Raw genomic sequence first — 842,572 nt, 5'->3', positions numbered from 1 at the left:
CGCCCGCGGGGGGGGGGGGGGGGGGGGGGGGGGGGGGGGGGGGGGGGGGGGGCGCGGGGGGGGGGGGGGGGGGGGGGGGGGGGGGGGGGGGGGGGCCCCCCCCCCCCCCCCACCGCTGTGCTCAGCGACCGCCTTCCGGGGTCTCCCCCGTGCCGTCCTGAGCGACGAGGCAGCGGCGCACCAGGGCCAGGGTGCGCCGCGTGACCGTCTCCAGCGGGGCGCCGGAGTCGACGGCCGCCAGGGCCGTGTGCAGCATCCCGGCGATCAGGTCCGCCGTGAGCTCGGGTTCCGGGACGCCGAGTTCGCGGACGGCGGAGCGGAACGGCTCGACCTGCTCCCGGTGCAGTTCCATCAGGCGTTCCAGACAGGCGGGCGGGAGGCCCGCGTTCATGAGAGCGGCGGCCGGGCGGTGCGCGCCCTCGGCACCGATGCGCAAGCTCTCCCGGAAGAACGCCTCGACCCGCTCCACCGGGCCCCGCGCGGCGGCGGTCGCGCGGGTGAGTACCTCGTTGGAGCGCCGGAACGCCTCCTCGGTGACCGTGGCCAGCAGGGCCGCCGAGGAGTCGAAGTACTGATAGACGCTGGAGCGGGCCAGACCCGCCCGGGCGCCGACCGCCGCGGGGGTGACGGCGGCGACGCCCTCGGCCACCAAAATGTCGATCGCCGCCCCGATCAGCGCCTCGCGCTGCTGCGCACGGTGTTCGACGACGGTGGAGGCGTTGATCTTCGGCATACGGGCGGAGCTCCTGAGGGACGGACGGTGCCGGGGACGGGACGCCGGCCGCCGTCCCCGGTCAGGACAGCCGGCCGTCGACCATCTCGTGCACCCGGTCGGCGGCTTCCATTATCGCCGTGTCATGGGTGACCATGACCGTCGCGGTCCCGTGCCGGTGGGTCTGCTCGGCGATCAGCCGTACCGCTTCCGCGGACCGCTCACGGTCCAGCGCCGAGGTGGGCTCGTCCACCAGCAGGACGGCGGGTGAGGTCATCAGCGCGCGGGCCAGGCCGGCTCGCTGGCGTTCGCCTCCGGACAACTGGTGCGGGCGGGAGCCGGCGCGGTGCCCCAGGTCGACCGCCTCGATGAGTTCGTCGGCCCGGGTCCGGGCCGCGCCGTCCAGGCGTCCGTCGATGTGCAGGGGCAGCAGGAGCTGTTCCCGGACGGTCAGGGACGGGAGCAGGTTCGACTGCTGGAAGACGAAACCGATGTGGCGCCGGCGGGCCGCCGTGCGTTCCTTGTCGGACAGGGCGGTCAGCTCGGTGCCCGCGATGTGCACCGCGCCCGAGGTGGGCCGCTGAAGGCCGCCGGCGACGGCGAGCAGGCTGGACTTGCCGGAGCCCGACGGGCCGACGACGGCCACGAACTCCCCCGGCGCGACGGTCAGTTCGACGTGGTCGAGCGCGGTGACGGCGGTGTCGCCGTCACCGAGGGTGAGACTGACGTCGTGCAGGCGCAGCCCGTCGGAGCCGGCGGCGTCCGGGGTGGTCCGGTGATCGGTGGAGGGCGTGGTCATCGGGTGGCTCCCAGGGCGGTCAGGGGGTCGACGGCGGTGACACGGCGGACGGCGACGGCGGCGCCGACGGTGCCCAGGCCGATGAGGAGGCCGGCGGAGGTGGCGATGGCTGGGGCGGACAGGGAGAACGGCGCCTTGCCGATCATCGCGCTGCCCAGGGCCAGGCCGACGGCGGTGCCGGCGGCGGTGGCGACGACGAGGACCGCGACGACCTGGGCGAGCGCGTCGCGCAGGATGTAGCGGGTGGGGGCGCCCAGCGCCTTCAGCAGGGCGATCTCCGGCTTGCGCTGCACGGTCCAGACGGTGGAGAAGGCGCCGACGACGAGGGCGGAGATGGCGTACAGGAAGCCCTTGATCAGCGCCATGGTGCTCGACTCGGCGGTGTAGCCGGGGGACGCGCCGTAGGTGGTCTCCTTGTCGTCGGCGCGGGTGCCGGTGGCCTGCTCGACGGCGGTGACGTCGGCCCCGTCCTCCAGGGTGAGGGCGACGGCCGTGGCCTGGCGCTGTGCGGCCTCGGGCAGCTCGCCCGGCAGGCCGTAGTGCACGTGGCGCCAGGTGTCGAGGTCGGCGTAGGCGACACCGATGTGGCCGTAGGAGACGGTGTCGTCGACGAGGCCGACCACCTTCAGCGGGACCCCGCTCTTGTCGGCGGTCAGGACGTCCCCGACACGCACGCCCAGGTCAGCGATCTCCTGGGTGATGACGATGCCGCCACCGCCGTCCTTCAGCTCTTTGCCCTCACCGGGGCTCGGGGCCAGGGGCGAGTCGGGGGCCATGCCGAAGACGGCGAGGTTGACCTGCTCGCCCTTCTCCTCGCCCTGGGTCACCTGGGCGTTGACCAGCGCGTTGCCGAAGGGCTCGGCCCGCTTCACACCGGGGGCCTCGGCCCAGGCCTCCCAGTCCTCCTGCTCGACGGTGGAGCGGGAGAACTGCTCGCTGGTCGCCTTCTCGTCGAAGGCCATGTGGGTCACGGGCAGCGCGCGCAGGCCGGAGATGCCGGCGTCCGCCAGACCGGAGGCGAGGCCGGAGAGGAGGACGCCGAGGACAGCGATGAGGGCGACGACGGCACCCATCAGGGCGAAGCGGCCGCGGGCGAAACGCAGATCGCGTAGGGCAAGGAACACGGAGACTCCGGGCGACTGGGATGAGGGGGGCGCGGTGCCGGGCACGCACGCCCTTTACTCGCACTTGACGACACGAGCGTCGGCATCCTATCCCGCCGTTACCGACACATGTGTCGGCACCTCCTCGCGGACTCCGCCGCGGTAACGACCCAAACCTATGTAGAACCCCCCAAAGGACGTCCGTGATCACCGTCACTCGGATGTCTGGACAGCGGTCAGGAACGAAGGTGCTCGACCGGAAGTCGGACCACGCGCCACCGTGGGATGGACGCGATGACCGCCTCCCAGGCGTTCTCGTCATGGATCCGCGCGCCCGGATCCTCCGCCCACTCCAGCGCCCACACCGTGAGTTCTTCGATCTGCCGGGAGGTGAGCCCGTACGCGGTGCAGTCCTCATCCTCGTACCAGTCCGCGCCGATGAGCCGGTCCCGGAGGTCCCCGCGGTTGAACTCGTCGTGGGCGCGACGGCGGCCCAGGGATTCGAGGTCTGCGGTGGGAGCGGCGGCGGAAGGCGGCCTGGACGTCGATGAGGTCTCGGACGGTGCCGCGGTCGGCGAGGGCACGGACCTTGGTGCCGATCACGTCGTCGAGGGAGAGCACGGGACCGTAGGGGGTCTGGGCGGGCGGAGCCCAGAACGCCTCCTTGAGGACGTCGTACCTCGCACTCCTCGCCGGTGCCCGGATCGGTGACGAGGAACCGGCCGCTGAGCAGATCGGTCCGGACGTGCGTGGTCCGTCATCGGCGCGCGCTGAGCCCTGCTGTGCCGATGTGCCGAGGAGGCGCACCGGCCGGCCGGGCCCCTGCGCACGATGTCAGCCCGCGGCCACGACCTCCGGCGTGCCCGTGCCCAGGGCGGCGGTGTCGAAGGCGTCGGCGAGCCGCAGCGCCTCCTCGATCAGGGTCTCGACGATCTTCGACTCCGGTACGGTCCGGATGACTTCACCCTTGACGAAGATCTGGCCCTTGCCGTTGCCGGAGGCGACGCCGAGGTCGGCCTCGCGGGCCTCGCCGGGGCCGTTGACGACGCAGCCCATCACGGCGACGCGCAGCGGGACCTCCATGCCCTCCAGACCGGCGCTCACCTCGGCGGCGAGCTTGTAGACGTCGACCTGGGCGCGGCCGCAGGACGGACAGGAGACGATGTCCAGCTTCCGCGGGCGCAGGTTGAGCGACTGGAGGATCTGGGTGGCGACCTTGACCTCCTCGACCGGCGGCGCTGAGAGCGAGACCCGGACGGTGTCGCCGATGCCTTGGCGCAGCAGCGCGCCGAAGGCGACGGCGGACTTGACGGTGCCCTGGAACGCCGGGCCGGCCTCGGTGACGCCGAGGTGCAGGGGGTAGTCGCAGGCCTCGGCGAGGAGTTCGTAGGCGCGGACCATGACGACGGGATCGTTGTGCTTCACGGAGATCTTCAGGTCGTGGAAGTCGTGCTCGGCGAAAAGACTCGCCTCCCACAGCGCGGACTCCACCAGGGCCTCGGGGGTGGCCTTGCCGTACTTCTTCAGCAGCCGGGCGTCCAGGGAGCCGGCGTTGACGCCGATGCGGATGGGGGTGCCATGGTCCTTGGCGGCCCGGGCGATGTCCTCGACGCGGTCGTCGAACTTCTTGATGTTGCCGGGGTTGACGCGGACCGCGGCGCAGCCGGCCTCGATGGCGGCGAAGACGTAGCGCGGCTGGAAGTGGATGTCCGCGATCACCGGGATCGGCGACTTGGCTGCGATCGCGGGCAACGCGTCCGCGTCGTCCTGGGAGGGGCAGGCCACCCGCACGATGTCGCAGCCCGCGGCGGTGAGTTCGGCGATCTGCTGGAGGGTGGCGTTGACGTCCGAGGTGAGCGTGGTCGTCATGGACTGCACCGAGATGGGGGACCGGCTGCCCACGCCGACCGTGCCGACCTGGAGCTGTCGGGTGGGGCGGCGGGCGCCGAGGACCGGGGCGGGCATCGACGGGATGCCGAGCGCGACCGTCATGGGGTGTCTCCTGCTCTGGTACGGGTGATCGGTGGGCGGTTCACTGGTCGGCGCCCACGGGCTGCGGGGCCAGGTCACGGATCGGGTCGGAGCCGTCGCGGCCGGCGAGGGCCTCGACGACGGCGCGGGCGATGTGGCGGCCGGTCAGGCCGTGGGCGGCGAGGATGTCGGCGCGGCGGCCGTGGTCCAGGAAGCGCTGGGGCAGTCCGAAGGTACGGACAGGAGTGCGGGCGCCCGCGTCGGCGAGGGCCTGGGCGATCGCGGCCCCGGCGCCGCCGTTGCGGCCGCCGTCCTCGACCGTGGCGACCAGCGAGTGGCCGAGGCCGAGCTCCACGAGGGCGGCGGGGACGGGGGCGATCCAGCGCGGGTCGACGACGGTGACACCGAAGCCGTGCTCCGCGAGGCGGTCGGCCGCCTCCAGGCAGACCCCGGCCATCGCGCCGACGGAGACGAGCAGCACGTCCGAGCCCGCGTGGCGCAGGACGTCCATGCCGTCGAGAGTGGCCACGGCGGGAACGTCGCGGCCCGCGGAGCCCTTGGGGAAGCGCAGCGCGGTGGGGCCGTCCTGGACCGCGAGGGCCTCGCGCAGTGCGCGGCGCAGGGTGGCGGCGTCGCGCGGGGCGGCCAGTCGCAGGCCGGGGACCATCTGGAACAGTGACAGGTCCCACATGCCGTTGTGGGAGGCGCCGTCGTCGCCGGTGACGCCGGCCCGGTCGAGGACGAAGGTGACCGGGGCGCGGTGCAGGGCGACGTCGAGCAGCATCTGGTCGAAGGCCCGGTTGAGGAAGGTCGCGTACACCGCGACGACGGGGTGCAGTCCGCCGAGGGCGAGGCCGGCGGCGGAGGTGACGGCGTGCTGCTCGGCGATGCCGACGTCGAAGGTGCGGTCGGGGAAGTTCTCGGCGAAGGCGGTGAGGCCGGTGGGGGCGAGCATGGCCGCGGTGACGGCGACCACGTCGGGGCGCCGGGCGCCGAGTGCGGCGAGCTCCTCGCCGAACACATCGGTCCAGGCGGGTTCCGGCGCGGGGCGGGGCGCGGTTCCGGCGGCGGGGCGGGGGCGTACGGCGTGGAAGCGGTCGGCCTCGTCCTGTTCGGCGGGGGCGTGTCCGCGGCCCTTCTCGGTCAGGCAGTGGACCACGACGGGCCGGCCGAGTCCGGCCGCGTGGCGCAGGGCCTCTTCGAGGGCCGCGATGTCGTGTCCGTCGACGGGTCCGACGTACGCGAGGCCGAGGTTCTCGAACACGGACCGCGGGGAGCCTTCCTCGGTGCGCAGTCGCTCCAGGTGTGCGGGGATGCCGCCGACGGTGGGGGCGTAGGAGCGGGTGTTGTCGTTGAGGACGACGACCACCGGGCGATCGGCGCCGTCGGCGAGGTTGTTCATGGCCTCCCAGGCCATGCCGCCGGTGAGGGCGCCGTCGCCGATGACGGCGACGACGGCGCGATCGGTGACGCCGGTCAGCCGGTGAGCCTTGGCGAGGCCGTCGGCGTAGGACAGGACGGTGGAGGCGTGGGAGTTCTCGATGAGGTCGTGAGCGGATTCGGCGCGCGAGGGGTAGCCGGAGAGCCCGCCGGGTTGGCGCAGGGTGCCGAAGACGGCCGCCCGACCGGTGATGATCTTGTGGGGGTAGGTCTGGTGTCCGGTGTCCCACAGGATCTGGTCGCGCGGGGACTCGAAGACCCGGTGCAGGGCGAGGGTGAGCTCGACGACACCGAGGCCGGGGCCGAGGTGGCCGCCGGTGCGGGTGACCTCCTCGACGAGGAGGCGCCGGATGTCCCCGGCGAGCTCCTCGGTCTGCTGGAGGGTGAGGGCTCGCAGGTCGTCGGGACCGTGGACCGATGCGATCGACGTCATGACAGATCCTGTTCTGGTCACAGGGCCTCATCGGCCAGAGGGGTCCGGGGCACCCGGCCGGTGACGGGGTCGGCCAGCCGGGCGGGCATGGAGAAGACGACGTCCTCGGCGATGCCGTCGTCCAGTTCGACGTCGTGCCAGCCGAGGGCGGCGAGCCGGTCGACGAGTCCGCGGACGAGGATCTCCGGGGCGCTGGCGCCGGAGCTGACGCCGATGCTCGACGCCCCGGCGAGCCAGGTCTCGTCGAGATGGCCGGCATCCGGGACGAGGTGCGCGGCGCTGCCGTGCTCCCGGGCGACCTCGACCATGCGGATCGAGTTGCTGGAGTTGCGGGAGCCGACGACGAGGACGAGGTCGTTGCGGCGGGCGAGGGCCTTCACGGCGTTCTGGCGGTTCTGGCTGGCGTAGCAGATGTCGCCGTCGGCGGGGCCGGCGAGGTCGGTGAAGCGGGCACGCAGCGCGTCGACGACCCGCCGGGTCTCGTCGAAGGACAGGGTGGTCTGGGTCAGATAGGCAACCGGGGCGTCGTCCGGCAGGTCGAGGGCGGCGACGTCGTCCTCGTTCTCGACGACGAGAGTGCGCTCGGGGGCCTCGCCGCGGACGCCCTCGACCTCCTCGTGGTCGGCGTGGCCGACCAGCAGGATGGTCCGGCCGTCGCGGGCGTAGCGGACGGCCGCCTGGTGGACCTTGGAGACCAACGGGCAGGTGGCGTCGATGACTTCGAGACGGCGCTCCTCGGCGCCGCTGCGCACGGCGGGCGAGACGCCGTGGGCGGAGAAGACGCAGACGGCACCCTCGGGCACCTCCTCCTCGCTGTCGACGAAGCGGGCACCGCGCTTCTCCAGTTCGGCCACGACGTGGTGGTTGTGCACGATCTCCTTGCGCACGTACACCGGGGCGCCGTGGAGGTCGAGGGCGCGTTCCACGATGCCGATGGCACGGCGCACCCCGGCGCAGAAGCCACGCGGCTGGGCGAGAACGACGCGCGGGGACCGGTCGTCGGCCGGGGCGTCCGGGCCGGCCGGCTGGATGGTGGCGCTCATGAGGCGTTCCGTTCGTAGGAGTCGTAGGAGTCGTGGGTGGCGGTTGCGGGCCGCGGGACGGCGGGCGCGGGCGGGCGCCCCTGCGAGGCGCGCCACAGTGCGGCGTAGATCCCGTCCAGGGCGAGGAGTTCGTCGTGGGCGCCGTCCTCACGGATCCGGCCGTCGTCGACGACGACGATGCGGTCGGCGCGGGAGGCGACGCTGAGGCGGTGGGCGACGATCAGGGCGGTGCGGCCGTTGACGAGGCGCTCGGTCGCCCGGTTGACCAGGGCCTCGGTGGCGAGGTCGAGGGAGGCGGTGGCCTCGTCGAGCAACAGGACGTCGGGGCGGACGAGTTCGGCGCGGGCCAGCGAGATCAGTTGCCGCTGCCCGGCGGAGAGGTTGCGTCCGCCTTCGGTCACGCGGTGGTCGTAGCCGCCGTCGAGGGCGCTGAGGGTGTCGTGGGCGCCGACCCGGCGGGCCGCGTCGGCTGTCTCGGCGTCGGTGGCGTCGGGCCGGCCGTAGGCGATGGCCTCGCGGACTGTTCCGGCGAAGAGGTACGGCTCCTGGGGGACGACGCCGAGCCGTTTCCGGTAGCCGGTGAGGTCCAGGTCACGCAGGTCGGTCCCGTCGACACGGACGGCCCCGCGGGTCGGGTCGTGGAACCGGGCGGCGAGCTTGACGAGGGTCGACTTGCCGGCGCCGGTCGTGCCGACGAAGGCGACGGTCTGGCCCTGCGGGATGCGCAGCCGGATTCCGGTCAGCGCCGGGCGGCCGTCGCCGTAGTGGAAGTCGACGTCGTCGAAGCAGAGTTCGCCGCGCAGGGAGTGGACGGGGAGCGCGTCGGCGGCGGCCGGGGTGGTGCTGCGCAGCCGGAGCAGGTCCCGGATCCGCAGCAGGGACACCCGTGCCTGCTGGTAGCCGTCGAAGAGCTGGGAGAGCTGTTGCACCGGGACGAAGAACAGGTCCAGGTAGAGGAGGTACGCGACGAGGACGCCGACCGTCATGGCGCCCGCGGCCACCCGGTGTGCGCCGACGGCGAGGACCACGGCGGTGACGCAGGCGGCGAGGAACTGGATGAACGGGAAGTAGCGGGCGGACAGGAGCTGGCCGCGGACCCGGGCGCGCCGGTAGGCGTCGCTGTGCCGGGCGAAGGCAGTGACGACGGACTCCTCGCGGCGGAACGCCTGGACGGTGCCCATGCCGGCCGCGCCTTCCTGGAGCGCGGCGTTGACGACGGCGAGCCGTTCCCGGGCGTCGGCGTAGCTGCGGGCGGAGGCCCGGCGGAAGACGAAGGTGGCGAGGGCGATCGGCGGCAGGACGGCGAGGACGACGAGGAGCATCCCGGCGTCGGCGGCGCCGAGGGCGACGAGCACGCCGAGGAGGGTGAGGACGCTGACGAGGACGCTGAGCAGGCCGGTCTGGAGGAAGGAGGAGAGCGAGTCGACGTCGGTGGTCATCCGGGTGAGGGTGCGGCCGGACGCCTCGTTCTCGAAGTGGTCGAGTCCCAGGCGGTGCAGGTGCGCGAAGACCCGGATCCGCAGCCCGTACAGCAGCCGCTCCCCCGTGCGTCCGGTGACCCGGACCGCGGCCCACTGGACGGCGTACTGGGCGAGGACGAGGGCCAGCGCGGCGAGGGACGCCGTGGCGACGGCGGTGAGGGCGAGGTCGTGGGCGCCGCCCTCGATGCCGTGCCGCAGTACGAAGGGCAGGGTGAGTCCGGCGAGCGCGTCGGCGACGACCAGGGCGAGGCCGAGGGAGAGCGGCAGGCGGTAGCCGCGCAGCAGGTGGCGCAGCCCGAACTCGCTTTTGCCGTCCGCCCGCGGGTCGCGGGCGGCCGCCGCCTCGTCGACACGGGGCTGATCGAGAGCCGGCGGCAGCGCCGCGACTCGGGCCTGCATGCGCGCGGCGGCGGGCGAGGCGGCTTCGGGGGCGTTCGGGGCGGGGGGCCGCCGGTCCCGCGCGGGGGCCGGGGGCTCGGCGGCGGCCGTGGTGGCGGCTGCCTCGGCCGGACTCCTGGCGGGGTGCTGGAGGATCGTGCGGTAGAGCGGGCAGCGGGCGGTGAGTTCGCGGTCGGTGCCGACGTCGATGATCCGTCCGTGGTCGAGGACGGCGATCCGGTCGGCGAGCGCGAGGGTCGAGCGGCGGCGGGCGACGATCAAAGTGGTGCGGCCGTCCGCCCGGGCGCGCAGCGCGTCGTGGATGTCCCGCTCGACGCGGGCGTCGACGGCGGAGGTGGCGTCGTCGAGCGCGAGAACGCGGGGCGCGGCGGCGAGCGCTCGGGCGAGGGCGAGGCGCTGGCGCTGTCCGCCGGACAGGGCGCCGCGTTCGCCGAGCACCGTCGCGTAGCCGTCGGGCAGGGCGGTGACGAAGGCGTGGGCCTGGGCGGTGCGGGCCGCGGCGTGGATCTCCGCGTCGGTGGCGTCCGGCCGGCCGTAGGCGACGGCGTCGCGGACGGTTCCGGCGAGGAGGGCGGTGTCCTCGGGGACGCCGGCGACCGCGCCGCGCAGAGAGTCGAAGGTCAGGTCGCGGACATCGACGCCGCCGATCCGCACCGCGCCCGCGAAGACGTCGTGGAACCGGGAGAGCAGCAGTGCGAGGGTGGACTTGCCCGATCCGGGGGCGCCGACGACGGCCAGGGTCTCGCCGGGCTCGATGCGCAGGGAGACGTCGGTGAGGACGGGCCGGCCGGAGCCGTACGCGAAGGTGACGCGGTCGAACTCGATGCCGAGGGGGCCCTCTTCGGGCAGCCTGCCCGCGCCCTCGGTCAACAGCGGACGTGTGTCGATCACTTCGAGGACCCGCTCGATGCCGGCGCCGGCCTGCTGGCCCATGGTGAGCAGTGCGGCGAGGGTCTTGACGGGTCCGACGAGCTGGGCGAGGTAGGCGGAGAAGGCGAGGAGGGCGCCGAGGCTGAGTTCGCCGCGGGTCGCCAGCCAGCCGCCGACCGCGAGGGCTCCGACCTGTCCGAGGGAGGGCACGCACTGGAGGGCGGGCCCGTAGCGGGCGTTGAGCCGTACGGCGCGCATGCGGCCGGCGAAGAGCCGCCGGGCGGCGCGGGCCAGCCGGTCCGTCTCCCGCTGTTCCTGGCCGAATCCCTTGACGACGCGGATGCCGGCGGTGGAGCTGGCGACGACTCCGGCGACGGCGGCGGCCTGGTTCTGGGCGTACCAGGTCGCGGGGTAGAGCCAGGTGCGGCTGCGCCGGCCGATGAACCACAGTGCGGGAACCAGGGCGAGCGCGACCAGCGCGAGCAGCGGGGAGAGGGTGGCGATGAGGACCAGGGAGACCACCAGCAGGGCCGCGCTGGAGATCGCGGTGGGCAGGGTGGAGACGAGTCCGAAGACCATGTTGAGGTCTCCGGAGGCCCGGCCGAGGAGCTGACCGGTGCTCAGTTCGTCGCGACGTACGCCGTCCAGGCGGGAGAGCGAGCGGAACAGGTCGACCCGCAGGTCGTGCTGGACGTCGGCGGCGAGCCGTCCGGCGTGCAGGCGGCGCAGGTACGCGGCGAGGTATCCGAGCGCGGCGACGGCGAGCAGTGCTCCGGTCCACAGGGCGGCGGAGCGGGCGGGGCGCAGGACGACGTCGTCGACGATCACCATCGTGACGAGGGGGACGAGGGCGCTGGTCGCGGTCCCGAGGAGCGCGGCGAGGACCGCGACGAGCACGCTGCGCCGGTGCCGCAGACACCGGCGGGTCAGCCGCCCGGTCCAGGAACCCCGGTCGGTGTCGTCGGTGGGTGGCGTCATCCCGGGGCCTCCTCTCGTGTGGGTGGTGGTGGGTGGGGTGCGGTTGGGGGTCATGCGTCGCAGCGGCGCAGGTCGACCCGTGCGCCCGGGGCGCCGAGGCCGGCGACCGCGAGGACGTGCGAGCCGGCGCCGGTGGGCAGGACCGTGCAGGCGGCCCCGGTCCCGCCGGGCAGGGCGCGCAGGGCGGGTGTCCTGCCCGCGGCGGAGGGCGGGGGCCAGTGCGCAGGGTGGGACAGCGGCTGGGTCAGCCCGCCATTGGCGACTCCGTGGCCGCGGGCCTTGCCGACGGCCTCCTTCTGGGTCCAGAGCCAGTAGAAGGCGGGGACCCGGTCCGCCTCGGGGAGGCGGCCGAGCCAGTCGGCGTCGGCGGTGGCGAGCCAGCGGCGGGCCAGTGCGAGGGCGGGCAGCGGCCGTACGGTCTCGATGTCGACGCCGACCGGTGCCTCGGCGAGCGCCACGGCTCGGGCTCCCCGGCAGTGGCTCACGCTCACATGGAGCCGGGCGGCGGGTCCGGTGAGCCGCGGACGGCCGCCCGGTTCGTGGGCGAGCCCGATCCGGTCGGCCGGGCTGCCGGTCAGCTCCGCGGCGGCGCGCAGCAGCGTGGTGTGTGCCGCGCGCCGTTCGCCGGAGGCGACGGGGCCCCAGAGCACCGTGACGGCGTCGGGGCCGGTCACCGGGTCAGGCCGCCATCGCGCGGACGAGGCTCTTGGGGCGCATGTCCGTCCAGTTGGCCTCGATGTGGTCGAGGCAGGCCTGGCGGTCGTTCTCCGCGAAGGCGACCTCCCAGCCGGCCGGGACCTCGGCGAAGTCCGGCCACAGGGAGTGCTGGCCCTCGTCGTTGACGAGGACGAGGTAGCGGCCGTCGGCGTTCTCGAACGGGTTCGTCATTTCTTTTACCTTTTCCTTTTCACGAGGCGACTTCTTGTTTCCGTCGCCGCTCTATCCAGCCAATCGGAGAAAGATCGGCAACCTTTTCGAAAAGATTTCAGCGCATACCGGAAAGGCCCGGTTCCGGCGCGTTCACGAGGACCGCCACATTGCCGGGCGGTTGTTTGTTCTCGTAGACCATCTGGTGCGCCCGGCCGATCTCGGTGAACGGCAGGGCGAGGCTGAGGCAGGGGTCGATGTGACCGGCGGCGACGAGCTCGATGATCGCCGCGGTCTGGCGTACGTTCGCGGCGTGCGAGCCCTGGAGCCGCTTCTGGAACATCCAGAGGAACCGCAGGTCGATGTCGCCGTTGTAGCCGCTGGTGCCGGCGCAGGTGACGACCATGCCGGCCCGGTCGCAGACGTAGACCGAGGTCGGCAGGGTGGCCCGGCCGGGGTGCTCGAGGACGATGGCGGGGTCTTTGCGCTCGCCGAGTGCGTCCCAGAAGGCACGGCCGAAGGAGCGGACCCCGGAGAGCCATTCCCGGTAGGCGACGGTGTCGCTCGAATCAGGCAGCCGACCCCAGTGGTCGAAATCATTCCGGTTGATTACACCGCGCGCCCCCAGACGCTTACAGTAGTCGAATTTGTCGTCGTCCGACACCACGGCGACCGGAATTCCACCGAAGTATTTCACGATCTGTATCGCCATGGAGCCGAGACCGCCGGCGCCGCCCCAGACGAGGACGGGATCGCCCGGTCGGACCGTGTGCGGGTGCCAGCCCATGAGCATGCGGTACGAGGTGGAGCCGCCGCCGAGGAAGCAGCCGGCCTCCTCCCAGGTGAGGTGCGGGGGCTTCTTGTGGCACTGGTACTCGTCGGCCACGGTGAACTGCGCGAAGGAGCCGTGATTCGACTCGTAGCCCCAGGCCCGCTGGGAGCGGGAGGCGGTCGGGTCGGTGCCGAGGCGGATGTCGGGGGCCGACTCGTCCCAGGCGACTCCGCCGACGATGACGTGGTCGCCGACCTTCAGCTGCTTGACCCCCTCGCCGACGGCCCAGACCACTCCGGCGCCCTCGGATCCGGCGATGTGGAAGTCGAGCGGGTCGCCGGCCCGTTGGCGGTCGGCGATGACATCGGCGGGGGTGCCGAGTCCGGCCCACACGCCGTTGTAGTTGATCCCGGCGGCCATCACCCAGATGAGGACCTGCCCGCGGCCGACCGGCGGCACGTCCACCGTCTCGACCTGGATCGACTGCTCGGGCGGACCGTACCTCTCGCGCCGGATCACGCCGGCGTGCATCCGGCGGGGCACCTCGCCCAGGGGCGGCGTCTCCCCCAGTGCGTACAACTCCCGGCTCATCAGCTGTCCTTCCGTGTGGTGCGGGCGTTCAGATGGGCGGCGATCGCGCCGCCGACGACGGCCAGCGGCTCGGGCCGCAGCATGTCCTCGTGGCGGCAGTCGACCGGGTGGACGGCGATCGCGCCGCCGACGTACGGGCGCCAGCGGTTCGCCTTCTCGGTGACGGCGTCCGCTGGGATCCGCCCGGAGCCGTGCCGGGAACCGCTCCCGTCGGACCCGCCGTTCGCGACGAACAGGAGCAGGTCGCCCGTGAACCGGCGAGGGGCGAAGCCCGCGCGCAGCTCGACGCCCGTGCGGTACGCGTCCACGAGGGCGCCGACCCGGTCGGCGAGCAGCGCCGCGAGCGGTCCGCCGCGGGCCCGCAGCAGCGCGGCGCCCGCCTCGGGTGTGAGCTCCTCCCCGCCACGGTCCGGGCCGATGCCGGCCGCGTCGAGGAGCGCGCCGAGGACCTGCGCCGCCGGGGGCACGACGACCGGGTCGCCGTGCCGCGCCGGGTAGGAGTCGAGGACCGCGACGGTCGCGACCTCCTCTCCGGCCTCCTCCAGGAGGACCGCGGCCGCCTGGGCGACCAGGCCGCCGAGCGACCAGCCCACCAGGTGGTAGGGGCCGGACGGCTGGACGGACCGGATCCGCTCCACGTAGTCGGCGGCGGCCTCGTCCAGGCTCGCCGGGCGGTGGCCCGGCTCGGCGAACGCGCGGGCCTGGAGGCCGTACACCGGGTGGCCGGCCGGCAGGTGCCGCAGCAGGGCCGCGTACCGCCAGCTCAGGCCGCCGGCTGCGTGGAAGCAGAACACCGGCGGAAGGTCGCCGCGGGTGCGCAGCGGCAGCAGGACGTCCAGCGCTCCGGCGGCGTCCGCGTCCTCGTCGTCGAGGGAGGCGACGAGCCCGGCGACCGTGGGCGCCAGGAACAGTGCCTGGATGCCGAGTTCGACGCCGAGGACGGCGCGGATCCGGCTGACGAGTCCGGCCGCGAGGAGCGAGTTGCCGCCGAGGGCGAAGAAGTCGTCGTCGATGCCGGCCTCGCCGACACCGAGGACGTCGGCGAACAGGCCGCACAGCAGTTCCTCGCGCGGGGTGCGCGGGCCGCGTCCGGTGCGCGCGGTGCCGTCGGCGGCGGGGGCGGGGGCGGGCAGCGCGGCCCGGTCCAGCTTGCCGTTCGCGGTGAGCGGCAGCGCGTCGAGCGAAACGATCGCGGCCGGGACGAGGTACTCCGGCAGCGTCTCGGCGAGCCGGGCGCGCGCCTGGGCCGCGTCCGGGGCGGCTTCGCCGGGCGCGGGCACCGTGTAGGCGACGAGGCGCTTGTCGCCGGGCCGGTCCTCGCGGACCAGGGAGACCGCGTGGGCCACACCGGGCAGGGCGGCGAGCGCGCCGTCGACCTCGCTGAGCTCGATCCGGAAACCGCGCAGCTTCACCTGGTCGTCGGCCCGGCCGACGAACTCCAGGGCCCCGTCCGGGCGGCGGCGGGCCAGGTCGCCGGAGCGGTACATCCGCGTCCCCGGATCCCCGAACGGGTCGGCGACGAACGAACGGGCGGTGAGCGCCGGGTCGTTCTCGTAGCCGCGGGCGAGCCCGGAGCCCGCGAGGTACAGCTCGCCGACGGTCCCGGCGGGGACCGGCTCCAGCTCCGGGGAGAGCACGTAGGCCGCCATCCCGTGCAGCGGGACACCGATCGGCACGTTCCCGGGGACCGGGTCGCCCGCCCGCATGATGTGGTGGGTGGCGAACACGGTGGTCTCGGTGGGCCCGTAACCGTTGCTGACGACGGTGCCGGGGCAGGCGGCGAGGACCTTGCGGACGGCGTCGGCGGGGACGACGTCGCCGCCGGTGCGCACCTCGCGGACGCCGGCGAAGCAGTCCGGCTCCTCCTCGGCCAGCCAACGGAACAGGCCGGCCGTCAGCCAGAGTCCGGTGACGCGCTCGGCGACCAGGAGCCGGGCCAGGTCCCTCAGATCGGTCTCGCCCGGCGGGGCGACGACGACCGTGCCGTGGTTCAGCAGCGGCCCCCACACCTCCAGCAGGGCGGCGTCCCAGGCGTGCGGCGAGTGGAACAGCATCCGTTCCCGCGCGCCCGGGGCCCAGCAGGGCTCGTCGGCGAGCTCGACGACATCACGGTGGGTGACCGCGACGCCCTTGGGCACGCCGGTGGAGCCGGAGGTGAACATCACGTACGCCAGACGGTCCGGCTCGACGATCGCGCCGGGGTCGGTGGAGTCCTGGCGGGCCACGCGCGGATCGGTGTCCACGGCGACGGTCGTCACGCCGTCGTCCGGCGCGCCGGCCCGGTCGGCGGCGCGGGCCGCGTCGGTGAGCAGCACGCGCGCCCCGGCCCGGGCGAGGACGGTCCGCTGCCGCTGTGCGGGGTGGGTGGGCGCCAGCGGGACGCAGACCGCGCCCGCCTTGAGGACGGCGAGGAAGGCGACGACCAGCTGCAGCGACCGGTCGAGCAGGACGCCGACCCGGTCCTCGGGGCCGGTGCCCAGCTCGTGCAGCAGCCGGGCCAGCCGGTTGGCCCGCTCGTCCAGTTCGCCCCATGTGAGCCGCTCGTCGCCCAGGGACACGGCGACGGCGTCCGGGGTGCGGGCGGCGAGCGCGGCGACCCGACCGTGGATCGTGTCGCCGTGGCCGCCGTGCGCGCCGGCGGCGAGCGGGGTCCGCGTGCCGCCGTCGGCGAGCGCGCGGCGCTCCTCGCGGGACAGCCCGGAGACGCGCCCCACCGGCTGCTCCGGGTCGGCGGCCACCGACTCCAGGACCCGGGTCAGCCGCTCCAGCAGGGCGGGGGCGGTGGCCGCGCCGAGCACGTCGGGCCGGTGGTCGAGACGGAACCGCAGGCCCTGCGAGCGCAGCGACGCGACCAGCAGCAGCGGGTAGTGGGCCGCGTCACGGCCCTGTACCGCGGTGGCGCGCAGCCGGGACGGAGAGCGCTCGGTGTCCTCGGGCAGCGGGTAGTTCTCGTAGACGAGGGCGGTGTCGAACAGCGGCCGGACGCCCGCGATCCGGTGCACGTCGGCGAGGCCGACGTACTGGTGGGTGCGCAGGGCGGTCTGTTCGTCCTGGACGCGGGCCAGGGCTGCGTTCCAGCGTTCAGAGCGGTCGAACCGGACCCGTACGGGCAGGGTGTTGATGAACAGCCCGATCATGTTCTCGGCTCCGGGGAGCTCCGGCGGCCGACCGGAGACCGTGGTGCCGAACAGGACGTCGTCGCGACCGAGGTGACGGCCGAGGACGAGCGCCCAGGCCGTCTGGACCACGGTGTTCATGGTGACGCCGGCCCGTGCCGCGTGCGCCTGGAGGGTCGCGGTGAGCTCCGGCGAAAGGTCGTGCACGAGTTGCTCGGGCAGCGTGGGTCCGGCCGGTTCCCGGCCGGGGGCGAGGAGGGTGGGCTCCTCGACCCCTGCGAGGGTGTCGCGCCAGGCCCGCTCGCTCGCCGTGCGGTCCTGCGCGGCGAGCCAGTCGACGTACGAGCGGAACGGGGCGGGGGCGGGCAGCGTGGCCGCGTCGCCGCCGTTCTCGTACAGGGTGACCAGTTCGCGCAGGAACAGCGGCATGGACCAGCCGTCGAGCAGGATGTGGTGCTTGGTGATGACCAGCCGGTGCCGTTCGGCCCCGAGGCGGATCAGCAGGAATCGGACCAGCGGTGGCCGGCTCAGGTCGAACCGGTGGCCGCGGGCGGCCTCGGTGAGCGCCGCGAGTTCGCGCCGCGCGGCCTCGTCGGGCAGTGCGCCGAGGTCGACCTCGTCCCAGGGCAGGGTCGCGGTGCGCGGTACGACCTGGACGGCCGTTCCGTCCGCGCGGTGGTGGAAGCCCGCCCGCAGGTTGGGGTGCCGGTCGAGGACGGTCTGTCCGGCCATGCGCAGGGCGGCCGGGTCCAGGGGGCCTTCGAGGTCGAGGACCAGTTGGACGGTGTAGACGTCCGTGCCGCTGTCGTCCGCCTGGAGGGCGTGGAAGAACAGGCCCTCCTGGAGCGGGGTGAGCGCGAAGGCGTCCTCCAGTCCGCCGGGGGCGGCGGCGAAGTCGTCGATCTCGGGCTGGGTCAGCCCGGACGTCGGCAGGTCACCGGGCGTGAGCCCGTCACCGCGCTCGGACTGGCCGGGGTCGGCGAGGGCGCGCAGGGCGGTGAACCACAGGTCGGCGAGTTCCTCCATCTCGGCTCGGTCGAAGAGTCCCGCGGGCCAGGAGTACGTGACGTGGAGCCGGGGCCCGCCGTCACCGTCCCGGGTGACCGCGTTGATCTCGACGGAGTGGCCGAACGGCATGCCGGGGTCGGCGGGAAGCAGCGGGATCCGCAGGTCGGACGCGCTGGACCAGCCGGCGGGTCCGGCCTCGCCGAGGGTGTCGCCGCCGCTGCCGACCCGGCCGAGGTAGTTGAAGCCGATCTGCGGGGTGGCGGCGCCCGCCAGGGCGAGCGCGGTGTCCGCGTTGAGGTAGCGGAGCAGGCCGTAGCCGAGTCCGTTGTCGGGCAGGGCGCGCAGTTGTTCCTTGATCCGTCCGAGCGCGGCGACGGTCGCGGCGCCGCCGTCCAGGGCCTCGTCCAGGTCGAGCGGGCCGGGGTCGAGCCGGACGGGGAAGCGGCTGGTGAACCAGCCGACTGTGCGGGACAGGTCGAGGGTCTCGTCGATTTCCTCGCGGCCGTGGCCCTCCATGTCGACGAGGACCGCGTGGGACGCGTCCTGGGTCCAACGGCGGCGCCAGCGGGCGACCGCGAGGGTCAGGCCGGTGAGCAGCACGTCGTTGATCCGGGTGCGCAGCCGGGCCGGTACGTCGGTCAGCAGTGCCGTCGTCACGTCCGCGGGGAGGGCGGCCGTGAGGTGCTCGGCGGTCTCTCGGGTGTCCACGGCGGGGTCGAGAGGGCGCGCGCCGAGGAGCGGGTCGCGGCCCTGCGTCTGCTGCCGCCACAGCGGGAGTTCGGCGATCCGGGCCGGGTTCTGGGCCTCCATGACGAGGGCCTGCGCCCATCGGCGGAAGGTCGTGCCGACCGGGGCGGGGCGCGGGTCGCGGCCCTCACGGGCCGCCTGCCAGCCGGCGGCGAGGTCCGGCAGCAGGATCCGCCACGACACGCCGTCGACAACGAGGTGGTGCAGAAGGACGAGGAGGAGGCCCTGCTCGTCCGGGCCGGCGTCGAACCAGACGACCTGGAGCAGAACACCGTTCTCAGGGTCGAGCCGGCGCCGGGCCTCCTCACCGTGCGCGGAAACCGCGGCGGACAGCGCGGCGGATACGTCCGCGGAGTCGGCCGGTGCATCGGCATCGGCATCGACATCCGCGGGGGCGTCGGCCGCGACGTCCCGTACGTCGACGCGGCTGACGCAGGCACGGGCGTCGACCGTGCCGCGCGGCGCGGTCTCCAGGTTCCACGGCAGGCCGAGTGCGGCACCGGTGAGCCGGGCGCGCAGCACGTCGTGGTGGTCGACCACGCTCTGGACGGCGCGGGTCAGCTCGTCCTGTCCGAGGCCGCCCGGAACCCGAAGCAGCACGGACTGGTTGAGGCCCTGGAAGGGGCCGCCGAGCTGGTGCAGCCAGCGGACCACCGGGGTTCCGGGGACGGCGCCGACACCGTCGTCGGCGACGGGCACGGCCTCGGCGGCGGCGGGGCGGATCGCGGACACCAGCTCCTCGACGCTCTGGTGGCGGAAGATGTCCCGCGGTGTGAGGACGAGCCCGGACTGACGGGCCCGGCCGGAGACCTGGATGGCGTTGATGCTGTCGCCGCCCAGGGCGAAGAAGTTGTCGTCGGCGCCGACGTCGGCCAGACCGAGGACGTCGCCGACGATCCGGCAGAGCAGAGCCCGCGGGTCGTTGTCGGCGGACGGCTCCGGGGACCGTTCCGCCACCGGGGCGGCCGGGGCGGTCCCGGACGGCTCGGGTGCGGGCAGCGCGGCCTTGTCGGTCTTGCCGTTGACGGTCAGCGGGATCCGGCCGATCTCCATGAGGACGGACGGCAGCAGGTGCGCCGGCAGGGCGGCCCGCAGGTACATCCGTACCGCTCCGAGGTCGAGTCCGGCATCCGCCTCCGGCACGAGGTAGCCCACGAGCTGCCGAACGCCCGGACGGTCCTCCCGTACGGTCGCCACGGCGCGCGCGACGCCCGGCGCGCCGGTCATGGCGGCCTCCACCTCGCCGAGTTCGATCCGGAAGCCGCGCAGCTTCACCTGGCCGTCGGCCCGGCCGACGAACCGCAGCCGGCCGTCGCGCATCCGGCTGACCACGTCGCCGGTGCGGTACATCCGGCTGCCGGCCGGCCCGAACGGGTCGGCGACGAACCGCTCGGCGCTCAGGCCGGGGCGGCGCAGATAGCCCCGGGCCACGCCGATCCCGGCGACGTACAGCTCGCCGGGGACGCCGACCGGGACCGGCCGCAGCCGGTGGTCGAGCACGTAGACGCGGGTGTTGGGCAGCGGGCCGCCGATCGGCGGCACCCCGGCCTCGGGCGCGAGCGGCCCGGCCATGGTGCAGGAGACCGTGGTCTCGGTGGGGCCGTACGCGTTGAACATGCGCCGCCCGGGCGCCCAAGTGGCGACCAGACCGGCCGGGGCGGCCTCGCCCGCCGTCACCAGGGTGCGGACGGTGCGCAGGCTCGCGGGTGAGAGCTGGGCGAGCACCGCGGGCGGCAGCGTCGCGTGGGTCACGCCCTGCTCGCGCAGCAGCGTGGGCAGTTCGGCGACCTGGAGCAGCATGTCGGCCGGACCGAGCACCAGGCACGCGCCGGCGGACAGCGGGGTGCAGATCTCCGACATCGCGGCGTCGAAGCTGAGCGACGCGAACTGCAGCGCCCTGCTTCCCGGGCCCATCGCGTACGGACCGGTCCGGGCCAGGACGATGTTGGGGATGCCGCCGTGCTCGACGACGACGCCCTTGGGGCGGCCGGTGGAGCCGGAGGTGTAGATCACGTACGCGGGCGTACGGGCCGTCAGCGGGGCGGTCCGGTCCGTGTCGGCCGGGTTCCGCACCTGCTGGGCGGCGAGCGCGGCGACGGTGTCCGGAGCGTCCACGACGATCCGCCCGGCGGCGATGCCGGACGGCACGCGCTCCTCGGCCTCGGCGCTGGTGACGACAAGGCAGGGCCGGGCGTCCTCGAAGAAGTACGCGATGCGGTCGGCGGGGTACTCGGTGTCGACCGGCAGGTAGGCCGCGCCGGATTTCAGCACGGCGAGCACCGCGACGATCATCTCCGGGGAGCGCGGCACCGCGATCGCCACGATCGACTCCGGACCCGCGCCCCGCCCGATCAGCAGATGCGCCAGCCGGTTCGCGCGCTCGTTCAGCTCCGCGTACGTCAGGGTCACATCGCCTGCGGACAGGGCGGGCGCATCGGGGGTACGGGCGACCTGGGCCTCGATCAGCTCGGGGGCGAGGAGGTCCGGGAGCGGGCGGGCTGTGTCGTTCCAGCCGTGGAGCAGCCGCTCGCGCTCTGCGGCGGTCAGGATGTCGATGTCCTCGATCCGCCGGTCGGCGTCCGCGACCACGGCCTTCAGGACGGTGACGAACCGGTCCGCCATCGCCTCGACCGTCGCGCGGTCGAACAGGTCTGCCGCATAGGCCACGGTGCCGTGCAGGCCGGCCGGTCCGTCCTCGTCGGAGCGCTGCTCGGAGAGCCGCACCGACAGGTCGAACTTGGCGCGCCCCGCCCCGTCGCCGGCCGGCTCGCCGACGGCGTCGACGCTCAGTCCGGGCAGGCGCACATCGGCCCGCGAGACGTTGTCCAGGGAGAGCATGACCTGGAACAGCGGGTGGTGCGCGGCCGACCGGCGCGGCGCGACCGCGTCCACGACCCGCTCGAACGGCACGTCCTGGTCGGCGTAGGCGGCGAGGTCGGTCTCCCGGACCCGGGCCAGCAGGTCACGGAACGACGGGTTCCCCGAGGTGTCCGTGCGCAGCACCAGCGTGTTGACGAAGAAGCCGACCAGGTCGTCGAGCGCGTCGTCGCCGCGCCCGGCGACCGGCGTGCCGATCGGGATGTCCGTTCCCGCGCCGAGGCGGGTCAGCAGGCTCGCCAGCGCCGCCTGGAGAAGCATGAAGACCGTGGTCCGGCTGGAGCGGGCGAGGTCGAGCAGCCCGGCGTGCAGCTCGCCGTCGAGCGTGAGCGGCACGAGTCCGCCCTCGTGGCCGGCCTCCTCGGGACGGGGCCGGTCGGTGGGCAGCGCCAGGACCTCGGGCAGGCCCGCGAGGGTCCGCCTCCAGTGGGCGAGCCGGCGGGCGATCTCGCTGTCCGGGTCGGCCTCGTCGCCCAGCACCTCGCGCTGCCACAGCGCGTAGTCGGCGTACTGGACCGGGAGCGGCGACCACTGCGGCGCGGCGCCCTCGCACCGGGCGGTGTAGGCGGCGGCCAGGTCCCGGACCAGGGGCCGCATCGAGGAGGCGTCGCCGGCGATGTGGTGCAGCACCAGCACGAGGACGTGGTCCTCCGGGCCCAGCTCCAACAGCTGGGCCCGCATCGGCAGATCGGTGTCCAGGGCGAAGTCGGTGCGCTGCGCGGCGGCCACGGCCGCCTCGACGGCGGACTCCTCGACCGGGACGACGTGCAGGTAGGGGCGTGCCTCGGCCGGGTCGAGCACGACCTGCGCGGGCGTGCCGTCGGACGTCGCAGGGAAGACGGTGCGCAGGGATTCGTGGCGGTTCACCACGTCGGCGAGCGCGGTCTCCAGCGCGACGGCGTCCAGCGGGCCGCGGAGCCGGGTGACCATCGGGATGTTGTACGTGCCGGCTGTCGCACCGAGCCGGCTCAGCGCCCAGAGGCGGCGCTGCGCGTAGGAGAGCGGGACGTCGGCGGGCCGCTGCCGCGGCACGAGCGCGGGCCTGCTCTCCCCTCCTCGGTCCAGGTACGGGGCGAGGGCGGCGACGGTCGGGGTCTCGAACAGCGCGCGGACGGGGAGTTCGACGCCGAGGACGGTACGGATCCGGGAGACCAGCCGGGTCGCGAGGAGGGAGTGGCCACCGAGTCCGAAGAAGTCGTCGTCGATCCCGACCCTGGCCAGACCCAGGATCTCAGCGAACAGGCCGCAGAGGATGTCCTCCTGGGCCGAACGCGCCTCACGGCGCACGACGCCCGAAGCCGTGGGCGCGGGCAGGGCCTTGCGGTCCGTCTTCCCGTTCGGTGTCAACGGCACCGCGTCCAGGACGACCACGGCGGAGGGAACCATGTACTCGGGAAGAAGCGCGGCGGTCCGGCGACGGACCGACTCCGGGTCGAGGGAGACCCCTTCGGTGGGGACGACGTAGCCGACGAGGCGGCGGTCGTTCGGGGAGTCCTCGCGGACCATGGCGACCGCGCGGGCGACACCGTCCACCGTCGACAGAGCCGACTCGACCTCACCCAGTTCGATCCGATAACCACGTACCTTCACCTGGTCGTCGACACGACCCACGAACTCCAGAGCGCCGGCCTCCGTCCAACGAACCAGATCACCCGTCCGGTACATACGGGAACCCGGCACACCGAACGGATCGGCCACGAACCGCTCCGCCGTCAGACCCGGACGACCGAGATATCCACGGGCCACACCCTCACCCGCGATGTACAACTCACCGGCGACACCCGGCGGAACCAGACGCAGACGACCGTCCAGGACATAGACCCGGGTATTGGCGATCGGCGCACCGATCGGCGCACCGCCATCGCCCGTCAGCAGGGCGCTGGTCGACCAGATCGTCGTCTCCGTCGGCCCGTACATGTTCCACACCGACGCACCGGCCTGCGCCAGCACACCAGCCAACTGCGTGTCCAGCGCCTCGCCACCGACCAGGATCCTCAGACCCTCGGCGGCCCCCGGATCCGTCTCCGCCAACGCACGCCACAAACCCGGCGTCGCCTGCAGCACCCCGATCCCCTCGGACCGCACCAGAGCACCCAACCGCGCCGGATCACGCACGACATCACGATCCGCGATCACCACGACAGCACCGGAGACCAACGGCAAGAACACCTCGAGCAGCGAGATGTCGAAACCGAACGTCGTCACCGCCAGCCACTTCTCCCCCGCCGACAAATCCACCTGCGAACCCATCGACCACAAGAAGTTCCGCAACGCGCCATGCGGCACGACCACACCCTTCGGCCGCCCCGTCGACCCCGACGTGTACAGCACATACGCCGCGTCCTGCGCCGACACCCCCACCCGCACAACGAGTTCCGCGGCGGGAGCCACCTCGTCCAGCAGCACAACGGGCGTGTTCACGCCGTCGGGCAGACCGGTCACCACATCCGTGGTGGAGAGCACGGCCACCGGACGGGCGTCCGAGAGGATGTAGGAGATCCGGTCGGCGGGGAAGTCCGGATCCACCGGCAGGAACGCCCCACCCGCAAGACCCACACCCAGCATCGCCACCACCGCGTCCACCGAACGCGGCACCGCCAACGCCACCACCGAACCCCGGCCCACGCCCACACGCGACAGCTCGTTCGCCACACCCACCGCACGGGACCACAACTCCCCGTACGACAACCGCACCTCACCACACACCACCGCCGACGCCTGTGGCACCCGCGCCGCACACTCCGCGAACCACACCGGCACCACACCCACCGGCACCGCGGCACCCGTCCCGTTCCAACCACTCACCAACCGACCACGCTCAGCGCCGTCGAGGATGTCGATGTCACCGATGGAGCGGTCGGGGTCGGCGACGACGGCTCGCAGCAGACGCTCCAGGCGCCCGACAACGGCCTCGACAGTGCCACGGTCGAACAGGTCGGCGGAGTAGTCCGCGACGCCTTCGAGGCCGTTCGGGACGCCGTTCGCGGTGTGCCGTTCGCCGAGGCCGAGGGAGAGGTCGAACCGTGCCCAGGAGGACGCGCCGGCCTCGGCGGACACGGTCAGGCCGGGCAGTTCGAGCGCGGCGTCGCGGGAGTTCTGCACGGTCAGCGTCACCTGAAAGAGCGGGTGACGAGTGAGCGAGCGCTGCGGGTTGAGCTCCTCGACGATCCGCTCGAACGGCAGGTCCTGGTTGGCGTACGCGGCGAGGTCGGTGTCCCGGACGCGGGCGAGCAGCTCGCGGAAGGACGGTGCGCCGGAGGTGTCGGTGCGCAGGACCAGGGTGTTCAGGAAGAAGCCGACGAGGTCGTCGAGGGTGTCGTCGGTGCGGCCGGCGATCGGGGCTCCGATCGGGATGTCGTCGCCCGCGCCGAGCCGGCTGAGGACGGAGGCGAGTCCGGCCTGGAGGACCATGAAGAGGCTGGTGCCTGTGGAGCCGGCGAGGGCCAGCAGCCGGCGGTGCAGCTGGGCGTCGAAGGCGAAGCGCAGCTTCGCGCCGCGCTGGGCGCCGGTCAGCGGCCGGGGCCGGTCGGTGGGCAGGGCGAGCTCCTCCGGCAGACCGGCGAGCACGTCGGTCCAGTGGGCGAGCTGGCGGGCGATCTCGCTGTCCGGGTCGGCCTCGTCGCCGAGCATCTCGCGCTGCCACAGCGTGTAGTCGGCGTACTGGACGGGGAGCGGCGTCCACTGCGGGGCGTCACCCTGGAGGCGGTCCGCGTAGGCCGTGGAGAGGTCAGTGGCGAGTGGGGCGAGGGACCAGGCGTCGCCGGCGATGTGGTGCAGTACGAGGACGAGGACGTGCTCGTCCGGGCCGGTGGCGAGCAGGGTGGCCCGCAGCGGGGCCTCTCGGGTCAGGTCGAAGCCGCGGCCCAGGAGTTCGGCGATCCGGGACTGCGGGTCGAAGGTGACGGAGGTGACGGAGGTGACGGAGGTGACGGAGGCATCAAAGGCGTCGGAGGCGTCGGAGGTGCCCTCGCCGGAGGCGTCCAGGACAGTGAGGCCGACGGGCTGCGCCTCGCCGTCGATGACGGCCTGACGGGGTTCGCCGTCAGTGGCCGGGAAGACCGTCCGCAGGCTCTCGTGGCGCTGGGCCACGTCGGCGAGCGCCGCGCCGAGGGCAGCCCGGTCGAGGCGGCCGGACAGGCGCAGGACCATGGGGATGTTGTAGAGCGGGCTCGCCGGGTCCATCTGGTTGATGAACCACAGGCGGCGCTGGGCGAACGACAGCGGGACCGCGTCGGGCCGTTCGACCGGGGCGGGGGCCGGGCGGGCCGAGCCGGCGCCGTCGAGGCGCTCGGCGAGACCGGCGACGGTCGGGGCCTCGAAGAGGGCCCGGATGCCGAGCTGGACGCCCAGGACCGAGCGGATACGGCTGAGCAGCCGGGTCGCGAGCAGCGAGTGGCCGCCGAGCGCGAAGAAACCGTCGTGGATGCCGACCCGGCCCACGCCGAGGACTTCGGCGAACAGCCCGCACAGGATCGCTTCCTGCGGGGTGCGCGGTTCCCGGCCTCGTACCGCCGCGGTCTGCTGCGGCTCTGGCAGGGCTGTGCGGTCCGTCTTGCCGTTCGGGGTCAGGGGCACCGCGTCGAGGGTGACGACCGCCGAGGGGACCATGTACTCGGGCAGCACGGCGGCGGCATGGCGACGGGCCGCCTCGACGTCCAGGGCCGCACCCTCGGCGGGGACGAGATAGCCGACCAGACGGCGGTTGCCGGGGACGTCCTCGCGGACGGCGGCGACGGCGCGGGCGACGCCGGGGACCGCGGAGAGCACTGACTCGACCTCGCCGAGCTCGATGCGGTGGCCGCGGATCTTCACCTGGTCGTCGGCACGGCCGACGAACTCCAGGGCGCCGTCGGCGCGGTGGCGGACCACGTCGCCGGTGCGGTACATCCGTGTGCCCGCGGGGCCGAACGGGTCGGCGACGAAGCGTTCGGCGGTGAGCGTGGTGCGGTTCAGATAGCCGCGGGCCACGCCGTCGCCGGCGAGGTACAGCTCGCCGGGGACACCGGCCGGGACGGGGTTGAGCCGCCGGTCGAGGACGTACGCCTGGGTGTTGCGCAACGGCCGGCCGATCGGAACGGCTCCGTCCGGCAGTTCCTCGCCGGGGGCGACGCGGTGCTGGACGGCGCTGACGGTGGTCTCGGTGGGGCCGTAGACGTTGAAGACCGCGCCGTCCAGGTGCCGACGGCGCCAGGGAGCGACGGCGGCCGAGGTGAGGGCCTCTCCGGCGACGAGGAGTTCGGCGTCGGCCTCGGCCGGTTCGACGGAGTCGGTGAGCATGCCGAGGTGGCTCGGAGTCACCTTCAGCAGGCTGAAGTCCTGCTCGACGGCTCCTTCGAGGAAGTCGGTGAGCCGGATGTGCCCGCCGACGGTGAGCGGGACGTGCAGCGAGGTCACCGTGGTGTCGAAGGAGACCGAGGAGTGCAGCAGTACAGCGCCCGCGACGCCCCGGTAGTCGGCGGCGGCGCCCGCGACGTAGTCGGCGAGGCCCGCGTGACGGACGACGACGCCCTTCGGGGTGCCCGTGGAGCCGGAGGTGTAGATGACGTACGCGGCGTGGTCGGCCAGCAGCGGGCCCGCGCGGTCCGCGTCGGCGGGGTCGTCCGCGCGCTGACCGGCGAGTTCGGCGACCGTCGCCGGGGCGTCGAGGGCGAGGAGGGGCCGGCCGGCGCCCTTGGGCAGGTGCGGCACGACGTCCTGGGCGGTGACGACCAGGACGGGCGCGGCGTCGGCCAGCATGTAGGCGATGCGGTCGGCGGGGTACTCGGTGTCGACCGGCAGGTAGGCCGCGCCGGACTTGAGCACGGCGAGCACCGCGACGATCATCTCCGGGGAACGCGGCACCGCGATCGCCACGATCGACTCCGGACCCGCGCCCCGCCCGATCAGCAGATGCGCCAACCGGTTCGCGCGCTCGTTCAGCTCCGCGTACGTCAGGGTCACATCGCCGCCGGTCACGGCCGGTGCGTCCGGGGTGCGGGCGGTCTGCGCCTCGATCATCTGCGGCACGAGGAGGTCGGGCAGGGGGCGGGCTGTGTCGTTCCAGCCGTAGAGCAGTTGCTCGCGCTCTGCGGCGGTCAGGATGTCGATGTCCTCGATCCGCCGGTCGGCGTCCGCGACCACGGCCTTCAGGACGGTGACGAACCGGTCCGCCATCGCCTCGACCGTCGCGCGGTCGAACAGGTCCGTGGCGAACTCGGCGAGGGCGTCGAGACCGGCGGGCGCGCCGTCGGCGGTGAGCCGCTCGTTGAGGCCGAAGGACAGGTCGAAGCGGGCCACGCCGCCGCTGCCCGGTTCGGCGTCGATGGTCAGACCCGGCAGCTCCAGGGTGGGCTGCGCGGTGTTCTGCAGGGCCAGCACGATCTGGAACAGGGGGTGACGCCCGAGGGAACGGGGCGGGTTCAGGGCCTCGACGAGGCGCTCGAACGGTACGTCCTGGTGGGCGTAGGCGGCGAGGTCGGCCTCCCGGACCCGGGCCAGCAGGTCACGGAACGACGGGTTCCCCGAGGTGTCCGTGCGCAGCACGAGCTCGTTGATGAAGAAGCCGACCAGCTCCTCCACGGCGTCGTCGGTGCGGCCCGCGATCGGGGTGCCGATCGGGATGTCCGTCCCCGCGCCGAGCCGGGTCAGCAGGCTCGCCAGCGCCGCCTGGAGGACCATGAACAGGCTGGTGCCGGACTCCCGGGCGAGGCTCAGGAGCTGCCGGTGCAGCGCGGCGTCCAGTTCGAAGCGGATCCGCTCGCCCCGGTGCGAGGAGGCGTCGGGCCGCGGACGGTCGGTGGGCAGGCTCAGTTCGTCGGGCAGACCGGCCAGGGTCTGTGTCCAGTGGGCGAGCTGGCGGGCGATCTCGCTGTCCGGGTCGGCCTCGTCGCCCAGCACCTCGCGCTGCCACAGCGCGTAGTCGGCGTACTGGACCGGAAGCGGCGACCACTGCGGCGCGGCGCCCTCGCACCGGGCGGTGTAGGCGTCGCCCAGGTCGCGGGCGAGCGGCCGCATGGACCAGGCGTCGCCGGCGATGTGGTGCAGCACCAGCACGAGGACGTGCTCGTCCGGACCGACGGTGAGCAGCGCGGCCCGCAGCGGGGTCTGCTCGGCGAGGTCGAAACCGTGCCGGACGGTCGCGGCGACCTGTGCGGTGACCTCGTCCTCCGTGACGTCGGCGGTCCGCAGGATCCGGCCCGCGACGGTCCCGGCGTCGAGCACGACCTGCGTGGGCGTGCCGTCGGGTGCGGGGAACACCGTGCGCAGGGACTCGTGGCGGTTCACCACGTCGGCGAGCGCGGTCTCCAGCGCGACGGCGTCCAGCGGGCCGTGCAGACGCAGGCCCAGGGAGATGTTGTAGAGCGGGCTGTCGGTGTCGAGCTGGTTGATGAACCACAGCCGGCGCTGCGCGTACGAGAGCGGGATCTCGGCCGGACGCCGCTGCGGGACGAGCGCGGTACGGGCGGCCGCCGCGCCGCCGCCGTCGAGGTGACGGGCGAGGGCGGCGACTGTCGGGGTCTCGAACAGTGCGCGGACGGGGAGTTCGACGCCGAGGACAGTACGGATCCGGGAGACCAGCCGGGTCGCGAGGAGGGAGTGGCCACCGAGTCCGAAGAAGTCGTCGTCGATCCCGACCCTGGCCAGACCCAGGATCTCAGCGAACAGGCCGCAGAGGATGTCCTCCTGGGCCGAACGCGCCTCACGGCGCACGACGCCCGAAGCCGTGGGCGCGGGCAGGGCCTTGCGGTCCGTCTTCCCGTTCGGCGTCAACGGCACCGCGTCCAGGATCACGACCGTCGACGGGACCATGTACTCCGGCAGCAGCCCGGCCACCGCACCGCGAACCGCTTCTGCTTCCAAGGCGGTTCCCTCGGTGGGGACGACGTAGCCGACGAGGCGGCGGTCGTCCGGGGAGTCCTCGCGGACCATGGCGACCGCACGGACGACACCGTCCACCGTCGACAGAGCCGCCTCAACCTCACCCAGCTCGATCCGATAACCACGCACCTTCACCTGGTCGTCGACACGACCCACGAACTCCAGGACACCGGCCTCCGTCCAACGAACCAGATCACCCGTCCGGTACATACGGGAACCCGGCACACCGAACGGATCGGCCACGAACCGCTCCGCCGTCAGACCCGGACGACCGAGATAACCACGAGCCACACCCTCACCCGCGATGTACAACTCACCGGCGACACCCGGCGGAACCAGACGCAGACGACCGTCCAGGACATAAACCCGCGTATTGGCGATCGGCGCACCGATCGGCGCACCGCCCTCCCCCGCCAACAGGGCGCTGGTCGACCAGATCGTCGTCTCCGTCGGCCCGTACATGTTCCACACCGACGCACCGGCCTGCGCCAGCACACCAGCCAACCGCGTGTCCAGCGCCTCGCCACCGACCAGGATCCTCAGACCCTCGGCGGCCCCCGGATCCGTCTCCACCAACGCACGCCACAAACCCGGCGTCGCCTGCACCACCCCGATCCCCTCGGACCGCACCACAGCACCCAACCGCGCCGGATCACGCACAACATCACGATCCGCGATCACCACGACAGCACCGGAGACCAACGGCAAGAACACCTCGAGCAGCGAGATGTCGAAACCGAACGTCGTCACCGCCAGCCACTTCTCCCCCGCCGACAAATCCACCTGCGAACCCATCGACCACAAGAAGTTCCGCAACGCGCCATGCGGCACGACCACACCCTTCGGCCGACCCGTCGACCCCGACGTGTACAGCACATACGCCGCATCCTGCGCCGACACCCCCACCCGCACAACGAGTTCCGCGGCGGGCTCGACCGTGTCGAGGAGCAACAGCGGGGCCGCGGCCCCGTCGGGCAGCCGCTCCGCGATGTCGCGGGTGGACAGGATCACCGAAGGGGCGGCGTCCGAGAGGATGTAGGAGATCCGGTCGGCGGGGAAGTCCGGATCCACCGGCAGGAACGCCCCACCCGCAAGACCCACACCCAGCATCGCCACCACCGCGTCCACCGAACGCGGCACCGCCAACGCCACCACCGAACCACGGCCCACGCCCACACGCGACAGCTCGTTCGCCACACCCACCGCACGGGACCACAACTCCCCGTACGACAACCGCACCTCACCACACACCACCGCCGACGCCTGTGGCACCCGCGCCGCACACTCCGCGAACCACACCGGCACCACACCCACCGGCACCGCGACACCCGTCCCGTTCCAACCACTCACCAACCGACCACGCTCAGCGCCGTCCAGCACATCGACCGCGCCCACAGGCCGGTCCGTGTCCATGACCGCCGCACGCAGCACGCGCTCCAGTCGTCGCAGGATCCGTTCGGCCCCCGCGCGGTCGAAGAGGTCGGGCCGGTAGTCGAGGCGTGTCCGCACGCCGGCCGCCGTCCGGGAGACGACGAGGGTGAGCGGGTAGTGGGTGGCGTCGCGGCCCTTCGCGCCGACGAGGCGCAGCCCGGACTCGAGCCGGGCGCCCTCTGCGGCCGGGTCCACGGGGTAGTTCTCCACGAGGACGGTGGTGTCGAAGAGTTCGCCGACGCCGGCCAGCGCCTGGATCTCGGCGAGGCCGAGATGCTGGTGAGGTCCGAGGTCGGCCTGTTCGTTCTGCACGCGGGCGAGGGCCTTGGACCACGATTCGTCGTGGTCGAGGACGACGCGGACCGGGACGGTGTTGATGAAGAGGCCGACCATGGACTCCACGCCGGGCACCTCGGCGGGGCGGCCGGCCACGGTGGTGCCGAAGACGACGTCTTCGCGGCCGGTGAGGCGGCCCAGGACCACGGCCCAGGCGAGCTGGACGACGGTGTTGAGGGTGACCGCGCCGGAGGCGGCGAGTTCCGCGATGCCGTCGCCGAGGTCGGCGGGGAGCAGGCTCTCGACGCGCTCCGGCATGCGGGCCTCGCGGCCGGCGTCGGCCGGGGCGAGGCGGGTGGCCTCCTCCACGCCGTCGAGGGTTCGCCGCCAGACCTGCTCGGTCTCGGCGCGGTCCTGGGCGGCCAGCCACTGGAGGTAGTTCTTGTACGGGGTGGCCGGCGGCAGCGCCTGCGCGCCGTGCTCGTACGCGGTGAACAGTTCGCGCAGCACCACCGGCATGGACCAGCCGTCGAGCAGGATGTGGTGGTTGGTGACGACCAGCCGGTGCAGCGCGTCCTCGCGGCGGATCAGGAGGCAGCGGATCAGCGGAGGCGCGGCCAGGTCGAAGCGCTCGGCGCGGTCCTGGTCGGCGAGCCGGCCGAGTTCGGCTTCCCGCTCGCCGGCAGGCAGGTGGGTGAGGTCGGCCTCGCGCCAGGGCAGTTCGACCTCTCGGAGGATGAACTGCACCGGCTTTCCGGAGCGTACGGAGCGGAATCCGGCCCGCAGGTTGGCGTGCCGCCGCAGCAGGGCGGTCATCGCGTCCTTCAGTCGGGCCGCGTCGAGCGGTCCCTCCAGGTCGACGGCGAGCTGGACGGCGTAGACGTCGGGGCCTTCGCCGTCGTCGAGCAGGGAGTGGAACAGGAGGCCTTCCTGCAGGGGGGACAGGGGCAGGACGCCCTCGAGTCCGGACGGCTTGCGGGCCGGTCGGCTGGTGTGCGTCACGTCAGATCCTCCAGGTCGGCCAGGTCGGCCTCGAGCTCGTCGATCTCGTCCTGGTCCAGGTCTGCCAGGGAGAGGTCGGATGTCGTCAGGCTGCGGGGGGTGCCGCCGGCGGGGGCGGCGTGTGCGGTGCCGTACCGCGTGAGGGCGTCGAGGGCCTCGAACCAGAGGCCGGTGAGGGCGTCGACGTCGGCCTCGTCGAACAGGCCTCCTGGCCAGGTCCAGGTCACGGTCAGCTCGGGTCCACCGGGCCGGTCGTGGGTGACCGCGTTGACCTCCAGGCTGTGGGCGAACGGCAGTTCCGGGTCGGTCGGTGCGATGCGTACGTCCTCGGGCGCGGCGCCCCAGTCGGCGGGGCCGGCGGAGTGGTCCGTGCGGACGCGGCCCAGGTAGTTGAATCCGATCTGCGGTGTGGCGCCGCCCGCGAGGAGGTCCGCGGTGCGCGGGTTGAGGTGGCGGAGCAGGCCGTATCCGGCACCCTTGGCGGGGATCGCGCGGATCTGGTCGCTCACCCGGCGCAGGGCCTCGCCGGCGGCCGGGGCTCCGCCGCGGATCTCGTGCCACTTGACGCCCGGGTCGAGGCGCAGCGGGTGCATGGCCGTGAACCAGCCGACGGTACGGGAGAGTTCGGCGCCGTCGTCGTCGGTGCGGCCGTGGCCCTCCACGTCGAGGAGCACGGGTCCGGCGCCCGGTGCGCCGCGCCTGCGGCCGCGTCGCCATTCGGCGAGGGCGAGGGCGAGGGCGGTGAGCAGGATCTCGTCGGGGCCTGCACCGGTCGCCGCGGGCACGGCGGTGAGCAGGGGCTCGGTGCGGTCGGCGGGGAGGGTGCGGGCCCGGCGGCGGGTGGTCGCGTGGGTGTCGGCGCCGGGGTCGAGGGGGCGGTCGGCGAGAAGCGGGCCGGCTTCCGCGGTCATCCGTTCCCACAGCGGGAGTTCGGCCTCGACGGCGCCGGTGAGGGCGCGGTCGGCGAGGCGTCGGGCCCAGGTGCGGAAGGAGGTGCGGGCGGGTGCGATCGCGGTCTCGCGGCCCGCTGCGGCGTCGGCCCAGCACGTCATGAGCTCAGGGACGAGGACGCGCCAGGAGACGCCGTCGACGACGAGGTGGTGGGCGAGGAGCAGGAGCCGTCCGGCGCGGTCGGGTCCGGCGTCGAACCAGACGGCGCGGAGCATGTCGCCCCGGTCGGGGTCGAGGGACCGGCGGGCGGTCTCGGCGTGGTCGGTGAGGAGCGGGGCGAGGGCGTCGTCGGGGACGGCGGTGATGTCGACCCGGGTGACGCGGTCGGCGGCGTCGGTCTTGCCGACGGGCGGGACTTCCAGGGTCCAGGGGCCGTCCCCGGTCCGGTCGAGGCGGGCGCGGAGCAGGTCGTGGCCGTCGAGAACGGCCTGGACTGCGGTGACCAGGGCCTGTTCGCCGAGGCCCGCGGGGGTGCGGAGCAGGACGGACTGGTTGAAGCCCTCGACGGGGCCGCCGAGGCCGCGCAGCCATTCCATGATGGGGGTGGCGGGCACCGTGCCGGTGCCTTCGTCGGGCATGCTCGCGGTGTCGGCGCCCGGGGTGGTCGCGGCGAGGGCGAGGGCCTCGACGGTCTGGTGCTGGAAGATGTCGCGCGGGGTGAGGACGAGTCCGGCCTCGCGGGCCCGGCTGACGAGCTGGATGGAGACGATGCTGTCGCCGCCCATGGCGAAGAAGTTGTCGTCGACGGCGACCTCGGCGATGCCGAGCAGGTCGGCGAAGAGCGTGCACAGCAGTTGCTCGCGCTCGTTGCGCGGGGCGCGGCCGCCGCCGCCCGCGTACTGGGGTGCCGGCAGGGCCCTGCGGTCGAGCTTTCCGGTGCGGGTGAGGGGCAGTTCGGCGAGTTCGACGAACGCGGCGGGCGTCATGTAGTCGGGCAGCAGGGCCGCGATGTGGGCGCGCAGCGCGTCGGCGTCGAGGGGGTGGCCGTCGGCCTGGACGGTGTAGGCGACCAGTCGCTTGTCGCCGGGCCGGTCCTCGCGGACCACGACGACGCTCTGGGCGACGGCCGGGTGGGCGGCGACGGCGGCCTCGACCTCGCCGAGTTCGATGCGGAAGCCGCGAACCTTGACCTGGGCGTCGGCGCGGCCGGCGAACTCCAGGGTGCCTTCGGCCCGCCAGCGGACCCGGTCGCCGGTGCGGTACATACGCGCGCCGGGCGGGCCGTACGGGTCGGCGACGAAGCGTTCGGCGGTGAGGCCGGGGCGGCCGGTGTAGCCGCGGGCCAGGCCCTCGCCGGCGACGTACAGTTCGCCGGTGACGCCGTCGGGGACGGGCCGCAGTGCCGCGTCGAGGACGTAGACGCGGGTGTTGTCGAGCGGGCGGCCGATGGGGAAGGCGTTGCGGGCGACGTCCTCGTCGGTGACGGCGTGGTGGACGACGCACAGGGTGGTCTCGGTGGGGCCGTAGCTGTTGGTGAGGCGGGCGCCCGTGGTCCGCTCCAGGACCTTGCGGACGGCGGTGGCCGAGGCGGTGTCGCCGCCGACGTAGATGTCGCGCAGGTCGCGGAAGGCGTCGGCGTGGTTCTCGGCGAGGAGCCGGAACACGCCCTCGCTGAACAGGCCGACGGTGACGCGGTGCCGGGTCATGGTGGCGGCCAGGGAGGCGATGTCGGTGGCGTCGCCGTCGGAGGCGACGATCAGGGCGCCGCTGAGGAGGGGGCCCCACAGTTCGTACGTGGAGGCGTCGAAGGACGGCGGGGAGTGCATGAGCGTCCGGTCGCCGGCGTCGTGGCCCCAGTAGCGGTCGCGGGCGAGCCCGGCGACGTTGCGGTGGGTGACGGCGACGCCCTTCGGCTCGCCGGTGGAGCCGGAGGTGTACATGACGTACGCGAGCCGGTCCGGGTGGATCACGGGCAGTTCGGCGTCGGGCGCGCCGGCCGGCGGGAGCGCGTCGTCGACGAGCAGGACGGGCGCGGAGCCGTCCGGGACGCGGGCGGCGGTGGCCGTCTCCGCGAGGACGAGAGCGGCCGCGGTGCCGTCGAGGATCCGGCGGGTTCGGGCCTGGGGGCTGCGCACGTCCAGCGGTACGTACGCGCCGCCGGCCTTGGCGACCGCGAGGGTCGCCACGACGTGGGCGGCCCGGTCGGCGAGGAGCAGCGCGATCCGGTCCTCGGGGCCCACGCCCCGGCCGAGCAGGGCGTGGGCGAGCCGGTCGGAGCGCGCGTCGAGTTCGGCGTAGCTGAGGGCGAGGTCGCCGCGGACGAGGGCGGTCGCCTCGGGGGTGCGGGCGGCCTGGCGGCGGAACAGCTCGGGCAGCGACGCGTCGGGGCTCGGGTGGTCGGTGGCGTTGCGCAGGACGAGGAGATCGTGGAGTTCCGCCTCGTCGAGGACCGCGAGGCCGCTGATCGGAAGCTCGGGGGTGTGCGCGGCGGCGGTGAGGAGTCGCTGGAGCCGGGTGGCGACCGTTTCCGCGGTGGAGCGGTCGAACAGGTCGAGGGCGTACTCGATCCGGCCGAGGATGCCGTCGGCGGCGCCGTCGGCGGTGTGCCGCTCCCAGAGGCTGACGGACAGGTCGAACTTGGCGACCGGGGCGTCGGCGCCCTCGACCTCGATCCGCAGTCCGGGCAGGTCGATCTCGGGCCGGCCGGTGTTGTGCAGGATCAGCATGATCTGGAAGAGCGGGTGGCGGGCCAGGGACCGTACCGGGTTCAGTTCCTCCACCAGCCGCTCGAACGGCAGGTCCTGGTGGGTGTACGCGGCGAGGTCGGTCTCGCGGACCCGGGCGAGCAGTTCGCGGAAGGTCGGGTCGCCGGAGGTGTCGGTGCGCAGGACCAGGGTGTTGACGAAGAAGCCCACCAGGTCGTCGAGCGCGTCGTCGGTGCGTCCGGCGATGGGCGTGCCGATCGGGATGTCGCCGCCGGCGCCGAGCCGGGTCAGCAGCGCGGCCAGACCGGCCTGGAGGACCATGAAGAGGCTGACGCCGTGGGCCCGGGCGAGGGCGGCGAGCGCGGCGTGGGTCTCTGCGTCGAGCTCCAGCGGCACGTTGTCGCCGCGGTAGGTGGCGACCTCGGGACGGGCCCGGTCGGTGGGCAGGTCGAGTTCCTCGGGAAGGCCGTCGAGGGCGGACTTCCAGTGGTCGAGCTGCTGGGTGAGCCGGCTGTCCGGGTCGGTCTCCTCGCCCATGACGGTCCGCTGCCACAGGGTGTAGTCGGCGTACTGGACCGGCAGCGGCTCCCAGGCCGGTGCGGCGCCGCGGGTACGGGCGGTGTAGGCCCGGGACAGGTCGGCGAGCAGCGGGGTGAGGGACCAGCCGTCGCCGGCGATGTGGTGGATGACGAGGACGAGCACGCAGGTGCCCGTGCCGTCGGGGGTGAGCAGGCGGGCCCGCAGCGGCGGCTGGACGGTCAGGTCGAAGCCGCCGAGGACGGTGTCGGTGATCGTCTGCTCCAGCTCGTCGGCAGGGACGGCGCGTTCGTCGAGGACGACGGCGCCCTCGACCGGGCCGAGGACGTGCTGGCGGGGGACGCCGTCGGTCTCCGGGAAGACGGTGCGCAGGCTCTCGTGGCGGTCGGTGACGTCGCGCAGCGCGGCGCGCAGGGCGGCCCGGTCGAGCGTGCCGGCGAGACGGAGCACGAGGGGCACGTTGTAGGTGGCGTTGGGGCCTTCGAGCCGGTTGAGGAACCACAGCCGGGTCTGGGCGAAGGACAGCGGGACGCGGTCGCCGCGGTCGGCGGGGACGAGCGCGGGGCGCGTTTCGCCGGGGGTGGCCAGCCGGGCGGCGACGCCGGCGACGGTCGGGGCGTCGAACAGCGCCTTGACGCCGACGCGGACCCCGAGAGTGGAGGCGATTCGGCTGAGCAGCCGCATGGCGAGCAGGGAGTGGCCGCCCAGCGCGAAGAAGTCGTCGTCGACGCCGACGTGTGCGACGCCGAGGACGTCGGCGAACAGGCCGGCGAGGATCTCCTCCTCCGGGGTGCGCGGGGCGCGGGTCACCGGCCCGCCGACGGCCTCGGGGGCGGGCAGCGCGGCCCGGTCCACCTTGCCGTTGGCCGTGAGCGGGAGCGTGTCGAGGACGACGACGGCGGTGGGCGTCATGTACTCGGGGAGCACCTCGGCGACATGGGCGCGCACGCGGTCGGGCACGAGCCGCTCGCCGGGGGCGGGGACGACGTAGGCGGTGAGCCGCTTGTCGTCCCGCTGGTCCTCGCGGACCAGCGGAAGTGCCTGGCGGACGCCGGGGGCGGACAGCAGGGCGGCCTCGACCTCGCCGAGTTCGATCCGGAAGCCGCGGACCTTGACCTGGTGGTCGGTCCGGCCGACGTACTCGAGGACGCCGGCGGCGTTCCAGCGGACCCGGTCGCCGGTGCGGTACATGCGCGCGCCGGGCGGGCCGTACGGGTCGGCGACGAAGCGTTCGGCGGTGCCGGCGGGGCGGCCGAGGTAGCCGCGCGCCAGGCCGGTTCCGGCGATGTACAGCTCGCCGGTGACGCCGTCGGGCACGGGCAGCAGGGCCGCGTCCAGGACGTACGCGCGGGTGTTCCACATGGGGCGGCCGAGCGGGACCGGTCCGGCGGCGAGCGGGGCGCCCGCCGGGACACGGTGGTCGAGGACGCCGACGGTGGTCTCGGTGGGGCCGTAGTGGTTGACGACGGCGACCTGCGGGTGCCGGGCGCGCCAGGCCGCGAGCTGTTCGGCGTGCAGGGCCTCGCCGCCGGTCATCAGCTCGGTGGTCGGGGAGAGTTCGTCGGGCAGGGTGTCGAGGATCGGCAAGTGGCTGGGGGTGGCCTTGAGGAAGGTCAGGCCGCCGGGGACGTCGAGGGTCTCGTCGAGGTCGGCGATGTGAAGGCAGCCGCCGGCGAGCAGGGTGCCGTAGAGGGTGGTGAGGCCGAGGTCGAAGGAGAGCGGCGAGTGGAGCAGGGTGCGTCCGCTCAGGCCGGGGTACTCGGCGGCGCAGCGCACCACGTAGTCCACCAGGGCCCGCTGCTCGACGACGACGCCCTTGGGCGCGCCGGTGGAGCCGGAGGTGTAGACGACGTACGCGGCGTCGAGGGGGGTGACGGGCGCGGTCCGGTCGGGTTCCGCCGGGGCGTCGGTGCGGGCGCGGGCGAGCGCGTCGGCGACGTCGGGTGCGTCCAGGACGAGGACGCCGGCGGCGGCCTCGCCCAGGTGCGGGGCGGCTTCCAGGGTGGCGGCGGTGGTGAGCAGCAGGGCGGGGCGGGCGTCGGCCAGGAGTCGGGTGACGCGCTCGCCGGGCTGCTCGGGGTCGAGCGGCAGATAGGCTGCGCCGGCCTTGCCGACGGCGAGCATCGCCGTGACGGCGGTGTTCGAGCGGGGCAGGGCGAGTGCGACCAGGGTGTCCTGGCCGGCGCCGTGCTCCAGGAGCAGGTGGGCGAGGCGGTTGGCGCGGGCGTCGAGCCCGGCGTAGCTGAGCCGTTCGGCGCCGCAGACGACGGCGGGGGCGTCCGGGGTGCGGGCGGCCTGGGCCTCGAAGAGCTGCGGGAGGGTGGCGTCGGGGGTGTCGTGGTCGGTGGCGCTGCGGGTGACGAGCAGGTCGTGCCGTTCGCTGCCGTCCATGACGGCGAGCCGGGACAGCGGCCGGTGGGGGTCGCCGAGGGCGGATTCGAGGAGCCGGACGAACCGGCCGGCGAGCGCCTCGACGGTGGAACGGTCGAACAGGTCGGCGCTGTAGCCGGCGGCGGCCTCGACGCCCTGCGGTTCGCCGTGCTCGTCGTACCGTTCGGCGACGGACAGGAGCAGGTCGAACTTGGCCATGTCGGGGTCGATCTGTGCGACGTCGGCGCGCAGGCCGGGGAAGTCGACCTCGGGGCGGTCCAGGTTCTGCAGGACGAGCTTGATCTGGAACAGCGGGTGGCGGTTGAGCGAGCGGCGCGGGTTGAGCGTCTCGACGAGCCGTTCGAACGGCAGGTCCTGGTGGGCGAAGGCGGCGATGTCGGCGGTTCGGGTCCGCTCCAGGAGTTCGGCGAAGGCGGGGTCGCCGGACGTGTCGGTGCGCAGCACCAGGGAGTTGACGAAGAATCCGACCACGTCGTCGAGGGCTTCGTCGTCCCGGCCGACGACCGAGCCGCCGATCGGGATGTCGGTGCCGGCGCCGAGGCGGGTGAGAAGGGCGGCGAGCGCGGCGTGCAGCACCATGAACGGGGTGACGCCGTGGGTGCGGGCGAGGCGCAGCAGCGAGCGGTGGGTCTCGGGGCCGAGGTGGAAGGGCACGAGGCCGCCGCGGTGGCTGGGCAGCGCGAGCCGGGGCCGGTCGGTCGGGAGCGCGAGCTCCTCGGGGAGGCCTGCGAGGGCGTCCTTCCAGTAGGCGATCTGGGCGGAGACGACGCTGGCCGGGTCGCTCTCCTCACCGAGCCGGTCGCGCTGCCACAGGGTGAAGTCGGCGTACTGGACGGGCAGCGGGGTCCAGTCGGGGGCGCGGCCTTCGAGGGCGGCGCCGTAGGCGAGGCTGAGGTCGCGGGCGAGCGGCGCGGTGGACCAGCCGTCACCGGCGATGTGGTGGACGACGACGACGAGGACGTGTGTCTCGGGTCCGACGGCGACGAGCCGGGCACGCAGCGGCGTCTCGCGGGTGAGGTCGAAGCCGCGGCCGACCGCTTCGGCGACGAGGGCGTCGGCGTCGTGTCCGGCGGCTTCGACGACGTCGAGGACGGGCCGGGCCTGCTCGGGGTCGAGGACGAGCTGGTGGGGGACGCCGTCGGTCTCCGGGAAGACGGTGCGCAGGCTCTCGTGCCGGGCGGCGACGTCGGTGAGGGCGCGGCGCAGGGCGTCGTGGTGGAGCGGGCCGGAGAGCCGCAGCACCAGAGGGATGTTGTAGGTGCCGTCGGCCGGGTCCATCCGGTTGAGGAACCACAGGCCGCGCTGGGCGTACGACAGCGGCAGCCCGTCGGGGCGTTCGCGGCGGGCGACGGCGCCGCGGGCCGGTCCTGCGGCGGCGAGCCGGGCCGCGAGCCCGGCGACGGTCGGCGTCTCGAAGAGCGCGGCGACCTCCAGGTCCGCGTCGAGGGCGGTGCGGATCCGGGCGACGAGGCGGGTGGCGAGGAGGGAGTGGCCGCCGAGGGCGAAGAAGTCGTCGTCGACGCCGACCTTCTCGAGGCCGAGCATGTCGGCGAACACGCCGCACAGGATCTCCTCCTGCGGGGTGCGCGGGGCGCGGCGTTCGACGGTGGTGAAGTCGGGGGCGGGCAGGGCCTTGCGGTCGGTCTTGCCGTTCGGGGTGAGCGGCATCGTGGGCAGGGCGACGAGTACGGCGGGGACGAGGTGTTCGGGCAGCGCGGCGGCGAGGGCCTCGCGCAGGCCGCGGACGTCGTCGGCGCCGACGACGTAGCCGACGAGGTGGCGGTGTCCGCCGGGGCCGGGGACGACCGCGGCGGCGGCGTCGGTGACGCCGGGGAGGGCCCGCAGATGGGCCTCGACCTCGCCGAGTTCGATGCGCTGGCCGCGGATCTTGACCTGGGTGTCGCGTCGGCCGATGAACTCCAGCTGTCCGTCGGGGCGGTGGCGGACGAGGTCGCCGGTGCGGTACATGAGGGTGCCGTCGTCGGCGAACGGGTCGGGGACGAACGCGGCGGCAGTGCGTTCGGCGTCGCCGAGGTAGCCGTGGCCGACGCCGACGCCGGCCACGTACAGGTCGCCGGGGGTGCCGGGCGGGACGAGCTGCCTCTCGTCGCTGAGGACGTAGAGGGCGGTGTTGCGCACGGCGTGGCCGATGGGGGCGGTGATCCGCCGCTCGTCGAGGGTGTCGGGGGTGAGGACGGCGTGCGTGACGTCGTCGGAGCACTCGGTGGGCCCGTACGCGTTCATCATCGGGATGCCGGGGAAGCGGGCGAACCAGCGGCGGCACAGGTCGGTGGGGAGTTCCTCGCCGGTGACGACGAGCCAACGCAGGGCCGGCAGGGCGGGGATCTCGGCGCCCTCGTCCCAGATGTCCAGGGCGGCGCGCAGCAGGGAGGGGACGACCTCCAGGACGGTGACCCCGTCGTGGCCGACGAGCCGGAACAGGCCCACCGGGTCGGCGGCGAGGTGCTGGTTCACGGCGAGGACGCGGCCGCCGGTGAGCAGCGGGGCGACCATCTGCCAGACGGAGACGTCGAAGGTGAGGGGTGCGTTCTGCACGACGGTGTCGGCGCCGGTCAGGGCGAGGTCGTCGACCTTGGCGAGCAGGTGGTTGTTCATGCCGCGGTGGTGCACCATCGCGCCCTTGGGGCGGCCGGTGGAGCCTGAGGTGAAGATGACGTACGCGAGCTGGTCACCGGCAGGGGCCGCGTCGGTGACCGCGGCGCCGGAAGCCGCGTCGGTGACCGTGGCTTCGGTGACCGTGGCGGGGTCGGCCGGGTCGTCGACCGGCAGGACCTTCGCGCCGGTTTCGGCGACGACGGCGGCGGCGGTCTCCTCGTGGCCGGGCCCTGTGAGCAGCCAGGCGGCGGAGGCGTCGGCGAGCAGGGATGCGCTCCGCTCGTGCGGGGCGCGGGTGTCCAGCGGCAGGTAGGCGGCGGACGCGGCCTGGATCCCGAGGAAGGCGGTGATCGCGGCGGCGCCCCGGTCGGCGAGGACGGCGACGACGGTGTTCTCCCGGGCGCCACGGGCGCGCAGGCGGGCGGCGAGCCGGTCGACACGGCCCATGAGCTCGGCGTACGTGACGTCGCCGTGGTCGTCGGTGACGGCGACGGCCTCGGGGTGCTCGGCGGCGACGGCGCGGACGCGGGCGACGGCGTCGGTCATGGTCTCCGGCGCGGCGGTGTCGTTCCATGCGACGAGGAGCCGGTGGATCTCCTCGTCCGAGAGGAGCGGGGCGCTGCCGATGCGGGTGCCGGGGGCGGCCGTGGCGGCTTCGGCGAGCCGGGCGAAGCGGGCCAGGAACGCTTCGGCGGTGGTGCGGTCGAAGAGGTCGGTGCGGAACTCCAGGGCGATGAGCAGGCCGGCCTCGCCGCCGCCGGGTGCGCGGTGCTCGCGGACGTTGAACGACAGGTCGAACTTGGCGGCGCCGGTGGGCACGTCGACCAGGCCGAGCGCGAGCCCGTCGGGGGCGGGCAGTGACCGCTCCGAGCTGTCCATGGAGATCATGACCTGGAACAGCGGGTGGTGGGAGGTGGAGCGGGCCGGGTTGAGCACCTCGACCAGCCGCTCGAAGGGAAGCTCCTGGTGCGCGTAGGCGTCGAGGTTGTTCCTGCGGACGCGGGCGAGGAGTTCGGCGAAGGTGGGGTCACCGGAGGTGTCGGTGCGCAGCACGAGGGTGTTGGTGAAGAAGCCCACCAGGGCGTCCAGGCACTCCTCGGGGCGGCCGGTGACGGGCGTGCCGAGTGCGATGTCGGTGCCGGCGCCGTGCCGGGTCAGCAGGGTGGCCACGAGGGTCTGGACGACCATGAAGGTGCTGGCGCCGGTGGCACGGGCGAGCTCGGCGAGGCGGCGGTGGGTGGCCGCGTCGAGGTCGAGTGCGACGAGGTCCGCGGGGGCTGCCGAACCGGCGCCGCGGGGGTGGTCGGCGGGCAGGTCGAGGTGGTCGGGCAGGCCGTCGAGGTGCCGCTTCCAGAAGGTGATCTGGCGGGCGGCGGCGCTGTCGGGGTCGCGCTCGTCGCCGAGGGCGCGCCGCTGCCAGGCCGCGAAGTCGGCGTACTGGACGTCGAGCGGGCCCTGGGCGGGGGCGTGTCCGGCGCGGCGGGCCGTGTAGGCGTCGGTCAGGTCGCCGAGCAGCGGGGCGAGGGAGCCGGCGTCGGCGGCGATGTGGTGGAGCAGGAGCAGCAGGACGTGCCGGTCGGGGGCGAGGACGAACAGGGTGGCCCGCAGCGGGGGTTCCACCGCGAGCTCGAAGCGGTGGGCGACGGCGGCGGACAGCTCGGCGTCCAGGGTGTCGTCGCTCGCCGTGCGGACGGTGAGCGCGGGTGCGCCGCCGGGAGGCAGGATGTGCTGGGCGGCGACGCCTCCGGTCTCCCGGTAGACGGTGCGCAGGATCTCGTGGCGGTCGGTGAGGTCGCCGAGCGCGGCGGCGAGGGCGGGCCGGTCGAGCGTGCCGTCGAGGGTGAGCGCGAGCGGGATGTTGTAGGCGGCGCTCGGCCCTTCGAGCTGGTCGAGGAACCACAGGCGCTGTTGGGCGTAGGAGAGGGCGAGGTCGCCGTCGCGGGGTACGGGGGTGAGCGCGGGGCGCTCGGCGGTCGCGCCTTCCAGGCGGCCGGCCAGAGTGCGGACGGTGGGCGCGGCGAAGAGGGCCTCGACACCGCAGTCCCTGCCGAGTTCGGCGGAGATGCGGCGGGCGAGCCGGGCGGCCATGAGGGAGTGGCCGCCCAGCGCGAAGAAGTCGTCGTCGGCGAGGACGGTGTCGCAGCCGAGGGCATCGGCGAACAGGGCGGCGAGGGCGTGTTCGAGCGGGGTGCGCGGCTCCCGGCCCGTACCGGCGGCGGCCGGGCCCGGTTCGGGCAGGGCCTTGTGATCGACCTTGCCGTTGGGGGTGACGGGGATGGCGTCGACGACGGTTACGGTCGCGGGGACGAGGTAGCCGGGCAGGACCTCGGCGAGGGCGTCGCGGACGGCGGCCGGATCGAGGCCGGCGGCGGCCCGGGCCGTGGGGACGACGTACCCGGCGAGGGCGCCTGTTCCGTCGGCGGACCGGCGTACGGTCACGGCGGCCTGGGCCACGGCGGGCAGGCGCAGCAGCGCGGCCTCGGCCTCGCCGGGCTCCACGCGGTAGCCGCGGATCTTGACCTGCTCGTCGGCACGACCGATGAACTCCAGTGATCCGTCAGGGAGTTGGCGGACGAGGTCGCCGGTGCGGTACATGCGCTCGCCGGGCAGCCCGAAGGGGTGGGCGACGAACCGCTCCGCGGTGAGCGCGGAGCGGCCGAGGTAGCCGCGGGCGAGGCCGGGGCCGGCGACGTACAGCTCGCCGGTGACGCCGGGCGGCACGGGCAGCAGGGCGCTGTCGAGGACATGCACCCTGGTGTCGGCGATGGCGTCGCCGATGGGGGGCGTGCGGGAGCCGTCGAGGGCCTGGCTCATGGTGGCGCACACGGTGGTCTCTGTGGGGCCGTAGCCGTTGACGAAGAGCCGGCCGGGCGCCCAGCGGGAGGCCAGTTCCTCACCGGCGGCCTCGCCGGCGATGAGGATGGTCATGCCCGGAGGCAGGTCGGTGGCGGGGTCCATGACGGCCAGCGACGACGGCGGCAGGATCGCGTGGGTGATTCCGGCCTCGCGGGCGAACGCGGCCAGCGGGTCGCCGGGCAGCAGCCGCTCTGCGGGGGCGAGGACGAAGGTCGCGCCGGCGAGCAGGCCCATGCACAGCTCGGGCACCATCGCGTCGAAGCCCATGGAGGCGAACTGGAGGACCCTGCTGCCCGGGCGGACGTCCAGCCGCCGGACGAAGGTGTCGGCAAGGCCCGGCAGGCCCGCGTGGGTCACCACGACGCCCTTGGGGCGGCCGGTGGAGCCGGAGGTGTAGATGACGTACGCGGCGTGCGCGGCGGTCAGCGGGGCGGTGCGGTCGGCGTCCGCGAGGTCGGTGTCGGACAGCGACTCCAGTTCGGCGACGACGGCGGGGTCGTCGAGGGCGAGCGGGGTGCTCCCGGCGGCATGGGCGACGGCGGCGGCCTCGGCGACGGCGGCGGTCGAGGCGTCGACGAGGACGAGGGCGGAGCCCGCGTCGCCGAGGATGTGCGCGATGCGGGCCTCCGGGTAGCCCGGGTCCACGGGGACGTACGCGGCTCCGGCCTTGACCACGGCGAGGATCGCGACGACGAACTCGGCGGAGCGCGGCAGCAGCAGGGCGACCCGGTCCTCGGGTCCGACGCCGCGGGCGGCGAGCAGCCTGGCGAGCCGGTTGGCGCGCCGGTTCAGCTCGGCGTAGTCGAGGACGGTGTCCTCGAAGGCGAGGGCGGGCGCGTCGGGCGAGGCGAGGACCTGGCGCTCGAACAGGGCGGCGAGCGTGGAGCCTTCGCCGGCTGGTGCGAGCACGGCGGCGGGGCGGGCGACGACCGCGTCCCGCTCCTCGTCGCCGAGCAGCCCGATCCGGCCCAGCGGCGTCCCGGGCTCGTCGAGCGCGCGGGCGATCCGGCCGACGAACCGCAGGTAGCGGTCCTGGTGGGCGGCGAGTTCGGCGGGGGCGTACAACTCCGGATGGGCGTCGAAGTCGACGCGGATGCCCCCGCCGTCACCCCGGTCGTATACGGATACGGCGAGATCCTCGATGAGCCGCAGCGACATGTTGTGCGCGTCGGCGCGCAGTCCGGCGAAGCTCAGGTCGTAGTCGAACGGGACGACGTTGAGCAGCGGGCCGAAGAAGCGGCGGTGGTCGTTGGGCAGACCGAGGTCGCGGCGCAACTCCTCGCCGCGGTAGCGCTGGTGCGCGACGAGGCCGCGCAACGCGACCCGGGTGCGGTCCAGGAGTTCGCCGACGGTGGTGGCGTCGTCGACGGCGACCCGCAGCGGGACCACGTTGGCGGCCATGCCGGGCGCGGTGCGGGACTCGGGGCCCGGGCGGGCGGTGACCGGCAGGCCGAGCACGATGTCGGTCAGGCCGGTCATGCGGTGCATGTAGGCGACCGTGGCGGCGATCACGACGCGGGAGCGGGCCGTGCCGGCCCGCTCCGCCGCGCTGACCAGGTCCTGGCGGACGTCCTCGGGCAGGTACGCGCTGCGCCGGACGAAGTCGGCGGACGGCTTCAGCGGGTGGGTGGAGAGGGCGACCGGCTCGGGCTGGTCGGCGTACTGACCGCGCCAGAACTCCCGGTCGGCGGTGAGGTCTTCACAGGCGCGGTACGCGGCGTCCTCCGCGAGGAGGGTGCGGACCGAGCCGAAGGGCGTGGGGCCGGGGTCGGCGCCGGCGGCGAGCGCGGTGTAGACGTCGGCGACGCGGCGGACCAGAAGGGCGGCGCCGACGCCGTCCAGCAGGATGTGGTGGTAGGCGTGATACCAGAACCAGCGGTCCTCGGCGGCCTTGAACAGCGCGTACGTGAACAGCGGCGAGCCGGTCAGGTCGATGCGGCGGCGCAGATCGCGGCCCATCCATTCCTCGGCGGCGCGGCGGGGGTCGGACTCGCCGGAGACGTCGACGGTCCACAGGGTCCAGGAGGGCTCGACCCCGATGACCTGGCGGGGGCCGTCCTCGGTGTCGACGAACCGGATGTGCAGGGCGTCCGCCTCGGCGGTCATCTGCCGCAGCGCCCGCTCGAAGAGCACGGTGTCCAGGGCGCCGTGGATCTCCAGGTACTCCGAGGCGCGGAAGATCGGGCTGTCGGGCTCGACGGCCTGCGCGAACCACACCCCTGCCTGAGCCCCGGTCAGCAAAAGCCGCTGCTCGCCGTCGGCAAAAGACTGAGACTGGTCCATGATTCCTCGCCATCCACCTACAGGTGTGCGAGGGAATCCCTGGCACACCGCAAGAACAAACAGGTCAGTGGTTTCTCCGCAGACAGCGTCTGCACACTGCGCAGGACGTTAGTCCGCGCGGCGCCAACCCCTCTGGACAGCGCCTGTACGCCAAGCTGCCTCTTTTCGGGGGCCCTTGGGTGTGCGAGAAAGAGCGTGTTGAGGTCTACCCGTTATCAGGAGATCCGCATGTCCACTACGTTCCCAGTGAGTCAAGAATTCACTGGTGTCGCCGCCCGCGAAACACGCGACCGCGTCTTGGCGCGGGTGGAGCGACGTATTCATGAATTCCTCGCCGAGGAGCGCCGTTCCTGGGCGGCGCTCAACGCGGATTCGGCCGAACTGATCGACTGTGTGAGCCGCATGGTGGGCAGCGGGGGCAAGCGCCTGCGTCCCGCGTTCTGCGTCGCCGGCTATCTCGCCGGCGGCGGCGACCCGGAGGCGCAGGTCGTCGTCGACGTGGCGGCCGCCCTGGAGCTGCTGCACACCTTCGCGCTGCTGCACGACGATGTCATGGACGACTCGGGGATGCGCCGCAACGAGCCGACCGCGCACGTCGTGCACTCGACGCTGCACACCGAGCGGCACTGGCGCGGTGAGCCACGCCGGTACGGCGAGAGCGTCGCCGTCCTCGCCGGCGATCTCGCGCTGGTGTACGCGGAGCGGCTGCTGGTCGACTGTCCGCCGCACGCCCGGCGCATCTGGGGCGAGTTGTGCACGGAGCTGATGATCGGCCAGTTCCTGGACGTACGGGCCGCCGCCCGATTCGTGCCGGACCCCGAACTGTCGAGCTGGATCGCGCTGTTCAAGTCGGGCCGCTACACGGTCTACCGGCCGCTGGCCATGGGCGCGGAGCTGGCCGGCGCGCAGGAGCTGCGGCCCGCGTTCGAGCGGTACGGTCTCGCGCTCGGCGAGGCGTTCCAGCTCCGGGACGATCTGCTGGACGCGTTCGGCAGCTCCGAAGTGATCGGCAAGCCCGCCCAGCTCGACTTCAAGCAGCACAAGATGACGCTGCTGATGTCGATCGCGCTGCACCACGAGGCGGAGGTCCGTGAGCTGGTCGGCGACGACCTCGCCGGGGCCGATCCCGAACGGCTGCACGAGGTGCTCATCAGGACCGGGGTGCGCGACCGGGTGGAGACGGTGGTCGCGGAGCGCATCGAGACCGCACGGGCCGCGGTACGCGAGGCGCTGGCGCCGGAGTGGGCCACCGAGTTCCACACGATGGCGAGGCAGGCCGCCTACCGTGACAAGTGACCTGAGCGCCCTGGGGCCGGCGGCCCCGGACCGGGCCGCCCGCCGGGGTGCGTCCGCCGCGGGCCCGGCCGCCCCCGGCCGCCCGGGTCCGGATGACACCAGCCGCCCGGGCCCAGCGGTCTCCGGCCGGTTGGTCTCCGAACGGGTGGTCGCGGACTGGGAGTTCGCCGTGCCGCCGGGTGCGGCGGGGTCGTTCTGGGACGAGGTCGACCCGGTCGAGGGGCTCGACGTCTTCACCGGGGCGCTGGCCCGCGGCGCCGGCCCGCTCCCCGGCCCGCTCTCCGGCCAGGAGGTGGTCCGGCTGCGGGTGCGGGCGGTGGACGCGTACCGCCCGCCGTCCGGCGAGCCGCCGCCCGCGCCGGGCGGGCCCTGGGCGGCGTACAGCGAGAGCGGGGATGTCCGCCGGATCCACTGGCCGGCCCGGGAGGCCTCGGGCACGGCCGGACTGCTGACGGCGTCACCCGGCCCTGCCCCCGCCCACGTCGCGGCCGACGCCGCGCCGCACGCCGGCGACGTGCCCCTCCCCGGCGGCGCGGCCGGCGCCCTCGTGGAGGTGTCCGCGAGCCACGAGGCGTTCCGGCGCAAGCTGACGCGGATGGCGCTGATCGCCCCGCTGATGCTGAGCGGCGGGATGGCGCTGATCCACGGTGTGGCCGTCACCCGTGACGACGGGTTCACCGTGCTGCTCGCCGGGGCGTCCGGGTCGGGCAAGTCCACCCTCGGTCTGGCGGCCTTCGCCCACGGCTGGCAGGTGGTCGCGGAGGATCTGGTGTTCGTGACCGCGGACCGGGCCGTCGTCCCGCTGTTCCTGAGCGGCGCGTGGGAGTGCCGGGCGCATCCGGACGACCGGGCTCTGATCGAGCGCGTCACCGGGACGCCGGTCGAGGGGCACGCCTCGGAACTGCCCGCGGACCACCGGGGGCGCGAGTACCTGTTTCCGGTGCGCCCCGGGGCCGGGCCCGCCCCGGCCCGGCCGCTGCCGGTGGACATGGTGGTCTTCGTGGACCGGGACGGCGACGCCCCGGCCTCGTCCGGGGGCCGTGCCGGGCAGGTCCTGGGCGCGGGCCCGCGCAGCACGCTGGGCGCGGTGGCGAAGCTGCTGCGGCTCGACTTCTCGCCGGTCGTCCGGGAGACGGAGGAGACGCTGCGGCGCGTCGTGGAAGGGCTGCCGTCGCGGCGGTTCGCGGCGACCGGCCGGATCGCGGACGACGTGCCGGCGTTCCTGGCCGCCCTCGACCGGTGGGCGTCCTGACGGTTCCCGCCTCCACCGCCCTCACCGTGAACGCCTCGAAGGGCCGGCCCGAGCGGGCCGGCCCTTCGAGGCGTTCACGGGAGCGGGACGCGGATCAGGCCATGGCGACCAGGATCCGGCGCTGCCCCGTGAACGTGCGGCGGCCGTGCGCGACCGCGACGTTGTCGACGAGCAGCAGGTCGCCGGCCTCCCAGGCGACGTCCACGGCGGTCTTCATGCCGATCTCCTGGACGTGGGTGATGTACTCGGCCGGGATGGGGCTGCCGTCGGCGAAGAACGCGTTCTGCGGGAGCTCCTCCTCCGGGATGAGTTCGGCGAGCGCGGCGGCGTCGTCGCCGAGTCCGGCGATGTGCCACTGGTCGGCCTGGTTGAACCAGACCTCCGTGCCGGTGACCGGGTGTTCCAGCGTCGCGCGGCGGAGCTGAGTGACGCGGAGGGTGCCGTCGGGCTGCCAACTCCACTCGGTCCCGGCGCCGTCGAGGAACGCCTCGACCTCGGCCCGGTCCTCGGTCTCGAAGGTGGCCTGCCAGCTCTTGCCGAAGCCCATGCCGTCGTGGAGGTTCTGGGTGTAGCGGACGCCGGGGGCGAAGGCCGCCCGGATCTCCGGGTCGATGGACTCCAGCCAGAGCCGGCCGTCGACGAGCGGGGTCGCACCGCCGGTGGCCGCCGCCACGTCGCAGAAGAACAGGATCCGCGAGGGCCAGGTGTGCGCGTACGACATCTCGTTGTGCATGGAGATCTCGAATTCGGCCGGGTACTCGGTGGAGGTGTAGAGGTTGCGTCCGACCTTGGTGCGCGGCGAGTTGCCGTGGACGTACGCGAGCCGGTTCGCCAGCAGCAGGTCGGCGGCGCCGTCGTAGCTGTCGGCGGTGATGCCGAAGCCGCGGAAGTAGACGGCGCGTTCCTCGGCCAGGAGTTGGCCGACGTCGGTGGCCCGCAGGTACTCCTCCAGGCCCTGCGGGGTGGCGTCGGCGCCCACGTCGGCGGGGCGCAGGATCCGGGGCTGCCAGGCGTTCTCGGTGGTCACGTGGGTTCCTTTCAGGAGGGGGTCGCCGAAGGGACGGCGTCCCCGGCGTGCTGGACGTCGGTCGGCCGGGCCGCGCCGAAGTCGGGGGCGCGGCGGGCTCGGAAGGCGGCCACCGCCTCACGGACGTCCGGGGAGTGGGCGGCGACGACCTGGAGGGGGGCCTCCCGTTCGAGGGCGGCCGCCAGCGAGGGCGCGTCGGTGTTGGCCTGGAGCACCTGCTTGGTGAGGGCCAGCGAGACCGGGCTGTTCGCGGCGATCTCGGCGGCGAGGCCGAGCGCGGCGCCGTCCAGGTCGCCGGGGCCGGTCACCCGGCTCACCAGGCCGCGGTCGAGGGCCTCGTCAGCGGTCACGAACCGGCCGGTGAGCATCATGTCGGAGGCGAAGCCGAGGCCGGTCAGCCGGGGCAGCAGCCAGGAGGCGCCCATGTCGCCGCCGGAGAGCCCCATCCTGACGAACGAGGCCCGGAAGCGGGCACCGGGCGCGGCGAGCCGGATGTCGGCGGCGAGCGCCAGGGAGAGCCCGGCGCCGACGGCGGAGCCGTCTACGGCGGCGATCACGGTCTGCGGCAGGGCCGTCAGTCCGGTGATCGCCTCGGCCTGCCGGTGCAGCAGGTCGAGCAGGTCGAGCGGGGGCAGCGCGGCGATCCGGCCGACCTCGTCGATGTCGTACCCGGCGCAGAAGGTGTCTCCGGCGCCGGTCAGGACGAGCACCCGTACGGAGGGGTCGGCACGCAGTCCGGCGCAGAGGTCCGTGAGGCGGGCGAACAGGTCCTCGTTCAGGGCGTTCTTGCGGGCGGGCCGGTTCAGGGCGGCCGTGACGACGCCCGGGGTGGGGCGGGTGACCAGGAGGGAGGGTTCAGATGCGTTCATGCGTCCGCTCCTCGGTGTGGCGGGCGACGAATGCCAGCGAGGCGGGCAGAGCGCCGTCGACGAACCGCCAGTCGTGGCCGCCGGGCCGCTCGTGGTAGGCGACCTCGTGGCCGCGCTCGCGCAGCGCGTCGCGGACCCGGCGGTTCATGGCCCGCATCCGGTCGTGGTCCTCTGTGCCGATGTCCAGGTAGAGGGCGGGCGGCGGGGTGCGGCTGTCCTGTTCGATGAGGCGGTACGGGTCGTAGCGCCGCCGGGTCTCGCTGCCGGGCGGGCCCCACACCCGCTCGTGGCTCTCCACGGTGGGCATCGCGAACGCGGGGTCCGAGCGGAACGAGGCGTACGGGTCCCCGGTCCGCAGCGGCGCCTCGAAGGCCCCCGCGTGCGAGGTGACCGTGCCGAAGACGTCGCGGTGCCGCAGGCCCAGGAAGAGCGCGGCGGCGCCGCCCATGGAGAAGCCGCCGACGGCGCGACCGGAGCGTTCGGCGCGGGTGTGGAACCGCGCGTCGACCGCCGGCACGAGTTCGTGGACGAGGTGGTCCTCGTACCGCAGTCCGGCGTGGTCGTTGACGAACCAGCGGCGTCCGCTCTGCGGCAGGACGACGATGGTCCGGCTGTCCTCGAGCAGGTCGACGAGACGGGTGTTGACGAGCCAGGTGTCCTTGCTTCCGCCGTAGCCGTGCAGCAGGTACAGCACGGGGTGGGCGGGGCCGTCCTCGCTGTAGCCGCCGGGCAGGACGATGTTGACGCCCTTGTCGCGGCCGAGCAGCCGGCTCGGCCGGCGCAGGGTGAGCACGCGGGCGGTCACGCCGCCACCCGGAGGGAAAGGGCGGCCAGGGCCCGGCGGTCGGTCTTGCCGGTCGAGGTGCGGGGGAAGGAGTCGGCGAGGTGGAAGGCGGCGGGGACCATGTAGCGCGGGAGGGCCGTCATGCAGTGGGCGCGCAGGTCCGCGGGGGCGGGGGCCGCGCCGTCGACGGGCACCACATGGGCCTGGAGTTCATGGTTGCCGTCGGCGTCCGGGACAGCGACGCAGACCGCCTCGTGGACGTCGGGCAACCGCATCAGAACAGCCTCGATCTCCTCCGGTTCGACCCGGTGACCCCGAATTTTGATCATGTGGTCGCGGCGTCCGAGGTAGAGGTAGCCGCCGCCCTCCAGCGACCGGACGAGGTCGCCGGTGCGGTGGGTCCGGGCCGCTCCCCCGGCCTCGGCGAGTGGGGTGCGGCCCCAGTAGCCGAGCATCACCGAGTCGCCGGTGACGCAGAGTTCGCCCTCGGCGCCGGGGACGTCGGGCACCGGCCGGCCGTCCGGGCCCAGGAGCCCGGCGTCGGTGTACGGGCAGGGGCGGCCGATGGGCGGGGGTGCGGTGCGGTCGGGGGCGAGGTCGGCGTCGGTGACCCGGTGGTGGGTGCAGACGTTGGTCTCGGTCGGGCCGTACAGGTTGTGCAGGGCCGCTCCCGGCAGCGCCGCGCGCAGCCGCCGCAGGTGCTTGAGCGCGAACGGCTCGCCCGCGAAGAGCACGGTCCGCAGCCGTGAACTCTCGAGCAGGGCGTGGTTCTTGGCGTCGAGCATCCGGATGAGGGCGCCGGGCACCGAGTACCAGACGGTGATGCCCTCCTCCGCGACCAGTCGGTTCAGCGCCGGGCCGAGGGCCCGCTGGTGCTCGGGCACGAGGACGAGGCACGCGCCGGCGCTCACGGCGGCGAAGACGTCGAAGACGGACAGGTCGAAGTGGACGGGGGCGTGGGAGGACAGCCGGTCCTCGGCGGACAGCCCGAACTCGTTCACGGTCCAGTCGACGAACGCCAGCGCGTTGCGGTGGGACAGCATGACGCCCTTGGGCGTGCCGGTGGATCCGGAGGTGTAGAGGATGTAGGCCAGGTCGTCGGGGCCGACGGCGGCGGGCGCGAACCCGTCGGGCGCAGGCCGGTCCACGGCCTGCGCCCAGCTCGTCGACCGGAGGGCCAGGTCGCCCGTGGGGACGGGCTCGTCGCCGACGAGGACGGCCGTGCGCAGCGCGGCGGGAACGCCGTGCTCCTGGAGCAGGGCGAGCCGGGGCGCGTCGGTGACCAGGCAGCGGACGGCGCAGTCGCCGATTATGTACGCGGCGCGGGCGACGGGCGTGGCCGGGTCGACCGGGACGTACGCGGCCCCGCACTTGAGGATCGCGTGGAGGGTCACGAGGGTCTCTGTCGACTTGCCGAACCACAGGCCCACCCGGTCGCCGGGGCGGACGCCCTGCTCGCGCAGGGTCGCGGCGAGCGCGGTGGCCGCCCGGTCGAGGCCGGCGTAGTCGGTGGAGCGGCCCCGGTGGCGGACCGCCTCGGCCGTGGGGCGGGTGGCCGCGGCGTGGGTCAGCAGCTCATTCAGCGTGCGCATGGCGGGCTCCTGCGGGGCGGGGGGACGCGGCGCGGGCGCGGGTGGTGAGGCCGAGCTTCTCGGCGATCACCAGCCGTTGCATGTCGGAGGTGCCGGAGGAGATCCGGGTGCCGAGCGCGTCGCGCAGGTTCCGTTCGACGTCGGTTTCGGTGGTGTAGCCGAGGCCGCCGTACACCTGGAGGGCGTCGAGGAAGGTCTCGACGGCGGACTCGCTGGTGCGGAGCTGGGCCGCCTCGGCGTAGTGCGAGGCGACGTCCCGCTCGAGATCCCAGGCGGCCCGGTGGGTGAGCAGCCGGGCCTCGTCCAGCCGGATCCGCATCTCGACGATGCGGTGGGAGACGGACTGGAACTTGCCGATGTTCCGGCCGAACTGCTCGCGGGTGCGGGCGTACTGGACGCAGTCCTGGATCTGGCGTCCCATGGCGCCGAGCATCGGGGCCAGGATGAGCGAGCGTTCCCAGGCCATGGTGGCGGCGAGGATGCGGGAGCCCTGCTTCTCCGCGCCGAGCCGCGCGGAGAGCGGGACGCGGCAGCCGCTGAGGGTGATCTCGCCCCAGGGCGCGGTGCGCAGTCCGGCCTTCTCGTAGCGGGTCTCCACGGTCAGCCCCGCCTGGCCGCGTTCGACGAGGAAGGCGGTGACGCCGGTGAACCCGAGAGCCGGGTTGACGGTGGCGTACACGAGGAAGACGTCGGCGAGCGGAGCGTTGGTGACGAAGCGTTTGGCGCCGTCGAGGACGTAGTGGTCGCCGTCGCGGCGGGCGGTGGCGGTGAGGGAGAGGGCGTCGGAGCCGGATCCGGCCTCGGTGATGGCGTGGGCGCCGATCAGCCGGCCGTCGCAGAATCCCGGCAGATAGCGGCTCTTCTGCTCCTCGCTGCCGAAGAGCAGCAGCGGGATCTCGGCGGCCCAGAGGTGCGCGCCGAGCGCGATCATGAGGCCGTTGTCGCGGCAGCCCTCGCCCAGGCCCTCCAGGGCGAGGGCGCAGGTCAGCGGGTCCAGGCCGAGACCGCCGTAGGCGCGGGGCACGGGGAGGCCGAGGACTCCGGCGTCGGCGCAGCGCTGCCAGTCACCGGGCTGGAGCGTCCCGGTGCGTTCCCTGGCCGGCAGGTCGGCGCCGAGGTCGTGGCCGAGCCGGCGGAACCGGTCGGCGAGGGCGGTCTGTTCCTCGGTGGGGCTGAGGTTCACGAGCGGTCCCCGACCGGGTCGACGGCGGGCAGTCCGGCCAGCGAGGCGGCGATGTGGCTGTCGGAGACCACGTGGTCCTCGAGGGTGCCCGCCAGGTACTGGTCGTAGGCGGACAGGTCGAGCATGCCGTGGCCGCTGACGTTGAAGAGGATGACGCGCGGCTGGTTCTCCTCGCGGGCGCGTACGGCCTCGTCGACGGCGCACTTGACGGCGTGCGCGGACTCGGGGGCGGGGACGAGGTTCTCGGTGCGGGCGAAGAACGCCCCGGCCTCGAACACGTCCTTCTGCCCGTAGGCCACGGCCTCCATCAGGCCGCGGTCGTACAGGGCGCTCACCAGCGGCGCGGCGCCGTGGTAGCGCAGTCCGCCGGCGTGCACGCCGGGCGCGACGAAGGTGTGGCCGAGGGTGTACATCTTCGTCATGGGGGTGGTGCCGGAGAAGTCGTTGTAGTCCCACGCGTAGCGGCCACGGGTCATCTTGGGGCACGCCTCGGGCTCCACGGCGACCAGCCGGGTCGCGGCTTTGGTGCGCAGTTTCTCGCGGTGGAAGGGGAAGGCGAGTCCGGCGAAGTTGCTGCCCGCGCCCATCGAGCCGATGACCACGTCGGGGAACTCCCCGGCCAGCTCCATCTGGAGCAGGGCCTCTTCGCCGATGACCGTCTGGTGCAGCAGGACGTGGTTCTCACCACTGCCGACGGAGAAGGCGCCGCGGGTCACGGTCCGGGCGTGTTCGAGGGCCTCGGCGTTGGCGATGGCGACGCTGCCGTCGCTGTCGGGCGAGGCGGCGAGCAGGGCGCGGCCGGCCTCGGTGGTGCCGCTCGGACTGGGGACGACCCGGGCGCCGTTGAGCTCCATCAGGACCCGGCGGTAGGGCTTCTGCCGGTAGCTGCAGTTGACCATGAAGACGGTGCAGGCGAGGTCGAGGGCGTGGCAGGCCATCGACAGCGCGGTGCCCCACTGGCCGGCGCCGGTGCCGGTGGTGATCTCCTGGACGCCGGCCTTCTTGTAGTAGTAGGCCTGCGCGAGCGCCGAGTTGAGCTTGTGGCTGCCGGAGGCGTTGGCGCCCTCGTACTTGTAGTAGATGTGCGCGGGGGTGTCGAGCGCCTGCTCGAGGCGGTGGGCTCGGATGAGAGGCGTGGGGCGCCAGCGCTGGTACTGCGCGCGCACCGGGTCGGGGATCTTCACATGGCGCTCGGTACCGACGCTGCCGCGGTACATGGAGAGCGGGATGTTGGCTCCGGTGGACCCGCGGTCGGCGGTCTGCGCGTCGCCGGTCGCGTCGCCGGTCTGCGCGTCGCCGGTCGCGTCGCCGTCCGGCCGTGCGGCGGGCCGGGCCCGCCGGACTTCGGAGGCCGGCACGTCGAGGTCGGCGAGGATGTTGTACCAGTGGGTCGGGACGTCGTCCTCGTCGAGCAGGTACTGGTTGCGCACGGCTCTCATGCCAGGGTCTCCGTCCGCAGGCCGGCGACATGCACACGGACGAGCTCGATCAGGTCGCCGACGGTCTCCAGGTCGGCCTCCATGACGTCCTCGTCCTCGATCTGGCCGCCGAACTCGGTTTCCACGGCGAGCAGGAGCTGGAGCAGGTTGAGCGAGTCGAGCTGGATCATCGGCGAGTAGAGCGAGACCTGCGGACCGATGTCCTGGGGGTCGAGCCGGAGATCGAGGGCATCGACCATGAGTGCGCGGACCTTCGTGGCCACGTCGTCGTCGGGCAGCATGTCGAAAGGCTCCTTGGAACAGGAAATACGTCGGGTCGGGATGACTTCGCGCGGGCGGCGCCGATGCGGTGCCGGAGAAGAATCCTCCGGCGTCCGGCGGCCGCCTGCGCGGGGAAGCCGAGAAAAGGAGAGAGAATCCGGCTGCGGAGAGGGTTGTACGGAGGATCAGTACGGGCCGGCAAGAACGCGGGCGACGTCCGTGACGATCTCGCTCCCCCGCACGAGGGAGAAATGGTCACCGGGAAAGACCCGCAGGGAGAATTCCCCGGACGTCGCATCCGACCAGGCGGCGGCGTCCGCGACGGGCACTCCCGGGTCGGCGTTCCCCACGTAGGCCGTCACCGGCACGGTCACCGGCCGCGCCGCGGCGGGCCGGTAGGTCTCGATCAGGGTCAGGTCGGCGCGGAACGACGGCAGCAACAGGGCCAGCAGTTCCGGCTCCGCGACCACCGCCGGGTCCATGCCGCCGAGCGCGAGCAGGCCCTCGACCATGGCGTCGTCGTCCTGCCGATGGAGGTCCCGGCCGCGCCGGGGGCTCAGCGGTGAGCCGTGTCCCGAGACGAACAGGTGCCGCGGCCGGGCCCGGTACAGCGCCTCCAGACGCAGGGTGACCTCGTACGCGAGGGCCGCGCCCATGCTGTGGCCGAGCAGCGCGACCGGCCGGTCGAACAGCGGCAGCAACTCCCGCGCCACGCTGTCGGCCAGCGGCCCCATGGCGCTGACGCACGCCTCGCGGAAGCGGTCCTGCCGCCCGGGGTACTGCACCGCGACGAGTTCCACATCGTCCGGCAGGGCGTCGACCCAACCGTAGAACGCACCGGCGGTGCCGCCCGCGTGCGGCAGGCACACCAGGCGGATCCTCGGCGCGGGCACCGGGCGGGGCCGGCGCAGCCAGCTCCCGTCCGGGCTTGCGGCATTCCGGGCACGTACCGGACTGGGTATCACTGACGGCCTGCTTCCCTGGACTTCTCGAACGGCTGGGAACTCACCCGTCCCAGCATTTCAAGCACCGCACCTTAACGCCTTTTCACCGGTCGTCACCACCCGATTCGGGCGGCAGCTCGACATACAGAATTCATCCAGCCCTCGGGCGGTCGGGCTCCGTACATTGGTCCGCCGTCACCTCGTGAATTTCTTCCCTCCTGTCTGTTCGCCGGAGGAATTCAGGTCATTCGATCCTGCAGAAAGAGACCCGCCACGCCATGAATTCCCGCCCTCTGCACCAGGTCTACGTCGGCGGCCGGTGGACCGCCCCACGCGCCACCGGCACGATCGCCGTGGAGAACCCGGCGACCCTGCGGATCGTCGGCGAGGTCCCGGACTGCGGCAGCGAGGACGTCTGGCGCGCGGTGGACGCGGCCCGCCGGGCGCTGCCCGGCTGGGCGGCGACCGGCGTCGAGGAGCGCGCGGCGGCGCTGACCGCGCTGCGCGAGGCCCTGGTGAAGCACCAGGACGAGCTGGCGGAGACCGTCACGCGGGAGATGGGGTCGCCGATCACGTTCTCCCGGCGCGTCCAGGCGGGGCTGCCGGTACGGGTGCTCGACGGCTTCACGGCCGAGCTCTCCGCGGCCACCGCCGAGGAGCGGATCGGGCACTCCCTCGTGGTCCGTGAGCCGGCCGGTGTGGTCGGCGCCATCACCCCGTGGAACTACCCGCTGCACCAGGCGGTCGCCAAGGTCGGCGCGGCCGTCGCGGCGGGCTGCACTCTGGTGCTCAAACCAAGTGAACTCGCCCCGCTCTCCTCGTACTTCCTCGCGGAGCTCATCGACGGGATCGGGCTGCCGCCGGGCGTCTTCAACCTGGTGCCCGGCCGGGGCGCGACAGCGGGCGCCGCGCTGACCGTCGACGACGGCGTCGACCTGGTGTCCTTCACCGGGTCGCTGGAGGCCGGCCGGGAGGTCGGCGCGGCGGCGGCGCGTACGGTCAAGAAGACCTGCCTGGAGCTGGGAGGCAAGTCCGCGACGCTGGTCCTGCCGGACGCCGACCTGGCCGCCGCGGTCGAGGACGGGGTGCGCAGCGCCCTGCACAACGCGGGACAGACCTGCACCGCCCGCACCCGGCTGCTGGTGCCGCGGGCGAGGCTGGACGAGGCGCTGGACATCGCCCGCGCGGTCGTCGCCGGCTACGTGCCGGGCGACCCCGAGTCCCCGGCGACCCTGCTGGGCCCGCTCGCCTCCGCCGGGCAGCGGGAGCGGGTCCTCGGCCATCTGGCGCAGGCCGCCCGCTCGGGCGCCCGTCAGGTCGCCGGCCAGGAGGCCGCGGCCGCGCTGCCCCCGACCGGCCACTACGTGGCGCCGAGCGTCTGGACGGACGTCAGCCCGTCGTCGCCGCTGGCCCGCGAGGAGATCTTCGGCCCCGTCCTCGCGGTCATGGCGTTCGCGGACGACGACGAGGCGGTGTCCCTCGCGAACCACTCCGAGTACGGCCTCGCCGCCACCGTGTGGTCCGGCGACCGGGACCGCGCCGTCGCCGTGGCCCGCCGGCTGCGGGTGGGCCAGGTCGACGTCAACGGCGCGAAGTTCAACGCCGCGGCCCCGTTCGGGGGTTACAAGCAGTCCGGCATCGGCCGGGAGCTCGGCCGCCACGGCATCCAGGAGTTCCAGGAGGTCAAGTCCCTCCAACTGCCCGGCTGAGCCCGCCCGGTGGATGCCGCCGGGCCGAGCCCTCCCCCGCTTCTCCCTCACCCCCCGCCCCCGTGCCCCTGATCCCTGCACCGCGACTCGAAACGACGGGTGACACCGTGTCCCTGCGCATGCCGCACATCCATGTGGAGTTCCCCCCGGAGCTCAGCCCGTTCGCCGACCTGGCGGAGGCCGGAGCCCGGGCCTTCGTGGCCCGCTTCGGCCTCGCCCCCGACGAGGCGGCCCGCCGCCACCACGAGCGCTCCCTGCTCGGCACCCTGATGGGCCGGGCGTACCCGCACTCCGGCGCCGAGGAGCTCCGGCTCGTGACCGACTGGATCAGCTGCATGCTGGTCCTGGACGACCAGTTCGACGAGACCTCCCTCGGTACGGAGCCGGAGCGGCTGCGCGAGGTCTGCGACGAGGTGCTGGGCTGGTTCACCGAGGACGGCTCCGTCGACGACGACCCCGGCCCGGCGGCGAACTCCCTCACCCAGGTGTTCCGCCCCGCCTACGCGGACCTGTGGCGCCGCACCGCCCCGCTGACCTCTCCGACCTGGCGCCGGCGGCTCGCCGCGCACATCGGGGCCTTCTTCGACACCTGTGTGTGGGAGTCGGAGAACCGGGTCACGGGCCGCGTCCCCGGCCTGGACGAGTACATCGCCCACCGCGGCCGCGCGCTCATGCCGTACCTCGACCTCATCGAGGTCACCACGCACTTCGAGGTGCCGGAGGAGATCTACACGCTGCCGGTGTTCGCGGAGATGAACGCGGCGCTGTCCGACGCGGACCTGTGGACCAACGACCTGTTCAGCTGCGAGAAGGAGGCGCTGCTCGGCGACCCGCACAACCTGGTCCTGGTCCACCGGCACGCGCACGGCACGGACCTGCAGACCGCCGCGGACGCCGTCGGGGAGATGGTCCAGGGCCGCTTCGACCGTTTCACCGAGCTCAGTTCCTCCTTCGCGGAGCTCCTGACGCCCGCGCAGCTCGCACTCTTCCCGGCGGACCGTCTGGAGCGCCACGTCGCGGGACTGCGCAGCTGGCTCACCGGCCAGCTCCAGTGGCGCTTCGAGACGCTGCGGTTCGACCCCACGCGGCCCGAGGTCACCAGCACCGCGGGCTCCACCCCGCTGTAGGCGCGCCCTCGACCGACTTCCCTCACCGTGACCGACCGTGAACGGGGTACGCATGCGAAACCGTTACGCGACACTCAGACATCTGGAGACCCTCGACCCGAAGGCGGACCACCAGGAGATCCACCGCATATCCTCCGACCACGAGTTCCCCTGGGACTACGGCCGGGGGCTCGAGGTGGCGATCTGGCGCACCTGTTGCGTGCCCGCCATCTCCGACGTCCTGGACGGCAGCGGCGAGTTCGCCCTGCGCGCGCAGAAGCGCTACGACGACACCCGGATCCTGCTCGGCGAACTGGTACGCGGAGGCTACGACTCCACGCGCGGGCGCCAGGCGATCCGGCAGATCAACCAGGCGCACCGCAGGTTCGACATCGCCAACGAGGACATGCTGTACGTCCTGTCGACCTTCGTCTTCGAGCCGGTCCGCTGGATCGACCGCTGGGCCTGGCGCCGGACCTCCGAGACGGAGCGGCTGGCGGCCTTCTACTTCTTCACCGAGGTCGGCAGGCGGATGAACATCCGTGAACTACCCACTGACTACGCATCGTTCGAGCAGTTCAACTCCGCGTACGAGCGGGCCCGCTTCCAGCGGGCCGCGAGCAACCACCGCGTCGGAACCAACATCCTGAACCTGTACGCGTCCTGGTACCGGCGCCCGGTCAGCGACCTGGTCGCGGCCACGCTGCCCTGCCGGCTGGACGCGCCGGCGCTGGACGCCCTCGGCCTGCCCGTGCCGCGCCGGTGGGTGCGAGCGGTCCACCGCGCCGGGCTGCGCGGCCATGCAGGGGCCGAGTTCGTCGCACCGCGGCTGATGGCGCGGCTGATGACCCGGCCGACCGCGCGGACGTACCCGGGCTATCCGCACGGATACAACCTCGACGACATCGGTCCCCAGCGGACCGTCCCGCCCGGGCGGCAGCAGCCGACGGCGCATGCCGACAGCCTCAAGGACTGAGCACCATGACCGAAACCCCAGCTTTCGCCGCGCCCTTGGCGGCCATCGGCGACACTCCCCTGCGGCCGGTCGTCGTCCCGGTCGGCGACCGGACCGTGCGGATCTGGCTGAAACTGGAGGCCGAGAACCCCTTCGGGTCGATCAAGGCCCGTACGGCGGAGGCCCTGTTGAACGCCCTGGAGTCGAGTGGGGCGCTGCGTCCGGGGATGCGGGTGGTCGAGTCGACCTCCGGCAACCTGGGCGTGGCGCTCGCCGGGCTCTGCGCGCAGCGCGGCTACCTCTGCACGCTGGTGGTCGAGCCGAGCACGCCGCCCGCCAGTGTCGCGCGGATGCACGGGTACGGCGCCGATGTGGTGACCGTGCGCGAGGTGCCGGGCGGCCGGACCCTCGAGGCCCGGCTCCAGGCCGTGCGGGAGATCGTGACGGCCGGCTCCGACGCCGTGTGGACCAACCAGTACGAGAGCCCCGCCAATCCCGGGGTGCACGAGTGGCAGACCGCCGCCGAGCTGATGAAGGCCGCACCTGACGGCCGGTTCGACGCGGTCGCCGTGGCCGTGTCGACCGGGGGCACACTGGCGGGGATCTCCCAGTTCTTCCGCGACCACGCCCCGGACACCCGGGTCGTCGCGGTCGACGCGGTGGGATCCTCGGCACTCGGCGGGAGCCCCGCCGACCGGCCGTTCAAGCTGATGGGCTTCGGCTCCGGACAGGTGTCGGGCTTCGTCGAGCCCCACCACGTGGACCATGTGGTGAGGCTGACGGACCAGGCGGCCGCCGCGGCCTGTGCGCTGATCGCCCGGCGGACCGGGATCTCGCTCGGCGGCAGCGGCGGCGCCGCGGCGCTCGCCGCCGTCTCCCGGGCGGTCCTCGACCCGTCGCTGCGGGAGATCGCCTGCGTCTGCCCGGACAGCGGGGAGAAGTACCCGCAGCTCCGCGACGCCCCGGCCGACGGCGGTCCCGGCTGCGCCGAGGAGATCCGCGCGGCCCTGGACCTGCTGGACCGGGTGCGTGCGGAGGAGCCGCCCGCATCGACCCGGCCGACCCCGCGCAAGCTGCCGAACCCCCGGAAGGGAACGCACCGATGACCCAGCACGACGACACGCCGCTCACGTATCTGGACAGCGCCGACGTGGCCCGGCTCTGCGACGGGCTGCCCGTCGCGGACCTGGCGCACGACACGCTGCTCGCCTACCGGCGCAAGGAGGCGGGGCTCACCCCGGAGGCCGCGCTGCGCTGGACCACCCCGTCCGGGGCGTCGGCACGCAGCCTCATCCTGCCCGGCTGGGCGGACGGCGCCTACGGCTGCAAGATCATCAACGCCTCGCTGGGCAACCGGCTCCTCGGCCGGCCGCGCGCCGCCGGGCTGGTCGTGCTCGACGACCCGGAGACCGCGCGGCCGATCTGCATCATGGAGGGCGGCCGGATCAGCGCCCTGCGCACGGCCGGCGTCTCGATCGCCGCGCTGCGCGCCGTACGCGACCTGGCGGCCGTCCGGCAGGTGGCCTTCCTCGGCTGCGGCCGGCAGGCCGAGGTCCACCGGGAGCTGCTGGCGAGCGTCTGCCCCGGCGTCGAGGAGTTGTTCGTGCACGACCAGGACGCGGACCGGGCCGAGGAACTGGCCGCCCGCTGGCGCGCGGCGGACCCGGCGGTCGCCGTCACGGTGACCGCGGACGCCCGCGCCGCCGTCGAGCGGGCCCAGGTGACGGTCGCGGTGACGACGACCACCGAGGCGTACGTGGAGCTGGACTGGGTGCCCACGGGCGGGACGTTCGTCAACGTGTCCCTCGACGACGCGGCGGAGAGCCTGCTCCTGGGCTGCGACCACCTGTTCGTCGACGACTGGGAGCTGGTCGTCGACGACGACCACCGGCTGCTGGGCAAGCTGGCCCGGGCCGGCCGCGTGGCCGGCCCGGGGACCGCCGCCCCGGCGGGCGGGCGCTCGGTGGACGCTTCGCTGCCGGAGCTGTTCGCCGGCGACTACGCGCGGCCGGTCGCCGGGGACGACCGGGTGGTGATCAACCCGTTCGGCATGGGCGTCCAGGACATCGCGCTGGCCGCTGCCGTGTACGCGCGGGCCGTCGAGCAGGGCGTCGGCCTCTCACTGGCCCACTGATCCGGGGGCGTACGACATCCCCCGCCGTACGCCCCCACCGCTCGCGTTGTCCACCGCGTACGCCCCCACCGCTCGCGTCCTCCACCGCGTGCGGCCCCTCATGACTGTGGCCCCGCCGGTTCTCCCGGCGGGGCCACGGTCGTACGCGGGGGCGAGGTCAGTAGGACTTCGGCAGCCCCAGGGTGTAGTGCGAGACGAAGTTGAGGATCATCTCCCGGCTCACCGGGGCGATCCGCGCCACCCGTGAGAGCGTCAGCAGCGAGGCGAGCCCGTACTCGGTCGTCAGGCCGTTGCCGCCCAGGGTGTGGATCGCCTGGTCGACGGCGTTGGCGCAGGCCTCGGCCGCGGCGTACTTGGCCATGTTCGCGGCCTCGCCCGCGGCCATGTCGTCGCCCGCGTCGTAGAGTTCGGCGGCCTTGCGGGTCATCAGCCGGGCCAGTTCCAGCTCGACGTGGATCCGGGCAAGCGGGTGGGCGACGGCCTGGTGGGCGCCGATCGGGGTCGACCACACCTGCCGGGTGCGGGCGTAGTCGACGGCCTTGTCCAGGGCGTACCGGCCGAGGCCGGCGGCGAACGCGGCGATCATGATGCGTTCCGGGTTCAGCCCGGCGAAGAGCTGCTGGAGCCCCGCGTCCTCTTCGCCGACCAGCGCGTCCGCGGGCAGCCGTATGTCGTCCAGGACGAGTTCGAACTGCCGCTCGGGGGCGCTGAGTTCCATGGGAATCTCGTGGTGGGCGAAGCCGGGGGTGTCGCGCGGGACGACGAAGAGGCACGGCTTGAGGCGGCCGGTGCGGGCGTCCGCCGTCCGGCCCACGATCAGGGTGGCGTCGGCCTCGTCGACCCCGGAGACGAAGACCTTCCGGCCGGTGAGCCGCCAGTCCGTGCCGTCCCGGCGGGCGGTGGTGGTCAGCCGGTGTGAGTTGGATCCGGCGTCCGGTTCCGTGATGCCGAAGGCCATCCGGGAGGAGCCGTCGGCCAGTCCGGGCAGCAGCCGGCGTTTCTGCTCCGGGGTGCCGAAGCGGCTGATGACCGTCCCGCAGATGGCGGGCGACACCACCAGCATGAGCAACGGGTTGCCGGCCGCGCCGAGTTCCTCCATGACGAGTGAGAGCTCGGTGATGCCGCAGCCCCCGCCGCCGTACTCCTCGGGCAGGTTGACCCCGAGGTAGCCGAGCCGTCCTGCCTCCGCCCAGAGCTCCTTCGAGGAGCGCGGGTCGGGACCGGCGCCGCCCCGGCCGCGCGCGAACGCGGCGACGGCCTCCCGCAGCGCCCGGTGTTCGGCGCTCTGTGCGAACGCGCCGCGCCCGCTCATCGATCCAGCTCCGCGAGGATCTCGGCGGTGTGCTCGCCGTGCCCGGGGGCGGCGCCGCGCAGCGAGTCGAGTCCGGCGCCGAACAGGACGGGAAAGCGGACCTGTCGGCGTGGCTCCTCGGTCGACGACCCCGGCAGGGTCCCGACCAGGTCGCGGGCGTCGACGTGCGCGTCGGCCAGGAACGCGTCGGCGGTCTCGTACACCGGTGCCCACGGCAGATCCAGTCCGTCGAGCGCGGCGCACCACCAGGCCAGGTCGCGACGGGCGAGGACGCCGGTGAGCAGTTCCCGTACCCGCCCGCGGGCCCGGGTGCGCGCCGCGCGGCGGTCGTAGGCGTCGTCGTCGAGCTCCGGGAACTCCCCGGCGAAGGCCGTGCGGAAGGCCAGCCAGAACTTGTCCTCGAAGGTCGCGAGCGCGATCCGGCCGCCGTCGGCGGCGGTGAACACATCGTTGTCCCCCGTGACCAGCGGGCTGTCGGCGGGGTCGGGCAGCGTGCGCAGAGGCAGCGCGAGCGGTCCGGCCCAGGCGGCGGCCGCCTCGTGCAGCGACACGTCGAGATGCTGGCCGTGGCCGGTGGAGCGGGCGGAGGCGACCGCGACCGAGGTGGACAGCGCGGCGTACATCGCTCCGGCGAGGTCGGCGATCCTCAGACCCACCCGGTCGACGCGCTCGCCGGGACGGTGCGGCACGGCGAAGAAGCCCGCCAGAGCGAGGAAGTTGAGGTCGTGGCCGGGCCGGGAGGCGTAGGGGCCGTGCTGGCCGAAGCCGGTGATCGAGCACAGCACCACCCGCGGGTTGGCCTCGCGCAGCCGCGCGTACCCGAGCCCCATGGCGTCGAGGACGCCGGGCCGGTGGCTCTCCACCACGGCGTCGCTGCGCTCCACCAGACGCAGCAGTGTGTCCCGGCCGGCCGGGTCGCGCAGATCCAGGACGAGGGAGCGCTTGTTGCGGTTGAGCGCCGCGAACGTCTCCGGCTCGACGAGCCTGCCGTAGTCGCCGCCGTCCGGGCTCTCCACCTTGACCACGTCGGCGCCGAGGTCGGCCATCAGCACCGTGGCGAATCCGCCGGGCAGCAGCCGCGAGAGATCGAGGACCCGTATGCCGTCCAGGGCCGGCCAGCCCGCCGTCACTTCCACTGTGACTCCTTTCGCTCCCGCGGCCTCCGGTCGAGGGCGGGCACAAGCGGACGCACGTTACCGACGGCGGGACCACCGGCCCTGGACGGGAACTGCACAGCTCCTGCCTCCCTCGCCCGGTTCCCTCCCGGGAGGGAACGGATTCCAGCCGCCGGGGGATCCGGCGCCGTGGGCCCGACGGTGGGATGGGAGCAGCGCCGGACGAACCGGCAGCCCACCGCCGAGGAGAGTCACCATGCAGGTCAGCACCGCACCGGCCGCCCCGCACGCCGACGTTCCGCACATCGACACCCTGCTCACCGAGTCGCTCCGCCCCGCGGACGACGAGGCGCCGCTCTCGGACCACACCGTCGGCTCCCTGCTGCGCGAGGTGGCGGCGGGCCGGCCGGACGCCCCGGCCCTGGAGTCGGTCCCGGCCGACGGCGGCGCCACGCGCCGCTGGACGTACGGCGAACTGCTCGCCGAGGCCGAGAGCGTGGCCGGTGGGCTGCGGGAGCGGGTAGGACTGGGCGCGCGAGTCGCCCTGTGGGCGCCGAACGTCCCGGAGTGGCCCGTCGTCGCGTACGCGGCGGCGCTGGCCGGGGTGACGCTGGTGACGCTCAACCCGGCGCTGCGGCCCGGTGAGCTGACCCACGCGCTGCGCACCTCGGAGGCCGAGATGCTGATCCACGCCGACGCAGTCCGGGGCTACGACATGGCAGGGACGGCAGAGGCGGTGGCACCGGATCTGCCGGGTCTGCGGCACGTCGTGCCGCTCGCCGCGTGGGAGTCGCTGCGGGGTGCCGCGCCGCTGCCCTCGCAGGAGGAGATCGCCGCCGTCCCGGCGCAGATCCAGTTCACCTCCGGCACCACCGGCGCCCCGAAGGCGGTGCTGCTCTCGCACCGGTCCGTGGTCAACGTGGCCCGGCTGACCTTCGAGGGGCTCGGCGTCCACGACGGCGCGACCGTCGTCTCCCCGCTGCCGATGTTCCACACCGCCGGCTGTGTCATCTCCTGCCTGGGGCCGCTGTGGAGCGGCGGCGTCTTCACGCTCCTGGAGCGCTTCGACCCCAAGGTCCTCTTCGAGGTGCTGCGCCGGTCCCCCGGCGCGGTGCTGACCAGCGTGCCGACGGTGCTGACCGCCCTGAACGACGTGGCCCGTGCCGCCGACGGCGCGCCGGCCCGGCTCTCCTCCGTTCTCACCGGCGCGGCGCCGGTCCGCCCGCAGCTCATCACCGAGACCGAGGAGCTGTTCTCCACCACGGTGTTCAACCTGTACGGGCAGACCGAGCTGGCCTCCGTGGTCACCCTGACCCGCCCGGACGACACCGCCATGGACAAGACCAGCACCGTCGGCAGGCCGCTGCCGCACGTCGCGTGCAAGATCGTGTCCCCGGACACCGGCCGGGTGCAGCCGCTCGGCGTCCCCGGCGAGATCTGCGCCCGCGGCTACCAGCAGCTCCTCGCGTACTACGGCGACGCGGAGGCCACCGCGCGGAAGGTGGACGCGGACGGCTGGCTGCACACCGGGGACCTCGGCTCGATGGACGCGACCGGCGCGGTCCGGATCGAGGGCCGGCTGAGCGACCTGATCATCCGGGGCGGTGAGAACATCGCGCCCGGGCCCGTCGAGTCCTTCCTCACCACGCTGCCGGGGGTCCGCGACGCGCTGGTGGTGGGGCTGCCCGACGACCGGTGGGGCGAGATCGTCGCCGCGGTGCTGCTGCCCGCCGCCGACCGCCCGGAGGGCCCGGACGTCGAGGAGTGCGTCGCCCGCTGCCGCGAGCAGCTCTCCCCGCACAAGATCCCGGCCCGGTGGTACCTCGCCGACGGGCTGCCGCTGACCGCCTCCGGGAAGATCCAGAAGTTCCGGGTCCGGGAGCTGATCGCCGAGGGCGTCCTCCCCCGCATCGACGTACCGCGCGCCTGACGCGCCCTGCCGAGTCCCGCCCCTGACGTCACGTCACCCCGCCGACCCCCGGGAGCACCGCCATGAAGATCTCCATGCAGCTGAGGTACGACAACGACATCGTCGCCGCGGCCGGCCAGGTCACCGAGCTGGAACGGGCCGGCCTGGACCTGGTCTGGGTGCCGGAGGCGTACGGCTACGACGCGCCCAGCTTCATGGGCTTCCTCGCCGCCCGCACCGAGCGGATCGAGATCGGGTCCGGCATCCTCTCCGTGTTCAGCCGGACGCCCGCCCTGCTGGCCATGACCGCGGCCGGCGTCGACGCCCTGTCCGGCGGGCGCTGCCACCTCGGTCTCGGCTCCTCCGGCCCGCAGGTCGTCGAGGGTCTGCACGGGGTGCCGTACGCCGCGCCGGTGGCCCGGACCCGCGAGACCATCGAGGTCATGCGCGCCTTCTGGCGGCGGGACGAGCCGGTGCGCCACCAGGGGCGCACCGTCACGCTGCCGCTGCCAGAGGGTCAGGGCACCGGCCTCGGCAGGCCGATGCGGCTGCTGACGCCGCCGGTCCGTCCTTCCGTCCCGGTGTGGGTGGCCGCGCTGGGCCCGAAGAACGTCCGGATGGTCGCGGAGTCCGCTGACGGCTGGCTGCCGATGTTCTTCGTCCCCGAGTGGTGCGACCGGGTGTGGGGGCCGGCGCTCAAGGAGGGCGCCGGGGCCCGCGGACCTGAGCTGGGCCCGCTCCGGATCTCCGCGGGCGGTCTGCTCGCGATCGGCCCGGACGCCGAGCGGGCCCGGGAGCGGGCCCGAGGCCAGCTCGCGCTGTTCGTCGGGGGCATGGGCGCGCCCGGCCACAACTACTACTACGACCTGGTCAGCCGGTACGGCTACGCCCGTGAGGCGGAGACGATCCAGCGGCTGTTCCGGGCCGGTGACAAGGCCGGGGCCGCGGCCGCCGTACCCGCCGCGCTGCTCGAGGCCACCACGATCTGCGGCACGAAGAGCTATGTGAGGGATCGTCTGGACGCCTACCGCGAGGCCGGAGTCACCCATCTCCAGGTCGTGCCGGTGCCGCAGGAGGGCGAGTCGGAGGCGGCGGTGGTCTCCCGCCTGAAGGACCTCGTCGGCTGACGGACACCGCCGGCCCCGGGAGCCCGTGGCCTTCTCAGCCGGCGCCGACGAACCCCGACTCGTACGCCAGGACCACCGCCTGCGTCCGGTCGCGTGCCCCCAGCTTCGCCAGGGTGCCGCTGACATGGGTCTTGACCGTCTGCACCCCCAGGAACAGCCGCTCGGCGATCTCCGCGTTGGACATCCCCTGCGCCATCAGCCGCAGCACGTCCGCCTCCCGCTCCGTGAGCTGGGCACGCGCCAGCGCGTCGCCCGGCTCACGGGCCTGACGCCCCTGCGCCAGCGAGCGGATCGCGGCGGGGAAGAGCACCGAGTCTCCTGTCGCCACGGTACGGACGGCCCGGACGATCTCGGCGGGCCGGGACCGCTTGAGCAGGAACCCCGACGCCCCCTCTCTGAGGGCCTCGTAGACGTAGTCGTCCCGCTCGAACGTGGTGATCACCAGGACCCTCGGCGGGTCGGCGACCGCGGCCATGAGATCGCGGGTCGCGGTGATGCCGTCGACGGTGGGCATCCGTACGTCCATGACGACGACGTCCGGGCGCATCCTCCGGACGAGCGGCACCACCTCGCAGCCGTCGGAGGCCTCGCCGGCCACGGTGATGCCGGGGGCGTTGCCGAGGATGGCCGACATGCCGGTCCGGACGAGCTCCTCGTCGTCGACGAGGAGTACGGAGATGTCCATGATCACGATCCCAACCGTAGGGGGAGGCGAGCGCTGACGGTCCAGCGCCCCGATGCGGCTCCGGCCGTGGCCCGACCGCCCAGCAGCGCGGCGCGCTCCCGCAGACCGGGCAGCCCCTTGCCGGTGCCGGGAACCCGCGGGGCCTCCTCCACCAGCCGGTTCGCGACGGTGAGCCGCACCTGTTCGCCGCTCACGTCCAGGTCGACGTCCACGGGTGAACCGGGCGCGTGCTTCATGGCGTTGGTGAGCGCCTCCTGAAGGATGCGGTACGCCTCGCGGGAGACCACGCCCGGGACGGCGTCGATGTCGGCGGCGGTGCGCGAGCGCACGGTGACGCCCGCCGCACGGCTGGCCTCCAGGAGCTGCCCGACGTCGGCCAGCGTGGGCCGGACGGTGCGCGCCGCCAGCTCGTCCTCCTTCAGGCAGCCGAGGGTGCGCTCCAGGTCGTCCATGGCGCGGCGGCCGCAGTCCTCGATGGCGGTCAGCGCCCGGATCGCGAAGTCCCTGTCGGCGTCGATGAGTTCACGGGCCGCGCTCGCCTGGAGCACGGTGACCGTGAGGGCGTGGCCGATGGAGTCGTGGAGTTCGCCCGCGAGCCGGTTGCGGGCCAGCAGTTCGTCCGCCCGGCGCTCGGCCTCCGCGAGCCGTTCGGCCGTCGAGGGGCCCAGCAGCCGGCGCGCGAGGGCGAGTTGTACGTGCCCGGCCCAGACGACCAGCGCGAACGCGGCGAGCAGCAGCGGCGGCACCAGGCCCAGGTACCAGATGTGGCGGTGGCCGCCGGGGATGGTGACGCCGAGGATCGTCCGGGCGCCCTCGACGGCGGGCGCGGACGCCAGCGTTCCGGTGACGGACAGCAGTTGGGCGACGACACTCGCGACGAGCAGTCCCCACCAGCAGCGCAGCACCAGCCAGACGCTGGTGCGCCGGCGGTCGGAGAGACTCCGGGCGGGGGCACGGCCGATGTCGTTCTCGTCGTCCGGCACGAGCAGCAGCCGCGCCTGGATGCCCTCCGCGCGCCGCGTCCCCGGCACCAGGCCGAGCAGCAGCAGCGGGACCACCGGAACGAGGGCGCAGGCCGCGAGGGTACGGCCCAGGTTCTCGGTGATGCCGGGCCACACCAGCACGCAGACCGGTCCCACGGCCCCGCCGAGCAGGAGATGGAGCCCGCGGGCATAGGTACGGCCCTGGCGCAGGGCGTCGTGGAGCGTCGACAGGTGACGTCTCATGGGGGATCAGCTCCCTCCCCGGGGGGAGGTGACTCCCGCCGCCGGGGGATCCGTCCGGGGCCGCCGGACGGTTGGCTTGAGGACATGAACAGGGACAACGGAACGGCGCACGGTGCGGGCGACGCACCGGCCGTCGAAGTACGGGGCCTGGTGAAGGCCTACGGAGACAGGACGGTGGTGAAAGACCTCACCTTCCAGGTGCGGGCCGGTTCGGTCACCGGTTTCCTCGGCCCGAACGGCGCGGGGAAGTCGACCACCCTGCGGATGATCCTGGGGCTGGACCGGCCCACGGCGGGCGAGGTGCTGGTCACGGGGCGGCCGTACGGCCGGCTGGTCGAGCCGCTGCGCCATGTGGGCGCGCTGCTGGACGCCGGCGCCGCGCATCCGGGGCGTACCGCACGCGACCATCTGCTCTGCATCGCCCACGCCGGTCGCATGCCGCGGGCGCGCGTCGACGAGGTGCTGGAGCAGGTCGGCCTGGAGTCCGCGGCCCGTCGGCGGGTCGGCGGGTTCTCGCTGGGCATGCGTCAACGCCTGGGCATCGCCGCGGCTCTGCTCGGCGACCCGGAGGTACTGGTCCTCGACGAGCCGGTCAACGGCCTGGACCCGGAGGGCATCCGCTGGCTGCGGAACTTCCTCAAGGGGCTGGCGGCACGGGGCCGGGCGGTGCTGATCTCCAGTCACCTGATGACGGAGACGGCGCTGCTGGCGGACCGGCTGGTCGTGATCGGCAGGGGCCGGCTGCTGGCGGACGTGTCCATGGCCGAGTTCGCCGCGGAGCACGGCCGCTCCCGGGCGCGGGTGCGGGCCGACGAGCCGGAGCGGCTGCGCGAGGCCCTGGTGCGCAAGGGGCTGCGGGTGGTGCCGAGCGAGGGCGGCGCGCTGGAGGTGTACGGGGCGGAGGCCGCCGACGTCGGCCGGATCGCGGCTCACGAGCGGGCCTGCGTCCTGGAACTGGTCCAGGTCGAGGACTCGCTGGAGGAGGCATTCATGCGCATGACCGCCGATTCGGTGGAGTACGGGGGGCGACCCCTCGGAGAGGTGGTCTGACGATGTCTGTCAACGCGGTGCTCCGCTCGGAGTGGACGAAGATCCGCTCGGTGCGTCCGGTCCTGTGGTCGCTGCCGCTGTCCGCGGCACTGCTCGTCGGCATCGGTGCCGGCGTGTCGGGATCGGTCGGCCCGGAGGAGGCGGACGGCCCCGGCTTCGACCCGGTGCAACTCGGTTACTACGGCATCCTCTTCGCCCATGTCGTCGTGATCGCCTTCGCCGTCCTGGTGGTCGGCAACGAGTACCAGCACGGCGCGATCCGGGTCTCGCTGGCGGCGGTGCCCCGGCGCGGCCTGATGTACAGCGCCAAACTGACTGTCGGGGCGGTGCTGGCCCTGGTGGCCGGCGTGGTCGCCTCGCTGGGCACGTTCTTCCTCTCACAGCGTCTGCTCGGCGAGCACGGCATGGCGTTCGGTGAGGAGGGGACGGTGCGGGCGATCGTCGTGGGCGCCCTGTACTTCCCGCTGCTCGCGGTCATGTGCATGGGGTTCACGGCGATGCTGCGCAGTCTGATGCTCTCCATGGGCGTCCTGGTCCCGGTGCTGTTCCTGGTCTCTCCCGTGCTGGCCGAGATCCCCGGCCTGAAGGAGCTGTCCTGGTATCTGCCGGACCGGGCCGGCCAGTACGGGCTGCGGCTCGACCCGGCCGCCGCCGCGCCCTACAGCCCCATGACCGGAGTGCTGGTCATGGCGGTCTGGGCGGCCGCGGCGGCGGTCGGCGGCTGGCTGACGCTCCGCACCCGCGACGCGTGAGCGCCCCGCCGCCGTGAGGGACGCGTGAGGGGACGGGGGCGGTGGGCATCGACGACCGTCCCCTCACGCCGTTCATCACTCCCAGGCCCGGAGGCGTACCAGGGACGGGAACGCGTACTCGTCACCGGCGCCCGCCGGGGGTTCGAGCAGCTGGTGATCGACCAGCCGTTCCAGGACGTCCTCCGCCTGGCGTCCGCCGCAGCGCAGCACGGCTGCCGCACCGGCGGGGGTGAACGCCCGGTCCGCGGACCGGGCGAGGGCGCGCACGGCGTCGCTGAGCACGGGGTCCAGGCCCTCGTACGCGGAGGTCAGCCGTTCCCGTACGGACAGGTCGCCGGCGACCAGTTCCGACAGCCGCCGCTCCTCGTCGGCCAGCCGGTCCGCCAGCCGCGCGAGGGTCCAGTGCGGGCGGGCGGCGAGCCGCATGCCCGCGATCCGCACGGCCAGCGGGATCCCGTCGCACAGCTCGGCAACGGTCTCGGCCGCCGCCCGTTCGGCCAGCACCCGCCGCTCACCGGCGATCCGGGCGAGCAGGGCGACGGACTGGTCGGCCGTGAAGCGCTCGACACGGAAGTGCTGGGCGCCCTCCAGGCCGGACAGCGGGATCCGGCCTGCCAGCAGTGCGGCGCCGCCGGGGCCGGACGGCAGCAACGGGCGGACGGCGCGTTCCCCGGGCGCGTCGTCGACGACCACCAGGACCCGGCGTCCGGCGACGGACTCCTGGTAGAGCGCCGCGAGTTCGGGCAGCCCGTCGGGCAGCTCGGCCGTCGGCACGCCCAGTGCCCGGGCGAAGCCGCGCAGCACGTTGCGGACCTCGTCGGGCGTGCCGGTGCGCAGCCGGGCGTGCAGGACGCCGCCGGGGAAGTGGCGGGCGACGGCCGCGGCGATCTGGACGGTCAGGGCGGACTTGCCGACGCCGACGGGTCCATGGAGCGCGGCGACCGGGGCCGCGCCGAACGCGGCCAGCGGCCCCTGCCCGTTGAGGTACTGCTGGATCTGGAAGTGCTCGGCCCGGCCCACGAAGTCCCCGACGCCCTGCGGAAGCTGGACGGAGCGCGGTATATCGGCCCGGTCGGCGGGCCGCGCGGTCCTCGCCGTCGCAATCCGGGCGTCCTCCCCCAGCACGGCCATCTGGGCCTCGCGGAGTTCGGCGCCGGGATCGATGCCGCTCTCGACGCGGAGCCTGCGGTCGACCGTGGCGAACAGCTCCAGCGCCTCCGCCCGGCGGCCGGAACCGGCGAGCGCGGCGAGCAGCCGGGCGTGCAGGCCCTCGTGCAGCACCTCGTGCCGGGCGATCGGCCCGAGCTGGGCGAGCACCTCCTCGTACTGTCCGCGGGCGAGGGCGAGGTCGGCGAGGCGCAGCGCGGAGGCGACGCGCAGGCGGGCGTGCTCGACTGCGGCGGCATGGCGGGCCAGTCGTGGCGGGGCGCCTTCCAGAAGCGGTCCGCGCCAGAGCCGCAGCGCCTCGGCGAGCAGGACCTGTTCGTGGACCGGGTCGTTCGCGGCGCGGGCCCGCTCGGCCTCGTGCGTCAGCCGGCCGAACTCCAGGACGTCGAGCCGGCTGTCCCCCTCGACCCGGAGTTCGTAGCCTCCGCCGTGCCGCAGGACCGAGGTCCGGCCCGTGCCGGGGAGGGAGTGCTCCTCCAGCATCAGCCGGATGCGCGAAATGTAGGTGTGGATCAATTGGCCGAAGGTGTCCGGAAGTTCGCCGTCCCAGAGCACTTCGATGATCTCGTCGCGCTCGACCACCTGATGGGCCCGGAGAGCGAGCAGTCCGAGCAGGGTCCGCTGCTTCGGCGTTCCGGTGAGCAGTTCGGCGGCGCCGCGCGTGGCGGAGAGCCGGCCGAGGATCTTCAGGACCAGCGGGGCGTCCTCTGGGACGTCCCGTTCGGCACCGGCCGTGGCGCCGACCCGGGCGAGCAGCGCGGGTTCGTGCAGGGCTTCGGCGATTCTGCGCAGCGATCCGGATCTCGGGGCGCGGACCCTGCCCCGCTCGATCTCACGGAGCGTGCGCAGCCCGATCCCGGATTTCTCGGCGAGGTCCCGCTGACTGACCCCGTTGCGGGTCCGCGCGGCGCGGACCAGGGTGGCGACGTCTCGTTCCGCCAACGCCGTCGCCGGACTACCACCCGTCATGACTCCCCCATGAATGGTCGTTCGTTTCGCCGTCCGTCCCCGTCGTCCCCGACGGACCGCGCCGGCGTGGTCAGCCGCGGCTGTTCCACTCCTCCTGGGGGTCGGTGATGATCGGGCCGTCGGCCACGACGGTGCTCGGCGCGGACGTCACCTGCTGCTCTGCGACGGCCAGGATCGCGAGGCCGAACAGCGCGGTGACCGCGACGCAAGCGGTGCGCAGGGCGTGGGAGGTGTGGGAGGTGTGGGAGGTGAACGTGATCGCTCGCATGTGCTCGGTCTTCCGTTCGCTCGTCGTTCGTGCTGCCGGGTGAGACTCTGCCAACTGCCGATCTACGCTGGATAGATCCTGAATATGCACTCTGACCTGCGGATATATCGCTCCTTCCGGATGAGTGGGGGCAGCTTCACAGCGGTTCGCCGAGAGCCGTGAGGAGGGCTGCCGCGTGGTCGGCGTCGGGCAGCCCGAGCCGGGTCAGCAGCGTGTGCGCCTGCCGGGCCCTGGCCACCGCGGCCCCGGTGTCGCCGAGGTCGGCGAGGGTACGGCCGAGCACCAGGAGGGCGAGCCCCTGGTCGCGCTCCGCGCGGCGCTGCTCGCACAGCACCAGCGCGTGGCTCGCTTCTCGGACGGCTTCCTCCCGGCGGCCCGTGATCCGCAGGGTCTCGGCCAGCCGGAAACGGGCCTGCGACTCCTGTCCGCGGATCTGCCAGGCCGCGCAGAGGTCCAGGCACTGGGTGTGGCTCGCGATCGCCTCTTCGTACCGCCCCAGTTCGTGCAGGGCCATGCCCTGCACACAGAGCGCGTACGCGGCGCCGTGATGGTCCTCGACCTCCCGCAGCGCGGCCAGCGCCTCGGCGCACGCGACGAGTGCCTCCTCTGCGCGGCCTCCGCGCAGCCGGGCCTGCGCCGCGTTGAGCCGCGTCACCAGCTCGCCCGAGCGGTGCCCGAGCTTCTCCGCCAGCTCGATCGCCTGGTCGTAGCAGTGGACCGCGTCCTCGTAGCGGTGCTGGAACTGCGCGATCAGGCCCCGGTCGTTGAGCGTCTGACGGAGGATCACCCGGTCGCCGACCCGCTCGCAGGCCTCCGCCGCGAGCCGGGTGAACAGCTCGGCCTCGGCGAGCCGGCCGCTCTGCAGGGCGGCGTTCCCGCAGACGAAGCGGGCCCGCCCGGCGACATGGTCGTCGCCGCGCTGCGCGGCGGTCTCGGCCAGCGCCTGCGCGGCGGCGGCAAGCTGCCCGTACGGGATGTCCTTGCCGAACGGCGTGAGGGCGATGAGCAGGTCGGCGGCGACGCGCAGGGTCCGCGGGGCCGCCCCGGCGGGGCTGCGGGCTGCCAGCATCACCGCGTTGGTGAGGCATTCGAACTCGGCGGTCACCCAGCCGCGGGCCTCCGCGAGCCCGGCGAAGTGCGGCACGGGCGACGAGCCGGGAGTGAGGAAGATCCCGTCCGGGTCGCCGGGCACCATGCACTGGAAGGCGGCGCGCCCGGCCGCCAGGAGATGGTCGAGGAGCGGCGGCAGCACGGGGATGCCGGCCTCGGCGCCGCCGTCGCCCGGCGGCACACCGAGTTGGAGCGCGAAGGCCCAGACGAGGTCGTGGTAGCGGTACCGGCCGGGCTGCGGGGCCTCCAGCATGGCCGCGTCGACCAGGGACTCGAGGATCTCCTCGGTGTCGTACGGGTCGAGACCGAGGGCCGCGGCGGCCACCTCCAGTCCGATGCTCGGCCGGGCCACCGGGGCGAGCAGCTGGAAGGCGCACGCCTGTTCCTGCGGGAGCTGGCGGTAGCCGAGTTCGAAGGTGGCCGCGACGGCCAGGTCGCCGGCGCGCAGTTCGCCGATGCGGCGGCGCTCGTCGGCGAGCCGGCGGGTCATGGTCTCGATCTGCCAGCGCGGCCGGGCGGCGAGGCGGGCGGCCACGATCCGGACGGCGAGCGGCAGATGCCCGCACGCGCTCACCAGTTCGATCGCGGCGGCGGGCGCCGCCGCCACGCGTTCGGCGCCGACGATCGCGGTGAGCAACTCGATCGCCTCGTCGGTCGCGAAGACGTCCAGAGCCACGGCGGTGACCGCGCTGGGGATGCCGACGAGCCGGGTCCGGCTGGTGACGATCACCGCGCAGCCGCCCGAGCCGGGCAGCAGCGGGCCCACCTGGGCAGGGTCCCGGGCGTTGTCGAGGAGCAGCAGCATGCGCCGGCCGTCGAGCAGGGTGCGCAGCAGCCTGGCGCGGTCCTCGGTCACGGCCGGGAGCGCGTGCGGCGGCACACCCATCGCGGCGAGCATGCTGCCGAGGACGGCCGACGGGTCGGCGGGCTCGAGACCGCTGCCGCGCAGATCGACGTAGAGCTGCCCGTCCGGGAACTCGTGCTTGATCCGGTGGGCGACCCGCAGGGCGAGGGTGGTCTTGCCGAGGCCGCCCATGCCGCTGATGGACGCGACCGGGAGCGAGGTCCGCTCCGGGTCGGTGAGGACCCGGCTCAGCTCCTCGACCTGTTCGGCGCGGCCGGTGAAGTCGAATGCCTCGGCGGGGAGTTGAGCGGGGCGAACGAGGACCGGAGCGACGGATTCGGGGTCGGGTGCGGGTGCGGGAGTCGGGCCGGCGTCGGGTTCGGCGGCTCGAAGCGCCCGGGAGGGCTGCGGAGCCTCACGACTCCGCGGATCGTGGGAGGCCTCCGGAGTGGCTGCGGCCGGCACGGTGCCGCGGGGCGCGACGTCGAGGAGCGGGTCGCCCGCGAGGACCCGTGCGTGCAGCGCGGTCAGTTCGGTTCCGGGGTCTACCCCGAGCTCCTCGGCGAGGACGCGCCGGGCACGCGCGTAGACCGCCAGTGCGTCCGCCTGCCGCCCGGAGGCGTACAGGGCGCGCATGAGAAAGCCGTACGGCCGTTCCTGGAGCGGGTGTTCCTGCGTGAACAAAGTGAGGTCGGGAATGATCGCGCCGTGCCGGCCCATCTGCAGCTCGTGCGCGAAACGTTCCTCCTCCAGCCCGAGCCGCAGCTCGGTGAAGCGAGCCCGTTGCTGCTCGGCGTACGGGCCGGGCACCCCGGCCAACGGCGCACCCTGCCAGAGGCCGAGCGCCTCGGTCAGCAGCCGCCCGCATGCCTCGTCGTCGCCCCCGGCCCGGGCCCGGACGGCTTCGGCGGCGAGCTGCTCGGCACGGTGCAGGTCCACCGAAAGCGGCGGCGCCACCATGCGGTAGCCGTCGGGTTGGGAGAGCAGCAGCCGGGGTTCGGCGGAGTCCTCCTCCAGGAGCTGCCGCAGCCGCCACACATAGGTGCGCAAGCTCGACAGCGCTGAGCCCGGGGGCTCCTCGCCCCAGACCGAAGCGATCAGTTCGTGCGTGGAGGCGACCCGGCCGGAGCGCAGCAGCAGCGCCACGAGCAGGGCCTGCTGCTGCGGGGAACCAATGGTGATCGGTGTCTCGCCCCGGTGCACGGACACGGCTCCGAGCACGCTGAACCGAATCGACCCCCCCATGGATCCTGCCTTCTGCACTCGCGGCTACGCGACCCCCGTCGCACAGTGACCTGACGCCAGGCGCCCGGCAACGATCATTACACGTCCGCCCGGAAGCGGCACCTGCCCCCGGGAATGTTTCCCGCGAACTCCTGCCCGGCATCGGGCACATACGCAGCAGGGCGCATCAGCCGTCCAGCAGCGCCACATGGACAAGATACGGCAGGAGACGGACAGCCTGCGGATCATGATCGAGCAGAATCGCGACGGGGGTGCGCCCCCGGGCCCGGAGTGCCTCGACGAGCCCCGCCCGCCCGGACGCGCCGTCCTCCACCGAGAACGGCCGGCCGACCTCCTCCTGGTTCGGCGTGACGGAGGGCACGGTCGGGACGACGGGGCCGACGCCGACGCCGGTGGGCGGGACGCTCTTTTCCCGGGCGAGCAGGGCGCGTTCCGCGGCAACCGCGAGGGCCTCGCTCCAGGTTGCCGCGACGGCCACGACGGTGTCGTCCCCGAGCCGGACCGCGCAGGCCGGCACGGAGAGCAGCGCGGACAGATCGTGGGCGACGGGTTCACCCGCGGCGCGCAGCATGCGGACGAGGGCGGGGTCCCCGAGGTCCGGGAGCGCGAGCCGGGCGACTCGTGCGCCCGGCTGGGCGAGCCGGGCGGTCACCAGCGCCTCGCAGTGCCCGGTCAGCGCGGCCTCCAGCGCGGCCGCCCAGGTGACCCCGGCCGCAGCGCCCGTCGGCAGCCGGTACGGCGTGCCCGGGGTCAGGCCCGGGGCCGGGGCCGGGTACGCCTCGGCTGCGGGAACCCGGCGCAACCGGTCGGTGACGAGGTCCAGACCCCAGACCTCACAGCCGCTCCGGGCGTGCGGGGCGGCGGCGAAAGTCCCGTACGCGGCGAGCGCCTCGAGCATGGCCGCGAGACGGGCGCTCCGGGCGTCCGGCCCGTGACCCCACACGGTGACACCGGGCGCGTCGGCCGGCAGCGGTCCGAACGGGTCGGGGACCGCGACAGCGCACCCCCACAGGCCGGTCGGCCCCGGCTTGGCCTCCCGGACCGGCCCCAGGAGCCCGGTCCGGGCGTCCGCCACGGCGTCGATCCGCTCCAGCAGCCGTGCGGGATCGACGGCCGCACCCCCGATCCGCCCGAGGAACGCGACCCGCGCCCCCGTCTCGGTACCCGCCCGTGTGACCGATCGATCGGGCCGGGGCAGGGGCACGACGGGGTGCCGGCTGCTGGACGACGTCCGCACATCGGTGCGCACGAGGCACGGCTCTCCGGCGTCCCCGAGGCCGCCGGCGACACCTCCGGCCCGAGCCGCTCCCACGGTTCCGGCTTCTCCCGTTCCCGAAGCTCCGACGCTTCCGGCCCCTGCTACGACGCCCCGCGCCCCCGCGCCGCCGCGGCCCAGCCAGGCGTCCAGGAGCCGGTCGGCGATCCATTCCGCCCGCTCGGCGGCGAGCACGGCGCCGGCGGGGCCGTCCGCCGCACCGCCCACCGGCGCGCCGCCGAAGCCGTCCGGCTCGGCGCCCACCGGCCCGTCCAGCCGGCTCTGCGGAGTAGCACCGCGCAGTCGCCGCCAGCCCGAGGCCGCGGCGGTGCGGTCCGCGGGACCGAGCGGACCGGTCCACAGTTCGTCTCCGTGGACCAGCACCTGCCCCAACCATGCGCGGGCGTCGGCGCACCGGTCGGCCGTGGCCGCCAACTCGGCTGTCGAACGCGCGACATGAAGCACGGTGTCGGCGGCCGTGAGCATCTCCTTCTCCGCCCACTCCGCGAGGCCGCCGAGCGCCTCGTCATCGCCCTCGCCCGTCCGGCGGACCCGGACGTCGGAGCACCCGGCCCGCTCCGCGGCAGCCGTGAGCGCCCGGAGCAGTCGGCCCTCGCCGGCCAGCAACAGCCGTCCGTCCGGCGCCCGTCCGGGCCCCGTCCCCCCGGCCGACGGGTGGACGTAGGCGTCGCCGTCCGCACTGCCCCGTGGCGCGACCTCGTCACGAGGCCGGTCGTCGTCACTCCATCGCGGCCGCATGCGTCGGCTCCTGTCCCCTGGATCACTGGTGGTCGGTCCGGGGGCTCCGCGCCCCCAGCCTTGATGAAAGAGGAAGGAGATGGTCAAACGATCAACGCGGGATATAGCGTGGCCGGTTTCCACCTGCCGAGGACCGCCCGTGTGTGGCCGGCGGAGGCGAGCCGTACTCGGTCCGCCAGGCCGGTGAGGTCCCGATCCGCCCGGACCACCTTCCCGGTGGGCGTCCGGCGGGAACCGTTCCTGTCCAGTGAGCAGGAGTGGGTCTTGGACCCGTTCCTGGTCGCTGCGGGCGTCCCGAACGGTTTCGGGTGTCCGGGTTGCCCGCGTTCTCGCCGCGTCCGGGGGCACGCATCGTGTGCGTGGTCCGGGGATGCGGGGGCGGGTTCCTCACGCCCGGGGGCCCGCCGGTCGGCCTGGACGATCCGATGCCCGCATCCATCGCTCTGGTGGGTGCGGGGCGGTGTCGTCCGACGCCGGACCGGAAAGCCCTGGGCGCGTCTGCCGATCGCGATGCTCGCCGCATCGTGACGGCTCGCCCTGCGGGTGGTGCTGGTGAGTGGCTTCTGCCAGTGCTGCGCGCCCCACTTCGATGTGCAGGGCGGGTCGACGGCGCTGATCGTGATACCCGTGGCGTCGGCCATGGAGGTCTCGTGGAAGAACCGGCGCGGGTCGCCGACGGGGTTGCCGTGGACGCGCCGGTCGGGACCCGAGCACGCGACGGCATGCGCGTCGGAGGCCGCTTCCGGCGGTCTCGGGGGGCGTCACCCGTGGAATTCGGTGAGATCGATGCTGTGGACGATCAGCGGGTAGCCGTACTCCGGGTGAGCCGTCTCGCTCTCGGGCACCATGCCGAGTTTGCGGATGACGTTCTCCGAGGCGTCGTCGCCCGCGCGGCTGATGCTGACGACCCGGTCGAGCCCACGGTCCTGGAGTGCGAACTCCAGGGTCGCGTGGGCGGCTTCGGAGGCGTATCCCTGGCCCCAGAACTGTGAGCCGAACCGCCAGCTGATCGCCACGGCGGGCATGACTTCGGGCAGGAACGAGGGGACGGACAGCCCGGTGAAGCCGGCCAGTTCGCCGGAGGCCAGCAGTTCGACGGCGAAAAGGCCGAAACCCTCCTCGTCCCACTCCTCCTCCCACTGCTCGATGTCCTCGGCCGTGCGTTCCAGATCGTGCACCGAGCCGTCGTCGACCCAGCGCATGACCCTCGGGTCCGCGTTGATGTCCGCCATGGGCACGAGGTCGTCGTCGTCCCAGCGCCGGAGGACGAGGCGGGGAGTGTGAATCCGGGTCATGGCCCCCATCCTGCCAGCCGGAACCCGTGGGGAAGCGCCGCCGGCCCCCGCTGACGTCGCCGTCCTCACCACAGGCGGGAACGAGGTCAGGTGTCGCCCTGCTTCTCCTGAGCCATCTCGAGCCAGCTCCCCACGACGGTCCCCTGCTGCCCCAGGTGCGAAGCGGCCCGCAGGCAGAAGCCTGCCTGATCGCCGACGGTTTCGGTCAGCGTCTCCGCCGGGACGAGTTCCGCGAGGTGAGTGGTCAGGCGCCCCACGTCGAACGGTTCATCGACGTACTTGCCGTTCTGCAGCCGGGCGAAGACGTCCACGGTGGTGCTCTCCGCCGCTCGTACCTTCCAGAAGTCCTGGACCCCTGAGATCTTCCACCGCAGAGGGAGGAGGCCGTTCAGACCGCGGGCGAGAGAACGCTCGGGAACGGTCGAGAACAGCGCGTTGGTACAGGATTCGGCCGCCTTGCCGAGCGGTACGTCCGGAAGGCCGTGAGCGGACCCGGCCTTGTTCTGCCCGTCCTTCATCCGACCGGACTGCGCGCCCAGGGCTTTTCGCGTCTTCCTTCGCTCCTCCCCCGCCGTGCTGGGGTCACCGAGCCTCGCGAGGGACGCGCCGACCTGAGCGGTGGTCTTCGCGAGTGCCACCCGCTGCTCCGGGGGCGTCTGCTGGTGAGTGGCCATCCGCAGCGAGACACCCATGTCGTGCGCCACGGTGGGCAGCTCCGGCACGTCCGCCGCGAAGGCCGGGGGCGACTGCGGTTCGCGGTTCCCCTCCAGCGCGCCGGTCAACCGCTCGACAGCGAGGCTCAGCGGCTCCCGCAGCTCGCTCGGTGTCTTCGGGTCGCAGATCGTCTCCAGTGTCGAGGTGGCCTGCTTGACGCTCCAGAGGATCGTGGTCCGCGACTCGGCCGGCAGTGCCGACTCGCGGTTGACCTCCAGCGCGGACGCCACCTGCTGCACGATGACGATGAGCTGCTCGCGCAGTTCGGCGGAGGTCTGCGGATCGTTCATCACCGTCAGCGCGTACGTCATCTCGTCCGCGATCCCGGTGACCTCGTCCCGCGCCTGGGGTGACGTCTCGGGGTCCTGGGCGGCTTCGAGCGTCGTGGTGAGCTGCCGCACCGCCAGGTCGAGTTCCCTGGGAGCTTCCCCGGCCGCCGCCGCCAGGTTCGCCGCCGCCTCGTCGATGTCCTTCTGCTGTTCCGTCAGGAGCTGTGACGCCAGAGGGGCCGGGTCTTCGGACCCTGGTGGTTCGTCGGTACCTGTGCCGTCTCCGGGCGACGGCGTGTCGTCCGGAGACGAGGGCGGGGGCGGCGGCGAGTCACCGCTCGGCGGGGGCGGTTCGTCCGGTGTCGGCGTCCCGTCCGGCGGAGGTGGTGTGTCGCCGTTCGGTGGAGGCGGCGTGTCGCCGTTCGGCGGGGGCGGCGGGTCCGGTGTCGGCGGGGGGACCGGTGTACCGCCTGGCATCGTCAGCTCGGGTGCGTCGGTCGTGCTCCCGCCCTGGATCTGAGGTGCTGCCGCGGCGGGAGCCAAGCCGGTGGGCAGGGCGAGCGCGGCGGCCAAGGCGGATGCGCTGAGCACGCGGGCGATGTGTCGCCGAGCGATTACGGCCATGATGGTTCCCGTTGCGCTTCGCGGTGGTGCGGGCTCTGCCGGTCCGAGCGCCGAGGCACAAAACCTCAATTCCCACTCTTCACCTGGTCGGCCCATCCTGCAACGTGAACGGTGGCACCGCGCTCCCCCTGCGAATGACTGCCCCGCATTCGCCGGCGGGGCGTTACGGGACTGTCATCGACCACCGGTCGAATTCAGCAACTGCGCGAAGGGGACAGTGGCCGCGGCCCTGGCTTCCGCGACGCCGTATCTCTTCCGCTCCCTTCTGTCCTCACCCCTCGCCTCCTTGTCCAGCATCGTGACGTCGCGGGGTTTGAACGACAGAATGTGCGCCTTGGGTACGGCGGCGACGTCGGTCCATCCGTAGTACGACGTCACGTACCGGGGCTGGCGGGTCACGTTGATGATGTTGTTGTTGTGGCGGACCCTGCCTCGATTGATGATGTGGGCGTCACATTTGATGGGCCTGCAGTAGAAACGCGGATCGTCGGCGTGCCAGGAGTAGTGCGGCCGCGTGAATTCCTCGTCGATCCGACCCCGGTCCTTCCTCATGAGCAGCATCGTCAGGTCGGCCTCGATCACGCTGTACTCGGCCTCCCTGGGTACCTGGATCACCTCTTCCCTGGTGTGCTGCTCGCCCGGCTCCAGCCAGTTTCCCGGCCCGTAGAACCGTGCGGCGCCCAAGGTCTCCCGCGTGGGCGACTTCACATAGCGCCCTACTTTGGACCCGTCCGCCGTCTGGTCGATCACCTTCTTCCACTCCAGGAGTCCGCTGCCGTCACTGGCGTATTCGACGGAATCTCCGTAGATCCCGTATCCGTCACTGATGACGTAGGCGGGGATCTTTCCGGCGTTTCGCGCCTGAAATGTCACCGGGAGATGGATGACGGGGCGTTCGGAATCCATGTGCGGCGTCCCGAACTTCACCTGGAGGTCGAACAGGATGGGGGCAGATGTCGGTTGGTAGAGCGCGGAGTAGACCAGGTTGAAGGTGGCCAGCAGCGTCGTCGCCAACACCCCGGCCGCGAATTGCCTGGGGTGGGGAATCCCTTTCCACGCCTTCTCCCTGATGAGCACCTGCAGAGCCCAGAGGGACCAGCACCAGAGCGGGATGAAGGTCAGAACAAACGGTGTGTACTCCCGCTCCTGGAGCCACAGGAACAGAAGCAGCCCGTTGGTGGCCAGGGCGATGAGCACCCCGATCAGGATCACCGCTCCGGAGAGTTTCAGGTGGCGCCTGCCCCAGTAGTCGAGCACCGCGAGCGCCGCCGCGCCCTGCACCATCCCCGCGAAAGCGAACAGGAATCCGGTGACCCGCCCGGCGAAGGTCAGCGCTCCGAACGCGTCCGGACTTCCGACGACAAGGAGCAGGACCATGGAGCCCAGCAGCCCCGCCATCATGAACGCGATCGTGGAGCGCCTCCGCCATGTGCGGTCGGGCCACGTCCCGCTGTCTCCGCCGAGCCACACCACGGACGCCCTGTCGTCCAGGTCGAGGTCTTCCGGCAGCCCGAGGTGAGTGAGGATCTTGCGTAATCCCGGCAGTCCCCAGGCGCTGCCCACCGGCTTGCCGCCCATGCTGACTTCGCGCAGGCCTCGGCCGTCCGGCGGCTGCACCACCACCTTGGGTCTGTTCATGGGGCCACGATCAGATCCGGGCCGGGAGGGTGCAACCGCGGTTGCTCCGTCCAGCGCCTGCCGGGGAAACCGGCGGGCCCTCAGGGGAACCGGCCGATCCCGGCGGCGTCGAGCCGGGTGGCCAGATGGGTGATGGTTTCCTGCGGGACGTCGTCGATGCCCTTGACCTCCGGTGTCTGTGTCAGTCCGTGGGTGCTCTGATAGGCGGTCAGTGCCGCCCGGGTGTTGGTGCCGACCCTGCCGTCGAGACCTTTGGGATCGAAGTTCATGGCTTCCAAGGCGGCCTGAAGGCCGATCATCAGGTTCAGCGGGAGGGGACCGCGCCTCGAACGGAGATGGTCGGCAAGGCCGACAGTGGGCTCGAACACGAGCTGGGTGAAGTCGCCCGGCGGGTGCGAGACCTGCCAGCCGGCATAGGTGAAGAGCAGGGCGTTGCGAACGTTGCGCGGAATGACGCCGGGATTGTCCGACTCCCGCATACGACATTCACGGGCCATGGTGAGCCAGTCGCCGCGGCCGGCGGCCTTCTCGAACTCGGGGAAGCCGCGGAAGGCGTCGCCCATGGCCCAGGCCATGCTCAGCAGACCGAGCTGGCCGTCCGCGGGCCAGCCGTCGTACTGACCGAACTCCTGGCGTCGGCGCAGCCCGGTTTCGAAAGCGTCGAGCTTGCGGGTCACCAGGGCGTCGATCGCCGCCTCGGAGATGTGGAGTCCGGCGAATTGCCTCTTCTGCTCGACGGTGGCATGCGCCATGCCGGAGAACTTCACCCTGCGGTACTCCTCCTCTATCTCCTCCCGGCCGGCCGGGACGCCGTTCCGGCTCCAGTCCAGAGTGAAGATGTCGGCGAGCGGAACGGGCCTGGTCCCGAAATGTTCCGGATCGTCGGCGTCCAGCAGATTGCCGACACCGGTGGAGACCAGGGACTTGATGTCCAGGTACATGAAGTTCAGCCGGCCCTCCAGTGGCTCGCTGAACGCCGGAAAGGCGGTTCTCACGGTTTCGTGCATGATCGGCTCGCTCCTTCGCGGTCGTTGTCCCGGGCCTCTTCCGGCGCGTCGAGCGGCACGGGGGCGAGGCTCAGTACCTGGGCTCGGAGACGTCGCCGTAGCTCCATCTGCGGCCCTTCGACATCTCGAAGTGCAGGTGCGGTCCGGTGGAGTTGCCCGTGCTGCCGACTTTCCCGAGCTGCTGGCCGGCGGCCACCTTCTGGCCCGCCTTCACCTGCCGCTGCGAGAGGTGGCAGTAGGTGTACACGTGGCCGTTGTCCCCGCTGAGTCCGATCCACTGGCCGTAGGCACCGCCTCCGGGGTTGGACCACGCGATGGTCCCGCTGCGTACGGCGACGACCGGGGTGCCGGACGGGGCGGCGAAGTCCTGGCCGGTGTGCCGGCCGACGCCGTCCGGCTTCCAGGCGTAGGGGCCCCGTACGAAGAACGCGTTGGTGACCTTGTGGCCGGGCACGGGTGATCCGACGCGACCCTTGGCCGGTGGGCGGGGACGGTCCGCGGCGGGCGCGGCGCCCTTGCAGTCGACGCTGAAGCCGGCGTGACGCCCCAAGGCGGTCAGGGACTTGCAGCCGGGTACGCCGTCGGCGGCGGCGCCCTTGAACTTCTGGGCGCGCTGCTCGGCCTGGTAGGCGGCCTTGGTCTGTTCGCCGAAGAAGCCGGTCGCTCCGTCCGGGATCTTGTGACCACGGGCGATCAGGGCTTTCTGCACTGTGCGAACGTCCTCGTTCTTCTTGCCGAACTGGACTTTGGAGAGTGCGATTGCGGCCATGACGGTCTCCTTAGTAGCCGCGGGCGGGCCGGTCGGGATCCGCCTGCTGGACGCGGGCGGCGAAGTTCGAACCGGACCGGTTCACGCGGTAGCGGTCGCGTACGTAGTTGATCGTCGCGCACATGTCCGCGACCACGTCGTAGGGCGTGGTGGCCGTGCCCGCCTGGTGGTATTCGGCGAACACCGGTGGGATGCACTGTGTGGCACCCCGCGAGCAGTCGCGGGGGTGCCCGTCGGGCGCGATCGGGCCGCGCGCGTTGACGTCCGTCCGGTTCACCCGGAACTTCCGGTGGTTGTGGACGGACTCACGGCGGGTGATGGTGGTCAGCGCCGGGACGCCGAACGTGGGGTCCATGCCCGTCAGCCGGCACGCCTGCTCCGCGTAGCGGCGCATGGCGGCCTCCCCGGCCTCGTCGTCGGGATCGTGGTAGGTGACGTCGCCGAGGCTGATTCCGCCGCCGCCCGCGGCGTGCGACGCGTCCTCACACCGGACTTCGAAGCGAGCGTCACGGCCCAGCGCAGTCAGGGACGCGCAACCGGGTACGCCGTCGGCAGCGGTTCCCTCGAAGCCCTGGGCGAGTTGTTCGGCGCGGTAGGCGGCCCTGGTCTGTTCGCCGAAGTACCCGGTGGCGCCGTCCGGGATGTCGTGGCCCCGGGCGATCAGGGCCTCCTGCACCATGCGGATGTCCTCGTTCCTCAGGCCGGGCCGAAGGTTGGACAGGGCAACTGTCACGGCGTGATCCTCTCCTCAGTCCCAGGGCGTCACCATGAGCCGGATGCGGGCGTCCGGGCCGACGATCGGGGCGGCGGTGGCAGGCAGTCCTATGTGGTTGACCCACACACCCGGCTCGGGGCTCTCGTCGCCGAGGGTCCGCCCGTCGGGCGCCCGGTAGTCGCTGATGGGACCGGCGATGTCGGAGTTCCAGGTGGCCGAGAGGGTGGGACCGGAGGCGGCGCCGTCCGCTCCGACGTCGACGACGAGGATGTCGTCCACGTCGGCGGTCTGCTCCAGGTGGTCCCTGAAGCGCAGGAGTCCGCCGGGTTCGCGGAGCGACAGGATCCGCAGATGGAGCGCGTAGCGCATGGTGCCGTCACCGCCGGGACGGCTCAGGCCGCTGCACAGGAAGGTGGTCACCAGGGGGACGGCTGCGTCCAGGTCCGCACCGCCCTCCGCCGGCGCTCCCGCGGCGGTGCGCTCCGAGCCGTCCGGCAGCTGGATCGGGCACCACTGGGCACTCATCCGCTCGTGCATGACGACTTGCAGGCCGCGGACCGACAGTCGGACCTCGGCCTGCCAGACCGTACCGTCCCGCCGCGACAGCCGGTGCCCGACGAGCGCGGCCTCGACCTTGTGGTCGCCGAAGAGGAAGCGGCGCAGGTTCTGGTACCCCTCCTCGGAGTTGACGAGCCCGTAGCGACCGCTGTGGCTGCGGTACACGTACGCCTGATGGGCTCCGGGGACGTAAGCGTTGTCGATCTGCACCAGTCCGTCGCTTCGGGCTCCGACCACCGCGGACGACAGTCCGTGCGCCACGTCGTAGTCGGCCGGATTGCTGCCGATCAGGCAGAACACCCGGCTGAGGGGGAAGGCGAACGGCCGGTCGTCAGGCATCGCCCGCGGGTCCCAGTCCGGTGGCGGGCCGCCCTGGTCGAAGAGGGCCTCGGGCGTCAGGTACTCGTACATCCGCTCACGGCCGAAGATCTGCGCGCCGTTGATGCCGGTGGCGTCGCGCAGTCTCTCCAGCAGGCCGAACCCGAAGTCGAAGGCGATGCCGCCGTGCGGGGTGCCGTACGTGAAGAGTTTGGCGACGCACTCGGCGGGATCACGGCCGAGGTCGGGAAGGATCTTCTGGATCAGGCAACGGCAGACCAGACCCCCCATGGAGTGGGCCACCAAATGCACCTGCGGGGCCCCTGACTTCCGTCTGATCTTGTCGATCAGCTTCAGGAGGTCCTCGGCGGCGGACTCCATGCGGAACTCCGTGGACCCCGCACCCCAGGTGGTGGCGGACACGTCGTAGAAGCGGTGGATCCAGATGCTGTTGGACGGGATGGTGTCGCGCGAGTCCAGATAGAGTTCCTGGCTGCCGTCGACGAGGATCTGGTATCCCTCGTCGACGTGCAGGCGGATCAGGGGGCTTTCGAACTGGTAGAACTCCGGCTCGTTGTCCGTTCCGATGCGGATGTGCGTGGAGCCCTCGTTGAATCCGTAGAAGGGATCCGTCACGACGTTGTTGATGCCGGACGTGCCCCCGGCGAAGCCGCGGACGTAGACGATCGGCAGTCCGTCTTTCTCGGGCATGTGGTCCGCCCTGATCTAGCATTCACCGATGTCCGGGAGCCAGGCGTCCGGGTGGTCGATGAAGATGTTGGACAGGTAGCCGCCGAGGGCGGGGACGAAGGACCAGGCGTCGTTGGTGTGGCCCGCGGTGTTCACCGTGTCGCCCCTCGTCTGGCACTGCACCTGCACGCGCGTCGGCCCGGACAGCACGGAGACGACCGGAGCGTCGAGACGGGGCTGCGCGCGTACGTTGACACCGGTGCCCCATGTGACGAAGTTCCCGGCCGCGCCGCCGTCGCTCGGAGCGTCCGGCGTCCCACCCAGGACGGCCAGGTTCCAGTCCTGGGTGTCGTCGCACCGTGCGTCGGCCACCACCGAGAGGTGGAAGTGCTTGTCGTGCGGATTGGGACCGTCGTACGGGCCCCACTGCCAGCCGCGGTTGGTGGCGATGCGGCTGTTGGCGATGACGTACTTGATCCGCGGGTCGCGGCTGTCCAGCAGTTGGTCGGCCATCTGCTGGATGTCGAGGCCGTGCGCCGGATCGTGGGTGAAGTCGCGGGCGGTGACGATGCCGGGCCCGTACCAGGGATTGTGGTCACTGGCGTTGCCACGCGCCAGGTGGGCCGCGTCGCCGATGCCGCCGTCGTAGGTGAGGCTGCGCCCGGGGAAGCGGGCGTCGATCTGCCGGCGGAGGGTTTCCAGACTGTTCGCGACGCGCCACGACATCTTGGTCTCCTCGTCCGTGAGGCGCGGCGTCCGGGCGGGCGCCGCCGTTCCTTCGCCGGCCTTCACATCCCAGACTAGGGAGCCGGCCGTCACCGCGGTGTCAACGCGTCGTCATCTGCCGGCCTCTGCGTCCTCTGCCGTCGTCTGCCGTCATCCGCCGTCATCCGCCGGAACGGCTCACGGCCTTTCGGGACAAGTGCGGTCCCGGCCCGTGCACGGGCAGAATCTGTCCGTGCACGGAAAGCATCGCGGTGAACCGGGGGGACGGTTCCACCCCCATTTCCTCCCGCAGCAGCCGGCGGAACGCGCGGTAGTGGCGCACCGCTTCGCTCAGGTTCCCCTCCGCGAGATGTGCGGACACGACGGCCCGATGCGCGCTCTCCCGCAACGGCTCCAGGCGTACGCCCGCCCATGCCGCTTCCAGGGCCAGCGCCGCTCTCCCCTGGCGCGTCAGTGTCTCGGCCAGCGCGTCGAGCGCGTGCAGCCGTAGCTGACGGAGCCGTTCACGCTCCCAGTGCACCCAGTCCTCGTCCCAGCCGGGCAGCAGATCGTCCCCTGCCAGCAGGTCGATCGGCGGGCGGCCCTCGAGCGGGGGAACGCCGCCCCGCATGACGCCGAGCGCCGTCTCTGTGAGGGTGTGCACGTCCACCCGCATCGCCGCGGCGGCGACGAGTGAGTCCCCACGGCACTGGATCAGCGGTGGATCGGCGTGCGGGAGTTTCCACAGCGTGGTGCGCAGACTGCCTCTCGCGCGTTCTTCCGTGACCTCGGGCCACAAGGTGCCGGCCAGTACCGTACGCGACGCCCGTCCGCGCATTCCCATGAACGCCAGCAGTCGCTGCCCGTTGCGGCCCAGTTCGACCGGCTCGGTGCCGCACTGCAATCGGAACTGACCGAGCAGCCACATCCGGTGAGGAGGGGAAAGCGGCTCGACCGACTCGACCGACAGTGTCATGACGCCGCTCACTCCCTTCCGTGGTCGATCCTGCGGCGGATTTCCCGCCGTCTCATGGGCGCGGGCACGGCGCCCGTGCACGGGGCCCGGGGCCCGGGGCCGGACTCAGCGCGGCCAGGGCTCGGAGGGACGCACCGTGTCGAAGGCGAGCCCACTGGAACTCTCGCCGCTGCCCGGTGCCTTCTCCCGCCGGGTCCAGCAGTGCCAGGACCCGTCGAACCACCGGGCCAGCACCGGCCTTCGCTGCACGATCACGCCCTCGCGGGGTACCTCCTCCTCATGCACCCACTGGTCCTTCGTCAGCAGCCGCCCACGAGGCTGCGAGGTGACACCGGGCTGCAGCAGCTCGACGAGCCGGAAGCGGACCACGCCCGGCGCGACGGCCTCCGGTACGAGGGGCAGCCAGTAGTCCGGGACCACGGTCTGCACGCCGTAGGCCGGGGGTTCCGGCGGGACCTCCCGCGGCTCGACGGGCAGCCAGTGGTCGCGGCGGTCGACCTGCTCGCCCCGGGTGTCGGTGAACATGTGCTCGACCGCCCAGGCCACGTTGGCCAGTTCGTCGCGCACGAGCGCGACGCGCTCCAGCGGCTCGCCGGCCAGGCCGCGTTCCGTGGGCATGACCAGAAGCCCGCCGGCCGCCGGGTGCGCGGGATCGGGGCTGTGCGGGGTGAACATCGTCCAGGCTGGGTCGTCCCTTCCGGCGCGTTCGACCAGATGGGTCCGGCCGAACACGTCCTTGACGGTGAGCAGGTTCAGGGAGGTCAGCGACCCGGCGGGCACCTCCAGCGGGACGGTGAACCAGTCGTTCCCGTAGACCGTCGCGAAGGAGATCAGCAGCAGCCGCCCGGTGTCGAGGGTGGACACGTCCGTCGAGGCCAGGTCGATGCGCGCGTCCTCCATCTCCCAGAAGCGGTCGGTGGGCAGGCCTCCGTAGCGCACCGGCGCGGGCAGCGCGGTGTCGGAGAACGTGTACGGCTCGCCGCCCGGCGGCGCGGGTGAGGCCTGCGGATCGATGTCGACGGTGAACCAGTCCAGACCGTCTCCGAGGTACTCGTCCGCGCGCAGGACGGTGCCGCCGCAGGACAGGCTGACGGCGTGCTCGAAGCGGTGCGGGTCGTAGGTGTCCGGGCCGGTGCCCGGCTCCTCGAATCCCGACCAGCAGGTGCCCCTCCAGAGCCGGGCGACCTCCCCGAGGGGGCCTTCGAGGCCCCCTGCGTCGATGGCCGCCGCGACCGCCGCCGCGTCGGGTACCCGGCCGCCGAGCAGACCGACGAGGCCCGTGTCGGCAGCGGCGCCGTCGGCGGGCATCAGGAACGGCCGCAACGCCTCCGTCGCGGTGTCCGCGACCCCGGCCTCGTCCAGCATCCGCAGCAGCCGGCCACCGCCCTCCGCCCTCAGTCGTTCGTCGATCAGCGGGACTTCGGACTCGACGAGGGCGTCCAGCGGGCCCTGCCGCGGGTCGTACGACACCCATTCCTCGCTGCCCGCCGGCCGCCAGGCGTCGATCGTCGTGCTCTCCCCGGCCAGCGTCACCTCGGCCGGGGAACCGGCGTCCTGCGCGGTGAGCTCGCCGAACTGCCACTGCCTGGTCAGCAGCCACAGCGGGTCGTGCACCCGGGCGGCCAGCCCCGGGGAGACATCCTGGGTACGGTGCCAGGGCTCGAAGCGGAAGGGCCCCTCCTGGTCGGAATCGAGGCGGCGGGTCGCCACGGCCGACAGTTCGATGCCGAAGCCGTCCACGGAGGGGATCCGGATCGCGGGCAGAAGATTCCGCATCATCGGCATGTCATTGAGGTCGACGGCCCGAAGTTTGGCCAGTTCCACCGTCTCGAGGACCACCTGGGCCAGCCCGTCAGAGGTCCAGCCGCGCTCGAGGTCGGGCGGCACCGCGATCAGCACGCTGTGCGGCGCCTGCGCGTCGGGACGGTCGTAGTGGAAGGCCACGCCGGTCAGTTCGGACTCGGGTGGCGACAGCGGAGCCGGCGCGGTCGGCGTGACCTGACGCACGGAGTCCGCCCCGGGGAGCAGCTCGGTCCATTCGTCGAAGACGACCGCGCTCCACGGACCGCCGGGCGTCAGCGGTCGCGGAAGGTGCCACACCATGTGCGACCGGGCGGCGGGGCGGCTGCCCGCCGGGAACGGGCCGCCGATCCACGGGTCGTCGGTGGCCACGGGGTCCTGTGCCGCGTGGAGCGGCTCACGTCGGCCGCCCTGGACGCCGGCCAGCAGCAGCGTCTCGTGCAGGGTCCGGATCGCGGGCCGTACGGTGCCGTACCGGCGCAGCCATTCGTCGCAGTCGGAGCCTGTGACGTCGGGCCGGGCCGTCGGGGCGGGCCCGCTGAGCGCGGGAAGCAGCGGCACGTCGGCACCGAGGACGTCGACGAGGGCGCCGCGGACCTGCGCGAGCCAGCCGGTGTCCGCCGCCCCCTGGGCAGAGGCCAGTTCGACGAGCCGGTCGGCGCCGGGGCGCGGAGCGACGGAGGGGTCGGCGGCGAACGCCGCGAGGCGTTGCCGTACGTCGACGAGGTCGACGGTCCGACCGGCCGGTGCGTCGGACCCTTCGGTCCCGTCGGCGCCTTCGGTCCCGTCGGCGCCTTCGGCGAGGTGGGACGGCAGCAGCGGCTGGGCCGTCGCCAGCAGCGAACGCATGCGCACCGCGAATCCGTGCAGTCGGCTCCAGCCGTCGCCCGTGAAGGTCACCGGCTCGGCGGGGTCACCGCCGAGCGACGCGACGACGGCGTGACGCAGCCGCTCGCGCTCGCTGCTCGCGGCGTCCAGGACCGTGGTCAGCGGTCCGAGCCCGAGCCGGTCGGCCGACAGCTCGAACGGCCGTCCGCTGCCCGTGGCTCCGTCGCCGCCCGCCTCGCCGGTCAGCACCCAGCCGCCGGCGGGGCCGAGCAGCCGGATGATCCAGGCGTTCAGCGTGGGTTCGAGTCGGGCCGCCGCGTCCACGGCCCAGCCGGCCTGGTCCACCGCGTCGGTGGACAGCAGTGCGGCCACCCGGTGGGTGATCGCCCGGGCCCGGTGCGGGGTGCGCAGCACATGGAACGTGTCCGGCACGTCCTCCGCCCGGCCCAGGGTGTCCGCCGTCAGCCCCGCGCGGATCGGGTTGCCGCCGACGAGCTGGTGGACGCTTTCCGCCAGCAGCAGGTCGCCGACCGCGTCGAGGGCGTCCGCGGCGTCGTCGAGCAGCGGTGTGACGGCCGCCTGTTCCTCCGGGGTGCCGAGGAGGGCGAGTGCGGTGTCACGGGCCCGGACCATGGCCATCCCGTCGGTGACATTGTGGGCGGCGATGGCCTCCGCACTGCGCGCCCAGAGACCGGCGGCGGCCTCCTCCCCCTCCGGTTCGGGCACGGCCGGCAGCGGGAACGCCAGACGGAACCGCTCGATGAGGTGGTCGAGTTCCGCGTCGTGCAGCGCCCGTTCGAAGCGGTAGCCGAGCAGCGGGCCGAGACTCTGGCCCCGGCGGACCCCGCCGAGCAGCCAGCGGGCGATCCGCGCCCGGCGGGAGGTCAGTCCGACGGCGAAGGTCTCCTCGCCGGGATGACCGAGGAAACCCGAGCGCAGCACCGCCGCCGTCGCCGCGTGGTGGAGGGACGGCGCGTGGATGTACCCGTCGGCCGGCGAGGCGAACACCGCGTCGCGGCCTTCCTCCGCCTCGATCGCGATGCGCTCCTGCGGAGGCTGGAGATCCTCCACGTAGCCGTAGCCGCCGATCCGGACTCCGGTGACACCGGAGGCGCGCAGGTCGGCGAGACGCATCGTCGCCAGCGAAGTGATCCAGGCGTCCAGGCGGTGCGCGTACACGTCGACGACCTCGAGGAGCAGTTCGGGCAGCCGGGCCGTCGGTACCGCGCCGAGCGCTCGCAGCGCCTTCTCGAGGTCGGCCAGCGTCCCGGCCGACCGGGCGGCGGCGGCGAGCCGTTGCGGCCGTTCCTCGTCGTCGAGGCCGTCGAGGACGTCGCCGACGATCTGGTCCACCTCGTCGGGGACGGCGAAGGCCTGCCGGATCGGGTCGCCCACGCCGTCGTCGCCCTCGAGGAATGCCCAGTGCGGGACGCGGAGCATCTCGGCGATCAGCCGGGTGCACCGGCGCCTTCTTGCTTCCTCGGCGGCCTGTTCCTCGGCGAGGGCGGCCTCGACGTCTTCCTCGTCGGCGGATGCCCCGTCGGGCGGTGCGCCGTCGGTCACCGCGCCGTCGGCCGGCGCCCCGTCGGTCGGCACCTCATCGGCCGGCGCGTTCTCCGCGGGCTCGTCGTCGGGGAACACGCTGTAGAACGTGAGCCGCCGGGCCGGCGTCTCTTCGGGCCGGGAGGACCGTTCCACCGGCCACTTCTGCTCGTACGCCTCGAACGAGGCCCGTTGGAGATCACCGGTCAGCAGGGTTCTCACGTCATGGAGGTAGTCCGCCGTCGCCTGGGCGGCGGCGGTGAAGGTGTCTCTGGGCTCGAGACGTTCCACGAAGGCCGGGGCCCGGGTCACCGGGTCGAAATCGGTTCCCAGGTCGGTCCAGCCGTCCGACTGCGACGTCCAGCGCAGGCGGCCGTCGGCCGGGAGTCCGGGGACCCCGAACTCCGTCGGCGGTGTGTCGCGCGAGACGCCGGACGCGGTGAACGCGGGGCCGTTGAGCCGGCGCATGGCCAGCCCGGTGGCGACCGGCAGCCGGGTGAGGATGTCCACAGCGACGTGGTCGACGGGTGTTCCGGCGCGAACCCGGGGCACGTCCGCCAGCGCCGCCCGCCACTGGTGTCGCAGCCTCAGCAGCCAGGGCACCAGCAGCGTGTCCGCACCGCGGACGCGCTCGGCCCGCCAGTCGGTCAGCGACGACGCCGGCAGCAGCCCGTACGGCTGCCGGCCCACACGGATCAGCGGCAGCGGCCCGCGACCTCGGACGTGAGCGGCGAGGTGGTCGCGAACGGCTCGCCACGGCCCGGCGTCGTCGGTGGTGAAGCTCGACGGGTCGGCCAGGTTGTGGTGCGCCACGGCGGCCTCGGCGAGTCCCTTGCCCAGCGTGCTCCAGGTGAGCATCGACAGCGCGGCGACCGTGTCGCCCTCCGGATCGGCCGCACCCGGGCAGTCGCCGAGGAAGCCCGCGTCGGGAAGGCCGAGCGCCTGAACCAGCCGGTCGGCCGCCGGGCGTTCGGCCAGTGGCGGATCGGCACGGTCCGGTGCCCTGGGCTGCGGGCGCGAGGACCAGCCGGAGCGGGACTCCGGGGTGTTGTTCGTCGGCGTGCCGGCGGCGAGCACCCCGAGACCGGCCCCGTGGGCGTGGCCGAGCAACAGGTCACGCAGCCGGGAGGCGCCGGTCGCGGCGTCGTCCTCTCCGACGCCCAGCACCACCAGTTGGTCCAGGTGGTCCGTACCCTCGGGAAGGGTGATCTCCACGGCCATGCCTGAGCGTTCGGCGACCGCGAAATCGAGCGTCCAGTCGCTGCCCGACCCGTCGTCGAGCAGCACTCCGAGCGGCAGCGGATCCGGTACGTCCCGACCGGTCACGTCCATGACGGTCGCGCCGCCCGCCAGGCCGAGGAACCGCCACCGCCGGGGCATCATGACCGTCCTGGCGGGCCGCGGTGCTCCTTCGGGCCGCACCACGGGCGGCGGGGCGCCGGGCCGTGTCGCCCGCGTCGCCCAGGCCGCCCGTCCGGGCCGCATCCGGCCCAGCAACGCCTGCCAGGCCTCCGGGCCCGGTGCCTGCCAGTACGCGGCTGCGGCCTCGGCCTCGGCGGCGGTCAGCTGCGGGTCGAACGCGGACAGATGGAGATCGTCGGGGTAGACGCGCACCCGCAGTGTGTCGGGGGTCCACCAGGTGGTCTCGATCCGCACCGGCAACATGGCGACGGGATGGGTGTTCGCGACGGCGAACAGCGGCTCACCCGCGTCCAACTCCTGCGCCAGCGCCGCCTCCGCGGTGCTGACGCCGCTGTTCAGTTCATCGGCCGTACGCCTCAGACCGGCCTGGAGTTCGGCCGCCGCGGTCAGCGCGGCGCCGACGTCGGCACCGGCCGTGGCCTCGTCCTGGAGCCGGCGCAGCGCGGCCTCCTGCTCGTTCGCGGCGGCCTCGGCCGCGGCAGCGTCGCGACGCTGCTGTTCCAGGTGCCCGCGTGTGAAGAACGAGTCACTCATGGCCGGCACACTCCTCAGGGGCCAAGCATGGTCACGGCGTCGAAGGCGAGTTGGAAGGGCTGCTGGAACGCGATGCGCGCCATGTCCGCCGGATCCCTGCCCCATTCGGGCGGGTCGCCGGAGGCAAGCTCCTCAGGAGGCGTCGGCAGCGCGCCGGGCCGCACGACGATGTGACGGCCGCCGGTCACCGGAACGTGCGCCCAGGTGAGATCGCTCCACCGTGCCGCTGCCGGCGGCGGGGCGTCGGGCGGGGTTCCGGCCGGGGCGAGGTCGAAGCCGAACTGGGTGCCTCGCATGGGCTCCCGGAAGACGAACATCCAGCCTTCCGACCGGGCCCTGGCATCGTCGATGCCGGGGAACAGGTACAGCACGGTCGCCTCGTCCAGCGGCAGCGGATTCGCCGGAACTCCCTGGAAGTCGGCCGGGAGACGGCCGTTGACCCCTTGCACGGCGACCATCGGTGTGCCGGGGAACCGGCGCAGCAGTTCGCCCCGCACCAGCAGTGCCAGGCTCCCTTCTCCGCCGGTCCGCGCATGGCTGCCGAGCGGGTCGGTCACCGCCCAGCGGGCGATCTCGTCGACCTCAGGGGTGCCGGACGGGTCCGGCCAGAATCGCGCGAACGGCGTGCCGCGCTGGTCTGTCGGGTACTCGCGCCACAGGAGCTCCCGGTTGAACTCGTGGTTCAGACCCACGAGCAGCGCCTCGATGAACTGCGGATTGGTCTCGAGCAGGGTCGCCGAGTCCGGGGGCAGGCCGCCGATTCCGGGGATCGCCCACTCGGGCCAGCGCTCCAGGAGTTCCTCCGCCATCGGCACCTCGAAGTCGGGGTGCCGCATGATCGGCCGCAGCGGACGCGGATCGTCCTCCGAGCGTCCGATCACGTCGGAGACGGGGATGCGGTCGGCCATCCGGCGCAGGTGCAGCGGCAGCGGCCGCAGCCCGCCCTGTATCTCGGTGACCAGGCCGGTGGCACCCGGCTCCGGCGCAGCGAGGCCGGGCTCGGACGGGGCGATGAACTGGACGTTCGCCAGTGCCGTCTCCAGCTTCGTGGGCTCTTCGGACGGCGGCGCTTCCTCTTCGCCGCTGACCGGCCGGGTGCGCCTGACCCGCCGGGCCAAGGCGCCGTTGTGCCGGGTCAGCCGGGCGAACGCGGTGTCGGCGGTCCCTGACGGGAAGCCCGGCACGCTGTCGAGCAGACCGCCCAGAGTGGCCGGTGCCTCCGTCTCCGCCACCGGGGTCGCCACGGCGACCGGAATCCGGTGCCGCACCGGCGCCATCGCTGTGATCACCTCGGAAGGCGCCAGTCCCTCCAGATGCTTGCTCTGGCTTCGTTCGGCGACGGCCGCGGCCAGTTCGGCGGTGGCCAGCAGCCGGTTCGCCCGTCGGATTTCCCCCACCTGTTCCCAGGCCCGCGCCATCAGGAACTCCTGCTCCAACTGGACGTACCGGGTGCCGAGCGCCGCGGCCACGCGGCGGCGCACCTCCAGGTTCAGTGTCGTCAGCCAGCTCTCAGGTTCCGCCTCCGCCTCCGCCTGCGCCGGCAGTCGCAGTTCGCCGCTGTGGTGACTGCCGTAGAGGGGCGCGGCGACCGCCGCCGCTTGCTGCCCGGGAGGGGGTTGGGCCGGGTCCGGCGGGGTCTCCGGTACGGTCAGACGGCGGCCCGGTTCGTCGATCCGCTCGCGGATCAGTTCCCGGAACCGCTCCTGGGCGGCCGGGTCGGACCACACCTCCCCGCCGGTGGCCTCGGGCACCCGCAGCGCCCCGTCGACAGCGACGGTGACCGGCCCGTCCGCGGCCTGTGCCGCCTCGCCCGGCCAGGGTCTGCTGACATCGACGATCCGCGTGCCGAGGCCCGCCTCGGAAGCCGGGCGGAACTCCAGTCGTCGGGCCAGGTCCTCGAAGGTGCCCTCCTTCCCGGTCCTGAAGCGCCACCAGTGGTAGACGGGAAGCTCCACTTCCGGTTGGTCCGTCGGCCACGCGTCACCCGTCAGCCCCTCCGGCGACCGTTGCAGCCCTGCCTCGCGGCCCGCCGCTGTGGCGGGAACGACGCAGGCGAACCATCCGCGGTCGCTCGCGAGCCGACGCGGGCAGATCAGCCGGGCGATCACCTGGCCGGACCTCGCCCTCAGCCCGATCCCGGCGAGCCTCGCGGCCTCCACCGCATCGGTTACCCCGTCGTCGAGCCGGGCTTCCACGTGCGCCCATGCCCAGTTCTCCGCGAGCGGCTGCAGCGCCTGGACCGGCGCGGTGACCACCGGCAGCGGGCCGCCGGCCGCGGGCGGCGCGGCCTCGCTCTCCTCCAGCACGATCAACGCCAGCCACGGCACGGGCCGGTTGTCGCTCTGTCCTGGCGCCAGCCGGCCGGCGGCGAGCTGCCACGGCAGGTCGGCGTGGGCGAACTCCACACACGCCAGGGTGTTCTCCGAGGCCGTGAGACAGCCGGGCACGGGCTCCTCGCGGATGACGAGCGCCCGCTGGAACCCCATGACGTCGCCCGGACCGAGCAGCGACAGCTGCGGCCCCGGTGCGTCCACCCTCAGCTCCTCCTCGGCCCCGGTCCTGGTGAAGACGACGGTCGGCCGGAGCACCGACCGGCCGTTCTGAGCGCCGGTGGCCGCGACACCGGCACCGAGCTGGGCGGAGGAGAAGAACCATCGCGTGCTCATACCGGCAGCTCCCAGCGCTCGACCAGCTCGACTCCGAGACCCGGTTCCATCCGGCCCTTCAGGGCCTGCCAGGCGTCGGATCCGGCGGCGACCAGGGACACGTCCTCCAGCACGGGCCGCAGGCGCCGCACGTCGGCGACGGCGAGGCTGACCGGCCGCACTTCGACCGCCGACCGGGCGACGCGCCAGCGTTCGAGCCGCTCGCCGACGTTGCGGAGCAGGACCCTTTCCCGTCCGAACAGACCGATCCACGGCACGCGGTCGCGCTGCGGCTCCTCGGGCCGCGGCGGAGGCTTGTAGCCGGTCTCGTACGTGTCGTCCACCCGGTGGCCGGTGCCCATGCGCAGTCCGTCGGTCGCCAGACGCAAGCCTCCGGCGCGGGTGACGAAACCCGGTGTGGCGAGCTGCTGTTCCTCGTTCATCGCGAAGAACTCGCCGGGTACGAAGCGCTCGGGCACGGCGTCCAGTTCCTTCACGTCCAGCGGACCGGCGCCGAGCCCCACCTCCTTGACGATCCAGGTCTGCGGCGGAACCGGGAGGCGCTGGTACCGGTCGATCGGCACACCGAGCGGCACCACACTCTGGCTGACCCGCAACGTCGCGTCCGGATGGACCAGTTCGCCCTTGTCCAGCTTCCCGGCCGCCTCCTTGGTGAAGGTCAGCGCCAGCCGTTCGGCGGCGGGCCGCTGCACGACCCAGGCCTCCGTGCGCCCGATCACCTCGCGCAAACGGTCCTGTGGGCCGGCTCCGAACGCGACACCCCGGGCAGGGGGCAGGCCCCAGTGGATGTCGAAGTCCAGCTCGACGTCCCAGAACAGCACCGAGATCGAGCCGGTGCCGAAGGCGTGCCAGGGTGCGGGGCCCTCCAGGGTGAAGTCCAGCCCCACACTCGCCAGCCGTCTGCCGAACGCGCGCACCGCGACGCCGGCGTACACGCGCACCGAGAAGGCGAAGGGCTCGAACACGCACAGGGCGTCCAGTCCGAGCCAGCCCTCCACCCCGCACCCGGCGATCATCGCGTCGAGCTGCACCCGGCCGCCGAACTGCAGCGAGTTCGAGGTCACCGCGAGGTAGGCCTCCGCCCGCAGGCCCCAGCCCCCGCCGGGCGCGAGGTCGAGCTGCAGCCGCTGGAGGGCCGGCACGCCGGGCGGCCGGTTGAAGCGGGGGTGGAACCCGCCGGCGGAGACCACGAACTCGGGCCGGTCGCCGCCCCGGAAGAGTACGTATATCTCCCCGCTGAGGGCGAGACCGACGATCCAGGAGCCGGCGAGCGACGCCAGCACCTCCACCACGGGCTCACCCGGGTCCATCCGGCCGAGCACACCGGCCTGCAGCCGTATCAGCGGCACCGCCGGATGCGGCACGGCGACCAGCAGCCGCCCGATGAACACCGCCTGCACCGGCGCGGGCATCTCGAGCACCACCGCGCCGGACAGCGAGACCAGTTGGTGGCTCCAGGTGAGCCGCACCATGGGCCCGATCAGGAACCGTCCCCTGCCCTTCGGGAACGCCGCCGACAGGGCGGTCACTATCTCCCCGGCCCGACCCGTCGCGTCGGCGGGAAAGAGCACCCGGTCGGCGTTGCCGTCGCTGACGAGACCGGTCAGCGCGGTGATGTCGACCCGCCGGTTGACGCCCACCAGGCCGCCGACCGCGTCCAGGGCGAAGCCGAAGCCCAGTTGCAGCCCAGGTGGGGGAAACTGCGCGGAAAGAATCACCAGGAAGCTGGTGGCCGGATCCTGAGGGGTCGGGGGCAGGAGCAGGCCGACGGCCTCCAGGCGCAGCACCCCGAGGTCGATGGTGATCAGCCCCGAGTACTCGCCGTTCTGCTGATTGCGGCCGATCGTGCCGCTGCCGGACACCGGCGGCAGCGCGAGCTGGACACCGATGCGTTCGGGGAACAGTGGATTCACCCGCCCCGGTTCGAAGCCGAGACGGGCGTCGGGCTTCAGCGGCACGGGGAGGGTGATTCCCATCCGGTCGATCGTGGCGTTCAGGGGCAGTCCCGGCAGCGCGGCGGCGAGGGAGACCACCACCGACAGTCCCAGCGCGCCGCCGGCGTCGGTCAACTCCACCCCGGCGTCCCGCGTCCTGATGCCGGGCCGGTCCAGCCGGAGCGGCAGGTCGGCGCGCATTCCTCCGTTGCCGGCGAAGCGCAGTCCTCCGGCCCGGTCGGCCCGCAGGGTGACGGGGGGCGCGGAGGGGGGCGCCGTCAGGGGGGTGGAGGCGGCGGCACCGACGAGTTCGGCCAGGCCGGGCGGGAGCGCCGCGGCGGTGAACTCGGGGAGCTTCACCTCGACGGAGGCCGGGGATCCCGGCTCGGCGGTGACCGTGACGGCCACGCCGCCGACGCTCACGCCGGGGCCGCCGTCGAGACCGGCCTTGAGCGGGCCGGCGCGCTCAAGTGTCACGCGGGCCGTGCCGGTCGTCGCCACGGGAGACGACCCGGGGGCGACGGAGACGTCCCAGCCCTCGGAGGACGCTGCGGCCGCCTGGAGATGCCACGGGCCGGTTGCGAGGTCCACGGAGACACTCGCGCCGGGTGTGACGACGATGTCGACGGCCGGCCCGCCGGGACTGACCGCGAGCACCGCGCGCCCGCCGGCGGGGTCGGTCGCCACCAGCGCGACCCCGCGCTGTGCGCCGGGCGCGCGCTGCCAGCCGTGCAGGCGCACCGGCGATCCGGAGGACAGGTCGCCGAGCATCTCGCGCACCAGCGTCACCAGCGGGTCGCCGGCCGGGATCGCGTCGGCGGCCGTCAGCAGCCGGCCCTCCAGCGATGTGCCGGCCGCCGACGGCTCCGGGCCGAGGGCGCCGATCCCCCCGGCCAGTTGGCCCGCCGCATGGTCGGCGAGCCGGAACAGCTGCCCCGTGACCAGGTTCCACAGTTCTTGGGGGTTCATCATCGCCTCCGGGCGCTGATGCCGGGACGTCGCCGGGGTCGGGCCGAGGACCATGGGCCCTGGCGGCCGGCACTGCTTTCTGACACGGCCCGGTCCATCCGGTGACTCCTGGTCACACAGGGACCTGTGGTCCGCGAAAGCACTGACCTCTGGTCGGAGGACGCGGACCGGGTGGCCGGCCGGTGGCAATCCCGTTGCGGGTTGCCGGGCTCCCATTCGTCAGTATGCGCCCTCAGGGAGCGGGCTGTCGCGGTGACTTGACGAGTGGAGTTATCCTGTCATTGATCAACGGAAGGTGTTCGGGGCAGGGCCGTCTCGCCGACAGCGGCGGACCGGAGCCACCCGACGACAGGTGCCCGGCGCCCATCTCCTTGTCGGTTCAACATTGTTGGTTCGACTTCGTCGGTCCGACTTGCCGGATCGGCTTCGGGGCGAGAACTCCTGGCGATCGAACAGCAGCGGTGGCGCTCACGGGCAATCCCGAAGTCCATGCCTGCGCTTCGGGGCGGCGAGCCGTGAGCCACGACCAGGTCAACGGGGCCGGCAGGTCACGTCACAAAGGTGTGGCGCGCCGACCCGCACAGCCGCCCGGCCCGGACTCGGGCCAGGAGGCGGCTCGAGATGTGCAAGGAGCATCATGGCCACCCCACTCTCGGGGGACGAATTCATTGCCGCGTTGCGCACGGGCGGGCTCACGGTCGTCGAGCACCGGTCATGGCGGACGCACAACCGCAACCACAAGGGGGCCTGGGGTCCTGTGCACGGCGTGATGATCCACCACACCGTCACCTCGGGCACGACGAGCAGCGTGGAGCTGTGCTACAACGGCCACTCCGCTCTGCCCGGCCCGCTGTGCCACGGCGTCATCGCGAAGGACGGGACCGTCTTCCTGGTCGGCAACGGCCGTGCCAATCACGCGGGGAAGGGCGACGGCGACGTCCTGCGGGCGGTGATCGACGAGGTGGCGCTGCCTCCCGACAACGAGACCGACGCGGACGGCAACGCGCACTTCTACGGCTTCGAGTGCATCAACCTCGGTGACGGGCGGGATCCGTGGCCCACGGCGCAGATGGAGGCCATCGAGAAGGTCTCCGTCGCTCTCTGCCGGGCACACGGTTGGAGCGAGCGCAGCGTGATCGGCCACTTGGAATGGCAGCCGGGGAAGGTCGATCCCAAGGGGTTCGAGATGGCCGATCTGCGGCGGCGGATCGCCGACCGGCTGACCGTGGCGGCGTCCGGCACCAAGTGAACCCGCCGGCCCGGCGGATCGACCGCGCACCGGCTCCTCCGTGACAGGCGGCCCGGCCCGGTGCCTCGCCGCGTTCCTCGGCCGGTCCGGCCCGGTGCCTCGCCACGTTCCTCGGCCGGCTCGACCCCGTGCCTCGCCGCGGTTTTCAGCCTGCCCGGCCGGCCGGGTCGCCGCCGGTCGCCGCTGCCGCCCCCCGCCCGGCGACGGGGGCGGTCCGGCCGAGGAGATCGGGCAGCGGTACGTCCGGGTCGGCGAGCCGGACCGGGTCGACCGGCTGCCCGGAGACGACGAGGGCGCGGATCGCGTCGGTGACGTCCCAGACGTTGACGTTCATGCCGGCGAGCACCCGGCCGCCGGCCAGCCAGAAGGCGATGAACTCGCGGGTCTGCGTGCTGCCGCGGAAGACGACCCGGTCGTAACCGCCGGGCTCCACGTAGCCGGTGTACTCCATGCCGAGGTCGTACTGGTCGGTGAAGAAGTACGGCACACGGTCGTAGGTGACGTCCTGGCCGAGCATCGCCCTGGCCGCGGTCTGCGGCTGGTTGAGCGCGTTGGCCCAGTGCTCGACGCGGATGTGTTTGCCGTACAGCGGGTGGAAGGCGTTGGCGACGTCCCCTGCGGCGTGGATGTCCGGGTCGGAGGAGCACAGTCGGCCGTCGACGCGGATACCGTTGCCGGTCTCCAGGCCCGCGGCCGCCGCGAGCGCGGTGTCGGGAGTGATGCCGACGCCCACGACGACCGCGTCGGCGTCCACGCGGCTGCCGTCGGCGAGCACCACGCCGTTCACCCTGCCGCCGCTGCCGGTGATCTCGGCGACCTGGACGCCGCAGCGCAGGTCGACCCCGTGGTCGGTGTGCAGTTCCGCGAAGATCCGGGACACCTCGCGACCCAGAACCCGCAGGAGCGGCAGTTCCGCCGCCTCCAGCAGTGTCACCTCCGCACCGGCCGCACGGGCGGCGGCCGCGGTCTCCAGGCCGATCCAGCCGGCGCCGATCACGGCCACCCGCGAGGCGGATCCGAAGGCTTCCTTGATGCGGTCGCTGTCGGCGAGGCGGCGCAGATGCAGCACGCCGTCGAGGTCGGCACCGGGCACGGTGAGGCGGCGCGGCGAGGAGCCGGTCGTCAGCAGGAGCTTCGCGTAACCGATGCGGCTGCCGTCGGCGAGGGTCACCTCGTGTGCCGCCGGGTCGACCGCGGTGGCGGCGGTGCCGAGCCGCAGGTCGATCCGGTTCTCGGTGTACCACTGGGGAGGGTGGACGAAGACGGTGTCGCGCTCGTCCTTGCCCAGCAGATAGCCCTTGGACAGCGGGGGCCGCTCGTAGGGCTGCTCGGTCTCCTCGCCGACCAGGACGAGCCGGCCTTCGAAGCCCTCCTCGCGCAGTGTCTGCGCGGCTTTGGCACCGGCGAGGCCGGCCCCGACGATCACGAACGCGGTGTGCTCCGGCATGGTCCGCTCCTCTGTGCGTGGTGGGCTCGCGGGTCGGTTCTGTTCCGTCCGGCGCGAGCCCGGTCAGTCGGTTGTCCGGTCGTCCGCCCTCACACAGTTCCCTGCCGCGGGTCCGGCCGCGGGTCCGGCCGGGCCGTCAGCGCCGGCCGCGGCGCGCAGCTCCACACAGCAGCGTCCGGGGCGGGGCGCGAGCACCGCGTCGATGCCGGTGGTCTGCAGCCCGGTGAGGAAGCCGCGGAGGAAGGCGTGGTTGATCCCGCACACCAGCTGCGGTGAGCGGGCGGCGATGGGGTGGAAGGGGCAGTTGAGCAGCCGCAGTTCGGTGGGGGCCGGCCGCTCGGGTTCGAAGCCGTGCTGTTCGAGGACGGCCTCGCTGAGGGTGACGGACCGTTCGGGTCCCAGGCGGCCGGGACGGCTGCGGGCGCGGGTCTCGGCACCGAGCCGCTCGCCCCGGCGGTGGGCGGTGCGGAGCGCCGCGGTCCGGGTGTCCTCCCCCGGTCCCTGTTCGAGGACCGCGTCGACGAGGATCTCGGCGAGCACGTCGGGACGGCGCTCGGGGATGCTGATGCGGATGTCGGTGTCCGGCTCGTAGACCTTGGGTCTGCGGCCGACCCTGGGCGCGCCGCCCGGGTTGCCGTATCCGGCGCGCAGCAGCCCGGCCGCGACCAGCTTGTCCAGGTGGAAGGCCGCCAGCTTGACCGAGATCCCGGCGTCGGCGGCTGCCTCCTCACGGGTCACCGGGCGGTGGGCCCGCCGTACGAAGTCGTACATCCCGCGGCGGAGCTCGTCGGCCAGGACCGAGACCGCCTCCACGCCGGCGGCGGTGGAGGGTGCCTGCGCCCTGTCGGAGGTCATACCCACAGGATAACGCCAATCACAGTCGCCGTAACCGTGCGAGACCCCTCAAAAACCCGGTCGTCTTGACCATCTCGCGGAATAAGACCAATACTGATTGGTGAAACTCGAGAGAGGGTGACCGTCATGACCGGCGAACTGCAGCAGCAGGAGAAGTACCGTCCCGGCCTCCACACCGTTCCCCCGCCCGCGTCCGCACCGCTCCCGGCGCCGGCGCTGCGCGTGGTGCACGATGCGGTCGAGCCGGATCTGGCGGCCGCCGAGCTGGCCGCCGGGCAGTTCCTGCACGCCCTCGGTATCAGCACCGATTCCGAGAGTCTGCGCGGCACCCCCGGCCGGATGGCACGCGCCTACGCCGAACTGTTCAGGCCGCGCCCCTTCGACCTGACCACCTTTCCGAACGACGAGGGTTACGACGAACTCGTCCTCGCCCGCGGCATCCCCCTGCGGTCCGTCTGCGAGCACCACCTTCTGCCGTTCGTCGGCACCGCCCACATCGGCTACCTGCCGGGCACCCGGATCCTCGGTCTGTCGAAACTCGCCCGCGTCCTCGAGCACTTCGCCTGCCGCCCCCAGGTGCAGGAGCGCCTCACCAAGCAGGTCGCCGACTGGCTGCAGACGCAACTGGAGCCCAAGGGTGTCGGGGTGGTGATCCAGGCCGAGCACACATGCATGACGCTGCGCGGCGCCCAGGCGACCGGCACCACCACCATGACCTCCACCCTGCTCGGCCTGCTGCGCACCGACGGCCGGTCCCGGAGCGAGTTCCTCGCCCTGACGGGTCCGCCTCGCTGACGCTCCGTTCGAGGCGACGCAAGTCGGCGCAAGTCGGCGTGTGTCGACGTGTGTCGACGTGTGTCGACGTGTGTCGACGTGTGTCGGCTCGAAACGGCGCAAGTCGGTGTGAGAGGGCGGCCGGCCGGTTACGCCGTGGCCGGCACGCGGTCGATCAGCGCGGCGAGGTCGAGCCCGGTGGGCAGCGTCCCGAAGGCCAGACCGCGGTCGCCGGCGAGCCTGGACGCGCAGAACGCGTCCGCCACCGCGGGCGGTGCGTGACGGACGAGCAGAGCGCCCTGGAGCACCAGGGCCATGCGTTCGACCAGGCGGCGAGCACCGAGCGCGGCGTCGTCCGTGAGCACGAGATCGCCGCTCAACTGCCGCCAGGCCGCATCCAGTCGGGTGTCCGCACCCAGGGCGGCCCCCACCTCCGCCCGAAAGGCCTCCAGGCATTCGGGCTCCCGGGTCAGCGCCCGCAGCACGTCGAGCGCGTTGACGTTGCCGGAGCCTTCCCAGATGCCGTTGAGCGGCGCCTCCCGGTAGAGCCGGGGCATCCCCGATGCCTCGTCGTAGCCGTTGCCGCCGAGGCATTCCAGCGCCTCGGCGACCGCGGCCGGCTGCCGCTTGCAGACCCAGTACTTGCCGACCGCCGTCGCCAGCCGCAGAAACGCCCGCTCCGTGGTGTCGCCGCGCTGCGCGCGGTCCGCCGCTCCCGCGATCCTGAGCGCCAGCGTGGTCGCCGCCTCCGACTCGACACTCAGGTCGGCCACGACGTTGCGCATCAGAGGCTGGTCGATCAGCCGGGCGCCGAACACCGAACGGTGGCGGACGTGATGGGCGGCCTGAGTCAGTGCCGTGCGGATACCGGAGGCCGAACCGAGGACGCAGTCGAGCCGGGTCATCGTGACCATGTCGATGATCGTCCGTACGCCGTGGCCCTCTGTGCCCACCAGCCAGGCGACGGTGTCGTCGAACTCGGGCTCGCTGCTGGCGTTGCTCCGGTTCCCGAGCTTGTCCTTGAGCCGCTGGATACGGAAGGTGTTGCGGCTGCCGTCGGGGAGCACCCGCGGCACCAGGAAGCAGGACAGTCCTCCAGGCGCCTGGGCGAGCACCAGGAACAGGTCGTTCATGGGCGCGCTGGTGAACCACTTGTGGCCGCGCAGCCGCCAGGTGCCGTCGCCGTGCTCCACGGCGACGGTGGTGTTGGCGCGCACATCGGTGCCACCCTGCTTCTCCGTCATGCCCATTCCGGCGAGCAGCCCCCGCTTGCCGCCGGGCGCGCGCAGACCGGGGTCGTACACGCGGCTGGTCAGCAACGGCTCGTAGAGGGCGGCCAGTTCGGGCGTGGACCGCAGGGCGGGGACGACGGCGTAGGTCATCGACACGGGGCAGGCATGGCCCTGTTCCGCCGAGCTCCACACCATGAAGCCCGCGGCGCGGGCCACATGCGCGCCGGGCCGGTCGTCGGCCCACGGCGCGCCGCCGAGTCCCTCACGGATCGCCACGTCCATGAGCGAGTGGTACGCCGGGTGGAAGTCCACCTCGTCGATCCGGTTTCCGTACCGGTCATGGGTGCGCAGCAGCGGTTCGCACCGATTGGCCTCCTCCGCCCAGTGGCGGACCTGCTCCGAGCCGGCCAGCACGCCGATGCGGTGGAGGTCGTCCAGGGACCATCCGGCGCCTTCCCGGCCCACGCCCTCGAGCAGCACCGCGTCGTCCGCCACGTCGTGGCCGACCAGGGGCGGCGGCTGGTTGGTCACCTCGTGGGTGCGGGCGGTGGGGTTGCTGCGCGGCGAGCCTCCGTCGGACGGGGACGCCGCGTGCGCGGCGGAAACGGGTGCGGCGGGCCCGGCGGGGGCGGCGGGGGCGGCGGACATGGCGGGGTTCGCGGTCATCACGGTCCTCGGGAGTCGTAGGTGTGGTCAGCCCGCGGACGTGGCGCCCGCGCAGCGCAGGGACATCGCCACCAGTTCGGCGACGAGGCGCTCCGCGGCGTCACCCTCGGCGGGGGCCGACAGTGGGTCCACCAGCACCTCGCCGATCGCCCCGGTGAGCGCCGCGGCGGTGACGTCGGGGTCCTGGTCGGGCAGCAGCCCGGCGTGGATGCCCTCGCGGATCACCGCGGCGAACACCTCGCGGTAGCGGCGCCGGAATTCAAGTCGCTCCTGGCCCACGGCCCGGTCCGCCGGGGCGGCGAGGAGTGCGTGGGCCAGGCCACGGCGCTCCATGGCGCGGCGGGCGAACACGCCGACGCCGAGCGCGATGCGCTCGACGGGATCCCCGCTGCCCTCCCTGAGGACTTCGCCCAGCACCTCGACCTCCCGGCCGGAAGCCCGGCGGAAGACCTCGACGGCCAGCGCGCCCTTGGAGGGGAAGTGCTGGTACACCGAGCCGACCGACATCCCCGCGGCGGCGGCGACCGCGGTGACGGAGGTGTTCGACCAGCCGACCTCGGCGACGACGGAGGTGGCCTGCTCGACCAGGTGCTCCCTGGCGGCGTCCAGGCGGCTCTGCACGGCGGGTGTCTTGCGGTAGGCCATGCAACAAGTGAACCATCGTTCAGTGCTTCACACCAGGGCCTCCGAACCGGTTCGGCCCGGTTCCGCGTCATCCGCGTCACCGGCGCTGCCGCCCGTGGAGCCGTACGGGCCCCCGGAGCGCTCCTGTTCAGTCCTCCACGGTGTCGAGACCCTGGTCGCTCTCCGAGTCGTCCACGTCGGCCCCGATCTGCCCCTTCGCCCGCTTGCCGACGACCGCCGACGCGGCGAGAGCGCTGACCACGAAGGCGGTCGCGAGAACCCACGGCCGGTCGAGGCGGTGGTTCGTGGCGTGGTCGAGCGAGTAGCGGCCGGGTCCCATGATTCCGATGGCAGCGGCCGTGAAGCCGAGGAACGCCGGGTACTCGAAGCCGCCGGACTGGGAGAAGAAGCCGGCAGGCGCGTGCACGGACACCGCTCCCGCCATGTTCCCGGTCACGGCCGCGCCGGCCGCCGGCGTGGCGAGGCCCAGCGCGAGCAGCAGACCGCCGCCCGTCTCCGCGACGCCCGCGGCGACGGCGCTGTGCTTGGGCGGGTGGAAGCCCATGGCCTCCATTCCCTGGGCGGTCCCCTCCAGACCACCGCCCCCGAACCAGCCGAAGAGCTTCTGCGTGCCGTGGGCCACGAGGACGGCACCGGTTCCGGCACGCAGGGCGAGCAGGCCGAGGTCACGTCGGTTGAGCGGGGTCATCGGTTCTCCCGGTGCGGTGACGGTGGGCGATGGTCGATGGGATCCACTCTCGGCCCGCCGGGAGCGGGGGCCGCTGCGTTGCTGCACCGTACGGGTGAACGGGTGTCCTCAGAGGACCGGTGCCGTCTGAGGACCGGTGCCCGCAGAAGGACCGGTCCTCAGACGACCGCCGCGTGGGCCGCCGCCCACAAGTGGTGCATCGCGTACGAACTCCACGGCCGCCAGCCCTCGGTGTCGGCGCCGGGCGGAACCGCCGGGTCGCCGGGCAGCAGCACATCGGGGTCGCCCAGCGCGTGCAGGCGGACGAGCGCGGCGGTCCGTTCGTCGATTCCGGGGAGCCGCAGCAGCTGCCGCTCCGTCTCCGCACGGTCGGCTCCGGGGTCGAGCACGACGTCACCCGCGGCCAGTGCCCGCGCGAGCGCGCGCAGCGCCGGACGGTTGCTGCCGGTCAGGTCCACCGCTCGGGGGAACAGGTGGGTGAGACCGCCGCTCGGGGCGTCGAGCCTTTCTCCGTACGCGGCCACGAGCGCGCCCGCCTCCTCGTCCCCCACCAGCGTGCGGACGGCCGACTCGTGGGGGTCCACCGTGCCGGGGACCCGCAGGCCGGGGCAGGCCGCGACGTGCGGAGCGAGGAACGGGTCGGCGCCGAGACGGTCCGCGACCGCGCAGGGATCTGCGTCGAGGTCGAACAGGCGGCGCATCCGCTGGGTGGCCGTGGTGAGGTCGCGCAGGTCCGTCAGGTGCAGCCGGCACTCCAGCCAGTTCCCGGTGCCCGCGCGTTCCTTGACCTCCGCGACGCCGGGACCGCCGGGCAGCCGCAGAGTGCGGCGGTAGGTGCGGCCGCCGGGACCGCCGGTGATCTCCTCGACGCCGACGAGGGCGTGGGCGGCCAGGTGGTCGAACATCCGGTCCGCGGCGTACGGACCACGATGGGCGAGCCGCAGCGGCACTCCGGCGGCGCCCGGCTCGGGGCGGGCACGGCCCGGCCGCAGGGCGCGGAGCTCCGTCGGGGTGGCGGCGTAGATCTCGCGGATCGTGTCGTTGAACTGCCGTACGCTCGCGAATCCGGCCGCGAAGGCGATCTCGGCGGCCTGAAGGGTCGTCGTCTGGAGCAGGACGCGTGCGGTGTGGCCGCGCTGGGCGCGGGCCAGGGCCACGGGGCCCGCGCCGAGTTCGGCGTTGAGCTGGCGCTGCACCTGGCGGGCGCTGTAGCCGAGGCGGGTGGCGAGGCCGGCGACACCCTCGCGGTCCACGACCCCGTCCCCGATCAGCCGCATCGCGCGGCCGACGACGTCGGCGCGGACGTTCCACTCCGCGGAGCCCGGGACCGCGTCCGGCCGGCAGCGGCGGCAGGCGCGGAAGCCGGCGCTCTGGGCGGCCGCGGCGGTGGGGTGGAACGACACGTTCTGCCGCTTGGGCGTGACGGCGGGGCAGCTGGGCCGGCAGTAGATGCCGGTGGTCGCGACGGCGAAGAAGAACACTCCGTCGAACCGTGCGTCCCGGCTGGTCACTGCCTCGTACCGGCTGTCCGGAACCGTTCGTGCCTCAGTGGTCATACGGTCAGTATGCGACCCTCCCCGGCGCCGGGCCGGCGGGAATCGGACATGACGGTGACGCGTACCGGGCCCCCGTCGGGGTCGGCGCGGGAGGTCCAGCCGGAGCGCAGATGGACCGCCTCCCCCGGCAGGGCGGTCCGCGGCAGATGCTGCCGGTCGAGCACACGGCCGTCCTGGCGGACGACGAGGATCGGCCCGGCGATGCGCTGTGCGGTCCGCAGGACGAAGCGGTGCCCGAGGGGTGGCGGGCCGCCCGGGTGTACGCGGTTGGGCGCGACCCAGAGCAGCGGGCCGTCGGCTTCCACGGGCAGCGAGCGGACTGGCCACTGTTCGGTGCCCGCCAGGTGCCGCAGGACGGTGACGGCGGCGCTACGGCCCTCTGCCGCGGCGGTCGCCGCGGGTTCGACGCCGTGCAGCAGGTTGCCGGCGGCGAAGACGCCGGGCAGGGCCGTGCGGAAGCCGGTGTCGACGGCCGGCCCGCGTGTGCCCGGGTCGAGTTCCGCGCCGCCGCGCCGGGCGAGTTCGTGGTCGGGGATCCAGTCGCCGGTGAACACCACCGTGTCGCAGGCGAGGAGGGTGCTCGTCCCGTCGTGGCGCAGGACACGGACGCCCGACAGCCTGCCCCGGCCGGTCAGCTCCGCGACGGTGCTGCCGGTGAGCACCGGCACCCTGTGCCGTGGCGACTGCGCGGGAAGCCGGGGGCCGTCGGTGACGACGGCGACGACCTGCGTGCCCGCGGACCGCAGGGTGCGTACGGCGTGGAGCGCCACGGCTTCCCCGCCCACCACGACGGCGCGGCTGCCGACGGCCTGGCGGTGAAGGTGCACGGCCTGCTGGAGCTCACCCGTGGTGAGGACGCCGGCCGGGCGGGTACCGGGGACGAGGCGCGCGCTGCGCGGCCGTTCCCGGGCTCCGGTGGCCAGGACCACCGCGCGTGCGGTGATGCGCTCGAGGCCGTGCGGGCCGGTCGTGTCGAGGGTGCGGGGGCCCGCCCAGCCGGTGGCGGTGACCGAGGTGCGGACGTCGGCCCCGGCGGCGAGGGCCGCGTCGAGGAGACGACCGGCGTACCGGGGGCCGTCGGTGAGCCGGTGGCGGGGCCCGAATCCGCGGTGATGGCTGTGGCGTGGGACGCCGCCGGGCTGCTCGTCCCTTTCGAGGACCTCGACGCGGCCCGCGCCGGACGAGGCCAGGCCGGCCGCCGCGCCGAGTCCGGCCGGTCCGGCGCCGACGACGAGGACGTCCACGGCACGCTCCGTACGGCTCACCGGCGGGCCTCTTCGAACAGCGCGCGGACGGCGGCCCCGCAGTGGAAGCCCTGGCAGCGGCCGCCGCGGGCACGGGTCCGGCGCCGCAGTCCGTCGAGGGTCACCGGCGGGACCGGGCCGGCGAGCGCGTCGCGGATCTCGCCGCGGGTGACGCGCTCGCAGTGGCAGACGATGGTGCCGTACGCGGGGTCGGCGGCGATCAGGTCGGCCCGCTGGTAGGGGCGTGGGAGTGTCTCGCCGATGTTGGGCATGCGCACCGGTTCGAGATCGCGGGCGGGGCCCAGGTCGAGACCGAGGTCGCCGAGCAGGCCGGTGACGTGGGCGGCGATCGCCATGGAGGCCGTCAGCCCGGTGGACCGGATGCCGCCGACGGTGACGTACCGCTGCCGGCTGTGGGCGCGGATGCGGTAGTCGTCGTGCTCGGTGGCCGCGCGCAGTCCCGCGTAGACGGCGGTGACCTCCTCGTCGATCAGCGCGGGCAGGATCCGCCGGCCCTTCTCCCGCAGCAGTGCCAGCCCTTCGGCGGTCGAGCCGGTGGCCCGCTTGTCGTCGAGGTCCTCCGCGGTCGGGCCGAGGATCACGTTCCCGTACACGGTCGGTGCGACGAGGACGCCCTTTCCGAGCGCGGTCGGTACGGGGAGCAGGATGTGCCGGACGAGGGGGCGGGCGAGCTTGTCGTAGACGATCAGCTGACCGCGCCGGGGGGTGACGGTGAAATCGCGGTGCCCCAGTCGGCGGTCGAGGTCGTCGGCGTGCAGTCCGGCGGCGTTGACCAGGTAGCGGGTGCGCAACAGGCCGCGCGAGGTGGTGAGTTCGTGGTGGGGGCCGCCGGTGACGGAGTGCACCCGGCAGCCCAGGTGCAGGTCGACTCCGGCGCGGACGGCCTGGGTGGCGTAGGCGAGCGTCGTCGTCCAGGGGCAGATGACCCACTCGTCGGGGATCTCGAGGGCGCCGAGCGCGCCGGGGCCGAGATGCGGCTCGCGTCGCGCGAGTTCGGGGGCGTCCAGCAGCCGCGCGGCGCGGTAGCCGTTGCGGGCGGCCTTGTCCGCGAGGGCGGGAAGGGTGGCCAACTGCTCCCGGTCCCAGGCGACGAGCAGCGCCCCCACCGGGTCGAGGGGGATGCCGCTCTCGTGCGCGTAGGCGGCGAGGCGGCGCCGGCCCTCGCGTACGAGACGGGACTCCAGGGAGCCGGGTACGGCGTCGAAACCGGTGTGCAGGATGGCCGTGTTGGCCTTGGACGTGCCCTCCCCGACGTCGTCGCCCGCGTCCACGAGCGCGATGCGCAGCCGGTGGCGGGCGAGTTCGCGGGCGATGGCGGAGCCGACGACGCCCGCGCCGACGACGGTGACATCGTGGAGACGGCCTGGCAGTTCGCCGCCGGTGGTGACGGTCATGACGCCCCGGGGGCGGCGGACGCGGGCGAACGCTCCAGCAGGGCGGCGACCTCGGCGCGGAACACGCCGAGCCGGTCGGCAGCGCGGTCGGCGCTGATCCGGGGTTCGTACACGGCGGACGGCTTCCACACGGGGACGGCCTGCTCCGGCGCGAGGGCGGGATCGGTGCCGAGCCGTGCGACGGCGGCGGCGCCGAGCGCGGTCGCGTCGGGTAGGGCCGACACCTCCACGGGGCGTTGCAGCAGGTCGGCCTGTGTCTGCATGAGGAGCGCGGACCGGGTGAGACCGCCGTCGACGCGGAGGGCCGTCAGCGGCGACCCGAGGTCGGTGGCCACGGCGTCGGCGAGGGAGACGACCTGTGCGGCGATGCCCTCGCACAGGGCGCGGACCAGATGGCCGGGGCCGGTGTCCAGGCCGAGACCGGTCACGGAGCCCCGCACGTCACCGCGCCACCAGGGGGCGGCGAGTCCGGCGAGCGCCGGTACGAAGGTGACTCCCCCGCTGTCGGGAACGGTGGCGCCGACGGCGTCCAGGTCACCGGCGCCGGAGACGATCTTGAGGCCGGTGAGCCACCGTACCGCGGAGGCGGCCGTGTAGACCTGGCCGTCCAGGCAGTAGCTGGTGCGGCCGCCGAGCCGCCAGGCGACGCAGCCGACGAGCCCGGTGGTGGAGCGGCGCGGCCGCCGGCCCGTCTGGGCGAGCAGGAACGCGCCTGTGCCGTAAGTGCACTTGGCGGTGCCGGGTTCCATGACGCTCTGGGCGAGGAGGGCGGCCTGCTGGTCGACGAGCAGGCCGGTGAGCGGGACGCGGGTGCCGAAGGCGGTGGTGACGCCGACGGGACCGGCCGCGTCGACGATGTCCGGGAGCCGTTCGCCGGACAGGCCGAAGAGGTCGAGTGCCCGCTGTGACCAGGCGACCTCGTCGAGGTCGAGGAGCTGGGTGCGTCCGGCGGTGGCCGCGTCGGTGACGAAGGCACCGGTGAGCCGGTGCACGAGCCAGGAGTCGCTGGTGGTGACGACGCCCTCGCCGGTGAGCTCGCGGCGGATCCAGGCCATCTTCGGCGCGGCGAAGTAGGGATCCAGCGGCAGACCGGTGAGTCGCCGCAACTCGTCCGCGTGCGGGGCGAGTTCGGCACACAATGCCTCCGCGCGCCGGTCCTGCCAGACGATCGCGTCGGTGAGCGGCTCGCCGGTGACCGGATCCCAGGCGAGAACCGTCTCGCCCTGGTTGGCCAGACCGACTGCCGATACGGGCTCGCCGGCGTGGGCCAGTGCCCGGCTTCCGGCGTCCACCACGGAGGCGAGCAGCTCCGCCGGGTCGACCTCGACGCGTCCGCCGGGGCCGTAGCGGGGTGACACGGGCGCGGAACCGGTGCCGATCACGCCGCGTTCGGGGCAGACGACGAGCGCTTTGGTGCCGGAGGTGCCCTGGTCGACGGCAAGCACCGGGCCCGTCATCGGCCACCCCGTTCTCCGGTAACAGGAACCTTGATCACTGACGAAAGCGTGGGGGTAGGCCATGGTCGTCGTCAAGGGGCGCGGGCGGGCCGGTGTGACAGCGTTGTCGTCAACTGCTTGCCGTACGGCGCGGCTTGAGTAAGATCGGCCGCGCATCGAAGCGGAACGGGAGCCGGGCGGCTGCCGTTCCCCGCCGATGCCGGCCGACCACCGACCTCGACACATACGCCTCAGCCAGCCCCCCACCGCCCCAAGAGGCCTCATGACCAGTTCACAGTCCGAGCTCCACCCTGCGCCGGAACGAGCAGCGGGCCCCGCACGGATCCACGCAGCGGGCCCCTCACGGGTCCGGGGAGCGGAACGCACGGTTATCGGGCAGGGGGCGCCACGACCGTGCTAGCCGAACAGGCTCGGGTCCGGCCGCCGGGACGGACGGACCCCTGATGGCGGCGGACGCGTTCCGTCCCGTCTACCATCCGGCCGGGCAGGACCAGGAACTGCGCGCCGCGCTCCAAGACTTACGCACCGGTCGCTGGCTGTCGATGCGGAACCTTCTCGAGACGACGGGTGACTGGGCCCTGTGGACACAGCGCACCCAGGTACTGGCCGCCGTGGCGGCCGGCTCCGACACCGTGCAGGCGTGGCGGACGGAGGAGCCCGACAGTCCCGACGCGGCCGTGATGCACTGCCGGGTCGCCGTCGAGCGGGCGCTGCGGGCGCACCGCGACACACACCGGCGCACCAAGGAACTGTGGCAAGAGGCCTGGGAGGCATGCCGGTTCGCGGCACACCTGTCGCCGGAGGATCCGGTGCCGTGGGTGTGTCTGCTGGCTCTGTCCCGGCTCGACGAGGGCCAGCGCCTGGAGGAGCACCGGGCCGCGCCGCCCGGCCCCATGCTCTTCCCCGGCCCGTGGGGCCTGCTGGCGCAGGCGGACAAGCGCGATCCGCACAACCGTGAGGCGTACCACCGGATGCTGCAGTTCGTGTACGCCCGCCGGGTGGGCAGGAATCTGTCGGAGGCGGTCAACTTCGTCCAGTGGGCGTCCTCGACCGCGCCCATGGGGTCCGCGCTCAAGGCGCTTCCGCTGTATGTGCGGGTCGAACGCCACCGCCGGGAGAACGGCCACGAGAAGGCGCTGGACCTGCACTGGGTCACGGACGACGCCGCCCGCGACGCGCGCCTCGCCCTGCACGACTGGTTCGACGTGGCCTCCCCGGCGACGCGGGCCCTGCCCGACCTCAACCACCTGGCGCACGCGCTGTGGGGTTCGGTCCGATTCGCCGACGCGGCACGGGTGTTCGAGGCTCTGGGCCCGTACTACACGACGCTTCCGTGGGCGTACCGCACGCAGAATCCCGGTGACGCGGCACTCGCGGAGGAGGTGTTCCTGCGCGCACGGGGGCGCTGCCTGGCGGCGGCGCGCGAGACCGGCCAGGGCCCCGGTCCTGATCCGGATCCGGTTCCGGATGGGGTTCCGGATCGGGTTCCAGGCTTCGACTCCGATTTCCCTCCTGATTCCAGTCCTCATTCCGGTCCTCATTCCGGTCCTCATTCCGGTTCCGGCCCCCACTACTGATCCGTACCACCGTCCCGGCCCGCACCCGGTCCGCACGGCTGATCCGCACCATGTCCGTCGCCCGTCCCCGGAGGTTCGTTCGATGTCCATATCCCCGCCGAAGTGGTCGGGCTCCGACCGGACTCCCCCCAAGGACGAGGAGGAGCGGCTGCGGGAGCTCGGCTATCAACCCGTACTGGCCCGCAGAATGGGCGGCTTCGGCAACTTCGCCATCAGCTTCTCCGTGATCTCGATCCTGTCCGGCTGCATGACGCTCTACGGGTTCGGTCTCGGCACCGGCGGCCCCGCGGTGATGCTCTGGGGCTGGGCGGGCGTCGGGCTGTTCGTCCTGTGCGTCGGCATGGCCCTGGCCGAGGTGACCAGCGCCTACCCGACCTCGGGAGCGCTGTACTACATGGCCGACCGGCTCGGCGGCCGCAAATGGGGTTGGTACACTGGCTGGCTCAACCTGCTCGGTCTGCTGGGCGCCATCGCCGGAATCGACTACGGCTGCGCCCTGTTCACCGGCGCCTTTCTGAACCTGCAGTGGGGCTTCGAGCCCACCCCCGGCTCCACGATGATCATCTTCATCTGCATCCTGCTGTTGCACGCCACCCTCAACCTGTTCGGCGTGCGGCTCGTCAGCCTGCTCAACTCCGTCAGTGTCTGGTGGCACCTCGGCGGCGTGGCCCTGATCGTGGGCGCGCTCGCGATCGTGCCCTCGGACCACCAGTCCCCCGAGTTCGTCTTCGGAGAGTTCGTCAACAACACCGGCTGGGACAATCCGATCTACGTCGCCGCCATCGGTCTGCTGCTCGCGCAGTACACCTTCAGCGGGTACGACGCCTCGGCCCATCTGTCCGAGGAGACCTCCAACGCGTCCGTCGCCGCCGCCAAGGGCATCGTGCGCTCCATCTGGGTCTCCTGGATCGCCGGGTTCGCGCTGCTCGCGGGGCTGACCTTCGCCATCCAGGACTACGCGGGAACCCAGGACACCGCGACCGGGGTGCCGCCCGCCCAGATCTTCATCGACGCCCTCGGAACGGGCGGCGCCACCGCCCTGCTCCTCGTCGTGATCGTCGCCCAGCTCTTCTGCGGCAACGCGGAAGTCGCCGCGGCGAGCCGCATGGTGTTCGCGTTCAGCCGCGACAACGCGCTGCCGGGATCCGCCCTGTGGCGCAGGGTCAGCAGCCGCACCCAGACGCCCGTCCCCGCCGTGTGGTTGTCGGTGGGCTTCGCCTGCCTGCTGGCGGTGCCGTCGCTCTACTCCGCGACCGCCTACGGCGCGGTCACCGCGATCAACGTCATCGGCATCACGCCCGCGTACGCCATCCCGATCTATCTGCGGCTGCGCGCGGGCAACCGCTTCGAGCCCGGTCCGTGGAGCCTCGGCCGCTGGAGCCGGCCCATCGGCTGGGTCGCGGTGGTGTGGGTCGCGTGCGTGACCGTGCTGTTCTGCCTGCCGCAGTCGAACCCGGTGACCGTGGACACGATGAACTACGCCTCCATCGCACTGGCGGCGGTGCTGGTCCTGGCGACGGTGTGGTGGTTCGTGGCGCGCCGCTCCTACAGCACGCCCTCCGCGTACGGGAACGCCCGCGAGCAGGCGGAGATCGCGGAGAACATCGTCTGACCGCAGGGCCGTTGAGGCGCTTCGACAGCCTCATGAACCCGCATGGGCACTCATGGGCACTCAGCCGCGGAGCCGCTGCTCGCGGTGCAGAGGCAGCTTGGGGCGCGCCGTCCCGGAGGACGTCTCCGTGGGCGTGGTGTGCCCCGAGCAGGTGGCGGCCCGGGCGCCCGTCAAGCTCACGCCGGTGGCCGTCCCGGCCCAGGAGCCGGGCCGCCGGGCCGTGCACCTGCTGATCGAGGCCGCGCGGTCGCGCGGTGGCGGCATCGAGGTGCCGGAACCGGAGTTGACCGAGCGCGACAGCACGGGCCCGGCACCGGGGGTGCGCTCGTGACGCGTGCCCCTGACCGGCCATCAGGCAGGCGGGACCGGTCTCCGGCGAAGTTCGGACGACCACAGGCCGTCCGAACTTCGCGACCCCGTCGCCTGCGCCGGCCACCTCACCGAACACGGCCGGGCCCTGGACGTCGTCGCCTGTGCCGTATCCGCCCCGTGGCAGCCCTGAACAGCCCGACGGGCGGCAGCACTTGACCGTGGAAAACGGACATCGAGTCGATTCCTGTCCCAGGCATTGACGCGGCTCCGACTCGGCTCTACGTTCGGCGCGTTGCAATTCGTACGTCATATATGAGACGCGATACGCGAGATCTGAGAGTGCTGATGACCTTCGCACCCACCCCGATCCCCTCCCGCACCCAGTACGTCCTGGAGGCGATCAAGCACAGCATCCTCACCGGCGGTCTCAGCCCCGGCCAGGCACTGGTCGAGACCGAACTGGCCGCGCAGTTCGGCGTGTCGAAGACCCCGGTGCGGGAGGCCCTCAAGACCCTGGCCGGCACCGGACTCGTGGTGATGAGCCAGTACAAGGGCGCCACCGTCCGCATGGTCGACTCGAGCATGGCGCGTGAGGTGTACGACGTACGTCTGCTGCTCGAGCCGGAGGCGCTGCGGCGCTCGGTCTCGCGGCGGGCCTCCCTGGAGGACGCACGGACCGCGCTGATCAAGGCGGACGAGGCGGCCGATCAGGCCGACCGGTCGCTGGCCAACCGGGAGTTCCACCGGGCCCTGTACCTTCCGTGCGGCAATCCGCTGCTCGCGCGGATGCTCGACGAGGTCCGTGACCAGGCCGCCCTGGTCTCCACGGTGGCGTGGGCCGCCGAACCGTCGTGGCAGCGGGAGGCCGACGAGCACCGCGAGATCCTGCGGCTCGCGCTCACCGGCGACGCCGACGCCGCGGCCCGCGCCCTGCACGAACACATCGACTCGTTCGTGCAGCGGGCCTTCCCGACGACGGACGAGGAGGGCGAGGCATGAGCGGCGACGACGGCTTCGGCACCCTGCGTGCGGCCCTGGCCGATGTGGTGGCCATCCCCGTCACGCCGTTCACCGCCGAGGACACCGTCGACGCGGCCGCGCACCGGGCCCTGCTGCGCCGCCTCCTCGACGGTGGCGTGCGCACCCTCACGCCGAACGGCAACACCGGCGAGTACTACGCCCTCGATCCCGACGAGCGGCGCGAGGTCACCGAGCTGACGGTCGAGGAGTCGGCCGGCCGGGCGGCCGTCCTGGTCGGCGTGGGCCTCGACGTGCCGACCGCGGTCGCCTCCGCCCGGCACGCTCGCGACGTGGGCGGGCAGATGGTGATGGTGCACCAGCCCGTGCATCCGTACGTGTCGCAGGACGGCTGGGTGGACTACCACCGGGCGATAGCGGACGCGGTGCCCGAGCTCGGCGTCGTCCCCTACGTGCGCAATCCGCACCTGCGCGGCGAACGCATGGCGCGGCTCGGTGAGTTGTGTCCCAATGTCATCGGGGTGAAGTACGCGCTGCCGGACGCGGCGCAGTTCGCCGCCTTCGCCCGCGACGCCGGCATGGAGCGCTTCGTGTGGATCGCGGGCCTCGCCGAGCTGTACGCGCCGTCGTACTTCTCCGCCGGGGCCACGGGATTCACCTCCGGTCTGGTCAACGTGTCGCCGTCGGTCTCGCTGGAGATGCTGGCGGCGCTGCGGGCCGGGGACCATCCGGCGGCGATGAAGGTCTGGGAACAGATCCGCCCTCTCGAGGAACTGCGTGCCGCCCACCGTTCCGCGGACAACGTCACGGTCGTCAAGGAGGCCCTCGCCGCCCTCGGTCTGTGCCGCCGCGACATCCGCCCGCCCAGCAGTCCGCTGCCGCGGAGGAAGCGCGCGGAGGTCGCCGGCCTCGTGGCCGGGTGGGGCGTATGAGCCTGCGGCCGGAGCAACTGCGCAGCCACCAGTGGTACGGGACGGACGGGCTCCGCTCGTTCTCCCACCGGGCCCGTACCCGGCAGTTGGGGTATCTGCCGGAGGAGCACCTGGGCAAGCCCGTGATCGCGGTGCTCAACACCTGGTCGGACATCAACCCGTGCCATGTGCATCTGCGTGACCGTGCGCAGGCCGTCAAGCGCGGGGTCTGGCAGGCGGGCGGCTTTCCGCTGGAGTTCCCGGTCTCCACGCTCTCCGAGACCTTCCAGAAGCCGACCCCCATGCTCTACCGGAACATGCTGGCGATGGAGACGGAGGAGCTGCTGCGCTCCTATCCGGTGGACGGCGCGGTGCTGCTCGGCGGCTGCGACAAGTCGACACCGGCCCTGCTGATGGGCGCGGCCAGTGCCGATCTGCCGGCGGTGTTCGTGCCGGCGGGGCCGATGCTGCCGGGCCACTGGCGGAACGAGGTGCTGGGTTCCGGCACCGACATGTGGAAGTACTGGGACGACCGGCGCGCCGGTCTGCTGGGCGACTGCGAGATGAACGAACTTGAGAGCGGTCTGGCCCGCTCCCCCGGTACGTGCATGACCATGGGCACCGCCGCCACACTGACCGCCGCCGCCGAGGCGCTGGGAGTGACCCTCCCCGGTGCCTCGTCCGTACCCGCGGTCGACTCCGGTCACGACCGGATGGCCGCGGCGTCCGGGATGCGGATCGTGGAGCTGGTGCGTCAGGACTTGAGGCTGTCGCGGATCCTGGGCAGGGAGGCGTTCGAGGACGCGGTGACGACGGTTCTCGGTCTCGGCGGTTCGACCAACGCCGTCATCCATCTGATCGCGATGGCCGGGCGGGCGGGGGTGGATCTGCGCCTCGACGACTTCGACCGGATCGCCCGTACGGTTCCGGTGCTGGCCAACGTCCGTCCGGGCGGCGGCCCCCATCTGATGGAGGACTTCCACTTCGCGGGCGGGCTGCCCGGATTCCTCTCCCGCATCACCGATCTGCTCCACCTGGACCGGCCGACCGTCGCCCATGCCACTCTTCGCGAGCAGCTGAGCGGCGCGCGGGTGCACAACGACGACGTGATCCGCCCCCGTGACAACCCGGTCGCGACCGAGGGCGGGGTCGCGGTCCTGAGGGGCAATCTCTGCCCGGACGGGGCGGTCGTCAAGCACATCGCCGCGGACCCGAAGCTGCTCAGGCACACCGGACCGGCCGTGGTCTTCCCGGACTACCGGACCATGCAGCGCACCATCGACGATCCGTCGCTCGGCATCACCGCCGACCATGTGCTCGTGCTCCAGGGGGCAGGCCCCAAGGGCGGTCCGGGAATGCCGGAGTACGGGATGCTGCCCATCCCCGAGCACCTCCTCAAGCAGGGTGTGCGGGACATGGTCCGGATCTCCGACGCCCGTATGAGCGGCACCAGTTACGGCACCTGTGTGCTGCATGTGGCGCCGGAGTCGTACGTCGGCGGGCCGCTGGCCCTCGTCCGGACCGGTGACCGGATCACGCTCGACGTGGCGGCACGTTCCCTTCGTCTCGAGGTCCCGGACGAGGAGCTGGAGCGCCGGCGGTCCGCGTGGACGCCGCCGCCGGCCCGTTACGGGCGCGGCTACGGCGCCCTGTACAGCGACCAGGTCACGCAGGCCGACACGGGATGCGACTTCGCGTTCCTGTCGCGGCCCGGCGAAGTGCCGGACCCGTACGCGGGCTGAGCCCACCCCCTCTCCGCCGTTTCGCCCGACATCCGCACAGCGTCCGAGAAAGCGCTTACCCCAGATCGGAGTTGCAGTCATGGCCCAAGCTGTGGCGCAGAAATCGCCGGGGCCCCCGGCCGGGCGGCCAAGAGCGCCCGGCCGCCGTACGGGAGCGGCCCCACGCCGGCTGCCGTATCTGCTGATCGCCCCCGCGGGGCTGCTGATGCTGGGCTTCATCGCCTATCCGGTGCTCAGCGTCTTCTACTACAGCCTGCAGGAGTACAACCCCACCAAACCCTGGCGCAACGGATTCGCGGGGCTCTCCAACTTCACGACGATCTTCACGGACGACCCGCACTTCTGGGGAACGCTGGCCTTCAGCCTCAAGTGGGTCGTGGTCGAGGTGAGCCTGCAGCTGCTGTTCGGGCTGGCGCTCGCGCTGATCGTCAACCAGACCTTCGCGGGCCGGGCGCTGGGACGGGCCCTGGTGTTCTCGCCGTGGGCCGTCTCCGGGGTGCTGACCTCCGCGATCTGGGTGCTGCTCTACAACTCCCAGACCGGTATCACCCGTTACCTGGCTGACCTCGGCATCGGCGAGTACGGCACGTCCTGGCTCTCCGACACCGCGACCGTCTTCCCCGCCGCCGTCGTCGCGGACCTGTGGCGCGGTGTCCCGTTCTTCGCGATCCTCATCCTCGCCGACCTCCAGTCCGTGTCCAAGGACCTCTACGAGGCGGCGGAGGTGGACGGCGCGAGCCGGCTGCAGCAGTTCCTGCACATCACGCTGCCGCACTTGAAGGACGCCATCATCCTCTCCACCCTGCTGCGGGCGGTCTGGGAGTTCAACAACGTCGACCTGCTGTACACCCTGACCGGCGGCGGACCGGCGGGCGAGACCACGACGCTGCCGCTCTACATCGCCAACACCAGTGTCGACGCGCACGACTTCGGCTACGCCTCGGCGCTGACGACGGTGGCGTTCGTGATCCTTCTCTTCTTCTCGATGGTCTATCTGCGCCTGAGCAAGTTCGGAGGCGGGAACAAGTGATCACGACTGAGACGACGCGAAACAGCGCGCCGGCACCCGTCACCCCGCTCGCCCCGCCATCGCGCCCCCGCGGGCACAGGCGCGCGTGGGACGAGGTGCCCCGGTGGCAGATCTATCTGCCACTCGGCGTCTACCTCCTCTTCACGCTCATCCCCTTCTACTGGATCCTGCTGTTCGCCCTGCGCCCGACCGGGTCCACCTCGCTGGTGCCGTGGCCGATGACCACGGAGCACTTCGAGAAGGTGTGGACCGAGCGCAGCTTCGCCACCTTCTTCCAGAACAGTCTCCTCACCGGCGTCGCCGTCCTGGTGATGACCACGGTGATCGCACTGGCCGGCGGATACGCGCTGGCCCGCTTCGAGTTCCGGCTGAAGAAGGGCTTCATGCTGGCGCTGCTGTGCTCGCAGTTCGTGCCGGGCGCGCTGCTGCTGGTGCCGCTCTTCGAGATCTTCGCCGGCCTGAGCCTGATCAACTCGCTGCTCAGCGTCATCATCGCGGAGACCGTCTTCCAGCTGCCGCTGTCGATGATCCTGATCAGCGGCTTCATCAGGAACGTGCCGTACTCCCTGGAGGAGGCGGCCTGGGTGGACGGCTGCGACCGCTTCGGCGCGTTCCGCATCGTGGTGCTGCCGCTGCTGCGACCCGGGCTGGTCGCCGTCGGTTCCTTCGCCTTCGTGCACGCCTGGAACCACTTCCTGTTCGCCCTGATGTTCCTCAACAACCAGGACAAGCAGACCATCCCCGTCGGTCTCAACACCCTGATGGGCGCGGACAGCGTCGACCTCGGCGCACTGGCCGCGGGCGGTGTGATCGCGGCCGTTCCCGTCGTCATCGTGTTCGCGTTCATCCAGAAGTGGCTGATCACAGGCTTCAGCGCGGGGGCGGTGAAGGGATGAGCGGCGTAGAGGCGGTGCCCGTCGTACTGGTCGGCGCCCGTGGCCACGGCCGCCACCATCTGGACAACATCCGCCGGCTCCAGCAGCAGGGCCTGGTGCGCCTGGCCGGTGTCTGCGAACTGCGCCCGCTGGTCCCGCAGGAGTTGGAGGGACTGGCCGTACCCGAGCAGTCGCCGGACCTCGACGCGCTGCTCGCCTCCACCGGCGCCCGGATCGCGGTGGTCTGCACGCCGATCCAGACGCACACGGAACTGGCGCTGACCGCGGCCCGCCGCGGCGCGCATCTGCTGCTCGAGAAGCCTCCCGCACCGTCGTACGAGGAGTTCCGGCGGATGGCCGACGGCGTCGCCGAGGCGGGAGCGGCCTGCCAGATCGGGTTCCAGTCGCTGGGCTCGCACGCACTGCCCGCGATCCGCTCACTCGTCGCGAGCGGTGCGATCGGCGAGGTGCGCGGGGTGGGCGCGGCGGGTGCCTGGGTGCGCGACGAGGCGTACTACCGGCGCTCCCCCTGGGCCGGGCGGCGCCGGCTCGACGGCGCCGACGTCGTCGACGGGGCGCTCACCAACCCGCTCGCCCACGCGGTCTCCACGGCGCTGGCACTGGACGGAAGCACCCGCGCCGGGGACGTGGCCCGTATCGAGACCGAGCTGTTCCGCGCCAACGCCATCGAGTCCGACGACACCTCCTGTGTCCGCGTGACGACGTCCGATGGCGGACGCGTCACCGTGGCGGTGACGCTGTGCGCGGAGAGGGCCGCCGAGCCGTATGTGATGGTGCACGGCAGCAGGGGCCGCGTCACCTTCTGGTACAAGCAGGACCGCGTGCTGGTGCAGCGGTCCGGGCAGGGCCCGCGCGAGACCGTGTACGGCAGGACCGATCTGCTGGAGAACCTGGTCCTGCATGTGACGGAGGGCGCCGCGCTGCTGGCTCCCCCGGAGGTCTGCGGCGCGTTCATGCGCGTCGTCGAGGCCGTGCGCACCGCTCCCGACCCGGTGCGGCTGCCGCCGTCGGCGTGGCGCCACGCCGACGGCGGCGACACGCCGCGCCGGGTGGTGCCTGGCATCGACGAGCTGGTCGCCGCCGGGGCGGAGCGCCTCGGTCTCTACTCCGAACTCGGCGCGCCCTGGGCGCTTCCCACGGGGGTGACCACGTCATGAGCTCCACGACCGTGCTCCACTGCGCCGGCCGGCCCGTCGGCCGGTACACGTTCCTCGCGGACCTGGACAGGCGCTCCTCTCCTCGTCCCTACCTCCATCCCGTCACGACGCTGGGCGGTGTCCCCGTCACCGAGCTGGCGCCACGCGACCATCCGCATCATCTGGGCGCGGGCGTCGCCGTGCCGGACGTGGCCGGGCACAACTTCTGGGGCGGCCGGACCTATGTGCGCGGGCAGGGGCCCACCGAGCTCGACAACCACGGGGCGCAGTGCCACAGCGGGTTCAAGCTCCGTGACCCGGACGGCTTCGTGGCCGAGCTGAGCTGGCTCGCCGGCGGGCGCAGGCTGCTGCGCGAGCACCGCACGGTGGCCGTCACAGCCCTCACCGGCACCGCGTGGGCGCTGGACCTCACGTTCTCCCTGACCAATGTGAGCGGTGCCGCCCTGTCCGTGGGCAGCCCGGCGACGAACGGCCGGCCGGGAGCCGGTTACGGCGGCTTCTTCTGGCGCGCTCCCAGGGAAGCCGCGGCGCCGGACGTGTTCACCGACCGGGCGGAGGGCGAGGCCGCGGTGCACGGTGGGCGCGCCGACTGGCTCGCCCTCGTGGGAGAGCGCTGGACGCTGGTCTTCGCCGGGGCGACCGTACGGACGCGGGAGGATCCCTGGTTCGTGCGAACCACCGAGTACCCGGGAGTCGGCTCGTCCCTCGCGCACAGTGAGCGGCTGGCGCTGGCACCGGAGGAGACCGCGGTCCGCCGCGTCGTCACCGTCGTCGCCGACGGACGCCTGGACCGTGACACGGCGGCGGCCCTGGCCCACAGGGCGGTGACGGCATGACGAGCGGGGACCTCGGCGACGGGACGTACCGCAATCCCGTACTGGCCGCCGACTGGTCCGACCCCGATGTCGTACGGGTCGGTGACGACTTCTATCTGACGGCCTCGAGCTTCGGCCGGGCCCCGGGTCTGCCGCTGCTGCACTCGAGGGACCTGGTCAACTGGACCCTGATCGGGCATGCGCTGGAACGTCTCGAGCCGGCGGCCGCCTTCGCCGTGCCCCGGCAGGACAGCGGGGTGTGGGCGCCGTCCATCCGGCACCACGACGACCGTTTCTGGATCTTCTGGGGCGACCCGGACCACGGCGTCTGGCAGGTCAACTCCCCTGACATCCGCAGCGGTTGGAGCCGCCCGCATCTGGTGAAGGAGGGCCGGGGGCTGATCGATCCCTGTCCCCTGTGGGACGAGGAGACCGGTGAGGCGTATCTCGTGCACGCCTGGGCCAGGTCCCGCTCCGGCGTCGGCAACAGGCTCACCGGGCACCGTATGCGCCCCGACGGCAGCGCGCTCCTCGACGAGGGCAGGACCGTGGTCGACGGGGACCGCATTCCGGGCTGGTTCACCCTGGAGGGTCCCAAGCTGTACCGGCACGACGGCTGGTTCTGGATCCTCGCCCCGGCCGGCGGTGTGGCGACCGGCTGGCAGGGGGCGCTGCGCTCCCGCGACTTCTTCGGTCCGTACAAGGAGCGTGTCGTCCTCGAGCAGGGTGACACTCCCGTCAACGGGCCGCACCAGGGCGGCTGGGTGCGCACCCGGTACGGCGAGGACTGGTTCCTGCACTTCCAGGACCGGGGCGCGTACGGGCGGGTGGTCCATCTCCAGCCGATGGAGTGGGGTGACGACGGCTGGCCGGTGCTCGGCCTCGGGGGCTCGCCCGTGCTGGTCCATCCGAAGCCCGATCTGCCGGAGCAGCCGCGGTCCGCCCCCGCGGCCGACGACGGCTTCCCCGGCGGACGCTTCGGCCGCCAGTGGCAGTGGGCGGCGAATCCCGGCGAGGGCTGGGCACCGCTGCACTCGGGCGACGGTCTGCGGCTGACGTGCGTACGCGGTGACGAGGCGTACGACCTGCGGAGGCTGCCCCATGTCCTCACCCAGCGGCTGCCCGCGGCCGACTCCGTCATCGAGGTCGAGCTGCGTCTGGAGGGTGCGGCACCCGGCGCACGCGCGGGGATCGCCGTACTCGGTGACGCGTTCGCCTGGATCGGTCTGGAGCGGGGCGCCGACGGCGCCGTGCACCTGGTGCACCGCTTCGCGGAGACCACCGCGGAGCGGGAGCGGGAAGCGGCACCCGCGCGGCACGCGCCCGAGGGAAGGGCGGTGCTGCGGATCGTCACCGGTGCCGGCGCCAGGTGCCGCTTCTCCGCCGCCTTGCCGGGCGCCGACGAGGAGGGGTTCCTGCCGTCCGGTCAGGTCTTCGCCGCCACTGCCTGGCGCTGGGTGGGCGCGCTCCTCGGGCTGTTCGCCGCCGCTCCCGACGCCGGCTCCGTCCCGGCGGGCCACGCCAACACCGCGAGGTTCACACGGTTTCGCATCACATCCGTCAGCACACCGCAGAGTCCACGCACATCACGCGGGTCCGTATCAGCAGAAAAGAGCCGACCATGACCATCTTCCGCCGCGGACGGGGCAGAACCGCCCCCTTCCTCGCACTCACCACCGTCCTGGCGCTGACCGCCGCCGCATGCGGCGACGACGGCAGCAGCGGCGCCGGCGACGAGGGCTCCGGCAAGGGAAAGATCACCTTCTGGGACAACAACGGCGGTGTCCGCACCGACGTGTGGATGGAGATCATCGCCGACTTCGAGAAGAAGCATCCCGACATCGACGTCGACTACGTCGGGGTCGCCTCGACCGAGGTCCAGTCCAAGTACGACACCGCCATCCAGGGCGGTGGGCTGCCCGACGTCGGCGGCGTCGGGGCGGCCATGCTCGCCGGGATCGCCGCGCAGGACGCCCTGGAGCCGCTCGACGAGCGCATCGCCGCCAGTTCCCTCGAGGGGAAGCTGAACGAGGGCATGGTGGAGAGTGTGAAGGCCGCGGGCGGTCGGGAGCGCATGTTCACCGTGCCGACCTCGGCCAGCAACGGCGTGCTCTACTACCGCACCGACCTCTTCGAGGCGGCGGGGCTGGAGGCGCCCACCACCTGGTCGAAGTTCTTCACGGCGGCGGACAGGCTCACCGCGAAGGACAGGAACCGCTTCGGGTACACCATCCGCGGCGGCGCCGGATCCATCGCCCAGGCGCTGGACGCGATGTACGGCCAGAGCGGCATCGACTCGTTCTGGAACGGCGACCGGACGACCGTCAACGACCCGAAGAACGTCGCGGCGCTGGAGAAGTACGCGGCGCTGTTCAAGAAGAGCACCCCTGCCGCGGACGTGAACAACGACTTCACCAAGATGGTCGCCCAGTGGGACAGCGGCGAGATCGGCATGCTCAATCACAACCTGGGTTCCTACAAGGACCATGTGAAGGCTCTCGGCACAGAGAAGTTCCGCGGCATCCCGCTGCCGACCGCCGACGACGGCACGCGGGTGCAGGTCTCCAACCCCGTCGACGGGCTCGGGCTGTTCAAGTCGAGCGGCAACAAGGCCGCGGCATGGAAGTTCATCGAGTTCGCCGCCTCGCACGAGTCGAACAGCCGGTGGAACGAGTCGGCCGGCGCGATACCGGCCAACACCGAGGCGGCCAAGGACGCGTGGGTGCGGAAGGCGGAGCCCACCAGGCTGGCGGCGGAGGCGCTGTTCGGCGACACCACGAAGATCGTCCAGCTGCCGTACCACCTGCCCGACTGGAACACCATCTCCAAGGCGGAGAACGAGCCGGCCTTCCAGAAGGTGCTGCTCGGCAAGATGTCGGCGAAGGACTTCCTCGACTCGCTGGCCGAGCAGCTCGACGAGGCCCAGGCCGAGTGGAAGCAGCAGAACAAGTGAGGCCGACCCGTCGCCAGGTGGTCGCGGCAGCCGCGGGCCTTCCGCTCGTGGCCGCCGCGGCCCCCGCCGCCCTGGCGGGACCGTCCGGGCACCGGAACCGGACGCGCACACTCTTCATCGCCGGTGACTCCACCGCCGCGCGGAAGTACGCGGACGCCGCCCCGGAGACCGGATGGGGCACGGCGCTCCCCTTCTTCCTCCACAAAGAACTCCGGGTCGCCAACCACGCCGTCAACGGCAGGAGTTCGAAGAGCTTCGCCGACGAGGGCCGCCTGGAGGCCGTGCTGGCACGGATCCGGCCCGGCGACGTGCTCCTGGTGCAGTTCGGCCACAACGACGGGAAGACCGCCGATCCCACCCGGTACACCGAGCCGTGGTCGACGTACCAGGAGTATCTGCGCCGGTACGTCAAAGGGGCGCGCGAGCGCGGCGCCCTGCCGGTGCTCGCGACGTCCGTGGAGCGGCGCAGGTTCGACGACGCGGGCAACGCGGTTCCGACGCACGGCGACCACCCGGCCGCGATGAGGGCCGTCGCGGCCGAGGACGGAATCCCGCTGCTCGACATCCAGGCACTGTCCGCCGCCCGTTGGCAGGAGCTGGGACCGGAGGGCAGCAAGGCGTACTTCAACTGGACCGCGGAGAAGCAGGACAACACCCACTTCGATCCGACGGGAGCGATCGCCGTCGCGCGGATGGTCGCCGCGGAGCTGCTGCGCTCCGGTGTGCTCGCACCGCGCGACGTCCGGCGGCTCGAGGACGACGTCCCCGAGTCGTGGATCACCTGGCCCGCCGCCGGCTGAGGCCGACCGAACCGGAAAGAGAGCCGCAACCATGCACACTCCAAGATGTCAGGGACGCGTCATCACCACCGTTCTGGGCACCGCGCTCGCACTGACCGCCACCGCGGCGGCCCACGCGGCGCCGGGCACCGGACCCGCGCACCGGGGAAGCGCCCACCAGGACCCCGCCCGCCAGGTCCTGCCCGACCGCGACGGCTGGGCCTCGCTCGGCAACGGCACCACGGGCGGCGCGCACGCCCACTCCGCGAACGTCCGGACCGTCACCACCTGGGACGAGTTCACAGCCGCCCTCGACGCGGACGGCGACGAGCCACGGATCATCAAGGTCAAGGGCACTCTCGACGCCACCGCGTCCGGCTGCGCCGCCTTCGAGGCGGAGGGCTACGACTTCGGCACCTACCTCGCCGACTACGACCCCGCGGTGTGGGGCCGCGACACCCCGGTCAGCGGACCCCAGGAGGACCTGCGGGCCGCCTCGGCCGCCCATCAGGCGCGTGCGATCAAGGCGTACATACCCGCGAACACCACCGTCGTCGGCGTCGGGCGGGACGCGAGGATCGTCGGGGCGAGCCTGCAGATCAAGGGCGTCGACAACGTCGTCGTCCGCAACCTCACCCTCGAGAGCCCGCTCGACTGCTTCCCCCAGTGGGATCCGACCGACGGCACGAACGGGGCGTGGAACTCCGAGTACGACAGCCTCGTGGTGTACGGCTCGACCCATGTGTGGATCGACCACAACACGTTCACCGACGGTCGCCACCCGGACAGTTCACTGCCGGCCCATTACGGCGAGGTGTACCAGCAGCACGACGGCGAGCTCGACATCGTCAGAGGCGCCGACCTGGTGACCGCGTCCTGGAACGTCTTCGGCGACCACGACAAGACCCTGATGATCGGCAACAGCGACAGCGCCGGCGACACCGACCGCGGCAGGCTGCGGGTCACCCTGCACCACAACCTGTTCCGGGACGTCGTGGAGCGCGCGCCGCGCGTCCGGTTCGGCAAGGTCGACACGTACAACAACCACTACGCGGTCGGCGAAGGGGCCTACGCCTACAGCCTCGGCATCGGCGCCGAGTCGCAGCTCGTCGCCGAGCGGAACTCCTTCACCCTCCCGGCCGGACTCGGCGCCGGCCGGATCCTGAAGAAATGGAAGGACGCGCCCGTCACGGCGGAAGGCAATTACGTCAACGGACGCCCCGTCGACCTGGTGGCGGTCCACAACGCCGAGCTGCCCGACGAGACACTCCGGAGGGGCGCGGGCTGGACGCCGACCCTTCGCACCCGGGTCCACGACCCGCGGGCCCTGCCCGCGCTGGTCACCCAACGGGCCGGCGCGGGCCGGCTGCGCTGACGACGGAGGAGTCGGAAAGGAGCCCCACCATGACAACGCACCTCCCCGGCACGGCGGTCGGCCGCCGGTCACTGCTCACCGCCGGCGCGGGAGCGGCCCTCGCCCTCGCCGTGCACGGCCCGGCTGGCGCCACCGGCCGCCGCGCACCCTTCGGCCCGTTCGGTTCGCCCGAGTCCCGGCTCACCGGCCGGACGCTCTACGTCCACCCCGGCGGGCTGGGCGACCACACCACCGTCTCCGCCGCGGTGACGGCGACGGACGGCACCGGCTGGACGCTCGTCGTCGCGCCGGGCGTCTACCGCGAGGTGGTGACCGTCGCCGAGTCCCGCGCGGGCCTCACGCTCATCGGCGCGAGCCGGAACCCTCGCGACGTCGTGATCGTGTACGACAACGCGGCGGGCACCCCGCGGCCGGACGGCCCGGGCACCTACGGCACCAGCGGCTCCGCCACCACCACGGTCCGCGCGGCCGGTTTCACCGCCCGGTGGATCACCTTCGCCAACGACTGGCTACGGGCGGACCACCCGGAGATCAGCGCCACCCAGGCCGTCGCGATCAAGGTGACGGGAGACCGCTCGGCCTTCCACCGGTGCAGGTTCCTCGGCCACCAGGACACCCTGTACGCCGACTCCCTCGCACTGTCCGCCGTCGCCCGGCAGTACTTCTCGCACTGCTACGCGGAGGGAGACGTCGACTTCGTCTTCGGACGCGCCCGTGCCGTGTTCGAGCACTGCCGGTTCCACACCCTGGCCCGGGACGTGGACTTCACGCCCAAGGGCATGGTGTTCGCCCCGTCCACGGCCGTCGCGAATCCGTACGGCTACCTCGCCGTACGATGCCGCGTCACCAGCGGCGCGGAGGACGGCGCGTACAAGCTGTCCCGGCCGTGGGTGCCCAGCTCGGACCCGACCGCACGGCCGTCGCTGGTGGTGCGCGACAGCCGGCTCGGTCCGGGCATCGACGCGGTCGCGCCGTACGCGAACATGCGGGACGCCCACCCCTGGCAGGCGCAGCGGTACGCCGAGTACCGCAACACCGGGCCCGGGGCCCGGATCGTCGTGCCGGAGAACCGGCCGCAGCTCGACCGGGCACAGGCCGCGTCGGCGACCCGTGAGGTGTACCTGGGCGACTGGGCGCCCTGGACGAGCGCGGGCTGAATCCCCGGGAGGGGACGCACGATCCGCCCCCGCCGGCGAGCGCCGGCGGGGGCCTCCGCTGTCTGCCGGGACCTCAGGGCTCGCGCCCTCAGTCGTAGCTGATGTCGGACGCGCCGTAGCGGCAGTGCGTGCCGTCGGGACCGCTGCCGGTCTTCTGCGGCTCGTCGCCGTCGTCGTTGCCCTCGTAGCGGACGCAGAGTTCGATCCTGCGGCCGCTGTCACCGTGGACGCGGATGTTCCGCAGGGCGGCCGTGTCGCCGTAGTTGCTGTTGATGCCGACGAGGGACTTGCCTGGCGCGGTCACGTCGACATCGTTGACGATGATCGAACGGCGGTACTGGGTCGAGCAGTTGCCGCAGGAGCGGACCAGCTTGCCGAAGTCGGCGACCTGGAACTTCGTCACCACGAGCTTGCCCGCTCCGTTGAACTGGAATACCTTGTCGGACGCCTTCCGCGCGCCGCCGCCGTACACGGTGTAGACGGAGTTCGCCGACTTGCCCTTGAAGGAGGCGGCGTCCTCGCCGACGTCCTCCCACCAGACGTTCTGCAGGGTGCAACTGCCCATGCAGTGGACGCCGTCGGCGGCGGGTGTGCCGAGGACGACGTTCTTGAGGACCGCGCCGTCCTTCAGCTTGAACAGCGGGTCCTGTCCTTCTTCCTGGCCGCCGCCGCCGAGGTCGCCGCTGCCGTGGAAGCGCTTGAGACCGCCGTCGTAGGTGCCGGAGACCTCGATGGTGGCGGACACGGCCTGGCTGCCCTTGGGCGTGGGCCAGGGAGTGGCCGCTCCGGCGGTCGACAGCATGCTGTTGGTGACGAGCCCGGCGGCGGTCAGCCCGAGCGCCGCGCCCAGCGCGGCAAGCGCCCTGCGGCGCCTGACGCTCCGCTTGTGTCGGCTCATATGTCCGGGTCCCTTCGGTGTGGGGGGTGAGGACTTGCGTCTTCCTGTCGCCACCGCGGGCCCGGAGGTTGCCGCTCCCGGCAGATTGTTCCGAGAGGTCTCTCAGCGCCGCGCCGGCGCGAAGTCCCCGCTCATGGTCCGCTGTTCACCCGCGACGTCCGTCCGGATCGTGTAGGAGTCCCCGCCCGTGTCACGGCCGCCCTCCGCGTGGTTGTACTGGCCGGCGAAGACGTGCTGCCCCGGGGGGACGGTGCGGCCCTCCCGCAGGACCCAGCGGTGGACGAGTGCGCCGCCCTCCTCCCGTACGGAGAAGTCGAAGTCGGCGGCCGGGCGGGTGCGCCAGTTGCCGGTGCTCGCCACCCCGCCGGTCCCGGCGATCCGCAGCTCCACCGTGAGCGAGGTCAGCGTCCGGCGGTTCTTCAGGGTCACATTGCTCTGCGCCCAGTAGCTGTTGCTGTGCGGGTCCACGGATCCGCCGGCCCACAGACCGCCGTCCTCGCCGTGGCCGTCGGCGTCGCCGTCACTGTCGCCTGGGCTGCCGTCCTGGCCGCCCGTCGGTGGCCGCTCGGAAGCGCTCGAGGAGGGCGGGGGCGGGGGCGACGCCACGGCCGCCGACTCGCCGCCCGGCCGGGTGAGCGTCGCCGCCGCGTATCCGCAGAACGCCAGGACGGTGACGACAGCCGCCGTCGCTCCGGCCACCCGCAGCCGGGCGGCCCGGCACGCCGGCGCCCTGCCGCCCGCGGGCTGCGCTCCCCCGGCCATGCCCCTCTCGACGCGCGCCAGCATCCGCGCCCTGTCCGGCTGGTGGGACGCGGCCGCCTCCCGCAGCCGCCTGCGCGTCTCGTCCGTCAACTCCGGCCTCCGATCAGCTCAGAGGCTGCCTTGCGGGGTGTTCCCAGCAGCCGTTGCAGTTCCGCCACGCCCTTCGACGTCTGGCTCTTGACCGTGCCGACCGAGATGCCGAGCGCCAGCGCGGTGTCCCGTTCCGACAGGTCGAAGGCGTGCCGCAGCACCACACAGGCACGCTTGCGGAACGGCAGCGAGCGCAGTGCCTCCTGCACGTCGACGACCACCGGTACGTCCGGGTCCTCCACCTTGTCGGAGCGCTGCGACCAGAACAGGGCCACCCTGCGGCGCTCACGAACGGCACTCCTGATCCGGCTGCGCGCGAGATTGGCGACGACGCCCCGGGCATAGGCCACGGGGTGCTCCGCGGCGCTCGCCCGGTCCCAGCGGTGCCAGAGCGCGAGCATCGCGTCCGCGGCAAGGTCGTCGGCGGCGTCCGCCTCACCGGTCAGCAGGTGGGCCAAGCGGGCGAGTTCGGCGTAGTGGCGTTCGAAAAAGGCCTGGAACTGCGCACGCGCGTCGTCGGCGGCTGGGGCTGGGGCCACGGTGTCGTCCCTCCCGGTCCGTACATCGGCCCGTGGCGGGCGGCCGGTCACCGGCGGACCGGTCCGGAGCTCGCCCGTACGGTCGGTTCGGGCGCGAGCAGCACTGCTCCGGCGGCGTCCCGGCCCTCCGGGACCCGGTGTCCGGCCCGGTGTCCGGGCCGGTGTCCGGGCCGGTGTCCGGGCCGGTCGATGCTGCGCTCGACCCGCTCCCGGCTGCTCGCCGAGACGGATCGCTTGCCGCGAAGGACGTGGCCCGCCCTCCCGGCCGGGGCTCCGGCACGGCGGACGGCGTCGGCAAGGGTGACCATTCACGTTCTCCACAGCGGCGTACGGACGCGCCCCGGCGCCCTGGGCCATGACCCTAGAGTTGCGGATCACGGCCTGTCCAGGTCGGCCGAGGCGCGTCGTTCGCTGTCGGGGTCGTCTCCCGGACGGTTCCCCGGTGCTACAGCGCCGGGTGAGCGTTCTTCATGAGCTCCTGGAACTGCGCGGAGAACCAGTGCCCGGACAGCGGGGCGTCGCCCAGCGAGCCGGACATGTTGTTCCCGTTGCGGACGTTGCCGGTGTACGTGGGGTCGCACATCCGGTCGAAGCCCTTGCCCTCGTCGTTCGGGATCTCCGAGCTGGCGCCGTCCGACTCGCCCGGGGGCTTCACCCACACGTAGGCGTCGATGCCCGGCGCGGGAGCCGCCTGGGGCCGCTCGCCGAGACCCGCCCCGGCCTGGTTGCACCAGTTGCCCAGGTGGATACGGCGGTCGAGCTTGCCGCCGTTGACGTAGGTGTCGACGTTGGTCTGCGGTCCCGGTCCGGTGGGCCGGGCGGTGCCGCCCCAGCCGTTGCGGGAGGTGTCGATGAGCATGCCGATGTTCGAGGCGAATCCGGCCTGGACCAGCCGCTGGCGGAAGCCCTGCGCGTAGCTCAGCTCGTCGACGTAGCGGTTCCAGTCGATCCACTTGGACTGGCGGACGGAGGTGCCGTTCACCGCGTCGTCGATCGTGTAGTACGACTCCTTGAGGATGCCGTAGTTGGCGGTGTTGGTGATGAAGCCGTGGACGTACTCCAGCTTGCTGCCCTCGGCCTGGGCGGCCTGGGCGAACAGGTCGGCGGACGGGCCGAAGTTGTCGTCCCAGCCGAGCCAGCCGTGGTGTCCGGCGTCGATGTAGTTGTAGACGTTGGGGATCGGGCCGAGCTTGGCCAGCGCGTAGCCGACGCCCTTGACGTAGTTGCCGTTCGCCTTCATCACATCGCACTGCGGGGTGGCGGTGGGCCGGCTGCCCGCGTTGGTGATGAGGTTGGGCAGCGAGTCGATCTCGATGACGGTGGTGATGCGCAGCCCCGCGTACTTCGGGTCGGAGACGGCCGCCGCGATCGGGTCGATGAACTCGCTCTTGTAGCGCGGGAGTTCCTCGGGGCCGAGCTCGCCGTTGGAGGCGAGGGCGGAGCAGTCGCGACCGGGCAGGTCGTAGACGACGATGTTGATGGCGAGCGGCTCGCCGCCGGACTGCTCGAGCGCCTCGTCGAGGTGGTCGCGCAGGCCCATTCCGCCGTTCACGCCTTCGATCGCCGCGATGCGGTCGAGCCAGACGGAGGTGGAGGTGTTGGCGATGCGGCTGCCGCCCGGTTCGGCAGCGGCCTTCGCCGACCATTCGGGGTTGACGTACATCTTGGCGCCGACGAACGGGTTGTCCACCTTGTCACCGGCCGGGGGGTCGGTGGGCGGGTCGGTCGGCGGGTCGGTCGGCGGGTCGGTGGGCGGGTCGGTGGGTGTGGTGCCTCCGTTGCAGGCGACACCGTTGACCGCGAAGGCGGTCGGGGCGGTGTTGGTGCCGCTGTAGCTGAACTGCGCGCCCGGTGAGACGGTCGCGCCGCCGGCGATCGCCCGGTTCCACTCGGGACCCTTGACCGTGATGGTCTTCCCGGACTGCGTCCAGACGCCGTTCCAGCCGTTGGCGAGCTTCTGGTTGCCCGAGTAGTCGTAGGTCAGGGCCCAGTTGTCGATCGCGGTGGTCCCGGTGTTCTTGACGTTGACCGTGGCCGTGAAGCCGGAGCCCCAGTCGCTGACCTGGTAGTCGACGCTGCAGGCCAGCGCGGCGGCGGCGGCCGGTGTCTGCATGACGGTGACGGCTCCGGCGCCGGTGGCGAGAAGGCTGCAGGCGGCCAGCAGCGCGGTCCGCTTTCGGCGCATCGGTGGCGCGGTGTCGCGGCTCGTGATGTCGCGGCTCATGGGGTGACGTTTCCTCTCATCGGCGATTCAAGGGTGGGGGCGTGCAGCTGGTGGCGAAGCCCTGGGACCGCACCCGGAGTGGGAGCGCTCCCAGCCAAATGGCCGGATTCCCAAGTGAATCCGGGCCGTTCGGGAGACTTCACTTGCGGACGTGCCGGCCGTCGCGATCCGGCATCGTCCGGCGCGGGCAGGTCGCCGGGCGGAGCGACGGGTAGGTGCGGGGGTGACGCATGAGCGACTCCTTGCAGCTGGGATGCGCCGATCCGGCGCATCCAGTGATGGAACCGCTCCCACTGGTTGCACCGGAGGCTAGCGCCGAACGCCGGGCCGGAAAAGAGGAGTTGGCAAATTTCTTGACGGAGCGCAGTTCGGCACCCCGGTTTCTGTGACAACTCTTGACAGCACCGACCCGCCACCTCACCGTGGGAGCGCTCCCACTGGTTCAAGGCTTGTGCTCAGCATGCTCCGTGCCCAACTCCCCGAGCCGCTAGGAGAGTCACCCCCATGTCCCCACCAGGCAGACGACGCCCGCTGCGGCTTGTGCTCACGGCGCTCGCCGCCGTCCTCTCGCTCCCCCTGGCCCTGACCGCGACCGGCACCGCGCCGGCCCACGCCGCCGCCGTCCAGTGCAGCGTCGACTACAAGACGAGTGACTGGGGCTCCGGTTTCACCGCCGATCTCACCGTCACCAACCGCGGCTCGGAGACGATCGACGACTGGACCCTGACCTACGACTACGCAGGGAACCAGAAGCTCAGCAACGGCTGGAACGGCACCTGGTCGCAGTCCGGCCGGACCGTCACCGTCAAGGCCCCCGCCTGGAGCCGCTCGATCGGCGTCGGTGCCGCCGTCAGCACCGGCGCCCAGTTCTCCTACAGCGGCACCAACACCGCCCCCACCGCCTTCGCCGTCAACGGCACCAACTGCACCGGCGCGCACCAGCCGCCGATCGCGGTCCTCACCAGCCCTGCCGCGGGGGCCGTCTTCTCCGCCGGTGACGCGGTCCCGATGGCCGCGACGGCTGCCGCTGCCGACGGCGCGAGTGTGAGCAGGGTCGAGTTCTACAGCGACACGACGCTGCTGGGCACCGACACCACCTCGCCGTACGCCTTCAGCGCCGCCGGGCTCGCGGCCGGCGACTACTCCCTCTACGCGAAGGCCTACGACAGCCTGGGCGCCTCCGCCGAGTCCGCGCCGGTCGGGATCACCGTGGCCGCCGGCCCCGCCGTCGTCGCCTCGCCGGCGCAACTCGGCATCCAGCAGGGCTCGTCGGGGACGTTCGACGTCAAGCTGTCGACCCGGCCGTCCTCCGGCGTCACGGTCTCGGTGGCCCGCACCGCCGGCAACACCGGGCTGAGCGTGAGCAGCGGGGCGAGCCTCGCCTTCACCTCGTCGAACTGGAACACGGCGCAGAAGGTCACCATCGCCGCCGCCGCCGAGGGCAGCGGCTCGGCCACCTTCGCCGTGACGGCCCCGGGCCATGCGGCGGCCGAGGTGACCGTGACGCAGCTGGGCGGTTCCAAGGAATACGACGAACGCTTCCTCGACCTGTACGGGAAGATCACCGACCCGGCCAACGGCTACTTCTCACCCGAGGGCATCCCGTACCACTCCGTCGAGACCCTGATCGTCGAGGCTCCCGACCACGGGCACGAGACGACGTCGGAGGCGTACAGCTATCTGATCTGGCTGCAGGCCATGTACGGCCGGATCAGCGGCGACTGGTCGAAGTTCAACGGCGCCTGGGAAATCATGGAGAAGTACATGATCCCCACACACGCCGACCAGGCCACCGGGTCCTTCTACGACCCGAACAAGCCGGCCACCTACGCCCCCGAGCACGACCTGCCCTCCCAGTACCCGGCCGAGCTCCAGCCCTCCGTCGCCTCCGGCAAGGACCCGATCGCCGCCGAGCTCAAGAGCGCGTACGGCACGGACGACGTCTACGGCATGCACTGGCTGCAGGACGTCGACAACGTCTACGGGTACGGCAACGAGCCGGGCAAGTGCGAGGCGGGGCCGAGCGCCACCGGTCCCTCGTACATCAACACCTTCCAGCGCGGTCCGCAGGAGTCCGTGTGGGAGACCGTGCCACAGCCGACCTGCGACAAGTTCGCCTACGGCGGCCCGAACGGCTACCTGGACCTGTTCACCAAGGACGCCTCGTACGCCAAGCAGTGGAAGTTCACCAACGCGCCGGACGCGGACGCGCGAGCCGTGCAGGCCGCCTACTGGGCGGACATCTGGGCCAAGGAGCAGGGCAAGGGCTCCGCGGTCTCGGGGACGGTCGCCAAGGCCGCGAAGATGGGTGACTACCTGCGCTACGCGATGTTCGACAAGTACTTCAAGAAGGTCGGCGACTGCGTCGGGCCCACCACCTGCCCGGCAGGCACCGGCAAGGACAGTTCGCACTATCTGCTGTCCTGGTACTACGCCTGGGGCGGCGCGGCCGACCCCTCCGCGGGCTGGGCCTGGCGGATCGGTTCCAGCCACGCGCACGGCGGCTACCAGAACCCCCTGGCCGCCCACGCGCTCAGCGCCTACGCCCCGCTGAAGCCCAAGTCGGCGACGGCGCAGGCCGACTGGGCCAAGAGTCTGGAGCGGCAGATCGAGTTCTACCGCTGGCTGCAGTCCGACGAGGGCGCGATCGCCGGCGGCGCGACGAACAGCGTCGGCGGCCGCTACGAGGCTCCCGCGGCCGGTACGCCGACGTTCTACGGCATGGCCTACGACGAGAAACCGGTCTACCACGACCCGCCGTCGAACCAGTGGTTCGGCTTCCAGGCGTGGTCGATGGAACGAGTCGCCGAGTACTACCAGCAGACGGGTGACGCCCAGGCCGGTGCGGTGCTCGACAAGTGGGTCGACTGGGCGCTGTCCGAGACGACTGTCAACCCGGACGGCACCTTCCTGATGCCCTCCACCCTCCAGTGGTCCGGCAAGCCCGACACCTGGAACGCCTCCGCCCCCGGCGCCAACGCCGGTCTGCACGTCACGGTGGCCGACTACACCCAGGACGTCGGGGTGGCCGGCGCGTACGCCAAGGTGCTGACGTACTACGCGGCACGGTCGGGCGACGCCGACGCGAAGCGGGTGGCGAAGGCGCTGCTGGACGGCATGTGGGACCACCACCAGGACGCCCTCGGCATCGCGGTGCCGGAGACCCGGACGGACTACAACCGGTTCGACGACCCGGTGTACGTGCCGAGCGGCTGGACGGGCACGATGCCGAACGGGGACACCGTCGACTCGTCCTCGACGTTCGCGTCGCTGCGCTCCTTCTACCAGGACGACCCGGCGTGGTCGAAGATCGAGAACTACCTGGCGGGCGGCGCCGCGCCCCAGTTCACGTACCACCGCTTCTGGGCCCAGGCGGACATCGCCCTGGCGATGGGTGCGTACGCGGAGCTGCTCGAGTGACGCCGACACGTCGCTGAGCGCCTCCGCCGCGAGCGAGCCGGGCGGGCATCTCCCCCATGATGCCCGCCCGGTTCTGTCGTGCGCGGGCCACGGGCCCCGTGACGTGAAGTCATTTGAGAGACACGCAACGTTGAGTAGAGTTCGACGTGATCCGCGTGACCCGCGTGATCGTGAGGGGAGGAGACCGTATGTCCGAGTTACTGACAGCCGCAGCCGTCATCGCCCCGTTCGTCAGCACCGCGGCGACATCCTTCGCCGGTGCCGTCGTCGAGTCGGCGCAGACCAGGCTGGCGGACAGCGCAGTGGAACGGGGCCGGGTACTGCTGGGCAGGGTGCTCCGCAGGGATGCCGAGGACCCGCCGGAGACCGAGCAGGACGCCGCCGCGACGACGGCCATCGAAGGACTCTCCGGGGAGGACCGTGAGGTCCTGGAGGGCGCCATCGGCGAATGGCTGGCCGACGGGGCCGACTTGAGCGCGGAGTCTCTCCGTACGCACATCAGGCTCGCCCACCGCACCTACCGGAGTGCCGACAGGATCCAGGTCACGTCGCACGGCGACGGCTCGCCGGCGATCGGCAAGCTGGACACGGCGAACTTCTACTTCAACCCCAAGCCCGACAAGGCCGGTAGTTGACCGGCGATCACCCGGTGAACGCCAGAGCCGGCACCACGGGCGACCAGTCACCGGCCATCGGCTTCGTCAGCAAGCTCTTCCTCAGCGTGTTCTTCGGCGACGTCGACAAGTTCGCCGACACGGCGAAACGCTGGAGCGGCTGGAACTGGCCACCGTTCCTGCTCGTCCTGTCCCTCGGCACGTTCGCCCTGATCAACGCGCCCGACGGGCCGTTGCGCCAGTTCGTGTGGGTCTACCTGGCCATCGGTGCGGCGGTCGTACTGGCGCTGGTGCGACTGGTCGCCCCTTCGGGTGAAACGCGTGCCCGCCGCTGGCGTGTGCTCATGTCGGCAACTGCGGTGATCTGCGCGTTCGCCGGGACCGTGGGCATGGATCACCTCGCGGAGCACGGCGAGATCGACGTCACCGGGCGCACCAGCATCTCGCCCGACACGGCCACCGCCGGATCGGAGCTGCGGCTCGTCGTGGACAACCCCGCGGACCGCTCGCGGCTGCGTCTGACCCTCACCATCAGGGACGCCGCCCGCGGCTCCCAGTTCTGCGCGCCGGAGACCAGCTACTCCGCGCAGTTGCCGGGAAACGCGAGTACCCGCGTCGAGGGTGTGCGCAGCGGCGAGGCGGTCGAGTTCTCCCTGGGCGGGCTGCGGGGCGACATCGAGGCCCGGATCACCCTGTTGACCGACGAAGGCTGCCGGATGAGCGTGTCCGTCGCGGACGTCGTACTCCACGACTGAGAGGACACCGTGTCTGCCACCTCCGCATCCCTGCGTTCCTCCGTACGCGTGCTGAGACGCACGTCGGCCGTCGTCGCCTCGCTGGCAGTGCTCGTGAACCTGGCCGCCTGCTCGTCGCAGGACCCGAAGCCGAAGTTCCTCGGCGTGGACAGGGTCACCGTCGCGATGCACAACGACCTGCCAGGACTGTCCTACTCCTCGAACTACGACCGATCGGGCCTGGACTTCCTTCTGCTCCAGCACATCCAGGACGAGCTGGACGTCTCCTTCAGCGAACCCGTCGACGTCTCCTCCGACGACCGTGTGACCCAACTCCTCAAGCGGAAGGCGGACATGACGATCGCCTCCTTCTCCATCACGGCCGACCGGATGGACCTGGTCGACTTCGTGGGCCCCTATCTCACCACCCGGCAGGGTTTCCTGGTCGGGCCCAAGAGCCCCGCCGTGGACACCATGGACGATCTGCGGGGCAGCCGCGTCTGCACCTGGGAGGGGACGACGTCCCGCGAGGCACTGGACGACATCAAGGACACGGCGGGCGCGGACCCGGTCGTCCTCGACGACGCGTCCGACTGCATCCAGCAGCTGATCTCCGGCCAGGTCCAAGCGGTCTCCACCGACCAGGCCATCCTGTACGGCTTCGCCCGGCAGCACGAGGACGACGAACTGCGGGTGGTGCCCGATCTGACGATAGGAGCACCTCAGCACTACGGCATCGGGATGCCCAAGGGGCACGGGACGGACTGCCGCAGGCTCATGGCCTGGCTGAAGAGGCATGTGGGCAGCAGCACCTGGATCAGGGACGTCGAGACGTCCCTTCCGGCCCTGACGGAGGAGAACAGGGCCTGGATCAGCAGCCACAAGCCGAGCTCCGCCGCGATCGAGGCCCGGTCCTGCCGGGACAAGGTCAGCCCTTGAACGCGGCGGCACGAGGCCGGCGCCGGAACACGCCGGCACCAGTCAGCCCTTGAACGCGGCGGGCCTGGCGGGCAGGAGCAGCAGGCACGCCAGGCTCACCGCGCACACTCCGGTCAGGTAGGCGGCCACCGCCCAGGGCAGCTGTCCGGTGGCCGACTGGAAGAGACGGCTGTTGATCAGCGGTGTGAGGGCGCCACCGAGCAACGCCCCGGTGTTGTACGAGATCGCGGTGCCCGCTGCACGCACTCCCGGCTCGAACAGCTCGGGGATGTAGCCGCCCTGCACGCCGAGCATGGTGACCAGTGCGAGCAGCATCAGCGTGGTGGCCGCCCAGATCGCCACCGGGTGGCCGGTCCCGAGCAGCGCCAGGTACGGCACCGTGCACGCGGCCATGGCGAGGCAGCCGATGATGCTGAGCCTGCGCCGGCCGTGGCGGTCGCCGAGTGCGGCGGCGAGCGGGGTGGCCGCCGCCATGACCGTCATCGCCGCCATCAGGCACAGCAGCGTCCGTGTGGGCGTCATGGCCGGGTGGCGGGTGACGTGGGACATCGCCCATGTGGTGGCCGTGTAGTGGACGGCGTACGTGCACATCACAGCTCCGGCCACGAGCAGCACTCGCATGCCGTGCAGACGGATCACCTGCCGCACTGGGCTGCGGACGACTCCGCCTTCGCGAGCAAGGTCCCGGAAGACCGGGCTCTCCACGACTCCGGAGCGCAGCAGGTAGCCGACCACGGTGAGCAGTCCGGCGAACCAGAACGGCACCCGCCACCCCCAGGACATGAACTGGTCGGTGCTCAGGGTGGTCGTGAGGGCGAGCACCGCGGCGTTGGCGAGCAGGAACCCGGCCGCCGGCCCGACCTGGGGGAACGAGGCCCACAGTCCCCGGTGCCTGGCCGGAGCGTGCTCGGTGGCGAGGAGCACTGCGCCGGTCCACTCGCCGCCGATGCCGAGCCCCTGGACGAACCGGAGTACGACGAGGCAGACGGGAGCGAGCACCCCCGACTCCCGGTAGCCGGGCAGCAATCCGACACCGAGTGTGGCCAGTCCGGTGACCAGGACGGTGGACTGCAGCACCGTCCGGCGGCCGAAGCGGTCGCCTATGTGACCGAACAGGACCGCCCCGAGCGGGCGGGCCACGAAACCGGTGGCGAATGTGCCGAGCGCCGCGAGCGTCGCGGTGGCCGGCGCGAACTCGGGGAAGAACACGGGTCCGAGGACGAGCGCGGCGGCGGTCGCGTACAGCGCGAAGTCGTAGAACTCGATCAGCGTGCCGATGAGCGCCGCGGCCGTGATCCGGTTGACCGCCGCCGGCGCGCGACCCCGCTCCGTGAGCAGGGAGCGGCTCGTCACCTGCCCTCCTGGGCCGACCAGAGCCGGATCCGTTCCGCGAGGTCGAGCGCGGCGGGCACTCTGCCGTGGCAGTACGGCGACAGGCCGTGGCGCATGTCGGCCACCGCTCGGAGCACCCGTGCAGAGCGCACCCCGTCCATCAGCTCCAGTGCCGCTCTCCAGGTGTCGCAGGCCTGCTCCACCCTGCCCTGGCGGCACTGCATGGCCCCGGTGTGCGCGACGTTCAGCGCGGTGATGCGCCGGTACTGACCGCCGGGTCTGCGCCGGACGGCGCGGCTGAAGTGCTGCTCGGCCACGGCGTAGGAGCCCATGTGCTCGGCGGCCTTGGCCGAGTGGTTGCCCACGCAGGCTCGTGCCGATCCCCAGAGCGCGGCCCAGTAGGGCATCTCCCGCTCGTCGGCGTCCTGCACCAGCCGTTCGGCGCGGGCGGCTTCCGCCACCGCTTCGCGGCCGCGGTCGGCCATGGCGAGGGCACGGGCCCTGGTCACCACGTACAGTGCCTCGGTCGCCGGGTCGGATCGTCTGCCGATGTGGCGCAGTGCCGCGTCGATCAGGTCGAGCGAGTGCTCGGGGCGGCCCACCTCCATGCCGTGGTGGGCGAGGACCCGCAGCACGAAGGCGCTGTGCAGGTCGTTTCCCGCCTCCCTGGTCAGCCGGTAGGCCTGGAGGTAGTAGCGCTGGGCGAGTCCCTGCTCCCCGGCGTCGTACGCCTTCCAGCCGGCCAGATAGACGACGCAGGCACCGGCCGACAGCATCCGCGCCTTGAGCTCCTGCGTGCGGAACCGGGCACGGCAGAGATCCGCGACGTCACTGCGCAGGTACTGCACCAGGGCGGATCTCCCGTGCTGCCCGCCGTGCCGTTCGTCGACCGCGGTGAACAGGCGGGTCATCTCGCGTACGGCTTCGACCTCCTGCTCGCCCATGACGCCCGGGCGGTCCACGGGCAGGGTCCGGCTCCACGGCGCCGAGGCGTCGAGAGGGAGGGCCGCGGCCGGGACGCTGTAGGGGATCGCCCGGGAGAGGTCGCGACGCTCGAGGTCGGCGCCTGCCAGCAGGTCGAGGACGTCGAGGGGGTCGCGGTCGGCGCCGAGCCCCGGGGCCGGCACCGCCTCTTCGCCCTCCTCCCCCGACACGTCCGCCAGATCCAGCTGCTGGGGCGACAGCGCCCGGCCGGTACCGCGCGAGAGCGCTTCTGCGACGAGTTCGGCCGTCCTGCGGTTGGGCCGGGTGCCCGCGACCCAGTGGGCGATGGCGGAAGAGTTCGTACGGGCGGTGAGGCCGTTCTCGGCCGCGACGGACCGGATCTGCCGCGCGAGTTCCGCATAGCTGTAGCCGGCCTCCCGGACGGCCCGTGCCAGCCGCTCGTTCCTCGCTCGCATCCGAACTCCGTCCTGGTTTAAGCGGTCTAAGCGACCCCGCCGCCGACAGACGCTATCCAGGACGGCCTCCGTCGCGTTGACATCTCGTCAGACGACCGCACTCACGAGTGAGGAATCCTTCAAGTGCCTGCAGGGAGCACCGAGTCGCGGGATCATGCACCGGACGCCCGCACTGTCGTGGAGCGCGAGCTGGAGTTCGAGCTCGTACTCGCGGGACGGCCGACCGCCCGGACGCCGGTCCCGGTGGCGACACGCCTGACGTACCGGGTCGGCGACCCGTACGCGGTGCACATCGACTTCCACTGCGACACCCGCTCCCCTGTCCACTGGGTCTTCGGCAGGGATCTGCTGATCGACGGCGTCTACCGCCCCAGCGGCCAGGGCGATGTGCGGATCTGGCCCACGCAGATCAGTGAGGAGCGCGCGGTCGTGTGCCTGTCGCTCTCCACGGCGGACGGGACGGCGGTGCTGCGGGCCCCCGCGCTCGCGTTGTCCGCCTGGCTGGAGCGCACCATGCGCCTCGTGCCGCCCGGCCGCGAGCATGTCGTCGTCCCGGCTCCGACGGCCGCGCGGACTCCGGGGTCCGCCCCGTGGGCCGGGCGGCACCGGGAGTCGCCCGAGCAATGAGCGCGGGCCGTGCCGGATCCTTCCGACACGGCCTGCGACCGGCGGCCCGCGCTCACGGCAGGCGAGTCCGCCCGTGTCCCCGCCGGGTCTCGCGGCCGGCAGGGTGATCACGGCCTGGACGCGGGGGCGTCCGGCGGGGACCGGAACGCGACCGGGCCCACCGGGCCCTGCGCCGGATCGCCGTCCGGCACCGCACGTTACTTGCGGAGCAGCAGGACCACCGCGGCGGACACGACACCGACGACGACGGCGCCGATTCCGTAGGAGAGCCGGTGATTGCGCAGGCCCGGCAGCAGGCGGTCGACCGCGTAACGGCCAGGGCCGGCCACGGTGACGGCCGCCGCCGCGGCGACCAGCAGGAGCTCGTACTCCACGCCTGCCGGGGCGAAGAAGCCACCGCCCCACTTGACGGCGACGGCGTTGATCATGGTGCCCACGACGGCGGCGCCGGCCAGCGGGGTGAGGAGTCCCAGCACGAGTCCCAGGCCTCCAAGGACCTCGCTGAGACCGGCCAGGGCCGCCATGGTCGTACCGGACGGGTACCCGCTCATCTCGAAGAACTGACCGGTCCCCTCGATGCCCCCGCCACCGAACCAGCCGAACAGCTTCTGTGCGCCGTGGGCGGCCATGACCAGGCCGGTCACCACGCGCAGCAGCAGGAGTCCGGTGTTGGCGGCGTGCGGCGCGGGAGCGGCCGGAGCGCCGGTGACTTCGGCGGATCCGGTCGAAGGCGTGATCGTCGACGTGGTCACGGAATTGCTCTCCTCTGCAGTGGTCGGGCCGACCGTCCACTGCGGACATCCGCCCTCACCTAAAAGCTTGAACTTTCAACATGAACATAGGCGCCACGAAATCACCGAGTCAAGCCGAGCGGTCTCGCGCCCCTTGGCGACCGGTCCACCGACCACCCTTGACGCCGTACGGCACCATCTGGCGCCAATACTTCTTGATGTGGCGCCATTTTGGTGCCATCATGACACCCATGGACCTGACCCCCTATGTCGATCACCTCCGCCGGGAGCTCGCAGTCGCCGCGCACGCAGGCGGGGACGAGGCGCGCGCCCTGGCCGAGCGACTCACCGCCCCTTTGGAGTCGGCCGCCCGGCTGACCCTGCTGAACGCACTCTCCGCCGCCTCCGAGGAGATCACCCGCGAACTGGCACCTGGGTCCGTGGACGTGCGCCTGCGGGGCCTCGACCCCGAGTTCGTGGTGACGGCCCCGCCGGCCGCCGAGCCCTCGACCGACGAGGCTCCGACCATGGCGGCACCCTTGGCGCCACCGGTGGCACCTGTGGCGCCACACCCGGCGGACAGCGATGAAGGGGGTACGGCCCGGATCAACTTCCGGCTCCCGGCGCCACTGAAGGCCCGGGTCGAGGATGCGGCCGGCCGGGAGGGACTGTCCGTCAACGCCTGGCTCGTGCGGGCCATGGCCGTCGCCCTCGAACCGGGCGCCGAACCGGCCCGGCCGGCGACGCGAACCTCGCGTCGCGGCCAGGGCTACCAGGGCTGGGTCCGCTAGCCGGGTACTCGGCCGCCACTCAGCGCACTACCGCCCCACCTGCGCAAACACACTCCAGAGTCAAGAGGACGGGACAGCCATGCCTTCTTACGAGACCCCCGAACCCATCACCGCGGTCCTCGAGTTCGAGGTCGGCAATGTGCGGCTCAGCGCGAGCAGGCGAGCGGACACGGTCGTCGAGGTGCGGCCGAGCAACGGCGACGACGACGCGGACGTACGGGCCGCCCAGCAGACCAAGGTCACGTACGCGGCCGGCACCCTCGCCCTCAAGGGCCCCAAGAAACGCAGTCTGTTCGGCAAGCACGGCTCGATCGACATCGCCGTCGAACTCCCCACGGGATCGCACGTCCGCGGCACCTCACCCATGGGTGACTACATCGGCGAGGGACAGCTCGGCGAGTGCCGCGTCAAGACGTCGCTCGGCGACATCCGGCTCGACGAGGCCGCCGTGGTGAACCTGCGGACCGGCTTCGGCGACGTCCGCGTCGAGCGAGCGGTGGGCGACGCAGAGATCCACGCGTCGGGCCGGGTCGACGTCGGCGAGATCGTGGGCGCCGCGACCGTCAAGAACGGGAACGGCGAGACCGCGATCGGCGAGATCACCGGCGCCCTCAAGGTCAACGCAGCCAACGGCCGCATCACCGTCGGCCTCGCGCACGCCGCGGTGGAGGCCAAGTCCGCCAACGGCCCGATCAGCGTGAGGCAGGTGACGCGCGGCGTGATCGACCTCCACACCGCCATCGGCGACGTGGAGGTCGGTATCCGCGAGTCCACGGCGGCCTGGCTGGACGTCAACTCCAAGTTCGGCACCATCCGCAACGCCCTCGACGCCGCAGAAGGCCCCGACGCCGCCGACGAGACCGTGGAGATCCATGCCCGAACCGGCGTCGGCAACATCGTGATCCGCCGCGCCTGACCCACCGGGCCCACCCGCCCTGAAGAAGACGCCGCTCCCCCTGAACGAAAGAGGAACCATGACCACGACTCCCGATGCCACCGAACCCGTCACGCTCCCCACGCAGCGCGCCGCCGGCTGCCCCTTCGACCCGCCCGCCGGACTCGCGGAGTTGCGCGAGAAGCAGCCGCTGGCCCGGATGACGTACCCCGACGGGCACGTCGGCCGGCTCGCCACCGGATACTCCGCGGTCCGCTCGATCATGGGCGACTCCCGCTTCAGTTCGCGGTACGAGTTGATGCACTATCCCTTCCCCCAAGGGCCCGAGGGCCCTCTGCCGCCCGCGCCCGTCGGGGACATGACCGGCATGGACGCCCCTGAGCACACCCGCTTCCGGCGGCTGCTGACAGGGAAGTTCACCGTCCGGCGCATGCGCCGGCTCACCGAACGGTTACACGAGATCACCGCCGCGCAGCTGGACGCGATGGAGCGCCGGGGGCCCGGCGCCGACCTGGTCGAGGCGTTCGCCCGGCCCGTTCCCGCACTGATGATCTGCGAGCTCCTCGGAGTTCCCTACGCCGACCGGGAGCGCTTCCAGCACCACGCCCACACGCTCATGTCCATGGACGTGGCACCCGAGGACCGGTACGCCGCCATGACCGGCCTCCAGGAGTACATGGCGGAACTGATCGCCGCCAAGCGGGCCGAGCCCTGCGACGACCTCCTCGGCGACCTGGCCCAGGACTCCGACCTCACCGACGAGGAACTCGTAGGCGTCGGCGGCTTCCTGCTCGCGGCCGGGCTCGACACCACCGCCAACATGATCGCCCACGGCACCTTCGCACTGCTCTGCAACCCGGACCAGGCCGAGGCCCTGCGCACGGATCCCGGTCTCGCACCGCAGGCCGTGGAAGAGCTGATGCGCTACCTGACGGTCGCACACACCAGCGTGAAGACCGCGCTGGAGGACGTCGAGCTGGACGGCCGGACGATCAGGGCGGGCGAGAGCGTCACCCTCTCACTCGAAGCCGCCAACCGTGACCCGGAGAGGTTCCCGGACCCCGACACCCTCGACCTGCGGCGCAAAGCCACCGGACACCTGGGCTTCGGACACGGCATCCACCAGTGCCTGGGGCAGCAACTGGCCCGCGTGGAACTGGCGGTTGCCCTGCCCGCACTGCTCGACCGGTTCCCCACCCTGCGCCTCGACGTACCGGCCGCGGAGGTACCGCTGCGCACCGACATGAACATCTACGGCGTGCACCTGCTGCCCGTCACCTGGGACGAGGCCTGATCCCGTGGACGTCAGCGTCGACCGTGACCGCTGCCTCGGCGCCGGCATGTGCGCCCTGACCGCCCCCGCGGTCTTCGACCAGGACCAGGACGACGGCCTCGTCGCGCTCCTGAACGCCCGGCCGCCCCAGGAGCAGCACGCGGCAGTCCGTGTCGCCGCCGACGCGTGCCCCGCCTCCGCCGTCACCCTCACGGAACGCGATGGCTCCACCCCCGAGTAGTCGCCACCCACCCGGATCCGCACCCGTGGCACCAGCGGACGAGCGAGGCCGCCACAGCCGCAGGGGCCGCGTCCCTCCGGCCGGGTCCCCGAAATGGCCGAAGGGCCGTTTCAGATCTCTCTGAAACGGCCCCTCGGTTTCCGACTCTCGCAAGTCGGGACGACAGGATTTGAACCTGCGACCCCTTGACCCCCAGTCAAGTGCGCTACCAAGCTGCGCCACGTCCCGATGCGCGGTTCCTCCGGTTTCCCGGCCCGAGCGCGCAAGAGAACATTACCTCACTCTGCGGGGTCGTCGGACGCCCGGCCTGCGGCGCGAGGGCAATGCGGCCTGTGGCGCGACGGCGCGCGGGCGCACCGCCTGCCACCGACGAACGCGCACGAGGGACAATTGCGGCATGGACAAGGCATCCAGAGACCGCGACGCAGAGGGCCGCGCGCGCAACGCCCGCCCCCGTGACGGGCTGGGGCGCCCCCTCCCGCACGGCGCGCCCGGAGTGGAACGCCAACCGGAGGGCGTACTGCGCACCCCTTCCGAGACCCTCACAGAGGCGCAGCGACTGCTCGACGCCGGCAAGCCCTTCCACGCGCACGAGGTGTTCGAGGACGCCTGGAAATCCGGCCCCGAGGAGGAACGCGAGCTCTGGCGGGGTCTCGCCCAACTCGCGGTCGGCCTCACTCATGCCGCTCGCGGCAACATCACGGGCGGCGCCCGTCTGCTGCTGCGCGGCGCCGACCGGATCGTCGCCTTCCCCGGCCCGCACGGCATCGACGTACCCGGGCTGACCGGCTGGGCCCGTCGGCTCGCCGACCGGCTGACCGGCCCCGTGGACGCGGCTGCCGAGGCCCCGCGGCTGCTCGGTCAGCCCGATCGCCCGGGGCGCGCACTGCCGGCCACCTCCCCGACGCCGCCTCCAACTTCCGCAAGTGACGGCGGAAACGAGGGTCGACGTGCCCCGGGCTCCCGGACCGGCTGACGGTCTCCCCCACGACTGCGCCGGGTCGTCGGGTTCGGCAATCGGCCCCGCCCGGGGAGGGACCGGCCCGCGCTAAAGGAGGCGTTGGAGGACGGAAGTGTGGCTGCGGCCCGGCTCCTTGGCCGCCGTCAGGAGGGTCAACGGGCCTTCGGCGGCGAGAGCGCGCAGCTTTTCCAGCGCCTCGGCGGCGGCGGGTTCGGCGAGCTCCGCCTCGTAGCGCCGGCAGAACTCGTCGTACTCCCCGTCCGGCCCGTGGTACCAGCGCCGGAGTTCGGTCGACGGAGTCAGCGACTTGGGCCACTCGTCGACATGCGCTTCGTCCTTGCTCAGACCGCGCGGCCAGAGCCGGTCGACGAGAACACGGACCCCGTCGTCCGGGCCGGGCTCTTCGTAGATCCTGCGGACCTTCGCCTTGCCGCTTCCTCGCTTCATGCCACCAGGGTCACAGGGCACACCCGTCGGTGCGACCCGGCCCGGCATCGATTGCTCTGCCTTCATGAAATCGATTGCAGAGAATGCCCGTGCAGGATACAAAGACCTACGGAGGGTCATCGACCGGAACCGCTCCGAGGCCGGGGGAAATCCTTTTCAGGAGCGGGTAAGGTCAGGGAAACCCACGGTGAACAGGCTGGTGCGGCGGCGGTCTGCGCGGCGGACGAGAGGTGTGGACACACAGTGGTGACGATTCAGGACGTGGCACGGGCCGCCGGAGTGTCGCCGGCGACGGTGTCACGGGTCTTCAACGGCGGCAACGTCACAGCCGCCCGTGCCGAGTCCGTGCGGCAGGCGGCCGCCGAGCTGGGCTTCGCACCCAACCGGCTCGCGCGCTCCCTGCGCAAGCAGCAGTCCAGCGTGATCGGCCTGATCATCCCGGACATCGAGAACCCCTTCTTCACCTCTCTGGCCCGCGGGGTCGAGGACGCCGCACAACGCACCGGCATGTCCGTCGTCCTGTGCAACTCCGACGAGGACGTGGAGAAGGAACGCCGCTACATCGACATCGTGATGGGCGAGCAGATGGCAGGCGTGATCGTCGCCGCCGCGTCGCGCGACCGGACCGACCTGAGCCCGCTCATGGCGAGGGGCATGCCGGTGGTCGCCGTCGACCGGCGGCCCCACGACGCCGATGTCGACGCCGTCATGGTCGACAACCAGCACGGCGGCGAGGTCGCCACACGGCACCTGCTGCGGGCCGGCTACCAGCGGGTCGCCTGCATCACCGGCCCGGCGGGCGCCTCCACCTCGGAGGAACGCCTGGCCGGCTACCGGGCGGCACTGCGCGGCGAACTCGGCGCGGAGCGGAGCGGCGGCTCCGGGGACGCGGCAGGGACCGCGTCGTATGTGCGGCACGCGGACTTCCGCGTCGAGGGCGGCCGGGCCGCCATGCACGAACTGCTGGCGCTCCCCGAACCGCCGGACGCCGTCTTCGTCGCGAACAACCTGATGACCGTGGGCGCGCTGGAGGCCTTGCGCGAGGCGGGGCAGGCCCCGCCCGGAGTCGGCGTCCTGTCCTTCGGCGACGTGCCGTGGGCGTCGCTGGTACGGCCTTCGCTGACGACCGTGGAGCTGCCGTCGTACGACCTGGGGCGCACGGCGGCGGAGCTGCTGCTGCAGCGGATGGCGGGCAGCGAGGCGCTGCTCCAGACGGTGGTCCTGCGCACGACCCTGAAACCTCGCGACAGCACGTCGGGCCCGAGCGGCACGTAGCGCCCCTTCGGGGCGCGGTCTTCCGGTCCGGGGGCGTTGCGCCCCCGGGCCTTTGCGCGTGCGTCGTGGCGGGGTTGGTGGGTGCGGGGGTCGGTGGCTGCGGTGCGCGCCCGTGGGGCGCGGATGTTCCGGCGGGGTGGGTTGGTGGGTGCGGGGGTCGGTGGCTGCGGTGCGCGCCGGTGGGGCGCGGTCGGTTGTGGGTGGTGCGGGGGTCGGTGGCTGCGGAGGGGGGATCGCGGACTGCTTTCCCGAACCTGCCCTTCCCAAGGCTTACGACGCTCTACGTCCGCTCACCCCCCTCCTCCGCCCCCGCCCCCCTCCCGCCCGGTAAGCCCCGTACCAGTCCTGGTCATCCCCACGGCCCGTGCCGGGTATCGGGGAGGGGCCCCTCGCCGGCCCATCGGCTCCCGCCCCGCCCGCGGGGGCGAACAGGGGCCGGCCGGGGGAGAGGGACGCGCAGGGGGTGTGTTCGGGACGTAAGGCGTCGTGAGCCTAGGGGGAGGCAGGTTCGGGAAAGCAGTCCCGGACATGCCCCCGGAGCGGCACCCGGACACCAAGTCAACGGACCGGGCCGCGCCCGAAAGCGTGACCCGGTCCGTCGCCCGCCCGAGGGCCCCGCTCCGCTACTTGAGGCCCGACGTCTTGATCGACTCCACGATCTGCCGCTGGAACGTGAAGAACAGCGCCAGCATCGGCAGCGCCGCCACCGTCGCCGCGGCCAGGATGTAGTTCCAGTTGGAGCTGTACTGCGTCTGGAACGAGGCGATCCCCAGCTGGACGACCGTCAGGCTCTGGTCGTTCGTGGCGACCAGCGGCCAGACGAAGGCGTTCCAGTTCGCGAGGAAGAAGAAGACGCCCAGCGCGGACAGGATCGGCCGGGACATCGGCAGGACGATGTTCCAGTAGACGCGCCAGTGCCCGCACCCGTCGATCACCGCGGCCTCCTCCAGTTCCTTGGGCAGGCCCAGGTAGAACTGGCGCAGCAGGAAGATGCCGAAGGCGTTGAAGATGGCGGGGATGATGAGGCCGGCGTAGCTGTCGAGGAGGCCGAGTTCACGGGCCACGAGGAACAGCGGGATGAGGACCACCGGCGCGGTGACGAGCAGGGTCGAGAAGATCGCCATGAAGATCTTCTCCCGGCCGGGGAACCGCAGCCTGGCCAGCGCGTACGCCGCCATGGAGTGGAACAGGAGCGCCGCGAGGGTGATCACGGCGGAGATGAAGAAGCTGTTCCAGAGGTAGCGGGCGAACGGGACCTCGGTGAAGACGTAGACGAAGTTGTCGAACGTGAATTCCCGGGGGATCAGATTGCCGTCGGTCACGGTCGAGCGTGACTTGAAGGCCGCGGACAGCATCCACAGCACGGGCAGGACGCTGACGACCGAGACCACGACGGCCACCGCGGTCAGGCCGGCGCGGCCGGAGAGCAGCCGCCGGCCGCCCACCGCATTCGTTTCACTCGCCATCGTCGAACCTCCCGCCTCTCGTGAACTTGAAGATCACCGCGGAGCAGATGACCATGATCAGCACCAGGAACGAGCCCATGGCCGACGCGTAGCCGTACTCCCCGAACCCGAATGCCTGCTGGTAGATGTAGAAGATCGCCAGCGAAGTGCCGTTGGCGGGGCCGCCGTTGGTGAGGACGAAGATGAGGTCGAGTCCGCCGGTGACGGCGGCGACCGTGGACATCAGCAGGACGAAGAAGCTGGTGGGGCGCAGCAGCGGCCAGGTGACCGAGCGGAACGTGGTCCATGGCCCGGCGCCGTCGATCTTCGCGGCCTCGTAGTACTCCTGGGGGATCTCCTGGAGCCCGGCCAGGAAGATGATCATGTAGTAGCCCATCATCACCCAGACCATGACGGCGATGACGCAGCCCAGGGCGAGGGCGGGGTCGCCCAGCCAGGACTCGCCCTCGAGGCCGATGGCGCGCATGGCGCGGTTGACGGCGCCCACCTGCTCGTCGAGGAGGAACTTCCACAAAACGCCGACGACGACGAGGCTGATGACGTAGGGCAGGAAGAGCGCGGTGCGGTAGGCGCCCATGCCGGGCAGTTTCTGCTTGACGAGCAGCCCGAGCGCGAGGCTCACGCAGAACAGGACGGGGACGAGGATCACCACGTACAGGCCGGTGATCTTCATCGAGTCCCAGAACAGCGGGTCGTTCATCATGCGTTCGTAGTTGCCGAGCCCGATCCACTCGTAGCTGCCGAAGCCGCTGACCTGGAAGAAGCTCAGGAAGATCGACAGCACCATCGGGATGCCGACGAAGAGCAGCAGTCCGACGGCGTCGGGTGCGAGGAAGAGGCCGGCGGCGATCCACTCGCGTTGCCTGCGGCCGAGCCGGGGGCTCGGTGGTGCGGGACTCTCGGCCGCGGGCGTGGCGGCGGCCGGGCTTTCCTGTGCGGCGACACTGCTCATATCAGGCTCGCCCCCTTGTAGCTCTTGGTGTAGGCCGCGATGGACTCGGCGGCTCTTTCGGTCTCCGCGGCCACGCTGCGGCCGGCGAGCATGGTGCCCTGGATGGCGTCGGAGATGGCCTTGTAGACGACGGGCGGGTAGCGCGGCTCGGCGCGGCCGCCGGGGAAGATCTCGTCCTTGAACTTCTTCATCGCGACCGAGTCGTAGCCGCCCTTCGCGGCGCCGCGCTCCAGGGCGCTGGCGCGGGGTGCCACGTCGGACTTGGCGCGGGTGCACCAGTCGACCATGCGGTCGACGGAGTCGTCGCTGGTCGAGCCGAGCGCCCAGGCGCAGAACTCGGCGGCGGCGTCCGGGTCGCGGCCCTGTGCGTTGGCGCAGAAGGACCAGCCGCCGAGGGTGGTGGTGTACTGGCCGCCGTCCGGTACGGGGAGCTTGAAGATCCCGTACCGGTAGTCGGGTGCGTACGCCTTGAAGCTGGAGACGTTCCAGATGCCCTGCTGCCACATGGCGACGTTTCCGGCCTTGAAGGCGCTGATGACGTCGCCGGCGGCGGGGAGGGTGCGCGGCGCGATGCCGTGGCGTATCGCGTCCTGCCAGAACTGCAGGGCCTGTCGGGTGCCCTTGGAGTCGAAGGCCACGTTGCCCTGCTTGTCGAGGACGTCGCCGCCGCCCTGCCACATCCAGGGGTACCAGGTGAAGTTCTGGAAGTAGCCCGGGTTGGTCTCGAAGACCAGGCCGGCCCGTGTCTTCGTGCGCAGCTTGTCGCCGACGTCGAGCATCTGGTCCCAGGTGGTGGGGATGTCGGCCTCGGAGAGTCCGGCCTTCTCCCAGACGTCCACGGCGTAGAACATCGACAGGGGCTCGACCTCCATGGGGAGGGCGTAGACCTTGCCGTCGACGCGGCGGCTGTCGAGTGCGGTGCCGAAGTCGGCGACGGCTTCCCTGTCCAGGTGCGGGGTGAGGTCCGCGAGGACGCCGCCGTTGTAGTAGCGCAGGAAGTCGCCGGGGCTGAGCAGGAAGATGTCCGGGCCCTGGCCGGTGGCGAAGGCGGAGGGCAGCTTGAAGCCGTTGAGGTACGTCGGCAGCGGGATGTGGACCAGTTCGATCTTGACCTTGTGGCCTGCGTTCCACTTGTCGACCATGTCGACGAACCACTTGGACTGTTCGTTGATCGCCGGGTCGGGCGACCGCTGGGGTCCGTAGAAGTTCCAGAACTGAAGGGGGCCGTCCTTCGCCTGGGCCGTTCCGCAACCGCTGAGCAGGCCGGACGCCGCGGTGGCGGCGCCCGCGCCGGCCAGCGCGGTGAGGAATCGGCGGCGTGACGGGGCCGGACGCCCGGCGTCGTTGCCGTGCTGGAGCATGCGCGCGCTCCTGTCGGAGGTGAGAGGGAAGAGGGAGCGTGGGGGGCTTGGTTCCGGGGGCTTGGACGTGGGGGCGGGGCGGACGCGTCAGTCGACCTCGAGGGTGAGCAGGTCCGGCGCCGGCGGCCGGGAGTCGCTGCTCGGTGCGTCCAGGTAGAACAGCGCGGTGCTCGCGATGTCGTCGCTCGTGTGTCGGTAGCGGTGCGGCAGGCCGTTGCCCTGGCCGGGGCCGATGCCCAGGCTCTGCACCGTGATCCGCAGGTCCTCCGAGAAGTGCACGGGGTCAAGAATGTGCCAACGGTACATTCCGAACCGCTGCTGGCTGCTGTAGAGGCCGTCGGGGCTCAGGATCTGGTTCAGACCGAGGTAGGGCGTGGTGTAGGCGGTGTAGCCCTGTCCGGGGACGTCGAAGTTCCAGGCGCCGCCGAAGTAGTCCTCGGTACCGGTGCCGCAGATCGTCGGGTACTCCTCGTCGCCGTCCATGAAGAACTTCAGCTCGCCCTCGCCCCACCAGCCGGGGCTGTTGACGCCCCAGGCCAGGTAGGTGCCCACATAGCTGCCGGCGCCGGTGACGCCCTCGAGCAGGGTGTGCTCCTCGCCGAACGGCACGGGGTGGCTGCGGCGCCACTGGGCGTGGAAGTACGTGGAGTCCTCCGGCACCTCGCCCAGCTCGTAGTCGACCTGGTAGTAGAGCGTGACCGTCTCCGAGGACAGGTTCTCCAGGGTGATGCGGGCGGCGCGGCGGAACGGCATCGGCCAGTAGGCGTTGAACCCGCCGTTGGGGTTGGCCGCGACCGGCACCGACGACACCTGGCTGAACTTGTTCCAACCGTTGCAGAAGAAGTCGCCGAGCGGCACCTCGACCGCGGGGGCCTCCTCGCCCTCCCAGTGGATGCGCAGCAGTGTGCTGCGCCAGGCGGCGTGGGGCGCGGTGGTGCACCACAGGTGGCGGATGGTGCCGGGGCCCTCGATGTCGGCGAGGGTCGCGGTCTCGCCGGCCGCGATGTCGATGCTGGGCGAGATCTTCCAGCCGGGGCCGAGCCGGGAGGCCGCGACCGCTCCTGTCCCCTCGGTGGCCCTGCCGCCGCCCGACTTGGCACCGGTGAAGTTCTCGGCGCTGATGGAGCGGCTGACGGCGCGCGCCTTGCGGGAGAGGCCGTCGAGTCCAAAGGTCGTCATGGTTCTGTCTGCTCTCACGGGGTGAGGTACGGGATGTGCACCGCGCGCCGCACTGCTGCCGGATACGCGGGGAAGGACCGAGTACGTCACTGCGGACGCCTGAAATCCATTTCACGGCAAAGTAGGTAGAGCCCAGGACGGTGTCAAGCAACCAGGGCGAGATTCTTCGATCGTGCAGGAGTTGATACCTGCACCCTTGACGCTGAAATCGATTTCTGTCAGCGTGCCGTCCATGCTTCGCAACGCAGTCATCGGTGTGGACATCGGCACGTCCAGCAGCAAGGGAGTCCTCGTCGGACTCGACGGCACGCTGCTGCGTTCGGCCGTACGGCAGCACACCCCCGCCCGCCCCGGTCCCGGGCACTTCGAGATGGACGCCGCCCTGTGGTGGCGCGAGTTCACCGAGCTGACCCGGGAACTCACCGCACCCGCGGACGCCGCGGTGATCGCCGTGGGCGTGAGCGGCATGGGCCCCTGTGTCCTGCTCACCGACGAGAACGACGAGCCCCTCCGACCGGCGATCCTGTACGGCGTGGACACCCGCGCGGTCCACCAGATAGAGCGCCTCGAGCAGGAACTCGGCGGGCAGGAGATCCTCGACCGGTGCGGCTCCGCCCTCACCACCCAGGCGGCGGGCCCCAAGATCGCCTGGATCGCGGAGGAGGAGCCGGAGCTCTACGAGCGGGCCCGCCGGCTCTACATGCCGAGTTCCTGGCTGGTGCGCCGGCTCACCGGCGCCTACGTGCTCGACCACCACTCGGCCAGCCAGTGCACACCGCTGTACGACACGGCCGCCCGCGAGTGGTACGCCCCCTGGGCGCGGTCCGTGGCCCCGGGCATCGAGCTGCCGCCGCTCGCCTGGTCCGGCGAGTCCGCCGGACTCCTGACCGCCGAGGCCGCCCGCGAGACGAACCTGCCGGCCGGCATCCCCGTCACCACGGGCACGATCGACGCCTGGGCCGAGGCCCTGAGCGTCGGCGCGCAGCGCAACGGCGATCTGATGCTGATGTACGGCACCACGATGTTCCTCATCCACACGGTTCCGGAGCCGCTGACCAGCCTGTCGCTGTGGGGCACGGTGGGAGCGCTTCCCGGCACCCGGAACCTCGCCGGCGGCATGGCCACCTCCGGCGCGGTGACGAACTGGCTGCGCGACCTGTTCGCCGCCGACCACCCCGAGCTGCTGGACCTCGCGGAAGCCGCCGGCCCCGGCGCGAACGGGCTGCTGATGCTGCCCTACTTCTCCGGCGAGCGGACCCCCGTCATGGACCCGCAGGCCCGCGGTGTCATCGCCGGCCTCACCCTGTCCCACACCCGGGGCGACCTCTACCGCGCCGCGCTCGAGGCCACCGGCTTCGGCATACGGCACAACATCGAGGTCATCGAGGCGGCAGGCGGCGACATCCGGCGCGTCGTGGCCGTCGGCGGCGGCACACAGGGCGAGCTGTGGACGCAGATCGTCTCCGACATCACCGGCCGTGAGCAGGAGCTGCGCGCCACGTCCATCGGCGCCGGCTACGGCGGGGCGCTGCTCGCCGCCCAACTGGTCACCGACGCGTCCATCGACGAGTGGAACCCGTTGCGCCGGACGGTGACCCCGCGGGCCGCGCACACCGAGCGGTACGAGGAGCTGTACGCGCTCTACCGCCGGCTCTACCCGGACACCGCCCACGTCGTCCACTCGCTCACCGCGTTCCAGGACCGCTGACCCGACGACCGCAGGCCGGCCGACCGCCGTGACGACCGACCGCCCGTCACCCCCGACCGTCGCACCTCACCCCCGGCCACGCCCCCGGCCTCTCATCTCTGATCCACCGGCACCCGCACCCGACACGTCCCGCACCACACAACGGAGACCGAGAACGCATGACCTCCTACACGCTCCCCGAGCCGCACACCGCCCCCGCCGCCGAACCCGGCACCGTCTACACCGTCGCCAGCGGCGACCTCCGCCCCCGCGCCAACATCACCTGCTGGCCCACCCAGGAGAAGCTCGAGAGCGACCTCGCCGCCGCCCTCGCCGACCTCGGCCACAAGGTCCGGCGCGGCCATGACTTCGACCCGGACAAGGGCCACGGCTTCATCGACAGCCAGCGCGCCGGCATCGAGGTCTTCAAGAACATCCCGAGGGACGCGCCACTGATAGTCGTCGAGGGCGTGTGGCAGTACAGCCACCATGTGATCGCCGGGCTGCGCAGCCACCGCGGGCCGATCCTCGTCGTCGCCAACTGGAGCGGCGAGTTCCCGGGCCTGGTCGGCCTGCTGAACCTGGCGGGCAGCCTCACCAAGGCCGGCATCGCCTACTCGGTGCTGTGGAGCGTCGACTTCACCGACGATTGGGCGCGGACCGGCCTGCGCACCTGGCTGGAGACCGGCACGCTCACCCACGACACCGGCCACGTACGCGACCTGCCGGCTCTCCCGCAGGACGCCGAGACCGCGCTCGGTGTCGCACTGGCCCGGCAGCTGCGCGAGGAGAAGGCGATCATCGGCGTCTTCGACGAGGGCTGCATGGGCATGTACAACGCCATCATCGACGACGAGCTGCTCAACCCCCTCGGCATATACAAGGAGCGCCTGTCCCAGAGCGCCCTGGTGGCCGAGATGAACAACGTCTCCGACGAGGAGGCGCAGGCGGTGCGCGCATGGCTCGACGACGCCGGCATGACCTTCCACACCGGAACGGACGAGGCGACCGAGCTCACCGACGCGCAACTGCTCAGCCAGTTCAAGATGTACACGGCCGCACTGCGCATGTCGGACGACTTCGGTCTCGACGCCGTGGGCATCCAGTACCAGCAGGGCCTCAAGGACACGGTCCCCGCCAGCGATCTGGCCGAGGGCCTGCTCAACAACGTCCAGCGACCGCCGGTCCTCAGCCGCGACGGCTCCCGCGAGCTGTACGCGGGCGCCCCGCTGCCGCACTTCAACGAGGTCGACGAGGGGGTGGCGGTCGACTCCCTCGTCACCAACCGGATCTGGACGGCGATGGGGCTCGACCCGGCCACCACGCTGCACGACATCCGGTGGGGCGAGGAGTACGAGGGCCGCTTCGTGTGGGTCTTCGAGATCTCCGGCTCGGTGCCCGCCTCCCACAACGGCGGGTACGACAAGTCGTGGAGCATGCGGCAGCCGCCCATGTTCTTCCCGCTCGGCGGCGGCACGCTCAGCGGCGTGTCCAAGCCGGGAGAGATCGTCTGGTCGCGGGTGTTCCTCATGGACGGAAAGCTCCATGTGGATCTGGGCCGGGCAAGCGCGGTCGAGCTGCCGGAGGAGGAGACGCAGCGAAGGCTCGACGCGACGAACCGGCAGTGGCCCATCATGCACGCCGTACTGCACGGTGTGAGCCGCGACCAGTTCATGGCCCGGCACCGTGCAAACCACCTGAACGTGGCATACGCGCCGGACGCCTCGACCGCCGACAGGGCACTGCGTGCCAAGGCCGCGCTCTTCGCCGAGCTGGGCGTCGAGGTCCACCTGTGCGGAGACGTCGCGCTCTAGTGCCGTGACCGGCGGTGTTGCCCGTGAAGGAGCGTCGTCCGGTGCTGGGAGCACCTCCCATGCCCGAAGGGGAGAGGGGGCGTGCTGGGTGGCGCGACAGGGCAGAGCTTGCCGGGAAGGGCACCAGGGCCTGGCGGGAAAGGCCACGCGGGGCACGCGGCGCAAGGCCCGCGACGCGCGGCACACACATCGGGAGGGGCTGTCCGGCGGCAGTCCCTTCCCCACGGGTCACCCGTCCGAAGGGGCCGTCCGGCGGCAGCCCCTTCTCCGCGGGTCACCCGTCCGATCCACCCGCCGGACGGCCGCGGAGCCCGGCCGCACGGGGCCGGGCTCCTGATCGATGTCGTCCTCTGACTAGCTCCCACAGCGCAAACAACGGCAGCATGGGAGCAGCGCGGTACCCGGCCGCGTACGGAGGCGGTGCGCGAGTTGACGAGGGCGAGCTTTGCGTTCTGCGGGGCCGAGCTGGCCGCCGTCTACCTCCTCACGGAGAGTGGCGACGAGCTCCGGCTGACCGAAGTGGTGGGTGACCGCGGCGGGACATACGGCCTGCCGGCGGTCGTCGCCCTGGGCGGACGCTCCCCCGCCACGGACGCCTATCGCGCCGCCCGCCCGCTGTGGCTGAGCCCGGCGGAGCTGTCCGCGTACATCTCGGCCGACGCCCGCGGCGTGTCCCCCGTGGGCGCCGGAACCCTGCCGCCGAAGTACTCGCTGGGCGCGCTGCCACTGGGCAGGGGCGGCACCCGGCTGGGCTGCCTGCTGGTGGCCGGCGAGATGACGGACGGCTTCGACGCCGACCGCCGCTGTCTTCTCGAGCTCTACGCCGATCAGGTGACGGCAGGGCTCGAATCGGTACCGGCGCGCGTCGCCGCCAGGCCGGGGCCTCCCTCCCACCCGGGGACGACCCTGGTTCCCCTGCACAGCGGAGCGTTCACCCTGACTCTGGACACCGGGCTCATGGAGGCGGACGCACGCGTGCTGGAGCTGCTCGGCATCGCTCCGGAGGACTTCGACGGGCGGGTGGAGACCCTGCTCGCCTGCGCCGTGCCGGACGACATCCCGGCGCTGATGGCCGTCGTCGAACCGGGCCGGCTGGCGTCCTCCGGCGAACAGCTCGCGTTCCGTGTCCGCCGCCCGGGCGGCGAGCTCCGCTGGCTGGGCCTGCGCTGCCGGCTGAGGTTCGGGGCCGACGGCACCCCGGAACGGGTGCTGGGGGTGGTCGCCGACGCCGTCTATCTGCGCCCCACGGACGACGAGGTCGCGGTCGTGCAGGGACTGTCGGCGCGCCTGGCGGCGGCGACGACGGTACGGGACGTCAGCCGGACCGTCGTCGAGACGTTGCGCCATCCGCTCGCGGCGAGCCGGATCGCCGTGGCGGAGCTGGAGGCCGACCGGCTGCTGGTCACGGTCCTCGACCCGCCTGAGGCCGATGCATGGCCCGGAGTGTGGCAGGAGGAATGGCGCTCCGAGTGGCCGGACGCGTCGGTGCACCGGCTGCCCACCCTGGAGAGCGCGCTGCGAGAGGGCCACATGAGCCTGTGGCCGCCCGGCGCCGACCTGGAGTCCGGACTCATCGGCATCGGACCGGGCGGCCTGGCCGTCGTCCCCCTCCCGGCCGACGGGCGTCTGGTCGGAGTGTGCCTGGTGGGCTGGGACGCGGCGCACGAGTTCGCTCCGGAGGAGCGGTCGCTGCTCACCGCGGTGGCGGGCCTGGTCGGCAGCGCCCTCCGACGCGCCCACGCCCTGGACGCAGGCCACGAACTCGCCAGGATGCTCCAGCGCAGCCTGCTCCCCCGCAAACTCCCGTCGCTGCCCGGCGGCGTCGCCGTCGCACGCTATCTGCCGGCGACTGCCGGCCTCGAGGTGGGTGGCGACTGGTACGACGTGATCCCGCTCGCCGACGGGCACGTGGCGCTCGTCATCGGCGACGTACAGGGCCACAGCGCCGCGGCGGCCACCATCATGGGCCAGATGCGCACGGCGGTCCGGGCTTACGCGGTGGAGGGCCATCCCCCCGACGTGGTCGTCTCACGCGCCAACCGGCTGCTCGTCGGCATGGAGACGGACCTCTTCGCCACATGTCTGTACGTGGACCTGGACATGGAGGAGGGCATCGCCATCTTCGTACGGGCCGGGCACCTGCCGCCGCTGCTGCGTCACCCCGACGGCACGACGGAGGAGCTCGTGGTGGAGGGCGGGCCGCCGCTGGGGGTGCTCGCGGACGCGGAGTTCACCATGACGGAGTCCGGTCTGGTCCCGGGCACGGTGCTGACCCTGCTCACCGACGGCCTGGTCGAGTCGGCCCACCTTCCTCTGGAGGACGGGATGCGGCGGGTCGGCGAGGCGCTCGGAGCGGCCGACCCGTCCGACATCGGCCGGGTAGCCGACGAACTCCTCGGCACGGCGAACGGGCGCGACGACGACGTCGCGATGCTGCTCCTGCGGTACGACGGGACGCGCGCCCGGCCCCTGCGGACGCACTGGACGGTGTGGCGCCTGACGAACGCCGTCCTCCACGCCCGTCGCTTCGCCGGCCGCACGCTCCGTTCCTGGGGGCTGGCCGAAGAGGTCGACATCGCTCTGCTGGTCGTGTCCGAGCTGGTCACCAACGCCATCGCCCACACTCAGGGAGAGGTGGGGCTGGATCTGACGCTGTCCTCCGACCGTCTGCGGATCGCCGTCAACGACACGTCGCCCCGCTCCCCCGTCAAGCCGGCGGACGTCGACTGGGAGGCGACCGGCGGCCGGGGCCTGCTCATCGTGGAGGCGACGACGGCGGCCTGGGGCTCGGTGCCGCTCAGCGGCGGGAAGCAGGTGTGGGCCGAGATCGACGTGTCCGCCGGCCGGGGCTGACCGTACGGCGCCGGCAGGGGCGGGTACGGCGCCGGCAGGTGCTGACCGTACGGCGCCGGCCGCCCACCAATGGTGGGCGGCCGGGACATCGGGCGGTCGGAGCGTGGATCAGACCGCCGGAGCCGGGTAGGTCGGGTACTCGACCCCGGAGACGTGCTGGACGACGCGGATGACCTGGCAGGAGTAGCCGAACTCGTTGTCGTACCAGAGGTAGAGGATCGCGTTGTCGCCGTCGACCTTGGTGGCGCCCGCGTCGACGATGGAGGCGTGGCGCGAGCCGATGAAGTCGCTGGAGACCGCGTCGGGGGCGGTGGTGAAGTCGATCTGTCGCTTCAGCGGCGAGGTGAGCGAGACGTTGCGGAGGTAGTCGAGAACGTCCTCACGGGTGGTCTCGCGGCCGAGCCGCAGGCTGAGGATCGCGATCGAGACGTCCGGCACGGGGACGCGGATCGAGCTGCCGGTGATCGGCGCCTCGAGTTCGGGGAGCGCCTTGGCCACGGCGGAGGCGGCACCGGTCTCCGTGATGACCATGTTGAGCGGCGCGGAGCGGCCGCGGCGGTCGGCCGGGTGGTAATTGTCCAGCAGGTTCTGGTCGTTGGTGAACGAGTGGACGGTCTCCACGTGGCCGCGCAGGACGCCGTACTCGTCCGCCATCGCCTTCAGCGGCGGGACGATCGCGTTGGTGGTGCAGGACGCGCAGGACAGGATCTGCTCGTCCGGCTTGATCATGTCGTGGTTGACGCCGTGCACGATGTTGGGGACGTCGCCCTTGCCCGGGGCGGTCAGGACGACCTTGTCGATGCCGGGGCGCAGGTGCTTCGACAGGCCCTCGCGGTCCCGCCACTTGCCCGTGTTGTCGATGAGGATGGCGTCCTTGATGCCGTACGCCGTGTAGTCGACCTCGGAGGGGTCGCCCGCGTAGATGACCTTGATCTCGTTGCCGTTGGCGATGATCGTGCTGTTCGCCTCGTCGACGGTGATCGTGCCCTGGAACTGCCCGTGGATGGAGTCACGGCGCAGCAGCGAGGCCCGCTTGACGATGTCCTGCTCGCCGCCCTGTCGGACGACGATGGCGCGCAGCCGCAGGCCGTTGCCGGAACCGGCCTTCTCGATGAGCAGGCGGGCGACGAGGCGGCCGATGCGGCCGAAGCCGTAGAGGACGACGTCACGCGGCGCGCGGCGCTCGATCTTGTCGGCACCCGTGGCCCCGGCGACGGACCTGGCGGTGAACTCCTCCACCGACAGACCCTGGTCGTCGGCCCGGTAGGTCGCGGCGAGCATGCCGATGTCGATCTGGGAGGGACCCAGGTCGAGCGTGGTGAGGGCCTGCAGGAACGGCATCGTCTCGGTGACCGAGAGCTCCTCGCCGGCTATCTGCCGGGCGAACCGGTGGGTCTTGAGGATGCTGACCACCGACTTGTTCACCAAGGAGCGGCTGTGGAGGAGGACGGTGACGTCCCGCTCCCGCTGCAGCTTCCCGATGATCGGGATCATCGACTCCGCGATCTCCTCGCGGTTCTTCCAGTTGGTGAACGAGTCGTCTTTGACAGTCACAGGTTTATCTTTCGAGCTAGGCGGTGCTCATATGCTAACCGCACGAAAATTTGATCGTTCAGTCGGGCCCTCCCGATCGTCCGTGACGGGGCCGCGCGAGGCCGATCGCTGACTCCACTGGGCCACCGAATCTCAAGTACGCCCAGGTCACAGCGTTGACGTGGTTGTCACAGGCCGGCCAGCAGGCGCCCGGTGCAGCCGACCATGACGGTCCAGAACAGGCCCGTATAGCCCCGCTCACCGATTCGGGTGTTGAAGCGCCTGCCGCAGAACGTCGCGATGAACATCAGCGGCACGCACACCAGAGCGACGAGGTAGTCGCCGCCCGTCAGCAGCGCGGCATCCGTCCACACGGCGGTCTTCGCGACGTCCCCGGCGAACGAGACCAGGGAGAGCGCGCCGACGAGGTGGAGGCGGTCCAGGCCCAGCCCGCGGACCGCGAGCCCCTTCAGAGGACCGGACGTACCGCTGAATCCGGACGTCGCACCCGAGGCGAAGGCCAACAGCGGACAGCCGGCCCGCCGCCAGCGGGTCAGGTCGAACGTCTCCACCAGGAACGCGGCGGCGAAGCTCGCGATGACCGCGAGCGTCACGGCCTGTTCCGGGGCGGAAACAAGCAACTCGGCCCCCAGGAAAGCCCCCGCGGCGACCAGGACGATCACGACCGCGGCCTGGCGGAAGGGAAGCGTCGCCCGGTAGGCGAAGACCTTCACCAGGTTGTTCGCGGCGAGCAGGAGCGCCGCCAGCGCCACCCCGGACTTGGTGCCGAGAACCAGTGCCAGCGTGGGAACGAGGATCAGACTGCCTCCGAAGCCGGCCGAGGCGGACAGGAGGAACGCGGCCGCCACCGCAAGGAACACGAACGGAAGCAGAAACGGCTCCATCGCTGTTCGCCTTACGGAATCGTCGACAGGTCGATCCGGAACATCCCGCGACCGTGGGTCACGCAGACGAGCACCTCGTCCATCCAGAACAGGTCGTCGACCGAGCAGTTGGTCGGGCCCTCGTTCGTCGGCGACCAGCTCGCCCCGGCGTCCTCGCTGGCGAACAGGCCCACCTCGGTGCCGCAGTAGAGCAGGTCCGTCCGCCGCGGATGCACTGCCAGGGCCCGGATCGGGGCGCGCGGCAGAGTGGTGGCGAGGTCGGCCCAGGCCGCACCGGCGTCCGTGGTCACCCACAGGTTGCCGCGCTCGTACCCGCCGAAGGTGACGTAGGCGGTGTCCGGGTCCGTCGGGTGCACGGTGATGCCGGTGCAGTAGCGCCGTGGCGTCAGCGGACTCCGCCCCGTCGCGCCTACGCGCGCCCAGGTCGGCGTCGTCGCGGTGCCGTTGGCGGTGCGGAAGACCAGGCCGTCCTCGTGGCCCACCCACACCACGTCCGAGTCGCCGCGCGCCACCGCGATCGCGCTGATCATCGCCCCGGCGCCGGGCTTGACCGGCCGCCAGGTCGGCCCGGCGACGGGGGTGTTGGGCTGCTTGGCGTCGTCGGTCCGCCACAGCGACACGCCACCTGCCAGGATCCGGTTCTCGTCGTTCGGATCGAGCACGAACGGTGCGATGAAGAGCGCGTTCTCGTTCTTCGCGTCCGCGATACGGAACGGCACCTGCTTCCAGGACCACTCGCCCGTCACGAAGTCGAAGAACTGACCGCTGATGTAGCGGTCGCCCTGCGTGTCATCGGTGGTGGCGCCGTCGGTGTTGCGGTGGATGTTGAGGAAGACGTACTCGCCGTAGAACACGTCGGGGTCGGTGGGGTCGGAGGCGCACCAGCCGCCGTCACCGCCGAAGAACTCCCGCCACTCCTCGGTGCCGAGGGCGGGGTCGAAGACGAGCGAGCCGTTGTCCTGCGCGCCGCCGATGATCTTCCCGCTGCCGGTGTGGCCCGCCCCGGCGTAGAACTGCGTCACGCCGTAGTTGTTCACCAGCTCGGTCCAGCCGTTCACGAACGGGGGCTCGGGCTCGGTTCCGACGGCCGCCAGGTCGTCCGCCCTGAACACCCCGCCGTCGTTGCCGAAGAACACCGTGCGGTTGGTGACCCCGTCGTACGAGGGGTGCGCGACGATCGCGTGCTGGTCGGCGTGCACCGAGGTGGGCTCCCACCAGCTGCTGATCTCGGCCAGATGGTCGCCGCCGTCGCTGCTGCGGTACAGGTCGACGCCGCCGACGACCACCAGGTCGGCGTCGGTCGGGTCCCCCGCCCAGATGGCGTTGTCGTACCAGCCCTGACCGCCGAGGTAGTCCGACGGCAGGCCGTCCGGGGTCAGCGTCTTCCTCTTCTTGTAGGACGCTCCCCCGTCCTGCGACCGCCAGATCTGGCCGGTGGTCATCTGAACCGACGCGTAGACGATGTCCGGGTCCTTCGCCGCGTACGCGAGCTCGACCCGGCCGGTCCACGGGCCGCCGTTCGCGAGGTCCCAGGTGAGACCCCCGTCCCGGCTGAACCAGGCCGCACCGTCGCGCAGCGACCCGGCGACCGCCCTGTCGCTGTCCTGGGGATCGAATCGGACGTCGCCGAGCGGGTGGCCGAGGACCTCGGTCCAGGTGGCCCGCGCGGGATCGGCGCTGCGGAAGAGGCCGGTGGAGGTGGCCGCGAGCACGACCGTCCCGTCCTGCGACACCGCGATCCGGCTCACGAACTGGAAGTCGGGTGTCCGGGTGGCCGCGATCGGGGTCCAGGCGACCGCGTCGGTGGTGCGGAAGATGCCGTTGCCCCGGATGGCGTCGAGGTTGTGGAAGGCCTCGCCGGTTCCCACGTACATCGTGGACGCGTCGGACGGGTCCACGGCGATGCATCCGCAGGAGAGGTTCTCCAGGAAGTCGTCGACCGGTGCCCATTGGGCACCGGCGTCCTCGGTGTGCCACACCCCGCCGCCGGCGCTGACAGCCCACATGCTGTCGGGATCCGCCGGGTCGATCACGATGCCGCGGGTTCGTCCGCCGATGTTCCCGGGGCCGAGCCACACCCAGTTGGCCAGCCGCATGCCGGCCGTCGGGGCCGGTCCCGCCCGGCGAGGCCGGCCGTTCGGACCGGTCGGCACACCGGCGGTCATGGGCGGCGCCTCGCGACTCAGCATGCTCTCCGTCTGCGCGTAGGCCGCGCCCAGACCGTGCGGCCGGACGACTCCGTCGTCACCGCGTTCCTGCTTGAGGCGGAAGAGCCCGCGTGCGGTGGGCAGGTCGGGGAATTCGAGGCGCAGCAGGGCCCGCCGCACCGCGGCCTCGGGCAGGGCCGCGAGCGACTCGTTCGTCGTACCGCGGGAGCGGCACAGCAACTCCACCTGCGCGACGCTGATGTTCTTCGACTGGGCGACTTCTTCGTCTGAGACGGCCATGACGGCACCCCGATCGGGAGGAGCTGGTGCGATGGGTGAGGACGGGTCTAGGGCCGGAGCCTGGGCGCCCGCCGCGGGGTCGCGCGGTCCAGTTCCACCTCCCACACGAGCATGCCGGTACGGGGATCCACGGCCCTCAGTACGACTGCGCCGGAGTCGGGGCGAAGGAGGAGTTCCATGCGTTTGTCGCCGACCAGGCTCTGGTCCAGCACGGCGGACTGCCGGTCGGACGAAGCCGCCGGTGGTACGGGGGGTGCTACATCAGCGTCGGCCGTCTCCGGGAGCGCCTCGGCTTTCGCCTCGGCGAGCACTTCCAGCGAAGGGGAGCCCGCCAGATCGACTCGCAGGGCTCCGTGCGCCGTGCGCCGGGACTCCTCCAGGACACGTGCGCTCGGTGCGGCACCCCCGCGGTACCAGGTCCGGACGATCCAGCGGAGCACCACGGCGTCGTCGGCCGCCTCGGTCCGCAGGGTGAAGTCGCGGGTGTCGTCGAGGGTGCAACGCGCCCACGGCGGCAGGTCGACCGGCTCCGAAGTCCAGCGGTCCTCGCCGGTCGCCGCGTCGAGCACCACGACCACGAGGGTCGGCGACGGGCTGATCCTCAGGGCCACGACCGAACCGGCGAGCAGCGCGCACGGTCGCAAGGCGGCCCCGTGGCGCCACAGCACTGCGCCGTTCTCCAGGTCCAGTGCCATCAGCGCACCTACGCGATCGTGTACGACGGCCTGCCGGCCGCGCGCATCGACCACGCCGCGCGGAACTTTGGCCATCCGGGCCCCCAGGTGGGCATCACAGGAACGCGGATGCGGGATCACGGCCAAGGCCGTGAAGCGTGCGGGCCGCCCAGCGTGACCGAGAAGGTCCGGGCCCGGCCGTGGGCCGCAGCGCACTTTCATCGTCCCCCCGGCCGGGGGGTGGCGGCAACTGGATCTGCCCCGCCATCCGGCGCGTTCTCCCGGCAGTTGACGCATACACCACCCGCACCGGGCCACTGGCGCAGTCCGCCGAGCAGGGTGCGGGCGAGGTGACGGCGCGCCACGGGTGCCGGCCCCCCGATTGCCCAGGGGTTCCGCCGCGCCGTCAGCAACTCGGGTACAGCGGCCTCGACTTCCCCCAATCCCAACCGGTCACACGGGAGTGACCCGCTTTGACCGTAGCGTCGCCGGCACGACGCACGTCCCGGCCGGTCGTCGAGCAGCCCGCTCCGTGTCGACGTGGTCACGCCGTCGGCACCCAGAACCCCTCGAGACCGTTCGGATACGACACGACACGACACGGCGCGAAGGCAGCGCCGGGCGTTTCCCCGACACCCTCGGCGCCGGGCGCTTGCCCGACAACCTCGGCGCCCGGCTCTCAACCCGTCCGCCACCCGGCACCCGCCCTCGGCGAACCCATCCGTGACCTTCTCCGGAAACTCCGCCGCCTGTCGGCCGGGGCTCGGACCGGTCGCGCCGGTTCCGCCGGCGGACGCGGAAGGTTTCAGGGGCGCGCCTTGACCGGGTCGACGCGGACTTCAGCGCGGTCAAGCGCGCAGGTCCCCCAACGGTCCCCAAAACGACCCAGGGGCCGTTTCAGATTGCTCTGAAACGGCCCCTGGCCTGCGACTTTCACAAGTCGGGACGACAGGATTTGAACCTGCGACCCCTTGACCCCCAGTCAAGTGCGCTACCAAGCTGCGCCACGTCCCGATGCCCGTCTGACCTGGGGTTTCCCCTGGCCGAGCGCGCATGAGAACAATACCGCACTCCGGCCGCTGGTCACGAACCCGTATTCACGGACGCGGGGAGTTGACCTCAAGTCCACTTGAGGTCGCACGGTGGTGGACATGACGACGACGGCATCGATCACCGCATCCAGCACCTCCCCGACGACCGCATCCGGCACGCACCCGAACCCGTCAGGCTTCAGGGACCTCGACCGGCTCATGGCCCTGATGACCGGCGACGAGAAGCACGGACCGGCCGCCACCTCGACCCTCGACGCGCTCTGGGTCCTCTACGACCGGGTCCTGCGGGTGACACCGGCGACCGCCGAGGCGCCGGACCGCGACCGGTTCCTGTTGTCCAAGGGCCACGGGCCGATGGCGTACTACGCCGTCCTCGCCGCCAAGGGCTTCTTCCCGCAGGAGTGGCTGCCCGGTTTCGGGTCGTACGACTCGCCGCTCGGCCACCACCCGGACCGGGTCCTCGTGCCGGGCGCCGAGATCGGCAGCGGTTCGCTCGGGCACGGACTGCCGCTGGCGGTCGGCACCGTGCTCGGGCTGCGCGCCCAGGGCCTGACCGATCCACGGGTCTGGGTCCTGATCGGCGACGCCGAGCTCGACGAGGGCAGCAACCACGAGGCCATCGCCCATGCCGGACCCGCCGGCCTGGAGCAGCTGCACACGCTGGTCGTCGACAACTCGTCCGCGACCCACGGCTGGCCCGGCGGAATCGCGTCCCGCTTCGAGGCGGCCGGCTGGTCGGCGCAGACGGTCGACGGCAGGGACCACGAAGCGCTGCACGCCGCCTTCACAGCGCCGCATGCGAGGCGGCCGCGGGCGGTCGTCGCCCGTGTCGAGCCCAAGAACTCCTGATCGTTCCGTTCGCCGCGCCGCTGCCACGTACCCCTACCGACGCCGCCGCCCCGCCCGCCCCGCCCCGCCCCGCCCCGCCCCAGAGGAGATTCCGACCATGGACACCATGCGTGACCGCTTCATCGCCACCACCTCCCGCCTGCTCGACGAGGACCCCCGCCTGGCCCTCGTGCTCGCCGAGATCAGCGCCGCCGGTTTCGAGACCGCGCAGCGCAGGCACCCGGACCGCGTGATCAACGTGGGCATCCGGGAGCAGCTGCTGATCGGCGCCGGTGGCGGCATCGCCCTCACCGGGATGCGGCCGATCATGCACACCTTCGCGAGCTTTCTCGTCGAGCGGCCGTTCGAGCAGGTGAAGCTGGACTTCGGCCACCAGGGCACCGCCGGGGTACTGGTGAGCGCCGGAGCGTCGTACGACTGGCCGGCCGGTGGCTTCACCCACATGTCACCGGGGGACGTGGCGCTGCTGGACACCCTGGACGGATGGACGATCCACGTCCCCGGTCACCCGGACGAGGCCGAGGCACTGCTCCGGCACGCGGCAGCGGCTGACGACCGGGTCTATGTGCGCCTGTCGATGCAGAGCAACAGCGAGGGCCGGGCCGTCGGCGCCGACCGTTTCCTCACCGTGCGCGAGGGCGGCGGCGGGGTTGTGATCGCGGTCGGCCCGATGCTGGACAACGTGCTCGCGGCGACCGCCGGGATGGACGTGACCGTGCTCTACGCGACGACGGTCCGCCCGTTCGACCACAAGGCCGTCCGTGCGGCGGCGGACGGCCGGGCGGACGTGGTGATCGTCGAGCCGTATCTCGAGGGCACGTCGACCGCCGCCGTCAACGACGCGCTGGCGGACGTCCCGCACCGGGTTCTGGGTATCGGCGTGCCCCGGCGCGAGCTGCGCCGTTACGGCACGATCGACGAGCACCTCGCCGCGCACGGCCTGGACCCGGTTTCCCTCAGGGCCCGGATCTCGGCCTTCGTGTGAGGGCGGCGCGACGGCCCGGGGCGCCGGCCTGCAGCGCGACGGCGCCGGTCGCGCTGCTCAGGTGTCACTTCCCGAGCGCCGGGGCGGGGCCCATGACGATGACCGGCTCCTTGTCGGGGTCCAGTGCTCGCAGCAGTTCGCGCATCCGGTCCTCGGTGAGCGAGATGCACGCCTGTGTGGGGCCCTGGTGGTCGACGTGGATCCACACCCCGCTGCCCTTCCCCAGTCCGAGCGGACGCTCCTTGTCGAGGGGACTGGTACCGGGTACGCGGTTGTAGTCGATGGCGATCACGTAGTCGAAGGAGCCTTCGAGGGGCTCTCCGAGAAACCCGGTCCCCGGGGCGACGAACTCCTCGTCCTGGTCGTACGGCAGCCGGGTGCCCGGGTCCGGCGACCGTCCGCCCGCGTCGCCGAGGCCGAAGACGCCGATCGGGGTGCGCAGGTCACCGGCGTGGTGGTCGTCCGTCCAGCCGCGGAGGGCGTTGTGGGCCGGCCACGGACCCGCGACCAGCCGCCAGGAGCGCCGCGCGTCGCGTTCGTAGAGCATGGCCTGCGCGACGTTGGTGTCCGCCGTCCCGCCCGACACGACCAGTGCCTGGCGGGTGCCGTCGGGGATGCGTGCGCGCAAGCCGGGCCCGAGCCCGGGGATCTGACGGGGCGCGTCCAGCGGTTCGGGGCCGGCCTGCGTGACGGGGCTCTTCCCGGCCGCCTGCGGCGCGGGCCGGGCGGCCGTGCAGCCGGTGAGAAGCAGCGCGGCGCAGACCGCCGCGGCCAGCGTGCTCCCGGCGCTCATGGTGACGGGCATGGGGCAGTGTCCTCCGGGCGTCGTGGAAAGGTGCGGCAAATCCGTACCCGCCCGGCTCCCGGAAGCGCTTGCCCGCTTGGCGCACTCACCCGACCGAGGCATCGGGCGACACCTCCCCGGGGAGTGGCCGCCGGCCGTGGGGCGGGGCTCGGGGTTCGTACACGGCGGGAGGTTTCGGGGAGTCGCGGGAGCGAAAGACTGGTCATCGGTGGCTCGGACCGGGACGGGCGCACGAGGGCGGGGAGGCGGCACAGTGGGGGACAACGGTGGGCGCGCGGGCAAGGGCCCGGGCCGGAGCAAGAGTCCGGACCGGAGCAAGAGTCCCTACGGGGGCAAGGGCCTGGACCGAGTACTGCGGCTGGGCACCGTGTCCGTAGCAGCGGCGGCGCTGACGGGGACGGTGGCGGTCTACATGGCCCTGGTCGCGTTCGGCAACATCACCGACTTCGGGACGAACCAGCAGTTCGTCCAGCATGTCCTGGCCATGGACACCACGTTCAAGGACCCGCAGTTGATGTGGCGGGCGATTGAGTCGCCCGCCCTTCAGAACGCCGCCTATGTGGCGATCATCGTCTGGGAGACGCTCTCGGCGGCGGTGCTGCTCCTCGCCACCTGGCTGTACGGCGTGGGACTGCGGCACGGGGACTGCGACCGGGCCCGCCGGGCCGCCTCGATCGGCCTGGTGATGGTGCTGCTGCTGTTCGGGCTGGGCTTCATCGGCATCGGCGGTGAGTGGTTCGCGATGTGGCAGTCCTCCGACTGGAACGGCCTGGACGCGGCGGCTCGCAATGTCGCCCTGGCCGCCTTCACCCTGCTCGTCGTACATCTGCCGGTGCCGCGGCCGGAGAGCCGCTGACAGTCGCCGCTCCGCTTCCCCCCGCCGCCTTGGGTCATCGAGGCGGCGGGGGCAGCTCCGGGTGCGCGTCGAGCAGTTTCCTCGGGGCCGCCTGGCGCCACGAGTCGAGCAGGATCGCGTACAGCTCGGTGTCGTCGTCCAGCGCGTCGAGGCGTACGCGCAGCCAGGCGTAGTTGTCGTCGTGACCCTCGCGCAGGAAGAACTTGGCCGGCTCGGCGGCGATCAGCTCCCCCCGCTCCTCCTTCGGGCACTTCACGCCCATCACCCGGTCGTCGTCGTCCAGGGACGCGAAGATCCGCCCGCCTGACGCCAGCCGGAATGTCGGCATGCCCCAGGCGAGCTTCTCGATCGCACCGGGCAGCGTGAGCGCGATCCTTCGTACGTCGTCGGCTGTGACCATGCCACCACCGTAAGCGCCACCACCGACAATGCCCCGGCAGCGGCGCCAAGTGCCGCGCCACACTGCGCGCTTACGACCCATTGACCCCCTGCGACGGCTGAACCTACGCTGTGCGGCGTATTCAGAAAGCGCTTTCTAAGACCCGCAGCCGGCTACCAGCACCGGGAGCGCCATGAGTCACAGATCCCCCGTCCCCCTCATCACCGCCCTGCTGGCGCTGCTCCTCGGCCTCGGAGTGACACTGTCGCCCCGTGCCGAAGCCGCGCCCTATCGCGTTCTGGTCTTCTCCAAGGTCACCAACTTCCATCACGCCTCGATCCCGGCGGGCATCGAGGCGGTCAAGAAGCTCGGCAGCGAGAACGGCTTCGAGGTGGAGGCCACCGACGACGCCTCGGCGTTCACCGACGAGAACCTGGCGCGGTTCCAGGCGATCGTCTTCAACAACACCAACTCCACCCCCGAGAGCGGCGATCTGCTCGACGCCGCGCAGCGGGCCGCGCTCCAGAAGTACGTCCGCGGCGGCGGCGGCTGGGTCGGCCTGCACGCCGCCTCCGCCAGCGAACGCGACTGGGGCTGGTACGAGGGCCTGGTCGGCGCCATCTTCGACAAGCACCCGGCCGTGCAGACCGGCAGGGTCAAGGTCCTCGACCCGTCCCACCCCTCCACCGAGGGCCTGCCCGAGCTCTGGGAGCGCACGGAGGAGTGGTACAACTGGCGCACCAACCCGACCGGCAAGGTGCACACCCTCGCCCAGATCAAGGTGCGCGACGGAGTCACCGGCCTCGACGAGGGTGTCGACCACCCGTGGTCCTGGTGCCAGAACTACGACGGCGGACGCTCCTGGTTCACGGCCGGCGGCCACGCCGAATCAGCCTTCCAGGAGCCGGACTTCCTGAAGCACCTGCTCGGCGGCATCCAGTGGGCAGCCGGTAACAAACCCGGCGACTGCACGGCGAGCAAGACCGGCGCCTTCCAGCGCACCCCGCTGGCGACCAGCGACCTCGCCGACCCGTTCGAACTGGCCGTGGCACCCGACCGCCGGGTGTTCTTCATCGAGCGCACCGGCAAGGTGAAGGTCATCGACCAGTCGACGCTCAAGGTGACGACCGTCCTCGACTTCGAGTACACGCCCGAGATGACATCGCAGTCCGACGGCCTGCTGGGGCTCGCCCTCGACCCGGACTTCGGCGAGAACAACTGGCTGTATCTGCTGAACTCCGACAAGACCGAGAAGCAGCTCAACGTCTCCCGCTTCACGGTCACCGGCAGCACCGTCGACCCCGCGTCCGAGAAACGGCTGCTGACCGTCCCCACCTTCCGGGGCGAGGGCCGGGCCAACTCCCACATGGCAGGCTCGCTCGCCTTCGACAAGGACGGCAACCTGTACATCGCCACGGGCGACAACACCGACCCGTTCGCGTCCGACGGCTTCACACCGATCGACGAGGGCGAGGGCCGCCGCGCCTGGGACGCCCAGGGCACCTCGGGCAATACGAACGACCTGCGCGGCAAGATCCTGCGCATCACCCCGGCGGACGACGGCACGTACACGGTGCCCGAGGGCAACCTCTTCGCCCCCGGCACCGACAGGACGCGTCCCGAGATCTACGCGATGGGCATGCGCAACCCGTTCCGCATCACCACCGACCCCGTCAGCGGTGCGCTGATGGTCGCCGACTACGGCCCCGACGCCCGCGCCGCCAAACCCGACCGCGGACCGGAGGGCACCGTCGAGTTCATGCGCATCACGAAGGCCGGCAACTTCGGCTGGCCGTACTGCGTCGGTGACAACACCCCGTTCAACGACTACGACTTCCAGACGAAGACGTCGGGCCCGAAGTTCGACTGCGCGAACCCGGTAAACGACTCGCCGAACAACACCGGCCTCTCGGACCTCCCGCCGGCCCAGCCGGCCACCGTCTGGTACGCGTACTCGGCCTCCGCGGAGTTCCCCGAGCTCGGCACCGGTGGCGGCGGCCCGATGGGCGGCCCCGTCTACGACCACGACCCCGACAACACCTACAAGGGCAAGTTCCCGGAGGCGTTCGAGGGAAAGTGGTTCAACTACGAGCTGACCCGCAAGTGGTTCAAGACCTTCTCCTTCCAGCAGCAGGACCAGACCTTCACCGATCCGCGCTTCGAACCGGTGAAGGCGGGTGACCTGCACTCCATCAACCCGGTCTTCGCCGACATGCGGTGGAACCAGCCCTTCGACGCCGACTTCGGACCCGACGGCGCGATGTACGTCATCGACTTCGGGCTCGGCAGCGGCACCGGCCGCGGCGGCAGCAACGAGGGCTCCGGCATCTACCGCATCGACTACGTCGCCGACAACCGGCTGCCGAGCGCCAAGGCGACGGCGACTCCCGACAGCGGTTCGGTGCCGCTGACCGTGCAGTTCTCCAGCGAGGGCTCCGGGCTGCCGGGCGAGCGGCCCGTGACGTACGCATGGGACTTCGACGGCGACGGGACCACCGACTCGACCGAGGCGAACCCGACCCATGTCTACGAGGAGAAGGGCCGCTTCACCGCCCGGCTCACGGTCACCGGACCCGGCGACCTGACGGGCCTCGCCGTCCAGGACATCACCGTCGGCAACACCCGTCCACAGGTCACGATCCAGCAGCCCCCGAACGGAGGGATGTTCAGCTTCGGCGACACCATTCCCTTCACCGTCCGGGTCAGGGACAAGGAGGACGGCACCAGGATCGACTGCTCCCGCGTGGTCGTGCAGTCCCAGCTCGGACACGACTCCCATCTGCACCCGCTGGACAACTACACCGGATGCGCGGGCGAGATCGCGACCGACGCGGGTGACAGCCACGGCCCCGGCCAGAACCTCTACTACGGCATCACCGCCCAGTACGAGGACAAGGCCGCCCCCGGGGTGCCCGCCCTGACCGGGTCCGCCTCGTTGACGCTGCGCACCAACTTCCGTGAGGCGGAGCACATGACGTCCACGGGCGGGGCGCACGACGGAGTCGTGGTCGGCAGCCGCACCGACGCGTCCGGCGGCAAGCGGCTCACCGAGATCGAGCACGGCGACTGGATCAGCTTCGACCCGGTCCATCTCAAGGGCATCGACTCCGTGACCGTGGGAGCCGCGTCCGGCGGCATCGGCGGCACCGTGGAGTTCCGTGCGGGTTCGCCGACCGGCGCACTGCTCGGCAAGGTGACCGTGCCCGGCACAGGCGGCTGGGGCAACGTCGTCTCCCCCACGACCGCACTGGTGGACCCGGGTGGCACGACGAAGCTGTACGCCGTCTTCGGCAATCCGGAGTGGACCGCCGACAAGCCCGACCTGTTCGCCGTGGACTGGCTGCACTTCAACGGGCACGGCGTGGAGAAGCGCCAGGGCGCCAAAGTGACCGTCACGGCCACGCCGGCCACCGGTGACTCGCCACTGGCGGTTCAGCTGTCCGGCCATGTCCGGCTGCCGGAGGGCCGCACCGCCGCCTCGTACCACTGGGACTTCGGCGACAACGCCGCGCCCGCGGGTGAGGAGACCACGAACGCCGCCCACACCTACGCCCGTCCGGGCACGTACACCGCCCGGCTCACGGTCACCGACGACAAGGGTGACACGACCACCGGCTCCGTCCGCATCGACGTCGGCTGAGTGAAGGAGATCCGAATGAACGGCACCAGACGCGCATTCCTCGGCAAGGCCCTCGGCGTCGCCGCCGCTGCCACAGCACTCACGGCGGCCGGTCCGGTCGCGTACGCCGCACAGGCGGCAAACGCGACGGCGGACGGCGCCCGGCGCACCCGCCGCATCCCGCCCGCGGGGATCGGCATGCATCTTTTCACCATGCGGGCCGCGCTGGCCGCGGACTTCAAGGGAACTCTCGCCCGGCTGGCCGGGATCGGGTACGCGACGGTCGGTGTGAGCGGCCGGCACGGCAACAGCGCGGCCGCGATCCGTTCGATGCTCGAAGAGACGCAGCTGCGGGCGGTACTGGAGCACGTCGGCTACGACACCGTACGGGGCAGCGGCCTGCCGCAGGCCCTCGAGGACATACGTACCCTCGGGGCCCGGTGGATCGTCGTACCGAGCCTGCCGGGGGCGATGCACACTCCGGCCGGATTCCGGGAGGCGGCCAGGGAGTTCAACAAGGCGGGGCTCGCGGCCCGCGAGGCGGGGCTCGGCCCGCTGCTGTTCCACAACCACGGCGCGGACCACCAGGTGATCGACGGCGAGAACCTGTACGACATCCTGCTGCGGGAGACCGACCCCGAACTGGTCGGCTTCGAGCTGGACGTCTACTGGGCGGCCAAGGGCGGCGGCAGTGATCCGCAGGACCTGTTCGTGGAGCACCGCCGCCGGTTCCCGGCGCTGCACGTCAAGGACATGGCCCCGGGCGGCGGCTTCGCCGATGTGGGGTCAGGGGTCCTGGACTTCGCGGCCATGTTCGACACGGCGCGCAGCGGTGGTGTGAAGCAGTGGCTGGTGGAGCACGATTCGCCCGCCGACCCGTTCGCCACGGCGCAGAACAGCTACACGTACCTGGCGGGCCTCAGGTACTGAACCGGCGAACCCGGGAGCCCCGCACCGTCCACGGATGGTGCGGGGCTCCTCCGACTCCTCGGGGCCGGCGCCTTCCGGGGTGCGCGGCACAGGCCGAAGCGGCTGAGACCACGGGAGCCGGCCGGGGCACGAAGGAGCCCCGCACCACCCCCCGTGGGTGGTGCGGGGCTCCTTCGCCGAGCAAGCCGTCGCGAGATGTTCAGTCGGCCGCCGAGGCCGCGCCGAGCAGGCCGCGGATGTGGCTGGTGGCGTCCCGGAACTCGGGCCGGCCCATGGTGTCCGTGTAGTCGCGCTCGGCGGGCAGGCCGACCTCGATGACATCGGTGATGGTGCCGGGCCTCGCGCTCATCACGACCACCCGGTCGGCGAGGTAGCAGGCCTCCGAGATGGAGTGGGTGACCAGGAGCACGGTTGTGCCGGTCTCCCGCCAGATCCGGTTGAGTTCGGTGTTCATCTGCTCGCGGGTGAGCGCGTCGAGCGCGCCGAACGGCTCGTCCATGAGCAGCACCGGCGGCTCGTGCAGCAGCGCGCGGCACAGCGCGACGCGTTGCTGCATACCGCCGGAGAGCTCGTGCGGCAGGGAGTCCTCGAAGCCGCGCAGACCGGTCATCTCCATCAGCTCGTCGACCCGCCGGCGCGCGGCTTCCGCGGGCATCTTGCGCATCTCGGCCTGGAGAAGGATGTTGCGGCGCGCGGAGCGCCATTCCAGCAGGGCCGCGCGCTGGAACACGTACCCGATGTCGTGGCGCGGCCCCCGCACCCGCTCGCCGCCCAGCAGCACATCGCCGGTGGACGGCTTCAGCAGGCCCGCGACCAGCTTGAGCAGTGTGGACTTGCCGCATCCGGAGGGGCCGACGATGGCGACGAACTCCCCCATGGGGACCTCGAGTCCGACGTCGGTCAGTGCGGTCACCTCGCGGTTCCTGGAGCGGAAGCGGACGGCGACGTCCTTGAGGGAGACGGCCGCGGTGGCCCCCGGCCGGGTGTCCTGTCTGTCGTTCGTCACGTCCGGCTCCCGCACGGTGGTGTTCCTGGGCATCGTCATCCCTTCATCGCGGTGGCGCTGTCCCAGTACTCGGTGACGGCCTTGGGGCTGTTCACCAGTCCGGCCTCGGCGAAGACGTCGATGGTCTGCTGCCAGTCGGCCTCGGTGTTGATCCCGGGCGCCTTGCCCTGCGTCGCCTCGGTGTGCAGCAGGGTGAGCGTGGTGGCGAACTGCTCGGCCAGCACCTCCTTCGGCGGCAGCTGCTCGCTCGCCCCTTCCATGGAGGCGACGGCAGGCTCGGGCGCCTTCTCCGCGGCGGCGAAGGATTCGCTGACCGCCTTCGCCATGCGCTCCGCGAGGTCCTTCTCGCCGCTGAGGATCTTCTGGCCGGCGATGAGTCCGTTGGAGTAGAAGTTCAGGCCGTTCTCGGAGAAACGGAGGTACGAGACGGGCTTGTTCGCCTTGTTCTGCATGGTCGGGCCCTGGTCGCTGGCGTAGCCGAGCAGGCCGTCGGTCTTGCCGGAGATCACCGCGGCGATCTTGCCTGCCGGGTCGGTGTTCTGGACCTTGACGTCGGACTCTGCGAGGCCGTTCTTCTTCAGGAAGATCGGGAACGTCTTGGAGAGCGCGTCACCGGCGGTGCCCGCGATGGTCCTGCCCTTGAGGTCGGCGGGGCTCTTGATGTTCTGCGACTCGAAGAACTGCACCGAGGACGGTGTGGTCTGCAGGAAGACCCCGAGGCTCTTCACCTTGATGCCCGCGTCGACGCCGGACAGGACGGCGGGCGTGTCGGCCCAGCCGAAGTCGGTCTGCCCGGCGCCGGTCGCCTGCACCGTCTTCTGGGATCCCTGGCCCGCGCGGATCTCGATGTCTATGCCGTGCTTCTCGAAGATCTTCTGCTGCTTGCCGTAGTAGAAGGGGGCGTGCTCGCCGTACGGATACCAGTTGAGTGTCAGCGTCACCTTGTCCAGCTCCTTGCCGGAGGAGCTGGTCGTGGTGCCGGAGCCGTCCTCACCGCAGGCCGTGGCGACCAGGAGCAGCGGTACGAGGCCGGTCAGAAGCAGTCTGCGCGCAGTCATGGCGGGTCCTTCTCGTCGACTGGGGACGGTTTGCCGGGGTGGTGCGATCAGTAGGAGGTGGTGACGCCGGTGTCCCGGCGGCTGGCGTGCCACGGGAGCAGCAGATGTTCGGCGATCTCGACGAGGACGAAGAGGACGACGCCGATCAGGGACATCACGAGCAGGCCGGCGAAGAGCATCGGGGTGTCGAGGTTTCCGTTGGCCTGGAGGATCACGTAGCCGAGGCCCTCGTTGGCGCCGACGAACTCGCCCACGACCGCGCCGGTCACCGCGAGGGTCACGGCGACCTTGAGGCCGGAGAAGAGGTGCGGCAGGGAGGCGGGCATCCTGATCTTCACGAAGGTCTGCCAGGGGCTCGCGCCCATGGTCGAGGAGAGCTGGAGCATCTCCGGGTCGACCGCTTTGAGGCCGGTCACCATGGAGATGACGACGGGGAAGAAGGCGATCAGCACGGCGATGAGGATCTTCGGCGCGATGCCGAAGCCGAGCCACACGACGAACAGCGGCGCGATGGCGATCTTCGGGACGACCTGTGCGAAGAGCAGGATCGGGTACAGCGTCTTCTCGACGGTGGTCGAGTAGACCATGACCACGGCGGCGAACACCCCTACGGCCACGGCGATCACGAAGCCGAGGAGTGTCTCGTAGGTGGTGACCCAGCTGTGCTGCCAGATGTAGTCGGCCTTCCCCGTCAGTACGTCCAGCGTCGCTCCCGGGGAGGGGACGAGATAGGGCTCGACCAGTTCGGCGGCGGCGATCGCCCACCAGACGGCGAAGCAGGCCAGGAGCAGGGCGACCGGCCGCCAGCTCTGTTCCAGCAGGCGCGCGGCCCGCTCCCCCGCGCTCGGCCTCTCCCGCCTGTCGACTCCCGCGACCTTCGCGGGTGATGCCTTGATGGCGCTCTGACTCACGGTCAACTCCTGGATCGGTGCGATGGGGCTGATCGATCCGAGAAAACGCTTTCAGAAAGCGCTTTCTGGTACAGTGTCGCCACGCTAATGACTGCTTCTCCGCATGGTCAATAGGTCGTCCCGAAGTTTCGGGGGGTCGGATGAGTGAACGGGAACCGCAGGCTCATGTGACGCTGGACGCCGTCGCCCGCAGGGCGGGAGTGTCCCTCGCCACGGCATCACGAGCCCTGAACGGCACCACACGGGTACGGGAGGATCTGCGCAGCCGGGTGCGCGCGGCCGCCGACCAGTTGGGCTACATACCCAACGCCCATGCCCAGGCGCTGGCGAGCGCGTCGAGCAACACCGTGGGCGTGATCTGCCACGACGTCGGCGACCCGTACTTCGCCGCCATCGCGGCCGGAGTGATGCGCGCCGCCGCAGAGAAGGACCTGCTGGTCATGCTGGCCAGCACCTTCCGCGAACCGGCCCGCGAGATCGCCTACGTGTCCACGCTGCGCGCCCAGCGGGCCCGCGCCATCCTGCTGATCGGCTCCGGCTTCCAGGACCGCGCCTGGGAGCGGGCACTCGCGGCGGAACTGGACCCGTACGTGCGGGCGGGCGGGCGAGTCGCGGTCGTCAGCCGGCACCGCAGTCTGCGTGTGGACGCCGTGCTGCCCGAGAACCACGGCGGTGCCGCGGCGCTCGCCAGGGCCCTGCTCGACCTCGGACACCGCGAGTTCGCGGTGCTCACCGGTCCCCCGTCGCTGACCACGGTCTCCGACCGGCTCGCCGGTTTCCGTGCGGAACTGGCACTCGCCGGGGTGGCGTTGCCGCCGGAGCGTGTCGTGCGCGGACCGTTCACCCGCGAGGGCGGGTACGCCGCCGCCCGCACGCTGCTCGCCCGCGGCAACAGGCCCACCTGCGTGTTCGCGGTCACCGACGTGATGGCCGTCGGCGCGCTGGCCGCCTTCCGGGAGCAGGGCGTACGGGTGCCGGAGGACATCTCACTGGCGGGGTTCGACGACATCCCTCTCGTACGGGAACTCTCCCCGCCGCTGACGACGGTCGCGCTGCCGCTCACCGCCATGGGGCACGAGGTCATGGCGCTGGCCCTGCGCGAGCCGCGGGGGCCGCGGTCCCGGGTGCTGCGGGTGGGCGGCGAGGTGGTGTTGCGCGCCAGCGTGGCTCCGCCGCCGAGCGGGGCGGCCGTCGCGGAGGGGGGCGTACGCCGGTGCGACGAGAGCCCCGCGCACGCCGAATGCGCCGACCGGAACTCCGCCGCGACGGAGGCCTGACCTCCGGCGGATCAGCATGCCGAGGACATGCCGGCAAAGCCGTTGCCGTTGGCATGTGGCGGGAACACTTAACCGGGGAATGCCGTACGAATGAACCCGACCGGCGGCTACCACGCACAGCTCAAGATCAACCAAACGTCAACGAGGCATATTTCAGCCAAAGTTGACATCGGACTTGTTCCGTTATGAAAGGGTCAACAGGCTGATGTGGTCGGCCTGTTCGGGACGGTTGCACTGCCGATGCACCACCTGCTCGAACAATCGCGCGGGCAGGCGTTTCGCGGAGGGGAGCTCGTGATGGACGGATATTTCGCCGGCCGACTGCACCACAGACTGCGGTCCGAAGTGCGGGATTTCGCCGAGAGAGAGGTGCGGCCACGGATCCCCGACATGGAGTCGGCCCGGTCGGCCCACCGGGAGCTGTCCCTCCTGATCGCACGGCAGGGCTGGCTCGGGGCCACCATCGGCAGCGAGTACGGCGGAATGGCGATGGGCCACCTCGCCAAGACCATCATCATCGAGGAGTTGTCCCGGGTCAGCGGCGCCATGGGCGCGATGGTGCAGGCCTCGCAGCTGGGTGTGGCCAAGATTGTCCATTTCGGCAGTCCGGAGCAGAAGAAGACATGGCTGCCCGCAATTGCCGCCGGAGAGTGCCTGCCGACCATCGCCGTCACCGAGCCGGAGTCGGGCGGTCATGTGCTGGGCATGAGCGCCACAGCGGTGCGGGACGGTGACGATTACCTCCTCAATGGCCGAAAAGTGTACGTCGGAAACAGCCATGTCGGGGACCTCCACGGTGTGGTGGTCAGGACCGGCCCCGGGTCGCACGGACTGACCGCCTTCCTCGTCGAGTCGGACCGGCCGGGGCTGCGGGTGGGTGAGGAGCGGCCGACGATGGGGCTGCACGGCTTCAGTTTCGGCGAGCTGCACTTCGACAACTGCCGCGTACCGGCGGCCAACCGGCTCGGCGACGAGGGTGACGGCCTCTCCGTCGCCTACTCCTCGAGCGTGCTGTACGGCCGGGCCAATCTGACCGCCGTGTCGCTCGGCATCCACCGGGCGCTCCTGGAGGAGACCACCCGGTTCTGTGAGCAGCGGTACCGCTACGGCAAGCCGTTGCACGAACTGCCGTCCGTCAGGCTGAAGCTCGGCACTATGCAGTCACGGCTGATGACGTCCCGGCTCGCCGCCCACCACGCGGTGCACCTGCTGGACGAAGGCATCCCCTGCGACGCGGAACTGATGAACGCCAAGCTGGTGAACGTGGAGGCGGCCATCGACTCGGCCCGCAACGCCATGGAGATCCACGCCGCCGCGGGCCTGTTCACCGACCGGCCCATCGAGCGGTATCTGCGCGACGCCCACCACATGTTCGCACCGGCCGGAACCTCGGACGTGCAGTTGCTGCGGCTGGCGGAGGTGGCGCTGGGGACGTCGAAGGGCCAGTGGTCCCAGCGGCTCTCCGACGAGGTACGGATGGCCGGGGTGGGCTGAGACCCGAACGTGCGACGTCCATGGGGCGCCGGCCGGTGCCCCATGGACGTCGTGTCAGATGCGGGTGTCCTCCCGGCGGTGGATCTGCTCGATCAGCTCCGCCGCGAGGGACTTGATCGTCTCGAGTCCGGCCCGGCCCCACGGCCTCGGCTCGGTGTCGACCACGCAGATGGTGCCCAGCGCGATCCCGGTGCGGTCGATCAGCGGCGCGCCCAGGTAGGAACGGATGCCGATCTCGTCGACGACCGGGTTGCCCGCGAATCGCGGATAGTCGCAGACGTCCTCGAGGACGAGTGCCTTGCGGCGGACGACCACATGCGGGCAGTAGCCGTGGTCGCGGGCCATGAAGCGGCTCACCCCTCCCTGGGCCGCGGCGCCGAGGTCCGAACCGCTGTGGCTGCCCGACGGGGTGTGCAGCCCCGCGAAGAACTGACGGTTCTCGTCGATGAAGTTGACCATGGAGAAGGGTGCTCCGGTCACCTCGGCAAGTTTCCTGGCGAAGTCGTCGAACGCCGCGTCGGGCCGGTCGCCGAAGCCCAGCTCCCGCAGCCGCTCCACCCGCGCGGGCGCCTCGCCGTCGATCGGGGTCAGCAGCAGATGACCGGTGGGGTCGAACGTCATGTCGGTGCTCCATAGCTCGGTGCCGGGCCCGGCACGACGGTGGTTTTGGTGAGCAGGTGCTGGACCAGGGTGACCAGGGCCCCGATGCCCGAACCGGCGACCCGCGCGTCGCACAGCACGACCGGGACCTCCGGTCTGAGGTCGATCGCCGCCCGCACTTCCTGCGGGTCGTAGCGGTACGCGCCGTCGAACTCGTTGACGGCGACGACGAATCCGATGCCGCGCCGCTCGAAGAAGTCGACGGCCGAGAACGAGTCCTCCAGTCTGCGGGTGTCGGCGAGCACGACGGCGCCGAGGGCGCCCTCTGACAGTTCGTCCCACATGAACCAGAAGCGCTCCTGTCCCGGCGTACCGAAGAGGTAGAGCACATGGCGGGCGTCCAGGGTGATGCGGCCGAAGTCCATGGCGACGGTCGTCGTCGTCTTGGCCTCGATGCCGTCCAGGCGGTCCGTCGCGGCGCTGACCTGGGTGAGGAGTTCCTCCGTACTGAGCGGGTCGATCTCGCTGACCGCCCCGACGAAGGTCGTCTTGCCCACTCCGAACCCTCCGGCGACAAGGATCTTCAGCGCTGTGGGGAAGTCGTCGGGGCTCTCTGCGCCGCGGGGGTCAGAGCCGTCGTCGTAGGCCATCGAGCACCGCCTCCAGCAGTGAACGGTCCGTGGATGTGTCATGGCTGCGTGGAGCGCGCGCCGTGACGGCGCCGCAGTCCACCAGGTCGGAGAGGAGCACCTTGGTGACGACGGCCGGGAGCCGCAGATGCGCCGAGATCTCGGCCACGGACGTCGGCCCGTGGCACAGTCCCAGCGCCACGGTGTGCTCCGGACCGAGGTGCACCTGCGGCGCCGCCCCGGTGGCCATGACCATGGACAGCAGGTCCAGCGCGGTCGTGGGGCGGGTGCGGCCGCCGCTCACGGTGTACGGACGGATCAGCCGGCCGGCCGCGTCGTCGAGGAACGGGCTGTCCTTGGGCGAGGGCATGGTCACTGTCCCGCGGCGCCCGGTGCCCCGGCGGTCTGTCTGGCCGGCGTGGTCAGGTAGGGCCGCACGCTCTTGACCAGCATCGCCATCTCGTAGCCCAGCACGGCGGCGTCGGCCTCACGTCCGGCGAGCACGGCCAGACAGGTGCCGGAGCCGGCCGTGGAGACGAACAGCAGCGTGGAGTCGAGCTCCACCACCACCTGCCGCACCTCCGCGCCGTCACCGAAACGCGCTCCGGCGCTCCGGCCCAGCGAGTAGAGACCGGAGGCCAGGGCGGCCATGTGGTCGGCGCTGTCGTTGTCCAGCCCGTGGACCGATTTCACCAGGCCGTCGGAGGAGAGCAGCACCGCATTGCGGGTGTACGGCACACGCTGGACCAGACCGCTCAACAGCCAGTCGAGGTCGGAGACATGGCCGGTCGGCACATCGCTCGCCATGGTGCATCTACTCCTTGATGGTGGGTTCGTGGCGCTGGAGGCCGGGCGGTACGGAGTGCTCGGGCGCACGTTCCGGCCGGGGGGCGCGCTCGGGCTGAGTGGCGCGCCCGGGTTGGGCGGCGCGCCCGGGTTGGGCGACGTCGGGCCGGGTCTCGTGCTCGGGCCGGGCCTCGGGCTCGGACCAGCTCTCACGCTCCGGCTGGATCTCCGCGAGGCCGATGCCCCGCTGGAAGGCCGCCACCAGGCCCGGGTCGTGCAGGGGCGGTTCGTCGTCCCTGCGCGGGGCGGGGGTGTCCCGCAGCTGCGGGACCAGGTGCTCCTGGCTGCGGCGCTTGGGCAGTTGCGGGCGGCCCATGGTGCCGCGGACGACGTGCGAGGGCGTCTCCCCCACGGACGGGGCCGGCTCCGGCGCGGCGCTGTGCGTCGGCGTGTGCCGGCCGGAGCCGTGAGCGGCGGCGCCCGGGTGCGCGCGCCCGGTGTGCTCGCCGCGCACCGGCAGCGACTCGCCCGCCATCGCGGCACCGACCGGCTCCCGCGGCGCGGGCAGCGAGCGCGGCTGGGCGGGAAGAGCCGACTGCGGCAACGAGGGCGGCGACACGGCCGCGATGTGCGGTCCCGTGTGCGGGGCCGGAACGGGCGCCGTCCTCTCCTGCCTGTCCTGGTCGGCACCGAGCAGGCCCTGCGGCAGGACGAGCACGGCCTGGACACCGCCGTAGATGTTCGACTGGAGACGTACGGCGATCCCGTGCCGGCGGGCGAGCGCGGACACCACGAACAGGCCGATCCTGCCGTCCTGCAGCAGATGGGCGACGTTGACCTGGTCGGGGTCGGTGAGCAGGGCGTTCATCTTGTCCTGCTCCGCCAGCGGCATCCCGAGGCCCCGGTCCTCGACCTCCACGGCGAGCCCGGCGGTGACGTGCTGGGCCCTGAGCAGCACCTGGGTGTGCGGTGCGGAGAACAGCGTGGCGTTCTCGACGAGTTCGGCGAGGAGGTGGATCACGTCGGCGACCGCGTGTCCGCGCAGTGTGCCGTCGATCGGTGGGACGAGCTTGACCCGGGGGTACTGCTCGACCTCGGCGATCGCCGACCTGAGGACCTCGGTCATCGTGACCGGGTTGGACCACTGGCGGCGGGAGATGGCGCCGCCGAGGACGGCGAGATTCTCGGCGTGCCTGCGGATGCGGGTGGCGAGGTGGTCCACGTGGAAGAGCCCCTTGAGCAGCTCCGGGTCCTCGACCTCGTTCTCCAGCTCGTCGAGCAGTTGGATCTCGCGGTGCACCAGGGACTGGAGCCTGCGGGCCAGGTTGACGAAGACTTCGACCTTCTGCTCGTTGCCCACGCTGCTGGAGAGCCGGGACGCCTGGACCACGGCCGACAGTGCGGCATCGTGCGAGCGTGCCAGTTCCTGCGCGAGCAGGTCGAACTCGTCCCCGCCGACCGGGCGGTTCTGCCGAGGTGCGGGGCGGGCCGGTGGGCCCTCGCCGCGTCGGAGCCTGTCGACGACGGTACGCAGGTCGTCGTGGGCGCGGGCGTTGGCGCGGCGCAACTCGGTGCAGCGGTCGAGCACGGACCTGGCCGTCCGGTCGGCTCCGCGGGCGGCGACGGCGACGGCCGCTATGGCGAGGGCTGCCATGGCGGTCAGTGCCAGCCACAGGCCGGCGGACGGCTCGGGGTCGGCGGCGCGCAGCATGAGGACCACGGCGGTCGCACCGCTCAGGGCGGCGACCACGGTCGGCAGGACCGCTGTGCGCAGCAGTTGGGGTCGTATACGTGTTTCGGGCGGGGCGGCCGCGGACGGCGTCCTGCCCGCGGACGACAGGGAGCGGGTGCCTGGACGGCCGTGACGCCCGCCCTCTCGGCGGTCGGACCGCGCGGCTGGTGCGCGTAGTTGAGACATCAGCGTCCTCGGTACGGGGGGCCCAGGGATCGGCGTGGTGCGAATGGTCGGCATGACGGAACGGCGAACCCGGGCACACATGTGCGAGCCCAGCGTCGATCACCGGCCACACACGGTAGTCGTCACGCGGAGGCGCACGGCGGGCAGTTGGAAAAGTTGCCCGTGAATCGTCCCGCTCTGGTATGAGGCATCGCACGCCAGGACGAATTGTTCGAGAGTCGGCCCCTGAATCGACCGCTCCGGGCTGTCGCCCCTGTCGGACCTCGCGTTCAAGCCGTCACGCCGGTCAACCGCCGAGACACTCGTCCGGCTCCAACAGGACGGCGACGCGCGGCCCGCACCGGCCGTCGCCACGGCAGACTCACCACGTGACGGTGCCGGGCGGGCCGGCACGGTCGGGTGTGCCGCAGGTCGTGCACCTGGTTCGTGCCCGGTTGGTGACGGGCCGGCAGTCCGGCACGCCCGGCCCGTGGGGACGACACGTCTCACATCGGGCGGAGAGCGAGGGCAGGCCGTCGGCTCCACAACCGGCATCCTGCCGTCAGTCCAGACAGAATTCGTTTCCCTCGGGGTCGGCCATCACGATGATCCCCTCGTCCACGTCATCGGGCTCGAGCCGGTAGAGCCGCTTCGCTCCCAGCCCTTCCAGCCTGGTTGCCTCCACCTCCAGCGCGGCCATCCGCTCCTCTCCGGTCAGACCGGGCGCTGAGCGGACATCCAGGTGCAAGCGGTTCTTCACCGTCTTTCCCTCGGGGACCCGCTGGAAGAAGACCCGTGGCCCCTTGCCGTCAGGATCCGTGATGGCCGCCCGGTGCTCCTGTTGCCCGGTCGGCATGTGATACCCCAGCGTCTGAGCCCAGAACGCCGCCTGCGCGCCCGGATCGGCGCAGTCGTAAGTCACCTGGAATTCCTTGGCCATGCCGCCTCCGACCGTTCGAAACCTGATCGACGTCCGCGTCCCGGTCGCTTCCTGGAACACACCGCCATCCTGGCACCGCCCTCCGACAAGCCGCCCACTGGCCGGGGGTCACCCGCCCCGTTCCCCGTCCCCCAAACCGGCAACCCAACCGATTCGGTGGGTGCGCGCGGCGTGAAGTCTTCAGCGCGTCGGCTCGCTGTCGAGAAGGCTTTCGACACTCAAGGTGCCGGCCATGGATCCGACCAGCCACTGCGCGAAGTTGATGCCCTGTGGCCGGCACTCACCCTGACGCGTGCACCACATCGGTCCCGCCGGATCGCGGAAGTCGACCAAGGACCAGATGGTGCACCCCCAGTCGTACACCGGAACCAAACCGGCGGGGATCACGCCCGAAGGATCCGGTCCGTCCTCGTAAATCTCTGCGAGATGGCTCCAATCCCCCTGAGAAGCGCCACCGCGCACACCCAAGATGCCCTCGTCCGGACCGAAGCCTCCGTTCGCCACCACGAGGTAGAGACGCCGTAGCAGTGGCGGGACCGCGAAGCCGATGGTCCGTTCCGCTTCCGTTACAGCCGCCGGAGTTGCCGGGGCCGGCAGCCCTCCGGCCAGGGCGAGGTCACGAACTGCCTCAACCACCTCATCATCTGTCACGAGAGCCCTTCCGCAGCTTTCAACCGCCGTAGCCCCAGCATTCCAGTGCGGTTTCGTGATGTGGGCGCGGGATGCGTGGTGAGCCGACGTCACCCCGCGCGGCCCCGCCCGACCTCGACCTGGAGCAGACGCGGCGAAACCCCGAAACCTTGACGGGAGTACGCCGAAACCGCCCGGTCGCTCGAGTGGACGGTCACCCGTTCAAGACCGAGGTCCCTTGCCCACGCCAAGACCGCCTCGATCAGCTCGCCTCCCAGTCCGCGGTCACGTTCCTCGGGCACGACGTACGTGCACTGCACGTCCCCCGACATCCGCTCGAACGCGCGCGGATGCGGCACACGCTGCGTGATCGCCAGCCAGGCCATGCCGATCACGACGGCGTCACGGACCATCACCATGCACCGATGTGAGGACTCGGTGTCCCGGGCCCATGCCACGAACCGGGGAACGAACTCCTCCAACGTGGTGTCGGGCGTTCCGTAGAGCTCCTGCACCCACCGCCACCGCAACTCGGCGACGGCGGCCAGCTCATGGGTTTGGGCAGGGCGGCAGGCGATGTCATCCATGGGCCTCATCCTGGCGCATGACTATCAGTACGACAGCCGCTGCCACTGGTCGCCACCACCGGAGAGCCGACGCCGGACACCGCTTCGTCGAACGACGGGCTCAGGATGGGCGCAATACGTGATTCCTGTCTCTGACCAGCGTTGATCGCGTATGAAATAGGGTCAGGATCTGCTGTGCTGCAACCGTGGTGCGGCTCCGGAGGGGAGACGGGCTGTGCAGACGACGTTCGACGAGTCCGAGCGACGTGCATGGGCGGGTCAGGCCGATGCCTATGCTGCGAGTTTCGCGAAACTCTGCGCGTATACGGTGCCACAGCTCCTTGACGCCGCCGAGGTCCAAGAGGGTGCGTCGGTCCTCGATGTGGGGACGGGCACGGGAGCTGCCGCCGTGGCTGCGTGCGAGCGGGGCGCGAAGGTGACGGCTGTCGATGCCGAACCCGGCATGGTGGCACGGGCGGCGTCGACGGCCCCGGGGGTCGACGTGCAGCTTGCCGCTCTGCCCAACCTGCCTTTCGCCGACGACGAGTTCGATGCCGTGGTCGGCAACTTCGTCGTCAATCATGTGGGACGGCCCCGGGAAGCCCTGCGGGAACTGCGCCGGGTCACGCGGCCAGGCGGACGGATGGCCGTCACGGTCTGGGCCGTCCCTGCGGCCGCCGGGCAGGCCCTGCTGGGCAGGGCCGTCCAGGCGGCGGGCGTCTCCCGTCCGGCGCACCTGCCGGCTCTTGCTCCCGAGGAGGACTTTCCACGCACTGAAGAGGGCTTCGCCGCGTTGCTCGGTGAGGCGGGTCTGGTGAATGTCTTTTGCGAAACCCTGACTTGGGACCATCGGACGACCACCGAAGAGTGGTGGAGCGGACCGGCCGCCGGCGTGGCAACGATCGGTCAGACGGTGACGAGCCAGGATCCCGTGGTCATCGCTGACATCAGAGGTCACTTCGAGTCGCTGTGCGCGGACTTCGTCGTTCCGGGCGGCGCACTGGTGTTGCCTCACGCCGCCTTGATGGCGCATGGCCAGGCACCGCCTTAGACGTCGTTTCCTATGGCTGGAGTGCGGAGTGGACGGCTTCAGGGAAGCCCAGCTCGTCCAGCAGCGCGTCGAACAGCTCCTCCACGAAGGTCTCCTGTGCGCGCAGCAGTTCCTCGATTCGAGGCTGCTGCGCCGCAGCGGCTTGGACACCAGCTGCTGACGCCCACATGAGGGCGCCTTCGGCGTCAGCCGGCACGTCCGCATCGAGCTCTGCCCGCTTGTGTCCGATGGCCTCTTCAAACTCCGGGGTGGCCATCCACAGGCTCACGTCGTCCACATCCTCGGGCTCCTCGACGAGGAGAGCAGTGGCGTTGTCCAGGTTGAGCCACGCCTGCCAGCGGTGCCCGCTGGTGTCCAGGCCGGTCACGAGGGCAATGCTGCTGTCGGAGACGTCGGCGACGCAGGCCGGCGCACCGGTCCATTCGACCAAGGTGGGCAGGTGCTCGTCCTCCCAGATGCCTTGTTCCAACTGCAGGGTCTGCCAGCCGCCCGGTCGCGGCTGCCACTCGTGCACGTCGTCCCTGAGCCCTGGACCGGTGCTGTTGAACAGGGGTGCTTCCATCAGTGGACGCTCGCTGCGCGCAAAGACCAGATGACCGGAAAAGCCCACGGAACCTCCTCGTCGAATACCAGCGCACCCTACGAGCTGCCACTGACACCACCGGTGCCGGCCGACAGTCGCTCCCGACCGACCGGCTCACCGGACCAACCGGCGATAGCCGATGAGGACTGCGGCGTCGCCGGATCACCGGCAAGGCACCATCGGGAGCGGTCCGGGAGCCTCCGAGCGCATCGTGTGACGTCATGGCAGCGAGGGTGGATCGCGGGCGGCTCAGGCGTGAGGCCGGTGCCCGACAGGGTATTGCTGCCGCTGTACGAGGTGGTGCTCGGCGATACTCGCCCCATGACGTGGTTCGAACAGGCCCGTGAAGCGGAACAGGTTCGCGATTGGGATACGGCCGTCGCGCTGGTGAGCGCCCACGCCGAGTGCTTCTCCGACGACCCCGACAAACACGACAGTCACCTGTGGCACATGGATCTACTCGCTCGTGCCGATCGGCTCGCGGAACTCACGGAAATCGCTCTCACGGATGCTCACGCACGTCGGCGACTCAACAGGACGCTCCGGGAGCGCGGGATGGAAGCGGCGCTGCGCGACCGTGCCGAAGACGGTGACAAAGGTGCCTTGTACGCCCTTGCTCGACTGCTGTGCGAGACGCGTGGGACCCAGGAGGCCCACCGAGCGGTCCAGGATCTCGGCCCGGAGGACCACTACGCGCACCACATCGTGGCCGGCTTCCGACAGCCGTCGAGCGGTACGAAGTAACGCCTGGGCGCGAGTGCCCCGATGCGCTTCGGGAGCGGTTTCCCGGGGGGCTCCGGACTCCACCTCGCGCCGGCTCGACGGCCGCCGCCACCGGTCGTTCGGCGAGGCGGTGGCCGCTGGTGTCAGGTCTCGGCCACCACGTCCAGATCGCCTCTGGTGACGTCCGGTGAGGGGTGCGGAGCGGCGGGCCGGAGCCACGGGCGGGGCACCGGCACGGACACCGCTCGCCACCAGCGCTCGGTGGGAAGGGTGCCCGCGGGTTCGAAGGACTCTCCCGGCCGGGGGGCGGCAACGGCCTGGCCCACCTCTTCCGCGGCGTCCATCGTCCACTCGCCGGGCTCCGCCCAGGCGTGCGGGGCCAGGTTGAAGGTGCCCCAGTGGATCGGCAGCAGCACGCCGTGCGGCTTGCCCTTCTGCAGGTCGAGGTGGGCCTGGACGCCTTCCGCGGGCGTCATGTGGATGTCCGGCCATCCTCCGGGGAGCGGCGTGCGGTCCGTGTGCCCCTCGGGCCAGTACTCCGAGTAGGCGCCGATCTGGATCATGGTCGCGTCGAACGGGCCGTGCTCGGCGCCGATCTCCGCGAAGCCGGAGAAGTAGCCGGTGTCGCCGCTGTGGTAGATCCGGTGCTCGGGGCCGGTGACGACCCACGAGGCCCACAGCGTGTGCTGCTGGTTGCGCAGACCGCGGCCGCAGAAGTGACGGGCCGGGGTCGCCGTGAGGCGGATGCCGCCCACCTCGGTGGACTCGTTCCAGTCCAGTTCGCGCAGGCGGTCCGGGGAGACGCCCCAGCGCTCGAGGTGCGCCCCCACACCGAGGGGCACGGCGAAAACGGTGTCGGTGGAGGCCAGGGCACGGATCGTGGGCAGGTCGAGGTGGTCGTAGTGGTCATGGGAGATCACGACGACGTCCACGCTGCCGAGCGCGGCGATCGGTGCGGGGACCGGGTGCAGGCGCTTGGGGCCCGCGAAGGCGAAGGGAGAGCACCGCTCTCCCCACACCGGGTCGAAGAGGACCCGGTGACCGTCGATCTCCGCGAGAACGCTGGAATGCCCCATCCAGGTGATCCGGAGCCCGGAGGCTGCGGGCTCGGCGAGATCGGCGACGGTGGTGGTGTGCACGGGCACCGGGCTCCGCGGCGCACGGCGGGCCCTGGCCTCCTTGGCGAAGTAGATCTTGGCGAAGGCCACCATGGAGCCGCCGGAGGGCCTCGTCCGCGTCCCCTCGGGGTTGCGGAAGACACCGTCGGCGAAGTTCGGTGAGCGACGGATGCGGGCCATGCGCTCTCCGGCCGGGTCGGCCCCGAAGGCCGCCGGTCTCAGCGCGCGCAGCCTGGACCTCAGCAAGTGGGGGGAACCAGCGCCGGACACGGCACCTCCTGATGGTCGGGGGTACTCCATTATGTGCGGTTCGGCGCGAAACCGACCCATAGAGGGGCAGATCGCCGGTTCGATCACCGGCCCGGCAGTCGGCCTCGATCAGGCAACGCCCGTCGGGGTTCCGGTGTTCCTGAAAGGCGCGCCGGCACCCGTGCGGGAGCCGCCCGCGAGCGCGCCCGGCCGGCCCGGCAGACACCGCGCACAGGTCGTGTACAGGACTGGACTTCATCCAAGATCGGCTGTGTACTGTGATGCCGTGGCCAGAGTTCGGTTGAGCGTGGCGGAGAGGCGCGAGGAGCTGCTCGGTGCCGCCGTCGAGCAGATTGAGGAACGGGGTGTGGCGGCGGTACGGATCGCCGACGTCGCCGCGTCCCTCGGTGTGAGCAGCGCCCTGGTGCTGTACCACTTCTCGACGAAGGAGAAGCTGGTCGCGGCCGCCTTCACCCACGCCGCCGACGCCGATCTCGCCCACCTTCGCAAACTGCTCGGCCGCCGCACGTCCGCGCTGCGCCGGCTCCGTGCCGCGGTGCGCTGGTACGCGCCGACAGGGCAGGCCAAGGGCTGGCGCCTGTGGATCGACGCCTGGTCCGTCGCGCTGCGCGAACCGGCGCTGCGCGACGTTGCCCGCGATCTCGACCAGCAGTGGAAGGCGGCGCTGACGGAGGTCATCGCCGCTGGCGCCGCCGCCGGGGAGTTCGCCTGTGAGGATCCGGCGGCGGCGGCCTGGCGGCTGACCGCGTTCCTGGACGGGCTGGCCGTCCAGATGACGGCGTACGCGGGGTCGCTGTCCCGTGCGGCGATGCTGCAGTGGACCGACGAGGCCCTCGCCCGCGAGCTCGGCATCGATCAGGCCTCGTTGACCTCCACGGCGCGCTGAGCACCGCTCCTTGCCGGGTCTGCACGGCACCGCTCAGGTCTGCCGCAGGGGTTCGTAGACGTCGGCGTCCAGTCCGAAGGTCCAGGCGACGCCTTCCTTCGCCGTCCGTGTCGCGGGCGGCACCCGCAGCCAGTAGGTGCGTCGGGTGCCGTCGGGCTCCGGTGTGGAGTTGACCACCTCGACCATCACCACGTCCTCGTCGTCGTCGAGTGCGATCCGCCAGAGGACGCCGGTGTCGTCCCGGTGCACCGGCTGCGCTTGGGACTCGGCGAGGTAGCGGTCGTAGCCGTAGTGCTCGAGCATCACGCGGCGCAGTTCCGCGTTGTCCTCCTCGCGTATCCGCTCCGGGGTCAGGGCGGTCAGCTCGCGCAGGAACGCGGCGGGCACGGGCATCCCGCGCCAGGCGTGGAGGGCGAATCCGTCCGGGAAGACCAGGGCCGGGCCCTCGCCGTTGTCGAGCCGGCCGGCCTCGTCGCGGTGCAGCTGCGACGGGCGTTCACAGATCACGGCGACGTTCCGGTACGGCCACCACCACCCGGCGTGGGCGGCGACGCGTGCCAGTGGTTCCAGCCGGTCGCTGCGGCCGTCGAAGGCCGCGAGCCACGCGGCGTCGTGCTGTCCGAGGACAGCGTCGAGCAGGACGCCCCGGACGTCGGCCTCCGCCTGCGCGCGTACGGTGGTGTCCTCCGGCTCCTTCTCGAGGAGCGCGTCCACGACGCCGGTACGTATCCGCTCGGCCAGTGCGCGGGTGCCGTCCCACAGAAGTGCTCCGGTACCGCTCCACAGGGCCGTCCAGCCACCGGGCCCCAACTCATCGTGCACACGGCGCCGTTCGTCCGCCCAGGGGCGGGTGCGCACGTCGTCGCGCACGGAGGGTCCCGGATCGTCGAGGGCGCGGACGGCGCGCACGCCCGAGAGGGGGGAGTCGGCCCAGACGAACCGGTCCGGTGCACGGAGCCCCGCGGCACGGTAGGCGAGCCGCACCCCCTCCTCCGCGGCGGTCCGGTCCGCCGGTCCGGTCGCCGCCGCGATCGCCCGCCACTTGTCCGCATACTGCATGGTGAAGTCCCGTCCCCTGTTGTCGTCTCTGCGTCGTGCTCTTCCGCCGTGACCGCCGCGACGGGTCAGTCGGCGACGATCCTGACCGCTCCCGGCAGGTACTCGCGCTGGCGCACCACGCGGTACCACCCCTTGGGCAGCAGGATCGCGGCGTGCTCCTCGTGCACCACCCGGCCGCCTTCCGGCAGATGGAGGAGCATCGGCCCGAAAGGCCCCGGCTCGCGCACCAGACGTCCGGGCCCGGTCACCGCGTGGGCATGGCCGGTGACCTCGCCGAGGGCCAGCACCATCCGCCCGCGGGCGTCGCGCGACTCCCCCGGCGCGGCGGTGACATGCGACGGCACGGCCTCCTGCGCGACGGGCACGATCAGCACGTCTCCCTGCCGGTACATGGCTCTCCCCTTCCCGCCGGACGCCGAGTGCGCCCGACCTGCTTCCGAAGTTAAGGGAAGGCTCTGACAACGGCGTTCGGCCTCGCGCGGAGGCCGCCCCGCGGGCGGGACTGTCAGTGGCTCTTGGTAGAACTGCTCGCACGTCCGCCTCGAGCCTCACCGGTGTCTGGAGCCAGTCATGACCGTCTCGAACCATCTGCAGGAGTGGTACGGCCTGCCCGCGTTCGACTTCCACGACGCCGCGGCGAAGGCCGGGCTGCCCGCTCCGGAGAGCGTGGCCTGGCGCATTGCCGTCGACGCGTACGACAGCGACGAGGAGTGGCAGGAGGCGTTCGCCGGTTTCGTCGCGGCGGTGGACACCACGCGGGTGCGGGCGCTGATCGTCGGCGCGTGGAGCGAGGCGTACGAGTCGGGACCGCAGGACGCCGTGGTCGCGTTGATCGGGGCGAGGGAGAAGCTGCCGCGGTTGCGCGGGCTGTTCCTCGGTGACATGACCTTCGAGGAGTGCGAGATCTCCTGGATCAACCAGGGTGATGTGACGCCGCTGTTCGACGCGTTCCCGCAGCTCGAGCAGTTCGGTGTGCGCGGCGGGCAGGATCTGGTGTTCTCCGCCGTCAGGCACGAGCGGCTGCGTTCCCTGGTCGTCGAGACCGGCGGCCTGGACGCGGGCGTGGTCCGCGGCATAGCCGCGAGCGACCTGCCGGCGCTGGAGCACCTGGACATCTGGCTGGGTACGTCGTGGTACGGGGCGAACGCGGATGTGTCGGACCTGGAGCCGTTCCTGTCCGGGACGCGGCTGCCGAGCCTGCGGCACCTGGGGCTGCGCAACAGCGAGATACAGGACGAGATCGCCGTCGCACTCGCCGGCGCGCCCGTGGTCGCGCGCCTGGAGACAATGGATCTGTCGATGGGCACCCTCGGCGACGACGGCGCTGAGGCCCTGCTGAACGGGCAGCCGCTCACCCACCTGAAGAAGCTCGATCTGCACCACCACTTCATGAGCGAGGCGATGGTGCGGCGACTGTCCGACGCCCTGGTGCCGGCCGGAGTGGACCTCGACGTGTCGGAGTCGGAGCCCACCGGGTCCGGCGGCAGGGAAGACCGCTATACGGCTGTCGCGGAGTGAGCGGCTCCGTCCGGCTCCGCCCCGGCCCCCGTTTCGCGGTCGTCGGCGTCCCGGCGGGCCGGCGGGTGACGTTCTTCCAGGACGCGCTGCGCGCCGCCGGTCTGCCCGCCGCGCGCGTGGTGCCCTGGCTCGACGTGCTCCGCGGCCGGGCCGGGTTCCGGCCCGGTGAGTGGGTGCGGATCGACTCCCCGGGCGAGGACGCCGAAGTCGAGCGGGCGTTGCGCGGGGTGGACGATCCGACCCGTGTGGAGGGCACGGCCCTCTGGTACGCGCGCTTCACCGCGGCGGTTCGGGAGGTCGCGTCGCTGGCGGCGGCCGACGGGGCGAGTCTGCTCGATGATCCGGCCTCCCTCGCCGTGCTGTTCGACAAGCGGCTGTGCCATGCCGTCCTGTCGGCGGCGGCCGTGCCGGTGCCCGAGTCCCCGACGTCCGGTGCCGCCTCACCTCCCGTGCGCGGGTGGGAGGACGTGTGCGCGCTGCAGGCCGCGACCGGGCTGCGACGGGTGTTCGTCAAGCTCGCGCACGGCTCGTCCGCGTCCGGGGTGCTGGCTCTCGAGACGGCGGGCCGGGGACGTGTGCAGGCCACGACGTCGGTGGAGCGGGACTCGGACGGACGCCTCTTCAACTCCCTGCGGGTGCGCCGCTACAGCTCGGAGCGCGAAGTGGCGGAGCTGATCGACGCCCTGGCGCCGGACGGCCTGCACATCGAGCGATGGCTGCCGAAGGCGTCCCAGCAGGGCCGGGTCGCCGACCTGCGGGTGGTGGTGGTCGCCGGCCGTGCCACTCACGCCGTGGTGCGCACCAGCCGCTCCCCCATGACCAATCTCCATCTGGGCGGCGGGCGGGGCGATCTCGCGGCCGCCCGGGCGGCGACGGAGGCGGCGGGCGGGAGCTGGGCACAGACCATGGCCCTCTGCGAACGCGCGGCGGCCTGCTTCGGCGGGGCCTCCCGCGTGGGCGTCGATCTGCTGCCCACGCGGGGCTGGCGGCGTTTCGCCGTCGGCGAGGTCAACGCCTTCGGCGATCTGCTGCCGCGGCTGACCGGCCTGCCCGGAAGCGGCACAGAGGGCCTGGACACCTACGCGGCGCAGGTCGCCGCCGTACTACGCATGACGAGGAACCACGACCGTGCAAGCACATGACCCCGACGCCGCGACCGGCCCGCCCGCCGCGCCGCGACCCGACATGAACGAGGTGGTGGGGCGGGACGATCTGCTGCTGGTCACGCTCGACACCCTGCGTTTCGACGTCGCCGCCGAGCTGGCGGCGGCGGGCCGGATCCCGCATCTGGCCCGTCATCTGCCCGGCGGCGTCTGGGAGAAGAGGCACGCACCCGGCAGTTTCACGTACGCCTCCCATCAGGCGATGTTCGCGGGTTTCCTGCCGACACCGGCCACGCCGGGTCCCCATCCGAGGCTGTTCGCCGCCCGGTTCGAGGGCAGCGAGACCACGGCCGGCCGCACCTTCGTCTTCGACACACCGGACCTGGTGTCCGCTCTCGCGGGGGCCGGCTACCGCACGGTGTGCATCGGTGGTGTCGGGTTCTTCAACAAGCGGGGGCCGCTGGGTTCCGTGCTGCCGGGCCTGTTCCAGGAGAGCCACTGGGAGCGGGAGTTCGGGGTCGCGTCGCCCACGTCGTTCGAGGCGCAGGTGGAGCGTGCGGAGCAGGTCGTGGCTTCGCTGCCGCCCGAGCGCAGGCTGTTCCTGTTCGTCAATGTGCCCTCGCTGCACCAGCCCAACTGGTTCCATCTGCCGGGAGCGACCAGCGACGCCGGTGACTCCCGGGCCACGCACGCCGCGGCCCTCGAGTACGTGGACCGCCACATCGGCCGTCTGTTCGCGGCCGCGAGCAGTCGCCGCCGATGTTTCGCGATCGTCTGCTCCGACCACGGCACGGCGTACGGCGACGGTGGTTACACCGGCCACCGCCTCGGCCACGAAGCGGTCTGGACGGTCCCCTATGCCCATTTCTTCCTCGAGGCCGCCGAATGAACACTCCCGCACCGATCGGTCCCGCACCGATCGCCCCCGCGCCACGCCCCTATCAGAGCTATGTCTACGCCTATCCGCACAAGACCGCGTACCGCCCCCTGGACGAGGGGCGGCCGGCGCTCCGCGACCTGTGGGCAGCGGAGCCCAAGGACGCGCTCTCGCTGTACGCGCACATACCGTTCTGCGAGGTCCGCTGCGGCTTCTGCAACCTCTTCACGAGGATCGGCGCACCCGGCGAACTGACCGGACGTTACCTGGACGCGCTCGACCGCCAGGCCGTCGCCGTGCGCGAGGCTCTCGGGGACGACGCCCCGGTCCGCTTCGCGGCGGCGGCGTTCGGCGGCGGTACGCCGACCTTTCTGACGGCCGGTGAGCTGGAGCGCCTGTGCGACATCGCGGAGAAGAGGATGGGCGCGGACCTGCGGTCGGTGCCGCTGTCCGTCGAGACGTCCCCCTCGACGGCGACCGCCGACCGGCTGGCGGTCCTCGCGGAGCGGGGTACGACCCGGATCAGCATCGGCGTGCAGAGCTTCGTAGACGCGGAGGCGAGAGCGGCGGTCCGCCCCCAGCGCCGCGCCGACGTGGAGAGCGCCCTCGGCCGGATCCGGGACGCCCGGATCCCCGTCCTCAACATCGACCTGATCTACGGCATCGACGGCCAGACCGAGCGGACCTGGCTCTCCTCGCTCGATGCCGCTCTGAGCTGGGAGCCGGAGGAGCTGTATCTGTACCCGCTGTACGTGCGGCCGCTGACCGGTCTCGGCCGGCTGGGAGCGGCGGCCGACGCCGAGTGGGACGAGCAGCGGCTGCGTCTGTACGGTGCGGGTCGCGACCATCTCCTCGGCCGGGGTTACGAGCAGGTGTCGATGCGGATGTTCCGCCGTGCCCCTTCCGGTGCCGGTGCCGCCCGCTCCGACTCCGCCTCCGCCTCCGCCTCCGCCGACCACGCATGCCAGACGGACGGCATGATCGGGCTCGGGTGCGGTGCCCGTTCCTACACGTCGGGCCTCCACTACTCCTTCGACTACGCCGTCGGCATGAGCCGCATACGCCGCATCATCGACGACTTCACCACGGCAGAGGACTTCTCCCGCGCCGAGGTGGGCCGGCGGATCGACGAGGACGAGGCACGCCGCCGTCATCTGCTCCAGTCGCTGCTCCAGGCGGAGGGGATGGAGGTGGCCGGCTACCGCGAGCGGTTCGGGTCTGCCCCGGCCGCCCACTTCCCTGCCGAGCTCGAGCGGTTCGCCGCCCTCGGGTGGCTCGACGCGGCCGCGGGACCGGACCGGCTGAGGCTGTCACCGCTGGGCCTCGCCCACTCGGACGCCCTCGGCCCCGAACTGTTCTCCCCCGTGGTGCGGGCCGCGATGGCCGCGTACGAGCCGAAGTGAGCGGGACCATGGATCTGACGGTGCTGTACCGGGGGCCGCTGGCGTCGTGCGACTACGACTGCCCCTACTGCCCGTTCGCGAAGCGCCGCGACAGCGGTGAGCAGCTGCGTGCCGACCGTGCCGCCCTGGAGCGTTTCACGCGCTGGGCCGCGACGCGGACCGACGACGGCCTGTCCGTACTCTTCACCCCGTGGGGCGAGGGTCTGGTCCGCTCCTGGTACCGGCGCGCGATGACGGAACTGTCGCACCTGCCGCACATCCGACGGGTCGCGATCCAGACGAACCTGAGCTGCCGAACCGACTGGCTGGCCGAGGCGAATCCGAGCAAGCTCGCCCTGTGGTGCACTTATCACCCCGGACAGACACCTTGTGACCGCTTAATCACCAAGTGCCGGGATCTGATCCGGCGCGAGGTGCGGTTCAGTGTGGGCATCGTCGGCTTCCCGGGACATCTGGCGGAGGCACGCAGGCTGCGGGCCGATCTGCCCGACCATGTGTACCTGTGGGTGAACGCACCGGAGGGACACGAGCTGTCCGACGCGGAGGCGGACGCATGGACCGCACTGGACCCCCTGTTCCCCTACAGCCGCCATCCGCACCGCTCCGCCGGGCTGCCGTGCCGCACCGGTGAGTCGGTGATCTCGGTGGACGGCGAGGGCACGGTGCGCCGCTGCCACTTCGTCCGCGCCGAGCTGGGCAACCTCTACGACGGCTCGTACCGGGCGGCGCTGCGACCCCGCCCCTGCCCGCTCGCCGTCTGCGACTGCCACATCGGCTACGTCCATCTGGAGACGCTGCCGCTCTACGACGTCTTCGCGGGCGGCGTCCTGGAGCGCATCCCGTCACCGGCGGGGCGGGCGGCAGCGCCGGACCTTCCGCGCTCCGCGGGCACGGGCCCTCAGAGCGGCAGCAGATCCGGGCGTTTGGCCTCGACGTGATCGCCGGAGCTCTCGCCGCGCAGCCGTCGCCCGATCCACGGCACCAGGTACTCGCGCGCCCACTGGACGTCGTCCCGGCGCACCTCGAACGCACCGCGCGGGGGCAGCGGCGGCCACGGCTGGTCCGGGTCGGCGGGCACTTCGAGCCCGAGCACCTGCGCGGCGCGCAGCGCGACGCGGGTGTGCCCCTCCGGTGACAGGTGCAGCCGGTCGGCGTCCCAAGCGCGCCGGTCCTGGACGGACTTGAGCGACCACAGGTCGAGCACGGGGCAGTCGTAGCGGTCGGCGACGGCCCGCACATGCGCGGTGTACGTGGCGATCTTGCCACGCAGGTGGCGCAGGACCGGCACGTTCCGGGTGTCGAAGCCGGTGGTCACCATGACGGTGCCGACCGAGCCCGTGAGGTCGGCGACGGCCCGTTCGAAGCGCTCCGCCACGTCGTCGGGGTCGGATCCGGGCCTGATGATGTCGTTGCCGCCGGCACAGAAGGTCACGAGGTCGGGCGCGAGCTCACGGGCCCTCGGCACCTGCTCCTCGACGATCTGGTCGAGGAGACGGCCGCGTACGGCGAGGTTGGCGTACCTGAGGGAGTGCTCCGGAACGCGGTCGGCGAGCAGGACCGCGAAGCGGTCCGCCCAGCCGACGAATCCCCCGTCGGGCCCCGGGTCCCCCACGCCCTCGGTGAAGCTGTCACCGATCGCCGCGTACGACCCGAATACGCCGCTGTTCTCTGTTCTCGAATCGTCTGCCACGGGAGAGCATCCTTCCTGCACGGATGTGACCTACGCGACCGTAAGGAGGGGTTGACGCGGGGTGATCTTTACCACCGTCAGGTTCCGCCCGATCCGGAATACGCGGAAGCCCCCGCTCCGCGCTGTGCGGAGCAGGGGCTCACCGGCAGGTCCCGGAGGCCGTCGCCGGACGGTCAGAGGGAGACGCCGTGCTCGCGGAGGTAGGCGAGCGGGTCGATGTCCGAGCCGTACGAGGGGCCGGTGCGGACCTCGAAGTGCAGGTGCGGGCCGGAGGAGTTGCCGGTGGAACCCGACAGGCCGATCTGCTGGCCGCCGGTCACGGACTGGCCGCTGGAGACGCCCAGCGAGGAGAGGTGGGCGTACTGGGAGTAGGTGCCGTCCGTGTGCTGGATGACGACCTCGTTGCCGTAGGCGCCGCCCCAGCCCGCGGAGACGACGGTGCCGGTGGCCACGGCCTTCACGGAGCTGCCGGAGGGGGCGGCGAAGTCGACACCGGTGTGGTAGCCACTGGACCACATGGCACCGGACGCGCGGTACGCGGTGGTCACGCCGGCGTCGACCGGAGCGGAGAAGCCGGAGCCGGAAGCCGGGGTCGAGGTCTCCTTGGCGGGAGCCTTCTTCGCCGGGGCCTCCGCCTGGGGCGCGGTGGACCGCGAGTCGTCACGCGAGGGGCGGGCCTTGGACTCGGAGCGGGGCTCCGGGTCGTTCTTGGCCTTGGACTTGGCGCCGATCGTCAGCTCCAGGCCCGGGTGGATCAGCGACGGGTCGGCGCCGATGGCGCGGCGGTTGTCGTTGAAGAGCTGCTTCCAGCCGCCGCGGACGTCCTGCTCGTCGGCGATCTTCGACAGGTAGTCGCCGGCGACGACCGTGTACGTCTTCGGGGCCTTCTCGGCGCCCTGGGCGGCGGCACCCTGGGCGGCGGCCGGGGCCGAGGCGGTGGCGGCGGCCGCGGCCTTCTCCGGCGCGGCGGCCGGAGCCGCCGCAGGGGCGGCGTTGGCGGCGGTGGCGCCGAACAGCGGGAGCGCGATGGCGGCGCCACCCGTACCGGCGACGACGAAGCCGCGGGTGATCGGGTTGGACTTGGGACGGCGGTGCTTACCCTTTGCGGGCATGGCGCATTCCTCTCCGGCGCCTACGAGGTGAGCTGTCGGGTTCGGGCTGGAGATGCCCGGTCGCGCGAATTGCACGACTTAACCCCAAGCCGTCCGAAATTTCCGGTAACGGCGTACTACCTGGGTCCCCCGCTCCTGCCACACGTGGGTGGGTTCGAATTCCGGTCGGCGGCAGGATTAGGCGGTCCGTCCGGATTGAGCGTGACCGTAGGCGAGTCGGACAGTCACGGACAAGCCGTGAATTTCGACGATCAACGAGGAGTGCCATGCCACCGGAGGCCTTCCGGTCACCCTCCGTGGGCAACGGGCCGTCAACTTCCATACCCGCGACGGAATTCACCCGACGACCTCAGCCACGGAACGTCACGGATATGACGCTGCTCACCCACCGGAACCCATCTCCCCTGCTTACGGGGCACGTTACGCCCAACCATCCAATTCGGACAGAACGCTCTTTTAGCCATCTAAGGCCGCAGTGCCTCCGCAGGGGTGAATTCAGATGGAATCGGGCACGAGCGGATCACCTCCTCCCGCGGCGGGGGACGCCCGCCTCGGTCGCAGCACCTGCCCGATCACCCGCGGAGCGGCCGGCGTGGCCGCCATGGCCTCGCCCCTCCCCCAAGGTCTCCAGCACTCGCCAACCCCCTTGCGAGAAGGCCGAAATGATCGCCCGGTGAACGCGTGTCGTATGGTCGAGGCCGCGCCATCGTCGGCGAACGGCGCCGACGGCTGCCCTTCGAAGGAGTCCCCGTGACGCAGCAGCTGCCGCAGACATCCTCCACAGAGCCCGAACTGACCGGGGTCCGCAACTTCCGGGACGTCGGAGGGCTGCCGACCGTGGACGGGCGGCGGGTGCGGACCGGCAGGCTGTTCCGCAGCGGTCACCTGGCGCACGCGACCGCCTCGGACGCCGCGTTCCTGTCGACGCTGAACCTGCACACGATCTTCGACTTCCGCAACGCCGCCGACCAGCGGCTGGAGGGGCCCGACATCGAGTTGCCGGGTGTGCGCAACGTCAACCTGCCCCTGACCGACCCGGCCGACGGAGCGGAGTTCTGGAAGATGGTCCGCGACGGCGATCTTGACGAGCTCAAGTCGATCCTCGCGGACGGCAAGGGCGCAGGACGGATGATCGCCTCGTACCGGATGATCATCAAGGAGCGGACGGCGGAGCACAGCCGGGTGCTGCACTCACTGGCCGAGGACAGCGTCCCCGCCCTGATGCACTGCGCCGCGGGCAAGGACCGCGCGGGCCTGTCCGTCGCCGTGTCCCTGCTCGCCGTCGGCGTGGAGCGGGACGCCATCGAGGCGGACTACCTCAAGTCCAACGACCCGCACCGGCGATACAAGATCCAGCGCGGCACGAACTCCCCGGACGCCATGTCGGCCGAGGTGATGGAGCTGCTCGACCCGCTCTTCGACGCCCGGGCCGAATACCTGGCCGCCGCCTTCGACGCGATCGAGGAGAACTGGGGCAGCGAGGAGCGTTACCTCTCCGAGGGCCTGAAGCTGGCCCCCGAGACGCGCGAGCGCCTGCGGGAGCGGCTTCTCGGGGAGGGCTGAGCCGGAGGGGCGACCGCGAGCTGGGCCGGAGGGGCCGACCGCGGGCTGGGCCGGAGGGGCCGACCGCGGGCTGGGCCGGGAGCCGGGTCGGCGAGCCGGGCCTGAAGCTATTCGCCGCCGACGGTGAAGAGCAGGAAGAGGAACCCCGCGACGAAGTGTCCGGCGATGAGGTAGATGAACAGCCGGATCACCAGGCCGCGGGGGAACCGGTCCTCACGGGGGCTGTCGCTGCCGGTTCCGCGCCGGTCCAAGGGGTCGTACGACATGTCGGGGATCACGTTCCTTGCCGGTCGGGTACGGGGTGCAGCTCCGGTGCCTGCAGAAGGGTGTGGACGAACAGCAGCTCCGCGCCCTCGGGGGACTGTGCCGCGATGCGGTGCGGTGTGAGCGAGTCGAAGTGCGCGCTGTCGCCGGGGCCCAGCTCGTGGTCGGTGTCCGCGAGGCTCAGCCGCAGCCGTCCGGCGACGACGTGCAGCCACTCCTCGCCCGGGTGCACACGCACGAGATCTCCCTGCACGCCGTGCGGGACGAACACGCGCAGGGCCTGCATGGCCCGTCCCGGTGCGCCTGCCTGGTGGTAGTCCCAGGCGTCGGCCGGCACCGGTTCGCGGCGGCGGCCGCGGACGACCGGTTCGCGTGCCGGCGGCTGCTCGCCGAGCAGGTCGGCGACCGTCGTACCGTAGACACGGGCGAGGGCGAGGAGCATCGGGAGCGAGGGCTGCCGGGCACCCGTCTCGAGCCGGGAGAGGTGCGCGGGCGACAGACCGGCCCGCTGGGCGGCGGCCTCCAGCGTGAGCCCTCGGCAGCGGCGCAGCTCGCGCAGTCGGGGTGCCATCTCGGGCAACCCGTCCTCCGCCTGTTCGACAGAGCTGTTCATGGCTCCATTAGGCCAGAGACTTACCTCTGAGGCAAATCCCTTGCCTCAGAGGTAATCCCCACGCGCAGAGGCAATCTCCACGGGCTTCGACGTCGGACAGGCCTCGATGTCGGACGGTCGTCAGCGGTTGGCCACCGCCTGCTTCATCAGAGTCTTGCCGAAGTCCCACACGAGGCCGCCCCCGTTGTGCGCGTCGTCCATCACGGCTTCGAAGGCGCTCACGAAGCGGTCGACCTCCCGCTCGCCGATGATCAGCGGCGGGATGAGTTTGATCACCTCCATGTGGTCTCCCGAGACCTGGGTGAGGATCCGGTGCCGCTGGAGCAGCGGCACCACCACCATCTGCGCGAACAGTCCCTTGCGGGCCGCCTGGAGCACCGTCCAGCGACTGCGCAGTTTGATCGACTCCGGCCGCCCGAACTCGATGCCGATCATCAGTCCCCGGCCGCGGACGTCGTGCAGCAGCTCGTAGCGGTCCACCAGCGCCGCCAGGCGGGAGCGCAGCAGCTCGCCCGTCACGCGGACGTTCGCCACGACGTGCTCGTCCTCCAGCACCGACAGCACGGCGAGGCCCGCGGCCATGGCCTGGGCGTTCGAGCCGAAGCTCGCCGAGTGCACCAGGACCCGGTCCATCGACGAGTAGACCTTCTTGAAGATCCAGTCCCTGCCGAGGGTGGCGCCGACCGGCACGTAGCCGCCCGACAGCGCCTTGGCCACGCAGACGAGGTCGGGTTCGACGCCCGCCTCGTACTGGAAGGCGTAGAAGTCGCCCGTGCGCCCCAGTCCCGTCTGCACCTCGTCCGCGATCAGCAGGGCCTTGTACCTGTGCAGCAGCTCCTGCGCCGCGTGCAGGAACCCCGGCGGGCTCGGATGCACCCCTTTGCCCTGGACCGGCTCCACGACGAAGGCCGCCACGTCCCCGCGCACCAGCTCACGTTCCAGGGCGGCGAGGTCGCCCATCGCGATCGCGGTGTCGGGCAGCAGCGGGGCGAAGCCGTCGCGGAAGCCCGCCTCGCCGTTGACCGACAGCGAACCGGTGGTCAGGCCGTGGAAGGCGTGCGTGCAGTACAGGATCCTCGGCCGGCCCGTCGCGTACCTGGCGAACTTCAGCGCCGTCTCCACGGCCTCCGTGCCGCTGTTGCCGAAGTAGACCCGGTCGAGATGCGGAGTGTGGGCGAGCAGCTTCTCCGCCAGCAGCCCGGGCAGCGGCTGGCAGTCGAAGCGGGTGAGATCGGCGAGCGAGGCGTCGATCACGTCGTGCAGTGCCCTGCGGACGACGGGGTGGTGCCGGCCGAGGCCCATCACTCCGAAGCCCGCGAGCATGTCGAGGTAGTCGTTGCCGTCGGCGTCGTAGAAGTAGGCGCCCTCGGCCCGCTCGTAGACCTTGTCGAATCCGATCGTGCGCAGCATGCGCGGCAGCTGGTGGTTCAGGTGCCGGGCGTGCAGCTCGTAGCGCTCGTCACCGCGCCGTGCCAGCAGGTCCGCCAGATCGAAGCCCTTGGGCTGCTCGGTCATTGTTCGGCTCTCCCGGTCAGGTCGTCCCCGTCAGGTCGTCCACGTCAGTTCATCCACGTCAGTTCATCCACGTGAAGGGGCCCACGTGAGGTGGTCCACGTGAGGTGGTCCGGATGCGGTGGTCCGTGTGTTCGTCCGCGTCGGGCCCTCCGTCCCCGTCAGGCCCCGCGCGCCGTCACCGGGTCCCCGTGACCGTCTCGCGGGCGGCCCGGATCGATTCCTTCAGCGAGCCCATGGTGGCGAGCACCGCGGTGGGCTCGTAACCGCAGTGGGCCATGCAGTTGGCGCAGCGCGGGTCCTTGCCCCGGCCGTACTTGTCCCAGTCGGTGTCCTCGACGAGTTCGCGGTAGGTGGGGACGTAACCGTCGCTCATCAGGTAGCAGGGGCGCTGCCAGCCGAAGAGGGAGTAGTTGGGGATCGCCCACGCGGTGCAGGGGAAGTCGGCCTTCCCCTCGAGGAAGTCGAGGAAGAGCGGGGAGTGGTTGAGCCGCCAGCGCCGCCGGTTGCCGTCGGCGAACGCCTTCCTGAACAGCTCCCTGGTCTGTTCGACGCCGAGGAAGTGCTCCTGGTCCGGCGCCTTCTCGTAGGCGTACGCGGGCGAGATCATCATCTCGTCCACCTCGAGGTCGTCGTTGAGGTAGTTGAGCACCTCGACGACGGTCTGCGGGGTGTCGGTGTTGAAGAAGGTCGAATTGGTGGTCACCCGGAAGCCGCGGCGCTTGGCCTCCTTGATGGCCTCGACCGCCTCGTCGAACACCCCCTCCTTGGCCACCGATTCGTCGTGCCGTTCCCGCAGCCCGTCGATGTGCACGGCGAAGGCGAAGTACGGGGAGGGCGTGAACCTGTCGATCTTCTTGCGCAGCAGCATGGCGTTGGTGCACAGGAAGACGTACTTCCTGCGGTGCACCAACTGGCGCACGATTTCATGGATCTGAGGGTGCATCAGTGGTTCACCGCCGGCGATGGAGACCATCGGGGCGCCGGACTCCAGCACCGCTCCGACCGCCTGCGCCACCGGCATCCGCTGCTTGAGCACCCCGGCCGGGTGCTGGATCTTCCCGCAGCCCTCGCACGCGAGGTTGCAGGCGTAGAGCGGCTCGAGCTCGACGATCAGCGGGAACTTGTCCCGCTTGCGGAGCTTCTGTTCGACGAGATACGTCCCGACCCTGATGGTCTGGCGGAGCGGCATGGCCATCTGGCTCACCTCCTGGGGAGCAGCAAAGAACGGTGCCATTCAAAGAAAGCGGGCATCACGGCACGGAGAACACGGAAAGCCGATATTCCACCGCGAAGTGTCCCAATGCGTACCAGTTCGTGCTCCGGGGCGTCCACGACCACCCGGACGGCCGCAACAGGCCGCGGACCGACCGCGAGGGCGCTTCCCAGCGTCGCCGCGGACTCCATGTCCGCCGCGATCGCGCCGGAGGCCCGCAGTCGCGCACGCTCGTGGCCCCGTACGACGTGGTCGACACCGGTCAGCGGACCGGTGTGCACCCTGCGCCCCGGCACGGCCCGCTCGACGGCCTTCACCAGCAGATCCGTCTCGGTGCACGCGGTGGACACACCGTCGAGCCGGGCCTCGTCCACCACCACGAGGTCCCCCGGATGCATACCGGGGGCGAGCCCCGCGCAGAAGCCGGACGCGACCACCGCCGCCTCCCGGAGGGGCCCGGTGCCGCAGGCCTCCCGGACGGCTCGCCCTGCGTTGAGCGGGCCCATGCCCGTGCGCAGCACGGTCACGCCGCCGGAGGTCCGGCCGCCGTCACCGCGTTCGCCGGCGCGCAGGGCGAACCTCTCGATGCCCAGCGCGCAGGCGATCAGCAGCGGGACGTCGGACCGCGAGGGCCCTCGCCGGTCCGCCATCAGCCTTCCTCGCGGGCGCCCGCACGGGCGGGCACGGGTTCCCCGTGCACGAAGCGGCCGAGTGCGGTGAGGGGGAACACCTGCCGGTACAGGTGGTAGTTGATGGAGAAGTCCCAGGGGAAGCCGGTGCCGGTGAAATAGGGCTCGTCCCACGAGCCGTCCGGCCGCTGGGTGCGGGCGAGCCAGGCGACGCCCCGTTCCACGGCCCTGCTCTCCCGCTCCCCCGCCGCCAGCAGCGCGAGAAGTGCCCAGCCGGTCTGGGACGCCGTGGAGGCGCCGTGGCCGATCGACTGCTGCTCGCGGTAGGAGCGCAGGTCCTCGCCCCATCCGCCGTCCTCGTTCTGCACGGACACCAGCCAGGAGACGGCCCGCCGGATCGCCGGGTGGGAGGCGGGGAGCCCGGCGGCGGTCAGGGCGGGCACCACCGCTCCCGTGCCGTACACGTAGTTGACGCCCCAGCGGCCGAACCAGGCCCCGTTCGCCTCCTGTTCGGCGAGCAGCCACCGGATGCCCCGCCGGGTGCGCGGGTCGTCGGCCATGCCCTCGTGTGCGAGCATCTCGACGACGTGCGCCGTGACGTCCGCCGACGGCGGGTCGACGACCTCCCCGAAGTCGCAGAACGGCAGCCGGTTCGGGAACGGGCTGGTGTTGTCGGCGTCGAACGCGCCCCAGGCTCCGTTGCGGGACTGCATGCCGAGGTTCCAGCGGGTGCCGCGTGCCACGGCCGCGTCGACGCGCTCGGGGTCCGGGTGCTTCACCCGCCGCAGCGCCAGCACGACCTCCGCCGTGTCGTCGATGTCCGGGTAGTTGTCGTTGTGGAACTCGAACGCCCAGCCGCCGGGGCCGAGCCCGGGCCTGCGCACCGACCAGTCGCCGAGCCGCACGATCTGCTCGCTGAGCATCCAGTCGGCCGCCTTCACCAGCGCCGGGTGGTCGGCGGGCAGTCCGGCGTCGGCGAGGGCGATGGTGGCCAGGCAGGTGTCCCACACCGGGGACTGGCATGCCTCGATCATCCGTACCGGGAGGCCGTCCTCCTCGTGGTGCACGGCGAAGCGGTCGAGCGACTCGAGGCCCGCCCGCATGACGGGGTGCCCGAGGTCGTAGCCGAGCAGGTGCAGGGCGATCACCGAGTAGACGGCCGGCGGCTGGATGCCGCCCCAGCAGCCGTCGTTCTCCTGGCGTTCGATGATCCAGCGGGCGGCGGCGTTCATGGCCGCCCGGCGCAGCCGGCGGGGCGCGACCTTACGGTAGGCGTGCAGTGCCCTGTCGGCACGCTGGAAGAAGCCGTCCCAGCCGGCGACGCGGGCGAGGCGCCTGCGCGGGTTGGGAAGGGCGGGATCGGTGTGCAGCTCGTCCAGGGCGAACGGAGCGGGGCGCACCGGCCGCTTCGCGGAGACGACGGTGAGCGGCACGATGGTCTGCCGTGCCCAGCAGCCGAAGTCGTAGATGTTCAGCGGCACCCAGGAGGGCAGGAAGATCAGCTCGGGCGGCAGCTCGGGCAGGTCGTCCCACTTCCACCACCCGAACAGGGCGAGCCAGATACGGGTGAAGACCCTGCTCGCGGCGATGCCGCCCCGGCTGCGGACCCAGGAGGCGGCGCGCCGCATGTGCGGGTCGTCGGGGCGGTCGCCGGCCAGCCGCAGTGCGACGTAGGCCTCGATGGTGGCGGACAGTTCGCCCGGGCCGCCGTAGAACGTCGCCCAGGTGCCGTCGTCGCGCTGCTGTCCGCGGATGAAGCGGGCCGACGCCTCGACGGTCTTCGCGTCCTGGATGCCGAGGAACTGCCGCAGCAGCAGGTCCTCCGCGTCCATGGTCACGTTGGTCTCGAGGTCGCCCTTCCACCAGCCCTGGGCATCCTGCCTCGAGAGCAGGTGCTCCACGGCGCGCTCCGCGGCACGTTCGGCCGCTTCCCTCACGTCCGTGCCCGCGGCACCGGTCCGGGCGGCTGTCGTGGTGGTCGTGTCGCCGGCAGTGGCAGCACCGGCCCGCGCGGGCCCGCTGCTTCCGTCGGTCGTCGCTGTCATGTTCTCCCCTTCGTTGCAGTGGTCTCTCTGCTGTGCTGGGGTCTGACGTCGGCCGGTGACGCGATGTGGTCACCGGCCGGCGACGCGCTTCATATGCTGCGGCTGCTGCTCCGGTCGGGCGCTGTGCTGTCCGTGGTGGTGTCGCCGGCGATGGCGATCACCTCTTCCGTACGACGACGAAGTCGGCGAGCGCCACGAGCTGTGCGCGGACGCGCTCGGGCATGTCGACGCCGCCCAGGGCCTCGATCGCGACGGCGTGCTGGCGGCGGGCCTCCTGGTACGTCCACTCGCGTCCGCCGGCCTCCTCGATCAGAGCCGCCCGGGCGGCGAACTCCTCCTCGGAGAAACTGTCGAAGTCGCTGCTCTTCGCGTCGGCGGCGAGCAGTTCGCCGAGCCGCTCGGAGGCCGGGCCGTCTGCCGCGAGGGCCGCGACGACCGGCAGGGACTTCTTGCGCTGCCGCAGGTCGCTCCAGGTCTGCTTGCCGGTGGCGACCGGGTCGCCCCAGATGCCGAGCAGGTCGTCGACCGCCTGGAAGGCGAGGCCGAGGTGGTAGCCGTACATCTCCAGCCTGTCGGCGGTGCGGTCGTCCGCCCCGCCGAGCACCGCGCCGATGGAGACGGCGCAGGCCAGCAGTGCGCCGGTCTTGTTGCCCTCCATCTCCAGGCACTCCTCGACGGTGACCCGCTCACGGTGCTCGTAGGAGATGTCCTGGGCCTGGCCGTCGATGAGCTTGCGGCTCGCGGTCGTCAGCCGGCGGGCCGCCCGGCCGGCCTCCACGGTGCCGATCTCCAGCAGCACCTCGTTCGCCAGGGCGAACAGGGCGTCGCCGACGAGGATCGCCTGAGCGGGCCCGTGCACCTTCCACACCGTGTCCCGGTGGCGGCGCTGCTCGTCGCCGTCCATCAGGTCGTCGTGCAGGAGTGAGAAGTTGTGCACGAGCTCGACGGCGACCGCACCGGGGACGCCGACCTCGGGGGACGCGCCCGCGGCCTCGGCGGACAGCAGCGCGAGTGCCGGGCGGACGGCCTTGCCGCCGTCGCCGTCGGAGGGCCGTCCCTGGGCGTCGATCCAGCCGAAGTGGTAGGCGGCGACGGTGTTCATGGGCGGCGCGAGCCGGTCGACGACGGCGCGCAGCACCGGCGTCGACAAGGTCCGCCCGCGCTCCAGCAGTTCGGAGATGTCGATGCTCTCCGCGCTGTGTGCGGTGTCGTCAGCCGGATACGCCGAGTGCACTGTCGGCACGCTTTCTCCTCTGGTTCCAGTACTGGTGCTCACGCCGCCTCCTTGAGCGGATGTTCATGGCGGCGGCCGAGCGCGGAGAGCGCAGCACCGGCGGCACTGAACCCGCTGCGCACGGCGCCCTCCATGGTCGCGGGCCAGCCCGTGGCAGTCCACGCGCCTGCAAGGTACAGGCCGGGGGCACGTGTGTGCGCATCCGGCCGCAGCCGGCCGACGCCGGGGGAAGGCGCGAAGGTCGCCGTGCGTTCACGGGTGACGAAGAAGTCCCGTACCACGGCACCGCGCGCGGCGGGCAACAGCCGCTCCAGCTCGGGCAGATACCTCTTCCGCAGTACGGAGACGGGTTCGTCGATCTCGCTGTGCACGGCCGACTGGGAGACCGCCAGATACTGGCCCTCCTTCACCCCGGATGCCTCCGTGCGGTCGAAGACCCACTGGACGGGCGTCCCGAGTGCGGCGAAGAACGGGCGGCGCAGCACCTTGCGGTCGTACAGCACATGGACGTTGAGGATCGGGGCGGTGCCGATGTCGAGCAGCCGGTCCGGGTCCTCCAGGGCTCCGGCGGGGAGCAGGGCGTGGGCCTCGCGCTGCGCGACGGCGAGCACGACGGTGTCGGCGTCCAGTTGCTCACCGTCCGCCTCGACCCGCCAGCGGCCGTCCGCCGTCCGGTCGATCTCCCGTACGCGGGTGGACAGTTCGGTGCGCACCCCCGCTGAGTCGAGGGCCTTGCGGGCAAGCGTGTCGTGCAGTTCGCCGAGCGGCACACGGGACCAGCCGATGTCGGCGGCGCCGGGCTCCGAGAGCAGCCCGGTCCTGAAGACCATGGCGGCGAGCCCCATGGACGCCTCCGCGGCCCTCGCGTTGAGGGTCGCCACGCCGACGAGGTCCCACAGGGCCGCCACCGCGCGCGGCGACTGGCCGTGGCGGCCGAGCCAGGTGGCGAAGTCGATGCCGTCCAGGGCCGGGTCGGCGGGGTCGAGCCTGCGGAGCGCGAGCGCGGCCCGTCCGACGCCCGCCCGCTCCGCGAAGGACAGATGCGGATAACCGGCGAGGCTCGCGGCGAGATGGAGCGGCACGGGCAGCGCGGTGCGCCGCAGGCGGCCGAGCCGGGGACCGCCCTTCGCCGCGACGTCGAGCACGGGCACGTCCAGGCGGTCCTGGACGGGGGCGAGACCGGCGCCGCCGATCCGGTCGAGGAACCAGCGGTAGGCGGTGCAGCAGCGCAGATAGACGTGCTGGCCGTTGTCCACGGTGAGGTCGCCGCGACGGAAGGAGAAAACCAGCCCGCCGAGCCGTGGGCGGCTCTCGAGCAGGGTGACCCGTACGCCGGCGTCGGCGAGCTGGAGCGCGGCGGTCACTCCCGCGATGCCGCCGCCGACGACGACGGCGGCGGCCTGCCGTGAGTCGGTGATGCCGGGGTCCGTCATGCGATCGCCTCCCTCGTGCGGAGCGCGGACATCGAGCGGAGCGGGCCCGGAGGCACCGCGGCGGGGTTGTCGCGGCAGCAGTCCCGCTGACGGGGGACGTCGCTGTCGGGGCACGCCCGGAGGGCCACCCTCACAGACGCGGCGACGGGCAGCCGGGTTGCCACCGCAGGCGACGACACCGCACGGCGCGAACCGGGCCACACCAGGGACGCCGCAACGAACGGCCGGGTCGCCACCGGCGACCACCACACCGCACGGCGCGAGCCGGACCACGCCGGAGACGCGCCGACGGGCAGCCGGGCTGCCACCGTGGGCGACGGCTCCGGCCCGCCCGACGGGCGGCACAGAGCATGCGTCGCGGACGAGGCAGCGGCGCGCTTGGGGGCGGGACGCGTGCCGGGCGTGGTGGTGGCCAAGGCCGGGGCCGGGGAACCGTCGGAAGCGGACGGCGCTCGTGGAACGTCCCGGTGTCTGACGGGCAGGCGGGTCACCGGCGCCCCCCGTGGTGTCGGCGGGCGTCCAGGCCGGACAGGCCGCGGACGGCGACGTAGGCCTTCTCGTGCCCCGGCAGGGAGACGCGGCCGCGGAGTACGGCCGCGGGGTCGCGCTCGATGCGGTCGAGGAGGCGGCGGTAGATCCCGGCCATGGCCGCGACGCACGCACCGCTGCGCCGGTCGAGCATGGGCAGCAGGCGGTATCCCTCCGCGAACAGGGCCCTGGCACGGCGCACTTCGAAGTGGACCAGGCCGTCGAAGTCGGCGCCAGGCGCCGGGGCCGTGCTGTGGAAGCCGTCGGTGCAGCCGAACTTGGCGAGGTCGTCCGCCGGCAGGTAGACGCGTCCGTTGGCGGCGTCCTCGCGAACGTCCCTGAGGATGTTGGTCAGTTGGAGCGCGAGGCCCAGCGTGTCGGCGTACTCGGAGGCGCGGTCCGCGCCGCGTGCGCCGGGCTGGACGCCGAACACGCCGAGGGAGAGCCTCCCGATGGCGCCGGCGACGCACCGGCAGTACGCCTTGAGGTCGTCCCACGTCTCGTAGGTCTCGCCGCGCACGTCCATCAGGACGCCGTCGATGAGCTCGTCCAGCCCGCCCAGCGGGAGGGGGAAGCGGCGCGCGGCGTCCGACAGCGCCACGGCGACGGGGTCGGTGTCGTCGTCGTCGACGGCGCCCCGCCTGATGCGGTCGAGCAGTTCGCGCGTCCCCTCGAGCCGTTCCTGCTTGGCCTGCGGCTCCAGCGTGCCGTCGCCGATGTCGTCGACGCGCCGGGAGAACGCGTAGAGCGCCGACATGGCCTGGCGCCTGTCCGTCGGCAACAGCCTGATGCCGTAGGCGAAGTTGCGGGCCTGCTGCCCGGTGACGGCCTCGCAGTAGCTGTACGCGGCCTGCACGGGCGCGGGCACCTCGGTCGGTCCCTGCATCGTCCGGCTCATCCCTCTCTTCGCGCTCTTCGCAAGACGGCTCCCACTTCACGCAGCAGATTCGCCTTCGTCGCTCTGGGCGGTCCGGGCAGCACATCATGTCCGGCCGCGGCGATCGCCGAGAGAGCGGCACGCCCACCGGCGACGAAACCCGCCAGCAGCAGCCGCAGCCTGCCGTCGACACTCGCGACCAGCGGCAGCCCCTCGTCCAGCAGTGCGCGGGCGCGCTGCGCCTCGTAGGCGACAAGGGCGCGCACCGAGGCGTTCGCTGTCGGCGCGGCGAGGTCGGGCTCGCCGACGTGGAAACGTTTCATGTCCTCTGCGGGCAGGTAGACGCGGTCGCGCGCCAGGTCCTCCGCGACGTCCTGGAGGTGCTCGACGATCTGCAGCCCGGTGCACACCGCGTCGGAGCGGCGCACGCGTTCTGGGCTCGTGGTGCCGGTGATCGCGAGCACCAGCCGCCCGACGGGGTCGGCCGACAGCGCACAGTAGGCGAGCAGGTCGTCGTAGGTCTCGTAGCGCCGTACGAGCTGGTCCTGCCGGTTGGCGCCGATCAGGGCGAGGAACGGCTCCGGGGTGAGCGCGCGGCGGTGGACCGTGGGCCGCAGGGCGCGGAGCAGGGGGTGGTGCGGGCTCTCGTCGGCGGGGCCGAAGACGCGGTGCAGGTCGGTCTCGAAGGCGTCGAGCAGGGTGAGCCGGTCGCCGGCGTGTTCGGGGTCCACACCGAGGTGGCGGGCGTCCGCGCCGCCCGGCGCGAGGTCGCCGTCGCCGATGTCGTCGACGAGGCGGGCGTATCCGTAGACGGCCATGAGGTCGTCGCGCCAGGCCCGGGGCAGGAAGAAGGGTGCGACGGGGAAGTTCTCCTGGGCGGCCTTGTCGAGTGTGGCGCCGGCGGTGTCGCGCGCGTGCGCGTGCGGGGCGGCCGTCACCGCGCACCGCCGGGACGGAGGACGGCGAGAAGCTCTACGAGCTGGAGATTTCCCGTCATGGCCGTCACATCTCCCGTTCTACACTGCCAACGCAATGCATCCCATTTCGGACACGCCGCCACATACCGCACCCGTGCCCGCCTGTCGGCGACGACGGACTCGACCGGTCGGCCCACGGCATATCACCCGACTTGCCGTGATCAATACCGGTACAGCTTACGTTGCACAACGCCCGGCGGTGCCCCCGGGTGCCGCCCCCGTCGGAACAACACGGCGATCCGGCCCAACCGTGCGGCAGCGCAGGGCACTTGGCCGACCTTTCCGCCGACGGCCCCGTGCCGCGGGCCGCACACGAAGGCCCCCACCGGTCGCCGGGCGGGGGCCTCACGGGCCGGGCGGGGGCCATTGCGGGCCGGGCCGGAGCCGGACTACCTGCCCGTCTCCTTCTCGTACGCCTTGACGACCTCGTCGGTGGGACCGTCCATCAGCAGTTCGCCCTTCTCCAGCCACAGGACGCGGTCACAGGTGTCCCTGATCGACTTGTTGCTGTGGCTCACCAGGAACACCGTGCCGGCCTCCTTGCGGAGCTCCCTGATGCGCTCCTCCGAGCGGATCTGGAAGCGCCGGTCACCGGTGGCCAGCGCCTCGTCGATCATCAGCACGTCATGGTCCTTCGCCGCGGCGATGGAGAAGCGGAGCCTGGCCGCCATGCCGGAGGAGTACGTGCGCATCGGCAGGGTGATGAAGTCGCCCTTCTCGTTGATGCCGGAGAAGTCGACGATGCCCTGGTAGCGCTCGCGGATCTCCTCGCGCGACATACCCATGGCCAGGCCGCCGAGTATGACGTTGCGTTCACCGGTCAGGTCGTTCATGAGGGCCGCGTTCACACCGAGCAGCGAGGGCTGGCCGTCGGTGTAGACCTTGCCGCTCTCCGCGGGCAGCAGACCCGCGATGGCACGGAGCAGGGTCGACTTGCCGGAACCGTTGGATCCGATCAGGCCGATCGCCTCGCCGCGGTAGGCGGTGAAGGTGACCCCCCGTACGGCGTGGACCTTGCGCACGCCGCGGGACTCGCCCTTGTCCCGTCCCAGGATCCGGCTCAGCGCCGCCGTGGCGCTGCCCTTGCCGCCACCGCCCGCGTTGACCCGGTAGACGATGTGGACGTCGTCGGCGATGACCGTCGGGACGCGCCCCTGATTATTCTCAGCCACGACCGTACCGCTCCTCAGCCTTCCAGAAGTACACGAAGCCACCGATGCCGAAGAGCGCGGCCCAGCCGAGCGCGAAGGCCCAGACGTGCGGGGGCAGGAACTCGGAGCCGTAACCGTCGATCAGCGCGAAGCGGATCAGGTCCATGTAGATGGCGGCCGGGTTCCACAGGAGCACGTCCGCGACCCAGGTCGGCTGGTCCTTCAGGTACTCCCCGATGGAGAACAGCACACCGGAGGCGTACATCCACGTCCGCATGACGAAGGGCATCAGCTGCGCGAGGTCGGGCGTCTTCGCACCCGCGCGGGCCATGATCATCGCCAGGCCGGTGTTGAAGACGAACTGCAGGAACAGCGCAGGGACGACGAGCAGCCACGACAGTTGCGGATAGTTGCCGAAGGCGACGGCAACGGCGAACACGACGACCATCGAGTACATCAGCTGCTGGAGCTGCTGCAGGGAGAACGCGATCGGCAGCGAGGCGCGCGGGAAGTGGAGGGCGCGCACCAGCCCGAGGTTGCCGGAGATCGCGCGGACGCCGGCCATCACCGAGCTCTGGGTGAAGGTGAAGACGAAGATCCCCATCACCAGGAAGGGGATGTACACCTCCTTGCCCATGCCACGGCCGGCGTTCAGGATGAGGCCGAAGATCAGGTAGTAGACCAGGGCGTTGAGCAGTGGGGTGGCCACCTGCCAGATCTGCCCCAGCTTCGCCTGGCTGTACTGCGCCACCAGCTTGGCCCGCGAGAAGGCGAGAATGAAGTGGCGCCTGCCCCACAGCTCCTTGACGTACACGGCCAGACCGGGTCGGGCGCCGCTCACCGACAATCCGTACTTGTCGGCGAGCTGTGACGGAGAGAGGCCGTCGTCGGGTGACGGCGTCGGGCTCATCGTGATGGCACCGTCATGGGTTGTGTCACTCACAAGTTGAAACTTTCGTGTTCAAGATGCGCGGCGATTCGAGGCGCGGCCCGATGGGCTGCCGCCCAGATGTTCCCAGAGCCGAGCTTGTCAGATAACAGGAGGTCGGCCCAGCCTGGTGAGTCGCCATACGGTACGCCACTTCATGGGGCGGCGCGGTCCGCAGGGGGTGCTCCAGCCCTCCTTGAAACCGCCGAACCAGGCCTTGAGCGCGGGCAGCGACGGGCGGCGGACCAGGGTGAGGAGAATCCACACGCCGAGGTAGAGCGGCACCAGCGGCGCGGGCAGGTTGCGCCGCGCGACCCACACGCGGTTGCGGGCCACCATGCGGTGGTAGACCGCGTGCCGGGACGGCGGCATCGTCGGGTGCAGCAGGAGCATGTCCGCGCGGTATTCGATGGACCAGCCGGCGTCCAGCGCGCGCCAGGCGAGATCCGTCTCCTCGTGGGCGTAGAAGAACTCGTCCGGAAGCCCGCCGACCTGGCCGAGGACCTTCGTGCGCACGGCGTTGGCGCCGCCCAGGAAAGTGGTGACGCGCGAGGAGCGCATGGGGTCGGAGGCGCGCAGCCGGGGAACGTGGCGGCGCTGGGTGAGCCCGGTCTCGGGGTCGGCGATACGGAAGCTGACGATGCCCAGTCCGGGGTCCGCGTCGAAGGCCTCGCGGACCAGTCGCGCGGTGCCGGCGTCGGGCAGGAGCCCGTCGTCGTCGAGGAAGAGCAGGACGTCGACGTCCGAGCCGCCGGGCCCGAACGCGTCGATGCCGACGTTGCGGCCGCCCGGAATGCCCAGGTTCTCCGGCAGGTCCACGGTGCGCACGCCCTCGGGCACGTCCACCACGGGGGCGCCGTTGCCGACGACGACCACCTCGATCGGGTCGCCGTCCTGCTTCGCGACCGAGTCGAGGAGGGCACGCAGCTCGTCGGGCCTGGTGCCCATCGTGATCACGACGGCGCCCAGTTTCAGTGAAGCGGTCATTTCAGCCTGCTCGAGGCCAGGATGGAGACCAGGTGCAGCAGTGTCTGCAGCAGCGCGATGCCGGCCAGCACGGCGACGCCGAGACGGGAGAAGAACAGGTCGCCCCGGACCTGGTCGAGGACGGCAAGCAGCAGGATGAGCAGCGACGCCTCGATGCCGAGGACCAGCCGGTGGAACTTCAGCGCGGCGGCGGCCCGGCGGGCGAGCGCCATGCCGGACGAGCGCGGCTCGGCCGCGGCCTCCTTCACCGGCGGCTTCCCGCCCTGGTGCCGCGCGACGCCGACCAGGTCGGTCTCCGCCTTGATCAGGATCGCGCCGAGCGCGGCGAGGGTGCCGAGAAAAGCCCACAGCCAGTCGATCCGGCCGCTGCCCCACAGGTCCGCGGCGCGCAGGCCGAAGCCGACCAGCACCGCGGCGTCGCACAGGTAGGCGCCCACGCGGTCCAGGTACACCCCGGAGAGCGAGAACTGCTGCTTCCAGCGCGCTATCTCCCCGTCGACGCAGTCGAGCAGCAGGTAGAGCTGCACCGCCACCACGCCGAGCACGGCCCCCCAGACACCGGGAACCAGCAGGGCCGGGGCGGCGAGGACGCCGGCGAGCGTCATCACGTAGGTCAGCTGGTTGGGCGTGACCTTGGTGTTCACCAGGTAGCGGTCGACGCGCAGCGAGATCTCCCGCATGTACAGGCGCCCGGCCCAGTGCTCACCGCTGCGCCGGTCCTTCACCCCGGCGGGGTGAACGACCGGGCGGAGTTCAGCTACCGATGGTCTTGGCATAGTCGGCGTACGCGTCCCTGATCTGGTCGTCGGTGAGGGCAAGGTGCTCGAGGATGGTGAAACGCCCCGGGCGGGTCTGCGGCGCGTACGCCACGGCGCGCACGAACTCCTCCGTGGAGAAGCCGATCTCCGCCGGCAGCACCGGCAGGCCGTGCCGGCGCAGCACCTCCGCGAACAGCCCCGCCTCGTCGTGGGCACCGCGCAGGTGCATGGCGAAGGCCGCGCCGAGACCGCACTGCTCGCCGTGGCTGGCGGCCCGCTTGGGGTAGAGCAGGTCGAAGGCGTGGCTGATCTCGTGGCAGGCGCCGGAGGCGGGTCGGGAGTCGCCGCTGATCGACATGGCGATACCGGTCAGCACCAGGGCCTCGGCGAGCACGGTGAGGAACTCGTCGTCCCCGACGCCGCCGGGGTGGCGCAGCACGGACTCGCCCGCCATGCGCCCCATGGCGGCGGCGAGGCCGTCCACGGGCTCGCCGTTGATCTTGTGCGAGAGCTCCCAGTCGGCGATGGCCGAGATGTTGGAGATCGCGTCGCCGATCCCGGAGCGCACGAAGCGGACCGGGGCGTCACGGATCACGTCGAGGTCGATGACCATGGCGATGGGCGTCGGGACGCCGTAGGAGCCGCGGCCGTTGTCGTTGTCGAGCGTGGACACCGGCGAGCAGAGGCCGTCGTGCGACAGGTTGGTCGCGACGGCGACCAAAGGCAGGCCGACCCGCGCCGCGGCGTACTTCGCCACGTCGATGATCTTGCCGCCGCCGAGGCCGACAACCGCGTCGTAGCGGCTGCCCTTGATCTCGTCGGCGAGCTTGACCGCGGCGTCTATGGTGCCGCCGGCGACCTCGTACCAGTCGGCACCGGGGAGTACGGGCTCGAGCTTCTCGCGCAGCTTCCTGCCCGAGCCGGCGCTGGCCGCGACGGCCAGCTTGCCGGACGCGGAGATCCGCTGGTCGGCCAGGAGGCCGGCCAGATCCTCGAGAGCGCCCCGGTTGATGTCGACGACGACCGGCGACGGAATGAGCCGGGTCAGTACTGGCACGCGATCTCACGGCCCTTCGCGAGGTCGTCGTGGTTGTCGATCTCGACCCACTTGACGTCGCCGATGGGAGCCACGTCGATCTTGAAGCCGCGGTTCACGAGCTCCTGGTAGCCGTCCTCGTAGTACAGGTCGGGGTCGCGCTCGAAGGTGACCTTCAGCGCGTCCGCCAGGTCGGCGGCCGCATCGGGCTCGATGAGGGTGACACCGATGTACTCACCGGTGGCGGTGGCCGGGTCCATCAGCTTGGTGATCCGCTGCACGCCCTTGTCGCCCTCGGTGATGACCTTCATCTCCTCGTCGGCGAGGCTCTTCACCGTGTCGAGGGCGAGGATGATCTTCTGCCCGTTGCCGCGCGCGGCCAGCAGGGTCTTCTCGACGGAGACGGGGTGCACGGTGTCGCCGTTGGCGAGGATGACCCCCTCCTTCAGCACGTCACGGGCGCACCACAGGGAGTAGGCGTTGTTCCACTCCTCCGCCTTGTCGTTGTCGACGAGGGTGAGCTTCAGCCCGTACTTCGCCTCCAGGGCGGCCTTGCGCTCGTAGACGGCCTCCTTGCGGTACCCGACCACGATCGCGACCTCGGTGAGTCCGATCTCGGCGAAGTTGCCGAGCGTCAGGTCGAGGACGGTGGTCTCGCCGTCCACGGGCACGAGGGCCTTCGGAAGCGTGTCGGTGTAGGGACGCAGTCGCCGTCCGGCACCGGCTGCCAGTACGAGGCCAATCATGCGGGTTCTCCTTCGTCGTGTACGGCGGGTGCCTGCGAGGACACCCAGAAGCGGATGCTCTCGACCAGCACCACGAGCGCCACGGCCACAGCGATGACCGTGAGCGCGATGGTGAAGTCCGTGTTGTCCAGCAGGGCGGCGAGCAGTGCGACTGCCAGGACCCGTCCCTCGTGCCCGCCGATCACCCGCACCAGCCAGTGCGGAGGCGCGCCCGTGCCGCCGCGGATGCGGTACACGGTGTCGTAGTGATGGTAGGCGACAGCCGCAACCAGACCGAAAGCCGCCGGCAGCGCCCCGTTCACCCCGGCGTCGGCGGCCAGGGCGAGGATCGTGCCGTACTCGGCGGCCCGGAAGACGGGTGGGACGAGCCAGTCGAGGGCGCCCGTGAGGGGGCGGGCGACGGCGATGCCGGACGTGATGACATACAGCACGGCTGCCACGGCGGGCCAGACCGAGCCGTGTCCGGCGAAGATCGCGGCGACCAGGACCGCGGTGGCGCCGGCGACCGCGGCCGCGAGCGGGACCGGGCCGGGCAGAAAGCGCACACCCTTGGCGGCGGCGCCGGCGACTGCTCCGGCGAGCGGACCGGAGTCCGCGAGGTCGGCGAGCGCCTGGGCCGCGCGGTCCGTGCGGTGCGCCCTGCGGGTCAGCGAGCGCAGCACCCGGCCGGCGCTGGTGTAGCAGGCGGCGAGCGAACAGCCGACGAGCAGCGCGTAGAAGACGATGCGCGGAGTGGTCACGGCGGTGAGCACGGCGATCATCGCCCAGCGCTCACCGATCGGCAGCACGATCATCCGGCGCACCCACACCGTCCAGCCGACGCTGTCGAGCTTGCTGGACAGCGCCGCGGTCGGACTGGTGTTCGCGGTCGCGTCGTGGTTGGCCTCGTTGAACGAGAAGTCGACGACATGGCGGCAGGTCTGCAGGACCATCGCCGCGAGCGCGAGCGCCCATACGTCGTCACCGCCGCGGGCGGCGCCCAGGGCGAGGCCCGCGTAGTACGCGTACTCCTTGGCGCGGTCGAAGGTGGCGTCGAGCCAGGCGCCCATCGTCGAGTACTGCAGGGAGTAACGGGCGAGCTGCCCGTCGGTGCAGTCCAGTACGAAGGAGAACAGGAGCAGCAGGCCGGCCGCGACGAAACCGACACGGGTGCCGGTGGCCGCGCAGCCCGCCGCGAGCAGCGCTGTGAGCAGCGACGCCGTGGTGACCTGGTTCGGGGTCAGCCCGCGCCGGGCGCACCAGCGGGCGATGTAGCGCGAGTACGGGCTGATGCAGAAGGTGGTGAAGAAGCCGTCGCGTGCCTTCACGGCGGAGCGCAGCCGTACCGCCTCGTCGTCCACGGCCTCCACGGCGGCGCGCGCCCGGTGCCGCTCCTCCGCGACCGAGGGCACCTCGGCGACCAGCGAGCCCAGTTCCGGGCGGTGCACGTCCACGCCCTGGGCCTCGAGCTCCGCGGTCACCGTGTCGACGACGCCGTCACCGCCGACGGCTCCCGCTCCCGCGGGCACCGTCGCGCAGACGGCTCGCACCGCGGCGGTCAGCGCAGCGCGGCCGGCCGGCCGGGCCGTGAGCGCGCCGGTGACGGCGGCGAGGGGGAAACGCGGATCGGTCAGGGCCAGCCGCAGGGCGTGGACGTGGCCCACGAAGCGCGGGTCGACCACGGCGACCCGGTCGGTGCCGGCCACGGCTGCGACCAGTTCGGCGATGTGCTCGGGTCCGCCTGCGACCCGCACGTCGAAGCCCAGCGACCGCAGATCGCCCTCGAGCGACGATCCGGGTACCGGCGGACCGGTGAGGATGACGGTCGACAGACGAACTCACTCCTTGGAGCTGATGGTGCGGGAGCACGGCGGCCCTGCCCGGTGGACGGGCGGCGGCGTGTCGGCAGAGGCTATCGGATGCGGGGAAGCCGGAGTTCACCGGCCGTTCACGCCCTGGCGGCCCCCGGAGATCATCATGGTCGATCCGCGCCCCGCCTCCAAACCGCGACGTCGCGCCGGTCTCCCGGCCGACCGGTGCGATGCACGGCGCCGATCCGATTTCAGCAGGTCAGAGCATATGACAACGGTGTTCAGTGCCGTGTTGCCCGATACCCCCCGCCCGTAGTTCACTGGGTCCGACCGAGGTATGCGCGACAGACGAAGGGCACCGACATGGGGGCTGGGCACGACCACGGGCACACCCACGGCGGTCCGCCGCCGACGGGAACCGCGGCCGCGGCCTACAGAGGCCGGTTGCGCATCGCGCTCGCCATCACACTCGGTGTGACGGTGCTGGAGATCGTCGGCGGCGTGCTGTCCGGTTCACTGGCGCTGCTCGCCGACGCCGCGCACATGGCGACGGACGCCGTGGGTCTCGCCATGGCCCTGCTGGCGATCCACTTCGCCAACCGCCCGGCGGGTGAGAACCGCACCTTCGGATTCGCCCGTGCCGAGATCCTCGCGGCGCTCGCCAACTGTGTCCTGCTGCTCGGCGTGGGGGGCTTCCTGCTCTACGAGGCGGTGCAGCGCTTCATCGAGCCCGCGCAGACCCGCGGCGGCCTGACCGTCGTCTTCGCGCTCGTCGGCCTGGCGGCGAACATGGTCTCGCTGAGCCTGCTGATGCGGGGGCAGAAGGAGAGCCTCAACGTCCGCGGCGCCTATCTGGAGGTCCTGGCGGACGCGCTCGGCTCGGTGACCGTACTGGTCTCCGCGGGGATCATCCTGGCGACCGGGTGGCAGTACGCGGACCCGATCGCCTCGCTCGCCATCGGCGTGATGATCGTGCCGCGCACCTGGCGGCTGCTGCGGGAGACGCTGAACGTGCTGCTGGAGTCGGCCCCCAAGGGCGTCGACATGAGCGAGGTGCGCGCCCACATACTGGCCCTGCCCGGCGTCGAGGACGTGCACGACCTGCACGCGTGGACGATCACCTCCGGCATGCCGGTGCTCTCCGCCCACGTGGTGGTCAGTCAGGACGCGCTGGACTCGGTGGGGCACGAGAAGATGCTGCACGACCTCCAGGGCTGCCTCGGTGCGCACTTCGACGTGGAGCACTGCACCTTCCAGCTGGAGCCCGTCGGTCACGCGGAGCACGAGGCCCGGCTCTGCCACTGACGCCACGGCTGCTGCTAGGGTCTTCCGAGAGACGATCATGTCCCACCGCCCTTGAGAGGAGCTGAGGTAGATGACCGCCGCAGTGGAGGCTGCCCCGCGCAGCACCCGGTCCTTCCTCATCCTCCGGGCCTCCGTCCGACTCTGACCCGATCCGGTCCGGTCTCCACCGGCCCGATCGCCCACATCGGCCGGAGCCCCTTTCGAACAAGGGTTTCCGACGTTGTCCGACAACGCATTGCACGACGCCTTCTTCGCCCTGCACCACGGCCTTCCGCGGCAGGGCCCCGGCTCCGACGACACCTCCGCGCGGCTGCTCGCCATGGCGGGCCCGCTGCCCTCGCGTCCGAGGGTGCTCGACCTGGGCTGCGGCCCCGGCCGTTCCGCCCTGCTGCTCGCCGAGCGGACCGGCGCGGTGGTGACGGCGGTCGATCTGCACGAACCGTTCCTCGAGGAACTGCGCCGCGGGGCAGCGGCGCGCGGCCTCGGTGACACGATCCGCACCGTCCGCGCCGACATGGGCGCACTCGCCGACGCCGGTCTCGCCGACGGCTCGTTCGACCTCGTCTGGGCGGAGAGCTCGGCGTACAGCATCGGTTTCGACACCGCGCTCGAGAAGTGGCGGCCGCTGCTCTCACCTCCAGCCGCCCCGGGGCGCGGGGGGACCTCCACCGGCGGCTGCCTCGTCGTCACCGAGTGCGAGTGGACCGGCGGGGCACCGTCGGCCGGGGCCCGCGCATTCTGGGACCGGCACTACGCGCTGCGCACCACCGCGGAGAACTGCTCGGCGGCCGTCGCGGCCGGCTACGACGTACTCGGGGTGTACCGGCAGCCTTCGAGTGACTGGGACGAGTACTACGGCCCGCTGGGCGCGCGGGCCGACGCGGCGGACCCCGGTGCACCCGGCATGGCCGAGGCCCTCGCCGCGACCCGCGAGGAGATCGCCGTGCGCCGGGAGCACGGATCCGAGTACGGATACACCGGTTACGTCCTGCGGCCCCGTGATCCCCGCTGGCTCACACGTCCCGAGACGGCCGCCGACGTCCGGGCGGTGCACGAGGTCAACGCCGCCGCGTTCCCCACCGCCCACGAGGCGGATCTGGTGGACGCGCTGCGCCGCGACGGCGAGGCGTGGCTGCCCGGCCTGTCGTACGTCGCGGAGGCGGCCGACGGATCCCTCGCGGCGTACGCGCTGCTCACCCGGTGCCGGATCGGCGGCACGCCGGCGCTGGCGCTGGCACCGGTGGCGACCGCGCCCCGTCATCAGCGGCAGGGTGCGGGGCAGGCGGTGGTCAGGGCCGTGCTCGACGCGGCACGGGCCCGCGGCGAGGGACCCGTTGTCGTCCTCGGACACCCGGAGTACTACCCGAGGTTCGGGTTCGAGGTCGCTTCCGGACACGGGATCAGGACATCTTTCGAGGTGCCGGAGGAGGCCCTGATGCTGCTGGCGCTGGACGGCTCCGGGGAGGTACCGGACGGCACGGTCCGGTATCCGGCGGCCTTCGGGGTCTGACGGACTTGTCCGCCCCGCAGCGCCCGCGCGCGGCGGGGCGGACATGCCAGGCTTCCTGCGAAGTGCGGACAAGCCCGTTCTGTGCGGCAGACTGAGCGGGGCCCAGGGTCCTTCCTCCGGAAGGTCCGCGGGGCCGAAGGACCGATGCGAAGGACGGTTATGCCGATCACACCAGCCACCGCGGCGACCAGTTCGTCGAACGGCTCAGCACCAGCGATCCTGCTCGAGCTGGTCGACGAGGAGGGCAACACCATCGGCACGGCGGAGAAGCTCTCCGCCCATCAGGCACCCGGGCGGTTGCACCGCGCGTTCTCGGTGTTCCTCTTCGACGAGCGGGGGCGGCTGCTGCTGCAGCGCCGTGCGCTCGGCAAGTACCACTCCCCCGGTGTCTGGTCGAACACCTGCTGCGGCCACCCGTACCCGGGCGAGGCGCCGTTCGCGGCCGCCGCGCGGCGTACGTACGAGGAGCTGGGGGTCTCGCCCTCGCTGCTCGCGGAGGCGGGCACGGTCCGCTACAACCACCCCGACCCGGATTCGGGTCTGGTCGAGCAGGAGTTCAACCATCTCTTCGTGGGGATGGTGCAGGCTCCGCCGCGGCCGGATCCCGAGGAGATCGGTGAGACGGCGTTCGTGACGCCGGACGAGCTGGCCGAGTTGCACGGCCGGGCGCCGTTCTCCGCGTGGTTCATGACGGTGCTCGACGCGGCGCGGCCCGCGGTCAAGGAGCTGACAGGACCGGCCGGAGGCTGGTAGCGATCGTCCGGCGCCGAGGCGGCGCGGCACCTCACACGGTCGCCGCGCCGCCCGTGAACTGGGGCACCAGCGGCAGCTCCGCCCAGATGATCTTGCCGCCGGTGGCGGTGTGCTCGACGTCGCAGGTACCCCCGGCCTCGCGGGTGATCTCTCGGACCAGCAGCAGCCCTCTGCCGCCGGTCTGTGCGGAGTCGGTCTCGAGGGCCTTGGGGCGGTAGGGGTGGTTGTCCTCCACGGAGACCCTCACCCAGTGCGTGCCGATGGCGACTTCCACGGCGACTTGAGGTGAGAGCAGCGCCGCGTGGCGCACGGTGTTGGTGACCAGCTCGGAGACGATCAGCAGCAGCCCCTGCACGATGTCGTCGGCGACCGGCACGCCCTGGCGGGCGAGCAGGTCCCGTACGGCGTGCCGGGCCTGCGGGACGGACACGTCGAGAGCGGGAGCGGTGAACCGCCACACACCCTCGTACGACAGCGGCCGGGCCGGCACGCTCCCGCGGCTCTCCATAGTCCGGCACCCACCTTCGGCTCGTCCCACTGACCTTCGGGTAACAAGTGTTGGCAGTCCGTTGGTCCGGGCCCCACCACTGAACGGAAGTGAATGTCTATCGACGGCTTTTGACCGGATGCGTATGACAGCGTCAGATGTGCGACTGGTCGAAACCGCCTTCTGTCCGCTTCTCCAAGCAAATCGTTTCAGCACTCTTATCGACCTTCCGTCCGGTCCCGTCGACCTTCCGTCCGGTCCCGTCCCTGCTCGTGAGACCGTTCGCCGGACCCCTCCTTGATCACGGAGCGGGCCCCGGCCGATAGCATCCGCCGCATGGAGTCCCCAGAGGCGCGTCCGCCCCGGCTGAGACACACCGTCGCGGACGGTGTCGCCACCGTCGTGATCAGCAATCCCGCCAAGCGGAACGCCATGACCGCCGACATGTGGCGGGCGCTGCCGGGGCTGCTCACGGAACTGGCGCCGCGGACGGACGTACGGGCGCTGGTGCTCACCGGTGAGGGCGGGACCTTCTGCGCGGGCGCGGACATCTCCTCGCTGCGGACCCCCGGCGTGGACCCCCAGGCGCTGGCGGTGGTTGCCGAGGAGGCACTCGCGGCGTTCCCCAAGCCGACGCTCGCCGTCGTGCGCGGGTACTGCGTGGGCGGCGGCTGCCAGCTCGCCGCCGCCTGCGACCTTCGCTTCGCGGAGCAGGGAGCCCGGTTCGGTGTGACACCGGCGAAGCTCGGCATCGTCTACCCGGCGGGCTCGACCCGCCGGCTTGCGGCACTGGTGGGCCCGGCGGCCGCCAAGTACCTGCTGTTCTCCGCCGAGTTGATCGACACGGAACGGGCGCTGCGGACCGGACTCGTCGACGAGGTGCTGCCGGCGGACGAGCTGGGCCGGCGGGCCGCGGAGTTCACCAGGATCCTGGTGTCGCGCTCGCAGCTCACGCAGTGCGCCGCGAAGGAGTTCGCCGCCGGTCGCACGGACCGGGACGCCCACTGGGCGCGGCAGGCGCGCGGCAGCGGCGACACCGAGGAGGGGGTCGCCGCCTTCCTGGAGCGGCGTGCGCCGCGCTTCGGCTGGGCTCTGGAGCCTGCGGGACTCTCCGGGGCCTCCGGGCCCGAGGAGGCGGGCGAACCCAAGAGGGCCCCCGGGAACGAGGAGGCGGGCGAGCGCAAGAGGGCCGGCGGCCCCGACGGCACCGGCGGGGCCCCGGGGACCACTACCGGAGTATGAAGCGGCTCCCGCCGCGGAACTCCTCCACCAGATGCTTCGGCGCCTTCTGCGGCGAGCCCGCGTCGTAGGGCGGCTGGGGATCGTACTCGGTCAGCAGCTGCACCGCCTGGGCGTGTTCGTCCCCGGCGAGCCTGCCGACCAGCGCGAGTCCCATGTCGATTCCGGACGAGACGCCCGCGGCCGTGACGTACTTGCCGTCGGTCACGACCCGGCGCCCGGTCGGCTCCGCGCCCAGCCGCTTCAGTTCGTCCAGGGCCAGCCAGTGGGAGGTCGCCTCGCGGCCCTTCAGCAGCCCGGCCGCGGCCAGCAGCAGCGAGCCGGTGCACACCGACGTGGTCCAGGTGCTGGTGGTGTCCACGGCCCGCAGCCATTCCAGCAGCGCCTCGTTCTCCATCTGGCCGTCCTGGCCGGGGCCCCCGGGGACGACGACGATGTCGGGTTCCGTCACCTCGTCCAGGGTCCTGGTGGCGACGAGATGGAGTTCGCCTGCGTCGTTCGCGAAGGGCCCGGTCCGTTCGGCCACGAAGACGACCTCGGTGTCGGGGAGACGGCAGAGCATCTCGTAGGGGCCGACGGCGTCCAGGGCCGTGAAACGGTCGAAGAGCAGGACGGCGATCTGCGTGGTCATGCGGCGTTGCCTTCCGTCGGGTGCGTACTCAGTGGGCCGGTTGCCGTGCGGGGCGCTGTGCGGGGTGCTGTGCGGGGCCGCGGAAGCGGCGGCGGTATTCGGCGGGCGCCACGCCGAGGGCCTTCACGAAGGCCCTCCGCATGGCCTCGCTCGTTCCGTATCCGCAGGCGCGCGAGATCTTCGTGACGCCGTCGGCCGTGTCCTCGAGAAGCCTTCTGGCGTGCTCGAGCCGTACCCGCTCGACGTAGCGGCCCGGTGTCGTACCGGTCTCCGCCTGGAAGGCGCGGGCGAAGTGGCGGGGTGAGAGACCCGCGCGGTGCGCGAGCGACTCGACGGACAGATCGGCCTCCGGGTGCCGGCTGACCCAGTGCTGCACCTCGCGCAGCGGCTCACGGGTGGCTGTCTGGGCGGCGAGCTGGGCGCTGAACTGGGCCTGGTTGCCGGGGCGGCGCAGGAAGACGACGAGATGGCGGGCCACGGTGAGGGCGACGTCCCGGCCCAGGTCCTCCTCCACCAGGGCCAGCGCCAGATCGATACCGGCCGTCACACCCGCGGAGGTGGAGATCCGCCCGTCGCGGACGAAGATCGGATCGGGTTCGACGTCGACCTCCGGGTAGGTGTCGGCGAGATGCCGGCAGGCACGCCAGTGGGTGGTGGCCCGGTGGCCGTCGAGCAGCCCCGCCCGCGCCAGCAGCAGCGCGCCGGTGCAGACCGAGACGAGGCGTCCGGCCCGCGGCCCGTTCTCCCGGAGCCAGTCGATCAGCCGCGGGTCGGGGCTGCCGGTGCCCTCGCCGCCGGGGACGAGGAGCGTGTGCGGGGCCGGGGCGTCGGTGAGGCTGCCGTCGGGCACCAGCGTGAGGCCGCTCGTCGTCCGCACCGGCGAACCGTCGAGCGTGACGGTACGGATGCGGTACGCGGACGGGTCGCCGCAGGCCCGGCGGGCCCCCTCGAAGACCTCGACCGGCCCGCTCACATCAAGGCTCTGCACGTCGCCGAAGAGGACGACGAGCACCGTTCGCTCCGTCATGCCCCCATCGTCAGGATCCTTGAGCGCGTCCGCAATGACGAGAACCCCACCTTTCCTGCCATCCCCGCGGTCTCGGAAACCCTGCCCTTCCACCCGTACTAAGCAGTCGCTAACCTCGCTCCATGACCTCTCTGCACCCCCGCGCGGGACGCCGCTGCCACAACGCCCTCAACCCGATGAGCTCGACGGTCTGGTTCTCGCCCGACTTCGCCGAGGAGCTGGGGCGCGCGGGCGTGGCGGACCCGAGGGCCGCGTACTTCGCGGGCCGGGCGGCGCCCATGGGCGCGGTGGGGCCGGGTGCGGTGACCGCCGCGTTCTACAACTTCAACCACGAGCTGGTGGCCAAGCACCTGCCCGCCGTGTGGGACACCGCGTCGCCGCGCACGGTGCTCGAGGCGCGGCTGCGCGCCGCCGACGCCACCCTGCGGCGGCTGCTCGGCGAGGACGTGATCTCCTCCCCCGACATGGCGGAGGCCGCCCGGCTCGCCCTGAGCGCGTCCGAGGCGTGCACCCGGCACGCCCGTCCCCTCTATGCGGCCAACGCCGACCTGCCCGTACCGGCCGAACCGCATCTCGCCTACTGGCACGCGGCGACGCTGCTGCGTGAGCACCGTGGCGACGGCCATCTCGCGGCCCTGCTCGCGGCCGGTCTCGACCCGCTCGAGGCGCTGGTGAGTCACACCGCCACGGGCAAGGGCATGGCGCCGCGCTGGATCCTCTCCACCCGTGGCTGGGGCCAGTCGGACTGGGAGGCCGCACAGGCACGCCTCCAGGATCGCGGACTGCTCGACGCCGAGGGCGAGTTGACCGAGGCGGGCACCGCGGTGCGGGCCGAGCTGGAGGAGCTCACCGACCGCCTGGACCGCGCACCGTACGAGCACCTGGGCGCGGCCGGCGTCGAACGCCTCACCGAACTGAGCCGCGGCTTCCTGATGACCGCCGCCGTCGCGGGCGCGTTCCCCGCCGACCTCGTCGGCAAGGACTGACCTGGACGCCCGGGCGACGGTTCGTGCCGGGGGCCGGGCCGGGGCCGGGCCGGGGCCGGGACGTTTGGCGGGAGGCGATCACGGCTACCCGCCGGACACAACGTCCCCGACCTGGAGGTCAATTGTGCTCCGCTCCATCGCAGACGCCTTCCGCATGATCGGCTCGGCGATCGCCACCGTGGTGACGCTGCCGTTCCGTCTCCTCGCCCGGCTGTTCGGCGGCGCGTCCCACAGCGCGTCGCGCGGCGGAGGGACACGGCGCGTCTGAGGCACGCGACACGGCGCCCGGCCACCCGGCACAATGCACTCTCAAGCACAGCGAGCACGAGAAGGCGAGTCGGACAACCGTGACGACGTCCATCGAAGGCAGGATCGCCGAGGAGCTCGGCGTACGCGAGCGGCAGGTGAAGGCGGCCGTCGAGCTGCTCGACGGCGGGTCGACCGTCCCGTTCATCGCGCGCTACCGCAAGGAAGCGACCGAGATGCTCGACGACGCGCAGCTGCGCACGCTCGAGGAACGGCTGCGCTATCTCCGGGAACTGGAGGAGCGGCGGACCGCGATCCTGGACTCCGTGCGCGAGCAGGGCAGGCTCGACGACGCGCTCGAGGCGCAGATCAGGGCCGCCGACACCAAGGCGCGGCTCGAGGACATCTACCTGCCGTTCAAGCCGAAGCGGCGCACCAAGGCGCAGATCGCCCGCGAGGCGGGGCTCGAGCCGCTGGCCCACGGGCTGCTGGCCGACCCGTCGGTCGAACCGCACGCCGCCGCCGCGGCGTTCGTCGACGCGGACAAGGGCGTGGCCGACGCGCCCGCCGCCCTGGAGGGCGCGCGGGCCATCCTGGCCGAGCGCTTCTCCGAGGACGCCGACCTCATCGGCGAGCTGCGTGAGCGGATGTGGACGCGCGGCCGGCTGGGGGCGAAGGTCCGGGACGGCAAGGAGGAGGCCGGCGCGAAGTTCGCCGACTACTTCGACTTCTCGGAGGGCTTCACCAAGCTGCCGTCGCACCGGATCCTCGCGATGTTCCGCGGCGAGAAGGAGGAGGTCCTCGACCTCGTCCTGGAGCCGGAGGAGCCGACCGAGGGCCCCTCTTCGTACGAGGGCATCGTCGCGGCCCGTTTCGGGGTGTCCCAGCAGGGCCGGCCCGGTGACAAGTGGCTCGGCGACACCGTGCGCTGGGCGTGGCGCACCCGGATCCTGGTGCACCTCGGCATCGACCTGCGGCTGCGGCTGCGCACGGCCGCCGAGGACGAGGCGGTGCGTGTCTTCGCCGCGAACCTGCGCGACCTGCTGCTCGCCGCCCCGGCCGGCACCCGCGCCACGCTGGGGCTCGATCCGGGCTTCCGTACGGGGGTGAAGGTCGCGGTCGTCGACGCGACCGGCAAGGTCGTCGCCACCGACACGATCTACCCGCACGTCCCCGCCAACAAGTGGGACGAGTCACTCGCGAAGCTGGCGCGTCTCGCCGAGGAGCACGCGGTCGAACTCGTCGCGGTCGGCAACGGAACCGCCTCCCGCGAGACCGACAAGCTCGCCGGCGACCTCATCACGAGGCACCCGGAGCTGGGACTGACCAAGGTGATGGTCTCGGAGGCGGGCGCCTCCGTGTACTCGGCCTCGGCCTTCGCCTCGCAGGAACTGCCGGAGCTCGACGTGTCGCTGCGCGGCGCCGTGTCCATCGCGCGCCGGCTGCAGGACCCGCTGGCCGAGCTGGTGAAGATCGACCCCAAGTCCATCGGGGTCGGGCAGTACCAGCACGACCTGTCGGAGACGAAGCTCTCGCGTTCGCTCGACGCGGTCGTCGAGGACTGTGTGAACGGTGTCGGTGTGGACGTCAACACGGCGTCGGCCCCGTTGCTCTCACGGGTCTCCGGCATCGGCGCGGGCCTCGCGGAGAACATCGTCGCGCACCGGGACACCAACGGGCCCTTCCGCTCCCGCAGGGCGCTCAAGGACGTGGCACGCCTCGGTCCGAAGGCGTACGAACAGTGCGCGGGGTTCCTGCGCATCCGCGGCGGTGACGACCCGCTGGACGCCTCGAGCGTCCACCCCGAGGCGTATCCGGTGGTGCGCCGGATGGTGAAGACCGGCGGTGGCGAGGTGGCGTCGCTGATCGGCAACACGTCGGTGCTGCGGTCGCTGCGGCCCGCCGACTTCGTGGACGAGACCTTCGGTCTGCCGACGGTGACGGACATCCTGCGGGAGCTGGAGAAGCCCGGCCGGGACCCGCGTCCGGCGTTTCGGACGGCCACCTTCAAGGAGGGCGTCGAGAAGCTCGGCGACCTGGTCTCCGGGATGGTGCTGGAGGGTGTCGTCACGAACGTGGCCGCGTTCGGCGCGTTCGTGGACGTCGGTGTCCACCAGGACGGCCTGGTGCACGTGTCCGCGATGTCCAAGACCTTCGTCAAGGACCCGCGGGACGTGGTCAAGCCGGGCGACGTGGTGAAGGTGAAGGTGCTCGACATCGACATCCCGCGCAAGCGGATCTCGCTGACGCTGCGGCTGGACGACGACGCCTCGGCGGGGTCGGCCGAGGCCCAGGAGCCCCGGCGCGAGCGCGGTGGCCGTCCGCCGCAGCAGCGTCAGGGCGGCGGTCGTGAGCGCCGCGGCGGAGGCGGAGGCGCCGGTGGAGGCGCGGGCGACCGGCGCGGCGCGGCGCGTCAGGCCCCGGCGCCGTCGAACAGCGCGATGGCGGACGCCCTGCGCCGGGCGGGACTGGTGGATCCGAAGAACCGCTGACGTCTTTGTCGCGCCCGGGCCGGGATCGTCCCCGGCCCGGGCGCGACGTGTCGGAGCCCGGTCACCTTGCAACGACGTGTCGGAGCCCGGTCACCCGGCCGCGGCGTGTCGGAGCCCGGTCACCCGGCCGCGGCGTGTCGGACCTCGGTCACCCGGCCGCGGCGTGTCAGAGCTCGGTCACCTTGCCGTCGGCCACCTCGATACGGCGGTTGACATGGACGGCGTCGAGCATCCGCCGGTCGTGCGTGACCAGCAGCAGCGTGCCCGTGTACGAGTCGAGCGCCGACTCCAGTTGTTCGATGGCGGGCAGGTCGAGGTGGTTGGTCGGCTCGTCCAGCACAAGCAGGTTGACGCCGCGCCCCTGGAGCAGGGCGAGGGCGGCGCGGGTCCGCTCCCCCGGTGAGAGGGTGGTCGCCGGGCGCATCACATGGGCGGCCTTGAGGCCGAACTTGGCCAGCAGGGTGCGCACCTCGGCCGGTTCCGTCTCGGGGACGGCCGCGCAGAAGGCGTCGAGCAGGGTCTCCGTGCCGTAGAACAGCCCGCGCGCCTGGTCGACCTCGCCGACGACGACTCCCGAACCGAGTGACGCGTGGCCGCTGTCGAGCGTGAGCCTGCCCAGCAGCGCGGCGAGCAGTGTGGACTTGCCCGCGCCGTTGGCGCCGGTGACGGCCACCCGGTCCGCCCAGTCGATCTGGAGCGAGACGGGCCCGAAGCGGAAGGAACCGCGGCGGACCTCGGCCGCGCGGAGGGTGGCGACCACCGAACCGGAGCGCGGGGCCGCCGCGATCTCCATGCGCAGTTCCCACTCCTTGCGGGGCTCGTCCACGGTGTCGAGGCGCTCGATCATCCGCTGCGTCTGGCGCGCCTTGGCCGCCTGCTTCTCGCTTGCCTCGCTCCGCATCTTGCGGCCGATCTTGTCGTTGTCGGTGGCCTTGCGACGGGCGTTCCTGACGCCCTTGTCCATCCAGTTGCGCTGCATCTGGGCGCGGCCCTCGAGGGCGGACCTCTTGTCCGCGTACTCCTCGTACTCCTCGCGCGCGTGCCTGCGGTCCCTCTCGCGCTCCTCCAGGTACGCCTGGTAGCCACCGCCGTAGAGGGTGATCCGCTGCTGTGCGAGGTCCAGTTCGAGGACCTTGGTGACGGTACGGGTGAGGAACTCGCGGTCGTGGCTGACGACGACCGTGCCGGCGCGCAGGCCCTGGACGAAGGACTCGAGGCGTTCGAGGCCGTCCAGATCGAGGTCGTTCGTGGGCTCGTCGAGCAGGAACACGTCGTAGCGGGACAGCAGGAGCGAGGCGAGCCCGGCGCGGGCCGCCTGGCCGCCGGACAGGGACGTCATGGGCTGGTCGAGGCCGACGGTGAGGCCGAGCGACGCGGCGACGTCCTCGGCGCGTTCGTCCAGGTCGGCGCCGCCGAGGTCCAGCCAGCGCTCGAGGCCGACGGCATAGGCGTCGTCCGCTCCGGGGGCCCCGTCGGCCAGGCCCTGGGCGGCGGAGTCCATGGCCCGCTGGGCGGCCGCGACACCGGTGCGGCGGGCGAGGAAGTCCCGTACGGTCTCGCCTTCGCGGCGCTCCGGTTCCTGCGGGAGGTGGCCGACGGTCGCGGTCGGCGGGGAGAGGCGCAGCTCGCCCCGGTCGGGGCGGTCGAGCCCGGCGAGCATCCGCAGCAGGGTGGACTTGCCGGCGCCGTTGACGCCGACGAGACCGATCACGTCTCCGGGCGCGACGACGAGGTCGAGCCCGGAGAAGAGCGAGCGGTCGCCGTGTCCTGCGGCGAGATCCTTGGCGACGAGAGTTGCAGTCATGAGGAGGTGAATCCTAGTGCCCGTCCCGGCGGGCCTTGCCGGGACGGGCCCCCAGTTCAGAGAAGTCCGGCGAGTTTGTACAGGGCGAGTGAACCCGCGACGGCCATGTTCAGGCTGGAGCCTGTGCCGATCATCGGGATCTCGACGCATTCGTCGAGCAGGTCGAGCGCCTCGGGCGGTATGCCGTGCTGCTCGTGGCCGAGGACCACGACGGTCGGTTGCCGGGCGGGGGCCACGTCGGCGAGGCGGACCGCTTCCTCGGCCAACTCGACGCCCACGATCCGCGCTCCGCGCTCCCGCTGTCTGCCCAGCCAGCCCAGCGGGTCGCCGGTCCAGTGGGTGCACAGCGGCTGCCGCAGGGTGTTGCCCCGGGCGAGAGCCTCGGGAACCCAGGAGAAGCGCGGGACGGTGATGCAGGCGCCGACCGCGTCGCAGGTGCGGGCGAGGGTGCCGAGGTTCGCTCCGTGCAGCGGCCACAGGGGGGCTGCGTAGAGGTGGTCCCAGCAGGAGTGGGCGCGCGGGCGGCGACTGCGGCGCAGTTCGTCGGGTGTACGGGTGCGGATGGCGGGTCCGCCTCTTCTCGCGCTCATCGGCGCGGGGAGGTGGGCCTCCCGTTCGTCGGGTCGGTCGTCCGCGTCGGGTGTGACGTGTGATGCATCTCGGTGGCGATCAGCGGCTCGCCCGGGCCTCTCGGTCGGTCGCACCACGGGTGCGACGAGCACGCCCCCCATGGTGCGTGCCACGACGAAGGATCGTCCCTTCGCCGTCTTCGCGTCCAGTGGAATTCGGTGGCCGCCGGCTTCCGGGAGTTCCTGCCCGGCACGGTGCCGCCCGCCCCCGGTCGTCGGGGGCGGGCGGCACCGCTGCCTCGTCCGAGGCGCTCGGGTCAGCCGCGGGTCTTGCCCAGCCCGCTGTCCGAGCTGCCCGTGCCGGGGACGGCGTCGTTCGTGCCGTCCTCGCCGGAGCCGGGGCCGATCCGGAGTTCGAAGTCCCCGTCGTAGTGCTCGTGTCCGGCGATCACCGCCGACTCGACGGCCTCCACGCCGACCTCGCGGCGGACGATCAGCGGGTCGTGCCTCAGGTCCCTCATGAGGGCCACGCACATGCCGATCATCACCAGCACAAAGGGCGCGGCGACCAGGATGGTCAGGTTCTGCAGTCCGGCCAGCGCGTCTCCCTTGCCGCTTCCGACGAGCAGCATGATCGCCGCCACGGCGCCCGTGACGATGCCCCAGAAAACCACCACGACCTTCGACGGGTCGAACGAGCCCCGCTGCGAGAGCGTCGCCATCACGATGGACGCCGCGTCCGCGCCGGAGACGAAGAAGATGCCGACCAGGACCATGACGAGAATGCTCATCACCGTGGCGATGGGGTACTGCTGCAGCACGCCGAAGAGCTGGCCCTCCGGCGTCGACTCCTCGGGCAGCCGCCCGGCCTCCTGAAGGGTCATCGAGGCGCCGCCGAAGATGGCGAACCAGATCAGGCTGACGGTGCTCGGCACCAGCATGACCCCGCCCACGAACTGACGGATGGTCCGGCCCCGGCTGATCCGGGCGATGAACATGCCCACGAACGGCGTCCAGGAGATCCACCAGGCCCAGTAGAAGACCGTCCAGCTGCCGAGCCAGTCGGCGACGCCCTCACCGCTGCTCGCCTCGGTGCGTCCGGCGAGTTGGGGCAGCTCGCCGAAGTAGGACGCGATGGAGGTGGGCAGCAGGTCGAGGATGATGATGGTCGGACCGGCGACGAAGACGAAGACGACGAGCAGCAGCGCCAGCACCATGTTGGTGTTGGACAGCCACTGGATGCCCTTCTCGACGCCGGAGACGGCCGAGGCGACGAACGCCAGGGTCAGGACGGCGATGATTCCGACGAGCAGTCCGGTGCTGACTTTGTCCATCCAGTCCAGCTCGGTGAGCCCGCTGCCGATCTGCAGCGTGCCGAGTCCGAGGGAGGCGGCGGAGCCGAACAGCGTGGCGAAGATCGCCAGGATGTCGATGACTCTGCCCAGACCCCCGTTGGCGTGCCGCTCACCGATGAGCGGCTGGAAGACCGCGCTGATGGTCTGCCGCCGGCGGCGCCGGTACGAGGAGTAGGCGATGGCGAGACCCACGACGGCGTAGATCGCCCAGGGATGCAGTGTCCAGTGGAAGAGCGTGGTGGCCATCGCGGTCGCCATGGCCTCCGCCGCGTCGGCGGGCGAGGTGCCGGGCGGCGGGGTGCTGAAGTGCGCGAGCGGCTCGCTCACTCCGTAGAACATCAGCCCGATGCCCATGCCGGCGCTGAACATCATCGCGATCCACGACACGGTACGGAATTCCGGCTCCTCGTTCTCCTGACCGAGGCGGATCCGGCCGTACCGGCTGACGGCGAGCCACAGCGCGAAGACGACGAAGCCGGAGGCGGCGAGGACGAAGGCCCAGCCGCCGTTGTGGATCAGCCCGCTCAGCAACCTGTCCGACACGTTCTCGAGGGCGTCCGTCGCGACCGCACCCCACACCACGAAGGCGAGGGTGAGTACCGCTGTGACCCCGAAGACGACGCGGTCCGTGGTGGCGCGCTCGGTCTCGTGGGCGGGTTCGGGCAGATCCGCCGTCACCGGCAGATCCGCCCGGCCGTCCCGTTGTGGTTCGTCCTGCGACACAAGCGGCACCTTTCATGTGGTTCTGGGGGAACCTGTTTTCACTCCCGCTACCCCCTACCACATGTGACGTGCGTCACCACCCTCAACAGGCTGACAGAGGTTCACCTGTTGTGAGGTGGTATGTCGCACGTTCATCGAGGAGCAGCGGCACAAGTTCGCGCTGCGACTGCCGCAGCGGCACGATGGCGCCTTCCCCGTCCGGCCGGGTCCAGACCCCGTGAAGTGCGAGTTCGTCCCCGAATTCGGCGTACTGCGCGGCGTCGAGCCGGTAGGCGCAGGGCGGGTCGTGGAGGGTCTCCTCCGGTGCCGGCGGATCGTTGTCGGCGCCTCCGAGATGGACCGGTCCCCGGTCCGCGAGGCCCGCGCGCCGGGCGGCGGTCGTGACCTGCTCGATCCGGGCGCGGCGCTCGTCCGCGTACGCCAGGAGCCCACCGAGCGCCGCGAGCTGGCTGTTGACCCTGCGGTTCCTGTTCACGGCGGGATCGGCCTGTTCCTCCTCGCTCAGCGCGTCGACCCGGCTCTCGATGAGCAGACCGACCGCGTTCTTGATGCCGGAGGCGTTGCGCAGGATGCGCTCCTGTCCGTCCCCGGCGGTCTGCCGGACGGGTTCGCCGGTGACCGGGTCGGTCCAGATGCCGTACGTCCCGGTGCTGAACCCGTCACGTCCGGCGGCCGGGCGGACGTAATCGCCGGACAGGGTCCGCGCCTCTTCGTGGACATGGGTGTCCGTGTTGAGGTTGCGCGGCCACAGGTCGAAGAGGTCCTTGTCGTAGAACGGCGGTGTGGCGCCGTACTCGTGCAGGTCGTAGATGACGTCCGGCCGCCGGTCGCGGACGACGGCGGCGAGGGCCCGTCCCTCCGCCGTCCTCAGCGCGATGTGGTCGCGGTTGATGTCGACGCCGTCCGAGTTGCCCCTGGTCCCCGCGGCCCGGCCGTCGGGGTTGGCGGTCGGCACGACCATCAGGTGCGTACGCGCCAGCAGCTCGCGGGTGCGTCCGTCGTGGGCGTGGGCGAGGTCGCGGACCGTGGTCAGGCACGCCTCGCGGCCGGCCGGCTCGTCACCGTGCTGACTGCAGATCAGCAGCACGGTGTGCGGCGAGTTCACGTTCCCGAGGTGCACGAGCTGCAGCGGGCGGCCCTGCCGGGTCGTGCCGACGCGTTCGTACGACATCCGCGGGCTGCCGCGGTCGACGGCTGCGAGGAAGCGCTGCTCCTCCGACTCGCCGGTCCAGCGTTCCCCTCGGCTCGTCTCGAAACCCGTACGCGGCGGGGTGTGCGCCGCCTGCGCGGGCACACCGGCCAGCAGCGGTACGGCGAGCGTGGCGAGGACCGCGGTCAGGACGAACGCGCGGACGCGGACGCCGGTGCTGATGCCGGATCTCATCGGGTGCTGCCTCCCGGGATCGGACGGATCGGACGCGGCTCGTCGACTCCGCCGAGACGGGACGCCGCCGGTGCGGGGACCGGCCCCGCGACCGCGCGGGCGAACGCGCGAGCGCCGCCGACGACCGGCAGTTTCGCAGCGCTGCGGGGAAGATCGAGGGAGATCCGCGGCGTGGTGCCGGGCGGGTCGATCAGGTCCCTGTCGGTGCCGGCGACGATGAGCGCGAGCCGGTGGCCCGCCGGGACGACGTGGTCGCTCGCGTGCAGGTCGATCGTGACCGTGTACGCCTTGCCGGGGGTCAGCGCCCCGTCCCGGTAGCCTCCGAGGTCGGCCCAGCCGCGGCTGAAGACGGTGTGGCCGACGGCCGTCGTGCGTGCCTCGGTCTCCTTGTAGCAGGAGCTGTCGCCCTCGGTACTGGAGCCCCAGCAGGTGCGCTCGGTGAGGGTGGTGATGCCTTCGCCCGATGCCGCGTAGTCGCGGATGGTGTCCGGGCCGAGATCGACCAGGACGGCTGACAGATGGGCGCTCGCCGTCGACGGCGTGGCGGTCACGGTCACCTTGGAGGAACCGGACAGGCGCAGGTCCCGGCCCAGCGGGCGGGTGACGAACCCGGCCTTCGCCGCCGTCGGCGTGTCGATGGCGGCCGCCCAGTCGGTCTCGTCCTGCCGCGGGTCGTCGGTGAACGTCTCCGTCGCCCCGGGGTGGGCCGGCTTCAGGGACAGCGTTCCCACGCCGGGCTCCTCGCCGTTGCCCGGACGCAGCGCGGTGGTGGCCGTGGAGCGGGGCGGCCAGACGCGGTCGGTGGTCCAGCGGTCGGGGGCGCGCTCGACGTCGGCCATCGGCTCCCGGTCGATGCCGTTGTCGTGACCGAGGAGGTAGTGGTCGAACCACCGGTGCAGGGTGCGCACCCACTCGCCCCGCCGGAAGTCGAACGGGTCGACGTGACCGGTCTGCGACAGCCACACCTTGCGCTCCACGCCGTTCGCGGCGAGGGCGTCCCACCACTGGCCGAAGTGCTTGGACCGGACGTTCAGATCCTGCATGCCGTGCACGGCGAAGACGCTGGCCCTGACCTTGCCGGCGTCGGGCACGTAGTCGCGCTCGGCCCACAGCCGCGTCAACTCGCCGCTGCGCGGAGCCCCGTCGATCAGCTCCTGCTGGACTGCCCCGCAGCGCTCGCGGGCCTGCGGGCTCTCCACGTACCGGGACAGCCACTCGGGGCCGGAGTCGTAGAGCGGCGCGCCCTGCGCGAAGTAGTAGTCGTACCAGGAGGAGATGGCGCCGATCGGCACGATGGTCTTGAGCCCGCGCACTCCGGTGGCCGCGACGCCGTTGGCGACGGTCCCGTCGTAGCTCTTGCCGATCATCCCGGTCGCGCCGGTGGACCATCGTGCGTCGGCCCGCTCGCCGCCGGTGCGGGTGGTGTAGGCGCGGGCGCGGCCGTTCAGCCAGTCGACGACGGCCTTGGCCGACTGGATGTCGGAGCGGCCGCCGACGTCGACGCACCCGTCGGACCGGCTGGTGCCGGCCAGGTCGACGGCGACGAAGGCGTAGCCGCGGGGCACGAAGTAGTTGTCGTAGTACAGCGGGAACCGGACGGGGTCGCCGTCCTCGTCGTACGTCTTGCGCTGGCTCTCGTTGCCCCGCCCGCAACAGGCGTAGTACGGGCTGGCGTCCATGATGACGGGCACCCGCCGCCCCCGCTGCGCCGGCTCCCTCGGCCGGACGATGTCGACGGCGACCCGGTCCGTGCGGCCGTCGCCGTCCTCGTCGAGCCCGGTGTCGACCCAGACGGACTCGCGGATCGCGTCGTCGTACGAGTGGACCGGTCGGCTCTCCCTGGCCGGTGTCGCGCCCTGCGCGCCGGTGGGCGCCAGTGTGAGGGCGACGAGGGCGGCCGAGGCCGCCGCCACCAGCGATCTGCACGTCAAGCGGGTTCCCCGCGTACGTATCGGCATGGGCGGAAGGTACTCCGGTCAACTCCCGTGCGACAGGGGGCGTCCGGCCGACCGGCCGGTGTCCGGTGCGGCCGGTCAGGGTGCGGGGTACTCCAGACTGATCCCGCTGCCCTCCGGCAGCGCCTCCTGGTAGCCGGTGTGCATGTGGTCGTGTGCCAGGCGTACGAGCAGGTCGGCGTCGCCGGCGCGGGCGGCGGCGAGCATGGACCGGTGTTCCGTGACCATCAGGGGCACGTTGGCGGCCTCGTCGACGTAGGCGCGGGTGATCCGCCGGTTGACGGGGTGGTCCCAGAGGGTTCCGAGGGTGCGCAGCAGCAGGCCGTTGCCGCAGGGTTCGACCAGGGACATGTGGAAGGTCCGGTTCAGCTCGAACTGGGCGGCCCTGTCCGCCGGATCGCTCGCCGCCATGTCCTCGATCACCGCGGTGAGCCTCGTCAGGGCCGCCTCGTCGTGGCGGCCGCAGGCCAGGCGCAGGGCCAGCGCCTCCAGGGTGCTCCGCACCTGGTACACCTCGGCGATGTCTTCCGGGCGCAGCGCGTTGACGAGGTAGCCGCTGCCCGGGAGCCAGGTGACGAGGTCTTCGTGGGCGAGGCGGTTCAGGGCGTCCCTGACCGGTGTGCGCGAGACGCCGAGTGTCTCGGCCACCTGTTCCTGGACGAGCGGGGCGTCGGCCTCGAGCGCCCCGGAGACGATCTCGTCCCGCAGTCGCTCGTACACCCGCACCCCCAGCGGGCGGCGGTCCCGTCGATCGCTGCGCAGTGGTTCCACGTCCGCTCTCCATCCCTGCCGTTCGGCTCGCCTCGACGGGTGCGCGGGGCGAGGGAGCCGGAGCGGCGTCCCCGTCGACAGAAAACCATCATGCGGGATCCGTTGTCGCCTCTGAATTCACTGTATACAGTGCGTGCAACCCATTCGAGGGAGGGCAACGTGTTCATCCTGAACACCTGGTACGTGGCGGCCTGGTCGACCGAGATCACCGAGCGCCCGGTGCGCCGCGTCGTCTGCGAGCAGCCGATCGTGCTGTACCGGACCACGACCGGCGCGGCGGTCGCCCTGGCCGACCGCTGTGCGCACCGGGCGTACCCGCTGTCGCAGGGCCGGACCGTCGGTGACTCGATCGAGTGCGGCTACCACGGGTTCGCCTACGGCCCCGACGGCGTCTGCAACCGAGTGCCGGCGCAGACCGGCATTCCGGAACGGGCGCGTGTCCGCCGCTACCCGGTCGTGGAGAAGGACGGCTGGGTCTGGGTCTGGACCGGGGACGCCGAACTCGCCGACGAGAGCGTGCTTCCGGACACGCACTGGATGGCCGATCCGAACTGGGCGACCGTCACGCACACGGTGCTCTTCGAGTGCCGGCACGACCTGATCCACGACAATCTGCTGGACCTCACCCACGAGTCGTTCCTGCACCGCACGACCGTGGGCGACGACTACATCTACGAGCACGGCATCACCGTCGAGGTGGACGGCCGCGTCGTCACCGCCGACCGCCTCATGCCCGGTGTCGAGGCGCCTCCGCTGTACGCGCGGACCATGGGCGTCGAAGGCCTCTGGGACCGCTTCCACGCCACCGAGTTCCATGTGCCCGCCTACCACGTACTGCACTCCGGCATCACCGCGGAGGGTGCCGCGCGCGAGGACGGGCACCTCATCAAGGTGCTCAACGGCATCACGCCGGTGGACGCGGGGACCACCTGGTACTACTACGCGTTCAGCCGGAACTTCGCGGTCGACGCCGAGTGGGCCACCAAGGAGCTGGAGACCGGGCTCGCGACGGTGCTGCGCGAGGACGCGGACGCGCTGCGCGCCCAGGAGGAGGGCATGCGGCGGCGCCCGGCGGGCGAGCACGACGTCCTCATCGGCCAGGACGCCGGTGTCGCCAAGGCCCGCAGGATCCTCGCCCGACTGCTGGCCGCGGAGCAGGAGCGTGCCGGGAGCGGCGCATGAGCCGGGTGCTGCACGGCGTCGATCTCGGCGCCAGGGGCCGGCAGTTCGGCGCACTGCACCTGCGCCACTCGGACAACCGGTACGACAACGGCGTCGTACCGGTGCCCGCCGCGGTGCTCAGCGGCGGCGCCGGACCCACCGCGCTGCTCGTCGCCGGCACCCACGGTGACGAGTACGAAGGCCAGGTGGTGCTGCACCGGTTGCTGCGGGACACGCCGCCCGAGGAGGTCACCGGCCGGCTGATCGTGCTGCCTGCCCTGAACCTGCCGGCCGTGCGGGGCGCCGCCCGGGTGTCGCCCCTCGACGGCGGGAACCTCAACCGCCTCTACCCCGGCAGCCCTTCCGGCGGGCCGACGCAGCAGATCGCCCACGCCGTGGTGAGCGGTCTGCTGCCGCACGCCGATCTGGCGCTTGACCTCCACTCCGGCGGCTCGACCAGCCGCTATCTGCCCTCCGCCTTCGTGTACGAGGGCCCGGACCCGGCGGCGTGGGACGCGAAGCGCCGGCTGACCGGCCTGCTCGGCATGCCGTGGGCGATGACCGTGCCGGAGCGGTTCGAACCCGGTTCGTTCTCGTCCGCCGCCGACAAGGCGGGGGTCCCGATGATCTCCACCGAGCTGGGCGGCGGAGGCGAGGTGGACCCGCTGATCGTCGAGCAGGCGGTGCACGGCCTGCGCCGGGTACTCGAGGGCGCCGGCGTCCTCGCCCCGTCCGGCCGGACACCCTCCCCGCCGGCGACCCGGTGGATCGCCCTGGGCGAGGACTGTGCGGTCCTCACTCCCGCCCGGGGACTGTTCGAACCGCTGGCCCGGCTCGGCAGCCGGGTGGCCGAAGGCGAACTCCTCGGCCGGATCCATCCGGTGGAGGAACTCGACCGCGCCTCGGTCCCGGTCGTCGCCCACCGCGACGGACTGGTCGCCGTCGTACGCCGGCCCCCGCTGGTGGAACTCGGCGACTGCCTGTACCACCTGGCCGACGAGTCCGGCTCCGACGCCACCCGCCCCTGAGCCCGCCGGGGCTCCGGCCCCGGCGCTCCCCCTCGCACCCACCCCCCGCAGGCACGTTGACGCACCATCCGGGTCACATCCCCCTGTCCGAAAGGCAGTTCCCGTGCGCAACCCGATCAACCGCCCCGCCCGCGCCGCCGCCGTCGCGGTCGTCCTGCTCGCCGTGTCCGCCTGTACCCACGCCTCCACCGGAGCGGGTGGACCGGGATCCCCCGCGGGAGGTGAACCCGCCGCCGCGTCGCAGCCACCGACCGGCCCCGACGAGGACGCGGTCTCACTCCTGCCCGCCGCCGCCAGGTCCAAGGGCGTGCTCACCGTGGCGAGCGACGCCTCGTACCGGCCCTTCGAGTACTTCGACACCGACAACCGCACCATGATCGGCTTCGACGTCGACCTCACCGACGCCCTCGGGGCCAAGCTCGGCCTGAAGGTCCGCCACGTCAACGCCGGCTTCGACAGCATCCTCCCCGGCCTCGCCGCCGGGAAGTACGACCTCGGAGCCTCGTCGTTCTCCGTCACTCCCGAACGTTCGCGGACCGTGGACTTCGTCCCCTACCTCGACGGCGGTTCCTCGATCGCGGTCGCGAAGGGCAACCCGAAGAAGCTCTCCATGGACCCGGACCTGCTCTGCGGCCTCACCGTCTCCGCCCAGAAGGGCAGCGTCCAGGGCCTGGAGCAGCTCCCCGCCATCTCCGAGGAGTGCCGCGCGGCCGGTGACCGGCCGGTGGGCATCGAACTCTTCCCCTCCCAGGACGGCGCCAACCTCGCGGTCGTCAGCGGCCGCGCGGACGCCGTCATGGCCGACACCGTGTCCCTGAACCTGCAGGCCGAGGCGTCCGGCGGACAGTTCGAACTCGCTCCCGGCGACGACTACGCGCCGACACCGACGGGTCTGGCCCTCGTCAAGGGCTCTCCACTCAAGCCCGCGCTCGACGCGGCCATGGCCTCCGCGCTCACCGACGGAACGGTGAAGAAGCTGATGGACAAGTGGCACATCCCCGCAAGCGCGATGCTCCGGACGGAGAGCTGACATGTCCGCACTCTCCTCCGCTCTGGAGCCCTCGAGGACGGCGCCCGACGACGGCCTCACCATCGTGCCCAAACGGCACCCCGGCCGGTGGCTGTCCGCCGCCGTCCTGATCGCGATCGCGGCGTCGACCGTCGTCTCGGCGGTCACCAACGACCGCTTCGGCTGGGACGTCGTGCACGCCTACCTGCGCGACGTGTCGATCGCCAAGGGTCTGCTCATCACCCTGGAACTCACCGCCGTGTGCATGGCCATCGGCATCGTGCTCGGTGTCGCGCTGGCCGTGATGCGGCTGTCGGTCAACCCCGTTGTCCGCGCCGCCGCGTTCGCCTACGTGTCCTTCTTCCGCGGCACCCCCGTCCTCGTACAGCTGCTGTTCTGGTACAACCTGGCGGCCCTCTATCCCACCCTCTCGTTCGGCATCCCCGGGCTCGCACTGGACGCCAACGAACTGATCACCCCGATGCTCGCGGCGATCCTCGGACTCGGCCTCAACGAGGCCGCCTACATGTCGGAGATCGTCCGGGCCGGCATCCAGTCCGTCGACCGGGGGCAGGGCGAGGCCGCGGGTGCGCTCGGGCTGACGCGGATGCAGACGATGCGCCGCATCGTCCTGCCCCAGGCGATGCGGGTGATCGTCCCACCGACCGGCAACGAGACCATCGGGATGCTCAAGACGACAGCACTGGTCAGCGTCCTCGCCGTGCCCGACCTGCTGTACTCCGCGCAGATCATCTACGCACGCAACTTCCAGACCATCCCGCTGCTGATCGTCGCCAGCATCTGGTACCTCGTGGTCACCACGGTCCTGACGACCGGCCAGTTCTACATCGAGCGGCACTTCTCCCGCGGCGACCGGGCCCTGCCGCCCACACCCGTGAACCGGCTGCGCGAACTGCTGCGTACGCACGCCCCGATCACCCACCGGAGGACGCCATGAAGGCGACAGGGACGCACCCGGCGGTCACGAACTCTGCCGACGAGACCGCGCAGATGGTCCGGGCGGAGGGGATCCGCAAGCGCTACGGCAGGCTGGAGGTGCTCAAGGGTGTCGACCTCACGGTCCGCCGCGGCGAGGTCGTCTGCCTCATCGGCCCCTCGGGATCGGGCAAGAGCACCTTCCTGCGCTGCGTCAACCACCTGGAGACGATCGACGGCGGCCGGATGTGGGTCGACGGCCGGGTCGTCGGCCACGAGCAGCGCGGAACGCGGCTGCACGAGCTCTCCGACCGGGAGATCTGCCGCCGGCGCGCCGGCATCGGCATGGTGTTCCAGCACTTCAACCTGTTCCCGCACATGACGGTCCTGCAGAACCTGATCGAGGCCCCGGTGCGGGTGCTGCGTGAGCCGCGCGCGGTGGCCGTCGAGCGGGCGACGGACCTCCTCGACCGCGTCGGGCTCCGGGACAAGACCGACGCCTACCCCCGCCATCTGTCCGGCGGCCAGCAACAGCGCGTGGCCATCGCCCGCGCCCTGTGCATGCGGCCCGGGCTGATGCTGTTCGACGAGCCGACGTCCGCCCTGGATCCGGAGCTGGTCGGCGAGGTGCTGGCGGCGATGCGCGACCTTGCCGCGTCCGGCATGACGATGCTCGTCGTCACCCATGAGATGGGATTCGCCCGTGAAGTGGCCGACCGTGTCGCCTTCTTCGACGCCGGGCGGGTCGTCGAGTGCGGCCCGGCGCGCGAGGTCGTGGGCGATCCCCGGCACCCGCGTACACAGGCCTTCCTGGCGTCGGTCCGCTGAGCCCGAGTGGAGAGGAGTTCGAATGGAGAGGAGTTCGAGATGAGACTGCTGCTGCGGGCCAACGCCCACCGTGTGGCCGGCCCGTACTGCCGGGAGGTCGCCGCCTCCCCCGACACCGACCGGCCCGAGCCGTGGCGCTGGCATGTACGGCTGCACACCGGCGGCCGTGACGACGAGGATCCGCCGTCGCCGGGCACCGGGCGCCGCGTCCTGCGGCTGACGGACGGCGCGGCACTGGAGGCCGTGACCGACCCGTCGGCGGTCACCGCCGACGTGCACGTCCTGGGCGACGGCGACAACGGCAGCGACCGCCACGGTGGTGGCGAACAGCTTGTCGAGCGCGGTCCCGGGGACGTCGTGGTCCTCCTCGCCTGGGGCGGCACCGTCGTCGTGGAGGAGCGGCACACGCTCGCCGAGGGAGACGCGCTGGTGCTGGCGGGGGACGACGACCCGCTCGCGGTCGGCGTGCGCCGTGAGGAGACCGCCGACTGCGCCGTGGTCCGGCTCGGCCCGGCGGACGGCGGGGCACTGGGGTGGGTCCCGTGACCCGCACGCCCCCGGAGAGGGAGGGCACCCTGCACCTGCGAGTCACCTCGATGCGCCTGGAGGCCGAACGCGTGCTGTCGCTGCGGCTCCGGCCGCCCGGCGGGGGCGTGCTGCCGGCGTGGGAACCGGGCGCCCATGTGGATCTGCGTCTGCCGGGCGGCACCGTGCGCCAGTACTCGCTCAACGGTTCGCCGGACGACCGTCGTTCGTGGCGGCTCAGCGTCCTGCACGAGACCGCGTCGCGCGGCGGCTCCGAAGCGGTCCACCGCACGCTGCGGGTGGGCGACACGGTCGAGGTGACCGGACCGCGCAACACCTTCCCGCTCGTCGGCGACTCCCCCGAGTACCTGTTCGTCGCGGGCGGCATCGGCATCACGCCGATCCTGCCGATGGTCGACCGGGTGGCCGCGCGCGGTGCCCGCTGGTCACTGCTGTACGGCGGACGGACCCGGCCCGCAATGGCGTTCCTCGACCACCTGGCGCGGTACGGCGACCGGGTGCGGGTGCGGCCGCAGGACACGCACGGCCTGCTCGACCTTGGCGGCTTCCTGGGGTCGCCCCGCCCGGGCACCGTCGTGTACGCCTGCGGCCCGGAACCGCTGCTGGCGGCCCTGGAGGAGCAGTGCCGCGCCTGGCCGGCCGGAACGCTGCGCGTCGAGCGGTTCGCCGCCCGGCTCCCCGCGGCGCCCGGCGGCGCGGAGCAGGAGTTCGAGGTGGTGCTGAACCGCAGCGGGCGGACGGTGGCCGTGCCGTCCGGGAGCTCGGTGCTCGAGGCACTGGAGGACAACGGGCTGCGGCCGGCCAACTCCTGCCGGCAGGGCATCTGCGGCACCTGTGAGACCAAGGTGCTGGACGGCGTCCCGGAGCACCGGGACAGCCTCCTCTCCCAGGAGGAGCGGGACGCCAACGACACCATGATGATCTGCGTCGGCCGCGCCCGCTCAGAACGGCTGGTGCTCGATCTGTGACGGGCCCGGGGTCCGGCGCGTCGCCCGGTCCCCGGGGCTCGCGCCGGGCCCGGTGCCTGTGTATGCGCGGCGTTTCGGCCGCATGGCAGTCGTGTGAAAGGCCGATGTTCGCTCCTGACCGGAGGGCCTGGTCGTGTCTAGGGTCCAAGAGATCGTTCGTCCCTACGACTTGGAGCATCCGTGCACCGCAGACTGATCGTCCCGAGCGCGCTCGCGGCCACCCTTTTGCTGGCGATCCCGGCATCGGCCGCGAACTCCTCGGCAGGAGCACCGGGCATCGGCGACCCCTACTACCCGGCGGCCGGCAACGGCGGGTACGACGTGTCGCACTACGACCTGCGGCTCAAGTACCAGCCCGAGACGGACCTTCTGGAGGGGACCGCGACCCTGCTGGCCACCGCCACGCAGGACCTGAGCCGCTTCAACCTCGACTTCGGACTCGAGGTGAGCGAGGTCAGGGTCGGCGGCAGGAAGGCGCAGTTCAAGAAGGAGGGCACCCAGGAACTGGTCGTCACCCCCGCCTCGCCGCTCGCGAAGGGCAGGGCCACCTCTGTGGTGGTGCGGTACGCGGGCAAACCGTCCGAGCTGCAGATCGGCGGCTGGACGGCCTGGCACCGCACGCCGGACGGCGGCGTGGCCGCGCAGGAGCCGGATTCGGCCGTGTGGTGGTTCCCGAGCAACGACCATCCGCTGGACAAGGCGACGTACGACGTGTCCGTCTCGGTGCCGGACGGCTCGCAGGCCATCAGCAACGGAGTGCTCGTCTCGCAGAGTTCCAGGCTGGGCTGGACGCGCTACAACTGGCGGTCGAACAAGCCGCAGGCGTCGTATCTGGCCACTCTGGCGGTCGGGAAGTTCGACATCACCACGGACACGACCGCCGACGGGCTGCCGGTCCTGAACGCCTACAGCAGGGACCTCGGCGACAACGCGGGCGCCGCGCGGGCCAGCATCGAGCGGACCGGCGAGGTGGCCGAGTGGCTCACCGAGGTGTTCGGCCCGTATCCGTTCAACGCCCTGGGCGGATACGTGCCGAACGTGCGGAGCGGCTACGCCCTGGAGACCCAGACCCGCCCGTTCTACAGCCCCCGCCAGTTCGCGAACGGCGCCAACGTCTCCGTGGTCGTGCACGAGCTCGCCCACCAGTGGTACGGCGACAGCGTGTCCGTGAAGGGCTGGAAGGACATCTGGGTGAACGAGGGCTTCGCCCGGTACAGCCAGTGGCTGTGGTCGGAGAAGGAGGGCGAGGGGACCGCGCAGGAGCTGGCGGACTGGGTCTACGCCCAGCACCCGGCGGACGACCCGTTCTGGAAGGTCGCCCCCGGTGACCCGGGCCCGGAGAACCAGTTCCACCTCGCCGTGTACGACCGCGGGGCGCTGGCGCTCCAGGCGCTGCGGAACGAGATCGGCGACGAGGACTTCTTCGCGATTCTGAAGGGCTGGCCGGCCGAGCGCGCGTACGGCAACGCGAAGGTGGGCGATTTCGTCGCCTACGCGGAGCGGGAGTCGGGCAAGCCGCTCGCCGGACTGTTCGACACCTGGCTGTACGAGCCGTCGAAGCCTGCCGCGCCGGCGGTGGCGGCCGGGGCGCGTGCCGCCGGGTCGGCGGACGGCGCCGTGACCGAGCCCAGGTCCTGGAAGAGCATCGCCGCGACGAACACCATCCACGACCACGGTGACGAGCACGACCACGGGCACGGGCACGGTGACGACCACGAGCACGGTGACAAGCACGACCACGGGCACGGGGACGGCCACAAGCACTGACGCGGCCTCGGACAGGTACCCGGCGTCAGGGCGCCGCCCCTCGGTGCGTACGACCGTACGCCTCATGGTGTACGGTCGTACGCATGGCCGATCACTTCGCCGGCGACCCCCGGACCAACCGCGAACGCATGCTCGCGGGCGACCTCTACATCGCCGACGACCCGGATCTCGCCCGCGCGGCACAGCGCGCCGTGCGCCTGGCCGCCGAGTACCTCGCGGCGTACGCCCGGGACGCGGACGCCGCCAGGCCGATCGTCGCCGAACTGATCGGCGACTTCGGCGAGGGCGCGCACATCAAGCCGCCGCTGCACGTCGACTACGGCACGTACATCACGGTCGGCGAGGGAACCTTCGTCAACTACAACCTCACCGCCCTGGACGTCGCCCCGATCACGATCGGCAAGGACTGCCAGATCGGACCGAACGTGCAACTGCTCACCCCCACGCACCCCGTGGCGCCGCAGCCGCGCCGGGACAAGCTGGAGGCGGCCCTGCCGATCACCATCGGCGACAACGTGTGGCTCGGTGGCGGCGCGATCGTCCTGCCCGGCGTCACGATCGGTGACAACAGTGTCATCGGGGCCGGCGCCGTCGTCACCAAGGACGTCCCGGCGAACGTCGTCGCCCTGGGCAATCCCGCCCGCGTCGTCCGCCCGGTCGAGGGCTGAGGCGATGGCCACGGGCCACGTCGACCCCGAGCGGCGGGAGCGCATCATCGCCGCCGCCCTCGACCTCATCGCGGAGGAGGGCGTCGCGGGCACGTCGCACCGCAAGGTCGCGGCCCGGGCGGGTGTCCCCCTCGGCTCGATGACGTACCACTTCCGCGGCATGGACGAGCTGCTGCGGGAGGCGTTCACCCGCTTCTCCCGGACCGTCGTGGCGCACTTCGAGGAGTGTCTCGGCGCGGCGGGCTCCCTCGAGGAGGCCCGCGCGGCGGTCGCCGACCTCATCCATCCCCGGTCCGGCTCCGACCAGCGCAGTCTGGTCCTCACCCACGAGCTGTACACGCTCGCGGCCCGGCAGCCCGCCTACCGGGAGCTCACGCGGGAGTGGATGCGCGGCAGCCGGCGGATCCTCGAGCGGCACTTCGACGCGGCGACGGCCCGTCAGCTGGACGCGCTCATCGAGGGCATGTCGATCCACCGCGCGCTCGACACCGAACCGCACGACCGGGCGCTGACCGTCGACGCCATCGCCCGTCTCACCGCCACCCGGCCGCCGCCCGGCGGGTGACCCCCAGCCGCCCGGCCGGCGCGCTTCCTGACGAGTGCGCCGGCCGGGCTCGTTTCCCCCGCAGCCGGGAGCCCGCAACAGGGAGCCCGTCGGAAGCCCGTGTGACGCGAAGCCCGTGATCGGTAGCCCCTCACCGGACGCCCCCGGATCTGGGAGCGCTCTCAGACTGACGGTCCGGGCGGATATCCTGTCCAGGTCAGACACGCCGCCGACCGGTGCGCCAAGGACCTGGACCAGACGAGGAGCGCCCGCCTTGCCCGAGCAGACCACTGGGTCCCGCCCCACTCTCGAAGCCGTAGCGGCTCGCGCGGGCGTCTCCCGGGCCACGGCCTCCCGAGTCGTCAACGGCGGTGCCGGGGTACGCGCGCCGCTGGTCGACAAGGTGCGCCAGGCGGTCGAGGAACTCGGTTACGTGCCGAACCACGCGGCGCGCACCCTGGTCACCCGTCGCAACGGAGCGGTCGCCGTGGTCATCGCCGAGCCCGAGATGCGGATCTTCTCCGACCCCTTCTTCGAGCAGCAGGTCCGCGGGATCAGCCGTGAGCTCACGGCGCACGACTCCCAGCTGGTGCTGCTGTGGGTGGAGGGCCCCCAGGACCACGACCGGATCGCCCGCTATCTGGGCGGCGGCCACGTCGACGGCGCACTCGCCTTCTCGCTGCACAACGACGACCAGCTGCCGGCGCTCATCGGCAGGACGAAGATCCCCATGGTCTTCGGCGGACGGCCCGTGTCGGGCTCCGACCTCGCCGTACCGTATGTGGACGCCGACAACCGCGGCGGCGCGAGGGAGGCCGTACGCCATCTGGTCTCGCGTGGCTGTGCGCACATCGCACACATCTCGGGCCCCCGCGACCAGACGTCCGCCCAGGACCGCGTCGACGGCTACCACGACGTCCTGATGGACGCGGATCCCGCGCTGTTCTGCCAGGGCGACTTCACGGAGGCGAGCGGTGCCCGGGCGATGGCCGATCTGCTGGACCGGCGACCGGACGTCGACGGCGTCTTCGTCTCCAACGACCTGATGGCGTCTGGGGCACTGCGCACACTGCGGGAACGCGGCCTGCGGGTGCCGGAGGACGTGGCCGTCGTCGGTTTCGACGACATGGCCTCCGTCGTCGGCACGACGCGGCCCGCCCTGACCACGGTGCGCCAGGACATCGAGGGCATGGGCCGGCTGATGGTCCGGCTGCTGATGCGGCTGCTGAACGAGTCCGGTGGCGAGGCCCCCGCCTCAGTGATCACCCCGACCACACTGGTGCGCCGCGAATCCGCCTGACCGCCCGATCCGCACCGGATCTCACCGGATCGCAGCGCACCGCACTGCGTCGCATCGCACCGCGCCGCACGCGCCGACGCGCCGCACGCCGAAGTCGTTCCGGCGTGCGGCGCGCAAGGGCGTTCCTCCTGAGGCCCTAGCCGAAGGGAATCACCAGGACGGACTTGTCGGTGCCGGTCTGGAGTTTCGCGGTGCCGTTGCCGATGGCGCTCCACACCTCGAGGCGGACGGTGCCGCCGGCCATGTTGCCCAGCGTGCCGGTGGAGGCCTTGAGGCCGCGTGACTGCGCGTACTCCTCCCAGCCGGTGACCGGGTCGGTCGCGAAGTAGTGGTACGTCTCCGTCCGGTCGAAGGTGCCGTCACCGGTGAGGTCGTAGCTGATGCGCGCCTGCTGGCCGAGCCCGACCGTGGTGCCGGCGTCGACCTGGAGGCGGAAGCCGGTGGCCGCGCCGGGGGTGAGTGTGCCGTTGACGCCCCGGACCTCGTAGACGAGCGGCTGGTGCGGGGTGCCGTCGTAGTTGGCGCCGCCGGCGGAGGCGATCGTGTCGCTGCCCGCCGTGCCGCCGGTCGCGGTGGTGAGGGCTCCCCCGGTGCGCAGCTGGAAGGTGTTCCCCGTGGGCGGCTCGGGGTCGGGGTCGGGGTCGCCGCTGCCCGTTCCGGTGCCGGTGGCGGTGGAACGGGCGGGCACGGAGAGCGTCTTGCCGTCGGAGAAGGTCACGGTGCGGGCGGTCGAACCGTGGTTGTGGGCCGCGTAGGTGCGCGCGGTGCCCTTGGTGAAGACGGCGGAGGTGGGAATGTCACCGGTCACCGTGGCGTCCGGGGCGCCCAGTGTGTCGAGGGTGCTGATCCAGTGGTAGGTGTGGGCCTTCGACTCGCCCTGCTCGGGTGTGTAACCCGCGTTGCCCGCGTCCCACTTGGACTTGGCCGTGGCGGGGTCGGCGAAGGACTGGAACTCCCACAGGATGTCGCGCCATTCGACGGCCGGGCCGCCGTTCTCCCGTTCCATCTCGGCGATGTTGCGACGGATCGCCGTCTTCTCGCCGCCGAGGTGGAGCGAACCGCCGGTGACGGGGAGGACGTTGATGCCGTGGATCTCCTCGGGGTTGGCCGTCCACCAGGTGGCGTAGGCGGCACCGCTGCCCCAGACCATGCCGGCCGTGTCATGCCCGAAGTTGGACGGGAAGACCTGCTCGTCGGCGTCGAACCAGTACTGGGCGATCGACTCCGACTCCGTGGTCAGCAGGTAGGTGCCGAGGTCGCGCATCGAGGTGTCCCCGGTGGCGGAACCCCACAGGATCAGCGCCGCGCTGAGGTTGGTGGACTCGGACGAGGACTCCTGGTTGTTGCCTGCCGCGAAGCCCTGGTGACCGGAGGCCCAGCTGTGGCCCGCGTAGACGTCGAAGCCGCGCAGGAAGGGGAAGGCCGTGTCGGTGCGTGCGGCGTTGGCGGTGTCGCGCACCAGGGTCTTGACCATGCCGCCCCAGGCGGAGTCGGCGGCCCAGGCCCGGTCGTACTGGGCGACGATCGCCGCCGCGTAGACGTAGTAGCTGTAGTGGAAGTGGTGGTCGTTGAGCTCGGTGTCGCTGCCGTAGGAGGCCGGGTAGCCGGTGAGGGTCTTCCAGTCCTTGTCGTACGAGAACTCGTTCGCCCCGCCCGCGGTGAACCAGTCCTGCAGCCTGCCCTTGATCAGGCCGAGGAGCTTGTCACGGGTGCCGGTCTCGCCGATCTGCTCGGCGACGGGCACGAGCTGGGCGAGACGGCCGAGCGCCTTGCCGGTCCAGTAGGTGTCGGTCGCTCCGGAGAACGGGTCGGAGGCGTTCGCCACCTCGTTCAGGTAGCCGCGCAGCCGGGCGGTGTCCACACCGTTCGACTTCGGCAGTGCGGGCAGCACCGCGGCGGCCTTCTGGCTGGTGGTGAAGGACGCCGACTCGCGGACCTTCATGGTGCCGCGGGGCGAGACGTACGTGTAGGAGGTGAGCGGGTCGGTCGTGTTGAGCCACTGGTGGCGGTAGAGGGCCTGGAGCGTGCCGCGCTCGGTGCCCTCCTTGGCCTCCGTGCTGAGCGTGTAGGTGGCCCTGACCGTACCGCCGTTGTAGCTCCAGGCGACGCTGGAGCCGGTGACGAAGCTGTAGGCGTACTTCCGATAGGTCGCCAGCGCGCTCGTGGAGGGCAGCACGGCGACGGAGAAGTAGTCCTTGGAGCCGAGCCCGGCGGTGATCGTGGATCCGGAGATGTTCCAGTCGCTGCCGGTCGGCGCGAAGAGGGCGTAGTGGTGTCCGGCGACGGTGATGCCGAGGACGTTGCCCTGGTCCGCGAAGACGGCGGGGGCGGCGGCGGTGGTGATCTGCGCGTTGCCGCCCGAGCCCTTGGCGTACACGAACGGAGAGCCGTGGCCGATGGTGGTGCGCAGGGTGCGTGCGCCGTCCGACCAGTAGGGCGTGACGGTCCAGTCGGACCAGTTGTCGGCCTTGGTGTCCGGCGAGTTGAGGCCGCTGAGACCGATGGTGAGGTCGCGCTTGTGCGCGTACTCGTACTGGCGGCCGTCGCCGACGATCGCGGCGGTGGTCGGGTAGCCGACGTCGAGCCCGCCGGCGGTGGCCTGGTAGGTGAGGGGGTGCCCGTACATGGGGGTCGAGTACGGGTTGTCGCCGTAGCGCTGGAAGGCGAGGGAGGACCACCAGTCGTTGGTGGGCACCGGCCGGCTCTTGGCGGCGGCGGTCACCTTGGGGACGACCGGCGCGCCGGTGTTGGTGGTGGGGCCCGACGTCCCGGCGGGGCGGGTGTCGGAGTAGCTGCCGGAGCCTACGGGGATCGTGGCGGCGGCCGCGGGTGCGGCGGCCGGGCCCAGGCCGAAGGCGGCCAGGGCTGAGGCCAGGACCAGCGCGGCTGCTGGCCTGGTGCGGGGGGCTGGCATGAAGCGGCACCTCAAGTCATCACGGGAAGGGGTGGCCGAGAGCGCTCTCAGACGGCCGAAACGTAGAACTCCTGAAACACAAGTGTCAATACATCGAACAAGCCCGGTAGTTGCTGCCGAGTCCAAGCCGTTATGTCTTCGAGTCTTGACGGGGTGAGCGCTCGCGGGGCACGCTCCAAGCGCAGATTTGAGAGCGCTCTCAAACGTTCTCGTCCCACCTGAAGCCAAGGGAGGCTTCCCATGCCCATAGCCAGAGCCGCCAAAAGGGCCGCAGTCCGCCTGGGTGCGGTCGCGCTCGCCGGGGCCCTGCTCGCCGCCTGCGGATCCGGTTCCTCGGACACCGCTTCCGACGGCGAGGGCGGGAAGGTCACGCTCACCGTCGACCTGTTCGGTTCCTTCGGCTACAAGGAAGCCGGCCTCTACGCCGAGTACGAGAAGCTGCACCCGAACGTCACGATCAAGCAGACCGACACCGAGGACGAGGCCGACTACTGGAAGTCGCTCCAGACCCGTCTGGCCGGCGGCGGCGGCCTCGCGGATGTCCAGGGCATCGAAGTCGGACGCATCGCGTCGGTCACCCAGCAGCAGGCCGACAAGTTCGAGGACCTGAAGAAGTACGGCGCCGACAAGCTGAAGAGCCAGTTCGCTCCGGCCAAGTGGGCGGCGGCGACCGGCAAGGAGGGCCAGGTCCTCGGCCTCGGCACCGACGTCGGCCCCGAGGCCATGTGCTACCGCACCGACCTCTTCAAGCAGGCGGGCCTGCCCACCGACCGCGAGGAACTCGCGAAGAAGTGGTCGACGTGGGACGGATACCTCGAGCTCGGCAAGCAGTACAAGGCCAAGGCACCCGCCAAGAGCGCGTGGCTGGACAGCGTCGGCAGCCTCTTCTCCATCATGATCGGGCAGGAGGAGGAGCGTTACTACGACGCCTCCGGGAAGCTCATCTGGGACACCAACCCGGCACTGAAGACGGCGTGGGACACGTCCGTCAAGGCGGCGGAGAGCGGGCTGAGCGCGAAGCTCGACCAGTGGTCACCGCAGTGGAACCAGGCCTTCGCCGCCGGTTCCTTCGCCACCATCCCCTGCCCCGCCTGGATGCTCGGCTACATCAAGGGCCAGGCCGGTGACTCGGGCCAGGGCAAGTGGGACATCGCCAAGCTGCCCGGCGGCGCCGGCAACTGGGGCGGCTCGTACCTCTCCATCCCGCGCGCGGCCAAGCACAAGAAGGAGGCGTACGAGCTGATCGAGTGGCTCACCGCCCCTGAGCAGCAGGCCAAGCTGTTCCAGAAGCAGGGCAACTTCCCCTCGTCCACCGGTGCCATCGAGAAGGTCGCGGACGCCACCGACCCGTACTTCTCCGGCGCACCGATCGGCCAGATCTTCGGTGACGCGGCGAAGGCAGCCCCGGTCCAGGTCCTCGGCGTGCACGACCAGAACGTCAACCAGCAGATCACCAACGCGCTGGGCGAGGTCGAGCGCAAGGGCGCCTCGTCGGAGAAGGCGTGGGCGAACGCCAAGAAGGGCGTCGACAACACCATCGGCTGACGCCTCGGGGGAGCAACCCCTTCGGGCCGGTCCGTCGACACTCGACCCCCGCACCGGACCGGCCCGAAGGCCCCTCCCCCGCACCGCCCGAGTACGGCTCGGTAGCTCCTGAGTACCGCCCGCACCACCGCGGACGGACCGGGCGCCGCCCCGCACCACCGCGTACTCCCCGGGCCCCGCCCCAAACCGCCCCGTACCGCCGCGTACTCCCCCGGCCCCGCCCCGTACCGCCGCCCGAGTACCGCCCCGCATCACGTCAGCACCGCCTCAGAATCCGCCCGCACCGCACTCGTACCGACTCATCCCGAAGGGCCGCACCGTGACCCTCACCGCTTCCGCGAAGCCGGTCTCGCCGCCCCGGCCGCCGGCCGTGCGTCGCGCCTGGCGCAAGGTCTCGCCGTACGCATACATCGCCCCGTTCTTCACGCTGTTCGCCGCCTTCGGGCTCTTCCCGCTGGTCTACACGGCGTTCGTCTCGCTCTACCGGGTCGAGCTGCAGACCCCCGGCGACATGGAGTGGCGGGGGCTCGGCAACTACACCGCCCTGCTGAACGACGAATTCTTCTGGACCTCGCTGCGCAACACGTTCACCATCGGGGTGCTCTCCACGGTGCCGCAGCTGGTGATGGCGCTCGGTCTCGCCCACCTGCTCAACTACCGGCTGCGCGGCCGTACTTTCCTGCGCACCGCGATGCTGCTCCCGTACGCGACATCCGTGGCCGCCGCCACCCTCGTCTTCGCCCAGCTCTTCGGCCGCGACTTCGGGCTCATCAACTACGTCCTGGGGCTGGTCGGTTTGGGCCCGGTGGACTGGCAGACCGGCACCGTCGCCTCGCAGATCGCCGTCTCCACCATCGTGATCTGGCGCTGGACCGGCTACAACGCGCTGATCTACCTGGCGGGCATGCAGTCCATCCCGACCGAGCTGTACGAGGCGGCGGAGATGGACGGCGCGTCGCGGTGGCGGCAGTTCTTCCATGTCACGCTGCCGGGGCTGCGGCCCACGATCGTGTTCACGGTGGTCGTCTCCACGATCGGCGCCACCCAGCTCTTCGGTGAGCCGCTGCTGTTCGAGGGCTCGATCTCGGGCGGCATCTCGCACCAGTACCAGACGCTCGGCCTCTACATGTACGAGCAGGGCTGGGGCTTCTTCCACCTGGGCCGCGCCGCCGCCATCGCCTGGGTGATGTTCCTGCTGATCCTGGTGCTGGTCGGGGTCAACGCCCTGATCGCGCGCCGCCGTTCCCGCAAGGAGGCCGGCCGATGACCACGCTCGCCGCACCGCCGACGAAGCAGCAGCCGGCCACCGAGACCCCCGCGGTCCGCAGGCTCCGTGGCCGGAAGTCCGGCGCCGGCCGCACCATGAAGGGCGGCAAGCTCGCCTACGCCATCCTCATCGTCGCGGTCCTGATCTCCGCGTTCCCCTTCTACTGGACGATCGTCGCCGCCAGCCGTTCCAACGCCGACCTGGCCAAGGTGCCGCCCACACTGCTGCCGGGGCCCAACCTGATCCGCAACTTCGAGGCGGTGATGGAGGAGGCGGACATCGGCAAGGCGCTCGTCAACTCCTTCATCGTCTCCGGCTCCATCACCGTCGGCACGGTCCTGTGCTGCACGCTCGCCGGTTTCGCCTTCGCCAAGCTGCGCTTCCGCGGCCGTGGTGCGCTGCTGGGCATCACCGTCGGCACGATGATGATCCCGCCGCAGCTGGGCGTCATCCCGCTGTTCATGCTGATCGCAGAGCTGCAGTGGGTGAACCAGCTCCAGGCGGTGATCCTGCCCGGCCTGGTGTCGGCCTTCGGTGTGTTCTTCATGCGCCAGTACCTGATGCAGTCCCTGCCGGACGAGTTGATCGAGGCCGCCCGAGTCGACGGCGCCTCGACCGCACGCGTCTTCTGGTCGATCGTGGTCCCCATCGCCCGGCCCGGCATGGCTGTGCTCGGCATGCTGACGTTCATGGCCGCCTGGAACGACTTCTTCTGGCCGATCGTGGCGCTCACCTCGTCGGAGCCGACGGTCCAGGTGGCACTGCGCCAGCTCGGCGGCGGCTACGTCCACGACCAGTCCGTGATCATGGCGGGCACCCTGCTGGGCACCCTCCCCGTCCTGCTGGTGTTCGGCCTGCTCGGCCGGCAGATCGTCGGCGGCATCATGCAGGGCGCGGTCAAGGGCTAGAGCCCTCGTCCGGAGGGCCGGGACCGATCCGGACCGAAAGCCCCTCCGATCCACCGTCTTCGCTCAGACGTCTCACTCCGCCCACTACCAGGAGTTCCACCTGATGACCGCGCTCGACGCACGCCCCGACACCACGACGACACTCCGGTTCCCCACCGGGTTCCGCTGGGGCACCGCCACCGCCGCGTACCAGATCGAGGGTGCGGCCGCCGAGGACGGCCGCACCCCGTCCATCTGGGACACCTTCAGCCGGATTCCGGGCAAGGTCCGCAACGGCGACACCGGTGACATCGCCGCCGATCACTACCACCGGATGAGCGACGACGTCGCCCTCATGCGCCGGCTCGGGGTCACCGACTACCGGTTCTCGATCGCCTGGCCGCGGGTACAGCCCACCGGCCGCGGCCCCGCCGTGCAGAAGGGCCTCGACTTCTACCGACGGCTCGCCGACGAGTTGCGGGAAGCCGGCATCCGGCCCGTGGCCACGCTCTACCATTGGGACCTGCCCCAGGAACTGGAGGACGCCGGGGGCTGGCCGCAGCGGGAGACCGCACGGCGCTTCGGCGAGTACGCCTCGATCATGGCCGACGCGCTGGGCGACCGGGTGGCGACCTGGACCACCCTCAACGAACCGTGGTGCGCCGCCTTCCTCGGGTACGGCAGCGGCGAGCACGCCCCCGGCCGCACCAGCGCGCTCGCCTCGCTGCGCGCCGCGCACCACTTCAACCTGGCGCACGGCTGGGCCGCCCAGGCGCTGCGTGCCGGGCTGCCGCTGTCCGCGGAGGTGTCGCTGACGCTCAACCTCCACGCGGTGCGGGCCCATTCGGACTCGGCGGCCGACCTGGACGCGGCGCGCCGCATCGACGCCGTCGGCAACCGCATCTTCCTCGACCCGGTGTTCCGCGGCCGGCTCCCGGAGGATCTGGTGCGGGACACGGCACAGGTCACCGACTGGTCCTTCGTCATGAACGGCGACCTCGACGTGGCCTCCACACGGATCGACTCGCTGGGCATCAACTACTACTCCCCCACCGTCGTCGCCGCGCAGTCCGGCCCGGCTTCCCCCTCACCGTGGGCGGGCGCGGAACAGCACGTGAAGTTCCTGCCCGCGCCCGGTCCGCGCACCGCGATGGACTGGCCGGTCGACGCCGACGGCCTGCACGAGCTGCTGATCCGGCTGCGCGACGACCTGCCGGGCGTACCGCTGGTGATCACCGAGAACGGCGCGGCGTACGACGACTACGCAGACCCGTCCGGCGAGGTCAAGGACCCCGAGCGGGTGGCCTACCTGCACGCGCATCTGTCGGCGGTCCACCGTGCGATCGCGGACGGCGCGGACGTACGCGGGTACTTCCTCTGGTCCCTGCTGGACAACTTCGAGTGGGCGTACGGCTACAGCAAGCGGTTCGGTGTGGTGCACGTCGACTTCGCGACGCAGCGCCGCACCTTCAAGGACAGCGCGCGCTGGTACGCGGAGGTCATCGCGCGCGGGGGTCTGAGCTGAGCCTCTGGGCCCGGCGCGCCTCGCGGGCCATGGGGAGGTAGCGCAGTCGCTCGGGGAGTACGGGGACCACGGCCCGTACGACCCGGGCGAAGCGCCGCAGCCTGCGTTCCTGGGTGTCCGTCCAGGGCAGGCCGATGGCCTCGCGGGCGTCCGGCGGCATGAGCCCGACGGTCATGAACCGCCGGAAGCGGGCCAGCGGCGGCAGCAGCAGCGGCCACAGCGCGCGGAGCACCGCCTTCAGCGGCCGCGGCCCGCGGTCGGGCGGCGGAACCGGCTGGTCCACGTCCACCAGCTCCCGTACGACGACGGTTGCCTCGAGCTCGTCCGCCAGGACCTTGCGGTAGTAGGGCCAGAACTCCTCGATCGTCCGCGGCATGTCCCGGTCGTGGATGCCGAGGATCCGGCCGACCTGGAGCCACTCCGCGTACAGCTGTCGCTCCTCCGCCTCGGTCAGCTCGCGCACCAGGTAGCGGGCGGCGTGCCGGTACACGGGGAAGCCGGTCGCGTGGACCCAGGAGTAGTGGGCCGGGGTCAGCGCGTGGTAGCGGCGGCCGTGCGCGTCCGTGCCCCGGATGGTGCGGTGCAGTTCACGCAGGCGCCTGCCCTCCTCCGCCGCCGCCTCGCCGCCGTAGACCCACAGCTGGAGGGAGCGCAGGGAACGCTCGCCGCGGCCCCACGGGTCGGTGCGGAAGACGGAGTGCTCGTCGACGCCCGCGCCGACGGCGGGGTGGGCGACCTGCATGGTGAGAGCGGCGGGCAGCATCAGCAGGGCGCGGACGTCACCGGCGAGGTCCCACAGCACGCCGCCGGGCGGTGGCGGAAGGGGAGGCTCTGCTGCGGCCCTGTTCATCGGCGGCCTCCGGGCGATCGGTGGGGCCGGGAATCGGTGTCCGGCGGGTCGCCTTCCAGTATGCGACCTGCGGCGCACCCGGCAGGACGCCCCCTCGCCCGGTCCGCAGGCGGGCCGGGCGCTCGGCCCACCGCGACGGGCGGTGGGCGGCAGGAGGCTCCCCGCGGCGGGCGACGGGAGGCAGGAGGCTCCCCGCGACGGGAGGCAGGAGGCGGGCCGGACGGGCGCTCGGGCTCACTGCGACGGAGGGGCGGGCGGGAGAACGGGCGGTTGGACGAGCAGTGCGGGAAGATCCCATGCCGTTCGTATGCCGTCGAGGATCGTGTGGGTGCTGAACGGCGAGATGGCGAGCTCCTGGCGTGCTTCGGCAAGCCTCTCCAGCTCACCGTGCGCCCCCTTTCCCCGCGCCCGCTCCCGGCGGTTCTCGAAGTCGGGCCGGCCGAAGATCTGCATGAGCGTCAGGGCGAAGTAGATGCATGCCATGGCCTCGCGCCACAGAGCGGCCTGCCCGAGGTCGGGGGCGTCCGGCTCGGCCGCCACGACGGGCTGCGGGCACGGGGCGGCCAGCACCGGGACGAGACTGTCGGCCAGATCCTGCAGGCGTGCCTGGACGGTCTCCTCGGTCACGTCGTCCCCGGTGTGCAGCATGCGCACCATCACATGCAACTGGTGCAGCAGCGGACCGCTCTCCGGCCGCCCGGCGTCCTCCAGCGCGAGCAGCGCGCGGAACCCGTCCAGCGTGCCCGCCAGTTCCTCGCGGACCAAATGGTGCGTCACGTCCTCCAGTTCCGGGTGCCCGAGGTTGCGCTGCGCCTCGGAGAGCCGGCGGGCGTAGCGGATCAGGTCGCGCGGGATCCCACCGGACAGCGCGTGCGCCAGCAGCACGAACGGCGGTGTGAGATGGGGTGCGCGGCGTGCCAGGATGCCCCGCGACTCCTCCGTGGTGCGGGGCGGGAGGTACAGGATGTCGTCGAGTGAGCTGTCGGTGGCATCGCGGTACTGGAGACCGCGCCGGACGAACGCGGCGCCGACGTCCTCGGCCACGGACACCAGGTAGTAGACGTTGCGGATCCCGAACACGGCCTTGATCTGGCCGAGGAATCTGCGGGCGGTGACGGTGTCCCCCACGCGGTCGAGTTCGTCGACGCCGATGACGAGACGTATCCCGTCCCGGCCCACCTCCTCCGCGATGTCCGCCACGACGCGGCGGAACTCGGAGACGAGTTCGGGGAACGTGAACGGCAGCGACGAAACCGCCGTGGCCCGGGTGGCGCCGGCGCCGGCACCGAGGACCTGGGGCAGTGTGAGGGTGGTGCCGGACGTGGTGCTCTGGACGGTGCGCAGCCTGAGCAGCAGGCGCCGGCACTCGTCGGTGAGCGACGCGGGCTCGGCCGCCCTCCGGCGCAGCGACGGCAGGAGATACAGCCCGGCGAGGACGAGGAGAAGGCCCGGCGCCCACGGGTGGGCGCGCCACAGGGCGGCGGCGGAGTCGAAGAGGTCGAGCCCGTCGCGCCGAAGGCGCGCCAGATCGACCGGTGAGGTGAAGCGTCCGCGCAGCCACACGAAGCACTGGTACAGCCCCGCGGTCAGCGCCGTGAGCGCGACCACGAGTCTGGCCGACCGTCCGAGGGTCCGCAGCACCGAACGGGCGATCGTCCGCCTGCGCACCCGCTGGAAGAGGCCGACGTCGGGGCCCGCGTCTCCGAAGCGCGTGAGATAGCGGGAGCACACCTCGCCGAACAGGGCCAGCAGGAACTCGTGGGGGCTGTACTCGGCGGGGGTGCTCACGAACACGGACAGATCCCGCGGCTCCGTGACCTGGTCGACCGAACACGCCCGCAGCAGGGTCGACTTGCCGGCGCCGCGAGGTCCGCAGACCGCGATCGTCCCGCCGTCGATCCGGTTCATCATGCCCTCCAGCTGCTGCTGGGCGGCGGTGGAGACGACGAGCGCGGGGTCCTGGACGACTCTGAGCCAGTCGTCCGACGCGGCCGTGAGCAGTTGGTCCCACTCGTCGCCGAGCATGTCCCGGGCGGCGCGGTGCATCTGAGGGCGGATCCCGTTCCACACCATGGTCCACCGCCACAGCAGCCGCCGGTCCTCCTGGCGCCGCTCCCACACGCGCAGCGCCACCCGGAGGCAGACCGCGCCGACGAGATTCTCCACTCGGCGGCGCAGGCCGGGCCACGCGGCGGGACCGAGGGCGGCGAGAGGTACGGCGTAACCCCAGCCGGCCGGGCCGGCGTCGAGCGCCCAGAGGTCGACGACGAGCCAGACCAGTCCCACGAGGGCCGCGGCCGCCCCGACCGCGACGAGGAGGCCGCCGCCGGTCGGCTGCCGCGCGGCCGCGAGCCGTCCCCGGAGTTCGTGGACCCGCTGGACCGCCTCGCGGTAGTGGGCGTACTGGGCACGCGCGGAATCGTGCACCAGGGCGGCGAAGTCGCCCCGGTGGGCCGCCTCTTGGAGGGCGTCGGGCGACAGGTAGAGCCGCAGCCCGTAGTACTGGTAGAACTCCGCGTCCCACAGACAGCCACGGACGGCGGCCCGGTACAGCTCCGCGTCGTCGGGGTCGTCCCAGGGCCATGCCTCCGTCTCTCTCTGACGCCTCGTCATGTCTCGCCCCCGTCGTGCCCGTTCCCGTCCTCGACGGGCAGCGTAGAGCCGGGGCCGGCCACCCGTACAGGAGACTGCGGGGACCGCGGCCGGGCCGGTTACGATGCGCCGCGTGACCGATATCAAGATCAGGTCCGCGGTGGCGGACGACATCCCGGCGATCGTCGCCATGCTCGCGGACGACGCACTCGGAGCGACCCGTGAGTCTCCCGATGATCTGGGGCCCTACCTGGCCGCGTACGAGCGGCTGAAGGGCGACCCGAACCAGTTCCTCGTGGTGGCCGAGCGCGGGGACACGGTCGTCGGCACGCTCCAGCTGACCATCGTGCCCGGCCTTTCCCGCCGCGGGAGCACCCGCTCGATCATCGAGGGCGTGCGTGTTCACAGTTCGGAGCGGGGCCGGGGGCTCGGGCAGCGGTTCATCGAGTGGGCGATCGAGGAGTCCCGTGCCCAGGGCTGCCAACTGGTCCAGCTGACCTCCGACGCGGCCCGTCCGGACGCCCACCGGTTCTACGAGCGGCTCGGCTTCACCGGCTCGCACGTGGGGTTCAAGCTCCAGCTGAACTCCTGATCTTGGGGCCGGGTACAGAAACCGGGCACCTGCCCATTACCAGAAGGTAACTACGGCTGCTTTGATGTGCGGCGCCGGTCCATCGACCGGTGGAACCCCCCACCACGAACGGGAGATCCAGTGCCGCACTCCGAGCTCGGCCGCCTGCCCCGCGCCCCCCGCCCGTCCCGCGCACACCGCGCCGCCCTGTCCGCCGCCCTGTCCGCCGTGCTCGCCGCCGGCGCGCTGGCGGGCGCGGCGCCTTCCGCCGCGGCAGCGCCGGCGGCGCAGGACACGCAGACACCGAACCTGCGGATCCTCAGCTACAACGCGTTCCTGTTCAGCAAGTCCCTGTATCCCAACTGGGGGCAGGACCACCGGGCCGCCGCCATACCGGCGGCGCCGTTCTTCCAGGGCAACGACGTCGTCGTGCTGCAGGAGGCGTTCGACAACTCGTCCTCGGACGCGCTGCTGCGGAACGCCGCCGAGCAGTATCCGCACCGTACGCCGGTGATGGGCCGGAGCAAGGACGGCTGGGACGCGACCGGCGGTTCCTACTCGTCGACCACGCCGGAGGACGGCGGGGTCGCGGTCCTCAGCAAATGGCCGATCGTCCGCAAGGAGCAGTACGTCTACAAGGACGCGTGCGGCGCGGACTGGTGGTCGAACAAGGGATTCGTCTACACCGTCCTCGACGTGAACGGCACCAGGGTGCACGTGGTGGGCACGCACGCCCAGTCCACGGACCCCGGCTGCGACGCGGGCGAGGCCGCCGAGATGCGCAGCCGTCAGTTCCGCGCGATGGACGCCTTCCTGGACGGCAAGAACATCCCGGCCGCGGAGCAGGTCGTCGTGGCAGGCGACCTCAACGTCGACTCGCACAGCGCCGAGTACGCCTCGATGCTGGCGGACGGCGGTTTCGTCGGGGCCGACGCGCGTATCGGCCACCCGTACTCCTTCGACACGGCGGAGAACTCGATCGCCGCCGAGCGGTACCCCGACGATCCCCGCGAGGACCTCGACTTCGTCCTGCACCGGGCGGGGCACGCACGGCCCTCCGACTGGACCAATGAGGTGATCAAAGAGCAGAGCGCACCCTGGTCGGTCTCCAGTTGGGGCACCTCGTACACGTACACCAATCTGTCCGACCACTATCCGGTGATTGCCTCCGGCCAGTAGGCGCAAGCCGCCGACCGCGGCCTTGTGTCTGTGTCAGGGCCATGCCACATTGAGTCCACACTCCGGACTGGTCCAGTCCACTTTGCCGCCAGGCAATCCCCCCACGGACTCGTACGAAGGAGAAGCCCCCCATGAGACGCACGCTCCGCGCGCGCATCTGCCTTCCCACCCTGCTGGCCCTGACCACCGTCGGCCTCGCCTCCGGACCGGCCGGTGCCGCCGACGCCGCCGGCACCGGCGGAAACCCGAGCCCCGGCGTCACCGCCTCGTCCGACCAGTACTCGCTGTACAGCTCGCTCAGCCGTGACCTCGGCGACCGCACCGCCGGCTCCTATCTCGACGCGGAGAGCGGCGAACTCGTCGTCACCGTCATCGACCCGGAGGCGGCCGCGGAGGTGCGGGCCACCGGCGCCCGCGCCCAGCTCGTCGAACGCAGCATGGCCCAACTGCGGGCCGCCATGGACACACTGGAGTCCAAGGCGAAGATCACCGGTACGTCGTGGGGTCTCGACCCGTCGGCGAACAAGATCGCGATCGAGGCCGACAGCACCGTCTCCGCGGTCTCGATGGCGAAGCTGCGGAGCGTGGCCGCACGGCTCGGAAACGCCGTCAGCATCAAGCGCGTACCCGGCGCGTTCAAGAAGGAGGTGGCGGGCGGCGACGCGATCTACGGCGGCGGCTACCGCTGCTCGGCCGCCTTCAACGTCTCCAACGGCACCAACCGCTACTTCCTGACCGCCGGGCACTGCACCAACGCGGCGAGCAGCTGGTCCGCCACCTCCGGCGGCCCCGCCATCGGCACCCGGACGGGTACCAGCTTCCCCACCAACGACTACGGCATCGTCCAGTACACCAACGGCTCCCAGCCCGCGGGCAACGTCAACCTCTACAACGGCACCTATCAGGACATCGCCTCGGCCGCCGACGCGATCGTCGGCCAGTCCATCCGCAAGAGCGGGTCCACCACCAAGCTCACCAGCGGCACGGTGACCGCCGTGAACGTCACCGTGAACTACAGCGACGGCCCGGTCTACAACCTGGTCCGCACCACCGCCTGCTCCTCGGGCGGCGACAGCGGCGGCGCCCACTTCGCCGGTTCCACGGCGCTCGGCATCCACTCGGGCAGCTCCGGCTGCTCGGGCACCAGCGGCTCGGCCCTGCACCAGCCGGTCAAGGAGGCACTCAGCGCCTACGGCGTCGCGGTGTACTGACCGCTGTTCCTTCATCCAGGGGCGTGCCCACCGGCCGGTGGTCGCGCCCCTCGCCGCGTCCGGCGGCCCCGCACGACCGGGGGCCGACGGGGCGTCAGCCCTCGGCGTACCAGCCGACGGAACGGTTCACAGCGACCGCGGTGTACGTCTGATGGATGCCCACCACGGCCGCCACCAGTCGCGGATCCCAGGCACCGGCCGTCGCCCGGTAGTCGTTGAGCACCCCCCGGTACACCAGCGGAGGCCGGACCGACCCGTCCCGAAGCACCAGCCGTCGCGGGCAAGCCACCTGGTCCACCCCGAGGCCGGCACGAGCCGCAAGGAGAACGACGAAGTACCACGGCATGAAGGCCGTGCACCACATGACCCACCAGAGAAGCCGCCCTGCCGACCCCTGGGCCACAAGGCCGTTCACGGGCTCGACGGTCCAGTGGGGGCGACGCAGCGCGCGAATCGATCCGCGCCGCGTCCGTATGAAGCCGATGACTTTCCCCGTCGGATCGTCGACGCGGTAGACCGTCAGATCTCCGCTGACGGATTCGGTCGTCACCCCGGCCAGCGCCTCGCACCAGTCACGACCGGCCCGGAGGGAGAACTCGCGTGTCGTGGGGTGTGCGGAGGATGTACCCGAACCGCGGTCGCGCCGCAGCGATGCGACCGCACTGGACGGCGCCCCACGGCCCTCCGTCGCCACGATCATGCAGCCGTTCACCAATGAGTAGGTCGTCGACGCCATACGCTTCCTCCCTGTCGAACGCCGTCGGACATGCCGGGCCCGTACACCAGCGGCCGGACGTCGCCGTCAGTCGTAGTCGTAGACCGTCACGTCGATACCGCGCGCCGTGAGCCGACCGACCACCAACGGCTCGACCCTCGACCACCGGCCGCCCGCGAGACCGCAGCCGATCCGCGGCATGTGGACGGACGCGCCCAGCTCCAGCGCCTTGTCCGCCACCGCGGCGAGCCCCTGGTCCATCGCCTCGTACCGCACCGGGACGCCTTTGCTGCCGGTGCGCATGCCGCGCTGACCCACGATGTTGGCCACCCACAGATACGGCTCCACCTGGACGAACTGGGCCGCGCCCAGCGCGAAGTCGTTGCGGGCGCGCTCGCGGTGCCAGCGGCGGTAGGCCGCCTCCGGCTCGGGCCAGCGGCGGGACAAGGCGAGGACGAAACCCTTGCCCCAGCCGCCGAGGTCGTTGCACACATGGACGATCAGCTTGACGCCTTTGCCGTGCGGCGCGGTGGCGTCCCCCCGGACATACCTGATCTCGGACACGGCACAACTGTACGAGTCGGCACCGACATCGGGCCGCGACTGCCCATTGCACGAGCGCGGGCCGCCTTCGCGGTCCGGTGCGTCGCCACGGCCGAGGGTCCAGGCCGCGGAACCTCGTGTTCGCCCAAGTACTGCGGCAACAACCTGTCAACGCGCGTGGATTGCCTTGTCGCGGACATGCAATATCGGCCACGTGGACAAGGCCACCTGGATGATTGGAGCCCTCATGCTCAGACGGTTGGGAACCGTCGCGCGCACCTGTACGCTCGCGGCCGCCCTGTCGCTCGGCATCACCGCGATGCCGACCTCCGCCGGCGCAGCCCCGGCAGAACCCCCTGTCGACCGCGGACCTTCCGCCGTCGTCAAGGAGCGCCTTGACGGCAAGGCGCAGACGGCCGTGAAGCCCGGCGTCAGGACCGAGCCCCGCGTCGCCGTCAAGCGCCGGGACGGTGACTGGGCCTTCGGCACCGCTGTTCTGGCCACCCCCGGCTCGAAGGAGCTCCCCCAGGGCTGGCTCTTCCTCGCCCACCGCAAGGACGGCACGTGGCAGGTCGCCCTGGAGGGCGAGCCCGCCTTCGCGGCCCTGTCCTCCCAGGCGGAGCCCGTCCTGGAGAGCGCCGAGCGGCGCAACTTCGCCGCTGCCGAGGACGAGGGCGGCATGACCACCCAGCTCGCCGGCGGCGACTACCGCACCGGCATGGCCCTGCCCTTCACCGTCGGCCAGACCTGGACGATGACCAGCGGCCCCCACGGCTGGTCCGGGGCCGGTGCGCCGTGGAGCTCCGTGGACTTCGCGGGCGGCGACGAGATCGTCCGTGCCGCTCGCGGCGGCACCGCCTACACCATGTGCAAGGGCTGGATCCGCGTCATCCACGACCGCGGCTACGCCACGGACTACTACCACCTGTGGAGCAACATCAGCGCCAACGGCACCGCGGTCGCCGCCGGCGCCTACCTCGGCTACACGGGCAACGACGTGACCTGCGGTGGCTCCTCCACCGGCCGCCATGTGCACTTCGCACTGCGGCAGAACAGCGCCTACGTCCCGGTCGCGGACCACGACCTCGGCCGCTGGCGGCCGCAGGCGGGCAGCACCGCATACAGCGGCTCGGCGCTGCACGGCAGCCGCCGCGTGTACGCGGGCGGCCGGCTGTACAACTACGGCGCCCTCGGCCTCAACCAGGGCATCATCGACACCAACGGAAGCGGGGTCCCCCTCAACAAGCGCACCGGCCCCGGCACCGGCTACGCCGTCGCCGGAACGGTGGCGGACGGAACCGGCGTCACGGTCTCCTGCTCCCGCAACGGCACCACGCACACCGGACGCTACGGCAGCACCGCTCTGTGGAACCGTCTCTCCGACGGCACCTGGGTGAGCGACGCGTACATGTGGACCGGTGTGAACGGGCCCATCAGCGGCTACTGCTGACCGGGCGGCGGGGCGGGCTCGGGCCATCGGGGCTCCGGGCCCGCCCCGTACGTGCTTCCAGGGCGCCTGAGACGATTCCGAGGGGCGCACGGCTTTCACAGAACTGGTGAGACAGCAATACTGTTGAACCCAAGCGGTCCAGCAGAAGGAGAGTCATGGCGACCGAGACCGAGGAGGCGACGCTCACCGTCGACGAACTGGCCGCGCGCGCCGGGGTCACCGTGCGCACCATCCGGTTCTACAGCACCCGCGGTCTGCTGCCTCCGCCCGTGATCGGCCCGCGCCGGGTCGGGCACTACGGCACCGACCACCTGTCGCGGCTGGCGCTGATCGAGGAGCTCCAGCACCAGGGGATGACGCTCGCCGCGATCGAGCGCTATCTGGAGCAGCTGCCGCCGGACCTGAGCGCGCAGGATCTGGCGATCCACCGTGCGCTGGTCGCCTCGTGGGCCCCGGAGTCGGCGGAGGAGGTCGGCCGTCAGGAACTGGAGCGCAGGGCCGGCCGGCCGCTGACGGACCAGGATGTGGAACGGCTGGCCGCTATGGGTGTGCTGGACCGGGCCGGAGCACAGTCGTACCGCCTGGACGGCGGTCTGCTGCGGCTCGGTGTGGAGCTGCTGGACGTACCGATCGCCCACGAGACGATCCTGGCGTCCCGCACCGTGCTGCTGGAGCACGCTCGGGCCGCGGCGCAGGACCTGAGCCGCCTCTTCCGTGAGGAGGTCTGGGAGCCGTACCGCGAGCGCGAGTCGGATCCGGACCATGTGGCGGCGATGAAGTCGCTGTCCGCCCATATGCAGCCCATGGTGATCCAGGCCCTGGTGACGGCCTTCCAGCGGTCCCTGCGGGAGGAGCTGCGGACGGCGTTCACCGGCGAGAGGTAAATGCGTTGCCCCGGGCGGGGTGGTGCGCGAGGCTTCCCGCCATGTCCGATCAAGGAACCGGTACCGCGCGCGGCGTCCACGCCCTCTTCTCACAGGGGCGGCTCACGGCGATCCCCCGTAAGCCGGCCCGCCGCGAGCAGTTGCTCGCGCACCTCGCACAGACGCTCTTCCAGCCGGACCGCGACTACACGGAGGGAGAGGTCAACGACGCGCTGCTCACCGTGCACGACGACTGCGCGGCGCTGCGCCGCCATCTGGTGGTCGCCGGGCTGCTGACCCGGACGCGGGACGGCGGCAGCTACCGGGTGAGCCGGTAGCCGCCGCCGTCCTGGCGGTGCGTCACACGTCGGTGAAGACCTCGCCGCGCTCGGCCTTCTCCACGAGCAGCGCCGGCGGCAGGAAGCGGTCGCCGTAGCGCTCGGCCAGTTCGCGGGCGCGGGCCACGAAGCCGGGCAGTCCGCCCTCGTAGCCGTTGATGTACTGGAGCACGCCACCTGTCCAGGCGGGGAAGCCGATGCCCATGATGGAGCCGATGTTGGCGTCGGCCACGGTGATCAGGACGTTCTCCTCGAGGCAGCGGACGGAGTCCAGCGCCTCGGAGAAGAGCATCCGCTCCTTCATGTCCTCGAAGGGCACGTCGGCGTCCTCGCGCGTGAAGTGCTCGCGCAGGCCCGGCCACAGGCCGGCGCGCTTGCCGTCCTCGTCGTAGTCGTAGAAGCCGGCGCCGCCGCTGCGGCCTGGGCGGTCGAACTCGTCGACCATCCGGTCGATCACCGTGTCGGAGGGGTGGCCCGCCCAGGTGCCGCCCGCCTCCTCGATCGCCCGCTTCGTCTCGTTCCGGATCTTCCGCGGCAGGGTGAGGGTCAGCTCGTCCATCAGGGAGAGCACCTTCGCCGGGTATCCGGCCTGTGCGGCCGCCTGCTCGACGGAGGCGGGGTCGACGCCCTCGCCGACCATCGCCACGCCCTCGTTGATGAACTGGCCGATGACGCGGGAGGTGAAGAAGCCGCGGGAGTCATTGACCACGATCGGGGTCTTGTTGATCTGCCGGACCAGGTCGAAGGCGCGGGCCAGTGCGCTCTCACCGGTGCGCTCGCCCTTGATGATCTCCACCAGCGGCATCTTGTCGACGGGCGAGAAGAAGTGCAGCCCGATGAAGTCGTCGGGCCGTGAGACGCCTTCGGCCAGGGCGGTGATGGGGAGGGTGGACGTGTTGGAGCAGAGCAGGGCGTCGGGCTCCACGACGTCCTGGATCTCCTGGAAGACCTTGTGCTTGAGGGCGGTGTCCTCGAAGACGGCCTCGATCACCGCGTCGCAGCCCGCGAGGTCGGCGGCGTCCGCCGTCGATGTGATGCGGGCGAGCAGCGCGTCGGCCTTGGCCTGGGTGGTGCGCCCCCGCGAGACGGCCTTGGCGCACAGCTTCTCGGAGTACGCCCTGCCCTTGTCCGCGGCCTCCGCGGTGACGTCCTTGAGGACGACGTCGATCCCGGCACGGGCGCAGGAGTAGGCGATGCCGGCGCCCATCATGCCGGCGCCGAGGACGGCCACCTTGCGCACGGGCCGCGGCTCGATGCCCTGGGGGCGGCTGCGGCCGGCGTTGACGGCCTGGAGGTCGAAGAAGAACGCCTGCATCATGTTCTTCGCGATCGCGCCGGTGACCAGCTCGGTGAAGTAGCGGGCCTCGATGACCTGTGCGTTCTCGAAGTCGACCTGCGAGCCCTCGACGGCGGCCGCGAGGATGTTGCGCGGCGCCGGGTAGGGCGCGCCCGCGGTCTGCTTGCGCAGGTTTGCGGGAAACGCCGGGAGGTTGGCGGCGAACTTGGGGTTGGACGGGGTGCCGCCGGGGATCTTGTAGCCCTTGACGTCCCACGGCTGCTGCGAGGCGGGGTTGGCGTCGATGAAGGCGCGGGCCTTCGCGAGCATCTCCTCCTCGGTCGCGGCCACTTCATGGATCAGGCCGTTCTCCAGCGCCCGTGCGGGGCTGTACTGCGTGCCCTGGAGCAGCACCTTCAGCAGGGCGTCGGCGATGCCCATGAGGCGTACGGTGCGGGTGACGCCGCCGCCCGCCGGGAGCAGGCCGAGGGTGACCTCGGGCAGGCCGATCTTGGAGCCGGGCGCGTCGAGGGCGATGCGGTGGTGGCAGGCGAGGGCGATCTCGTAACCACCGCCGAGGGCCGCGCCGTTGATGGCGGCGACGACGGGCTTGCCGATGGTCTCGATACGGCGGAGGGCGCGCTTGATGCCCATGCCGGCCTCGAAGACGGACTGCGCGTCGTCAGGACCGGCCTGGATCATCTCCTTGAGGTCGCCGCCCGCGAAGAACGTCTTCTTGGCGGAGGTGAAGACGATGCCGCGGATGGTGTCCTGTTCGGCCTCCACCCGGTCGGCGATCGCGGCGATCGAGGCCTTGAAGGCCTGGTTCATGGTGTTGGCGGACTGGTTCGGGTCGTCGAGGACGAGCGTGACGATCCCGGTCTCGTCCTGTTCCCAGCGGATGGTGGTGGACTCGCTCATGGTGGTGGCTGCTCCGTAAGGCGGGAGGGCGGAAGAGGACGGGTGTCAGAGACGCTCGACGACGGTGGCGATGCCCATGCCGCCGCCCACGCACAGGGTGGCGAGGCCGTACCTCTTGTCCTGGCGCTCCAGTTCGTCGATGAGGGTGCCGAGGATCATCGCGCCGGTCGCGCCGAGCGGGTGGCCCATGGCGATCGCGCCGCCGTTGACGTTGACCTTGTCGAGGGACAGGTTCATGTCCTGCGCGAAGCGCAGGACGACGCCGGCGAACGCCTCGTTGATCTCGACGAGGTCGATGTCGTCGATCGTCAGCCCGGCCTTGGCGAGTGCCTTGCGGGTGGCGGGGGCGGGGCCGGTGAGCATGATGGTCGGTTCCGAGCCGGAGACGGCGGCGGAGACGATCCGGGCGCGCGGGGTCAGGCCGTGGCGGTCGCCGACCTCCTTGGAGCCGATGGCGACGAGCGCCGCGCCGTCGACGATGCCCGAGGAGTTGCCGGCGTGGTGGACATGGTCGATCTTCTCGACCCAGTGGTACTTCTGCAGGGCGACTACGTCGAAGCCGCCGAGGTCGCCGATGCCCGCGAACGAGGGCTTGAGGGAGGCGAGGGAGTCGGCGGTGGTGCCGGGCCGCATGTGCTCGTCGTGGTCGAGGACGACGAGACCGTTGCGGTCGCGCACGGGGACGACGGAGCGCTCGAAGCGGCCGTCCTTCCACGCGGCGGCGGCACGCTCCTGCGACATCGCCGCGTACTCGTCGACGTCGCGGCGCGACCAGCCGCCGAGGGTGGCGATCAGGTCGGCGCCGATGCCCTGCGGGACGAAGTTCGTCTCGAAGTTGGTCATCGGGTCGGCGAACCAGGCACCGCCGTCGGAGGCCATGGGCACACGGGACATCGACTCGACGCCACCGGCCAGGACGAGGTCCTCCCAGCCGGAACGGACCTTCATGGCCGCCATGTTGACCGCCTCCAGGCCGGAGGCACAGAAGCGGTTCTCCTGCACGCCGGCGACGGTGTCGGGCAGTCCTGCCGCGATGGCCGCGATCCGGGCGATGTCGGAGCCCTGGTCGCCGACCGGGCCGACGACGCCCAGGACGATGTCGTCGATCGCGGCCGGGTCCAGGCCGGGGAAGCGGTTCCGGATCTCGTGGATCAGTCCGACGACGAGGTCGATCGGCTTGGTGCCGTGCAGGGCGCCGTTCGCCTTGCCGCGCCCGCGCGGGGTGCGGATCGCGTCGTACACGTACGCTTCGGTGCTCACCAGTCAGGCCTTTCGGGAGGGTTGGTCCAGCAGGGAACGGCCGATGATCTCTTTCATGATCTCGGTCGTGCCGCCGTAGATGGTCTGGATGCGTCCGTCGGTGAATGCCCGGGCGACGCGGTACTCGTTCATGTAGCCGTACCCGCCGTGGAGCTGGAGGCAGCGGTCGGCGGCGCGCTTCTGGAGTTCGGTGGCCCACCACTTGGCCATGGAGGCGTGGACGGCGTCCAGTTCGCCCTTGGCGTGGTCCTCGATGCAGCGGTCGAGGAAGGCACGGGTGACGGCGCACTCGGTGGCCAGCTCGGCGATCTCGAAGCGGATGTGCTGCAGCTTCGCGAGCGGCCGGCCGAACGCCTCGCGCTCCTTCACGTACTCGGTGGTGATCTCCAGCAGGTGCTCGGCGGCGGCGATCCCCGCGACGGCGATCGCCATCCGCTCCTGCGCGAGGTTCGTCATCAGGTGGATGAACGCGCCGTTGAGTTCGCCGAGCAGGTTCTCCTTGGGGACGCGGACGTCGTTGAAGAACAGCTCGGCGGTGTCCTGGGACTTCTGGCCGATCTTGTCGAGGTTGCGGCCGCGCTCGAAGCCCTCCATGCCTCGCTCGACGACCAGCAGCGACAGTCCGTGGGCACCGCCCTCGGGAGTCGTCCTGGCGACGACGACGACCAGGTCGGCGAGGATGCCGTTGGAGATGAAGGTCTTGGAGCCGTTGAGGATCCAGTGGTCGCCACGGTCCTCGGCGGTGGTGCGGATGCCCTGGAGGTCGGAGCCGGCACCCGGCTCGGTCATCGCGACGGCGGTGATGGTCTCGCCGCTGCAGAAGCCGGGCAGCCAGCGCCGCTTCTGCTCGTCGGTGGCGAGCGACGTCAGGTAGGGGCCGATGATGTCGTTGTGCAGACCGATGGCCAGGCCCGGCGCACCTGCCCGGGTGAACTCCTCGTGCAGCACGGCCGCGTACCGGAAGTCGCCGTTGCCGCCGCCCCCGTACTCCTCGGGGACGGCGAGGCCGAGCAGGCCCTGACGGCCCGCCGCCAGCCAGACCTCCCGGCTGACGATGCCGTCCTTCTCCCACTGCTCGTAGTGCGGCCGCACCTCCTTGGTGAGGAAAGTGCGGACGGTCTCACGGAACGCCTCGTGCTCGGCGGTGAAGATCTGGCGCTTCAACGGTTCTCCTTCGGAGCGGACAGCTCGACGTCCCAGTCGCGGGCGACCTCCGCGGTGTCCGCGCCGGGCATGGCGGGGCCCCGGGTCACGGCTCCGGGGGTGGCGGAGAAGCGGGGCGCCGGCGCGGGCTGGGTGATGCCGCCGTGGTCGAGGAATGTCCCGCGGGCGGCGAGATGCGGATGGGCGGGGGCCTCGCGCAGCGAGAGCACGGGTGCCACGCAGGCGTCGGAGCCCTCGAAGAGGGCCGTCCACTCGGCGCGCGTCCGGGACTTGAACCGGTCGGCGACCGCTTGGCGCAGTTCGTCCCAGCGGGCGAAGTCCTTGCGGGCGGGGAGATCGTCCCTGATGCCGAGCAGTTCGACGAACCGGTCGTAGAACTGCTGCTCCAGGGCGCCGACCGCCATGTACTCGCCGTCGGAGGTCTCGTACGTGCCGTAGAAGGGGCAGCCGCCGTCGAGGAGGTTCGCGCCGCGCCGGTCCTGCCAGCCGCCGGCCGCCATCATCCCGTGGATCATCGTGGCGAGGTGCGCCGCGCCGTCCACGATGGCCGCGTCGACGACCTGTCCGGTGCCGCCGTCGCCGCGGGCGTGCTGGAGGGCCGCGAGCACACCGATGACGAGGTAGAGCGATCCGCCCGCGTAGTCGCCCACGAGGTTGGCGGGGACGACGGGCGGCTCCCCGGCCTTGCCGATCATGGAGAGCGTGCCGGTCGGCGCGATGTACGAGATGTCGTGCCCGGCCCGGTCGGCGAGCGGCCCCTGCTGGCCCCAGCCGGTCATCCGCCCGTAGACCAGGCGCGGGTTGCGGGCGAGGCACTCGTCGGGGCCGACGCCGAGCCGCTCGGCGACGCCGGGCCGGTACCCCTCGATCAGTACGTCGGCGCGTTCGACCAGGTCCAAGACCTGGGCGGGGCCCTCCTGGGACTTGAGGTCGATCAGGACCGAGCGCTTGTTGCGGTTGGTGAGGTCGTACGCCGGGTCGATGGCGAGCCCGGCGCCGCCGGGACGGTCGATCCGCACGACGTCGGCCCCGAGGTCGCCGAGGAGCATCGCGGCGAACGGGCCGGGCCCGATGCCGGCCAGTTCCACCACGCGCACCCCGGCCAGCGGGCCGTTCCCTGACGCTGTCATCCAGCCCCCAGCACTTTGACACTAATGATGTAACACCAGTGATGATAAGAACGCGCCCGTGCCCGCACAAGGGTTTCGGCCGAGCAAGCGCTTAGACGTGTCGGGCCGCCCGGCCGCCGACCCGCGCCGACGATGGGAAACGGATCTTCTGCACGGCCCGATCGCGCGCTAGCCTCAGCCACCGACATCGGCGTGGCGTAGCGGCGGAGGAGCCAGTGAACAGCCAGAACGGGACGGATCGCGCACAGCGCCCGTACGACATCGTGCTCTTCGGAGCGACAGGATTCGTCGGTGCGCTCACCGCCGAGTACCTCGCGCGGCACGCGCCTGAGAACGTCCGGTGGGCGCTCGCCGGGCGCAGCCGCGAGAAGCTGGAGCATCTGAGGGAGCAGCTGGCGGTCGTCGACCCCGCGTGCGCGTCCCTCCCTCTTGTCGAGGCCGACGCCTCCGACGCCGGGTCGATGCGGGAGCTCGCCGGGTCCGCGCGGGTCGTCGCGACGACCGTCGGCCCCTATGTCTGGTACGGCGAGAACCTGGTCGCCGCGTGCGCCGACGCCGGCACCGACTACCTCGACCTGACGGGTGAGCCCGAGTTCGTCGACCTGATGTACGTACGGCACGACGCGCGCGCACGCGAGACCGGCGCGCGGCTCGTGCACGCCTGCGGGTTCGACTCGGTGCCGCACGACCTGGGCGCGTACTTCACCGTCCGGCAACTGCCGGAGGGCGTGCCGCTCACCGTCGACGGTTTCGTCCGCTCCAACGCCATGTTCTCCGGCGGGACGCTGGCCTCTGCGCTGAACGCGATGGGGCGGGGGCGCGAGTCGCTGCGCGCCGCGCGGGAGCGCCGGCTGCACGAGCCCCGTCTCGTCGGCCGCCGCGCCCGGTCGCCCCTCGGCGGGCCGCGCTTCAGCCCGGAGACGGGTGCCTGGGCGCTGCCGCTGCCCACGATCGACCCGCAGATCGTGGCCCGTTCGGCCCGTGCGCTCGAGCGGTACGGCCCGGACTTCCGCTACCGCCACTATGCGGCGGTCAGGACCCTGCCGATGGCGCTCGGCGGCCCCGCGGCCGTCGGCGCGGGTTTCGCCGTCGCCCAGATTCCCGCCGCCCGCCGGTGGCTGATGGACCGTTACGCCCCAGGGGACGGCCCGAGCGCGAAGCGCCGCGCGGAGAGCTGGTTCTCGGTCCGTTTCGTCGGCGAGGGCGGCGGTCGCCGGGTCCTGACCGAAGTGACGGGCGGGGACCCGGGTTACGACGAGACGGCGAAGATCCTGGCGGAGTCTGCGATGTGCCTGGCGGACGACGCGCTGCCCAGGACCTCGGGCCAGGTGACGCCCGTGGTGGCGATGGGCGACGCGCTGCTGGCGCGGCTGGACGGCGCGGGCATCCGGTTCCGGGTGGCTCACGTGCGGTAGCCGAGCCCCCTCCCCCGCCGGACGCATGCGCGGCGGGGCGAGGGGCGCTCGCGCGGCGCTGCAGTACGCCAAGAATTCATCGGTTGCACCGAGCGCAAACCCTGTGCAGGACGCGCGTAAAGCGGGACTCTGAGGATGCCCGTGGACAGGCCACGTGGCGCACCAACCCCCGTTGTCCACATGGAGGTTCCGCATGCGTCGCCGTTTAGCCCTCCCGCTCGCCTCGGCCGTGCTGGCACTGCCCGCCGCCCTGATACCGGCGGGCTCGGCAACCGCCGCGCCCGCCGACAAGCTCCAGGTACTGAGCTCCTGGACACAGACCAGCGCGTCCAGTTACAACGCCTGGGCCGCCGCCCGGGCCAACCAGGGCGCCTGGAGCGCCTACGGCTTCAACTGGTCCACGGACTACTGCTCCACGTCGCCGGACAACCCGTTCGGCTTTCCCTTCAAGATGTCATGCGCACGCCATGACTTCGGCTATCGGAACTACAAGGCGGTCGGCCGCTTCGACGCCAACAAGTCCAGACTGGACTCGGCGTTCTACGAGGACCTGAAGCGGGTGTGCGCCCGGTACTCCGGTGCCACACGCACCGCGTGCAACTCGACGGCGTGGACGTACTACAAGGCCGTCTCAGCCTTCGGGTACACGGCGGCGGTCGACGCCCGGTAGGCGGGCCTCGGGGAACATCGGTACAGCGGTTATCGATGAGAACGATCTTGTTCAGGGTGTGAGGGCGCTGACCCTGTTCTCGTGGTCGGGGCGGGCCTCGCGCTGGGTCGGGACCGCGGGAAGGTCCTGTCTGCCGTCGAGCGGCCGGCAGCCGGCGAGGAGCCCTCTGTGCACGGCGGGGACGTCGCTGACGCGCGGGGTGCCGCCCCGGCCGCGCCGTACGGTGACGCCCTGGTCCCGCGGGGCTCGTTCGTCGGGCTCCAGTTCGGTGGCGCGGAGGAAGTCGGCGACCTTGCCCGGGATGTCGAGGGTGACCGGCAGCTCCAAGGCCGGGACCTCCTCCTGGCCCTCGGCGGTGTGCTCGGGCAGAGGGCCGGCGACGGCGGTACGGATTGCGCCGCGGCTGACGTCGTGGTCGCGCGCGAGGGCGGCGAGGAGCGGCCCTGAGGCGTCCACCGTGCCGTCACTGAAACGGGCCCTCAACTCGTCGTCGTGGTGCTCGAGCACGGTGAGCGAGATCCCCGGTCTCTGTTCCAGCCCCAGGGGATGCGCACGGCGGCCGCCGCCGTGCGGTTCGCCCCCGTGAGGTGGTCGCCCCGCCGTCCGACCCCGCCGAGGCGGTCAGCCCACCTGCAGCGGTCGCAGCCGCTCGGCCCCGCTGTAGACGTTCATCGAACGGCCACGCAGGAAGCCGACCAGAGTCAGTCCGCTCTCCGCGGCGAGGTCCACCGCCAGCGACGACGGCGCGGACACCGCCGCCAGCAGCGGGATCCCTGCCATCACCGCCTTCTGCACCAGCTCGAAGGAAGCCCGGCCGCTGACCATCAACACCGTCGCGCGCAGCGGCAGCAGACCCGACCGCAGCGCGTGGCCGATGACCTTGTCCACCGCGTTGTGCCGACCCACGTCCTCCCGCACGCACAGCAGGCCGCCGTCGGCGGTGAAGAGGCCGGCGGCGTGCAGGCCGCCGGTGCTGTCGAATACTCGCTGGGCCGCCCGCAGCCGGTCGGGAAAGGCGGTCAGCACCTCCGGGCCGACGCGCAGCGGGTCGTCGGCGACGGTCCATGCCGCCGAGGTGCGTACCGCGTCCAGGCTCGCCTTACCACACAGCCCGCACGACGACGTGGTGTAGAAGTTCCGTTCGAGCGATGCTGCGGGGGCCGCGACACCGGGGGACAGACCGACGTCCACCACGTTGTAGCTGTTCCCGCCGTCCGACGTGGCGCCCGCGCAGTAGCGGATGCCGCTCACGTCGCCGGCCGCCCGGATCACGCCTTCGCTCACCAGGAAACCGGCCGCGAGGTCGAAGTCGCTGCCCGGGGTGCGCATGGTCACGGTGAGCGGACGCCCGCCGACCCGGATCTCCATCGGCTCCTCGGCCGCGAGGGTGTCCGGGCGGTGCGACGGCGCCCCCTCCCTCAGCCGTAGTACCCGCCGCCGTACGGTTGCTCGGCCCATGCCCGTCCTTCCTCGTCGTTCGACTGCCCCAACGCGGCGCCGCGGACGGCCGCCGCCCGGATGTCCGGGAGTGTCGCTTCAGGCCCGGCCGTCGCAGGGTTCCAGCCGGATCACGACACCTTTGAAAGTGGGCGTGTTGCTGATGTCGGCCACGCTGTCCAGCGGCACCAGGACGTTGGTCTCCGGGTAGTAGGCGGCGGCGAAGCCGCGTGGCGTCGGGTAGGAGACGAGCCAAAAGTCCCGCGCGCGGCGTTCCGCCCCGTCCCGCCACACGCTTACCAGATCCACTCGTTCGCGGTCGGTGAGCCGGAGCGCATCGATGTCGAGCGGGTTCACGAGCACGACCCGGCGGGCGTTGCGGATGCCCCGGTAGCGGTCGTTCATCGCGTACGGGACCGTGTTCCACTGATCGTGGGAGCGCAGGGTCTGCAGCACGAGGTGCCCCAGGGGCGGGCGCAGCATCTCGAACTCGTTGCAGGTGAACACCGCCTTCCCCCTCGGGGTGGGAAAGACCCCTTCGTTGACGGGGTTCGGCAGGTGGAAGCCGCCCGGCTCCGCCACGCGCGTGTTGAAGTCCTCGAAGCCCGGCACGACCCGCGAGATCCGGTCTCGGATCGTTCCGTAGTCCGCCTCGAACGCCTCCCAGGGGACGGGCGGCGTCTCGCCGAGGGTCCGGCGGGCCAGCCGGCAGAGGATGGCCACCTCGCTGAGCAGCTTGTCGGAGGCCGGCTCGAGACGGCCTCGGGAGGCGTGGACCTGGCTCATCGAGTTTTCGACCGTGACGAACTGCTCCCCGCCGGCCTGGACGTCCTTGTCGCTGCGCCCCAGGGTCGGAAGGATCAGCGCCGTCTCGCCGCAGACGGTGTGGGAGCGGTTCAGCTTGGTCGAGATGTGCGCGGTGAGCCGGCACCGTCGCATCGCCTGCTCGGTGACCTCACTGTCGGGTGTGGCCCGTACGAAGTTGCCGGCCACGCCGAGGAAGAACTTCGCCCTGCCGTCACGCATGGCCCGGATGGAGTCGACCGCGTCCCAGCCGTGCCTGGCGGGCGGGCTGAAGGCGAACTCGCGCCCCAGCGCGTCCAGGAACTCCTGCGGCGCCTTCTCCCAGATGCCCATGGTGCGGTCACCCTGGACGTTGCTGTGGCCCCGCACGGGGCAGACGCCCGCGCCGGGCTTGCCGATACTGCCGCGCAGCAGGAGGAGGTTGACGATCTCGCGGATGGTCGGAACGCCGTGCTTGTGCTGGGTCAGTCCCATCGCCCAGCAGACGACCACCTTCTCGCTCGACAGGACCAGGCTGCTCACCGCCTCGATCTCTGCGCGGGTCAGCCCGGTGGCGGTGAGGATGTCGTCCCAGGAGACCTTTCGGACGTGCTCGGCGAAGTCGTCGAACCCGGCGGTATGCGTCTCGACGAACCCGCGATCCACCACAGTGCCGGGCCGGGCGTCCTCGGCCTCCAGCAGCAGCAGGTTCAGCGCCTGGAAGAGCGCGAGATCGCCACCGGGGCGGATCTGCAGGAACCGGTCGGCGAGGGGGGTGCCGCGGCCGATCACACCACGCGCCTTCTGCGGGTGCTTGAACCGGATCAGCCCGGCCTCGGGCAGCGGGTTCACCGCGACGACGCGGCCGCCGCGACGCTTGGTCTCCTCCAGCGCGGAGAGCATCCGAGGGTGGTTGGTGCCCGGGTTCTGGCCCACGACGAAGATCAGGTCGGCGTCGTGGATGTCGTCCAGGCTCACGCTGCCCTTGCCGGTGCCCAGCGTCTCGAGCAACGCGGCGCCGCTCGACTCGTGGCACAGGTTGGAGCAGTCGGGCAGGTTGTTGGTGCCGTACGCGCGGGCGAACAACTGCAGGAGGAACGCGGCCTCGTTGCCGAGCCGGCCTGAGGTGTAGAAGAGTGCCTCGTCGGGCGAGTCGAGCCGGTTCAGCTCGTCGGCCAGCAGGGCGAACGCCTCGTCCCAGCCGATCGGTTCGTAGTGGTCCGAGCCGGGGTGCTTGACCATGGGTTCGGTCAGGCGGCCCTGCTGGTTGAGCCAGTAATCGGACTTCCGGCCCAGTTGCGCGATCGAATGCTCGCGGAAGAAGCCGGCGGTGACCCGGCGCGAGGTGGCCTCGTCGGCCACGTGCTTGGCACCGTTCTCGCAGTACTCGTTCCTGTGCCGTCGGCCGGACTCCGGGTCCGGCCAGGCGCAGCCCGGGCAGTCGAAGCCCTTGGTCTGGTTGACGCTCAGCAGGGTCAATGCCGTCCGGCGTACCGACATCTGGCCCAGGGAGTACTGGATCGCGTGTGCCACCGCAGGGGCCCCGGTCGCCCAGGTCTTCGGCGGGGTGACCTCCAGACGGTCGTCCGTCGGGTCTTCCAAGGTGCTCATGGTCTGGCGTGTGCCTTTCTGTCGCCGCTGCCGATGCGTGCCCGGGTGACCCCGGCCGACGGGGTCAGATCGCCGATGGATGTGGACTCGCCGTGACCGGTGCGCACCACCGTCTGCGGATGCAGAGTCAGCAGCTCGTCACGGACCGACCGGAGCCCGGCCGGCCCCGGTCGCCACGGCGCAGCTCACTCGCCGGGCGCGCCGACCTCTGTTCCGGACAGCAGGCGACCCGCGCCCGGTACGCGTGGCGGCAGACCCAGTTCGGTCAGGACGCGGAAGGCCGTGGCGGTCGCCGCCGAAAGCACCGGCAGTCCCAGCTCCTCCTCGACCGGCCCGATCGCCGGCAGTGACGGCATCTGCACACACGCCGACAGCACCAGGGCGTCCGCGTCGCCGAGTTTCAGCCGCTTGTGGTGCACGCGCAGGTCCTCGGGGTCGAGCCGGGCGACCGCCAGGTTGTCGGGCACCTCCAGACTGAGTGCGTCCACGACCTCGACGCCCGCGTCCTCGATGTACTCGGCCACCAGCCGTGTGAGCGGCTTCATGTACGGCGTGACGATGGCGACCTTCTTCGCGCCGAGGGCCGCGATGCCGTCGAGCAGGGCGCCCGCGCTGGACACCACCGGGGCCTGCGCGCCCTGCTCGCGCAGCACGGCGGTGATCTCGTCCTCGGCCGTGCAGTGGTGGCCCGGCCCCTGGGCCATGATGGCGACCAGGCAGGCCGTGGCCACGACGTCCGGACGGGCGTCGGCGAGCTCAGTGGCGGCGCGCTCGGTCTGTGCGTTCATCGCCCGCAGTTCCTCGGGCGTGACGTGCTTCATGCGCATCCGGCTGCTGTGGAAGATGAAGCGGTCCTCCGGGGCTCCGGTCTCGCGGGCCCGCAGCAGGCGTGGCAACTCGGTTTCCATGGTGAGGTTCGAACTGGGGACGATGAGACCTATGTGGTGGTCTGTCATGCAATGCTCCATGGTTTGAGGCATGCGTCGCCGGACGTCCGGCGCGGCGAGCCGGCTGCGGGGGCAGGGCGCGGCGCCGAAGCCGTCGAGGGCAGGGCGTAAAGGGGCGGGGAGCGGGCGGGCCCGCGGCGGTCAGCTCTCCTGACTGAGCTGTTCCCAGTGGTCGGCAAGCGTCGACAGGTGCTCCAGGACCTGGGCCCGCTGGTCCGGCGGGATCGGCCGCAGCAGTTCCTCGTCGAGCCTGCGGGCCCGCAGATTCGCCTCGTGGACGGCGGCGCGGCCCTCTTCTGTGAGGTGGAGAATCTTGCGTCGGGCGTCGGAGGGCGAGGGCGTGCGGGCCAGCAGGCCCCGGTTCTCCAGGCGGCGGGCCACATCGGCCATGGTGGACGTGTCCAGCGCCGCCAGGGCGGCGATGGACCGCTGGTCCGATCCGGGGTTCTCGCCGGTGATCTGCAGCACGGCGAACTGGGGGCCGGTCAGCGAAGCGTCGACACTGTGCAGCCACGCCGCGAGGTATGCCTGGTACATCCGCCGGGCCAGGAAGCCGGGTGCGCGCGTGAGTTCCCTGGGCGTGGCGAGGTCGGCGGCGTCGTCGGGGGTGGGGGACGAGGAGGTCATGACTCCGCTGTCGGGTGAGGTGGTCGCGTCCACGGTCCGGGTCAGTGCTTCGCGCAGCAGCGCCAGGGCCGGCTCCGGATTGTCCCAGAAAACCATGTGCCCCGCGTCCGGGACGCGCACCATTCGCGCACTTGGATGTGCGGCGGCCGCCTCGGCGGCGCCCTCGGCGGTGACGACCGGGCTGCCCGCCCCGTACAGCAGAGTGGTGGGGCCCGGCACCTGCGGCCACCAGTCGAAGAAGTCCTCGTGCTCGAAGCCGTGGTGTGCGCTCTCGATCGCCTCCAGACCGCAACTGGCGAGCCAGCGGGCCCGCATCTCCAGCTCGCGGCGCGGCCAGGTCGGCCAGAACCCGGCCACCTCGTCGGCGGTCGTGCCGCGCCGCGCCTGCAACAGCTGCCGGGTGAACGCGGCCAGCGTCGTCGGGTACGGGCCGCGGTCGGGCCCGCTCATCGGCGGGTCGACGAGCACGGTCCCACCGAGCCGGACGCGGCCGCGCACCGCCGCGGCGGCGGCGATGCGGGCCCCCATGGAGTGCCCGAACAGCACGGGGCGGACCAGCTCCAGCTGCTCGACGACGGCCTCGGCATCGGCGGCGAGGGCCTCGAGACCGTGGTCGTCGGCGTCGTCGCTCAGACCGCGTCCGCGGATGTCCAGCACCACCGGGCGCACCAGGTCGGTCAGTTCACGGGCGACGAAGTCCATGGTCACCGCCGGGCTGGTGATGCCCGGGAGGACGAGCAGGGGGACGCCGTCCCCGCCGTAGTCGAGCACATGAAGGCGTACGCAGCCGTTGCGCACCCAGCGGCTGCGGGCCGGCACCTCGGCGAGGTCGGCCAGCGCCGCCTGCGCCAGGATCCGCTGATGCGGGCGCGGTGGCGCCACGCCCTCGCGGGCGGGTGCCGGTACGACACCGGTGGGCAGTGCCATGGCGTCAGTCTCCCCTCGTCGTCAGGTACTTCACAGCATCTTCCATGTCCACGACGTCCCCGTACTTGGCCTGGACGTCGAACAGGGCGGCCTCGTGCGGGCCGACGGCCCGGTCGCCGCAGGCGTCCGCGGGAACCAGTACGGGCCATCCGTACTGCACCGCGTCCACGGCGGTGGCGCGTACGCAGCCGCTGGTCGTGGCGCCGCACACCACCGCCGTGTCGCAGCCGAGGCCGGTGAGCAGCGAGGCGAGCGGGGTGCCGAAGAAGGCGGAGGCGCCCTTCTTCACCATCAGGTGGTCCTGCTTCTCGTACGGCAGGCGAGGGTCGAGCGCGACGGCCTCGCCGCCCTCGCGCAGCGCCCGCATTCCGGGCGCCTTGGCGAGCCAGGTGATCGCCTCACCGTCGGCTTCGGCGGGCGTGTAGGCGATCACGGTCCACACCACCGGCACGCCGCCCGTGCGGGCGGCGGCCACCAGCTGTGCCGTCGCCTCGACGGTCCGGGTGAGGTCGCTGCCGGTGGGGAACCGCGGCTCGGTGAAGCCGCGGGTCAGATCCACCACGACCAGGGCGGGGCGGCTGCCGCGGTGGACCGCGGAGCCGAACCCGGCGCGCTCGTAGACGCGGTCGGTGTCGGGATCGTAAGGGGTGGGCACGGGACCTCCAGGGCGCCGGTCAGTGGTGGTGGCGGTAGGCGAACGACTCGTCGTCGGTGGTGTCCAGCGGAGTGCCGCGCCACAGCCAGTCGTAGGAGACGTCCGACTCGCCGTCGTAGAGCTCGCCGAGCTCGGCGTCGCGAGCCTGCTGCTCGGGGCCGTCGGAGTAGCGGTAGAAGGTCTGGTTGCGGAACGAGGCCTGCTGGACCATGCCGGCGTGCTGGGCGCGGCGGTTGACGTAGCGCCGCAGGGCCTCGTCGACGCTGCCCAAGGTCGCCGCGCCGAGTTCCTCGGCCAGTACCGCCCCGTCCTCCATGGCCTGCGAGGCGCCCTGGGCCTGGTAGGGAAGCATGGCGTGGCAGGCGTCGCCGAGCAGGGCCACGCGTCCGTCGACCCAGTTCGGGTCGCGGCGGCGGTGGTAGAGGGGGAAGCAGGTGATGTCGCCCTTGGCCTTGGACAGCATCGCCGGTGCGCGATCGTCCCAGTCGGCGTAGGCGTCGACGAGCATGTCGGTGGTGCCGGCGAACGTCTTCTTCTCGCCGTACTCGTCCTTCCACGGCACGCAGCCGACGATGTTCAGCGATTCGCCGCCGCGGATCAGATAGTGCACCAGGTGCCGTCCGGGCCCGTACCAGATGGTGCTCTGGAAGCGGTCGAACAGGAAGCGGGTGGCCGGGTCGGCGTGGACCAGGTCGCCCGGGATGAGGGTGCGGAAGGCCATGTCGCCGGAGAAGACCAGGGTGTCCTCGGCACCGATGAGGTCGCGCACCCGGGAGTGGACACCGTCGGCGCCGACGAGGACGTCGGCCTCGTGGCGCGTGCCGTCCTGGGTGATGGCCGTGGGACGGTCCGGGTTCGTACGGTCGAGGTCCTCGACGCGGCTGTCGGTGTGGATGCGGACGGCCGGGCCGGGGCCGAGCGGGTCGGTGCAGGCGTCCAGGATGGTGCGGTGCAGGTCGGCGCGGTGGTAGTGCCAGTACGGGGCGTTGAACTGCTCCTGGACACGGCGGCCGAGCGGGGTGAGACCGATGATGCTGCCGTCCTTCCAGCGGCGGCGCACCTGGTCCTGCGGCTCGGTGCGGATGGCCTCGAGCTGCCGGCGCAGGCCCAGGCGGATCAGGATGCGGCTGGCGTTCGGCGCGGTCTGGATGCCGGCGCCGACTTCGCCGAGTTCGGGGGCCTGCTCCAGGACGGTGACGCGCAGGCCCTTGTGGCGCAGGGCGAGGGCGGCGGTGAGACCGCCCAGTCCGCCGCCGACGACGGTGACTTCGTAGGACTGGCTGAGAGCCACGGTTCCTCCTGAGATGCGGCGTGCGGGCGGGTCAGGGCTCGATGAGGCGGCCGCCGGTGACGACGTCGGTGCCGTCGAGGGTGACGGTGCAGCCGCGCATCGCGATGTCGAGGTGGGCGTAGGAGTCGCGTTGCAGGTGCGGGTGCGGACCCGTGGACCACAGGAAGTTGCCGGCGAACGCGCGGGCGTCCATGCCCATCAGGTCGCTCTTGCCGTACATCGCGGTGGCGAACCAGTCGGCGGTCCGCATCAGGCCCCACCCCATGTGGGACAGGCTGCGGGCCCACCGGTCCCCGGAGTCGTCGAAGAAGGTGTTCAGCAGCTCGGCCTCGGCGCCGCCGGTGACCTTCTGGATGTGGCCGTCGGCGACCTCGAGGGTGACCGGGCGCTGCACGTACTCCTTGAACGGGAGCAGGATGTCGCCCTCGGCGAGCACGATCTGCCCGTCGGAGATCTCGGGCCAGCAGAGCACCATGGTGCTGGGCCAGTGGTCCCAGCGGCCCGGGTCGTCGGCGAAGCCTGTCTGGAACTCCGGGTGGCTGTTGGCGAGTCGCACGGTCAGGTCGGTGCCCGCGGCGGAGGTCACGCGCATGACCGACGAGTTCCTGACCTTGTCCACGCCCGCCTGGACGCGGGCCTTGTCCTCTTCCTTCGGCAGGTTGCGGACGAGAACGTCAGGGGCGTCGCACACGAAGAGGATGCGGGTGCCGGTCCTCAGGATCTCCTGCTGGACGGGGGCGTGGATGAAGCCCTCGCGGGTCAGGTCGACGACCAGGTCGGCCGACTTCAACAGTTCCTGGGCGGTGGTGTCGCCCAGGACGGAGACCAGGCCGGGGCCTGCGCCGGTGTGGGTGCTGGGCAGCGGGGCGGGGCTGCCGCCGGGCACGGTGGCGGAGATGACGTGGGCGCCGAGGGCCTTCGCGGCCCCGAAGGCCGCCGCGACGTAGTCGCCCCGGCTGCCGGGTTCGGAGAGCACGACGACGTGCTCTCCCTGGCGGACCTTGCACAGCCGCAGTTCACGGGTGAAGGCGTCGAGGATGTCGACGGACGAGAGGTCGAACATGGGTGTCCCTCCAGGATGCGGGCGCCGCCGGCCGTTGGGATCCAAGGGGATCGAGAGCGCGGGGCGCGTCGTACGGGGCACGTGCAGAAGGTGCGGGGCAGCCCGGATCGGCTCGGGCAGCGCGCGGCCGTGGCGCCGAGGGTGGCGCCTGGCCGATCCCCGCCTTCCGAGATAATCCGAGCACGTACGATTCGGGAACGCAAGGGGCCGGACGGCGGGAGTCCGCGGTTCTCCGGGACCGGCACCAGGTCAGAGGCGGTCGAAGCGGCCGAACTTTCATCAGGACGGCCGGAACGTGGCGTGGATTTCCGGAAACCGGAGCATGTCGAGACCCTTGCACCCGTCGCTAGTACGTGCTCGGATTATCTCCGTCGGCCCGGAACATCCCAGGGTCGAGCTTTGGGCCCCGCGTGCCCTGCCCCGGTGCCCCGTGGCACCGCCCGGACGCGGCCGGCGCCGATCCCACGCCCCCGCTTTCTCCCAGGAGCCTCGTATGGCCGAGTACGTGAAGAACACCTGGTACCCGCTGACCTGGTCGCGCGATGTGACCGGCGAGCTGACCCGGCACCGCATCCTCGAGCAGGACGTCGTTCTCTACCGCACGGCCGACGGAAACGTCGCGGCCATGGAGGACATGTGCCCCCACCGCCTGCTGCCGCTGTCCATGGGACGACTCAAGGGCGACGCCGTCGAGTGCGGCTACCACGGCATGACCTTCGAATCCGGTGGCCGCTGCATCCGTGTTCCCGGCCAGTCCGGCCCCGTCCCGGACATCCGTGTCACGACCTACCCGACGCACGAGAACATGGGCCTGGTCTGGATCTGGATGGGTGATCGCGAACTCGCCGACCCCGACCTGGCCTTCGACCTGCCCGAATACCATTCGGAGGCCTGGAACGTCGCCGAGGGCGACGCCCTGCGCATCGAGGCCGACTACCTCAGCCTCGCCGACAATCTCTGCGACCCCGCCCACGTCAACTTCGTCCACCTGTCCACCCTCGGCAACGAGGCCGGCGAGGACGTCCCCGTCAGCACCGAAATGCGCGGCGACGACCTGGTGACCTGGCGCTGGATCAACGACGGCCCGGCCATCCCGCTGTTCGCCAAGTACGGGAACTTCACCGGGAACGTCGACCGCTGGCACTACTACCACTACCTGGCACCCAGCATCGCCGTCATCGACTTCGGCTCCCTCGACACCGGCAGCGCGAACCCCGAGGACCACCGCGACGAGGGCATGCGCATCTTCGCCTGCCACTTCATCACCCCGGTCGACGCGCACACCTCCATCGACCACTGGATGCACGTGAAGAACTTCCCCGCCGACGAGGCCACCAACAAGGCCCTCTCCGACGACTTCCGCATCGCCTTCGCCGAGGACAAGGCCGTCCTCGAAGCCATCCAGACCAACGAACTGGCCCACCCGGACCGGCGCAAGGCACGCATCGCCATCGACCGCGCCCCGATCCGGATGCGCCGCATGGTGCAGCAGTGGATTGACAAGGACGTGCCGCCCCAGCAGGCACCACGCGTCCTGGACAAGGTCACCGCCTGATACGTCTTCGGTGCCCCTGACCGGCACCCGACCCGATCCGCGAGAGGTACCCGACATGCCCAAGATCACCTTCGTCGAGCACGACGGCACCGCCCACACTCTCGACGCCGAACCCGGCACCAGCCTCATGCAGCTCGCCGTGCGCAACGGACTCCCCTCGATCATCGGCGAGTGCGGCGGCAACTGCATCTGCTCCACCTGCCACCTCCACGTCGACGCCGAGTGGTCGCAAACCGTCGGACCGGCGGGGGAAGAGGAGGAGATGACGCTCGAGTTCGCCGAGGAGCGGACCGCCACCTCCCGCCTGGGCTGCCAGATCGCCGTGACCGACGAGCTCGACGGCCTCGTCGTACACCTCCCGAAGTCGCAGGGCTGACGCCCCCGAAGCGCGGGCGCCCTGGCCAGGGGTCCGCCCCGGCCGCCTGTGCCGCGCCGTGGCCTCGCGCCGGCACAGGCCGCCACGACCCGTGCGCGATGCCACCCCGCGCCGGCGTCCATTCCTCGCCACCGCCGGGGCCCGACCAGGGTCGGCCCGGCCGTGCGGCCCACTCACCCCGTGAGGAACCCTCATGACCCTTGCAGAAAAGCCTGCCGCACCGGCCGCCGCCGTGCAGGCCGTGAACTCCGGGTCCGCGTACGCCAAGATCACCGTACGGATCGTCCCGCTGATCTTCTTCTGCTATGTCGCCGCCTACCTCGACCGCATCAACGTCGGCTTCGCGCAACTGCAGATGGCGGACGACCTCGGATTCAGCAACGCGGTCTTCGGCTTCGGCGCCGGCGCCTTCTTCATCGCGTACATCCTCTTCGAGGTTCCCAGCAACCTGCTTCTGGAACGCGTCGGAGCCAGGTTGTGGATCGCCCGCATCATGATCAGCTGGGGGGTGCTGTCCGCGCTGACGATGTTCGTCACCACCCCGGCGCAGTTCTACGTCCTGCGGTTCCTCCTCGGCGTCGCCGAAGCGGGCTTCGTCCCCGGCGTGCTGCTCTATCTGACCCACTGGTTCCCCGGCCCCCGACGAGCCCGCGTCATCAGCCTGTTCATGATGGGCATCCCCGCCGCAGCCATGTTCGGCGGCCCGCTGTCCGGCTGGATCCTGTCCTCGCTGGACCAGGCGGCCGGCTGGACCGGCTGGCAGTGGCTGTTCCTCGTAGAGGCCCTGCCCACGATCGTCCTCGGTGTCCTCGTGCTCGTGCTGCTGCCCGACCGGGTCGCCGCGGTGAGCTGGCTGACCGCGGCCGAGAAGGAGTCGGTGCGGCAGGACCTCTCCCGGGACGCCGAAGGAGCCGACCGGAAGCACGACATCCGCAGCGCCCTGCGTGACGCCCGCGTGTGGTGGCTCGGCGTCATCGACATGAGCTTCATGCTCGGCACGTACGCGATCGGATTCTGGCTGCCCACTCTCATCAAGGAGTCCGGGGAGAAGGACACCGGCACGATCGGCTGGCTCACCGCCGTCCCGCACGCTGCCGCGCTGATCGCCATGCTCATCGCTGGAGCGAGTTCGGACCGTTTCCGTGAGCGCCGCTGGCACCTCGTCGTCCCGATGCTGGTCGGGGCCGCGGGCCTCGCCGGCAGCACCCTGGTGAGCGACAGCATCGGCATGACCGTGCTGATGTTCACCGTCGCCAACGTCGGCATCGTCGCCTGCTACCCGGTCTTCTGGTGCCTGCCCCCCGCCTTCCTCAGCGGGCGAGCGGCCGCCGCCGGAATCGCCCTGATCACCTCGATGGCCAACCTCGGCGGCTTCCTCGCGACCTACCTGCTCGGCTGGCTCCGCGACCTGACCGCCTCACCCATGCACGGCCTGCTGCTGTGCGCCGTGTTCCTCCTGGCCGGCGGCGCTCTGGTGCTCCGGCTCCCCGCCACAGAGGTGAACCGCTGATGACGACATCCAGCAAGGGTGAGGCGCTGACCGGCCCACCGACCGACACGGACGTGGCGGCCACCGGCTCCGGACGGACCGGCGCACCGCCCCCCGCTCCCGTGCACGACGAGAACGACTACGCCCGCTCACGGGTGCCCGATTCGGCGAAACGCGGTGCCGGGGCCGTCCTCAGCGTTCTGGTCGGCTTCGTGACGGCGTTCTTCTTCCCCCTGATCGGTGGCCTCTACCTGACCCAGAACGGGGCCGCGGCGACCTGGTTCGGGCTGATCATCTCCTTCTTTGTCCTGATCGGGCTCGCGCTCATCGTCTCCCGTGCCGCCGCACGTGAAGGACTCACCTCCGAGCTGCTGACCCGAGGATCCGGCCTGGGCTCGGTCGGCTCGGTGCTGACCACCGTGATCTACGCGGGAACCTTCGTCGTCTACGCCGGAACCGAGGGGCAGATCCTCGCCAGTTCGATCGACCTGATCTGGGACCTGCCCGACCAGATCTGGTACGTCGTCGTCGGTCTCGTCTTCCTGCCCATGGCGTGGAACGGCATCAGCTCGATGACGAAGATCCTCACCTGGACGATCCCGGTCTACTTCGTCCTGCTCGTCGTCGCCATCGGCATCGCGTGGAACCGGAACGACGGCATGCCGTCCGGGATGTTCACCGCCATGCCGGAAGGCGCGGTCGGCGGCGTCGCCGGCACCGTCGCCGTCATCGCGGGACTGGCCGGCACCGTGGGCATCAACCCCTTCGAGGCCGCCGACTACAACCGCTTCATCCGCGCCGAACAGTTCCGGCGCAAGGCGGCCGTCACCGTCGTACTGCCCTACGTGCTGCTCTTCTTCGTCGCGATTCCACTCGGCATGTACTTCACGCTGATCACCGGCAGCTTCACTCCGTCCATCTACTTCGTGGGTCTGCTCGGACTGCTCCCCGGCGTGGCACTGGCCTGGGTCTCACAGGTTCGCGTGAACCTGACCAATCTGCACATCAGCTCGGTCACGTTCACCTCGGGATCCGAGGCGGTGGGCACCCACCGCCTCGCCCGCCGGTTCTGGCTCCTCGTCGTGACAGCCGCCTCGATCGCCCTGATGTGGTTCGACGTGCTGGGCAACCTGAGCGTGTTCCTCGAATGGACGGGCATCTTCCTGCTGGCCTGGGTCGCTTGCGTCGTCGCCGACATCACCGTGGTCCGCGGCCGGCTGAAGATCGTGACCGGCCCCGTCGAGTACCGCAGCAGCCATCTGCGCCGCTACAACGCCGTCGGCGTCACCGCCCTGCTGACGGGCACCGCCGTCGCGTCGCTGATCTGGATTCTTGCCACGGACCCGGTCCTGCGGGGACTGTCGGCCTACATCGGATTCGCCGTCGCGTTCGCCGTTCACGTCGCGATGGCCGTCGCCACCAAGGGGAGGACGTACTTCGCCGACCCCCTGGACGCGCGTCTGGCCGTGAACCAGGCCCGAGCGACGGGCTGAGGAGAGGAACCAAGATGCACACCACCGTCATCGACCCGGCGATCCGTGCGCGCTACCGGGCCCTGAAGGGCGGGCAGGAGTACGCGTTCACCACGGTGGACCCGCACCGCACGGCCCACCTCGTCGTCGACATGCAGAACGGGTTCATGGAGCCGGGCATGCCGCTGGAGGTCCCCGAGGCCAGAACCATCGTGCCCAACGTCAACGCCGTCAGCCGGGCGGTCCGCGCCGGCGGCGGAACGAACGTCTACCTCCGGTTCACCACGCGATCGACCAGTGACTGGTCCGTCTACTTCCAGCAGTTCCAGGCAGCCGAATTCGGAGACGGGGAGGTCATCACGTTCCAGCCCGGCTCCCACGGTCACGCCCTTCACCGCGGCCTCGACGTCACGGACGAGGACGTCGTCATGGACAAGACCCGCTTCAGTCCCTTCACGCCTTCGTCCTCGGACGCCCTGCGCCTCCTCCGCGAACGGGGCATCGACACCGTACTCGTCTCGGGAACCCTGACGGACTGCTGCAGCGCGGCCACGGCGCGGGACGCACAGCAACTCGGCTTCCGCGTCATCCTCATCAGCGATGCCAACGCGGCCCTGAGCGACGCCGAACACAACGCGGCGGTGAACAACGTGGCGGCGTACTTCGGGGACATCCGTACGACGGAAGAGGTCGTGGCGCTCGTCGCCGAGGCACCGACGTCCGCCGCCGGCGTCACCGTGTGATCCGACGGCCCCTGCCCGTCCCGCATCCCTGGGGACGGTCCACTCCCCACCGCCAGAGGCGGACCGCTGCTCACGACAGTTGCTGACGACCGCCCCTAACAGAGGTGAACCACTGATGAAGACGCCCACGAACGCCGGCGTCGTGATCGTCGGAGCCGGACAGGCCGGCGCCACCTGCGCCGCCCTGATCCGCCGCTACGGCTACGACCGCCCCGTCACCCTCCTCGGCGAGGAGGACACCGCTCCCTACCACCGCCCGCCCCTGACGAAGAAGTGGCTCGCCGGCGGCACCGACGACGAACTGCCCCTGCGTGCCGCCACGTTCTACGACGACCAGGACATCGCCCTCCGCACCGCCACCCGCGTCACTGCCCTCGACCCCGTCGGTCACCGCGTCCTCCTGGCGGACGGCACCGCACTCTCGTACGAACATCTCGTCCTGGCCACCGGAGCGGCCGCCCGGCGTCTGCCCATAGCCGGCGCGGACCTCCCCGGCGTGCACCACCTGCGCGACCGCCAGGACGCCGCCGCCCTGCGCCAGGACCTCGCCCGCACCAAGCGACTCGTCGTCATCGGCGGCGGGTACCTGGGCCTGGAGGCCGCCGCGACCGCGCGGAGCCTGGGCGTGGACGTCGAGGTCGTCGAGGGCGAGGAGCGACTGCTCGCCCGTGCCGCCTCACCCCTCCTCGGAGAAGCCGTGGCACGCCTGCACCAGGAGAACGGAGTTGTGCTGCACACCGGTGCACAGGTGGTGCGGCTGCACGGGAACGCGGGATGCGTCGAGGGGGTGGAACTCGGCGACGGCCGCGTGCTCGCCTGCGACACCGTGCTCGTGGCCATCGGCGCCGTCCCCAACGACGCTCTGGCCCGGGACGCGGGCCTCGCCTGCGAGGGCGGCGTCCTCGTCGACGACGCGGGTCACACGGCGGACCCGGCCGTGCACGCGATCGGCGACGTCACCGTACGTCCCGTGCCGGGGCAGCCCGGACGGCGCCGTGTGGAGAGCGTGGCCAACGCCAACGAGCAGGCCGACCAGGTGGCCTCCTTCCTGTGCGGGCGGCCTGTCCCGCCGCAGGCCGCGCCCTCGTTCTGGTCCGACCAGTACGACACGAAGATCCAGATCATGGGCGTGCGAGGCGAGGACGACACCCCCGCGCTGCGCGGTACCCCTGCCGCCAACTCCTTCGCCGTCTTCCACCTCGACGGCGCGGGCCGCCTCACCTCCGTGGAGGCCTTCGCCTCCACGCGCGAGGCCATGGCCGGCAAACGTTGGCTCAGCCAGGGCGCCTGCCCCGACCCGCTGGACCTCACCGATCCGGCGACCCCGCTCGCGAAGGTGCGGACGGGGCCGACGCGGGAGCGGGCGGGGGCGACCGCCTGACGGCACGGGCGCGGGTGGTGTCCAGGTTCTCGTGCAGCGAGGTCAAACCAATCCCTCGGTCGCGTAGCTCGGCGACCATGTCGATGAGGTCCTGGAGGCTGCGACCGTAGCGGTCGAGCGAGGGGACCACGAGGGTGTCACCGGCACCGAGGAAGGCGTGGCACGCCTGCAGTTCGGGGCGGAGGGCGTTCCTGCCGGACTTCTCGTCCGCGAAGATCTTCCGGCATTCGGCGGCGGCGAGGGCGGCGACCTGCCGTTCGAGCTGCTGCCCGCCGGTGGAGACCCCGGGCGTATCCGATCTCGATTTCGGTGCGGACGACTGGTTCGGCAACGAGGAGGTCCGGTCCGGCGGCCGGTTCGAGGGCGGTCATGGCCCCAGGACCATGTCAGGAAGCGGTGGTCTGAGGTTGTTGAACCCCCCAGGTTTTCGAAGGGGTTTCTGAAGGCCCTGCGCAGTCTGGAGGACCCTTCGGGGGCGATCCTCAGAAAATGATCGTTTACTGACGCCTGCCCTCACATGCGATGGCCCCGACGTGCGGGCCGTGTCGGTGGTGAGGGCTAAGGTGCGCTGTCGTGGACGCTGATGATCTTGACTACCGGGCCCGCACGCTGACGGGCTGCATTCCTCCGCCGCTGGTGGCGCGGCTTCTCGAACTCGGTCATGAGCGGGAAGTGGAGTTCCAGGCCGGCCGCGGGGAGTGGTTCTGCGCACTTGAGTGGGCACGGCTGCTCGGGCATCGGGGCCGGCACGACCAGGCGTTGGAGGTGCTCGCTCCGTACGTCGCCACGAACTGGTGGCCGGCGGCCCAAGCCCGGGCGGAGCTGCTGGAGGGCTGGGGCCGGGCGGAGGAGGCGGTCGCGCTGTCCCGCCCGTACGCGGAGGCCGGTGACCGGCCGGCGCTGGTCTTCTTCGCACGCCTGCTGGCCCGCCATGGCCGCAGCGGCGAGGCGTTCGTGCTGCTGCGCGCCGGGATCCAGGACTGGTTCCTCGCCGAGTGCCTGGTCGACGTCGCCGAAACGGCGGGCAGGGACGAGGAAGCGGCGGCGCTGTTGGAGGCCCAGATGGAAGCAGCAGTCCCTGCCTGTGACGACCCGGACTGCGACAACCTCCGGATGGAACCGTTCAACGCAGTCGGCCTGCTCGCCACGATCAGGGAACGCCAGGGCCGGATCGAGGAGGCGATCACCCTGCTGCACACCCGCAAGGTCACCTCCGTCAACGGCCGTGACCAGCTGGCCGACCTGCTGGCCAGACACGACCGGATCACGGAACTGCGTGCGTACACAGCGTCCGAGCACCAAGGGCACGCCGCGCAGCGCCTTGCCGAAGTGCTGGAGGAACGCGGCGACGTGGAAGGCGCGGTCGCCGCCTACCGCACCTTCGGTGCCACGCCGTCCGGCATGTGGCATGTGGCTGTGCCGCTGTCCGAGCTCCTGGTCCGGCACCGACGGAGCGACGAGGCGATCGAGGTGCTGCGCGCGCTCACCGAACACGACGCGGAGGACTGGCTCGTCCACGCTCTTTGCTCCCTGTACGCCGATCACGGGCGGTCCCGAGAGGGCCTGGCCCACCTCGATGCCATCAAGGCACGAAGAGACGGCAAGGAGTACTGGGACCTCTTCCAAATGCGGCTGCCGCTCATGGCCGACTGCGGCCTGCTCGACGAAGCGATCGACCAGACGCGGGCGCACCCCGAGGGCGACACCTGGTACGCGGCATGGGCCTTGTCCGACATGCTTGACAAAGCCGGCCGCACCGAAGAAGCAGACGCAGTCCTCGCACAGCACCCGGCAGTCAACGGCTCTCTTCGTGCCGAGCGCCTTATCGACCTCGGCCGCGTTCAAGACGCTGTACGACTCCTCCAGCAGCCGACGAGCAAACCGACCACACCCGCATGGGACGGCACCTACTCCACCGAACCACCGTTCTGACAGCTCGGGCTGGTATGCGCCACGTCTCCACCGTACGTCGCGGGCCGGTTCAGTCGTTGGCTGCCCTCGTCGTCTTCGACGGCGCCCGGGTCCCGGAGAGGGGGCAGGCCCTGGCCGGGCCGCCGGCCAAGCTACCGGGCCGCATACTCAACGACCTCCCACGGCACGGCGAGCGGGTCCTCCCCCGGAAACCGGCGAAGAAGAACCGCTCCAGCGCCGGGCGCGTGGGCGCCTCGGTGAACGTCCCATATGCCTCGGCCTGCCTGCTCATCAGTTGGAAACTCCACCGGCACGAGGCGGACCGTGGCCGGCGCCGGAAGCCGCTCGACAATCTTTCGTGCACCTCAGCGAGGCCACGAACGGTGTGCCGGCCGACCAAGAGCGATCTCACCGGGATTTCCTGCACCCCAACTGCTCACACCCGAAACCCGAGTTCGTCCTCGGCGCGGTGCTGACGGGACGGCGCACGTTCGACAGCCGTGGCGCGCAGGAGTTCCCGGGGCCCGGACCGCACGGTCAGCCGTCTTCCCGGAGCCCGGCCGCTGAGCCCGTGGCGTGTCCGTTCAGAGCCAGTGCCGCGGCCTCGCCCCGTGAACCGACCTCGAGCTTCCTCAGCACTCCGGTGACGTGGAACTTGACCGTGCTCTCGGTGACTTTGAGGGCCTCCGCGATGGCCTTGTTCCGCTTGCCCTGTGCGAGAAGTTGAAGGACCGCACGTTCCCGGGGGTTGAGGCTCGACAGTCTGTTCACACCGGTGCGCGAGGCCGGCGGGTCGAGCGGAAGGGAGATGCTCGCACGGCTCCCCCAGTCCGCCACGGCATCGAGGTCCACCGTTGCCCCGAGCGCGCGTGCCCGGCCCTCGAGCTGGCGCGCGAGCGTGTGCGTGTCCACGTTCCCGGATTCGTGTTCCCGCACGTCGATCGTCAGCGACGTACCGTCGCAGGTCCACGCGATGCGCAGGCGTGACGGGCACGGTTGCGCGGTGAAGGCAAGCACGGCAGCCCGGGTCATCGCGCGAGCGGCGTGGGCGATCTCCCCGGGCAACGGCCGTGCCGCTTTGGCCGGGGGCACGAACTCGACGCGCGTCTGGTGGTGCTTGAGCATCTGACGGACGTCCCTGCGCAGCTTCGTGAACGCGGCCGGGGCCGGTTCGTCGGTCAGGGCCAGGTCGGACTTCTGGGCGGAGCGCAACGCCACCAGTGCGACGGAGGCGGACTCGGTCGCGGCCAGGCGGGCAAGGCGGTCGTCGAGTGCGGCGGCGCGCAGCGTGTTCAGGATGGCGACCAGGGCGCTCTCGTGCGCCGCGGCCATCTCTGTGATGGTGCGGGCCCGTTCGCTGGAGGCCGCGCGTGACTCGGCGAGGTAGTCCGGGCTTGCCTGCGCCACCTGCTGCCTGATCGAGGTCGCGACGATCCCGAAGAGGGCCGACAGGGCCGTGGGGTGCGGGAGCTGCTTGCGCGAGGCGCGTGGCACGAGGACGAGCAGGGTGCCGACCGGGTCGCGGAGCGCCCAGACGGTGCGGGTGACCCCGCCGACCGCCGCCGTGGTGCTGAGGGGCCGGCCGGTCTCGACGAGGGCCCTCAGCTGCTCGAGTTCGTCGATCGTGACCTTGTTGATCATTTCGGTCGCGCCGGCGACCTTTCGCGGCCTGCCGGTGCACTCTCTGGTGAAGACGACGAGCGCGGTGTGCGGCCACCGGTCGGACAGAAAGCGCGAGAGCCTGCCCGCGATCTCGTGCAGTGGCCCCTCGATGACCTCCCGCAGTGCGAGAAGATCCGCCTCCGGCGGTGACGTGATGTCCAGCATTCCCGGCACCATAGCCGGTCCAGCGGCTGGTCGGAAGTCGAGGTTTTACTGGTCTGTCGCACAGGTCGTGTGTACGTGGCACGGAGCTAGCGTCGGGGAGTGCGCACGCCGGTGCGCATGCGTCGTTGCCGAATGATGAGGAAAACAGCCCAGATGCCACAGCAGGTCCGCGGTGTGATCGCCCGTTCCAAGGGAGCTCCGGTCGAGCTCACCGACATCATGATTCCCGATCCGGGACCAGGTGAGGTCGTCGTCGCCATCGCCGCATGCGGCGTGTGCCACACGGACCTGACCTACCGCGAGGGCGGTATCAACGACGAGTTCCCGTTCCTCCTTGGGCACGAGGCCGCCGGCACCGTGGAGAGTGTCGGCGAGGGCGTCGAGTCGGTGCAGCCGGGCGACTTCGTCGTCCTGAACTGGCGTGCCGTGTGCGGACGGTGCCGGTCCTGCAAGCGCGGGCGTCCCCAGTACTGCTTCGACACGTTCAACGCCGCCCAGAAGATGACCCTGACCGACGGGACGGAACTCACCCCGGCGCTCGGCATCGGCGCCTTCGCGGACAAGACCCTGGTCCACGCCCAGCAGTGCACCAAGGTCGACCCGTCCGCGGACCCCGCCGTCGCGGGTCTGCTCGGCTGCGGTGTCATGGCCGGCCTGGGCGCCGCCGTCAACACCGGCGGAGTAGGCCGCGGGGACTCGGTGGCGGTCATCGGCTGCGGCGGCGTGGGCGACGCGGCGGTCGCCGGGGCCCGGCTGGCGGGCGCCTCGAAGATCATCGCGGTGGACCGGGACGAGAAGAAGCTGGCCTGGGCGGTCGACCTGGGTGCCACGCACACGGTCAACGCCCGTGAGACCGACGTCGTCGCCGCGATCGCCGAGCTCACGGGGGGCTTCGGCGCCGATGTCGTCATCGATGCGGTAGGCCGCCCCGAGACATGGAAGCAGGCGTTCTACGCGCGCGATCTCGCCGGCACCGTCGTGCTGGTGGGCGTGCCCACGCCGGACATGACGCTGGAGATGCCTCTGCTCGACTTCTTCGGCCGCGGTGGTGCGCTGAAGTCGTCCTGGTACGGCGACTGCCTGCCGGAGCGGGACTTCCCGATGCTCGTCGACCTGTACCTGCAGGGCAGGCTGCCGCTGGAGAAGTTCGTCACGGAACGGATCGCCCTCGCAGACGTCGAAGAGGCCTTTCACACCATGCACGCCGGCGAGGTCCTGCGCTCGGTGGTGGTCCTGTGAGCGGCCTGCGTGTCGAGCACGTGGTCACCTCGGGGGTCTTCGCCCTCGACGGCGGCACGTGGGACGTCGACAACAACGTCTGGCTCGTCGGTGACGACCACGAGGTGGTGATCGTCGACGCCGCGCACGACGAGCAGGCCATCATCAAGGCGGTCGGTGACCGCGACGTCGTGGCCGTCGTGTGCACGCACGGCCACAACGACCACGTCACCGTCGCACCGCAACTGTCCCAGGAGCTCCAGGCGCCGGTGCTGCTGCACCCCGGCGACCAGGAACTGTGGAACATGACCCATCCCGGCCGACCCTTCGGGCACCTGAGCGACAGGCAGCGTGTCGATGTGGCGGGCACGGCCCTCGAGGTGATCCACACCCCGGGACACTCCCCCGGGTCCGTCTGCCTGCACCTGCCAGAGGCCAAGGTCCTGTTCACCGGGGACACGCTCTTCTCCGGTGGCCCCGGAGCCACCGGGCGTTCGTTCTCCGACTTCCCCACCATCATCGGATCCATTCGCGACAGGCTGTTCACGCTGCCGGAAGACACCCGAGTCCACACCGGACACGGCGACGGCACCACGATCGGCGCCGAGGCCCCCTACCTGGCCGACTGGATCGCACGCGGGCACTGAGCCGGCTCCGGGCCGGGGGGATGCGCCACCACCGCTGATACTCCGCCTGTAGCCAGGAACGACGAGCTGACAGCGTTGCCGGCCGCACACCGCAAGGCGCCCGCCGATGCCCGGTGCTTGGTCGCCGAGTGGCGGTTCGACGGGGGCGCCCGTCACCGGCTCGATGGGCTCGACCACTGGGTCCGGTGGACTCCGGGCAGGTGAGGGGGTTGCCGCCGTGGACCTCGTCGCCCGCTCCAGCCCCAGGGCACCGGCACCTGCCGATCCGCCGCGACCGAAGCACCGGCGAACTCGCCTACCACCGTTGCCACTCACCCCGGCCAGTCCCGCTGACGACCGTGGTGCGGGTTGCGGGATCAACGTGGCGGGGCGTCATCGAGGCCCCGCCACATCCGTGCCGGGGCCTCCTGCGGCGCGCCGCACGTCACACTCCCGTCGCCTCCGCGAGCGCCTTGCGGCACAGGGCATCGGCCCTTCGTGTCGTCTCCGGCAGGCGGAACCGCGGCGTCAGCCGGAGAGTGTGCGCGCAGGCCGCGTCGAGCGTCATCCGGTGCCCGACCGAGACGAACACGGGCTTCACGGCCTTCTGCGTACGCAGCGCCCTGCCGACCTCCTCGCCGTCGTCGGCGACGAGAGCCGCGGATTCGCCGCGCGCCTCGCCCAGTTCACCGTAGGAGAAGACGAACGGGTTCTTCGCGACGCCCAGCACCGGCAGCCCGGTCAGTACGCCGAGATGGCCGGCGAGCCCGAACCGCCGCGGGTGCGCCCGGCCGTAGCCGTCGCAGACGACGAGGCCGGGGGCGGACTTCAGCGATTCGAGCGCGGCGATCACCGTCGGGATCTCGCGGAAGGCGAGCAGTCCGGGCACGTACGGGAAGGTGACCCGGCCGATCGCCGTGGCCTCCTCGACCACGTCCAGCGTCGCGGCGTCCAGCACGACCGCCGCCGCGGCGACGACATCGCGCTCGTCGTCGTACGCCACGTCGACACCGGTCACCAGGCCGGTGCCGACCGGCGGTCCGGACTCGTCCAGGACGACGCGTGTGCGCAGTTCGTCCTGGACGGCCAGGGCTTCTTCCTCGCTGGTGGGCCAGCCGGCGGGAGCTTCGACGATCTTCATGGTGCCGGCCAGCCTACGGGCCTAGTACCAGGGAGTCTCGGCCAGGTCGTGACCGTCGCAGGACAGGATCGCCCGCGAGAGACGGCCGTTGAGGTTGTTGGCGATCTTGGTGTAGGCGTAGGTGATGCCCGGGTCGACGGATTCGGAGACCCAGCCGCCGCCGTCTGCGCGCTGGGCCACGGCCACGCATCCGGGACGGGAGTTCTCGATGCGGGCGAACGAGCCGCAGGAGCCGGAGTAGTAGTACCGCAGCGTCATGCCCTCGGCGTACCGCACGTACTTCTGGGAGAACGTCCCGGAGCAGCCACCGACGGTCGGGTACTGGCCCTCGAAGGCGTAGGCCCCGTAGTTGCCGCCGGAGTACGAGGCGGCCTGGGCGGTGAACGGGGTGACAGCCAGTACCGCGGCGGCACCCGCGGCTGCCAGTACGGTCTTCATGAATCGACGCGACATGAACTCTCTCCTCCGTTGAAACTGCTGATCACAGGGCTTTGCCTACTGCATGGCCGTTCAGTTCCCGTGGCGGTGGCCGACAGGCGTCCGCACGGTCAATGACCATCGACGCAGCCGTCGCCGGGCCGGTTCCCGCGCGGCGCACGACGGCGTCGGCTCACCGCAGGTTGGCCGGATACATACGGTCCGGACGCCCGGTAGCCTGGCGATCATGTTTGTGATGGAGCTGACCTACACCGCGCCGATCGAGCGTGTCGAACCGCTGCTGGAAGCCCATGTGGCATGGCTGGACGCCCTCTACGAGGAGGGCGTCTTCATCGCCTCCGGCCGCAAGAAGCCGCGCGACGGCGGGATCATTCTCGCCGTGGGGGACGATCGCGCGGGCATCGAGAAGATCGCGGCGAGCGACCCCTTCGTCATCGGCGCGGTGTGCGCGTACCGGATCACGGAGTTCGTCGCGACCAAAACCGCCCCTGAACTGGCGCCCTACCGTCAGCAACTCCCCGCGCAGTGACGGCGGGGAGAGGTAGCCTGCCCTCCTGACTGATCACTTTCGGGGGGCGAAATGCGCGGGATAGGTCCGAGACGGGCGATCACCACGGTGGTGGCACTGGCCGGCGGTGCGTTTCTGGTGGGTGCGTCGCTGCTGCGGCTGGAGACGCAACTGTCGGGTGTGGCAGGCAGTTTCACGGCTGAGAGCTGCGCTCGGCCCGAGTACGGGGACAGTGACGACGGCCTGGAGTGCACAGGCACTTTCGAAGCCGGTGACGGCTCGTTCCGGATCACCGGCGTCGAGGTCGACACCACGTTCGAGGAGGAGCCGTCGTCGCCGGTGGCGACCGCCGTCGACGGTCCGTCCGCGACCACGGCGGTTCTCGACGAGAACCGGGTGTGGCTGCTTCCGGGTGGGACCGGTCTGCTGATCTTCGGCGTCGGCGCCTGGAACGTGTACTCGGCGCTGCGGCGCCCGCGCGACACCACGCGGGCGACCGGAGGAGGCGTCGCCGCGGGGCCGCAGCAGTCCGCGGGGACGCCGTCCTGAGTCCGCAGGCCGACGGACCGACGGACCGGGCGAGGGATCGACCGGTCCGTCGGCCGGTGCGTCGGCCGGTGCGTCGGCCGGTGCGTCGGTCCCGGAACTCCGGGCGGCGCGCGACGGACCCGTCTCAGAACTCCAGGCGCGCGACGCGGCCCTTCTCGCCCGCCGCCCAGCAGCCGAAGTCCGGCGTGCAGTCGACCGTGTCGAACGAGCCCGTGTCGACGGTGCGCCAGGTGCGTCCCCCGTCGGTGGTCAGGTCCGTCCCGGTGGGGCCGACCGCGAGCGCCGCGGACCGGCTGTGCGGCAGCCAGGCCACGCCCGAGCGGTAGGCGGGCGGCGGGGTCTTCGCCTGGCGCCACTCGGTGCCGCCGTCACCCGTGACGGCGGCCGCGCGGGGCGACGCCTGGTCGGCGCGGTAGTCGCCGCCGACCGCGAGGCCGTGCGTCCGGTCGCGGAACGCGAGGGCGAAGACGCCGCGGGCCGGGTCCCCGGCGGGGATCGTCGACTCGGCGACGGTCCAGTTCAGTCCGCGGTCGGCGGAGTGCATCACCCGGGCCCGGGCTCCCCCGCCGGTGGCCAGCCACACGTCCCGGGGACCGGAGCTGACGAGGCACTGCCCGCTCGCCGCGAAGCCGGCCTCGCCCGGCAGCGCGGCCGGCATCCCGGCGTCGGGGAGCACCTTCCACGAGCGGCCGCCGTCGCCGGTGGACAGGATGCGGTACTTGCCGTCGACGGGGTCGCTCATGGCCAGCCCGTGACGGCTGTCGAAGAAGGTGACGCAGTCGTAGAACGCCTTGGCGTCGGTGTTGCGGAACGACTCGGTCCAGCTCGCCCCGCCGTCCTCGGTGAGCAGCACCCGCGACGCCTCTCCCTCGCCGATGGCGAGGACCACTGCGCGTCGGGCGTCGAACGCCTCGATGTCACGGAACTCCAGCTCCTCCGCCCCGGGCGGCGACACGTCGAGCCAGTTACGGCCGCCGTCCACGGTGCGCAGCACGGTTCCCTTGGAGCCGGCGACCCACGCCGTCCGCCGGCTGACGGGTGCAAGCCCCCGCAGCCGTACGTCGGTTCCGGTGTCCTTCAGGTCCCAGCCGGGGGTGTCCTTCAGGTCCCAGCCGGGGGCGGGCGTCCCGGTCGGCCGGTCCGCGGCGGGTGCCGCCTGGGCCGGGGCCGCCAGTACGGCCGCCACCGCGGCCGCGCACAGTCCCACCGACACCGCTCTTCTCGTCTTCCCCATGGACGTCATGGCGCTGGAAGCTAGCTCACGCGCAGAGAGCCGTCCAGGGTGCGCAAGCGGCGGAAACCGGGCGCGATCAGCGGGCGGTGACACACGTCACGCTCCCCGACTGTGCACGGAATCACTCGTTCCGACGTCTTCTAGGGTGCCGGCAGATGCCGCACCCAGGACCCAGCGAGCCGCAATCGAAGGAGCGGGCCTTTGTCCACCGTCATCGAGCAGGCCGTCCAGGCCCGACTCGTCGCCTCCGCTCCCCAGATGGAGTCCGTCGCGGCGACACTGCACTACGACCGCCGCGACCCTTTCGCCGTCCGTATCGACTTCCCCGGCCCGGCGACGCTGGAGGGCACCGACGTGTCGTGGGCGTTCTCGCGGGAACTGCTCGCGGAGGGCGTCCGCGAGCCGGCCGGCCTCGGTGACGTGCGGGTCAGGCCGTACGGCTTCGACCGGACCGTGCTGGAGTTCCACGCCCCGGAGGGCATGGCCATGGTCCACATCCGCACCGGTGAGCTGCGGCACTTCCTCGAGCGGGTTCAGGAGGTGGTGCCGGCCGGCTGCGAGTACCTGTATCTGGGACTCGACGAGGACCTGACGGAACTGCTGCGCGACGCGGCCTGATCGCCGCCCGCGGGGCCGGGAGACGTTCACCTGCCCAGGAGTTCGTCGAGTTCGCCGTAGTCGTAGCCGCCGGCCAGTGAGTCGTACGTGCCGGCGGTGAGCAGTTCCCGAGCCGCGGCGCGCACCAGCGCGTGCGCCGCCTGCGCGATCGCCGAACCGGCGCTGACCCGTGCGACGCCGAGCCGGCCCAGCCGCGCGACGTCGGGCGCGCCGGGTCCGGCCATCACGTTGAGCGGGGCGTCGATCCCCTGAGCGAGCGCGGCCACGGTGCGCGGGTCCACGACGCCCGGTACGAAGATGCCGTCCGCTCCGGCGTCGACACATGCGGCGGCCCGCTTCAGGGTCTCCTCGAGCCGGTGCCTCTCCGGGCCGATCCCTGCCAGGTACACGTCGATGCGGGCGTTGACGAACAGGGGGACACCGGCGGCGTCGGCGGTCGCGCGCGCCGCCGCGATCCGCCGCTGGTGCTCTGCGGCGGGGCGGGGTCCGTCCTCGATGTTCACGCCTGCCACACCGGCGTCGAGGATCTCGCGGATCGTGTCCGCGACGCCGTCGGCATCGTTCGACCAGCCGCCCTCGATGTCCGCGCTGACGGGCACCTCCACGGCGGCGGCGATGCGGGCGACCCGTTCGAGTGCGGCCGCGCGGTCGAGCTGTTCGCCGTCCGCCGCGCCGAGGTCCCAGGCGACTCCGGCACTCGTGGTCGCGACGGCCGGTGCGCCGGCCTCGGCGACGATCCGGGCGCTCGCGGTGTCCCAGGCGTTGGGGAGGACGAGAGGGCCACTCGCGGTGTGGAGTGCGTGGAGGGCGTGGAAGCGGCGGGCCCGCTCCTGGATGTTCGTCATGCCGCGTACTCAAACAGCCGGGGCCCCGTCAGGGCTGGCAGGTTTCCGACATTGCAGTGGCGTTGACAGCCCCTCGCCGCACCTATACGGTGTACAGCGGTTCTGTTGTCGTCGATCGGAGTAGGACGTTGCTCGTCTGAGGTCTTGAGACACCGTGCAGCACAAGGCTTTCCGCCTGTGCGTCCGCGTGCGACCTCGACGACTCATGCCGTCCACTCCCCGACCGGGACCTTTCTCCTCTCCCGGCGTACCGTCGCCCCGCCTCGGTGTCTCCACCCGTTGCCCCTTTCCACATCAAGCAACCGGGAGGCCCTGTGTCCGCATCCCCCACCTTCATCACCTGCTCCGCACTCGACTTCGGATGGCCGGACGGCACCACCGTGTTCGAGGACTTCCAGCTGGCCGTCGGACCCGGCCGGACCGGTCTCATCGGTCTCAACGGGTCAGGAAAGTCAACTCTGTTGCGTCTGATCGCCGGTGCCCTCACGCCGACGGCGGGAACGGTCCGCACCATGGGCGACGTCGGCTACCTGCCGCAGAACGTGGTGCTCGACACCGGCCTGCGGGTCGACGAGGTGCTCGGCATCGCACCGGCACGGGCCGCCCTGCACGCCATCGAGGCAGGCGATCCCAGCGAGGAGCACTTCACCGCGGTCGGCGACGACTGGGACGTGGAGGAACGCGCACACGCCGCGCTGGACCAGTTGGGCCTCGGACACATCGGGCTCGACCGCACCATCGGCGAGGTGTCCGGTGGCGAAGGCGTCCTGCTCAGGCTGGCCGCGCTGCTGCTGGCCCGGCCCGATGTACTGCTGCTCGACGAGCCGACGAACAACCTCGACCTGTTCGCACGCCGACGCCTCCACGACGCCGTGGCCGGGTGGTCGGGTGTGCTGGTCGTCGTCAGCCACGACCGTCAACTGCTCGAGCTGGTCGACCAGATCGCCGATCTGCGGGAGGGAGAGGTCACCTGGTACGGCGGCAACTACTCCGCGTACGAGCAGGCACTGTCGGTCGAACAGGAGGCCGCGGAAAGGACGGTGCGCGCGGCCGAGGCCGACGTACAGCGACAGAAGCGCGAACTTGCCGACGCGCACGTCAAGTTGGCCCGCCGCAAGCGGTACGGCCAGAAGATGTACGACACCAAGCGCGAGCCCAGGATCGTGATGAACGCACGCAAGCGCTCCGCCCAGGAGTCGGCCGGCAAGCACCGGATCATGCACACGGAGAAACTCGCGGAGGCGAAGGAGCGGCTCGACGAGGCCGTGGAAGCGGTGCGCGACGACGACGAGATCCGCATCGACCTGCCCCACACCCTCGTCCACCCGGGACGGGGCGTCCTGCGACTGAGCGATCTGCGCCTGCGGTACGGGGCGGAGGTGAAGGGCGAGTTCGAGGTACGCGGGCCCGAGCGGATCGCTCTCGTGGGACGCAACGGCGCGGGCAAGACGACCCTGCTGCGCACGATCGCCGGCGAGCTGGAGCCGGTGGCCGGCGAGGCGACGGTCGAGGTCCCGATCCGCTTCCTGCCGCAGCGCCTCGACCTGCTCGACGACGGACAGAGCGTGGTGGAGAACGTGGCCCGGTTCGCCCCCGGCGCCACGAACAACCGGATCAGGGCACAGCTGGCGCGCTTCCTGTTCCGTGGGTCGCTCGCCGACCAGCCGGCCGGGACGCTGTCGGGCGGTGAGCGGTTCCGCGCGGCGCTGGCGGCGCTGCTGCTCGCCGAGCCGGCCCCGCAGCTGCTCATGCTGGACGAGCCGACCAACAACCTCGACATGGCGAGCGTGCGCAGCCTCACGGCGGCACTGGAGTCGTACGAGGGCGCGTTGATCGTGGCCAGTCACGACCCGGCGTTCCTGGAGTCCGTCGGCATCACCCGGCGCCTGCTGCTGGACGGGGAGCTGAGGGACATCTCGGAGGAGGAACTGCGGGAGGGGGTGTTCCGGACGGGATGATCCCGAAGCGGCGGACGGTTCGGCCCGGACGGGCCGGACCGTCCGCCGCGCCCGCATCGTGGAAGTGAGATGGCTCTCCGTAACCCCGTCCCGAGCTGCCCACATAGCCCCACGTAACCGGACATCACGGATCCGGGCTTGGACGAGGGCTTATGACGTGCTTAACCTACGGTTTCGTAACCTACGAGTACGTAGGTAACTCTCCCGTCCCCCAGGAGCCCCCGTGACGATCACCTCTCCCCACCTCGGCAGTTCGGAAGCGTGGACTGACGCCCGGCTGCTGTACGCGCTGGAAGAGGTGGTGGAGAAGGAGCTCAACCGCCATCTCAAGGTCGCCAAGGACTGGATGCCGCACGAGTACGTCCCCTTCTCCGACGGCCGCAACTTCCCCGGTTTCTTCGAGGACGGCGAGGCCTGGGAGACCGGCCAGTCCAAGGTCACCGACATCGGCAGGATCGCGCTGGTGGTGAACCTGCTCACCGAGGACAACCTCCCCAGCTACCACCACGAGATCGCCTCCCTCTTCGGCCGGGACGGCGCCTGGGGCACCTGGGTCCACCGCTGGACCGCGGAGGAGGGCAGGCACGGCATCGTGATGCGTGACTACCTGCTCACCTCGCGCGCCGTCGACCCGGACAAGCTCGAGCAGTTCCGGATGGCTCACATGGCGGAGGGCTTCGAGTCCGACAACCGTCACTCGATGCTGCACTCCGTCGCGTACGTCGCCTTCCAGGAGCTCGCGACCCGCGTCTCGCACCGCAACACCGGTCACCAGTCGGGCGACCCCGTGTGCGACCGGATGCTGGCGCGCATCGCCACCGACGAGAACCTGCACATGGTCTTCTACCGCAACCTGCTGGGCGCGGCCTTCGAGATCGCCCCCGACCTGACCATGCAGGCCGTGCGCGACGTGGTCGTCAACTTCCGGATGCCGGGGCACGGGATGCCGGGCTTCGAGCGGGCCGCCGCGCAGATGGCGATCGGCGAGATCTACAACATGCGCATCCACCACGACGACGTGCTCCAGCCGGTACTGCGTTTCCTGAAGGTCCTGGAGATCGACGGGCTGGGCCCTGAGGGTCTCAAGGCGCAGGAAGAGCTCGGCATGTACATGGGTGGCCTCGACGCGGAAGCGTGCAAATTCGACGAGAAGCTCGCGGCCCGCAAGGCGCGCATGGCCGCGCGCGCGGCGGGTTAGTGCTGCGCCGCGGAAGTTCCGCCGATGGCCTTCGCTCGTTGACCGGGCATGGTGCTTGATCCTGACGATCGGTGCGTGCTCGAGGAGCGGGTGCGGGCGCATACCACCGCGCAGCGGGCTGCCCGTCGGGCCACGCAAGGTTCTGCCGGCTTCCGGAGGGCGCCCGGCCCGGCGGACGGCGGAGGTCGTCCGCAGGTGATGTCTCCACGGTGGTGCGGTGGCGGGACCGGTCGGCCCGGAAGGGGCCGGCCGGGCCTGCCCGCCCGAGAACTGGCATCGTCTGCATCCCTGGGATCCGCGGTGACTGGGCGGCCTGCAGCACGACATCGCCGTTTGCTCCCGGGCCCACGTCCCCCGCAGAGGGTTCGTCTCCGTGGGCTAACATTCCGGCCAGTTGACGGCCGTTCCTCCCATCGGCCGGGGTGCACTGGAGGGAGAACGGTGGACCAGCACACACTGCCTGAACGGGACTTCTCGGTGTTCGCCGATCCCGTGCGGTTCTCCGGCCCGGAGCGGCTGCGGGTGACAGAGGCGATGATGCGCCTGGAAGCCGAACGGCTGCGGGTGGTCCGGGCGATGGAGCGCGGGCAGCCGGTCGCCGCACGTCTCCTCGGACGAGGCGGGCAGGAGATCAATCGGAATCTCAGCCGCGAGCTCCGGTCCCGGCGCACCCTCGACTCCGTCAAGCCCCACGGTTCCGTGGAGCGACTCGCCGTGAGTCTTCCTTACAACACGTTCGAGATGAACGCCGGCCTCCGGATGATCAGTGTGTGGAACCGCGACACGCTGAGCCCGGACGTGCGGCTTGCGCTGTCCGGTGAGGACCCGAAGGTGTACTTCTTCGGCTACGGTCCGTTGGAGATGAAGATCCTCGATGGGGTCGAGGCACTCCTCGAGGGGCCCACCGTCCGCAACCAGACCACCGTCATCGGCGTGCGGGATGCCGCGTGCATGGCCGCCGCGCGCCGCTACTGGGACGCGGTGCGTGCGACGGCGTACCCCTGTGCCGCCGAGGAACCACCCGCCGACGGCCTCACCGAACGCCAGCGCCGCATCGTCGCGCTCCTGCTCACCTGCTCGTCGGACGAGCAGATCGCCCGCCGGCTCGAGCTGAGCGTCCGCACGGTCCGGACGGAGGTCGCCGTGATCCTCGACCTTCTCGACGCTCCGACCCGCTTCGTGGCGGGGGTCCGGCTCCGCGAGCGCCTGAGCCGGATCACCGCCTGACCTGCCTGCCGCAACCGCCGTCGGCTGCAGGATGCTGCAATCTTATGTCGACGGCGCCCGGCATTCTCCTGCCATGCGAAAGTACGGAAAGTTCATGAGCGGTCTGACGGCCGTCGTCGGCACCGCGCTCGGGATGACCATGCTGGCTGCAACGCCGGCGTCCGCCACCCAGATCAGTCACCACTGCGAGGGCGCGGGGGTCGTCCGCTGCGCCAACGTCGAGATGCCGTCCATCGGGGTCTTCAACGCGCACGGCCGGGTGAGCGACACCGCCGGCGGCACCAACTACGACGTCCAGGTCATCGAGGTGCGGCTCGAGTACAACCTGAACGGCAACTGGTCACTCCTCCGGGACGAGTTCCCGGCCCACTACTGGTCACCCGACAAGGACGTCGAGCGCACCAGCACGTACTCGTGCGGTTCGTCGGCACGCAAGAGCGTCCGCGCGAAGGTCTACGTGCAGTGGCGGAGCGGCGGAACCGTGACCGGCGACTGGGTCACCACACCGTCGACGTACATCTGCCCCCGCTGATCGCATAGCCGCGAGCCCTGCAGCTTCCAGGTCGGGTTCTCGGCTCGGACCACTCGTCCGGATCAGGCCGGGCGCGCCGCAGCCCGCCGCACCTCACGGGGTCACGGCGGCTGCGGCGTGCCCGGCCGTGTCGCATGCCCCGGCCATCGCCCGGCCCTGCCCGCGGTCGGCCGAGGTCAGCGGGTGCGGCGGACCGCACCCAGGGCTTCTGGGAGGCGGTAGCGCACCGTACTCTGTCCGGCGTGAAGCCCTTGACGCGCATCGCCCTGGTCGGCGTCCCGACAGCCGTCGTCGCCTCCGTCTGGTTCGGTGCGGACAACGACTCGCAGCGACCCAAGGACGACCCGAGCCTGCGCATCAGCCGGACGACGCCGGCCCCCGACCCGCTCCAGGCGGGCACGCCGGACGAGCAGCGGGAGCTGGAGGCGCGCATCGACGCGCTGCCTCCGGGCCTCGCCGCCCCGGCGAAGAAGGAGATCGCGGCCAAGCTGGTGGCCAGCGCCGAGAACTCGACGCTGGACTGGCGCAGTCAGTACGGCGCCATCGAGGACATCGGTGACGGCAACGGCTACACGGCCGGCGTCATCGGCTTCTGCTCCGGCACCAACGACATGCTCCAGCTCGTCGAGTACTTCACAGAGCGGCACCCGGACAACCCGCTGGCCGGCTACCTGCCCGCCCTGCGCGCGGTCGACGGCACCGACTCCCACGAAGGGCTCGGCGCCCCGTTCGAGGCCGCCTGGGCCAAGGCCGCGGAGGATCCCGCCTTCCGCGAGGCACAGGACGTGATGCGCGACCGGATCTACTTCGACCCGGCGGTGCGGCTGGCCAAGATGGACGGTCTGTCCACGCTCGGCCAGTTCATCTACTACGACGCGATGGTGCTGCACGGGCCGGGCGTGGGGCCGCAGGGTTTCTACGGCATCCGTGAGGCGGCGATGAGGACGGCGGACACGGCCGCGGAGGGCGGCGACGAGAAGGCGTACCTGAACAGCTTCCTCGACGCCGGCCGGGCCGTGATCGGCCGGCAGAAGACCGAGGAGACCAGGGACTCGTCGCGCATCGACACCGCCCAGCGCGTGTTCCTCCGCGAGGGGAACACCGGACTGGACACGCCGCTTCAGTGGCGCGTGTACGGCGAGACGTTCCGCATCGGGTCCTGACCGGCCGGCCTCACGGTCCGCCCTCGCTGTTTGAGCCTCACCGCTCGAGCCTTACCGTTCGAGCCTCACCGCTCGATCCTTCCGGCTCTCACCGTCCGCCCCTCACCACTCGGCCTCCTGGTAGTCCTTCAGGAACACCCCGGCGACGGGGGACCCGGTCTCTCCCCGCACGATCGGGTCGTAGATCCGAGCCGCGCCGTCCACGACGTCCAGCGGGGTGCGGATCCCGGCGGCGGCGATCCGCGCCTTGCGGGGCGCCGGGTTCTCGTCCGTTATCCACCCCGTGTCGACACTGCACATGTGGACGCCCTCCGCGGCGAGTTGGGCCGCGCTGGTCCGGGTGAGCATGTTGAGCGCGGCCTTCGCCATGTTGGTGTGGGGATGGCGCGCCGTCTTGTTCCGCACCGCGAAGCGTCCCTCGACGGCCGTCACGTTCACGATGTAGCGGTTCCGCCGGGGCGAGGCGAGGAGCAGCGGCAGCAGCCGGTCCGCCAGCAGCACCGGGGCCAGGGCGTTGACGAGCTGGGTCTCCAGCAGTTCCGTCGGGTCCAGGGCGCCGAGCCGGGCGGACCAGGAGTTGTCGGCCGAGGTGTCGGGCAGCAGCCCTGCGGCGTCGGTCTCCCCCAGCACCAGCGCCACGGCCCCGCCGGCCGCGCCGCCCACGGCGTCGACCGCGGCCATCGGCGCGTACCCCGGCGCGGGAAGTATCCGCGGGGACGCGGCGCCGCTCTCGCCGGCGGCCAGCAGCGCGTACGACTGCGCAGGGCGGCGCACCGTCTGCGCCGCGTTGTTGACCAGTACGTCGAGCGGCTCACCCCGCGCCCTGAGCTCGTCGCACACACCGAGGACCTGCCGCGGGTCACGGAGGTCGACGGCCACCACCGTCAGCCGGTCCAGCCAGCGCTCGCTGCCCGGCACGGCCCGGAAACGGCGCAGCGTGTCGTCGGGGAACCGGCTGGTCACCAGCATCTCCGCGCCGTCACGCAGCATCATCAGGGCCAGCTGGAACCCGATCTTCACCCGGCCCCCGGTGAGCAGCACCCGCCGCCCGGTCAGATCGGTGGACAGATCGCGGCGCGCCGTGTTGTCGGCGGCGCACGACGGGCAGAGCTGGTGGTAGAAGTCATCGACCTGTCGGTAGAACGACTTGCAAACATAGCAACGGCGCGGCCGGGCGTAGTGAGCCGCCGGCGAACCGTCGCGGACGGCCTCCACGGGCACGTCCTCACGCCGGTCGAGTGCCCCGGTCGCCGTGGCGGCCGCGACAGCAGAGTCCACCCGAGCACGGGCCCGCCGCAGCTCCTTGCGCCGCCTGTTGCGGCTCTCACGCGCGAACGAGGAGGCGATCTCCTCGCCCCGCGCACGCATCGGATCTGCGAGAGGCAGAGCACGCAGCCTGCCCACCGTGCGTCGATAGGCCTCCAACTCGTCCTCTGTCACCTGGTCGTTCATCAGTGCTCCCCGCCCCTGCTGCCGTCCGGTGATCTTGGCGTGCCCCCTGGCCCGAAGTCCAGGGATTTCGCCGGACACCGGTCAGGTCGGCTGCCTCAGCGCCCCGGCTCCCTGGCCGTCCAGGTCGTCGAGCGCCACGGGCCGCCCCATAATCGCGAGAAGCAGCGAAAGCGCGGATCCGGTCACTTCCGGACCATCGCCGATCGACACATCGGCATCGGTTGCCGTGAGGCGGAGAGGGGCCACGAGTTCCTTGGCGCCGCCGAAGGACACCGGGGTGCGTGCCTGCAGGCGAAGCGCCCTGACGACGGCATCTTCGGGATAGATGCGGGTGAGTCCCAGCGGGCGGCGGATGTCCTCACCGTGGACGACCTGCTCGACAATCCGGCTGTCGAGGGGCGCCGGAGGGGTCGACGTGCGCGAGGCCACCTGACGAAGCCGCGCCAATGTCTCCCGCGGTGAGGCACCGCGCTCCCGCGCCACACCGCGAGCATTCTGGCGGTGGAAGTCGAACCGTGCCCGGGCGAGGCCGACCACGAAGCCGAGACGCGTCGTGCGAGCTGAATCGACCATGTGGGCAACGACGTCGTGGACCGTCCACCCATCGCAAAGCGACGGCTGTTCCCACTGCTTGTCATCGAGACCCTCGAGGTCATGGATCAGTGCCGCCCGCTCCACCCGCACGATCGGCCAGACATCTCTGACGCGCTCCGGATTTCCCATGGCCATCGTCTCTCCTCGATGATCGGCTTCTTGCCCTCGAGAGATGCAGACTCACGATCGCCGCGGAATTCATCGCGAAGAGCGGTCCTCCACCTGCGCCACCGTGTCCCGCGTCGCCTCCCGCGTCGTCTCCACCGGAGCGTGCCACGGGTACGGCAAGCCGGCGGTCCGCTACGAGGCGACCGTCCTGACCGCTGCCGTGAACGAGTGGCTGTGATCGGCACCCGCCGCTAGAGCTCGTAGTCCTGGGCCAGTTCCTCCCAGCGAATGCTGCGCAGCACAAGGTCGGTGTCGTCGCCCGACGGGACATCCGAGCCGGTCTGGAACCAGATCACGGTGAGAGCGGAACGGTGCAGCACCGGGTCGAGCTCACGGGCGACCGCTGTCGAGCGGAAGGCCCCGATGCAGGCCACGGAAGGCAGCACCTCAACGGGGCCGAAGGCGCCGGCGGTCTGGTCCGGGTGCTCGAGGGAGGGCGGAACCAGATGGACCGGCGTGGCGGGAAAGGCACGTTCGGCCTGCCGCTGAAGGCCCCTGACCTTCATGTCGTTGACGGGTTTGCACGGGTAGCCCTCCAGCATGTCTCCGTAGGTCGAAGACATGCGCAGCTCGGTGAGCTGGATCGAACGTCCGGACAAGAGGGCTATGCGGCTCAGGGACATGCCGACACCCTATGTACCGGATTCCCGCCGGGCGGCCGTGAGCCTTGACGGCGGTGACCGTCGGGCAGGAGCCGGACGGTGGGTGTGGTGGGCGTGAACGCTTCACCGCGTCGGGTGTCCGTCCGGCGCAGCGGCTCTAGGAGGCCGTCGGGCGGGAGGCGAGCTTGAGTCGGTGCCGCTCCTTCTCCGAGAGACCGCCCCAGACTCCGAACCTCTCGTCGTGGGTCAGCGCGTACTCCAGGCACGCCACCCGGCCTTCGCACGCTCCGCAGAGCTGCTTGGCCTCGCGGGTGGAGGATCCGGGGGCCGGGAAGAAGAACTCGGGCCCCGCCTGGGCGCACAAGGCACTCTCCTGCCAGGAGAGTTCGTGCTCGGTGGTGTTGCTGGTGGTGGTGATGATCGGCATGCGGAACACGTTGCCCGTGGCCGATAAACAGCGGATCAATGACGCATCAACGACCGATGCCACCCGGGCCGCCGCCGATTCTGCCCGGGCCCCGTGCCCGGTCGCACGACGGCGCGCCGGGCGCTTCCCGGGCACGCCGTGACCGCGTCGCTCCACGGTCGCGGCGCTGGGTCTCCGGTCATGGCGACGAGCAAGGCCCGTGCCGCGCAGGCACCCGGCACATCCCCTGGCCGACGCGCCGCCGGACCGGCCGTCAGTGGCCGGGGGCCGGGTTGTGGGCCGGGGCGGACTTCGGCAGAAGCCTCAGGAGGGGCAGGCAGATCACGGTGACGGCCATGACGGTGATGATGGCGAGGGTCATGGCGTGGTCGGGGGCCCCGCCGTGGAGGTAGACGGTGGTGACGGTTGCGGAACCCAGGGCGGTGGCGAGTTGCTGGACGGCGGTGAGGGTGCCGCTTGCGCTGCCTGCTTCGGCGGGGGCGGTGTCACCGATGGTGATGTCGAAGAGGGTGCCGAAGCAGGCGCCCATACCGATGCCGGTCAGGACGCCGGCGGGTGCCAGGGCGAGCAGCGTGACGTCGGTGCCGCTGGTGATCACCAGAGCCAGCAGCCAGCCGGCTCCCGCGAGGGTGACCAGCATGCCGACGAGGATCAGGGTGCGGCCCAGCTTCTTGGTCAGGGCCATACCCGCCCCGGCTCCGGCGATGATGCCGAGGGTCAGCGGCAGCAGGCCCAGGGCGGCGCTGCCGGGGCCTGCGCCCAGGGCCTGCTGGATGAACAGGGAGATGACGAAGCCCAGTCCGTTGGTGACGGCGAAGAACATCAGCCCGACCAGCAGCCCTGAGGTGAAGCCCTTGTTGCGGAACAGAGAGGGCTCGATGAGCGGCGCGGCAGCGGTGCGCTGACGGCGCGCGAACAGCAGCAGGAAGATCACGCCGATGGCCAGGGCCGCGAGGGAGAAGGGGCTCCAGTCGGTCTCGGAGCCTTCGATGAGGCCGAACATCGTCCCGAACATGGCCACGGCGAGGATGCCCGCGCCTGCACCGTCCACGGTGACGGACCGGTCGGCGTTGTCTCGGGGCAGGATCCGGGCGGCCAGAACGACGCCGAGGGTGCCCAGGAGAAGGTTGACCAGGAAGATCGGTCGCCAGGACAGGCCGGCGAAGTCCGCGTCGATGACGAACCCGGCGAGAACCGGCCCGCCGACCGTGGCGATCCCCAGCAGCGGCCCGAACAAGTTGAACGACGTACGCCGCATGTCGGGGGTGAAGTGACGGGTGATGATCGCCATGCCCTGCGGGACGAGGAGGGCCCCGAAGGCGCCCTGCAGGATCCGCGCGAAGATCAGCACGCCGGGTCCGGCAGCCAGTCCGCAGGCCGCCGAGGCGAGCGTGAAGCCGCTCATGCCGATCAGGAAGAGGCGGCGCTGTCCATAACGGTCGCCGAGGCGTCCGCCGATGACCAGCAGGACGCCCATGGCCAGGGCGTAGGACGCCCCGAGCCACTTGATCAGACCGGCGCCGCCGCCGATGTGGTCCACGATCGTGGGCGCCGCGATGTTCGTGACCGTCGCGTCGATCATGTCGAGCGCGTCGGCGAGGAGGACCAGAGCCAGGACCGCCCACATCGCGAGCTTGCCGAGCGGTGCTCCTGTCGGAGGCCGGACCTCTGTGGTGATGGACATGACTGTGCCTCCAGGAGTGAACAAGGTTGGATTTCCCACTCACCAAGAAACACCACTCAGACCAAAACTGCAATCAGTAGTGTTTTGTAGGGTGTGGTGTTATCTTTTCCGGCATGGCGACCACTGGAAGCGCGCCCGGCAGGCGCGAACGCAAAAAGGCGGCGACTCGCAGGGCCCTGGCCGACGCGGCGCTGGAGCTGTTCCTGGAGCACGGCTACGAGAAGGTGACCATCGCGCAGATCGCCGATGCCGCGGACACCGCGACCACGACCCTGTTCGCGCACTTCCCGGCGGGCAAGGAAGCGCTGATCCTCGACGACAGCGGGGAGCGGGAAGCGTCCCTGGCCGACGCGGTCCGCAACCGGCCCGAGGGCAGCTCGGCTCTGGACGCCCTGCACGCCTTCTTCGCCGGCCGACCCCCTTTCGCCGACGGCCAGGACCTGCCGGAGCGCTACCGGCGCGCGGCGGAACTGGTGATGAACACTCCGGCTCTGTGGGCCTACGCACGTCAGGTCTGGGTGGCCTGCCAGGACCCGCTCGCCCGTCTGCTCGCCGAAGCCGCCGGACAGGACGAGCCCGACGAGTCCCTCCACGTCCTGGCCCGCTACGTGCTGGAGATCCCCGACCTGGCATCGGGCCGCCCCGACCGCAAGGCCGTCCTCGCCGAGGCGTTCCGCCGCCTCAAGCTGGCCTGGCCCGAACTCTGACCTGCCCTCATCGCCGCCTACGGGCCCCACCGGCGACACCCCGCAAGGAGCCCCCGTGGCCTGGAACGTTCACCGGCCCCCGCGCGCCGACGGCACCACCGTGCTCGTGACCGGCGGCAACGCCGGCATCGGCTACTTCATCGCCGAGCAGCTCGCCGCCGCCGGAGCAACCGTCGTCATCGGCAGCCGCAGTCCGGCGAAAGCCGTCGCCGCCGTGGATGCCATCACGGCCCGCGTCCCCGACGCCCGGGTACGGCACATCCCGCTGGACCTGACCGACCTCGCCTCCCTGAAGGCGTCCGTCAGCCAGATGGACACCGGCGCCCTCGACGCCGTCGTCCTCAACGCGGGCATCGCACCGGACAACCCGCCCCGCAGGCAGAGCCGGGGCGGCCACGAACTGATGCTGGCAACCAACCACCTCGGCCATTTCGCCCTGGTGCACCGGCTGGAACCCTGGCTGAAGGCGGCTCCGGCCGCCCGGATCGTCACCATGGGCAGTTTCACCGCCCGAGCCCAGCGCCTGGACCTCGACGACCTGCAATCCGTACGCGACTACGACCCCAAGCGCACCTACGAACGCTCCAAGCTCGCCCAGGTGACCTTCGCCTTCGAACTCGACCGCCGGCTACGCGCCTCCGGAAGCACCTGCATGAGCGTGATCGCCCACCCCGGCGGCGCCCTGGACTCGCTCACCCCGGCCCGCCCCGGCGTCCATCAGCGCTCGGGGACGCGGCATCTGACGGCCTTGCCGGCGAAGCTGCTCGTGCAGGGCAAGGACGCCGGTGCCTGGGCCGCCGTCCGCGCCACCCTCAACCCGGACGTCCAAGGCGGCCAACTGTGGGGCGCCCGCTGGTTCGGCCTCAGAGGCAAACCCCGCCTCGAAACACCCCACTCCCACATGACCGACCGCTCCACCGGCCAAGCCCTCTGGGAAGCGAGCGTCCGACTGACCCACGTGGACCCCTTCGCCGCCTGACGGCCGCAACAACGGTAGCCGGTGGCGCAGATGACGGTCGCTGTCGTTGTCGCGCCCCGGCGGGTGGGCGCCCCGGCGCCGGGGCCCCCCATAAGGTGTCAGGCCTCCGCGGCGTACGAGACGAAGCTCGTCCATGTGGTGGGTGAGACGGCGAGCTGAGGGCTCCGCTCGACCTTGGAGTCGCGGACGTGGACCGTCTCTGGCGTCGTCGCCACCTCGATGCAGTCGTCGCCAGAGCTTCCGCTGTGGCTGCTCTTGAACCAGGCCAGTTCTGTGGTGCTCATGCCGCTCCTCGCATCCGACGCAGCAGGCCCCCGGATTCCTCCAACGAGAGGGCCTGTGACCGCATCCTGGCATACCGCATCTGGAGCATGCTGACCACTTTGGGGTCCGAGATGAACTGGCCGCTCTCCTGCCCCTCGCAGTAGGCGAACCACCTGTTGTCCGGAGTCTCCAGCAGGCGGATCGGACCGTCGAGCCCGGCATGCGTGAGGCGTGACTGCGGCATGACCTGGACCTCGATGTTCCGGAGTTCCGCCAGGGCGAGGACACTGGGCAGCAGTTCCGCGCACGCCTCCACGCCTCGCCGGAGCACATGCTCCTCGACGATGAAGCTGAACGCCGTGTTCGGGCGCTCACGCAGCAGCCGCTGACGCTCCGTCCGCGCCGTGAGACGTTCCTCGATCTGCTCGTCGCCGAGTGGCGGGAGACGCTCCGAGAACAAGGCACGCGCGTACGCCTCCGTCTGCAGCAGTCCGGGGACCAACCGGCACTCGTACGTGTAGAGGTTGACCGCCTCCGCCTCCAGCTGTGCCCACTGGCGGAACCAGCTCGCGATTCCCGGCCGCCGCGACAGGTGCTTCGCCGCTCCCTTGAGCACCCCGAACGCGTCGAGCACTTCCTCCGCCCGGTCCACGAAGTCCACCGGAGGGAAACGGCGCCCCTGCTCGATCGACGCGACCGTCGGCACCGAGTACCGGACCTGGGGCGCGAACTGCTCCTGTGTCAGCCGTGCTCGTCTGCGGAGCGCTTTGACGACCTCCCCGAACGATTTGAGACTGTCGGAGCTCTCCGGCTCCGCCCCGCTCGCCGTTCCGTTGTCCCCCGCAGCGTTGCCGCTGCCGCCTGCCGTCATGCCGCCCACCTCCACGTACCGTGCCGCAACTCCCCCATCGTCACGGTCGGTTACGGGCCGTGTCCACTGAGCGTACCCGTACGCTGACACAGCGTACGGGTACGGGGACTGGCGCGCGGCGCGGGCCGTATGCAGGATCGGCCACCCCGGTCGGGGCGGTTCGCGACGTCGCGGCGGTTCGCGGCGGCGCGGCGTCAGCCCGGCGGGGAGCCGCCGCCGGCTGGCCTCAGTGGGCGTGGTCGGTGTCGCCGGAGGTCTCGGTGCCGGACGCCGGGTGGTGCGGCTCGTGACCAGGGATGGTGCCGTCCGTCTTGGCCACGAGGAAAAGCCCGGCCATACCCATGTCCGAGTGGCTCTGGACGTGGCAGTGGTACATCCACGCGCCCGGACCCACGTGTTCACCGGCGATCACCTGGAAACCGAAGGAGTCCGCCGGCCCCGTGATCTTGTTGTCGATCACCCGGCTGACGTCCTCCGGGCCCGACAGCAGCCCCGTCCTGTTGTCCGCCCAGCGATGACCGTGCATGTGGAAGGTGTGGTAGTACTCGCCGTGCGTGATCATGATGATCTCGACGCGCTCGCCCACGGTGGCGAGGAAGTTGGGCGGATCGGCGGCCGGATGGTTGTTGATCGTCATGTCGTTGAAGACGATCGTGAACTGCTTGTCGGGAAGGATGTCGTCCTTCCTGCGCACCACGAGCGCGCCGTAGAGGCCCTTGCGGATCCCGCCGGTGCCGTGGTCGGTGCCGACCACGTGGTCGTGGTAGTGCCAGTAGCCCGCGCTACCGGCCCGCCACGTCCCGTCGGGCCGCCGGCCGGGGGCGTGGGTGCGCCAGGTGTAGGTGCGGGTGGCGCCGGGTTCGACATGGCTGCGGCTCATCCTGGTGCCGTCGTTGGCGATGTCGTAGTCGACGCCGTGCGGGTGCAGGCTGACCGGTACGTCCATCAGGTTCTCGAACTCGATGTGCAGCGTGTCGCCTTCGACGAGTTCGATCAGCGGACCGGGGACGGTCGCCTTGCCCTTCTCCAGGCCGTAGCCCATCCGCCCGTCCGCGAGTTTCTCCGCGTACAGCCGCAGATGGCGTACCTCGCCGCCCGCCTGGGCAGTCTTGGGTGCGCCCTTCGCGGGGGCCGGGGCCGCATTGGAGGCGGAAGCGATCGACAACGATGTCACGCCGGTGGCGGCCGCGGCCGCGCTGCCCGCGAGCAGGCGTCGGTTGAAGCTCCGTCTGTCCATGTCGAACTCCTCTGTCATCGGCAGAGATTGACGGGGCGCACTGCCCCCGGGGACGGCCACACCGTAGCGGGGTGATCTTCGTTTATCCACGCCCAGGACAAAGTTCGTCGAATTGCAGTCATACCTATTGGCGAACCGCGAAAAGAGGTCTAGCTTCAACGGCTGTTGTTGTGACCAAAGAGGGGTGGGTGACCACATGCAGCGCGCACCACATCACAGGTCCGGAAGAACGAGATCCCGAAAGCGCCTACTGGCGGCGGCACTTGGCGTCGGCGCCATGACCGCTTCCCTGCTCGGCGGCGGCAGCATCGCCGGCGCCGCACCGCATCCGGCACCACCGACAACGTTGTCCCTTCCGTCGCCGCCTGGCGGCGCGAACGTGCGGGTGCTCGTCTTCCACGGCTCCGCGACCGCGGAGTCGCCGACCGTCGACGCCGGTATCGCCGCGATCGAGTCGATCGGGCTGAGCGGGCCGAACGCGGGCCGCTTCAGGACGGAGGCCACCGACGACCCGGCGGTCTTCACCAATGCCAAGCGGCTGGGCAGGTTCAACGCCGTCGTGTTCCTGACCGGCGGCGGCGATGTCCTCGACCCCGCCCAGGAAGCCGGACTCGAGTCGTATCTGGAGGCCGGCGGCGGGTTCGTCGGCATTCACGAAGCGGCACGCACCGAGCCGTACTCCGACTGGTTCACCGGCCTGATCGGCGCCCGGCCGACCGGCGCGCCCAGCAGCACGCAGCGGGCCGTCGTCGAGGTCGGCGACCGCGTGCACCCGGCCACCAAGTCGCTCCCACTGCAGTGGAAGCGGCCCGACAAGTGGTTCAACTGGGCGGAGAACCCCTCGGGCAAGGTGCACACCGTGGCCCGGGTGAAGGAGAACTCGTACACCCCGGCGGAGAAGCCGGGCGGCTGGGACCACCCGATCTCCTGGTGCCGCGACTACGACGGCGGCCGCTCCTTCTACACCGGCATGGGCGGTACGGTCGACAGCTTCGCCGAGACGGACTTCCGCGACCATCTGCGCGGGGCGCTCGCCTGGACGACACGCCTCTCGCAGGCCGACTGCAAAGCCACCATCGACTCCAACTACACGGCGGAGCGGGTCACCAAGCCCAACCAGCCGGGCCAGAACGACCAGATCGGCGAGCCGCACGGCCTGGTCGTCGCACCGGACGGGCGGGTGCTCTACATCGGGCGCGGCGGCGCCGACTCGTCCCAGCCGGTCGTCAGGGACTGGAACAACCCCGACATCGGCAAGGGCCAGGGCGAGATCCACGTCTACGACCCGAAGACGAAGCAGGTCACCAAGGCCGGTGCGCTGACCGTTTTCGGCAACAAGGGCGGCGGCGACGAGCTGATCAAGAACGAGGAAGGGCTGCTCGGCATCGAGCTGGACCCGGACTTCATGACCAACGGCTGGGTGTATCTGCACTACACGCCCCATTCGGAGATCAACCGCGACACCCACATGGCGGAGCGCCGGGTGTCCCGCTTCACCCTCGACCTGGCCACCAACCGACTGGACCAGGCGAGCGAGAAGGTGCTGCTGCACTGGCCGGTGCAGATCCACAGCTGCTGCCACGCGGGCGGCGGGATGGCCTGGGACTCCAAGGGCAACCTGTACATCGCGACCGGCGACAACAACTCGTCCGGTTTCAGCGGCGGCTACTCCGGCAACAACCCGGAGCCCGACTTCAAGGGCGTGTCGTTCGCCGACGCGCGCCGCACCGCGGGCAACACCAACAACCTCAACGGCAAGATCCTGCGGATCCACCCCGAGGACGACGGCACCTTCACCCTCCCCGAGGGCAACCTCTTCACGGGCGAGGAGACGGCCGAGGGCGGCGGCAAGACCCGCGGTGAGATCTATGTGATGGGCGTCCGCAACCCGGCCCGTATCTTCGTCGACAAGCAGACGGACATCCTCTACGCCGGCTGGGTCGGCCCGGACGCAGGCGCCCCCTCGACGACCTGGGGTCCGGCCAAGTACGACACCTTCGCCGCCATCACCAAGGCCGGCAACCACGGCTGGCCGTACTGCATGGGCAACAACCAGCCCTACCGCGACCGCAACCTGCCGGACCCGAGCAAGCCGCTCGGCTGGTACGACTGCGACGCCCCCAAGAACGAGTCGCCCAACAACGACGGTCTGGTGAACCTGCCTCCCGTCACGCCCAACACCATCTGGTACTCGCCGCAGGGCGGCGGCGTGGACTACCCGCGCGACGCGAACGGCATCCCCAGCTACAAGCAGGAGGAGCAGAAGCTGCTGCTGCCGTGGCTCAAGGGCGGTGGCCAGGCGACCATGAACGGCCCGGTCTACCGCTTCGACGGAGCGAGCGACTCCGCGGTCAAGTGGCCGGCGTACTGGGACGGCAAGTGGTTCGTCGGTGACTTCTACGACGGGGACCAGCCCCGCCACGCGGTGCTGACCGACCCGAGGACCGTCGGCAAGGGCGGCCTGCCCGTGCACGCCGAGTCCCTCAAGAAGATCATCCCGGTGGGATCCGGCGGCATCCGCAACCTCATGGACTGGAAGTTCGCACCCGACGGGTCGCTGTACGTCCTGGACTACGGGCGCGGGTTCTTCACCTCCGACTCCAACTCCGCGCTGTGGCGCGTGACCTACAAGGGCGGCGGGGCCACCCCCGCCGCGGACCAGCTGGCGAGGAAGGCGGAGCAGTGAGATTCAGACACCGAACCGCGAGTTTGTGGACGGCCCTGCTGGCCGCCGTGGCGATGCTCGTCGGACTGACGTCCGCCGCCGCGTACGGCACGACCGCGGCCGACCGGACCGGAGACGGCCCGCAGGCCGCGGCCGAACAGGTGCTGACCTGGACGGCCGGTGACCCCATCGACAAGTACCTGTCGTTCCCGACCACCGCGGTGGCCGGGCCGGCGACGATCGTCTTCGAGAACAGCGAGGCCACCGGCAACACGACCGGCATGCCGCACACGCTGACCTTCTCCGTGTCCGACGTCGAGTTCAACAACGACGTTCAGCTGAACCTGCTGGCCAACCCGAACGACGACATGGGCGGCAGGCACACCGCTGAGGTCAACCTCACGGCCGGACGGTACTTCTACCACTGCACCATCCCCGGCCACGGCACCATGCAGGGCATCCTGACCGTCACCGAGGGCAGCGGCGAGGACACCACCGCGCCGGTCACGACGGCGACGGTGGCGGGCGACAGGAACGCCGACGGCGCGTACATCGGGCAGGCCACCGTCTCCCTGGCGGCGACCGACGAGGGCGCGGGCGTCGACAAGATCGAGTTCGCACTCGGCACCGACGGCCCGTGGCAGCCGTACACGGCGCCGGTCGTCGTCGACGAGGTCGGCACCCACAAGGTCCGTTACCGCGCCTACGACAAGGCCGGCAACGTCGAGACGGAGAAGTCCGCCGACTTCTCCGTCGTCACCCGGCCCACGGACGACACGACCGCACCCGAGACCTCGGCCACGGTGAGCGGCGACAAGGACGACCAGGGCCGGTACGTGGGGATGGCCACGGTCACCGTGACCGCCTCCGACGCGGGTTCCGGCGTCAACACCGTCGAGTACGCGATCGGGGACGGCGCCTGGCAGCCGTACACCGCCCCGGTGATGGTGCACGAGGCGGGAGCGCACAAGGTCCGCTACAGGGCGACAGACAAGGCCGGCAACGCGGCCGCGGAGAAGGCGGTGGAGTTCACCGTCGTCGAACCGCCGGCCGAGGACAAGGAGCCGCCGCAGACCACCGCCGGCATCGCGGGCGACCAGAACTCCGACGGCGCGTACGTCGGACGGGCCACGGTCACGGTCGTCGCGGTCGACTCCGGCGGCTCGGGCGTCGAGAAGGTCGAGTACTCGCTCGACGGCGGCCCGTACCTCGCCTACACCGCGCCGGTCGTCGTCGACCGGGTCGGCTTCCACACCTTCCTCTACCGGGCCACGGACAGGTCGGGCAACACCTCCGAGGCCAAGAGCCTGTCCTTCTCCGTCACCGAGGGCGGCGGTGTCCCCGCGCCCAACTGCCCCGAGTACGACGAGCGTACGACGGTCATCGTCGGCGACGTCGACACCGGTGTCCCGAACCGGATGACGAGCAGCCGCTGCACCATCAACGAGCTGATCGAGGACGAGAAGGACTGGTCCTCGCACGCCCTGTTCCTCAAGCACGTGGACCAGGTGCTCGACCGGCTCCTCGACGAGGGTGTCATCGACAGCCGTGAGCACCGGACGATCCACCGGGCGGCCAGGGAGTCCGGCATCGGCAAGCCGGGCCGGACCAACGGCTACCGCAAGATCTTCGACGGCAGCGAGGAGACCTTCTCCAAGTGGCAGCACGTCGGCGGCGGCAAGTTCTCGCTCGGCGAGGACGGGGCGATGACCAGCAGCACCACCGTCCCCGGCATGGGCATGCTGTGGTTCCCGCAGCGCCAGTACGGCGACTTCTCGCTCAAGCTCCAGTGGCGCGACGACGCACCGGGCTCCGGCAACGCCAACGGCGGTGTCTTCGTCCGCTTCCCGTGGGTGCACGACAACCCGGAGGAGTCCCGACCGGAGTGGGTCGCCATCAAGTACGGCCATGAGGTGCAGGTCCTTGACCGTCCGGACGGCGACATGTACAAGTCCGGCTCGATCTACGGCTTCGACCGGGTCGGGCTCGGCGGCGCGGGAGTGACCCCGAAGGGCACCTGGAACGACTACGAGATCCGGGTGGAGGGTCAGCACTACTCGATCTTCCGCAACGGCAAGCTGATCAACGAGTTCGACAACACCGGTGGTCAGGCCTTCACCCCGCCGCGCTCGGACGACCCGGGCACGGACGGACGCCGGTACGCCACCGGCTACATCGGCCTCCAGGTCCACGGCACGACGGACGTGATCTCCTACCGCGACATCAGGATCAGGGAGTTGTAGCCCCGAGAGGACCAGGGAGTCGCGGCCCCCGCCAGGACCAGGGAGTCGCGGCCCCTGCCAGGGCCAGGAGGTTCCGGCCCCTGCGCACGTCCGCCGCTGCCCCGCCGTCCCGTCCGGGAACGGCGGGGCAGCGGTGCGTCGCCACCCGTGCCGCTACTCACCCGCGGCACCCGGTAAATGAGCGGTTGTACTCAGGCCCGCCCCTTTGCCTGCTGCGACGATCGCCGCATGCTCAAACACACGAGCGATCCGCGACAGCGGGTCGGGATCACCGGCGTCGGCAGCGCGCTGCCGGACACGGTGCTGACATCGCACAGCCTGCAGCGCGAGGCGACCGCGCACCTCGCCAAGTCCCTGCCCGGCACGCTGCTCGCACAGGCCACCGGCATCGACACGCGCCGCGTCGCGGCCGACGACGAGTACGCCTCGACGCTCGCGCTGCGCGCCGGCCGCAGGGCGCTCGCCGCGGCGTCGCTCGACCCGCACGACGTCGACCTGCTGCTGTTCGCCTCCGCGTCACGCGACATGGTCGAGCCCGCCACGGCGCACATCGTGCAGGACCGGCTCGGCTCGAAGGCCCATGCCCTCGACGTCACCAACGCCTGCAACAGCTTCGTCAACGGCATCGACGTCGCCCGCAACGCCGTCCTGGCCGGCCGGGCCCGCCGGGCGCTGGTCGTCACGGGTGAGACGCCGACGCGTGCGATACGCAGGACGCCCGCCGACTTCGCCGAGTTCCGTGCCGGATTCGCGGGCTACACCTTCGGGGACGCCGGCGCGGCCGTGGTCCTGGAGCCGGTCCAGCGGGGCGGCATCCTCGACGTGGACACGGAAACGCACTCCGAGCACTGGGCGGTCGGCGGCATACCGGGCGGCGGGTCGCGCCACCCGCGCGGCGACGAGCACACCTACTTCCAGGGCGACGGCCGCGAACTGCGCGGCGTGTTCGAGAAGGTGGGCGCCTCGGTCGTCGAGCGGACCCTGCACCGTGCCGGCACGGACTGGGACGGCTTCGCGAAGGTGCTGGTCCACCAGGTGACCGTGCCCTACCTCGAACGGTTCGCCGAACTGACCGGTGTGCCCACGGACAAGCTGGTGGTCACCGTCCCCGAACTCGGCAACATCGCCAGCGCGAGCATCGGCGTGCAGCTGGAACGGGTCCACGACGAGCTGGAGACGGGCGAGCGGGTGCTGTTCGTCGGCCTCGGCGGCGGCATCAGCATCATGACCATGGTCTGGGAGAAGTCATGAGCGCGCCCGGCGGTCTGTGGGTGGTGGTTCCCGCGCACCAGGAGGAGGAACGGCTGGCCGGCACCCTGGCGGCGCTGGCGGCGCAGCGGGACCGCGACTTCACCCTGCTCGTCGTGGACAACGCCTCGTCCGACCGTACCGGCGCGATCGCCAGGGACTTCGCCGCTCGGGCGCCGTTCCCGGTGGAGGTGCTGGTGGAGCCGGAGAAGGGAGTGGGCTGCGCCGTGGACACCGGCTTCCGGTACGCCATCGAGCGGGGTGCGACGCTGCTGGCCCGTACGGACGCCGACTGCCTGCCGCGGCCCGGCTGGACACGGGCCGCCCGCGCCACGATGACCCTGAGGCCCGGACCGGCGATGGTGTGCGGTCGGATCGTCGCCCGGCGCGACGAGCACGGTCCGCTCGGCCGCGCCGGATTCGCGGCCCTCGTGTCGCTGGCCGCCCTGTTCGGCCGGCTCCGGCCGGCTCACGCGCGCAGGAACGGCTTCCGTGCTCCGTACCGGATGCACGCCGGCAACAACATGGCGATCACCTCGGACCTGTATCTGGCCTGCGGCGGCATGCCGCGCCGCCCGTCGCCGACGGACCGGCTGTTCCTGAACCGGGTGCGGCGGGAGACGGACCGTATCGTGCGCTGCCCGGACATGGTCGTGGAGAACTCCACACGCAGACTCCGGGCGTACGGCATCAGGGGCACCGCCCGCTGGTACCTGGACCAGGGCAGCGACGGGCGCGGCGACGACCCGCGCTGACGCACCCCCCGCGCTCTCTCCCGTACCAACGCCGGGCTGCTCTCACCTCAGACGTGCGGACCCGCAGACCCGCAGGCCCACAGACCGGGAGACCGGGAGACCACAGACCGCAGACCGCAGACCGCAGACCGCAGACCGCAGACCCGCTCGGACTACCCGTGGACGGCTGATCATGCTCGACCTTCTGGACCACTCCCTGCGCTCCTCGCCCGAGCGGCCCGCGGTACTGTGCGCGACCCGTACCGGGCGCACCCGCGTCCGGGCCACCCGCGGCGAACTGGCCGCGCTGGCCGACGCGTACGCCTCCTCCCTGTACGCCCGCGGCCTGCGCCCCGGCGACACCGTCGGTGTCGCGGTGCGCCCCGGGCCACGGGCGCTCGCCGTGCTGCTCGCCCTGTGGCGGCTCGGGCTGCGCGGCGCCGTGCTCGACCCCGGAGCCGGGCCCGACGTACTGCGCGCCAGGCTGGCGTCGGTGCGGCCGTCTCTCGTGCTGGCAGACGCCGCCGCGCAGGCGGTGGCCGGGTGGGCCGCACCGCTGGCCGCGCGGGCACGACTCGCCCTGCCGCCACTGGAGGAGATCGGCCCGGTGGCGACGGTCGGCCGCCGGCTGCCCGGCTGCGCGCCCGCGCTCGGCCTCGCGGACGCTCGCCTTCCGTCGTTCGACCACGGGGACGGTGACGCCGTGATCGTGTTCACCTCCGGTACGACCTCCCGGCCGAGGGCCGTGGTGCACAGCCGCTCCGGCCTCGCCGCCGGCATGGACACGGTCGCCACGCTGTTCCGCGCCAGACCCGGCGAACCCGTCGTCGGGGGAACCTTCTTCGTACTCGTGCCCTCCCTGGCCCAGGGCGCCCCCGTCGCGCTTCCCGCGCGATCACCGAAGGTGCTTGCCAGGCAACTCCGGCGACTGCGCCCCGACGGCACATACCTGACGCCACCTCAGCTACGGGCCGCGCTGAACGCCGACGCCCGGTTCACGGGCCGGGTGTGGACCGGTTCCGCACCGGCGAGCGCCGAACTGCTCGGTCGGGTACGGGCGGCCGGCGCCGCGGAGGCCTGGGGTGTGTACGCGTTGACCGAACTGTTTCCCGCAGCGGCGGTCGAGTCCCGTGACAAGGCGGCGTTCGCGGGGGCGGGGGATCTCGTCGGTGCCCCTCTGCCGGGTGTCGAGGTGCGCACGGAGGGCGGTCAGCTGCTGCTGTCCGGGCCGGCCGCGCGTAACCGCTACCTCGGGGAGGGCCCCGACCCGTGGGTGCGCACGGGCGACCGGGCACACCTGGACGCCTCCGGGCGGATCGTGCTCGAGGGCCGCTGCAAGGACATGGTGCTGCGGCGTGCCGAGAACATCTATCCGGGCCTGTACGAGCCGTCGTTGCATGTGCCGGGCGTCGAACTAGCGGTGCTGGTCGGCGTTCCGGCGGGCGACGGTGACGAACGACTGGTCGCCGTGGTCCAACCCGGGCCGGGGCACGACGAATCCCGGCTGCGGTCCGCGCTCGCGGGGCCGCTGCGCCGGATGGGCACGGCCCGGCCGGACGCACTGCTGTTCGCCGACGTGCCACTGTCCGGCCGGTCGCGAAAGCCGGACCGGGCGGCGGCATCGCGGCTCGCGGCGGAACACCTGCGCACGACCGGACTCACGGGGGTACGGGCATGACCGGCCGTCCACTGCGCTCACTCCTCGCGTCGTCGGACCGGCGGCGGCGTGGCGAAGTCGGGGCGGTCGCGGGCCCGTTGACGGTTCGCAGCGGGACGGAATGTCCTGGCGCTCCGGAGGGCCCCGGCGATCCGGACGGTCGCGGCGATCCCGGCAGTCCTGACGGCTCCCACGGCCCCGGCGGTCTTGGAGATCCCGACGGCCCCGGCGGACCCGGCCATCCCTGCGGCACCGGCGGCGCCGGTGGCGCCGGTGGCCCCGGCGGTGCGTGTCCTGGGCGCGTGGCTGCCGGCGGTGACACACGGGAGGGCAGGGAGCCGGCCGGCGCCGGCGCGAGTAGTGGCCCGGCCGGCGGCACCGGGCATGCTCGGGCGCGACGGCGCGACCGGCGGGTGTACCTGCGCGCCCACCCGTTGCTCTTCGCCCTGCTCGCCGCGACCCGCGGCCGCCCCGTCCGCAAGATCGGCCGCACCGTGCTCGTGCACGACGCCGACACCTACCGCGAGGTGCTGACCCGGCTGCCCCTCGACCGTACGGCCGCGCGGACCACGGGCGGCGCCGCGCAGGCGGCGCTCGGCGGGCGGGGCGCCGGGGACGCCGGTGTCCTGTTCGACCAGGACGGGCCTGAGCACCGGGCCGTGCGGCGCGGCCTCGCGCGGGATCTCGGCGCGGCCGGCACCGAGGAACTGCGTTCGCTGTGGCGGCCGTTGCTGGCGCGTCGGCTCGAACCACTGGCATCGGGCGGCACCCTCGACGTCGTCGCGCTCACCCGCGAACTGTCGGGCACGGTCGTCTGCGCGCTGCTCGGCTCCCCCGCCTCTCCTCGAGCCGTCGCGACCGCCGCCGCGGACGTCGCCGCCGCGTCGGTACGCAGCGAGCTGCCCGGCCTCCGCCCTGCCGGGGCGAGAGTCGCCGTGGCGAAGGCTGCACAACGGCTGCGCCGGCTCCTGAACGACGAGGACGCCGGTGACGACGCGCTGTCCGCGATGGTGGCGGTCGCGACGGTGAACACGACCGTCGCCGCCCTCCCCCGGGCCGCCGCCTGGTGCGCCGACGCCCGCCTCTGGGAGCAGGCAGGGGACGACACGCTGCGCCGCGATCTGGCCGACGAGCTGCTGCGCGTCACCGCCGCCTCACCCCTGTTGCCGCGGGTCGCGGCGGCGGACGGTGCCGTCGGCGGATGCCCGGTGCGCGCCGGTGACCGACTGCTGCTGGTCGCGCGCCATGCCGTCGGCGCGCACCGGGCGGACCCGGACGCGGTGCACCCTGCTCCGCCGGGCGTCGCCCGTCTCGTCTTCGGCGCCGGACCGCACACCTGTCCCGGCGCCGGTCTCGCCCGGGCGATGCTGGAGGACCTGCTCGCGGCACTGGCCCCCCACCGCCCGGCCGTCGTACGGGCCCAGGTCGACCGTGGGGCGGCCCTCCCCGGCTGGCGGACTCTGACGCTGCGCGCCACGGTCCGTCAGGAGCCTCGGTGAGCGCCCGGCTCCGCGTCGCGGTGACCGGCGCCTCCGGTTTCTGCGGCGGGCATGTCGCACGGGCTGCCGTGGCGGCGGGCGCTGACGTGGTGTGCCTGGGCCGCAGGCCGGGGCACACGGGCGAGTTCCGCTTCTGGGACGCCGCGTCGGGCGCCCCGGACCTGACCGGCGTCGACCAGGTGGTGCACTGCGCGGCGGCGGTCGGCGACCCTGCGCCCGGCTCCCCGGCGGAGGCGCGGATGCACGCGGTCAACGTGGCGGGCACAGTGCGGCTGCTGGAGGCGGCCGGCGAGCGCCCGGTGGTCTGGATGAGCAGCGCGAGCGTCTACGACCCGCGCGCGAGCCGCGCGCTGGTCCGCGAGGACCACCCCCGGTCCGGGCATTTGAACGCCTACGGGCGCACCAAGGCGGCCGGTGACGCGCTCGCGCTGGCAGCGGGTGCCGTGGTGCTGCGTCCGCGTGCCGTGTACGGCCCCGGTGACACGCAACTCCTGCCCCGACTGCTGTCCCGGGTCAGGGCGGGGACGCTGCTGCTGCCCGGCCCGGACGTACGGCTGAGCCTGACGGCGGTCGAGAACCTGGCCGACGCGTGCCTCGCGGCGGCGGGCTGGCCACCGGGCGCGTACAACATCGCGGACCCTGAGCCGTACGGCAGGGACGCGGCGGTACGGGCGGTGCTGCGCGCCCACGGCGTGGCGGCGCGGATCCGGCACCTGCCCCCGGCCCTCGCGACCGCGGCGGCCCGCGTCACCGAGGGCGCGGCCCGCCTCACCCGCACCGAGCCGGTGCTCAGCAGGTACGCGGTCGACCAGCTCGCCCACTCGGTGGTCCTCGACGTGACGCGCGCGAGGGCGCGGGGATGGCAGCCGGGAAGAACGCTGGCCGACTACCTGGCGGCGGGGTGCGGAGCCGGGGCGGAAGCTCCTCCCCCACACCGGCCCTTCCCGTGACCGGAACGACCCCGGACGCAGGTCAGGCGGTCGGCTTCTTCGCACGGCTGGGCTGGACGCGCTTCGGCTCGCCCGGCATCTTCGGGTAGTCCGGCGGGTAGGGCAGATCGCCCATCCCGTGTTCGCGTTCGTCCTTGCGCGACAGCTCCAGCAGGCTCTCCAGCGAGAAGGCGTGGTCGTCCATGTCGGCGTGCACATCGCCGAGTTCCGCGAAGCGCGGTGGCATGGTGACGATGTCGAAGTCGAACGGCGACACGTCGTCGAGCTCGTCCCAGCGCAGCGGCGCGGAGACGGGGGCGTGGGGGCGCGGGCGCACGGAGTAGGCGGAGGCGATGGTGCGGTCGCGGGCGGTCTGGTTGTAGTCGACGAAGATCCGCTCGCCGCGCTCCTCCTTCCACCAGGCGGTGGTCACCCGGCCGGGCATCCGTCGTTCGAGCTCCCGGCCGACCGCGATCGCGGCGCGGCGCACGCCGGTGAACTCCCAGTTGGGCTCGATCGGTACGAAGACGTGCACGCCGCGGCCCCCGGAGGTCTTGGGCCAGCCGCGCAGTCCGTACTCGTCCAGCAGGGCGCGCAGCTCGTGGGCGGCCCTGACGGCGTCCTTGAAGTCGGTGCCGGGCTGCGGGTCGAGGTCGATGCGCAGTTCGTCGGGGTGGTCGACGGCGTCCCTGCGCACGGGCCACGGGTGGAAGGGCAGTGTGCCGAGGTTCGCCGCCCAGATCACGGCAGCGACCTCGGTTGGGCACATCTCGTCGGCGGTGCGGCCGCTGGGGAAGGAGATGTGGGCGGTGGGGATCCAGTCGGGGAGGTACTTGGGGACGCGCTTCTGGAAGAAGGACTCGCCCTCCACTCCGTCCGGATAGCGTTCGAGCGTCGTGGGCCGCTCCCGCAGGGCTCTGAGGATGCCGGGGCCCACGGCCAGGTAGTACTGCGCCACGTCGAGCTTGGTGAAGCCCCGCTCGGGGAAATAGATCTTGTCCGGATTGGACAGGCGTACGGTCCGTCCGCCTACGTCGAGTTCCACCGCTGCACCCATGTGCGCCACGGTAGGCCGAGCGCATCAAGGCCGCATATCGGGCAGAATCGACGCATGGATCTGCCCGTGATGCCGCCTGTGAAGCCGATGCTGGCCAAGTCCGTGAAGAAGATCCCGCCGGGGATGCACTACGAGGCGAAGTGGGACGGCTTTCGCGCCATCGTCCATCGCGACGGCGACGAGCTGGTGATCGGCTCCCGTACCGGCAAGCCGCTCACCAGGTACTTTCCTGAGCTGGCCGCCGCGCTTCTCGCCAATCTGCCGCACCGCTGCGTGGTCGACGGCGAGATCGTCATCGCGCACGACGGGCGGCTGGACTTCGACAGGCTCACCGAGCGCATCCACCCCGCCGACTCGCGGGTGCGGATGCTCGCGGAACGCACCCCGGCCAGCCTTGTCGCCTTCGACATGCTCGCGCTCGGCGACGAGTCGCTGATGGACGCCCCTCTCACCGCGCGGCGGCGACTGCTCGAGGAGTCGCTGGCGGATGCGCGACCGCCCGTGCACGTCGCGCCGTCGACCACCGACATCGATGTGGCGCAGGAGTGGTTCGAGCGTTACGAGGGGGCGGGCCTGGACGGCGTCGTGGCCAAGCCCCTGGATCTGCCGTACCGGCCGGACACCCGGCTCATGTACAAGATCAAGCACGAGCGGACCGCCGATGTCGTCGTCGCCGGGTACCGCTTCCACAAGAGCGGGCCGATCGTCGGTTCGCTGCTGCTCGGCCTGTACGACGACTCGGGGGCGCTGCAGCACGTCGGTGTCTGCGCGGCGTTCTCGGCGAAGCGGCGGCAGGAGCTCGTGGCGGAGCTGGAGCCGCTGCGCATGGACCCGGTGACGGGCCATCCCTGGGCGGCGTGGGCACAGGAGAGCGCCCATGAGGGCGCCAGGCTGCCGGGGGCGCCGAGCCGCTGGTCGGGCAAGAAGGACCTGTCGTGGGTCGCGCTGCGTCCCGAGCGGGTGATGGAGGTCGCGTACGACCACATGGAGGGCGACCGTTTCCGGCACACCGCGCAGTTCCGGCGCTGGAGGCCCGACCGGGAGCCCGCCGGCTGCACGTACACGCAGCTGGAGGAGCCGGTGAGCTACGACCTGGCCGAGGTGCTGACGCCCTCAGGAGGGTGAGCAGGCGGTCTCTCCGGGCGTTGTGGAGGGCGCGGGGTCGGGTGACCCGGTGGCCGAATCCGAGGGCGAGGGCGAGGGCGACGGCGACGGGCAGTCCGACGGGCTGGGGTCCGGTGATGGATCAGGGCTGGGGTCGGGCGAGGGGTCGGGGGACGGATCAGGGGACGGGTCGGGGCTCGGCGAGGGATCGGGGGACGGGTCTGGGCTCGACGAGGGGTCGGGGGACGGGTCTGGGCTCGACGAGGGGTCGTCACCAGGTGTCGGGATCGGCCTGCTCGGCGTCGGCAACGGCCGGGGGGCCGGACCGGCCGGCGGTCCGACGATGATCTCGCCGTCCCCTCCCCCGTCCCCGCCCCCGTCTCCCCCGCCGACGGGTTCCTTCGCCGGGTTCTTACCGCCGGCGCCGGGGCTGACCGGGAGCACGCCCGTGCCGTCGGTCACCGGGTGGACGCCCTTGCGGTAGAACTCGAACCAGGCGAGCACCGTACGCAGATACACCTGCGAGTGGTTGTAGCTGAGGATCGCCCCGTCCAGATGGGCCCGGACCGCCAGGCTGCGGTCGCCGGCGCAGAGGTAGCGGCCGGCGGCGAGCGCGGCGTCGTGGATGTTGTTCGGGTCCCTGCGGCCGTCGTCGTTCGCGTCCTGACCCCAGTTCGCCCAGGTGGAGGGGATGAACTGCATCGGCCCGACGGCACGGTCGTAACGGGTGTCACCGTCCCAGGCTCCGTTGTCGGTGTCGGTGATGTGCGCGAACCCGTTGCCGTCGAGGACCGGCCCCAGGATCGGCGAGAGCGTGGTGCCTGCCGCGTCGACGCGCCCGCCGCGTGCCTGGCCGGACTCCACCTTTCCGATGGCGGCGAGCAGTTGCCACGGCAGCCGGCAGCCGGGATCGCTGCGCCCGACGGTCGCCTCCGCGCGGCGGTAGGCGGCGAGGACGCTCGCCGGGATGCCCGACTCGGCGGGCAGCAGACCGGGCCGGACGACCGGGACCGTGCCTGAGGAGAGGACGGGGCCCACCGGCGTACGCAGCGGGGGCAGTTCGACGTGGTACGAGTCGTCGTTCGGCGCGGTGGGCCGGCCTTCGCCGCCGGCGGCGGTGCGCTCGCGGTCGCCGGCAGGTCGCTGCTCCACGGCGCCGGGTGCCTGGGACGCGGTGAGCGCCGCCATGGCGGCCACGGCCGCGGCCGTTCCGGCCAGCCCCCGGCGTGTGCGCTTCCCGGACCGCCTCATGAGCCCGCCCCGAAGGTGTCGATGCCGGCGATGCGCCAGGTGCCGTCCTTGTGGACGGCGTCGACGGCGAGCATCGCCGCGGCGTATGTCGTCTCCTCCTTCGTGGCGGTGCGGGTGTTGCTCTGGTCGGCGTAGACGAGGACGCGGGCCCGGTCCCCGTCGATGAGTTCCACGCCGCTCGCGGTGACCGTGGTGGTGAGGACGAGCTTCTGCTTCGCCCCTTCCTTGCGTACGGCGGCGAGCATGTCGCCGTGCTGCCGCACCGCGCTGCCGGTCAGGTGCTTCGTGGCGGCCCGGTCGAGGGCACCGGCATCGGCGAAGTCGTAGGAGAAGACGGCCTCGACGGCTGTGGTGATCTGCCCCTTGACCTCGCTGGTGCGGGCGATGTCGGACAGGGCGGAGTTGCGTGCCGAGGGGGTGTCGCGCAGGTCCGTGGCGCGGGTGGCCGCGAAGGCGGCGAAGCCGCCGAGCAGGACGGTCACCACGGCCAACACGGCCGGCACCCGTACGCGGCGGCCGAGGGGCCTGCTCGGGGCGGCCTCCTCGGTGCCCGCATCCGCTGAGGCGGGAGCCGTTCGTACGCCGCCCGTTCGCACGCCGCCCGTCCTCGGCGGCCGTGGGCGCCCCCCGGCTTCCGTACCGGCACCGGCCGCCCGTCTGCGGGGCCGACGGGGCCCGATGCGCGTGCGGGCCGTCGCCGCGGCGGACCCGGGCTCGGCGGACTCGGGCTCGGCGGCTTGGTGCTCGGCGGATTCGGGCGCAGCGGTGGCCCGGGCGACGGCCCCGTCGCGGGCGGCGTCGCCCCGCGCGGCGTTCCGTTCGGCGGGGGCCGGTGCGGTGGCGTCCTCCCCTGCCCCACCGGCCGGGGCACGCCTGCCGGCGGGCCGGGGGGACTTGGAGCGCCCACCGGTCGGCGTCGCACCGGCGGCGGCCGGGCCCGTTGCGGGCGTGGCGCTCGCGTCCGCGGCGGCAGGCGCGCCACTCCCGGGTCCGCCGCCTTCGGCGGCCGCCGCGGAGGTCGCGAGCCGGCGTCGGCGGTTGATGAGGTGACGGGTCGTCGACATGTCCGGGGTCCTCTCGGTGGTTACTCGGCCGCGGTGTTGCCGACGGGTGCCTGACCCAGGGCGCTGAGCTTCCAGCCCTGGGGCGTACGGGTCAGCTCGCCGAGCATCCGGCTCTCCTTGCGGGCCGGTTCGCCCTTGGGGGCGGTCACCGTGATCCGCAGGGCGATCATGACGCTCGCCCTGCCGGCGCGGCCGTCGAGTTCGGTCACGGCCGCCGACAGCACCTTGGCGCTGGTGACCGTTTTCGCCTCCTGGATCTGACGCTCGAACTCACCGCGTCCGTCCACGAGTTGCCGGTGCAGGTCGCCGGTCGACGAGTCCTCCCAGCTGTCCAGGCCCCCCTTGAGGTCACGGTGGTCGAGGGTGTTCATGTTCTGCACCGCCTGACGGCCCGCGGCCAGTGCCTCGTCGCGTTCCTGGGCGTAGGACAGGGAGTCGTCGTGCGCGGCCTCGTACCAGGACCAGCCTCCCCAGCCCGCGCAGCCGGCCGCCAGGACGGTCAGTGTGAGAGCCGCCGCGACCAGCGGGCTCCGTGTGGTGCGTGTGCGTGCCATGTGCGCTCTTCCTCCCGTAACGGTTTCAGCGCGATGTGATGTCGACGATCCGCCAGTGGCCGTCGTCGAGTTCGGCCGTCACGGACAGTTGTGCGGGGGCGGTGGCGGGTGCCTTGCCCGCGCGCTGGGAGACCTGGTCGAGGAAGACCAGGACCTGTGCGCTGCTGTCGGTCAGCCGGGTGACGCCCGCGCGTACGACGTGGGTGGTGAGCGTGAGTCTCTGTTCGGCCGCGCGCTTCTCGACCTGCCCGAACAGTTCCTCGTACTGGCGGGCAGCCTTGCCGGCGAGCAGTTCGCGCGCCGCCTCGCGGGTGGCGTCGGTGCCGCCGGGGGTGTACGAGAAGATCGCGGTCAGCGCGTTGCTGACGTCGCCGCTGACCCGGGCCGTGGCCGCGGTGTCGGTGAGCGCCCGGTTCTCTGCGGCCGGCGCGCCGGTCAACCGGTCCGCTGCCACCAGGAACAGGGTTCCGCCGAAGGCCAGTGCGAGCACGAGGACGGCGACCGCCGGGGTCCGCCATCGCCGGGTCGCGGGCGCGGTGGGTCCGCCGGCCCGTGGCTCGGTCCCCGGCTCCGTCTCGTCGCCGGCCCGCAGTCCTTCCTCCACGCGCATGTCACACCCCTCCGACGGGGACGGCTGCCAGGGACCGCACCTTCCAGCCGTCGGCGGTCCGCGAGAGCGCCGCCTCCAGTCGCTTGCGTTCGGTGTTCGGTGTGCCACCGCCCGGCGGGGTCGTCCGGACCTCGACGGTGGCGATCAGCCCGGCGGTGCCGGTGCGGTCGTCCAGTGCGGTCAGTGCCGCGTCGGTGATCTCCGACGTCGCCGTACGGCCCGTCTTCGTCCTCGACCGTTTCAATTCCTCGCGCAGCGGACCGGTGGAGGCGTCCAGCCACTGCCGCAGCGCCGCCTGCGGATGCTCCGCGTCGAAGCTGGTGAGGTTCTCGACGTGCCGACTGCCTTCGGCGAGCGCCGTGTCGCGCGACGACGCGTAGGCGAGGGACTCGTCGCTCTCGGCCCGCGTGTAGGTCCAGCCTCCGAACAGGCAGAACAGCAGGGCCCCGGTGACGGCGGCCCAGGCCGCGACCACCCTGCGGCCGGTCATCGCCCGGCCTCCAGGCCCAGCAGCCCGCCCATGCCGGTCGCCGAGCCGGTCACGGCCGGCAGGCCCAGCGCTCCCGGCAGTGCCGATGGCGCGCCCTCGCCGCCCGTTCCCCCGCCGGCTCCGCCGCCCGTGCCGGACGCCCCGGGCAGGGTGCCCGGCCGTACGGGGTCGGGCACCGGGCCGCCGGCGGGCGCGTTGGCGCTGCCGCGGACGTTCTTGCCGCTGCTCGGGGGCGAGGTGCAGCGCGCCGCGGTGTTGGTCGCGGCGGCGGGCGAGGTGTCGAGACCGTTGCGGTAGACGGTTCCCGCGTAGCCGTCGGTGCAGGGAAGGGGTTCGAAGAAGGTCACCGACAGGCCGAACCTCGCTCCCTCGTCCGTGACGGCGGTCGACCCCGCGGCGGCCACGGCGGGCAGTTTCACCAGCAGTTCCTCGATGCCGTTCTGCCGGGTGACGGCGACCTCCGAGGTGGTCAGCAGGTTGGCGACGACGACGCCGAGGGCTGGGTCGAGGTCGCGCAGCAGTCCGCTGATCTGCCCGGCGGCGTCGGGGGCGGCGGCGATGAGCCCGCGCAGATCGGCGTCGGAGTCCTTCAGCTGGGCGGCCAGCTCCTTGGCGCCGCCCGCGAAGTCCTTGAGAGCCTCGCCGTGTTCTATCTGGGTGCGCAGTACGGTCTCCCCCTCGATCATCAGCCGGGTGTTGACGGGCAGTGCCTCGTCGGCGGCGAGGACGAACTCGTTGCCGTTGTCGAGGAGCACCTGGAGGTCGTCGCCGCGGCCGTTCAGCGCGGTGCCGAACTCGTCGACGACCGTCCGGAGGGACTCCAGATCGACCGAGGAGGCGAGTTCGTCGACGCTGGTGAGGACGTCCGTGACGGGCGCGGGTACGCGGGTGTCGGCCCTGGCGATGACCGCGCCGTCCTCGAGGAACGGTCCTTCGCCGGTCGCCGGGCGCAGGTCGATGTACTGCTCGCCCACGGCGGAGAGGTTGGCGACGACGGCTTCCAGGTCGGAGGGGATGCGCGGCGCGTCGTCGTCGATCCGCAGCTCCGCCTCCACCCCGTCCTCCGTGAGCTCGATGTCGCCGACCCGGCCGACGGAGACGCCCCGGTAGGTGACGTTGGAGTGGGTGAACAGCCCTCCGGTCTGGGCGAGTTGGACCCGGACGGTGTAGTGGTCGCGCATGCCGATCCGGTGGCCGAGGTCTGCGTAGCGGATGCCGACGTAGCCGAGGACCAGGACGGCGATGACGAGGAACGCGACGTTCTTGAGGCGGATGGCGAGGGTGATCATCAGCGGGTCCCTCCGCCCGTTCCGGTGGTGGTGTCGGTGACCGGCGGCAGCGGCAGAGGCGCCGTGCCTTCGGCCCGCGCGGCGGTGCCGGGTGCGTCGTCGTCGGGGACGAACTCGGGAATGATCGTCGTGCCGGGTACGGCCGTCACATCGAGGTACACGTTGAGGTAGTCGCCCTTCACACCGCGCAGCACCTCGTCGGTGAACGGGTAGGTGAGCAGCACCTGCAGCGAGTCCGGCAGGTCCTGGCCGGAGTCGGCGAGCGCCTTGAGGGTCGGGGCCAGCGCCTTCAGGCTCGCGATCGTGTCGACCTTGGACTTGTCGATGGTGTCGACGGCGACGGTGGACAGCGTTCCCAGTGCGCGCAGCATGGTGAGCAGCGAACCGCGCTGCTGCTCCAGCACTTTCAGGCCGGGGCTGAGACCGGTGAGGACGGTGCCGACCTGCTGTTTGCGGGTGGCGAGGGTGGCGGCGAGCCGGTTGACCCCGTCGAGCGCGGCGGTGATGTTCTCCTTGTTGGCGTCGAGGCTGGTGACGAGGGTGTCGACCTGCTCGAGCATCGAGCGGATCCTGGGTTCGCGGCCGCTCATGGCCTTGTTGAGTTCGGTGGCGATGGTCTTGATCTGCTGTACGCCTCCGCCGTTGAGGAGGAGCGACAGCGCGCCGAAGACCTCTTCCACCTCGGGGTTGCGGTTGGTGCGGCTCATGGGGATGGCCGCGCCGTCGGCGAGGGTGCCCTCTGCGCCGGCGGGCTTCGGCGGCGGTGAGAGCTGGATGTACTTCTCGCCGAGGAGGCTGGACTGTTCGAGGTGTGCGTAGGCGTTGGCGGGCAGTTCGACGTCGCCGTTGACGCGCATGGTGACCTTCGCCGTCCAGTCGTCGCGGTCGAGGGCGATCTCGGTGACGCGGCCGACCGCGACGTCGTTGACCTTCACCGACGACTGGGGGGCGAGGCTGAGCACGTCGGCGAACTCGGCGGTGATCTCGTACGGGTTGTCGCCGAGGTCCGCGCCGCCGGGCAGGGGCAGTTGTTCGATGCCGGAGAACTCGGGCACCGAGCAGCCGGTGGCCGCGACGGTGAGGCCGAGGACCAGGGCGACGGCGACGCTCTCGCGCCGGCGGCCGGTTCGGGCGCCTCTCAACGGGATGCCCCCTTCCTCTTCTCAGGGGTGCCGTACACCGTGCCGACGGGTGGCAGCGGCAGGACGGGCAGTGCCTTCTGCCGGGAGCCGTCCACCGGGACGAGGCCGGCCATGGACCCGGTGTCGGGCGGGACGGTGATCTCGGGGCCGTAGCTGAGTTCGTTGATGTCGGCGCGGCCGTTGAGGGTGCGGTTCACCGGGTCGTAGGCTGCCAGCGCGTTGCCGGCCGCGAGGGGTGCGGTGTCCATGGCCTCGGCCAGCGACGCCCGCTGGTCGACCAGGGTCCGGGTGAGCGGGACGAGCGCGTCGACGTTCTTCTTGAGGCTGCCGCGGTTCTCCTGGATGAAGCCCTTGACCTGTTTCAGGGCCTTGCCCAGTTCCTTGAGCGCGGCGCCGAGGTTCTCCTTGTCGTCGGCCAGGAACCCGGTGACGGAGGCGAGTTGTTTCTCCGCCCTGGCCACGTCGCCGTCGTTCTTCTTCAGCATGGCGGTGAAGGACTGCAGATGGGCGAGTGTTTCGAAGAGGTCGCCGCTGCTGCCGTCCAGTGTCCTCGCGGCTTTGCCGAACTGTTCGATGGAGTCGCCGATGGCCTTGCCGTTGCCATCGAGGTTGGCCGCGCCGGTGTCGAGGAGACCGGCGAGCGCGCCGTCGGCATTGGCACCTCGCGGTCCGAGGGCGGTGCTGAGCTCGGTGATCGACGCGTACAGCTGGTCGACCTCCAGGGGCATGGCGTTCTTCTCCGCGGGCAGGACGGCGCCGTCCTTGACGGTCTCCCCTCCGGTCCAGGCGGGGGCGAGCTGGATGTACCGGTCGGCGACGACGCTGGGTGCGACGACGACGGCGTGCGCGTCGTCGGGGACCTTGACGCCCTCGTCGAGCAGCAGGGTGACCTTCACCTGCTCGCCCTCGGGGCGCACGGAGTCCACCGTGCCGACCTTCACTCCGAGGACGCGCAGGTCGGAGCCCTCGTAGACGCCGGTGGCACGGTCGAAGTAGGCGGTGATCCGGGTGCTCTGCGACTCCTTGAGCGCCATGGCGCCGGATGTGCCCGCCACGGCCACGACGGCGAGGCCCGCGCCGATACCGGCGACGCGTCTGAGATTCACGATCCACCGCCCTTCGTCGTCGCCTTCGGGGGCATGCAGCCGGTGGCCGGCGGCGTACCGGCGGGCAGGTAGTTCTGGGGGACGAGACCGCAGACGTAGGTGTCGAACCAGCGGCCGTTGCCCAGGGTGTTGCCGACGAGCCGGTAGTAGGGGCCGGCGAGGGCGAGGGTCTGGTCCAGCTTCTTGCGGTTCTTGAGCAGCACGGCGGTGACCTTGCCGAGCGCGTCGAGTGTGGGTTTCAGCTGCCGCTTGTTGTCCTGGACGAGGCCGCTGAGCTGGACGCCCAGGTTCTTGGTGCCGGTGAGCAGTGCGTGGATGGCGTCGCGTCTCGCCTGGATCTCGCCGAGGAGCAGGTTGCCGTCCTCCAGGAGTGTCTCGAAGCTGCTCTTCCTCCCGTCGAGGGTCTTGGTGAACTGCTTGCTTCCCTTGAGGAGTTCTGCGAGCTGTGCGTCGCGTTTCGACACGGACCTGGAGAGGGCGGAGAGTCCGGTCGCGGCGCTGCGGACGTCGGGCGGGGAGTCCTTGAAGGTGTCGTCGATCGCTTCGAAGCTCTCCGCGAGCTTGTCCGTGTCGATCTTCCCGATGGTCTCGCCGAGCCCGTTGAAGGCCTGGGTGACGTCGAAGGGTGAGGTGGTGCGGCTGGTGGGGATGGGCTGCGAGGGGTCCTGGCCGCGGGTGCCGAGCGGGTCGACGGCGAGGAACTTCTCGCCGAGGAGGGTCTTGATGGCGATGGCCGCGGTGCTGGAGTCGCCGATCCAGGCGTTCTCGACCTCGAAGCTGACCCTGACCTTCGCTCCGGCGAGGGCGACGGCGGTGACTTCGCCGACCTTGACGCCGGCGATGCGTACCTCGTCGCCCTCGCCGAGTCCTGCCGCCTCCGTGAAGTCGGCGGTGTAGCCGGTGCCGCCGCCGACGAAGGGCAGGGCATCCGCCTTGTACGCGGTGATGCCGAGCAGCGCCAGGACGACCAGGCCGACGATGGCGACGGCGACGGGGTTGCGTTCGCGTACGGGCTTGAGCCGGAAGCGGGCGGTTCTCATCCGCGGCACCTCGATTCCGTGATCCCGATGCCGGTGGGCGGGGGGCTGCCGTCCGAGGTGGTGACGCCGTGGATCCTGGCCTCGCAGAGGTAGAGGTTGAGCCACGACCCGTAGGAGGCGAGGCGGGTGACGGCCTGCATCTTGGCGGGTGTCTTCTGCAGGAAGTTCTCGATCTGCGGTGCGCCCTTGTCGAGTTGCCGGGACAGGCGTCCGAGTTCGGCGATGTCCTGTTTGAGCGGTTCCCGTCCGTCCTCGAGGAGGTCGGCGGTCACGGTGGTGAGGTCTCCCATGGCCGCGACGGCCTCCCCGAGCGGTTTCCGGTCGCCGGAGAATCCGCTGACGAGTTTCTGGAGGGTGGCCACCAGTTCGTCGAAGCCGGCCTCGCGGTCGTTGACGGTTTTGAGGACGGTGCTCAGGTTCTTGACGACCTGGCCGATCACCTGGTCCTTCGCGGCGACGGTGCCGGTCAGCGAGCCGACGTGGCGGATGAGGCTGTCGACGGTTCCGCCCTCGCCCTGCAGCACCTGGACGATGGAGCCGGCGAGGTCGTTGATCTCTCCCGGCGACAACCCTTCGAACAGGGGCTGGAAGCCGTTGAAGAGCTGTGTGAGGTCGAGGGCGGGGGTGGTGCGCTCCAGCGGAATGGTGTCTCCCGCGGCGAAGCTGCGGCCGGGAGGCCCTGTGCCCTGGTCGAGGTCGATGTAGCGCTGGCCGACCATGTTGAGGTACTTGATGGACGCGGTGACGGACACGGGCAGTGCCCGGCCCTTCTGGACGCTGAAGTCGACCTCGGCGACGCGCCGGTCGACGACCTTCACCGATTCGACCTGACCGACCTTCACCCCGGCGATCCGGACGCTGTCGCCGGTGACGAGCCCGGTCACATCGGTGAAGCGCGCCTTGTAGGGGGCGGTGTCGCCGATGGAGGTGTTGGCGATGGAGAAGGCGAGCGCGGTGGTGGCGAGAACGGTGACCACGATGAACGCGAGCGATTTGATCAGCGGTCCGGCGAGGCTGCGGCGCTTCACTTGAGCGTCACCTCCGTGCCGCGGTAGACGGGCCCGGTGAGCACGCTGCTCCAGTCGGGCAGTTCGGTGGGTGCCTTCTTCAGCTCGGGGGCCAGCAGTTCGTTGACGAGCCGGTTCTCCTGCGGCGAGTTGGGCAGACCGAGGCTCTCGGAGGCGGCCCGCGCCGCCGTCGGGGCGGGCCGGCCGGTGTAGGGGACGGCGTAGCAGTGCGGTCCGTCGTCGCTGTCGTACACCGGGGTGTCCCTTCCCGGCACGTACTTGCCGAGCGACGGCACGCTGGTCACGTCCACATGGAGTCCCGGCTCGTCGGTGCCCTTGCCGAGGGCCTTGTCCATGGCGGGCACGAATCCGGCGAGGGTGCGCAGGGTGCACGGGAAGGAGGACGAGTACTCGGCGAGCAGTTCGAGGGTGGGCCGTCCTGCGGCGGCCAGCCGTATCAGGTTGTTCCGGTTCTTCTGCAGGAAGGCGGTGAGGTCCTGGGCGGTCCTGGTCGTCGAGCCGTACAGACCGGCGAGTTCGGCCTGCTGGTCGGCGATGGTGCCGCTGGTGGTGGTGAAGTCGGTGAGTGCCTGGAGGACTCCGGGCGCGGCGTCCGCGTAGAGGTGGCTGACCTCGACCAGATGGGCGATGTCCCGGTTGAGCACCGGGAGTTGGGGGTTGAGTTTCTTGAGGTGGGCGTCGAGGGTGACGAGGGTCTGCCCGAGCTGGTCGCCGCGGCCCTGGAGGGCCTGGGACACGGCGGTGAGGGTGGCGGACAGTTTCTCGGGCTTGACCGCGGTCAGCAGCGGCAGCACGTTGTCGAGGACCTGTTCCAGTTCGATGGCGTTACCCGAGCGGTCCTGGGTGATGGTGTCGCCCGCCCGGAGGGTGCGCACCGAGGGGTTGCCCACGGGTGGTACGAGGGCCACGAAGCGTTCCCCGAACAGCGTCGTCGGCAGCATCTGAGCGGTCACGTCGGCAGGTACGCGCCTCAGCTCGTCGCGTTCCACCGCGAGGGTGAGCCGTGCGCCCCTGCCGTCGGAGCGGATGTCGCGGACCTCGCCGATGACGACGCCGCGCAGTTTGACCTCCGCGCCCCGGTGCATCTCGTTGCCGACCGCTCCGGTGAGGACCGTGACGATGGCGTCGTCGGTGAACTTCTTGTCGAAGACGGCGACAGAGAGCCATACGAGCAGTGCCGGCACGAGCAGGAACACCACGCCCGCGAGTCGTCTCCTTGCCGTTTTCCCGGTCATCCGGCCACCTTCACGGTCGTGGTCGCGCCCCAGATGGCGAGTGAGAGGAAGAAGTCGGTGACGCTGATCAGCACGATGGCGTTGCGCACGGAGCGGCCGACGGCCACGCCGACACCGGCCGGGCCGCCACTCGCGCGAAATCCGTAGTAGCAGTGCGCGAGGATCACCATCACGCTGAAGATCAGCACCTTGAGGATCGACAGCAGTACGTCGTCCGGGGAGAGGAAGAGATCGAAGTAGTGGTCGTAGGTTCCCGCGGACTGGCCGTTGAACAGGACGGTGATCCAGCGGGAGGCCAGGTAGGAGCTGAGCAGCCCGATCGCGTACAGGGGGATGATCGCGACCACTCCGGCGATGATGCGGGTGGTGACGAGGTACGGCATGGAGCGCACGCCCATCGCCTCGAGGGCGTCGACCTCCTCGTTGATGCGCATCGCGCCGAGCTGGGCGGTGAAGCCGGCGCCGACGGTGGCGGAGAGGGCGAGTCCGGCGACCAGGGGCGCGATCTCACGGGTGTTGAAGTACGCGGAGATGAAGCCGGTGAAGGCGGAGGTGCCGATCTGGTTGAGGGCGGCGTATCCCTGGAGGCCGACGACGGTGCCGGTGAACAGGGTCATGGCGATCATCACGCCGATGGTGCCGCCGATGACGCCGAGCCCTCCGCTGCCGAACGCGACTTCGGCGAGGAGCCGTTGGACCTCGCGCAGATAGCGGCGCAGGGTCCTGGGGATCCAGAGCAGGGCCCGTACGTAGAAGGTGAGCTGGTCACCGCCGCGGTCCAGCCAGCCGAGCATGGCCATCGCTCAGCCCCCCTTCGGGGGGACGATCTGGAGATAGATCGCCGTGAGGACCATGTTGACGAAGAAGAGCAGCATGAAGGTGATGACGACGGACTGGTTGACCGCGTCGCCGACCCCCTTGGGGCCGCCGCGCGGGTTGAGTCCGCGGTGGGCGGCGACGACGCCGGCGATGAAGCCGAAGATCAGGGCCTTGATCTCGCTGATGTAGAGGTCGGGCAGCTGGGCGAGGGCGGAGAAGCTGGCGAGGTAGGCGCCCGGTGTGCCGCCCTGCATGATGACGTTGAAGAAGTAGCCGCCGAGGGTGCCGACGACGGAGACCATGCCGTTGAGGAGTACGGCGACCAGCATGGTCGCCAGCACACGGGGGACGACGAGGCGCTGGATCGGCGAGACGCCCATGACCTCCATCGCGTCGAGTTCCTCACGGATCTTGCGGGAGCCGAGGTCGGCGCAGATCGCCGAGCCGCCGGCGCCGGCGATGAGCAGGGCGACGATCAGGGGGCTGGCCTGCTGGATGACGGCGAGGACGCTGGCGCCGCCGGTGAAGGACTGCGCGCCGAGCTGCTGGGTGAGCGAGCCGACCTGGAGGGCGATCACCGCGCCGAACGGGATCGAGACGAGGGCGGCGGGCAGGATGGTGACACCGGCGACGAACCAGAACTGCTCGACGAATTCGCGCAGTTGGAAGGGCCGGCGGAAGATCGCCCGGAGCACGGCGGCGGCGAGCGCGAACAGCTTCCCGGTCTCGCGCAGCGGTGCCAGCAGTTTCGACGGCGGTCTCGGCGGGGCGAGTGACGCGGGTCCGTCCGGCCTGGGCCTGTCCGGCGCGGGTCCGTCCGGCACGGGTCCGTCCGGCACGGGTCCGTCCGGCGCGGGTGCCTCCCGGCGCACCGGGAGCTCAGCGGTCATGTCGCCACTCCGCCGCCGGCCGGACTGTGACTGCGCATGATCGCCGTACGGGCGGCCTCCGGCAGCTGCGACATCATCCCCAGCACCCGCTCCCTGCGGCGCAGGGCGCCCTGCCGGACGGGCATGCCCGGCGAGGGTTCCAACTGCGGGACGACGGTCCGAGGGCCGGTGTCGTGGATGCCGCTGCCGTTCGCCCTTTCCTTCGCGAGGGTGGCGGCGTCCTTCTCCTCCGACATGCCGATGGGGCCTTCGCGGCGGCCGCCGAGGAACTGGGCGACGACCGGCTCCTCGCTGGTGAGCAGCACCTCGCGCGGGCCGAAGGTGACGAGGCCCTGGCGGAACAGCATTCCCATGTTGTCGGGGACGGTGGCCGCGATGTCGAGATTGTGGGTGACGATCAGCATGGTGGCGTCGATCTGCGCGTTGAGATCGATCAGCAGCTGCGACAGATACGCGGTGCGCACCGGGTCGAGGCCGGAGTCCGGTTCGTCGCAGAGGATGATCTGCGGGTCGAGGACGAGGGCGCGGGCGAGCCCCGCGCGCTTGCGCATGCCTCCGGATATCTCGCCGGGGAGTTTCCCCTCGGCGCCGAGGAGGCCGACGATCTCGATGCGCTCCATCACGATGCGCCGGATCTCGGACTCCTTCTTGCGGGTGTGCTCGCGCAGGGGGAAGGCGATGTTGTCGAACAGCGTCATCGACCCGAAGAGCGCGCCGTCCTGGAACATCAGGCCGAAGAGCTTGCGCGTCTCGTAGATGTCCCGCTCGGGACTGTTCACCATGTCCACGCCGCCGATGAGGACACGGCCGTGTTCCGGCTTGAGCAGCCCGATGATCGATTTCAGGAACACCGTCTTACCGGTGCCCGACGGGCCGAGCATGACGCTGACTTCTCCGGCCGGGAGGGTGAGCGTGACGTCCTGCCAGATGTTCTGCCTGCCGAAGGACTTGGTGAGACCTTCGACGACTACCTCGATTCCCATTTCACCTCCCGGTTCGGGTATCCGTGCGCGGCGGGCCGCGCACGGGTGGTCGAAAGTGGTGGAAGTGCACCGGGCGCCCGCACGTTACGTTCGGGTAGCCGACCGGGGCAATGGCTGTGACCAGCGGTTTCAGGCCTAACCGCGTGGTTTGTCACGCGGTGACAACACGGCGCGCGAATCTTGTCCTCCTGTGCGTGTGTCCGGCGGCCGTGCCGGTCAGCGGGAGGACGGTTTCGGCGGCTCCTGGCCGGGGAGCGGCGGCACGGGCGGCGGGCACTTGAGACCTGGTGCGCCGGGTACGCAGAGCGGTCCCTGCCGCATCGCGATGAGGTTGTCCGGCCCGGAGAGCGAGGCGCTGAAAAGCTGGTCGAGGTCCTCGCCGCCGCTGCCGCATCCGGTGAACTCGGGGATGGTGACGGTGCCTCGCATCGGCCCGCCCACCAGGACGCTGACGTATTCGGGGAACTTGCCGTGCAGCACCACCGGGTAGGGCCGGGCGGTACGGCAGTCGGGGCCGACGTCGAGCGGTGTGCCGTTGACCTCGACGTCGTGGATCCGCAGCGACTGGTAGAAGGCCGCGACGGCGAAGTTGACCTGGTTGGGTTTGGACCCGATGCTGCCGGTGGAGATGGTGAGCGGGCCGTTGACGAACTCCACCCGGGCCGTGACGGGCTGGAAGCCGAAGGTGAGGAAGGTGCTGGTCGCGTCCGGCAGTCCGATCTCACCGTAGGAGTCGATCCGGAAGTAGTAGCCGCCGGGGCGGCTCGCGCTGCGGCGGAGCGTGCGCTTGACGGCGATCACGTTGATGGCCTCGGGCTGTGCGGCCGGATCGTTGACGATCATCGCGCCGCCGAGCTTCTTCACGTTCGCCAGGCCGACGGCGTAGGCGCATCCGTGCTGGCCGGGGAGGTCGCTGACGAACGGCGGCTCACCGGGCGGCGGCGCGGGTATGAACGTCTCGTCGATCCCTCCGGCCGGCAGTTCGGGCGGGCAGACATCGGCCTGCTCACTGCCCGACGGCGAGGGTGCCACCGCGACGTCCCGTCCGGCCCCCTCGCCGGTCTCCGGGCCGGTCCCGTCCGGTCCTCCGCTCGGCGAGGGGGTGCCGCTGGGCGCGGGTGACGGGCCGCCGGCCACCGGTACGGTGCCGAGGAGCAGCTCCTGTCCGGCGGTGGGTGTGCAGTCGACCGCCGGGAGCGGCATCGGCTCACCGCCGTCGGCGGTCTCCGGCAGCAGTTGGAGCGCGAGCGGCCCGGCGGAGAAGGTCACGTCGCCCTGGGCGGTCACCGTGACGTGGGGGACCCTTCCGGTGTGTGTCAGCTCCAGGGCGCCGTCCTCCCCGAGAGGCGTGGCCGGAGCGGCGAGCCCGGCCCATGCCGCCTCCGCGGTACGGGTGTCCTGCCGCGCACCGGTGGTCATCGTGAGCGACCCGGCGACGCTTCGCACATCGGCGGGGAGGGTGCCTTCGAGCGCGCCGGGGGGAATCGTCACCCGCACGGTCGGTTCACCCGGCTGTATCGGTCGGCCCACCGCCCCCGAGTCGGGGAACGAGCCGTTGACGGCGACCTGCACGGGTTGGTCGCCCTGCGCGAAGGCGCAGTCGTAGGTGAGGTCGACCTCGACGTCCCGTGCCTGTGCCGCGGATCCGGGACCGACGAGCAGCGCGGCGACGAGTCCGGTGGCACCGAGGACGGCGACGCGGGCCGCGCGGGAGCGGCGCCGGCTGCCGGCGCTGCTGGTACTGCTGTTGCTGCCGGCGGTGCTGGTACTGCTGCTGGTGCTGCTGCTGGTGCTGCTGGTGCTGCTGCTTCTGGTGCTGCTGCTGAAGGCTGTCATCTCGGGTGTCTCTCCAGCTCTGGTCGGTGCGGCAGCACACTGCGGGCGGGGTGACTCGTCCGGACGCGGCGGTCTGTTGCTCCAAGGGGCCCCGCGGCACGGGGGTCGGGCCGCGGGGCCCCGGTGCACCACCAGGTCAGGCCGGGCTGATGGTGTGGTTGCCGGAGACGTCGAAGGTGGCCTCGAAGAGGGCCGGGTCGCCGTCGTTGATCATGCCGAAGCAGTTCGCGTTCGACGCGACGAGGTCACCGTCGTCGATCACCAGCTGCTTGGTGTCGTTCTTGTAGTGGCCGGTGACGGAGCCGGCGAAGTCGGCGGTGCAGCCGCTGCCGCTGACACTGGCCTCGACACCCGTGATCGATCCGTCGACGGCGTTCGGGACCGCGCTCACGCCGAGCGCGTTGAGGTCCCACGGGAAGGCCTTGCTCTGCACGTCGAACGGGATTCCGACGACCGAGCAGTCCTCGAACGTGAGGGACGTGATGTCGCCGACGTCGTTGGTGGAGCTGGAACCGACACTGCCGGTGGCGGTGGCCGAAGCGCACTCCAGGACGGCCGCCGGAACGGTGAGGGTCGGGTTCTGCGCCACGGCGGTGAAGGCGCCTCCGGGACTGACCGCCCAGCCGGCCGCCGAAGTGGCGGACGCCTGGGTGACGGTGAGGCCGAGGGCGGCCACGGACGAGGCCGCGACCAACGCGGCGTTTCTCGTGAATCTGCGCACGGGTGTGTTCCCTTCAGGGGGATCGGCGTACCTGGGGATCGCTCTTCGTCCGCACAGACCGAAGAGGGACTGCGGCTCTTTCGTGGGACGCGCACTGTGGGGGGGACCTCCCGCACGACCGTCAGGCCGTGGGGTGGGGACGCGGGTCGAATTCTGCTGGCCACCCGCTCGCGCTGCTTTCGGAGAGTGACGCTACGAGCGGGTAACCAGTCGCGCAATACCGGTTCGCCAGATTCCCGCAAGGCCCCTACCAGCGGGTATTTTCTTGTCTCCGGCGGCACACGCCAACCCGGTTTCTTGTCGTCAAGTGAGCACCCGTCAGGTAATGGTGCGCCGCCCGCCACCCCTGCGGGCTTCACCGCTCCCGGTGCGCGCCCTGTCCCAACTGCTGTGCAGGCGGGCTGCTCTGGTCTATGTTCAGCACCCCACCAACTTGTCACGACCGTCGGTCCGTGGGAGCGCTTCCCCCACAGCCCCGCCCTCCACCGGACAGCCACCGGAGAACGAGGGGAGAGATCCATGTCGAGAAGGGTGACCCAGCCTTCGGACGCCGGAGAGCCGCTGGGCCCGCTGCCGCAGGAGTTCGCCGCGATCATCAGACCCGAACTGCCCAGCCTGATACAGGAGATCGGCCTGGAGGTGACCCGCGCGTTCCCCGAGTACGGGCGGCTCCTCAAGGGACCGCAGGGTCAGGCGATCCAGATCGGCGTCGAGCAGAACATCTCCGTCTTCGTCGACCAGGTCGCCTCGCCGTCCGCGCCCTCGCCACTGCGCGACGAGATGCTGCGCCGCTTCGGCCGCTTCGAGGCCTACGAGGGACGCAGCCTGGACTCCCTCCACGGGGCATACCGGCTCGGCGCACGCGTGGCCCTGCGTCGAGCCAAGCGGGTCGGCCGGAGGTACAACCTCTCCCCCACCCTGATGCTGAGTTTCGCCGACGCCCTGTTCGCCTACGTCGACGAGCTGGAAGCCCTCACCAAGGAGGGCTATCTGGAGGTGCAGGCGAAGGCGGTCGAACACGACACGGCCGTACGGCGCAGACTGCTGCACCTCGTCATGGCCGGGCCGCCCGTGCCGCGGTCGGCGATCACGGAGCTGTCCGAGCAGGCGCGGTGGCCGCTGCCCGAACAGCTCACCCTGGTCGCCTTACGCAGCTCACCGGATTTGGCCGGAACGGATCTCGACAACGATGTCCTCGCCGAACTCGACGGTCCGCACCCCCACTTACTCGTCCCCGGCCCCTTCGACGGCCGGCGAAGACACCGCCTGGAGGCCGCACTGGCCGATCACCGGGCTGCCGTGGGACTGACCGTACCGACCGCCGGCGCCGCAGACTCGCTCCGCTGGGCCCGCCGGCTCCTCGAACTCATCGACTCGGGTGTCGTGGACGACACACCGGTCGCCTTCTGTTCGGACCACATGCTCACACTGTGGCTGCTCTCCGATCCCGCCCTCCTCGACCAGCTCGCGGAGCGCGAACTCGCTCCTCTCGCCGGGCTGACACCCACCCGGCGGAGCCGGCTGATCGAAACCCTGCGCATCTGGCTCGGAACCCGGGGCACCGCCGCCCAGATGGGCGAACTGCTCGATGTGCACCCTCAGACGGTCCGCTACCGGCTGCGCAGTCTGGAATCCATCTTCGGTGATCAACTCAATGATCCACAGGGTCGGTTCGCCACCGAGGGAGTGCTCCGTGCGATGCATCTGCGGGAGCGCCGCAACGGCTCGTCCTGGTGATCCGGGCCGGCCGCGCACACGGTCCTCGGATCCAGGAGCCCACGGACCGTTGAAAGATCCAGGACACGCCGCCCGTCGCGGCGGAGTGTGGCAAGTCTCACCACCGGCCCATCGCCGAGGGCCCGGAAACCGGCCGCCGCCTTCGTCTCCGTGCCGTGCGCCGGGGGCGCGCCCCGCGTGACCGCGCGCCTCCACTCGACGACTTGACCTGCGTCGCGGCCCCCGCAGCCCCGCAGGAGGCATGCGGCCCGCCCGGCGGCGACCGGGCCGGCCGCCGGTGTCACCTCCGCGCCGCCGAACCACCGATTCGGGTGCTTCGGCGGCGTTCGCGTAAGGTGTGTCGGCGGGGCGGCCGGAGGCGGACGGCCCGGCGGAAGACGTGGCGCGTGCCTCTCGTACGACGACGTCCTCCCGGGCGGCTCCTCCGGGCGAGCGGGAGGCCGACGAACCTCGGCCGTTCCAGTCCGCGGGGGAGGTTTCTCCGCACAACGAGAAATCAGCGGGGTGACCCGTGACGGTAGAGAAGGACTTCACGTGATCGCCTCCCCCCTCGTCCCGGTCCCGATCCCCGACCGTGTCGCGGTGATGATCGGTTCCTGCATGCCGAATCACATCCTGCAGGCCGAGATCGAGGCCGAGTGCGCCGCGAGCGAGGTGAGCCTGTTCCGCGGGCCGCTGCGCACGGAGGACCGGGCGGAGAGGGAGCACGCGCTGTCCGCGCTCGCGCGGGCCAACAAGGTCCTTGCAGCCTACGACCCCCGGCTCACCGTCGGGCCGCGCCGCGGGTACTGACCGAACCGCCCGCCCACCCTTCACACCAAGGCCGTCCCTCTTGTCGAGGGGCGGCCTCTCGTTTACCTTACTCAGAAGTAAGTTTACTCCAGAGTAAGGAAGTGCTGTGGCAGACGGGATCAGCAGTGAGCTGGACGGCCTGGACTTCTCGACGGTGTCGCCGGAGGAATTCGCCAAGATCGTGAAGGGTCTCTCCGGCAAGGAGATCGACCGGGTCATGCAGGGCGAACTGCGCCGGCGCGTACTCAGCGAGGTCTTCGCACGGATGCGGCAGCAGTTCCGCCCGGAGAGTGCCGGAACCCTGGAAGCCCTCATCCGGTGGAAGATCACCGGCGAGAGCGAGGAGATCTTCGAGACCGCCATCGCCGGCGGGACCTGCACGGTCACCGAGGGCCGCTCCGACGCCGAGCCCCGTACCACGCTCGTGATGGCCGACGCCGAGTTCCTCAAGCTGGTGTCCGGAAACGCCAACCCGGTGACGATGTTCATGATGCGCAAACTCAAGGTCGCCGGCGATGTCGTGCTCGCCTCCGGGCTGACCCGCTACTTCGACATCCCGAAGGCCTGATCGCCATGTCCTACTTCTCCCTCCGGCTCACCGAGGAGCAGCGCGACCTGCGGGACTGGGTCCACGGGTTCGCGGCCGAGGTCGTGCGGCCCGCCGCGTCCGAGTGGGACGAACGCGAGGAGACCCCCTGGCCGGTGATCCAGGAGGCCGCGAAGATCGGGCTGTACGGTTTCGAGTCGCTCGCCGACATGTTCGGCGACCCCAGCGGACTGTCGCTGCAGATCGCCAACGAGGAACTGTTCTGGGGTGACGCCGGTATCGGCATGGCGCTCTTCGGCACGTCACTCGCCGTCGCCGGCATCTTCTCGTCCGGCACGCCCGACCAGCTCGCCGAGTGGGTCCCGCAGTGCTTCGGGGACGAGGCGGACCCCCGGCTCGCGGCCTTCTGCGTCTCCGAGCCCCAGGCCGGCTCCGACGTCTCCGGCATGCGTACCCGCGCCCGCTACGACGAGGCCAGGGACGAGTGGGTGATCAGCGGCCAGAAGGCCTGGATCACCAACGGCGGGATCGCCGACGTGCATGTCGTCGTCGCGTCCGTCGACGCGGACCTCGGTGCGCGCGGACAGGCCGCCTTCATCGTGCCCCCGCGCACGAAGGGCCTCGACGGCTCCAAGAAGATCAGGAAGCTCGGGCTGCGCGCCTCGCACACCGCGGACGTCTTCCTGGACGACGTCCGGGTCCCGGGCAGCTGCCTGCTCGGCGGCAAGGAGAAGCTCGACGCCCGGCTCGCGCGCGCCCGTGAGGGCGGCAGGGCCAAGGGGCAGGCCGCGATGGCCACCTTCGAGGTCAGCCGCCCGACCGTCGGCGCCCAGGCGCTCGGCATCGCCCGCGCCGCCTACGAGTACGCCCTCGAGTACGCCGGCGAGCGCGAGGCGTTCGGCCGCCCGATCATCGAGAACCAGTCGATCGCTTTCGCCCTGGCGGACATGCGCACCGAGATCGAGGCCGTACGGCTGCTGATCTGGCAGGCGGCCTGGATGGCGCGGAACGGGGAGGAGTTCGACGCCGGACAGGGCTCCATGGCCAAGTTGCGGGCGGGAGAACTGGCGGTCAGCGCCACGGAGAAGGCCGTGCAGATCCTCGGCGGCGCGGGCTACAGCCGGGAGCACCCCGTGGAGCGGATGTACCGCGACAGCAAGATCTACACGATCTTCGAGGGGACGAGCGAGATCCAGCGCCTGGTGATCGCACGGGCGATCTCGGGCCGCCACATCCGCTGACGCGGCCTCACCGCGGGGGGCGCGGGGCGCCCTCCGCGCGCCGCCGGCCCGGTCCCGGTCAAGTCGGCGCGGGGCGCCGGGGGTACGGCGCTGAGCGCCCTCGACTCGGACCGGTCCGGTCCACAGACAGGTCCGTGCCGCGGCTCCGCACGGGCGCATCGCGCCCCCCTGGGCGGGACCGGTTCGACCCCTGGCAGGGCCCACCCCACGCCCGGCCCCAGCTGCGGCACACAAGCACCCGCTCCGGACGAGTGACGACGGCGGGGGTGCGAGCCACGAGGAACGCCGGGACCGGGCGTGACGACCACGGGGGTGCGAGCCGCGAGGAACGCCGGGACCGGGTGTTACGCGTGGCCGGAGCCGGGTACTCGGCGGGTTCGGCGGACACGGTGGTGCGGTGCCGTACAGGCGGCCGTTCCGGACGGGGCAGCGGTCCTGTTCCTTCGTCAGGAGCAGGGCCGCTGCCGCGCCCGTTTCCCGTGGCCGCCGATTGGAACCCGGACCCCCGGGTAACCGGAGCGAATGAATCCGCAAGGTGGTGAACGTCCATGACCCACACCCACCGCAGCACCCCGGACGAGTCGGTCGGAGACCTGGTGAGCCGGGCGTCGCAGCAGATCTCCGAGCTGGTGCGCGAGGAGATGCGGCTGGCAACGGCCGAGATGTCCGAGAAGGGGAAACGTCTCGGCGCGGGCGGCGGCCTCTTCGGCGGCGCGGGCCTGATCGCGGCCCTCGCCCTTCAGGCGCTGACAGCCACGGCGATCATCGCGCTGGCGCTCGTGCTGCCCTGGTGGGCAGCCGCGCTGATCGTGACGGCGGTGCTGTTCGTGATCGCCGCCGTGCTCGCCGCCGCCGGGCGGAAGAACATCAGGCAGGCCACCCCGCCCAAGCCCGAGCAGGCGATCGAGAGCGTCGGCCGCGACGTGCGGGAGATCAAGGAAAGGGCACATCGATGAGCAATCCGTCCCACAGCAGCAACACCGAGCCCGGAGCCCCCTCCCCGGCGGAGTTGCGCGCCCAGGTCGAGGAGACCCGCGAGGACCTGGGCCGTACGGTCGAGGCGCTGGCGGCCAAGGCCGATGTCAGGAGCCGGGCGAAGCAGACCGCGGCCGACGCCAGGGAACAGGCGGTCGTGAAGGCCGCCGAGGCGAAGGAGCAGCTCGCCGCCACCGCGGCGACGGTGGGCGACAGGCTGCGGGAGAAGACCCCGCCGTCCGTGCAGGACACCGCACACCAGGCGACCGAGAAGGCGCGCGGGAACCCGAAGCTGGTCGCGGGCGCCGCGGTGGCGCTCCTGCTGCTGATGCTGGTGAAGCGCAGGAGGCGGCGATGAAGACTTCGAAGATCCTTTACAAGCCGACCGGTTTCGCTCTGGGAGCGGCGGGAGGTGCGCTGGCCGGGGCGGTCTTCGGCCAGGTGTGGAAGAAGCTCGGTCACGACGACGACGCTCCCGACGCGACCGACGAGGACCGGGGCTGGGGCGAGGTGCTGATCGCCGCGACCGTGCAGGGCGCGATCTTCGCCCTGGTCAAGGCGGTGGTCGAGCGCGGCGGCGCCACGGCGGTCAAGCGGCTGACCGGCACCTGGCCCGCGTGAGTGCGACAGGGCCCTGCTGACGGGCATCCCGGCCCCGGTCGCGCCTTCCGGCCGACCGGGGCCGTGGTGTGTGCGGGTCCGTCCGCACCAGCCGGTTCACTCGATGAACTCGCCGTCGACGTACACCCAGGCGCCCTTCTGGCGCTCGAAGTTGCTGTGCTCGTGCAGCGCGCCGCGCTTGCCGTGATGGCGGTAGCGGGCGCGGAAGGTCACGGTGCCGGTGGTGTGGAAGGCGCTGCCGTCCGTGGTGGCGATGATCTCGAGCGAGGTCCACTGCATGCCCGGGTCGAGTTCCAGGTGCCGCGGCTTCGTCGACGAGTGCCAGGTGTGCAGCAGGTAGGCGGCGTCCCCGACGGCGAAGGCGCTGTAGCGGGACCGCATCAGCGACTCGGCGGTGGGCGCGGACTCCTCCCCGTTGTGGAACCTGCCGCAGCACTCGCCGTAGGTGGCGGGCAGCCCGCAGGGGCAGGGGGAGTCGGTGGTGACGGCGGGGGCCGTGTTGCCTTTGGTGCGTCTGGTTCGTCGGGACATGGCTTCATTTTCCAGCCATCGCGACGAGAGGGCGTACGCGTGGCTTCCGAGTCGCGAGGGATCTCCGTGTGCCCCAGCGCCGGATGCGGAAGTCACCCCCGGTAAGGGCACCGGATGGATCGCTCGGGCAGCGCACGCTCCGGCTCTTCACATTCCTCGCGGCGCACCTTCATGGCAGGGCCGCCGGCGTCGGAGGTGCCGTTCTCGGCGGCAAGGCAAGAAGCATGGACGTGCCGGGCGACGCGAGGGGCGGTCGCAGCGCGTTCGACCTCGGCTGATCCGCCGGTACCCCGTGGCCGCCGAGTAGCGTACGGGCATGAAGCTCACCATTCTCGGCGGCGGCGGATTCCGGGTGCCCCTCGTGTACGGGGCGCTCCTCGGCGACCACGCGGAGGGCCGGGTCACCCGCGTCACCCTGCACGACGTGGACGCGGGCCGACTGGACGCTGTGGCGCGGGTGCTGGCGGAGCAGGCCGCCCCGTATCCCGACGCGCCGGAAGTCGTGGTGACACGGGACCTGGACAAGGCCGTGCGCGGTGCCGACTTCGTGTTCTCCGCGATCCGGGTGGGCGGTCTCGAGGGCCGGGCGGCGGACGAGCGGGTCGCGCTCGCCGAGGGCGTACTCGGGCAGGAGACGGTCGGCGCCGGCGGCATCGCCTACGGGCTGCGCACGGTGCCGGTGGCCGTGGACATCGCCCGCCGGGTCGCCGCGCTCGCGCCCGACGCCTGGGTCATCAACTTCACCAACCCGGCCGGCCTGGTCACGGAGGCGATGAGCCGGGTGCTCGGCGACCGGGTCATCGGCATCTGCGACTCGCCGGTGGGCCTCGGCCGCCGGGTGGCCAAGGTGCTCGGCGCGGATCCGGCCACGGCGTGGATCGACTACGTGGGCCTCAACCATCTCGGCTGGCTGCGCGGCCTGCGCGTCGCCGGGCGCGACCAACTGCCCCGGCTGCTCGCCGACTCCGAGGCACTGGCCTCGTTCGAGGAGGGCAGGCTGTTCGGCCCCGAGTGGCTGCGGTCGCTGGGCGCGGTACCGAACGAGTATCTGCACTACTACTACTTCAACCGCGAGACGGTCCGCGCCTACCAGGAGGCGAAACAGACCCGCGGCGCCTTCCTCCGAGACCAGCAGGCCGGTTTCTACGACGAGATGGAGCGTCCGGGCACGCCTGCCCTGGCGACCTGGCACCGCACGCTCGCCGAGCGCGAGGCCACCTACATGGCAGCGAACCGCGAGGCGGCGGGCGTCGGCGAGCGCGACGAGGACGACCTGGAGTCCGGCGGGTACGAGAAGGTGGCGCTCGCCCTGATGCGCGCCGTCGCCCGCGACGAGCGCACCACCCTGATCCTCAACGTCCGCAACCGCGGCACCCTCGCCGTGCTGGACGCGGACGCCGTGATCGAGGTCCCCTGCTTCGTCGACGCGAACGGCGCGCATCCGGTGACGGTCGATCCGCTGCCGTACCACGCGGTCGGGCTCGTCACCGCGGTCAAGGCCGTCGAGCGCGAGGTGCTGGCCGCGTCCCAGAGCGGTTCCCGGTCGGGAGCGGTGAAGGCGTTCGCACTGCATCCGCTGGTCGACTCGGTGAGCACCGCCCGCCGTCTCGTCGACGGTTACCTGGCCGAGCACCCGGGCCTCGCGTACCTGGATCGTGCCTGAGGGCTGTGCCGGTGGTTCCGGGCTGCGGTGACGTGTCGCTTCTCGCTTCTCGCTTGTCGCAGCGAAGCCCGGCCCCGGGGCGCCCGCCTTCCGGTGTCCGCGGGCAGTGGGTTCGGCTCACGGGTTCCAGAACATCGTGACCTCGGCCCGGTCGAATCGCCGGGCCGGGCAGGTCCGCGCAGTTGAGCGAGGCGACAAAGGGGAACTCGGGCGCCGGGGCACCGGGCGGAAGCAGCAGGGGACCGCCGTAGCGGCCCACGACGGGTCCTTCCCCGTTCAGCGTCAGGGCTGTCCAACATCTACGGCGTCATTCCGGAAGTGTAGTGAGCCGCTCCACACCGTACGCACGGTGCGGTCCTCGGCCGCGCACGGTGCGGTCCTCCGCTGCGGACGAAACGCCCCGCCGCCCAGGGTCCGTTCACCTTCGCGGAGCAGCCCACTCCTTACGTACCTGTGACGCCACGGCGCGGACCGGCGATCAGCGGGCCGTCCCGTCGTAGCGTCGCGGGCATGCGTGTACTCGTCACAGGTGGCGCGGGCTTCATCGGCTCGCAGATCGTCACGGCGCTCATCGCGCACGGCCATGACCCGGTCGTGCTCGACGCCCTCCTTCCCGCAGTCCATCCCCGGCCCCCGCGACTGCCGGAAGCCGAGTGGATCCACGCGGACGTCCGGGACAAGGCCGCGGTGGTGCACGCGCTGCGCGGCGTGGACGCCGTCTGCCACCAGGCGGCGATGGTCGGCCTGGCCACGGACTTCTCCGACGCTCCCGGCTACGTCAGCTGCAACGACCACGGCACGGCCGTGCTGCTCGCGGCGATGGCGGAGGCAGGGGTCGCTGACCTGGTGCTCGCCGGTTCGATGGTCGTGTACGGCGAGGGCCGCTACGACTGCCGGCGCCACGGCGCGGTGCGTCCCGGGCCGCGTGCCGCGTCCGACCTGGAGGCAGGATGCTTCGAACCGCGGTGCCCCGCCTGCGGCGAGGAACTCGCCCCCGGTCTCGTCGGTGAGGACGCCCCGGCGGACCCGCGCAACGTCTACGCCGCGACCAAGCTCGCGCAGGAGCATCTGACGGCGGCCTGGGCCCGGTCGACCGGCGGACGGGCCGTCGCCCTTCGCTACCACAACGTGTACGGGCCGGGAATGCCGCGCGACACCCCTTACGCGGGCGTGGCGTCCTTCTTCCGGTCCGCGCTGGAACGCGGCGAGGCTCCGCGGGTCTTCGAAGACGGCGGCCAGCGCCGGGACTTCGTCCATGTCCGGGACGTGGCCGAGGCGAACGCGATCGCGCTGGAGGCCGTGCACGGGCGGGCGCCGGGTGCGCTGACCGCGTACAACACGGGAAGCGGTACGCCGCACACCGTCGGCGAGATGGCGACCGCCCTGACCCGCGCGCACGGCGGGCCCGCGCCGGTGGTGACCGGCGGGTTCCGGCTCGGCGACGTACGGCACATCACCGCGGACTCCGCACGTCTGTGCGCCGAGCTGGGCTGGAAGGTCCAGGTCGGATTCGCCGAGGGCATGGCCGAGTTCGCGACGAGCGACCTGCGGGGAGCGGCATGCTGAGCGCGGACATCGTGCTTCCCTGTCTGGACGAGGCGCGGGCACTGCCATGGGTGCTCGCCCGCATCCCGGCCGGCTGGCGGGCGATCGTCGTCGACAACGGCTCGACCGACGGCTCCGCCGAGATCGCCCGCTCGCTGGGGGCGCACGTCGTCGACGAACCGCGACGGGGCTTCGGTGCGGCGTGCCACGCCGGGCTGAACGCGGCGGAGGCGGAGTACGTCTGCTTCTGCGACTGCGACGCGTCGCTGGATCCCGGCCTGCTGACCGGGTTCGTCCGCGAAGTGGCGACCGGCGGCTCGGACATGGTGCTGGGCAGGCGGCGTCCGCAGAGCCGCGGCGTGTGGCCCGCGCACGCACGAGCCGGGAACGCGGCACTCTCCGTCATGCTGCGCCGCCGCACCGGTCTGCGGCTGCACGACCTCGGCCCCATGCGTGCGGCACGCCGCGCCGACCTGCTGGCGCTCGACCTGACCGACCGCCGCAGCGGCTACCCGCTCCAGATGGTGGTCCGGGCCTGTGACGCGGGTATGCGGGTGACGGAGGTGGACGTCCCGTATCTGCCGAGGTCCGGGAAGTCGAAGGTCACGGGCACCTGGCGGGGCACCTGGCAGGCCGTACGGGACATGAGCTCGGTGCTCTCGGAACAGCCTCGCTCCCTGGTCGGCGGTGATGCCCGGTGAACGGAACGCTGCTGGTGATCGCCAAGGCGCCGGTGCCCGGCCGGGTGAAGACCCGTCTCACTCCCGTCCACACGCCCGAGGAGGCCGCCGCCCTTGCGGAGGCCGCGCTGCGGGACACCCTCGACGCGGTGCTCGCCACACCGGCGGGTCGCCGGGTCCTGGTGCTCGACGGCGAACCCGGGGCGTGGCTGCCGGCCGGTGTCGACGTCGTGCCGCAGGGCGGGGGCGGGCTGGACGAGCGGCTGGCGGACGCCTTCGGGCTGTGCACGGGCCCCGCCCTGCTCATCGGCATGGACACACCGCAGGTCACACCCGCACTGCTGCTCCAGGGCCTGGAACTGGCCCCCGGAACGGCGGCGTTCGGCCCGGCGGACGACGGCGGGTTCTGGGCGCTGGGGCTGGCGGAACCGGACGGCCGGCTGGTGCGTGGAGTGCCCATGTCGTCGCCGGACACGGGTGCCGCACAACGGCGGCGGCTGGCCGGGGCCGGGCTCGCGGTGCGTGAACTGCCGGGGCTGCGGGACGTGGACACGCCGGACGACGCCCGTGCGGTGGCCGCTGCCGCGCCGGGCAGCCGGTTCGCCGCGGCGCTGGCCGGCATGTCCGCGGCCGGGGCCCGATGACCGCGCCACCGGCCTGGCAGGCCGACCCGTACACCGACGCCCTGCGCACCGGCCGCGGCCCGCTCTTCCTGCGCCGGACCGACGGCCGGCTGCTGCCGCTGGAGGTGGAACGCTGGTGCGCGGAGCCGGACGCCGCCGACCGAACCGTCCTGTCGCGCAGCCACGGCGCGGTTCTGGACATCGGCTGCGGCCCCGGCCGCCTCGTCGCGGCGCTCGCCGCACGCGGCCGGACCGCGCTCGGCATCGACGTGAGCCCGGAGGCCGTGGCCCGCACGATACGCACCGGCGGCAGCGCCCTGCGCCGGTCGGTGTTCGATCCGCTGCCGAGAGAGGGCCACTGGAACACGGCGCTGCTGATGGACGGCAACGTCGGCATCGGCGGGGACCCGCGCGCACTGCTCGCCCGTGTCGCCCGGCTCGTCGCCCCCGACGGTGTGCTGCTCGCGGAGACCGCGCCGCCCGACGTGGACGAGCGCGTCCGGGTCCGGGTGTTCGACGGCATCGCGGCGCAGGGCACGGCGTTCCCGTGGGCACGGGTGGGGCCGGAGGCACTGCTGCGGTACGCGGGCGCGGCGGGGTGGTCCCTGCGGGACGCGTGGGAGGTGGGGGCGCGGCGGTTCGTGGCACTGGGGTGCATCGGGAGCCACGGGGCGGCGGGCGAGCCGGTCGGCGGACCGGCTCGCCGGCTGCCCCGCTGATCACTGGCCGGCCGGCTCGCCGGCTCACTGCTGTCCGGCGGCCCGGCTGTCCAGCAGCCCGGCGGCCCGGCTGTCCGGCGGCCCGGCTGTCGCTCTCCCCGGCCGGCACGTCGGCCGGGTGCGGGCACGAACGAGGAGACGGGATACCGGACAATGACCTTGGTCCCGCGGCGGCACCAGGCAGTGGCAGCGCGCGGGGAGACGAATGGATCACCCTGCTCGCCGGTCCGACGGCGGCGGGACGGAAATGGAGCCGTGATGGACCAGCAGCACTTTACGGAGATCGTCTCGTTCCTCGAGGACCGCCTCCGGCCCCTCTTCGATCCCGAGAACGGCAGCGACCACGGCTTCGGCATGGACGACACCTCCCGTGCCCTTCGCGCGCTGCGCGGCACGATCTCCGGCGCGGGAGCCGTGAACGGGATCTGCGAGCAGCGCGCCACGGCGGACGTCGAGTTGCGGCGCGTCATCGACCAGACGCTGGCGCTCAACTGGGACCAGCTCGTCGGTCTCGCCCGGCACTGGGAGGACCACCCCGACTTCCGGCCGGCGTTCAAGCGTGGCTCCTGGGACTTCGACGCCGAGCCGTCCGCCGCGACCGGCGGAAGCGGCGCGCCGCAGGGCTGACACGTACATCGGGGGCGCGGCGTTTGTTCCGTCCGTTCACGAGAGCCCCGGCAGTCGGCAGACGCGGCCGGCGGTCTCCTTGCCGGGGCCCGGTCCTCGGCCTCCTCGTGTGCGACGATGCCTGCCGGGAGGCGGGATGCAGTACGTGGCGTGGGGGGTGTTCTTCGCGGTCGGCATGGCCGTGGCGGGGAGCGGGGTGGTCGAGCTGCTCACCGGCTGGATTCATCCCTGGGAGCGTGCGAACGTCGTGCGGCCCGTTCCTCATGGGGTCGGTCAGATCCTGACGGGCAGCGGTCTGGGCTCCTTCGCCGCCCTCTTGGCCTTCGCTCCTGTCGGACAGACGCTGAAGGCACTCCTCGCGGCGTGTGCCGGCCTGTTCCTCACCGGGACGCTGCTGCTGGTCGTGTCCCGGCTCCCGGACCGCTGAGGCCTCCCGTCCTGATCGGGCCGGGGGCGCGCGTCCGGCACACCGCCACCGCCGGGGCGCGCGGCCGGACCTCGGGCCTGCGCGCCGGGGCGGCGTCACCCGGCCGGGACCGCCCGCAGGGCTCCCGGCCGCCGACCCGCCAGCGCGTCGAGCGCCGCGGACGTCGACGCGTCCGCCGGCAGGTGGATCAGCAGGCGCTGGTCGTCGTCCGCCGGGAGGTCCAGCGTCTCGTAGTCGAGCCGCAGTTCGCCCGCCTGCGGGTGCGACACCCGTGTCACGCCGCTCGGTCGCGGCAGGCCCGGCAGCGTCTCCACCCGGTCGGTGAAGGCAGCGCCCGCCGTGACGGTCAGTTCGTCCGCCAGCGCCGCGATGTGCGGGTCGGAGCGGAACGGTCCCTGTTTGAGGGAGACGACCTGTTCGTCGGCGACGCGCTCCCAGTCGGGGTAGACCGCACGCGCACGTTCGTCGGTGAGCACGAAGCGGGCCAGGTTGGGCGGGGTGCCGTCGAGCAGGCCGAGGGGCCGGGCCAGCCGCTCGTACCCCTGTGTCCAGGCGAGCAGTTCACCGACCCTGTTGACCAGCACCGCGGGGGTGGGCTCGAGCCGGTCGAGCAGGGCCAGCACGGTGGGGCGGACGTCGCGCATGGGGGCGGCCGCCCCCATGCAGTTGAACTGTCCGTCGCCGGCCTTCGTCAGCCGGTGCATGTGGATGCGTTCGCCCGGCGTGAGCCGCAGCGCGTCGGCCAGCGCGGAGAGCACGGACGCGGAGGGCCGCCGGTCCCGGCCCTGTTCGAGCCGGGTCACGTACTCGACGCTCACGCCGGCCAGGGTCGCCAGTTCCGACCGGCGCAGGCCCGGTGTACGACGGCGGGGGCCGGCGGGCAGCCCGACATCCGCGGGCGAGACGGCCTCGCGGCGCGTGCGCAGGAACAGGCCCAGTTCGTTGTCGCTCACCGTTCGAACGTAACAGCCCGGCGCGACCGGATCGTGGCCCTGCCACTACCAGTCTCGGCCCGGTCTCCCTCGGCCCTGGTCCCGGCGGCAGATTGGAGGCCGAGCGGCACCGCGCCAGGGCCGCCACTCGTTTGAAGTGGAGTGCGTACATGTCCGAGAAGAACCTCCGCCTCGCAGTGATCACCGGCAGTGTCAGGCAGGGCCGCTTCGGGCCGGTGGTCACCCGGTGGTTCACCGAACAGGCCGAACTGCACGGCCAGTTCACGGTTGATCCGGTCGATCTGGCGGACACCCCGCTGCCGCTGGACCTGCCGCCGCTGCCCCCGGCACTGCAGCCGGAGATGGACCGGCCCGCACAGATGGCGGGACTGACCCGCTCGATCGCGGCCGCCGACGCGATCGTGGTGGTGACACCGGACTACAACCGCAGTTTCCCGGCGTCGCTGAAGGCCGCCATCGACTGGCACTACACGGAGTGGCAGGCGAAGCCGATCGGCTTCGTCGGGTACAGCGGCGGCAGCGGCGGTCTGCTCGCCATCGAGCAACTGCGCCAAGTATTCGGCGAGTTGCACGCACACACGGTGCGCGACGTGGTCTCGTTCCCCCGCTACTACGAGCTGTTCGCACCCGACGGCACGCTCATCGACCCCGAGGGCCCCGGCGGCGCCGCGAAGACGATGCTCGACCAGTTGCTCTGGTGGGGTTCGGTGCTGCGCGACGCCCGTCGCGACCGCCCGTACGGCGCGGCCTGAACCCCCCGCCCGTACGGCACCGCCTGACGCGGCCCGCCTGCCCGCCGGTTGCCGCGCCGCCCCCACGCCCCGCGCAGTCGGCGGCCGGACGTTGATCGGTGGTCCGATCCTCCTGGTCCTCATGTCCTCCATCAGACCGCCGCGGGGCGTCCGGCAGGGGGATTCGACACCTTACGGAACGCTGACGTCAGAGGGCCGCTCCCCCGCTCGGACCGTGGCTGCTGACAGGCTGGCGCCGTGATCAACTCGCGCTCACTCATCGCCGGCGGCCTGCTCACGGCCCTGACCGCGGTGCTCGCCGTCACCGTCCTCAAGGACGGCTACGTCACCGATCCCGGTGGCCTCTCCTGGTTGTACGCCGCCTGCTGGGCGTTGTTCGCCGCGGCGGTGTTCGCCCTCCGCCGGGCTCCGGTGCGGCACGCGGTGGTGCTGATCCTGGCGGGTGGTGTCGCGGTCGCCGCGACCGGGCTGCTCGGCCCGCCGCGCACCAGCACCGACATGTACCGGTACGCCTGGGACGGCAGGGTGCAGGCCGAGGGGATCTCCCCGTACGACCACGCGCCCTCCGATCCGGAGCTCGCCGGTCTCCGCGACGACTGGCTGTTCCCGCGGGGCGCCGGGTGCGAGGTGCCCGAGCGGGCCCGGATCGCGGGGCCGGAGGGCGAGGCGCACTGCACCCGGATCAACCGGCCGGGTGTCCACACGATCTATCCGCCGGTCGCTCAGGGGTACTTCCTGGTGGTGCACGCCGTGTCGCCGGACGGCGTGCGGCACAAGGCCCTGCAGACGGGCGGGGCACTGCTGGCGGTGGGCACCACGGTGGCCCTGGTACTGGTGCTGCGCCGGCGCGGCGACCCGCGGACGGCCGCCTACTGGGCGTGGTGCCCCGCCGTGCCGCTGGAAGCGGTGAACAACGCGCATGTGGACGTGCTCGGGGTGCTGCCGGCGGTCGTCGGGCTCGCCGTGGTGGTCCGTGCGCGCTTCGAGGGGGGTGTGCTGCTCGGCGCGGCGGTCGCCACGAAACTGCTGCCGGCGGTGGTGCTGCCGGGGGTGCTCTCGGGGGTGCGGCGGTGGCGGGACGCGGCGGCTGTGCTGCTGCCCGCGGCTGCGGTCGTGGCGCTGACGTACCTGCCGCACATCCTACTGTCGGACGGGTCCGTGCTCGGGTATCTGAGCGGCTACACGGCGGAGGAGGGGTACGACGACCCGTCGGCCCGCAACCGGTACGCGCTGCTGAGGCTGGTGCTGCCCGACGCGTGGGCGCTGCCCGCCGCGGTGGTGGTGATCGTGGCCGTCGTGGCGCATGTGCTGTGGCGCGGTGACCCGGAACGCCCCTGGCGGGGAGCGTTGTCGGTGACCGGTACGGCGTTCCTGCTGATGACGCCCGGGTACTCGTGGTACGCGCTGCTGCTGGTGGCGCTGGTCGCGCTCGACGGCCGGTGGGAGTGGCTCGGCGTCGCGGCGGCGGGAGCGGCCAAGTACGTGTCCGTGCACCTGGACGCCGACGGGGGGACGGTGGGCACGACCGCCTACGCGCTCGCGGCCGTCGCGGTGTTCACCGGCTGGATCACGCGCCGCTCGCGCGGCGGGGACGCACCGGACGCCGCGGGGCCCGCCGTGGAGCGGATCGGTGCGTCCGGGCGTGTCGCGGTGGGCAGGAATGAGTGATGACGACTTCCGCCGCACGGTCAGAGGCCTCACCCGTCCGCTCCCGCCGCGCGCTGCTGGCCGGTTCGGTCGGCAACTTCGTCGAGTGGTACGAGTTCGGTGTCTACGGGTACTTCGCCACGATCATCGCCGCGAACTTCTTCACGCCGGAGGGCGGCAGCGACGTCGAGGCCCTGGTGAAGACGTACGCGTCGTTCGCGCTCGCATTCTTCTTCCGGCCGATCGGCGCCGCGCTGTTCGGCCGTGTCGGTGACCGGATCGGGCGGCGGCCGACGCTGATCCTGGTCATCACTCTGATGACGCTGGCCACCGCGCTGATCGGTCTGCTGCCCACGTACGCCACGGTGGGTGCCGCCGCCCCGTGGCTGCTCACCCTGCTGCGGATTCTCCAGGGCCTGTCCGCCGGAGGGGAGTTCGGCGGTGCCGTGTCGCTGATGACGGAGTTCGCGCCGCCCGGCAGACGTGGCCTGTACGGGGCGTGGCAGTCGTTCACCGTGGCGCTCGGGCTCCTCGGCGGCGCGGGGGTGGCGGCGCTGCTGGCGACCGTGCTCTCCGCGGGGGCGCTGAACGACTGGGGATGGCGGCTGCCGTTCCTGCTGACCCTGCCGCTCGGCGGCGTCGCCCTGTGGCTGCGGCTGCGGCTCGAGGAGACGCCCGTCTTCCGCGAGGCGGACGCCGAGCCGGCCGCCCCGCCGCCCACCGCGGAGGTGGTCCGGGCGATCCTGCTGGGAGCGGGACGCATCATGGGCTGGGCCGCGGCGGGCTACACGTTCCTGGTGGTGCTGCCCTCGTATCTGCAGTCCGCCCTGAACGCCTCGTTCCAGGAGGCGCTGGTCGCCACCGTGCTGGCGAACCTGGGCTTCGCGGCGTCGATCATCCCGGCCGGTCTGGTGAGCGACCGGGTCGGCCGGCGCACGGTGATGCTGACCGGCGCGGTCCTCGTCGTGCTTCTGTCGCTGCCGCTGATGAACCTCCTGCAGGACGGCGGTACTCCGACGGCCGTCAAGGGGCTCGCCGTCTTCGCCGCCGGTGCGGTGGTGGGTCTGCTGGCGGGGCCGGGGCCCGCGATGCTCGCCGAGATGTTCCCGACCTCGGTCCGCTGCACGGGTCTGGGTCTCGCGTACTCGCTGTCGAACGCCGTCTTCTCCGGATGCGCGGGGCTCGTCATCACCGAACTGGTCAAGCGCACGAACGACGTCGACATTCCCGCCTACTACGCGGCCGCGACCTGCGCGGTCAGCGTGTTCGCTCTGCTGACGCTGCGCGGCGACGACCATCGCAGGGCGCTGCGGTGAGGGTCGTGGGGCTGATGTCGGGGACGTCGTACGACGCGATCGACGCGGCGGCCGCCGACATCGTCCTCGAGGACGGCACGCTGTCCGTGACCCCCCTCGGCATGATCAGCGAGAGGTACGGCGAGGGGCTGCGGGCGGCGCTGGCCGGTGCGCTGCCGCCCGCGACGACCACACTGGCCGAGGTGTGCCGCCTCGACACCTGCATCGGGCAGGCGTTCGCGGCGGCCGCCGTGCGGGCGGACCGGGAACTGTGCGCGGGTCGCGCCGAGTTGACGGCTTCGCACGGGCAGACGGTGTATCACTGGGCCGAGGAGGGCCGGGTGCACGGCACGCTGCAGCTGGGGCAGCCCGCGTGGATCGCGGAGGCGACGGGCCGCCCGGTGGTGTCGGACTTCCGGCCGCGGGACGTCGCGGCGGGCGGTCAGGGCGCGCCGCTGGTGAGTCTGGTGGATCTGCTGTGGCTGCGCGGCCGGCCGGGGGTGCCTGCGGCGCTCAACCTGGGCGGGATCGCCAATGTCACAGTGGCGGGCGGGCCGGGCGACCCGGTCGCCTTCGACACGGGCCCGGCGAACGCGCTGATCGACGCGGCGGTCGTGCAACTGACGGGTGGCCGGCTCGCGTACGACGAGGACGGCGCGCTCGCGGCGGCGGGACGGGTGCACGAGCCGCTGCTGGAGCGGCTGCTGGCGGAGCCGTACTACCGGCTGCCGCCTCCGAAGACCACGGGCAAGGAGCTCTTCCACGCGGGTCGTCTGAGCGCCGCGCTGGCCGGGCTGGGCGGACCCCAGCCGTCGGACGTCGTCGCGACGCTCACCCTGCTGACCGCGCGGACCGTCGCGGACGCGCTCCGGCCGCTGAAGGTGAGCGAGGTCGTCGCGTCGGGCGGAGGTACGCGCAACCCGGCGCTGATGGCGGCGCTCCGCGCCGAGCTGGGCCGGACCCCGCTGCGCACGTCGGACGAGCTGGGGGTGCCGGCCGCGGCGAAGGAGGCGTACGCCTTCGCGGTGCTCGGTTTCCTGACCGTGCACGGGCTGGCCGGCACGGTGCCGGCGTGCACCGGAGCCCGCGAGGCACGCGTCCTCGGGTCGATCACTCCCGGCAACCGTCCCCTGCGACTCCCGTCCCCCTCGGATCACACGGTCAACTCCCTCCTCTTTACTCACCGTTGATGGTGGTCGTACGCTGCATCACCATGACCTCAGCCGGTTCGTCCAGCCGCCGGGCGGCGCTGTTCGCCACCGCGGGCGCCGTCCTGACCGCTTTCGTCCTGGGTACGGCGACCCCTTCGGCGGGCGCCGAAGCGGATGTCACCGAGGCGGCGGCCGTCGTGCCCGTGCAGACGACGGGGCCGGCGGAGAAGCGGTTCAATCTCGTGGTGCTCGGCGACGGGTACACGGCGGAGGAGATGCCCGCCTTCCGGGCGGACGTCGAGAAGCACATGAACGTGCTCTGGTCGACGGAGCCGTTCGCGTCGTACCGCTCGTACATCAACGTGTGGGCCGTCGAACTGCCCTCCGCCGAGTCCGGCGTCGACTGCGATCCGGGCCTCGACGCCCCGCGCCGGGACACGCCCCTGGACATGGGCTTCTGGGGCGGCTGCGATCCCGGCAGCGTGCAGCGGCTGCTCACCGTGGACAGCGGCGCGGCCTCCGCGCTCGCCGACCTGGTACCCGGCACCGTGAGCGGCAACCGGCAGATCGTGGCTCTGGCCAACAGCGACACGTACGGCGGCGCGGGCGGCACGTACGCCACCGCGTCCGGCGGCAACGCGCTGTCGTCCCTGATCACGCCGCACGAGATCGGGCACTCGCTGGGAAGGCTGCAGGACGAGTACGACTACTACACCAGGGGCGTGCCGGGCGGCACGTACTCCGGCGGTGAACCGGCCTCCGCGCACCACACGCTGCTCACCGAGGACCGGATGAGGCAGCAGAAGGCCAAGTGGTGGCGCTGGCTCGGCGAGGAGAGCGTGTCGGGCGGGGTGATCGGCCGTCACGAGGGCGGCATGTACAGCACCAAGGGCGTGTGGCGGCCGAGCAGCCACTCGATGATGAAGACCCTCGGCTATCCCTTCGACCAGGTCGAACGGGAGATCATGGTGCAGAAGATCTCCGCCAAGGTGAACCTCGTCGCCGACCACACGCCGAACTCCGCCGCCGTCGGTGACGACCGCACGGTGTGGGTGGACACGCTGCATCCGGTCGGCGGCGCGCTCGACGTCGTCTGGCGGCTGGACGGCCGGCGGCTTCACGGGGCGGGTGACGCGCGCTTCGTCGATCTGCGCCGCATCGGCATGCGGCCGGGCACGCACACGCTGACGGCGACCGTCACGGACCCCACGCCGTTCGTGCGCGACCCGGCGATCCGCGGGTCATCCGCGCTGACCCGTACCGTGAGCTGGACCGTCGACACCTCCGTGACCACTCCCCCGGACAAGGTGGAGCCCGCGTTCACCGGCCACACGCCCACCGGTTCTCCGGTCGGAGCGGAGTCGGTCGTGCACGCGGACACCACCCACCCGGCGGATCGCCGCCTCGCGGTGCGCTGGACGCTCGACGGAAGGCCGGTGACCGACCCGGGCAACGACCGGGACCTGGACCTGGGCGCGTTGCGCCTGCGGCCCGGCTCCCACGAGCTGACGGCGCGCATCCCGGGCACGGCCGCCTCGCTGACCTGGACCGTGGACGCGTCGGCGGCGAAGGGCTCGTACGAACTGTCGGAGCCGCTGCGCACGGTCCGCAGGCCGGGCCGGCCCGTGGAGTACGTGTACGACGGTCCGTTCACGATGGGGCTGACCGCCCGCGACGACCGCGAGGGCCATGTGGTGAGCGAGTTCCGGGTCGACGGCGACGGCTGGCAGACGTACTACGGCTGGCCGACCGACGCCGACGCGCCCTACCGCTTCACTCCGCGGGGCACGGTGATCGACGATCTGGTGTACGGCAAGCTCGGCACTCCCCGGGTGGTCCCGTGGGACGACGCCACGCCCGACTACGGCACCCACACGATCGAGTACCGGACGATCGACTCGGCCGGGAACGTGTCCGGCGCGAAGAGTTTCCTGGTGACGCTGCTGCCCCCGCGGCAGCAGGTCAGTTGACCAGGAAGTCCGCCTTGCCGGCCTTCGCTCCCTCTATGAACGCCTCGATCTCGCCGGAGGTGTAGATCAGGGCGGGTCCGTCGGGATCGGCGGACTGGCGCACGGCGACCCTTCCGTCGGCCAGCTTCATGGCCTCGAAGCAGTTGCCGCCGTTGCCGCCGCTCCAGGGTTTGTGCCAGCCGTCCTCGCCCAGCTCCGCGGCGGGCATGCCGTTGTATATGCGGTCCATTCACAGCTCCTTGCGGAGATCGTCGAGGATCTCCTTCGTGCGTTGTACGGTCGCGGCCTGTGCCGCCATGCGGTCCATGACCTCGAGGTGCGTGGCGACCTCGGGACGCGCGTCGAGATAGACGGCTCCGGTCAGGTACTCGCTGTAGACCATGTCCGGGAGCTCGGGCACGGCGAACCGGAAGAGGACGAACGGCCCGTACGTGCCTGGGTGGTGGCCGGCCGAGAACTCGGCGATCTGCAGGGTGACGTTCGGCAGCCGGGCATCGTCGAGCAGCCGCTCGATCTGGCCCTTCATCACACCCGGCCCGCCGACGGGACGGCGGAGCACCGTCTCGTCCATGATCACCCAGAGTCTCGGGGCGTCCGGCCGGGTCAGCAGGGACTGGCGCTCCATGCGCAGCGCCACGTGCCGTTCGATGTCCTCCGGGTCGGTGTGTCCGATCGCCCCGCCGAGCATGATCGCTCTGGCGTACTCCTCGGTCTGCAGCAGACCGGGCACGAAGTGCGGTTCATACGCACGGATGAGGCTTGCGGCACCCTCCAGGCTGACGTACATGCTGAACCAGCCCGGCAGGACGTCATGGAAACGTTGCCACCAGCCGGGTTTGTTGGCCTCTTCGGCCAGTTCCACGAAGCCTCGTGCCTCTTCGTCGCCGATTCCGTAGGCGCCGAGCAGCAGTTGGACGTAGGGGATCTTCAGCGCGACCTCGGCGGTCTCCATCCTGCGGATGGTGCCGGGGGCGACGCGGAGCACCTTCGCCGCTTCCTCGCGTCTGAGACCGGCGCGCTCCCGCAGATCCTGCAGGCGTTTGCCGAGGACGACCTGCCCCACCGTGGGGGCGGACCGCGGTTCACTCACTTCGAGACCTCCCCACGTGCTGTTGGTGCGAGCAGTGTGCCACGGCCCCCCAACGATGAATATGCCCACTCTGCAATTTTCATAGTGGGGGTTGCCAATGTGGCCACTGCAGCGGGAGAGTGGTCGTGTGAACCGTGACGTGCTCGCCCCCGAGGTCCCGGACTCCCGCGCGAGGGCCGAACTCACCCGGTATTCCTTCGAGTTGCCGGCACGCGTCGAGCAGGTCCCGCGGGCCAGAAAGCTGGCCTCCACCCGGCTGGAGAGCTGGGGCGTCGGCGAAGACCCTCGGGCCACGGCACTGCTGGTCGTCTCCGAGCTGTTCACCAACGCCATCGTTCACACCGACGGCCATCTGGTCGCCTGCGAACTGCGCACCGATGCCGAGCGATTGCGCATCACCGTCCAGGACCAGGGCTGCGCCGCCACCGGGCCCCGCGTCTGCCACGGAGCACAGGGCGAGCGCGGCCGCGGGCTGCTGCTCGTCGAGGCGGTGAGCTGCGCCTGGGGCACGTTCGACGCCACGGCGGGATCGGGCCGCGTCGTCTGGGCGGAACTTCCGTACACACCCCTCCCACCGTTCGACGCCGGGGCGCCGGTTCCGGAGCGGCCGTGCTGAGGGACCTGGCACCGCTCCGCTCCCGGGGCGTACGTCACGACCACGCGAACCGCCTCACCCGGCTCACCGTTCCCTCCTCGCTCTCCACCGACCTGGGATGCGACGCGGTCGGCGTCCCCGCCCGCTTCGGATTCCGTCTGCTCGGCAGGATGCCCCGCACCGGCTGCGTCTTCGCGGACAGCGCATGGTGGTGGTGGATCGTTCCCGCCGGCTCCGACCTGGGGCTGAGCTGGCCACTTCCCTCCCACTACGCCGACGGGGCCAGGGTGCCCGCGACCGGGGCCCGGCTGGTCCGCGCGCCGCACGGCCCGAGCCCGTACACACCGCCGATCCCGCTCTACCTGATGGTCTGCCAGCTCACCGGAACCACCCCGCGGTGGCCGGTGGGCGCCGGCGGCCCGGCACGAGGCTGAGACGATCCCACCCGACCACGGGCGCTGCCGCCGGGATAGGCTTCTTCGCATGTCAGAAGCGAATACGGATCCCGAACGGCAGGGCCTCACACCTCGTCAGGCCCGCGGTGTACGGATAGCACTGTCGGCCGCGATCATGGTCGCGGTGGCCGCCACTCTGGTGCTGCGCCTCGGCAGCACCCATTCGGTGCTCACCGTGGCCTTCTACGGCATCGCGCTGATCTTCTCCGGCAGCGCCCTCGTCCTCAGCCGCGCGGGCCGTACACGGTGGGCCACTCTGACGCTGGGCGTCGGCGTGGCGGTGGCCGTCGTCGCCGAGTGGGCCGTCGCCTCGATGCGCTGAGCGCACGCCGTCGGCCCCATCCGGTACGCGGCCACTGCCGTGCCGTGGCGGTACGGCCGCTGCTCCGGGCCCGGGCACGGCACCGCCGCTGCTGCCGACGACGCCGCCGCCGCCGCCGATAAGCGGACGTGCCCCCTGCCGCGGTGTGCGTCGAGTCGGCCGCCGTCAGCCGCCGGACACCGCTCGCAGGTGGGTCTTGCCCCGGCGCACACCGGGCGCGCCGGCCGAGTGGTTCTCGCGCAGCACCAGCGTGATGCGCGTGTATCCCTTGTCCTGCAAGGTCGCCGGGGTCTCGTCGATGACCCTGCAGTCCGTGCGGCCCCACCGCGGATCCGGGTGGTTCACGGGCCGTACGGCTCCGTCGTGGTGGATCGCGGGGGCGCCCACCGAGCTCATCCAGTACTGCAGACCGCACCGGTACGCGACGTCCATGATCGGGTCGTCGGCGATGTCGTCACGAATGGCCTGAAGCACACCGTCGTCGCCGTGTTTGTCGAGAGCCGCCGCCAACTGCGCCATGAGGGGCAGGCACCAGCTGGTCTCGTGCTCGCCGAGCACGGTGCGCGCGTCCGGGTGGAACAGCACGAACCGCAGGAAGTTCCGGTCCGGCATGGCGGTGGGGTGCGGTCCGATGCCACGGAACAGGGCATCGAAGGCGGGGTTGGTGTGGGCGACGTCCCAGTGCCGGTCGAAGAGCACGGAGGGCAGCGGCACCGCGTCCATCATCGTGGCGTAGTCGCGCAGGTAGGCCAGCGTCCCGGGGTCCACGGGTCCGTCCGGCGGTGACGACGGCCGCGACTGCGGATCGGGCGGACGCACGGGTACCGGCGGCGGCACGGGCACCGGGGGGCGGGACGGAACGGGGCGGCGCACCGGCCGCGACGGCGGTACCGGTCCCGAGGGCCGCAGGGGCGTGTCCCCGGCCCCGGCGGGGCGCTGCGCGGGAGTGCCACGGTCCGCGGCGAGCCGCAGCAACCGCCCGCCCTGCTGGTCGTTCAGCTCCAGGGCGTCGATCAGGGCGATGAGCGTGTCCTCGGACCACTCGCGGCCGGGAGTCCGCTCCCAGGTGGCGTAGGTGTAGGCGGTGACGCCGAGACGGGCGGCGATCTCCTCGAGGCTCAGGTCGAGTTCCTCCCGGCGCCGTTTGAGCGCGTCGCCGAGGCGTTTCGTACGGGCGGCGGCCCGCGCGGTGGCCAGAGGGCTCTGGCGCCCGTGGACACCCCGGCGTTCGACGCCCGCCTCATGTGTCATCGAGAACGCCACCCTTCTCGGAGCCTCTCGCAAATCCCGCTGCGACAGCACCCTTTGGATCTTCACACCGCGTGGTGATCCTGCTACCGCGAACAAGGGGATGTCAACTATCGTGGCATTCCTCGCCGCTGAGCGCTCAAATCGCGCCACAGCTGTGGCAAGACCTTGGCTGCCATGACCTGAATAGGGTTAACTTCCGGCAGCCTCACAGGATGCGGGGCTACCTCGCGTGATCTAGGAGACCTACTGGTGACAGACGGCTTCTCGGTTCCGGGTCCGACGGCCACAGGCCCTCTGGCGGCATCGATTGCCCGGGTCGCCGAGCTCGCGGACAGGCTCGGAATGAGCCACACAGAGGTTTTCGACGTCCAGCGGCTCTCCGAGGCGTCGGGCGTTCCCGCAGAGGTGGTGCGCGCCCTTCTCGACGGCCGCCGGGCGGGCGAACCCGACCTCCAGGCACGCTTCCTGCAACGCTTCGACCTGCTGCGACGCACCCGGCTCAAGACCAACGGCCGCCGGTACACGCAGCAGGAGATAGCCGACGGAGCGGGCATGTCCCGGCAGCAGGCGGGTGCGCTCATCAACGGCGACCGCCGGCCGACCATGGAGCACTGTGACGCGATTCAGCGCTTCTTCAAGGTGCACGCCGGCTTTCTGACCGCCGACGACGCCGACGCTCTCGACAGCGCCCTGCAGCGCACCGAGCAGAACCTGCTCCAGGACTACGCGGGCGACGGCGACCCGCTGGAGCGGCTGCTGCAGGACCATGGTGTGCGCGGCATCGCCTGGCGTGCGGCCCAACTGCCCACCGACAAGCACCGGGACAAGGTGACCGAGTGGCTCGACATGCTCCTGGAGAGCGTGAAGCCGGCTACGGATCCGTCCACGGAGCCCTGATTTCCGGACAGGCTTGGATTTGTACGTGTCTCAACAGGTTCTGACGGGGAGAGGAGAGCGGTGAGCATAGGCAAAGAGATGCGCCGGCTGTGCGGCGAGCTGGTCGGCGGTATCGATCTCCCCGCTCCGGCAGAGCCCACCGACCTTTACACCGCCCTCTGCAGGGGCATGAGCAGACACCGGGGCAGGCCCGTGCGCTACCGCATGGCGTCCTTCCCGCCGGGCACCGCCAGCGGGCTGTGGCTCGACATGGCGGAGCAGGACCTCATCGTCATCGAGGAGCGCACGGCACCCGACCACCAACTGGTGATTCTCGGCCATGAGCTGTGGCACATGAAGGCCGGGCACTGCAGCCACCACGTCGAGGGCGCGGCCGTGGCCGCACGGCTCCTCTCCGACGAGGCCGATCTGCAGGCGACGGTCCTCAAGGTCGCCGCACGCACCAGGTTCGACCAGGCGGAGGAGAACGAGGCAGAGAGCTTCGGCCTGCTCCTCGGCAGCAAGTGCCGCGCCTGGCTGGCCGGTTCGAACGGCCGCGGGCCGGTCAGGCGCGACGGTCTCGCGGGCCGCATCGAGGCGTCCCTGGGATACCGCGGGCCACAGGGCTGAGGCGTGGACGGTCCGGACTACTACATACCCGCGGCAGCCCTGGGAATCGCACTCGCCTTCAAGATCCCGGGGATGCGGCGCGACTGGCGCGACCCGCTCCTGCGGTCGGTCTGCGCCCTGCTGGTCCTCGGCGCGGGCACGTTCTTCTTCGCCGCGCCACCCACCATCGCCGCGGTCAACCGCGTCGCAGGCATCCCCAACTTCTCCGCGCCGCTGGTCTACTGCATCCTCTCCGCGTTCAGCGCGTCCTGCCTGGTGCTCCTCGTCAACTGGCGCGGCGGGCCGCCGGAGGAGACCCGCCGGATCTCGCTGCGCTGGATGGCCGCCTACAGCATGGTGGTCGTGGCGCTCGTCGTCCTCTTCGCACTGGGCGACGCGCCCGTGGAGCGGCTGCGGGACCTGGACACGTACTACGCCGGGACGCCCTTCATCCGGGAGATGATCGCGCTCTACCTCGCCGCCCACAGCGTCGCCGCCGTGGGCATGACCGTGCTGTGCTGGCGCTGGTCGCTGAAGGTACGCGGCTGGCTGCGCGGCGGACTGGTCACCATCGTCGTCGGCTCGCTGTTCAACCTGGCCTACGGCGTCAGCAAGTCGTCCGCCGTGGCCGCCCGCTGGGCCGGGCACGACTGGGACTTCCTGTCCACCCTGGCCGCGCCGCCACTCGCCTCCCTGGGCGCGCTGCTCAGTGCCGTCGGCTTCATCCTGCCGCTCGCCGGTCAGCGCCTGTCGGACAACTGGCACGCCTGGGCCGCCTACCGGCGCCTCGGCACACTCTGGCGCGAACTGCGCTCCAGCGCCCCGCAGGGCACGCCCTCCGTGCAGATCTCGCTGTTCTCGCCGGTCGAACTGCGCGTCACACAGCGGGAGTCCGACATCCACGACGGGATGCTGCAGCTCGACCCGTACTTCGACCGCGCCCTGCGCGAGGAGTCCTACGAGCAGGCCGTGGCCGACGGAGCCGACGCGCGGCAGGCCCACGCGGTGGCGGACGCCGCGATGGTCACCGCGGCCCTGCGGGCCAGGGCCGCCGACCCCGAGGGCCAGATCATCAAGTCGGCGGAGTCCTACACCTCCACGACAGCGGCGGGACCACGCGATCTGGTGCGCATGTCCCTCGCACTGCGTCATTCACCCGTCGTCGAAGCAGCGCGCACGCGTGCGGCCAGGTCAGAGAGCGGCACCCTATGAGCAGCGAGCCCTTGAGCAGCGACCCCATCAGAACCTCGCGGGGCACGAGCCGCAGAGCCGTCGTGATCGGCGGTGGCCTGGCCGGCATGCTGGCCGCCGGTGTCCTGCGCGAGTACGTCGAGGAAGTCATCGTCGTCGAGCGCGACGTCCTTCCCGACGGACCGCGCTCGCGCAAGAGCCTCCCGCAGGCGCACCACGCCCACCTGCTGTGGTCCGGCGGGGCGCGGGCGATCGAGACGCTCCTGCCGGGCACGACGGACCGCTGGCTCGCCGCGGGCGGCCGCCGGATCGCCCTGCCGACCGGGCTGGTGTCGATGTCCGCGCACGGCTGGTTCCGGCGCTTCCCCGAGATGCAGTTCCTCGTCGCCTGCAGCCGGGACCTGCTCGACTGGGTCGTGAGGGAGCAGGTGCTGGCCCACCCCCGTGTCACCGTCCTCGAGAGCACCGAACTCCTGGGGCTCCACGGAGCCGGCGGACGGGTTCGTGGCGTACGGGTACGCGGCGACGCCGACGGCGAGCGGCTGCTCCCCGCCGACCTGGTGATCGACGCGAGCGGACGTGGTTCCCGGGCCCCGGAGTGGCTGCGGGCCCTGGGTGTGGACGAGGTCCGCGAGGAGAAGGTCGACTCGGGACTCGCGTACGCCAGCAGGATCTTCCGCGCGCCGGAGGGCTCCGAGGAGTACCCGGTCGTCAACGTGCAGGCGGACGCACGCGAGCCGCGGCCCGGCTGCACGGCCACGATCGTGCCCATCGAGGACCGACGCTGGCTGGTGACGCTGTCCGGCACGCGCGGCGGGCAGCCGACGAACGCCGCCGACGAGTTCGAGGACTTCGCCCGCTCCGTCAGGCACCCCGTCGTCGCCGACCTGATCGCCCACGCGCAGCCCCTGACGGACGTCGTCGTCTCACGCAGCACCGTCAACCGGCGGCGTTACTACGAGAAGGTCCGCAACTGGCCGGAGGGGTTCGTCGCCGTCGGCGACTCGGTGGCCACGTACAACCCCGTCTACGGGCACGGGATGTCGGTCGCCGCACAGGGCGTCCTCGCGCTGCGCCGGGCGCTGGCCGCACACGGCGTGACCTCCCCCGGTCTCGCCCGCCGGGTGCAGCGGTCGCTCGGCGGCCCGGTCGGCACGGCCTGGGACCTGGCCACCGGGCAGGACATCCTCTACCCCGGCGCGATCGGCAGGGAGCCGGGCGCCGCGGCCCAGGTGCTGCGGACCTACGTCGACCGGCTGATGCTGACCGCGACAGGACGGCCGCTCGTCGCCAAGGCGCTGTTCGACGTGATGACGCTGTCCGCGCCGACGAGTTCGCTGCTGAAACCGGAGATCGCGATGGCAGTGCTGCGCGGACCCAAACTGGGCCCGCTCGCCGGTCCGCCGCTCAGCGACGACGAACTGCGCATCGCGAAGGAGCCGCGCGGTGAACGCGAGGCGGACCCGGCGGACGCGTGACGCGCGCCCGCGACGAGGGCCGTGCGACGACCATCCCATAGGCTCTGCGGCAATATGAACGGCAACCAAACTGGCACCACCCGCACCGGGCCCGGCCGCCGGACCCCGCTCGGCCCGAAGGCCGACCGGGAGTCCGTGCGCAGGCACAACCTCAGTCTGGTGCTGCGGGCGGTCCGCGACCAGGTCGAGGCCACCCGCGCCGGGGTCGCCGCCCGCGTGGGACTGACCCGCGCCGCCGTCTCCTCGCTGGTCGAGCAGTTGCTCGAGAGCGGCTTCCTGTCCGAGTCGGGCAAGACGTTCAGCGGCCAGGCGGGCCGGCCCGGCACGGTCCTCAAGGTCGCGCGCACCGGCGTCGCGGGCATCGGCGTCGAGATCAACGTCGACTACGTGTCGGTGTGCGTCGTCGACCTCGCCGGCACCGACCGGGTGCGGCTCGTCGAGCACCTGGACAACCGAGGTGCCGCACCGGCCGAGGTGTTCGGCCGCGCCGCCCGGATCGCGGCGCGAGCGCTGACCTCCTCCACGGAGCAGGAACTGCGGCCGGTCGGCGCCGAGCTCGCGCTGCCGGGCCTGGTCGCCGGCGGCGCGGTCCTCCAGGCGCCCAACCTCGGCTGGACCGCGGTTTCGGCGGAGGCACCCTTCGCCGACGCGCTGGCCGCGCTGCTGCCCGGGGAGCCCGCGCTGCCGGTGCGCTCCGACAACGAGGCGAACCTGGCGGCGCTCGCCGAGCTGTGGTTCGGCGGCCTCGGCGACGTACGCAGTTTCCTCTATCTGACCGGCGAGATCGGTGTCGGCGGCGCGCTGGTGCTGGGCGGCGAACTGCTGCGCGGGGCGAACGGGTTCGCCGGTGAGATCGGCCATGTGTCCGTCTCGGACAACGGCCCGCTGTGCCGGTGCGGGGCACGCGGATGCCTCGAGCAGTACGCCGGCCAGGCCGCGCTGCTGCGCGCGGCCGGACTCGACGAGTTCGCCGGCGCGGCGGGCGTGACCGAGCTGGAGCGCCGTGCGCGCGCCGGCGAGCCGGTCGCGCTGGAGGCCCTGGCCGGTGCGGGGCGGGCACTCGGCCGCGCGCTGTCCGGCGCGGTGAACCTCTTCGACCCGGACGCGGTCGTGCTGGGGGGCATCTACCGTCCGCTGCTGCCATGGCTGGCGCCGCCGGCGGGGGCGGAGCTGGCCACCCGCGTGGTCTCCGGCCTGTGGCCCGCGGAGGGCGCCCGGCTGCGGGGTTCGTCCCCCGCGGCGGACGCGGCGCGGGGCGCGGCGGCCCTCGTCGTCCAGGACGTCCTGGCGGACCCGGTCGCCTACGCGCCGCGCGCCGCGCGCTGATCGGCCTCCGCTCGCGTACTGGGGCGAGGCCCGAAGAGGTGTGGACTCCGGGTTCGGCAAGATTCGTGTGCCGGGTTCGGCGACGGTCCATGGTGCCGGATTCGGCGACAGGTCCGTGGTGCTCATGCCGCCGACAGGCATTGATTACCTTCCGACACCGAATTACGGTCACATTGAGACGTCAAGCCGAACAGACCGGCGATCACCCCGAGACCGGGCGGAACAGAACGGGACGGCCGTGGAACTGCGCCACCTGACCTCCTTCCTCGCGGTCGCCGAGGAGCTGCACTTCGGCCGGGCCGCCAAGCGTCTCAGGATGGCGCAGCCGCCCCTCAGCCAGCAGATCCGTCAACTCGAGCGCGAGCTCGGCGTGCAGCTGTTCGAGCGCAGCACCCGCTCGGTGCGGTTGACGAGCGCGGGCCGGTGCTTCCTCGAGCCGGTGCGCACGGTCCTGGCCGATCTGGACATCGCCGTACGGATCGCGAAGGCGGCGGGCCAGGGAGAGTACGGGCGGGTCACCGTGGGCTTCGCCGGCGCCTCGTCGCACGACACCCTGCCGCTCCTCACCCGGGCGGTGCGGGCCGCCCACCCCGGCCTGGAACTCGTGCTGCACGGTCAGACGTACGCCGATGTCGCCCTGGCCAAGGTCGCGGACGGCTCCCTCGACCTCGGCTTCGTACGGATGCCGGCCCGGCGGCCCGGGGTCGAGACCCGGGTGATCGGCGAGGAGGAGCTGCTGTGCGCGCTCCCGCAGGATCACCCCCTCGCGGCCCGGGAGCGGATCCCGCTCGCCGATCTGGCCGCCGAACCGTTCGTCACCTTCCCCGCCGACGCCGGTTCCACGGTGCGCGACGCCACCGTCCGGGCCTGCGAGGACGCCGGCTTCCGGCCGCGGATCGTGCAGGAGGCGCCGGACTCGTACACGATCCTGGCGCTGGTGGCCGCGGGCGTCGGGGTGACCCTCACCCTCTCCTCCTGTCTGCACATCCAGCAGACGGGCCTGGCGCACCGGCCGCTCACCGGCCCCCCGGCCCGACTCCGGGCGGCGCTGGCCTGGCGACCCGACAACCCGTCGGCCGCGCTGCGCAGCGTGCTGGCGGTGGCCGCCGAGGCGCTGCCCACGCCGCCGGGAACGGATCCCGCCCACCGGGATTGAGTGGCCCGGCGTCTCAATCAGTCCTCGATCACGTATTGGACCGCCCTGGTCGGCCGGTGGAAGGGTCGGGGACGCATCGTCCGCCCGTATCAGAAAGGCCATGACATGTCCGGTCAGCCCGATGTCGTCATCTGCGAACCGCTCCGCACCCCCATCGGAAGGTTCGGCGGCGCCCTGGCGGGTCTGCGGCCCGCCGCGCTCGCCGCGCATGTGATCGCGGAGGTCGTACGCCGCACGGGCATCGATCCCGAGCGGGTCGACGAGGTGATCCTCGGACACGCCTATCCGACGTCCGACGCCCCGGCGATCGGCCGGGTGGCGGCCCTGGACGCCGGTCTCCCCGCGTCGGTGACAGGTGTGCAGATCGACCGCCGCTGCGGTTCCGGCCTCCAGGCGGTGCTGGACGCGGCGATGCAGATCCGGGCCGGTTTCAGCGATGTGGTGATCGCCGGCGGTGTCGATGTGATGAGCGCCGCCCCTTACTACACGCACGACGGCCGCTGGGGCATCAAGGGCCCCGGACTGCAGCTGCACGACTCGCTGGCGCGCGGCAGGGTGACGGCGGGCGGCGTCAACCACCCGGTGCCCGGCGGCATGATCGAGACCGCCGAGAACCTGCGGCGCGAGTTCAAGATCAGCCGTGCGGACCAGGATGCTCTCGCGCTGCGCTCCCAGCAGCGGGCCGGACGGGCCGTGGAGACCGGGCTGTTCGCCGAGGAGATCGTGCCCGTACCCGTGCGCACCAGGAAGGGCGAGACGCTGGTCTCGGCGGACGAGCACCCGCGTCCCGACACCACGGCGGAGAAGCTGGCCTCGCTGCGGCCCATGACCCTCGGGGCCGACCCGGACGCGACGGTCACCGCGGGCAACGCCAGCGGCCAGAACGACGCGGCCGCCGCCGCCCTGGTGACGAGCGCGGAGACAGCCCGCCGGCTCGGGCTGACGCCGATGGTGCGGCTGGTCTCCTTCGCCAGGGCGGGCGTGCCGGCGGCGACCATGGGGATCGGCCCGGTGCCCGCCACCAGGGCGGCCCTGGAGCGCGCCGGTCTCGGGCTCGCGGACCTGGACCTCATCGAGATGAACGAGGCCTTCGCCGCCCAGGTCCTCGCCTGCACCCGTGAGCTCGGCCTGACCGAGGCCGACCACGAGCGGATCAACGTCAACGGGTCGGGCATCTCGCTGGGGCACCCGGTGGGCGCCACCGGCGGCCGCATCCTGGCCACCCTGGCCCACGAGATGCGCCGCCGCGAGGCCCGCTACGGGCTCGAAACCATGTGCATCGGCGGCGGGCAGGGCCTGGCCGCGGTCTTCGAGCACGTCACGGGCTGACCCGCGGGCACGGCCTGACCGCCGTCTTCGAGCACGTCACGGGCTGACCCGCGGGGCGTCCTGGCCCGTGGGCCGTCTCACCCCAGCAGGGTCCCGCTCGCACGCCCCAGCACCGACGACACCCGCTCCCAGGTCTCCATGTCCCTGTCGACCGCGGGCAGTTCCGTCCCGGCCCCGGACTCCCACCCGGCCGCCAGCGCCACCGCGTCCTGGCCGGTCGCCGCCGCAGCGGCCAGTGCGGCCGCGCCGAGGGCGACCAACTCGCCGCTCGAGGGGATGAGGAGCGGGCGGCCGGAGAGGCGGCGGACGGTCTCCACCCAGTGGCGGCCGTTCGCCCCGCCGCCGACGAGCCTCAGCGGCCGCGCCGTCGTCTCCGGCGCGGCCGGATCCTGACCGCAGGCGCGCATGACCTCGTCGAGGGCGAGCAGGACGGTCACGGCGGCGCCCTCGTACGCCGCGCCGAGGATCTGCTGCCGGGTCGTCGTGTGCCGCAGCCCCGTCAGCAGGCCGGAGGCGCCCGGCAGGTCGGGGGTCCGCTCGCCGTCGAGGTACGGCAGGAGGACCACCTCGCCGCCCGCCTCCGCGGCCTCCCGGTCCAACCCAAGCAGGGAGGCCACCTTGTCGACGGCGAGCGTGCAGTTGAGGGTGCAGGCCAGCGGCAGATAGGTGCCGTCCGCCGCGGCGAACCCGGCGAGCGACGCGGATGCGGGGCGCGTCCGGGTGGCGGCGAACACCGTGCCCGACGTGCCGAGGCTGAGCACCGGGTGGTCGAGGAGTCCGGCCCCACCGAGGCCGAGTCCGACAGCGGCGGCCATGTTGTCGCCGGTGCCGGCGGCGACCGCGATCCCGGCGGGGAGGCCGAGCCGGCCGGCGGCCGCCGCGCTGAGCGAGCCGACCCGCGTGCCGCCGGTGGGGGCGACGGGTGGCAGCAGTGCGGCGTCGAGGCCGACGAGGTCGAGCAGGACGGGGTCGTACGACCCGGTCGCGGTCGAGTACCAGCAGGTGCCGGAGGCGTCACCGGGGTCGGTGGCGGCGACGCCCGCGAGGCGCTCGGTGAGGAAGTCGTGCGGCAGGCGGACCGCAGCCGCCGCGTCGGCCACGGCGGGCTCGTTCTCCCGCAGCCACTGCCATTTGGCGGCCGTCATGGAGGCGACGGGCACGGAGCCGGTCCGGGCGGTCCAGGCGTCGGGGCCGCCGAGCGCCTCGGTGAGGGCGGCGGCCTGCGGCGCGGAACGGGTGTCGTTCCACAGCAGGGCCGGCCGCAGGGGTGCGCCGGCCCGGTCGAGAACGACGAGCCCGTGCTGCTGTCCGGCGACCGCGATCCCGGTGACGGCCGACGCGTCGACGCCGAGTCCGCCCAGTTCCTTGAGGCCGGTGGCGACGGCCTCCGCGAGGGCCTGCCACCACACCTCGGGGTCGGTCTCCCGCGCACCCGCTTCGCCGCTGACGCGGTGGGGGGCCCTGCCGACGGCGAGGAGCTGCCCGGTCTCGGCGTCGGTGAACGCCGCCTTGGTGGACTGGGTGGAGCTGTCCACCCCGATGACGACCGCGTTCGTCGGCATTGCCCGCACCTCTCATCAGCCCTTGCCCGGCCCATTTGACCGAACGGAGAACAAATTACGCCACGCGCTCGCGCGACAACAGGGCTCAGGGGGCTTCTGTGATCAGGGGTCGGTGTGCATTATTAGTAAAGACAGAAAACAAACCAGTGATCCAAGGCGGACATGGCCATGACGGAACGCTTCACCCCCACCCCCGAGGACAAGTTCAGCTTCGGCCTCTGGACGGTCGGCTGGCAGGGCAGGGACCCGTTCGGGGACGCGACCCGGCCGCATCTGGACCCCGCGGAGTCCGTCCGGCGGCTCGCCGAACTCGGCGCGTACGGTGTGACCTTCCACGACGACGACCTGATCCCCTTCGGTGCGGGCGCGACCGAGCGGGAGTCGCACATCAAGCGATTCCGCCAGGCGCTGGACGCCACCGGCCTCGTCGTACCGATGGCGACCACCAACCTCTTCACGCACCCGGTCTTCAAGGACGGCGGCTTCACGGCCAACGACCGTGACGTCCGCCGCTACGCGCTGCGCAAGACCATCCGCAACATCGACCTCGCCGCCGAGCTCGGCGCGCAGACGTACGTCGCCTGGGGCGGCCGCGAGGGCGCCGAGTCCGGCGCGGCCAAGGACGTGCGCGTCGCGCTGGACCGGATGAAGGAAGCCTTCGACCTGCTGGGCGAGTACGTCACCGAGCAGGGATACGACCTCCGCTTCGCCATCGAGCCCAAGCCGAACGAGCCGCGCGGCGACATCCTGCTCCCGACCGTCGGCCACGCGCTGGCGTTCATCGAGCGACTGGAGCGGCCGGAACTGTACGGCGTGAACCCGGAGGTCGGCCACGAGCAGATGGCCGGGCTCAACTTCACCCACTCCATCGCGCAGGCGCTGTGGGCGGGCAAGCTCTTCCACATCGACCTGAACGGCCAGAACGGCATCAAGTACGACCAGGACCTGCGCTTCGGGGCAGGCGACCTGCGCTCCGCGTTCTGGCTGGTCGACCTGCTCGAGACGGCGGGGTACGAAGGGCCGCGGCACTTCGACTTCAAGCCGCCGCGGACCGAGGACTTCGACGGTGTGTGGGAGTCCGCGTCCGGCTGCATGCGCAACTACCTGATCCTCAAGGAGCGGGCCGCGGCGTTCCGTGCCGACCCCGAGGTCCAGGAGTCGCTGCGGGCCTCGCGCCTCGACGAGCTGGCACGCCCGACGGCCGAGGACGGACTGGCGGCGCTGCGGGCGGACCGGTCCGCGTTCGAGGACTTCGACGTGGACTCGGCGGCCGAGCGCGGTATGGCCTTCGAGCGTCTCGACCAGCTGGCGATGGACCACCTTCTCGGGGCGCGCTGACGCCGCACGGTGTTGCCCGCCCCCGTCGCGGTGGCGGGCCGCACGGCTACGGCGTCACGGGCCAGGGGGGTGGTTCAGGGGCGAGGGTTCGCGGCGGCCGGCTTCACGGCTGGGGCGTTCGATGGCCGGCGCGTCCGGGTCGCGGCGTCGTGCCGTCCGGCCGGCGCGTGGCGGGCCGCTCAGAGCGGATCGGGCGGCCCGTAGGCGGTCTCACAGATGCGTGTCGAAGGCGGCCAGGGGCTCGCACACGACCGGCGGAACCCCGTGGAGGGCGATCTCCGCGAGCACCACGCTCCCCATCTCCATCCGGTGCGTCACGGTCCGCGTCGCGTACGCGTCGACCAGGCGCAGTCCGCGGCCGCAGGGGACGTCCGCGTCGAGCGGTTCCTGCCGGCGGGCCACCCTGTGCTTCCAGCAGCCACCGTCCATGACCTCGACCGTCAACGCGTCCCCGCGCACGCTGATCACCGTGGACACCCAAGGGCTGCCGCTGTGCAGTACCACGTTGGTGACGAGTTCGGTGACGATGACGGACAACGCCTCGTCGTAGTGGTCGGCGAGTCGCCATCGGCGGGCGACGGCCTGGGCGAAGCGCCGTAGTGCGCGCGCGGCCTCCGGCGTAGCGGGCATGGCACAGTGTGCCAGGCTCCGCAGCGCGGAGGCGGGCCCTGACCGCCCGGGGGCAGGGCTCGGGGCACGTTCTATGGCAATCACTTTGGCTCCTGTTCGGTCGGGCGACCTCGCCCTGACTCAGGTCCAGCGGCCGGGAGTCCTTTGTCTCACCTGGCCGTCGAAAGCCACGCAGATCTCCTGCGGCACCTCAACAGTCGTATCCGGACACCTGCCGTTCAATCAGGGACACTGAAACCCGTATACGTAAAGAATCGAATTGCCCTGGAAACACCGAGGAGCGTGATTCGGTGGACACGCGGAGTGACGATACGGCCGGTCGATGGCTCGGTCGTGTGCTGTCCGGCCCCTCCGCCGACGGGGCCGGACCGCAGGGTCCGGCGCTGCTGCTGGTCGAGGGAGCGGCCGGGACCGGGAAAACCCGGCTCGCGACGCGCCTGGCCGATGCCGCGAGGGCCGGGGCGGTACGCAGCGTGATCGTCTCGTTCTCGTCCTTCGGCGTCTCCGTGTCCCGGCCACAGGCCGAGTCGGCGGTGCGGCCCACGGCCGGGACACGGACGCTCCCGCAGCCGAACACGTCCCGGCACGAACCGCCCGCCCCGGCGTCCGCCGCCCGTGCGCCGGAAACCCGTGCGCCGGAAACCCGTGCGCCCGCGCCTGATCCGTCCGCCACCGGCTCCCCCACCGGCGATCTGCCCACCGCCGTGGCCTCGCTCATCGAGCGGGGAGAGAGGTTCCTGCTCGTCGCGGAGGACGTGCACCGTGCCGACCACGCGGCTCTCGATCTGCTGCACCGGCTCGTGGACCGGCCGCCCGCCAATCTCGCCGCCGTCGTGACGTACCGCCCGGAGGAGCTTCGCGAGCCCGGTCTCGTGCTGGGCAAGGGCGCTCACTTCCCGGCCGGGCTCGCCGTGCTGAGGGTGCGGCTCGAGCCGCTCGACGTCGCTCAGGTCCGCGACATGGTGACAGAGAAACTGGGCGAGAGCCGCTGCCCCGCCGAGCTGATCACCCGTATCCACGAGTGTTCCGGCGGCGTGCCGCAGATCGTCGCCGACCTGGTGCGGCTGCTCCTCGAGCCGGGCGACGGACGGGAGCGCTACTCGGTCAGGGATCTCGACGCGGCGGGTGTGCCGCCGCGTCTCGCCGAGCTGACCCTCGGCCGTACCGCCGGGCTGCACGAGCACATACGCCCCCTTGTCTGGGCGGCCGCAGTGCTGGACGAGCCGGCGGAGGCGGAGGAGTTGTCGGCCGTCGCGGGCCTCAGCGGCGACGACGGCACGAACGCCCTGGTGGAGGCGCTGCGGGTGGGCGTGCTGCGGGAGGACGGCGAGGGCTGTTACGGATTCTTCGTACCGCTGGCGGCGTCCGCCGTGTACGGGGAGGTGCCCGGCCCGGCGCGACGCGAGATGCACCGCAGGGCGGCCACCGTCCTCAGCCGCCGGCACCCGGTGCCATGGGTCCCGCTGGCCCGCCACCGCCGGCACGGCGGCCAGGTGAAGGCATGGCTGCGGGCCGTGGAGCAGGCGGCACTGCAGTGCGCGGCCGCCGGTGAGCACCAGGCGGCGGTGGACATCCTCGAGCAGACCCTGTCCCGTCCGACCGTGCCGCTCGCCTCCCGCGCCAGGCTCGCGCCGCTGCTGGCGCACAGCGCGGTGCTGGGGCTGCGCAGCGACCAGACGGTGACGGTGCTGCGGCAGATCCTCGACGAGCAGTCCCTGCCGACCGCCGTACGCGGCCAGATCCGGCTCGATCTGGGGTTGTTGCTGTGCAACCAGGCGGTCGCCGGGGTGCAGGGCTGGCTGGAACTCCAGCAGGCGGTGGAGGAGTTGAAGGAACGTCCGCTGATGGCGGCCAGGGCGATGGCGGCACTGGCGATGCCGCTGCTGTCGACGGTCCCCCTCGAGCGGAACCTGTACTGGCTGGAGCGGGCGGAGAAGGCCGGCGCGGACAGTGGCGACGAGGAGGCCCGTACGGCGGTGGCCGCCAACCGGGCGGGCACGCTGATGTACATCGGTGACCCGGCGGCCTGGCAGGTGCTGGAGCAGCTGCCGAGGGAGACCGACGTCGCCGCCTGCCGCCAGCACGTCGCACGGGGCCTGTGCAACGCGGCGGACGGCGCGCTGTGGCTCGGCCAGCTCGGCCCCGCCCGCGAACTGCTCGCAGCGGGGCTGGACCTGGCGGTCCGCAGTGGGGCCTCGTACGTCGAGCAGGGCGCCCGCGGCACCACGTTGCTGCTCGACTGGGCCGAGGGCGACTGGTCCGAACTGACAGGCCGGGCACGCGCGTTCGTGGCGGAGGCCGACACCATGCCGGGGCAGGGGGTCGACGGCCGCACCGTCCTCGGGCTGATGGCGCTGTCAAGGGGCGAGTGGCAGCAGGCGACGGCGTGGCTGGCGGGCGAGGGCTCGCGGGAGACTCACGGCGCCGCGGTACCGCATGTGGCGGCCGCCTCCGGGGCCCTGATCCGGATGGCCCTGGTCCGTGACGACGTGGAGTCCGCCGTGGCGGAGGCGTCCATGGCATGGGACAGGGTCCGCGACAAGGGTGTCTGGGTGTGGGCGGCCGAGCTCGCGCCGTGGGCGGTCGAGGCGACGCTGCGCGCGGGACGGCGCGAGACGGCACAGGGCATGATCCTCGAGTACGGGGCGGGGCTCGAGGAGCGCCAGGCACCGGCGTCGGCCGCGGCTCTGACCTGGTGCCGCGCACTGCTCGCGGAGTCGGACGGCGAGTACCAGGAGGCGGCGGACCTGTACCGGCGGACGGCCATCGTCTACGCCGGGCTGCCCCGCCCGTACGCGACCGTACTCGCCACAGAGGGGGCGGCCAGGTGCCGACTGGCCAAGGGCTCGGAAGACGCGGAGACGGCCGCCGCGGTGGCGGAACTGACCGCGTGTGTCGAGCAGTTGACCGAGATGGGCGCGGTCTGGGACGCCGCCCGCATCAGGGCGGAGCTGCGGTCGCACCAGCCGTCCGAGGAGCAACGGCCCCGAGGACGTCCGAGTTACGGGGACCAACTGTCGCCGCGCGAGCAGGAGGTGGCCGACCTGGCGGCGACCGGGCTCACGAACCGTGAGATCGCGGCGACGCTGCACCTGTCGCCGCGTACGGTGGAGCAGCATGTCGCCCGGGCCCGGCGGAAGCTGGAGTCCCAGTCCCGGCAGAGTCTTTCCAGGACCCGCTCCCAGCGCCCGGAGTGAACCGGGTGACGGGGGCGGAGCGGTGACCGGACGCCCTGCGATTCTTTGCGTATAGGTAAATCACCGGTTCCGTATAGGCAGAGTGTGTCCGGCGGCCCTAACTTCCTTTGCGTGCCCGGGACAGCCGGGATGCCGACCGATCGCCGCCAACCCCACATACGGCCGTGATCGTGAAGCCATGGGAATTCCGGTCCCGGGCACCGCGGCCCGTCAGACCGTGAGGCTCCCGCCCGCACTGCCGGGTCCGGCCGCCCCGCCACCGCCGACGGATCACGCTCGCCCCGCTGTCGGGAGCGGGTCGGGTTCACCGCAGGCGGCAGCGAGCCGGGTTCACCGTCGGCGGCAGCGAGCCCGGTTCACCGCCGGCGGCAGCAGGTCGAACTCACCCCGCCACCATCAGCACTCCGGCGTACGACACGCCCGCCACGACCACCCACGCGGACAGTCCGAGGGCTGCCGCACGGGCGCCCGTCCGAGCGAGCGAGGGCAGGTGGACGGCGCTGCCCAGCCCGAACAGCGCCGCCGCCAGGAGAAGTTCCTGTCCGGCGTGAGCCGCCTCCAGGGCCGCGGACGGCAGCAGGCCGGTGCTGCGCAGGCCCACCGCGGCGAGGAAGCCGACGACGAAGAGCGGCACCAGCGGCACCCTCTTACGGCTTCCGCCCCGCTCTCCGGCCCTCGTCCGCGTCCGGTGCCGCACGGACAGCGCCACGACGGCGACGAGTGGGGCGAGGAGAGCGACCCTCATCAGCTTCACCAGCACCGCCTCGCCGAGCGCTCCGCCGCCGGCGGTTCGCGCGGTCGCCACGACCTGGCCGACGTCGTGCACACTCGCACCGACCCAGCGGCCGAACTCGGCGTCGTCGAGTCCCAACGGCCCCTGCAGCAGGGGCAGTACGACCATGGCCAGCGTTCCGCAGAGGGTCACCAGCGCCACCGATGCGGCCGCGTCCCTCTCGTCGCTGTCGGTCGCCTCCCCCACCGCGCCGATGGCCGAGGCCCCGCAGATGGCGTAGCCCGTGGCGACCAGCAGCGGCTGGTCGCCGGGAAGCCCCAGCCGCCGGCCCAGCCACCAGGTCCCGAGAAGCGTGACCACCACGACGCCCAGCACCATGGTGACGGTGGCCCAGCCGAGGCCGCGTACGTCGTCGAGCGCGAGTTGCAGCCCGAGCAGCACGATTCCGGCGCGCATCAGCCGTTTCGCCGCGTACGAGAGGCCGGGCCGCGCGGTTCCCCGTACGGTCTCCCGCAGCCGTGGCAGGTGCGCCGAGAGAACACCGAGCACGACGGCTACGGTGAGCATCGGAACGCCGGGCACGAGGCGGTGCACGGCCCAGGCCAGGGCGACGCCGACCGCGGCAAGGGCCAGCCCGTGACGGCGTTTGGGGCCCGCCGCAGCGGTGCGGGGCCGGGCGGTGTGCCGGTCCCTGAGGAGTGCCATCAGCGGTCGGCCGGAAGTTCGTAGACGCGACGCACGCTGGTGCCGAGGCGCGATATGTCGGCGCCGTAGACGTGCAGGGACATCGCCTTGGACGGTCCGGCGTTCCAGACGCGGTGGATGTCCCCGGGCGGCGCGAAGCCGGAGAACTCCCCCTGTGCGGCGACCACGTCGGCGGTGGCGACGAGCCGGGCGGTGCCGGCCGTGCCGGAGGCGGGGACGAGCCTGTAGCGCCGCTCGTGCTCCTGGCCCTGGTGCACGCCGGTGGTGCACCAGGAGATGTGGTCGTGCACGGAGGTGCCCTGTCCGGGCAGCCAGACGAGTGCGACGACCGAGAAGCTGCCGTCGTGTTCGGCGTGCAGCAGATGCTGGCGGTAGCGGGTGGGATCGCTCTCGCACTGCTCGGCGGTGAGCAGGTCGGCGGCGCCCAGGTGCGGCGCGAGGCGTTCGCCGACCAGATAGGCCGTCAGGTCGGGCGGCAGGCCGCGCCCGACCGCGTCACGGACACCGGCGATCAGGGCGTCGAGTCGTTCGGTCCGGTGTGCGGCGGTGAAGGCGCCCGCAGCGGTGGAAGCAGGAGTCATACGGGCAGCGTCGGACCGGGGCAGCCATTACGTCCAACGACGATTTCTTCGCACTTCCCAAGCTCTGCTTATGAGTGCGCCGTCCGGGGCGGTCAGCATCCCGTCTTGTTGGCGGCCACCGTTTTGAGTTCGTCGAGCACCAGCGCCGTCGCCGGGACGCGAAGATGCTCCCGCAGCACGTACGCGGAGATCTTGCGCCGGGAGGCGGGCTGGAGGGGACGGCCGGCGACTTTCGCGTGCCGCATGAAGTTCAGTACGAGCGCCGGGATCATGGCGACGCCGAGCCCTTCGGCGACCAGGCTCTGCACGGCGAGGTTGTCATCGGTCATGAAGGCGATGTCGGGCACGAAGCCCGCCTCGGCGCACTCGTGGAGGAGGTTGGCCCGGCAGCGCGGGCAGCCTGCGATCCAGCGCTCGCCGGCAAGGTCGTCGAGCCGGACCACCCGTCGGCGGGCGAGGTGGTGGCCGCCCGGCAGCAGCACCGTCAGCTGGTCCTCGAGCAGCGGAATCTCGACCAGTTCGTCGGGCACCTGCTCGTGCAGGCCGGGATAGGTGAAGGCGAGCGAGACGTCGCACTCGCCGCGCGCCAGCCGCCGCAGCGACTCGGGCGGTTCGTCCTCCAGCAGGTCGACGCGGATGGCCGGGTGGGCGGCCGAGAGGCGGGCCAGCGTTTCGGGTACGAGGGTGGAGTTGGCGCTGGGGAAAGCGCACAGACGCACGCGCCCGGCACGCAGCCGGGTCAGGGCGTTCATCTGTTCCTGGGCGGCCGACATGGAGTCGAGGATGGTCGTCGCGTGCCGTGCCAGGGCCTCGCCCGCCTCGGTGAGCCGCATGCCCCGGCCCACGCGTACGAACAGGGGCGTGCCGACGTCCCGCTCGAGGGCCTTCATCTGCTGGGTGACCGCGGGCTGGGTGTAGCCGAGGGCGCGGGCGGCAGCCGAGTACGAACCGCTCCTGAGCACCTCGTGAAACGTCTTTATGTGCCGGGAATCGAACACCGGTTCATCATAAGCGGAAGTTGGTGCCGCCTGACGGCCCCGGTCCCTGCCCGTGGGTGAGGAACTACGGCTTCCGGGCCACCGCACCGTACAGCGAGATCACGGCGCTCTCGTCGACGCTCTCTTCCAGGGCGAGCTCCGGGTGCCAGTCGGTCACTTGGACCAGGCCCGGCTCGACGGCCACCAGCCCGTCGAAGAAGCGGCCGACCTCGTCGCGGGTGCGCGGCGCGAGGGTGACACCGCCGGCCGCGTACATCGCCACGCCGCGCCGAACGGCGACGGGGTCGAAGTCCGCGGTGAGCTGCGACAGGACGAGGTGACTCCCGGAGGGGAGGGCGTCGACGAGCCGGGCCACCAGATCGTAGGGACGGTCGTCGTCACCGAGGAAGTGTGTCAGCGCCACCAGCGAGAGGGCGACGGGCTCCGTGAAATCGAGGGTCTTGCGGGCCTGCTCCAGGATGCGGCCGGTGTCGCGCACATCCGCCTGTACGTAGTCGGTGACGCCCTCGGGAGTGCTGCGCAGCAGCGCCTCCGCGTGCGTCAGCACGATGGGGTCGTTGTCGGTGTAGACGATGCGGCACCCGGGTGCGACCGCCTGGGCTATCTGGTGCAGGTTGGGCTCGGTGGGAATACCGGTGCCGATGTCGAGGTACTGGCGGATCCCGGCCTCGCGCGCCAGCCAGCGGGTGACACGCTGCATGAACCACCGGTTGGTCCTGGCCACGTGTTTGGCCGTCCCGTCGACACCCATGATGTGCCGCCCGAGCTCCTCGTCGACCGGGTAGTTGTCCTTGCCGCCGAGGAACCAGTCGTACACCCGTGCCGGGTGCGGCCGGGTGGTGTCGATCCGTGCTGCGTCCGGCTCGGTCCCGGTCATACGAGGCTCCCTGGTGGTCGGCGGCAGGTCTTCTCGTCGGTACGGACGATCTCGAGATCCTCGCAGGGGCCGGTGTTCACTGCAAGCAACTCCCTTACGGACGGGTTCCGTTCACTGCGGTGGCCCCGGATCGGCCACGGTCCGCCCACGCGCGCAGGAACCGCTCGTGGACCGGAACCGGGAGCGTCGGGACGGGGTGGGCCTCGACCGCGTCCGACGCGGTGACCGGCGCGGGGCGGGGAGCCTTCGCCGCGGTGAGCTCTTTGCGGACGGCACGGAGACGGTCGAGGGACCAGTTGTTCCAGCGGCGGACGGTGCGGTCCGCCGGGCGGCCGAGGGCATGCGACTGGAGGTGGAGGGCCGCCGCGTCGCGGCCCACGCCGAGGGCCGTGGCGACCTCGTCCACCAGGTCCGGAACACTGAACAGCGGGTTGCACTCGTACTGCCCCGACGGCACGGGGGTGACCGCCGCCCGGTCCGCCAGCCGTCGCAGCGCGGCGAGCAGATCCGCGGGGGCCTCCGGCAGCCCGCCGATCAGCGTACGGGCACCGTCTGCCGCCGGGTCGCCCACGGGACGCTCGGTGAATGCCCACACGACGGCCGTCGCCGCGGCACGCACTCCGTCCGCGTCCAATGGCTCGGGTGCACGGCCGGTGAGCAGCGCCACCGCCCAAACCGCGGGCAGGCCGTGGTCCGCTGCGAGGATGGCCGCGTGGCTGCCGTCGTCCGCGTACGGCGCGGTGCCGAGCAGCGCGGCCCATGCGGCGGCCATCCGCCCGGCGGCGGCGGTGGTGCCGCCGGGAGCCCACAGCTCGGCGGGATCCCCGGGCACGGCGGCCGCGAGCACGGCACGCCGGCCGGCCGGCCCGAGCCGCCACTGAAACTCCTCGTACGCCCGGGCGGTGGCCGGATCCGCCTTGTACGGCTTGGACCGGAGCATCTTGCGGTGCGCGGCGTGGTCGGCGCTGCCGGGGAACCCGTCGAGGACCAGTGCCGCAACGGGACGCGGCACCCCCGTGCGCCAGCGGAACACGTCCACGGCCTCGTCGGAGACGGTCAACGGGTCGTGCTCGGTGAGCATTCGGAGGAGCTTGGGGAGCCGTACGGTGTCGTCGCCGGCGATGGTGTGCGTTTCGCACTCCTCGACCTCGGCGGGGGCCGGGTCACCCGCACGCTGGAGGAAGGGGACGAGGCCGCTGCGGACGGGCCCGGTGGCCACGGCGACGCCGGCCGTGCGGAGTTCGGCGATCCGCGGTTCGGGGGCGCGTCCGGTCCGCCAGACGCTGTCCGCCGCTGCGAAGGGCTGACGGCTCCACACCCCGAGCAGGGCGGTGAGGGCCTGCCGATGCTCGTCGGGGGTGGCGGCGGTGACGGACCGCCAGGCGACGGCGTCGATGTGGCCGGTCAGCCCGGCCCACTCGGGCGGTGCGGCGGGCAGGGCGAGGACCCGGACCTCGTCGTCGATCTCGCCGCGCAGGTACCGGCCGTCGGCGGCGACCGCGGTGAGGATCGCGGGCTGCGATGACAGTGGCCTCTCCTCGTAGGGGCGCAGCTGGGGCAGCAGACGGTGCAGGGCCGGGGCGAGGCGATTGTCGGGCACCGGATCGGGCAGGTCGACGACCGGCCCTGACCGCATGACGGCCACCCGGTGGGACAGCTCCCGGCGGCGCCGCAGCACGTCGGCGGCGAGCCGGACGGCCCTGCCGACACCGGCCCGGACCCGTGGGTCGGTGACGCCCGGCAGGGCGTGCGGGTCGGTCACCCCCGGCAGCGCGTGCGGGTCGGTGACGCCCGGCAGCGCGTGCGGGTCGGTCATCCCCGGCAGCGCGTGCGGGTCGCGGTCGGAGGCGGCCTGCGTGCCGGTCGGGTTGGGCACGGAGCCCGGATCGCCGTCGTCGCGCCCGGCGTCGGGATGCAGCAGCCGGCGCACGGCGTCGTCGGTGACGGCCCGCAGGGCCGTCGACGAGGTCCCGTCACGGGGGGTGAGGAAGTGCCAGTAGGCCGGTGGCGGCACAGGCCCGGCGTGCTCGCCCAGGGTGGCCCGGACCGGGGAGCGGTCCCGGCTGCCGGCGAAGCCCCGAGCCTGCCAGAGCAGCGAGTTGTCCTCCGCGGCATGGCAGCGGACGACGGTCTCGCCGGCCATGACGGCGTCCTCTCCACCGAGCGGCAGGGCGAGGATCCCCCACGGGCGTCGGCCCCAACGGCTGCTGCGGTACGCGGCGGTGCGGCCGTCGGCGGACTCCAGCACGAACTCACGGGGTGACGGCCCGCCGTACGGGGTGCGGTGGTGGACCCGGCATCCGGTGAGCCGTCCGTCCTGGCCGAGCGGGGAGGGCGGGGCGCCGGGCGGCAGCACGGCGAGGATCCGGTGGTCGGGGAAGGGCGCGGTGCCGGGCGGGGTTCCGGCGGGCCGGTGGAATCGGGGCAGGGTGCTGTCGTCCGTGGGCACGCCGGTGACGGCGTCGAGGCGGGCCCAGCTGTCGCGGCGTTCGCCGAACACACTGGAGCTCCACACCGTGGTGCCGTCACTCATCTGGTAGTCGCGGGCGCCGATGCCTTCGCGTCCGCCTGCCCGCAGGAGGCGCTCGCCGTCGTACCGGCCGCCGCCGTCGGCGGTTTCGAACTGGTAGCCGAGGCCGCCCTGGATGCTGCCGCCGTAGGGCCGCAGACCGTACGTCTCCTCGGGCTCGAAGGTCTCCGCGGGCCGGTCGGACCAGTAGGCGGTCCGGCGGCCGGTGTCGACGGCCTTCTCTTTCCCCGCGTTCCCCTCTTTCCCCTCGTTCCCCTCGTTCCCCTCGTTCCCCGCGTTTCCCTCGTTCCCCGCGTTTCCCTCGTTCCAGGCGACGAGGAACCGGCCGCCGACCCAGTGCACGGTGTGCAGGCGCGCGGCGTCTGGCAGTTCCAGCGGGTGTTCGCCGCGTCGGCCTGCGTGGTCGACCGCGACGGCACGCGTGTCGCTGTAGACGGTGAGCACCGGCCAGGTGCAGGTGACATGGACCGTCTCGTCGGGCCGGAAGGCGGCGAGGGCGTCCTCCAGGGCGGGCCAGCACAGTTCCTCGGGCAGCCCGGCACGCAGGGCACGGGCCAGCGGGCCCGTGAGGTCGAGGGCCTCCAGGGCTTCCTCGATGCCGTCCAGGACGACGGCGGTCGGCCGGTCGAGAAGGTCGCGCAGTTCGTCGACGGCTTCGTCGGCGGCCGCGAGGCCACCGCCGCGAAGTGTCCGCAACAGCTTCTCGATCCGGGCGTGCACCTCCGTGGCGATGCCGGGATTGTGCGGGAGGCTGCTGATCGCGGTGCCGCCGCGGGGGCGCAGCCCGGCGTGCACGGTGCCTTCCAGTCGCGGGCCGAACACCGGGTCGGCGGCGAGCGCCTTGAGGTCCCGCTGCGACTTGTCGTCCCAGAGCTCCAGGCGGATGGTGGGGCCCGGGTCCTCGACGGGTATGCCCTCCGCGAGGCAGAGGTCGAGCAGGTCGGCGTCCAGGTGCGGCCACCGGTAGCGGTCCTCGTGCAGCCGCACCGGTGTCCCTGCCGCCCGCAGCAGGGGTGCGAACCGGCCGACGATGTCGAGCAGTTCGGCGGGCATGGCCTGCCGGGCCACGCCTCCGCCGGCGACGGTGCGGTGCGAGTACCCGGCCGAGTAGCGGCGCAGCCAGTCGCCGAGGCCGCCACTCGGGGTGATCCGGCCGGCCGCGGCGGCGTCGACGGCACCGCAGCGCAGGAGCAGCCGCAGCCAGGCCGCGGCAGCATTCTTCGACTCCGGGAACAGGTCGAGCAGGGCGGTGGCGATGTCGTCGGCGGGCGGGTGCGCGGCGAGCGGTCCGGCGGCCGCGTCGAGCAGGCGTTCCGGAACGGCCTTGCCGCGGGCGCAGGCCAGCAGCCCACCCAGCACCCGGGCCTCCTCCTCGGTGCCGAGCCCTGCCGCACGGGACGAGTCGCGGACCCTGCGCGCCAGGTCGGCGGGCGGCTCACCGGGCGACGACGCCCACGCGGTCAGCACCCGGGTGAACTCGCGGTGGGCGTCCGCCGGTTCGAGGACGCCGGCCAGCCATGCGGGGTGGCCGGAGAGTTCGGTGGCGGGCAGGGCACCGAACCGGGCGAACAGCATCAGGTTCGCCTGCGTCCAGGCGATGTCCACGGGCAGCCGGTGGGTGCGTTCGGCGGCGCGCGCGTGGGCGTAGGCGCGGGCGGCCGAACGGCGGTGCGTCTCCAGCAGCCAGTGGCCGACGGTGTCCCAGAACCAGGGCAGGTGAGCCGCCGGCAGGCCTCTGGCCAGCCGCTCCATGTCGTCGACGAACCGGCCGGGCTTCTCGTGGACACGCCGCCGGGCCCGGCCGGCCTGCTCCAGCACGGCGGCAGCGGTGTGCTCGGAGCCCGGGTCCTGGGCGCGGGCCCAGTCCGCGTAGACCTCTGAGACACGGTGATTGGCCGGGAGCGGCACGGAGGTGCCGGTGCTGCTGGTCATGCCCGCGATCATGTCAGGCACCACCGACATCGCGGCCGCGAGCCCGGCGCGAACCGGCTTTCACCACTGAGGTGTTCATGCCTCCCGCCACTGAGGTGTTCATGCCTCCCGCTCCCTCTCGCCCCTGTTTGTCAGTGGCTCCGCGTACGGTCGTTTCCATGTACCGGGCGTCACCCGCCTGCCCGGACCCGGAGAGGAGGGTGACGGGACGTCATGACCGTGACCGCGTTGGCCCATTCCCCGCTGACGGCGGCGGCCGTGCGGGACCTGCTGGAGATCCCCCGGGCGGCCCCCGTTCCCGACGACGACTTCGTCGAACACAGCGAGACGGCGCTGGGCTGGGGTATCACGGATCTGGTGTGCGACGCGGATCTCACGCGGCACGGCCATGTCCTGTCCTACGACGTGTGGAATCCGCTGGGCGATCCGAACGCCACGTTCCACCTCGTCTTCGCCGAGGCCTGTCCCCACCGGGCCGGTATGCCGGACGATACGCGAAGCCTGACGGATGACGTCCGGGCCTGGGCCGAGACGCCGGGCTGGCGCTTTCTCGCCGGTCCGAGCGACGACCAATGCGAGGCAGTGCCGGCCGAGGCCGCGGACCGTGTCGGAGGTGCTCGGGTGCCGGCCGCGGCGGACCGTCCGTACGGACGACCGGTTCGGCATGGGCCCTCACGCGCTGTGCCGCATATGGCGAACCGGCGACCACGCCGCCGTGCTGGGCCCGCTGGCTGACGAAGGAGCGTACGGCTACCTCACACACCTCTTGCTCGCCTTGGTCCCGTGCCCGTCGGAGGAGGAGCTGCCGCGCGACGACTCCGCTCTCATCGACTGGATCCACAAGCGGATCGACTGGTAGCGCGCGCCACGGCGCGACGTGGTCCCGGCGTCGTCACGCCTCCCGTGATGCGTCCATGCCGCGCAGCACCGTGGCGAGACCTTCGGAGAACTCCCTGTCCGCGCTGACACCGCGTGCGAACCGGGCGGTCTCGGCCATGAGGGGGAACTCCGAATGCGGCAGTTCGGTGATGGCGACCGTGCCCCGGCCGGACAGCGGACCGAGGTGTTCCAGCTGGATGGCGCCGATGACGTAGCCGAGGAGGCAGCGCAGGGCGACGACCCGCCGCTCGCCCTGGATTCCCGCCTCCGTGAGGACCGAAAGCACCGCCTCCGACCAGCGCAGACCGCTGGGCGTGCGGTGCCGGTGGGCCAGGGTCAGGGGCACCACCGCCGGGTGGGCGCTGATCGCTTCGCGCAGGCGCAGCGCCATGGTCTCGATCCGCTCCTGCCACGGCGTGTCCGGGGGCGGCGGCTCGGTGTCGACGGCGCTGTGCACGAGTTCGACGACGAGCGCCTCGAGTTCCTCGCGGTCGTCCACGTACCGGTAGAGCGCCATGGTGCTCATGCCGAGTTCCTTGGCGACGGCGCGCATCGACAGCCCGGCCAGCCCGTCGCGGTCGATGACGTCGAGGGCGGCGGAGGCCAGTTGGGCACTGGTGAGCGAGCGTGGGCGCGGCATGACGGTTGACAGCGTACGGGATACACCTACGCTTGTACGTGTACGCCGTACACCTACGGAGGGTTCGTCCCATGCGCATGCCCCGCAAGACCATGAGACCCGGTGACACCGCCCCCGACCTCAGCCTCACGGCCGTCGCCGGCACAGGCACAGGCACAGGCACCAACGCAGGCACAGGAACCGGCCCTGACGCCGGTACCGGCGTCGACATCCCCGCCCGGGACCGCCTCGTCCACCTCCAGTTCCGCCGGTTCGCCGGCTGCCCCGTCTGCAACCTCCATCTGCGCTCCGTGGTGCGGCGGCACGACGAGATCGAGGCCGCGGGCATTCGCGAGGTGGTGGTCTTCCACTCGCCCGCCGAGGAGCTGCGGCACCACGTCGACGGCCTCCCGTTCGCCGTCGTCGCCGACCCCGCCAGGCGGCTGTACACGCGGTTCGGAGTGGAGTCGATGCCGCGCTCGCTGCTCAACCCACGGGCCTGGTGGCCGATCGCCAGGGCAGTGGTGAGCGGCATGGGGCAGGTCCTGCGCGGACGGGAGCACCTGCCGGCATCCCGGCCCAACGGCGGCAGGCTCGGGCTGCCCGCCGACTTCCTGATCGCGGGCGACGGCCGGATACTCGCCGTGAAGTACGGAGAGCACGTCTACGACCAGTGGTCGGTCGACGAACTGCTGAGACTCGCCGCCGCCGAGGACCGGTCGGCGTCGTCGCCGCGCTGAGGCCGGCCGGCCGGCCGCGGGAACACGCCACCACGCGCCCGCCGGGTCGCACCCCGCGGCACGGCGGTGCGTGCACCGGCGGCCGGATGAACAACCGGCGAACTGTTTCACTGCGCAACCCTCTGCCCGGCGGCCATCTGTCGGGTAAGTTCCCTCTGTGCACGACGAGTTGATCTCATGATGCGCGGCTGGCAGGGGGAGGCGGGGGAGCGCCATGGGCGGGAGACTGTACGGCCAGCAGGCCCTGCAGGAGGACTTCGTCCCCCGACTGGTGGGACTGCACCACAAGCACGGGTACCAGGTTCCCTTCGCCTGTCCGGAGGGCGCACCCGTGGTACGGGTCGTCGGCGGACGCGGGAGCGGCAAGACGGCTCTGCTGGGCGCCGTCCATGACGCGTACAACGGGCGGGTGCCGCTCGCGCGGGTCGACCTCGGGGCACCGGGATTCGGCGAGCCGGGTGTCGCCGACGGCGACGCCGACGTCCCCAACGCCTCCCGCATCACCCACCTGCTCTACCTCCTCGCCTACAAACTCGGCCTGGAGGTACGCCACTTCGGCAGGCCCATGGCCTTCACACGGCTGTCGCTCGGCCTGCTCGTCGTCACCGCCTGGCGCCCGCTGAACAGCGACGGGACAGATCTGCGGCCGCCCAACCTTCGTCAGGCGGAGGCCGATCTGCGCACCCTCATCACCGCAGAGGACCCCGACGTACGGCGCCGCAGGGAGAGCCTCGGCCGCTGGTTCGACGTCGTCACCGACAACCTCCCGCAGGTCCTGTCCGCCGTCCCCGGGCTCGACACCATCGCCGGCATCGTCCTGGACACCGCCCGGGCGCAGCTCGTCAGGAGCGAGCCTGACAAGGGTGCGCTCGCCTGGTGGGGCGGACGGCTGGACCGCTCCCAGGGTTACCAGGGCGATTCGCTGCAACGGCTCTTCCAGTTCGTCCGCGGCTTCCGCAGGCTCGACGACCGCAGACGCACCGCCGAGGAACATCTCGTCGCCGCCCTCCTCGACGACATCGACGCCAATTACGGCACACTGCGCCGGCTCAACAAGAAGCCCCGGCCGGTGCTGCTCATCGACAACGCCCACGCCGACGTCGGACCGGCCTTCCTCGACCTGCTCGACGCCGGGCACGGAGCACCGGGAAGGGACCGGACGCGGCCCGTGGTCCTTGCGACGCTGCTCGGCAGGGGCCATTCGCACCCGCCCCTGGGCGAGGTCGGCGGCGGCGCCGTACCGGGGGCCCGGCCCCTGATGCTGCGGATTCCCGACATCGAACCGACGCACATCGCGGAGATGCTCAGCCCCGTCGACTACCCGGAGCATCTGCCGCGCCTGGTCGCCCGCTACAGCGGTGGCCGCGCGGCGAGCGCCCGGACCCTCGCGGACGCCGCCGTGCACCGCGTCCGGGAGGCGGGCACCGTTCGGAGCGCCGAACTGCTCGACGAGGCCGCGCCCGCGCTCCTCGCCAAACTGCTGCCCGACCCCGTGATGCGCGAACGCCTGGTGCTGCTGTCCGCCGCGGCCGACCCGGGCACCCGGCGCGGACTGTGGACCTTCGCCCACCCCGAGGACCACTCGGAGGACCTGGTCGCCGCCCGCGTCCACGAGGCCGACGACTACCGCACGCGCTCCTGCCTCCACGACGACCGCGCCCTCGATCTGCTGCTGCGCCACCGCCTGGCCGCCACCACCACCCACGAACGCTGGCGCGACACCCAGTTACGCCTGCGCTCCCTGTGCGACCCGCGTGGTGACACCTATCTCCATCACACGCTCGCCCTGGGCCGGGTCGAGGAGGTGGTGTGCGTCCTGCACCACCGGTTCACCGTCGTCCCGCCCGCCGACTGGCTGACCGCGCTCAACCGGATCTGCGCCGCCCCCCACCCGCGCGAGGGCTACGAACCCCCGGCAGGGAGCCCCACCCTGTCGTGCACGGCCTGCGGCAGCGACGTCCCCGGTCCCCACCACGAAGCCGTCGCCTCTCTGGTGCCCCTGCTCTGGCGGCTGTCCGATCCGCTCACCCTCGCACCCCGCGAGGACGAGCTGACCACCGTCCGCATCGCGCTGGAGACGCTGTACGGCAACAAGGCCGCGCACGCCGCCTACCGCGACGCGTCCACCGCCTGGCCGGCCCGTCTGCGGGCCGGAGCCCAGGCGCCCGACCTGCCCGTCGAGGAAGGTGCCGCGTCATGACGTCGTTCATCGCAAGACTCCCCGGCGGGCCGCTCACCAAGGCGGCCGCCCTCGTCGTCGCCCTGGCCGTACTCGGCGCCGCCGTATGGACCGGCATCGTCGTCCTCGGCCCGGATCCCGCGTGCGGGAAGGGCATCGAGGAACGCGGCGCGGAGGGCGCCCGGGAGTGCACGGGCGTCACCGACGGCAGCTTCGTCTTCGCCGCCAACCTCAAGGAGGTGAGCGCGCGGATCAAGGCGGAGAACAAGCGGATCGAGGGCGAACCGCACGTCTCCGTCGCCGTGATGCTGCCGATGGCACCCGCCCAGGGCTTCGAGCAGCAGAAAACGCTCCACGAGGTGCAGGGCGCCTACCTGGCGCAGTACCGCGCCAACCACGACTCCAACAGCAAGAAGCCGGCGATACGGCTCCTGCTCGCCAACCCGGGACGCAGTCACGCCCACTGGAGGCCCGTCGCCGAACAGCTGGGCGCCATGTCCGAGTCCACGGCCGACAACCTCCGGGCCGTGATCGGCTTCGACGTCTCCACCGCCACCACCCAGGCCGCCATCGGCTACCTCACCCGCGAGCGCGGCATTCCCGTCGTCGGCGGCCCCATCACCGCCGACGACTCGGGCAACAGCCCAGAGAGGCCCGACGCGTACCCCGGCCTCGCCCGGATCGTGCCCACCACCACCGACCAGGCCAAGGCGCTGTCCCACTTCAACAAGGGCATCGACCCCAAGCACACCCTGGTCGTCGAGGACGTCCGTACCGGCGACAACTATGTCGACGCGCTCAAGCGGGCCTTCGCCGAACGGACCCTCGGCTCGCCTCGCGCACCCGAGCAGTACCGCGCGTCCGAGGACTTCCACGAGGAAGGCACCACCGCCAACGCCTTCGACCAAATGGTCGACACCATCTGCACCTCGGCCGCCAAGGTGATCTATTTCGCCGGACGCCCGGTCCAGCTGCGGCAGTTCGTCAACGAACTGGGCAACCGGGGGTGCACGGAGAAGAAGTACACCGTCATCACGGGCTCGGGCGCGTCCACCCTCTCCTCCGACAAGCTCCTCGACTGGGACGCCTTCCGCAAGGGTGTGACCCTCCAGTACGCGGCCGTCGCCCATCCCGATGCCTGGACCGGCCCCGAGGCGCCGGCCACCGGGGGCTCCGCCGCCGCCTACCGCACCCTGGCCGAACTGGCGACCGGCAAAGAGGTCGGCGACATCGGCAAGGTGGAGCTCACCGACTCGCGGACCATCACGTTCTACGACGCCGCTCTCACCGCGATCACCGCCATCCGGATGCGCGACGACAGCGACCCGGTCATCCCCACGCTCGGCCGCATCAGCGACTCGTGGCTGCGGCTGCACGGCATGGGCAAGGTCGACGGAGCGAGTGGCTGGATCTGCCTGGACAACTACGGGAATCCGTTCAACAAGGCGGTCTCCGTGGTGGAACTCGCGCCCGACGCACCCGGCCGCATCCGCTTCGTCGGCCTCGCCTGGCCGACGGGCCGGCCCACGCCGGCGGACTGCACCGCGAGCCGTACCTGACGCTGCACGGGAGGCGCGTCCCGCGGCGCGGCCGCGGCACGGGGCGCTGAGGCCGCTGGACGGAGGGCCGCGGCACGGGGCCTCGTGTCCGTGGTGACGGCATGAGAATCCGCTTCCGGCAGACTCTGACCCGGAAGGCCGCGCGGGCCGCCCCTGCCCCTCGGCAGGGGCGGCCACGCACGGTCAGCGGGTGGTGTCCAGCACCTCGCGGAGCACCTGTGCGAACTCGTCGGGCGCTCCGTGCTGGCCGTACTCACCGCCCAGGTAGCCGGCGTGGCCGCTGGGGAAGACGGTCAGTTCGGTACCCAGTCCGGCGGCGACCTCCGCGGCCGCGCGGGCGCAGAACTCGTCCTCCGACTCCTTGCCCGCCGCGACGACGATGCGTGCGGAGGCGGCACGGAGCGCGGTGAAGTCGGGCTGGTAGCCGGTGCAGCCGCGCATGTTCGCGCCCAGCAGCGGATCGTCGCGGGAGCCGTCGTCCTCGGTGGGCAGTCCGAAGGCGGCGGGGTCGGGGGCGGGCTCGTCGGCCCAGTTGTCCGGGAACGGCCCCTTCCGGCTGGCCAGCGCGATGAACTTCGCCATGGCGGGGCCCATCCCGTCGCGCAGGTACGTCTCATGGATGTCGGCGCACACGGCCAGTGCCGCCTCACGGTCCGGCAGTACCGTCGCCGCCGGCGGCTCGTGCGCGACGAGTGTGTGCAGCAGCTCGGGGTGCCGCGCCGCCAGTGCCAGCGCGTTGACGGCACCGCCGCTGCTCGCGAACATGTCCACCGCGCCCGCACCGAGATCCTCGACCACCCGTCGGAGATCGTCGGCGTGCTCCTCGGGCACGGTCTCCGCCGCCCCGTCCGTACGGACACTGCGGCCCGCTCCGCGTGGGTCGTACGTGACGACGGTCCGGTCGGTGAAGTGCGACGCCAGCGTGGCGAACCCGCTCGCGTCCATCGGCGAACCGACCAGGAAGAGGACGGGAGCGTCGGCCCCCTCATCGTTCGTGGCGCTGCGGATGTCGTACCGGATCGTGGCGCCGGCCGTCTCCAGCGTGCGGGTCTCGAGCTCGGACATCGTCATCTCCTCGTGTCTGTGACTTCACAACGGTAGACCGGCGTCGGCGTCGGAACTCATCGCAGCCGGACCACCAGCACCTTCGCGCCGCACCGCTCCGCCCCGGGCCCCGTTGCCACCGCGGAATCGGAAAAGGTCACCGGCAGCCACCGGCCGGCGCATATCGTTGCGTCGCCAACAGCCGTTCGAGGAGGAACCTGTGCCGGACGAACCAGCAGAGTCGAGCGAGGCGGAGGAGACCATGCTCGAACACATCCCGCCCGACGGCGTCGCTCCCGGAAACGGCTACAGCCACGTGGTCGTGGGCGAGGGCCGCCTGGTCGTCATCTCGGGGCAGGTCGCGCTGGACGCCGAGGGAAACGTGGTCGGGGAGGGCGACGCCGCCGCCCAGGCCCACCAGGTGTTCGAGAATCTGCAGCGCTGTCTGGCGGCGGGCGGAGCGACCTTCGCCGACGTCGCCAAGCTCACCTTCTACGTCACGGACATCGCCGTCCTGCCGGAGGTGCGTACCGCTCGCGACGCCCGCATCGACACCGCACGTCCGCCTGCCAGTACAGCGGTGCAGGTGGCAGCCCTCGTCCGGCCGGAGCTGATGATCGAGGTGGAGGCCCTCGCCATCATTCAGTGGTGACAAGCGGTGAACCACCCCTGAGTAGGCTGGGACGGCGCCGGACGTGTGCCGCATCATGGAGCGGTGCTGGTCCGAATTGAGAAGATCGCAAAGTTCCCCTGGAGCCCCTGGCTGGCCCAGGTCCAGAGCCCGTACGGCCGCACCGCGGTGCGCTGGTGCGGTGAGCCGACCGCGAAACCGGGCGGGTACCACGTCGAGTGGAACGTCGACAAAGAACTCGTCTGGGGACAGAACGCCAAGCCCGCCGCCACCACCGGACCGGGTATCCGGGCGGGTGGGCACTGCGTGATCCTGCAAGGGCTTCTGAGCATCGAGGAGGACGGTGCCGCGATACTGGACCTCGGTGGCTCGCTGATCCTGCTGGACATCACCGGCGAGGTGCCCGAGAGCGCCTCGGGCACCTGGGTCGAGCTCTGGGTGGAGCGCGAGGCGATCGGCCTCTATCCCTACACGTTGTGACCGGCGCCCGCGGATGTCAGCGGATGCGACCGGAGCGCGCAGGGCTGCCCGACGGTTCGTGCGCGCGCGTGTCGTTCTCCGTGTCCGTGTCCATGTCCGTGTCCTTGTCCGCGTCGGTGTCCTTGTCCGTGTCCCTGGCGGCCGTACCCCTGGCCCTGTCCTGCAGGGTGTAACCGCCCTCGACGACCGCCATGTCCGCGGCGGGTGCCATGCACCTGGTCAGCAGAGGTGCCCCCTTGGCGGTCGCCCCGGACATCCCGACGCGGGCTTCACCGTCGTCGGGGACGTGGAAACTGAGACCCATGCGGGTGTCCGGGTCCAGGTGTGTCCGCCACGGGTGCCCCGGGCTGGTGCGGACGAGTCGGCCCGTCACCGTGGCGGTTGGGCCACCCGTGGTGAGGCAGTCGACCGCGAAGTCGCCCCAGTAGTCACGCCCGTCGATGAGGTGGGAGATGCGGAACGTACCCCAGGAGCGCGTGGGGATGCTGCCCACGGCGTACGTAGATCGGGCGTCGACGGTGACTCGCACCGCCTCCTCGGCCACCTCGTAGCCCAGCCGTGCCTCTCCCTTGAGCGCGGAGACGGCAGTGACGGCCCGGGTTCCCGGCGGGGCGGCTCCGGGCGCCAGCGCGGCGATCACGGCGGGGGTGGAGGGGGCCGCGGGTGCGGGCGCGGGAGCCGCGACGGCGACGGGTGCGGCGACCGTCGCGACAAGGGCGAGGACGGCGGCGGCGCGCAGGGTCTGATTCAGCACGGTGGGGCTCCAGTTCCATGCGTGTGACGGCCAACCCGTCGATCATCGCCAACACCCGTGCGCCCGGGGATCGTTCTCTGGTCCCGACCGCATCCGCCGTACGGGCGAGAAGCCCCACGCGCCCCGCGCCCCCGCCCGACCGCCCAGAATGAAGCCCATGGAACATCTGCTGCATCTCGAGCGCACCCTCGACGAGTTGGACCCGCCCCGCTGGTCTGCTCCGTCCGCCGAGGCGACCCACTTGGTCCGCAAGGTGCACGAGTTGCGGTGCGTACCGCTCGGCGATCTCGGTCCGGCGGACCTGCGCACGCTCGTCTCACAGCAGGTGGCACTCCCATACGTCCTTCCCCTGGCCGTCCGCCTGCTGCTCGAGGAACCGCTGCTGGACGCGTACTTCTACGAGGGGGACCTGCTGCTCGCGGCCGTGGAGGCCCCCGCCTCCGCATGGGCCGTGCTGCCCGACCTCGGCGCGCGGCTGAGCGACGCCATCACGACTCTGCCGGAAGGGGCAGCAGCCGAACTGCCTCGCGGCGCAGCCGACGCACTCGCCCGCTTCGTCGCCCAGTACGGTTGACCGCCTTGCGGTTCCGGCATCCGGTCCATGGTGCCGGGCCGATGCCGGGACGAGTCGGAGTGGCATGCTCACAGAGCCTGTTCGTGCCCGACCCGGCACGTGATCCCGACCGGGCCATGTCCGCGCTGCAGAAGCGGACACCCTCGCCGCGGCTACTCCGTGAGCACCCACCGCACCACCGCCACCAGCCCCAGCATCAACGGCGGTGCCGTCCACCACCGGTTCAGGGCCTGCCGCGCCGACGGCGTGAGCGTGATCACGAGAGCGAGGCCTACGCCACGATCGTCAGCAGGCAGGACAGACGGATCCCGAGGCGCGCGTCGTCGTCCCACGGCCCCGCGGGCCGGATGGCGACGGCGGTCCAACAGAACCACCCAGCGACGAGGTTCAGGATCACCAGCGGCACGCCGAGGACCAGACGAAGGCATCTCCGTTCCTCTGCGTCCGTGTCCTGCCGGGTACTGTCCAGCATCAGCGCAGCACCCCCTTGCCTGGTCGAGTTGCCGAATTGCCGAAGTTGCAGTGCTCGTCGTGCTGGTTGCGCTTGTTGCGCTTGTTGCGCTTGTTGCGCCTCTCGTGCTCCGGCGATGCTCTCACCCTGACATCCGTCAGGACCGTTCGCACCGCCTCGCTGCCTACTGTGTCGGCGCGGCCACTCCCGGCCGCCGCGACGACAGCGACCTCGAAAGGCATGGACCGTGCGCAGACTTCTCCGCAGCGCCGCCGCGCTCGCGCTCGCGACCGCCGCCATGACGGCGGGCGGCACATCCCAGGCCCAGGCCCAGGCGGCCGAATCGTGGGCCAACTGCCCGTACGGCGCAGCGTGCATCTAACCCGCAGAACCAGAACCCGCCCATCAGCCCGACCCACGTCTTCTGGGCGTACGGACCGCACCCGATCTACAACCAGTACGGCAACCACTGGGTCCTGAACAACCAGTCGGACAGCGCACGGGCCTTCCTGTGCGAGAGCATCGGCACCGACTGCTACGACCATCTCAACGCCGGAGAGGGTGCCTACTACAACCTCGACCCGATCAACTCGGTCACCCTCTCCGAGTGGTACCCGACATGAGAGGCAGGTACGCGACGGCCGTAGCCGCACTGCTGCTGGTCTGGAGTGCGACGGCGTCGGCGTCGGCCGACGCCCTGCCCGCCCACCGGACCGACACCACCGCCGCGCCGACGGCACAGGTGCCGGAGGGCGTCGCCGCCGGGGTGGCGGTCTTCGACCGCCGGACGGGAACGTTCACCGAACAGGTCCAGCCGGACGTGCCGTTCCGGTCCGCCTCGGTCGTCAAGCTGCTGCTGGCCCTGGACCATCTGTGGAACCTCGGGCCCGACCACACCGTGCCGGCCGCCGACCGGGCCTGGCTCGAGCCGATGCTGCGCAGCAGCCATGACGGGGCGGCGAGCGACTACTGGGCGGCGAGCGGCGGTCCGGCGATCGTCGACCGCATGGTCACACGGCTGGGTCTGCGGGACACCGCTCCGCCGCCCGCCGGGTCCGAGGGGTACTGGGGCTACACCGCGATGTCGGCCAGGGACACGGTGACCGTCTACCGCTACGTCCTGGAGAAGGCGTCCGCTCCCGTACGGGACTTCGTCATGGGCAACCTGCGTCAGTCGACGCGGTGCGCCTCCGACCGCTTCGACCAGCACTTCGGCATCGCCGGGGCGTTCGACCGCCCCTGGGCGGTGAAGCAGGGCTGGTCGGGCAAGTTCGTCGCGGACACGTGCGGTCCGCAGGGTGCCTCTGCGGCGGAAGCGGCGACCGCGGCAACCGCGGACGAACCGTCGACACGAGCCGCCGCGGGAGTGGATCTGACCCGTCCGGCCCTGCACACCACGGGCACGGTGGGCGCGGACGACCGGACGATCGTGGCCGTACTGACCCTGCATCCGGTCGGCACGTCGTACGGGAAGGCGTACACGGACATCGGGCGGCTCACCCGCTCGCTGAACGTGCCGGGCGCGACCCGGCCCGCCGGAACGTGGTTCGGGACCTGGGGCGACGGCGTGAACGTGCGCGACGACCCGTCCACCGGCAACGACCCGCTCACGCGCCTCCCCGCCGGGGTGGAGGTGCTGGTGGGCTGTCAGGTACGCGGGCAGGTCGTATCCGTGCCGCCGTACACCAATGAGTGGTGGGCCTATCTGCCCCAGTACGGCGGCTACATCTCCAACATCTACATCAGCTCTCCGGAGAACCGGCTGCCCGAAGTCCCGGAGTGCGGCGCCCGGCAGCGGTGACGGAAGGCGCGGAGCCACCAGCGGTGGGCCGGCACGGGGGACCCGGCTCACCGCTCGTACTCGGCGAGGTGGCGGAGCACCTTGTCGACGTGCGGGCGGACCCGCTCGGGGACGCCGCCCTCCTCGATCACGGTGCGGTCACTGGTGCGGTAGCCCGCGGTGATCAGTGCCGGCAGGTCCTCCTTGGGCATGTTCGCCTGTTTGAACCGCTGGTCGAGCCAGCACGCGTAGACGCTCATGGCGCCGACGGCGTCCGGGGGCGACATGTGGTCCTTGTCCCCGTCACCGTCCCCGTCCACGGCCCAGGCGGTGAACACCGACGGCGTCCACATGGCGATGCCGTACTCGTCGTCGGCCGGACGGGACGCGTCTGCGTCGAACCCGCTCTCCGCTTTCAGCATCGCGGCGAGCAGGGCGGGCGTGACCTCCTCGTCGGAACAGCGGTGGGCGGCCTTCGTGATGACCTCGCGCAGTTCCTCGGGCACGTCGGAGTCGGCGGGTATCTCACCCGGCGCGGCACTGTGCGTGCCGGTGACCACAGCGGGAGCGCCTCGGCCGCGGTCGTCTCCCTCGGAACCGCCTGCGGGAGCGTCCTGTCCCGCGAGCAGCGCCACCCCTGCGACGACCGCGGCGGTCAGGCCCACCAGGACGGTGGCGGTGACGACCCGCACCGTGCGCCCGCGACGGCGGCGTGGCCCGCCCGCCAACTCCTCGACGCGGCGGGCGAGGCCCGCCGCGGTGTGCGGGATGCGGGAGGTGTGGTCAGGAGCCAGGCAGTCGGCGATCAGCCTGCGCCAGCCTTCTTCGAGCGTGGCGTCCAACCGCAGCGGTGCGGTGCCGCGCGCGTAGGTCTGGGCGGCGAGCGAGCGGGCCCGGGCGGCCGCACCGGGGAACGGGTGGAGGCCGCCGGTGAGCACCTGGTGGGCGAGGACGCCGAAGGCCCAGATGTCTGCGGTGGTGCGGATCACGGAGCCGTGGGTGCCGGTGCGCTGGGACCACCACTCGGGTGGAAGGTGGTCCAGGGTGCCCAGCAGCGGCAGGTGGGCGTGGGTGCCGTCGAGCTCGGTGGTCAGTCCGAAGTCCGCCAGCCACACCTCCCCCTCGGCGCCGAGCAGGACGTTGGCGGGTTTGAGGTCGCCGTGGACCCAGCCGGCGTCGTGCATGTGGGCGAGCCCGGCGACGACCCCGCGCAGGATCCGGCCCGCGTCGGTGATCGGGCGGCCGGCCCCCGCGGCGTCGAGCGCGTCCTTCAGGCTGGCCTCGGCGCGGTCCATGACCAGGGCGATCGCGCCGTCCATCGCGGGCAGGTCCGGCGCTTCGACGGTGCACACGGCACGTGTGCGCACGAGGTGCGGGTGATCCGCACCGGCGCTGAACCGGACCTCGCGCGTGACGAGTTCATCGAGCGCGGCGCGCTGCCCCGGCGCCAGGGCGCCGGTCGGCAGCACCTTGACGGCGGCGGGTGAACCGTCGGCGAGGGCACGGGCCTCGTACACGGTGCCCCAGCCACCGGAGCCGATGACCGTGCCGAGCTCCCAGCCGTCGACGCGGAAGCCCGCCGGCAGGCGGGGCGGCCGCGATGTGCCCGGGGCGTCGTAGGTGCTGTCGGTGACGTGGGCGTCGTCGGCGTCATGGCGGTCGTGCGCGTCGTCGGCGCCGTGGGCGTCAGGCGTTGTCATGCGCGGGCCTCCTGCGGTGCGGGGCGCCCGGAGCCGCGGGTCGGCAGCAGGGCGAGGTGCTCCTCACGGACCAGCCCGAAGCGGAGCGCCACGGAGGCCAGTCGGGCGCGTTTCGCCCCGGTGCGCGCGCCGTCGGCGGCCGTCTCCTCCCCGACACCGGCATCGAGTCGCAGCTTGGCGAAGGCCAGGTAGTCGATGTGGTAGTTCACGGCCGAGCGCGTCAGATCGTGGCAGGACTCCAGCGGACGCAGCCGTTCCACGATGTCCCCGACGCCGGGCAGCGCCGTGTCCGACGAATCACACAGCAGTGGTTCGCACAGGGCGACCAGAACGAGGAAGTACTTGGACGTCGCGTCCAGGGCGAAGGGGTGAACGGTCTGCTCACCGGCCCCGTCCGCGGACTGCTCGCCGAGGTGGGCGTGCTGCGGCGCGAACACCTTGAAAGCGGCCTCCCCGTTCAGCGCGGGAAGCACGACCCGGGAGAACTCGAACGGCACGGGCGCGCCCAGGCGTCCCGGAGCCACGGTGACGTACTCCCCGGCGCGCTCCAGGTTCTCCACCGCATAGGACACGCTGCGGCTGAAGTTGGACAACCGCCAGTAGTCACCGGCGGCCTCCAACTGCCCCGCCCTGCGCGAGACTCCGGGATCCGCCAGGACGATGTCGACGCCTCCCCCGCCGGGCAGACCGCGCCCGAAGTCGACGATGTCCCCCGGCCCCAGGTGCAGCAACTCGGGCCTGCCGGTTCCGTCCTTCGGCGACCGGCCGACTCCCGGCAATTGGACGATGATCGTTTCCATTTTCCGCCTCCCCCGATTTGGACGCCAGGATTCTAAGCGCGCAACCCACTCCCCCACGCCCGGCGCGCCCCGGCAGCCTCGGGGTGTCCCACCCGCCGTACGCCGTGTCGCGCGCCCCTCCCGTCGATGGCTACGCTTCCCCTTCGCGGCCGATGCTGCGAAAGACCGGGGGTAATCGTGAAGCGACCGCTGCTGTTCCTCGACGTGGACGGGCCGCTCAACCCCTATGCGGCCAAGCCCGAAAGGCGCCCTCACGGCTACACGACCATCAGGGTGCCCAGTGACGGCGGAACGTCGGAGGAGGGCAGAGGATTCTCGACCCGGCAACGGCCCCTGCGGGTCTGGCTCAACCCGGAGCACGGGCGTTCCCTGCTCCGGCTCGGTTACGAGCTGTGCTGGGCCACTACATGGATGGGCGAGGCCAACCGGTGGATCGCCCCGGTGCTCGGTCTCCCCGAACTCCCGTTCGTCGACTTCGGCGACGCACTGTTCCAGGACCGTCCCGACGGCGTCCACTGGAAGACCGCCCCCCTGGTGGACCGTGCCGACGGCCGTCCCTTCGCCTGGGTGGACGACGAACAGAGCGAGGCGGACGTGGCCTACGTGAGTGCCCGCCACCGCGGGCCCGGGCTTCTGCACCACGTCAACCCGCGGATCGGTCTGCGCGAGGACGACTTCCGCACGCTCGCCGGGTTCGCCCGGTCCCTGGACACTCCACAAGCCGCCGACTGAGCTCTCCGGAACTGCCTCGGACACTCGTCTGCCGGCCGGACCATTCGGGTGGAATCCGGATTCTCACCGTCGCGGCGCGTGTGTACGCAGCCCCGTCGTCCACTCCCGCTGCTCGACGGTGTCCGGGACGGCGAGCCCACGTGCCCGTTCGATCCGGTTCCAGGCGGCGTCGGGATCGACGCCGTTGAGGATGAGGAGTGCGGCTGCGAGAAGGGACGAGCGTCCGATGCCGGCACGGCAGTGGGTGACGACATGTGCGCCCGCGTGCAGCTGTGCGGCCAGGCTGCGCAGGGTGGGCAGGATGGTGGTGATGTCGGGGACGGTGCGGTCAGGGATGGGTATCGCGACGAATTGCAGCCCGGCTTCTACGGCTGTTCGGGGTTCGTCCACGAGGCCGAGCTCGTCGAGCTCGGCCCGGTGAGTGCGCTGACCAGGACGTCGGTGCCGTAGTCGTTCAGTGCGATCATCTCGTCTTCGAGCCAGTCGTTGCCACGGGGTCTGGCCATGGTGCTCAGTCGTCCCGGACCCGGAAGGTCGACGGTGAATAGGGCAGGTCGCATGTCAGCAGCTCTTTCGGTCGGTGGGGCGGGCGGTGAACGGCCGACCGGATGCAGGGGCCGACCGAATGGAGGGGCGGGCCGAATGCGGGGGCGGGCCGGTTCTGGCGAGGTTCTCCGTACCGGAGGTGGCGGCGCGTACCGACATGGGGCGGCCCCCGGACTGCGGAGCGGTACTGGCGGCTCTTCTGTCGGCCATCAACGGCCAGCCGGGACGGCCTGCTCCCGCGCCGGTCTCCAGCTGCTTCACCAGCGCTTTGCGCACACGGCTGAGGAACTGTTCACGGTGTCGTGCGACAACGCGGCGTGGTCCCGGAGCTGCCATGGTGCGCCCGCCGGGGGCTACGGGACGGATCTGGCTGTCCTGCGGCTACTTGAGGAGCCGGAAGCCGGGCTGCCGAGCCCACGCTCTGAGGAATTCCGCTGAACCGTAGGCGACCGGCCACGGGTCCGTCATCGTCGCGATGACGCCTGGGAGCCCGGTCACGATCGGGACTTGATTCTCGAGAAGTTCGGCATGGGCGACGCCGCCGATCACGTCCATGACGGTGGCGGTCAGCAGGGCCGTGACGACGTGGTCGACCGGCCTGTTGCAGAACGCGATGACGTCGACGGCGTGGGTCGGGGTGAAACCGATGAGGGGTTCCTGGTCGACTTCGTCGGCGTGCTCGGCCTCGAAGACGCCCTCCTCGCCGACGCCGGGCCCGATGAAGGAGACCATGACAGGCCGACGTCCGTCGATGCCCCCGGTGTCGGCGATGCCGAGGGTGTCCGCGTGGATGTTCAGATCGTACTTGCCGACCCGCGTCTCCTCGAAGCGAGATGAGGAACGGACAAGGAGTTCCCGGAGCCGCTGGATTGATACGGGTGGGACGGGCTCTGCCAACTCGATCACCAACACCGGACCGGTCATGACGGGAGCCTAGCCAGCCCGGACTCCTTTCCCCAACGGGTTACTCAGCACCCTCGCCACACACAGGGCAGTCACGCTCGTCGACCGAGTCCATCGCGACTGGATGACCACAGAAGTCGCACGGCCGCACGCCCTCACCCGCCGACTTCCGAACAGGCACGTCATCACTCATGACAGCCGCGCTCCCACCGATCACCCTGACCAAAGACATAGGGGCCCCCGCACGGATGGGAGACCGGGGAGCCAGGCCGGGGGCAATCCGGTCCCGCCCGGTTCAGGCGCTCCTCGGGCGAGTGGCTCGGGTTGTCGAAGGACAGTCGGGGGTCAGTCGGGGGAAGTCACGGGCGGCCGTGCGCCCGGCGCGCCACGCGGTGCCGGAGGTAGACGACCTTCGAGTTGAAGGTGCGGGTCTCGACGAGTTCGAGATCCACCCGGCGCTCATGGTGCGGGAAGTACGGGATGCCGCCGCCGACGAGTACCGGGTGGACCATGGCCCGGTACTCGTCGATCAGATCCGACGCGGCCGCCTCGGCGGCGAGGGTCGCGCCGCCGATCGCGATGTCGCCCTCCCCGGGCTCGGCACGCAACCGCTCGATCTCCTCCGCCAGGCCGCCGGAGGCCAGGCGGGCATTGCCCTGCACCGCCGACAGCGTGGTGGAGAACACCACCTTGGGGAGCGGGTTCCAGAGCCCGGCCCACTCGAGCTGCGACTCGTCGAGCGACGAGTCCTGGTCGGCGGTCTCCCAGTACAGCATCGTCTCGTACAGCCGACGCCCCATCAGGTGGACGCCGACCTCGCGGATCTCGTCGATCCAGAAGCGGAAGACCTCCTGGTCGGGGGCCGTCCAGTCGATGCCGCCGTCGGGCCCGACGACATAGCCGTCGAGTGAGACGTTCATCGAATAGGTCACGCTGCGCATCAGGAGTCCTCCTCTGCAACGGATTCGACGGTACGGCCCGACGCCTCTGGTACACACCGCGACTCGCGGCATCCGCCGGGCCGGCCTCTTCGTCGGCGGGCTCGGTGGCCCGGGCGGCGGGGCGCCGGGCCTCCGGCGATCAGGAGGGTGCGGTCATGCGGAGGGCTTCCCGGACGAGCGGTTGAGGAGGAAGTCGCCGGAACGGGCCTTGACCTGGTCGCGGGTGCGGCCGGGGTGGTCGGCGGCGAGGAAGTGGCTGCCGATGGCCAGGCAGAAGGCGAGCAGGCTGCGGGCCTCGACCTCGTCGGGATCGGAACAGAAGGTGCTGATCGCGTCCCGCAGCAGTTGCATCCGCCGGTTGTCCACTCGGCGCAGGCGTTCCGCGACGGCCTGGTCGCGGCGGGCCCAGTCGCGTACGGCGAGGTCGATGGGCAGCAGGCGGTCGCCGGAGAAGGTGAGCTGTCCGGCCAGCCGGACCTTGTCCAGCACGTCGCCGCCCTCCTGCTCGATCCGGTCGAAGACGTCGTCGACGCACTCGCGCTCCCAGGCGTCCAGCATCTCGTTCAGCAGTGCGCCGCGGTCGGCGAAGTAGCCGTAGAACCCGCCTTTGGTCACGCCGAGGGCCTTGGCCAGGGCCTCGACGCGCACGGCGTCAACGCCGCCGGCGGCCAGCGCCCGCAGCCCTTCTTCGACCCACTTCTCGCGCGGGGTACGCAACGCGCCCATCGCGTGTCTCACCTCACCTTCCCTCCCGTTGTGCGGGACCGTACAACGGGACTAGTCTGGATGTATACGCTACCGTACAACGCGTTCCCGGTGCCATGCCCGTAAGGCCCACGAGGGCAGACCCGCCGGGTCCTCCACAGCTCACGGAGCATCGACATGACGCTTCCACCCGGCCAACGTGCCGTCGACGGTTTCCCCCGCTTCGGGACCCACCTCCATCATCCGCCGCCGCCCGTACCCGCCGCCCCGGCGATCGAGATGAGCGGGGCGCTCACCGAGGCCGTCGCCCTGCCCGTGACCGACCTCGCGAATCTGCCACGGCGCAAGGTCGAAGCCGACTTCCACTGTGTCGCCGGCTGGTCGGCAACCGGCCTGCTGTGGGAGGGAGTCGCGTTCAGCACCCTCTACCGCACCCGGATCGAACCGCTGACCGGCTCGAACGCGCCGATCAGCCATGCCGTCTTCGAAGGTCTCGACGGCTACCGGGCGATCGTGGTGCTCGAGGACGTCCTGGGCGACGACGTACTCATCGCCGACCGTCTGGACGGGCGGCCGCTCGACGGCGACCACGGCGCTCCGGTGCGGCTGGTCAGCCCCGGCCAGTACGGCTATGTCAACATCAAGCACCTCTGCCGTATCGAGTTCCACTCGTCCGAGCCCCCCGTTCCCGACCGGTGGTCGCCCCTCTCGGCGCACGGCAGGGCAAGGGTCTGGCAGGAGGAACGTCACCGCTATCTTCCCGGCCGTGTGGTGCGGCCGGTCTACCGGACGCTGATCGGGCCCATCCGCAGACTGAGCGCCCGCGGCAGTCGCACATCGCCGCAGTGACACCGGCCGATCCGCCCGAACCGGTCGGCAGGCTCCGGCCGGCCGGGGCCGATCGCGCTCTTCCCGGCCTTCCCGACACCCACCCCGGAACATCCGGCGGTCAACTCCCCACGAAGCGTGACGGCTTGTGATGCGGCTGAGGAAGCCGTGGCCGCGGGCCCCGCGGCGCCATCTGGACGGCCCACACCGCCGTGTGCAGACTGGTCATTGCCGCACTCCGCATTTTTCGGGGGGACGATGTCCGGAGACCGCGCAAACGACGACTGCGTCTTATGCACCAGCGATGCCGACCGGTGCCGCCGATGCGCCGCTCGTCTACGGCTGCCGGGGTGGCGTCCGCTCCAGGCCTTCATCACGCTGGTGACCGGTGCCCCGCACCAAGGCCAGAGGCCGCTGGTACGCAAAGGCCCACGCCTGTGCGCACTCGGCAGCTTCACCGTCCTGGCGGTCTCCGTGGGGCTGGGGGCGGCCGCCGTGCTGATGCTGACCACCCCGTTCTCGGCGGCACCGCGACTCTGGGCGGTTCCGGCCGTCGCACTGTCGGTGGTCGTCTCGAGCGGGTCGTTCCGTGCGATGCACAACTTCGTGCTGCACCACGCGAGCCATGGTGACTTCGGCCGTCACAGCCGGCTGGTCGGCGACGCCGCCGGTGTCGTCGGGATGACGCAGTCCTTCTCCGACTACCGCCGCGACCACCTCGTGCACCATTCCGCTCTGACGTCCGAACTCGACCCGGACCAACAGGCCCTCGCGGCACTGGGTTTCCTGCCGGGGCTGCCACGGGCCGCCTACCCGCGACTGCTGCGCCGCGCGCTGCTTCATCCGGCGCCGCTGCTGCACACGGTCGGGGGACGGTTGCGAGGCTGCCTGTCCGCCCGGCCCCATCGCCTGCGTCCGTTCGTCTTCCTCGCGGTCCACGGCTCCCTTCTGCTCGCCGCGGTCGCCTGGTCCTGGAGCACCGCCTGGGAGGGGCCGGTTCTCGCCTGGCTCGTGGCGTGGCTGCTGCCTCTCACTCTCGGGCACCACATCAGCACCGTTCTCTACGCGCTCGGTCTCCACGCCTGGTACCGGCAGTCGTCCGGGCCCGGCTGGTCGGGATTCGCGGAGAAGACCGGTGCGCGGTTCTTCGCGGACAACTGCCCGGCGAAGACGGGGAAGGGGCCCGTTCGGCTGATCCAGTGGGCACGGTGGTGGCTGCGACTGCTGTTCTGGCACCTGCTCGTGGCACGCGTCCTGGTCATCGGCTTCACCGACAACGGATGCCACGACGCCCACCACGCGGATCCTGGCGGACGACGTTTCGACTGGTGCAACGCGGCATACGCCAGATCGGCGCTGCTGGCACAACTCCCGCAGGCCAGAGTCCACTTCTGGCACACTTGGAGCCTTGACGGAGCCATCCGGCAGAACTTCGACCAGCTGGCCGCACAGCACCGGACCCCCTGAGGTGGCCCCTCAGGCCGAACCGCTTGTTTGGAGGCTCGTTGCGCAGGGTGCTGCACAGAATCGGACGGGATGTGGCCGAGCGGCGGAACCTGGACGCCTATGTGGTCGCCCTGGTCGCCTGCGGCATCGCGGTCGTCTCGGCCGTCGCCGATGTCGTCCCCGAGCAGATCCAGTGGAGCGCCGCGCTGGCAGGCATCGGTCTGCTGGTCTTCCGTGTCACCCTGCCCGTGACCCGCGAATCTTCGCTCGACGACCTGATGAAGGACCGTCGTGCCCTCGAATCGACGCCGCTGTCCGTCAGGTTGCGTGGTGCCAGAGCGGTCTGGATCTTCGCACCGTCGGGTGTGGGCCTTCTGTCACCGGCCACCTGCCAGTTGTTGCGGACCACGGTACTGAGCAGGCCGGACGGACAGTTGCGGGTCGTCGTGCTGAATCCGGACGATCAGGCCGGCACCGAGGTGGCCTCCCGGCACCTGGACGATGCGGTGGACTTTCCTCTCGAGCGGCTGCCCCAGGCACTCGGCAGAGCGATCTCCCAGCTCCGGCTCATGCGCGCCTGGACGACCGCGGGAACGTTCGAGTACCGGAGGCTGGATTTCAACCCCGGTTTCAGCCTCGTCGCGATAGATCCCCTGGGCCCGTCGGGGAGAATCATCGTCGAGTTCCACGGCTTCCACAACGAATCCATCGACTCGCGCCCGCATGTCGAGCTGCACAGGTCCACCTCCGGTCACTGGTTCCCTTACTGGACCGACCAGTTCGTCCGTATCTGGGACGCGGCGACTCCCGATCCACAACCGTAAGGGTGACTCCACCGCAATGCTGACGATCGAGATCCCACAGAACGTCGAAGTGATGAACCGGCTCACCAAGGAGCTGGAGCAGCACGGCGTGACCCGCGGCGCCATCGTCTCCGTCATCGGAGCAGTGGACGAGTGCACGGTGAGCACCATGCCGCGGGAGGACGCCTCACGCGACACCCTGCGCACCTACACCGACCCGCTCGAGATGTTCGGAAGCGGCGAGGTTCGTGACGGGGTACCCCATATTCACGCGGTCTTCGGGACGGCCGACGGGACGGCGGTCGCAGGACACCTCCACGCGGCCACCGCCCGCACCTGGTTCGTCCGGATCTACGTCATTCCGGACGCGTAACAGTCCACGGCAGTCCACGCATTTCCACGCCGGCCGGCCGTCCGTGACAGTCAGCCGGCCGTGACAGTCAGCCGTCCGTCAGTAGCCGGCCTCCGGCTCCACGAGTCCCTCCAGTTCACCGCCCTCGATCAGCCGTCTCACATTGGATTCGACCCTGCCGCAGAGCATTTCTGTCGCATAGTCGGCCGAGTCCGCGCAGTGCGAGGTGATGAGAACCCGTCCGTCGTCCCACAACGGATGTCCCTCCGGCAGTGGTTCGGGGTCGGTCACATCCAGCGCGACGGCTCCGATCAGGTCCGCCCTCAGGGCCTGCACGAGTGCTTCCGTGTCGATGTGCCCACCTCTGGCGACGTTGACGACGACCGCGTGCGGCGGCAGGGCGGAGAGCTGCGGGGTGCCGAGGACGTGGCGTGTCTCCGGGGTGAGGGCCAGCGCGAGAATCAGTACGTCGGTGTCCGGCAGGACGTCGGCCAGCCGCCCGATGTGCAGGGTGCTGTGCGCGCCCTCCACCGGCTCCGGACGGCGCCTCAACACCGTGGTGCGGCACCCGAACGGGCGGAGCAACCGCAGCAGCGCGCGGGCGGTCCCGCCGCCGCCGAGGATCGTCACCCGTGCCCCGTGCAGCGTCCTCGGATCCTTCGAGTGCCATCGCGGTGTTCTGGCCTGGACCACCAGGTTCCGCAGCGACGCCAGCGTCAGGGTCAGCGCATGCTCGGCCACCTGTTCGGCGAAGGCGCCCTTGGCGCAGGTGAAGGTGACCGGTCGGTCCAGGATGCCCGCGTCCGCGACGCCTTCGACTCCCGCCCAGGGAAGCTGCACCCACTCGATGCCCTTGTGAGCGTCGAGGAAGCCGGCCAGGGCTTCTGCGCCCTGGGCACTGAGCCACACCAGGCCATTCGCCTCCTCGGCCGCGACCAGGCGTCCTCCCGCCGCGCGCACGGCTTGCGCCACACGCCGGCGCAACTCCTCCACGGACGGTTCGTTGGCACGGTCCGGCGCACCGTCGGGCCGGTCCTCCGGGGCGATGGTGATCAGCGGTCGCATCATGTCTCCTGTTCCATGGCCGCCGTCATGTCTCTGATCAACGACCTGATCTCTGTGACCTCCTCCTGCTCGGCGGCCTGCCGCAGCGTGGACCGGATCTCCTCCCTCGCGACATCGGTGACCTGTTCGAGAAGTCGCAGTGAAAGCCAACGGGCGACCGCGTCGCGCTGGTTGAGAGCCTCGCCGCAGAACCGCGTCGCCACCGTCTTCAACTGGTCGGACGTCAGGGTCAGAAGGTGGGGCAGCCGCCGCCCGTTCGGCTCGGAAGCCAGCCTGGCCGCCGCTTCCCAGCGCACCTCCAGTACCCGGAAGATCACCGCGGTGAGATAGAGGTGCCGGACAGCCTTGTCCCGGTCGAGCAGCGAGATGACGTCCGCGGTCAGCCTGGGGTCACCGATCTTCGCCAGGATGCCTGCCGCATTGACCCGCAGCACGGGCTCCTCGCCGCCGTTCATCCAGGAAGTCATCGTCTCGATGTGCACCGGCTCGCGCAGCAGCAGGTCCTTGATGAACTGATCCGTCTCATGGGACGTCTGTGCTTCCGCCAGCTCCCGGCTGTCGACGGCACAGATGGAGGCGAATATCCGCTGCGCGATGAAGAACTCCATGAACGACTTGTGCGCGAAGCTGTAGAACCCGGCGCTGTCACGCTGGAGGAAAGACTGCGTCCTGACGTCGTGTTCGTAGTTGTAGACGAGGGACGACCTGCCCGCGGACAGGAAGTCCAGCAGTGTCCTCGGAAGTTCCGAGTAGTGCACGGAGGCAGTCTCGCGGAGGAACATCTCCCACGCCAACTGCTGCATGAAGTTCCGGACCTCGCGGGACTCCATGATGGACCGCTGCTCCACCAGGTTCTTGCGCATCCACTCGTCGGTGTACGTCTCGTACAAGGTGGAGGGGTTCACATGGGAGTGGTTCACCAGGCGCGGCAGCGTGGCGGCGATCATGGCGAGCAGGATGGGCCGCTGCGCCAGGTTCGCCAGGTCGTAGATGCGGTGCATGTCCTCGTAGTAGCGGTCCGCCTGGTCTCCGACCAGTTTGCTCAGCGATTCCCTGACCTGCGCGTCGTCGAACGGCAGCAGGTGCAGGATCTCGAAGTTCGGCCGCTCGCTCAGGTTGATGCGCTGCAGCCCCTCCCCCGCGAGAACCTCCCGTTCCTCCAGGTCGGTGCGGAAGTAGCTGGATCGGCACGTCAGAATGGCTTTGCAGTTGGCGTGGGGCTCGACCACCTTGGCCAGTTCGTCGAAGTTCCGCACAGTGGCGAGATCGTCCAGGCGGGCCTGCATCTCGTCGAACCCGTCGAGGATCAGGACCAGGCTGTCATGACGGTTCAGGAACTGGAACGTCTTGTACCCGCCGGGCAGATGAAGTCCGTATTCGTTGACCAGTGTGTCGGTGATCAGTTCCTTGATGTTGACGGCATCCCCGTGGGACCTGTCGCGCAAGGAGATCAGGATGGGCACCCGGTTGTGCTCGCAGTCCTCCAGGTACCGGCGTGCGAGAAGGGCCGCGTAATGGCGGCAGAGCCAGGTCTTCCCCGTACCGAAGTCACCGAGGATCGACATGTGGTTGCGGCCGGGAGTGTCTATCCACACGTCGAGGAACTCCTCGACGTTGTCGAAGGTGTCGGTGCTCAGCGGCACCGAACGGAGACGGTCGTACTGGGGCACTTCACACGAGAGATCCACCCATCGGCTGTCGATCCTCTCCGCGTCGTACTCCTCCAGAAGCCGGGTCAGATAGGCGTCGATGTTCAGCATCGTGCGGTAGAACTGGGCGATCGACAGGATGCGCGTGCTCCGGTCGGCTTCCGCGCGGGCCCTGGCCTGTGCGGTGACCACCCCGCTGCGGTAGGCGACGATCCAGACCTCGCCGTCCGGCTCCTCCGACCGCAGCGCCTGGGCCCCCTCGACATGTCCCGTTCCCACACTGCCTTCCACACACCGGAACCAGCGCAGGATCTCGCTGCCCTCGCTGTGCTTGCTCGCCTGGAAGTCGACGACTCCGGGGCTCTGCCGCATCCGGGTGAGGGAATACCCCATGGCACGCAGGAGCCCGGTGACCTCGTCGGCCAGCTGATGCCCCGAGCTGGGCGCGCTCTTCCGTTCGAGGGCGGGCTCCGGGGCCATGTGGCCGTGCCGCATCGCCCGCGCGCGCAGCTCGGTCAGCCAGGTCAGCAGCGTCTCGCCGGGCGAGCGGCCGGCGAGCGTCAGGTTGACCACCCGCACGCCCCTGCGCTCGAGATCCTTGACGGCCAGCGCAGGCGCGTCGAACTGCACCGAGTAGAGGTTCCTCGCGTAGTCACCCGACTCCTGCCGCAGCTGCCGGAGGAGGATCCGCAGATCCGGGTCCGACAGGCTGTATCCGAGGAACAGGACGGTACGGGTCTGCAGAGTGGCTCCCAGGAGCCTGATGAGAGTGGGGCGGTCGGTCGTGATGCCCTCGTAGTCTCCGGAGGTGATGACGATCGACTCGGGGATGGCCAGATCACCATGGATCTTCACGATCTGGGTGCGGTCGCTGGACCAGAAGCCCGCGTCCACCGCACGGGTGACCGTGGTGTAAGGCTTGCGCTCCGACCTGTACGCCTGTTCCAGCAGATCGTCGAAGTTCGTCGTCACCAGCAGTTGGACGGGGAGGGCGGCCAGCGCCTGATGCACCCGTGTCGGCTGGAGGTGGAGGGTGTCGAGCCTGTCCCTGATGCGCTGCACCAGGCGGTTGCGGCCATACTCCAGCTCGTAGTACGCCGCGATGTCCCTGTGGTCGGCACCGGGCGGGCAGTCGGGAAGTTCCTCCACCAGACCGTCGATGAGCCCCTGCCAGTCCGGCAGCCCGGCCCCCTTCGATAACCCCGCGCCGACAAAGACGACTCCGTTCCCGCGCCCGAACTGCTCGGCCAGCTCGAGCGGGATCTCATAGGCACTCATACGGAAGATTCTGACAGCGCGGCCGCATGCGAGGGACCCGCTCGGGGGAACGAGCGGCATGCTCACGGGAGTCGGGCCGAGGTGGCGGCGGATGCGCGTGCGGCGCGTCGGCGGACACGTCGGCGGCAGGGCACGGATGGCCATCTCTCGGCGAGCGCAACTGCTGCCCCCGGCACCTCTGCCGCTTCTGCCGCTTCTGCGAGCGGGGGCGCGGCACCGGGCAGTCGGCACCCCGGATACACGGGCCGGGTTCTCACGCCGGGGCGGGACGTCACGGCTGCGTCGGACCGCCGTGCTGGAGGGGCAGCGTGCCGCGAGCAGGACGGTTCGGGCCCGTCGGCTCCTCGTCGTCCTGCGGTGCTTGGCCGTCGTACTGATCGCCTCGAGCCGCTGCCACCGGTCAAGGCCTCCCTAGCAGCAGGGCGGCAGCCGCTCGCGCGTGACGGGCCGGCGCAGGGTCGCCGTTGACAGCGGCCGTGACGATGGCACCTTCGGCCAGCAGGAAGACCGGTTCGACCGCCGCCCCTTCCGCGGCGTGGACCCATTCCGCGATCTGGTCGTGGAATGCCTGCTTGTGGGCTCGTACCTCGGCCAGCACCGCCTCGGACGAAGCGCCGAGTTCACCGAAGGCGTTGATCCAGAGGCATCCGCGGAAACCGGGTTCGGCGAACCACTTCGCCAGCCAGTCGAAGATCGCTAGTACGCGCTCTCGCGGATCCGGGACCTGCTCCACCCAAGCGGCCAACTCCGCCCTCCACCGCTGGTCGCGACGTCTGAGCATCGCCACCACCAGGTCCTCCTTCGCCGCGAAGAACCGGTAGATCCGCTTCAGCGGCAGGCCGGACGCCGTGCGGATCTCGTCCATCCCCACCGCCTGGATGCCGCGCTCGTAGAACAGTCGCTCTGCCACGTCGAGCAGTCCCTCGCGGTCCAGGAGGTTCTGCGCATCGGTGAACGGGGCGGGCATCAGGGCTCCTTGACGTCGAGAACGGTCGTTCCCTACCTTAGAGCCATTGATCGAGAACGTACGTTCTCGACGTGTCGAGGAGGTAGCAGTGCCCGAAGGCCGCCCGCCCTTTCCTCCGTTCACCCAGCAGACCGCCCTGCAGAAGGTCCAGGCCGCCGAGGACGCGTGGAACACCCACGATCCGCACCGGGTGGCCCTGGCCTACACGCGGGACTCGACCTGGCGGAACCGGGACGTGTTCGTCAACGGCCGTGGCGAGATCATCGACTTCCTCACCCGGAAGTGGGAGCGCGAGCTCGACTACGCGCTGCGCAAGAGCCTCTGGGCGTTCCAGGAGGACCGGATCGCCGTCCGCTTCCAGTACGAGTGGCACGACGCGGCAGGCCAGTGGTGGCGCAGCCACGGCAACGAACTGTGGGAGTTCGACGAGCACGGCCTCATGCGGCGCCGCGAGGCGAGCATCAACGATGTCGGCATCCTCGAAGCGGACCGGCGCATCCACGGCCCCCGGCCTCCGAGCGAGCACGGAGTCGACCTCCCGCTCCGGTGACCCAGCCGACCCCTGCCGGCCGCTGCCGGCCCCGAAGGCCAGGTTCGCCCCGGATCTCGGGACTCAGTCAGTCCGAGTTGAACCACACCAGCACACCGGTGCCGTCCGGCGTGAGCACCGGGACCCAGGCTTCGTCGACCTCCAGTGCCCGGCTCTCGTCCAACCGAAGGTCATGCGGCTCCTCGGTGGTCCCGTCGCACGACCAGTAGCGAATGGTCCCGATGATCTCGCGGAGCCTGTCCAGCATGCTGTCCGGCATTCCGCAGGCCCGGGTGCCGGCGCCCCGGAGGTCCCTCTCGAACAGCTCTCGCAACGCGTCCAGCGCGTCGGGGCCGAACAGCGGCACCAGAAATCCCTCCACCCGCCCCTGCTGACAGGCGGTCCCGCCGTACTGCTGCTGATAGACGACACCGGTGTCCGCCTCGACCACCACATGCAACCAGCCGCCGCCGGTGGCGCCGTCGGGGTCGAGGAACACGAACCGTCGAGTCTCCATGGCGGCAGTCAACACCCTTCTGTCGCAGCCGTCGTGGATCCGGGCAACGCCTGGCTCAAGGGGGCGAGGGCCAACGCCGACCGGCACCGCGCCATCGCAGAGACTCACGACACCACCGCCCGGACCGCCGAGGCCCTGACGTGACACGGCGAGTCCGAGCACGCTGAAGTGACGCTTCTCTGCAACGCCCGCTTCGGACGGGTCACGCCCGGCACACGTCGCGCCGCAATGCCGAAGTTCAGTGCTCGCAGAGGGAGAATTCCCGTTCGTAGAGCTGCTCGTTGTGTTCGGCCACGAAGAACTTCCGTTCCTGCATGAGTTGTTCGCGGTACTCCCTGGCCTGCGCGAGCGTCATGGTCGAGGTCTCGGACCATGGCTGCTGCGGTGGCACATCGGATGTCGAGACGATCGTTTCCGACGGGTCGACCAGGAAGAACGCAAGAATCTTGCGGTGTCCCGGGCGGGTGGGGTCAGCGAGGCGGAACGAGCCGACTCGGTGCTGCAGGATGTTCGGGAACGCCAGACAGCGGCCCGCCGGAGTCGACGCCGATCCCAGCACCTGGTTCAGCGCGTCTTCGTTCTCCAGTCCGTAGACCTCACGCACACCGTCGTCGTCACTCTGTTCGTAGTCCGGGTCGTCGAGTGCCGACCGGAAACTCAGCGTGCTTTCTGTGATGTTCTCGCTGTCCCAGTAGTAGATGCCGGTCGAGACGATCCGCTCGTTCAGCATCCCCTCGACATGCCAGGAGCCACCTGCGTACTCGGGCTTGTCCGGGGTGAGATGAATGGTGGCGAGCTTGACGATGACCTGGAGACGGCGGCCGCGCAGGTCGACCCGGTCGGATTCGCCGGGCAACTCGGGCGGGGTGAAGTCCGGGGCGTCGGGGACGACCGGGCGGCGGTTCTCCCACCATTCCTCATGAGCCTTTTCCCATGCTGCGCGGGCTTCCTCGTAGGCCTGATCGTCGCTGTAGGAGGACTTGTGCGGGTACTCCGGCTCCGAGTCGTACCAACCGTAGGGATCGGCCTCGATCCGCAGGGGCCGGGGGTGGCGCAGATCGGTGAGCACGTTCTCCAGCAGCGGGCGGAAGCGCGCGAGCAAGTCCGGCAGGACAGAGGAAAGTTCGCGATGGGTGTCGGGGTGGACGTTGTTGACGTACGAGCGGAAGGCGATGTCACCGTCGTCGCTGACGTCGACGTCCGTTGGCAGCCACTGGAACTTCTCCGAGAACTCGTACTTCGAGTAGTGGCTCGTGGGGTTCTGCCAAGCCCGCTCTGGCGCGCCGCTCACCTCTCTCACCAGACAGAACAGTGAGGGATGGACCAGATCCAGTACCTGGCCGTCGGATCCGGGATGCCAGTCCCGCTCTGCTTCGGGGACCTCTTCCAGAGCCCGGACAGCCTCGCGCAGCCGCGCTCCCAGCTCGTCGTCGACGAGTGTGTCCGACTGCCACACCCCGTCGACGGCGGACACCTCGACGCCGGTCCTTCCGTCCCGCAGCGCGGCGTAGTGCCGGAGTTCGGCGAGCACGTAGTCGACCTGAGCCTCGGTGAGGCCCTGGGCGACCGCTTCCTGCCTCCACCTGTCGGCGATGCCGGCATCGTGCATCTTGTCGAACCACCCCGGCTTCGACCGAATGTGGGCGCTGCACTCCATCATCTGCAGTTCCCGCAGTGTTCGGGGTGTGGCGAACGATATGGAACGGGACGCGTGAAAGGGCAGCGGGAAAGCGGACAGGCCGGTCAAGTCTCTTGATCCTCACAGTCGGCGTGCGGTGGCCGGAAGGATACTTCAGCAGACTGACACCGCCGCCGTGGTCCCCGGCATCGTCGCTGGTGCGAGAGCCGGGGGTTACGCAGTCCCGTGATGTCCGGGTCTCGCTGATCCGAAGCCGGGGCGGGGGCCGGGGCCTGGGCCGCGGACTCAGGCGCCCACGGTCCCGTCGACTCCCTCTCGCAGAAGATCCGCGTGCCCGTTGTGCCGGCCGTATTCCAGAAGGACGTGCATCATCACCATCCGCAGCGACACCTCCTGGCTCCATCGTGGCTGATATCCCGGCTGGTCCAGGGACTCGGCCTCGCGCTCGATACGGCGCGAGTTCTCCACCTCGGCCTCCCAGGCCGCGAACGCCTCCTGCCGGGTCGACGCACTCGCGTCGTACGCGGCCTGGAAGTCGATCTTGTCGGACCACACCATGGGTGCGTCGTTGTCCTCGAACACCCGGCGGAACCAGGCACGTTCCACCTCTGCCATGTGCCGCACCAGACCGAGGAGCGAGAGCGTGGACGGCGGCATCGACCGCTGTCTCAACTCCTCGTCGGTGAGCCCCGCGCACTTCATGGCGAGCGTGGCGCGGTGGTAGTCGAGGAAGGCCCGCAGCATGTCGCGCTCGCTCCCGAAACCGGGCGGTCCTATGCGGTCGTCCACGGCCATTGGCAGTACTCCTGTTCCTCACGGCGCTCAGCGCCAGTATGCACTTCTGTCTCAGCCGCCTACGCCTGGCCGCTTTCGGCCGTCCGCCGGTCGGGCCGGGCGGCGGAGCGGTCCGGAACGGCGGCGAAGGTGACGTCCGAGGCTCGAGCGGCGACCTCGGCGCCCGCGCCCCCGAGGGTCCATTCCACGACCCGTGAGATCGTGGCGGCGGGTATCCGGTCCCTGATCCCAGGGGACGGCGGGGCATCCTGTGTCGCGTGCGCGTCGTACGGCAGAACCACCCGGTACCCCCGCGCCAAGGCCGTGCGGGCGGTCGCCTGGACGCACATCTCGGACATGACGCCGCAGACGGCGAGCGACGTGACTCCGTTGTCCGTCAACAGACGGCCCAGCGACGTCCGTGCGAAGCCGTCGTCCCGGGGCTTGCGGATCACGACCTCCGCGGGTTCGAGCCGGACCTCGTGGTGCAGCGCCCAACCGGGGGTGCCGGGCTCGTCGTCCGTTCCGGGAGCGCCGTCGTTCTGCAGGTGGACGACGAGCGCCCCGCTCCGTCGTGCCCGCGCGATCAGGTCCGCCGTCGTGTCCACGAGCCGGGCGGCGTCCGGCACCGCCCCCTCACCGCTGACGAAGGCCGACTGGACGTCCACCACGACAAGGGCCTGTACGGGGGGCAGCACACCATGGGTCATGCGGCCATCATGACGTCGGGGGCCTGCGCGCCTCCATCTCTTTTGCACCCTGCGCGATGCTGCTGGTCGGCCCCACGGGCCGGATTCCCACGGAGCGCTTCCCACGGCACGAGGTGGGACATGAACCGGTCGGGTGCGGCACCGTGCCGAACTCCGCGCCCGCAGCGACTCGTTCCGCACCCGCTGGGGCGCGCACGACCGTCCGCCACCACGGCACCCGGCCTCACTCTCACCGTCTACACCGCCGAACCAGGCTCGCCTTCGGAGGAAGGTCTGCGCGTGCTCGCCTCCTTGGCCGCCGCCACTCAGGAAGCGGCCGTTTCCGGGAACAGCCCGACGTGATCCCTGTCGGCTTCGGCTACTTTGTCAGTTCGTCGTCGCTTCCGGGGGAGGGCCGCCACGTGAGCCCAGCAAGGGCGGCCGGGCGTTCCGGGGGTCCCGGGCGTCTCAGGCAAGGAGTTGCACATGAACGGGCAGGACGCCCGGAGCACACACGGTGCACAGGGCACTGAGGGCGCGCAGGACGCTGCGGGCGCGCGGTGCGGACAGGACGTACGGAACGCACGGGACACGGCCAAGAGGCTGCGGGCGATCAGCGACGAGTTGTCGGACCGGTTCTACGAGCGGGCCGACGTGGTGCGGACGCTGGTGGTGACCCTGCTGGCCGGACAGCACTCGTTGGTGCTCGGCCCGCCCGGAACGGCGAAGTCCGAGATGGCCCGGGAGCTCACGAGCAGGTTCGAGGGCGCCGCCTACTGGGAGATCCTGCTGTCCAAGTTCACCGCGCCGACCAGGATATTCGGTCCCGTCGACGTCGCCGCGCTGGCCCGGGGCGAGTACCGCCAGGTCTATGACGGCCGCGCGACGACCGCGCATGTCGCGTTCATCGACGAGATATTCAAGTGCTCCACGGCTGCTCTGAACGAGACATTGGGCTTCCTCAACGAGCGCGTCTACCACCCGGAGAGCGGCGGTGAACCGATCCGCTGTCCCCTCATCGGGGCCATCACCGCGAGCAACGAACTGCCCGGCGGAGAGGACACGGCCGCGATCTACGACCGGCTGCTGGTGAGAATAGAGGTCGGCTATCTGGCGGACCCCTCGAACTTCGCCGCGCTGGTCCGCTCAGCCGTCAGCCGTCCGGCGGCACGCACACGGACCACGGTCGAGCTGACCGCGTTGCAGCACGCCGTGACCGAAGCCGTCCCCGCCGTGGACGTACCCGACGTGATCGTGGACGCGGTGTGCACACTGCGGGCCGCCCTGCGCCGCAAGGAACTCGTCACCTCCGACCGCCGCTGGCGGCAGGCGGTGGGCCTGCTCCAGGCGTCCGCGTACCTCGACGGCCGTCCGGCGGTCGCCGAGACCGATCTGTCAGTGCTGACGCATGTGCTGTGGGACTCCCCCGCGCAGCGCCCGGCCGTCGAGCGCGAGGTGCTCCAACTGATCAACCCCGATGCCAGGGAGGCCCTCGACCTGGCCGACACCATCGAGGAGCTCGAGACCCAACTCGACGCCATGGCCGGACAGTCCCGCGAGGCGCTGAGCGACTGGGTCATCAAGCGGGCGCACAACAAGCTCGCCATGGCCGGGAAGCGGCTGGAGAAGCTGCGCGAGGAGGCGGCGAGTGCCGGCCGTTCCACCGCCGCCATCGACCGGGTCACCGGCCGCCAGCGGGCCGTCCGCGCCCGCGTCCTCACCGAGGCCCTCGGCATGGACGCGAGCATGGTGCAGGCCCACCTCTGAACACCCGGGGCGATCAGGACCATGGGCATGACACCGAGCACGCCGAGCACCCCGAGCACGCCGAGAGAGCCGGCGATCAGGGCCGGGAAGGGGCCGGCCCCGTCCGCCGCCGCTCCCGAGCGGCACACCGGTGCCGTGATCGCGGACCGGTTCGACCGGTTGACATGGCGCGACACCTACGAGCAGTCGGCCGGACTGCGCGATCTCTCCGAGGAACTGAGCGAGCGCTACGACTGCGGCGGCGACCTGCTGACCGACGTCTTCCTGGCCGCCTACAAGGTCGGACCGACATTGCGCGAACGCGCGGAGATGGCTCCCTCCCGGCTGGTCAACCACCTGGTCATCACCTCACTGGTGCAGTCGCCGGAATTCGACGAGCTGCGCCGGGAGACGGTCGGCGACCCGTACGCCGCCGCCATGGCCGTACTCGCCCAGGCCGCCGCGCTGCGCGGGATGCTGGAGCACTCGCGGCACGCCCAGGAGCAGACGGAGCAGGCGCGGAAGGCCCAGCAGGACGCGGAAGGCGCGGCGACCACCACGGTCGAGGCGCTCCAGCAGGCCGCCGACGAGGAGGACACCGCGCCGGCCCAGGCCGCCGACGCGGAGAGCACCGCAGCTGCCCAGGCCGCCGACGCCGTACAACAAGCGATCGACGCCGCCGAAGCAGCTGCGCGGCAGGCCGCCCAGGCAGCCGCGCGGGCCCTCGCGGCGGCGGCCCCCGGCATCCGTACCGGGGCACGGAACGCCGCGGCGAAGGCCGCCGAGTCCGTCCGGCAGGAGGCCGCCCTGATGCGGGCATGGGGCGTAGGTTCAAGCGAGCTGGAGCGGATGCCGTTCGCCCAGCGCGCCCGGCTCGCGGAGCGGCTGCGCGCCGGCCGACTCGCGCAGTGGGCCGAACTGATCGGCCGCTTCCGGCAGATGGCCGACGGTGAGCGCGCCCGCAAGGTGGAGAACGCCACAGGGGAGCTGGTCGGCGTCACCCTCGGCGACGACCTCTCCCGTGTCGTGCCCTGCGAGCTGGCCAACCTCGGACTGCCCGAGCTGCGCGCGGTGTTCGCCGCGCGCTACGCCGCCGGGGAGCTGATGCTCTACGACAGCCAGGGAGAGCAGGCCACCGGCCAGGGCGCGGTCATCGCCTGCGTCGACACCTCGCACTCCATGTACACGGAGGGGCCCGGCGGAGTCACCCGGGAGGCGTGGGCCAAGGCGTGCGCCCTGGCGCTGCTGGATCAGGCCCGCCGCGCCTCACGTGACTTCGTCGGCATCCTGTTCTCCGCCGCCGACAGGATCCAGGTCTTCCGCTTCCCGGGCGACCGGCCCGCCGGCACCGGCGGGGTCCTCGAAGTCCTCGACTTCGCGGAGACCTTCCTCGGCGGCGGCACCAGCTACCAGGCGCCGCTGACAGTGGCCGGCGAACTGCTGAAGGAGGAGTTCAACGAAACCGCCCGCACGCGCGGTGACATCGTGATGATCACCGACGACGAATGCGGCGTCACCGAGGAATGGATGCGTGGCTGGAACGACGCCAAGCACCAGTTGGGTTTCCGGGTCTTCGGCGTGGCGATCGGCGCCCCGGGCGCGGCCGGGACCGGATCGGTCCTGGAGGCCCTGTGCGACAACCTCCGCCATGTCGAGGACCTCACCGACGTCCATGCCGCCGCCGACCTGTTCCGCGTGATCTGACCGGGCCGCCTCCTGCGCGGCCCGGAACTCCCCGTACGCGGTGGCTGACGAAGCGTTCGGGGCGTTCGGGGCGTTCGGGGCCGTGTCGATCAGCCGGAGGTTCACCGTCGAGCCGAGCCCCATTCCCACATACTGCGCACGACGGGCTCCAAGGCTCGGCCGTGGCCGGTCAGCACGTATTGGACACGGGGAGGCCAACCGGGTGTGCGGTGGCGCTCGATGACGCCCGCACCGGTCAACTGGGCGAGCCGGTCCGAGAGGACCTTGTCCGACAAGGCGGGCAAGGCTGCGGCCAGCTCGGAGTACGTGGCCCGGCCTCGGCGGAGGAACTCGCGCAGCACCAGCGGTGTCCATCGGCCTCCCAGCGTGGCGAGGGTGATGTCGACAGGGCACCGAGGTTCGGGGCCCGGCGGAACGAGGGCGCTGTCCGGGCATTCCGCGAGCGGGCCGTCCCGATCTCCCGCCGGTGCGTGTCCAACCGTTTGGTGAGTCACGAAGACCCCTTCTAACGTCCGTCGCGAACTGCCCGCCGACTCTCCTGCAGGAGGCCTTGTGCGCATCCACCACCTCAACTGCGGTTCACTCCGGAAGATTCCACCGCTCGGTGTGGAACCGGCGGCAGTTGCGGCGAACCGCGAACTGCCCGCGGTCTGTCATTGCCTCCTCGTCGAGACGGACTCGGACGGGCTGATCCTGGTGGACACCGGCCTCGGCACGGCCGATGTACAGGATCCCGGCCGGTCGTTGGGTGCGGAATGGGTCGCCTACGCGCGGCCCGCGCTGGACCCCGAGGAAAGTGCGCTCCGCCAAGTGGTCCGCCTCGGGTACGCGCCACGGGACGTGCGGCACATCGTGCTCACTCATCTGCATCGCGACCATACGGGCGGGCTGCCGGACTTCCCTCACGCTCGGGTGCACGTGCACGCTGACGAGTATCGGGCAGTCACCGACCTCTCGGACATCCACCACCGGCACAGCCTCGACCGCTTCATGCCGGCACACCGGGCACACGCCCCGCTGCTGACGCCCGCGCCTTCGGACGAGAGCACGGACTGGTTCGGCTTCCCGGGCGTGGCACGCCCCCAGGGGCCGGCCTGCGACCTGTTGCTGGTGCCGCTGCCCGGCCACTCGGCGGGCCATGCCGGCGTGGCCGTGCGCGACGACGACGGGCGTTGGCTGCTGCACGCGGGCGACGCGTACATGTACCGCGGCGAGATCGAGCACACCCCGCCCCTTGCCCACCCCGTCCTCGAACCGGTCCAGCAGGGAGCACAAACCGATGCCGACGCCCGCGTCGCGACCCGCGACCGGCTGCGCGGTCTCTTGCGCGACCATTCGGACGAGGTCTCGGTCTTCAGCGCACACGACCCGTGGGAGCTGGCACGCCTCGCACCGTGAACAGGAATCCCGTCGGCTGCCTTCCTGGCCAGGGGTGCCACCGTAACCCCTGGTCGTCACCGGGTGGCGGTACGCGGGTCCCGGACGTTCCAGTCGAGCCGTGTGCCGTCGGCGCTGGTCCCGTCCGCGCTGGTCCCGTCGGACGGTTTCGCTTCCCTCATCCGGCGATTCTTGACGGCAGTGCTGTGTTGCGCCATCGGGTCCCGCGCGACATCGGGCGGAGCCGCCCACCGCAGGGGATGATCCTCGTGTGGGGCGGGGGGCCGGCGACCGACCTGACGCCACGCCAACCCGCCGCCAGCTTCGGCAACTCGAAGTGGTTGCGCCTGACCACGGCAACGTCGCCCGCTACACACCCTCAGAGGCGTCGTGCCGCAACAACCACCGAGCTGGCCGGCGTTGTGAGTACTTCGGTGGCGTCCAGGGCCGGATGAGTGAGGTAGAACATGCGGAGCTCATCCACCTCGCCGCCGAAACGAGGCGGCCAATGCGGCGATGGGGTGAAGTCGTCCAGGATGAGAAGGCCACCTGGAGCGAGCAGCCCGACGACCCCCTCCGGGTCGTCACGTTTGCCCCCGCCGTCGCAGAAGAAGACATCGAAGGGGGCGTGCCGCTCGAGCAGCCGCCAGTCCCCGACGAGCACGCTGACGCGGTCGTCGTCCGCGAAGACACCGGCCGCTCGACGGGCCCGCTCCTCGTCACGTTCGACCGTGTACAGGCGGGCACCGGCGCCGAGTCCGCTGTGCAGCCAGGCCGTACCCACGCCCGAGCCGGTGCCGCTCTCCGCGATGACTCCGTGAGGTTTCGCAGCTGCGGCCAGCCTGAGCACCCTGCCGACCTCAGGGATGCAACTCTTCGTGAAACCCGCCTCGGAGGCGACACGTTCAGCGGCCGCCACCCGAGGCGGCACCACGCGCTCTTTCATGATCACGAATCTCTCTCCACCGTGCGCCTGACGTTGTCCGTCGGCAGAGCCGCCCGGGCCCGGAGTTCCCGTCCGCCCCGCCCGACACCCCCAATACAACGGCGACGGAATATACCGACGCTGCGACGCCTCAGAAACCGGCCATGGCCGCCTCGAGCACGCCGCTCACGGCCCCGTGTGCGCTGTTCCTCCACCTCACGTCTTCATGGGGACTTCCTGACATAAGACTGTCGTGGACGCATCAACGAGCGGCATTCTGGGCCCGTCCGCGTATGCGGAGATCAATCCTCCACAGACTTCGGCAGTTCAGGAGACAGCATTGCGATCGATACGCTTTGCCCTGCTGGGCCTCGTGGCCCTCGTGGGCGGCCTCCTCATGGCGACGCCCGCACAGGCGGCGCCCCTCTTCAAGGCCCCCTTCGCCTGCGGCCAGAAATGGACGTACAGCCACCACTCGGCCGAGGTCCGGGAGGCGCTGGACTTCGTCCGCAGTGACGGTGGCACCACCAACGGCGCACCCGTGCTCGCCTCGGCCGCCGGAACCGCCACCCGGCACTACCAGGCGGGCGGCGCCGGCAACTACATCGTCATCGACCACGGCGGCGGCTGGAAGACGTACTACTTCCACCTGGGCGCCTTCTCCGTCGCCGGCGGCGCGTACGTCGGCCAGGGACAGCAGATCGGCACCACAGGCAGCACCGGCCACAGCTCCGGCGCCCACATCCACTACGAGCAGCTCTACAACGGCGTCGGCCAGAAGATCAAGATCAACGGAACCTCGCTCGCCTACCCCTCCTACTACGGCAGCCACCATCTGACCAGCGACAACGGCTGCGGCACCAGCAAGTACTGGGTCGACACCTTCGCCAACGCCACGGGCTACGCGCAGCCGAACACCAACGACCCCCAGGGTGTGCTGAACGCGGGCACCAACTACGTCTACTGCAAGGTCTGGGGCCAGGAGATCCGCGGCGCCAACGGCACCTACAACCACTGGTGGCTGAAGACCGACCTCGACACCACCTACGCGGGCAAGAACGGGCGCGGGGCGTACGTCTCCGCGTACTACCTGTCGCGTTGGGGCAACGACGAGGCGCGCGACAACAACGGCACCGTGATCCCCAACTGCTGACGCCCCGTCTCCGCTCGCGCCGGGCACGGCCGCTCTCCTCGTGGGCGACCGGGCCCGGCGCCCTGGGCACCCCCCGCCGTTGCAGTTCATGGGTGAGACGTCGAGAGTGCTGAGCGGAGCGCCTCGGCACCCGAGCGGTCGGACGGCCGTGCGGCCGGCTCCGCGGACTTGTTCCCGCCAGTGACAGCGCTGTGGATCCGGCCGCCTTGCCCTGCCCCCGTCGGCCCGTGAACGCCCCGACCGCTGCCAAGGGCCGGATAGCGTGGCCGGGTGAATGGATCGAACGCATCGGCCGAGTGCGCTGAACCCGACCGCCGGCCTGACTCGCCCGGGACATTGCTGCCTCTCCTGGGAACCGACGACGCCGCCGTCGCGTTCTTTGCCGGCGTGGCGGACCTCGACGCGACCGACCCGGCCTCCCACGAGCTGGAGGAAGGGATCCGACTCGCCTCCGGAAGCCGGCTGGAGCAGTTCGCTCGGGCCGGTTCGGGGGACGCGTTCTGCTTCGTCGGCGAGGGCGGCGAGGAACGTCCGGTGGTGTACGTGAGCCTCGACGGCCAGGCCGGCCCGCTCGCGCTCGGACTGCCAGAGTTGGTGCGGCTGTGTCTCGTGGCACCGTGGTGGCGGGACGCTCCCGGTCGGACAGCCGAAGAGCTCCAGACGGTCGCCGACGGTTACCGCGACGACATGCCGGACCTCGACCGGCGACGTGATCTTGCGGCCCGGGCGCTCGGCATCGACCCGGCCGGGCTGCCATCCGGGACGACGGTCCTCGCGCGGCTCGTGGAGCTCTCCCGAGGACCGGTGGCCGAGGCGTGTGTTGTCGTCGGGTACGAGGGCGATCCGCTCGATCCCCTCTTCCACGCGACCCACCGCTGACCGACTGGCCGTCGGGGCGGAACGAGGCTTCACGAGAGGCGGGGCCGGGCGGCGCTCTGCTACCGCCGAGGGGGCGGTCAAGGCGGCGACACCGAACCGTTTCCGCAGGTGCCCGGCCTTTCCTGAGCGGGCGACTGCGCTCGCCTGCCGTACAGCTCCAGGGTGCCGACGATCCGCCGTGAGCAGCGGCACGATCAGGTGGACGCCGGGCGGGACCGGGCTCACGATGAGTTCGGGGACGCGGGCGGTCGCCAGAGGGAAGCGCGAAGCCGGGGCGAGGCAGACCTGATGCTTCACTCGGCCATCACATACCGCTATATTCCGTCACACTCCGCCACGACAGGAGGGGCTCGATCGTGTCCCGTTCCGTGCTCTACATGTCCATGTCGCTCGATGGCTTCATCACCGGCCCCGACGACGGCCCCGAGAACGGCCTCGGCACCGGCGGCGAGCGGCTGCACGCGTGGCTCTTCGACGGCGACCACGAGGCCCGCGGCGGAGTGCACCTACCGGTCATCCGGACCCACAGGGCAAGTCTTCCGGTGATCCACGAGATGCTGGCCACCGGCGCGGTCCTGACGGGACGGCGCACGTTCGACGCGGCAGGCGGCTGGGGTGGCGACCACCACGACGGCATCCACATCGAGGTGTTCACCCGCACCGAGCCTGACGGCCACTCTGTCCACGGCCCCAACATCCACTACGCCACGGACGGCATCGAGGCGGCCATGGCGCGGGCCAAGGAGGCCGCCGGTGAGCGCAACGTGCTGGTCCACGGAGCAACCACGGCGCAGTTGGCGCTCCGGGCCGGGGTGCTGGACGAACTCGAGATCCACCAGGTCCCCGTACTGCTCGGCGCGGGCCGGTCTCTCTTCGGCACACTGGGCGCGCCCCACGCGCTCGACCTTGTCCGCGTGATCGACGCCCCAGGGGTCACGCACCTTCGATACCGCGTGGTCGGCTGAGCACCTGGCGCCGTCGCCGTTCCGGACCCACGCGTCCGCCCGGCCGAACCGACTCGTGCCTGCCAGTCCGGTTCGACCGCCGCCGGTATCACCATGATCCACTCGGCGACAGCCGCGGGAACTCCAACGACGCCCTCTTCCTCCTCGCGAACAGTCGGGACCGTCGCGAGAACCGCGTTCCACAAGTCCACTCAGGAGTTCTCACGGATCGCACCGGCCCGTTGGCGCACGCAACGACGGCGGCGGATGACGATCCGAACCCGTGACGGACGGCGTCGCAGTGGTCGGTCCGGTTCGGGAGTGCGGAACCGATCCCGCACGACCGCTCCTCGGCCCGGCACACGGCTCGGCGCCCTGATCGGGGCCGGGCCGCATGGCACCCGCCCGTACTCCGTAGACCTCAACTCCCTGTGTAGAGTCGATCTTTGACGTGTCCCGGATGCCTTGCGGTTTTCTCGATCGGAACGTCGGTCTTTGTCTGTGCGTACGGGGGAAAGGAAACCATCAGATGGCGTGGGACGAATGGGAGCGGTTGAAGGCCGACGCCGGCACCCGAAGCTCCTCCCAAATGCAACTCAACCAGGTGCCGACCGAAGGTGGCGGCGGGCAGCAGGGTGACCTCAGGGCCAGCCAGCAGGACCTGGCCGCGGTCGGCGACAGTGCGTTCAAGCTGTTCACGGACCTCGGCCGCGAGGGCCGTGACGCATGGTCCAGCAGTCAGGCCGCCGCCAAGGACCTCAAGACACAGGAGTTCGAGCTCGGGGGCGCCCTGGACGTGGTCCAGGAACGGTGGGAGAAGTCGCTCACCACCCTGCTCGACGCCTGTGCTCACATCTCCAATCACATGGACTTCACGAAGAAGGCCCACGCGGGAGACGAGTACCACATCGCGTCCACGGTCAGCAGCATCGCCACCCTCGACAAGGGTTTTGACGAGGGGACGAAGCGCTGATGCACCTCGAAGCACTCCGCCACGGCAACTTCTCGCTGCTGAACACAGCGATCGGCGACTGGGGCAAGGTCGTCAAGAACCTGAAGGGCCTGGAGAAGCGGGCGCGTGACGACATGAAGGCCAAGGCCGACAGGGCCAACTGGGCCGGAGTCAATGCCACCGTCTCGCGCGAGTTCATATCCAAGTCGGCCGGTGAGTTCTCCGACGCCGTCACCCAGGCGACCTCCATCCACAACATTCTCAAGGACACGCACGACGAACTCGTCGGCTACCGGGACAAGCTCAAGCAGGCCCTGGACGACGGCTTCGAGAAGGACAGGCTCTCGGTCTACGGCGAGGTCGGTGGCACCTTCCGCATCATGGCGGCCGTACACCCCGAACCTCCTGGCACCGAGGAGAAGGCCAAGGCCCTCAGGGACAGGATCCAGGTTCTCCTCGACCAGGCCACGACGAGCGACTCCACCGCCGCCCGTGCCCTGCGGGCGATAGCCGAACAGGCCGACTACGGCTTCTCCGGTGCCAAGCACGCCGACCGCGACTCCGCCGCCGACGCGCTGAAGAAGGCCGACGCCATGGCGAAGCTGGCGAAGGACGCCAAGAAGATGTCGCCCGAGGAGCTCGCCGAGTTCCAGCGGACCATGGCCAAGTACAAGAACGACGAACTCTTCGCCGCCCAATTCGCCTCCCAACTGGGCGGCAAGGAGACCCTGCAGTTCTGGAACGACCTCGCCGAGATCCACGCGGGCGCGAGAGGCGAGGAGCTCAAGCAGCTCCAGAGCATCCAGAAGGACCTGAGCATGACGCTCGCCACGGCCACGCTGTCCGACGCGGACGGCATGCAGGAATGGAAGAAGAAGGTCCTCGACGAGGCGACCACGGCCTTCCGGGCCAACCCCTCGGATCCGATGAGGCCGCACGGTGCCTTGGGCTACCAGGTGATGAGCAGCCTGATGCACCACGGCAAGTACGACGCCGAGTTCCTCGACGCCTACGGCAAGAAGCTCCTGAAGATGGACATGGCACCGGCCGGCAGCGTCGGCATGGGCACCAACGACCTTTGGAAGGGCACAAACGTCACGGACCTCGTCTTCGGCCGCGACGACGGCCGCGACCCGCTGATCGGCTACATGAAGGCCTTGTCGCACAACCCCGAGGCCGCGCTGGAGACCTTCGACGACAAGAAGGTCTTCGAGCACATGCTGGAGAGCACCCGGTACACCGACCGCGACGGTTCGGTGGCGCACGCGCTCGAGGCGGCGGTGACGGGGTACGGAGACGGTGAGAGGACCACCGACATCCGGCCGCACAGCAAGGCGCAGGTCGAGCTGATGCAGCAGGTCATGAACGCGGTCGCACAGCCGGGGACCGGCGCCGATCTGGTGAACAAGGCCACGGGCGAGAGCTTCGGCGACATGGCGGCCGCCTACATGCCCGAGATCAGCCTGTCGATCTCCGGCAAGGGAGCCGAGTCGATCTTCTGGACCAACAGCCAGGATCCCGATGGCCTCAAGAAGCTGGACGTCACGCGCTTTCTGTACGAGACGGCCAGGGATCCCCTGGGCCGCGCCGCGATCATCGTCGGGGAGAGCGTCTACACGGGAAGTTCCATGGAAGCACACATCGCCCGGCCGGAGATGTTCGACGGAAAGACGGAGGACGCGGTCAAGACCGTTGCCAAGAACGCCGGCATCATCGAGGGCATCGTCGGGCACTCGGTCGCGGACGCCAAGATCGCCGGCGATCTGGAGGCAGAGAAGGACGCGAACACCGCCCTCAAGACCAAGGGTGACATCGTCAAGTCCGTCCTCGCCGCCGGTGTCGGCGTGGGCACCGTCGCCCTGGTGGGAACGGCACCGGCCGTGGCCGCGACCGCTGCCGCAGCCAGCGGCTTCTTCGGCGGAATCGCCGGTATGTCCGTCGACCGCCTCATCGACGCGCAGCAGATCGACGGAGCGCTGGACCAGGCCCTCTACCACAGTGGAGGGACGCTGAACGACTCCCTGGAATCGGCCAACGTGCAGACGCAGCAGAGCGCAGTCGACGCCATCAACGAGCACGGTTCCACGGAATTGACAGAAGATGCCACGCGAAACATGATCCGCTTGGCCGTTCAGGAGGGCTGGACCGACAGCGACTCCATGCTGGAGGACTCTCATGCCCGGCCGGCCGCGTAATTTCTGAGTGGATGTGGGAAGCCTCATGCAGGCAAGTCGAAAGAAGAACGCCGTCACGGTAGGAATCAGCTGCCTGGTGGTGATCGCGGCGGTGTTCGGGTACCTGGAGATCTTCACCAAGGGGATCGACCGGCTGCCGGCCCGGCCGTGCGACGGTGCGGTGGACCGGGAGACCGCGGCGCGTGCTCTGCCCTCGGCTCGTTCGGCCGAGGAGCGGGGGAAACTCCGGGAGGACCGGTCGGACGGCGACTTCTACTTCGCCTGTTACGTACGCACCAGCGGTGGATCCGTCATCTCGGGAGAGGTGGAGCCCCGTGATGCGGCTCCCGGCCCGTGGCGTGACTTCTACGCGGAGAACGGGTACGAAAAGAACCCGGTCGATGTGTCGTCCGGCGACATCAGAGCCGTGGTGCACCCCGACCGCGCGCACGTGTACGTCCCGTGCACCCCGCCCGGCAAGAAGCCCGGCGAGGCGCGGGAAGCCTACGCGCTGACCGTCGACGCCCGCACCATCGGTGAAACCCGCGTCCACGGGAACGAGTTGCGGCAGGTCCTCGTCGACTTCGCCTACCAGCTGGCTCGCCACACGTACAAGGCTGTCGACTGCCAGGAGCCGCGGGCCTTCCCCAAGGAACTGCCCCGGCTCCCCGCGGCCTGAGCGAAGCGAGAGGCCGGGCCGGCAGACGCCGAGATCACGTCGTCGGCGTCGGCCTGGGCCTGGAGTTGCTTGAGGATTCGCTTCCCGTTCCCATGGCGCTGCCGGCGCCGGAACCACCCGTGGGCCGTCTCCCACTCGCCGCACCTGAGCGATACGTCAGGCCTGGGCGTGCCGCTCCGTGTCCGCCGACGTACCCGTCCGCCAGTCGCCGCTTGGCCCAGATCGGAGGCCGTCCCCGCTTCCTGCCCGCAGGCAGCAACGGCACCACCTCGCCCGGTCTGTACTCGTCAGCTCCTCACCCACGCGGGATCGCGGCAGAGCTCGATCGGCTTCTGCAGCGCACCTCAGGTGGCTCCAGGGGTGGGAGCGGTGGATGGCGCCTCGGAGTGGTTCGCGGGGAGGCTGATGCTCGGCTGCGGGTTCGGTATCGCGCTCGGCGTCACCGTGGGCGTCGTGCTCGGGACGGGAACCGGGGACGTCGTCCGGGGCGGGACGGCCGGTGGGGCGGGGCGCGAGTCGACCGGGTCCGGGGCCAGTGTCAGATAGGCGACGCAGGCCAGGGCAGCGGCTACGAGGCCGGCCAGACCGACGCGACGGAACCGGGGCGCCGGGTCTCGGCGCCACCACGGTCGCCGGCGCGCCGTGCGGGGCGGCGCGGCCGAGCGCAGGTCCCGCACGGTCACCGACTCCGCCCGGGCCTCGAGCGCCTGCCGGAGCCGGTGCTCCACGAGCGGTTCGCGTTGCCCGCCGCCTGTCATATCCGTCCCTCCAGGATCCGTTCGAGCGCGTCAAGTGCGCGGCTGGCGTTCGACTTGACCGCCCCTCGGCTGATGCCCAGGGTCTGGGCGATCTCCGCCTCGCTGAGGTCGGCCCAGTACCGCAGCACCAGCACCTGGCGGCGGCGCGGGGTGAGCCGGCCCAAGGCGGCGAGCACCTCGCGGTGCGCCTCGTCCAGGACGACGTGTGCCTCTGCGGAGGGGATGTCGGCCGGGGGCGGTGGTGTCCAGGCGCGGGCGGTCCTGCGGCGGCGCAGGACGGAACGGGCGGTGTTGACGACTGCCGTACGCAAGTACCCCAGCGCATTGTCGACTTCGGTGATGTGCTCGCCGTGGCGGCGGTACAGGGCGGTGAAGGCGTCCTGGACGACGTCCTCGGCGGTGGCGAGGTCGTCGACGAGGAGCACCGCGAGGCGGACCATGCCGAGGCGGTGTGCGTGGTACAGGTCGGTGACGGTGGGAGGTTGGGCGGCCGCGGTGCCGTACGGGCGCGCGGGCAGCGGGTTCGTTGCGAGCGGGTGATCGGCGGGCGGGGCCTGCCGCTCGCGGCGCAGCAGCAGCGTGCGCAGGGCCGCACGCACGCCCCACCCGCCGCCGGGCCGGACCCGTGGGAATACGGGCGCGGCGGGGCGGATCGGCAGGGCGTGGTGCAGCACAGTGCTCCTCGGGTCGTGCACGTCAGCGAAGAGCGCGCCGCCGCACGACGAACAGGGTCCCGGCTCCGAGCGCGACGAGCCCGGCGGCGCCGGCCCCTATGGCGGCGGTGGTGGCGGATCCACCCGTCTGTGCGAGCTCGGGCGGGTTGGAGGGCTGCGGGGCGCCGGGGGTGTCGCCGGTGGCCGGGGTCGGCGCGGCGGACGGAGTGGCAGTCGGCGGGGAACTCGTGACGGGCGTGGGCACGGCGGCCGGTGTCGCCTTCGGCGGCGAACTCGTGACAGGTGTCGGCACAGCGGCCGGTGTCGCCTTCGGCGGAACGCTCGTCACAGGTGTCGGTGCGACCGAGGGAGTGGCGCTCGGTGCGGTCGCCGCCCAGGCAGGCACGGCGATGGCGGCCAGTGCGGCGGTGGCGGCCGCGGTGACGGCTGCGCGCTTCAGGTTGTGCACGGTGGTTCTCCCAACTCGGGCTGGGGCACGGGATCATGCCCCTTCCCCCTGCACGACGTGCGAGTGGGCAGGGGGTTGCCGCCCTTCGCGGAAAACTTTCGGAGGGGCTCCGGGACCTACGCGCCGGCCGGAGAGCGTGGTTCCCGCCTCATCGCCCACAGCACCGGCCCCTCCCCCGGCAGCCGCAACTCCTCGCGCACGGTGAAGCCGAAGTGTTCGTAGAAGGGGAGGTTGGCCGACTTGGAGGACTCCAGACAGACGGGCATGCCCGCAGCGTCGGCCCTGGCCAGGCCCGAGCGCAGGAGGGCGGCGCCCTGTCCCTGTCCCTGGGCGGCCGGGTCGGCACCGATCACCGCCAGGTACCAGTGCGGTTCCCGAAGTGTGTGCTCGGCAGCCGCCTGGACGGCGTCCCTGAACAGCGGTGCCCGGTCGCCGAGGATGCTCTGGAGTTCCTGGACGGTCTCCGCGTCGGGTACGGCCTTCTCCTGTGCTTCCGGTGCCACCCAGAAGGCGGCCGCCGCCCCGGTGTGTTCGCACACGCCGTTGTGGACGTACTGGCGGGAGAAGATCGTGGAGAAGTAGCGGCCCAGCGATGCCTCCCGCGAGGCCGCGTCGGGGAAGAACCAGCGCATCATCGGGTCGTCGTCGAAGGCGCGGGCAAGGGTGCGGCTGATCCGTGGGGCATCCTCGATCGCCGCCGTCTGCGGCGTGTTCGTCATCGGCATACGGGTCATTCTGCCCTTGATGATCTTGGCCGACGGGGTGGGGTCCCGATCCGAAGATCGGGCCCTGTCCGCGGGCAGCGGCCGCCGGTACGCGCCGCTGCTCGCGGGCAGGGGCGCGTACGGCCGGGTCGACCGGGTCGACCGGGCCGACGGCTTCGAGCGGCGGACGCTCGGATGCGACCCGACGCAGGTCGGACAGATCCGCGGCGGCGCACATCGGGCCGTCTCGCCTACCCGACTCGCTTCCACTCCGCGCACCGGTTGGTCTGGAAGTACTCCCCCTTGTTGAGCGTCACCCGTCCCGGCCCCTTGAGGTTGTTGTTCGCGATGATCGCCTCGAACTCGCCGCTGGCGTTCCGCAGTCGGGCCCAGTAACAGCCGAACGAGCTGTCGACCCCCGCTGTCCTGTACGTGCCCGCCTTGATGTCCGTGCCGACCAGGTACTCGCCGTCACCGGCGAACGATGTCGCCGGCCCCGGCGCCGTGGTCTTCTTCGGCGGCGCGGGCGTGGCGGTGACCGTCCTCGTGACAGTGGGGGCGGGCTCCGCCTGCACGGTCCTGGTGACTGTCGGCCCGGGCTTCGGCACGGCGGCAGCGGCGTCCGTGCCGGCCTCCGCCTCGCCGCTGCCGCCGATCCCGATACCCACCACCAGCGCCGCGAGCGCGGCACCGCCATGCGTGAGCCAGCCCTTGCGACGCGACGGCTTCCTCTGCAGATGGGCCGGAGGCTGCGGTGGCGGCCCGTACGGCCAAGGGGAGCCGCCTGACTGCTGGGGGTACTGGGGAGCGCTCATCGCCTTCTCCTGTCGTTCGCCGGAAACCGGACCCGCCCCGTTGGCGGCGCCTCCGCATGCCTGTGCCCGACCGGCCACGCACGGGGCCGCCCCGACAGCAACACTGCAAGCATCCAAAGCAAATCAGGTCCACGAAAGCACTGTCAATCCACTCATCCGATTTGGCCCCTGCCGTAGGATGCATGCGTTCGCCTCACCGACCACCCGACGGGGACCTCATGCCACAGCCATCCGCCCAGGTGACCGCCGCTGAGATCTCCCGCATCGCCGGGGTCACGCGGGCCACCGTCAGCAACTGGCGCCGCAGGCACGAGGACTTCCCGGCCCCCTCCGGCGGCACGGAGTCGAGCCCGCTGTACGACCTCGAGGCCGTGCGGGCATGGCTCGAGGCCCGGGGCCAGACGTCCGCCGCGACGCCGTCGGAGGAACTGCGCACCCGCCTGCGCCTCCACCCCGCCGGCAGCGGCGTGGCCGCCCGTCTCCTCCCGTTCGTCCTGGCCGCGGCCCGCCCCGCGAAGAAGAGAGGGGTCGCGCCGCGCGATCTGCCCGACGCCGAACTGGTCGCCCACGCCGACACCGCGACGCGGCAACTCGCCGACGCGGTCCCAGGAGCCGAGAGCATCACCTTCAGCACCGGCGACGCGGGTGCGCTACGCGCCCTACTGCGATGCATCGACGAGGACGGCGGTCTCGCGGCCCTCGACGTCCTGGCCGAGCGTGAGCTCGAGGACAGCGCGTCGAGCGGTACGTACCTCACACCCGAGCCGCTCGCCGACCTGATGGCCCAACTGCTTCCCGACTCCCCCGGACTCTCCGGTGTCCTGGACCCCGCCTGCGGCAGCGGCACGCTCCTGGCAGCCGCCGCACGCCACGGCGCCACCGCCCTGTACGGCCAGGACTCGGTCCCGGTCCAGGCCCAACGTGCCGCTGTACGGCTCAAGCTGGACAGAGCCGACCACACGGATGTGACCGTGTGCATCGGTGACAGCCTCCGCGCGGACGCGTTCACGGACCTCACCGCCGAAGCCGTCATCTGCAACCCGCCGTACGGTGACCGCGACTGGGGCCATGAGGAACTCGCCTACGACCCGCGCTGGGCGTACGGCCTGCCCGCCAGGGCGGAGTCCGAACTGGCCTGGGTGCAGCATGCCTTGGCGCACCTCGCTCCCGGCGGTTACGCCGTCCTGCTCCTGCCGCCCGCCACGGCGGCCCGGCCGTCCGGTCGCCGGGTCCGCGGCGCACTGATCCGCGGCGGAGCCGTACGAGCCGTCGCAGCACTGCCCGCGGGAGCGGCGGCCCCGCTCCACATCGGCCTGCACATCTGGGTGCTCCAGCGTCCGGAACCGGGCACGGCCGAGCGCTCGTCCGTCCTCTTCATCGACACGGGTGCCACCCGGGACGACGCCTCACCGGGCACGGCACCGCCACGGCGCAAACGGGAGGCGCTCGACTGGGACCAGGTCTCCGAGAAGGTGCTGCGCCACTGGAACGCATTCAGAACCGCACCTGATGCGTTCACCGACGAGCCCGGTGTTGCGCGCGCCGTGCCGGTCGTCGAGCTTCTCGACGAGCTCTTGGACCTCACACCGTCACGCCATGTGCGGGCCACCAGCACCGACATCGACCCTGAAGAGGTGGCGAGGCGCGCCGAGGACCATCTGCTGCACCTGGCGCGGCAGACGGTGGCTCTCGCCGGAGCCGCCGAGCAGGGGCCCTGGCACCCGGCTGCAGAAGGCAGGAAGGAGTGGCGTACAGCCGCGGTCTCCGACCTCACACGCGGTGGAGCCCTGGAGGTTCTGCGAACAGGCCCTCCGGGCAAGGGCGGTCCCGGTTCGGGCACCGGGCACAAGGCGGACGCCGACCGGCCCGTCCTGACAGGCAAGGACATCGCCGACGGCACGCGGGCCTCCGTGGACCTCGGTCAGCAGCAGACGGAGGGCGCGCCCGTTGTGCAGTCCGGCGACGTACTCATCCGCATCGTCCGGGGCGGCTCCGGCCCCATGACCCGCGTTGCCGACGACGATGACGACGGGGCCGTGCTCGGCCACCTCGTCGCCGCGCTGCGGCCCGATCCCGACCGCCTCGACCCGTGGTTCCTCGCAGGCTTCCTCGACGCAGGCGACAACCTGGCGGGCGCGTCGACCGGCAGCACCACTGTCCAGGTCCAGCCGGGCCGACTGCGCATCCCGCTGCTGCCGCTCGAGGAACAACGCCGCTACGGCGAGGCTTTCCGCCGAGTCCATGAGCTGCGACGCGCGGCAGACAGGGCCGCCGACCTCGCCCGCCGGTCGGCGGACATTCTCACGGACGGACTGACGGCGGGGGCGCTCGAGCCGCCGGCGGACCGGATGCGGTAGTCGACTGCGTCGCCCCAGAGGCGCGGCTGCGAGAGCTGGGCCGGGGCGTTCCGACGCCCACTGCAACCGATGGGTGCCCGGTGCCCTTCGCAGCACACCGACGACGGCCCCGCCCTCAATGAGGGACACTCCGGCCGAGGCTGCGTGCGTCCGAAGCAAACACGGCAAAGCCCCTGGTCCGTCACGGTCGTTCCTCTACCGTGGCGCGCATGACGACAAAGCCTCTCCCCCACCTCACTCCGACGGGCACCTGCTGGTGCGGTTGTGCCACGAAGGTCGGTGCCGGGTCGTTCTTCGCCCCCGGTCACGACAAGGTGGCAGAGGCGGCCCTGCTCGCTGCCGAATACGGATCATCCGTGGCTCAGTTGCTGCACGGTCACGGCTACGGCCCCGGGCACTCGGTGAGCGCGCGTGCCGTGTCGGAGGGCGTGTGGCGGAAGTGCCCGTCTTGCAGCTACGTCGGCGCCCCGGCGAGCATCACCAACCACACCAAGAAGGCACACACCGCCATCCCCGCCGCAGACCAGGCCCGAGGAGCGTCCAGGATGACCGACAGCACAATCAGCCAGCGCGCGGACCTCGAAAAGGCGGTGCGCACCTACGGCGGCTGCTGGGACACCGAACGAGGCCTGCGCACACTGCGCGACGCGGGGCACGAGCCGCAGGCGAAGCACACTCGCCAGATCCTCCGCGACCTGGCGAGCGAGGGTCTGCTGGTGAAGGTGGAGGACTGGCCCGTCCGCTACCAGACCGAGCGTCCCGAGGAAACCCCGTAACAGCAGACGGAGGCCGAGCGGACGTTGGCCATCTGCGCGTGCCGCACGGTTGTCGGCCGTTCGGCGCGGCCGGTCTCGGCGGCCCGCAGGGCGGCCACGGTGGCAAGTGTGCTCATGCGGCGCCCTGCCCTGCCTGGTCGCACCATGTTCCGGAACAGCGGTGAGGTCTGTCACGCGACGTGACCCGCCGGTGACGGATGGCCTGGACGACCGGCCGTTCGCGCTGGTGCCTCCAGTCGTCGCACCGGGAACCTGAACCGTCGAACGTGAGTCGGGCTTGCAGCCGGCAACGCCGGTTGTCAGTAGTCGAGGTTCGGGTACCAGTCGTCGCGACCCTGCGGAGTCAGGTCGAGGAGGTGCCAGACGGGGGCCAGGAGGTCGATGCCGCGCTCGTCGATGTCGTCGGTCATGCGCGGGTGGGTGGAGTAGAAGTGGCGGACCGTGCCGTCGCCGTCGCGCGTGAAGACGGAGATCGTGGAATCCTGTTCGCCGTCCTTGTCCTCGCTGCCCAGGTCGTACTTGAACGTACTGTCGCCGCAGCTCAGGAGCCGTAGCCGGTGCCATCCGCGGTTGCGGGCGTGCTGCCGGAGGGCGGGCACGTCGGCGGCCGCCGCGATGACGAAGTCGGCGTTCCGGGCGATGTGATGGGCGATGCCGTTGAAGCCGTCGATCCAGAGGGTGCACATGGGGCAGGGATCGGTCTGCAGCTTGCCGTACATGAAGTGGTAGACGATCAGCGGGCGGTCCGTGGCTGTGAGCAACTCGCTCAAAGTGACCTCGCGGACCGGTGTGTCGCCGGCGTCGAGGTCGGCAGGGCCCTCGATGAAGACGTAGTCGTCGACGGGTGGTCCCTGCGGGAGCGCCCGTCGCTGGGCCGCGACCTTCTCGCGGTGGTGCATGAGATCGAGCTCGGCCAGGCGCAGCTCCTCGCGGGCGTCGAGGTAGTCCGCCGGTTCGTCGGCCAGTCTGGTGTGCCGCAACATCGCGTCCTCCTGGGGTGGCCATCCCCCCGTCCCCGGTCCGGATCACGAGCTCTCAGTTCCCGCGTTCCCGAACTGGTTCTTTGAGTCTACGGCCGCTCCGTGGTCGGCCGACAGGTGAGCTGGGGTCCGGCTCGGCGCTGATTCACGAGTGGCCCGAGAGGGTCTACCCGGCCCTGGTGATCACCGACACCCAGTCCGTCCGCGTGGCGGCCTGGCCCTTCGTCCTGGGTCCGGCCGTCCTGCGAGGGTCGCTCCGTCGCGGGCGGTGGTACGTACGCCTCCGCCCGCGAGGGAGCCATTCCGCCGGAGCAGGCCCGCTTCCCCGGGGGCCCGGCCGGCAGGAGCCGGCAGTGTTGGGTACCCGTCAGCAGACCCAGAGACCGTCGGCCTTGTCGTTGTTGGTGTTGCCGACGTAAGAGCTCCACGACGGAGCGGTGGACGTCCAGAGCCGGGACCAGGAGCTGCCCGTCCAGTTGTAGACGTGGGTCTGGGTGCCACTGGTCTGGTTGTTGTGCCAGGACGACGTCTTGTCGTTGAAGCTCCAGTTGGCAAGGTTCACGAAGGCACAGTCCGACCAGGTCAGCCGGCGGCCGTCGAAGTCGCGGTGCTCGTAGAGGCAGGTCCAGGCGTAGCTGCAGTTCGGTGAGCCGAGGGCCCCGATGGGCTCGTCCACAGCGCGGGCCTTCTTCTCACCCGGCAGAGGCCACGTCATGACCGCGTTGCCGTCGCGCCAGGACACCTGGTTGACGCCGATCTGCTTGCCGCCCGGAGTGGCGGCCATCTGCTCGTCGATCTGCTTCTGCAGATCGGCGACCTCGCTCTTGCTGAGGCCCGCCCGCTCGGCCTGGGCCGCGATGGTGGAGTCGATCGCGGTTGCCGCAGAAGTGGGGCCGGCCAGACCGAGGACGCCCAGGACGCCCACGGAGAGCGCGGCCGCGAGCTTCGTTCTGATACGCACAGGAATCATGCCCTTCAGGTCGCGGTGCGTTGTTTGTTCGTGTGCAATCAACGCTAGAGGTTCGTTCTCCGCGGCCCCAGAGCCTTTCCGGTCGTAGGCCCTCTTGCGCCGCTGCCGCGCGCGCCATCAAAGCCATCGGGCCAGCACAACGCCCCACCGCCGGGCGCACATCGCGCAGTGCCGGGAGTGGAGGTACACACTCCAGGGCGGCAACCGGCCAAAGTGGTGAACACCATGAATATCGGCTTATGCCGCCAGCATAAAGGCCACAAAATCGGACGCTCTGCCACCGCTTCGCGGGGACAGCGGGCGCTGTGGTCAACGCACTTCTTCTGGCACCGAGGGGCAGCCGGCACGACGCACGCCCCGGACCCACAGCACGCGGATGGCCGGCACTCTCTCTCGACCCGTACCCTCACGCATGTGACCAGTGACGAAGACCTGACCCAACTGGAGTGGTGGGCCAACCCATCGACCTGCCTGGCCCGGGTCCCGGTCGTACTCGAAACCGCCCACGACGGCACCTGGGTCGCGTACCCCTCACCCGGGCTCGACGTGGAGACGCAGGACAGCCTCCTCCAGTTCCTCATCGACATGGGCCCGGACTTCAGCCTTCGGTTCAGGGACGGCTCGGTCATTCCTGTCGTCGTGTACTACGCCGGCCACACCAACCGCCTGCGCGTGCATGGCACTTCGTGAATCCGGTCGGACGACACTGTGCCGTGCGCCGACGAGATCGGTGAGGAGCGGCCTCCCCAAGGCGGCTTCAGGAAGCAGTGCGGCTTTTGAACCGCACCGTGTTCGGACCGGCAGGCACGCTCCGTACAATCCCTGGGTGATCACCCCGTTTTTCCGCACATCCCGGCGCAGACTTGTCGCCCTGGCCATCCTGGCCGCCGTCGTCGCCTTCGGGTGGTACGCCGCCCAGCCTGTCCATCCGGCATGCACGGTCTACTCAGGGGCCTACGTACCCGTCAACGCTTCGGCGGCGGAAGCGGACGCCGCAGCCCGACAGGCATACGAGAAGGCCCTGACCGACGGGACGTGCGGACCATGACGCACCCGGCTCCGAGACTGGATCGGTTGACCTGAGTCCGTGGGCCCGATGCGCTGCAAATACTCAAACAATCGATAAGGCAACCGCATTGGCCTCGCCCAGGCCCCCGAGGAACGGCGTTCCGGCCCATCAGGGCACCCTCTTCCCAGGGGATCGCGATTCGCATGATCTTCTAGCCTGGGCGAGGCTACGGAGCAGGGGAATCAGCGATGAGCATGCACTTCGAAACGGGTGACGCATCTCGCCACCGCCACACCCCCTGAAGCGAGAATTTTGGAATTCCTTGGAGAGTCTTGGAATTCAATGGCCGACCGGGTAGGCTGCCGTCCATGACCCCATCGCTCGAGGAACTGGAGGAGCGACTTTCGCAGTTGCGCGCCCGGCTGCGCGAGGCCCGACGCTCCCGTGACAGCGCCGCTGCGTCCCGAGTCCGCAGCGAGCTGCGCGAGGCGGAAGCCGCATGGGAGGCCGCGCTGGACGCCGAGGAATCAGCCGACGGGCCGTCTGCGGGAGCGCCCGGCACATCGGCACCTCTCGCACCGACCGCACCAGACACGGCTCCGCCACCGACCGCACAGCAGCGGGAGAAACGTTCCACGCAGGGCGCCGTTCCCGTCCGCGAGCAGGTCCACCAGTCGCTCACACTGCTCGGAGCACCTGCCTCACCAAAGCTCATCTCCTCCGTGTACGAGGCGTTCTTCACCGAACCGCTCGTCGCCACCAAGCTCGCGTCACTCCGCCGCGACGAGGAACGGTCCTTCGGCGCGCAGGGCTACTCCCGCCCGTACTACATCTGCGCGGCTCTCACCCACGACCGGCTCACGCCCGCACGGGGTCTGCTCGCCGTCTCCGTCTGGCCGTTGGAGCGACGCATCGTCGCGCCGCTGAGCCTGCGTGCCGACTTCCTCACTCATGCCGTCGGTACGGCCGAGCAGATCCAGCGCCTGTCCGACGCGGGACATCCTCCGTCGGATGCCGCCTGGCAGCTGCTGCGCCGCTTCGCACTCAACATCCCCGGGGCGTACGACAGCGACAACGTCGATCCCACCCGGGTGATCTCCGCCGCACACACGGAGGCCGTGGTCCACGTGGAGTCCGACAGCGCCCAGCGCCGGTCGGCGGCAGACCGCGCTCGCAGCCAACTCAGTGATGTGCAGCAGCTGTTCGGTGCTCCGTCGATGCACAACGCGCTGCGCGGCGCGGGTGGCGCACATTCCTGACACCACACCCCTCAACGGCCTCTGAACCGACGTGTCTCCGCATTCGCCTGCACTGTCTCGAAGAAGAGAAGATGCCCCCGCCTCCTCAGCCCCCTCAGCCTCCGCGGCCCCCGCTCGGGCCTTCTGAGAACCGGCTGGCCGCACTGCGCGGCCCGCGCAGCCCGCAGCCGTACACGGCGCGGAAGATAACCGCGCTCACCGCGAACCCGGCCTGTGCCCGCCGCGCCGTACTGGACGCCGCCGGCGTGGACAAGGCCGTCCTCGCCCAACGCATGGGCTATGAGCCACGATTCGGCCGGTCGCCGTTCGCGATCAGCCGCGAGCTGGCCTTCGAGGCCCTGGTGAAGTGGGGCGGATACGCCGAGCTCATCCGTCTGCTGCGCGAGCAGCTCGACGTCCCCGTCGCGGAAGCCGCCGTAGCCGACCTCACCGACGTCGGGGGCGACACATCGTTGCTCCGCCGGGCCAAGGAGACCCGCCGCCTCCTGCGGAACCTCGTCTCCGGCAGCGACCAGCGTCTGATCCTCGACAGCCCCGTTCTCACTCTCGAAGTGGCCGGACAGACGGCCTATCTGGAGCCGCATGCCCTGACGCACCGCATCGGCGGGCACTTCTACGTCGCCGAGATCCGCTCCTTCGCAGCGATCGACGGGCAGGCGAACCCGTCCGCGGTCGCCCAGACGACCAAGCAGGCGGCCGTGTACGTCCTCGCCCTGCGCCGTACCTTCGAGGCCGTCGGCCTGGACCCGGAGCAGATAGCCCATCAGTTCCTGCTCGTCTGCCCCAAGGACTTCTCCAACCGGCCCTACGGCCGCCTGGTCGACCTCCGCCAGGAACTCGACGCGCTGGAGTTCCAGTTGACCCGGCTGCGCCGCGCCGATGACCTGGCGCTGCGGCTCCCCGAGTCCGCCACCCTGGACCTCGACCGGCACGAGAGCGAACTCGACTCCTCGGTCGGCGCCCTCGACGCCTCCTACACGCCGGACTGCCTCTCGTTCTGCGAGATGGCCCGCTACTGCCGCGACGAGGCGACCGCCTGCGCCGCGCCCGCCCGGCTCGGCGGCGCCGTACGCAACGGTCTCCCGGGCGTCGACTCCACCCGTACCGCCCTGTCGCTCATCGACGGCACTCTCGCCGCGGGACCGGCCGAGGCACAGGCCGTCGACCAGCTGCGCGCCGCCGACCGGCTGCGCCGACTGCGCCAGGGGGGCGCCGCATGAGCACACTCGCCACCGTGGCCGCCCTGCGGGCGGCGGAGACCGGCCGGGCCGAACGGCTGACGACCGTGCGGCACACGCACCTGGACGACCGGCCGTTCGTGCTGGTGCCGTTGACGCTCGCCGGGGAGGCCTGCGCGCCGCTGGCCGCCCTGGCGGGAACCGACCCCGAGCAGCCGGTACTGCTGACGGTCCGACAGCCCCGCGACCGCGCCGAACGGTTCCGTTTCGTCGAGCGTCTCGCCGCACTGCTGCTGCCGTACATCGAGGAGTGCCGCATCGGGGAGACGCAGACGTACACCGTCGGCCGCGGCCAGGACAAGGAGGAACGGCAGCGCTTCGGCCGAGCACCACAGCTCATCCTGCCCTGCGGTGAAGGCCTGGGGTACGTTCGACTGCTCGGCCGTCTGACCAGGCTGCGCGCCGTCGAGGGACCGTACGCCGTCGACCCGTCCGTACCGGCCCTCGGCAAGTGGCTGACCTGGTTCGCCGAGCGGGCGGAGTACCCGGGCTGCGGTGTGCTGCAGGCCATGACCCGGCTGCTGGCCGCACATTGGGTCACCGGACAGAGCCCCTCCGAGGACTCTCACCTCGCCTCCCTCCTGGCCTGGATCGACCCGCCCGACGGCCGAAGCGGCGCCGAGGCGGCACGGGACGCGGAGGATCCGCTGCGGTGGCCGCCGGCCGGCCCGGCGACGGACCCGGTCTTCGACCGCACCCTGGACGAACTGATGACCCGCTACGGCCAGGCCGACTCGGACCGCGACCGGGAGGCGGCCGGCCGTCAGATCGACCGTGAGCTGCGTGACCAGATGCTCCCGACGTGGCAATTGGTGTGGCGCGGCGTGGATCTGCTGCGTGAACTGCCGGAGGGCGGGCACGTCGCCGAGCGGTGGGGCTACGACCGACGGCTGTTCTCCGAGTACGTCACCTACCTCGAGGACGACGGCCGCCCGCAGGCCCGCCGGGACCACGCGGTCGGGGCCGCCCGCCGGCTCGCCCGCATGGAGGAGGCGGCCGCACGATACGACGCGGAGCGGGCGTACGACGACCCGCTGGTCATGGCGGAGTACGAGCTGACCGGCGAGGCCTTCACCGGTCGGGTGACGGCCCGTGACGAGGACCGTTTCGTCGACGGCACCCGGCCCGGCTCCACGGTGTGGCGCCCGACGATCACCGTGCGCAGCGAGACGCCCGTGCGTCTGGCCGTGGGCGCGCAGATCAAGTGCCCCGCCCGCGCCGGGCAGAAGGCCGAGATCGTGGACGTGGTTCCGGACGGTGACACCCATGCCGTGGTCGTCCAGCTCAACGGCGGCTTCGACCGGAAGCGCAAGCCCCCGGCGCCGCCCGGCACGCTCGCCGAGGTGGGCGACACGATCACGTACACGTCCGTCGACCCGAAGAGCATGCCGTCCGTGCTGCCCGCCGAGGAGGACACGCCGTGGACGCACGGCGGTCCGCCGCAGCCGTACGAACCGACCGACGAGGACGCAGAGGAGACCTGGGAGTGACCGCCACCGCCGAGAACGCGACGTCCGACGCCTCCCCCGGGGCGCTGGCCGACCGGGCGGTCGCGGGCATCCTGTCCGGTCTGGACACCGCGACCGGCCGGGGCGTGGTCGTCGACTCGCCGCCCGGCGCCGGGAAGTCCACGCTCGTCAAGCGCGCCACCGGGCACCTCACGGCGGCCGGCCACCAGCTCATGGTCGTGGCGCAGACCAACGAGCAGGTCGACGACCTCGTCGACAACATCGCCCGCGAGTACCCGGACCTCGCGCTCGGCCGCCTGCACGCGAGCACCTTCACACTCCCCGAGCGCGTCCTGCGGCACGCCAACGTGACCGGCAGCAAAGACGTGACCGCGCTGCGGGACCTGCCGGTCGTGGTGTCGACGGCGAAGAAGTGGTCGTACGTCAGTGCCGACAAGTGCGCGCCGTGGCAGTGGGCGATCGTCGACGAGGCGTACCAGATGCGCTCCGACGCGCTCCTCGCCACCGCGCCCCTGTTCAGCGAGGACGACTCGCGGGTCCTGTTCGTCGGCGACCCGGGGCAGCTCGACCCGTTCGCGACCGTGGAGACCGACCGCTGGCAGGGCCTGACCTGGGATCCGCTGCGCAACGCCGTCGATGTCACCCTCGCCCACAACGAGGACTTGGACCGCCACCAACTGCCGGTGTCCTGGCGGCTTCCCGAGAGCGCCGCACCGCTGGTCGAGCGGGCGTTCTACCCCTTCTACCGCTTCACCTCGGGCACGAAGAGCGCCGACCGGGTGCTCGGCTACGGCAGCGCGCCGCACCGTGCGACGCCCGCGGACAGCGTCCTGGCGCGGGCCGCGGAGACGGGCTGGGGTCTGCTGGAGCTTCCGGCGCGCCAGACCCTCGAGGAGGACCCGGAGGTCGCCGAGGCCCTCGCGGCGACAGCGGCCCGGCTGCTGGAGCGCGGCGCGCTCGTCAACGGGGAGCTGCTCACCGAGCCCCGTATCGCCATCGGCACGGCGCGCACGGTCCAGGCGGACGCGGTCAGGGCCCGGCTCGCGGCGCGCGGCCTGACGGGCATCACGGTGGACACCGCCAACCGCCTCCAGGGCCGCGAGTTCGACGTCACCCTGGTCTGGCACCCGCTCTCCGGCCGCCAGGACGCGTCCGCGTTCCACCTGGAGACGGGCCGCCTGTGCGTGCTGCTCTCCCGGCACCGCTTCGCGTGCATCGTGGTCGCCCGCGCCGGCATCCGCGACCTCCTGGACCGCCACCCGCGCAGCAGCCCGGTCTACTTGGACGTCCCGCCGAAGTTCCCGGACGGCTGGCGGGCGCACCAGGTGGTGATGGGGCACCTGGAGCGGGCGGAGCACCGGGCCTCCGGCTGAGGTGTTGAATGACCCAGCGGGTTGTCGGAGCAGGCTTCGGAATCCACACGCCCGCTCCGTTCCTCAGCCACGCATGAGGTCCCGGTTGACGCGGTCGACGAGTGCGTAGAGCGGACCATCGGCGACGACACGCTCGCCCCTGCCTCGCCGCCAAGGATCCACCTCGATGAGACGTCGAAGACCTCGCCCGCCGCATCGCCGAAGCCGTCGGCGTCCGCCGTATCGGCCACCCCTTCGACATCCAGGAATCCGCCTCCGGCGTCAAGACCCACGCCGAAGGGCCCGTCATGATCTGGTACCAGGAGGACTGCCGCGACGACGTCGTGCTGATCCTCCGCGTACAGCACTACCTGGCCTCCGATGCCGACCCGGACGGCGAAGACTAACGAGCTCGCCACGCAGCAGCGCCCACGGGTTCGTCGGTCGCTCTTCACCGGCACAGACAGCGAGGCCGGCGGATGCCCCGGTCAGCCACCGGTTCGGGCCGGCGGGTCCGTCACGGAGCGACCGCACGTACAAGGAGCGTCCCGATGTGCCCGGGCCGAGGCGCGTCGAGCACCCACGCGTCGGCCGTGGCGAACCCGGCTCGGGTGAGCAGGCGCTCCCAGACGGCCGGCCGGTAGCAGTAGCGGTAGGTGAACATCGCCTTCCCGGCGAAGCCTCCCTTGTACATGCCCTGCGGCCCGTACGCGCCGGGGATGGCCGGCGGCTGCGAAAACACGAAGACACCGCCGGGCCTGAGCCTCCCGCGGACCAGAGGGAAGAGACGGCTCGGGTCGGTGAACCAGGCGGCTCCGAAAATCGAGTAGACCGCGTCGTACACCTCCTCGTGCCCGCGCAGGTACTCCAGTACCTCGGAGCGCACGAACTCCGCGCCAGTGCCGTGCCATGTGGCAGTGGCCTTCTCGACCATGACGGGAGACAAATCGACGCCCCGGGCGACGACGCCGCGCTCGGCGAGGTGAGCGAGGGCGCGACCTGTGCCGCAGCCGATCTCCAGCACGCGGCGCGGGTCGCCCAGCAGCTCCGGGCCGGGTCCGTGACCGGCGTACTGGGTCCAGCCGAAGCTCGGCTCCGCGCCTTCCCTGAATGCGGAGGCGGCGAACGTGTCCCACAGCTCCGTCTCGGCTGCGATGTCGTGTTGTACGGGCAAGGCGATTCCTCTTCGCAGGGGTCGGCCCCTGTCCTCCCGGGGAGCTGACGACTGGGGCCAGGGTAGGGCCGGTCAGTGGCTGTCGGGGACCTTGTGTTGTCACACGGTGAGCAGTCCGTGCCGTCGATCGCCCACAACTCCTCGCCGATGTCGAACCGATCGACTTCAGGAAGTCCGCCGAGCGCAGGCACAGGCCGTCACGACGCCGCTCGACGAACGGGACGTGGTGCTTGTAGCGGCCCTCGTCGTACGCGTCGCAGAGGGCCCACCACACGGGCGGATCGCGGATGAGCTGGTGCACGCCGATGTCGACGAGCTCGCCGACCCCGAGGTGGACCCCCGGGTGCTCCATGCAGTTGATGGCGTACATGACGGCGTTGCCGAGGCTAGGTTCGGCTATGTCGCGGACCATCGAGTGGTCGCGCAGCAGCAGTGCCACCTCGCGGTCCCAGAGGGAACGCGAACCGTGCAAGAAGAATCCTGAGTGTGCACGCGGGCTGGACTATTACTTCAAGCAAGACGTGAAGGTCACTCAAGTCGCCGACTACTATATACCTGACGGAAAGACAACAAACACGGAAACACACCAAGTACGTCACCTATGTGAGACAGCTTCACGGCAGGTAGCGGCACGGTAAGACAGGATGTTGAACGTGAACTTCTCTGTAACCCCAGCCCAGTTGATGCGGGCCTACGGCCTGGACAACGTCGTGTACTTCCCGCAGGACGAAACTGTCGAGTTCGAAGCGCGTTCGGCGAACTTCTTGAGCTCTGTAGGGATTCCCCATTCCGATGTTTTCACTTCACGGGAAGACGTTGAGGACCCCTACCCTGCCGATCTGGACGCGATTGGCCTCGGAAGCCGTTTCGATCACTACGGTATGCCCTGCCCGGCGGAGAGTCGGTCCTGGTGGATGCTCGGCTACCTGTTCACCTCCCTCGTGGCCATCGACCCCAAGTCCGGAAAGTTGTACGCCTTCCCGGAAGGATCTGCCGACTACACCGAGCTCCACCGAGATGTCGAATCCCTTGTATACGCGCTCATCGATTTCCGTAAACTCGAGGTCGATCACGACAACGACGTTGACCCCGAGGAGCAGTCAGCGCGTTTCAAGCGAGTGGTCGGCGCCTTCGACCCTACTCCCTTCGCCGATGAGGACTCACAGTGGAATCTGTCACTGGAGGAACTGGAACACGGAATGTGGTGAGACGAAATCCCCGCAGCTGTGTGGGTTCGGCCGCCGCCCAGGGTTTGATCAAGTTCCGTGACAGTCAGGGTTGTTGGTCATGCACAGGAATATTGCACCCGGCCGACCGGAAGGACGGACAACTCGGCGAAGGAGCGCCGCTCATGACGTCGCTCACCGGTTTCTCCCCCAGGGTGACTCATCACGCCGGAGCGGCGGCACCAACGCCGCCCTCGTCCGTAGCGCCGGAGGAACCTGGCCCGCACATCCATCGCAGACAGAAGGCCACTCTCCTGGACGGCCTGGAGAGCACTCACGGCGTCAGGGCTTGGGTTCCTCCGGCTTGGCGGCAGTGGTGTCCGCGCCGAGCTGTTCAGCGTGTGCCGGGGCGACGGTCTCGTGCTCGTCCACGACTTCACCGTCCACGACGTTGCCCTCCGCCCCTCGGTGCGACGGGTCCGCCAGGGGCAGGCCGGCGAGGTGCTTCTTGAGCCTCTTGGCCATGGGAAGGTAGGTCGCCAAGGTGAGCCCGCCGGACACCACGGCTCCGACGATCGGGATGGCCTTGGAGACGCCCTTCGCGAAGGACTGCTTGGTCATCTGAACGCCGAGGTAAGCCGCGGACTTCTTCACGAGCGGATAGATGACGCCCTTGGTGAGCGCCTTCTGGGGCAGCTTCTTCGCGACCTGCTCCGCCATCATCCCGGCGACCTTCCCGACGGCGACGTTCGCCGACTGGGTGCCGAACATCACGCCGAAGAACAGCGTGAGCACCCCCACGGTCGCGTCATCTACGTCATCGCCGTCGTCGGAGAACAGATCGGGCCAGCTGTAGAGGTAGGCGAGTTTCTGCGAGATACGAAGCATGTGGCCGACGTACTGGGCCAGATCGGCGGGCACCGTGGCCGGGAGGGCGAGGATGCCGGGTATCCCGGCGGCGGCCGAGAGGGCGCTGACTTTGGCGGTTTCGTAGCGGATGGAGTCGTTGGCGACCTTGTCGAGGAGCTCGACGGTGATGCCCGCCGCAGCGGGAGTCTCTTCTATCGCTCGTCGGATCTCGTCCTCGGAGCAGTGCCGAGCCAGCGCACTTCGGAGGTACGCCTCCCTCTGGATGCGCACACCCGGTAGCTTCGCCGCCGCCAACAGCACCGTGAAGAAACGCGACTCGGGGTTCTCGACCTCTTTACCCTGCTTCATGGCAGGAACTTACAGCACCTCCGAGCCGCAACAGCCTTGATGTGGAGGCTTCGTTGAGATCTCGTAATGAGGGTGGCCACGGCGTGATGGCCAACTCCAGCACCATGCCGACGGCCACCCGATGAGGCGACCGCTGTCGCGAGACGGGCGCCTTTGGGCGGACAGGGAACGGGACACCCCCGAACGCGCGATCAACACGGTCGAGAGAGAGCGACCAGAGAGGGATCAGGTTTTCGGAAGTGGTACGTGGATGCGGCCAAGGTCAGCCGGGAGCAGGCTGCGCGTTGGCTGCCGCCAGCACCTTAGGGAGCGGTGACTGGAGTCAAAGCACCTCACGGGCGGACGAAGGCCGGGGCGTCCGACTCCTACCACAGGAGCAGCGCAACGATGTCGCCGGCCGCGTTTTCCCGGGCGTGGCGCAACCGCCGGTAGAGGGAGCACCGCCGGCCGTGCGCGTGGCGCCCCCACCTTCCCAGGTGCCTTGATCACAGATCCGTGGAAGCTCCGTACCCTGGGACCTGCCCGCCACATGACACTCGGCCGCGCACGGAGGCACCCCCGTTGACAACGGATCTCAGCTCCACAACCGGCGTCCGTCAGGCATTGGCGGTCGTCGTGCCGGTGCGGCTGACCGCTCCACCGACCTGGCCGACCGGGCCCATACCGTTCGATCTCGGCAGCCGCCGCACAGACGCGGAGACCCGGCAGACGTACTTCACCCCGGCAGCGGCCCGCGCCTTGTACGGCACACCGGAACGGCCCTGTCGCTGGCACCGGTTCGCGGATGTGCGGCACGAGTCGCTGCATCTTCGAGGGATCGAGTTACTGCGGACCGCCACCGGACGCCATCCGGAGCATGCCCTCGCCGTACTGCACTTCGACGTCGTGGGGCCTGCCCTCCTCGAGACGCTGCGCGCCATCGGTCACCGCAGCCCCGCCGCGCCCGACCCGCTCGACGGACCGCTCTCTCCCGCCGTACTGCTCGACGGCGTCGCCGAACCGCGCGGGGCCACGGCTCCGTTCGCCATCGCCCACCCCTACACCGTCGCTTTCCTGACCCCCGACGCCCACCACACTCCTGCCCTGCGGCAGGACGGCCGGCTATCGGACTCCGCCGACCGCTGGCTCTGGTACCTCGCCTCCCGGTCCACGGACAACGACTTCCCCACACCCGTCGAGCAGTGGCCCGACCGGACCAGTCACGCCCTGCGGATATCCGCCGACTGGAGCGCCCTGGTACTGCGCCACGGGGCCGCCTTCCTCGGACATCGGGCGGACCCGGGCGACGGCGACTTCTACGGCTTCGCACAGCTGCACTGCCGCACCGTGTATCTGGACGCCCTCCTCCTCGGGACCGTCCAGCGCGACCACATCGACGAACTCACCGATGGGCTCTCCGGCATCTTCGACGGCCCGGGGCTCGCGCGCCGGGTGGCAGCCCTCGAGCGGCACATCGCGGCCTTCCGCAGCACCTACTGGCGCCAGCACCTCACCGCTCACGGCCCCGCCAACGAACTGCTGCTGAGCTTCCAGGCCCAGTACCGCCTGCCGGAGCGCTTCAGCGAGATCCTCGCCGAAGCCGCCGACTACGCCCGCCTCGTCCAGACCCAGGAGAGCCAGCAGATCGCGGGCGCCCTGGGCGTCCTGACCATCCTGGGTCTCCCGGTGGGCACGGCCCTGAGCGTCCTTCAAGTACTCGGCGCGAAGGGTGCCGCCGCCGTCGTCACCGCCCTCGTCGCCGCTCTGGCAGCCACAGCACTGGTCCTCACCACCCGTTACGGACGTCTCGTCCTGTCCTCACTGCGCGGCCGGGACCCCGGTGACTCCCGCGGTGCACCCGCGCCACGGAGAAGCAGACGACTACGCCGATGACCGAAATGCTGCTGTGACCGACCTTCAACGGACTGTTAGGTTCATGTCCGCGGACCTGGGAGACGAGGATGCGGGACACGGGGTGACGGGAAACGAGGGGGAGCCGCTCCGGCTGTACAGAAAGGCTCTGAGGTACGCGGAATCGGACCCCGAGGTCTTCCTCGGCACAGCGAGGAGAGCAGCGGAGTCGATCCTGTTGGACATCGCCATGCGTGAGGCCGTCGGCTCGAAGCCGACGCTCGAGTCGCTGCTGACCGTGCTCTCCGGAAAGGGCCTGGTGCCTCCCAAGGTGGTGCTGGCCGTGCGCACCATCCAGAACTACGGCAACTACGGCAGCCACGCGCAGGATTCCGCCTCCGAGGAGATATCGGCGGAAGACGTCAGGCCGTGCCTCAACGCCTTGACCCAACTGGCAGTCTGGTACGGGCAGACGAGCACGTCGCTCGCGGAGGAGGCCGCACGGCACCGCCTCTCCGACCACCGGCGCGGCACGGGCACGACGCGCCTCGCGGACTCGACCCTCATCGTCATCAAAGCCGTCCTGCTGGGCTGCGGCCTGGAGAGGACGCTGGCGCGGCGCAACCACCGCGTCGTGCCGGTGCAGCTCCCCTGGTCCGACAACCTCGTACGCGACGTGTCGACCCGGCTCCTCGACGCGGCCGTGTACAACGAACGGCGGGTGCTCCGCCTGCTCGAGGCCGAGCCTTCGATCCGTGACCAGGTGGTGTCGGTGGGGCGGGTCGGCCACTCGATGGGCGGCCGCAACTTCTATCTGCTGGCCACCCGTGCCGGCCGGTGGGGCGGCGTGACGCCCGAGGAGTTCCTGGCGGATCCGGCCGGTGCACAGATCGCGGTCCCCAAGCAGAGCGACATGTTCGACAATCTGCTCTCTGCCCTGTCGACCGACGAGGCGGGCTTGGCGGAGAGGGGAGTGAGCGTCCTCGACGTGCCGCACCATCTCGGCCTGGAGCTGTTCCATCTGAACCGGGACGTGCTCGCGGTCGGCGGCCAGAACCTGCGTATGCACGCGCAGGAGGACGACGCGTACTTCGAGCTCCTCAACTCCGACGTGCTGCCTGACCGGACCCGGGCTCGGCTGCGGTCCGCCGCAGCGAACGTGTTCATCGCGAACCGGGCCTGGCTGGAGGAACTGGATCTGACCCCGGGCGAGCTGCACCGTGAGCTGATGCGGTCGTTCCACGACTGTGGTTCCGACGACGAGACCTATGAAAGTCTGGTCCGCGACCTCGTGACCCATGCCTCGTTCCCGCCCGGGACTCCCCCCGAGAGCCGTGAGCGACTGGTGCGTCATGTGCTGTTCGAGAGTTACCGCTGGGGTCGGCCGTGACCGGGCAGAAGCGTGTTCTGGTGGTGGGCGGGACGAACTTCGACGTCATCGCACGGGCTGATCGGCTGCCCACGGAGCACGAGAAGCTGCGCGGCAGCGAATGCCGCGTGCTGCCGGGAGGCGCGGCGTCGAACACGGCTGTGGGGCTCGTGCGGCAGGGCTGCTCGGTCCGGCTGGTGTCCGCGGTCGGCGACGACACGGCGGGCTCGATGTGCCTGGAGGTGTTGCGGGCGTGCGGCGTCGACACCTCGCTGGTGCAGGTGCAGGCAGGGGCCCGGACGAGCACGGCCGTCGTCCTGTCGTCGGCGGGCGGCAAGCGGATGCTGACCTTCGCGGGCGCTGACCGCGGGCTCGCGTTCGACGCCGTCACCGAGGACGACGTACGGGGAGCCGATCACGTCCACGTCGTGGGCGAGCCGACGACTGCCCTCGCACGAGTCGTGGAACTCGCCCACCGGGTGGGGCGCAGCGTATCCGTCGAGTGGAACGGCAGGGACATGAGCACGCTCGCGCGTCGGGCTTCGCTCAACTTCATGAACGCCGACGAGGCGGCTCGCCTGCCGTATGCCGAGGGCACGTCCGATCCCGCCGCGACTGCGCGGCGAACCGCCGCGGCGGTCGAGGGTGATGTGATAGTGACCATGGGCGCCGGGGGCGCCGTGTGGGCCGCCTCCGACGGGGAACTGTTCCACGAGCCCACCGTGCCGGTGGTGCCGGTGGACAGGACCGGTGGCGGGGACGCGTTCGACGCGGGCGTCGTCGCGGGGTGGCTGCACGGTGAGCAGCCGGCGGCCTGTATGCGGCGGGGACTCGACGCGGCACTGCATGTGATCAAGAAAGTGGGGGCTCACCCGTGACGAGATGGCTCGGAGTCGCACTGCTGCCGCGGGCGGATCATCTGCGCGCCGCCGTACAGCTGCAGCGGGACATAGGCGGCGACATCGCCCTGCAGCCTCCACTGGACCCGCACGGCAACCTGCCTCATGTCACGGTCTTCCAGGGCCCGTTCGCCGAGTCCCTCGATCCGGCGTGCGCGCTGGAGATCATCGGCACGTCGGCCGACGAGGGCGGCCCGAAGGGCGAAGTGTCCTTGTCCAGCACCGGCGTGGTCTACCAGCCCACCGGCTGGCTGTTCCTCTCCCTGGAACGCCCGCCTCTGCTCGAAGCCCTGCAGGAGGCCTCGCTGGCCGCGCTGGATCCCCACCTGGACCGTGCTGCCTTCGACAGCGACAAGGACGTCTCCCGCTTCACCGAGAGCGAGCGGGCAAGCTTCCGCCGCTACGGCTACCGCTACACCGGGGACGCGTACGCCCCGCACATCACCGTGGGCCGGGCCGAGGAGGAGACCGCCCTGGAGTTGGTACGGCGAGTGCCGGAACGGGTCAGCGTGCCCAAGGAGTGGGTGTTCGACCGGCTCAGTTTCTACGTCATGGGACAGCACGGCGCCCACGCACAGACACTGCTGGAACGCCCACTGGCGCGCACGTGAAGGGCGCGGGACAGCTGTCGGCGGTCGCCGAAGCGGCTGTGGACGAGGCGGTCTCCTGGTTGTCGACGGCCGGCGGGGAATGGTCGGCCATGCGGTTCAAGGACTCGGGTGAGGAAGTCACAGCGGCCGATGTCGAGGTCGAGGCCCGGGTGACGCGGTTGCTGGCGGCGCGGACACCGGAGATCCCGGTCATCGGTGAGGAGTCGTCGACGGGGCATCGGCCGCTGCCGGCGCGGTGCTGGCTGCTGGATCCGATCGACGGAACGATGAACTTCACGCGGGGCGCGCCGCTGTACGCCGTGTCCCTCGCCTACGTGCAGGACGGCGAACCGGAGGTGGGTGTGGTCCACGCGCCGGCCCTCAGCCTCAGGTGGACGACGTCGGAAAGACGCCCAGAGACGGTTCGTCCGGTGGCCGAGGACCTGCGTCGCGCGGTCGTGGGCGTCTCCGGCACCGGCTCGAGCAGCAGCGGCACGCACCGTTTTCTGGACCGCGTCCACGACGAGGCCTACCGGGTTCGGATGCAGGGCTCCATGGCCCTCGATCTGGTCGGCGTGGCCGAGGGCTGGCTGGACGCCTGCGTGTGCATCGCGCCCAAGCCGTGGGACGTCGCGGCCGGGGTCGCGCTGTGCCGCGTGCGCGGCCGCGAGGTGCTCGGCGCGGACGGCCGCGCGTTCTCCTTCGACTCGCCGGTGCTGATCGCGAGTGGGAGCAGGGTGGCACGTGTGCTGGCAGGTCTGTGGAGCACCACGGCACTGGCAGGCCCATAGCTCGATAGCGCCGGCACTACCCACAAGCCGGCCCCGACCGCCGCGGCCAGTGGGGCGACCATCGTGGTGGGGAACGTCGATGCGGCCGCCACTGCGGGAACCGGCCGGATCGATCCCTCCGGGCAGGTGCTGTCGCTGATCCTTCGGGGCCGCGCCTCGGCGCGGCCCCGAAGGACGCTTCAGCCGATCACACCCAACGCCCGGTGCAGGACCGGTTCGACGCGCAGCCGGCCACCGTCCCGGTCAAGCGCCTGCAGTGTCTCCAGGCACACCACCGCCCATCGCGCGTCGTCCGCGTCGCAGCCCGCGAGTTCTACGGCGGCCACGCAGTCGGCGTCCGGATTCCAGCCGGTGCCCAGCTGTTCGACGACCGCCCGGTAGCCGGTCCCCGCCGCGTCGTCCTCGAGGACTCCCACCGCATCCACGAAGTCCTGGGCTCCCTCCTTGCGCTCGAGCCACTGCTCCAGCTCGTCCAGTGCCCGCTCCTGGTCCTGGTGGCGGCTGCGCAGTTCGAGAGCCTTGTCCAGCAGGACCGGCCAGCCACCGGTGAGCCCCGCCAGTCGGGCCAGCCTCGCCTCGGCCTCGTAAGCGCTGTGGTACTGGGTCCAGTCCCGCAGCGCCCGCTGGTCGTAGCGGCGCAGCACCACCGCGGTGTCCACTTCACCGGTCCGGCCCGTCTCGGGAACGTTCAGCAGGTCTCGCCAGAAGCCGAGCTGGCCGACGCCCGACACCAGGACCACCGACCGGCCGGCCTCGGCAGCGGAGGGCTCGACGGCCGTGGCCTGTTCCAGGGACTCGCGGCAGGACTTGTCGCTGCTGCACGTGAGGTCGCTGATGAGCAGCCGGCGCTCGCCGGCCCGCCCGGCGGCGAGCTCCCTGCGGAAGGTGTTCGCGTTGCCGATCGGCGGCAGCGTCCAGCCCGCCACACGGCCGGTGGCGTCGCGGAGAGTGCGTTCCACGTCGCCGATGCCCGTCGCCCGCGTACCGAGCACGACCCGCACCTGGTTGCCGCCGTCACCGAGCAGACGGTCGATCTGGCTGATGGTGAGGGGTGCGGAGCGCCTGCCGTCGTCGAGCCCCGGGCGGCTCTCCTGTACGGCCGCCTCCTCCAGACGCGACTCCCGCTCGGCGCCGAGCAGCCGTGCCTCGATCTCCTGGGCGGTCCCGATCATGCGCAGGGCGTTCGGGCCCCGCAGATGCCAGCCCTGGCCGTCATGGTTCGGTGCCAGGACCCCGAGGCCGACCATCTCCTGCAGGTAGGCGCGGAACCCTTCGGTGTCCAGCTTGTCGAAGCCCTGCGGCCACCAGCCGGCGCACTCGTCACGCAGTTCCCGGTCGCTCAGCCGGGTCTCCAGGCCGTTGTCCCTGGCGTGCTGGGCAAGCACGTTGGCGACGACGTTGTAGCGGTCGTCCAGGGCAAGGGTGTCCTTGAACGCGGCAGTGATGTCCGAGCGGAGCGAGGCGTCCTGCTCCACGGCCTCCACATCGCCCGCCTCGATCGTGTACGGGGGAGGCGCGAGCGGCTGCCGCTCCCGCTTGTGCTGCATGACCTGCACCATCCGGCTTCCGAAAATCTGCAGGAGGAAGGGCTGGTACGAGCAGAATCCCAGCACCCGGTTAACGAGGTCGACATCGGCGAACTCGAAGCCGAGAGCCCGCATCGGATGGGTGATCAGGTCCGCGGCGAACTGCGGGGTGAGCGGCCCCACGACTGTCGGTGTCTGCGCGAGGTGGCTGAACGGGCTGTTCCTGGCCAGGCGGGTGAACCTCTGCACGGAGTGCAGACCGGCGAACACGACCTTCGCCCGGCCGCGAGAGTCCTCGCCCAGGCCGCGCAGTCGGCGGGTTTCCGTGCAGTCGGGCACATCGGCCTCGAAGAAGCGGTCGCACTCGTCGAGGAGGATGAGCAGTCGCCGGTCGGGGTCCTGGGCCAGCCACTCGGCGATGCCGTTTGTGACTCGCTGCCAGGGTTCCGGACGCGGACCCTTGCGGCGGGGCTCCGCCAGCACGCCTTCCCTCGTCAGCTCCTGGTCCAGGGTGGTCCAGATCGCTGCGGCCCCGAGCGCTGTTCCCTTGCCGATGCCGATCGTGTCGAGGTTCAGGTACAGCTTGCGGTGCGCTCCGGGCCGCTGGTCCACGAACCGGTCGCCGGCGTCGGCCAGCAGCGCCGACTTGCCCAGGCCCCGGCCGCCGTAGAGGATCTGCGTGCCGGCCGGGTCGAGGATGCTCTTGCGTTCCCGGTCGCGCCCGTAGAACATCTCACGGCCGATCTGGCCCCGCTTCTCCTTGATGTAGGGGTTCACCCCGGAGAACGGCAGCAGCGTCTCGGTCGCGGCGTCCACCCGGCGGTTGCCGTGCGCGGCGAGGTAGGCGAGCGCGGCGTCGTCGACGATCAAAATGGGTTTGGTGCCCTGTGAGGCGGCGGCGAGTTCGGTGCGCGTCCGGCTGTCGAGCGTACCGAAGTGCACGACGAGCAGACTGGACTCGTAGGAGTCCTGTTGGATGCGGCTGATCAGCAGTTGCGCCGCCGGGCTGTCCCAGATCAGCAGCGCGCGCAGTTTGTTGCCGCGGTCCTTGATCTGCGATCCGAAGGCGGGGGCCCAGGCCCGCCCGGTGACCTGTGTCTCGGTGAGCTCGAAGAACCGGAAGTCCTTGCTGCGCGGCAGGTCGTTCAGGGGACGGGCCCGCCGTGCCTCGAAGCCGAGCAGGGAGAGCGCCGGGGTCAGGTCCTCTCGCGGGTTGATGTTGACCCGGTCGCGGGCGGAAGCGAGCTTGGTCCACCGTTCGAGGGCGTCGGCGGCACGGTCGGCCTCGCCTTCCGACAGGGTTGAGTAGTCCAGTACCGCGGCGGCGCCGTGCCGGGTGCGGGAGCGGACGGCCCGGATCAGCTCCGGAGTGATACCGCCGGGCAGAGCGTCGGGCACGGTCGGGAAGAACGACTCCAGGTGCGAGTCCTCGGACCTGATCTCGGGTACCGGTTCTCCGAGTTCGAGGAAGTAGACCAGCTCGGCCGCCGTCGCGAGGCTGTCGGTGTCCAGATTGCGCAGGACGCGCTCGCGGTCGTCGCCGCTGACGTCGGTCAGCGCCGCGAGCCGGGCCCGCAGCTGGTCCGCGGCCTCCTTGCGGTAGTACGGCAGGAGTTCGGCCAACCGGTCCAGGTTGCCCCGGATCACCGACAACTCGCGGGGATGGCCGCTCTCGGTCCGCGGCGCGGCGTCCGCGAGAAGCTCCTGGAGGTTGACGTCCTGTTCATCGGTCAGTGCGCCGTCCGCCTGAGCGCGGCGCAGGTCCGCCCCGAGCGACCGGGCCTGCTCGGCGAGCAGACCGTGTCGTTCCTGTTCCATGCGTGCGAGGCGGGAAAGCCGGTCGCCGGAGAGATCGAGTCCGTGGGCCGCTGGGAGTACACCCTGTTCGGCCAGGGACAGGATGCTCCGCACGGCCGCGAATCCGTCCCGCGCGATCTGGAATCCGATCGCGTCCTCCCACGTCCGGTCGACCGTGTCCCGTAGTGCGGCCGCCGTCGGGGCGCTGTCGGGCCAGTCGGGCGACTTGTAGAGCTCGACGTCCAGCAGCGCGAGGACGTCGGCGTCCGCCCCGTGACCCGTGGAAGGGGCTCCGGATTCCAGCTCGTCGAAGATCGTTCGGAACATGGCGCCGGACGCGTGGGCGGCCGCCCTCGCCAAGGGGCGGGTGCTGCCGCCGGCGGACGTCAGGTCGTTCATGGCCCCCTTGCGCAGTGCCAGGAGGGACTGCCGCAGGTCGGCCACCGATTCCGCGGCCCAGGCGGTCTCCTGGGAGCGGGTGGCTCCCAGCTCCCGTTTGGCGGTGCGCCAGTCCCACACGGCAGTACGCACGCGCACCACGAACTGCCGGACGTTGTTTCGTCCGGAACCGTGGATGGCCTGCCCGCCGGTGCCGCGCAGTACTGCGTCCATCCGGTCGATCTCGGCCTCGATCTCCGTGGGGCGGTCGAGCTGCTTCAGCAGGACGTCCGCGCGTTCCTCCGCGTCCGCGGCACCGTTCACGACTGCTGTCAGCACACCGCCGAAGAGACCGTTCGGCATCAGCCACTGCTTCGCCATCCGGGAAGCGCGCTGGAAGCGCATTCTCGGCGCGACGAGTTGGGACCGGCATGCCTCGACCGCCTCCAGCAGACGGCCCTCGGTCTCCGAGGCGTCCGCGACCACGGTGTGCAGCGGTGCGAGGAGCAGCGCACTGTTCAGGGTGCGCTCCGCCACCTCGGCCGCCACCTGCTGCAAGGTCTCCGGCAGGTGCTGGGCCAGTGCTCGCAGGTGCGCACCGACGACGGGCGCCCCGGTCGCCAGCGCCGCCTTCACCAGGACGGACAGCTGGAGCACTTCGAGACCGCCGGCGGCGGTGCCCTTCTTTGTGTCCCACTCACGCAGGGTTTCCTCGACGAACCGTGCTGCTCGCTCGGACTGCGGGGTGAGCAGCAGGGACGCGGCGCCCAGGCGCAGCGCGGCGGTCTCGGTCTCGGGCCGGCCGGCGGCCGTCGACATGTGTGCGGCAAGCCCGAAGCGGTTCTCGACGACGAGGCGGGCAAGTGTCGTCTCGATGTCGTTCGGCGCGGCGCCCGTCCCGGAGTCCGTGCCGATCTCAGCATCGACGTCCGTACCGGAATCCTCGAACGCGGCGGACGGTTCGGACCGCGGTTCTGCCACCTCGACGACGGACGAGACCCGTTGGTCCTCGTGGGTGGCTTCCGAGGTCGTGCACCGGCTCTCGCTCGCCGGCTCGTCGGCTTCACCGTCCGGCACGCGGGGGTGAAGCTCTTCCGACGAGTCCTGGGCCGACACGCCTTCCCGCGGGTCCGGTCTCCCGGCCGGTGTCTCGGTCTTCGCGCTGGCGGTGCTGTCCGGCGTCTTCGTCGTGATCTGGTCGTACAGGACCGCCGCCAGCGCGTAGGGAGGATGCGCCATCGACAGTTGCTGCTGGACGTCGACGATCGTCTGCAACTCATCAGGAGACGACCGCAGTTCGACGAGGCGCACCAGTAGCGAGAGGAAGTGCGCGCAGGCGGCTTCGGGTTCGCCCCACTCGCCCTTCGCGAGAAGCCCTTCGGCGCGCGCTCTCGCGTCCGCGACGACAGCGGCGATCGCGCTGTCCGGCGGACAGTCGAACGTGAGCACCGTCGCAACCGCTCGGCGAGCGCGATCGTTCTCCTCGTTCTTCCGGGTGACAGAGCGGTACGTCTCGATCGCCGCGGACAGTTCGGACAGTCGGTCGGCGACGCCCGTCACACCGGCACCCGTGAGCGCGTGCTGCGCATGAGCGAAGGCCGGGGCGACCGCGGCAAGCGATGCCAGGTCGGTCGCGGCGGGCGGGCTCCCGTCCTCCAGGCAGATCCTCACACGTTCGACAGCGTCCCGTGCCTCGTCGACGAAGCGCTGCAACTCCTCCTCGGCGGCGGTGAGCACGGCGAGTGTGTCCTGCTCGCCGCCCTGTTCCTGTCGGTCCGCGGCGGCCTTCTGGCGTGAAGCGTCCTGGGACTGCCGCGGTAGCGGAACGGCCGCCGAGCGCTCCGCTTCCTTCTCGGCCGCCGCCGTGTGCGGACGGAGGGCGAGACCGAGGGTGAAACCAGGGCTCGCCGCTGTCACCGCCCGGGCGGTCGCATACGCCGCGTCACGGGCCCGAGGGTCCGCTTCGACCCCGAACCAGTCCTGCTCCGCGGCCCGGACCAACAGGTGTGCGTCGAACACGGAAGCCTGGAGATTGGAGAACAGGGCCAAGCGCAGAAGACGCGCGCCCCATCGATCGGCGGCCCTCTTCTCGACTCGTCCGGTCGTGTCCTCGGCAGCCTCACGCACGAGATCGTCCATGATCCGGGCGGTGAGATGAGCGCCGGCGTGCCGACGGCCTGCGCCCGACTCCTGCCGCTGCGCCCGCTTGAGGACCTGCTCGCTCAGCACTCTGCCGAAGTTGCGCGGCTCGATCTTGCGGAAGCCGAGGGCTCGCATGATGGCCTGGCGATCCTTGGGACCGAGGGAGTTGAGCGCCAGTTCCGTCTCTTCGACGGTGAGCGCGTCCATCGTGGTGTCCAGGACCGGACCGAGTGCCTGGAGTGCGGCTGCCAGCTCCTTGAGCCCTTCGATCGGGGTGCCCGGCGGCGACAGCGGTGGCCCTGCGACCACCTGATAACTGAGTGTCATTCGTACCGGCCTTCTGTCGGTGCGCGTGCGGTGTGATGTGGGGTCTGCGGAAGACGACGGGGTCTTCGGAAATCGGGAAAAGGTCAGCGTCGGCGTGAGTGGGGGGTGACGAAGGTGTAGCCGGCGGGCAGGTCCCAGCCGTCCGCCTTGCCCACATGGCGGCAGTGTTCTCGGTAGAGCTCCCGCTGCAGGTCGTTCGGTTCCGAGCCGGCGGGCAGCCGCCGGAGGAAGCCGTTGACGAAGTGCTCGACGCCCGTGCCGTACGTGCCAAGGCCGCCTGCCACCCCGGGGCGCGACACGACCACCGGGTTCGGTTCGTAGCCGAGCAAAGGAATCGGGGGCTCGCCGTCGCGCGGCGGGTGGTGCGGTTCACCGTCCGCACCGCGGCTTCCGGTCGCGGCATACAGCTGGTTCTCGGCGAGGAGCCGGGCCACAGCCTGCTCGAGCGCGACGACCTGATGTGCTGCCGGAACAGTTCCGTAAACGCCCCTCGGCAGTGCGCCTCTGTCGAACAGGGCGTGCCCATCGGTGGTGAGCAGGCCGAAGCGTCGAACGGTACGCAGGACGAGGCGACTGGTGTCGAGCCCTTCGGACGAGTCGCCGTTCCGGCTGCTGCCGGGGGCGCTCTCGCGGGTGAGGACCTGGGGGTCGTAGCGGTGGCCGACGAGTTGTCCGTCGATCTCGACGGGGTCCTCGAGCTCGACCGTGGAGAGCCGGAAGGTCGTTCCGCCTCGCGGCCATTGGACTTGGACGCGCAGCCCGGGGAAGACGTCGGTGGGCCATCGGACGCCCGTGAACATGCCGACTTCCTGAGCCAGGTCGAGGACGACCTGCTGGATCTCCTCGCTCGGGTCCGTGAGGCCACCGGGGTGGCTGAGTTCCAGCCGCGCCATGATGGAGTCCTTCCCGTTCCGCCGGAGACCGTCACGAACCACGCGGTGCAAGGGCAGACGGCCATACATGAGATGCGTGAGGCGGAGCGGCACCTGCCAGGAGATCTCACTGTCGTCGATGCGCAGGCTGTGTGCCCCGCCAATCCGATCGTCGTCGGCGAGCGGGGCGTCAACGGGCTCGGCGTCGAGTACGGACTGTGCGGATTCGGCGGCCGGGGCTGCTGGGGGCGGGGCGACGGTGTCCCGCCCGCCTCTGCCCGCCCGGCTGAGCGGATCGCTGCCGTCCGCCTCATCGGAGCCGGGGTGGTGGGATCGCCAGATGCCACCGTTCTCGAAGTCGTCATCGAGGGTGATCTGTACGCCGTTCCCGGTGCGCACGCCGTTGTCCGATTCTCCTCGCACCACGTCCGCCACCGCGAGGTTGGCCCGGCATACAGCGACTGCGTAGCCCACGCCGGTCAGCAGGGGTCCGGAGCCTTGCACACAGCGCAGCCAAGGGCCGATCGCCGTGTACGCGGTCCGTGAGGTCGACAAGCCGTGACGGCGGCGTGCGGCCGGCGCCACGCAGCGTTCCAACGACCCGGTGAGGGCATGCAGGTCCGCTCCGCCCAGCGGACCGTCGTCGCGAAGCGCGTTCCCGATGCGCGTGCGCGTCAGCGCGTAGGGGCCCCAGTGCCGGAGCGCTTCGCTGGTGCGCAGGGTGTGGTCCACCGTGTCGAGCAGTCCGGTCAATGCCGCCTGCAGACGCTCCCGTTCGGTGCCGCCCGCGAGCTGGACGACGGACACGGGTACGAGTGGGCTGAGGAGGGAGTCCCGCTGGCTTGTGAGCAGATGGATGACGAAGGCCGCTGTGCCGGAATGCCCTGCTTCCTTCGGCGTGACGTACCGGGCGTCCACGACGACGTGCCCGTCTTCGTTCAGCCACTTCCGGCGCGCACGGAACCTCTTCAGTTTGGCGTCGCTGAGCTGAAGCGCGGGGCCGAAGGCGGTTAGATCGGGGACGAGAAGTTCACTGCGCAGTGTGCCTGGATTCCCATTGCTCTCGTCCGATCCGCCCGCCATCGCAGGCACTCCAGACACCCAGGGCGGGACCTCGATGTCCTCGTCGGCACGATGCCGCCCCTCCTTGTAGACGATCTCGGCGTACAGCGGGTCGGATCCGGTTTCAATGCGGGCCAGCGATCCGACCGGGAGGGCCGCTGACTCGCCGCCAAATGCCAGCGTCGGGAAGGCATCGAGGTCGAAGGGGCCGTTTCCGTAGCCCTCGCCGCCTATCTCGTACCCGAAGTAGGCAGCGTTGAACGCGACTGCCGTGTGCACCGGTCCCAGACGGTCGCTGACGACCGCCTCCAGGTACAGGCGAAGCCGGTCGATCTCCGCCGGCGGTACGGCTCGGTGGCCGCCCGTCATGGCCGGAGTGAGCACAGGATCGTCCTCGTACGGCCGCCAGACGTCGGCTTCTGGGGTGCTCAGGTGCCGCGGCTCGACACCGGCGGTGAAATCGCCGGCAGGGTCGGGGACCGACCATCCGGCTTCAGAGACGTGCCACTCTCCGTCCAAGGCCCCTCCCCCACAACGCGCGTTGTGCGCCCGCGCCTGTCTGTCGGGCAACAGGACCAGCCGAACCCCACATGCCGATCACCCGATGACCTCAAGTATGAGGATCAACTTGAGCGAAAGCAACGTCAAACACATATTCCATTGTGGACGTCGGGTTATGCACCCTCCGGTGCTTCACGGTGCACCGGGACGACTGCGCATTGCCTCGAGCAGGCCGCTCCTGTCCGCGCGCGTCGGCCTCCGTAGACCTCCGCCGCAAGCCTCCAGGGATTCGACCGATGTGAACCCGCTCCCGCAGCAGCGGATCGACACGAGGCATCAGACGCAGCGACCAACCCGGGTTCAGGCACGTCCGGTTGGCCTTTGATCATCGGCCCCATAGGTCACCCGAGCACGCGGTACTGTGCGCCCGGAAGCTGACATACCCGGTTTGCGACACCACATCCGGAGGTTCCTGAAAATTTTGCGACTCATGGACGACCTGACACTGAAGCAGGACTCTGCGCTGACCTCGACGTCGGGTACGACATGCAAAGGCGAGGCTGCCGACGGATCCGCCGTCGAGTGGGTCATATGCGTCCCGGGACGGCCTCGACTGACCATTCGCGACACTCAATGGGACAACGGTGAACGGGACATCGTCCTCTATCAGCCCACGCTGGTGCCGGAGATCCCCGCTGTGCTGTCCAATCTGCACAACCGCCTCCGCGTAGGAGTGGAGCCGGTCGCCGGTGCGTCGCCCGCCGCACTGCGCGTCATGGCCTACCCCGTGTGGACGGACGGCGACCGGCCACGGATCAAGAAGTCCCTGACGACCGCGGACCTTGCGGCCCGCTGCGGCCTCCCCGGACTGCGGGTGCTCGTGGCGCGCAGCGGTGTCACCATCGAGGGAGAGGTCGGCCGGTCAGGCGCCTTCGTGCGCTGCGATCTGGAGGATCCCCAGACTGAGCAACGCCTTCAGCACCGCATCCGCTTCCCGGCCGACGACGGCGACATACCCGTGATCGCCTTCACTCACCTCCGCGTTACCCCAGTCCTCCGCCATATAGGCTGGCTGCCTGCGAATGCCGCCTGAAAGCTCGGGCCGGAGTGCCTCTGTCGGGCGCAGTCCGGTCGACAGGCGGTAGCTCTGTGCGACGGAGGCTCGTACGGCGGCCAGGATGCGGTCCGCCTGCTTGGGCCCGGGGGAACTAGTGGGCGCGGCGGCCCCATCGTCCGACGTCGCCCGGGTGGCCGACCTCACTCCGGCGGCTCCAGGAACCACTCCCACCCCGGGCCGTGAAGGTCCTCGTTCTCCAACCTGGGGTAGTCGTCCTGGCTGTCGTCGTCATCGCCGATGTAAAGCACATGAACGTCGTCGAACGTCCAGTGTTGTACAACGCCGCAAGGCAGGCGCAGTTGCACCTCGAACACGTCAGCACTACCAGGATGGCCGTATAGGCACGGCTCGTTCTGCGGCCCGGGATGTCCGTCGGACTCGAGCCCCGGGACAACGGTGAGCGCCATCGACTCCCAGTCGACGGCGGAATGGCCGACGGAGACAAAATGGCCGGACTCCAGAATTTCCTCGACAGCCATCGAGATCAGCTGCGCGATCTGCCCCGGTTCGGTGCTGAGGGAGACCGGGTCGGTGGGAAAGTCGTTGGCACGCACGACCCCCCACTGCTCTGCCTCGGTCTTGAGCAGGAACGTGCGGTCCCCGTCCGCCGTGTAGGACCTGTGGACACGAATGTGTTCCGTTTGCACTGCCGGTGCAGCCGTCGAGTCTGTTCTCTGTGCAGGCATGGGCCGCGTCTCCGGAATCCCTTGACTCCCGTCGGGACCCCTCGGCCGAACCGTAGAGATCGCTGGCGCTCGGCAAGCCCGTTCGGCTGCCGCGACGGCACGATAGCAACACGGATGCCGTGCCGAGAACCCCGACGGCGACCAATGCTCAAAACCTGCGGACCGGCCTCAGGGGGCACGCTCGTGCAGTCCACGGCGTGTACCCGAACAAGATGTTGAGCAGGGGCGGCGACACCTACGCCGGCAATTGCCGCACGCCGTCGTCGTCCATGACCTCGTACACATCTATGCGCAGGAGCCTGCGGACATGCGCCGGCACTCGTTCCGCCGCCTTGACGGACGAGGTCGGCACCACCAACGCATAGCGGGTCGTCGGGTCCTGAGTTGTCATACGGCGGAGCAGTTGGCCGTAGGCGATGTCGGCGTCGATGCCCTTCTCGCTGGTGCGGCCCTTGGCTTCGCAGATCAGCCGTTGCTCACCTCGCACAGCTTCTAGGTCGGTCCAGGGGGCGGTGGGGTCGACCGGCGTCCAGCCCTCACCGAGCAGCCACGTACGGAAGGTATCGACGATCCGGTCCTCGTCCCTGGCGCGCGCGAGGATCTTCCGTAGCGCCACCAGATCGGCCTCCTCGTTGCGGCGCAGCCGTCCACGGCCATCAGCATCGAGGTCGGCCGGGCGGATCACGATCAGCCGCAGCCCGTGCGCGGGGATCTCCGTCTCACGCCGGGCGTCGTAGAGTGCCCGCTGCTCGCCTCGGGACGCCGCTGATCGTGAGTCTGTCCGGCTTGTCGAAGTGGGGCACGGGCCGGTCGTGCTGCAACTCCCGGTACTCGACCACGAGCTGGTGCTCCGGCCAGTAGGCGTCGACGGGCAGCTTGGCGCGCCGACCACTTCCCCCAGGGTCTCCCAGCAACCAGTCGAACCTGTGCTGCGTCAGGGCGGACTCTCGAAGTATCCGGTTGCACAGACCGACGACGTACAACTCGTCGCTGTCCTCTCTCGTTCCCATGACGGCGCATCATGTCACCTCGAGATGCAGGCCGCCCTGGTACGGGGCCAGTCCGTCAGCGGCTCACGGCAGTCGGTGCAGGCCTGGTGCGATCACCCGCTTGTCAGCGGCGTGAGCTTCCATGGGCAACACAGCAGTTCACGATGTCGCCACAGCGCTGCCCTCTACGACGTACGGTGAAGGGAGTCGGGCCGAAGACCATCGACTACATCAGCAGCCTCGTCGGCCGTTCGCACGTCGCCGTCGACGTACATCTGCGCACCTTCGCTGCAAATGCCCGCGTCCCGGGCCTCACCCACGAGCAACTACGAGCCGCATACGCGCTGGCCGCAGCACTTCTCGGGCATGACAGCAGCGTGCTTCGAGCATGCCGTCTGGCGGTATGGGTCGGGGGCCGTGTAGTGACCGCCTCCGCACCCAGCCGCTGACCGTGTCGGCAGCCCGTCACACCGCCGCCGGCTGCCGCTGCCGGTCCCCCATCAGCTCGTGCAGTTTCGCCCGTGTCTCCGCGTCGGTCGAGTAGACGACGGTGCCGACCATACCGCGGGTGAGCAGGACCTTGTAGGTGTTGCGGATCAGGCGGTCGACGTCGTCGTCCGAGGTGGACCTTTTGAAGACCGGGTCCTTGGACTCCGTCCGGTCGGTAACCCACTTGTCGCCGCGCCACACCAGGTCCGGGCCGAGGATCACACCGGACCAGTCGTACTCGAAGCCCTGCGCCGTGTAGACGCAGCCGACCTGGCCGAAGCCGGTCGGGTCGGTGGCCCACAGGGCCGACGGCGGGGCTCCCGAGACGGCACGGTCGCCGCGCAGGTTCCAGGGGCGGGCCCAGTCACCGATGACGACGTCGGGCGGCAGCGGTTCTCCGGGCTTGGGCTCCGGGGACCAGCGCCAGCAGTAGCCGGCGGACATACGGGCTCCGTAGCCCTGAGTGCGACGGGCTTCGAGGAACGCCTCCATCTCCTGCGGACTGTCGGCGACCAGCAGTTGCATGCGGCCGTCCGGTTCCCAGGTGACCGGCCCTCCGGACTCGAGGCCGAGAAGCCGGACCACCCAGCGCAGATACGCGTCGCTGCCGCCGCAGCGGAACTGGCTGTCCAGCGGGACGACGTGGCACGGGATGCCCCGCCTCGTCGCCGCCTCCTTGATGTCGGCGACGGTGCCCATTTCGCCGGGTCGCACGACCTGGTGCTCGTCGAGGAAGAAGACGGGCACGTAGGCGACGTCGATGAGTTCGTCGATCTGCGCCCTGCCGGTGCGCAGTCCGGCGCGGGTGAATCGGTTGGCCGAGGTCTCCCTGATGCGGTGGGCCTCGTCGCAGATCAGGGCGCCCAGGGTGTTCTTCTCGGCCGTCATGAAGCTGTTGAAGTACTTGAAGAGGTCCTGCACTTCGCGCTTGCGAGCCCCGGCGACCTTCCGCATCGTCTTGGTGAAGGACTGCGATCCGGTGGCGTGCAGCGCCGGTACGCCACGGCGGTAGAGCTCGCCGAGCAGTTGGAGGGCGATGACGCTCTTGCCTGTGCCGGGGCCGCCCGTGACGATGACGACTTCCTTGCGGTCGGCGCTCTTCGCCTTCTGGACGGCGTTGAGCACCATGCGATACGCCACCTGCTGCTCGTCGAGAAGCACGAACTGCGTGCGCTCGCGCACCTCTTCGGCGGCCACGGACATCAGCTGCTTCGACGGCACCGCCACTCCGTCGCACAGTTCGTCCGCCGCCCGCGCCCCGGGGTGTTCGGCGCTCAGCAGAGTGCGGAGGTGGTCGATGAAGGCACCGCGGCGCTCACCGGTGAAGAGCAGGCCTCGGATGTCGCGCTCGATCTCGCGAAGTCCGCTCACCCCGAACTCGGTGGCGTTGTGCAGGAAGGCCACACCGTTGACTCGCCCACTGTGGTCGGCCACCGCGCCGTTGAAGTTGACCAGGTACTCGCAGTAGCGGCGCACCTGTTCGATCGGGTTGAGGACGGGGTGGGCGTAGGCATCGACATGGCACAGGGTCGGATCGTCCTCGTGCGGGAGCGCCTGGCTCCACTGCTTCAGCTCCACCACCACGTACGACGGTTCCCCCGTGACCGGATGCACCCCGGCGAGCACGACGTCGGCGCGCTTGCTGTTCAGCGGGAGCGCGTATTCCAGCATCATCTCCACATCGCCCAGACCCGCGTCGTTGAGCGCGGCGGCCAGGACAGGAATGCTGCGCTCCCAGGAGCGCACTTCGGAGGCGCCGGGTCGGTAGCCGTGCATATGGACGAACCGCTCGGTCAGGTGCAGGAACAGCGAACTGTCCATTGCCCTGGCCGCGACCGATGTGGCAGACCCACGGAACAACAAGGACTTCCCCCAGGCAGCACGAAGTGACTCGTGCGGGTGGGGGCATGTCCTTCGTGACTCCACCGGGGTGGAGCGGAAGCCCGTCGGGCCGCGATGACGATGTGATCAAGAATAGCTGTGCGACAGGTGATGAGCCGAGGATTCGGCGGGGCCGCTTCTCGCCTCGGGCTGGAGGCGGCCCCGTGAGGCGTCAGGAAGCTCGGGTGCTCGCCCGCCACTCCGGTGCGTCCGGCTCCTCGTGGAACTCCAGGAGGTGCTGGCCGGCGTGGCGGGCGAGGGCGTCGCGCACTTCGGCCGGGGTGGCGTGGAAGAACTCGCGGCGGGCGTTGACCCGGTTGACGCGGCGGGACTCGAAGTCCTGATGGAGGGCCCGTTCGAGGCTCACCGCGTCGTCGCTGTAGATCAGCACGTGCACATCGAAGCGGAACGGGACGGAGGCGTCGCCGAGTTCGTTGACGCGGTCCATGGGGTCGAGGCGGCGGGTGAGGCCGATCTTGACCATGGATTCGCCGAAGGCTCCGATGTTGGAGATGACGTAGACGTAGCCGGCCCGGCGGTTGGCCTCGCGCTGGTTGATCACCTCCTCCGCCGCTTCGAGGTCCCCGAGCTTTCGCTCCAGCTCCGCGATCTGGGCCGGGTCGGACTGGCCCGCGGCCCGCGCCCGGTTCAGCGCCAGGACCAGGCGGTTGCGCTCCTTGTCGAGGCGCTCCCGTTCACGGGCGATCTCGCGCTCCAGGCGCTCCTCCTCCCGCTGCTGCGCGCGCTGTTCGCGGCGCTGTTCCTTCTCGTACTCCTGCTTCGCCAGGTGGTCCGCGGTCAGCTCCAGCTCGCGCACCCGGGATCGGTGGTACTCGTCGGTGACCCGGATCTGCATCGTCTTGCCGAGGCGGGCGATGGTCTCTCGGGACTTGTCGAGCCGGTCGACGAGCGAGGCCAGCCGGTGCGGCCTCATGCCGCGCACGGCGGCGTCGGCCTCGGCGTTGTAGGCACGCAGCATCAGCTTGGAGAAGTCGCGCACCATGCGGCGGCCCTCGGCGGCGGAGCCGTTCACCGTCCATTCGGTCACACCGACGACGGCACGGCCGTTCTTGGTGAGCAGCTTGTACTTGTCTTTGATCCGGTCCAGCTCCGCCTTGTAGGCGACGGCGTCGGCGAGCGGATGGCGGTACTCGTAGACGCCGGCCTCCTGGAGCAGGGCCAGTTCGTCGGTGACGACCAGGCCGCTGCGCGCGGCGTCGAGGCGGCGCTCGGCCTCCTGAGCCTGGGTCTCCAGCTCGTGGTGGCGCTGTCGGACCCCCTGGAGTTCGGATTCGGCTCGCCGGGCGGCTGCCTCCACCTTGGTGTCGAGCAGGGCGTCGATCCGCTCGACTTCGGCGAGGCGCTCGGCGTGGGTACGGCGCAGGCGCTCCGTCTCCTGGACGAGCCGGGCGGCGTCGGCGCCGGCGAGGGACGTCAGTTCGGCGACGAGCCGCTGGTTCTCGGCCTGCACGGCGGCGGCGTCGGCCGCTGCCGCTGCGAGATCACCGGCGAGCCGTGCTGCCTCTGCCTCGGCCTGCTTGCGGCGACGACCGAAGATCCCGCCGGAGCCGGTGCCGGAGCCTGTACCTGTGCCGGAGCCTGTGCTTGTGCTTGTGCTTGTGGCCGGTCCGGTGGGCTGCTGCTGCGAACCGATGTCGGCGGGCGCTGTCGCCTGATGGGGTACGTACGGCTGCGGCGGCACCGGCGGCGCGGCCCACCCGCCGGTCGGCTGCCCCACCTGCTGCGCGTACCAGCCACGCCAGTGCCGCAGGCGGTCGCTGAAAATCTGCCCGTCCCGCTTGTCCATGCCGCTGAACTCGTTGGTGAAGCCTGCGGTCAGTACGGTGAGGGTGCCGCCGGCCCATGTCTCCGACCAGCGCGCGTCGGTGACCTCGCCGAACCCGTATGTCACGTGGCGTCGGCCTCCCCAGCCCTGGGCGCTGAAGAGCACTCGGCGGTCGGTGAGCACGAGGACGCCCATGGCACCTTCGTGCTGAGCGACGGCGAGCGCCTGGACGGTCTCGTCCGGCGTCAGCACCTCGGGGAGGCTCTTCACGGAGCTTCTGACCGCGAAGTGGGCGCCCTTGAGGGCAGTGACGGCTGCTTGCACGTCGGGGCGGGTGGACTGTACGGACAAGGCGATCCGCTCTCTCTGTCGAATGCGGGCGAGTGGGGAAGGTTCCGCGGCCGGAGGAATCAGGGTGCGCAGGGTGGGCCCATGCGGTCGTCCAACTCGCGCAGGGCTCCTGCGACGTCGTCGCGCCACTGGTGCAGTTCGGCGGCCGTGGGCGCGAGTTCGTAGCCGTGGTAGTGGCAGGCGCGGCTGAGGTTGGACCAGACGGCCGACCATCGGCGGGCCGTGTCCGGATTCGTGTAGACGGCGAGGCACAGTGCCTGGGCGTGCATGGAGCAGCGGGCGACTTCCGGCCGCCGACGGGTCCAGTAGCGCCGGAGGCCCTCCTCCAGGGCGTGGCGCAGCAGCAGCGCGGCGGCCCGTGGCCAGATGCCTGTCGTGGACGTGGGCGCGGTGCCCAGGAGCCGGTCGGCGGCGGCGAGCAGGTCCTGCGGGGTGGAGTCGGCGGTGCGCGGGAGGGGTACGGGCGGGCGGGTGGTGGTCACAGTGCGCGCACCACCTTCGCCAGGTCGGACACGCGCCGGATGATGTCGTCGACGTCGGAGACGGGCACGGCTTCATGGGAACCCTTGTTGCACCAGTGGACGAGGGCGGAGGCGTCCTGGCCGTGCAGCCGGACCAGAGCGTCCACTGCCTCGCGGGGCCGGTCGGAGTCGCCGTAGAGGGCGAGGGAGGCCAGTTCGGTGAGCTTGTGGGCCCGCTCGATACGGCGCTCGACCTCGGGGTGGGCGAGGCCTGCCGCGAGGAGGGTACGGCGGGCCGGATCGAGGAGTGCCGCCTCCAGCGCGGTACGGCACAGGCCGGGCAGGACGCGGCCCACGACGTCGGCGGGCATGTCACGGTTCTTGGCCAGCGCCTTGGCGTCGTTCAGCGCCTGCTTCACCGGGTCGTCGCCGGAGCGTACCCGTACGACGGAGCCTTCGCGGCGGTCGACGGTGAGCACGGTGGCGGGCAGCCGAAGGTACTTCAGTGCCTGCCGCAGCCGGGTGTCGTGCGTGAAGACCACCACCTGGCGTCGTTCGGCGAGCATCGACAGCACCCTGGCGAGTCCGTCGACCTTCGCCGGGTCCATGGACTGCACCGGGTCGTCGATGACCAGGAAGCGGAACGGGTTCTCGGTCAGCAGCGTGCGGGGCAGGAAGAGTGAGAGCGCGAGGGAGTGGAGTTCGCCCTGGCTCATGACGCCGAGCGCCGGGGCGTCGATGTCGTCGACGGTGACGTCCAGATCCATGCGGCGCTGGTTGCCGGAGCCGCCGAGGCGGACGGGCCCGAGGGCGACGTTCGACTGCTGGCGGAGGCCGGCCCACACGTGCTGAGCGTCCTGTGCGATCGGGCGCATGCGTTCGGCGCGGATCTCGTCGTGGGCCGACTTGAACCATTTCTGTGCGGACTTCACGCGTGCCAGCAGCGGGGCGGCGACTTCGGCGGTGCGTGCCTTGTCCAGCCAGGCCGCGAGCACTCCCGCGGTCTCGCGCCAGGTGTCGTCCTGGTCGGCAAGGTTCTTCGCCGCCTCGTCACGGGTCACGCGTGCCGCGTCGGCGGCGATCCGGGCCGCCGCCTCGGCTCGCTCGGCAAGCGCGGCGGGGTCGGTGACGCTGCGGCAGGCGAGCCAGTCGTCCCAGGCGGCGGCGAGGGGCTGGGGCAGCCATGCGGGCGGCGGAACGGCCAGGTGTCTCAGTGCCGCGGCGGCGGAGTCGAGTTCACGGCGTACGGCGAGGGCGCGGTCGGCCTCGGCGCGCAGCAGTGTCTCCTGTTCGGCGGCCCGCTCTGCCCAGGCGTCGTCGAGTGTGTCCGCGGTGCCGCACACGGGGCAGGCGTCGTGGTCGGGGCGGGCGCGGTGGTGGATCAGGGCTCGGGCGAGGAGTTCGGCACGCTGCAGGGCGTCGTCGGTCGAGGTGCCCCGTACGTCGTCGACGGCGGCGAGGGCCTCGCGCAGTCGGGCGACCGCGGATGCGACGGCGGTCCGGTCGGGGCCCGTCAGGGTCGTACGGCGGCGCAGGTCGAAGAGGAGTTCGTCGTCCGCCTCGCCGATGCCCGCGGCGAGTTCGGCGGCGCGGGCGAGGTCCGGCCTGCGCCCGCGGATCGCGGCTTCGGCGGCCCTCGCGCGTGGATCGTCGGTGCGCTGCAGCACGGTCAGGACGTCCGGGAGTTCGTCCTTGGCGTCCTTGACGGGCGCGTTGTACTCGCGGGCAAGGTCGCGCAGCCGCTTGTCGGCCTCCGCGAGCTGTTCCAGGCCCAGGATCCCGGCGACCGCGTCGTACATGTCGCACGGCCTGCCGCCGATCATCTGGCCGAGTTCCGAGTAGGACAGGAAGGGCCGGTAGGCCGACAGGCCCTCGCCCCAGCCGAGTTCGTGGAACGGAACGGGCTCCTGAGTCGGCCGGTCGAGGACGGCGGAGGATGCGGCGACGTCGTCGCCGTGCCAGGTGCGCAGCACGGTGACGGGCTCGGTCTCCCCCTCGACGAGCATCTCGACGGCGATCTGCGGGTCTTCACCGTCGTGCAGATTGCGCCAGCTCTTGCGCCAGATGTCACTGCGGCCGGACCAGCGGGCGTTGTCGCCGGTGAGCGCGATTTCGACGGCCTCGGCGAAGCTGGATTTGCCCGACCCGTTGCGGCCGGTGACGAGGGTCAGGCCGGGGCCGGGGGTGAGCGGCAGCCGGGTGGTCCGGCCGATGCCGCGGAAGCCGCCGACAGTGACGGACTGCAGGTAGGCGTGCGGCACTCCGCTTCCGGCGGGGGCCGAGTCGCCCACGACGGAGCGGATCAGCGCGGAGGTCTCGGCGTCGAGACCGGAGTCGGCCAGGCGGTCGGCGATGAGCCGGGCGAGGCTTCCGGGGGTGGCGACGCTCTCGGGCAGAGCACGGCTGCTGTCATGCGGCGTGGGGGCGGCGGGTGAATGCGGGACGGGGTGGCTTGCGGCAACAGACGTCATGGGAACCCCCGTTAGGGCAGCGCGGGATGGAACGCCGGAGGTCGAGGAGCGGCAACGGCGTACCCTTACCGTAGCGCACTTCTTGGTTCTTCTTGGAAAAGATTGGAAACCTTGGGCAACATTGCCGGGGGCCGCACATTCACGGACTTCAGCACCACGCCGGTGCTGGAACGAGAGGGAGCCGAGGCGTGCGCGCACCGCACTCGAGGAGGTCTCCGACTCCGGTGTCGGCGCTGTACCGGCAAGGCTGGTGGCCGTGCCGGCCCGCCGTCGCTCCGCTCAGAAGTAGTCGTCCTTGAAAAGATCGTCGTAGTAGTGCGTGCCCGCTACCAGGACCGATGTTGCGCGCAGGGGTAGTCCGCTGCTGGTGCGGGGGACTTCTTGAGAGGTCTGACGGGTGAAGCCGAGTGAGGCTCCCGGAACGAACGAGTACTCCTCGTCAGGTCGCTCGACCGTCCAGCCGCGCTCCGCCGCACGCCGGAACAGGTCCGCAGCCGGTGTGGTGAACACGTCGTCGCCGTTGAGCAACACCCGCGCGTCGGTACGGCTCGCCTCACCCGGCCACCACAGCTCGACGGCGGTGACCGCCTCGCCGGGTTCCTCCAGAAGAACGTTGACGCGGATCTCCCGGCACGCCGTACAGATCGTCTTCGACCTGTCGTCTTCGTCGTGCTCGACATCGTACGGGCCCCACACCGCCACCGCTGCGACGGCCTCCTCGAGCGACATGCCCAGCCGCACGGGCCCGACCCCGTGCGGCGGGTCCAGGACGATGTCCACGGCATCCCTTCGCCTTCCCGGTTGAGAATGTTGTACCGGTGGCCGACCACGCTTGGTGAGCATGTCCTGGAACTTCTTGTTCTGCTCGGGACCGGAGACGGGGAGTGCAGGACACGGGTTCTACGAGTCGGCGAGCCGGTCGAGTTCGCGCATCGCCTCGGAGTGGGCGCTCATGCGCGTGCTCACGATGGCGACGGTCAGCAGCGTCGTACCGGCCGCGAAGACGGGTATGGACAGTCCGAGCACGGCCAAGGCCTCGGGCCAGTCACGTTCGTTGTCGCAGTGGTCGTCCTTGTAGTAACCCTCGTTGGCGGTTCCCAAGTCGGTGAGCAGCCGCGCCTCGCAATCCCTGGTGGGAGCGCCGGGCCTCCCGTCCGCCTGGTAGGAGGTGAGCAGCAGCACGGCGCACCATCCCCACAGGACAGCGGCCAGGGCCAGCAGGCCGATACCCCACGTACGGATCCGCTGGGACCGGGCGCGGAAGTCGAGATCGTATTCGCGTGATCGCATGGTCGAGGAATTTACCGGTGGTCGTGTGACTCGGAACGCCAACGGCCCTTCGACGGACGGCCCCTGCGGTGCGACGGGGCGCAGGCATGTGGAGTTCGGTCTGATGCCGGGCCGATGCCCCGTCGCGCCCGGCCGGGAGTGAGTCCGGGCCGACCGGACCCACCAACGGGGCGCCGTGCTCCCGGTCCCGGGGAATCGTTCGCCCGCGGTGGGGACCGAGGGACGGGCGGGAGCGCCGTCGTGCGGCGGAAGGCGCTCGGCGGTGGGCGCTCGGCCGACTGATGGCGGGCCGCTGCCAGTCGCCCGGCACCGCCTGTCGCGACCGGTGGATCTCGCAGCCATGACGTCAGGAACGCGAGATTCTTTCGGTATGCACGGACCTTGACCGCCTACTTTGCGGTCGATAGCGTTCGATCACCGAATGTGTGACCCCGTCAGATCCGTCGGCCCCACCGGTCGGCGCGGTCTCCGGGACGATTGACTGCCCTTCCGCCGCGGCCTCTCGGTACCTCACCTTTCACGGAGTCACATCCATGTGCGATGCCTGCTGCACCATTCCACCCGGCCCCCGAATAGGACGAGCCCAGTTCCTCAAGCTGATCGGGGCCGGCGCCGCCGCGACAGCCCTGTCCGGCACGGCGTTCGCGAGAACCGCCGCAGCCGCGCCCCGCAGCGCGGCGGGTGCCGGGGAGGCTCCGCTCCTCGTGGACAACGTCCGCGGTTACACCGTCGCCCGCGACGGGCGGCTGCGCCGCTTCTCCCGCATGTTGGTCACCCCCGGCGGCAAGGTCGCCGCCCTCGACCCGGGCGCGGTGAAGGGTGTCCAGCGCCTGGACGGGCGCGGGCGCGTCCTGCTGCCAGGACTGCACGACGCCCACGGGCACCTCTGGGGCATCGGCGCGCTCGCCGTCCGACTGGATCTCACCGGGACCAAGTCGCTCCAGGAAGCGCTGGACCGGCTCGCCGCATACGCCGCCGCGCACCCGGAACAGACCTGGATCCAGGGCCGCGGCTGGAACGAGGTCGTCTGGGGGCTGGGGCGGCTGCCCACCGCACAGGACCTGGACACCGTCGTGTCCGACCGCCCGGTCTGGCTCGTGCGCGTCGACGGACACGCGGGGGTGGCGAACTCCAAGGCGCTCCAGCTGTCCGGAGTGACGGCCGACACGCCCGACCCGGCGGGCGGCCAGATCGTGCGCGATGCCTCCGGCGCACCGACCGGTGTCTTCGTCGACACCGCGAAGACGTTCGTCACCTCCAAGCTGCCCGAACCGACCCTCGAGGACGTACGGGCCCGGGCGCTGGCCGCGCAGACCCGGCTCAACGCCGTCGGTCTGACGTCCGTGTCCGACGCCGGCACCAGCGCGGACGGCGTCGTCGTTCTGCGCGAGCTCGCGTCGTCCGGGGAACTGACGCTGCGCCTCAACGCCTTCCTGGACTACGAGGCGTTCACCGAGATCGGTGCGGATGCCCGGACCGATTCCTACGCCGACGACATGCTGCGCGTCCGCACGGTGAAGCTCTATGTCGACGGGGCGCTCGGCAGCCACGGAGCGGCCCTCATCGAGCCGTACAGCGACCGGCCGTCGACCAAGGGGTTGCTCCAGATGGAGCCGGCCGAGCTCAACCGCCGGGTCCAGGAGATCCTGCGGGGCGGCTACCAGGCCGCCGTGCACGCGATCGGCGACCTCGGCAACCGCGTCGTCCTCGACGCGTACGAGCGCGGCTTCAGCACCGTCGGCGACCAGGGGCTGCGGCACCGCATCGAACACGCCCAGATCATCTCCCTCGACGACATCCCGCGCTTCAAGCGGCTCGGCATCATCGCCTCGATGCAGCCGGTGCACGCCACGGACGACATGAACATGGCCGAGACCAGGGTCGGGCCGGACCGCATCAAGGGCGGCTACGCCTGGCGCAGTCTGCTCGACCAGGGCTCCGTCGTCGCGTCCGGTTCGGACTTCCCCGTCTCGTCCGAGAACCCGTTCGACGGGCTCCACGCAGCCGTCACCCGCACGGACCGTGAGGGGAAGCCGGCCGGCGGCTGGTACCCCGGACAGGCCATGACCCCCGTCGAGGCCCTGCGCTCCTTCACCGTGGACGCCGCGTACGCCGCGCACCAGGAGAAGGTGCTGGGCGGCCTCGAGCCGGGCAAGTGGGCCGACTTCGTCCTCGTCGACAGCGACCCGTTCGATCTGCCGGGCGGGCGCGCCCTGTGGCAGACGGAGGTCCTGCAGACCTGGGTGGCCGGTCACCGCGTCGGCGAGTACGGCGCGCTGTAGCGCACACGACCGAGGGCGCGCCGGGACCTTCACGGGTCGCGGCGCGCCCTTCGTACGCAGGGCGCGCAGACCTGTGCGCTGCTCACCGGCTGCAAGACCGCCTCGCCGTCACGCCGCTCCCCCAGCAGACCAGTACGAACAAACCCGCACGGCCATGCACGGGGCGTGTCCGGCGGCCGCGTCGTGGGGGCGGGGGATCAAGTGGCGAAACCGATCAGGAATAGAGAAGCGCGAGCTCAGGGCCGCCGCTAGCGTGACGCCATGAACCTCACCGGTCGCTCGATCCTCCCCCCGCCCGACGGGCCGGACCAGGTCGCGGCGCCGGGTCTGGGTCCGGGGCCGAGCCGGGTTCCCGGTCCGGCCCCGGTCCCGGTTTCAGGTCCGGTTCCGGACGGACGAGAGACACGACCGCGCCCTGGTCGGCCACGGCAACCGACGGGGACCGTTGCCGTGCACGCGGCGACTACCGTGCACGCCGCGACGAAATGGGACCGGCCGTACTACTCGGAACGGGACGTACCGAGCCGGGCGACGACGACGGAGACCGCGCAGGCGGCCTCCGCCCGACAGATGGAGACACGATGAGCAGGACCACGGGGGCGGACGCGCAGTCGCCTGCACCGCACGTCGCGGACAGCCACGATCTGATCCGTGTGCACGGCGCGCGGGAGAACAACCTGAAGGACATCACCATCGAGATCCCCAAGCGCCGCCTGACGGTGTTCACCGGGGTCTCCGGTTCGGGCAAGAGCTCGCTGGTGTTCGACACGATCGCCGCTGAGTCGAAGCGGCTGATCAACGAGACCTACAGCACGTTCGTGCAGGGCTTCATGCCGTCGATGGCACGACCCGAGGTCGACGTGCTCGACGGGCTGACGACCGCGATCACCGTGGACCAGCAGCGGATGGGCGGTGACCCCCGCTCCACGGTCGGCACCGCCACCGATGCCAACGCCATGCTGCGCATCCTCTTCAGCCGGCTCGGCGAGCCGCACATCGGCCCGCCGAGCGCGTACGCCTTCAACGTCGCCTCGGTCCGGGCGAGCGGTGGGATCACCGTCGAACGCGGTGACGCGAAGACGAAGACCGTGAAGGCCACGTTCAACCGCACCGGCGGCATGTGTACCCGCTGCGAGGGCCGGGGCACGGTCTCCGACATCGACCTCACCCAGCTCTACGACGACTCCAAGTCGCTCGCCGAGGGCGCGTTCACCATCCCCGGCTGGAAGTCGGACAGCTTCTGGACGGTGCGCGTCTACGCCGAGTCCGGCTTCGTCGACCCGAACAAGCCGATCCGCGAGTACACCAAGAAGGAGATGCGGGACTTCCTGTACCGCGAGCCGACCAAGGTGAAGGTCGACGGCGTGAACCTCACCTACGAAGGGCTGATCCCCAAGATCCAGAAGTCGTTCCTGTCCAAGGACAAGGAGGCGATGCAGCCGCACATCCGGGCGTTCGTGGAGCGGGCGGTCACCTTCACCACCTGCCCCGAGTGCGACGGCACCCGGCTGAGCGAGGGTGCCAGGTCGTCGAAGATCGGGAAGATCAGCATCGCCGACGCCTGCGCCATGGAGATCCGGGACCTGGCCGAGTGGATCCGCGGCCTCGAGGAGCCCTCGGTGGCACCTCTGCTCACCGCGCTGCGGCAGACCCTCGACTCGTTCGTCGAGATCGGTCTCGGCTACCTGTCGCTGGACCGGGCGGCGGGCACGCTGTCCGGCGGCGAGGCGCAGCGCGTCAAGATGATCCGCCACCTGGGGTCCTCGCTCACCGACGTCACCTACGTCTTCGACGAGCCCACCGTGGGCCTGCACCCGCACGACATCCAGCGGATGAACGACCTGCTGCTGCAGTTGCGGGACAAGGGCAACACGGTGCTCGTCGTGGAGCACAAGCCGGAGACGATCGCGATCGCCGACCACGTCGTCGACCTCGGCCCCGGGGCCGGTGCCGAGGGCGGCACCGTCTGCTTCGAAGGCACCGTGGAAGGGCTGAGGGCCGGTTACACCATCACCGGCCGCCACCTCGGTGACCGGGCCTCACTCAAGGCGGAGGTTCGCAAGCCCACCGGCGCGCTGGAGATCCGCGACGCGACGGCGAACAACCTGCGGGGAGTCGACGTCGACATTCCGCTCGGGGTGCTCACCGTCGTCACCGGCGTCGCCGGCTCCGGCAAGAGTTCACTCGTGCACGGATCGATCCCGGCCGGTGAGGCCGTCGTGTCGATCGACCAGAGTCCGATCCGCGGCTCCAGGCGCAGCAACCCGGCGACGTACACCGGTCTGCTCGACCCGATCCGCAAGGCGTTCGCCAAGGCCAACGGGGTGAAGCCCGCGCTGTTCAGTGCCAACTCCGAGGGGGCCTGCCCGACCTGCAACGGCGCAGGCGTCATCTACAGCGATCTGGCGATCATGGCGGGAGTCGCCACGACCTGTGAGGACTGCGAAGGAAAGCGGTTCGATGCCTCGGTGCTCGAATACCGTCTCGGCGGCCGTGACATCAGCGAGGTGCTGGCGATGTCGGTGACCGAGGCGGAGGAGTTTCTCGGTGGCGGCGAGGCGCACACACCGGCGGCGCACAGGATCCTCCAGCGGCTCGCCGACGTCGGGCTCGGTTACCTCACCATCGGGCAGCCGCTCACAACGCTGTCCGGTGGCGAGCGGCAGCGGCTCAAGCTGGCGACCAACATGGCCGGCAAGGGCGGTGTATACGTACTCGACGAGCCGACCACGGGTCTCCACCTCGCCGATGTCGAGCAGTTGCTCGGGCTTCTCGACCGGCTCGTGGACGCCGGCAAGTCGGTGATCGTCATCGAGCACCACCAGGCGGTCATGGCGCACGCCGACTGGATCATCGATCTCGGCCCCGGCGCCGGCCACGACGGCGGCCGAGTCGTCTTCGAGGGCACCCCCGCCGACCTCGTCGCCGCCCGCTCCACCGTGACCGGCGAGCATCTCGCGACCTACGTCGGTATCTGACCGCGCCACCACGCGGCGGGCAGGGGCCGGGAGAGGCCTCTTCAGGTGCTGTCCGCCGCGGTCGGCGAGGGCGTCCGCGTGACTCGGCGGGGTCGGACCGGCGCCGGGCCGGGCCCGTCCGGAAGAACGAACCGGACGGGCCCGGCTGGGCCGTGACGAGTGCGGGGCAGGCGTCGCTGTGCCGGTTACGGCGTGGCGGCTCGGCCGCCGAAAGTGACCGCAAGGCGGCCGTCCGAGGCGAAGGACCAGTTCAGGGCGCCGGTGTACGAGGAGCACCGGGAGCCGTTGGTGCCGGTCCAGAACTGGTTCGAACCGTCGGCGTTTCCAACGGTCTTGTCGTTGGAGCCGTCACCGCTGCGACACGAGACGTTGTTCCGGAACACCGAACCGCCTGCGTCGAACGAGAAGTTGCGTTCGGCGTTGTCGATGCTGATGTTGTCGGAGACCGTCATGGCGCCCGGGTTCCTGTTGTAGGTGAACCCGTGCTTGCCGTTGTCGTGGGCGATGCTGCGCCGTACGACGTGGTCGACCCCGATGTCCTCGCCACCGAGCTTGTAGCCGTTGCGGTCGCCGCTCGAGTTCTGGGTGCCGTCGGAGAGGGTGCCGTTCCCGTAGGCGAGGGAGTCCTCGATGGTCACCGCGCCGATGGGGCCGGTCTCCGACTTGGTGTAGAGGTCCCAGCCGTCGTCGATGTTGTTGTGGGCGACGGCGTAGCGGAAGACGTTGCCGGGGCCGGAGGTGAGTTTCGCGGCGAAGCCGTCGGCGTCCTCGCCGTCGGAGTCGGCGTTGTCGTGCGACTCCGCGCTCAGGATGAGGTTGTTGGACGGCCACTGATCGCGCGGGGTGCTGGAGAGCATCCGCGAGAGCTGCAGGCCGGTGTCACGGTTGAAGCGGGTCACGGTGCGTTCGAAGATGTTGTTGCTGCCGCCGACGAAGATCCCGTTGTCACCGGCACGCTCGACGACGATGCCTTTGACGTGCCAGTACGATCCGTGCACGGCGAGCCCGCGGTTCGCCGAGTTCTCGGTCTGGGCCGAGAAGTCGAGGACCGGGGTCTCGCCCGGGTAGGCGGACAGTTGCGTACGGTCGCCCGCGGTGCCGTCGTTGCCCTGCGCAATGGTGACCGTCTGCGAGAAGCGGTAGGTCCCGCCACGCAGGTGGATCGTCCCGCCGGGCGTGACACGGCTGATGGCCGAGGTCAGTGTCGTCGGGTCGGACTGGGTTCCGGCGGCGCTGTCACTGCCGTTCGGCGCGACGTAGAGCGCCGAGCCGGACGGCGGCGGGGTGGTGGTGTCGCCGCTCGTCTCGACGTCGAGGTGGTCGATGTTCGGCAGGCCGGCCGAGGAAGTGGGGGTGAGGCGGACGGTGTTGCTGCCCGAACGCACCGGCACCGTGAAGGTCCTTGTTGCCCAGGTGTCCCATGCGCCGGTGCTCTCGAACGACGCCGACGTGGCCGTCGAACCGTTCACGCTGACGCTCGCGGGCCGTGCGGTGCCGGTGCCGTTGGCGAAGCGGACCGTCAGTGTCGCCGTGCCCGCGACGGGCGCGTTCACGGTGAACTGGGCATAGGAGCCGGTGGCGTTGGTGCCGTTGCAGAATCCGCTGCCGGAGTATCCGGCCCAGTCGGAGTCGATGGTGCCGGTACAGACCGACGGGGAGCTCTCGGCCTCGTAGCGGACGGACGCGGCCTGCGCCGGGTTGCCGGACAGTGCGACGAGCGCACCGGCAAGCAGTCCGGCGCACGCGATGGCGGGGCGTAATTGCATCGTTCGTCTCCAGGTTCGTCGGCTCGTCCGACCGGAGGGTCGGTGTGTCGGGGCGAGCAACTGCGCGGGGCTGACGTTCGACCGGCTCGGGCGCGACAATGCGGCTGGTTCAGCATTATGAACACGGTCGACCGGAAAGAGGTCCCGCTCAAGTACGGCACTGAGCGGTGGGGTAAGCGCTTTCTCCGGAATCTAGAAGCCCGCCATGATGTCGTCAATAGCCATGTACATGATTATTATTCATAATGATGAACACCGGCTCGAGCTGTGGCCGGCCCCTGCAGGACGCCGTGCGTGCGTGCCATGCCGGCACGGCGCCCGGGGCGATCCCGGCGGGAGACGGGGACCCCGGGGCCGCCGTACCGGCTTCCGGGGAGACGGCCGCGTACCGCCGGACCGGGCCGCACCGGGCCCGACCGGTTTGTCAGACCGTCCCGTTAGAGTCTTTCCCAGGCCGCCCCGCACCTTGCTGGGCAGGCCCAACCCCTGGTGGAGAGGCGCGCTTGCCTCTCCGAGCTCGATCCACGACGACAACAGCAAGGAACCCCGCGTGAACGACACGACAGCGTCCTTCCGGCTCCTCCCCGGCGCTCCCGACTCCCCGGTCGTCCTGCACGTCCCGCACTCCTCGCGTGCCGTACCCGCGGACGCGCGTTCCGGCATCCTGCTCGACGACCGCGCGCTCGAGTCGGAGAAGGACCACATCACCGACTCGCACACCGCCGAGATAGCCGCCGGGGCAGCGGCTGCCGCCGCCGTCTCCGGTGTCGCGCCGTGGCAGTTCGTCAACCAGCTGTCCCGGCTGGTCGTCGACCCGGAGCGCTTTCCCGACGAGCGGGAGGAGATGCTCGCGGTCGGCATGGGCGCGGTCTACACACGGACCACGCATCGTGCCGACCTGCGTCCGGCGGACTTCGACGGACGGGCACTGATCGAGCGCTACTTCCACCCGTACGCGGCGGCCATGACGGCCGCCGTGGACGAGCGGCTCGACGCCTTGGGGCGGGCCGTCGTCATCGATGTCCACTCGTACCCGACGGAGCGCCTGCCGTACGAACTGCACGGCGAGGGTCCCCGGCCCCCGATCTGCCTGGGCACGGACGCATTCCACACTCCGCCGGAACTGCTCGCCGCCGCCCGGAAGGCGTTCGCGGGCTTCGGCGGGACGGGCCTGGACAGCCCGTTCGCGGGCGCGTACGTACCGATGAAGCACTACGGCAAGGACCCGCGGGTGAGCGCGCTCATGATCGAGATACGCCGCGACGTCTACATGTCCGAACCCGGCGGCCCGGCCGGCCCCGGTCTGGGCGCACTCGCGGAGGCCCTGGCCGAACTGGTGGACGCGGTGAGCGGCGGGACGACGGCGGGGAGCTGACGGTCCCGGTCCCGGCCGGTTTCGCGGTCCGCTCGCCCGGGGGAAGGCGCGCGGACCGTGGGCACGGCCCTTCACGAACGGGCCGCGGGCACGGCCCTTCCGACGGCCGACCGGGCGGGGCGGGTGCCCGCCGCGTCGGTCAGTCACCGACGCCGGTGCCGATGCCGGTGCCGGTGCCGGTGCCATTGCCATTGCCATTGCCGCTGCCACTGCCACTGCCACTGCCACTGCCGAGGAAGAAGCCCGGGTGCGGTGGCTGGTTGTACGCGGTGTTCTGCCATGCCAGGCCCGTGAGGTACATCCGGTCCTGAAGCCGGGTCACGAACCGGTGGTCCGTGACGATGGGCGTGGAGTAGATCCGTAGCGCGTTGTCGTCGCTCCTCGGCCAGAGGACCTCCTCGCGCCAGTCGCCGAGGATGTCGCCCGAGAGCGACGGGTTGGCCTTGGTGCCGTTGTTGGAGTGCACGCCGGAGCCGGTCAGCAATCTGCTGTCACCACCGGGTCCGTACTTGTCGATGCGTGTGCCGTCCAGCAGTTCGCGTGTGGTGTCCCCGTCCCACCAGGCAAGGAAGTTGGCGGACGACGGCTCGCGGCCACGGGTGGTGCCGTTCGTGTCACGGACGGCGGAGTCGGCGGCCGACCACATCTCGGCCCCCTCGTTGCCCGCCCAGATGTCGCCGGCCACACCCCGCCCGTTGTCGCTGCCCGCTGCGGTCCTCCAGCGGATGCCGCCGTTGGACGGGTCGATGTAGAGCGACGACGGCCGGCTGGTCGACCTCGGATCAGAACGGGTCCCGGCTCCGGGTCCCGGCTCCGGGTCCCGTCCACGGATCGGCACGGTCGACTCACCGGTCCGCCCTGACGGCCCTCACGGCTCACGGCGGCTTCTCCTGGCGGTACGGGCCACGTCGTCGCGCCGTCGGGCGGGCGGCACCCGGCCGACGGCCCGCCGAGCCAACTGGTCACACCGGTCAGAGGAAGTGGCTGCTCGCGAGGTAGGGAGCCGGGTCGGGCATGCCGCGCAGGGCGAGATAGCCCTCCTGGCCGATGTCGAGGCGGGCGGCCAGGCCGACGTCGACCGCCCACTGGTTGGCGGTGGTGATGCAGTTGACCAGAGTGCGCCCCTTCGAGGCGGCAAGTGCCTCCCACAGCAACTGCTGTGCGGTTTCGGTGCGTTCGGCTCCCAGCAGCGCCACACGCCCGCGGTCGTCGATCCATACGTACCCCGCACGCCCCTTGGTCCTGCGGACAACCAGGCGGGGCAGGGTGCGCAGCATGTACGGGTGGTCGGGTCCGTGCCCGGCGCCGCGAAGTTCGCGGTCGAGACGGTCCATCCACTCGAAGTCGTCGGCGGTCCCCTCCTCCAGGCCGGTCACGGCGGGGAGGACTGCGCGGTCCACCGTTCCGACCATGCGCATCTGCGGGTGCAGCGAGAAGCCGGCCAACCGGTAGCGCCGGGTCGCCGCCGGATGCACGGTGGACAAGAACAGACCCGGGCGGCCGTCGGCATGCGCGAGGACGGCGTCCATCAGGCGCCTGCCGATGCCCGTGCCCTGCCGGCCGGGCAGCACGCCGTATGTGGCGAGGAACCAGACGTGGTCACGGTTCTGCGAGATCGCGAACCCGGTGACCTCGTCGCCGTCCCCCTCGACCGCCACCAGGCAACCGCCGGGATCCGTCGCCAGGAAGAAGCCCATACGCTCGATCCACTGCTCGGAGGTGGCGGTGGAGCGCGGTTCCGGTTCCGGTTCGCTCACTCGTCTGGTCAGCCGGTCGCCCTCCAGGAAGGTCACGGCGGCGGCTCGTTCGGCCGAGGCGAGATCATCGACCCGCATCGGTCTGATGCGTACGGCAGGTTCCATGATGTGAGCGTTACCGGATCGACCGCATCAACGCACCCGCCTTTCTTGAGCGTTGTCCACGCACCGGTCGGGTGCGGGGTATGGCACGGGGGCGGCTGCGGCACCGGCGGGATTCGAACCCGCGGGCGGGGTGGGGCCGGTCCGCCCGGATCCCCGTCAATCGGCATGAGGGGGACCTCCCCCACACCGAGCGCAATGGGCCGCTCTGCCACGGCTCCGCAACCTGCGGGACCGCGCGGTCCCGGTCCGCAGAGCCTAAGGGCTGTCCCGGGACGGCGAGGCATTTGCCGCCGTCGCGCTCATGGTGGCGGGCCGCAGGGCCCGTCGGCAGCGGCGGGGCGCGAGTGGGCCGAGTCAGCGCGGTCGAGTCTCCGCAGCGCGAGGAGACCACCGATGCCCGGGACGAGGGACACGGTTTTGACGGAGGCGGTGGCCTGCTGAAGGCGCCATGTCGCGACGACGACGACCAGGTAGGCGCAGCCATGGACGGGGCCCATCAAGGCGGAGACAGGGCGGAGGTGGGCCGTGGCGATGTTCGCCAGCATGACGACCAGTGAGACGAGTTCGGTGTGTGCGGCGATGCGCAGCGGCCGCGGATCCACGGTCAGACTCCTGTGGTGGAGCCGGGACGGATGATCATCAGTACGGTGACCGTGGCCCACAGCAGGTTGAAGACGCCGGTGAGCATCGCGAGGCGGCCGGCCTGGCGTGTGGCCGTCGTCGAACCGGGGCGGGAATCAGTCCCGGTGCCGGTGCGAGAACCGGTCCCGGTGCCCGTGCCGGTGCCGGTGCCGGTGCCCGTGCCGACGCCCAGGGCTGGCCCGACGCCGGGTTCTGGGACGGTGCCCCTGACCGGGCCGGCAGCCTGTGCCGCCACCAGTGCTCTGCCCTGGGCGGGCAGGATCCGGAGCGTCAGGACGGCCGCGGCCACGGCGGTCAGGAGGATCGAGACGATCAGCCATGCGTCGCCGAGCACCCCGAGGCTGCTCGCCGTGGCGAACCCGAAGACGGGGACCGCCGCGCCTACCCCCGCGTAGACCCGGCAGATGCGGTGCAGCAGCCGCAGCGTCGAGAGCGACTCGTGGTCATCCGGGTCGCCGTCGGCACGGCGCAGGGCTGCGGGGAACATGCTCGCGGCGACGGTGACGGGACCGATGGCCACGACTGCGGCCAGGACGTGCAGCGAGAGGAAGAGTTTCGTCACTGCCGGCGCTCCCCGGCCGCTCGGCCGACGCGGCGTTCGCCGGTGACCCGTAAGGCCGGCAGGCGTCCGGCCTTGGAGGTCCCGGACAGACTGTCGCCGTCGACCGTGACGGCGAAGGCGAGGTTCAGCCGCAGGGGTTGGGTGACGGACTGGTTCCAGGTGAGGCGGTCACCAGTGAGGACGACGTCGTCGAGCGCCACGTCCTCGTCCGTCCCGTGGGCCGTGCCGGTCAGAACGCCTTTCTCCCGGCGTAGATCGATCACGGCCTTGATCCTGCCTATGGGGGTGGCGACGCACAGGTCCCAGATGCCTTCGACGGACATGCTTCAGTTCTTCCTCACGGTGTGGTGCGGGCGGGGAGACGCGACGCGCGAGCGGCACGTCATCAGGGGCGCGGGCAGAGGGAGCGTGGTCAGAGGCCCGCGGGTACGGGGCCGTGAGCGCGCCAGACGGTGCCGCGGCGCTCGTGGGCGAACAGTTCCTCGACGGCGTGGGCGATCCGGGGGCCGACCTCGCGCTCGAGCAGGTACAGGCCGACATCGAGTCCGGAGGTGACCCCGGCGCCGGTGACGAGGTCTCCGTCGTCGACTACGCGGGCGCCGACCGCCCGTACGCCGGTGGCGTGGAGCATGTCCTGGCCCAGGTGGTGCGTGGTGGCGTGGCGGCCCTCCAGCAGGCCTGCCATGGCGAGGACGAGCGAGCCGCCGCACACCGTGCCGACCGTCACCTCCGGATCCTCCATCGCCGTCTTCAGCAGTGCGGGCAGTTCAGTGGTCAGGGTGCGGCCCAGCGTCACCGCGATGAGCTCGTCCGGCTGCCACTGCCCGGCAGTCGCGTCCTGGTCCGGGACCTCGCCGGGTTCGCCGACGCGGCCCGAGGCGCCGGGCACCACGATCAGGCCCGCCCGCCCCGGGTTGAGAGCGGCCGTGGCCCGCAGGCTGACGCCCCCGGTTCCGCTGACCACCTCTCGAGGACCCTCGGCGGAGACCAGTTCCACGCTCACAGCGCCGCCGGTGGCCGCGCCGCCGGCGTGCAGGACTTCGTACGGGGCGATGGCGTCGAGCGGATCGAAGCCGTCGAACAGAACGATCTGAGCGTGCATCAGCGGTTCCTCAGAAGTGTGGGAAGTCCGGCTCGAGCCGGGGACATCCCGAAGCCAACCAGCTGTCGCCCTCACCTCACAGTGGCATTGGTGACACCTTTCAACGGGATCTCGCCAAGCCCTCGCCAGGCTCTCCATCACACCTCTGACCTGGAGAAGGAGGGAGGAATTCGACAGACTGGCCCGGACCCCACCCCTGTGGGAGGGTATTTTCCTGCCATGCACACCATCGCCGTTCTCGCGCTGGACCGGGTGATCCCGTTCGACCTGTCCACGCCGATCGAGGTCTTCACCCGTACCCGTCTCCCGGACGGGCGGCCCGGTTATCAGATCCGTGTGTGCGCCGAGCGTGGGGAGATCGACACGGGGACGTTCGTCCTGCGCGCACCGTGGGGTCTGGACGGACTACGGGGCGCGGACACGATCATCGTGCCGGGCACTTCGGCACCCACCGCCCCGCTGCCGCCCGCCGTCGGCGACGCGCTACGAGCGGCCGCCGCCGACGGCACGCGCATCGCCTCCATCTGCACCGGTACCTTCCCGCTGGCAGCCACCGGCCTTCTGGACGGGATGCGGGCCACCACCCACTGGATCGCGGCGGACCTGCTGGCCGCCACCTGTCCGGACATCGAGGTCGACCCCGACGTCCTGTACGTCGACAACGGCCAGTTCCTCACCTCCGCCGGTGCCGCCGCCGGCCTGGACCTGTGTCTGCACATGATCCGCCGGGACTACGGCTCGGCGGTCGCCGCCGACGCCGCCCGCCTGTCCGTCATGCCCCTTGAACGCGAGGGCGGGCAGGCGCAGTTCATCGTCCACGACTACGCCCCCGCACCCCGGGGCTCCACCCTCGAACCCCTGCTCGACTGGCTGCAGGACAACCTGTCCCGTGAACTCACCCTCGCCGACATCGCCGCCCACGCGGGTGTCAGCACCCGGACCCTGATGCGTCGCTTCCGCGAGCAGACCGGCACCACTCCGCTCCAGTGGCTGCACCGTGCCCGGGTCCGGCAGGCGCAGCACCTCCTGGAGACCACACGCCACTCCGTCGAACGCGTCGCGTCCCAGGTCGGTTTCGGTTCACCCACCGCGTTCCGCGACCGCTTCAAGCGCACCACCGGGGTCAGCCCGCACGCCTACCGCCGCACGTTCGGTACGTCCGCAGACCGCTCGGCCGTCTCGACGCGGTCGGCGACAGGGGCCACCGGCGGCCCCGTGCTCTGAGGCTCGGCCGTGGCCCGGCGCTCGGGCATTCAGCCCGTGGTCCCGGTCCCGGTCCAGGGCTCGGAGTCGGACCCGGCCACGGTCCCCGATCCGGTCGGTTCCGGCCGCCGGCGGACCAGCAAAGCCGCGATGTCGTCGGTGTGCGAGGGGCTGACGGCCACGGGGGCGATGACCCGCTCGGCGAGCTCGTCCAGATCCAGCAGACCACCGGGGGCGTCGGCGGTACCGGCACAGAAGGCGAGGTGTTCGGCGAGTTCCGCCACGCCGTCGTCGTAGTCCATGCCGGGGACCTCGACCAGGCCGTCGGTGTAGAGAAGCAGGGTGGCACCCGCGGGCAGGACCGCCTCGGTGACGGGATAGTCGTCGTCCTCGTAGGCGAACAGGCCGAGCGGTGGGCTTCCGGGTCCGGTCAGGCTGGAGATCAGGCCCTCGGGGCTGAGCACCATGGGGTGGGTGTGACCTGCGCGCACCATGCGCAGCATGCCGCTCCCGGGGTCGATGTCGACCAGGCAGCAGGTGGCGAACAGGTCCGTGTCCATGTCGCACAGGCTCTGGTTGGCCGCGGACATCAGCGCCGACAACTCGTGGCCGTCGGCCGCGTGGGTGCGCATTGCGACCCGCAGCTGGCCCATGACCGCCGCCGCGCGTGCGCTGTGCCCCTGTACGTCGCCGATGGCGAGCGCGACACGGCCGTCGGGCATCGGGAGAACGTCGTACCAGTCGCCGCCGACGGCAAGGCCGTTCGAGCCGGGCCAGTAGCGCACCAGGACGTCGAGGCCCGGCAGCGGGGGCAGGCTGCTCGGCAGCATCAGGCTCTGGAGCTCGCGCAGTTGGGCACGGCGTTCGTCGAAGTGCCGGGCTCGGGCCAGTGATTGCGCGAGGGTGCCGGCGAAGCCGGTGACCAGGACCTTCTCGTCGGACGTGAAGGCCCGGGGCCGGTCGAAGACGATCACGCAGACGCCGACGAGCCCGTCGCGGGTCGACAGCGGCAGGAGGACCATGGCGTGCAGGCCGGGGCTCAGCGTCGGCCACACCGCCCCGAAGCGGGCGTGGAACTCCTCCCGCGAACCGATGAAGAGCGGTTCGCCCGCGATCAGCGACGCGACGGCCAGAATGTCCGGAGTGATCCTGCCCGCCTGGCGCAACCTCATGACCTGCTCGTCGTCGAACCCCTGATAGCCGACGAGTTGCATCACGTCGGCATCGGAGCGCAGGAAGATCGCCATACGGTCGGCGGAGAGCGCGGGCAGTACGGTGCCGGCCACGGCCTCGACGATGTCGTCGGTGGAAGACGCGGCGGTCAGAGCCCGGGTGACGTTGGTCGTGAAGTCGTCGCGGGCCTGGCGCTGTTCGTCGCGGGTCTGCTCCTCGGTGCAGTCACGGGCGATACCGACCATGCCCCGCGGCTCGCCCTCGGTGTCGAAGATGATCCGGCTCTCCGTGTCGAGCCATCGCACGGCGCCGTCGTTTCGGCGCATGAATCGGTAGCGCACCGCGTACCGGCCGGTCCGGCGGCTGTCGGCCAGGGCCGAGTCGACCCGGTGGCGGTCGGCGGGATGGACGGCCGCGTAGAACGTCTCGATCCGGTGGTCGAACTCGCTGGGCGGGATGCCGAACATATGGCACAGGCGTTCGTCCCAGAACACTTTGTGCGAGTCGAAGTCCCAGTCATAGGATCCGATACCGGCGTTGGACATGGCCATCTCGAGCATGGTGGTACGGCTGCCGGCCAGCGGTGGCAGGGGTGGCAGTGGCCTGGGACGCAACGCGCGCCGGCTCTCGTCGTGCGCCGCGGTCCCGTTCTGCGGCACCAGTTCGTCGAACCGGTGGGCACACAGGGACACCAGCGTGAACAGGGCCCGGCGCCCGGCCTCGTCCGTCATGCCGAGGGCCGCGGCGAGGCCGTCCGCCGCACCGGCGGCCGCCGCAGGGTCCTCCGCGGCGGAGTCGTCCACGAGGTCCACGACGTTGAACGACACGACACCGAGGCAGCGGGAGCCGAGCAGCAGTGGATACACGACGAAGGGGATGACGGCCGCCACCGACGCGTCGGCCGGTGCCGTCGCGGAGTGCACCGGCTCGTGGTGCCGCACGGCCCGCGCCACGGGCAGATCGGCGTCCAGCGGGACGACGTGGTTCCGCTCCCTCCACGCCTCGCTCATCCCCGCCGATGCCACCAGCCGGAGCACGCCCGAGCTCTCGGTGCGGTAGAGGGAGCCGCGCACGACACGGTTGCCGGGGCCGGGATCCACGGCCCGCATCACTTCTCGCAGTAGGCCATCCGGGTCTTCGCTGCGCAGCACTCTACGGATCGTGAGCTCGTCGAGCATGCCCTCCGGGTTCCCGTGACCCCTCTGCTGCCGGTCTGCCGGGCCCTTGACCATGTGGCCGCCCCGTTCCTGATCCGCGCGCGCCGGAGACTTCGGCCGCCGGTGTCGTTCTCTCATCGTCACCCCGCCGAAAGGCGACCGCACAAGGAAGCGACCCGGCACAACCGGGCAGACCGTAAGTAACAGCTTACGGTTGACTTACGCTTACCGTAAGCGGAGACTTACGGGTATGGCTTCCGCTGCTGATGTGCTCGACGCCCTGGGCGACGCCTCACGGCGCGCCGTTCTCGAACGGCTCATGGACGGACCACTGGCCGTGGGCGTGCTCGCGGAGCAGCTGCCCATCTCGCGTCCCGCGGTCTCACAGCATCTGCGGGTACTGAAGCGGGCCGAGCTCGTCGTGGAGTCCGTCTCGGGCACACGCCGGCTCTACCGGATCAATCCGGCCGGCGTCGACGCGCTGCGGGGATACCTCGACAGCCTGTGGTCCACCACGCTGCACAACTTCACCACCCTCGCCGAGGCGGAAGCCGCCTCGGAAGCCGCCTCGGAGACAGCATTGAAAGCGGCATCGGAGGCGGCATCGTCCGAAGGAGAACCGACATGACATCCCAGTCCACCGACGAGGTCGTCGTCCGCCGCTCGGTGATCGTCCCGCTCGGCCCCGTCAAGGCCTTCGAGCTGTTCACCGGTCGCATGACGGAGTTCTGGCCGCCCGAGCACTCCATCGGACAGGCCGACATCGCCGAGGTCGTCGTCGAGCCGCGAGAGGGCGGGCGCTGGTTCGAGCGTGGCGTCGACGGAAGCGAATGTGTCTGGGGAGAGGTGGCCAGGTGGGAGCCGCCGGGACGCGTGGTACTGGTGTGGCAGATCAACGCCGAGTGGCAGCACGATCCGTCCCTGGTCACGGAGGTCGAGATCGACTTCGTCCCGGAGGGCGAGGGCACACGGGTCGAGCTGACGCACCGTCACCTCGAGCAGTACGGGGACCAGGCAGCCATGATGCGGCAGGTCTTCGGATCTCCAGGCGGCTGGGCAGGCACCCTGGACCGGTTCACCGCTGTGGCCGGCTGACCCGCCGGTGCGGGCCCGCACCACGGCCCCGGCCACTCGAGCGCGGGCTCGGCCGACGCCCTACCACCGCCTTCGTACCCTGCCTTCGTACCCCGCCTTCGTACCCTGCCTTCGTACCCCGCCTTCGTACCCCGCCTTCGTACCCCGCCTTCTTTCCGACGGCCGGTCTCCGACCGCCCCCGTGCGGGTTGCCGCCGACCCGGAGAAGGTCACGGCGCACCGGCACCTTCGTCCTCCCCCCGGCCCCGGCCGGGGGGACGGAGCATCTGGCCGGAAGCCAGTTCGCGATAGGCGCGGCTCGTCGACAGGAGTTCCTCGTGACGTCCGCAGGCCACGCTGCGCCCGTCCTCCAGCACGACGATCCTGTCGGCGTGCTGCACCGTGGAGAGCCGGTGCGCGATCACGAGTACGGAGCACTCCTCGGTGATGTCGTTCATCACCGTGGTGAGCGCCTTCTCGTTGACGGCGTCCAGGTGCGAGGTGGGCTCGTCGAGCAGGAGCAGCGCGGGGCGGGCGAGCAGGGCGCGGGCCAGGGCCACCCGTTGCCGCTCACCGGCGGACAGGGTCCCGCCGCGTTCGCCGAGCAGGCAGGCCAGTCCGCCGGGCAGACGCCGCACCAGGGTGTCCAGCTGGGCGAGTTCGACGACCCGCCGGACCTCTGCCTCGGTGGCGTCCGGGACCGCGTACGTGATGTTGTCCCACAACGAGCCGTCCACCACATGGGTGTTCTGGTCGACCATCGCGATGCGAGCCCGGCATTCCGCGCGGCTCATCCCCGTCGCCGGACGCCCGTCGAACAGCAGACATCCGGAGTCCGGCTCGTAGAACCTGGCCACCAGGGCGAAGACCGTGCTCTTGCCCGCGCCCGACCGGCCGACGAGAGCGACCTGCTGCCGGTGGGGAACGGTGAGCGAGACTCCGTGCAGTACCGGCCGGTCGGGTGTGTAGGCGAAGCGGACGTTGCGGAATGCCAGGGCCGGGGACGGGGATGGGGGCGGGGCCTTGGACATGGCGGCGGTGCCGGGAGGACGCAGGACTGGCGGGGAGGTTCGGACCGCACCGGCCGTGGGCACCTGCGCCGGCGATGCGGGTTCGGCGGGTAGACCCAGTACCTCCTCGATGCGCTGGTAGGCGCCCATGCCCCGCTGGATCAAGCCCACTGCGCGGAAGACCGAGGACAGCGGCAGCACCAGATAGGAGGCGTACAGCAGGAAGGCGACCAGATCGCCGAGGGAGTTGGCGTTCCCGTTGACCCGCAGGCCGCCGATGACCAGGACGAGCAGGAAGGATCCCTGGACGGCGAGCTCCACGGCGGGGCTCATCACGGACGCGAGTCTCGCGGTCCGTACGCCCGCGCCGTACGCCGCTTCGACACGCTCGCCGATGCGCGCCGCCTCTCTTTGCTCCGCGCGATGAACACGGACCATCGGCAGCGCTCCGATCGCCCGTTCCAGATCGGCCGCGATCGCACCGACGGAGTTCTGCATGTGTTCGGAGGCGGCGCGGATTCCCTTGAGGAGCGAGGCGACGACCGCGGCCGCCGCCGCCACGGTCAGGGTGATCAGGAGCAGCAGCAGCGGGTCGATCCACAGCATGAGCACGATCGCCCCTGCCGCGACGAGAGCGCCGGTCACGAGATCGACCAGTGCCTGGGCGACCACTTCCCTCAGCAGAGTGGTGTCGGCGGTCACACGGGAGACGAGGTCACCGCTCCGGTGCCGCTGGTACTCGCTCATCTCCAGTCGCAGCAGCCTCGACACGAGGCTGTGGCGCAGCCCTCGCACCACCCCCTCTCCCATGCGCTCGAGGACGAACCGCCCGAACGCGCCGGTGGCCGCCTCGGCGACGAACAGTCCGCCCAGGAGCAGCAACAGGGGCCAGAACGCCTGGCCGTGGGCGCTCGCGTCCACGATGTGCTTGGCGACGAGGGGCTGGGCGAGCCCGAGGGCGGAACCGCCCAGGGTGAGGACCGTCGCGACGACGATGGAGGCCCTGTGCTCGGCGGTGAGCCGGTACATGGTGGCGACGGCGGCACGGGTGGACCGCTCGCGCCCGGCGGGTCTCCGAGCGTGTCGGGCCGTCCTGCGCGCCCCTCCGGTTGTGCGCTCGGGCGCGTCAGCGGAACCGTCCGCGGAACCGTTGGCGGCCCCGCGGGCCTTCTCCTCGGCCTCGGGGCTCCCGTCGGCGCTCGTGCCCGGCCGCACGCCTGCGGCTTTGTGCACGTCTCCGTCCGGCTGTGCGTCCGCGGGTGGGTTCCGCGGGGGCGGATGTCCCTTCGCGTCCGACTCGGTGCCGGGCACAGTGACCTTCATGAGTTCGGTGTCCTCGACGGGGCGACAGCGATGAGCCGGGTGAAGTAGTCGTCCGGCACACCTTCGTCCACGGGCCGGCCGTCCGCCTCGATCCAGGCGTGGGCGGTGAAGGGGGGTACGACGCGGACGCCGGTGCACCATGTCGGCCAGTGCCCGCCCAGTCGGCACAGCAGCGCGGCGCCCAGGGAGCGCGGCAGACAGCCGCGCGGCCCCGCACAGCGAAGGCTCACCGCGCACATCGCGTCCCGCGCGTTCTTGGCCTGTTCCGCGGTGGCGGGGGTCGCTCCACGGCACAGGACGCCGAGCACGGTGCGGACCCTGCGTGGCGGGAGGAGGGACAGCAGGACGGCCGGGAGGAGGACGAGCCTGGCGGCGATCCGTCGGGTGAAGGGCACTCCCGCCGGACGCTCCAGCGCGCTCGGTGTCGTCATGCGGCCAGCCCGGTCGTGCGCAGGTCCTGTACGAGGGCGGCGACGTCGTTCGCGGCCTGGTCCCTGTCGATGTCGAACTCGCCGACGAGGGCGTCGATGGCGGCGGCCTCGTCGCCGCCATTGAGCAGCGTCTTGATCACCACGGTGCCGCTGGGGTTCAACTCCCAGTAGGTACCGCTGCGTTCGTCCAGGAGTACCGTGCCGTAGTCGGTCTCCGCGGTGGAGACGTCGGCGCCGAACCGCAGTGCCATGGGGTACGTACCTTCCTGAGCCTGAGTGCTTGAGGGCCTGAGTGCCTGACTGCGTGAGGGACGGGAAACGAGTAGGGAAAACGGGGAGGAGACGGAGAGGCCGGGCCGGGAGGGGCGGTCCGGCAAGGGACCACCCCCGGAATCCGGGTCACGGGCCGGCCCGTACCGGTGTCGCCGTGGTTCGGGGCAGCCCACGGAGCCACACCTCGCAGGCGATCGTCGAGTAGAGGATCGCGTCGCGCAGTCCAGGCGTCGAGGGTCGCTGGGCGAGTCGGCGCAGCGCCGCACCGTCCACCAGGCCGAGGCTCTCCAGTCGCGAGTCCTCCCACAGGGCCATCAGGTCGCCGCGGTGCTCGCGCAGCCCGTTCGAGGCGTCCATGGAGGCGGCGGCCTTGTTGGTGCGCCCGAGGCACACGTCCGGCACGATCCCCCGCATGGCGGTGGTCAGAAGGGGCTTGTACTGCCAGGGCGTCACCCGCTCCGCGGGACGGACCGCCAGGCACGCCTCGATCACACGGTCGTCGAGGAACGGCGAGGCCATCGGCAGCCCGGCACGGGCCGCCATGCGGTCCCACTGGCGGATGATGCGGGTACAGGACCGGATCTGTTCCAGGTCGGCGTGCAGCCCGCGGTCCCGGTGCAGGGGCAGCGCTGTCGCCGCCGCCTCGCGCAGCGCCCGTTGGGTCATCCGCTCGGCCTCCGGGGTCACCCAGTCGAACAGACGTGGCGGCATCCCCCAGCCGAGGCCGCTGCCGACGGACGGTGGCAGCGGGTCCCGCAGGCGGTGCGCCGAGTCCGCCAGCCACGCCCCGTACGGCCGGGAGTCGGCCAGGGCGCGCAGCATGCCGCCGAGCGGCCACTGCCACAGGGCTCGGAACCCGCGCAGTTGCCGCATGGCGAACAGCGGCCGGGTACGTGCCAGGCGGTGGTAGTACGCCTCGGAGCACCAGGCGACGTGGTCGCCGCCGATGCCGGTCATGTGCAGTCTGCTGCCGCGCGCCGCCAGTCCGGGCAGATGATGCAGGACCCTTGATCGGTCCATGACGCCGATCGTCGGTTCGTCCAGCAGGTCGTCGATGCCGAGGAGATCCTCGTAGACCAGCGGTGAGGCGTCGGCGTCCCAGACGACGTGGTCGACGTCGGGGAGGAACCCGGCGGCCTTCCGTGCCCATTGAAGATCGGTGTCGGCCGGATCGCGCCCGGGCCAGGTGCTGGCGACCAGCTTCGTCTTCGACCCAGAGGCCAGGAAGAGGAGCGACGTGGAGTCGAGCCCTCCGGAGAGGTCACAACTGACGACGCCTCCCTGGTCCGTTCGAGCCCCGACGGCTTCGACGAGGGCGCTGCGCACGACGGGGGCACCGTCGGAGAGCGCCTGCACCGGTTCCGGCGGTGTCCACCATCGTGACCGGCGGACGGTCCGTCCGTCCGGGGCGACGACGAGTGCGTCCTCGGGGGGCACGGCCGTGACACCGCGCCATACCGATGCCTCTGCCAGCGGGTGGGGAACCGGCCACAGCAGCCGCAGGGCCAGTTGCTCCTCGTCGGGATCGGCGCCGATGGCCGCGGCGAGCATGTCGGCACTGGTGGCCGCCACCTCCACACCGTCCACGGTGGCGTGGAAGACCAGCCGGAGACCCGACGCGGTGCCCTGGACCCTCATCCGGCCGTCGAGCTCGGCCACCAGGTGGAAGCTGCCGGGAAGTTCTCGCGCCAGTGCGTCGAGTTCCGCGAGATCACGCAGTCGGCCGGCGTGGCGTTCCAGTTCGGCGGCGCTCACGGGACAGCAGCCGACGACGGCGATGGCGGCCGAGCCGGCTCGGGCGGTGACGACCTCGGAGTCGTGCCAGGTGCCGACCAGCCAGGGGCGGCCCGATGCGTGTGCAAGGGTCCGGCTTCCCTGGCGGAGGAAGGAGCGGGCCACGGCGGCGGCATCCGCGCAGTCCGAAAGGACTGCGAAATGCGCGTCGCCGGGGCCCGGACCCGCACTTTCGTGCAGTTCAGTCATGGCTTCGATTCAGCGAACCGTGGGCCGTCAGTTCTTGCTGAGGATGAGGCGGTCGTTTCCGGACCGCTGCAGAAGTCCGGTCTTCTTGCGGAACGATCCCAGCCGGACAAGAGTCGGCGCCTCGTAAGCCTTCTTCACAGCTTCTCCTTGATGCGGGTTTCGTCTCGTCTTCCCTGGTGGCCGACGGGCGGCGAGCCGCCTGCCGGCCACCTGCGTCCAGGCTCTTCGGGAGCCGGGAACAGGAAGCGAAGCGATACGAGGACGTTAACGGCGAGGGGATTGGGGTGCGCAAGACCACAAGGGAAAGCGAGATTTTATGACTAACTCGAAAGCGATGGAACAAAATGCAGTCATCACGACTCAAACATGAAGACGGACCCTCATGGAAGCACACGGCACGTCGGCAAGAAGAAACGTTTAGAGCTGCATTCCCTTTCGTGCACGAACCCGTGCGGAGGAAGGGGGCTCACAATCCACGCCAGGTCGCCGCCCCGGCGCACTCGCCGTCCGCCGCGCTCCCTTTGCGTTCACCTTCGAGGCGAACCACGACTGGCGCATCGTCATATCGTCGGCGCTCGTGGACCGTCCACGACCGCGCGTACCGCCGTGCTCACCCCGCTGCGTGGACGTGTGCGTGGACGTGTGCGTGGACGTGTGCGCCAACGTGTGCCTGAACGTCGGCTTGGGCCGTCGCGCGTACCGCAGGCGTCAAGCCGGGCGCGGAGGGCACTCGTAGGCCGACCACACGTTCAACCGACCCTAAGGGGACGTCCCATGGAGATATCCGGCCTCGTCAGCGCACTCGTGATCGGCATCGTCATCGGAGCACTCGGGCGGCTGGTCGTACCAGGACGCCAGCACATCGGCGTCCTGTGGACGATCGTCGTCGGAATCGTCGCCGCCCTCATCGGTACGGCTCTCGCCACGGCACTCGGCGTGGCGGACACCGACGGTGTCGACTGGATCCAGTGGCTGATCCAGATCGCCCTCGCCGCGGCCGGTGTGGCCGCGCTGAGTCGCGTCAAGGCCCTTCGCTGACCGCGGGCCTGTTCAGCCCGTTCAGCCCGTTCAGCCTGATCACACGAGCGGCCGGCGAAGTCGCCGTGGTCTGGGCCCGAGCACGGACCAGCGGTCGGCGGGAGGGACGGGGCGGGTCCGGCCCTGCGCCCCGATCAGCCGGCCCCATGCGCCCGCCCGCCAGTCGTCGCCGTCGAAGGCGCGATACGACGGCCGGCGGAGTCCCATTGGAGCAGCGCCCAGCCGTTGCCCTGCTTGTTCTCGTGCCGGCCGACGAGCGCCAGTACGCGAAGTCGCCGTCCCGCGCCACGAGATGGTCGACGAAGTCCTCGAGGCCGGATGCCGCCGCTTCGGCGGCGGACACGGGGACGCGCGCGGTCGCGGACCGGGCGAGCGGGCGAGCGACTGGGCGAGCGACAGCGGACTACGCGGCCCGGGTGACGTCGATCTTCGGCGTCACGGTCGACCTCGTCCCGCTCTTCAGTTCCTGACGGGCCTCGACCCGCTTCCCGCTCTCGACGGACTCCCAGTAGGGGTGCGCCGCGATACGGACCGACAGGTCGGTGCACTCCATCCGCAGCCGCTTCACCGCTCGCTTCTGCTCTTCGCTCCAGCCGGGACTGTCCTCGCGCCCGCCCGTGATCTCCCCGGTGTGCGGATGCTCGGTTCCGGGCCAGCCGGGCATGGGCTCAACGCTCCACGGCAAGGCGCGGCAGAGGGCGGCCAGCTCTGAGGTGGCCTGATGCAGGCGGATCTGCGCGGCGCGCAGGTCGTCGGGGAACTCGGTCTCGGCCATGCCCGAAACCATACTCCTGTTCGATTTCCTGGCGCGAGTCGCCACGCCGTGTCCGGAGTCCCCTGACTGCCCCGGCTGCATGGTCCGTCGGCAGGCCGGACCCGAGGCCGAGCCGGGGAAGGGGAAGGGGAAGGGGAAGGGGAAGGGGAAGGGGCTGGGGAAGGGGATCAGCGGCCGGTCGAGCCGTCGACGAGTTCGCGGAGGATGTCCGCGTGGCCCGCGTGACGGCCGGTTTCCTCGATCATGTGCGTGAGTGCCCAGCGGATGCTGGGAGCAGGGCGGCCCCTTCGCGGTCGAGGGACCGGTGCGCCGAGATCGGTGCACCCGTCGAGAACACCGTTCGCGCGCTCGACGGCATCGCGGTAGCGGGCCAGGACATCGGCCACGCTGTCCGTCCGTGCGGCACGGAACGTCGCCTGCCAGTCGGTGACCTCGTCCCCGAGGAACAGCGAGCGCTCGACGAAAGTCAGGTGGGTGAGCAGGCCGAGCAGGTTGGTGCCCGACGGCACCGCGCCTGTGCGCACCAGCGGTTCGGGGGTGCCGTCGACCTTCGCGGCGATCGACACCCGGAGGTGGTCGAGGAATCCGCGCAGGACCTCGGTCTCGCTGTTTCCGGTCCGGGGCGGCGGGGTGTCACGACGGCGGTCATGGCGCCCGGTGCCGGGCGCAGGAGTCTCCTGACGTTCGCGGGGGCCGGTCGTCGCGTCAGGCGGCACGGCGGATGAGAAGGACGTGGTCGGTGACCTCGGCGGTGCGCCCGCCCGGTCCGGTGGCGATCCGGCGGGGTGCGTCGGCCCGCTCGACCGTCCATGTCTCCGGGTCCAGCCCGATGTCCGCGGCGACTTCCCGGGGGCTCGGGTACCGGGTGTCGGGGTCCTGGTTCCACGACCAGGGCGCGGTCGAACCGTGGTCGACGACCAGCAGCCGCCCGCCCGCGCGCAGTGCGTGCGCGGCCGCGCGCAGGACGGCTGCCCGGTCCAGGTCGAAGGGGGTGTGCAGGTAATGGGCGCAGATCAGGTCGAATTCGCCGGGCGGAAAGGTCTTGTGCAGGTCGTGCCGCACGGCGCTGACGCGGTCGCCCAGGCCTCGCGAGCGGGCGAGGACGGCGAGCCGCTCGACCGCCACGGCCGAGATGTCGGCGGCGGTGACGTGCCACCCCTGGCCGGCGAGCCACAGGGCGTCGCCGCCCTCGCCGCAACCGAGGTCCAGCGCACAACCGGGTGCCAGGCCCGTCACCGCCTCGGTGAGACGGGCATTCGGCTGCGGGCCGTCGGCTGCCTGCCGGGCCGCGTAGACGCCGTCCCAGAACTCGACCGCATCCGTGGTGCTCATCAGGACTCCTTGTGTCGGTGGATGCGCACAGTCTTGTCGGCACCATCGCGATCCGGCACGAAATCTTGCGGTAATGGCAAGATGGCCTCATGGATCACCGGACGGACGACGACGTGCTCGACGCTGTCGGTCCGCGGTTGCGTGCGCTGCGCCGTGACCGCGGCATCACCCTCGCCTCCCTCGCCGCGACGACCGGCGTGTCGGAGAGCACCTTGTCCCGGCTGGAGAGCGGGCAGCGACGGCCGAGCCTTGAACTGCTGCTGCCGCTGGCCCGTATGTACGACGTCCCGCTGGACGACCTCGTCGGCGCCCCGCGCACCGGCGACCCCAGGATCCATCTCAAACCGATCACACGCTTCGGCATGACCTTCGTCCCCCTGTCCCGGCGGCCGGGCGGAGTGCATGCGTTCAAAATGATCATCCCCGCCCGGCCGAGACCACTCGAACCGACCCCGCAGACCCACGAGGGCTTCGAATGGCTCTACGTGCTCGACGGACGCCTGCGGCTCGTGGTCGGCGAGCGCGACATGACGCTGCCGACCGGTGAGGCGGCCGAGTTCGACACGTCCTTGCCGCACTGGCTGGGCAGTGCCGACGGCGGCGTGGTCGAGCTGCTCATCCTGTTCGGCCTCCAAGGGGTGCGTGCGCATGTGCACACCGACGCCGATCGGCTGTCCCGGACCGAGAGCCGCGGTGAACTCCGGGAAGAACGGCGGCCCTCATAGTCAGCCGTAGGCAGTCGTAGGCAGGCGCACGCAGCCGCAGGCAGCCGCCCGGGAGTGTCAGAGGTGCGCGGTAGTGTCCACGCATCCGGCAGAGGAGGTCCCATGGCGACCAGGCGGAGCTTGACGATCGACTGCTCGCACCCGGCGAGGCCGGCCGAATTCTGGGCGCTGGCACTGGGCTATACGAAGAAACCCGCCCCAGAGGGTTTCGGGAGTTGGGACGAATGGTTTGCTCACCACGACGTCCCCGAGGACGAGTGGGACGACGGAGCGTACCTCTGCGATCCGGACGGGGTGGGACCCGACCTGTCCATCCTGAAGGTGCCGGAGGCGAAGGTCGTGAAGAACCGCCTGCACCTGGACATACAGGCCGGTGGCGGCCGCGGGACACCGTGGGAGGTGCGATGGCCGCGCGTGGTCGAGGCGGTTGGGCGGCTGACCGCCGCAGGGGCGACCGTGGTCCGTGAGGACGAACTGCGGGGCAAGCCCGATCACGTACTGATGGCCGACCCGGAGGGCAACGAGTTCTGCCTGGTCTGACACCGGCCGTCCCCTTTGCCCGGCGAGCCGGCCCCGCCGGCGGTGCGACCGGGTCCGGAGCCGGTGCGGCTGTGTGACCGATGTTGCAAGCGGTACCCGGGTACGGGTTTACCGTCGGAGGTGTTCCCCGGATGCGGGGGACACGATGACGGGAGTGAGCACGATGCGTGATCTCGCGTGGGTGCCCCGGTCCTGCACGCTGCCCACGGAGGAACGGGCCCTGCGGGTCGCCGAGTGGGACGCGCTGCTGGCCGGGCGGCTGACCGCACTGTCCCGGCCCGAGCCGCTCCGGCTCCGCCTCGAACTGGCCGACGGGCCGGACGTCGAGGAGGAGCTTCGTGACCTGGTGGAGCGTGAGAGCGGCTGCTGCTCGTTCTTCTCCTTCACCGTCGCCCCGGCCGAGGACCGGATCCATCTGGACGTCTCAGTGGACGCGGCGCACGAGGCGGTTCTGGATGCCCTCGCCGTACGGACCGGTGCCGCCGTACGGACCGGTGCCGCAGAGGTGTCGCGGTGAGCGTCGGCCTGCGCAGCGGCCAGGTCGCCGAGGCGGCGGGAGTGAACATCCAGACCCTGCGCTACTACGAGCGGCGCGGGCTGCTCGCCGAACCGCGACGCAGCAGCGGCGGTCACCGCCTGTACGACGACAAGGCGGTGACCGAGCTGCGGGTCATCAAGGCTGCCCAGCGCCTGGGGTTCACTCTGGAGGAGGTCGCCGAGCTGATGGCGGCGGGCCGTCACCGCCACGGGCGCCCCGTCGCCGGCTTGCGGGATCGCGCGGCTGACAAGCTGGCCGAGGTCGACGCGAGGATCGCGGACCTGACCACCATGCGCACCACATTGGCCGCGGCCCTCGACGCCGGCTGCGACGACCTGACCGTCTGCGCCTCGACGGACCACTGCCCCATCCCCTTCACCGGACTCGCCCAGCGGCCTCCCGAAACTCCGGGCGACGAAGGAGGATGACGGGCCGCCCCGGACCACGGGCGAACGGCACGCGGCCGGCCCCAGCCGGCGGACATCTGGCTGCGGCGCAGCGCGGCGGTGTGTCCGGGGCTGCCGGACGACTGCGTCGAACTGCTGGCCGATGACAAGGACTTCGCCGTACGCCTGCTGCTTGCCGAGCACCACCCGCAGGCCCCGGCCGAGCTGCTGCTCGACCTGTATCTGCACGGCACCCACCGGGCCGTCGGCATGCTGCTGTCCAAGCCGCGGTTCCCGTCGGCGGGCCTCGCGACGCGATTCGCGGATGCGGCGGACCCACGAGCCCGAGCACTGGTCCTGCGTGGCCCTTGCGCGACGCCCGCACTCGTGCGAGCGGCTGAGCCGGGACCCGGTCGCGAGGGTGCGGGAGGCCGCTGCCCGTGACCGGCGGCTGCCGGTGGGGAGGCTGGTGGAGCTGCTGGACGACCCTGAGGTGGCCGCTGCCGCGGCGGCGAATCCGGTGCTGCCGACGACGGAGATGACGGCGCTCCTCGACCGCGCCGATGTACCGCTGAACGCTCACGGGCACGGGCACAGGCGCGGGCATGAGCACGGGCACGGGCATGAGCACGGGCACGGGCACGGGCACCAACAGAGGCCGCGCGGCCGGTGAGGCTGCGATGTTTTTGCCGGAACGGCAACTGGCCTCGCCCTGCCCCACGTCGCTCCCGCACCCTGGGAAGCCGATCTTGACGTACGGCTGATCGAGAGCCCCTTGGAGGAGCCATGTCACAGCAGGTCAGGGACGTCACGCACCGCCTTGTCCCCACTCCCGCCGGGAGGATCCACCTGGTGGAACAGGGCACCGGACCGCTGGTGCTGCTCGTGCACGGCTTCCCCGAGTCCTGGTACTCCTGGCGCCACCAGCTGCCGGCCCTGGCCGCGGCCGGGTACCGCGCGGTCGCCGTCGACGTCCGCGGTTACGGCCGTTCCTCGAAGCCCATGGACGCGGCGGCCTACCGAATGCTGGAGCTGGTCGAGGACAACGTGGCGGTGGTGCGCGCCCTGGGCGAACGGTCCGCGGTGATCGTCGGCCATGACTGGGGAGCCACGATCGCCGCCGACTCGGCCCTTGTCGAGCCGGACGTCTTCCGCGCGGTGGGACTGCTCAGTGTCCCCTACGCGCCCCGGGGCGGGCCGAGGCCCACCCAGGTCTTCGCGCAGATGGGCGGGGACGAGGAGTTCTACGTCTCCTACTTCCAGCAGCCCGGCCGGGCGGAGGCCGAGATCGAGCCCGACGTGCGGGGCTGGCTCGCGGGCTTCTACTCGGCCCTGTCCGCCGACACCATGGCCGCGCCCGGCGCACCGGGCCCGCACTTCGTCGGCAGGGGCGGGTCGCTGCGTGACCGGTTCCCCGCCGGGCCGCTGCCGGCCTGGCTGAGCGAGCAGGATCTCGACGTGTACGCGGGCGAGTTCGAGCGGACGGGCATGAGCGGGGCGCTGGCCCGTTACCGGAACATGGACCGGGACTGGGAGGAGCTCACCGGCTTCGACGGCGAGCCCCTCCCCCAGCCGTCCTTGTTCGTCGGCGGCAGCCTGGACGCCTCAACCACCTGGATGGCCGACGCGATCGAGGCGTACCCAGCCACCCTGCCGGGGCTGGTCTCCTCGCACATCCTCGACGGCTGCGGACACTGGATCCAGCAGGAGCGCCCCGCCGAGATCAACCGGCTGCTGATCGACTGGCTCGCCGCTCTGCCCGGCTGAAACCGCTCCCAGTTGGCACCCGCGCCGGGAAGCGGTCGGCGTTCGGATCGCCGACCGCGACAAAGAGGCGGGGGCCGCTTTCGGGTACGTCAGGCGCGCGAGTTGACGCTCACCGGCCAGGATCCGGTCGGTGGCGTCCAGCCCTGCAACGTGGCGGGGATGCCGACGCGGCTGTTGCAGTCGATGACCTGGAAGTGCAGATGGGCCCCGCTGGCCGCGCCCGTGGCGCCCGACCAGCCGATGACGCGGCCCTGCGGGACCCAGTCACCCGTGTTGTAGATGGCACGGTTGAGGTGGGCGTAGTGGGTGCAGCGTCCGTTGGAGTGGCGGATGATCACCTCGATGCCGTTCTGCCAGTACGGCGACCAGTCGGAGATCAGGACGGTGCCGCCCTGGGCGGCGGAGACCTCGTAGTTCGCGGGGAGGCCGAAGTCCCAGGCGTACTCGTTGTAGGGGCCGGTGTGCGAGTAGGTGCCCTCCGGTCCCTGGGTGACCATGTAGGACTCACCCGCCGGGTAGGGGAGTTCGTAGTAGTAGTCGGCCGCGGCGGCCGGTGGGGCCGCGGCCAGGCCCAGCCCCGCCACTGTCAGTACCGCGCTCGCGGCCGCGGCGAGTCTCCGCAGGGTCGTCCTCACACCATGTCTCACTGTGTGTCTCCCGTTCTCGTGTCCGCTTGGGCGTGCCGGGCCCGCCTTCAGCCCGGGATGACAACGTTGCCCTTCAACTGCTGCATAAAACAAGGAAGTTGAATAATCACGGACGCGGGGCGCCACCGCGGTCGACGCGGGGCGGACCGTCACCGCGTCGGAGCCGGCCGCCCCCCGCATGTGCTGTCAGTGGGTTGGGCTTGGATGGGCGCATGACTGCTCACGATGTCGCCGGCAAGCTGCCCGGCATACCTGACCTGCGGAAGCTGTGCCAATCGATCGCCATGGCGGAGGCAGTGCTGAACCGTGGCGATTACCGGTACTACTCCTTTGGCGCCGGCTGGACCGAGGCGGAGGAGGTCTTCTCCATGCGGGACGGCAGCGGGGGCGAGTTCGACGTCGTCTTCTCCCCGGCGGGCGCCTGCCTTCGCGGCTTCGACCACGAGTCGCCGATGAGTCCGTACGCCGACGACACCGTCTGGCCGGGTGTGCTCGACCATGTGCCCGAGGTCTTCCGGTCGTGTGTGGAAGGGCCGGCGTTCACGGACGACGGCATACCCCGTGTGACGTTCTGCCTGTGGCGCGAGCCGGGCGACGACCGCTGGCACACGGGCCGGATCGACTTCCCTGACGACCATGCGGATCCCGACGGATCCGGTTGGATGCTGAGATGCCTCGTCGATCCGACCCCGGACGCGTTCCGCTCCTTCGCCGAGGACTACTACGAGCGGACCGTCGACCTCGAGGCCGTGCGCCACATTTACGATCAGGGCCCGTTGACGCGGGACGTGGTGGCGCGGCTCAACCCTGACGTCACCCTCTCGGATGTCGTCGAGACGGCGAAGGCCATCGGCTACCCGGCCTGACGGACCGCACGCCGGGACAGGCCCCGCCACTGAGCCGTTGAGCCGCCCCCACCCGAGCCGGCTGGACGAGGCCGTCGCGCCGGTGGCGCGAGCAGTCGCCGTCCGGCCCGGCAGTGGGCCGTCGCACGGCGCCCGTCAGTCGGCGTCCCGTCGAAGTGTCAGGCACACGAAGCCGAACGCGTCCCGGTAGACACCCAGCCATTCGTCACGGTGCACGGTGGAGGCCGCGAGCGCCTCGGCACTGTCCGGGTCCGCCGGGTTGTCCAGCGCCCATGAGGCAAGGGAGCCCGTCCAGGACCACTCGTAGTCGTCGAGCTCGTCGCGTGTGCTGACGTGCCCGTGGACGGGTGTCCAGCCGTCGGCGACGACGCGGTCCACCGTGGCCCGCAGGTCGGTGAACTCCCCGAGCATCTCCACGGCCTCCGGCGACGGCTCCTGCATCCAGAAGCCGTCACCCACGAGAACGCGTCCTCCAGGGGCCAGGTGCTTGCGGGCCGCCGCGAGAGTGCCGAGCAGACCGCCGAAGGCATGCGCCGCCCCGACGCTGATCACCAGGTCGAACCGGTGAGGGGCGACGAACGCCGTGGCGTCCTCGTGGTGCAGGGCGAGCCGCTCCTCCACACCGAGGCCGCGTGCGGCCTCGCGGGCATGGGCGAGCGCCGCCTCGGAGATGTCGACGCCCTCGGCCTTCAGGTGCGGATGGGCGGCGAGGGCGCGCAGCAGCCACTCCCCGCCGCCGCAGCCGAGGTCCAGCACCCGGCCCTCGCCCTGCGGGACGGCACGTTCGAGCAAGCGGCGTACGGAGTCGTCGTGGAGCGGAGCGGCGATCGGATGATCCGCGTGGGCACGTCGTGAGATCAGTTCTCGGTTCACCGGCGGAGAGTGCCACGACCGGCTGCCGGCACGCACCCCTATTTCTCCCGGAGCGGTCACGGGGCGCGCACCGCACGCGCGGCACGCGCTCACCGGGCCCCGCCCCGGACCGGTGCCCGCTTGTCGCGCGCGGGTCCAGGACAGCGGGACACCGGCCGGGCGGCGGGGGCCGTCCCAGGGCGAGTGGCCGGTCCCCCGTCGTGATCGGCCCATCATGTCGCCCCGCCGTGACCGGCCCCGTCAGAAGAAGACGCCGCAGCGCAGCAGCACGTTGGCGTACGGGCGGGCCTCCCCCGTCCGCACCACCAGGCGTGCCCCGGCGGTGAGCGCCTTCAGTTCGTCGTGCGGGACGAACCGGAGCCCCGGGAGCCGCTCCTCGAGGAGACGCGCGGCCGGCACGTTGGCGTCGCGCACCTCGTGGGCCGCGGTCGCCGTCTCGACCACCAGCTCGTCGAGCAGCCCGTCGAGGACGTCCGCGAAGGACGGGATCCCGGCACGGAAGGCCAGGTCCACGACGCGCGGTCCGGCAGGCGGCAGAGGCATGCCCACGTCGCACACCAGGAGCGTGTCGCCGTGCCCCAGTTCGGCCAGTGCACCGGCCAGATGACGGTTGAGGATGCCGGACCGCTTCACAGCGCGTCGACCTCCTCCGCCGTCGGGAAGGACTCCTGGGCTCCCCTGCGTGTGACGGCCGCCGCACCCACGCGGACGGCGAAACCGGCGGCGGCCTCGAGCGCTTCGCCGAGGCCGAGCCGCCACGCCAGGGCCGCCGTGAACGCGTCCCCGGCGCCCGTGGTGTCCACGGCGTCGACCTTCGGGCTCGGTACGCGGGCCGTGCCGGAGCCGTCGGCGACGAGCGCTCCCTGCGCGCCCATGGTGATGACGACCGAGCGGGGGCCGAGCGCGAGCAGGTCCCGCGCCCACTCCTCGGGCGTCGGACCGGCCGGCTCCCCCAGGATGTACCGCGCCTCGTGCTCGTTGACGACCAGCGGGTCGCATACGGTGAGCACGTCCGCGGGCAGTGGCGCCGGCGGGGACGGGTTGAGGACGAGGCGGGCGCCGGAGCGCAGCGTACGGGCCACTTCTGCGACCGTGTCGAGCGGGATCTCCAGCTGGAGGGAGATCACCCGTGCGCGGGCGAACAGCTCTCCCGCGGCCGTGATGTCCCCCGGTACGAGCCGGGCGTTGGCGCCGGGCGACACGACGATGCTGTTGTCGCCCGAGGGGTCGACGGTGATCAGCGCGACCCCGGTGGGCGCTCCGCCTGTCAGCACGCCGGCCGTGTCGACGCCCGCCGCCCGTTGGGAGTCGAGCAGCAGCCGCCCGTGGGCGTCGTCGCCGACTCTGGCGAGGAGCGCGGTACGGGCTCCGAGGCGGGCGGCGGCGACCGCCTGGTTGGCGCCCTTGCCGCCGGGGTGGACGGAGAGGTCCGAGCCGAGGACGGTCTCCCCGGCGGCGGGGCGGCGCTCGACCCCGATCACCAGATCGGCGTTGGCGGAGCCGACGACCAGTAGGTCGTAGTCGTGCGTGCCTGCCGTGTCATGCGTGCCGGCCGTGTCGTACGTGCCGGCCGTGTCGTACGTGCCGGCCGCCGTGTCGTGCGTACCGGCCGCCGTGTCGTACGTGTCGGCCGCCGTGTCGTGCGTACCGGCCGCATCACGTACATGGGCGTTGTCGGGCGTCATGAGAAGTCCGCCACGTTCTCGCGGGTGACGACCTTGACCGGCACCTTCACCGTGTTCTCGATCTTCTCGCCCCGTGCCGCCTTGACCGCGTTCTGCACGGCGATCCTGCCGAGTTCCGCCGGCTGCTGGGCGATCGACGCGTACAGCGTGCCCGCTTCGACCGCCTTCAGGCCGTCCGGGGTGCCGTCGAAGCCGACGACGGACACCGACTTGCCGGCCTTGCTGCCCAGCGCCTTGACCGCGCCCAGCGCCATCTCGTCGTTCTCCGCGAAGACGCCGTCGATGTCGGGGTTGGCCTGGAGCAGGTTCGTCATGACGTCGAGGCCCTTGGTGCGGTCGAAGTCCGCGGGCTGCTTGGCGAGGACCTTGATGCCGGGGTACTTCTCGAGCCCCTCCGCGAAGCCCGCGCCTCGCTCGCGGCTGGCGGAGGTGCCGGCCGTGCCCTGGAGGATCACGATCCTGCCGCTGCCGCCGAGCTTGTCGGCGAGCGTCTTCGCGGCGAGCCTGCCGCCTGCGACGTTGTCGGAGGCCACGAGAGCGGCGGTCTCCGCGTTGTTGACGCCGCGGTCGGCCGCGATGACCGGGATGTCGGCCTTGTTGGCGCCGCGTACGACCGGACCCACCGCGTCGGAGTCCACCGGGTTGACGATGACCGACTTCACTCCGGAGCTGGTGAAGTTCTGCAGTTGGTTGGCCTGCTGGGAGGCGTCGTTCTGGGCGTCGGTGACGGTGAGCTCGACACCGGCGGCCTTCGCCTCCGCCTGCGCGCCATCCTTCATCTGCACGAAGAACGGGTTGTTGAGGGTGGACAGCGACATGCCGATCCGGGGCGTGGTGGACGACGAGCCGGGGTTGAGGAGGGAGACCGCGCCGACCACTGCCGCGACGACGACCGCGGCGATCGCGAACTTCGCCGCGTCCTTCTTCTTCCCGCCGGGGCTTCCCGTCCCGGCCGCCGCGGAGCCGCCGCCCGTGGAGCCGGCACGGCGCCGCAGTGTGTCCAGCAGTACGGCGAGCGCGATGACGACGCCGATGACGACCTGCTGCCAGAAGGCGGACACGGAGAGGAGGTTGAGGCCGTTGCGGAGCACGGCGAGGATCAGCGCGCCGATCAGGGTGCCGGACGCCTTGCCGACGCCGCCGGCGAGGCTGGCGCCGCCGATGACGACCGCGGCGATGGCGTCGAGTTCGTAGCCCTGCGCGGCCTGCGGCTGTGCGGAGGCGAGCCGGGAGGCGAGGACGATACCGGCGACGGCGGCGAACAGGCCGGACAGCGCGTAGATGACGAGCTTCTGCCGCTTGACGCGCAGACCGGACAGTCGCGCGGCCTCCTCGTTGCCGCCGATGGCGTACATGGAGCGGCCGATGTAGGTGCGGCCGAGGATCAGCGCCGTGATCAGGCCCATCGCGATCATCACGAGGACGGGCACCGGCAGCCAGCCGCCGAGGGTGTCGCCGAGCGAGGAGACCGACTCGGGGAAGGCGATCGGGCTGCCCTGCGAGATGACGAGGGACAGGCCACGGCCGATCGACAGCATGGCGAGCGTGGCGATGAACGGCGGGAGCTTGCCGTAGGAGACGAGCGCGCCGTTGACGAACCCGCAGGCCACGCCGGTCGCGATGGCGAGTATGACGGCCAGCCACACCGGTACGCCTTCGCTGGTCGCGGTCCAGGCGAGCACGGTCGCGGAGAGCGCGGCGATGGAGCCGACGGAGAGGTCGATGCCGGCCGCGACGATGACGAACGTGACGCCGAACGCGAGGATCGCGGTCACGGCGGCCTGCACGCCGACGTTGAGCAGGTTCTGCGTGGTCAGGAAGTCGCCGGAGAGCAGCGACATCGCGACGAGCAGCACCACCAGGGCGGTGAGCGCGCCGTTGTCGAGGAGGATGCGGCGAAGTGCGGAACCTCCCGCCGAGGCGCCGCTCGCGCCCGTGTCGTTCACATGCGTGTCAGTGGCCACGGGGGCCCTCCTCTTCGTTCCCTGCGTCGTTCTTCGGTGCCTGAGCGGTGACGGCGAGGGCCATCACCGCGTCCTGGGTTGCTTCTGCCGCGTCGAGTTCACCGGCGATCCGGCCCTGTGCCATGACCAGCACCCGGTCGCTCATGCCGAGTACTTCCGGCAGATCGCTGGAGATCATCAGGACGGCGTGGCCGGAGGCGGTGAGTTCGTTGATGAGCTGGTAGATCTCGACCTTGGCGCCGACGTCGATGCCGCGGGTCGGTTCGTCCAGGATCAGCACGCGGGTGTCCGCGAGCAGCCACTTGCCGATGACGACCTTCTGCTGGTTGCCGCCGGACAGTGTCCGTACGTGCTGGCGGAGACCCGCCATCCGTACGCCGAGCTGCTCGGCGATCCGCGCCGCGGCGGTCCGCTGCCCCTTGAGGTCGACGAGCCCGCCGCGGGTCGCGGACCGCAGGGTGACCAGGCCGAGGTTCTCCTGCACGGACGCGTCCAGGACCAGACCCTGGCCCTTGCGGTCCTCCGGTACGAGACCGAGGCCGGCGCCCATGGCGGCGGTGACGTCGTGCGTGGGCAGCGTGCGGCCGAGCACGTCGACGCTGCCGGTGTCGTACGGGTCGGCGCCGAACACGGCGCGGGCGACCTCGGTACGGCCCGCGCCCACCAGCCCGGCGAGGCCGACGACCTCTCCGGACCGCACCTCGAAGCTGACGTCGTGGAAGACGCCGTCCCTGGTCAGGCCGCGGACGGCGAGCAACGGATCGCCGGCCTCCGGGCGTTCGCGCGGATACTGCTGCTCGATGGAGCGGCCGACCATGAGCCGTACGAGCTCGTCCTCGGGGGTGGAGGCGGGCACCTGGTCGACCGAGCGGCCGTCGCGAAGGACGGTGACGCGGTCGCCGAGGGCGGCGATCTCCTCCAGGTGGTGGGTGATGAAGACGATGCCGACACCGTCCGCGCGCAGCTGTCGCACGATCCGGAAGAGCTTGTCGACCTCCTCCGAGGTGAGGACGGCGGTCGGCTCGTCCATGATCAGGACGCGTGCGTCGAGGCTCAGCGCCTTGGCGATCTCCACCATCTGAAGGCGTGCGATGCCGAGTTCGCGGACCCTGGTGCGCGGGGAGACCCGGACGCCGACGCGCGCGAGCAGTTCGGCGGCGTCGGCCTCCATCTTCCTGCGGTCGATCATGCCGAAGCGCCGCGGCTGGCGGCCGAGGAAGATGTTCTCGGCGACCGTCAGGTCGGGCACCAGGTTGAACTCCTGGTAGATGGTGGCGATACCGAGGCGTTCCGCGTCCTGCGCACCGTGGATGCGGACTTCGCGTCCTTCGGCGAGGATGCGCCCGCTGTCGGGGCGGTAGGCGCCGGAGAGCATCTTGATGAGGGTGCTCTTGCCGGCTCCGTTCTCCCCGAGGAGGACGTGCACTTCGCCGCGGCGCAGGTCGAAGTCGACGGAGTCGAGGGCGACCACGCCGGGGAACGTCTTGCGGATTCCTTCGATGCGCAGCAACTCGTCCGGGCTGCTCACAAGTTGCTCCTGTTCCGGGAGGGGGTGGCGGGCGTCTCGCCGCACGAGCGGCGTACGACCAGGCGGGCGGGGAGGGTCACGGACTGCGGGGGTCTGCCTTCGATCACGTCGACGAGTGCCCGTACGGCGGCTCTCGCGAGGTCGGCGACCGGCTGTGCGATCGCCGTGATCGGCGGGTCCGTGTGCACGAACCAGGGGATGTCGTCGAACGCGGCCAGGGCGATGTCCCGCGGGACGCTCAGGCCGCGGGCGCGGATGGCGTCGAGGGCGCCGAGGGCCATCAGGTTGTCGGCCGCGAAGACGACGTCGGGCGGTTCGGGCAGCGCGAGGAACTGCTCGGTGGCGCGGCGTCCGCTGTCGGCCTGGAAGTCGCCCTGGCCGATGTACCCGTCGGGCAGCGGCAGCCCGTACTCGCGAAGTGCCTCGCGGAAGGCTTCGACGCGTTCGTGGCCGGTCGTGGTGGCGGCCGGGCCGGCGATGATGGCGAGCCTGCGGTGGCCGAGGCCGTACAGGTGGGCGACGAGGTCGCGGATCGCCTGCCCGCCGTCGGCACGGACGACGGGGACGTCGACGCCGGGGATCCAGCGGTCGACGAAGACCATGGGTGTGTCACCGCCGGCCGCGTCCAGCATCAGCGGGGAGCGTCCGTCGGCGGGCGAGACGAGGAGGCCGTCGATCCTGCGCTCGAGGAGCGTGCGGACGTGGTGGTCCTGGAGGTCGGGCTCCTCGTTGGCGTTGCCGATGATGACGCTGTAGCCGAGGGTGCGGGCCTCTTCCTCGACGAAGCGGGCCAGCTCGGTGAAGTACGGGTTGAGGACGTCGCTGATGACGAGCCCGATGGTGCGCGTCTGGTCGGTGCGCAGGGACCGGGCGACGGCGTTGGGCCGGTAACCGAGCGCTTCGACGGCGGCGAGGACGCGGGCCCGGGCGTCGGGGCTGACGGAGGGGTGGTTGTTGAGCGCCCGCGAGACCGTGGCGACGGACAGCCCTGCCGCGGCGGCGACATCCTTGATGCCGGCCATGTACGGACCACCTCCTTGTGGTTTCCGTGAGCCTTCGCGCCATGGGCCGATGAACCCATGGAAACGTTTACACGAGGAGATGGAAACGTTTACACGGCCAGGAAGGCAAGACCCCCGACGCGGGCGAGATCAGATCGTGACGAGAGCGCTCATACGAGCGAGGCGGGTCCGGGGCCCTGCCGGGCGTCGCTACACGCGGGCGCCGGGCGGGACGGACGGCCGCCCCGACCGGCGGACGAGCTGTCCGTGGGCGCACCACCCCAGGGCCGCGCCCACGGCGTACCAGAGGAGGTCGGGCGCGTTGAACGTCGAGCCGAGGACGAGGCGGGCCACGACACTCTCCCGGGAGAGATCCGCCGGCACACCGGTGAGCTGCAGGAGCTCGACGGCCCAGCTGAACGCCAGTGCCGCGCCGGCCGCCGGGAGGGGCCGCAGCCGAGGTGCCACGAGCACGACCAGCGCGAGGATCAGGACAGTGTACAGCGCGTCCCCGGCGTACTTCGCGACGCTGCCGGACACCAGCGCCCTCACCCCGAGCCCCGCCGCGACCGTCCCGACCGCGGCGGCGCCCGCGACCAGCCGGGTGCGCCGCGCTCCCCCTGCTCTCTGAACGGCCATGGCGATCACACTAGGGCGTAGCGCCTCACCGCCGGTCGCCGGCCGGGCCCGGTCGGCGCGAGCACGCGGCAGCGGCGGCGGCGGCGAGGTCACACAACGCGACGGCGGTCCCCTCGAGTTCGCCCATCCGGCCGTGGATCGCCGGCCGTGTCACCCCGTGCATCGTGGTGGTTCGTGCCGCGGAGGAGTGTTCAGGCGTCGACCCGCAGGGCACCGAGCAGCATCGGCAGCGAGGCGTGCAACTCGCGCTCCCAGTACGCCCAGCCGTGGGTTCCCGGTCCGTAGAAGTTGGTGGTGACGTGCTTCGCGCCCACCCGCTCCAACTCGGCGGCCAGGGCGTGGTTCTGCCGGTTGAAGTCGGCCTCGAGGTCACTCGTACGGCCCGGCGGGTCCAAGGGGCCCGTGGTGCCGTCGCCGCACGACAGGTACACGGGCAGCGACTTGAGCCGCTCGGCGAGGTGGAACGGGTCGTGGGAACGCCAGATGTGGCGCTGCGCGACGGGGTCGCCCCAGACCCGCAGGGGATCGTCGCCCCGGCCCGCGAAGAACCCCATGATCCGGTCGACGGACTCGTCGTTCAGCAGCGGGTGCGCCGAACCGGAGTATGCGGCGACCGCCTTGAACCTTCCCGGGTGCCGGGCGGCGTACTGGAGGGCGCCCTGCCCTCCCATCGACAGGCCGGCCACGACGCGGTTGCTGCCGGCGCCCCACTCGCGTTCCAGGAGGTGCCGCAGTTCCACGGTGTGGAACGTCTCCCATGCGGGGTCGCCGCCCTGGCCGTGGTTCCACCAGTCGCTGTACCAGCCGTTCCAGCCGGCCTCCGGCATCACCACGAGTACGTCGCGCAGGCTCTCGATCTCCGCGACGTCGGTCCGGCCGGTCCACGAGGTGTAGTCGCCGCAGCAGCCGTGCAGCAGCCAGAAGGTCGGCCAGTGCCGGTGCCGGTCGCCCGGGTCCCAGCCGTCGGGGGTCAGGAGGCGGACCTTGACCGACCGGCCGCCGAGGGCCTGTGACCGTACCGTCAGGTCGACCTGCCGTTCCGCGATCCGGGTCACCGCGACGACCTCGGCGCCGCGCGGCGACGACGAACGGGCCGTGTCGGCCGTCTGCTCCCCCACGACGGCCGCCGCGGACGAGGTGGCGGGCGCCGGGGCGGCGAGAGCCGGGGTGGCGAGAGCCGGGCCGGCCGGGACGAGGGTGGCAAGCAGTACGGCGAGGACGAGCAGGAGACGGGCTCTCGGGGACGGGACGGCGGTCGCGATCACGGCGGCTCCCTGCGATGCGGTCATTGCTGCCTGAACGGTTCGACGATGCTGCGCCGGCTCGCCCCGCGTCGCCCACGAGTCGACATCAAAGTGATGCCCGGGACTTCGCGGCGCAGCCTCGAAGAAGGGCGCCACTGAACGACAGCGGGCGGGAGACCCCGGATGCGCTTGATCCGCAGAGTGCCCGAGCGGGCGTGAAGGCGTCGTCCCGTACCGGCACAAAAGAAGAAGGACCCCAGATGAACTGGGGTCCTACTGGTGTCCGAGGGGGGACTTGAACCCCCACGCCCGATAAAGGGCACTAGCACCTCAAGCTAGCGCGTCTGCCATTCCGCCACCCGGACTCAGGTGATTCGCCCCGGTCTCCCGCGGCGACAAGGACAACAATACCAGGGGTTTCAGGTGTCTCTCACCCGCATATTGCGTGGTCAGGCACGTCCGCGGCCCCAAATGAGGTCCGGGTACAGCGTGTATCCGTGCGGACGCGGGACGTGAGACTACGGTCGGCAGCGTGAGCCCTCGCCCCCACCGACAGCCGCGGCCGCTCTCCCCGCTGCGTGAGCATCTGCGCGACACCTTCTGGTTCGCTCCCACCGCGGCACTCGCAGTGGTCCTCGTGGTGTGGGTGTCGGCCGACGCCCTCGACACGGCGCTGCTGGAGGCCCTCCGGGCCGACCGGGACCACGACGCGGTGCGAGCGGTGATCAACTGGGCCGAGGACGCCAAGATCATCGTGACCACGATCGCCTCCGCGATGATGACGTTCATCGGCGTCGTCTTCAGCATCTCGCTGGTCGCCGTACAGATGGCTGCGGGGAACTTCAGCCCCCGCGTCGTACGGATCTTCATCCGGAGCCGGATCAGCAAGGCCACGTTCTCGGTGTTCCTGGCCGCGTTCCTGCTGTCGCTGCTGGTGTTGACCTCGTACGACAGCGAGAGGGATCCGGCGAAGGTGGTGTCCGTGCCGCTGGTGCAGAGCGCGCTGACGCTGCTGATGGTGGGGCTCAGCCTGCTGCTGTTCATCGCCTATGTGACGCAGACGCTGCAACTGATGAAGGTCGGGCCCGTGGTCGATCGGGTGACGAGGGAGTCGTTGCGGGTACTGGAGCGGATGACGGCTCACGCCTCCGACGGTGCGCCGCTGCCCGAGCAGGTGGCGTCCGTGCCGCACGCGGGGCGGTCGGGGACCCTGCGGGACGTGCACGTGTCCCGGCTGGTGCGCGCCGCCCGCCGCAAGGACGTGGTGCTGCGGCTCGTCCCCCGGATCGGGGACTTCGTGGTGCCGGGGACGCCGGTGATCGCCGTGCACGGTGCCGGAAAGGGCCTGCCGGCGCCGCAGGTTCTGCAGGCGGCGGTGTCCGTCGGGGTGGAGCGGACGTTCCATCAGGATCTCGGGTTCGGTCTGCGGCAGCTGTCCGACATCGGGCTGCGGGCCATGTCGCCTGCCGTGAACGATCCGACGACCGCCGTGCAGTGCGTCGACCGGATCGTGCAGTTCCTGGCGGCGGCCGCGCACCGGCCGCTGGGATCCGTGCACCACCGGGACCGCGACGGAGTGGTGCGGCTGGTGCAGGAGGGCCCCGGGTGGGGGGATCTGGTGGATCTCGGCTTCGCGGAGATCCGCGGTCACGCGGTGCGCGACGCGCAGGTGTCGCGGCGCCTGATGGCCGCGTTCGACGACCTGTTGCGCCTGGTGCCCGCGGAGCGCGGCGAGCCCGTCGCCCGGCCCCGGGCCTTGCTGGTGCGGGCGGTGGAGACGACTGTGCCGGAAGCGGCCGGGCGGGCGTTCGCGCTGCGGCCCGACCGGCAGGGCATCGGCTGAGCGCCCGGATCGCACAGCCCGCAGGCGCAGGCAAGGGGCCTACGGGCGCAGGAGTACGGGCACAGGAGTACGGGCGCTGGCATACGGGCGCGGATACGCACGGGGCCGTACGGGCGCGGGCGGACGAAGGCGTCTGCGTGGACGATCGCCGCGAGACGCGGGGCCGCCCCTTCTCCACCGTCGTCGCAGGTCGCCGCGGCAGCGCACCGCGGGGGACACACGACAGCGGAGTGAGAAGCGGACGGCCCGGCGCCGTTCCGGGTTCGGCCCCGGAGTTCAGGCGTTGAGCTGGTACTCGGGGAAGTTGCCCGGCAGCCGCTCCCCCGCCGGGCCGTCGGTCACCGCCCGCACCAGCAGTTCGCCGCCGACGAACGCCCCGCGCCAGGAGGCGCCGAAGCCACCGAACAGTTCGTCCCGGTCGCCGCGCGAACGCGGCTTGTTGTGGCCGGTCTTGAAGGCGCGGATCTGGGGGGCGAGGCGTTCGAAGGTCGCCGGGTCGTCGGTGGACAGGGTCGCGACGAGCGCTCCGCCGGAGGCGTTCATCGCGGCGAGGAGTTCCGCCTCCGTGTCGACGAGGACGATCGTGTCGACCGGCCCGAAGGGTTCGGCGTGGTGCAGCGGGGAGGACGGGGGCGGGTTCAGCAGGGTGACGGGCGGGAGGTAGGCGGAGGTGTCCTGGCCGGGCAGGAAGTGGCCGTCGGCGAGGGAGCCGCGGTGCAGGGGCACGGCCCCGCGGTCGATCGCCTCCGCGACGTGGTCGGCGAGTTCCTTGGCCTTGGCCGCGTTGATGAGCGGGCCGAAGTCGAGGGCGGGCAGCGCGTCGCCGGGGCCTTCGACGGCGAGCGGGTGACCGGTGCGGACGGAGCGTACGGCGGGCAGGTAGGCGGCGAGGAAGTCGGCGAACGCCTCCCGTTGGACGACGAACCGGGGGTAGGCGGTGCAGCGCTGCTTGCCGTAGTCGAAGAGTTTGGGGACGACGGCGGTGAGGGCGGACCAGTCGGTGAAGTTCCAGATGCCCCAGGTGTTGAGGCCCTCCTGTTCGAGGATGTGGCGCTTGCCGAGGTCGGCCACGGCGGTGGCGATGCGGGCGCCGGTGTCGCGACCGCCGACGAACGAGACGCAGCCGATCTCCGGGGAGCGCACCAGCGCCTCGGAGAGCTCGCCGCCGCTGCCGCTGACCAGGCTGAGCGGGACGCCTTCGCGGGCGGCGAGTGCGCAGGCGAGCGTGAGGCAGGCGACACCGCCGTCGGTCGGGGCCTTGGCGATGACCGCGTTGCCGGCCAGCGCCTGGACGAGCATGGCGTGCACGAGGACGGACATCGGGTAGTTCCAGCTGGCGATGTCGGAGACCGGGCCGTCCAGCGGTGAGCGGCCGTCCAGCATGGGCTCGATGCCGTCGACGTACCAGCGCACCCCGTCGATGGCCCGGTCCACGTCGGCCTGGGCGAGCCGCCAAGGTTTGCCGATCTCCCACACCAGCAGGAGGGCGAGCAGTTCACGGTGTTCGGTGAGGGCGTCGAGCGTGGCGCCGATGCGGGCGCGCCGTTCGGGCAGCGGTACGTGGCGCCAGGCGCGGTGCTGGTCGAGCGAGGCGCGTACGGCCTGCCGGGCGGTGGCCTCGTCGAGGCGCGGCGGGCCGGCGATCGGGCTGAGGTCGACGGGGCTGGTGGCGGGCAGCGCGCGGCCGTCGGCGTGCCAGGCCGCGCCCCAGAGGTTGAGGACGCGGTCGCTTTGGAAGGCCTCGGGGGCGACGGCGAGGCAGCGCTGCCAGGCGTCGGTCCAGGCGGTGCCGGGCTTGAGGGTGAGGGTGGGTGCCATGAAGGTGGACTCCGCTCGTGACGTGTCGTACGGGGCGGGAGGGTCTTTTTCATGAAGGAGCGGCGGGCGGGTCTTTTGTGAGGGGGCGGCCGGTCTTCATGCGGGGGCGGCCGGCTCGCACACGCCGGCCGCCTCGAAGGCCCGTTGGGGAAGGGGCACGTCTCAGCGCTCGGACTCGGCGAGCCGCTCGAGTACCAGCCGTGATGTCTCGGTGGGCGTGGAGCCGACCCGTACGCCGGCCGCTTCCAGGGCTTCCTTCTTGGCCCGGGCGGTGCCGGTCGAGCCGGAGACGATCGCTCCGGCGTGCCCCATGGTCCTGCCCTCGGGTGCGGTGAAGCCGGCGATGTAGCCGACGACGGGTTTGGTGACGTGCTCGGCGATGTAGGCGGCGGCGCGTTCCTCGGCGTCGCCGCCGATCTCGCCGATGAGCACGATGAGTTCGGTGTCGGGGTCCTGCTCGAAGGCGGCGAGGCAGTCGATGTGGCTGGTGCCGACGACGGGGTCGCCGCCGATGCCGACCGCGGAGGAGAAGCCGATGTCGCGCAGCTCGTGCATGAGCTGGTAGGTGAGTGTGCCGGACTTGGAGACGAGCCCGACGCGGCCGGGTTCGGGTGCGATGTCGGCGGGGATGATGCCCGCGTTGGACTGGCCGGGGCTGATGAGGCCGGGGCAGTTGGGGCCGACGATCCGAGTGCCGCGCTCGGCGGCGTACGCGTGGAAGGCGACCGCGTCGTGGACGGGGATGCCCTCGGTGATGACGACGGCGAGCCCGATGCCGGCGTCGGCGGCCTCGACGACTGCCGCCTTCGCGAACGGCGGTGGCACGAAGACGACGGTCACGTCCGCCCCGGTGGCGGCCATGGCTTCGCCGACGGTGCCGAAGACCGGGACGGCCCGCTCGTCGAAGTCGACGACCCGTCCCGCCTTGCGGGGGTTGACGCCGGCGACGACATCGGTCCCTGACGCCAGCATCCGGCGGGTGTGCTTCATGCCCTCCGCGCCGGTCATGCCCTGGACGAGGACCTTGCTTTCCTTGGTGAGGAAGATCGCCATGGTTCCCGTTCCCTTCAGATCGCGAGGTCGGCGGCGCGGCGGGCGGCGCCGTCCATGGTGGTGGCCTGCTGGACGAGCGGGTGGGCGCGCTCCTCGAGGACGGCGCGGCCGCGGGCGGCGTTGTTGCCGTCGAGCCGTACGACGAGGGGCTTGGTGAGGCGTACGGAGTCGAGTGCCCGCACGATGCCCTCGGCGACGGCGTCGCAGGCGGTGATGCCGCCGAACACGTTCACGAGCACACTGCCCACGTCTCGGTCGGAGAGGATGACGGAGAGCCCGTCGGCCATCACCTGGGCGGAGGCCCCGCCGCCGATGTCGAGGAAGTTGGCGGGGCGGGCGCCGCAGCCGGCGACGACGTCGAGGGTGGACATCACGAGGCCGGCGCCATTGCCTATGACGCCGACCGTGCCGTCGAGCTTGACGTAGTTGAGGCCCTTGGCGGCGGCCACCGCCTCCAGCGGGTCGTCGTGCAGGGTGCTCTCGTCCGTACCCCAACGGGACTGACGGAAGCGGGCGTTGTCGTCGAGGGTGACTTTGCCGTCGAGGGCGAGGATGTCGCCGGACGCGGTGCGGACGAGCGGATTGACCTCGACCAGGAGGGCGTCCTCGCGGACGAGGACCTGCCACAGGGACCGGAGAACGGGTGCGACGCCGGTCGGCAGTCCCGCGGCGGCCGCGATCTCGGCGGCCTTGGCCTCGGTGACTCCTTCCGCCGGCGCTATGGGGATGCGTGCGACCGCTTCGGGGCGGGTGGCCGCGACCTCCTCGATGTCCATGCCGCCGTCGGCGGAGGCGATGGCGAGGAAGGTGCCCGCCGTCCGGTCCAGGACGTAGGAGACGTAGTACTCCGTGTCGATGTCGACGGGCCGCGCGAGCATCACCTTGCGCACGGTGTGGCCCTTGATGTCCATGCCGAGGATCTGGCGGGCCGTCACCTCTGCCGCCGCCGCGTCGGCGGCGAGCTTCACGCCGCCGGCCTTGCCCCGGCCGCCCGTCTTCACCTGGGCCTTGACGACGACGCGGCCGCCGAGTCGCTCCGCGGCCGCGCGGGCCTGCGGGGCGGTGTCGGCGGTCTCTGCTTCTGGTACGGGGATGCCGTACTCCTCGAAGAGTTCCCTTGCTTGGTGCTCGTACAGATCCATGCCGGGCTCCCAGTGCTTCGTCCGAGACGAATGAAGTGAACGGATGAAAGTGGCGCACGCCCCCTGGACACCACCCACCGGATGCGGGATAACAAGCTTCATACAGTATTCGTCGACTGTATGCAATCTACCGTGAAGCACACATGGCGAGTGAGCCGAAGGGACGCGGCGGCGCCGAAAGGGAGAACGCGCACAGGCCCCGAAGGACGAGGGGCCGAGCACGATCGACCGTCGACGCCGTCTTAGTCGCCCCGCAAGCCAACCGAGCCACAAAACGACACAAGGCGAGTGAGCCGAAGGGGGCGCGGCGGCGTCGAAAGGGAGAACGCGCACAGGCCCCGAGGGACGAGGGGCCGAGCACGATCGACCGTCGACGCCGTCTTAGGCGCCCCGGAGGCGAACCGAGCCACAAAACGAAGGGACAGGACTTCGCCATGCCCGACGACAACAGCCAGCAACTCATCTCGGGTGGACACCTGGTCGCCAAGGCACTCAAAGCGGAGGGTGTGGAGGTCGTCTACACCCTGTGCGGCGGCCACATCATCGACATCTACGACGGCTGCGTGGACGAAGGCATCGAAGTCGTCGACGTACGCCACGAGCAGGTCGCCGCCCACGCCGCCGACGGGTACGCCCGTATCACCGGCAAGCCCGGCTGCGCGGTCGTCACCGCGGGACCGGGCACCACCGACGCCGTGACCGGCGTCGCCAACGCCTTCCGCGCCGAGTCGCCGATGCTGCTGATAGGCGGTCAGGGGGCTCACACACAGCACAAGATGGGTTCGTTGCAGGACCTGCCGCACGTCGACATGATGACGCCGATCACCAAGTTCGCCGCCACCGTGCCGGACACGGCCCGCGCCGCCGACATGGTGTCAATGGCCTTCCGCGAGTGCTACCACGGCGCGCCGGGTCCCTCCTTCCTGGAGATCCCGCGCGACGTGCTGGACGCCAAGGTGCCGGTCGAGAAGGCGCGGGTCCCGCAGGCCGGTCACTACCGGGCCTCGACCCGCAGCGCCGGCGACCCGGAGGCCGTGGAGAAGCTGGCCGACCTCCTGGTGCACGCCGAGAAGCCGGCGATCCTGCTGGGCAGCCAGGTGTGGACCACACGCGGCACCGACGCGGCGATCGAGTTGGTGCGCACCCTGAACATGCCCGCGTACATGAACGGCGCGGGCCGCGGCACCCTGCCGCCCGGCGACCCGAACCACTTCCAGCTCTCGCGCCGCTACGCCTTCTCCAATGCCGACGTCATCGTCATCGTCGGCACGCCCTTCGACTTCCGCATGGGCTACGGCAAGCGGCTGTCCCCCGACGCGACCGTCGTCCAGATCGACCTCGACTACCGGACCGTGGGCAAGAACCGGGACGTCGACCTCGGGATCGTCGGCGACGCCGGTCTGATCCTCAAGTCGGTGACGGAGGCCGTGTCGGGGCGGCTGAACGGCGGCGCGGTCAAGCGCAAGGCATGGCTGGAGGAGCTGCGCGCCGCCGAGCAGACGGCGCTCGACAAGCGGCTCCCGCAGCTGCGTTCCGACGCCTCCCCCATCCACCCGTACCGGCTGGTCAGCGAGATCAACGACTTCCTCACCGAGGACTCGATCTACATCGGTGACGGCGGCGACATCGTCACCTTCTCCGGTCAGGTCGTGCAGCCCAAGTCCCCCGGCCACTGGATGGACCCGGGTCCGCTCGGCACCCTCGGCGTAGGCGTCCCCTTCGTACTGGCGGCCAAGAAGGCACGGCCCGACAAGGAGGTCGTGGCCCTGTTCGGTGACGGCGCGTTCTCCCTCACCGGCTGGGACTTCGAGACGCTCGTCCGCTACAACCTGCCGTTCGTCGGCATCGTCGGCAACAACTCCTCGATGAACCAGATCCGTTACGGCCAGGCCCAGAAGTACGGCTTGGAGCGCGAGCGGGTCGGCAACACCCTCGGCGACGTCCACTACGACAAGTTCGCCCAGATGCTGGGCGGTTACGGCGAGGAGGTGCGCGACCCGGCCGACATCGGCCCGGCTCTGCGCCGCGCCCGCGAGTCCGGGCTGCCCTCGCTGATCAACGTCTGGGTGGACCCGGACGCGTACGCCCCCGGAACCATGAACCAGACCATGTACAAGTGAGGAGCACGGGCCATGACCCAGACCATGACCAAGGCTCTTGAGGGCATCCGCGTCCTCGACATGACGCATGTCCAGTCGGGCCCGTCCGCCACCCAGCTGCTCGGCTGGCTCGGCGCGGACGTGGTGAAGCTGGAGGCCCCGAGCGGTGACATCACGCGCAAGCAACTGCGCGACATCCCGGACGTCGACTCGCTGTACTTCACGATGCTCAACTGCAACAAGCGGAGCATCACGCTCAACACCAAGTCGGAGCGGGGCAAGGAGATCCTAACCGAGCTGATCCGCCGCAGCGACGTGATGGTGGAGAACTTCGGCCCGGGCGCGGTCGACCGGATGGGCTTCACCTGGGAACGGATCCAGGAGATCAACCCCCGGATCGTCTACGCGTCCATCAAGGGCTTCGGTGACGGCCCGTACACCAACTTCAAGGCGTACGAGGTGGTCGCACAGGCGATGGGCGGCTCCATGTCGACCACCGGCTTCGAGGACGGACCGCCGCTCGCGACCGGCGCCCAGATCGGCGACTCGGGCACCGGCATTCATGCCGTGGCCGGGATCCTGGCGGCGCTGTTCCAGCGGGAGAGCACCGGGCGCGGACAGCGGGTCAACGTGGCCATGCAGCACGCGGTGCTCAACCTCTGCCGGGTGAAGCTGCGCGACCAGCAGCGGCTCGCGCACGGCCCGCTCGCCGAGTACCCGAACAAGGACTTCGGCGACGAGGTCCCCCGCTCGGGCAACGCGTCCGGCGGCGGCCAGCCGGGCTGGGCGGTCAAGTGCGCGCCCGGCGGCCCGAACGACTACGTGTACGTCATCGTCCAGCCGGTCGGCTGGCAGCCGGTCTCGGAGCTGATCGGCCGGCCCGAACTCGCGGACGACCCCGAGTGGGCGACGCCGGAGGCGCGGCTGCCGAAACTCGGCAAGATGTTCCAGCTGATCGAGGAGTGGACCTCGACACTCCCCAAGTGGGAGGTGCTGGAGAGGCTCAACGCCCGCAACATCCCGTGCGGCCCGATCCTTTCGACCAGGGAGATCATCGAGGACCCGTCGCTGGTCGCCAACGAGATGGTCGTCCAGGTCGAGCACCCGGAGCGCGGAACCTTCACCACCGTCGGCAGCCCGCTCAAGCTCTCCGACTCCCCCGTCGACGTCGTCACCTCACCGCTGCTCGGCCAGCACAACGAAGAGGTGTACGTCGGCGAACTGGGGCTCGGCGACGAGGAGCTGCGCCTGCTCAAGTCGAACGGAGTCGTCTAGTGACACAGCACGAAGAGCGGCAGCAGGCGGTCCGGGCGATCCTGGCGACAGCGCTCGCCGAGGGCCGGACCGCGCTGACGGCCCCGGAGGGCAAGGCGGTCACCGACGCGTACGGCATCCCGACGCCGGCCGAGGGACTCGCGGAGACGGCGGACGAGGCGGTCGCCCTGGCGGACCGGATCGGCTTCCCGGTCGCCATGAAGATCGTGTCCCCCGGCATCCTGCACAAGACGGACGCGGGCGGCGTACAGGTCGGGCTGAAGTCCTGCGCGGAGGTGCGCGGCGCGTTCACGGCCATCGTGTCCAACGCGAAGGCGTACGCCCCCGAGGCCCGCATCCTCGGTGTGCAGGTGCAGCAGATGGTGCCGGCCGGTACCGAGGTGCTGGTCGGCACGGTCACCGATCCGACGTTCGGGAAGGTGGTGGCGTTCGGTCTCGGCGGGGTGCTCGTCGAGGTGCTGAAGGACGTCACCTTCCGGCTGGCGCCCGCCTCGCGGGACGACGCGCTGTCGATGATGGACGGGATCCGCGCGGCACAGATCCTGCGCGGGGTGCGCGGCGGTGCGGCCGTGGACCGCGACGCGCTCGCCGACGTGATCGTCCGCGCCTCCGAACTGGCCGCGGACTTCCCCGAGATCGCGGAGGTCGACCTCAACCCGGTGTTCGCCTCCGCGGACGGGGCGATGGCCGCCGACGTACGGATCCTGCTCAGCGCGGATGTTCCGGCGGGGCGCCGGAAGTACTCCCGCGAGGAGATGCTCGCGTCGATGCGCCGGCTGATGCAGCCGCGTTCGGTGACGGTGATCGGCGCCTCCAACGAGCGGGGCAAGATCGGCAATTCGGTCATGAGGAACCTGATCGACGGCGGCTTCCCCGGCGAGATCCATCCGGTGAATCCCAAGGCCGATGACATACTCGGCCGTAAGGCGTACAAGAGCGTGATGGATGTTCCCGGCGAGCCCGATGTGGCGGTTTTCGCCATCCCGGCGAAGTTCGTCGCCGCCGCGCTCGAGGAGGTCGGCCGCAGGGGCATTCCCAACGCGGTGCTGATCCCGTCCGGTTTCGCGGAGACCGGGGAGCACGAACTCCAGGACGAGATCGTGGCGATCGCCGAACGGCACGGGGTACGGCTGCTGGGGCCGAACATCTACGGCTACTACTCCACCTGGCACGACCTCTGTGCCACCTTCTGCACGCCCTACGACGTCAAGGGCAAAGTGGCGCTCACGTCCCAGTCGGGCGGCATCGGCATGGCGATCCTCGGATTCGCGCGGACCACGCGTACGGGTGTCTCGGCGATCGTCGGGCTCGGCAACAAGTCGGACCTGGACGAGGACGACCTGCTCACCTGGTTCGGCGAGGACCCCAACACCGAGTGCATCGCGATGCATCTGGAGGACCTGAAGGACGGGCGGGCGTTCGTCGAGGCGGCGCGCGAGACCGTGCCGAAGAAGCCGGTGGTGGTCCTCAAGGCGGGCCGTACGGCAGCGGGCGCCAAGGCGGCCGGCTCGCACACGGGCGCGCTGGCCGGTGACGACGCAGTCTACGACGACGTGCTGCGGCAGGCCGGGGTGATCCGGGCGCCGGGTCTGAACGAGATGCTGGAGTACGCGCGCGCACTGCCGGTGCTCCCCGCGCCGCAGGGCGACAACGTCGTGATCATCACCGGTGCCGGCGGTTCGGGGGTGCTGCTGTCGGACGCGATCTCCGACAACGGGCTGTCGCTGATGGAGATCCCGCCGGACCTGGACGCGGCGTTCAAGGCGTTCATCCCGCCGTTCGGCGCGGCCGGCAACCCCATCGACATCACCGGCGGCGAGCCGCCCTCGACGTACGAGGCGACGATCCGGCTCGGTCTGGAGGATCCCCGGATCCACGCGCTGGTGCTGGGCTACTGGCACACGATCGTGACGCCGCCGATGGTGTTCGCGGAGCTCACCGCCCGGGTGGTGGAGGAGTTCCGGGTCCGCGGCGTCGAGAAGCCGGTGGTGGCGTCACTGGCGGGGGACGTGGAGGTCGAGGAGGCGTGCCAGTACCTCTTCGAGCGCGGTGTCGTGGCGTACCCGTACACGACGGAGAAGCCGGTGGCGGTGCTCGGCGCGAAGTACGCCTGGGCGCGGGCCGCGGGGCTGTTGGGGGGCGGTCGATGAGCTGAGCGACGGCTCGAACCACGGGGTCCGCGGTGACCGCTCGCCGCGGACCCCGGTGCGAAGGGAACGGACAGGGGGCGCTGGCCAGACTTCTTCCACGCGAGGGGTTCGATCACCATGACGACAACCGACATCTCCACCACCGTCCCCTTCCGGGAGGTGACGGATGCGAACGGGCGCATGTACCGGGTCGGCGAGTCCGACATCGACATCATGGGCCGCAAGCGCAAGTGGATGGTCATCCTGCCGTGGGTGGGCATGATGGGCATCAGCTCGGCGGAGTACGCCTTCGCGTCCGCCGAGGAGACCCTGCACACCGCGCACAGCTGGAGCAGTCAGCACATCTTCTGGATGCTGGGCGTCTGGGTGTTCTTCCAGGCGGCCGTGGCCTTCCCGGCCGGAAAGCTGCGTGAGAGCGGCCGGCTGCCGGCCCGCTGGGCGATGATGTGCGGTGCCGTCGGCACCCTGCTGGGCTATCTCTCCCTCGCCTACGCGCCGCACGTGGTGGTCGCCTACCTCGGCTTCGGCATGTTCAGCGGCATGGGCGCCGGCATGGTGTACGCGACCTGCGTCAACATGGTCGGCAAGTGGTATCCGGAGCGCAAGGGCGGCAAGACGGGCTTCGTCAACGGCGGTTTCGCCTACGGCTCGGTGCCGTTCGTCTTCATCTTCACCGGCTACATGGACCTGACCAACTTCCGGTGGGTGCTGGTGAGCGTCGGCGTCTTCCTCGCCGCCACGGTCGCCGTCGCCGGTTACTTCTTCCAGGATCCGCCGAAGAACTGGTGGCCGGCGGAGGTCGACCCGCTGCGCAAGCCGGACGACCCCAGGGCGCGCCGCGCGCTGGAGAAGAACCCCCCGGCGGTGAAGCAGTACACGCCGAGGGAGGCGTGGCAGACCGGCCGCGTCGCGCTGATGTGGTTCTGTCTGCTGTGCACGTCGGGCGTGAACATCTTCGGCATCGCGTTCCAGGTGCCGTTCGGTGACGAGGCCGGCTTCGCGGGCGGGATCGTCGCGACGGCGATGTCGCTCAAGGCGATCGTGAACGGCACGGGCCGCGGTGTGATCGGCTGGCTCTCCGACCGCTACGGCCGCAAGCAGTGCCTGATCTTCGTCTGCATCGTGCTGGGCCTGTCGCAGTACGGCATCCTGTGGTCGGGCAACATCCAGAACCTGCCGCTGTTCCTGCTCTTCTCCAGCATCTCCGGGTTCGGCGGCGGCGCCATCTTCCCGATGTTCGCGGCAATGACCGCGGACTACTTCGGCGAGAACAACAACGCCTCCAACTACGGGCTGGTCTACAGCTCCAAGCTGGTGTCCGGGCTGCTGGGTTCGGGTATGGGCGCCGTCGTGGTGGGCGCCTGGGACTACGCGGGCGCGTTCATCCTCGCCGGTTCGATCTCGCTGTTCGCCGGCTGTGTGGCGACGTTCCTGCACCCGCCGGGGCGACCGCGGAAGGGCCGGATCGCGGCCAATCCGCAGCCGATCAGCCGGGACATGGGCTGAGCCTGCGTTCACAACGGGGCCACGGGTGGCCGCGGCGGCCGGGAGACCGGTCACCGCGGCCACCCGGCCGTCTCCGGCCGTCTAGGACAACTGACCGTCGTAGTCGGGAAGTTTGAACGTCCGCTCGGCGTGGCCGCCGACGAGGTCCGTGGTGTTGTTGCCGATGTTGGCGATGATCGTGTAGCCCTTGGCCTCGATCTCGGCGCGCTTCTCGGTCTTGTACGCGCTGACCTCACCGAACAGGTCGGGCAGGTCGCGCACGTACAGCCCGTCGACCGGGTAGCCGGTCTTCTTCAGGTTCCAGTCGGTCAGGGAGTGGATGATGCCGGGGCGCGCGGTGACGAAGAAGACGTCGACGCCGCGGGAGTCGGCGTATCGGGCGAGGTCGCGCATCGTGGCGATGGCCGGGGTGGGCAGCTCCCAGAACGGGTGGAAGTGCGTCTCCAGCGACGTGTTGTCGATGTCGAGGACGATCGCCTGCTTCTCACCGGACGCGCCGGCGGAGCGCTGCTCGATGTACGGGCGCGCCTGGGCGACGACGGCGTCGACGTCCCGCAGCCAGGTGTCGTAGTCGACGCTCGCCGTCTGCGCGGTCGCCCGGGCCCGTGCGGTGTCCGCGTGGGCGGAGGCGACGGGAAAGGCTGCGACAACGGTGAGGGCGGCGCCGGTCGCTGTCGCGCGGACCGTCCATGTGCGTGCGTGCATGGGGGGTTCTCCTGGGTGTGGAGGCAGCTCAGGGAGCCCGTCCGGCCGTGATCGACCGAACGGGTTGACATGCTCGCGCTTAATCATGGACGGAAGGCGACGTTCTTACTACCGGCCGGTAGCGACTTTGTTCTCCGAGCTCGGCGGGCGAGCACCCCGCCCTTGGGCGGGTGCGTCGGCCGTCAACTGCGTGTCCCCCCGCCGTCGTCGTGGTGTGAGGCGGGCCCGCCCCCACCGTCGTCGTGGTGTGAGGCGGGCCCGCCCCCACCGCCGTCGTGGTGTGTTCGCACGCAGGGCCGGGCGCCGGCAGCCGGGCACCGCGTAGCGTAGTGATCAGGTCCACGCCTCCACCGTTTCCTCCGCGGCAGCCCTTCCCCTCCGGTCCCCCGCAGTCGCCGTACGGACCGCGGCCGGGCCCCCACATGCCGGGGCAGGTTCCGTACCCGGTGATGACGGGGACGTGGGTGCCACCCCGTCCCAGCTCCGCGAGGACTCGCGTCAGCCTCCCGGCTGACCGCCTCCTGCGGGACCGGACGGTCTCCGAAAAGGGGAACGCGGCCCCGACGTTCTGGACGAGCGACCAGCGGACTGCGCTCAAGAACGCACATCAGCCGGGCCGGTCGACGTCCACCAGCCCAACACCCGGCCGGCCATCGCTTCCGGCCGCGAACCCGGAGGGTCGAGACCGAAGTGATCTTCCAACACGTCGCGCAGGAAGTCACCGATCTCGGTCCGGCCGGCGCCGGAGCCGAGCCGCTGGAGGAGGGGGGCGAGCACGCAGTCGTACTCGTCCTGCACATCGTCGGCGACACCCAGCGGATCCCACTCGTTGAGCAGAAGCCGCAGGTCGTCCTCGGTGGAGGTGTTCCAGGGTCTCATCGCCCCGGACTCACCCCGACGCCCCGGACTCACCCCGAACCACCGTCATCACCCACCTGTTGATCCGAACTGAACCGGCTGGTCGCCGGTCGTGCCGTCGAGCATCTCGCGCAGGATGTCCAGGTGGCCGTTGTGTCGGGCCGTCTCCTCCGTGAGGTGGAGGAGGATCCAGCGCAGGTCGACGTGGAGGCCGTCACGGACGGCCCGCAGGGCCTGCTTGTCCAGGTCGGTCCCGGCGACCAGTTCGCGGTAGCGGGCGCTCTGTTCGGCGTATTCGTCGAGCAGTTGCGTGAGCGGGAAGTCGACGGCGACACGCATCTCGCGGTCGGGGTCCTCATCGGTCCACGGGCCCTGGTCCTCCTCGCCGAGGAAGACCACCTGGAACCAGTAGTACTCGACCCAGCGGAGGTGGTTGATCACTCCGTTCACGGTCATCAGCGGTGAGCCCGGCAGGAGCGGCTTGCGGGCGTTCTCCGCAGAGACGCCGTCGCACTTGGCACGGGCGATGTCGCGTGTGTAGTCGAGGAACGTGGTGAGCTGGGTGCGCTCGTCCCACGCGGGCGGCGTGTCGTCGATTCTGGTCATTGGGCGAAGCGTCCCCGATCACCGCGACGGATGTCGAGACATTTGTCGGCGGACCCCACCTGCTCCATCGGCATCCTTGTCCGGCCGACCGCGACGAAGCCGCCCGACGGTCCGGGTGACCTAGAGTTGGCGTGGTGAACGGGCAGCGCTCCAGAGCGGCGATGAGGCGGGCAGCAGTGCACGAGCGGGCACATCTTCGCTTTCGTGCTGTGCCGGCTCTGCTCGTGGCCGTGGTGGCGCTGCTGTGCGTCTTCGGGCACGCGGAACGGGACGCATCGGGAACACCCCCGGTCCTCGCGGAGCGTGCGCACGCCCCTGCCGTGACCGACTCGTCGGACGGTGCGGCGGCGCCGTGCGGCAAGAAGGCGACTGCCGATCAGCGCGTGAAGCGGGCCGGCAGCGCTCCGCCGTCCGCTTCGTGCCCCGCTCCCCTGTCCCCGCACACCGCCCCGGCGTCGAACCTTTCACAGCACTCCGGGGCGCCGGCGGGAAGCCCGGCGCCGCCGCCGACATCACTCCACTCGGTTCTGCGGATCTAGACCGGCCCGTTGGCCGCGTCCCTGAATCCTCGAGAACGGAGTTCCTCGGCATGTCTTCTTCCTCGCGCTCATGGCGCCGGGCCGGTACGGCACTGCGTGGTTGGCGGACCCGCCAGTGGACCGTGGCGGGCGCAGGTGCCCTGGCCACGGCGGTCCTGGTCGGCGCGCCCACCGACGTGGTGCCCAATCCGTTGTTCGGCCGGTCGGTCCCCGTGCAGTGGTGGAACTACCCGGCCCTCGCCGTCACAGCCGTGCTGGCCGGCATCGTCCTGAGCACGTACGTGCGTCCGCCCTCGCCCTCTCCGGAGCAACCGGAAGCCGCGGACGGCGGCCGTCTCGGAGCGGTCGGCGGCGTGCTGTCCTTTTTCGCCGTCGGCTGCCCGGTCTGCAACAAGCTCGTCCTTGTGCTCCTCGGAGCTTCCGGTGCCCTCAGCTATTGGGCTCCCCTGCAGCCGCTGCTGGCCGTCGTGTCGGCGGGCCTGCTGGCGGAAGCCGCGCTGCGCCGTCTGTCCGCCCAGACCGCGTGCACGGTCGCGGCCGGAGCATGACCCGCGGCCGGTTCCGCGGCCTGCGGTCGTACGCCTGACACGGCGGTGAGGGAGGGGCCCGGCTCCCGGGTCCCTCCCTCACCGCGTCGCTCAGCGGTTGCGCAGTGCGATCAGCGTGTGCTCGAGGTCGGCGGCGCGGGGACGGTTGTGGGGCAGCTTGGCCAGCATGGCGGCCATGCCGCAGGTGTTGGTGAGGGCGGAGAAGACCAGACCGCCCGCGATGCCCGCGGAGACGAGCTGGAACGCGGGGTGCACGACGAGGCCGAGCAGCAGACCGAGCAGCACCGCCGCTCCCGCGGTGAGCCGTACCTGCCGCTCCATGCCCCAGGTGGCACGCGAAGCGCCCTGGGGACGGTTCAGTTCGTGGCCGTCGGCCGCCCAGGCCCCCGTACCTCCCGACAGCGTGGCGGCGGTGACGCCGTTCTCGGCGAGCGTCCTGCAGGCGTTCTCGGAACGGGCGCCCGAGGCGCACACGACCAGGACGTCACCACGGTCGGCGGCGTGCCGGATGTCGGGCAGGGCGCGCCGGATCTGGTCGAGGGGGACGTTGAGGGCGCCAGGGAGATGACCGCCGGCGTACTCGCCCGGGGTGCGCACGTCGATGACGGTCAACTCGTGCAGCCGGGTGCTCGCCTGGTCAGTTGTGAGGGCCGTGGGCGTGGTCATGGCAGATGTGATCCTTACGTGTCGAGGGTGCCCCCGACGGGGGTACCGCGATGAGGAGTTCCAGGGGCGCTTGATCCGGCGGGAGCCGAACTCGTACGGGTGGGGCGGCATCGCGAACGGCCGCCAACGGGCTGGGGACCAGGACGACATGCGCGGTTGGCGGCTCGTGCCTCGTGTTCAGGCGATCACGTCGACGAGCATGAAGGCGGCAACCGCCAGCAGGACACCCGCGAAGACCTTCTGGAGGGCGGTTCCGGAGATCTTCGTGGCGAGCCGTTTGCCGTCCCAGGCACCGAGGACCGCGGCTCCGGTGAAAGGCGCGATGACTTCCCAGTGGAGCCCGGCGCCCGTTCCGGTGCCGGTGCGGGCGGCGAGCGCGGTAAGTGAGTTCACCGTGATGACGAGCAGGCTGGTTCCGACGGCCTGCCGCATCCGCAGCCCCAGAACGCCTACCAGGGCGGGTACGGCGAGAAAGCCCCCGCCCACCCCCAGGAAGCCCGTGACGGTGCCCAGCCCGGCACCAGTGGCGGCTGCCTTGCCGGGACGGGCCCGGTCCGGTGGCTCGCAGCCGGAGGGGCGCAGCATGCGCAGCGCCGCGAGCGCGGCGATGACCGCGAATGCCGCCGTCAGCGCCGCTGCGGGCAGGCGCCCGGCGGCGGCCCCGGCGAGAAAGGCGGGGACGACGCCGGCCGCGGCGAACAGCGCCCCTGTCCTCCATGCCACGTTGCCGTCGCGGGTGTGGGCGTACAGGGCGGTTGCGGAGGTGGCCACGACGATGATCAAACCGGCAGTGGTGGCCGCCGCCGGAGTGAATCCGAGCAGGTAGATCAGCGCTGGTACGGCGAGGACGCTGCCACCGCCGCCGAGGGATCCGAGGGCGAGACCGACGACGGCCCCGGCGATGAGGGAGAGAACCAGCAGGGTCATGTGATCCGGCCGCTGTTCCCGTGTTCGTCGACGACGGGGTGCCCGGCCGCGGCCCACGCGTTCATGCCGCCCTCGACGTCCACTGCGTCCGCTCCCCGTTCGCCGAGGAGCTTCGCCGCCTGCTGGGAGCGGTGCCCGCTGCGGCAGATCACCACCAGCGGACGCCCGTGTGCCTCGGCCGGCAGGGCACCGCCGACGACCAGTCTCGTCAGCGGTACGTGGAGGGCGCCCGGGACGTGCCCCGCGGTCCATTCGCACTGCTCACGGACGTCCAGCAGGACCGCCTCTGGCTGCTCGCCGCTCGTGCGGCCACGCGCCTCGTCGACCGTGACGCGGGGCCCGCTTCGGCGGAACAGGAACATCACACGCTTCCTTTCTTACAGGGGCAACGGCCGGAATCAGCCGGAGGTCAGGGACAGCCCGGCGTCCACCGCGGCATCGAAGCCGTCGTCGACGGCGACCACGTCACGGCCGGCGGCGTCCAGCAGAGAGGCGCCGATCGCCGCGCGCATCCCGCCGGCGCAGTGCACCCACACCGTCCCGTCCGGTACCTCGCCGAGGCGGCGGTGCAGTTCGTGGATCGGGATGTGGACCGAGCCGTCGACGTACCCGTCCGCGCGCTCCGAGTCCCGCCGCACGTCCAGCACGACCACGTCCTCGCCGCGCTCGCGCAGCTGGGCGAGGTCGGCGAAACGGGCGCGGGAGAAGGAGGCGAGCTGCTCGCCGGCGCGGATCCAGGTGGCCGGGTCGCCGGTGGCGGCGGCGGCCGGGCGGTCGATGCCGACCCGGGCGAGCTCACGCTGCGCGTCGGTGATCTGCTCCGGGGTGTCGGCGAGCAGGGTGACGGGCTTGCCCCACGGGATCAGCCAGGCCAGGTAGGTGGCGAGCTTGCCCTCACCCTCGAAGTTGAACGACCCGGCCACGTGCCCCTCGGCGAAAGCCACCCGGCTGCGCAGGTCCACCACCCACTCGCCCGCGGCCAGCCGGGCGGCGATCTCCTCGGCGTCCGCACGCATCGGCGGGGTGAGGTCGACCGGCGCGGGACCTGCGGCGTTGGCCGGGCCCATGTGCGCGTAGTAGGCGGGCACGTCGTCCAGCCCGGCGAGCATCTGTGCGACGAAGGTGTCCACGTCCAGGGTCAGCGCCTCGTTGGTCCTGCGCTGCCGGCCGATCGTGGTCGTGTCCCCTTCGGCCTGGGAGGAGGAGCAGAAGCTGCCGAAACCGTGCGTGGGCAGTACCGGCACGTCGTCGGCGAGCTCGTCGGCCAGCCGGTGCGCGGAGGCGTACTGGGCGCGGGCCAGCTGCTCGGTCAGCCGCGGTTCGACCAGGTCGGGGCGGCCCACGCTGCCGATCAGCAGCGACCCGCCGGTGAACGCCGCCACATCGCGCCCGCCCTCCTCCAGGACGTAGGAGGTGTGGTGCGGGGTGTGCCCGGGGGTGGCGATCGCCCGCAGCACCAGGCCTCCATCCACTGTCACGGTGTCACCGTCGGCAACCGGGACATGGGCGAAGGAGGCTTGCGCCCCGGCCGGCACCAGGTAGGCGGCACCGGTCACCCGTGCCAGTTCCAGGCCGCCGGTGACGTAGTCGTTGTGCACATGGGTCTCGGCCACGTACGCGATGCGCACACCGCGACGGGCCGCTGCGGCGATGATCCGGTCGATGTCGCGAGGCGGGTCGATGACCAGCGCGGCGCTCGGCCCGCCGGCCAGGTAGCTGCGGTTGCCCAGGCCCTCGACTTCCAGAGTGTCGACGAAGAACACGACTGTGACTCCTTTCTCGCCCAATGTACCCCTGGGGGTATCCGGCCATCCACACTAGCAAAATACCCACGGGGGTATTTCACCGGTCGGCGACATGCCGCATGACCGGCGTCTGCCGGTGCCGGCTTCACCGATCGACGGCGACGACGTCCTCGGCCGCACCGGGTCGGCGATCTCGGGTCGGATGAGCGACGCCCCGACGGAGTCGTCCGTGCCGCTGGGTGCCTCGGCGTCGACTGGGCCCGGGTCCTGTTCGGCGATGCGAATGCCCTCGGCGTCCGGCAGCACGACGAGCCCGTGGACGGCTCGGCAGATGCCGCGTTCCGGGGGCCTGCCGCCGAAGCCACCGCCGTGTTCGCGGCGCCGGGGACTGGGCGAACCCGGCGAGGCAGGTGCACGCGGCTGGGCCGGCTCACAGTGGACGATGCGATGGAGCAGGCCCGCGCGGTGCTGGGGGCCGGGCTGGGCCGGGCCGGGCTGGGCCGGGCTGGGCCGGGCTGGGCCGGGCTGGGCCGGGCTGGGCCGGGCCGGGCCGGGCCGGGCCGGGCTGGGCCGGGCCGGGCTGGGCTGGAAGGAGGAGACCGGCAAGCCCCTGGTGGTGGACTTCCGGCCGCACGAGCACGGCGCCCTCCGGGCGGATGCGATGTGCTCGGGCAGGTGTGCTCACGTGTGCTCGCGAGCGACAGGTGGTGTGCGACGATCGCATCACGCAGGCCACGAAGCTGACGCCCGGGGAGCGGAGCCAGGTGGAGGACGACGAGATACGCGCGCGGTTCGACGGCCGCCCGCGCGTCGAGCTGACGCCCGGCCGTATCACCGCCGCGAAGCAGCGCCGGGCCGATGAGATCGCTCACGCACTCGGCTACCGCCTGTCCGCCGTGCACAGTCTGTGGCCCGCCGGCGTCCAGCTCGTCTTCGAACGCGACGACGAGCCGCAGGCATGCCGCCGCAGGGAGCTCACCATTGCGCGACTGCGCGCGGACGGACCTCTGCTGACGGGGATCGAGCCGCCTCCGCCGCCACCCCCGGGTCCGCCGCCTCAGGCCCCGGCACATCCCCGGCCTCGGCGGTCGAGCCGGCCTCCTGCGGAGCCCCCGCCGCCGCCCGCGGCACCGGCCCGGCCCCGGGTTCCGCCACCGCCCCCGTTTCCGCCCCCACCACCTCCACCGCCGACGGACCCGGCCTCCTGACGCTGTCGCGCAGGGTTCCGGCACGGTCGGTGAACGAGCCCGGCGGGGAGCGAGAGCCGACGGGAGCGCGGGCCGGCGGGTTCGGGGCTGATGAGTCGTCAGGCCGTCGCGTGAGGGGGCGCTGCGCCGTCGGTGGGCGCCTTGGTCGCCACGCCCCGGTCACACGGCGGACGGGCGGCCCGCCCGGTGGACCCCAGGCCACCGGGAGGGCCGCCGCCGGTTCAGTGGCGGGCGCGCAGTGCCGCGAGGTTGAGGTAGCTCTTGCGGGCGACCTCGAGGGACTGCCCCGGATCCGTGGCACTGGGCGCGCCGTCGTGCTCGATCATCGGGTTGTGGTAGTTCTTCGCGCCGACCCGCCTGAAGAACGTCCGGTAGTCGATGTCGCCCTCGCCGAACGTCACCATGTCGTAGCCCTGGCCGTTCTGGGTGTTGACCGTGCCGTCCTTGGCGTGGAACAGCGGGTAGCGCCGGTTGTGGCGGGCCACGAGCCCCGCCGGGTCGAAGACCTGCTCCACCGCGGAGCCGTCGTGGGCGGTGTACGTGTGGAACTTGTACTGGGCCACGTGCGCCCAGTAGATGTCCATCTCCAGCCAGACGAGGCTCGGGTCGGTCGCCTCGAGGAAGTACTCCAGCTTGCGGATTCCGGAGCTGCGGGTCGGCCGGCCCAAGGCGTCGAGCGGGCCGCCGTCGAGCAGGAAGCCGTACGCCGAGTCGTGGTTGTGGGTGTAGAGCTTGATGCCTTCGCGGCGGGCGATGGCACCGAGGGCGTTCCACTTGTCGGCGGCCACGTCCCAGTCCGCGCGGTAGGAGCTGCCGGTGGGGTCGCCGCCGGTTCCCATGTGGGGCAGGCCGAGGATGTTGGCGATCTCCAGGTGCCGCTTGAAGGTGTCGAGGTCGGAGGGGGAAAGCGGCCAGGAACCCGGTATGAAGCCGTGGTTGCCCTGCGCGCGCAGCCCGTACTCGTCCAGCCAGGACCGCATGAGCTTCGCGCCCTCGACGGTCTCCAGGTTCGCGCCGCCCGGCGCGTTGGCGTGCTGGCGGTAACCGGCGAACTCGACCTGCTTGTACCCGTAGCGGGACAGCTGCTTGAAGACCTCGCGGAATCCGGAGGGCAGGTCGGTCGTCAGCGGGTCACGGCCCGTCGCGTCACGGACGGTGTAGAGGATCAGTCCGCGCTTGTGCGGTGGGACCAGGGCGGAGCGGCCGTGGTCGCCTCTGTCGTCCGGCTCGCTCTGTGCGAGGGCCGGTGAGGCACCGATCACCGGGGCGGCGACGGCCGCCGCCGCGGCGGCCGTGCAGGTGCTGAGGAAACGTCGGCGGCTGACGCCGAGGGAGCGGCGCAGCGATTCGTCGGTGGCGGTCTCTTCGGGATACGCGGTCACGATGATTGCCTCTCTCACTTCGATTGAACACTTGTGCCGGGCGCGCTGCCTTCTCGCGGCCCTTGTCGGTCGAGGCCGGCCAGCCTGAGGAGCAGGGACTTCACTTCGGTGGCCTCGACGCGGCCCGACACGGCGCGGGGGGTGGAGCACAGGACGAGCGGACCTTCTTCGTCGCTCGGGGGAAGGCGGCCATGGCTGCCGCGGATCGGTGACGGGTCCAGCGGCACGACCGCCAGGCGGTAGCGCATGCCGAGTTTCTTGCGGGCCACGGCACCTGCGGCCTTCAGCCGTACGTAGGGGTCGTGCGGGTCCATGAACAGCTCGACGGGGTCGTAGCCGGGCTTGCGGTGGATCTCGACGAGCTGCGCGAAGTCGGGAGCGCGGTCGTCGTCGAGCCAGTAGTAGTACGTGAACCAGGCGTCGGGTTCGGCGACTGCGACGAGCTCGCCGGAGCGGGGGTGGTCGAGACCGTGCGCCTTCTTGCCCTCGTCGTCGAGGAGTTCGTCGATTCCGGGCAGTCCGGCCAGCGCGTCGCGGGTGGCCTCGAGGTCCTCCGGTCGGCGGACGTAGACGTGCGCGAGCTGGTGGTCGGCGACCGCGAAGGCACGGGAGGTCATCGGGTCGAGGTACTCCATGCCGTCCTGAGTGTGGACCTCGAGAAGGCCGGCGCGGCGCAGGGCGCGGTTGATGTCGACCGGGCGGCTGACGCGGGTGATGCCGTACTCGGACAGGGCCACGACGGTGCGGCCCTCCTTCCGCGCGTCGTCGAGCAGCGGCCCGATGACGGCGTCGAGGTCGGCGGCGGCACGGTGCGAGCGGGGGTCGTCGGGGCCGTAGCGCTGGAGGTCGTAGTCGAGGTGCGGCAGGTAGCACAGGGTCAGGTCGGGGTGACGGGTGCGCATGATGTGGCGGGTCGCGTCGGCGATCCACCGGCTGGACACGATGTCGGCGCCCGGGCCCCAGAAGTGGAACAGCGGGAACGTGCCGAACTTCTCGGTGAGTTCGTCGTGGAGCGCCGGTGGACGGGTGTAGCAGTCGGGTTCCTTGCGGCCGTCGGCGTAGTAGACGGGCCGGGGGGTGACGGTGATGTCGGTGTCGGCGCCCATCGCGTACCACCAGCAGATGTTGGCGACGGTGTAGCCGGGGTGGGCGCGACGGGCGGCGTCCCAGATCTTGTCACCGGACACGAGACCGTTGTGCTGCCGCCACAGCAGTACGTCGCCGAGCTCCCGGAAGTACCAGCCGTTGGCGACGATGCCGTGCTCGGCCGGGAGGGCGCCGGTGAGGAAGGTCGACTGGGCGGCGCAGGTGACGGCCGGCAGGACGGTGGAGAGGTTCGCCTGTGACCCGGCCGCCGCGAAGGCCTTGAGACGGGGCATGTGGTCGAGGAGCCGGGGGGTGAGGCCGACGACGTCCAGGACCAGAAGCGGGGTGGGGCGCTTGTCGCTCATGGCAGTTCCTTCAGGCCGAGGTCGGTGAGCAGGTCGCGGGCCAGGGTGAGTTCGGCGGCGATCCCGTCGGCGAGCTGGGTCCGGGACCGGGGGCGCAGCTCGGCCGGGAGGGCCTGCCAGGTGTACGTCTCGACCTCGAGGTGACGGGTGCGGGGTTCGGGGGCGCCCACGAGCCGGGCCAGGGTGTCCTGCAGCACGGGCAGGGTCGAGGTCAGCGGCTCGGCGGGCGGGGCGTGCAGCGGGACGTGGAAGTGGGCGCGCCAGGGCCCGCCGTCGGGGAGCGTGTCGCCGGCGACGGCCTGGTCGAGGTCGTCGGTGCCGCGCAGCCCGGCGGACGTGAGGGTGCGGGTCTGGTGCAGGAAGCGGGGTTCGGCGAAGGCGGCCAGCGCCTCGCGTACTTCCGGCAGATGGGGGTGCTCGGCGTGCAGCGCGGCGGAGAGCTGCGCCTTGGGTACGCGGACTCCCGCGGCGGCCAGGGCTGCGAGGGCGGTCTCCGGGTCCTCGAAGGAGGTGGCGAGGTGACAGGTGTCGACGCAGACGCCGATGCGGTCGCCGGGGAGGTCGGCGAGCGGTGCGATCGCGTCGGCCGTGGTCTCCACGACGCAGCCCGGTTCGGGTTCGAGGGCGACACGGATCGACTTGGCGGTGAGCTCCTCGAGTGCGTCCAGCCGCTCGGAGAGGGTGGTGAGGGCGGTGCGGGCGGTGTCGGCGGCCCGCTCGTCGAAGTCGGTGCGCCAGGCGAGCGGCAGCGTCGAGATGGTGCCCTCTGTGACGTCGTCGGGCAGCAGGGCCGCGAGGAGGCGGGCGAGGTCGGTGGTGTGGGCGAGGCGTTCGGGATCGGCCCAGTCGGGTTTGTAGACGCGGTACTTGACCTCGTCCGCGCCGAAGCCCTCGTAGGGGAAGCCGTTGAGCGTGACGACTTCGAGGCCCCGCCGGTCCAGCTCCGCGCGCAGTCCGCGCAGTGCCGCCGGGTCGGTGGTCAGGACGTGGGCGGCGTCCCTGGCGAGCCACAGGCCGATACCGAGACGGTCGCGCCCGAGGCGTTTGCGTACCGGCTCGCAGTGGTCACGGAGCTGGGCGAGGACACCGTCGAGGGTCTCCGCGGGGTGGACGTTCGTGCAGTAGGAGAGGTGGACGGTGGAGCCGTCGGGGTGACGGAAGCGCATCCGTGACTCCTCTCATTCCCCGCCGCGGAGGATGGAGTTGCCCTCGTGCAGGCTCTCCGGTTCCGGTACGTCGAGCTGGAGGCGGCCGCTGAGCCCGTAGAAGGCGACCGGGTTGCGCCACAGGACCTGGTCGACGTCGTCGTCCGAGAAGCCGGCCGCGAGCATGGCGTCGCCGACCTTGCGGGTCTTGAGCGGGTCGCTCCTGCCCCAGTCGGCGGCCGAGTTGACGAGGACCCGCTCGGTTCCGTGGGTCCGCAGGATCTTCACCATGCGGTCCTCGTCCATCTTGGTGTCCGGGTAGATGGAGAACCCGAGCCAGCAGCCGCTGTCGGCGGCTGCATCGACGGTCGTCTCGTTGAGGTGGTCGAGCAGGACCCGGTCCATGGACAGGTTCGACTCGCGGACGACGTCGACGGTGCGGTGCAGGCCGGCCAGCTTGTCGCGGTGCGGGGTGTGCACGAGGGCGGGCAGCCCGTGCTCGGCGGCGAGTTGCAGCTGCGCGGCGAGCGCGGTGTCCTCCGCCGGGGTCATGGAGTCGTAGCCGATCTCGCCGACGGCGACGACCGAGTCCTTGACGAGATAGCGGGGCAGCGCGTCCAGGACGGGTGTGCAGCGGGGGTCGTTCGCCTCCTTCGGGTTGAGCGCGATGGTGCAGTGGTGGGCTATGCCGTACTGGGCGGCCCGGTACGGCTCCCATCCGAGGAGGGCGTCGAAGTAGTCGAAGAAGCTGGCCGGGGAGGTGCGGGGCTGGCCGAGCCAGAAGGACGGTTCGACGAGAGCGCGCACACCTGCCGCGTACATCGCCTGGTAGTCGTCGGTGGTGCGGGACGTCATGTGGATGTGGGGGTCGAAGATACGCATTACAGCTCCTGGGGCAGCTGGGGGTTCGCGCCGGTCAGGGTGAGCACGCGATCGAGATCGTGGGGGATGTCACGGCCGGCGGCGGTGCGCTCGGCGGCGTAGTCGGTGAGCATGCGGGCGAGTTCGGCGTCACCGGCGGCGCGCCGTGGCAGGTCCGCGACGTCGTCGAGCGGCACTCCGGTGAACAGGCACTTGAGGACGGCGTGCCGCCAGGCGTGCGGGTCGAGGTGGGCGGCGGCGTAGGGGCCGACGGCGGCGGAGACGAGCCGGGTGTCGTTGGTCCGCAGGGCGTCGTCGAGCAGGTGCACGGCGTGCGGTCCTTCGACCAGGGCGGGCAGTGCCTGGAGCACGGCACGGCGTTCGGCCGCGCTGCCCTGCTGGTAGAGCCGGGTCAGCGTCTCGATGCCGGCCCGGGCCTCGACCAGCAGCAGCGTGCGTACGGCGTCGGCGTTGTCCTGGCCGCAGTACCGCCCGGCGGCGGCGAAACGCAGTTCCCAGGTGTGCGCGGTGTACGGGGAGGAGACGGACGGCGGCGCCTGTGCCGAGCGCGCGGCGTCGGCGAGTGCCTCGTCGAGCCAGGCGCGGGCCGTGTCGTCGGCGAGCCGGGCGTCGACTTCCTTGCGGGTCGGGGTGCCGCGGGTCGGGGTGCCTGGAGGTGTGTGCGTCACTGTGCCGGTGCTCCCTTCTGGCCGCCTGCGCCTGCGGCGCGCAGGAAGTCGATGGACGAGCGGGCGAGGTCGGGCCCCGCGTGGGAATGGCGGGGCAGTTCGACGACGGTCAGGCCCTGGTAGCCGGTGGCGGCGAGGGCGTCGAGAACGGGCGGGAAGTCGATCTCGCCGTTGCCGAACGGCAGATGCTCGTGCACGCCGCGTCGCATGTCCTCGATCTGCACATGGCGCAGCCAGGGAGCTGCCGCGCGGATGCAGTCGGCGGGCGGGTCGGGCTCCAGGCACTGGCAGTGCCCGATGTCGAGGGTGAGGCCGAGCGGTGCGGGATTGCCGAGGGAGGTGCGCAGGTGGTGGAAGTCGGCGACGCTCTCCAGGAGGTGGCCCGGTTCGGGTTCGATCGCGATCGGCACGCCGGCGTGGGCGGCCGCGTCGAGCACGGGCAGAAGCGATTCCTCCAGGCGCTTCCACGCGGTGTCGTCGTCGGTGCCGGGCGGAGTGATGCCGCTGAAGCAGTGCACGGCGTGCGCGCCGAGGTCGGCGGCGACCCTGACCGCGGTGGTCAGCAGCCGGGTTCGGGCCGCGCGGCCGTCCGGGTCCGGGTCGAGCAGCGACGGGCCGTGCTTGCGGCGCGGATCGAGGACGTACCGGGCACCGGTCTCGACGGTGGCGGTCAGGCCGAGGTCGCCGAGGCGGCGGGCCACGCGGGAGGTACGGGCGGCGAGGTCGGGGGCGAGCGGGTCGAGGTGCATGTGGTCGAGCGTCAGCCCGACGCCGTCGTAGCCGAGGTCGGCGAGGAGGTTCAGGGCGTCGTCGAGACGGAGGTCGGTGAGCCCGTTGGTGCCGTAACCGAGTCTGAGGTTCCGCGAGTTCGTCTCGGTGCCCGTCGTCTCCGTGCTCGTCGTCTCGGTGCTCGTCGTCTCGGGGCTCGTCGTCTCGGGGCTCATGTGACGCTCACTTTCCGTGCGAGCCTGCGGGCGATCGGTACGAGGCCCATCACCGCGAGCCCCGTGACGCCCGCCCCGGAGCGGGCGGCGAGAGCGGCCTGGAGCGGGATCATGGCGCGGATGCCACCGCCGACGGCGCGCTGGGTGAGGGGCGCGGAGGGGTTGAGGGCGGCGTGGAGATAGGGGACCGCGGCGGTGCGGAGATACACGGCGGCGAGCAGGGCGGCGCCGGAGCGGGCGGGGCTCGCGGGGCTCGCCGGGCTCGCGGGGTGGGCGCCGGCGGGTGGCCACGCCACGGCTGCGCCCAGCGCGGCGGTGGCCGCCAGCGCGGCGAGGGGGGTGACGGTCGAGCCGCCCTGCGCCTCGTGACGGGACACGGCGGTGACGGCGTAGGTGTGCGCGGCGAGCACGGTGGCGGCGCGGGCGGCGCGGCCGGCTCCGGCCGGGGTGGGAGGTCCCCCACCCCGCCCCTTCCCGAAACCCTGACGGGACCAGAGGGGCCGAGCCCCCCGAACCCCCACGGCAGCCGCGCGCCACGACGCAGGGGAAGCTGCCGGAGGCTGGACTGCCACGGGCGGGACGGCGGCAGCCGTTCCGCGCCGCGACGAGAGCGGGCGAGGCGGTGCGGCAACGGGTGGGGCCGTGGTGGCCGTGCGGGCGGCTCCTCCGGGGGTGGAAAGTCCCCCACCCCACCCCTTCCCGAAACCCTGACGGGACCAGAGGGGCCGAGCCCCCCGAACCCCCACGGCAGCCGCGCGCCGCGACGCGCTGGCCGGTGCGCCCGGCGCGGACGCGGCGGCGGGCGCAGGAACAGACCCGGCCGACCGGCCGGCGGCGGCCGCACCGCCCGTCGCGAGCGCAGGAGCGGAGACGGCCGACCGGGAGGCGGTAACCGCACCGCGCGGCGCGGAAGCGGAAGCGGGCGCACCCGGTCGGGAGACGGCAGTTGCGCGCGGCGACCGACGGGACGAGGCATCCGGAGCGGGCGCCGGACCGAACGCACCCCCCTCGGACACGGCAGCCGCGCGCCGTGACGCGCGGGACGAGGTGCCCGGTGCGGGCGCGACCGGGTGGCGGGCGGCGGAGAGGGTTGCCGTGGTGCCCAGGAGGAGGTCCAGGCCGCGGGCGGCGGCCATCGCGGCCGGGGCGGCCGGGGTGTGCTTGAGGCGGAGGTCGTAGGCCCAGACCGTCGCGGACAGGGCCGTCGCCACCGCGAGCGCGGGACGGCCGGCGCGGGCGGCGAGGGCGAGGCCCGTCACGGTCAGGACCCCGGCCGCGGTCAGGGCGGCGCGCGGGGTGATGCGGCCGGAGGGGATGGGGCGGTGCGGGCGGTCGATCCCGTCCTCCTCGCGGTCGGACCAGTCGTTGAGCGCCATGCCCGCCTCGTACAGGCACAGGGACGCGCCCACGGCGTACGCCGTGCCCCGGTTGGGGCGCAGACCGGCCGCCGCCGCGCCCGCGAGGGCGTCACCGGGCACGGTGAACAGCGCGGAGACACGGAGCAGTTCGGCCCAGTCCCGCAGCCGCGCCCGTGGTGTGCGCCGCGGCGGCTCGGGTGCCAGGGCGGCGGGGACGCGGTCGCCCCGTGCGGGCGCCGGGGCGGTGGCCGGCGGCGCGAGGCGCGCCGTCAGCAGGCGGATCACCGTGCCTCCCGCAGGCGGTCCGCGAAGGAGAGCAGGGCGGTGAACTGCTCCGGCAGGCCGGACGGACCGCCGTCGGGGTCCTTGAAGTAGAAGCCGAGTTCGGGCAGCGGCCCGGACAGTCCCGCCTCGTGGGCTCGGGCCAGCAGTCGGGCGAGGTCGAGGACGAGAGGTGCCGCGAGGGCTGAGTCGCAGCCCTGCCAGATGGTCTGGAGGATCATCCGCGAGCCGAGGAAGCCCTCGAAGGCGATGTGGTCCCAGGCGGTCTTCCAGTCGCCGAGCGCGGGCACGTCGTCGATGTGGACCTCGCCCTCCGGCGTGCTGCCCAGTACGTCGGCCAGGACGCGCTCCTTGCCGGCGTTCTTGGCCGCGGCGGCGGCCGGGTCGGCCAGCGCCGCTCCGTCTCCGCCGCCCAGGAGGTTCGTGCCCGACCACGCCCGCACGGAAAGGGCGCGTTGCAGGAACATCGGCGCGAGAACGGACCGCAGCAGCGTCTGACCGGTCTTGCCGTCGCGGCCCGCGTGGGGAAGTCCACTGGCCGCGACGGCGTCGGTGAGGGCCGCGGTGCGCAGCCCTGTGGAGGGGGTGAAGTTGACGTGCGGGCAGCCTGCGCGCACCGCGGCGGCCGCGTAGAGGGAGCTGGGGGGCAGCCGTTCGGCGCCGGGCTCGGGGAGCGGTTCGGTGGAGGAGACGTTGACGACGACGACGCGGGCGAGTCCGAGTCGTTCGCGGAACGAGGTCATGTCGGCGGCGAAGGCCGTGATCAGTTCCTCGTCGTCGCGGGTGTCGCCCGCGCCCGGCCCACCGGGCCGTATCTCACGGTCGGCGGCCTCCAGTTCGGCACGGACCGCGGTGACGAGTCCGTGCGGCAGGACGCCCGCGTCGGTGAGGCGTTCGGCCCGTTTGGGCAGCGGGCAGTGCATGGTGTCGTGCCCGCCGAAGACGAGCGACGGCAGGGCCGGCAGCCCGGCTTCGGTGAACGGGGGTGTCTCCGTGACCATGCCGGTCGGCGGGTGGAGTCCGGCCGTGACCGCCGCGCATCCGGCGACGGCCGTGGTGGCCACTGAACCCCGTGCTCCGACGAACCAGACCCCGGTGCGTGCGTTCCCGTCGCTGTCCATGGGCGGCCTCCCTGCCGTGTCGTGTGGTGCGGTGGTGGAAGGACGGCGGGCGGGGGGTACGGCGCCTCCCCGCCCGCCGCCCGGTCATGGCGGCCGCGTGGCCCGGCAGGGCTACGCGGGCAGCTCCTTCAACTGGATGTTCCGGAAGGACACCTGGTCGTCGGCGCCGTGGTTCTGGATGCCGATGTAGCCGTCCTTCAGGCTGCGGGCCGCGTCGGTGTTGGTGAAGTCGTTGATCTTCTCTCCGTTGAGGAAGATCTGCAGACGTTCGCCCTGGACCCGGATCTCGTAGCTGTTCCACTGGCCGGGCGGCCGCAGGGCCTTGTCCCTGGCCTCGATGTCCGCCGACTTGAAGCCGTAGACCGCGCCGGTGGTGCGGTCGGCGGCGTCGGTGGCGTCGATCTGGATCTCGTAGCCGTTGTTGACCGCGGACCAGGGGTCGTCGGAGGCCGGGAAGCCGACGAAGACGCCCGAGTTGTCGTCGCCGTCCATCTTCCAGTCGAGCTTGAGCGAGTACGAGCCGAGTTCCTTGGCCTGGTACCAGAGCATGCCCATGCCGCCCTCGGTGCGCAGTTCGCCGTCGACGACGTTGAACTTGCCCGGACCGGCCTGCTTCCAGCCTTCCAGCGTCTCGCCGTTGAAGATGGTGCGGTAGCCGGTGCGCGGTGAGCAGTCGGCCTTGACCTGGCCGGTCGCGTACCGGAGGCCGCCGAGCAGATGCTGCCGGAAGGCCGGCTCCGCGTACGACTCCTTGGTGTGGCCGCCGCCGGTGTAGAAGGCGCGGCCGCCCTCGTACGTCTGGCACCAGGCGATCGGGTGGTCGCCCGACATGTTGCCGCCCTCGTACGTCGTCTCGTCGAGGGTGGCCAGCACGCGGGCCTGCTCACGCGGGTTGCTGCGGTAGTTGTACCACTCGTCGGTGCGCTCCCAGGGGCCTTCGATGTGCTCGGTGGCCGGGTGGGCGTCGTCCTCGACACGGACGGTGGCGGACTGGATCTGCGGGTGGGAGTGGAAGTAGGCGCCGACGAGGCCGCCGTAGAACTCCCACTCGTATTCGGTGTCGGCAGCGGCGTGGACGCCCATGTAGCCGCCGCCCGCGGCGACGTAGTCCTCGAAGGCCTTCTGCTGGTCGGCGTTCAGGACGTCACCGGTGGTGGACAGGAAGACGACGGCGTCGTAGCGGGCGAGGTTGTCGGCCGTGAACTGGCCGGGCGCCTCCGTGGAGTCGACGACGATGCCGGCAGTCGTGCCGAGTTCCTTCAGTGCGGCGACGCCGGCCGGGATGGAGTCGTGGCGGAAGCCGGCGGTCCTGGAGAAGACCAGGACCCTCTTGTCCTTCTTGTCGACGGGGGCGTCGGAGATGGTGAAGTCGTCCACGTCGTACAGCGCTCCCGCACCGCCCTTGAAGACGAGGAACAGCTCGGTCGTCCTGCCGGACACGCCCTTGAGCGGGATGTCGACATTCTGGAAGGTGTCCCAGCCGCCGGTGACCGGTACGGGGGTGGAGCCGAGGAGCTTGCCGTTCACGGAGCCGGTGCGCACTTCGAGGAGGCCGCCGGAGCCGGCGGAGGAGATCCGGGCGGTGAGCTTGGTGGATCCGCCGAGGTTGTACGGCTTGAAGGAGATCCAGTCACCGTTGTGGATGTCGCCGACGGTCTTGCCGCCGTGTGCGGTGCCCTTGTCGAAGGTGTTGATGCCGGCGGAGTTGTCGAAGTGCTCCGCCTGGCGGGTGCGCGGCTGCAGCTGCGCCTGGTCGTGCGTGGTCAGTGCGGCCTGGCCGCCGCCTCCGCCGTCCGTGTATTCGGCGTCGAGGACGCCGAATATGTTGGCGTTGGGGTCGTGACCGCCGTCGGCCGACGTCTTGAGGGTGCCCTCGCAGCCGGTGGCCGAGGTGATCGGGTGACCGTGGCTGTCGTGGCCGAGGATGTAGTTGACCTTGACCTTGGAGCAGTCGATGGTGCCGTCCTCGGGGTCGCTCACCGTGACCTTGAACGGAATGTCGTCGCCGAACTCGAACAGCGCGCCGTCCTTGGGCAGTTCGACCTCGACCTGGGGCGCCGTGTTGCCGACGACGACGTGGACGCCGGCGGAGCCGGTGCGGCCCGTCGTGTCCTTCGCGGTCACCGTCGCCGTGTAGGTGCCGTTCTCGGTGTAGGTGTGCGTCGGGTTCGCCTCCGTGGAGGTGGCGCCGTCGCCGAAGTCCCAGGAGTAGGTGAGCGTGTCGCCGTCGGCGTCGGTGGTGCCGGCGGAGGAGAAGGTGACGCCCAGCGGGGCCTGCCCGGAGGTCACGTTCGAGGAGGCTTCCGCGACCGGGGAGCGTCCGCCGGTGGCGTTCTCGATGCGGTACAGGCCCGCGTTCTCGTCGCCGCCGAACCAGGCGGTGCCGTAGTCGAGGACGTACAGCGCGCCGTCCGGGCCGAAGGCCATGTCCATGACCTGGGTGCCGGTCCACGGGACGGGGTTGATGGAGCGGACGGTGCCGTCCTCCGCCGTGTCGATGCGCTTGATCCAGCGCCGGCCGAACTCACCGGCGAAGAAGTCGCCGTCGTACGCCTCGGGGAACTTCACCGGCGAGTCGAGCTCGGCGTCGTAGTGGTAGACCGGGCCGCCCATCGGGGACTCGGAACCGCTGCCGAACTCGGGGACGGAGCCGCCGTCGTACGGGATCCAGGCCGGCTGCGCGGGCGGCAGGTCGACGAGTCCCGTGTTGTGCGGCGAGGTGTTCTTCAGGTTGGCGCAGTCGAAGGTGGCGCCGGAGGTCTTGGTGGCGAAGTCGTACTCGACGTACGGGTCGTTGTCTCCGGTGCAGAACGGCCAGCCGAAGTTGCCGGGACCGGTGACCCGGGCGAACTCGACCTGGCCGCCGGGACCGCGCTTCGGGTCGGCGGTGCCGGCGTCGGGACCGTAGTCGCCGACATAGAGGACGCCGGTCTTCTTGTCGACACTGAAGCGGAACGGGTTGCGGAAGCCCATGGCGTAGATCTCGGGCCGGGTCTTCTCCGTGCCGGGGGCGAACAGGTTGCCCTCGGGGACGGAGTACGAGCCGTCCTCGTTCACCTTGATGCGCAGGATCTTGCCGCGCAGGTCGTTGGTGTTGCCGGAGGTGCGGCGCGCGTCGTACGCGGGGTTGCGACCGGGCCGGTCGTCGATGGGCGTGTACCCGTCGGAGGCGAAGGGGTTGGAGTCGTCTCCGGTCGACAGGTAGAGATTGCCCTCGGCGTCGAAGTCGATGTCACCTCCGACGTGGCAGCAGATGCCGCGGGTCGCCGGGATGTCGATGATCTTCTTCTCGCTGGCGTTGTCGAGCGTGCCGTCCTGGTTGAGAACGAACCGGGAGAGCCGGTTGACGCCGTCGAACTCGGCGAAGTCCGCCGCGGTGCCCTCATTGGGGGCGTCACCCGCGGGGGTGTCCATCGGGGGTGCGTAGTAGAGGTAAATGAAACGGTTCTGCGCGAAGTTCGGGTCCAGGCCCACGCCTTGGAGACCCTCTTCGTCGTGCGAGTAGACGGGGACGGTGCCGACGACGCGGGTGTTGCCGGCGGCGTCCGTCATACGCAGCTCGCCGCTGCGCGAGGTGTGCAGCACGCTGCGGTCGGGCAGTACGGCCAGCGACATCGGCTCGCCGGTCTCCTCACCGCCCTTGGCGAGGGTGATCTGCTGGAATTCCTCGGCTGCCGCGGAGACGGCCGCTTCGGGGTCGGCGGCGGACGCGGTGGTCGGCGCGGTGAGAGCGAGCGAAGTGGCGGCGAGCAGGCCGCCGGTGAGAAGTGCGAGTGCCTTGCGGCCTCTGGGCCTTGTTCTGTGCACGAATGTCCTCCGGTAACGCCGGTCGAACGGGCGGTGTGCCGTGGAACCGGAGTGCGCCGTCACTCCCGAACCACCTATGTCGTGTACACGAGATGGGACCGTAGCCGGGTTCGTCCTGTACGGAAAGCCCTTGTGCAGCGAAGAAGTTGAACTTTTTCCCAGCTCAGGACAAAGACGTGCCCGGGCAGGCAGGACCGGCCCGGCGGCACAGCCGCCACCGGGCCCGGACCTGGCTGGTTCTAGTGCCGTGACCGGCAATGTTTGCCCGTGCAGGAGCGTCGTCCAGTGCGTGCGATCGCAAGGCGGCCGGAAGTCCTTGTAGCGGAGCTACCAGGGCTTTTGGCCAACGGTGGGGGCACCTCCCATGCCCGAAGGGCTATGGGGGAGAGGGTGCGTCTGGGCGGCGCGACAGGGCAAAGCTTGCCGGGAGGGGCACTAGTTGTCGCCGCCTCCGAAGGCGGCGTCGAAGGAAGCGGTGGGCGGGTCGAAGTCGAAGCGCTTGAGATCAGCAAGCGCTTGTGGAGCTCCCATCAGCCGGTCCATGCCGGCGTCCTCCCACTCGACCGAGATGGGACCGTCGTAGCCGATGGAGCGCAGCATCCGGAATACGTCCTCCCACGGCACGTCGCCGTGCCCGGCCGAGACGAAGTCCCAGCCGCGCCGGGGATCGCCCCACGGCAGATGCGAACCGAGCCGCCCGTTGCGCCCGTCGAGACGCTTACGGGCCTCCTTGCAGTCGACGTGGTAGATCCGGTCCCGGAAGTCGTAGAGGAAACCGACCGGGTCCAGGTCCTGCCAGACGAAGTGGCTCGGGTCGAAGTTCAGCCCGAACGCCGGCCGGTTGTCCACCGCCTCCAGGGCGCGTTTGGTGGTCCAGTAGTCGTAGGCGATCTCGCTGGGATGGACCTCGTGGGCGAACCGGACGCCCTCGGCGTCGAAGACGTCCAGGACGGGGTTCCAGCGCTCCGCGAAGTCCTCGTAGCCGCGCTCGATCATCCGCTCCGGCACCGGCGGGAACATCGCCACGAGGTGCCAGATCGACGACCCGGTGAAGCCGATGACGGTGTCGACACCGAAGGCCGCCGCGGCACGCGCGGTGTCCTTCATCTCGGCCGCCGCCCGCTGCCGTACGCCCTCAGGCTCGCCGTCGCCCCAGATCCGGGCGGGAAGGATGCCCTGATGGCGCTCGTCGATCGGGTTGTCGCAGACAGCCTGTCCCACCAGGTGGTTGGAGACGGCCCAGCACTTGAGGCCGTACTTCTCCAGCAGCGCGTGCCGCCCGTCCAGGTAGGACGGGTCGGCGAGGGCCTTGTCGACCTCGAAGTGATCGCCCCAGCAGGCGAGTTCCAGGCCGTCGTAACCGAAGTCGCGGGCGAGCGAACAGACCTCCTCGAGCGGCAGATCGGCCCACTGGCCGGTGAACAGTGTGAACGGGCGTGGCATGGCGCCTCCAAACCGGATTCTGCCGGGTCTCTACCTGACTTCGGCCTGTACTGCCTGGACGGGGGTGTACACGGCGTTCTTCTGCGCGCTCTCCTCCACGGCGGCGAGCACCCGCTGCACCTGGAGACCGTCGGCGAACGACGGCGCCGGGTCGGTGCCGGAGGCGATGGCCTCCACCAGGTCGCGGGCCTGGTGGGCGAAGGTGTGCTCGTAGCCGAGCCCGTGGCCCGGTGGCCACCATGCCTCCAGGTACGGATGCTCCGACTCGGTGACGAGGATCCTGCGGAAACCGGCGGTCGCGGCCGGCTCGTGGTGGTCGTGGAAGGACAGCTCGTTGAGCCGCTCCAGGTCGAAGGCGAGCGACCCGTGCTCGCCGTTGATCTCCAGTCGCAGGGCGTTCTTGCGGCCGGTCGCCATCCGGGTCGCCTCGAAGGTGGCGAGCGCCCCCGACGCGAGCCGGCCGGTGAAGACGGCCGCGTCGTCGACCGTGACCGGTCCGCGCCGCGTCCCACCTGACGCGCTCAGGCCGGCTGACGCCCCCTCGAGCAGGGGCCGCTCCCTGACGAAGGTCTCCAGCTGGGCCGAGACGCCGACGAGCGGCTCGCCCGCGAGGTACTGCGCGAGATCGACGATGTGGGCGCCCAGGTCACCGAGCGCCCCGGACCCCGCGTGCTCACGCTCGAGCCGCCAGGTCAGCGGGAAGTCCGGGTCGACCAGCCAGTCCTGCAGATACGTCACCCGTACGTGGCGCAGGGTGCCGAGCCTGCCCTCGGCGATCAGCCGGCGGGCGTAGGCGAGCGCCGGCACCCGGCGGTAGTTGAAACCGACCATCGCCAACTGCCCGTTCGCCCTCGCCAGTTCGGCGGCGGCGACCATGGCCTCCGCCTCCGCGACCGAGTTGGCGAGGGGCTTCTCGCACAGGACGTGCTTACCCGCCTCCAGCGCCGCTATCGCGATCTCCGCATGGCTGTCGCCCGGTGTGCAGACGTCGACGAGCTGTACGTCGTCGCGGGCCACGAGGTCGCGCCAGTCGGTCTCCGCCGCCGCCCAGCCGTGTTTGTCGGCGGCCGCCCGCACGGCCGTGGCGTCACGGCCGCCGATCGCGGCGAGGACCGGCCGCAGCGGCAGGTCGAACACGCGGCCCACGGTGCGCCACCCCTGGGAGTGTGCGGCGCCCATGAACGCGTAACCGACCATGCCGACGCCGAGTGTCGGCGGTGCGGCCTCACTGCCTTGAAGTTCCATACGGATTCCTCCTCGTCAAAGGCGCTGACTCGTCGTCGTGCTCGGTGGGGGCGGGGCCCTCGGCGGGCCCCCTCGCGCCGCCGGTCAGTTGAAGCCCGTGGGCAGGTACTCGTCGACGTTGTCCTTGGTGACGACGGCCGAGTAGAGGGTCAGGGAGGCGGGGATCTCCAGTTCCGCCATGCCGCTGACGCCCTTGCCCTGCCCGAGCGCGCGGGCCAGGTCGATGGCGGAGGCCGCCATGGTCGGCGGGTACAGGACGGTGGCCTTGAGCACGCTGTTGTCGGCCTTGATGGCGTCCATCGCAGACTTTGCTCCGGCGCCGCCGACCATCAGGAAGTCGTCACGGCCCGCCTGGGCGATGGCGCGCAGGGCGCCCACACCCTGGTCGTCGTCGTGGTTCCACAGCGCGTCGAACTGCGACTGGGCCTGCAGCAGCTGCGCCATCTTGGCCTGGCCGGACTCGACGGTGAAGTCGGCGGCCTGACGGGCGACCTTCCTGATGTTCGGGTAGTTCTTCAGGGCGTCGTCGAAGCCCTGGGTGCGCTGCTTGGTGAGTTCGAGGTTGTCGAGCCCGGCGAGCTCGATGACCTTCGCGTTCGGCTTGTCCTTGAGCTGCTCGCCGATGTAGTTGCCGGCGTTGAGGCCCATGCCGTAGTTGTCGCCGCCGATCCAGCACCGGTACGCCTGCGGGGAGGCGAAGATCCGGTCCAGGTTGACGACGGGGATGCCCGCCTTCATGGCCTGCAGCCCGATCTGGGTGAGCGCCTTGCCGTCGGCAGGCAGGATGACGAGGACGTCGACCTTCTTGTTGATCAGGGTCTGGACCTGGCCGATCTGGGCGGCCGTGTCGTTGGAGCCCTCGGTGATCTCCAGGGTGACGTCCGAGTAGCGCTCGGCACGGGTCTTGGCGTTCTGGTTGATGGCGTTCAGCCATCCGTGGTCGGCCTGCGGGCCGGCGAATCCGATGGTGACGGCCTTGCCGGGCTTGTCGTCGGCGACGGGGGCGTTGCCGGTGGCCGTCTCCGACTTCTTGGGCTCGTTGCTGGTGCAGGCGGTGAGCAGGGCACCGGCGGAGATCGCGGCGGTGCCGAAAAGCAGTCCTCTGCGGCTGGTGGTTGGGATTTCTGGCATGGCGGATCAACCCTTCGACTGGGCGGTGCGACAAGGTGGGAAGAGGTGCGAAGCCGGGCGTCAGGCCTCGCCCGAGCCGCGCAGCGTGCGGTGCTGGACGAGTACGGCGGCGACGATGATGGCGCCCTTGGCGATCTGCTGGACCGCGCTCTCGAGGTTGTTGAGGGCGAAGATGTTGGTGATCGTGGTGAAGACGAGGACGCCGAGGACGGAGCCGACGATGGTGCCGCGGCCGCCGCTGAGCAGAGTGCCGCCGATGATGGCCGCGGCGATGGCGTCGAGTTCGTAGAGGTTGCCGTTGGTGTTCTGGCCGGAGCCGGCGAGGACGATCAGCATGAAGGCGGCGATGCCGCAGCACAGCCCGGACAGCAGATAGAGGTAGAGCCGCTGCCGGCGGACGTCGATGCCGGCGAGCCGGGCCGCCTCCGCGTTGCCGCCGACGGCGACGGTGCGGCGGCCGAACGTGGTGCGGCCCAGGATCAGCCAGCCGATGACGGTGACCGCGGCGAAGACCAGGACCAGCGGCGGGATGCCGAGGATGTAGGCGTCCCTGATGCCGAGGTCGAGCACCGAGTCGACGGTGACGATCTGTGTCCTGCCGTCCGTGATCTGCAGGGCGAGACCGCGGGCGGAGGCGAGCATCGCGAGGGTGGCGATGAAGGGCACCATCCGCCCGTAGGCGATGAGCATGCCGTTCACGAGTCCGCAGCCCACACCGACGATCACGGCCGTGAACAGGATGCCGGCGAAGCCGAACTCCTGTGTCGCCAGGGTCGTCGCCCACACGGAGGCGAGCGCCACGATCGCCCCGACGGACAGGTCGATCCCACCGCCGATGATGACGAAGGTCATGCCGACGGTGACGACACCGATCACGGATGCCTGGGTGAGGACGAGCTGCAGATTGCTCGTGGCGAGGAACTCGTCGGGTTTGGTGAAACCACCGACCGCGACGAGCACGGCGAGTACGCCGAGCAGCGACAGGTTGCGGACATCCGCGCGCAGTCCCAGCGGACGGCGGGCACCTCCCTTGTCCGGTGCGGACTTGGCGGCGGGCATCGGCGCGTCCTGCTGCGCCGGGGTGGCCGGCTGCGTCATGCCGTCTCAGCTCCCTTCCATCACAAGATCGAGTACGCGGTGCTCGTCGAGCTCCCGGGCGTCCGCCGTGTGCACGACGCTGCCCTCGCGGAGCACCAGCACCCGGTCGGCGAGGCCCAGGACTTCGGGCACCTCGCTGGATACGAGAAGTACGGCGAGGCCTTCGTCGGCCAGCCGGCGGATCACTGCGTAGAGTTCGGCCCTGGCGCCGACGTCGACGCCCCGGGTCGGCTCGTCCAGAAGCAGCACCTTGCAGCCGCGCAGCAGCCAGCGGGCGAGCACGGCCTTCTGCTGGTTGCCGCCGGACAGGGTCCGGATGGCGGCGTCGGGGTTGTCGGGGCGCAGGGACAGTTCCTTGACGGCCTGGTGTGCGGCGGCCCGCTCGGAGCGGCGGTCGAGCCAGCCGGCGCGGGAGAAGCGGGACAGGGTGGAGACGGAGACGTTGCTGCTGACGGATTCGAGCATCAGCAGCCCCTGCGCCTTGCGTTCCTCGGGGGCGAGTCCGATTCCCGCACGGACGGCGGACCGTACGCTGCCGGGCCGCAGCGCGGTGCCGTCGACGGACACGCGGCCGGCGTGGGCCCTGCGCGCCCCGTAGATCGTCTCCAGGATCTCGCTGCGTCCGGAACCGACGAGCCCGGCCAGGCCGACGATCTCGCCGGGGCGCAACTCCAGGTCGACGGGGGCGAACTCACCGTGCCGGGTGAGCCCTTCGACCCTCAGTACGGGCTCCCTCGCGGCGGCGACAGCGTTGTCGGGGCGCTCGGGGAAGACGTACTCGACGTTTCGGCCCGTCATCAGGGCGACGACGTCGCGGGTCGGGGTGGACTCGGCCGGCAGGCCGACGGCGACCGCCCTGCCGTCCTTGAGGACGGTGACCCGGTCGCCGATGCGGCGGATCTCCTCGAGGCGGTGGGAGATGTAGACGACGGCCACCCCGTCGGCGGTCAGGTCTCCGACGATCCGGAAGAGGTTGTCGACCTCGTCGGGGTCCAGCGCGGCCGACGGCTCGTCCATGACGATCAGGCGGACCTCGTGGGAGAGCGCCCGGGCCATGGAGACGATCTGCTGCTGGGCGGCGGACAGGTCGCCGACGAGTCGCGCGGGGTCTATCTCACCGTGGCCGAGCCGCTTCAGGAGTCCGGCGGCGGCCGTGCGGGCGGCGGCGCCGCGTACGACGAAGCCGGCGGCGGTGGGCTCGTGCCCCAGGAAGACGTTCTCCGCCACGGACAGCCCCTCCACCAGGTCGAGTTCCTGGTAGATGGTGGCGATTCCGAGGCGCATGGCGGCGATGGGCGACTTCAGGGAGACGGCCTCGCCGCGCCAGGTGATCTCGCCGCCGTCGGGCTGGTGGGCTCCGGCGAGCACCTTGATCAGGGTGGACTTGCCGGCGCCGTTCTGGCCGAGGAGGCAGTGGACCTCGCCGGCCTGGACCTCCAGGTCCACGCCGTCCAGGGCACGGACGCCCGGAAACGACTTGGTGATGCCGGACATGGTGAGCAGGGGTGGTTGTGGTGCCATGACGAATCCCCTCGGCGGGTGCGGCCGGTGAGCGGGCAGGGCGGATCGGTACAGGTGTGCGGGTACGGGCGGCTCTCGGACGCCCCTGGCGTCGCGCGTGCGTGCCGGGGCGTGCGGTGTTGGGTGGAACAGGCGTGGCGTAGGGGCCACGCGACCAGTGCGGTGCGGGTGGAACAGGCGTGGCGTAGGGGCCACGCGACCAGTGCGGTGCGGGTGGAACAGGCATGGCGTAGGAGCCACGCGACCAGTGCGGTGCAGCCGTGTACGAGTGGTGCGGGTCGTGCTCGTGGTGCCGTCCGGCCCGGGTCAGGCCGGCGAGAACAGGTGGTCGCTGATGAGGCGGGCCGCGCCGATGACCCCCGCGGTCGGTCCCAACTCGCCCAGCACGATGGGAAGGTTGCCGGTCGCCAGCGGAAGGGACTGCCGGTAGACCTGGGTGCGCACGCTGGCCAGCAGGGTGTGGCCAAGTCCGGTCACACCGCCGCCGATGACGACGAGACCGGGGTTGAAGAAGCTGACGAGTCCGGCGATGACCTGGCCGAGCCGGTTGCCTCCTTCCCTGATGAGGTCGAGGGCGGTGGCGTCACCGGCCGCGGCGGCGGCCGACACGTCCACCGCGGTGAGCTGCCCGGCCGCCTCCAGACGGGCGGCCAGCTCCGCCGAGCGTCCGGCGCGCGCCGCGTCCTCCGCGTCACGGGCCAGCGCGGCACCGCTGAAGTGTGCCTCCAGACAGCCACGGTTGCCACAGGCGCAGGCGCGGCCCTCGGGCTCCACCTGGATGTGGCCGATGTCGCCGGCGCTGCCGGTCGTGCCCCGGTAGACGTCGCCGCCGACCACGATGCCGCAGCCGATACCGGTGCCGATCTTGACGCAGAGGAAGTCGCCCACGGAGCGTGCGACGCCCGCGTGCTGCTCCCCCATGGCCATCAGGTTCACGTCGTTGTCGACCATGACCGGGCAGCCGAGGTCCTGGCTGAGCGCCTCCCGCACCGGGAAGCCGTCCCAGCCGGGCATGATCGGAGGCGCGACGGGCACGCCCTCCGGGTAGCGCACCGGGCCGGGGACTCCGATGCCGGCGCCGTCGAAGCCCTCGGCCAGACCGGAGGCCCTGAGCTTCGCGGCCATCGCCAGCACCTGCTCGAACACGGCGACGGGGCCTTCGCGGACGTCCATGGGGTGGTTGAGGTGTCCCAGGACCTCCAGCTCCGCGTTCGTGACGGCCACGTCGATCGAGGTGGCGCCGATGTCCACGCCGAGGAAACGGAGCGCGGGCGCGAGGCGGATGTTGTGCGAGCGCCTGCCGCCCCGCGAGGCGGCGAGTCCGTCGGCGACGACGAGCCCGGTCTCGAGCAGCCGGTCGACCTCGACGGCGAGCTTGGAACGGGACAGGTCCACCTGGTCGCCCAGCTGTGCACGGGAGTTGGGCCCACCGTCACGCAGCAGCCGGAGCAGTCGCGCCTGGTGCGCGTTCGCTGGTCGAGCGGTCATCCGTCTCACGTACCCCTCCCTCCCCTGGCCTTCGGCTGGGGACCCGGTCGGCTGTGTCCGTCGGGCTTTGGAGGGGAACGTAGCAGCGCTTTACCGAACTGGGAAGAACTTGCGCACAGATCCGACCCAACTTTCTCCACACTCGGGACAAAGCCCGGTTCGAGCATGTCCTGGCGTGATCGTGTGCGGTCGGGCGGCGGCCGAGCGCGTCGGCGGCGTTGCTCGATGACCCGCCGCTCACCCAAGAGGAGGATGGGGCCATGACCAAAACCATGGGCAAGGTGATCTGCGACATCACGATCTCGGCCGACGGGTACTCCGCCGGGCACAACCAGACCGAGGAACGGCCCTTCGGCGACGACGGCGGGGACGGCTCGGGCGACAGGCTGCACGCCTGGATGTTCGACACTCCCGAAGAGAACCGGGCCGAGGTCGACGGGATGACCGCCGCCGGCGCGTTCATCATGGGCCGCAACATGTTCGGCCCGGTGCGTGGCGGGTGGGAACGACGGTGGAACGGCTGGTGGGGCGACGAACCCCCTTTTCACGCACCGGTGTTCGTGCTCACCCACCACGCGCGTGAGCCGCAGCCGATGGACGGCGGCACCACGTTCCACTTCGTCACCGGCGGAATCGAGTCGGCACTGGCGAACGCCCGCGCGGCGGCCGGCGGCGGCGACGTCTCGGTCCTCGGGGGCGCGACCACCATCAACCAGTACCTCAGCGCCGGGCTGGTCGACGAGCTGCGGCTGCACATCGTGCCGCTCACGCTCGGGGCCGGCACCCGGGTGTTCGAGGGCGTCCCGCCGCTGAGGATGGAGCAGGTGACGTCACGGTCGGCGAGCCTGGTCACGCATGTGACCTACCGGGTGCTGCCCTGACATGTGACCCGTCGAGCGCCGCCCTGACACGTTACCCACCGGGTGCCCTGAGCCGGAGGGCGTCGTCGCCACGGGGTCCGGCCGCCCTCGTGGCCGAGGTCGCGGAAGCGGACCCCGCCGGACCCCTCGCCGCCCGGAGGTCACCCTCGTGGCAGGAATGCCGGCAGGACCCTGCGGATGGCCGGCTCGGCGCGGAAGTCGTCGGCGGGCAGGGTGATCTGGTGGAACATCATCCCGTCGAGGAGGTCGAAGAGCACGCGGCAGTGCTCCTCCGGCTCCGGTGACCCCGCGGCGCGCAGCCACTGCGCACTCCATCGCACCAGCGACTCACGGCCGCGCACCAGCGGCTCGCGCACCGAGGGGCGGGCGATGCCCTCCAGCAGGAGGGCATAGCGCGCCCCGGTCCGGTCCCTGGCCGGGCCGAGCAGGTGCTCGACCATGCGGGCGAGCGCCAACGCGAGCGCGTCGATCCCCTGGGGCAGCGGCAGTCCCGCGAAGGACTCCCAGTCGCGGCGGTCGAGTTGCTCCAGATGTGCGACGACCCCGTCGACCAGTGCGTCACGGGTGCGGAAGTGATTGGAAGTGGTGCCCGCGGGTACGCCCGCCGCGCCGTCGACCGCCTGGTACGTCAACCGGCGCAGCCCTCCGGCCGCCAGTACCGAGATCGCCGCGTCCAGGACCTCGTCCCGCCTGCCCGCCATGGAGAACCAGCCACCTTCCTCGCAACTACTACAAACATAGTACCGTGGAGGCATGGCCAGAAAAGCGATCATCATCGGAGCCGGTGTCGGCGGCCTTGCCGCCGCCGTCGGTCTGCGCGCCGACGGCTGGGACGTGGAGGTGCGGGAGCGGGCCCCGGGCCTGCCGGAGACGGGCACGGCACTCGGCATGTGGCCGAGCGCCCTGCAGGCGCTCGACGCCATCGGCCTCGGCGCCGCGATCCGCGCCCAGGCCCGCGCCCAGGCCGGCGGCGGTTTCGCACGGGCGGACGGCAGCCGCATCGGGGACGTCGACGTGGCGGGACTGAAGCGCCGCACCGGCGACCCCGTGTACCTGATCTCCCGCGTTCCGCTGCTGCACACCCTCGCGGCACCGCTCGACGACGGGGTGATCCGGTTCGGGGAGACCGTCGAAGACGTACGCGAACTGGACGGGTACGACGTGGTGATCGCCGCGGACGGCCTGAACAGCCGTGCGCGCAAAGCCCTGTTCGGCAGTTCGTACGGCACCCGCTACACGGGCGTGACCTGCTGGCGAGGGATCGTCGAGGGCGACACGGACCAGGTGGTCGAGACGTGGGGGGCCGCCGCCCGTTTCGGCATAACGCCGCACACCGAGGGCCGCACGAACTGGTTCGCCTGCGTCCGGGCACCCGAGCGGGCCACGGCTCCCGAGGGTGAACTCGCCGAGCTCGAGCGCCACTTCGGGCACTGGCATGCCGACGTCCGGCGGGTCCTGGACAGGGTGCGCGAAGAGGGTGGCGCGGGCGTGCTCCGTCATGACCTGCACGATCTCGCACTGCCGCTGCCGAGTTACGTCAGCGGGCGCACCGCCCTCGTCGGCGACGCGGCCCACGCGATGACTCCCGACCTGGGGCGGGGCGCCTGCGAGGCGCTGATCGACGGGGTGACGCTGGCCGGTGAACTGACCGCGCACCCAAGGGTCGAGGACGCGCTCGCCTCGTACGACGCGCAGCGTCGTGTCCCGACCCAGCGCATGGCGCGTGTGGCTCGCCTGATGAACAGGATGGTGCACACGCCCGGCATCGCGCCGGTGCGCGACACCGCGATGCGGCTCATGCTCGCGTTCGGGCGGCCGCCCGCCTGAACACGGCCGTCGATCAGGCCTGTTCGCGCTGGTGGTAGGTCCTGCGGGTGTGCTCCGTGTGCGCCCGCATGACCTCCGTCGCACGCTTCTCGTCGCGGCCGGAGATGGCGGCGATCAGTTCGCGGTGCTCGATCCACGACTGGCGTCCGCGCTGCCGGGCGACGGGCGTGTAGTACCAGCGGACACGCCGGTCGACCTGGCCCGCGAGCTCCGCGAGGACCGGGTTGCCGGCCAGTTCCATCACCTTGGCGTGGAAGGCGGCATTGGTGGCGACCGCCAGGTCGACGTCGTCGTCCGCGACGGCCTGCTCACCCTTGGCGCACAGCTCCTCGAGGGCCTCGATGCCGGCCGTGCCCGAGTTCGCGGCGGCGAGTCTGGCGGCCTCCGCCTCCAGCAGAGTGCGCACGGACAGGAGGTGATCGGCCTCCGACTCGGTCGGCTCGTGGACGAACGCTCCCTGGGCGGGTCGCAGGTCGACCCACCCCTCGGTGTTGAGCCGCTGCAGCGCCTCGCGGACGGGCTGGCGGGACACGCCGAGATGTCCGGCGAGTTCACTCTCGACCAGGTGCTGCCCCGGCCGCAGCGCACGGGTCGTGATCAGTTCCAGCAGAGCCTCGTACACGCGCTCACGCAGCGGTCCCGGTCGTTCCAGCTTGGGCACGGTTCCCTGCGGCAGTCCTGCGGACAGCATCGGCGGTCCCCTTCCGGGCGATGAGGCGGGCGAAACGGCAACGGTGGACGGCAAGCGGCGAACGGCGAACAGCCCTGTGGTCAATTGGCTATCGTCTACAGTCTACCGAGCGCGATCCCCGGCCACACCGAGACGCCCGTCACGTCACACGAGCGGAGCGAGCCGCTCCAGGAAGACCCGCTGACCGCTCACCAGCTTCGGCCGCGCGTCCCGCACCCCGTGCCATTCCGCCCGGTCGATCTCGGGGAACTCGCGCATCTCGCCGGAGCCCCTCGGCCATTCCATGGTGAAGGTGCCGGGCACGACGAGGGCCGTGTCGAGGTCGCCCTCCAGCGCCCACACCGTCACGACCTTGCCGCCCGGCTGCCGCGCCTCGCCGAGCGGATGCCAGTCGCCGACCGGCGCCTGGAGCCCCAGTTCCTCCTCGAACTCCCGCCGCGCGGCGGCCATCGGCTCCTCGTCGGGGGTGTACTCACCCTTGGGGATCGACCAGGCCGCCTCGTCCCGCGCCTTCCAGAACGGGCCACCCATGTGCCCGATGAGGACCTCGACGCCGGCCGGCCGCCGGCGCCACAGCAGCAGCCCGGCGCTTCGCTTCGTCACCATGCGGTTCAGTGTGCCGCCGCGGCACGTCAGGGGCAGCGGATGACCTGGCCCGCGTACGACAGGTTTCCGCCGAAGCCGAACAGCAGCACCGGGTCGCCGGACCGGATCTCGCCGCGCTCGACCAGCTTGGACAGGGCCATCGGGATCGACGCGGCCGAGGTGTTGCCGGAGTCGACCACATCGCGGGCGACGACCGCGTTGACCGCGCCGATCTTCTGCGCGACCGGCTCGATGATCCGCAGGTTGGCCTGGTGCAGCACCACCGCGGCGAGCTCCTCCGGCGTGAAGCCCGCCCGCTCGCAGACCTTGCGGGCGATCGGCGGCAGCTGGGTGGTGGCCCAGCGGTAGACGGACTGGCCCTCCTGCGCGAAGCGCGACGGGGTGCCCTCGATGCGCACGGCGTGCCCCATCTCGGGAACCGAGCCCCACAGCACCGGGCCGATCCCCGGCTCCTGCCCCTCGGGGACGCTCTCCACGACCGCCGCACCGGCACCGTCGCCGACCAGTACGCACGTCGAGCGGTCGGTCCAGTCGACGATGTCGGCCATCTTGTCCGCCCCGATGACCAGCGCCCGGGTCGCCGCTCCCGCCCGCAGGGTGTGGTCGGCGGTGGCCAGCGCGTGGGTGAATCCCGCGCAGACGACGTTGAGATCCATCACCGCGGGCGAGCCCATGCCCAGTCGTGCCGCGACCCGCGCGGCGGTGTTGGGCGAACGGTCGACGGCGGTGGACGTGGCGACCAGGACCAGGTCGATGTCGGCCGGCGTGAGCCCGGCGGCCGCCAGCGCCTTGGCCGCGGCGTGCGCGGCCATCTCGTCGACCGGCTCGTCGGGGCCGCCCACGTGCCGGCTCGTGATGCCGACGCGGCTGCGGATCCACTCGTCACTCGTGTCGACCATGGCCGCCAGGTCGTCGTTGGTGAGCACCTTGGCGGGCTGGTAGTGCCCGAGCGCGACGACACGTGAGCCGGTCATGGATGACGTTCTCCTCGATCAGAAGGCAGGAACCACCCAGTCTTGGCTGCTACCGCCCGGTACGACGGCAAGTGTTCCCACAGCTTCCGGGCCCGGACTTTGGAGCTTCCCGAAGGGTGGCGGGGTTGCGGCGAAGCGCCGCGGGCACGACCCTTGACCACCTTGAAAGCATACTGTAGACAATATTCTGTCGACTCACCCTCCTCACAATCCGCCCTCGCTCGGTCGTCAACCGAACGGAGAGCCCCGTGAAAGTCGCAGTTGTCGGCGCCGGAGCCATCGGCGCGTATGTCGGGGCCGCGCTCCATCGCGCCGGCGCCGAGGTCCATCTCATCGCCCGCGGCGCACACCTCGAGGCCATGCGCCGCGACGGCGTCCGGGTGCTCAGCCCCCGCGGTGACTTCACCGCCCGCCCGCACGCCACCGACGACCCCGCGTCCGTCGGGCCCGTCGACCATGTCTTCCTCGGCCTCAAGGCCAACTCCTACGCGCGGTCGGGGCCGTTGGTGCATCCGCTGCTGCACGCGGGCACGTCCGTCATCGCCGCGCAGAACGGCATCCCGTGGTGGTACTTCCACGGTCTGCCCGGCCCCTACACCGGCCGCCGCATCGAGAGCGTCGACCCGGGCGGCGCGGTCAGCGCCACGCTGCCGCCCGAGCGGGCCATCGGATGCGTCGTCTACGCGGCGACCGAACTCGAGGCACCGGGCGTCGTACGGCACCTGGAAGGCACCCGCTTCTCCATCGGCGAACCCGACCGGACCGTGTCGCGGCGCTGCGTCGAATTCAGCGACGCGATGACCGCCGGCGGACTCAAGTGCCCGGTGGAACCGGACCTGCGCGACGACATCTGGATCAAGCTGCTCGGCAACATCTCGTTCAACCCGATCAGCGCCCTGTCCCGGGCGACCATGGCGCAGATCTGCCGCCACCGGGACACCAAGGCGCTGGTCGAGACGATGATGCACGAGACGCTGGAGGTCGCGGCCGCCGTCGGCTGCCGCCCCAGGATCTCCGTCGAACGGCGCCTCGCGGGCGCCGAGCGCGTCGGCGACCACAAGACGTCCACCCTCCAGGACCTGGAGAAGGGCAAGCCGCTCGAACTGGACGTGCTGCTCGCGGCCGTCGTCGAACTGGCCGCACTGACGAAGACCCCCGTACCGAAGCTGTGCGCCGTGCACGCGCTGGCCGACCTCCTCGCGACGACGGCGACGACCTCGACCACCGCAACAACCGCGACCACCGCAACGACCTCGACGCCCTCAACAGGGAGCGCAGCATGAAGAAGAAGCCGCAGAAGCGGTATCCGAGGCTCACCCATCCACTGGTCCGCGACGACGACGGGCAGCTGCGCAGGGCGAGCTGGGACGAGGCGCTGGAGCGGGCCGCCGCAGGCTTCCGGCGAACGCGTGAGACGTACGGCCCCGACGCCTTCGCGATGCTCTCCTGCGCCCGCGCCACCAACGAGATGAACTACGTGGCACAGAAGTTCACCCGTGTCGTCATGGGCACCAACAACGTCGACTCGTGCAACCGCACCTGCCACGCCCCCAGCGTGGCCGGCCTGTCGGCGGTCTTCGGCTCAGGCGGCGGCACCTCCTCGTACGAGGAGGTCGACCACACCGATCTGATCGTGATGTGGGGCTCCAACGCCCGCTTCGCGCACCCGATCTTCTTCCAGCACGTACTGAAGGGGATACGGAACGGGGCGAGAATGTACGCCGTCGACCCGCGCCGCACCTCGACCGCCGAATGGGCGGAGGGCTGGCTCGGACTCAACGTCGGCACCGACATCCCGCTCGCCCACGCGGTCGGGCGGGAGATCATCCACGCGGGCCTCGTCAACCGCGCGTTCGTCGACCGTGCCACGACCGGTTTCGAGGAGTACGCCGAGCTGGTGGAGCCCTGGACGCCGAGCGCCGCGCAGAAGGTCACCGGAGTGCCCGCAGAGGCGATCCGCGAGCTGGCGCACGCCTACGCGACCGCGGAGCGCGCCCAGTTGTGCTGGACGCTCGGCATCACCGAGCACCACAACGGCACCGACAACGTCCGCGCGCTCATCAACCTGGCCCTGCTCACCGGCCACGTCGGCCGGTACGGCGCCGGGGTGCAGCCGCTGCGCGGCCAGAACAACGTGCAGGGCGGCGGCGACATGGGCGCGATCCCCAACCGGCTGCCCGGCTTCCAGGACATCCTCCACCCCGGGACGCGCGAGAAGTTCGAACGCGCCTGGGGCGCCGCCATCCAGCCGCGCTACGGCAAGACCCTGACCGAGATGTTCGAGGCGATGGAGAGCGGCGACCTGCGCGCGGTGTACTGCATCGGCGAGAACCCGGCCCAGTCGGAGGCCGACACCGGCCAGGCCGTGCGGCGGCTCGAGTCCCTCGACCACCTGGTGGTACAGGACATCTTCCTCACCAGGACCGCCGAGCTGGCCGACGTGGTGCTTCCCGCGACGGCGGGCTGGGCGGAGACCGACGGCACGACCACCAACAGCGAACGGCGGGTGCAGCGGGTACGGGCCGCGCTCACCCCTCCGGGCGAGGCCCGCGAGGACATCGCCATCATCTGCGACGTCGCCGAACGCCTCGGCCACGACTGGAAGTTCGCCGACTCCGAGGCCGTCTGGGACGAGCTGCGCTCGCTGTCGCCCGACCACTTCGGCATGACGTACGAGCGGCTGGACGAGCACCAGGGCCTGCAGTGGCCGTGCCCCGACGTCGAGGAACTCCCGTCGAGCTTCCTGCACGGCAGGCTGTGGGAGAAGGACCCGGACCGGCGCGGTGCGCCGGCCGCGTTCGGTCTCGTACGGCACGACCCGCCGGTCGACCTCACCGACGAGGCGTATCCGCTGCGGCTGACGACCGGGCGGCGGCTCGACTCGTACAACACCGGTGTGCAGAGCGGCGGTTTCGCCTCTCCGCTGCGGCGCGGCGAGTACATCGAGCTCTGTCCCGAGGACGCGGAGGCGTACGGGGTGCGGGTCGGCGAGGAGGTGCGCGTCTCCTCGCGGCGCGGCTCCGTGACGGCCCCGGTGTGGGTCGATCCTGGGCTGCGCCCCGGGCTCGCGTTCATGACGATGCACTTCCCCGACGAGGTCGACACCAACTCCCTGACGATCGAGGCGAACTGTCCGATCGCGGGCACCGCCGAGTTCAAGGCGTCCGCGGTGCGCATCGAGAAGCTGGTGCCGGCATGGACCTGAGATTCACGGACGCGGCGAAGGCGACGGACGAGGAGCGGGAGGCGGTCGACGCGCTGCTGGGGCCGCCGGAGACCGGCTGGGAGGGCGGCACCGGGCGCTCGTCCGACGAACTGCGCTGGGCACGGGGCGGAGCGGCGGCGCGCGACCGCCGCGACCTGCTGCTGCCGGCGCTGCACGCGGTCAACGACCGGGTGGGGTGGCTGAGCGAGGGCGCGCTGGACTACATCTGCCGGCGGCTGACGGTGCCGCCGGCGGAGGCGTACGGGGTGGCGACGTTCTACGCCATGTTCTCCGTACGGCCCCGCCCGGCGAAGGTGCTGCACGTCTGCACGGACCTGGCGTGCGCGGCGCGCGGCGGCTCACTGTCCGCGGCGGACGCCCTCGGTCCGGACGTGTCCGTCCAGCCGAGCCCGTGCCTCGGCCTGTGCGAGCGCGCCCCGGCGGCGCTGCTGATCCGCGCGGGCGCGGCGGGGCCAGGGGCGGGGCCGCTGCACGGGGCCGTCCCCCACCCCGCCCCTTCCCGGAAACGGGACTCCGCCCCGGACCCCGTACCGCCTCCGGCGGTGTCCTCAATCACCGGACAGGCCGAACACGACGACGGAGTCGAAGCCCCCGGTCACGGGAACGGGCGGGGCGGGGAAGAAGCCGCGTACGCCACCGCCGTCATCGCCCCCTTCACCCCCACCGCCCTCGCCTCCGCCACCACCGCCCCGCGGTCCGCTCCCCCGGAGCCGGATGCCCGCGTGGCCGTGCCGCAGGCCGGGCAGCCGGGACTCGTGCTGCTGCGACGCGTCGGCGTCGTGGACCCCGCCTCCCTCGACGACTACCGGGCGAACGGCGGCTACGCCGCTCTCCGCCGCGCCTTCGCCCTGGGCCCCGCCGGAGTCATCCGCGAGGTCACCGACGCGAACCTGGTCGGTCGCGGCGGCGCCGCGTTCCCCACGGGGCGCAAGTGGCAGGCGACCGCGTCACAGCCGGACCGCCCCCACTACCTCGTCTGCAACGCCGACGAGAGCGAGCCGGGCACGTTCAAGGACCGTGTCCTGATGGAGGGCGACCCGTACGCGCTCATCGAGGCGATGACCGTCGCGGGCTACGCCATCGGCGCCCACAAGGGCTTCCTCTACCTGCGCGGCGAATACCCGCGGGCCCTCGCCCTGCTGCGGAACGCCATCGACTCCGCCCGCGCCCGCGGCCTCCTCGGCGACGACGTCCTCGGCCAGGGCTACTCCTTCGACATCGAGATCCGGCGCGGTGCGGGCGCCTACATCTGCGGCGAGGAGACCGCGATCTTCAACTCCATCGAGGGCTACCGGGGCGAGCCCCGCACCAAGCCGCCGTTCCCCGTGGAGAAGGGTCTCTTCGGCAAACCCACCGCCGTCAACAACGTCGAGACGCTCGTCAACGTCCTGCCCATCCTCACCGGCAGGGACCGGTCCGAGGAGACCAAGCTGTTCTGCGTCTCCGGCAACGTCGACCGCCCCGGCGTCTACGAGCTCCCGTTCGGCGGCACGAGTGCCACCCTGAACGACCTGATCGACCTCGCCGGGCCCCCGGAGACCATGCGTGCGGTCCTCCTCGGCGGCGCCGCCGGCAGCTTCGTACGCCCCGACGAGCTGGACATCCCGCTCACCTTCGAGGGCACGCGCGACGCCGGCACCACCCTCGGGTCGGGCGTGGTCCTCGTCCTCGACGAGACGGTGGAGCTGCCGCGCGTCCTGCTGCGCATCGCGGAGTTCTTCCGCGACGAGTCCTGCGGCCAGTGCGTGCCCTGCCGGGTCGGCACGGTCCGCCAGGAGGAGGCGCTGCACCGCATCAAGGACCGCACCGGCGCGGCCGCCGCGGACGACATCGCCCTTCTGCGCGAGGTCGGCCGGACCATGCGGGACGCCTCGATCTGCGGCCTCGGGCAGACCGCCTGGAACGCCGTCGAATCCGCCATCGACCGGCTGGGAGCCTACGAATGACCGCCATCGATCTCCACATGCCGCGCAGGCTCGTCGAGTTCACCCTCGACGGGCAGGAGGTACGGGTCCCGGAAGGGGACACGATCCTCGACGCGTGCCGGTCCGCGGGCAAGGACATACCGACGCTCTGCGAGGGGGACACGCTCACGCCCAAGAACGCCTGCCGCGTGTGTGTCGTGGAGGTGGAGGGGGCGCGGACCCTCGCCCCGGCGTGCTCGCGCCGCGCGGAGCCCGGCATGACCGTGCGGACCGACACCGAGCGTGCCCGGCACAGCCGCAAGGTCGTGCTGGAACTGCTCGCCTCGTCCACCGACCTGTCCACGACACCCCGCGCCGCGGAGTGGATCAAGGAGTACGAGGCGAAGCCCGAACGCTTCGGCACCGACGCGGCCCGCGTCAACGAGGAACCGAGGATCGACAACGATCTGTACGTCCGTGACTACGACAAGTGCATCCTCTGCTACAAGTGCGTGGACGCCTGCGGCGAGCAGTGGCAGAACACGTTCGCCATCGCCGTCGCGGGCCGCGGCTTCGACTCCCGCATCTCCGCGGAGCACGACGCGCCGCTGACCGACTCGGCGTGCGTGTACTGCGGCAACTGCATCGAGGTGTGCCCCACGGGGGCGCTCTCCTTCAAGTCGGAGTTCGACATGCGGGCGGCCGGCACCTGGGACGAACCGGCGCAGACGCGGACCACGACCGTGTGCGCGTACTGCGGCGTCGGCTGCAACCTGACCCTGCACGTGCAGGAGAATGAGATCGTCAAGGTCACCTCGCCGCACGACAACCCGGTGACCCACGGCAACCTCTGCATCAAGGGCCGTTTCGGCTACCAACACGTACAGAATCGGGTTTGATCTCATGGGCCGGGTCACCGAGCGCCGCCGCACCATCCGCATCCGGGACGGGGCGGTGTCGACCCGTCCCGACACACTGGTCGCCGAGGAGCCCATGGAGATCCGGCTCAACGGCAAGCCGCTCGCCGTCACGATGCGCACCCCGGGTGACGACTTCGCGCTTGCCGTCGGATTCCTGGTCAGCGAGGGCGTGATCCACTCCGCTGCGCAGGTCCGCTCGATCGTCTACTGCGCGGGCGCCACCGAGGACGGCGCGAACACCTACAACGTGGTGGACGTGGCACTCGCGCCCGGCGTCGAACTCCCTGACATCACCCTGGAGCGCAACGTCTACACGACGTCGTCCTGCGGACTGTGCGGCAAGGCCAGCCTGGACGCCGTGCGCACCACCGCGCACTTCCCCATCGCCGACACTCCCCCGGTCCGTGTCGAGCCCGCTCTGCTCGCCGGCCTCCCCGACCGGCTACGGGCGGCTCAGCGGGTGTTCGACCGGACCGGGGGCCTGCACGCGGCGGCGCTGTTCTCGCCGGAGGGCGAGCTGATGGACGTACGGGAGGACGTGGGCCGGCACAACGCGGTCGACAAGCTCGTGGGCCGCGCGCTCCAGGACGACCGGCTGCCGCTTTCCCGGTCGATCCTCCTGGTCTCCGGGCGGGCGTCCTTCGAACTGGCGCAGAAGGCGGTGATGGCGGGAATCCCGGTCCTGGCTGCCGTCTCCGCCCCTTCGTCGCTGGCGGTGGACCTCGCCGCGGAGACCGGTCTCACGCTGGTCGGCTTCCTGCGCGGGGCCAATATGAACGTGTACGCGGGCGACGAGCGCATCGCCCTCGGCACTGGGGTGTGACGCGCCCCGCTGCACGGGATACGGCCCGGCCGGCGGGGAGCGCCCCCTGCGCCGGCCGGGCCCTTCCGTGACACGGCCGGGCCGCCCGGCGACCGCCGCGACGCCCGCCCCGGGCGCCGCAGGAGAGCACTGACACGACTCCGCCCGATCCTTTCCGCGGCCGTTATTGCATGGCCATGCGTAATAGCGCATACTCTTCCTATGTCTAAGGTTCTCACCTCCCTGCCCATCGGCGAACGCGTCGGCATCGCCTTCTCCGGCGGCCTCGACACCTCCGTCGCCGTCGCGTGGATGCGCGACAAGGGTGCAGTCCCGTGCACCTACACCGCCGACATCGGCCAGTACGACGAGCCCGACATCGCGTCGGTGCCCGGCCGGGCGTCGGCGTACGGCGCCGAGATCGCGCGCCTCGTCGACTGCCGCGCGGCACTGGTCGAGGAGGGCCTGGCCGCGCTCACCTGCGGCGCGTTCCACATCCGCTCCGGCGGGCGCGCCTACTTCAACACGACGCCGCTCGGCCGTGCCGTCACCGGCACCCTGCTGGTCCGGGCGATGCTCGAGGACGACGTGCAGATCTGGGGCGACGGCTCGACGTTCAAGGGCAACGACATCGAGCGGTTCTACCGCTACGGCCTGCTCGCCAACCCGCACCTGCGGATCTACAAGCCGTGGCTCGACGCCGACTTCGTCACCGAGCTGGGCGGCCGCAAGGAGATGTCGGAGTGGCTGCTCGCCCACGACCTCCCCTACCGGGACAGCACGGAGAAGGCGTACTCCACCGACGCCAACATCTGGGGCGCCACCCACGAGGCCAAGACCCTGGAGCACCTCGACACCGGCGTGGAGACCGTCGATCCGATCATGGGCGTGCGGTTCTGGGACCCCGAGGTCGAGATCCCCGTCGAGGACGTGACGATCGGCTTCGACCAGGGCCGCCCGGTGACGATCAACGGCAAGGAGTTCGCCTCCGCCGTCGACCTGGTGATGGAGGCGAACGCCATCGGCGGCCGCCACGGCATGGGCATGTCCGACCAGATCGAGAACCGGGTGATCGAGGCCAAGAGCCGCGGCATCTACGAGGCCCCCGGCATGGCGCTGCTGCACGCCGTGTACGAGCGCCTGGTCAACGCGATCCACAACGAGGACACCCTCGCGCAGTACTACAACGAGGGCCGGCGCCTCGGCCGTCTGATGTACGAGGGCCGCTGGCTCGACCCGCAGGCGCTGATGATCCGCGAGTCGCTCCAGCGCTGGGTGGGCACGGCGGTCACCGGAGAGGTGACGCTGCGGCTGCGGCGCGGCGAGGACTACTCGGTCATGAACACCTCCGGCCCGGCGTTCAGCTACCACCCGGACAAGCTCTCCATGGAGCGCACCGAGGACTCGGCGTTCGGCCCGGTGGACCGGATCGGCCAACTCACCATGCGCAACCTCGACATCGCCGACTCCCGCGCCAAGCTGGAGCAGTACGCGGGTCTCGGCATCGTGGGCAACACGCACGAGAAGCTCATCGGCGCCGCCCAGGCCGCCTCCACGGGACTGATCGGCGCGATGCCGGAAGGCGGCGCCGAGGTCATCGCCTCCCGCGGCAGGGTCGAGGGCGACGACGAGCAGATGCTCGACCGCGCCGCGATGGAGTCCGGCACCGACTGACGGGCACGGCGGGTACGGGTCCGGGACGGCTCGGGGCACGGGTCCGGGACGGCTCCGGGCACGGCCGGGCGGCGCTTCACGTGCTCGCCCCCGGCCCGGAGCGGCCTGCCCCGCCCTACCGGACGCGGACGGCGCCGGACGGTGCCGGGATCATCTGGAGCGTCAGCGTGGCCGGGGGCTCCGCGATGCCGGGGCCACCGGCCGCGACCCATGCCAGAACGTCGTCGGTGGCGTCGTCGTCGAGCGCCCACCCGATCCAGGCGGCCCGCGCACCCCGGCCGCGCGCCTCGGTCGAGGGCTGCACGACGATCACATTGGCCTGCCCGCACGGGCCCAGGCAGTCACTCGTGCGCACCGTGAACCGCCCACCGGACGCGGCGGCCGCGTCCCGCAGTCTCGCGAGTTGACCGGCGTGGTCGGTGCCCGGGTTCTTGCGCTTGTCACCGCAGCAGCAGCCGCGGCAGACGACCAGGGTGCAGGGGCGGGCGCCGAAGCGTCGTATCGGATGAGTCGTCACCGATTGATCTTCGCACCCGGTGCCGCCGTCGGGAAGCAGGGGCTCCGCATCGCACACGGAGCGGCGGGACATCCCGGCCGGCGTCATGGCGTGCCGCGAACCGGGAGACGGCCAGGTGTCGTTCGGGCAGCTCAGACGCCTGAACGGTGATTCAATCCTTTGATCCGATCTTCACATACCCGCCGTCATCATAAAGTTGACGTAAGGACCTGGTGAAGCGTTAACTCCCCCTCGTTTGTCGAAATTCGACGTTGGGGTGAGGAAGTCATGGAGCGGGGGACTTCCGCCGTACGCGCGGGCGCAAGACGCTCGCGCGGAGCGGTGGGTGCGGCCGGAGCCGCGTTGGTGGCCCTGATGGCCACATTGGTTGTACCTGTCCAGCAGGCCGCCGCCGCGGCCCGGACAGCGGTGGACTCCCCGGAGCTGTCCGAGGAGCACCGGGCATCGGCCGAGGCGAAGAGGACGGGCCATCGGGTCGAGGTGACGGGCCTGCGGTCCGAGCGGACGTCGGTGTTCGCCAACCCGGACGGCTCGACCTTCACACTGGAGGAGTCGGCGGTCCCGGTGAGGGTCGCCAAGCCGGGAGGCGGGTGGCAGAAGCCCGACGCCACCCTGGTGCGCCGGGCGGACGGGTCGGTGGCTCCCCGGGCGGCCGCGGCACGGATGACGTTCTCGCGCGGCGGGAGCGGCGAGCCGCTGGTGTCGATCGAGGACAAGGGCCGTTCCCTGGAGCTCGGTTGGCCCGGAAAGCTGCCGGAACCGAAGCTCGAGGGCACGAGCGCGGTCTACCCGAACGTGCTGCCGGACGTCGACCTGAGGGTCACGGCGACGGTCGAGAGCTTCCAGCACGTCCTGGTGGTCAAGACGCAAAAGGCCGCGGCGGACAAGAAGCTGCGAGAGCTGACGTTCGGCCTGAAGACCAAGGGGCTGACCGTCCGCAAGGGAGCGGCGGGGAACCTCGCCGCGGTCGACTCGGACGGCCGCACGGTGTTCAAGGCGCCGCCGGCCCAGATGTGGGACTCGGCCGGCAAGGCGGCCGCCAAGGGCGGCGAGCAGCAGTCCCCGGCCGTGGCGGACGCGACCACCAAGAGCGCGAGGAGCCTGGCGGCACCGTCGAGCCGGGTGCCGGCGGATTCCTCCGAGGCCGCGCCGTCGGGTACGGGGCGCGCCCCGGGCCAGGGCGACAACGTGTCCCGGATGGACGTGAAGCTCGGCAAGGGCTCGCTGTCGGTGGTACCGGACGCCGAGATGCTCACGAAGACGGCGACGGCGGCGTTTCCGTTGTTCATCGACCCGACGGTGACGTGGGGCGAGTCGGAGCGGACGCTGCTGCGCAGTGACGGCTACGAGTCGTACGGCTGGGGCAACGGTGACGACAACCGCGGCATGGGCGCCGGCAAGTGCGGTACCTGGAACGGCTACTACTGCGGTCCCGGCTATGTGCAGCGGCTGTACTTCGAGTTCTCACCGGCGAGTCTGAAGGGCAAGAAGGTCCTCGACGCGACGTTCCGGGTCACCGAGCCCTGGGCGTTCCAGTGCGACCCGCGCTGGGTGGACCTGGTGCGTACGAACAACATCTCCTCGTCCACGACGTGGTCCAGCCGTCCCAAGGAGCTGGACTGGATGGTGGACCGGCACGTGTCGGCCGGGCGCGGCTCGCTGTGCGACCCGGACGCGCCGGACGCGCCGATCGAGTTCAACGACAACCCGGAGGAGACGAACGAGAACCTGACTCCGACCGTGCGTGACTTCGCGGCGGGCAAGTTCTCCCGGCTGACCCTGGAGATCCGGGCGCACGACGAGTCGGACACGTCGGCGTGGAAGCGGTTCCGCAACGACGCCGTCCTGGCGGTGGACTTCGTGGGGCTGCCCGCCAAGCCCACGACCATCGGCCTGGTGACCGGCTCCGGCACCTCCTGCGAGACCACCGAGAGCGACCCCGCCGTGGTCTCCGACCCCACACCGGCCCTCACGGCCACCGCGCAGACGGCATCCGGCGGTGAGTCGGGCGCCCAGCTGCGCATCGCGTACGACGTGGACCACAAGAACAGTGACGGCACCTGGTCGGACACCTCGGCCGGTAGCGGGGACGAGCGCCCGACGAGTGGCTACGTGGGTGACGGCACGAAGGTGACGATGTCCTGGTCGACACTGACCGAGGGCAAGCTGTACCGGCTCCGTGCCTGGACGCGCTCCTACTACAACGGCGGCGCGAGTCACCTGGCCGGGCCGTCGAACGCGTCGACGACGGGATGGTGCCACTTCAAGGTCGACCCGACCGCGCCGAAGGCGCCGCGGATCACCGTCGGAGCCCCGTACACCGAGTGCACGCCCAACGCCTGCGCGGCGGCCGGCGGTCCGGGACAGAAGGCGGCGTTCACGTTCGCTCCGGCGGTGGGTGACGCGAACATCGTGTCGTACCAGTACAAGATGTCGTCGCAGGACGCCTGGTCGGCCGAGATCAAGGGCTCGACGGTGAGCCGGGAGATCACGCCGCAGAAGTCGGGCACGCACAGCGTGTACGTGCGGGCCAAGGACTCCGTGGGCCGCTGGGGCGCCCAGCACGCCGTCGACTTTCTCGTCGCGGCCGGTGAAGGCCCCAACGGCCGCTGGCACTTCGGCGAGGCCAGTGGTGCGGCGATCGACTCGGCGACCGCCGCGGGCGTGACCAAGCACAACATGACGCTGAGCAGCAGCGCCGTCCGCGACGACCGGGGCAGGCGCGGGCTGATGACCCACGACGCGTCCGGTGTGCCGCTGGCGACCCCCGTCACCGACCGGGGACTCGTGCTGAACGGCACGAGCAGCCATGCGGGCACCGACTCCGCGGTGCTGGAGCCGCGCTCCAGCTACACGGTCTCCGCCTGGGTACGGCTCGACGATCTGACCAAGAGTCAGGCCATCCTCTCCCAGGACGGCACCGCGAACAGCGCGTTCATGCTCTCGTACCAGATCGCCGAGGGCTACACGAGCTGGTTCTTCGGCGTGAAGAAGGCCAACGGCCTGTACGGGGGCGAGATCTCCGAGACCCCCGCCCGCGCCAATGTGTGGACCCATGTCGCCGGCACGTACGACGCCGCGGCCGACCGGGTGGAGCTCTTCGTCAACGGTGTCTCCATCGGCACCGAGGAGGGGGTCGAGGCGGCGATCGAGCCGGCCGGCCGGTTCCGCGTCGGGCTCGTCCAGGCCAACAGCGGTTACTACCAGCCCTTCGGCGGTTCGATCGACGAGGTCACGACCTGGCAGCGGGCGCTGTCCGGCACGGAGATCGCCGACGAGGCGAGGCTCCTGACGTCCGAGTCCTTCGCGGGCACGGAACTGGTGGCGGAGTGGAACACCGCGTACGGCACCGGTACCACCGTCCCCGACTCCGCCTCCGGCTACGGACGCGCCCTCGCACTGGCCGGCGGGGCGACCCTCGCCAACGGCGAGATCGTCCTCGACGGCACGGACGGCGCGGCGACCGCGGCCGGGCCGCTGGTCGACGACACGGGCTCCTTCACGGTGACCGCCCTGGCCGCCGTGGACGGGGCCGCGTTGGCGGCCAAGCCGGTCGGGCACACCGCGCAGATCCTCGGACAGCGCACCGCCGACGGCTCGGCCTGGGGCCTGTGGTACCAGCTCACGGGCAAGGACACCGTGCTGGACGAGACGACCTTCGAGGAGCGGACCGTCCCGGTCGGCAAGTGGCACTTCGGCCGGCTGAACGCCGACGGGACGTTCTCGTCCGTCGTCTCGGACGAGGTGGCGGCAGCAGACGCACCGGTGCGGATGACCGGAGTCTTCGACGCGCAGGCCGGAACGATCAGCCTCTACCTGGGCCACAACCAGAACGGTGCCGCGACAGCGTTCACCGCCAAGGCCGGCTCGGGCGACTTCGCCGTCGGCAAGGGCTTCACCTCCGGGGTCTGGAAGCACCATCTGCCCGGCCGGCTGTCCGAAGTCCGGTTGTGGGCGGGTGCGATGGCGAGCCCGGAGCAGATCGACACCACGGTGGGCGACTGACGGCCGACAGCGGGCCGGTCCCCGAACCGAGGACACACCACGGGCGGCGCTCGTCGAGCGCCGCCCGTTCGCGCGGCCGTGTCGGGCCGTGCGAGCAACAAGGGCACTCCTACTGACTGGTGGGTTCAGCAGATGAGATTCACAGGCACGTCACGCCGAAGTCGCGGTGCGACGTGGCGCAGAGAGAAGCGGGCGCTCATATCGCTCCTGGCACTGGCACTGTCGTTGCCGGTCGGACTGGCGCCCGTGGCACAGGCCGCGGACGGCGGCCTCGGGCGCCAGAAGCCGCCCGGCCAGCGGGTGAGCAAGGTCAGGGCGATCGACACACCCGGTGCGGACAAGTCCCGCCGGAAGGTCGCCGCGGACCGTGGAACCAACGCCGATCAGGCACGCAGGGCCCGGACGGAGCAGCAGGCCCGCTGGCCCGGCAAGGGCACGGCGACCGTCGCCGTCCCGGGCGGCAGGGCCGGCAGGGCCTCGCCCGCCGGGGTGCCCATCAGCGTCGATCCCCTGCCCGTCAAGGGCGGCGAGACGCCCGGCGAGGTGCGGGTGACGGTGCTGGACCAGAGCGCGGCCCGGCGCGCGGGTGTCACCGGCGTCGTACTGACCGCCGCGTCCGACACCGCCGGCCCGGCCGAACTGAGCGTCGGCTACGGTGCGTTCGCCTCCGCGATCGGCGGCGGCTGGTCCCAGCGGCTGCGCGTGGTGAAACTTCCGGCGTGTGCGCTCACGACGCCCGAGAAGGCGGAGTGCCGGACCCGGACTCCCGTGAAGTCGCGGAACGACCACGGTGAGCAGACCGTGTCCGCGGAGCTCACGATTCCCGCGGCGGCCGGTGGCCCGGAGACGCAGCTGCTGTCCGGCGCCACCGCGTCGTCCGGGGCGACCGTACTGGCGGTGACCGCCACGGGCGGCTCCGGCCAGTCCCCCAAGGGCTCCGGCGACTACACGGCGACGTCGCTCGCCGAATCCTCGTCGTGGAGCGCCGGCGCCGGCTCGGGCGCCTTCTCCTGGAACTACGACTTCAGCATGCCCCCCGCGGCGGCCGGCCCGACGCCGATCCTGTCGCTCGCCTACGACTCGGGCAGCGTCGACGGCCGCACGGCCACCACCAACAACCAGGGCACGACGGTCGGCGAGGGCTTCGAGTTCACGGAGTCCTACATCGAGCGTTCGTACGGCAGTTGCGACGACGACGGCCACAAGGACGTCTTCGACCGCTGCTGGAAGTACGACAACGCCCGGCTGGTCCTGAACGGCAAGTCGAACCGTCTGGTCAAGGACACGACCTCGGGCGCGTGGCGGCTCGAGGGCGACGACGCCTCGCAGGTGACCCGCTCCACCGGCGCGGACAACGGTGACGACAACGGTGAGTACTGGACGGTCGTGACCGGCGAGGGTGTGACGTACACCTTCGGCAGGAACAAGCTCGACGGCGCCACCACCCAGCGCACGAACTCCACCTGGACCGTGCCGGTCTTCGGCGACGACACGGGCGAGCCCGGCTACGCCGACGGCACGGACTTCGCCGGCCGCGCCAAGACGCAGGCGTGGCGCTGGAACCTCGACCTGGTGGAGGACACCTCCGGGAACGCCGCCACCTACTGGTACACGAAGGAGACCAACCACTACCGGAAGAACAACGCCACCAAGGCGGAGGCCGGTTACACCCGCGGCGGCCATCTCGACGAGATCACCTACGGTCTGCGCAAGGGCGCCCTGTTCACCGACAGCGCCGACGCCAAGGTCACCTTCGGGTACGCCGAGCGGTGCACCGCGGCGGACTGCACCTCGCTGACCGAGAGCACCTCCGACAACTGGCCGGACGTTCCCTTCGACGTCATCTGCACCGACGGCGACGCCGACTGCGACGGCTACGGGCCGACGTTCTTCACCCGCAAGCGGCTGACCGGCGTCAACACCTTCTCCTGGAACGCCGCCACGAGTGCCTTCGACCCGGTCGACTCCTGGACGCTCACGCAGCAGTACCTGGACGGCGGTGACATCGGTGACACCTCCGACCAGAGCCTGACGCTCCAGTCGGTCAAGCGGACCGGCAAGGCGGGCACCGCGATCGAGACGAAGCCGGTCTCCTTCACCTACCAGATGCGGCCCAACCGGGTGGACGGCACGGACGACATCCTGCCCCTGACCCGCCCCCGTGTTTCCACGATCACCTCGGAGACCGGAGCCATCACCACCGTGACGCTCTCGGCCCCCGAGTGCGTGCGCAGCGCTGTCACCGGCGCGGCAGAGGACACCAACACCCGTAGCTGCTACCCGCAGTTCTGGAACATCAACGGCTCCGCGGACGCTTCCGTGGACTGGTTCCACAAGTACCGGGTGCTCGCCGTCACCGTCTCCGACCCGGCCGGTCAGAACGACGTCGTCGAGAACTCGTACGACTACGCGGGTGCCGCCTGGCACCACAACGACGAGCCGTTCACCCCGAGCGGCGAGCGCACCTGGTCCGCCTGGCGCGGCTACCGGCAGGTGACCACCCACACCGGAGCGCTGAACACCACCCGGTCCAAGGCCGTCTCCCTGTACATGCAGGGCATGGACGGCGACAAGAAGAAGGACGGCACCACCAAGTCCGTCACCCTGGCCCCGCTGGCCGCTCCGGCGCTCGGCGCCGGCAGCATCAAGGACAGCGACCAGTACGCCGGGCAGCTGCGCCAGCAGGTCACCTACGACGGTGCGACCGCGATCAGCGCGGTCGTGAACGAACCGTGGTCGAAGGAGACCGCGCGGCAGACCGTGCCCGGCGCCGGTGACCATGTCGCACGCTTCGTGCGGACGCGGGCGTCGACGTCGTACACCTATCTGACCGCCGCGAAGAACTGGCGGACCCGGACGGTCACGACCGACTACGACGACCTCGGCATGCCGTACCGGGCGGACGACCGGGGCGACGACGCCAAGAGCGGTGACGAGACCTGCACCCGCACCTGGTACGCCCGGGACACCACCACGGGTCTGACGAGTCTGCCCTCGCGCACCAGGGTGGTGGGCAAGGCGTGCTCGGTCTCCGACGCCGACCTGAACCTGCCGGCCGACTCGTCCCAGGCCGGGGACGTGCTCTCCGACACGGCTGTCGGCTACGACGGCGCCACCACCTGGTCGGCGTCGATGAAGCCGGTCAAGGGCCTCACCACCTGGGGAGGACGGGCCGCCGGCTACGACACCGCGAACGCGCCCGTCTGGCAGAAGACGGTCTCCAGCACGCACGACGTCCTGGGCCGCCCGCTCACTGTGTCCAACGCCGACGGCAAGTCCCTGACCACCGCCTACACGCCCGCGACGGCCGGGCCGCTGACCAGGACCGCCGTCACCGACGCCAAGGGCCACACCGAGGTCGACTTCCTGGACGCACGCCGCGGTCTGAGCGTGCGCAGCTATGACGCGAACCTGAAGAAGTCCGAGTTCGCCCACGACGCTCTGGGCCGGCTGACCGGTGTGTGGCTGCCCAACCGGAACAAGGCGGCCGGGGACGGCGCGAACCAGACCTTCGCCTACAACCTGAGCAACACCAAGCAGTCCTGGGTGTCGACGTCGACGCTGAAGAAGGACGGCACGAGCTACAACACCAGTTACGCGATCTACGACGCGCTGATGCGTCCGCTCCAGACGCAGTCGCCGACCCCCGACGGCGGCCGGCTGCTCAACGACATGCGCTACGACTCGCGTGGCCTGGTGTACGAGACGTACGCCGACATCTTCGACAACACCTCGGCTCCGAACGGCACGTACACGCGCGCCGAGTTCGGAGAGGCACCCACCCAGACCAACACGACGTTCGACGGTGCCGGCCGGCCCGTCAGCACGGAGCTGATGGTCTTCGGCGTATCGCGCTGGACGACGTCCACCAGCTACACCGGTGACTCGACGGCCGGCACCGCGCCCACCGGTGGGTCCGCGACCCGCACGATCACCGACGCCCTGGGACGCACGGTCGAGACCCGCTCGTACGCCGGGAACCAGCCGACGGACACGGAGTACGGCGGCTCGCTCGGAGCGACGTACGCCTCCACGAAGTTCACGTCCGGTCTCGACGGCCGGCAGACGTCCGTCACCGGCCCCGACGGCGCACGGTGGACGTACGGCTACGACCTGTTCGGCCGCCGGTCGAGCTCGACGGACCCCGACAAGGGCCTCGTCACCACCGGCTTCAACAATCTCGACCAGGTCGTCAAGGTGACCGACGCGCGCGGCACCACGCTCGTGACCGGCTACGACGAGATCGGCCGCGTCACCGGCACCTGGAACGGGTCGAAGACAGACGCCAACCAGCTCACCGGCATCACGTACGACACCATCCTCAAGGGCCTGCCCACCGCGTCCACCCGCTACGTCGGCGGCAAGGCCGGTCAGGCGTACACCAAGTCGTTCACGGCGTACGACAGCCTGTCACGACCGACGGCCACCAGGCTCGACCTGCCCGCCGACGACCCGTTCGTCAAGGCGGGGGCACCCGCCTCGCTGGAGTACACCAGCTACTTCAACCTCGACGGCACCCTGCAGAACAGCCAGGAACCCGCCCTGGGCGGCCTGGGGTCCGAAACCATCTCGTACGGCTACGACGCCCTGGGCAACGTCACCTCCGTCGGCGGCTCCACCGGCTACCTGCTCGACACCGACTACTCGGCCCTCGGCCAGGCCCAGCAGCTCGTGCTGGGCACGGCGAACACCGAGGCGGTGAAGAAGGCCTACGTCACCAACACCTACGAGCAGGGCACCGGCCGCCTGACCCGCAGCCATGTCACGGACCAGACGCACCCGTACATGCTGCAGGACCTCAACTACTCCTACGACGACGCCGGGAACGTCACCTCCATCGCTGACCCGACGACGCTCGGCGGCAGCGGCAAAGCCGAGACCCAGTGCTTCGCCCACGACGGCCACCGCCGCGTGACAGAGGCGTGGACGCCGTCCTCGCAGAACTGCGCCGACCCGCGCAGCGCCACCGCCCTGTCGGGCCCGGCGCCGTACTGGAAGTCGTACACCTACAACACCGCGGGCCAGCGGACCTCGGAGACCGCCCACACCGGCGGCGGGGACACCAGGACGACCTACTGCTACACCGCCGCCAAGCCGCACGCACTGACCGGCACCAGCACCAAGGGCGACTGCACGGCCCCCGACCGTTCCTACGGCTACGACCCGACCGGCAACACCACCGCCCGTCACGGCGCCAGTGGCCCGCAGGACCTCGACTGGTCACCGGAAGGACAGCTCGCCAAGCTCACCGAGGGCGGCAAGGCCACCGACTACCTGTACGACGCGGCCGGCGTCCTGCTGGAACGCGCCACCGCGGGCGGTGAGCGGGTCCTGTACGCCGGTGCCACCGAACTGCATCTGAGGGCCGACGGCACGCTCTGGGCACAGCGGTACTACAGCTCCGGTGACCTCACCGTCGCGGTGCGGTCCAACGAGTCGGGCACCAACCGGCTGGCGTACCTGGCGGGCGACCGCCACGGAACGCAGAGCCTGGCGATCGCCGCCGACAGTGCCCAGACCTACTCCAAGCGGTACACGACCCCGTTCGGAGCCGAGCGGGGGACGCCGACCGGCGCCCCCTGGCCCGACGACAAGGGTTTCCTCGGCAAGACCGCCGACGAGACCACCGGACTCACGCATCTGGGCGCCCGCGAGTACGACCCGGTCCTCGGCCGGTTCATCAGCGTCGACCCACTGCTCGAGACGTCGAAGCCGCAGTCGCTCAACGGTTACGGCTACGCGGAGAACAACCCCGCCACCCTGACCGACCCCACGGGCATGGGCTCGTTCACCTGCAGCAGCGACTGCAGCGAGCAGATCAAGTTCCAGGAGGAGCACCTCGCGCCGAGCCTGTGGTCGGGCGAGACCTGGGAGCAGAAGTACCCGGACTACCCGAGGACGAAGGTCACCATCAAGACCAAGCCTCCGGTCGGTATGTCGGAGGCGGCCAAGAAGGCCTGGAAGGCGGCGCTCAAGAAGATCGAGTCGAAGGGCACCTGGTTCGGCAACGGCGCCGAGACGGCGGACGGTCTCGCCGCGATGAGCGAGCTGTTCTGGAACACGTTCTGCAGCAAGGCCAAGGCCGAGTGTCCCAAGGACCGCCCGGTGGCGACCTCGTTGGGTGACTTCGGCCTCAAGCAGCACGACACGGGCTGGGGCATGCGCCTCGAGCCGCAGGCCGCCTCCGCGGGCCTCGTGGGCATCACCGCCGCGGCGGCGATGAAGCTGCTCATGGACCCGGAGCACGTGCGGGGCCAGACGTCGCAGTACATCCACGACCTCGCGGAGAAGGCCGGCATGTCCTCGGCGCCCATGAAGCCGACCTCGGCGACGGGCGGCAAGGGAACCAGGTTCTTCGTACCGGGCGATCCCGACGTCATGCTGTTCTACGAAGTCGGTGACCCGAACGTGAAGGACAAGGTCCATCAGGGCCCGTACGTGAAGTACCAGATCCGGGGCGAGGGCAAGGACGGAGCCGTCCGGGTGCCGCTCTCCGGAAACCCGCACCCGCGTGAGGGCGGACGCGTTCCCACAACCACCGCTCAGCGCATTGCGGACTTCCTCATGAAGACGCGACGCCGATAAAGCGGTGACAGTGACGCGATAGGCGTCAATCGAAGTGGCCGGTCGGGGAAGTTCGCCTTCCTCGACCGGCTACACTGCTGAAGTGACTGATTTTACAGAGCTGTCGCCCGCCGAATTCCTTGAAACGCTGCGGCGCGGTACCGACGGACTGTGGCCCCTGGAGGCCGCCGTCTGGCTGCTGGAGCAGCACGGTACCTGGCTGGAGGACCCGCGACTGCGGAAGTACGTGACCGGCGGACCGGACGAGAACGAAGAGCTCTGGACGGGACTCGAGATCCAGCGCCTGAATGAAGCGCTGGACGCCGACGAATTGGGAGACGGTGAGGACATTGCCGTTCTCCGCTTCGCGATGAGCCTTTACGGCAATTCCCCTGTTTCGCTTCGCCATACATGCGACCAGATCTCCGAGCCGAACCTCGTTCTGATCGGAAGGGCAATGCGCAAGGCTGCCGGATATTCCGGTTCCGCCTGACCCAAGGTCCCCCGCGCGCTTCAACAGCGGGCCCGCTCTGCGGATCCTCGCCCGTGACACCGTCTACGGACTCACGGACCGAACCTCGGCGCGACCCATGCGGCGGGCGCACCTCTCGATCTGACTACTTGGCGGCCCAAACGCCCAGATCATTCCGACGGCCGTCCGCCGCTCGCCGCAGCGCCTCCGGGGAACCCAACATGCCGTGCGGCAGATAGGCGGACCGAACGTCCAGCTCCCACCCGTGCACTTGGACCGCAAGGGCGGCCAGGGCAAGGGCGGCGAGGGGCAGCAGAGTCCTGGGGGCGGGATCGGATCCCAGGCTCTCCCGGTGCTCGACGAGTCGGGCGACGAGAGCTTGAGCGAAGGCGGGTCGGTCGTCATCGAGGAGCACCCGAACGAGGCGCTGGTCCGCTGTCAGGGAGCCGACTGCGTCCAGTTGCCGGGCTGCCTCGGCACGCTCGTCGGGTCCCGGCTTGCACAGGGGCACGGTGGGCCAGTCGCGGGGCAGGTGCCCGTTCGCCCGGGTCAGGTAGCCGCACAGTGCGTCCATCACAGCGAGGTCCGCCGGATCGGACGTCGATGCATGCCCTGAGTACGGCACTCCGTCACGGATTGCAGGAGCGTAATCGCCCCGCAGGAGCAGCCCGACAACTCGCTGCCATTCCCACACCAGGCCGCTGACCACGCACATCGCAAAGGCGTCGGCCCACGTCCTGGCCGTTGGGGCCTGCTCGACGACGTCACCGAAGGCGATGTCGTCACTGCTGAGCTTCTCGCCGATGAGCGGGAAAACGATCTCCTGGTCGCCGTCGGGGAAGCAACCGACGCTCAGCACCCCCAGGGAGCACTCCGCCGCGGTCAGCAGTGCCGAGTGGGAGGACTTGTCGAGCTCGGGGGCCTCCACGGTGCGGGCGGCGACGTGGTCGAGGAGTTCGTCACGCATCTCCTGCAGGTTCTCGGAGGACGGGTCGTCGTAGCGCATCCGATGCCACCGCCGCCGGGTCCGTCGGCTGATGTCGTCGAGTGCCTGGGCCATACGGTGCCCGCTGACCTCGTGGTGCGTCACTTCCTGCACGGATGTCGTCCTCTCATGCTCTTCCCGGCCGGACGCGGCACGCTATCAGCGGGTTCGGACAATGCCCTGTCCCGGCCGCGAAGTCCCGCGCCTGCCGCCTCGCTCGCCGCCGTCGACTGGCACAACGCGATCCGCCGCGAACATCACCGAGGAACGAGGAGGTCGTCATACCGGCCAGGCATCACCTTCGACGCGCGCATGCAGATGTTCGTCGTGCCAGCCGTCGGAGTGCAGCAGAGCACTTCGCATCGTGCCCTCCAGAGGGAATCCCGCCTTCTCTGCCACTCGGCAGGAAGCGGTGTTGGCGATGGAGTGGGTGATCCGCAGGCGGTGCAGGCCCAAGTCGTCCACTGCCCAGCGGCTGACACGGACTACCGCGTCGGCCATGGTCCCGCGCCCTCTGCCGGCGGGAAGCAGCCAGTACAGGAACTCCGCGCTGCCCCCGACGAGATCGAAGTCGGCCAGACCGATCAGGCCGACAGGGTTGCCGCCGGGATCTGTAATCGCCCAGATCGCCGCTTCCTCTGCCTGCCAGCGCTTCTGCCACCGCGAGATGCGGTCGCGGGCATCGTCCACGGTCAAGTGTCCCGGCCGGTTCCATTGCTGGACGTCCGGGTCCTGGCATGAGCCCGCCAGCACTTCGGCGTCGTCGAGGGACCACGGTCGCAGCTCAAAGCCGCCGGCCAGGCCGAACACGGGCTGTTCGGTCCGGCTCATCCGGCCGGGAGCCACAACGGCGGGTATCGGAACAATCACTTGAGAATCATGCCAGGTGGACGCGGACCTTCTCGTCAAACTGCTTCACGCGTGCTCGGTGTCCAGACGCTCCGCCGACTCGAGCAGATGCTTCGGCAGTTTCGACCTGGCCCCAACACCTCGATGCCGATCAGGCACCCTGCTCGTCGAAGTCGAGGTTGATCATGCCGTCGACCTTCACCGGATCACAGGGGTACATGTGAGCCACCACCGCCTGGACTTGTGGCTCCGTGAAGGTACAGATACGCCGCGTTCGCCGTTTTGTCGTAGGTGACTCTGAGGTCCGCCGTGGTCAGCCTGCTCCTTTGCCCTGGTTGATGACGCCGATCGCCTCCGTGTACGTGTGCCTCAGGCGGGCTTGATGGAGGCGAGCTGCACGAGGAGAAGAACCAGCCGGTAGGCGTCGGAGAAGGCGTCGGCGGTGAAGGCGACCGTCCGGCCGCCTTCGGCCCGTGAGACTCCCGGCACGAGGGTCGCCAGATCCACCGTGTACGGGCCGGCGAGGTCGACCTCGACGTCGACCGGTCCCGCAACGGTCAGCGGCGGCACCGTCGTTCGCCGCGTGATGGCCTCCGCAGCCGCCCGGCGCAGACGCTCCCTCGCCACTTCGGGGTGCAGAGCGACAGCCGCGGCCTGACCGAGGGCCTGCTTGACCGCGACGGTGGCCGCGGAGGGGACCAGGTCGGACAGTTCGGCACAGGCGGTGTCGTCGCCGCTGAGCAGCACGACCGGCACGCCCGACTCCCCGGCCATGGCCGCGTTGAGCCCGATCTCGCCCATGGAGCGCCCGCCCACGCGTACGTCGAGGATCTCGCCGCTCATGGTGTGCGCCAGAACGGCCGGCCCGCCACCGGCACGGGCGTGGTAGCCGATCAGCATCACGGCGTCGGTGTTCTCGTCGAGCCCGCCGAGCATGCCCAGCGGTCGCGGTTTGCCGCGGACCAGGTGCGCCCGCCGGTCGAGTTCCTCCGGCAGCAGATTGCGGTAGGTCCCGTGCGCGTCGGCGACGAGAACGACGGCGGTGGGTTCGGCATCCAGAACACCGGCGATCACGGCGTTGGCCTCGGCCGTCATCAACGCCCGCCCACGCGCGTAGTCGTGGCGATCCGGATTCGTCTCGGCGGCATGCACGATCCCCGAGATGCCCTCCATGTCGACAGAGATCAGCACCTTCATGAGTCCTGGAGTCTACGCGCCGGCGGTCCCGGCCCAGGGGGCGATGTACGGGTCGCGTACGCGCTTGTACGGGTGGGGTCCCGTGACCTGCCGGGCGTCGGGCCGGTTGGCTGAGCGACGTGGGGACGCGGGACGTGGAGCGCATGGCAGCCGGCCGGCAGAAGAAGACCTGCAACGACGACAAGCCCGCGATCTGGGCCGCGTACGGAAAGCTCGTGAAGCTCTTCCGTGACAGGTCCGGTTTCACGCAACAGGCCCTGGCCGACGCCGTGGGCTATTCCTATGAGCAGGTCGCCTCCATCGAACAGGGCCGCCGCCGGCGAAGTTCGCCTTCACGGACGCGGCGGACAGGGCGCTGGGGGCGGGTGGGGTGCTGACGGCGTTGCAGGACGAGGTGGATCGGGCGAAACTCCCCGTGTTCTTCCAGGACTTCGCGCTGCTCGAGGCGGAGGCCTCGATCCGCTTCGCCTACGAGACCGTTGTCGTTCCGGGCCTGCTCCAGACCGAGGAGTACGCCCGCGCCCTGCTCGCCGCCCACAGTCCACCCCTCGACGACGAGACCATCGATCACCGGGTGGACGCACGGATCCAGCGACAGGCGCTGCTGTGCCGAAAGCCCATGGTCGACCTCGCGTTCGTCATCAACGAGGCCGCCCTCAGATGCCCCGTCGGGGGCGTTCCCGTACTCGTAGAGCAACTCAACCGCCTGCTGGAGCACCAGCAGCGGCGCAATGTGGAGATCCAGGTCGTTCCACTGGCCCACGGGGCGCACGCGGGTCTGCACGGCCCCATGGTGCTGCTGGAGACCCTCGACCACACGCGAGTTGCCTACTTCGAGTCCCATGGTGAGAGCCTCATCGTCTCTGCCCCTGACAAGGTGAGCGTCTTCGCGCAGAGGTATGGCAAGCTGCGTTCGCAGGCTCTCAACACCGAGGAGTCGGCACGCTTCATCGAACGCATCGCGGGAGAGCTATGAGCAGCGATCACGCCACGGGGCCGGTCGACCTGACCTGGTTCAAGAGCAGCCGCAGCGGCCCCGAGGGAGGCGACTGCGTAGAGGTCGCCGTGGCCCAGGAGGCCGTGCGCGTACGGGACTCCAAGGAGCCGGCCCGGGCGCACCTCACCGTCGGCGCTGCCCACTGGACCACGTTCATCGGCTTCGCAGCGCGCTAGTCGTGCTGTGACCGGATGGCTGCGCCGGCACGCGCCGCTCGGCCGGTGCCTCACCTTCCGGCTCCCCCGCGCGGCGCTTCGCGATCACCGCGCACACCATCAGCTGCATCTGGTGGAAGAGCATGAGCGGCAGCACCGCGAGGCTCGCCTGCGCGCCGAACAGCACGGTCGCCATCGGCAGCCCCGCCGCCAGACTCTTCTTCGAGCCGGCGAACTGGATCGCGACCCGGTCCGCCCTGCCGAAGCCGAGGCGCTTCGCGCCGTACCAGGTGAGCGTCAGCATGGCCGCGAGCAGTACCGCCTCGACGGCGAGCAGCGCACCGAGCCGGGCGGGGGTGACCTGGTGCCAGACTCCGGCGGTCATGCCTTCGCTGAAGGCCGTGTAGACGACGAGCAGGATCGAGCCGCGGTCGACGTATCCCAGCACCTGCCTGTGCCGGGCGAGGAAACCGGCGACCCAGCGGCGCAGCAGCTGGCCGGCCAGGAACGGCGCGAGGAGCTGGAGCACGATCCGCGTCAGTGAGTCCGCCGTGAAGCCACCCGCCGTTCCGCCCAGCAGCAGGGCCGCGAGCAAGGGAGTGAGCAGGATGCCGGCGAGGCTGGAGAAGGAACCCGCGCAGATCGCCGCGGGTACGTTGCCGCGCGCGATCGAGGTGAAGGCGATGGACGACTGGATGGTCGAGGGCACCAGGCACAGGAACAGGAGTCCGCTGTAGAGCTCGGGCGTCAGCACCGCCGGTTCGAGGACACGCCCCGCGAGCCCCAGCAGCGGGAACACGGCGAACGTGGCCACGAGCACGGTCAGATGCAGCCGCCAGTGCTTGAGCCCGTCGAGTGCCTCGCGCGTCGACAGGCGGGCGCCGTAGAGGAAGAACAGCAGTGCCACGGCTCCGGTGGACGCGCCGCCGGCCACGTCGGCGGCCGCCCCCGAGGCGGGCAGCAGCGCCGCGAGCCCCACGGTCCCGAGCAGCGCCAGGATGTACGGGTCGATCGGCAGCCAGGACGGCAGGCGTGGGGTGCGGCGGCGGTTCATGTGCTCCACTTGCTCTCGGTTCAGGACGTGCCCTCTCCATGGTCCTCTTCGCGCCCTTGATCGGGAATCCCGCACGCCGAACTGACTGTCATCACGTTTCATGATGACAAGGCTCTGTGGCAGGCACCGCCTAGGATCGACGGCGTGTACGACCCAGCCCAGCTCCGCACGTTCCTGGCCGTGGCGCAGACGCTGAACTTCACGCAGGCCGCCCGCCGGCTCGGGCTGCGGCAGTCGACGGTCAGCCAGCATGTGCGCCGGCTCGAGGACGCCACCGGCCGGCCGCTGTTCAGCCGTGACACGCACACCGTGGAACTGACTCAGGACGGCGAGGCGATGCTCGGGTTCGCCCGCACCATCCTCCAGGCCCATGAGCGCGCGTCCGCGTACTTCACGGGCACACGACTGCGCGGGCGGCTGAGGTTCGGGGCGTCGGAGGACTTCGTGCTGACGCGGTTGCCGGAGATCCTCGAAGCGTTCCGCCGTGACCATCCCGAGGTGGATCTGGAACTCACCGTGGAGCTGTCGGGCACCCTCCACAAGCGACTGGAGGCGGGCCGGCTGGACCTGGTGCTCGCGAAGCGGGTACCGGGCGCGACACGCGGCGAACTGGTGTGGCGGGACCGGATGGTGTGGATCTCGGCGGACGGCCTGCGGATCGATCCGGAGCGTCCGCTGCCGCTCATCGTCTTCCCGCCGCCCGCGCTGACGCGGGCGCGGGCTTTGGAGGTGCTGGAGCAGGCGGGCCGGTCCTGGCGGATCGCCTGCACCAGTGGCAGCCTCAGCGGGCTGGCGGCCGCCGCCCGCGCCGGGCTCGGCGTGATGGCTCACACGCGGGGGCTGATCCCGCCCGGTCTCGTCCCCGTGCCGGAGCGGGCCGGGCTGCCCGAACTGGGCGGCGTCGACTTCGTTCTGCTGCAGGACCGGCGCCGGGAGGCGGCCAGGGAGGCCGCCGGAGCGCTGGCGGACGCGCTGCTGGCGGCGGGCGACCGGCTGCACGGCCCGGTGCCGCGCTGACCGCGACGCCGGCCGGGTCGTCAGTCGGTGCGTCCGCGTGCGCCCCCATGTCGTCGACCATGACGAATCCGGTCGCGTCGCCGGGCGGCCCCAATACCGCCTGCACGGGCGGTCAGGGCACGCCTCCGCCCGGAGCGCCGTTTGGTACGGACCTGGAGGCCGCCGGTAGAGCGGGGGTGATCGGGACGTACAGATTCGGTGGAGATTCCCGGCCCGCCTACTTACTCATGGGTCAGGCATTTGCTCCGAGGCGGCCATGATCGACCCGCTCACCGTCGCTGACCTGTGCCTACGTCATTCACCCCCAGTTCACAAGGACCCTCCCGCCTGATGAATTCGTGGGGTACGGTCACGGCGCTGTGCGGAGCGCCACAAGGAGCAGCCATTGCGCGAGTTCACTGTCCCACCCATGGCCGCGGCGCCTCAGGTCGGCGGACTTGCGGACGCGGTCTTCGACCATGCCCTCGACGATCCCGACCGCGTCGCGCTCGGTCGCAAGGACGCCGAGGGCCAATGGCAGGAAGTGACGTCGGCGCAGTTCCGTGACGAGGTACTGGCGCTGGCCAAGGGACTTCTCGCGCACGGCGTCCGGTTCGGGGACCGGGTCGCCCTGATGTGCCGTACGCGCTACGAGTGGACGCTGTTCGACTTCGCGCTGTGGACGGTCGGCGCCCAGTCCGTGCCGCTGTATCCGACCTCCTCCGCGGACCAGGTCTTCTGGATGCTGCACGACGCCGAGGTCTCCGCGTGCATGGTGGAGCACGAGGACCACGCCATGACGATCGGCTCCGTGATCGACCGGCTGCCGCTGATGAAACGTCTGTGGCAGCTGGACACCGGGGCCGTGGAGCAGCTGGTCGAGGCGGGCGAGCACATCGACGACGAGATGGTGCACCGGCACCGGCGCGCGGTGACCCCGGACTCGGTGGCCACGATCATCTACACCTCGGGCACCACGGGCCGTCCCAAGGGCTGTGTGATCACCCACTCGAACTTCATGTTCGAGGCGGACACGATGGTGGGCCGGTGGGAGCCGGTCTTCCGCTACAAGGCCGGTGACGAGCCGTCGACCCTGCTCTTCCTGCCGCTGTCGCACGTCTTCGGCCGGATGGTCGAGGTCGCCGCGATCCGCGGGCGGGTCAAGATCGGCCACCAGCCGGCGCTGCAGGCGAGCGCGCTGCTGCCCGATCTGGCGGCCTTCCGGCCGACGTTCATCCTGGCCGTGCCGCATGTCTTCGAGAAGGTCTTCAACGCCGCCCGCCGCAAGGCCGAACTCGCGGGAAAGGCGGGCCCCTTCGACAAGGCGGTCGAGGTGGCCGTGAAGTACGCGGAGGCCCTGGAGCACCGCGCCTTCGGGCTCGGACCCGGCCCGTCCGCCGGTCTGCGGATGCAGCACCAGCTCTTCGAGAAGCTGGTGTACGGGAAGGTCCGTGACGCGATGGGCGGCCGGGTGCGCCACGCGATGTCCGGCGGGTCCGGCATGGACCGGCGGCTCGGCCTGTTCTTCGAGGGCGCGGGCGTCACCGTCTACGAGGGCTACGGGCTGACCGAATCGACCGCCGCCGCCACCGCGAACCCGCCCGAGCGCACCCGCTACGGCACCGTGGGCCTCCCGATCCCCGGGACCACCGTGCACATCGCGGAGGACGGCGAGGTGTGGCTGCACGGCGGGCACATCTTCCAGGGGTACCTGGGCGATCCGAAGGCCACCGACGCCGTGCTGAACGACGGCTGGCTGGCCACGGGCGACCTCGGCTCCCTCGACGAGGACGGCTACCTGACGATCACCGGGCGCAAGAAGGAGATCCTGGTGACCTCCAGCGGCAAGAGCGTCTCCCCCGCGGGTCTGGAGGAGCGGGTGCGCGCGCACCCCCTGGTGGCGCAGTGCATCGTCGTCGGCAACGACCGGCCCTACATCGCGGCGCTCGTCACCCTCGACAAGGAGTCCGTCGACCACTGGCTCGCCATCCAGGGCAGGCCGCCCATGCCGCCCGCGGAGATGGTGCGCGACCGGGACCTTGAGCTGGAGATCCGGCGCGCCGTGGTCGCCGCGAACACCCTGGTCTCCAAGGCCGAGTCGATCCGTACGTTCCGGATACTGGCGCACCCCTTCAGCGAGGAGCACGGGCTGCTGACGCCGTCCCTGAAGCTGAAGCGGAGGGCGATCGAGAACGCCTACTCGGTCGAGGTCGAGGCCCTCTACCGTTAAGTCGCGGCGGTGATCCGCGGCCGCCGGGGCTCCCGCGGCCGCCGGGGCTCCCCCACCGGCCGCGCTCACGCGAGGCCCGCTCGGGCCCGCACGCGCGAAGCCGCCCGCCGTGCGCCCGTGGTCGGGGCCCGGCGGGCGGCGGCTCCGTCTCGTTCAGTGGCCGGCGGTGAGCTGCCCGGCGAGCTTCTCGTGCATGTCGGCACTGGGCTTGTTCAGTCCGACGATGGTGACCTTCTTGCCGCGCTGGGCGTACTTGGTCTCGATGGCGTCGAGCGCGGCGACCGAGGAGGCGTCCCAGATGTGGGCGTCGGTGAGATCGATGACGACGTCGTCGGGGTCGTCGGCGTAGTTGAACTGGTAGACGAGGTCGTTCGACGAGGCGAAGAACAGTTCGCCGGTGACCGCGTAGACGACCTGGTTGCCGTCGGGGTCGACGACCCCGGACACCTGGGCGAGGTGGGCGACACGCTTGGCGAAGATGACCATGGCGGTGATCGAGCCGAGGACGACACCGATGGCGAGGTTGTGGGTGGCGACGACGGCGGCGACGGTGACGACCATGACGGTGGTCTCGCCGATCGGCATGCGCCTCAGCGTCTTCGGCTGGATGGAGTGCCAGTCGAAGGTGGCGACCGAGACCAGGATCATCACGGCGACCAGCGCGGCCATGGGGATGTCGGAGACGACCGGGCCGAAGACGATGCACAGGACCATCAGGAACGATCCGGCCAGGAACGTGGACAGCCGGGTACGGGCGCCGGACGTCTTCACGTTGATCATGGTCTGGCCGATCATGGCGCAGCCGCCCATGCCTCCGAAGAAGCCGGTGACGATGTTGGCGACGCCCTGGCCGATCGACTCGCGGGTCTTGTTGGAGTGGGTGTCGGTGATGTCGTCGACGAGCTTGGCGGTCATCAGCGACTCCATCAGCCCGACGAGCGCGAAGGCGAAGGCGTACGGGGCGATGGTGGTCAGCGTGTCCATCGTGAACGGCACGTCCGGCAGGCCGGGGACCGGGAGGGACGACGGAAGGTCGCCCTTGTCACCCACGGTCGGCACCGCGATGCCGGCGGCGACGGTGATGACGGTCAGGATGACGATCGAGACCAGCGGCGCGGGAACGGCCTTGGTGATCTTAGGGAAGAGCACCATGAGGGCCAGGCCGCCGATGACCAGCGGGTAGACGGCCCATGGCACGTCGCGCATCTCGGGCACCTGGGCCATGAAGATCAGGATCGCGAGGGCGTTGACGAAACCGACCATGACGGAGCGCGGCACGAAACGCATCAGCTTCGCGACGCCCAGGGCACCGAGCACGACCTGGAACAGGCCGCCGAGGATGACGGCGGCGATCAGGTGGCCCAGTCCGTGCTCGTGGTTCAGGGGCGCGATGATCAGCGCGATGGCACCGGTGGCCGCGGAGATCATCGCTTTGCGGCCGCCGACGACGGAGATCACCACGGCCATGGTGAAGCTGGCGAACAGGCCGATGGCGGGGTCCACACCGGCGATGATCGAGAAGGAGATCGCCTCGGGGATCAGCGCCAGCGCGACCACGAGGCCGGCCAGCACCTCGGTACGGAAGACCTTCGGGGAGGCGAGCCAGTCAGGCTTGACTGCATTCTTTGAAAAACGGGCGCGCAGCTTGGGTGCTTGGGACAGCGGTGACGACATGCAACCGTTCCTGTTCGGGCGCACACACCCACCAGTTGGATGCCCGCGCGACGTGATCGGCCCCGCCCTGGGGCGAAGTCCCCTGCGGCCCGGCCTCGACGGGGCCCTGCCGGTGGGTGCGGCAGCCGTCGCGGCCGCCGATCGGGCATCATTGCCCGGAAGTGTTCGGGTGCCGGGGGGCCGTTTCGGGCCCGGCTCCGGCGGGGGTCCGGCTGCATCCGTACAGCACGGTTCCCTCGCGGAAGACTCTACCCTGACGTGAGGGCAGAGTGCGAGTTGCGCCTTGTGAAATGCAGGTGAACACGCAGTCGGATCATGTGATTCCAGACACATGGGCTGGAGCGCTACACATGTCCGAACACGGAAGAGACGACGCAGGAGGAGAAGGCGTGACGATGACAGAGCGGCAGATGCAGATCGGCGAGGTCGCCGAGCGAACCGGTTTGTCGTTGCGCACCATTCGTCACTACGAAGAGGTCGGCCTCGTGGCGCCTTCCGCCCGCAGCAAGGGCGGATTCCGTCTCTACACCGAAGCGGACGTCGAGCGGCTGATGGTCATCCGCCGCATGAAGCCGCTGGACTTCTCCCTGGAGGAGATGCGGGACCTGCTGGAGATCACCGACAGGATCGCCGCTGCCGACGCGTCGGTGCCCGCCGACGAGAAGGACCGCCTGCGTGAGCGACTCGACTCGTACCGCAAGGTGGCCGAGGCCCGCTGCGAGAAGCTGCGCGCCCAGCTGACGGCGGCCGAGGACTTCGCCGCCACGCTGCGCCGCAGGCTCGGCGACTGACGGACGCGCGCGGGAAAGGCTGCGACGACCGGTCTCGCACGGGCGTGGGGTGTGCTGTGGCCGTGCCCGGCGGGCCGGGGTCGTCGAAGGGCGCTCCGCCTGCCGCGCCGATGGGGGCATCGCCCGCCGCACCGCGTCCAGGGGCACTGCGAACCGGCCGGGTCGAGCGGCCGCACCGCCCACCGCGTCCAGGGGGCACTGCCCCCGGCGAGACGCGCACGGCTCGCGATCGGGCATGTTCCACCGGATCCCCGCACCCCCGCCTTGTCCGCGCGGCGGGCCGGGCGGCATCCGGCATGCGCTTACGCCGTACAGTGCGGTGACCGCCCGGCAGGACGCGCAGTGGATCACATCCGGCGGGCCCTCCGGTAGCGTCCGGGTATGAGTCATCCGCATCCCGAATTGAAAGCCGCCCCTCCGCTGCCCGCAGGAGGACTGAGGGTCGTCGCCCTGGGAGGACTGGGCGAGATCGGCCGCAACATGACGGTGTTCGAGCACGCGGGCAAGCTGCTGATCGTCGACTGCGGTGTGCTGTTCCCCGAGGAGACACAGCCCGGGGTGGACGTGATCCTTCCCGACTTCACCTCGATCAGGGACCGCCTGGACGACATCGCGGCCATCGTCCTGACCCACGGGCACGAGGACCACATCGGCGGCGTGCCCTATCTGCTGCGTGAGCGCAGGGACATTCCGGTCGTCGGCTCGAAGCTGACGCTGGCCTTTTTGGAGGCCAAGCTCAAGGAGCACAACATCAAGCCCCGGACGGTGCGGGTCCGCGAGGGCGACCGGCGGGGATTCGGCCCGTTCGACTGCGAGTTCGTCGCCGTCAACCACTCCATCCCGGACGGCCTCGCGGTCGCCATCCGCACCGGTGCCGGCATGGTGCTGCACACCGGCGACTTCAAGATGGACCAGTTCCCGCTGGACGACCGCATCACCGACCTGCGCGCCTTCGCCCGGCTCGGCGAGGAGGGTGTGGACCTGTTCCTCACCGACTCCACGAACGCCGAGGTCCCCGGCTTCACCACCTCCGAACGCGAACTGAACCCCGCGATCGAGCAGGTCCTGCGCACCTCTCCGAAGCGGGTCATCGTCTCCAGCTTCGCGAGTCATGTGCACCGCATCCAGCAGGTGCTCGACGCCGCCCACGAGCACGGGCGGAAGGTCGCCTTCGTGGGCCGGTCGATGGTCCGCAACATGGGCATCGCCCGCGAACTCGGCTATCTCAAGGTGCCGTCGGGTCTCGTGGTCGGCATGAAGGAACTGGAGAAGCTGCCGGACCATCAGATCACCCTGGTGTGCACGGGTTCGCAGGGCGAGCCGATGGCCGCGCTGTCCCGGATGGCCAACCGCGACCACATGATCCGGATCGGCAAGGGCGACACGGTGCTGCTCGCCAGTTCCCTGATCCCCGGCAACGAGAGCGCGATCTACCGCGTCATCAACGGGCTGACCAGGTGGGGCGCGAACGTCGTCCACAAGGGCAACGCCAAGGTGCACGTCTCCGGGCACGCCAGTGCCGGCGAACTCGTCTACTGCTACAACATCGTCAAGCCCCGCAACGTCATGCCCGTGCACGGGGAGTGGAAGCATCTGCGGGCCAACGCCGACCTGGCGATCCGTACCGGCGTGGACCCGGACCGTGTGGTGATCGCCGAGGACGGTGTCGTCGTCGACCTGGTCGACGGCCGCGCCTCGATCACCGGCAAGGTGCCCGCGGGCAACGTCTACGTCGACGGCATGACGGTCGGCGGTGCCACAGAGGCGTCCCTGAAGGACCGTGTCACCCTCGCGGAAGAGGGCGTGGTGACGGTGGTCGCCATCGTGGACGCCGACACGGGAGCGCTCGCGGAGGCGCCCGACTTCCTGGCCCGTGGATTCGTCCACGACGAGACCACGTTCGAGCCCGTCGTCCCGGTGATCGAGAAGACCCTGGCCAAGGCCGCGGAGGAAGGCGTCGGCGACGCGCACCAGCTCGAACAGCTCATCGCCCGCGCGGTCGCGAACTGGGCGTTCCGCACCTACCGCCGCAAGCCGCTGATCATTCCCGTGATCATCGACGCCTGACCGGCCCGGCCCCGGGCCGCCCTCGAGCCGGACGGGGGGCGGGGGACGGGGGACGGGGCCCCGCGCACCCGGTCGGCGAGGGAAGTCTCGATCCCCGGCCGGGATCCGTCGCATCACCTTCAGCTCAAAGGTCCGCACGCCGCCGAAAGTTCATGTGGGTGCGCGTCGTTCAGAAAGCTGAAACGGAATCCCGACGGGAATGCGTCCATCCGGATGATCGTTGAAGATGGGAGTACACAACCGACGACGTAAGGATCGACCGCTCGTGAGCAAGGTCCCCTTCACCACCCTCCACAACGGCGTCGCGATGCCGCAGCTCGGCTTCGGTGTCTGGCAGGTGCCCGACGACGAGGCGGAGCAGACGGTCGCCACGGCCCTCGATGCCGGTTACCGCAGCATCGACACCGCTGCCATCTACGGGAACGAAGCGGGCACCGGGAAGGCCGTCGCCGGCTCCGGGATCCCCCGCGAAGAGCTGTTCGTCACCACAAAGGTGTGGAACTCCGACCAGGGTCACGACAATGCCCTGCGCGCGTTCGACACGTCCCTCGGCAAGCTCGGCCTCGACTACGTCGACCTGTACCTGATCCACTGGCCGATGCCCGCCAAGGACATGTACGTGGACACGTACCGCGCCCTGGAGAAGATCCTCGCCGACGGGCGCGCCAAGTCCATCGGCGTCTCGAACTTCAAGCCCGAGCACCTCGAGCGCCTGATCGGCGAGACCTCGGTCGTCCCCGCCGTGAACCAGGTCGAACTGCATCCGCAGCTCCAGCAGACCGGGCTCCGGGAGTTCCACGCGAAGCACGGCATCGCCACGGAGGCCTGGTCCCCGCTCGGACAGGGCAAGGACCTGCTCCAGGCGCCGGCGGTTGTCGCGGTCGCCCACAAGCACGGCCGCACGCCGGCCCAGGTGGTGCTGCGCTGGCACCTCCAGGTGGGCAACGTGGTGATCCCCAAGTCCGTGACGCCGTCACGCATCCGGGAGAACATCGACGTGTTCGACTTCGAACTCGACACCGACGACATGGCCGCCCTCGCGGCACTGGACGAGAACAAGCGGCTCGGCCCGGACCCGGCGAACGTCAACTCCTGAACCGACGGCACCGGGAGACACCCGGAGCACGGCGCGGGCGCCGGGACGCCGAACGCGTCCCGGCGCCCGCGCCGTTCGGGCGGCCCCGTTCCCGTGCCGGGGTGCCCCTGGCCGGCACCCGTTGTCAGTGGCGGGTGCGACGATGATCGCGGTCATCACCCGAAGGCGGGCGGGAGGCGGGGACAGTTGAACGGGCCACTTGAGCCAGGTCTCTATCTGGTGCGGAACATCGGCAGCGGACTGCTGCTGGAGGTGTACGGCGGGGGCAGGGGCAGCGGCGTCAACGTCCAGCAGGGCAAGGAGACGGGCGCGCCCGCACAGCAGTGGCGCATCGACCCCGTGCCCAACGGCAACGGCCTGTACCACTTCGTCAACGCGGGCAGCGGCAAGCGTCTCGACGTGGCGGGCGCCTCGACGGAGAACGGCGCCAACGTCCAGCAGTGGAAGGCCAACAACTTCGGCGCCCAGGAGTGGATCGTCGAGCGTCATCTCGAGTCACCGGGGACGGTGACGGTCGTGAGCTTCATCAGCGGACTGCTGCTCGAGGTGGCCGACGCCTCCGCCGCCGACGGGGCGAACGTGCGGCAGTGGGAGGACACCGACTCCCCCGGCCAGTGGTGGCAGTTGGAGCCCGTCGCCCCTGACACGCCGGGCAACTGACGGGGCCGGGCGCCCGGCCCCGTCGGCGCCCGCCCGGTTCAGCCCTTGCGGGCCGTGTACACGGTGCGCGCGGTCAGGAAGTACGCGTCGGAGCGCCTCAGCAGGCTCTCCGAGTCCTCGGGGTCCAGCAGCCGGTCGATCACCGCGAGGTCCTCGTCCGGCAGCAGGCCCTCGACCAGCCGGCGCTGCCAGGCGAAGACGTGCACCAGTTGCTCGCGCACCGCCATCGGCGCGGGCGCGGGGATGTCGAGGAGGAAGGAGCGCGTGCCGCTCGGGGTGAGTCCCGAGTCGGCCAGCAGCGCGCGCCAGTCCTCGACCTCGTCCTTGGCGTCCGGCAGTTCGGTGCGCATCCGCGTGAACCACTCGTCGACGGCCGCGCCGATCCTGCTTTCCAGACCGGGCCTGCCGATCCCGATGTCGCGCGGCAGGTGCCGCGACGGCAGACCGCCCTCGAGGAGGGCGAGCACGCCGCCGGGCCGCAGCAGTCCGGCCAGCGAGCCGACCGCTGCCCGCTGGTCGCCGAGGTGGTGCACGAATCCGGACGCCCAGATGAGGTCCGCCTCGCCCAGGCCCTCGATCCCGTCCGGCAGGTCCACACGCCGGGTGTGCAGGCGGTCGGACCAGCCGTGACGGGCCGCGCGGGCCTCGGCCCGCTCCAGCAGCGGCGCGGTGGCGTCCACGGCGACGACCTCGGCGTACGGGAAGGCCTCTGCGAGCACCCCGCTGATCACGCCGGGGCCGCTTCCGATGTCGAGGATGCGGCGGACGCCGCCGACGGGCACCAGTTCGCACAGCCAGTCCGCCGTCTGCCGGTGGACGGGGTTCTGCACCTCCGCGCCGTGCTCGAGCAGTTGCGCCTGCTCGTTCCAGTCGATGTGGGTGGAGTCGTGGTGATGGCTCATGGCGTCAGAGTGGCGCGACGGCCGTCGTCATGGCGAATCTCGTTGCCGTTCCGGCAAAGCGCCACCCGTTCGGTGCTCCTGCGGACTGACACCCCTCACCCGCTTGAAAGCGGCGCTCAGGGCGAACGAGCCGCTGTAGCCCACCTTCCTGGCCACCGTGTCGACCGTCGCGTCGCTCTCGCGCAGCAGGTCGGCGGCGAGCGCGAGCCGCCAGCCGGTGAGGTAGGCCATGGGCGGTTCGCCGACCAGGTCGTTGAAGCGCCGGGCGAGCGCCGCCCTGGAGACACCGCACTCGGCGGCGAGCGACGCGACGGTCCAAGGGCGGGCCGGACCGTCCTGGATCAGCCGCAGAGCCTGCCCCACGACCGGGTCGCCCATGGCCAGGTACCAGGCGGGGGCCTCGGCGTCCGGCCGGGAGAACCACGTACGCAGCACGGCGATCAGCAGCAGGTCCAGCACCCGGTCGAGCACGACGCTCTGGCCGGGGTCCACGCGCGCGATCTCCTCGTCGAGCACGGTCATGAGCGGGTGGTTCCAGACGTCGGCCGACAGATGCAGCAGGGGCGGCAGCGCGTCCAGCAGCCGGCCGCTCACCTCGCCCTTCATCTGGTACGTCCCGATGAGCATGGACGTCGAACCGTCCGGCGCGTTGCCCCAGGTCCGTACGCCGAGCCGCATGGACCGGGCGAGCGGTTCGCCCTGGAGGGTGTGGCAGGTGCCGCCGGGGCCGATCCGGGCCTGCGGCTCCGCGCCGGGTTCGTGGGCCACGGTGTACGGCTGCGGGCCGCGTGCCACGGCCACGTCACCGGGACGCAGCAGCAGCGCGTCCCCGGAGACCGGGACGATCCACGACTCCCCGGCGGTCACGCACATCAGGCAGAGCGGGGCCTCGTCGTCGATGTGCACGGACCACGGCGGCTCCATCACCATGCGCAGCAGAAAAGCCCCCCTGGCCCGCGGCCCGTCCAGTAGTCCGGCGAGAGCGTCCATGACCACCAGCGTAGACGGACGCGTATGCGGCGCGGCCGTACACCTGCGGGAGTCACGCCTCCGGGTCCCCTGCGGCCTCCGGGGCGGCGGTGGCGGCGCCTTCTTCCATCGCGTCGGCTTCCTCCGGCGTGTCGGTGTAACGGGCGGCCAGCGCACGGACGGTGGCCGCGATGCGGGCACGGAGGGCGGGCGGTCCCAGCACCTCCGCCTCGTCCCCCAGCGCGAGGAACTCGGCGTACGCGCGTTCCCGCGACTCGATCGGCAGTACGGCGCGCGTCCAGCCGTCGGCCTCCGGCGATCCGGTCTCGGCGAGTGCGGCGGCGGCCCGTCCGGTGAGCCGTGCCACGGCGACCGGCGAGAGCCGCACCAGCGCCTCCTCCCGGTGCAGCCGGGCGTGGAAGTCGGCCTGGTATTCCTTCCAGTAGGCGGCGAGGTCGAAGTCCTCCGGCGCCTCGAACTCCTCCGGCGCGGCCGTCAGTTCCAGGATCTGGTCGACACGGAACGTCCGTGGGCCGGGCCCGGCGACCACGTACCAGCGGCCCGCCTTGAGCACCAGACCGTACGGCTCCAGGCGCCGGTCGACATCGGTCGGCTCCTTCCAGCGGCGGTAGCGGATCTCGAGCACCCTGCTGTGCCACACCGCGTCCGCGACAGCGGTCAGATGCGGGACCTCATCAGCGGCGGCGTACCAGCCCGGCGCGTCCAGGTGGAAGCGCGAGCGCATCCGGTCCGCCTGGTCGCGCAGGCGCTCGGGGAGCGCGGCGCGCAGTTTGAGCTGCGCGGCGGCGAGGGCGGAGCCCAGTCCGAGTTCGGCGGCGGGTCCCGGGACGCCGGAGAGGAACAGCGCCTCCGCCTCTCCGGCCGACAGTCCCGTCAGCCGGGTGCGGTAGCCGGCGAGCAGTTGGTACCCGCCGGCGTGGCCCGCGTCCCCGTAGAGCGGCACACCCGCGGAATGCAGCGCCTCGACGTCGCGGTAGACGGTGCGTACCGAGACCTCGAGCTCCTCCGCGAGCTGTGCGGCGGTCATCCGCCCCCGCGTCTGCAGGAGCAGCAGGATCGAGACGAGTCGGCCGGCTTTCACTGACACAGGATGTCAGTGAAGCGGTCCTAGCGTGCACGCATGGCTTTCAAGGAGAAGTACCTGTGGTCGCTGCCGTCCGTCGAGCTGGGCGGTCGGTGGGTCAAGCGCTACCACGTCACGGCCGACCCGGCCGGCATCGCGCCGGACGTCGAGAAGGCGGCGTACGCGATCCTGCCCGAGCTGCTGCCGGAGCCGGACGGCACGCCGCCTGCGACGTTCGTCGTCCTCCACAGGGGAGGAGACGACGGCGCCTACCTCAACGCGTACAGCTGGGTGTGGGACAACGTGCTGCACTTCGGCGGGGCGGCGGCCGGGCAGCCCGTGCTCGGGTGCCTTGACCGCGACCCGTCGCACTTCGTGCGCCTGGAGCGGTCATGGATCGGCTGCGTGTGGGAGCTGCCGCCGATTCGGCACGAGCGCGAGGCGTGGGTGCGCCACATGCTCGCCGGTGAGCGGCCCGATCTCGACGCCTATCTCGCCGATTCGCTTCCCGACGGCACCACCGGAGACCGCTGATGACCACCCGGAACACGCGGACCGCACAGACCTCCCCGGCCACCGGGCCGCCCACTGCGGCCCCCGGCCGGACCCCGTTCGGGAGCCGGCCGGTCATGGTCAGGAGACGTGGTTGTACGACACCGTGCCGGTCCCGACGCCTGCCCGGGTGGAGACGCGGGGCTTGAACGGGGCCCGCCAGTCGCCCGTACCCGCGTAGAAGTACGCGGTGTTCGACGACGTCCGGACGTACAGGTCGGGGCGGCCGTCCTTGTTGCCGTCGTCGATGCCGACGAGGTCGGCGTACACGTTCCAGCCCGCGCCGACCTTGACGCGGGGCGCGTAGGTGCCGTCGCCGTAGCCGAGGTAGAGCCAGAGGGCGCCTTCCTCGTCACGGGCGACGAGGTCACCGGCGGGCAGGCCCGCGATGTTGCCGGTGGCGGTGAGCCGGTCGTAGACGTCCCAGCCCCAGCCGATCTTCCTGCGGGCCTCGTAGGGAGTGGTGACGACGCCCGTGCCCTTGTACAGGTACAGGTCACCGGCCTTGTCGACGGCGACCAGGTCCGGCCGGCCGTCGCCGGTCAGGTCGCTGCCGCCCGTGATCTGCGGGTAGACCTCCCAGCGGAAGCCGATCTTCACGCGCGACTCGAACGGCGGCCGGCTCGGGTCTCCCGTGCCCTGGTGGAGCCACAGGTCACCGTTCTTGTCGCGGGCGATCGTGTCGGCCGCGTTCGAGCCCGCGAAGTCGCCGACGGACTCGATGAGATCGTAGGTGTCCCAGCCCCGCTGACCGGTGATGTTGACGTCCAGGGGGACGAGCTGCCCCGACGCGTCGTCCCAGCGCGTGTCGATCCGGTCGAGGTAGCCGTTCGCGTCCCGTGCGAAGAGGTCGGGCGAGCCGTTGTCGGAGTCGTCGTGCGCCTTGGGGGTGCGGGCCACCGTGAAGGTGCCGGTGGCGGTGGCGGAGGGCATCCCGTTCCACGGCGTGGCGGTCACCTTCCACTCGTAGGCGCCGTTGGGGGCGGCCTTGGCTTCCTGCTCCCCGACCTCGGCGGCCCAGTCGAGGCCGATGTGGCCGTCCGGGTAGGTTCCGGTGCCGCCGGGCTCGGCCGAGGGGTGGACGAGCCGGCGGAACGTCTCCCCCGTCGCCGTGCTCGTGAGTTCGGCCCACAGGTCCGTCTCGGTCGTGGAGAACTTCCACGTCAGCGGGGTCCGCGCGACACCGTCGAGGTTGACGACGGCCGGAGTGCCGCTGCTCACGTACGAGATGGGGGTGACGCCGTCGGCGGGCTCGCCGGTGGACGCGATCAGCTCGGCGGCCGGCCTGCCGTCCGCGCCGATCGCGACCCGGTAGACGCCTTCGCCGTGGGCGGCGGTGACGCCGAGGACGAGGAGGTTCCCGTCGGTGCCCGTGGTCACGCTCTTGGCGTGGTCGAGAAGCTTGACGCTCGTCCCGTCCGTGAGCGAGCGGGCCGTGAACTCGTGCCAGGGGGTGGCGTTGCCCGTCGTGGCTCCGAAGGCGAACCAGTCGCCCAGCAGACCGCCGACGAGCTGCGCCTGGCCGTCGGGGCCGAGCGGGGTCCGCGTGACCTCTGCCTGGCCGCGTACCGCCGTGGCGAGCACGGTCACGCCGTCCGTCGCCTCCGTCCACGCGACACGGTTCGCGGAGAGGAACGAGTACGACGGATGGGAAGGGGCGCCGGCAGCCCTCTGGTAGCTCTCGACGACCCGGGCGGTGGCGAGGTCGACGACCCCCAGTGCCTCGAGGTCGTGGGAGCCGAGGCCCGCGAGGGCGGCATCCGGCAGGTTTTGGGACTTCTGCCAGCCGTAGGTCGCGGTGGTGTCACTGACCACCTTGCGGACGGAAGCCTTCCCTCCGTCCACGTCGACCAGCTTGAGCGTGGCACCGCCGTCGCTCCACACCAGGAGCGTCGAACCCACGGCGCCCGACACATAGCCGTAGGTCTCGGGCGTCGCGAGCAGATCCACGGTGACAGGTGCGGCGCCGGTCGCCATGTCGTAGAGCTTCACCGACTCGGTGTAGGGACGCTGGGCCGCGTTCCTCGCGACCACCACGATGTCCGAGCCGGGTCCGGAGCCGTGGACCTGCTCGTATTCGCCCGTCCCGATGACCGTGGAGACCCCGTCCGCGTGCCGGCTCCAGCGACTCGTGCCGTCGTTGTCCCGGGACAGGAAGCCGGTGGCTCCCGCGCCGAGGAGCTCGCCCCCCGAGGCCAGGAAGGGCACCGGGACCGGCGGGTCGGACGCGGCGGGCCGGGCCACGGCGGCAGGTGCCGCTGCGGCCGGGACGGCGGACGCGGCCGGGGCGGCGGACGCGGCCGGGGCGGTGAGCGGCGAGGCCGCAAGGGCGGCGAGCGCGATCCCCACCGACACCGAGAGCTGTCGACGTGACAAAGCAGTACGCAAGACGAGTTCCCCCCCAACTGGGCATGTATCCCTTTCGACTTCCGCTGCTGCCGAAGGGTTGTACGACCAGCCGGTCGGGGCTGAGAAGCCGTCAGGGGGCAGTCCACGGGCGGGCCGGCCTCGACGATGCGGGCGCCACGTTGCGGGCGGCGCCCGCGACCGGGCCCGGCGGCACATGGTCGAGCATGTGCGGAGCATGCCCGAGCCGTGCGGGCCCGGTCAGCCCGCCCCGTGCCCGGCAGCGAGCTGCTCGACGCGCTCGGCCAGCCGGAAGTCCCTTTCCGTGAGGGCGTTCACGTCGTGGGACTGAACGGTCAGGGCGACCGTGTTGTAGCCGAGGGTCAGCTCGGAGTGGTGGTTCAGTTCCTCCTGGACCTGGGCGATGTGCACGACCATCGCGGTCGCCGCGAAATGCGAGTCGAGGCGGTAGGAGCGGGCGATCCTGTCGCCCTCGAGGGACCAGCCGGGAAGCTCCCGGAGCCGGTCCTCGATCTCCTTCTGCGACAGCGGCTCTGTGGGCATGGTCGATCCTTCCGGGGAGGGGGCGGCGGACGGGGACACCATAGAACCGATGCCCTTAAATCGGGTGCCTGCACCGGGTGGCGCTGTGTACGTTCCACCAAGTGGAACCACTGACCGACAAACAGATCCGCGCGTGCTTCGTGAACTGCTCGAAGGGCGACGCCACACGCATGCGCCTGCCCGCCGACTTCGCCGACCTTCCCTGGGAGGACCTGGACTTCCTCGGCTGGGTCGATCCGGGAGCCCCGCTCAAGGCGCATCTGGTGCTGCCGCGGGAGGACGGTCCGGTCGGCATCACCCTGCGGGTCCCGTCCGTCGGGCGGACCAGTGCCGTGAAGTCGAGCATGTGCCAGGTGTGTCTCACCGCGCACGCCTCCTCCGGGGTGAAGCTGTTCGCCGCCCCGCTGGCGGGTTCGGCGGGCCGGGAGGGCAACACGGTCGGCACGTACCTGTGCGCGGATCTGGCCTGCTCGCTGTACGTCCGGGGCATGCGGCAGCCGAAGCTGCGGCACGGTCGCCCCGAGGAGAACCTCACGCCCGAGGACCGGATCGTCCGGCTGACGGAGAACCTGTCGGCCTTCGCGGACAAGGTGCTGGGCCTGCGCTGAGCGGCACCGGCCGCGCGGGGTCAGCGTCCGGCGGCGGCCAGTACCTGCTCGATGGTGTCGGCCTCCGCGGCGGACTTGTCCGGCCGGTGGCGCAGCACCCGCGCGAAGCGCAGAGCGACACCGGCCGGGTAACGGCTGGAGCGCTGGAGCCCGTCGTAGGCGATCTCCACGACGAGTTCCGGCCGGACCCGCACCGTGAAGCCGTCGTCGTCGACGGCGAGCTCTTGAAGCATGTCGGTCTGCCGGCGCAGCATCTCGTCGGTGAGTCCCTTGAAGGTCTTGCCGAGCATCACGAAACCGCCGTCGTCCGCGCGGGCGCCGAGGTGGAGGTTGGAGAGCAGTCCGGTGCGCCGGCCGTGTCCCCATTCGACGGCCAGTACCACGAGGTCGAGGGTGTGCACGGGTTTGACCTTCAGCCATGAGCGGCCGCGGCGCCCCGCGCTGTACGGCGCCTCCAGTGCTTTGACCAGGACGCCCTCGTGGCCGCGTTCCAGGGTCGCGGTGAAGAACTCCTCCGCGGCGGCCACCTGTTCGGGCGAGGACGGGTCGTCGACCACGGCGCGCCGTACCCTGGTCGGCTCGGGCACGAGCCGGGCGAGGATCGCGTGCCGTTCGTGGCCGGGCCGGTCGAGGACGGGTTCCCCGTCGGCGGCGAGGACGTCGAAGTACACGGGGTACAGGGGCAGAGCGGCTCCGGCCGCATCGACGTCGAGGCGGGATCCGACGCGCGAGGCGATGTCCTGGAACGGGACGGGTCTGCCGTCGGCGGCCATCGCGATGACCTCGCCGTCGAGGATGAACCGGTCGCCGGCCATCTCCCGTGTCCGCTGGGCGACTTCCGGCAGCCGGTCGGTGATGTCGGCGAGGGACCTGGTGTAGATCCGGACATCGGTTCCGGCGCGGTGCACCTGCACGCGGATGCCGTCGAGCTTCTCCTCGACGACGCAGGCGACGCCGAGCGCCCGGACGGCTTCGGTCACGGACTTGGCGGTGTGGGCGAGCATCGGCTGCACCGGGCTGCCGACACGCAGCCCGAACTGTTCGAGCGCTGCCGGACCCGCCGCGAGGAGCGCCGCCGCGACGCGCGGCAACGAGCCCTCGAGCATGACGGCGCGGCGTACATCCGCGGCGGGCGCGCCCGCGGCCTTCGCGACGGCTTCCAGCGCGACGGCGTCCAGGGCTCCCTGGCGCACCTCGCCGGTGAGGAGCCGCAGCAGGAACTGCTGCTCCGGCGCGGTGGCGGCGGACATCAGCCGGTGCAGCCGGTCGCGGCGTTCGGCCTGGGAGCCGGGGCCCGAGACCGCGGCGAGGGCCGTGAGCGCGGCGTCGGTCTCACCGACGGTGAGGGCGGGTGTGTCGGCGGGCGGTACGGGTTCCCTCAGCAGGCTCCAGCCGATTCCGATGCGGCCCTGGGGCACGCGTCCGGCGAGGTAGGAGATGACGAGGGCCACGTCCTCGGCCCAGGCCTCCGCGAACAGTTCCGCCAGCGCGGCGATCTTCCGCGAGCGGGCCGAGGTGGCGGCCACCTCGCGGGACACTTCGGCGACTCGGGCGAGCAGCATGCGGCCATCGTGCCCCGGCCGGGCGGCCCGCGCACCCCGGCCCAGGTCGTGAGGGGCCGCCTGCCGGCGGCGTTTCCCGCGTGTACCGCCGGTTCGCAACGGCCGGGTGCAGTCTTCCCACGGTTCATTCAACTTTCCTAATCTTCCGTCGACTTGACCACCCGACGCCAAGACAGGGGCCCCCATGGGCAGGTTTTCACGCGCCGCCGCGACGGCGATCGTCGCAGCCGGACTGCTCTGTGTCGCACTCGCTCCGGCGCGGGCGTCCACCACCGGGGCGGACACGGGGCAGCTGCCCTACTCCGCCACGACCGGGGTGGGCGTCCACAACGCCTACGAGAAGTCGAAGTACCCGTACTTCGCGGACGCGCTCGACTCGGGCGCGGGCATGCTCGAGATCGACGTGTGGACCAACGCCTTCGGCAGGTCGTGGCGGGTCTCGCACAGCAATCCGCTGGGGAACGACAACAACTGCGTGAACGCCGCGAGCGCCGCCGAGCTGCGCGCCAAGGCGCGCGACCAGGATCTCGCGGGCTGTCTGGCCGACATGCGGGCCTGGCACGACGCGCATCCCGGCCACCGGCCGATCCTGATCAAGATGGAGCTCAAGGACGGCTTCCAGGGGGCCCGCGGCCGCGGTCCGGCGGGGCTGGACGCACTGCTGACCGCGCGGCTCGGCGACGCCCTGTACCGTCCGGCGGACCTGGCCGGTGGCCATGGGGACCTGGACACGGCCGTACGGGCGGACGGCTGGCCGGCCCGGTCGGCGCTGGCGGGGAAGTTCGTGGTCGAGCTGATACCGGGCACGGTCGAGGAGGACAACCCGTTCGATTCCCTGTGGACCGACCGGGAGTACGCGACGCATCTGCGCGACCTCGGGGCGGCGGGCCGTCTCGGCGAGGCGGGAGCGTTCCCGGCGGTGCACCACGCGGCGGCCGGTGACCCGCGCGGCCGGTACGCGGACGCCTCGATCAGGCCCTGGTTCGTCGTGTTCGACGGCGACGCGGGGGCCTACGCGAGCGGCTCGATCGACACCGCCTGGTACGACCGGAACCACTACCTCGTCGTCATGACCGACGCGCACGGCGTCGCGCCGGCGATCGACGGGACGAACCCGACGGAGCAGCAGGCCCGTGATCGGGTCTCGCTACTGGCGGGCAGGCACGCGAGCGTGGTGTCGGCCGACTGGTATCCCCTGCCGTCGGTGCTGGGCTCAGTGGTCGTGCGGGGCGGTCAGTAGTCCGCACGGGCGGACACCGCGCCTCCGGGGCCCGTGACCCGGAGTAACGCGTGTCACAGCGGGCACCGGGGATTCCGCGGAACCCCCAACGATGGTTTATCGTTCATCTATACGTGGTCGTGGATGGGACGGCACCCCTGAGCCGCATATTTCGCCCTCAGGAGAGATCGTCCGACTGAAGCCCCGTGGGAGCGCTCCGCCGAGAGGCGACCGTCATCCGCGCCCACACCCCTTGACCGCCCCGGCCGGAAACCCCCGTCCGGCCGGGGCACCCTCCGTGGCCGACACGCACACTCCCAGTGCGTCGCGCGCGGCCGCCGTGCGCGCACCCGCTTCGCCGCTACCCATCCGTAACCAGGCCCGCATCCCATTTGCGCGCATATGTGTGGGCGCAAAACTCTAGCCATCCTGGCGCAATCGTTTCAGTCTTGGTGATGCAGGTCACACGCGCCATCGGCGTCGCTCGTGCAGGCCTCTGCCTGCCCCGCCGACGTACGTGCACGAGGAGCGGAACCGCACAGCAGCAGAGGAGCGAGCGATGTCATCGACCATCGAGCAATCCGTACGGGCGCGCCTCATCAGCGATTCGCCCCACTCCATGGCCGTGCCGGTCGTCCTGCTCTACAGCGACACCGACCCGTTCGCCGTCCGCATGGCGTTCCCCCCGGAGGCCTGCCTGAACGACACCGGCGTGACCTGGACCTTCGCCCGCGGCCTCCTCGACGCCGGTCTGCGCTCGCCGTCCGGCGACGGCGACGTGCACATCTGGCCCTGCGGGCGTGTGCAGACCATGGTCGAGCTGCGGTCCCCGGAGGGGGTCGCGCTGCTCCAGCTCGACACGGCGAGCCTGCGCCGGTTCCTCGTCCGGTCCTACGCGACCGTGCCGGCCGGCAACGAGGCGGCCGCCCTGGACATCGACCGGGCGCTGGCGGCACTGCTGGGCAATGCGAGAGGGTGACGGCCGGGCCGGGGCGGGAACTGGAGCGCACGGGGCCGTATTACGGTCTGGCTATGACAACTGTCGCGTTCGGTAACGGGGTTGGGCCACTGCTGCGCGAGTGGCGCGAGCGGCGGCGGATCAGCCAGCTCGAACTGTCCCTGCGGGCCGGCTCCTCCGCCCGCCACATCAGCTTTGTCGAGACGGGCCGATCGCGCCCCAGCGAGGACATGGTCCTGCGGCTCGCCGACCATCTCGACGTCCCGGTGAGGGAACGCAACTCCCTGCTGCTGGCGGCGGGTTACGCGCCCCGGTATGCCGAGACCCCGCTGGACGACCCGGCGATGGACGGCCTGCGCGAGGGCATGGAGCGGCTGCTGCAGGGCTATGAGCCCTATCCGGCCCTCGTCGTCGACGGCACCTATCACGTGCTCGCCGCCAACCGCGGCCTCGCGATGCTGCTCGACGGGCTGCCCGAGCATCTGCTCGAGCCGCCGCTGAACGCCATGCGGATCACCCTGCACCCCGAGGGCCTCGCCCCCCGGATCCGCAATCTGCGGGAGTGGCGGGGCCATCTGCTGGAGCAGATGGAACGGCAGATCGCGCTGGCCCGTTCCGAGGCGCTGCGCAGGCTGTACGACGAGGTCGCCGCCTACCCGCTGCCGCACAACGCGGTCGACGACGGGAGCGTGGCGGCGGACGGAGCCCCGTACCCGTACTTCGCCCTGCCGCTGAGGATCGAGCACGCGGGCCGGACGCTGTCCTTCGTGTCGTCGATCTCGACCTTCAACACGCCCATGGACGTGACCGTCGCCGAGATGGCCATCGAGACGCTCCTCCCGGCCGACCCGGCGACGGTGAAGTACCTGCAGTCCCTCATGCCGTAGTGACGGAGCGCAGGGCCGACCACTGCAGGGCGGCGAAGCCGGCGACGGTCAGTGCCTGCAGGACCGTCCAGACCGCGCCGACGGCGGTCGGGTCGAGCCACAGCACCGGCGCGGCGACGCTGACGAGGGACCAGGCGATGTTGATGTCGACGACGAGCGTGACACCGGCCCGCGGGGGCCGGGCACGGCCGGCGAGAAGGCCGACGGCCAGCGCGTAGACGACGAGGAACACGCCGAGGCCGACCAGAAGCGTGCTGTCGATGCCGAGCAGCCGGCCCAGCGGTCCCGACACCGCGGCGTACGCCAGGCCGTTGGCTCCGGTGACGACGGCGTCGGCCGCGAGGAAGCGGCGCAGCATGGTCTGCGGCTCGGTGGTGCGGGAGATTCCTGCGAGTAGCGTCGTGGACATGGCGGATCAACCTCCGTCGAGGGGCGGGCCGGTCGTGGACCCGGAACCCGGACGGAGTGCGCCGCCCGGGGCCCGGTACGCACAGACTGCCGCGTGGCCCGCGGGCCGTCGATTACGCCTGACGTAATGACCGTCAGGCGCCCGGGGTGATCACGGTGACCCCGGTGCCCGGTGCGGTGCCGAGCGCCATCAGGGCGTCCGGCACGTCGTCCAGGCCGATCTCCTTCGTGACCAGCAGATCCGGCCGCAGCATCCCGGACGCGACCATGGCCATCATCTCCGGGTAGGCGTGTGCGGCCATGCCGTGGCTGCCGAGGATCTCCAGTTCGAGTGCGACGACCCGGTCCATCGGCAGATGGGCCCCGGCGGGAAGCAGCCCGACCTGTACGTGGCGGCCCTGCCGGCGCAGACTCCGCACGGAGTTGGCGCACGTCACGGGCGCTCCCAGGGCGTCCAGCGAGAGGTGGGCGCCGCCGTCGGTCGCATCGCGCACGGTTGCCCCGACCCCGACCCCGGCCCTGCCCTCGCCCTCGCCCTCGCCGTCGCCGAGCGCAGAGGCGTCCAGGCAGACCTCCGCGCCGAAGGCGCGGGCGAGCTCCAGCGCGCCTGGTGACACGTCCACGGCGACGACCCGTGCCCCGCAGGCGGCGGCGATCATCACCGCGGAGAGGCCCACTCCCCCGCAGCCGTGCACGGCGACCCACTCCCCCGGCCGCACCCGTCCCTGGCCGACGACGGCACGGAAGGCGGTGGCGAAGCGGCAGCCGAGTCCGGCGGCGGTGGTGAACCGCATGGCGTCCGGCAGGGCCACGAGGTTGGTGTCGGCATGGCGCAGGGGGACGTACTCGGCGAAGGAGCCCCAGTGGGTGAAGCCGGGCTGCTCCTGGCGTTCGCACACCTGCTGTGCGCCCCGGACGCAGGCGGCGCAGCGCCCGCAGGCGCAGATGAACGGCACGGTGACGCGGTCGCCGGGGTTCCAGCGGGTCACGTCCGCGCCCACCTCGTGGACGACGCCCGCGAGTTCGTGGCCGGGGACGTGCGGCGTGGTGATGCCGGAGTCGTGGCCCATCCAGCCGTGCCAGTCGCTGCGGCACAGGCCGGTCGCCTCGACCCGGACGACGACGCCGTCCCGCGACGGCCGGGGGTCCGGGACCTCGCGTACCTCGGGCCGCTTGCCGAAATCGTCGAAAACCACCGCGCGCACGTTCCGCTCTCCCTGTCCTAGGCGGCCCTGGTCCTTCTGGCCGACATCCAGGCGTACACCAGGACACCGGCGAAGAGGAAGAGCACGCCCTGGTACACCGCGGCGTAGCCGGAGCCCGCGACCAGCCACATGGAGAACGCGAAGGCGGCGAAGGCGAGGACCGCGTCGCGTACGAGGCGACCGCGGTGCACACGGTGCGCCTGCCCGGACAGCAGGTAATAGATCTGCGCGGCGGTGGCGAGCAGATACGGCACGGTGGCGGTGAAGGTCGTGACGAGGACGAGGATCTCGAAGACCCGCTGGGTGCCGGCCGTGTAGTTGTAGACGGTCAGCAGTGAGGCGAGGACGACGGTCACGAGCACGCCCACGGTGGGCACACCGCGCCGCTTGGTGGCGAACACCTGGGGGAACAGTCCGTCCTTCGCCGCCGCGTAGGGGGTCTGCGCGCTGAGCAGTGTCCAGCCGTTCAGCGCGCCGACCATGGAGACCAGGGCCGCGCAGGCCACGGCCGTACCGCCCCAGGCGCCGCCGAACATCGAGTCGACCGCGTCGCTGAACGGGGCCGTGGAGCCGACCAGGTCGTCGTGGGCGACGGTGCCGAAGACGGCGAGCGTGCACAGGAGGTAGAGGCCCGCCGCCGCGGAGGTGCCGAGGACGGTGGCCCGGCCGACGTTGCGCGCGGGGTCGCGGACCTCGCCGGCGCTCACGGCCGCGGACTCGACGCCGAGGTAGCTGAAGAGCAGGATCGCGGCCGACGCGGAGACCGCGCCCGTCATGCTCTGGTCACCGGCGTGGAAGGGTCCGAGATTGGCGGTGTCGAAGAAGAAGAGCCCGCCGACGGCGACGAGCAGCAGTGGTACGAACTTGAGCACGGTGGAGACGAGCTGTACGGCACCGACGTAACGGGTGCCGGCCAGGTTGGCGAGCGCGGGCAGCCACTGCAGGACCAGCGCGGCGGTGATGGTGGCCGTCTTGGAGTCGTGGACCGGTATCAGCACGTCCAGGTAGCCGACGGCGGCGACGGCGAGGGCCGCGTTGGAGACCCAGGTGGTGATCCAGTACGACCAGGCGGCGAGGAAGCCGGCGAAGTCGCCGAACGCCTCGCGGGCGTAGACGTAGGGCCCTCCGGTCTTCGGGTGCCTCTGCGCGAGCCGGCCGAAGACCAGCGCGAGGGCGATCGCCCCGACGGTGAGCACCGCGAACGCGACGAGGCTGATCGTGCCGAAGGGGGCGACCGACGCGGGGAGCAGGAAGATGCCCCCGCCGATGATGTTGCCCATGACCAGAGCTGTCGCGATCGGCAGCCCGAAACTGCGGGCATGCCTGCTCTGTTCCTGTTGCGTGGTCATGGGGTGTGCTGCCTCTTCCGCGTGCGTGGCGATGTGGGGGACCGGGACATGTTCCGGCACGGCGGAAGCGGTACAAAATCACATGTTTTTGTCCGGCACGGCACCCCCGTCAACCGGAATTTCTTCTTCCGTTTCGCCTTCGGGCCGGGAAACGTCCACCGGCCCGATCGGCACCTGCGGCCCCTCGCCCTCCCGCAGCCACCGTCGCAGCACCTGATGCACCCGTTCCGCGCCGATCAGCTCGTCGCCGAAGGCGACCGGCGGCGACAGTTCGAACGGTGAGAGCAGGAACGCCTGCGACTGCTCCCCGCCGAGGCCGCCGTGCGAGCCGATCTGCTCCTCGAAGGCGTGCACCACACCCGTCGTCGGGTCGTACATCGAGTTGACCATGATGTCGGCGACGTGCGGGAACGAGTCGGTGCGGCGCACCGCGTCGGCCGCGCCGGGACCGAAGCCGGCCAGCGGTCCGTCGTCGTCCTTCAGGGCGTCGACGGGCAGCTCCGCCCCGTCGGCGCCGAGCACCACGGAGCCGTGCTCCTCACTGCGCACCAGCAGGAAGCCGATACCGGGGTGGTTGGCGAGCGTGCCGAGCAGCGCCGGGTGCCGGCGCCGGATCTCCTCGCGGCTCATGCGGTACGGCACGTCGGGGAACGAGATCAGGGCGAGGTTCCCGGAAGCCAGCACGATCGGGTCGGAGCCCGGCACCGGGCGCTCCTCCTCGCCGTCTCCGGCCGGCGGCCGGTGCAGCGCCGTCCGCAGCGCGTCGCGCGCCGCGTCACGAGCCTCGGCGCCGCTCCTGGACCGCTCCGCCCGCCGCGACACCGGCAGACCGCATCCCGCGCGCACCAGGTCCTTCAGCGTGAGCCCGTACGCCCCCTCGAAGGTGTCGCCCGGGCTCTGGCCGTGGTCGGAGAGCAGCACGATCCGGTAGGTGCGGGGCGCGTGCTCCGCGACCTTGGCGATCAGCGCGATCGAACGGTCCAGGCGCTCCAGCACCGCCTGCGCGTCCGCGCTGTGCGGCCCCGAGTGGTGCGCCACCTCGTCGTACGCGACCAGGTCCGCGTACACGGTCCGGCGACCGGCGAGCATGTCCCCCAGCACCGCGGCGACCACCACGTCCCGCTCCACGACCGTCGCGAAGGCCCGGATGAACGGGTACAGGCCGCCGCGGCCGACGCGCGGCGTGTCCCCGCGGAGCCTGGCACGGGTCGACTGGCCGATCTCGCGGCACACCTCCGCGACGAACGACAGTGCGGTGCGGACGGCGTTGGCGGGATCGGAGAAGTACGCGAAATAGCCCGCCCGGGAGCGGTTGGCCCTGCCGCGCCTCGCTGCCATCGACAGCACCAGAGCCAGCTGGTCCGCCCCGCCGCTGAACAGGTTGCCCCGGCTCGCGCCGTCGACGGTCAGCAGTCCGCCGTCACCGGTGTACTCGACGGCCCGCCGCTGCAGCCGGGCGGCGCTCGCCGGGCGGTTGCTGACCACGATCCGGCGGGTGTCCTTCTCGTACCAGCGGAACGCCGGCACGTCGTGGTTGGAACCGTGCAGGATGCCGAGCTGACTCGCGCCGGTCTGGCTCGACCAGTCGGTCCGCCAGGGCGTGAGCCGGTGCGTGGCGCCGGTCCAGCCGGCGACGGTCGGCATCACCCCGCGGTCGGCGGCGTCGCGCAGCACCCGGTGGCCGACGCCGTCGAGCTGCAGGAAGACCGTTCCCGGCGTACCCGTCCCGTCACCGGCCACCCCGCCGCGGCGGTGGGCCAGCCGGGAGAGCCTGCGCCGGTAGGCGTTGTCGTCGCGGACGGCGAGCGCGGTGGACGTGGCGGAGGCGACCGCGGACATCACGGCGGCGACCACCACCGCCGTCTCCGGGTCGGCCGTACCGCGTCCGTCGGGAATGAGCCACAGCGCGATGAGCAGCAGCGAACCGTTGAGAAAGAACACCAGCAGGCCCAGTACGAGCGCGGGTACGAGCAGCAGGGCACGCACGACGACCGGCCAGACCAGGCCGGTGAGCAGTCCGAACGCTCCCGCGCCCCACGCCGCCGTGATCCCGGTCCGTGTGACGCTGTCGCCGTCGTCCGACTGGAGCCGGAAGTCCGGCAGCAGCCCGGCCAGCGCGAGCATCGTCAGCGTCGACACCGCCCACACGACGGCCACGCGCACCAGAGCTCCGCCGGCCCTGCGCCACCGGCCTTCGACCACGCTTCCCTCACCTCACCTGTGAGCCGGTCTCCAGCGTGGCACAGCACCCGGGTCCGCCCGATCGATCCGATCGGTCAGGCCCGGGACCGTGTGCCGGCCCTTAGGCTCGTACGGTACGGGGATCCACAGCGAGGAGGCGTCGCGTGCCGGTGGAGGTCACCTGGTGGGGTCATGCCACCTGCACGATCGAGGACTCCGGGGTGCGGGTGCTGACCGACCCGCTGTTCGTGCGGCGGCTCGCCCATCTGCGCAGGCGCCGGGGTGAACTGCCGCCCGCGCAGGCCGCCGTCGCCGATGCAGTACTCGTCTCCCACCTGCACTCCGACCATCTGCACCTGGCGTCCCTCGCCCGGCTCGCGCCCGGCACACAGCTGATCGTGCCGCGCGGCGCCGTGCGTTCGGTGCCCGGTCTCGCCCGGCTGGCGCGCACGGCCGGGCTGCGGATCACAGAGGTCGTGCCGGGAGACCGGGTGCGGGTACGGGAGCTCCTCGTACGGGCCGTGCCCGCGAAGCACGACGGACGGCGGCTGCCGATCGGACCGCACCGCTCGCCGGCCCTCGGCTTCGTCGTCAGCGGCGAGTCGCACACGTATTTCGCGGGCGACACCGGGCTGTTCGACTCGATGGCCGACGAGGTCGGCCCCGTCGACATGGCGCTGCTGCCGGTCGGCGGCTGGGGCCCCTTCCTGGGGCACGGCCATCTGGACGCGGGCCGCGCGGCGCAGGCGGCGGCCGCTCTCGCCCCGCGGGCCGCGGTGCCCGTGCACTACGGCACGTACTGGCCGATCGGGATGGACGGCGTGCGGCCTCACGAGTTCTACGCGCCCGGCGACGAGTTCGCGCGCAAGGCGGCCCGGCTGGCACCCGAGGTGACGGTGCACCGGCTCGGGCACTGCGAGCGGATCGGACCGGAGGACACCCTGTGAGGGCACAGCCCGCCGACGCGCTCGGCCAGTTGTCCGAGCTGGTCCGGCAGCTCCCACCGGAGTCGACCCAGCAGGCGGTCGGCTACCCGTCGCTGTTCCTGCTGGTGGCCCTCGGGGCGCTGGTGCCGGTGGTGCCGACCGGCGCGGTGGTGAGTTCCGCCGCCGTGGTGGCCTTCCATCAGACGGCGCCGCTCGCGTTGCTGTTCGTCTTCCTCGTCTCCTCTGCGGCCGCGTTCGCCGGCGACGTGGCCCTCTACTGGCTGGGGCGGCGCGGTGTCAGGTCCAGGAACGGCTCCCGCTGGCTCGCCGCCCTGCGCGAACGCGCCGCACCGGACCGGCTCGCCCAGGCGCAGCACAGACTCGACGAGCACGGAGTGACGGTGCTGGTGCTCTCCCGGCTGGTGCCGGCCGGGCGCATCCCGGTCATGCTGGCGTGTCTGCTGGCGAGGATGCCGCTGCGCCGCTTCGTACGCGGCGACGTCCCGGCCTGCCTGGCCTGGGCCGCGACGTACGGGCTGATCGGCATCCTGGGCGGCTCGCTGTTCGCCGAGCCGTGGCAGGGCGTCGTCGCGGCGGTCGTACTGACCGTGCTCATCAGCGGGGCACCGGCCGTGTGGCGCAGGGTCCGCGCGCTCGGCGGCTCAGGCGGCCAGCACGCGTGACCCGCCGACCGGCAGGTCCCACAGTTCCTCGCGGGGACGTCCGGTGCGCTCCCACGCGGTGTGGAGCCGTCGCAGCGGCTCCATCACCGGCTCCGCCGAGAGCACGAACGTCGCCCAGTGCATCGGCGCCATGTTCCTCGCCCCCAGGTCGGTGAAGGCACGCACCGCCTCCTCGGGGTCGGTGTGCACGTCCCTGAGCCACCAGCGCGGGGCGTACGCGCCGATGGGGAGCAGCGCGACGTCGAGGCCGGGGTGCCGGCGGCCGATCTCCCCGAACCAGTGGCCGTAGCCGGTGTCGCCCGCGAAGTGGACGGACCGGCCTCCGCCGTCGGTGAGCACCCAGCCGCCCCACAGTGAGCGGCAGGTGTCGAGCAGGGTGCGCCTGGACCAGTGGTGCGCCGGCACGAAGTCGAACCGTACGCCGCCGAGTTCCGCGCCCTCCCACCAGTCGAGTTCGGTGACGTGCGCGAACCTGCGGCGCTTGAACCAGCGCCCCAGGCCCGCCGGGACGAACAGCGGTGTGTGCCGGGGCAGCCGCCGAAGGGTGGGCGCGTCCAGATGGTCGAAGTGGTTGTGGCTGATGACCACCGCGTCGACGGGCGGCAGGTCCTCCCAGCGGACACCGACGGGGGTGACCCGAACCGGGGTGCCGAGGATACGGCGCGACCAGACGGGGTCGGTCAGGACGGTCAGCCCGCCGACGCGCAGGATCCAGCTCGCGTGGCCGGCCCAGGTCACCGCGACGGTCCGCGCGTCCACCTCGGGCAGCGGGCCGGGTTCGAACGGCAGGGCGGGGATGTCCCGCAGGCCGTCCGGTCCCGGCCGCACCGCGCCTTCCGTGGCGAACCTGGCCATGGCGCGCACCCCGGGGAGCGGGGCGGTCAGGCGGTCGGCGAAGGACCGGGGCCAGGTGCGCTGCCCGTTCAGCGGACGGGTACGCGATCCGGACCGCGGGGGGCCTGCCGCCGCCCGTGAGGTGGTCTCTGGCGGTCGCTGCGTCTGTTCCGTCATCGGGGCCTCCGATCCGTCGTGACGTCGTCCCGTCCCTGGCATCCGTCTCGGGGCGCCTCAGCGCAGGTCGTCGAAGACCGATCCGAGCCGCTCCAAGGCACCCGCCACATGGGGCAGTTCCAGCGGTGCGGGTGAGGTGAGCGACTCGAGCCGCTCCTCCGCCGTGGCCCCCAGGAAGGGAGCGGTGTCCAGCCGTACGTGCAGGGCCCCCAGTTCGTCGCCGAACCGGTGGCCGCCGGGCACCGGCATGTCCAGGCGCTCGGTCAGATGGTCCTCGAGTTCCATGGAGTCACCGACGCCGAGCTCGGCGAGACGGCCGCGCAGCGGCCCCAGGTCCGCGTACAGATGACGGCCCGCCTGCGGGGGCCGGGAGACCGCGCCGGCCTTCAGCACCAGATGGTGCACGGCGGCCGCGACCTGCGCGTGGAGCGCGGCGGCGCCCGCCGCCCGCTCGGCGACGTCCGGCGGCTCGTCGAGCGCGTGCGCCGCGGCCGCGGCGACCGGAACGGGGACGACGGCGCCCAGGGCGGTGAGGATGTCCAGGGTCCGGGCGCGCCTTGCCTCGCCCTGCTCGCTCTCCGGGAAGCGCGCGATCGCGATCGGCCAGGAGGTGGGGGTGAGCGCGCCCGCCAGATCGCTGATGACGGTGACGTCCTGCGGGTACATCTCGGCGGGGCTGACCAGCACCGTCTCGTGCGGCTCGTGCACCGTGTCGCGCCAGGTCTCGTCGCTGACGATGTGCAAACCCTCGCCGAGCGCCGCCTCGCACGCCTCGCGCACGGTCTCCGGCGGGGCGACGGTCGCGGTCGGATCGTCGGCTACGGACAGCAGCAGCAGTCGCGGCCGTCCGCCCTCCGCGCGGACCCGGCGCACGGTCTCCAGCAGAGCGAACGGGTCGGGGACGCCACCGCACTCCGCGGGAACCGGCACGTGGTAGGCGGGCCGGCCCAGCAGCCGCACCTGCGGGGTCCACCAGGCGGGGCACGGACGGGGCATCAGCACGTCGCCGTCGTACGCGCCGAGCAGCGCGAACAGCAGCGACTGGGCGCCCGACGCGGCGACGACCTCTTCGGGGTGGGTGCGCAGCCCGCGCCGCCACCAGTAGCCGACCGCCGCCTCGCGCAGCAGGGGTCCACCGCCGGGCGGCTCGCCCGCCGAGACCCCGGCGGCCGCGGCGAGGATGTCGCTCAGCACGGGCAGCACGGGCAGTCCCGCTTCGGGGGCCGGCGGCCCGTACCGCACTGGTCCGCGGCCCTCCGCGTCGCTCCCCGCCATACCGCCCACCTCCGCCGCTCGCATGCCGGGTCGTGTGCCCGGTCACAAGCCCTTTATACGAAGGATCGCCGCGCCCCGCCGCGCGGGTCGCACCGCACGGCGCCGCCACGGGACAGGGGCGCACCACGCGGGACGGCCACCGCTGCGCGGGGCCGCTCCCCCGCCCCTCCCCTGCGGCCCGGCGGCCGTGGAGGACGTCCCGTGCCGGGCCGGGCGACTCCCGTGTCCGGGTCCCCCGCCGCGAACACCCCACGCCCCGACGGGCGGCGTGGCCGGACGTGGCAGAGGGTAGGCGCGGACCATGTCTGACGCCCATGTGCAAGCAAAACAGTCGCTCCACGGCCGGCTCACCGCGCTGTTCGGCGCCTGGGACCGGCAGCTCCATCACACCGTGGCGACGAGGGAGTGGCCGGGAGCGGAGCCGGTGCTGCCGAAGCTGAGCCGCAGCGCCAACCACGGGCTGCTCTGGTTCGGTACGGCCGCCGGTATCGCCGTGCTGGGACGGGGCGCCCGCTCGCGCCGGGCGGCCGTCCGGGGCGTCGCCTCCCTCGCCGTCGCCTCCGCCGTGATCAACACCGTCGGCAAGCGGTCCGTGCGCAGGGCGCGGCCGCTCCTCGACGCCGTGCCGGTGATACGGCAGTTGAAGCGGCAGCCGTTCACCACGTCGTTCCCCTCCGGGCACGCCGCTTCCGCCGCGGCGTTCGCGACCGGTGTCGCCCTGGAGTCGAAGGGGTGGGGCGCGGTCGTCGCGCCCGTCGCCGCGTCCGTCGCGTTCTCACGTGTCTACACGGGCGTGCACTATCCGAGCGACGTGCTCGCCGGCGCGGCGCTCGGCGTGGGTGCCGCGCTCGCGGTGCGGGGCGCCGTGCCGACGAGGTCGCAGCTGCCGTCGCCGGGCACGCCCCACGCCGACGCGCCTGCGCTGCCCGGCGGCGAAGGCCTGGTGGTGATCGTCAACCGGGAGTCCGGCTCCGCCGACACGGCACGACTGGTACGGGAGGCGCTGCCGCTCGCCGAGGTGGTGGAGTGCGCCCCGGACGAACTGCGCGGAGAGTTGGAGAAGGCCGCGGGACGGGGACGCGCGCTGGGCATCGTCGGCGGGGACGGAACGGTCAACCGGGCCGCGGTGGTCGCGGCGGAGCGCGGCGTACCGCTGGCGGTCTTTCCCGGCGGCACGCTCAACCACTTCGCGTACGACCTGGGCATAGAGTCCGTCCACGACACCTCGCGCGCGCTGGCCGCCGGTGACGCGGTCCGGGTGGACCTGGGGCGGTTCACGCCCGGCCCGGACGGCAGCGGGGAGCCGGGCCACTTCCTCAACACCTTCAGCCTCGGCGTGTACCCGGAACTCGTGCGCGTCAGGGAGCGATGGTCGCCGCGGATCGGCGGCTGGCCCGCCGGGGTGCTGGCGGCGACGCGCGTACTGCGTGACGAGCAGCCGCTCGAGGCCGAAGTCCAGGGCAGGCGGCGCCCGATGTGGCTGCTGTTCGCCGGCAACGGCGTCTACAAGGGCGTCGGCCCGACACCTGGCCACCGGCACAACCTGGTGGACGGCCTGCTGGACGTCCGGGTGGTGCACGGCGGCCGGGCGCCGGGCCGGCGACTGCTGGGCGCGGCTCTGGCGGGCAAGCTGAACCGGTCGCCCGTCCACGCGACCCAGCGTCTGCGCCGGCTGCGCATCGGCGGCCTGGCGCCGGGCACGCTGCTGGCCTACGACGGCGAAGTCGCCGCCGCCCCCGAGGAGTTGGTGCTGGACAAGGTCACGGAGGCTCTCACCGTCTACCGTCCGCAGGCCCTGCTGTAGGCCCCGTTCCCGCAGGTCGGCCGAAGCCGATGCGGTGTCCATACAGCGAGAAACGGGTCTCGTATTACGGGATACCGGAGTACGGTCGGGGTCACTCACCTCAGCCGAAGGAGACGCCGATGCCGCAGGAGACCGCCGTCTACACCCACGGGCACCACGAATCCGTACTGCGCTCCCACACATGGCGCACCGCGGCCAACTCCGCGGCGTACCTGACCGGCGAACTCCGGCCCGGGCTCGACGTCCTGGACGTGGGCTGCGGGCCCGGCACGATCTCCGCCGACCTCGCCGAACTGGTCGCGCCGGGGCAGGTCACCGCCGTCGACGCGGCGGAGGACGTACTCGGCAGGGCACGCGAACACGCGGCGGGGCGCGGTCTGGACAACATCCGCTTCGCGGTCGCCGACGTCCACCGGCTGGACTTCCCCGACGACTCCTTCGACGTGGTCCATGCCCACCAGGTGCTCCAGCACGTCGGGGACCCCGTGCGGGCACTGCGCGAGATGCGGCGGGTGTGCCGGCCCGGCGGGGTCGTCGCGGCGCGCGACAGCGACTACGCCTCGTTCACCTGGTACCCCGAGAGCCCGGCACTGGACGAGTGGCTGGAGCTGTACGGACGCGTGGCCCGGTCCAACGGCGGCGAGCCCGACGCCGGCCGCCGGCTGCTCTCCTGGGCCCGCGCCGCCGGTTTCACCGACATCACACCGAGCGCGGCCGCGTGGTGCTTCGGCACACCGGCCGACCGCGCGTGGTGGAGCGGGCTGTGGGCCGACCGCACGGTCGCTTCGGGATACGCACGGCTCGCCGTGGACGGCGGCCACGCTTCACGGGAGCAGCTCGAAGCGATCTCCGCGGCGTGGCGCGCCTGGGGCGAGCACGGCGACGCGTGGTTCATGGTTCCGCACGGCGAGGTGCTCTGCCGGGTCTGATCCGCTTCCCACCCGCAATCGCCGCCGTGGCACCCGGGTGCCAACTACCCTCGTCCGTATGGAGATCCTCGGAACCACCCTGCGCATCTGCGTCGACGATCTGGAAGCCTCCGCGGCCTTCTACGAACGGCTCACCGGCGCCCCGCCGCTCCGCTTCGAGCGCGGCGGGGTCTCCGTGGCGGCCGTGGGCTGCTTCCTGCTGATGAGCGGCCCGGAGCCGGAACTGGAGATCCTGCGCAAGGTGTCGGCGACGATCGCCGTCAAGGACGTGGACGACGCACACGCCACGCTCAACGAGGTCGGCGCCAGGGTCCTGGCCGGTCCGGTGGAGACCCCCGTGGGCCGCAACCTGATCGCAGTGCACCCCGACGGGTCGGTCTTCGAGTACGTCGACCGCAAACCGGCCGCCGCCTGACCCCGGCCACGTCGCGGGTGGGCGGCGCGCACGGTTCGGTGCGCGCCGCCGCGGCTCGTCGCGCCGGCTGCGAGGGCCGGCGGCTCGTCGGTCCGGCAGGTGCCTCAGCCGCCTCGGCGCGCATCGCGTTCGGCTTCCTCCGCCGCCTCGGCGACGCGCTTGATGTTCGCCAGTCGCCGGTCCCAGTCGGCCGCGAGCGCCGCCATCCACCGTGCCGTCGCGTCCAGGGCCACGGGACGCACCGCGTACCGCACTTCACGTCCGACGCGGCTGCCGGTGACCAGGCCGGCGGCGTCCAGCACGGCGAGGTGCTTGACCACCGCCTGCCGGGACACGGGGAGTTGCCCGGCGAGTGTCGTCGCGGTGGCCTCGCCGCCGACGGCCAGGAGCTCGAGCAGTCGGCGCCGCGTCGGTTCGGCCAGCGCGACGAGCACGCTGTCGACGGCCGAGTCGGCGCCGCGGTGTTCGTCCGTCACGCGGATGGCTGCTCTGCGCGCGCCTTGAGCGCGCCGAGCTCCAGCGGCCAGCCCTGGCTGTGGTCCTTCCGGTTCTGGGTGCGCAGATCCTCGGGCCCGGCCAGCGCCGCGAACCCGCTCTCGACGACGCGCAGCCGCGTCTGCTCACCTTCCTGGGTCAGCGTGAACTCCACGAGCGTGCTGTTGTTCTCGCGCAGTTCCTCGCCGGGGAACGCGCTGGTCCAGCGGTAGGCGAGGTACGTGGGCGGATCGACCTTCTCCACCCGTACCGGGAAGTCGCCGTGCTCGGGGTTCCTGGCCACCATCGACTCGCCTTCCTTGGCCACGGTGCCGGGCAGGCTCGCCTTGTCGGCGACCCAGAAACCGGGTTGCGCGACCAGCGACCAGACCCGCTCCAGCGGTGCCGCGATGAGAGTTTCGCTTTCGATCCGGTCCTCGTTCATGAGGGAACTCCTGGTTCGATGCCATGCTTGGATGCAACTTCAGGGTTGCACATCAGAACCCGAGGTGCAACCGAACGGTTGCGTCAGGGGTGGCGGCCGTGCCGGTGGAGGCGGTCCGCCATCTCGCGGGTGATCGCCCAGCGCTCGTGGTCGCGCCAGGCGCCGTCGATGAAGAGGAAGTCCGGTGAGTAGCCCTCCAGCCGGAAGCCGGCCGAGCGGACGAGCCCGATGGAGGCCGCGTTGAGGGGCTGCACGGCGGCCTCGACGCGATGCAGATCAAGGCCGCTCCGGGCGAAGGCATGGGCGAGCAGCAGCCGCAGCCCTTCACCCATGAGCCCGCGACCGGCGGCGTGCGAGAAGGCACCGTAACCGATCGCGCCGCCCTGAAGGGCGCCACGCACGATGTTGTTGACGTTGACGAAGCCGGCGATACCTCCGGTGGCGAGCTCGCAGATCAGGAAGCCCTCCTTGGCCGGATCCTCGAAGAGACGCCGGGCATAGCCGACGTAGTCGTCCTCGGTGAGGGGCGGAAAGAGCCAGGGCCGGTGAAGCGCGGTGCTCCGCCGGGCGCACGCGGTGAATTCGGCGGCGTCGTCGTACGTGAAGCGGCGCAGGCCGACGCGTTCACCGGCGGCCAGGTAGGCGCCGCGAGGCGACAATGTCTCGGACATCGCGTCAGATTACGGGACGGCGCCCCGGCCGTTCCCGCACGGAGCCCGGCGGGGCCGAGTCGACTCCACGGCCCCGCGTCCGATCCACGACTGCCCAACTGGCGCAACTTTCGGGTTGCACCTCACCCCTTCAACGTGCAACTCTGAGGTTGCAGCTCGGGAATCGAACCGAAGGGAACACCATGGACACGACAGCACTGCGGAGCGCCTACGACAGGCTGCTCGACGCGGCGGCCCTCCCCGGCCTCGGCGACGCCGTCGACGGAGGATGGAACGCCGACCAGATCCTGGCCCATGTCCTCAGTGTCGACGCCTCGACAGCAGCGGTTGCGCTGGGTGTCGTCGCCGGCGCCCGGCCCGCCTTCGACAACCGGATCGCCCTGGACACCTGGAATCTCGACCGGATCATCACCGAGCACACAGGCCGGGCGGACCTGATCGCCCATGTCCGAAGCCAGGCCACGGTCCTGTGCGACATCGCCGACCGGCTCGGCGAGGAAGCCGCCTCCGTGTCGGTGCCGACGCTGCTGCTGTCCAACGACGCGCTCGTGCTGGACCAGCCGATTCCACTGGCAGCCCTCGTCGACGGCCTCGCCGAGCACCATGTGCCCGTGCACACGCAACAGCTCCTCGATCTGCGCGTCGCCACCCCTCGACCCGTGTGAGAGCCGGCGAAGGACGCCGGACCCGGCCGTACTCGGCGGGCCATCCGCCCGGGGTACGCCGCTCGGCGGGCCATCCGCCCGGGGTACGCCGCTCGGCGCGCAGCCGGCCGGTCAGGAGCCGGAGCCGGGCACCACGGGGAGTTCGAGGACGCCGGTGTCCTCCGGGGCGCTGACGACGGTCACCGTTTTGACGCCCCGGTTGCCGTAGTACGCGGTGTCGCTCGCCGCGATCACGAACTCGAGCCGGTGCCCGGTCTCGTAGCGGTGCACGATGCCCGGCAGCTCCACCGTGAACGGCCTGGTCACGTCCGGCACCCTGACCGGCGCGACCAGCCGGTTGACCAGGGTCCTGGAGCCGTCGGGTGCCACGTCGTACACCTTGGCGAAGAGGACCAGCCTGTCGGCGGCGTCGCCGGAGTCCTGGACGCGTTCCGTGCCGGGTGAGACCACCTTCAGCCGGGCCCTCGGCGCGCCGACGACGTCGAGGGGCGCGGTGAGCGGCCGGCTGCGCCAGCCCAGGTGTGTTCCCGGCATGTCGTACGGCTCGGGGTCGGGGATGCCGAGCAGTCCGGACAGGGACGACTCGGAGTGGCTCGTCGGCACGAGCCAGTTGGTGTAGGTCCGGCTGCCCCGCGCGACCTCGGCCCGGCTGCCGACGAGTTCGCCGTCACCGGAGAGGTACATCCTCCGGGACGGGGAGGGGACGGCGCCCGCCTCCCCGTAACCGGCCTGCCAGTCGCGGTAGTAGGCGAATGCGGGGCCGGTGTCCGTGCTCGCGTTCCCGTGCAGGTACCGGTCGAACCAGGCGAGGATGCGCCTGCCGACGTAGGCGGACTCGAGGTTGCCCGCGCCGAGGTCGAGCTCTCCGGAGGCGGGGTCGGTCATCCCGCCGCTGTGTCCCCAGGACTGCCAGATCATCTTGGTCGGGGTGCCCTGGGCCTTGAGCGTCTCGTAGGTGTCCTGCGCCTCGTTGAGGGTGAACAGGCTGTCGGCCTGCCCCTGGACGAGCAGGGTCGGCGCCTTGACCCGGGACAGGTAGGAGACGGGCGAGACGCTGCTCGCGAAGCGCCGCATCGCCTCGGTGCCGTCCGCCGGGTACCGCCCGGAGACCAGCAGGCGCTGCGTCTCGCAGGCGCGGGCCACGAAGTGCAGGCAGGTCGGCGATCCGAGACGGGACGGGTCGAGGCCGGGGTCGAGCAGCGGCTGCCCCTCGCCGACGAGGAAGAAGCCGTTCGTCCACTGCCACTTGAAGGCACCGGGGACCGTCGTCCCCTCCGCGTTGTTCGGGTCGAGGGAGTGGTTGAGGTCGTGCCAGGTGATCAGCGGGACGAGCGCGTCGACCCGCTGGTCCACGGCGGCGGTCGCCATCTGGACGGCACCGCCGTACGAGCCGCCGATCATGCCGACGCGCGGATCACCGGCCCCGTCCCCGGTCACGAAGTCGATGACGGTGCCGTCGTCGGCGGCGTGCGTCCCTGCCAGGAAGTCGATCAGCCGGGACGCCGCGCGGCCGTCGATCCGCGGGTCGTCGAGGGAGATGAGGCAGCCCGACTTGCCGAAGCCGAGGCCCGAGTAGGCCAGGGTGACATAGCCGCGGGCGGCGAACGCCGCTGCGGTGGCGTCCGTGGAGCCGTCCGCCTTGCTGCCGCCGAAGCCGTTGGTGGTGAGCACGGCGGGGGCGGGCCGGTTCGCGTCCGTCCCGGCCGGCCGGTAGAGGTCCGCGTCGACCACGCACGTCCTGCCACCCGCCTCGACGGTGAACTGCAGCGCGGACACCGAGAACCGGCCGGACTCGTCGTCGGCAGCCGCCGGGGAGGCGACCGCGAGCGGCGCGAGCAGCGCGGCTGCCGCGGCCAGGGCGAGCGACGTGCGGATTCCGGGCAGGGCACGGGACACGATGGACCTCCACGGCGGGGGCGCCGTACCGACCAGTCAGTAGGGGTGCCCATCGTGTGGCAGATGCCGGAAGCACGTCAACGCTCTCGACACGACCTTCTTGACAGCGATTCAGCTGCGCGCGGTCAGATCAGTGCCGGCACGTCCAGCGTCAGGCTGCGGGCGTCCGCGTCGAGTACGGCCGGCACACCGAGCGGCATCGTGAGGTTGGTCGGGCCGTGGCCGAAGCCGAACTCCTCGACGACCGGGACACCGAGGCCGCCGAGCCGGTCGGCGAGCACCGCGCGGATCTTCTCGTACGGTCCGCACCCCGCCCAGGAGCCGAGCACCACACCCGTGACGCCGTCGAGCAGGCCGGCCCGCAGGAGTTGGGTGAGGATGCGGTCCAGTCGGTAGTCCTCCTCCTCGATGTCCTCGATCAGCAGCAGCCCGCCCCGCGCCGACGCGCGGGCGTGCGGTGTGCCGAGATCGGCGGCGAGCAGCGAGACGCAGCCGCCGAGGGTGACGCCGCGGGCCCGGCCGGGGACCATCGTCCCGGCGCCGTCCAGGGCGTGCAGGGTCTGCACCGACTCGGGTTCGAAGAGCGTGGCCCGCAGCGACTCCTGGGTGCGGGCGTCCTTGAGGAAGACGTCGGTGCCGGTCATCGGGCCGTGCAGGGTCGCGAGCCCCATCCGCGTGGCGAACGCCTCGTGCAGCGCGGTGACGTCGCTGTACCCGACGAACGCCTTGGGGCGTGCCGCGCGCATGGCCGTCCAGTCGACCAGGTCGACCATGCGCTGGACGCCGTAGCCGCCGCGTGCGCAGATCACGGCGGAGAACGACGGGTCGCACCAGGCCTCGGTCAGGTCGCGGGCCCGTGCCTCGTCCTCCCCCGCGAGATACGCCAGCGCGGCGTGGGTCTCGCGGACGTGGGGCATGACGACGGGGTCGAGGTCCCATCCGCGCAGGATGTCCAGACCGTCGTCGAGACGCTCGTCGGGTACGGGACCGCTGGGCGCGACGACGGCGACCCGGTCCCCCGGACGCAGTCGCGGCGCACGGGCGAACAGGGTCATTTCCTCAGCTCCAGCAGCGGGACGTCGGTGCGGGTGACGCCGAACGTCTGGGCGTACAGGGACAGTTCCGCCTCGAGTGCGTGAATCATCGTGTCGGCCCTGCGGAATCCGTGGCCCTCGCCCTCGAAGGCGATGTAGGCGTGCGGGATCTGGCGCTCCGCCACCCGCTCCAGGAAGCGTTCGCACTGCGCGGGTGGGCAGATCACGTCGTCCAGGCCCTGAAGGAGCAGGAAGGGGGCGGTGAGCCGGTCCACATGCCGCACGGGCGAGCGTTCGTCGTAGCGCCCGGGGACCTCGGCGAGCGGGCCGACCAGCGATTCCAGATATCGCGACTCAAAGTCGTGGGTCTCGCCGGTGGCCCATGAACGCAGGTCCAGGATGGGGTAGATGATCGTGCCGCAGGCGTACACGTCGGTGCAGGTCAGAGACGCGGCCGTGGTCCAGCCACCCGCGCTGCCGCCGCGGATCGCGAGCCTGGCCGGGTCGGCGGTGCCCTCGTCGGCGAGGGCACGGGCGACCGCCGCGCAGTCCTCGACGTCGACGACGCCCCACTGTTCACGCAGCCGGTTGCGGTACTCGCGGCCGTAGCCGGTGGAGCCGCCGTAGTCGACCTCCGCCACGCCGATGCCGCGGGAGGTGAAGTACGCGATCTCCAGGTCGAGTACGAGTGGGGCCCGGCCGGTCGGGCCGCCGTGCGCCCACACCACGTACGGAGGGAGTTCGTCGTCGGGCGCGACCCGGTCGGGGCTCTGCGGCGGGTAGATGTGGGCGTGGATGTCGCGGCTGTCCGGGCCGGCGAAGGTGCGGATCTGCGGCTCCGGGTAGTACGCCGGGTCGACCGGGTCGTCGTGCGGGCTGCCGACGACACGCGTGCGGCCGGTGCTGGTGTCGAGCTCCACCACCTCGTAGGCGCTGCGTGGGCTGGCCGCGACGCCGAACACCCGGTCGCCGTGCACGGCGAGGGTCGGCGCCCATTCGCTCCACGGCCCCGCGGCGTCGACGAGTTCGCCGGTCTCCGGATCCAGTATGCCGAGCGCCGTGGCACCCCTGCCGTGGATGACGGCGACGAGTCCGCTCTCCAGCGGCTGGAACCACTGGGAGCCGATCTTCCACAGCGGCCCGCCGAACTCCTCGCCGCGGCCCGGGCAGAGCAGGGTCCGGTCACGGCCGGGCCCCGTCTCCTGCGGGCGGACGCGCTGCAGATCCCACCAGCCGGTGCCGTCCGCGGTGAGCAGCAGTGAACCGTCGGGGGCCCATTCGACCTGTGCGACCGACTCGTCCGTGTCCTCGCCGGTCACGGGGCGGATACCGGCGAACGCCCCGTCCGCCGTCACCTCGCCGAGCATGACCACGGTGCGGTCCCACGGCATCTGCGGATGGTCCCAGGCGATCCAGGCCGCGTGCCGTCCGTCCGGCGACAGCCGCGGGCCGGTGACGAAACGGTGCCGGTCGTCGCTGAGCTCCCGTACGGCGGACCGGTCGGCGGCCGCCGAGCCGTCCAGCGGTACGGAGGCGATCACCCGGCGCACGTCGGTGGGCGAGGGGCCGGTGAACTCCTCGAGGACGCACCAGACCTCGCCGCGCTCCGGGCGCAGCCGCGGGTCGGCCCAGCGGAGTCCGCCACCGACCTGGGACAGCGGGGTCAGCGGCCGTGGCTCCGCGCCGGGAACGTCGGGCTCGTAGGCGTAGAGGCGCTGGTCGGGGAAGTGGACGAAGACGACGAGGGGGCCCGCCTCTTCCCGTGCGGTGCCGGCCCACGGGATGCCGCCGTACTCGATGACGCGGCTGCGGACGTTCCAGGGAGCGGGGAGCACCGAGTCCTCCCTGCCGTCGGGCCGGCGGCGCACCAGTGCCCGTCTGCCGCCCTCCGTGGGACGCGGCGCGGTCCACCACACCTCGTCGCCGACGACGCCGAGATACTCGGGGCGCCCGTCGTGCGAGGCGGCGAGCGCGGCGTCGATCGGTGACGGCCAGGTTCCGTAGGCCCCGGTGGGCACCATGTCCGAACCCCCTAAGCGGTCTGCAGATAGTGGTCGAGGACCCGGACGCCGAAGTGCAGGGCGTCGACGGGGACGCGTTCGTCGACCCCGTGGAAGAGCGCCTGGTAGTCGAAGCCCGGCGGCAGTTTCAGCGGTGAGAAGCCGTAGCCGGTGATGCCGAGCCGGGCGAACTGCTTGGCGTCGGTGCCGCCGGACATACAGAACGGCACCACATGGGCGTCGGGGTCGAACGCCTCGACGGCGGCGCGGAGCTTGGCGAACGTCGGGGAGTCCACGGGGGCCTGGAGGGCGATCTCGTTGTGGTCGAACTCCCAGTCGACGTCTGGGCCCGTCAGCGCGTCCATGGTGGCGTGGAACTCGGCGTCGGTGCCGGGCAGGATCCGTCCGTCGACGAGGGCCGTGGCGGTGCCGGGGATGACGTTGACCTTGTAACCGGCGGACAGCATCGTCGGGTTGGTGCTGTTGCGCACGGTCGCCTCGACGAGTTTGGCGGCCGGGCCCAGCTTGGCGAGCAGTTCGTCGACGTCGAAGCCGGTGGCCTCCAGGTCGGCCGCGGTCAGCGAGATGCCGTGCAGCGCGGCCAGTTCGAGCAGGGCGGCCTTCACGGTGGGCGTGAGCCGCACCGGCCAGCGGTGTTCACCGATACGGGAGATGGCGGAGGCGAGCCTGGTGACGGCGTTCTCGCGGTTGACCTTGGAACCGTGTCCGGCCCTGCCGTCGGCGGTGAGTTTCATCCAGGCCGTGCCGCGTTCGCCGGCCGCGACGGGGTAGAGCGCGAGGCCCGGCCCTGCGTGGAAGGTGTAGGCGCCCGACTCGCTGATGCCCTCGGTGCAGCCGTCGAAGAGGTCCGCGTGCTCCGCGGCGAGGAAGCCGGAGCCGTCCGCGGCGCTGGCCTCCTCGTCGGCGGTGTACGCGATGACGATGTCGCGGCGGGGCCGGATGCCGTGCCGCGCCCAGGCGCGCACGACCGAGAGGATCATCGCGTCCATGTTCTTCATGTCGACGGCGCCGCGGCCCCAGACCACTCCGTCGCGGACCTCCCCGGAGAAGGGGTGGACGCTCCAGTCGGCGGGCTCGGCGGGGACGACGTCGAGGTGGCCGTGGACGAGCAGGGCGTCGGCCCCGGGGTCCCAACCCTCGTAGCGGGCCACCACGTTCGTGCGGCCGGGCGTGCGCTCCAGCAGCACCGGGTCGAGACCGGCATTGACCAGCCGCTCGGCGACGTACTCGGCGGCGGGCCGTTCCCGGCAGTCGCCGCCGCCCCGGTTGGTCGTGTCGATGCGGATGAGTTCGGAGGTGAACGTCACCACTTCGTCGAGGGCCCGGGCGTCGATGGGGGTGTCGTTCACGTCAGCCATACTGCTCCTCCACGGCGGCGGAGACGATCGTCGTGACCGCCTTGAATGTGCGAATGCCCTCGTACATCGTCCCGCTGGTGTACTCCACGCGCCTCTCGCCGCGTGCCCTGGCCACGCCGGGGACGACGGTGGCCGCGGCGGCGAGGTGCTCGGCGTCGAACTCGATCTCGACCGTGAACGGCCCGCCGTCCACGGGCTCGTGGCGTACGGCGAGGGCGGCCGCCTCCTTGGCCGCGGCGCGGATGTCGGCAGCGGTGCGGGCCGGGGTGCGGCAGACGGCCGCGTACCGCGAGACATGGTCCTTGACGGCGACCTTGAGCGCGCCGGGGGCGTAGCCGAGGGCGTCCTCGCAGGTGAGGTCGTCACCGGTGACGAGGACGACCGGGACGCCGTACTCGGCGACGACATGCGCGTTGAGGTGGCCCTCGCTCGCGCGGACGCCGTTCAGCCAGACGCCGGTGATGGAGTTGGCGAGGTAGGTGTGGGCGAGGACGCCCTCGGTGCCCGCGCCGGTGTGGTAGCCGACGAAGGCGATGCCGTCGACGTCGCCGTACTGCACGCCCTCGACCATGGAGAGGGACTTGTGACGGCCGGTGAGCATCTGGGCGCGCTCGTCGAGTTGTTCGAGGAGGAGATTGCGCATGGTCCAGTGCGCCTCGTTGATCAGCACCTCGTCAGCGCCGCCGTCGAGGAACCCGAGGACGGCCGCGTTCACGTCGGAGGTGAACAGGGAGCGGCAGCGTTCCCATTGAGGTGTCCCCGGCAGTACGTCAGCAGGCCAGGTCACCCCCGTGGCGCCCTCCATGTCGGCACTGATGAGGATCTTCACACTGTCTCCGTTCCGCTTCGGCCACGCTGCCAGAAGTGCACCTTACGACAGCGTGGCCGTGGAGCGGAGGGGCTGGTCACCCGCGTCCCGGACGTTCCCGGGACGCGGCCGGAGTCAGCCGAGCACCTTCTCCAAGGAGGCGAGGGCCGACTCGAGTTCGTCGCGAGTGATGGTCAGCGGCGGCGCGATGCGGATCGTGGAGCCGTGGGTGTCCTTGACGAGGACTCCCGCCGCCATCAGGCGTTCGCTGATGTCCCGGCCGGTGCCGATGGCGGGGTCGATGTCGACGCCCGCCCACAGGCCCCTGGCACGGAAGCCGACGACGCCCTTGCCGACGAGCCCGGCGAGGCCGTCGCGCAGGACCGCTCCCAGCTCGGTCGCCCGGCGCTGGAAGTCGCCGGTGGCGAGCAGGTCGACCACGGCGGAACCGACGGCGGCGGACAGCGGGTTGCCGCCGAACGTCGAGCCGTGCTCGCCCGGCCGCAGCACGCCGAGGACGTCGCGGCGGGCGACGACCGCGGAGACGGGGACGATGCCGCCGCCGAGTGCCTTGCCGAGCAGCAGCATGTCGGGGACGACGGACTCGTGGTCGAGGGCGAGGGTGGTGCCGGTGCGGCCGAGGCCGGACTGGATCTCGTCCGCGATGAACAGGCAGCCGGCCCGGCGGGTCAGGTCGCGCACCCCGGCGAGGTAGCCGTCGTCGGGGATGAGGACGCCCGCCTCGCCCTGGATGGGCTCGATGAGCACGGCGGCCGTGGTCTCGTCGATGGCGTTCTCGATGGCGGCGAGGTCGTTGTAGGGCACGACACGGAAGCCGGGCGTGAAGGGGCCGAAGCCGGCGCGCGCGGTCTCGTCGGTGGAGAAGCTGACGATGGTGGTGGTGCGGCCGTGGAAGTTGCCGTCGGCCACGATGATCGTGGCCTTCTCCGGGGCGACGCCCTTGACCTCGTAGGCCCACTTGCGGGCGACCTTGATCGCGCTCTCGACGGCCTCGGCGCCGGTGTTCATCGGCAGGGTCATCTCGAGGCCGGTGAGCTCGGCGAGGCCCTCGGCGAAGCCGGCCAGCTTGTCGTTGTGGAAGGCGCGCGAGGTGAGCGTGACCTCGTCGAGCTGGCGGTGCGCGGCGGCGATCAGGCCGGGGTGGCGGTGGCCGAAGTTCAGTGCCGAGTAGCCGGCCAGCATGTCGAGGTAGCGGCGGCCCTCGACGTCCTCGACCCAGACGCCCTCGGCGCGGGCGACGACGACGGGCAGCGGGTGGTAGTTGTGCGCCAGCGAGGTTTCCTCGGCGCGGATGAGCTCCTCGGAGGAGCGCTGGGTGCGTACGGGGGTGAGAGTCATGCGCGGATCTCCTGGGTGCAGCACTTGATGCCGCCGCCGGACTTGTGGAATTCGGACATGTCGACGGGAACGGGCTCGTAGCCGTGTGCGGCGAGCTGTTCGACGAGGGCCTTCGCCTGCGGGGCGACGAAGACGTTGCGGCCGTCGGAGACGGAGTTGAGGCCGAAGGCCGTGGCGTCCTCACGGGTGGCGATCACCGCGTCGGGGAACAGCCGCCGGAGCACCGCGAGGCTGCCCGGCGAGAACGCCTCCGGGTAGTAGGCGATGTTCGCCTCGCGCCCGTCGTGCCCGTCCTCCAGGACGAACAGGGCGGTGTCGAGGTGGTAGAAGTACGGGTCGACCAGCTGGAGGCCGATGACCGGTACTCCGAAGAACTCCTGCACGTCGCGGTGGGCCTCGACGCTCGTGCGGTAGCCCGTGCCGGCCAGGATGTACCCGCCGACGGGCACGAGGTCGCCCTCGCCCTCGCACACCTTCTCCGACCGGTGGACGTCGAACCCGGCGACCTTGAACCAGGCGGCGTACGGCTCCTCCTCCGGCCGGCGCTCCGGCGCGTGGAACCGGGAGCCGAAGACCTTGCTCTCGAGGACGAGCGCCGAGTTGGCGGCGAAGACCATGTCGGGCAGTTCGGCGTGCGGTTCGACGGAGTCGACCCGGTGGCCGAGCGCGCGGTAGGCGTCGGTGAGCGCGGTCCACTGGGACCTGGCGAGGTCGGGATCGACCTCGGCCTCCCCGCTCATCCACGGATTGATGGCGTACTTCACGTCGAAGTAACGAGGTTCGCAGACCAGGTAACGCCTGGGGCGAGGCACACGGCTGGGTGGCACCCGGGTTTCCTCCCGATTCTTGAGATGACCGGTGACAACCGGTGACGACCGGCGACCCCTCAACGGTAGGAATCAGGAGGTTCGGGCGACAAGGAACATCTGCTGCGTGTATACGCAGCGATGCTGCGTCGTGAGGCCGCTTCGCGGCATTTCACGTCGCCCGTCGGCTCACACCACCCTTTCGGGCTAACCGAGCGGCGCTCCGTACCAGCGCCAGGTGGCGGGACGGGGACGTCCGGGGAGGTCGGCACGGCCGGTGGACCACAGCAGGGAGGGCCACGGCGGGGCGTCCGCGGGGGCGCCGGGGAAGAGCCGGGCGAGCACCCGGGAGCAGATGCCGGCGGGCGGGTCCCACGACAGACCGAGCCCTTCGGCCAGATCGTGGGTGTGCACCAGGGTCTCCACGATGCCCATGGCGGCGAAGCCCTCGGCGTCCGACGCCCCGAAGACATGGTGGGAGCGCACATGCGGCGGGGTGGTGCGCACCATCGCGACGAGCAGCGCGCCGCTCGCCTCCAGGACCTGGAGCAGTCCGTCGGGCCCGGCGGCGCGGTTCGCGTGGACCGAGTTCGCGGGGCCGCCCGGCCGGCGGCTCTCGTAGACGAAGGGCACCTCGCGGTCCTGCGGCGGGGTGCGGGGGCCGAGCTGGACGGCGTACGCGAAGAGGTCGTCCGCGAGATGCTCGACGGTCTCCCAGCACGTCCACTCGAGCGTTCCTGCGTTGCCGTCCCAGGCCTCCGGGGGCGCGTCGCGGAGCGTGGCGACGGCGAGCCGCACGGCCCGGTCGAGGTCGTCGGCGGTGACGGGCGGGCGCTGCGCCTCTTCTGATCGCTGCATGCGGGAACGGTAACCGCCTCCGTCCCGGCGGCTGCCGGGCGGAGGCCGCAGACCGGTTCAGCCGGAGGTCGCGGCCCGGCCGGCACCGGCTTCGGGGCTGCTGGTGAGCAGGTGCGACAGGACCATGTAGCTGATCGTCTTGCGGATGAACGGTTCGGCCCTGATGCGTTCGAGCACCTCCTCGAAGTGCTCGACGTCCGTGGCCCGTACGTGCAGGAGCGCGTCGGCCCCGCCGGTCACCGTCATCGCGGCGGTGATCTCGGGATGGTTGCGCACGACCTGTGCGAGCCGCCGGGGCGGGGCGGCGCTGTCGCAGTACACCTCCACGTACGCCTCGGTGGCCCAGCCCAGCGCGGCCGGGCGCACCGTCGTGGTGAAGCCGGTGATGATGTCGTTCTCGCGCATCCGGTCGACGCGACGTTTGACCGCCGTGGCGGAGAGGCCGATCGCCGCGCCGATCTCCGTGAAACTCGTCCGCGCGTTCGCCACCAGAGCGGCGACGATCTTCCGGTCCAGTTCGTCGAACGGCGCGGATTTGTTCGTCATGTCGATGTTCCTTAGGACGGCCCTGTCGCGGGCGGACCTTATCGGAAGATGGCCATGGCCTGCACTTCCAGTACGGCGTCCTCACTGTTCCAGTCCTGGACCTTGCCGAGGCAGCGGGCCGAGAAGGTGCCGTCCGGCACCTCGTTGCGCAGCCCTTCGGTGGCGCAGGTGACCCGTACCCGCGGTCCGGCGGCCGGGTCGTCGGGGTCGCCGTAGGGCGCGAGGAACACCGTGGACTCGGGTGACTCGTCGATCTTGCGGAAGCGGGCGCGGATGAGCACAAAATCCTCGATGTCACGCAGCCGTACGTCCTGCTGCGAGGACCGGCCCGTTCCACCGGGCCGGTTCGCCAGTGCCCGGGTGAGTGCCGCGTTCCGTCTGACCGTGCCGCCCGCGAGGTCGACATGGACGATGACGTCGTTCTCCTCGAGCACGTCCATGATGATCCCGATCACCGAGATGGGTTCCGCGACCTCCATGTACTTGCTGACGATCTCGCTGTTGTCCCGTCTGCCGCCGCCGGCGCTCAGGCCGAAGACGGTGGCTCTGATGGTGCCGTCCTTGCTGTCGCTGGTCCGCTGCTCGACCTCCCTGCGCAGCGCCGCCGCGTAGCCGCGCATCTGGTAGTGGTCCATGACGGACCGGTCGTGCAGGTAGAAGCACATGCTGTAGGTGAGGTTCCGGGCGCCGCCGCGCCGGTTGGCCGCCAGTCGCCCGACGGCGAGGACGAGCAGTGCCGCCGCCCCTGCCACCGTCAGGGTCCACAGCAGCATCCACGGCCACCAGACGCCCCACCACGCCTCACTGAACACACCCACGGATCTCCTTGAACGCGCTGAGGAGGGACCGGTCCGTGGCGTCGACCATGCGGCCGCCCGTCGCCCGTGCCCCTCGGCCGAGTTCCCTCGTGTCCGCCTCGCCGTAGCGGATCGTGTACGTGCGCACCCGGCGGACGTCCTCCGGCAGCCGGGCGTGGGCGCGGACGAAGGAGTCCACGTCCATGCCGGCGTTGTTCTCGCCGTCCGTCATGAGGACGATGGACACCTGCCGCCCCGGCCGTTCCCGCAGATCACGGGCCACCGTGCGGTAGGCGTGGTCGAGCGAGGACCAGATGGCTGTGGAGCCGTCGAAGTCGTCGGCCGCGACGACGCCGCGCAACCGGTCCAGGTCCCGCTGCCCCTCGTAGGTGATGTGCCGCTCCTCGAGCACGCGGCCGCCGAACCGCATCACGGTGAGCGACTCGCCCCGGTAGAAACGGACGAACTTTCCCGAGGGCGAGTCGTCTCCCCCGGCGAGGGCGTCCATGGTCTCCCGCAGCCGCGCGATGCGTTCGCCGCGCATCGAGGTGGAGAAGTCGAGGAGGAAGACCACCTGGGCCGCCCGGTCCCGCTCCGGGTCGCCGTAGTCGGCGAGGAGCCGGTCGACGACCTTCTGGTCGTCGGGGAAGTACAGGGCGTTGCCGACCGGCTCCCGCAGCCGGTCGATCCGCTGCACGCCGGGGTCGATCGGCCTGCGCAGCGTACGCTCCATGATCTTCTTCTGGACGGGTTCGCTGCGCAACCAGTCGACCAGCCTGTCGTAGGCGGCCCGTTTCGCCGGGTCGAGCAGGAGCAGCGGATAGTCGGAGAGCACCATGCCGTCCCTGGGGTAGACGATCTCCAGCGGTTCACGGAGCCTGCCGCTGTCGTTGAGCGCCAGCAGTTCGGACTCGTAGGTGATCAGGCCGTTCAGCTCGTCCTGCCGCGCGGCGTAGCCGTCGGCGAGCTTCCCGGAGGCGTCGCCGGTGAGGACGTGTCCGGCGAAGAAGCCGTGCAGCCGCTCGCAGGAGACGTCCTCCGGGCGCAGGGCGGTGCCCGTGCCCGCGGCGGCCGTCGCCACTCCCACGAGAGCCGCGAGGCCGCTGTTGGTGTGGCGCGGGTCGGCCATGCCGAAACGCAGCGATCCGTCCGCCGCGGCGTCGGCGGCGTCCGCCCAGGAGATCTGGCCGCCCGTCGCGGCCTTGCGCAGCCGGTCGGCCATGGCCCGCTTCACGCCGAGGACGACGGGTGAGCGCATGATGTTGGTGGCCAGCGGCTTCTCCCCGTGCCCGCCGTTCGCCTTGGACTTGAGCAGGAAGTAGCGGTCGGAGGAGAGCCAGGCGAGGTCGTGTCCGGGGCGGTCCTCGCGCGCCGCGAGTTCGTTGCTGGCGTCCACGGTGCCGCGGTGGTCCATGTCGAGCGTGATGCCGGTGTCACGGCGCAGATCGTCGAGCAGGGGGGCCAGGTCGGCGAGTTCGGAACTGGCCAGCACCCGCAGGGTGACCGGTCCGGGGCGACCGGGGGCGCAGGCCGTGGCCGTGGCGAACCAGAGGACCGCCGTGCACAGGGCGATCAGGGTGGTTCCCCGGCGCCGCGGCTCCGTCAGGGCGGTCGCAAGGCGCCGCCGCTTCGTCACGGCCGTCAGGCCGGTCGCCAGGCGCCGCCGCTTCGTCACGGCCGTCCCCCGCCGCGGCTCCATCAGGCCGGTTGCCCGGCGCCGCGGCTTCATCAGGGCCGTCCCGGCAGCGCGTCGACCGTCGGGCAGTCGCCCACGACGGAGATCATCCTCTCCAGGTACCGCAGCCTCGGCATGGCGGTCCGTGTGTCGTCGCCCTCCGTGGCGGGGGCGGGCATGCCGCGCCCCTCGAGGAACCGCGTCAGCTGGTCACCGGAGACCTGCCCCGTCGGGTCGAGGATCCTGAAGCCCAGCTCCATGGCGCGCTGCCGGAGCTCCGGATCGTGTGTGATCAGCTCACCGAGCCGGTCCCCCTCCCTGTTGAGGGCGATGAACTGGGGCTGGGTGACGAACTGCCCTGAGGGGTAGAGCAGGACCCGCTCCCCGTCGAGCTTCTTCGACCTGGCCTTGTGGTTGAGCTGGTAGGCGAGGTACTGGTGCTCGTAGGCCACCACCACGGGGGCGATGTTCTTGCCCTCCGGCGAGATGTAGGTGCGGAACACGTCCGCGGCGGGCAGCCCCTGTTCCATGAGGTGCCTGATCTCTCGCCCGCGCGCGTCGGCCTCCTGGTCGGTGTCGGGCACCTCGTCACCGTCACCGTGCCACGTGAAGGCCACCAGGGCGAGGTAGGTGCCCGCCGAGTTGGACCCGCAGACATCGGGGGTCTGCGCGACGATCCGGTTGGCGTTGGTGATGCCGTGCCGCTTGATGCCGAGGTCGTCCCAGCGCCGCTTGTCGTGGATGTGGCGCAGGAACTCGGCCATGTCCAGGACGTAGTAGTGCGGCTGGTCCGCGACCGGGCCCGTCCCCCGGTGGGCCTTGGCCACGCCGGCGTCCTCGAGGGTCTCCGCGTACTCCCGGTAGGTGGCGAGCACGATGGGGCTGACGAACGGGCGGTGCACTTTGGCGTACTGGTTGCTCTTGGCCCGTTCGGAGGTGATCAGGTCCCCGGCGGGCTGGCCGGAGGGAAAGACGAAGTCGTAGGAGGAGATGTCCCGGACGGCGACCTCGCGCGAACCCGAAGCGGTGATGTGCACCCGTATGTGATGCTTCATCAGGATCCGCTGGACCTCCTCGTCCTCGAAGAAGTCCCGCTTGGACGCCATCTTGCCCTCCAGGGTGATGACGCCCTGGAAGGGCAGCAGGATGTTCCCGGAGACGGCGAGCACGCCGACCCCCGTCAGTACGGCGGCCAGCAGCGGCAGCACGACGACGAGGAAGCCGCGCCTCGACCACGACGAGCCCGACTCCCGCCTGATGCCCAGTCGTGGTTCCGCGGCGGCCCGTCTCTCCCCGACAGTCACGGGCGCTCCCCCTTCGTCCCCGTGTCACCAAGGAGGAGCTTTACCCTTCCGACTGGATTCGCATCCGGCCACCCGGCCAACAATCGGTGAACAACTCCCCCCGTACGCCGTTCTGTTGGCGGAGGGGACCGTTCAGCCGCCGGCGAGGCGCACGGTGCCGAGGATCCTGCGCACGGTCGCGTCCGGCACCTCCTCCCCCACTCCCTTCGCGCCGACGAACGTCCAGGAGAGGATGTCGCCCTTCGGGCTCTTGAAGGCGAACGTGGTCGCCTTGCCGTCGCTGTCGCACTTGCCCTCGGGCGCGACGCCCGCGGAGGAGGCGGTCGCCACGCTGCCCCGGATGCCCGACGCGGTGGTGAAGGGTTCGGCCGCGCCCTTGGTGACCTTGCCCCTGTCCGGCTGCGTGTAGCCGCCGTACACCCACAGGGAGGCGTTGTCGCGGGCGGCGTCCTGCACAGTCCTCGCCGCGCGCTCGGTACGGGAACCGGCGGCGGCGAGCCAGGTCTCGTCCGAGGAGCCGTCGAGGTCCCCGTCGGACACGCACCACTTCTCCTTGAGGATCGCCGGGGCCGAGAAGCCGACGAGCGGTGTGTCCTCCGGGTCACCGTGCTCCGTGACGTAGGTCGCCCAGGACGTCGACTTGAGTCCCCACTCGGGCGGTACGTCGAAGACAATGCCGGTCTTCGGGTTCGTCACGGTGCGCCAGCCGGGCACGGTCGGCTGCTCACCGCCGTCCGTGCGGGCGTCGTCGGTGGCCGGCGCCGGAGAGCCGGTCGGCGCCGGCGGCTGGGCGTCGTCGCCGCTGTCGCCGCCGAGGACCAGATATCCGGTCACCGCGGCGGCCACGACAGCCGCGGCGGCCACGAGCACGGCGACGACCGTCGCGGTGCTGCGCCGCCCGGCCCTGGCGGCCGGCGTCCCGGCGGGCTCGGTGGGCATGTCCCACGGCTGCTGCCGGCCCGCCGCCGGGGCGTAGGGATCGGGCTGTGGACCGTAGGGTCCGGGCTGTGGACCGTAGGGTCCGGGCGGCGGCGCCTGGTGCGGAGGTTGCTGAGGTTGCTGCGGTTGCTGCCCGCCGTCGGAGGGCTGCTGCTGTCCTGGCCACATGTGCAGCAACCCTATGCGGTGCCCCGAAACGCCTCAGGGCAGGGCGAGTTCGAACCACACCGTCTTGCCGTCGGCCGTGCGGCTCGTGCCCCACTCCTTGGAGAGGCTGCTCACCACGCGCAGCCCCCGCCCCTTCTCCGCGTCCGGGCGGGCGTCCAGCAGCGTCGGCAGCGTGTGGTCGTCGTCCGCCACCTCGCACAGCAACGACTCGGCGCGTACGAGCCGCAGTTCGGCGCGCCGACCGTCCGAGTGCCGTACGGCGTTGGCCACGACCTCACCCACCAGCAGCTCCGCGGTCTCCGCCAGGGCGCTCAGGTCCCAGGCGGCGAGCTGCTCCCGCACCAGCCGGCGCGCCCTCGCCGACTCCCGCGGGTCCAGGGACAGTTCCCAGGCCGCGACGGAGTCGGCGTCGATGCCGTTGAGTCTGGCCATCAGCAGCGCCACGTCGTCCTTGCGCCCGCCCTTGGTGCCCAGCGCGCGGATGATGGTGTCGCAGGCGTCGTCCATCGAGGCGGCCGGATGGGCGGCGGACTCGCAGAGCGTGGCCAGTCCCACACCGATGTCCTCGCCGCGCATCTCGACCAGTCCGTCGGTGCACATGACGAGCCGGTCGCCGGGCGACACGGGCACACGGACGCTCTCGAAGGGCACCCCACCGACGCCGATGGGCGCGCCGGTGGGCAGGTCCAGCAGATCGCTGCGCCCGTCGGCGGCTCGGACGACCACGGGCGGCACATGGCCCGCGTTCGCGAGGTGCAGTTCACCGGCGACCGGGTCGTACACCGCGTAGAGGCAGGTGGCCAGGTAGTGCTCGCCGAGGCGCTGGGCGAGGTCGTCGAGGTTGCGGAGAAGCTGTGCGGGCGGCAGGTCGAGCGCCGCCATCGTCTGCACGGCGGTGCGCAACTGGCCCATCATCGCGGCCGAGTTGAGTCCGTGACCCATCACGTCGCCGACGACCAGCGCGGTGCGCGAGCCCGGCAGCTTGACGGTGTCGAACCAGTCGCCGCCGACCCTGCCCAGCAGGGTGCCGGGCAGATACCGGGTGGCGGTGTCGCAACCGGCCATGCGTGGGGTGACGTGCGGCAGCATCGAGTCCTGGAGCGTCTCGGCGACGTTCTCCTGGTACGTGTACATCCGGGCGTTGTCGATCACGAGCCCGGCCCGCGCCGCCAGTTCGGCGCCGGTGACCTGGTCCATGTCGTTGAACTCGGCCCGCTCGGGGTGGCGCAGCAGGATCATGCAGCCGAGGACGACGTTGCGGGCCTTGAGCGGCGCGATCAGCATGGACCGGCCGTTGATCATGGGGCGCATGTCCCGCTTGTCGAACTGCTCGGCCATGGCGTTGCCCATCTCCTCGCTGATGCGGGGAACGAGCACCGGCTCACCCGTGATCATGCACTGGAAGAAGGGCGTGTGAGCGGGGAAGGGCATGGATTCGCCGACCGGTACGACGTCGTCCCAGCGGCCCGGCTCGTCGACGTGCTCGAAGGCGACGCGGTGCCACATCGTGGTCGCGTCGGGGTCGCCGTCGGAGAACCCCTCACCCGCGACGACCTCCTCGCGGAGGTACGTGCAGGCGATGTCGCTGAACCGCGGCACGACGGCGCCGCTGATCTCCTGGATCGTACGGGCGAGGTCGAGGGAGGAGCCGATGTGTCCGCTGACCTCGTTCAGGAATTCCAGCCGCTCGCGCACCGCCGCGTACTCGATGTCCTGTGCGAGATCGGCCGCGTCGACGGGACGCCCGGCCGCCACGGCCTGCTGCGCCGCCTGCTGCCGGGCCCGGCGCTCGGCACGCCGCGGCACACCCCAGTCGGGAGTGACGGGCACCCGGTCGTGGTGGCTGAACTCCAGTACGGGGTAGCCGAGGTCGAGGACCTGGGAGACGATCCGCGTCGACTGCTGGACGCTCATGCTGGGCAGGATCTCGGGCAGTCCGCGCGCCAGTTCGTCGGCGCCGGGGAACTCGGTGTGCAGGGCGAAGCCCGGCGCGATCCGTTCGGCGCTCTCGTCGCTCTCGCCGCCGCCGAACCGTCCTGCGTCCGCCGCCAGCACGAGCAGACGCTCCTCGCCCGGGCCGACCATGGGATAGGCCCACCACAGCACGTCCACCCGGTCCCGCCCCGGTTCCGAGAGACGGGCACGGCCGGCGGTGGGGTAGGCGGTCAGCCCGCCCAGGCAGGCGTCCAGGCCGCGCCCGAGTCCGCTGTACGCGTCGTACGGGTCATAGGCGCTGTCGTCGTCGGCCAGGGCACCGGAGACCGGCAGCAGTTCGACCGCGGGCCGGCCGACCGCCTCGTGCCTGGCGGGCCCGAACAGCCGGCGGGCGCCGGTGGACCAGTGCGAGACGAGGCCGTCGCCGTCCACGACGACCACGGCAAGCGGAATCCGGCCGGGCACGGCGTTCTGATGGGGCGGCGTCGGCGGAACACCACTGTCCATGGATGGAGGGCTCCTTCCCCGCCGCCGGGATCTGCGGCCTTGGTCACCACGTTACGGGCAGTTCGGGGTCGTGCGCCGGGCATTGGTGGAACAGGTTGTGCGCCCGCGCGAAACTGACAAATGGTCAATCGTCCTGTCCGGCACCGCTGATGACGCCCGCGGCCCCTGCCCGGCCCGGTGCCGCGCCGTCCCGGCCGTCAGTCCGCGTGGCCGAGTTGCAGGTCGCGCTCGGTCCGTCCGCCGCCGGCGACCTGGAGGACGGTGGCGACCGGCGGGTAACCCGAGGCGATGACCGTGTACTCGCCGGACGACAGGTCCACGAACCGGAATGTGCCGTCCGAGCCGGTGGTGAGCGTGTCGACCACGTTGCCCGCCGCGTCGAGCAGGGTGACGCGCGCGTCGTCGACCGCCCGCCCGTCCCCGGCCCGTACGGTGCCCCGCAGCACGGCTCCCCCGGCCAGTTCGATGTCCTGCCGGGTCTCGCGGGACGGCTGCACGCTCACGGGGTGCGCGGCGGGCCGGAAGGCGGGGGCGCTCGCGGCGAGGGTGTACTCCCCGGCCACCAGTTCGGTCATCACATAGCCGCCCTCCCGTCCGCTGCGGGTGGTCGCCACGACCTCGCCGCGTACGTCGGTGAGGGTGACGGCGGCGTCCCGTACGGGGCTGCCGTCCGCGGTGACGACGACACCCGCGAGGCGGCCCGCACCGCCTAGGACGACATCGAGGTCGACGGGCCGCTCGCCGACGGTCACGGTGACGGCCTGGGGCTGGTGCCCGCCGGCCGCCGCGATCATCACGTAGGCACCGGGACCGGGGACGCTCAGCGCGTACCGCCCGTCCTCGCCGCTCGCGCCCCGCCCGATCTGCGTCCCCTGCACATCGATGAGGGTGAGGGCGGCGCGCGGGACGCTGCTGCCGTCGTGGTGCTGGACGGTGCCGCAGACGGGGACACCGGAGGGGTGCGACACGGCCGCGGGCTGTGCGAAGGCGTGCGCAGGGGCGGTGCGGGCGTGCGGGACGGCGGTCGGCTCGGCGGACACGTTGTGGGACACCAGTGGTCTCTCCTTGAGGAAGAAGGCGATGAACAGGCCGACCAGGAGCACCGGCACGAGGTAGAGGAAGATCCGGGGCATCGCGTCGGCGTAGGCCTGGACGTAGCCGTCGCGCAGGGCGGGCGGCATGGCGTGCACCAGCTGCGGGGTGATGGAGGCCGGGTCGGGCAGGCCCGCGCCGGCCGGGAGGCGGCCCGCGAGCGCGTCGGTGAGCCGGTCGGCGAAGAGGGTGCCGAAGACGGCGGCGCCGACGCTGCCGCCGATCTGCCGGAAGTAGTTGTTGGCGCTGGTCGCGGTGCCGAGGTCGGCGGGCGGGACGGCGTTCTGCACCGCCAGGATCAGGACCGGCATCACCAGACCGATGCCCACGCCGAGCACGGCCTGCCAGACGCTGTACTCCAGGCGTGGCGTGTCCGCTTCGAGGCGGGACAGCAACCACATGCCGACGGCGGAGAGCGCGCCGCCGAGCACCGGGTAGACCTTGTAGCGGCCGGTGCGGCTGATGAGTTGGCCGGAGACGACCGAGGCGATCACGATCCCGCCCGTCATCGGGAGCATCAGCAGCCCCGACTCGGTGGCGCTGGCTCCGTCGACCATCTGCAGGAAGGTCGGCAGGTAGCTCGCGGCACCGAAGAGGGCGACGCCGACGACCGCGCCGACGAGTGAGGTGATGTTGAAGACGGAGTCGCGGAACAGGCGCAGCGGGATGAGCGGTTCCGGCGCGAAGTGCTCGACCAGCAGGAAGAGCACGGTACTGGCGGCCGCCCCGGCGCCGAGGCCGATGATCACGCGCGAGTCCCACTCGTACTCCGTGCCGCCCCAACTGGTCAGCAGCACCAGGCAGGTGGAGGCGGCGGCCAGGAACAGCACGCCGAGGACGTCGAGACGGCCCCGGGTCGCCGGCCTGGGGAGCCGCAGCACCGCGCTGACCACGATCAGGGTGAGCAGGCCGAAGGGCACGTTGAAGTAGAAGCACCAGCGCCAGGAGGCGTGGTCGGTGAAGAACCCGCCGAGCAGGGGGCCGGCGACGGAGGCGAGTCCGAAGGCGGCGCCGATGAGGCCCATGAAGCGGCCGCGTTCGCGGGGCGGGACGATGTCCGCGATGATCGCCTGCACGCCGATCATGAGTCCGCCGGCGCCGATGCCCTGGACGGCGCGGAACGCGATCAGTTCGTTCATGGTGCGTGACCACCCGGCGAGGGCGGATCCGACGACGAAGACGACGATGGCGAACTGGAAGACGCCCTTGCGGCCGTAGAGGTCGCCGAGTTTGCCGTAGACCGGCAGGCCGATCGTGGCGGTCAGCAGGTAGGCGGTGATCGCCCACGGCATCCGGTCGAGGCCCTGCAGCTCGCCGACGATCTTCGGGAGGGCGGTGGCGACGATCATCTGCTCGAGGGCGGCGAGCAGCAGGGCGAGCATCAGGCTCATGAAGACGAGCCGTACGCGGCGGGGGCTGAGGGGCGCGGGGGCCGTCTCGGCGACGGGCGGTGGCGGTGGCGGGTCGGCAGGGCTGCCGGTGGTGCCCGGTGCGGCCAGCTCGTCCTTCACCAGAGTGATGCCGCCCACGTCCGTCTCCCCTCGCCGCACTGCTCGTCGCACTCTGCGGCGTCATTCTTCGCATTGCATGCGAAGGGGGAGCAAGTCGGGCAAGGGTCCGGCCCGGCGTTCGAGGGCACGCTCAACAGGCCCTGGGGGTGGCGCATTTGGGGTGCCCACCAGCGGATTTCCCCCGACCCGGCGCGCGCGGGGGCGCGGGGGGCGCACGGCCGGGCCGGGAGGAAGTCCACTCGAACCGGTGAGGTTACTTCTCCACGTTCGCGGCGAGGTTGGCGAGCAACGCGTCGTAGATGCGACCGAGCCCCTTGGGCGCGAAGGTCCTCTCGAAGAAGCCGCCGATGCCGCCGGCACCGTTCCACACGGTGCTCACGACGACCTTGCACCTGCCCTCACCGGCCGGGGTGACGGCCCAGGTGGTGACCATGGAGGAGTTGCGGTCCTTCTCGACGAGCCGTCCGTCGCTGGGCTCGGTCACCTCGAGCAGGCAGTCGCGGACCCGCTTGCTGGTCGCCTGGAGCTTCCAGTGGACGAGAGTGCCCTCACCGTCGCCGCCCTCGCGGACCTCGTACTCGCTGAAGTGCTCGGGCAGGAGCTTCGCGCGGGTGTTCTCGTAGTCGGCCACGGCATCGAACACCGTCTCCGCGTCCGCCGCGACGATCCGTTCCGTGGTGGCTTCGACCTGCGCCATTTCGTTACTCCTCCAGCACTCGCTCCAGCGGGATGCCGCTAGCCAACCACCTCGTGCCCGGCCCCCCAAATCCGGGTTGCGGCGATCATGGGAACAGATGTTCTATTCTGAGGTCAGTGCGAACGAGGAGGCACCCATGCGCTGGGACAATCTGGTCGAAGGCCCCGCCACGTCCGGGGACTCCGCCCTGTTCGGGACGTCGGCGGTCGTCACCCGGACCTTCGACACGCCCGAGTTCAAGGGCATCACCTTCCACGAGGTCCGAGCGCGTTCGATCCTGAACAGGGTGCCGGGGGCGTCACGGATGCCGTTCGAATGGACGGTCAATCCGTACCGCGGCTGTACGCACGCCTGCGTCTACTGCTTCGCCCGCAAGACGCACAGCTATCTGGACCTCGACACCGGCCTCGGCTTCGACTCCCAGATCGTCGTCAAGGTCAACGCCCCCGAACTGCTGCGCCGCCAGCTGGCCTCGCGCCAGTGGCAGGGCGCGCACGTCGCCATGGGCACCAACGTCGACTGCTACCAGCGGGCGGAGGGCAGGTACCGGCTGATGCCCGGCATCATCTCCGCCCTGCGCGACCACGCCAACCCGTTCTCCGTCCTGACCAAGGGCACGCTGATCCTGCGCGACCTGGACCTGCTGGTCCAGGCCGCGCAGGTCACCGAGGTGGGCATCTCCGTATCCGTCGGCTTCATCGACCGCGAGCTGTGGCGCACGGTCGAACCCGGCACCCCCTCCCCCGAGCGCCGCCTCGACGTCGTGCGCACCCTCACGGAACACGGCATCGGCTGCGGCGTACTGATGGCGCCCGTCGTCCCGTTCCTCGGCGATCACCCGGATCAACTGCGCGCCACGGTCCGGGCGATCGCGGCGGCGGGCGCGACGTCCGTCACCCCGCTCGTACTGCACCTGCGGCCCGGGGCCCGCGAGTGGTTCATGGCCTGGCTGCGCCAACACCATCCGCATCTGGTCGGGCGGTACGAGCGCCTCTACGCGGAGGGGGCGTACGCGCCCAAGTGGTACCAGCGCCGGATCACCCGCCATGTGCACGAACTGGCCACCGAGTTCGGCATCGGCCCCTCCGGCCGGGACGGGCACCGCCGTGTGCCGGTGCGCCCCGAGCCGATGGCACCGGAGCCGACCCAGCTCACACTGCTCTGACAGCTTCCAGTCGCCCTCGGCGAGCGGCCGCCCGGGGATCGCGCCGAAGGACGCGGCCATCACCAGGCCGACACCCAGACCGGGCGGCGCAAAGAACGGCGGCCGCATGGCGGCGTACGGGAACCCGGCGTCCCCGGTCAGCATCCAGAAGGCGGCGCGGACTCCAACCGCACACCGATGGGCATGGTCACGAGCGCGCCGTATCCCGCTGTCGTCACGCCTCCAGTCTCGCCAGCGCCGCCGACGCCGCCGCCGTCAGACGGGGATGGGGCAGCGCGGCGCGCACGACCTCGGCGGCGCGCCTGTCGCCGAGCGCGCCCAGGCCCTCCACGCACGCAAGCGCCACGCGCCAGTGCGGATCACCGGGGCCGAGGCGGCGCCGCAGGACCGTGACGAGTGCCGGGGCGGACTCGGGGGCGCGCAGCCGGGTCAGCAGCCGCACCGGCAACAGGGCGTAGGCGACGCGCAGTTCGTTGGTGGCCAGCGCGGCCGCGGCGCGGGGTGTACGGGGGTCGCGCAGCGCGTACAGCGCGTGGGCGGCGGACACGCAGCGCTCGGGGTCGCGGTGGTTGAGCAGGAGGACCAGCGACTCGAAGGCCCGGCGGTCGCCGGCGCAGCCGAGGCGGAACGCGGCGAGTTCACGGGCCCACAGCGGGCGTTCGTGTTCGGTGAGGACCGCGGCGAGTTCGTCCTGATCGGTGGTGGCGAGCAGGCGCTCGAAGTCCGCCCCGCCGCCCGCCTCGTCCCGTATCCGGCTCGCGAGCGACCGCAACTCCTCGTCCATGGACGAAGCGTATCCACGCGGCAGGGCGCGATCCAGATCACACGGATGCGTCCGGATCGAGGGCTGGCGCGCTCGTTACCCGCGAGTTAATCTCAGGTGAGCGGGTCAACCCCGCGACTCCCGGTGGCCTGGTGACGCAGCCGCCGAGAGGTTGTCGGTTCGGCTTCGAGGTTTCGAGCGTTTCGAGCGTTTTCCAGCGTTTTCGAGCCTCGCGAAGCACGCAGTACGGCGCGGCCCGGGACAGGCCCGTCGATCCAGCACCACGACACGCGCCTCCCGCGCGCCGTACGCCTCCTCGGTGTCCGGTTCTCGCGCCCGCGGACCCTTCATGTTCCGCCCACGCGCGCTCCTCATCAGTCGTCACTCATCCCTGGAGTCCCGTGATGGACACCCCTCTCCACACCATTGCCGTCGTCGGTCTCGGCACCATGGGCACCGGCATCGCCGAGGTCCTTGCCCGTGCCGGCCGTGAGGTCGTCGGCATCGACATCAGCGACGCCGCCGCCCGCAGGGCCGTCGCCGCCCTCGAGGCGTCCACCGCCCGCGCCGTGGAACGCGAGCGGATCACCGAGGAGGAGCGCCGCAACACCCTCGCCCGCTTCCGCACCTTCTCCGACCTGCAGGCCGCCGCGGAGGCCGACCTCGTGATCGAGGTCGTGCCCGAGTCGTACGAGGCCAAGCAGCAGGTCTTCCGCGAACTCGACGGCGTCGTCCGCCCGGACGCGATCATCGCGACCGGCACCAACGCCCTCTCCGTGACGCGCCTCGCCGCCGACTCCGAGCACCCGGAGCGCGTGCTCGGTCTGCACTTCTTCAACCCGGCCCCGGCGATGAAGCTCGTCGAGGTCGTCTCCTCCGTGCTGACCGCCCCGACGGCCGTGGAGAGTGTCACGGCGCTCGCCCGCGAGCTCGGCAAGGAGCCCGTCGCGGTCGGCGACCGTCCGGGATTCGTCGCGGACGGCCTGCTGTTCGGCTACCTCAACCAGGCGGCCGCGATGTACGAGTCGCGCTACGCCTCCCGCGAGGACATCGACGCGGCGATGAAGCTGGGCTGCGGCCTGCCGATGGGACCGCTCGCGCTGCTCGACCTGATCGGCATCGACACCGCCCGCACCGTCCTGGACGCGATGTACGCGGAGTCGCACGACCGGCTGCACGCGCCGGCGCCGATCCTCAAGCAGCTCAGCGAGGCGGGACTGACCGGCCGTAAGACGGGCCGCGGTTTCTACACCTACGCCGCGGCCGGCACCGCGGAGGTCGTGGCGGACGCCCTGACCCCGCGGCCGTCCGCCGACGCCGCCGCGGGCCGTGAGGTCCGCTCGGTCGGCGTGGCCGGCTCCGGCACCATGGCGAGCGGCATCGCGGAGGTCTTCGCCAAGGCCGGTTACGACGTCGTGCTCGCGGCCCGCAGCCTGGAGAAGGCGGAGGTCGCCAAGGGCCGCATCGGCAAGTCGCTCGCCCGATCCGTCTCCAAGGGCCGGATGACAGAGGAGGCCCGCGAGGCCACCCTCGGCCGCATCTCCCCGGCCGGTTCGCTGGACGCCTTCGCCGACGTGGACCTGGCGCTGGAGGCGGTGGCGGAGGACCTGGAGATCAAGCAGCAGCTGTTCGCCGCCCTCGACAAGATCTGCAAGCCGGGCGCGGTGCTCGCCACCACCACCTCCTCGCTGCCGGTCGTCGCCTGCGCCCGCGCCACCTCGCGCCCGCAGGACGTCATCGGCATGCACTTCTTCAACCCGGCCCCGGCGATGAAGCTCGTCGAGGTGGTCCGCACGGTGCTGACCTCCGACGATGTGCACGCCACGGTGCGCGAGGTCACCACGAAGATCAGGAAGCACCCGGTGGACTGCGGCGACCGAGCCGGCTTCATCGTGAACGCGCTGCTCTTCCCGTACCTGAACAACGCGATCAAGATGGTCGAGCAGCACTACGCCTCGCTCGACGACATCGACGCCGCGATGAAGCTCGGCGGCGGCTACCCGATGGGCCCGTTCGAACTGCTCGACGTGGTCGGCCTCGATGTCTCGCTCGCCATCGAGAAGGTGCTGCACAGCGAGTTCCGCGACCCCGGCCTCGCCCCGGCGCCGCTGCTGGAGCACCTGGTCGCCGCGGGATGCCTCGGCCGCAAGACGGGCCGCGGCTTCCGCGAATATGCCCGGCGCTGAGTTCGACGCCGGCTGGGGCGGGCTGCTCGGTCCGGGCGGCCCGCCCCCGGCTCCGGGCGAGGGGGCGGCCCCGCAGGCGCATCCGGCTGCCCGGATGCAGTACGTTCAGATCATGCCCCAGCCCGCTGACTCCCCCCGCCGCCCCGGCCGCGCCGGCGCCACGACCGACGCTCCGGAGAGCGCCGCGGGATCCCGCGCCGCCGCGCAACGCCTGAAGATGCGCCGCGAACTGGCGACGGCGGCCATGGAGTTGTTCGCGACGAAGGGGTACGAGGCGACGACCGTCGACGAGATCGCCGCCACCGCGGGGGTGGCACGGCGGACCTTCTTCCGCCACTTCCGCTCCAAGGAAGAGGCGATCTTCCCCGACCACGACGACACCCTGGTCCGCGCCGAGGCGGTGCTGAACGCCGCGCCGCCCCACGAGCATCCGCTGGACACCGTCTGCCGGGGCATCAAGGAGGTCATGCGGATGTACGCCGCCTCCCCCGCGGTCTCCGTCGAGCGCTACCGCCTCACGCGTGAGGTGCCGACGCTGCGGGAGCGTGAGATCGCCTCGGTGGCCCGTTACGAGCGGCTGTTCACGCGCTATCTGCTGGGCCACTTCGACGAGCGCGACCACCACGACGGAAACGACGACCCCCTGCTGGCGGAGGTGGCCGCGTCCGCCGTGGTCACCGCGCACAACCATGTGCTGCGCCGCTGGCTGCGGGCGGGCGGGCAGGGCGATGTGGAGACCCAGCTGGACCACGCGTTCGCCATCGTCCGTGACACGTTCGGCACCGGCATAGGAGCGGGCCGCAGGAGCACGTCGGTCATGACCGACGGTCCGGCGGCGCAGGAGCCGGCGGTCACCGCCCGCGCCCACGGCGAGGTGCTGGTCACGGTCGCGCGTACGGACGCCCCGCTGAGCGAGGTCATGCGGACCATCGAGAGGGCACTCAGGCAGCCCTGACCCCTCGCGGACACCCGGCCGATGGCCGCCCGATTCGGGCGGCCATCGGCCTTTTTGCACCCGCATTCGATCGATCATCGCTCATATGTGTCGCACAGATTGCATCTGAGAGAAATTCTTGGCACGGAGTGTCTTGCGACCTGGCACGCCGTGCCATACGTTGATGGTGTCCGGGCGGCCGGCGTGCAGAGACCTCTCGTACGCCGGCTGTCCCAGCAACCGTCCACGGTCGCCCGCCCGGACGCCTGCGTCACAGGCACCTTCAAGCGCTCACCCGCGCCGCCAGCAGCACCACCGCCGAACCGACGGCACACCTCCACAGCAGCACCACCATCCCGACGTTCCCCTCAGTGTCCGCGCACGGACGCTCTTCTCCCCCGGACTCCGCCCGGGGGACCCCCTGGAGGCAACACCGTGAAGGAAATCCTGGACGCGATCCAGTCGACGGAATCGACGTCGGCCGACTTCGCCGCACTGAAGCTCCCGGAGTCGTACCGCGCGATCACCGTGCACAAGGACGAGACCGAGATGTTCGCCGGTCTCGAGACCCGGGAGAAGGACCCCCGCAAGTCGATCCACCTGGACGACGTGCCGGTGCCCGAACTCGGCCCGGGCGAGGCTCTGGTGGCCGTGATGGCTTCCTCGGTCAACTACAACTCCGTGTGGACCTCGATCTTCGAGCCGCTGTCCACCTTCGGGTTCCTCGAGCGCTACGGCCGCCTGTCGGAGCTGACCAAGCGCCACGACCTGCCGTACCACGTCATCGGCTCCGACCTCGCGGGCGTCGTGCTGCGCACCGGCCCCGGCGTGAACGCCTGGAACCCGGGCGACGAGGTCGTCGCACACTGCCTCTCGGTCGAACTGGAGTCCTCCGACGGCCACAACGACACGATGCTCGACCCCGAGCAGCGCATCTGGGGCTTCGAGACCAACTTCGGCGGCCTCGCGGAGATCGCGCTGGTCAAGTCGAACCAGCTGATGCCCAAGCCCAAGCACCTCAGCTGGGAGGAAGCCGCGGCCCCGGGCCTGGTCAACTCCACCGCGTACCGCCAGCTGGTCTCCCGCAACGGCGCCGGCATGAAGCAGGGCGACAACGTCCTGATCTGGGGAGCGAGCGGCGGACTCGGCTCCTACGCCACCCAGTTCGCGCTGGCCGGCGGCGCCAACCCGATCTGTGTCGTCTCCAGCGACCAGAAGGCGGACATCTGCCGCTCCATGGGCGCCGAGGCGATCATCGACCGCAACGCGGAGGGCTACAAGTTCTGGAAGGACGAGCGGACCCAGGACCCGAAGGAGTGGAAGCGGTTCGGCAAGCGCATCCGCGAGTTCACCGGCGGCGAGGACATCGACATCGTCTTCGAGCACCCGGGCCGCGAGACCTTCGGCGCCTCCGTCTACGTCACCCGCAAGGGCGGCACCATCACCACCTGCGCGTCGACCTCTGGCTACATGCACGAGTACGACAACCGCTACCTGTGGATGTCGCTCAAGCGGATCATCGGCTCGCACTTCGCCAACTACCGCGAGGCGTGGGAGGCCAACCGCCTGATCGCCAAGGGCAAGATCCACCCGACGCTGTCCAAGGTCTACTCCCTCGAGGACACCGGCCAGGCCGCGTACGACGTGCACCGCAACCTCCACCAGGGCAAGGTCGGCGTCCTCGCGCTGGCGCCGCAGGAGGGCCTGGGCGTCAAGGACCCGGAGATGCGCGAGAAGCACATCGACGCGATCAACCGCTTCCGGAACGTGTGACGACATGACGGAGCAGCGCAAGAAGGACCGGCCCTGGCTCATGCGGACGTACGCCGGTCACTCCACGGCCGAGGCGTCCAACGAGCTGTACCGGCGCAACCTCGCCAAGGGCCAGACGGGTCTGTCGGTCGCCTTCGACCTGCCGACCCAGACCGGTTACGACCCCGACCACATCCTCGCCCGCGGCGAGGTCGGCCGGGTCGGCGTGCCGGTGTCCCACCTCGGCGACATGCGCAGGCTGTTCCAGGACATCCCCCTGGAGCAGATGAACACCTCGATGACCATCAACGCCACCGCGATGTGGCTGCTGGCGATGTACCAGGTGGTCGCCGAGGAGCAGGGAGCGGACATCCGCCTGCTCCAGGGCACGACGCAGAACGACATCGTCAAGGAGTACCTGTCGCGCGGGACGCACGTCTTCCCGCCCGGTCCTTCGCTGCGCCTGACCACCGACATGATCACGTACACGGTGGCCAACATCCCCAAGTGGAACCCGATCAACATCTGCAGCTACCACCTGCAGGAGGCCGGCGCCACGCCGGTCCAGGAGATCGCGTACGCGATGTCCACCGCGATCGCCGTGCTCGACGCCGTCCGTGACTCGGGCCAGGTGCCGACCGAGAAGTTCGGTGACGTGGTCGCCCGTATCTCGTTCTTCGTGAACGCGGGCGTCCGGTTCGTCGAGGAGATGTGCAAGATGCGGGCCTTCGGCCGCATCTGGGACAAGGTCACCCGCGAGCGGTACGGCATCGAGAACGAGAAGCAGCGCCGCTTCCGCTACGGCGTGCAGGTCAACTCCCTGGGCCTGACGGAGGCGCAGCCGGAGAACAACGTCCAGCGCATCGTCCTCGAGATGCTGGCCGTGACACTGTCCAAGGACGCCCGGGCCCGTGCCGTTCAGCTGCCCGCCTGGAACGAGGCGCTGGGTCTGCCCCGGCCCTGGGACCAGCAGTGGTCGCTGCGCATCCAGCAGGTGCTGGCGCACGAGTCCGACCTCCTGGAGTACGAGGACATCTTCGCCGGTTCGCACGTCGTCGAGGCCAAGGTCGGCGCCCTCGTCGACGAGTGCCTGGCGGAGATCGACCGGATCCAGGAGATGGGCGGCGCGATGGCGGCCGTCGAGTCCGGCTACCTCAAGTCGCGGCTGGTCTCCTCGCACGCCGAGCGGCGGGCTCGGATCGAGGCGGGCGACGAGAAGATCGTCGGCGTCAACATCTACGAGACGACAGAGGAGAACCCGCTCACCGCGGATCTCGACACGGCGATCATGACGGTCGACCCGGCGAACGAGGCGCGGGTCGTCGCGAAGCTGCACGAGTGGCGCGCGGACCGGGACGAGTCCCGCGCCGCCGAGTCGCTCGCCGCCCTGAAGAAGGCGGCCGCGGGGACCGAGAACCTGATGGCGGCCACCGTCGAGTGTGCGCGTGCGGGCGTCACGACCGGCGAGTGGGCCTGGGCGCTGCGTGACGTCTTCGGCGAGTTCCGTGCGCCGACGGGCGTCAGCAGCGCCCCGGTGGCGGTCACCGCGGAGGCGGGCACCCCGCTCGCCGTCGTACGCGAGAAGGTGTCGCGCACCGCGGACGAGCTGGGCGTCGGCCGGCTGCGGCTGCTGGTCGGAAAGCCGGGCCTGGACGGGCACTCCAACGGCGCCGAGCAGATCGCCGTACGCGCCCGTGACGCCGGGTTCGAGGTGGTCTACCAGGGCATCCGGCTCACGCCCGAGCAGATCGTCTCCGCCGCCCTCGCGGAGGACGTGCACTGCGTGGGCCTGTCCATCCTGTCCGGCTCGCACGCCGAGCTGGTGCCGGACGTGCTGCGGCGGCTGCGAGAGGCCGGCGCGGCCACTTCCCCCGGGCCCGGCGGCCCGGGAGACACCCCTGTACCGGTGATCGTCGGCGGGATCATCCCGAACGCCGATGCCGCAGAGCTGAAGGCGGCGGGAGTGGCCGCCGTCTTCACCCCGAAGGACTTCGGTATCACGGAGATCATCGGCCGTATCGTCGACGAGATCCGTACAGCGAACAAGCTCGACCCTCTGGAGGTCCCCGCATGACCACGCCTGTGCACCCGGTGAACCGTCTCCGTCCGCGCCGTTCCTGCCTGGCCGTGCCGGGCTCGAACCCGCGCTTCCTGGAGAAGGCCCAGGGTCTGCCGGCCGACCAGGTCTTCCTGGACCTGGAGGACGCCTGTGCGCCGCTCGCCAAGCCGGACGCGCGCCACACCATCGTGAAGTTCCTCAACGAGGGCGACTGGACCGGCAAGACGCGTGTGGTGCGGGTCAACGACTGGACCACTCACTGGACGTACCGTGACGTCGTCACCGTCGTCGAGGGCGCCGGCCAGAACCTCGACTGCATCATGCTGCCGAAGGTGCAGGACGCCCAGCAGGTCGTCGCGCTGGACCTGCTGCTCACGCAGATCGAGAAGACCATGGGCTTCGAGGTCGGCAAGATCGGCATCGAGGCGCAGATCGAGAACGCCCGGGGTCTCAACAACGTCAACGAGATCGCGCAGGCCTCCCCGCGCGTCGAGACCATCATCTTCGGCCCGGCCGACTTCATGGCCTCGATCAACATGAAGTCGCTGGTCGTCGGCGAGCAGCCGCCCGGTTACGACGCCGACGCGTACCACTACATCCTGATGAAGATCCTGATGGCCGCCCGGGCCAACAACCTCCAGGCGATCGACGGTCCCTACCTGCAGATCCGCAACATCGACGGCTACCGCGCGGTCGCGCAGCGCGCCGCGGCGCTCGGCTTCGACGGCAAGTGGGTGCTGCACCCGGGCCAGGTCGAGGCGTCCAACGAGATCTTCTCGCCCTCCCAGGAGGACTACGACCACGCCGAGCTGATCCTCGACGCGTACGACTACTACACGTCCGAGGCCGGCGGCAAGAAGGGCTCGGCGATGCTCGGCGACGAGATGATCGACGAGGCCAGCCGCAAGATGGCACTGGTCGTCTCCGGCAAGGGGCGTGCGGCCGGCATGCAGCGGACCAGCAAGTTCGAACTGCCCGATTCGGAAAAGAAGACGGAGGCGTGAGCGAGATGCAGTTCGGACGCACCTACGAGGAGTTCGAGGTCGGGGCGGTCTACAAGCACTGGCCCGGGAAGACGGTCACCGAGTACGACGACCATCTCTTCTGTCTTCTGACGATGAACCACCACCCCCTCCACATGGACGTCAACTATGCGGAGAACACGACGGACTTCGGCAAGAACGTCGTCGTGGGGAACTACATCTACTCCCTGCTGCTCGGCATGTCCGTGCCGGACGTCTCCGGCAAGGCGATCGCCAACCTGGAGATCGAGTCCCTGCGCCATGTGGCGCCGACGTTCCACGGCGACACGATCTACGGCGAGACGACGGTCCTCGACAAGACCCCCTCGAAGTCGAAGAACGACCGCGGGATCGTCTACGTGGAGACCAAGGGCTACAAGCAGGACGGCACCATGGTCTGCGTCTTCCGGCGCAAGGTGATGGTTCCGACCGAGACGTACATCAAGGAGCGCGGCGGTGAGCAGCCCGGCCGGCCGGTGCTGATCGAGCCCTCGAAGAAGGCGGAGAAGTAGTCATGGCGCGACTCGCCCGGACCGCAGGTCTGACCGACGTCCAGCAGGAGATCCTGTCCACCGTCCGGGATTTCGTCGACAAGGAGATCATCCCTGTCGCGACCGAGCTGGAGCACAAGGACGAGTACCCGCAGGAGATCGTCGACGGTCTCAAGGAACTCGGTCTGTTCGGCCTGATGATCCCGGAGGAGTACGGCGGCCTGGGCGAGTCCCTTCTCACGTACGCGCTGTGCGTCGAGGAGATCGCCCGCGGCTGGATGTCCGTCTCCGGCATCATCAACACGCACTTCATCGTGGCGTACATGCTCAAGCAGCACGGCACGCAGGAGCAGAAGGACACCTTCCTGCCGCGCATGGCGCTCGGCGAGGTGCGCGGCGCGTTCTCGATGTCGGAGCCGGGTCTCGGCTCCGACGTGTCGGCCATCACGTCCAAGGGCGTCAAGGACGGCGACGAGTACGTCCTGAACGGCCAGAAGATGTGGCTGACGAACGGCGGCACGTCGACTCTGGTCGCCGTTCTGTGCCGGAGTGACGAAGGACACCCGGAGGGCACCGCGCCGCACAAGTCGATGACGACCTTCCTCGTGGAGAAGGAGCCCGGTTTCGGTGAGGTCCGCCCCGGCCTCACCATCCCCGGGAAGATCGACAAGATGGGCTACAAGGGCGTCGACACGACCGAGCTCATCATGGACGGACTGCGCATTCCGGCCAATCGGGTCCTCGGCGGGACCACCGGCCGAGGGTTTTACCAAATGATGGACGGCGTCGAGGTCGGCCGCGTGAACGTCGCGGCGCGTGGTTGCGGTGTCGCACAGCGTGCCTTCGAACTGGGTGTCTCCTATGCCCAGCAGCGTCACACTTTCGGCAAACCGATCGCCTCCCACCAGGCCATTCAGTTCAAGCTGGCCGAAATGGCCACCAAGGTCGAAGCCGCGCATGCGATGATGGTGAACGCAGCACGCAAAAAGGACTCCGGGGAGCGAAACGACCTGGAGGCAGGGATGGCGAAGTACCTCGCCTCCGAGTACTGCAAGGAAGTCGTCGAGGACGCCTTCCGTATCCACGGCGGCTACGGCTTCTCCAAGGAGTACGAGATCGAGCGCCTCTACCGCGAGGCCCCGATGCTGCTGATCGGCGAGGGTACCGCCGAGATCCAGAAAATGATCATTGGTCGTCGGCTGCTCGAGGAGTACCGATACCAGGGTTGATTGTCGCTTTTGAGTCGGTTACGGCCGGAAGATGATCACACCCTGTCATCATCTTCCGGCCGCCGACTCGGCTTCTGGCTTTCCCAGTTGCGGGTCGTAACCGATACGATCGCGGGAAAGCCGCCGTCCCCCGTTGCCAGCGCGGCATCATCCGCTACGAAGGTCATCCATGCCCCACAGCCAAACCTCTGCACCTCGCGACAGCCTCCGTGGCGTACGTATCGCTCGCGGAGCATCGCCGTGGCTTCTGCCGACCGTCGCCACCGCCGCACTCAGCCTGCTCCGGTCCCGCCGCTCCCGGCGGGCCGCGGCCGTAGCCGTGCCCACCACCGCGCTCGCGGCGGGCATGCTGTGGTTCTTCCGCGACCCCGAGCGCGAGATCGCACAGGGCCGGGTCATCTCGCCCGCCGACGGTGTGGTGCAGAGCATCATGCCGTGGAAGGACGGACGCACCCGCGTCGCGATCTTCATGAGCCCGCTCAACGTCCACGTCAACCGCGCGCCGCTGGCCGGCACGGTGACGTCGGTCGAGCACGTCCCCGGCGGCTTCGTCCCGGCGTTCAACAAGGAGAGCGAGAACAACGAGCGCGTTGTCTGGCACTTCGACACCGAACTCGGTGACATCGAGATGATCCAGATCGCCGGCGCCGTCGCGCGGCGGATCGTCCCGTACATCCCGCAGGGCACCAAGGTCGAGCAGGGTGAGCGCATCGGCCTGATCCGCTTCGGATCGCGCGTCGACATCTACCTCCCGGAAGGTGTGGACGTCGCCGTCGAGGTCGGTCAGACCACGACCGCGGGGGTGACTCGAATTGACCGTGGTTGATCCCGAGACACAGGCGACGAACTGGGTCGACGACGCCGAGGACGGCGACGCGGAGGAAATGCCGCTGTCACTGAGGCTGTCGATAGCGGACACCCTCACGCTCGGTAACGCGACGTGCGGATTCATGGCGGTGTACTTCACCACCACCGGGATCCTCATCCCGCACCTCTCCGGCGACGAGTCGGGCATGGCCCGCAACAGCGCGGCCACGGCCGTGATACTGATGCTGTGCGCGGCCGTGTTCGACCTGTTCGACGGCCTGGTCGCCCGCAAGCTGCGGTCGTCACCGATGGGTGCGGAGCTGGACAATCTCTCCGACCTGATCAGCTTCGGTCTGGCGCCCGCGTACTTCGTGCTCGTGTACGGCATGGTCGCGAGCGACGCGCATGAGCGGGTCGCGGCGGTGGGCGCGATCGTTGTGCTTCTGGCGGTGGTGCTGCGGCTTGCCCGCTTCTCGTGCGTCACCGTGAAGGACGGCACCTTCCAGGGCATGCCGTCGCCGTTCGGCGCACTCACGGTCGTCTCGATCGTGCTGCTCGAGCTGCCGTTCGAGGCGACGCTGCTTGCGGTCGTCGGTACCGCATGGCTGATGGTGAGCCGGGTCGAGTACCCGAAGCCGCGGGGCGTCCTCGCGGTGGCGGTGCTCTGCTGGATCGTGGCGGCCATGGGCATGCTGGCGGCGTGGGCCTTCGACGCGCCGGGCGGCCAGGTGCTGCTGCAGATGGGCTGCGCGCTGCAGATCGTGATGGCGGCGACCATCCCGCTGTTCGCCACGGCACGCAGGGTGAACACCTTCCGTGACAACCGGCGCGAGAGCCGCGAGGCACGGGCGGCGCAGATCCCGTAGCCCGCCTCTTGCGTGAGCCCGAGGGGCCCGGACCGAATCTCGATTCGGTCCGGGCCCCTCGCGTTCTCCCCTCGCGTTCTCTCCGCCATCCTCCCGATGTTCTGCCGGGCCGGTCACAGCCGCTCGTACACCGTCACCCGACGCCCGCGGACCTGCTGGTCCGCCACCACCGTGAAGGACTTCTCCAGGACGGCCATCTTCGCCTTGTCCCTGGCCGCCGACACCGGCCGGGCCACCTCGGGCGTATCGGTGACGAGCATGATCCGCTGCTGCGCCAGCATCGCGGCCCGTATGCGCTCCGGGCTCGCCTCCTCGCCCTTCAGCGTCCCGGACGCCACAGGACTCACCGCCAGCGCTATGTCCCGCAGACCGGCGAACGCGGCGGGGGAAACCAGCGCGGTGTCGCGCCGGGCCGCCGGAACGAAGACAACCGCGTCGCCGTCCTTCTTGAGCTGTCGCACATCCGCCGCCACCGCCAGGACGTCGTCCACGCGGCTGGCCGGGGACCGCTTGGCCAGCGACTGCGGCCACAGCGCTACCACGGCCACGGCGACCACGGCCGGCACCAGCCACCGTGACCCTCGGGGGAACCGCGGCTCGGCCCTCCGTGCCACCGCACCCAGTGCAGCGCCGATCAGCAGGGCCAGGCCCAGCATGCTGAACAGGACATAGCGGTCGAGGAAGAGCGGCTTGACCAGGGAGACGCCGATCAGGCCGATCTGCGGCACCGCCAGCAACGGCAGGGCGACGGAGGCCAGTGACGGTCTGCCCACCCCTGGCCGGTCCAGCAGGGCCCCGAGAGCGCCGATTGCCAGCAGGACCGCCGGGCCGATCAGCATGTGCCAGGTCAGCGGGGGAATCCAGGACACCTGCCGGGACTGGGTCATGGTGAAAAGGATCATCGGCAGGGCGGCGGCCACGGCGGCCGTGACAGCCGCTGCCCAGCGGATCCATGTCCGGCGCCCGGTTCTCGTCCAGGCCAGGGTCACCGCGTGCGCGGACAGTATCAGCAGCGACAGCCAGTTGAGCAGCGCGCACAGCAGGACCGTGCCACCGTAGGCCGCCCAGTGCGCCTTCCGGTCGCGTCCCTGCAACGCGGTCACCAGCAGCAGCGTGGCGATGCCGGCGCCCGCCGCGACCAGTGCGTACGGGCGTCCCTCCTGGAGGTAGAACTGCACGGCCGGGATCAGCCCGAACGCCAGCCCTCCGCCCAGTCCCGCCCAGGTACCGGCCAGCCGGTGGCCGATGACCGTCACACACGCCGCCGCCACCGCCATGGCCAGCACGGAGGGCAGACGCAGGGTCGTGATGCCGGGCCCGAAGCATTCGAAGAGCCCGTGCATCAGCAGGTAGTACAGACCGTGCACGGCATCGACGTCCCCCAGCATGTGCCAGATGCCGGCGACGGGCCGCCGGGCGACCTGCCAGGTCGCGGCCTCGTCCCGCCACACGCTGTGCTGCCGGGACAGCCCCCACAGGCCCAGGGCGAGGGTCCACAGCAACGGTATCGGCCACAGGGGCGGGCGGCGCCGCAGGACGTTCGGGCGGCGGTTCCCGGAGCCGTCCGGGTTCCCCGAGCCGCTCTCATCCGTGATCGCCACCGGCTCGCCCCGGCCGGCACCGAGCCGCAGGCCCTTGAACGGGGCCCGGCCCCGGACCGGGTGGTTCAGGTCCCGAACACGGAGCACGGGCACGGGCGCGGGCTCGGTGTCGGAGTTGCTCATGTGATGTGCCCTCGGGCAGCCGCTGCCGCGTCACCACGTGACGCCGCGGTGGCGCGGCAGGGCAGAGGCGCCCAACTGTCCCGCGGATGACAGGCTTTCCCGGTGATCATGAGACAACGCCCCCGTGAATCGTCCCCACTGTGCGCGAGAGAGGTCAGCCCCTCGCGATAGGTGCCGATCGTAGGCCAAGGTGATCATCGGACAAAGAAAAAGGCGACCAACTTACCCGCGGCGCAATCACATTGCGCCGCGAAGGCGACAAGTACCGATCTCCCGTGGGGCAGGGTGGGGGCATGACCACATACGAGACGATGCCGTTCCACCTCGAGACCGAGCGCCTGATACTGCGGCCGTGGGCCGAGTCGGACGCCGCCGAGTTCAGCGCCCTTCTCTCCGAACGCGGCGACGGGACGCCCACGGTCGAGCACATCCGGACCGCCATCGCGAAGCTGCTCGCCGCGACAAGGACCACGGGGATCGCCCTGCTGCCCGTCCAGCGCCGTGTGGAAGGCGACTTCATCGGCTACTGCGGGTTGATCATCGGCCGCTCCACCCTGGAGGAGCCGGAAATCGCGTACGAGTTGTTCCGGCGCGCGCACGGACGCGGCTACGCCACCGAGGCGGCCGGCGCGGTGCTCGATGCCGCTGTCGCCACCGGGCGCAAACGGCTCTGGTCGACCGTCGGCACGTGGAACACGGCGTCACTCCGTGTCCTCGAGAAGCTCGGGTTCGAGCGGGATCACGTTTCCACGGAGGACAACGGCGAAGTGGCGTGGCTCACGCGCTCGTTGCCGTGACACGAGGTCGCCGGTGCGCTCATGGCCGGCCCGATCGCGGTGAGGTCCTCTCGTGCCCTCGTCTGTCGCACGTCGGGCGCCGGTGCGTGGCGCGGGGCGTCCAGGTCGAGCAGGCCGAGCCGCTGCGCGTGCAGCACGGCGGTGAGGCGGTCCGGGGCGTCCAGCTTCCGGTACACGCTCTGCAGATGCTTGTGGACGGTCCGCACCGACACGTGCAGCCGACGTCCTATGGTCTGCGCGGGCAGGCCCTCGGCGAGCAGCCGCAGGACCGCGGTCTCGCGCGGGGTGAGGCCGAGGGCGGACGTCCGCGCTCCGGACGGGCATGCCGCACGGCGCTCTCCTGCCCCGAGTCCCGACGACGCGTAACCGGTCAGCAGCTCGTACTGGGCCGCGGCCGCGCGCAGCAGCGGCTGAACGGCCGCCGCGTACCGCAGGGCCCGCTCGTCGAAGTCGGGGCCGGCGCGGTGGATCAGAAAGCCCAGCACCGGGTCGCCGGGGCCCGGCAGGGGCAGGCCCAGCATGTGGTCGGTCCCGAAGTGCCGGCGCAGGACGCTCGCGGTCTCGCTGTTCCGCCACCGGGCGCCGGTGAGCTGGTCCGCGGTGCGCGGTGCGCGGTCCTGGCAGGTGCCGTAGTGCCCGGCGAAGGGGTAGCCCTCCCGGATCAGGCGTACGGCCCGTCGCGAGGGCACTTCCGCGGCGCTGCCCGCCCCTCTTCGCCACGCCCGCACGGGCCCGCCGTCGGCGGCCCACTCGCCGTCCTTGGCGACCACCACGTCACCGCCGAGCGCGCGCATCAGTTCCTCCGCCACGGCACGCCACAGATGGTCCGGATCCCTGGTCTCCAGGAGACTCACGGCGAGCTCCAGCATGCGTGCGTAGTCGTTTCCTGCCAGGTCGGACATTCCTCTGCCTTTCGCGTCCCCCTGCCTGTTCAGAGAGCACCGCGCAACGATGAGCGCGGCGTACGGAGCAGCTTGCCGCAGCGGAGCCGACCGTGGCCAGCGGGTGTCCGGCCGTCAATACGCAGTTGTCCCCATGGCGGGGGGTGATCGGGCTCGGCGATAGTTCAGGCGGGGTCGGCGCGCCGGCGGTCCGCCACGGGGGTTCGGACCGAAGGCGGCGGACCTTGCCCCCGCGACCGGAGGTGTGCGTATCGCCGCCTCCGGTGTCGTCGTCGGGTGCGGCGCCGTGCGCGGCGCCGATCAGGGTGGGGACGATCAAGGTGGGGACGGTCGTCTCCCCCCGGCGAGAACTCCCCGTCGTGGCGGCCGAGGGCCCTCGCGACGGGACGCCCTCGCCCCTCGCCCCCATGAGCCGGGGGACGAGGGGCGAGCGGCGAGCGGCGAGCGGCGAGGGGCGCTGCGGCGGCTACGACGCCGACGGCCGGAAGGACTTCGCCGCCTGTGACGCCGTCCCCGGACGGACCACCTTCAGGCCGCCGGGCACCGACTTGTCCGGCTTCATGATGAAGCTCTCGCGGGTGGACGGCGCCGCCGGGTCCGACAGGTCGTGGGTGATGCCGAAGTCGCTCTTGTACGCGTTGAGCGTCAGCAGCGCCTTGTCGACGCCCTCCCGCGTCAGGTCCTTGTCGGCGCACGCCTTCTTCAGCGCCTCGCCGAAGACCGTGGCCGCCGTGTAGCCGGCGATCACACCGTTGTCGAGGCCGTCCTTCGGATACTCGGCGGCGTACTCCTTGGCCAGCTTCGACGGTCCGGGCTCCGGCGCGCCGATCGGGAGTGTGGACGAGGCGATGTAGAAGTCCTTGGCGAGCGCCGGTCCCGCCGGCGTCGCCAGCAGCTGCGGCGCGAACGCCGAGTTGTTGCCGACGATCGGCACGTCGAAGCCGCCCGCCGCCGCCACCCCCGCCAGGGACGCCGCCTGCCGCGGACCCGCGCTGAGCAGGATCGCCTTGACGCCCGCCTTCTTCAGGGCCGCGACCTGCGCCGACATGTCGTTGTCCGTCGGTTTGATCTTCTGCTCGACGACCGTGAGGCCCGCCTGCTGGGCGGCGTACTCGGAACCGGCGAGCGCGTTCTCTCCGTAGTCGCCCTCGAAGAAGACGTGACCGATCGTGTCTCCCTCGGCGATGCGCTTCTCGGCGAGGAGGAAGTCGACGGCGTTGATCGTCTCGACGTCGTACGTGGCACCGAGGACCCGGACGTACGGGCTGCCCAGCAGGTTCGCGGACCAGGCCTGGGGCAGAACGAGGCCCTTGTCCCGGCCGTCGACGCGTTCCTTGACGGCCGCGACGAACGGCGAGCCGATGAACTGCGCGAAGCCGAGCACCTGCGGCTCGAGTTCGGTGTATCCGGCGACGGCCTTCTGCGGGTCGTAGCCGTGGTCGCGGACCGTCAGCTCGATCTTCCGGTCGCAGATGCCGCCGGCCGCGTTGGTCTGCTTCGCCCACAGCTGCTGCGCCTGGGTGACGGACTTGCCGAGGGAGGCGTAGACGCCCGTCATGTCGGTGAGCACACCGAGCGTGATCGCCTTGTCGGTGACCCCCTTGTCGGTCCTGACTCCCCCGGCGCCCTTGGTGTCGCCGTCGCCGCCGGTGGCCTTGCTGCTGCAACCGGCCGTCACCGTCAGCGCGAGGACGGCGAGGACCGCCGCGTACGTTCTTGACTTCATTTCTTCTCCCGAGGGGACGGAACGAGGCGGGTGAGTCCGCCGGGCAGGAACAGCACGACCGCGACGACCGCCGCGCCGTACAGATAGCGGGACGCCTCTCCCGGTGAGACGCCGCCGGTGCCCGGTGCGGAGACCAGGGGCAGGGCGTCGCTCCAGCGGGTGAGGATCTGGGGAAGCAGCGAGACGAAGACCGCGCCGACGACGGCTCCCGCGACCGAGCCGAGACCGCCGATGACGATCATGGCCAGATACTCGAGGGAAAGGATCATGCCGAAGTACTCGGGCACGGTCCGCTGGAAGATCAGGGCCAGCAGGACGCCGGCGAGACCCGCGTACATCGAGGACAGCACGAAGACCGCGGCGCGGTAGCGGGCGACCGGAACGCCCATCACGCCGGCGGCGATGCGGTGGTCCCGCAAAGCGTTCATCGCCCTGCCGGGCCGGCCACGGAGCACTCCGCGGGCGAAGAGGCCGCACAGCAGGAGCGCGACGAGCGCGACGTACCAGAGCTTCTCCATGGACTGGAAGGGCACGGCGGCGACGAGGAGCTCGCTGTCGTCGAACTCGAATCCGAAGAGGGAGAGCGGAGGAACCGAGCGGCCGTTGAAACCGCCGGTCAGGTCACGGGCGTTGAACAGCACATGCTGGCCGACGAAGATCAGCGCGAGCGTGGCGATACCGAGGTACGCCCCGCGCAGCCGGCCGGCGATGGGACTGAACACCCCGCCCGCCAGACCCGCGAGAAGCACCGCGAGCACGGCCGCCAGCCACGTCGGCAGACCCAGACCGACCAGTTCGTGACCGCTCTCCACGTCGTTGCCGCCGGCCATGACGCAGTAGCCGTACGCACCGACGGCCAGGAAGAAGGCGTGACCCATGGAGAGCTGGCCGGTCGCGCCGGTCAGCAGGTTGATGCCGATGGCGCCGATGGCCGCGGCCATCGCGAACAGGCCCGCCTGGAGCCAGAACCGGTCGAGGTAGAAGGGCAGCGCGAGGAGGAGGAGCGAGAGGCCGGCCCAGACGTGGGCACGGGGGCGGGGCAGGCCGCGGCGGCCCGGTCGTGCCGCAGCCGGGGGCTCGGGCGGTGCGCCCGCCGGGGTCGTGCCGCCGGTGGGCGCCCCGGTCCCGGAACCGGTGCCGGTGGGTGTCCCGGTGCCGGAGCCGGTGCCGGTGCCGGTGGGTGTCCCGGTGCCGGAGCCGGTGCCGGTGCCGGTGCGGGAGTCGGTGCCTGTGCCGGTGCCGCTGTCGGTGCCGGAGCGGGAGTCGGCGCCGCTGTCGGAGCCGCTGTCGGCCGATGCGTGCGGGGACGGGGGCACGGCGGGGGCCGGGCGTGGGGTGTCAGACACGGGCGAGCTCCTTCGTGCCGAAGAGGCCGGCCGGCCGCGCGAGCAGCACGAGCAGCATCACCAGGTACGGGGCGAGGTCACCGATGCCTCCGCCGAGGAAGGTCAGTTCGCTCTGGTAGCCCGTCGCGAACGACTCGGTGACCCCGACGATCAGACCCCCGGCCAGCGCACCCGTGGTCGAGTCCAGGCCGCCGAGGATCGCGGCGGGGAACGCCTTGAGGGCGGCGAGGGAGGTGGCCCGTTCCAGGCCGGGTGTCGGGAAGACGGTCAGGAACAGTGCCGCGACCGCGGCGAGCGCGCCGGCGACCGCCCAGGCCGACATGGACACCCGGCCGAGACGTACCCCCATCAGCGCGGCCGTCTGCGGGTTCTCGGCCGCGGCACGCATGGCCACGCCCCACGACGTGTATCGGAAGGCGAGGAGGAACGCCGTGATGAGCAGGGCCGCCGCGACGAACGCCGCGATCCGGGTCTGGGCGATGGTGATCTCTCCGAGGCTCACCACCCGGTCGCCCCACGGGTCGCCGAGCGCCAGCACGTCGGTGCCGATCAGCCGGGTGAGCTCGGTGGTGAGCAGGATGTCGACGCCGATGGTGACGATGGCGAGGACGCTGTGGTCGGAGCCCCGGTAACGGCGCATCACCAGGAAGTCGACGGCGGAGCCGACGACCGCGGCACCCGCGATCCCGACGGCGAGCGCCGGCCAGAAGCCGAGGTCGTCGTGGAGGACGGCGGTGATGTAGCCGCCCGCGAGAAGCAGCGAGGCGTGGGCGAAGTTGACCACCTCCGTCGCCTTGAAGATGACGACGAAGCCGAGCGCGATCAGGGCGTAGACGGAGCCGATCGACAGCCCGCCGAGGAGGAGTTCGGTGAACGTGGTCACGGCGTGGCCTCCGTACCGAGGTACGCCTGTACGACTGCCGGATCGCTCTGCACCCGGGCGGGTGTGCCGCCCGCGATACGGCGTCCGAAGTCGAGCACGGTCACGGTGTCCGCGAGCCGCATCACAACCCCCATGTCATGTTCCACGAGCACGATCGATATACCGAGGCTGTCGCGCACGCCGGCCACGACAGCGGCGGTCTGCCGCCGCTCGTCGGCGGTCATGCCCGCGACAGGCTCGTCGAGGAGCAGGATCCGGGGCTCCATGCACAGGGCACGGGCCAGCTCCACGAGTTTCTGTTTTCCGTAGGGGAGTTCGCCGGCGGGACGGTCGAGGTCGTCCGCGAGACCGACGAACTCGGCGATCTCCGCCACGCGTTCGCGGTGCCGCCGCTCCTCGCGAGCCGCCGACGGCAGCCGCAGTCCCGCGGCCACGAACCCGGTACGGGTGAGCCGGTGGCGGCCGAGCAGCAGGCTGTCGGCGACGGTGGCGTGCGGCGGGAGGGCGAGGTTCTGGAACGTACGGGCCACGCCGAGCGCCGCGATGCGGTGGGGCGGGAGTCCGGTGAGCTCGTCGTCACCGAAGCGGACGCTGCCGGATGTCGCCCGGTAGACACCGGAGAGCACGTTGAACGTGGTCGACTTGCCGGCGCCGTTCGGGCCGATGACGGCGTGCACACTGCCCGGCTCGACGGTGAAGGACACCCCGTCGAGCGCGGTGAGGCCGGCGAAACGGACGGTCACGTCCTCGACGGCGAGCGTCGCGTCCGCGGGGGTCGTCGTCGTGGTCACGCCGACCACCTCCGCAGTGCGGGCGCGGCGCGCTCGGCCCGGTCGGCGTCCTGCGCGGCCGTCTCGTCGACGACACCGAGGTAGCGGCGACGGACCTCGTCGGAGGCGGCCAGCTCGTCGGCCGGGCCGGCGAGCGCGACCTCGCCGACGTCCAGGACGTATGCGGTGGAGGCGAGGCGCAGCGCGATCGCCGCGTTCTGCTCGACGAGCAGGACCGGTGTGCCGGCCGCGTTGATCTCCTGGACCGTCTCCGCGATCCGCGCCGCCATCAGCGGCGCGAGACCGAGCGAGGGCTCGTCGAGGAGGAGCAGCCGGGGCCTGGCCATCAACGCCCGCCCCATGGCGAGCATCTGCTGCTCGCCGCCGGACAGGAGTCCCGCCTTCTGATGGGCCCGGTCGGAGAGCACGGGGAACAGTTCGTGGACGCGGGCGAGCGCGGCGGCGGACTCCCGCCGCCCGCGCACGCCGAGCGTGCCGGCCCGCAGATTGTCCGCCACGGTCATCCGGGCGAAGACCTGGCGGCCTTCCGGTACCTGGACGACCCCGGCCGCCACGACCCGGGCGGCGCTGAGGCCGTCCAGCGGGCAGCCCTCGAAACTGATGCTCCCGGCGGTGACCTGCCCTCGCTGGAACGGCAGTGTGCGTGACACCGCTCGCAGCAGGGTGGACTTGCCGGCGCCGTTGCCGCCGAGCACGGCGACGACGGCACCCTCGGGCACCTCGACGGAGACGTCCCGCAACGCCCGTACGGGCCCGTACCCCACGGACAGCGCCCGCACCTCCAGCGCGGCGGCCATACGCAACCCCTTGTCCGGCTCGCCGGTCGTCGGCTCGCCTGTCGGGGGCCAACATCAGCACCGGACGGGCGGCGGGGTCGAGGCCCGCGGCCGGGTTCGCTGCGTCCGACCAGCGGCGCCGGGGTCACGTTGTGCGTGCGCACAGCGAGTGCGGAACGGGGCAGGCGGGCGCCGTGCACAGGGCGGCCTCCGCCGCCGCGGGGCGTGTTCCCCGCCGGGTCGCGTACGCACCCCACGGACGCCGGGCGGCCGTCACCCGGTGTCGGTGCCCTGCGGCATGATGACCGCCATGGACACCGGGATACTCGTGGACGTCTGGAAGCGGCTCCTCGCCGACCCTCACAAGTCGTGGGTGCTGTTCGAGCACGGCACCTGTGTCGTGCTGACCGCTCCGGAGGGAGAGCTCGCCGAGCAGGCCACCGAGATCCTCGGGCAGTTCGGCCCGGCGCGGGCCGGATCCTCGGCAGGGGACTTCGGGGTGATCGACCCCGAGGATGCCGAGGGCTGGGTCGTCACCGGGCATCACAACGACGTTCTCACCTATGTCGGCCCTGACGAGCCCGGTGACCGGTCGGAGATCGCCGTCGGGCTGTGCGGGCGGTCCAAGCGTCATCGGGACGGCACCGAGCTGAGCGTCGTCCATGTCGAGGACAACCGGGCTTCGGCCGATTCGGCGTGAAGGCCTGAGAGTCTCCGGCGTCGAGCGCCGGGGCGCCCGAACACCGCGTCGGGCGCGGTGTTCGGGGCAGGGGGCGTCAGGCGGGGGAAGGGCCGCCGTCCCCCGAGCGGCCGGACGTCAGGACAGGAAGTCGCGTGCGATCGACTCCGCGACCCGTTCCAGCAGCGGTCCGGCCTCAGCCATGCACTTCGCCGGGTCGGGTTCGATCGCGGTCAGGGCGTACGCGCGCCGGATGCCCGCGTGGCCCAGGGCCTCCGGAGGGAGGGCCAGCCGGCCGCACACCGCGATGACCTCGATGCCGCGGGCACGGGCGGCCGCCGCGACGCCCGCGGGAGCCTTGCCGTGCAGGGTCTGCTCGTCGAGTGAGCCCTCGCCGGTGATGACGAGCGTGGCCCGGTCCAGCGCGGGGGCGAAGCCCAGTACGTCGAGCATGACCTCGATGCCGGGGCGGAAGCTCGCGCCGAGGGCGACGAGGGCCCCGTAGCCGATGCCGCCGGCCGCGCCCGCGCCGGGCGAGTCCGCCGGGCCGGGGCCGAGGACGGAGGCGTAGTGCGCGAGCGCCGCGTCGAGGACGGCGACGTCCTCCGGCGTGGCGCCCTTCTGGGGACCGTAGACGGCCGGGGCGCCCTTCGGGCCGGTGAGCGGGTTGTCGACGTCGCTGGCGAGGATCAGGTCCACGTCCTCGAGACGGGCGTCGAGTCCGGACAGGTCGGCCGTGGCGAGTTCGCGCAGTCCTCCCCCACCGGGCGGCACCGGCGCTCCAGAGGCGTCGAGGAAGCGCGCGCCGAGCGCGGTCAGCATCCCGGCCCCGCCGTCGGTGGTCGCGCTGCCGCCGACGCCGAAGACGATCGTGCGCGCGCCCGCGTCGAGCGCGGCGCGCAGCAGCTCTCCCGAGCCGTACGTGGTCGCCGTCAGCGGTGCGAAGACGCCCGCCGGCAGGTGCTGGAGGCCGGACGCCTCCGCCATCTCGACCACGGCGGTGCCGTCCCGCAGGGCGAACGCCGCGGTGAGGGCCTCGCCGCGCGGCCCCGTGACCCGGACCTCGCGGCGTTCGAACCCCGCGGCCACCGCCGCGGCGACCGTGCCGTCGCCGCCGTCGGCCACGGGCAGGGCCTCCACGGCCAGGCCGGGCACCACACGCCGGAGGCCGGCCGTCACCCGCTCCGCGACCTGCACGGCCGTGAGCGAGCCCTTGAACTTGTCAGCCGCGACGAGCACACACGCGGGCTGAGTAACTGCTCCGTCCGTCACCTTGCATCCCTTGCTATCGAACAGGCAGTCGCGCCGCCACGACCCTATCGGCAGCGCCGGAGGGCGTGCCACCCCTCATCGTCCGACATCGCAGGGGCCGGATGGTGGTGAAACACGAACGCGTGCCGCGTGTCGACCGCGCGGTCAGCCCTGGTGATCGGGAGGCGTGAGATCACGCTCGGTGCGGGCCTCGTCGCGTGCCGCCACCCGCGCCTCCGTCCGGTGACCGCGCTCGATGTAGTCGCGTACGACCAGTTCGACGGCGTCCTGCGGGTTGCCCACGCCCGCGAGCACCATGACCTCGACAACGAGTTCCGCATCCAGACTGACCGAGACCTTCGCCATGGGCGGACGGTAGCACCGGCGGTGCCCGCGAGGTGGGCGAACGGACGAGCGGGCTGCGCACGCCCGTCCACGCTCCGGGGGCCGGGGGCCGGGCAAAAGATCTCGCGAACGCCCGGGCGGGCTGCGTAGGCTCGATCGTATGACTCTCGTCGCGATCCTCAGCGGCGCCGGCATCTCCACGGACTCCGGCATCCCCGACTACCGTGGCCCGCAGGGCCTTTGGCGGCGTGATCCGGAAGCCGAGAAGCTGGTCACGTACGACTGCTACATGTCCGACCCCGACATCCGGCGCCGCTCCTGGATCATGCGGCGCGAGAGTTCCACCTGGAACGCGGAGCCGAACGTCGCGCACCGCGCCGTGGCCGAGCTCGACCGGCGTGCGGGGGTCGCGGTTCGGGTCATCACCCAGAACGTGGACGGGCTGCACCAGCGCGGCGGTATGCCCGACCGCAAAGTGCTCGAACTCCACGGCACGGCACGCACGGTGACCTGCACCCGCTGCCACGTCAGGACGCCGATGGCGGACGCGCTGGCGCGGGTGGTCGCCGGTGAGGATGACCCCGCGTGCACGGCGTGCGGCGGGATCCTGAAGTCGGCGACGGTCATGTTCGGCGAACGGCTCGACCCGGCAGTCCTCGGTCAGGCCATGGCCGTCGCCAAGGCGTGCGAGGTGCTCGTCGCGGTCGGCACGACGCTCAAGGTCCAGCCTGCGGCGTCGCTCGCCGGCGTCGCGGCCGAGCACGGCGCACGGCTGATCATCGTGAACGCCGAGCCGACGCCGTACGACGAACTGGCCGAGGAGGTCGTGCGGGAGCCGATCGGGACGGCGCTTCCCGCGCTGCTGGAGCGGCTCGCAGACGGCGCCAAGTCCTGACTGGTGCCGCGACCGGCAATGTCTGCCCGTGAAGGAGCGTCGCCCTGTGCGTGCGAAGGCGCGTGCTGGGCGGCGCGACAGGGCAGAACTTGCCGGGACGGGCACTGACTAGAACAGCGCTTCGTCGCCCGCGCCGCGCTCGAAGGCGAGCAGCCGCCGCTTGCGGTCGAGGCCCCCGCCGTAGCCGACGAGGCCACCGGAGGAGCCGACGACGCGGTGGCAGGGCACGATGATGCCGATCGGGTTCTTGCCGTTGGCGAGGCCGACCGCACGGGAGGCGCCCCGGTTGCCGAGTTCCTCCGCCAGCTCGCCGTAGGTGCGGGTCTCGCCGTACGGGATCTCCCGCAGCCGCTCCCAGACCCGGTGCTGGAAGGGCGTGCCCTCGAAGTGCATCGGCAGGTCGAAGCGGGTGAGCCGGCCCGCGAAGTACGCGTCGAGCTGGTCGATCGCCGCGCCGAAGGGCGTCTCGTCGTGGTCCCCGAAGGTCTCCTCCGCGGGCCGGTGCCGCTGGTCGGTCATGTAGAGACCGCTGAGCACGCCGTCGGTGGCAACCAGGGTGAGCGGGCCGTAGGGGCTGTCGACGACAGTGTGGCGCCTGGTCGTGGTGGTGGGGCTGGTCATGGCTGGACTTCCTTAGGCGGGAAGGTGGTTGATGGGGTGGTCGTCCGACGCCCACAGGTACTGGACCGCGTACGCCCGCCAGGGGCGCCAGGCCGCCGCGCGTGCGGTGAGGGCCGCGGGCGTGGCCGGCAGGCCCAGTTCGGCGGCGGCGCGCCGCATGCCGAGGTCGGTGGGCAGGAAGGCGTCCGGGTCGCCGAGGGCGCGCATCGCGATGACCTCGACGGTCCACGGCCCGAAGCCGGGCAGGCCGGCGAGCTGGGCGCGTGCCCGGTCCCAGTCGCTGCCGGGGTCCAGCTTCAGCGTCCCGTCGGCGAGGGCGGCGACCAGCGTGGTCAGGGTCGTACGGCGACTGCGGGGCAGTGCCAGGGACTGAGGGTCGAGGGCCGCGAGCGCCTCGGACGTCGGGAAGAGGTGGGTGAGACCGCCCTCCGGGTCGTCCACCGGCACACCGTGCGTCCGGACCAGCCGGCCCGCGTGGGTGCGGGCCGCGGCCGTCGAGACCTGCTGGCCGAGGACGGCCCGTACGGCGAACTCGGCCGCGTCGACGGTGCGCGGCACGCGCCGGCCCGGCGCCTTGTCGACCAGCGGGGCCAGCAGCGGATCGTTTCGCAGCTGGTCGTCGACGGCGGCCGGGTCGGCGTCGAGGTCGAGCAGCCGGCGGCATCTGCTGATGGCGATGGTCAGGTCCCGCGGATCGGTGAGGGACAGCCGGCAGGCGATGTGGTCCGGGTGCGGGGTGAGGGCGACGATCCCGTGCCCGTACGGCAGGGAGAGCGTGCGCCGGTACGCCCCGTCCCGCCACTCCTCCACGCCCGGCACACCGGTCGCCGCGAGGTGGCCGAAGAGGTTGCTCGGGTTGAGCGGTGCCCGGTACGGAAGCCTGAGCGCGATCACTCCGGGGGTGGGCGAGGGCGCGGTGCGGGCGCGTCCGGCCCGCTCGCGCAGCTCGCTCGGGGCGAGTGCGAAGACCTCGCGCACGGTGTCGTTGAAGGTACGGATGGAGGAGAAGCCGGCCGCGAACGCGACCTCGGCCATGGGCAGCGTGGTCGTCTCGATGAGCAGCCGCGCCGTCTGCGCGCGCTGTGCCCTGGCCAGGGCGAGCGGCCCCGCGCCCAGTTCGGCCAGCAGTTGGCGCTCGACCTGCCGGGCCGAGTAGCCGAGCCGCGCGGCGAGGCCCGGCACGCCCTCACGGTCGACGACGCCGTCCGCGATCAGGCGCATGGCCCGCGCGACGGAGTCGGCTCGGGCGTTCCACTCGGGCGAGCCGGGGCTGGTGTCGGGCCGGCACCGCTTGCAGGCCCGGAAACCGGCCTGCTGGCAGGCGGCGGCGCTCGGGTAGAAGGTCATGTTCTCGACCTTCGGCGGCACGACCGGGCAGCTGGGGCGGCAGTAGATCCGCGTGGTCAGCACGGCGGTGAAGAACCATCCGTCGAACCGCGCGTCCTTCGACCGGACGGCGCGTACGCAGCGCTCGATGTCGGTGTGCATGCGTCCAGAATGATGCCTTCGCCCCGCGAGGGCTGGCGGGAATCCGACATCAGCCTCGCACTGCCAGGGCGAAAACCAGTTCCATGTCTCCTCGGGTGCTGGTTGGGTTCGCTCCATGTCGCAGAGCCCCACGCACGAGGTCCGTGCGGTCTTCACGGACGAGACGATCACCGTGTACCAGGCGTACGCCGCGTCGATCGCGGACCCCGCGCTCGAGGCCGGGACTTTCGTCGACCCGTTCAAGCGCGGCCGGATGACGTGGATCAAGCCGTCGTTCCTGTGGATGATGTACCGCTGCGGCTGGGGCGCGAAGCCCGGCCAGGAACGCGTTCTGGCGATCGACATCACCCGGCGGGGGTTCGAGTGGGCGCTCTCCCACTCCTGCCCGAGCCACTTCGACCGGTCCCGTTTCGCCACCGGGGCCAAGTGGCGCGCCGCGCTGAAGTCCAGTCCGGTGCGGGTCCAGTGGGACCCGGAGCGGGATCTCGGGCTGAACCCGCTGCCGCACCGGGCGATCCAGATCGGGTTGTCGGGGCCGGCCGTCGAACTGTACGTGGACGAGTGGATCACCGGAGTCCGTGACGTGACGGCTCTGGCCCGCGAGGTCCGCGGGACGGTGGCGGACGGGGACCTCGGCGCGGCTCGTGCGCTGCTTCCGCCGGAGCGGGTGTATCCGCTTCCGGCGGAGGTCGCCGAGCGTGTCGGGGCTCATTGACCGCCTCGGACATGCTCGCGACGGACGGGGCGAGGCGTCGGACGGGACCGACCGCACGGACCGGTGCGCGGGCATGCGGTCCCGGCGGCCGGGCCCGGGTGAGGGCCGTCCAGGTCAGGTGCTGGACGCGAGAGCGGTCTCGAAGGCCGCGTACGCCGTCTCGTCGAACAGGACGAAACGCACCTCGGTGACCGGCTCGCGCGCCGCCTCCAAGGCCGTGCGGACCGCGATCCGGGCGCCGTCGTCGATGGGCCAGCCGTAGACGCCGGTCGAGATCGCGGGGAACGCCACGGTCCGCGCCCCGAGTTCGGCCGCGACGCGCAACGACTCCCGGTAGCAGGAGGCCAGCAGCTCGGAGCGGTCCTCCGATGTGCTGTGGACCGGGCCGACGGTGTGGATGACGTGCGCCGCGTCGAGCCGCCCGGCAGTGGTGGCGACGGCCTGTCCGGTGGCCAGCCCCTTGCCGTAGTGGGAGGCGCGCAGGGCCCGGCACTCCGCGAGGATCTCGGGTCCGCCCCTGCGGTGAATGGCACCGTCGACCCCGCCGCCGCCGAGCAGGGAGGAGTTGGCCGCGTTGACGATCGCGTCGGCGTCCTGCTCGGTGATGTCACCGCGGACGAGGGTGATGGTCGGTGCGGTCTGCTTCATGGGCTCCATCATTCCTCCCGTCGCCCGCCCTGCACGATCAGGCGCGCGATCCGCTCACGCGGCCCAGCCGGCTCGTCGGCGACCGCGGCGAGGCGCGCGTCGTCGGGCTCGACGCGCGCCGCGAGCGGCTCACCGGTGAGCAGGCAGGCGCGCCGCAGGTGCGTCGGCGGATGGGTGGCGTCGACGGTGTGGCCGCGCAGCACACTCACTCGACGCTGCCGTTCGAGCTCACTGCCCGGTGTCGAGTCGATGTGGGCCGCCAGTCGCTCCCAGAGTCCGCGCCACGTCTCCGCGTACGACGTGTCTCCCGGTTGACCGTCCACCGCCCGCCGCGCTGACCAGCCCGTTCCGGTCCGGATCAGCGCCGGCGCAGGTGGCGCCACACCGCCTTCGCCGCGTGGTGGCCGGACATGCCGTGGACGCCCGGGCCCGGCGGGGTCGCGGAGGAGCAGATGAAGACCGCGGGGTGGGCGGTGGCGTAGGGGACGCGTGCGAGCCTCGGGCGGATGACCGTCTGGAGGCCGGCGAACGCGCCGCAGGCGATGTCGCCGCCGACGTAGTTGGCGTTGCGCGCGGCGAGTTGGGGTGGGCCGGCGACGGCCCGGGCCAGGACCAGATCGCGGAAGCCGGGTGCGAAGCGCTCCAGTTGGCGTTCGACGGCCTCGGTCGCGTCACCCTCCCAGCCGGCCGGCACATGGCCGTACGCCCACAGGACGTGCTTGCCCTCCGGTGCTCTGGACGGATCGATCACGCTCGGCTGGGCGGTGATGAGGAAGGGGGCCTCGGGAGCGCGGCCGGAGACCGCCGCGGCGAGCGCGCTCTCGATCTCGGCGGCGGTGGGGCCGATGTGCACGGTCCCGGCGGACCGGGCCTCCTTGGCCGTCCAGGGCATCGGACCCGACAGCGCGTAGTCGAGCTTGAAGGCGGACGCGCCGTACTTGTAACGCCAGTACGCCTGGCCGAGGCCGGCGATCCGGGCGAGCGCGGTCGGTGAGGTGTCGAAGATGTACGACCGGGCCGGGGGCAGCTCGTCGAGCCGCTTGACGGTGGTGCCGGTGTGGATGGTGCCGCCGTGTTCCCGCAGGCAGGAGGCGAGGGCGTCGGAGATCGACTGCGAGCCGCCCCGTGGGACGGGCCAGCCGACCTCGTGCGCGGCGAGCGCGAAGAGGAGGGCGATGCCGCCGGTGGCCAGGCCGCTGGTGGGGGCGATGGCGTGCGCGGCGAGCCCGGCGAGCAGGCCCTTGGCCTTCTCGCCGTGGAAACGGCGCGCCAGCATGCTCGCGGGCCGGATGGCGTCGAGGCCGAAGCGGACGTATCGGTAGGGGTCGCGGGGCAGGCCGTCCCAGGGAGTGCGCAGGAAGTCCGCGGCGAGGTCGTCCCAGTGGCCGAGGTAGGGCGCGACGAGTCTGCGGTACGCGCCGGCGTCGGCCGCGCCGAAGGACATGGCGCTCTCGCCGACCGAACGGCTGAGCACCGCGGCGCTCCCGTCGGGAAACGGGTGGGCGAGCGGCAGTTCGGGATGCAGCCACTCGAGGCCGTGCCGGGCGAGGGGCAGGTCGGCGAAGGCGGGCGAGCCGATGCCCAGCGGATGGACGGCGGAACAGGGGTCGTGGCGGAAGCCGGGGAGGGTGAGCTCCTCGGTCCGTGCACCGCCTCCGACGGTGTCCATGGCCTCGTGGACGGCGACCGAGAAGCCTCGGCGGGCCAGTTCGACCGCGGCGGTCAGCCCGTTGGGGCCCGCCCCCACGACGACGGCATCGAGCATCGACGGCACCTTCGGACTCCTTTGTCAGCCGACGGCCAGGGGACCCAAGGATATTCCCGGGCGATGACATCGCGTGGCCCGGTACTGTCCGGTCGCGATGAACGACACGATCGAATCCATGGCGGAGCGGCTCGCGCGCGTGCCAGGCGTGCGCGCGGTCGCGCTCGGCGGCAGTCGGGCACGGGGCACGCACAGGCCGGACTCCGACTGGGACCTGGGCCTCTACTACCGGGGCGAGGTGGATGTCTCCGCGCTGGCCGCACTGGCGGCGGAGGTGACCGGCGGACCGGTGGAGGTCGCGGGGCCCGGCGGATGGGGGCCGTGGGTCAACGGCGGTGCGTGGCTGTCGCTCGACGGTGTGCCGGTGGACTGGATCCTGCGCGACCTGGACCGCGTCGAGCGGGTCTGGGCGGACTGCCTGGACGGGCGGTACGAGACGGGGACGCAGCCCGGTCATCCGCTGGGGTTCTGGTCCCCGGCGTACGCGGGCGAGGTGGCGCTGTGCCGGGTACTGGCCGACCCTGCGGGCGAGTTGACGGCGCTGCGGGAACGCACGCGTCGGTACCCGGAGCCGTTGCGGCGTGCGCTGGTCGGGGCCGCCTGGGAGGCGGAGTTCTCTGTGGCCGCGGCGGCCAAGTCGGTCGGGGCCGGGGACACCCTGCATGTGTCGCTGTGCCTGTCACGGGCGTTCGGAGTGCTGGCGCAGGCGCTGCACGCCCACCATCGGGTGTGGTGCCTGAACGAGAAGGGCGCGCTGGCCGCGGCCGCTGCGCTGCCGGGAGTGCCCGCGGACTTCACGGCCCGGGTGTCGGCGACGCTCGGCGGTCTGGACGCGGCGGCGGTGGCGGACGCCGGCGAGCTGGTCCGGGAGGTACGGGCGCGGCTGGCGTGACCGGCCACCGCCAACCGCCCGCCGCAGCCGCCCCACGCATCCGCCCCACGCATCCGCCCGACGCAGCCGCTCGCCCGGCAGCCGCCCGACGCAGCCGCTCGCCCGGGAGCCGCAACCGTGGTGCAAAGTGGCGCGTCTTCGACGGTGCCGACCGCGCCTGCGGCCCGGCGAAGCGGACAAAGGGGGGACCTTCGATGAACGGAACCAGGAGGCTGTCGAGACGGGCGACGTGGCTGATCGCCGCCTTCGCCCTGGCTTCGGCCACGGTGGGGTGTCAGGAACGGGCCGACGGCGGGAACAGTTCGGCATCGAAGTCGCCTGAGCCCGCCGCTTCGTCCGACGCACCCGGTGGGGACTCGGGCAAGGGGCGCGGAAAGGAATCGGCCAAGCCGTCGCCGGATGCCTCCGGGAAGCCGGGCGGCCGTTCGAGCGCTCTGACCTGTGATCAGCTGCGGAACGCCGAGCTGCAGAACTCCTCTCTGCGGCTGCCCGACGCACCGGAGGGGACGATCGCCCTCACGGACGGACGCTGGGAAGGCGACGGTGTGCTGATCGAACTGCAACCGCAGTGCGGCATCGGCGACATGACGGGGGACGCGGCGGCCGACGCCGTGGGCGTCATCAAGGTCAGCACCGGGGGCACCGGCAGGTTCTACGGCCTCGTCACATGGCGCAACGACGCCGGCACGCCGGAGCCGGCCGCCGCGGCCTCGCTCGGCGACCGCACACCTGTGGTTTCGATCGACATCTCGTCGGCGCCGGCGCGGCAGGCGACCGTCGTCTACCTCACCCGGCGTGACTCCGATCCGGCGGCCGTGGTCACGCTCAGGCGGACCGCCGTCTACCGGGTGACGGAGCCCGCCATGGTCGAACTCCACCACAGCGACGCCCCGTACACGCCATGACGCGCATCGCCCGGAACGCGGCCCCGGGCGAGTGATCCGCCGGCGGCGGCACCCGCCCCGCCGCCGTCCGGCTCCCCCGTGCCCGTCTGCCGTCCGGCCCTCCGACGCCGTCCGGCTCCTCCCGGGCCCTCGCGGAGCCGTCAGATCAGCAGTTCCCGGATCGTGCGGGCCGTGGCCTCGTCGCGCGCGGCCGTGAACGGCAGCGTGTTGGGGCCGGCGATTCGGAACGGCTCGCCCGTGACGGTGAGATGGGCGCCGCCCGCCTCCGTCACCAGCAGCAGGCCCGCCGCGTGGTCCCAGGGAAGGTCCCAGGAGAACGCCACCGCGTCCAGGTCACCGCGCGCCACGTCAAGGTACTCGAGGCCCGCGGAGCCGCACGGCCGGGCCTCGACGCCCGGGACGTCGAGGCCGAGGAGCGCGCGCTTCTGCTCCGGCGTGGTGTAGTCCGGGTGGGACATCGCGACCCTCAGCGCCGCGCCGGCGGCGGGTGAACCGGAGCGCAGCGGCGCGCCGCCCAGGCGGGCGCCCTCGCCGCGGACCGCGACAGCGAGCTCCTCCAGCACCGGCGCGTACGTCCAGGACGCCAGTACCTCGCCGCGCAGGGCGAGCGCGACGAGCGTGCAGAAGCCGGGCTCGCCCCGCACGAACTGCCGGGTGCCGTCGACCGGGTCGACGATCCACACGGGCGCTTCGCCGTGCAGCGCGTCGGCCACTGCGGGATCCGCGTGGACGGACTCCTCCCCCACGACGACGGAGCCCGGCAGCAGCGCGGTCAGCGATGCGGTGAGGTGCTCCTCAGCATTGCGGTCGGCGATCGTGACGAGGTCGTGCGGGCCGGTCTTCTCGTCGACCTCGTGCGCGGCGAGCCTGCGGTAGCGCGGCATGATCTCGGCGGCCGCCGCCTTGCGGAGGGCCTCCTCGACGTCGGACAGGTCACCGGTCAGAAAGTCATCGATCATGCCTCCAGACAATCACGTCCGGCTGACATCGCGGGATGCGCTCAGCGTCCCACCGCGTAACCCTGCATTCCCCTGGGGTTCGCCGCGGCGGAGAGGACGCCCGTCCGCGGGTCCCGGGCGACGGCGCAGAGCCGGCCCTCCGACCAGGGCCCGCCGACGGTGACGTCGTGTCCGCGGTCACGCAGCGCGGCCACGACGTCACCGTCCATACGGGACTCGACGGTGACGCTGCCGGGCCGCATGCCGCGCGGGTAGAACGACCCGGGGAAGGCGTCGTTGTGCCAGTTGGGGGCGTCGACCGCGCCCTGGAGGTCGTATCCGCCGCGGACGCTGCCGCGCAGGGCGACGGCGAGGAAGAAGTGGAGCTGCCACTGGTCCTGCTGGTCGCCGCCGGGCGTGCCGAAGGCCATCACGGGCACGCCGTCGCGCAGTGCCAGGGAGGGGGTCAAGGTGGTGCGGGGGCGGCGGCCAGGGGTGAGTGAGTTCGGCAGGCCGGGTTCGAGCCATGTCATCTGCAGCCGGGTGCCGAGCGGGAAGCCCAGTTCGGGTACGACGGGGTTGGACTGGAGCCAGCCACCGCTGGGGGTGGCCGCGACCATGTTGCCCCACCGGTCGACGACGTCGACGTGGCAGGTGTCGCCCCGCACGGCGCCGTCCCGTGCCACGGTGGGCTCCCCCGCCCCCATGGGGCCGGGGACGGGTTCGCCGGTGACGACGTCCGCGGCACGGGGGCTCAGCACAGGGGTGCGGCCGCCGGGGCTGCCGGGGCGCAGTTCGTACGAGGCCTTGTCGCCGATGAGCGCGCGGCGGGCCGCGTTGTACGGCTCTGACAGCAGGTCGTCGAGGGGTACGGCGGCGGCGTCGCCGTACCAGGCCTCCCGGTCCGCCATGGCCAGTTTGCAGCCCTCTACGAGGAGGTGGACGTAGTCGGCGGAGCCGTACGCGGGCAGTTCCGGCGGCAGCAGCGCGAGCTGCTGCAGGAAGGCCGGCCCCTGGCTCCAGGCACCGGCCTTGCACAGGGTCCAGCCGTTCCAGTCGTAGGTCACGGGTGCCTCGTACGTGGCCGACCAGCCGGCCAGGTCCGCGGCGGCGAGGGTGCCGGTGTGGCGTTCGCCGCTGGTGTCCATGGTGGGGCGGTCGGACTGGCGGAGGAGCGCCCGGGCGACGAAGCCGGTACGCCACACCTGCCGGGCGGCCTCGATCTGTCCGATCCGGTCGGGCGCCGCCGCTTCCGCCTCCGCGATCAGCCGCCGCCAGGTGGCTGCGAGCGCCGGGTTGCGCAGCGGCTCACCGGGGACCGGGGCGCGGCCGCCGGAAAGGTACACCTCCGCGGACGAGGTCCACTCGGTCTCGAAGAGTAGGCGCACGGTCTCCACCGTCTCGCAGAGCCGCTCGACGGGAGGGTGCCCGTGCTCGGCGTAGCCGACGGCGTAGGAGAGCACCTCGGCGAGCGACTTGGTGCCGTGGTCGCGCAGCAGGACCATCCACGCGTCGAAGGCGCCCGGTACGGCGGCGGCCAACGGCCCGGTGCCGGGGACGAGTTCGAGACCCAGCGAGCGGTAGTGCCCGATGGTGGCCCCGGCGGGCGCGACGCCCTGGCCGCACAGCACGCGCACCTCGCCGCCGGCCGGTGCGACGATCACCGGGACCTCGCCCGCGGGTCCGCACAGATGCGGTTCGACGACGTGGAGCACGAACCCGGCGGCGACGGCGGCGTCATAGGCGTTGCCGTCCCGTTCGAGGACGGCCATCGCCGACTGGGAGGCGAGCCAGTGCGTGGAGGACACCATTCCGAAGGTGCCCTGGAGCGTCGGCCGGGTGGTGAACACGTTCGTCGTCACCTCGTTCTAGAAGGGCATGCGTCCGCGGGCACGGCGGCCGGCGGAACCGCTGCGGCTCACGGCACCGGAGCTGCTGCGGAACGGTTTGCTGAATATACGCCCGAGGAAACCGGGGGCCTTTCCGCCCGCACGCGCTCCGAGGCCGAGGGTGCGCTGCGTGCCGCGCTCGGGGTGGCGCGACAGGCGCGGCACGAGGAACGCCAGCACGGCGAGGACGACACATACGGCAATGATTCCTACGATCATCATGGGTACTCCAGAGTTGTGGTTCTTCTGCCGTTTGCCCGCGGCGGCGGACGGCACGCGTCGCGTCAACCGCCGTCGATGCCGTCCCGCGTTCCCTGTCCGTGACCGGGGCCGGCGGACGGCAAGGCCGTTTCGGCCTCCCACGGGGCGGGCCCGCCGCCTTCGGTCCAGGCGACGAGGCCGCGGTGGTCGAAGCACCGGATTCCGCACTGCGCGGCGTACTCCGCCGCCGGCTGTGTGAACTCGCCCGTGGTCACGACGGCCGCCACATCGGCCCCGTGCACGGCGAAGCATGTGCCGCCGAACCGCTGCACTTCCTGGGACCCGACCTTGTTCATGGGGCCGTAGCGCTTGCACTGCATGACGACACGCCTCCCGTCGGGCGTGGTGGCGATCACGTCGGCGCCCAGATCGCCCGCGCCTCCGACGACCTGGACGTCCCGGCAGCCGTCGCGTTCGCACAGCGCGGCGACCGCCTGCTCGAAGCCGTCGGGGTCCATGGCCGCGAGGTCGTCCGCTTCGAACGCCCCGGGAACCTCCTCGGCCTCGGGCACCGGGGCAGTCGTCCGCCCCTGTTCCACCGTGGTCGTGGCGGCGGAATGCCCTGCGGCGTGCCGCGTGAGGTCCGAGAGGCCGCCGACGAGCCGGCCGGCCGCGCGGCGACGGCGGGCGCTGCGCAGTCCGGCCGCTGCCAGGACGAGCACGGCCACGGCGGCGACCGCCGCCGCGGGCCGCTGCTCCGCCGCCCTGACGACCACCTTCAGTGTGAGCCCCACCGCGGACAGGACGACGGCGACGAGACCGAAGAAGAGAACCAACTGCCGGACACTGAAAGCCTGTTTCCGCTGCCCGCGTGCCGGGCGCCTGAAGGGAGCGGTCATATCCGGCGGTCACCGCCCTTGGCTGCTGCGACAAGATCACTCATGCAGGCCGTATGCCCCGCCTGCGGGCTTTCACCGGACGGGCCCGGGCGGTGCGGACCGCCGAACCCGGTGCGTCAGGTGATCAGTTCGCGTACGTGGCCGACGCTGCCGCAGTCGGCGTCCAGGTGCTTGGCTCGTGCCTCGCGAAACGCCTGGCCGAGCTCGGCCCGCCGGTCCTCTGCGACGTTCTCGCGCGTGTCGCCCAGCAGCGTCCGTTCCTCCTCGTCCACATGGTGGTTGACCGATGTGACGAGCGCTTCGAACTTCTCCTCCCACTCCTCGGAACCGGTGTCCTTCACCTCGAGCAGTGCGAGCAGTGCCTCGTTGGCCTCCTCGTGCTCGTGGACACCGTGGTCGACGTCGTCCCCGTCCACGTTCTTGTAGCGGCGCAGAGCGGGGTAGACCTCGTCCTCCTCGGCCTCCGAGTGGGCGACGAGAAGGGCGGAGAACTCGCGCAGTGCGGCGGCGCGGTCGGCTTCGGCACTGCGCATCGTTCGGAAGAGTTCCTCCATCCTGCGGTGGTCCCGCAGGATCAGCTCGACGACGTCGTCGGTCGCTGACGGCATATCGGCTCCTCGAGTCGCTGGGGTGGTGGTCCCGCTCACGTACCCCGGTCCGCGCACGTCAGACGTGGCGGTGCCTCGCGGCCCGGCACTCGCCGGGCCGCGAGGCCTCCGCCGTTCGCGGCCGGCGGACCTCAGCCGGTGCGACGGGAGCGGGCGAGGGCGAGCCCGCCCAGGACAGTGCCGACCAGCCCCAGCACCAGGGCCACGACGGCTCCGCCCAGCCCGTTGCCGGTGCCGACACCGCCGGAGGAGGTGGCCACGACCACGCCGCCGAGGACGATGCCGGCCGGCGCCGCCACCAGGGCCACTCTGGCCCCGTTCCGTCCCGACCACCGGGTGCCGATGCGGCCGGTGCGGCCGGTCGCGGGAGCCAGAGCCAGCCCGCCGACGACTGCGCCGATCAGGGCCAACAGGCCCGCCGCGAGGGCCCAGAGCCGCCCGGCGCTCATGGTGTGGACGGCAGCGACGGCCGGCCCGGCCGACGCGTGCGCGGCCGCCGGTGCGGCGAGCCCGAGACCTCCGATCAGGGCGGCCCCGGCCACGACAGGCGCACAGCGGATTCTCATGAGGTGCTCCTCACTCCTACGACTGGACGTCGTTGCCTACTACTCGACGTCGTTCTCACGACCCGACGTCGCCCGATCATGGCTTCCGGACCCACCGCCGGTCGTCCGGCGGACGCAGTCAATCGGCGCTGCCGCGGACGCCGCAGGAAACCGCCGATGTACCGCGTGTGCGGTAGCCGGCCTCGGGGCCGCCGGCTGCGCCGAGCATGCGGGCCGGCAGGTCCCGCGGGCCTGGTCGCAGTCCTCCGCCCACCTCACCGTGAAGAAGTTCAAGGGCGGCCTCCGACCGCGGGCCCGGGGAAGGTGCCCTCGGTGGCGAACCCGATCCACGAGCGGGCCTCGACCGACCACACCCGGGGCAAGGCCCGCCGTGCGTACGGGAACCGCGTCACCGCGGGCGGTCGTCCGCGCGGAGGACTCGCCCACGCCGGCATCTGGCTAAGGTGCGCGCATGAGTACAGGACGGTCCGGGATCCGGGCCGATGTCATGAACTGGGCAATCGCCGCCTGCGTGGCGGCGACGCTGCTGGTCTCCGGACTGTCGGCGCAGCACACGGCGACGCGCCTCGACCTGCTCGGCTACGCGCTTCTGACGGGCGGCGGGCTGGCGTTGGCCGCACGCCGTCGTGCTCCGGTTGCCGTCCTGGCCGTCACCGGGCTGTGCGCGGCGGGCCACCAGGCGGCCGGTTTCGACGTGCCCGCCGTCGCGTATCTGTTCGCGGTGTACGCGGCCGTGCGGGCGGGGCACCGCGTCGTCACGGTGGTGGCGAGCGTGGCCCTGCTGGCCTCGCTCCCGCTCGCGGCCCTGGCATCGGGTCTGCACGACACGGGCGAGGCGTTCGCGCAGGCCCGGGGCGCACTCGAGATCGCCTGGCTGGTCGCCGCCGGTGCCGCGGGGGAAGCCCTTCGGCAGGCCGAGCGGCGGGCGGACGAGGCCGAGCGCACCCGCGAGGAGGCCGCGCGGCACCGCGCGGACGAGGAACGGCTGCACATCGCGCGGGAGTTGCACGACTCACTCACCCACCAGATCTCGGTCATCAAGGTGCAGGCCGAGGTCGCCGTCCATCTGGCCCGCAAGCGCGGCGAGGTCGTGCCGGAGTCGCTGCTGGCGATCCGGCAGGCCGGTGGTGAGGCGGCCCGGGAGCTGCGGGCGACCCTGGAGGCGCTGCGTGACGACCGCAAGGCGCCGTCGCATGGCCTCGCCCACGTTCCGGACCTGGTGGAACGTGCCCGTACGACGGGTCTGGAGGCGACGCTGACGATCGAGGGGCAACGGCACGACGTTCCGGCCGCGGTGGACCGGACCGCCTACCGGATCGTTCAGGAGTCGCTCACCAACATCGCCCGCCACGCGGCGGGCGCGACCGCGTCGGTCCGGATCGGCTACGGCCCGGACGTCCTCGCGATCCGGGTCGATGACGACGGCAGCGCCACGCCGGGCCCCGCTCAGGCTTTCGGTGTCGGGCTGCTCGGGATGCGCGAACGGGTCACGGCCCTCGGCGGCCGGCTGCGGGCCGAGCCGCGCGGGGAGGGCGGCTTCACCGTCCAGGCCGAGATTCCCGTGGACCGGACCTCGTGATCCGGGTCCTGCTGGTCGACGACCAGCCGCTCCTGCGCAGCGGGTTCCGCGCGCTGCTGGAGGCCGAGGACGACATCGAGGTGGTGGCCGAGGCCTCCGACGGGGCCGAGGCGCTGGCCCGCGCCCGCGAGCATCTGCCCGACGTCGCGATCGTCGACGTCCAGATGCCGGTCATGGACGGCATCGAGGCGACCCGGCGCATCGCCGCGGATCCGGCCCTGGCCCGGGTGCACGTCGTCATCCTGACCAACTACTGCTTCGACGAATACGTCTTCAACGCGCTGCGGGCCGGCGCCGCCGGGTTCATCGTCAAGGACATCCGGCCGGAGGACTTCCTTCACTCCGTCCGCGTCGCCGCGCGCGGCGACGCGCTCCTCGCACCGTCGATCACCCGCAAACTCATCGACAGGTACGTGACCCAGCCGCTCAACCCCGGCAGCGAAGCGGGGTTGAAGGAACTGACCAACCGTGAGCGCGAGGCCGTCGCCCTCGTGGCTCAGGGCCTTTCCAACGACGAGATCGCCGAACACATGGTGATCAGCCCGCTGACCGCGAAGACACATGTCAACCGGGCCATGGCCAAGCTTCACGCCCGCGACCGCGCTCAACTGGTGGTCCTGGCCTACGAGTCGGGCCTGGTGGTCGCCCCACGCAGCTCCTGACCGGCGCGAGCCGGAAGACGCGGTCGGGGTCGGTGACGCGGTCGGTGACGCGATTGCAGTCGCGGTCGGTCGCGGTCAGTCGCGGTCAGTCGCGGTCAAAGACGCCCGCGGCCCGGTCAGGTGCCGTCGGCGGAGAAGTGCTGGTAGTCCGGGGGCGACCACTGGCCGCCCCACTCCCAGCCGGCGTCGTTCATCGCCGTGGTGACGGCGTCGCCGGGTGTGATCGTGCCCTTCGCGGGCCGGTCGCGGTCGAGGTGGGCCTCGGCGGCCGGGGGATGCACCTGGCCCGAGCGGTCCACATACGGGTTCTCGACGGGGTTGATGTCGACAGCGTCGCCGTAGGAGTGGCGCGACAGGTGGCGGGCGTCGCCTGTCACCCGGCGGCAGTTGTACGCGGAGGTGTTGTCCGCCGCCATGGCCCTGGCGTCGTCCCCGCCGAACTCGGCCATGACGTGCATACGGCGGATGGGGAAGCGTTCGTCGAAGATCCTGCCGAAGACGCGCAGCAGCGGCCGGACCGCGTCCTGGTGGACGATCAGCTTCCCGCGGTGGATCCGGCCGTCGAAACCCCAGTGGTTCATGGTGATCAGCCGCAGCCGGGACGGCGGGACCGGGCAGCCCGGTTCATGGCTCGCGCCGAGTTCCGACCGCGCGACGTCGCTGACGGTGGCGGACAGTCGCGGCACGGCACCCGCGGCATGTGCGGGCAGGGTGCCGAGCGTGAGCCCGAGGGCCAGGGCGGGCGCGGCGGCCCGGCGCACGACGTTCACCCCTCCAGGTTAAGGACTCGGCGGCTCGTCGGCCGCTTCACCCGCACCGGCCCGCGGGCGGCGGTCGCGGTCCGGTGCCCCTCCCCCGTGTCAGGGCCCGGCGGGCCGTGCCTGGAAGGTACAGGGCAGCCCGGCGGGCCGTTCCTGGAAGGGTCAGGGCAGCCCGGCGAGCCGTGCCTGGAAGGGTCAGGGCCGGGCGGCGCCGAGCCGGCCTTCGAGCTGCACCAGGAGCTCGCCGAGGTGTGCGGCGAGGCGGATACGGGTCTTCTCGTCGAGGCCGGACAGCACGGCGCTCTCGTAGGCGAGTTGCTGGGGCAGCAGCCGGTCGACGAGGTCCTGTCCGGCATCGGTGAGCCGTACATGCGCGACCCGGCGGTCGCGCTCGTCACCGCGCCGGTCGACGAGGCCGCGTTCCTGGAGGGCGCGCAGCCGTTTCGTGACCGCCGCCCCGGAGGAGAACGTCTCGCGGGCGAGCTCGCCCGGAGTCAGTTCCCGGGCGTTGCGCCGGACCGCCCCGAGGAGGTCGAACTCGGCACGGGTCAGCCCCTCGGAGCGCAGCGGCGCGTCCTCCGCCTGCTGCAGCAGCGCCGCGCAGCGGTTGATGCGTCCGATGAGCTCCATGGGCGCGGTGTCCAGGCCGGGATCGACCGCCTGCCACTGCCGTACCACCGAGGCGACGACGTCGTCTGTCACACCACTCCGATCGAAGGGGCGGGGGTGGAGCCCGGTCCGGGCAGCCTCCGCCGCTCTGCTGTTTCCGCGAGCGTACGGTGTGCCGCCTGCTCCGCCGCGAGCACCCGCTCCTCGGGCAGGGCGCGAGGCCACCATTCGCCCGCCGCGGCGTCCTGGGCCTCGCGCAGCGCGACGAGCTCGGCGGCCAGCCGGCGCCCGGCTCCGTCGAGGGCGGGCGGCGCGGCCGCCGGGTCGGCGAGCGTGCGCTCGGCGTCGGCGCGGGCTCGTCCGGTGGCGGCGAGGGCCTTCTCCAGGCGGCCCGCCGCCCTGCGGTTGGTGACGGCGATCGCGGCGAGGAGGCCGAGGGCGGCTCCTGTCAGGGTGTCCAGTACGCGCTCGCCGATCAGGCCGCCGGCGGGGTGGGTGCCGGTCGATTCGACGAGCAGCAGCGCCATGGGGGTGACGGCGACAGAGCCGAGCCAGTAGTTGCGCGTGATCAGCGCCTCGGCGGCGAAGCTGAAGCACATCAGGCACAGCACCAGGGCAACCGGCCCGGTCCTGATCAGCGGGACGACGGCGGCGAAGGCCAGGACGCCGAGCAGGTTGCCCAGCGTGCGCTGCAGGGTCCGGTGCCAGCTGAGCGTGACGTTGAGCTGGAAGACGGACGACGCGGTGACGATCGCCCAGTACGGCCGGTCGACGCCGAGTGCCACGGCGGCGTACCCGGCGAGCGCGCAGCCGACGAGGGTGCGGACCGCGATCGGCATGTGCGGTGAGCCGGGGGCGAGGCCGAGCAGCAGCGTCCGCCGTGCGGCGCGGCGGCGTTCTCCGCGTACGGACCGCTCGGCTCGGACGCCGGCCGGTTCACGGTCCTCTCCGGGGACGGGCGGTACGGCGGGGACGGGGCCGCGGGCACGGGTCAGGGCGGCCCAGGCGCGCAGCCTGCCGGGGTCCGCCGCGTGCGCCGGCCTCCGGAGGGTCGTGGCGGCGAGGGCCGACTCCGCGTGGATAAGCAGGCGTTCGAGTTCCACGCGTACGGGCGTGGAGCGGCCGGCGTCGAGCAGCGTCCGACGGCCGGCGTGCACGGCCGCCGCCGCGGCGTGCCGGGTGCGGTGGCCGGGGTCGGCCGCGTAGGCGGCCGCGGCGTCCAGGGCCCGGGCGGTGGCGCGCCGCTCGGGGCCCTCCCGCCTGAGCAGGGCGGGTGAGACGGTGACCAGCCAGGAGACGGCGCCCGCGCCCAGGGCGAGGGCGATGTGGCCGGGGACGTCGGAGAGCCGCTGCGGGACGAACAGCGCGGCGGTGGCGACGAAGGTGAAGATGACGTTGCCGGGCGGCCCGATCCGGCCGGCGTCGCAGAGCGCCTTCTGGACGGCCGCGAGCAGGGCGCCGACGAGGACAAGCACGCCGACCGCGTCGGTGAGCGAGGCGGTGACCAGGGACAGGGCCAGGCCGGCGGTCATGCCGAGCACCACTCGGGCCACGACCCGGGCGCGGCGGGCGTAGGGAAGGCTGTGGCCGTACAGGGCGCAGAGAGATCCGGCCATCGTGTACATGATCAGGTCGAGCCGCCCGAGCGTGAGGAGCGCCAGATTCGGCACGGCGGCCGCTGCCACCACGCTCGTCGCGGGTTTGAACCATTGATCCGAGGGGCGGTTGAGGCGCAGCGCGCCTGCCACTGGGAGGGAGCGGACCAGGGCCCTTCGCGACAAGGTAGATGCATCACTCACTCAAATACTTTAGCAGGTGTTTCACCTGTAAATAAATGGCGAACGGAAACGCCCGCAAACGGGGCGGGGGTCGCGCCCGGGAGGCCCCGGAGAAAAACGGAGGCAAGGGGTCCAATCTCCGCCGTGGCTGGATATGATCGGCGCCCTTCAGGTCCGAACGGACCCGTACCCCGACCCCGGCACCCGTGAGGGCCGCCGACGGCCGTCGGTCCGTCCTGCCCATCCGCCCATGAGGACTGATGAATCGCACAGAACCCGCCGGACCGGTCACGCCCGCGAGACGACCGGGACGGCGCCCCCCGCGCCTGCGCACCCTCCTCGTGTGGCTCGCGGTGGTGCCGACCGTGGCCATGGGCGCCCAGGCGGCGGTGACCGCCGAGCGGCTGCTGGAGCAGTCCGGGCAGCTGCGGACGGACGTGGCGACCGGCGAGCGGACCGGCCTGCGCCTGCACGAACTGATGAAGGCGCTGCAGGCGGAGCGCACGGTGACGGCCGCGGTACGGGGAGGATCCCGTGTGCCGCCGGGCGATCTGCGCAGCCGGCGAGAGGCGACGGACCGGGCGGAAGCCGCCTTCCGGCAGTCCGTCGACCCCGGCCCCGAGTCCGAGCGGACGCACCGCCACCTCCATGAACTCGAGGACCTCCTCGACGAACTGGACGCCCACCGCGACGAGGTGGACGCGCGCAGCGGCACCGCGAAGCAGTCGTTCGCCTACTACAGCGGCGCGATCAGCCAGATGATCCGCAACTACCAAGAGTTCAGTCACATGAACGACGCCGACATCTCCTACGAGAGCCGGCCCGCGGTCGCCATGCTCTCCGCCTCGGAGCTGGTCGCCCAGGAAGACGCGATCCTCGCGTCGGCCGGGCCCTCGCGGACGCTGGACGCCGCCCGGTTCGCCGAGTTCACCCATGCCGTCGGCGCCCACACGTTCCTGTACGAGACATGGATCGTCCCCTACCTGCCGGAGGCCGACAAAGAGGCGTACGAACGGATCACCGGCTCCGCCGCGTGGCGCACCAAGGCCCGTGTGGAAGAGGCCGTGCTGTCCCACCACGAGGACACCGACGGCGGCGTGGTGCTGCCGGAGGAGGTCGACGCCTGGCCCGCCGCGCACCAGCGGTTCACCGAACAGCTCGACGGGCTCAACGACGACCGGCTGCGCGACGTGCTGGCGCACGCCGACGCCAAGGCCGGGCAGCTCGAGAGGGAGGTGGCCTGGCTGGTCGCCGCCGGCGCCGCCGCGCTCCTGATCGTCGTCGCCGTCGTCGTGTTCACCACCCGCTCGGTCCTGCGGCGTCTGCACAGCCTGCACGAGCGCACGGTGACCGTGGCCGAGCAGACGCTGCCGGACGTGGTGTCGCGCCTGCAGCGCGGGCAGCCCGTGGACGCCGAGGCGCTGCCGAGGGTGACGGGCGAGACGGACGAGGTCGGCCGCGTCAGCGACGCGTTCGCCCGTGCCGTCGCGGTGTCCGTGGAGGGTCACCGTCAACTCGCCGACGAGCGCGACGGCTTCGGCCTGTTCGCCGCCGGCATCGCCTCCCGCACGGGCAACCTGGTCAGCCGCCAGCTCAGTCTCACCGAGGAACTGCAGGACACCTTCGGCCACGACGAGACGCTGCTGCCCCATCTGATGCGGTCCGACCAGCTCACGGTCGGCATGCGGCGGCAGATCGAGAACCTGCTCATCCTCGCGGGCGGCGAGATCCCCGACCCGCACACCGAGCCGATGCGCATCGCCGACCTGCTGCGCGAGGCCGCCGCCGAGGTCGAGGACTTCCGGCGGATCGAACGGCAGCCGCTCGACGAAGTCAGCGTGGAGCCCCGGGTCATCAGCCAGATCAGCCATCTGCTGGCCGAACTGCTCGACAACGCCACCCGCTTCTCCCCGCCGAGGTCGAAGGTCGTCATCCGGGCCGAACTGGTCACCGACGGACTGTCCGTGGAGATCGAGGACCGAGGCCCCCGAGTGGCCCGCGAGACGTACGAGGAGATGAACGCGAGGCTGCACTCCGCCCCGCCGTACTCCGTCCTCGCCCAGAACGCCCACCGGCTCGGTCTGTTCGTCGTCGGGCACCTCGCCGACCAGCTCGGCGCCCGCGTGCTCCTGCGCCGATCCGCCTTCGGCGGGACGTCCGCGGTGGTGGTCGTCCCCGGCAGTCATCTGGTGCGCCCGGAGCAGGCTCCGAAGCCCGCCCGGCAGCCCGTGGTCCCCGCCCCCCGGCGGGTCCGCGAACCCCTTACGACGCCGGCACAGGGCCGGCCCGACACCACCGCCCAGCAGGACGCGGCGCCCACCGCCGCGGGGCTTCCACAGCGCAGGCCGGGCGAGGCGGCCCGGGCGGTCACCGCGACGGCGCACGGCTCCGGCCCGCCGCCGCTGCCCGAACGCGTGCCCCAGAGCCACCTCGTCGAACAGCTCCGAGCGCCACAGGAGCCGCAGCCGGCGGCGGGCCCGGGCGGCGCGGACGCCGCGACGCCCGAGGAAGTGGCGGACGCCTGGGCGGACTACGAGCACGGCACAGAGACAGTGGAACAAGAGCTCCGACGGGAACAGCCATGACGACGACGCAGAACGACGTGATCTACAGCATCCTGGACAACAACCTCAGCAGGATCGCCGGAATCCAGGGCGCGGTACTCCTGTCCAACGACGGGATCAGGCTCAGCGACTACCTGCTGGAGCGGGACCAGGCGGAACGCATCGCCGCGGCCTCCTCGGGCATCGCGGCCACCATGAAGGCGATCTCCCGCGACATCGGCGGCGGCCGGGTGATCCGCCAACTGGTCGAGATGGACGACAGGTACCTGTGCATCGTGGGTTGCGGGGAGGGCAGCACCCTCATCGTCGTGACCTCGCGCAAGGCGCGGCTCGGGGAACTCGGCGGCGAGGCGGTAAGGGCCTCGCAGGCCCTCGGCGAGTGGCTGAGCACCCCTGAGCGATCCCAGCAGTCCCGGCCCTGATGGCGGCCGATCCGCAGCCCAAGGGCCCGCGGCGCACGCGGCTGTACGCCCTCACCGACGGGCGCACGGCCGCGCCCCGCACGGCCCTCACCATGGACACGATGATCCTCGCGGCCCTCGATCTGGAGGATCTCGGCAACCTGCCCACCGAGTGGCGGGCCGTCCTCGGAATGTGCCGACCGCCGGGGGGACTCGCGGTCGCCGAGATCGCCGCCCGCATGCACATGCGCCTCACCCCGGCGACAGTGCTGCTGAGCGAGCTCGCCGACCGCGGACTGGTCCGTCCGCGGCCACCGCTGGAAGCGGCCAAGACATCCAACGTCCATCTGCTCACAAGAATCAGGGACAGCCTTGCGCGAATATGACACCGCCGCCGAGCAGGAGTCTCCCGTCAAGATCCTGATCGCAGGGGGGTTCGGCGTCGGCAAGACGACGCTGGTGGAGGCGATCTCCGAGATCGATCCGCTGCGCACGGAGGAACGGCTGACGGCCGCGGGGGTCGGCGTCGACGACCTCGACGGCATCGAGACGAAGACGTCGACGACCGTCGCGATGGACTTCGGCCGGATCACGCTCTCCGACGCCGGGGTCGTGCTCTACCTGTTCGGCACGCCGGGGCAGGAGCGCTTCTGGTTCATGTGGGACGCCCTGCTCGAAGGGGCTCTCGGAGCAGTCGTCCTGGTCGACACGCGTCGGCTGGACCGCAGTTTCGCGGCCGTCGACTTCTTCGAGAACCGCGGTCTGCCGTTCGTCGTCGGGGCGAACTGCTTCCACGGCGACCAGCCGTACACGGCTGAGCAGATCCGCGGGGCCCTGCACCTGAGCGACCCGCAGACACCCGTCATCATGCTCGACGCCCGCTCACGGGACGACGTGCGCGGCGTGCTGCTGTCCCTCCTGGACGTGCTCATCGCCAACGCCGAACCGGCCGTCTCCGGTTGACCCCTCGCGGAACCGGCCCGCTCCACCGATCACCCCTCGCGGCGCCGGCCGCCCCCGCTCGCCCGGCGCCGCGGACCCCGGCCGCGGGGCCGGCGGCCGTGCGGCCGGTCCTGCCCGGCCGCCGCTCCGGGCGTCTGCCCGTACCGGACCACGACGCCGCGTCGCCGGTACATCCGGCGCCCGAGGCCGTACCACCGGGCCACGTTTCGGCGTTCGTGGCACAGGAGCGACAGTGGCCCGCCCGTCGGGGCGGGCCACTGCCGTTCACACGCCTGCCGCTCTCGTCCTCGGCTCCGTCGCGCGACGTCGGCGCAGCTCAGGCGCGAGTCCGCGGCTCGGGCGAGTCGGGGTGCCGGTCAGGCGCGCCGCACGGTGAAGGCGCACCATGCGGTCCACTCCGAGACGGTGTTCCCGTCCTTCACCCGTACCCGCCAGCGGTAGTCGCCGTCGGTCAGCTTCCCTTCGGGCAGCTGGTAGGCGGCCTCACTGCTGCTGTCGCTGGTGAGCTGCTTGCGCTCCACCTCTGCGCCGGCGGCCGTGCCGACCTCGAAGACGACCTTGCGCCGCGGTCCGGGTTCGTCGGTCTCGACCGTTCCGGGCGGCGCGACCGACTCGAGGGTGGCGGCGAGGGTGGGCGCGCCGCTGGTGACGAGCGGGTCGCCCTTGGGGCTGCCGCAGAGCTGGAATCCCGCATAGGGCCCGTCGGAGATACGGGGCACCTCCGGGACGCGCAGCAGCAGGTCGTCGGGACCGCCGTCCGCGGCCCGGGCGGGGGCGGGGGCGGGGGCGGGGGTTTCCGCGGACGCCGCGGCGATGGCCAGGGGTGCGGCGACGGCACCGGCGGCGAGGGCCGCGACCAGTGCCACTGCCGCGCGCCCGGTGCCCTTGCGGGTTCTGTTGCGCACACGCATGACGGTGTCTCTCTTCCTCATGGCCGGCTATTTGACGTAGAGCGTGTGGTCGGGGTCGGGAGCCTGCGCCTGGGTGCACTGGTAGGAGGTCCAGCGGTGTTCGGCGACGAGGCGCTCGCCGACCGCCTGGCAGCCGGCGAGGTTGTGCAGGTCCTCGTACCTGGTCCAGTCGGCGGCGGTGTTGGGTCCCAGGCGGTTGGCCGCGATGAACGCGGCCAGCTTGTCGCCCGCGGCGAGGCCGTCGGAGCCGTCGAAGCGGTAGTGGACGCCGAGCCAGACGCGGGCCAGGGCGTTCTCCTCGGCTGCGGCGGAGATCGAGGTGTAGGTCCGGGTGACGCCGACGGAGTGCGGGTCGTCCGTGGTGGCCGTCCAGGTGATCAGGTCGGTGCCGAACCAGTCCCGCATGGCCTTCGACCAGGCGCCCGCGAAGGTCGCGTGACCGGACACGTAGGCGGGGAACGCCGGGCTGAAGTGGCTGCCGTTGCGGTCCTGGGACAGCGGCTGCCAGTCCGGGTCCGCAAAGGTGGCCGCGTTGCCGTCGCCGTCGAGGCGGACGGCGCTCTCGGGACGCCACAGGTCCAGGTCGGTCTGGTACTTCATGTCCCAGGCGGCCACCGACGCGTCCGCCATCGCGAACGCGGTGAGGGCGAACAGCTTCGCGTTGCCGAGGACCGTCAGCCCATGCTGCTGGGAGAGGATCTCGGTGTGCTCGAAGAGCTGGCCCGGCGGCTTGTAGGTGGTGTCGACGTCGTTGGCCCAGAACAGCGCGGCCTGCTTCTGGTCGGCGGTGCGGGCGGTGGAGTTCGCGCTTCCCAGGCTCTTGACCTCGTTGACCTGGTCGGCGTACGCCTGGCTGGTGAGCAGGCTGCCCATCTGCGTGTGGCCGGCGGGCCCGGCCGGCCTGAACTGCGCGCCGGAGGTCATGCCGAAGGGCTTGACCTTGCCCCATTCGGGAGTGTCGCCGGATCCGGTGCCGGTGGGGCGCCAATAGCCGGGGTCGGTGCGAGCCGTGTACGTCGCGGTGGACGCCGATCCGTCGTTCTGCCGTGCGGCGATCATCGCGGCGGCCGCCTTCTGACCCACCTCGGTGCCCGCGGCCCGCTGCTCGGCGGTGACGGCGGCGGGGATGGTCGAGCGGGCCGTGGCGATCTCGTCGTCGAAGTTGTACTCCGGGTACACCGACCTGAGCACGTCGAACGCCGCGTGGTCGATGGCGCTGTTCACGTCCGGCACGGCGCCGCCTGCGGCGGTGGCCTTGACCAGGTACGGGTCGCCCAGACACTGCAGGGCGCCGGCCGCGCAGCGGGCCGAGTTGGCGGCGTCGTAGATCGCCCCGTGCAGCATCGCACCGGCGCGGGCGAGCGGACCGGGCGCGCCGCCGACCTGCTTGTAGGTCGTCTGCAGGACGTTGTTCCAGTAGACGACGTGGTCCGTGACCGGGTCGGACGGCGTCTCGTAGGTCACGAGGATCGACGGCGCCTCCGGCGAGTCGCTCGAGGCGAAGACCTTGTACGCCTTGTAGTCGGCCTCGTCGGTGGCGCGCAGGCCGACGGTGTCCACCCTGCGGGTGGTCTGCGACCACTGCTTGACCAGCGGGGTGATGTCCTCGGACACCCAGCGGGGGCCGCAGTCGCCGTGGCCGTGGGTCTGCGTCGACGTGGTGACCTTGGAGCGCCACGCGGGCTGGCTGCCCCATCGGGTGTCGGCCGAGGCGGTGCCGGTGTCCCATATCTCCCAGGCGCGGGCCTCGCAGGAGTCGGACCAGGTGGCGTACAGGTTGAGCTCGGCGTTGAGGACGTCCTGTCCGGTCACCGAGGGGTCGCGCGGGAAGTTGATGAACGAGCGGGCCTCGCCCTTCTGCCACTCCCGGCCGACGTTCAGGCCCGGGTCGGCGGAGAAGTCGGCCGTGTCGCCGTTGCGCACGAAGGTGTCGAAGTTGGTGCCGAAGTACACCGCGGGGTCGATGGTGACGGGGTACTTCGTGTCCTTGTCGGCGAGGAAGCCCGGGTCGGCACTGACCTCGAGGTCGAAGCCCCCGGTGCGCCGGACGACGTCGAGATCGACGCGGGCCTGCCGGGCGCCTTCCCGGCCGGCCCGGTCGGCGGAGGCGTCCCACATGAACGGCGTCGGGGACTGGGCCACCGCCTCGCCGGTCCCGGCGTCGGTGAACACGAGGGTCTCGTCGGCCTTCAGGCTCGCCTTGAGGCCCTTCGTGCGGACGGGCAGTGTGAAGGTCGCCGCGCGTTCGGCGGCCTGCCGGTCCTTGACGACGAGGTACTGCTCGAAGCCGGTACGGGTGGCCTCGACGACCAGGTCCGTGCCCGGTCGGACGTTCTCGTACACGGCCCTGTGGCCGTCCAGTTCGGGCTCGGGCAGCGCGCCCTCCCAGCCGAGGGTGACGGCCTGTTCACCGCGCCCCAGTGTGAGGAGGTCACCGCCCCCGGTGCCGGTGACCCCGGCGAGCCTCAGTCCGCGGGGGTGGGCCTTGGAGCGGATCGAACCGTCGGCGTTTCTGACGAACGAGACGTCGACCGCGACCCACTCGCCGTTCTCGCGGTAGCGCACGGGCCCCGCGGACGACTCGACGGACATGGTGCCGTCGGGATTGGCCCACAGTGTCGTCTTCTCGGTGCGGGCGCCGACGACCTCGGTGCGCCGGCCCTGCGCCTGGGCGGTGAGGCGGGCGTTCGCAGCTTCCCGGTCGGCGGCGGTGCCGGCGGCGCGAGTGGTGGAGGATAAGGCGGCGGTGTCGGCCGCGGTCGCGCCGGGGGCCGTCGTCAGGGCGAAGCCCGTCCCGGCGAGCAGTGTCAGGGCGAGGGGCAGCGCGAGGCGCTGCGCCGTACGGGGCCGTGCCGGTCTGTGGGACCGGCCGGTGGATCTGTGCACGCTGTCGACTCCTTGAGCTCAAGGGCAGGTACAGACGCGCGCAAGCCTCCAGTGATCCACTTCCGCTGTCCATGGGTTTTCCCGCGGCCGCCGAGTGATCATCACGACGGCGGAGGCGGGAACTCCGGGCGTGCGGGGGCAAATCCCACGAGCGGGGCCCTGCGGTTGACCACCTTCGGCGCGTCTGTGCGCCGAAGGCGGCGTTGCCGGTTCCGGTCGTCGGACGCGGGGCCGAAGCGGCGGCGCCGAAAAGCAACGCGCCCAGGCTGACGTACTCGCCGTCGTCGAAGACGTGCCGGCCGGGCCCGTCCCCCTCTCTCAACGGCGCGTCGGTCTGCCGGACCCCGATCCACTGAGCGCTCCCCCTCAGAACGGCCCCCGCTCTTCCGGTCCGTGCAACGGGGTTCACGCGTCTTCTGCCTCCCGGGCGGTATTACGGCGATCCCACCCGTGTCCGACGGAGCATCAGCGCGACGTACACGAGGAGCGATGCTCCGAGGCCGACGACCCAGCCGTAGTCGGCGAGCGGCTTCAGGAAGGGGATCAGTCCGTCCTCGGGGAACGGGCCCTTGCCGGGGGCCGAGTGGGAGCCGCCCACCGCGAGCACCCCGCCGACCGCGAACGCGGCGACGGCACGCAGGTTCCAGCCGGAGGTGTACCAGTAGGCACCGCCGGGGGTGTAGAGGGCGGGCAGGTCGAGGACGGTTCGGCGCAGGAGCCAGTAGTCGGCGATGAGGATGCCGGCGACGGTGCCCAGCAGTCCGCCGACGAGCCCCAGCCAGGTGAAGATGTACAGCTCGGGCGTCTCGGTCAGCTTCCACGGCATGATCAGCACGCCGACGACGCCGGTGATCAGCGCGCCCGTACGGAAGTTGATGACCTTCGGCGCCAGGTTCGCCAGGTCGTACGCCGGTGACACGACGTTGGCCGCGATGTTGACCGAGATCGTCGCGATCAGCACCGTCACCAGGGCGAAGAGCAGCCCGAAGACGTTGTCGGTCTTGGCCGCGAGCGCGACCGGGTCCCACACCGCCGCGCCGTACACCGCCTGCGATCCGGAGGTGACGAACACGGAGAGCAGTGCGAACAGGGTCATCGTGGTGGGCAGGCCGAGCGTCTGGCCCCAGATCTGGGCGCGCTGGCCCGCGCCGAAGCGGGTGAAGTCGGGGATGTTCAGCGACAGGGTGGCCCAGAAGGCGATCATGCCCATCAGCGACGGGAAGAAGACCGGCCAGAATTCGGCGCCCCAGCCGAGCTCGGAGGGCTGGTCGAGCAGCGGGCCGAGTCCGCCCGCCTTCGCGCCGATCCACACCAGCAGCACCACCGCGCCGACGATCACGAACGGCGCCGCCCAGTTCTCGAACCGGCGCAGCGCCTCCATTCCCCGGTAGATGATGGCGAGTTCGAGCGCCCAGAAGAGGACGAAGCAGACCCACAGCGTCCACGGCTGCCCGCCGACCCTCGCCGCCTCCGCCCAGCCGCCGAAGATCTTGCCGAGCAGGACGAAGATTCCCTGGCCGCCGATCCAGGTCTGGATGCCGAACCAGGCACAGGCCACCCCGGCCCGGATCATCGCGGGCAGGTTGGCGCCGCGCAGGCCGAACGAGGCGCGGGCGAGGACCGGGAAGGGGATGCCGTACTTGGGGCCGGCGTGCCCGGTCAGCAGCATCGGCAGCAGCACGATGACGTTGGCGAGGGCGATGGTGAACACCGCCTGTTTCCAGTCCATGCCGAGCGCGACGAGACCGGAGGCGAGCAGCCAGGAGGGGATGTTGTGGGCCATGCCGACCCACAGCGCGGCGAAGTTGTACGTGGTCCAGCGGCGGCGGTCGACCGGTACGGGCAGCAGGTCGTCGTTGACGAACCTGTTGTCGGTGAGGGCCGTGCCGGGCGGGAGTTCGACGCGTCCCGCCGGGTCGGATATGGGGCCGTCGGACGGCAGGGGCGGGACGGTCGCGGTCATGTGAGTGCCCTTCGGCAGGGGGCTTCGATCAGCGGTCGAGTGCGGGGATGATCTCCGCGCCGTACGCGTCGATCGTCGTTTCCTTCGCGTCGTGCATGTTGTAGACGGCGAACTGGTCGACGCCCAGGTCGCGCAGTGCCTGGAGCTTCTCGATGTGCGCCTGGGGCGGCCCGAGCAGACAAAACCGGTCGACGATCTCGTCGGGGACGAAGTCCGTGGACGGGTTCCCGGCGCGGCCGTGGTGGCTGTAGTCGTAGCCGTGCCGTTCCTTGATGTACGCGGTCAGCGCCTCCGGGACCATGCCGGAGTGCTCGCCGTAGCGTGAGACGAGGTCCGCGACATGGTTGCCGACCATGCCGCCGAACCAGCGGCACTGCTCACGGGCGTGCGCCAGGTCGTCGCCCACGTACGCGGGGGCGGCGACGCAGACGGTGACGGACGCCGGGTCGCGTCCCGCCTGTGCTGCCGCGTCGCGTACTGCCTTCACCATCCACTCCGTCAGATACGGGTCGGCGAGCTGGAGGATGAACCCGTCGGCCTTCTGTCCGGCGAGGGCGAGTGCCTTCGGCCCGTAGGCCGCCATCCAGACCGGCAGCTTGCCGTTCCTCACCCACGGGAGCCGCAGCGGCTGCCCGTCGACCTCGGCCTCGCGGCCCTCGGCGAGGTCGCGGATGACGTCGATGGCCTCGCCGAGCCTGGCCAGGGTGTTCGGTTTGCGGCCGGCGACGCGCATCGCGGAGTCGCCGCGGCCGATGCCGCAGACGGTCCGGTTGCCGTACATGTCGTTGAGCGTGGCGAAGGTGGAGGCGGTGACTTCCCAGGTCCTGGTACCCGGGTTGGTGACCATCGGCCCGACGGTCAGCCTCTGTGTGTGTTCCAGGATGCGGCTGTAGACGACGAACGGCTCCTGCCACAGGACCGCCGAGTCGAAGGTCCAGCCGTAGCGGAAGCCGTTGCGTTCCGCGCGCCGCATCAGTCCCACGACCGCGGACGCGGGCGGGTCGGTCTGCAGGACGAGTCCGAAGTCCACGCGGTGGCCTCCTAGTTCAGGTACTGGCAGGTGGATCGGGGGGTGTAGACGCCGTGTCCTGCCCGGCCGGTGAAGGTGCGCCGGTCGATGACGACCTCGCCGCGCGACAGGACGGTCTCCACCTGGCCGGTGACCTGCCGGCCCTCGTACGCCGAGTAGTCGACGTTCATGTGGTGGGTCTCCGCCGACAGGACCTGTGTGGCGTGCGGGTCGTAGACGACGATGTCGGCGTCGGCGCCGGGGGCGATGGTGCCCTTCTTCGGGTAGAGGCCGAACATCCTGGCAGGAGTGGCGCAGGCGATCTCGATCCAGCGGCGGCGGCTGATCCGGCCGTCGACGACGGCCTGGTGGAGCAGGTCCATCCGGTTCTCCACGCCCGGAAGTCCGTTGGGGATCTTGGAGAAGTCGCCGCGGCCGAGATCCTTCTGGCCGGTGAAGCAGAACGGGCAGTGGTCGGTGGAGACGACCTGGAGGTCGTTGGTGCGCAGCCCGCGCCACAGTGCGGCCTGGTGCTCGCGCGGCCGCAGCGGGGTGGAGCACACGTACTTCGCACCCTCGAAGTCCGGCTCCGCGAGGTTGTCGGTGGAGAGGAAGAGGTACTGGGGGCAGGTCTCGCCGAAGACGTTGAGCCCCTTGTCCCGGGCCGCCGCCAGCTCCGCGACGGCCTCCTCGGCGGAGACGTGCACGACGTACAGCGGTGCGCCCGCGACGCGGGCGAGCTGGATGGCCCGGTGGGTGGCTTCCGCCTCCAGCAGGACCTTGCGGACCTCGCCGTGGTATCGCGGGTCGGTTCGGCCCTCCGCGAGTGCCTGCTCGACGAGTACGTCGATGGCGATGCCGTTCTCCGCGTGCATCATGATCAGGCCGCCGTTGACGGCGGACCGCTGCATGGCGCGCAGGATCTGTCCGTCGTCGCTGTAGAAGACGCCGGGGTACGCCATGAAGAGTTTGAAGGAGGTGATGCCCTCCTCGACCAGCAGATCCATCTCCTTCAGCGACTGCTCGTTGACGTCGGAGAGGATCATGTGGAAGGCGTAGTCGACGGCGCACTTGCCGTCGGCCTTGGCGTACCAGGCGTCCAGTCCTTCACGCAGGGGCCGTCCCACCGACTGGACGGCGAAGTCGACGATGGTGGTGGTGCCGCCCCAGGCGGCGGCCCGCGTGCCGGTCTCGAAGGTGTCGGAGGCGAAGGTCCCGCCGAACGGCAGCTCCATGTGGGTGTGGGCGTCGACGCCGCCCGGGACGACGTACTTGCCGGTCGCGTCGATCGTGCGGGCAGCGGTCCAGCACTGTGAGACGGGCGAGTTGTGGGAGGCGAGTGCGGCGATCCGGCCGTCCTCGACGAGCACGTCGGCGTGCATCTCGTCGGCGGCGGTGACGACAAGGCCGCCACGGATCAGGGTGCGGTTGCTCATGGTCTCCTCGCGTGCGGCTAGAGGCTTCGCAGAGCCCGTTCGAGTACGGCCGCGCCTTGTTCGGCTTCGGCGACCGTCAGCGTCAGGGGCGGCGCGACGCGCAGGACGCTGGTGCTGTGGCCGCCGCCCTTGCCGATCAGCAGCCCGCCTTCACGGGCGGCCTCCAGGATGGCCGTGGCCGCCTGCGGGTCGGCCTCTTCGGTGCCGGGTCTCACCAGCTCGATCCCGATCATCAGCCCGCGGCCCCGTACCTCGCGCACGGCCGGCACGCTCGCGGCGATGCCGCGCAGCCGCTCGAGCAGGAGACCGCCGACACGGCGGGAGTTGCCCTGGAGATCGTGCTCCAGCAGGTACGCGAGGTTGGCGACGCCGGCGGCCATCGTGACGGGACTGCCGCCGAAGGTCGAGATGGAGTTGGCGTCCAGGCAGTTCATGATCTCGGCGCGGGCCACGACCCCGCCGATCGACATGCCGTTCCCGATGCCCTTGGCGAAGGTGAGGATGTCCGGCGGGCCGTTCTCCCCGTGGGCCTGCCAGCCCCAGAAGTGTTCACCGGTGCGACCCCAGCCGGTCTGGACCTCGTCGGAGATCCACAGGATGCCGTGCCGGTCCAGGACCTCGCGGAACGCCGCGTACAGCCCGTCGGGCGGCGAGGTGAAACCGCCGACGCCCTGCACCGGCTCCGCGATCAGCGCGGCCACGTCGTGGGTGTGCCCGAGCAGGTCCTCGAGGTCGGCGACGCACGCCTCGATGAACCGGGCGTCCGACAGATGGGCGAAGGGACCCCGGGTGCGCACGCCTCCGTGCACGTACAGCGTCTGGAGGGGCGAGAGACTCGTCGGCGACCAGGCATGGTTGCCCGTGACGGAGACCGCGGAGAACGACCGGCCGTGGTAGCTGTTGCGCATCGCCAGAATCTGGTTGGAGCGGCGGTGGCCGGTGGCCAGGAGCAGCGCGGTGTCGTTGGCCTCGGTGCCGGAGGTGGTGAAGAAGACCCGGGCGTCGGGAATGCCGGAGAGCGCCGCGATCCGCTCGGCGAGATCCACCATGGGGCGGTTGAGATAGAGGGTGGAGGAGTGGATGATCCGCCCGGCCTGCTCACTGACGGCCTTGGTGACCTCGGGGAGGGCGTGTGCGGTCATCGTGGTCAGGATGCCGCCGAAGAAGTCGAGGTAGCGCTTGCCGTCCGCGTCCCAGACGTGACGGCCCTCACCGTGGGTGATCTCGATCGGCTGCTTGTAGTAGAGGGCCACCCAGTCGGGGATGACGGCCCGGTGCCGCTCGTACAGGTCGGTCATGGCCGCACCAGCCCCTCATACGCGTCGGGGCGGCGGTCGCGGTAGAACGCCCACTGCTGCCGCACGGTCTCGATCAGGTCGAAGTCGAGGTCCCGTACGACGAGTTCCTCCTCCTTGTCGGAGGCGATGTCGCCGACGAACTGGCCGCGCGGGTCGACGAAGTAGCTGGTGCCGTAGAAGTCGTTGTCGCCGTACTCCTCGATGCCGACGCGGTTGATGGCGGCGACGAAGTACTCGTTGGCGACGGCTGCGGCGGGCTGCTCCAGTTGCCAGAGGTGGGAGGAGAGGCCGCGGTGCGTGGCTGATGGGTTGTAGACCAACTGGGCTCCCTGGAGACCCAGTTGACGCCACCCTTCCGGGAAGTGCCGGTCGTAGCAGATATAGACGCCCACCTTGCCGACGGCGGTGTCGAAGACCGGCCAGCCGGCATTGCCCGGCCTGAAGTAGTACTTCTCCCAGAAGCCCCTGACCTGCGGGATGTGGTGCTTGCGGTACTTGCCGAGATAGCTGCCGTCCGCGTCGATCACCGCGGCGGTGTTGTAGTAGAAGCCCGCGCCCTCGACCTCGAAGACCGGGACCACGATCACCATGCCGGTCTCGCGGGCGAGGTCCTGCATCCGGCGGACGGTCGGACCGTCGGGGACGGGCTCGGCCCAGCGGTAGTGCTCGGGCTCCTGCACCTGGCAGAAGTACGGGGCGTTGAAGACCTCTTGGAAACCGATGACCTTCGCGCCCTGCCGGGCCGCCTCCCGGGCGTGTTCCTCATGTTTGGCGATCATGGATTCGGTGTCGCCGGTCCAGCTGGCCTGGACGAGGGCGGCGCGTACGACAGTGGCCATGAGCTGCTCCTTCGACGGGACGTCCGAGAGCTTCTACGCACGTAGACGCAGTGCGTAGGAGGAGAACGTAAGCCTCGTCACACAGTGGGGCAAGACCATCGTCGCGAACCCGCGGAGTTGATCATGTTTCGCACCCGAGCGGTCGACACCGGACACTTTCGGCCAGGCGATCCCGCCATTCGACCGCCATTCGACCGCCAGGAGTGCCACGGGCCGGTGCGGCCGGTTCTCAGAAGGTGACGGCGATACCCGTGTGCGGACGCTTCCCGAGCCGCGCGATCATCGCGGGCCAGTCGACGGCCCAGAACTGCCAGGTGTACTTGCGGGCCAGCAGTTTGCGCACCGCTCCCGTGCCGCGTTCGTCGAGCAGCCTCGCGGTGCCCTCCGCGGTGGGGGCGCCCTCCTCGATCCTGCCGCGCGCGTCGCACACCGTGACGACGACACGACTGTCGTTCCGCAGGCGCTTGACCTTCCAGGAATCGGTCCGCGTCCAGACGAGCAACTCGCCGCCGTCCACGGCGAACCACACGGGCGTGGCCACCGCGGTCCCGTTCCTCCGGAACGTGGTGACACTGACGTACCTGGCGCTGGCGAACATCTCGGCACTCACGCCCGCGAGACTACGCCCCGGCCGCCGGCCTCACACCACCGGCACCGGCACGGGTCCGGGCACGGGCACCAGGGCGCAGTGGACGACGAGTTCGTCCATGGACAGGCCGAGCGTCGCGGCCAGCGCCGCCACCGTGAAGAACGCGGGCGTCGGGGCCCGGCCCGTCTCGATCTTGCGCAGTGTCTCCGCGGAGAGTCCGGCCGCCGCGGCCACCTCGACCATGCTGCGGTCGCCACGCGCCTCGCGGAGCAGCCGGCCGAGCCGTTCGCCGCGTTCGCGCTCTTCGGGGGTGAGAGGGGTGCGCACCATGCCAGTATTCTAATGCCGGTATTGAAATACCGGTCGGACCGGTATAGTAATTGGTCATGGTGAAGATCAAGTCAGACACATCGATCAAGGCGATGCGCGAATCGGGCCGCGTCGTGGCACAGGCACTCGCCGCCGCCCGGAAGGCCGCGGTCGTGGGCGTGAGCCTCCGCGATCTGGACGCCGCGGCCCGCGCGGTGCTCACGAAGCACGGCGCGGGCTCCCCGTTCCTCGGCTACCGGCCGGACTGGGCACCCGTCCCCTTCCCCGCCGTCCTGTGCGTCTCCGTCAATGACGCGGTCGTCCACGGCATCCCGGGCGACGAACGGCTCCGGGACGGCGATTTGGTCAGCATCGACTGCGGTGCCCTCCTGGACGGCTGGGCCGGCGACGCCGCCGTCAGCTTCACGGTGGGACGGGCCGACCCGGAGGACCTGCGGCTGATCGGCACGGCGGAGGACGCGCTGGCCGCCGGTATCGCCGCGGCCGTCGTCGGCAATCGCATCGGCGACATCGCCCACGCCGTGGGCCGGGTGTGCCGGGCGGCGGGATACGGGATTCCCGACGGTTTCGGGGGCCACGGCGTGGGCCGCAGCATGCACGAGGACCCGGGGGTGCCGAACGAGGGGCGGCCCGGCAGGGGCATGCCGCTGCGGCACGGCATGGTGATCGCGATCGAGCCGATGCTGATCGCCGGCGGCAGCGACGACACGTACACCGCGCGGGACGGCTGGACGATCCGTACGTCGGACGGGAGCCGCGCCTCGCACGCCGAACACACGGTCGCGATCACGGACGACGGCCCGCGGATCCTCACGGCGCTCTAGTCACACCGCCCTTGGCGGCCCCGCCGGCCCCCACGGCGCGGCCGGCCCCGGCACGACCGACCCCGGTCGCCGGATCGGCCCACCGGCCCCCCTCCGCGCAAGTCAGCGCCCGGCCCCGTCAGCCCGGTCGGCCGGCAACGCCGGCACGGCCCCCTCCGCCTCACCGCCCCCGGACGCCCCGATCAGCCCACCGGCCGCGGTGGCCCCGCCGGTGCCGGCGGGGGCTTCGGCGCGGTCGGCAGCGCCGGCACGGCCGGCCCCCGCGGCCACGAAGCGCCGGGCGAGTTCCTCGCCGCGCTCCACCGCCGCCGCGTGGCTCTCGATCGGTGTCACCTTCGAGTCCTTGAACAGGATGTACGTGACCCCGGAGGACACCCCGCCCCTCGCCGGGTCCGGGTCGATCCCGAGGGCTTCGGCCGCCGCGTACGACGCCTCACCGATGATCCCGCTCGGCCCGGTGTCGCCGACCACCCCGTACACGACCTTGCCGTCGTGGATCATCGCGGCGGCCGAGCCGCCCCGGACGCCCGACGACCGGTAGTCCCAGGTGCGGCTCGGAGCGGGGACGACGACGAACGGCAGTTTCTCCGCGTCGAGATACTGCCCGTCGGACTGGGCGAAGGCCGTGGTCCCCTGGTACGAGGGGTCCGTGGCGCGGTTGCACCGCGCGGTGCGACGGCCGTCGCAGTCGATGTCCATGTCCGCCTGCCAGAACACGGCACCGTCGTGCTCGCAGACGGGAATGTTCGCGGGCCTGCCGCGGTCGGTGGCGTATCTGCCTCTGGAGATCTGCGCGCAGTGCTCCACCCGGGCCAGCAGGGCGGCGGCGGCAACAGGCGTCTGTGGTGCGGCACGGTGGCGCCCGGGGGCGGGCGGCGGGGGCATGCCGGGCTGTGCGGCCGCGGGCAGCGTCGCCGTACCGAGCACTGCGGAGCCGACGGCCAGGGCGAGGGCGGTGTTTCGAAAGCGCACGGGGAGCCTTTCTGTCGAAAGGCTCCCTACCCCTGCGTGCGCGCGCCGCCTCGTTCGCACCGCCGGACGGGCTACCCGTCCAAGGACGCGAGGCCCACGCGGTCAGCCGGCCGGCCGCACCACCATCGCGGAACCGCCGCCGCGCCGCTGTGTCTCGGCCGCCGCGAGCCAGCGGCCGTCGGGCAGCCGCTGGATGCCGGTTGTCGCGCCGATCTCCCGGTTCAGCCGGAACTGGTGTCCGATCGCCTCGAGACGGGACCGCAGCGGGCTGTTCCACAGCCCCGGTTCCAGATCCGTCATGGTCTGGTTGCGCTGGCTCGCCCGCGGCGCCGCGATCGCGTCCACCAGCGGCATCCCGCGGTCCAGGTGCCGCGTCAGGGTCTGCAGGACCGTGGTGATGATGGTCGACCCGCCGGGTGAGCCGAGCGCCACGACGGGCGTGCCGTGGTGGTCGAGCACGATCGTCGGGGACATGGAGGAACGGGGCCGCTTGCCGGGTCCGGGCAGATTCGGGTCGTGGACCGCGGGATCGGCCGGCGCGAAGGAGAAGTCGGTCAGCTCGTTGTTGAGCAGGAACCCGCGTCCGGGAACGGTGATGCCGCTGCCGCCGGTCTGCTCGATGGTCAGCGTGTAGGCGACGACGTTGCCCCACTTGTCGGCGGTCGTCAGATGGGTGGTGTTCTCACCCTCGTAGGTCGTCGGCGCGGCGCGCCCCGAAGATCCGCAGGGCTCGGGCCGGCGCGGGTCGCCCGGCGCCAACGGGCTCGTGAGCACCGCGTCGTCCTTGATCAGGCACTCGCGCGAGTCGGCGAACCGCTGCGACAGCAGCTCCCACGTCGGCACGTCCTCGAACGCCGGGTCGCCGACCCACCGTCCACGGTCCGCGAAGGCGATACGACTCGCCTCGATGAAGCGGTGCAGATACCGCTCCTCGGAGACGCGCGACAGGTCGGTGCGCTCCAGGATGTTGAGCGCCTCGCCGACGGTGGTGCCGCCGGAGGAGGACGGCGGCATGCCGTACACGTTCAGACCGCGGTACGACACCTTCGTCGGATCGCTGCGCAGCGTCTCGTACTCCCGCAGGTCACGCGCCGTCAGGTCGCCCGGCCGGACGACGCGTGTCGCGTCCTCGTCGACCGGGGGGTTGCGGACGGTGCGGACGATGTCCCGGGCGAGGTCGCCCTCGTAGAGAGCGCCCGCGCCCTTGCGGCCGAGTTCCTTGTAGGTGCGGGCGAGGTCGGGGTTCTTGATGACGGAGCCGACGACCGGGAGCTGCCCGCCGGGGAGGAACAGCTCCGCGGAGGCGGGGAAGTCCCGGAAGCGGGCCTCGTTGTCGGCGGTCTGCGAGCGGAAGGTGGCGTCGACGGTGAAGCCGTTCCTCGCCAACCGCTCGGCCGGCTTCAGCAGTTCGCCGAGCGGCTTGCTGCCCCACGCGTCGAGGGCCGTGTCCCAGGTGGCGGGCGTGCCGGGGGTGCCGACGCCGAGGCCGCTGGTCACGGCCTCGGCGAACGGAATGGGTTCGCCGTTCTCCAGGAAGAGGGAGGAGTCGGCGCTCAGCGGGGCGGTCTCGCGGCCGTCGATGGTGTGCACGGCACGGGTCCTGGCGTCGTAGTGGACGAAGTAGCCGCCCCCTCCGATGCCCGCGGAGTAGGGCTCCGTCACGCCGAGCGCCGCCGCGGTCGCGACGGCCGCGTCCACGGCGTTGCCGCCGCGTCTCAGTACCTCGATCCCGGCCGCCGACGCGTCGGCGTCGACGCTCGAGACCGCGCCGCCGTGTCCGACGGCGACCGGGCTCTTGGCGGGCGGCGCCGAGGACGGGGCGGCGTGGGGCGTGGGCGGGGCCGCCGCGCCGATCGAGACGACGGCCGCGGTCACGGCCACGACCGACAGTTTCCGTACGGCGGAGCGACGCATTCGTACCTCCAGTCGACAAGTGTCAGCGCAGGGTAACTTTTCGAAGCCTTCTACGACAGGAGCGGCACGAAGCGGACTCGAACGGCCCTCCCCGACACCGCTACCATGCGCGCCCATGACAGACGACGTACGCAACATCGTGCTCGGTGTGGTGGCTGCGGGGATCAGCGCCACGATCGGCTGGCTCGCCCGCACTTACCTCTGGCGCCGCCGGCTGCGGCGCAAGCAGGCGTTCTTCGGGCTGCCGGGGAACTCGGAGTCCCTGCTCGTCGTCAACCGGGAGGCGGGACGCGACGGATCCGTGCACCGCTTCGACGTCTTCGCGCTGCTGGAACTGTCCGCGCTCATCAAGGACTGCGGGGCGAACTCCCAGATCGTCTGGCACGACACGGCCCAGCAGGGGTTCGGCGAGCGCACCGAGTTCTGCGTCGGCGGGCCGGTCTCGAATCGGCGGATGGCCGCGCACCTGCACTCCATGCTGCCCGGCGTGAAGGTCAACACCGACGCCGAACCGGGTCCGGACCAGGGCGCGTTCCAGATAGGCACCGAGCGGTACCGCATGGAGCCCGGCTCGGCGGAGTACGTGCTGCTGGCGCGGCTCACCGCCGGGGAGGACGCCAGGCCGGTCTTCCTGTTCTGCGGGCAGCGCGCCATCACCAACCAGGCCGCCACCCGCTATCTGGCCCGTCACCACGAGAAGCTCGCCCGCAAGCACGGCGACAGCTCCTTCTGTCTGCTGCTCAAGGTCGTCAACTCGGCTGCGTACGGCCCCGATGTGGTCGAGCTGGTGGCCGATGTGACGAGGCCGGCCCGGAGCGCGGTGCCGGCGACCCGCGCCGCGCACCGCGCGGCGGGCTGAACGGCGGGCTGAACGGCGGGCTGAACGGCACCGGTTCAGCTGAGCGGCACCGATTCAATCGCACCGCAGCGGCAGGGACTTGATGCCGTTGATGAAGTTGGACACGAGTCTGCGCGGCGGGGCGGCCGGTGCGTACGGAGGCAGGGCGGCGAGCGCCTCCTCGTGCAGGATCCGCAGCTGGAGGCGGGCGAAGTGCGCGCCCAGACAGATGTGCGGTCCGTCGCCGAAGGAGATGTGCGGGTTGGCGGCACGGGACAGGTCCAGGCGGTGCGGCGCGTCGAAGACCCGCTCGTCGTGGTTGGCGGAGGCGTGGAACACGACGACCTTGTCGCCGGCCCGGACGGTCCGTCCGGCGATCAGGGTGTCCCTGGTGGCGGTGCGCCGAAAGCTGAGGACGGGCGGGTGGCTGCGCAGGAGTTCCTCGACGGCCGTGCGGAGGTCCACTTCTCCCGAGCGCAGCCTGCGCTGCTGCCCGGGGTTCTCGGCGAGCGCGAGGAAGCCGCCGGGGGCGGCGCTGCGGACGGTGTCGTTGCCGGCGACGGTGAGCAGGAAGAAGAACATCTCCAGTTCGTCGCCGCGGAGTTCGCCGGTGGCCAGTGAGGTCATCACGTCGTCGGCGGGGTGCCGGCGCTTGTGGGCGGCCAGCTGACGGGCGTAGTCGAACATCTCCTGCAGCATGGCCGGCGAGCGCGGGTTGACGGGTGTGCCGTCGGGCCCGAGCACCGGCGGCTCGTCGGGGTCCTGGTAGGCGATGACGCGTTCGGTCCATTCCAGCAGCAGCGACCGGTCGCTCTCGGGTACGCCCAGCAGGTCGGAGAGGTTCAGCAGGGCGTAGTCGTCCGTGACGGTGCCGACGAGGTCGAAGGTGCCGCCGCCCTCCCGGGCGGCGGTGAGGAGCCGGCGGGCGCGGTCGCGGGCGGTGGCGGCGAACCGGTCGACGCGCCGGGGTGTGAAGGCACGGCTGACCAGGCGCCGCAGTCTGCCGTGGTCGGACGGCTCCTCCCCCGTGCTGCCCGGCGTCGCGCTGTGGGCCGCGTGGGGCGCCGGGTCCTGGTTGAGCATCATGCGCCGGATGAACGGCAGGTCCGCGGGGTCGGGGTCGCGGATCTGGGTGGCTCCCAGACGGGACGAGAAGGCCGCGGGGTCCTTGAGGACGCGGAGGACGTCGGCGTGCCGGGTCACCGCCCAGAAGCCGGGTCCCGAGGGCCAGCCGAGGACCTCGTACTCCTCCTGCCAGGCGACCGGGTGGTGGTCGCGCAGCATCCGGAAGGACTCGTGCGGCGGTCCTTCCGCGTAGATCCTCGGGTCGAAGACATCGGGCACCGTCATACCGGCAGATCCTGCCCGCTCCCGTCCGCCCGCAGGAAGTCCTCCATGGTGGTGACGAGTTGCAGCGGGGTCTCGTCCATGGCGTAGTGGCCCGCGCACGGCAGTTCGACGAGTGCGGCCTCGGTGTACCAGCGCAGCCAGGTCTCGCGCATGAAGTCGGCGCCGATCGCCGGGTCGAGCGCTCCGGTGACGGCCAGTGCGGGAACGGTCGAGCCGACCACCTCGGTGTGGAAGTCCTCTCCGGCCCAGGAGTCGAGCCAGGCGCGGAAGGCGTCGCGGTCGCTGCGCGCCAGGGATCGTTCGACCATGCGTTCCAGCCAGGCGGACGGGCGGACGGAGCCGGTCGTGAAGTCGATGATGGCGCGACGCCCGGCGGGGTCGGTCGCGGCGGAGGCGAACAGCTGCCACTGCTCCGGAGGCATCTTCACGCCGCAGGCGGGGACGGGCGAGATGCCCACGATCCGCCGTACGCGCTGGGGGGCGGCTGCCAGGACGCGCTGTGCCACGGCGCCGCCCATCGAGTGGCCGACGAGTGAGAACGACTCCCAGCCGAGCCGGTCCGCGAGCGCGAGGAGGTCGGCGGCTCCTTCGGCGGTGGTGTACGACCCGGGGACGTCACGCGCCTCACCGTAGCCGCGCAGGTCGACGAGGGCGTAGGTGAAGCTCTCCCCGTCCAGGTCGGCAAGGAGGGGGTCGTACGCGGAGCGGTCCGCGAACCAGCCGTGCACGGCGAACACCCGGTGTGCGCCGGAACCGTGCAGGGAGTGGGGCAGCGGGAAGGGGGCCACGAGGTCTCCGTTTCTTCGGCTGTCGCGAACGTCATCACAGTGCTGGCCGCGGCCGCCACGGACAAGACCCCGATCGGGTCCGGGGCGCCGGAAGTCTGCTGACAAGCCGTCCAATAATTGTTACGGTGGCGTAACTTACTCAGGAGTTATATCCGGCGACCCCCCGCCGTTACTGTCGGGCCACCCTCACTGAAGAAAAGTCAGGAGTGACCCGTGGGACTTCCCCGCAAGGTTCTGCGCACCACCGCCGTCGGCACCGTCTCGGCCGCGCTGCTCGCCGGCTCGGCCACCGCCGCGTCCCCCACCGTCGTCGCGACCGCCCCGGCCCTGACCCAGCAGGACACCACCGCCTCCCCCGACGTCCGCTTCGTCGACATCGAGGGCGACGGCGGGACCGTGCTCAAGGCCAATGTCGTCACACCCGCGGGCTCCGACGGCCGGCAGACGTACCCGGTCATCGTGCTGCCCACCAGCTGGGGCATGCCGCAGATCGAGTACCTCGCCCAGGCGCAGAAGCTCGCCGACGCCGGTTACGTGGTGGTGAGCTACAACGCCCGCGGCTTCTGGCAGTCCGGCGGCGAGATCGAGACGGCGGGACCGCCGGACATCGCCGACGCCTCCAAGGTGATCGACTGGGCGCTGGCGAACACCCCGGCCGACCCCGACCGGGTCGGTATGGCGGGCGTCTCCTACGGCGCGGGCATCAGCCTGCTGGCCTCCGCGAAGGACAAGCGGATCAAGGCCGTCGTCGCGCTCAGCGGCTGGGCCGACCTCATCGACTCCATCTACAGCGGCCGCACCCAGCATCTGCAGGCCGCCGCGGTGCTCAGCGGCCTCGGACACCTCACCGGCCGCCCCAGCGCCGAGCTCCAGCAGATCATGACCGACTTCATGACCTCGAACCTGGCCGCCGAGCAGGCCATGATCGAGTGGGGGAAGGTGCGCTCCGCCGCCACCTACGTCGACGAGATCAACGCCAACGGCGCCGCGATCATGCTCGGCAACGCGTGGGGCGACTCGATCTTCCCGCCCAACCAGTACGCCGACTTCTACGAGAGCCTCAGCGTCCCCAAGCGTCTCGAGTTCCGCCCCGGCGACCATGCCACCGCGGAGGGCACCGGCCTGCTCGGCCTGCCCAACGACACCTGGGAGAGCGCCCACCGGTGGTTCGACCACCACCTCAAGGGTGCCGACAACGGCGTGGACCGCGAGCAGCCCGTACGGCTCAAGACCCGCTCCACGGGCGCGTACGAGACGTACCCGGACTGGAAGTCGGTGGCCGCCGACCGGCGGAAGATCGAACTGGGTGGCTCGCAGCAGATCCGCACGGGCGTCGACTCGGGCGCGAACGGCGGGGTCGTCTTCCTGTCCAGCATGCTCGACCAGTTCGCCGAGCTGCCTCCGATGGTGTCGGTCCCGCTGCTGCCGCGCTCCTACGCCGCCGTGTGGCAGTCCGAGCGCTACGGCACCGCGCAGCAGGTCCGCGGTACCGCGAAGCTGCGCACCAACGTCACGAGCACCGAGGAGAGCGGCACCCTCGTCGCACACCTCTACGACGTGGGCCCGCTCGGCCTCGGCAAGCTGGTCTCCAGCGCGCCGTACACCTTCCACGGCAGGACGCCGGGACAGCCGTTCGCCGTGGACCTGGAGTTGTTCTCCACCGCCTACGACGTACCGGCCGGCCACCGTCTCGCCGTGGTCGTCGACACCGTCGACCCGCTCTACACGGAGCACAACCCGAGCGGCGCGCAGCTGACCTTCTCCTCGCCGGCAGCCGACCCGTCCTATCTGTCGGTCCCGCTGCGCCAGGAGTGATCACCGGCTGCTGCCGGCCGGGTCCCCGTGCCTCGCACAGGGAGTGGGTGGTGCTCCATGAACCGTTGCGCCGTCCTGCTCACGCCCCCGAGGGGGCGCGGGGAGCCGCACCGGCAGTCAGTGTTTGAGAATCTCGGACAGGAATGCCTTGGCGCGGTCGCTCTGCGGGTCGGTGGAGAAGTCGTGGGGGCTGCGGTCCTCGATGACGCGGCCGTCAACCGGCCTGATCAACGGGTCGAAGGCCATACGGTGGTCTGCCCCTTCTCGGCTGTGCGGCACGGTCAGCGCAAACTATCCAGCCGCCCAAGGGACTTCGCACCCGACACGCATAAAGAGGGCATAAGCCGTATTAATATGGAAGCCGTGCGCGCGGCGCCGGCGTGGGCCGATCAGGCTTCCGCCGCCTCGCCGTAGACCTGCGACAGTTCGGGCGCACCGTTGAGCGCCCACTCCACGCCCGCCTCCACCACGCTGATCTCCCGCCCGGAGGCGAGCCGCACCACGGGGTGACCACCCGGCCAGATGTGCCAGGCCGCGCCGGGAACCGTGCGCACGATCACGGTGCCCAGATAGAGACCCGCGTCGTTGCCCAGCCACGGCAGCTCCTCCGGATCGTCGCGCCAGCGCGGGGGCAGCTGATCCAGCGCCGCCAACGAACCCGGGGAGTCGTCCAGTTCGAGTCCGGCCTGCCCGGCCCTGGCACGCAGGAGCTCACACTCGGACAGCAGTTCGGCGATGGCGGCCGCGCGCTCGGGGTCGTCCTCCGCGGCGGCCGCCTCACCCGCGTCCCGTCCGCCGTGGCGCCCCAGCCAGTGGTCCAAGAAGGGGATGTTCATACCGCAAAGGTTCGCATCCCGGCACGTGAGCGCACCACAGGGCGCGCGTCAACGCACGTCAGATGTCCAGATCGACAACAACCGGTGCATGGTCGGAGGCGCCCTTGCCCTTGCGCTCCTCACGGTCCACGTAACCGTCCTTGACCGCCGTGGCGAAGGGTTCGTTGCCGTAGACGAGGTCGATGCGCATGCCGCGGTTCTTGGGGAAGCACAGCTGGCGGTAGTCCCAGTACGTGAAGGGGTGCGCGTACTTCAGCGGGCGCGGCACCACGTCGGACAGGCCGCGCTTGCGCAGCGCCTCCAGGGCGGCCCGCTCCGGCGGCGTCACATGGGTCATGCCCTCGAAGAAGGACGGGTCCCACACGTCGTCGTCCGTCGGCGCGATGTTGAAGTCGCCGAGCACGGCGAACGGCCGCTCGGCGGCGGCGTCCTCGGTCACCGCGACGGACAGCGCCTCCAGCCAGCGCAGCTTGTAGCCGTAGTGGTCGTGCGCGACCTCCCGGCCGTTGGGCACGTAGACCGACCAGACGCGGGCCCGGCCGCAGGTCGCGGAGATCGCCCTCGGCTCCTGCACACCCTCGTAGTCAGGACCGCCGGGCAGTCCCACCACGACGTCCTCCAGGCCGACCTTCGAGAGCAGCGCCACGCCGTTCCACCTGCCGGTGGCGTTGACCGCGGACTCGTAACCGAGCTCGCGGAGCGCCTCCGCGGGGAACTGCTCCTCGGTGCACTTGGTCTCCTGGACGCACAGCACATCCGTGCCGCTGCTCTCCAGCCAGGCGAGCAGCCGGGGCAGCCGGGCGGTGATCGAGTTGACGTTCCACGTGGCGATACGCATGCCGCAAAGCCTAACGGCGGGGTACGACAGTCACCGGTCCGGCCGCCGCCGGGGCGCTCACACGTCCCACGACTCCCCCGGCGCGAGCCGCCCGTGCTCGGCCCCGCCGAGCTCGCCGATCTGCCGGTCGTAGATCGGCCGGGCGAGGTCCGTGAGCAGGGCGTCGTGGATGTCGAGGGCGCGGCGCGGCCGCACCTCCCGCACATAGTCGATGACCTCGGAGATCTTGTTCCACGGGGCGTGCACCGGCAGCATCAGCGTGTCCACGGCATGGTCGGGCACGGTCAGCGCGTCACCCGGGTGGAAGAGGGAGCCGTCCACCAGGAAGCCGACATTGGTGATCCGCGGAATGTCCGGGTGGATCACCGCGTGCAGCTCACCGTGCACCTGGACGTCGAACCCGGCCGCGGTGAACGCGTCACCGTGGCCGACCGTGGTGACGCGCCCGGGGAACGCGGCCGAGAGCCAGTCCGCGACGCTGCGCAGGGTCCACAGCCCCGCGGAGGGGTTCGCCTCGAGCGCGGCACGCAGTCTGCCCTCGTCGAAGTGGTCCGGATGCTCGTGCGTGACGAGCAGGACGTCGGCCCCGAGGGCGGCGTCCTCCTCGCTGAAGCCGCCGGGGTCGACGACCAGACGCCGCCCGTCCTTCTCGACCTGGACGCAGGCATGGGTCTTCTTGGTGAGCCTCATGCCCCCATCCTGCAACGCACGCCTACGCGCGAGGCGTGGTCTCCTCCTGGATCACGGCCTGCGCCACCCTGAAGGCCGCATTCGCGGCAGGGACACCGCAGTACACCGCCGTATGGATCAGAACCTCCCTGATCTCCGACGGAGTCAGTCCGTTGCGCAGCGCCGCGCGGGTGTGGAAGCCCAGCTCCTCCAGGTGCCCGCCCGCGACCAGGGCGCTCAGCGTCACACAGCTGCGGGTGCGTCTGTCCAGGCCCTCGCGGGTCCACACCTCGCCCCACGCGTAGCGGGTGACCAGTTCCTGGAAGTCGCCCGTGAAGTCGTCGCCGTCGGCGAGCACCTCGTCGACGTGCGCGTCGCCGAGCACCTCACGCCGTATCTTCATCCCCGCCTGGTACGGGTCGGGCCTGCCCGCCCCGGTGGCCGGCGGCTGCTCGGGGGCGGCGGGGCCGATCTCGGCCACCGGCGCGACGGGCACGGAGGTGGCGGGCACGGGCGGCGCCTGGAAGCCGGAAAGGGTGTCGTGCCAGGCGGTCGCGAAGTGGTGGGCGAGCAGATCCGTGACCGCGGCGGGCTGCTCGACAGGGGCCAGATGGGAGGCGCCGGGCACGAGCGCGAGCCGGGCGTCCGGAATGCCGGCGACCAGCGTGCGGGCCTCCGCGGGTCCGGTCACCTGGTCCTCCGAGCCGACCACGACGAGGGTGGGAACGCCGATCCGGCCGAGCTCGGCACGGGCGTCGAACGCCGCGAGCGCCTCGCAGGCGGCGATGTAGCAGCCGGGGTCGGTGGTGCGGACCATCTGGACGGCCCACTCGACGATCGCCGGCTGCGCCGCGGCGAAGGCCGTGGTGAACCAGCGCTCCGGCGCGCTGCGCGCCGTCGGGTCGAGACCGTTCGTACGGACGACGACACCGCGCTGGCGGAACTCGTCGGCGGTGCCGAATCGGGGCGAAGCCGCGACGAGCGCCAGGGTCGCCACGCGCTGCGGATGACGCAGCGCCAGCTCGATGCCGACCGCGCCGCCGATCGAGCAGCCCGCGTAGCCGAACCGCTGAACACCCAACTGGTCCAGGGTGGCGAGCAGTCGCTCGGCGAGGTCGCCGACGGAGGTCGCGGGGTGGGCCGGTGCGCCACCGTGGCCGGGCAGGTCGAACCGCATCACACGCCACCGCTGCGAGAGCTCGGCGATCTGCCGGTCCCACATGTGCCAGGTGGTGCCGAGGGAGGGCCCGAGGACCAGAGCTGGTGCGTCTTCGGGCCCGTCAATGCGGTACTGCAGGGTATTCGTCGGTGTCTCACTCACCCGTCAGACCCTCTCATCTCTCACGGACGCCCCTATGACGGGGGGGCGGTGGACATCGTCCTGACCAGTTTGAAGACCTCGCGGGCGGCATACCGCTTGAGGCAACAAATAATCTCACGCCGGGTCCTGCGCTCCTGGGCGCGGACTTGAACGACGCCGTTGCGGGTGACGGTCTCGCGAATCAACTCATCGGCCCGTACGGCCGATTCGGCTGCCTCGACGCACGAGGCGACGGCCGGGGCCGCCGAGCGCCCGCACCTGGAGGGCGACCGACTCGGCGCGTGGCTGACCGCGGTGACCGTGCGGCTGTGCGTCGACCAGCACCGGCTGCTCGACCGGGACGCCGGGATACGTCGGCGTCCCGGTCGATGCTGTCCGCGCCCGGCGCCGCACCACACGAGGAGGTCGTGTGCGACCACGACGAGGCACGCCGACTCGCTCTCAAGGGCACCGCGCTGCCGGCGAACCAGCGGGTGGCGCTGCGACCGAAGGCGCAGGAGCTGGACGTGGCACCGGGGGAAGTCGTATCGCCGGACGCCGACGTACCGGACGTTCCCGGCGTTTCTGAGCCGGTGCCTGAGCCCGCGCTTCCGGCGGGCTGAACCGGGCCGAGTCCCGTCACGCGTCCCTCCGAGGACGCGCCGAAAAAAACTGCCGTCTTCCGCGAGGGAGCCGCCCTCCGTCTGCGTAGAGCAGATGACAGCACCGGTGCACCGACCGGTGCGGCAGAAGAAGCGGAGAGTCGATGGGACTCACAGGCCATGGCAGACCGCGGCGCCGGCGTGCGGCGCTCGCGATACCGATCGCGATCGTCTGCGCCCTGAGCGCGGTGACCGCGAGCACCCCGGCAGTCCACGCGGCACAAGTCGCGGAGACCAGCATCGGGATGCGGTTCAACGACGGTCTGGACACCCGGCTCAGCGCCACGGTGTTCCGCGACGCGGCCCGCTCGGTCGGCTACGCGGGTACCGGCCACACCGCGGGGCGCAGCGCGGACGACGCGTGGGGGGACGCGCTGGGCTCAGGCGTCTTCGCGCTGTTCGGACACTCGAACGGCGGCGTCTTCCAGACCGACGAGGGGCCGTCGGACGACCAGGACGCGATCCTCGCGGCCGGCCGGACGCAGGATCTGGTGCCTCTCTACGCGAACCTGCGGTTCTTCACCGAGTACCTGCCGTACGCCGAGATCGACGACATGCGGCTGCTGATCCTCGCGGGCTGCTACACCGCCCAGTCCGGGCAGTTGGGGAACTTCAACGACGTCGCCGTCAGCCGCGGCGTCGACTCGGCGGTCAGCTTCACCGGACTGGTCATGTATCCGGCGACCACGTCCGGCACGGCGACCAGTACGACGAACTACTCCGGCAACTACTTCTGGAGCCGGTTCTCCTATCACGCCACCACGGGTGTCACCGTGTCCACGGCGCTCTCCCGGGCCCGTTCCGACCTCGTGGCCAAGGAAGGTTCCGCCGGGGGCTGGGACCGTTACGTGATCCGCGGCGCGGCAGCCGCCCCCGGATCGGTCAGGCTCAAGCCGGCCGGTGAGGGCGAGCCGCTGAACAGCCGCCCCGTGGCCACCCCGCAGTTCAGCACCGTCTCCGCCCTCACGCCGGTCCGTACGACCACCACACAGGGACCGGCGGGCGAGCCCTTCACGACGGTCGAGACCGCCGAGGGGATCGAGTACCGGACGGCGGCCGACGGCTCGCTGGCCGACCTCGTGGGAACTCCGACGACCGAAGGGGACGTACGGCTCGACGCCGAGGAGACCCGCGCCGCCGCGGAGCGGTTCGTCGAGCGCAATGTCGCCGGTTGGGACGCGAGCCGGCAGCTCGTGACCGAAGAGCCGGTCAGTCACCTGGAGGGTGACGCCCTCACCCTCCTGACGTGGCGTCCGGTGGACGCCGCCGGACGCTCGGGCGCGAGTCAGGTGACCGTGGAGGTCGACCGCCGCACCGGAGCCGTCACCTACCTCTCGGCCGCTCGGGGCGCCGCGGCCGGGACGGCCGCCGCCTTCGCGGTCGGTCACGACGAGGCGATCTCGGCCGCCCGCGCCGCGATCGGCGACGACCGGGGCACCGCCACCGCCGTGGCCGACACCTGGAACGCCGGCCGCTGGACGGTCACCGTCGACCGAGGGCTCACCGGCCGTCCCGGGACCGAGGTGCCGGACGTGGAACGCCTCGAGATCGACGCCCGTACCGGCCTCGTGCTGTCCCGCACCAAGAGCTGACGCACCCGACTCACACCCGGAGCACACACGCAGATGAAACTTCGTTCTCTGACCATGTGGGCCGCGGCCACCGCCGGCTGCCTCGCCCTCACTCTGCTGCCCACGGCAGCGGCGACCGCCCAGACCACCGACGAGCCGTCCCCGGCGCCGGTCGCAGCGACCGTGCCCCAGGTCCAGCCGACGGTGACACGGCTGCTGTTCGCCGTGCCCCGTACGCTCGACGAGCTCAAGACCTCGCTCGCGGGGCTCCAGCCGCTCCTGCTGCGTTACACCGGCGAGATCGGCGGCGGTGACCAGCCGGGCCCCGGTGTTACCGCCGACAGCGCCGTGGAGAGCATGCGCCAGAGCGTCGTCGGCCAGTACGGCGTGGAGCCGCTGGTGTTCCTCGTCGTCGTGGACGGCGAAGTGCCGGCGGCCCGGCTCACGGCGCTGGACCCGGTGCTAGCAGAGGCCAGGACCTTCGACTCGGACGCCGAGGAGGTGGACCGCCTCCCGCTGGGCACCCTCGAGCGGGCCGCCGACGCCACCCGCGCCAGGGAGGCCGTCCTGGGTCGCACCGACGCCATGCGCGCGGCCGCCGAGGAGAGCCGCGCGGACGCGGACGAGTCGTCCTCGACGTCCTCGACCTCCTCGGCCGACGGGACGACGACCCCGGCGAGCATCTCCAACACCTGGGCACCGTGGTACGGGACGATGCGGGCGTACAACAGTCCGTACGAGTCCCCCACGGACATGCCGCGCAAGTTCCGGCACCACCTGCGCTGGTACTCCTCCGGCGACATCGCCGCCTTCGGCGACGACTTCGCCTATGAGCACAACATGTCGCTGTACAACACGGATCTGTGGGATCTCACCCGTCCCTACTGCGCGGACAGCGCCTACACCGAGTTCTGGGCGGGCTGGTCGACCGGGTTCAAGTGGAACGCCGTGAAGTACGGCTGGAACTTCCCCAGCGCCGCCGTGGCCTACTGGGACTGGGACGACACCACCGACTCCTGCGAGAAGCTCGACTTCTCCGTGGGGGTGGGCTACCCCAAGAAGCTCACCGCGGGGGTGGCGTACAACTTCTGGATCGCCGCGGAGAAGGGCACCAAGTCCAGCTCCCCCTACGACCTGGGCGCCCAGAAGATCAGCAACGACTGCAACGACCTCGGCATGGACCCGGGCAGCTCCTGCACGGGCCTGAACTACGACCGGCCGGGCTCCGGCACCGAGCCCCTGGTGGGCAAGTCCCGTGGCTGGCGCGTGCCGAGCTGCGCGGACTGGGTACGGGGCAGCTCGCCGACCTACAAGGTGAACGGCGCGTACGACTGCCCCGCCAACCGCTGACACGCCGCCTTCGAGGACTGATACGCGAATGAACGCACAGGGACACCCGGGCACGGATCGCAGCCGCCTCCTGCGGAGCGTGGGTCTGGCGGGGGCGCTGATGCTCGCCGTACTGGCCGCGCTGCTGTGGTTCGGCGCCGACGCCATCGGGTCCAGGCAGTGTATGGAGGACGGCCACGGACTCCTGGTCGAGGGCGGCGGAACGTCCATGACCGAGCAGGGGTGCGAGGTGACGGTGCCCACCGCTTCGGGCTCCCTCACCGCGTCGCTGCCGACGCTCAGCGAGCCGGTCGCCGGCGCCGCGCTGCTGGCCGGACTGGCCGGTGCCGTACCGCCGGGCATCTGCCTCTGGTTGGCGACCCGGCGCCCGCGCTGACGCCGCGGCCCTGTCCTCCCGGATGCCGCGGGGGGACAGGGCCGGTGCTCCTGCTGTCCCGGCGCGCCGCTTCCCGCGGAGCGTCGGGTCCGTCCGCTCCGCCGTGCAGACGTCGGGTCCGCGCACGACCGTCAGGTCGGCGATCGGGCCCGGTGTCCCGGTGGTGATGAGCGCTGCCCTGCGGCGGCCGCTGGTGCTGCCGGAGCGCCGAAAATTTCGGCGCGAGCAGCATTTCGGTGGTGCTTTGGCATTGCCCGGAGAGCGGAATGCAGGCTTTCATTTCCCGCGACGGGTAACGCCCCCGACGTCTCCACCAGCCGCGGGTCCGCACATGGGCGTGCCCAGCGGACCGGTCGTGTCCGCGCTCACCGCAGCGCCGGCGGTCCGGGTGGGCCGCTCGACCCGCACATCGCACCATCCATCCGCTACCTCACCGCTGAGCAGCCGACTGCGTACCGGCGCCCGAGGCAGCGCCTCAGAGAGGAACACATGTCCCGCAGCAGAACACTTGCTCGTGCCGCGTCCGTGGTCGGCGCCGCTGCCCTGTTGATCGCGTCGGCCGGTGCGGCCGACGCCGGTGCCGGTGCCGGTGACCCGCTCAGAGGCGAACAGTGGGGTCTGGACCAGGTCCGTGCCCCACAGGCCTGGGCCACCAGCACCGGCAATGGCGCCGTGGTCGCCGTCGTCGACACGGGAGTGGACCTCACACACCCCGACCTCAAGGGCAACCTGGTGGCCGGCGCGACGTTCACCGGATGCGGCAGCACCGGACAGCCGTGCGGCAACGGTGACTTCCGCGGTCCGGACGGGGAGAACAACGGCGACGAGCACGGCACGCACGTCGCCGGCATCGTCGCCGCGGTCGCCGGCAACGGCACCGGTGTCGCCGGAGTCGCCCCGAACGCCAGGATCATGCCGGTCAAGGTGCTCGAGGAGGGCAGCGGTTCCTTCGAGGACATAGCCGCCGGCATACGGTGGTCCGTCGACCACGGCGCCGACGTGATCAACATGAGCCTCGGCGGGCTGGCCGGCACGCAGGCCCTCACGCTGACCGGGCTGGAGTCGTCGGTCACCGAGGCGATCGCGTACGCCAACGCGCGGGGCACGTCGGTCATCGCGGCGGCGGGCAACTCCACCACGGCGTTCTGCAGCACGCCTGCGTGGGAGCCGGGAGCCGTCTGTGTGGCGTCCACCGACCGCAACGAGGTGAAGAGCTGGTTCTCCGAACTCCCCAACAAGCCCGACCTCAAGGCCGTCTCCGCGCCGGGCGGCGCGGGCCTGACGTCCTGCCAGGACGACATCGTGTCCACGGTGCCGACCGGCACCGGCTCGGCGTCCTGCGGCCGGCAGGACTACGACTACTACGCCGGAACGTCCATGGCGACGCCGCACGTGGCGGGCGTCGCCGCGCTGCTCTTCGCCCAGGGCCGGACGCTGGCCGACGTGGAGCGGACGCTGCTCGACACGGCCCGTCAGCCGGGCACCGCCCTGACCGGGCTCTACTCACCGGTCTACGGCTGGGGCGTCGTGGACGCCGCGGCCGCCGTGGAGTCCCCCGGCGCGGTCACCGGCAAGGGCCGCAAGGGCGGTACGACGAGGGACTGATCCGGCGCCGGACGTGCCGGGTCGCGCGCCGCGAGGCGCGCAGCCCGGCACGATGCGTCCGTTCCGAGGCACCCGTGAGTCGCGAGCGGCTGCCCGGCCGCCCGCGATTTGCCGTAACGGCAAAAGAGATTGTCCGGTCGGCTGCGGGCGCGGCAGCCTGATGACCGATCGGCAATCGGCAACGGGAGGCCGCGGGATGACTGCGTACGAGGACGGCGAGACGCCACCGAACAATCGCGTCCACCACATCCGGGCCGGGGAGTTGGACGGTTACGCCGCCATCAGCGGCGGCACGGTCGGTTCGAGGAAGCTGTGGATGGGTCTCGTGGAGAATCCGCCGTCGAGCTCCACGGACAACCACCACCACGGTGACTCGGAGGCGGGCATCTACGTGGTGAGCGGACACCCGGTGTTCGTCTACCACGACGGCACCCAGGAGGTACGACTCGCCGCCGGGCCGGGCGACTTCTTCCTCGTCCCCCCGTTCGTCCCGCACCGCGAGGAGAACCCCGACCCGAACGAGCCCGCGGTCGTCGTGATCGCTCGCACCACTCAGGAGCCCGTCAAGGTCCCCGTGCCCGAGCTGTACCAGCTCACACACACGACCGAGACACGGTGGACCAGCGGCTGACCGCTCCCGGAGCGGTCGTCAATGGGCCCGGCCGGCACCGGCCGGGCCCTTTTGGCCCTACGGGTTCGACGTGGAGACGACGTACACCCAGGGGCGGTCCGGTTCGGTCAGATCCACAGTGATGTCCTGGCTGGGGCGCGGGTCCTTCTGGGTGCGTACCGTGCCGGCCCAGGCACGGTCCTCGAGCCCGAAGTTCCAGCCGACCACATCCGCGTTCCGGTCGTCGATGGTGACCTTGCCGTCCTCGAGCGCGCCGCGGCTCAGGCCGATGTCCTTCAGGAAGGCGTCGAGGCCCGTCGCGGTCGTACGGAACTGCACGTAGAACCGGCTGGTCTTCCAGTTGCTGGTCTCGTAGTAGCCGACCCGCTTGGAACCCTCGGGGATCGGCACCTCGAAGATGCGGCGCTTCATGAGGGACGGCATCAGGTCGCGCAGTCCCTGGGCCGCGGCGTCCGCGGCCTTGTCGCGGCCGCTGGCGCGGCTCTGCTCGGCGGAGATCAGCAGATAGCCGGCCGGGATGCCGATGAGAAGCACGATGACGATCGCGGTGATCCAGCGGCGCATGATCATGTGGCGCCGGCCCTCGGGGGTCGGCGTCGGCGGCGTCGGCGTGGCCTGGCGGGTGGTCAGCGTTGTCATGAAGGGGGTTCCTGGGTGAGACGGGCGGAGCTCGGGTTGCGCAGGGCCTGTGCGTAGCGCTCGTAGCGCTCGTGGCGTTCCACGCGGCGGCGGTTGGTCCGGCGGAAGCGGCGGGCCACCAGCCGTGCGAGGTCGGCCGCGCCGACCATACCGGCTTCGGGGCCGAGCTGGGCCTTGGCGATCCGGGCCTCCGGGCGGTAGCCGCGGCCGGTCAGGTGACGGCGGAAGGCGTCCCTGGCGGGGCCGATCAGCAGGTCGTCGGCGGCACTGACGCCGCCGCCGATGACGAAGCAGGAGGGGTCGAGGGCGGCGGCCAGGTTGGCGATGCCGACACCGAGCCACTGGCCGATGTCCTGGAACAGTTCGACGCACATCGCGTCGCCCTCGCGGGCGAGTTCGGTGATGAGCGGCCCGGTGATGTCGCGGACGTTGCCGCCGACCCGGTCGATGATGTTGTAGGCGACCGGGGAGTCCGCGGCGGCCAGTTCACGGGCCTCGCGGACGAGGGCGTTGCCCGAGCTGTACTGCTCCCAGCAGCCGCGGTTGCCGCACGGGCAGCGGTGGCCGCCGGGCACGACCTGCATGTGCCCGAACTCACCCGCGACACCGAACTTGCCGCGCTTGACCTGGCCGTCCTCGAGGATCGCGCCGCCGATGCCGGTACCGAGCGTGATCATGACGATGTGGTCCTCGCCACGCCCGGCGCCGAAGCGCCACTCCGCCCAGGCGGCGGTGTTGGCGTCGTTGTCCACCAGGACCGGAACGGCGAGACGGGCGGAGAGCGCGTCGCGCAGGGGTTCGTTGCGCCAGGCGAGGTGGGGTGCGAACAGGACCTTCGAGCGGTCGGCGTCGACCCAGCCGGCCGCGCCGATGCCCACGGCGTGCACGTCGTGGCGGTCGGAGAGGTCGAGGACCAGCTCGCAGATGGTGTCCTCGACGACTCTCGGGCTCTTGGACTTGTCCGGGGTCTCCGTGCGGATCTTCTCCAGGATGATCCCGTCGGCGTCCACGACGCCCGCCATCACCTTGGTGCCGCCGATGTCGATGCCGACCGTGGGTACGCGGGGCGCGGTCAGGTGCGAGCGCCGCTCACGCGGGCCGACCGTCTTGAGGGCACCGGCGCGCGCGGTGCCTCGGCTGGTGAAGTCGCGGTACGTGCTCAAGTCGTCCCTGCGGGTCGTGTCGTCCGGTCGGGGTTCCGGGTCGGTTGCGGCCCGGGTTCCGGGTCGGGTGCGGCCCGGAGGGTCCGGGGCGGGTGGGGGTCCGCCCCTCGATGCTAGTCGGCGTACGGGTCCGCCCCCCAGCCTCGCGTCAGTCGGTGGGCCGCTCCTTGCCCGAGGGATGGCCGCCGAGGTGGGTCGGCGCGGGTGCTCGCTCCAGTTCGTGGCGCAGGTCCTCGAGCTCGCTGCCGCCGGCCATCTGCCGTGTGAGCTCGTCGAGTGTGACGGTCTGCCTGGTGTGGGCGGCCGACATGACGCCGCGCTTCAGCAGTACGAAACGGTCGCCGACGAGATAGGCGTGGTGCGGGTTGTGGGTGATGAGCACCACTCCCAGACCGGCGTCGCGGGCGGCGGCCACGTACTTGAGCACCACGCCGGACTGCTTCACACCCAGTGCGGCGGTGGGCTCGTCCAGCACCAGGACCTTGGCGCCGAAGTAGACGGCGCGGGCGATCGCCACGCACTGCCGCTCGCCGCCGGACAGCGTTCCGATGGGCTGGTCGACGTCGCGCAGGTCGATGCCCATCCGGAGCAGCTCCGAGCGGGTGGTGCCGCGCATGGTCTCCACGTCGAGGCGCTTGAAGGGCCCGACGCCCTTGGTCGGCTCAGAGCCGAGGAAGAAGTTCCGCCAGACGGGCATCAGCGGGACGACCGCGAGGTCCTGGTAGACGGTGGCGATACCCCGGTCCAGCGCCTCGCGCGGGCCGGCGAGGGAGGTCTCCTCGCCCTCGATCCGCAGCGTGCCCGCATCATGCCGGTGCAGCCCCGCGATGATCTTGATCAGGGTGGACTTGCCTGCGCCGTTGTCGCCGAGCACACACGTGATCTCACCGGCGTGGCACTCCAGCGAGACGCCTTCGAGGGCCCGGACGTTGCCGTAGTACTTGCTGACGTCGTCGAGTTCGACAAGGGCACTCATCAGGTGGTCGCCTCCGCACGCTTGCGTACCCATGCGTTGAGCAGGGTGGCCAGGAGGAGCATCGCTCCGAGGAAGAACTTGAACCAGTCCGGGTTCCACTCCGCGTAGACGATGCCCTTGCTGGTCATGCCGAAGATCAGCGCGCCGATCGCCGAGCCGATCGCGGAGCCGTAGCCGCCGGTGATCAGGCAGCCGCCGATGACCGCCGCGATGATGTACGTCAGCTCGTTGCCGACGCCCTCGCCGGACTGCACCACGTCGAAGGAGAACAGCAGGTGCTGGCCGGAGACCCAGGCGCCGAAGGCGACGCCCATGTACAGCAGGATCTTGGTCCGGGCGACGGGGACGCCCACCGCGCGGGCCGCGTCCGCGTTGCCGCCCGCCGCGAAGATCCAGTTACCGAAGCGGGTGCGCAGCAGGATCCAGGTGGCGAGCGCGATCAGTACGGACCACCACACGATGGTCGCCTTGACGGTGGTGTCGCCGACGGCGAACTCGCCGAAGACGCTCTCGGCCGAGGCGAAGCCCTCCATGTCGCCGATCGTCTTGGTGGAGACCGTGCCGCTGATCAGCTTGGTCAGGCCGAGGTTGAGGCCGGTCAGCATCAGGAAGGTGCCGAGCGTGATGATGAAGCTGGGCAGTTTCGTACGGGTCAGCATCAGGCCGTTGAAGGCGCCGAGCCCGAGAGTGAGCAGCAGCGAGACGAGCGCGCCGACCCACACGTTGGCGGTCATCTGGTAGCTGAACATCGAGGAGATCAGCGCGGAGCTGGTCACCATCACACCGGCGGAGAGGTCGAACTCCCCGCCGATCATCAGCAGCGCCACGGGCACCGCCATGATGCCGAGCGTGGACGCCGCGTACAGGACGGTGGCGAGGCTGGACGGCTGCAGGAAGGCGTCGGCGACGATCGAGAAGAAGATGAAGACCGCCACGGCGCCCACGACGGAGCCCAGCTCCGGCCGGCCCATCAGCTTGCGCAGCGGCGAGGTCCGCAGCAGCCGCTCGTCGGCCTTGCGGGACCGGTCCGGCGTGCTGTCGGGTGTCGCTGGTGGTGCGGTCCGGCTCATCGGGTCCCCCGCTCCGTGTATTTCTGCAGCTCTGCGGCGTCCTTCTCGGTGATGATCTGCGGCCCGGTCAGGACCGGGCGTCCGCCGCCGAGCACGTCGGCGTTGTACTTGTACAGCCACAGCAGGTCCACTGCCTGGTAGCCCTGGAGGTAGGGCTGCTGGTCGACGGCGAAGCCGAGCGAGCCCGCCGTGAGGGCCTTCGCGACCTTGGCGTTGAGGTCGAAGGTGGCGATCTCCGCCTTGGACCCGGCGGTCTCCTTGGCCTGCACGGCCGCGTCGGCGAACGGCGCGCCGAGGGTGACGACGGAGTCGATGGACCGGTCGGCCTGCAGCTTCGCCTCGATGGAGGCCTGGACGTCGGGCATGTTGGTGCCGTCGACGTACAGGTTCTGCATGTCGCCGGCGAAGGTCTTCTTTGCGCCCGCGCAGCGCTGCTCGTGGCCGACGTTGCCCTGCTCGTGCAGGACGCACAGGGCCTTCTTCCTGCCGCGTGCGTCGAGCTCGTCGCCGACGGCCTCGCCGGCGATCGACTCGTCCTGGCCGATGTGGGTGAGCGCACCGTAGGCCTTGGATTGCTCGGAGCCGGAGTTCACCGTGATCACGGGGATGCCGGCCTTGCGGGCCTTGGCGACGACTGACTTCATCGCGTCGGGTTTGGCGAGGGTGACGATCAGGCCGTCGACCTTCTTGGAGATGTAGGAGTCGACGAGCTGGGCCTGCTGCTGTCCCTCGTCGTTGTGGGCGTAGAGGAAGTTGATGTTGTCCTTGGCGGCGGCCTGCCGGGCGCCGTTCTGGACGATGTCCCAGAACGTGTCGCCATCGCCCGAGTGGGTGACCATGGCGAAGGTCCAGCGAGGTGTGTTCACCGCGGCCTTCCCGGTCGCCGCCTCGGCCTTGCGGGCGTCCTCCGCGCGCTTGCCGCCGGTGCTGCTGCATCCCACGAGGGAGGCTCCGAGTACTGCCGCCAGCACCGCGCCCAGCGCGCGTACCCCTGTCCCTGCCCTTGCCACGACGTGGTGCCCTTCTTGCCGTACTCGCTGTGCTGCCTGCCGCGGTCGGCTCCTGGACGGAGCCGGCCGGCCGCCCAAGTATCTGTCATCGCTGGTCGCGGGGTCGGCATCGGGGGCGGGCAGGCGGCCGCCGGGGCCGGGGCGGGCGCATTCACCGTGTGCCGTCGGCCGTGAGCTTCTCGAGGGCCGGGACGTCCTTCTCCGTGACCAGGGCCGGGCCGGTGAGGATCGGCTTGCCGCCACCGATGACGTTCTTGTTGACCTTGTTCAGCCACAGTTCGTCGACCGCGAGGTAGCCCTGGAGGTAGGGCTGCTGGTCGACGGCGAAGGCGATCTCCTTGGCCTTCAGCCGCTTCACGACCTCGGCGTTCAGGTCGAACGTGCTGATCTGGGCCGCCGAGCCCGCACCCTGCTTGGCCTTCACCGACGCGGCCGCGAACGGCGCGCCGAGGGTGACGACGGAGTCGATGTCCTTGCCGCTCTGCAGCTTCGCCTCGATGGAGGAGGTGGTGGCGGGCATGTTGGTGCCCTCGACGTTGAGGTTCTCCACCGTGCCCTCGAAGGTCTTCCTCACTCCGGCGCAGCGTGCCTCCAGGGAGACGTTGCCCTGCTCGTGGATGACGCAGAGCGCCTTCTTCCTGCCCTGTCTGTTCAGCTCCTCGCCGACGGCCTCTCCGGCCACCGACTCGTCCTGGCCGATGTGGCTGAGCGCGCCGAGACCCTTCGAGAACTCCGCTCCGGAGTTGACGGTGACGACCGGGATGCCGGCCGCGACGGCCTTCTTCACCACGTCGCCGACGGCCTCCGGCTTGGCGAGGGTGACGATGATCCCGTCGACCTTCTGGTCGATGTACGTCTGGATCAGCTGGGCCTGTTCCTTGCCCTCGGGGTTCGCGGCGTACAGGAAGTCGACGTTGTCCTTGCGGGCGGCGACCTTGGCGCCGGACTGGACGATGTCCCAGAACGTGTCGCCCTGGCCGGAGTGGGTCACCATGGCGATCTTCATACGGGGCGTCTTCGCCGCTTCGCCGCCCGCGCCGTCCCCGGCCGGCTTCTCGTCGGCCTCCTTGCCGCCGGAGCTGCTGCATCCGGCGACGACGGCCAGGGCACATGCGGCGAGCAGGGCTGCTGCCGTGCGGGTGGTACGCATGGTGGGTCCGCCTTCTCTCCCGGCCGCCCGGTTGCGGCTGGGTGAGTTTCTACGGTGGCCCCGCGACCTCGTCAAGACTTTGTCCGAACATTCTTACGCGAGGTGTGTCAGGGGCGGACCAGGAGCTGGAACTCGAAGGCGTAGCGCGACGCCCGGTAGACGTGCGAGCCGAACTCGACCGCCCGGCCGGTGTCGTCGAAGGTGGCGCGTTCCATGGTGAGCAGCGGCGCCCCCGCGGCCTCCCCCAGCAGCTCGGCCTCCTCGGCCGTCGCGGCGCGCGCGCCGACCGACTGGCGGGCGCTGTGCAGGGTGATTCCGGCCGCGCGCATCATCCGGTAGAGGCCGGTGGCCTCGAGCCGCCGGGTGTCGCAGTCCAGCAGGCCGGCCGGCAGATGGTTGCGCAGGTGGGCCATCGGCTCGCCGTGGGCGTAGCGCAGTCGCTCGATCAGCTGGACGTCGCTGCCCTCCGGTACACCGAGCGCCGCGGCGACCTCGGCGCTCGCGGGCTCGACGACGTTGTTCAGGACGACGGTGGCGGGCCGCTGACCGGCCGCCTCCAGGTCGTCGTAGAGGCTGCTGAGCTCCAGCGGGCGCCGGACCTGGCTGTGCACGACCTGGGTGCCCACACCGCGGCGCCGCACCAGGAGCCCTTTGTCGACCAGCGACTGGATGGCCTGGCGGACGGTCGGCCGGGACAGACCGAGGCGGCCCGCGAGTTCTATCTCGTTGCCGAGCAGGCTGCCCGGAGTGAGGACCCCCCTCTCGATGGCCGATTCCAGCTGCTGCGAAAGCTGGAAATAGAGCGGGACCGGGCTGGTGCGGTCCACGCTCAGCTGGAGCGACAAGGACGGTTCCGTCTCGTGTCTGGGCTGCTTGGGCACGTGGGGGAGCGTAGTCGCACGCCATGTTGACGGGAAGTCGTGAGGTTCGGTTGTCAGGACAAAGTCTTGACAGCGCGGCAGCCCCACCTCCACCTTTGGGCCATGCGCATCGGACTCATCGGGACGGGACGTATCGGCAGCTTTCACGCGGGCGTGCTCAGCCGCCATCGTGAGGTGGGTTCACTGGTCGTGGCGGACACCGACGCGGCCCGGGCCGTGGAGGTGGCGGACCGCTGCGGTGCCACCGCCGCCCCCAGCGCCCACGAGGTCTTCACCTGGGGCGTGGACGCGGTGGTGATCGCCTCGGCGACCGCCGCCCACGCCGACCTGATCGCCCGCGCGGCGCGCGCCGGGCTCCCGGCGTTCTGCGAGAAGCCGATCGCCCTCGATCTGCCGGGCACGATGGCCGCGCTGCGCGAGGTGGAGCAGGCCGGCACCGCTCTCCAGCTCGGCTTCATGCGGCGCTTCGACGCCGGTTACACCGCTGCCCGTGAGCTGGTGCGTTCCGGCCGGCTGGGCCGGTTGCACACGGTGCGGGCCATCACGTCCGACCCCGCGCCGCCGCCCGCCGCCTATCTGCCGCTGTCGGGCGGTCTGTACCGGGACTGTCTGGTCCACGACTTCGACATCCTGCGATGGGTGACGGGCCGGGAGATCACCGAGGTGTACGCGACCGGCTCCGACGCGGGGCACTCGATGTTCCGGGAGGCGGGCGACATCGACACGGCGGCGGCGGTGCTCACCCTCGACGACGGCACGCTGGCCACGGCGACCGCCACCCGCTGCAACGGCGCCGGTTACGACGTACGGATGGAGCTGGCCGGAGAGCTCGACCAGGTCGCCGTCGGCCTCGACGACCGTACGCCGATCAGCTCGACCGAGCCGCACGGCCTGCCGCCCGTCGACAAGCCGTGGCCCGGTTTCCTCGAGCGTTTCGCCCCGGCGTACGAGGCGGAGCTGGACGCGTTCGTCCGGTTGGTGCGGGGCGAGGCGGACAACGCGTGCGACGGCCGGGAGGCGCTGACGGCGCTGCGGGTGGCGGAGGCGTGCGAGCTGTCCCGTCGCGAGCGGCGGCCGGTGCGGCTGGAGGAGATCCCGGCGGACTGACGGCGGCCGCCCCGAGGGGCGCCGCCGAGAAACCATGTCACTCCGGGGCCTCGCCGGACCGGACCGGGACCGGGCCGGGACCGGGCCGCCCCGGACCGGACCGGACCGGGACCGGGCCGGGACCGGGCCGCCCCGGACCGGACCGGGCCGGGACCTGGCCGCCCCGGACCGGGCCCGCCACGGCCACGTCACGTCCGCGCCACGGTCACGCAGCGCCGCTACCAGCGGACCGGGAGGCGTTCCGGTCCTCGGATGAGCATGCCGGTCCGCCACGGCAGGGCCGCCGGGTGGGCGTCCAGGGCGAGGCCCGGGCAGCGTTCGAGCAGCGACCGGATCGCGACGCGCGCCTCGAGGCGGGCCAGCGGCGCGCCCAGGCAGTAGTGGATGCCGTGGCCGAAGGCCAGATGGCCCCGCGTGTCGCGGCGGATGTCGAAGCGAGCCGGGTCCGGGAACCTGGCCGGGTCACGGTCGGCGTCGGACAAGGCGACCAGCACGAGTTGCCCGCCCCCGGGGACGACCGTGCCGCCGACCTCGTAGGGACGCGTGGTGAAGCGGTACGTCGGGGTCTCGACGGGGCCCTCCCAGCGGAGCATCTCCTCCACGGCGCCGTCGATGAGCGAGAAGTCGGCTCGCAGTGCCGCGAGTTGGTCCGGGTGCGTAAGCAGGGCGAGGACACCGTTGGAGATCAGGTTGACGGTCGTCTCGTGACCCGCGACGAGCAGCAGCCAGGCCATGCCCAGCAGTTCCTCCGCGGAGAGCCGGTCCTCGTCGTCGGTCTGGTGGACCAGCGCGCTCACCAGGTCGGCACCGGGATGTGCGCGCTTGTCGTCGAGCAGTCCGGTCAGGTACCGCGTCATCTCCCCGGCGGCCTGTGCCCGCTGTGCCGCGTCGGGCGAGGAGAGGGCGGTGTTCGACCAGTGCCGGAAGACGTCCCGGTCGGCGACCGGCACGCCCAGCAGTTCGCCGATGACGGCGATGGGCAGCGGAAAGGAGAACGCGTCGACGAGGTCGGCCCGCCCCAGGGGCTCCATCCGGTCCAGCAGTTCGTCCGTGATCTGCCGTACCCGTGGGGCGAGCCGCTCGACCCTCCGCGTGGTGAACTCGCGGGCCACCAGCTTGCGCAGCCGGGTGTGGCGCGGGGCGTCGGAGCTGAGCATGCTGATGCCCGAGGAGACTCGTGCGGCGCCCACGTCGGGTGCCGCGTTGCGCCACTCCTTCGACAGCGACCCGTCCGCGAGAGCGGCCCGGCCCGCCTCGTAGCCGACGATCAGCCAGGCTTCGTGGCCCTCCGGCATCCGGATGCGGTGCACGGGTCCGCGGGCGCGCAGGGCGGCGTAGACGGGATACGGATCGCGGGTGAACTCCTCGCCGAGCGCGGCGAGGTCGACGACAGTGGCATCGGCGGCCTCCAAGGCGTCGACGGCGTCCACGGCCTCAGTGGCGTCCGTGGTGTCTGTGGCGTCAGTGGTCACGACTCCCTCTCGGGTTGCGGGGCGGAGGCGGAGAGTACGGTGCCCTGGGCGACGGCGCAGAGCGTTTCCTCGCCGTCCTGGTCGACGGCGAGCAGATCGCAGCGGACCACCGCCTGCCGCCGCCCGCTGTGCACGACGGCCGCCCGCGCGACGAGTGTGCGTCCCGTGACGGGCCGGACGTACTGGACCGAGAAGCCCCCGGTCAGCACGGCGGGCCCGAGGGTCGTACCGGCGGCGAAGGTGATGCAGTTGTCGGCGGCGTAGGCGACGACACCGCCGTGCAGGTATCCGTTCTGCTGGCGCAGGTCCTCTCGGATGTCCACCTCGAGCACCGCCTCACCGCCTCCGAAGGCGGTGATCCGCGCCCCGACCAGCTGGCTGAACGGCTGCGCGTCGAGCACCTTGCGGGCCGTGCCGAGGTCAAGTTCGTTCATGGTCGGGCTCCTTGGGCAGGACGGGGCAGCGGGCACCCGGGCGGCGCGGGAACACGGCGCGTCCCTACCAGCGCACCGGCAGGTGACGTACGCCGCGCATCAGCAGGCCCGGTAGCCAGTCGTAGGAGCCCGCCGTCTCGTCGAGGGCGAGACCGGGGCAGCGCTCCAGCAGGGAGCGGATCGCGACGGCCGCCTCCAGGCGGGCCAGCGGGGCGCCCAGGCAGAAGTGCAGGCCGTGGCCGAAGGCGAGGTGGCCCTGGGCGGCGCGGCGGATGTCGAAGCGGTCGGGTGCGGGGAAGCGTGCCGGGTCGTGGTCGGCCGCGGCCAGACCGATCAGCACCATCTCGCCCTGCGGGACGACCACGTCGCCGAACGGCACGGCCGCCGTGCTGAAGCGCAGCGTGGCGGCCTCCACCGGGCCGTCGTAGCGGAGCATCTCCTCGATCGCTCCGCCCATCAGGCCGAGGTCGGCGCGCAGGGCCGCCAGTTGGTCGGGATGGGTGAGCAGGGCGCGCACACCGTTGGAGATCAGGTTGACGGTCGTCTCATGACCGGCGATGAGCAGGAGGTAGGCCAGGGCGCGGAGTTCGGCGAGGGAGAGCCGGTCGCCGTCCTCGGCCCTGGTGCGGACGAGCGCGGACAGGAGGTCGTCGGTGGGGCCCGCGCAGCGCTTGTCCTCGATGAGTTCGTCGAGGTAGGCGGCGAGTTGCCGGACCGCGTCCACCCCGGCTTCCTCGGAGGTCGGGACCACGATCTCGTTGGACCACTTGCGGAAAACGTCCCGGTCGGCGGCCGGGATGCCGAGCAGTTCGCAGATGACGACGATCGGCAGCGGGAAGGCCAGGGAGTCGATCAGGTCGGCGCGCCCGGCGGGCAGCATCTCGTCCAGCAGTTCGTCGGTGATCCCCTGGACCCGCGGTCGCAGCGCCTCCACCCGGCGGGGCGTGAACTCCCGGCTGACGAGCTTTCGCAGCCGCGTGTGGTCGGGCGGGTCCACCGCCAGCAGATGCGGCCCGACGATGTCCACGTCGAGCATCGTCATGCCCACGGCGGCGGGCGACTTGACGAGCCGCGCGTCCGAGAAGGCGGCTCGTGCCTCGTCATGTCCGACGATCAGCCAGAACCGGCCCCCGTCCGTGCTCCGCACCTGATGGACCGGCCCGACACCGCGGAGTCGCTCGTAGTACGGATACGGGTTCGCGGTGAAGTCCGGTCCGTACGCCTCCAGATCGACGATGCTCATGGCCTCAGCGTACGTGCGGGTCGTCGCTCCGCAGCCCGGATTCGTGCGTCAACAGCGCGATCCGGACACGGTTGCCTAGGCCCGGTTCGGCCGGGATGTCCGGAACCGGGCGTCTCCGGCCCCGCCCACGGGCGCGAGCCTGTCGATCCGCACGGTGAGGGCCCGTCGCCGGGCCGCCCGCCCACCGCGCCGGTCACCTCGGTGCCCGGTGCGTGCTTGCGGGCACCGGTCAGTCCTTCCCCCCGCGATCCGGCACACGGTGTGGCCTGTGGCGGCGGGCACCGTGCCCCCGTGTCGGCGATCCGGTTGTCGAGGACGACCGTCGCTCCGGCCTGCCGGGACTCGGTGACGAGTGCGGTGTCGAGCCGGGCGCCCCTACGCTGCGTCCTGCGACTGGGAGAGCCTGGCCATCTCCGCGACGTGCTCGCTCATGCGGTGGCTGTTGCCGCCGCTGGTCCACAGCGAGGTGCCGACGACCGCGACCGGAACCGACAGGCCCAGGATGGCGAGGAGTTCGGGCCAGTCGCGCTCGGACTCGCAGGTCATGTCCTCGCCGCCCTCGTTGGCCGTGCCCCGTTCGGTCAGCAGCCGGGACTCGCACTCCCGCTCCTCGCCGTAGCCGCTCTCGAGGGTGTACGGGAACAGCAGCAGCGCGCCGAACCACACCCACAGCAGTGCCGCCACGGACAGCAGGCCGAAGCCCCAAGTCTGCATCCGCTTGGCGCGGGCGCGGAAGGCCATGTCGTACTGGAGAGATCGCATGGCCGTCGAAACCAGCAGTGCTGCCGGTCCGCGGCCCGGCGGCCCCATGTCGTACCGGTGAGCACGAGCGCCGCGCCCAGGAGGCCGGCCGCGCCGAGGTGTTCGCCGCCGATGGCGATGCCGGCGGTCGCGGCCCACAGCGGCTCGGTGCCCAGCATCAGGCTGACGCGGGACGGCGAGGTGCGCCGTACCGCCCACATCTGCACGAAGAACGCGAACAGAGTGCAGAACACGGACAGGAACACCAGCCCGGCCCATTCGCGCGGTCCGAAGCCGACCGCCACGGTCCAGGGCGACGCCCCGCTGCCGGGCAGGGCCGCCAGCACGGCGAACACCGCGACGGCCGCACCGAGTTGGACGGTCGTGAGCGAGAGGGAGTCGGCACCGCGCACGGCCTTGATCCGTGCCATGGCCAGCACATGGACGGTGCGGACGACGGCGGCGAGCAGCATCAGCAGGTCACCGGCGGAAGGGGTCGTGAAGCCGGCGCCCTGGGTCAGCAGCACGACACCGCCGACGGAGAGGGCGGCCGCCGCGAGGAAGGAGGCGGGAGGCCGGCGTCTGGTCACCGCCGCCTCCGCGAGCGGGGTGAGGATCATGGTCAGGCTGATGATGAGCCCGGCGTTGGTGGCGGAGGTGCGAACGACGCCGTACGTCTCGAGCAGGAAGACGGCGCTGAGGATCAGCCCGAGCAGAGCGGCGCCGCGCCACTGGGCGGCGGTCAGCGACCGCAGTCTGCGCCGCCCCACCACCGCGAGCACCGGCAGGACCAGCGCGAACCGCAGGACGAGCACGGCGACGACGGTGTGGGTGGTGGTGATGCCCTTCGCCGCGAGGTAGCTGGCTCCCCACACGACGGCGACGACCAGCACCGGCAGGTCGGTCAGCCACGCCCGGCGGGGTGCGAGGGCGGGCGCGGGTACGGCGATCGACGACACCGGGTCTCCTGCGGGTACGGACGGGTGGAGACGTCGGCGGCTCACACGCGGGGGCGATCACCGTACCGGCGAGGGACCTGTGAGTGCTACACGTTTCCCGGTTCCCGTCCCGGCACCGCTCCGCCCGGTCACGGCCCTAGTACGTGCCGTACGTCGGCCGGCCCGCGAGTTCGTAGGTGTGGATCGCCGCGCCGGTGCTCGTGGTCCGGGCCTCCATGTGCTTGAACGCGGTGGGGGTGGCGCCCTCCGCGAACAGGCGCAGGCCCTTGCCGAGGACGACGGGGAAGACGATGAGGTGCAGCGTGTCGATCAGGTCGTGCTCGAGCAGGGACTGCGCGAGGTCACCGCTGCCGTGCATCTGGAGCTCTCCGTCGGTGCGCTCCTTCAGCGCGGTGACCTCCTTGACGAGGTCGCCGCCGATGATCGTCGTGTTGGCCCAGTCGGCCGTCGCGAGCGTGGTCGAGGCGACGTACTTGGGCAGGTTGTTGAGCTTGGCGGCGACCGGGTCGGCGGGGTCGGTCTGCTTCGGCCAGTAGGAGGCGAAGATCTCGTAGGTGCGGCGGCCGAGCAGGAAGGCGCCGACCCTGCCGAAGACCTCGTCGACGAACCGCCCGAAGTCGTCGTCCCCGTACGGCACGGACCAGCCGCCGAGGTCGAAGCCGCCGCGGGCGTCCTCCTCCGGGCCGCCAGGGGCCTGGCGGACGCCGTCGAGCGTGAGGAACTGGGTGAGGGAGAGCTTCGCCATGGTTCTGCCTTTCAGCGCGCTTCATCCGAATCGGTGGGTTGCACAGCTCGGTGGGTTGCACAGCTCGGTGGGTTTCACAGTTCTGACCGTCCGGTCCGCCGGAACTCATCGGCGCTCCGAGCGCGATGTCCGATCACCGCCAGCATCGGACCGCGCAACAGGCTGTTATTGAACCCGCAACCACTTAACGGATGTTGGAGGCAGGGATGAACGGCAAGGTGGCTCTGGTGACCGGCGGCAGCCGCGGGATCGGCGCGGCGACCGCGCTGCGACTGGCCCGTGAGGGCGCCGACGTGGCGATCACCTACGTGGCGGGGAAGGAGGCCGCCGAGGACGTCGTCCGGCAGATCGAGGCGCTGGGCCGGCGTGGTGTGGCTCTGCGCGCCGACTCGGGTGACGCGACCGAGGCCGCCGAGGCGGTGGCCCGCACGGCCGACGCCCTCGGCGGGCTGGACGTCCTCGTCAACAACGTGGGCGTCGGCGTGCTCGGCCCGCTGGACAGCATCACCGTCGAGGACGTGGACCGCGTGCTCGGGGTGAACGTACGGGGCGCGTACCTCACCTCCCGTGCGGCCGCCGCCCGTATGGGGAGCGGCTCACGCATCATCACGATCGGCACCTGCATGACCCAGCGGGTGCCGGGTCCGGGTGGCACCCTCTACACGATGAGCAAGTCGGCGCTGATCGGCCTGACGAAGGCCCTGGCGAGGGAGTTGGGCGACCGGGGCATCACGGCGAACATCGTCCACCCGGGCCCGATCGACACCGACATGAACCCGGCGGACGGCCCGTACGCGGAGCCGCAGAAGGCGGGCACGGCGCTGGGCCGCTACGGCAGCGCGGACGAGGTCGCGTCGATGGTCGCGTTCCTGGCGGGCGGCGAGGCGGCGTATGTCACGGGCGCCGAGTTCTCCGTGGACGGCGGCCACGCGGCCTGACGTGCGTCTGCCGGGCGGCATCCGCGTGATGCGCGCCCGGCGGGACGCCACGCGCCTGGCGCTCACCCGCCGGCCGGCAGGCGCCTGATAGGCGCATGCCGGCCGACGGACGGGCTCGTGGGGGCGCGCCGTTGCTGTCGGCCGGTGCGTCCCACGCGTCGGGGAGGGTGTCGTGCCTCCCCGGCCATGACGACTCGTCAGCCGCCGAGCTCCTGGTGGCGGGCGGTGAGCTCGGCCGCGCCCTGTTCGGTCAGGGATCCGAACAGCCGCAGGCGGGAGATGCCGCCGTCGGGGTAGATGTCGATCCGCGCGTGCGTGCCGATGGCCGGTGCGTCCAGTACGAACCGGTGGTTGGTGTCGGGCTGCAGCCGGGTACGGGGCAGGATCTCGCGCCATTCGGCGCCTTCCGCCCCGTCCCGTACGGACAGCGCGGCCCAGCCCGCGCTGTTGCCCTTGAGGTAGGCGGTGTCGATCTCGACGGCGCGGATCTCACTGTGGCCGGCCAGCTGGTAGCGGATCCAGTCGTTGCCCTTGTCCCGGCGGCGGCGGGTCTCCCAGCCGTCGTCCATCTTGCGGGAGCGGCCGGGCTGGATCGTGTTCGTGGCCGGGGAGTAGAAGCGGTCGGAGGCGTCCTCGACCCGGCCGCCGTTCTCGAGGGCGACGACGTCGAACGTGCCGAGCGCTGCGAGCCAGGCGGGGTCGGGGGCGACCTCGCCGTACACCCGCAGGCGGGCGATGCCGCCGTCGGGGTGCTGGTTGACGCGCAGGTGCGTGAAGCGCTGCTCGACATCGACGGCGAAGCCGTTGGCGGCGTGGCCGCCGACGGCGGTGCGCGGGACGAGCATTGTCCACTTCACGTCACCGGCGAGCAGTTCCTCCGGCGAGGGAGACCCGGCGAGGGACGTGCCCTCGATCGAGACGGCCTGCGGGTAGTTGCCGCGGAAGTGCGCGGTGTCGACGACGATGCCGCGTACGACGCCGGGGGCGCCGAGGCGTACGAGTGCCCAGTCGTGGTCGTCGTCGGTGGGGTGCGGCCGCACGGCGGAGACACCGCGGCGGCGGCGGGTCTCCCAGCCGTCCATGATCTTGCCCTTGTGCCCGAAGTGCTCGGGGTCGAACTCGGCGGGCTCGGGCTTCAGCAGGTTCTCGCGCTCGGCGAAGAACTCGTCCCCGGCGGCTACGACACCGGCGCCGAGGCGGCGGTCGGCCAGGTCGGCGAGGTGGGTGAAAGGGAAGTCGGCGGTGCGGTAGTCGGCGTACGGCTCGCCGCCGCGGTACGGGCTCGCGTCACCGGTGAAGGAGGGAATGGAGGATGCGGACACTGGTTCAGTTGTTCCTTTCGAGGAGTCGGCCCGTGGGCTCGGTCGGGTTTCCGTTCTCCGCGATCCGCTCGCCGCGCAGCCACGTCGACCTGACGACTCCGTACAGCGTCCTGCCGGCGTAGGCGGTCACCTGGTTGCGGTGGTGCAGTTCCACGGGGTCGACCGTGAAGGTCTCGTCGGGTGCGAGGACCGCGAAGTCGGCGTCGCGGCCGGCCTCGATGGCGCCCTTGCGGCTCAGGCCCGCGAGCTGTGCGGGGGCCTGGGCCATCCAGCGGACGACGTCTTCGAGGGTGTGGCCGCGCTTGCGGGCCTCGGTCCAGATGGCGGGCAGCCCGAGCTGGAGCGAGGAGATGCCGCCCCAGGCGGATGCGAAGTCCGGGGTCTTGAGGTCGGTGGTGCAGGGCGAGTGGTCGGAGACGATGCAGTCGATGGTGCCGTCCGCGAGTCCCTGCCAGAGCGCGTCCTGGTTGGCCGCCTCCCTGATGGGCGGGCAGCACTTGAACTCGGTCGCGCCGTCGGGGACTTCCTCCGCGGTGAGCGTGAGGAAGTGCGGGCAGGACTCGACGGTGACGGCGACGCCGTCCCGCTTGGCGGCGGCGATCAGCGGCAGCGCGTCACTGGACGAGAGGTGCAGGACGTGGACGCGGGCGCCGAGCCGCCTGGCGTGCGAGATCAGTCCTTCGATCGCGGTGTTCTCGGCGTCCCTGGGCCGGGAGGCCAGGAAGTCGGCGTACCTGGGACCGTCCTGCTGCGGTGCGGCCGCGAGGTGGTGCGGGTCCTCCGCGTGCACGATCAGCAGTCCGCCGAATCCGGTGATCTCGGCCATGGAACGGGCGAGCTGCTCCTGGTCGAGTTCGGGGAACTCCTCGACGCCGGACGGCGAGAGGAAGCACTTGAAGCCGAAGACACCGGCGTCGTGCAGCGGTCGCAGGTCCTTGACGTTGGACGGGATCGCGCCGCCCCAGAAGCCGACGTCGATGTGCGCCTTGCTGCGGGCGACCGCCTGCTTGGTGGCGAGGTGGTCGACCGTGGTGGTGGGCGGCAGGGAGTTGAGCGGCATGTCGAGCAGGGTGGTGATGCCGCCCGCGGCGGCCGCACGGGTGGCGGTCCAGAAGCCCTCCCACTCGGCGCGGCCGGGATCGTTCACATGGACGTGGGTGTCGACGAGGCCGGGCAGGACGACGTCGTCCCCGAAGTCCTCGAGCCGCGCACCGGACGGCACCTCGGCGTCGTACGGTCCCACCGCGGTGATCCGCCCGCCGGCGACGGCGATCGTCGCGGCGCGCGTCCCCTCGGGGGTGACCACGCGCGTCGAGCGCAGGACCAGCTTCACTTCCACATCGGACTCGGACACGTCGGACTCGGACACGTCGGACACCCGCTCCCCTCACTTCCACTGCCGGGCCGTCAACCACTGAGCAGAATTCAACGAACTGTTGAAGGAGTCTTCCCCTCCGGACGGCGGCCGTCAAGGGTCACCGGGGGCGCCGCAGCAGGCTTGGATGTTTCCACAAAGCGAAAACATACTTCCGCAATGCGGTCATCGCCTCCGCCGACTCGGCGCTTCACCAGCCCGTCGGCCGGCCGTTCGCGAACCCCACCCCGCCGTCACAGCGGTCGTTCACACGGCCTGCGAACAGCGTCCAGCCCCCTCCCCCGGGCAGCACTTCCCCACGCAGCCTCGCCCCCTCGAAGGTCCCCCCTGCGGAGCCGAAGAGGACGCGTCGCCCCAGCGGACCCGGCACTCGCCGCCGCCAACACGTCGTTGCGGCTCGGCGACGAGGAGGTCGTGGACAAGGTGCGGCTCGTGGCCGAGGGACTCCTCACCCCACCGCACCGATCCACACGGGAGCACACGGGAGCGGGCCGGAGCAGTGCCGCGAGCCGAGCGACCCCTTGTACGTTTCCACAAAGCGGAAGTACAATTCCATCGAGGCGTGGTCACTTCACCCAGGAACCGGCCCGCGCAACACCGCAGACACAGGGACAAACACCCCCTGACCGGCCCGGACGCCCCTCGCCGGACGAAGTGCCCCGCACAGGCGCCCGGTAGGCTGCTGCCTCGCCCTGCCTGCCCGAAAGGACCGCCGAAGTGCCGACGTCCAGCGCCAGCGCCACCGACGCAGCCAAGCCCGCCGCCGGCGGCGTGCAGTCCCTTGAGCGCGCCTTCGACCTGCTCGAACGAATGGCCGACGCCGGTGGCGAGGTCGGTCTCAGCGAGCTGTCCGCCAGCAGCGGCCTCCCCCTGCCCACCATCCACCGCCTGATGCGCACATTGGTCGCCTGCGGTTACGTACGGCAGCAGCCCAACCGCCGCTATGCGCTCGGCCCCCGGCTGATCCGCCTCGGCGAGTCCGCCTCCCGCCTGCTCGGCACCTGGGCCCGCCCCTACCTCGCCCGCCTGGTCGAGGAGACCGGCGAGACGGCGAACATGGCACTGCTCGACGGCGACGAGATCGTGTACGTGGCGCAGGTGCCCTCCAAGCACTCGATGCGCATGTTCACCGAGGTCGGCCGCCGGGTGCTGCCGCACTCCACCGGCGTGGGCAAGGCACTCCTCGCGTACACCCCGGCCGAGGAGGTACGGGCGCTGCTGGCCCGCACCGGGATGCCGGCCGCGACCGAGAAGACGATCACGACGCCCGAGGGCTTCCTCGAGGCACTCGAACAGGTCCGCCGGGCGGGGTACGCGGTGGACGACAACGAGCAGGAGATCGGCGTCCGCTGCCTCGCGGTGTCGGTGCCCGACTCCCCCACGGCGGCGGCCGTCTCGATCTCGGGTCCGGCGGGCCGCGTGACGGAAGCGGCCACGGAGAAGATCGTGCCGCTCCTCCAGGAGGTCGCCCGCGACCTGTCGGCGGCGCTCGCGAACACCGGCGGGCAGGGCTGACGGCCCGGACAGGGCCTGAGCGTGGGTGCCGGAACCGGGCACCCGCAGGACCTGCGTGAGGGGACCCGGAACCGGGCCCCACAAGACTGGCGTGAGGGGACCCGGAACCGGGTCCCCTCACGTGCTTGTCAGTCCAGCGTGATCGCGTACACCTCGATCCGCCGGTCGTCCGGCAGGCTCAGCGATCGGACCGTCTTCCCCGCGTCCAGTCGCGCCGCCGTCGCGAACAGCCGCACCGACGGGCCGTCGACACCCTGCCCTCGCCGGATCCGGTGGTCCATGTCGAGGGCGACGGTGCTCCCCGAGGGCGCGGAGCCCGCCCAGTCCCCCACGGTGACCGGCAGTTCGGCGCTGGTGCCGTCCGTGTAGCGGACCGTCAGCGTCGTCGGGACCGTGCCGTTGTGGGCGGCCGCCACCAGTCGCAGGAAGCCGTGCTCGCCCGCCGGCAGCAGCAGCGACTGCCCGCGCGCCTCGGTGAAGTTGGCCGCCGTGCCGGACGCGTCGGGCGCCCGGTAGGTCACGCCGCCCCAGGTGACCGGGCCCGCGTCGGGCAGCAGCGCGGCGTCGTAGCTCCAGCCGCCGCCGTCGAAGTCGCCCTCGCCGGACGCCGACACCGTCGCCGTTCCGTCGTGGTTCGCCTCCTTCGTGAGGTCCACCGCGCACTGCCCGTCCGCCGCGGTGGCGCACCTGCCGGGCTCGCGTACCTCCACGGTCGCCTCACGCACCACGGCGCCCGTGCCGGTGGCCTCGATCTCGAACCGCACCGGGTAGGAGCCCGGCGCGGTACCGGCCGGGACGGTCACTTCGGGCTCCACCGTCCGCTGCACCGGCAGCCGGCGGGAATCGAGCCGGAACGCCGACGGCATCCGCACCCGCCATCCGTCGGGCGCCGTCGCCCGCGCGGCGACCCGCAACCCGCCCGGCGCCTGGCCGAGCACGTCGAGAGCGAGGTGGGCGGTCTGCGGAGCGTCGCTCTGAGGCACGACGTCGGAACCGGCCCTCAGCGAGACGTCCAGATGCCGGCGGGAGTCGGCGCTCGCGCTGTTCACCGACGGCGGTTCCGCGGCCCTGCCGGTGCCCCATGCGGACGGCTTGTCGCCCAACTCGTGGGCGAGCGTGCCGCCGTGGGCGACCGCGTCCCAGTCGAGCCACGTCCGCCGCAGGTCGGCCCCGTCGAACGAGGAGCGCTGGATGTAGCGGGTGGTGTCGCTCGCGCCGGGCGCCTCGATGGTCAGTGTGCCGCCCTGCTTCCCGCCGTACTCGCCGACCTCGACGACGGCCGAGGAGAACTGCGGGCTGGAGACGGCGAGGAAGTCGCCGCCGCTCATCGTCGGGTAGAGCCCGAGCGAGGAGAAGACGTACCAGGCGGACATCGTGCCGAGGTCGTCGTTCCCGGTCATGCCGTCCGGACCGTTGGTGAACAGCGTCATCGCCGCGCGCACGACGGTCGCCGTCTTCGCGGGCGCCCCGGCCCACAGGTACATGTACGGGGCGTGCAGATCCGGTTCGTTGTTGGGGTTGTAGGTGGGCTTGCCGTAGTAGTCGTAGGGGGCGGAGATCCAGTCCTCGCGGGCCGTGCGCTCCGGGTCGGTGAGCAGCTTGTCGTAGGCGAAGAACGAGTCGAGCCGCTGCTCGGTGGCCGCCCTTCCGCCCATCAGACCGACCAGTCCGGCCGGGTCCTGCGGGACGAGCCACTGGTACTGGTGGGCGCCGCCCTCGTGGAACTGGTGGGCGGCCTCGACCGGGTCGTACGGGGTGAGCCATGTCCCCGCTACCGTCCGCGGGCGGAACTGGCCGATCTCCGCGTCCCACAGGTTGCGGTACCACTGGCCGCGCGCCGCGAACATCCGGGCGTCCGCGTCGTGTCCGAGGCCGCGGGCCATCAGCGCCAGCGAGGCGTCCGCGGCGGAGTACTCGAGGGTGGCGGACGCGGGGTGCTTGCAGTCGTTGTCTCCGCCCTTGTCGGCGCAGTCCTCGCCCGGTTTGAGACCGGAGGGGACGTAGCCGCGTTCCGTGTAGTGATCCACACCTGAGCGGCCGTTGTAGGGCGAGTCGGCGGGCGGGGTGCTGGTGGCGTTCTTCCGCAGCAGGGCGTACGCCTCGTCCTCGTGGCCGGCGAGCAGTCCCTTGGACCATGCCTCGACGAGGAACGGGGTCACCGGATCGCCGGTCATGATGTTGGTCTCGCTGTTGGCGAGCGCCCAGCGCGGCAGCCAGCCGCCGTCGCGCCCGGCGGCGACGACGGAGAGCGCGACGTCGCGGGCCACCTTCGGCCGCAGCAGTTCGAGCAGCTGGTTCTGCGGCCGGTACGTGTCCCACAACGACAGGTTCTGGTACGGCGTGAAGCCGTCCGCGGTGTGCGTCTCGCCGTCGAAGCCCGCGTACCTGCCGTCCACGTCCCCGGCGATGTTCGGGTGCAGCTGGGCGTGGTAGAGCGCGGTGTAGAAGGCGCGTTGCCGCTCGAGCGTGCCGCCGCCGACCTGTACGGAGCCCAGTTGGCGCTGCCAGGTGGCGCGCAGGGCCGCGCGGGTGGCGTCGAAGTCGTACGAGTCCGAGGTCTCCGCGGCCAGGTTCTTGCGGGCGCCCTCGGGACCCGTGTAGGACAGGCCGACCTTGACGACCACGTCCCGGTCGTCGGCGGCGTCGAAGGTCACCCAGGCGCCGTTGCCTCCCTCGCCGGCGGCGTCGCGGCCGCCGGGGGTGCGGGTGTCGCCGCGCCAGGTGCCGTGCGAGGCGAAGGGGCGGTCGAAGGTGGCGGTGAACCAGACGGTGTGCCGGTCCTTGCCGGCGCAGAAGTTCCCGGCCTCGACGCGTCCTTCGACCGTGCGGTCGCCGACGACGTGGACCTCGGAGTCGTACACCCGCTGGTTGGCCCTGCCCGTGTTGAACAGGACGTTGGCCTCCCCGGTGGCCGGGAAGGTGTAGCGCTGCCAGCCGGTTCGGGGCGTGGCGGTCAGCTCGGCGTCGATGCCGTACGACTTCAGGCCCACGCGGTAGTAGCCGGGTTCGGCGTTCTCGTCGTCGTGGGAGTAGGTGGAGCGGTAGCGGTCGGGATCGACGGTGTCGACCGGGCCGGTGGTGGGCATGAGGGGCAGCTCACCGGCGACGGAGCAGCCGACGCCGGAGAGATGGGTCTGGCTGAACCCGTGGATCCTGTCCTGCTGGTAGTCGTAGCCGCCCTGGCCTCCGGTGTCGGGGCTGACCTGCACCATGCCGAAGGGGGCGCTCGCGCCGGGGAAGGTGTTGCCGAAGTTCTGTGTGCCGACGAACGGGTTGACCAGCGCGGCGGGGTCCTCGGCCACCGGGGCGGCGGCCTGCGCGGCGGCCTGTGCGGCGGTCGCGGGGGCGAGCAGGCCGCCCCACACCATGGCGGCTGCCAGCGGCAGGGCGGCGGCCCGCGACGTGCGTGCCCGTATTCTCCTCAGCAGTTGATGCATGGGCGTCCCTCTCCTGAATTCCTGGACCGGCGCGGAGACTTGACCATGCTTCTGACATCGTTGTCAACGCCCTGGACGGATTTCCCGTACGAGGGGAAACCGGTCCAGGGCGTTCGGTGAGCGGGCGGTGGGCGGTCGCCGGACGTCCGCCGTGTCCGCCGTGTCCGCCGTGTCCGCCGTGTCCGCCGTGCGTCCGTTCAGCGGGACGGGGCGAGCACCGGCGCCAGCCGACCGTCCGTCATGGTGACCGTGCGGTCCATCCGTTCCAGATGCGTCCGGTCGTGCGTCACCAGCACCGTCGCCGTCGCACGCTCACGGGTCAGCCGCACCAGCAGGTCCAGGACCGCCGCGCCCCGCTCGTGGTCGAGCGCGCTGGTCGGTTCGTCGACGAGGAGCACGCCGGGCTCGTTCATCAGCGCGCGGGCGATGTTCACCCGCTGCCGCTGACCGCCGGAGAGCTGGTGGGGCCGGCGGCCCGCCTCGTCCGCGAGTCCGACGGCGTCGAGCAGCTCCAGTGCCCGTGCGCGAGCGGTGCGGGCGGCCCTCCCGGACAGGTGGACCATGATCTGGAGCTGTTCGACGGCCGTGAGCGACGGCAGCAGGTTCGGCTGCTGGAAGACGATGCCGACGCGCTCGCGACGCAGGGCGGCCTTCGCCGCCGGGGTCCGGCCTGCGGTGTCGACCCCGTCCACGACGACCCGGCCGCTGTCGGGGGTGACCAGGGTCGCCGCGACCGCCAGCAGACTGGACTTGCCGGAGCCGGACGGTCCGACGACGGCGGTCAGCGACCCGGCCGGGACGTCGAGCGACACCCGGTCGAGCGCGGTGAGCCGGCCCCGGCCGTCGGGGTAGGTGAGGGTGATGTCGTCGAGCAGCAGGCTCATCGGGCGCTCCCGAGTGCGGTCAGGGGGTCGACGGCGGTGATCCGCCGGATGGACAGGGCGGCACCGGCGGCACCGAGGACGATCATCACTGCGGCGGGGACCAGGACGGTCGGCGCGTCGAGTACGAAGGGCACGTCGCCGCCGCCGATCAGCGCCCCGGCGCCGGCCGCCAGCCCGGTGCCGAGCAGGGTGCCGGCCGCGAGCATCACCACGGCCTGCCCGAGGGCGTCCCGCAGCAGGTACCGGGTGGACGCGCCGAGCGCCTTCAGCACGGCGACGTCGCCGCTGCGCTGGATGGTCCACACCGTGAAGAACGCGCCGATGACGAGCGCCGAGATCGCGAACAGGAAGCCGCGCATCAGCTGCAGCGAACCGTTCTCCGACTGGAAGGAGCCGATGGCGGTCAGCGACTCGTCGACGGTGAGGGTCTTCGTACCGATGGCCTCGTCGGCCGCGGCGGTGTCGGCGCCGTCCGTGAGGGTCAGGGCGATCACGGTCGCCTCCTGGCCCTCCGAGAGGCGCTGCCAGTCCTCGAGCGCCGTCCACACCACGGGGGTGTGGGAGTAGGAGGCGTCGCCCTCGACAGCGGCGACGGAGGCGTCCAGCGCGCCGAGCCGTACCCGGTCACCGGCCCGGAGCCCGAGCTCCTCCGCGGCCGGCTCCGACAGCACCACCTCACCGGGCCGGAGCCCACGCGGCGCGAGACCGGAGCCCGGCTCGCTGCCGAACGCGGACACCGCGGCCCTGCGGTCCCCCGCGGTCGCGTTGAGCGTGCGGATCCCGAGCGGCGCGGCGGCCGTGACCCCGGGCCGGGCCGCCCAGTCGCGCCACTGGCTCTGCGTGACGGCGGAGTCGGCGTACGAGACCGACTCACCGCCCGGGGGTGCGGAAAAGGCGATGCGGTCGGCGGGCAGGCCGGTGAGGGCGGAGGTGTTCTCCCTGGCCAGTCCGGCTGTGAGGCCGGACAGCAGCCCCACCAGCAGGGTGATCAGCACGACGACCGTGCCCATCAGTGCGAACCGCCCCTTGGCGAATCGAAGGTCTCTCCATGCGACGAACATGTCTCCCAGCGTGGTGCGCGGGGCGCGCCCGGGCATCGCACGCGGGTGTGGCTCCGGGTCAACCTTTTGGTTGAGCCGGTCGCTCCGCTTCCTGTCTACGCTGGGGTGACCATGGACTCCCGGACACCGACTCCCGTAAGGCGCGTGCTGCGCCTGTGCCTGCACGCCCTGCTGGCCGGGCTGCTGGCCCTGGCCGCCGTGCGGGCGGTCACCGGCGGCGACCCCCACGCGTACGCGGTGGTGGCGGCCGCCGCGACGACGGCCGCGGTGTACGCGGCCGGGGTGCTCACCCCTGCCGTGCACCGCTCCCCTCGTGCCGCCGCCCTGTGGCTGGCGGCGCTCGGCGCGACATGGCTGGCGCTGCTGGTCCTGTCGCCGGACGCGCTGTGGGTGGCGTTCCCCCTGTACTTCCTCCAGCTGCACCTGCTGCCGATGCGGTGGGGCCTGGCGGCCGTGGCGGTCACCGCCGCCGCCGCGATCGGGAGTTTCCTGCTGCACGGGCAGACCGTCACACCGGGCACGTTCATCGGACCGCTGCTAGGCGCGGCCGTCGCGGTGGCGACCGTGCTCGGCTACCAGGCGCTGTACCGGGAGAGCGAGAGCCGGCGTCGTCTCATCGAGGAGCTGGTCTCCACGCGCGCCGAACTCGCCGCCGCGGAGCGCACCGCCGGGACGCTCGCCGAACGGGAACGGCTAGCCCGCGAGATCCACGACACCCTGGCCCAGGGTCTGTCCAGCATCCAGCTGCTGCTGAGGGCCGCCGAACGGGCCCTCGACGAGGACCACCCGGCCGCCCGGCACGTACGGCAGGCCCGCCGGGCCGCACAGGACAACCTGGCGGAGGCCCGCCGTTTCGTACGGGCGCTGTCACCGCCGGACCTGGAGCGCGGCTCGCTCGCGGCGGCGCTGGAGCGGCTGTGCGCGGGCGCCCACGGCCCGGCGGTGCAGTTCGGCGTCAGCGGCACGCCGGTGGAGCTGCCGACGCCGTACGAGGTGGCGCTGCTGCGGACCGCCCAGTCGGCGCTCGCCAACACCGAGCGGCACGCGGCGGCCTCCCGTGCGGAGATCACCCTCAGCTACATGGACACCTCGGTGTCGCTGGACGTCGTCGACGACGGCCGGGGCTTCGACCCCGACGCGGCTCCGGCCGGGGACGGCCGGGACGGTGGTTTCGGGCTGCGGGCGATGCGCTCGCGGGCGGATTCGCTGGGCGGGACGCTCAGCGTCGAGTCCGCGCCCGGCCAGGGGACGGCGATCGCACTCACCCTGCCGCTGCCGGCCCGCCTCGCGGAGCGTGCCGCGTGAACGCCCGTACGGGCCTCAGCCCGACCGAGACGTCCGGCGCCCCGATCCGGCTGCTGCTCGCCGACGACCACCCCGTCGTACGGGCGGGGCTGCGCGCCGTCCTCGACACCGAGGCCGACTTCGAGGTGGTCGACGAGGCGGCGACCGCGGAGGCAGCGGTGCGCCGGGCGGCCGCCGGCGGCATCGACGTGGTGCTGATGGACCTCCAGTTCGGCTCCGGCATGCACGGCTCGGAGGCGACGGCGGCGATCAGCGCACTGACCGGTGGCCCGCGGGTGCTGATCCTGACCACGTACGACACGGACGCGGACATCCTCGCGGCGGTGGAGGCGGGAGCGGCGGGCTATCTGCTGAAGGACGCACCGCCCGAGGAACTGGCCGCGGCCGTCCGCACCGCGGCGGCCGGCCAGTCGGCGCTGGCCCCGGCGGTGGCGCACCGTCTGATGGACCGTATGCGCACGCCCGCGGAGGCACTGACCAAGCGCGAGCTGGAGGTGCTCCAGCTCGTGGGCGACGGACTGTCGAACCTGCAGATCAGCAAGAGGCTGTTCCTGAGCCAGGCGACGGTGAAGTCCCATCTGGTGCACATCTACGCCAAGTTGGGCGTCGACTCGCGCACGTCGGCGGTGGCGGCGGCAACGGCACGGCGTCTGATCCGCCGCTGAGTGCGCGCGGTCCCGGGCCCCCTGCCGTCGGCCGCCTTTCTCCTGGCGCCTTCCCCTGTCCGGTCCTGCCCCGTCCGGTCCCGTCCCGTCCGGTCCTGCCCTGTCCAGTCCGGCCCTGTCCAGTCCGGCCCTTCCCTCGGAACGACCTGTTTCCGCCTGTGGAGTGCGGGCAGGCGGGTGTGTGGAGCCTACGAAAGGACCGACATGAGTGCCGGAGAAAGGGCCAAGGCCAAGGCCGAGCAGGCTGTCGGGAAGGCCGTGCGGAAGGCCGCCCACGCGATGGGCAACGAGACCACCGCGGCCAAGGGCGCCGCTCTGGAGGCCCGCGGAAAGGCTCGCGACACGAAGGAGAAGTCGAGGGACCACTTCGGACGCTGACCCGTCGTCACGAGGAGCGAGCAGGAAGTTCCCGGGGCGCTCGGGGAGCCGTCGCTGCGGCACCCGACCGAACGTTCGCGACGCACGGCGGAAGGCAGCCGTGCGGTAGCACAAGGAGGTCAAGAGATGAGCAGGGTGAAGGAGTCCGTGGACGTGGACGTCCCGCTTCGCACCGCTTACAACCAGTGGACCCAGTTCGAGGCGTTCCCCCAGTTCATGGAGGGCGTCGAAGAGGTCCGGCAGATCGACGACCGCCACAACCACTGGACGACGAAGATCGGTGGCGTCCACAGGGAGTTCGACACCGAGATCGTCGACCAGCTGCCCGACGAACGGATCGCCTGGCGCACGATCGGTGGCGAGACCCGTCAGATGGGCATGGTCCGCTTCCAGCCCCTGGACGAGAGCCACACCCGTGTGGAGCTCGTCATGGAGGTCGAACCCAACGGCATGGCCGAACAGACCGCCGCGACGTCGGGCATGATCGACCGTCGGGTGAAGGGCGACATGCGCCGCTTCAAGGACTTCATCGAACGTCAGGGCGGTGAGACGGGCGGCTGGCGCGGCCGGGTCAGTCCCGGGTGACGCGGAGCCCCTGTCCGACACTGCTCGTGCCGGTGCGCCCCGCCGTTCGGTGGGGCGCACCGGCACGTCCCAAGCGGCGCCGGTGACCTGTCGTTCGGCGCGCACCCGTCGTCCCCTGCCGGCGCGGCCCAGCCCAGCCGTTCCCTGCCGGTGCGGCCCAGCCCGGCCGTTCCCCGCCGTTCCCTGCCGCGGCGTCTGTGACACCCCACCGCCGTCACAGACGCCGGGGCGGGGCCTCTCCGAAGAGGTCCACGGCGGTGCGCACCTGCATCAGAGCCGGCGAGAGTGCGCTCACGGAGCCGATCGCTCCCGCGATCAGCAGCAGGGAGCGCCTCATCCGGGGGATCTCCGGATCGCCTGCCGCCACCATCGCCGCCAGCACCGCCAGTTCGTCCTCGGCGATCCCACGGTCACTGAACTCGGCCGGATAGCCGGCAAGTTCGCGCCGGAGTCTGGCGACGGCAGCCCACAGCGCCGCCGCTCTCGGATCGTCGCCACTGCCTCTGCCCGTCACCCGCGTCTGCCCCACGCTCCGCAACAAAGCCCAGCCCCTCGCCCGTCCCTGTGCCCGCCCGGCACACCGCGGTGGAGGACCCCACCGCAGGGTGCCGGACAGTAAACGCCATGTGACCGTGGAGGCGCCAGCGTGAGGACAAGAATTCAGTCTGTGGGCTGTACGGAGTCGATCGCTCCGCGCCAGACCGTCACATCGAGGGTCACGTAGTGGCTGGGGTCGGACGCGGGCGACTTCCCCTGGAACGTCACCAGGCCCACGTTCCCCGACTCGCTCAGCACGCAGAACTTCGCGCCCTTCGACAGGTTCTCGACCTCGAACTGCGTGGCGAACCGGGTCTCGCTGCGGCAGGTCGCCAGGTCGGCGGGCTGGCCGGTGCGCAGCAGGATGAGTTTCGCGTTCCTCGCCTCGAGGGTGCTGAGGAAGTGCTCGTACTCGAAGTCCACGCTGCCGGTGTCGCCCGGGGTCGGCTTGATCGGATCGTCGCCGAGGTTGATTCCGTAGTCGTCCGTCACATCGAGGCCGGTGTACGTCGCGGGCTGCGGGTCCGCCACCGGCTCCTGCGGCGGCGTGTCCACGTTGTCGCCGCCGTCGCTCTCCGACGGCGTACTGTCCGGCGTGGCGCTCGACTTGCCGGTGTCGCCCTTGTCCTGCCCCTGGGTCTGCTTGTCCTTGTCCTTGTCGTCGCCGGACATCGCGAGATAGGCACCGCCGCCGACGGCCGCACCCAGCACCAGCGTGGCGACGACGGCGATCGCCAGATTGCGCCCCGTCTTCTTTTTGGGGGCGGCGGGGGCGACCGGGCCGGTGACGTACGGCGCGGGTCCGCCGTGCTGCGGGTGTCCCATGGTCTGCGGGTGCCCGGCGGTCTGGGGGTGCCCGGCGGTCTGGGGGTAGCCGTATCCCGTCGGCGTCTGCGGCGCGGTCTGGGGGTGGTTGTACGTCGGCTGTCCGTGCACCGGGGGCTGGGCGTGCGGGTACGCCGGCTGGGTGGGCTGGTGCGGAGCGGGGCCGAAACCGGGCGGCGGGGTCGAGTGCGCGGCGTGTGCGGTCGGCGGGTGGGCCGGGGCGGCGGTGACCGGCGACTGCCCGGCGGGCGGAGTCGCGGGCGGCGCGGGCGCGGCCTTGCGGGTGGTGATCTCCGCGGCGACGACGCTGGGCAGCCACTCCTCGGGCCGGCGCAGGACCGTCCCGCCGTTGGCCGTCTGACAGATCGAGAGGATGTCGGCGACGGAGGGCCGGCCCTCCGGCTCCTTGACCATGCACCGGGTGACCAGTTCGCGCAGCTGCTCGGGGAGTTCCGTGAGGTCCGGCTCCTCGTGCACGATCCGGTAGAGCACGCCGTGCGAGGTGCCTTCGCCGAACGCGGCCTTGCCGGTCGCCGCGTACGCCGCGATCTGGCCGAGGGCGAAGATGTCGGTGGCGGAGGTGACATGGCTGCCGGCCGCCTGCTCGGGGGCCATGAAGGACGGGGTGCCGATGGTGACGCCACTGCTGGTCAGGGATGTGGCGTCGGCGGCGCGGGCGATGCCGAAGTCGATGACCCGCGGACCGTCGGCGGCGAGCAGGACGTTGGCGGGCTTGAGGTCGCGGTGCACGATTCCGGCGCCGTGGATGATCTGCAGCGCCTCCGCGACACCGGCGACCAGCAACAGCACTGTCTCGACGGGGAGTTTGCCGTGCTGGGCGACCGCGTCGGCGAGGGACGGGCCCGGAACGTAGGCCGTGGCCAGCCAGGGCTGCTCGGCCTCGGCGTCGGCGTCGATCACCGGCGCGGTGAACAGGCCCTGCACGCGCTGCGCGGCCTGCACCTCCTGGGCGAAGCGTCGCCGGAACTCCGCGTCCTGGCCGAAGTCCGGCCGGATCACCTTGATCGCGACCGCGCGTCCTCCGGGGGTGTAGGAAAGGTAGACCTTGCCCATGCCGCCCGCCCCGAGGCGAGCGGCGATCCTGTACCCGGCGACGTGCTTGGGATCTTCCTCACCCAGCGGCTGGAAGACCGTTCCCTCGTGTGCGCGGCCACTCATCGACTCTTGATCCCCCATGGCGAAGCCCAGTATTGAAGGTGCACCTTATCCAAGGTGTCACCCGGCTCTCCATGTCGGACGGCCCGCACCCCGGGGGCGGTTGCAGGATCGCCGGAGCAACCCTCGTTCGGCGCAGTACGGGAGCCGGCGCCGCACGCGTATTCGCCCTCTTTTGGGACAGGGAGTCCTCATGTCATCGTCTCGGATCTCGTCGGAACCCCAAGGACCGGTCGTCGCCGGATTGTTGCTCGCGGCGGGCGGTGGCAGGCGTCTGGGCGGCCGGCCGAAGGCGCTGCTGCGTCATCACGGCAGACCGCTCGTCGAGTACGCGGTTCGGGTCCTGCGCGAGGGCGGCTGCGGTCCGGTGCATGTGGTGCTGGGCGCGTCGGCGGACCGGGTGCGGCGGGAGGCGGACCTGTCGGGGTGCGTGGTGAGCGTCAACCCGGAGTGGGAAGAGGGGATGGGCTCCTCCCTGCGCGTGGGCCTGGCGTCGCTCACCCCTCCGGCCTCACCCCCGGCTTCCGGCCCTACCAGCACTCCAGGCACTCCCGGTCCTACCGGCCCCGCCGGTTCTCCCGGCTCTCCCGGTTCTCCCGGTTCTCCCGGCTCTCCCGGCTCTCCCGGCTCTTTCGGTCCGGTGGACGCCGCGCTGGTGCTGCTGGTGGACCAGCCCGGAATCGGCGCGGAGGCGGTGGCCCGGGTACGCGCCGCCCATCGTTCGCGTACGTCACTGGTGGCCGCCGCGTACGAGGGCCGGCGCGGACACCCGGTGCTCTTCGGAGCGGACCGATGGGCCGCGATCACCGAGAGCGCGGTGGGCGACCAGGGCGCGCGGGCGTATCTGCGGACGCACGCCGACGCCGTCACGCTCGTCGAGTGCGGCGACGTGGCCGAGGCGTACGACATCGACACACCCGACGATCTGCACCGCCTCCGGTGAGGCCCGGCGCGCGTCCGTGCTCGGCGAAACGTGGGCCCTCGGCGGACGTGAGCATTCGGTGAACGGCGTGGCACGCTGCGCCACGTTCTGTCGACCCGGAGAATCTCGACATCAACAAACCATTGAACTTCCACCATGCGATAACTACTATCCACTGTTCAGAAGCGCCTGACAGCTCGGACGGCGCCCACGGCCGCATCTCGGAGCCCTGGCACTCAGTGCCGTCATTTGGCGACCCGGCGGCCGCACGGCGTCTCCGCGCAGCACACAGCCCGTGAAGCTCGCGAAGGAAGTGACAGCTCATGTCCGCACCAGCGCCGTCCCCGCTGGCAATCGTCGATGCCGAGCCCCTGCCCCGGCAGGATGAGGTCCTGAACGACGCGGCCCTCACGTTCGTGGCCGAGCTGCACCGGCGCTTCACCCCGCGCCGTGACGAGCTGCTCGCCCGCCGCGGCGAGCGCCGCGCCGAGATCGCCCGTACCTCCACGCTGGACTTCCTCCCGGAGACCGCCGCGATCCGCGCGGACGACTCCTGGAAGGTCGCCCCCGCGCCCGCGGCCCTGAACGACCGCCGCGTGGAGATCACCGGGCCCACCGACCGCAAGATGACCATCAACGCCCTCAACTCGGGCGCGAAGGTCTGGCTCGCCGACTTCGAGGACGCGTCCGCCCCCACCTGGGAGAACGTCGTCCTCGGCCAGCTGAATCTCATCGACGCCTACGAACGCCGGATCGACTTCGCCGACCCGAAGTCCGGCAAGTCGTACGCCCTGAAGCCCGCCGGCGAACTCGCGACGGTCGTGATGCGCCCCCGCGGCTGGCACCTCGCCGAACGCCACCTCCAGCTCGACGGCACCCCCGTCCCCGGTGCGCTCGTCGACTTCGGTCTCTACTTCTTCCACAACGCCAAGCGGCTGCTGGACCTCGGCAAGGGCCCGTACTTCTATCTGCCCAAGACGGAGTCGCACCTCGAGGCCCGGCTGTGGAACGACATCTTCGTCTTCGCCCAGGAGTACATGGGCGTCCCGCAGGGCTCGGTCCGCGCGACCGTGCTGATCGAGACGATCACCGCCGCGTACGAGATGGAGGAGATCCTCTACGAACTGCGGGACCACGCCTCCGGCCTGAACGCCGGCCGCTGGGACTACCTGTTCTCCATCGTCAAGAACTTCCGTGACGGCGGCGAGAAGTTCGTCCTCCCGGACCGCAACGCCGTGACGATGACGGCCCCCTTCATGCGCGCCTACACCGAACTGCTGGTGCGCACCTGCCACAAGCGCGGGGCGCACGCCATCGGCGGCATGGCCGCGTTCATCCCCTCCCGTCGCGACGCCGAGGTGAACAAGGTCGCCTTCGAGAAGGTCAAGGCCGACAAGGACCGCGAGGCAGGCGACGGGTTCGACGGCTCCTGGGTCGCCCACCCGGACCTGGTCCCTATCGCGATGGCGTCCTTCGACGCGGTCCTCGGCGAGAAGCCGAACCAGAAGGACCGGCTTCGCGAGGACGTCTCCGTGGCGCCCGGTGACCTGATCGCCATCGACTCGCTCGACGCCCGGCCGACGTACGACGGCCTGCGCAACGCGGTCCAGGTCGGCACCCGTTACATCGAGGCGTGGCTGCGCGGACTCGGCGCGGTCGCCATCTTCAACCTGATGGAGGACGCGGCCACGGCCGAGATCTCCCGTTCCCAGATCTGGCAGTGGATCAACGCGGGCGTCGTCTTCGAGAACGGCGAACGGGCCACCCCGGAGCTCGCCAGGAAGGTCGCGGCCGAGGAACTGGCCGCGATCCGCGAGGAGATCGGCGAGGACGCCTTCACGGCCGGCAACTGGCAGCAGGCCCACGACCTGCTGCTGAAGGTGGCTCTCGACGAGAACTACGAGGACTTCCTCACCCTCCCCGCGTACGAACAGCTCGTCGGCTGACGGGCGTCACGCCCCACCCCGCCCCATCACCGCCCCCGGTACCGCACAGCACCGGGGGCGGTGTGCTGCGCGCGGCGCCGTCCCGACCGATGAGTTCTCGCTCCGCCGCCGGTCTGCACCACGTCAGCACACGCTGATCACCGAGCTACTACTGATGGGACACCGCCGGCATGACCGAAACCGTGAAGGGCCCCGCGAGCTACTTTCCGTCGATCGAGAAGAAGTACGGCCGCCCGATCACGGAGTGGAAGGAGCTGATCCGCTCCTCTCCCCTGACCAAGCACATGGAGCTGGTCGCATGGCTCAAGACCGATCACGGCCTCGGGCACGGCCACGCCAACGCCCTCGTGGCCCACACCATCGCCGAGGACAGCGGGAAGTGACGAGCTCGGGCCGGGCCGGGCTCCCGCCCCGCCCCGACCCGCTCATCATTCGCCAACCGCCACCCGTCAATCGCCACTCGACACTCGTCGCTCCGAGGACGACGACCGCGACACAGGACGCCATGCGGCCGGCCGGACGACTTCACGGGCGACTGCCCCCGACACGCCGAGGCCGGCCCGGGCATGCGCGACATAGCGACTGCGCGCCTCGCGGAACTCCTGGTACGACTGTGCCCAGTTCTGCTCCACCTCCGTGGTCACGCCCCGCGCCAGACACTCGAGCCGCCACAGGCAGTGGTCCAGTGTCTTGGACGCGGTGTTCGCCTCCGTGTCGCCGAGCAGCCCGAGCGTCTCCGCCAGGGCCGAACGGCGGGGCTCCAACCTGCCGGCGCCCCGGCGGCACAACACCGTCCTGGGCGGGGCCCGTCGGCGGGCCCTGTCTCAACGGCCGGCCGGGGTCCGGTCGCCGCCGTCCGGGAAGGCCTGCTCGGTCCAGATCGTCTTGCCGGACCGGGTGTAGCGCGTACCCCACCGCTGGACGAGCTGGGCGACGATGAACAGGCCCCGGCCGCCCTCGTCCTCGGCCGTGCTGCGCCGCAGGTTCGGCGAGGTGTGGCCCGTGTCCGCCACCTCGCACAGCAGTGTCCGGTCACGGATCAGGCGCAGATGCAGGGGCCCCTCCGCGTACCGGACCGCGTTGGTGACCAGCTCGCTGACGACCAGTTCGGTCTCGAACGCCAGCTCTTCGAGACCCCAGGCACCGAGCTGCGCGGTGACGAGTTCCCGTGCCCGGCTCGCCGCGACCGCTTCCGCCGCCAGTTCCCACTCCGCGACGCGCCCGGCGCCCAGCTCACGCGTGCGTACGAGGAGCAGAGCGGTGTCGTCCGCGGTCGCGCCGCCCGGCAGCAGCGCCGCCAGCACCCGGTCGCACAGCTCCTCCAGCGGTAGGTTCCGATGCTCGGTGAGGACACGCCCGAGCGTGTCGAGCCCCTGGCCGATGTCGCGGTCGCGGGCCTCGACCAGACCGTCGGTGAAGAGCGCGAGCAGGCTGCCCGCGGGCAGCTCCAGGTCGATCGCCTCGAACGGAAGGCCGCCCAGGCCGAGCGGCGGCCCGGCCGGCAGTTCGAGGAAGGAGAAGGAGCCGTCCGGCCTCACCACGGCCGGCGGCAGATGCCCGGCCCGCGCCATCGTGCAGCGCCCGGAAACCGGGTCGTAGACCGCGTAGAGGCAGGTGGCCCCCGTGGTCACGTCGGGATGCGGTCCCACGACTCCTTCCGTGCCCGCACCCGGCCCCTGCCCCGGACCGCGGGGCCCGGTCTCCGCGCTCTCCTCTGTCTCCGCGGCCCCCCTGGCCTCCGCGGCCCCGCCGGCCCCGCCGGCCTCTCTGGCCTCTCTGGCCTCTCTGGCCTCTCTGGCCTCTCTGGCCTCTCTGGCCTCTCTGGCCTCCTCCCCTGTCTTCGCCGGTGCGTCCGGTGCCGGGCCCACCAAGTCGTCGAGCCGCGTCAGCAGTTCGTCCGGCGCCATGTCCAGCTGGGCGAGTGCCTCCACGGTGGTACGCAGCCGGCCCATCGTGGCCGCGGCCGGCAGCCCGTGACCGACCACGTCCCCGACAACGAGCCCGACCCTGGCGCTGGAGAGCGGAATGACGTCGAACCAGTCTCCGCCCACCCCCGTGACGTCGTCCGTGGGCAGGTACCGGTGGGCGACTTCCACCGCCGAGCGGGGCGGCAGGTACTGGGGCAGCAGCTCGCGCTGGAGGGTGAGGGCCGAGGCGTGCTCGCGGGTGTAGCGGCGGGCGTTGTCGATGCACACCGCGGCACGGGCCACCAGTTCGTCGGCGAGCGCGACCTCGCCGTTGTCGAACACGGCCGCCGGCCCGGACCGGGTGAAGGTGACGATGCCGAGAACCTCGCCGCCGACGCGCACCGGCACGACCAGCACGTTCTCGACGAGTACCCGGCCGCCGGAGGACAGGCTGCGAAGTTGCGGGGAGCCGGGCGGGTACTCGACGGCACGGGGTGCCGCGCCGCCGGTGGCTCCCGTGACCCTGAGGATGCCGACCCGCTGCGCGCGGCCGTCCGCCGGCTCCCCGCCCTCCAGGACCCACGGCGCCAGGTCGACCTCGACGACGGAGGCGAAGTCCGGTACCGCCACGTCCGCGATCTCCTGGGCGGTGACAGTGGCGTCCAGGGTGGTGCCCACGCTCCGCCCCGCCTCCACCAGCAGGGCGAGCCGGTTCTGCGCCTCGTGGCGATCGGTGATGTCGAACGCGTCCTCGCACACGCCCAGAACCCGGCCGTTGGCGTCCTGCAGCCGGTAGTACGAGCACGACCACAGGTGGTCCTTGCCCGGGTCGCTGGGCATCTGGCCCAGGAAGTGCACGTCGAGTACGGGCTCCCCGGTGTCGATGACCTGGCGCATGACACCGTCCAGGGTCCGCGGGCACCCCTTCGTCACCAGCACCCCGTCGGGATACAGCTCATCGGCGCGCATCCCCCGGTACTGTGCGAACGGTCGCCCGATCTCCTGGCCCGATGCGGCGTTCGCCCAGGTCAGCCGCAGGTCCGTGTCGTAGATGGCCAGCCCGATCGGTGACTGGGTGGCCAGTCCGTCGAGCATCGCGAGCCGGGACTCCCACAGCCGCAGCCGTTCGGACTCCGCGAGGACGAGGATCCGCGCCGCGCTGCCGCCGGCGGCCAGGTCGCACACGGACGCCTCTACGGGAACGCTGCGGCCGTCCCGGTGGCGCGCGAGACGCGTCTCGTGCCTGTGGAGGTGCTGGGTGGGCGCGCCCTGGGGCAGGGTCCCGGCCGGAGGACCGCCCAGGAAGACGTCGACGGGCTGTCCCACGACCTCGGCGGCCGTGTGTCCGAGCAGTTTCTCGGCGGCCGGGCTCCAGCCGACGACCGTGTCCCGGGCGTCGAGCACCACCGCGGCGGCGACGGCGACATCGAGCGGGCCCCGGAGGTCCGCGCCCTCCGTCGCCTCCCATGCCCGCCAGGCGCTCGCCGCGTTCCATGTGCCCGCAGCCTGCCCAGGCCGGTTCATCGTTTCAGCGTCTCATCACTGACGCCGGTCCGCCTCCACGAGTCGGGCGAGGTTGTCCAGCGCCATACGGGTTCCCGTCTCGTTGTCGGCCGCGGGCACCGCATCGGGGATCCCGTCGTGCACGACGAGCACATCGGTGCCGCCGCCCTCCGCCTCGGTGAGCGTGGTCGTGATCGTCATGACACCGGTCAGCGAGGGGTCGCGGGTCTCGAACTCGAGCACTTCGACGACCCGCTCGTCGGGGACGATCTCCGCGAAGGTGCCGTGGTACGTGTCGGTGTGCGCCGCCGACTTGCCGATGCCGGCGGGCGCGTCGTACGTGAGGGACACGCGGAACCGGCCCCCCCTGGCGCGCGTCGAATTCGTGCACCACCCCACTCATCCCGTCCGGCACCCGCCATCGCGCGACCGCGTCCGCGTCGAGCAGCGCCCGGTGGACGGCGGCACGCGGCGCGTTCACATGTCCTGACGTCCGCGTCGAGTACATGGGGCGACGGTACCGCCGCGGCTGACCGGTCGCGGCGGTGGCGCCCACCGCGCCGTCGCTGACCGGCGGCACCGTCCACCGGGCCGTAGCCGACCGGTCACGGCGGCACCGTCCACCGGGCCGTACTCGGTACGCCGCGTCCGCGGTGCCTGCCGTCCGTCGTCGTCCGCGCCGTGCGGGCCCGGCGGGTCGGCGCGGCCGAGGTGACCCGCCACGGGACACCTCCGTGGCCCGGCCCCGTGAACTTCCGTTCATACGAGGGGTGTTGACCGTACGGACCGTCGTGCGCAGGATGGCGCCGATGTGGATCGGAATCCTGGGGCCGGTGGAGCTCCGGCACGACGGAGTGCGGTTGGGCCCCCGGCCGGGGCGGGGCCGGTCGCTGCTCGCCCTGCTGACGCTCGACTCCGGCCGTCCCCTCGCGCACGACCGCATCGTGGACCTGCTGTGGGAGGATCCGCCCGGTTCCGCGCGCGCCCAGGTGTACAACCTGGTCAGCGACCTGCGGCGGCGCATGCGCGACGCCGTGCCGGAAGGCGCGGCCCGCTCCGGGGCGGCACCGGCCCCCGCAGCGCCTCGGCAGGACACGCTGGTCTCGGTCGACGGCGGATACCTGCTGCGGCCCGAGGGCTGCACCAGCGATCTGCGGGACTTCCGGGCGGGGGTGGCCCTGGGCCGCGAGTTCTCCGTGGGCGGCCGTCATGACCGGGCGGAGAAGGAGTTGACCGCCGCGCTCGCCCACTGGCGGGGCACCGCTCTCACCGGCTGCCGGGAGCCGTTCGCGGATGCCGCCCGCCGCGCACTGGACGAGGAGCGGCTGCGGGCCGTCGTCACCCTCCTCGACGCGCGCCTGGCCCTGGGACGGTACGAGCAGGTGCTGGCGGAGACGGGACCCTGGCTGGCGAGCCATCCGCACCGCGAGGACCTGTACGGCAGGCAGATGCTCGCCCACGCCGCGCTGGGCCGGCAGGCGGACGCGATGGCCGACTACCGGCGGGCGTACCGCCGTCTGCGCGACGATCTGGGGGTCACCCCGGGGCCGGAACTGCAGGACGTCCACCGGCGGATCCTCGGCAGCACGTCAGAGGCACGCCCCGCCACCACGACCGCGGCGGGGCCCCGCCACTCCGGTCCCGCGCCGCACCGTCCGCCGCCGCGGACCGGGCCCCCGCCTCAAACCGGCCGCTCCGGTCCCGTACCACACCGGCTGCCGCCACAGACCGGGCTCGCGGCACAGGCCCACCGGCCCGGTCCCGTACCACGCCAACTGCCGCCGCAGACCGAGCCGCTCCTCGGCCGCGCGAGAGAGACGGCCGGGGTACGGGCGGCGCTGCTCGAGCGCGCGGGTGTGGTGCCGGTCGTCGCGCTGACCGGGCCGGGCGGAGTGGGCAAGTCGGCGCTCGCCCTGCACGTCGCCCACTCGCTCGCCGACGAGTTCCCGGACGGACAGCTCTATGCCGACCTGCACGGCCTGCGGGAGCGGCCGGCCGAGCCGCACCGCACGCTGGGCCGCTTCCTGCGCGCTCTGGGCGTGGACGGCAGGGAGGTGCCCGCCGACCCGGAAGAGCGCGTCGCCGAGTTCCGCAGCCGGACGGCCGGCCGCCGTCTGCTGCTCGTCCTCGACGACGCCGCCGACGAGAAGCAGTTGCGCCCTCTGCTGCCAGGAACCCAGGGCTGCGCGGTGCTGGTGACCTCCCGCAACCGGCTGACGGGCCTCGGCGGACACGGATTCGAGGTGTCGACGCTCGATCCGGCGGCCGCCCACCGGCTGCTCACACGCCTCGTCGGCGAAGACCGCACGGGCGCCGAGCCGGCCGCCACGGCGGATGTGGCACGGCTGTGCGGCTCCCTGCCGCTGGCTCTGCGCATCGCCGGCGCGAGGCTGTCCTCGCGTCCCGACTGGACGATCGGCGGGTTCCGGGACCGGCTGGCGCGGCAGCGTGAACGCCTGGACCTGCTGACAGCCGGCGACCTCGACGTCCGCACCGGCATCACGCTCAGTTACCGTGCGCTGCCGGCCGAGTTCCGGTGTGCGCTGCGCAGGCTGGGTCTGCTCGAGCCGCGAAGCGTGCCCGGCTGGGTCGTAGGGGCGCTGGCCGGCGCGGACACCGCCGACGACCGGCACGCCGACTTCCTGGTGGAACGGAATCTGCTGGAGGCGGTCGGCGTCGACCGGGCCGGCCAGCCGCGGTACCGCCTGCACGACCTGGTCCACGATTTCGCCCACGAGCGGGTCACGGCCGAGGACGAGCCCGGTGACCGGGACGCCGCGCTCGGCCGGGTGCTGCGGACCTGGCGCGCCCTGGCTGCCGAGGCGGCCGGCCGCCTCGGCCACGGGGGCGCCCTGGACCCGGTGCGGCATGACGGCGAAGCGCCGACGGCCGTGGTGTCGCTCGTCCGGGAGCGTCCCCTCGACTGGTTCACCGCGGAGCGCCTGAACCTGATCGCCGCGGTACACCTGGCGGGCCGGCTGGGCAGCGCCCCGGTCGCCGGCGACCTCGCCCTCCAGCTCGACGGTTATCTCGTCATCCGCTACGACGAAGCCGAACGGCTGGCTGTGCTCCGCGCGGCCATCGCGTGCTGGCAGGGCGGGGCCGCACCCGATCGCAGGCTGGCACGGTTGTACTTCGCGCTGTGCTGGGCGACGTACCAGCAGGATCGTTACGCCGAACTCGACGAGGCGGCGACGCACGCCCTCGCGGTCGCCGTCCGGGTCGGCGACCCGGACATCGTCGCGGACGCCACCTGGCAGGTGGCGAAGGCGACCGCGCTGCGCGGCCGACTGCCGGACGCCGCCGTGCTGTACCGGCGCTCCCTCGCCCACGCCGTGCGGCAGCACCAGCCGGAGCGGAGTCTGACGTACGCGCACACGGGACTGGCCAACGTCCTCGCCGACCTGGGACGGCCCGCGGAGGCGGCCGGCCACTACCGCCACGCGCTGGCCCACCACCCGGCGAAGGACCGCACCAGAGTCGTCATCCTGCTGCGCTTCGCCGAAGCACTGGTGGACGACGCCGAGGGCGGGCGGGCACTGGAACTGCTGGCGGAGGCGCAGTCGATCGTCGCCGCCATCGGCGACGAAGTGGGAGCCGCCCACGTGGAGCGGCTCCGCGGCCTCGTCGACATCGCCCGCCGTGACTGGCAGCCGGCGAACGACCGTCTGCACGCCGCGTTGACCGAGCTCGAGACACACCACGAGAAGCTCGGTGCCGTGCACGTCCTGCGCGCCCTCGGCGACGCGGCCCTCGGCCTGGGCGTTCCGGCTGTCGCGGAGCGCCGGCTGATCCAAGCCCTCGACGCCTGCCGGCCGATGGGCGCACCGGTGGAGACGGCCCGCGTCGAGGCACGCCTCGCTGCCGCCCTGCGGCTGTCCGGGGAACCGGCAGCAGCCGCGTACGAGGGCGCGTACCGGCGCACGCTCGCGGCTCTATCGCTGACGGACGCGAGCCTGCGCCTCCCCGGACACGTCCGCGCGCTGCTGGCCCCCGTGCGCACGGAGTCTTCAGTCCGGACCGAACACTCGGGCCGGACGGAACCTCCGGGCGGCGCGGAGTCCTCGGGGCGGGTGGAGTCCTCGAGGCGGGCGCAGTCCTCGGGGCGGGCGCAGTCCTCGGGCCAGGTGGAGTCCTCGGGGCGGGCGGAGTCCTCGGGACGGTCCGCCCCTTCGGGTCAGAACGCCTGATCGGCGAAGCCGTGGCGCGCCACCCGGGCCATCATGGTCCGCCAGACGCTGTAGTCGGTGTGCGGGTTGCCGGTGATGTTGAGCCGGGATCTGGCACGGTCGAACGCGGTCTGGGTGAGCGGACCCCAGGCGCCGTCGACGGCCAGCCCGGACCCCATGAAGTTGTTGCACATCGCCTGGACGAACACGGTGTCGCTGCTCGAGCCCTTCTCGCACACCGTCGGCAGCCCGCCGAAGTCGGCGTGGATGTGGTCGGCGTGGGCCGAGTTGTACCAGCCGTCGAGCACGTACCTGAACCGTCTGCGGCACACCGCGTCCACCGCCAGATAGCGGCGGCGCAGAGTCCGGTCGCCGGCCGCGTGGTGACGGTCCAGCGGGGAGGACTGCCGACCTCCGGCCCATCTCACGAGGTCGAGGTCCATCGCGGTGCCCTGGCCGTGCTGTCCCGGCTTGTTGACGTAGAAGCCGGCCGAGACCAGGAAGGACACGTTGCCCGCGCCGGCGTCCCCCGACAGGTCTCTGAGGTCCCGTATCCACACCACCAGCCGGTCGTAGAACGCCTCGGTGCACTGCCAGTTGCGCAGGGCGGTGTTGCCGCGGTCGCCCCGCCAGTAGTAGACGGGTGTGCCGTCGATGCGGCTGAACGTCCTCATGGCCAGCGTCCGAGGCGCCTCCATCTCCGAGGGCAGCGCCGAGGGCCCCGGTGCCTGAGCCGCCCGTGCGACGGAGGCTCCGGCGAAAGGCGCCGCCACGACCGCGGCGCCCATCCCTCCGATCAGTGCCCGGCGGTTCAGCCCCTGCCCACCTGCCGACGGACGTGCCGCTTGCTCACGCATGCTGTGTGCTCCTTCGCAGTCGGGTGACCGATCGCTGCAAAGGCTGGCGGGCGGAACTCACACATGGCTCATTCCGGTCTCACCCGGCGGCGCGTCTCAACTCCTTTGCGCGGGCGTGGCGTTGGCGGATGAGTCGGCGGCCTTCGCCGGACGTTCGCCGAGCCGTCGGAACAGCGGCGCCGGTTCGGGCAGCACGCCGTCGACGGCCGTGCACTGTGCGGCGATACGGGCCGCGGTGCCCGGGAGGAACGGCGTCAGCCGGTCGGCGAGGTGCAGACAGGCATCGAGGAGAGCATGGAGAACCGCCTCCAGCCGGTCCCCCGCCGCCCGGTCCCCCGCCTTCTCCGCCTCCTCCGCCTTCTCCGCCTTCTCCGCCTTCTCCGCCTTGGCCGACTCCCAGGGCCTCGTGGCGTCGATGCAGCGGTTGGCCTCCTCGACGATCGTCCACACCGCGGCCGCCGCGCGCCGGAAGTCGAAGGCGGCGAGGGCCGCCTCGACCTCTCGCGGGCTGTCGGCGCAGGCCCGGGCCAGCCGCTCGCAGCCGGGCTCGGTGCCGGGGCCTGAGCCGCGCTCTGCGCCGGGCTCGGTGACGGGCGGTGCGGGCAGCCGGCCGGCACGGTAGCGGTGAACCATGGTGACAACGCGGTTGACCAGGTTGCCCAGACCGCCCGCGAGATCACTGTCGGCGCGGGCCACGAGCCGGTCGCGGGTGAAGTCGGCGTCACCGACGCGTGGTACGTCGCGCAGCAGCCACCAGCGGACGGCGTCCGTGCCGACGTCGGCGACCAGATCGGCGGGATCGACGGTCGGACCGGCGGACTTGCTGATCTTGCGGCCGTCGACCGTGAGGTAGTCGTGGACCAGGATGTCGGTGGGCAGCGGCAGCCCGGCGGAGAGCAGCATGGCCGGCCAGTAGACGGCGTGGAACCGGACCACGCCCTTGCCGGCGAGGTGTACGCGTCGGCCGCTGTGCGCCCACCACTGGCCGAAGGCGGCGTCGTCGGTGCCGTAGCCGAGGCTGGTCACGTAGTTGCCGAGCGCGTCCCACCACACGTAGACGACCTGGTCCGGATCGCCGGGGACGGGGATGCCCCAGCCGCGGGCGCGGCGCTGGGAGCGGGAGACCGAGAAGTCGTGCAGACCGCCGTCGATCAGGGCGAGGACCTCGTTGCGGCGGGCTGCGGGTTCGATCCGGAGCCGGTTGGCGGCGATCAGTTCCCGCAGGGTGTCGGCGTACCGGGAGAGCCGGAAGAACCAGTTCTCCTCCGCCACGAGTTGGGGTTCCGTGCCGTGTTCCGCGCAGCGGCCGTCGACGAGGTCGGCCGGGGTGCAGAACTGCTCGCAGCCGACGCAGTAGAGCCCTTCGTAGTGCTTGCGGTACAGGTCGCCGGCGTCGGCGCACCGCTGCCACAGCCGCTCCACCCCGGCCCGGTGGCGGGGATCGCTGCTGGTGCGGATGAAGTCGTCGAACGACAGGGCCAGGGGGTCGCGCAGCCCGGCGAAGGCCGCCGCGTTGCGGTCGACCAGCTCCTGGACCCCCACGCCCGCCGCCTCCGCCGCGAGGACGTTCTTGAGGGAGTTGTCGTCCGTACCGGTGAGAAACCGAACCTGGTCACCGGCCTGGCGGCGGTGACGGGCGAGTACGTCGGCCTGGACCAGCTCCAGGGCGAAGCCCAGGTGGGGCCGGGCGTTGACGTACGGGATGGTGGTGGTGACGTAGGTACGCGTATCGGTCATGGGGATCTCCTCCTCTACCGAGGCGGGGCTCCTGCCTGTACACGCGAAAGAGGCCCCGTCCTCGGGGCCTCGGCACGTCACACGTCCGTCTCAGCAGCCCCGTCGGCGGGGCATCATCGGGAACGAGTGCGTGATCATGCGGTGACGCTAGCAGAGCCGAAGACGCCGGCACCAAGGCATTTCCGTACGCTCGTCGTGCGTGACCATCGGTCGTTTTCCGGTGGGGACTCGGAGTCCGGCGACAGACGCTCCGCAATCACACGCGCACATCAGTCGGCGGCCGGGGGACTGTGCCGCCACGATGAGGGATGGACCGTCATGCCACGAATCCGGCTCACCGCGCAAGCCACCTCGGCGGATCATGAGGCCGTAGGGTCTGACCGTGATTCACCCTCCAGGTCCGAGGCGAGAACGGCAGGATCGAGGCTCGCGCGGAGCACGGTGTGGTCTGGGGTCCTGAGCTGGCTGGTCTTGATCAGTCAGTGTTTCCCATGCTGGGACACCTGCTGCCGTACGCGGACACCGTTTTCAACCACCGGCAGGTGTCCACCCTGTTGATGGAGGTACCGCGGTTGCCCGCAGGTGTGCTGCCTGCTGCGTTCGCGCACGAATTGATCGAGCTGGGTCAGGTGGTTCTCGACGGACAGGGCCTGTACCTGTGGTTCCTTGGGGACTGAGACTGCAGGCTGGCTCAGCCCCGGAGCCGTAGCCGGACAGCCGCGGTGGTGACGGTGCCGTGGAAGACGTAGGCCCGCTTGTCGTAGCGGGTGGGGCGGAACAGCGGAGGGGCTCGCGGGGCGGCCCGCCTGCCCCGGGCGGGCGGGGCGGTCCGCCTGCCCCGGGCGCCCGCGCGAGGCACGATGGTTCCCGGGGCAGGCGTACGAGGGTGACCGGCCGCCCTCCGGTCCCCTCCGTGCCGCAGGGTCAGCCGACGAGGGCCCGCCAGGTCGTCGGCCCGGCCACGCCGTCCACATAGAGCCGGTTGGCACGCTGGTAGCCCCGGACGGCGGAGTCGGTCACCGAGCCGAAGTCGCCGTCGACGGCCAGACCGGCACTGTGCTTGTTCAACATCGTCTGCAGACCCCGGACATGCGACCCCGAGTGGCCCGTGCGGAGCGAGAAGACGAGGTGGGGCCAGGTCTTCGGGCCGACCTGGCCGTCGGCCACGAGCCCCTTGGACGACTGGAACTTCTTGACCGCGGCGACGGAAACGGAACCGTACTGTCCGTCGGCCGTCAGGCTGTAGCCCCGGCTGGTCATCAGATACTGGACGGCCTTGACGGTCACGCCGACCGCGCCCGGGTCGATGGTGGACCAGCCGCCGCCCAGGTCGACACCGCGAGCGGCGAGGTAGGTGACGGGGTTGGTCGTGGCGCCCAGGCCCCCGGAGTGGATCTCGAAGTGGAGGTGCGGGCCGGTCACGTTGCCGGTGGCGCCCATGTCGGCGATGCGCTGCCCGGCGGCGACCGTGGCGTTCAGCCCGACCCGGAACACGCTGAGATGGCCGTAGTAGGTGTACCGGCCGCTTCCGTGCGAGATCACCAGGCCGTACCCGGTTCGCCCGGTCAGGACGCCCGTGCCTCGGCGGATCACGGTTCCGGCGGCCGCCGCGTAGACGGCGGTGCCGGTCGAGTTGGTGACGTCCTGGCCGGCATGCGGGTAACTGCCGCGCGGGGCACCGTAGTAGCCCCCGGAAGGGAAGTAGCCCAGAGCCGGATTGCACCACCGGCCGTCCTTGAGCGTGGCGGCGGACGCCGACGCCATCAGGCCCGGCGCAGCCGTCAGTGCCAGGGAAAGACCGGCGCCGGCGCCGAGCAGCAGTCGTCTGCGCGACAGGCCTGCCGACCGGTACGTCTCGGATTCATCGGCCGTGGCCCCGGCCGGACCGCATTGCTCACACATTCTCGTCCTCCTGCGACGCCTTCGAGGTGCCTTGCGGAGCGAGGACAGCCGGGCGACGGAGACCGAGCGGTCGCGGGCTGCCATCCCGTTTACGTCGCGGAGCATGCCAGAGCGGCGGTTGCGTCTCCAGGGCATCGTCCGGTTCCTGCCAGGGCACCTGACGACCGGCCAGGTCCTGTCGAACCGGGGTTGGCGGACGCGATCTTCGTCGGCGGCATCCGTACCGCTCTCGGCGGGGAGGGTACGTGGGCGAGCTCGAGGACCGGCCGCTCGGATGCTCCGTGGCGACGCCCGAGTCCCACCGGCCGGGCAGGGAAAGGCGGAGGCCGCGTCGGGCCGTGTGCGCCTGTCGCGTCGGCAGGCAGGGCCGGCTCCAGGTCGCACGGCAGCGCGGCTCGGGCGCCGGTGCGCGCTGCCGCCGCGGAGCACGGCGGCGGGCCGGCCGCCCGTGCCACGGTCGTCGAGGAGGTGACGGCAACCTCTGGGGCCGGGGGTCGGTCACCGGCCTGATCACGGCATACGTCTTCTGCGGCGCTGCCCGGGCGCGGGAGGCACCCGCCGCAGAGGTGGGCGGTCACCGTCCTCACCGTCCGGATCCGTCGACCGCAGCCCCCGTGGCCTCGGCGGGAGCCGGTGTGCGCCGGGCCGGGCCGCGCGACGCCGCGTACTCTGCGCACGACGACCGCCGGAACCGCGCTCAGGCGTGCGGTGCTTTCGCTGCTGTTCGCGCTGCGGCTGGGCGTTGCGCCGGCCGGCCGACGACTGCGACTGCGACCACGGCTGCGAATGCGGTTGCGGTTGGGGTTGCGGCAGGTCACAGGAGCAGCCGCGACAACAGTCGGCGTCAGGCCTCGGCCCCGTCGCCCCAGGCGCGGCACAGGAAGGCGGAGGCGTCCTCGAGTACGGGGAGGGTGATGCCGTGGCCCATGCCCGGGTACTGGTGCTCCTCGAGGCGGGCGCCGGACTTCTCACGGAGCCACTCGCCCGTCCTGGCGACAAGATCAGCGGGGATCACCCGGTCGGCGACGTCCCGCCCCCAGAAGACCGGTACCCCGGCCAGGCGTCCCTGCTCCTCCGGCAGACCCGCGTCCCACGGCAGGGTGCCGGACAGGAGTACGGCGGCGGTGAACCGCTCGGGGCGGGCCAGCAGCAGACCGCCCGCCATGGCCATGCCGCCGGAGAAGCCGAGCAGCGACACCGACGTGTGCCCGGCGGCCTCGGCGTCGAGCCAGTCGAACAGCCAGTCGGCGCCGGCCTTGATGGAGTCGGGCAGCGGGCGTCCGATCCCCCGGTTGGCGAACCACGCGTATCCGCCGCCCTCGGCCAGCGGGGCGCGCACGAAGGCCGCCGTGGCCCCCTGCGGCAGATGCGGAGCGAGCTGCGCGAACGACGCCTCGTCCGCGCCCCGCCCGTGCAGGGCGACGATGAGCGGCGTGCCGGGCCTGCGCCCGGGCTCGACGGACCAGCTGACCACGGGGGCGGCGGTGTACGGCATGACAACGGATCCTTGTGCGGGGTGCGGGGTGCGTGCGGCAGCGCTCGTCAGCGCCGACCGGTGCGATGCCGTGGTTCGGAGTGACGCTCGCACACAACCGAGCCTACGCCATTGCTTGAACTTTAAATCAAAAGCCTCTGCTGCCGGACCAGGACGTCGACGTCGACCTCGACCAACCGCCCGGACGGCCTCACCCGCGAGCCCACTGGTCGATTTCGAACCACCCGTACACATGCCACCACTCAGCGTGGTCGACCACGCAGCAGTCGTCTGCGCGACAGGCCCGTCGGACCGGTACCTCTCGGATTCATCGGCCGTGACGCCGGCCGGACCGCACTGCTCACACATTCTCGTCCTCCTGCGACGCCTTCGAGGTGCCCTGCGGAGCGAGGACAGCCGGGCGACGGAGACCGAGCGGTCGCGGGCCGCCATCCCGTTCACGTCGCGGAGCACGCCAGAGCGGCGGTTGCGCCTCCAGGGCATCGTCCGGTTGCTGCCAGCACGCAACTCCGTTGAAGACCGCCGGCGGTCGCTGGGAGCATCGGGGTTGTGACGATCTCATCCGGGGACTTCGAACTGACCATGGACGAACTGCGCGTCGTCGCCCACTACGTTCTGGAGAGCGCCGAAGGAGTTTTTCCTGTTTTCGAGGACGCCGATCCCGGCGATCCTCGGCCTCGTGCGGCCATCGACGCCGCACGGGAGTTCGCGAGCGGCGCCAGACGGACCAAACTTCAGCGCGTCACCTCCTTGGACGCCCACCGGGCGGCGAAGGACGCGACCACGGAGACCGCACGGCTCGCCGCACGCGCTGCGGGAGATGCCGCCTCTGCGGCCTACCTCCATCCGATCGCGAAGGCCACCCAAGTGGGTCACATCCTGAGAGCCGCCGCGAGCGCCGCGCGCATTGCGGAGTTGAACGCGGACGAAGATCTCGCCGTCGGACTCCGAATGATCGAGGAGGCCCGGCAACGCGCCACACCCGTCCTGATCGATGTTCTGAACAGGTACCCTCTGGCGCCGACCGGCAAGAGCCGTGTGGCACAGCTCATGACCGCCCTGGACGCGTCCCTGCGCATGCCGTTGCCCAGCTGATGGTCGGCCATGGCGCCACGGCTGCCCCTCGCCGACAACGGCGGCGGCCGGCCGGCTCCGGCTCGCACGGCGGCGCGGCTCGGCAGGGATCTCCCGAGGCGGCGTTACCGTGACGAACGTGACAGGAATCGACGCCGAGCGGCGGTGGTCCGAGTCCATGCCGGCCGCCTACGAGCAGTACCTCGTGCCGGTGGTCTTCCGGCCCTTCGCCGAAGACCTGACCGCCCGGGCGGCGGCACTCCGCCCCGGGCGGGTGCTCGAGATCGCGGCAGGGACAGGCGTGTTGACGTCAAAACTGCTCGAGACGGCCCCGTCGGCCGAGGTGACGGCCACCGATCTGAACGAGGCCATGGTCGCCTTCGGGTCGGCCCGGTCCCCTGGCGCAAAGTGGCGGCAGGCCGACGCGCAGCGGCTGCCCTTCCCGGACGGAGGCTTCGACCTGGTGGTCTGCCAGTTCGGCGTGATGTTCTTCCCCGACCGGGTCGCGGCGTTCACCGAGGTCCGCCGGGTGCTGGCCCCGGGCGGCGCGTTCCTGTTCAACACCTGGGGCCCGCTCGGCACGCACGCCTTCGGAGCGGCGCTGCAGGCCGGGCTGGAGCGGGCCTTTCCGGTCGACCCGCCGCGGTTCCTCCCCACGGTCCCGCACGGGTACGCCGACCCCGCTGTCGTGGCCGCCGACCTGACCGCCGCCGGTTTCGCTGTCGAGGAGCAGCAGGAGCTGACGCTGGAGGGCCGAGCCGCGTCGGCCGCCGATGTCGCCACCGGGTTCCTTGCCGGGACGCCGGTGCGCGCCGCCGTCGAGGAGCGCGGGGGCGGGCCGGCCACCCGTGCCACGGTCATCGAGGAGATGACGGCCCGTCTGGGCCCGGGTCCGGTCACCGGCCTGATGACGGCATACGTCTTCCGCGGCGCTGTCTGAACACAGCAGGAGCCCGCGCCGCGGAGGGTGTCACCGTCCGGCTCCACCGGTCGCGGTAACCCGTGGCCGCTTCACGAGAGGGCGGAACATCGCACGTCCCGGCACCGGTCCGCCGCCATCTGCCGAGCACGCACCGCCGCCGGACGCCTCGTGGGCGGCTGGCGGTCTCGCATGCACGGTGTGTCCGTCAGGCATTTCCGGTCCGGCAGCCCGGTCGCCGCGGTGTGTCGACGGGCCTCAGGAGTCGAGCACGGCGGCTACGGCCTCGATCTCGACGAGCTGGTCCTGGTAGCCGAGGACGGTGACACCCATCAGGGTGCTGGGGACGTCATGGTCGGCGAACGAGTCCCGGACCACCTGCCAGGCAGCCACCAAATCCTCCCGCCGCGCCGAAGCGACGAGAACCCTGGTACTGATGACGTCCTGGAGTGAAGCGCCGGAGGCAGCGAGAGCAGCCCGCATGTTCTCGACTGCTTTCAGTGCCTGACCCGCGTAGTCCCCGACCGCTGCCGTCGAGCCGTCGTCGTTGAGCGGACATGCCCCTGCGAGGAAGATCAGGCGGGAGTCTGCGGGCGCCGTGGCCGCGTAGGCGTACTCGGCGACGTCGGACAGGGAGGCGGAGCGGATCAGCGTGATGGCACGAGCCACGGTCGTCGGGTCCTTCCCATCGGGAGTTGAGCGCGGACATCGTGTCAACGAACCGTTGGCACCCGCCTCCCCTTTTCTCGCCACCCCCTCAACACCGTCGTCGCTTCTCCGGCGCCGGGCGACGGCACACGGCTCACGACTCACGACTCACGGCTCACGACTCACGACGAAGGGCACCACAATCCGCGTTGGCAGACTTCCTGAATCGGCAACGGAGGCGACGTCACCCAGCACCGGCCGGACCGGCGAGCCGGCCGGTGACCACTCCCCCGCGCGGCTGCGACACAGCCGGGGATCGCGGCGCCGCCGCGATCCCCGGTGTCCGTCGAAACCTGCTCAACCGCTCAGTACACCGTTCCGTCGGCGCGCTGACCCAGCGACCGCGCCAGCGAACTGATCGTGTTGTGCTTGACCCAGGTCCCGGACGCGGAGCCGTCGGGGCTGCGGTTGATGGACACGCCGTCGCTGCTCGCCAGGCTCGAGGTGTAGCTCATCGACTGGACGGTCGTGCCGGCCGAGTTCCGGAGGATCACCTGGTCACCTCCATTGGCCAGGCTGAGGGCACCGGTGCTCGCGGCCACGGCCGCGATGCCGCCGGGGACGGCGGAGGCTCCGCCGAACACGGTGATCGCCTTGCCGGGCTGCAAGGTCGTCCCGGACGCGAAGGTGTGGCGCAGTGCCGTCCCGTCCCGGAGGGTCCAGCCCCCGATGTCGATCGCCGTGCCGCCCGTGTTCACGATCTCGACACCCTCGCCCGCGGTGCTGCTGCCGGGCTCGTTGGCCAGCACCTCGTTGACGATGACGTCGGCCGGGCTGCCGCCGCCCGCGGTGACGGTGACGTTCTCGGTCGTGGTGTGCGTGGCGCCGACGTCGTCCGTCACGGTCAGCGACACCGGATACGTGCCCGCCGACGCGTACGTGATACTCGGGTTCGTCGCGCTCGACTTCTGTCCGTTGCCGAAGTCCCAGCCGCGGCTCACGATCGTGCCGTCAGCGTCGCTGCTGCCGTCCGTGAAGGAGCAGGTGAGGTTGGTGCAGGAGTTCGTGAACGACGCGGTGGGCGGCTGGTTCGTCCCGCTGCCGCCGCCGGTGACGAAGTCGTAGCGCGAGAGCACCGGGTAGTGATCGCTGGTCGTGGTGGCGTAGTTCGAGATGTACGGTTCGGGCCGGAAGGCGGTCGCCGAGTCCGAGACGTACTTCGCCTGGACCTCGTCGGTGGTGAGCTGGTGGTCCACGAAGTCCGGGTAGCCGGTCGTGGACGCCACTCCGGCCAGCGACAGGGCACGCGTCGGGAAGGTGTAGCGGGCCGAGTCGTTCACGAAGTTGGCGTAGGGCGACGGCTTGCCGGACACGATCGACGTGTCGACGTCGTCGTTCCAGTCGCCGATGACGAAGACGTTCTGCGTCGGGTACGTGGTGTCCAGATAGGACTTGAGCGCCTGCGACGCCGGGTTGCGAAGGTTCCACGCGTCCGTGGTGGCCCCGGCCTTCGCGTGCAGGACGATGAAGGTGAGGTCCCGGGTCGCACCGTCGAAGGTTCCCCGCAGCTTGAACTCCACCGGCGGGCGGCCCGCGAAGTTGCTGTTCTGGTCCGTCAGGATGACCTTCGCGCTCACCAGCGTGGCCATGCTCGAGCGCCAGACGAGGGCGACCTTCTGCTCGGTGTTGCCGAAGTCGGAGTAGTACTGCGCGCCGTTCGTCACGACCGGGTCGTTCGCCACGACGCCGGTGTAGCCGGGCATCCCCGCGACGAGCTGGTCGAACGCCGAGGTGCTGACGACTTCGGACAGGCCCCACACGTCCATGTCGACCCCCGACATGACGTCGCGGACGTTCTCCTGCTGCAGCGCCTCGTCGGTCGGGCCGAAGTCCGGCGCACCGAACCACTCGACGTTCCAGTTGCCCACGTCGAGCTGCGTCGGTGATCCCTGGGACGGGACAGTGGTGGTGGCGGCTCCCGCCGCCGGAACGGCACTGAAGGATGCCAGTGCCGCGGCGGAGGCGAGCGCGCATATGAGTGCGCGGATACTGCGTCTCATCGACAACAACCCTTTCCGTGTCGGTTGTGCTGCTGAGCTCTCCTGCTACTCCTCACTCATCGTGTGAGCCAGGCGCGAGGGAGCATCCCGTCTCGGCCGGAGGGCACACAACCGCCGGAGTGAAACGCGTACTTACGTTTGCGCGAACAGTGGTCGCGCGTGCCCACCTGGTCCGCCGGTCGCTCCTCTCGGGTTCGTACCCGTCCCGGTCCGGCGTCACGTCATGCGCGCAAGCGGCAACGCGATCGTGGGCGATCCGGCCGCAGTCGTCGATGTCGCCGGACGGCTGGAGTCAGGGGGCGCGAAGACACCTAACGGCGGGGCCCGTATCCTGGGGCGGCCGACGCGGGTGATGCAGGCATTGCCGATGCATCACAGCTGCCGTCGCAGCCGCCCGTCGCAGTCGGGCATCGCCCCACTCCGGGTACCAGCTACCCGGGAGACGATCAGGAGTTGACGGGTGATCAGTCTGGCCGCAGCAGGCGGAGTGGCCCTGGTCGAACTGGGAATGGCCCTGACGCCGGGACCGAACATGATCCACCTCGCGTCTCGCGCGATCACCCAAGGCCGCAGGGCGGGCCTGGTCAGCCTGAGCGGGACCGCCGTGGGATTCCTGTGCTACCTGCTGGCCGCGGCCGCGGGCCTGTCCGCGTTGTTCGCCGCCGTGCCGCTGGCGTGCACGGTGGTCAAGCTCGCCGGGGCCGCCTACCTGGCCTACCTGGCCTGGGACATGCTCAGGCCAGGTGGCCGCTCGCCCTTCGCCCCGGCCCGGGACCTGCCTCCGGTCTCTGACGCCCGCCTGTTCTCGATGGGGCTCCTGACCAACCTGCTCAACCCCAAGATCGCTCTCATGTACGCCGCTCTTCTGCCCCAGTTCATGGATCCGCGTGCGGGCCGGGACTGGGCGCAACTGCTCCAGCTCGGTGGTGTGCAGATCATCGTGGGGATCTCCGTGAATGCTCTGATCATGCTGGGCGCAGCGCGGGTGTCGGGGTTCCTGACCGCCCGGCCCCGTGTGATGACCGCTCAGCGGTTCACGTCGGGCGGGTTGCTCGGCGTCTTCGCGCTGCGCACGGCCCTGTCCCGTACGCCTGTCTCGGCCTGAGCCGTGCCCGTGCGCCTGTGACGCCGGTCGGGCGGGCCGGGGCCCGGCCCAACGGCCTCACGGAGCGACGGCGCCGACCCTGCGGGACCGGAGAAGACGCGACGAGGCGAGGACGTCGAGTGGCGGGCCGTGCTCGCCTCCCGGTACGGCCCGGTGCGCGGCCTCATCCGGCTGCTGCGGAGCAGCCTCTGCCTCGACCGGGACGCCGAGCAGCTCGCCGCCGACGGCACGGGCGTGGGGCGAAAACCATTCGCGATCCCAGAGGCTTCGAGCCGAGACTGACGGGTCGATGAGATCGGACAGGAAGCGTGGTCGGCGCTGACGTACAACCGTGACACCCTGCCCTTCCCGGAGAACCGTGTGCCTCTCGTCACCCACGAGGACATTCGGAACTGGGATCGACTCGACCCGGCCCGTCATTCGTTCGTCTGGGACGAGGACGAGGAAGCTCACTTCTGCTCGCTGGTCCGCGAGTGGGTGCCACCCGTGCTCTCCGGAATGGCCGGGTGGTGGGAGGGCGAACGCTGGTGCGAGAGCCAGGTGGAAGCGATCATCCGGGAGCGATACGGCACCTGGGCCTGGGGATGGAGCTGGAGCTACCGCTACGGCGGGCCCATCGGCAACTGGGTCAGCGGGTCGAGCTCGGTGACAACCCCCGACGAGACCGCGGCACGCGTCGTAGCCGCACTGCTGGAATGGCGGGAGTGGCTGGAGCGGACGGCCCAGCGCTTCGCCGAGCTTGTGCCGCCGCCGGACGCCTCACCCCAGGATCGCAGCTGGCACTTGGAACGGGCCTGTGTCCGGCTCGTGACCCACACGCTGGACTCGGGCGCTGAGGGCGGCTGGCACGGCCAGGCCTCGATCGTGCTGGGCTGGTTCCTCACCAGCACCGGCATGGACCGAGCCGAAGCCGCGCGAGCGGTGGAGCGCGCGATCGGCGGCAGGTTCCAGAGCTGGGTCACCCCGGAACGGTCCCTGATCGAATCCGTCGGCGACGACCTTGCCGTTGGCGTCACCGGCCACGCCCCGTACCAGGACCATCGTGAAAGGGCAGCGCTGGAGGATTTCCATGACCGCTGCTGACAGCCTTTCGGTCTGGCTGCGAGTGCGCCGCGAGGTCGAGTGGCAGCGTGCACCTGCCCTGCAGCGGGTTCCGCCCGGCCGTGACGGGTTCCGAACCTGGTGCGAGGGACCGGTGCGCCGACGGGACCCGATTCGCGCCGAACGTCTGCTCGCCGCACACTCACTGGTCCAGGAGGATGCGGCACGCCGCACACCATTGAACTTCGCTCTCCTGGCCGGTTGGCAGCGCGAAGTCCTGGCTGTGACAGGGACACCTTTTTCGTGTGAGCGACGCCTTCGCGAAGGCGGGCCGCGAGCGCTACGGCCTGACCCCTGACACGCGGGCCGATCTCGATTCCTGCCTGCGCGAGACGACCGACCCGGACATTCCGCTGTCGGCCCGCGCGGCCCGCGCATACCTCGATGTGGCGTTCTTCCACCCCTTCGACGATGGGAATGCCCGTGCCGCGCTGCTGGCCTTGGTCCATGTCCTTGGCCGGGAAGACATCGTCCTTCCTGAGGTCGGCCCGCTCCAGACCACCCGCTACGCGGATGACCCGGCCGGCGCCGCCGACCTTGCCTCTCTCATCGGGGTGCTCAACCGCCGCCGACGCTGAAGCGGCAACGGCGTTCTACTGGTCGTGACCCTGGCTGCTGCTGCGTGCGGAGCGGTCCCTCTCGGTCCGAACGTGACGCGTCGGCCGGACCCGGAAGAGCGTGACCCGCCCGGGTGTCACGCAGCGCCGCCCCGGTCCCGGGTGTCACGACCGCCCCTCTCCGAACTGCCCCAAGAGGTCCCGGCTCGCGGCCGTGAACGGATGGTCGGCCCCCAGGCTGCGCCCTCTGCGTGCGACGACATCGGCCATGAGCTCGACTGCCGATGGGGTGCGACCGCGTGCGAACTGGATCCGGGCGAGCAACTGCTGGGCCGCGAGCGCGATGGGGTAGTCAGGGCCGAAACGGTCCTGATACGCCCGGCAGACGGCTCTGATCTCGTCGTCCGCCGACTCGAGCCGCCCCAGCAGGTACAGCGCCCAGGCGTGGTTGTGCCGGGCGCCGAGGGTGACCGTATGATCGGGGGCCGAGGTGCCGGACACAGTCCGCGGGCAGCGAAAGCGGTTCGGGATCGGCGGCGAGCTCGTCGGCCGACAGCATCGTCAACAGGCTCGCCCGAGAGCGCAGGGTCAGCGGGTGTGCCGCCCCGTGCGCCTCCTGGCGCCCGGCCACCACCGACCTCAGCAGGGACAGCGCTTCGTCACGCCTGCCCAGGTTTCCGAGGACGAGTTGGAGTCCGTGGCCCGTGTCCAAGGTGTCCGGATCGTGCCGCCCGAGATGATGCTCCTGAGCAGTGCGCACGCTGCGCAGCAACTGCTCGGCATCGGTGTATCTCCCGAGTCGGAACAGCGCCCGCCCTGCTCGCGACCGGGCAGCCAGCACCAGTCGGTGCTCGGTGCCGAGTGACTGGCCCGCGGCATCCGCGGCGGTGTTCGCCGTGTCCCAGGCGGACACGTAATCCCCCGTGCGGTGAAGCGCTGTGGACAGGCGGTGGGCCACCGCCAGTGCGTCGGCGACGGCGGAGGGCTGTGCGGCACGTCGCACCAACGCGACCGAGTGAGGGGCGAGCAGGCGCAGCTTCGGATTGTCGGGGCCGGCGTCGGGGACGTCGGGGACGACGGCGTCGAGCAGGCGGGCCGCCGTCGCGTCAAGGGAGGGGAGGCGGTCACGAGGTGTGGAGGCGGCGACGCTGTCGAGCAGGACGCCGTGGCTCTGGACACAGCGCTCACCCACGTCGACCAGTTCGGTCAGCGAGTGGTCGAGCAGCGCTCGCAGCGCAGTCTCACAGCGCGCGCGGGGCAGAACGCCGCTGATGTCGGGGCAGTTGAGCAATGACAGCGGCAGTGGCTCGGGAGCGAAGCGCGCCATGAGCCTCAGCAGGGAAGCCGCCTCCGGCAGCCCGCGGGCTTCGAACGCGTCGAGTGTCAGTTGCCACGTGCGGCCGACCAGGTGGCGTGGATCCTCGTCGGACAAGTCGTCGGCTCCTTGGTCTATGAGTTCGACCCCCTCGCCTTCGTCCAGATGATGCCCGTAGGTGTTCATCGTCCATGGGTCGAGTATCTGGTGGGAGAGGAAGCCGCCCGCGAGCGTGAGTGCCAGTGGCAGTCGCCCGAGTCTGTCCGCGATGGCGGCAGCCTGCTCCACCGTGCCGCTCTGCGGGGCGAGGTCGCACAGGATCAGGGCCGCGTCGTCGCGCGGCAGTACGCCGATGTGCTGCAGCTGGGCACCCGGCCACCAGCGCGCGGCAGCGCGGCGCGTGGTGACCAGGGTGGTGCCTCGCGGACTGCTGCGGAGCCAGCTGCCCTCCCGGAGGATTTCCGGGTCGTCGGCGTTGTCCAGCACCAGCAGCCACGGTTCGGCGGACCTGTCGAGACGGGCCCACACCAGGTCGGCCGCCGGGCGGAGACCGTTGCGCGCGGCCAGGAGTTCACCGTCCCGGGCACCGCGGTCGGCAGCGACGGCGAGCATGCCGGCGCGCAGGCTCGCGCGGTCGGCGGCGTTGACCCACAGGCCGATGCGCCGGCCCGCCTGGGTGGCGAACTGGAACAGGGCGTACGCCACGGCAGTCTTCCCGCAGCCGCCCATGCCGTGGAGCACGTAGACCTCACCGGCGCGTCCTTCTGTCAGGCCTGCCCGTAAGCGCTCCACGACCTCGGTGCGGTCACGCAGGACGGCGGGTGCTCGTCCGATCGCGGGGCGACGCACGGAGTCCGGTCCGGTGAGGGCGGCTGGGTCAGTGCCGTGGTGGTGGAACTCCCTGATGTGCAGGTCGCCGGCTGCCTGGTAGACGCGACCGCCGTCCTCGGCATGGCCGTCGATGCCGCTCATCGGGCCGCACCGGGCCGGCATCGGCCGGGTGCACCGTGGGCCGCTCTGCTCCGCGGCGACTGCCGGTCGCCGTCGCTCCTGAGTGCGGCGGTCTCCATGGCCCGCTTGCTCGAGGTCTTGCTCAGCACCGCTCCCCCACTGCGCGTCGCGTTTCGCCCGATACCGTCTGACGGCTCCTCATGCTTTCATCCCCTCACTCACACACCAAGGAACCCCCGCTGGGGCCTTTGCCCACAAGCCCTGCGCCTACTCCTTTCGGCCAAGCAACACGCCTGCTCAGATCGGCCTGGTGGGCACGTCGGCATCGCGATACGGTGGCCGGACCTGGATGTGGTGAGGGAGCTGTGGCTGTGGCCAGACCCTGGGAAGCCGACCCGACGACGACCTTCAAGCGGCGGCTGGGCAAATCCCCTCAGGAGTTGGGGACGACGACCGACAATCCGGACTGTCCCGACATCTGGGAGCTGGAGAACGGAGACGTGGCCGTCATCGGCAGAGACCTCACCGACTCGCTCGGCCGATCGCTGCCCCCTGGTGTCTCCGTGGGCGCGGACGAGCGCCTGGTCGTGATCCCCCGAAGCATGCTCGTCGCCGCGAAGCCGGACATTCCCAGTGTTTGACTCGTTCCCCAGCGCCCGCTCCGAGCGCTTGATGCGCCCTGAGTACCATCAGGATTTCCGCCGTGTGTACGAGAGCGGCATCCGGTCCCTGAACAAGCTGGAGCGCGGCCAGCATTTCCAGGAGAAGGGCTTCCCCAGCTGGGAGGCCTTCGCCGCCGGCCAGTGGACCGAATCGCTGTCCCTCATCGATGAGAAGCGCGACGTCTATTCCCGGCAGTTCGAGAAGGCGGCCCGCCTCGGCATCGCCGAACGACGGCTTCGAGTCGTGGAGTTCCCGATCACACCGTACGTGCAGTGGGAGCTGTTCGTACTGCGTCTGCGTGTCGACCTGGGCGACGACATCAGGATCGTCGACGCCCGTGAGATCGCAGACCACGAAAGGCAGCGCCCCGTTCCCGAAGTGGTCGTTCTGGGCGACGTGGCGATGTACGAGGTCGTCTACGACGACGGGAACGCGGCCGGGGCAAGGCGGTTCACTGACGCTGCCCTGATCAGGGAAACACTGACCGATTTCGCTGCGCTGTACGATCAGGCCGAGCCCTTTCACGACTTCTTCGACCGGAAAATCGCCCCCTTGCCGCCTCCGGTCGTCACTTAACGCCGCAGATCCCGGCGCGTGGTCGGCGAGTGGACAAGGGAGCGCAGGGGGCAGCACACGGTTCCGGTCGTCAGCCCGGCCCGACAAGGAGAAGGCATGGAAGCGGAGTTGGTGGCACTCGCCTCGTCAGCAGCGACCGTCGTGGTGCAGCAACTGGCTACCACCGGTTGGGAAAGGGTGCAGACGTCCCTCGGCACCCTGTGGCGTCGTGTGCACCCGGACCGCGCCGGCATCGTCGAGGCCGAACTCGAGGAGACCCGCGAGGACGTGATCGCCGCCCGGCAGGCCGAGGACACCGAAGCTGAACAAGGACTGGTCGTGGAGTGGCAGTCACGACTTCGCAGACTCCTTGCCGCGGATCCGAGCCTGGCCGATGAACTCCGAGCCCTGCTTGACGAGTTCTCGCCCCAGGAGGCCGCTTCGGCCGGCTCTGCCATCACGTTGAACGCGACCGCGTCCGGTGGCAGCCGGGTGTTCCAGGCCGGGCGGGACGTGCACGTCACCGGCGACTGAGGAAGCGCACGCGTGAACAGCGCGCCGTCTCCTCACCGACGACATCTCTCTCTTCGTCACCGGTGAGGAAGACAGCGTCCACGACCTGTACGCGACGGTCGGCCCACCGCCCAGGTCCTGGCGCACCCAGCGGCCGTCGAGCCGCCCTCCACCTCTGGTTCGCGTCGGACACCTTCACGACACTCACCGTCCCCAGACTCGGGGGAACGACAGCGGCCGTCGTCCACTCCCTCACCGGCCTTCAGGAGGCGGAAAGCGAGCAGGTGGAAGCGGCGCTCGTCCGGCCATTCGATCTGCTCCACGAACACTGCCCGGGTTTCGTGCTCGACCAGGCCGGGGGAAGCCCTCTGGCCGACCGGGACGCTGTGGCGTGCGACGGCGCGTCGCCGAGCCTGGCGCTGCCGGACAGCATCGCCGTCGACACGTCCCGTTCCGGGCGGAGTCCGTGACGGTGCCGGCTGCGTCATCCGACGAATGTGAAAGCATGCGACGATGCCGAACGATGCTCTGCACGAGGGCCCCGCCCAGGTCGCTGCCCGTCTCGTAGCCACCGCCGCAGCCCCGCTCGACCCCGCATCGGCGGACGCCCCCCAGGTGCTGCACTGGCCCGGGCGCAGGCTGCTGCTGCAGCGCGGGGACACCGAGTTGGCCGTCCGCGACCTCAACGGGGAGGGGGCGGAGATCCGCTTCCCCGCGCCCTGGCCTCGCCGGTACGGCTCGGTGACGGTCTCGCCCACGGGTGACGTTGCCGTGTTCGCCGGCGTGCACGCGTTGCGAGCCGTGGATTCCACCGGCGCCGTGCGGTGGGAGATCCGGCACGGCTGTTGGTCCGCCGCCGTGTGCACCAGGGCCCATGCCTCGTTCGCCGAGTACGCCGACGACTACCACCACGGCCACGCGGACAGCGGCTCTGCGGCCTTCTCCTCGGACGGCAGATTCCTTTGGGCACACGTCCGCAACCGCGCGGGGAGCGACAGCGATGAGGAATGGCTGATCCTCGATCCCGCCGACGGCACGGTGCTGACCCGGGTCGAGACGATGACCGTGGGAGCGGGCTCCGCCCATTTCCCCCATCCGAACCCGGCGTACATGGGGCTGACTGTTCTCGTGGACGAGGAGAACTCGGCCGTGCTGTGGGGGCACTGGGATGGCGCGAACCTCACCGTCCAGCGGTTCGTCGAAGAGGTCCTCCTCGCCGTGAGCCCGTCCGGGGAGTACTTCGTCACCATGGATACGGGGCAGTGGGCCCTCTACCTCCACGGGGCCCAGGACGGCCTGGAACTGCGCAGCCTGGACGCCTCGGCAGCCGTGCCCGATTCCGCGGGCGCGGACGACGACCGTGTTCGATGGGACTACGAGGCGGCGGCGTTCCCCTATGACGGCGCCGCCGTGGTCGGCACCGAGTACTCCGCGGAGGATCCCCACCACTGGTCTGTCGACCCGCACACCATGGCCCTGCGCGGCCGGATCGTCTACCCCTTCCCTGTTTCGGGACCGCCCCGATCGGCAGGGCAGGGCGCCTGGTACACGGTCTCCAAGGACCTGACCACTCTTCACTTGTGGAGCCTGCCGCACGGCGAATGAGACGAAGGCCTGCCACGCCAGGGCCTTTGCACTCGGCGAACCGCGCCCGCCGCCACCGACTTCTTGGGCGGAGCCGACCGTGTCCCTTGCGACGGGAGCCGCGTCCTCGGACAGACGAGGTCCGCACGGCACGACGGGGTCACCCCGACCCCGCTGACGGCCGCGCGGTACCTCTGTCGATTCGCTCAACGGCGCCGGATCGAAGCCGCGTCGATCACGCCTTGTCTCGGGAACCGCCCCACGCCAAGCCGACCACCTGCCTACACGACGTCGCTCCTCGCGGCGAACCCGACGAAGGCGTGCCAGGCACCAGTCTGCACGGTGAGCATCGGAACGGTGGTGTCCTTGGAGTCGCGGACATGAACCGCACTACGGCGGGCCGCGACCTCCACGCACTGGCCACCTTCGCCGCTGCTGTAGCTGCTCTTGTGCCAGGCCGGCTCAGGGGCAGCCGGTACAGACTTATCGACGTTCATGTCTCTCCAAGCAACTTCTCGATGAAGGCCAGCGATTCGCGCGGTGTGAGCGCCTGCGCCCGAAGTAGACCGTACTGCTCTTCGAGCTCCCGCACAGTCCTCCGGTCCGTGTAGAGACGGCTGTGCTTGTACGCCTCCACGTAGGCGATCCTCCGTCCCGAGCGACCGCAGTTCACCCCGTAACGCAGCCCACCACTGCACGGTCCGGCCGATCAGCAGCACCCGCACGGGCCGACCGTGCAGCAGCGGATCACGCAGTAGTTCCACCAGCTCGTGAGGTGCTGGGCGTGGCCGATCCGCGCCCAAGTCTCGGGGGAGCCGGTACCGGTGGGCCCGGTGCCGTGCGCGCAGGACTCGAGCCAGTCCTCGGCGACTCCCCGGTGAGCTGACGGCTCGCGGCGGTACGACTCGTGCTCGACGATGCGGCGGGCCGCAGAGCGGACCCGGTCGGCGCGTTCGGGGCCGCGGGTGGGTGCGCGGGAAACGAGGAACCGGTCGGGGTGGGTGTAGCGCAGCAGGCTCCACGGGCCCGTACCGGCCGGAGTCGGCGGGCCGGTACGCACTGCGGACGTGTTCGACCGAGTAGTCGCCGTAGCGCAGTCGCTGCCGGGGCCGTGCGGCGCGGACCTGCGCGTGAAGGGCCCGGTCGAGCCGGGGCGGCGTAATGAGCGCCGGTTCGCGGGCCGGGTCGTGTTCTGGGAACGCGCCCGCCAGCAGGGTCACGCTGCGCCAGGGCATCAGCGGACACGGCGCCGCGTCCGGCCGTGGCCTCGCTGCCCGCGGTGTACTGCCGCAACTAAGGAGCAGATGAACCGCTGGGACCGCTTCCATTTCCGTCCGCGTCGCCGTCATCATCGCCGCCTTCGCCCTGCTGGTCGCCGCCCTCGCCTGAGCCTGCGGGCCGACACCGCGCCGGTGGCGCACGATCCCTACCCCCTGGGCGGCAGCTGGCCATCGAACCCCGACACCCGGGAATGCAGCTGCCGCTGAGAGACCTCAACTGCGATCCCGACAAGTCACGTTCGATGACCTGCGCGGCTCTCGGCTCCGGTTCGGGTGAGGTCTTTGATACAGATCACCGGGGCATGCAGGTGAAGCCCAGCGAGGTAGCTTTCCGGAGTCTTGTCGTAGCGGGTCGCGATGCCCCGCCACGCCTCGGCGTGGGCTTCCACGAGCGAGGCGGCCATCCATTCGCTTCGAAGAACCACGACCCGGCGTATGGATGTTGCACCCGAACGGGACGGCCCGGGTCGGCGCGCCGCATCAACTACGGTTCGTCGGCTTCGGGGAGGGCGTCCTGCTCGGCGGCGAACCGGCGTGCGCAGTGTGGACGGGGCGCGTATCCCGGCGAAGGCCCGGTCCATCGCGCCGTGCCGCAACCGGTCGGCATCATCGATGGAGTCGGCCCCCGAGCACATCGCGCCCAGCAGCGACATCACCCTGGCCGCCGGATGCGCGCCGCCGCTGTTACCGGCCGCCTCGATGCGGACCTGGGTGGCCAGAGCGGGCAGGCCGACCCGTTCGGCGATCGCGGACACATGGACGGCGGCATGGGAAGATTGCATCTCGGAAGAGCCTTGTCATCTCTGCGTGCCGGTAGCCTCAAGAACTCCCATCATCGCAGGTCACAGGGCTCTTCCTCATTCCCGGAGAAGTTGTCCACAGACCTCACCCGGTGGATCCGGGCTGAATGCCCTTGGCCGACTCCCCATCCATGCAGCATGCCCCCCGAACCGCGATGAGCGGCCCAGTGAGACACGCCTACGGCATATGCCTATGGCTTGATCGATAGCGTCGTCGCGCCTGCCTGCTGAGCCTCGGCCCTCATCTTTTCGACAGCGCCTGCTGGAAGATCCAGCCAAGCTTTCCGCTCGTTCTCGACAGTTGTGAAGACCAGTTTGGTCCCGATGAACCCCTCACAGCCGATCGTGCGGTGGGCTAGCAGGGCGAAGCACTGAACATCGGTGTCCGACGTCAGATCGAGATCGACCCCCATGAACGGGTCGCTCCCGCGGCCACCCTTGTGCCGGGCTCGAGCGGCCTGGCGCATTTCCTCGAACAGACGCTTGGGCGTGGGGGCCGTGATCTCGTCGTCGCTGTAGAGGTCGATTGTGACGGACGCCCCCATCAAGCCGAGATGCGGTCCCAGTGTCGCCAGGAACGTCTCCATGTCGGCGTCGGTGCCAGCGGTTATCTGCAAAGTTGCTACCTACTTCTAGCGCGTGGATGTGTCTGGCGGGTGTGCCCCGGGCCCGAGCCCGGGGCACACCTTTGAGGGGGCGACTTAGCGGCGCCAACTCCTCCATGCCTTGCGAAGGCCGGCCTTGCCGAGGTTCCAGAAGCCCCGCCTAACGCTGAGGTGCTTCTTGCTGCCGGCTGGATTGTAGTGCCAGCGGTTCACTGGGTCCCACTCGATGCGGTTCTGGTGATTGCCCCAGTGGATGCCAGGGCGACCGCGCCGCATCACGAGGTACTTGTTCCTCTTGTCGAACATCATCCACTTGGTGGGCGTGTACCGGAAGAACTTCCGGGTTCCGTGATACGCCCGCTTGCCCCATCGCCAAGCCTTCTTCGCCCAGCCCCATCGTTTTCCGTCGAGGTCGTATTGGTTGATGGGGTCGGTGGGGTAGGCGTAGGTGTTGGCGCCGCCGCCGTAGATGGGGTCGGTGGTGAGGAATCGTCCGGTGGTGGGGTTGTAGAGGCGGACGCCCATGAGGACGAGGCTGGTGGGTGTTTCGGTGGAATCCGGCTCGCTACTGGCGGAAGTGGAGGGGTGTCAGAAAGCGTCACGCCAGTGCCGACTTCGTGCACTCGGTCGGAATGTTCGCAGTTGGGTTCACGCCCTTCCGTGCTGTTCGCACTGTGCGCAATGTCAGCAGGTGGCGGAATATCCGGGGTGCCTGTCGGGGCAGCCGTTGGGCAGTTGCGCGCTGTGTCGGAGGGGGACTCGCGCTGTCCGAGGTGAAGAGCACGTAATGGTATGGCCGGAACAGCCTTCGTCACGTGAACCGCTTCTACAAGAACTTCAAAGCGGACCTGGTGAACGGTATGTCTCCCTACCCCCCGCTACAGGCGCATCAAGTGGAAGGGACGCTTCTGAGTTCGTCCCTCCAGCTCTGCGAGAAGCCCGAGCGGGCGACTGTACGTCGGCACGAATGCCTCTCTGCACGTCGAGAAGTGTGAGCTCTGTCGAGACACGTACCTAGGAACGGTGGTCCGCTGAGTCGGACCCGACACAGCTGCGGCCCCGCTTCGGCGGGGCCGCAGGCTCGTACAAGCCTCTTTGCAGACAACCGGTCCCGGGCAGCGTGTCGGCGAGGCGCTGGTGTTCGGCTGGCTCCTGGTCGCTGTTGAGGCAACAGCCTCGATTCTTCCCTCGCCGTTTCAGTTGGGGCTGCTGGGCGGCTGAGCGGGCCGTTCGGAGTCGTATGGGCTGGTGGGCATGGCGAGGGCCCGACGCGGCGGTCGGGTTCTCGAAGGTCCTTCGGGTCGTGAGGAGTCAGGAGGCGGTCGGTCAACTGGCGGGGTCCGCCGGGACCGCAACGACATCTTCGTCGTCGGTGACACCCATCAGCGGATCTACAGCAGTCAGGTCACTCTCGGCAGTCTCGGTGTCAACATTCGTGGCCGTAGTGCCAAGTTGTCGCTCAGCTACCGCACGACGCGGCAGATTCTGGGCTCCGCACTCGGCGTACTGAGCGGCGAGGCATTCGACGACCTGGACGGCAACGAGGAGAACCTGGCGGGCTACCGGTCGGTGCTGAGCGGCGGCCTGCCGGCCCTGCATCAGCATGTCGACTGGGAAGCCGAGCGGGAGGGCGTCGCGGCGCTGATCGCCGGGTGGGACGAGATCCCGCTGGAGCAGATCGGCATCTGCGTCCCCACCAACGCAATGGCACAGGAAGCGGCCTACTCGCTGGCACAGTTCGGCATCCGCGCCATTGAGATCGGCCCGGACGGACCTCGGGGCGACGAGGGCGTGCACATCGGCACGATGTTCCGCTTCAAAGGGCTCGAATACCAGCGGATGATCATCGCTGGTGCATCGCAGGGTCTCGTACCGCGTTCGGACATCCTGCGGTTGCGGTCGGTCGACGCCCTGCGCCACCGCAGAGAGATGCAGCGGGCCCGCTCGCTGCTGTTCGTCGCCGCTACGAGGGCCCGCGACAGCCTGGACATCTTCTGGCACGGCACCCCCAGCCAGTTCCTCCAGCCACTGTTGTAGACCACAGGCCGAAGCCATTGGGGGCGGGGGCCTCGGCCGATGCGGTGGTCAGGTGACCCTCCCCGCGGGGTTGGGGGGGTGCGGTCCGCCGGGTCAGCGAGGGCGCGGTCGAGGGGCCCGTACCCAGGCCCTGGGGCACCCGCCTGTAGGCACGGTGACCGCCGCTCTCGAGGCCCTGGTACTGGCCGCCCGCGACGACGGGGCGCTGGGGCTCCGTCCCGCTTGACCCTCGCGGGAGGCGCTGAAAGGGTCGGATCATGCTCACGTTCCCCGCCCCCGACGGCACCCTTCTCGCCTGCCACGACTCCGGTGACGGCCCGCCGTTGATCTGTCTGCCGGGCGGCCCCATGCGGGCATCGGCCTACTTCGGCGACCTCGGCGGCCTGGCAGCGGCCGGCCACCGCGTGGTGATGCTCGACCTGCGCGGGACGGGTTCCTCCGCGGTCGCCACCGATCCCGCCTCGTACCGCTGCGACCGGCTGGTGGACGACGTCGAGGCGCTGCGGCTGCGTCTCGGTCTCGACCGGATGCGGCTCCTCGGGCACTCGGCCGGGGCGGAGTTGGCGACGCTCTACACGGCCCGGTACCCGAAGCAGGTGTCCGACCTGGTGCTCGTGACGCCCTCCTCCCGGGCCGTCGGCGGTGAGGTCACCGCCGAGGACCGGCTGGAGATCGCGCGGCTCCGGCGTGACGAGGAGTGGTTCCCGGAGGCTTTCGAGGCGCTGAAGGCGGTCACCGAGGGCAGGGCGACCGACGCCCACTGGGCCGCCGTCGCTCCGTTCACCCACGGACGGTGGGACGAGGCGGCCCGCGCCCACCGGACGGCGGGCGCGGACCAGCGCAACCAGGACGCCGCGGCGGTGTACGACGCGGAGGGTGCCTTCACCCCTGCGGCGACGCGCGATGCGCTGGCGGGATTCGAGGGCCGGACCCTGCTGCTGGCGGCGGAGTTCGACGTCGCCGCCCCGCCGCGCACCGTGGTCGCGTCGGCCGACGCCTTTCCCCGCGCCGAGACCGTCGTACTGCCGGGCGCCGGCCACTTCCCCTGGCACGACGCCCCGGAGGGCTTCGTCCGCGCGATCACCGACTTCCTGGGCTGAGCGCGGCTGCGCGTCACGGGATCGGTTGACGAGCCCTGGCCGGTCGGGACGTTGCCCAAGTCCTGTCCGGCCGGGGCCCGTTCCGGCCTTCCCTTGCGGCGGAGTCCCGCACACAAGGTGCCCCGGGTGGTCCGGTATGAGTACTGTCCCGCGCGCAGGATGAGTACGCCGCCCGATGTTCTCAGTCCCGTCGTCCGATGGGATGTGCGTATGAACAGCGACGACGTGGCACCGCTCGGGACCGCTCACCCGACCTGGTGGAGGGCGCCCCTCGTGGCCTCCGTACCCGGTGTACCGCTGCTCCTCTGGGAGTACAGCCTCTTCCGGGCCGACGGATACACCAGCGGCATCGAGACGGCGATCCTCGGGGGCATGGTCCTTCTGCTGATCGCCTGGGTCCTCCCCCACCGCCGGTCCATGCGAGGCCTGCGCATGGCCACCGCCGGAACGGGACTCGGCTGTGCGCTTCTTCCGGTGCTGTTCGCGCTGCTGCTGGGCGCGGCGATGACCGGCTGACAGCGGTGGAGCACGCAGGCCCGGCAGCCCTTCGGGCTCCTCGCACCGCAGGGGGGCCGGCGTCGAGCGTTCCCCCATGGGTGGGTTGGGCATGCGGGCTTGCTGCGGCACAACTTGAGTGAACCGGCCGTGAGCTTGTGTGAGCCCGGTTCGGGCCTTCTGCTCCCCGGGACGCGAGCCGGTCAGCCGGCAGGCACCGCCCGGGTCTCCACGCAGTCGGTGAGCAACTGATCCAGCCGGGGTTCCTGGCCCGGACCTCTCCGTGCGGGGGTGGGTACGGTCCCCACGACGGCCTCGGTGTCCTCGGTGGTACGGGCCGGCGGCGCGGCCGTGGGGCTGCCGGGTGACGGCGTGGGGCATCCGTCGCCGTGAACGGGGCAACGCACCGGGTCACGTTCCGGAGTGCTGCAGTCGGCGGGGGGTTTCGGTGCGGAGTAAGGAGAAGGTGGCGTCACTGGCGGGGCGCTGCGCTCGATGAGCTCGGTGGCAGCGTATCCGCAGAGGGCGAGGAAGGCCGCTGCGGCAGCCCACCGGTGGGCCGGACGGCGTGGGTTCACCGGCCGCACCCGTGCGCGTGCACCCAACTCCCCCGTCTGGCAGCGCGGTTCAGACCGGGCATTGTCGTCCTCTCACATCGGTGCCGTCGCGCCCACCGTACAAGCGCCGGACGACACCGGTCGCACCACTTCTGCCGTGAGGCGGCATTGCAGGCATCCGAAGCCGAATCCGCCCTCCGCGACCGCGGGGGCGCGCCGTCCCCTCACGGACAGCATGTGCCCCGCCGCACAACCCGGCCCGCTGCCCGGCGAAGGCGGCGCCGAGGTCGTGGCCGTCTTCGCCGCTGGAGACGTGGAACTGCCCGTAGTCCACGTGCGTTTCGCCGCTGAAGAGTGTTCGCATGGATCAAGGGTGCCGCGTGGCACAGACAGCGGTGCCGGCGACCGTGCCGGCCAGGACCCGGAGGTGCACCCGCGGTGTCTTCGTGGCTCCGGCCGGCCAGGGGGCGGATGCGTCTGGGCGCTGCGGGCCGCCCCCGGCCGACGCCGCGTTCAGCCCGCGAAGCGCGCCATCCACGCCTCGACCTCGTCCGCGGTGCGCGGCAGGCCCGCCGACAGGTTCTCGTTGCCGTCGTCGGTGACGACGAGGTCGTCCTCGATGCGGACGCCGATGCCGCGCCACTCCTCGGGCACCGTCAGGTCGTCCGCCTGGAAGTACAGTCCCGGCTCGACGGTCAGGCACATGCCCGGCACCAGCACGCCCTCGGCGTACTCCTCCGTGCGGGCCTGCGCACAGTCGTGGACGTCCAGGCCCAGCATGTGGCCGGTGCCGGCCATGGTGAAGCGGCGCTGCAGGCCGAGTTCGTACGCGCGGTCGACGGGGCCGTCGATGAAACCCCACTCGACCAGCCGCGCCGTCAGGTGGCGCTGGGCCGCCTCGTGGAAGGCGCGGTACGGGGCGCCCGGCTTGACCGCTGCCATGCCGGCCTCCTGGGCCTCGTACACCGCGTCGTAGATCTCGCGCTGCAGGGGCGTGAAGGTGCCGCTGATCGGCAATGTGCGGGTGACGTCGGCGGTGTAGAGGGACTTCGTCTCGACGCCGGCGTCGAGCAGCAGCAGGTCCCCCGGGCGCACCGGGCCGTCATTGTCGGTCCAGTGCATGATCGTGGCGTGCTCGCCGGCGGCGCAGATCGAGCCGTAGCCCACCGCGTTGCCCTCGAGGCGTGCCCGTCGGAAGAACGTGCCCTCGATCCACCGTTCCGACGAGGCGACCGCCCGGGACAGCTCACCGACGACATCGGTGAAGCCGCGGACGGTCGAGTCCACGGCCTTGCGCAGCTCCCCGAGCTCCCAGGCGTCCTTCACGAGGCGCAGGTCGCTGAGCGCCTCCTCCAGTTCGGCGTCCCGCTCCGCGTCGGTGGTGACGGCGGCCTCGAGGGAGGGGTCGATGCCGCGCACGATCCGGGTCGGCGTCCCGGAGGCGGCGGCCAGGTCGGCGGCCGCGGTGCGCACGTCGCGGCAGGGCAGACCGAGTACGCGTTCCGATTCGGCGAGTGAGCGGCGCCGGCCCGTCCACAGCTCCGCGTGGGGGCCCGTCCAGAACTCGTCGTCGTCCCTGCTGTCCCGCGGCAGCTGGTAGCAGTAGGCGTCGTGGCCGCCGTCCGCGCGGGGTTCGAGGACGAGCGCGCCGTCCCGGACCTGGTCGCCGGCCATGTGCACGTAGCCCGTGTACGGCCGGAAGGGGTAGGTGTCGTCGTTCGAGCGGACCTTGAGATTCCCGGAGGGGATCACGAGGCGTTCGCCGGGGAATCGCGCGGAGAGCGCGGCGCGGCGGCGGGCCGCGTACGGGGCCTGCTCGGCGAGCTGGAGATCGTGCCGTTCGGTGTCCGCCCATCCGGTCCGCATCAGGGCGGACAGCTCCGCGGAAATCCCCGAGTAGAGGCCGTTCTTCCGACGCTTCGCCACGTCGTGCACCTTCTTCCATTGGGTTTCCACGGGGATCCGTCTTCTGGTTCCCCGTACGGACGAGGAGGGCGGGCGTGCGCACCGTACAGGCGGAGTGCGCCCCGCCCGGTGCGTTCCGGGCCTCCTCGCTGCCGCCGTTCCGTGGCGGCTCCCGGACGGTACCCCCGCGGGGCGGACGGTGGGGCCGAGTAGTGCCAGTGGCACGAATCGGCCACGGACGGGTGTGTGCGGTCGATAATGCGGCCATGACGAACGCGGAACTCGGCGAGGCTCTCCGACTGCTGGGGATCGATCACACGGCGGGGCGGGTCTACCTGGCCCTGCTGGAGCTGGCCCCCGCTCCACTGAGCGCGATCGGCGCGGCAGCCGGGCTCGGCGGGGCCGAGCTGACCGCGGCGTACGGCGAACTGGTCCACTCCGGTCTGGCCAGTGCCGCCGGTGAGGACGGGGACGTGGTGGCCCCGGTGCCGCCCGCCGCCGGGCTGGAGATCCTGGCCCGGCAGCGGGCGGGCGAGCTCGAGAGGTCGCGGATCGCCGTGGGAGGCGCGTTCGAGTCGTTCCGGCGCCAGCGGCTCGTCGCGTACAACGACAATCTCGTCGAGGTCGTCACCGGCGACGCCATCGGGCCCAGGATGCGCCATGCCTGGGCCAGTGCCCGCGAGCAGATCCGCCAGTTCGACTCGCCGCCGTACTTCCCGCTGGCCGGCGCCACCGATGACGCCCTGGCGACGCTGGCCCGGGGGGTGACGCAGCGAGTCGTCTACTCACGGGAGTCGCTGGAGCATCCCGGCCAGCTGACGGATGTCATCGAGCCCTGCATCGAGGCGGGCGAGCAGGCCAGGGTGCTGCCGTCGGTGCCGGTCAAGCTGGTGATCATCGACGAGGCGTACGCGCTGGTGTCGTTGTCGATCAGGGAGGCGGACGTGCACAACACCATGCTGGTGGTGCAGCCGTGCGGACTGCTCTCCGCGCTGGCCGCCCTGTTCGAGCAGTCGTGGAGCAGCGCCCTCCCCATCCACGGGCAGACCATCCGCCCCGCCGGTCTCCCACCCGCCGACCGGCGGCTGCTGCGCCTTCTCGCAGGCGGTGCGACCGACGAAGTCATCGCCCGTGAGCTGGGCATCAGCCGCCGGACGCTGTTCCGCCGCCTTCAGATCCTGATGGCCCGTCTCGGTGCCGCGAACCGTTTCCAGATGGCTCTGCAGGCGCAGCGCTCCGGCTGGCTGTGACGGGGGACGCCGGCCCCGCCGATGCCGCATTCCGGAGCGACGTTCCGACGCCGCTTTCCGGGCCACGTTCCGGGGCCGTGTTCCGACGTCGCGTTCCGGGGCACCGCATTCCGGAGCGCCGCGTTCCGGGCGCTGTCCGCCGGGTGAGGGGCTCCCTGTGCTCCCGATCCCGGGGCCATTAGGGTCGGGCATTCGAGCACCGCGTGCGCGGTCAGGGAAAAGAGTCCGGTCGAGGGGGCGTCTGTGAACGTCGGTGTGCAGCGCGGTGCGATCGCCGCCGTGCAGGTACTGGGCCTCGCCGTGTGGTTCTCCATGTCGGCGGTGGTGCCGAGCCTGCGGAACGACTGGGGCCTCACGGCCGGCGGCGCTGTGTGGCTGACGGCCTCCGTACAGGTCGGCTTCGTCGCCGGGGCCGTGGCCTCGACCGCCCTGAACCTGGCCGACCGCGTCCCGCCCCAGCGTCTGCTCGCCGCCGGTGCCGCGGCGGCCGCCGCCTGTACCGTCGTGCTGGCCCTGTTCGTCGACGGGCCGGCGGCGGCCGTGCCGCTGCGTTTCATGACCGGGATGTTCCTGGCGGGGGTCTATCCGACGGGCATGAAACTCATGGCCTCCTGGTCCGGCAGCGCCGGACGGGGCAGGACCATGGGCGTTCTGATCGCCGCCCTCACCCTCGGCTCCACTCTTCCCCATCTCATCGCCGGGGCCGCCTCACTGCCCTGGCGGGGTGTTCTGCTCACCGCGGCGGCGGCCGGGGGCCTGGGTGCCGTCGTTTCACTGGTCTTCATCCGGCCCGGCCCCCACGCGGCACCGACCGCGCCCGCCCGCAACGCCCGGTACGCGCTGGCCATGTTCACCGAGCGCGGCCCGCGGCTGGCCAACCTCGGCTACTTCGGGCACATGTGGGAGCTCTACGCCCTGTGGACCTGGATCCCGACCTTCCTGCTGGCGACCGGCACCGCGGAGGGGCTCCCGGGCTCGGTGGGGATCACGGTCTTCCTCACCATGGGCATCGGCGGGGCGGTCGGCTGCCTCGTCGGCGGCTGGGGCGCGGACCGATTCGGCCGCTCTCCCGCCGCCATGGCCGCGCTTCTCCTCAGCGGCCTGTGCTGTCTGCTCTCCCCGCTCCTCTTCCACGCTCCGCCGCTGCTCCTGTTCGTCTTCTGCCTGGTCTGGGGCGCTGCCGTGATCGCGGACTCGGGGGTGTTCTCCACATCGCTGAGCGAGGTCGCCGACCAGCGCTACATCGGCACGGCGCTCACCGGCCAGACCGCGATCGGGTTCGCCCTCACCGTCGTCAGCATCCAGCTCACCCCTCTCCTGGCCGAGGCTGTCGGATGGCGTTACGCCTTCCTGCTCCTCGGGCCCGGGCCCCTCGCCGGCGCGCTCGCCATGCGTGCCTTCGGCAGAAGGGCACGTACCACCGCCGAGCCGTGAAGGGGCGGTCAGCCGCAGGCGGTCGTCACCGACATCGCGCCGACCTCCGCGAGCGGGATCTCCACGGGGCCGGTGTGCCCGGTCACCGAGATACGCAGCCTGCCCTGTTCCGCCGAGAGCAGCGTGCCGCAGGTGGTTGTCGCGCCGTGGGTCACCTGGACCACGGACGCGGGTTTCGCGCCGGGGGCCCACCAGGTGAGCGCCGTGCCGGCGAACAGGCACAGGAGCGCGGTCGCCACGGCACGGCGGGCGAGGGTGAGCCTGCGGGCCGCCCGGATCGCGGTCGCGACCTCGAAGCCGTCCACACTGCCGTGGTCGCGGTGGATGTCCGCCAGGGTCACCGCGAGCGGCCGGGTCCCCGCCTGGGCGGCGAGTGCGTGCCAGAGTCCGGCCACGGCGAGCGCCAGCCCTCCGCCGACGAGCAGGGTGACGGCGAGCCGCCATTCGACGGGCAGTTCGGCGGTGGTGGACCGGCCTTTGATCACGATTGCCGCGCCGAGCAGGGTGATGAACGCGGCGAGCCCGTTCCGCCATGCCTCCGCGCTCGCCCGCACGCCGGGCAGCGACTCACGCACGAGGTCCCTGAACCGGTCCCGCTCGGCCAGGTCCGTCGCGCTGGGGGGCTGTTGCGGCAACCGGGGGCGGAGCACACGGGTGCTCATTCGGCGGCCAGTTCTATCCGGAAGCTGACGCCGCATCCTGTCGCGCCCTCCGGCGCGTCCTCGTGGGCAGCGCCGCAGCCGCAGGTCACGTCCAGCACCACGCTCCGCGAGGCGTCGGAGTCGTCGCCGCGGCTGACTCCGCCCATTCCGGTCAGTGCGACGGTGACCTGCCGGTCGACGAAGTGGTGGTCGCAGCGCGGGCACGGACCGGCCACGACGAAGACCGGGGCGTCGTCCGTGCCGTGCGGCGAGACGGTGAGCCGTTCGGTCTCCAGCAACCGGAAGGCTCGTTCGGTCCATTCGTAGGCGGTCGTGGGGAGATAGGCGAGGGATGCGGCTGCCGGCATGGCGACACTGTAGTGAACGGCGATTACGCTGGGCTCCGGAACGGACCATTCAGGTAACCGGGGGGTCGTTCATGCCGGTCGGCGGGGGCAACAGGCAGCACGGCGACGAGCAACGCGGCGACGAGCAACGCGGGAAGGAGGAGCGCGGGAAGGAGCGTGGGCGGCAGGCGAACCTCCGTGGCCTCGAACTGGACCGGCACGGCCGCTCGGAGGAAGCCGCGCAGGCCTTCCGCGAGGCTGCCGAGCTCGGGGATTTCAACGCCCCGTACAACTTGGGCTTGTTGCTCGAGCGCCAGGGCCACACCGAGGAGGCAAGGCGCTGTTATGCCGTGGCGCACCGGGCCGGGCACCCGGAGGCGGCCAACAACCTCGGTGTGCTGCTCAACAACGAGGGCGACCCGGCCGCGCTGACCTGGTTCCTGGTCGCCGCCGCCAACGGGCACCCGCAGGCGGCCGCCAATGTGCGACTGTTCCGGTCCGCCCGGCCCGGGCCCGCCGTGGAGCCGGTGCTTCAGCCGATGGTGCTGCGCGCCCAGGCCGAGTCGGCGTACCGGCAGTTCGACGACACGGGCAACGACGCGGCCCTGGTGCTGTCGGTGAACCTCGCCCGGCGGGCGGTGCGGTCGGCGCCCGCCGACCATCCGGCACGGGCTCTGCTGCTGGCCGAGCTCCGCGACATCCTCCGCTTCCGGTACGACCTGCGCGGCCATTCCGCCGACCTCAACGAGTCGGTCACCGTCGCGCTGGAGGCCCTGGCAGCACTGTCACCGGGCCAGAGGGGACGTATGGACGCGGCCCGGGCCGCCGTGACCCTGGTCCGCACCCGGTCGGAGGCGACCGGCGACGCGGCGGCGCTGCGTTCCGTGGTGGACGCGGGCAGGCAGGTGCTCGGGGAGTCCGGCGGCGGTACGGAGGACCGGGCGGGACTCGAGGGGAGCCTGTGCGCGGCTCTGACCTCGTTGTCGCTGTTCCACACGGCCACGGACGCGGACCTGGACGAGGCGGTCGAGCTGGGTACGGCGGCGGTGCAGCGCCTGCCCTCGGCCGAGGGGCGGACCGATCTGGGAGGAGCCCTGTGTGTGCGGGGCACCGGGCGCGGTTCGCCCGACGATCTGGACAGGGCGGTGCGGGAACTGCGCACAGCGGTGGCGGAGGCCGACAGTCCGCGGTTGCGCGCGCAGATCGCCACGAACCTCGAGTCGGCCCTGCGCAGCCGCGCGCATCTCACCGGCCGGTCGGAGGACTTGCGTGAGGCCGGGACGGTTTCCGAGCAGGCACGGGCGTACCTTGAGACGGCACCGGGGCATCATCCGCGCACTCTGATCCACAGCGCGTACTCCGCCGAGGGTCCCGCCGCCGTCGACGCGGCTCGTCGGGCCCTTGCCGCGGTCCCGGTGGGGCACGCCACCCGACCGCTCCTGCTCGTCCACCTCGCTCAGGCGCTCGCGGAGACGGGAGAGCGCGACGAGGCCGTCGCCGCGGCGCGGGAGGCAGCGGCCACGGCGGTGAGCCGGCAGAACCGGGTCGACGCCGGGCACACGCTCGGGCAGTTGCTGCTGAGCGGTGGCGAGGGGGACGGCCCTTCCGACGAGGCGCTGGCGCAGGCCGTGGAGGCGCTCGGGGCGGCTGTCTCGGCCTGCGACGAGAGCGACCTGTCGTACGCGCGGCTGCTGGCCCGGCTGGCGGCGGCGCTGGATGTCCGCGCCGAGCGCACCGCGAACGCCTCGGACCGTGAGGCGGCGTGCGCGGCCCTGCGGGCTGCGGCGCGGGCGGTCGGTTCGTCGCCTCAGGACCGTCTGGTCGCCGCCCGTGCGTGGGCCGGGACGGCGCTGGGAACCGGTGACACGGCGGATGCCCTGGCGGGCGCCCGGGTCGCGGTGGCTCTGCTGCAGGAGATCGGCTGGACCGGTCTCGAGCGGGCCGACCAGGAGGAGGGTCTTCGGGGCGGGGCGGCGATGCCGAGGGACGCGGCGGCTCTGGCGGTCACCGCCAAAGATCCTGAGCTGGCCGTCGAACTGCTGGAACAGGGGCGCTCGGTGCTGTGGCGTTCGTCGTTGCACCTGCGCAGCGACCTCGCCTCCCTGGCCGCGCGGGAGCCGTCGCTGGCCGCCGAGCTGGAGCAGGTCCGTTCGGCCCTCGACGGCGATCGGCAGCTCGACACCGAGACCCGTATGCGACTGGCGCGGCAGTGGACGCGGTTGCTCACCCGCGCGAGGAAGGTGCCCGGATTCGAGGACTTCCTCGCGCCGGCGGCCTTCGGCGCGCTCGCCCCCGCGGCGGCGAAGGGTCCCGTCGTCATCGTCAACATCAGCACGATCCGTTGTGACGCGCTCCTCGTCCTGCCGGGCGGACGGGTCGAGGTGGTGCCGCTGCCGCGGGTCACCGCGCCCGAAGCCGACCGGGTGTGCAACACCTATCTGAACCACCTGGGGCAGGCTGCGGCGCCACGAGCGAGTGGGCTGGACAGGGAACGCGCGCGGCACACCGTCCACGACACGCTCGAGTGGCTGTGGGATCGCATCGCCCGCCCGGTGCTCGACCGGCTCGGCCTGCCGTACGACTGCGCCGGCCGGACGCCGCCACGGCTGTGGTGGTGTCCGACCGCGTCCCTCCTGCCGTTGCCGCTGCACGCGGCGGGGCGTTACCCCCGTACGACGGGTGACCGGTCGAAGCCGGTCGGCATGCCGTACGCGGCGGTCTCGTCCTACACGACCACACTCGCCGCGCTCGTCGACGCCCGCCGGCGGACCACGGTCTCCGATCCCCGCCTGCTCGCCGTCGCCGTGCCCGTCACGGGACGCGGGCACCCGCCTCTGGACGGGGTGGGCGAGGAGATCCGTGCGCTGGGTGAGCTCTTCGGCGACCGCCGGCTGAAGGTGCTGTCCGGCGGCGAGGCCAGTGTCGACGCGGTGCGCAAGCACCTGCCGGGGCACCTCTGGGCGCACTTCGCCTGCCATGGCACGCTGGACATGCACTCCCCCACGGCGTCCGGACTGTGCCTGGCCGACGGCGACATGAACGTGCTCGACTTCGCCGATCTGCGACTGGAGCACGCGGACCTGGCCGTCCTGTCGGCCTGTCACACCCGCCTGGGCGGCGGGCAGCTCCCGGACGAGGCCATCCACACCGCCGCCGCGCTACGGATGGCGGGCTTCAGGCATGTGGTGGCGTCGCTGTGGACCGTCTCCGACCGGGCGGCTCCGCTGGTCGCCGCGTCGTTCTACCGGCGACTGGGCGTGTCGGACGCGATGGACTCGGCCGGCGCCGCCACCGCCCTGCACCGTGCCGTGGCCGAACTCCGGGAGGGCTGCCTCACCGACCCGACGGTCTGGGTCCCCTTCGTGCACGACGGTCCTTAGGGGGTCACCGGCCGTCCGCCCGACATGCGTACGGCAGGCCGAAGTTGGGGATGCCGTGTCCATGCCGAAGATCCCTCCGCCAGGAACGCCACCGACAGAGACGTCCCCCGCCTCGACGAACCCGGCCGCCGCCCGGCACCCCGTACGGCAGTTGCTCGCGGCGTCCGTCGGCAACGCGGTGGAGTGGTACGACTGGTACGCGTACACCTTCCTCGCCGCCTACATCGCCGACCAGGTGTTCCCCAGGAGCACGGACAACTCCCTGGTGCCGCTGCTGTCGACGTTCGCCGTGTTCGCCGTCGGCTTCTTCATGCGCCCGGTGGGCGGGCTCCTCATGGGCGCGGTCGCCGACCGGCACGGCCGGCGCTCCGCGCTCACCGTCACGATCCTCCTCATGGGCGGCAGCAGCCTGCTGGTCGGCCTCACCCCGACCTACGCCGCCGCCGGGATCCTCGCCCCCGTGGTGCTCGTGCTGGCGCGGTTGCTCCAGGGTCTGTCCGTGGGTGGGGAGTTCGCCGCCTCGACGACGTTCCTGGTGGAGTCGGCGGGGCCGGGACGGCGTGGACTGTTCTCGTCGTTCCAGTACGTCTCCACCTCAATCGGACAGCTCGCCGCCTCCGGCATCGCCGCGCTGCTGGTGAGCACGCTCGCGGAAGGACAGATGAACGGCTGGGGCTGGCGCGTGCCGTTCGTCGTCGGCGCGCTGCTCAGTCTCGTCGGCTTCTGGATCAGGCGCAGCGCCCACGAGACCCGCAGCGCGGAGCAGCAACAGGGTGAGCGGCCCGGCCTGTTCGACGCGCTGCGGCACCATCCGCGCGAGTCGCTGCTGATCTGCGGCATCACGGCCGGCGGCACGCTCGCGTACTACACGTGGACGTCCTACCTCCCGACTTACGCGGAGCTCAACACCGACATCGAGAAGGCCGACGCACTGCTCGCCGGCACCCTGTCGCTGGCGTTCTTCACACTCCTCCAGCCGGTCGGCGGTCTCCTCTCCGACCGCTTCGGGCGCAAGCCGTCGCTGCTGTTCTTCGGGATCGGTTTCGCGGTGCTGAGCGTGCCCCTGCTGCGGGCGGTCAACGGCTCGTTCCTCTCCCTGCTGCTCGTGCAGTGCGCGGGCATGGTGCTGCTGACCGGCTTCACGTCGATCTCGGCGGCCGTGAACGCGGAGGTGTTCCCGGCGCGGGTACGGGCCGCCGGCATCGGCTTCCCGTACTCGCTGACGGTCGCCGTCTTCGGCGGCACCGCCCCGTACGTGGGCACGCTGTTCAAGGACCTGGACCGTCCCGGTCTGTTCCCCTGGTACGTGGCGGTGCTCTGCCTCGTCTCGTCGGCCGTGTACCTGCGGCTGCCGGAGAGCGCGCACAAGCGACTGGAGCGGTGACGACGCCGCCCGGTCGTGGGACGCGATCTACCCGATCTCCACCACCCGCGCCCACGCGGGCGGCGTGTCCGGCACGTAGTCGGGATCGTCCTCGTTCCACGACCGGGCCCTGCCCTGCCTGGGGAACAGACCCACCACCGTCCGGCACGGTGGTCGCGTGCCCGGCCACGGCGTCTGACCGTCGGTCAGGACCACGATGACATCGGGGCGGGGACCCGTCCGGAGCGCCTTGGCGAAGCCCGTACGCAGATCCGTGCCCCCACCGCCCAACAGTGGAATGCCCTCGCCACGGCACAGCGGGTGCACGATCCGGGCCGCCGAGTCGCACGGCACCACCGTGACCATGTCGCGACGGCCGCCCACGGCACGGGAGATCGCCGCGACCTCGAGGAGCGCGCTGCCCAGTTCGGCGTCGCTGACCGAGCCGGACGTGTCGATGACCACCGATACCCGGGGCGGCCTGCGCCGCAGACTGGGCAGCACGGTGCCGGGCACCCCGGCCGAACGCCGTGACGGCCGGCCGTAGCTGTAGTCCTCGCCCGCGCCCGGTCCCGAGGCAGCGGAGCGGACCGCCGCTCCCAGCAGTTCCCGCCACGGCTGCGGGGGATGGAACGCCTGCTCCGCCCACCGCTTCCACGCCTTCGAGACGCTCCCCGGGCGGCCGGTGATGCCTTGTGCGACCCGGAACCGGACCGCGTCCTGCTCCTGGTCGCTCAGGCCGTGGGCGCCGTCCGCCCCGAGGTCCCACTCGCGTTCCGAGCCGTCGGCGCCGCTGCCGCAGTCCAGCCAGGCCAGGCTCTGCGTATGCGACCCGAGCCGGAACTGGCGCAGGTAGTCCTCCATGAGCTCGCCTTCGGGCAGCCCCAGGGACGCCGGGACGACCGCCCCTTCGGGCCGCGCCAAGCCCTCGCCGTACACGTCGTCGTTGATCTCGCAGTCCGCGGCGATGTTCATCCGCAGCCGCTCCCCCGGCCCGGTCAGCCCGCGCTCCCGCGCGACGCGGTCGCTGCGCCCGTGGTGGTCTCGCAACAGGTGCGACACCTCGTGGACCCACACCCCGGCGAGTTCCTCCACGGGCATCCGGTCGACGAACGCCGGTGACACGTAGCACCGCCAGTACCGGTCGACGGCCATCGTCGGCACCTGCCTCGACTCCACGGTGTGCAGGGCGAACAGGGCCGTCGCCAGGTAGGGGCGGACCCGGGCGGCGTGCAGCCGGGCGGCGTACAGCTTGTCGAGGTCGAGGGTTGAGGGCGCGTCCTCGGTACCGGCCGTCATGGTCTCGCCGGTCATCGGCCGGTCTTCGTCGCTGCCGCGGTGCGGGCCGCCGCGCGGTCCGCTCGGCGGGACAGGGACACCACTCCGGCGAGCCGCTCGATCGACGCCGGCACGTCCCAGTCCTCCTGACGCAGTGTGGCGAGTGTGGTCGCCGGGACGACCACCAGGTCAGGGGCTCCTGTCTCCAAGGCCCGGACCAGGAGCGACCACGCGGCGTCCCACCGGGACCTGTCCGGTCGCTGACGTACGGCCGCCACCACGCCGTCCAGCGCGGCCTGGCGCTGATCCCCTCGTTCGGGCAGAACAGCGCCGGCGGGGTCGGCGAGCAGCACCTCGGGGTCCGGGAGGTCCATCCGGTCCAGGCAGGCCAGCAGTTCCAGCCCCGGCCCGTCCCCGACGGCGCCCCGCACCAGCAGCGCAAGCACCTCCCGGGAGGAGTCGGCCGCTGTCGCGAAGGCGATCAGGCACAGGGCCGTCTCCCAGCTCCGGGGCGACGGCCATGCGCCACCACGGCGCGCTTCGCTGTTGGGAAGCTGGTGCACGAGCTTGGGCCGGGCGGTGAGCAGCCCGCACACCGCCCGGCGGGCGAAGTCCACGGCCTCCGGCAGTTTCACGGGGTCGAGCCGAGGCAGTGTCGCCCGGGGCCAGGTCCCGCCGAGACCGCGCACGACGACCTCGTTGTCGTGCGCCCAGTGGAGGTGGACGAACCGGTTGGCGAGCGGCGGGCTCAGCTCCCAGCCGTCGGCCGCGGAGGAACGCGGGTTGGCGGCGGCCACGATCCGCACGCCCGGCGGCAGTTGGAGGGTGCCGATGCGCCGCTCGAGCACCAGACGCAGGAGGGCGGCCTGAACGGCCGGCGGAGCTGTGGACAGCTCGTCCAGGAACAGCAGCCCCTTGCCCGCCCGTACCAGTCGTACCGCCCAGTCCGGCGGGGCCATCGGAACGCCGTGCACCGCGGGATCGTCTCCGATGATGGGCAGCCCGGAGAAGTCGGACGGCTCGTGCACACTGGCGATCACTGTCGTCAGCGGCAGGTCCAGGGCGTCGGCGAGCTGTGTCAGGGCGGCGGTCTTGCCGATCCCCGGCTCACCCCACAGAAGTACGGGCAGGTCCGCGGCCACCGCCAGTGTCAGGGCCTCGAGTTGTGTGTCGGGGCGCGGCTCGGTGGTCGTGTCGCGCAGCAGGGTCAGCAACTCTCCGGCGACGTCGAGCCGGGAGGCGTGTGCCGGGTCGGAGGGGGTGCCGGCCGCGGCGAGGCGCGTGGATGTGAGCATGTTCGATCACCTGTGGGTTCGTGAGGAAAGAAGCATGGAGGCGGGGCGGGGGCCCCGAGTCAGAGGGAGTTGGCGTGGCGGGGGCGGGAGCGGCGGTCACGCGAGCGGCGGTCACGGGGACTGCGCCGGTCCTCGACGAGGCGGCCGGGTGCCGGACCGATCAGGTCCGCCCTGAACAGTCCGTAGGTGATCCGCCGCAGCGCGGCCGCCTCCAGTTCGTCCCGCAGTGCGCCGTTGCGCAGCAGGGCGTCCGGGCCCAGCAGGCCCTCGACGACGGCGAGCGCACCGGCGGTGTCGCCGTGGTCGAGGCGCTCGCGCACGCCTGTGAGACAGTCCGGCCGGCGGTGCGCCTCGTCGATCGCCCGGAGGCAGGGCAGCGGCGTACCGGTCAGAGCGGCCAGCAGTTCTTCCCGCCGGATCTCGGCGGGTTCGTGGTCCAGTGGGGCCAGCGCCCCGTCGACGAGGCCGATCCGGTGCCGGGCTCCCCGGCATTCCACGAGGCGCGGTTGTCCCGGCCGGTGGGGAACGCGCGTCGTGGCGGCCGGTGAACGATCCGGTACGAGCGCCGAGGCGACCAGCGGGTGCAGCCGGTCGGCCTCGATCTCCCCGGCGTCGAGCAGTTCAAGGTCGATCGGCACCCAGGTCGCCGCGTCGGGCAGGACCGGCAGCGCGGTGCCGCCGTCCTCGGACGCCGCGGCGGTCCGCACTGCGGGCGGTCCGGCGCCGTCACCGTCCGCGGCCAGGTCGAGGACCAGCCGGTGACTGCTTCCCAGCCGTACGGAGACGGCGCCGGCCGGCCGGCCTTCGGAGTGGAGGAGGATCGCGGCCTCGGCCGCCCACCGGTCGACGGCCCAGCGACGCTCCCGCACCGGCAGCGCCGACGTGGCCGGCGGTTTCGGAGCGGTCGTGGGCCGGCCGTCGTCGGGCGGGCGGCCGTGCGCGGGCGGCCGATCGGCTCCGGACCGTGTCCGCAGCTCTTCGGTCCTGCGCGCGTCCCACAGGTGGCGGTGCAGGTCGAGTCGGAAGCGCCGGCCGGGACGGGGATGCGGATGGCGGCGGACACCGGGCTCGGTCCGGGATCCGTCCCACAGCGCGAGGCTGATCCGCTGACCGGCGTCCGCCCAGGCCGGCGGGGTCCGGGCCACGAGGTGCACCAGTCCTTCACCTTCACGCCGCCCCTCGGCGTCGTACCGGGCAAGGGAGATGGTCAGCCCCGGTCGCAGCAACCCGTCCGGGGCGATCCTCGGCATGTGCCAGCGCAACAGGTCAGGAGCGAGATGGCGGAGGTCGGCCCGTAGCCGGGTCACGAGGTCGTGGCCGTGAGTGCGCGCCACGGCACGCAGGTTGAGATCGACGTCGAAGCGCGCGGCGGCGCAAGCGCCCGCCCAGTCACCCGCCAGGCGGCGGGCGGTCGCGGTCTCGATCATGGACGGCGGCACGGCGTACTCACGCACGCGCGGCCAGAAGCTGAGGCGGGAAGGCCCATTCGCGGTCTCGGTGAGCATCAGCACTCACCTTGCGCGGACGGGGCCCCCAATCTGAAAGCAGAGTGAGTTGTCATCGCGGGGACCTTATCGCTCCTCCCCACGACCTGCCACATCCTTTTCCGGTCGCGGCTCGGGCCCGGGTCGCCCCACGCCGGAGAACGAGGCGGGCCCCGCGTCCGGCCCGGGACGTCGTTCCCGGGCCCGGTCGGTCCGGCGTCCGGGGCGGTCCGGGTCCGGGGTCCGGGTCCGGGGTCCGGGTCAGTCCAGTGTCTGGGTCAACTCACTGCGGGTGGAGGTGTGCACGACCCGTCCGCGTGCTCCGTTGACGATCGGCATGTACGGCGGAACATGACCGCACTCGACATCGGCGACGATCGGCACGTTCAAGGGCCCGAGCGCGTCGAGAACCGCCTGATGCTGGGTCAGCGAGGGGGCGTCTGGCGCCGAAGTCCGGCCGACGAGGATCGCGTTCGCCGCGTCGAAGAAGCCGGCCAGCCGCATGCCGTGCAGGTTCCTGCAGATGGTGAGCGCCTCGTCGCCGGCCGCTTCGACGTATACGAGAAGTCCTTCCGGGGACTCGGCCCGCGCGAAGGCGGAGACGTCGAGGTGGGCCGATCCCGTGAGGTTGCACAGCATCTCGATGCAGCCCCCGATCAGGCGTCCTTCGGCCTCGACGTCCCCTTCGCCGTCCAGCCTGGTCCATCGGCCGGGTGTGTCGAGCGTGAACTCGCTCACCTCGGGGTTGATTCGATAGTCGTCCCAGGCCGCTCCGCGATGACGGTCCGGCGGGGTCTGCGTGAACGTGCGCCCGTGCGGGGACGCGGCGATGTCGAGCCAGGACAGCAGGCCCTCCGGCGCCCGGCAGGGAGTGTCCATGAGGTTGTTGCCGTGCACGGTCGCCGTCCCGGTGAGGAGCGTCAGCGGCGTGATGACGGTCGACATGTCCGAGTAGCCGACCAGCCACGTCGGCTCCGATTCGCGCAGCCTGTCCCAGTCGAGCAGAGGCAGCAGGTCGATCGCCGTCTCCCCGCCCCACGGCGGCACCACGGCCCGGATCCCGGGATCCGTCAGCATCGACATCAGCTCGCTCGCGCGGTCGGCCGCCGGAGCGCTGACATGACCGGCGCCGTCCATGCACCGGCCGACCACCACCTCGTACCCGCGCGCCTCCACCTCGCGGATCGCCACGTCGAGACGCGCACCCAGCTCCTTCGGGACTCCGCTCGAAGGGGAGGTGATGCCGACGCGGTCACCGGGGCGCAGGGGCTGCGGGTATCTGACTGACATGCGCGGGATTCTGACATGCGGTGACGGTGCGGCGACACCGGGTTCCGCCGCGACCTCCACCAGCCGGGCCGGGTCCGTTCGGGCACCACGTAGGCTCGGAGCACCGCGCCGCCCGGAAGGACACGACAATGCCCCGCCCCTCTTCCACCAACCTCGGCGGCCCCAGCGGCCCGCAGTCGGTGGACCGTGCGCTGGAGATCCTCGACCTCGTCGCGGATGCTCCCGGCCCGGTCGGGGCGAAGGCACTCGCCCGGCGGTTGGGGTGTTCGCTGTCGACCGTCTACCACCTGCTGGGCCCGCTCACCGACCGCGGGCATCTGGTGCGGACCGGCGCCGGGTACGCCCCTGGGCCGCGGGTGGCCGCGCTGCACCGTTCGTACCAGCGGCATCTGGGGCTCGGGCCGCAGGTCGCCGAGCTCCTGCCACGCCTGCGGCGGGCCACCGGGGCGGAGGCGTACCTGACGGCGTACCGGGACGGCCGGATCGTCGTGATCGACAGCACGGTGCCGGTGGCAGACGTCGAGCACCCCTTCCTGCCGGGCCCCGAGACGCGGGCGCACGCGACGGCGCACGGCAAGGCGCTCCTCGCCGCGCTGCCCGGGCCGGCCCGGCGGCGGTATCTGGCCGAACACGGCATGGCCAGGTTCACCGACCGCACGATCACGGTCGCCGACCGTTTCGAGGCGGAGCTGGCGCGGGTGCGCGGTCAGGGGGTCGCGGTGTCGATGGGTGAGGCGGACCCGGCGTTCACCTGCCTCGCGTCCACACTCCCCGGTCCGGCCGACGGCCAGGAGGGAGTGCTGCTCGCCCTGTCGGTGTCGCTGCCGACCGCCGACTTCCGCAGGCGGCACGGCAGGATCCGGGCGGCGGTGGCGCGGGCCGCCGCGGGCGTGCCGGTCTGACGGCCGCGTTTTCCGGCAGGGCCGGAATGCGGCGCGTCGTGAGTGGCCCGCGGGCCTCGACAGCGCCACCGTGGATCCCATGATCTTCATCGCCGTCAGGTTCACCGTCCGTCCCGAGTGCAGCGACCGCTGGCTCACCCTTGTCGACGACTTCACCCGTGCCACCCGCGCCGAGTCCGGGAACCTCTTCTTCGACTGGTCGCGCGATGTGGACGACCCGCACAGGTTCACGCTGCTGGAGGCCTTCGCCGACGCGGACGCGGGCGCGGCCCATGTGGCCTCCGACCACTTCCGGGCCGGCCTCGAGGCGATGTCGTCCGCGATCGCCACCACCCCGGAGATCATCAACGTCGAGGTTCCGGGCCAAGGCTGGAACGAGATGGCGGAGCTCAGGCCCGCGCGTTAGTCACCGAGGGCCGCCCCGCACCCATCCGGTCGAGACCGCCGGGTCGGCTCGGCTCGCCGGCCCCGGCCGCACCCGCACCCGTGCCCGCACCCGCACCCGCACCCGCATTGGCAGGGTTCCCGGCCCGCAGGCCGCGGGGGTCCGGCAGCAGCAGGACTGCGGGTCTAGCCGGGGCCCGGTTCCTCGGACCGGTCACGCGCGAACGGTCACGCTCGAACGCGTCCGATCCCGATCCGGACCGGATCCGCTGCGCCGCCCCGGTCTCCGGGCGGCGCGAACCGGTCGCCGCGCTGTCATCCGGAGGAGGCGTCGTTGGCGCAGCGGAAGCCGAGGTTTCCGGACGAGGACTCCGGGGTGTTGGACGAGCGGGCGGCGACCCGGTAGCGGTTGCAGTAGGAGTCGTGGCACAGGTAGGAGCCGCCGCGCATGACCCGGCCTGTGCCGGTCAGCGGGCCGTGCGGGCTCTCCAGGGGTGCCTCGGAGTAGTAGGTGGGCGAGAACCAGTCCGTGCACCACTCCCACACGTTGCCGGCGGTGTTCCACAGACCGAATCCGTTCGGACGGTACGCCTTGACCGGCGCGGTGGTCAGGTAGCCGTCCTCCGCGGTGTTGGTGTGCGGGAAGCGGCCCTGCCAGATGTTGCAGCGCCACCGGCCGTCGGGGGTGAGTTCGTCACCCCAGGCATAGCGGCGGCCGGCCTGGCCGCCGCGCGCGGCGTACTCCCACTCGGCCTCGGTGGGCAGGCGCTTGCCCGCCCACCGCGCGTAGGCGTTCGCGTCGTTCCACGAGACGTGGACGACGGGATGGTTCTGCCGGTCGGTGACGTCGGAGCGGGCTCCTTCCGGTCGGCGCCAGTGGGCGCCCCTGACGTTGATCCACCAAGGAGCACCGGCGGCGTTGCCGAGGATGTCGGCGGAAGGGGCGGCGACCACGAGGTGGAATACCGCGGAGGAGCCGTAGCGCTCGGCGTCGGTGACGTATCCGGTGGATTTGACGAAGGTGGCGAACCGGGCGTTGGTGACGGCGGTCTCGTCGATGTGGAAGGGCTCGAGACGCACCGGGTGGACGGGGGTTTCGCCGTCGGCCGGGTAGCCCTCGCCGAAGGCGTCGCCCATGGCGAACTCACCGCCCGGCAGGCGGACCTGTCCGCGAGTCGAACGCTCTGTGACGGCGGGGCCGACGGCCGACGATCCGACGGAGAGGGACACCGGCTCTGCGCCCGAGGTGGCGGACGAGGCGGCGGGCGAGCCGCCGGACGGGGCTGCGGCGGGGGCGCAGCAGGGGCGGTGAGCGTGGGTCATGGGCGAAGCCCTTGGTGTCGTGCCATTGCGTCAGGCCTCCGGCGCCCGGTAGGTGGACTCGTCGAGTCCGCTCAGGGTCGGGTCGTGCCCCACCTCGCCGACGTCGTACATCGAGGTCATCCAGTGGTAGAAGTTGTCGCCGCGTTCCCGCAGGACGTCGTAGAGCCGGCGCATCATCCGCGAACGGACCTCCGCCGTCTCCGGGTGCGCGTAGACGTTCAGCAATTCGTCGGGGTCGGTCCGCAGGTCGTACAGCTCGTTGACCGAGTCGGGGTTGACCACGAGCTTGTACCGGTCGTCGCGCAGCATGCGCTGCGGGTACGGGAAGTGGTGCCCGTGGAACTCGCAGACGATGTCCTCGTCCCACTCCGTGTCCTCGCCGTGCACGAGCGGCAGCAGGCTGCGCGAGTCGACCGCGGGCTTCGGGTCGATGCCCGCCAGTTCGAGGATGGTCGCGGTGCAGTCGAGCAGGCTGACGAACTCCGAGCGCACGACGCCGCCGGGCGCGCCGGGGACGCGGAGCAGGCCGGGGGTGCGGTAGATGTCCTCGTACATCGCCGGGCCCTTGTCGTGCAGCCGGTGCGATCCGGTGAACTCGCCGTGGTCGCAGGTGAAGAACACGGCCGTGTCGTCCACCAGGCCGAGCCGCTCCATGGCTTCCATGACCCGGCCGATCTGCCTGTCGATGAGGGCGACGTAGCCCCAGTAGACCGCGATGAGCTTGCGGGTCGTCTCGATCGGCATGGTGTCGAAGGTCCAGTGCGCGCTGTAGTTGCGCTGTACGGGCGGCTTGCCCTGGAAGGTCTCCGCGATGGAGCGCGGCAGTTCCACGTCCGCCGGGTCGACGAGGTCGAAGTACTCGTCCGGGAGGATGTACGGCAGGTGCGGGCCGAAGAAGTGCAGGGCGAGGAAGAACGGTTGCTCGCGCTCGCGGGAGTCCGCCGCGTATCGCTCGAGCTTCTCTATCGCCCGGGAGGCCAGGTAGTGCTCGAAGGTGGCCTCGACCGGCTGGTGGAGGCGGGCGGCGAGCAGGTTGCCGGGGCCGCCGTTCGGCAGGGTGCCGCGGATGCGGTCGCTGATCTCGTAAGGGGGCAGACCGTGCTCGGCGAGGTGGGCGAGGTAGTCCGGGTGGTCCACCGGGTTGTGCCAGCCGGGCAGCTCCGGGCCCTCGAAACCGTAGTCGGCCGCCGTCCGTTCGTTGCCGACGTGCCACTTGCCGATGAGGCCGCAGTTGTAGCCGGTCTCCCGCAGGGCGCGCGAGAAGGTGAACTGGTCGGCCGGCAGGTCCTCGAGGTAGCCGACGTTGCGCTCGTGGTTGGCGAGCAGCTTGTGGCGGAAGGGCGCCTGCCCGGTCAGCAGGCTGGCACGGGCCGGGGTGCAGATCGCGGTAGGGGTGTACCAGCGGTCGAAGCGGGTTCCGGTGGCGGCGAGCTCGTCGAGGGCCGGGGTGTGCGCCAGCCGGTTGCCGTAGGCGCCGAGGGTGTCGACCCGGTGCTGGTCGGTCATGAGGAAGAGGATGTTCTTCCTCGACGCGCCGGCGGAGCCGGTCGTGCCGGTGGAGCCGGTCGTGCTGGAAGTACCTGTGGTACCGGTGGTGCCTGTAGTGCCGGAGGTGGCGGGGTTGTCGGGGTTGCTGGACGGGGTCACTTGCCTGCTCCGATGAAGAGGTCGCCGGTGTAGTAGGTCTTCGGGTCGACCGGCTGCCCCAGCTTGCCCGCCTCCACGAAGTAGTCGTTCATGCCCTGGAGCCACTTGTCGACGGTGCCGTCCTCGGTCAGCGCGTCCAGCCTGTCCAGGTCGAGCAGTTCGACGTTGGCGGCGTCCGCCTTCACCTGTTCCGCGGGGATGCCGAGTTTGTCCGCGGTGAGTGCGATGGCCTCGTCGGTGTGCGCGGAGCGGTAGGCGATCGCCTCCCGCAGCACGGCGAGGACCTTCTTCGCCTTCTCCGGCTCCTTGGCGACGAGCTCGTTGCGGGCGACGAAGGCCGTCGGGAAGGAGACCTCCTCGGCGAAGTCGGAGTTCTTCGCCAGCTCGACGAGGTCCGGCACCTGCTTCTTGATGGTCGCGGCAGCGGGGTACCAGAAGCCGGCGGCGTCGACCTTCTTCGAGGAGAAGGCCGCGACGATGGTCGACGGGTCCATCGGCACGATCTCGACGTCGCTCTTCTTCATCCCGGCCCGCTCCAGGGCGAGGGTGAGGATCATGTCGCCCGACGTCCCCTCGGGCACGGCGACGGTCTTGCCCTTGAGCTGTTCCATCGAGTTGATGCCCGGCTGGGCGATCACGCGGTCGGCGTTGCCGAGGGTGTTGATCGCGACGACCTTGGCCTGGCCGGAGGCCGGCAGCCACATGGCGCCCGGGCCGATGTAGCCGAGGTCGAGGTTGTCGGTGCCGAGGGCCTGGATCTGGAGCGGGCCGTTGGTGAAGACCTTGCTCTCGGCCTCCAGGCCGTGCTTCTTCCACAGGCCCTTCTCGTCGGCGATCGCGATCAGGCTGGTGCCGTTGAAGTCGCCTATGTAGCCGATGCGTACCTTCTCACCGCCGGCGCCGGAGGAGGAGCCGCCGCAGGCGGCCAGGAGCGCGGCGGCGGCCAGGCCGGCGACCGCCGCGGTGAAACGTCTGCGGGATGTCGTGAGCTGCATGGGAGGTCCTTCGGTTCAGGCCGTCGTCGACGGCAGGGGGGCGGCCGTGCGGCCGTCCTGGTGGTAGACGGAGTGCCAGACGCGGTTGCGCAGGTCGGCGAACTCGGTGCTGAGGCGGAACTCCTCGTCGCGGGTGCGGGCCGGGACCTCGACGACGTCGTACACGCGTCCCGGACGGGCAGCCATGACGATCACGCGGTTCGCGAGGAAGACGGCCTCGTCCACGTCGTGCGTGATGAACAGGACGGTCCGCTTCTCCTTGCTCCAGGTGTCCAGGAGCTGCTCCTGGAGCTTGACCCGGGTCAGGGCGTCGAGCGCGCCGAACGGCTCGTCCATCAGCAGGATCGACGGGTTCACGGCGTAGGCGCGGGCGATGGCGCACCGCTGGCGCATACCGCCGGAGAGCGTCTTGGGGAGCGCGTAGGCGAACTGGTCGAGCCCGACCAGCCCGATGAAGTGCTCCGCCCGCTCGCGGCGTTCCCTCTTGGTCACGCCCGCGGTGCGCAGGCCGAACTCGACGTTCTGGCGAACCGTGAGCCAGGGGAAGAGGGCGTACTGCTGGAAGATCACACCGCGCTCGGGTCCCGGCCCGGAGACCGGCCGGCCGTCCACCAGGGCACGGCCCTCGGTCGGCTCCTCCAGCCCGGCGAGGATGTTCATCAGGGTGCTCTTGCCGCAGCCGGAGGGGCCGACGACGGTGACGAACTCGTTGTCCTCGATGTCGAGCGAGACGTTGTCGAGGGCGGTGAAGGTCTCACGTCCCAGGGCGAAGGTCTTGGTGACGCCCTGGACGGATATCTTGGCCGGGGTGCTGGTCATCGGCGTTCCTGCCATCCGGTGAGCTTGCGTTCTGCGAGGAGCAGGATGCGGTCCATGAGCAGACCGAGGATCCCGATCGAGATGAGTCCGACGAAGATCGTCGGAAGGTCGTAGTAGAGCTGGGCGTTCTGCATCCGGTAGCCGAGGCCCTGTTGGGCCGCGACCAGCTCGGCGGCGACCAGGGTCGCCCAGGCCGAGCCGAGGCCGACCCGCATGCCCACGAGGATGAACGGTGTGGAGGCGGGCACCACGACACGGGCGAAGATCGTGCCGTCCTTGGCGCCGAGCACCCGGGCGGCGTTGATCAGCGTGCGGTCGACGTTCACCACTCCCTGGAACGTCGAGATGACGCACGCGAGGAAGGCGGCCAGGAAGATCACGAAGATCTTCGGCGTCTCGTCGATGCCCATCACCACAATGGCCAGCGGGATGATCGCCAAGGGCGGGATGGTCCGGAAGAACTGGATCCACGGCTCGATCAGGCCGCGCAGCACGGGGTACCAGCCCATGAGGAAGCCGACCGGGACGGCCACGGCCGTGCCGAGCGCGAAGCCGGCGAGTACACGCGTCAGGCTGGCGAGGACGTCCTCGCCGAGCATTCCGTTGCCTATCAGCGTCCCTGCCTGCGAGACGACCTCCGGCGGTGTGGGCAGCTTGAAGCCCGTGACCGCAAGGATCCACCAGAGGGCGATGCCCAGTACGACGGACACGGCGTTCAGTGCCAGGGGCAGCCCGCGCCGGCCCGACCGCGCCTCGCCGGCCTTCACGCCATCGGTCTTCATGCCGGCGGTCTTCAAGCCGGCGGACTTCGCGTCACCGGACTTCGCACCGTCGCTCTGCGCGCCGTCGGTCTGCGCGCCGTCGGTCTGCGCGCCGTCGGCAGGCGTCCCGCCGGCCGGCTCCTCCTGCTGCTTCTCGGACGCGGGGCCCTGCGGGTCGGCGCCCTTCTTGTCAAGAACGGACATGGGCGGCTCCTTCGGTGGTGGTTCGGCGTGCATCGGAACGGCCCTTCACCTCAGTGGTCTCGGGATACCTCGCCAGAAGGGGGGAGCTGTGGAAGACCGCGGCGAGTGCGCCGATGGCGCCGTCGTCGTCCGAGAGCCGCGCGGCCTCGACGACGGGACCGGCGGAGGCCGTCGGGAAGAGCTCGGCGGCGAGGGTGGCGGCGACCTGCTCCACGATGACGGGCGCCAGCCGGGTGATCTCGCCGCCGATGACCACCTTCGCCGGGTTGAGGGTCATCGTCGCCGCTCCGACGACGCGTCCCAGCGCCGCGGCCGCCTCCCGCAGCACCCGGTCCGCGACGGGGTGCGCGGCGGCCACGGCGGCCGCCAGGTCCTGGAGGTTCTCCAGGCGGAGGCCGAACTCCCAGCAGGCGGACAGTATTCCGGGGACGGAGGCCACGGTCTCCAGGCAGCCGCGCTTGCCGCACCTGCACGGCCGGCCGGCCGGCTCCACGGTCACATGGCCCAGCTCTCCGGCCAGCCCGGTCGAGCCGGTCACCAACTGGCCGCCGACGACGAGTCCGCCGCCGACGCCGTCCGAGAGACGTACGTACACCAGGTCGGCGAAGCTGTCGGGGCCGCTGATCGCCTCGGCGAGAGCGGCGAGGCGGGTGTTGTTGTCGACGATCACCGGTGCGTCGAAGCGCTCGGCGAAGGCCACGTCGACGCCCTCGGGGGCGGGGCGGAGCACCGTCGCGCCCGGTGTGGCGCGCGGCCAGGCCGCTCCCTGGGGAGCGGGGTACGGACCGGGCACGCCGATTCCGATGCCCTGAAGTGCTCCGTAGTGGACCCCGGTCCCGGTACCCAGCCGGCCGACCAGCTCGAGGGCGAGCTCGGTCCGCGTCTGCCAGGTCGCCGTGTCGTCGTAGCGGACCGAGCCCGAGGCCATGACCTCGTGCGACGCGTCGGCGATGACGACATGGACGCGTCGGTGGCCGAAGTCGACGCCCATGAACTGCGCCGACGCCGGGTCGAGCGCCAGCCGCTCCGCGGGCCGGCCGCTGCCCTCGCGTCTGGAGGCGTCGGTGTCCACGACGACGATGGCACCCCGTTGAAGGAGGCTGCCGGTGATCTCGGAGAGGGTGGTCCGGGACAGGCCGACGACTCGGGCGATCTCGCCGCGACTCATGGCGCCGTTCTCCCTCAGCGCACGCATCACCCGTTCCTCATGGGTACGTCTGACCAGCGCATGCACTCCGGTTGGCATCTGCATGCCGGTCAAGGTAGGGACGCCGGGATTATTCCGTCAACACTCCGACAGAAACAGGAATGAATCGAGGCGCCGGCTTCACCGACAGCCGGCCGTCTCGGCCGGCCGGGAGAGCGGCGGCGCAGGCGGGCGGGGCCTGGGCCGAGGCGGAGATCAACCGATCACGACGTCGGCACAGTTCGGAGAGAGCGGCCGCGGACCGCGCCGAAGGGGCCGGAATCGGAGCTGTGACTCACCCACGAACTCCCGTTACCCAATCGTGACATGACTGAGGTGCCCGCCAAGACCCCTTGCGAGCTGCGGAAATACTTCGCCGCGCCGGTCCGTCGCGGTGCCGGGCGTTCCGGATTATTTATTCGGTGTGTTGACCGAAATCGGCGAACGTTCGCATGCTGTGCCGCATGCCATCCAAGGACGGCCCTCCGACGCGTCTCGGACGGGGGCACCAAGAACTCGTTCTCGAACTGCTGCGCCGGCACGGCTCCCTGAGCCGGAGCAGGCTCAACGACCTCAGCGGGCTGTCCCGGACGACTGTGTACGACACCGTCGCCGAGCTCATCGCCGACGGTGCCGTGGTCGCGGTCGCCTCCCCGCCGGACTCCGTCCGGCGCAGGCGCGGCCGTCCGGCGGAGAGGCTGATCCTCGGCCCAGGGGCGGAGCGCTCGGTCGACTGACCCACCGCTCGGTCCTCGCGATCCGGTGCCGACGCCGCAGCCCGCGACGCCGGCACCGGACAGGAAGTCGGCAGCGCACGCCGAGTCGGCGCCCGGCACGAAGCCGGCGCGACGGCGCACGAAGTCGGCGCGAAGTCGGCGCGAAGTCGGCGCGACGGCGCACGAAAGAGACGCAGGAGTACGAACCCCAGGCACCGACGCCCGCCGCGGGCCCACCGGGCGGACCACCGGCGTCCTGGACGACGAAGGAGAACGTGACTGATGACCAGCACCGAGAACGGACTGCACCGGCGGTCCCTGTTGGCAGGTGTCGCCGGCCTGGGAGCGGCGGTGGCCCTGCCCGCGGCCACGGCGCAGGCGGCGACCGTGCCCGCGGAGGCCGCGCAGCCCGCGAGCACGCCCGTGGGGCGGCACCCGTCGAACTGGCCCGACCCCGAGCCGTACGGTCTCGCCGACACCCGGCTGGACCTGTGGCCGCGGGACGACAACTCCTTCGTCCTCCCCCTCGAGCTGCGCCCCCGCGACGAGGAGCTCGGCCGGGTCTGGATGCGGGACACGTACGTCAACTGCTTCGTGGTCGACGGCCGGCCCCTGTACGTCGCCACGGGCACCACACGGGTGCCGGGGCTCACGGCGGCCGGCCCCTGGAACGACGGCATCTTCGTGTGGACGGCCCCGTCACTGCAGGGACCGTGGAAGCTGGTCGACACGACCGGTGTCCGGCCCGGCGCGGAGAAGGGCAAGGTGTGGTCGCCCGAGTTCGTCGGCGAGAACCGGCCCGGACGTACGGTCGTCGCACCCTGGCAGGAGTACTGGCACGACGACCGCTTCGGCAAGCGCGGCCAGGCCTGGGCCTCGGAACTGCACCGCTTCAGGGACAAGTGGTACATCGTCGCGTGCATGGGTGACCACTCCCGCAAGGTGGGGTCGTTCATGCTCGTGAGCGAGGGCGGGGTCGAGGGTCCGTACCGGCTCGTCGAGGGCAACCTCGACAAGCCGTTCGGCGAATCGTTCATCGGGGGGCCGAACTTCATCGCGCCCGGCGCCTACCACCACATCGACGGCGGCCTCTACACCGAGGGCGACGACGCGTGGCTCGTACTGCACAACGACCTGTACGCGAAGTTCCGGGACGACATGGAGGACATCGTCCCGACGACCGACCTCCCGAGGTTCCGGCAGAGGCCCTACTCGCCCGAGCCCTATCTCGAAGGCGCGTACGTGTTCAAGTACGGCGGCAAGTACTACCTCCTCCACGCCGCGTGGGACCGGACCTCGGTCGGTTCGGACGGCAGCACGCGCAACGCCTACGACCCGCCCGGCGCGGGCCGCGTGCAGTACCAGTACGACGCGGTCGTCGCCGTCTCCGACCACTTCGAGGGGCCGTACTCCGAGCGGTGGACCGCGGGTGTCGGCGCGGGCCACAACAACTTCTTCGTCGACCATGCCGGTCGCCCGTGGGCGACGTTCTTCCGCAACCCGGCCGCCGGCCACTGGTCCGACCCGGCACGCGTGGCCGACGCCGCCGTGGCGGGCGTCGTGCGGTTGGAGTGGACCGGCCCCGATGGCAACCGCCTGTACGTCAAGCGTCGCAACCCGGGTTCCACGGAACAGGGTTGACGATCGGTCACGGCGGCCGGATCCTCCCCCGCAGGAGCCGGCCGCCGTGCCGTACCGCAGCACCGCAGCACCGCAGCACCGCAGCACCACAGCACCGCCTTACCGCAGCCCGCGGTACCCCCCAGCGGGCGTACCGTGTTGGGCGCGCTGCGGCCGGGCAAGGATGCGGCCCCGGCCGGTCAACCGTCAGGCCGACGATCCGCTGTCGACGACCAGGTCCGTGCCGACCACCGCGCCGGCCGCCGGCGAGGCGAGGTAGAGCACCGCGGCCGCCACTTCCTCGGCCTCCGCGACCCGGCCGAGCGGGTTCTCCGTCTTCATCCGCTCGGTACGGCCGGCTTCGGTCTCGCCGGGCAGCAGCGACATGGAGGTGGCGGAGGCGCCCGGGCTGACCGCGTTGATACGGATGCCCTGCTGGATGTGGTCGAGGGCGGCGGCGCGGGTCAGCGCGGAGACCGCCGCTTTCGACGTGCTGTACGCGGCGAGGTTCGGGATCCGCAGGTGCGGGCCCAGGTTGGAGGAGATGTTGACGATGGTGCCACCGCCGTTCTCCTTCATGTGCGCGATCTCGTGCTTCATGGCGAGCCAGACACCGGTGACGTTGGTCCGCAGCAGCTCGTCCCACTCCGCCTCGCTCACCTCGCCGACGGGTCCGACGCCACGCAGTATCCCGGCGTTGTTGACCGCGATGTCCAGTCCGCCGAAGCGGGTGACGCTCTCGCGTACGAGGTTTTGCAGCTCGTCGGATTCGGTGACGTCGGCGGTGACGGCGGCGGCCGCGCCGTGGGCGGCCTCGATGAGGCCGACCGTCTGGTGAAGGGTGGCGGCGGTGCGTCCCGCCGCGACCACGGACGCGCCCTCGGCGGCGAACGCGAGCGCGATCGCACGCCCGAGGCCGGAGCCTGCGCCGGTGACGAGGACGGTCTTGCCGGTGAAGCGGTTCATGTCCGGTGACTCCTTTGGTTGTTGCATCACTTGGTGCGGTGGTGAAGGAGGGCGGCAACGGCGAGGGCGACGCTTGTCGCGGTCAGGGACCGGGCGTCGCTGCCGAACGTCAGCAAGAGGGCGAAGAGGGCGGTCGGTCCGAATTCCATGGCGGTGTTCAGCACGCCGCCCGCGAGCCCCGTCTGCTGGGGCGGCACGCCTTCGGTGGCGAGAACGGCGGCTCCGGCGAAGGAGGACGCGGCTCCCGCCGCCAGCAGCACGAGGCCCGGCAGCAGCCCGTACGCGTACGAGGTGTGCGCGTCCAGCCCGGTGACCGCGAGGAGCGCGAGCCCGGCCGCGCCTGTGCCGAGCCCGGCTGCCGTGACGGTCCGGGCCGTGCAGCGGTGGATGAGCGGCCCTGCCGCCCGGCCCGCGGCGATCAGGACCACGGCGAACGGCACGAAGGCGGCCGAGGTCCGCAGCGGTGACCAGTCGCGCTCCTGCTGGAGGTCGAGCGAGAGGACCACGAAGGTCATCGCGGTCCCGCAGGCACTGAGCGCGATGGTCGTGAGGGCGAGGGCCCGCCGCCGGTCGAGGAGGAAGCGGGGCGGCAACAACGGGTCGTAGGCGCGGCGTTCGGCGTACAGGAACGCGGCCAGCAGCGCGGTCCCGCCGAGCAGCGGCACGAGGACGCCGGCCGACGACCAGGGGCGGGCGTCGGTGAGGACCAGCCCGTAACTGGCGAGGGTGATCCCGCCGGTGGCGAGCAGAGCACCCGGCAGGTCGAGAGCCCTGCCCCGGCCGGGCAGGGTGTCCGGCAGCAGCCGGGGCGTGAGGGCGAGGGCCGTGAGGGCGACCACGAGCGGTACGGCGAAGGCCCAACGCCATGACAGCAGTGCGGAGATGACGCCTGAGAGCAGATTTCCGGCGGTCGCGCCGAGTACCGAGAGCCCGCCCCAGGTGGCCATTGCCCTGCCGTATGCGGCGGGAGAGGGGAGAACCGCCCGCAGCACGGCCATGGCGGCGGGCGCGATCAGAGCCGCTCCCGCGCCTTGTGCGAAACGTGCCGCGAGCAGCGTCCCGATGCCGGGGGTGAGCGGGGCGGCGGCTGACGCGGCCGCGAAGAGGACGAGGCCGGCGGTGAGGGTGCGGCGTCCGCCGTAGCGGTCGGCAAGGCGTCCGCCGAAGAGCAGCAGTCCGGCGAAGGTCAGGCCGTAGGCGGCGCTGAGCAGGATCAAGTCGGCGCGCGGCAGACCCAGTTCGCGCCCGATGAGGGGCAGCGGCACGGCGATCGCGGCCAGGGTGAAGATCAGCGTGGTCTGGACGCCGGCGAGCAGGACGAAGGCGCCTCGGTACCGGGTGCCGGCGACGCGGGCGCTTTCCGTGGCTGTCATGGCCACTCCCCCCATATTTGACCGATCGGTTCAATATTCGGGCATGCGAAAGGAAGCCGGAGCTCGCTTCGCGTGTGATTCAGTCCAGCAGGGCCAGCGCCTGCTCGGCCGCGTCCCGCACCCGGGCGGGATCGTCCGACGCCTTGCCGACGATCCGCACGCCCTGCAGCAGGACGAGGAGCAGACGGGCGAGAGCGCGCGGATCGCGCTCCTCCGGCAGCTCGCCCTGGGCGCGGGCCCGCACGAGCGCGGAGTGCAGCAGGGTCTCGATGTGCCCCCAGCTCGCGTCGACCCGGCGGGCCGCGTCGGGGTCGTGAGGGGCCAGTTCGGCCGCCGTGTTGGTGACGAAGCAGCCGTTCAGCCGACTGTCCGGGGAAGCGGCCTCCATGGCGAAGCGACGCACGACGGCCCGCACCGCCGGCAGCGCGGGCCCGGGCTGGGACAGCTTGTCGAGGAGCATCGGGTCGCGCGTCTCGGAGTACCGGTCCAGGGCCTTCAGATACAACTCGTGCTTGTTCCCGAAGGTCGCGTAGATGCTGGCGCGGCCGATGCCGAGATGCTCGACGAGATCCGCCATCGACGTCGCCTCGTACCCACGCCGCCAGAACAGCTCGAGGGCCGACTGCAGCGCGGCGTCCGGATCGAATTCCTTGGTCCTGGCCACACCGCGACCATAAGCCCATTCAGAACGACCGGTCAAATAAATGCCGATCGCAGTCGGCATCAGGGCCGGGGACCGGGATCGGCGGCGTCATCGACGGCATCGGCGACGGCGTCGACGGCCTCGACGGCAGGTGGTCCGTCTCGGAGCATCGTCGGACAAGACGCTGGGACATGCAGGAGAGACGGAAGGGCATTCTGCGGCTCGTTCGATCTCCCTAAGGTCGAGTCATCGGACGGAACCAGAGCCGGGGCAACCCGGTGGCATGCAGGGAGAGTTACATGCGCGCAGTGATCCAGAAGTCGTTCGGCGGTCCCGAGGTTCTCGAGGTGGTGGACACGGAGCGGCCGCAGCCGCTGTCCGGAGAGGTCCTCGTCAGGGTCCACGCCAGTGCGGTCAACCCGGTGGACGTGGCCGTGAGGTCGGGTGCGTTCCCGCTGCTGGGCGAGCCGCCGTTCGGTGTGGGCTGGGACATCTCCGGTGTCGTCGAGGAAGCGGGGCCCGGCGCCAGGTTCCAGGTGGGTGACGAGGTGTACGGGATGCCGTTCTTCCCCCGCGCCGCCACCGGATACGCCGAGTACGTCGCCGCTCCCTCCCGTCAACTGGCCCGCAAGCCCGCCACGCTCGACCATGTGCACGCGGCCGCCGTTCCCCTCGCGGCGCTCACCGCCTGGCAGGGCCTGGTCCAGGCGGCCGGCGTCAAGGAGGGCGACCGGGTGCTGATCCAGCGGGCGGCGGGCGGCGTCGGCCACTTCGCGGTGCAGATCGCGAAGGCACGGGGTGCCCATGTGATCGCCGTCGCCAGTGCGCCGAGGCACGACTTCGTACGGAACCTCGGCGCCGACGAGATCGTCGACCACCGGACCACCGACTTCTCGAAGGCCGTCAAGGACGCCGACGTGGTCCTCGACTCCACGGCGCAGGGGGATCTTTCGCTCGAGGTGCTGCGCCCCGGCGGCGTGCTCATCAGCATCCTCGAGCACGGCGACGGGGATCTCGCCGCCCGGGTCACGGCGGCCGGCCGGCGCTTCGCCGGCGTATCCGTCGAACCGGACTACGCCGCGCTCGAGACGATCGCCGGACTGATCGACGCCGGCCGGATACGCCCGTACGTCGAGCGGACGTATCCGCTGGAGGAGGCCGGGAAGGCACATGAGCTGGTCGGCACGGGACACGTACAGGGCAAGATTGTCCTGACGATCTGACGGTCCGACCGCGGCGGGTACACACGGCGGACCGCACCCAGGAGGGCGGGGCCGGATGGACATTCTCACCGAGGCGCTGGCATCGATGCGCACCGGGCATCCGGCATCCGTCCGGACCGACGGCCGCGCCCCCTGGGCACTGCGGCTGCCGCCGGTCGCGGGCGCGGGATTCCACGTCGTGCTGTACGGCACCTGCTGGCTGGTCCCCCTGGAGGACTCCCCGACGCGACTGAAGCCGATCCCGCTGGCCCCGGGCGACGTGGTCTTCCTGCGGGACGGCCGGGGCCACATCCTCGCCGACCATCCCTCGACCCCGCCGGTGGCCCCCGCGGCGGCACGGTACCGGGAGGGTTCCCCGATCGGGTCCGTCACGCTCGGGGGCGACGGCCCGGAAACCAGCCTGCTGTGCGGCAACTACCACCTGGACCAGGGCCGCCCGCACCCTCTCGTACGCCAGCTGCCCGAGGTGATCCACCTGCCCACGCGGCACGGACGCCATCCGGAACTGAGCGCGGCGGTGCAACTCCTCGGCTCTGAGCTGGAGAATCCGCGCATCGGCTCGGACGGCATCGTGCCCACGCTGATCGACTCGCTGCTCCTGTACATCCTGCGTGCCTGGCTGGAGGATCAGCCGCCCGCGGAGGCCCGGGGGTGGGCGGCCGCACTGGGCGACCGCGCGGTGGCGCCCGCCCTGTCGGCCATCCACGACGACCCCTCGGCCCAGTGGAGCGTCGAGTCCCTGGCCGAGCGCGCCGGGCTGTCGCGCGCCGCCTTCGCCCGGCGGTTCACCACGCTGGTCGGAGAGCCGCCGATGGCGTATCTGACCCGCTGGCGCATGACGACCGCCGCGCGTGTGCTGCGCGAGACCGACGCCCCGCTGACGACGGTCGCCGCCCGCACGGGGTACGGCTCCGAGTTCACCTTCGCCAAGGCCTTCAAACGGGAGTACGGCCTGGCCCCGGGCGGCTACCGGCGCCGGGCGAGGGCGGTGCGGAACGCTCCCGGCGACACCTGCGCGGCGTCGGTGGACTCGATGGACAGCACACCGGCCGACACACCGCCCGGCACGCCGTCCGACGCACCGGACAACGCACCGGACAACGCACCGCTGAACGTACCGCTGAACGCACCGCCCGACGCGACGGACCGCGTGCCGGTCGATATGCCGGGCGACGGCGCCGGTGGGCCTACGGCATTGGCCGGGGCCGGCGTCCGGGGCCGGTCGGATGGGTGCCCGTGACGGCCATGACCAGCGAGTAGAGGCTCGTCTCCGCAGCGATGAAGAGGCGGTTGCGCTTGGTGCCGCCCCAGGCGATGTTGGCCACCGCCTCGGGTACGACGAGCCGCCCGATCAGCGTGCCGTCCGGGTCGTAACAGTGCACACCGTCGTCCATCGCGGCCGCCCAGAGCCGGCCGCCGTCGTCGAAGCGGAGGTTGTCGAAGCGGGCGTGCTCGCGCGCACCGGCCTCCGCGAAGACCGCGCCGTCGGAGAGAGTGCCGTCGTCGCGCACGTCGAAGACCCGGATGCGGCCAGCCCGGGTGTCGGAGACGAACAACTGCCGCTCGTCGGACGAGAACACCAGGCCGTTCGGGGCGCCGAAGCAGTCCGCGACCAGCCGCACTTCGCCGGTCGCGGGATCGACGCGGTAGACGTTGTTGGCGCCGATCTCGCTCTCCGCCCGGAAGCCCTCGTAGTCGCTGGTGATACCGAAGTCGGGGTCGGAGAACCAGATCGAGCCGTCGGACTTCACCGCCGCGTCGTTGGGACTGTTCAGACGCTTCCCCTGCCACCGGTCGGCAAGGACGGTGACGGAGCCGTCGTGTTCGGTCCGGGTGACCCGGCGGTTGCCCTGCTCGCAGGTGACCAGCCGGCCCTCGCGGTCGAGGGTGTTGCCGTTGGTGTGCCCGGCGGAGCGGCGGAAGACGCCGACGGCCCCGGTCTCCTCGTCCCAGCGCAGCATCCGGTCGTTGGGGATGTCGCTCCAGACGACCTGCCGCCATGCGGGCAGGTAGATCGGCCCCTCGGCCCAACGGGACCCGGTGTGAAGGACCTCCAGGTCCGCATCACCGTTCATGCACCGCCCGGTACGGAAGCGGTCGTCGAACATCTCGTACAGCGCTGGACGCCCGTCGGCCATGGGGATCCCCCTCCGATACACACTTGCCGAACCACCTTCGGCACACGCTGAAGATTGCAGGATGAGATATGGTCAGCGCAAGGTCGAGCCGAATAGAGTGATCATGGATTGCGCGGCAGCGGTCACAGGGACGGAGGTCAGAGGTCCTGGATACGGCGGAAGGGCCGGTCGGCCTCCAGCGCGAACGCGACCTCCAGCAGAACCCGTTCGGAGCCGGGACGCCCGGAGAACATGACGCCGATGGGCAACCCCTCCGCTGTCGCGCTCGCCGCGGGCACCGAGATCGACGGCGTCCCGACGACGTTGTTGACCGGTGTGAACGCGACGTACGCGAGGATCCGTTCGATCAGCGTCGCGTAGGGCACGGTCGGGGCGAGGTGACCGATCCGCGGTGTGGTGTGGGCGAGTACGGGGGAAAGGACGAGGTCCAGCCCACGGAAGGCCGCCGCGTACGCCTCCCGTGTCCGCTTCAGCCTCCGCAGCACGCCCGGAGTGCGCCGCCAGTCCTGCACGTACGCCTCGCGCAGTCCCCTGCTGAGGCCGTCCATGCGGCGCCGGTCGAAGTCCGTGCCGAGCGTCCGGCCCGTGATGCCGAGCAGGAACGACAGCAGCCCCCAGTAGGTGAGGAAGTCCTCGGTGAAGCGGGGGTCGATCGCCAGCTCCACCGGTTCCACGGTGTGGCCGAGCCGTTCGAGCGTCGCGGCCGTCTCCGTGACGGCCGCCCTGGTCGCGGCGTCGGACCGGACGCCGTTCGGCGAATCCGGCAGGAGACCTATGCGCAGCCGCCGCTCGGAGGGACCTTCGACCAGGCCGAGGGGCGGCAGCTTCGGATTGCGCCAGTACTTCTCGGCGGCGGCGAGGAAGGCGGCGGAGTCCCGCACGGAACGGCTCACGACGCCGTCGGTGACGATGTCGACGGGCAGTTGACGGCTCTGCGCGTTCCCCACGACCCGGCCGCGGGTCGGCTTCAGTCCGACGAGTCCGCAGCAGGCGGCGGGAATCCGGATCGAGCCGCCGCCGTCGTTGGCGTGCGCGACGGGCACCGCTCCTGCCGCGACGAGCGCCGCGCTGCCGCCCGACGAACCACCCGCCGAGCAGTCCGTGTGCCAGGGGTTGCGGACGGGCTCGGCGCCCTCGTACTCCGTGGTCGGGCTGAACCCGAACTCGGGCAGCCGGGTCTTCCCCAGCACCGTGACGCCGCTGCTCAGCAACTGCCGGGTGAACGGCGCGTGCCGGCGCGCGGCCCCCGGGACGAAGGCGGCGCTGCCGTGTCCGGTGGGCAGCCCCAGATAGTCGATGTTGTCCTTGACGAAGGTCGGCACCCCGGCGAAGACACCACCGGCCTCGGAGCCGAGGACCGGCGTCTCGACGTGTATCTGGACCGCGTTGAGCCGTGCCTCGACCGCCCTGACCCTCGCCGCCGCGTCGCGTACGGCCTCGGCGGGGCCGACCTCACCCCGCCGGATCGCCTCCGCGAGCCCGACGGCGTCGTGCTCGCCGAGGGCGTCGTCCCCGAAGGCGTGCACCGTGCTCTGTTCGTCGGAAATCGTCACCGCCGGCTCCGCCCGTGAACGCGTGGATGGTCGCGCCCATCATTCCCTACCAGCAGGTAACACGCGAGGGTCCGCACAGCGCGACCGTCCCGGACACGCTGAGAAACGTGCGGCCCGGCCGCACACATCGAGGGCACCCGCGCGGCCGCCGTGGCTGTGGCGTGTCCACCGCGCAGCGCGGCACCGGCGTCAGGGCCGGTGATCGCCGGAGGGAGCCGGCGCGGTGGAGTTCTCCCGGACCGGCGGGACGGTGAACAGGCGGGAGTAGCTGGCGTATCCGCCCGTCTCCCCGATCAACTCCTCATCTACCTCGACCCAGGCGTGCGCGGCGAACGGCGGGGCGGTGCGGACGCCGACGCACCAGGTCGGCCACACGCCTCTGAAACGGCAGAGCAGGGCCGTGGACAACGACCGTGGCAGGCAGGCACGCAAGCCGTGCAGGCTCAGGCTCGATGCCAGGACCGAGTCGCGCGCCTCCTTCGCCTGCACGGCGTCGGCCGCCGCGGCGCCCTTGCTCAGACGGATCAGCACCCGGCGCAGCGTATGGGGCTTGAGGAACACCAGCAGGCGTGCGGCACAGATGGCCAGGCGGGTCAGGATCCGCAGCTTCCACGGGCGTTTGGGGCGGCTGCGGTCAAGAGCGATCGTCACGCTCACTTCTTGATCACCCCAGCCGATCGCATCGCGTCGACGAGGGTCCTGACATCCGTGGTGGCACGTTCGGAGTCGACATCGAAGCGGTCGGTGACCCGGCGGATCGCCTCCTCGGCGTCACCGCCTTCCAGCAGCGTCCGGACGATCACTGCGGCGGGAGGGTTGAGCTGCCAGTACTCGCCGCTCTTGGTGTCCAACAGCACGGCACCGTAGTCGGTGTCGGTCACCGTCAGATACTTGTGATTGCGCAGTTTCACGGTTCTCCTCGTCCTTGCCCGTCACCCGACGGAGCGAAGCCAGACTTCACAACTGAGGGTCGAGTTGATCGCGCCGTCCTTCAGTTCCGGGGTTCCCGGCCGGGAGCACAGGTCGGCGAGGCGGGCGCCGTCGATCAGCCCAGCCTTGGCCAGGGCGCTGTCCTCCCAGAGAGCGATGAGCTCTTCGCGGTGGCGGTAGAGCCCGCCGACGGCGTCGAAGCTCCCCTCCCCCTTGGTGGTGCGGGCCCGGCAGGCGTCCGGCAGGATGCCTCGCATCGCCTCCATCAGCAGGGGTTTGTAGGCGTAGGGGCTGGCCCGGTCCTCGGCGCGCACGCTCAGTGCGGCATCGACGACCGCGTCGTCGAAGTACGGAGTGGTCAGCGGCACCCCGGCCCGGCGGGAGGCGTCCCCGGTGGAGGCCATCTCCAAAGTGGTGGCGAGCAGGGCATCGTGTTCGAGGTGCCGGCTGACGGTACGGCTGCGCGGCTCCGCCTCCTCCACCGCCCTGGCGAGTTCGGCGGCCAGCAGGTCCCGGCAGTCAGGGGTGAGCCAGGAGGGGACGACCGGATGGCGTACCCAGTTCAGTCCGGGTGCGCTGAAGCTCAGATCGCCGGAACTGTTCAGGTCGATGCCGGCCAGGGCGCCGCGGTAGGAGCCCCGGTTCGCCAGTTGTCGGAGCACGGTGGTCCAGGACCAGCCGTAGAGGATTCCGTAGGCGCGAATGCGCCTGAGCGAGAGCAGGGGACGGCGGGTGAGGAGGCTGTAGTAATGCGATCCGGAACTGAAGAAGAGATGGTCTCCGCCCTGGCCACCCATATGCAGCCGGGAACCTCGCTCAGCCATCCGGGACATCAGGATGGTGGCGCGTTTTCGACTGATCGCGATGATGCCGGGGAAATCGGAGCGGCATTCGGTGTCGAGAGCATCTGCATAGAAGAGAGGCTGTTCCTCCGGGGGCAGTTGGTAATGCTCCACATGAGGCCATTCAGCCGCGGCGGTTCTGGCCCAGGCTCCGTCCTCGTTGATGGATTCGTCGCCCCCGTTGGTGCAGACGACGAATTCCCCGGCGCCGAGCTGTCCCGCCGCGATCGAGCACAGTGAGGTCGAGTCCAGCCCTCCTGACAGGTCCGCGCTCATCAGTCCGCCGTGACGGGTGCGCGCCCTCACCGCCTCGACCATCGCCTCGCGCACCGCCGCGGCCCCTTCCGCGAGGCGCAGCGTCGGCTCGGGCGGCCGGTGCCATCGCACTTGCCGGGGCGGCCTGCCCGCACCGTCGTCCAGCAGGTACGAACCGGGCACCACGGCGCCGACACCGTGCCACATGGTGCGCGCGTCCAACTGCCTCGGCATCGGCTGGAGCAGCTTCCAAGCCAGCGCGCCGACGTCGATCGCTCCGCCGCCGAGCTCGGCGAGCGGCAGGGCCCGGTCGGAGACGACCAGGTCACCATCGACGAAGGCGTGGTACACGCGGCGGGTGCCGTAGGCGGTGCCCTGCGCGTACAGCGTGCCGTCGACACTGCCGAGTACGTGATAGTCCCCCGGCAGGGTCCCGGACAGCCCTTCCAGCAGGCCTGGTTCGCCGTTCAGCCGGCGTACCCGGGCGGCGAGTTCGTCGCCGAGCCGGGGAAGGGTGCCGATGAGGGCGACGGCGTCGCTTCCGGAACGGGCGAGCGCCAGGTCGTCGTCGTCCCATCGGCCGACGATCCATGGCCGTCCGGACGGATGGTCGATCGTCCGCAGCGACGGGTCGACGGACCGTAAGCGATGGACCACGGACCCGACATCGCCCCGATCAGGAAAGGCCAGGAAATACGGATTCCCGTGGTCCATCATGCTCATTTCCTTCTAGTGGACGGGATCAGAACCAGCCGGGAGCGTTCCAGTCGGCGGAGATGATGACGACCAGACCGGTCACACCGCGGAAGGAGCCTGCCGGGCTGAACTCAGGGGTCTCGTACCGAGCCTTGCTCATTACGCATTCCTTTCTCGAAGGGAAATCGAATTGCGAAAGTGAATTTAGCCACGAGATGCGCGGGGAGCCAGGGCAATGACATGATGCTGCCAGCCGTGGCAGCAACTCGCTTGCACTGCAACGCAGTTGACGCAGCAGACAGCAAAAGCTCCAGGTGGACGGGGGGTCAGCGGCACCGACCGTTGCAGCAGGAGCCTCGCGCACATGTCCAGCCGGCCCGGGAATCTGGCCACCTTCTGTCCCGCGCGGTTAGCCGGGCACGCGGCGGTTCCTGTTGCCGCCGAGGAACAGGGCCGGCCGCCGAGCACGGCGGCAGGGGCTGCGGGCCCCTCCGGGGGCAACGCCTTCGGAGGCCGCCAGGGCCTGTACGACAAATGATCACCCGGTGGGTTCGCGGAGCGCCTGACGCTCCACCGAGCGTCCCGGAAACAAGGGCTCCACTCGCTCTCACGCCGCATCCGTCGGCTCACCTCGGCCTGCCACAGGATCAGTGATCAGCGTGCTGGTGCTCGAACTCCCGCACGGGGCCCGTCACGAAACGAAACGGCTCAGCCGGTAGGGTCGTCGGCAGCCCCGGTCGCCCGCACAGCGTGTCGATCCGGATCATCGAACCGTCGACTCCTGACTGCCGAAGACGGCGCCGGGACGGCAAGGCGATTGGGCCGAGCACCCACACGCCCGGTGATCATTCGTCGGACAGGACCTGCCGCCGGGCCGGCCAGATCACCGCCTGGGCCACGATGACGTTCTCGCCGTCGAATGTGACGGCGGGGCCCTGGTGCAGCTCATAGCCGAGGGCGATCGCCTCGCTCACCCGGCGGCAGAACGATTCGTCGTCCGGGCCGGTCAGGACACGGTACGTGGGCAGTCCGTCTGGTGGTGTCGTCATGCGGGCAAGGATCTCAGACCTGCTCGGGCCGTCCCTCGGCCGCCGTGCGCAGCTGGGCCAGGAGCTCGCGGCCGGCCGGCCAGTCGCCCAGCCCCGAGTCCGAGTTGATGTGGCCGAGCGGACCCGCCTCCACCAGACGCGCGTCCCAGGCGTCGGCGAAGTGGCGGGCGCGCTCCGGTGTGCACCACGGGTCGTCGGAGGCCGCCACCACGATGCTCGGGAAGGGCAGTGCCTTCAGTGGAACCGGGCAGAAGTTCTCGAGCTCCGCCACACCCGCGCGCTCGATGTCCGCCGGCGCCACGAGAAGCGCGCCGATGACCGCCTGCCCCGACTGTCGGGCCCGTTCGGCCCGTTCGGCCGCCCAGTGCGCCACCAGAACGCAGCCGAGGCTGTGTGCGACCAGCACCACGGGCCCCTGCTGGGCGGCTGTCGCCCTGTCCAGCGTCTCCAGCCAGTCGTCCAGCACGGGGTGGTCCCAGTCGGCCTGTTCGACTCGCCGGAAGGCGGGGTCCGCCGCCTCCCAGCGGCTCTGCCAGTGCTCGGGCCCGGAACCCTGGTAGCCGGGGAGGACGAGGAATATCGGCTGTACGGTCATGGCTGGCGATCCTCCGGGCTGGGCGAACGAACGGATCATATCCACCAGCGCTTCCGGTGCCGGTTCCGCGGGGCTGCGGCACCGGTTCCGCGGGGCTGCGGCACGGCTGGGCCAGGGTCATGAGCATTCGACGTGCGCGCGTCGCCGCGTCCAGGCCCCCACAGTCCGCCTGCCGTGGCGTTACGAGCGGCCCGACCCGCACCGCGCCCAGCGGCCGAAAACCGGGTGCGGACCACGATCGCGGTGGTGTCTGATCGACGGATGGCAATCGTGCTGGGGGCGCCAGGAGTCGACGGTCTGGGCGAGGTCGTGGACGTGCTGCGTACGTGGCAGTCCGACGAGGCGCCGATACAACTGCATCCGGGGGACCTGGGCTGGTTCCGGCGGTCCGGTGCCGAGGCGACGGCCGCGGCGGTGCGGACATGGAGGCGGGACGGGCGGATCGTCGCCGTCGGGCTGCTGGACGGTCCCCGGCTGTTGCGGCTGACGACCGCACCCGACGCTCAGCGGGACGAGCAGCTGGCGCGGCAGTTGGCCGAGGACGTGACGCTGCCGGAACGCCGCGTACTGCCCGGAGGGAAGGCGAACGTCGAAGCGCCGACGGGCGCACCGCTCCTGGATCTGCTGTCCGGGAACGGCTGGCGCGCCGACGAGCCGTGGACGCCGCTGCGCCGCGACCTCACGGAGCCGGTGGAGGACCCGGGCAGGCGGATCGAGGTGGCCGGGCCGCATCAGGCGCAGGTGCGGGCCGCCGTGCACCGGGCCTCGTTCGACGGATCGGGGTTCACCGACGAGCACTGGCACGCGATGGCGGCAGGACCGCCGTACGACGACGCCCGGTGTCTGGTCGCGTACGACGACCGGGGCGACGCGGTGGCGGCGGTGACGGTGTGGTCGGCCGGTCCGGGCAGGCCCGGGCTGCTCGAGCCGATGGGCGTGCACCGGGAGCACCGCGGACACGGCCACGGCAGGGCGATCAGCGTCGCCGCGGCGGCAGCGCTCCGGCGGCTGGGCTCGTCGAGCGCGATCGTCTGCACCCCGAGCTCCAACGCCGGGGCCGTCGCCACCTACGAGTCGGCCGGCTTCGAGCGACTCCCCGAGAGACGGGACCGCTGCCGCGACGCCTGACGGGGCCCAGGCGGAGCAGACGCACGCCCCCGTCGGCAGGGCCCCGGGCGGAGCAGACGAATGCGGTGAGCCGCTGGCTGACGTCCGGCGCGGCAGCCTCCTGTGCGACGAGCGCAAGCGGGACTCGTCAGGCGCCTTTGCCCACCTGCGTGAAGGCGTCCTCAGCCGGCTTGTGACTGCCCAGCCGCCGCTGCCCGACGGGCTGCGGCTGCTCTTCGTGCAGGGTTGTCGTCCTCCGCAGCGCCGGGGCGGCGGTGGGCGTGACGCTGTGCACCGCCGACAGTCGTGAACTGGACCTCGGACTGGTCAACCACCCGACCGAGCGGTGATCCGGGTCAAGTTCCTGTGTTCACGCCCTGGGTGGTCAGCGTTGATGACGGCGACGCGGGCAACCCTCTGCGACTGCCCCATGAGGAAAAGTCGAGAGGGCTGCTCGGCACACGCACTTCCCGGCTGGAGGTCGGCTCAGGCCTCACGGACGAAATGCGCGCAGTCCGGACAGTCATCGAGATATCGGTGCCGACACTCAACAGTGTGCTGCAGGAAGGTGATGGCCTGTTGTGTGCGGACGACCTCACTTTCGAGTGCGGCTATCTTCGCCCTCACAACCGCCTGCGCTGCCCGTTTCTTCGGTGCCATGGCAGCAATGACTTCTGGCAACGAGAGGCCGACGCGCCGCAACTTCAGCACCGTGCGCGCCTGCTCCATAGCGTTGTCGTCGTAAAGGCGGTAGCCGTTGCCATCGCGGCGCACGGTGAGTGCCCCTACATCTTCCCAGTGCCGCAGCACGTGAGCTTCGATGCCGAGTTCTGCGACTGCTTCTCCGATCGTCTGCATCACACACGCCTTGCCTTCATGTCGACCTGAACCCTTAGCGTCTCGATCATGCCTGACATCAACCGCCCCACGGGCACCCATCACAGGGCATCGATCCTGGTCATCGGCGCGGCCGGCAACCTCGGCCGTGAGGTCGTCGACCGCCTCCAGGTACACGGCGCGCGCGTGCGATGCCTCGTGCGCCGTCAAACCGGACCCCGCTCCGCAGGCGAGACCGTGGTCGGCGATCTCACGGACCCCACGGTGTTCCGCGCTGCGCTTGTGGGCATCGACGCTGTCTTTCTCATCTGGCCACTGCTCGACTCAGCACCTGCTCACAAAGTGGTCGCGGAACTCGTCGCGGCGGCGCCCCGTGTCGTCTACGTGTCCTCGACAGCCATAGACGACGAAACCACCCGCCAGAGCGACCCCATCGTTCAGGTGCACGCTGACATGGAAGTCCTGCTGCATGATGCCGGGCTGCGGCCTGTGGTGCTGCGCAGCGACACGCTGGCCTCCAACACCCTTGGATGGGCGGCACAGTTGCGGGCCGGCAACGTGATCGCGGGCTCGGACATCGCGCGCACAGCCGTCGTCGACGAGCGCGACGTCGCCGATGCGGCGGTAGCCGTATTGCTCAGGCCGCACCATGCACAACCGGGTCACAGCCCGTACGTGCTGACCGGACCCGAGGTGCTCAGCCGCGCCGACCAGGTCGCTCAACTCGGTGCCGCACTCCGGCGTCGTCTGACCTTTCAGTCACTTCCCACTGATCTCGCCCGCTCGCGAATGCTCGCGGACGGTCGACCCGAGCGACTGGTGGAGGCGCTGCTGGCTGCCTCGGTGTGCCGACCGGAGTCAGACCGCATCACCGATCATGTTGAGCGCCTTACCGGCCGACCGGCCGGCACCTTCGCGAGGTGGGCCGTCGACCACGTGGCCCCGTTCAGCTGACGGGAGGGCCGCGGCACGGTCCGTCAGACCCTTGAAGGGGTACTCGTCGAGGCACCCCTTTCCGGTCGAGAGGTCGGCCTTCCGTCGGCTGCGGGAGTACGACGACGCGCACCCGAACCGCCGTGGCCGCAGCCCATGCAGCCGGCCCGCGCCATACCTTCGCATCCGCCAGGTGCCGGAATCAGAATGAGGTCTCCGGGGCTCCGGAACGACGGCGCCCCGGTTCGCGTTGGCGTGGCCCACAGGACCGGGGAAGGCCGACTCCGGACCAGGAATCCACTTCGCACTGCCTGTCGGCATTGTTCCCTGTGGCCAGGACGGTGCCGTCGGCACGCAGGCCGAGGGTGTGCGTCGAGCCGGCCGTCACGGCGACGATGTCGCGCCAACCGCCGACTTCGCACTGTCCGTGGCTGTTGTCTCCCGCTGCGAGGACCCGTCCGGACGCGGTGACCCCGACGGTGTGGTGGCTGCCCGCGTCGAGCGCCACCACGTCTTCCCACCCACCGACCTCGCACGCCCCGGTCGACCGGTCGCCGGTCGCTGTTGCTCGCCCGTCGGCTCCGAGACCGACGGTATGGAGGTACCCGGCCGAGACGGCGACCAGGTCACGCCACCCTTCGACGGCGCACTGCCCCCGCCGGTTGTTTCCCGCGGCCAGTGCGAAGCCGTCCGACCGGACGCCGACCGAGTGCCAGTCACCGCACGAGAGGACGACCACCTCGCGCCAGGACTCCACGTCGCACTGCCCTTCCGCACTCCGGCCGACTGCCAGCACACGGCCGTTCGCGAGCAGCCCCAGCGTGCGGCGCCAGCCTGCGGCCACGGCTGTGACGCCTCGCCATCCGGCGACATCGCATTGCCCGTCGCCGTTCCACCCCGCTGCCGACACCGTGCCGTCCGACCGGAGTGCCACCGTATGAGACCTGCCCGTGTTCTTCGCGGCATGGACGTTGCCGGCCGCCACCGCGACGACGTCTTCCCATCCCTCGACACGACGTCCAGCGGCTGCGGAGTCGCCCGCGACGAGAACGGTTCCGTCCCAGCGCAGTGCGACCGAATGGCGTCTTCCGGCCGCCAGCACCGACGAGTTGGCGAGCATTCCGCCTCCTTGTGCCCGGCGCGGGTGCGCAAACATGGGATGCCACCCTACTTTGGCGTGGAGTCGGCGCGAGGTGCTCAGTCGTCGCGGGCGGACAGAGGCACAGCCGAGTGTCGCGAACTCCCGGTGGATGCCGTGGAAGGACGGAAGGCCGCCGGACCGGTCGTCCCGGCCGGGTGCGAGACTTGCCGCACGCGCGGTGCGACGACGAGGGAGCGAAGGCGAATCATGCGAGGTCGACGGGCTCGGACGGGGGCGGCGGCCGTTGCCCTGGTGGCTGCGGTGGCGGCGACGGCGACCGCCTGCGGCGCCCTGCTGCTCGAGGACAAGGGCCCGCTGCCGCCCCGCTATTCGGGTCCGCCGCTCCCTCCGGGAACGGTGCTTCCCGAGCTGACATCGGCTCTCGAGTCCGAGGGCTTCACAGTGGAACGCCGGTCGCAGGACCTCGTCCCGACCGAGTGCACCGAACTCCTCCAGGCCAGGCACGAGGGGCCGACGGCGGACACGGCCCTCAAGGCCGCTTTCGTCAGGGCACGTTCGGAGAGCGGCTGGCGGTCGGAACCGGGCGACGGCCGTGACGGCGTGCTCTCGATCCGCAGGGGCGACTGGACGGCCTGGACCCAACTGCCCGAAGCCGCCACCGACGCGCCGGGGGCCGCGGGCACCACGTTGCCCGGATCGACCATCATCCTCAAGTGCGACGGCAGCCGGTCCAAGTCCCGCGCCGGTACGGGTTCGTTGACGCCGTCGCCGACCTCGTCCTGAACTGCGCCGACGGCACGCGGCCCGGCCGGGCGCGGCACGCCGACGCCCCGGAGCGTCCGCGCGCCGCGCCGCCGGAGCAGCGCGTCTGCTAGTACGGCTTCGCCAGGACGTGCGCCGCGCCCGGGATGCCGACCTTCAGCAGCTCGTCCTCCTCGGGGGTCGTCCGCCCGCCCGTCTCCTGCTTGAGGACCGCACGCGACATGGCCTGCACCCACATGGCCCGAGGCCGGCGCCGCGCCTCCCAGGCCGCGAGGGCCGCCGGTACATGCGCCTGCGTGTCCAGCGATTCGGCGAGCACGATCGCGTCCTCGACGGCCATCGCCGCGCCCTGCGCCAGGTGCGGGGTACTGGCATGGGCCGCGTCGCCGGCCAGCACCACCCGGCCCACGTGCCACGGCTCCTCGACGGTCACCTGGGAGATGCGGGAGTAGACGACGTCGGAGGCGTCCGTGACCGCGGCGAGGGCCTCGGCGATCGGGCCGGAGAACATCGTGAGCCGCTCGGCGAGCTGCTCATGGGCCCGGGCGGGGTCCGGCCGGAAGTCCTCGGCCTCGGCGAACACCGCGCCCAGATACATCAGTTCGTCGGTGATGGGGGTGAGCAGCGCCTTCGCCTCCTGGCCGGCGCTCCCCATCACGACACCCCGTACGTCCGGCGAACGCGGCACGGTGACACGCCAGTTGGCGAAGCCGGTGTACTCGGGGACGTAGCGGTCCCCGTAGAGCCGGGTGCGCAGCGGAGAGCCGATGCCGTCGAAGCCGACGACCAGGTCGTAGAGACCGGACGAGCCGTCGGAGAGGACGACGTCGACACCGGTTCCGTCGTCGGTGAGTTCGGTGACGGTGGTGGAGAAGCGGATCGTCGCGCCGGCGGCCGTTGCGGCTGCGCCGAGCACCTTGGCGAGGGCGGGCCGCGGGATGCCGTTGTTGGCGGGAACGCCGTCCATCCGCGGCTGCGGGATACGGGCCAGCGCGTTGCCCGCCGGGTCGGCGATGGTGAGGATCTCCCACTCGAAGCCGGCCTTGAGGCAGTCGTCCAGCACGCCGATCCGGTCCATGACGTGCAGGGCGTTGGACGGCTGGATGATGCCCACGCCGAGCGCGTCGAGCTCCTCGCGGACCTCGGCGACCTCCACGGTGTGGCCGCGCAGGGCCAGAGCCGTGGCGGCGGTGAGCCCGCCGATGCCGCCGCCGTGGACCAGCACGCGCAGGGGTGATGCCATCTCAGGTGTCTCCATTGGAAGCAGGGTCATGAGGAGCGGGGGCCGGCGGTCAGCCGACCGCCGCGGGCAGGCTCATCAGGTGGTCGATCAGGGCGAGCAGCGCCTCTTTGGAGAACTCGCGCTGCCGGACGTCGCCGATCACCAGCGGAACGTGAGGGTCGAGGTCGAGCGCGGCTCTGATCTCGTCGGCCGTACGGGTGTTGCGGCCGTGGAAGCAGTTGATGGCGACCACGAAAGGGATGTCCCGGCTCTCGAAGAAGTCGATCGAGGCGAAACTGGTGTCCAGGCGCCGGGTGTCGGCGATGACCACTCCGCCGAGGGCACCGTTGACCAGGTCGTTCCACATGAACCAGAAGCGTTCCTGGCCGGGAGTGCCGAAGAGGTACACGACCAGCTCGTCGCTGATCGTGATGCGTCCGAAGTCGAGCGCGACGGTCGTGGTGTCCTTCAGGCCGACTCCGGCGAGGTCGTCGACGCCGACACTGGCCTGCGTCATGTATTCCTCGGTGCGCAGCGGTGTGACCTCGCTGACCGCGCCCACGAGGGTCGTCTTGCCGACGCCGAAGCCACCGGCGACGAGGATCTTCACGGCGGCCGGGGCCGCCTGGCGGTTGGTCATGTTGATCTACAGTCTCCGGAGTCCGTCACGAACGGCGGCCAGCAGGCTTCTGTCGGCGCCGCCCGCCGCCCTGGCCACCGAGAGCGGTGCGCGAGCGGCGAGCAGGCCCTGCCCGACGAGGTCGGCCAGCAGGATCTTGGTCACCGACACGGGGAGGTCGAGCCCTGCCGCGACCTCGGCGACGGCGGCGGGGCGGCGGCAGCGGTCCAGGATCTGCCGGTGCTCCGGCTGGAGCCGGCCGGGACGCAGCGGCGCCCCGCGTTCGTCGAGTGGTTCGTCGAGCGTGGTCAGCACCGTGATGAGGGTGAGGTCGTCCCGCTCGGGAGCCGTGCGACCGCGGGTGATGGTGTACGGGCGCACCATGCTTCCCTCGCCGTCCTCCCCGTGGTCGTCGTGCTCCCAGTGAGGATTCACACGCCCGGCCCGTCCCCGGTGCCGAAGGCGTCGAAC

General features: G+C 71.4%; 709 protein-coding genes, 3 tRNA genes, 15 pseudogenes and 1 riboswitch (1 of these 728 only partly in view). Of the genes and pseudogenes, 308 read left to right on the top strand and 419 right to left on the bottom strand.

Features of this window, described 5'->3' with window-relative positions:
• Positions 1-121 precede the first annotated feature (121 nt).
• The 13 genes and pseudogenes from ACFYV1_RS06720 to ACFYV1_RS06660 all read right to left on the bottom strand — a co-directional run bounded on the left by ACFYV1_RS06720 (position 122) and on the right by ACFYV1_RS06660 (position 46,052).
• The gene (locus ACFYV1_RS06720) at positions 122-733 is read right to left on the bottom strand and encodes a TetR/AcrR family transcriptional regulator (RefSeq protein WP_389394257.1); all 612 of its coding nucleotides are present in this window, start codon (positions 731-733) and stop codon (positions 122-124) included.
• 61 nt (positions 734-794) lie between these two features.
• Positions 795-1,511 (bottom strand): ABC transporter ATP-binding protein, encoded by a 717-nt coding sequence (locus ACFYV1_RS06715; RefSeq protein ID WP_389394256.1) that lies wholly within the window; start codon positions 1,509-1,511, stop codon positions 795-797.
• On the bottom strand, positions 1,508-2,635 hold the full coding sequence (locus ACFYV1_RS06710) for an ABC transporter permease (RefSeq protein ID WP_389394255.1): 1,128 nt from the start codon (positions 2,633-2,635) through the stop codon (positions 1,508-1,510). Before ACFYV1_RS06710 ends, ACFYV1_RS06715 begins: the two co-directional genes overlap by 4 nt.
• A gap of 215 nt (positions 2,636-2,850) precedes the next feature.
• A pseudogene (locus ACFYV1_RS06705) lies at positions 2,851-3,398 on the bottom strand (nucleotidyl transferase AbiEii/AbiGii toxin family protein); the annotation flags it as partial.
• Between the two features lie 50 nt (positions 3,399-3,448).
• A complete protein-coding gene (gene ispG / locus ACFYV1_RS06700; protein WP_389394254.1) occupies positions 3,449-4,606 on the bottom strand; it encodes a flavodoxin-dependent (E)-4-hydroxy-3-methylbut-2-enyl-diphosphate synthase in 1,158 nt (385 codons plus the stop codon).
• A gap of 40 nt (positions 4,607-4,646) precedes the next feature.
• Positions 4,647-6,458: a 1-deoxy-D-xylulose-5-phosphate synthase gene (locus tag ACFYV1_RS06695; protein WP_389394253.1), complete on the bottom strand. Its 1,812-nt coding sequence runs from the start codon at positions 6,456-6,458 to the stop codon at positions 4,647-4,649.
• 17 nt (positions 6,459-6,475) lie between these two features.
• Complete coding sequence (gene ispH / locus ACFYV1_RS06690; RefSeq protein ID WP_389394252.1) at positions 6,476-7,501, bottom strand: 4-hydroxy-3-methylbut-2-enyl diphosphate reductase; 1,026 nt, start codon at positions 7,499-7,501, stop codon at positions 6,476-6,478.
• Positions 7,498-11,229, bottom strand: a complete 3,732-nt coding sequence (locus tag ACFYV1_RS06685; RefSeq protein ID WP_389394251.1) for an ABC transporter ATP-binding protein — start codon at positions 11,227-11,229, stop codon at positions 7,498-7,500. The genes ispH and ACFYV1_RS06685 overlap by 4 nt, the downstream gene beginning before the upstream one ends.
• 50 nt (positions 11,230-11,279) lie before the next feature.
• Positions 11,280-11,903 (bottom strand): 4'-phosphopantetheinyl transferase family protein, encoded by a 624-nt coding sequence (locus tag ACFYV1_RS06680; protein WP_389394250.1) that lies wholly within the window; start codon positions 11,901-11,903, stop codon positions 11,280-11,282.
• Between the two features lie 4 nt (positions 11,904-11,907).
• Positions 11,908-12,117: an MbtH family protein gene (locus ACFYV1_RS06675; protein WP_266971483.1), complete on the bottom strand. Its 210-nt coding sequence runs from the start codon at positions 12,115-12,117 to the stop codon at positions 11,908-11,910.
• A gap of 97 nt (positions 12,118-12,214) precedes the next feature.
• Positions 12,215-13,459 (bottom strand): crotonyl-CoA carboxylase/reductase, encoded by a 1,245-nt coding sequence (gene ccrA, locus ACFYV1_RS06670; protein WP_389394249.1) that lies wholly within the window; start codon positions 13,457-13,459, stop codon positions 12,215-12,217.
• Entirely contained in the window at positions 13,459-31,773 is an 18,315-nt protein-coding gene (locus ACFYV1_RS06665; protein ID WP_389394248.1) for a non-ribosomal peptide synthase/polyketide synthase, read from the bottom strand. Before ACFYV1_RS06665 ends, ccrA (ACFYV1_RS06670) begins: the two co-directional genes overlap by 1 nt.
• Positions 31,770-46,052: an amino acid adenylation domain-containing protein gene (locus ACFYV1_RS06660; protein WP_389394247.1), complete on the bottom strand. Its 14,283-nt coding sequence runs from the start codon at positions 46,050-46,052 to the stop codon at positions 31,770-31,772. Before ACFYV1_RS06660 ends, ACFYV1_RS06665 begins: the two co-directional genes overlap by 4 nt.
• Before the next feature lie 306 nt (positions 46,053-46,358).
• Here ACFYV1_RS06660 and ACFYV1_RS06655 point away from each other — a divergent pair, with 306 nt between their 5' ends.
• Positions 46,359-47,348: a polyprenyl synthetase family protein gene (locus ACFYV1_RS06655; protein WP_389394246.1), complete on the top strand. Its 990-nt coding sequence runs from the start codon at positions 46,359-46,361 to the stop codon at positions 47,346-47,348.
• Positions 47,338-48,600 (top strand): hypothetical protein, encoded by a 1,263-nt coding sequence (locus ACFYV1_RS06650; protein ID WP_389394245.1) that lies wholly within the window; start codon positions 47,338-47,340, stop codon positions 48,598-48,600. Before ACFYV1_RS06655 ends, ACFYV1_RS06650 begins: the two co-directional genes overlap by 11 nt.
• A gap of 94 nt (positions 48,601-48,694) precedes the next feature.
• Here the strand turns inward: ACFYV1_RS06650 and ACFYV1_RS06645 are convergent, their stop codons facing one another.
• The 8 genes from ACFYV1_RS06645 to ACFYV1_RS06610 all read right to left on the bottom strand — a co-directional run bounded on the left by ACFYV1_RS06645 (position 48,695) and on the right by ACFYV1_RS06610 (position 56,624).
• Positions 48,695-49,627, bottom strand: a complete 933-nt coding sequence (locus ACFYV1_RS06645; RefSeq protein ID WP_389394244.1) for a TauD/TfdA family dioxygenase — start codon at positions 49,625-49,627, stop codon at positions 48,695-48,697.
• Between the two features lie 11 nt (positions 49,628-49,638).
• A complete protein-coding gene (locus ACFYV1_RS06640) occupies positions 49,639-50,496 on the bottom strand; it encodes an enoyl-CoA hydratase/isomerase family protein (RefSeq protein WP_389394243.1) in 858 nt (285 codons plus the stop codon).
• Positions 50,483-51,301, bottom strand: a complete 819-nt coding sequence (locus tag ACFYV1_RS06635; protein ID WP_389394242.1) for an alpha/beta hydrolase — start codon at positions 51,299-51,301, stop codon at positions 50,483-50,485. The genes ACFYV1_RS06640 and ACFYV1_RS06635 overlap by 14 nt, the downstream gene beginning before the upstream one ends.
• Positions 51,298-52,872, bottom strand: coding sequence for an amino acid adenylation domain-containing protein (locus tag ACFYV1_RS06630; RefSeq protein WP_389394241.1), 1,575 nt, complete (start codon positions 52,870-52,872; stop codon positions 51,298-51,300). Before ACFYV1_RS06630 ends, ACFYV1_RS06635 begins: the two co-directional genes overlap by 4 nt.
• Positions 52,856-54,055 carry an acyl-CoA dehydrogenase family protein gene (locus tag ACFYV1_RS06625; RefSeq protein ID WP_389394240.1) on the bottom strand — a complete coding sequence of 400 codons (1,200 nt, stop codon included), beginning with the start codon at positions 54,053-54,055 and terminating at the stop codon, positions 52,856-52,858. Before ACFYV1_RS06625 ends, ACFYV1_RS06630 begins: the two co-directional genes overlap by 17 nt.
• A complete protein-coding gene (locus ACFYV1_RS06620) occupies positions 54,052-55,494 on the bottom strand; it encodes a TrpB-like pyridoxal phosphate-dependent enzyme (RefSeq protein WP_389394239.1) in 1,443 nt (480 codons plus the stop codon). Before ACFYV1_RS06620 ends, ACFYV1_RS06625 begins: the two co-directional genes overlap by 4 nt.
• Positions 55,491-55,775: a phosphopantetheine-binding protein gene (locus ACFYV1_RS06615; protein ID WP_389394238.1), complete on the bottom strand. Its 285-nt coding sequence runs from the start codon at positions 55,773-55,775 to the stop codon at positions 55,491-55,493. Before ACFYV1_RS06615 ends, ACFYV1_RS06620 begins: the two co-directional genes overlap by 4 nt.
• Positions 55,776-55,940: 165 nt before the next feature.
• Positions 55,941-56,624, bottom strand: coding sequence for a thioesterase II family protein (locus tag ACFYV1_RS06610; protein WP_389394237.1), 684 nt, complete (start codon positions 56,622-56,624; stop codon positions 55,941-55,943).
• Positions 56,625-56,977: 353 nt separating this feature from the next.
• Here ACFYV1_RS06610 and ACFYV1_RS06605 point away from each other — a divergent pair, with 353 nt between their 5' ends.
• The 5 genes from ACFYV1_RS06605 to ACFYV1_RS06585 all read left to right on the top strand — a co-directional run bounded on the left by ACFYV1_RS06605 (position 56,978) and on the right by ACFYV1_RS06585 (position 62,603).
• Complete coding sequence (locus ACFYV1_RS06605) at positions 56,978-58,408, top strand: aldehyde dehydrogenase family protein (protein WP_389394236.1); 1,431 nt, start codon at positions 56,978-56,980, stop codon at positions 58,406-58,408.
• 107 nt (positions 58,409-58,515) lie between these two features.
• Complete coding sequence (locus ACFYV1_RS06600; RefSeq protein ID WP_389394235.1) at positions 58,516-59,535, top strand: hypothetical protein; 1,020 nt, start codon at positions 58,516-58,518, stop codon at positions 59,533-59,535.
• Between the two features lie 52 nt (positions 59,536-59,587).
• The gene (locus ACFYV1_RS06595; protein WP_389394234.1) at positions 59,588-60,490 is read left to right on the top strand and encodes an oxygenase MpaB family protein; all 903 of its coding nucleotides are present in this window, start codon (positions 59,588-59,590) and stop codon (positions 60,488-60,490) included.
• Positions 60,491-60,495: 5 nt separating this feature from the next.
• On the top strand, positions 60,496-61,575 hold the full coding sequence (locus tag ACFYV1_RS06590) for a cysteine synthase family protein (RefSeq protein ID WP_389394233.1): 1,080 nt from the start codon (positions 60,496-60,498) through the stop codon (positions 61,573-61,575).
• A complete protein-coding gene (locus ACFYV1_RS06585) occupies positions 61,572-62,603 on the top strand; it encodes an ornithine cyclodeaminase (protein WP_389394232.1) in 1,032 nt (343 codons plus the stop codon). Before ACFYV1_RS06590 ends, ACFYV1_RS06585 begins: the two co-directional genes overlap by 4 nt.
• Positions 62,604-62,760: 157 nt before the next feature.
• Here ACFYV1_RS06585 and ACFYV1_RS06580 read toward each other — a convergent pair whose 3' ends face one another.
• Both ACFYV1_RS06580 and ACFYV1_RS06575 read right to left on the bottom strand, forming a co-directional pair.
• Positions 62,761-63,915 carry an acyl-CoA dehydrogenase family protein gene (locus ACFYV1_RS06580; RefSeq protein ID WP_389394231.1) on the bottom strand — a complete coding sequence of 385 codons (1,155 nt, stop codon included), beginning with the start codon at positions 63,913-63,915 and terminating at the stop codon, positions 62,761-62,763.
• The gene (locus ACFYV1_RS06575) at positions 63,912-65,051 is read right to left on the bottom strand and encodes a CaiB/BaiF CoA transferase family protein (RefSeq protein WP_389394230.1); all 1,140 of its coding nucleotides are present in this window, start codon (positions 65,049-65,051) and stop codon (positions 63,912-63,914) included. Before ACFYV1_RS06575 ends, ACFYV1_RS06580 begins: the two co-directional genes overlap by 4 nt.
• Before the next feature lie 235 nt (positions 65,052-65,286).
• On the opposite strand from ACFYV1_RS06575, the gene ACFYV1_RS06570 reads away from it, so the two are divergent.
• Complete coding sequence (locus tag ACFYV1_RS06570) at positions 65,287-66,960, top strand: class I adenylate-forming enzyme family protein (protein ID WP_389394229.1); 1,674 nt, start codon at positions 65,287-65,289, stop codon at positions 66,958-66,960.
• A 62-nt stretch (positions 66,961-67,022) separates the two neighbouring features.
• Positions 67,023-68,066 (top strand): LLM class F420-dependent oxidoreductase, encoded by a 1,044-nt coding sequence (locus tag ACFYV1_RS06565; protein WP_389394228.1) that lies wholly within the window; start codon positions 67,023-67,025, stop codon positions 68,064-68,066.
• A 34-nt stretch (positions 68,067-68,100) separates the two neighbouring features.
• On the opposite strand, the gene ACFYV1_RS06560 is transcribed toward ACFYV1_RS06565, so the two are convergent.
• Both ACFYV1_RS06560 and ACFYV1_RS06555 read right to left on the bottom strand, forming a co-directional pair.
• Complete coding sequence (locus ACFYV1_RS06560) at positions 68,101-68,751, bottom strand: response regulator (protein WP_389394591.1); 651 nt, start codon at positions 68,749-68,751, stop codon at positions 68,101-68,103.
• Positions 68,752-68,753: 2 nt separating this feature from the next.
• Positions 68,754-69,977: a sensor histidine kinase gene (locus ACFYV1_RS06555; protein WP_389394227.1), complete on the bottom strand. Its 1,224-nt coding sequence runs from the start codon at positions 69,975-69,977 to the stop codon at positions 68,754-68,756.
• Positions 69,978-70,061: 84 nt separating this feature from the next.
• Between ACFYV1_RS06555 and ACFYV1_RS06550 the strand changes: the two genes are divergently transcribed.
• Both ACFYV1_RS06550 and ACFYV1_RS06545 read left to right on the top strand, forming a co-directional pair.
• Complete coding sequence (locus ACFYV1_RS06550) at positions 70,062-71,027, top strand: ABC transporter ATP-binding protein (protein WP_389394226.1); 966 nt, start codon at positions 70,062-70,064, stop codon at positions 71,025-71,027.
• A gap of 2 nt (positions 71,028-71,029) precedes the next feature.
• Positions 71,030-71,779, top strand: coding sequence for an ABC transporter permease (locus ACFYV1_RS06545; RefSeq protein ID WP_389394225.1), 750 nt, complete (start codon positions 71,030-71,032; stop codon positions 71,777-71,779).
• Positions 71,780-71,854: 75 nt separating this feature from the next.
• On the opposite strand, the gene ACFYV1_RS06540 is transcribed toward ACFYV1_RS06545, so the two are convergent.
• The 17 genes and pseudogenes from ACFYV1_RS06540 to ACFYV1_RS06460 all read right to left on the bottom strand — a co-directional run bounded on the left by ACFYV1_RS06540 (position 71,855) and on the right by ACFYV1_RS06460 (position 101,372).
• The gene (locus ACFYV1_RS06540; protein WP_389394224.1) at positions 71,855-73,915 is read right to left on the bottom strand and encodes a BTAD domain-containing putative transcriptional regulator; all 2,061 of its coding nucleotides are present in this window, start codon (positions 73,913-73,915) and stop codon (positions 71,855-71,857) included.
• 70 nt (positions 73,916-73,985) lie between these two features.
• On the bottom strand, positions 73,986-74,183 hold the full coding sequence (locus ACFYV1_RS06535; RefSeq protein ID WP_389394223.1) for a hypothetical protein: 198 nt from the start codon (positions 74,181-74,183) through the stop codon (positions 73,986-73,988).
• Between the two features lie 136 nt (positions 74,184-74,319).
• Positions 74,320-77,382, bottom strand: a complete 3,063-nt coding sequence (locus ACFYV1_RS06530; protein WP_389394222.1) for a BTAD domain-containing putative transcriptional regulator — start codon at positions 77,380-77,382, stop codon at positions 74,320-74,322.
• Positions 77,383-77,548: 166 nt separating this feature from the next.
• On the bottom strand, positions 77,549-79,396 hold the full coding sequence (locus ACFYV1_RS06525; RefSeq protein WP_389394221.1) for a hypothetical protein: 1,848 nt from the start codon (positions 79,394-79,396) through the stop codon (positions 77,549-77,551).
• 246 nt (positions 79,397-79,642) lie between these two features.
• Positions 79,643-80,088, bottom strand: a pseudogene (locus tag ACFYV1_RS06520) (IS200/IS605 family accessory protein TnpB-related protein); the annotation flags it as partial.
• A 69-nt stretch (positions 80,089-80,157) separates the two neighbouring features.
• Positions 80,158-80,691 carry a GNAT family N-acetyltransferase gene (locus ACFYV1_RS06515; protein ID WP_389394220.1) on the bottom strand — a complete coding sequence of 178 codons (534 nt, stop codon included), beginning with the start codon at positions 80,689-80,691 and terminating at the stop codon, positions 80,158-80,160.
• Positions 80,692-80,777: 86 nt separating this feature from the next.
• A complete protein-coding gene (locus ACFYV1_RS06510) occupies positions 80,778-82,298 on the bottom strand; it encodes a hypothetical protein (protein ID WP_389394219.1) in 1,521 nt (506 codons plus the stop codon).
• 174 nt (positions 82,299-82,472) lie between these two features.
• Positions 82,473-83,936: a hypothetical protein gene (locus tag ACFYV1_RS06505; protein ID WP_389394218.1), complete on the bottom strand. Its 1,464-nt coding sequence runs from the start codon at positions 83,934-83,936 to the stop codon at positions 82,473-82,475.
• An 80-nt stretch (positions 83,937-84,016) separates the two neighbouring features.
• Positions 84,017-84,943 carry a peptidoglycan-binding protein gene (locus tag ACFYV1_RS06500; protein ID WP_389394217.1) on the bottom strand — a complete coding sequence of 309 codons (927 nt, stop codon included), beginning with the start codon at positions 84,941-84,943 and terminating at the stop codon, positions 84,017-84,019.
• A gap of 70 nt (positions 84,944-85,013) precedes the next feature.
• Positions 85,014-85,712, bottom strand: coding sequence for a peptidoglycan DD-metalloendopeptidase family protein (locus tag ACFYV1_RS06495; protein WP_389394216.1), 699 nt, complete (start codon positions 85,710-85,712; stop codon positions 85,014-85,016).
• 10 nt (positions 85,713-85,722) lie between these two features.
• Positions 85,723-86,445, bottom strand: coding sequence for a peptidoglycan-binding protein (locus tag ACFYV1_RS06490; protein WP_389394215.1), 723 nt, complete (start codon positions 86,443-86,445; stop codon positions 85,723-85,725).
• A 15-nt stretch (positions 86,446-86,460) separates the two neighbouring features.
• Entirely contained in the window at positions 86,461-88,014 is a 1,554-nt protein-coding gene (locus ACFYV1_RS06485) for an esterase/lipase family protein (protein WP_389394214.1), read from the bottom strand.
• Between the two features lie 15 nt (positions 88,015-88,029).
• Positions 88,030-88,719 (bottom strand): SH3 domain-containing protein, encoded by a 690-nt coding sequence (locus tag ACFYV1_RS06480; protein ID WP_389394213.1) that lies wholly within the window; start codon positions 88,717-88,719, stop codon positions 88,030-88,032.
• A gap of 160 nt (positions 88,720-88,879) precedes the next feature.
• Positions 88,880-89,674: a BTAD domain-containing putative transcriptional regulator gene (locus tag ACFYV1_RS06475; RefSeq protein ID WP_389394212.1), complete on the bottom strand. Its 795-nt coding sequence runs from the start codon at positions 89,672-89,674 to the stop codon at positions 88,880-88,882.
• Positions 89,675-89,779: 105 nt separating this feature from the next.
• Positions 89,780-95,800: a hypothetical protein gene (locus tag ACFYV1_RS06470; RefSeq protein ID WP_389394211.1), complete on the bottom strand. Its 6,021-nt coding sequence runs from the start codon at positions 95,798-95,800 to the stop codon at positions 89,780-89,782.
• Positions 95,801-95,814: 14 nt separating this feature from the next.
• Positions 95,815-98,466, bottom strand: a complete 2,652-nt coding sequence (locus tag ACFYV1_RS06465) for a hypothetical protein (RefSeq protein WP_389394210.1) — start codon at positions 98,464-98,466, stop codon at positions 95,815-95,817.
• A complete protein-coding gene (locus tag ACFYV1_RS06460) occupies positions 98,463-101,372 on the bottom strand; it encodes a DUF6603 domain-containing protein (RefSeq protein ID WP_389394209.1) in 2,910 nt (969 codons plus the stop codon). Before ACFYV1_RS06460 ends, ACFYV1_RS06465 begins: the two co-directional genes overlap by 4 nt.
• Positions 101,373-102,006: 634 nt before the next feature.
• On the opposite strand from ACFYV1_RS06460, the pseudogene ACFYV1_RS06455 reads away from it, so the two are divergent.
• Positions 102,007-102,609: pseudogene (locus ACFYV1_RS06455) on the top strand (N-acetylmuramoyl-L-alanine amidase); the annotation flags it as partial.
• Positions 102,610-102,763: 154 nt separating this feature from the next.
• On the opposite strand, the gene ACFYV1_RS06450 reads toward ACFYV1_RS06455, so the two are convergent.
• Together ACFYV1_RS06450 and ACFYV1_RS06445 are read right to left on the bottom strand one after the other, a co-directional pair.
• A complete protein-coding gene (locus tag ACFYV1_RS06450) occupies positions 102,764-104,065 on the bottom strand; it encodes an NAD(P)/FAD-dependent oxidoreductase (RefSeq protein WP_389394208.1) in 1,302 nt (433 codons plus the stop codon).
• Positions 104,066-104,128: 63 nt separating this feature from the next.
• A complete protein-coding gene (locus tag ACFYV1_RS06445) occupies positions 104,129-104,920 on the bottom strand; it encodes a helix-turn-helix transcriptional regulator (RefSeq protein ID WP_389394207.1) in 792 nt (263 codons plus the stop codon).
• A 126-nt stretch (positions 104,921-105,046) separates the two neighbouring features.
• Here ACFYV1_RS06445 and folE point away from each other — a divergent pair, with 126 nt between their 5' ends.
• Positions 105,047-105,715, top strand: coding sequence for a GTP cyclohydrolase I (gene folE / locus ACFYV1_RS06440; protein ID WP_389394206.1), 669 nt, complete (start codon positions 105,047-105,049; stop codon positions 105,713-105,715).
• A gap of 128 nt (positions 105,716-105,843) precedes the next feature.
• Here folE and ACFYV1_RS06435 read toward each other — a convergent pair whose 3' ends face one another.
• From ACFYV1_RS06435 to ACFYV1_RS06405, 7 genes are all read right to left on the bottom strand, one after another.
• Entirely contained in the window at positions 105,844-107,592 is a 1,749-nt protein-coding gene (locus tag ACFYV1_RS06435) for an acyl-CoA dehydrogenase family protein (RefSeq protein WP_389394205.1), read from the bottom strand.
• 27 nt (positions 107,593-107,619) lie between these two features.
• Entirely contained in the window at positions 107,620-108,237 is a 618-nt protein-coding gene (locus ACFYV1_RS06430; protein WP_389394204.1) for a TetR/AcrR family transcriptional regulator, read from the bottom strand.
• A 127-nt stretch (positions 108,238-108,364) separates the two neighbouring features.
• Positions 108,365-108,925 carry a DoxX family protein gene (locus ACFYV1_RS06425; RefSeq protein WP_389394203.1) on the bottom strand — a complete coding sequence of 187 codons (561 nt, stop codon included), beginning with the start codon at positions 108,923-108,925 and terminating at the stop codon, positions 108,365-108,367.
• Positions 108,926-109,083: 158 nt separating this feature from the next.
• The gene (locus tag ACFYV1_RS06420) at positions 109,084-110,481 is read right to left on the bottom strand and encodes a bifunctional transcriptional activator/DNA repair enzyme AdaA (RefSeq protein WP_389394202.1); all 1,398 of its coding nucleotides are present in this window, start codon (positions 110,479-110,481) and stop codon (positions 109,084-109,086) included.
• Complete coding sequence (locus tag ACFYV1_RS06415; protein WP_389394201.1) at positions 110,478-111,746, bottom strand: NAD(P)/FAD-dependent oxidoreductase; 1,269 nt, start codon at positions 111,744-111,746, stop codon at positions 110,478-110,480. Before ACFYV1_RS06415 ends, ACFYV1_RS06420 begins: the two co-directional genes overlap by 4 nt.
• Positions 111,743-113,140, bottom strand: a complete 1,398-nt coding sequence (locus tag ACFYV1_RS06410; protein ID WP_389394200.1) for an FAD-dependent oxidoreductase — start codon at positions 113,138-113,140, stop codon at positions 111,743-111,745. Before ACFYV1_RS06410 ends, ACFYV1_RS06415 begins: the two co-directional genes overlap by 4 nt.
• Positions 113,137-114,597, bottom strand: coding sequence for an FGGY family carbohydrate kinase (locus ACFYV1_RS06405; protein WP_389394199.1), 1,461 nt, complete (start codon positions 114,595-114,597; stop codon positions 113,137-113,139). The genes ACFYV1_RS06410 and ACFYV1_RS06405 overlap by 4 nt, the downstream gene beginning before the upstream one ends.
• A gap of 443 nt (positions 114,598-115,040) precedes the next feature.
• Between ACFYV1_RS06405 and ACFYV1_RS06400 the strand changes: the two genes are divergently transcribed.
• From ACFYV1_RS06400 to ACFYV1_RS06330, 15 genes are all read left to right on the top strand, one after another.
• Positions 115,041-116,174, top strand: coding sequence for a hypothetical protein (locus tag ACFYV1_RS06400; protein WP_389394198.1), 1,134 nt, complete (start codon positions 115,041-115,043; stop codon positions 116,172-116,174).
• 82 nt (positions 116,175-116,256) lie between these two features.
• Positions 116,257-117,786: an amino acid permease gene (locus tag ACFYV1_RS06395; protein ID WP_389394197.1), complete on the top strand. Its 1,530-nt coding sequence runs from the start codon at positions 116,257-116,259 to the stop codon at positions 117,784-117,786.
• Between the two features lie 97 nt (positions 117,787-117,883).
• Positions 117,884-118,117 carry a substrate-binding domain-containing protein gene (locus tag ACFYV1_RS06390; protein ID WP_389394196.1) on the top strand — a complete coding sequence of 78 codons (234 nt, stop codon included), beginning with the start codon at positions 117,884-117,886 and terminating at the stop codon, positions 118,115-118,117.
• Positions 118,118-118,443: 326 nt separating this feature from the next.
• Complete coding sequence (locus tag ACFYV1_RS06385) at positions 118,444-119,097, top strand: GntR family transcriptional regulator (RefSeq protein WP_389394195.1); 654 nt, start codon at positions 118,444-118,446, stop codon at positions 119,095-119,097.
• Entirely contained in the window at positions 119,094-120,008 is a 915-nt protein-coding gene (locus ACFYV1_RS06380; protein ID WP_389394194.1) for a dihydrodipicolinate synthase family protein, read from the top strand. Before ACFYV1_RS06385 ends, ACFYV1_RS06380 begins: the two co-directional genes overlap by 4 nt.
• Entirely contained in the window at positions 120,005-121,729 is a 1,725-nt protein-coding gene (gene araD / locus ACFYV1_RS06375; protein WP_389394193.1) for an L-arabinonate dehydratase, read from the top strand. Before ACFYV1_RS06380 ends, araD begins: the two co-directional genes overlap by 4 nt.
• Positions 121,730-121,808: 79 nt before the next feature.
• Entirely contained in the window at positions 121,809-122,759 is a 951-nt protein-coding gene (locus tag ACFYV1_RS06370) for a carbohydrate ABC transporter permease (protein WP_389394192.1), read from the top strand.
• On the top strand, positions 122,756-123,655 hold the full coding sequence (locus ACFYV1_RS06365) for a carbohydrate ABC transporter permease (protein ID WP_389394191.1): 900 nt from the start codon (positions 122,756-122,758) through the stop codon (positions 123,653-123,655). The genes ACFYV1_RS06370 and ACFYV1_RS06365 overlap by 4 nt, the downstream gene beginning before the upstream one ends.
• A complete protein-coding gene (locus ACFYV1_RS06360) occupies positions 123,652-124,812 on the top strand; it encodes a Gfo/Idh/MocA family protein (protein WP_389394190.1) in 1,161 nt (386 codons plus the stop codon). The genes ACFYV1_RS06365 and ACFYV1_RS06360 overlap by 4 nt, the downstream gene beginning before the upstream one ends.
• Complete coding sequence (locus ACFYV1_RS06355) at positions 124,809-125,648, top strand: PmoA family protein (protein ID WP_389394189.1); 840 nt, start codon at positions 124,809-124,811, stop codon at positions 125,646-125,648. Before ACFYV1_RS06360 ends, ACFYV1_RS06355 begins: the two co-directional genes overlap by 4 nt.
• Complete coding sequence (locus ACFYV1_RS06350; protein ID WP_389394188.1) at positions 125,645-127,252, top strand: family 43 glycosylhydrolase; 1,608 nt, start codon at positions 125,645-125,647, stop codon at positions 127,250-127,252. The genes ACFYV1_RS06355 and ACFYV1_RS06350 overlap by 4 nt, the downstream gene beginning before the upstream one ends.
• On the top strand, positions 127,249-128,580 hold the full coding sequence (locus tag ACFYV1_RS06345; protein ID WP_389394187.1) for an ABC transporter substrate-binding protein: 1,332 nt from the start codon (positions 127,249-127,251) through the stop codon (positions 128,578-128,580). Before ACFYV1_RS06350 ends, ACFYV1_RS06345 begins: the two co-directional genes overlap by 4 nt.
• Entirely contained in the window at positions 128,577-129,380 is an 804-nt protein-coding gene (locus ACFYV1_RS06340) for a rhamnogalacturonan acetylesterase (RefSeq protein ID WP_389394186.1), read from the top strand. The genes ACFYV1_RS06345 and ACFYV1_RS06340 overlap by 4 nt, the downstream gene beginning before the upstream one ends.
• Before the next feature lie 31 nt (positions 129,381-129,411).
• On the top strand, positions 129,412-130,734 hold the full coding sequence (locus ACFYV1_RS06335; RefSeq protein ID WP_389394185.1) for a polysaccharide lyase family 1 protein: 1,323 nt from the start codon (positions 129,412-129,414) through the stop codon (positions 130,732-130,734).
• A 29-nt stretch (positions 130,735-130,763) separates the two neighbouring features.
• Positions 130,764-131,891: a pectinesterase family protein gene (locus ACFYV1_RS06330; RefSeq protein WP_389394184.1), complete on the top strand. Its 1,128-nt coding sequence runs from the start codon at positions 130,764-130,766 to the stop codon at positions 131,889-131,891.
• A gap of 88 nt (positions 131,892-131,979) precedes the next feature.
• Here the strand turns inward: ACFYV1_RS06330 and ACFYV1_RS06325 are convergent, their stop codons facing one another.
• From ACFYV1_RS06325 to ACFYV1_RS06305, 5 genes are all read right to left on the bottom strand, one after another.
• Entirely contained in the window at positions 131,980-132,789 is an 810-nt protein-coding gene (locus ACFYV1_RS06325) for a pectate lyase (RefSeq protein WP_389394183.1), read from the bottom strand.
• A 102-nt stretch (positions 132,790-132,891) separates the two neighbouring features.
• Positions 132,892-133,641: a hypothetical protein gene (locus tag ACFYV1_RS06320; RefSeq protein ID WP_389394182.1), complete on the bottom strand. Its 750-nt coding sequence runs from the start codon at positions 133,639-133,641 to the stop codon at positions 132,892-132,894.
• Positions 133,638-134,180, bottom strand: a complete 543-nt coding sequence (locus ACFYV1_RS06315; RefSeq protein WP_389394181.1) for a SigE family RNA polymerase sigma factor — start codon at positions 134,178-134,180, stop codon at positions 133,638-133,640. Before ACFYV1_RS06315 ends, ACFYV1_RS06320 begins: the two co-directional genes overlap by 4 nt.
• A gap of 47 nt (positions 134,181-134,227) precedes the next feature.
• Entirely contained in the window at positions 134,228-134,488 is a 261-nt protein-coding gene (locus ACFYV1_RS06310) for a hypothetical protein (protein WP_389394180.1), read from the bottom strand.
• 137 nt (positions 134,489-134,625) lie between these two features.
• Positions 134,626-136,365, bottom strand: coding sequence for a glycoside hydrolase family 6 protein (locus ACFYV1_RS06305; RefSeq protein WP_389394590.1), 1,740 nt, complete (start codon positions 136,363-136,365; stop codon positions 134,626-134,628).
• Between the two features lie 543 nt (positions 136,366-136,908).
• Between ACFYV1_RS06305 and ACFYV1_RS06300 the strand changes: the two genes are divergently transcribed.
• The 4 genes from ACFYV1_RS06300 (at position 136,909) to ACFYV1_RS06285 (ending at position 142,111) form a co-directional block, all read left to right on the top strand.
• Positions 136,909-139,824 carry a glycoside hydrolase family 48 protein gene (locus ACFYV1_RS06300; protein WP_389394179.1) on the top strand — a complete coding sequence of 972 codons (2,916 nt, stop codon included), beginning with the start codon at positions 136,909-136,911 and terminating at the stop codon, positions 139,822-139,824.
• A gap of 188 nt (positions 139,825-140,012) precedes the next feature.
• Entirely contained in the window at positions 140,013-140,459 is a 447-nt protein-coding gene (locus ACFYV1_RS06295; RefSeq protein WP_389394178.1) for a hypothetical protein, read from the top strand.
• A 14-nt stretch (positions 140,460-140,473) separates the two neighbouring features.
• Entirely contained in the window at positions 140,474-141,193 is a 720-nt protein-coding gene (locus ACFYV1_RS06290; protein ID WP_389394177.1) for a hypothetical protein, read from the top strand.
• A gap of 9 nt (positions 141,194-141,202) precedes the next feature.
• A complete protein-coding gene (locus ACFYV1_RS06285) occupies positions 141,203-142,111 on the top strand; it encodes a transporter substrate-binding domain-containing protein (RefSeq protein ID WP_389394176.1) in 909 nt (302 codons plus the stop codon).
• Positions 142,112-142,153: 42 nt separating this feature from the next.
• Here the strand turns inward: ACFYV1_RS06285 and ACFYV1_RS06280 are convergent, their stop codons facing one another.
• Positions 142,154-143,464, bottom strand: a complete 1,311-nt coding sequence (locus ACFYV1_RS06280) for an MFS transporter (RefSeq protein WP_389394175.1) — start codon at positions 143,462-143,464, stop codon at positions 142,154-142,156.
• Positions 143,461-144,843 (bottom strand): hypothetical protein, encoded by a 1,383-nt coding sequence (locus tag ACFYV1_RS06275; RefSeq protein ID WP_389394174.1) that lies wholly within the window; start codon positions 144,841-144,843, stop codon positions 143,461-143,463. The genes ACFYV1_RS06280 and ACFYV1_RS06275 overlap by 4 nt, the downstream gene beginning before the upstream one ends.
• Before the next feature lie 123 nt (positions 144,844-144,966).
• On the opposite strand from ACFYV1_RS06275, the gene ACFYV1_RS06270 reads away from it, so the two are divergent.
• Entirely contained in the window at positions 144,967-145,470 is a 504-nt protein-coding gene (locus tag ACFYV1_RS06270; RefSeq protein WP_389394173.1) for an SsgA family sporulation/cell division regulator, read from the top strand.
• 197 nt (positions 145,471-145,667) lie between these two features.
• Here the strand turns inward: ACFYV1_RS06270 and ACFYV1_RS06265 are convergent, their stop codons facing one another.
• On the bottom strand, positions 145,668-146,222 hold the full coding sequence (locus ACFYV1_RS06265) for a DoxX family protein (protein WP_389394172.1): 555 nt from the start codon (positions 146,220-146,222) through the stop codon (positions 145,668-145,670).
• 230 nt (positions 146,223-146,452) lie between these two features.
• Between ACFYV1_RS06265 and ACFYV1_RS06260 the strand changes: the two genes are divergently transcribed.
• From ACFYV1_RS06260 to ACFYV1_RS06245, 4 genes are all read left to right on the top strand, one after another.
• Positions 146,453-146,992, top strand: coding sequence for a hypothetical protein (locus ACFYV1_RS06260; protein ID WP_389394589.1), 540 nt, complete (start codon positions 146,453-146,455; stop codon positions 146,990-146,992).
• Between the two features lie 79 nt (positions 146,993-147,071).
• The gene (locus ACFYV1_RS06255; RefSeq protein WP_389394171.1) at positions 147,072-147,908 is read left to right on the top strand and encodes a DUF4097 domain-containing protein; all 837 of its coding nucleotides are present in this window, start codon (positions 147,072-147,074) and stop codon (positions 147,906-147,908) included.
• A 58-nt stretch (positions 147,909-147,966) separates the two neighbouring features.
• Positions 147,967-149,181: a cytochrome P450 gene (locus ACFYV1_RS06250; protein ID WP_389394170.1), complete on the top strand. Its 1,215-nt coding sequence runs from the start codon at positions 147,967-147,969 to the stop codon at positions 149,179-149,181.
• A gap of 4 nt (positions 149,182-149,185) precedes the next feature.
• On the top strand, positions 149,186-149,401 hold the full coding sequence (locus tag ACFYV1_RS06245; protein ID WP_389394169.1) for a ferredoxin: 216 nt from the start codon (positions 149,186-149,188) through the stop codon (positions 149,399-149,401).
• Positions 149,402-149,555: 154 nt separating this feature from the next.
• Here the strand turns inward: ACFYV1_RS06245 and ACFYV1_RS06240 are convergent.
• A tRNA-Pro gene (locus ACFYV1_RS06240) sits at positions 149,556-149,629 on the bottom strand.
• Positions 149,630-149,798: 169 nt separating this feature from the next.
• Here ACFYV1_RS06240 and ACFYV1_RS06235 point away from each other — a divergent pair.
• Positions 149,799-150,377 carry a DUF309 domain-containing protein gene (locus ACFYV1_RS06235; protein WP_389394168.1) on the top strand — a complete coding sequence of 193 codons (579 nt, stop codon included), beginning with the start codon at positions 149,799-149,801 and terminating at the stop codon, positions 150,375-150,377.
• Positions 150,378-150,449: 72 nt separating this feature from the next.
• Here ACFYV1_RS06235 and ACFYV1_RS06230 read toward each other — a convergent pair whose 3' ends face one another.
• Positions 150,450-150,809 (bottom strand): DUF488 domain-containing protein, encoded by a 360-nt coding sequence (locus ACFYV1_RS06230; RefSeq protein ID WP_389394167.1) that lies wholly within the window; start codon positions 150,807-150,809, stop codon positions 150,450-150,452.
• 243 nt (positions 150,810-151,052) lie between these two features.
• Here ACFYV1_RS06230 and ACFYV1_RS06225 point away from each other — a divergent pair, with 243 nt between their 5' ends.
• Complete coding sequence (locus ACFYV1_RS06225; protein WP_389394166.1) at positions 151,053-152,084, top strand: LacI family DNA-binding transcriptional regulator; 1,032 nt, start codon at positions 151,053-151,055, stop codon at positions 152,082-152,084.
• A gap of 623 nt (positions 152,085-152,707) precedes the next feature.
• Here ACFYV1_RS06225 and ACFYV1_RS06220 read toward each other — a convergent pair.
• The 4 genes from ACFYV1_RS06220 to ACFYV1_RS06205 all read right to left on the bottom strand — a co-directional run bounded on the left by ACFYV1_RS06220 (position 152,708) and on the right by ACFYV1_RS06205 (position 157,042).
• A complete protein-coding gene (locus ACFYV1_RS06220) occupies positions 152,708-153,550 on the bottom strand; it encodes a carbohydrate ABC transporter permease (protein ID WP_389394165.1) in 843 nt (280 codons plus the stop codon).
• Positions 153,540-154,502 (bottom strand): carbohydrate ABC transporter permease, encoded by a 963-nt coding sequence (locus ACFYV1_RS06215; RefSeq protein WP_389394164.1) that lies wholly within the window; start codon positions 154,500-154,502, stop codon positions 153,540-153,542. Before ACFYV1_RS06215 ends, ACFYV1_RS06220 begins: the two co-directional genes overlap by 11 nt.
• Positions 154,499-155,863 carry an ABC transporter substrate-binding protein gene (locus ACFYV1_RS06210; RefSeq protein ID WP_389394163.1) on the bottom strand — a complete coding sequence of 455 codons (1,365 nt, stop codon included), beginning with the start codon at positions 155,861-155,863 and terminating at the stop codon, positions 154,499-154,501. The genes ACFYV1_RS06215 and ACFYV1_RS06210 overlap by 4 nt, the downstream gene beginning before the upstream one ends.
• An 87-nt stretch (positions 155,864-155,950) precedes the next feature.
• Positions 155,951-157,042: a glycoside hydrolase family 172 protein gene (locus ACFYV1_RS06205; protein ID WP_389394162.1), complete on the bottom strand. Its 1,092-nt coding sequence runs from the start codon at positions 157,040-157,042 to the stop codon at positions 155,951-155,953.
• Between the two features lie 232 nt (positions 157,043-157,274).
• On the opposite strand from ACFYV1_RS06205, the gene ACFYV1_RS06200 reads away from it, so the two are divergent.
• From ACFYV1_RS06200 to ACFYV1_RS06190, 3 genes are all read left to right on the top strand, one after another.
• Positions 157,275-158,750: an FGGY-family carbohydrate kinase gene (locus ACFYV1_RS06200; protein WP_389394161.1), complete on the top strand. Its 1,476-nt coding sequence runs from the start codon at positions 157,275-157,277 to the stop codon at positions 158,748-158,750.
• Between the two features lie 158 nt (positions 158,751-158,908).
• Positions 158,909-160,543 carry a fucose isomerase gene (locus ACFYV1_RS06195; RefSeq protein WP_389394160.1) on the top strand — a complete coding sequence of 545 codons (1,635 nt, stop codon included), beginning with the start codon at positions 158,909-158,911 and terminating at the stop codon, positions 160,541-160,543.
• A gap of 429 nt (positions 160,544-160,972) precedes the next feature.
• Entirely contained in the window at positions 160,973-163,396 is a 2,424-nt protein-coding gene (locus ACFYV1_RS06190; RefSeq protein WP_389394588.1) for a SpoIIE family protein phosphatase, read from the top strand.
• 108 nt (positions 163,397-163,504) lie between these two features.
• On the opposite strand, the gene ACFYV1_RS06185 is transcribed toward ACFYV1_RS06190, so the two are convergent.
• The 5 genes from ACFYV1_RS06185 to ACFYV1_RS06165 all read right to left on the bottom strand — a co-directional run bounded on the left by ACFYV1_RS06185 (position 163,505) and on the right by ACFYV1_RS06165 (position 169,969).
• On the bottom strand, positions 163,505-164,950 hold the full coding sequence (locus ACFYV1_RS06185) for a glyceraldehyde-3-phosphate dehydrogenase (protein ID WP_389394159.1): 1,446 nt from the start codon (positions 164,948-164,950) through the stop codon (positions 163,505-163,507).
• Between the two features lie 167 nt (positions 164,951-165,117).
• Positions 165,118-165,834 carry a TSUP family transporter gene (locus ACFYV1_RS06180; RefSeq protein ID WP_389394158.1) on the bottom strand — a complete coding sequence of 239 codons (717 nt, stop codon included), beginning with the start codon at positions 165,832-165,834 and terminating at the stop codon, positions 165,118-165,120.
• Positions 165,835-165,845: 11 nt separating this feature from the next.
• Entirely contained in the window at positions 165,846-168,281 is a 2,436-nt protein-coding gene (locus tag ACFYV1_RS06175) for a WD40/YVTN/BNR-like repeat-containing protein (protein WP_389394157.1), read from the bottom strand.
• A 47-nt stretch (positions 168,282-168,328) separates the two neighbouring features.
• Positions 168,329-168,976, bottom strand: a complete 648-nt coding sequence (locus tag ACFYV1_RS06170) for a hypothetical protein (protein WP_389394156.1) — start codon at positions 168,974-168,976, stop codon at positions 168,329-168,331.
• Between the two features lie 919 nt (positions 168,977-169,895).
• Positions 169,896-169,969 (bottom strand) — tRNA-Pro (locus ACFYV1_RS06165).
• A gap of 137 nt (positions 169,970-170,106) precedes the next feature.
• Here ACFYV1_RS06165 and ACFYV1_RS06160 point away from each other — a divergent pair.
• Positions 170,107-170,856, top strand: coding sequence for a transketolase (locus tag ACFYV1_RS06160; RefSeq protein WP_389394155.1), 750 nt, complete (start codon positions 170,107-170,109; stop codon positions 170,854-170,856).
• Positions 170,857-170,953: 97 nt separating this feature from the next.
• Positions 170,954-171,841 carry a transketolase family protein gene (locus tag ACFYV1_RS06155; protein ID WP_389394154.1) on the top strand — a complete coding sequence of 296 codons (888 nt, stop codon included), beginning with the start codon at positions 170,954-170,956 and terminating at the stop codon, positions 171,839-171,841.
• Positions 171,842-171,905: 64 nt separating this feature from the next.
• On the opposite strand, the gene ACFYV1_RS06150 is transcribed toward ACFYV1_RS06155, so the two are convergent.
• On the bottom strand, positions 171,906-172,646 hold the full coding sequence (locus ACFYV1_RS06150) for a hypothetical protein (RefSeq protein ID WP_389394153.1): 741 nt from the start codon (positions 172,644-172,646) through the stop codon (positions 171,906-171,908).
• Between the two features lie 340 nt (positions 172,647-172,986).
• Between ACFYV1_RS06150 and ACFYV1_RS06145 the strand changes: the two genes are divergently transcribed.
• On the top strand, positions 172,987-173,502 hold the full coding sequence (locus ACFYV1_RS06145) for a DUF2165 domain-containing protein (RefSeq protein ID WP_389394587.1): 516 nt from the start codon (positions 172,987-172,989) through the stop codon (positions 173,500-173,502).
• A 34-nt stretch (positions 173,503-173,536) separates the two neighbouring features.
• On the opposite strand, the gene ACFYV1_RS06140 is transcribed toward ACFYV1_RS06145, so the two are convergent.
• Positions 173,537-173,902, bottom strand: a complete 366-nt coding sequence (locus tag ACFYV1_RS06140) for an MmcQ/YjbR family DNA-binding protein (RefSeq protein ID WP_389394152.1) — start codon at positions 173,900-173,902, stop codon at positions 173,537-173,539.
• A 172-nt stretch (positions 173,903-174,074) separates the two neighbouring features.
• Here ACFYV1_RS06140 and ACFYV1_RS06135 point away from each other — a divergent pair, with 172 nt between their 5' ends.
• Both ACFYV1_RS06135 and ACFYV1_RS06130 read left to right on the top strand, forming a co-directional pair.
• On the top strand, positions 174,075-177,521 hold the full coding sequence (locus tag ACFYV1_RS06135; protein ID WP_389394151.1) for a ThuA domain-containing protein: 3,447 nt from the start codon (positions 174,075-174,077) through the stop codon (positions 177,519-177,521).
• A 15-nt stretch (positions 177,522-177,536) separates the two neighbouring features.
• On the top strand, positions 177,537-178,430 hold the full coding sequence (locus ACFYV1_RS06130) for a sugar phosphate isomerase/epimerase family protein (protein ID WP_389394150.1): 894 nt from the start codon (positions 177,537-177,539) through the stop codon (positions 178,428-178,430).
• A gap of 199 nt (positions 178,431-178,629) precedes the next feature.
• On the opposite strand, the gene ACFYV1_RS06125 is transcribed toward ACFYV1_RS06130, so the two are convergent.
• Genes ACFYV1_RS06125 through ACFYV1_RS06115 form a run of 3 tightly spaced genes read right to left on the bottom strand, consistent with a single transcriptional unit; the run spans position 178,630 to position 181,405 of the window.
• Positions 178,630-179,475, bottom strand: a complete 846-nt coding sequence (locus ACFYV1_RS06125) for an ABC transporter ATP-binding protein (RefSeq protein WP_389394149.1) — start codon at positions 179,473-179,475, stop codon at positions 178,630-178,632.
• Positions 179,472-180,494 (bottom strand): ABC transporter substrate-binding protein, encoded by a 1,023-nt coding sequence (locus ACFYV1_RS06120; RefSeq protein WP_389394148.1) that lies wholly within the window; start codon positions 180,492-180,494, stop codon positions 179,472-179,474. The genes ACFYV1_RS06125 and ACFYV1_RS06120 overlap by 4 nt, the downstream gene beginning before the upstream one ends.
• A 47-nt stretch (positions 180,495-180,541) precedes the next feature.
• Positions 180,542-181,405, bottom strand: coding sequence for an ABC transporter permease (locus ACFYV1_RS06115; protein ID WP_389394147.1), 864 nt, complete (start codon positions 181,403-181,405; stop codon positions 180,542-180,544).
• Between the two features lie 167 nt (positions 181,406-181,572).
• On the opposite strand from ACFYV1_RS06115, the gene ACFYV1_RS06110 reads away from it, so the two are divergent.
• The gene (locus ACFYV1_RS06110; RefSeq protein WP_389394586.1) at positions 181,573-182,682 is read left to right on the top strand and encodes a LacI family DNA-binding transcriptional regulator; all 1,110 of its coding nucleotides are present in this window, start codon (positions 181,573-181,575) and stop codon (positions 182,680-182,682) included.
• A gap of 297 nt (positions 182,683-182,979) precedes the next feature.
• Complete coding sequence (locus ACFYV1_RS06105) at positions 182,980-184,176, top strand: acyl-CoA dehydrogenase family protein (protein WP_389394146.1); 1,197 nt, start codon at positions 182,980-182,982, stop codon at positions 184,174-184,176.
• A gap of 54 nt (positions 184,177-184,230) precedes the next feature.
• Here the strand turns inward: ACFYV1_RS06105 and ACFYV1_RS06100 are convergent, their stop codons facing one another.
• From ACFYV1_RS06100 to ACFYV1_RS06065, 8 genes are all read right to left on the bottom strand, one after another.
• Complete coding sequence (locus ACFYV1_RS06100) at positions 184,231-184,797, bottom strand: GAF domain-containing protein (RefSeq protein ID WP_389394145.1); 567 nt, start codon at positions 184,795-184,797, stop codon at positions 184,231-184,233.
• Positions 184,794-185,426, bottom strand: a complete 633-nt coding sequence (locus tag ACFYV1_RS06095) for an ATP/GTP-binding protein (protein ID WP_389394144.1) — start codon at positions 185,424-185,426, stop codon at positions 184,794-184,796. Before ACFYV1_RS06095 ends, ACFYV1_RS06100 begins: the two co-directional genes overlap by 4 nt.
• The gene (locus tag ACFYV1_RS06090; RefSeq protein ID WP_389394143.1) at positions 185,404-185,775 is read right to left on the bottom strand and encodes a DUF742 domain-containing protein; all 372 of its coding nucleotides are present in this window, start codon (positions 185,773-185,775) and stop codon (positions 185,404-185,406) included. Before ACFYV1_RS06090 ends, ACFYV1_RS06095 begins: the two co-directional genes overlap by 23 nt.
• A 2-nt stretch (positions 185,776-185,777) precedes the next feature.
• Positions 185,778-186,212, bottom strand: coding sequence for a roadblock/LC7 domain-containing protein (locus tag ACFYV1_RS06085; RefSeq protein ID WP_389394142.1), 435 nt, complete (start codon positions 186,210-186,212; stop codon positions 185,778-185,780).
• 7 nt (positions 186,213-186,219) lie between these two features.
• Entirely contained in the window at positions 186,220-188,109 is a 1,890-nt protein-coding gene (locus ACFYV1_RS06080) for an ATP-binding protein (RefSeq protein ID WP_389394141.1), read from the bottom strand.
• A gap of 541 nt (positions 188,110-188,650) precedes the next feature.
• Positions 188,651-189,028 carry a VOC family protein gene (locus tag ACFYV1_RS06075; protein WP_389394140.1) on the bottom strand — a complete coding sequence of 126 codons (378 nt, stop codon included), beginning with the start codon at positions 189,026-189,028 and terminating at the stop codon, positions 188,651-188,653.
• A gap of 180 nt (positions 189,029-189,208) precedes the next feature.
• On the bottom strand, positions 189,209-189,679 hold the full coding sequence (locus ACFYV1_RS06070; RefSeq protein ID WP_389394139.1) for an SMI1/KNR4 family protein: 471 nt from the start codon (positions 189,677-189,679) through the stop codon (positions 189,209-189,211).
• An 89-nt stretch (positions 189,680-189,768) separates the two neighbouring features.
• Positions 189,769-190,245, bottom strand: coding sequence for a GNAT family N-acetyltransferase (locus ACFYV1_RS06065; protein WP_389394138.1), 477 nt, complete (start codon positions 190,243-190,245; stop codon positions 189,769-189,771).
• Between the two features lie 214 nt (positions 190,246-190,459).
• Here ACFYV1_RS06065 and ACFYV1_RS06060 point away from each other — a divergent pair, with 214 nt between their 5' ends.
• Entirely contained in the window at positions 190,460-191,275 is an 816-nt protein-coding gene (locus ACFYV1_RS06060; RefSeq protein ID WP_389394137.1) for a class I SAM-dependent methyltransferase, read from the top strand.
• A 10-nt stretch (positions 191,276-191,285) separates the two neighbouring features.
• Here the strand turns inward: ACFYV1_RS06060 and ACFYV1_RS06055 are convergent, their stop codons facing one another.
• Positions 191,286-191,885, bottom strand: coding sequence for a hypothetical protein (locus ACFYV1_RS06055; protein WP_389394136.1), 600 nt, complete (start codon positions 191,883-191,885; stop codon positions 191,286-191,288).
• Between the two features lie 294 nt (positions 191,886-192,179).
• Between ACFYV1_RS06055 and ACFYV1_RS06050 the strand changes: the two genes are divergently transcribed.
• Positions 192,180-192,602: a hypothetical protein gene (locus ACFYV1_RS06050; protein ID WP_389394135.1), complete on the top strand. Its 423-nt coding sequence runs from the start codon at positions 192,180-192,182 to the stop codon at positions 192,600-192,602.
• A gap of 122 nt (positions 192,603-192,724) precedes the next feature.
• Here the strand turns inward: ACFYV1_RS06050 and ACFYV1_RS06045 are convergent, their stop codons facing one another.
• Positions 192,725-193,999: an MBL fold metallo-hydrolase gene (locus tag ACFYV1_RS06045; RefSeq protein WP_389394134.1), complete on the bottom strand. Its 1,275-nt coding sequence runs from the start codon at positions 193,997-193,999 to the stop codon at positions 192,725-192,727.
• Between the two features lie 235 nt (positions 194,000-194,234).
• Between ACFYV1_RS06045 and ACFYV1_RS06040 the strand changes: the two genes are divergently transcribed.
• Positions 194,235-194,855, top strand: coding sequence for a TetR/AcrR family transcriptional regulator (locus tag ACFYV1_RS06040; RefSeq protein ID WP_389394133.1), 621 nt, complete (start codon positions 194,235-194,237; stop codon positions 194,853-194,855).
• 33 nt (positions 194,856-194,888) lie between these two features.
• On the opposite strand, the gene ACFYV1_RS06035 is transcribed toward ACFYV1_RS06040, so the two are convergent.
• Positions 194,889-195,914, bottom strand: coding sequence for a DUF6745 domain-containing protein (locus ACFYV1_RS06035; protein WP_389394132.1), 1,026 nt, complete (start codon positions 195,912-195,914; stop codon positions 194,889-194,891).
• A gap of 65 nt (positions 195,915-195,979) precedes the next feature.
• Positions 195,980-196,306 carry a hypothetical protein gene (locus tag ACFYV1_RS06030; RefSeq protein ID WP_389394131.1) on the bottom strand — a complete coding sequence of 109 codons (327 nt, stop codon included), beginning with the start codon at positions 196,304-196,306 and terminating at the stop codon, positions 195,980-195,982.
• A gap of 178 nt (positions 196,307-196,484) precedes the next feature.
• Between ACFYV1_RS06030 and ACFYV1_RS06025 the strand changes: the two genes are divergently transcribed.
• Genes ACFYV1_RS06025 through ACFYV1_RS06005 form a run of 5 tightly spaced genes read left to right on the top strand, consistent with a single transcriptional unit; the run spans position 196,485 to position 201,753 of the window.
• Positions 196,485-197,432 carry an STM4015 family protein gene (locus tag ACFYV1_RS06025; protein ID WP_389394130.1) on the top strand — a complete coding sequence of 316 codons (948 nt, stop codon included), beginning with the start codon at positions 196,485-196,487 and terminating at the stop codon, positions 197,430-197,432.
• Positions 197,429-198,574, top strand: coding sequence for an STM4014 family protein (locus tag ACFYV1_RS06020; protein ID WP_389394129.1), 1,146 nt, complete (start codon positions 197,429-197,431; stop codon positions 198,572-198,574). The genes ACFYV1_RS06025 and ACFYV1_RS06020 overlap by 4 nt, the downstream gene beginning before the upstream one ends.
• A 43-nt stretch (positions 198,575-198,617) precedes the next feature.
• Positions 198,618-199,424, top strand: coding sequence for an STM4013/SEN3800 family hydrolase (locus tag ACFYV1_RS06015; RefSeq protein WP_389394585.1), 807 nt, complete (start codon positions 198,618-198,620; stop codon positions 199,422-199,424).
• Complete coding sequence (locus ACFYV1_RS06010; protein WP_389394128.1) at positions 199,421-200,815, top strand: STM4012 family radical SAM protein; 1,395 nt, start codon at positions 199,421-199,423, stop codon at positions 200,813-200,815. Before ACFYV1_RS06015 ends, ACFYV1_RS06010 begins: the two co-directional genes overlap by 4 nt.
• An 8-nt stretch (positions 200,816-200,823) precedes the next feature.
• Positions 200,824-201,753 (top strand): STM4011 family radical SAM protein, encoded by a 930-nt coding sequence (locus ACFYV1_RS06005; RefSeq protein WP_389394127.1) that lies wholly within the window; start codon positions 200,824-200,826, stop codon positions 201,751-201,753.
• Here the strand turns inward: ACFYV1_RS06005 and ACFYV1_RS06000 are convergent.
• Positions 201,714-202,505: an SGNH/GDSL hydrolase family protein gene (locus tag ACFYV1_RS06000; protein WP_389394126.1), complete on the bottom strand. Its 792-nt coding sequence runs from the start codon at positions 202,503-202,505 to the stop codon at positions 201,714-201,716. The genes ACFYV1_RS06005 and ACFYV1_RS06000 overlap by 40 nt on opposite strands.
• Positions 202,506-202,678: 173 nt before the next feature.
• A complete protein-coding gene (locus ACFYV1_RS05995) occupies positions 202,679-203,617 on the bottom strand; it encodes a peptidoglycan DD-metalloendopeptidase family protein (protein ID WP_389394125.1) in 939 nt (312 codons plus the stop codon).
• A gap of 4 nt (positions 203,618-203,621) precedes the next feature.
• Positions 203,622-203,778: riboswitch (cyclic di-AMP (ydaO/yuaA leader) on the bottom strand.
• A 589-nt stretch (positions 203,779-204,367) separates the two neighbouring features.
• On the opposite strand from ACFYV1_RS05995, the gene ACFYV1_RS05990 reads away from it, so the two are divergent.
• Positions 204,368-205,180, top strand: coding sequence for a tyrosine-protein phosphatase (locus ACFYV1_RS05990; RefSeq protein WP_389394124.1), 813 nt, complete (start codon positions 204,368-204,370; stop codon positions 205,178-205,180).
• A gap of 107 nt (positions 205,181-205,287) precedes the next feature.
• On the opposite strand, the gene ACFYV1_RS05985 is transcribed toward ACFYV1_RS05990, so the two are convergent.
• The 17 genes from ACFYV1_RS05985 to ACFYV1_RS05905 all read right to left on the bottom strand — a co-directional run bounded on the left by ACFYV1_RS05985 (position 205,288) and on the right by ACFYV1_RS05905 (position 223,925).
• Positions 205,288-205,446, bottom strand: a complete 159-nt coding sequence (locus ACFYV1_RS05985) for a DUF6126 family protein (protein ID WP_389394584.1) — start codon at positions 205,444-205,446, stop codon at positions 205,288-205,290.
• 8 nt (positions 205,447-205,454) lie between these two features.
• Complete coding sequence (locus tag ACFYV1_RS05980; RefSeq protein WP_389394123.1) at positions 205,455-206,057, bottom strand: helix-turn-helix domain-containing protein; 603 nt, start codon at positions 206,055-206,057, stop codon at positions 205,455-205,457.
• A gap of 120 nt (positions 206,058-206,177) precedes the next feature.
• Positions 206,178-207,572 carry an aspartate aminotransferase family protein gene (locus ACFYV1_RS05975; protein WP_389394122.1) on the bottom strand — a complete coding sequence of 465 codons (1,395 nt, stop codon included), beginning with the start codon at positions 207,570-207,572 and terminating at the stop codon, positions 206,178-206,180.
• A gap of 175 nt (positions 207,573-207,747) precedes the next feature.
• A complete protein-coding gene (gene hpnH / locus ACFYV1_RS05970; RefSeq protein WP_389394121.1) occupies positions 207,748-208,767 on the bottom strand; it encodes an adenosyl-hopene transferase HpnH in 1,020 nt (339 codons plus the stop codon).
• A gap of 5 nt (positions 208,768-208,772) precedes the next feature.
• On the bottom strand, positions 208,773-209,435 hold the full coding sequence (locus ACFYV1_RS05965) for a 1-hydroxy-2-methyl-2-butenyl 4-diphosphate reductase (protein WP_389394120.1): 663 nt from the start codon (positions 209,433-209,435) through the stop codon (positions 208,773-208,775).
• Positions 209,435-211,459, bottom strand: a complete 2,025-nt coding sequence (shc, locus tag ACFYV1_RS05960; protein ID WP_389394119.1) for a squalene--hopene cyclase — start codon at positions 211,457-211,459, stop codon at positions 209,435-209,437. The genes ACFYV1_RS05965 and shc overlap by 1 nt, the downstream gene beginning before the upstream one ends.
• Before the next feature lie 157 nt (positions 211,460-211,616).
• A complete protein-coding gene (locus ACFYV1_RS05955) occupies positions 211,617-212,693 on the bottom strand; it encodes a polyprenyl synthetase family protein (RefSeq protein ID WP_389394583.1) in 1,077 nt (358 codons plus the stop codon).
• A 38-nt stretch (positions 212,694-212,731) separates the two neighbouring features.
• Positions 212,732-214,126, bottom strand: a complete 1,395-nt coding sequence (hpnE, locus tag ACFYV1_RS05950; protein ID WP_389394118.1) for a hydroxysqualene dehydroxylase HpnE — start codon at positions 214,124-214,126, stop codon at positions 212,732-212,734.
• Positions 214,127-214,613: 487 nt separating this feature from the next.
• Positions 214,614-215,552 (bottom strand): presqualene diphosphate synthase HpnD, encoded by a 939-nt coding sequence (hpnD, locus tag ACFYV1_RS05945; RefSeq protein WP_389394117.1) that lies wholly within the window; start codon positions 215,550-215,552, stop codon positions 214,614-214,616.
• Positions 215,549-216,469 (bottom strand): squalene synthase HpnC, encoded by a 921-nt coding sequence (gene hpnC / locus ACFYV1_RS05940; RefSeq protein ID WP_389394116.1) that lies wholly within the window; start codon positions 216,467-216,469, stop codon positions 215,549-215,551. Before hpnC ends, hpnD begins: the two co-directional genes overlap by 4 nt.
• 428 nt (positions 216,470-216,897) lie before the next feature.
• The gene (locus tag ACFYV1_RS05935) at positions 216,898-217,680 is read right to left on the bottom strand and encodes an ABC transporter ATP-binding protein (RefSeq protein WP_389394115.1); all 783 of its coding nucleotides are present in this window, start codon (positions 217,678-217,680) and stop codon (positions 216,898-216,900) included.
• On the bottom strand, positions 217,673-218,602 hold the full coding sequence (locus ACFYV1_RS05930) for an ABC transporter permease (RefSeq protein WP_389394114.1): 930 nt from the start codon (positions 218,600-218,602) through the stop codon (positions 217,673-217,675). The genes ACFYV1_RS05935 and ACFYV1_RS05930 overlap by 8 nt, the downstream gene beginning before the upstream one ends.
• An 87-nt stretch (positions 218,603-218,689) precedes the next feature.
• Positions 218,690-219,574, bottom strand: a complete 885-nt coding sequence (locus ACFYV1_RS05925) for a glycosyltransferase family 2 protein (protein ID WP_389394113.1) — start codon at positions 219,572-219,574, stop codon at positions 218,690-218,692.
• Complete coding sequence (locus ACFYV1_RS05920; RefSeq protein WP_389394112.1) at positions 219,571-220,350, bottom strand: CDP-alcohol phosphatidyltransferase family protein; 780 nt, start codon at positions 220,348-220,350, stop codon at positions 219,571-219,573. Before ACFYV1_RS05920 ends, ACFYV1_RS05925 begins: the two co-directional genes overlap by 4 nt.
• Entirely contained in the window at positions 220,328-221,389 is a 1,062-nt protein-coding gene (locus tag ACFYV1_RS05915) for an iron-containing alcohol dehydrogenase family protein (RefSeq protein ID WP_389394111.1), read from the bottom strand. The genes ACFYV1_RS05920 and ACFYV1_RS05915 overlap by 23 nt, the downstream gene beginning before the upstream one ends.
• Entirely contained in the window at positions 221,377-222,114 is a 738-nt protein-coding gene (locus tag ACFYV1_RS05910; protein WP_389394110.1) for a sugar phosphate nucleotidyltransferase, read from the bottom strand. Before ACFYV1_RS05910 ends, ACFYV1_RS05915 begins: the two co-directional genes overlap by 13 nt.
• Positions 222,111-223,925, bottom strand: coding sequence for a DUF5941 domain-containing protein (locus tag ACFYV1_RS05905; RefSeq protein WP_389394582.1), 1,815 nt, complete (start codon positions 223,923-223,925; stop codon positions 222,111-222,113). The genes ACFYV1_RS05910 and ACFYV1_RS05905 overlap by 4 nt, the downstream gene beginning before the upstream one ends.
• A gap of 342 nt (positions 223,926-224,267) precedes the next feature.
• On the opposite strand from ACFYV1_RS05905, the gene ACFYV1_RS05900 reads away from it, so the two are divergent.
• The 3 genes from ACFYV1_RS05900 (at position 224,268) to idi (ending at position 227,472) form a co-directional block, all read left to right on the top strand.
• On the top strand, positions 224,268-225,209 hold the full coding sequence (locus tag ACFYV1_RS05900; RefSeq protein WP_389394109.1) for a cation diffusion facilitator family transporter: 942 nt from the start codon (positions 224,268-224,270) through the stop codon (positions 225,207-225,209).
• 220 nt (positions 225,210-225,429) lie between these two features.
• A complete protein-coding gene (locus tag ACFYV1_RS05895) occupies positions 225,430-226,719 on the top strand; it encodes a GNAT family N-acetyltransferase (RefSeq protein WP_389394108.1) in 1,290 nt (429 codons plus the stop codon).
• Positions 226,720-226,878: 159 nt separating this feature from the next.
• A complete protein-coding gene (idi, locus tag ACFYV1_RS05890; protein WP_389394107.1) occupies positions 226,879-227,472 on the top strand; it encodes an isopentenyl-diphosphate Delta-isomerase in 594 nt (197 codons plus the stop codon).
• A gap of 31 nt (positions 227,473-227,503) precedes the next feature.
• Here the strand turns inward: idi and ACFYV1_RS05885 are convergent, their stop codons facing one another.
• Positions 227,504-227,980, bottom strand: a complete 477-nt coding sequence (locus ACFYV1_RS05885; protein ID WP_389394106.1) for an ATP-binding protein — start codon at positions 227,978-227,980, stop codon at positions 227,504-227,506.
• Between the two features lie 315 nt (positions 227,981-228,295).
• On the opposite strand from ACFYV1_RS05885, the pseudogene ACFYV1_RS05880 reads away from it, so the two are divergent.
• Positions 228,296-229,054, top strand: a pseudogene (locus ACFYV1_RS05880) (enoyl-CoA hydratase/isomerase family protein); the annotation flags it as partial.
• A gap of 133 nt (positions 229,055-229,187) precedes the next feature.
• Here ACFYV1_RS05880 and ACFYV1_RS05875 read toward each other — a convergent pair.
• Together ACFYV1_RS05875 and ACFYV1_RS05870 are read right to left on the bottom strand one after the other, a co-directional pair.
• Complete coding sequence (locus tag ACFYV1_RS05875; protein ID WP_389394105.1) at positions 229,188-229,829, bottom strand: DJ-1/PfpI family protein; 642 nt, start codon at positions 229,827-229,829, stop codon at positions 229,188-229,190.
• Positions 229,830-229,857: 28 nt separating this feature from the next.
• Entirely contained in the window at positions 229,858-230,856 is a 999-nt protein-coding gene (locus tag ACFYV1_RS05870; protein WP_389394104.1) for a GlxA family transcriptional regulator, read from the bottom strand.
• Between the two features lie 122 nt (positions 230,857-230,978).
• Here ACFYV1_RS05870 and ACFYV1_RS05865 point away from each other — a divergent pair, with 122 nt between their 5' ends.
• The 3 genes from ACFYV1_RS05865 (at position 230,979) to ACFYV1_RS05855 (ending at position 234,580) form a co-directional block, all read left to right on the top strand.
• Complete coding sequence (locus tag ACFYV1_RS05865) at positions 230,979-231,842, top strand: hypothetical protein (RefSeq protein ID WP_389394103.1); 864 nt, start codon at positions 230,979-230,981, stop codon at positions 231,840-231,842.
• Between the two features lie 124 nt (positions 231,843-231,966).
• Positions 231,967-232,110 (top strand): LPFR motif small protein, encoded by a 144-nt coding sequence (locus tag ACFYV1_RS05860; RefSeq protein ID WP_389394102.1) that lies wholly within the window; start codon positions 231,967-231,969, stop codon positions 232,108-232,110.
• A 79-nt stretch (positions 232,111-232,189) separates the two neighbouring features.
• Positions 232,190-234,580, top strand: a complete 2,391-nt coding sequence (locus ACFYV1_RS05855; protein ID WP_389394101.1) for a Tex family protein — start codon at positions 232,190-232,192, stop codon at positions 234,578-234,580.
• 166 nt (positions 234,581-234,746) lie between these two features.
• Here ACFYV1_RS05855 and ACFYV1_RS05850 read toward each other — a convergent pair whose 3' ends face one another.
• The 6 genes from ACFYV1_RS05850 to ACFYV1_RS05825 all read right to left on the bottom strand — a co-directional run bounded on the left by ACFYV1_RS05850 (position 234,747) and on the right by ACFYV1_RS05825 (position 243,141).
• Positions 234,747-236,384, bottom strand: coding sequence for an ABC-F family ATP-binding cassette domain-containing protein (locus ACFYV1_RS05850; protein WP_389394100.1), 1,638 nt, complete (start codon positions 236,382-236,384; stop codon positions 234,747-234,749).
• Positions 236,385-236,440: 56 nt separating this feature from the next.
• Positions 236,441-236,974, bottom strand: a complete 534-nt coding sequence (locus ACFYV1_RS05845) for a TrmH family RNA methyltransferase (RefSeq protein ID WP_389394099.1) — start codon at positions 236,972-236,974, stop codon at positions 236,441-236,443.
• A 296-nt stretch (positions 236,975-237,270) separates the two neighbouring features.
• On the bottom strand, positions 237,271-238,986 hold the full coding sequence (locus tag ACFYV1_RS05840; RefSeq protein ID WP_389394581.1) for a BCCT family transporter: 1,716 nt from the start codon (positions 238,984-238,986) through the stop codon (positions 237,271-237,273).
• Positions 238,987-239,113: 127 nt separating this feature from the next.
• A complete protein-coding gene (locus ACFYV1_RS05835; RefSeq protein WP_389394098.1) occupies positions 239,114-240,415 on the bottom strand; it encodes a M14 family metallocarboxypeptidase in 1,302 nt (433 codons plus the stop codon).
• The gene (locus ACFYV1_RS05830; protein ID WP_389394097.1) at positions 240,412-242,373 is read right to left on the bottom strand and encodes a Xaa-Pro dipeptidyl-peptidase; all 1,962 of its coding nucleotides are present in this window, start codon (positions 242,371-242,373) and stop codon (positions 240,412-240,414) included. Before ACFYV1_RS05830 ends, ACFYV1_RS05835 begins: the two co-directional genes overlap by 4 nt.
• A gap of 75 nt (positions 242,374-242,448) precedes the next feature.
• Positions 242,449-243,141, bottom strand: a complete 693-nt coding sequence (locus tag ACFYV1_RS05825; RefSeq protein WP_389394096.1) for a GntR family transcriptional regulator — start codon at positions 243,139-243,141, stop codon at positions 242,449-242,451.
• Positions 243,142-243,300: 159 nt separating this feature from the next.
• On the opposite strand from ACFYV1_RS05825, the gene ACFYV1_RS05820 reads away from it, so the two are divergent.
• The 11 genes from ACFYV1_RS05820 (at position 243,301) to ACFYV1_RS05770 (ending at position 253,896) form a co-directional block, all read left to right on the top strand.
• Positions 243,301-244,323, top strand: a complete 1,023-nt coding sequence (locus ACFYV1_RS05820) for a Rieske 2Fe-2S domain-containing protein (protein ID WP_389394095.1) — start codon at positions 243,301-243,303, stop codon at positions 244,321-244,323.
• Complete coding sequence (locus ACFYV1_RS05815; RefSeq protein ID WP_389394094.1) at positions 244,320-245,330, top strand: succinylglutamate desuccinylase/aspartoacylase family protein; 1,011 nt, start codon at positions 244,320-244,322, stop codon at positions 245,328-245,330. The genes ACFYV1_RS05820 and ACFYV1_RS05815 overlap by 4 nt, the downstream gene beginning before the upstream one ends.
• A 103-nt stretch (positions 245,331-245,433) precedes the next feature.
• Positions 245,434-246,360 (top strand): ABC transporter substrate-binding protein, encoded by a 927-nt coding sequence (locus ACFYV1_RS05810; RefSeq protein WP_389394093.1) that lies wholly within the window; start codon positions 245,434-245,436, stop codon positions 246,358-246,360.
• A gap of 1 nt (position 246,361) precedes the next feature.
• Entirely contained in the window at positions 246,362-247,297 is a 936-nt protein-coding gene (locus ACFYV1_RS05805) for an amino acid ABC transporter permease (RefSeq protein WP_389394092.1), read from the top strand.
• Positions 247,294-248,103, top strand: a complete 810-nt coding sequence (locus ACFYV1_RS05800; protein WP_389394091.1) for an amino acid ABC transporter ATP-binding protein — start codon at positions 247,294-247,296, stop codon at positions 248,101-248,103. Before ACFYV1_RS05805 ends, ACFYV1_RS05800 begins: the two co-directional genes overlap by 4 nt.
• A gap of 39 nt (positions 248,104-248,142) precedes the next feature.
• A complete protein-coding gene (locus tag ACFYV1_RS05795; protein ID WP_389394090.1) occupies positions 248,143-248,649 on the top strand; it encodes a hypothetical protein in 507 nt (168 codons plus the stop codon).
• A gap of 50 nt (positions 248,650-248,699) precedes the next feature.
• Positions 248,700-249,617, top strand: coding sequence for a PDR/VanB family oxidoreductase (locus ACFYV1_RS05790; protein WP_389394580.1), 918 nt, complete (start codon positions 248,700-248,702; stop codon positions 249,615-249,617).
• 180 nt (positions 249,618-249,797) lie between these two features.
• Positions 249,798-251,384 carry a M1 family metallopeptidase gene (locus ACFYV1_RS05785; RefSeq protein ID WP_389394089.1) on the top strand — a complete coding sequence of 529 codons (1,587 nt, stop codon included), beginning with the start codon at positions 249,798-249,800 and terminating at the stop codon, positions 251,382-251,384.
• Between the two features lie 83 nt (positions 251,385-251,467).
• Positions 251,468-252,052, top strand: coding sequence for a sugar O-acetyltransferase (locus ACFYV1_RS05780; protein WP_389394088.1), 585 nt, complete (start codon positions 251,468-251,470; stop codon positions 252,050-252,052).
• A gap of 4 nt (positions 252,053-252,056) precedes the next feature.
• On the top strand, positions 252,057-252,617 hold the full coding sequence (locus ACFYV1_RS05775; protein ID WP_389394087.1) for a TetR/AcrR family transcriptional regulator: 561 nt from the start codon (positions 252,057-252,059) through the stop codon (positions 252,615-252,617).
• Positions 252,618-252,870: 253 nt separating this feature from the next.
• Positions 252,871-253,896, top strand: a complete 1,026-nt coding sequence (locus tag ACFYV1_RS05770; protein WP_389394086.1) for a LacI family DNA-binding transcriptional regulator — start codon at positions 252,871-252,873, stop codon at positions 253,894-253,896.
• A gap of 136 nt (positions 253,897-254,032) precedes the next feature.
• Here the strand turns inward: ACFYV1_RS05770 and ACFYV1_RS05765 are convergent, their stop codons facing one another.
• Complete coding sequence (locus ACFYV1_RS05765; protein WP_389394085.1) at positions 254,033-256,810, bottom strand: glycosyl hydrolase; 2,778 nt, start codon at positions 256,808-256,810, stop codon at positions 254,033-254,035.
• Positions 256,811-257,050: 240 nt separating this feature from the next.
• Between ACFYV1_RS05765 and ACFYV1_RS05760 the strand changes: the two genes are divergently transcribed.
• The 4 genes from ACFYV1_RS05760 (at position 257,051) to ACFYV1_RS05745 (ending at position 262,034) form a co-directional block, all read left to right on the top strand.
• Entirely contained in the window at positions 257,051-258,355 is a 1,305-nt protein-coding gene (locus ACFYV1_RS05760) for an ABC transporter substrate-binding protein (RefSeq protein WP_389394084.1), read from the top strand.
• A 319-nt stretch (positions 258,356-258,674) separates the two neighbouring features.
• Complete coding sequence (locus ACFYV1_RS05755; protein ID WP_389394083.1) at positions 258,675-259,622, top strand: carbohydrate ABC transporter permease; 948 nt, start codon at positions 258,675-258,677, stop codon at positions 259,620-259,622.
• Positions 259,619-260,530 carry a carbohydrate ABC transporter permease gene (locus tag ACFYV1_RS05750; protein WP_389394082.1) on the top strand — a complete coding sequence of 304 codons (912 nt, stop codon included), beginning with the start codon at positions 259,619-259,621 and terminating at the stop codon, positions 260,528-260,530. The genes ACFYV1_RS05755 and ACFYV1_RS05750 overlap by 4 nt, the downstream gene beginning before the upstream one ends.
• Positions 260,531-260,633: 103 nt before the next feature.
• On the top strand, positions 260,634-262,034 hold the full coding sequence (locus tag ACFYV1_RS05745) for a GH1 family beta-glucosidase (protein WP_389394081.1): 1,401 nt from the start codon (positions 260,634-260,636) through the stop codon (positions 262,032-262,034).
• Here the strand turns inward: ACFYV1_RS05745 and ACFYV1_RS05740 are convergent.
• Positions 262,009-262,884 (bottom strand): oxygenase MpaB family protein, encoded by an 876-nt coding sequence (locus tag ACFYV1_RS05740; protein ID WP_389394080.1) that lies wholly within the window; start codon positions 262,882-262,884, stop codon positions 262,009-262,011. The genes ACFYV1_RS05745 and ACFYV1_RS05740 overlap by 26 nt on opposite strands.
• 234 nt (positions 262,885-263,118) lie before the next feature.
• Entirely contained in the window at positions 263,119-265,497 is a 2,379-nt protein-coding gene (locus tag ACFYV1_RS05735) for a hypothetical protein (RefSeq protein WP_389394079.1), read from the bottom strand.
• 112 nt (positions 265,498-265,609) lie between these two features.
• Between ACFYV1_RS05735 and ACFYV1_RS05730 the strand changes: the two genes are divergently transcribed.
• The 3 genes from ACFYV1_RS05730 to ACFYV1_RS05720 all read left to right on the top strand — a co-directional run bounded on the left by ACFYV1_RS05730 (position 265,610) and on the right by ACFYV1_RS05720 (position 268,437).
• A complete protein-coding gene (locus tag ACFYV1_RS05730; RefSeq protein ID WP_389394078.1) occupies positions 265,610-266,068 on the top strand; it encodes a GNAT family N-acetyltransferase in 459 nt (152 codons plus the stop codon).
• Between the two features lie 144 nt (positions 266,069-266,212).
• Positions 266,213-267,226: a sphingomyelin phosphodiesterase gene (sph, locus tag ACFYV1_RS05725; RefSeq protein ID WP_389394579.1), complete on the top strand. Its 1,014-nt coding sequence runs from the start codon at positions 266,213-266,215 to the stop codon at positions 267,224-267,226.
• Positions 267,227-267,357: 131 nt separating this feature from the next.
• Positions 267,358-268,437 (top strand): S1 family peptidase, encoded by a 1,080-nt coding sequence (locus ACFYV1_RS05720; RefSeq protein WP_389394077.1) that lies wholly within the window; start codon positions 267,358-267,360, stop codon positions 268,435-268,437.
• A 94-nt stretch (positions 268,438-268,531) separates the two neighbouring features.
• Here the strand turns inward: ACFYV1_RS05720 and ACFYV1_RS05715 are convergent, their stop codons facing one another.
• Together ACFYV1_RS05715 and ACFYV1_RS05710 are read right to left on the bottom strand one after the other, a co-directional pair.
• On the bottom strand, positions 268,532-269,173 hold the full coding sequence (locus tag ACFYV1_RS05715; protein ID WP_389394076.1) for a hypothetical protein: 642 nt from the start codon (positions 269,171-269,173) through the stop codon (positions 268,532-268,534).
• A 66-nt stretch (positions 269,174-269,239) separates the two neighbouring features.
• The gene (locus ACFYV1_RS05710) at positions 269,240-269,716 is read right to left on the bottom strand and encodes a macro domain-containing protein (RefSeq protein WP_389394075.1); all 477 of its coding nucleotides are present in this window, start codon (positions 269,714-269,716) and stop codon (positions 269,240-269,242) included.
• A gap of 226 nt (positions 269,717-269,942) precedes the next feature.
• Here ACFYV1_RS05710 and ACFYV1_RS05705 point away from each other — a divergent pair, with 226 nt between their 5' ends.
• The 3 genes from ACFYV1_RS05705 to ACFYV1_RS05695 all read left to right on the top strand — a co-directional run bounded on the left by ACFYV1_RS05705 (position 269,943) and on the right by ACFYV1_RS05695 (position 272,346).
• The gene (locus ACFYV1_RS05705; protein ID WP_389394074.1) at positions 269,943-271,145 is read left to right on the top strand and encodes a peptidoglycan DD-metalloendopeptidase family protein; all 1,203 of its coding nucleotides are present in this window, start codon (positions 269,943-269,945) and stop codon (positions 271,143-271,145) included.
• Positions 271,146-271,300: 155 nt separating this feature from the next.
• Positions 271,301-272,029, top strand: a complete 729-nt coding sequence (locus ACFYV1_RS05700) for a MerR family transcriptional regulator (RefSeq protein WP_389394073.1) — start codon at positions 271,301-271,303, stop codon at positions 272,027-272,029.
• Between the two features lie 41 nt (positions 272,030-272,070).
• The gene (locus tag ACFYV1_RS05695; RefSeq protein ID WP_389394072.1) at positions 272,071-272,346 is read left to right on the top strand and encodes a DUF2087 domain-containing protein; all 276 of its coding nucleotides are present in this window, start codon (positions 272,071-272,073) and stop codon (positions 272,344-272,346) included.
• Between the two features lie 22 nt (positions 272,347-272,368).
• Here ACFYV1_RS05695 and ACFYV1_RS05690 read toward each other — a convergent pair whose 3' ends face one another.
• Genes ACFYV1_RS05690 through ACFYV1_RS05675 form a run of 4 tightly spaced genes read right to left on the bottom strand, consistent with a single transcriptional unit; the run spans position 272,369 to position 278,097 of the window.
• Complete coding sequence (locus tag ACFYV1_RS05690; RefSeq protein WP_389394071.1) at positions 272,369-274,543, bottom strand: 3-hydroxyacyl-CoA dehydrogenase NAD-binding domain-containing protein; 2,175 nt, start codon at positions 274,541-274,543, stop codon at positions 272,369-272,371.
• A 45-nt stretch (positions 274,544-274,588) separates the two neighbouring features.
• Complete coding sequence (locus tag ACFYV1_RS05685) at positions 274,589-275,803, bottom strand: acetyl-CoA C-acetyltransferase (protein ID WP_389394070.1); 1,215 nt, start codon at positions 275,801-275,803, stop codon at positions 274,589-274,591.
• Positions 275,804-275,806: 3 nt separating this feature from the next.
• Entirely contained in the window at positions 275,807-276,967 is a 1,161-nt protein-coding gene (locus tag ACFYV1_RS05680; RefSeq protein ID WP_389394069.1) for an acyl-CoA dehydrogenase family protein, read from the bottom strand.
• Positions 276,964-278,097 (bottom strand): CaiB/BaiF CoA transferase family protein, encoded by a 1,134-nt coding sequence (locus ACFYV1_RS05675; protein WP_389394068.1) that lies wholly within the window; start codon positions 278,095-278,097, stop codon positions 276,964-276,966. The genes ACFYV1_RS05680 and ACFYV1_RS05675 overlap by 4 nt, the downstream gene beginning before the upstream one ends.
• A 215-nt stretch (positions 278,098-278,312) precedes the next feature.
• Between ACFYV1_RS05675 and ACFYV1_RS05670 the strand changes: the two genes are divergently transcribed.
• Positions 278,313-279,512 carry a saccharopine dehydrogenase family protein gene (locus ACFYV1_RS05670; RefSeq protein ID WP_389394067.1) on the top strand — a complete coding sequence of 400 codons (1,200 nt, stop codon included), beginning with the start codon at positions 278,313-278,315 and terminating at the stop codon, positions 279,510-279,512.
• 193 nt (positions 279,513-279,705) lie between these two features.
• Positions 279,706-280,182, top strand: coding sequence for a phospholipase (locus ACFYV1_RS05665; RefSeq protein WP_389394066.1), 477 nt, complete (start codon positions 279,706-279,708; stop codon positions 280,180-280,182).
• 51 nt (positions 280,183-280,233) lie between these two features.
• Here ACFYV1_RS05665 and ACFYV1_RS05660 read toward each other — a convergent pair whose 3' ends face one another.
• The 8 genes from ACFYV1_RS05660 to ACFYV1_RS05625 form a co-directional block, all read right to left on the bottom strand.
• Positions 280,234-280,689, bottom strand: coding sequence for a resolvase (locus ACFYV1_RS05660; protein WP_389394065.1), 456 nt, complete (start codon positions 280,687-280,689; stop codon positions 280,234-280,236).
• A gap of 114 nt (positions 280,690-280,803) precedes the next feature.
• A complete protein-coding gene (fdhD, locus tag ACFYV1_RS05655; RefSeq protein WP_389394064.1) occupies positions 280,804-281,640 on the bottom strand; it encodes a formate dehydrogenase accessory sulfurtransferase FdhD in 837 nt (278 codons plus the stop codon).
• Between the two features lie 78 nt (positions 281,641-281,718).
• Complete coding sequence (locus tag ACFYV1_RS05650; RefSeq protein WP_389394063.1) at positions 281,719-284,013, bottom strand: FdhF/YdeP family oxidoreductase; 2,295 nt, start codon at positions 284,011-284,013, stop codon at positions 281,719-281,721.
• Positions 284,014-284,198: 185 nt separating this feature from the next.
• Positions 284,199-284,969, bottom strand: coding sequence for an aspartate/glutamate racemase family protein (locus ACFYV1_RS05645; RefSeq protein WP_389394062.1), 771 nt, complete (start codon positions 284,967-284,969; stop codon positions 284,199-284,201).
• Positions 284,970-285,101: 132 nt separating this feature from the next.
• Positions 285,102-286,514, bottom strand: coding sequence for an alpha/beta fold hydrolase (locus ACFYV1_RS05640; RefSeq protein WP_389394061.1), 1,413 nt, complete (start codon positions 286,512-286,514; stop codon positions 285,102-285,104).
• A gap of 4 nt (positions 286,515-286,518) precedes the next feature.
• Positions 286,519-287,169, bottom strand: coding sequence for an isochorismatase family protein (locus tag ACFYV1_RS05635; protein WP_389394060.1), 651 nt, complete (start codon positions 287,167-287,169; stop codon positions 286,519-286,521).
• Between the two features lie 19 nt (positions 287,170-287,188).
• On the bottom strand, positions 287,189-288,460 hold the full coding sequence (locus ACFYV1_RS05630) for an FAD-dependent monooxygenase (protein WP_389394059.1): 1,272 nt from the start codon (positions 288,458-288,460) through the stop codon (positions 287,189-287,191).
• A 31-nt stretch (positions 288,461-288,491) separates the two neighbouring features.
• The gene (locus ACFYV1_RS05625) at positions 288,492-289,523 is read right to left on the bottom strand and encodes a hypothetical protein (RefSeq protein WP_389394058.1); all 1,032 of its coding nucleotides are present in this window, start codon (positions 289,521-289,523) and stop codon (positions 288,492-288,494) included.
• Positions 289,524-290,016: 493 nt separating this feature from the next.
• Here ACFYV1_RS05625 and ACFYV1_RS05620 point away from each other — a divergent pair, with 493 nt between their 5' ends.
• The 6 genes from ACFYV1_RS05620 (at position 290,017) to ACFYV1_RS05595 (ending at position 296,539) form a co-directional block, all read left to right on the top strand.
• Positions 290,017-291,078, top strand: a complete 1,062-nt coding sequence (locus ACFYV1_RS05620) for a Rieske 2Fe-2S domain-containing protein (protein WP_389394057.1) — start codon at positions 290,017-290,019, stop codon at positions 291,076-291,078.
• Between the two features lie 55 nt (positions 291,079-291,133).
• Positions 291,134-291,454: a 2Fe-2S iron-sulfur cluster-binding protein gene (locus ACFYV1_RS05615; protein ID WP_389394056.1), complete on the top strand. Its 321-nt coding sequence runs from the start codon at positions 291,134-291,136 to the stop codon at positions 291,452-291,454.
• 193 nt (positions 291,455-291,647) lie between these two features.
• Positions 291,648-292,964: an MFS transporter gene (locus ACFYV1_RS05610; protein WP_389394055.1), complete on the top strand. Its 1,317-nt coding sequence runs from the start codon at positions 291,648-291,650 to the stop codon at positions 292,962-292,964.
• A complete protein-coding gene (locus tag ACFYV1_RS05605) occupies positions 292,964-294,436 on the top strand; it encodes a purine-cytosine permease family protein (RefSeq protein WP_389394054.1) in 1,473 nt (490 codons plus the stop codon). The genes ACFYV1_RS05610 and ACFYV1_RS05605 overlap by 1 nt, the downstream gene beginning before the upstream one ends.
• Before the next feature lie 14 nt (positions 294,437-294,450).
• The gene (locus ACFYV1_RS05600; RefSeq protein WP_389394053.1) at positions 294,451-295,158 is read left to right on the top strand and encodes a cysteine hydrolase family protein; all 708 of its coding nucleotides are present in this window, start codon (positions 294,451-294,453) and stop codon (positions 295,156-295,158) included.
• A gap of 115 nt (positions 295,159-295,273) precedes the next feature.
• On the top strand, positions 295,274-296,539 hold the full coding sequence (locus ACFYV1_RS05595; protein WP_389394052.1) for an NAD(P)/FAD-dependent oxidoreductase: 1,266 nt from the start codon (positions 295,274-295,276) through the stop codon (positions 296,537-296,539).
• Here the strand turns inward: ACFYV1_RS05595 and ACFYV1_RS05590 are convergent.
• Positions 296,466-296,870, bottom strand: coding sequence for a recombinase family protein (locus ACFYV1_RS05590; protein ID WP_389394051.1), 405 nt, complete (start codon positions 296,868-296,870; stop codon positions 296,466-296,468). The genes ACFYV1_RS05595 and ACFYV1_RS05590 overlap by 74 nt on opposite strands.
• A gap of 242 nt (positions 296,871-297,112) precedes the next feature.
• Here ACFYV1_RS05590 and ACFYV1_RS05585 point away from each other — a divergent pair, with 242 nt between their 5' ends.
• A complete protein-coding gene (locus ACFYV1_RS05585) occupies positions 297,113-298,471 on the top strand; it encodes a hypothetical protein (protein ID WP_389394050.1) in 1,359 nt (452 codons plus the stop codon).
• A gap of 516 nt (positions 298,472-298,987) precedes the next feature.
• Here the strand turns inward: ACFYV1_RS05585 and ACFYV1_RS05580 are convergent.
• On the bottom strand, positions 298,988-300,277 hold the full coding sequence (locus ACFYV1_RS05580) for a LuxR C-terminal-related transcriptional regulator (RefSeq protein ID WP_389394049.1): 1,290 nt from the start codon (positions 300,275-300,277) through the stop codon (positions 298,988-298,990).
• Positions 300,278-300,430: 153 nt separating this feature from the next.
• On the opposite strand from ACFYV1_RS05580, the gene ACFYV1_RS05575 reads away from it, so the two are divergent.
• The 3 genes and pseudogenes from ACFYV1_RS05575 to ACFYV1_RS05565 all read left to right on the top strand — a co-directional run.
• Positions 300,431-301,516 (top strand): S-(hydroxymethyl)mycothiol dehydrogenase, encoded by a 1,086-nt coding sequence (locus ACFYV1_RS05575; RefSeq protein WP_389394048.1) that lies wholly within the window; start codon positions 300,431-300,433, stop codon positions 301,514-301,516.
• Positions 301,513-302,142 (top strand): MBL fold metallo-hydrolase, encoded by a 630-nt coding sequence (locus ACFYV1_RS05570; protein WP_389394047.1) that lies wholly within the window; start codon positions 301,513-301,515, stop codon positions 302,140-302,142. The genes ACFYV1_RS05575 and ACFYV1_RS05570 overlap by 4 nt, the downstream gene beginning before the upstream one ends.
• A gap of 236 nt (positions 302,143-302,378) precedes the next feature.
• Positions 302,379-302,510, top strand: a pseudogene (locus ACFYV1_RS05565) (IS701 family transposase); the annotation flags it as partial.
• 56 nt (positions 302,511-302,566) lie between these two features.
• Here the strand turns inward: ACFYV1_RS05565 and ACFYV1_RS05560 are convergent.
• Complete coding sequence (locus tag ACFYV1_RS05560; RefSeq protein WP_389394046.1) at positions 302,567-303,262, bottom strand: endonuclease V; 696 nt, start codon at positions 303,260-303,262, stop codon at positions 302,567-302,569.
• A 21-nt stretch (positions 303,263-303,283) separates the two neighbouring features.
• Positions 303,284-303,715: a hypothetical protein gene (locus ACFYV1_RS05555; protein WP_389394045.1), complete on the bottom strand. Its 432-nt coding sequence runs from the start codon at positions 303,713-303,715 to the stop codon at positions 303,284-303,286.
• A 211-nt stretch (positions 303,716-303,926) separates the two neighbouring features.
• On the opposite strand from ACFYV1_RS05555, the gene ACFYV1_RS05550 reads away from it, so the two are divergent.
• Together ACFYV1_RS05550 and ACFYV1_RS05545 are read left to right on the top strand one after the other, a co-directional pair.
• Entirely contained in the window at positions 303,927-304,229 is a 303-nt protein-coding gene (locus ACFYV1_RS05550) for a YciI family protein (protein ID WP_389394044.1), read from the top strand.
• A 51-nt stretch (positions 304,230-304,280) separates the two neighbouring features.
• The gene (locus ACFYV1_RS05545) at positions 304,281-304,757 is read left to right on the top strand and encodes a hypothetical protein (protein ID WP_389394043.1); all 477 of its coding nucleotides are present in this window, start codon (positions 304,281-304,283) and stop codon (positions 304,755-304,757) included.
• 124 nt (positions 304,758-304,881) lie between these two features.
• On the opposite strand, the gene ACFYV1_RS05540 is transcribed toward ACFYV1_RS05545, so the two are convergent.
• Positions 304,882-306,000, bottom strand: coding sequence for a WD40/YVTN/BNR-like repeat-containing protein (locus tag ACFYV1_RS05540; protein WP_389394042.1), 1,119 nt, complete (start codon positions 305,998-306,000; stop codon positions 304,882-304,884).
• Between the two features lie 192 nt (positions 306,001-306,192).
• On the opposite strand from ACFYV1_RS05540, the gene ACFYV1_RS05535 reads away from it, so the two are divergent.
• The gene (locus tag ACFYV1_RS05535) at positions 306,193-306,609 is read left to right on the top strand and encodes an SsgA family sporulation/cell division regulator (protein WP_389394041.1); all 417 of its coding nucleotides are present in this window, start codon (positions 306,193-306,195) and stop codon (positions 306,607-306,609) included.
• A gap of 26 nt (positions 306,610-306,635) precedes the next feature.
• Here ACFYV1_RS05535 and ACFYV1_RS05530 read toward each other — a convergent pair whose 3' ends face one another.
• Positions 306,636-307,454 (bottom strand): isocitrate lyase/phosphoenolpyruvate mutase family protein, encoded by an 819-nt coding sequence (locus ACFYV1_RS05530; protein ID WP_389394040.1) that lies wholly within the window; start codon positions 307,452-307,454, stop codon positions 306,636-306,638.
• Positions 307,455-307,768: 314 nt separating this feature from the next.
• Here ACFYV1_RS05530 and ACFYV1_RS05525 point away from each other — a divergent pair, with 314 nt between their 5' ends.
• The 5 genes from ACFYV1_RS05525 to ACFYV1_RS05505 all read left to right on the top strand — a co-directional run bounded on the left by ACFYV1_RS05525 (position 307,769) and on the right by ACFYV1_RS05505 (position 313,532).
• Positions 307,769-309,412 (top strand): ABC-F family ATP-binding cassette domain-containing protein, encoded by a 1,644-nt coding sequence (locus ACFYV1_RS05525; RefSeq protein ID WP_389394039.1) that lies wholly within the window; start codon positions 307,769-307,771, stop codon positions 309,410-309,412.
• A gap of 223 nt (positions 309,413-309,635) precedes the next feature.
• Positions 309,636-310,610 carry an acyl-ACP desaturase gene (locus ACFYV1_RS05520; RefSeq protein ID WP_389394038.1) on the top strand — a complete coding sequence of 325 codons (975 nt, stop codon included), beginning with the start codon at positions 309,636-309,638 and terminating at the stop codon, positions 310,608-310,610.
• Positions 310,611-311,051: 441 nt separating this feature from the next.
• Positions 311,052-311,837: a hypothetical protein gene (locus tag ACFYV1_RS05515; RefSeq protein ID WP_389394037.1), complete on the top strand. Its 786-nt coding sequence runs from the start codon at positions 311,052-311,054 to the stop codon at positions 311,835-311,837.
• Positions 311,838-311,910: 73 nt separating this feature from the next.
• Positions 311,911-312,369, top strand: coding sequence for a hypothetical protein (locus ACFYV1_RS05510; protein WP_389394036.1), 459 nt, complete (start codon positions 311,911-311,913; stop codon positions 312,367-312,369).
• A gap of 251 nt (positions 312,370-312,620) precedes the next feature.
• Positions 312,621-313,532, top strand: a complete 912-nt coding sequence (locus ACFYV1_RS05505) for a chitosanase (protein WP_389394578.1) — start codon at positions 312,621-312,623, stop codon at positions 313,530-313,532.
• 102 nt (positions 313,533-313,634) lie between these two features.
• Here the strand turns inward: ACFYV1_RS05505 and ACFYV1_RS05500 are convergent, their stop codons facing one another.
• Complete coding sequence (locus tag ACFYV1_RS05500; protein WP_389394035.1) at positions 313,635-314,984, bottom strand: SDR family NAD(P)-dependent oxidoreductase; 1,350 nt, start codon at positions 314,982-314,984, stop codon at positions 313,635-313,637.
• 81 nt (positions 314,985-315,065) lie between these two features.
• Positions 315,066-315,713, bottom strand: coding sequence for a maleylpyruvate isomerase family mycothiol-dependent enzyme (locus tag ACFYV1_RS05495; RefSeq protein WP_389394034.1), 648 nt, complete (start codon positions 315,711-315,713; stop codon positions 315,066-315,068).
• 37 nt (positions 315,714-315,750) lie between these two features.
• Here ACFYV1_RS05495 and ACFYV1_RS05490 point away from each other — a divergent pair, with 37 nt between their 5' ends.
• Positions 315,751-315,924, top strand: a complete 174-nt coding sequence (locus ACFYV1_RS05490) for a hypothetical protein (RefSeq protein ID WP_389394033.1) — start codon at positions 315,751-315,753, stop codon at positions 315,922-315,924.
• A gap of 13 nt (positions 315,925-315,937) precedes the next feature.
• Here ACFYV1_RS05490 and ACFYV1_RS05485 read toward each other — a convergent pair whose 3' ends face one another.
• From ACFYV1_RS05485 to ACFYV1_RS05475, 3 genes are all read right to left on the bottom strand, one after another.
• Positions 315,938-316,369, bottom strand: coding sequence for a hypothetical protein (locus ACFYV1_RS05485; RefSeq protein ID WP_389394032.1), 432 nt, complete (start codon positions 316,367-316,369; stop codon positions 315,938-315,940).
• Between the two features lie 136 nt (positions 316,370-316,505).
• A complete protein-coding gene (locus tag ACFYV1_RS05480) occupies positions 316,506-316,775 on the bottom strand; it encodes a WhiB family transcriptional regulator (protein WP_389394031.1) in 270 nt (89 codons plus the stop codon).
• Positions 316,776-317,028: 253 nt separating this feature from the next.
• A complete protein-coding gene (locus ACFYV1_RS05475) occupies positions 317,029-318,459 on the bottom strand; it encodes an MFS transporter (protein WP_389394030.1) in 1,431 nt (476 codons plus the stop codon).
• 113 nt (positions 318,460-318,572) lie between these two features.
• Here ACFYV1_RS05475 and ACFYV1_RS05470 point away from each other — a divergent pair, with 113 nt between their 5' ends.
• On the top strand, positions 318,573-319,166 hold the full coding sequence (locus tag ACFYV1_RS05470; RefSeq protein WP_389394029.1) for a TetR/AcrR family transcriptional regulator: 594 nt from the start codon (positions 318,573-318,575) through the stop codon (positions 319,164-319,166).
• Positions 319,167-319,221: 55 nt separating this feature from the next.
• Positions 319,222-320,145, top strand: a complete 924-nt coding sequence (locus tag ACFYV1_RS05465) for an SDR family NAD(P)-dependent oxidoreductase (protein ID WP_389394028.1) — start codon at positions 319,222-319,224, stop codon at positions 320,143-320,145.
• A 98-nt stretch (positions 320,146-320,243) separates the two neighbouring features.
• Here ACFYV1_RS05465 and ACFYV1_RS05460 read toward each other — a convergent pair whose 3' ends face one another.
• The 3 genes from ACFYV1_RS05460 to ACFYV1_RS05450 form a co-directional block, all read right to left on the bottom strand.
• Positions 320,244-320,429: a DUF397 domain-containing protein gene (locus ACFYV1_RS05460; protein ID WP_389394027.1), complete on the bottom strand. Its 186-nt coding sequence runs from the start codon at positions 320,427-320,429 to the stop codon at positions 320,244-320,246.
• The gene (locus tag ACFYV1_RS05455) at positions 320,426-321,280 is read right to left on the bottom strand and encodes a Scr1 family TA system antitoxin-like transcriptional regulator (protein WP_389394026.1); all 855 of its coding nucleotides are present in this window, start codon (positions 321,278-321,280) and stop codon (positions 320,426-320,428) included. The genes ACFYV1_RS05460 and ACFYV1_RS05455 overlap by 4 nt, the downstream gene beginning before the upstream one ends.
• 226 nt (positions 321,281-321,506) lie before the next feature.
• Positions 321,507-322,517 carry a multicopper oxidase domain-containing protein gene (locus ACFYV1_RS05450; protein WP_389394025.1) on the bottom strand — a complete coding sequence of 337 codons (1,011 nt, stop codon included), beginning with the start codon at positions 322,515-322,517 and terminating at the stop codon, positions 321,507-321,509.
• Positions 322,518-322,794: 277 nt separating this feature from the next.
• On the opposite strand from ACFYV1_RS05450, the gene ACFYV1_RS05445 reads away from it, so the two are divergent.
• The 7 genes from ACFYV1_RS05445 (at position 322,795) to ACFYV1_RS05415 (ending at position 333,513) form a co-directional block, all read left to right on the top strand.
• On the top strand, positions 322,795-325,203 hold the full coding sequence (locus ACFYV1_RS05445; RefSeq protein WP_389394024.1) for a ThuA domain-containing protein: 2,409 nt from the start codon (positions 322,795-322,797) through the stop codon (positions 325,201-325,203).
• A gap of 53 nt (positions 325,204-325,256) precedes the next feature.
• On the top strand, positions 325,257-327,425 hold the full coding sequence (locus tag ACFYV1_RS05440) for an OmpL47-type beta-barrel domain-containing protein (RefSeq protein WP_389394577.1): 2,169 nt from the start codon (positions 325,257-325,259) through the stop codon (positions 327,423-327,425).
• Between the two features lie 228 nt (positions 327,426-327,653).
• The gene (locus ACFYV1_RS05435; protein ID WP_389394023.1) at positions 327,654-328,676 is read left to right on the top strand and encodes a 3-oxoacyl-ACP synthase III family protein; all 1,023 of its coding nucleotides are present in this window, start codon (positions 327,654-327,656) and stop codon (positions 328,674-328,676) included.
• Positions 328,673-329,428, top strand: a complete 756-nt coding sequence (locus ACFYV1_RS05430; RefSeq protein ID WP_389394022.1) for a glycosyltransferase family A protein — start codon at positions 328,673-328,675, stop codon at positions 329,426-329,428. The genes ACFYV1_RS05435 and ACFYV1_RS05430 overlap by 4 nt, the downstream gene beginning before the upstream one ends.
• Before the next feature lie 172 nt (positions 329,429-329,600).
• The gene (locus tag ACFYV1_RS05425; RefSeq protein ID WP_389394021.1) at positions 329,601-331,085 is read left to right on the top strand and encodes a class I adenylate-forming enzyme family protein; all 1,485 of its coding nucleotides are present in this window, start codon (positions 329,601-329,603) and stop codon (positions 331,083-331,085) included.
• Between the two features lie 281 nt (positions 331,086-331,366).
• Positions 331,367-332,563 carry a cytochrome P450 gene (locus ACFYV1_RS05420; RefSeq protein ID WP_389394020.1) on the top strand — a complete coding sequence of 399 codons (1,197 nt, stop codon included), beginning with the start codon at positions 331,367-331,369 and terminating at the stop codon, positions 332,561-332,563.
• A complete protein-coding gene (locus tag ACFYV1_RS05415) occupies positions 332,560-333,513 on the top strand; it encodes an NAD-dependent epimerase/dehydratase family protein (RefSeq protein WP_389394019.1) in 954 nt (317 codons plus the stop codon). The genes ACFYV1_RS05420 and ACFYV1_RS05415 overlap by 4 nt, the downstream gene beginning before the upstream one ends.
• A 22-nt stretch (positions 333,514-333,535) precedes the next feature.
• On the opposite strand, the gene ligD is transcribed toward ACFYV1_RS05415, so the two are convergent.
• Positions 333,536-334,549: a non-homologous end-joining DNA ligase gene (gene ligD / locus ACFYV1_RS05410; protein ID WP_389394018.1), complete on the bottom strand. Its 1,014-nt coding sequence runs from the start codon at positions 334,547-334,549 to the stop codon at positions 333,536-333,538.
• A 54-nt stretch (positions 334,550-334,603) separates the two neighbouring features.
• Between ligD and ACFYV1_RS05405 the strand changes: the two genes are divergently transcribed.
• The gene (locus ACFYV1_RS05405; protein ID WP_389394017.1) at positions 334,604-335,674 is read left to right on the top strand and encodes an ATP-dependent DNA ligase; all 1,071 of its coding nucleotides are present in this window, start codon (positions 334,604-334,606) and stop codon (positions 335,672-335,674) included.
• Here ACFYV1_RS05405 and ACFYV1_RS05400 read toward each other — a convergent pair.
• The 16 genes from ACFYV1_RS05400 to ACFYV1_RS05325 form a co-directional block, all read right to left on the bottom strand.
• Positions 335,663-336,904: a lytic transglycosylase domain-containing protein gene (locus ACFYV1_RS05400; protein ID WP_389394016.1), complete on the bottom strand. Its 1,242-nt coding sequence runs from the start codon at positions 336,902-336,904 to the stop codon at positions 335,663-335,665. The two genes, ACFYV1_RS05405 and ACFYV1_RS05400, sit on opposite strands and share 12 nt — an antisense overlap.
• Positions 336,901-337,584, bottom strand: coding sequence for a hypothetical protein (locus ACFYV1_RS05395; RefSeq protein WP_389394576.1), 684 nt, complete (start codon positions 337,582-337,584; stop codon positions 336,901-336,903). The genes ACFYV1_RS05400 and ACFYV1_RS05395 overlap by 4 nt, the downstream gene beginning before the upstream one ends.
• Before the next feature lie 404 nt (positions 337,585-337,988).
• Positions 337,989-338,522 (bottom strand): hypothetical protein, encoded by a 534-nt coding sequence (locus tag ACFYV1_RS05390; RefSeq protein WP_389394015.1) that lies wholly within the window; start codon positions 338,520-338,522, stop codon positions 337,989-337,991.
• 25 nt (positions 338,523-338,547) lie between these two features.
• Positions 338,548-339,132 carry a hypothetical protein gene (locus tag ACFYV1_RS05385; RefSeq protein ID WP_389394014.1) on the bottom strand — a complete coding sequence of 195 codons (585 nt, stop codon included), beginning with the start codon at positions 339,130-339,132 and terminating at the stop codon, positions 338,548-338,550.
• Position 339,133: 1 nt separating this feature from the next.
• A complete protein-coding gene (locus ACFYV1_RS05380) occupies positions 339,134-339,622 on the bottom strand; it encodes a hypothetical protein (protein ID WP_389394013.1) in 489 nt (162 codons plus the stop codon).
• Positions 339,619-340,911: an MCE family protein gene (locus tag ACFYV1_RS05375; protein ID WP_389394012.1), complete on the bottom strand. Its 1,293-nt coding sequence runs from the start codon at positions 340,909-340,911 to the stop codon at positions 339,619-339,621. Before ACFYV1_RS05375 ends, ACFYV1_RS05380 begins: the two co-directional genes overlap by 4 nt.
• Complete coding sequence (locus tag ACFYV1_RS05370) at positions 340,911-342,005, bottom strand: MCE family protein (protein ID WP_389394575.1); 1,095 nt, start codon at positions 342,003-342,005, stop codon at positions 340,911-340,913. The genes ACFYV1_RS05375 and ACFYV1_RS05370 overlap by 1 nt, the downstream gene beginning before the upstream one ends.
• 44 nt (positions 342,006-342,049) lie before the next feature.
• Positions 342,050-343,159 (bottom strand): MCE family protein, encoded by a 1,110-nt coding sequence (locus tag ACFYV1_RS05365; RefSeq protein ID WP_389394011.1) that lies wholly within the window; start codon positions 343,157-343,159, stop codon positions 342,050-342,052.
• Entirely contained in the window at positions 343,156-344,199 is a 1,044-nt protein-coding gene (locus ACFYV1_RS05360; RefSeq protein WP_389394010.1) for an MCE family protein, read from the bottom strand. Before ACFYV1_RS05360 ends, ACFYV1_RS05365 begins: the two co-directional genes overlap by 4 nt.
• Complete coding sequence (locus tag ACFYV1_RS05355; RefSeq protein ID WP_389394009.1) at positions 344,196-345,227, bottom strand: MCE family protein; 1,032 nt, start codon at positions 345,225-345,227, stop codon at positions 344,196-344,198. Before ACFYV1_RS05355 ends, ACFYV1_RS05360 begins: the two co-directional genes overlap by 4 nt.
• The gene (locus ACFYV1_RS05350; protein WP_389394008.1) at positions 345,224-346,462 is read right to left on the bottom strand and encodes an MCE family protein; all 1,239 of its coding nucleotides are present in this window, start codon (positions 346,460-346,462) and stop codon (positions 345,224-345,226) included. The genes ACFYV1_RS05355 and ACFYV1_RS05350 overlap by 4 nt, the downstream gene beginning before the upstream one ends.
• Entirely contained in the window at positions 346,459-347,262 is an 804-nt protein-coding gene (locus tag ACFYV1_RS05345) for an MlaE family ABC transporter permease (RefSeq protein ID WP_389394007.1), read from the bottom strand. The genes ACFYV1_RS05350 and ACFYV1_RS05345 overlap by 4 nt, the downstream gene beginning before the upstream one ends.
• A 3-nt stretch (positions 347,263-347,265) precedes the next feature.
• Entirely contained in the window at positions 347,266-348,171 is a 906-nt protein-coding gene (locus ACFYV1_RS05340; protein WP_389394006.1) for an MlaE family ABC transporter permease, read from the bottom strand.
• On the bottom strand, positions 348,168-349,154 hold the full coding sequence (locus ACFYV1_RS05335) for an ABC transporter ATP-binding protein (RefSeq protein WP_389394005.1): 987 nt from the start codon (positions 349,152-349,154) through the stop codon (positions 348,168-348,170). Before ACFYV1_RS05335 ends, ACFYV1_RS05340 begins: the two co-directional genes overlap by 4 nt.
• Before the next feature lie 216 nt (positions 349,155-349,370).
• On the bottom strand, positions 349,371-350,990 hold the full coding sequence (locus ACFYV1_RS05330; protein ID WP_389394004.1) for a DUF6801 domain-containing protein: 1,620 nt from the start codon (positions 350,988-350,990) through the stop codon (positions 349,371-349,373).
• 136 nt (positions 350,991-351,126) lie between these two features.
• The gene (locus ACFYV1_RS05325) at positions 351,127-351,711 is read right to left on the bottom strand and encodes a hypothetical protein (protein ID WP_389394003.1); all 585 of its coding nucleotides are present in this window, start codon (positions 351,709-351,711) and stop codon (positions 351,127-351,129) included.
• Between the two features lie 519 nt (positions 351,712-352,230).
• Here ACFYV1_RS05325 and ACFYV1_RS05320 point away from each other — a divergent pair.
• The 7 genes from ACFYV1_RS05320 to ACFYV1_RS05290 all read left to right on the top strand — a co-directional run bounded on the left by ACFYV1_RS05320 (position 352,231) and on the right by ACFYV1_RS05290 (position 357,624).
• Positions 352,231-353,448, top strand: coding sequence for a helix-turn-helix domain-containing protein (locus ACFYV1_RS05320; protein ID WP_389394002.1), 1,218 nt, complete (start codon positions 352,231-352,233; stop codon positions 353,446-353,448).
• A gap of 585 nt (positions 353,449-354,033) precedes the next feature.
• Positions 354,034-354,240: a hypothetical protein gene (locus ACFYV1_RS05315; protein ID WP_389394574.1), complete on the top strand. Its 207-nt coding sequence runs from the start codon at positions 354,034-354,036 to the stop codon at positions 354,238-354,240.
• Positions 354,241-354,346: 106 nt separating this feature from the next.
• The gene (locus tag ACFYV1_RS05310) at positions 354,347-354,808 is read left to right on the top strand and encodes an SCP2 sterol-binding domain-containing protein (protein WP_389394001.1); all 462 of its coding nucleotides are present in this window, start codon (positions 354,347-354,349) and stop codon (positions 354,806-354,808) included.
• Positions 354,809-354,813: 5 nt separating this feature from the next.
• Positions 354,814-356,028 (top strand): acyl-CoA dehydrogenase family protein, encoded by a 1,215-nt coding sequence (locus tag ACFYV1_RS05305; protein ID WP_389394000.1) that lies wholly within the window; start codon positions 354,814-354,816, stop codon positions 356,026-356,028.
• Between the two features lie 548 nt (positions 356,029-356,576).
• Positions 356,577-356,984, top strand: a complete 408-nt coding sequence (locus ACFYV1_RS05300; RefSeq protein WP_389393999.1) for a phage holin family protein — start codon at positions 356,577-356,579, stop codon at positions 356,982-356,984.
• Positions 356,981-357,361 (top strand): DUF3618 domain-containing protein, encoded by a 381-nt coding sequence (locus ACFYV1_RS05295; protein ID WP_389393998.1) that lies wholly within the window; start codon positions 356,981-356,983, stop codon positions 357,359-357,361. The genes ACFYV1_RS05300 and ACFYV1_RS05295 overlap by 4 nt, the downstream gene beginning before the upstream one ends.
• Entirely contained in the window at positions 357,358-357,624 is a 267-nt protein-coding gene (locus ACFYV1_RS05290) for a DUF4235 domain-containing protein (RefSeq protein WP_389393997.1), read from the top strand. Before ACFYV1_RS05295 ends, ACFYV1_RS05290 begins: the two co-directional genes overlap by 4 nt.
• 96 nt (positions 357,625-357,720) lie before the next feature.
• Here the strand turns inward: ACFYV1_RS05290 and ACFYV1_RS05285 are convergent, their stop codons facing one another.
• The gene (locus ACFYV1_RS05285; RefSeq protein ID WP_389393996.1) at positions 357,721-358,155 is read right to left on the bottom strand and encodes a YchJ family protein; all 435 of its coding nucleotides are present in this window, start codon (positions 358,153-358,155) and stop codon (positions 357,721-357,723) included.
• 316 nt (positions 358,156-358,471) lie between these two features.
• Here ACFYV1_RS05285 and ACFYV1_RS05280 point away from each other — a divergent pair, with 316 nt between their 5' ends.
• From ACFYV1_RS05280 to ACFYV1_RS05250, 7 genes are all read left to right on the top strand, one after another.
• Positions 358,472-359,818: a 6-phospho-beta-glucosidase gene (locus ACFYV1_RS05280; RefSeq protein ID WP_389393995.1), complete on the top strand. Its 1,347-nt coding sequence runs from the start codon at positions 358,472-358,474 to the stop codon at positions 359,816-359,818.
• 510 nt (positions 359,819-360,328) lie between these two features.
• Positions 360,329-361,384, top strand: a complete 1,056-nt coding sequence (locus tag ACFYV1_RS05275) for an NAD-dependent epimerase/dehydratase family protein (RefSeq protein ID WP_389393994.1) — start codon at positions 360,329-360,331, stop codon at positions 361,382-361,384.
• Complete coding sequence (locus ACFYV1_RS05270) at positions 361,378-362,064, top strand: glycosyltransferase family 2 protein (RefSeq protein WP_389393993.1); 687 nt, start codon at positions 361,378-361,380, stop codon at positions 362,062-362,064. Before ACFYV1_RS05275 ends, ACFYV1_RS05270 begins: the two co-directional genes overlap by 7 nt.
• Positions 362,061-362,687: a DUF2064 domain-containing protein gene (locus ACFYV1_RS05265; protein ID WP_389393992.1), complete on the top strand. Its 627-nt coding sequence runs from the start codon at positions 362,061-362,063 to the stop codon at positions 362,685-362,687. The genes ACFYV1_RS05270 and ACFYV1_RS05265 overlap by 4 nt, the downstream gene beginning before the upstream one ends.
• Complete coding sequence (locus ACFYV1_RS05260) at positions 362,684-363,385, top strand: class I SAM-dependent methyltransferase (protein ID WP_389393991.1); 702 nt, start codon at positions 362,684-362,686, stop codon at positions 363,383-363,385. Before ACFYV1_RS05265 ends, ACFYV1_RS05260 begins: the two co-directional genes overlap by 4 nt.
• Before the next feature lie 258 nt (positions 363,386-363,643).
• Positions 363,644-364,012, top strand: a complete 369-nt coding sequence (locus ACFYV1_RS05255; protein WP_389393990.1) for a hypothetical protein — start codon at positions 363,644-363,646, stop codon at positions 364,010-364,012.
• Positions 364,013-364,148: 136 nt separating this feature from the next.
• A complete protein-coding gene (locus tag ACFYV1_RS05250; protein ID WP_389393989.1) occupies positions 364,149-364,439 on the top strand; it encodes a hypothetical protein in 291 nt (96 codons plus the stop codon).
• Positions 364,440-364,534: 95 nt separating this feature from the next.
• On the opposite strand, the gene ACFYV1_RS05245 is transcribed toward ACFYV1_RS05250, so the two are convergent.
• Positions 364,535-365,392, bottom strand: coding sequence for a helix-turn-helix domain-containing protein (locus ACFYV1_RS05245; protein ID WP_389393988.1), 858 nt, complete (start codon positions 365,390-365,392; stop codon positions 364,535-364,537).
• A gap of 149 nt (positions 365,393-365,541) precedes the next feature.
• Between ACFYV1_RS05245 and ACFYV1_RS05240 the strand changes: the two genes are divergently transcribed.
• The 5 genes from ACFYV1_RS05240 to ACFYV1_RS05220 all read left to right on the top strand — a co-directional run bounded on the left by ACFYV1_RS05240 (position 365,542) and on the right by ACFYV1_RS05220 (position 372,207).
• Entirely contained in the window at positions 365,542-366,144 is a 603-nt protein-coding gene (locus tag ACFYV1_RS05240) for an NADPH-dependent FMN reductase (protein WP_389393987.1), read from the top strand.
• Positions 366,145-366,381: 237 nt separating this feature from the next.
• Positions 366,382-367,812: a glycosyltransferase 87 family protein gene (locus ACFYV1_RS05235; protein ID WP_389393986.1), complete on the top strand. Its 1,431-nt coding sequence runs from the start codon at positions 366,382-366,384 to the stop codon at positions 367,810-367,812.
• Positions 367,812-369,107: an MFS transporter gene (locus ACFYV1_RS05230; RefSeq protein ID WP_389393985.1), complete on the top strand. Its 1,296-nt coding sequence runs from the start codon at positions 367,812-367,814 to the stop codon at positions 369,105-369,107. The genes ACFYV1_RS05235 and ACFYV1_RS05230 overlap by 1 nt, the downstream gene beginning before the upstream one ends.
• Positions 369,104-370,276, top strand: a complete 1,173-nt coding sequence (locus ACFYV1_RS05225) for an anhydro-N-acetylmuramic acid kinase (protein WP_389393984.1) — start codon at positions 369,104-369,106, stop codon at positions 370,274-370,276. The genes ACFYV1_RS05230 and ACFYV1_RS05225 overlap by 4 nt, the downstream gene beginning before the upstream one ends.
• A gap of 23 nt (positions 370,277-370,299) precedes the next feature.
• Positions 370,300-372,207, top strand: a complete 1,908-nt coding sequence (locus ACFYV1_RS05220; protein WP_389393983.1) for a M64 family metallopeptidase — start codon at positions 370,300-370,302, stop codon at positions 372,205-372,207.
• Here ACFYV1_RS05220 and ACFYV1_RS05215 read toward each other — a convergent pair.
• On the bottom strand, positions 372,200-372,436 hold the full coding sequence (locus ACFYV1_RS05215; protein WP_389393982.1) for a DUF397 domain-containing protein: 237 nt from the start codon (positions 372,434-372,436) through the stop codon (positions 372,200-372,202). The two genes, ACFYV1_RS05220 and ACFYV1_RS05215, sit on opposite strands and share 8 nt — an antisense overlap.
• Positions 372,437-373,297 (bottom strand): helix-turn-helix domain-containing protein, encoded by an 861-nt coding sequence (locus ACFYV1_RS05210; protein ID WP_389393981.1) that lies wholly within the window; start codon positions 373,295-373,297, stop codon positions 372,437-372,439.
• Between the two features lie 127 nt (positions 373,298-373,424).
• Between ACFYV1_RS05210 and ACFYV1_RS05205 the strand changes: the two genes are divergently transcribed.
• Genes ACFYV1_RS05205 through ACFYV1_RS05195 form a run of 3 tightly spaced genes read left to right on the top strand, consistent with a single transcriptional unit; the run spans position 373,425 to position 374,669 of the window.
• Positions 373,425-373,913 carry an ATP-binding protein gene (locus ACFYV1_RS05205; protein WP_389393980.1) on the top strand — a complete coding sequence of 163 codons (489 nt, stop codon included), beginning with the start codon at positions 373,425-373,427 and terminating at the stop codon, positions 373,911-373,913.
• Complete coding sequence (locus ACFYV1_RS05200) at positions 373,907-374,326, top strand: hypothetical protein (RefSeq protein ID WP_389393979.1); 420 nt, start codon at positions 373,907-373,909, stop codon at positions 374,324-374,326. Before ACFYV1_RS05205 ends, ACFYV1_RS05200 begins: the two co-directional genes overlap by 7 nt.
• A gap of 49 nt (positions 374,327-374,375) precedes the next feature.
• Entirely contained in the window at positions 374,376-374,669 is a 294-nt protein-coding gene (locus tag ACFYV1_RS05195; RefSeq protein ID WP_389393978.1) for a hypothetical protein, read from the top strand.
• Positions 374,670-374,834: 165 nt separating this feature from the next.
• On the opposite strand, the gene ACFYV1_RS05190 is transcribed toward ACFYV1_RS05195, so the two are convergent.
• Entirely contained in the window at positions 374,835-375,920 is a 1,086-nt protein-coding gene (locus tag ACFYV1_RS05190) for a helix-turn-helix domain-containing protein (RefSeq protein WP_389393977.1), read from the bottom strand.
• 249 nt (positions 375,921-376,169) lie between these two features.
• On the opposite strand from ACFYV1_RS05190, the gene ACFYV1_RS05185 reads away from it, so the two are divergent.
• The 7 genes from ACFYV1_RS05185 (at position 376,170) to ACFYV1_RS05155 (ending at position 383,885) form a co-directional block, all read left to right on the top strand.
• On the top strand, positions 376,170-376,817 hold the full coding sequence (locus ACFYV1_RS05185) for a helix-turn-helix domain-containing protein (RefSeq protein WP_389393976.1): 648 nt from the start codon (positions 376,170-376,172) through the stop codon (positions 376,815-376,817).
• A 78-nt stretch (positions 376,818-376,895) separates the two neighbouring features.
• Positions 376,896-377,426 carry a toxin-antitoxin system, toxin component gene (locus ACFYV1_RS05180; protein ID WP_389394573.1) on the top strand — a complete coding sequence of 177 codons (531 nt, stop codon included), beginning with the start codon at positions 376,896-376,898 and terminating at the stop codon, positions 377,424-377,426.
• A gap of 3 nt (positions 377,427-377,429) precedes the next feature.
• Positions 377,430-378,617, top strand: coding sequence for an MAB_1171c family putative transporter (locus ACFYV1_RS05175; RefSeq protein ID WP_389393975.1), 1,188 nt, complete (start codon positions 377,430-377,432; stop codon positions 378,615-378,617).
• Positions 378,614-380,074, top strand: a complete 1,461-nt coding sequence (locus ACFYV1_RS05170; RefSeq protein ID WP_389393974.1) for an FAD-dependent monooxygenase — start codon at positions 378,614-378,616, stop codon at positions 380,072-380,074. The genes ACFYV1_RS05175 and ACFYV1_RS05170 overlap by 4 nt, the downstream gene beginning before the upstream one ends.
• Positions 380,075-380,128: 54 nt before the next feature.
• Complete coding sequence (locus tag ACFYV1_RS05165; RefSeq protein ID WP_389393973.1) at positions 380,129-381,400, top strand: ROK family protein; 1,272 nt, start codon at positions 380,129-380,131, stop codon at positions 381,398-381,400.
• A 238-nt stretch (positions 381,401-381,638) separates the two neighbouring features.
• Complete coding sequence (locus tag ACFYV1_RS05160) at positions 381,639-382,556, top strand: LysR substrate-binding domain-containing protein (RefSeq protein ID WP_389393972.1); 918 nt, start codon at positions 381,639-381,641, stop codon at positions 382,554-382,556.
• Positions 382,557-382,661: 105 nt separating this feature from the next.
• Positions 382,662-383,885, top strand: a complete 1,224-nt coding sequence (locus ACFYV1_RS05155; RefSeq protein WP_389393971.1) for an acetyl-CoA C-acetyltransferase — start codon at positions 382,662-382,664, stop codon at positions 383,883-383,885.
• A gap of 77 nt (positions 383,886-383,962) precedes the next feature.
• On the opposite strand, the gene xylB is transcribed toward ACFYV1_RS05155, so the two are convergent.
• Complete coding sequence (xylB, locus tag ACFYV1_RS05150; protein ID WP_389393970.1) at positions 383,963-385,447, bottom strand: xylulokinase; 1,485 nt, start codon at positions 385,445-385,447, stop codon at positions 383,963-383,965.
• 168 nt (positions 385,448-385,615) lie between these two features.
• Between xylB and xylA the strand changes: the two genes are divergently transcribed.
• A complete protein-coding gene (xylA, locus tag ACFYV1_RS05145; protein WP_389393969.1) occupies positions 385,616-386,785 on the top strand; it encodes a xylose isomerase in 1,170 nt (389 codons plus the stop codon).
• Positions 386,786-386,995: 210 nt separating this feature from the next.
• Here the strand turns inward: xylA and ACFYV1_RS05140 are convergent, their stop codons facing one another.
• Positions 386,996-387,415, bottom strand: coding sequence for an ATP-binding protein (locus ACFYV1_RS05140; protein ID WP_389393968.1), 420 nt, complete (start codon positions 387,413-387,415; stop codon positions 386,996-386,998).
• A 290-nt stretch (positions 387,416-387,705) separates the two neighbouring features.
• Between ACFYV1_RS05140 and ACFYV1_RS05135 the strand changes: the two genes are divergently transcribed.
• Positions 387,706-390,612, top strand: coding sequence for an ATP-binding protein (locus ACFYV1_RS05135; protein WP_389393967.1), 2,907 nt, complete (start codon positions 387,706-387,708; stop codon positions 390,610-390,612).
• 382 nt (positions 390,613-390,994) lie between these two features.
• Here the strand turns inward: ACFYV1_RS05135 and ACFYV1_RS05130 are convergent, their stop codons facing one another.
• The 5 genes from ACFYV1_RS05130 to ACFYV1_RS05110 form a co-directional block, all read right to left on the bottom strand.
• Positions 390,995-392,050, bottom strand: coding sequence for a YeiH family protein (locus ACFYV1_RS05130; RefSeq protein ID WP_389393966.1), 1,056 nt, complete (start codon positions 392,048-392,050; stop codon positions 390,995-390,997).
• Positions 392,050-392,631, bottom strand: coding sequence for a cysteine dioxygenase (locus ACFYV1_RS05125; protein ID WP_389393965.1), 582 nt, complete (start codon positions 392,629-392,631; stop codon positions 392,050-392,052). Before ACFYV1_RS05125 ends, ACFYV1_RS05130 begins: the two co-directional genes overlap by 1 nt.
• Before the next feature lie 92 nt (positions 392,632-392,723).
• Complete coding sequence (locus tag ACFYV1_RS05120) at positions 392,724-393,629, bottom strand: LysR substrate-binding domain-containing protein (protein ID WP_389393964.1); 906 nt, start codon at positions 393,627-393,629, stop codon at positions 392,724-392,726.
• A 64-nt stretch (positions 393,630-393,693) separates the two neighbouring features.
• Entirely contained in the window at positions 393,694-394,506 is an 813-nt protein-coding gene (locus ACFYV1_RS05115) for an SAM-dependent methyltransferase (RefSeq protein ID WP_389393963.1), read from the bottom strand.
• A 94-nt stretch (positions 394,507-394,600) separates the two neighbouring features.
• The gene (locus ACFYV1_RS05110; protein WP_389393962.1) at positions 394,601-398,968 is read right to left on the bottom strand and encodes a hypothetical protein; all 4,368 of its coding nucleotides are present in this window, start codon (positions 398,966-398,968) and stop codon (positions 394,601-394,603) included.
• 213 nt (positions 398,969-399,181) lie between these two features.
• On the opposite strand from ACFYV1_RS05110, the gene ACFYV1_RS05105 reads away from it, so the two are divergent.
• Positions 399,182-399,703, top strand: a complete 522-nt coding sequence (locus tag ACFYV1_RS05105) for a hypothetical protein (protein ID WP_389393961.1) — start codon at positions 399,182-399,184, stop codon at positions 399,701-399,703.
• A 157-nt stretch (positions 399,704-399,860) separates the two neighbouring features.
• On the opposite strand, the gene ACFYV1_RS05100 is transcribed toward ACFYV1_RS05105, so the two are convergent.
• Positions 399,861-400,487, bottom strand: coding sequence for a TetR/AcrR family transcriptional regulator (locus ACFYV1_RS05100; RefSeq protein WP_389393960.1), 627 nt, complete (start codon positions 400,485-400,487; stop codon positions 399,861-399,863).
• Between the two features lie 71 nt (positions 400,488-400,558).
• On the opposite strand from ACFYV1_RS05100, the gene ACFYV1_RS05095 reads away from it, so the two are divergent.
• The 3 genes from ACFYV1_RS05095 (at position 400,559) to ACFYV1_RS05085 (ending at position 404,944) form a co-directional block, all read left to right on the top strand.
• On the top strand, positions 400,559-401,206 hold the full coding sequence (locus ACFYV1_RS05095) for a peroxiredoxin-like family protein (RefSeq protein ID WP_389393959.1): 648 nt from the start codon (positions 400,559-400,561) through the stop codon (positions 401,204-401,206).
• 214 nt (positions 401,207-401,420) lie between these two features.
• Entirely contained in the window at positions 401,421-403,406 is a 1,986-nt protein-coding gene (locus ACFYV1_RS05090) for a hypothetical protein (RefSeq protein ID WP_389393958.1), read from the top strand.
• The gene (locus tag ACFYV1_RS05085) at positions 403,403-404,944 is read left to right on the top strand and encodes a hypothetical protein (RefSeq protein WP_389393957.1); all 1,542 of its coding nucleotides are present in this window, start codon (positions 403,403-403,405) and stop codon (positions 404,942-404,944) included. Before ACFYV1_RS05090 ends, ACFYV1_RS05085 begins: the two co-directional genes overlap by 4 nt.
• Before the next feature lie 183 nt (positions 404,945-405,127).
• On the opposite strand, the gene ACFYV1_RS05080 is transcribed toward ACFYV1_RS05085, so the two are convergent.
• Complete coding sequence (locus tag ACFYV1_RS05080) at positions 405,128-406,009, bottom strand: alpha/beta fold hydrolase (RefSeq protein WP_389393956.1); 882 nt, start codon at positions 406,007-406,009, stop codon at positions 405,128-405,130.
• A gap of 241 nt (positions 406,010-406,250) precedes the next feature.
• Between ACFYV1_RS05080 and ACFYV1_RS05075 the strand changes: the two genes are divergently transcribed.
• Both ACFYV1_RS05075 and ACFYV1_RS05070 read left to right on the top strand, forming a co-directional pair.
• Entirely contained in the window at positions 406,251-406,640 is a 390-nt protein-coding gene (locus ACFYV1_RS05075; protein WP_389394572.1) for a RidA family protein, read from the top strand.
• A gap of 63 nt (positions 406,641-406,703) precedes the next feature.
• The gene (locus ACFYV1_RS05070) at positions 406,704-407,099 is read left to right on the top strand and encodes a hypothetical protein (RefSeq protein ID WP_389393955.1); all 396 of its coding nucleotides are present in this window, start codon (positions 406,704-406,706) and stop codon (positions 407,097-407,099) included.
• Positions 407,100-407,115: 16 nt separating this feature from the next.
• On the opposite strand, the gene ACFYV1_RS05065 is transcribed toward ACFYV1_RS05070, so the two are convergent.
• Entirely contained in the window at positions 407,116-407,853 is a 738-nt protein-coding gene (locus ACFYV1_RS05065) for a hypothetical protein (protein ID WP_389393954.1), read from the bottom strand.
• Positions 407,854-408,010: 157 nt separating this feature from the next.
• Here ACFYV1_RS05065 and ACFYV1_RS05060 point away from each other — a divergent pair, with 157 nt between their 5' ends.
• Positions 408,011-408,427, top strand: coding sequence for a contact-dependent growth inhibition system immunity protein (locus ACFYV1_RS05060; protein WP_389393953.1), 417 nt, complete (start codon positions 408,011-408,013; stop codon positions 408,425-408,427).
• 271 nt (positions 408,428-408,698) lie between these two features.
• Here ACFYV1_RS05060 and ACFYV1_RS05055 read toward each other — a convergent pair whose 3' ends face one another.
• Positions 408,699-408,899 (bottom strand): hypothetical protein, encoded by a 201-nt coding sequence (locus tag ACFYV1_RS05055; protein ID WP_389393952.1) that lies wholly within the window; start codon positions 408,897-408,899, stop codon positions 408,699-408,701.
• The gene (locus ACFYV1_RS05050; protein WP_389393951.1) at positions 408,899-409,024 is read right to left on the bottom strand and encodes a hypothetical protein; all 126 of its coding nucleotides are present in this window, start codon (positions 409,022-409,024) and stop codon (positions 408,899-408,901) included. The genes ACFYV1_RS05055 and ACFYV1_RS05050 overlap by 1 nt, the downstream gene beginning before the upstream one ends.
• Positions 409,025-409,125: 101 nt before the next feature.
• Between ACFYV1_RS05050 and ACFYV1_RS05045 the strand changes: the two genes are divergently transcribed.
• A complete protein-coding gene (locus ACFYV1_RS05045) occupies positions 409,126-409,260 on the top strand; it encodes a hypothetical protein (protein ID WP_389393950.1) in 135 nt (44 codons plus the stop codon).
• A gap of 237 nt (positions 409,261-409,497) precedes the next feature.
• Complete coding sequence (locus ACFYV1_RS05040; protein ID WP_389393949.1) at positions 409,498-410,679, top strand: hypothetical protein; 1,182 nt, start codon at positions 409,498-409,500, stop codon at positions 410,677-410,679.
• A 47-nt stretch (positions 410,680-410,726) separates the two neighbouring features.
• Here ACFYV1_RS05040 and ACFYV1_RS05035 read toward each other — a convergent pair whose 3' ends face one another.
• Positions 410,727-412,358, bottom strand: coding sequence for a serine/threonine-protein kinase (locus ACFYV1_RS05035; protein ID WP_389393948.1), 1,632 nt, complete (start codon positions 412,356-412,358; stop codon positions 410,727-410,729).
• The gene (locus ACFYV1_RS05030; protein WP_389393947.1) at positions 412,355-413,158 is read right to left on the bottom strand and encodes a serine/threonine protein kinase; all 804 of its coding nucleotides are present in this window, start codon (positions 413,156-413,158) and stop codon (positions 412,355-412,357) included. The genes ACFYV1_RS05035 and ACFYV1_RS05030 overlap by 4 nt, the downstream gene beginning before the upstream one ends.
• A gap of 177 nt (positions 413,159-413,335) precedes the next feature.
• On the opposite strand from ACFYV1_RS05030, the gene ACFYV1_RS05025 reads away from it, so the two are divergent.
• Entirely contained in the window at positions 413,336-413,890 is a 555-nt protein-coding gene (locus tag ACFYV1_RS05025; protein WP_389393946.1) for a hypothetical protein, read from the top strand.
• A 63-nt stretch (positions 413,891-413,953) separates the two neighbouring features.
• Here the strand turns inward: ACFYV1_RS05025 and ACFYV1_RS05020 are convergent, their stop codons facing one another.
• From ACFYV1_RS05020 to ACFYV1_RS05000, 5 genes are all read right to left on the bottom strand, one after another.
• Positions 413,954-414,280: a tyrosine protein phosphatase gene (locus ACFYV1_RS05020; RefSeq protein ID WP_389393945.1), complete on the bottom strand. Its 327-nt coding sequence runs from the start codon at positions 414,278-414,280 to the stop codon at positions 413,954-413,956.
• Complete coding sequence (locus ACFYV1_RS05015; protein ID WP_389393944.1) at positions 414,256-414,450, bottom strand: hypothetical protein; 195 nt, start codon at positions 414,448-414,450, stop codon at positions 414,256-414,258. The genes ACFYV1_RS05020 and ACFYV1_RS05015 overlap by 25 nt, the downstream gene beginning before the upstream one ends.
• 367 nt (positions 414,451-414,817) lie before the next feature.
• The gene (locus tag ACFYV1_RS05010) at positions 414,818-415,360 is read right to left on the bottom strand and encodes a DUF6368 family protein (RefSeq protein ID WP_389393943.1); all 543 of its coding nucleotides are present in this window, start codon (positions 415,358-415,360) and stop codon (positions 414,818-414,820) included.
• A gap of 338 nt (positions 415,361-415,698) precedes the next feature.
• On the bottom strand, positions 415,699-416,280 hold the full coding sequence (locus tag ACFYV1_RS05005) for a dihydrofolate reductase family protein (RefSeq protein WP_389393942.1): 582 nt from the start codon (positions 416,278-416,280) through the stop codon (positions 415,699-415,701).
• Between the two features lie 153 nt (positions 416,281-416,433).
• The gene (locus ACFYV1_RS05000; RefSeq protein ID WP_389393941.1) at positions 416,434-417,006 is read right to left on the bottom strand and encodes a TetR/AcrR family transcriptional regulator; all 573 of its coding nucleotides are present in this window, start codon (positions 417,004-417,006) and stop codon (positions 416,434-416,436) included.
• Positions 417,007-417,162: 156 nt separating this feature from the next.
• On the opposite strand from ACFYV1_RS05000, the gene ACFYV1_RS04995 reads away from it, so the two are divergent.
• The 4 genes from ACFYV1_RS04995 to ACFYV1_RS04980 all read left to right on the top strand — a co-directional run bounded on the left by ACFYV1_RS04995 (position 417,163) and on the right by ACFYV1_RS04980 (position 420,435).
• Positions 417,163-417,834: a molybdopterin-dependent oxidoreductase gene (locus tag ACFYV1_RS04995; RefSeq protein WP_389393940.1), complete on the top strand. Its 672-nt coding sequence runs from the start codon at positions 417,163-417,165 to the stop codon at positions 417,832-417,834.
• Positions 417,835-418,194: 360 nt separating this feature from the next.
• Positions 418,195-419,280: a hypothetical protein gene (locus ACFYV1_RS04990; RefSeq protein ID WP_389393939.1), complete on the top strand. Its 1,086-nt coding sequence runs from the start codon at positions 418,195-418,197 to the stop codon at positions 419,278-419,280.
• Positions 419,281-419,327: 47 nt separating this feature from the next.
• Positions 419,328-420,083, top strand: coding sequence for a hypothetical protein (locus tag ACFYV1_RS04985; RefSeq protein ID WP_389393938.1), 756 nt, complete (start codon positions 419,328-419,330; stop codon positions 420,081-420,083).
• 16 nt (positions 420,084-420,099) lie between these two features.
• Complete coding sequence (locus ACFYV1_RS04980) at positions 420,100-420,435, top strand: PCC domain-containing protein (protein WP_389393937.1); 336 nt, start codon at positions 420,100-420,102, stop codon at positions 420,433-420,435.
• A gap of 78 nt (positions 420,436-420,513) precedes the next feature.
• Here ACFYV1_RS04980 and ACFYV1_RS04975 read toward each other — a convergent pair whose 3' ends face one another.
• The 3 genes from ACFYV1_RS04975 to ACFYV1_RS04965 form a co-directional block, all read right to left on the bottom strand.
• Positions 420,514-421,482 (bottom strand): D-isomer specific 2-hydroxyacid dehydrogenase family protein, encoded by a 969-nt coding sequence (locus ACFYV1_RS04975; protein ID WP_389393936.1) that lies wholly within the window; start codon positions 421,480-421,482, stop codon positions 420,514-420,516.
• The gene (locus ACFYV1_RS04970; RefSeq protein ID WP_389393935.1) at positions 421,479-424,406 is read right to left on the bottom strand and encodes an SIR2 family protein; all 2,928 of its coding nucleotides are present in this window, start codon (positions 424,404-424,406) and stop codon (positions 421,479-421,481) included. Before ACFYV1_RS04970 ends, ACFYV1_RS04975 begins: the two co-directional genes overlap by 4 nt.
• A gap of 400 nt (positions 424,407-424,806) precedes the next feature.
• Positions 424,807-425,373: a TetR/AcrR family transcriptional regulator gene (locus ACFYV1_RS04965; protein ID WP_389393934.1), complete on the bottom strand. Its 567-nt coding sequence runs from the start codon at positions 425,371-425,373 to the stop codon at positions 424,807-424,809.
• Between the two features lie 88 nt (positions 425,374-425,461).
• On the opposite strand from ACFYV1_RS04965, the gene ACFYV1_RS04960 reads away from it, so the two are divergent.
• Entirely contained in the window at positions 425,462-425,923 is a 462-nt protein-coding gene (locus ACFYV1_RS04960) for a nuclear transport factor 2 family protein (protein WP_389393933.1), read from the top strand.
• Between the two features lie 67 nt (positions 425,924-425,990).
• On the opposite strand, the gene ACFYV1_RS04955 is transcribed toward ACFYV1_RS04960, so the two are convergent.
• The 4 genes from ACFYV1_RS04955 to ACFYV1_RS04940 form a co-directional block, all read right to left on the bottom strand.
• The gene (locus ACFYV1_RS04955; RefSeq protein ID WP_389393932.1) at positions 425,991-426,419 is read right to left on the bottom strand and encodes a DUF6210 family protein; all 429 of its coding nucleotides are present in this window, start codon (positions 426,417-426,419) and stop codon (positions 425,991-425,993) included.
• Positions 426,420-426,657: 238 nt separating this feature from the next.
• Positions 426,658-428,166 carry a DUF4246 domain-containing protein gene (locus tag ACFYV1_RS04950; protein WP_389393931.1) on the bottom strand — a complete coding sequence of 503 codons (1,509 nt, stop codon included), beginning with the start codon at positions 428,164-428,166 and terminating at the stop codon, positions 426,658-426,660.
• A gap of 177 nt (positions 428,167-428,343) precedes the next feature.
• Positions 428,344-428,853: a DinB family protein gene (locus ACFYV1_RS04945; protein WP_389393930.1), complete on the bottom strand. Its 510-nt coding sequence runs from the start codon at positions 428,851-428,853 to the stop codon at positions 428,344-428,346.
• 59 nt (positions 428,854-428,912) lie between these two features.
• On the bottom strand, positions 428,913-429,542 hold the full coding sequence (locus ACFYV1_RS04940; RefSeq protein ID WP_389393929.1) for an isochorismatase family protein: 630 nt from the start codon (positions 429,540-429,542) through the stop codon (positions 428,913-428,915).
• Between the two features lie 148 nt (positions 429,543-429,690).
• Here ACFYV1_RS04940 and ACFYV1_RS04935 point away from each other — a divergent pair.
• The 3 genes and pseudogenes from ACFYV1_RS04935 to ACFYV1_RS04925 all read left to right on the top strand — a co-directional run.
• A pseudogene (locus tag ACFYV1_RS04935) lies at positions 429,691-429,884 on the top strand (transcriptional regulator); the annotation flags it as partial.
• Between the two features lie 123 nt (positions 429,885-430,007).
• Positions 430,008-431,288: an AAA family ATPase gene (locus tag ACFYV1_RS04930; RefSeq protein WP_389393928.1), complete on the top strand. Its 1,281-nt coding sequence runs from the start codon at positions 430,008-430,010 to the stop codon at positions 431,286-431,288.
• Positions 431,289-431,309: 21 nt separating this feature from the next.
• Positions 431,310-432,971: a VWA domain-containing protein gene (locus tag ACFYV1_RS04925; RefSeq protein ID WP_389393927.1), complete on the top strand. Its 1,662-nt coding sequence runs from the start codon at positions 431,310-431,312 to the stop codon at positions 432,969-432,971.
• Positions 432,972-433,072: 101 nt separating this feature from the next.
• Here ACFYV1_RS04925 and ACFYV1_RS04920 read toward each other — a convergent pair whose 3' ends face one another.
• Complete coding sequence (locus tag ACFYV1_RS04920) at positions 433,073-433,531, bottom strand: winged helix-turn-helix transcriptional regulator (protein WP_389393926.1); 459 nt, start codon at positions 433,529-433,531, stop codon at positions 433,073-433,075.
• Between ACFYV1_RS04920 and ACFYV1_RS04915 the strand changes: the two genes are divergently transcribed.
• Positions 433,524-434,369 carry an MBL fold metallo-hydrolase gene (locus ACFYV1_RS04915; RefSeq protein ID WP_389393925.1) on the top strand — a complete coding sequence of 282 codons (846 nt, stop codon included), beginning with the start codon at positions 433,524-433,526 and terminating at the stop codon, positions 434,367-434,369. The two genes, ACFYV1_RS04920 and ACFYV1_RS04915, sit on opposite strands and share 8 nt — an antisense overlap.
• A gap of 358 nt (positions 434,370-434,727) precedes the next feature.
• Here the strand turns inward: ACFYV1_RS04915 and ACFYV1_RS04910 are convergent, their stop codons facing one another.
• Positions 434,728-435,294 carry an O-methyltransferase gene (locus tag ACFYV1_RS04910; RefSeq protein WP_389393924.1) on the bottom strand — a complete coding sequence of 189 codons (567 nt, stop codon included), beginning with the start codon at positions 435,292-435,294 and terminating at the stop codon, positions 434,728-434,730.
• Positions 435,295-435,613: 319 nt separating this feature from the next.
• Between ACFYV1_RS04910 and ACFYV1_RS04905 the strand changes: the two genes are divergently transcribed.
• From ACFYV1_RS04905 to ACFYV1_RS04880, 6 genes are all read left to right on the top strand, one after another.
• Positions 435,614-436,426 carry a M23 family metallopeptidase gene (locus ACFYV1_RS04905; RefSeq protein WP_389393923.1) on the top strand — a complete coding sequence of 271 codons (813 nt, stop codon included), beginning with the start codon at positions 435,614-435,616 and terminating at the stop codon, positions 436,424-436,426.
• Positions 436,427-436,813: 387 nt separating this feature from the next.
• A complete protein-coding gene (locus tag ACFYV1_RS04900) occupies positions 436,814-437,305 on the top strand; it encodes a hypothetical protein (RefSeq protein WP_389393922.1) in 492 nt (163 codons plus the stop codon).
• Positions 437,306-437,661: 356 nt separating this feature from the next.
• Positions 437,662-438,270 carry a dihydrofolate reductase family protein gene (locus ACFYV1_RS04895; protein ID WP_389393921.1) on the top strand — a complete coding sequence of 203 codons (609 nt, stop codon included), beginning with the start codon at positions 437,662-437,664 and terminating at the stop codon, positions 438,268-438,270.
• A gap of 508 nt (positions 438,271-438,778) precedes the next feature.
• A complete protein-coding gene (locus tag ACFYV1_RS04890) occupies positions 438,779-439,222 on the top strand; it encodes a hypothetical protein (protein ID WP_389393920.1) in 444 nt (147 codons plus the stop codon).
• Complete coding sequence (locus tag ACFYV1_RS04885) at positions 439,222-441,396, top strand: hypothetical protein (protein WP_389393919.1); 2,175 nt, start codon at positions 439,222-439,224, stop codon at positions 441,394-441,396. Before ACFYV1_RS04890 ends, ACFYV1_RS04885 begins: the two co-directional genes overlap by 1 nt.
• Positions 441,397-441,421: 25 nt before the next feature.
• Complete coding sequence (locus ACFYV1_RS04880) at positions 441,422-442,054, top strand: hypothetical protein (protein WP_389393918.1); 633 nt, start codon at positions 441,422-441,424, stop codon at positions 442,052-442,054.
• 344 nt (positions 442,055-442,398) lie between these two features.
• On the opposite strand, the gene ACFYV1_RS04875 is transcribed toward ACFYV1_RS04880, so the two are convergent.
• From ACFYV1_RS04875 to ACFYV1_RS04855, 5 genes are all read right to left on the bottom strand, one after another.
• Positions 442,399-442,812 carry a hypothetical protein gene (locus ACFYV1_RS04875; RefSeq protein ID WP_389393917.1) on the bottom strand — a complete coding sequence of 138 codons (414 nt, stop codon included), beginning with the start codon at positions 442,810-442,812 and terminating at the stop codon, positions 442,399-442,401.
• The gene (locus ACFYV1_RS04870; protein WP_389393916.1) at positions 442,809-443,486 is read right to left on the bottom strand and encodes an RNA polymerase sigma factor; all 678 of its coding nucleotides are present in this window, start codon (positions 443,484-443,486) and stop codon (positions 442,809-442,811) included. The genes ACFYV1_RS04875 and ACFYV1_RS04870 overlap by 4 nt, the downstream gene beginning before the upstream one ends.
• A gap of 22 nt (positions 443,487-443,508) precedes the next feature.
• Positions 443,509-443,934 carry an LAETG motif-containing sortase-dependent surface protein gene (locus ACFYV1_RS04865; protein ID WP_389393915.1) on the bottom strand — a complete coding sequence of 142 codons (426 nt, stop codon included), beginning with the start codon at positions 443,932-443,934 and terminating at the stop codon, positions 443,509-443,511.
• A 116-nt stretch (positions 443,935-444,050) separates the two neighbouring features.
• The gene (locus tag ACFYV1_RS04860) at positions 444,051-444,659 is read right to left on the bottom strand and encodes a GNAT family N-acetyltransferase (protein WP_389393914.1); all 609 of its coding nucleotides are present in this window, start codon (positions 444,657-444,659) and stop codon (positions 444,051-444,053) included.
• Positions 444,660-444,889: 230 nt separating this feature from the next.
• The gene (locus tag ACFYV1_RS04855) at positions 444,890-445,453 is read right to left on the bottom strand and encodes a hypothetical protein (protein WP_389393913.1); all 564 of its coding nucleotides are present in this window, start codon (positions 445,451-445,453) and stop codon (positions 444,890-444,892) included.
• Positions 445,454-445,671: 218 nt separating this feature from the next.
• On the opposite strand from ACFYV1_RS04855, the gene ACFYV1_RS04850 reads away from it, so the two are divergent.
• A complete protein-coding gene (locus ACFYV1_RS04850) occupies positions 445,672-447,810 on the top strand; it encodes an N-6 DNA methylase (RefSeq protein ID WP_389393912.1) in 2,139 nt (712 codons plus the stop codon).
• 209 nt (positions 447,811-448,019) lie between these two features.
• Positions 448,020-448,586 carry a hypothetical protein gene (locus ACFYV1_RS04845; RefSeq protein ID WP_389393911.1) on the top strand — a complete coding sequence of 189 codons (567 nt, stop codon included), beginning with the start codon at positions 448,020-448,022 and terminating at the stop codon, positions 448,584-448,586.
• Positions 448,587-448,885: 299 nt separating this feature from the next.
• On the opposite strand, the gene ACFYV1_RS04840 is transcribed toward ACFYV1_RS04845, so the two are convergent.
• Positions 448,886-449,569 carry a DUF899 family protein gene (locus ACFYV1_RS04840; RefSeq protein ID WP_389393910.1) on the bottom strand — a complete coding sequence of 228 codons (684 nt, stop codon included), beginning with the start codon at positions 449,567-449,569 and terminating at the stop codon, positions 448,886-448,888.
• A 364-nt stretch (positions 449,570-449,933) separates the two neighbouring features.
• Positions 449,934-450,536: a peptidase inhibitor family I36 protein gene (locus ACFYV1_RS04835; protein WP_389393909.1), complete on the bottom strand. Its 603-nt coding sequence runs from the start codon at positions 450,534-450,536 to the stop codon at positions 449,934-449,936.
• 414 nt (positions 450,537-450,950) lie between these two features.
• Between ACFYV1_RS04835 and ACFYV1_RS04830 the strand changes: the two genes are divergently transcribed.
• The 6 genes from ACFYV1_RS04830 (at position 450,951) to ACFYV1_RS04805 (ending at position 456,884) form a co-directional block, all read left to right on the top strand.
• Positions 450,951-451,226: a hypothetical protein gene (locus ACFYV1_RS04830; RefSeq protein ID WP_389393908.1), complete on the top strand. Its 276-nt coding sequence runs from the start codon at positions 450,951-450,953 to the stop codon at positions 451,224-451,226.
• A gap of 136 nt (positions 451,227-451,362) precedes the next feature.
• On the top strand, positions 451,363-451,584 hold the full coding sequence (locus ACFYV1_RS04825; RefSeq protein WP_389393907.1) for a hypothetical protein: 222 nt from the start codon (positions 451,363-451,365) through the stop codon (positions 451,582-451,584).
• Positions 451,585-451,913: 329 nt separating this feature from the next.
• Positions 451,914-452,804 carry a hypothetical protein gene (locus ACFYV1_RS04820; RefSeq protein WP_389393906.1) on the top strand — a complete coding sequence of 297 codons (891 nt, stop codon included), beginning with the start codon at positions 451,914-451,916 and terminating at the stop codon, positions 452,802-452,804.
• A 71-nt stretch (positions 452,805-452,875) separates the two neighbouring features.
• Positions 452,876-454,024 (top strand): hypothetical protein, encoded by a 1,149-nt coding sequence (locus tag ACFYV1_RS04815; protein WP_389393905.1) that lies wholly within the window; start codon positions 452,876-452,878, stop codon positions 454,022-454,024.
• On the top strand, positions 454,021-455,532 hold the full coding sequence (locus ACFYV1_RS04810; RefSeq protein WP_389393904.1) for a hypothetical protein: 1,512 nt from the start codon (positions 454,021-454,023) through the stop codon (positions 455,530-455,532). Before ACFYV1_RS04815 ends, ACFYV1_RS04810 begins: the two co-directional genes overlap by 4 nt.
• Positions 455,529-456,884, top strand: a complete 1,356-nt coding sequence (locus ACFYV1_RS04805) for an AAA family ATPase (RefSeq protein ID WP_389393903.1) — start codon at positions 455,529-455,531, stop codon at positions 456,882-456,884. The genes ACFYV1_RS04810 and ACFYV1_RS04805 overlap by 4 nt, the downstream gene beginning before the upstream one ends.
• Positions 456,885-457,380: 496 nt before the next feature.
• Here the strand turns inward: ACFYV1_RS04805 and ACFYV1_RS04800 are convergent, their stop codons facing one another.
• A complete protein-coding gene (locus ACFYV1_RS04800) occupies positions 457,381-458,037 on the bottom strand; it encodes a class I SAM-dependent methyltransferase (protein WP_389393902.1) in 657 nt (218 codons plus the stop codon).
• 72 nt (positions 458,038-458,109) lie between these two features.
• Positions 458,110-458,494: pseudogene (locus ACFYV1_RS04795) on the bottom strand (hypothetical protein); the annotation flags it as partial.
• 187 nt (positions 458,495-458,681) lie between these two features.
• Between ACFYV1_RS04795 and ACFYV1_RS04790 the strand changes: the two are divergent.
• Positions 458,682-459,245, top strand: coding sequence for an SUKH-4 family immunity protein (locus ACFYV1_RS04790; RefSeq protein WP_389393901.1), 564 nt, complete (start codon positions 458,682-458,684; stop codon positions 459,243-459,245).
• Between the two features lie 300 nt (positions 459,246-459,545).
• Here ACFYV1_RS04790 and ACFYV1_RS04785 read toward each other — a convergent pair whose 3' ends face one another.
• Positions 459,546-460,421 (bottom strand): hypothetical protein, encoded by an 876-nt coding sequence (locus tag ACFYV1_RS04785; protein ID WP_389393900.1) that lies wholly within the window; start codon positions 460,419-460,421, stop codon positions 459,546-459,548.
• Positions 460,422-460,982: 561 nt separating this feature from the next.
• Between ACFYV1_RS04785 and ACFYV1_RS04780 the strand changes: the two genes are divergently transcribed.
• The 5 genes from ACFYV1_RS04780 to ACFYV1_RS04760 are packed head-to-tail and all read left to right on the top strand — an operon-like array spanning position 460,983 to position 465,900.
• A complete protein-coding gene (locus ACFYV1_RS04780) occupies positions 460,983-462,293 on the top strand; it encodes a hypothetical protein (RefSeq protein WP_389393899.1) in 1,311 nt (436 codons plus the stop codon).
• 43 nt (positions 462,294-462,336) lie between these two features.
• The gene (locus tag ACFYV1_RS04775) at positions 462,337-463,641 is read left to right on the top strand and encodes a DUF4145 domain-containing protein (RefSeq protein WP_389393898.1); all 1,305 of its coding nucleotides are present in this window, start codon (positions 462,337-462,339) and stop codon (positions 463,639-463,641) included.
• Positions 463,638-464,498 (top strand): carbohydrate kinase family protein, encoded by an 861-nt coding sequence (locus ACFYV1_RS04770; protein WP_389393897.1) that lies wholly within the window; start codon positions 463,638-463,640, stop codon positions 464,496-464,498. Before ACFYV1_RS04775 ends, ACFYV1_RS04770 begins: the two co-directional genes overlap by 4 nt.
• Positions 464,495-465,130, top strand: a complete 636-nt coding sequence (locus ACFYV1_RS04765) for a 2'-5' RNA ligase family protein (protein WP_389393896.1) — start codon at positions 464,495-464,497, stop codon at positions 465,128-465,130. The genes ACFYV1_RS04770 and ACFYV1_RS04765 overlap by 4 nt, the downstream gene beginning before the upstream one ends.
• On the top strand, positions 465,127-465,900 hold the full coding sequence (locus ACFYV1_RS04760; RefSeq protein WP_389393895.1) for an inositol monophosphatase family protein: 774 nt from the start codon (positions 465,127-465,129) through the stop codon (positions 465,898-465,900). Before ACFYV1_RS04765 ends, ACFYV1_RS04760 begins: the two co-directional genes overlap by 4 nt.
• A 179-nt stretch (positions 465,901-466,079) precedes the next feature.
• Here ACFYV1_RS04760 and ACFYV1_RS04755 read toward each other — a convergent pair whose 3' ends face one another.
• Both ACFYV1_RS04755 and ACFYV1_RS04750 read right to left on the bottom strand, forming a co-directional pair.
• Positions 466,080-472,070, bottom strand: coding sequence for a hypothetical protein (locus tag ACFYV1_RS04755; RefSeq protein WP_389393894.1), 5,991 nt, complete (start codon positions 472,068-472,070; stop codon positions 466,080-466,082).
• Positions 472,071-472,153: 83 nt separating this feature from the next.
• On the bottom strand, positions 472,154-474,523 hold the full coding sequence (locus ACFYV1_RS04750) for a hypothetical protein (RefSeq protein ID WP_389393893.1): 2,370 nt from the start codon (positions 474,521-474,523) through the stop codon (positions 472,154-472,156).
• Between the two features lie 472 nt (positions 474,524-474,995).
• Between ACFYV1_RS04750 and ACFYV1_RS04745 the strand changes: the two genes are divergently transcribed.
• A complete protein-coding gene (locus ACFYV1_RS04745) occupies positions 474,996-475,598 on the top strand; it encodes a hypothetical protein (protein ID WP_389393892.1) in 603 nt (200 codons plus the stop codon).
• A gap of 164 nt (positions 475,599-475,762) precedes the next feature.
• On the opposite strand, the gene ACFYV1_RS04740 is transcribed toward ACFYV1_RS04745, so the two are convergent.
• The 9 genes from ACFYV1_RS04740 to ACFYV1_RS04700 form a co-directional block, all read right to left on the bottom strand.
• Positions 475,763-476,308: a hypothetical protein gene (locus ACFYV1_RS04740; protein WP_389393891.1), complete on the bottom strand. Its 546-nt coding sequence runs from the start codon at positions 476,306-476,308 to the stop codon at positions 475,763-475,765.
• Positions 476,309-476,543: 235 nt separating this feature from the next.
• Positions 476,544-476,993 carry a hypothetical protein gene (locus tag ACFYV1_RS04735; protein WP_389393890.1) on the bottom strand — a complete coding sequence of 150 codons (450 nt, stop codon included), beginning with the start codon at positions 476,991-476,993 and terminating at the stop codon, positions 476,544-476,546.
• 34 nt (positions 476,994-477,027) lie between these two features.
• Positions 477,028-477,318: a hypothetical protein gene (locus ACFYV1_RS04730; RefSeq protein ID WP_389393889.1), complete on the bottom strand. Its 291-nt coding sequence runs from the start codon at positions 477,316-477,318 to the stop codon at positions 477,028-477,030.
• A gap of 444 nt (positions 477,319-477,762) precedes the next feature.
• A complete protein-coding gene (locus ACFYV1_RS04725) occupies positions 477,763-479,649 on the bottom strand; it encodes a DNA/RNA helicase domain-containing protein (protein ID WP_389393888.1) in 1,887 nt (628 codons plus the stop codon).
• 190 nt (positions 479,650-479,839) lie between these two features.
• Positions 479,840-481,777: a DUF4041 domain-containing protein gene (locus ACFYV1_RS04720; RefSeq protein ID WP_389393887.1), complete on the bottom strand. Its 1,938-nt coding sequence runs from the start codon at positions 481,775-481,777 to the stop codon at positions 479,840-479,842.
• A gap of 86 nt (positions 481,778-481,863) precedes the next feature.
• A complete protein-coding gene (locus ACFYV1_RS04715; protein WP_389393886.1) occupies positions 481,864-482,286 on the bottom strand; it encodes a hypothetical protein in 423 nt (140 codons plus the stop codon).
• Positions 482,283-484,736, bottom strand: a complete 2,454-nt coding sequence (locus ACFYV1_RS04710) for an AAA family ATPase (protein WP_389393885.1) — start codon at positions 484,734-484,736, stop codon at positions 482,283-482,285. The genes ACFYV1_RS04715 and ACFYV1_RS04710 overlap by 4 nt, the downstream gene beginning before the upstream one ends.
• 279 nt (positions 484,737-485,015) lie before the next feature.
• Positions 485,016-485,516: a hypothetical protein gene (locus ACFYV1_RS04705; RefSeq protein ID WP_389393884.1), complete on the bottom strand. Its 501-nt coding sequence runs from the start codon at positions 485,514-485,516 to the stop codon at positions 485,016-485,018.
• A gap of 120 nt (positions 485,517-485,636) precedes the next feature.
• Positions 485,637-486,026: a hypothetical protein gene (locus ACFYV1_RS04700; protein ID WP_389393883.1), complete on the bottom strand. Its 390-nt coding sequence runs from the start codon at positions 486,024-486,026 to the stop codon at positions 485,637-485,639.
• A gap of 533 nt (positions 486,027-486,559) precedes the next feature.
• Between ACFYV1_RS04700 and ACFYV1_RS04695 the strand changes: the two genes are divergently transcribed.
• Both ACFYV1_RS04695 and ACFYV1_RS04690 read left to right on the top strand, forming a co-directional pair.
• Positions 486,560-488,308, top strand: coding sequence for an amidohydrolase (locus ACFYV1_RS04695; protein WP_389393882.1), 1,749 nt, complete (start codon positions 486,560-486,562; stop codon positions 488,306-488,308).
• Between the two features lie 581 nt (positions 488,309-488,889).
• Positions 488,890-491,286: an ATP-binding cassette domain-containing protein gene (locus tag ACFYV1_RS04690; protein WP_389393881.1), complete on the top strand. Its 2,397-nt coding sequence runs from the start codon at positions 488,890-488,892 to the stop codon at positions 491,284-491,286.
• Positions 491,287-491,471: 185 nt separating this feature from the next.
• Here the strand turns inward: ACFYV1_RS04690 and ACFYV1_RS04685 are convergent, their stop codons facing one another.
• On the bottom strand, positions 491,472-493,052 hold the full coding sequence (locus ACFYV1_RS04685) for a carbohydrate-binding protein (protein WP_389393880.1): 1,581 nt from the start codon (positions 493,050-493,052) through the stop codon (positions 491,472-491,474).
• 550 nt (positions 493,053-493,602) lie between these two features.
• Here ACFYV1_RS04685 and ACFYV1_RS04680 point away from each other — a divergent pair.
• Entirely contained in the window at positions 493,603-494,427 is an 825-nt protein-coding gene (locus tag ACFYV1_RS04680) for an N-formylglutamate amidohydrolase (protein WP_389393879.1), read from the top strand.
• Between the two features lie 139 nt (positions 494,428-494,566).
• Here ACFYV1_RS04680 and ACFYV1_RS04675 read toward each other — a convergent pair.
• The 6 genes and pseudogenes from ACFYV1_RS04675 to ACFYV1_RS04650 all read right to left on the bottom strand — a co-directional run.
• Positions 494,567-495,202, bottom strand: a pseudogene (locus ACFYV1_RS04675) (hypothetical protein); the annotation flags it as partial.
• A 196-nt stretch (positions 495,203-495,398) separates the two neighbouring features.
• Positions 495,399-496,289: a GNAT family N-acetyltransferase gene (locus ACFYV1_RS04670; protein WP_389393878.1), complete on the bottom strand. Its 891-nt coding sequence runs from the start codon at positions 496,287-496,289 to the stop codon at positions 495,399-495,401.
• A gap of 299 nt (positions 496,290-496,588) precedes the next feature.
• Complete coding sequence (locus ACFYV1_RS04665) at positions 496,589-496,891, bottom strand: DUF3817 domain-containing protein (protein ID WP_389393877.1); 303 nt, start codon at positions 496,889-496,891, stop codon at positions 496,589-496,591.
• 2 nt (positions 496,892-496,893) lie between these two features.
• Entirely contained in the window at positions 496,894-497,493 is a 600-nt protein-coding gene (locus tag ACFYV1_RS04660; RefSeq protein WP_389393876.1) for a hypothetical protein, read from the bottom strand.
• Positions 497,490-497,816, bottom strand: coding sequence for a hypothetical protein (locus tag ACFYV1_RS04655; protein ID WP_389393875.1), 327 nt, complete (start codon positions 497,814-497,816; stop codon positions 497,490-497,492). Before ACFYV1_RS04655 ends, ACFYV1_RS04660 begins: the two co-directional genes overlap by 4 nt.
• A gap of 89 nt (positions 497,817-497,905) precedes the next feature.
• Positions 497,906-498,595, bottom strand: coding sequence for a DJ-1/PfpI family protein (locus ACFYV1_RS04650; RefSeq protein ID WP_389393874.1), 690 nt, complete (start codon positions 498,593-498,595; stop codon positions 497,906-497,908).
• A 219-nt stretch (positions 498,596-498,814) separates the two neighbouring features.
• Here ACFYV1_RS04650 and ACFYV1_RS04645 point away from each other — a divergent pair, with 219 nt between their 5' ends.
• The gene (locus tag ACFYV1_RS04645; RefSeq protein WP_389393873.1) at positions 498,815-499,819 is read left to right on the top strand and encodes a GlxA family transcriptional regulator; all 1,005 of its coding nucleotides are present in this window, start codon (positions 498,815-498,817) and stop codon (positions 499,817-499,819) included.
• A 29-nt stretch (positions 499,820-499,848) separates the two neighbouring features.
• On the opposite strand, the gene ACFYV1_RS04640 is transcribed toward ACFYV1_RS04645, so the two are convergent.
• Positions 499,849-502,149, bottom strand: a complete 2,301-nt coding sequence (locus ACFYV1_RS04640; RefSeq protein WP_389393872.1) for a SpoIIE family protein phosphatase — start codon at positions 502,147-502,149, stop codon at positions 499,849-499,851.
• A 229-nt stretch (positions 502,150-502,378) separates the two neighbouring features.
• Here ACFYV1_RS04640 and ACFYV1_RS04635 point away from each other — a divergent pair, with 229 nt between their 5' ends.
• Entirely contained in the window at positions 502,379-502,756 is a 378-nt protein-coding gene (locus ACFYV1_RS04635; protein WP_389393871.1) for an ArsR/SmtB family transcription factor, read from the top strand.
• The gene (locus ACFYV1_RS04630; protein ID WP_389393870.1) at positions 502,753-503,223 is read left to right on the top strand and encodes an SRPBCC family protein; all 471 of its coding nucleotides are present in this window, start codon (positions 502,753-502,755) and stop codon (positions 503,221-503,223) included. Before ACFYV1_RS04635 ends, ACFYV1_RS04630 begins: the two co-directional genes overlap by 4 nt.
• A gap of 209 nt (positions 503,224-503,432) precedes the next feature.
• On the opposite strand, the gene ACFYV1_RS04625 is transcribed toward ACFYV1_RS04630, so the two are convergent.
• From ACFYV1_RS04625 to ACFYV1_RS04605, 5 genes are all read right to left on the bottom strand, one after another.
• Positions 503,433-505,241, bottom strand: a complete 1,809-nt coding sequence (locus tag ACFYV1_RS04625; RefSeq protein WP_389394571.1) for an ABC transporter ATP-binding protein — start codon at positions 505,239-505,241, stop codon at positions 503,433-503,435.
• 290 nt (positions 505,242-505,531) lie between these two features.
• Entirely contained in the window at positions 505,532-505,966 is a 435-nt protein-coding gene (locus ACFYV1_RS04620; protein ID WP_389393869.1) for a lasso peptide biosynthesis B2 protein, read from the bottom strand.
• Positions 505,963-506,217: a lasso peptide biosynthesis PqqD family chaperone gene (locus tag ACFYV1_RS04615; protein WP_389393868.1), complete on the bottom strand. Its 255-nt coding sequence runs from the start codon at positions 506,215-506,217 to the stop codon at positions 505,963-505,965. Before ACFYV1_RS04615 ends, ACFYV1_RS04620 begins: the two co-directional genes overlap by 4 nt.
• A gap of 148 nt (positions 506,218-506,365) precedes the next feature.
• Positions 506,366-508,222, bottom strand: a complete 1,857-nt coding sequence (locus ACFYV1_RS04610) for a lasso peptide isopeptide bond-forming cyclase (protein ID WP_389393867.1) — start codon at positions 508,220-508,222, stop codon at positions 506,366-506,368.
• A gap of 27 nt (positions 508,223-508,249) precedes the next feature.
• Positions 508,250-508,360 (bottom strand): keywimysin-related RiPP, encoded by a 111-nt coding sequence (locus ACFYV1_RS04605; protein ID WP_311688311.1) that lies wholly within the window; start codon positions 508,358-508,360, stop codon positions 508,250-508,252.
• 636 nt (positions 508,361-508,996) lie between these two features.
• Between ACFYV1_RS04605 and ACFYV1_RS04600 the strand changes: the two genes are divergently transcribed.
• A complete protein-coding gene (locus ACFYV1_RS04600; RefSeq protein WP_389393866.1) occupies positions 508,997-509,260 on the top strand; it encodes a GlsB/YeaQ/YmgE family stress response membrane protein in 264 nt (87 codons plus the stop codon).
• 403 nt (positions 509,261-509,663) lie between these two features.
• Here ACFYV1_RS04600 and ACFYV1_RS04595 read toward each other — a convergent pair whose 3' ends face one another.
• The 3 genes from ACFYV1_RS04595 to ACFYV1_RS04585 form a co-directional block, all read right to left on the bottom strand.
• On the bottom strand, positions 509,664-510,035 hold the full coding sequence (locus ACFYV1_RS04595) for a hypothetical protein (protein ID WP_389393865.1): 372 nt from the start codon (positions 510,033-510,035) through the stop codon (positions 509,664-509,666).
• Between the two features lie 167 nt (positions 510,036-510,202).
• Positions 510,203-510,751: a DinB family protein gene (locus ACFYV1_RS04590; RefSeq protein WP_389393864.1), complete on the bottom strand. Its 549-nt coding sequence runs from the start codon at positions 510,749-510,751 to the stop codon at positions 510,203-510,205.
• The gene (locus ACFYV1_RS04585; RefSeq protein ID WP_389393863.1) at positions 510,741-511,367 is read right to left on the bottom strand and encodes a class I SAM-dependent methyltransferase; all 627 of its coding nucleotides are present in this window, start codon (positions 511,365-511,367) and stop codon (positions 510,741-510,743) included. Before ACFYV1_RS04585 ends, ACFYV1_RS04590 begins: the two co-directional genes overlap by 11 nt.
• An 89-nt stretch (positions 511,368-511,456) precedes the next feature.
• Here ACFYV1_RS04585 and ACFYV1_RS04580 point away from each other — a divergent pair, with 89 nt between their 5' ends.
• From ACFYV1_RS04580 to ACFYV1_RS04555, 6 genes are all read left to right on the top strand, one after another.
• A complete protein-coding gene (locus ACFYV1_RS04580) occupies positions 511,457-512,092 on the top strand; it encodes a helix-turn-helix domain-containing protein (protein WP_389393862.1) in 636 nt (211 codons plus the stop codon).
• 102 nt (positions 512,093-512,194) lie between these two features.
• The gene (locus ACFYV1_RS04575; protein WP_389393861.1) at positions 512,195-512,632 is read left to right on the top strand and encodes a VOC family protein; all 438 of its coding nucleotides are present in this window, start codon (positions 512,195-512,197) and stop codon (positions 512,630-512,632) included.
• Between the two features lie 145 nt (positions 512,633-512,777).
• Positions 512,778-513,149 carry a hypothetical protein gene (locus ACFYV1_RS04570; protein WP_389393860.1) on the top strand — a complete coding sequence of 124 codons (372 nt, stop codon included), beginning with the start codon at positions 512,778-512,780 and terminating at the stop codon, positions 513,147-513,149.
• The gene (locus ACFYV1_RS04565; protein WP_389393859.1) at positions 513,146-513,598 is read left to right on the top strand and encodes a MerR family transcriptional regulator; all 453 of its coding nucleotides are present in this window, start codon (positions 513,146-513,148) and stop codon (positions 513,596-513,598) included. Before ACFYV1_RS04570 ends, ACFYV1_RS04565 begins: the two co-directional genes overlap by 4 nt.
• Before the next feature lie 78 nt (positions 513,599-513,676).
• The gene (locus ACFYV1_RS04560) at positions 513,677-514,000 is read left to right on the top strand and encodes a hypothetical protein (RefSeq protein ID WP_389393858.1); all 324 of its coding nucleotides are present in this window, start codon (positions 513,677-513,679) and stop codon (positions 513,998-514,000) included.
• A gap of 342 nt (positions 514,001-514,342) precedes the next feature.
• Positions 514,343-515,323 carry an alpha/beta fold hydrolase gene (locus ACFYV1_RS04555; RefSeq protein ID WP_389393857.1) on the top strand — a complete coding sequence of 327 codons (981 nt, stop codon included), beginning with the start codon at positions 514,343-514,345 and terminating at the stop codon, positions 515,321-515,323.
• An 89-nt stretch (positions 515,324-515,412) separates the two neighbouring features.
• Here the strand turns inward: ACFYV1_RS04555 and ACFYV1_RS04550 are convergent, their stop codons facing one another.
• Positions 515,413-515,958 carry a M23 family metallopeptidase gene (locus ACFYV1_RS04550; protein ID WP_389393856.1) on the bottom strand — a complete coding sequence of 182 codons (546 nt, stop codon included), beginning with the start codon at positions 515,956-515,958 and terminating at the stop codon, positions 515,413-515,415.
• 224 nt (positions 515,959-516,182) lie between these two features.
• Between ACFYV1_RS04550 and ACFYV1_RS04545 the strand changes: the two genes are divergently transcribed.
• Positions 516,183-516,836: a hypothetical protein gene (locus tag ACFYV1_RS04545; RefSeq protein WP_389393855.1), complete on the top strand. Its 654-nt coding sequence runs from the start codon at positions 516,183-516,185 to the stop codon at positions 516,834-516,836.
• 135 nt (positions 516,837-516,971) lie between these two features.
• On the opposite strand, the gene ACFYV1_RS04540 is transcribed toward ACFYV1_RS04545, so the two are convergent.
• From ACFYV1_RS04540 to ACFYV1_RS04500, 9 genes are all read right to left on the bottom strand, one after another.
• The gene (locus tag ACFYV1_RS04540; RefSeq protein WP_389393854.1) at positions 516,972-517,709 is read right to left on the bottom strand and encodes an SAM-dependent methyltransferase; all 738 of its coding nucleotides are present in this window, start codon (positions 517,707-517,709) and stop codon (positions 516,972-516,974) included.
• Between the two features lie 240 nt (positions 517,710-517,949).
• Positions 517,950-518,342: a D-ribose pyranase gene (gene rbsD, locus ACFYV1_RS04535; protein WP_389393853.1), complete on the bottom strand. Its 393-nt coding sequence runs from the start codon at positions 518,340-518,342 to the stop codon at positions 517,950-517,952.
• Complete coding sequence (locus tag ACFYV1_RS04530) at positions 518,339-519,394, bottom strand: ribokinase (protein ID WP_389393852.1); 1,056 nt, start codon at positions 519,392-519,394, stop codon at positions 518,339-518,341. Before ACFYV1_RS04530 ends, rbsD begins: the two co-directional genes overlap by 4 nt.
• The gene (locus ACFYV1_RS04525) at positions 519,391-521,358 is read right to left on the bottom strand and encodes a substrate-binding domain-containing protein (RefSeq protein WP_389393851.1); all 1,968 of its coding nucleotides are present in this window, start codon (positions 521,356-521,358) and stop codon (positions 519,391-519,393) included. The genes ACFYV1_RS04530 and ACFYV1_RS04525 overlap by 4 nt, the downstream gene beginning before the upstream one ends.
• Complete coding sequence (locus ACFYV1_RS04520) at positions 521,348-522,886, bottom strand: sugar ABC transporter ATP-binding protein (protein WP_389393850.1); 1,539 nt, start codon at positions 522,884-522,886, stop codon at positions 521,348-521,350. Before ACFYV1_RS04520 ends, ACFYV1_RS04525 begins: the two co-directional genes overlap by 11 nt.
• Positions 522,883-523,908 (bottom strand): LacI family DNA-binding transcriptional regulator, encoded by a 1,026-nt coding sequence (locus ACFYV1_RS04515; protein WP_389393849.1) that lies wholly within the window; start codon positions 523,906-523,908, stop codon positions 522,883-522,885. Before ACFYV1_RS04515 ends, ACFYV1_RS04520 begins: the two co-directional genes overlap by 4 nt.
• A 189-nt stretch (positions 523,909-524,097) precedes the next feature.
• Entirely contained in the window at positions 524,098-524,526 is a 429-nt protein-coding gene (locus ACFYV1_RS04510) for a DUF2809 domain-containing protein (RefSeq protein WP_389393848.1), read from the bottom strand.
• 191 nt (positions 524,527-524,717) lie between these two features.
• Positions 524,718-525,815, bottom strand: coding sequence for an alpha/beta hydrolase (locus ACFYV1_RS04505; RefSeq protein WP_389393847.1), 1,098 nt, complete (start codon positions 525,813-525,815; stop codon positions 524,718-524,720).
• Positions 525,816-526,047: 232 nt separating this feature from the next.
• Positions 526,048-526,135 (bottom strand) — tRNA-Leu (locus ACFYV1_RS04500).
• A gap of 167 nt (positions 526,136-526,302) precedes the next feature.
• On the opposite strand from ACFYV1_RS04500, the gene ACFYV1_RS04495 reads away from it, so the two are divergent.
• Positions 526,303-527,613: a DUF2254 domain-containing protein gene (locus ACFYV1_RS04495; RefSeq protein WP_389393846.1), complete on the top strand. Its 1,311-nt coding sequence runs from the start codon at positions 526,303-526,305 to the stop codon at positions 527,611-527,613.
• A gap of 276 nt (positions 527,614-527,889) precedes the next feature.
• Here ACFYV1_RS04495 and ACFYV1_RS04490 read toward each other — a convergent pair whose 3' ends face one another.
• The 3 genes from ACFYV1_RS04490 to sucC form a co-directional block, all read right to left on the bottom strand.
• A complete protein-coding gene (locus ACFYV1_RS04490) occupies positions 527,890-529,431 on the bottom strand; it encodes an aldehyde dehydrogenase family protein (RefSeq protein ID WP_389393845.1) in 1,542 nt (513 codons plus the stop codon).
• Positions 529,432-529,593: 162 nt separating this feature from the next.
• Positions 529,594-530,484, bottom strand: a complete 891-nt coding sequence (gene sucD, locus ACFYV1_RS04485) for a succinate--CoA ligase subunit alpha (protein ID WP_389393844.1) — start codon at positions 530,482-530,484, stop codon at positions 529,594-529,596.
• 14 nt (positions 530,485-530,498) lie between these two features.
• Positions 530,499-531,626: an ADP-forming succinate--CoA ligase subunit beta gene (gene sucC, locus ACFYV1_RS04480; protein ID WP_389393843.1), complete on the bottom strand. Its 1,128-nt coding sequence runs from the start codon at positions 531,624-531,626 to the stop codon at positions 530,499-530,501.
• 434 nt (positions 531,627-532,060) lie between these two features.
• On the opposite strand from sucC, the gene ACFYV1_RS04475 reads away from it, so the two are divergent.
• The 4 genes from ACFYV1_RS04475 to ACFYV1_RS04460 all read left to right on the top strand — a co-directional run bounded on the left by ACFYV1_RS04475 (position 532,061) and on the right by ACFYV1_RS04460 (position 538,656).
• Complete coding sequence (locus ACFYV1_RS04475; protein ID WP_389393842.1) at positions 532,061-533,746, top strand: thiamine pyrophosphate-binding protein; 1,686 nt, start codon at positions 532,061-532,063, stop codon at positions 533,744-533,746.
• Positions 533,747-533,758: 12 nt separating this feature from the next.
• Positions 533,759-535,000 (top strand): formyl-CoA transferase, encoded by a 1,242-nt coding sequence (frc, locus tag ACFYV1_RS04470; RefSeq protein WP_389393841.1) that lies wholly within the window; start codon positions 533,759-533,761, stop codon positions 534,998-535,000.
• On the top strand, positions 535,000-537,150 hold the full coding sequence (locus tag ACFYV1_RS04465; RefSeq protein ID WP_389393840.1) for an acetate--CoA ligase family protein: 2,151 nt from the start codon (positions 535,000-535,002) through the stop codon (positions 537,148-537,150). The genes frc and ACFYV1_RS04465 overlap by 1 nt, the downstream gene beginning before the upstream one ends.
• A 117-nt stretch (positions 537,151-537,267) precedes the next feature.
• Positions 537,268-538,656 carry an OFA family MFS transporter gene (locus tag ACFYV1_RS04460; protein WP_389393839.1) on the top strand — a complete coding sequence of 463 codons (1,389 nt, stop codon included), beginning with the start codon at positions 537,268-537,270 and terminating at the stop codon, positions 538,654-538,656.
• An 81-nt stretch (positions 538,657-538,737) separates the two neighbouring features.
• On the opposite strand, the gene ACFYV1_RS04455 is transcribed toward ACFYV1_RS04460, so the two are convergent.
• The 3 genes from ACFYV1_RS04455 to ACFYV1_RS04445 all read right to left on the bottom strand — a co-directional run bounded on the left by ACFYV1_RS04455 (position 538,738) and on the right by ACFYV1_RS04445 (position 540,825).
• Positions 538,738-539,361, bottom strand: a complete 624-nt coding sequence (locus tag ACFYV1_RS04455; RefSeq protein WP_389393838.1) for an HAD family acid phosphatase — start codon at positions 539,359-539,361, stop codon at positions 538,738-538,740.
• Positions 539,362-539,955: 594 nt separating this feature from the next.
• Positions 539,956-540,240, bottom strand: coding sequence for a hypothetical protein (locus tag ACFYV1_RS04450; RefSeq protein ID WP_389393837.1), 285 nt, complete (start codon positions 540,238-540,240; stop codon positions 539,956-539,958).
• A 48-nt stretch (positions 540,241-540,288) separates the two neighbouring features.
• Positions 540,289-540,825: a DinB family protein gene (locus tag ACFYV1_RS04445; RefSeq protein ID WP_389393836.1), complete on the bottom strand. Its 537-nt coding sequence runs from the start codon at positions 540,823-540,825 to the stop codon at positions 540,289-540,291.
• Positions 540,826-541,414: 589 nt separating this feature from the next.
• Here ACFYV1_RS04445 and ACFYV1_RS04440 point away from each other — a divergent pair.
• On the top strand, positions 541,415-541,912 hold the full coding sequence (locus tag ACFYV1_RS04440; protein ID WP_389393835.1) for a hypothetical protein: 498 nt from the start codon (positions 541,415-541,417) through the stop codon (positions 541,910-541,912).
• A gap of 90 nt (positions 541,913-542,002) precedes the next feature.
• Here the strand turns inward: ACFYV1_RS04440 and ACFYV1_RS04435 are convergent, their stop codons facing one another.
• The 19 genes from ACFYV1_RS04435 to ACFYV1_RS04345 form a co-directional block, all read right to left on the bottom strand.
• Positions 542,003-542,578 (bottom strand): rhodanese-like domain-containing protein, encoded by a 576-nt coding sequence (locus tag ACFYV1_RS04435; RefSeq protein WP_389393834.1) that lies wholly within the window; start codon positions 542,576-542,578, stop codon positions 542,003-542,005.
• A gap of 177 nt (positions 542,579-542,755) precedes the next feature.
• Complete coding sequence (locus ACFYV1_RS04430; protein WP_389393833.1) at positions 542,756-543,505, bottom strand: sulfite exporter TauE/SafE family protein; 750 nt, start codon at positions 543,503-543,505, stop codon at positions 542,756-542,758.
• Positions 543,502-543,867 carry a rhodanese-like domain-containing protein gene (locus ACFYV1_RS04425; protein ID WP_389393832.1) on the bottom strand — a complete coding sequence of 122 codons (366 nt, stop codon included), beginning with the start codon at positions 543,865-543,867 and terminating at the stop codon, positions 543,502-543,504. The genes ACFYV1_RS04430 and ACFYV1_RS04425 overlap by 4 nt, the downstream gene beginning before the upstream one ends.
• Before the next feature lie 36 nt (positions 543,868-543,903).
• Positions 543,904-545,268, bottom strand: coding sequence for a rhodanese-like domain-containing protein (locus tag ACFYV1_RS04420; protein WP_389393831.1), 1,365 nt, complete (start codon positions 545,266-545,268; stop codon positions 543,904-543,906).
• A 1,411-nt stretch (positions 545,269-546,679) separates the two neighbouring features.
• Positions 546,680-547,840, bottom strand: a complete 1,161-nt coding sequence (locus ACFYV1_RS04415) for a sugar phosphate isomerase/epimerase family protein (RefSeq protein WP_389393830.1) — start codon at positions 547,838-547,840, stop codon at positions 546,680-546,682.
• Positions 547,841-547,854: 14 nt separating this feature from the next.
• On the bottom strand, positions 547,855-549,291 hold the full coding sequence (locus ACFYV1_RS04410) for an alkaline phosphatase family protein (protein ID WP_389393829.1): 1,437 nt from the start codon (positions 549,289-549,291) through the stop codon (positions 547,855-547,857).
• Positions 549,288-550,457, bottom strand: a complete 1,170-nt coding sequence (gene eboE / locus ACFYV1_RS04405; protein WP_389393828.1) for a metabolite traffic protein EboE — start codon at positions 550,455-550,457, stop codon at positions 549,288-549,290. The genes ACFYV1_RS04410 and eboE overlap by 4 nt, the downstream gene beginning before the upstream one ends.
• Before the next feature lie 12 nt (positions 550,458-550,469).
• Complete coding sequence (locus ACFYV1_RS04400) at positions 550,470-551,318, bottom strand: TatD family hydrolase (protein ID WP_389393827.1); 849 nt, start codon at positions 551,316-551,318, stop codon at positions 550,470-550,472.
• Entirely contained in the window at positions 551,318-551,986 is a 669-nt protein-coding gene (locus ACFYV1_RS04395) for an EboA domain-containing protein (RefSeq protein WP_389393826.1), read from the bottom strand. Before ACFYV1_RS04395 ends, ACFYV1_RS04400 begins: the two co-directional genes overlap by 1 nt.
• Positions 551,983-552,930: a sugar phosphate isomerase/epimerase family protein gene (locus ACFYV1_RS04390; RefSeq protein WP_389393825.1), complete on the bottom strand. Its 948-nt coding sequence runs from the start codon at positions 552,928-552,930 to the stop codon at positions 551,983-551,985. Before ACFYV1_RS04390 ends, ACFYV1_RS04395 begins: the two co-directional genes overlap by 4 nt.
• Complete coding sequence (locus tag ACFYV1_RS04385; RefSeq protein WP_389393824.1) at positions 552,927-554,573, bottom strand: UbiA family prenyltransferase; 1,647 nt, start codon at positions 554,571-554,573, stop codon at positions 552,927-552,929. The genes ACFYV1_RS04390 and ACFYV1_RS04385 overlap by 4 nt, the downstream gene beginning before the upstream one ends.
• On the bottom strand, positions 554,570-555,691 hold the full coding sequence (locus ACFYV1_RS04380) for an inositol-3-phosphate synthase (RefSeq protein WP_389393823.1): 1,122 nt from the start codon (positions 555,689-555,691) through the stop codon (positions 554,570-554,572). The genes ACFYV1_RS04385 and ACFYV1_RS04380 overlap by 4 nt, the downstream gene beginning before the upstream one ends.
• 111 nt (positions 555,692-555,802) lie before the next feature.
• Positions 555,803-559,498: a ThuA domain-containing protein gene (locus ACFYV1_RS04375; protein WP_389393822.1), complete on the bottom strand. Its 3,696-nt coding sequence runs from the start codon at positions 559,496-559,498 to the stop codon at positions 555,803-555,805.
• 435 nt (positions 559,499-559,933) lie between these two features.
• Positions 559,934-560,941, bottom strand: a complete 1,008-nt coding sequence (locus ACFYV1_RS04370; protein WP_389393821.1) for a sugar phosphate isomerase/epimerase family protein — start codon at positions 560,939-560,941, stop codon at positions 559,934-559,936.
• A 30-nt stretch (positions 560,942-560,971) separates the two neighbouring features.
• On the bottom strand, positions 560,972-562,186 hold the full coding sequence (locus ACFYV1_RS04365) for a Gfo/Idh/MocA family protein (RefSeq protein WP_389393820.1): 1,215 nt from the start codon (positions 562,184-562,186) through the stop codon (positions 560,972-560,974).
• An 84-nt stretch (positions 562,187-562,270) separates the two neighbouring features.
• Entirely contained in the window at positions 562,271-563,317 is a 1,047-nt protein-coding gene (locus tag ACFYV1_RS04360) for a substrate-binding domain-containing protein (RefSeq protein ID WP_389393819.1), read from the bottom strand.
• A gap of 60 nt (positions 563,318-563,377) precedes the next feature.
• A complete protein-coding gene (locus ACFYV1_RS04355; protein ID WP_389393818.1) occupies positions 563,378-564,415 on the bottom strand; it encodes an ABC transporter permease in 1,038 nt (345 codons plus the stop codon).
• A gap of 6 nt (positions 564,416-564,421) precedes the next feature.
• Complete coding sequence (locus ACFYV1_RS04350) at positions 564,422-565,936, bottom strand: sugar ABC transporter ATP-binding protein (protein ID WP_389393817.1); 1,515 nt, start codon at positions 565,934-565,936, stop codon at positions 564,422-564,424.
• Positions 565,937-566,242: 306 nt separating this feature from the next.
• Positions 566,243-567,424: an ROK family protein gene (locus ACFYV1_RS04345; protein WP_389393816.1), complete on the bottom strand. Its 1,182-nt coding sequence runs from the start codon at positions 567,422-567,424 to the stop codon at positions 566,243-566,245.
• Positions 567,425-567,684: 260 nt separating this feature from the next.
• Here ACFYV1_RS04345 and ACFYV1_RS04340 point away from each other — a divergent pair, with 260 nt between their 5' ends.
• Entirely contained in the window at positions 567,685-568,305 is a 621-nt protein-coding gene (locus ACFYV1_RS04340; RefSeq protein WP_389393815.1) for a dihydrofolate reductase family protein, read from the top strand.
• Positions 568,306-568,445: 140 nt separating this feature from the next.
• On the opposite strand, the gene ACFYV1_RS04335 is transcribed toward ACFYV1_RS04340, so the two are convergent.
• Positions 568,446-569,060 (bottom strand): TetR/AcrR family transcriptional regulator, encoded by a 615-nt coding sequence (locus ACFYV1_RS04335; protein WP_389393814.1) that lies wholly within the window; start codon positions 569,058-569,060, stop codon positions 568,446-568,448.
• Here ACFYV1_RS04335 and ACFYV1_RS04330 point away from each other — a divergent pair.
• Complete coding sequence (locus ACFYV1_RS04330; protein ID WP_389393813.1) at positions 569,059-570,132, top strand: FAD-dependent monooxygenase; 1,074 nt, start codon at positions 569,059-569,061, stop codon at positions 570,130-570,132. The two genes, ACFYV1_RS04335 and ACFYV1_RS04330, sit on opposite strands and share 2 nt — an antisense overlap.
• 13 nt (positions 570,133-570,145) lie before the next feature.
• Here ACFYV1_RS04330 and ACFYV1_RS04325 read toward each other — a convergent pair whose 3' ends face one another.
• From ACFYV1_RS04325 to ACFYV1_RS04315, 3 genes are all read right to left on the bottom strand, one after another.
• Entirely contained in the window at positions 570,146-570,823 is a 678-nt protein-coding gene (locus tag ACFYV1_RS04325) for a GntR family transcriptional regulator (protein ID WP_389393812.1), read from the bottom strand.
• 144 nt (positions 570,824-570,967) lie between these two features.
• Positions 570,968-571,429 (bottom strand): NUDIX domain-containing protein, encoded by a 462-nt coding sequence (locus ACFYV1_RS04320; protein ID WP_389393811.1) that lies wholly within the window; start codon positions 571,427-571,429, stop codon positions 570,968-570,970.
• A 26-nt stretch (positions 571,430-571,455) separates the two neighbouring features.
• A complete protein-coding gene (locus ACFYV1_RS04315) occupies positions 571,456-572,403 on the bottom strand; it encodes a beta-ketoacyl-ACP synthase III (protein WP_389393810.1) in 948 nt (315 codons plus the stop codon).
• 248 nt (positions 572,404-572,651) lie between these two features.
• On the opposite strand from ACFYV1_RS04315, the gene ACFYV1_RS04310 reads away from it, so the two are divergent.
• The 6 genes from ACFYV1_RS04310 to argG all read left to right on the top strand — a co-directional run bounded on the left by ACFYV1_RS04310 (position 572,652) and on the right by argG (position 580,929).
• Positions 572,652-573,686: a 2-dehydropantoate 2-reductase gene (locus ACFYV1_RS04310; RefSeq protein WP_389393809.1), complete on the top strand. Its 1,035-nt coding sequence runs from the start codon at positions 572,652-572,654 to the stop codon at positions 573,684-573,686.
• Entirely contained in the window at positions 573,683-575,608 is a 1,926-nt protein-coding gene (locus ACFYV1_RS04305; protein WP_389393808.1) for a molybdopterin oxidoreductase family protein, read from the top strand. The genes ACFYV1_RS04310 and ACFYV1_RS04305 overlap by 4 nt, the downstream gene beginning before the upstream one ends.
• The gene (locus ACFYV1_RS04300) at positions 575,599-577,575 is read left to right on the top strand and encodes an NADH-ubiquinone oxidoreductase-F iron-sulfur binding region domain-containing protein (RefSeq protein WP_389393807.1); all 1,977 of its coding nucleotides are present in this window, start codon (positions 575,599-575,601) and stop codon (positions 577,573-577,575) included. The genes ACFYV1_RS04305 and ACFYV1_RS04300 overlap by 10 nt, the downstream gene beginning before the upstream one ends.
• Positions 577,572-578,432, top strand: a complete 861-nt coding sequence (locus ACFYV1_RS04295) for a 2Fe-2S iron-sulfur cluster-binding protein (RefSeq protein ID WP_389393806.1) — start codon at positions 577,572-577,574, stop codon at positions 578,430-578,432. The genes ACFYV1_RS04300 and ACFYV1_RS04295 overlap by 4 nt, the downstream gene beginning before the upstream one ends.
• Positions 578,433-578,436: 4 nt before the next feature.
• Entirely contained in the window at positions 578,437-579,276 is an 840-nt protein-coding gene (fdhD, locus tag ACFYV1_RS04290; protein WP_389393805.1) for a formate dehydrogenase accessory sulfurtransferase FdhD, read from the top strand.
• A 201-nt stretch (positions 579,277-579,477) separates the two neighbouring features.
• The gene (argG, locus tag ACFYV1_RS04285; protein WP_389393804.1) at positions 579,478-580,929 is read left to right on the top strand and encodes an argininosuccinate synthase; all 1,452 of its coding nucleotides are present in this window, start codon (positions 579,478-579,480) and stop codon (positions 580,927-580,929) included.
• A gap of 115 nt (positions 580,930-581,044) precedes the next feature.
• Here argG and ACFYV1_RS04280 read toward each other — a convergent pair whose 3' ends face one another.
• Positions 581,045-581,446: a (2Fe-2S) ferredoxin domain-containing protein gene (locus ACFYV1_RS04280; protein WP_389393803.1), complete on the bottom strand. Its 402-nt coding sequence runs from the start codon at positions 581,444-581,446 to the stop codon at positions 581,045-581,047.
• Between the two features lie 354 nt (positions 581,447-581,800).
• Here ACFYV1_RS04280 and ACFYV1_RS04275 point away from each other — a divergent pair, with 354 nt between their 5' ends.
• The 3 genes from ACFYV1_RS04275 (at position 581,801) to ACFYV1_RS04265 (ending at position 592,508) form a co-directional block, all read left to right on the top strand.
• Entirely contained in the window at positions 581,801-585,451 is a 3,651-nt protein-coding gene (locus tag ACFYV1_RS04275; RefSeq protein WP_389393802.1) for a LamG domain-containing protein, read from the top strand.
• A 132-nt stretch (positions 585,452-585,583) separates the two neighbouring features.
• Positions 585,584-592,036 carry an RHS repeat domain-containing protein gene (locus tag ACFYV1_RS04270; RefSeq protein ID WP_389393801.1) on the top strand — a complete coding sequence of 2,151 codons (6,453 nt, stop codon included), beginning with the start codon at positions 585,584-585,586 and terminating at the stop codon, positions 592,034-592,036.
• Positions 592,037-592,118: 82 nt separating this feature from the next.
• Positions 592,119-592,508: a hypothetical protein gene (locus ACFYV1_RS04265; RefSeq protein WP_389393800.1), complete on the top strand. Its 390-nt coding sequence runs from the start codon at positions 592,119-592,121 to the stop codon at positions 592,506-592,508.
• A gap of 124 nt (positions 592,509-592,632) precedes the next feature.
• Here ACFYV1_RS04265 and ACFYV1_RS04260 read toward each other — a convergent pair whose 3' ends face one another.
• The 3 genes from ACFYV1_RS04260 to ACFYV1_RS04250 form a co-directional block, all read right to left on the bottom strand.
• Positions 592,633-593,586: an immunity 49 family protein gene (locus tag ACFYV1_RS04260; protein WP_389393799.1), complete on the bottom strand. Its 954-nt coding sequence runs from the start codon at positions 593,584-593,586 to the stop codon at positions 592,633-592,635.
• Between the two features lie 165 nt (positions 593,587-593,751).
• The gene (locus tag ACFYV1_RS04255) at positions 593,752-594,342 is read right to left on the bottom strand and encodes a GNAT family N-acetyltransferase (protein WP_389393798.1); all 591 of its coding nucleotides are present in this window, start codon (positions 594,340-594,342) and stop codon (positions 593,752-593,754) included.
• Positions 594,343-594,690: 348 nt separating this feature from the next.
• Positions 594,691-595,518 carry a M55 family metallopeptidase gene (locus ACFYV1_RS04250; protein ID WP_389393797.1) on the bottom strand — a complete coding sequence of 276 codons (828 nt, stop codon included), beginning with the start codon at positions 595,516-595,518 and terminating at the stop codon, positions 594,691-594,693.
• A gap of 143 nt (positions 595,519-595,661) precedes the next feature.
• Between ACFYV1_RS04250 and ACFYV1_RS04245 the strand changes: the two genes are divergently transcribed.
• From ACFYV1_RS04245 to ACFYV1_RS04235, 3 genes are read left to right on the top strand one after another with little or no spacing between them, the layout of a single operon-like run.
• On the top strand, positions 595,662-595,895 hold the full coding sequence (locus tag ACFYV1_RS04245; protein WP_389394570.1) for a helix-turn-helix transcriptional regulator: 234 nt from the start codon (positions 595,662-595,664) through the stop codon (positions 595,893-595,895).
• Positions 595,889-596,494 (top strand): DUF5753 domain-containing protein, encoded by a 606-nt coding sequence (locus tag ACFYV1_RS04240; RefSeq protein WP_389393796.1) that lies wholly within the window; start codon positions 595,889-595,891, stop codon positions 596,492-596,494. The genes ACFYV1_RS04245 and ACFYV1_RS04240 overlap by 7 nt, the downstream gene beginning before the upstream one ends.
• Positions 596,491-596,691, top strand: a complete 201-nt coding sequence (locus tag ACFYV1_RS04235; protein WP_389393795.1) for a DUF397 domain-containing protein — start codon at positions 596,491-596,493, stop codon at positions 596,689-596,691. Before ACFYV1_RS04240 ends, ACFYV1_RS04235 begins: the two co-directional genes overlap by 4 nt.
• On the opposite strand, the gene ACFYV1_RS04230 is transcribed toward ACFYV1_RS04235, so the two are convergent.
• Positions 596,669-597,724: a bile acid:sodium symporter family protein gene (locus ACFYV1_RS04230; protein WP_389394569.1), complete on the bottom strand. Its 1,056-nt coding sequence runs from the start codon at positions 597,722-597,724 to the stop codon at positions 596,669-596,671. The two genes, ACFYV1_RS04235 and ACFYV1_RS04230, sit on opposite strands and share 23 nt — an antisense overlap.
• Positions 597,725-597,868: 144 nt before the next feature.
• Here ACFYV1_RS04230 and ACFYV1_RS04225 point away from each other — a divergent pair, with 144 nt between their 5' ends.
• The gene (locus ACFYV1_RS04225; RefSeq protein WP_389393794.1) at positions 597,869-598,741 is read left to right on the top strand and encodes a LysR family transcriptional regulator; all 873 of its coding nucleotides are present in this window, start codon (positions 597,869-597,871) and stop codon (positions 598,739-598,741) included.
• A gap of 409 nt (positions 598,742-599,150) precedes the next feature.
• Complete coding sequence (locus ACFYV1_RS04220; RefSeq protein ID WP_389393793.1) at positions 599,151-600,950, top strand: AMP-dependent synthetase/ligase; 1,800 nt, start codon at positions 599,151-599,153, stop codon at positions 600,948-600,950.
• Between the two features lie 153 nt (positions 600,951-601,103).
• Here ACFYV1_RS04220 and ACFYV1_RS04215 read toward each other — a convergent pair whose 3' ends face one another.
• A complete protein-coding gene (locus ACFYV1_RS04215; RefSeq protein WP_389393792.1) occupies positions 601,104-602,624 on the bottom strand; it encodes a SulP family inorganic anion transporter in 1,521 nt (506 codons plus the stop codon).
• A 395-nt stretch (positions 602,625-603,019) separates the two neighbouring features.
• On the opposite strand from ACFYV1_RS04215, the gene ACFYV1_RS04210 reads away from it, so the two are divergent.
• From ACFYV1_RS04210 to ACFYV1_RS04195, 4 genes are all read left to right on the top strand, one after another.
• Positions 603,020-603,415, top strand: coding sequence for a MerR family transcriptional regulator (locus tag ACFYV1_RS04210; RefSeq protein WP_389394568.1), 396 nt, complete (start codon positions 603,020-603,022; stop codon positions 603,413-603,415).
• A gap of 381 nt (positions 603,416-603,796) precedes the next feature.
• On the top strand, positions 603,797-605,482 hold the full coding sequence (locus ACFYV1_RS04205; RefSeq protein ID WP_389393791.1) for a ribonuclease J: 1,686 nt from the start codon (positions 603,797-603,799) through the stop codon (positions 605,480-605,482).
• 265 nt (positions 605,483-605,747) lie between these two features.
• The gene (locus ACFYV1_RS04200; protein WP_389393790.1) at positions 605,748-606,578 is read left to right on the top strand and encodes an aldo/keto reductase; all 831 of its coding nucleotides are present in this window, start codon (positions 605,748-605,750) and stop codon (positions 606,576-606,578) included.
• 186 nt (positions 606,579-606,764) lie between these two features.
• Positions 606,765-607,238 (top strand): RICIN domain-containing protein, encoded by a 474-nt coding sequence (locus tag ACFYV1_RS04195; protein ID WP_389393789.1) that lies wholly within the window; start codon positions 606,765-606,767, stop codon positions 607,236-607,238.
• A 38-nt stretch (positions 607,239-607,276) separates the two neighbouring features.
• Here the strand turns inward: ACFYV1_RS04195 and ACFYV1_RS04190 are convergent, their stop codons facing one another.
• From ACFYV1_RS04190 to ACFYV1_RS04180, 3 genes are read right to left on the bottom strand one after another with little or no spacing between them, the layout of a single operon-like run.
• Complete coding sequence (locus tag ACFYV1_RS04190) at positions 607,277-608,140, bottom strand: class I SAM-dependent methyltransferase (RefSeq protein ID WP_389393788.1); 864 nt, start codon at positions 608,138-608,140, stop codon at positions 607,277-607,279.
• A gap of 27 nt (positions 608,141-608,167) precedes the next feature.
• A complete protein-coding gene (locus ACFYV1_RS04185; protein WP_389393787.1) occupies positions 608,168-609,130 on the bottom strand; it encodes an AraC family transcriptional regulator in 963 nt (320 codons plus the stop codon).
• Positions 609,131-609,182: 52 nt separating this feature from the next.
• On the bottom strand, positions 609,183-610,211 hold the full coding sequence (locus ACFYV1_RS04180; protein ID WP_389393786.1) for a helix-turn-helix transcriptional regulator: 1,029 nt from the start codon (positions 610,209-610,211) through the stop codon (positions 609,183-609,185).
• Between the two features lie 39 nt (positions 610,212-610,250).
• On the opposite strand from ACFYV1_RS04180, the gene ACFYV1_RS04175 reads away from it, so the two are divergent.
• Positions 610,251-610,727 (top strand): hypothetical protein, encoded by a 477-nt coding sequence (locus ACFYV1_RS04175; protein ID WP_389393785.1) that lies wholly within the window; start codon positions 610,251-610,253, stop codon positions 610,725-610,727.
• 99 nt (positions 610,728-610,826) lie between these two features.
• Here ACFYV1_RS04175 and ACFYV1_RS04170 read toward each other — a convergent pair whose 3' ends face one another.
• Positions 610,827-613,121, bottom strand: coding sequence for a hypothetical protein (locus ACFYV1_RS04170; protein WP_389393784.1), 2,295 nt, complete (start codon positions 613,119-613,121; stop codon positions 610,827-610,829).
• Between the two features lie 231 nt (positions 613,122-613,352).
• Positions 613,353-613,655: a 4a-hydroxytetrahydrobiopterin dehydratase gene (locus ACFYV1_RS04165; protein ID WP_389393783.1), complete on the bottom strand. Its 303-nt coding sequence runs from the start codon at positions 613,653-613,655 to the stop codon at positions 613,353-613,355.
• 101 nt (positions 613,656-613,756) lie between these two features.
• On the opposite strand from ACFYV1_RS04165, the gene ACFYV1_RS04160 reads away from it, so the two are divergent.
• Positions 613,757-614,263 (top strand): FBP domain-containing protein, encoded by a 507-nt coding sequence (locus tag ACFYV1_RS04160; protein ID WP_389393782.1) that lies wholly within the window; start codon positions 613,757-613,759, stop codon positions 614,261-614,263.
• Positions 614,264-614,283: 20 nt separating this feature from the next.
• On the opposite strand, the gene ACFYV1_RS04155 is transcribed toward ACFYV1_RS04160, so the two are convergent.
• Positions 614,284-615,825 carry an ATP-dependent DNA ligase gene (locus tag ACFYV1_RS04155; RefSeq protein WP_389393781.1) on the bottom strand — a complete coding sequence of 514 codons (1,542 nt, stop codon included), beginning with the start codon at positions 615,823-615,825 and terminating at the stop codon, positions 614,284-614,286.
• A 184-nt stretch (positions 615,826-616,009) separates the two neighbouring features.
• Between ACFYV1_RS04155 and ACFYV1_RS04150 the strand changes: the two genes are divergently transcribed.
• From ACFYV1_RS04150 to ACFYV1_RS04140, 3 genes are all read left to right on the top strand, one after another.
• Entirely contained in the window at positions 616,010-617,065 is a 1,056-nt protein-coding gene (locus ACFYV1_RS04150) for a phosphatidylinositol-specific phospholipase C domain-containing protein (protein WP_389393780.1), read from the top strand.
• Between the two features lie 538 nt (positions 617,066-617,603).
• On the top strand, positions 617,604-618,023 hold the full coding sequence (locus ACFYV1_RS04145; RefSeq protein WP_389393779.1) for an SsgA family sporulation/cell division regulator: 420 nt from the start codon (positions 617,604-617,606) through the stop codon (positions 618,021-618,023).
• Between the two features lie 53 nt (positions 618,024-618,076).
• Positions 618,077-618,889 (top strand): helix-turn-helix domain-containing protein, encoded by an 813-nt coding sequence (locus ACFYV1_RS04140; protein WP_389393778.1) that lies wholly within the window; start codon positions 618,077-618,079, stop codon positions 618,887-618,889.
• On the opposite strand, the gene ACFYV1_RS04135 is transcribed toward ACFYV1_RS04140, so the two are convergent.
• The 4 genes from ACFYV1_RS04135 to ACFYV1_RS04120 form a co-directional block, all read right to left on the bottom strand.
• Positions 618,879-619,298, bottom strand: a complete 420-nt coding sequence (locus ACFYV1_RS04135) for a hypothetical protein (protein WP_389393777.1) — start codon at positions 619,296-619,298, stop codon at positions 618,879-618,881. The genes ACFYV1_RS04140 and ACFYV1_RS04135 overlap by 11 nt on opposite strands.
• A 133-nt stretch (positions 619,299-619,431) precedes the next feature.
• A complete protein-coding gene (locus tag ACFYV1_RS04130; protein WP_389393776.1) occupies positions 619,432-620,502 on the bottom strand; it encodes a zinc-dependent alcohol dehydrogenase family protein in 1,071 nt (356 codons plus the stop codon).
• 17 nt (positions 620,503-620,519) lie between these two features.
• On the bottom strand, positions 620,520-621,851 hold the full coding sequence (locus tag ACFYV1_RS04125; protein ID WP_389393775.1) for an amino acid permease: 1,332 nt from the start codon (positions 621,849-621,851) through the stop codon (positions 620,520-620,522).
• 78 nt (positions 621,852-621,929) lie between these two features.
• Positions 621,930-624,053, bottom strand: coding sequence for a phage holin family protein (locus ACFYV1_RS04120; protein WP_389393774.1), 2,124 nt, complete (start codon positions 624,051-624,053; stop codon positions 621,930-621,932).
• 143 nt (positions 624,054-624,196) lie between these two features.
• On the opposite strand from ACFYV1_RS04120, the gene ACFYV1_RS04115 reads away from it, so the two are divergent.
• Both ACFYV1_RS04115 and ACFYV1_RS04110 read left to right on the top strand, forming a co-directional pair.
• On the top strand, positions 624,197-624,979 hold the full coding sequence (locus ACFYV1_RS04115; RefSeq protein WP_389393773.1) for an MBL fold metallo-hydrolase: 783 nt from the start codon (positions 624,197-624,199) through the stop codon (positions 624,977-624,979).
• The gene (locus ACFYV1_RS04110; protein WP_389393772.1) at positions 624,976-625,641 is read left to right on the top strand and encodes a DedA family protein; all 666 of its coding nucleotides are present in this window, start codon (positions 624,976-624,978) and stop codon (positions 625,639-625,641) included. The genes ACFYV1_RS04115 and ACFYV1_RS04110 overlap by 4 nt, the downstream gene beginning before the upstream one ends.
• Here the strand turns inward: ACFYV1_RS04110 and ACFYV1_RS04105 are convergent.
• On the bottom strand, positions 625,621-626,652 hold the full coding sequence (locus ACFYV1_RS04105) for an MBL fold metallo-hydrolase (protein ID WP_389393771.1): 1,032 nt from the start codon (positions 626,650-626,652) through the stop codon (positions 625,621-625,623). The two genes, ACFYV1_RS04110 and ACFYV1_RS04105, sit on opposite strands and share 21 nt — an antisense overlap.
• Positions 626,653-626,709: 57 nt before the next feature.
• Positions 626,710-627,927: an aminotransferase class I/II-fold pyridoxal phosphate-dependent enzyme gene (locus ACFYV1_RS04100; protein ID WP_389393770.1), complete on the bottom strand. Its 1,218-nt coding sequence runs from the start codon at positions 627,925-627,927 to the stop codon at positions 626,710-626,712.
• Positions 627,928-628,228: 301 nt separating this feature from the next.
• On the opposite strand from ACFYV1_RS04100, the gene ACFYV1_RS04095 reads away from it, so the two are divergent.
• From ACFYV1_RS04095 to ACFYV1_RS04085, 3 genes are all read left to right on the top strand, one after another.
• Complete coding sequence (locus tag ACFYV1_RS04095; RefSeq protein ID WP_389393769.1) at positions 628,229-629,731, top strand: bifunctional phosphatase PAP2/diacylglycerol kinase family protein; 1,503 nt, start codon at positions 628,229-628,231, stop codon at positions 629,729-629,731.
• A 119-nt stretch (positions 629,732-629,850) separates the two neighbouring features.
• Complete coding sequence (locus ACFYV1_RS04090; RefSeq protein WP_389393768.1) at positions 629,851-630,660, top strand: class I SAM-dependent methyltransferase; 810 nt, start codon at positions 629,851-629,853, stop codon at positions 630,658-630,660.
• A 58-nt stretch (positions 630,661-630,718) separates the two neighbouring features.
• Entirely contained in the window at positions 630,719-631,075 is a 357-nt protein-coding gene (locus tag ACFYV1_RS04085; RefSeq protein ID WP_389393767.1) for a VOC family protein, read from the top strand.
• Positions 631,076-631,179: 104 nt separating this feature from the next.
• On the opposite strand, the gene ACFYV1_RS04080 is transcribed toward ACFYV1_RS04085, so the two are convergent.
• From ACFYV1_RS04080 to ACFYV1_RS04070, 3 genes are all read right to left on the bottom strand, one after another.
• Positions 631,180-631,551, bottom strand: a complete 372-nt coding sequence (locus tag ACFYV1_RS04080) for an ArsR/SmtB family transcription factor (protein ID WP_389393766.1) — start codon at positions 631,549-631,551, stop codon at positions 631,180-631,182.
• Complete coding sequence (locus tag ACFYV1_RS04075) at positions 631,548-631,994, bottom strand: SRPBCC domain-containing protein (protein WP_389393765.1); 447 nt, start codon at positions 631,992-631,994, stop codon at positions 631,548-631,550. The genes ACFYV1_RS04080 and ACFYV1_RS04075 overlap by 4 nt, the downstream gene beginning before the upstream one ends.
• Positions 631,995-632,077: 83 nt before the next feature.
• Positions 632,078-632,665, bottom strand: a complete 588-nt coding sequence (locus ACFYV1_RS04070; protein WP_389393764.1) for a GNAT family N-acetyltransferase — start codon at positions 632,663-632,665, stop codon at positions 632,078-632,080.
• 182 nt (positions 632,666-632,847) lie between these two features.
• Between ACFYV1_RS04070 and ACFYV1_RS04065 the strand changes: the two genes are divergently transcribed.
• Positions 632,848-633,330, top strand: coding sequence for a hypothetical protein (locus tag ACFYV1_RS04065; protein WP_389393763.1), 483 nt, complete (start codon positions 632,848-632,850; stop codon positions 633,328-633,330).
• A gap of 111 nt (positions 633,331-633,441) precedes the next feature.
• Here ACFYV1_RS04065 and ACFYV1_RS04060 read toward each other — a convergent pair whose 3' ends face one another.
• The 16 genes from ACFYV1_RS04060 to ACFYV1_RS03985 form a co-directional block, all read right to left on the bottom strand.
• On the bottom strand, positions 633,442-635,226 hold the full coding sequence (locus ACFYV1_RS04060; protein WP_389393762.1) for a CocE/NonD family hydrolase: 1,785 nt from the start codon (positions 635,224-635,226) through the stop codon (positions 633,442-633,444).
• A gap of 125 nt (positions 635,227-635,351) precedes the next feature.
• A complete protein-coding gene (locus ACFYV1_RS04055; protein WP_389393761.1) occupies positions 635,352-636,281 on the bottom strand; it encodes an LD-carboxypeptidase in 930 nt (309 codons plus the stop codon).
• Positions 636,278-638,281: a prolyl oligopeptidase family serine peptidase gene (locus ACFYV1_RS04050; protein WP_389393760.1), complete on the bottom strand. Its 2,004-nt coding sequence runs from the start codon at positions 638,279-638,281 to the stop codon at positions 636,278-636,280. The genes ACFYV1_RS04055 and ACFYV1_RS04050 overlap by 4 nt, the downstream gene beginning before the upstream one ends.
• 11 nt (positions 638,282-638,292) lie before the next feature.
• Positions 638,293-639,639, bottom strand: coding sequence for a M20/M25/M40 family metallo-hydrolase (locus tag ACFYV1_RS04045; protein WP_389393759.1), 1,347 nt, complete (start codon positions 639,637-639,639; stop codon positions 638,293-638,295).
• Positions 639,632-640,468 (bottom strand): M55 family metallopeptidase, encoded by an 837-nt coding sequence (locus ACFYV1_RS04040; RefSeq protein WP_389393758.1) that lies wholly within the window; start codon positions 640,466-640,468, stop codon positions 639,632-639,634. The genes ACFYV1_RS04045 and ACFYV1_RS04040 overlap by 8 nt, the downstream gene beginning before the upstream one ends.
• 114 nt (positions 640,469-640,582) lie before the next feature.
• Positions 640,583-641,806: an ornithine--oxo-acid transaminase gene (gene rocD, locus ACFYV1_RS04035; protein ID WP_389393757.1), complete on the bottom strand. Its 1,224-nt coding sequence runs from the start codon at positions 641,804-641,806 to the stop codon at positions 640,583-640,585.
• Entirely contained in the window at positions 641,803-642,633 is an 831-nt protein-coding gene (ddaH, locus tag ACFYV1_RS04030) for a dimethylargininase (RefSeq protein WP_389393756.1), read from the bottom strand. The genes rocD and ddaH overlap by 4 nt, the downstream gene beginning before the upstream one ends.
• Positions 642,634-642,819: 186 nt before the next feature.
• Positions 642,820-643,470, bottom strand: a complete 651-nt coding sequence (locus ACFYV1_RS04025; protein ID WP_389393755.1) for a maleylpyruvate isomerase N-terminal domain-containing protein — start codon at positions 643,468-643,470, stop codon at positions 642,820-642,822.
• Positions 643,471-643,527: 57 nt separating this feature from the next.
• Positions 643,528-644,016, bottom strand: coding sequence for an Lrp/AsnC family transcriptional regulator (locus ACFYV1_RS04020; RefSeq protein ID WP_389393754.1), 489 nt, complete (start codon positions 644,014-644,016; stop codon positions 643,528-643,530).
• 38 nt (positions 644,017-644,054) lie between these two features.
• Entirely contained in the window at positions 644,055-644,834 is a 780-nt protein-coding gene (locus tag ACFYV1_RS04015) for a hypothetical protein (RefSeq protein ID WP_389393753.1), read from the bottom strand.
• Complete coding sequence (locus ACFYV1_RS04010) at positions 644,818-646,488, bottom strand: substrate-binding domain-containing protein (protein ID WP_389393752.1); 1,671 nt, start codon at positions 646,486-646,488, stop codon at positions 644,818-644,820. Before ACFYV1_RS04010 ends, ACFYV1_RS04015 begins: the two co-directional genes overlap by 17 nt.
• Before the next feature lie 53 nt (positions 646,489-646,541).
• Positions 646,542-647,792, bottom strand: coding sequence for a hypothetical protein (locus ACFYV1_RS04005; protein ID WP_389393751.1), 1,251 nt, complete (start codon positions 647,790-647,792; stop codon positions 646,542-646,544).
• Between the two features lie 132 nt (positions 647,793-647,924).
• A complete protein-coding gene (locus ACFYV1_RS04000; protein ID WP_389393750.1) occupies positions 647,925-648,899 on the bottom strand; it encodes a hypothetical protein in 975 nt (324 codons plus the stop codon).
• Between the two features lie 33 nt (positions 648,900-648,932).
• Positions 648,933-651,341 carry a SpoIIE family protein phosphatase gene (locus ACFYV1_RS03995; RefSeq protein WP_389393749.1) on the bottom strand — a complete coding sequence of 803 codons (2,409 nt, stop codon included), beginning with the start codon at positions 651,339-651,341 and terminating at the stop codon, positions 648,933-648,935.
• 197 nt (positions 651,342-651,538) lie between these two features.
• Positions 651,539-653,962 (bottom strand): MFS transporter, encoded by a 2,424-nt coding sequence (locus ACFYV1_RS03990; protein WP_389393748.1) that lies wholly within the window; start codon positions 653,960-653,962, stop codon positions 651,539-651,541.
• A 235-nt stretch (positions 653,963-654,197) separates the two neighbouring features.
• Positions 654,198-654,641 carry an SRPBCC family protein gene (locus tag ACFYV1_RS03985; RefSeq protein WP_389393747.1) on the bottom strand — a complete coding sequence of 148 codons (444 nt, stop codon included), beginning with the start codon at positions 654,639-654,641 and terminating at the stop codon, positions 654,198-654,200.
• Between the two features lie 136 nt (positions 654,642-654,777).
• Here ACFYV1_RS03985 and ACFYV1_RS03980 point away from each other — a divergent pair, with 136 nt between their 5' ends.
• Positions 654,778-655,806, top strand: coding sequence for an Rv2578c family radical SAM protein (locus ACFYV1_RS03980; RefSeq protein ID WP_389393746.1), 1,029 nt, complete (start codon positions 654,778-654,780; stop codon positions 655,804-655,806).
• Between the two features lie 214 nt (positions 655,807-656,020).
• On the opposite strand, the gene ACFYV1_RS03975 is transcribed toward ACFYV1_RS03980, so the two are convergent.
• On the bottom strand, positions 656,021-656,590 hold the full coding sequence (locus tag ACFYV1_RS03975) for an adenylosuccinate lyase (RefSeq protein WP_389393745.1): 570 nt from the start codon (positions 656,588-656,590) through the stop codon (positions 656,021-656,023).
• Positions 656,591-656,973: 383 nt separating this feature from the next.
• Here ACFYV1_RS03975 and ACFYV1_RS03970 point away from each other — a divergent pair, with 383 nt between their 5' ends.
• The 9 genes from ACFYV1_RS03970 to pssA all read left to right on the top strand — a co-directional run bounded on the left by ACFYV1_RS03970 (position 656,974) and on the right by pssA (position 667,915).
• A complete protein-coding gene (locus ACFYV1_RS03970) occupies positions 656,974-658,755 on the top strand; it encodes a 3-hydroxyacyl-CoA dehydrogenase family protein (RefSeq protein WP_389393744.1) in 1,782 nt (593 codons plus the stop codon).
• Positions 658,756-658,867: 112 nt separating this feature from the next.
• Complete coding sequence (locus tag ACFYV1_RS03965; RefSeq protein WP_389393743.1) at positions 658,868-659,710, top strand: TetR family transcriptional regulator; 843 nt, start codon at positions 658,868-658,870, stop codon at positions 659,708-659,710.
• Positions 659,711-660,124: 414 nt separating this feature from the next.
• Positions 660,125-661,462, top strand: a complete 1,338-nt coding sequence (gene ccrA / locus ACFYV1_RS03960) for a crotonyl-CoA carboxylase/reductase (RefSeq protein WP_389393742.1) — start codon at positions 660,125-660,127, stop codon at positions 661,460-661,462.
• Between the two features lie 4 nt (positions 661,463-661,466).
• The gene (locus tag ACFYV1_RS03955) at positions 661,467-663,515 is read left to right on the top strand and encodes a protein meaA (protein ID WP_389393741.1); all 2,049 of its coding nucleotides are present in this window, start codon (positions 661,467-661,469) and stop codon (positions 663,513-663,515) included.
• A complete protein-coding gene (locus tag ACFYV1_RS03950) occupies positions 663,512-664,504 on the top strand; it encodes an HpcH/HpaI aldolase/citrate lyase family protein (protein WP_389393740.1) in 993 nt (330 codons plus the stop codon). The genes ACFYV1_RS03955 and ACFYV1_RS03950 overlap by 4 nt, the downstream gene beginning before the upstream one ends.
• 5 nt (positions 664,505-664,509) lie before the next feature.
• Positions 664,510-665,034 carry a MaoC family dehydratase gene (locus tag ACFYV1_RS03945; protein ID WP_389394567.1) on the top strand — a complete coding sequence of 175 codons (525 nt, stop codon included), beginning with the start codon at positions 664,510-664,512 and terminating at the stop codon, positions 665,032-665,034.
• Positions 665,035-665,036: 2 nt separating this feature from the next.
• The gene (locus ACFYV1_RS03940; protein ID WP_389393739.1) at positions 665,037-666,242 is read left to right on the top strand and encodes an acyl-CoA dehydrogenase family protein; all 1,206 of its coding nucleotides are present in this window, start codon (positions 665,037-665,039) and stop codon (positions 666,240-666,242) included.
• Positions 666,243-666,411: 169 nt separating this feature from the next.
• On the top strand, positions 666,412-667,068 hold the full coding sequence (locus tag ACFYV1_RS03935) for a phosphatidylserine decarboxylase (RefSeq protein WP_389393738.1): 657 nt from the start codon (positions 666,412-666,414) through the stop codon (positions 667,066-667,068).
• A complete protein-coding gene (pssA, locus tag ACFYV1_RS03930; protein WP_389393737.1) occupies positions 667,055-667,915 on the top strand; it encodes a CDP-diacylglycerol--serine O-phosphatidyltransferase in 861 nt (286 codons plus the stop codon). The genes ACFYV1_RS03935 and pssA overlap by 14 nt, the downstream gene beginning before the upstream one ends.
• A gap of 113 nt (positions 667,916-668,028) precedes the next feature.
• Here pssA and ACFYV1_RS03925 read toward each other — a convergent pair whose 3' ends face one another.
• The gene (locus tag ACFYV1_RS03925) at positions 668,029-669,639 is read right to left on the bottom strand and encodes a hypothetical protein (RefSeq protein ID WP_389393736.1); all 1,611 of its coding nucleotides are present in this window, start codon (positions 669,637-669,639) and stop codon (positions 668,029-668,031) included.
• A gap of 293 nt (positions 669,640-669,932) precedes the next feature.
• On the opposite strand from ACFYV1_RS03925, the gene ACFYV1_RS03920 reads away from it, so the two are divergent.
• Positions 669,933-670,436: a GNAT family N-acetyltransferase gene (locus ACFYV1_RS03920; RefSeq protein WP_389393735.1), complete on the top strand. Its 504-nt coding sequence runs from the start codon at positions 669,933-669,935 to the stop codon at positions 670,434-670,436.
• On the opposite strand, the gene ACFYV1_RS03915 is transcribed toward ACFYV1_RS03920, so the two are convergent.
• The 6 genes from ACFYV1_RS03915 to ACFYV1_RS03890 all read right to left on the bottom strand — a co-directional run bounded on the left by ACFYV1_RS03915 (position 670,379) and on the right by ACFYV1_RS03890 (position 676,881).
• Entirely contained in the window at positions 670,379-671,338 is a 960-nt protein-coding gene (locus ACFYV1_RS03915) for a response regulator transcription factor (protein ID WP_389393734.1), read from the bottom strand. The two genes, ACFYV1_RS03920 and ACFYV1_RS03915, sit on opposite strands and share 58 nt — an antisense overlap.
• A 466-nt stretch (positions 671,339-671,804) precedes the next feature.
• On the bottom strand, positions 671,805-673,064 hold the full coding sequence (locus ACFYV1_RS03910; RefSeq protein ID WP_389393733.1) for an ABC transporter substrate-binding protein: 1,260 nt from the start codon (positions 673,062-673,064) through the stop codon (positions 671,805-671,807).
• Positions 673,061-674,107 (bottom strand): branched-chain amino acid ABC transporter permease, encoded by a 1,047-nt coding sequence (locus tag ACFYV1_RS03905; protein ID WP_389394566.1) that lies wholly within the window; start codon positions 674,105-674,107, stop codon positions 673,061-673,063. Before ACFYV1_RS03905 ends, ACFYV1_RS03910 begins: the two co-directional genes overlap by 4 nt.
• A gap of 295 nt (positions 674,108-674,402) precedes the next feature.
• Positions 674,403-675,293: a branched-chain amino acid ABC transporter permease gene (locus tag ACFYV1_RS03900; protein ID WP_389393732.1), complete on the bottom strand. Its 891-nt coding sequence runs from the start codon at positions 675,291-675,293 to the stop codon at positions 674,403-674,405.
• The gene (locus tag ACFYV1_RS03895; RefSeq protein WP_389393731.1) at positions 675,290-676,084 is read right to left on the bottom strand and encodes an ABC transporter ATP-binding protein; all 795 of its coding nucleotides are present in this window, start codon (positions 676,082-676,084) and stop codon (positions 675,290-675,292) included. Before ACFYV1_RS03895 ends, ACFYV1_RS03900 begins: the two co-directional genes overlap by 4 nt.
• Positions 676,081-676,881, bottom strand: a complete 801-nt coding sequence (locus tag ACFYV1_RS03890) for an ABC transporter ATP-binding protein (RefSeq protein WP_389393730.1) — start codon at positions 676,879-676,881, stop codon at positions 676,081-676,083. Before ACFYV1_RS03890 ends, ACFYV1_RS03895 begins: the two co-directional genes overlap by 4 nt.
• 280 nt (positions 676,882-677,161) lie before the next feature.
• Between ACFYV1_RS03890 and ACFYV1_RS03885 the strand changes: the two genes are divergently transcribed.
• Positions 677,162-677,560, top strand: a complete 399-nt coding sequence (locus ACFYV1_RS03885) for a hypothetical protein (protein WP_389394565.1) — start codon at positions 677,162-677,164, stop codon at positions 677,558-677,560.
• 117 nt (positions 677,561-677,677) lie between these two features.
• Here the strand turns inward: ACFYV1_RS03885 and ACFYV1_RS03880 are convergent, their stop codons facing one another.
• On the bottom strand, positions 677,678-678,811 hold the full coding sequence (locus ACFYV1_RS03880) for a glycerate kinase (protein ID WP_389393729.1): 1,134 nt from the start codon (positions 678,809-678,811) through the stop codon (positions 677,678-677,680).
• Between the two features lie 144 nt (positions 678,812-678,955).
• Entirely contained in the window at positions 678,956-679,156 is a 201-nt protein-coding gene (locus ACFYV1_RS03875; RefSeq protein ID WP_389393728.1) for a DUF2191 domain-containing protein, read from the bottom strand.
• Positions 679,157-679,295: 139 nt separating this feature from the next.
• On the opposite strand from ACFYV1_RS03875, the gene ACFYV1_RS03870 reads away from it, so the two are divergent.
• Positions 679,296-680,030 (top strand): NAD-dependent deacetylase, encoded by a 735-nt coding sequence (locus tag ACFYV1_RS03870; RefSeq protein WP_389393727.1) that lies wholly within the window; start codon positions 679,296-679,298, stop codon positions 680,028-680,030.
• 108 nt (positions 680,031-680,138) lie between these two features.
• Here ACFYV1_RS03870 and ACFYV1_RS03865 read toward each other — a convergent pair whose 3' ends face one another.
• Both ACFYV1_RS03865 and ACFYV1_RS03860 read right to left on the bottom strand, forming a co-directional pair.
• Complete coding sequence (locus tag ACFYV1_RS03865; RefSeq protein ID WP_389393726.1) at positions 680,139-680,651, bottom strand: methylated-DNA--[protein]-cysteine S-methyltransferase; 513 nt, start codon at positions 680,649-680,651, stop codon at positions 680,139-680,141.
• Between the two features lie 12 nt (positions 680,652-680,663).
• The gene (locus ACFYV1_RS03860; RefSeq protein ID WP_389393725.1) at positions 680,664-682,139 is read right to left on the bottom strand and encodes an AlkA N-terminal domain-containing protein; all 1,476 of its coding nucleotides are present in this window, start codon (positions 682,137-682,139) and stop codon (positions 680,664-680,666) included.
• A 115-nt stretch (positions 682,140-682,254) separates the two neighbouring features.
• Between ACFYV1_RS03860 and ACFYV1_RS03855 the strand changes: the two genes are divergently transcribed.
• Complete coding sequence (locus tag ACFYV1_RS03855; protein WP_389393724.1) at positions 682,255-682,854, top strand: DUF4291 domain-containing protein; 600 nt, start codon at positions 682,255-682,257, stop codon at positions 682,852-682,854.
• Positions 682,855-682,968: 114 nt separating this feature from the next.
• On the opposite strand, the gene ACFYV1_RS03850 is transcribed toward ACFYV1_RS03855, so the two are convergent.
• From ACFYV1_RS03850 to ACFYV1_RS03840, 3 genes are read right to left on the bottom strand one after another with little or no spacing between them, the layout of a single operon-like run.
• Entirely contained in the window at positions 682,969-683,502 is a 534-nt protein-coding gene (locus tag ACFYV1_RS03850) for an O-acetyl-ADP-ribose deacetylase (RefSeq protein ID WP_389393723.1), read from the bottom strand.
• 8 nt (positions 683,503-683,510) lie between these two features.
• Complete coding sequence (locus ACFYV1_RS03845; protein WP_389393722.1) at positions 683,511-683,825, bottom strand: hypothetical protein; 315 nt, start codon at positions 683,823-683,825, stop codon at positions 683,511-683,513.
• 35 nt (positions 683,826-683,860) lie between these two features.
• Positions 683,861-685,276, bottom strand: a complete 1,416-nt coding sequence (locus ACFYV1_RS03840) for a phytoene desaturase family protein (RefSeq protein ID WP_389393721.1) — start codon at positions 685,274-685,276, stop codon at positions 683,861-683,863.
• 88 nt (positions 685,277-685,364) lie between these two features.
• On the opposite strand from ACFYV1_RS03840, the gene ACFYV1_RS03835 reads away from it, so the two are divergent.
• The gene (locus ACFYV1_RS03835; protein WP_389393720.1) at positions 685,365-686,159 is read left to right on the top strand and encodes a nucleotidyltransferase domain-containing protein; all 795 of its coding nucleotides are present in this window, start codon (positions 685,365-685,367) and stop codon (positions 686,157-686,159) included.
• Positions 686,160-686,353: 194 nt separating this feature from the next.
• On the top strand, positions 686,354-687,064 hold the full coding sequence (locus ACFYV1_RS03830) for a hypothetical protein (protein WP_389393719.1): 711 nt from the start codon (positions 686,354-686,356) through the stop codon (positions 687,062-687,064).
• 140 nt (positions 687,065-687,204) lie between these two features.
• On the opposite strand, the gene ACFYV1_RS03825 is transcribed toward ACFYV1_RS03830, so the two are convergent.
• From ACFYV1_RS03825 to ACFYV1_RS03800, 6 genes are all read right to left on the bottom strand, one after another.
• Positions 687,205-688,023 carry an inositol monophosphatase family protein gene (locus tag ACFYV1_RS03825; protein ID WP_389393718.1) on the bottom strand — a complete coding sequence of 273 codons (819 nt, stop codon included), beginning with the start codon at positions 688,021-688,023 and terminating at the stop codon, positions 687,205-687,207.
• 41 nt (positions 688,024-688,064) lie between these two features.
• The gene (locus ACFYV1_RS03820) at positions 688,065-689,852 is read right to left on the bottom strand and encodes a gamma-glutamyltransferase family protein (RefSeq protein WP_389394564.1); all 1,788 of its coding nucleotides are present in this window, start codon (positions 689,850-689,852) and stop codon (positions 688,065-688,067) included.
• Positions 689,853-689,870: 18 nt separating this feature from the next.
• Complete coding sequence (locus ACFYV1_RS03815; RefSeq protein WP_389393717.1) at positions 689,871-690,113, bottom strand: DUF6411 family protein; 243 nt, start codon at positions 690,111-690,113, stop codon at positions 689,871-689,873.
• 62 nt (positions 690,114-690,175) lie between these two features.
• Positions 690,176-690,928 carry a restriction endonuclease gene (locus ACFYV1_RS03810; protein WP_389393716.1) on the bottom strand — a complete coding sequence of 251 codons (753 nt, stop codon included), beginning with the start codon at positions 690,926-690,928 and terminating at the stop codon, positions 690,176-690,178.
• A 179-nt stretch (positions 690,929-691,107) separates the two neighbouring features.
• Complete coding sequence (locus ACFYV1_RS03805; RefSeq protein WP_389393715.1) at positions 691,108-691,599, bottom strand: hemerythrin domain-containing protein; 492 nt, start codon at positions 691,597-691,599, stop codon at positions 691,108-691,110.
• A 131-nt stretch (positions 691,600-691,730) separates the two neighbouring features.
• A complete protein-coding gene (locus tag ACFYV1_RS03800; protein WP_389393714.1) occupies positions 691,731-692,165 on the bottom strand; it encodes a DUF6223 family protein in 435 nt (144 codons plus the stop codon).
• A gap of 451 nt (positions 692,166-692,616) precedes the next feature.
• On the opposite strand from ACFYV1_RS03800, the gene ACFYV1_RS03795 reads away from it, so the two are divergent.
• Positions 692,617-693,744: a sensor histidine kinase gene (locus ACFYV1_RS03795; protein ID WP_389393713.1), complete on the top strand. Its 1,128-nt coding sequence runs from the start codon at positions 692,617-692,619 to the stop codon at positions 693,742-693,744.
• Positions 693,741-694,406, top strand: a complete 666-nt coding sequence (locus ACFYV1_RS03790) for a response regulator (protein ID WP_389393712.1) — start codon at positions 693,741-693,743, stop codon at positions 694,404-694,406. The genes ACFYV1_RS03795 and ACFYV1_RS03790 overlap by 4 nt, the downstream gene beginning before the upstream one ends.
• Positions 694,407-694,522: 116 nt before the next feature.
• Here ACFYV1_RS03790 and ACFYV1_RS03785 read toward each other — a convergent pair whose 3' ends face one another.
• The 3 genes from ACFYV1_RS03785 to ACFYV1_RS03775 all read right to left on the bottom strand — a co-directional run bounded on the left by ACFYV1_RS03785 (position 694,523) and on the right by ACFYV1_RS03775 (position 697,575).
• Entirely contained in the window at positions 694,523-695,176 is a 654-nt protein-coding gene (locus ACFYV1_RS03785) for a M15 family metallopeptidase (protein WP_389393711.1), read from the bottom strand.
• 186 nt (positions 695,177-695,362) lie between these two features.
• Complete coding sequence (locus ACFYV1_RS03780) at positions 695,363-695,869, bottom strand: MarR family winged helix-turn-helix transcriptional regulator (RefSeq protein ID WP_389393710.1); 507 nt, start codon at positions 695,867-695,869, stop codon at positions 695,363-695,365.
• Entirely contained in the window at positions 695,866-697,575 is a 1,710-nt protein-coding gene (locus tag ACFYV1_RS03775; protein WP_389393709.1) for an FUSC family protein, read from the bottom strand. The genes ACFYV1_RS03780 and ACFYV1_RS03775 overlap by 4 nt, the downstream gene beginning before the upstream one ends.
• 239 nt (positions 697,576-697,814) lie before the next feature.
• Here ACFYV1_RS03775 and ACFYV1_RS03770 point away from each other — a divergent pair, with 239 nt between their 5' ends.
• From ACFYV1_RS03770 to ACFYV1_RS03755, 4 genes are read left to right on the top strand one after another with little or no spacing between them, the layout of a single operon-like run.
• Positions 697,815-700,139 (top strand): nitrate- and nitrite sensing domain-containing protein, encoded by a 2,325-nt coding sequence (locus tag ACFYV1_RS03770; protein WP_389393708.1) that lies wholly within the window; start codon positions 697,815-697,817, stop codon positions 700,137-700,139.
• Positions 700,136-700,540, top strand: a complete 405-nt coding sequence (locus ACFYV1_RS03765; RefSeq protein ID WP_389393707.1) for a roadblock/LC7 domain-containing protein — start codon at positions 700,136-700,138, stop codon at positions 700,538-700,540. The genes ACFYV1_RS03770 and ACFYV1_RS03765 overlap by 4 nt, the downstream gene beginning before the upstream one ends.
• On the top strand, positions 700,540-700,905 hold the full coding sequence (locus tag ACFYV1_RS03760) for a DUF742 domain-containing protein (protein WP_389393706.1): 366 nt from the start codon (positions 700,540-700,542) through the stop codon (positions 700,903-700,905). Before ACFYV1_RS03765 ends, ACFYV1_RS03760 begins: the two co-directional genes overlap by 1 nt.
• On the top strand, positions 700,892-701,482 hold the full coding sequence (locus ACFYV1_RS03755; RefSeq protein ID WP_389393705.1) for an ATP/GTP-binding protein: 591 nt from the start codon (positions 700,892-700,894) through the stop codon (positions 701,480-701,482). The genes ACFYV1_RS03760 and ACFYV1_RS03755 overlap by 14 nt, the downstream gene beginning before the upstream one ends.
• A gap of 356 nt (positions 701,483-701,838) precedes the next feature.
• On the opposite strand, the gene ACFYV1_RS03750 is transcribed toward ACFYV1_RS03755, so the two are convergent.
• The 9 genes from ACFYV1_RS03750 to ACFYV1_RS03710 all read right to left on the bottom strand — a co-directional run bounded on the left by ACFYV1_RS03750 (position 701,839) and on the right by ACFYV1_RS03710 (position 712,743).
• Positions 701,839-702,387 carry a hypothetical protein gene (locus ACFYV1_RS03750; RefSeq protein ID WP_389393704.1) on the bottom strand — a complete coding sequence of 183 codons (549 nt, stop codon included), beginning with the start codon at positions 702,385-702,387 and terminating at the stop codon, positions 701,839-701,841.
• Between the two features lie 33 nt (positions 702,388-702,420).
• On the bottom strand, positions 702,421-705,279 hold the full coding sequence (locus ACFYV1_RS03745; protein WP_389393703.1) for a DNRLRE domain-containing protein: 2,859 nt from the start codon (positions 705,277-705,279) through the stop codon (positions 702,421-702,423).
• A gap of 433 nt (positions 705,280-705,712) precedes the next feature.
• Entirely contained in the window at positions 705,713-707,242 is a 1,530-nt protein-coding gene (locus ACFYV1_RS03740) for an NCS1 family nucleobase:cation symporter-1 (protein ID WP_389393702.1), read from the bottom strand.
• 28 nt (positions 707,243-707,270) lie between these two features.
• On the bottom strand, positions 707,271-708,272 hold the full coding sequence (locus tag ACFYV1_RS03735; RefSeq protein ID WP_389393701.1) for a TIGR03842 family LLM class F420-dependent oxidoreductase: 1,002 nt from the start codon (positions 708,270-708,272) through the stop codon (positions 707,271-707,273).
• 11 nt (positions 708,273-708,283) lie between these two features.
• Positions 708,284-709,687, bottom strand: a complete 1,404-nt coding sequence (hydA, locus tag ACFYV1_RS03730; RefSeq protein ID WP_389393700.1) for a dihydropyrimidinase — start codon at positions 709,685-709,687, stop codon at positions 708,284-708,286.
• A 17-nt stretch (positions 709,688-709,704) separates the two neighbouring features.
• Complete coding sequence (locus ACFYV1_RS03725) at positions 709,705-710,985, bottom strand: aspartate aminotransferase family protein (protein WP_389393699.1); 1,281 nt, start codon at positions 710,983-710,985, stop codon at positions 709,705-709,707.
• The gene (locus tag ACFYV1_RS03720) at positions 710,982-711,824 is read right to left on the bottom strand and encodes a nitrilase-related carbon-nitrogen hydrolase (protein WP_389393698.1); all 843 of its coding nucleotides are present in this window, start codon (positions 711,822-711,824) and stop codon (positions 710,982-710,984) included. The genes ACFYV1_RS03725 and ACFYV1_RS03720 overlap by 4 nt, the downstream gene beginning before the upstream one ends.
• A 229-nt stretch (positions 711,825-712,053) precedes the next feature.
• Positions 712,054-712,422 carry a PPOX class F420-dependent oxidoreductase gene (locus ACFYV1_RS03715; RefSeq protein ID WP_389394563.1) on the bottom strand — a complete coding sequence of 123 codons (369 nt, stop codon included), beginning with the start codon at positions 712,420-712,422 and terminating at the stop codon, positions 712,054-712,056.
• A 42-nt stretch (positions 712,423-712,464) separates the two neighbouring features.
• Positions 712,465-712,743: a helix-turn-helix domain-containing protein gene (locus tag ACFYV1_RS03710; RefSeq protein WP_389393697.1), complete on the bottom strand. Its 279-nt coding sequence runs from the start codon at positions 712,741-712,743 to the stop codon at positions 712,465-712,467.
• Positions 712,744-712,799: 56 nt separating this feature from the next.
• Here ACFYV1_RS03710 and map point away from each other — a divergent pair, with 56 nt between their 5' ends.
• A complete protein-coding gene (gene map / locus ACFYV1_RS03705) occupies positions 712,800-713,567 on the top strand; it encodes a type I methionyl aminopeptidase (RefSeq protein ID WP_389393696.1) in 768 nt (255 codons plus the stop codon).
• A gap of 102 nt (positions 713,568-713,669) precedes the next feature.
• On the opposite strand, the gene ACFYV1_RS03700 is transcribed toward map, so the two are convergent.
• Complete coding sequence (locus ACFYV1_RS03700) at positions 713,670-714,539, bottom strand: glycoside hydrolase family 75 protein (protein WP_389393695.1); 870 nt, start codon at positions 714,537-714,539, stop codon at positions 713,670-713,672.
• 102 nt (positions 714,540-714,641) lie between these two features.
• Entirely contained in the window at positions 714,642-716,453 is a 1,812-nt protein-coding gene (gene ggt, locus ACFYV1_RS03695; protein ID WP_389393694.1) for a gamma-glutamyltransferase, read from the bottom strand.
• Positions 716,454-716,568: 115 nt separating this feature from the next.
• Between ggt and ACFYV1_RS03690 the strand changes: the two genes are divergently transcribed.
• Positions 716,569-717,312 (top strand): hypothetical protein, encoded by a 744-nt coding sequence (locus ACFYV1_RS03690; protein WP_389393693.1) that lies wholly within the window; start codon positions 716,569-716,571, stop codon positions 717,310-717,312.
• Between the two features lie 54 nt (positions 717,313-717,366).
• Here the strand turns inward: ACFYV1_RS03690 and ACFYV1_RS03685 are convergent, their stop codons facing one another.
• Complete coding sequence (locus ACFYV1_RS03685; protein WP_389393692.1) at positions 717,367-718,641, bottom strand: cytochrome P450; 1,275 nt, start codon at positions 718,639-718,641, stop codon at positions 717,367-717,369.
• Positions 718,638-719,429, bottom strand: a complete 792-nt coding sequence (locus ACFYV1_RS03680) for an alpha/beta fold hydrolase (protein WP_389393691.1) — start codon at positions 719,427-719,429, stop codon at positions 718,638-718,640. The genes ACFYV1_RS03685 and ACFYV1_RS03680 overlap by 4 nt, the downstream gene beginning before the upstream one ends.
• A 213-nt stretch (positions 719,430-719,642) precedes the next feature.
• Here ACFYV1_RS03680 and ACFYV1_RS03675 point away from each other — a divergent pair, with 213 nt between their 5' ends.
• Positions 719,643-721,244, top strand: a complete 1,602-nt coding sequence (locus ACFYV1_RS03675) for a CocE/NonD family hydrolase (protein ID WP_389393690.1) — start codon at positions 719,643-719,645, stop codon at positions 721,242-721,244.
• Positions 721,245-721,361: 117 nt separating this feature from the next.
• On the opposite strand, the gene ACFYV1_RS03670 is transcribed toward ACFYV1_RS03675, so the two are convergent.
• The 5 genes from ACFYV1_RS03670 to pcaC all read right to left on the bottom strand — a co-directional run bounded on the left by ACFYV1_RS03670 (position 721,362) and on the right by pcaC (position 724,908).
• Entirely contained in the window at positions 721,362-721,490 is a 129-nt protein-coding gene (locus ACFYV1_RS03670; RefSeq protein ID WP_389393689.1) for a hypothetical protein, read from the bottom strand.
• Between the two features lie 143 nt (positions 721,491-721,633).
• Entirely contained in the window at positions 721,634-722,080 is a 447-nt protein-coding gene (locus ACFYV1_RS03665) for a DUF6278 family protein (RefSeq protein WP_389393688.1), read from the bottom strand.
• Between the two features lie 58 nt (positions 722,081-722,138).
• The gene (locus tag ACFYV1_RS03660; protein ID WP_389393687.1) at positions 722,139-722,918 is read right to left on the bottom strand and encodes an exodeoxyribonuclease III; all 780 of its coding nucleotides are present in this window, start codon (positions 722,916-722,918) and stop codon (positions 722,139-722,141) included.
• 57 nt (positions 722,919-722,975) lie between these two features.
• Entirely contained in the window at positions 722,976-723,608 is a 633-nt protein-coding gene (locus ACFYV1_RS03655; protein ID WP_389393686.1) for an MBL fold metallo-hydrolase, read from the bottom strand.
• A 22-nt stretch (positions 723,609-723,630) separates the two neighbouring features.
• Entirely contained in the window at positions 723,631-724,908 is a 1,278-nt protein-coding gene (pcaC, locus tag ACFYV1_RS03650; RefSeq protein WP_389393685.1) for a 4-carboxymuconolactone decarboxylase, read from the bottom strand.
• A 407-nt stretch (positions 724,909-725,315) separates the two neighbouring features.
• On the opposite strand from pcaC, the gene ACFYV1_RS03645 reads away from it, so the two are divergent.
• The 6 genes from ACFYV1_RS03645 to ACFYV1_RS03620 all read left to right on the top strand — a co-directional run bounded on the left by ACFYV1_RS03645 (position 725,316) and on the right by ACFYV1_RS03620 (position 731,082).
• Complete coding sequence (locus tag ACFYV1_RS03645; RefSeq protein ID WP_389393684.1) at positions 725,316-725,510, top strand: hypothetical protein; 195 nt, start codon at positions 725,316-725,318, stop codon at positions 725,508-725,510.
• A gap of 143 nt (positions 725,511-725,653) precedes the next feature.
• Positions 725,654-727,141, top strand: a complete 1,488-nt coding sequence (locus ACFYV1_RS03640) for a hypothetical protein (protein ID WP_389393683.1) — start codon at positions 725,654-725,656, stop codon at positions 727,139-727,141.
• Between the two features lie 33 nt (positions 727,142-727,174).
• Positions 727,175-728,470 (top strand): hypothetical protein, encoded by a 1,296-nt coding sequence (locus ACFYV1_RS03635; RefSeq protein WP_389393682.1) that lies wholly within the window; start codon positions 727,175-727,177, stop codon positions 728,468-728,470.
• Between the two features lie 28 nt (positions 728,471-728,498).
• Positions 728,499-728,846, top strand: a complete 348-nt coding sequence (locus tag ACFYV1_RS03630; RefSeq protein ID WP_389393681.1) for a hypothetical protein — start codon at positions 728,499-728,501, stop codon at positions 728,844-728,846.
• A gap of 489 nt (positions 728,847-729,335) precedes the next feature.
• A complete protein-coding gene (locus ACFYV1_RS03625; protein WP_389393680.1) occupies positions 729,336-730,451 on the top strand; it encodes a S8 family peptidase in 1,116 nt (371 codons plus the stop codon).
• Between the two features lie 196 nt (positions 730,452-730,647).
• Entirely contained in the window at positions 730,648-731,082 is a 435-nt protein-coding gene (locus ACFYV1_RS03620) for a cupin domain-containing protein (RefSeq protein WP_389393679.1), read from the top strand.
• 57 nt (positions 731,083-731,139) lie between these two features.
• On the opposite strand, the gene ACFYV1_RS03615 is transcribed toward ACFYV1_RS03620, so the two are convergent.
• The 7 genes from ACFYV1_RS03615 to ACFYV1_RS03585 all read right to left on the bottom strand — a co-directional run bounded on the left by ACFYV1_RS03615 (position 731,140) and on the right by ACFYV1_RS03585 (position 737,917).
• Entirely contained in the window at positions 731,140-731,721 is a 582-nt protein-coding gene (locus ACFYV1_RS03615; protein ID WP_389393678.1) for a hypothetical protein, read from the bottom strand.
• The gene (locus ACFYV1_RS03610; protein ID WP_389393677.1) at positions 731,718-732,884 is read right to left on the bottom strand and encodes an ROK family glucokinase; all 1,167 of its coding nucleotides are present in this window, start codon (positions 732,882-732,884) and stop codon (positions 731,718-731,720) included. Before ACFYV1_RS03610 ends, ACFYV1_RS03615 begins: the two co-directional genes overlap by 4 nt.
• A gap of 148 nt (positions 732,885-733,032) precedes the next feature.
• Positions 733,033-733,860, bottom strand: a complete 828-nt coding sequence (locus tag ACFYV1_RS03605) for an ATP-binding cassette domain-containing protein (protein WP_389393676.1) — start codon at positions 733,858-733,860, stop codon at positions 733,033-733,035.
• Positions 733,860-734,930, bottom strand: a complete 1,071-nt coding sequence (locus ACFYV1_RS03600; RefSeq protein ID WP_389393675.1) for an ABC transporter permease — start codon at positions 734,928-734,930, stop codon at positions 733,860-733,862. Before ACFYV1_RS03600 ends, ACFYV1_RS03605 begins: the two co-directional genes overlap by 1 nt.
• Positions 734,927-735,940 (bottom strand): sugar ABC transporter substrate-binding protein, encoded by a 1,014-nt coding sequence (locus ACFYV1_RS03595; protein ID WP_389393674.1) that lies wholly within the window; start codon positions 735,938-735,940, stop codon positions 734,927-734,929. The genes ACFYV1_RS03600 and ACFYV1_RS03595 overlap by 4 nt, the downstream gene beginning before the upstream one ends.
• A gap of 151 nt (positions 735,941-736,091) precedes the next feature.
• On the bottom strand, positions 736,092-737,090 hold the full coding sequence (locus tag ACFYV1_RS03590) for a sugar ABC transporter substrate-binding protein (RefSeq protein WP_389393673.1): 999 nt from the start codon (positions 737,088-737,090) through the stop codon (positions 736,092-736,094).
• Positions 737,091-737,197: 107 nt separating this feature from the next.
• Positions 737,198-737,917, bottom strand: coding sequence for a GntR family transcriptional regulator (locus ACFYV1_RS03585; protein ID WP_389394562.1), 720 nt, complete (start codon positions 737,915-737,917; stop codon positions 737,198-737,200).
• A 156-nt stretch (positions 737,918-738,073) separates the two neighbouring features.
• Here ACFYV1_RS03585 and ACFYV1_RS03580 point away from each other — a divergent pair, with 156 nt between their 5' ends.
• Complete coding sequence (locus ACFYV1_RS03580) at positions 738,074-739,078, top strand: Gfo/Idh/MocA family oxidoreductase (protein ID WP_389393672.1); 1,005 nt, start codon at positions 738,074-738,076, stop codon at positions 739,076-739,078.
• A 218-nt stretch (positions 739,079-739,296) separates the two neighbouring features.
• Here ACFYV1_RS03580 and ACFYV1_RS03575 read toward each other — a convergent pair whose 3' ends face one another.
• From ACFYV1_RS03575 to ACFYV1_RS03550, 6 genes and pseudogenes are all read right to left on the bottom strand, one after another.
• The gene (locus tag ACFYV1_RS03575) at positions 739,297-740,490 is read right to left on the bottom strand and encodes a cytochrome P450 (RefSeq protein WP_389394561.1); all 1,194 of its coding nucleotides are present in this window, start codon (positions 740,488-740,490) and stop codon (positions 739,297-739,299) included.
• A 56-nt stretch (positions 740,491-740,546) separates the two neighbouring features.
• On the bottom strand, positions 740,547-740,984 hold the full coding sequence (locus tag ACFYV1_RS03570) for a PaaI family thioesterase (protein WP_389393671.1): 438 nt from the start codon (positions 740,982-740,984) through the stop codon (positions 740,547-740,549).
• Between the two features lie 64 nt (positions 740,985-741,048).
• Positions 741,049-742,227, bottom strand: coding sequence for a cytochrome P450 (locus tag ACFYV1_RS03565; protein WP_389393670.1), 1,179 nt, complete (start codon positions 742,225-742,227; stop codon positions 741,049-741,051).
• Positions 742,228-742,602: 375 nt separating this feature from the next.
• The gene (locus ACFYV1_RS03560) at positions 742,603-742,911 is read right to left on the bottom strand and encodes a hypothetical protein (protein ID WP_389393669.1); all 309 of its coding nucleotides are present in this window, start codon (positions 742,909-742,911) and stop codon (positions 742,603-742,605) included.
• Positions 742,912-743,015: 104 nt separating this feature from the next.
• Positions 743,016-743,927: pseudogene (locus tag ACFYV1_RS03555) on the bottom strand (DMT family transporter); the annotation flags it as partial.
• A 136-nt stretch (positions 743,928-744,063) separates the two neighbouring features.
• Positions 744,064-744,672, bottom strand: a complete 609-nt coding sequence (locus ACFYV1_RS03550) for a dihydrofolate reductase family protein (protein WP_389393668.1) — start codon at positions 744,670-744,672, stop codon at positions 744,064-744,066.
• Positions 744,673-744,878: 206 nt separating this feature from the next.
• Between ACFYV1_RS03550 and ACFYV1_RS03545 the strand changes: the two genes are divergently transcribed.
• Positions 744,879-745,610, top strand: coding sequence for an SDR family oxidoreductase (locus tag ACFYV1_RS03545; RefSeq protein WP_389393667.1), 732 nt, complete (start codon positions 744,879-744,881; stop codon positions 745,608-745,610).
• A 197-nt stretch (positions 745,611-745,807) separates the two neighbouring features.
• Here ACFYV1_RS03545 and alc read toward each other — a convergent pair whose 3' ends face one another.
• Both alc and allB read right to left on the bottom strand, forming a co-directional pair.
• Positions 745,808-746,932 carry an allantoicase gene (gene alc, locus ACFYV1_RS03540; RefSeq protein WP_389393666.1) on the bottom strand — a complete coding sequence of 375 codons (1,125 nt, stop codon included), beginning with the start codon at positions 746,930-746,932 and terminating at the stop codon, positions 745,808-745,810.
• 4 nt (positions 746,933-746,936) lie between these two features.
• Positions 746,937-748,301, bottom strand: coding sequence for an allantoinase AllB (gene allB, locus ACFYV1_RS03535; RefSeq protein ID WP_389394560.1), 1,365 nt, complete (start codon positions 748,299-748,301; stop codon positions 746,937-746,939).
• Positions 748,302-749,024: 723 nt separating this feature from the next.
• On the opposite strand from allB, the gene ACFYV1_RS03530 reads away from it, so the two are divergent.
• Entirely contained in the window at positions 749,025-749,822 is a 798-nt protein-coding gene (locus ACFYV1_RS03530; RefSeq protein WP_389393665.1) for an IclR family transcriptional regulator, read from the top strand.
• A 128-nt stretch (positions 749,823-749,950) separates the two neighbouring features.
• On the opposite strand, the gene ACFYV1_RS03525 is transcribed toward ACFYV1_RS03530, so the two are convergent.
• The 3 genes from ACFYV1_RS03525 to ACFYV1_RS03515 all read right to left on the bottom strand — a co-directional run bounded on the left by ACFYV1_RS03525 (position 749,951) and on the right by ACFYV1_RS03515 (position 755,204).
• Positions 749,951-753,259, bottom strand: coding sequence for a GH92 family glycosyl hydrolase (locus tag ACFYV1_RS03525; protein WP_389393664.1), 3,309 nt, complete (start codon positions 753,257-753,259; stop codon positions 749,951-749,953).
• 197 nt (positions 753,260-753,456) lie between these two features.
• Complete coding sequence (locus ACFYV1_RS03520) at positions 753,457-754,143, bottom strand: ABC transporter ATP-binding protein (protein ID WP_389393663.1); 687 nt, start codon at positions 754,141-754,143, stop codon at positions 753,457-753,459.
• On the bottom strand, positions 754,140-755,204 hold the full coding sequence (locus ACFYV1_RS03515) for an ABC transporter permease (protein WP_389393662.1): 1,065 nt from the start codon (positions 755,202-755,204) through the stop codon (positions 754,140-754,142). Before ACFYV1_RS03515 ends, ACFYV1_RS03520 begins: the two co-directional genes overlap by 4 nt.
• Before the next feature lie 111 nt (positions 755,205-755,315).
• On the opposite strand from ACFYV1_RS03515, the gene ACFYV1_RS03510 reads away from it, so the two are divergent.
• From ACFYV1_RS03510 to ACFYV1_RS03495, 4 genes are all read left to right on the top strand, one after another.
• Entirely contained in the window at positions 755,316-756,509 is a 1,194-nt protein-coding gene (locus ACFYV1_RS03510; RefSeq protein ID WP_389393661.1) for a sensor histidine kinase, read from the top strand.
• Positions 756,506-757,174, top strand: coding sequence for a response regulator (locus tag ACFYV1_RS03505; RefSeq protein WP_389393660.1), 669 nt, complete (start codon positions 756,506-756,508; stop codon positions 757,172-757,174). Before ACFYV1_RS03510 ends, ACFYV1_RS03505 begins: the two co-directional genes overlap by 4 nt.
• A gap of 204 nt (positions 757,175-757,378) precedes the next feature.
• The gene (locus tag ACFYV1_RS03500) at positions 757,379-757,552 is read left to right on the top strand and encodes a hypothetical protein (RefSeq protein WP_389393659.1); all 174 of its coding nucleotides are present in this window, start codon (positions 757,379-757,381) and stop codon (positions 757,550-757,552) included.
• A gap of 126 nt (positions 757,553-757,678) precedes the next feature.
• Positions 757,679-758,137 (top strand): SRPBCC family protein, encoded by a 459-nt coding sequence (locus ACFYV1_RS03495; RefSeq protein ID WP_389393658.1) that lies wholly within the window; start codon positions 757,679-757,681, stop codon positions 758,135-758,137.
• A gap of 214 nt (positions 758,138-758,351) precedes the next feature.
• On the opposite strand, the gene ACFYV1_RS03490 is transcribed toward ACFYV1_RS03495, so the two are convergent.
• Both ACFYV1_RS03490 and ACFYV1_RS03485 read right to left on the bottom strand, forming a co-directional pair.
• Complete coding sequence (locus ACFYV1_RS03490; protein WP_389393657.1) at positions 758,352-758,678, bottom strand: DUF5955 family protein; 327 nt, start codon at positions 758,676-758,678, stop codon at positions 758,352-758,354.
• Positions 758,679-758,797: 119 nt separating this feature from the next.
• Positions 758,798-760,678: a protein kinase gene (locus tag ACFYV1_RS03485; RefSeq protein ID WP_389393656.1), complete on the bottom strand. Its 1,881-nt coding sequence runs from the start codon at positions 760,676-760,678 to the stop codon at positions 758,798-758,800.
• Positions 760,679-760,868: 190 nt separating this feature from the next.
• Here ACFYV1_RS03485 and ACFYV1_RS03480 point away from each other — a divergent pair, with 190 nt between their 5' ends.
• The 3 genes from ACFYV1_RS03480 to ACFYV1_RS03470 all read left to right on the top strand — a co-directional run bounded on the left by ACFYV1_RS03480 (position 760,869) and on the right by ACFYV1_RS03470 (position 763,926).
• Positions 760,869-761,618, top strand: a complete 750-nt coding sequence (locus ACFYV1_RS03480; protein WP_389393655.1) for an NTP transferase domain-containing protein — start codon at positions 760,869-760,871, stop codon at positions 761,616-761,618.
• 302 nt (positions 761,619-761,920) lie between these two features.
• A complete protein-coding gene (gene aceB, locus ACFYV1_RS03475; RefSeq protein WP_389393654.1) occupies positions 761,921-763,543 on the top strand; it encodes a malate synthase A in 1,623 nt (540 codons plus the stop codon).
• 170 nt (positions 763,544-763,713) lie between these two features.
• A complete protein-coding gene (locus ACFYV1_RS03470; protein WP_389393653.1) occupies positions 763,714-763,926 on the top strand; it encodes a DUF4287 domain-containing protein in 213 nt (70 codons plus the stop codon).
• Positions 763,927-763,992: 66 nt separating this feature from the next.
• Here the strand turns inward: ACFYV1_RS03470 and ACFYV1_RS03465 are convergent, their stop codons facing one another.
• From ACFYV1_RS03465 to ACFYV1_RS03455, 3 genes and pseudogenes are all read right to left on the bottom strand, one after another.
• Complete coding sequence (locus ACFYV1_RS03465; protein WP_389393652.1) at positions 763,993-764,307, bottom strand: hypothetical protein; 315 nt, start codon at positions 764,305-764,307, stop codon at positions 763,993-763,995.
• A gap of 60 nt (positions 764,308-764,367) precedes the next feature.
• Positions 764,368-766,974 (bottom strand): SpoIIE family protein phosphatase, encoded by a 2,607-nt coding sequence (locus ACFYV1_RS03460; protein WP_389393651.1) that lies wholly within the window; start codon positions 766,972-766,974, stop codon positions 764,368-764,370.
• A gap of 15 nt (positions 766,975-766,989) precedes the next feature.
• Positions 766,990-767,461: pseudogene (locus tag ACFYV1_RS03455) on the bottom strand (SRPBCC family protein).
• Positions 767,462-767,762: 301 nt separating this feature from the next.
• Between ACFYV1_RS03455 and ACFYV1_RS03450 the strand changes: the two are divergent.
• Positions 767,763-771,143: a BTAD domain-containing putative transcriptional regulator gene (locus tag ACFYV1_RS03450; protein WP_389393650.1), complete on the top strand. Its 3,381-nt coding sequence runs from the start codon at positions 767,763-767,765 to the stop codon at positions 771,141-771,143.
• On the opposite strand, the gene ACFYV1_RS03445 is transcribed toward ACFYV1_RS03450, so the two are convergent.
• A complete protein-coding gene (locus ACFYV1_RS03445; RefSeq protein WP_389393649.1) occupies positions 771,131-771,979 on the bottom strand; it encodes an extensin family protein in 849 nt (282 codons plus the stop codon). The two genes, ACFYV1_RS03450 and ACFYV1_RS03445, sit on opposite strands and share 13 nt — an antisense overlap.
• Before the next feature lie 96 nt (positions 771,980-772,075).
• Complete coding sequence (locus ACFYV1_RS03440; protein WP_389393648.1) at positions 772,076-773,716, bottom strand: methionine--tRNA ligase; 1,641 nt, start codon at positions 773,714-773,716, stop codon at positions 772,076-772,078.
• Positions 773,717-774,207: 491 nt separating this feature from the next.
• Here ACFYV1_RS03440 and ACFYV1_RS03435 point away from each other — a divergent pair, with 491 nt between their 5' ends.
• The gene (locus tag ACFYV1_RS03435) at positions 774,208-774,393 is read left to right on the top strand and encodes a hypothetical protein (RefSeq protein ID WP_389393647.1); all 186 of its coding nucleotides are present in this window, start codon (positions 774,208-774,210) and stop codon (positions 774,391-774,393) included.
• Positions 774,394-774,640: 247 nt separating this feature from the next.
• Here the strand turns inward: ACFYV1_RS03435 and ACFYV1_RS03430 are convergent, their stop codons facing one another.
• Both ACFYV1_RS03430 and ACFYV1_RS03425 read right to left on the bottom strand, forming a co-directional pair.
• On the bottom strand, positions 774,641-775,507 hold the full coding sequence (locus ACFYV1_RS03430) for a peptidoglycan-binding protein (protein WP_389394559.1): 867 nt from the start codon (positions 775,505-775,507) through the stop codon (positions 774,641-774,643).
• A gap of 955 nt (positions 775,508-776,462) precedes the next feature.
• On the bottom strand, positions 776,463-777,113 hold the full coding sequence (locus ACFYV1_RS03425) for an alpha/beta hydrolase (protein ID WP_389393646.1): 651 nt from the start codon (positions 777,111-777,113) through the stop codon (positions 776,463-776,465).
• A gap of 549 nt (positions 777,114-777,662) precedes the next feature.
• Between ACFYV1_RS03425 and ACFYV1_RS03420 the strand changes: the two genes are divergently transcribed.
• A complete protein-coding gene (locus tag ACFYV1_RS03420; RefSeq protein ID WP_389393645.1) occupies positions 777,663-778,208 on the top strand; it encodes a putative immunity protein in 546 nt (181 codons plus the stop codon).
• Positions 778,209-778,365: 157 nt separating this feature from the next.
• On the top strand, positions 778,366-779,127 hold the full coding sequence (locus tag ACFYV1_RS03415) for a class I SAM-dependent methyltransferase (protein WP_389394558.1): 762 nt from the start codon (positions 778,366-778,368) through the stop codon (positions 779,125-779,127).
• Between the two features lie 237 nt (positions 779,128-779,364).
• Here the strand turns inward: ACFYV1_RS03415 and ACFYV1_RS03410 are convergent, their stop codons facing one another.
• Both ACFYV1_RS03410 and ACFYV1_RS03405 read right to left on the bottom strand, forming a co-directional pair.
• The gene (locus ACFYV1_RS03410; RefSeq protein WP_389393644.1) at positions 779,365-779,775 is read right to left on the bottom strand and encodes a RidA family protein; all 411 of its coding nucleotides are present in this window, start codon (positions 779,773-779,775) and stop codon (positions 779,365-779,367) included.
• 344 nt (positions 779,776-780,119) lie between these two features.
• Positions 780,120-781,814 (bottom strand): lamin tail domain-containing protein, encoded by a 1,695-nt coding sequence (locus ACFYV1_RS03405; RefSeq protein ID WP_389393643.1) that lies wholly within the window; start codon positions 781,812-781,814, stop codon positions 780,120-780,122.
• Between the two features lie 460 nt (positions 781,815-782,274).
• On the opposite strand from ACFYV1_RS03405, the gene ACFYV1_RS03400 reads away from it, so the two are divergent.
• The 3 genes from ACFYV1_RS03400 to ACFYV1_RS03390 all read left to right on the top strand — a co-directional run bounded on the left by ACFYV1_RS03400 (position 782,275) and on the right by ACFYV1_RS03390 (position 784,598).
• The gene (locus ACFYV1_RS03400) at positions 782,275-782,919 is read left to right on the top strand and encodes a LysE family translocator (protein WP_389393642.1); all 645 of its coding nucleotides are present in this window, start codon (positions 782,275-782,277) and stop codon (positions 782,917-782,919) included.
• Between the two features lie 360 nt (positions 782,920-783,279).
• Positions 783,280-784,002, top strand: a complete 723-nt coding sequence (locus ACFYV1_RS03395) for a hypothetical protein (protein ID WP_389393641.1) — start codon at positions 783,280-783,282, stop codon at positions 784,000-784,002.
• A gap of 263 nt (positions 784,003-784,265) precedes the next feature.
• Positions 784,266-784,598, top strand: coding sequence for a Fic family protein (locus ACFYV1_RS03390; protein WP_389393640.1), 333 nt, complete (start codon positions 784,266-784,268; stop codon positions 784,596-784,598).
• Between the two features lie 144 nt (positions 784,599-784,742).
• Here ACFYV1_RS03390 and ACFYV1_RS03385 read toward each other — a convergent pair whose 3' ends face one another.
• Together ACFYV1_RS03385 and ACFYV1_RS03380 are read right to left on the bottom strand one after the other, a co-directional pair.
• On the bottom strand, positions 784,743-784,901 hold the full coding sequence (locus tag ACFYV1_RS03385; protein ID WP_389393639.1) for a tetratricopeptide repeat protein: 159 nt from the start codon (positions 784,899-784,901) through the stop codon (positions 784,743-784,745).
• Between the two features lie 28 nt (positions 784,902-784,929).
• Positions 784,930-786,864, bottom strand: coding sequence for a tetratricopeptide repeat protein (locus ACFYV1_RS03380; RefSeq protein ID WP_389393638.1), 1,935 nt, complete (start codon positions 786,862-786,864; stop codon positions 784,930-784,932).
• A 350-nt stretch (positions 786,865-787,214) separates the two neighbouring features.
• Between ACFYV1_RS03380 and ACFYV1_RS03375 the strand changes: the two genes are divergently transcribed.
• The 4 genes from ACFYV1_RS03375 to ACFYV1_RS03360 all read left to right on the top strand — a co-directional run bounded on the left by ACFYV1_RS03375 (position 787,215) and on the right by ACFYV1_RS03360 (position 790,179).
• On the top strand, positions 787,215-787,484 hold the full coding sequence (locus tag ACFYV1_RS03375; protein WP_389393637.1) for a hypothetical protein: 270 nt from the start codon (positions 787,215-787,217) through the stop codon (positions 787,482-787,484).
• On the top strand, positions 787,477-788,082 hold the full coding sequence (locus ACFYV1_RS03370) for a DUF6879 family protein (RefSeq protein WP_389393636.1): 606 nt from the start codon (positions 787,477-787,479) through the stop codon (positions 788,080-788,082). Before ACFYV1_RS03375 ends, ACFYV1_RS03370 begins: the two co-directional genes overlap by 8 nt.
• Positions 788,083-788,178: 96 nt before the next feature.
• A complete protein-coding gene (locus ACFYV1_RS03365) occupies positions 788,179-788,595 on the top strand; it encodes a hypothetical protein (RefSeq protein WP_389393635.1) in 417 nt (138 codons plus the stop codon).
• Positions 788,596-789,087: 492 nt separating this feature from the next.
• The gene (locus ACFYV1_RS03360) at positions 789,088-790,179 is read left to right on the top strand and encodes a hypothetical protein (RefSeq protein ID WP_389393634.1); all 1,092 of its coding nucleotides are present in this window, start codon (positions 789,088-789,090) and stop codon (positions 790,177-790,179) included.
• Between the two features lie 260 nt (positions 790,180-790,439).
• Here ACFYV1_RS03360 and ACFYV1_RS03355 read toward each other — a convergent pair whose 3' ends face one another.
• The 7 genes and pseudogenes from ACFYV1_RS03355 to ACFYV1_RS03325 form a co-directional block, all read right to left on the bottom strand.
• Positions 790,440-790,655, bottom strand: a complete 216-nt coding sequence (locus ACFYV1_RS03355) for a DUF397 domain-containing protein (RefSeq protein ID WP_389394557.1) — start codon at positions 790,653-790,655, stop codon at positions 790,440-790,442.
• Positions 790,652-790,813: pseudogene (locus tag ACFYV1_RS03350) on the bottom strand (Scr1 family TA system antitoxin-like transcriptional regulator); the annotation flags it as partial. The gene ACFYV1_RS03355 and the pseudogene ACFYV1_RS03350, both read right to left, overlap by 4 nt.
• 54 nt (positions 790,814-790,867) lie before the next feature.
• A complete protein-coding gene (locus ACFYV1_RS03345; RefSeq protein ID WP_389393633.1) occupies positions 790,868-791,218 on the bottom strand; it encodes a hypothetical protein in 351 nt (116 codons plus the stop codon).
• A 58-nt stretch (positions 791,219-791,276) separates the two neighbouring features.
• A pseudogene (locus ACFYV1_RS03340) lies at positions 791,277-791,486 on the bottom strand (hypothetical protein); the annotation flags it as partial.
• A 185-nt stretch (positions 791,487-791,671) separates the two neighbouring features.
• A complete protein-coding gene (locus ACFYV1_RS03335; RefSeq protein WP_389394619.1) occupies positions 791,672-792,220 on the bottom strand; it encodes a hypothetical protein in 549 nt (182 codons plus the stop codon).
• A gap of 209 nt (positions 792,221-792,429) precedes the next feature.
• Entirely contained in the window at positions 792,430-792,825 is a 396-nt protein-coding gene (locus tag ACFYV1_RS03330) for a hypothetical protein (RefSeq protein WP_389393632.1), read from the bottom strand.
• 114 nt (positions 792,826-792,939) lie between these two features.
• Positions 792,940-793,398 (bottom strand): annotated as a pseudogene (locus ACFYV1_RS03325) (RHS repeat-associated core domain-containing protein); the annotation flags it as partial.
• A gap of 789 nt (positions 793,399-794,187) precedes the next feature.
• On the opposite strand from ACFYV1_RS03325, the pseudogene ACFYV1_RS03320 reads away from it, so the two are divergent.
• The 3 genes and pseudogenes from ACFYV1_RS03320 to ACFYV1_RS03310 form a co-directional block, all read left to right on the top strand.
• Positions 794,188-794,880, top strand: a pseudogene (locus tag ACFYV1_RS03320) (3'-5' exonuclease); the annotation flags it as partial.
• 257 nt (positions 794,881-795,137) lie between these two features.
• The gene (locus ACFYV1_RS03315; protein ID WP_389393631.1) at positions 795,138-795,980 is read left to right on the top strand and encodes an alpha/beta fold hydrolase; all 843 of its coding nucleotides are present in this window, start codon (positions 795,138-795,140) and stop codon (positions 795,978-795,980) included.
• Positions 795,981-796,190: 210 nt separating this feature from the next.
• Positions 796,191-796,496 carry a hypothetical protein gene (locus ACFYV1_RS03310; protein WP_389393630.1) on the top strand — a complete coding sequence of 102 codons (306 nt, stop codon included), beginning with the start codon at positions 796,191-796,193 and terminating at the stop codon, positions 796,494-796,496.
• A gap of 1,049 nt (positions 796,497-797,545) precedes the next feature.
• Here the strand turns inward: ACFYV1_RS03310 and ACFYV1_RS03305 are convergent.
• Complete coding sequence (locus ACFYV1_RS03305) at positions 797,546-798,958, bottom strand: aminopeptidase P family protein (protein WP_389393629.1); 1,413 nt, start codon at positions 798,956-798,958, stop codon at positions 797,546-797,548.
• Positions 798,959-799,203: 245 nt separating this feature from the next.
• On the opposite strand from ACFYV1_RS03305, the gene ACFYV1_RS03300 reads away from it, so the two are divergent.
• Both ACFYV1_RS03300 and ACFYV1_RS03295 read left to right on the top strand, forming a co-directional pair.
• Positions 799,204-800,187, top strand: a complete 984-nt coding sequence (locus ACFYV1_RS03300; protein ID WP_389393628.1) for a LuxR family transcriptional regulator — start codon at positions 799,204-799,206, stop codon at positions 800,185-800,187.
• A gap of 243 nt (positions 800,188-800,430) precedes the next feature.
• Positions 800,431-801,621 carry an MFS transporter gene (locus ACFYV1_RS03295; protein ID WP_389393627.1) on the top strand — a complete coding sequence of 397 codons (1,191 nt, stop codon included), beginning with the start codon at positions 800,431-800,433 and terminating at the stop codon, positions 801,619-801,621.
• An 8-nt stretch (positions 801,622-801,629) separates the two neighbouring features.
• On the opposite strand, the gene ACFYV1_RS03290 is transcribed toward ACFYV1_RS03295, so the two are convergent.
• Both ACFYV1_RS03290 and ACFYV1_RS03285 read right to left on the bottom strand, forming a co-directional pair.
• The gene (locus ACFYV1_RS03290; RefSeq protein WP_389393626.1) at positions 801,630-802,283 is read right to left on the bottom strand and encodes a hypothetical protein; all 654 of its coding nucleotides are present in this window, start codon (positions 802,281-802,283) and stop codon (positions 801,630-801,632) included.
• Positions 802,280-802,630, bottom strand: a complete 351-nt coding sequence (locus tag ACFYV1_RS03285) for a hypothetical protein (protein ID WP_389393625.1) — start codon at positions 802,628-802,630, stop codon at positions 802,280-802,282. Before ACFYV1_RS03285 ends, ACFYV1_RS03290 begins: the two co-directional genes overlap by 4 nt.
• 71 nt (positions 802,631-802,701) lie before the next feature.
• On the opposite strand from ACFYV1_RS03285, the gene ACFYV1_RS03280 reads away from it, so the two are divergent.
• Together ACFYV1_RS03280 and ACFYV1_RS03275 are read left to right on the top strand one after the other, a co-directional pair.
• The gene (locus ACFYV1_RS03280; protein WP_389393624.1) at positions 802,702-805,989 is read left to right on the top strand and encodes a CHAT domain-containing protein; all 3,288 of its coding nucleotides are present in this window, start codon (positions 802,702-802,704) and stop codon (positions 805,987-805,989) included.
• 61 nt (positions 805,990-806,050) lie between these two features.
• A complete protein-coding gene (locus ACFYV1_RS03275; RefSeq protein WP_389393623.1) occupies positions 806,051-807,373 on the top strand; it encodes an MFS transporter in 1,323 nt (440 codons plus the stop codon).
• A 27-nt stretch (positions 807,374-807,400) separates the two neighbouring features.
• Here the strand turns inward: ACFYV1_RS03275 and ACFYV1_RS03270 are convergent, their stop codons facing one another.
• From ACFYV1_RS03270 to ACFYV1_RS03255, 4 genes are all read right to left on the bottom strand, one after another.
• The gene (locus ACFYV1_RS03270) at positions 807,401-808,651 is read right to left on the bottom strand and encodes a VWA-like domain-containing protein (RefSeq protein ID WP_389394556.1); all 1,251 of its coding nucleotides are present in this window, start codon (positions 808,649-808,651) and stop codon (positions 807,401-807,403) included.
• An 11-nt stretch (positions 808,652-808,662) separates the two neighbouring features.
• The gene (locus ACFYV1_RS03265; protein ID WP_389393622.1) at positions 808,663-809,925 is read right to left on the bottom strand and encodes an AAA family ATPase; all 1,263 of its coding nucleotides are present in this window, start codon (positions 809,923-809,925) and stop codon (positions 808,663-808,665) included.
• A gap of 59 nt (positions 809,926-809,984) precedes the next feature.
• Positions 809,985-811,430, bottom strand: coding sequence for a hypothetical protein (locus ACFYV1_RS03260; protein ID WP_389393621.1), 1,446 nt, complete (start codon positions 811,428-811,430; stop codon positions 809,985-809,987).
• Positions 811,431-811,670: 240 nt separating this feature from the next.
• Positions 811,671-812,699: a S66 peptidase family protein gene (locus ACFYV1_RS03255; RefSeq protein WP_389393620.1), complete on the bottom strand. Its 1,029-nt coding sequence runs from the start codon at positions 812,697-812,699 to the stop codon at positions 811,671-811,673.
• 128 nt (positions 812,700-812,827) lie between these two features.
• Between ACFYV1_RS03255 and ACFYV1_RS03250 the strand changes: the two genes are divergently transcribed.
• Positions 812,828-813,601 (top strand): IclR family transcriptional regulator, encoded by a 774-nt coding sequence (locus ACFYV1_RS03250; RefSeq protein ID WP_389393619.1) that lies wholly within the window; start codon positions 812,828-812,830, stop codon positions 813,599-813,601.
• A gap of 79 nt (positions 813,602-813,680) precedes the next feature.
• Positions 813,681-814,007 (top strand): putative quinol monooxygenase, encoded by a 327-nt coding sequence (locus tag ACFYV1_RS03245; RefSeq protein WP_389393618.1) that lies wholly within the window; start codon positions 813,681-813,683, stop codon positions 814,005-814,007.
• Between the two features lie 293 nt (positions 814,008-814,300).
• On the opposite strand, the gene ACFYV1_RS03240 is transcribed toward ACFYV1_RS03245, so the two are convergent.
• The 6 genes from ACFYV1_RS03240 to ACFYV1_RS03215 all read right to left on the bottom strand — a co-directional run bounded on the left by ACFYV1_RS03240 (position 814,301) and on the right by ACFYV1_RS03215 (position 820,986).
• A complete protein-coding gene (locus ACFYV1_RS03240; protein WP_389393617.1) occupies positions 814,301-815,308 on the bottom strand; it encodes a formylglycine-generating enzyme family protein in 1,008 nt (335 codons plus the stop codon).
• 30 nt (positions 815,309-815,338) lie between these two features.
• The gene (locus ACFYV1_RS03235; RefSeq protein WP_389394555.1) at positions 815,339-816,826 is read right to left on the bottom strand and encodes a sulfatase-like hydrolase/transferase; all 1,488 of its coding nucleotides are present in this window, start codon (positions 816,824-816,826) and stop codon (positions 815,339-815,341) included.
• Positions 816,827-816,951: 125 nt separating this feature from the next.
• Positions 816,952-817,950, bottom strand: coding sequence for an aliphatic sulfonate ABC transporter substrate-binding protein (locus ACFYV1_RS03230; RefSeq protein WP_389393616.1), 999 nt, complete (start codon positions 817,948-817,950; stop codon positions 816,952-816,954).
• 15 nt (positions 817,951-817,965) lie between these two features.
• On the bottom strand, positions 817,966-818,769 hold the full coding sequence (locus ACFYV1_RS03225) for an ABC transporter ATP-binding protein (protein ID WP_389393615.1): 804 nt from the start codon (positions 818,767-818,769) through the stop codon (positions 817,966-817,968).
• Positions 818,766-819,551 (bottom strand): ABC transporter permease, encoded by a 786-nt coding sequence (locus ACFYV1_RS03220; protein ID WP_389394554.1) that lies wholly within the window; start codon positions 819,549-819,551, stop codon positions 818,766-818,768. The genes ACFYV1_RS03225 and ACFYV1_RS03220 overlap by 4 nt, the downstream gene beginning before the upstream one ends.
• 169 nt (positions 819,552-819,720) lie before the next feature.
• A complete protein-coding gene (locus tag ACFYV1_RS03215; RefSeq protein ID WP_389393614.1) occupies positions 819,721-820,986 on the bottom strand; it encodes an ROK family protein in 1,266 nt (421 codons plus the stop codon).
• A 398-nt stretch (positions 820,987-821,384) separates the two neighbouring features.
• On the opposite strand from ACFYV1_RS03215, the gene ACFYV1_RS03210 reads away from it, so the two are divergent.
• Both ACFYV1_RS03210 and ACFYV1_RS03205 read left to right on the top strand, forming a co-directional pair.
• Entirely contained in the window at positions 821,385-821,657 is a 273-nt protein-coding gene (locus ACFYV1_RS03210; protein ID WP_389393613.1) for a hypothetical protein, read from the top strand.
• Positions 821,658-821,918: 261 nt separating this feature from the next.
• On the top strand, positions 821,919-823,277 hold the full coding sequence (locus tag ACFYV1_RS03205) for a family 43 glycosylhydrolase (protein ID WP_389393612.1): 1,359 nt from the start codon (positions 821,919-821,921) through the stop codon (positions 823,275-823,277).
• Between the two features lie 186 nt (positions 823,278-823,463).
• Here ACFYV1_RS03205 and ACFYV1_RS03200 read toward each other — a convergent pair whose 3' ends face one another.
• The 3 genes from ACFYV1_RS03200 to ACFYV1_RS03190 all read right to left on the bottom strand — a co-directional run bounded on the left by ACFYV1_RS03200 (position 823,464) and on the right by ACFYV1_RS03190 (position 826,259).
• Positions 823,464-824,222 (bottom strand): SDR family NAD(P)-dependent oxidoreductase, encoded by a 759-nt coding sequence (locus ACFYV1_RS03200; protein ID WP_389393611.1) that lies wholly within the window; start codon positions 824,220-824,222, stop codon positions 823,464-823,466.
• Positions 824,223-824,248: 26 nt separating this feature from the next.
• Positions 824,249-825,595 carry an MFS transporter gene (locus ACFYV1_RS03195; RefSeq protein ID WP_389393610.1) on the bottom strand — a complete coding sequence of 449 codons (1,347 nt, stop codon included), beginning with the start codon at positions 825,593-825,595 and terminating at the stop codon, positions 824,249-824,251.
• 79 nt (positions 825,596-825,674) lie between these two features.
• The gene (locus ACFYV1_RS03190; RefSeq protein ID WP_389393609.1) at positions 825,675-826,259 is read right to left on the bottom strand and encodes a TetR/AcrR family transcriptional regulator; all 585 of its coding nucleotides are present in this window, start codon (positions 826,257-826,259) and stop codon (positions 825,675-825,677) included.
• 278 nt (positions 826,260-826,537) lie between these two features.
• Here ACFYV1_RS03190 and ACFYV1_RS03185 point away from each other — a divergent pair, with 278 nt between their 5' ends.
• Both ACFYV1_RS03185 and ACFYV1_RS03180 read left to right on the top strand, forming a co-directional pair.
• The gene (locus ACFYV1_RS03185; protein ID WP_389393608.1) at positions 826,538-827,461 is read left to right on the top strand and encodes an NADP-dependent oxidoreductase; all 924 of its coding nucleotides are present in this window, start codon (positions 826,538-826,540) and stop codon (positions 827,459-827,461) included.
• Between the two features lie 55 nt (positions 827,462-827,516).
• Positions 827,517-828,701, top strand: coding sequence for an AraC family transcriptional regulator (locus ACFYV1_RS03180; RefSeq protein ID WP_389393607.1), 1,185 nt, complete (start codon positions 827,517-827,519; stop codon positions 828,699-828,701).
• Here the strand turns inward: ACFYV1_RS03180 and ACFYV1_RS03175 are convergent.
• The 8 genes from ACFYV1_RS03175 to ACFYV1_RS03140 all read right to left on the bottom strand — a co-directional run bounded on the left by ACFYV1_RS03175 (position 828,649) and on the right by ACFYV1_RS03140 (position 835,519).
• The gene (locus ACFYV1_RS03175; RefSeq protein ID WP_389393606.1) at positions 828,649-829,599 is read right to left on the bottom strand and encodes an SMP-30/gluconolactonase/LRE family protein; all 951 of its coding nucleotides are present in this window, start codon (positions 829,597-829,599) and stop codon (positions 828,649-828,651) included. The genes ACFYV1_RS03180 and ACFYV1_RS03175 overlap by 53 nt on opposite strands.
• A gap of 137 nt (positions 829,600-829,736) precedes the next feature.
• Positions 829,737-831,152, bottom strand: a complete 1,416-nt coding sequence (locus ACFYV1_RS03170; protein WP_389393605.1) for an amidase — start codon at positions 831,150-831,152, stop codon at positions 829,737-829,739.
• A gap of 189 nt (positions 831,153-831,341) precedes the next feature.
• Entirely contained in the window at positions 831,342-831,803 is a 462-nt protein-coding gene (locus ACFYV1_RS03165; protein ID WP_389393604.1) for a lasso peptide biosynthesis B2 protein, read from the bottom strand.
• Positions 831,804-831,805: 2 nt separating this feature from the next.
• A complete protein-coding gene (locus tag ACFYV1_RS03160; protein WP_389393603.1) occupies positions 831,806-832,063 on the bottom strand; it encodes a lasso peptide biosynthesis PqqD family chaperone in 258 nt (85 codons plus the stop codon).
• A 21-nt stretch (positions 832,064-832,084) separates the two neighbouring features.
• On the bottom strand, positions 832,085-833,836 hold the full coding sequence (locus ACFYV1_RS03155) for an asparagine synthase-related protein (RefSeq protein WP_389393602.1): 1,752 nt from the start codon (positions 833,834-833,836) through the stop codon (positions 832,085-832,087).
• 85 nt (positions 833,837-833,921) lie between these two features.
• Positions 833,922-834,035 (bottom strand): keywimysin-related RiPP, encoded by a 114-nt coding sequence (locus ACFYV1_RS03150; protein WP_389393601.1) that lies wholly within the window; start codon positions 834,033-834,035, stop codon positions 833,922-833,924.
• A 685-nt stretch (positions 834,036-834,720) separates the two neighbouring features.
• Positions 834,721-834,924: a DUF1737 domain-containing protein gene (locus tag ACFYV1_RS03145; protein ID WP_389393600.1), complete on the bottom strand. Its 204-nt coding sequence runs from the start codon at positions 834,922-834,924 to the stop codon at positions 834,721-834,723.
• A gap of 13 nt (positions 834,925-834,937) precedes the next feature.
• On the bottom strand, positions 834,938-835,519 hold the full coding sequence (locus tag ACFYV1_RS03140) for an RBBP9/YdeN family alpha/beta hydrolase (RefSeq protein ID WP_389393599.1): 582 nt from the start codon (positions 835,517-835,519) through the stop codon (positions 834,938-834,940).
• Between the two features lie 261 nt (positions 835,520-835,780).
• Between ACFYV1_RS03140 and ACFYV1_RS03135 the strand changes: the two genes are divergently transcribed.
• Both ACFYV1_RS03135 and ACFYV1_RS03130 read left to right on the top strand, forming a co-directional pair.
• On the top strand, positions 835,781-836,647 hold the full coding sequence (locus ACFYV1_RS03135; protein ID WP_389393598.1) for a GNAT family N-acetyltransferase: 867 nt from the start codon (positions 835,781-835,783) through the stop codon (positions 836,645-836,647).
• Between the two features lie 73 nt (positions 836,648-836,720).
• Positions 836,721-836,885, top strand: a pseudogene (locus ACFYV1_RS03130) (dipeptidase); the annotation flags it as partial.
• 227 nt (positions 836,886-837,112) lie between these two features.
• Here the strand turns inward: ACFYV1_RS03130 and ACFYV1_RS03125 are convergent.
• The gene (locus ACFYV1_RS03125) at positions 837,113-837,484 is read right to left on the bottom strand and encodes a MerR family transcriptional regulator (RefSeq protein ID WP_389393597.1); all 372 of its coding nucleotides are present in this window, start codon (positions 837,482-837,484) and stop codon (positions 837,113-837,115) included.
• A gap of 48 nt (positions 837,485-837,532) precedes the next feature.
• On the opposite strand from ACFYV1_RS03125, the gene ACFYV1_RS03120 reads away from it, so the two are divergent.
• Entirely contained in the window at positions 837,533-838,417 is an 885-nt protein-coding gene (locus ACFYV1_RS03120; protein ID WP_389393596.1) for an NAD(P)H-binding protein, read from the top strand.
• Positions 838,418-838,598: 181 nt separating this feature from the next.
• On the opposite strand, the gene ACFYV1_RS03115 is transcribed toward ACFYV1_RS03120, so the two are convergent.
• On the bottom strand, positions 838,599-839,516 hold the full coding sequence (locus ACFYV1_RS03115) for an RCC1 domain-containing protein (RefSeq protein ID WP_389393595.1): 918 nt from the start codon (positions 839,514-839,516) through the stop codon (positions 838,599-838,601).
• 228 nt (positions 839,517-839,744) lie between these two features.
• Here ACFYV1_RS03115 and ACFYV1_RS03110 point away from each other — a divergent pair, with 228 nt between their 5' ends.
• Complete coding sequence (locus ACFYV1_RS03110) at positions 839,745-840,281, top strand: hypothetical protein (protein WP_389393594.1); 537 nt, start codon at positions 839,745-839,747, stop codon at positions 840,279-840,281.
• Between the two features lie 88 nt (positions 840,282-840,369).
• On the opposite strand, the gene ACFYV1_RS03105 is transcribed toward ACFYV1_RS03110, so the two are convergent.
• The 4 genes in view from ACFYV1_RS03105 to ACFYV1_RS03090 are tightly spaced (at most 49 nt apart) and all read right to left on the bottom strand, a layout consistent with a single transcriptional unit that may run on beyond the window.
• Positions 840,370-841,503: an FAD-dependent monooxygenase gene (locus ACFYV1_RS03105; RefSeq protein WP_389393593.1), complete on the bottom strand. Its 1,134-nt coding sequence runs from the start codon at positions 841,501-841,503 to the stop codon at positions 840,370-840,372.
• Between the two features lie 49 nt (positions 841,504-841,552).
• Positions 841,553-842,122, bottom strand: a complete 570-nt coding sequence (locus ACFYV1_RS03100) for an ATP/GTP-binding protein (RefSeq protein WP_389393592.1) — start codon at positions 842,120-842,122, stop codon at positions 841,553-841,555.
• 6 nt (positions 842,123-842,128) lie between these two features.
• Positions 842,129-842,485 carry a DUF742 domain-containing protein gene (locus ACFYV1_RS03095; RefSeq protein ID WP_389394553.1) on the bottom strand — a complete coding sequence of 119 codons (357 nt, stop codon included), beginning with the start codon at positions 842,483-842,485 and terminating at the stop codon, positions 842,129-842,131.
• A 47-nt stretch (positions 842,486-842,532) separates the two neighbouring features.
• A protein-coding gene (locus tag ACFYV1_RS03090; protein WP_389393591.1) for a roadblock/LC7 domain-containing protein crosses the window boundary here: on the bottom strand, positions 842,533-842,572 show its final stretch. Its footprint extends 398 nt past the window's final position; only the last 40 of its 438 coding nucleotides appear in the window; the start codon falls outside the window, past its right edge — the gene reads right to left on this strand; its stop codon occupies positions 842,533-842,535.

Origin of the sequence: Streptomyces sp. NPDC003023 (assembly GCF_042888225.1) — a bacterium.
GTDB lineage: Bacteria > Actinomycetota > Actinomycetes > Streptomycetales > Streptomycetaceae > Streptomyces.
This window is presented reverse-complemented; position numbering and strand designations above follow the sequence as displayed.

Bases quoted from the DNA above. Each gene is read 5' to 3' on its own strand.
- ACFYV1_RS06720 (WP_389394257.1), bottom strand. From the start codon at position 733: ATGCCGAAGATCAACGCCTCCACCGTCGTCGAACACCGTGCGCAGCAG.
- ACFYV1_RS06715 (WP_389394256.1), bottom strand. From the start codon at position 1,511: ATGACCACGCCCTCCACCGATCACCGGACCACCCCGGACGCCGCCGGC.
- ispG (WP_389394254.1), bottom strand. From the start codon at position 4,606: ATGACGGTCGCGCTCGGCATCCCGTCGATGCCCGCCCCGGTCCTCGGC.
- ACFYV1_RS06695 (WP_389394253.1), bottom strand. From the start codon at position 6,458: ATGACGTCGATCGCATCGGTCCACGGTCCCGACGACCTGCGAGCCCTC.
- ispH (WP_389394252.1), bottom strand. From the start codon at position 7,501: ATGAGCGCCACCATCCAGCCGGCCGGCCCGGACGCCCCGGCCGACGAC.
- ACFYV1_RS06685 (WP_389394251.1), bottom strand. From the start codon at position 11,229: ATGACGCCACCCACCGACGACACCGACCGGGGTTCCTGGACCGGGCGG.
- ACFYV1_RS06675 (WP_266971483.1), bottom strand. From the start codon at position 12,117: ATGACGAACCCGTTCGAGAACGCCGACGGCCGCTACCTCGTCCTCGTC.
- ccrA (WP_389394249.1), bottom strand. From the start codon at position 13,459: ATGAGCCGGGAGTTGTACGCACTGGGGGAGACGCCGCCCCTGGGCGAG.
- ACFYV1_RS06660 (WP_389394247.1), bottom strand. From the start codon at position 46,052: ATGGACCAGTCTCAGTCTTTTGCCGACGGCGAGCAGCGGCTTTTGCTG.
- ACFYV1_RS06640 (WP_389394243.1), bottom strand. From the start codon at position 50,496: ATGAACGCATCTGAACCCTCCCTCCTGGTCACCCGCCCCACCCCGGGC.
- ACFYV1_RS06630 (WP_389394241.1), bottom strand. From the start codon at position 52,872: ATGCGCACGCTGAATGAGCTGCTGACCCACGCCGCGGCCACCCGCCCC.
- ACFYV1_RS06620 (WP_389394239.1), bottom strand. From the start codon at position 55,494: ATGAGAGCCGTGCGCAACCAGTACCTGCTCGACGAGGACGACGTCCCG.
- ACFYV1_RS06615 (WP_389394238.1), bottom strand. From the start codon at position 55,775: ATGCTGCCCGACGACGACGTGGCCACGAAGGTCCGCGCACTCATGGTC.
- ACFYV1_RS06605 (WP_389394236.1), top strand. From the start codon at position 56,978: ATGAATTCCCGCCCTCTGCACCAGGTCTACGTCGGCGGCCGGTGGACC.
- ACFYV1_RS06595 (WP_389394234.1), top strand. From the start codon at position 59,588: ATGCGAAACCGTTACGCGACACTCAGACATCTGGAGACCCTCGACCCG.
- ACFYV1_RS06590 (WP_389394233.1), top strand. From the start codon at position 60,496: ATGACCGAAACCCCAGCTTTCGCCGCGCCCTTGGCGGCCATCGGCGAC.
- ACFYV1_RS06585 (WP_389394232.1), top strand. From the start codon at position 61,572: ATGACCCAGCACGACGACACGCCGCTCACGTATCTGGACAGCGCCGAC.
- ACFYV1_RS06580 (WP_389394231.1), bottom strand. From the start codon at position 63,915: ATGAGCGGGCGCGGCGCGTTCGCACAGAGCGCCGAACACCGGGCGCTG.
- ACFYV1_RS06570 (WP_389394229.1), top strand. From the start codon at position 65,287: ATGCAGGTCAGCACCGCACCGGCCGCCCCGCACGCCGACGTTCCGCAC.
- ACFYV1_RS06565 (WP_389394228.1), top strand. From the start codon at position 67,023: ATGAAGATCTCCATGCAGCTGAGGTACGACAACGACATCGTCGCCGCG.
- ACFYV1_RS06560 (WP_389394591.1), bottom strand. From the start codon at position 68,751: ATGGACATCTCCGTACTCCTCGTCGACGACGAGGAGCTCGTCCGGACC.
- ACFYV1_RS06555 (WP_389394227.1), bottom strand. From the start codon at position 69,977: ATGAGACGTCACCTGTCGACGCTCCACGACGCCCTGCGCCAGGGCCGT.
- ACFYV1_RS06550 (WP_389394226.1), top strand. From the start codon at position 70,062: ATGAACAGGGACAACGGAACGGCGCACGGTGCGGGCGACGCACCGGCC.
- ACFYV1_RS06545 (WP_389394225.1), top strand. From the start codon at position 71,030: ATGTCTGTCAACGCGGTGCTCCGCTCGGAGTGGACGAAGATCCGCTCG.
- ACFYV1_RS06540 (WP_389394224.1), bottom strand. From the start codon at position 73,915: ATGACGGGTGGTAGTCCGGCGACGGCGTTGGCGGAACGAGACGTCGCC.
- ACFYV1_RS06535 (WP_389394223.1), bottom strand. From the start codon at position 74,183: ATGCGAGCGATCACGTTCACCTCCCACACCTCCCACACCTCCCACGCC.
- ACFYV1_RS06530 (WP_389394222.1), bottom strand. From the start codon at position 77,382: ATGGGGGGGTCGATTCGGTTCAGCGTGCTCGGAGCCGTGTCCGTGCAC.
- ACFYV1_RS06525 (WP_389394221.1), bottom strand. From the start codon at position 79,396: ATGCGGCCGCGATGGAGTGACGACGACCGGCCTCGTGACGAGGTCGCG.
- ACFYV1_RS06515 (WP_389394220.1), bottom strand. From the start codon at position 80,691: ATGACCCGGATTCACACTCCCCGCCTCGTCCTCCGGCGCTGGGACGAC.
- ACFYV1_RS06510 (WP_389394219.1), bottom strand. From the start codon at position 82,298: ATGGCCGTAATCGCTCGGCGACACATCGCCCGCGTGCTCAGCGCATCC.
- ACFYV1_RS06505 (WP_389394218.1), bottom strand. From the start codon at position 83,936: ATGAACAGACCCAAGGTGGTGGTGCAGCCGCCGGACGGCCGAGGCCTG.
- ACFYV1_RS06500 (WP_389394217.1), bottom strand. From the start codon at position 84,943: ATGCACGAAACCGTGAGAACCGCCTTTCCGGCGTTCAGCGAGCCACTG.
- ACFYV1_RS06495 (WP_389394216.1), bottom strand. From the start codon at position 85,712: ATGGCCGCAATCGCACTCTCCAAAGTCCAGTTCGGCAAGAAGAACGAG.
- ACFYV1_RS06485 (WP_389394214.1), bottom strand. From the start codon at position 88,014: ATGCCCGAGAAAGACGGACTGCCGATCGTCTACGTCCGCGGCTTCGCC.
- ACFYV1_RS06480 (WP_389394213.1), bottom strand. From the start codon at position 88,719: ATGTCGTGGCGCGTCGCGAACAGTCTGGAAACCCTCCGCCGGCAGATC.
- ACFYV1_RS06475 (WP_389394212.1), bottom strand. From the start codon at position 89,674: ATGACACTGTCGGTCGAGTCGGTCGAGCCGCTTTCCCCTCCTCACCGG.
- ACFYV1_RS06470 (WP_389394211.1), bottom strand. From the start codon at position 95,800: ATGAGTGACTCGTTCTTCACACGCGGGCACCTGGAACAGCAGCGTCGC.
- ACFYV1_RS06465 (WP_389394210.1), bottom strand. From the start codon at position 98,466: ATGAGCACGCGATGGTTCTTCTCCTCCGCCCAGCTCGGTGCCGGTGTC.
- ACFYV1_RS06460 (WP_389394209.1), bottom strand. From the start codon at position 101,372: ATGATGAACCCCCAAGAACTGTGGAACCTGGTCACGGGGCAGCTGTTC.
- ACFYV1_RS06450 (WP_389394208.1), bottom strand. From the start codon at position 104,065: ATGCCGGAGCACACCGCGTTCGTGATCGTCGGGGCCGGCCTCGCCGGT.
- ACFYV1_RS06445 (WP_389394207.1), bottom strand. From the start codon at position 104,920: ATGACCTCCGACAGGGCGCAGGCACCCTCCACCGCCGCCGGCGTGGAG.
- folE (WP_389394206.1), top strand. From the start codon at position 105,047: ATGACCGGCGAACTGCAGCAGCAGGAGAAGTACCGTCCCGGCCTCCAC.
- ACFYV1_RS06435 (WP_389394205.1), bottom strand. From the start codon at position 107,592: ATGACCGCGAACCCCGCCATGTCCGCCGCCCCCGCCGCCCCCGCCGGG.
- ACFYV1_RS06430 (WP_389394204.1), bottom strand. From the start codon at position 108,237: ATGGCCTACCGCAAGACACCCGCCGTGCAGAGCCGCCTGGACGCCGCC.
- ACFYV1_RS06425 (WP_389394203.1), bottom strand. From the start codon at position 108,925: ATGACCCCGCTCAACCGACGTGACCTCGGCCTGCTCGCCCTGCGTGCC.
- ACFYV1_RS06420 (WP_389394202.1), bottom strand. From the start codon at position 110,481: ATGACCACTGAGGCACGAACGGTTCCGGACAGCCGGTACGAGGCAGTG.
- ACFYV1_RS06410 (WP_389394200.1), bottom strand. From the start codon at position 113,140: ATGACCGTCACCACCGGCGGCGAACTGCCAGGCCGTCTCCACGATGTC.
- ACFYV1_RS06405 (WP_389394199.1), bottom strand. From the start codon at position 114,597: ATGACGGGCCCGGTGCTTGCCGTCGACCAGGGCACCTCCGGCACCAAA.
- ACFYV1_RS06400 (WP_389394198.1), top strand. From the start codon at position 115,041: ATGGCGGCGGACGCGTTCCGTCCCGTCTACCATCCGGCCGGGCAGGAC.
- ACFYV1_RS06395 (WP_389394197.1), top strand. From the start codon at position 116,257: ATGTCCATATCCCCGCCGAAGTGGTCGGGCTCCGACCGGACTCCCCCC.
- ACFYV1_RS06385 (WP_389394195.1), top strand. From the start codon at position 118,444: ATGACCTTCGCACCCACCCCGATCCCCTCCCGCACCCAGTACGTCCTG.
- ACFYV1_RS06380 (WP_389394194.1), top strand. From the start codon at position 119,094: ATGAGCGGCGACGACGGCTTCGGCACCCTGCGTGCGGCCCTGGCCGAT.
- araD (WP_389394193.1), top strand. From the start codon at position 120,005: ATGAGCCTGCGGCCGGAGCAACTGCGCAGCCACCAGTGGTACGGGACG.
- ACFYV1_RS06370 (WP_389394192.1), top strand. From the start codon at position 121,809: ATGGCCCAAGCTGTGGCGCAGAAATCGCCGGGGCCCCCGGCCGGGCGG.
- ACFYV1_RS06360 (WP_389394190.1), top strand. From the start codon at position 123,652: ATGAGCGGCGTAGAGGCGGTGCCCGTCGTACTGGTCGGCGCCCGTGGC.
- ACFYV1_RS06355 (WP_389394189.1), top strand. From the start codon at position 124,809: ATGAGCTCCACGACCGTGCTCCACTGCGCCGGCCGGCCCGTCGGCCGG.
- ACFYV1_RS06350 (WP_389394188.1), top strand. From the start codon at position 125,645: ATGACGAGCGGGGACCTCGGCGACGGGACGTACCGCAATCCCGTACTG.
- ACFYV1_RS06345 (WP_389394187.1), top strand. From the start codon at position 127,249: ATGACCATCTTCCGCCGCGGACGGGGCAGAACCGCCCCCTTCCTCGCA.
- ACFYV1_RS06335 (WP_389394185.1), top strand. From the start codon at position 129,412: ATGCACACTCCAAGATGTCAGGGACGCGTCATCACCACCGTTCTGGGC.
- ACFYV1_RS06330 (WP_389394184.1), top strand. From the start codon at position 130,764: ATGACAACGCACCTCCCCGGCACGGCGGTCGGCCGCCGGTCACTGCTC.
- ACFYV1_RS06325 (WP_389394183.1), bottom strand. From the start codon at position 132,789: ATGAGCCGACACAAGCGGAGCGTCAGGCGCCGCAGGGCGCTTGCCGCG.
- ACFYV1_RS06310 (WP_389394180.1), bottom strand. From the start codon at position 134,488: ATGGTCACCCTTGCCGACGCCGTCCGCCGTGCCGGAGCCCCGGCCGGG.
- ACFYV1_RS06305 (WP_389394590.1), bottom strand. From the start codon at position 136,365: ATGCGCCGAAAGCGGACCGCGCTGCTGGCCGCCTGCAGCCTTCTCGCC.
- ACFYV1_RS06300 (WP_389394179.1), top strand. From the start codon at position 136,909: ATGTCCCCACCAGGCAGACGACGCCCGCTGCGGCTTGTGCTCACGGCG.
- ACFYV1_RS06295 (WP_389394178.1), top strand. From the start codon at position 140,013: ATGTCCGAGTTACTGACAGCCGCAGCCGTCATCGCCCCGTTCGTCAGC.
- ACFYV1_RS06275 (WP_389394174.1), bottom strand. From the start codon at position 144,843: ATGCGAGCGAGGAACGAGCGGCTGGCACGGGCCGTCCGGGAGGCCGGC.
- ACFYV1_RS06260 (WP_389394589.1), top strand. From the start codon at position 146,453: ATGGACCTGACCCCCTATGTCGATCACCTCCGCCGGGAGCTCGCAGTC.
- ACFYV1_RS06255 (WP_389394171.1), top strand. From the start codon at position 147,072: ATGCCTTCTTACGAGACCCCCGAACCCATCACCGCGGTCCTCGAGTTC.
- ACFYV1_RS06250 (WP_389394170.1), top strand. From the start codon at position 147,967: ATGACCACGACTCCCGATGCCACCGAACCCGTCACGCTCCCCACGCAG.
- ACFYV1_RS06235 (WP_389394168.1), top strand. From the start codon at position 149,799: ATGGACAAGGCATCCAGAGACCGCGACGCAGAGGGCCGCGCGCGCAAC.
- ACFYV1_RS06230 (WP_389394167.1), bottom strand. From the start codon at position 150,809: ATGAAGCGAGGAAGCGGCAAGGCGAAGGTCCGCAGGATCTACGAAGAG.
- ACFYV1_RS06220 (WP_389394165.1), bottom strand. From the start codon at position 153,550: ATGGCGAGTGAAACGAATGCGGTGGGCGGCCGGCGGCTGCTCTCCGGC.
- ACFYV1_RS06215 (WP_389394164.1), bottom strand. From the start codon at position 154,502: ATGAGCAGTGTCGCCGCACAGGAAAGCCCGGCCGCCGCCACGCCCGCG.
- ACFYV1_RS06210 (WP_389394163.1), bottom strand. From the start codon at position 155,863: ATGCTCCAGCACGGCAACGACGCCGGGCGTCCGGCCCCGTCACGCCGC.
- ACFYV1_RS06205 (WP_389394162.1), bottom strand. From the start codon at position 157,042: ATGACGACCTTTGGACTCGACGGCCTCTCCCGCAAGGCGCGCGCCGTC.
- ACFYV1_RS06200 (WP_389394161.1), top strand. From the start codon at position 157,275: ATGCTTCGCAACGCAGTCATCGGTGTGGACATCGGCACGTCCAGCAGC.
- ACFYV1_RS06195 (WP_389394160.1), top strand. From the start codon at position 158,909: ATGACCTCCTACACGCTCCCCGAGCCGCACACCGCCCCCGCCGCCGAA.
- ACFYV1_RS06180 (WP_389394158.1), bottom strand. From the start codon at position 165,834: ATGGAGCCGTTTCTGCTTCCGTTCGTGTTCCTTGCGGTGGCGGCCGCG.
- ACFYV1_RS06175 (WP_389394157.1), bottom strand. From the start codon at position 168,281: ATGGCCGTCTCAGACGAAGAAGTCGCCCAGTCGAAGAACATCAGCGTC.
- ACFYV1_RS06170 (WP_389394156.1), bottom strand. From the start codon at position 168,976: ATGGCACTGGACCTGGAGAACGGCGCAGTGCTGTGGCGCCACGGGGCC.
- ACFYV1_RS06160 (WP_389394155.1), top strand. From the start codon at position 170,107: ATGACGACGACGGCATCGATCACCGCATCCAGCACCTCCCCGACGACC.
- ACFYV1_RS06155 (WP_389394154.1), top strand. From the start codon at position 170,954: ATGGACACCATGCGTGACCGCTTCATCGCCACCACCTCCCGCCTGCTC.
- ACFYV1_RS06150 (WP_389394153.1), bottom strand. From the start codon at position 172,646: ATGCCCGTCACCATGAGCGCCGGGAGCACGCTGGCCGCGGCGGTCTGC.
- ACFYV1_RS06140 (WP_389394152.1), bottom strand. From the start codon at position 173,902: ATGGTCACAGCCGACGACGTACGAAGGATCGCGCTCACGCTGCCCGGT.
- ACFYV1_RS06135 (WP_389394151.1), top strand. From the start codon at position 174,075: ATGAGTCACAGATCCCCCGTCCCCCTCATCACCGCCCTGCTGGCGCTG.
- ACFYV1_RS06130 (WP_389394150.1), top strand. From the start codon at position 177,537: ATGAACGGCACCAGACGCGCATTCCTCGGCAAGGCCCTCGGCGTCGCC.
- ACFYV1_RS06125 (WP_389394149.1), bottom strand. From the start codon at position 179,475: ATGACGATGCCCAGGAACACCACCGTGCGGGAGCCGGACGTGACGAAC.
- ACFYV1_RS06120 (WP_389394148.1), bottom strand. From the start codon at position 180,494: ATGACTGCGCGCAGACTGCTTCTGACCGGCCTCGTACCGCTGCTCCTG.
- ACFYV1_RS06105 (WP_389394146.1), top strand. From the start codon at position 182,980: ATGGACGGATATTTCGCCGGCCGACTGCACCACAGACTGCGGTCCGAA.
- ACFYV1_RS06100 (WP_389394145.1), bottom strand. From the start codon at position 184,797: ATGACGTTCGACCCCACCGGTCATCTGCTGCTGACCCCGATCGACGGC.
- ACFYV1_RS06095 (WP_389394144.1), bottom strand. From the start codon at position 185,426: ATGGCCTACGACGACGGCTCTGACCCCCGCGGCGCAGAGAGCCCCGAC.
- ACFYV1_RS06090 (WP_389394143.1), bottom strand. From the start codon at position 185,775: ATGCCCTCGCCCAAGGACAGCCCGTTCCTCGACGACGCGGCCGGCCGG.
- ACFYV1_RS06085 (WP_389394142.1), bottom strand. From the start codon at position 186,212: ATGGCGAGCGATGTGCCGACCGGCCATGTCTCCGACCTCGACTGGCTG.
- ACFYV1_RS06080 (WP_389394141.1), bottom strand. From the start codon at position 188,109: ATGTCTCAACTACGCGCACCAGCCGCGCGGTCCGACCGCCGAGAGGGC.
- ACFYV1_RS06075 (WP_389394140.1), bottom strand. From the start codon at position 189,028: ATGGCCAAGGAATTCCAGGTGACTTACGACTGCGCCGATCCGGGCGCG.
- ACFYV1_RS06065 (WP_389394138.1), bottom strand. From the start codon at position 190,245: ATGGATGACATCGCCTGCCGCCCTGCCCAAACCCATGAGCTGGCCGCC.
- ACFYV1_RS06050 (WP_389394135.1), top strand. From the start codon at position 192,180: ATGACGTGGTTCGAACAGGCCCGTGAAGCGGAACAGGTTCGCGATTGG.
- ACFYV1_RS06045 (WP_389394134.1), bottom strand. From the start codon at position 193,999: ATGGAGTACCCCCGACCATCAGGAGGTGCCGTGTCCGGCGCTGGTTCC.
- ACFYV1_RS06035 (WP_389394132.1), bottom strand. From the start codon at position 195,914: ATGCAGTATGCGGACAAGTGGCGGGCGATCGCGGCGGCGACCGGACCG.
- ACFYV1_RS06030 (WP_389394131.1), bottom strand. From the start codon at position 196,306: ATGTACCGGCAGGGAGACGTGCTGATCGTGCCCGTCGCGCAGGAGGCC.
- ACFYV1_RS06025 (WP_389394130.1), top strand. From the start codon at position 196,485: ATGACCGTCTCGAACCATCTGCAGGAGTGGTACGGCCTGCCCGCGTTC.
- ACFYV1_RS06015 (WP_389394585.1), top strand. From the start codon at position 198,618: ATGAACGAGGTGGTGGGGCGGGACGATCTGCTGCTGGTCACGCTCGAC.
- ACFYV1_RS06010 (WP_389394128.1), top strand. From the start codon at position 199,421: ATGAACACTCCCGCACCGATCGGTCCCGCACCGATCGCCCCCGCGCCA.
- ACFYV1_RS06005 (WP_389394127.1), top strand. From the start codon at position 200,824: ATGGATCTGACGGTGCTGTACCGGGGGCCGCTGGCGTCGTGCGACTAC.
- ACFYV1_RS05995 (WP_389394125.1), bottom strand. From the start codon at position 203,617: ATGCCCGCAAAGGGTAAGCACCGCCGTCCCAAGTCCAACCCGATCACC.
- ACFYV1_RS05985 (WP_389394584.1), bottom strand. From the start codon at position 205,446: ATGTCGTACGACCCCTTGGACCGGCGCGGAACCGGCAGCGACAGCCCC.
- ACFYV1_RS05980 (WP_389394123.1), bottom strand. From the start codon at position 206,057: ATGAACAGCTCTGTCGAACAGGCGGAGGACGGGTTGCCCGAGATGGCA.
- ACFYV1_RS05975 (WP_389394122.1), bottom strand. From the start codon at position 207,572: ATGACCGAGCAGCCCAAGGGCTTCGATCTGGCGGACCTGCTGGCACGG.
- hpnH (WP_389394121.1), bottom strand. From the start codon at position 208,767: ATGGCCATGCCGCTCCGCCAGACCATCAGGGTCGGGACGTATCTCGTC.
- ACFYV1_RS05965 (WP_389394120.1), bottom strand. From the start codon at position 209,435: ATGGCGGACCGGCGAGGGCCCTCGCGGTCCGACGTCCCGCTGCTGATC.
- shc (WP_389394119.1), bottom strand. From the start codon at position 211,459: ATGACAGCGACGACCGACGGAAGCAGCGGGCCCGCGCGGGCCGGTGCT.
- hpnE (WP_389394118.1), bottom strand. From the start codon at position 214,126: ATGACGGACCCCGGCATCACCGACTCACGGCAGGCCGCCGCCGTCGTC.
- hpnD (WP_389394117.1), bottom strand. From the start codon at position 215,552: ATGAGCCGGACGATGCAGGGACCGACCGAGGTGCCCGCGCCCGTGCAG.
- ACFYV1_RS05925 (WP_389394113.1), bottom strand. From the start codon at position 219,574: ATGACCGCTTCACTGAAACTGGGCGCCGTCGTGATCACGATGGGCACC.
- ACFYV1_RS05920 (WP_389394112.1), bottom strand. From the start codon at position 220,350: ATGCCAAGACCATCGGTAGCTGAACTCCGCCCGGTCGTTCACCCCGCC.
- ACFYV1_RS05910 (WP_389394110.1), bottom strand. From the start codon at position 222,114: ATGATTGGCCTCGTACTGGCAGCCGGTGCCGGACGGCGACTGCGTCCC.
- ACFYV1_RS05900 (WP_389394109.1), top strand. From the start codon at position 224,268: ATGGGGGCTGGGCACGACCACGGGCACACCCACGGCGGTCCGCCGCCG.
- idi (WP_389394107.1), top strand. From the start codon at position 226,879: ATGCCGATCACACCAGCCACCGCGGCGACCAGTTCGTCGAACGGCTCA.
- ACFYV1_RS05885 (WP_389394106.1), bottom strand. From the start codon at position 227,980: ATGGAGAGCCGCGGGAGCGTGCCGGCCCGGCCGCTGTCGTACGAGGGT.
- ACFYV1_RS05875 (WP_389394105.1), bottom strand. From the start codon at position 229,829: ATGACCACGCAGATCGCCGTCCTGCTCTTCGACCGTTTCACGGCCCTG.
- ACFYV1_RS05870 (WP_389394104.1), bottom strand. From the start codon at position 230,856: ATGACGGAGCGAACGGTGCTCGTCGTCCTCTTCGGCGACGTGCAGAGC.
- ACFYV1_RS05865 (WP_389394103.1), top strand. From the start codon at position 230,979: ATGACCTCTCTGCACCCCCGCGCGGGACGCCGCTGCCACAACGCCCTC.
- ACFYV1_RS05850 (WP_389394100.1), bottom strand. From the start codon at position 236,384: ATGACTGCAACTCTCGTCGCCAAGGATCTCGCCGCAGGACACGGCGAC.
- ACFYV1_RS05845 (WP_389394099.1), bottom strand. From the start codon at position 236,974: ATGAGCGCGAGAAGAGGCGGACCCGCCATCCGCACCCGTACACCCGAC.
- ACFYV1_RS05835 (WP_389394098.1), bottom strand. From the start codon at position 240,415: ATGAGATCCGGCATCAGCACCGGCGTCCGCGTCCGCGCGTTCGTCCTG.
- ACFYV1_RS05830 (WP_389394097.1), bottom strand. From the start codon at position 242,373: ATGCCGATACGTACGCGGGGAACCCGCTTGACGTGCAGATCGCTGGTG.
- ACFYV1_RS05815 (WP_389394094.1), top strand. From the start codon at position 244,320: ATGAGCCGGGTGCTGCACGGCGTCGATCTCGGCGCCAGGGGCCGGCAG.
- ACFYV1_RS05805 (WP_389394092.1), top strand. From the start codon at position 246,362: ATGTCCGCACTCTCCTCCGCTCTGGAGCCCTCGAGGACGGCGCCCGAC.
- ACFYV1_RS05800 (WP_389394091.1), top strand. From the start codon at position 247,294: ATGAAGGCGACAGGGACGCACCCGGCGGTCACGAACTCTGCCGACGAG.
- ACFYV1_RS05795 (WP_389394090.1), top strand. From the start codon at position 248,143: ATGAGACTGCTGCTGCGGGCCAACGCCCACCGTGTGGCCGGCCCGTAC.
- ACFYV1_RS05790 (WP_389394580.1), top strand. From the start codon at position 248,700: ATGCGCCTGGAGGCCGAACGCGTGCTGTCGCTGCGGCTCCGGCCGCCC.
- ACFYV1_RS05780 (WP_389394088.1), top strand. From the start codon at position 251,468: ATGGCCGATCACTTCGCCGGCGACCCCCGGACCAACCGCGAACGCATG.
- ACFYV1_RS05775 (WP_389394087.1), top strand. From the start codon at position 252,057: ATGGCCACGGGCCACGTCGACCCCGAGCGGCGGGAGCGCATCATCGCC.
- ACFYV1_RS05765 (WP_389394085.1), bottom strand. From the start codon at position 256,810: ATGCCAGCCCCCCGCACCAGGCCAGCAGCCGCGCTGGTCCTGGCCTCA.
- ACFYV1_RS05760 (WP_389394084.1), top strand. From the start codon at position 257,051: ATGCCCATAGCCAGAGCCGCCAAAAGGGCCGCAGTCCGCCTGGGTGCG.
- ACFYV1_RS05750 (WP_389394082.1), top strand. From the start codon at position 259,619: ATGACCACGCTCGCCGCACCGCCGACGAAGCAGCAGCCGGCCACCGAG.
- ACFYV1_RS05745 (WP_389394081.1), top strand. From the start codon at position 260,634: ATGACCGCGCTCGACGCACGCCCCGACACCACGACGACACTCCGGTTC.
- ACFYV1_RS05740 (WP_389394080.1), bottom strand. From the start codon at position 262,884: ATGAACAGGGCCGCAGCAGAGCCTCCCCTTCCGCCACCGCCCGGCGGC.
- ACFYV1_RS05735 (WP_389394079.1), bottom strand. From the start codon at position 265,497: ATGACGAGGCGTCAGAGAGAGACGGAGGCATGGCCCTGGGACGACCCC.
- ACFYV1_RS05720 (WP_389394077.1), top strand. From the start codon at position 267,358: ATGAGACGCACGCTCCGCGCGCGCATCTGCCTTCCCACCCTGCTGGCC.
- ACFYV1_RS05715 (WP_389394076.1), bottom strand. From the start codon at position 269,173: ATGGCGTCGACGACCTACTCATTGGTGAACGGCTGCATGATCGTGGCG.
- ACFYV1_RS05705 (WP_389394074.1), top strand. From the start codon at position 269,943: ATGCTCAGACGGTTGGGAACCGTCGCGCGCACCTGTACGCTCGCGGCC.
- ACFYV1_RS05700 (WP_389394073.1), top strand. From the start codon at position 271,301: ATGGCGACCGAGACCGAGGAGGCGACGCTCACCGTCGACGAACTGGCC.
- ACFYV1_RS05695 (WP_389394072.1), top strand. From the start codon at position 272,071: ATGTCCGATCAAGGAACCGGTACCGCGCGCGGCGTCCACGCCCTCTTC.
- ACFYV1_RS05690 (WP_389394071.1), bottom strand. From the start codon at position 274,543: ATGAGCGAGTCCACCACCATCCGCTGGGAACAGGACGAGACCGGGATC.
- ACFYV1_RS05675 (WP_389394068.1), bottom strand. From the start codon at position 278,097: ATGACAGCGTCAGGGAACGGCCCGCTGGCCGGGGTGCGCGTGGTGGAA.
- ACFYV1_RS05665 (WP_389394066.1), top strand. From the start codon at position 279,706: ATGCGTCGCCGTTTAGCCCTCCCGCTCGCCTCGGCCGTGCTGGCACTG.
- fdhD (WP_389394064.1), bottom strand. From the start codon at position 281,640: ATGGGCCGAGCAACCGTACGGCGGCGGGTACTACGGCTGAGGGAGGGG.
- ACFYV1_RS05650 (WP_389394063.1), bottom strand. From the start codon at position 284,013: ATGAGCACCTTGGAAGACCCGACGGACGACCGTCTGGAGGTCACCCCG.
- ACFYV1_RS05645 (WP_389394062.1), bottom strand. From the start codon at position 284,969: ATGACAGACCACCACATAGGTCTCATCGTCCCCAGTTCGAACCTCACC.
- ACFYV1_RS05640 (WP_389394061.1), bottom strand. From the start codon at position 286,514: ATGGCACTGCCCACCGGTGTCGTACCGGCACCCGCCCGCGAGGGCGTG.
- ACFYV1_RS05625 (WP_389394058.1), bottom strand. From the start codon at position 289,523: ATGTTCGACCTCTCGTCCGTCGACATCCTCGACGCCTTCACCCGTGAA.
- ACFYV1_RS05620 (WP_389394057.1), top strand. From the start codon at position 290,017: ATGGCCGAGTACGTGAAGAACACCTGGTACCCGCTGACCTGGTCGCGC.
- ACFYV1_RS05615 (WP_389394056.1), top strand. From the start codon at position 291,134: ATGCCCAAGATCACCTTCGTCGAGCACGACGGCACCGCCCACACTCTC.
- ACFYV1_RS05610 (WP_389394055.1), top strand. From the start codon at position 291,648: ATGACCCTTGCAGAAAAGCCTGCCGCACCGGCCGCCGCCGTGCAGGCC.
- ACFYV1_RS05605 (WP_389394054.1), top strand. From the start codon at position 292,964: ATGACGACATCCAGCAAGGGTGAGGCGCTGACCGGCCCACCGACCGAC.
- ACFYV1_RS05600 (WP_389394053.1), top strand. From the start codon at position 294,451: ATGCACACCACCGTCATCGACCCGGCGATCCGTGCGCGCTACCGGGCC.
- ACFYV1_RS05595 (WP_389394052.1), top strand. From the start codon at position 295,274: ATGAAGACGCCCACGAACGCCGGCGTCGTGATCGTCGGAGCCGGACAG.
- ACFYV1_RS05580 (WP_389394049.1), bottom strand. From the start codon at position 300,277: ATGCTGGACATCACGTCACCGCCGGAGGCGGATCTTCTCGCACTGCGG.
- ACFYV1_RS05575 (WP_389394048.1), top strand. From the start codon at position 300,431: ATGCCACAGCAGGTCCGCGGTGTGATCGCCCGTTCCAAGGGAGCTCCG.
- ACFYV1_RS05560 (WP_389394046.1), bottom strand. From the start codon at position 303,262: ATGAAGATCGTCGAAGCTCCCGCCGGCTGGCCCACCAGCGAGGAAGAA.
- ACFYV1_RS05555 (WP_389394045.1), bottom strand. From the start codon at position 303,715: ATGTCGCGTCGATTCATGAAGACCGTACTGGCAGCCGCGGGTGCCGCC.
- ACFYV1_RS05550 (WP_389394044.1), top strand. From the start codon at position 303,927: ATGTTTGTGATGGAGCTGACCTACACCGCGCCGATCGAGCGTGTCGAA.
- ACFYV1_RS05545 (WP_389394043.1), top strand. From the start codon at position 304,281: ATGCGCGGGATAGGTCCGAGACGGGCGATCACCACGGTGGTGGCACTG.
- ACFYV1_RS05540 (WP_389394042.1), bottom strand. From the start codon at position 306,000: ATGACGTCCATGGGGAAGACGAGAAGAGCGGTGTCGGTGGGACTGTGC.
- ACFYV1_RS05530 (WP_389394040.1), bottom strand. From the start codon at position 307,454: ATGACGAACATCCAGGAGCGGGCCCGCCGCTTCCACGCCCTCCACGCA.
- ACFYV1_RS05510 (WP_389394036.1), top strand. From the start codon at position 311,911: ATGCGAAAGTACGGAAAGTTCATGAGCGGTCTGACGGCCGTCGTCGGC.
- ACFYV1_RS05500 (WP_389394035.1), bottom strand. From the start codon at position 314,984: ATGAACGACCAGGTGACAGAGGACGAGTTGGAGGCCTATCGACGCACG.
- ACFYV1_RS05495 (WP_389394034.1), bottom strand. From the start codon at position 315,713: ATGGCCATGGGAAATCCGGAGCGCGTCAGAGATGTCTGGCCGATCGTG.
- ACFYV1_RS05490 (WP_389394033.1), top strand. From the start codon at position 315,751: ATGCAGACTCACGATCGCCGCGGAATTCATCGCGAAGAGCGGTCCTCC.
- ACFYV1_RS05485 (WP_389394032.1), bottom strand. From the start codon at position 316,369: ATGTCCCTGAGCCGCATAGCCCTCTTGTCCGGACGTTCGATCCAGCTC.
- ACFYV1_RS05480 (WP_389394031.1), bottom strand. From the start codon at position 316,775: ATGCCGATCATCACCACCACCAGCAACACCACCGAGCACGAACTCTCC.
- ACFYV1_RS05475 (WP_389394030.1), bottom strand. From the start codon at position 318,459: ATGTCCATCACCACAGAGGTCCGGCCTCCGACAGGAGCACCGCTCGGC.
- ACFYV1_RS05470 (WP_389394029.1), top strand. From the start codon at position 318,573: ATGGCGACCACTGGAAGCGCGCCCGGCAGGCGCGAACGCAAAAAGGCG.
- ACFYV1_RS05460 (WP_389394027.1), bottom strand. From the start codon at position 320,429: ATGAGCACCACAGAACTGGCCTGGTTCAAGAGCAGCCACAGCGGAAGC.
- ACFYV1_RS05455 (WP_389394026.1), bottom strand. From the start codon at position 321,280: ATGACGGCAGGCGGCAGCGGCAACGCTGCGGGGGACAACGGAACGGCG.
- ACFYV1_RS05450 (WP_389394025.1), bottom strand. From the start codon at position 322,517: ATGGACAGACGGAGCTTCAACCGACGCCTGCTCGCGGGCAGCGCGGCC.
- ACFYV1_RS05445 (WP_389394024.1), top strand. From the start codon at position 322,795: ATGACCGCTTCCCTGCTCGGCGGCGGCAGCATCGCCGGCGCCGCACCG.
- ACFYV1_RS05440 (WP_389394577.1), top strand. From the start codon at position 325,257: ATGCTCGTCGGACTGACGTCCGCCGCCGCGTACGGCACGACCGCGGCC.
- ACFYV1_RS05435 (WP_389394023.1), top strand. From the start codon at position 327,654: ATGCTCAAACACACGAGCGATCCGCGACAGCGGGTCGGGATCACCGGC.
- ACFYV1_RS05430 (WP_389394022.1), top strand. From the start codon at position 328,673: ATGAGCGCGCCCGGCGGTCTGTGGGTGGTGGTTCCCGCGCACCAGGAG.
- ACFYV1_RS05425 (WP_389394021.1), top strand. From the start codon at position 329,601: ATGCTCGACCTTCTGGACCACTCCCTGCGCTCCTCGCCCGAGCGGCCC.
- ligD (WP_389394018.1), bottom strand. From the start codon at position 334,549: ATGGGTGCAGCGGTGGAACTCGACGTAGGCGGACGGACCGTACGCCTG.
- ACFYV1_RS05405 (WP_389394017.1), top strand. From the start codon at position 334,604: ATGGATCTGCCCGTGATGCCGCCTGTGAAGCCGATGCTGGCCAAGTCC.
- ACFYV1_RS05400 (WP_389394016.1), bottom strand. From the start codon at position 336,904: ATGAGGCGGTCCGGGAAGCGCACACGCCGGGGGCTGGCCGGAACGGCC.
- ACFYV1_RS05390 (WP_389394015.1), bottom strand. From the start codon at position 338,522: ATGGCACGCACACGCACCACACGGAGCCCGCTGGTCGCGGCGGCTCTC.
- ACFYV1_RS05385 (WP_389394014.1), bottom strand. From the start codon at position 339,132: ATGCGCGTGGAGGAAGGACTGCGGGCCGGCGACGAGACGGAGCCGGGG.
- ACFYV1_RS05380 (WP_389394013.1), bottom strand. From the start codon at position 339,622: ATGACCGGCCGCAGGGTGGTCGCGGCCTGGGCCGCCGTCACCGGGGCC.
- ACFYV1_RS05375 (WP_389394012.1), bottom strand. From the start codon at position 340,911: ATGATCACCCTCGCCATCCGCCTCAAGAACGTCGCGTTCCTCGTCATC.
- ACFYV1_RS05360 (WP_389394010.1), bottom strand. From the start codon at position 344,199: ATGAGAACCGCCCGCTTCCGGCTCAAGCCCGTACGCGAACGCAACCCC.
- ACFYV1_RS05350 (WP_389394008.1), bottom strand. From the start codon at position 346,462: ATGACCGGGAAAACGGCAAGGAGACGACTCGCGGGCGTGGTGTTCCTG.
- ACFYV1_RS05345 (WP_389394007.1), bottom strand. From the start codon at position 347,262: ATGGCCATGCTCGGCTGGCTGGACCGCGGCGGTGACCAGCTCACCTTC.
- ACFYV1_RS05340 (WP_389394006.1), bottom strand. From the start codon at position 348,171: ATGACCGCTGAGCTCCCGGTGCGCCGGGAGGCACCCGCGCCGGACGGA.
- ACFYV1_RS05335 (WP_389394005.1), bottom strand. From the start codon at position 349,154: ATGGGAATCGAGGTAGTCGTCGAAGGTCTCACCAAGTCCTTCGGCAGG.
- ACFYV1_RS05330 (WP_389394004.1), bottom strand. From the start codon at position 350,990: ATGACAGCCTTCAGCAGCAGCACCAGAAGCAGCAGCACCAGCAGCACC.
- ACFYV1_RS05320 (WP_389394002.1), top strand. From the start codon at position 352,231: ATGTCGAGAAGGGTGACCCAGCCTTCGGACGCCGGAGAGCCGCTGGGC.
- ACFYV1_RS05315 (WP_389394574.1), top strand. From the start codon at position 354,034: ATGATCGGTTCCTGCATGCCGAATCACATCCTGCAGGCCGAGATCGAG.
- ACFYV1_RS05305 (WP_389394000.1), top strand. From the start codon at position 354,814: ATGTCCTACTTCTCCCTCCGGCTCACCGAGGAGCAGCGCGACCTGCGG.
- ACFYV1_RS05300 (WP_389393999.1), top strand. From the start codon at position 356,577: ATGACCCACACCCACCGCAGCACCCCGGACGAGTCGGTCGGAGACCTG.
- ACFYV1_RS05295 (WP_389393998.1), top strand. From the start codon at position 356,981: ATGAGCAATCCGTCCCACAGCAGCAACACCGAGCCCGGAGCCCCCTCC.
- ACFYV1_RS05290 (WP_389393997.1), top strand. From the start codon at position 357,358: ATGAAGACTTCGAAGATCCTTTACAAGCCGACCGGTTTCGCTCTGGGA.
- ACFYV1_RS05285 (WP_389393996.1), bottom strand. From the start codon at position 358,155: ATGTCCCGACGAACCAGACGCACCAAAGGCAACACGGCCCCCGCCGTC.
- ACFYV1_RS05280 (WP_389393995.1), top strand. From the start codon at position 358,472: ATGAAGCTCACCATTCTCGGCGGCGGCGGATTCCGGGTGCCCCTCGTG.
- ACFYV1_RS05275 (WP_389393994.1), top strand. From the start codon at position 360,329: ATGCGTGTACTCGTCACAGGTGGCGCGGGCTTCATCGGCTCGCAGATC.
- ACFYV1_RS05270 (WP_389393993.1), top strand. From the start codon at position 361,378: ATGCTGAGCGCGGACATCGTGCTTCCCTGTCTGGACGAGGCGCGGGCA.
- ACFYV1_RS05260 (WP_389393991.1), top strand. From the start codon at position 362,684: ATGACCGCGCCACCGGCCTGGCAGGCCGACCCGTACACCGACGCCCTG.
- ACFYV1_RS05255 (WP_389393990.1), top strand. From the start codon at position 363,644: ATGGACCAGCAGCACTTTACGGAGATCGTCTCGTTCCTCGAGGACCGC.
- ACFYV1_RS05250 (WP_389393989.1), top strand. From the start codon at position 364,149: ATGCAGTACGTGGCGTGGGGGGTGTTCTTCGCGGTCGGCATGGCCGTG.
- ACFYV1_RS05240 (WP_389393987.1), top strand. From the start codon at position 365,542: ATGTCCGAGAAGAACCTCCGCCTCGCAGTGATCACCGGCAGTGTCAGG.
- ACFYV1_RS05230 (WP_389393985.1), top strand. From the start codon at position 367,812: ATGACGACTTCCGCCGCACGGTCAGAGGCCTCACCCGTCCGCTCCCGC.
- ACFYV1_RS05220 (WP_389393983.1), top strand. From the start codon at position 370,300: ATGACCTCAGCCGGTTCGTCCAGCCGCCGGGCGGCGCTGTTCGCCACC.
- ACFYV1_RS05215 (WP_389393982.1), bottom strand. From the start codon at position 372,436: ATGGACCGCATATACAACGGCATGCCCGCCGCGGAGCTGGGCGAGGAC.
- ACFYV1_RS05195 (WP_389393978.1), top strand. From the start codon at position 374,376: ATGTCAGAAGCGAATACGGATCCCGAACGGCAGGGCCTCACACCTCGT.
- ACFYV1_RS05190 (WP_389393977.1), bottom strand. From the start codon at position 375,920: ATGACACATGAGGCGGGCGTCGAACGCCGGGGTGTCCACGGGCGCCAG.
- ACFYV1_RS05180 (WP_389394573.1), top strand. From the start codon at position 376,896: ATGCGCCGGCTGTGCGGCGAGCTGGTCGGCGGTATCGATCTCCCCGCT.
- ACFYV1_RS05170 (WP_389393974.1), top strand. From the start codon at position 378,614: ATGAGCAGCGAGCCCTTGAGCAGCGACCCCATCAGAACCTCGCGGGGC.
- ACFYV1_RS05165 (WP_389393973.1), top strand. From the start codon at position 380,129: ATGAACGGCAACCAAACTGGCACCACCCGCACCGGGCCCGGCCGCCGG.
- ACFYV1_RS05155 (WP_389393971.1), top strand. From the start codon at position 382,662: ATGTCCGGTCAGCCCGATGTCGTCATCTGCGAACCGCTCCGCACCCCC.
- xylB (WP_389393970.1), bottom strand. From the start codon at position 385,447: ATGCCGACGAACGCGGTCGTCATCGGGGTGGACAGCTCCACCCAGTCC.
- xylA (WP_389393969.1), top strand. From the start codon at position 385,616: ATGACGGAACGCTTCACCCCCACCCCCGAGGACAAGTTCAGCTTCGGC.
- ACFYV1_RS05140 (WP_389393968.1), bottom strand. From the start codon at position 387,415: ATGCCCGCTACGCCGGAGGCCGCGCGCGCACTACGGCGCTTCGCCCAG.
- ACFYV1_RS05130 (WP_389393966.1), bottom strand. From the start codon at position 392,050: ATGGCACTCCTCAGGGACCGGCACACCGCCCGGCCCCGCACCGCTGCG.
- ACFYV1_RS05125 (WP_389393965.1), bottom strand. From the start codon at position 392,631: ATGACTCCTGCTTCCACCGCTGCGGGCGCCTTCACCGCCGCACACCGG.
- ACFYV1_RS05115 (WP_389393963.1), bottom strand. From the start codon at position 394,506: ATGACCGGGACCGAGCCGGACGCAGCACGGATCGACACCACCCGGCCG.
- ACFYV1_RS05110 (WP_389393962.1), bottom strand. From the start codon at position 398,968: ATGACCAGCAGCACCGGCACCTCCGTGCCGCTCCCGGCCAATCACCGT.
- ACFYV1_RS05105 (WP_389393961.1), top strand. From the start codon at position 399,182: ATGACCGTGACCGCGTTGGCCCATTCCCCGCTGACGGCGGCGGCCGTG.
- ACFYV1_RS05100 (WP_389393960.1), bottom strand. From the start codon at position 400,487: ATGCCGCGCCCACGCTCGCTCACCAGTGCCCAACTGGCCTCCGCCGCC.
- ACFYV1_RS05095 (WP_389393959.1), top strand. From the start codon at position 400,559: ATGCGCATGCCCCGCAAGACCATGAGACCCGGTGACACCGCCCCCGAC.
- ACFYV1_RS05090 (WP_389393958.1), top strand. From the start codon at position 401,421: ATGGGCGGGAGACTGTACGGCCAGCAGGCCCTGCAGGAGGACTTCGTC.
- ACFYV1_RS05085 (WP_389393957.1), top strand. From the start codon at position 403,403: ATGACGTCGTTCATCGCAAGACTCCCCGGCGGGCCGCTCACCAAGGCG.
- ACFYV1_RS05080 (WP_389393956.1), bottom strand. From the start codon at position 406,009: ATGTCCGAGCTCGAGACCCGCACGCTGGAGACGGCCGGCGCCACGATC.
- ACFYV1_RS05075 (WP_389394572.1), top strand. From the start codon at position 406,251: ATGCTCGAACACATCCCGCCCGACGGCGTCGCTCCCGGAAACGGCTAC.
- ACFYV1_RS05060 (WP_389393953.1), top strand. From the start codon at position 408,011: ATGGAACATCTGCTGCATCTCGAGCGCACCCTCGACGAGTTGGACCCG.
- ACFYV1_RS05055 (WP_389393952.1), bottom strand. From the start codon at position 408,899: ATGCTGGACAGTACCCGGCAGGACACGGACGCAGAGGAACGGAGATGC.
- ACFYV1_RS05040 (WP_389393949.1), top strand. From the start codon at position 409,498: ATGAGAGGCAGGTACGCGACGGCCGTAGCCGCACTGCTGCTGGTCTGG.
- ACFYV1_RS05035 (WP_389393948.1), bottom strand. From the start codon at position 412,358: ATGACAACGCCTGACGCCCACGGCGCCGACGACGCGCACGACCGCCAT.
- ACFYV1_RS05030 (WP_389393947.1), bottom strand. From the start codon at position 413,158: ATGGAAACGATCATCGTCCAATTGCCGGGAGTCGGCCGGTCGCCGAAG.
- ACFYV1_RS05015 (WP_389393944.1), bottom strand. From the start codon at position 414,450: ATGCGACCTGCCCTATTCACCGTCGACCTTCCGGGTCCGGGACGACTG.
- ACFYV1_RS05010 (WP_389393943.1), bottom strand. From the start codon at position 415,360: ATGACCGGTCCGGTGTTGGTGATCGAGTTGGCAGAGCCCGTCCCACCC.
- ACFYV1_RS05005 (WP_389393942.1), bottom strand. From the start codon at position 416,280: ATGCGCAGCGTGACCTATTCGATGAACGTCTCACTCGACGGCTATGTC.
- ACFYV1_RS05000 (WP_389393941.1), bottom strand. From the start codon at position 417,006: ATGGGCGCGTTGCGTACCCCGCGCGAGAAGTGGGTCGAAGAAGGGCTG.
- ACFYV1_RS04995 (WP_389393940.1), top strand. From the start codon at position 417,163: ATGACGCTTCCACCCGGCCAACGTGCCGTCGACGGTTTCCCCCGCTTC.
- ACFYV1_RS04980 (WP_389393937.1), top strand. From the start codon at position 420,100: ATGCTGACGATCGAGATCCCACAGAACGTCGAAGTGATGAACCGGCTC.
- ACFYV1_RS04975 (WP_389393936.1), bottom strand. From the start codon at position 421,482: ATGATGCGACCGCTGATCACCATCGCCCCGGAGGACCGGCCCGACGGT.
- ACFYV1_RS04970 (WP_389393935.1), bottom strand. From the start codon at position 424,406: ATGAGTGCCTATGAGATCCCGCTCGAGCTGGCCGAGCAGTTCGGGCGC.
- ACFYV1_RS04965 (WP_389393934.1), bottom strand. From the start codon at position 425,373: ATGCCCGCCCCGTTCACCGATGCGCAGAACCTCCTGGACCGCGAGGGA.
- ACFYV1_RS04955 (WP_389393932.1), bottom strand. From the start codon at position 426,419: ATGGAGACTCGACGGTTCGTGTTCCTCGACCCCGACGGCGCCACCGGC.
- ACFYV1_RS04945 (WP_389393930.1), bottom strand. From the start codon at position 428,853: ATGGCCGTGGACGACCGCATAGGACCGCCCGGTTTCGGGAGCGAGCGC.
- ACFYV1_RS04940 (WP_389393929.1), bottom strand. From the start codon at position 429,542: ATGACCCATGGTGTGCTGCCCCCCGTACAGGCCCTTGTCGTGGTGGAC.
- ACFYV1_RS04930 (WP_389393928.1), top strand. From the start codon at position 430,008: ATGAACGGGCAGGACGCCCGGAGCACACACGGTGCACAGGGCACTGAG.
- ACFYV1_RS04925 (WP_389393927.1), top strand. From the start codon at position 431,310: ATGGGCATGACACCGAGCACGCCGAGCACCCCGAGCACGCCGAGAGAG.
- ACFYV1_RS04920 (WP_389393926.1), bottom strand. From the start codon at position 433,531: ATGCGCACAAGGCCTCCTGCAGGAGAGTCGGCGGGCAGTTCGCGACGG.
- ACFYV1_RS04910 (WP_389393924.1), bottom strand. From the start codon at position 435,294: ATGAAAGAGCGCGTGGTGCCGCCTCGGGTGGCGGCCGCTGAACGTGTC.
- ACFYV1_RS04890 (WP_389393920.1), top strand. From the start codon at position 438,779: ATGGCGTGGGACGAATGGGAGCGGTTGAAGGCCGACGCCGGCACCCGA.
- ACFYV1_RS04885 (WP_389393919.1), top strand. From the start codon at position 439,222: ATGCACCTCGAAGCACTCCGCCACGGCAACTTCTCGCTGCTGAACACA.
- ACFYV1_RS04880 (WP_389393918.1), top strand. From the start codon at position 441,422: ATGCAGGCAAGTCGAAAGAAGAACGCCGTCACGGTAGGAATCAGCTGC.
- ACFYV1_RS04875 (WP_389393917.1), bottom strand. From the start codon at position 442,812: ATGACAGGCGGCGGGCAACGCGAACCGCTCGTGGAGCACCGGCTCCGG.
- ACFYV1_RS04860 (WP_389393914.1), bottom strand. From the start codon at position 444,659: ATGCCGATGACGAACACGCCGCAGACGGCGGCGATCGAGGATGCCCCA.
- ACFYV1_RS04855 (WP_389393913.1), bottom strand. From the start codon at position 445,453: ATGAGCGCTCCCCAGTACCCCCAGCAGTCAGGCGGCTCCCCTTGGCCG.
- ACFYV1_RS04850 (WP_389393912.1), top strand. From the start codon at position 445,672: ATGCCACAGCCATCCGCCCAGGTGACCGCCGCTGAGATCTCCCGCATC.
- ACFYV1_RS04845 (WP_389393911.1), top strand. From the start codon at position 448,020: ATGACGACAAAGCCTCTCCCCCACCTCACTCCGACGGGCACCTGCTGG.
- ACFYV1_RS04840 (WP_389393910.1), bottom strand. From the start codon at position 449,569: ATGTTGCGGCACACCAGACTGGCCGACGAACCGGCGGACTACCTCGAC.
- ACFYV1_RS04835 (WP_389393909.1), bottom strand. From the start codon at position 450,536: ATGATTCCTGTGCGTATCAGAACGAAGCTCGCGGCCGCGCTCTCCGTG.
- ACFYV1_RS04820 (WP_389393906.1), top strand. From the start codon at position 451,914: ATGACCCCATCGCTCGAGGAACTGGAGGAGCGACTTTCGCAGTTGCGC.
- ACFYV1_RS04815 (WP_389393905.1), top strand. From the start codon at position 452,876: ATGCCCCCGCCTCCTCAGCCCCCTCAGCCTCCGCGGCCCCCGCTCGGG.
- ACFYV1_RS04810 (WP_389393904.1), top strand. From the start codon at position 454,021: ATGAGCACACTCGCCACCGTGGCCGCCCTGCGGGCGGCGGAGACCGGC.
- ACFYV1_RS04790 (WP_389393901.1), top strand. From the start codon at position 458,682: ATGTTGAACGTGAACTTCTCTGTAACCCCAGCCCAGTTGATGCGGGCC.
- ACFYV1_RS04785 (WP_389393900.1), bottom strand. From the start codon at position 460,421: ATGAAGCAGGGTAAAGAGGTCGAGAACCCCGAGTCGCGTTTCTTCACG.
- ACFYV1_RS04775 (WP_389393898.1), top strand. From the start codon at position 462,337: ATGTCCGCGGACCTGGGAGACGAGGATGCGGGACACGGGGTGACGGGA.
- ACFYV1_RS04755 (WP_389393894.1), bottom strand. From the start codon at position 472,070: ATGACACTCAGTTATCAGGTGGTCGCAGGGCCACCGCTGTCGCCGCCG.
- ACFYV1_RS04745 (WP_389393892.1), top strand. From the start codon at position 474,996: ATGGACGACCTGACACTGAAGCAGGACTCTGCGCTGACCTCGACGTCG.
- ACFYV1_RS04740 (WP_389393891.1), bottom strand. From the start codon at position 476,308: ATGCCTGCACAGAGAACAGACTCGACGGCTGCACCGGCAGTGCAAACG.
- ACFYV1_RS04730 (WP_389393889.1), bottom strand. From the start codon at position 477,318: ATGGGAACGAGAGAGGACAGCGACGAGTTGTACGTCGTCGGTCTGTGC.
- ACFYV1_RS04710 (WP_389393885.1), bottom strand. From the start codon at position 484,736: ATGACGTCTGTTGCCGCAAGCCACCCCGTCCCGCATTCACCCGCCGCC.
- ACFYV1_RS04700 (WP_389393883.1), bottom strand. From the start codon at position 486,026: ATGCGATCACGCGAATACGATCTCGACTTCCGCGCCCGGTCCCAGCGG.
- ACFYV1_RS04695 (WP_389393882.1), top strand. From the start codon at position 486,560: ATGTGCGATGCCTGCTGCACCATTCCACCCGGCCCCCGAATAGGACGA.
- ACFYV1_RS04690 (WP_389393881.1), top strand. From the start codon at position 488,890: ATGAGCAGGACCACGGGGGCGGACGCGCAGTCGCCTGCACCGCACGTC.
- ACFYV1_RS04685 (WP_389393880.1), bottom strand. From the start codon at position 493,052: ATGCAATTACGCCCCGCCATCGCGTGCGCCGGACTGCTTGCCGGTGCG.
- ACFYV1_RS04670 (WP_389393878.1), bottom strand. From the start codon at position 496,289: ATGGAACCTGCCGTACGCATCAGACCGATGCGGGTCGATGATCTCGCC.
- ACFYV1_RS04655 (WP_389393875.1), bottom strand. From the start codon at position 497,816: ATGTCCGTCGAAGGCATCTGGGACCTGTGCGTCGCCACCCCCATAGGC.
- ACFYV1_RS04650 (WP_389393874.1), bottom strand. From the start codon at position 498,595: ATGCACGCTCAGATCGTTCTGTTCGACGGCTTCGATCCGCTCGACGCC.
- ACFYV1_RS04645 (WP_389393873.1), top strand. From the start codon at position 498,815: ATGCACACCATCGCCGTTCTCGCGCTGGACCGGGTGATCCCGTTCGAC.
- ACFYV1_RS04640 (WP_389393872.1), bottom strand. From the start codon at position 502,149: ATGCTCGACGAGCTCACGATCCGTAGAGTGCTGCGCAGCGAAGACCCG.
- ACFYV1_RS04635 (WP_389393871.1), top strand. From the start codon at position 502,379: ATGGCTTCCGCTGCTGATGTGCTCGACGCCCTGGGCGACGCCTCACGG.
- ACFYV1_RS04630 (WP_389393870.1), top strand. From the start codon at position 502,753: ATGACATCCCAGTCCACCGACGAGGTCGTCGTCCGCCGCTCGGTGATC.
- ACFYV1_RS04625 (WP_389394571.1), bottom strand. From the start codon at position 505,241: ATGTACCGGCTCACCGCCGAGCACAGGGCCTCCATCGTCGTCGCGACG.
- ACFYV1_RS04620 (WP_389393869.1), bottom strand. From the start codon at position 505,966: ATGACGACACCGAGCGCGCTGGAGCGTCCGGCGGGAGTGCCCTTCACC.
- ACFYV1_RS04615 (WP_389393868.1), bottom strand. From the start codon at position 506,217: ATGGCACTGCGGTTCGGCGCCGACGTCTCCACCGCGGAGACCGACTAC.
- ACFYV1_RS04610 (WP_389393867.1), bottom strand. From the start codon at position 508,222: ATGACTGAACTGCACGAAAGTGCGGGTCCGGGCCCCGGCGACGCGCAT.
- ACFYV1_RS04600 (WP_389393866.1), top strand. From the start codon at position 508,997: ATGGAGATATCCGGCCTCGTCAGCGCACTCGTGATCGGCATCGTCATC.
- ACFYV1_RS04595 (WP_389393865.1), bottom strand. From the start codon at position 510,035: ATGGCCGAGACCGAGTTCCCCGACGACCTGCGCGCCGCGCAGATCCGC.
- ACFYV1_RS04585 (WP_389393863.1), bottom strand. From the start codon at position 511,367: ATGAGCACCACGGATGCGGTCGAGTTCTGGGACGGCGTCTACGCGGCC.
- ACFYV1_RS04580 (WP_389393862.1), top strand. From the start codon at position 511,457: ATGGATCACCGGACGGACGACGACGTGCTCGACGCTGTCGGTCCGCGG.
- ACFYV1_RS04575 (WP_389393861.1), top strand. From the start codon at position 512,195: ATGGCGACCAGGCGGAGCTTGACGATCGACTGCTCGCACCCGGCGAGG.
- ACFYV1_RS04570 (WP_389393860.1), top strand. From the start codon at position 512,778: ATGACGGGAGTGAGCACGATGCGTGATCTCGCGTGGGTGCCCCGGTCC.
- ACFYV1_RS04555 (WP_389393857.1), top strand. From the start codon at position 514,343: ATGTCACAGCAGGTCAGGGACGTCACGCACCGCCTTGTCCCCACTCCC.
- ACFYV1_RS04545 (WP_389393855.1), top strand. From the start codon at position 516,183: ATGACTGCTCACGATGTCGCCGGCAAGCTGCCCGGCATACCTGACCTG.
- ACFYV1_RS04530 (WP_389393852.1), bottom strand. From the start codon at position 519,394: ATGACGCCCGACAACGCCCATGTACGTGATGCGGCCGGTACGCACGAC.
- ACFYV1_RS04515 (WP_389393849.1), bottom strand. From the start codon at position 523,908: ATGGCCGGCATCAAGGATGTCGCCGCCGCGGCAGGGCTGTCCGTCGCC.
- ACFYV1_RS04510 (WP_389393848.1), bottom strand. From the start codon at position 524,526: ATGGCCGTTCAGAGAGCAGGGGGAGCGCGGCGCACCCGGCTGGTCGCG.
- ACFYV1_RS04505 (WP_389393847.1), bottom strand. From the start codon at position 525,815: ATGACCGCATCGCAGGGAGCCGCCGTGATCGCGACCGCCGTCCCGTCC.
- ACFYV1_RS04490 (WP_389393845.1), bottom strand. From the start codon at position 529,431: ATGGCACCCACCCTCACCCTCAAGCCCGGCACCGCCTGGACCGACGCC.
- sucD (WP_389393844.1), bottom strand. From the start codon at position 530,484: ATGGCGATCTTCCTCACCAAGGAAAGCAAGGTCCTCGTCCAGGGCATG.
- sucC (WP_389393843.1), bottom strand. From the start codon at position 531,626: ATGGATCTGTACGAGCACCAAGCAAGGGAACTCTTCGAGGAGTACGGC.
- ACFYV1_RS04475 (WP_389393842.1), top strand. From the start codon at position 532,061: ATGCCCGACGACAACAGCCAGCAACTCATCTCGGGTGGACACCTGGTC.
- frc (WP_389393841.1), top strand. From the start codon at position 533,759: ATGACCCAGACCATGACCAAGGCTCTTGAGGGCATCCGCGTCCTCGAC.
- ACFYV1_RS04460 (WP_389393839.1), top strand. From the start codon at position 537,268: ATGACGACAACCGACATCTCCACCACCGTCCCCTTCCGGGAGGTGACG.
- ACFYV1_RS04455 (WP_389393838.1), bottom strand. From the start codon at position 539,361: ATGCACGCACGCACATGGACGGTCCGCGCGACAGCGACCGGCGCCGCC.
- ACFYV1_RS04450 (WP_389393837.1), bottom strand. From the start codon at position 540,240: ATGAGACCCTGGAACACCTCCACCGAGGACGACCTGCGGCTTCTGCTC.
- ACFYV1_RS04445 (WP_389393836.1), bottom strand. From the start codon at position 540,825: ATGACCAGAATCGACGACACGCCGCCCGCGTGGGACGAGCGCACCCAG.
- ACFYV1_RS04440 (WP_389393835.1), top strand. From the start codon at position 541,415: ATGTCTTCTTCCTCGCGCTCATGGCGCCGGGCCGGTACGGCACTGCGT.
- ACFYV1_RS04435 (WP_389393834.1), bottom strand. From the start codon at position 542,578: ATGACCACGCCCACGGCCCTCACAACTGACCAGGCGAGCACCCGGCTG.
- ACFYV1_RS04430 (WP_389393833.1), bottom strand. From the start codon at position 543,505: ATGACCCTGCTGGTTCTCTCCCTCATCGCCGGGGCCGTCGTCGGTCTC.
- ACFYV1_RS04425 (WP_389393832.1), bottom strand. From the start codon at position 543,867: ATGTTCCTGTTCCGCCGAAGCGGGCCCCGCGTCACGGTCGACGAGGCG.
- ACFYV1_RS04410 (WP_389393829.1), bottom strand. From the start codon at position 549,291: ATGAGCGACAAGCGCCCCACCCCGCTTCTGGTCCTGGACGTCGTCGGC.
- eboE (WP_389393828.1), bottom strand. From the start codon at position 550,457: ATGCGCTTCCGTCACCCCGACGGCTCCACCGTCCACCTCTCCTACTGC.
- ACFYV1_RS04400 (WP_389393827.1), bottom strand. From the start codon at position 551,318: ATGCGTATCTTCGACCCCCACATCCACATGACGTCCCGCACCACCGAC.
- ACFYV1_RS04390 (WP_389393825.1), bottom strand. From the start codon at position 552,930: ATGAGCCCCGAGACGACGAGCCCCGAGACGACGAGCACCGAGACGACG.
- ACFYV1_RS04380 (WP_389393823.1), bottom strand. From the start codon at position 555,691: ATGGACAGCGACGGGAACGCACGCACCGGGGTCTGGTTCGTCGGAGCA.
- ACFYV1_RS04370 (WP_389393821.1), bottom strand. From the start codon at position 560,941: ATGCCACGCCCGTTCACACTGTTCACCGGCCAGTGGGCCGATCTGCCG.
- ACFYV1_RS04365 (WP_389393820.1), bottom strand. From the start codon at position 562,186: ATGGAACTTCAAGGCAGTGAGGCCGCACCGCCGACACTCGGCGTCGGC.
- ACFYV1_RS04360 (WP_389393819.1), bottom strand. From the start codon at position 563,317: ATGCCAGAAATCCCAACCACCAGCCGCAGAGGACTGCTTTTCGGCACC.
- ACFYV1_RS04355 (WP_389393818.1), bottom strand. From the start codon at position 564,415: ATGACGCAGCCGGCCACCCCGGCGCAGCAGGACGCGCCGATGCCCGCC.
- ACFYV1_RS04350 (WP_389393817.1), bottom strand. From the start codon at position 565,936: ATGGCACCACAACCACCCCTGCTCACCATGTCCGGCATCACCAAGTCG.
- ACFYV1_RS04345 (WP_389393816.1), bottom strand. From the start codon at position 567,424: ATGACCGCTCGACCAGCGAACGCGCACCAGGCGCGACTGCTCCGGCTG.
- ACFYV1_RS04340 (WP_389393815.1), top strand. From the start codon at position 567,685: ATGACCAAAACCATGGGCAAGGTGATCTGCGACATCACGATCTCGGCC.
- ACFYV1_RS04330 (WP_389393813.1), top strand. From the start codon at position 569,059: ATGGCCAGAAAAGCGATCATCATCGGAGCCGGTGTCGGCGGCCTTGCC.
- ACFYV1_RS04335 (WP_389393814.1), bottom strand. From the start codon at position 569,060: ATGCCTCCACGGTACTATGTTTGTAGTAGTTGCGAGGAAGGTGGCTGG.
- ACFYV1_RS04325 (WP_389393812.1), bottom strand. From the start codon at position 570,823: ATGCTGTCCGCAGGACTGCCGCAGGGAACCGTGCCCAAGCTGGAACGA.
- ACFYV1_RS04320 (WP_389393811.1), bottom strand. From the start codon at position 571,429: ATGGTGACGAAGCGAAGCGCCGGGCTGCTGCTGTGGCGCCGGCGGCCG.
- ACFYV1_RS04315 (WP_389393810.1), bottom strand. From the start codon at position 572,403: ATGACCGGCTCACGTGTCGTCGCGCTCGGGCACTACCAGCCCGCCAAG.
- ACFYV1_RS04305 (WP_389393808.1), top strand. From the start codon at position 573,683: ATGAAGAAGAAGCCGCAGAAGCGGTATCCGAGGCTCACCCATCCACTG.
- ACFYV1_RS04300 (WP_389393807.1), top strand. From the start codon at position 575,599: ATGGACCTGAGATTCACGGACGCGGCGAAGGCGACGGACGAGGAGCGG.
- ACFYV1_RS04295 (WP_389393806.1), top strand. From the start codon at position 577,572: ATGACCGCCATCGATCTCCACATGCCGCGCAGGCTCGTCGAGTTCACC.
- fdhD (WP_389393805.1), top strand. From the start codon at position 578,437: ATGGGCCGGGTCACCGAGCGCCGCCGCACCATCCGCATCCGGGACGGG.
- argG (WP_389393804.1), top strand. From the start codon at position 579,478: ATGTCTAAGGTTCTCACCTCCCTGCCCATCGGCGAACGCGTCGGCATC.
- ACFYV1_RS04275 (WP_389393802.1), top strand. From the start codon at position 581,801: ATGGCCACATTGGTTGTACCTGTCCAGCAGGCCGCCGCCGCGGCCCGG.
- ACFYV1_RS04270 (WP_389393801.1), top strand. From the start codon at position 585,584: ATGAGATTCACAGGCACGTCACGCCGAAGTCGCGGTGCGACGTGGCGC.
- ACFYV1_RS04250 (WP_389393797.1), bottom strand. From the start codon at position 595,518: ATGAAGGTGCTGATCTCTGTCGACATGGAGGGCATCTCGGGGATCGTG.
- ACFYV1_RS04245 (WP_389394570.1), top strand. From the start codon at position 595,662: ATGGCAGCCGGCCGGCAGAAGAAGACCTGCAACGACGACAAGCCCGCG.
- ACFYV1_RS04235 (WP_389393795.1), top strand. From the start codon at position 596,491: ATGAGCAGCGATCACGCCACGGGGCCGGTCGACCTGACCTGGTTCAAG.
- ACFYV1_RS04230 (WP_389394569.1), bottom strand. From the start codon at position 597,724: ATGAACCGCCGCCGCACCCCACGCCTGCCGTCCTGGCTGCCGATCGAC.
- ACFYV1_RS04220 (WP_389393793.1), top strand. From the start codon at position 599,151: ATGGCCGCGGCGCCTCAGGTCGGCGGACTTGCGGACGCGGTCTTCGAC.
- ACFYV1_RS04215 (WP_389393792.1), bottom strand. From the start codon at position 602,624: ATGTCGTCACCGCTGTCCCAAGCACCCAAGCTGCGCGCCCGTTTTTCA.
- ACFYV1_RS04210 (WP_389394568.1), top strand. From the start codon at position 603,020: ATGACAGAGCGGCAGATGCAGATCGGCGAGGTCGCCGAGCGAACCGGT.
- ACFYV1_RS04205 (WP_389393791.1), top strand. From the start codon at position 603,797: ATGAGTCATCCGCATCCCGAATTGAAAGCCGCCCCTCCGCTGCCCGCA.
- ACFYV1_RS04190 (WP_389393788.1), bottom strand. From the start codon at position 608,140: ATGAGCCATCACCACGACTCCACCCACATCGACTGGAACGAGCAGGCG.
- ACFYV1_RS04185 (WP_389393787.1), bottom strand. From the start codon at position 609,130: ATGGACGCTCTCGCCGGACTACTGGACGGGCCGCGGGCCAGGGGGGCT.
- ACFYV1_RS04175 (WP_389393785.1), top strand. From the start codon at position 610,251: ATGGCTTTCAAGGAGAAGTACCTGTGGTCGCTGCCGTCCGTCGAGCTG.
- ACFYV1_RS04165 (WP_389393783.1), bottom strand. From the start codon at position 613,655: ATGCCCACAGAGCCGCTGTCGCAGAAGGAGATCGAGGACCGGCTCCGG.
- ACFYV1_RS04155 (WP_389393781.1), bottom strand. From the start codon at position 615,825: ATGCTGCTCGCCCGAGTCGCCGAAGTGTCCCGCGAGGTGGCCGCCACC.
- ACFYV1_RS04150 (WP_389393780.1), top strand. From the start codon at position 616,010: ATGGGCAGGTTTTCACGCGCCGCCGCGACGGCGATCGTCGCAGCCGGA.
- ACFYV1_RS04145 (WP_389393779.1), top strand. From the start codon at position 617,604: ATGTCATCGACCATCGAGCAATCCGTACGGGCGCGCCTCATCAGCGAT.
- ACFYV1_RS04140 (WP_389393778.1), top strand. From the start codon at position 618,077: ATGACAACTGTCGCGTTCGGTAACGGGGTTGGGCCACTGCTGCGCGAG.
- ACFYV1_RS04135 (WP_389393777.1), bottom strand. From the start codon at position 619,298: ATGTCCACGACGCTACTCGCAGGAATCTCCCGCACCACCGAGCCGCAG.
- ACFYV1_RS04125 (WP_389393775.1), bottom strand. From the start codon at position 621,851: ATGACCACGCAACAGGAACAGAGCAGGCATGCCCGCAGTTTCGGGCTG.
- ACFYV1_RS04105 (WP_389393771.1), bottom strand. From the start codon at position 626,652: ATGACGGAACAGACGCAGCGACCGCCAGAGACCACCTCACGGGCGGCG.
- ACFYV1_RS04100 (WP_389393770.1), bottom strand. From the start codon at position 627,927: ATGGCGGGGAGCGACGCGGAGGGCCGCGGACCAGTGCGGTACGGGCCG.
- ACFYV1_RS04095 (WP_389393769.1), top strand. From the start codon at position 628,229: ATGTCTGACGCCCATGTGCAAGCAAAACAGTCGCTCCACGGCCGGCTC.
- ACFYV1_RS04090 (WP_389393768.1), top strand. From the start codon at position 629,851: ATGCCGCAGGAGACCGCCGTCTACACCCACGGGCACCACGAATCCGTA.
- ACFYV1_RS04085 (WP_389393767.1), top strand. From the start codon at position 630,719: ATGGAGATCCTCGGAACCACCCTGCGCATCTGCGTCGACGATCTGGAA.
- ACFYV1_RS04075 (WP_389393765.1), bottom strand. From the start codon at position 631,994: ATGAACGAGGACCGGATCGAAAGCGAAACTCTCATCGCGGCACCGCTG.
- ACFYV1_RS04070 (WP_389393764.1), bottom strand. From the start codon at position 632,665: ATGTCCGAGACATTGTCGCCTCGCGGCGCCTACCTGGCCGCCGGTGAA.
- ACFYV1_RS04065 (WP_389393763.1), top strand. From the start codon at position 632,848: ATGGACACGACAGCACTGCGGAGCGCCTACGACAGGCTGCTCGACGCG.
- ACFYV1_RS04055 (WP_389393761.1), bottom strand. From the start codon at position 636,281: ATGACCCTGTTCGCCCGTGCGCCGCGACTGCGTCCGGGGGACCGGGTC.
- ACFYV1_RS04050 (WP_389393760.1), bottom strand. From the start codon at position 638,281: ATGGTGCCCACCGGGGCCTACGGAACCTGGCCGTCACCGATCGACGCC.
- ACFYV1_RS04045 (WP_389393759.1), bottom strand. From the start codon at position 639,639: ATGGCTGACGTGAACGACACCCCCATCGACGCCCGGGCCCTCGACGAA.
- rocD (WP_389393757.1), bottom strand. From the start codon at position 641,806: ATGACTCTCACCCCCGTACGCACCCAGCGCTCCTCCGAGGAGCTCATC.
- ACFYV1_RS04025 (WP_389393755.1), bottom strand. From the start codon at position 643,470: ATGCAGCGATCAGAAGAGGCGCAGCGCCCGCCCGTCACCGCCGACGAC.
- ACFYV1_RS04020 (WP_389393754.1), bottom strand. From the start codon at position 644,016: ATGACGAACAAATCCGCGCCGTTCGACGAACTGGACCGGAAGATCGTC.
- ACFYV1_RS04000 (WP_389393750.1), bottom strand. From the start codon at position 648,899: ATGTGGCCAGGACAGCAGCAGCCCTCCGACGGCGGGCAGCAACCGCAG.
- ACFYV1_RS03995 (WP_389393749.1), bottom strand. From the start codon at position 651,341: ATGGACAGTGGTGTTCCGCCGACGCCGCCCCATCAGAACGCCGTGCCC.
- ACFYV1_RS03985 (WP_389393747.1), bottom strand. From the start codon at position 654,641: ATGGCGCAGGTCGAAGCCACCACGGAACGGATCGTCGCGGCGGACGCG.
- ACFYV1_RS03980 (WP_389393746.1), top strand. From the start codon at position 654,778: ATGCGCTGGGACAATCTGGTCGAAGGCCCCGCCACGTCCGGGGACTCC.
- ACFYV1_RS03975 (WP_389393745.1), bottom strand. From the start codon at position 656,590: ATGGACGAGGAGTTGCGGTCGCTCGCGAGCCGGATACGGGACGAGGCG.
- ACFYV1_RS03970 (WP_389393744.1), top strand. From the start codon at position 656,974: ATGGACACCCCTCTCCACACCATTGCCGTCGTCGGTCTCGGCACCATG.
- ACFYV1_RS03965 (WP_389393743.1), top strand. From the start codon at position 658,868: ATGCCCCAGCCCGCTGACTCCCCCCGCCGCCCCGGCCGCGCCGGCGCC.
- ACFYV1_RS03955 (WP_389393741.1), top strand. From the start codon at position 661,467: ATGACGGAGCAGCGCAAGAAGGACCGGCCCTGGCTCATGCGGACGTAC.
- ACFYV1_RS03950 (WP_389393740.1), top strand. From the start codon at position 663,512: ATGACCACGCCTGTGCACCCGGTGAACCGTCTCCGTCCGCGCCGTTCC.
- ACFYV1_RS03945 (WP_389394567.1), top strand. From the start codon at position 664,510: ATGCAGTTCGGACGCACCTACGAGGAGTTCGAGGTCGGGGCGGTCTAC.
- ACFYV1_RS03940 (WP_389393739.1), top strand. From the start codon at position 665,037: ATGGCGCGACTCGCCCGGACCGCAGGTCTGACCGACGTCCAGCAGGAG.
- ACFYV1_RS03935 (WP_389393738.1), top strand. From the start codon at position 666,412: ATGCCCCACAGCCAAACCTCTGCACCTCGCGACAGCCTCCGTGGCGTA.
- ACFYV1_RS03925 (WP_389393736.1), bottom strand. From the start codon at position 669,639: ATGAGCAACTCCGACACCGAGCCCGCGCCCGTGCCCGTGCTCCGTGTT.
- ACFYV1_RS03920 (WP_389393735.1), top strand. From the start codon at position 669,933: ATGACCACATACGAGACGATGCCGTTCCACCTCGAGACCGAGCGCCTG.
- ACFYV1_RS03915 (WP_389393734.1), bottom strand. From the start codon at position 671,338: ATGTCCGACCTGGCAGGAAACGACTACGCACGCATGCTGGAGCTCGCC.
- ACFYV1_RS03910 (WP_389393733.1), bottom strand. From the start codon at position 673,064: ATGAAGTCAAGAACGTACGCGGCGGTCCTCGCCGTCCTCGCGCTGACG.
- ACFYV1_RS03890 (WP_389393730.1), bottom strand. From the start codon at position 676,881: ATGGCCGCCGCGCTGGAGGTGCGGGCGCTGTCCGTGGGGTACGGGCCC.
- ACFYV1_RS03885 (WP_389394565.1), top strand. From the start codon at position 677,162: ATGACCGCCATGGACACCGGGATACTCGTGGACGTCTGGAAGCGGCTC.
- ACFYV1_RS03875 (WP_389393728.1), bottom strand. From the start codon at position 679,156: ATGGCGAAGGTCTCGGTCAGTCTGGATGCGGAACTCGTTGTCGAGGTC.
- ACFYV1_RS03870 (WP_389393727.1), top strand. From the start codon at position 679,296: ATGACTCTCGTCGCGATCCTCAGCGGCGCCGGCATCTCCACGGACTCC.
- ACFYV1_RS03865 (WP_389393726.1), bottom strand. From the start codon at position 680,651: ATGACCAGCCCCACCACCACGACCAGGCGCCACACTGTCGTCGACAGC.
- ACFYV1_RS03860 (WP_389393725.1), bottom strand. From the start codon at position 682,139: ATGCACACCGACATCGAGCGCTGCGTACGCGCCGTCCGGTCGAAGGAC.
- ACFYV1_RS03855 (WP_389393724.1), top strand. From the start codon at position 682,255: ATGTCGCAGAGCCCCACGCACGAGGTCCGTGCGGTCTTCACGGACGAG.
- ACFYV1_RS03850 (WP_389393723.1), bottom strand. From the start codon at position 683,502: ATGAAGCAGACCGCACCGACCATCACCCTCGTCCGCGGTGACATCACC.
- ACFYV1_RS03835 (WP_389393720.1), top strand. From the start codon at position 685,365: ATGAACGACACGATCGAATCCATGGCGGAGCGGCTCGCGCGCGTGCCA.
- ACFYV1_RS03830 (WP_389393719.1), top strand. From the start codon at position 686,354: ATGAACGGAACCAGGAGGCTGTCGAGACGGGCGACGTGGCTGATCGCC.
- ACFYV1_RS03825 (WP_389393718.1), bottom strand. From the start codon at position 688,023: ATGATCGATGACTTTCTGACCGGTGACCTGTCCGACGTCGAGGAGGCC.
- ACFYV1_RS03815 (WP_389393717.1), bottom strand. From the start codon at position 690,113: ATGATGATCGTAGGAATCATTGCCGTATGTGTCGTCCTCGCCGTGCTG.
- ACFYV1_RS03805 (WP_389393715.1), bottom strand. From the start codon at position 691,599: ATGCCGTCAGCGACCGACGACGTCGTCGAGCTGATCCTGCGGGACCAC.
- ACFYV1_RS03800 (WP_389393714.1), bottom strand. From the start codon at position 692,165: ATGAGAATCCGCTGTGCGCCTGTCGTGGCCGGGGCCGCCCTGATCGGA.
- ACFYV1_RS03795 (WP_389393713.1), top strand. From the start codon at position 692,617: ATGAGTACAGGACGGTCCGGGATCCGGGCCGATGTCATGAACTGGGCA.
- ACFYV1_RS03770 (WP_389393708.1), top strand. From the start codon at position 697,815: ATGAATCGCACAGAACCCGCCGGACCGGTCACGCCCGCGAGACGACCG.
- ACFYV1_RS03765 (WP_389393707.1), top strand. From the start codon at position 700,136: ATGACGACGACGCAGAACGACGTGATCTACAGCATCCTGGACAACAAC.
- ACFYV1_RS03760 (WP_389393706.1), top strand. From the start codon at position 700,540: ATGGCGGCCGATCCGCAGCCCAAGGGCCCGCGGCGCACGCGGCTGTAC.
- ACFYV1_RS03740 (WP_389393702.1), bottom strand. From the start codon at position 707,242: ATGACCGCGACCGTCCCGCCCCTGCCGTCCGACGGCCCCATATCCGAC.
- hydA (WP_389393700.1), bottom strand. From the start codon at position 709,687: ATGAGCAACCGCACCCTGATCCGTGGCGGCCTTGTCGTCACCGCCGCC.
- ACFYV1_RS03725 (WP_389393699.1), bottom strand. From the start codon at position 710,985: ATGACCGACCTGTACGAGCGGCACCGGGCCGTCATCCCCGACTGGGTG.
- ACFYV1_RS03720 (WP_389393698.1), bottom strand. From the start codon at position 711,824: ATGGCCACTGTCGTACGCGCCGCCCTCGTCCAGGCCAGCTGGACCGGC.
- ACFYV1_RS03715 (WP_389394563.1), bottom strand. From the start codon at position 712,422: ATGTTCGCCAGCGCCAGGTACGTCAGTGTCACCACGTTCCGGAGGAAC.
- ACFYV1_RS03710 (WP_389393697.1), bottom strand. From the start codon at position 712,743: ATGGTGCGCACCCCTCTCACCCCCGAAGAGCGCGAACGCGGCGAACGG.
- map (WP_389393696.1), top strand. From the start codon at position 712,800: ATGGTGAAGATCAAGTCAGACACATCGATCAAGGCGATGCGCGAATCG.
- ggt (WP_389393694.1), bottom strand. From the start codon at position 716,453: ATGCGTCGCTCCGCCGTACGGAAACTGTCGGTCGTGGCCGTGACCGCG.
- ACFYV1_RS03690 (WP_389393693.1), top strand. From the start codon at position 716,569: ATGACAGACGACGTACGCAACATCGTGCTCGGTGTGGTGGCTGCGGGG.
- ACFYV1_RS03685 (WP_389393692.1), bottom strand. From the start codon at position 718,641: ATGACGGTGCCCGATGTCTTCGACCCGAGGATCTACGCGGAAGGACCG.
- ACFYV1_RS03670 (WP_389393689.1), bottom strand. From the start codon at position 721,490: ATGGCCTTCGACCCGTTGATCAGGCCGGTTGACGGCCGCGTCATCGAG.
- ACFYV1_RS03665 (WP_389393688.1), bottom strand. From the start codon at position 722,080: ATGAACATCCCCTTCTTGGACCACTGGCTGGGGCGCCACGGCGGACGG.
- ACFYV1_RS03660 (WP_389393687.1), bottom strand. From the start codon at position 722,918: ATGCGTATCGCCACGTGGAACGTCAACTCGATCACCGCCCGGCTGCCC.
- ACFYV1_RS03655 (WP_389393686.1), bottom strand. From the start codon at position 723,608: ATGAGGCTCACCAAGAAGACCCATGCCTGCGTCCAGGTCGAGAAGGAC.
- ACFYV1_RS03640 (WP_389393683.1), top strand. From the start codon at position 725,654: ATGGGACTCACAGGCCATGGCAGACCGCGGCGCCGGCGTGCGGCGCTC.
- ACFYV1_RS03635 (WP_389393682.1), top strand. From the start codon at position 727,175: ATGAAACTTCGTTCTCTGACCATGTGGGCCGCGGCCACCGCCGGCTGC.
- ACFYV1_RS03630 (WP_389393681.1), top strand. From the start codon at position 728,499: ATGAACGCACAGGGACACCCGGGCACGGATCGCAGCCGCCTCCTGCGG.
- ACFYV1_RS03625 (WP_389393680.1), top strand. From the start codon at position 729,336: ATGTCCCGCAGCAGAACACTTGCTCGTGCCGCGTCCGTGGTCGGCGCC.
- ACFYV1_RS03620 (WP_389393679.1), top strand. From the start codon at position 730,648: ATGACTGCGTACGAGGACGGCGAGACGCCACCGAACAATCGCGTCCAC.
- ACFYV1_RS03615 (WP_389393678.1), bottom strand. From the start codon at position 731,721: ATGACAACGCTGACCACCCGCCAGGCCACGCCGACGCCGCCGACGCCG.
- ACFYV1_RS03605 (WP_389393676.1), bottom strand. From the start codon at position 733,860: ATGAGTGCCCTTGTCGAACTCGACGACGTCAGCAAGTACTACGGCAAC.
- ACFYV1_RS03600 (WP_389393675.1), bottom strand. From the start codon at position 734,930: ATGAGCCGGACCGCACCACCAGCGACACCCGACAGCACGCCGGACCGG.
- ACFYV1_RS03590 (WP_389393673.1), bottom strand. From the start codon at position 737,090: ATGCGTACCACCCGCACGGCAGCAGCCCTGCTCGCCGCATGTGCCCTG.
- ACFYV1_RS03580 (WP_389393672.1), top strand. From the start codon at position 738,074: ATGCGCATCGGACTCATCGGGACGGGACGTATCGGCAGCTTTCACGCG.
- ACFYV1_RS03570 (WP_389393671.1), bottom strand. From the start codon at position 740,984: ATGAACGAACTTGACCTCGGCACGGCCCGCAAGGTGCTCGACGCGCAG.
- ACFYV1_RS03565 (WP_389393670.1), bottom strand. From the start codon at position 742,227: ATGAGCATCGTCGATCTGGAGGCGTACGGACCGGACTTCACCGCGAAC.
- ACFYV1_RS03550 (WP_389393668.1), bottom strand. From the start codon at position 744,672: ATGGCGAAGCTCTCCCTCACCCAGTTCCTCACGCTCGACGGCGTCCGC.
- ACFYV1_RS03545 (WP_389393667.1), top strand. From the start codon at position 744,879: ATGAACGGCAAGGTGGCTCTGGTGACCGGCGGCAGCCGCGGGATCGGC.
- ACFYV1_RS03525 (WP_389393664.1), bottom strand. From the start codon at position 753,259: ATGCATCAACTGCTGAGGAGAATACGGGCACGCACGTCGCGGGCCGCC.
- ACFYV1_RS03520 (WP_389393663.1), bottom strand. From the start codon at position 754,143: ATGAGCCTGCTGCTCGACGACATCACCCTCACCTACCCCGACGGCCGG.
- ACFYV1_RS03515 (WP_389393662.1), bottom strand. From the start codon at position 755,204: ATGTTCGTCGCATGGAGAGACCTTCGATTCGCCAAGGGGCGGTTCGCA.
- ACFYV1_RS03510 (WP_389393661.1), top strand. From the start codon at position 755,316: ATGGACTCCCGGACACCGACTCCCGTAAGGCGCGTGCTGCGCCTGTGC.
- ACFYV1_RS03500 (WP_389393659.1), top strand. From the start codon at position 757,379: ATGAGTGCCGGAGAAAGGGCCAAGGCCAAGGCCGAGCAGGCTGTCGGG.
- ACFYV1_RS03495 (WP_389393658.1), top strand. From the start codon at position 757,679: ATGAGCAGGGTGAAGGAGTCCGTGGACGTGGACGTCCCGCTTCGCACC.
- ACFYV1_RS03485 (WP_389393656.1), bottom strand. From the start codon at position 760,678: ATGAGTGGCCGCGCACACGAGGGAACGGTCTTCCAGCCGCTGGGTGAG.
- ACFYV1_RS03480 (WP_389393655.1), top strand. From the start codon at position 760,869: ATGTCATCGTCTCGGATCTCGTCGGAACCCCAAGGACCGGTCGTCGCC.
- aceB (WP_389393654.1), top strand. From the start codon at position 761,921: ATGTCCGCACCAGCGCCGTCCCCGCTGGCAATCGTCGATGCCGAGCCC.
- ACFYV1_RS03470 (WP_389393653.1), top strand. From the start codon at position 763,714: ATGACCGAAACCGTGAAGGGCCCCGCGAGCTACTTTCCGTCGATCGAG.
- ACFYV1_RS03460 (WP_389393651.1), bottom strand. From the start codon at position 766,974: ATGAACCGGCCTGGGCAGGCTGCGGGCACATGGAACGCGGCGAGCGCC.
- ACFYV1_RS03450 (WP_389393650.1), top strand. From the start codon at position 767,763: ATGTGGATCGGAATCCTGGGGCCGGTGGAGCTCCGGCACGACGGAGTG.
- ACFYV1_RS03445 (WP_389393649.1), bottom strand. From the start codon at position 771,979: ATGCGTGAGCAAGCGGCACGTCCGTCGGCAGGTGGGCAGGGGCTGAAC.
- ACFYV1_RS03440 (WP_389393648.1), bottom strand. From the start codon at position 773,716: ATGACCGATACGCGTACCTACGTCACCACCACCATCCCGTACGTCAAC.
- ACFYV1_RS03435 (WP_389393647.1), top strand. From the start codon at position 774,208: ATGCTGGGACACCTGCTGCCGTACGCGGACACCGTTTTCAACCACCGG.
- ACFYV1_RS03425 (WP_389393646.1), bottom strand. From the start codon at position 777,113: ATGCCGTACACCGCCGCCCCCGTGGTCAGCTGGTCCGTCGAGCCCGGG.
- ACFYV1_RS03415 (WP_389394558.1), top strand. From the start codon at position 778,366: ATGCCGGCCGCCTACGAGCAGTACCTCGTGCCGGTGGTCTTCCGGCCC.
- ACFYV1_RS03405 (WP_389393643.1), bottom strand. From the start codon at position 781,814: ATGAGACGCAGTATCCGCGCACTCATATGCGCGCTCGCCTCCGCCGCG.
- ACFYV1_RS03380 (WP_389393638.1), bottom strand. From the start codon at position 786,864: ATGAGCGGCATCGACGGCCATGCCGAGGACGGCGGTCGCGTCTACCAG.
- ACFYV1_RS03365 (WP_389393635.1), top strand. From the start codon at position 788,179: ATGGAAGCGGAGTTGGTGGCACTCGCCTCGTCAGCAGCGACCGTCGTG.
- ACFYV1_RS03360 (WP_389393634.1), top strand. From the start codon at position 789,088: ATGCCGAACGATGCTCTGCACGAGGGCCCCGCCCAGGTCGCTGCCCGT.
- ACFYV1_RS03355 (WP_389394557.1), bottom strand. From the start codon at position 790,655: ATGAACGTCGATAAGTCTGTACCGGCTGCCCCTGAGCCGGCCTGGCAC.
- ACFYV1_RS03335 (WP_389394619.1), bottom strand. From the start codon at position 792,220: ATGCAATCTTCCCATGCCGCCGTCCATGTGTCCGCGATCGCCGAACGG.
- ACFYV1_RS03330 (WP_389393632.1), bottom strand. From the start codon at position 792,825: ATGGAGACGTTCCTGGCGACACTGGGACCGCATCTCGGCTTGATGGGG.
- ACFYV1_RS03315 (WP_389393631.1), top strand. From the start codon at position 795,138: ATGCTCACGTTCCCCGCCCCCGACGGCACCCTTCTCGCCTGCCACGAC.
- ACFYV1_RS03310 (WP_389393630.1), top strand. From the start codon at position 796,191: ATGAACAGCGACGACGTGGCACCGCTCGGGACCGCTCACCCGACCTGG.
- ACFYV1_RS03300 (WP_389393628.1), top strand. From the start codon at position 799,204: ATGACGAACGCGGAACTCGGCGAGGCTCTCCGACTGCTGGGGATCGAT.
- ACFYV1_RS03290 (WP_389393626.1), bottom strand. From the start codon at position 802,283: ATGAGCACCCGTGTGCTCCGCCCCCGGTTGCCGCAACAGCCCCCCAGC.
- ACFYV1_RS03285 (WP_389393625.1), bottom strand. From the start codon at position 802,630: ATGCCGGCAGCCGCATCCCTCGCCTATCTCCCCACGACCGCCTACGAA.
- ACFYV1_RS03280 (WP_389393624.1), top strand. From the start codon at position 802,702: ATGCCGGTCGGCGGGGGCAACAGGCAGCACGGCGACGAGCAACGCGGC.
- ACFYV1_RS03275 (WP_389393623.1), top strand. From the start codon at position 806,051: ATGCCGAAGATCCCTCCGCCAGGAACGCCACCGACAGAGACGTCCCCC.
- ACFYV1_RS03270 (WP_389394556.1), bottom strand. From the start codon at position 808,651: ATGACGGCCGGTACCGAGGACGCGCCCTCAACCCTCGACCTCGACAAG.
- ACFYV1_RS03265 (WP_389393622.1), bottom strand. From the start codon at position 809,925: ATGCTCACATCCACGCGCCTCGCCGCGGCCGGCACCCCCTCCGACCCG.
- ACFYV1_RS03260 (WP_389393621.1), bottom strand. From the start codon at position 811,430: ATGCTCACCGAGACCGCGAATGGGCCTTCCCGCCTCAGCTTCTGGCCG.
- ACFYV1_RS03255 (WP_389393620.1), bottom strand. From the start codon at position 812,699: ATGTCAGTCAGATACCCGCAGCCCCTGCGCCCCGGTGACCGCGTCGGC.
- ACFYV1_RS03250 (WP_389393619.1), top strand. From the start codon at position 812,828: ATGCCCCGCCCCTCTTCCACCAACCTCGGCGGCCCCAGCGGCCCGCAG.
- ACFYV1_RS03245 (WP_389393618.1), top strand. From the start codon at position 813,681: ATGATCTTCATCGCCGTCAGGTTCACCGTCCGTCCCGAGTGCAGCGAC.
- ACFYV1_RS03240 (WP_389393617.1), bottom strand. From the start codon at position 815,308: ATGACCCACGCTCACCGCCCCTGCTGCGCCCCCGCCGCAGCCCCGTCC.
- ACFYV1_RS03230 (WP_389393616.1), bottom strand. From the start codon at position 817,950: ATGCAGCTCACGACATCCCGCAGACGTTTCACCGCGGCGGTCGCCGGC.
- ACFYV1_RS03225 (WP_389393615.1), bottom strand. From the start codon at position 818,769: ATGACCAGCACCCCGGCCAAGATATCCGTCCAGGGCGTCACCAAGACC.
- ACFYV1_RS03220 (WP_389394554.1), bottom strand. From the start codon at position 819,551: ATGAAGACCGATGGCGTGAAGGCCGGCGAGGCGCGGTCGGGCCGGCGC.
- ACFYV1_RS03215 (WP_389393614.1), bottom strand. From the start codon at position 820,986: ATGCAGATGCCAACCGGAGTGCATGCGCTGGTCAGACGTACCCATGAG.
- ACFYV1_RS03210 (WP_389393613.1), top strand. From the start codon at position 821,385: ATGCCATCCAAGGACGGCCCTCCGACGCGTCTCGGACGGGGGCACCAA.
- ACFYV1_RS03205 (WP_389393612.1), top strand. From the start codon at position 821,919: ATGACCAGCACCGAGAACGGACTGCACCGGCGGTCCCTGTTGGCAGGT.
- ACFYV1_RS03200 (WP_389393611.1), bottom strand. From the start codon at position 824,222: ATGAACCGCTTCACCGGCAAGACCGTCCTCGTCACCGGCGCAGGCTCC.
- ACFYV1_RS03195 (WP_389393610.1), bottom strand. From the start codon at position 825,595: ATGACAGCCACGGAAAGCGCCCGCGTCGCCGGCACCCGGTACCGAGGC.
- ACFYV1_RS03185 (WP_389393608.1), top strand. From the start codon at position 826,538: ATGCGCGCAGTGATCCAGAAGTCGTTCGGCGGTCCCGAGGTTCTCGAG.
- ACFYV1_RS03180 (WP_389393607.1), top strand. From the start codon at position 827,517: ATGGACATTCTCACCGAGGCGCTGGCATCGATGCGCACCGGGCATCCG.
- ACFYV1_RS03175 (WP_389393606.1), bottom strand. From the start codon at position 829,599: ATGGCCGACGGGCGTCCAGCGCTGTACGAGATGTTCGACGACCGCTTC.
- ACFYV1_RS03150 (WP_389393601.1), bottom strand. From the start codon at position 834,035: ATGAGCAAGGCTCGGTACGAGACCCCTGAGTTCAGCCCGGCAGGCTCC.
- ACFYV1_RS03145 (WP_389393600.1), bottom strand. From the start codon at position 834,924: ATGACGACACCACCAGACGGACTGCCCACGTACCGTGTCCTGACCGGC.
- ACFYV1_RS03140 (WP_389393599.1), bottom strand. From the start codon at position 835,519: ATGACCGTACAGCCGATATTCCTCGTCCTCCCCGGCTACCAGGGTTCC.
- ACFYV1_RS03135 (WP_389393598.1), top strand. From the start codon at position 835,781: ATGGCAATCGTGCTGGGGGCGCCAGGAGTCGACGGTCTGGGCGAGGTC.
- ACFYV1_RS03125 (WP_389393597.1), bottom strand. From the start codon at position 837,484: ATGCAGACGATCGGAGAAGCAGTCGCAGAACTCGGCATCGAAGCTCAC.
- ACFYV1_RS03120 (WP_389393596.1), top strand. From the start codon at position 837,533: ATGCCTGACATCAACCGCCCCACGGGCACCCATCACAGGGCATCGATC.
- ACFYV1_RS03115 (WP_389393595.1), bottom strand. From the start codon at position 839,516: ATGCTCGCCAACTCGTCGGTGCTGGCGGCCGGAAGACGCCATTCGGTC.
- ACFYV1_RS03110 (WP_389393594.1), top strand. From the start codon at position 839,745: ATGCGAGGTCGACGGGCTCGGACGGGGGCGGCGGCCGTTGCCCTGGTG.
- ACFYV1_RS03105 (WP_389393593.1), bottom strand. From the start codon at position 841,503: ATGGCATCACCCCTGCGCGTGCTGGTCCACGGCGGCGGCATCGGCGGG.
- ACFYV1_RS03100 (WP_389393592.1), bottom strand. From the start codon at position 842,122: ATGACCAACCGCCAGGCGGCCCCGGCCGCCGTGAAGATCCTCGTCGCC.
- ACFYV1_RS03095 (WP_389394553.1), bottom strand. From the start codon at position 842,485: ATGGTGCGCCCGTACACCATCACCCGCGGTCGCACGGCTCCCGAGCGG.